This is a genomic window from Rhizobium sp. YIM 134829 (assembly GCF_046546455.1).
This window is the reverse complement of sequence record NZ_JBKHKI010000001.1, coordinates 54,995-954,316: the sequence shown is the minus strand read 5'-3', so window position 1 is coordinate 954,316 and position 899,322 is coordinate 54,995. Positions and strand designations below refer to the sequence as shown.

The 899,322-nt window shown below is 64.8% G+C and carries 847 protein-coding genes, 6 tRNA genes, 15 pseudogenes, 1 riboswitch and 1 other annotated feature (2 of these 870 only partly in view); of the genes and pseudogenes, 467 read left to right on the top strand and 401 right to left on the bottom strand.

Going from position 1 to position 899,322, the window contains the following annotated elements; all coding sequences use genetic code 11:
* A protein-coding gene (locus tag ACLE20_RS04610) for a 2'-deoxycytidine 5'-triphosphate deaminase (RefSeq protein ID WP_410939039.1) crosses the window boundary here: on the top strand, positions 1-493 show its final stretch. 605 nt of this gene lie to the left of the window's left edge; the window shows 493 of its 1,098 coding nt (coding positions 606-1,098); the start codon falls outside the window, past its left edge; the stop codon is at positions 491-493.
* Between the two features lie 60 nt (positions 494-553).
* Positions 554-627 (top strand) — tRNA-Gly (locus ACLE20_RS04605).
* 108 nt (positions 628-735) lie between these two features.
* Here ACLE20_RS04605 and ACLE20_RS04600 read toward each other — a convergent pair.
* Complete coding sequence (locus ACLE20_RS04600) at positions 736-1,686, bottom strand: acyltransferase (RefSeq protein WP_410939038.1); 951 nt, start codon at positions 1,684-1,686, stop codon at positions 736-738.
* 369 nt (positions 1,687-2,055) lie between these two features.
* Here ACLE20_RS04600 and ACLE20_RS04595 point away from each other — a divergent pair, with 369 nt between their 5' ends.
* Positions 2,056-2,943: a hypothetical protein gene (locus ACLE20_RS04595; RefSeq protein WP_410939037.1), complete on the top strand. Its 888-nt coding sequence runs from the start codon at positions 2,056-2,058 to the stop codon at positions 2,941-2,943.
* Positions 2,944-3,141: 198 nt separating this feature from the next.
* On the opposite strand, the gene ACLE20_RS04590 is transcribed toward ACLE20_RS04595, so the two are convergent.
* Positions 3,142-5,070, bottom strand: a complete 1,929-nt coding sequence (locus tag ACLE20_RS04590; protein WP_410939036.1) for a glycosyltransferase family 2 protein — start codon at positions 5,068-5,070, stop codon at positions 3,142-3,144.
* 104 nt (positions 5,071-5,174) lie between these two features.
* On the opposite strand from ACLE20_RS04590, the gene ACLE20_RS04585 reads away from it, so the two are divergent.
* Complete coding sequence (locus ACLE20_RS04585; protein ID WP_410939035.1) at positions 5,175-5,993, top strand: transporter substrate-binding domain-containing protein; 819 nt, start codon at positions 5,175-5,177, stop codon at positions 5,991-5,993.
* Positions 5,994-6,008: 15 nt separating this feature from the next.
* Here the strand turns inward: ACLE20_RS04585 and ACLE20_RS04580 are convergent, their stop codons facing one another.
* From ACLE20_RS04580 to ACLE20_RS04570, 3 genes are read right to left on the bottom strand one after another with little or no spacing between them, the layout of a single operon-like run.
* A complete protein-coding gene (locus ACLE20_RS04580; RefSeq protein ID WP_410939146.1) occupies positions 6,009-6,428 on the bottom strand; it encodes a tellurite resistance TerB family protein in 420 nt (139 codons plus the stop codon).
* Positions 6,429-6,455: 27 nt separating this feature from the next.
* Positions 6,456-7,298, bottom strand: a complete 843-nt coding sequence (locus tag ACLE20_RS04575; protein WP_410939034.1) for a thermonuclease family protein — start codon at positions 7,296-7,298, stop codon at positions 6,456-6,458.
* A gap of 7 nt (positions 7,299-7,305) precedes the next feature.
* Positions 7,306-7,956, bottom strand: a complete 651-nt coding sequence (locus ACLE20_RS04570; protein ID WP_410939033.1) for a S24 family peptidase — start codon at positions 7,954-7,956, stop codon at positions 7,306-7,308.
* Positions 7,957-8,196: 240 nt separating this feature from the next.
* Between ACLE20_RS04570 and ACLE20_RS04565 the strand changes: the two genes are divergently transcribed.
* A complete protein-coding gene (locus ACLE20_RS04565) occupies positions 8,197-9,396 on the top strand; it encodes a calcium:proton antiporter (RefSeq protein ID WP_410939145.1) in 1,200 nt (399 codons plus the stop codon).
* Here ACLE20_RS04565 and mntR read toward each other — a convergent pair.
* Positions 9,393-9,842 (bottom strand): manganese-binding transcriptional regulator MntR, encoded by a 450-nt coding sequence (mntR, locus tag ACLE20_RS04560; protein WP_410939032.1) that lies wholly within the window; start codon positions 9,840-9,842, stop codon positions 9,393-9,395. The genes ACLE20_RS04565 and mntR overlap by 4 nt on opposite strands.
* A 319-nt stretch (positions 9,843-10,161) precedes the next feature.
* On the opposite strand from mntR, the gene ACLE20_RS04555 reads away from it, so the two are divergent.
* The 4 genes from ACLE20_RS04555 to ACLE20_RS04540 all read left to right on the top strand — a co-directional run bounded on the left by ACLE20_RS04555 (position 10,162) and on the right by ACLE20_RS04540 (position 14,388).
* On the top strand, positions 10,162-11,526 hold the full coding sequence (locus tag ACLE20_RS04555; protein WP_410939031.1) for an Nramp family divalent metal transporter: 1,365 nt from the start codon (positions 10,162-10,164) through the stop codon (positions 11,524-11,526).
* 80 nt (positions 11,527-11,606) lie between these two features.
* The gene (locus ACLE20_RS04550; protein WP_410939030.1) at positions 11,607-12,050 is read left to right on the top strand and encodes a DUF4174 domain-containing protein; all 444 of its coding nucleotides are present in this window, start codon (positions 11,607-11,609) and stop codon (positions 12,048-12,050) included.
* A 118-nt stretch (positions 12,051-12,168) separates the two neighbouring features.
* Positions 12,169-13,191, top strand: a complete 1,023-nt coding sequence (locus ACLE20_RS04545) for a glycerophosphodiester phosphodiesterase family protein (RefSeq protein WP_410939029.1) — start codon at positions 12,169-12,171, stop codon at positions 13,189-13,191.
* Between the two features lie 186 nt (positions 13,192-13,377).
* Positions 13,378-14,388, top strand: a complete 1,011-nt coding sequence (locus ACLE20_RS04540; RefSeq protein WP_410939028.1) for a Tim44 domain-containing protein — start codon at positions 13,378-13,380, stop codon at positions 14,386-14,388.
* Positions 14,389-14,629: 241 nt separating this feature from the next.
* Here the strand turns inward: ACLE20_RS04540 and ACLE20_RS04535 are convergent, their stop codons facing one another.
* From ACLE20_RS04535 to ACLE20_RS04520, 4 genes are all read right to left on the bottom strand, one after another.
* Complete coding sequence (locus ACLE20_RS04535; protein ID WP_410939027.1) at positions 14,630-16,843, bottom strand: FAD-dependent oxidoreductase; 2,214 nt, start codon at positions 16,841-16,843, stop codon at positions 14,630-14,632.
* A 14-nt stretch (positions 16,844-16,857) separates the two neighbouring features.
* Entirely contained in the window at positions 16,858-18,066 is a 1,209-nt protein-coding gene (locus ACLE20_RS04530; RefSeq protein WP_410939026.1) for an acetyl-CoA C-acetyltransferase, read from the bottom strand.
* A gap of 46 nt (positions 18,067-18,112) precedes the next feature.
* Positions 18,113-18,289: a hypothetical protein gene (locus ACLE20_RS04525; protein ID WP_410939025.1), complete on the bottom strand. Its 177-nt coding sequence runs from the start codon at positions 18,287-18,289 to the stop codon at positions 18,113-18,115.
* 65 nt (positions 18,290-18,354) lie between these two features.
* A complete protein-coding gene (locus tag ACLE20_RS04520) occupies positions 18,355-20,139 on the bottom strand; it encodes an acyl-CoA dehydrogenase C-terminal domain-containing protein (protein WP_410939024.1) in 1,785 nt (594 codons plus the stop codon).
* 391 nt (positions 20,140-20,530) lie between these two features.
* On the opposite strand from ACLE20_RS04520, the gene ACLE20_RS04515 reads away from it, so the two are divergent.
* The 5 genes from ACLE20_RS04515 (at position 20,531) to ACLE20_RS04495 (ending at position 27,299) form a co-directional block, all read left to right on the top strand.
* Entirely contained in the window at positions 20,531-24,295 is a 3,765-nt protein-coding gene (locus ACLE20_RS04515) for a peptidoglycan-binding protein (protein ID WP_410939023.1), read from the top strand.
* A 186-nt stretch (positions 24,296-24,481) separates the two neighbouring features.
* A complete protein-coding gene (locus ACLE20_RS04510) occupies positions 24,482-25,408 on the top strand; it encodes a sulfite exporter TauE/SafE family protein (protein ID WP_410939022.1) in 927 nt (308 codons plus the stop codon).
* Positions 25,408-26,211, top strand: a complete 804-nt coding sequence (locus ACLE20_RS04505) for a TIGR02186 family protein (protein ID WP_410939021.1) — start codon at positions 25,408-25,410, stop codon at positions 26,209-26,211. Before ACLE20_RS04510 ends, ACLE20_RS04505 begins: the two co-directional genes overlap by 1 nt.
* Before the next feature lie 82 nt (positions 26,212-26,293).
* The gene (locus ACLE20_RS04500) at positions 26,294-26,530 is read left to right on the top strand and encodes an Lrp/AsnC ligand binding domain-containing protein (RefSeq protein WP_410939020.1); all 237 of its coding nucleotides are present in this window, start codon (positions 26,294-26,296) and stop codon (positions 26,528-26,530) included.
* A 10-nt stretch (positions 26,531-26,540) separates the two neighbouring features.
* Positions 26,541-27,299, top strand: coding sequence for a class I SAM-dependent methyltransferase (locus ACLE20_RS04495; protein WP_410939019.1), 759 nt, complete (start codon positions 26,541-26,543; stop codon positions 27,297-27,299).
* 21 nt (positions 27,300-27,320) lie between these two features.
* On the opposite strand, the gene pdeM is transcribed toward ACLE20_RS04495, so the two are convergent.
* The gene (pdeM, locus tag ACLE20_RS04490; RefSeq protein ID WP_410939018.1) at positions 27,321-28,049 is read right to left on the bottom strand and encodes a ligase-associated DNA damage response endonuclease PdeM; all 729 of its coding nucleotides are present in this window, start codon (positions 28,047-28,049) and stop codon (positions 27,321-27,323) included.
* A 53-nt stretch (positions 28,050-28,102) separates the two neighbouring features.
* Entirely contained in the window at positions 28,103-30,637 is a 2,535-nt protein-coding gene (locus ACLE20_RS04485; RefSeq protein ID WP_410939017.1) for a ligase-associated DNA damage response DEXH box helicase, read from the bottom strand.
* Between the two features lie 160 nt (positions 30,638-30,797).
* Here ACLE20_RS04485 and ACLE20_RS04480 point away from each other — a divergent pair, with 160 nt between their 5' ends.
* Together ACLE20_RS04480 and ACLE20_RS04475 are read left to right on the top strand one after the other, a co-directional pair.
* Positions 30,798-30,992, top strand: coding sequence for a hypothetical protein (locus tag ACLE20_RS04480; protein WP_410939016.1), 195 nt, complete (start codon positions 30,798-30,800; stop codon positions 30,990-30,992).
* Between the two features lie 82 nt (positions 30,993-31,074).
* Positions 31,075-31,362 carry an Rmf/CrpP family protein gene (locus ACLE20_RS04475; protein ID WP_410939015.1) on the top strand — a complete coding sequence of 96 codons (288 nt, stop codon included), beginning with the start codon at positions 31,075-31,077 and terminating at the stop codon, positions 31,360-31,362.
* Between the two features lie 105 nt (positions 31,363-31,467).
* Here the strand turns inward: ACLE20_RS04475 and ACLE20_RS04470 are convergent, their stop codons facing one another.
* The 4 genes from ACLE20_RS04470 to ACLE20_RS04455 all read right to left on the bottom strand — a co-directional run bounded on the left by ACLE20_RS04470 (position 31,468) and on the right by ACLE20_RS04455 (position 35,552).
* On the bottom strand, positions 31,468-32,721 hold the full coding sequence (locus ACLE20_RS04470) for an NAD(P)/FAD-dependent oxidoreductase (protein ID WP_410939014.1): 1,254 nt from the start codon (positions 32,719-32,721) through the stop codon (positions 31,468-31,470).
* Between the two features lie 135 nt (positions 32,722-32,856).
* A complete protein-coding gene (locus tag ACLE20_RS04465; protein ID WP_410939013.1) occupies positions 32,857-33,612 on the bottom strand; it encodes an ABC transporter substrate-binding protein in 756 nt (251 codons plus the stop codon).
* A gap of 161 nt (positions 33,613-33,773) precedes the next feature.
* Entirely contained in the window at positions 33,774-34,406 is a 633-nt protein-coding gene (locus ACLE20_RS04460; protein ID WP_410939012.1) for a YitT family protein, read from the bottom strand.
* A 204-nt stretch (positions 34,407-34,610) separates the two neighbouring features.
* Positions 34,611-35,552: a methyltransferase domain-containing protein gene (locus tag ACLE20_RS04455; RefSeq protein ID WP_410939011.1), complete on the bottom strand. Its 942-nt coding sequence runs from the start codon at positions 35,550-35,552 to the stop codon at positions 34,611-34,613.
* Positions 35,553-35,708: 156 nt separating this feature from the next.
* Between ACLE20_RS04455 and ACLE20_RS04450 the strand changes: the two genes are divergently transcribed.
* The 3 genes from ACLE20_RS04450 to ACLE20_RS04440 all read left to right on the top strand — a co-directional run bounded on the left by ACLE20_RS04450 (position 35,709) and on the right by ACLE20_RS04440 (position 37,971).
* The gene (locus ACLE20_RS04450; protein WP_410939010.1) at positions 35,709-35,975 is read left to right on the top strand and encodes a DUF6460 domain-containing protein; all 267 of its coding nucleotides are present in this window, start codon (positions 35,709-35,711) and stop codon (positions 35,973-35,975) included.
* A gap of 1 nt (position 35,976) precedes the next feature.
* On the top strand, positions 35,977-36,507 hold the full coding sequence (locus ACLE20_RS04445; protein ID WP_410939009.1) for a CAP domain-containing protein: 531 nt from the start codon (positions 35,977-35,979) through the stop codon (positions 36,505-36,507).
* Between the two features lie 96 nt (positions 36,508-36,603).
* Entirely contained in the window at positions 36,604-37,971 is a 1,368-nt protein-coding gene (locus ACLE20_RS04440; protein ID WP_410939008.1) for an MATE family efflux transporter, read from the top strand.
* Here ACLE20_RS04440 and ACLE20_RS04435 read toward each other — a convergent pair.
* Entirely contained in the window at positions 37,950-39,035 is a 1,086-nt protein-coding gene (locus tag ACLE20_RS04435) for a quinone-dependent dihydroorotate dehydrogenase (RefSeq protein ID WP_410939007.1), read from the bottom strand. The two genes, ACLE20_RS04440 and ACLE20_RS04435, sit on opposite strands and share 22 nt — an antisense overlap.
* The gene (locus ACLE20_RS04430) at positions 39,032-39,379 is read right to left on the bottom strand and encodes a DUF952 domain-containing protein (RefSeq protein ID WP_410939006.1); all 348 of its coding nucleotides are present in this window, start codon (positions 39,377-39,379) and stop codon (positions 39,032-39,034) included. Before ACLE20_RS04430 ends, ACLE20_RS04435 begins: the two co-directional genes overlap by 4 nt.
* Before the next feature lie 125 nt (positions 39,380-39,504).
* Here ACLE20_RS04430 and ACLE20_RS04425 point away from each other — a divergent pair, with 125 nt between their 5' ends.
* Positions 39,505-39,954 (top strand): hypothetical protein, encoded by a 450-nt coding sequence (locus tag ACLE20_RS04425; RefSeq protein ID WP_410939005.1) that lies wholly within the window; start codon positions 39,505-39,507, stop codon positions 39,952-39,954.
* Positions 39,955-40,045: 91 nt separating this feature from the next.
* Positions 40,046-40,693 carry a response regulator gene (locus tag ACLE20_RS04420; RefSeq protein ID WP_410939004.1) on the top strand — a complete coding sequence of 216 codons (648 nt, stop codon included), beginning with the start codon at positions 40,046-40,048 and terminating at the stop codon, positions 40,691-40,693.
* Between the two features lie 6 nt (positions 40,694-40,699).
* Here the strand turns inward: ACLE20_RS04420 and ACLE20_RS04415 are convergent, their stop codons facing one another.
* Complete coding sequence (locus ACLE20_RS04415) at positions 40,700-44,212, bottom strand: NahK/ErcS family hybrid sensor histidine kinase/response regulator (RefSeq protein ID WP_410939003.1); 3,513 nt, start codon at positions 44,210-44,212, stop codon at positions 40,700-40,702.
* Positions 44,213-44,447: 235 nt separating this feature from the next.
* On the opposite strand from ACLE20_RS04415, the gene mscL reads away from it, so the two are divergent.
* From mscL to ACLE20_RS04380, 7 genes are all read left to right on the top strand, one after another.
* Positions 44,448-44,885 (top strand): large conductance mechanosensitive channel protein MscL, encoded by a 438-nt coding sequence (gene mscL, locus ACLE20_RS04410; protein ID WP_410939002.1) that lies wholly within the window; start codon positions 44,448-44,450, stop codon positions 44,883-44,885.
* Between the two features lie 142 nt (positions 44,886-45,027).
* The gene (locus tag ACLE20_RS04405) at positions 45,028-46,206 is read left to right on the top strand and encodes a pyridoxal phosphate-dependent aminotransferase (RefSeq protein WP_410939001.1); all 1,179 of its coding nucleotides are present in this window, start codon (positions 45,028-45,030) and stop codon (positions 46,204-46,206) included.
* A 95-nt stretch (positions 46,207-46,301) separates the two neighbouring features.
* The gene (gene galE / locus ACLE20_RS04400; RefSeq protein WP_410939000.1) at positions 46,302-47,297 is read left to right on the top strand and encodes a UDP-glucose 4-epimerase GalE; all 996 of its coding nucleotides are present in this window, start codon (positions 46,302-46,304) and stop codon (positions 47,295-47,297) included.
* Positions 47,298-47,473: 176 nt separating this feature from the next.
* Positions 47,474-48,244, top strand: a complete 771-nt coding sequence (gene rfbF / locus ACLE20_RS04395) for a glucose-1-phosphate cytidylyltransferase (RefSeq protein WP_410938999.1) — start codon at positions 47,474-47,476, stop codon at positions 48,242-48,244.
* A 2-nt stretch (positions 48,245-48,246) separates the two neighbouring features.
* Entirely contained in the window at positions 48,247-49,326 is a 1,080-nt protein-coding gene (gene rfbG / locus ACLE20_RS04390; RefSeq protein ID WP_410938998.1) for a CDP-glucose 4,6-dehydratase, read from the top strand.
* Positions 49,323-49,886 carry a dTDP-4-dehydrorhamnose 3,5-epimerase family protein gene (locus ACLE20_RS04385; RefSeq protein WP_410938997.1) on the top strand — a complete coding sequence of 188 codons (564 nt, stop codon included), beginning with the start codon at positions 49,323-49,325 and terminating at the stop codon, positions 49,884-49,886. Before rfbG ends, ACLE20_RS04385 begins: the two co-directional genes overlap by 4 nt.
* Positions 49,886-50,077, top strand: coding sequence for a hypothetical protein (locus ACLE20_RS04380; protein ID WP_410938996.1), 192 nt, complete (start codon positions 49,886-49,888; stop codon positions 50,075-50,077). Before ACLE20_RS04385 ends, ACLE20_RS04380 begins: the two co-directional genes overlap by 1 nt.
* Positions 50,078-50,084: 7 nt before the next feature.
* On the opposite strand, the gene ACLE20_RS04375 is transcribed toward ACLE20_RS04380, so the two are convergent.
* Both ACLE20_RS04375 and ACLE20_RS04370 read right to left on the bottom strand, forming a co-directional pair.
* Positions 50,085-50,408: a chorismate mutase gene (locus ACLE20_RS04375; protein ID WP_410938995.1), complete on the bottom strand. Its 324-nt coding sequence runs from the start codon at positions 50,406-50,408 to the stop codon at positions 50,085-50,087.
* Positions 50,409-50,476: 68 nt separating this feature from the next.
* Positions 50,477-50,755: a hypothetical protein gene (locus tag ACLE20_RS04370; protein ID WP_410939151.1), complete on the bottom strand. Its 279-nt coding sequence runs from the start codon at positions 50,753-50,755 to the stop codon at positions 50,477-50,479.
* Between ACLE20_RS04370 and ACLE20_RS04365 the strand changes: the two genes are divergently transcribed.
* From ACLE20_RS04365 to ACLE20_RS04355, 3 genes are read left to right on the top strand one after another with little or no spacing between them, the layout of a single operon-like run.
* Entirely contained in the window at positions 50,667-51,809 is a 1,143-nt protein-coding gene (locus tag ACLE20_RS04365; protein WP_410939144.1) for a glycosyltransferase, read from the top strand. The two genes, ACLE20_RS04370 and ACLE20_RS04365, sit on opposite strands and share 89 nt — an antisense overlap.
* Positions 51,809-53,119, top strand: coding sequence for a glycosyltransferase family 2 protein (locus ACLE20_RS04360; RefSeq protein WP_410938994.1), 1,311 nt, complete (start codon positions 51,809-51,811; stop codon positions 53,117-53,119). The genes ACLE20_RS04365 and ACLE20_RS04360 overlap by 1 nt, the downstream gene beginning before the upstream one ends.
* Before the next feature lie 21 nt (positions 53,120-53,140).
* On the top strand, positions 53,141-54,244 hold the full coding sequence (locus ACLE20_RS04355) for a radical SAM/SPASM domain-containing protein (protein ID WP_410938993.1): 1,104 nt from the start codon (positions 53,141-53,143) through the stop codon (positions 54,242-54,244).
* A 122-nt stretch (positions 54,245-54,366) separates the two neighbouring features.
* On the opposite strand, the gene ACLE20_RS04350 is transcribed toward ACLE20_RS04355, so the two are convergent.
* From ACLE20_RS04350 to ACLE20_RS04340, 3 genes are all read right to left on the bottom strand, one after another.
* Entirely contained in the window at positions 54,367-55,179 is an 813-nt protein-coding gene (locus ACLE20_RS04350; protein WP_410938992.1) for a cephalosporin hydroxylase family protein, read from the bottom strand.
* 101 nt (positions 55,180-55,280) lie between these two features.
* On the bottom strand, positions 55,281-56,357 hold the full coding sequence (locus ACLE20_RS04345; protein WP_410938991.1) for an FkbM family methyltransferase: 1,077 nt from the start codon (positions 56,355-56,357) through the stop codon (positions 55,281-55,283).
* The gene (locus ACLE20_RS04340) at positions 56,354-57,574 is read right to left on the bottom strand and encodes an FkbM family methyltransferase (protein ID WP_410938990.1); all 1,221 of its coding nucleotides are present in this window, start codon (positions 57,572-57,574) and stop codon (positions 56,354-56,356) included. The genes ACLE20_RS04345 and ACLE20_RS04340 overlap by 4 nt, the downstream gene beginning before the upstream one ends.
* Positions 57,575-57,807: 233 nt before the next feature.
* Here ACLE20_RS04340 and ACLE20_RS04335 point away from each other — a divergent pair, with 233 nt between their 5' ends.
* Genes ACLE20_RS04335 through ACLE20_RS04325 form a run of 3 tightly spaced genes read left to right on the top strand, consistent with a single transcriptional unit; the run spans position 57,808 to position 60,971 of the window.
* Positions 57,808-58,647: an NAD-dependent epimerase/dehydratase family protein gene (locus ACLE20_RS04335; RefSeq protein WP_410938989.1), complete on the top strand. Its 840-nt coding sequence runs from the start codon at positions 57,808-57,810 to the stop codon at positions 58,645-58,647.
* Between the two features lie 18 nt (positions 58,648-58,665).
* On the top strand, positions 58,666-59,742 hold the full coding sequence (locus ACLE20_RS04330; protein WP_410938988.1) for a radical SAM protein: 1,077 nt from the start codon (positions 58,666-58,668) through the stop codon (positions 59,740-59,742).
* Complete coding sequence (locus ACLE20_RS04325) at positions 59,739-60,971, top strand: glycosyltransferase (RefSeq protein WP_410938987.1); 1,233 nt, start codon at positions 59,739-59,741, stop codon at positions 60,969-60,971. Before ACLE20_RS04330 ends, ACLE20_RS04325 begins: the two co-directional genes overlap by 4 nt.
* A 66-nt stretch (positions 60,972-61,037) precedes the next feature.
* Here the strand turns inward: ACLE20_RS04325 and ACLE20_RS04320 are convergent, their stop codons facing one another.
* The gene (locus ACLE20_RS04320) at positions 61,038-62,126 is read right to left on the bottom strand and encodes a hypothetical protein (protein ID WP_410938986.1); all 1,089 of its coding nucleotides are present in this window, start codon (positions 62,124-62,126) and stop codon (positions 61,038-61,040) included.
* A 521-nt stretch (positions 62,127-62,647) separates the two neighbouring features.
* On the opposite strand from ACLE20_RS04320, the gene ACLE20_RS04315 reads away from it, so the two are divergent.
* The 5 genes from ACLE20_RS04315 (at position 62,648) to ACLE20_RS04295 (ending at position 68,298) form a co-directional block, all read left to right on the top strand.
* Positions 62,648-63,013, top strand: a complete 366-nt coding sequence (locus ACLE20_RS04315) for a hypothetical protein (protein ID WP_410938985.1) — start codon at positions 62,648-62,650, stop codon at positions 63,011-63,013.
* Between the two features lie 96 nt (positions 63,014-63,109).
* Positions 63,110-65,647, top strand: coding sequence for a protein translocase subunit SecD (secD, locus tag ACLE20_RS04310; RefSeq protein ID WP_410938984.1), 2,538 nt, complete (start codon positions 63,110-63,112; stop codon positions 65,645-65,647).
* Between the two features lie 619 nt (positions 65,648-66,266).
* Complete coding sequence (locus ACLE20_RS04305) at positions 66,267-66,470, top strand: hypothetical protein (RefSeq protein ID WP_410938983.1); 204 nt, start codon at positions 66,267-66,269, stop codon at positions 66,468-66,470.
* A gap of 188 nt (positions 66,471-66,658) precedes the next feature.
* Positions 66,659-67,147 carry an RrF2 family transcriptional regulator gene (locus tag ACLE20_RS04300; RefSeq protein WP_410938982.1) on the top strand — a complete coding sequence of 163 codons (489 nt, stop codon included), beginning with the start codon at positions 66,659-66,661 and terminating at the stop codon, positions 67,145-67,147.
* Positions 67,148-67,290: 143 nt separating this feature from the next.
* Complete coding sequence (locus ACLE20_RS04295; RefSeq protein WP_410938981.1) at positions 67,291-68,298, top strand: SIS domain-containing protein; 1,008 nt, start codon at positions 67,291-67,293, stop codon at positions 68,296-68,298.
* On the opposite strand, the pseudogene ACLE20_RS04290 reads toward ACLE20_RS04295, so the two are convergent.
* From ACLE20_RS04290 to ACLE20_RS04270, 5 genes and pseudogenes are all read right to left on the bottom strand, one after another.
* Positions 68,268-69,576: pseudogene (locus ACLE20_RS04290) on the bottom strand (capsule biosynthesis protein). The gene ACLE20_RS04295 and the pseudogene ACLE20_RS04290 overlap by 31 nt on opposite strands.
* 19 nt (positions 69,577-69,595) lie before the next feature.
* Positions 69,596-71,209 carry an LTA synthase family protein gene (locus tag ACLE20_RS04285; RefSeq protein WP_410938980.1) on the bottom strand — a complete coding sequence of 538 codons (1,614 nt, stop codon included), beginning with the start codon at positions 71,207-71,209 and terminating at the stop codon, positions 69,596-69,598.
* A 182-nt stretch (positions 71,210-71,391) separates the two neighbouring features.
* Positions 71,392-72,195: an SDR family oxidoreductase gene (locus tag ACLE20_RS04280; protein WP_410938979.1), complete on the bottom strand. Its 804-nt coding sequence runs from the start codon at positions 72,193-72,195 to the stop codon at positions 71,392-71,394.
* Positions 72,196-72,226: 31 nt separating this feature from the next.
* Positions 72,227-73,642, bottom strand: coding sequence for an aminotransferase class I/II-fold pyridoxal phosphate-dependent enzyme (locus ACLE20_RS04275; RefSeq protein ID WP_410938978.1), 1,416 nt, complete (start codon positions 73,640-73,642; stop codon positions 72,227-72,229).
* A complete protein-coding gene (locus ACLE20_RS04270) occupies positions 73,639-81,138 on the bottom strand; it encodes an SDR family NAD(P)-dependent oxidoreductase (protein ID WP_410938977.1) in 7,500 nt (2,499 codons plus the stop codon). The genes ACLE20_RS04275 and ACLE20_RS04270 overlap by 4 nt, the downstream gene beginning before the upstream one ends.
* 420 nt (positions 81,139-81,558) lie before the next feature.
* Here ACLE20_RS04270 and ACLE20_RS04265 point away from each other — a divergent pair, with 420 nt between their 5' ends.
* Entirely contained in the window at positions 81,559-81,873 is a 315-nt protein-coding gene (locus ACLE20_RS04265) for a plasmid stabilization protein (protein ID WP_410938976.1), read from the top strand.
* The gene (locus tag ACLE20_RS04260) at positions 81,873-82,391 is read left to right on the top strand and encodes a cupin (protein ID WP_410938975.1); all 519 of its coding nucleotides are present in this window, start codon (positions 81,873-81,875) and stop codon (positions 82,389-82,391) included. The genes ACLE20_RS04265 and ACLE20_RS04260 overlap by 1 nt, the downstream gene beginning before the upstream one ends.
* A gap of 16 nt (positions 82,392-82,407) precedes the next feature.
* Here the strand turns inward: ACLE20_RS04260 and ACLE20_RS04255 are convergent, their stop codons facing one another.
* Positions 82,408-84,309 carry a potassium transporter Kup gene (locus tag ACLE20_RS04255; RefSeq protein WP_410938974.1) on the bottom strand — a complete coding sequence of 634 codons (1,902 nt, stop codon included), beginning with the start codon at positions 84,307-84,309 and terminating at the stop codon, positions 82,408-82,410.
* 362 nt (positions 84,310-84,671) lie between these two features.
* Positions 84,672-85,835, bottom strand: coding sequence for a nucleotide sugar dehydrogenase (locus tag ACLE20_RS04250; protein ID WP_410938973.1), 1,164 nt, complete (start codon positions 85,833-85,835; stop codon positions 84,672-84,674).
* 522 nt (positions 85,836-86,357) lie between these two features.
* Here ACLE20_RS04250 and ACLE20_RS04245 point away from each other — a divergent pair.
* From ACLE20_RS04245 to ACLE20_RS04230, 4 genes are all read left to right on the top strand, one after another.
* Complete coding sequence (locus ACLE20_RS04245) at positions 86,358-88,109, top strand: alkaline phosphatase (RefSeq protein WP_410938972.1); 1,752 nt, start codon at positions 86,358-86,360, stop codon at positions 88,107-88,109.
* Positions 88,110-88,178: 69 nt separating this feature from the next.
* Positions 88,179-88,634: a hypothetical protein gene (locus ACLE20_RS04240; protein WP_410938971.1), complete on the top strand. Its 456-nt coding sequence runs from the start codon at positions 88,179-88,181 to the stop codon at positions 88,632-88,634.
* 8 nt (positions 88,635-88,642) lie between these two features.
* Positions 88,643-89,332 carry an ABC transporter ATP-binding protein gene (locus ACLE20_RS04235; RefSeq protein ID WP_410938970.1) on the top strand — a complete coding sequence of 230 codons (690 nt, stop codon included), beginning with the start codon at positions 88,643-88,645 and terminating at the stop codon, positions 89,330-89,332.
* The gene (locus ACLE20_RS04230) at positions 89,329-90,618 is read left to right on the top strand and encodes an FtsX-like permease family protein (protein ID WP_410938969.1); all 1,290 of its coding nucleotides are present in this window, start codon (positions 89,329-89,331) and stop codon (positions 90,616-90,618) included. Before ACLE20_RS04235 ends, ACLE20_RS04230 begins: the two co-directional genes overlap by 4 nt.
* A 65-nt stretch (positions 90,619-90,683) precedes the next feature.
* Here ACLE20_RS04230 and ACLE20_RS04225 read toward each other — a convergent pair whose 3' ends face one another.
* The 3 genes and pseudogenes from ACLE20_RS04225 to ACLE20_RS04215 form a co-directional block, all read right to left on the bottom strand.
* Positions 90,684-91,058 (bottom strand): DUF1330 domain-containing protein, encoded by a 375-nt coding sequence (locus ACLE20_RS04225; protein ID WP_410938968.1) that lies wholly within the window; start codon positions 91,056-91,058, stop codon positions 90,684-90,686.
* 136 nt (positions 91,059-91,194) lie between these two features.
* Positions 91,195-91,914: a helix-turn-helix transcriptional regulator gene (locus ACLE20_RS04220; protein WP_410938967.1), complete on the bottom strand. Its 720-nt coding sequence runs from the start codon at positions 91,912-91,914 to the stop codon at positions 91,195-91,197.
* A 468-nt stretch (positions 91,915-92,382) separates the two neighbouring features.
* Positions 92,383-92,766: pseudogene (locus tag ACLE20_RS04215) on the bottom strand (hypothetical protein); the annotation flags it as partial.
* Between the two features lie 309 nt (positions 92,767-93,075).
* Between ACLE20_RS04215 and ACLE20_RS04210 the strand changes: the two are divergent.
* Both ACLE20_RS04210 and ACLE20_RS04205 read left to right on the top strand, forming a co-directional pair.
* Entirely contained in the window at positions 93,076-93,741 is a 666-nt protein-coding gene (locus ACLE20_RS04210) for a response regulator transcription factor (protein ID WP_410938966.1), read from the top strand.
* Positions 93,742-93,744: 3 nt separating this feature from the next.
* Complete coding sequence (locus ACLE20_RS04205; protein ID WP_410938965.1) at positions 93,745-95,148, top strand: sensor histidine kinase; 1,404 nt, start codon at positions 93,745-93,747, stop codon at positions 95,146-95,148.
* A 15-nt stretch (positions 95,149-95,163) separates the two neighbouring features.
* On the opposite strand, the gene ACLE20_RS04200 is transcribed toward ACLE20_RS04205, so the two are convergent.
* The gene (locus ACLE20_RS04200) at positions 95,164-95,493 is read right to left on the bottom strand and encodes a hypothetical protein (protein WP_410938964.1); all 330 of its coding nucleotides are present in this window, start codon (positions 95,491-95,493) and stop codon (positions 95,164-95,166) included.
* A 225-nt stretch (positions 95,494-95,718) separates the two neighbouring features.
* Positions 95,719-95,831: riboswitch (guanidine-I (ykkC/yxkD leader) on the top strand.
* 73 nt (positions 95,832-95,904) lie between these two features.
* On the opposite strand from ACLE20_RS04200, the gene ACLE20_RS04195 reads away from it, so the two are divergent.
* The 7 genes from ACLE20_RS04195 to atzF all read left to right on the top strand — a co-directional run bounded on the left by ACLE20_RS04195 (position 95,905) and on the right by atzF (position 105,799).
* Positions 95,905-96,978 carry a putative urea ABC transporter substrate-binding protein gene (locus ACLE20_RS04195; RefSeq protein WP_410938963.1) on the top strand — a complete coding sequence of 358 codons (1,074 nt, stop codon included), beginning with the start codon at positions 95,905-95,907 and terminating at the stop codon, positions 96,976-96,978.
* Positions 96,979-97,062: 84 nt separating this feature from the next.
* Positions 97,063-97,881, top strand: a complete 819-nt coding sequence (locus ACLE20_RS04190; RefSeq protein WP_410938962.1) for an ABC transporter permease — start codon at positions 97,063-97,065, stop codon at positions 97,879-97,881.
* On the top strand, positions 97,878-98,621 hold the full coding sequence (locus ACLE20_RS04185) for an ABC transporter ATP-binding protein (RefSeq protein ID WP_410938961.1): 744 nt from the start codon (positions 97,878-97,880) through the stop codon (positions 98,619-98,621). The genes ACLE20_RS04190 and ACLE20_RS04185 overlap by 4 nt, the downstream gene beginning before the upstream one ends.
* Positions 98,622-98,961: 340 nt before the next feature.
* Positions 98,962-99,786, top strand: coding sequence for an urea amidolyase associated protein UAAP1 (locus ACLE20_RS04180; RefSeq protein WP_410938960.1), 825 nt, complete (start codon positions 98,962-98,964; stop codon positions 99,784-99,786).
* A gap of 13 nt (positions 99,787-99,799) precedes the next feature.
* The gene (locus ACLE20_RS04175) at positions 99,800-100,450 is read left to right on the top strand and encodes an urea amidolyase associated protein UAAP2 (protein WP_410938959.1); all 651 of its coding nucleotides are present in this window, start codon (positions 99,800-99,802) and stop codon (positions 100,448-100,450) included.
* Positions 100,451-100,454: 4 nt separating this feature from the next.
* Positions 100,455-103,988, top strand: coding sequence for an urea carboxylase (gene uca / locus ACLE20_RS04170; protein ID WP_410938958.1), 3,534 nt, complete (start codon positions 100,455-100,457; stop codon positions 103,986-103,988).
* Positions 103,988-105,799: an allophanate hydrolase gene (gene atzF / locus ACLE20_RS04165; RefSeq protein WP_410938957.1), complete on the top strand. Its 1,812-nt coding sequence runs from the start codon at positions 103,988-103,990 to the stop codon at positions 105,797-105,799. The genes uca and atzF overlap by 1 nt, the downstream gene beginning before the upstream one ends.
* Positions 105,800-105,886: 87 nt before the next feature.
* Here atzF and yacG read toward each other — a convergent pair whose 3' ends face one another.
* From yacG to ACLE20_RS04140, 5 genes are all read right to left on the bottom strand, one after another.
* Entirely contained in the window at positions 105,887-106,129 is a 243-nt protein-coding gene (gene yacG, locus ACLE20_RS04160; RefSeq protein ID WP_410938956.1) for a DNA gyrase inhibitor YacG, read from the bottom strand.
* Positions 106,130-106,287: 158 nt separating this feature from the next.
* On the bottom strand, positions 106,288-106,908 hold the full coding sequence (locus ACLE20_RS04155; protein WP_410938955.1) for a Maf-like protein: 621 nt from the start codon (positions 106,906-106,908) through the stop codon (positions 106,288-106,290).
* A 19-nt stretch (positions 106,909-106,927) separates the two neighbouring features.
* Positions 106,928-107,146 carry a translation initiation factor IF-1 gene (gene infA / locus ACLE20_RS04150; protein ID WP_004435948.1) on the bottom strand — a complete coding sequence of 73 codons (219 nt, stop codon included), beginning with the start codon at positions 107,144-107,146 and terminating at the stop codon, positions 106,928-106,930.
* A 247-nt stretch (positions 107,147-107,393) separates the two neighbouring features.
* Positions 107,394-108,902, bottom strand: coding sequence for an ArnT family glycosyltransferase (locus ACLE20_RS04145; RefSeq protein WP_410938954.1), 1,509 nt, complete (start codon positions 108,900-108,902; stop codon positions 107,394-107,396).
* Positions 108,899-109,897: a glycosyltransferase family 2 protein gene (locus ACLE20_RS04140; protein WP_410938953.1), complete on the bottom strand. Its 999-nt coding sequence runs from the start codon at positions 109,895-109,897 to the stop codon at positions 108,899-108,901. The genes ACLE20_RS04145 and ACLE20_RS04140 overlap by 4 nt, the downstream gene beginning before the upstream one ends.
* A gap of 164 nt (positions 109,898-110,061) precedes the next feature.
* Between ACLE20_RS04140 and ACLE20_RS04135 the strand changes: the two genes are divergently transcribed.
* The gene (locus ACLE20_RS04135; RefSeq protein ID WP_410938952.1) at positions 110,062-111,036 is read left to right on the top strand and encodes a lysylphosphatidylglycerol synthase transmembrane domain-containing protein; all 975 of its coding nucleotides are present in this window, start codon (positions 110,062-110,064) and stop codon (positions 111,034-111,036) included.
* Between the two features lie 4 nt (positions 111,037-111,040).
* On the opposite strand, the gene ACLE20_RS04130 is transcribed toward ACLE20_RS04135, so the two are convergent.
* The 6 genes from ACLE20_RS04130 to ACLE20_RS04105 form a co-directional block, all read right to left on the bottom strand.
* Positions 111,041-111,448: a low molecular weight phosphatase family protein gene (locus tag ACLE20_RS04130; protein WP_410939143.1), complete on the bottom strand. Its 408-nt coding sequence runs from the start codon at positions 111,446-111,448 to the stop codon at positions 111,041-111,043.
* 72 nt (positions 111,449-111,520) lie between these two features.
* Positions 111,521-112,003, bottom strand: coding sequence for a UPF0262 family protein (locus tag ACLE20_RS04125; protein WP_410938951.1), 483 nt, complete (start codon positions 112,001-112,003; stop codon positions 111,521-111,523).
* Positions 112,003-113,304 (bottom strand): histidinol dehydrogenase, encoded by a 1,302-nt coding sequence (gene hisD / locus ACLE20_RS04120; RefSeq protein WP_410939142.1) that lies wholly within the window; start codon positions 113,302-113,304, stop codon positions 112,003-112,005. The genes ACLE20_RS04125 and hisD (ACLE20_RS04120) overlap by 1 nt, the downstream gene beginning before the upstream one ends.
* 72 nt (positions 113,305-113,376) lie before the next feature.
* Positions 113,377-113,829, bottom strand: coding sequence for a DUF2948 family protein (locus ACLE20_RS04115; protein ID WP_410938950.1), 453 nt, complete (start codon positions 113,827-113,829; stop codon positions 113,377-113,379).
* Between the two features lie 85 nt (positions 113,830-113,914).
* Positions 113,915-115,207, bottom strand: coding sequence for a UDP-N-acetylglucosamine 1-carboxyvinyltransferase (gene murA, locus ACLE20_RS04110; protein WP_410938949.1), 1,293 nt, complete (start codon positions 115,205-115,207; stop codon positions 113,915-113,917).
* A 332-nt stretch (positions 115,208-115,539) separates the two neighbouring features.
* Positions 115,540-115,893, bottom strand: coding sequence for a hypothetical protein (locus tag ACLE20_RS04105; RefSeq protein WP_410939150.1), 354 nt, complete (start codon positions 115,891-115,893; stop codon positions 115,540-115,542).
* Between the two features lie 154 nt (positions 115,894-116,047).
* Here ACLE20_RS04105 and ACLE20_RS04100 point away from each other — a divergent pair.
* From ACLE20_RS04100 to ACLE20_RS04060, 9 genes are all read left to right on the top strand, one after another.
* Positions 116,048-116,122: transfer RNA gene (locus ACLE20_RS04100), tRNA-Thr, on the top strand.
* Between the two features lie 243 nt (positions 116,123-116,365).
* Positions 116,366-116,575: a dodecin gene (locus ACLE20_RS04095; RefSeq protein WP_410938948.1), complete on the top strand. Its 210-nt coding sequence runs from the start codon at positions 116,366-116,368 to the stop codon at positions 116,573-116,575.
* A gap of 173 nt (positions 116,576-116,748) precedes the next feature.
* Positions 116,749-117,147, top strand: a complete 399-nt coding sequence (locus tag ACLE20_RS04090) for a RidA family protein (RefSeq protein WP_410938947.1) — start codon at positions 116,749-116,751, stop codon at positions 117,145-117,147.
* Between the two features lie 148 nt (positions 117,148-117,295).
* Positions 117,296-118,330 (top strand): ABC transporter substrate-binding protein, encoded by a 1,035-nt coding sequence (locus ACLE20_RS04085; RefSeq protein WP_410938946.1) that lies wholly within the window; start codon positions 117,296-117,298, stop codon positions 118,328-118,330.
* Positions 118,331-118,335: 5 nt separating this feature from the next.
* A complete protein-coding gene (locus ACLE20_RS04080; RefSeq protein WP_410939141.1) occupies positions 118,336-119,337 on the top strand; it encodes an ABC transporter permease in 1,002 nt (333 codons plus the stop codon).
* Positions 119,337-120,125 carry an ABC transporter ATP-binding protein gene (locus ACLE20_RS04075; protein ID WP_410938945.1) on the top strand — a complete coding sequence of 263 codons (789 nt, stop codon included), beginning with the start codon at positions 119,337-119,339 and terminating at the stop codon, positions 120,123-120,125. The genes ACLE20_RS04080 and ACLE20_RS04075 overlap by 1 nt, the downstream gene beginning before the upstream one ends.
* The gene (locus ACLE20_RS04070) at positions 120,115-120,414 is read left to right on the top strand and encodes a hypothetical protein (RefSeq protein WP_410938944.1); all 300 of its coding nucleotides are present in this window, start codon (positions 120,115-120,117) and stop codon (positions 120,412-120,414) included. Before ACLE20_RS04075 ends, ACLE20_RS04070 begins: the two co-directional genes overlap by 11 nt.
* 101 nt (positions 120,415-120,515) lie before the next feature.
* Positions 120,516-121,877 carry an O-acetylhomoserine aminocarboxypropyltransferase/cysteine synthase family protein gene (locus ACLE20_RS04065; RefSeq protein ID WP_410938943.1) on the top strand — a complete coding sequence of 454 codons (1,362 nt, stop codon included), beginning with the start codon at positions 120,516-120,518 and terminating at the stop codon, positions 121,875-121,877.
* Between the two features lie 373 nt (positions 121,878-122,250).
* Positions 122,251-122,607 carry a hypothetical protein gene (locus ACLE20_RS04060; RefSeq protein ID WP_410938942.1) on the top strand — a complete coding sequence of 119 codons (357 nt, stop codon included), beginning with the start codon at positions 122,251-122,253 and terminating at the stop codon, positions 122,605-122,607.
* Positions 122,608-122,654: 47 nt separating this feature from the next.
* Here ACLE20_RS04060 and ACLE20_RS04055 read toward each other — a convergent pair whose 3' ends face one another.
* The 4 genes from ACLE20_RS04055 to ACLE20_RS04040 all read right to left on the bottom strand — a co-directional run bounded on the left by ACLE20_RS04055 (position 122,655) and on the right by ACLE20_RS04040 (position 126,230).
* The gene (locus tag ACLE20_RS04055) at positions 122,655-123,290 is read right to left on the bottom strand and encodes a helix-turn-helix domain-containing protein (RefSeq protein ID WP_410938941.1); all 636 of its coding nucleotides are present in this window, start codon (positions 123,288-123,290) and stop codon (positions 122,655-122,657) included.
* Positions 123,280-123,480 carry a hypothetical protein gene (locus tag ACLE20_RS04050; RefSeq protein WP_410938940.1) on the bottom strand — a complete coding sequence of 67 codons (201 nt, stop codon included), beginning with the start codon at positions 123,478-123,480 and terminating at the stop codon, positions 123,280-123,282. Before ACLE20_RS04050 ends, ACLE20_RS04055 begins: the two co-directional genes overlap by 11 nt.
* A 164-nt stretch (positions 123,481-123,644) precedes the next feature.
* Positions 123,645-124,682, bottom strand: coding sequence for an isopenicillin N synthase family dioxygenase (locus tag ACLE20_RS04045; RefSeq protein WP_410938939.1), 1,038 nt, complete (start codon positions 124,680-124,682; stop codon positions 123,645-123,647).
* A gap of 129 nt (positions 124,683-124,811) precedes the next feature.
* Positions 124,812-126,230 (bottom strand): LLM class flavin-dependent oxidoreductase, encoded by a 1,419-nt coding sequence (locus ACLE20_RS04040; RefSeq protein WP_410938938.1) that lies wholly within the window; start codon positions 126,228-126,230, stop codon positions 124,812-124,814.
* Between the two features lie 350 nt (positions 126,231-126,580).
* On the opposite strand from ACLE20_RS04040, the gene ACLE20_RS04035 reads away from it, so the two are divergent.
* Both ACLE20_RS04035 and ACLE20_RS04030 read left to right on the top strand, forming a co-directional pair.
* A complete protein-coding gene (locus ACLE20_RS04035; RefSeq protein WP_410938937.1) occupies positions 126,581-127,849 on the top strand; it encodes an SfnB family sulfur acquisition oxidoreductase in 1,269 nt (422 codons plus the stop codon).
* 7 nt (positions 127,850-127,856) lie between these two features.
* Positions 127,857-129,119: an SfnB family sulfur acquisition oxidoreductase gene (locus tag ACLE20_RS04030; RefSeq protein WP_410938936.1), complete on the top strand. Its 1,263-nt coding sequence runs from the start codon at positions 127,857-127,859 to the stop codon at positions 129,117-129,119.
* Between the two features lie 122 nt (positions 129,120-129,241).
* On the opposite strand, the gene ACLE20_RS04025 is transcribed toward ACLE20_RS04030, so the two are convergent.
* Positions 129,242-130,270: an ABC transporter permease gene (locus tag ACLE20_RS04025; RefSeq protein WP_410938935.1), complete on the bottom strand. Its 1,029-nt coding sequence runs from the start codon at positions 130,268-130,270 to the stop codon at positions 129,242-129,244.
* A complete protein-coding gene (locus tag ACLE20_RS04020) occupies positions 130,267-131,745 on the bottom strand; it encodes a sugar ABC transporter ATP-binding protein (RefSeq protein ID WP_410938934.1) in 1,479 nt (492 codons plus the stop codon). Before ACLE20_RS04020 ends, ACLE20_RS04025 begins: the two co-directional genes overlap by 4 nt.
* Positions 131,746-132,020: 275 nt before the next feature.
* On the opposite strand from ACLE20_RS04020, the gene ACLE20_RS04015 reads away from it, so the two are divergent.
* From ACLE20_RS04015 to ACLE20_RS03990, 6 genes are all read left to right on the top strand, one after another.
* A complete protein-coding gene (locus ACLE20_RS04015; protein ID WP_410938933.1) occupies positions 132,021-133,067 on the top strand; it encodes a substrate-binding domain-containing protein in 1,047 nt (348 codons plus the stop codon).
* Between the two features lie 622 nt (positions 133,068-133,689).
* Positions 133,690-133,932, top strand: a complete 243-nt coding sequence (locus tag ACLE20_RS04010) for a hypothetical protein (RefSeq protein WP_410938932.1) — start codon at positions 133,690-133,692, stop codon at positions 133,930-133,932.
* An 87-nt stretch (positions 133,933-134,019) separates the two neighbouring features.
* A complete protein-coding gene (locus ACLE20_RS04005; RefSeq protein WP_410938931.1) occupies positions 134,020-134,394 on the top strand; it encodes a hypothetical protein in 375 nt (124 codons plus the stop codon).
* Positions 134,378-135,316, top strand: coding sequence for a dihydrodipicolinate synthase family protein (locus ACLE20_RS04000; protein ID WP_410938930.1), 939 nt, complete (start codon positions 134,378-134,380; stop codon positions 135,314-135,316). Before ACLE20_RS04005 ends, ACLE20_RS04000 begins: the two co-directional genes overlap by 17 nt.
* Before the next feature lie 97 nt (positions 135,317-135,413).
* Complete coding sequence (locus ACLE20_RS03995; protein ID WP_410938929.1) at positions 135,414-135,728, top strand: hypothetical protein; 315 nt, start codon at positions 135,414-135,416, stop codon at positions 135,726-135,728.
* Between the two features lie 76 nt (positions 135,729-135,804).
* Positions 135,805-136,533, top strand: a complete 729-nt coding sequence (locus ACLE20_RS03990) for a DUF72 domain-containing protein (RefSeq protein ID WP_410939140.1) — start codon at positions 135,805-135,807, stop codon at positions 136,531-136,533.
* 5 nt (positions 136,534-136,538) lie between these two features.
* Here ACLE20_RS03990 and ACLE20_RS03985 read toward each other — a convergent pair whose 3' ends face one another.
* The 6 genes from ACLE20_RS03985 to ACLE20_RS03960 all read right to left on the bottom strand — a co-directional run bounded on the left by ACLE20_RS03985 (position 136,539) and on the right by ACLE20_RS03960 (position 144,374).
* A complete protein-coding gene (locus tag ACLE20_RS03985) occupies positions 136,539-138,605 on the bottom strand; it encodes an ATP-dependent helicase (protein WP_410938928.1) in 2,067 nt (688 codons plus the stop codon).
* Between the two features lie 237 nt (positions 138,606-138,842).
* Positions 138,843-139,325: a nucleoside deaminase gene (locus ACLE20_RS03980; RefSeq protein ID WP_410938927.1), complete on the bottom strand. Its 483-nt coding sequence runs from the start codon at positions 139,323-139,325 to the stop codon at positions 138,843-138,845.
* Positions 139,322-140,587 carry an amidohydrolase family protein gene (locus tag ACLE20_RS03975; protein ID WP_410938926.1) on the bottom strand — a complete coding sequence of 422 codons (1,266 nt, stop codon included), beginning with the start codon at positions 140,585-140,587 and terminating at the stop codon, positions 139,322-139,324. Before ACLE20_RS03975 ends, ACLE20_RS03980 begins: the two co-directional genes overlap by 4 nt.
* The gene (locus tag ACLE20_RS03970; protein ID WP_410938925.1) at positions 140,584-142,161 is read right to left on the bottom strand and encodes a gamma-glutamyltransferase family protein; all 1,578 of its coding nucleotides are present in this window, start codon (positions 142,159-142,161) and stop codon (positions 140,584-140,586) included. The genes ACLE20_RS03975 and ACLE20_RS03970 overlap by 4 nt, the downstream gene beginning before the upstream one ends.
* Complete coding sequence (locus ACLE20_RS03965; RefSeq protein WP_410938924.1) at positions 142,161-143,369, bottom strand: amidohydrolase family protein; 1,209 nt, start codon at positions 143,367-143,369, stop codon at positions 142,161-142,163. The genes ACLE20_RS03970 and ACLE20_RS03965 overlap by 1 nt, the downstream gene beginning before the upstream one ends.
* A gap of 66 nt (positions 143,370-143,435) precedes the next feature.
* The gene (locus tag ACLE20_RS03960; RefSeq protein ID WP_410938923.1) at positions 143,436-144,374 is read right to left on the bottom strand and encodes an AraC family transcriptional regulator; all 939 of its coding nucleotides are present in this window, start codon (positions 144,372-144,374) and stop codon (positions 143,436-143,438) included.
* Between the two features lie 136 nt (positions 144,375-144,510).
* Between ACLE20_RS03960 and ACLE20_RS03955 the strand changes: the two genes are divergently transcribed.
* From ACLE20_RS03955 to ACLE20_RS03925, 7 genes are all read left to right on the top strand, one after another.
* On the top strand, positions 144,511-145,395 hold the full coding sequence (locus tag ACLE20_RS03955; protein ID WP_410938922.1) for an NAD(P)H-binding protein: 885 nt from the start codon (positions 144,511-144,513) through the stop codon (positions 145,393-145,395).
* A 182-nt stretch (positions 145,396-145,577) separates the two neighbouring features.
* Positions 145,578-146,927 (top strand): LLM class flavin-dependent oxidoreductase, encoded by a 1,350-nt coding sequence (locus ACLE20_RS03950; RefSeq protein ID WP_410938921.1) that lies wholly within the window; start codon positions 145,578-145,580, stop codon positions 146,925-146,927.
* A gap of 9 nt (positions 146,928-146,936) precedes the next feature.
* Positions 146,937-147,776 carry an ABC transporter permease gene (locus tag ACLE20_RS03945; RefSeq protein WP_410938920.1) on the top strand — a complete coding sequence of 280 codons (840 nt, stop codon included), beginning with the start codon at positions 146,937-146,939 and terminating at the stop codon, positions 147,774-147,776.
* A 52-nt stretch (positions 147,777-147,828) separates the two neighbouring features.
* The gene (locus ACLE20_RS03940) at positions 147,829-148,806 is read left to right on the top strand and encodes an ABC transporter substrate-binding protein (protein ID WP_410938919.1); all 978 of its coding nucleotides are present in this window, start codon (positions 147,829-147,831) and stop codon (positions 148,804-148,806) included.
* A 10-nt stretch (positions 148,807-148,816) separates the two neighbouring features.
* Positions 148,817-149,584 (top strand): ABC transporter ATP-binding protein, encoded by a 768-nt coding sequence (locus ACLE20_RS03935; protein WP_410939139.1) that lies wholly within the window; start codon positions 148,817-148,819, stop codon positions 149,582-149,584.
* A 314-nt stretch (positions 149,585-149,898) separates the two neighbouring features.
* Positions 149,899-150,861, top strand: a complete 963-nt coding sequence (locus ACLE20_RS03930; RefSeq protein ID WP_410938918.1) for a pirin family protein — start codon at positions 149,899-149,901, stop codon at positions 150,859-150,861.
* 54 nt (positions 150,862-150,915) lie between these two features.
* The gene (locus ACLE20_RS03925) at positions 150,916-152,190 is read left to right on the top strand and encodes a DUF5996 family protein (protein WP_410938917.1); all 1,275 of its coding nucleotides are present in this window, start codon (positions 150,916-150,918) and stop codon (positions 152,188-152,190) included.
* A 10-nt stretch (positions 152,191-152,200) separates the two neighbouring features.
* Here the strand turns inward: ACLE20_RS03925 and ACLE20_RS03920 are convergent, their stop codons facing one another.
* A complete protein-coding gene (locus tag ACLE20_RS03920; RefSeq protein WP_410938916.1) occupies positions 152,201-153,157 on the bottom strand; it encodes a LysR substrate-binding domain-containing protein in 957 nt (318 codons plus the stop codon).
* A 112-nt stretch (positions 153,158-153,269) separates the two neighbouring features.
* Between ACLE20_RS03920 and ACLE20_RS03915 the strand changes: the two genes are divergently transcribed.
* The 7 genes from ACLE20_RS03915 to ACLE20_RS03885 all read left to right on the top strand — a co-directional run bounded on the left by ACLE20_RS03915 (position 153,270) and on the right by ACLE20_RS03885 (position 160,915).
* Positions 153,270-154,097, top strand: coding sequence for an SDR family NAD(P)-dependent oxidoreductase (locus ACLE20_RS03915; RefSeq protein WP_410938915.1), 828 nt, complete (start codon positions 153,270-153,272; stop codon positions 154,095-154,097).
* Between the two features lie 346 nt (positions 154,098-154,443).
* Complete coding sequence (locus ACLE20_RS03910) at positions 154,444-155,415, top strand: sugar phosphate isomerase/epimerase family protein (RefSeq protein WP_410939138.1); 972 nt, start codon at positions 154,444-154,446, stop codon at positions 155,413-155,415.
* Positions 155,416-155,488: 73 nt separating this feature from the next.
* Positions 155,489-156,553: a substrate-binding domain-containing protein gene (locus tag ACLE20_RS03905; RefSeq protein WP_410938914.1), complete on the top strand. Its 1,065-nt coding sequence runs from the start codon at positions 155,489-155,491 to the stop codon at positions 156,551-156,553.
* Positions 156,554-156,626: 73 nt separating this feature from the next.
* Entirely contained in the window at positions 156,627-158,141 is a 1,515-nt protein-coding gene (locus ACLE20_RS03900) for a sugar ABC transporter ATP-binding protein (protein ID WP_410938913.1), read from the top strand.
* 40 nt (positions 158,142-158,181) lie between these two features.
* Complete coding sequence (locus tag ACLE20_RS03895) at positions 158,182-159,162, top strand: ABC transporter permease (RefSeq protein ID WP_410938912.1); 981 nt, start codon at positions 158,182-158,184, stop codon at positions 159,160-159,162.
* Entirely contained in the window at positions 159,159-160,034 is an 876-nt protein-coding gene (locus ACLE20_RS03890) for a MurR/RpiR family transcriptional regulator (protein WP_410938911.1), read from the top strand. The genes ACLE20_RS03895 and ACLE20_RS03890 overlap by 4 nt, the downstream gene beginning before the upstream one ends.
* Positions 160,031-160,915, top strand: coding sequence for a ribokinase (locus tag ACLE20_RS03885; RefSeq protein ID WP_410938910.1), 885 nt, complete (start codon positions 160,031-160,033; stop codon positions 160,913-160,915). Before ACLE20_RS03890 ends, ACLE20_RS03885 begins: the two co-directional genes overlap by 4 nt.
* A 54-nt stretch (positions 160,916-160,969) precedes the next feature.
* Here the strand turns inward: ACLE20_RS03885 and ACLE20_RS03880 are convergent, their stop codons facing one another.
* Positions 160,970-161,692 carry an SOS response-associated peptidase gene (locus tag ACLE20_RS03880; protein WP_410938909.1) on the bottom strand — a complete coding sequence of 241 codons (723 nt, stop codon included), beginning with the start codon at positions 161,690-161,692 and terminating at the stop codon, positions 160,970-160,972.
* Positions 161,693-161,771: 79 nt separating this feature from the next.
* Positions 161,772-162,680, bottom strand: a complete 909-nt coding sequence (locus ACLE20_RS03875) for a LysR substrate-binding domain-containing protein (protein ID WP_410938908.1) — start codon at positions 162,678-162,680, stop codon at positions 161,772-161,774.
* Between the two features lie 89 nt (positions 162,681-162,769).
* Between ACLE20_RS03875 and ACLE20_RS03870 the strand changes: the two genes are divergently transcribed.
* The gene (locus ACLE20_RS03870; protein WP_410938907.1) at positions 162,770-163,786 is read left to right on the top strand and encodes an NADP-dependent oxidoreductase; all 1,017 of its coding nucleotides are present in this window, start codon (positions 162,770-162,772) and stop codon (positions 163,784-163,786) included.
* A 22-nt stretch (positions 163,787-163,808) separates the two neighbouring features.
* Here the strand turns inward: ACLE20_RS03870 and ACLE20_RS03865 are convergent, their stop codons facing one another.
* The 4 genes from ACLE20_RS03865 to ACLE20_RS03850 all read right to left on the bottom strand — a co-directional run bounded on the left by ACLE20_RS03865 (position 163,809) and on the right by ACLE20_RS03850 (position 168,220).
* Positions 163,809-164,687: an aldose 1-epimerase gene (locus tag ACLE20_RS03865; RefSeq protein ID WP_410938906.1), complete on the bottom strand. Its 879-nt coding sequence runs from the start codon at positions 164,685-164,687 to the stop codon at positions 163,809-163,811.
* Between the two features lie 6 nt (positions 164,688-164,693).
* The gene (gene araH, locus ACLE20_RS03860) at positions 164,694-165,644 is read right to left on the bottom strand and encodes an L-arabinose ABC transporter permease AraH (protein WP_410938905.1); all 951 of its coding nucleotides are present in this window, start codon (positions 165,642-165,644) and stop codon (positions 164,694-164,696) included.
* Positions 165,644-167,173: an L-arabinose ABC transporter ATP-binding protein AraG gene (gene araG, locus ACLE20_RS03855; RefSeq protein ID WP_410938904.1), complete on the bottom strand. Its 1,530-nt coding sequence runs from the start codon at positions 167,171-167,173 to the stop codon at positions 165,644-165,646. The genes araH and araG overlap by 1 nt, the downstream gene beginning before the upstream one ends.
* Before the next feature lie 63 nt (positions 167,174-167,236).
* Positions 167,237-168,220 (bottom strand): arabinose ABC transporter substrate-binding protein, encoded by a 984-nt coding sequence (locus ACLE20_RS03850; protein WP_410938903.1) that lies wholly within the window; start codon positions 168,218-168,220, stop codon positions 167,237-167,239.
* 201 nt (positions 168,221-168,421) lie between these two features.
* Between ACLE20_RS03850 and ACLE20_RS03845 the strand changes: the two genes are divergently transcribed.
* Genes ACLE20_RS03845 through ACLE20_RS03835 form a run of 3 tightly spaced genes read left to right on the top strand, consistent with a single transcriptional unit; the run spans position 168,422 to position 171,151 of the window.
* Positions 168,422-169,225, top strand: a complete 804-nt coding sequence (locus tag ACLE20_RS03845; RefSeq protein ID WP_410939137.1) for a FadR/GntR family transcriptional regulator — start codon at positions 168,422-168,424, stop codon at positions 169,223-169,225.
* Positions 169,222-170,370, top strand: coding sequence for a galactonate dehydratase (gene dgoD, locus ACLE20_RS03840; RefSeq protein WP_410938902.1), 1,149 nt, complete (start codon positions 169,222-169,224; stop codon positions 170,368-170,370). Before ACLE20_RS03845 ends, dgoD begins: the two co-directional genes overlap by 4 nt.
* 4 nt (positions 170,371-170,374) lie before the next feature.
* A complete protein-coding gene (locus ACLE20_RS03835; RefSeq protein WP_410938901.1) occupies positions 170,375-171,151 on the top strand; it encodes an SDR family oxidoreductase in 777 nt (258 codons plus the stop codon).
* A gap of 60 nt (positions 171,152-171,211) precedes the next feature.
* Here ACLE20_RS03835 and ACLE20_RS03830 read toward each other — a convergent pair whose 3' ends face one another.
* From ACLE20_RS03830 to ACLE20_RS03820, 3 genes are all read right to left on the bottom strand, one after another.
* Positions 171,212-171,967: an SDR family NAD(P)-dependent oxidoreductase gene (locus tag ACLE20_RS03830; RefSeq protein ID WP_410938900.1), complete on the bottom strand. Its 756-nt coding sequence runs from the start codon at positions 171,965-171,967 to the stop codon at positions 171,212-171,214.
* A gap of 146 nt (positions 171,968-172,113) precedes the next feature.
* Entirely contained in the window at positions 172,114-173,082 is a 969-nt protein-coding gene (locus tag ACLE20_RS03825; RefSeq protein ID WP_410938899.1) for a LysR family transcriptional regulator, read from the bottom strand.
* 128 nt (positions 173,083-173,210) lie between these two features.
* Positions 173,211-173,915: a RibD family protein gene (locus tag ACLE20_RS03820; protein ID WP_410938898.1), complete on the bottom strand. Its 705-nt coding sequence runs from the start codon at positions 173,913-173,915 to the stop codon at positions 173,211-173,213.
* Positions 173,916-174,088: 173 nt separating this feature from the next.
* Between ACLE20_RS03820 and ACLE20_RS03815 the strand changes: the two genes are divergently transcribed.
* The 5 genes from ACLE20_RS03815 to ACLE20_RS03795 all read left to right on the top strand — a co-directional run bounded on the left by ACLE20_RS03815 (position 174,089) and on the right by ACLE20_RS03795 (position 178,269).
* Positions 174,089-174,442 carry an ArsR/SmtB family transcription factor gene (locus tag ACLE20_RS03815; RefSeq protein WP_410938897.1) on the top strand — a complete coding sequence of 118 codons (354 nt, stop codon included), beginning with the start codon at positions 174,089-174,091 and terminating at the stop codon, positions 174,440-174,442.
* Entirely contained in the window at positions 174,439-174,885 is a 447-nt protein-coding gene (gene arsN2, locus ACLE20_RS03810; RefSeq protein ID WP_410938896.1) for an arsenic resistance N-acetyltransferase ArsN2, read from the top strand. The genes ACLE20_RS03815 and arsN2 overlap by 4 nt, the downstream gene beginning before the upstream one ends.
* A 3-nt stretch (positions 174,886-174,888) precedes the next feature.
* Positions 174,889-175,923: an ACR3 family arsenite efflux transporter gene (gene arsB, locus ACLE20_RS03805; protein ID WP_410938895.1), complete on the top strand. Its 1,035-nt coding sequence runs from the start codon at positions 174,889-174,891 to the stop codon at positions 175,921-175,923.
* A gap of 2 nt (positions 175,924-175,925) precedes the next feature.
* Positions 175,926-176,348: an arsenate reductase (glutaredoxin) gene (arsC, locus tag ACLE20_RS03800; RefSeq protein ID WP_410938894.1), complete on the top strand. Its 423-nt coding sequence runs from the start codon at positions 175,926-175,928 to the stop codon at positions 176,346-176,348.
* Positions 176,349-176,568: 220 nt separating this feature from the next.
* Complete coding sequence (locus ACLE20_RS03795; RefSeq protein ID WP_410938893.1) at positions 176,569-178,269, top strand: dihydroxyacetone kinase family protein; 1,701 nt, start codon at positions 176,569-176,571, stop codon at positions 178,267-178,269.
* A gap of 95 nt (positions 178,270-178,364) precedes the next feature.
* Here the strand turns inward: ACLE20_RS03795 and ACLE20_RS03790 are convergent, their stop codons facing one another.
* Together ACLE20_RS03790 and ACLE20_RS03785 are read right to left on the bottom strand one after the other, a co-directional pair.
* Positions 178,365-179,084, bottom strand: a complete 720-nt coding sequence (locus ACLE20_RS03790) for a Crp/Fnr family transcriptional regulator (protein WP_410938892.1) — start codon at positions 179,082-179,084, stop codon at positions 178,365-178,367.
* A gap of 190 nt (positions 179,085-179,274) precedes the next feature.
* Positions 179,275-180,168 (bottom strand): LysR family transcriptional regulator, encoded by an 894-nt coding sequence (locus ACLE20_RS03785; protein ID WP_410938891.1) that lies wholly within the window; start codon positions 180,166-180,168, stop codon positions 179,275-179,277.
* Between the two features lie 122 nt (positions 180,169-180,290).
* Here ACLE20_RS03785 and ACLE20_RS03780 point away from each other — a divergent pair, with 122 nt between their 5' ends.
* The 4 genes from ACLE20_RS03780 to ACLE20_RS03765 all read left to right on the top strand — a co-directional run bounded on the left by ACLE20_RS03780 (position 180,291) and on the right by ACLE20_RS03765 (position 184,383).
* On the top strand, positions 180,291-181,487 hold the full coding sequence (locus ACLE20_RS03780; RefSeq protein WP_410938890.1) for an MFS transporter: 1,197 nt from the start codon (positions 180,291-180,293) through the stop codon (positions 181,485-181,487).
* Entirely contained in the window at positions 181,484-181,948 is a 465-nt protein-coding gene (locus ACLE20_RS03775; protein WP_410938889.1) for a cyclophilin-like fold protein, read from the top strand. Before ACLE20_RS03780 ends, ACLE20_RS03775 begins: the two co-directional genes overlap by 4 nt.
* Before the next feature lie 32 nt (positions 181,949-181,980).
* On the top strand, positions 181,981-183,060 hold the full coding sequence (locus ACLE20_RS03770; protein WP_410938888.1) for an alpha/beta hydrolase: 1,080 nt from the start codon (positions 181,981-181,983) through the stop codon (positions 183,058-183,060).
* Positions 183,061-183,186: 126 nt separating this feature from the next.
* Entirely contained in the window at positions 183,187-184,383 is a 1,197-nt protein-coding gene (locus tag ACLE20_RS03765; protein ID WP_410938887.1) for a carboxymuconolactone decarboxylase family protein, read from the top strand.
* Between the two features lie 119 nt (positions 184,384-184,502).
* Here the strand turns inward: ACLE20_RS03765 and ACLE20_RS03760 are convergent, their stop codons facing one another.
* Positions 184,503-184,910, bottom strand: coding sequence for a DUF2000 family protein (locus ACLE20_RS03760; RefSeq protein WP_410938886.1), 408 nt, complete (start codon positions 184,908-184,910; stop codon positions 184,503-184,505).
* 127 nt (positions 184,911-185,037) lie between these two features.
* Here ACLE20_RS03760 and ACLE20_RS03755 point away from each other — a divergent pair, with 127 nt between their 5' ends.
* Both ACLE20_RS03755 and ACLE20_RS03750 read left to right on the top strand, forming a co-directional pair.
* The gene (locus ACLE20_RS03755) at positions 185,038-185,796 is read left to right on the top strand and encodes an AraC family transcriptional regulator (protein ID WP_410938885.1); all 759 of its coding nucleotides are present in this window, start codon (positions 185,038-185,040) and stop codon (positions 185,794-185,796) included.
* 121 nt (positions 185,797-185,917) lie between these two features.
* Positions 185,918-186,958 carry a zinc-dependent alcohol dehydrogenase family protein gene (locus tag ACLE20_RS03750; RefSeq protein ID WP_410938884.1) on the top strand — a complete coding sequence of 347 codons (1,041 nt, stop codon included), beginning with the start codon at positions 185,918-185,920 and terminating at the stop codon, positions 186,956-186,958.
* 9 nt (positions 186,959-186,967) lie between these two features.
* Here the strand turns inward: ACLE20_RS03750 and ACLE20_RS03745 are convergent, their stop codons facing one another.
* The 10 genes from ACLE20_RS03745 to ACLE20_RS03700 form a co-directional block, all read right to left on the bottom strand.
* Complete coding sequence (locus tag ACLE20_RS03745) at positions 186,968-188,116, bottom strand: alpha-hydroxy acid oxidase (protein WP_410938883.1); 1,149 nt, start codon at positions 188,114-188,116, stop codon at positions 186,968-186,970.
* A 1-nt stretch (position 188,117) separates the two neighbouring features.
* A complete protein-coding gene (locus tag ACLE20_RS03740; protein ID WP_410939136.1) occupies positions 188,118-189,338 on the bottom strand; it encodes a hypothetical protein in 1,221 nt (406 codons plus the stop codon).
* Between the two features lie 89 nt (positions 189,339-189,427).
* Positions 189,428-190,159: a histidine utilization repressor gene (hutC, locus tag ACLE20_RS03735; RefSeq protein WP_410939135.1), complete on the bottom strand. Its 732-nt coding sequence runs from the start codon at positions 190,157-190,159 to the stop codon at positions 189,428-189,430.
* Positions 190,160-190,209: 50 nt separating this feature from the next.
* On the bottom strand, positions 190,210-191,223 hold the full coding sequence (locus tag ACLE20_RS03730; protein ID WP_410938882.1) for a zinc-dependent alcohol dehydrogenase: 1,014 nt from the start codon (positions 191,221-191,223) through the stop codon (positions 190,210-190,212).
* Positions 191,224-191,226: 3 nt separating this feature from the next.
* Positions 191,227-192,555, bottom strand: a complete 1,329-nt coding sequence (gene hisD, locus ACLE20_RS03725) for a histidinol dehydrogenase (RefSeq protein WP_410938881.1) — start codon at positions 192,553-192,555, stop codon at positions 191,227-191,229.
* Between the two features lie 41 nt (positions 192,556-192,596).
* The gene (locus ACLE20_RS03720) at positions 192,597-193,397 is read right to left on the bottom strand and encodes an ABC transporter permease (RefSeq protein ID WP_410938880.1); all 801 of its coding nucleotides are present in this window, start codon (positions 193,395-193,397) and stop codon (positions 192,597-192,599) included.
* Entirely contained in the window at positions 193,394-194,344 is a 951-nt protein-coding gene (locus tag ACLE20_RS03715) for an ABC transporter permease (RefSeq protein ID WP_410938879.1), read from the bottom strand. The genes ACLE20_RS03720 and ACLE20_RS03715 overlap by 4 nt, the downstream gene beginning before the upstream one ends.
* A 67-nt stretch (positions 194,345-194,411) precedes the next feature.
* Positions 194,412-195,527 carry an ABC transporter substrate-binding protein gene (locus tag ACLE20_RS03710; protein WP_410938878.1) on the bottom strand — a complete coding sequence of 372 codons (1,116 nt, stop codon included), beginning with the start codon at positions 195,525-195,527 and terminating at the stop codon, positions 194,412-194,414.
* A 34-nt stretch (positions 195,528-195,561) separates the two neighbouring features.
* Positions 195,562-196,698 carry an ABC transporter ATP-binding protein gene (locus ACLE20_RS03705; protein WP_410938877.1) on the bottom strand — a complete coding sequence of 379 codons (1,137 nt, stop codon included), beginning with the start codon at positions 196,696-196,698 and terminating at the stop codon, positions 195,562-195,564.
* Between the two features lie 287 nt (positions 196,699-196,985).
* Positions 196,986-197,753, bottom strand: a complete 768-nt coding sequence (locus ACLE20_RS03700) for an SDR family NAD(P)-dependent oxidoreductase (protein WP_410938876.1) — start codon at positions 197,751-197,753, stop codon at positions 196,986-196,988.
* Positions 197,754-197,953: 200 nt separating this feature from the next.
* Here ACLE20_RS03700 and ACLE20_RS03695 point away from each other — a divergent pair, with 200 nt between their 5' ends.
* Positions 197,954-198,133: a DUF3606 domain-containing protein gene (locus ACLE20_RS03695; protein WP_410938875.1), complete on the top strand. Its 180-nt coding sequence runs from the start codon at positions 197,954-197,956 to the stop codon at positions 198,131-198,133.
* Between the two features lie 254 nt (positions 198,134-198,387).
* The gene (locus ACLE20_RS03690; protein ID WP_410939134.1) at positions 198,388-199,263 is read left to right on the top strand and encodes an SDR family oxidoreductase; all 876 of its coding nucleotides are present in this window, start codon (positions 198,388-198,390) and stop codon (positions 199,261-199,263) included.
* Between the two features lie 110 nt (positions 199,264-199,373).
* Here the strand turns inward: ACLE20_RS03690 and ACLE20_RS03685 are convergent, their stop codons facing one another.
* The 4 genes from ACLE20_RS03685 to ACLE20_RS03670 all read right to left on the bottom strand — a co-directional run bounded on the left by ACLE20_RS03685 (position 199,374) and on the right by ACLE20_RS03670 (position 202,237).
* Positions 199,374-199,958, bottom strand: a complete 585-nt coding sequence (locus ACLE20_RS03685; protein ID WP_410938874.1) for a DUF2076 domain-containing protein — start codon at positions 199,956-199,958, stop codon at positions 199,374-199,376.
* Positions 199,959-200,165: 207 nt separating this feature from the next.
* Positions 200,166-200,882: a Bax inhibitor-1/YccA family protein gene (locus ACLE20_RS03680; protein ID WP_410938873.1), complete on the bottom strand. Its 717-nt coding sequence runs from the start codon at positions 200,880-200,882 to the stop codon at positions 200,166-200,168.
* 40 nt (positions 200,883-200,922) lie between these two features.
* A complete protein-coding gene (locus tag ACLE20_RS03675) occupies positions 200,923-201,711 on the bottom strand; it encodes an anti-sigma factor family protein (protein WP_410938872.1) in 789 nt (262 codons plus the stop codon).
* A complete protein-coding gene (locus ACLE20_RS03670) occupies positions 201,698-202,237 on the bottom strand; it encodes a sigma-70 family RNA polymerase sigma factor (protein WP_410938871.1) in 540 nt (179 codons plus the stop codon). The genes ACLE20_RS03675 and ACLE20_RS03670 overlap by 14 nt, the downstream gene beginning before the upstream one ends.
* Positions 202,238-202,412: 175 nt before the next feature.
* Here ACLE20_RS03670 and ACLE20_RS03665 point away from each other — a divergent pair, with 175 nt between their 5' ends.
* Positions 202,413-202,604, top strand: coding sequence for a hypothetical protein (locus ACLE20_RS03665; RefSeq protein ID WP_410938870.1), 192 nt, complete (start codon positions 202,413-202,415; stop codon positions 202,602-202,604).
* A gap of 31 nt (positions 202,605-202,635) precedes the next feature.
* Here ACLE20_RS03665 and ACLE20_RS03660 read toward each other — a convergent pair whose 3' ends face one another.
* The 4 genes from ACLE20_RS03660 to ACLE20_RS03645 all read right to left on the bottom strand — a co-directional run bounded on the left by ACLE20_RS03660 (position 202,636) and on the right by ACLE20_RS03645 (position 204,092).
* The gene (locus ACLE20_RS03660) at positions 202,636-203,025 is read right to left on the bottom strand and encodes a DUF930 domain-containing protein (protein ID WP_410939133.1); all 390 of its coding nucleotides are present in this window, start codon (positions 203,023-203,025) and stop codon (positions 202,636-202,638) included.
* A gap of 80 nt (positions 203,026-203,105) precedes the next feature.
* Positions 203,106-203,564, bottom strand: a complete 459-nt coding sequence (locus ACLE20_RS03655; RefSeq protein WP_410938869.1) for a YbaK/EbsC family protein — start codon at positions 203,562-203,564, stop codon at positions 203,106-203,108.
* A 71-nt stretch (positions 203,565-203,635) separates the two neighbouring features.
* Positions 203,636-203,812: a hypothetical protein gene (locus ACLE20_RS03650; RefSeq protein WP_410938868.1), complete on the bottom strand. Its 177-nt coding sequence runs from the start codon at positions 203,810-203,812 to the stop codon at positions 203,636-203,638.
* 25 nt (positions 203,813-203,837) lie between these two features.
* A complete protein-coding gene (locus tag ACLE20_RS03645; RefSeq protein ID WP_410938867.1) occupies positions 203,838-204,092 on the bottom strand; it encodes a GlsB/YeaQ/YmgE family stress response membrane protein in 255 nt (84 codons plus the stop codon).
* Positions 204,093-204,829: 737 nt separating this feature from the next.
* Here ACLE20_RS03645 and ACLE20_RS03640 point away from each other — a divergent pair.
* The 14 genes from ACLE20_RS03640 (at position 204,830) to visR (ending at position 217,873) form a co-directional block, all read left to right on the top strand.
* On the top strand, positions 204,830-206,446 hold the full coding sequence (locus tag ACLE20_RS03640; RefSeq protein ID WP_410938866.1) for a globin-coupled sensor protein: 1,617 nt from the start codon (positions 204,830-204,832) through the stop codon (positions 206,444-206,446).
* Entirely contained in the window at positions 206,443-206,637 is a 195-nt protein-coding gene (locus tag ACLE20_RS03635; protein ID WP_410938865.1) for a hypothetical protein, read from the top strand. The genes ACLE20_RS03640 and ACLE20_RS03635 overlap by 4 nt, the downstream gene beginning before the upstream one ends.
* Positions 206,638-206,641: 4 nt before the next feature.
* Entirely contained in the window at positions 206,642-206,935 is a 294-nt protein-coding gene (locus ACLE20_RS03630; RefSeq protein WP_410938864.1) for an STAS domain-containing protein, read from the top strand.
* Position 206,936: 1 nt separating this feature from the next.
* Complete coding sequence (cheY1, locus tag ACLE20_RS03625; RefSeq protein ID WP_264220499.1) at positions 206,937-207,302, top strand: chemotaxis response regulator CheY1; 366 nt, start codon at positions 206,937-206,939, stop codon at positions 207,300-207,302.
* Positions 207,303-207,381: 79 nt separating this feature from the next.
* Positions 207,382-209,703 carry a chemotaxis protein CheA gene (locus tag ACLE20_RS03620; protein ID WP_410938863.1) on the top strand — a complete coding sequence of 774 codons (2,322 nt, stop codon included), beginning with the start codon at positions 207,382-207,384 and terminating at the stop codon, positions 209,701-209,703.
* Positions 209,704-209,707: 4 nt separating this feature from the next.
* Positions 209,708-210,172: a chemotaxis protein CheW gene (locus ACLE20_RS03615; protein ID WP_410938862.1), complete on the top strand. Its 465-nt coding sequence runs from the start codon at positions 209,708-209,710 to the stop codon at positions 210,170-210,172.
* Complete coding sequence (cheR, locus tag ACLE20_RS03610; RefSeq protein WP_410938861.1) at positions 210,169-211,077, top strand: protein-glutamate O-methyltransferase CheR; 909 nt, start codon at positions 210,169-210,171, stop codon at positions 211,075-211,077. The genes ACLE20_RS03615 and cheR overlap by 4 nt, the downstream gene beginning before the upstream one ends.
* The gene (locus tag ACLE20_RS03605) at positions 211,074-212,147 is read left to right on the top strand and encodes a protein-glutamate methylesterase/protein-glutamine glutaminase (protein ID WP_410938860.1); all 1,074 of its coding nucleotides are present in this window, start codon (positions 211,074-211,076) and stop codon (positions 212,145-212,147) included. Before cheR ends, ACLE20_RS03605 begins: the two co-directional genes overlap by 4 nt.
* Positions 212,147-212,536, top strand: coding sequence for a response regulator (locus ACLE20_RS03600; RefSeq protein ID WP_410938859.1), 390 nt, complete (start codon positions 212,147-212,149; stop codon positions 212,534-212,536). Before ACLE20_RS03605 ends, ACLE20_RS03600 begins: the two co-directional genes overlap by 1 nt.
* On the top strand, positions 212,533-213,087 hold the full coding sequence (gene cheD / locus ACLE20_RS03595; protein WP_410938858.1) for a chemoreceptor glutamine deamidase CheD: 555 nt from the start codon (positions 212,533-212,535) through the stop codon (positions 213,085-213,087). Before ACLE20_RS03600 ends, cheD begins: the two co-directional genes overlap by 4 nt.
* Before the next feature lie 207 nt (positions 213,088-213,294).
* Positions 213,295-213,684 carry a hypothetical protein gene (locus ACLE20_RS03590; RefSeq protein WP_410938857.1) on the top strand — a complete coding sequence of 130 codons (390 nt, stop codon included), beginning with the start codon at positions 213,295-213,297 and terminating at the stop codon, positions 213,682-213,684.
* Positions 213,685-213,954: 270 nt separating this feature from the next.
* A complete protein-coding gene (gene fliF, locus ACLE20_RS03585; RefSeq protein ID WP_410938856.1) occupies positions 213,955-215,640 on the top strand; it encodes a flagellar basal-body MS-ring/collar protein FliF in 1,686 nt (561 codons plus the stop codon).
* Positions 215,641-216,413: 773 nt separating this feature from the next.
* Positions 216,414-217,139, top strand: coding sequence for a transcriptional regulator VisN (gene visN / locus ACLE20_RS03580; RefSeq protein ID WP_410939132.1), 726 nt, complete (start codon positions 216,414-216,416; stop codon positions 217,137-217,139).
* A gap of 11 nt (positions 217,140-217,150) precedes the next feature.
* Positions 217,151-217,873 carry a transcriptional regulator VisR gene (visR, locus tag ACLE20_RS03575; RefSeq protein ID WP_410938855.1) on the top strand — a complete coding sequence of 241 codons (723 nt, stop codon included), beginning with the start codon at positions 217,151-217,153 and terminating at the stop codon, positions 217,871-217,873.
* 65 nt (positions 217,874-217,938) lie between these two features.
* Here visR and ACLE20_RS03570 read toward each other — a convergent pair whose 3' ends face one another.
* The 6 genes from ACLE20_RS03570 to motA form a co-directional block, all read right to left on the bottom strand.
* Positions 217,939-218,379 carry a hypothetical protein gene (locus tag ACLE20_RS03570; RefSeq protein WP_410938854.1) on the bottom strand — a complete coding sequence of 147 codons (441 nt, stop codon included), beginning with the start codon at positions 218,377-218,379 and terminating at the stop codon, positions 217,939-217,941.
* A gap of 5 nt (positions 218,380-218,384) precedes the next feature.
* Complete coding sequence (gene flhB, locus ACLE20_RS03565; protein ID WP_410938853.1) at positions 218,385-219,464, bottom strand: flagellar biosynthesis protein FlhB; 1,080 nt, start codon at positions 219,462-219,464, stop codon at positions 218,385-218,387.
* A gap of 116 nt (positions 219,465-219,580) precedes the next feature.
* A complete protein-coding gene (gene fliG, locus ACLE20_RS03560) occupies positions 219,581-220,612 on the bottom strand; it encodes a flagellar motor switch protein FliG (RefSeq protein ID WP_410938852.1) in 1,032 nt (343 codons plus the stop codon).
* Positions 220,613-220,673: 61 nt separating this feature from the next.
* Positions 220,674-221,345 (bottom strand): flagellar motor switch protein FliN, encoded by a 672-nt coding sequence (fliN, locus tag ACLE20_RS03555; protein ID WP_410938851.1) that lies wholly within the window; start codon positions 221,343-221,345, stop codon positions 220,674-220,676.
* 56 nt (positions 221,346-221,401) lie between these two features.
* Entirely contained in the window at positions 221,402-222,340 is a 939-nt protein-coding gene (locus ACLE20_RS03550) for a FliM/FliN family flagellar motor switch protein (protein WP_410938850.1), read from the bottom strand.
* 3 nt (positions 222,341-222,343) lie between these two features.
* Positions 222,344-223,219 carry a flagellar motor stator protein MotA gene (motA, locus tag ACLE20_RS03545; protein ID WP_410938849.1) on the bottom strand — a complete coding sequence of 292 codons (876 nt, stop codon included), beginning with the start codon at positions 223,217-223,219 and terminating at the stop codon, positions 222,344-222,346.
* Between the two features lie 217 nt (positions 223,220-223,436).
* Between motA and ACLE20_RS03540 the strand changes: the two genes are divergently transcribed.
* From ACLE20_RS03540 to ACLE20_RS03355, 38 genes are all read left to right on the top strand, one after another.
* Positions 223,437-224,216, top strand: coding sequence for a DUF1217 domain-containing protein (locus tag ACLE20_RS03540; protein WP_410938848.1), 780 nt, complete (start codon positions 223,437-223,439; stop codon positions 224,214-224,216).
* 1 nt (position 224,217) lies between these two features.
* Positions 224,218-224,943, top strand: coding sequence for a flagellar basal-body rod protein FlgF (flgF, locus tag ACLE20_RS03535; RefSeq protein WP_410938847.1), 726 nt, complete (start codon positions 224,218-224,220; stop codon positions 224,941-224,943).
* 5 nt (positions 224,944-224,948) lie between these two features.
* Positions 224,949-226,337, top strand: a complete 1,389-nt coding sequence (fliI, locus tag ACLE20_RS03530) for a flagellar protein export ATPase FliI (protein ID WP_410939131.1) — start codon at positions 224,949-224,951, stop codon at positions 226,335-226,337.
* A 6-nt stretch (positions 226,338-226,343) separates the two neighbouring features.
* Complete coding sequence (locus ACLE20_RS03525; protein ID WP_410938846.1) at positions 226,344-226,892, top strand: flagellar protein; 549 nt, start codon at positions 226,344-226,346, stop codon at positions 226,890-226,892.
* Between the two features lie 277 nt (positions 226,893-227,169).
* The gene (gene flgB, locus ACLE20_RS03520) at positions 227,170-227,550 is read left to right on the top strand and encodes a flagellar basal body rod protein FlgB (protein WP_410939130.1); all 381 of its coding nucleotides are present in this window, start codon (positions 227,170-227,172) and stop codon (positions 227,548-227,550) included.
* Positions 227,551-227,555: 5 nt separating this feature from the next.
* Positions 227,556-227,975 carry a flagellar basal body rod protein FlgC gene (gene flgC / locus ACLE20_RS03515; RefSeq protein ID WP_410938845.1) on the top strand — a complete coding sequence of 140 codons (420 nt, stop codon included), beginning with the start codon at positions 227,556-227,558 and terminating at the stop codon, positions 227,973-227,975.
* The gene (locus tag ACLE20_RS03510; RefSeq protein WP_410938844.1) at positions 227,975-228,319 is read left to right on the top strand and encodes a flagellar hook-basal body complex protein FliE; all 345 of its coding nucleotides are present in this window, start codon (positions 227,975-227,977) and stop codon (positions 228,317-228,319) included. Before flgC ends, ACLE20_RS03510 begins: the two co-directional genes overlap by 1 nt.
* A gap of 38 nt (positions 228,320-228,357) precedes the next feature.
* Positions 228,358-229,146, top strand: a complete 789-nt coding sequence (flgG, locus tag ACLE20_RS03505; RefSeq protein WP_410938843.1) for a flagellar basal-body rod protein FlgG — start codon at positions 228,358-228,360, stop codon at positions 229,144-229,146.
* A 24-nt stretch (positions 229,147-229,170) separates the two neighbouring features.
* A complete protein-coding gene (flgA, locus tag ACLE20_RS03500; RefSeq protein ID WP_410939129.1) occupies positions 229,171-229,683 on the top strand; it encodes a flagellar basal body P-ring formation chaperone FlgA in 513 nt (170 codons plus the stop codon).
* The gene (locus ACLE20_RS03495) at positions 229,680-230,807 is read left to right on the top strand and encodes a flagellar basal body P-ring protein FlgI (protein WP_410938842.1); all 1,128 of its coding nucleotides are present in this window, start codon (positions 229,680-229,682) and stop codon (positions 230,805-230,807) included. Before flgA ends, ACLE20_RS03495 begins: the two co-directional genes overlap by 4 nt.
* The gene (locus ACLE20_RS03490) at positions 230,804-231,340 is read left to right on the top strand and encodes a MotE family protein (protein WP_410938841.1); all 537 of its coding nucleotides are present in this window, start codon (positions 230,804-230,806) and stop codon (positions 231,338-231,340) included. Before ACLE20_RS03495 ends, ACLE20_RS03490 begins: the two co-directional genes overlap by 4 nt.
* Positions 231,337-232,044, top strand: a complete 708-nt coding sequence (gene flgH, locus ACLE20_RS03485) for a flagellar basal body L-ring protein FlgH (RefSeq protein WP_410938840.1) — start codon at positions 231,337-231,339, stop codon at positions 232,042-232,044. The genes ACLE20_RS03490 and flgH overlap by 4 nt, the downstream gene beginning before the upstream one ends.
* Before the next feature lie 29 nt (positions 232,045-232,073).
* Positions 232,074-232,625 (top strand): flagellar basal body-associated FliL family protein, encoded by a 552-nt coding sequence (locus ACLE20_RS03480; protein WP_410938839.1) that lies wholly within the window; start codon positions 232,074-232,076, stop codon positions 232,623-232,625.
* Positions 232,622-233,359 carry a flagellar type III secretion system pore protein FliP gene (gene fliP, locus ACLE20_RS03475; RefSeq protein WP_410938838.1) on the top strand — a complete coding sequence of 246 codons (738 nt, stop codon included), beginning with the start codon at positions 232,622-232,624 and terminating at the stop codon, positions 233,357-233,359. The genes ACLE20_RS03480 and fliP overlap by 4 nt, the downstream gene beginning before the upstream one ends.
* Positions 233,360-233,665: 306 nt before the next feature.
* A complete protein-coding gene (locus tag ACLE20_RS03470; RefSeq protein WP_410938837.1) occupies positions 233,666-234,622 on the top strand; it encodes a flagellin in 957 nt (318 codons plus the stop codon).
* Positions 234,623-234,892: 270 nt separating this feature from the next.
* Positions 234,893-235,849 carry a flagellin gene (locus tag ACLE20_RS03465; RefSeq protein ID WP_410938836.1) on the top strand — a complete coding sequence of 319 codons (957 nt, stop codon included), beginning with the start codon at positions 234,893-234,895 and terminating at the stop codon, positions 235,847-235,849.
* A 268-nt stretch (positions 235,850-236,117) separates the two neighbouring features.
* Positions 236,118-237,074, top strand: a complete 957-nt coding sequence (locus ACLE20_RS03460; protein WP_410938835.1) for a flagellin — start codon at positions 236,118-236,120, stop codon at positions 237,072-237,074.
* A gap of 275 nt (positions 237,075-237,349) precedes the next feature.
* Positions 237,350-238,306 (top strand): flagellin, encoded by a 957-nt coding sequence (locus ACLE20_RS03455; RefSeq protein ID WP_410938834.1) that lies wholly within the window; start codon positions 237,350-237,352, stop codon positions 238,304-238,306.
* A gap of 302 nt (positions 238,307-238,608) precedes the next feature.
* Positions 238,609-239,577, top strand: coding sequence for a flagellin (locus tag ACLE20_RS03450; protein WP_410938833.1), 969 nt, complete (start codon positions 238,609-238,611; stop codon positions 239,575-239,577).
* 373 nt (positions 239,578-239,950) lie between these two features.
* Positions 239,951-240,607 (top strand): hypothetical protein, encoded by a 657-nt coding sequence (locus ACLE20_RS03445; protein ID WP_410938832.1) that lies wholly within the window; start codon positions 239,951-239,953, stop codon positions 240,605-240,607.
* Positions 240,604-241,998, top strand: coding sequence for a MotB family protein (locus ACLE20_RS03440; RefSeq protein ID WP_410938831.1), 1,395 nt, complete (start codon positions 240,604-240,606; stop codon positions 241,996-241,998). The genes ACLE20_RS03445 and ACLE20_RS03440 overlap by 4 nt, the downstream gene beginning before the upstream one ends.
* 3 nt (positions 241,999-242,001) lie before the next feature.
* Positions 242,002-243,393 carry a chemotaxis protein gene (locus ACLE20_RS03435; RefSeq protein WP_410938830.1) on the top strand — a complete coding sequence of 464 codons (1,392 nt, stop codon included), beginning with the start codon at positions 242,002-242,004 and terminating at the stop codon, positions 243,391-243,393.
* The gene (locus ACLE20_RS03430) at positions 243,390-245,027 is read left to right on the top strand and encodes a flagellar hook-length control protein FliK (protein WP_410938829.1); all 1,638 of its coding nucleotides are present in this window, start codon (positions 243,390-243,392) and stop codon (positions 245,025-245,027) included. Before ACLE20_RS03435 ends, ACLE20_RS03430 begins: the two co-directional genes overlap by 4 nt.
* Entirely contained in the window at positions 244,924-245,544 is a 621-nt protein-coding gene (locus tag ACLE20_RS03425) for a transglycosylase SLT domain-containing protein (RefSeq protein ID WP_410939128.1), read from the top strand. The genes ACLE20_RS03430 and ACLE20_RS03425 overlap by 104 nt, the downstream gene beginning before the upstream one ends.
* Positions 245,545-245,825: 281 nt before the next feature.
* On the top strand, positions 245,826-246,497 hold the full coding sequence (rem, locus tag ACLE20_RS03420; protein WP_410938828.1) for a transcriptional activator Rem: 672 nt from the start codon (positions 245,826-245,828) through the stop codon (positions 246,495-246,497).
* 223 nt (positions 246,498-246,720) lie between these two features.
* Positions 246,721-247,968: a flagellar hook protein FlgE gene (locus ACLE20_RS03415; RefSeq protein WP_410938827.1), complete on the top strand. Its 1,248-nt coding sequence runs from the start codon at positions 246,721-246,723 to the stop codon at positions 247,966-247,968.
* Positions 247,969-247,995: 27 nt separating this feature from the next.
* Positions 247,996-249,468, top strand: coding sequence for a flagellar hook-associated protein FlgK (flgK, locus tag ACLE20_RS03410; RefSeq protein WP_410938826.1), 1,473 nt, complete (start codon positions 247,996-247,998; stop codon positions 249,466-249,468).
* 2 nt (positions 249,469-249,470) lie between these two features.
* On the top strand, positions 249,471-250,517 hold the full coding sequence (locus ACLE20_RS03405) for a flagellar hook-associated family protein (protein WP_410938825.1): 1,047 nt from the start codon (positions 249,471-249,473) through the stop codon (positions 250,515-250,517).
* A gap of 37 nt (positions 250,518-250,554) precedes the next feature.
* Positions 250,555-250,902 (top strand): flagellar biosynthesis regulator FlaF, encoded by a 348-nt coding sequence (gene flaF, locus ACLE20_RS03400; protein WP_410938824.1) that lies wholly within the window; start codon positions 250,555-250,557, stop codon positions 250,900-250,902.
* Positions 250,899-251,348 (top strand): flagellar biosynthesis repressor FlbT, encoded by a 450-nt coding sequence (flbT, locus tag ACLE20_RS03395; protein ID WP_410938823.1) that lies wholly within the window; start codon positions 250,899-250,901, stop codon positions 251,346-251,348. Before flaF ends, flbT begins: the two co-directional genes overlap by 4 nt.
* Complete coding sequence (gene flgD / locus ACLE20_RS03390; protein WP_410938822.1) at positions 251,339-251,758, top strand: flagellar hook assembly protein FlgD; 420 nt, start codon at positions 251,339-251,341, stop codon at positions 251,756-251,758. The genes flbT and flgD overlap by 10 nt, the downstream gene beginning before the upstream one ends.
* 54 nt (positions 251,759-251,812) lie before the next feature.
* Positions 251,813-252,079, top strand: a complete 267-nt coding sequence (gene fliQ, locus ACLE20_RS03385) for a flagellar biosynthesis protein FliQ (RefSeq protein WP_410938821.1) — start codon at positions 251,813-251,815, stop codon at positions 252,077-252,079.
* 118 nt (positions 252,080-252,197) lie between these two features.
* Complete coding sequence (gene flhA / locus ACLE20_RS03380; protein ID WP_410938820.1) at positions 252,198-254,285, top strand: flagellar biosynthesis protein FlhA; 2,088 nt, start codon at positions 252,198-252,200, stop codon at positions 254,283-254,285.
* Entirely contained in the window at positions 254,282-255,034 is a 753-nt protein-coding gene (locus tag ACLE20_RS03375) for a flagellar biosynthetic protein FliR (RefSeq protein WP_410938819.1), read from the top strand. The genes flhA and ACLE20_RS03375 overlap by 4 nt, the downstream gene beginning before the upstream one ends.
* A gap of 24 nt (positions 255,035-255,058) precedes the next feature.
* A complete protein-coding gene (locus tag ACLE20_RS03370) occupies positions 255,059-255,475 on the top strand; it encodes a hypothetical protein (RefSeq protein ID WP_410938818.1) in 417 nt (138 codons plus the stop codon).
* 114 nt (positions 255,476-255,589) lie between these two features.
* Positions 255,590-256,165 (top strand): rod-binding protein, encoded by a 576-nt coding sequence (locus ACLE20_RS03365; RefSeq protein WP_410938817.1) that lies wholly within the window; start codon positions 255,590-255,592, stop codon positions 256,163-256,165.
* Between the two features lie 130 nt (positions 256,166-256,295).
* Positions 256,296-256,664, top strand: a complete 369-nt coding sequence (locus ACLE20_RS03360; RefSeq protein WP_410938816.1) for a hypothetical protein — start codon at positions 256,296-256,298, stop codon at positions 256,662-256,664.
* On the top strand, positions 256,664-257,227 hold the full coding sequence (locus tag ACLE20_RS03355; RefSeq protein ID WP_410938815.1) for a hypothetical protein: 564 nt from the start codon (positions 256,664-256,666) through the stop codon (positions 257,225-257,227). The genes ACLE20_RS03360 and ACLE20_RS03355 overlap by 1 nt, the downstream gene beginning before the upstream one ends.
* A 33-nt stretch (positions 257,228-257,260) precedes the next feature.
* Here the strand turns inward: ACLE20_RS03355 and ACLE20_RS03350 are convergent, their stop codons facing one another.
* The 4 genes from ACLE20_RS03350 to ACLE20_RS03335 all read right to left on the bottom strand — a co-directional run bounded on the left by ACLE20_RS03350 (position 257,261) and on the right by ACLE20_RS03335 (position 261,746).
* The gene (locus ACLE20_RS03350; RefSeq protein ID WP_410938814.1) at positions 257,261-257,521 is read right to left on the bottom strand and encodes a DUF6894 family protein; all 261 of its coding nucleotides are present in this window, start codon (positions 257,519-257,521) and stop codon (positions 257,261-257,263) included.
* 82 nt (positions 257,522-257,603) lie between these two features.
* On the bottom strand, positions 257,604-258,668 hold the full coding sequence (locus tag ACLE20_RS03345) for a porin (RefSeq protein WP_410938813.1): 1,065 nt from the start codon (positions 258,666-258,668) through the stop codon (positions 257,604-257,606).
* A gap of 166 nt (positions 258,669-258,834) precedes the next feature.
* Positions 258,835-260,715 carry a bifunctional diguanylate cyclase/phosphodiesterase gene (locus ACLE20_RS03340; RefSeq protein ID WP_410938812.1) on the bottom strand — a complete coding sequence of 627 codons (1,881 nt, stop codon included), beginning with the start codon at positions 260,713-260,715 and terminating at the stop codon, positions 258,835-258,837.
* Positions 260,716-260,753: 38 nt separating this feature from the next.
* The gene (locus tag ACLE20_RS03335) at positions 260,754-261,746 is read right to left on the bottom strand and encodes a glycosyltransferase family 2 protein (RefSeq protein WP_410938811.1); all 993 of its coding nucleotides are present in this window, start codon (positions 261,744-261,746) and stop codon (positions 260,754-260,756) included.
* A gap of 163 nt (positions 261,747-261,909) precedes the next feature.
* Here ACLE20_RS03335 and ACLE20_RS03330 point away from each other — a divergent pair, with 163 nt between their 5' ends.
* The 3 genes from ACLE20_RS03330 to ACLE20_RS03320 are packed head-to-tail and all read left to right on the top strand — an operon-like array spanning position 261,910 to position 264,887.
* A complete protein-coding gene (locus tag ACLE20_RS03330; RefSeq protein WP_410938810.1) occupies positions 261,910-263,166 on the top strand; it encodes a glycosyltransferase in 1,257 nt (418 codons plus the stop codon).
* Positions 263,163-263,987, top strand: a complete 825-nt coding sequence (locus tag ACLE20_RS03325) for a WecB/TagA/CpsF family glycosyltransferase (RefSeq protein WP_410938809.1) — start codon at positions 263,163-263,165, stop codon at positions 263,985-263,987. Before ACLE20_RS03330 ends, ACLE20_RS03325 begins: the two co-directional genes overlap by 4 nt.
* A gap of 6 nt (positions 263,988-263,993) precedes the next feature.
* A complete protein-coding gene (locus ACLE20_RS03320; protein WP_410938808.1) occupies positions 263,994-264,887 on the top strand; it encodes a DUF6492 family protein in 894 nt (297 codons plus the stop codon).
* A 57-nt stretch (positions 264,888-264,944) separates the two neighbouring features.
* On the opposite strand, the gene ACLE20_RS03315 is transcribed toward ACLE20_RS03320, so the two are convergent.
* Positions 264,945-266,210: a lipopolysaccharide biosynthesis protein gene (locus ACLE20_RS03315; protein ID WP_410938807.1), complete on the bottom strand. Its 1,266-nt coding sequence runs from the start codon at positions 266,208-266,210 to the stop codon at positions 264,945-264,947.
* A 156-nt stretch (positions 266,211-266,366) separates the two neighbouring features.
* On the opposite strand from ACLE20_RS03315, the gene ACLE20_RS03310 reads away from it, so the two are divergent.
* Positions 266,367-268,358 (top strand): GumC family protein, encoded by a 1,992-nt coding sequence (locus ACLE20_RS03310; RefSeq protein WP_410938806.1) that lies wholly within the window; start codon positions 266,367-266,369, stop codon positions 268,356-268,358.
* 176 nt (positions 268,359-268,534) lie between these two features.
* Positions 268,535-269,434 carry a bifunctional methylenetetrahydrofolate dehydrogenase/methenyltetrahydrofolate cyclohydrolase FolD gene (folD, locus tag ACLE20_RS03305; RefSeq protein ID WP_410938805.1) on the top strand — a complete coding sequence of 300 codons (900 nt, stop codon included), beginning with the start codon at positions 268,535-268,537 and terminating at the stop codon, positions 269,432-269,434.
* Positions 269,435-269,526: 92 nt separating this feature from the next.
* On the opposite strand, the gene ACLE20_RS03300 is transcribed toward folD, so the two are convergent.
* Complete coding sequence (locus ACLE20_RS03300; protein ID WP_410938804.1) at positions 269,527-270,579, bottom strand: LacI family DNA-binding transcriptional regulator; 1,053 nt, start codon at positions 270,577-270,579, stop codon at positions 269,527-269,529.
* 305 nt (positions 270,580-270,884) lie between these two features.
* On the opposite strand from ACLE20_RS03300, the gene ACLE20_RS03295 reads away from it, so the two are divergent.
* From ACLE20_RS03295 to ACLE20_RS03275, 5 genes are all read left to right on the top strand, one after another.
* The gene (locus tag ACLE20_RS03295; RefSeq protein WP_410939127.1) at positions 270,885-272,225 is read left to right on the top strand and encodes an ABC transporter substrate-binding protein; all 1,341 of its coding nucleotides are present in this window, start codon (positions 270,885-270,887) and stop codon (positions 272,223-272,225) included.
* 106 nt (positions 272,226-272,331) lie between these two features.
* Positions 272,332-273,342: a carbohydrate ABC transporter permease gene (locus ACLE20_RS03290; protein ID WP_410938803.1), complete on the top strand. Its 1,011-nt coding sequence runs from the start codon at positions 272,332-272,334 to the stop codon at positions 273,340-273,342.
* Position 273,343: 1 nt separating this feature from the next.
* A complete protein-coding gene (locus ACLE20_RS03285) occupies positions 273,344-274,489 on the top strand; it encodes a carbohydrate ABC transporter permease (protein ID WP_410938802.1) in 1,146 nt (381 codons plus the stop codon).
* Between the two features lie 27 nt (positions 274,490-274,516).
* A complete protein-coding gene (locus ACLE20_RS03280) occupies positions 274,517-276,175 on the top strand; it encodes an alpha-glucosidase (RefSeq protein WP_410938801.1) in 1,659 nt (552 codons plus the stop codon).
* Positions 276,176-276,204: 29 nt separating this feature from the next.
* Positions 276,205-277,293: an ABC transporter ATP-binding protein gene (locus ACLE20_RS03275; RefSeq protein ID WP_410938800.1), complete on the top strand. Its 1,089-nt coding sequence runs from the start codon at positions 276,205-276,207 to the stop codon at positions 277,291-277,293.
* On the opposite strand, the gene ACLE20_RS03270 is transcribed toward ACLE20_RS03275, so the two are convergent.
* A complete protein-coding gene (locus ACLE20_RS03270; RefSeq protein ID WP_410938799.1) occupies positions 277,281-278,633 on the bottom strand; it encodes an MFS transporter in 1,353 nt (450 codons plus the stop codon). The genes ACLE20_RS03275 and ACLE20_RS03270 overlap by 13 nt on opposite strands.
* A 167-nt stretch (positions 278,634-278,800) precedes the next feature.
* On the opposite strand from ACLE20_RS03270, the gene ACLE20_RS03265 reads away from it, so the two are divergent.
* Positions 278,801-279,757, top strand: a complete 957-nt coding sequence (locus ACLE20_RS03265; RefSeq protein WP_410938798.1) for an arginase family protein — start codon at positions 278,801-278,803, stop codon at positions 279,755-279,757.
* Between the two features lie 20 nt (positions 279,758-279,777).
* Here the strand turns inward: ACLE20_RS03265 and edd are convergent, their stop codons facing one another.
* The 5 genes from edd to ACLE20_RS03240 form a co-directional block, all read right to left on the bottom strand.
* Positions 279,778-281,598, bottom strand: coding sequence for a phosphogluconate dehydratase (edd, locus tag ACLE20_RS03260; protein WP_410938797.1), 1,821 nt, complete (start codon positions 281,596-281,598; stop codon positions 279,778-279,780).
* An 86-nt stretch (positions 281,599-281,684) separates the two neighbouring features.
* Positions 281,685-282,383, bottom strand: a complete 699-nt coding sequence (gene pgl, locus ACLE20_RS03255) for a 6-phosphogluconolactonase (protein ID WP_410938796.1) — start codon at positions 282,381-282,383, stop codon at positions 281,685-281,687.
* A gap of 7 nt (positions 282,384-282,390) precedes the next feature.
* Entirely contained in the window at positions 282,391-283,866 is a 1,476-nt protein-coding gene (zwf, locus tag ACLE20_RS03250; protein WP_410938795.1) for a glucose-6-phosphate dehydrogenase, read from the bottom strand.
* Positions 283,867-283,979: 113 nt separating this feature from the next.
* Complete coding sequence (locus ACLE20_RS03245; protein ID WP_410938794.1) at positions 283,980-285,266, bottom strand: NAD(P)/FAD-dependent oxidoreductase; 1,287 nt, start codon at positions 285,264-285,266, stop codon at positions 283,980-283,982.
* 12 nt (positions 285,267-285,278) lie between these two features.
* Complete coding sequence (locus ACLE20_RS03240) at positions 285,279-286,715, bottom strand: glutamine synthetase family protein (RefSeq protein ID WP_410938793.1); 1,437 nt, start codon at positions 286,713-286,715, stop codon at positions 285,279-285,281.
* Positions 286,716-286,874: 159 nt separating this feature from the next.
* Here ACLE20_RS03240 and ACLE20_RS03235 point away from each other — a divergent pair, with 159 nt between their 5' ends.
* The 3 genes from ACLE20_RS03235 to ACLE20_RS03225 all read left to right on the top strand — a co-directional run bounded on the left by ACLE20_RS03235 (position 286,875) and on the right by ACLE20_RS03225 (position 291,437).
* Positions 286,875-288,059 carry an NAD(P)/FAD-dependent oxidoreductase gene (locus ACLE20_RS03235; protein ID WP_410938792.1) on the top strand — a complete coding sequence of 395 codons (1,185 nt, stop codon included), beginning with the start codon at positions 286,875-286,877 and terminating at the stop codon, positions 288,057-288,059.
* 176 nt (positions 288,060-288,235) lie between these two features.
* Positions 288,236-288,385 (top strand): hypothetical protein, encoded by a 150-nt coding sequence (locus ACLE20_RS03230; RefSeq protein WP_410938791.1) that lies wholly within the window; start codon positions 288,236-288,238, stop codon positions 288,383-288,385.
* Positions 288,386-288,911: 526 nt separating this feature from the next.
* Positions 288,912-291,437: a methyl-accepting chemotaxis protein gene (locus ACLE20_RS03225; RefSeq protein WP_410939126.1), complete on the top strand. Its 2,526-nt coding sequence runs from the start codon at positions 288,912-288,914 to the stop codon at positions 291,435-291,437.
* A 71-nt stretch (positions 291,438-291,508) separates the two neighbouring features.
* On the opposite strand, the gene ACLE20_RS03220 is transcribed toward ACLE20_RS03225, so the two are convergent.
* The 4 genes from ACLE20_RS03220 to ACLE20_RS03205 form a co-directional block, all read right to left on the bottom strand.
* Positions 291,509-292,324, bottom strand: coding sequence for an ABC transporter permease (locus ACLE20_RS03220; protein WP_410938790.1), 816 nt, complete (start codon positions 292,322-292,324; stop codon positions 291,509-291,511).
* Positions 292,324-293,235: an ABC transporter permease subunit gene (locus tag ACLE20_RS03215; RefSeq protein ID WP_410938789.1), complete on the bottom strand. Its 912-nt coding sequence runs from the start codon at positions 293,233-293,235 to the stop codon at positions 292,324-292,326. The genes ACLE20_RS03220 and ACLE20_RS03215 overlap by 1 nt, the downstream gene beginning before the upstream one ends.
* A gap of 5 nt (positions 293,236-293,240) precedes the next feature.
* Positions 293,241-294,383, bottom strand: coding sequence for an ABC transporter ATP-binding protein (locus tag ACLE20_RS03210; protein WP_410938788.1), 1,143 nt, complete (start codon positions 294,381-294,383; stop codon positions 293,241-293,243).
* A gap of 122 nt (positions 294,384-294,505) precedes the next feature.
* Positions 294,506-295,609 (bottom strand): polyamine ABC transporter substrate-binding protein, encoded by a 1,104-nt coding sequence (locus ACLE20_RS03205; RefSeq protein ID WP_410938787.1) that lies wholly within the window; start codon positions 295,607-295,609, stop codon positions 294,506-294,508.
* A 236-nt stretch (positions 295,610-295,845) separates the two neighbouring features.
* Between ACLE20_RS03205 and ACLE20_RS03200 the strand changes: the two genes are divergently transcribed.
* Complete coding sequence (locus ACLE20_RS03200; protein ID WP_410938786.1) at positions 295,846-297,798, top strand: acetoacetate--CoA ligase; 1,953 nt, start codon at positions 295,846-295,848, stop codon at positions 297,796-297,798.
* 280 nt (positions 297,799-298,078) lie between these two features.
* Here the strand turns inward: ACLE20_RS03200 and ACLE20_RS03195 are convergent, their stop codons facing one another.
* On the bottom strand, positions 298,079-302,197 hold the full coding sequence (locus ACLE20_RS03195) for an ATP-binding protein (protein ID WP_410938785.1): 4,119 nt from the start codon (positions 302,195-302,197) through the stop codon (positions 298,079-298,081).
* A 352-nt stretch (positions 302,198-302,549) separates the two neighbouring features.
* Here ACLE20_RS03195 and ACLE20_RS03190 point away from each other — a divergent pair, with 352 nt between their 5' ends.
* Both ACLE20_RS03190 and ACLE20_RS03185 read left to right on the top strand, forming a co-directional pair.
* Positions 302,550-302,987: a phasin gene (locus tag ACLE20_RS03190; RefSeq protein ID WP_410938784.1), complete on the top strand. Its 438-nt coding sequence runs from the start codon at positions 302,550-302,552 to the stop codon at positions 302,985-302,987.
* Between the two features lie 263 nt (positions 302,988-303,250).
* Positions 303,251-303,327 (top strand) — tRNA-His (locus tag ACLE20_RS03185).
* A gap of 1,404 nt (positions 303,328-304,731) precedes the next feature.
* Here ACLE20_RS03185 and ACLE20_RS03180 read toward each other — a convergent pair.
* Complete coding sequence (locus ACLE20_RS03180) at positions 304,732-305,613, bottom strand: LysR family transcriptional regulator (RefSeq protein WP_410938783.1); 882 nt, start codon at positions 305,611-305,613, stop codon at positions 304,732-304,734.
* Between the two features lie 114 nt (positions 305,614-305,727).
* On the opposite strand from ACLE20_RS03180, the gene ACLE20_RS03175 reads away from it, so the two are divergent.
* Together ACLE20_RS03175 and rirA are read left to right on the top strand one after the other, a co-directional pair.
* Entirely contained in the window at positions 305,728-307,224 is a 1,497-nt protein-coding gene (locus ACLE20_RS03175; RefSeq protein ID WP_410938782.1) for a CoA-acylating methylmalonate-semialdehyde dehydrogenase, read from the top strand.
* Between the two features lie 236 nt (positions 307,225-307,460).
* Positions 307,461-307,937 (top strand): iron-responsive transcriptional regulator RirA, encoded by a 477-nt coding sequence (rirA, locus tag ACLE20_RS03170; protein WP_410938781.1) that lies wholly within the window; start codon positions 307,461-307,463, stop codon positions 307,935-307,937.
* 28 nt (positions 307,938-307,965) lie between these two features.
* Here the strand turns inward: rirA and ACLE20_RS03165 are convergent, their stop codons facing one another.
* Positions 307,966-308,355 (bottom strand): hypothetical protein, encoded by a 390-nt coding sequence (locus tag ACLE20_RS03165; RefSeq protein WP_410938780.1) that lies wholly within the window; start codon positions 308,353-308,355, stop codon positions 307,966-307,968.
* 81 nt (positions 308,356-308,436) lie between these two features.
* A complete protein-coding gene (locus ACLE20_RS03160) occupies positions 308,437-309,144 on the bottom strand; it encodes a helix-turn-helix transcriptional regulator (RefSeq protein WP_410938779.1) in 708 nt (235 codons plus the stop codon).
* Positions 309,145-309,609: 465 nt separating this feature from the next.
* On the opposite strand from ACLE20_RS03160, the gene ACLE20_RS03155 reads away from it, so the two are divergent.
* From ACLE20_RS03155 to ACLE20_RS03120, 8 genes are all read left to right on the top strand, one after another.
* Complete coding sequence (locus ACLE20_RS03155) at positions 309,610-311,205, top strand: ABC transporter substrate-binding protein (RefSeq protein ID WP_410938778.1); 1,596 nt, start codon at positions 309,610-309,612, stop codon at positions 311,203-311,205.
* Positions 311,206-311,289: 84 nt separating this feature from the next.
* Positions 311,290-312,294 (top strand): ABC transporter permease subunit, encoded by a 1,005-nt coding sequence (locus tag ACLE20_RS03150; RefSeq protein ID WP_410938777.1) that lies wholly within the window; start codon positions 311,290-311,292, stop codon positions 312,292-312,294.
* Positions 312,295-312,425: 131 nt separating this feature from the next.
* Positions 312,426-313,319 carry an ABC transporter permease subunit gene (locus ACLE20_RS03145; protein ID WP_410938776.1) on the top strand — a complete coding sequence of 298 codons (894 nt, stop codon included), beginning with the start codon at positions 312,426-312,428 and terminating at the stop codon, positions 313,317-313,319.
* Positions 313,319-314,335 carry an ABC transporter ATP-binding protein gene (locus tag ACLE20_RS03140; RefSeq protein ID WP_410938775.1) on the top strand — a complete coding sequence of 339 codons (1,017 nt, stop codon included), beginning with the start codon at positions 313,319-313,321 and terminating at the stop codon, positions 314,333-314,335. Before ACLE20_RS03145 ends, ACLE20_RS03140 begins: the two co-directional genes overlap by 1 nt.
* Complete coding sequence (locus ACLE20_RS03135; protein ID WP_410938774.1) at positions 314,332-315,372, top strand: peptide ABC transporter ATP-binding protein; 1,041 nt, start codon at positions 314,332-314,334, stop codon at positions 315,370-315,372. The genes ACLE20_RS03140 and ACLE20_RS03135 overlap by 4 nt, the downstream gene beginning before the upstream one ends.
* 44 nt (positions 315,373-315,416) lie before the next feature.
* Positions 315,417-315,689 carry a PepSY domain-containing protein gene (locus ACLE20_RS03130; protein WP_410938773.1) on the top strand — a complete coding sequence of 91 codons (273 nt, stop codon included), beginning with the start codon at positions 315,417-315,419 and terminating at the stop codon, positions 315,687-315,689.
* 74 nt (positions 315,690-315,763) lie between these two features.
* Complete coding sequence (locus tag ACLE20_RS03125) at positions 315,764-316,438, top strand: response regulator transcription factor (RefSeq protein WP_410938772.1); 675 nt, start codon at positions 315,764-315,766, stop codon at positions 316,436-316,438.
* Positions 316,435-317,820: a sensor histidine kinase gene (locus ACLE20_RS03120; protein ID WP_410938771.1), complete on the top strand. Its 1,386-nt coding sequence runs from the start codon at positions 316,435-316,437 to the stop codon at positions 317,818-317,820. The genes ACLE20_RS03125 and ACLE20_RS03120 overlap by 4 nt, the downstream gene beginning before the upstream one ends.
* Positions 317,821-317,870: 50 nt before the next feature.
* On the opposite strand, the gene ACLE20_RS03115 is transcribed toward ACLE20_RS03120, so the two are convergent.
* Both ACLE20_RS03115 and ACLE20_RS03110 read right to left on the bottom strand, forming a co-directional pair.
* Positions 317,871-318,344, bottom strand: coding sequence for a CPBP family intramembrane glutamic endopeptidase (locus ACLE20_RS03115; protein WP_410938770.1), 474 nt, complete (start codon positions 318,342-318,344; stop codon positions 317,871-317,873).
* Positions 318,341-318,508 carry a hypothetical protein gene (locus ACLE20_RS03110; protein ID WP_410938769.1) on the bottom strand — a complete coding sequence of 56 codons (168 nt, stop codon included), beginning with the start codon at positions 318,506-318,508 and terminating at the stop codon, positions 318,341-318,343. Before ACLE20_RS03110 ends, ACLE20_RS03115 begins: the two co-directional genes overlap by 4 nt.
* A 231-nt stretch (positions 318,509-318,739) precedes the next feature.
* On the opposite strand from ACLE20_RS03110, the gene ACLE20_RS03105 reads away from it, so the two are divergent.
* A complete protein-coding gene (locus ACLE20_RS03105; protein WP_410938768.1) occupies positions 318,740-319,084 on the top strand; it encodes a RidA family protein in 345 nt (114 codons plus the stop codon).
* A gap of 63 nt (positions 319,085-319,147) precedes the next feature.
* Here ACLE20_RS03105 and ACLE20_RS03100 read toward each other — a convergent pair whose 3' ends face one another.
* Positions 319,148-319,528, bottom strand: a complete 381-nt coding sequence (locus tag ACLE20_RS03100) for a hypothetical protein (RefSeq protein ID WP_410938767.1) — start codon at positions 319,526-319,528, stop codon at positions 319,148-319,150.
* A 229-nt stretch (positions 319,529-319,757) separates the two neighbouring features.
* Between ACLE20_RS03100 and ACLE20_RS03095 the strand changes: the two genes are divergently transcribed.
* Positions 319,758-319,928, top strand: coding sequence for a hypothetical protein (locus ACLE20_RS03095; protein WP_410938766.1), 171 nt, complete (start codon positions 319,758-319,760; stop codon positions 319,926-319,928).
* Positions 319,929-319,937: 9 nt separating this feature from the next.
* Here the strand turns inward: ACLE20_RS03095 and ACLE20_RS03090 are convergent, their stop codons facing one another.
* The gene (locus ACLE20_RS03090; protein ID WP_410938765.1) at positions 319,938-320,366 is read right to left on the bottom strand and encodes an Lrp/AsnC family transcriptional regulator; all 429 of its coding nucleotides are present in this window, start codon (positions 320,364-320,366) and stop codon (positions 319,938-319,940) included.
* Positions 320,367-320,488: 122 nt separating this feature from the next.
* On the opposite strand from ACLE20_RS03090, the gene ACLE20_RS03085 reads away from it, so the two are divergent.
* Positions 320,489-321,550: an ornithine cyclodeaminase gene (locus ACLE20_RS03085; RefSeq protein WP_410938764.1), complete on the top strand. Its 1,062-nt coding sequence runs from the start codon at positions 320,489-320,491 to the stop codon at positions 321,548-321,550.
* 179 nt (positions 321,551-321,729) lie between these two features.
* Positions 321,730-322,857, top strand: a complete 1,128-nt coding sequence (locus ACLE20_RS03080; RefSeq protein WP_410938763.1) for an AI-2E family transporter — start codon at positions 321,730-321,732, stop codon at positions 322,855-322,857.
* 45 nt (positions 322,858-322,902) lie between these two features.
* Here the strand turns inward: ACLE20_RS03080 and ACLE20_RS03075 are convergent, their stop codons facing one another.
* A complete protein-coding gene (locus ACLE20_RS03075; RefSeq protein WP_410938762.1) occupies positions 322,903-323,700 on the bottom strand; it encodes a response regulator in 798 nt (265 codons plus the stop codon).
* A gap of 190 nt (positions 323,701-323,890) precedes the next feature.
* On the opposite strand from ACLE20_RS03075, the gene ACLE20_RS03070 reads away from it, so the two are divergent.
* Positions 323,891-324,100, top strand: a complete 210-nt coding sequence (locus tag ACLE20_RS03070) for a NepR family anti-sigma factor (RefSeq protein ID WP_410938761.1) — start codon at positions 323,891-323,893, stop codon at positions 324,098-324,100.
* Between the two features lie 95 nt (positions 324,101-324,195).
* On the opposite strand, the gene ACLE20_RS03065 is transcribed toward ACLE20_RS03070, so the two are convergent.
* Both ACLE20_RS03065 and ACLE20_RS03060 read right to left on the bottom strand, forming a co-directional pair.
* Positions 324,196-324,444, bottom strand: a complete 249-nt coding sequence (locus tag ACLE20_RS03065; protein ID WP_323106002.1) for a YMGG-like glycine zipper-containing protein — start codon at positions 324,442-324,444, stop codon at positions 324,196-324,198.
* 53 nt (positions 324,445-324,497) lie between these two features.
* Entirely contained in the window at positions 324,498-324,653 is a 156-nt protein-coding gene (locus ACLE20_RS03060; protein WP_323106001.1) for a DUF3309 family protein, read from the bottom strand.
* A 398-nt stretch (positions 324,654-325,051) separates the two neighbouring features.
* On the opposite strand from ACLE20_RS03060, the gene ACLE20_RS03055 reads away from it, so the two are divergent.
* Both ACLE20_RS03055 and ACLE20_RS03050 read left to right on the top strand, forming a co-directional pair.
* Positions 325,052-326,023 (top strand): PRC-barrel domain-containing protein, encoded by a 972-nt coding sequence (locus tag ACLE20_RS03055; protein ID WP_410938760.1) that lies wholly within the window; start codon positions 325,052-325,054, stop codon positions 326,021-326,023.
* 140 nt (positions 326,024-326,163) lie between these two features.
* Positions 326,164-326,571 carry a cupin domain-containing protein gene (locus ACLE20_RS03050; RefSeq protein WP_410938759.1) on the top strand — a complete coding sequence of 136 codons (408 nt, stop codon included), beginning with the start codon at positions 326,164-326,166 and terminating at the stop codon, positions 326,569-326,571.
* A gap of 51 nt (positions 326,572-326,622) precedes the next feature.
* On the opposite strand, the gene ACLE20_RS03045 is transcribed toward ACLE20_RS03050, so the two are convergent.
* On the bottom strand, positions 326,623-329,667 hold the full coding sequence (locus ACLE20_RS03045; RefSeq protein ID WP_410938758.1) for a PAS domain-containing protein: 3,045 nt from the start codon (positions 329,665-329,667) through the stop codon (positions 326,623-326,625).
* 220 nt (positions 329,668-329,887) lie between these two features.
* Here ACLE20_RS03045 and ACLE20_RS03040 point away from each other — a divergent pair, with 220 nt between their 5' ends.
* From ACLE20_RS03040 to ACLE20_RS03020, 5 genes are all read left to right on the top strand, one after another.
* Positions 329,888-330,148 (top strand): hypothetical protein, encoded by a 261-nt coding sequence (locus ACLE20_RS03040; protein WP_410939149.1) that lies wholly within the window; start codon positions 329,888-329,890, stop codon positions 330,146-330,148.
* Positions 330,149-330,235: 87 nt separating this feature from the next.
* Positions 330,236-330,703, top strand: a complete 468-nt coding sequence (locus ACLE20_RS03035) for a hypothetical protein (RefSeq protein WP_410938757.1) — start codon at positions 330,236-330,238, stop codon at positions 330,701-330,703.
* Between the two features lie 196 nt (positions 330,704-330,899).
* On the top strand, positions 330,900-331,385 hold the full coding sequence (locus ACLE20_RS03030; RefSeq protein WP_410938756.1) for a BON domain-containing protein: 486 nt from the start codon (positions 330,900-330,902) through the stop codon (positions 331,383-331,385).
* Between the two features lie 108 nt (positions 331,386-331,493).
* A complete protein-coding gene (locus tag ACLE20_RS03025) occupies positions 331,494-332,357 on the top strand; it encodes a TIGR02587 family membrane protein (protein ID WP_410938755.1) in 864 nt (287 codons plus the stop codon).
* 7 nt (positions 332,358-332,364) lie between these two features.
* Positions 332,365-332,769, top strand: a complete 405-nt coding sequence (locus ACLE20_RS03020; protein WP_410938754.1) for a TIGR02588 family protein — start codon at positions 332,365-332,367, stop codon at positions 332,767-332,769.
* A 15-nt stretch (positions 332,770-332,784) separates the two neighbouring features.
* Here ACLE20_RS03020 and ACLE20_RS03015 read toward each other — a convergent pair whose 3' ends face one another.
* From ACLE20_RS03015 to ACLE20_RS03005, 3 genes are all read right to left on the bottom strand, one after another.
* Entirely contained in the window at positions 332,785-332,997 is a 213-nt protein-coding gene (locus ACLE20_RS03015; RefSeq protein WP_410938753.1) for a hypothetical protein, read from the bottom strand.
* Positions 332,998-333,138: 141 nt separating this feature from the next.
* On the bottom strand, positions 333,139-334,392 hold the full coding sequence (locus ACLE20_RS03010; RefSeq protein ID WP_410938752.1) for an NAD(P)/FAD-dependent oxidoreductase: 1,254 nt from the start codon (positions 334,390-334,392) through the stop codon (positions 333,139-333,141).
* Between the two features lie 203 nt (positions 334,393-334,595).
* Positions 334,596-334,760, bottom strand: a complete 165-nt coding sequence (locus tag ACLE20_RS03005; protein WP_037105882.1) for a DUF1328 domain-containing protein — start codon at positions 334,758-334,760, stop codon at positions 334,596-334,598.
* A gap of 214 nt (positions 334,761-334,974) precedes the next feature.
* Between ACLE20_RS03005 and ACLE20_RS03000 the strand changes: the two genes are divergently transcribed.
* Positions 334,975-335,172, top strand: a complete 198-nt coding sequence (locus tag ACLE20_RS03000; RefSeq protein ID WP_410938751.1) for a hypothetical protein — start codon at positions 334,975-334,977, stop codon at positions 335,170-335,172.
* Between the two features lie 58 nt (positions 335,173-335,230).
* Here the strand turns inward: ACLE20_RS03000 and ACLE20_RS02995 are convergent, their stop codons facing one another.
* Together ACLE20_RS02995 and ACLE20_RS02990 are read right to left on the bottom strand one after the other, a co-directional pair.
* Positions 335,231-335,413, bottom strand: a complete 183-nt coding sequence (locus ACLE20_RS02995; RefSeq protein ID WP_410938750.1) for a DUF2256 domain-containing protein — start codon at positions 335,411-335,413, stop codon at positions 335,231-335,233.
* A gap of 19 nt (positions 335,414-335,432) precedes the next feature.
* Positions 335,433-336,122, bottom strand: coding sequence for a L,D-transpeptidase (locus ACLE20_RS02990; protein WP_410938749.1), 690 nt, complete (start codon positions 336,120-336,122; stop codon positions 335,433-335,435).
* A gap of 227 nt (positions 336,123-336,349) precedes the next feature.
* Between ACLE20_RS02990 and ACLE20_RS02985 the strand changes: the two genes are divergently transcribed.
* Positions 336,350-337,114 (top strand): transporter substrate-binding domain-containing protein, encoded by a 765-nt coding sequence (locus ACLE20_RS02985; protein WP_410938748.1) that lies wholly within the window; start codon positions 336,350-336,352, stop codon positions 337,112-337,114.
* Positions 337,115-337,120: 6 nt separating this feature from the next.
* Positions 337,121-338,491, top strand: coding sequence for a GGDEF domain-containing protein (locus ACLE20_RS02980; protein WP_410938747.1), 1,371 nt, complete (start codon positions 337,121-337,123; stop codon positions 338,489-338,491).
* An 8-nt stretch (positions 338,492-338,499) separates the two neighbouring features.
* Here ACLE20_RS02980 and ACLE20_RS02975 read toward each other — a convergent pair whose 3' ends face one another.
* Positions 338,500-339,393: a LysR substrate-binding domain-containing protein gene (locus ACLE20_RS02975; protein ID WP_410938746.1), complete on the bottom strand. Its 894-nt coding sequence runs from the start codon at positions 339,391-339,393 to the stop codon at positions 338,500-338,502.
* Positions 339,394-339,409: 16 nt separating this feature from the next.
* Between ACLE20_RS02975 and ACLE20_RS02970 the strand changes: the two are divergent.
* From ACLE20_RS02970 to ACLE20_RS02960, 3 genes and pseudogenes are all read left to right on the top strand, one after another.
* A pseudogene (locus ACLE20_RS02970) lies at positions 339,410-339,598 on the top strand (hypothetical protein); the annotation flags it as partial.
* Positions 339,599-339,657: 59 nt separating this feature from the next.
* On the top strand, positions 339,658-339,813 hold the full coding sequence (locus ACLE20_RS02965; protein ID WP_410939148.1) for a hypothetical protein: 156 nt from the start codon (positions 339,658-339,660) through the stop codon (positions 339,811-339,813).
* Positions 339,813-340,592 (top strand): SDR family oxidoreductase, encoded by a 780-nt coding sequence (locus tag ACLE20_RS02960; protein WP_410938745.1) that lies wholly within the window; start codon positions 339,813-339,815, stop codon positions 340,590-340,592. The genes ACLE20_RS02965 and ACLE20_RS02960 overlap by 1 nt, the downstream gene beginning before the upstream one ends.
* 21 nt (positions 340,593-340,613) lie before the next feature.
* On the opposite strand, the gene ACLE20_RS02955 is transcribed toward ACLE20_RS02960, so the two are convergent.
* A complete protein-coding gene (locus ACLE20_RS02955) occupies positions 340,614-341,099 on the bottom strand; it encodes a MarR family winged helix-turn-helix transcriptional regulator (RefSeq protein ID WP_410938744.1) in 486 nt (161 codons plus the stop codon).
* A gap of 146 nt (positions 341,100-341,245) precedes the next feature.
* Here ACLE20_RS02955 and ACLE20_RS02950 point away from each other — a divergent pair, with 146 nt between their 5' ends.
* The 11 genes from ACLE20_RS02950 (at position 341,246) to ACLE20_RS02900 (ending at position 352,357) form a co-directional block, all read left to right on the top strand.
* Positions 341,246-342,031 (top strand): alpha/beta fold hydrolase, encoded by a 786-nt coding sequence (locus ACLE20_RS02950; RefSeq protein ID WP_410938743.1) that lies wholly within the window; start codon positions 341,246-341,248, stop codon positions 342,029-342,031.
* 371 nt (positions 342,032-342,402) lie between these two features.
* On the top strand, positions 342,403-343,992 hold the full coding sequence (locus tag ACLE20_RS02945) for a GMC family oxidoreductase (protein ID WP_410938742.1): 1,590 nt from the start codon (positions 342,403-342,405) through the stop codon (positions 343,990-343,992).
* An 83-nt stretch (positions 343,993-344,075) separates the two neighbouring features.
* A complete protein-coding gene (locus tag ACLE20_RS02940) occupies positions 344,076-345,278 on the top strand; it encodes a cytochrome P450 (RefSeq protein ID WP_410938741.1) in 1,203 nt (400 codons plus the stop codon).
* 142 nt (positions 345,279-345,420) lie between these two features.
* Entirely contained in the window at positions 345,421-346,623 is a 1,203-nt protein-coding gene (locus ACLE20_RS02935) for a cytochrome P450 (protein ID WP_410938740.1), read from the top strand.
* Between the two features lie 141 nt (positions 346,624-346,764).
* Positions 346,765-347,010, top strand: a complete 246-nt coding sequence (locus ACLE20_RS02930) for a hypothetical protein (RefSeq protein WP_410938739.1) — start codon at positions 346,765-346,767, stop codon at positions 347,008-347,010.
* 182 nt (positions 347,011-347,192) lie between these two features.
* Positions 347,193-347,897, top strand: coding sequence for a response regulator (locus tag ACLE20_RS02925; RefSeq protein WP_410938738.1), 705 nt, complete (start codon positions 347,193-347,195; stop codon positions 347,895-347,897).
* A 108-nt stretch (positions 347,898-348,005) separates the two neighbouring features.
* Positions 348,006-348,866 carry an extradiol ring-cleavage dioxygenase gene (locus tag ACLE20_RS02920; RefSeq protein WP_410938737.1) on the top strand — a complete coding sequence of 287 codons (861 nt, stop codon included), beginning with the start codon at positions 348,006-348,008 and terminating at the stop codon, positions 348,864-348,866.
* On the top strand, positions 348,863-349,234 hold the full coding sequence (locus ACLE20_RS02915) for a hypothetical protein (protein WP_410938736.1): 372 nt from the start codon (positions 348,863-348,865) through the stop codon (positions 349,232-349,234). The genes ACLE20_RS02920 and ACLE20_RS02915 overlap by 4 nt, the downstream gene beginning before the upstream one ends.
* Before the next feature lie 195 nt (positions 349,235-349,429).
* Entirely contained in the window at positions 349,430-349,663 is a 234-nt protein-coding gene (locus ACLE20_RS02910; protein WP_410938735.1) for a DUF1127 domain-containing protein, read from the top strand.
* A 120-nt stretch (positions 349,664-349,783) separates the two neighbouring features.
* Positions 349,784-350,884, top strand: a complete 1,101-nt coding sequence (locus ACLE20_RS02905) for a helix-turn-helix domain-containing protein (RefSeq protein WP_410938734.1) — start codon at positions 349,784-349,786, stop codon at positions 350,882-350,884.
* Between the two features lie 519 nt (positions 350,885-351,403).
* The gene (locus tag ACLE20_RS02900; RefSeq protein ID WP_410938733.1) at positions 351,404-352,357 is read left to right on the top strand and encodes an SAM-dependent methyltransferase; all 954 of its coding nucleotides are present in this window, start codon (positions 351,404-351,406) and stop codon (positions 352,355-352,357) included.
* 56 nt (positions 352,358-352,413) lie between these two features.
* On the opposite strand, the gene ACLE20_RS02895 is transcribed toward ACLE20_RS02900, so the two are convergent.
* The 9 genes from ACLE20_RS02895 to ACLE20_RS02855 form a co-directional block, all read right to left on the bottom strand.
* Positions 352,414-355,071: an ATP-binding protein gene (locus ACLE20_RS02895; RefSeq protein WP_410938732.1), complete on the bottom strand. Its 2,658-nt coding sequence runs from the start codon at positions 355,069-355,071 to the stop codon at positions 352,414-352,416.
* 198 nt (positions 355,072-355,269) lie between these two features.
* Entirely contained in the window at positions 355,270-355,872 is a 603-nt protein-coding gene (locus ACLE20_RS02890) for a LysE family translocator (RefSeq protein WP_410938731.1), read from the bottom strand.
* A 291-nt stretch (positions 355,873-356,163) separates the two neighbouring features.
* A complete protein-coding gene (locus ACLE20_RS02885; protein ID WP_410938730.1) occupies positions 356,164-356,574 on the bottom strand; it encodes a GFA family protein in 411 nt (136 codons plus the stop codon).
* Positions 356,575-356,579: 5 nt separating this feature from the next.
* Entirely contained in the window at positions 356,580-357,068 is a 489-nt protein-coding gene (locus tag ACLE20_RS02880; RefSeq protein WP_410938729.1) for an SRPBCC family protein, read from the bottom strand.
* Positions 357,065-357,394 carry an ArsR/SmtB family transcription factor gene (locus tag ACLE20_RS02875; protein ID WP_410938728.1) on the bottom strand — a complete coding sequence of 110 codons (330 nt, stop codon included), beginning with the start codon at positions 357,392-357,394 and terminating at the stop codon, positions 357,065-357,067. The genes ACLE20_RS02880 and ACLE20_RS02875 overlap by 4 nt, the downstream gene beginning before the upstream one ends.
* A gap of 27 nt (positions 357,395-357,421) precedes the next feature.
* The gene (locus ACLE20_RS02870) at positions 357,422-358,729 is read right to left on the bottom strand and encodes an MFS transporter (protein WP_410939125.1); all 1,308 of its coding nucleotides are present in this window, start codon (positions 358,727-358,729) and stop codon (positions 357,422-357,424) included.
* A gap of 285 nt (positions 358,730-359,014) precedes the next feature.
* Complete coding sequence (locus tag ACLE20_RS02865) at positions 359,015-360,178, bottom strand: zinc-dependent alcohol dehydrogenase (RefSeq protein ID WP_410938727.1); 1,164 nt, start codon at positions 360,176-360,178, stop codon at positions 359,015-359,017.
* Between the two features lie 114 nt (positions 360,179-360,292).
* Entirely contained in the window at positions 360,293-360,808 is a 516-nt protein-coding gene (locus ACLE20_RS02860) for a hypothetical protein (RefSeq protein WP_410938726.1), read from the bottom strand.
* Positions 360,809-361,160: 352 nt separating this feature from the next.
* On the bottom strand, positions 361,161-361,295 hold the full coding sequence (locus ACLE20_RS02855; protein ID WP_410938725.1) for a hypothetical protein: 135 nt from the start codon (positions 361,293-361,295) through the stop codon (positions 361,161-361,163).
* Here ACLE20_RS02855 and ACLE20_RS02850 point away from each other — a divergent pair.
* Positions 361,294-362,463 carry an SMP-30/gluconolactonase/LRE family protein gene (locus tag ACLE20_RS02850; protein ID WP_410938724.1) on the top strand — a complete coding sequence of 390 codons (1,170 nt, stop codon included), beginning with the start codon at positions 361,294-361,296 and terminating at the stop codon, positions 362,461-362,463. The two genes, ACLE20_RS02855 and ACLE20_RS02850, sit on opposite strands and share 2 nt — an antisense overlap.
* Before the next feature lie 174 nt (positions 362,464-362,637).
* On the top strand, positions 362,638-363,702 hold the full coding sequence (locus tag ACLE20_RS02845; protein ID WP_410938723.1) for an ion channel: 1,065 nt from the start codon (positions 362,638-362,640) through the stop codon (positions 363,700-363,702).
* 43 nt (positions 363,703-363,745) lie between these two features.
* On the opposite strand, the gene ACLE20_RS02840 is transcribed toward ACLE20_RS02845, so the two are convergent.
* Positions 363,746-364,138 (bottom strand): winged helix-turn-helix transcriptional regulator, encoded by a 393-nt coding sequence (locus tag ACLE20_RS02840; RefSeq protein WP_410938722.1) that lies wholly within the window; start codon positions 364,136-364,138, stop codon positions 363,746-363,748.
* Between the two features lie 81 nt (positions 364,139-364,219).
* Between ACLE20_RS02840 and ACLE20_RS02835 the strand changes: the two genes are divergently transcribed.
* The gene (locus tag ACLE20_RS02835; RefSeq protein ID WP_410938721.1) at positions 364,220-364,951 is read left to right on the top strand and encodes an SDR family NAD(P)-dependent oxidoreductase; all 732 of its coding nucleotides are present in this window, start codon (positions 364,220-364,222) and stop codon (positions 364,949-364,951) included.
* A gap of 82 nt (positions 364,952-365,033) precedes the next feature.
* Here ACLE20_RS02835 and ACLE20_RS02830 read toward each other — a convergent pair whose 3' ends face one another.
* Positions 365,034-366,230 (bottom strand): MFS transporter, encoded by a 1,197-nt coding sequence (locus ACLE20_RS02830; protein WP_410938720.1) that lies wholly within the window; start codon positions 366,228-366,230, stop codon positions 365,034-365,036.
* A 75-nt stretch (positions 366,231-366,305) separates the two neighbouring features.
* On the opposite strand from ACLE20_RS02830, the gene ACLE20_RS02825 reads away from it, so the two are divergent.
* From ACLE20_RS02825 to ACLE20_RS02790, 8 genes are all read left to right on the top strand, one after another.
* Positions 366,306-366,659, top strand: coding sequence for an ArsR/SmtB family transcription factor (locus tag ACLE20_RS02825; RefSeq protein WP_410938719.1), 354 nt, complete (start codon positions 366,306-366,308; stop codon positions 366,657-366,659).
* A 320-nt stretch (positions 366,660-366,979) separates the two neighbouring features.
* Positions 366,980-369,148, top strand: a complete 2,169-nt coding sequence (locus ACLE20_RS02820; protein WP_410938718.1) for an EAL domain-containing protein — start codon at positions 366,980-366,982, stop codon at positions 369,146-369,148.
* Between the two features lie 148 nt (positions 369,149-369,296).
* Positions 369,297-369,863, top strand: coding sequence for a GXWXG domain-containing protein (locus tag ACLE20_RS02815; RefSeq protein WP_410939124.1), 567 nt, complete (start codon positions 369,297-369,299; stop codon positions 369,861-369,863).
* Positions 369,863-370,459 (top strand): alpha/beta hydrolase, encoded by a 597-nt coding sequence (locus tag ACLE20_RS02810; protein WP_410938717.1) that lies wholly within the window; start codon positions 369,863-369,865, stop codon positions 370,457-370,459. The genes ACLE20_RS02815 and ACLE20_RS02810 overlap by 1 nt, the downstream gene beginning before the upstream one ends.
* 365 nt (positions 370,460-370,824) lie before the next feature.
* Positions 370,825-371,811 carry an ABC transporter substrate-binding protein gene (locus ACLE20_RS02805; protein ID WP_410938716.1) on the top strand — a complete coding sequence of 329 codons (987 nt, stop codon included), beginning with the start codon at positions 370,825-370,827 and terminating at the stop codon, positions 371,809-371,811.
* Positions 371,812-371,820: 9 nt separating this feature from the next.
* Complete coding sequence (locus ACLE20_RS02800) at positions 371,821-373,515, top strand: ABC transporter permease (RefSeq protein WP_410938715.1); 1,695 nt, start codon at positions 371,821-371,823, stop codon at positions 373,513-373,515.
* The gene (locus ACLE20_RS02795) at positions 373,503-374,531 is read left to right on the top strand and encodes an ABC transporter ATP-binding protein (protein WP_410938714.1); all 1,029 of its coding nucleotides are present in this window, start codon (positions 373,503-373,505) and stop codon (positions 374,529-374,531) included. Before ACLE20_RS02800 ends, ACLE20_RS02795 begins: the two co-directional genes overlap by 13 nt.
* 87 nt (positions 374,532-374,618) lie before the next feature.
* Positions 374,619-375,590 (top strand): NAD-dependent epimerase/dehydratase family protein, encoded by a 972-nt coding sequence (locus ACLE20_RS02790; protein WP_410938713.1) that lies wholly within the window; start codon positions 374,619-374,621, stop codon positions 375,588-375,590.
* A gap of 72 nt (positions 375,591-375,662) precedes the next feature.
* Here the strand turns inward: ACLE20_RS02790 and ppk2 are convergent, their stop codons facing one another.
* Positions 375,663-376,577, bottom strand: a complete 915-nt coding sequence (gene ppk2 / locus ACLE20_RS02785) for a polyphosphate kinase 2 (RefSeq protein ID WP_410938712.1) — start codon at positions 376,575-376,577, stop codon at positions 375,663-375,665.
* 297 nt (positions 376,578-376,874) lie between these two features.
* On the opposite strand from ppk2, the gene ACLE20_RS02780 reads away from it, so the two are divergent.
* Entirely contained in the window at positions 376,875-378,989 is a 2,115-nt protein-coding gene (locus ACLE20_RS02780; RefSeq protein ID WP_410938711.1) for a methyl-accepting chemotaxis protein, read from the top strand.
* 205 nt (positions 378,990-379,194) lie between these two features.
* On the opposite strand, the gene ACLE20_RS02775 is transcribed toward ACLE20_RS02780, so the two are convergent.
* The 5 genes from ACLE20_RS02775 to ACLE20_RS02755 form a co-directional block, all read right to left on the bottom strand.
* Complete coding sequence (locus ACLE20_RS02775; protein WP_410938710.1) at positions 379,195-380,829, bottom strand: putative bifunctional diguanylate cyclase/phosphodiesterase; 1,635 nt, start codon at positions 380,827-380,829, stop codon at positions 379,195-379,197.
* 321 nt (positions 380,830-381,150) lie between these two features.
* A complete protein-coding gene (locus ACLE20_RS02770) occupies positions 381,151-381,837 on the bottom strand; it encodes a hypothetical protein (RefSeq protein ID WP_410938709.1) in 687 nt (228 codons plus the stop codon).
* On the bottom strand, positions 381,834-382,973 hold the full coding sequence (locus ACLE20_RS02765) for a glycosyltransferase (RefSeq protein ID WP_410938708.1): 1,140 nt from the start codon (positions 382,971-382,973) through the stop codon (positions 381,834-381,836). The genes ACLE20_RS02770 and ACLE20_RS02765 overlap by 4 nt, the downstream gene beginning before the upstream one ends.
* 13 nt (positions 382,974-382,986) lie before the next feature.
* On the bottom strand, positions 382,987-383,850 hold the full coding sequence (locus ACLE20_RS02760; RefSeq protein ID WP_410938707.1) for a galactosyltransferase-related protein: 864 nt from the start codon (positions 383,848-383,850) through the stop codon (positions 382,987-382,989).
* The gene (locus tag ACLE20_RS02755; protein WP_410938706.1) at positions 383,832-385,901 is read right to left on the bottom strand and encodes an HAD-IIB family hydrolase; all 2,070 of its coding nucleotides are present in this window, start codon (positions 385,899-385,901) and stop codon (positions 383,832-383,834) included. The genes ACLE20_RS02760 and ACLE20_RS02755 overlap by 19 nt, the downstream gene beginning before the upstream one ends.
* 99 nt (positions 385,902-386,000) lie before the next feature.
* Between ACLE20_RS02755 and ACLE20_RS02750 the strand changes: the two genes are divergently transcribed.
* From ACLE20_RS02750 to ACLE20_RS02725, 6 genes are all read left to right on the top strand, one after another.
* Complete coding sequence (locus ACLE20_RS02750; RefSeq protein WP_410938705.1) at positions 386,001-387,002, top strand: glycosyltransferase family 4 protein; 1,002 nt, start codon at positions 386,001-386,003, stop codon at positions 387,000-387,002.
* The gene (locus ACLE20_RS02745; RefSeq protein WP_410939123.1) at positions 387,002-388,225 is read left to right on the top strand and encodes a glycosyltransferase family 4 protein; all 1,224 of its coding nucleotides are present in this window, start codon (positions 387,002-387,004) and stop codon (positions 388,223-388,225) included. Before ACLE20_RS02750 ends, ACLE20_RS02745 begins: the two co-directional genes overlap by 1 nt.
* A complete protein-coding gene (locus tag ACLE20_RS02740) occupies positions 388,222-388,800 on the top strand; it encodes a hypothetical protein (RefSeq protein WP_410938704.1) in 579 nt (192 codons plus the stop codon). The genes ACLE20_RS02745 and ACLE20_RS02740 overlap by 4 nt, the downstream gene beginning before the upstream one ends.
* A gap of 2 nt (positions 388,801-388,802) precedes the next feature.
* Positions 388,803-389,789, top strand: coding sequence for a hypothetical protein (locus ACLE20_RS02735; RefSeq protein WP_410938703.1), 987 nt, complete (start codon positions 388,803-388,805; stop codon positions 389,787-389,789).
* 222 nt (positions 389,790-390,011) lie between these two features.
* Positions 390,012-391,907: a methyl-accepting chemotaxis protein gene (locus tag ACLE20_RS02730; protein WP_410938702.1), complete on the top strand. Its 1,896-nt coding sequence runs from the start codon at positions 390,012-390,014 to the stop codon at positions 391,905-391,907.
* Between the two features lie 47 nt (positions 391,908-391,954).
* The gene (locus ACLE20_RS02725) at positions 391,955-393,271 is read left to right on the top strand and encodes an ABC transporter substrate-binding protein (protein ID WP_410938701.1); all 1,317 of its coding nucleotides are present in this window, start codon (positions 391,955-391,957) and stop codon (positions 393,269-393,271) included.
* 202 nt (positions 393,272-393,473) lie between these two features.
* Here the strand turns inward: ACLE20_RS02725 and ACLE20_RS02720 are convergent.
* From ACLE20_RS02720 to ACLE20_RS02710, 3 genes and pseudogenes are all read right to left on the bottom strand, one after another.
* Positions 393,474-393,554: pseudogene (locus ACLE20_RS02720) on the bottom strand (oxidoreductase); the annotation flags it as partial.
* 156 nt (positions 393,555-393,710) lie between these two features.
* Positions 393,711-394,715 carry a substrate-binding domain-containing protein gene (locus ACLE20_RS02715; protein ID WP_410938700.1) on the bottom strand — a complete coding sequence of 335 codons (1,005 nt, stop codon included), beginning with the start codon at positions 394,713-394,715 and terminating at the stop codon, positions 393,711-393,713.
* A gap of 9 nt (positions 394,716-394,724) precedes the next feature.
* Positions 394,725-396,080, bottom strand: coding sequence for an ROK family protein (locus ACLE20_RS02710; RefSeq protein WP_410938699.1), 1,356 nt, complete (start codon positions 396,078-396,080; stop codon positions 394,725-394,727).
* A 187-nt stretch (positions 396,081-396,267) separates the two neighbouring features.
* Here ACLE20_RS02710 and ACLE20_RS02705 point away from each other — a divergent pair, with 187 nt between their 5' ends.
* The 6 genes from ACLE20_RS02705 to ACLE20_RS02680 all read left to right on the top strand — a co-directional run bounded on the left by ACLE20_RS02705 (position 396,268) and on the right by ACLE20_RS02680 (position 402,349).
* Positions 396,268-397,095 carry a sugar phosphate isomerase/epimerase family protein gene (locus ACLE20_RS02705; RefSeq protein WP_410938698.1) on the top strand — a complete coding sequence of 276 codons (828 nt, stop codon included), beginning with the start codon at positions 396,268-396,270 and terminating at the stop codon, positions 397,093-397,095.
* A 38-nt stretch (positions 397,096-397,133) separates the two neighbouring features.
* Positions 397,134-398,255, top strand: coding sequence for a substrate-binding domain-containing protein (locus ACLE20_RS02700; protein ID WP_410938697.1), 1,122 nt, complete (start codon positions 397,134-397,136; stop codon positions 398,253-398,255).
* 123 nt (positions 398,256-398,378) lie between these two features.
* On the top strand, positions 398,379-399,545 hold the full coding sequence (locus ACLE20_RS02695) for a Gfo/Idh/MocA family protein (protein ID WP_410938696.1): 1,167 nt from the start codon (positions 398,379-398,381) through the stop codon (positions 399,543-399,545).
* Positions 399,542-401,116, top strand: coding sequence for a sugar ABC transporter ATP-binding protein (locus tag ACLE20_RS02690; protein ID WP_410938695.1), 1,575 nt, complete (start codon positions 399,542-399,544; stop codon positions 401,114-401,116). The genes ACLE20_RS02695 and ACLE20_RS02690 overlap by 4 nt, the downstream gene beginning before the upstream one ends.
* The gene (locus tag ACLE20_RS02685) at positions 401,109-402,050 is read left to right on the top strand and encodes an ABC transporter permease (protein WP_410938694.1); all 942 of its coding nucleotides are present in this window, start codon (positions 401,109-401,111) and stop codon (positions 402,048-402,050) included. The genes ACLE20_RS02690 and ACLE20_RS02685 overlap by 8 nt, the downstream gene beginning before the upstream one ends.
* The gene (locus tag ACLE20_RS02680; RefSeq protein WP_410938693.1) at positions 402,047-402,349 is read left to right on the top strand and encodes a putative quinol monooxygenase; all 303 of its coding nucleotides are present in this window, start codon (positions 402,047-402,049) and stop codon (positions 402,347-402,349) included. The genes ACLE20_RS02685 and ACLE20_RS02680 overlap by 4 nt, the downstream gene beginning before the upstream one ends.
* Before the next feature lie 129 nt (positions 402,350-402,478).
* Here ACLE20_RS02680 and ACLE20_RS02675 read toward each other — a convergent pair whose 3' ends face one another.
* The 9 genes from ACLE20_RS02675 to ACLE20_RS02635 all read right to left on the bottom strand — a co-directional run bounded on the left by ACLE20_RS02675 (position 402,479) and on the right by ACLE20_RS02635 (position 412,133).
* Positions 402,479-403,549, bottom strand: a complete 1,071-nt coding sequence (locus tag ACLE20_RS02675) for an ABC transporter ATP-binding protein (protein ID WP_410938692.1) — start codon at positions 403,547-403,549, stop codon at positions 402,479-402,481.
* Between the two features lie 47 nt (positions 403,550-403,596).
* Complete coding sequence (locus ACLE20_RS02670; RefSeq protein WP_410938691.1) at positions 403,597-404,898, bottom strand: D-tagatose-bisphosphate aldolase, class II, non-catalytic subunit; 1,302 nt, start codon at positions 404,896-404,898, stop codon at positions 403,597-403,599.
* A complete protein-coding gene (locus tag ACLE20_RS02665; protein WP_410938690.1) occupies positions 404,895-405,848 on the bottom strand; it encodes an SIS domain-containing protein in 954 nt (317 codons plus the stop codon). The genes ACLE20_RS02670 and ACLE20_RS02665 overlap by 4 nt, the downstream gene beginning before the upstream one ends.
* Before the next feature lie 11 nt (positions 405,849-405,859).
* Positions 405,860-406,717: a carbohydrate ABC transporter permease gene (locus tag ACLE20_RS02660; protein WP_410938689.1), complete on the bottom strand. Its 858-nt coding sequence runs from the start codon at positions 406,715-406,717 to the stop codon at positions 405,860-405,862.
* Entirely contained in the window at positions 406,714-407,634 is a 921-nt protein-coding gene (locus ACLE20_RS02655; protein ID WP_410938688.1) for a carbohydrate ABC transporter permease, read from the bottom strand. The genes ACLE20_RS02660 and ACLE20_RS02655 overlap by 4 nt, the downstream gene beginning before the upstream one ends.
* Positions 407,631-408,887: an ABC transporter substrate-binding protein gene (locus ACLE20_RS02650; protein WP_410938687.1), complete on the bottom strand. Its 1,257-nt coding sequence runs from the start codon at positions 408,885-408,887 to the stop codon at positions 407,631-407,633. Before ACLE20_RS02650 ends, ACLE20_RS02655 begins: the two co-directional genes overlap by 4 nt.
* Before the next feature lie 17 nt (positions 408,888-408,904).
* A complete protein-coding gene (locus ACLE20_RS02645) occupies positions 408,905-409,876 on the bottom strand; it encodes an N-acetylglucosamine kinase (protein WP_410938686.1) in 972 nt (323 codons plus the stop codon).
* Positions 409,873-410,667, bottom strand: a complete 795-nt coding sequence (locus ACLE20_RS02640; protein ID WP_410938685.1) for a DeoR/GlpR family DNA-binding transcription regulator — start codon at positions 410,665-410,667, stop codon at positions 409,873-409,875. The genes ACLE20_RS02645 and ACLE20_RS02640 overlap by 4 nt, the downstream gene beginning before the upstream one ends.
* 149 nt (positions 410,668-410,816) lie before the next feature.
* The gene (locus ACLE20_RS02635; RefSeq protein ID WP_410938684.1) at positions 410,817-412,133 is read right to left on the bottom strand and encodes an alpha-glucosidase/alpha-galactosidase; all 1,317 of its coding nucleotides are present in this window, start codon (positions 412,131-412,133) and stop codon (positions 410,817-410,819) included.
* Between the two features lie 98 nt (positions 412,134-412,231).
* Here ACLE20_RS02635 and ACLE20_RS02630 point away from each other — a divergent pair, with 98 nt between their 5' ends.
* Entirely contained in the window at positions 412,232-413,134 is a 903-nt protein-coding gene (locus ACLE20_RS02630) for a helix-turn-helix domain-containing protein (RefSeq protein ID WP_410938683.1), read from the top strand.
* A 168-nt stretch (positions 413,135-413,302) separates the two neighbouring features.
* Positions 413,303-414,274 (top strand): sugar kinase, encoded by a 972-nt coding sequence (locus ACLE20_RS02625; RefSeq protein ID WP_410938682.1) that lies wholly within the window; start codon positions 413,303-413,305, stop codon positions 414,272-414,274.
* Positions 414,275-414,365: 91 nt separating this feature from the next.
* On the opposite strand, the gene ACLE20_RS02620 is transcribed toward ACLE20_RS02625, so the two are convergent.
* Complete coding sequence (locus ACLE20_RS02620) at positions 414,366-414,947, bottom strand: DUF1349 domain-containing protein (protein WP_410938681.1); 582 nt, start codon at positions 414,945-414,947, stop codon at positions 414,366-414,368.
* 130 nt (positions 414,948-415,077) lie between these two features.
* Positions 415,078-415,953, bottom strand: a complete 876-nt coding sequence (locus tag ACLE20_RS02615; RefSeq protein WP_410938680.1) for a LysR substrate-binding domain-containing protein — start codon at positions 415,951-415,953, stop codon at positions 415,078-415,080.
* 108 nt (positions 415,954-416,061) lie between these two features.
* Between ACLE20_RS02615 and ACLE20_RS02610 the strand changes: the two genes are divergently transcribed.
* Both ACLE20_RS02610 and ACLE20_RS02605 read left to right on the top strand, forming a co-directional pair.
* A complete protein-coding gene (locus tag ACLE20_RS02610) occupies positions 416,062-416,682 on the top strand; it encodes a glutathione S-transferase family protein (RefSeq protein ID WP_410938679.1) in 621 nt (206 codons plus the stop codon).
* Between the two features lie 39 nt (positions 416,683-416,721).
* Complete coding sequence (locus tag ACLE20_RS02605; protein WP_410938678.1) at positions 416,722-417,495, top strand: enoyl-CoA hydratase/isomerase family protein; 774 nt, start codon at positions 416,722-416,724, stop codon at positions 417,493-417,495.
* Positions 417,496-417,556: 61 nt separating this feature from the next.
* Here ACLE20_RS02605 and ACLE20_RS02600 read toward each other — a convergent pair.
* Positions 417,557-418,149, bottom strand: a pseudogene (locus tag ACLE20_RS02600) (3-hydroxybutyrate dehydrogenase); the annotation flags it as partial.
* Between the two features lie 207 nt (positions 418,150-418,356).
* Between ACLE20_RS02600 and ACLE20_RS02595 the strand changes: the two are divergent.
* The 5 genes from ACLE20_RS02595 (at position 418,357) to ACLE20_RS02575 (ending at position 421,530) form a co-directional block, all read left to right on the top strand.
* On the top strand, positions 418,357-419,064 hold the full coding sequence (locus ACLE20_RS02595; protein WP_410938677.1) for an SDR family NAD(P)-dependent oxidoreductase: 708 nt from the start codon (positions 418,357-418,359) through the stop codon (positions 419,062-419,064).
* A 6-nt stretch (positions 419,065-419,070) separates the two neighbouring features.
* Positions 419,071-419,292, top strand: a complete 222-nt coding sequence (locus tag ACLE20_RS02590; RefSeq protein WP_410938676.1) for a hypothetical protein — start codon at positions 419,071-419,073, stop codon at positions 419,290-419,292.
* Between the two features lie 158 nt (positions 419,293-419,450).
* Positions 419,451-420,551: a Rieske 2Fe-2S domain-containing protein gene (locus ACLE20_RS02585; protein WP_410938675.1), complete on the top strand. Its 1,101-nt coding sequence runs from the start codon at positions 419,451-419,453 to the stop codon at positions 420,549-420,551.
* Complete coding sequence (locus ACLE20_RS02580; protein WP_410938674.1) at positions 420,548-421,318, top strand: hypothetical protein; 771 nt, start codon at positions 420,548-420,550, stop codon at positions 421,316-421,318. Before ACLE20_RS02585 ends, ACLE20_RS02580 begins: the two co-directional genes overlap by 4 nt.
* Positions 421,319-421,359: 41 nt before the next feature.
* On the top strand, positions 421,360-421,530 hold the full coding sequence (locus ACLE20_RS02575; protein ID WP_410938673.1) for a hypothetical protein: 171 nt from the start codon (positions 421,360-421,362) through the stop codon (positions 421,528-421,530).
* Between the two features lie 68 nt (positions 421,531-421,598).
* Here ACLE20_RS02575 and ACLE20_RS02570 read toward each other — a convergent pair whose 3' ends face one another.
* The 3 genes from ACLE20_RS02570 to ACLE20_RS02560 are packed head-to-tail and all read right to left on the bottom strand — an operon-like array spanning position 421,599 to position 425,611.
* A complete protein-coding gene (locus ACLE20_RS02570) occupies positions 421,599-422,837 on the bottom strand; it encodes a CaiB/BaiF CoA transferase family protein (RefSeq protein ID WP_410938672.1) in 1,239 nt (412 codons plus the stop codon).
* 1 nt (position 422,838) lies between these two features.
* Positions 422,839-423,993, bottom strand: a complete 1,155-nt coding sequence (locus ACLE20_RS02565; RefSeq protein ID WP_410938671.1) for an OpgC family protein — start codon at positions 423,991-423,993, stop codon at positions 422,839-422,841.
* Positions 423,977-425,611, bottom strand: coding sequence for a thiamine pyrophosphate-binding protein (locus ACLE20_RS02560; protein ID WP_410938670.1), 1,635 nt, complete (start codon positions 425,609-425,611; stop codon positions 423,977-423,979). The genes ACLE20_RS02565 and ACLE20_RS02560 overlap by 17 nt, the downstream gene beginning before the upstream one ends.
* Positions 425,612-425,706: 95 nt before the next feature.
* On the opposite strand from ACLE20_RS02560, the gene ACLE20_RS02555 reads away from it, so the two are divergent.
* The gene (locus ACLE20_RS02555; protein ID WP_410938669.1) at positions 425,707-426,507 is read left to right on the top strand and encodes an alpha/beta hydrolase family esterase; all 801 of its coding nucleotides are present in this window, start codon (positions 425,707-425,709) and stop codon (positions 426,505-426,507) included.
* Between the two features lie 107 nt (positions 426,508-426,614).
* Here the strand turns inward: ACLE20_RS02555 and ACLE20_RS02550 are convergent, their stop codons facing one another.
* From ACLE20_RS02550 to ACLE20_RS02535, 4 genes are all read right to left on the bottom strand, one after another.
* The gene (locus ACLE20_RS02550; protein ID WP_410939122.1) at positions 426,615-427,091 is read right to left on the bottom strand and encodes a hypothetical protein; all 477 of its coding nucleotides are present in this window, start codon (positions 427,089-427,091) and stop codon (positions 426,615-426,617) included.
* A gap of 52 nt (positions 427,092-427,143) precedes the next feature.
* The gene (locus tag ACLE20_RS02545; RefSeq protein WP_410938668.1) at positions 427,144-428,460 is read right to left on the bottom strand and encodes a tetratricopeptide repeat protein; all 1,317 of its coding nucleotides are present in this window, start codon (positions 428,458-428,460) and stop codon (positions 427,144-427,146) included.
* Between the two features lie 314 nt (positions 428,461-428,774).
* A complete protein-coding gene (locus tag ACLE20_RS02540) occupies positions 428,775-429,467 on the bottom strand; it encodes an RNA polymerase sigma factor (protein ID WP_410938667.1) in 693 nt (230 codons plus the stop codon).
* A gap of 566 nt (positions 429,468-430,033) precedes the next feature.
* Positions 430,034-430,759 (bottom strand): SDR family oxidoreductase, encoded by a 726-nt coding sequence (locus ACLE20_RS02535; protein WP_410938666.1) that lies wholly within the window; start codon positions 430,757-430,759, stop codon positions 430,034-430,036.
* Between the two features lie 98 nt (positions 430,760-430,857).
* On the opposite strand from ACLE20_RS02535, the gene ACLE20_RS02530 reads away from it, so the two are divergent.
* Entirely contained in the window at positions 430,858-431,772 is a 915-nt protein-coding gene (locus ACLE20_RS02530) for a LysR family transcriptional regulator (protein WP_410938665.1), read from the top strand.
* Positions 431,773-431,831: 59 nt separating this feature from the next.
* Here the strand turns inward: ACLE20_RS02530 and ACLE20_RS02525 are convergent.
* Both ACLE20_RS02525 and ACLE20_RS02520 read right to left on the bottom strand, forming a co-directional pair.
* Positions 431,832-431,981: pseudogene (locus tag ACLE20_RS02525) on the bottom strand (LysR family transcriptional regulator); the annotation flags it as partial.
* Between the two features lie 81 nt (positions 431,982-432,062).
* The gene (locus ACLE20_RS02520; RefSeq protein ID WP_410938664.1) at positions 432,063-432,803 is read right to left on the bottom strand and encodes an SDR family NAD(P)-dependent oxidoreductase; all 741 of its coding nucleotides are present in this window, start codon (positions 432,801-432,803) and stop codon (positions 432,063-432,065) included.
* A 274-nt stretch (positions 432,804-433,077) separates the two neighbouring features.
* Between ACLE20_RS02520 and ACLE20_RS02515 the strand changes: the two genes are divergently transcribed.
* The 3 genes and pseudogenes from ACLE20_RS02515 to ACLE20_RS02505 all read left to right on the top strand — a co-directional run.
* Positions 433,078-433,554, top strand: coding sequence for an alcohol dehydrogenase catalytic domain-containing protein (locus tag ACLE20_RS02515; RefSeq protein WP_410938663.1), 477 nt, complete (start codon positions 433,078-433,080; stop codon positions 433,552-433,554).
* Between the two features lie 12 nt (positions 433,555-433,566).
* On the top strand, positions 433,567-434,034 hold the full coding sequence (locus ACLE20_RS02510; protein ID WP_410938662.1) for a zinc-binding dehydrogenase: 468 nt from the start codon (positions 433,567-433,569) through the stop codon (positions 434,032-434,034).
* A gap of 10 nt (positions 434,035-434,044) precedes the next feature.
* Positions 434,045-434,977, top strand: a pseudogene (locus ACLE20_RS02505) (alpha/beta hydrolase); the annotation flags it as partial.
* A 4-nt stretch (positions 434,978-434,981) separates the two neighbouring features.
* On the opposite strand, the gene ACLE20_RS02500 reads toward ACLE20_RS02505, so the two are convergent.
* The 3 genes from ACLE20_RS02500 to ACLE20_RS02490 form a co-directional block, all read right to left on the bottom strand.
* A complete protein-coding gene (locus ACLE20_RS02500) occupies positions 434,982-435,857 on the bottom strand; it encodes a LysR family transcriptional regulator (protein ID WP_410939121.1) in 876 nt (291 codons plus the stop codon).
* A gap of 341 nt (positions 435,858-436,198) precedes the next feature.
* On the bottom strand, positions 436,199-437,356 hold the full coding sequence (locus ACLE20_RS02495; protein WP_410938661.1) for a serine hydrolase domain-containing protein: 1,158 nt from the start codon (positions 437,354-437,356) through the stop codon (positions 436,199-436,201).
* 476 nt (positions 437,357-437,832) lie between these two features.
* Positions 437,833-438,387, bottom strand: coding sequence for a TetR/AcrR family transcriptional regulator (locus ACLE20_RS02490; protein WP_410938660.1), 555 nt, complete (start codon positions 438,385-438,387; stop codon positions 437,833-437,835).
* A 91-nt stretch (positions 438,388-438,478) separates the two neighbouring features.
* On the opposite strand from ACLE20_RS02490, the gene ACLE20_RS02485 reads away from it, so the two are divergent.
* On the top strand, positions 438,479-439,366 hold the full coding sequence (locus tag ACLE20_RS02485) for an SDR family oxidoreductase (protein ID WP_410938659.1): 888 nt from the start codon (positions 438,479-438,481) through the stop codon (positions 439,364-439,366).
* Positions 439,367-439,701: 335 nt separating this feature from the next.
* On the opposite strand, the gene ACLE20_RS02480 is transcribed toward ACLE20_RS02485, so the two are convergent.
* From ACLE20_RS02480 to ACLE20_RS02455, 6 genes are all read right to left on the bottom strand, one after another.
* Complete coding sequence (locus tag ACLE20_RS02480; protein ID WP_410939120.1) at positions 439,702-439,932, bottom strand: LysR substrate-binding domain-containing protein; 231 nt, start codon at positions 439,930-439,932, stop codon at positions 439,702-439,704.
* Positions 439,933-439,979: 47 nt separating this feature from the next.
* A complete protein-coding gene (locus ACLE20_RS02475) occupies positions 439,980-441,059 on the bottom strand; it encodes an ABC transporter ATP-binding protein (RefSeq protein ID WP_410938658.1) in 1,080 nt (359 codons plus the stop codon).
* Between the two features lie 9 nt (positions 441,060-441,068).
* Positions 441,069-442,583, bottom strand: a complete 1,515-nt coding sequence (locus ACLE20_RS02470) for a DUF5060 domain-containing protein (protein WP_410938657.1) — start codon at positions 442,581-442,583, stop codon at positions 441,069-441,071.
* 22 nt (positions 442,584-442,605) lie between these two features.
* A complete protein-coding gene (locus ACLE20_RS02465; RefSeq protein ID WP_410938656.1) occupies positions 442,606-443,478 on the bottom strand; it encodes a carbohydrate ABC transporter permease in 873 nt (290 codons plus the stop codon).
* The gene (locus tag ACLE20_RS02460) at positions 443,475-444,374 is read right to left on the bottom strand and encodes a carbohydrate ABC transporter permease (protein WP_410938655.1); all 900 of its coding nucleotides are present in this window, start codon (positions 444,372-444,374) and stop codon (positions 443,475-443,477) included. The genes ACLE20_RS02465 and ACLE20_RS02460 overlap by 4 nt, the downstream gene beginning before the upstream one ends.
* 100 nt (positions 444,375-444,474) lie before the next feature.
* A complete protein-coding gene (locus tag ACLE20_RS02455) occupies positions 444,475-445,683 on the bottom strand; it encodes an ABC transporter substrate-binding protein (protein ID WP_410939119.1) in 1,209 nt (402 codons plus the stop codon).
* 322 nt (positions 445,684-446,005) lie between these two features.
* Here ACLE20_RS02455 and ACLE20_RS02450 point away from each other — a divergent pair, with 322 nt between their 5' ends.
* From ACLE20_RS02450 to ACLE20_RS02415, 8 genes are all read left to right on the top strand, one after another.
* Positions 446,006-447,199 (top strand): ROK family transcriptional regulator, encoded by a 1,194-nt coding sequence (locus tag ACLE20_RS02450; protein WP_410938654.1) that lies wholly within the window; start codon positions 446,006-446,008, stop codon positions 447,197-447,199.
* A 350-nt stretch (positions 447,200-447,549) separates the two neighbouring features.
* Positions 447,550-448,533, top strand: a complete 984-nt coding sequence (locus ACLE20_RS02445; RefSeq protein WP_410938653.1) for a substrate-binding domain-containing protein — start codon at positions 447,550-447,552, stop codon at positions 448,531-448,533.
* Positions 448,534-448,773: 240 nt separating this feature from the next.
* Complete coding sequence (locus ACLE20_RS02440) at positions 448,774-449,925, top strand: extracellular solute-binding protein (RefSeq protein ID WP_410938652.1); 1,152 nt, start codon at positions 448,774-448,776, stop codon at positions 449,923-449,925.
* Positions 449,926-449,939: 14 nt separating this feature from the next.
* Positions 449,940-450,800, top strand: coding sequence for an ABC transporter permease (locus ACLE20_RS02435; RefSeq protein WP_410938651.1), 861 nt, complete (start codon positions 449,940-449,942; stop codon positions 450,798-450,800).
* Positions 450,797-451,624 (top strand): ABC transporter permease, encoded by an 828-nt coding sequence (locus ACLE20_RS02430; protein WP_410938650.1) that lies wholly within the window; start codon positions 450,797-450,799, stop codon positions 451,622-451,624. The genes ACLE20_RS02435 and ACLE20_RS02430 overlap by 4 nt, the downstream gene beginning before the upstream one ends.
* Positions 451,625-451,649: 25 nt before the next feature.
* Positions 451,650-452,699 carry an ABC transporter ATP-binding protein gene (locus tag ACLE20_RS02425; RefSeq protein WP_410938649.1) on the top strand — a complete coding sequence of 350 codons (1,050 nt, stop codon included), beginning with the start codon at positions 451,650-451,652 and terminating at the stop codon, positions 452,697-452,699.
* Positions 452,689-453,537, top strand: a complete 849-nt coding sequence (locus ACLE20_RS02420) for a glycerophosphodiester phosphodiesterase (protein ID WP_410938648.1) — start codon at positions 452,689-452,691, stop codon at positions 453,535-453,537. Before ACLE20_RS02425 ends, ACLE20_RS02420 begins: the two co-directional genes overlap by 11 nt.
* Positions 453,537-454,364 (top strand): inositol monophosphatase family protein, encoded by an 828-nt coding sequence (locus tag ACLE20_RS02415; protein ID WP_410938647.1) that lies wholly within the window; start codon positions 453,537-453,539, stop codon positions 454,362-454,364. The genes ACLE20_RS02420 and ACLE20_RS02415 overlap by 1 nt, the downstream gene beginning before the upstream one ends.
* A 307-nt stretch (positions 454,365-454,671) precedes the next feature.
* Here the strand turns inward: ACLE20_RS02415 and ACLE20_RS02410 are convergent, their stop codons facing one another.
* Entirely contained in the window at positions 454,672-455,532 is an 861-nt protein-coding gene (locus ACLE20_RS02410) for an NAD(P)H-binding protein (protein ID WP_410938646.1), read from the bottom strand.
* A 106-nt stretch (positions 455,533-455,638) separates the two neighbouring features.
* Between ACLE20_RS02410 and ACLE20_RS02405 the strand changes: the two genes are divergently transcribed.
* From ACLE20_RS02405 to ACLE20_RS02375, 7 genes are all read left to right on the top strand, one after another.
* Positions 455,639-456,550: a LysR family transcriptional regulator gene (locus ACLE20_RS02405; RefSeq protein ID WP_410938645.1), complete on the top strand. Its 912-nt coding sequence runs from the start codon at positions 455,639-455,641 to the stop codon at positions 456,548-456,550.
* 335 nt (positions 456,551-456,885) lie between these two features.
* Positions 456,886-458,961 carry a PAS domain S-box protein gene (locus tag ACLE20_RS02400; protein ID WP_410938644.1) on the top strand — a complete coding sequence of 692 codons (2,076 nt, stop codon included), beginning with the start codon at positions 456,886-456,888 and terminating at the stop codon, positions 458,959-458,961.
* On the top strand, positions 458,877-459,065 hold the full coding sequence (locus ACLE20_RS02395) for a LuxR C-terminal-related transcriptional regulator (protein ID WP_410939118.1): 189 nt from the start codon (positions 458,877-458,879) through the stop codon (positions 459,063-459,065). The genes ACLE20_RS02400 and ACLE20_RS02395 overlap by 85 nt, the downstream gene beginning before the upstream one ends.
* Positions 459,066-459,217: 152 nt before the next feature.
* Positions 459,218-459,853: a histidine kinase dimerization/phosphoacceptor domain -containing protein gene (locus tag ACLE20_RS02390; RefSeq protein WP_410938643.1), complete on the top strand. Its 636-nt coding sequence runs from the start codon at positions 459,218-459,220 to the stop codon at positions 459,851-459,853.
* Positions 459,854-459,966: 113 nt separating this feature from the next.
* On the top strand, positions 459,967-460,383 hold the full coding sequence (locus ACLE20_RS02385) for a putative quinol monooxygenase (protein WP_410938642.1): 417 nt from the start codon (positions 459,967-459,969) through the stop codon (positions 460,381-460,383).
* Between the two features lie 118 nt (positions 460,384-460,501).
* Positions 460,502-461,656, top strand: coding sequence for a glutathione-independent formaldehyde dehydrogenase (locus tag ACLE20_RS02380; protein WP_410938641.1), 1,155 nt, complete (start codon positions 460,502-460,504; stop codon positions 461,654-461,656).
* A 70-nt stretch (positions 461,657-461,726) separates the two neighbouring features.
* Positions 461,727-462,059: an FmdB family zinc ribbon protein gene (locus ACLE20_RS02375; RefSeq protein WP_410938640.1), complete on the top strand. Its 333-nt coding sequence runs from the start codon at positions 461,727-461,729 to the stop codon at positions 462,057-462,059.
* A 167-nt stretch (positions 462,060-462,226) separates the two neighbouring features.
* On the opposite strand, the gene ACLE20_RS02370 is transcribed toward ACLE20_RS02375, so the two are convergent.
* From ACLE20_RS02370 to ACLE20_RS02360, 3 genes are read right to left on the bottom strand one after another with little or no spacing between them, the layout of a single operon-like run.
* On the bottom strand, positions 462,227-463,045 hold the full coding sequence (locus tag ACLE20_RS02370) for an alpha/beta hydrolase (RefSeq protein ID WP_410938639.1): 819 nt from the start codon (positions 463,043-463,045) through the stop codon (positions 462,227-462,229).
* Positions 463,046-463,053: 8 nt separating this feature from the next.
* Positions 463,054-464,541, bottom strand: a complete 1,488-nt coding sequence (locus ACLE20_RS02365; protein ID WP_410938638.1) for an NAD-dependent succinate-semialdehyde dehydrogenase — start codon at positions 464,539-464,541, stop codon at positions 463,054-463,056.
* 15 nt (positions 464,542-464,556) lie between these two features.
* On the bottom strand, positions 464,557-465,783 hold the full coding sequence (locus ACLE20_RS02360) for an iron-containing alcohol dehydrogenase (protein WP_410938637.1): 1,227 nt from the start codon (positions 465,781-465,783) through the stop codon (positions 464,557-464,559).
* Between the two features lie 202 nt (positions 465,784-465,985).
* Between ACLE20_RS02360 and ACLE20_RS02355 the strand changes: the two genes are divergently transcribed.
* Genes ACLE20_RS02355 through ACLE20_RS02335 form a run of 5 tightly spaced genes read left to right on the top strand, consistent with a single transcriptional unit; the run spans position 465,986 to position 470,917 of the window.
* Positions 465,986-466,684: a GntR family transcriptional regulator gene (locus ACLE20_RS02355; RefSeq protein WP_410938636.1), complete on the top strand. Its 699-nt coding sequence runs from the start codon at positions 465,986-465,988 to the stop codon at positions 466,682-466,684.
* 9 nt (positions 466,685-466,693) lie between these two features.
* Positions 466,694-468,274: a sugar ABC transporter ATP-binding protein gene (locus ACLE20_RS02350; protein ID WP_410938635.1), complete on the top strand. Its 1,581-nt coding sequence runs from the start codon at positions 466,694-466,696 to the stop codon at positions 468,272-468,274.
* Positions 468,271-469,263 (top strand): ABC transporter permease, encoded by a 993-nt coding sequence (locus ACLE20_RS02345; protein ID WP_410938634.1) that lies wholly within the window; start codon positions 468,271-468,273, stop codon positions 469,261-469,263. The genes ACLE20_RS02350 and ACLE20_RS02345 overlap by 4 nt, the downstream gene beginning before the upstream one ends.
* Before the next feature lie 51 nt (positions 469,264-469,314).
* Positions 469,315-470,265 carry a substrate-binding domain-containing protein gene (locus tag ACLE20_RS02340; RefSeq protein ID WP_410938633.1) on the top strand — a complete coding sequence of 317 codons (951 nt, stop codon included), beginning with the start codon at positions 469,315-469,317 and terminating at the stop codon, positions 470,263-470,265.
* Between the two features lie 58 nt (positions 470,266-470,323).
* Complete coding sequence (locus ACLE20_RS02335; RefSeq protein WP_323107750.1) at positions 470,324-470,917, top strand: DJ-1/PfpI family protein; 594 nt, start codon at positions 470,324-470,326, stop codon at positions 470,915-470,917.
* A gap of 457 nt (positions 470,918-471,374) precedes the next feature.
* On the opposite strand, the gene ACLE20_RS02330 is transcribed toward ACLE20_RS02335, so the two are convergent.
* The 5 genes from ACLE20_RS02330 to ACLE20_RS02310 form a co-directional block, all read right to left on the bottom strand.
* Positions 471,375-472,160 carry an SDR family oxidoreductase gene (locus ACLE20_RS02330; RefSeq protein WP_410938632.1) on the bottom strand — a complete coding sequence of 262 codons (786 nt, stop codon included), beginning with the start codon at positions 472,158-472,160 and terminating at the stop codon, positions 471,375-471,377.
* Positions 472,161-472,216: 56 nt separating this feature from the next.
* The gene (locus ACLE20_RS02325; protein WP_410938631.1) at positions 472,217-473,167 is read right to left on the bottom strand and encodes a sugar-binding transcriptional regulator; all 951 of its coding nucleotides are present in this window, start codon (positions 473,165-473,167) and stop codon (positions 472,217-472,219) included.
* Between the two features lie 22 nt (positions 473,168-473,189).
* Positions 473,190-474,659 carry an FGGY family carbohydrate kinase gene (locus ACLE20_RS02320; protein WP_410938630.1) on the bottom strand — a complete coding sequence of 490 codons (1,470 nt, stop codon included), beginning with the start codon at positions 474,657-474,659 and terminating at the stop codon, positions 473,190-473,192.
* 75 nt (positions 474,660-474,734) lie between these two features.
* Positions 474,735-475,706: a transketolase family protein gene (locus ACLE20_RS02315; RefSeq protein WP_410938629.1), complete on the bottom strand. Its 972-nt coding sequence runs from the start codon at positions 475,704-475,706 to the stop codon at positions 474,735-474,737.
* The gene (locus ACLE20_RS02310) at positions 475,706-476,515 is read right to left on the bottom strand and encodes a transketolase (protein ID WP_410938628.1); all 810 of its coding nucleotides are present in this window, start codon (positions 476,513-476,515) and stop codon (positions 475,706-475,708) included. Before ACLE20_RS02310 ends, ACLE20_RS02315 begins: the two co-directional genes overlap by 1 nt.
* Positions 476,516-476,707: 192 nt before the next feature.
* On the opposite strand from ACLE20_RS02310, the gene ACLE20_RS02305 reads away from it, so the two are divergent.
* The 5 genes and pseudogenes from ACLE20_RS02305 to ACLE20_RS02285 form a co-directional block, all read left to right on the top strand.
* Entirely contained in the window at positions 476,708-477,682 is a 975-nt protein-coding gene (locus tag ACLE20_RS02305; protein WP_410938627.1) for an ABC transporter permease, read from the top strand.
* Between the two features lie 120 nt (positions 477,683-477,802).
* The gene (locus ACLE20_RS02300; protein ID WP_410938626.1) at positions 477,803-478,735 is read left to right on the top strand and encodes a substrate-binding domain-containing protein; all 933 of its coding nucleotides are present in this window, start codon (positions 477,803-477,805) and stop codon (positions 478,733-478,735) included.
* A 29-nt stretch (positions 478,736-478,764) separates the two neighbouring features.
* Positions 478,765-480,252, top strand: coding sequence for a sugar ABC transporter ATP-binding protein (locus tag ACLE20_RS02295; RefSeq protein WP_410938625.1), 1,488 nt, complete (start codon positions 478,765-478,767; stop codon positions 480,250-480,252).
* Between the two features lie 12 nt (positions 480,253-480,264).
* Complete coding sequence (locus ACLE20_RS02290; RefSeq protein WP_410938624.1) at positions 480,265-481,053, top strand: SDR family oxidoreductase; 789 nt, start codon at positions 480,265-480,267, stop codon at positions 481,051-481,053.
* A gap of 42 nt (positions 481,054-481,095) precedes the next feature.
* Positions 481,096-481,889, top strand: a pseudogene (locus tag ACLE20_RS02285) (IS3 family transposase); the annotation flags it as partial.
* Between the two features lie 165 nt (positions 481,890-482,054).
* Here the strand turns inward: ACLE20_RS02285 and ACLE20_RS02280 are convergent.
* From ACLE20_RS02280 to ACLE20_RS02255, 6 genes and pseudogenes are all read right to left on the bottom strand, one after another.
* A pseudogene (locus ACLE20_RS02280) lies at positions 482,055-482,210 on the bottom strand (LysR family transcriptional regulator); the annotation flags it as partial.
* A gap of 95 nt (positions 482,211-482,305) precedes the next feature.
* Complete coding sequence (locus tag ACLE20_RS02275) at positions 482,306-483,502, bottom strand: alpha-hydroxy-acid oxidizing protein (RefSeq protein WP_410938623.1); 1,197 nt, start codon at positions 483,500-483,502, stop codon at positions 482,306-482,308.
* 4 nt (positions 483,503-483,506) lie between these two features.
* Positions 483,507-485,015 carry a tripartite tricarboxylate transporter permease gene (locus ACLE20_RS02270; protein ID WP_410938622.1) on the bottom strand — a complete coding sequence of 503 codons (1,509 nt, stop codon included), beginning with the start codon at positions 485,013-485,015 and terminating at the stop codon, positions 483,507-483,509.
* A gap of 21 nt (positions 485,016-485,036) precedes the next feature.
* Positions 485,037-485,483: a tripartite tricarboxylate transporter TctB family protein gene (locus ACLE20_RS02265; protein ID WP_410938621.1), complete on the bottom strand. Its 447-nt coding sequence runs from the start codon at positions 485,481-485,483 to the stop codon at positions 485,037-485,039.
* 11 nt (positions 485,484-485,494) lie between these two features.
* The gene (locus tag ACLE20_RS02260; protein ID WP_410938620.1) at positions 485,495-486,454 is read right to left on the bottom strand and encodes a tripartite tricarboxylate transporter substrate binding protein; all 960 of its coding nucleotides are present in this window, start codon (positions 486,452-486,454) and stop codon (positions 485,495-485,497) included.
* Positions 486,455-486,495: 41 nt separating this feature from the next.
* Positions 486,496-487,191: an IclR family transcriptional regulator gene (locus ACLE20_RS02255; protein ID WP_410938619.1), complete on the bottom strand. Its 696-nt coding sequence runs from the start codon at positions 487,189-487,191 to the stop codon at positions 486,496-486,498.
* A 137-nt stretch (positions 487,192-487,328) separates the two neighbouring features.
* On the opposite strand from ACLE20_RS02255, the gene ACLE20_RS02250 reads away from it, so the two are divergent.
* The 3 genes from ACLE20_RS02250 (at position 487,329) to ACLE20_RS02240 (ending at position 489,706) form a co-directional block, all read left to right on the top strand.
* Positions 487,329-488,330 (top strand): hydroxyacid dehydrogenase, encoded by a 1,002-nt coding sequence (locus ACLE20_RS02250; protein WP_410938618.1) that lies wholly within the window; start codon positions 487,329-487,331, stop codon positions 488,328-488,330.
* Between the two features lie 31 nt (positions 488,331-488,361).
* Positions 488,362-489,036 (top strand): RraA family protein, encoded by a 675-nt coding sequence (locus tag ACLE20_RS02245; protein ID WP_410938617.1) that lies wholly within the window; start codon positions 488,362-488,364, stop codon positions 489,034-489,036.
* 397 nt (positions 489,037-489,433) lie between these two features.
* A complete protein-coding gene (locus tag ACLE20_RS02240) occupies positions 489,434-489,706 on the top strand; it encodes a hypothetical protein (RefSeq protein WP_410938616.1) in 273 nt (90 codons plus the stop codon).
* 164 nt (positions 489,707-489,870) lie between these two features.
* Here ACLE20_RS02240 and ACLE20_RS02235 read toward each other — a convergent pair whose 3' ends face one another.
* The 8 genes from ACLE20_RS02235 to ACLE20_RS02200 all read right to left on the bottom strand — a co-directional run bounded on the left by ACLE20_RS02235 (position 489,871) and on the right by ACLE20_RS02200 (position 498,295).
* Positions 489,871-491,202 (bottom strand): NAD(P)/FAD-dependent oxidoreductase, encoded by a 1,332-nt coding sequence (locus ACLE20_RS02235; protein WP_410938615.1) that lies wholly within the window; start codon positions 491,200-491,202, stop codon positions 489,871-489,873.
* A 144-nt stretch (positions 491,203-491,346) separates the two neighbouring features.
* Complete coding sequence (locus tag ACLE20_RS02230) at positions 491,347-492,639, bottom strand: NAD(P)/FAD-dependent oxidoreductase (protein ID WP_410938614.1); 1,293 nt, start codon at positions 492,637-492,639, stop codon at positions 491,347-491,349.
* Positions 492,632-493,381, bottom strand: a complete 750-nt coding sequence (locus ACLE20_RS02225) for an ABC transporter ATP-binding protein (RefSeq protein WP_410938613.1) — start codon at positions 493,379-493,381, stop codon at positions 492,632-492,634. The genes ACLE20_RS02230 and ACLE20_RS02225 overlap by 8 nt, the downstream gene beginning before the upstream one ends.
* Entirely contained in the window at positions 493,305-494,135 is an 831-nt protein-coding gene (locus ACLE20_RS02220) for an ABC transporter ATP-binding protein (protein WP_410938612.1), read from the bottom strand. Before ACLE20_RS02220 ends, ACLE20_RS02225 begins: the two co-directional genes overlap by 77 nt.
* Entirely contained in the window at positions 494,132-495,142 is a 1,011-nt protein-coding gene (locus tag ACLE20_RS02215) for a branched-chain amino acid ABC transporter permease (RefSeq protein WP_410938611.1), read from the bottom strand. Before ACLE20_RS02215 ends, ACLE20_RS02220 begins: the two co-directional genes overlap by 4 nt.
* Positions 495,142-496,092 (bottom strand): branched-chain amino acid ABC transporter permease, encoded by a 951-nt coding sequence (locus ACLE20_RS02210; protein WP_410938610.1) that lies wholly within the window; start codon positions 496,090-496,092, stop codon positions 495,142-495,144. The genes ACLE20_RS02215 and ACLE20_RS02210 overlap by 1 nt, the downstream gene beginning before the upstream one ends.
* 155 nt (positions 496,093-496,247) lie before the next feature.
* On the bottom strand, positions 496,248-497,387 hold the full coding sequence (locus ACLE20_RS02205; protein ID WP_410938609.1) for a branched-chain amino acid ABC transporter substrate-binding protein: 1,140 nt from the start codon (positions 497,385-497,387) through the stop codon (positions 496,248-496,250).
* Between the two features lie 149 nt (positions 497,388-497,536).
* Entirely contained in the window at positions 497,537-498,295 is a 759-nt protein-coding gene (locus ACLE20_RS02200; RefSeq protein ID WP_410938608.1) for a GntR family transcriptional regulator, read from the bottom strand.
* Positions 498,296-498,429: 134 nt separating this feature from the next.
* Between ACLE20_RS02200 and ACLE20_RS02195 the strand changes: the two genes are divergently transcribed.
* A complete protein-coding gene (locus ACLE20_RS02195) occupies positions 498,430-499,182 on the top strand; it encodes an NAD(P)-binding domain-containing protein (RefSeq protein WP_410938607.1) in 753 nt (250 codons plus the stop codon).
* A gap of 36 nt (positions 499,183-499,218) precedes the next feature.
* Here the strand turns inward: ACLE20_RS02195 and ACLE20_RS02190 are convergent, their stop codons facing one another.
* The 11 genes from ACLE20_RS02190 to ACLE20_RS02140 all read right to left on the bottom strand — a co-directional run bounded on the left by ACLE20_RS02190 (position 499,219) and on the right by ACLE20_RS02140 (position 509,567).
* Entirely contained in the window at positions 499,219-499,968 is a 750-nt protein-coding gene (locus tag ACLE20_RS02190; RefSeq protein ID WP_410938606.1) for an SDR family oxidoreductase, read from the bottom strand.
* Positions 499,969-500,044: 76 nt separating this feature from the next.
* Entirely contained in the window at positions 500,045-500,968 is a 924-nt protein-coding gene (locus ACLE20_RS02185) for a 3-hydroxyacyl-CoA dehydrogenase NAD-binding domain-containing protein (protein WP_410938605.1), read from the bottom strand.
* 13 nt (positions 500,969-500,981) lie between these two features.
* On the bottom strand, positions 500,982-501,836 hold the full coding sequence (locus ACLE20_RS02180; protein WP_410938604.1) for a hypothetical protein: 855 nt from the start codon (positions 501,834-501,836) through the stop codon (positions 500,982-500,984).
* A 2-nt stretch (positions 501,837-501,838) separates the two neighbouring features.
* Positions 501,839-502,162: an NIPSNAP family protein gene (locus tag ACLE20_RS02175; RefSeq protein ID WP_410938603.1), complete on the bottom strand. Its 324-nt coding sequence runs from the start codon at positions 502,160-502,162 to the stop codon at positions 501,839-501,841.
* A 74-nt stretch (positions 502,163-502,236) separates the two neighbouring features.
* Positions 502,237-503,547 carry an alpha/beta fold hydrolase gene (locus ACLE20_RS02170; RefSeq protein ID WP_410938602.1) on the bottom strand — a complete coding sequence of 437 codons (1,311 nt, stop codon included), beginning with the start codon at positions 503,545-503,547 and terminating at the stop codon, positions 502,237-502,239.
* A gap of 11 nt (positions 503,548-503,558) precedes the next feature.
* The gene (locus ACLE20_RS02165) at positions 503,559-504,533 is read right to left on the bottom strand and encodes an alpha-ketoacid dehydrogenase subunit beta (protein WP_410938601.1); all 975 of its coding nucleotides are present in this window, start codon (positions 504,531-504,533) and stop codon (positions 503,559-503,561) included.
* Between the two features lies 1 nt (position 504,534).
* Positions 504,535-505,509 (bottom strand): thiamine pyrophosphate-dependent dehydrogenase E1 component subunit alpha, encoded by a 975-nt coding sequence (locus ACLE20_RS02160; protein ID WP_410938600.1) that lies wholly within the window; start codon positions 505,507-505,509, stop codon positions 504,535-504,537.
* Between the two features lie 214 nt (positions 505,510-505,723).
* Positions 505,724-507,451 carry a cobalamin-dependent protein gene (locus ACLE20_RS02155; RefSeq protein WP_410938599.1) on the bottom strand — a complete coding sequence of 576 codons (1,728 nt, stop codon included), beginning with the start codon at positions 507,449-507,451 and terminating at the stop codon, positions 505,724-505,726.
* A complete protein-coding gene (locus ACLE20_RS02150; RefSeq protein WP_410938598.1) occupies positions 507,441-508,244 on the bottom strand; it encodes an alpha/beta fold hydrolase in 804 nt (267 codons plus the stop codon). The genes ACLE20_RS02155 and ACLE20_RS02150 overlap by 11 nt, the downstream gene beginning before the upstream one ends.
* Positions 508,241-509,032 carry an aspartate dehydrogenase domain-containing protein gene (locus ACLE20_RS02145; RefSeq protein ID WP_410938597.1) on the bottom strand — a complete coding sequence of 264 codons (792 nt, stop codon included), beginning with the start codon at positions 509,030-509,032 and terminating at the stop codon, positions 508,241-508,243. Before ACLE20_RS02145 ends, ACLE20_RS02150 begins: the two co-directional genes overlap by 4 nt.
* Before the next feature lie 4 nt (positions 509,033-509,036).
* Positions 509,037-509,567, bottom strand: a complete 531-nt coding sequence (locus ACLE20_RS02140; protein ID WP_410938596.1) for a cupin domain-containing protein — start codon at positions 509,565-509,567, stop codon at positions 509,037-509,039.
* A gap of 161 nt (positions 509,568-509,728) precedes the next feature.
* Between ACLE20_RS02140 and ACLE20_RS02135 the strand changes: the two genes are divergently transcribed.
* The 6 genes from ACLE20_RS02135 (at position 509,729) to ACLE20_RS02110 (ending at position 517,021) form a co-directional block, all read left to right on the top strand.
* On the top strand, positions 509,729-511,336 hold the full coding sequence (locus ACLE20_RS02135) for an FAD-dependent oxidoreductase (RefSeq protein ID WP_410938595.1): 1,608 nt from the start codon (positions 509,729-509,731) through the stop codon (positions 511,334-511,336).
* A gap of 567 nt (positions 511,337-511,903) precedes the next feature.
* Positions 511,904-513,166, top strand: a complete 1,263-nt coding sequence (locus tag ACLE20_RS02130; protein WP_410938594.1) for an extracellular solute-binding protein — start codon at positions 511,904-511,906, stop codon at positions 513,164-513,166.
* A gap of 59 nt (positions 513,167-513,225) precedes the next feature.
* On the top strand, positions 513,226-514,113 hold the full coding sequence (locus ACLE20_RS02125; protein ID WP_410938593.1) for a carbohydrate ABC transporter permease: 888 nt from the start codon (positions 513,226-513,228) through the stop codon (positions 514,111-514,113).
* On the top strand, positions 514,110-514,964 hold the full coding sequence (locus tag ACLE20_RS02120; RefSeq protein WP_410938592.1) for a carbohydrate ABC transporter permease: 855 nt from the start codon (positions 514,110-514,112) through the stop codon (positions 514,962-514,964). The genes ACLE20_RS02125 and ACLE20_RS02120 overlap by 4 nt, the downstream gene beginning before the upstream one ends.
* A gap of 12 nt (positions 514,965-514,976) precedes the next feature.
* A complete protein-coding gene (locus ACLE20_RS02115) occupies positions 514,977-516,086 on the top strand; it encodes an ABC transporter ATP-binding protein (RefSeq protein WP_410938591.1) in 1,110 nt (369 codons plus the stop codon).
* Positions 516,083-517,021: an N-acetylglucosamine kinase gene (locus ACLE20_RS02110; protein WP_410938590.1), complete on the top strand. Its 939-nt coding sequence runs from the start codon at positions 516,083-516,085 to the stop codon at positions 517,019-517,021. The genes ACLE20_RS02115 and ACLE20_RS02110 overlap by 4 nt, the downstream gene beginning before the upstream one ends.
* A gap of 117 nt (positions 517,022-517,138) precedes the next feature.
* Here ACLE20_RS02110 and ACLE20_RS02105 read toward each other — a convergent pair whose 3' ends face one another.
* Both ACLE20_RS02105 and ACLE20_RS02100 read right to left on the bottom strand, forming a co-directional pair.
* Positions 517,139-518,302: an ROK family protein gene (locus ACLE20_RS02105; protein WP_410938589.1), complete on the bottom strand. Its 1,164-nt coding sequence runs from the start codon at positions 518,300-518,302 to the stop codon at positions 517,139-517,141.
* Positions 518,303-518,449: 147 nt separating this feature from the next.
* Positions 518,450-519,463 carry an SIS domain-containing protein gene (locus ACLE20_RS02100; protein WP_410938588.1) on the bottom strand — a complete coding sequence of 338 codons (1,014 nt, stop codon included), beginning with the start codon at positions 519,461-519,463 and terminating at the stop codon, positions 518,450-518,452.
* A gap of 333 nt (positions 519,464-519,796) precedes the next feature.
* Between ACLE20_RS02100 and ACLE20_RS02095 the strand changes: the two genes are divergently transcribed.
* The 11 genes from ACLE20_RS02095 to ACLE20_RS02045 all read left to right on the top strand — a co-directional run bounded on the left by ACLE20_RS02095 (position 519,797) and on the right by ACLE20_RS02045 (position 534,082).
* Entirely contained in the window at positions 519,797-520,687 is an 891-nt protein-coding gene (locus tag ACLE20_RS02095) for a MurR/RpiR family transcriptional regulator (protein WP_410938587.1), read from the top strand.
* Between the two features lie 246 nt (positions 520,688-520,933).
* Entirely contained in the window at positions 520,934-522,235 is a 1,302-nt protein-coding gene (locus ACLE20_RS02090) for an ABC transporter substrate-binding protein (protein WP_410938586.1), read from the top strand.
* 138 nt (positions 522,236-522,373) lie between these two features.
* Positions 522,374-524,269: an ABC transporter permease subunit gene (locus ACLE20_RS02085; RefSeq protein WP_410938585.1), complete on the top strand. Its 1,896-nt coding sequence runs from the start codon at positions 522,374-522,376 to the stop codon at positions 524,267-524,269.
* Between the two features lie 13 nt (positions 524,270-524,282).
* Positions 524,283-525,332 (top strand): ABC transporter ATP-binding protein, encoded by a 1,050-nt coding sequence (locus tag ACLE20_RS02080; protein ID WP_410938584.1) that lies wholly within the window; start codon positions 524,283-524,285, stop codon positions 525,330-525,332.
* Positions 525,322-526,479: an amidohydrolase/deacetylase family metallohydrolase gene (locus ACLE20_RS02075; RefSeq protein ID WP_410938583.1), complete on the top strand. Its 1,158-nt coding sequence runs from the start codon at positions 525,322-525,324 to the stop codon at positions 526,477-526,479. Before ACLE20_RS02080 ends, ACLE20_RS02075 begins: the two co-directional genes overlap by 11 nt.
* A 13-nt stretch (positions 526,480-526,492) precedes the next feature.
* Positions 526,493-527,959 (top strand): aldehyde dehydrogenase family protein, encoded by a 1,467-nt coding sequence (locus tag ACLE20_RS02070; RefSeq protein ID WP_410938582.1) that lies wholly within the window; start codon positions 526,493-526,495, stop codon positions 527,957-527,959.
* 2 nt (positions 527,960-527,961) lie between these two features.
* On the top strand, positions 527,962-528,519 hold the full coding sequence (locus ACLE20_RS02065) for a hypothetical protein (protein ID WP_410938581.1): 558 nt from the start codon (positions 527,962-527,964) through the stop codon (positions 528,517-528,519).
* Positions 528,516-530,144 (top strand): GMC family oxidoreductase, encoded by a 1,629-nt coding sequence (locus ACLE20_RS02060; protein ID WP_410938580.1) that lies wholly within the window; start codon positions 528,516-528,518, stop codon positions 530,142-530,144. The genes ACLE20_RS02065 and ACLE20_RS02060 overlap by 4 nt, the downstream gene beginning before the upstream one ends.
* Before the next feature lie 38 nt (positions 530,145-530,182).
* Positions 530,183-531,256: a DSD1 family PLP-dependent enzyme gene (locus ACLE20_RS02055; RefSeq protein WP_410938579.1), complete on the top strand. Its 1,074-nt coding sequence runs from the start codon at positions 530,183-530,185 to the stop codon at positions 531,254-531,256.
* Positions 531,253-532,395 carry a pyridoxal-phosphate dependent enzyme gene (locus ACLE20_RS02050; protein ID WP_410938578.1) on the top strand — a complete coding sequence of 381 codons (1,143 nt, stop codon included), beginning with the start codon at positions 531,253-531,255 and terminating at the stop codon, positions 532,393-532,395. The genes ACLE20_RS02055 and ACLE20_RS02050 overlap by 4 nt, the downstream gene beginning before the upstream one ends.
* A 72-nt stretch (positions 532,396-532,467) precedes the next feature.
* Positions 532,468-532,523: a sequence feature (sul1 is cis-regulatory element that is thought to sense ions involved in sulfur or methionine metabolism; They are found in Alphaproteobacteria), on the top strand.
* 71 nt (positions 532,524-532,594) lie between these two features.
* Positions 532,595-534,082 carry a SulP family inorganic anion transporter gene (locus ACLE20_RS02045; protein WP_410938577.1) on the top strand — a complete coding sequence of 496 codons (1,488 nt, stop codon included), beginning with the start codon at positions 532,595-532,597 and terminating at the stop codon, positions 534,080-534,082.
* Positions 534,083-534,255: 173 nt separating this feature from the next.
* Here the strand turns inward: ACLE20_RS02045 and ACLE20_RS02040 are convergent, their stop codons facing one another.
* The 5 genes from ACLE20_RS02040 to ACLE20_RS02020 are packed head-to-tail and all read right to left on the bottom strand — an operon-like array spanning position 534,256 to position 539,266.
* Entirely contained in the window at positions 534,256-535,329 is a 1,074-nt protein-coding gene (locus ACLE20_RS02040; RefSeq protein WP_410938576.1) for a DUF2218 domain-containing protein, read from the bottom strand.
* A gap of 13 nt (positions 535,330-535,342) precedes the next feature.
* Positions 535,343-536,179 carry an ABC transporter ATP-binding protein gene (locus ACLE20_RS02035; protein ID WP_410938575.1) on the bottom strand — a complete coding sequence of 279 codons (837 nt, stop codon included), beginning with the start codon at positions 536,177-536,179 and terminating at the stop codon, positions 535,343-535,345.
* Positions 536,180-536,181: 2 nt separating this feature from the next.
* On the bottom strand, positions 536,182-537,216 hold the full coding sequence (locus ACLE20_RS02030) for a FecCD family ABC transporter permease (RefSeq protein ID WP_410938574.1): 1,035 nt from the start codon (positions 537,214-537,216) through the stop codon (positions 536,182-536,184).
* Positions 537,213-538,205 carry a FecCD family ABC transporter permease gene (locus ACLE20_RS02025; protein WP_410939117.1) on the bottom strand — a complete coding sequence of 331 codons (993 nt, stop codon included), beginning with the start codon at positions 538,203-538,205 and terminating at the stop codon, positions 537,213-537,215. Before ACLE20_RS02025 ends, ACLE20_RS02030 begins: the two co-directional genes overlap by 4 nt.
* 50 nt (positions 538,206-538,255) lie before the next feature.
* Positions 538,256-539,266 (bottom strand): iron-siderophore ABC transporter substrate-binding protein, encoded by a 1,011-nt coding sequence (locus tag ACLE20_RS02020; protein WP_410938573.1) that lies wholly within the window; start codon positions 539,264-539,266, stop codon positions 538,256-538,258.
* A 270-nt stretch (positions 539,267-539,536) separates the two neighbouring features.
* Between ACLE20_RS02020 and ACLE20_RS02015 the strand changes: the two genes are divergently transcribed.
* A complete protein-coding gene (locus ACLE20_RS02015) occupies positions 539,537-541,627 on the top strand; it encodes a TonB-dependent siderophore receptor (protein WP_410938572.1) in 2,091 nt (696 codons plus the stop codon).
* A 25-nt stretch (positions 541,628-541,652) separates the two neighbouring features.
* Here the strand turns inward: ACLE20_RS02015 and ACLE20_RS02010 are convergent, their stop codons facing one another.
* The 5 genes from ACLE20_RS02010 to ACLE20_RS01990 all read right to left on the bottom strand — a co-directional run bounded on the left by ACLE20_RS02010 (position 541,653) and on the right by ACLE20_RS01990 (position 544,848).
* Positions 541,653-542,552 (bottom strand): helix-turn-helix domain-containing protein, encoded by a 900-nt coding sequence (locus tag ACLE20_RS02010; RefSeq protein WP_410938571.1) that lies wholly within the window; start codon positions 542,550-542,552, stop codon positions 541,653-541,655.
* A gap of 10 nt (positions 542,553-542,562) precedes the next feature.
* Complete coding sequence (locus ACLE20_RS02005) at positions 542,563-543,597, bottom strand: glycosyl hydrolase 53 family protein (protein ID WP_410938570.1); 1,035 nt, start codon at positions 543,595-543,597, stop codon at positions 542,563-542,565.
* The gene (locus ACLE20_RS02000; protein WP_410938569.1) at positions 543,594-543,968 is read right to left on the bottom strand and encodes a VOC family protein; all 375 of its coding nucleotides are present in this window, start codon (positions 543,966-543,968) and stop codon (positions 543,594-543,596) included. The genes ACLE20_RS02005 and ACLE20_RS02000 overlap by 4 nt, the downstream gene beginning before the upstream one ends.
* A gap of 294 nt (positions 543,969-544,262) precedes the next feature.
* The gene (locus ACLE20_RS01995) at positions 544,263-544,616 is read right to left on the bottom strand and encodes a DUF6538 domain-containing protein (RefSeq protein WP_410938568.1); all 354 of its coding nucleotides are present in this window, start codon (positions 544,614-544,616) and stop codon (positions 544,263-544,265) included.
* Between the two features lie 158 nt (positions 544,617-544,774).
* Positions 544,775-544,848, bottom strand: a tRNA-Gln gene (locus tag ACLE20_RS01990).
* 1,092 nt (positions 544,849-545,940) lie between these two features.
* Here ACLE20_RS01990 and ACLE20_RS01985 point away from each other — a divergent pair.
* Positions 545,941-547,704 (top strand): exopolyphosphatase, encoded by a 1,764-nt coding sequence (locus ACLE20_RS01985; protein WP_410938567.1) that lies wholly within the window; start codon positions 545,941-545,943, stop codon positions 547,702-547,704.
* 92 nt (positions 547,705-547,796) lie between these two features.
* Positions 547,797-548,561 (top strand): RlmE family RNA methyltransferase, encoded by a 765-nt coding sequence (locus ACLE20_RS01980; protein ID WP_410938566.1) that lies wholly within the window; start codon positions 547,797-547,799, stop codon positions 548,559-548,561.
* Between the two features lie 9 nt (positions 548,562-548,570).
* Here the strand turns inward: ACLE20_RS01980 and ACLE20_RS01975 are convergent, their stop codons facing one another.
* Positions 548,571-549,995: a DHA2 family efflux MFS transporter permease subunit gene (locus ACLE20_RS01975; RefSeq protein WP_410938565.1), complete on the bottom strand. Its 1,425-nt coding sequence runs from the start codon at positions 549,993-549,995 to the stop codon at positions 548,571-548,573.
* A 237-nt stretch (positions 549,996-550,232) separates the two neighbouring features.
* On the opposite strand from ACLE20_RS01975, the gene ACLE20_RS01970 reads away from it, so the two are divergent.
* Positions 550,233-551,231 carry an MBL fold metallo-hydrolase gene (locus tag ACLE20_RS01970; RefSeq protein ID WP_410938564.1) on the top strand — a complete coding sequence of 333 codons (999 nt, stop codon included), beginning with the start codon at positions 550,233-550,235 and terminating at the stop codon, positions 551,229-551,231.
* Positions 551,232-551,269: 38 nt separating this feature from the next.
* On the opposite strand, the gene ACLE20_RS01965 is transcribed toward ACLE20_RS01970, so the two are convergent.
* Positions 551,270-551,578, bottom strand: a complete 309-nt coding sequence (locus ACLE20_RS01965; protein WP_410938563.1) for an ATPase inhibitor subunit zeta — start codon at positions 551,576-551,578, stop codon at positions 551,270-551,272.
* Positions 551,579-551,940: 362 nt separating this feature from the next.
* Between ACLE20_RS01965 and guaB the strand changes: the two genes are divergently transcribed.
* The 5 genes from guaB to ACLE20_RS01940 all read left to right on the top strand — a co-directional run bounded on the left by guaB (position 551,941) and on the right by ACLE20_RS01940 (position 556,985).
* Positions 551,941-553,425: an IMP dehydrogenase gene (gene guaB / locus ACLE20_RS01960; RefSeq protein ID WP_410938562.1), complete on the top strand. Its 1,485-nt coding sequence runs from the start codon at positions 551,941-551,943 to the stop codon at positions 553,423-553,425.
* A gap of 78 nt (positions 553,426-553,503) precedes the next feature.
* Positions 553,504-553,911, top strand: coding sequence for an MAPEG family protein (locus ACLE20_RS01955; RefSeq protein ID WP_410938561.1), 408 nt, complete (start codon positions 553,504-553,506; stop codon positions 553,909-553,911).
* A gap of 86 nt (positions 553,912-553,997) precedes the next feature.
* Entirely contained in the window at positions 553,998-555,122 is a 1,125-nt protein-coding gene (locus tag ACLE20_RS01950; RefSeq protein ID WP_410938560.1) for a patatin-like phospholipase family protein, read from the top strand.
* 38 nt (positions 555,123-555,160) lie between these two features.
* Positions 555,161-555,943: a 3-hydroxybutyrate dehydrogenase gene (locus ACLE20_RS01945; protein WP_410938559.1), complete on the top strand. Its 783-nt coding sequence runs from the start codon at positions 555,161-555,163 to the stop codon at positions 555,941-555,943.
* A gap of 142 nt (positions 555,944-556,085) precedes the next feature.
* Positions 556,086-556,985: a dienelactone hydrolase family protein gene (locus ACLE20_RS01940; RefSeq protein WP_410938558.1), complete on the top strand. Its 900-nt coding sequence runs from the start codon at positions 556,086-556,088 to the stop codon at positions 556,983-556,985.
* 34 nt (positions 556,986-557,019) lie between these two features.
* Here the strand turns inward: ACLE20_RS01940 and ACLE20_RS01935 are convergent, their stop codons facing one another.
* The 3 genes and pseudogenes from ACLE20_RS01935 to ACLE20_RS01925 all read right to left on the bottom strand — a co-directional run bounded on the left by ACLE20_RS01935 (position 557,020) and on the right by ACLE20_RS01925 (position 558,580).
* The gene (locus tag ACLE20_RS01935) at positions 557,020-557,322 is read right to left on the bottom strand and encodes a HigA family addiction module antitoxin (RefSeq protein ID WP_410938557.1); all 303 of its coding nucleotides are present in this window, start codon (positions 557,320-557,322) and stop codon (positions 557,020-557,022) included.
* A gap of 27 nt (positions 557,323-557,349) precedes the next feature.
* Positions 557,350-557,627, bottom strand: a pseudogene (locus tag ACLE20_RS01930) (type II toxin-antitoxin system RelE/ParE family toxin).
* 53 nt (positions 557,628-557,680) lie between these two features.
* A complete protein-coding gene (locus ACLE20_RS01925; RefSeq protein ID WP_410938556.1) occupies positions 557,681-558,580 on the bottom strand; it encodes a LysR substrate-binding domain-containing protein in 900 nt (299 codons plus the stop codon).
* A 196-nt stretch (positions 558,581-558,776) separates the two neighbouring features.
* On the opposite strand from ACLE20_RS01925, the gene katA reads away from it, so the two are divergent.
* Positions 558,777-560,273: a catalase KatA gene (gene katA / locus ACLE20_RS01920; RefSeq protein WP_410938555.1), complete on the top strand. Its 1,497-nt coding sequence runs from the start codon at positions 558,777-558,779 to the stop codon at positions 560,271-560,273.
* 411 nt (positions 560,274-560,684) lie between these two features.
* Here the strand turns inward: katA and ACLE20_RS01915 are convergent, their stop codons facing one another.
* Complete coding sequence (locus ACLE20_RS01915) at positions 560,685-561,365, bottom strand: glutathione S-transferase family protein (protein WP_410938554.1); 681 nt, start codon at positions 561,363-561,365, stop codon at positions 560,685-560,687.
* Between the two features lie 83 nt (positions 561,366-561,448).
* On the opposite strand from ACLE20_RS01915, the gene ACLE20_RS01910 reads away from it, so the two are divergent.
* Positions 561,449-561,970 carry a MarR family winged helix-turn-helix transcriptional regulator gene (locus tag ACLE20_RS01910; RefSeq protein WP_410939116.1) on the top strand — a complete coding sequence of 174 codons (522 nt, stop codon included), beginning with the start codon at positions 561,449-561,451 and terminating at the stop codon, positions 561,968-561,970.
* 15 nt (positions 561,971-561,985) lie between these two features.
* Here ACLE20_RS01910 and ACLE20_RS01905 read toward each other — a convergent pair whose 3' ends face one another.
* Both ACLE20_RS01905 and ACLE20_RS01900 read right to left on the bottom strand, forming a co-directional pair.
* Positions 561,986-562,372, bottom strand: coding sequence for a YkvA family protein (locus ACLE20_RS01905; RefSeq protein WP_410939115.1), 387 nt, complete (start codon positions 562,370-562,372; stop codon positions 561,986-561,988).
* Positions 562,373-562,484: 112 nt separating this feature from the next.
* The gene (locus ACLE20_RS01900) at positions 562,485-563,435 is read right to left on the bottom strand and encodes a LysR substrate-binding domain-containing protein (protein ID WP_410938553.1); all 951 of its coding nucleotides are present in this window, start codon (positions 563,433-563,435) and stop codon (positions 562,485-562,487) included.
* A gap of 186 nt (positions 563,436-563,621) precedes the next feature.
* On the opposite strand from ACLE20_RS01900, the gene ACLE20_RS01895 reads away from it, so the two are divergent.
* Positions 563,622-563,909, top strand: coding sequence for a DUF1127 domain-containing protein (locus ACLE20_RS01895; RefSeq protein ID WP_410938552.1), 288 nt, complete (start codon positions 563,622-563,624; stop codon positions 563,907-563,909).
* A 123-nt stretch (positions 563,910-564,032) separates the two neighbouring features.
* Here ACLE20_RS01895 and ACLE20_RS01890 read toward each other — a convergent pair whose 3' ends face one another.
* The 7 genes from ACLE20_RS01890 to ACLE20_RS01860 all read right to left on the bottom strand — a co-directional run bounded on the left by ACLE20_RS01890 (position 564,033) and on the right by ACLE20_RS01860 (position 571,428).
* A complete protein-coding gene (locus ACLE20_RS01890) occupies positions 564,033-564,857 on the bottom strand; it encodes a DUF937 domain-containing protein (protein WP_410938551.1) in 825 nt (274 codons plus the stop codon).
* 90 nt (positions 564,858-564,947) lie between these two features.
* Entirely contained in the window at positions 564,948-566,321 is a 1,374-nt protein-coding gene (locus ACLE20_RS01885; protein ID WP_410938550.1) for a glutamate--cysteine ligase, read from the bottom strand.
* Positions 566,322-566,451: 130 nt separating this feature from the next.
* Positions 566,452-567,189, bottom strand: a complete 738-nt coding sequence (locus ACLE20_RS01880) for a 16S rRNA (uracil(1498)-N(3))-methyltransferase (RefSeq protein WP_410938549.1) — start codon at positions 567,187-567,189, stop codon at positions 566,452-566,454.
* A gap of 9 nt (positions 567,190-567,198) precedes the next feature.
* A complete protein-coding gene (locus ACLE20_RS01875; RefSeq protein WP_410938548.1) occupies positions 567,199-568,695 on the bottom strand; it encodes an inorganic phosphate transporter in 1,497 nt (498 codons plus the stop codon).
* A gap of 178 nt (positions 568,696-568,873) precedes the next feature.
* A complete protein-coding gene (locus ACLE20_RS01870; protein ID WP_410938547.1) occupies positions 568,874-569,392 on the bottom strand; it encodes an NUDIX hydrolase in 519 nt (172 codons plus the stop codon).
* Positions 569,393-569,707: 315 nt separating this feature from the next.
* Positions 569,708-570,412 carry a L,D-transpeptidase gene (locus tag ACLE20_RS01865; RefSeq protein WP_410938546.1) on the bottom strand — a complete coding sequence of 235 codons (705 nt, stop codon included), beginning with the start codon at positions 570,410-570,412 and terminating at the stop codon, positions 569,708-569,710.
* A 209-nt stretch (positions 570,413-570,621) separates the two neighbouring features.
* Positions 570,622-571,428, bottom strand: a complete 807-nt coding sequence (locus ACLE20_RS01860; RefSeq protein WP_410938545.1) for a L,D-transpeptidase — start codon at positions 571,426-571,428, stop codon at positions 570,622-570,624.
* A gap of 229 nt (positions 571,429-571,657) precedes the next feature.
* Here ACLE20_RS01860 and ACLE20_RS01855 point away from each other — a divergent pair, with 229 nt between their 5' ends.
* Complete coding sequence (locus tag ACLE20_RS01855) at positions 571,658-572,308, top strand: DNA-3-methyladenine glycosylase I (protein WP_410938544.1); 651 nt, start codon at positions 571,658-571,660, stop codon at positions 572,306-572,308.
* Here ACLE20_RS01855 and ACLE20_RS01850 read toward each other — a convergent pair.
* The 3 genes from ACLE20_RS01850 to ACLE20_RS01840 form a co-directional block, all read right to left on the bottom strand.
* Positions 572,286-572,471 (bottom strand): hypothetical protein, encoded by a 186-nt coding sequence (locus ACLE20_RS01850; RefSeq protein WP_410938543.1) that lies wholly within the window; start codon positions 572,469-572,471, stop codon positions 572,286-572,288. The genes ACLE20_RS01855 and ACLE20_RS01850 overlap by 23 nt on opposite strands.
* 97 nt (positions 572,472-572,568) lie before the next feature.
* Positions 572,569-572,976: a DUF305 domain-containing protein gene (locus tag ACLE20_RS01845; RefSeq protein WP_410938542.1), complete on the bottom strand. Its 408-nt coding sequence runs from the start codon at positions 572,974-572,976 to the stop codon at positions 572,569-572,571.
* Positions 572,977-573,025: 49 nt separating this feature from the next.
* Complete coding sequence (locus tag ACLE20_RS01840) at positions 573,026-573,409, bottom strand: hypothetical protein (protein WP_410938541.1); 384 nt, start codon at positions 573,407-573,409, stop codon at positions 573,026-573,028.
* 164 nt (positions 573,410-573,573) lie between these two features.
* Between ACLE20_RS01840 and hisS the strand changes: the two genes are divergently transcribed.
* From hisS to ACLE20_RS01810, 6 genes are all read left to right on the top strand, one after another.
* On the top strand, positions 573,574-575,061 hold the full coding sequence (gene hisS / locus ACLE20_RS01835) for a histidine--tRNA ligase (protein WP_410938540.1): 1,488 nt from the start codon (positions 573,574-573,576) through the stop codon (positions 575,059-575,061).
* Between the two features lie 382 nt (positions 575,062-575,443).
* Complete coding sequence (locus ACLE20_RS01830) at positions 575,444-576,586, top strand: ATP phosphoribosyltransferase regulatory subunit (protein ID WP_410938539.1); 1,143 nt, start codon at positions 575,444-575,446, stop codon at positions 576,584-576,586.
* Positions 576,583-577,299: an ATP phosphoribosyltransferase gene (gene hisG, locus ACLE20_RS01825; RefSeq protein ID WP_410938538.1), complete on the top strand. Its 717-nt coding sequence runs from the start codon at positions 576,583-576,585 to the stop codon at positions 577,297-577,299. Before ACLE20_RS01830 ends, hisG begins: the two co-directional genes overlap by 4 nt.
* A 150-nt stretch (positions 577,300-577,449) precedes the next feature.
* The gene (locus tag ACLE20_RS01820; protein ID WP_410938537.1) at positions 577,450-578,157 is read left to right on the top strand and encodes a glutathione binding-like protein; all 708 of its coding nucleotides are present in this window, start codon (positions 577,450-577,452) and stop codon (positions 578,155-578,157) included.
* Positions 578,158-578,305: 148 nt separating this feature from the next.
* A complete protein-coding gene (locus tag ACLE20_RS01815; RefSeq protein WP_410938536.1) occupies positions 578,306-579,523 on the top strand; it encodes an NAD(P)/FAD-dependent oxidoreductase in 1,218 nt (405 codons plus the stop codon).
* Positions 579,524-579,593: 70 nt separating this feature from the next.
* Positions 579,594-580,286, top strand: a complete 693-nt coding sequence (locus ACLE20_RS01810; protein ID WP_410938535.1) for a spermidine synthase — start codon at positions 579,594-579,596, stop codon at positions 580,284-580,286.
* 2 nt (positions 580,287-580,288) lie between these two features.
* On the opposite strand, the gene ACLE20_RS01805 is transcribed toward ACLE20_RS01810, so the two are convergent.
* From ACLE20_RS01805 to groES, 6 genes and pseudogenes are all read right to left on the bottom strand, one after another.
* Positions 580,289-580,690 (bottom strand): DUF2442 domain-containing protein, encoded by a 402-nt coding sequence (locus tag ACLE20_RS01805; protein WP_410939114.1) that lies wholly within the window; start codon positions 580,688-580,690, stop codon positions 580,289-580,291.
* Positions 580,691-580,730: 40 nt separating this feature from the next.
* Complete coding sequence (locus ACLE20_RS01800) at positions 580,731-580,961, bottom strand: hypothetical protein (RefSeq protein ID WP_410939113.1); 231 nt, start codon at positions 580,959-580,961, stop codon at positions 580,731-580,733.
* 146 nt (positions 580,962-581,107) lie between these two features.
* Positions 581,108-581,470 (bottom strand): annotated as a pseudogene (locus ACLE20_RS01795) (ATP-binding cassette domain-containing protein); the annotation flags it as partial.
* A 1,014-nt stretch (positions 581,471-582,484) separates the two neighbouring features.
* Positions 582,485-582,865 (bottom strand): ester cyclase, encoded by a 381-nt coding sequence (locus ACLE20_RS01790; protein ID WP_410938534.1) that lies wholly within the window; start codon positions 582,863-582,865, stop codon positions 582,485-582,487.
* A 204-nt stretch (positions 582,866-583,069) separates the two neighbouring features.
* The gene (gene groL, locus ACLE20_RS01785; RefSeq protein WP_410938533.1) at positions 583,070-584,710 is read right to left on the bottom strand and encodes a chaperonin GroEL; all 1,641 of its coding nucleotides are present in this window, start codon (positions 584,708-584,710) and stop codon (positions 583,070-583,072) included.
* 62 nt (positions 584,711-584,772) lie between these two features.
* A complete protein-coding gene (gene groES, locus ACLE20_RS01780; RefSeq protein ID WP_410938532.1) occupies positions 584,773-585,069 on the bottom strand; it encodes a co-chaperone GroES in 297 nt (98 codons plus the stop codon).
* Positions 585,070-585,328: 259 nt separating this feature from the next.
* Here groES and chrA point away from each other — a divergent pair, with 259 nt between their 5' ends.
* From chrA to ACLE20_RS01765, 3 genes are all read left to right on the top strand, one after another.
* The gene (chrA, locus tag ACLE20_RS01775; RefSeq protein ID WP_410938531.1) at positions 585,329-586,666 is read left to right on the top strand and encodes a chromate efflux transporter; all 1,338 of its coding nucleotides are present in this window, start codon (positions 585,329-585,331) and stop codon (positions 586,664-586,666) included.
* 95 nt (positions 586,667-586,761) lie between these two features.
* Positions 586,762-587,610 (top strand): TIGR01459 family HAD-type hydrolase, encoded by an 849-nt coding sequence (locus tag ACLE20_RS01770; RefSeq protein WP_410938530.1) that lies wholly within the window; start codon positions 586,762-586,764, stop codon positions 587,608-587,610.
* 5 nt (positions 587,611-587,615) lie between these two features.
* Positions 587,616-588,596, top strand: a complete 981-nt coding sequence (locus tag ACLE20_RS01765; protein ID WP_410938529.1) for a bifunctional riboflavin kinase/FAD synthetase — start codon at positions 587,616-587,618, stop codon at positions 588,594-588,596.
* 14 nt (positions 588,597-588,610) lie between these two features.
* Here ACLE20_RS01765 and ACLE20_RS01760 read toward each other — a convergent pair whose 3' ends face one another.
* Positions 588,611-588,802 (bottom strand): DUF1902 domain-containing protein, encoded by a 192-nt coding sequence (locus ACLE20_RS01760; protein ID WP_410938528.1) that lies wholly within the window; start codon positions 588,800-588,802, stop codon positions 588,611-588,613.
* Between the two features lie 346 nt (positions 588,803-589,148).
* Between ACLE20_RS01760 and ileS the strand changes: the two genes are divergently transcribed.
* The 3 genes from ileS (at position 589,149) to ACLE20_RS01745 (ending at position 593,447) form a co-directional block, all read left to right on the top strand.
* Entirely contained in the window at positions 589,149-592,154 is a 3,006-nt protein-coding gene (gene ileS / locus ACLE20_RS01755; protein ID WP_410938527.1) for an isoleucine--tRNA ligase, read from the top strand.
* A 173-nt stretch (positions 592,155-592,327) separates the two neighbouring features.
* Positions 592,328-592,942 (top strand): hypothetical protein, encoded by a 615-nt coding sequence (locus ACLE20_RS01750; protein WP_410938526.1) that lies wholly within the window; start codon positions 592,328-592,330, stop codon positions 592,940-592,942.
* 4 nt (positions 592,943-592,946) lie between these two features.
* Positions 592,947-593,447: a GNAT family N-acetyltransferase gene (locus ACLE20_RS01745; RefSeq protein ID WP_410938525.1), complete on the top strand. Its 501-nt coding sequence runs from the start codon at positions 592,947-592,949 to the stop codon at positions 593,445-593,447.
* A gap of 96 nt (positions 593,448-593,543) precedes the next feature.
* Here ACLE20_RS01745 and ACLE20_RS01740 read toward each other — a convergent pair whose 3' ends face one another.
* Complete coding sequence (locus ACLE20_RS01740) at positions 593,544-593,993, bottom strand: nucleoside deaminase (RefSeq protein WP_410938524.1); 450 nt, start codon at positions 593,991-593,993, stop codon at positions 593,544-593,546.
* 73 nt (positions 593,994-594,066) lie between these two features.
* Between ACLE20_RS01740 and ACLE20_RS01735 the strand changes: the two genes are divergently transcribed.
* Genes ACLE20_RS01735 through ACLE20_RS01725 form a run of 3 tightly spaced genes read left to right on the top strand, consistent with a single transcriptional unit; the run spans position 594,067 to position 597,980 of the window.
* Positions 594,067-596,301, top strand: a complete 2,235-nt coding sequence (locus ACLE20_RS01735; RefSeq protein ID WP_410938523.1) for a pseudouridine synthase — start codon at positions 594,067-594,069, stop codon at positions 596,299-596,301.
* Between the two features lie 6 nt (positions 596,302-596,307).
* The gene (rsmD, locus tag ACLE20_RS01730; protein ID WP_410938522.1) at positions 596,308-596,868 is read left to right on the top strand and encodes a 16S rRNA (guanine(966)-N(2))-methyltransferase RsmD; all 561 of its coding nucleotides are present in this window, start codon (positions 596,308-596,310) and stop codon (positions 596,866-596,868) included.
* Positions 596,869-596,894: 26 nt separating this feature from the next.
* The gene (locus tag ACLE20_RS01725; protein ID WP_410938521.1) at positions 596,895-597,980 is read left to right on the top strand and encodes a patatin-like phospholipase family protein; all 1,086 of its coding nucleotides are present in this window, start codon (positions 596,895-596,897) and stop codon (positions 597,978-597,980) included.
* Positions 597,981-598,054: 74 nt separating this feature from the next.
* Here the strand turns inward: ACLE20_RS01725 and ACLE20_RS01720 are convergent, their stop codons facing one another.
* Positions 598,055-599,875 (bottom strand): monovalent cation:proton antiporter-2 (CPA2) family protein, encoded by a 1,821-nt coding sequence (locus ACLE20_RS01720; protein WP_410938520.1) that lies wholly within the window; start codon positions 599,873-599,875, stop codon positions 598,055-598,057.
* A 132-nt stretch (positions 599,876-600,007) separates the two neighbouring features.
* On the opposite strand from ACLE20_RS01720, the gene ACLE20_RS01715 reads away from it, so the two are divergent.
* The 6 genes from ACLE20_RS01715 to lpxK all read left to right on the top strand — a co-directional run bounded on the left by ACLE20_RS01715 (position 600,008) and on the right by lpxK (position 605,870).
* The gene (locus tag ACLE20_RS01715) at positions 600,008-601,354 is read left to right on the top strand and encodes a TldD/PmbA family protein (RefSeq protein ID WP_410938519.1); all 1,347 of its coding nucleotides are present in this window, start codon (positions 600,008-600,010) and stop codon (positions 601,352-601,354) included.
* Between the two features lie 99 nt (positions 601,355-601,453).
* Positions 601,454-602,266 (top strand): 3'(2'),5'-bisphosphate nucleotidase CysQ, encoded by an 813-nt coding sequence (locus ACLE20_RS01710; protein ID WP_410939112.1) that lies wholly within the window; start codon positions 601,454-601,456, stop codon positions 602,264-602,266.
* A 55-nt stretch (positions 602,267-602,321) separates the two neighbouring features.
* Positions 602,322-602,558 (top strand): DUF4170 domain-containing protein, encoded by a 237-nt coding sequence (locus ACLE20_RS01705; protein ID WP_410938518.1) that lies wholly within the window; start codon positions 602,322-602,324, stop codon positions 602,556-602,558.
* Between the two features lie 130 nt (positions 602,559-602,688).
* Positions 602,689-604,020 carry a lipid IV(A) 3-deoxy-D-manno-octulosonic acid transferase gene (gene waaA, locus ACLE20_RS01700; RefSeq protein ID WP_410938517.1) on the top strand — a complete coding sequence of 444 codons (1,332 nt, stop codon included), beginning with the start codon at positions 602,689-602,691 and terminating at the stop codon, positions 604,018-604,020.
* On the top strand, positions 604,010-604,756 hold the full coding sequence (locus tag ACLE20_RS01695; protein ID WP_410938516.1) for an HAD family hydrolase: 747 nt from the start codon (positions 604,010-604,012) through the stop codon (positions 604,754-604,756). The genes waaA and ACLE20_RS01695 overlap by 11 nt, the downstream gene beginning before the upstream one ends.
* A 52-nt stretch (positions 604,757-604,808) precedes the next feature.
* Positions 604,809-605,870, top strand: a complete 1,062-nt coding sequence (lpxK, locus tag ACLE20_RS01690; protein ID WP_410938515.1) for a tetraacyldisaccharide 4'-kinase — start codon at positions 604,809-604,811, stop codon at positions 605,868-605,870.
* Positions 605,871-605,975: 105 nt separating this feature from the next.
* Here the strand turns inward: lpxK and ACLE20_RS01685 are convergent, their stop codons facing one another.
* On the bottom strand, positions 605,976-606,395 hold the full coding sequence (locus tag ACLE20_RS01685) for a RidA family protein (RefSeq protein ID WP_410938514.1): 420 nt from the start codon (positions 606,393-606,395) through the stop codon (positions 605,976-605,978).
* 194 nt (positions 606,396-606,589) lie between these two features.
* Between ACLE20_RS01685 and ACLE20_RS01680 the strand changes: the two genes are divergently transcribed.
* Positions 606,590-607,285 carry a TetR/AcrR family transcriptional regulator gene (locus ACLE20_RS01680; RefSeq protein WP_410938513.1) on the top strand — a complete coding sequence of 232 codons (696 nt, stop codon included), beginning with the start codon at positions 606,590-606,592 and terminating at the stop codon, positions 607,283-607,285.
* Here the strand turns inward: ACLE20_RS01680 and ACLE20_RS01675 are convergent.
* Entirely contained in the window at positions 607,282-607,506 is a 225-nt protein-coding gene (locus ACLE20_RS01675; protein WP_410938512.1) for a DUF2093 domain-containing protein, read from the bottom strand. The genes ACLE20_RS01680 and ACLE20_RS01675 overlap by 4 nt on opposite strands.
* A 106-nt stretch (positions 607,507-607,612) precedes the next feature.
* Positions 607,613-609,448: a DNA mismatch repair endonuclease MutL gene (mutL, locus tag ACLE20_RS01670; protein WP_410938511.1), complete on the bottom strand. Its 1,836-nt coding sequence runs from the start codon at positions 609,446-609,448 to the stop codon at positions 607,613-607,615.
* 295 nt (positions 609,449-609,743) lie between these two features.
* Here mutL and ACLE20_RS01665 point away from each other — a divergent pair, with 295 nt between their 5' ends.
* Together ACLE20_RS01665 and ACLE20_RS01660 are read left to right on the top strand one after the other, a co-directional pair.
* Positions 609,744-611,507, top strand: coding sequence for a response regulator (locus tag ACLE20_RS01665; RefSeq protein WP_410938510.1), 1,764 nt, complete (start codon positions 609,744-609,746; stop codon positions 611,505-611,507).
* A gap of 161 nt (positions 611,508-611,668) precedes the next feature.
* Positions 611,669-613,033, top strand: coding sequence for a putative bifunctional diguanylate cyclase/phosphodiesterase (locus tag ACLE20_RS01660; RefSeq protein ID WP_410938509.1), 1,365 nt, complete (start codon positions 611,669-611,671; stop codon positions 613,031-613,033).
* 72 nt (positions 613,034-613,105) lie between these two features.
* Here the strand turns inward: ACLE20_RS01660 and ACLE20_RS01655 are convergent, their stop codons facing one another.
* The 6 genes from ACLE20_RS01655 to ACLE20_RS01630 all read right to left on the bottom strand — a co-directional run bounded on the left by ACLE20_RS01655 (position 613,106) and on the right by ACLE20_RS01630 (position 619,024).
* Positions 613,106-613,753 (bottom strand): PRC-barrel domain-containing protein, encoded by a 648-nt coding sequence (locus ACLE20_RS01655; protein ID WP_410938508.1) that lies wholly within the window; start codon positions 613,751-613,753, stop codon positions 613,106-613,108.
* Positions 613,754-613,957: 204 nt separating this feature from the next.
* On the bottom strand, positions 613,958-615,682 hold the full coding sequence (locus tag ACLE20_RS01650) for an IlvD/Edd family dehydratase (protein WP_410938507.1): 1,725 nt from the start codon (positions 615,680-615,682) through the stop codon (positions 613,958-613,960).
* 98 nt (positions 615,683-615,780) lie between these two features.
* Positions 615,781-616,653: an SMP-30/gluconolactonase/LRE family protein gene (locus tag ACLE20_RS01645; RefSeq protein ID WP_410938506.1), complete on the bottom strand. Its 873-nt coding sequence runs from the start codon at positions 616,651-616,653 to the stop codon at positions 615,781-615,783.
* Entirely contained in the window at positions 616,650-617,291 is a 642-nt protein-coding gene (locus ACLE20_RS01640; protein ID WP_410938505.1) for a 2-dehydro-3-deoxy-6-phosphogalactonate aldolase, read from the bottom strand. The genes ACLE20_RS01645 and ACLE20_RS01640 overlap by 4 nt, the downstream gene beginning before the upstream one ends.
* A 42-nt stretch (positions 617,292-617,333) precedes the next feature.
* On the bottom strand, positions 617,334-618,260 hold the full coding sequence (locus tag ACLE20_RS01635; protein WP_410938504.1) for a 2-dehydro-3-deoxygalactonokinase: 927 nt from the start codon (positions 618,258-618,260) through the stop codon (positions 617,334-617,336).
* On the bottom strand, positions 618,257-619,024 hold the full coding sequence (locus tag ACLE20_RS01630) for an SDR family NAD(P)-dependent oxidoreductase (RefSeq protein WP_410938503.1): 768 nt from the start codon (positions 619,022-619,024) through the stop codon (positions 618,257-618,259). The genes ACLE20_RS01635 and ACLE20_RS01630 overlap by 4 nt, the downstream gene beginning before the upstream one ends.
* Before the next feature lie 167 nt (positions 619,025-619,191).
* Here ACLE20_RS01630 and ACLE20_RS01625 point away from each other — a divergent pair, with 167 nt between their 5' ends.
* The 3 genes from ACLE20_RS01625 to ACLE20_RS01615 all read left to right on the top strand — a co-directional run bounded on the left by ACLE20_RS01625 (position 619,192) and on the right by ACLE20_RS01615 (position 621,711).
* Positions 619,192-620,022: an IclR family transcriptional regulator gene (locus ACLE20_RS01625; RefSeq protein ID WP_410938502.1), complete on the top strand. Its 831-nt coding sequence runs from the start codon at positions 619,192-619,194 to the stop codon at positions 620,020-620,022.
* A 106-nt stretch (positions 620,023-620,128) separates the two neighbouring features.
* Positions 620,129-620,866, top strand: a complete 738-nt coding sequence (locus tag ACLE20_RS01620; protein ID WP_410938501.1) for a helix-turn-helix transcriptional regulator — start codon at positions 620,129-620,131, stop codon at positions 620,864-620,866.
* Positions 620,863-621,711 (top strand): helix-turn-helix transcriptional regulator, encoded by an 849-nt coding sequence (locus ACLE20_RS01615; protein ID WP_410938500.1) that lies wholly within the window; start codon positions 620,863-620,865, stop codon positions 621,709-621,711. The genes ACLE20_RS01620 and ACLE20_RS01615 overlap by 4 nt, the downstream gene beginning before the upstream one ends.
* A 4-nt stretch (positions 621,712-621,715) precedes the next feature.
* On the opposite strand, the gene ACLE20_RS01610 is transcribed toward ACLE20_RS01615, so the two are convergent.
* Complete coding sequence (locus tag ACLE20_RS01610; RefSeq protein ID WP_410938499.1) at positions 621,716-622,810, bottom strand: helix-turn-helix transcriptional regulator; 1,095 nt, start codon at positions 622,808-622,810, stop codon at positions 621,716-621,718.
* 514 nt (positions 622,811-623,324) lie between these two features.
* Between ACLE20_RS01610 and ACLE20_RS01605 the strand changes: the two genes are divergently transcribed.
* The 9 genes from ACLE20_RS01605 to ACLE20_RS01565 all read left to right on the top strand — a co-directional run bounded on the left by ACLE20_RS01605 (position 623,325) and on the right by ACLE20_RS01565 (position 632,373).
* Positions 623,325-624,485: an Mrp/NBP35 family ATP-binding protein gene (locus ACLE20_RS01605; protein WP_410938498.1), complete on the top strand. Its 1,161-nt coding sequence runs from the start codon at positions 623,325-623,327 to the stop codon at positions 624,483-624,485.
* 315 nt (positions 624,486-624,800) lie between these two features.
* Positions 624,801-625,778: a magnesium transporter CorA family protein gene (locus ACLE20_RS01600; protein WP_410938497.1), complete on the top strand. Its 978-nt coding sequence runs from the start codon at positions 624,801-624,803 to the stop codon at positions 625,776-625,778.
* Between the two features lie 43 nt (positions 625,779-625,821).
* Positions 625,822-627,723, top strand: a complete 1,902-nt coding sequence (locus tag ACLE20_RS01595) for a potassium transporter Kup (RefSeq protein ID WP_410938496.1) — start codon at positions 625,822-625,824, stop codon at positions 627,721-627,723.
* A gap of 226 nt (positions 627,724-627,949) precedes the next feature.
* On the top strand, positions 627,950-629,122 hold the full coding sequence (locus ACLE20_RS01590) for a cell wall hydrolase (protein WP_410938495.1): 1,173 nt from the start codon (positions 627,950-627,952) through the stop codon (positions 629,120-629,122).
* Between the two features lie 288 nt (positions 629,123-629,410).
* Positions 629,411-629,776 (top strand): AtpZ/AtpI family protein, encoded by a 366-nt coding sequence (locus tag ACLE20_RS01585; RefSeq protein ID WP_410938494.1) that lies wholly within the window; start codon positions 629,411-629,413, stop codon positions 629,774-629,776.
* Between the two features lie 125 nt (positions 629,777-629,901).
* Positions 629,902-630,666, top strand: coding sequence for a F0F1 ATP synthase subunit A (locus ACLE20_RS01580; RefSeq protein ID WP_410938493.1), 765 nt, complete (start codon positions 629,902-629,904; stop codon positions 630,664-630,666).
* An 82-nt stretch (positions 630,667-630,748) separates the two neighbouring features.
* On the top strand, positions 630,749-630,976 hold the full coding sequence (locus tag ACLE20_RS01575) for a F0F1 ATP synthase subunit C (RefSeq protein WP_323105795.1): 228 nt from the start codon (positions 630,749-630,751) through the stop codon (positions 630,974-630,976).
* A gap of 170 nt (positions 630,977-631,146) precedes the next feature.
* The gene (locus tag ACLE20_RS01570; RefSeq protein WP_410938492.1) at positions 631,147-631,863 is read left to right on the top strand and encodes a F0F1 ATP synthase subunit B; all 717 of its coding nucleotides are present in this window, start codon (positions 631,147-631,149) and stop codon (positions 631,861-631,863) included.
* Positions 631,864-631,881: 18 nt separating this feature from the next.
* Positions 631,882-632,373 (top strand): F0F1 ATP synthase subunit B, encoded by a 492-nt coding sequence (locus ACLE20_RS01565; RefSeq protein WP_410938491.1) that lies wholly within the window; start codon positions 631,882-631,884, stop codon positions 632,371-632,373.
* A 310-nt stretch (positions 632,374-632,683) separates the two neighbouring features.
* Here ACLE20_RS01565 and ACLE20_RS01560 read toward each other — a convergent pair whose 3' ends face one another.
* Both ACLE20_RS01560 and ACLE20_RS01555 read right to left on the bottom strand, forming a co-directional pair.
* Positions 632,684-633,394, bottom strand: coding sequence for a ribonuclease HII (locus tag ACLE20_RS01560; protein WP_410938490.1), 711 nt, complete (start codon positions 633,392-633,394; stop codon positions 632,684-632,686).
* Positions 633,395-633,555: 161 nt separating this feature from the next.
* The gene (locus tag ACLE20_RS01555) at positions 633,556-634,713 is read right to left on the bottom strand and encodes a PA0069 family radical SAM protein (RefSeq protein ID WP_410938489.1); all 1,158 of its coding nucleotides are present in this window, start codon (positions 634,711-634,713) and stop codon (positions 633,556-633,558) included.
* 220 nt (positions 634,714-634,933) lie between these two features.
* Here ACLE20_RS01555 and ACLE20_RS01550 point away from each other — a divergent pair, with 220 nt between their 5' ends.
* The gene (locus tag ACLE20_RS01550; protein ID WP_410938488.1) at positions 634,934-635,470 is read left to right on the top strand and encodes a glycosyltransferase; all 537 of its coding nucleotides are present in this window, start codon (positions 634,934-634,936) and stop codon (positions 635,468-635,470) included.
* Positions 635,471-635,515: 45 nt separating this feature from the next.
* On the opposite strand, the gene moaB is transcribed toward ACLE20_RS01550, so the two are convergent.
* From moaB to ACLE20_RS01530, 4 genes are all read right to left on the bottom strand, one after another.
* On the bottom strand, positions 635,516-636,061 hold the full coding sequence (moaB, locus tag ACLE20_RS01545) for a molybdenum cofactor biosynthesis protein B (protein ID WP_410938487.1): 546 nt from the start codon (positions 636,059-636,061) through the stop codon (positions 635,516-635,518).
* 207 nt (positions 636,062-636,268) lie between these two features.
* A complete protein-coding gene (locus ACLE20_RS01540) occupies positions 636,269-637,177 on the bottom strand; it encodes a 4-(cytidine 5'-diphospho)-2-C-methyl-D-erythritol kinase (RefSeq protein WP_410938486.1) in 909 nt (302 codons plus the stop codon).
* A gap of 124 nt (positions 637,178-637,301) precedes the next feature.
* On the bottom strand, positions 637,302-639,131 hold the full coding sequence (locus tag ACLE20_RS01535) for a tetratricopeptide repeat protein (protein WP_410938485.1): 1,830 nt from the start codon (positions 639,129-639,131) through the stop codon (positions 637,302-637,304).
* A gap of 181 nt (positions 639,132-639,312) precedes the next feature.
* A complete protein-coding gene (locus ACLE20_RS01530) occupies positions 639,313-640,329 on the bottom strand; it encodes a polyprenyl synthetase family protein (protein ID WP_410938484.1) in 1,017 nt (338 codons plus the stop codon).
* A 122-nt stretch (positions 640,330-640,451) separates the two neighbouring features.
* On the opposite strand from ACLE20_RS01530, the gene ACLE20_RS01525 reads away from it, so the two are divergent.
* The 4 genes from ACLE20_RS01525 to ACLE20_RS01510 all read left to right on the top strand — a co-directional run bounded on the left by ACLE20_RS01525 (position 640,452) and on the right by ACLE20_RS01510 (position 642,792).
* Positions 640,452-640,673, top strand: coding sequence for a DUF2007 domain-containing protein (locus ACLE20_RS01525; protein ID WP_410938483.1), 222 nt, complete (start codon positions 640,452-640,454; stop codon positions 640,671-640,673).
* A complete protein-coding gene (locus ACLE20_RS01520) occupies positions 640,670-641,473 on the top strand; it encodes a tRNA1(Val) (adenine(37)-N6)-methyltransferase (RefSeq protein WP_410938482.1) in 804 nt (267 codons plus the stop codon). The genes ACLE20_RS01525 and ACLE20_RS01520 overlap by 4 nt, the downstream gene beginning before the upstream one ends.
* A gap of 131 nt (positions 641,474-641,604) precedes the next feature.
* A complete protein-coding gene (locus tag ACLE20_RS01515) occupies positions 641,605-642,468 on the top strand; it encodes a S49 family peptidase (RefSeq protein ID WP_410938481.1) in 864 nt (287 codons plus the stop codon).
* A gap of 138 nt (positions 642,469-642,606) precedes the next feature.
* Entirely contained in the window at positions 642,607-642,792 is a 186-nt protein-coding gene (locus tag ACLE20_RS01510) for a hypothetical protein (protein WP_410938480.1), read from the top strand.
* An 87-nt stretch (positions 642,793-642,879) separates the two neighbouring features.
* Here the strand turns inward: ACLE20_RS01510 and ACLE20_RS01505 are convergent, their stop codons facing one another.
* Together ACLE20_RS01505 and ACLE20_RS01500 are read right to left on the bottom strand one after the other, a co-directional pair.
* Positions 642,880-643,473, bottom strand: a complete 594-nt coding sequence (locus tag ACLE20_RS01505) for a hypothetical protein (protein WP_410938479.1) — start codon at positions 643,471-643,473, stop codon at positions 642,880-642,882.
* Positions 643,470-643,802: a hypothetical protein gene (locus tag ACLE20_RS01500; protein WP_410938478.1), complete on the bottom strand. Its 333-nt coding sequence runs from the start codon at positions 643,800-643,802 to the stop codon at positions 643,470-643,472. The genes ACLE20_RS01505 and ACLE20_RS01500 overlap by 4 nt, the downstream gene beginning before the upstream one ends.
* A 194-nt stretch (positions 643,803-643,996) precedes the next feature.
* Here ACLE20_RS01500 and ACLE20_RS01495 point away from each other — a divergent pair, with 194 nt between their 5' ends.
* Positions 643,997-644,947, top strand: a complete 951-nt coding sequence (locus tag ACLE20_RS01495) for a glycine--tRNA ligase subunit alpha (RefSeq protein ID WP_410938477.1) — start codon at positions 643,997-643,999, stop codon at positions 644,945-644,947.
* A 6-nt stretch (positions 644,948-644,953) separates the two neighbouring features.
* On the opposite strand, the gene ACLE20_RS01490 is transcribed toward ACLE20_RS01495, so the two are convergent.
* Positions 644,954-645,100, bottom strand: coding sequence for a hypothetical protein (locus ACLE20_RS01490; RefSeq protein ID WP_410938476.1), 147 nt, complete (start codon positions 645,098-645,100; stop codon positions 644,954-644,956).
* Positions 645,101-645,496: 396 nt separating this feature from the next.
* Here ACLE20_RS01490 and ACLE20_RS01485 point away from each other — a divergent pair, with 396 nt between their 5' ends.
* From ACLE20_RS01485 to ACLE20_RS01465, 5 genes are all read left to right on the top strand, one after another.
* Positions 645,497-646,048: a LemA family protein gene (locus ACLE20_RS01485; protein ID WP_410938475.1), complete on the top strand. Its 552-nt coding sequence runs from the start codon at positions 645,497-645,499 to the stop codon at positions 646,046-646,048.
* A 44-nt stretch (positions 646,049-646,092) separates the two neighbouring features.
* Positions 646,093-647,358 carry a 3-phosphoshikimate 1-carboxyvinyltransferase gene (locus tag ACLE20_RS01480; RefSeq protein WP_410938474.1) on the top strand — a complete coding sequence of 422 codons (1,266 nt, stop codon included), beginning with the start codon at positions 646,093-646,095 and terminating at the stop codon, positions 647,356-647,358.
* A gap of 38 nt (positions 647,359-647,396) precedes the next feature.
* Complete coding sequence (locus tag ACLE20_RS01475) at positions 647,397-649,385, top strand: DUF2207 domain-containing protein (protein ID WP_410938473.1); 1,989 nt, start codon at positions 647,397-647,399, stop codon at positions 649,383-649,385.
* Positions 649,386-649,495: 110 nt separating this feature from the next.
* On the top strand, positions 649,496-651,607 hold the full coding sequence (gene glyS / locus ACLE20_RS01470; protein WP_410938472.1) for a glycine--tRNA ligase subunit beta: 2,112 nt from the start codon (positions 649,496-649,498) through the stop codon (positions 651,605-651,607).
* A 7-nt stretch (positions 651,608-651,614) separates the two neighbouring features.
* Positions 651,615-652,139, top strand: a complete 525-nt coding sequence (locus ACLE20_RS01465; RefSeq protein WP_410938471.1) for a DUF523 domain-containing protein — start codon at positions 651,615-651,617, stop codon at positions 652,137-652,139.
* A gap of 653 nt (positions 652,140-652,792) precedes the next feature.
* Here ACLE20_RS01465 and ACLE20_RS01460 read toward each other — a convergent pair.
* The 4 genes from ACLE20_RS01460 to ACLE20_RS01445 form a co-directional block, all read right to left on the bottom strand.
* Positions 652,793-653,311 (bottom strand): plant virulence effector HPE1-like domain-containing protein, encoded by a 519-nt coding sequence (locus ACLE20_RS01460; RefSeq protein WP_410938470.1) that lies wholly within the window; start codon positions 653,309-653,311, stop codon positions 652,793-652,795.
* 219 nt (positions 653,312-653,530) lie between these two features.
* On the bottom strand, positions 653,531-654,796 hold the full coding sequence (purD, locus tag ACLE20_RS01455; protein ID WP_410938469.1) for a phosphoribosylamine--glycine ligase: 1,266 nt from the start codon (positions 654,794-654,796) through the stop codon (positions 653,531-653,533).
* Between the two features lie 174 nt (positions 654,797-654,970).
* Entirely contained in the window at positions 654,971-657,358 is a 2,388-nt protein-coding gene (locus ACLE20_RS01450; RefSeq protein ID WP_410938468.1) for a putative bifunctional diguanylate cyclase/phosphodiesterase, read from the bottom strand.
* The gene (locus tag ACLE20_RS01445) at positions 657,355-658,398 is read right to left on the bottom strand and encodes a spermidine/putrescine ABC transporter substrate-binding protein (RefSeq protein WP_410938467.1); all 1,044 of its coding nucleotides are present in this window, start codon (positions 658,396-658,398) and stop codon (positions 657,355-657,357) included. The genes ACLE20_RS01450 and ACLE20_RS01445 overlap by 4 nt, the downstream gene beginning before the upstream one ends.
* 190 nt (positions 658,399-658,588) lie before the next feature.
* Here ACLE20_RS01445 and ubiA point away from each other — a divergent pair, with 190 nt between their 5' ends.
* A complete protein-coding gene (gene ubiA / locus ACLE20_RS01440; RefSeq protein WP_410938466.1) occupies positions 658,589-659,548 on the top strand; it encodes a 4-hydroxybenzoate octaprenyltransferase in 960 nt (319 codons plus the stop codon).
* A gap of 126 nt (positions 659,549-659,674) precedes the next feature.
* Here ubiA and ACLE20_RS01435 read toward each other — a convergent pair whose 3' ends face one another.
* Positions 659,675-660,238 carry a DUF6101 family protein gene (locus ACLE20_RS01435; protein WP_410938465.1) on the bottom strand — a complete coding sequence of 188 codons (564 nt, stop codon included), beginning with the start codon at positions 660,236-660,238 and terminating at the stop codon, positions 659,675-659,677.
* 342 nt (positions 660,239-660,580) lie between these two features.
* Here ACLE20_RS01435 and ACLE20_RS01430 point away from each other — a divergent pair, with 342 nt between their 5' ends.
* Positions 660,581-662,878 carry a DUF1217 domain-containing protein gene (locus ACLE20_RS01430; protein ID WP_410938464.1) on the top strand — a complete coding sequence of 766 codons (2,298 nt, stop codon included), beginning with the start codon at positions 660,581-660,583 and terminating at the stop codon, positions 662,876-662,878.
* A 115-nt stretch (positions 662,879-662,993) separates the two neighbouring features.
* On the opposite strand, the gene ACLE20_RS01425 is transcribed toward ACLE20_RS01430, so the two are convergent.
* The 3 genes from ACLE20_RS01425 to ACLE20_RS01415 all read right to left on the bottom strand — a co-directional run bounded on the left by ACLE20_RS01425 (position 662,994) and on the right by ACLE20_RS01415 (position 666,171).
* Positions 662,994-664,430 (bottom strand): FAD-binding oxidoreductase, encoded by a 1,437-nt coding sequence (locus ACLE20_RS01425; RefSeq protein ID WP_410938463.1) that lies wholly within the window; start codon positions 664,428-664,430, stop codon positions 662,994-662,996.
* Positions 664,431-664,488: 58 nt separating this feature from the next.
* Positions 664,489-665,502: an L-threonylcarbamoyladenylate synthase gene (locus ACLE20_RS01420; protein WP_410938462.1), complete on the bottom strand. Its 1,014-nt coding sequence runs from the start codon at positions 665,500-665,502 to the stop codon at positions 664,489-664,491.
* 69 nt (positions 665,503-665,571) lie between these two features.
* On the bottom strand, positions 665,572-666,171 hold the full coding sequence (locus tag ACLE20_RS01415; protein ID WP_410938461.1) for a DUF6656 family protein: 600 nt from the start codon (positions 666,169-666,171) through the stop codon (positions 665,572-665,574).
* A 547-nt stretch (positions 666,172-666,718) separates the two neighbouring features.
* Between ACLE20_RS01415 and ACLE20_RS01410 the strand changes: the two genes are divergently transcribed.
* A complete protein-coding gene (locus tag ACLE20_RS01410) occupies positions 666,719-667,963 on the top strand; it encodes an aromatic ring-hydroxylating oxygenase subunit alpha (RefSeq protein ID WP_410938460.1) in 1,245 nt (414 codons plus the stop codon).
* Between the two features lies 1 nt (position 667,964).
* Positions 667,965-669,065, top strand: coding sequence for a 2Fe-2S iron-sulfur cluster-binding protein (locus ACLE20_RS01405; protein ID WP_410938459.1), 1,101 nt, complete (start codon positions 667,965-667,967; stop codon positions 669,063-669,065).
* Positions 669,066-669,097: 32 nt separating this feature from the next.
* Here the strand turns inward: ACLE20_RS01405 and ACLE20_RS01400 are convergent, their stop codons facing one another.
* Positions 669,098-670,345: a S41 family peptidase gene (locus ACLE20_RS01400; protein ID WP_410938458.1), complete on the bottom strand. Its 1,248-nt coding sequence runs from the start codon at positions 670,343-670,345 to the stop codon at positions 669,098-669,100.
* A gap of 85 nt (positions 670,346-670,430) precedes the next feature.
* A complete protein-coding gene (locus tag ACLE20_RS01395; RefSeq protein ID WP_410938457.1) occupies positions 670,431-671,432 on the bottom strand; it encodes a glycoside hydrolase family 25 protein in 1,002 nt (333 codons plus the stop codon).
* Positions 671,433-671,609: 177 nt separating this feature from the next.
* On the opposite strand from ACLE20_RS01395, the gene ACLE20_RS01390 reads away from it, so the two are divergent.
* Positions 671,610-672,080: a BA14K family protein gene (locus ACLE20_RS01390; protein ID WP_410938456.1), complete on the top strand. Its 471-nt coding sequence runs from the start codon at positions 671,610-671,612 to the stop codon at positions 672,078-672,080.
* A gap of 201 nt (positions 672,081-672,281) precedes the next feature.
* Here ACLE20_RS01390 and ACLE20_RS01385 read toward each other — a convergent pair whose 3' ends face one another.
* Complete coding sequence (locus ACLE20_RS01385; RefSeq protein WP_410939111.1) at positions 672,282-673,295, bottom strand: zinc-binding alcohol dehydrogenase family protein; 1,014 nt, start codon at positions 673,293-673,295, stop codon at positions 672,282-672,284.
* A 138-nt stretch (positions 673,296-673,433) separates the two neighbouring features.
* On the opposite strand from ACLE20_RS01385, the gene ACLE20_RS01380 reads away from it, so the two are divergent.
* The gene (locus ACLE20_RS01380; RefSeq protein ID WP_410938455.1) at positions 673,434-673,799 is read left to right on the top strand and encodes a winged helix-turn-helix transcriptional regulator; all 366 of its coding nucleotides are present in this window, start codon (positions 673,434-673,436) and stop codon (positions 673,797-673,799) included.
* A 43-nt stretch (positions 673,800-673,842) separates the two neighbouring features.
* On the opposite strand, the gene ACLE20_RS01375 is transcribed toward ACLE20_RS01380, so the two are convergent.
* A complete protein-coding gene (locus tag ACLE20_RS01375) occupies positions 673,843-674,832 on the bottom strand; it encodes a transporter (protein ID WP_410939110.1) in 990 nt (329 codons plus the stop codon).
* Positions 674,833-675,184: 352 nt separating this feature from the next.
* Here ACLE20_RS01375 and ACLE20_RS01370 point away from each other — a divergent pair, with 352 nt between their 5' ends.
* Complete coding sequence (locus ACLE20_RS01370) at positions 675,185-676,933, top strand: acyl-CoA dehydrogenase (protein WP_410938454.1); 1,749 nt, start codon at positions 675,185-675,187, stop codon at positions 676,931-676,933.
* 37 nt (positions 676,934-676,970) lie between these two features.
* Positions 676,971-677,723 carry a crotonase/enoyl-CoA hydratase family protein gene (locus ACLE20_RS01365; RefSeq protein WP_410938453.1) on the top strand — a complete coding sequence of 251 codons (753 nt, stop codon included), beginning with the start codon at positions 676,971-676,973 and terminating at the stop codon, positions 677,721-677,723.
* Between the two features lie 29 nt (positions 677,724-677,752).
* Here the strand turns inward: ACLE20_RS01365 and ACLE20_RS01360 are convergent, their stop codons facing one another.
* Positions 677,753-678,589: a hypothetical protein gene (locus ACLE20_RS01360; RefSeq protein WP_410938452.1), complete on the bottom strand. Its 837-nt coding sequence runs from the start codon at positions 678,587-678,589 to the stop codon at positions 677,753-677,755.
* Entirely contained in the window at positions 678,586-679,041 is a 456-nt protein-coding gene (locus ACLE20_RS01355; RefSeq protein WP_410938451.1) for an abscisic acid-deficient protein Aba4 family protein, read from the bottom strand. Before ACLE20_RS01355 ends, ACLE20_RS01360 begins: the two co-directional genes overlap by 4 nt.
* Positions 679,042-679,135: 94 nt before the next feature.
* On the opposite strand from ACLE20_RS01355, the gene ACLE20_RS01350 reads away from it, so the two are divergent.
* Positions 679,136-680,053 (top strand): LysR family transcriptional regulator, encoded by a 918-nt coding sequence (locus ACLE20_RS01350; RefSeq protein ID WP_410938450.1) that lies wholly within the window; start codon positions 679,136-679,138, stop codon positions 680,051-680,053.
* Between the two features lie 333 nt (positions 680,054-680,386).
* On the opposite strand, the gene ACLE20_RS01345 is transcribed toward ACLE20_RS01350, so the two are convergent.
* Together ACLE20_RS01345 and ACLE20_RS01340 are read right to left on the bottom strand one after the other, a co-directional pair.
* Complete coding sequence (locus ACLE20_RS01345) at positions 680,387-681,640, bottom strand: class I SAM-dependent RNA methyltransferase (RefSeq protein WP_410938449.1); 1,254 nt, start codon at positions 681,638-681,640, stop codon at positions 680,387-680,389.
* Positions 681,637-682,413 carry a TlyA family RNA methyltransferase gene (locus ACLE20_RS01340; RefSeq protein WP_410938448.1) on the bottom strand — a complete coding sequence of 259 codons (777 nt, stop codon included), beginning with the start codon at positions 682,411-682,413 and terminating at the stop codon, positions 681,637-681,639. Before ACLE20_RS01340 ends, ACLE20_RS01345 begins: the two co-directional genes overlap by 4 nt.
* A 205-nt stretch (positions 682,414-682,618) precedes the next feature.
* Here ACLE20_RS01340 and ACLE20_RS01335 point away from each other — a divergent pair, with 205 nt between their 5' ends.
* On the top strand, positions 682,619-683,731 hold the full coding sequence (locus ACLE20_RS01335) for an OpgC family protein (RefSeq protein WP_410938447.1): 1,113 nt from the start codon (positions 682,619-682,621) through the stop codon (positions 683,729-683,731).
* Positions 683,732-683,758: 27 nt separating this feature from the next.
* On the opposite strand, the gene dxs is transcribed toward ACLE20_RS01335, so the two are convergent.
* The 9 genes from dxs to ACLE20_RS01290 all read right to left on the bottom strand — a co-directional run bounded on the left by dxs (position 683,759) and on the right by ACLE20_RS01290 (position 691,178).
* Positions 683,759-685,708 (bottom strand): 1-deoxy-D-xylulose-5-phosphate synthase, encoded by a 1,950-nt coding sequence (gene dxs, locus ACLE20_RS01330; protein ID WP_410939109.1) that lies wholly within the window; start codon positions 685,706-685,708, stop codon positions 683,759-683,761.
* Positions 685,709-685,893: 185 nt separating this feature from the next.
* Positions 685,894-687,279 carry an APC family permease gene (locus ACLE20_RS01325; protein ID WP_410938446.1) on the bottom strand — a complete coding sequence of 462 codons (1,386 nt, stop codon included), beginning with the start codon at positions 687,277-687,279 and terminating at the stop codon, positions 685,894-685,896.
* A 78-nt stretch (positions 687,280-687,357) separates the two neighbouring features.
* Positions 687,358-687,714, bottom strand: a complete 357-nt coding sequence (locus ACLE20_RS01320; protein WP_410938445.1) for a DUF86 domain-containing protein — start codon at positions 687,712-687,714, stop codon at positions 687,358-687,360.
* Positions 687,704-688,012 carry a nucleotidyltransferase family protein gene (locus ACLE20_RS01315; protein WP_410938444.1) on the bottom strand — a complete coding sequence of 103 codons (309 nt, stop codon included), beginning with the start codon at positions 688,010-688,012 and terminating at the stop codon, positions 687,704-687,706. The genes ACLE20_RS01320 and ACLE20_RS01315 overlap by 11 nt, the downstream gene beginning before the upstream one ends.
* Positions 688,013-688,051: 39 nt before the next feature.
* Positions 688,052-688,312, bottom strand: coding sequence for an exodeoxyribonuclease VII small subunit (locus tag ACLE20_RS01310; RefSeq protein WP_410938443.1), 261 nt, complete (start codon positions 688,310-688,312; stop codon positions 688,052-688,054).
* Positions 688,313-688,314: 2 nt separating this feature from the next.
* Positions 688,315-689,244, bottom strand: a complete 930-nt coding sequence (locus ACLE20_RS01305; protein WP_410938442.1) for a histone deacetylase family protein — start codon at positions 689,242-689,244, stop codon at positions 688,315-688,317.
* Between the two features lie 39 nt (positions 689,245-689,283).
* Positions 689,284-689,847, bottom strand: a complete 564-nt coding sequence (locus ACLE20_RS01300; RefSeq protein WP_410938441.1) for a biotin transporter BioY — start codon at positions 689,845-689,847, stop codon at positions 689,284-689,286.
* Positions 689,848-689,898: 51 nt separating this feature from the next.
* A complete protein-coding gene (locus ACLE20_RS01295; protein WP_410938440.1) occupies positions 689,899-690,501 on the bottom strand; it encodes an energy-coupling factor transporter transmembrane component T family protein in 603 nt (200 codons plus the stop codon).
* Positions 690,498-691,178 carry an energy-coupling factor ABC transporter ATP-binding protein gene (locus ACLE20_RS01290; RefSeq protein ID WP_410939108.1) on the bottom strand — a complete coding sequence of 227 codons (681 nt, stop codon included), beginning with the start codon at positions 691,176-691,178 and terminating at the stop codon, positions 690,498-690,500. Before ACLE20_RS01290 ends, ACLE20_RS01295 begins: the two co-directional genes overlap by 4 nt.
* Positions 691,179-691,289: 111 nt before the next feature.
* On the opposite strand from ACLE20_RS01290, the gene ACLE20_RS01285 reads away from it, so the two are divergent.
* From ACLE20_RS01285 to ACLE20_RS01275, 3 genes are all read left to right on the top strand, one after another.
* Positions 691,290-692,480 (top strand): winged helix-turn-helix domain-containing protein, encoded by a 1,191-nt coding sequence (locus tag ACLE20_RS01285; RefSeq protein WP_410938439.1) that lies wholly within the window; start codon positions 691,290-691,292, stop codon positions 692,478-692,480.
* Between the two features lie 75 nt (positions 692,481-692,555).
* Complete coding sequence (locus ACLE20_RS01280) at positions 692,556-692,846, top strand: nucleotidyltransferase family protein (protein ID WP_410938438.1); 291 nt, start codon at positions 692,556-692,558, stop codon at positions 692,844-692,846.
* On the top strand, positions 692,843-693,214 hold the full coding sequence (locus ACLE20_RS01275) for a DUF86 domain-containing protein (protein WP_410938437.1): 372 nt from the start codon (positions 692,843-692,845) through the stop codon (positions 693,212-693,214). The genes ACLE20_RS01280 and ACLE20_RS01275 overlap by 4 nt, the downstream gene beginning before the upstream one ends.
* A gap of 98 nt (positions 693,215-693,312) precedes the next feature.
* Here ACLE20_RS01275 and aroC read toward each other — a convergent pair whose 3' ends face one another.
* Positions 693,313-694,413, bottom strand: a complete 1,101-nt coding sequence (aroC, locus tag ACLE20_RS01270) for a chorismate synthase (RefSeq protein ID WP_410938436.1) — start codon at positions 694,411-694,413, stop codon at positions 693,313-693,315.
* Positions 694,414-694,602: 189 nt separating this feature from the next.
* Positions 694,603-697,332: an EAL domain-containing protein gene (locus ACLE20_RS01265; protein ID WP_410938435.1), complete on the bottom strand. Its 2,730-nt coding sequence runs from the start codon at positions 697,330-697,332 to the stop codon at positions 694,603-694,605.
* A gap of 246 nt (positions 697,333-697,578) precedes the next feature.
* On the opposite strand from ACLE20_RS01265, the gene ACLE20_RS01260 reads away from it, so the two are divergent.
* A complete protein-coding gene (locus ACLE20_RS01260; RefSeq protein ID WP_410938434.1) occupies positions 697,579-697,839 on the top strand; it encodes a DUF1344 domain-containing protein in 261 nt (86 codons plus the stop codon).
* Positions 697,840-697,849: 10 nt separating this feature from the next.
* Here ACLE20_RS01260 and ACLE20_RS01255 read toward each other — a convergent pair whose 3' ends face one another.
* From ACLE20_RS01255 to ACLE20_RS01240, 4 genes are all read right to left on the bottom strand, one after another.
* The gene (locus ACLE20_RS01255; protein WP_410938433.1) at positions 697,850-698,434 is read right to left on the bottom strand and encodes a histidine phosphatase family protein; all 585 of its coding nucleotides are present in this window, start codon (positions 698,432-698,434) and stop codon (positions 697,850-697,852) included.
* Positions 698,435-698,504: 70 nt separating this feature from the next.
* Entirely contained in the window at positions 698,505-699,323 is an 819-nt protein-coding gene (gene fabI, locus ACLE20_RS01250) for an enoyl-ACP reductase FabI (protein WP_410938432.1), read from the bottom strand.
* 247 nt (positions 699,324-699,570) lie between these two features.
* Positions 699,571-700,650: a DnaJ C-terminal domain-containing protein gene (locus ACLE20_RS01245; protein WP_410939107.1), complete on the bottom strand. Its 1,080-nt coding sequence runs from the start codon at positions 700,648-700,650 to the stop codon at positions 699,571-699,573.
* A gap of 251 nt (positions 700,651-700,901) precedes the next feature.
* Entirely contained in the window at positions 700,902-701,348 is a 447-nt protein-coding gene (locus ACLE20_RS01240; RefSeq protein WP_410938431.1) for an RT0821/Lpp0805 family surface protein, read from the bottom strand.
* Between the two features lie 78 nt (positions 701,349-701,426).
* On the opposite strand from ACLE20_RS01240, the gene pdxH reads away from it, so the two are divergent.
* Positions 701,427-702,041, top strand: a complete 615-nt coding sequence (gene pdxH / locus ACLE20_RS01235; protein ID WP_410938430.1) for a pyridoxamine 5'-phosphate oxidase — start codon at positions 701,427-701,429, stop codon at positions 702,039-702,041.
* Here pdxH and ACLE20_RS01230 read toward each other — a convergent pair.
* The 4 genes from ACLE20_RS01230 to ACLE20_RS01215 form a co-directional block, all read right to left on the bottom strand.
* Entirely contained in the window at positions 702,032-703,105 is a 1,074-nt protein-coding gene (locus tag ACLE20_RS01230) for a polysaccharide deacetylase family protein (RefSeq protein ID WP_410938429.1), read from the bottom strand. The genes pdxH and ACLE20_RS01230 overlap by 10 nt on opposite strands.
* Before the next feature lie 180 nt (positions 703,106-703,285).
* A complete protein-coding gene (locus ACLE20_RS01225; RefSeq protein WP_410938428.1) occupies positions 703,286-704,212 on the bottom strand; it encodes a hypothetical protein in 927 nt (308 codons plus the stop codon).
* Positions 704,213-704,497: 285 nt separating this feature from the next.
* Positions 704,498-705,913, bottom strand: coding sequence for a metalloprotease TldD (gene tldD / locus ACLE20_RS01220; RefSeq protein ID WP_410938427.1), 1,416 nt, complete (start codon positions 705,911-705,913; stop codon positions 704,498-704,500).
* Positions 705,914-706,032: 119 nt separating this feature from the next.
* Complete coding sequence (locus ACLE20_RS01215; RefSeq protein WP_410938426.1) at positions 706,033-706,578, bottom strand: invasion associated locus B family protein; 546 nt, start codon at positions 706,576-706,578, stop codon at positions 706,033-706,035.
* A gap of 635 nt (positions 706,579-707,213) precedes the next feature.
* On the opposite strand from ACLE20_RS01215, the gene coxB reads away from it, so the two are divergent.
* The 8 genes from coxB to ACLE20_RS01175 all read left to right on the top strand — a co-directional run bounded on the left by coxB (position 707,214) and on the right by ACLE20_RS01175 (position 714,111).
* Positions 707,214-708,113 carry a cytochrome c oxidase subunit II gene (coxB, locus tag ACLE20_RS01210; protein WP_410938425.1) on the top strand — a complete coding sequence of 300 codons (900 nt, stop codon included), beginning with the start codon at positions 707,214-707,216 and terminating at the stop codon, positions 708,111-708,113.
* Positions 708,114-708,138: 25 nt separating this feature from the next.
* Positions 708,139-709,839 (top strand): cytochrome c oxidase subunit I, encoded by a 1,701-nt coding sequence (gene ctaD / locus ACLE20_RS01205; RefSeq protein WP_410938424.1) that lies wholly within the window; start codon positions 708,139-708,141, stop codon positions 709,837-709,839.
* A 158-nt stretch (positions 709,840-709,997) separates the two neighbouring features.
* Positions 709,998-710,951, top strand: coding sequence for a heme o synthase (locus ACLE20_RS01200; RefSeq protein ID WP_410938423.1), 954 nt, complete (start codon positions 709,998-710,000; stop codon positions 710,949-710,951).
* Positions 710,951-711,091 carry a hypothetical protein gene (locus ACLE20_RS01195; RefSeq protein ID WP_410938422.1) on the top strand — a complete coding sequence of 47 codons (141 nt, stop codon included), beginning with the start codon at positions 710,951-710,953 and terminating at the stop codon, positions 711,089-711,091. Before ACLE20_RS01200 ends, ACLE20_RS01195 begins: the two co-directional genes overlap by 1 nt.
* Positions 711,092-711,108: 17 nt before the next feature.
* On the top strand, positions 711,109-711,717 hold the full coding sequence (locus tag ACLE20_RS01190; RefSeq protein ID WP_410938421.1) for a cytochrome c oxidase assembly protein: 609 nt from the start codon (positions 711,109-711,111) through the stop codon (positions 711,715-711,717).
* A 134-nt stretch (positions 711,718-711,851) separates the two neighbouring features.
* Positions 711,852-712,727: a cytochrome c oxidase subunit 3 gene (locus ACLE20_RS01185; protein ID WP_410938420.1), complete on the top strand. Its 876-nt coding sequence runs from the start codon at positions 711,852-711,854 to the stop codon at positions 712,725-712,727.
* Between the two features lie 213 nt (positions 712,728-712,940).
* The gene (locus tag ACLE20_RS01180; protein ID WP_410938419.1) at positions 712,941-713,324 is read left to right on the top strand and encodes a DUF983 domain-containing protein; all 384 of its coding nucleotides are present in this window, start codon (positions 712,941-712,943) and stop codon (positions 713,322-713,324) included.
* Positions 713,314-714,111 (top strand): SURF1 family protein, encoded by a 798-nt coding sequence (locus ACLE20_RS01175; RefSeq protein WP_410939106.1) that lies wholly within the window; start codon positions 713,314-713,316, stop codon positions 714,109-714,111. The genes ACLE20_RS01180 and ACLE20_RS01175 overlap by 11 nt, the downstream gene beginning before the upstream one ends.
* A 73-nt stretch (positions 714,112-714,184) precedes the next feature.
* On the opposite strand, the gene ACLE20_RS01170 is transcribed toward ACLE20_RS01175, so the two are convergent.
* The gene (locus ACLE20_RS01170) at positions 714,185-715,519 is read right to left on the bottom strand and encodes an aspartate aminotransferase family protein (protein ID WP_410938418.1); all 1,335 of its coding nucleotides are present in this window, start codon (positions 715,517-715,519) and stop codon (positions 714,185-714,187) included.
* 113 nt (positions 715,520-715,632) lie between these two features.
* Between ACLE20_RS01170 and ACLE20_RS01165 the strand changes: the two genes are divergently transcribed.
* The 5 genes from ACLE20_RS01165 to rnhA all read left to right on the top strand — a co-directional run bounded on the left by ACLE20_RS01165 (position 715,633) and on the right by rnhA (position 719,647).
* Entirely contained in the window at positions 715,633-716,478 is an 846-nt protein-coding gene (locus ACLE20_RS01165) for a LysR substrate-binding domain-containing protein (RefSeq protein ID WP_410938417.1), read from the top strand.
* Positions 716,479-716,757: 279 nt separating this feature from the next.
* Positions 716,758-717,780, top strand: coding sequence for a 4-hydroxy-3-methylbut-2-enyl diphosphate reductase (ispH, locus tag ACLE20_RS01160; RefSeq protein WP_410938416.1), 1,023 nt, complete (start codon positions 716,758-716,760; stop codon positions 717,778-717,780).
* 112 nt (positions 717,781-717,892) lie between these two features.
* Complete coding sequence (locus ACLE20_RS01155; protein ID WP_410938415.1) at positions 717,893-718,156, top strand: type II toxin-antitoxin system HicB family antitoxin; 264 nt, start codon at positions 717,893-717,895, stop codon at positions 718,154-718,156.
* A gap of 55 nt (positions 718,157-718,211) precedes the next feature.
* Entirely contained in the window at positions 718,212-719,192 is a 981-nt protein-coding gene (locus tag ACLE20_RS01150) for a homoserine kinase (protein ID WP_410938414.1), read from the top strand.
* Complete coding sequence (rnhA, locus tag ACLE20_RS01145; protein ID WP_410938413.1) at positions 719,189-719,647, top strand: ribonuclease HI; 459 nt, start codon at positions 719,189-719,191, stop codon at positions 719,645-719,647. Before ACLE20_RS01150 ends, rnhA begins: the two co-directional genes overlap by 4 nt.
* A 297-nt stretch (positions 719,648-719,944) precedes the next feature.
* On the opposite strand, the gene ACLE20_RS01140 is transcribed toward rnhA, so the two are convergent.
* Both ACLE20_RS01140 and ACLE20_RS01135 read right to left on the bottom strand, forming a co-directional pair.
* The gene (locus tag ACLE20_RS01140; protein WP_410938412.1) at positions 719,945-720,430 is read right to left on the bottom strand and encodes a peroxiredoxin; all 486 of its coding nucleotides are present in this window, start codon (positions 720,428-720,430) and stop codon (positions 719,945-719,947) included.
* Between the two features lie 111 nt (positions 720,431-720,541).
* Complete coding sequence (locus tag ACLE20_RS01135) at positions 720,542-721,270, bottom strand: protein-disulfide reductase DsbD domain-containing protein (RefSeq protein ID WP_410938411.1); 729 nt, start codon at positions 721,268-721,270, stop codon at positions 720,542-720,544.
* 380 nt (positions 721,271-721,650) lie between these two features.
* Between ACLE20_RS01135 and ACLE20_RS01130 the strand changes: the two genes are divergently transcribed.
* From ACLE20_RS01130 to ACLE20_RS01120, 3 genes are all read left to right on the top strand, one after another.
* Entirely contained in the window at positions 721,651-722,250 is a 600-nt protein-coding gene (locus ACLE20_RS01130; RefSeq protein ID WP_410939105.1) for a YqgE/AlgH family protein, read from the top strand.
* A gap of 231 nt (positions 722,251-722,481) precedes the next feature.
* Positions 722,482-722,673 (top strand): CsbD family protein, encoded by a 192-nt coding sequence (locus ACLE20_RS01125; RefSeq protein ID WP_410938410.1) that lies wholly within the window; start codon positions 722,482-722,484, stop codon positions 722,671-722,673.
* A 305-nt stretch (positions 722,674-722,978) separates the two neighbouring features.
* On the top strand, positions 722,979-724,079 hold the full coding sequence (locus ACLE20_RS01120; RefSeq protein WP_410938409.1) for a putative zinc-binding metallopeptidase: 1,101 nt from the start codon (positions 722,979-722,981) through the stop codon (positions 724,077-724,079).
* Between the two features lie 149 nt (positions 724,080-724,228).
* On the opposite strand, the gene ACLE20_RS01115 is transcribed toward ACLE20_RS01120, so the two are convergent.
* The 4 genes from ACLE20_RS01115 to thrC form a co-directional block, all read right to left on the bottom strand.
* A complete protein-coding gene (locus tag ACLE20_RS01115) occupies positions 724,229-727,141 on the bottom strand; it encodes an EAL domain-containing protein (RefSeq protein ID WP_410938408.1) in 2,913 nt (970 codons plus the stop codon).
* Positions 727,141-727,752 (bottom strand): GNAT family N-acetyltransferase, encoded by a 612-nt coding sequence (locus tag ACLE20_RS01110; RefSeq protein ID WP_410938407.1) that lies wholly within the window; start codon positions 727,750-727,752, stop codon positions 727,141-727,143. The genes ACLE20_RS01115 and ACLE20_RS01110 overlap by 1 nt, the downstream gene beginning before the upstream one ends.
* A 74-nt stretch (positions 727,753-727,826) precedes the next feature.
* On the bottom strand, positions 727,827-729,131 hold the full coding sequence (locus ACLE20_RS01105; protein WP_410938406.1) for a M16 family metallopeptidase: 1,305 nt from the start codon (positions 729,129-729,131) through the stop codon (positions 727,827-727,829).
* 17 nt (positions 729,132-729,148) lie between these two features.
* Positions 729,149-730,555, bottom strand: coding sequence for a threonine synthase (thrC, locus tag ACLE20_RS01100; RefSeq protein WP_410938405.1), 1,407 nt, complete (start codon positions 730,553-730,555; stop codon positions 729,149-729,151).
* 427 nt (positions 730,556-730,982) lie between these two features.
* Between thrC and ACLE20_RS01095 the strand changes: the two genes are divergently transcribed.
* Together ACLE20_RS01095 and ACLE20_RS01090 are read left to right on the top strand one after the other, a co-directional pair.
* Entirely contained in the window at positions 730,983-731,537 is a 555-nt protein-coding gene (locus tag ACLE20_RS01095) for a hypothetical protein (RefSeq protein ID WP_410938404.1), read from the top strand.
* A gap of 276 nt (positions 731,538-731,813) precedes the next feature.
* A pseudogene (locus ACLE20_RS01090) lies at positions 731,814-731,921 on the top strand (type II toxin-antitoxin system RelE/ParE family toxin); the annotation flags it as partial.
* 94 nt (positions 731,922-732,015) lie between these two features.
* Here ACLE20_RS01090 and ACLE20_RS01085 read toward each other — a convergent pair.
* On the bottom strand, positions 732,016-732,711 hold the full coding sequence (locus ACLE20_RS01085; protein WP_410938403.1) for an HAD family hydrolase: 696 nt from the start codon (positions 732,709-732,711) through the stop codon (positions 732,016-732,018).
* Positions 732,712-732,914: 203 nt separating this feature from the next.
* Between ACLE20_RS01085 and ACLE20_RS01080 the strand changes: the two genes are divergently transcribed.
* Positions 732,915-734,057: a site-specific DNA-methyltransferase gene (locus ACLE20_RS01080; protein ID WP_410938402.1), complete on the top strand. Its 1,143-nt coding sequence runs from the start codon at positions 732,915-732,917 to the stop codon at positions 734,055-734,057.
* A 725-nt stretch (positions 734,058-734,782) separates the two neighbouring features.
* On the opposite strand, the gene ACLE20_RS01075 is transcribed toward ACLE20_RS01080, so the two are convergent.
* From ACLE20_RS01075 to mutY, 3 genes are all read right to left on the bottom strand, one after another.
* Entirely contained in the window at positions 734,783-735,817 is a 1,035-nt protein-coding gene (locus ACLE20_RS01075) for a calcium-binding protein (RefSeq protein WP_410938401.1), read from the bottom strand.
* Between the two features lie 205 nt (positions 735,818-736,022).
* On the bottom strand, positions 736,023-736,637 hold the full coding sequence (locus tag ACLE20_RS01070) for an HAD family hydrolase (RefSeq protein WP_410938400.1): 615 nt from the start codon (positions 736,635-736,637) through the stop codon (positions 736,023-736,025).
* Positions 736,634-737,776: an A/G-specific adenine glycosylase gene (mutY, locus tag ACLE20_RS01065; RefSeq protein WP_410939104.1), complete on the bottom strand. Its 1,143-nt coding sequence runs from the start codon at positions 737,774-737,776 to the stop codon at positions 736,634-736,636. The genes ACLE20_RS01070 and mutY overlap by 4 nt, the downstream gene beginning before the upstream one ends.
* A 133-nt stretch (positions 737,777-737,909) precedes the next feature.
* On the opposite strand from mutY, the gene ACLE20_RS01060 reads away from it, so the two are divergent.
* The 4 genes from ACLE20_RS01060 to ppdK all read left to right on the top strand — a co-directional run bounded on the left by ACLE20_RS01060 (position 737,910) and on the right by ppdK (position 746,408).
* On the top strand, positions 737,910-738,416 hold the full coding sequence (locus ACLE20_RS01060; protein WP_410938399.1) for a DUF721 domain-containing protein: 507 nt from the start codon (positions 737,910-737,912) through the stop codon (positions 738,414-738,416).
* A gap of 168 nt (positions 738,417-738,584) precedes the next feature.
* Entirely contained in the window at positions 738,585-739,424 is an 840-nt protein-coding gene (locus ACLE20_RS01055) for a DsbA family protein (protein WP_410938398.1), read from the top strand.
* A 675-nt stretch (positions 739,425-740,099) separates the two neighbouring features.
* On the top strand, positions 740,100-743,564 hold the full coding sequence (smc, locus tag ACLE20_RS01050) for a chromosome segregation protein SMC (RefSeq protein WP_410938397.1): 3,465 nt from the start codon (positions 740,100-740,102) through the stop codon (positions 743,562-743,564).
* A 177-nt stretch (positions 743,565-743,741) separates the two neighbouring features.
* Entirely contained in the window at positions 743,742-746,408 is a 2,667-nt protein-coding gene (gene ppdK / locus ACLE20_RS01045) for a pyruvate, phosphate dikinase (RefSeq protein WP_410938396.1), read from the top strand.
* A gap of 26 nt (positions 746,409-746,434) precedes the next feature.
* Here ppdK and ACLE20_RS01040 read toward each other — a convergent pair whose 3' ends face one another.
* A complete protein-coding gene (locus ACLE20_RS01040) occupies positions 746,435-746,827 on the bottom strand; it encodes a hypothetical protein (RefSeq protein WP_410938395.1) in 393 nt (130 codons plus the stop codon).
* A 365-nt stretch (positions 746,828-747,192) separates the two neighbouring features.
* Between ACLE20_RS01040 and ACLE20_RS01035 the strand changes: the two genes are divergently transcribed.
* A complete protein-coding gene (locus tag ACLE20_RS01035; RefSeq protein WP_410938394.1) occupies positions 747,193-748,098 on the top strand; it encodes a DUF1499 domain-containing protein in 906 nt (301 codons plus the stop codon).
* 35 nt (positions 748,099-748,133) lie between these two features.
* Here the strand turns inward: ACLE20_RS01035 and ACLE20_RS01030 are convergent, their stop codons facing one another.
* On the bottom strand, positions 748,134-749,048 hold the full coding sequence (locus ACLE20_RS01030; RefSeq protein ID WP_410939103.1) for an MBL fold metallo-hydrolase: 915 nt from the start codon (positions 749,046-749,048) through the stop codon (positions 748,134-748,136).
* Between the two features lie 167 nt (positions 749,049-749,215).
* Here ACLE20_RS01030 and ACLE20_RS01025 point away from each other — a divergent pair.
* Positions 749,216-749,290: transfer RNA gene (locus tag ACLE20_RS01025), tRNA-Gln, on the top strand.
* Between the two features lie 69 nt (positions 749,291-749,359).
* On the opposite strand, the gene ACLE20_RS01020 is transcribed toward ACLE20_RS01025, so the two are convergent.
* The 12 genes from ACLE20_RS01020 to ACLE20_RS00965 all read right to left on the bottom strand — a co-directional run bounded on the left by ACLE20_RS01020 (position 749,360) and on the right by ACLE20_RS00965 (position 764,120).
* Complete coding sequence (locus ACLE20_RS01020) at positions 749,360-751,063, bottom strand: ABC transporter ATP-binding protein (protein WP_410939102.1); 1,704 nt, start codon at positions 751,061-751,063, stop codon at positions 749,360-749,362.
* A gap of 2 nt (positions 751,064-751,065) precedes the next feature.
* A complete protein-coding gene (locus ACLE20_RS01015) occupies positions 751,066-752,010 on the bottom strand; it encodes an acetamidase/formamidase family protein (protein WP_410938393.1) in 945 nt (314 codons plus the stop codon).
* 76 nt (positions 752,011-752,086) lie between these two features.
* The gene (locus ACLE20_RS01010) at positions 752,087-753,706 is read right to left on the bottom strand and encodes an ABC transporter substrate-binding protein (protein WP_410938392.1); all 1,620 of its coding nucleotides are present in this window, start codon (positions 753,704-753,706) and stop codon (positions 752,087-752,089) included.
* 24 nt (positions 753,707-753,730) lie between these two features.
* The gene (locus tag ACLE20_RS01005; protein ID WP_410938391.1) at positions 753,731-754,651 is read right to left on the bottom strand and encodes an ABC transporter permease; all 921 of its coding nucleotides are present in this window, start codon (positions 754,649-754,651) and stop codon (positions 753,731-753,733) included.
* Complete coding sequence (locus tag ACLE20_RS01000) at positions 754,651-755,499, bottom strand: ABC transporter permease (RefSeq protein WP_410938390.1); 849 nt, start codon at positions 755,497-755,499, stop codon at positions 754,651-754,653. The genes ACLE20_RS01005 and ACLE20_RS01000 overlap by 1 nt, the downstream gene beginning before the upstream one ends.
* Positions 755,499-756,080 (bottom strand): ANTAR domain-containing response regulator, encoded by a 582-nt coding sequence (locus tag ACLE20_RS00995; RefSeq protein ID WP_410939101.1) that lies wholly within the window; start codon positions 756,078-756,080, stop codon positions 755,499-755,501. Before ACLE20_RS00995 ends, ACLE20_RS01000 begins: the two co-directional genes overlap by 1 nt.
* Positions 756,080-757,216: a transporter substrate-binding protein gene (locus ACLE20_RS00990; protein WP_410938389.1), complete on the bottom strand. Its 1,137-nt coding sequence runs from the start codon at positions 757,214-757,216 to the stop codon at positions 756,080-756,082. The genes ACLE20_RS00995 and ACLE20_RS00990 overlap by 1 nt, the downstream gene beginning before the upstream one ends.
* Before the next feature lie 369 nt (positions 757,217-757,585).
* Entirely contained in the window at positions 757,586-758,572 is a 987-nt protein-coding gene (locus ACLE20_RS00985) for an ABC transporter ATP-binding protein (RefSeq protein WP_410938388.1), read from the bottom strand.
* A 4-nt stretch (positions 758,573-758,576) separates the two neighbouring features.
* On the bottom strand, positions 758,577-759,404 hold the full coding sequence (locus ACLE20_RS00980; protein ID WP_410938387.1) for a carbohydrate ABC transporter permease: 828 nt from the start codon (positions 759,402-759,404) through the stop codon (positions 758,577-758,579).
* Complete coding sequence (locus tag ACLE20_RS00975) at positions 759,401-760,279, bottom strand: carbohydrate ABC transporter permease (RefSeq protein ID WP_410938386.1); 879 nt, start codon at positions 760,277-760,279, stop codon at positions 759,401-759,403. Before ACLE20_RS00975 ends, ACLE20_RS00980 begins: the two co-directional genes overlap by 4 nt.
* Positions 760,280-760,413: 134 nt before the next feature.
* Positions 760,414-761,697 carry an ABC transporter substrate-binding protein gene (locus ACLE20_RS00970; RefSeq protein ID WP_410938385.1) on the bottom strand — a complete coding sequence of 428 codons (1,284 nt, stop codon included), beginning with the start codon at positions 761,695-761,697 and terminating at the stop codon, positions 760,414-760,416.
* Between the two features lie 74 nt (positions 761,698-761,771).
* Positions 761,772-764,120, bottom strand: coding sequence for a family 78 glycoside hydrolase catalytic domain (locus ACLE20_RS00965; protein WP_410938384.1), 2,349 nt, complete (start codon positions 764,118-764,120; stop codon positions 761,772-761,774).
* Between the two features lie 141 nt (positions 764,121-764,261).
* On the opposite strand from ACLE20_RS00965, the gene ACLE20_RS00960 reads away from it, so the two are divergent.
* On the top strand, positions 764,262-765,314 hold the full coding sequence (locus ACLE20_RS00960) for a LacI family DNA-binding transcriptional regulator (RefSeq protein WP_410938383.1): 1,053 nt from the start codon (positions 764,262-764,264) through the stop codon (positions 765,312-765,314).
* A 277-nt stretch (positions 765,315-765,591) separates the two neighbouring features.
* Here the strand turns inward: ACLE20_RS00960 and ACLE20_RS00955 are convergent, their stop codons facing one another.
* From ACLE20_RS00955 to ACLE20_RS00900, 12 genes are all read right to left on the bottom strand, one after another.
* Positions 765,592-767,625, bottom strand: coding sequence for a class I SAM-dependent methyltransferase (locus ACLE20_RS00955; protein WP_410938382.1), 2,034 nt, complete (start codon positions 767,623-767,625; stop codon positions 765,592-765,594).
* Between the two features lie 164 nt (positions 767,626-767,789).
* Complete coding sequence (locus ACLE20_RS00950) at positions 767,790-769,136, bottom strand: hypothetical protein (protein ID WP_410938381.1); 1,347 nt, start codon at positions 769,134-769,136, stop codon at positions 767,790-767,792.
* 13 nt (positions 769,137-769,149) lie between these two features.
* A complete protein-coding gene (locus ACLE20_RS00945; RefSeq protein WP_410938380.1) occupies positions 769,150-769,878 on the bottom strand; it encodes a CatB-related O-acetyltransferase in 729 nt (242 codons plus the stop codon).
* Between the two features lie 14 nt (positions 769,879-769,892).
* Positions 769,893-770,945: a hypothetical protein gene (locus tag ACLE20_RS00940; protein ID WP_410938379.1), complete on the bottom strand. Its 1,053-nt coding sequence runs from the start codon at positions 770,943-770,945 to the stop codon at positions 769,893-769,895.
* A 16-nt stretch (positions 770,946-770,961) separates the two neighbouring features.
* Positions 770,962-771,825 carry a phosphotransferase gene (locus tag ACLE20_RS00935; protein WP_410938378.1) on the bottom strand — a complete coding sequence of 288 codons (864 nt, stop codon included), beginning with the start codon at positions 771,823-771,825 and terminating at the stop codon, positions 770,962-770,964.
* Positions 771,826-771,958: 133 nt separating this feature from the next.
* Positions 771,959-776,074 (bottom strand): hypothetical protein, encoded by a 4,116-nt coding sequence (locus ACLE20_RS00930; RefSeq protein ID WP_410938377.1) that lies wholly within the window; start codon positions 776,072-776,074, stop codon positions 771,959-771,961.
* 101 nt (positions 776,075-776,175) lie between these two features.
* The gene (rfbA, locus tag ACLE20_RS00925) at positions 776,176-777,060 is read right to left on the bottom strand and encodes a glucose-1-phosphate thymidylyltransferase RfbA (RefSeq protein ID WP_410938376.1); all 885 of its coding nucleotides are present in this window, start codon (positions 777,058-777,060) and stop codon (positions 776,176-776,178) included.
* Positions 777,057-777,974, bottom strand: coding sequence for a dTDP-4-dehydrorhamnose reductase (gene rfbD, locus ACLE20_RS00920; protein ID WP_410938375.1), 918 nt, complete (start codon positions 777,972-777,974; stop codon positions 777,057-777,059). The genes rfbA and rfbD overlap by 4 nt, the downstream gene beginning before the upstream one ends.
* A 2-nt stretch (positions 777,975-777,976) precedes the next feature.
* The gene (gene rfbB, locus ACLE20_RS00915) at positions 777,977-779,032 is read right to left on the bottom strand and encodes a dTDP-glucose 4,6-dehydratase (RefSeq protein ID WP_410939100.1); all 1,056 of its coding nucleotides are present in this window, start codon (positions 779,030-779,032) and stop codon (positions 777,977-777,979) included.
* Between the two features lie 10 nt (positions 779,033-779,042).
* Positions 779,043-779,618 carry a dTDP-4-dehydrorhamnose 3,5-epimerase gene (gene rfbC, locus ACLE20_RS00910; protein WP_410938374.1) on the bottom strand — a complete coding sequence of 192 codons (576 nt, stop codon included), beginning with the start codon at positions 779,616-779,618 and terminating at the stop codon, positions 779,043-779,045.
* A gap of 29 nt (positions 779,619-779,647) precedes the next feature.
* The gene (locus ACLE20_RS00905) at positions 779,648-782,185 is read right to left on the bottom strand and encodes a glycosyltransferase (RefSeq protein ID WP_410938373.1); all 2,538 of its coding nucleotides are present in this window, start codon (positions 782,183-782,185) and stop codon (positions 779,648-779,650) included.
* Between the two features lie 174 nt (positions 782,186-782,359).
* The gene (locus ACLE20_RS00900; protein WP_410938372.1) at positions 782,360-783,262 is read right to left on the bottom strand and encodes a LysR family transcriptional regulator ArgP; all 903 of its coding nucleotides are present in this window, start codon (positions 783,260-783,262) and stop codon (positions 782,360-782,362) included.
* Positions 783,263-783,385: 123 nt separating this feature from the next.
* Here ACLE20_RS00900 and ACLE20_RS00895 point away from each other — a divergent pair, with 123 nt between their 5' ends.
* Positions 783,386-783,994, top strand: a complete 609-nt coding sequence (locus tag ACLE20_RS00895; protein WP_410938371.1) for a LysE/ArgO family amino acid transporter — start codon at positions 783,386-783,388, stop codon at positions 783,992-783,994.
* Positions 783,995-784,018: 24 nt separating this feature from the next.
* Here the strand turns inward: ACLE20_RS00895 and ACLE20_RS00890 are convergent, their stop codons facing one another.
* Together ACLE20_RS00890 and ACLE20_RS00885 are read right to left on the bottom strand one after the other, a co-directional pair.
* Positions 784,019-785,284 (bottom strand): CHASE3 domain-containing protein, encoded by a 1,266-nt coding sequence (locus ACLE20_RS00890; protein ID WP_410938370.1) that lies wholly within the window; start codon positions 785,282-785,284, stop codon positions 784,019-784,021.
* A gap of 239 nt (positions 785,285-785,523) precedes the next feature.
* A complete protein-coding gene (locus tag ACLE20_RS00885) occupies positions 785,524-785,925 on the bottom strand; it encodes a hypothetical protein (RefSeq protein ID WP_410938369.1) in 402 nt (133 codons plus the stop codon).
* 263 nt (positions 785,926-786,188) lie between these two features.
* Here ACLE20_RS00885 and ACLE20_RS00880 point away from each other — a divergent pair.
* Positions 786,189-786,265: transfer RNA gene (locus ACLE20_RS00880), tRNA-Pro, on the top strand.
* Positions 786,266-787,048: 783 nt separating this feature from the next.
* Here the strand turns inward: ACLE20_RS00880 and ACLE20_RS00875 are convergent.
* The 5 genes from ACLE20_RS00875 to ACLE20_RS00855 form a co-directional block, all read right to left on the bottom strand.
* A complete protein-coding gene (locus ACLE20_RS00875; RefSeq protein WP_410938368.1) occupies positions 787,049-787,546 on the bottom strand; it encodes a hypothetical protein in 498 nt (165 codons plus the stop codon).
* Positions 787,543-788,085 (bottom strand): type II secretion system protein GspM, encoded by a 543-nt coding sequence (gspM, locus tag ACLE20_RS00870; protein ID WP_410938367.1) that lies wholly within the window; start codon positions 788,083-788,085, stop codon positions 787,543-787,545. Before gspM ends, ACLE20_RS00875 begins: the two co-directional genes overlap by 4 nt.
* The gene (locus tag ACLE20_RS00865; protein ID WP_410938366.1) at positions 788,082-789,176 is read right to left on the bottom strand and encodes a PilN domain-containing protein; all 1,095 of its coding nucleotides are present in this window, start codon (positions 789,174-789,176) and stop codon (positions 788,082-788,084) included. Before ACLE20_RS00865 ends, gspM begins: the two co-directional genes overlap by 4 nt.
* On the bottom strand, positions 789,173-790,837 hold the full coding sequence (locus tag ACLE20_RS00860; RefSeq protein WP_410938365.1) for a GspE/PulE family protein: 1,665 nt from the start codon (positions 790,835-790,837) through the stop codon (positions 789,173-789,175). Before ACLE20_RS00860 ends, ACLE20_RS00865 begins: the two co-directional genes overlap by 4 nt.
* 140 nt (positions 790,838-790,977) lie before the next feature.
* A complete protein-coding gene (locus ACLE20_RS00855; RefSeq protein WP_410938364.1) occupies positions 790,978-791,883 on the bottom strand; it encodes a ferritin-like domain-containing protein in 906 nt (301 codons plus the stop codon).
* 408 nt (positions 791,884-792,291) lie between these two features.
* On the opposite strand from ACLE20_RS00855, the gene gspD reads away from it, so the two are divergent.
* Genes gspD through ACLE20_RS00815 form a run of 8 tightly spaced genes read left to right on the top strand, consistent with a single transcriptional unit; the run spans position 792,292 to position 799,366 of the window.
* Positions 792,292-794,547, top strand: coding sequence for a type II secretion system secretin GspD (gspD, locus tag ACLE20_RS00850; RefSeq protein WP_410938363.1), 2,256 nt, complete (start codon positions 792,292-792,294; stop codon positions 794,545-794,547).
* Positions 794,544-795,098, top strand: coding sequence for a prepilin peptidase (locus ACLE20_RS00845; RefSeq protein WP_410938362.1), 555 nt, complete (start codon positions 794,544-794,546; stop codon positions 795,096-795,098). Before gspD ends, ACLE20_RS00845 begins: the two co-directional genes overlap by 4 nt.
* Before the next feature lie 33 nt (positions 795,099-795,131).
* Positions 795,132-796,343, top strand: a complete 1,212-nt coding sequence (locus ACLE20_RS00840; RefSeq protein WP_410938361.1) for a type II secretion system F family protein — start codon at positions 795,132-795,134, stop codon at positions 796,341-796,343.
* A gap of 2 nt (positions 796,344-796,345) precedes the next feature.
* Positions 796,346-796,813 carry a type II secretion system major pseudopilin GspG gene (gene gspG / locus ACLE20_RS00835; RefSeq protein ID WP_410938360.1) on the top strand — a complete coding sequence of 156 codons (468 nt, stop codon included), beginning with the start codon at positions 796,346-796,348 and terminating at the stop codon, positions 796,811-796,813.
* Positions 796,701-797,297 carry a prepilin-type N-terminal cleavage/methylation domain-containing protein gene (locus tag ACLE20_RS00830; RefSeq protein WP_410938359.1) on the top strand — a complete coding sequence of 199 codons (597 nt, stop codon included), beginning with the start codon at positions 796,701-796,703 and terminating at the stop codon, positions 797,295-797,297. The genes gspG and ACLE20_RS00830 overlap by 113 nt, the downstream gene beginning before the upstream one ends.
* Positions 797,284-797,715, top strand: coding sequence for a prepilin-type N-terminal cleavage/methylation domain-containing protein (locus ACLE20_RS00825; RefSeq protein WP_410938358.1), 432 nt, complete (start codon positions 797,284-797,286; stop codon positions 797,713-797,715). The genes ACLE20_RS00830 and ACLE20_RS00825 overlap by 14 nt, the downstream gene beginning before the upstream one ends.
* Positions 797,712-798,425: a type II secretion system protein J gene (locus tag ACLE20_RS00820; RefSeq protein ID WP_410938357.1), complete on the top strand. Its 714-nt coding sequence runs from the start codon at positions 797,712-797,714 to the stop codon at positions 798,423-798,425. The genes ACLE20_RS00825 and ACLE20_RS00820 overlap by 4 nt, the downstream gene beginning before the upstream one ends.
* Positions 798,426-798,454: 29 nt before the next feature.
* Positions 798,455-799,366 (top strand): general secretion pathway protein GspK, encoded by a 912-nt coding sequence (locus ACLE20_RS00815; RefSeq protein WP_410938356.1) that lies wholly within the window; start codon positions 798,455-798,457, stop codon positions 799,364-799,366.
* 7 nt (positions 799,367-799,373) lie between these two features.
* Here ACLE20_RS00815 and ACLE20_RS00810 read toward each other — a convergent pair whose 3' ends face one another.
* Positions 799,374-800,309: an AraC family transcriptional regulator gene (locus ACLE20_RS00810; RefSeq protein ID WP_410938355.1), complete on the bottom strand. Its 936-nt coding sequence runs from the start codon at positions 800,307-800,309 to the stop codon at positions 799,374-799,376.
* Positions 800,310-800,405: 96 nt separating this feature from the next.
* Here ACLE20_RS00810 and ACLE20_RS00805 point away from each other — a divergent pair, with 96 nt between their 5' ends.
* A complete protein-coding gene (locus ACLE20_RS00805) occupies positions 800,406-801,161 on the top strand; it encodes an SDR family oxidoreductase (RefSeq protein ID WP_410938354.1) in 756 nt (251 codons plus the stop codon).
* A gap of 107 nt (positions 801,162-801,268) precedes the next feature.
* On the opposite strand, the gene ACLE20_RS00800 is transcribed toward ACLE20_RS00805, so the two are convergent.
* From ACLE20_RS00800 to ACLE20_RS00790, 3 genes are all read right to left on the bottom strand, one after another.
* Positions 801,269-802,450: a hypothetical protein gene (locus tag ACLE20_RS00800; RefSeq protein ID WP_410938353.1), complete on the bottom strand. Its 1,182-nt coding sequence runs from the start codon at positions 802,448-802,450 to the stop codon at positions 801,269-801,271.
* A 332-nt stretch (positions 802,451-802,782) separates the two neighbouring features.
* Positions 802,783-804,054 carry a lipase family protein gene (locus ACLE20_RS00795; protein ID WP_410938352.1) on the bottom strand — a complete coding sequence of 424 codons (1,272 nt, stop codon included), beginning with the start codon at positions 804,052-804,054 and terminating at the stop codon, positions 802,783-802,785.
* A 401-nt stretch (positions 804,055-804,455) separates the two neighbouring features.
* Positions 804,456-805,451, bottom strand: a complete 996-nt coding sequence (locus tag ACLE20_RS00790; RefSeq protein WP_410938351.1) for an aldo/keto reductase — start codon at positions 805,449-805,451, stop codon at positions 804,456-804,458.
* A 550-nt stretch (positions 805,452-806,001) separates the two neighbouring features.
* Between ACLE20_RS00790 and ACLE20_RS00785 the strand changes: the two genes are divergently transcribed.
* Positions 806,002-806,295, top strand: a complete 294-nt coding sequence (locus ACLE20_RS00785; RefSeq protein WP_410938350.1) for a hypothetical protein — start codon at positions 806,002-806,004, stop codon at positions 806,293-806,295.
* Positions 806,296-806,591: 296 nt separating this feature from the next.
* On the top strand, positions 806,592-806,834 hold the full coding sequence (locus tag ACLE20_RS00780; RefSeq protein WP_410938349.1) for a hypothetical protein: 243 nt from the start codon (positions 806,592-806,594) through the stop codon (positions 806,832-806,834).
* Between the two features lie 121 nt (positions 806,835-806,955).
* On the opposite strand, the gene ACLE20_RS00775 is transcribed toward ACLE20_RS00780, so the two are convergent.
* The 5 genes from ACLE20_RS00775 to betA all read right to left on the bottom strand — a co-directional run bounded on the left by ACLE20_RS00775 (position 806,956) and on the right by betA (position 813,776).
* Entirely contained in the window at positions 806,956-808,230 is a 1,275-nt protein-coding gene (locus ACLE20_RS00775; RefSeq protein WP_410938348.1) for an ImmA/IrrE family metallo-endopeptidase, read from the bottom strand.
* A gap of 292 nt (positions 808,231-808,522) precedes the next feature.
* Entirely contained in the window at positions 808,523-810,040 is a 1,518-nt protein-coding gene (cysN, locus tag ACLE20_RS00770; RefSeq protein WP_410938347.1) for a sulfate adenylyltransferase subunit CysN, read from the bottom strand.
* Positions 810,040-810,993 carry a sulfate adenylyltransferase subunit CysD gene (gene cysD / locus ACLE20_RS00765; RefSeq protein WP_410938346.1) on the bottom strand — a complete coding sequence of 318 codons (954 nt, stop codon included), beginning with the start codon at positions 810,991-810,993 and terminating at the stop codon, positions 810,040-810,042. The genes cysN and cysD overlap by 1 nt, the downstream gene beginning before the upstream one ends.
* A 37-nt stretch (positions 810,994-811,030) precedes the next feature.
* Positions 811,031-811,867, bottom strand: coding sequence for a phosphoadenylyl-sulfate reductase (locus ACLE20_RS00760; RefSeq protein WP_410938345.1), 837 nt, complete (start codon positions 811,865-811,867; stop codon positions 811,031-811,033).
* Between the two features lie 256 nt (positions 811,868-812,123).
* Positions 812,124-813,776 (bottom strand): choline dehydrogenase, encoded by a 1,653-nt coding sequence (gene betA / locus ACLE20_RS00755; protein WP_410938344.1) that lies wholly within the window; start codon positions 813,774-813,776, stop codon positions 812,124-812,126.
* Positions 813,777-813,874: 98 nt separating this feature from the next.
* On the opposite strand from betA, the gene ACLE20_RS00750 reads away from it, so the two are divergent.
* Both ACLE20_RS00750 and ACLE20_RS00745 read left to right on the top strand, forming a co-directional pair.
* Entirely contained in the window at positions 813,875-814,072 is a 198-nt protein-coding gene (locus ACLE20_RS00750) for a type II toxin-antitoxin system RelE family toxin (protein WP_410938343.1), read from the top strand.
* Between the two features lie 3 nt (positions 814,073-814,075).
* Positions 814,076-814,447 carry a helix-turn-helix domain-containing protein gene (locus ACLE20_RS00745; RefSeq protein WP_410938342.1) on the top strand — a complete coding sequence of 124 codons (372 nt, stop codon included), beginning with the start codon at positions 814,076-814,078 and terminating at the stop codon, positions 814,445-814,447.
* Here the strand turns inward: ACLE20_RS00745 and betB are convergent.
* From betB to betI, 3 genes are read right to left on the bottom strand one after another with little or no spacing between them, the layout of a single operon-like run.
* Entirely contained in the window at positions 814,441-815,904 is a 1,464-nt protein-coding gene (gene betB / locus ACLE20_RS00740) for a betaine-aldehyde dehydrogenase (protein WP_410938341.1), read from the bottom strand. The two genes, ACLE20_RS00745 and betB, sit on opposite strands and share 7 nt — an antisense overlap.
* Positions 815,905-815,908: 4 nt before the next feature.
* A complete protein-coding gene (gene betC / locus ACLE20_RS00735; RefSeq protein ID WP_410938340.1) occupies positions 815,909-817,441 on the bottom strand; it encodes a choline-sulfatase in 1,533 nt (510 codons plus the stop codon).
* Positions 817,438-818,052 (bottom strand): transcriptional regulator BetI, encoded by a 615-nt coding sequence (betI, locus tag ACLE20_RS00730; RefSeq protein ID WP_410938339.1) that lies wholly within the window; start codon positions 818,050-818,052, stop codon positions 817,438-817,440. Before betI ends, betC begins: the two co-directional genes overlap by 4 nt.
* Before the next feature lie 211 nt (positions 818,053-818,263).
* Here betI and ACLE20_RS00725 point away from each other — a divergent pair, with 211 nt between their 5' ends.
* Positions 818,264-819,262 (top strand): NAD(P)H-quinone oxidoreductase, encoded by a 999-nt coding sequence (locus tag ACLE20_RS00725; protein ID WP_410938338.1) that lies wholly within the window; start codon positions 818,264-818,266, stop codon positions 819,260-819,262.
* 454 nt (positions 819,263-819,716) lie between these two features.
* Complete coding sequence (locus ACLE20_RS00720) at positions 819,717-820,595, top strand: hypothetical protein (protein WP_410938337.1); 879 nt, start codon at positions 819,717-819,719, stop codon at positions 820,593-820,595.
* Between the two features lie 207 nt (positions 820,596-820,802).
* Here the strand turns inward: ACLE20_RS00720 and ACLE20_RS00715 are convergent, their stop codons facing one another.
* The 3 genes from ACLE20_RS00715 to ACLE20_RS00705 form a co-directional block, all read right to left on the bottom strand.
* Entirely contained in the window at positions 820,803-821,102 is a 300-nt protein-coding gene (locus tag ACLE20_RS00715; protein ID WP_410938336.1) for a type II toxin-antitoxin system RelE/ParE family toxin, read from the bottom strand.
* Positions 821,099-821,323, bottom strand: coding sequence for a hypothetical protein (locus tag ACLE20_RS00710; RefSeq protein WP_410938335.1), 225 nt, complete (start codon positions 821,321-821,323; stop codon positions 821,099-821,101). Before ACLE20_RS00710 ends, ACLE20_RS00715 begins: the two co-directional genes overlap by 4 nt.
* 124 nt (positions 821,324-821,447) lie before the next feature.
* The gene (locus ACLE20_RS00705) at positions 821,448-822,185 is read right to left on the bottom strand and encodes a DUF3750 domain-containing protein (RefSeq protein WP_410938334.1); all 738 of its coding nucleotides are present in this window, start codon (positions 822,183-822,185) and stop codon (positions 821,448-821,450) included.
* A 214-nt stretch (positions 822,186-822,399) separates the two neighbouring features.
* Between ACLE20_RS00705 and ACLE20_RS00700 the strand changes: the two genes are divergently transcribed.
* Entirely contained in the window at positions 822,400-823,404 is a 1,005-nt protein-coding gene (locus tag ACLE20_RS00700) for an asparaginase (RefSeq protein WP_410938333.1), read from the top strand.
* 12 nt (positions 823,405-823,416) lie between these two features.
* On the opposite strand, the gene ACLE20_RS00695 is transcribed toward ACLE20_RS00700, so the two are convergent.
* The gene (locus ACLE20_RS00695) at positions 823,417-824,169 is read right to left on the bottom strand and encodes a DeoR/GlpR family DNA-binding transcription regulator (protein WP_410938332.1); all 753 of its coding nucleotides are present in this window, start codon (positions 824,167-824,169) and stop codon (positions 823,417-823,419) included.
* Positions 824,170-824,256: 87 nt separating this feature from the next.
* Between ACLE20_RS00695 and ACLE20_RS00690 the strand changes: the two genes are divergently transcribed.
* Positions 824,257-824,628 (top strand): DUF4406 domain-containing protein, encoded by a 372-nt coding sequence (locus tag ACLE20_RS00690; RefSeq protein ID WP_410938331.1) that lies wholly within the window; start codon positions 824,257-824,259, stop codon positions 824,626-824,628.
* A 55-nt stretch (positions 824,629-824,683) separates the two neighbouring features.
* On the opposite strand, the gene ACLE20_RS00685 is transcribed toward ACLE20_RS00690, so the two are convergent.
* Entirely contained in the window at positions 824,684-824,923 is a 240-nt protein-coding gene (locus tag ACLE20_RS00685; RefSeq protein WP_410938330.1) for a hypothetical protein, read from the bottom strand.
* A gap of 88 nt (positions 824,924-825,011) precedes the next feature.
* On the opposite strand from ACLE20_RS00685, the gene ACLE20_RS00680 reads away from it, so the two are divergent.
* Positions 825,012-825,923, top strand: a complete 912-nt coding sequence (locus ACLE20_RS00680; RefSeq protein WP_410938329.1) for a LysR substrate-binding domain-containing protein — start codon at positions 825,012-825,014, stop codon at positions 825,921-825,923.
* Positions 825,924-825,962: 39 nt separating this feature from the next.
* Here the strand turns inward: ACLE20_RS00680 and ACLE20_RS00675 are convergent, their stop codons facing one another.
* Entirely contained in the window at positions 825,963-826,622 is a 660-nt protein-coding gene (locus tag ACLE20_RS00675) for a glutathione S-transferase family protein (protein WP_410938328.1), read from the bottom strand.
* 372 nt (positions 826,623-826,994) lie between these two features.
* Here ACLE20_RS00675 and ACLE20_RS00670 point away from each other — a divergent pair, with 372 nt between their 5' ends.
* Together ACLE20_RS00670 and ACLE20_RS00665 are read left to right on the top strand one after the other, a co-directional pair.
* The gene (locus ACLE20_RS00670; protein WP_410938327.1) at positions 826,995-829,304 is read left to right on the top strand and encodes an EAL domain-containing protein; all 2,310 of its coding nucleotides are present in this window, start codon (positions 826,995-826,997) and stop codon (positions 829,302-829,304) included.
* Positions 829,305-829,569: 265 nt separating this feature from the next.
* Positions 829,570-830,355, top strand: a complete 786-nt coding sequence (locus ACLE20_RS00665) for a L,D-transpeptidase (protein WP_410938326.1) — start codon at positions 829,570-829,572, stop codon at positions 830,353-830,355.
* Positions 830,356-830,421: 66 nt separating this feature from the next.
* Here the strand turns inward: ACLE20_RS00665 and ACLE20_RS00660 are convergent, their stop codons facing one another.
* The 3 genes from ACLE20_RS00660 to ACLE20_RS00650 form a co-directional block, all read right to left on the bottom strand.
* A complete protein-coding gene (locus ACLE20_RS00660) occupies positions 830,422-830,811 on the bottom strand; it encodes a response regulator (RefSeq protein ID WP_410938325.1) in 390 nt (129 codons plus the stop codon).
* Entirely contained in the window at positions 830,808-832,736 is a 1,929-nt protein-coding gene (locus ACLE20_RS00655; protein ID WP_410938324.1) for a sensor histidine kinase, read from the bottom strand. The genes ACLE20_RS00660 and ACLE20_RS00655 overlap by 4 nt, the downstream gene beginning before the upstream one ends.
* Before the next feature lie 268 nt (positions 832,737-833,004).
* The gene (locus tag ACLE20_RS00650) at positions 833,005-833,502 is read right to left on the bottom strand and encodes a MarR family winged helix-turn-helix transcriptional regulator (protein WP_410938323.1); all 498 of its coding nucleotides are present in this window, start codon (positions 833,500-833,502) and stop codon (positions 833,005-833,007) included.
* Positions 833,503-833,716: 214 nt separating this feature from the next.
* Here ACLE20_RS00650 and ACLE20_RS00645 point away from each other — a divergent pair, with 214 nt between their 5' ends.
* Entirely contained in the window at positions 833,717-834,136 is a 420-nt protein-coding gene (locus ACLE20_RS00645) for an organic hydroperoxide resistance protein (protein ID WP_410938322.1), read from the top strand.
* Between the two features lie 90 nt (positions 834,137-834,226).
* On the opposite strand, the gene ACLE20_RS00640 is transcribed toward ACLE20_RS00645, so the two are convergent.
* On the bottom strand, positions 834,227-834,694 hold the full coding sequence (locus ACLE20_RS00640; protein ID WP_410938321.1) for a MarR family winged helix-turn-helix transcriptional regulator: 468 nt from the start codon (positions 834,692-834,694) through the stop codon (positions 834,227-834,229).
* A 57-nt stretch (positions 834,695-834,751) separates the two neighbouring features.
* Here ACLE20_RS00640 and ACLE20_RS00635 point away from each other — a divergent pair, with 57 nt between their 5' ends.
* Positions 834,752-835,540, top strand: a complete 789-nt coding sequence (locus ACLE20_RS00635) for a VOC family protein (protein ID WP_410938320.1) — start codon at positions 834,752-834,754, stop codon at positions 835,538-835,540.
* Positions 835,541-835,855: 315 nt separating this feature from the next.
* Here ACLE20_RS00635 and ACLE20_RS00630 read toward each other — a convergent pair whose 3' ends face one another.
* From ACLE20_RS00630 to ACLE20_RS00620, 3 genes are all read right to left on the bottom strand, one after another.
* Positions 835,856-836,104, bottom strand: a complete 249-nt coding sequence (locus ACLE20_RS00630) for a hypothetical protein (RefSeq protein WP_410938319.1) — start codon at positions 836,102-836,104, stop codon at positions 835,856-835,858.
* Positions 836,105-836,412: 308 nt separating this feature from the next.
* Positions 836,413-836,622, bottom strand: coding sequence for a cold-shock protein (locus tag ACLE20_RS00625; RefSeq protein WP_323105645.1), 210 nt, complete (start codon positions 836,620-836,622; stop codon positions 836,413-836,415).
* A 288-nt stretch (positions 836,623-836,910) separates the two neighbouring features.
* The gene (locus ACLE20_RS00620) at positions 836,911-838,485 is read right to left on the bottom strand and encodes a helicase HerA-like C-terminal domain-containing protein (RefSeq protein WP_410938318.1); all 1,575 of its coding nucleotides are present in this window, start codon (positions 838,483-838,485) and stop codon (positions 836,911-836,913) included.
* Positions 838,486-838,734: 249 nt separating this feature from the next.
* Here ACLE20_RS00620 and ACLE20_RS00615 point away from each other — a divergent pair, with 249 nt between their 5' ends.
* On the top strand, positions 838,735-839,127 hold the full coding sequence (locus ACLE20_RS00615; protein WP_410938317.1) for a hypothetical protein: 393 nt from the start codon (positions 838,735-838,737) through the stop codon (positions 839,125-839,127).
* Between the two features lie 63 nt (positions 839,128-839,190).
* Here the strand turns inward: ACLE20_RS00615 and ACLE20_RS00610 are convergent, their stop codons facing one another.
* Positions 839,191-840,039: an aldo/keto reductase gene (locus tag ACLE20_RS00610; RefSeq protein ID WP_410938316.1), complete on the bottom strand. Its 849-nt coding sequence runs from the start codon at positions 840,037-840,039 to the stop codon at positions 839,191-839,193.
* 189 nt (positions 840,040-840,228) lie between these two features.
* Positions 840,229-841,404: an MFS transporter gene (locus ACLE20_RS00605; RefSeq protein ID WP_410938315.1), complete on the bottom strand. Its 1,176-nt coding sequence runs from the start codon at positions 841,402-841,404 to the stop codon at positions 840,229-840,231.
* Between the two features lie 131 nt (positions 841,405-841,535).
* On the opposite strand from ACLE20_RS00605, the gene ACLE20_RS00600 reads away from it, so the two are divergent.
* Positions 841,536-842,513 carry a LysR family transcriptional regulator gene (locus ACLE20_RS00600; protein WP_410938314.1) on the top strand — a complete coding sequence of 326 codons (978 nt, stop codon included), beginning with the start codon at positions 841,536-841,538 and terminating at the stop codon, positions 842,511-842,513.
* Between the two features lie 16 nt (positions 842,514-842,529).
* Positions 842,530-843,363, top strand: coding sequence for a gamma-glutamylcyclotransferase (locus tag ACLE20_RS00595; protein ID WP_410938313.1), 834 nt, complete (start codon positions 842,530-842,532; stop codon positions 843,361-843,363).
* A gap of 15 nt (positions 843,364-843,378) precedes the next feature.
* Here ACLE20_RS00595 and ACLE20_RS00590 read toward each other — a convergent pair whose 3' ends face one another.
* From ACLE20_RS00590 to ACLE20_RS00580, 3 genes and pseudogenes are all read right to left on the bottom strand, one after another.
* Complete coding sequence (locus ACLE20_RS00590; protein WP_410938312.1) at positions 843,379-843,774, bottom strand: response regulator; 396 nt, start codon at positions 843,772-843,774, stop codon at positions 843,379-843,381.
* A gap of 231 nt (positions 843,775-844,005) precedes the next feature.
* Positions 844,006-844,776: a trans-aconitate 2-methyltransferase gene (gene tam, locus ACLE20_RS00585; protein ID WP_410938311.1), complete on the bottom strand. Its 771-nt coding sequence runs from the start codon at positions 844,774-844,776 to the stop codon at positions 844,006-844,008.
* A gap of 44 nt (positions 844,777-844,820) precedes the next feature.
* Positions 844,821-845,380: pseudogene (locus ACLE20_RS00580) on the bottom strand (phosphatase).
* A gap of 353 nt (positions 845,381-845,733) precedes the next feature.
* Here ACLE20_RS00580 and ACLE20_RS00575 point away from each other — a divergent pair.
* The 4 genes and pseudogenes from ACLE20_RS00575 (at position 845,734) to ACLE20_RS00560 (ending at position 849,740) form a co-directional block, all read left to right on the top strand.
* Positions 845,734-848,058 carry a glucose/quinate/shikimate family membrane-bound PQQ-dependent dehydrogenase gene (locus tag ACLE20_RS00575; protein ID WP_410938310.1) on the top strand — a complete coding sequence of 775 codons (2,325 nt, stop codon included), beginning with the start codon at positions 845,734-845,736 and terminating at the stop codon, positions 848,056-848,058.
* 126 nt (positions 848,059-848,184) lie between these two features.
* Positions 848,185-848,517 (top strand): annotated as a pseudogene (locus tag ACLE20_RS00570) (MFS transporter); the annotation flags it as partial.
* Between the two features lie 65 nt (positions 848,518-848,582).
* Positions 848,583-849,044, top strand: coding sequence for a MerR family transcriptional regulator (locus ACLE20_RS00565; RefSeq protein WP_410938309.1), 462 nt, complete (start codon positions 848,583-848,585; stop codon positions 849,042-849,044).
* A 177-nt stretch (positions 849,045-849,221) separates the two neighbouring features.
* Positions 849,222-849,740, top strand: coding sequence for a GNAT family N-acetyltransferase (locus ACLE20_RS00560; RefSeq protein WP_410938308.1), 519 nt, complete (start codon positions 849,222-849,224; stop codon positions 849,738-849,740).
* A 59-nt stretch (positions 849,741-849,799) separates the two neighbouring features.
* On the opposite strand, the gene ACLE20_RS00555 is transcribed toward ACLE20_RS00560, so the two are convergent.
* From ACLE20_RS00555 to ACLE20_RS00545, 3 genes are all read right to left on the bottom strand, one after another.
* Positions 849,800-850,717 carry a c-type cytochrome gene (locus ACLE20_RS00555; RefSeq protein ID WP_410938307.1) on the bottom strand — a complete coding sequence of 306 codons (918 nt, stop codon included), beginning with the start codon at positions 850,715-850,717 and terminating at the stop codon, positions 849,800-849,802.
* Positions 850,718-850,894: 177 nt separating this feature from the next.
* Entirely contained in the window at positions 850,895-851,332 is a 438-nt protein-coding gene (locus tag ACLE20_RS00550; RefSeq protein WP_410938306.1) for a c-type cytochrome, read from the bottom strand.
* A 185-nt stretch (positions 851,333-851,517) separates the two neighbouring features.
* Positions 851,518-852,153 carry a LysE family translocator gene (locus ACLE20_RS00545; RefSeq protein WP_410938305.1) on the bottom strand — a complete coding sequence of 212 codons (636 nt, stop codon included), beginning with the start codon at positions 852,151-852,153 and terminating at the stop codon, positions 851,518-851,520.
* 283 nt (positions 852,154-852,436) lie between these two features.
* On the opposite strand from ACLE20_RS00545, the gene ACLE20_RS00540 reads away from it, so the two are divergent.
* Positions 852,437-853,129 (top strand): helix-turn-helix transcriptional regulator, encoded by a 693-nt coding sequence (locus tag ACLE20_RS00540; protein ID WP_410938304.1) that lies wholly within the window; start codon positions 852,437-852,439, stop codon positions 853,127-853,129.
* Between the two features lie 9 nt (positions 853,130-853,138).
* Here ACLE20_RS00540 and ACLE20_RS00535 read toward each other — a convergent pair whose 3' ends face one another.
* Together ACLE20_RS00535 and ACLE20_RS00530 are read right to left on the bottom strand one after the other, a co-directional pair.
* The gene (locus ACLE20_RS00535) at positions 853,139-853,981 is read right to left on the bottom strand and encodes a metallophosphoesterase (RefSeq protein WP_410938303.1); all 843 of its coding nucleotides are present in this window, start codon (positions 853,979-853,981) and stop codon (positions 853,139-853,141) included.
* A 124-nt stretch (positions 853,982-854,105) separates the two neighbouring features.
* Positions 854,106-854,705, bottom strand: a complete 600-nt coding sequence (locus ACLE20_RS00530; RefSeq protein WP_410938302.1) for a superoxide dismutase — start codon at positions 854,703-854,705, stop codon at positions 854,106-854,108.
* A 325-nt stretch (positions 854,706-855,030) separates the two neighbouring features.
* Here ACLE20_RS00530 and ACLE20_RS00525 point away from each other — a divergent pair, with 325 nt between their 5' ends.
* From ACLE20_RS00525 to ACLE20_RS00505, 5 genes are all read left to right on the top strand, one after another.
* Positions 855,031-855,240, top strand: a complete 210-nt coding sequence (locus ACLE20_RS00525) for a hypothetical protein (RefSeq protein WP_410938301.1) — start codon at positions 855,031-855,033, stop codon at positions 855,238-855,240.
* A 604-nt stretch (positions 855,241-855,844) separates the two neighbouring features.
* A complete protein-coding gene (locus ACLE20_RS00520) occupies positions 855,845-857,170 on the top strand; it encodes a hypothetical protein (protein ID WP_410938300.1) in 1,326 nt (441 codons plus the stop codon).
* On the top strand, positions 857,167-857,967 hold the full coding sequence (locus tag ACLE20_RS00515) for a hypothetical protein (RefSeq protein WP_410938299.1): 801 nt from the start codon (positions 857,167-857,169) through the stop codon (positions 857,965-857,967). The genes ACLE20_RS00520 and ACLE20_RS00515 overlap by 4 nt, the downstream gene beginning before the upstream one ends.
* A 66-nt stretch (positions 857,968-858,033) precedes the next feature.
* A complete protein-coding gene (locus ACLE20_RS00510; RefSeq protein ID WP_410938298.1) occupies positions 858,034-858,297 on the top strand; it encodes an AbrB/MazE/SpoVT family DNA-binding domain-containing protein in 264 nt (87 codons plus the stop codon).
* Positions 858,297-858,659, top strand: coding sequence for a type II toxin-antitoxin system PemK/MazF family toxin (locus ACLE20_RS00505; protein WP_410938297.1), 363 nt, complete (start codon positions 858,297-858,299; stop codon positions 858,657-858,659). The genes ACLE20_RS00510 and ACLE20_RS00505 overlap by 1 nt, the downstream gene beginning before the upstream one ends.
* Before the next feature lie 51 nt (positions 858,660-858,710).
* Here ACLE20_RS00505 and ACLE20_RS00500 read toward each other — a convergent pair whose 3' ends face one another.
* Together ACLE20_RS00500 and ACLE20_RS00495 are read right to left on the bottom strand one after the other, a co-directional pair.
* Positions 858,711-859,595 carry a branched-chain amino acid aminotransferase gene (locus ACLE20_RS00500; RefSeq protein ID WP_410938296.1) on the bottom strand — a complete coding sequence of 295 codons (885 nt, stop codon included), beginning with the start codon at positions 859,593-859,595 and terminating at the stop codon, positions 858,711-858,713.
* Positions 859,596-859,695: 100 nt separating this feature from the next.
* Positions 859,696-861,174 carry a protein adenylyltransferase SelO gene (locus tag ACLE20_RS00495; protein WP_410938295.1) on the bottom strand — a complete coding sequence of 493 codons (1,479 nt, stop codon included), beginning with the start codon at positions 861,172-861,174 and terminating at the stop codon, positions 859,696-859,698.
* 151 nt (positions 861,175-861,325) lie between these two features.
* On the opposite strand from ACLE20_RS00495, the gene ACLE20_RS00490 reads away from it, so the two are divergent.
* Together ACLE20_RS00490 and ACLE20_RS00485 are read left to right on the top strand one after the other, a co-directional pair.
* Complete coding sequence (locus ACLE20_RS00490) at positions 861,326-861,574, top strand: type II toxin-antitoxin system ParD family antitoxin (RefSeq protein WP_410938294.1); 249 nt, start codon at positions 861,326-861,328, stop codon at positions 861,572-861,574.
* A pseudogene (locus ACLE20_RS00485) lies at positions 861,571-861,828 on the top strand (type II toxin-antitoxin system RelE/ParE family toxin); the annotation flags it as partial. The gene ACLE20_RS00490 and the pseudogene ACLE20_RS00485, both read left to right, overlap by 4 nt.
* Before the next feature lie 99 nt (positions 861,829-861,927).
* Here ACLE20_RS00485 and ACLE20_RS00480 read toward each other — a convergent pair.
* From ACLE20_RS00480 to ACLE20_RS00470, 3 genes are all read right to left on the bottom strand, one after another.
* Positions 861,928-862,398 carry a hypothetical protein gene (locus ACLE20_RS00480; protein ID WP_410938293.1) on the bottom strand — a complete coding sequence of 157 codons (471 nt, stop codon included), beginning with the start codon at positions 862,396-862,398 and terminating at the stop codon, positions 861,928-861,930.
* Between the two features lie 127 nt (positions 862,399-862,525).
* Entirely contained in the window at positions 862,526-864,622 is a 2,097-nt protein-coding gene (locus ACLE20_RS00475) for a S9 family peptidase (protein WP_410938292.1), read from the bottom strand.
* Between the two features lie 119 nt (positions 864,623-864,741).
* Positions 864,742-865,611 carry a VOC family protein gene (locus ACLE20_RS00470; RefSeq protein ID WP_410938291.1) on the bottom strand — a complete coding sequence of 290 codons (870 nt, stop codon included), beginning with the start codon at positions 865,609-865,611 and terminating at the stop codon, positions 864,742-864,744.
* Between the two features lie 366 nt (positions 865,612-865,977).
* On the opposite strand from ACLE20_RS00470, the gene trhA reads away from it, so the two are divergent.
* Entirely contained in the window at positions 865,978-866,634 is a 657-nt protein-coding gene (gene trhA / locus ACLE20_RS00465; protein WP_410939099.1) for a PAQR family membrane homeostasis protein TrhA, read from the top strand.
* Positions 866,635-866,709: 75 nt separating this feature from the next.
* Here the strand turns inward: trhA and msrB are convergent, their stop codons facing one another.
* Complete coding sequence (gene msrB / locus ACLE20_RS00460) at positions 866,710-867,135, bottom strand: peptide-methionine (R)-S-oxide reductase MsrB (RefSeq protein ID WP_410938290.1); 426 nt, start codon at positions 867,133-867,135, stop codon at positions 866,710-866,712.
* 663 nt (positions 867,136-867,798) lie between these two features.
* Between msrB and ACLE20_RS00455 the strand changes: the two genes are divergently transcribed.
* The 3 genes from ACLE20_RS00455 (at position 867,799) to ACLE20_RS00445 (ending at position 870,073) form a co-directional block, all read left to right on the top strand.
* On the top strand, positions 867,799-868,242 hold the full coding sequence (locus tag ACLE20_RS00455) for a MucR family transcriptional regulator (protein WP_410938289.1): 444 nt from the start codon (positions 867,799-867,801) through the stop codon (positions 868,240-868,242).
* 414 nt (positions 868,243-868,656) lie between these two features.
* A complete protein-coding gene (locus ACLE20_RS00450) occupies positions 868,657-869,139 on the top strand; it encodes a helix-turn-helix domain-containing protein (protein WP_410938288.1) in 483 nt (160 codons plus the stop codon).
* Positions 869,132-870,073, top strand: a complete 942-nt coding sequence (locus ACLE20_RS00445; protein ID WP_410938287.1) for a DUF6456 domain-containing protein — start codon at positions 869,132-869,134, stop codon at positions 870,071-870,073. Before ACLE20_RS00450 ends, ACLE20_RS00445 begins: the two co-directional genes overlap by 8 nt.
* A gap of 43 nt (positions 870,074-870,116) precedes the next feature.
* Here the strand turns inward: ACLE20_RS00445 and ACLE20_RS00440 are convergent, their stop codons facing one another.
* Positions 870,117-870,557 carry a SufE family protein gene (locus ACLE20_RS00440; protein WP_410938286.1) on the bottom strand — a complete coding sequence of 147 codons (441 nt, stop codon included), beginning with the start codon at positions 870,555-870,557 and terminating at the stop codon, positions 870,117-870,119.
* 71 nt (positions 870,558-870,628) lie between these two features.
* Complete coding sequence (locus tag ACLE20_RS00435; RefSeq protein ID WP_410938285.1) at positions 870,629-871,105, bottom strand: DUF5330 domain-containing protein; 477 nt, start codon at positions 871,103-871,105, stop codon at positions 870,629-870,631.
* Between the two features lie 552 nt (positions 871,106-871,657).
* On the opposite strand from ACLE20_RS00435, the gene ACLE20_RS00430 reads away from it, so the two are divergent.
* From ACLE20_RS00430 to ACLE20_RS00420, 3 genes are all read left to right on the top strand, one after another.
* Complete coding sequence (locus ACLE20_RS00430) at positions 871,658-873,202, top strand: sensor histidine kinase (RefSeq protein ID WP_410938284.1); 1,545 nt, start codon at positions 871,658-871,660, stop codon at positions 873,200-873,202.
* A gap of 64 nt (positions 873,203-873,266) precedes the next feature.
* On the top strand, positions 873,267-874,247 hold the full coding sequence (locus ACLE20_RS00425; protein WP_410938283.1) for a peptidoglycan-binding protein: 981 nt from the start codon (positions 873,267-873,269) through the stop codon (positions 874,245-874,247).
* Positions 874,248-874,379: 132 nt separating this feature from the next.
* Positions 874,380-874,760 carry a DUF1491 family protein gene (locus tag ACLE20_RS00420; protein ID WP_410939098.1) on the top strand — a complete coding sequence of 127 codons (381 nt, stop codon included), beginning with the start codon at positions 874,380-874,382 and terminating at the stop codon, positions 874,758-874,760.
* A 29-nt stretch (positions 874,761-874,789) separates the two neighbouring features.
* Here ACLE20_RS00420 and ACLE20_RS00415 read toward each other — a convergent pair whose 3' ends face one another.
* Entirely contained in the window at positions 874,790-875,917 is a 1,128-nt protein-coding gene (locus ACLE20_RS00415) for a DUF2336 domain-containing protein (protein WP_410938282.1), read from the bottom strand.
* Positions 875,918-876,303: 386 nt separating this feature from the next.
* Positions 876,304-877,089, bottom strand: coding sequence for an SH3 domain-containing protein (locus tag ACLE20_RS00410; RefSeq protein ID WP_410938281.1), 786 nt, complete (start codon positions 877,087-877,089; stop codon positions 876,304-876,306).
* A 362-nt stretch (positions 877,090-877,451) separates the two neighbouring features.
* Here ACLE20_RS00410 and ACLE20_RS00405 point away from each other — a divergent pair, with 362 nt between their 5' ends.
* Together ACLE20_RS00405 and ACLE20_RS00400 are read left to right on the top strand one after the other, a co-directional pair.
* On the top strand, positions 877,452-877,733 hold the full coding sequence (locus tag ACLE20_RS00405; protein ID WP_410938280.1) for a hypothetical protein: 282 nt from the start codon (positions 877,452-877,454) through the stop codon (positions 877,731-877,733).
* Between the two features lie 95 nt (positions 877,734-877,828).
* Positions 877,829-878,308 (top strand): hypothetical protein, encoded by a 480-nt coding sequence (locus tag ACLE20_RS00400; protein WP_410938279.1) that lies wholly within the window; start codon positions 877,829-877,831, stop codon positions 878,306-878,308.
* Positions 878,309-878,411: 103 nt separating this feature from the next.
* Here the strand turns inward: ACLE20_RS00400 and ACLE20_RS00395 are convergent, their stop codons facing one another.
* The 3 genes from ACLE20_RS00395 to ACLE20_RS00385 form a co-directional block, all read right to left on the bottom strand.
* Positions 878,412-878,990: a DUF1254 domain-containing protein gene (locus ACLE20_RS00395; RefSeq protein ID WP_410938278.1), complete on the bottom strand. Its 579-nt coding sequence runs from the start codon at positions 878,988-878,990 to the stop codon at positions 878,412-878,414.
* Entirely contained in the window at positions 878,983-879,570 is a 588-nt protein-coding gene (locus ACLE20_RS00390; protein WP_410938277.1) for a DUF1214 domain-containing protein, read from the bottom strand. Before ACLE20_RS00390 ends, ACLE20_RS00395 begins: the two co-directional genes overlap by 8 nt.
* A 111-nt stretch (positions 879,571-879,681) precedes the next feature.
* The gene (locus tag ACLE20_RS00385) at positions 879,682-881,886 is read right to left on the bottom strand and encodes a transglycosylase domain-containing protein (RefSeq protein ID WP_410938276.1); all 2,205 of its coding nucleotides are present in this window, start codon (positions 881,884-881,886) and stop codon (positions 879,682-879,684) included.
* Between the two features lie 211 nt (positions 881,887-882,097).
* Between ACLE20_RS00385 and ACLE20_RS00380 the strand changes: the two genes are divergently transcribed.
* From ACLE20_RS00380 to ACLE20_RS00365, 4 genes are all read left to right on the top strand, one after another.
* On the top strand, positions 882,098-882,556 hold the full coding sequence (locus ACLE20_RS00380; protein WP_410938275.1) for a YcgN family cysteine cluster protein: 459 nt from the start codon (positions 882,098-882,100) through the stop codon (positions 882,554-882,556).
* A 75-nt stretch (positions 882,557-882,631) separates the two neighbouring features.
* Positions 882,632-883,147: a hypothetical protein gene (locus ACLE20_RS00375; RefSeq protein ID WP_410938274.1), complete on the top strand. Its 516-nt coding sequence runs from the start codon at positions 882,632-882,634 to the stop codon at positions 883,145-883,147.
* A gap of 158 nt (positions 883,148-883,305) precedes the next feature.
* A complete protein-coding gene (locus ACLE20_RS00370; protein WP_410938273.1) occupies positions 883,306-884,031 on the top strand; it encodes a hypothetical protein in 726 nt (241 codons plus the stop codon).
* A gap of 115 nt (positions 884,032-884,146) precedes the next feature.
* Positions 884,147-885,376, top strand: coding sequence for a DNA-packaging protein (locus ACLE20_RS00365; RefSeq protein WP_410939097.1), 1,230 nt, complete (start codon positions 884,147-884,149; stop codon positions 885,374-885,376).
* A 300-nt stretch (positions 885,377-885,676) separates the two neighbouring features.
* On the opposite strand, the gene ACLE20_RS00360 is transcribed toward ACLE20_RS00365, so the two are convergent.
* Positions 885,677-885,829, bottom strand: coding sequence for a hypothetical protein (locus tag ACLE20_RS00360; RefSeq protein ID WP_410938272.1), 153 nt, complete (start codon positions 885,827-885,829; stop codon positions 885,677-885,679).
* A 174-nt stretch (positions 885,830-886,003) separates the two neighbouring features.
* Between ACLE20_RS00360 and ACLE20_RS00355 the strand changes: the two genes are divergently transcribed.
* From ACLE20_RS00355 to ACLE20_RS00275, 17 genes are all read left to right on the top strand, one after another.
* Positions 886,004-886,162, top strand: coding sequence for a hypothetical protein (locus ACLE20_RS00355; protein ID WP_410938271.1), 159 nt, complete (start codon positions 886,004-886,006; stop codon positions 886,160-886,162).
* A 64-nt stretch (positions 886,163-886,226) separates the two neighbouring features.
* The gene (locus ACLE20_RS00350) at positions 886,227-887,381 is read left to right on the top strand and encodes a phage portal protein (protein ID WP_410938270.1); all 1,155 of its coding nucleotides are present in this window, start codon (positions 886,227-886,229) and stop codon (positions 887,379-887,381) included.
* 250 nt (positions 887,382-887,631) lie between these two features.
* Entirely contained in the window at positions 887,632-887,949 is a 318-nt protein-coding gene (locus ACLE20_RS00345; protein ID WP_410938269.1) for a DUF6107 family protein, read from the top strand.
* A 118-nt stretch (positions 887,950-888,067) separates the two neighbouring features.
* The gene (locus ACLE20_RS00340; RefSeq protein WP_410938268.1) at positions 888,068-888,643 is read left to right on the top strand and encodes an HK97 family phage prohead protease; all 576 of its coding nucleotides are present in this window, start codon (positions 888,068-888,070) and stop codon (positions 888,641-888,643) included.
* Positions 888,644-888,702: 59 nt separating this feature from the next.
* A complete protein-coding gene (locus ACLE20_RS00335; RefSeq protein ID WP_410939096.1) occupies positions 888,703-889,959 on the top strand; it encodes a phage major capsid protein in 1,257 nt (418 codons plus the stop codon).
* Positions 889,960-890,040: 81 nt separating this feature from the next.
* Positions 890,041-890,613, top strand: a complete 573-nt coding sequence (locus ACLE20_RS00330; protein ID WP_410938267.1) for a hypothetical protein — start codon at positions 890,041-890,043, stop codon at positions 890,611-890,613.
* On the top strand, positions 890,613-890,945 hold the full coding sequence (locus ACLE20_RS00325) for a phage head closure protein (RefSeq protein ID WP_410938266.1): 333 nt from the start codon (positions 890,613-890,615) through the stop codon (positions 890,943-890,945). The genes ACLE20_RS00330 and ACLE20_RS00325 overlap by 1 nt, the downstream gene beginning before the upstream one ends.
* Positions 890,942-891,346: a DUF3168 domain-containing protein gene (locus tag ACLE20_RS00320; protein ID WP_410938265.1), complete on the top strand. Its 405-nt coding sequence runs from the start codon at positions 890,942-890,944 to the stop codon at positions 891,344-891,346. Before ACLE20_RS00325 ends, ACLE20_RS00320 begins: the two co-directional genes overlap by 4 nt.
* A gap of 43 nt (positions 891,347-891,389) precedes the next feature.
* Complete coding sequence (locus ACLE20_RS00315) at positions 891,390-891,797, top strand: phage major tail protein, TP901-1 family (RefSeq protein ID WP_410938264.1); 408 nt, start codon at positions 891,390-891,392, stop codon at positions 891,795-891,797.
* A 3-nt stretch (positions 891,798-891,800) separates the two neighbouring features.
* Positions 891,801-892,205, top strand: coding sequence for a gene transfer agent family protein (locus ACLE20_RS00310; protein WP_410938263.1), 405 nt, complete (start codon positions 891,801-891,803; stop codon positions 892,203-892,205).
* Positions 892,202-892,423 (top strand): rcc01693 family protein, encoded by a 222-nt coding sequence (locus ACLE20_RS00305; protein ID WP_410938262.1) that lies wholly within the window; start codon positions 892,202-892,204, stop codon positions 892,421-892,423. The genes ACLE20_RS00310 and ACLE20_RS00305 overlap by 4 nt, the downstream gene beginning before the upstream one ends.
* A gap of 16 nt (positions 892,424-892,439) precedes the next feature.
* Positions 892,440-893,018 (top strand): phage tail tape measure protein, encoded by a 579-nt coding sequence (locus ACLE20_RS00300; RefSeq protein ID WP_410938261.1) that lies wholly within the window; start codon positions 892,440-892,442, stop codon positions 893,016-893,018.
* 70 nt (positions 893,019-893,088) lie between these two features.
* Entirely contained in the window at positions 893,089-893,730 is a 642-nt protein-coding gene (locus tag ACLE20_RS00295; protein ID WP_410938260.1) for a TIGR02217 family protein, read from the top strand.
* Positions 893,727-894,608 carry a DUF2163 domain-containing protein gene (locus ACLE20_RS00290; RefSeq protein WP_410938259.1) on the top strand — a complete coding sequence of 294 codons (882 nt, stop codon included), beginning with the start codon at positions 893,727-893,729 and terminating at the stop codon, positions 894,606-894,608. The genes ACLE20_RS00295 and ACLE20_RS00290 overlap by 4 nt, the downstream gene beginning before the upstream one ends.
* On the top strand, positions 894,583-895,053 hold the full coding sequence (locus ACLE20_RS00285; protein WP_410938258.1) for an NlpC/P60 family protein: 471 nt from the start codon (positions 894,583-894,585) through the stop codon (positions 895,051-895,053). The genes ACLE20_RS00290 and ACLE20_RS00285 overlap by 26 nt, the downstream gene beginning before the upstream one ends.
* Before the next feature lie 19 nt (positions 895,054-895,072).
* Positions 895,073-898,924 (top strand): glycoside hydrolase/phage tail family protein, encoded by a 3,852-nt coding sequence (locus ACLE20_RS00280; protein WP_410938257.1) that lies wholly within the window; start codon positions 895,073-895,075, stop codon positions 898,922-898,924.
* 182 nt (positions 898,925-899,106) lie between these two features.
* Positions 899,107-899,322, top strand: the 5' portion of a protein-coding gene (locus ACLE20_RS00275; protein ID WP_410938256.1) for a hypothetical protein. 36 nt of this gene lie beyond the right edge of the window; 216 of the gene's 252 nt are visible here — the first part of the coding sequence; it begins with the start codon at positions 899,107-899,109; its stop codon lies off the right edge, out of view.

The window sequence follows — 899,322 nt, the reverse complement described above, 5'->3', positions numbered from 1 at the left end:
TTTGAAGGGCACCGGCGCCGACGGACTGATCGGCTATCGCGGCAAGCATCACACGGCGGTCGTCGATGTCGACAAGAAGGCCGGCCACGGCATTTACGACTTCTGGGAGCCGCTCTATGCGCGCGGATCGGACGAGTTGATCCTCGACCCCGATGAATTCTACATTCTCGTCTCGCGCGAGGCGGTGCATGTGCCGCCGCTCTACGCCGCGGAGATGACGCCCTTCGATCCGCTGGTCGGCGAATTCCGCGTCCATTATGCCGGTTTCTTCGATCCCGGCTTCGGCCATGAGCACGCCGGCGGCCGCGGCAGCCGCGCGGTGCTCGAGGTGCGCAGCCATGAGGTCCCCTTTATCCTGGAACATGGCCAGATCGTCGGACGCCTGGTCTACGAACATATGCTGGACCGCCCCCGCAGCCTCTATGGCCTCGGCGCGGGCTCCAACTACCAGGCACAGGGGCTGAAGCTCTCCAAACATTTCCGCCCCGAATAGCACGGCCCACACGCCACCCTTGACAGGCCGCCCGCCATAAGGGAAAGCTCGAACCGCGTTGCGGGTATGATGTAATGGTAGCCTGTCAGCTTCCCAAGCTGAACGCGCGGGTTCGATTCCCGCTACCCGCTCCATGTCTGCGTCTTACGCCACTCCCAGATTTCGATTGCCTCGCCTTCATTTCAAGGTGACGGGCGGACAGGGGTCATTCATCGTCCGCTGAGGTTGGCGGGCCTCTGCGCTCAGCGGATGAGCGGTGCTGACCACTTCAAGCGAGAGACAAGAAGGATCGCGGTGATCGAGAGAACCGTGGTGGCAGCGATTGCGATCAGCAGGGTGACGGTCGACTCCGGCCCGAGCATCCACTGCACGAACCAGAGGAACAGCAGATGGATGCAATAAAAGCCGAGCGTCAGTCGGCCGAGCCCAGCCATGTTCTGAACGAGGCGCGCGTTCGACGGGAGGTTCAGCGCAAGAGCGAAGGCGCCAACGCCGAAGGCGATCGTGCCATAGGTGTAGTTGATGGACTCGGTCGGCGAGATGAGACCAGCTGATGCCAGCGCAAAGCGTTCGCCCAGGGAGATGAGGAAGCCGCCGGTGAAAAGCGTCAAGCCCAGGCCGAGGCGCGGATGCCAGTGGTGCTTCCTGATCAGGTAGCCGAGAGCAACGAAGATGGCGCCGAAAAAGGGGCCATTCCGGAAGAATTTCCAAGGCAGAGGGGGACCGAAGGGTTCGAGGAACTCGATGAAGTACGTGCCGATGACGAAGAGGCACAGACAAACGACGAGGAGGGTCCTGTCGCCGAAGGTTCTGGCGATCAGGAAGACGGTGAAGATGGACAGACCCAGTGCCGGGATGAACCAGAGATGATAGCCAGGCCCGCCGTCCAGGAAGAGCGAGCCGATTTTGCTGATGCCGAAGTTGCCGAATACGGCACGGTTGACGGCGAGATAGACAAGAACCCAGAGACTATAGATGGGCAAGAGCCGCTTCAGCAGCTTGGCGGCAAGAGCAAGCGGCGTCACGCCGTCGATCTTCAGGAAATAGCCGGCTGTCAGGAAGAAATAGGGCACGCCGAAGCGGGGCAGGGTTTCGAGGGTAAGCACCAGATCCGTCGGCAGGTTGGTCCGATCGGCATGCAGAGCCACGACGAAGATGAATGCGAGGACGCGGAAAGCATCGATCCCCTGCAATCTGTTCTCCGATTGAGCCGTTTGCATCCGCGTCCCTTTCCCATAGCCTTCGTCCGTGATCGTCTCAGTCCAGCTGCGACAGGCGCCCGGAACCTGCTCTTCGTCTCGATCGTTGTTGAATTTGAATATGCTAATATAGAAAGTGCGAGTCGAGCTTTTTCTCAGCGCCGATCGATCTCGTCCAGAGTTGACTGAAACGACAGGCAAGCGGCGTCCTTGCGTCAGCGAGGGATAAGGAACAAGCTTCTTGCGGGATCGCTGCGGCCTGACATGACCGTCTCCTCGCCAAGGGGCTGGGCAGCGGGGTGTGGTGATCGTTCGGAATTGGTTCGTGAGTTCCAAAGAGCTCAACTGAGATCGGAGACATCGATGCCCCATCTGACCCGCCTGCAATTCCTCCAGGCTGCAGCGTCCCTGCCTTTGTTTCTGGCGAAATCCTTACCCGCGGTGGCGTCTGAAGAAGCGGGTCGGACCATTCTGTATTCGACGGATTTCGTCACGGATTTCGACGTCAATGACCGAGGCGTTGGTCGGGATGGACGGCCCTGCTGGCGGTCGGACTTCGCCTATGGCGGACGGATCGTCAACAATGGGGAGCGCGGGCTCTATGCTGATCCTCATGTCTTTCCCGGCACCGAGCCTTTCCCGGTGGTCGATGGTCAGAGACGCTTGCGCTCGCAGCGCCTGGCGAAGCCAATTCAATGGAAGGGCACGTCCTATGCCTATTCTGCGGCTCTCATGTCGGCGCCGCATATCGCGGTCAGTGTCGGCCAACGTGTCGAATGCGATCTTTCCCTCCCGCATGTGATGCGCAAGGGCTATTGGCCGGGCTTCTGGTTGATGCCGATCAAGGATGCCAAGGAGCGTGACTGGCCATGGCCCCCGGAGATCGACGTCATGGAGTGGTGGCTCTTCAATGAAGGCGATCGAGCCGATGCCTTCTGGAATTCGCTTCACTCCGGGACGCCTGCGGCCCATGTCAACGATGCGCGCCAGATCGATCTTGCCAGCCTCGGGATCGCCGGCGATCTGACGCAGGTTCTGACCTATGCGGTCGAGATTACCGAGAGTGAGATCACATGCTTCGTCAACGACCGGGAAGTTTCACGGCGCGCCAATCCTGCACCGTCGCGCCAATGGTACATCATTCTCAACCTCGCCGTTGCGGGCGACCCGTGGCCCGGCGCGCCGGATGATGCGGCGCAGTTTCCGCAGGAGGTCGTGCTCAAGGGTCTGCGCGTTCTCGCACGCCGTTGAAATCCCCCTCGTTGCAGAGACGGCCCCCAACGATCCTGTTTCCTGCGGAACAGCCGTAGACAAACGGTCCCGCTAGACAGGAGAGACCGGTGTCGCCACCGGAATTTCGAGCACCTGACCCTTAGACCCCTGCCGGCCTGCCGGCAGGGGTTGCTGCCGGCAGGTCTGGGCTCTTCGCTCCTCCGCAGCCTTGAGCTCTCATTCAAACACCCGCTCCACCTCCGTCACGTCTGCCGGGCGGTGCGGGGTCTTCTTCCAGTCGCTCGGGCGGCGGCGGAGGTCGCGAACTGCGAGCCAGGCGGCAGCCGAGATCATCAGCCAGTAGAAGGGGACGGCCAGCCAGCGCCGTCCGACAGCCCGCTTCTCTTCCGGCCGCATCACCCCCAGCCCGAGGCCGATGGTGATGGCGTAGCTGCCAACAACATTCATGAGATCGACGCCGAGGAGGGTTGTCGAAAGTCCGCCGGAGACGACATGCGGGCCCGTCGCCAGCATCACGATCAGGAAGCCGATGAAGGCAAGGATGACGGGGTGGCCGAGCGCGGAGATCAACAGGCCCGCGACCGTCACCTGGGCCAGGAGAAAGGACCTCAGTCCAAGCTCCCGCAGCAGGCGCCCGGGTTTGCGCATCATCACGAGATAGGTCTGGAGCCAGCCCTTGTACCAGCGGGTGCGCTGCCCGAGCCAGACCTTGACCTCGACGGGAGCATCCTCGAGCGTCGGCAGGCTGATGACCGCGGTACGGAAGCCGAGGCGATGGAGCCGCATGCCGAGATCGGCATCCTCCGTCAGATTGAACGGGTCCCACCCGCCGACGCGCCGCAATATGTCGGTCTTGAAGTGGTTCGACGTTCCACCAAGCGGCAAGGGCGCTCCGAGGTGTGAGAGCAGAGGCAGTAGCGCCCGGAACAGGCCTGCATATTCGATGGCGAACAGCGCGCTCAGCCAAGACTGCCCGGCATTGCCGATGATGAGCGGCGCCTGAAGGCAGGCGACGCGCTCCGGCAAGCGCTTGAAGGCGGCATGCGCCTCCTTCAATTGCTGTGCATGCGGGCGATCTTCCGCATCATAGACGGTAACATAGTCGCCGCGCACACCCGACAGCGCATATTGCAAGGCCTTGGGCTTGGTTCGCGGCCAGGATGGTGGCACAGGGACGATCTCATAGTGCGGGCCCAGTCGCTCGGCGGCAAGCGCCGAGAGCGTGGCGGCATCATCGGCCTCGCAAACGAACTTGATGTCGAGCCGCGAGCGGGGCCAGTCCAGCCGGTCGAGAGCGCGAACGAGCTGAGGCACCACGGCCGCCTCGTCATGCAGCGTCACCAGCACCGAATAGGTCGGCATCCGCTCGTCCTGGGCCGGCGTGCCGGAGGCGGGTTTCGGGCGGCGCGAGCCTCTGAAGGCGAAGACGCGCAGGGCGAACTGCAGGCAGTAGACGCCGCTGAGCAGGGCATGCACGGCAAGCACCCAGGTCAGCGGTGCAATCATGATGCTGCCAAAGGCCGCGGCGAGCCCAAGCCCGAGCAAAAACCCCTGCCAGCCGCGCCAGAGGACACGCGCGCTGTGGTCCGGCACCGTATCGAACAGCGCCTCGATGGCGGCCTGCAATCGCCGGCTGCGCCCGACCGTCCAAGCGGTCTGGGAGAGCACTGCCGGTGGCGCTATAGCGAGCAGGGGTTTGAGCCCTGGCCTCAGGGCCAATCGTGTTTCCACCCGTTCCAGCATGCTCAGCGTCGGTGCAAAAGCAGTCATTGGCGGACGGTCGCTGAAATAGACCCGCAGCATTTCCGGACGGCGCAGCTGACTGTCGATCAACGGCGAATCGAGCACCCGATCCGGATCGATCCCGCGCCAGAACGGCAAGTCGAGCGCGTCTGCGATCAATCCGTAGAGCGTCGTCTCATCGATGTCTCCGCTTGCGAGAAGCTCCTCCTGGACAGTGGTGCCGCGGGCCTCGGCCATCTCGACAAGGCGGGCGACCAGGGCCTCTGCGAAGCCGAGCTTCCGCAGACGCCGGCCTTCCTCGATCCGCTCGGCGGAAAGTCGCGGTGTGGCAGAGGTCCGCCCAAGCCCGGGGATCGGCGGGCTGGTCTTCGGCGGCGGGGCGGGATAGTCTGCGCGGTGCATCGATCATCCCGTGGCAAAGTTAGACCCGGATCCTCACTGCTGATCGAAGTCTAATGACAAGTCCGGTTCGGATACAACCTGTGTTTTTCAGAATATTCTTATTCATGCTGGCGCTCGGTGGTATCGCCGGACCGGCCCTCGCGCAGGAGCGGGTGAAGGATCTGCCGCTCGCCTTCGACAGCCGCGAACGGATTGCCAAGCCCGACTTGAGCGCCGTGCCGCGGCTGCGCTTCCTCACCACGGTCGATTTTCCGCCCTTCAATTTCATCGACCAATCGGGCCGCCTGTCCGGCTTCCATGTCGATCTCGCCCGCGAGATCTGCCGCGTCCTCGAAATCCAGCCGAAATGCCAGATCCAGGCCATGACGTTTGAGGAGTTGCAGCCGGCGCTCAACGATCGGCAGGGCGAGGTGGTCATGGCCGGGATTGCGGTCACCGAGGAGCTGCGCCGCAGCTTTGCCTTCAGCCGCCCGTTCCTGCAGCTGCCGGCCCGCTTTGCCGCCAACCGCGCCGCCTTCCCAAGCGTGCCGACAATAAAGACCCTCCTGTCTCGGCCGGTCGGCGTCGTGGCTGGCACGACGCATGAGGCGATGCTCAAGGCCTTCTTCCCCGGTCAGGCAACGCAGAGCTTTGCCGATCGCGCGGCGCTTCTGTCGGCGCTGAAGCAGGGGCAGGTCGCGTCCGTCTTCTCCGACAGCTTGCAACTGGCTTTCTGGACGACCGGCAGCGAGGCGGCCGGATGCTGTACGCTGGTGGGTGACGCCTATCTGTCCCAGCGCTTCCTCGGCGAGGGCCTGTCGCTGATGACCCGCAAGGACGATCCGGACCTGACGCAGGCGCTGGACCATGCCTTGCTGGATCTTTCGAGAACCGGCCGGCTCAACGAGATCTATCTGCGCTACTTCCCAACCGGCATCTATTGAGCGTGTCTCTCCCGCCTATCTCCGGTAGCGTGCCAGCGCGCCCCGTTCGATCGCGGCGCAGATGAGACGGTCGAGATCGAGCCGGTCGCTGATCAGCTTGAGCAGCCGGACCTCCTCGCCGCGGATCCGCCCGTCCGTAACGGCGATTTCCACCGCCAGCGCATAAGCGGTTTCGCGCAGTCGCTGGGGCAACGCCTCGCGCAAGAGTTCGAGCGCGATATCCAGCCCTTCCGCTCCAGCGAGCAGAACGGCACAATCCTCGGCAACGAGCGTCAAGCGGTCGGGGTCGAAACCGGCGAAGATCGGCAGCGACCGGATCATCTGGCCAATCTCCTCCAGCTCGTCCTCCGCCATGGCGCGATCGACGGCCGACATCATCACCATCGCGTAGATCAGCGCATCTTGAGGGCTGAGAAGCGGGCTATGCGGGCTCAGGGCAGCATCCTTTGATGTCGAAGTCGATCAGCGGGCTGGCATCGTCTCGCCCGCGACCGGTGCGGTCCCTGCGAGCGCATCGTCCGCCATCGGATCGATAGCGGTAGGATCCGTGGTCGGGCGAAGACGTGGATCCGGCGCGGTCGCCGGCCTGTAGAAGCCTTTCCCAAGCGCCTTGGCCGTCTCGACAGTTTCGGCCAACGGTGCACCGGGCTCAACCTCCGCCCAGCCATTTTCGGCAAGCCACAGGGCCGGATCATCGCCGCCGACGGTGCAGCGTGTGGCCAGCACGCCCGACCAGCCCTCGGCCGGCGTGCGGCAGACGAGCGGACGGGCGCGCAGGAAGTTTCGGAAGGCGGTCCGGGCCAGCATGCCGCAGGGCCAGTCCCCCTTGGCACCCCGGCAGCGGCGATCGGGCGATTGCGGCTTGAGACCGTCGAGCCGAACCTGCCGGCCCTCGAAGTCCACCAGACCGGCGGCCAGCGCGACGGGATGGCGAAGGACCGTTTCGACCCGGCCATCATCCACGCTTTGCGAAGGTGCCGCATCTTTCCGGTTCTCAGACAGGCCGGCTTGCGGTGGGGGCAGGGGTGCACTCGTGACGGGCGAGGTCGCGGGATCGGCGGCGCGTCCCTCATCCGTCTCGCCTGGGAAGGCTGGCACAGCATCGTCCCCGGTGGCCGGCACCGCTGCGTCGTCTTCGGCCGGGATGGCGTCATCCATCTCGCCGGTCATCGGCGTCTCGAGCACCAGGTTCGGCGTCGCGGAACTCGACCGTCCTTCGATGGCGGCATTGCCGCTGACCAGAATGCCGATCGTCAGCACGAGGCACAGCAGACCGCCCAAGGTAGAGCGCAGGGGCAGGTTCACGATCGCCTCACTGGCTGGCCCAGATGATGCGCGCGATCCATTCGATCTCCTTCATCTCGAAGCTGCGATTGGGATGCTCCGGATTGATCGAATGGAGCTCGATGCTGCGGGCGCTCTGGCGCATCAGCACCTTGGCCATCACCTCGCCTTCGGTGGTCTTGACCACCACCCGATCACCGCGGCGCACCTGTGCGCCGGGCTCGACGATCAGCACATCGCCGTCGCGGTAGAGCGGCATCATGCTGTCGCCCTGGATTTCCAGCGCATAGAGACCGGCCTTGGTCTGTGCTGCAGGAAAATCGACCACGTCCCAGCCCTGGCCGGCCGGAAAGCCACCATCGTCGAAAAAGCCGCCGGCGCCTGCCTGGGCAAAGCCGAGCAGCGGAATCGATTGCACCGGCGGGCCCTTGCTGGCCGCGGGCTCCGCCTCGCTGCGCAGGAATTCCATGAACTGGCTGATGGTGGAGCCTGTGGCGTCCAGAACCTTGGAGATCGATTCCGTCGACGGCCAGCGCTCGCGCCCATCGGCGGAATGACGCTTGGATTTGTTGAACGAGGTCGGGTCGAGGCCCGCCCGCCGGGCGAGGCCCGAGGGCGACATCTTGTGACGCTCGGCGAGCGCATCGATCGCACCCCAGATGCGGTCATGTGAGAGCATCGGCGTCCCATCCTGAAAGGGAGGCATCGGCGGATCTTTCACGCCTCCTATTCGGACATTAGCGAAGGCCGAAACCGGAGTAAAGCGATAAAGGAAAATAATCCTGTTTCCCGGCCCGCGCTGTGACGTCGATTGAAATGCGGTTTGCGAAACCTATACTCGCCTGCAACCCGGCGGCCGGTCGTCCGTTCGGTTCCTTTCGACAAGCAAAAGTGGTGATGCGGCGTGGTGCTGTCCCTCATGCGCTCCGAGCGCTTCCTGATCCTCGCCGTCCTGGTCGGCATCGCCGCCGTCCTCGTCGAGCATAGCCTGATCGAAGCGGGCAGAGCGGCGGCGCTGATCGGTGCTGCCGTGCTGGTTGGCGCCATTATTCTCGCCTCCATGCGCGTCGCCCATCATGCCGAGGTGCTGGCTGCCAAGGTGGGCGACCCCTATGGCACCATGATCCTGACGCTGTCTGCAGTGCTCGTCGAAGTGATCATCCTCGCGATCCTGATGAGCACGCCCGGCAGTTCGCCCACCCTGGTGCGCGACACGATCTATTCGGCCGTGATGCTCGACATCAACGGCATTCTCGGTCTCGCGGCGCTGCTCGGCGGTCTCAAGCATGGCGAGCAGCCCTACAACGACGATTCCAGCCGCACCTATTGCGTGATGATCCTGACCGCCATGGGCATTTCGATGATCGTGCCGGAATTCGTTCCGCGCGAAAGCTGGCACTATTATTCCGGCTTCACCATCGTGGCGATGATCACGCTCTACACGCTGTTCCTGCGTATGCAAGTCGGCCCGCACAGCTATTTCTTCAGCTACAGCTATCCGAAAGCCCGCCGCGCCGCGCCAGCCGGCACGCCGGGCGCCGCGATGCCGGCAGCGATCTCCGCTTCGGTTTCCGCGGGTGCCCCGGCCGGATCGACCGCCCCCGCCGCGCCGGCCCTGACAGTGGTCCCGGCGCCGAGCGAGGCGCATGAGGAGGCGGAGGACGAACCGGCCTCCCGCTCCATCGCCGTGCTGATCGCCGGCGTCGCCATCATCGGCGGGCTGGCGGAAATCCTGTCGGGCCTCATGGATGCGGGGCTCGAGGGCAGCGGCGCGCCGCCGGTGCTCGCCGCCATCGTGGTTGCGGCCATCTCCGCCTCGCCGGAGATCATGACGGCACTGCGGGCGGCCCTTGCCAACCGTATGCAGTCGGTGGTCAATATCGCGCTCGGCGCCTCGCTCTCGACCGTCATCCTCACCGTCCCGGTGATGGAAGGCATCGCGCTCTATACCGGCCAGCCCTTCGTCATGGCCATGTCGCCGGTGCAAACGGTGATGATCGCCATTACCCTCATCGCCGCGGCGATCAACCTGAACGACGGCGAAACCAACGCCATCGAAGGCATGACCCACTTCGTCCTCTTCGCCACCTTCCTCATGCTGTCAATGCTGGGGCTTTAGGACTTACGGGCAATAAAGCGGCGGAAGGCTTCGAGGGTTTCTTCGCTGACGTGATGTTCGATGCCCTCGGCGTCGATACGGGCGGTTTCGGGGCTGACGCCGAGGGATTTCAGCAGCGCTTCCACCGTCTGGTGGCGTTCGCGGCTGGCATGGGCCATCTTCTGACCTTCCTCGGTGAGAAAAACGCCGCGATAGGGCTTGCGGGAGACGAGCCCATCCGCTGCCAGCCGCGCCAGCATCTTGGCGACTGTCGGCTGCGCGACGCCGAGCCGCGCGGCGATATCCACCTGGCGGGCCTCGTTGCCATCCTCGATCAGATCGGCGATCAGCTCGACATAGTCCTCGATCAGCGCGCCCTTGCGCGCTTCCCGGGTCTGCCGGAAGCCTTCGGAATGGATCTCCGCGCGCGGAAGCGGATCAGCGCGGGGAACGGTACGGCGCGCCACGGGTCTCGTCGTCCTCGCCTGGTCAAACATCGGTCAACCGGCGTCTTAGCATGCGAGACCTTAAATCCTAGTGCCTTTCTCCGCCCGTCCACCGTCGGCACCTGCTTGCACCGCAGCAAAAAGCATGATCAATAAAATATAGCTCCTTGCATAATGTTGGTTGCTGCCCTAGCTTCTTTGTCATCGAGCCGCTGTGTCGGCGGGTGGAGGGTTCGCAGATCTGCGCCGCGCCCCGTTCCGCACGCGTTCGGTGCCGTGTTTCGCCGTCATTCTGCTTGTCATGCCTGTCCGATTCAGGCTGCCCGCCCCCGGAGCCTTCATGTCGCCTCACGATGTCCTTTTGAAATCCGACCGCACCACCACCGGCTGGCGCCACGCCGAGCCGGGCGAGGGACGCCGCAGCCTCGCCGACGTGCATTCCACTGTGTCCGTGCCGAAGGGCGGGCTCTGGTTCCGCCGCTTCCTCGCCTTCGTCGGGCCCGGCTATATGGTCTCGGTCGGCTATATGGACCCCGGCAACTGGGCGACCGACATCGCCGGCGGGGCCCAGTTCGGCTATACGCTGCTCGCCGTCATCCTGCTTTCCAACCTGATGGCGATCCTGCTCCAGTCGCTCGCGGCCCGGCTCGGCATCGCCACGGGGCGCGATCTCGCCCAGGCCTGTCGGGATGCCTATCCGAAGCCCGTCGGCTTCGTGCTCTGGATCGCCTGCGAGATCGCCATCATCGCCTGCGACCTGGCCGAGGTGATCGGCACGGCGATCGCTCTCAAGCTGCTGTTCGGCATTCCGCTGATCGCCGGTGCGCTGATTACCGCAGCCGATGCCATCCTGCTCCTCTTCCTCATGAACCGCGGCTTCCGCTTTCTCGAAGCCTTCGTCATTGCGCTGCTCACCATCATCGCTGGCTGTTTCATCGTCCAGGTCCTGGCCGCGCAGCCGCCGGTGGCGGCCGTCCTCGCCGGCTTCATGCCCTCCGCCGAGATCGTCTCCAACCCGGCCATGCTCTACATCGCCATCGGCATCATCGGCGCCACCGTCATGCCGCATAATCTCTACCTGCACTCCTCCATCGTGCAGACCCGCGCCTACGAGCGGACGGAGGCCGGCAAGCGGGAGGCGATCACGTTCGCGACCCTCGACAGCACCATCGCGCTGATGCTGGCCCTGTTCATCAATGCCTCGATCCTCATCGTCGCCGCCGCCGTCTTCCATGCCTCGGGCCGCACCGAGGTGGCGGAGATCGAACAGGCCTATGAGCTCCTGTCGCCGCTGCTCGGCCTTGGCATCGCCTCGACGCTGTTTGCCGTGGCGCTGCTCGCCTCCGGCCTCAACTCGACCATCACCGCGACGCTCGCCGGCCAGATCGTCATGGAAGGCTTCCTGCATCTGCGCATCCCCAACTGGGCGCGCCGGCTCATCACTCGCGGCATCGCCATCGTTCCGGTGGTCATCATCACCTGGCTCTATGGCGAGCGGGGCACGGCGGAGCTCCTGGTGCTCAGCCAGGTCATCCTCTCCATGCAGCTGCCCTTTGCCGTCATTCCGCTGGTCAGTTTCGTGACCGACAAGGAGAAGATGGGCCGCTTCGTCGTCGCCCGCTGGGTGGGCGTGCTCGCCTGGATCGTCGCGGCCATCATCGTCGTGCTCAACATCAAGCTGCTCATCGATACCTTCTTCGGCTGAGCCGTCCTCGCGCCTTCGTGAGGGAACGGCTCAGCCGCCAGCGCCGTTTCCCGGCCAATCCCTCATTCGGAAGGCCGACCATGAAAGCTGTCCTCGCCGCCATCCTGCTCGCCTGTCTGGCCCCCGGCCTGTCTGCTGCCGAGGGGCTGAAGCCCTTCGCCTGGAAGAACCGCGTGCTGCTAATTTTCGCCGACCGCAACGGCGCGGAAGTCAAGGAGCAGCGCCGGCTCGTCGAGGAAGAGCAGGCTGCCCTGGCCGAGCGCGACATGGTTGTGCTCCTCATTTACGGCGAGACCGTCGAGCCGCTCTATGGCCGCTCCGCGGGCCTCAGCGCAGCGGCACTCAGGCGCGCGGCCGGGGTCCGGACGCAACAGTCCGGCTTTGAGGCCGTGCTGATCGGCAAGGATGGCGGCGTGAAACTGCGCGAGCAAAACCCCGTTTCGGCGGACGCGCTCTTTGGGCTGATCGACGCCATGCCGATGCGCGCCGGGGAAAGGCGCCGCGCCGAACCGGCGGCGAACTGAGCCGCTGTCATCCGATTGAAACAGAGACGTCATCGCTGCGTCATCGGCCGGTCACCCGCCTGTCATCGCTCATCTCTACCCGCTGTCCGAATAGCGTTGCTGTTCGGGAGCCTCGACCATGCGTTGGCCACTTCTCCTTCTCCTTAGCCTCCTGCTCGCGCCGCCTGCGGCCGGCCCGCAGGCGGCGGAGGTCTCGCGCACCGCGCAGATCCTCTTCCGGCTGAAGGATGCCAATCAATGGCGGGCACATGTGATGGTCGTCGCCCATCGCACCGGCTGGAAGGAGAACGGCCGCATCGTCCGGCCGGAGAATTCGCTGGAGGCGATCCGCAATGCGATCGCGTTGGGTGCGGAGATGATCGAGCTCGACGTGCGGCAATCGGCTGAGGGCACGCTGGTGCTGATGCATGACGACTTCCTCGACCGCACCACCACCTGCCGCGGCGAGACCGCGACGACGCCGCTCGCCGTGCTGAAGACCTGCCATCTCGTCATCGAAGGCACCGGCCGGGCAACAGGGGAGACCGTGCCGACGCTGGAGGAGGTCTTTGCCGTCACCAAGGGGCAGATCCTCGTCAATATCGACAACAAGCTGACGCCCGACATCCTGCCGCGCGTGGCGGCGCTGGCGCGGGCAAAGGGCATGGCGCAGGAGATCCTGATCAAGGAGAACCTCTGGAACGAGACACGGATCAGTGAAGCAAAATCGCTGATCGCGACGGTCGGCCCGGATGTCACCTTTCTGCCGATCCTGGCCGACGATGCGGTGCATGAGGCGGGCTTCATGGCCCGCGCCACGGCGGCGACCGGGGCGCCGGCGGCCGAGCTCGTCCACTGGCATGTCGACGGCACGCCGCTGACGGCGGATGGCGGACCGCTCTTCTCTGCCAAGGCGCGCGCTGCCGCCATTCGCGGCAATTGGCACCTCTGGGCCAATACCTATCCGATCGTCAATCGCGCGCCCGGCCCGCAGGCCGGCGGCCGCGGCGACGAACTCGCCATCCGCGAGGGCCGTTTTGCCGAGAGCTGGGGCTTCTGGATCGACCGCGGCGCCACCATTCTCCAGACCGACGAACCCAAAGCGCTGATCGCCTGGCTGGAGCAGAACGGCTATCGCATCCCCTATGATCTGACCAACTAAAGGCTCAGCGGTGCGACGACGCGTCCTGCCCTTTTTCGGCAGTTCCTGTCCCGTCGATGGCGCAAACGTGATGGTCCTCTCCGTCCAAAACGGAGCTTTGCTCTTTCACGAGACGCACGGCCTCCCCATATAGGAAGGAACCCGCGGAAGGGATGCGGGGCTCGAAGGACAAGGAACATTTTGGATATGGTTCGTTTTTCACGCTCGCTCGCAATGCTCGCCGTGGCGCTCACGGTCGTCGTCGCGGCCACGGATTTTGCGGAGGCGCGGCGCGCCGGCGGCGGATTCGGCAGCCGTGGAACGCGCACTTTCTCCGCCCCTCCCGTCACCCGCACCGCGCCCGCGCCGGCCGCCCCCGTCGAGCGGACCATGACCCCGCAGACGACTCGGCCGGGCGTCAACCAGACCCAGCCGGGCATCGGCCAGACGGCGCAGGCGCGTCGTCCCGGCGGCTTCTTCTCCGGCTTCGGCGGTTCGCTGCTCGGCGGCCTGGCGCTTGGCGGCCTGATCGGCATGATGATGGGCCATGGCTTCGGCGGTGTCGCCGGCATGTTCGGCATGCTGTTCCAGCTCCTGTTGATTGCCGGCCTGGTCATGCTCGCCATGCGCTTCTTCGCCCGTCGCAACGCGCCGCGCCCGGCAGGCGCCTATGGCTCAGCGCGCGAGGCAGCCGGCGGCTATGATGGACGACCCACCGCCAGCGGCGCCGGCTTTACCATCCCTAAGATCGGCGGGGGCCCCGCCGTCCAGCCGGCGGCCGCACCGAAGCGTCCGGGCGTGACCGATGAAATCGGCATCGGCCCGGCCGATCTCGACCGGTTCGAAACCATGCTGAAGGACGTTCAGACCGCCTACGGCGCCGAGGACTATGGCGCACTCCGCCGCCTGACGACGCCGGAAGCAATGAGCTGGCTGGCCGAGGAACTGAGCGAGAACGCCACCAATGGCGTGCGCAACGAGGTTCGCGACGTCCGCCTGCTGCAGGGCGATCTGGCGGAAGCCTGGCGCGAGGAAACCGGCGACTATGCCACCGTCGCCATGCGCTACGAGAGCATCGACGTTACCCGCGATCGCGCCACCGGCAAGGTCGTCGAGGGCGACCCGACCCGCCCGACGGAAGCGACCGAAATCTGGACCTTCTTCCGCCGCCCCAACACGCAGTGGCAGGTGTCCGCGATCCAGGGCGTGCAGGCGTAGGTTCACAAGTCGACGGCCTCTTCACAGGCCGTCGACTTAATTCTTTGCTTGGGCGTAAATCCGCAGATCGTGGATATGCCATCATCCTCGGTCTTGTGCCGAGGATCTACCCACGTTTCATCCTGCTGGTGTCCAATGCGTTGCGGCGGCAGTAGATGCTCGGGACAAGCCCGAGCATGACGACGGACCCTCCGGTCATCTCCGCCGCTTCTCAGTCATTCTCGACAATGCCGCCGGCACGTCACGCCGCCTTCTCGACCGTAGCATAGGGGTCGAAGCGGCCGTAGAAGGTCTCGCCGCGTGCGGCCATGTCTTTCAGGAGCGGTGTCGGCTGGAAGTGGTCGCCGTGGTCGCGGGCGAGCGTCTCGCAGAGGGCGACGAAGGCTTTTGATCCCATGCCATCGATATAGGACAGCGTGCCGCCGGTATAGGGCGCAAAGCCGAAGCCGAGGATCGAGCCGACATCGGCCTCACGCGGATCGGTGACGATGCCCTCCTCGATGGTGCGTGCGGCTTCAAGCGCAATGGTGACGAGGAAGCGCTGCTTGAGCGTCTCGACATCGATCGTCTCGGCCGGCTTCTGCGGAAAGAGCTCCTTCAGCCCGGGCCAGAGGTGTTTCTTGGCGGGCTTGGCCGGATAGTCGTAGAAGCCCTTGCCATTCTTGCGGCCGCGCCGGTCGAGATCGTTGACCATCCTGTCGATCAGCGCCATGTGCCGGGGGTCCACGGAGCTCTCGCCGAGATCGGCGATCGAGGCCTTGAGGATCTTCTGGGAGAGGTCGATCGCCACCTCGTCGTTCAGCGAGAGCGGGCCGACCGGCATGCCGGCCATCTTGGCGGCATTCTCGATCATCGCCGGCGGCACGCCTTCGATCAGCATGTCATAGGCTTCGTGGATGTAGCGGAAGACGCAGCGGTTGACATAGAAGCCGCGCGTGTCGTTGACGACGATCGGCGTCTTCTTGATCTGGCCGACGAAATCGAGTGCGGCGGCCAGCGCGGCATCGCCCGTCTGGTCTCCGAGGATCACCTCGGTCAGCATCATCTTCTCGACCGGCGAGAAGAAATGGATGCCGATGAAGCGGTCGGGACGCTTCGAAGCCTTGGCGAGGCCGGAGATCGGCAGGGTGGAGGTGTTGGAGGCGAAGATTGCATCCTCGGAGAGCACCGCTTCGACCTTGGCGATCACATCGGTCTTGACCTGGCGATCCTCGAACACCGCCTCGATGACGAGCTTGACGCCGGACAGCGCGCTGTAGTCGGCGCTTGGCGTGATGCGTTCGAGAAGGGCGACGCCCTCCTCCTGGCTGATCCGGACCTTGCCGACCGAATCCTTGACCAGCCCTTCGGAATGGGCCTTGCCCTTGGCGGCCGCTTCCTCGTCGCGGTCGATCAGCACGACCCCGATGCCGGCCGCGGCGGCGACATAGGCGATCGAGGCGCCCATGAAACCGGCGCCGACGACGCCGATCGTCTCGAACTTCGTCCTCGCCACGCCGGTCGGCCGGCGCGCGCCCTTGCCCAGCTCCTGCATGGAGATGAACAGCGAGCGGATCATCGAGAAGGCCTCGGTGGTCTGCAGGATCTCGGTGAAATAGCGCTGCTCGATCTTCAAGCCGGTGTCGAAGGGCACCTGTAGCCCCTCATAGACGCATTTGAGAATGGCATGGGCGCCGGGATAGTTGCCATAGGTCTCGCGGCGGAGAATGCCGGAGGCGGCGGGCCAGAGCTGGGCGGAGGCCGGCGTCCAGATGCCGCCACCCGGCGCTTTGAAGCCGCGCTCGTCCCAGGGCTGCACGGGCTTCAGCCCGTCCCGGATCATTGCCTTGGCCGTGTCGATCAGCGCGTCGGGCTCGGCCAGCGCATGGACGAGGCCCATGGCCTTGGCGCGCTGCGGCGTCAGGCTCTGGCCGGTGGTCATCATCTGCAACGCATCCTGCGCATTGGTCAGACGCGGCACGCGCTGCGTGCCGCCGGCGCCGGGGAAGATGCCGACCTTGACCTCGGGCAGAGCGATCTTCACCGATTTCAGGTTGGAAGCGACGCGGCCGTGGCAGGCGAGCGAGAGCTCGAAGGCGCCGCCCATGCAGGTGCCATTGATCGCGGAGACCCAGGGCTTGCCGCTGGTCTCCAGCTTGCGGAACACCCGCGTCAGGCTGCCGGCGAGCTCGAAGAGCTTGGCCGCGGCTTGATCTGGATCGATTGCCTTCTGCTCCTCGTAGAAGGAGAACATGCCCTTGATCATCGACAGGTCGGCGCCACCGGAAAAGGCGGCCTTGCCGGAGGTGATGACGGCGCCCTTGATCGCCGCATCGCCCGCCACTTGGTCGACGATCGCGTCGAGCTCGGCCAGCACCTCCTGGGTGATGACGTTCATCGACTTGCCCGGCATGTCCCAGGTCACAAGCGCGATGCCGTCCTGGTCGGTCTCGAGGGTGAAGTTGGTGTAGCTCATGGTCTCTGTCCCTCTCACACGCGTTCGATGATCGTTGCCGTGCCCATGCCGGCGCCGATGCAGAGCGTGACCAGCGCCACGTTCAAGTCGCGCCGTTCCAGCTCGTCGAGAACGGTGCCGAGGATCATTGCGCCGGTGGCGCCGAGCGGATGGCCCATGGCGATCGCCCCGCCATTGACGTTGATCCGGTCGGCCGGGATGTCGAAGGCCTGGATGTAGCGCAGCACGACCGCCGCGAAGGCCTCGTTGAGCTCGAAGAGATCGATATCGGCAAGCGTCATCCCGGCGCGCGAAAGCAGCTTCTCGGTCACGTCGATCGGTCCGGTCAGCATCAGCGCCGGGTCGGAGCCGATATTGGCGAAGGCGCGGATGCGGGCGCGGGGGGTAAGCCCCAGCGCCTCGCCGCCTGCCTTGGAGCCGAGCAGCACGGCGGCCGCACCATCGACGATACCGGAGGAATTGCCGGCATGGTGGACGTAGTTCAGCCGCTCGATGTCGGGATGCGCCTGGATCGCGACAGCCTCGAAACCGCCCATCTCGCCCGGCATCTGGAAGGAGGGGTTGAGGGAGGCCAGAGCCTGCATGTCGGTGCCGGGGCGCATATGCTCGTCCCGGTCGAGAATCACCAGGCCATTCTGGTCCTTCACCGGCACGACCGATCGCTCGAAGTAGCCGTTCGTCCAGGCATGCGCCGCGCGCTTCTGGCTTTCCACCGCATAGGCATCGACGTCATCGCGGGAGAAGCCGTATTTGGTGGCGATTAGATCGGCAGAGACGCCCTGCGGCATGAAATAGGCGGGCACGTTGACGGACGGATCCATGAACCAGGCGCCGCCCGACATTCCGAGCCCGACGCGCGACATGCTCTCGACGCCGCCGGCGATCACGATGTCGTCCGCCCCTTGCGCGATCTTGGCGGCGCCGAGATTGACCGCATCGAGACCGGAGGCGCAGAAGCGCGAGATCTGCATGCCGGGCGCCTTGGTCGAATAGCCGGCTTCGAACGCCGCCGCCTTGGGGATCACCGCGCCGGCTTCCATCACCGGATCGACGCAGCCCATGATGATGTCGTCCACCTGGTTCGTGTCGAGCCCGTTGCGATCGCGGAGCGCCTCCAGCATGCGCGCTGCCAGCCGCACGCTCGGCACTTCATGCAGCGCCCCATCCTTCTTGCCACGCCCGCGGGGCGTGCGCACATGGTCATAGATGAAGGCGTGGGTCATGAGGCGGTCTCCGAGAGCAGGCGAGCGTAAAGCTGTGGGGGAAAGATCAGGCGGAGACAGATGCCTCAGCCGGATCGGTAAGGGGCGCGACCACCATGCGGCCATCGATGGCATCGACGGTCACGACATCGCCGATCTGCCAACCCAGTTCCGCGAGCAGCGCGGGCGAAAGCGGCAGCGTCAACTCGCCGTCCACCGTCAGAAGCGTTGCGACATCGTCCATCGAAACCTCCTATTCATCCGTGATCGTCTGTTGTTCCACGCTGCGATGGCGTCTTCAAGACGCTGTCAGAAGGCCGCCGCGTCCAGCGCCATCATCGTGTCGGCGCCGGCTTCGATGCGGGTGCGGCGGAGCGCGGTTTCGGGGAGAATGCGGCTCATATAGAAGGAGGCGGTGACGAGCTTGGCCTGGAGGTACGCCTCGCGCGCCTGGCTTCCGCCCGCAAGCTCGGCCTGCGCCGTCTTGGCCATGCGCGCCCACATATAGCCGATCACCACCAGGCCGGCGAGGTGCATGTAATCGGTCGAGCCGGCGCCGGCATTGTCGGGCTTGGCCATGGCGTTCGACATGAACCACATGGTGGCCGTCTGCAGGTCGGTCAGGCCCTTCTTCAGCGCTTTGGTATAAGGCGCCATCGCCTCGTCGCTGCGGTTCTCCTCGCAGAAATCGCCGATCTCCTTGAAAAGGGCCACGATCGCCCGTCCGCCATTCAGCGCCAGCTTGCGGCCGACGAGGTCAAGCGCCTGGATGCCGTTGGCACCCTCATAAATCATGGCGATGCGCGCATCGCGCACATACTGGCTCATGCCATGTTCCTCGATATAGCCATGGCCGCCATAGACCTGCTGGGCCATGACCGCATGGTCGAAGCCGCGATCGGTCAGCACGCCCTTGAGGATCGGAGTCATCAGGCCGAGCAGATCGTCCGCCTGCTGGCGTTCGGCCGGATCGGCGGAGCGGTGGGCAATATCGGATTGCAGCGCCGTCCAGAGCGCAAAGGCACGCCCGCCCTCGTTGAAGGCGCGCATGGTCATCAGCGCCCGGCGGATGTCGGGATGGACGATGATCGGATCGGCCTTCTTCCCCGCATCCTTGGCGCCGGAGAGCGCCCGGCCCTGCAAACGCTCGCGCGCATAGGCCACCGCATTCTGGTAGGCGATCTCCGAGATCGCCAGACCCTGCATGCCGACGCCGAGCCGCGCCTCGTTCATCATGACGAACATGGCATTCAACCCGCGATTGGCCTCCCCTAGCAGATAGCCCGTCGCCTCGTCATAATTCATGACGCAGGTCGCGTTGCCGTGAATGCCCATCTTGTGCTCGATCGCCCCGCAGGAGACGCCATTGACCGCGCCGCCTTCCTCCAGGTGCTTCGGCACGACGAAGAGCGAAATGCCCTTGGTGCCTTCCGGCGCGCCCTCGATACGGGCGAGAACCAGATGGATGATGTTGTCCGCCATGTCGTGCTCACCGGCGGAGATGAAGATCTTTTGGCCTGAAATCTTGTAGCTGCCATCGGCCTGGGGCACGGCGCGGCTGCGCAGCAGGCCGAGATCGGTGCCGCAATGCGGCTCGGTCAGGTTCATCGTGCCGGTCCAGTGGCCGGAGACCATCTTCGGCAGATAGGTTTCCTTTTGGTCCTGCGATCCGTGCACCAGGATGGCGGCGATCGCGCCCTGGGTCAGGCCGGGATACATCATCAGCGACATATTGGCCGACGACATATATTCGGCGACCGCCGTATGCAGCGTATAAGGCAGGCCTTGGCCGCCAAACTCCTCCGGCACGGCAAGCCCCAGCCAGCCACTGTCCCGATAAACCGAATAGGCCTCGCGAAACCCTTTCGGCGTCGTCACCGAGCCATCGGGGTGGCGGGTGCAGCCCTCCTGGTCACCGGAGAGGTTGAGCGGGAAGAGCACGTCTTCCGACAGCTTCGCCGCCTCGCCGAGGATCGCCTCGATCATGTCCGGCGTCGCCTCGGCAAAGCCGGGCAGGTTGTTGTGGCGCTCGATGCCAAGCACCGCATTGAGAATGAAAAGCGTATCGTCTACCGGAGCCTTGTAGATGGGCATCAGTTCCTGTCCTCGTTGCGGCCCGCCTCCGGCCGCCTCCTGTCCTCTGCACGAAACCTAGCGTGTTTTGACGTGCGCGTAAACGTCAAAAAATGGATCGGCCAGCTCTTTCCTCGTTGGGGGCAATGTCGGCGCAGGTTTCCGCAGGCAGACTCCGTATCGCGCGGCGGCCGGCTTGGCTGGGCGCGGAGCGGGCCGCGGGGCCAAAGGTTAAAAAATCTGAACGAAGCTTAACGTCTTGTTTACCACGTTTCGCGAAAGTGGCGCCTGGAGAGGTCAATGCTGATTCCGGACGCACAGTGCAGGTTCGGTCATCGTGCCGCTCGAAAGTGCCGGAAGGAAGGCCAAGCGCTCTCCCGCCGGTGGTGCCGCTAAGAGAGGCGAAGCAGACATGAACGGATCGCGACCAACTCCTCCGCGCCAAGGCTTCAGGGAGGCATCCCGGACCGGCGACAGCGCCTCGCTGGAAGCGCTGAACCGCACGATCGAGGGGCTGGAAGCGCGGATCGAGGGGCTGATGCCCGGTGCCGCGCGTGATCGCGCGCCGCGCGCCCCTCAGCCCGAGCGCAGCGACCGCGCCATCTCCTCGCGCGCCGAGGCGATCTCCGAAATCTTGGAACGCCAGCGCGCGCTTGCCGCCACACGGCTGGAGCGCGCCGCCGAGCGCCGGCCGGAGACGCTGCGCACCTCGGCTCCCCGCATGGTCACATCCGCCTATGACGATCGCCGGCCAACCGAGCCGGCTCTTGCCGCCCCGGCGTCGCGTACCGTCGTTCCCCCACTGACGCCCGCCATGCCCGACGCCGCGATGCGCGAGATCGCCGATGCGCTGGTGGGTCTTCGCCAGGAGCTCAAGCGCGATATCGAGGATGGGCTGACGCGGGAAATGACGGCGCTGCGCGCCGAGATCCGCGGCATCAAGGCCGAGGCGGCGCAGGACGATCGCCTGGCCGTCGACATCCGCTCCGATCTCCAGCGGCTTGCCGACAGCATCAGCACGCTTGGCCATCAGGCGCCGGCCGCCGAGCAGGACGCGCTGCGCGCCGAGTTCGACGATCTGCGCCGCATGATCGATGGTCTGGCGCGGGAAGACAGCGTGCGGCGGATGGAAACCCGCTGGACCGGCGTCGAGGAGGCGCTGTCGCTCTCCGACAGCAACCGCGACGACGAGCTGGTGGCGCTCGCCTATCGCCTCGACGAGATCAAGCAGCAGCTCGGCACGCTCAATGCCGGCCCGGCGCTAAACGCGCTGGAAGACAAGCTCTACGCCGTCGCCCAGGCGATCGACCTGATGGCGCGCAACATGCAGCCGGACGACCGCCGCTTCGACGGCCAGTTCGCCGAGCTCGACCAGCGGCTGGACGAAATCAGCCGCGCTATCGTCGCCAGCGGCCGCACCGCGCCCACGACCGACAGCCCCGGCGTGACCCGCGTCGAGGGTCGGCTCGCCGATCTTTCCCGCCAGATCGACAGTCTCGCGCTTCCTTCCGAGAGCGGCCTGTCAAGCCGCATCGAGACGCTGGCGCTGCGCGTCGAGGATCTCGCCCAGGCACAGGCCGCGGCCCGCCTGGAAGAGCGCCTCGACCAGCTGTCGATGATGATGGAGCGCGCCGAACGCGCCGCCCACCAGCCGGACCTGACCGACCACCTGACCGACATTTCCCGCAAGATCGACGCACTGGACCAGGGCTCGGTCAACGACGTCCTGGCCCACAGGCTGGATACGCTCGCCCGGCGGATCGAAGAGCTCGACACGCCGTCCGTCGCCCAGGACGAGGAGCGCGAGCGGTTCGCGCGTCTTGAAGACCAACTGACCGACATCGCCCTCCGCCTGCAGGAAACCCAGGCCGCGCCCTATGATGACGGCGCCGTGCTGCGCAGCCTGCAGGACCAGATTGCCAATCTCTCCTCGCTGGTCAGCCAGCCGCGCGAGCCGGCTCCCGTGGTCATCGCGCCGGAATTCGAGGGCCGCGTCAGCGCGCTGGAGGATTATCTCGCCTCTAGCGACGAATATATCATCGAGGCGGCCCGCCAGGCGGCGGAAGCGGTGATGGAGGCCTATTCCCGCAATGGCATCGGCCAGGCCTCCGCCGCCGCGCCGGCGGATATCGCCGCCATCTCGTCTCTCGCCGATGACCTGAAGACGCTGGAAACGCTCAGCCGGTCGAGCGAGGAGCGCACTGCGCGCACCTTCGAAGCCCTGCATGAGACGCTGGTCCATATTGCCGACAAGCTGGAGCGGATCGAGGAGCGGCACCAGGAACAGATGCTGTTCCGGCCGACCGCAGCCCCGATGCCGCGCGCCGAGACCCCGCTTTTCTTCAACGATCGCAGCGCCGCGGAGGCAGAAACGCGCCCGCAGCCCGCCGCCCCGACCGCCGCAACCCGCGAGGCCGCCCCCGCTGACACCCTCCGCGCCGAGCCGGATGCGGATCTGGCGGGAACGGACACGCTGGAGGATCCCTTCCTCGATCCGGTGGACGACGTGTTCGCAGCCGAGTCCGCGCCGGCGAAGCCCGGCCTTTTTTCGGGCTTTGCGCGTCGCTTCTCGCGGCGCACGGCCAAGGCCGAGACGGCGCTTTCTTCCGTTTCGGCGCCTGAGCCGCGGGTGGAGATGGATGCGCCGCTTGCCGCCGAAGTCGCCAACCAGCCGCTCGAGCCGGGCTCCGGCGTGCCGGATGTCAAGAAGATCCTGGAGCGCGTTCGGGCCGGCCAGGCAGCGCGTGGGCCGAGCCTCAACGACGGCGACAAGTCTGACTTCATCACCGCCGCCCGCCGTGCGGCAAAACTCGCCGCCGAGGAAGCCGACAGCCAGACGCGCCTGTCGCCGCGTGCCGAATCCGGTGCCAAGACCAGCCTTTTTGCCGCCAAGCGCCGTCCGATCCTGATGGCCGTCGGCGCCATCCTGCTGGCCATCCTCTCCTACAAGACCTTCGTGCCGATGATCGTCGGCGATGCACCCGCGCCCGTCGCCGCTACCGAACAGTCGCTCGACAGGCCGGCCGACGCCCCGGCGGCCGAAAGCGCAGCGCCCGCCGATGCAAGCACCGCGGCGACCGCGCCTGAAGAAACGGCAGCAGATGGTTCGAACGAAGCGGCGCCTGTGCTGGCGCAGCCGACCGAGACGCCGGCAAGCGAGGATTCGACCGCGGCGCAGCCGGCAAGCGAGCCGGCCGCTCCGCTCGCCGCGGCGCAGGCGCAGCCAGCCGTGACCGAGCCTGTCGTCGAGGCCGCTGCTCCGGCAACTCCGGCCGCGGAAACCAAGAGCGTGGAGGCAGCCCCGCTTGCCGCCACCCAGATCGAAGTGCCGGCCGAGATCAAGCCGCAGGCGCTCGCCGACGCCGCGCGACAGGGTGATGCGCTCGCCTTGTTCGAAATCGGCACGGTCTATACCGAAGGCCGCGGCGTCGCCCCGGACCTCGCCAAGGCAGCGCAATGGTACCAGCGCGCCGCCGATGCCGGCCTGACGCCGGCCGAATACCGCCTGGCAAGCCTTTATGAAAAGGGGTCCGGCGTGCCGCGCGATGCCGTGAAGGCACGTGCGCTCTATGAGCAGGCGGCCGCCAAGGGCAATGCCAGCGCCATGCACAACCTTGCCGTCCTGCTCGCCAGCGGTACGGCGGTCACGGCGCCCGATTTTGCGGCCGCGGCGCGCTGGTTCGAAAAGGCGGCAGTGCTCGGCGTTCGTGACAGCCAATTCAACCTTGCCATCCTCTATGCACGCGGAAACGGCGTGCCGCAGAACCTGGAAGCTTCTTACAAATGGTTTGCCGTAGCGGCCAAGGAAGGCGATGCGGATGCGGCGGCCAAGAGCGAGGAGGTCGCCAAGACCCTGTCGCCCGAGCAGCTGACGCGCGCCAAGGCCGCTATCGAAGACTTCAAGGCGACCGTGCCGGATGCGGCTTCCAATGACGTGACGGTGCCGGATGCCTGGGTCGGCAAGGCCGAGAAGACCTCGAGCGTCGACATGAAGCGCGCCGTGCGCAACATCCAGGCGATCCTCAACAATAATGGGTTCGACGCCGGCAAGCCGGATGGCGAGCTAGGGACGAAGACGGTGTCGGCCATCAAGGCCTTCCAGACCTCGATCGGCCAGGAAGCGACCGGCAAGATCACCGACGCGCTCGTCAAGGAGCTCCTGAAGCGCAACGGCTGAGGCAGAAGAGCCGCGCCGGAGCACAAAAGGGCGAGACGGAAGCCGCCATGTCGCCCTTGGCGCTTCCTGGTCGGCGCCGCGCGTCGTATGGCGACAAGAGGCGGTGCCACACGTGGCGCCGCACAGCCGCATTCGGCCGCCCTTGCGCTTTGAGGGGCGGCATTCGCATGGCTTCGAGGTCCTGTCGTGACGGTCTATCTGCCGATCGCCGAACTGTCGGTCAATATCCTCATCATCCTCGGCATGGGCGCCGCGGTCGGCTTTCTGTCGGGCATGTTCGGGGTGGGCGGCGGCTTCCTCATCACGCCGCTGCTGATCTTCTACAACATCCCCCCGGTCGTGGCGGTCGCCACCGGCGCCAACCAGGTCGTGGCCTCGTCGATCTCCGGCGCCATCACACATTTCCGGCGCGGCACGATCGACGTGAAGCTCGGCACCGTGCTGCTCTTCGGCGGTCTGATGGGGGCCACTGTCGGCATCTGGATCTTCGGGCTCTTGCGCCGCCTCGGCCAGCTCGATCTCGTCATCTCGCTCGCCTATGTGCTGCTGCTCGGCACGGTCGGCACGCTGATGCTGATCGAGAGCCTGCGCGCCATGCGCCGCGCCCGGCGCAACGAGCCGCTGCCGCTGCGCCGGCCCGGCCATCACGGCTGGGTGCACCGGCTGCCGCTCAAGATGCGGTTCAAGAAGTCGAAGATCTATCTGAGCGTCATCCCCGTCGCCGGCCTCGGCTTCTGCATCGGCGTGCTGACCTCGGTCATGGGTGTGGGCGGCGGCTTCATCATGGTGCCGGCGATGATCTATCTCTTGCGCATTCCGACCAGCGTCGTCGTCGGCACCTCGCTCTTCCAGATCATCTTCGTCTCCGCCTATACGGTGATCGTCCAGGCAACCGCCAACCGCTCGGTCGATATCGTGCTCGCCTTCGTTCTGATGATCGCCGGCGTCATCGGCGCACAATATGGCGTGCGCGTCGGGCAGAAGCTGCGCGGCGAGCAGCTGAGGGCGCTCCTGGCACTGCTCGTCCTCGCTGTCGGTCTGCGCCTCGCCATCGAGCTCGTCCTTCCGCCGGAGGATATCTATTCCATCGTCTCCGCCAGCGGGGGCTTCTGATGCGCCGGTTGGTTCTTACCCTCCTCGCAACCCTCGTGCTCGCGCTGACGGCCCCGGTCGGTCCGGTCAGAGCCCAGCAGTCGTCACCCGAATTCGCCGAAAAGCTCGACATCGGCATCTCGACCGACGAGATCGCCATCACCTCCGACTTTCGCGGCGCCGATTTGACGATCTTCGGCGCGATCGATGGCTTCAGCGGCGATCTGCTCGCCCAGGGAAAATACGACATCGTGGTCTCGCTGGAAGGGCCCAAGGAAAGTGCCACGGTGCGCAAGAAGACCCGCGTCTTCGGCATCTGGATCAATACCCGCTCGATGACCTTCGAGCTCGTGCCGGAATCCTATTCCGTCTCCTCCACGCGGGACATCGAGGCGATCGCGCCGGCCGAGGAGATGAACAATATGGGCATTGGCGTCTCGCATCTGACGCTGACACCGATCGGCTTCATTGGCGATGGCAGCGGCGTCGCCGAGTTCCGCGAGGCCTTCCGCCGGCTGCGAGAGACGAGCGGCGTCTATCAGCGTGACTCGGGCGGCGTGCAGTTCATCAGCGCCAGCCTGTTCAAGGCGTCGGTGCGCCTGCCGGCCGATGTGCCGAACGGCACCCATGTCGTGCGCGCCTTCCTTTTCCGCGACGGCACCTTCGTCGCCGCCAAGGCCCTGCCGCTCAGGGTCGTCAAGACCGGGCTCGAGGCGGCGATCACGCAGGCTGCGCAGGAAAAGCCGCTGCTCTATGGGGCGCTCGCCGTCTTGCTGGCCGTCATCACCGGCTGGACTGCCAGCCTGATCTTCCGCCGCGACTGACGGATGCTTTGACAGGGCGGCGAAACAGGCTATCTCCGACCAAAGCCCGGCCGCACCGCGAGGCGGCGTTGAGGAGACCATCATGAAGCCGATTTTCGTCCAGCTGCAATGCGCGCCCGGCCAGACCTATGAGGTCGCCGATGCGATCTACAAGAAAGAGATCGTCTCGGAAATGTATTCGACGAGCGGCGATTACGACCTCCTGATCAAGATCTATCTCGAGGAAGGCCAGGACGTCGGCAAGTTCATCAACGACAACATCGCGACGGTGCCGGGCATCACCCGCTCACTGACCACGCTGACCTTCAACGCTTTCTGACGGTTCATCCATGCCGCTGCCCTTCGCCCGCAGCCCGGCGACGGCGCGGTTCCTGGTTTTCGCGGCCGTGATCGCCGCGCAGGCGGCCGGCGCGTTCCTCGCCCATCTCCTGCCGTTCGAGCATCGCATGGCCACGCTCGCGGCGCAGGGCCTCGTCGCCGCCGGACTGACGGCGGCTTTCCGCCTGCCGCGCCTTTGGATCCCGGCCCAGCTGCTGATACCCTTCGTCGTCGCCTATGGCGTCCATCTGCCCGCCTGGGTCTTCCTCGTCGCTTTTCTCCTGACACTGCTGATCTCGTGGAACAGCGCCGGCGAGCAGGTGCCGCTCTACCTGACCAATGCCAGGACGGCGGATGCGCTGGGGCAGCTCGCGGAGGCGGCGGGGGCGCGCAAGATCGTCGATCTCGGCAGCGGGCTCGGCAGCGTCGTGCTGCCGCTTGCCCGCCGCGGGCCGCATCTCTTCGCGACCGGTGTCGAGACGGCGCCCTTGCCCTATGCCGCCTCGCGCCTGCGCCTGGCGCTCTCCGGCCTTGCCAATGCGCGGCTGCAGCGCACCAGCCTCTGGGACGTCGATCTCTCCGCCTATGATCTCGTCTACTGCTTCCTCTCGCCGGTGCCGATGCCGCGCCTTTTCGAGAAAGCACGTGCGGAAATGCGGCCGGGCTCGCTTTTTGTCAGCAACAGCTTCCCCGTGCCCGACCGGACGCCGGATGAGGTCGTAACGGTCGCCGACAGCCGCAGCACGACGCTCTATGTCTATCGCATGTGAGAATCGCCGGCGGGTCGCCGCTCAGGCGAGCAACCGGTCAAAGCGGACGGAGTAGATCCGGTCGCGTCCGAGCATATGCGCCATCAGTTGCGCCTGCTCGAACAGGCCGGAAAAGGCGCGGTGCGCCAGATCCATGCCGCCAGTGGTGACGCCGAAGGCCGGCATGACCAGGCGGGCGCCATCGGTGGCAAAGCAGGCGCGCCGGACGAGCGTCTCACGCCGGCGCACGGTGGCGGCGGGATGAAGGTGACCGGCGATCTCGCCAGCGGCAGCGCCGGCTTCCGGCTCGTGGCGGAAGGTCAAGCCGTTCAGCCAGAGCGTCTCGAGCGACTGGCCGGGCAGGCCGGCCGGAGCGTCCGGATCGTGATTGCCGGTGATCCAGATCCATTCGCGCCCGCGCGCCATGCTCTCGATCATGGCACGGAACGGGGCGGGCATCAGCGCTGCGCCTGTGCGGTCGTGGAAGGCATCGCCCAGGCTGATCACCACTTTCGGATCGTGCCTGGCGATCAGCGCATCCAGCAGCTTCAGCGTCATCAGCGTATCGTAGGGCGGCAGCATCATGCCGCGCCGGGCAAAGGCAGAGCCCTTTTCCAGGTGCAGGTCGGAGACGATCAGCACGCGGCTGTCCGGTAGAACGAGAGCGCCCAAGGGATCGCACACGGCCTCGACGCCGTTGACGGTGATCCGCTCGGGGAGGGTGGGAAGCGTCTCGCCAATACGGCGAAGGGCATGGGACAGTCGGCTCATGGTCTCGGTCGGTCTTCGTCTTTCGCACCAGCCGCCCTTGTTTCGGTGGCCGGTCAGTCTGTGCCCATCGCTTCCGAAATCAGCTCGTCTGCGGCTTCGGCCAGCAGCAGATCCTGCGACTGACCGGGCACCGCCTCGCGCCCGATCTCCAGCATGATCGGCACGGCGAGCGGAGAGACCCGCGTCAGCGGCCGGTGGGTGATGTGGCTCTTGATTCGCATCAGCATATCGCCAAGCCGCCCAATATCCAAAAGCCCGGTTGCCGCATCGTTACGCGTCGCTTCCAGAAGGATGTGATCCGGCTCATGGCTACGCAACACGTCGTAAATAAGGTCGCTCGAGACGGTCACCTGCCGACCGGTCTTTTCCTTGCCCGGATGGCGCGGCTCGATCAGGCCGGCAATGATCGCGCAATTGCGGAAGGTGCGCTTCAAAAGGAAGCTTTCGTCCAGCCAGGCCTCGAGATCGTCGCCCAGCATATCCTCGTCGAAGAGCTCGCCGAGCGAGGGGCGTCCGGCCGCAAAGGCGGCGCCAAGATCCTCCATGGCCCAGATCGCCAGGGAATAGTCGGTGGCGACGAAGCCCATCGGCTGCAGACCGGCCCGGTCCATGCGGCGGGTCAGCAGCATGCCGAGCGTCTGATGCGCCAGCCGGCCCTCGAAGGCATAGGCGATCATGAAGAAGCGGTTGCCGCGTGGGAAAGTCTCGACCAGCAGCTCATCCTCGCGCGGCAGCATGGACACATCGCGCTGCACGGAGAGCCAGTCGCGCACCTGATCGGGCAGGGCGCCATGCGCCTCCGGATCGGCCAGCATGCTCCGCACCCGGCTCGCAAGATAGGTGGAGAGCGGAAACTTGCCCCCTGCGTAGGAAGGGATCTTCGGGTCCATCTGGTAGCCCTGCGTCACCAGGCATTCGCTCTCGCGGATGCCCTCGAACCGCAGCACTTTGCCGCCGAAGAGAAATGTATCTCCGGGAGAAAGCATTTCGAGGAAGAACTCCTCAACCTTGCCGAGCGTCAGCCCACCGCGGCCGAGCATCGAGCGTTTGCTGCCGCTGACGAGGCGGACATTGAGCATCGGCGTTTCGATGATCGTGCCGACATTCAGCCGATATTGCTGCGCCACCCTGGCATTCGAAACCCGCCACAGCCCGTCCGCCGTCTTGCGGATCCGGGCATAGCGCTCATAGGTGCGCAGCGCGTAGCCGCCGGTCGCGACGAAATCGATGATCCGCTCGAAGGTTTCCCAGGCCAGGTCTCGGTAAGGCGAGGCGCTGGTGATCTCGTCATAGAGCAGCAGCGGATCGAAGGGCGCGGCGCAGGCCATGCCGAGCACATGCTGGGCGAGAACATCGAGCGCGCCACGGCCGACGGGCGGCGTGTCCTGGGCGCCAAGATAGTTCGCATCGAGCGCCGCCTGGCATTCCATCACCTCGAAGCGGTTGCCGGGCACCAGGATCGCCTGGCTCGGCTCGTCCATTCGGTGATTGGCCCGGCCGATGCGCTGGGCGAGCCGCGAGGCCCCCTTCGGCGCGCCGACATGGATGACGAGATCGACATCGCCCCAGTCGATGCCGAGATCGAGCGTCGAGGTGGCGACGACCGCTCGAAGGCGATTATCCGCCATGGCCGCCTCCACCTTGCGGCGCTGGCCGGCATCGAGCGAGCCGTGATGCAGCGCGATCGGCAGGCTGTCCTCGTTGATCGTCCAGAGCTCCTGGAAGAGCAGCTCCGCCTGGTTGCGGGTGTTGACGAAGAGGAGTGCCGTCTTGTGGCGTTTGATCGCCTCGTAGACCTCGGCCATGGCATAGCGGGCCGAATGGCCCGCCCAGGGCACGCGGCCGTCGCTCTTCAAAATCGAGATGTCCGGCTTGGCGCCGCCTTCGACCAGGATCACGCCGGCATGGCGCTCCTCCTCCGGTGCCTGCGATACGAGCCAGCGCTGCAGGTCCATCGGATCGGCGACCGTTGCCGAAAGGCCGATGGTGGTGAGATCCGGAGCGAGCTTGCGAAGCCGCGCGAGGCCCAAGGCCAGGAGATGACCGCGTTTGGAGGTGACGAGTGAATGAAGCTCGTCGAAGATCACGAACTTCAGATCCTTGAAGAAGCGCTCCGCCTCGCCATTGGCGATCAGCAGCGCCACCTGCTCGGGTGTCGTTAGCAGGATATCGGGCGGATCGACCTTCTGGCGCTGGCGCTTGGCCTGGGGCGTGTCGCCGGTGCGGTTCTCGATCCGGATCGGCAGGCCCATCTCGCTGACCGGCTTCATCAGATTGCGCTCGATATCGACCGCAAGCGCCTTCAAGGGGGAGATGTAGAGCGTGTGGATGCCGCGAAAACCGCTGCCCGGAGGCACTTTGCCGCGCTCGGCAAGCGCCGTTAGCGACGGCAGGAAGCCGGCCAGCGTTTTGCCGGCCCCGGTCGGCGCGATCAGCAGCATGCTCTCGCCGGAGCGAACGCGCGCGAGCAGGTCGAGCTGATGGGCGCGCGGTTGCCAGCCCTTCTTCGCAAACCAGCGCAGAAAGGACTCGGGAAGAGCGAGCGGGCCGGACGTGCCGGTCAGGGGCGGGGCGGGGACCTGGTTCACCCTTTCAATGTAGCTCCGCCGACGCGAATTTGAAGATCTTGCACACGCCGTCGCGCAGGCTCGAGCGCCGTTCTGCACCGCTCGGTCAGAGTCGGAACCTTCTACCCGGGGCGCCGTTGTCACCTTTATGTCACAACCGGAAGAACGAGAGGAAGCGACGATGGACAAGTCTCAGCCCAAGGTCCCCGAGAACGAGATCCTGCAGGAACCGGCCGAAGGCGATCGCGCTACCATCGACCGCGAACTCGCGCGCCAGGATGACAGCGCGTCGAAGCCCCAATCGGATCAGAAGAGTGCAGCCGGCAAGGCTATGGATGATGCCGCTCCGCAGACCGGCGTCCGTCCGGGCCCCTGATCGGATGAAAAAGCTGATATCTTAGGGGTTCCGAAAGGAGTAATATGGTTGATGATGCCGCAGACGCGGGAAAGGTTTTCACATGAGCTTCACGGACAAGGGATCGGCCGGGAACGAGGCTCCGGCAGACCTGGTACGCATCAGCCACGCAAGCGCCGCCAACGCGGATCGGCCGCACGGACTGACGCTGGCGGAAGCCTATAGTCTTCCGTCCGAACCGGCCGAGCTTACGGCCGCCGACATCCGCAAGTTGCGCCTGGAAGGCCGCCGCGCCGCCTTTGAAGGCCGCTCGCAAGCGCGCTGCCCCTATGGCCTCGCCGAACAGGCGGCGCGTCGGGCTTGGCTGTCGGGCTATAACGGCGAACGCTGAAAAAGCACCGACGGGAGCGGACAGGCCGATGCCTGTTCGCCCTTGCTTGTCTGCGCTCGCCGCCACAGCGGAGTCATCACGACGAGACGTCACGATAGTGGGAGGTCAGCCCGAGAAGCGAGCAGGCGAAAAGCCGTGAGCGTCGGCGAAGGGCGGCTGACCGGTGATGAGGTCGGCCAGCAGCCGGCCGCTGGCGGGGCCGAGCGTCAGTCCGTGATGGGCGTGGCCGAAGTCGCACCAGAGGCCGGAGAGGCCTGGAACCGCGCCGATCACCGGCTTCATGTCCGGCAGACAGGGGCGCAGGCCGAGCCAGGGTTCGGCTTCCACGGGTCGGCCGAGGTCGAGAAGGTGCCGCGCTGCGGTCTCGCAGGCCTTTAGCTGGATGTCGTTGGCCGCGCGATCCGCCGCGGCGAATTCGATTCCCGTCGTCAGCCGCAGGCCCTGGCGCATCGGCGCCAGCACATAGCCTGCGTCTTCATCGACCACCGGCCGCCCCGGCATGGCGTCTGCTTCCTGATGGTAATGGCGGTGATAGCCGCGCTTGACCGCCATGGGCACCCTTAAACCGAAGCGAGCCAGAAGCGCCGCCGACTGGGGCCCAAGCGCCACGACCACATCGCGGGCGACGACCCGGCCCTCTGCCGTCTGTACCGCCCAGCTGTTTCCGTCCTGCTCCAATGTGTCCGCGTCACCAACGGCAAGATGGCCTCCCTGGTGCGTGAAGAGGGCGGCATAGGCGGTGGTCAGTGCCAGCGGGTCCTCGACACTCAGTGGATCTTCCCAATGCACCGCACCGGCGATCGGCGCCCCCTCGCTGAAGGCCGGCTCCAGAGCAAGAAACGACGCGCGGTCGAGAATCGAGACGGCGAGGCCGTGGGAGCTGCGAAGCTGCTCGGCCTCGCGCGCTGCAAGGGCGAAGGCGGCGGGGTTCTTGTAGAGCGAAATCCAGCCGCCGGCGCGCATCAGCGGCTCGGCTCCGGCCCGCCGGGCGAGCGCCCTGTGCTCGTCGATCGAGACCTCGATCAGCGGCAGCAAGGCGGCGGCCGAAGCTTCCAGGGCTTTCGGGGCCGAAGCCTGCCAGTAGCGTAGCAGGAAGGGGGCGATCTTCGGCAGATGGGACCAGTCATAGCGCACATCCGAGCGCCGGTTCAGCCCATAGGCGAGGAGGGCGGAGAGCTTGCGCGGGAAGGCATAGGGCACGACGGAGGAGCGTTCGATCAGCCCGGCATTGCCATAGCTCGTGCCATGGCCGGGAGCGGCGCGATCGACGAGCACGACCGAGCGGCCCCGATCCTGAAGGTGGAGGGCGGCACTGACGCCGACGATGCCGGCGCCGAGAACGAGACAATCGAGGGTCATGGATGCTCAGGCTTCATGGGCCGCGACGGTCGGAAAAACCCGACCGGAACGGCGAAAAGAGAGCCGGAGCGCAGCGTTCGGCGCTCCGGCATCAAGCGAGGCGGGGCGCCCGAAAGCGCCGGCCCGATCTCCTTCTCAATAGATATCGAAGGGGAAGTATTTCTGGTTGATCTTGGCGTAGGTGCCGTTCTTGACGATCGCCTCGATCGCGGCGTTGAACTTTTCCTTCAGCGGGTCGCCCTTGCGCAGGCCGATGCCGACTTCCGTCTGGGTGCCCGGGACATCGCCCAAGAGCTTGCAGCAGTCCTTGCCGTCCTTGTTCAGCCAATCGACCAGCACGAACTTGTCGACGATCAGCGCATCCAGGCGGCCGTTCTGCAGATCGGCGGTCGCCTCGTCATTGCTGGGATAGAGCTTCACTTCGGCGCCGTCCTTGCCGTAGTGATCCTCGGCATAGTCGGCTTGGGTCGTGGAGCCCTGCGCGCCGATCGTGTGGCCCTTCAGATCGTCGGCGGCCACGCCCTTGATCGCGCTGTCCTTCGGCACGCCGATCGACAGCGGCTGGGAATAGTACTTGTTGGTAAAGTCGATCTGCTTCTTGCGTTCTTCGGTGATAGACATGGAGGCGACGATCGCGTCGAACTTCTTGGCGGTCAGCGCCGGGATCATGCCGTCCCATTCCTGCGCGACGATCGTGCACTTGGCCTTCATCTCCGCGCAGAGCGCATTGGCGATATCGACGTCCATGCCTTTCAGGCTGCCGTCCGTATCGGCATAGTTGAAGGGCGGATAGGCGCCCTCCGTCGCGATGGTGATCGTGTCTTCGGCCCGGGCAAGCCCGGTTGCGGTCAGGATCAGGCCGGCGGTCATCAGAATCGTCTTCACGCGCATTCCCCTTTTTGGTCTTGTTCTGAAGCCGTTGTCGGCCCGGAGCGCAGGTTAACGCAGCGCGTGCGGCGCACAAGCCACAGAATGAAAGGGACCCACCTTCTCCTGATGCAGAATGCGCATCGTATTCCAGCGAAACGTCATGAATGCCGTTTTATACCGGCTCAAAGCGCAATATAGCGGTCGGCGCGGTGGTTGATCGTCAGGAAGAGATTGAGCGCGACAGCGCCAAGCACGGAGTAGAGCACGATCGGCGGCGTCGTGACGAAGAAGGCAGCCGCCAGCACGCAGAGGTCGATCGCCAGTTGCACCAGCCCGGCGCGGATGCCGAAGCGCTCCTGCAGATAGACGCCGAGAATGCCGACACCGCCGAGGCTGGCGCGGTGGCGATAGAGCGCCAGCAGGCCATAGCCGAGCAGCAGCCCGCCAACCAGTGCCGCCCAGCCGGGGTGGATCGAGGAGATGACGAAGAAGCGGGATTGCAGGTCGGCGATCACCGAGGTCAGCCCGATGGCCGCGAATGTCTTGAGTGTGAAGGCGAGGCCGAGGCGTTTCAGGGAGAGATAGAAGAAGGGGAGGTTGAGGAGGAAGAAGGCCAGGCCGAAATTGACGCCGAACGCGTAGTGGAGAAGGAAGGCAATACCGGCGGTGCTGCCGGTCAGAAGCCCGGCGCTCGCGAGAAGATAAAGCCCGAGGGCAGAGACCAGGCTGCCGGTCAGCACGCCTTGCACATCTTCGAGCGGGGAATGGCGAGTGGCGTTGCTGTTCCACACGCCGAGAGCGGACATCAGGGTCATGGCACGAACTCCGCGAAAAGGGCGAACGAGGGCAAGCACCGGTCATCCGGCGCGGCGACGGGAATGGGAGAATGGTGCATCGAGTGCCGAGCGAACATGCGGGTGAGCCGCTCCGACCCCTGCAGGATCGGGCTTTTCGACGCTTTCGGCAAGAAAAATATGTAAGCCTTGCTGACCTATTTCAACTTCGCAGCAATGTTTCGCCTACAGCCTCCGACGCGCAACGAACAGGATGCCGGCAATCGGCATTCCGCCATCTTTGCGAATGGTGCGCCGCTCGATTTGGACGATGTCGAACTCGGAACGGGTGCAAAGCCTGCGCAGATGGGCTTCCGAATGGGCGTAGCGCAGCGAGGGGCGCAACACGACATCGCCATCCGCCCCTGCATCCTCGACCGAGAAGGCGAGGAGGCCACCTGGCTTGACGAGACGGGGGAGGAGGGCAAAGGGGGCCTCGAGGTCCCCCAGATACATCAGCACATCCGCAGCGGCGACCAGATCGGCCCGCTCTTCCGGATAACCCTCTTCGAAGAGGCCCGAGGCTGTCGCGGCAAGCGACAGGTCAGCTTGGCCGAGATGGTCATAGAGCCCCTTTTCGGCCGCCTTGGCCAGCATGCCGGCCGAGAGGTCGAAGCCTTCAAGCCTCGACACCGCATTGCGGATCTCCGCGCCGAACAGGCCGGTCCCACAGCCGAGGTCGACCGCGAGGGGGATGGGGCGCGCATCGACGAGCGGAAGCACGAGGGCCGCGAGCGCCTGCGGCACGGTATAGTCGAGCCGCTCGACGAGAGCCGCGTCGAAGCGGTCGGCATAATCGTCGAAGAGCCGGGCGACATAGGCGCTTGGTGCCTGAGCGGGCGGAGCCTCGCCGAGCAGAACGGCCCGTTTCAGCCCGGCGCCGAAGAGATCATCGGGACTGAGCGCCAAAACCTTATCCAAGGCAGCGGCGGCCGCCTCTTTCCGGCCGGATTTTTCCTCATAGTCGGCAAGCCGGAACCAGCCGGCCGCCCAGCCTGGTGCCAGTTCCAGCGCTTGGCGCATCAAGTCGGCAGCGCCGTCTTGATCGCCGCTCGCGGCCAGCATCAGGGCATATTCGGCCCGCCGGTCGGCGATGAGATCGCCGGAGCTGAGCTGGTGGGGAATCATCGGCGGGGTCCTCGGGCGGGCGGCTGGCGGCAGATAGGGCGGGCAGCCACGTAAAAGCAAGCCTGTCCATCGGCTGCCTCAGCGGACGTCCCGCTTGCGGCCGCTGTCGTTTCACCGCACAAGGCGGAACCGAGTTGTGAAAGGAAGAAGGGGCCGATGGCCGAAGGTCTAAACAGGTTTCTGGGCGATTCGCCCCTGCGGGTGATCGTCAAGCTGGTGGTCGTGTCGGTCATCGTCGGGTTCGTCATGACCTTCTTCGGCTGGACGCCCTATGAGATCTTCGACGGCGTGCGCTATTTCCTGCTCGATCTCTGGCATTCGGGTTTCGATGCGCTGGGCGCGGTCGGTGATTATCTGGTGATCGGTGCCGTGGTCGTCATCCCGGTCTTCCTGCTCATCCGGCTCGTGAACTTCCGGCGCTGACATGGCCTATTTTCCGCTGACCAGCCGCCGCGCCTTCCTGGCCGGCACAGCCGCCCTGTCTCTCGCCACGCTTGCCGGCTGCAGCACAACGGAGGTGCTGGCCCCGCCCGGTTCGGGAAGCGACGAAACGGACACCGTGCTCGGCCTCATCAACAAGCTGCGGCAGAGCCGCGGGCTCGGGCCGCTGGTGCGCGATGAGGCGGCGGCCAAGGCGGCGCTCTCCCAGGCGGACCGCATGGCGAAGGCCGGCAAGATGTCCCATCTGATCGGCCTGACCGACAGTTTTCTCGGCCGGATGAAAAGCCAGAGCGTCGCCCTGCCGGCCGCGGAGAACATCGCCGTCGGCCAGGCCGATGCGGCCAAGGCCTTCGATGCCTGGGTCCACTCACCCAAGCATCTCGAAAACATGCTCGGCCCCCGCTATAGCGGGCTCGGCGTGGCGGTGATGCGCAATCCGAAATCCGGGAACCATCCCTATTGGGCCATGGTGCTGTCCTCGCCGCCGGTCATGGACATGCCCGCTGCCGGTTGATCGCCGCATCAGCAAAACTGATTGGACGCCCCGGGGCGAAGCGGGTTTGGTAAGCCAACGCCTGATTGACCGATTCCGCGGTCCCCGGACATCCCGATGAGCACACAGACCGACACCGCCCTTTCCGGCGACACCCGCCATGAGGGCGGGCCCTTCCTCGTTACCAACCGGCTGATCCTGTCGATCGCCGTGCCGATGACGCTCGGCTTCCTGACGACGCCGCTGCTCGGCCTCGTCGATACGGCTGTCATCGGCCATATGGGCGATGCGATCCTGCTTGCCGGCCTTGCGGTCGGCGCGGTGATCTTCGACCTGATCTTCACCACCTTCAACTTCCTGCGCTCGGCCACCACCGGCCTCGTCGCCCAGGCCTATGGCCGCGGCGATCCGACGGAGGAGCAGGCGGTGTTCTGGCGCTCGCTGGCGATCGCGCTCGTCTCGGGTGTCGTCCTGGCGCTCGCTTCGCCGCTGCTTCTCTGGCTCGGCCTGTTGGTGCTCGCCCCCGGAGCGGAGGTGGAGGCGGTGACGCGGACCTATTTCTTCTGGCGTATTCTCGCTGCCCCTGCCTCGCTCGCCAACTACGCGATCCTCGGCTATGTGCTCGGCCGCGGCCAGGGCACGCTGGGTCTCTTGCTGCAGACGCTGATCAACGGCGTCAACATCGTGCTGTCGATCACGCTCGGCCTGGTGCTCGGCTGGGGCGTAGCGGGCGTCGCCATCGCCACCATGATCGGCGAGATCGCCGGCGCGCTCATCGGCTTCCTCCTCGTCTTCTCCCGCTTCGACCGGCGCTTCCGCCCGCCGCTCGCCCGCCTGCGCGATCCGGCTCAGCTGAAAAAGCTCTTCAGCCTCAACCGCGACATCATGATCCGCTCCTTCGTGCTGCTCGCCACCTTCCTGCTGATGACCCGCGTCGGCACGGGCTTCGGCCCGGTCACGCTCGCCGCCAATGCGGTGCTGATGACCATCTTCATGGTCGCCGGCTATTATCTGGACGGGCTTGCGAATGCGGCCGAGCAATTGACGGGACGGGCGATCGGGGCGCGCTTTCGTCCGGCCTTCGACCGGGCGCTGAAGATGACGGCCGTCTGGTCCTTCGCGCTCGCCGCACTGACGACGCTCCTCTTCTTCCTGATCGGCAACTGGGTGGTGGAAACGCTGACAACCGCCGAGGATGTACGCGCGGTGGCGAAGATCTATCTGCCCTGGGCGGCGATCACCGCGATCACCGGGTCGCTTGCCTTCCTCATGGATGGCGTCTTCATCGGCGCCACCTGGTCGCGCGACATGCGCAACATGATGGTCGCGGCCTTTCTCGTCTATCTTGCGGCGATCGCTGTGCTGGTCCCGGCCTTCGGCAATCACGGCCTCTGGGCGGCGCTCAATCTCTTCCTCGTCTGCCGCGGGCTCTTCCTGCTGCGGCTCGTGCCGCGCCGCTCGGCTCAGGCCTTTGCGGCCCAGTGATCGGTCTCACTGTTGCGCAGCTCGCGGATCGAGGAGAGGCCGCGGCTGTCGCAAAGTTTCGACAGTCCGCGCACGATCCGGCCGGGGAGGCTCGGGCCGCGATAGACCATGCCGGAATAGAGCTGCACGAGATCGGCGCCCGCCCGGATCTTGGCCACCGCCGTCTCGACATTGTGGACACCGCCAACGCCGATGATCGGCAGATCGGGGCCGAGCCGGCGGCGCATCTTGGCGAGCACGATGGTGGAGGCTTCGAAGAGCGGCCGGCCGGACAGGCCGCCGGCCTCGCTCGCCCGGCGGCTGTCGGAAAGCCCCGCGCGCGACAGCGTCGTGTTGGAGACGATCAGCCCGTCGAGCGGATGGGCGAGGGCCTCGGCCGCGATGTCGTCCATGCCCTCGTCCGTGAGGTCCGGCGCGATCTTCAGGAATACCGGCACACGGCGGGCGCCGGCAGCGGCCTCCGCCTCCCGCGCGGCGAGAACCGCGGAGAGCAGTGCCGCGAGGCTTTCCCGCGCCTGCAGGTCGCGCAGGCCCGGCGTGTTGGGAGAAGAGATATTGATCGTGAAATAGCTGGCGACGCCGGCAAAGGTGCGGATCCCCTGCACATAGTCGTCGATCCGGTCGACCGAATCCTTGTTAGCGCCAATATTGACGCCGATCAGCCCGCCGCGCGTGCAGGCCTTCAGACGCTCCAGGGCCGCAGCGTGGCCCTCATTGTTGAAGCCCAGCCGGTTGATCACCGCTTCGTCCTCGATGAGGCGGAAGATACGCGGCTTCGGATTGCCAGCCTGCGGCTTGGGCGTCAGCGTGCCGACCTCGGTGAAGCCGAAACCGAGCTTCAGCAGCGCTTCCGGCACCTCGGCATTCTTGTCATAGCCGGCGGCAAGGCCGATTGGGTTCGGGAAGGCGAGGCCGGCAATGGTCTGTCGCAGGCGCGGATCGGCCGGCGCCGGCGCGCCCGGCACCAGTCCCGTCTTCAGCGCCTTGATCGACAGGCCGTGCGCCTGCTCCGGGTCGGCGAGGAACAGGGCTTTCTGGGCGATCCTATCGAGCCGAATCCTCATGCGAGCGGCTCCGGAAAGCGATGCGTGCCGTCCGGTCCAAGCCGCAGCGCCTGATCGGACAGCACCGCCGAAAGCGGCATCGGCCCGTAGAGATGCGGAAACAGCGCACCACCCCGCGAGGGCTCGTAGACCAGCGCTTCGCCAAGCGCATCGCCGTCGACCGCAAGCAGCACCAGATCGTCCTGGCCGGCGAAATGGCGGCGGGCGGTCTCCTGAACCTGTTCGGCGGTGGAGTAATGGATGAAGCCGTCCGCCTCATCCACCGGCGCGCCCTTGAAGATCCCGGCCTCCCGTGCGGACTGCCAGAGAGAGGCAGGGAGGATCTTGTAGATGATGCTGCTCATGTTTTGCCCTGCAAGACCTGGTCACCGCGCCGGCGCATGGCGCTTTCGTCGTGGACTTGCCGCAAATATGCGCAATTGTCCACATCCGACGCGCCGCTCGGCGTGCTGAGACAGGAGACCGACCGATGATCCGCCACCGTTCCCGCCTCGCCGCCGCTGTGCTTTTTGCGGTCCTTCCCCTCGGCCTTAGCAGTGCTGCCGCTGAAGAGGCGGCGCCGGGACGCTATTCCATGCAGCGCGTCGAGGGCGGCATTGCCCGGCTCGACACGCAGACGGGCGAAGTCACGCTCTGCCAGGACAAGGATGGGCAGATGACCTGCCGCATGGCCGCCGACGAGCGCACGGCCTATGATCTGGAGCTCGATCTCCTGACCAAGAGGGTCGAGGCGCTGGAGCAGGCGGCGGGAACGACGAGCGACAGTTTCAAGCCGCGCCTGCCCACGCAGGAAGAGATTGACCAGACCATGGGCCTCATGGAAAGAATGATGCGCAGTTTCATGGGGATCGTTCGCGATCTCGACGGCGGGGAGAGGAGCCCCGCACCCGAGCCCGGAAGCGAGCCCCAGAAAACGTGAGACTCGACGTCGAGCCGGCGCCGTCAGCCTGGAGGGGGTGACGGCCGGCGGCGACCCTTTTTCGTCAGCATGCGTTCTGGGAGGGAACATCATGACGGACAGAATGACGATCATCGTGGCGGACGACCATCCGCTGTTCCGCGGGGCCATGCGCCAGGCGCTCGTTAGCGCCGCCGAGGGCGCCGCCATCGTCGAAGCGGGCGATTTCGCCGCGGTGCGCGCGGCAGCGGCCGCCCATCCAGAAGCCGATCTGCTGCTGCTCGATCTCACCATGCCCGGCGGCAGTGGTCTTTCCGGCCTGATGGCGCTGCGCAGCGAGTTTCCCTCATTGCCGATCATGGTCGTCTCCGCCCATGACGATGCCGGAACGGTCGATCGCGCGCTGGCGCTCGGCGCCTGCGGCTTTCTGCCGAAGTCCTCGGGCATCGAGGAGATTCGCCGCGGCATCGAGACGGTGATGGCCGGGGATGTCTATGCGCCCGAAGGCATCCGCCGTGGGGACGGCGAGGATGCCGACCTGCGCAGCCTCGTCCAGCGGCTCTCGACGCTGACGCCGCAGCAGTCGCGCGTCCTCTCCATGCTCGCCGAAGGGCTGCTCAACAAGCAGATCGCCTATGAGCTCGGTGTCTCGGAAGCGACGATCAAGGCGCATGTCTCGGCGATCCTGCTCAAGCTCAATGTCGACAGCCGCACCCAGGCGGTCATCCAGCTTTCCCGCCTGACCAGCGTCGCCGCCTGAGGCACCTTACTCGGCCGCGGCCGCCCGCTGAGCAAGCGACGCCTGGTTCAGCCAAGCGCGCAGCGAGGCGGGGCGGACCGGCTTGTTCTGCAGCACCACGCCATCGCGCTCCGCCGCAGCCCGCACCTCGGCCGATCGATCGGCCGTAAGCAGCAGGGCCGGCAGGCGGGCATCGCTCATCGCCCGCACCGCGGCAATCGCGTCGAGCCCGCTGGCCTGGTCGAGATGGTAGTCAGCGACGATCGCATCGATCCGCGGCCCCGCTGCCGCCTCTTTCGCCTCATCCAGCGAGGCGGCAAGCATAACCTGGCAGCCCCAGTTTTCGAGCAGGACCCGCATCCCGTCGAGGATCGAGGGTTCGTTGTCGATGCAGAGGACCTGAAGCCCGGTCAACGGCGTCAGAGCGGGCGTCGGCTCCCGCGCCCGGCGCCGGGCCGGCGCGGCTGCGGTGTCGAGCGGCACGGTCACGCGGAAGCGCGTGCCGCGTCCCGGCGCCGATTGCAGCTCGACCGCATGATGGAGCACGCGCGAGATCCGGTCGACGATCGAAAGCCCAAGCCCGAGGCCGGACGCGGTGCGGGCTCCTTCGTCCAGCCTTGCAAATTCCTTGAACACGGTGCGGAACTTCGAGGCCGGGATGCCGATGCCGGTGTCATAGACTTCCACCAGCGCCTGGGCTCCACGCCGTCGAACGCCGACCAGCACGCGGCCCTGTGGGGTATATTTGATGGCGTTGGAGACGAGGTTTTGCACCAGGCGGCGCAGGAGATTGGGGTCGGTGCGTACGGAAAGCTGCGTCGGCATGACGGTGAGCTTGAGCCCGCGCGCGCGGGCGACGGGGGCGAAATCGGTTTCGATGCGGCGCAGAAAGTCATTGAGCGGCACGGTCTGCAACCGCGGCTTCATGGCCCCCGTATCGAGCCGGGACAGATCGAGGACGGCGCCGAGGATGGTCTCGACCGATTCCAGCGAGGAATCGATATTGTGCACGAGGGACCGGTCATCGGTCTCGCCGAGCCGCTCCACAAGCGCGGAGGAGTAGAGCCGGGCAGCGTTGAGCGGCTGGAGAATGTCGTGCCCGGCGGCGGCGAAGAAGCGGGTCTTGCCATTATTGGCTTCTTCTGCCGCCGCGCGCGCCTCGGCCACCTCGCGGTTGACCCGCGTCAGCTCGGCCGTGCGCTCGGCGACGCGCGCCTCCAGCGTCTCATAGGCCTGTTTGAGCGCGACGTCAGCGGCGACGCGCTGGGTGATGTCGGTGCAGGTGGTCACCAGCCCCTTGTCCGGCATGGCATTGCTGCGCACCTCGACGATCCGTTCGCCGCCGGCCACCGAGAGCTGAAAGGGCTTTTCGAGGGTCATGAAATGGGAGGCGAGTGGCCCGCTTCCCTCGCGCACGCCATCCCCGCGCGCCTCGAGAATGGCGACGATCTCGCTCAAGGGCACGCCGACCTGGCCGGTGCTCTCGGGAAGCTCGAGCAGCTGGCGGAAGCGGCGGTTCCAGATGATCAGTCGATTGGCGCTGTCGAAGACGGCAATGCCCTGGTCCATCTGCGAGAGCGCGGTCTGCAGCATGTCCTGGTTATAGTGCAGCGCCTCGCTCGCCTGATCGAGCAGCCAGGCCGTATCGGAGGAGGCATCGTCCAGCCGCTGCAGCACGAGGGAAAGGACGAGGCGCGCCGAGGAGGAGCCGATCGCGCTGCCGAGCAGCTGTTCGGAGAAGGTAACGAGCGCCTGGTCGGCCGGCTGATGATCCGAGAGCGTGCGGCCGGTGCGGGTCTCGTAGCTGCGGAAGGAGCGCAGCATGCGTTCCTCGCCGAGATAGCGGGCGATCGTGGTCTTCAGGTCCAGAACGGTGATCTTGGTCTTGCGACCGCCAAAGGCGCGCTCGCTGCGCGAGGCGCGGCGGATGAAGATGCCGGCCTGCAGGCGCTCCAGCGGCTTTGGCGTGCGCGACAGCGAGAACAGCACATAGGCGAGAGCGTTGACGATCAGGCTGAAGGCGGTGGCATTGACCAGCGGGTCGGCGCCGATGCCGGAAAAGCCGTCGGCAAAGGGAAAGAGGAAGGAGAGGAGAGCGGCGGCGACGCCGGAATAGTCCGGCCCGCCGAGGCTTGGCAGGAACAGGAGATAGGCCCAGGCGAGAAAGCCCAGCGTCATGCCGGCAATGGCGCCGCGGGCGTTCGCCTGACGCCAGACAAGCCCGCCGAACAGTGCCGGTGCCATCTGCGCGATGGCGGCGAAGGAGAGGAGGCCGAGCGAGGCGAGCCCGGCCGACATGTCCGCCGCCCGGTAATAGCCATAGCCGAGCAGGAGGACGGCAAAGATCGCTCCCCTCCGGACGTTGAGCAGCAGCCCCGCCATGTCGCGCGGCACGCCGCGTCCCATGAGCTTTCGGCGCAGGAAGATCGGCATGACGATGTCGTTCGAGATCATGATCGACAGCGCGACGGAGGCGACGATGACCATGGCAGTGGCGGCGGAGAAGCCGCCGATGAAGGCGATCATCGTCAGCGTCGGGCTGTCATGGGCGAGCGGCAGCGTCAGCAGATAGAGATCGGCGACACCCTCGCCCTTGAAGGTCAGCATGCCGGCAACCGCCACCGGCAGGACGAAGAGGTTGATGGCGATCAGATAGAGCGGAAACAACAGGCCGGCGGTGCGCAGCTCCCGATCGCTGCGGTTTTCGACGACGGTCACATGGAACTGGCGCGGCAAGAGGACGATCGCAACCGCCGAAAGGCCGATCAGCAGAAGCCAGCGGGCGAGCGGCGTCTCGTAGGACAACGCCGCCATCACCTGCGCATCCGCCGCTGCCCGCGCCATCAGATCGGCCGGGCCATCAAAGAGCGCGAAGACGACATAGAGCCCGACCGCCACCAGTGCGACGAGCTTAACCACCGACTCCATGGCGATCGCGAGGATCAGCCCGTCCTGGTGCTCGGTCGCATCGGTGTGGCGCGTTCCGAAGATGATGGCGAAGCAGGCGAGAAACAGGGTGACGAGCAGCGGCAGCTCGACAAAGCCCTGCGGCCCGGCGATCTGCGCGCCCATCATATGCGCGCCGATGCCATAGCCGCTGGTGTCGACAAGCGCCGCCACCGAGCCGGACACGGATTTGAGCTGCAGGGCGATATAGGGAATGGCGCCCACCAGCGAAATCAGTGCGACGATGGCCGCAACCGTCGGGTTCTTGCCATAGCGCGCGCCGATGAAGTCGGCGACCGAGGTCAGCTTCTCGGCCTTGGCAAGCGCGATGATGCGGCGGATGACGGGCAGGCCGAGCGTGAACATCAGGATCGGCCCGATATAGATGCCGGTAAATTCCAGCCCCCGTTCCGCCGCCAGTCCGACGCCGCCGAAATAGGTCCAGGAGGTGCAGTAGATGGCGAGGCTTAACGCATAGACGAGCGGCCGGCCGCCGGCCGCCGTGCGCGCCTTTCGATCCCCATAGGCCGCGACTGCAAAGAGCAGCAGCAAGTAGGCAAAGGCGGTGCCGAAGATCACCGTGCCGGACAGCATGCCCCATCTCCTCCAAGAGCGGTGCCCACAATAGGGGATGTGCCGCTGCTTGAAAATCGCCGCGCGGCTGCGTCTTAAGTCGAAGGGCCGTCCATCGGCCCATATCGGCTAGGAACTTCTTACAGTCAGACCTGTCTGACGCTTTCCTTTCGTGCGCGACAGGCTAAGTTCAACGCTGGGGCGCAAATCTGCGGTCCGTTCGGGGATTGGTCCGTTTCGTCAGGAGAGCGGGAGCATGTTGAACGAGTTCAAGCAATTTATCGCCAGGGGCAACGTCATGGATCTCGCCGTCGGCGTGATCATCGGCGCGGCCTTCGGCAAGATCGTCGATTCGGTCGTCAATGACCTTGTGATGCCGATCGTCGGCGCGATGACCGGCGGCGGGTTCGATTTTTCGAACTACTTCATCGCGCTGACCGGAAATGTCACGGCGACGACTCTGGCCGAGGCCCGCAAGCAGGGCGCGATCTTCGCCTATGGCAATTTCGTCACCGTCGCCATCAACTTCGTCATCCTCGCCTGGATCATCTTCCTCATGGTCAAGGCCGTGAACCGGCTCCGCGCCTCCGTGGAACGGGACAAGGCCGCCGGCAAGGAAGAGGCAGCCCCGCCGCCGGCCGACGTGCTGCTCCTGACCGAGATCCGCGATCTGCTGCGCAGCCAGCGCGTGTAGGCCGCCGCCGATCGGCGAGCCATCCATCACAAAAGTCGATCGTCGCGTCAGCACTTCTTGCGTGAAACACGGGCGCGAAGCGGCTAGGAAGCAGGCTTGACCTCTCTCGGCCGGCCTCCGGCCGGCCGCTTCGGAGCCGCCCATGTCCATCCTTGCCCATCCGCTGTCCTCCATCAGCCGCCGCGCCCTGGAGGCGCCCGAAAGCGGGATCGTCGAGGTGGTCAATTACGCCCGCGGGCGGGACGGTCTCATTCCGCTCTGGGTGGGCGAGGGAGATCTGCCGACGCCTGACTTCATCTCGCGCGTCGCCCGCCAGTCGCTCAGCGATGGCGAGACCTTCTACACCTGGCAGCGCGGCGTACCGGCACTGCGCGAGGCGCTGTCGCGGTACTATTCTCGCCATTTCGACGCGACGCTTGCCGCCGACCGCTTCTATGTCACCGGCTCCGGCATGCAGGCGATCAAGATCGCGCTCGAAGCCCTGACCTCGCCCGGCGACGAGGTGGTCTATCTGACCCCGGCCTGGCCCAATTTCGCAGCCGCTGCGGCCATTTCCGGCGCTAATCCGATTTCGGTGCCGCTTTCCTTCGACAATGGACGCTGGCAGCTGGACCTTGACCGGTTGGAGGCAGCGATCACGCCGAAGACCCGGGTCCTTTTCGTCAACACCCCGTCCAACCCGACCGGCTGGACGGCCACGAAGGAGGATCTGCGGGCGCTCCTCGATCTCGCCCGCAAGCACGATCTCTGGATCATCGCGGATGAGATCTACGCCCTTTATTTCTATGCCGATGCCCGCTCACCGTCCTTCCTCGATGTCATGGCGGAGGAAGAGAAGATCGTCTTCGTCAATTCCTTCTCCAAGAACTGGTCGATGACCGGCTGGCGGATCGGCTGGATCGTCGCGCCCGCGGCGCTCGGCCAGGTGCTGGAAAACCTCATCCAATATTCAACATCCGGCGTCGCCGCCTTCATTCAGGCGGGCGCCATCACCGCGCTCGATGACGGTGACGCTTTTCTGCAGGCGAACGTGGTCCGGGCAACGCAGTCGCGCGACATTCTCTGCGATGCGCTGATCGCTACCAACCGCGTGGAGACGCTGAGGCCGGACGGGGCGATCTACGCTTTCCTGAAGATTGACGGCATCGATGACTCCCGCCGTGCCGCGATCGACATTGTCGACCGTTCGCTGGTCGGGCTTGCGCCCGGCACGGCCTTTGGCGAGGGTGGCGCGGCATTTCTGCGCGCCTGCTTCCTTCGCGATCCGCTGCAGGTTCGCGAGGCGGCGGACCGGTTGGCGGACTACATCGCGAAGCTTTGAGCGGATCGGGCCCAGGGAGGCTCGAGAAGCAGGGGACTTGTGCACTGCACAAAAACCGGTTTTTATCCGCGGCACGAACAACAAGGGATTGGACGATGGCGGTATTGGTAACGGGTGGCGGCGGGTATATCGGCAGCCACATGGTCTGGGCGCTTCTGGATGCAGGTGAGGATGTGGTGGTCATCGACCGCCTGTCGACCGGCTTCCGCTGGGCGATCGCCCCCGAAGCTCGCTTCTACGAGGGCGACATTGCCGACCAGGCCCTGCTGGCGACGATCTTCGCCGACAATGCCATCGACGCCATCATTCATTTCGCCGGCTCCATCGTCGTGCCGGACTCGGTTGCCGATCCTCTCGGCTACTACGAGAACAACACCGTGAAGTCACGCAGCCTGATCGAAAGCGCGGTCAAGGCGGGCGTTCCCTATTTCGTCTTCTCCTCGACCGCTGCCGTCTACGGCACGCCGGATGTCCTCGAGCCGGTAACGGAAACCGTGCCGCTGCGCCCGGAATCGCCCTATGGCTCCTCGAAGCTGATGACGGAGATCATGCTGCGCGACACCGCGGCGGCCCATCCCTTCACCTACACGGCGCTGCGTTACTTCAACGTCGCCGGCGCCGATCCCAAGGGGCGGTCCGGCCAGTCCTCCGCGCTTGCCACGCATCTGATCAAGGTCGCCTGCGCGACCGCGCTTGGTAAGCGCGAATCGATGAGCGTGTTCGGTACGGATTACCCGACCCCCGATGGTACCTGCGTGCGGGATTACATCCATGTCTGGGATCTGGTGCAGGCGCATTTGAAAGCCCTGCAGCGCATGCGCGCCGGCGGCGGCTCGTTGGCGGCCAATTGCGGCTATGGCCATGGCTTCTCGGTCCTTGAGGTGCTGGACACGGTGAAGAAGGTGCATGGCGCCGATTTCCCGGTCAATTTTGCCGGCCGTCGTGCCGGCGATCCGGCCATGATCGTCGCCAATCCTGGGCTTGCTCGCAAGGAGCTGAACTGGGAGCCGGAGTTCGACGATCTGGAGCGCATCGTCCGCAGTGCGCTCGATTGGGAAGACCGCCTGTCGCGCCGCAACGCGGTGGAGTGAAACTCTCTGCTTAGAGAGCGCGGTCCACGCCAGTTTGACAACAGCTTCGGCTTTTAAGTTTGGGTCCGACCTGATCCCTCTTCGGACCTTATCCTGCCGATGCTTGCCAAGACGCTGACGCCAAGCCCTGTCTCCACCCTGCGCCCCCTCCGGCGCCGGGCGGAATGGAGTGCGGCATGAAGGCGGTGATTCTTGCCGGCGGGCTCGGCTCTCGCATTGCCGAAGAGACGCATCTGCGCCCCAAGCCCATGATCGAGATCGGCGGCCGGCCGATCCTCTGGCACATCATGAAGATCTACTATGCCCACGGCATCCGCGACTTCATCATCTGCTGCGGCTTCAAGGGCTACATGATCAAGGAGTACTTCGCCAATTACGGGCTGCATATGTCGGACATCACCTTCGACCTTGCCCGCAACAGCGTCGAATTCCACCGCCAGAGCGCCGAGAACTGGCGGGTGACGCTGGTGGATACCGGCGAGAACTCCATGACCGGCGGCCGGCTGAAGCGCGTCGCGCGCTATCTCGAAGAGGATGAGGCCTTCTGCTTCACCTATGGCGATGGCGTCAGCAGCATCGATATCGGCGCCACCATCGCCTTTCATCGGTCTCATGGGAAACTGGCGACGGTCTCGGCCGTTCGCCCGCCGGCGCGCTATGGCGCCCTGCAGCTCGAAGGCAACGAGGTGCGCGGCTTCATCGAGAAGCCCGAAGGCGAGGGCGGGTTCATCAATGGCGGCTTCTTCGTGCTCTCGCCCCGCTGCATCGATCGCATCGACGGCGATCATGTGAGCTGGGAGGGTGAGCCGCTGACGGGGCTCGCCGCATCGGGCGAGTTGCGCGCCTTTCTTCATGAGGGGTTCTGGCAGCCGATGGATACGCTGCGCGACAAGAACCATCTCGAAAGCCTCTGGCAAAGCGGCACTCCGCCTTGGAAGGTCTGGTAAGCATGACAGCGAATTTCTGGTACGGCAAACGTGTTCTCGTCACCGGGCACACCGGCTTCAAGGGAAGCTGGCTGGCGCTTTGGCTGAAGGAGCTGGGGGCGGAGGTCACCGGCCTTTCGCTCGCGCCGCAGACCGAGCCCTCGCTGCATCGCCTGCTGGACGGTGCCTGTGAAGGACCGGGCATTCTCGACATTCGCGACCGCACCGCCGTGCTCAATCATGTGCTGCGCAGCCGGCCGCAGATCGTCTTCCACCTCGCCGCACAGGCGCTGGTCAGAGCCGGCTATCGCAATCCGGCCGAGACCTATGACATCAATGTGCTCGGCACCGCCAATCTGCTCGATGCGCTGCGCGTGGCCGAGGATATCCGCTCGATCGTCGTCGTCACCACCGACAAGGTCTACCACAACCCGGAAACCGGGCTGGCCTTCATGGAAAGCGATCCGCTCGGCGGGCATGATCCCTATTCGGCAAGCAAGGCGGCGGCGGAAATCGTCGCGGCCTCCTATCGCGCCTCCTACTTCGCCGCCCGCGGCGTTGGTCTCGCAACAGCCCGGGCCGGCAATGTCATCGGCGGCGGCGACTGGGCGGAGGACCGGCTGATCCCCGATGCCGTGCGCGCCTGGCAGGCCGGCGCCGTGCTGCACGTGCGCCGCCCGCGCGCCGTGCGCCCTTGGCAGCATGTGCTGGAGCCGCTCGGCGGCTATCTCGGCCTCGCCCAGCGCCTCTGGCACGCGCCGGATGGCATGGAGAGCTATAATTTCGGCCCCGACCATGGCGAGGCTGCCTCGGTCGGCGCCGTGCTGACGATGGCGGAGAAGCATTTCGGCCGCGGCGGAGTCCTGCTCGGCGACGGCTCGGAAGGCCCGCACGAGGCCGGCTATCTCGTGCTCGACAGCGCCCGGGCCCGCAGCGAGCTCGGCTATCATCCGCGCTGGCGGCTGCAGGAAACCGTGCGCCGGACCATGCAATGGTATCGCGGCCTGAACGAAGGCACCTCGGCGCGTGAGCTCTGCCTCGCCGATATTCGCGACTTCATCCATGCCGGTCGGCGTGAGCCGCAATGGAGAGCCGCGGGATGAGCGACCGCTTCGCGATCGAGACGGACGCGCTCGGCGGCGTTCTCCTCCTGGCGCGCAAGCGCCTCGCGGACGAACGCGGCCATTTCTCGCGCGTCTTCTGCGCCGAGGCCTTCGCGTCTTTCGGCTGGACGCAGCCGGTCTCCCAGATCAATGAGAGCCGCACCCGCCGGCGCGGCACGGTACGCGGATTGCATTACCAGCGACCGCCCTTCGCGGAGAAGAAGCTCGTTTCCTGCCTGGAAGGCGCGATCCTCGACGTCGCGGTCGATATCCGTCATGGTTCGCCGACCTTCCTCCAAAGCTTCTCAGCCGAACTCTCTGCCGAAAACGGCCGCTCCATGCTGGTGCCGGAAGGCTTTGCCCACGGTTTCCAGGCTCTCACCGACGAGGTTCAGGTCGTCTACGCCACCTCCGCGCCCTATGCGCAGGATGCGGAACAGGCCCTGCATAGCCTTGACCCGGCGCTTTCGATCGCCTGGCCGCTCGAAGTCGTCAATCTCTCGCCGCGCGACGCCGCGCATCCCTTCCTTTCCACGAGCTTCACGGGACTGACACTGTGATGAAACAAGGCACGCCGGGCCTCGGTGCCCCAAAGATTACGGACGAAAAGTTGACGCTCTGCCTGCCCGACCCGACGCCCGCTGTCGCCTTCGCTCTGGAGCGGCTCGGCTGGCACTCGATCGCAGCTGAAAAGGCCCTGGCCGAGGCAAAGGCGGAAGAGGCGGCGCGAACCGCCCGCCCCGCGATCTGAGCCAGGCTCAGGCCTTGGATGTGACGTCGCCCTCACCGGACGGAGACAGGATGTTGTCTTCGAAATCGATGCTGTGGCGGATCAGCTGCGACCAGAGCCGGTCGTAGAACACCGGATCGAGGCCAAGCGCGGCGGCATGGGCGCGGACATTCGCCCGCACCTCATCGACGCGCGAGGGGATATCGGCCGGCAGCCCGGCCTCCGCCTTGATCTCGGCCGCGCGATTGATGAAGCTCCAGCGCTCGGCAAGCAACTCTATCAGGCTTCGATCGATCCGATCGATCTCCGCACGCAGTTCCTCCATCGACCGGCACTCCGCCGCCTGTTTCATTCTGCTTCGTCCTGCTCAAGCGCGGCCATCCGAAGGGCAGCCACTTCGATCCTTCTCGAGCCGCCCTTCTAGATCAGTTTGCTGCGCCTGCGAACCGCTTTCCGCGAATTGCCTCTCTCTCCAGACACCGCCTGCAAGCCAGCCTCGCGAAAGCCGATCGCTATAGCCTGATGGAAACGGAGATCTCTAATGCGCCAGCCGCCAATCCTGACCATTTGCGTTCCCTCGCGAAACCGCCAGGAAACCTTCAAGAAGACGATCGAGAGCCTCGTCGTCTCGCTGCGTACCGATATCGAATTCATCTTCGCCGACAATTCCGACGATCCCTCGATCATGAACAGCTTCATGACCGACGTCATCCGCGACCCGCGCGTCACCTACCTCCCAAGCACCGACCGCGTCCTGCCCATGAACGCCAACTGGGAGCGCTGCGTGGACGCGGCCTGCGGCGACTTCCTCTGCGTCATCGGCGATGATGATTATGTGGATCCGGATGTGGCAGACCTTCTCAGGACGCTTTGCGAGAACGAGCGCGATGTCGATGTTCTGGTCTGGTCGCGCCTCAATTACAATTGGCCGGACAACCGCAAGATCCCCTGCAGCGTGGGCGTTCCGCTTGGAACGCGCCTTGAGGAGGTGAAGCGAGAGCATCTGTTTCAGGAATTCTTCTCCTGGCAGACCCACGATTCAACGCCGCATTGCCCATTCTCGATCTACCATGGCGCGGTGTCCCGCAGGGTTATCGACTCGAACAAAGCCCGTTTTGGGGGCCGCCATTTCAGCCATTTGACCGTCGACTTCGAAACGAGCTGCAAGCTTCTGGTCAACGCCAAACGCTTCTTCTATTGCGAGCGTCCTTTTTCGGTACTCGGCGCATGCTTCGCCAGCAATTCAGGTACGATCGGCAATCCTAATGAACTCAAGCGCCGACACGCCGAAATCATGGCCGAGCTCGGTCGCAACATGGACGAAGATCCATATATGAAGGACTTTCCCTTCGGCTGCATTCTTGGCGTTACCGCTGCCGTCGCCCAGGTTCAGCAATGGTTCTGCGTCACCTACGGCTTCACGCGGCCGGCAGGCTGGGAGCGCAACTTTGCAGAAGCCTGCGGCATCGATTGCGGGAATGCGAAGTCGGAACATGCCTTCGAACTGATGGTTGCAGGCTATAAGCAGGCGCTTGGACAGTGGAAGGGCGGTCGCTTCCTCAAGCACTTCAATCCGAAATATACAGAGCGGTCCAACGCAAAGGTCTTCCGAGGTATCGATAAGACGACCCTCTATCTCGACGAAGACGTGCCTGGTGTCGAGACCCCTGCCGATCTCTATCGATTTGTCGGACAGGTAATCATCTCCCCCGCTGAGATCGCAACATCTCTTGTTCGAAGGAAAGTCGCCTGATGAAGCGGACAGTCGTGTTGCCTGCGGCGAAGTCGCAATTGCCGCGACCCAAGGTTTCTATCCTGCTGCCGTCGCGAAATCGGCAATCTTACCTCCAGCAGCTCATCCTCGATTTACTCAGCAATCCGAGAGACGATATCGAGTTCGTCATCGCGGACAATTCAGACGACGGCACTATCATGCGCTCGTTCATGGAAACGGTGGATGATGTCCGTGTCCGCTTCCTCCCTTCCCTGGACCACCCGCTCGGAATGCGGGACAATTTCGAACGCTGCGTGGAAAACAGCCGTGGCGAATGGATGACGATGTGCGGGGACGACGATTACGTCGATCCGAATGTTGCGGATTTCCTCGACCACGCGTTACGGCACAGACCGGATACCGACATTATCGCTTGGTCTCGCATCTACTTCCGTTGGCCGGACAATCGCAAAAAGCCGAGCAAGATCGCTGTAAGCCTGAGCAATTTGTTCGGGGAGGTCGCGAGAGGCTTCCTGATTGATGATTACTTCATGTGGCGTCATCGCAACATGACGTCGGCAGTGCCCTTCACCGTGATTCATTGCCTCGTCTCGCGTAAGCTGATGGACGAGATCCGAAACAAGTTTGGCGGTCGATATTTTGGTCATACCACGGTCGATGTTGATAACTTCTGCAAGATTCTGGTTGCCGGCAAGCGCTTCCTTTTCTCGGCGAGACCATTCTCGATCGATGGCTCCTGTGCGCTGAGCAATCAGGCGCGCGCCCGCGGTTCGGACAGCTTTGCAAAGCTTCAAAGTGAAATGGTCGCTGACCTCGGCTTCGATCCCAATTCAGACCGCCTCATCGAAGACTTTCCATTTCCGTCAAGCCTCGGTATCGCCGCCAGTGGCGCGCAAGCCATTGAATATTTCAAGAGGAAGTACCGTTTCGCAGTCGACGGCTGGCAGCAGAATTATGCCAAATCCTGCGAGGCGGATTGCCAATTATTTTCCCTCGATCAGCCTGACTACGAGCGCAGGGTCGCAAACTACCGGGCCGCATTTTCTGCTTGGGCCGATGGCCGCTACGCCCGGTCTTTCGATCCGCCTGTTAAAAAGCCGACCGTCGTCCGGACCGAAATGCTGGGCATCAACGGTCAGAGTCTGATCGTCGACGAAACGATCGGGAACGTGCAGCGGCCGAAGCAGCTGTACGATTTCATGCAAGCCGTTCTCGCGCCGGTCGACCAGCTGGTTTTTGTGGAAGAAATGTCTTTCAGCTTTCAACACGTCGATGAACTCGAGCCGGCACCCGCCTTCAACACATCACCGCAGCGGCGCTTCGGCTGACCGACTTTTGAGGAAGAATCCATGCTCACATTTCAGACAGCAAAGGATCCTGCGCAGAAAGCGTCTCGCGAAGAGAACCTTCTCCGCGCATTGGAGCAGCGCCGCATTATGACCCTTATTGTGGAGGTCGCGTCGAGCTGCAATTTGAAATGCACGTTCTGCGATGCTCATTCCGGCCGTGCTCCGAAATTCCGGGAGAATGCCGGTCTCATGAAGCCGGAGACGTGGGACACGGTACTGGCGACAATAAAGGATTACTGCTCGCTTCGCGGCCCGCTGGAGATGATGCAGTTTTACGGGAATGGCGAGCCGCTTCTCAACAAGAAGCTACCGGCCATGATCGCCGAGGTCGTCGCCGCAGGTGTCGCCCGAAAGACCCGCGTGATCACCAATGGCGTCCTGCTCACGCCGGAACGATTGAATGCCCTGGCGGATGCAGGGCTCGACGAGATTCACATCAGTCTCGATACGATCGATCAGGATCGCTACCTGGACATCAAGAAGAGCGATGAGGCGGCGCGGGTGGTCGGCAACGTGCAGGCCTGCATCCCCGTGATCGAAGAGCGGCGCGATGTTCAGCTCTTCATCAAATATTTCACGCGAGAAACCAGCAACGCCTATGGCCTGGTGCCGGAGGATTCGGATTCGGTGCGTGAAACCTTCCTCGCCGCCTGCGAAACATCCGACTTCGTGCATCTCAAGGCGATGCCGCTGGTCGACGTGGGAGTCGGCATGTTGAACGACAAGCAGGACTTTTCCGCTCCCTGCGAGATTCCCTTCTACCTTCTCTACATCATGCACAGCGGCAAAGTCTCCGCCTGCTGCTCGGACGTTTTCAACGGTATGACCGTGGGGCGGCTCGTCGAAACCTCCGTACCGCCGCTGGCACCCTCATTGACGACGTCGAAGCCGGGAAAGGTCAGCACGTTGACGGAGATCGTCGATTCCGCTGCTCTGCATGATATCCGCAAGAAGCATCTCGAGGGGCGTTGCAACGAGATCAAGCTTTGCGCGGGTTGCGGAAACCGAACGCAGGTGGATCTTTCCCAATTCTCGGATGAAACGATCGGAGCGATCCAGAGCTGGATCGCTCCGCCGGTGGACGAGCCCGTTTTGCCCGTTTGAGCGTTCAGAAGGGCGGCAGCTCAAGCAAAAGGCGACAGACCTGGATCCGTCGCCTATCTTCAGTCTGATCTCAGGTCGTCGCAGATATCGCCTGCTTAGGCGAGGACCAGCGATGAACCAGCTCAAACCCTCTTCAAGAACCCATCCGGCGACGCCGTGATCGTCAGCTTGTTCTCGATCGTCTTGTCATATTCGAACCGAAGCGGCGCGCCGTCGGAGGCTGTGCGGCCTTCGTCGGCGAGAGCTTTCATATAGGCCCAGACGGCAGTCTTCGGGTTGTCGCCCTTGCCCCAGGGGCGGTTGGCGGAGAGTTCGTCCGGCAGGTCCTCCACACCGGTGTCCCAGACCACGCAGTAGGAGCCGGCCGTGGTCAGCGGCGCGTAGAGTTCAAGCTCGGCCAGCACATGCTCATGCGTGTGGTTGGAGTCGAGGAAGACCATGATGCGCTGATAGTCCTTGGCGATCGCCGCGATCTCGGCAAAGAGGGCCGGATCGACGGAGGAGCCCTGGAAGGTCTGGATCTTGTGGGCCAGGGGATGGCTCTCGATCCCGGCGCGGTTGTGCGGGCGGATGTCGATATCGACGCCGACCACCTTGCGCCGGCTGGCGCGCGGGTCGAGGGTCTCGCCGGCCGCGACGGCATCCGTATAGTCGAGCAAAGCGAGCATCGAGGCGCTGAGCACCAGCGAGCCGCCATGCGCGATGCCGGTTTCAATGATCAGGTCCGGACGGCAGGCCCAGATCAGCTCCTGCATGGCATAGCTGTCCTGAGGCACCTGGATGATCGGCCGGCCCAGCCAGGTGAAGTTCTGCGCATATTCATGGCGGATCGATTCGCGGATCCAGATATTGGACAGGCCGAGGAAGTCACGATCGGCGCCGATCCCTTTGATGTTGCGGTCAACGCGCTGACGGAAATCTTCTACCGGGTCCATCAAGTCTCTCCTCGTGAGGTCACAATGCTGACCGTGGGGGCTGTCGAATCTGTGTCTGTTACTAGCTGAATTGCCGGGTTCGTGCGAGATGGGGTCCCGTCTCACTCCACCCAGGCATAGAGAACGGTCTCCATCAGCTGCGGCGAATGGTGCCTCAGGCTAAAGCGGTACTCCGGCACGAGGGAGCGGATGGCGGCCATGATGTCGGGGATATCGGACGGATAATGGTAGACGCAGATGGCGAGCTTCGGCTGATGCCGTCGGATCGTCTCTGCCGCTCCGGCAAGCAGAGGCAGCTCCATACCCTCCACATCCGCCTTGATGAGCGAAACTCTGTCGCCCTCGAGATAGGCGTCCAACGAGATGGCGGGTATCTCTCCATCGGCGCTTGTCTGCAGCGCCACGCTCTGCAAAAGCCCGCTGGCGCTGCTGGCCGACATGCGACCGCTGCCGCTCGACAGACCAGCCTGATTGAGGCGGATCTGGCCGGGTTCGAGCGCCCATTCCTGCACCAGCCGATCGCGGCGCGTTGTCAGCGCCGCAAACTGCCGCGCAGCGGGCTCGAAGGCGTGAATGGTGGAGAAAACCCCGGCATTGGCCCAAATGAAGCGTTCGATCGAATCACCGACATAAGCACCCGCATCGACATAGGCTTCTCGCTCGACGCCGCAGAAGCGGGGCAGGCAGAAGTACTGGTTCTGTTCGAAGACGGAGAACAAGTGAGCCCGCTGGCCGGTGAGCATGGCGGTGAGGACGGCGTGCAGGGTCTCTCGGGAGCGCGTGTCAGTCAGCTGGGCGAAACAGTCGCGAAAGCGGTCAAGCTGATCGGCAACGTACCAGGCGTCGAGAGAGACGCCGAGGTGACCGGACCGTTCAAGACGATCCGTCACGGGTCCGACAGCGTGGCGCGCGGTGATCAGCACCAGATCAGGTCTCAAAGAATCGAGCGCTGCAAAATCGAGGATCTCGACGCCGTCGATCGACTCTCCATGCTTGCGCGCATCGCCGTCGATCAACGCGACCGGGGTAATGCCCTGCGACTTCAACCAGCCGACCACCCAGGAGCCGAGAAAGCCGGCGCCATAGAGCACGATGCGGCCGGCGTCTTTCAGGGGCTTCGGAAACCGGGCGCGCAGTCGAGCCGCCTCGGCCTCAAGGTCGAGAAAATCCGTCATCATGAGCCATTCGGAACAGCATAGACCACCGCCCCCGTGCCACACCAGCCGTGCAGGCGGAAGAGGAGGGTGGTTTGGGGGAGGGTGTCGGCGAGGTAGGCGGCGGTGCGGTAGAGCCCGTCATCATTGTGGTAGACGGTGGCGGCCACCAGCGGACGGTGGCGGGCGAGCGTGCGGCGGGCACCCTTGAGCGCCGGCAGTTCCGCCCCCTCCAGATGCAGCTTGATAAAGGTCGGCACCAGGCCGTCGCTGCCGCAGAGACGATCGATCGTCGTCGTCTCCACCATGGTCCGCCCGGTGGAGGAAAATTGCGAGGCATAGCCGAGCCCGGCATGGAAGCAGCGCTCGCCGGCCTGGGCGTCGAGCGCCAGCGGGCTGACCGCGATGCGGGCGCGGGTCTCCGCCTCGATCGTGGCGAGGAAACGCTCATAGCCGGCGCGATTGGCATCATCCGGCTCGAGCGCGAGAACGCCGGCAAAGCGTCCGTCGGTCTGTGCTGCGAAGGCCTCGGTGACGCTGCCGTAATGGGCGCCGGCATCGAGCAGCACGGCGCGCGTGCCGAGCCGCGTCAGGATTTCCGGAATGAAGAAGCGCACGCACTGCGAAACCGGCGCCCCTTCGAAGGTCCATTCCTCGCGCAGCCGCCGCCAGGCGAGGAATTGCAGGTGGTGGGCGCGTGAAAGATCATCGCTCCAGCGGGCGAGAACGGTCTCGGTTGCCTCGATCTCGTGCGGCGCCAGCGGCTCGGCAAACCAGCCATTCGACAGCGGATGCCGATCGCGGAAGCTTTCCGCGAGATCGTAGAAGGGCACGACATGCCGCCAGCCATCGGCCATCAGCTCCAGTTCGAGCGGCAGATAGGCGCTCTGGGCGATGCTGACGGCGAGCAGGCTCTCGGCCTTGACGCTGTCCGGCACCGCATCTGGCGCCACCACCCGCACGCCCGCCCAGGCCTGCTCCGCGGAAATCCGCTCCGCCTGGCGGTCGACTACTATGGCGAAGTCGAGCCCGACGCTGCGCAGGTGATCACGGGCGAGACGCCCGAGATTGCCGGCGCCATAGAGCACCAGTGGGCGTGTCGGGCGCGTGGGGGCGAAACGGCATTGGCCGCGATTGATCTCATGGAGCAGGGCGATCGACTGTTCGGCGTTCGGGCAACGGGCAAAGCGCCGGCCGCGATGGGCGCCTTCCGGAAGGTCAAGCTGTCTGGCTGTCTGCATCACAGGCTGTCCTCCCATCGGCTCTCTCGCCGCGGGTTCAGGCGGGTGGAGCATTGTGCTTGTCCCGTCCATGCCACGGCGGGCCGTGCAAGAAGGCGGGTCGCCGAGGGGCTGCGTCTGGCGCGCCCTGCAAGGCTGTGGTCTCGTCGAGAGGGCCGCGGGCGATTCGCAGTCGCGCCGGCGCGCCTTTCCTTGAAACGACCTAACAGCCACCAGCTTTCCCGGACCTTGCCATGCAGCCCATCCTCCTTACCGGCGCCACCGGTTTCGTCGGCCGACAGATCCACAAGCGCCTGGTCGAAAACGGTCATGCGGTGACTGCCGTCATCCGACCCGGTTCCGCGGACCGGCTGGCCGCGCCGGCCGCTGCGTGCCTGGAAACGCCGGATCTCTTCGCCGAATCCGTTTCCTGGTGGCAGGCGGCCGCGGACGGCAAGGCCGCGGTGGTCCATGCCGCCTGGTATGTCGAGCCGGGGCGCTATCTCGATGCGCCGGAAAATCTCGCCTGCCTCGCCGGCACGCTGCGCCTGGCGGAAGGCGCCTGCGCTGCCGGTGTCGGCCATGTTATCGGCGTCGGCACCTGTTTCGAATATCGCCTGCCGGGCGATGCGCTCGGCATCGATGCGCCGACCGGCCCCACCAGCCTCTATGCCGCTTGCAAGCTGTCGAGCTTCCTGACGCTCGAGGCCTATTTCGCCAGCCGCCAGACGCGCTTTTCCTGGTGCCGGCTCTTCTATCTCTTCGGCGAAGGCGAGCATCCGCGCCGGCTCGTTCCCTATCTGCGCCAGCAACTGGAGCGCGGCGAGGTGGCGAAGCTTTCGGCGGGAACGCAGCTTCGCGACTTTCTCGATGTGGCTGAGGCCGGCGCCATGATCGCCGATGTGGTCGAGACTGGTCAGCCTGGCGCAATCAATATCTGTTCTGGTGTAGCGGTGACGATCCGCCAGCTCGCGGAGCGCATCGCCGACGGTTATGGCAGGCGGGACCTGCTCGAATTCGGGACGGCGCCGCTCAACGCAACCGATCCACCGGTGGTCGTCGGTCACTGCAACGCCCTATCCAAAGGCCAGTAGGCCGCCGGAGACATGCCGATGAAAGCTGAAATCAAGCCCCGCATCAATCTCGATGGGCGTACCGCGCTGGAAACGGTCATTCCGCTCGAAACGCCATTCATCGTCTTCGTCGATCCGGCCAGCTCCTGCAATTTCAAATGCACCTTCTGCCCCACCGGGCACCGCGACATGATCGCCGAGACCGGCCGCTATCAGGGCGCGATGAAATATGAGGTCTTCACCAAGGTGATCGACGACCTCGCCGCCTTCGACAAGCCGATCAAGGTCTTGCGCATGTACAAGGATGGCGAGCCGCTGCTCAACAAGCGCTTCGCCGACATGGTCGCCTATGCCAAGGCCAGCGGCCGGGTCGAATATATCGACACGACCACCAACGGCACCTTCATCACCCCCGAGCGCATGGCGCCGATTCTGGCCGCCGGCATCGACAAGATCAACATCTCCGTCGACGGCATGACGAAGGATCAATATCTCCAGTTCACCGGCTTCAACTTCGATTTCCCGACCTTCATCGAGAATGTGAAATGGCTCTACGACAATAAGGGCCAGTGCGAGATCTCGATCAAGATCCCCGGCGAGCTGATCACCGAGGCGCAGAAGCAGGAGTTCTTCGACACCTTCGGCGACTATGCCGACCGCATCTTCATCGAGAACTTCGCCCCCTGCTGGCCGGAATTCGACATCGAGAAGCATACGGGGGTCAAGATCCAGACCGGCATCTATCAGCAGGAGATCGGCAATACCGATACCTGCCCCTATATCTTCTACGGCTGCTCGGTGAATGCAGACGGCCTCGTCTCCTCCTGCTTCCTCGATTGGGGCCGCAAGCTGATCATCGGCGACGTACGCACCCAGTCGCTGAAGGAGATCTGGAACTCCGACACGATGAATGCGCTGCGCCTCCAGCATCTGGAAGGTCGGCGCTGCGAGAACCAGACCTGCGGCAATTGCGGCCAGCTGACCCACTGCCTGCCGGACAATATTGATCCTTACCGCGAGATGCTGTTCGAGCGCTTCCGGGCGGTCGTGCCGCTCAATCCCGCCGTGCGCGCCCCCGGCGGCACGCGCATTCCGGCGCCCATCGCGGCCGAATGAAGGTCCTGCATATTGCAGCGCATCTGGGCGGCGGCGTCGGAAAGGCGCATGCCGCCCTTTGTGCATCGAGCGACGAGCGCATCGAGCGGCACTACTACCTGCTGGAAAGCCCGCGCGACCGCCGGTTTGCCGATGAGATCGCGGCGAGCGGCGCGCAGATCACCGTCGAGCCGGATGCCGCGTCGCTTCGCCAGGCTGCGTCCGCAGCGGATCTGGTGCAGATCGAGTGGTGGAACCACCCGCGCCTCTACGCCGCCCTTTGCGGCACCAATCTGCCGCCAGTCCGCAGCCTCGTCTGGTGCCATATTTCCGGCCTCTTCGCGCCCTTCGTTCCAGCGCAATTGATCGGCGCTGTCGATCGCTTCGTTTTCACCTCTCCCTGTTCGAAAGCGCAGCCGGCGGTACACGCTCTCCCGGAAGAGCAGGCCCGGCGGCTTGCCGTCATTGGCAGCGGCTTCGGCTTTGCGGGCGTTCCGGGTGAGCCGGCTGCGTCCCGTCATCCAAGTGCAGTCACCTCGCTCGGCACGCTGGATTTCGCCAAGATGAGCCCCGCCTTTTTCGAGGTGGTGGACAGGCTGGACCATGCGGTGACGGTAACGCTCTGGGGCAGCGTCGAGGCTAAGGGCCCGGTGAGGGCTGCGGCGCGCGCGATGCGCCATCCCGAGCGGATCCTGTTCATGGGCCATAGCGCCGACCCAGCAGCCAGCCTCTCCGGGGCCGGCATCTTCCTCTACCTCCTCCAGCCCGAACATTACGGTACCGGCGAGAACGGCCTTGTCGAAGCCATGTCGCTTGGCCTCGTGCCGCTGGCCTTCGACAACCCCGCCGAACGCTGCATCATCGAAGATGGTGTCACAGGCTGGCTGGCAAGAGGCCCGGAGGATGCGGCCCGTCGGCTCGATTGGATGCTGGATCATCCAGCCGAACTGTCTGCCATGGGCGCCCGCGCCATGCAGGCGGCGGCACGCCAGACGCCGTCCGCCTCGGCCGCGGCGTTTGCCGCGCTCTATCGCGATCTGATGCGGCAGGAGAGGCGCAGCATCGACTTCCGAGAGATCCTGGGCAAGACCGGCGCCGACTGGTTTCTTTCCACGCAGCTGCGCGAGCGGCCGGGAGCAGGTAGCGCGCGGGCGCATCTGTCGCGCTTTCCGGCTGAAGGTGCGGAGGCCAAAGGCAGCCTCGCGCATTTCCGCGCCGCCTTGCCGGACGACCCCTCGCTTCGCTTCTGACATCAGACGGAAAACCCCGCCGCAGCGGCCGCGACGGGGTTTCAATGTCGTCGATCGTGATCGGGTTCAGGCGACCGTACCGCCGCAGATCAGTCCGATCGGGGCAATCATCGAGCGGACGACCCCGTAGAATTCGCGCGCGTCGCGGGCGCCGCCAATGAAGCGATCGACCATCAGCGCCTTGCCATGCAGGCCACGGCGCCGATCCTGGCCGGTCGGCTCGCGGAACTCCGGACGGAAGAGCGGGGCGAGATTGACATGGTCGAAGCGCTGCAGCGCGTCGAAATAGGCATTGCCTTTCTCGACGAAGCGCGGCCGCTCGGTCTCCATCATGCAGTCGATCATGCAGGCGCGCACGAAGTCCTGCGTCGCCGTGAAGGTCGAGCCGAACTCGCGCAGGCAGTGGAACTGCACTTCGGCGATCGCGCCCGTCAGGCCGAGAGCCGCGGTGAAGGGGAAAGCCCAGTTCGGATTGACGTCCTTGACAGGCTGATAACGCCGCGCATTGACGGCCGAGAGCGGCCGGGCGCAGAAGGCCAGATTGTCGGCGAAGAGCAGGACCCTGGCGGCCCATTCATATTGCGGAACGAGCGTCTGCCAGTCATCCGCCTCGGGAAGCGAGAGGATCGCGTCGAGCACGGTGCGGCGCACGGCGCCGTGGAAGAGGCCATAGGGCATCTTCGGTGCGTTGATGCTGCCCTCCCAATAGAAGAAGGCCTTGAGCATGCCGTCCTTGGACAGGCGCTCGATGTGGTAATCGACGGGGATGGCGACCGGGCCGGCGCGGGTCGGTTCGTCGTGGCTGTCGATCTGGAAGACGTTCCAGCCGAGCGCATCCACATCCGCGACATTGTTCTCCAGAAAGTCGATCACTGTCGTGAGCTCGGTTTCCAGCGCATCGCCGGGCTTGACCAGCGTGACCCAGCGGCCGGTGCTGGCTTCCGCCAGGGCGCGCCAGGCGCTTTGAGCGCCACGGCCCTCTGGCCAGGCGACGAAGCGAAGCCGCGGATCGGCGGGAGCTTCCAGGGTGACCCCCGGGCCGGGCGAAACGAGCAGCTCGATCTCGGCTTGGGTATCGGCCAGGAGCGACGCGATCAGCGGTTCAGCCGAGGGGTCGTCGGCATCGATGGGAAGGCAGATGGAAAGCTTGGTCATGAAGGGCTCCAAACCATCGATCACTCGCCGCTGCGCCGGCCGCTTGTGGGGAGGATCGGACCATCGCCGGGCGGGCGGGGCCTGCCATGGTGCGGACATGGCCGCCACGCAGCCACCCGACGATGCAACAAGCCATAAGCCCGCAAACTTTCGCGAGGCTGGCTGCATCGCTCAGCAGGTGCACGACGCTTAAATTTGTCACCTTCAGCTTAATAAGGCGCAAAAGCTTCTCGGCTTAGGGTTTTCCATCGCCAAGCCGCCTCTGGCCGCTTCGACGACAGACTGTCCCTCTGCGCCGCAGGATCGTCCCATCCTGCGGCGTTTTTTCTCAAACGCGCTCCATAAGCCTCGTGATTTGACTTTCATGCGGCGCGATGATTGTTAGGCGCGCATTTAGAACGGACACCGAAAGAGCGGCGCGGCCGCTGACGGTGTTTCGAAGCCCCGCGGGGCAAAAAGGGCGGAATGCCGTGAGGCGCGAACCAGCAAGATCAGGACGGAGAGGCGAACCAGCACGGCTGGTGGCACTCGTCTGGCTGCTCGCCGCCGTCCTCGCCATGCCGATCGTCGCCTCGGCCCAGCTTGTTGCCGCCCGCATCGCTGCGGAAGGCTCGGCGAGCCGCCGATCCGCGCCGGAGACAGGGGCGATCGAGCTGCCATCGGCGCGGCAGGCGCTGCGCGCAGTCCCCGCTGCCGAGCTGCGCTTTCTCGCCGATCGAACGGATGGCAAGCCTCTGCCGGCCGGTCCCGACCCCTTCCTCGTCTCGCAGGGTCACAGACTGACGCTGGATAAGCGCGGGGCACGTCCCGCCATCCTGCCTGACTCCGTCGTTGTGACGCCGAAACAGGCGACGCCGGAAGCGCGAGCACCCCCGACCATCGGCTGAGCTTTCTCAGCGGCGGCATGGTCTTTGCCCTGTCGTCAGACGCCGAACCCGCAGGGCCGCTCTTCAGCCGCGCCTTGCAAGACTGGATTGACCTCTATGCGCACTTCGAAATGGGCCGTGCTGGCCTATGTCGCGATCACCCTGTTCGGGATCATCGCGGCGCTTCCCAACGTTCTGACGGCCGAGCAGCAGCGCCGCTTTGCCGCCTTCCTTCCCGTTCCGCCCGTTACCCTCGGTCTCGACCTCAAGGGCGGCTCGCATCTCGTGCTCGAGGTGGATGCCGCAGGCCTGCGCCAGGCGCGCCTCAACACGCTGATGGACGAGATCCGCGGCGTGCTGCGCGGCGAACGGGTGCCGGTCTCCTCCGCCCGCATCGCGGGCGATTCGATCGCTCTCACCCTGACCGACGCTGGCGTACGTGAGCGCGTGCTTCCGAAGATACGGGAGCTGGCCGCGCCGGCCAGCCCGCTCGGCTTCGGGGCTGCCAGCTCCGATATCGAGGTCGCCGAGAATGGCGATGCCATTACCGTGCGCCTGACCGAGGCGGGCCTCAGCGAGCGCATGACTGCCGCCGTCGACCAGAGCCTCGAGATCATCCGCCGCCGCGTCGACCAGGTGGGCGTTGCCGAACCGCTGATCCAGCGCGTCGGCTCCGACCGCATCCTCGTCCAGCTGCCGGGCCTGCAGGACCCAACCCGTCTGCGCCAGCTGCTTGGTTCCACCGCGCAGATGAGCTTCCACATGGTCGATCAGACCGTCGATCCGAACGGCACGCCGCCGCGCGGCGTCGATATCCTGCCGGGTGCCAATGATCCCGGCAAATATGCGGTCGAAAGCCGTGTCGCCATTTCCGGCGAACGCCTGGCCGATGCCAAGGCCGGCTTCAACCAGCAGACCAATGAGCCGATCGTCTCCTTCTCCTTCGATGCGCAGGGCGCGCGGCAGTTCGCCGAAATCACCCGCGACAATGTCGGCAAGCCCTTCGCCATCGTTCTCGACGGCAAGGTTCTGACCGCGCCGGTGATCCGCGAGCCGATTCTTGGCGGTCAGGGCCAGATCTCGGGCAACTTCACTGCCCAGGAAGCGACCGTCCTCTCGGCGCTCCTGCGTTCGGGCGCGCTGCCGGCGCCGCTCACCATCATCGAGGAACGCTCGGTCGGCCCGAACCTCGGCTCGGACTCGATCCGCATGGGCGTCTATACCGGTCTCGCCGGCTTCATCGCCGTCTGTGCGATGATGTTGGCGCTCTACACGTCCTGGGGCGTCATCGCCAATCTCGGCCTGCTGCTCCACACGATCCTGACCATCGCCGTCCTCGGCATGCTGGGCTCGACGCTGACGCTGCCCGGCATCGCCGGCATCATTCTCGGCATCGGTATGGCAGTCGATGCCAACATCCTGATCAACGCCCGTATCCGCGAAGAAACGGCCAATGGCGCCGGCGCGATGAAGGCGCTCGATGTCGGCTTCAACAAGGCCTATGCCACCATCGTCGACGGCAACGTCACCACACTGGTCGGCACGCTGCTGCTCTTCCTGTTCGGCACCGGCCCGGTGCGCGGCTTCGCCATCACCATGATGATCGGCATCGTCATCTCCATGTTCACCTCGATCACCGTGGTGCGGCTGATGATGCAGCAGATGGTGGTGCGCCGGAAGATGAAGAAGATCGAGATCCATTCGATCTTCGGCAAGGTACCGGCACTGCCGAGCTTCTCCTTCATGCGCGGGCGCTTCGTCGCCATCGGCATGTCGGCCTTCCTGTCGATCAGCTCGGTCATCCTCTTCTTCACGCCGGGCCTCAATTACGGCATCGACTTCGTGGGCGGCATCCAGGTGGAGGCCACCTCGCAGCAGCCGCTGAACCTGCCGGTCGTGCGCGAGCGGCTGGAGGGCTTGAACCTCGGCGAAGTGGCGCTGCAGGATTTCGACCAGGGCAAGTCGGTCCTGGTGCGCGTCCAGCGTCAGCCGGGCGGCGAGGCCGAGCAGACGGTGGCGCTCAACGCCATCCGCGATGCCGTGGCCGCAGCCGTTCCAGGCGCCACATTCGAGCGCACCGAAGTGGTGGGCCCGACGATTTCCACCGAGCTCGCCCGCTCCGGGTTCCTCGCCGTCGGGCTCGCCATGGTGGCGATCCTCTTCTACATCTGGTGGCGATTCGAGTGGCATTTCGCCATCGGCGCGATCGTGACGCTGATCCTCGACATTACCAAGATGATCGGCTTCTTCGCGCTGACGCAGATCGACTTCAATCTCACGGCCATCGCCGCCGTGCTGACGCTGATCGGCTATTCGGTCAACGACAAGGTCGTGGTCTATGACCGCATGCGCGAAAATCTCCGCAAGTACAAGACCATGCCCTTCTCGGACCTGATCGACATGTCGATCAACCAGGTGGTCATGCGATGCATCTTCACCTCGGTCGCCATTCTCGCCTCGCTGCTGCCGATGGCGATCTGGGGTGGTGATCCGGTCAAGCCCTTCGCCTGGCCGATGGTGTTCGGCGTCATCGTCGCCACCACCTCGTCGATCTATATTGGCGGTCCGATCCTGCTCTTCCTCAGCCGCTGGTGGACCGAGCGCGAGGCGCAGCGCGCCACGCAAGCGGGGCCCGGCCAGCCGGTCAAGGGCTGACGGTCTCGCGTCTTCGCCCGGTTGCGCACCAGGCGGAGACTACGCCCCGTTCCTGTCATGGAAAATTCATCGGGCGGCCCCATCGGCCGCCCTTTTTTCGTCCGCTCTAGCGCCTATATCGGGCTCGTATCGAAGCTGCCAGTTCGTCGGAGCTAACGAGCGCCGTGAGATAAAATTCTGTCACAGGATTGATCTACAGTAAAAAGCGTTCGAAAATTCCAGATAGACCAAATAACCGAAATGAATTTGCGCGGTATTCGATTTTGAAATTGACTGGAATCGTAGACTAGACTAGCTTTCAGTAATCCTGTGGATGAGCCGCAGGACGTGTCCAACCCCCCCCCCCCGCTCGCAGCCTGCGTCGGGGCCTGAGCTAGAAGGAGAGTGCCATGTTCGACATTGCCGTGTTCGACCTTGCTCGTGCCGCCACTTTCTGTGGCTTGCGCCCTTTCGAGGAGACGGGCTTCGCCCTTGGCGCTGCCGGCCTTTCGTGTCGACACGTCGGAAACGCATGTCGGACTCTTTCGCCCCTGCGAATGTGATCCGGACCACCCAGCAGCAATTTCCAGGCAAGCCTTTCGAGACAACCGCGCGGATCAGTGCGGTGGGAGCATGTGACATGAGCAAGCAAGTCATCGACTACAACGGAGAGCCGGTCGGCGTCGTCGTTCCGGATGCGGAGTGGCTGAAGTTCGTCGCGGTCAAATATCAGGTCTGGGATCTGGACGCGCGTCGCTTCCGCAGCGCGGCCGAGGCGAGAGCCGCAGTCGAGGCGCATCTGGCCAGCGAGGCAATGACCTCACGTCCAGGTCTCGCGGCTTAAGGCCCTCTCATGGACCTCGCCGGTCGGCGCGGACGCGCTGGCCGGGTTGTGCTTTAGCGCCCTGTCAACAGAAGTTTTGCCATTTTCAGCCTATATTCATGTCGGTCTAGCTAATGATGTGCTAGACGGGTGGAAAGTCATGCCAGGACAGGCGAGGTCCTGGTCGTGCGCGGCGAAAGAGCAAACGGATGCTGACGAAAAAAGGCAAATACGGGCTGAAGGCCCTGGTTGATCTGGCCCGGCTGGATCCGGGCGAAACGGCCTTCATCACCGAGATCGCGACGCGCAACAATATCCCGAAGAAATTCCTCGACGCCATTCTGCTCGAACTGCGCAATTCCGGCGTGCTGAAGTCGAAGAAGGGCCCCGGCGGCGGCTATTCGCTCTCGCGCCCCGCTTCACAGATCCGCATTGGGCAGGTCATCCGCACGCTCGATGGGCCGTTGGCCCCGATTCGCTGTGCGAGCCGCACGGCCTACGAGATCTGCGACGATTGCAACGACCCGGAAACCTGCGAAGTGCGCCGGTCCATGACCATTGTGCGCGACGCGATGGCCGATATCCTCGACACCATGACGCTTGAGGATTTCGTCAACAATCCGGAAGCCGCTGCCGCCCGTGCGGCGGCGCCGTCCGAAGCCGAGGCCGGCGAGCCCGTGGTCAAGCGCGTCGTCTGAGCCAGCGTCCTGCCATTGATCTTTGCCGGCCGCGGCGGTAAGCCGCCTCTACCCTTGAAGGGACAGCCCACCCCATCTCTATGGACCGGGCCGGAGGAGAGGAACGGCGCCTGCCCGGCGCTGCCGCGCATGGAGACTGTTCGATGGCCCTGAGACAGATGGACGAAAGCACCGAAGCGGATAATGCGCTGGCGTCGATCGGCCGCTCGCTCGCGACCAGCGTGGAAGGCGTCACCGCGCTGAACACCGCATTTGCCACGGATCCGGTCCTCTCGCGCTCGCTGGTCGATGCCGTGGCGCTCATTGGACAGGGCAGGGGCCGCGTCGTCGTTTCCGGCGTCGGCAAGAGTGGCCATATCGGCCGCAAGATCGCCGCGACCTTGGCCTCCACCGGCACTTCCGCCTATTTCGTGCATCCGACCGAGGCGAGCCATGGCGACCTCGGCATGATCACCTCCGACGACCTGCTGATCCTGCTCTCCTGGTCGGGAGAAACGGTCGAGCTCGGCAACATGCTCGCCTATGCCCAGCGCTTCAAGGTGCCGGTTATCTCGATCACCTCCAATGCCGAGAGCCTGATCGCCCGCAATTCCACCATTGCGCTCGTGCTGCCGCGGGTGGCCGAATCCTGTCCGCATGGGCTCGCGCCCACCACCTCGGCGCTCCTTCAGCTGGCGATCGGCGATGCGCTGGCGATCGCGCTCCTGGAGCGGCGCGGCTTTTCGGCCATGGACTTCAAGACCTTCCATCCGGGCGGCAAGCTCGGCGCGCAGCTGACGCTCGCCGAAGAGCTTGCCCATTCCGGCGCCGCGCTCCCCCTCCTGCCGCTCGGCAGCCGCATGGGCGAGGCAGTGATCGAAATGTCGGCCAAGGGGTTCGGCGTCGTCGGCATCGTCGATGGCGAGGGCAAGCTTGCGGGAATCATCACCGACGGGGACCTGCGCCGTCACATGTCCGGTTCGCTTCTGGAAACGGCCGTGGAAGATGTCATGTCGCGCAAGCCGCGTGTCATCGCGCCAAAGCTTCTGGCCAGTGCCGCCATGCAGGCCATGCAGGCGCAGAAGGTCACCGTGCTCTTCATCATCGACGAGGCCGGTGTGCCGACCGGCATCCTCCACATTCACGACCTGCTGCGCGCCGGCGTCGCCTGAGCTTCAAAGCGCGCGCTTTACCGGTCGCCTGCGGGGCGGCGGGTCCACGAAGCCGCCGGGCTCGTTGAGCGTTCGCGCAGTCAATCGTACGGCGATGGCGTCGGCGCCGGCATCGGTGCCCGCCGCCGAGTAGAAGTTTCCACGAACCTGGATCGTCGCCGCCATCAGCCGGAAGAAGGCTGTGCAGAGCGCGGCATCCGGCACCATCGGCGCCTGCCAGAAGCGGTCGAGCGGCTGCTGGTCGGTCAGCCGGGCAATATCGAACACGGCGGCACCCAGCACCTTCACCGGCTTGCGCTGCTGCAGGGCATGCAGCCCGACGGTCGAATTGACCGTGACCACGCCGGCCGAGCGGGCGATCAGCTGGTTGAGATCGCCGCCGTCGAGGAAGAAGACCCGCTCGCCCACCCCGTGCGCCGAAGCGCGCCGGCGAAGGTCTGCCGCCCAGTCCACCAGCCCATTGTCGAGCGGGTGGATCTTGACGACAAGCCGGGCATGCGGCCCGGCATGGGCAGCGAAGGAGGCGACGATCTCCTCGATCGCCTGCTGCTGGTCGCGATAGGGCGAATGGGCACGCAGCTGGAAGTCCGTCTGCAGCTGCAGCGGATAGACGAAGAGCGGGGTCTTTTCCGCCTCCAGCCGGGCGATCAGCGCTACGGCCGCCTGCTTCGCCCGTCGCTCCCCGGCAAGCCGCCGCAGCCAACCGGCATATTCGACGAGCGGGTGGTAGAGCGCATGGCGCTGGTAGTGCGGATAGAGGAACCAGAAAAACGCATTGGGCAGATTGTAGAGCAGGTCATAGGCGGCCTCAGCCAGGAAGGTCTGGCTGTAGCGTCGCGCCCAGTCCGGCTCGGGTAGTCCCTCCGCGGCGGCCAGGATCTGGTCGGGATCGTTCGGGAAATGTGAGTTGGAGGACATGCCGTCGCGTTCCAGCGTCAGCCAATCGGGCCTCAGATAGCCCATCTCGATGATGCTGACGGCGATGCCCCGCGCCGTCGCGATGGTGCAGGCCGTGCGGTGATAGGGCCGCTCCTCGCCGAGGAGGATCAGGTCGGTCACTTGCTCGCGCGCGAGGAAGGTTTCGAGATAGGCGCCCCAGGCGTCAGGGCGGCCGCGAAAATCGTGCCCGCCGCGGCGGCGCCAGAAGATCCGGTCTCCGAGGTTGAGATTGATGCGCAGGCAGCGATGGCCCGCAGCCTCCAGCCGGTCGGCGATCTTCATGAAGATCGGCGAGGAGGGGCCTTCGAGAAACAGAAAGGTCCGGCGCTCCCCCGCCATTCCGTCGGCAGGCCCGGCGCTAATGGGTGACGTCCTTGTGGATGTTGGCATGTTTCAACGTGGCGCGCAGCAGGTTCCAGGGCGCCTCGTTGCGCGGAAAGCTCGGCGCTTGTTTGGCGGTGCGGGCGGTCGCAAGCGGCACGATGAAATAGTCGGTGCGCGGATCGGGGAAGGGATCGGCGAAGGATTTGAGCAGCGGCGCGTGATCGCCATAGAAGACCAGCCAGACCGGCCGGTCGAGCGCGTTCAGATGATCGACCAGCTGACCGAGCGCCTTGTCCGACTGCTGCAGGATCTCGAGATAGATGCCGACGGGATCGTTGATGCCGGGAACGCGTCCTGGCTCCCAGGGGCCATGATTGGCCATGGAAGCGACGAAGACGAAACTGCCGGCCGAATCGGTCTGGGTGTCGATCACCTCGATCACCTTCCTGGTCAGCGCCGCGTCGGAAACATAGGGCCCATCGCGTAAGGGATTGTGCTCAAACTTGTCGAGCATGGTCATCTCCTCGAATCCGAGCAAAGGCATGGCCTTGTGGCGCAGGAAGAAGGTGCGGTCATAGGGGTGGATGAAATGGGTGGTGAAGCCCGCCTTCTTCAGCTTGGTCGGCCAGACGAGATCGGTGTAGTGGCGAGCGCGGAGATAAGGGTAGCTTGCATCGACATGCAGGTCGTCGGGCTCGAGCCCGCTTAACACCGCAAATTCCGTGCGCAGCGTATAGCCGCCCTCGAAAATGGTCGACAGCCGGCCCCATTGGGTCGCCATGCGCTGCAGCCGATCGATGGTCGGCAGGCGGATCGTGTCGACGCCGAAATGGCGCATGTCGAGGAAGGACTCCGACTGCCAGACGAGGACCAGCGGCGCCTTGTTGTCGGCATCATGACCAATCAGCTCGTTGACGGCGGCGAGGAACGCCTCCTGCATCTCCGCCACCACCTTCTCGCGTCGCACCCCGAGCCAGAGGATGAAGTGGAAGATGACCGAGACAAAGGTGCCGAAGCGCACGGTCGAGACCTTGGCTTGCGGCTTGCCCACCAGCCGCCCGACGAGTGCGGCCACCGGCCTGTTCACCGGCCCCCAGAACAGCGCGATCCAAGGCAGATCGGCGCAGAGCACAAGGACCACGATCCAGAACAGCTTCGAATGGCTGGCATTTCCCGGCAGAATGCTCGGCTCGAAGATCATGTAAAGCGCCGAAACGCCGAAGACATAGAGGAAGGCGACGATCCAGAAGACGATGTTCAGCGAATTGGCGTAGAAGATCGACTTGTATTTGAAGACGTCGGCGACCAGGGCGATATCGGAGAAGACCAGCGGCTCGCGGATGAACTTGTATTTCGCCCGCGAGATCGCGGTGAAGATGATGAAGAAGCTCATGCAGCCGGCCGCGGCATAGAGCGGGCGCCAGGAGATGGCGAAGAACAGGGTGAAGATCAGCGCGATGATCGGCAAACGTGCCATGACATCGCGCAGGACGCCGAAGGCGCCGCGGCCGGGCGGCGTATGCAGGCGTCGCTCGCGGGCCGGCAGGGCGAACTTGTCCGTCAACACGACGACGGTGGCCGCCAGTGCGAAGCAGGCAGCCGTGAGCGTCAGCGGATAATCGTGAAGCTGGAGCGAGATCGTCGCCAACCTATACCCTCATGGTCGCATCCGAAGGCTGCGGACGTGCCTCGGCGGATCGAAACGCTGCCCGCCCAAAACTACAGGTGGTAGATTGGCCGCGGACGCGGCCGGAAGACCCGGTGCCGCGATCGGTCTTGATCTAGAATCAATTGCAGAGGGTGACAAGCGTTGCACGAAGGGATGGTTCCTTACCGCCGCAGCCGCCAGTCAAACCAGGCAAGCAAAGCGGGGCGGACGAGCGGCGCCAGACGCGCCAGCGCCCAGAGCGTCGACGAGAAGAATTCCTCGCGCGTTCCCCGATCGATGGCGGCAACAAGGCGCTCGGCGACCGCTGCGGCCGGCCAGGGCTTGACCGCGCCCATGATCACCTCGGCTTCCGGCGGTCGCGTCCGCCGCTCGGCGGCGAGCTGCGGCGTCTGCGTATCCGGTGGGTAGCAGATGCCGATCGTGACGTTCAGAGGTGCGGCCTCGAAGCGAAGCGCCTCGGCAAAGCCGCGCAGGGCCGATTTCGAGGCGCAATAGGCGGCATAGCCGGGGATGCCGATGAGCGCCGCGCCGGAGGAGACGAGCATGATGCGGCCCGAGCGACGCGCGGCCATGCCGGGATAGACGGCACGCACGCTGTTCATGGAGCCCTGCAAATTGACGGCGATCTGCCGTTCCAGGCTTTCGGCAGACTGGTCGAGAAACAGGCCGGGTTCAACGATGCCGGCGCTCGCCACCAGAATGTCGCAGGGCCCGAGCAAGGCTTCGCAGCCGGCGATCGCCGGCAGGAGCGAGGAGGCATCGGCAACGTCGGCGCTCTGCACCGCCACCGCCCGTGCGCCGACCAGGCTCCCACGTGCCTCGTCCAGTCCCTCTTGTCCACGCGCGATCAGCGACAGGCGCGCGCCGCGTGCGGCATAGAGTTGGGCGACGGCGAGGCCGATCCCGCTCGATCCGCCGGTGATGATGACATGGGGCGGGGCGCCGGGCGGCGGGGAGGGGGGCATTAGCGGGCGGCGAGCGGGGACATGGGCGACCTCACCGGGTCGCCAGCATCTTCATCATCTGCTCGATATCGACCGAGGCCAGGCCGAAATTGCGGTCGGTCAAGGCTTTCAGCTTCTCCGCCGTCAGCGCGACCGTCTGACGGATCTGATCCGGCGTATGCTCGCTGGTGATGAAGAAGCGCAGGCGGGCGAGACCTTCCGGCACGGCCGGGTGGATGATCGGCAGGGCGTTGACGCCGGCCGCGAGCAGATCGTTCGACAGCTGCACGGCCCGCAGCGAATCGCCGACCAGCACCGGCACGACCGAGAAGCCGGCGCTGAGCCCCGTATCGAGACCCGCTTCCTGCGCAAGCTTCAGGAACAGCGCCCCGTTCTGTCGCAAGGCTGCCGCGCGCTCGGGTTCCTTCTCCAGGATATCGAAGCTGGCAATGGCCGCCGCGGTCAGGACCGGCGCCAGGCCGACGCTATAAACGAAGCCGCCGGCAGAAGCCTTCATGACTGCGGCGAGCGCTGCACTGCCGGCCACATAGCCGCCGCAGCTGGAGGTGGTCTTGGAGAGCGTGCCCATCCAGATATCGACTTCTTTCGGGTCGAAACCGAAATGCTCGAAGGTGCCGCGGCCACGCCGGCCGAGAATGCCGAGCGAATGCGCTTCGTCCACCATCAGCCAGAAACCGTATTCGGCCTTGAGCTTCAGGATCGCCGGCAGGTTGGCGACATCGCCATCCATGGAATAGACGCCTTCGACGATCACCAGAATCCGGCGATAATCACCAGCCACCGTACGCAGGACGTTTTCGAGATCATTGGCGTCGTTGTGCTTGAACAAGCGGCGCGTGGCGCCGGAGAGCTTCATGCCGGCCAGAGCGCTGTTGTGGATGAACTCGTCATGGACGACGAGATCCTTTGGCCCGAGCAGGCAGCTGATTGCCGCGACATTGGTCAGGTACCCGCTGACGAAACAGACCGCGGCATCGACGCCGTAGAACTGCGCGATTCGCTCCTCGAGCTCGGCATGGACCGGGCGCTCGCCCGCCACCAGCCGGCTGGCCGAGGCGGAGATGCCGAAGCTGGTGATCGTGTCATGGGCCTGGGCCAGCACGTGGGGATGACGATTGAGGCCCAGATAGTCGTAGGAGGCGAAGTTGATCAACTTGCGCCCGTCGATCACCGTCGTCGCGCCGGCGGCGGTCTGGTGGGCGCGATAGAAGGGATTGGCGATGCCGAGCTGCTGGCTGGCGGCCTGCTGGGTCAAGACCTGCTTATATTCCGGCAGGTCCTCGAAGCTGAGCTGGGTACGGCGCACCGGTGCAGGCACCTCCCGCTCGGAGCGGGCGATGCGGTTGCGTTCGGCCGACTGATGCGCATTGCGCATCCGATCGAGCAGGTTTTCCTTGGCGCGCGTGTTCATCCGCGGGCCGTCGGTTTGGCCCTCATTGCTGCTCATTGGCTCGCCACTTTCTCCGACGCACTTGCCTGGTGGCGTTGCGCCAGCTCGTTCACGATCTTGTCCTCGCCGCCATCTTCCTCTCCGCCCTGGTCGCGCTTGCTCACCTTTTCATAGAGCTTGCGGGCCACGTCGCCGACGGTCGTCGTGTCGGCCACACCGGAGAGCGGCATGTCGAAACCGGTATTCTGCTGGAAGCTGATCCCAAGTTCCACAGCCATGAGACTGTCGAGACCGATTTCCTTCAGCACCTTGTTTCGAGAGATCGTATCCTTGGAAACGCGCAGGATTGCGGCGATTTCGCCGGCAACCAGATCGTAAAGCAAATCTTCCGCTTCCTGCGGCGATTTGCCCTCGATCATGGCGACCAGATCCATCGTCTGGCCGTCGCCGCCACTTGCATGCTGATCGGCACCGCGCAGCGCCACCTCGAACAGCGGCTGGCGGACGATCGACAGGTTGCGCGCCGCGGCCCAGTCGAATTCCGAGAGCATGACGACGCCGGCATCAACGCTGCCTGGGTCGGCAGCGATGATGGCCTCCACCTGTTCAAGCGCGGCCTGCGCCTTCAGCGCCGTCTTGCCGATGCGCTTGGCGAGGATGTCGTTCACCTCGGCGTTCTGGGTCAGGTAGCCGGCATCGGCAATGGCGCCGAAGCCGATGGCAAGCGCCGGAAGGCCTGCCGCGCGGCGCGCCCGCGCCAGGCCCTCGAGATAGCCGTTGGCGGCCACATAGTTGGCCTGGCCGGGATTGCCGACCAGAGTCGTCGCCGAGGAGAAGAGGATGAAGTGCTCCAGGCTGTCGCCGCGCGTCAGTCGGTCGAGCACGCTCGCCCCCTTGGCCTTGACGTCGATGACCGGCCGGTTTCGCTCCGCGTCGAGATTGCTGATCAGCGCATCGTCGAGCACCATCGCCGCATGGATCACGCCCTTGAGCGGACCTGCCTGGCGCAGGCTTTCGAGCAGCGCCGAAGCGGCCGCCTCGTCGGTCACGTCGCAGGCATGCAGGGTGGTGGTAACGTTGAGCTTCTCCCAGCGGCCGATCGCGGCAAGCGTCGCCGCGTCTGCCTGGCCCCGCCGCGTCGCGAGTGCCAACCGCCGGGCGCCGCGTTCCACCAGCCAATTGGCGGCGGAGAGGCCGAAGCCACCGATGCCGCCGACGACCAGATGCACACCCTCGCCATCCAGCGCCACCCGCTTGCGCGGCCGCTCGGCCACGCTGTCGCGGCCGGGCACCGGCGGCAGAACGACGATTTTGCCGATATGGCCGGCATTCTGCATCAGCCGGAAGGCATTGCCGATCTCGTCGTGCGCGAAGGCGCGATAGGGCAGCGGCACCAGCCGACCCTCTTCGAACAGCTGGCCGACCTCGCTGAAGATCCGCTTGGTCAGGGCCGGCTGGCGCACCAGCAACTGGTCCGCGTCAATGCCGAAATAGCTCACATTGCGGCGGAAGGGGCGCAGGCCGATCTTGCTGTCGGCGAAATAGTCGCGCTTGCCGAGTTCCAGGAAGCGGCCGAAGGGTTTGACCAGCGCCAGGCTCTGCTCCATCGCTTCCGCGAAGAGCGAGTTCAGCACGAGATCGACGCCCTCGCCATCGGTCACGCGCCGAACATCCTCGACGAAGGAAAGCGTGCGCGAATCGAAGACGTGGTCGGCGCCGAGCATGGAGAGGAAGCGGCGCTTCTCCCGCGTGCCAGCGGTGGCGATGACCGTCGCGCCGAAGAGTTTTGCGACCTGAAGGGCTGCGAGGCCTACACCGCCTGCCGCGCCATGGATCAGGATCGTCTCGCCCGCACGGATGCGGCCGAGCTCGACCATGGCATAATAGGCGGTCAGGAAGGCAACCGGCATGGTGGCGGCGGCGATCGGGCTCACCGATTCCGGCAGGCGGGCCACGCCCTCGCGCGCCACGACCGCATGGGTCGAAAAGGCGGCCGAGGCCATTGCCATCACCGAATCGCCAATGGCGAGATCCTCCACCGCGCTGCCGACGGCGGCGACATGGCCGGACAGCTCCATGCCGATCGTCGCGCCGGCAAAGCCGTCCTCCAGCGCTTCTTCCGGCAGAAGGCCCATGGCCCACATCACGTCGCGGAAGTTGAGACCGGTGGCGGCGACCTTGACGACCACTTCGTTGGGCCCGGGCTGCGGCAGGGCACAGGCTTCCCAGGCGATGGAATTGACCTGCGAAGCGACCCGCTGGCGGATCGTTGCCGCCTCGAAATGCGTCGTGCTGCGCAGCGCCGCCTCGGCCGGACCAGGCACGGCACGCAGTTCGAGCGTCGTGCCGTCTTCGGTCATCGCCCATTCGCGGTTGGCGTCGAGCGTGGCCAGCAGGTCGGTCGCGGCGGCGATGCTGCGAGCCGTGGCAGCCGGCGTGTCGAGTGCGCTGTCGAGCAGGATCACATCCAGCAGATCATATTCGTTCTGCAGAACGCGGGCGAAGGTCCAGAGACCGGAATTGAGCGGCGAAACCCCGCCCTTCGGCGCGCCGCCGGGGGCGACGATCACCAGACGCGGCCGCTCGTCACCCGAGGGCTCGCTTGCATGATGATGGCGCAGCGTCTCGGCGAGCGCAGAGAGCGAGAGAACCCGCTCCTGCAACGCGGCGGAGCCTCCCTCGGTCTCTGGCGAGAGATAGACGGCGCGCAGGGGACGGCCGTGCAGGGCCTGCAGTGCCGAACTGAACCGTTGCCTGTCGGCATCGAGCGCGCCGCTGAGCACGACTGGCTTTGTTGAAGGGTCGAGGCCGGCAGCATCCAGTTTCGAAGGGCCGAGCAGCAGAACCGGTGCGCCCGTCGCATCCGCGGCCTCGTCCAGTCCAGCCGGCTGGCTTGCCTCGCCACCATGGGCCTCGAGCGCGATGACCGTGCCGAAGGTCGTTTCCCGGTCCTCCACCGCGATTGCGGAGAGACCGAGATCGCCCAGGCACTTCTGCCACTGAGGAACGGTTGCCAGGCGGCCGATCGGGAATTCCGGGCTTTGGCTGCGGGCAAACCAGTCGTCCGTCAGACCCAGCGTGAAGTCGCTGAAGACGGTCGGAGCCGAGATGACCGCGAGCAGCGCGCCGCCGGGGCGCAAGCCGTTGCGCACCGCACCGCGCAGCACCGTGTCCTCATCCATCAAAGCGAAGAAGTGGTCGGACCCGCTGACGACAAGATCGATCGGCCCGATGGTCTTGAAGGCGTCCTTCTTGAGGACGCGAACCTGGGCATCATGCTCGAAGGTCAGCTCGAGATTGCGCTGCGCATTCTCGCGCGGCTCGACGAGCGTCAGGACCGCACCATGCTTGGCCGCGAGTGCCGCGAGGCGACGGGTAAAGGCCGGCGAGACCGTGCCGAGCTCGACAAGGCGCAGCCCGGTGCCGCTGGCGGCCTCGAGGGCCCGTTCCACCGCGCTCAGCAACGCGCTCATCCGGTCCTCGGTCGCGGCCGAATGAACGGCCTGATGATCGAGCGTCGCTTCGCTGATGAAGGCCGGCCGACGCAGGCTGCCATCGTCATCGACAAGCCCGCTTTCGGCGGCAAGCGAATGGGCAAGCCGATCGAGCGCTTCCGCATAGGCATTGTTGATCAGCACGGCTTCGACCGCGCGGCCGCTGGCTTCGCCAATCAGTTCCTTGAGGATCTCGCTGACCGGAGGCAGGGAGAACTCGTCGGCGATCGTCCAGCCACCGGCCTTCTGCTCGGCAAGACCGGCATCTTCCAGCACAATCAGGCAATTGGTCAGGAAGCAGCGGAACGAAAAGTCGCCCGGCAGAGCACGGGTGTCGACGCGCGTCCCGCCCTTGGCAAGCCGAAGGGCGATCTCGTGGCAGGCGCGGTAGACGGCGGCATTGAAGAGTAGCGTGGTGTTGTCGATCCCCTCGCCGGCATCGGCGGGAAGCAGCGGCCGCGGCAGGGCGGCGGAAACTGCCCGCGCGACGAGGGAACGCTCGGAGCGCACGGACTCGTAGTGGAAGGACAGCATGTCCAGCGTCTTGTGCTGGCGCAGATAGGTCCGCCGGAAACGGCAGTCGTCGAAGGCGGCGATCAGCCGGCCGCCGCTGCCGAAGAAGCGGAACTTCGCCTTGATCGAGTTCGGGCTGACCCGCTCGATCTCTGCCACCGCCCGTTCGATCGTCTCGCCAACCGCGGCGAGGCGCACCGAGCCGAAGCGCACGGGGATATAGGGCGCGCCGCCGACTTCGCCGGTGAAGCGATCATAGAGCGCGACGAGCCCGTGGAAGGTCGCATCGACCGAGACCGGGTTCAGGCTGTAGCTAACGAAGGGATGGCCAGGCGCCGAGGGCGCCTTGAGCTCGACATCGACGAAGCGGTCGCCATAGGCAGTGGCCTTGGTCATCAGCTGGAAGTCCGGACCATAATCCAGTCCGAACTGCCGGGCCGTCTCATAGGCCTTTGGCGCCAGAACCGTCGCCGTGCGAACCAGGCCCACGAAGGAGGGCTTGAGATGATCGTCGGACCGGGCGACCGGCTTGCGGCTGCGGGCAACCGCATTCACCGCCCAGTCATCCTCCGAAAGCCGTTCGCGCGAGCGGATCTCGATGTCGCCGGTCTCTGGCGAGAAGACCACCGAGAGTTCCATGATGCGGCTGTCGCTGAGCTCCAGCGGACGCACGATCTCAAGATTGGTGATCTCCACCTCGTCCACGCCGTGAAACTGGCGGGCCGCCGATATGGCGATCTCGATAAAGCCGCTTCCCGGCAGGATCGGCTTGCCGTCCACCACATGCTGGGCAAGGTCGGGGAAGAGATGGGCGTCGATATGGTTCTTCCAGCTGCCGCTGTTGAGATCGGTGCGCCATCCCGCCAGCGTATAGGGTGTGCGCGCCCCGCGGCCGAAGAGATCGGCAGCATCGCTGGTGGTGGCCGGCCGCAGTTCCGTCGGCTCAAAGGGAAGCGTCGGCAGACGCACGAAGGCGTTGCGGCGGCCGAAGAGCCGGCTCTCGTCAAAGGCGGCACCATGGGCGATCGCCCGCGCCATCGACCGGGAGACCGGGTCGATGCCCTTGTCTCCGGCATCGCGCAGAAGAGTCGGGATCACCTGGCCGGGTGCGGCGGCCTGCTTCACCGTTTCCTTCAGATAGGAGGAAAGGATGGGGCGCGGCGAAACTTCGATGAAGAGCGAGCAGCCGAGCGCCAGGGCTGCCTCGGTGGCGGCCTGGAAGCGGACAGGCTCGCGCACATTCTTCCACCAATAGTCGGAATCGAGGCTTGCCCCGTCCAGCCGCTCGCCGGTGACGGTCGAGAGGAAGGCGATCTCGGTGCTGCGCGGCGACAGCGCCGGAATATCGGCGAGGAAGGCTTTCTTCGCCTGGTCGATGATCGGGTGGTGGAAGGGGTAGTTGATGTCGAGGATCTGCGCCGGGATCTTGGCCTTGCGGGCCGCATCGCGGAAGGCGGATACCTCCGGCGCCGGGCCGGAGATCGTCACGGAATTATGGGCATTGACCGCGGCAATGCAGATGGAGTCGAGGCCGCGGGCGTGGGCGAAGTCGCGCGCCGCATCCTCACCGATCATCACGGCGGCCATGGTGCCCTGGCCGGCGAGCAGATCCTGGTGCAGCGAGCGCTTGGCAACGATCGCCACCGCATCGACCAGCGACAGGGCGCCTGCAGCGTAAGCGGCTGCGATTTCGCCCACCGAGTGGCCGAAGACGGCAGCCGGCTTGACGCCCATGGCCACCAGCGAATCCGACAGCGCTGCCTGCACGGCGAAGAGCAGCGGCTGGGCGATCTTGGTGTCGGCGAGCTTCCGGTCAAGCTCCGGATCGGTCAGAAGCTCGATCAGGTCGAGTTCGGAATGGAAGCGGAAGAGGGCGGCCACCGACGTGAAACACTGGCGGAAATGCAGGTTCTCGCGGAAGGCATCGACGCCCATGCCGGCCCATTGCGAGCCATTGCCCGAGAAGACGAAGGCGACCTTGGCATCCTTGGCCGCGGCTTCGCCGACCTCGCCAATGTCGGAGGCCGGCTTTTCGAGATGCGCGGCGATGGCGCGGACGATGTCTTCCGGGTTCTCGCTGCGTGCCACGAACCGGTGGCGCATGCGGGTGCGGTTGGCGCCCGAGGCCGAGATGATGGTGCGGGCTTCCTCGCGCGAGGTCTTGGCAAAAGTCGATCGATAGGACTTCAGCAGGCCTTCGAGGCTGGAGGCCGTATGGGCGCTGGCCATGAAGACATGGGTGGTAGCGCTGTTGCGGGCGCGTTCCTCGACCGGATCCGGATCGGAGATCACCACATGGGCATTGGCGCCGCCGAAGCCGAAGGAATTGATGCCGGCAAGACGCGCGCGCTTGCCGCGCAGCAGCTCGATCGGATTGGCCGTCACGCGCACATTCAGCCCGTCGAAGTCGATATTCTCGTTCGGCGTTTCGAAATGCAGCGAGGCGGGGAGGTAGTTGTTTTCCAGCGCCATCACGGCTTTCAGCATGCCGAACAGGCCCGAGGCCGGCTCGGTGTGGCCGATATTGGACTTGATCGAGCCGATCGGAACAGGCGCATTGCGGCGCGCGCCGATCACCGTGCCGATCGACCAGACTTCGGCGGGATCGCCCACCTTTGTGCCGGTGCCATGGCCTTCGACGAAGGCGACATGGTTGGCATCGAGACGATTGCCCTCATATATATCGCGCAGCAGATTGGCCTGCGCCTCACGCGACGGCAGAGAAATCCCGTTGGTGCGTCCGGCGGAATTGACGCCGGAGGCGATGATCTTGGCGTAGCTGCGATCCTTCTCCTGCTTGGCGCGGTCGGAGCGGCGCAGCACGAAGACGACGCCGCCTTCAGCGCGCACATAGCCTGCCCCGTCATTGTCATAGGCGCGGCAGAGGCCCTCCGGGGACAGCATGCGGGCCTGGGCAAAGCCGACGAAGGGCAGCGGATGGGCCAGGATGTTCACGCCACCGACGATCGCCGTCTCGATCTCGCCGGTTTCCAGCGCGCGCATCGCCTGGTCGAGCGCGACCAGCGAGGAGGAGCAGGCGGTATCGACCGTCATCGACGGGCCCGACAGGCCGAAACTGTGCGAGATGCGGTTGGAGACGATCGACAGCGTGTTGCCGGTCATGAAATAGGGGCCCGCAGCTGCAGGATCCTCGACCGTCAGATTGGCATGGTCGAGGCTGGAGGCGCCGATATAGACGCCGACCTTCTCGGCCTGCAGCGCCGGGATCGAGAGATTTGCATCCTCGATGGCGCGGTAGGCGAGCTGCAGCAGCACGCGCTGCTGCGGATCCATATACATGGCCTCGCGCTGCGACATGCCGAAGACGGCGGGGTCGAAATCATAGATGCTGTCGAGCACACCGGCAGCAAAGCTGTAGGTCTTGCCCGGGTTGCCGATCACGGGGTGCCAAAAGCGCGCCAGGTCCCAGCGATCCGAGGGGATGCGGGTGACCATGCTTTTTCCCTGCCGCAGAAGGCGGAAGAGAGCCTGGGGCGAATTGGCGCCGGGTGCGACACAAGCGCGCCCTATGATGTCTGCTGTCATATGTACCGAACGCTCTGAACTGCTCTAGGGATTAGTCTGCCAATTGCATTGGCGCCATCAAAAATCAATCGGAACCTTCGCACCCGTCGGCTGGCATGATGCGTCTGTGACAATTATGCGCACGATTCTGCCAATCTTTCCGGTGCCTGCTAGCGTAAGGAACACGATCAGAAAGCCATGCAAAAACAATTACCGCAACAGAGCGTAACGGACGCGAGCATAAAGTAAGACATAGCGTACGCATTCATGACATTGACCGCTGCAATGCCGCAGAAACGAGCAGATTCTACTGTTCCCGGGCCTCAATTTGCTCGATCTTGCGGCGTCTCTGCGCACGGCTTCGCCAAGCACCGGAACCATCTTTGCCCCCAGTCGTTCGGCGCAAACGGCGGAAAGTGATTCTCGAAGGGAGACTGGATCATGCCACAGGGCGACAAGTCGGCCTATACCGACAAGCAGAAGCGGAAAGCTGCGCATATCGAGGCAGGCTATGAAAATCGCGGCGTTCCCGAAAAGGAGGCCGAGGCGCGCGCCTGGGCAACCGTCAACAAGGAAAGCGGCGGCGGCAACAAATCAGGCTCCGGACGAGGCAAGGCAGACACGAAGGAGGCCTCCAGAAAGGGTGGCGAAAAGGGCGGCAAAGCATCCGCCTCCCGCAGTGCCGCGGAGCGCTCTGCCTCGGCCAAGAAGGCGGCTGCCACCCGCAAGCGCAACGAGAGCCACGCGGCGCACTGATGGAGCGCGCCGACCACCCCAGGCAGTGGCTGCTTGCCGCCAGCGGATCCATGCCGAACAATCCCCGCCTGCCGGTGCTGCTTCATCACATCGCACTGCCGGCGGGCGATCCCGCGAGCGCCTTGGAAGACCGCTTTGCAAAGCACGGTTGGCAGGGCCTCTGGCGCAATGGCGTCTTCTCCTATCACCATTATCACAGCGGCGCGCATGAGGTGCTGGGCGTGGCACGCGGCACAGCAGAGCTGCTGATTGGGGGCGAGGAGGGGGTGCGCTTGTCGGTTGTCGCGGGCGATGTCCTGATCCTGCCGGCTGGAACCGCGCACAAGAACCTCGGCCACTCCGCCGATTTTCTCGTAATCGGCGGCTATCCGCCGGGGCAACGAGCCGAGATCGAAACAGGACCGCCCAGTAAGGCGGACCTCCGGCGGATTGCGGATCTCGATCTCCCGGCAGAGGACCCTGTCGAAGGATCGGCTGGGTCTCTCGTCCGATTGTGGCAGGCAGCCAAGTCAGGCTGACAGGCTGCGGCTCAGACTAGATCGTCACCTGCTCGCCCAGTTCCACCACCCGGTTGGCGGGCAGGCGGAAATAGTCGGACGGGTCGATCCCGATGCCTGAAAGCGCGATATAGAGCTTGTCCTGCCAGTTCGGCAGGCCGGAATTCGGATCGCTGATCAGATTCCTGCGGCCGACATAGAAGGAGGTCTGCATGATTTCGAACTTGAAGCCTGCCTTCTTGCAGAGCGCCAACGCCTTCGAGACATTCTGATCATCCATGAAGCCGAAGGTGATTTCCAGCCGAATGAAACGGTCCGAGAGGCGCGTGAGTTCGATGCGCTGAGACGGCGGCACATAAGGCACGTCCGCCGTCTTGATCGTCAGCACGACGTTCTGCTCGTGGAGCACGTGGTTGTGCTTGATATTGTGCAGCAGCACGGCCGGGGTCTTGTCTGGCACGCTGGTCAGGAACACCGCCGTGCCGGGGACAGCCGCCGGCGCGTGGTCGGACTTCTTCTCGATCGAGGCGATGAAGGTCGAGAGCGGTATATCGTTGCGTGCCGTCTTTTCCCGCAGGATCTGCGAGCCACGCCGCCAGGTCCACATGATGATCATGATCGCCGCAGCCAACAGGACCGGCACCCAGCCGCCATCATGAATCTTGAGCAAGTTCGCGCCGAGGAACACAGCTTCGAGAAGCAGCAGCGGCAAGAGAACGGCAGCAGACGCCATTGCGCTCCAGCCCCAGACGGAGCGCAGGAACTGGAAGGCCATGAGCGTCGTCACCACCATCGCGCCGGTGACGGAGATGCCATAGGCGGTGGCAAGCGATTCCGAATCGCCGAAGGTGAAGATCAGCACCATCACGCCGACGAAAAGGAGGGTGTTGACGGCCGGGACATAGATTTGCCCCGTATTGGTCTCGGAGGTGAAGGTGATCTGCAGCCGGGGGAGGAAGCCAAGATGCACGGCCTGGCGAGCCAGCGAGAAGGCGCCGGTGATCACCGCCTGGCTCGCAATGATCGTCGCCGCGGTCGCCAGAAGCACGATCGGCAGCAGTGCCCAGTCGGGATACATCAGATAGAAGGGATTTTCCGCCGCTTCGCGATTGGCGAGCACGAAGGCGCCCTGGCCGAGATAATTCAGCGCCAGCGACGGGAAGACCAGGATGAACCAGGCCCACTGGATCGGCTTGCGGCCGAAATGGCCGAGATCGGCATAAAGCGCTTCCGCGCCGGTGACGGTGAGGAACACCGCACCGAGCACCACCAGCCCGACGAAGCCGGCATGGGTGATGAACCAGAGCGCCTTCATCGGATTGAGCGCCTGGAGAATCGTCAAATCATCGCCGATATGGAGCAGCCCGCCCCAGGCCATGGCCAAGAACCAGAGCACCGTGATCGGCCCGAAGAAATTGGAAACGGCCGCCGTGCCACGCGACTGGACGACGAAGAGCAGGACCATGATCGCGGCGGAAATGGGCAGCACATAGTCCGCCAGGGCCGGCGTCACCAGCTTCAAGCCTTCCACCGCCGACATGACCGAAAGCGCCGGCGTGATCATCGCGTCGCCGATGAAGAGCGCCGCGCCGATGATGCCGGCAAAGAAGAGCACCGGCATGTAGCGCCCCGTGCGCTTCATCAAGAGCGCCAGCAGCGACAGCGTGCCGCCTTCGCCGTCATTGTCGGCTCGGAGCAGGAAGAGCACATATTTGAAGGTGACGATGATGGTGAGCGTCCAGACCATCAGCGAGATCAGCCCGACCACCTCGTCATGGCTGACGCCATCATGGGAGAAGGGGCGCAGCGCCTCGCGGAAGGCATAGAGCGGGCTTGTGCCGATATCGCCATAGACGACGCCGATCGAGCCGAGCAGAAGCCCGAGGAATTTTGGCCTGCTTGCCGGGTCGCGGGCGGAATGGTCGGCGGTGGCGGTCATGGCGTCAGGCTGTTCCTTTGGCGGATCGGGGCAAGGCGGGTCAAATGAGAGTTCTTTACGCCCATGACGACCCGGCAGATGCGCAAGGCCAAGCCCCGCCCGCCTGCCGGGGCGAGAGCCGTTCCCCAGGTCACGCCATCGATACAGGCAAGGTTGCCCGGGAATCAAGTGAGCACATGCTTGGCACGCGGGGTCACGAAGTATCGAAGCCACCGGCGTCGGAGAGTAGGCCCCGCCGCTTCGCCGCAGGGCCTAGGGATCGCGGTGGTCAAGCCGGCGCGATTCGCCAGTTCGATCCTCGCTTGATGATGAAAGCGAGCGACGCCTCCAGCGAAGGACGCGGCGCCCGATGTCGAACCCGTTCAGTCCGAACCGAAAAGGTCGCGCGTGTAGACCTTCTCGCTCACGTCCTTGAGCTCCGCCGTAAAGCGGTTGGCGACGATGACGTCGCAGGTCTGCTTGAAGGTGTCGAGATCGCGGATCAGGGGCGAGTTGAAGAAATCATCGCCCTGCAGAGCCGGTTCGAAGACCACCACCTCGACACCCTTGGCCTTAATGCGCTTCATGATGCCTTGGATCGAGGAATCGCGGAAATTGTCCGATCCCGCCTTCATCACCAGCCGGTAGACGCCGACGCGCTTCGGCTTGCGGCGCAGGATGCTGTCCGCGATGAAGTCCTTGCGCATGGTGTTGGCCGAGACGATGGCGCCGATGAGAGATTGCGGTACCCTGTGGTAGTTGGCAAGCAGCTGCTTCGTGTCCTTCGGCAGGCAGTAGCCGCCATAGCCGAAGGAGGGGTTGTTGTAATGCGTGCCGATGCGCGGATCGAGGCCGACGCCGTCGATGATTTGCCGCGAATTCAGCCCATGGCTCTCCGCATAGGTGTCGAGCTCGTTGAAATAGGCGACACGCATGGCGAGATAGGTGTTGGAAAACAGCTTGATCGCCTCTGCCTCGCTGGAATCGGTCAGCAGTACCTTGATGTCGGTTTTCTGCGCGCCTTCGACCAGAAGATCGGCAAAGATCTGCGCCCGGTCCGAGCGCTCGCCGACGACGATGCGGGAGGGGTGGAGGTTGTCGTAGAGCGCCTTGCCCTCGCGCAGGAACTCGGGCGAGAAGATGATGTTGTCGCGGCCGAGCTGCGCGCGCAGGCCCTGCGTATAGCCGACCGGAATGGTCGACTTGATGACGATGGTCGCCTCCGGGTTGATGCGGAAGACCTCGTTGATCGCCGCTTCCACCGACCGTGTGTCGAAGTGGTTGGTCACAGGATCGTAATTGGTCGGGGTGGCGATAATGACGTAGCTTGCGTCCTTGTAAGCCTCCTCCGTGCTGTTGGTGGCCGTGAAGTTCAGCTTGCGCGTCAGAAAGTCGGAGACCTCCGCGTCGACGATCGGCGACTTCCCGGCATTGAGCAATTTCACCTTGTCGGCACTGGTGTCGTAGGCCTTCACTTCGTGATGCTGCGCAAGGAGCAACGCATTCGAAATGCCAACATAGCCCAGACCGGCAACTGCTACTTTCATCGTGGACTCTCAATTTTAGGTTTCAAAGGCGGTCGAACGAGGCCGGAGTTCAATCTCTGATTGCTTCAGTGCGCAAAATGCCATGATCTGGTCGGGCCCGCAAGCCGCAGGCTGATCTGGCAGATATGCACCCGGCGCCCACTGAAGGGGAGGTGGAACACGAGGGCGCGCCGATCGGGGGGAGTGAGCAGTCGGGCGCGAACGACTATGCATCTCCAAGTTCGACCCGAGCGTCAAGGCGCTTCTCCCCTCGGGCGCAAACGCCTGGCTCCCACGTCCCCTTGGGCGTTCTCTTCACGCCACGAACTGCCAGCGGACGCCGAGGTGGTCGGACCTGTTGCCCATGGCTAACTAAAACGCGAAATCAGCATCTTGGTGCGCTGCTTTGCTCCGGGAGCCGGCCGACGCCGTTCAAAGCCTGTTCCCTGTCATCGTTCTGTCATGGTCTCATCACCGCAACGTCATGGAAGCTTCGTAACGCTCTGCTCCGTCATCGACGCCTCGCTATCAGGGAGCTTCCTCATGCGTGCAATCCTCTTTGCCCTCGCAGCCACCACCTCACTGGCGGGCGCCGCCTCGGCCGCGACCGTCCTGCCGCTCGATCGTGCGACGATCCTCAGCGGTTCCCCCTTCGACTTCAAGATCGAGCTGAAGTCCGTCGTCAAGCCGGAAGACGTCAAGATCACCATCAACGGTCAGGACTATACGGCCGTGCTCGGCGGCAAGGCGGACTTCGTCGCCGAAGAAAAGGACAAGGACGACAAGGTGCTCGGCTCCGCCCTGATCCTGCGTCACGTCACGATCGACAAGGCCGGCAGCTACAAGGTCGAAGTCTCGGCGGGCGAGGAGAAGAAGGCTGTGACCTGGACCGTCTACGCGACGCCGGCAACGCCTAAGGTCAAGAACGTGATCTTCCTGCTCGGCGATGGCCTGTCGGTTGCCCATCGCACCGCCGCCCGCATCATGTCCAAGGGCATGACCGAAGGTAAAGCGAATGGCCGTCTGGCGATCGACGATCTCGACCACCTTGCCTTCGTCGGCACCTCGGCGACCAACTCGATCGCAACCGACTCCGCCAACACCATGTCGGCCTACATGACCGGCCACAAGACGGCGATCAACGCGCTCGGCGTCTATGCGGACCGCACGCCGTCGAGCCTTGACGACCCGAAGGTCGAGACCATCGCCGAAGCCCTGCGCCGCACGACCAAGAAGTCGATCGGCATCATCTCCACCGCGGAAATCGAAGATGCGACGCCCGCTGCCGTTGTCGCCCATACCCGTCGCCGCGCCGACAAGGCCGAAATCGTCGGCATGCTCTTTGACGTCAAGCCCGACGTCGTGCTGGGCGGCGGCTCGGCCTATTTCCTGGGCAAGGACGTTCCCGGCTCCAAGCGCAAGGACGACAAGGACTATATCAAGCTGTTCCAGGATGCCGGCTATGCGCTGGCCACCGACAAGGACGAGCTTGCCAAGGCTGCCGGCACCAATACCGGCAAGATCCTCGGTCTCTTCCACACCGGCAACATGGACGTTGCCCTCGACCGCCTGCAGCTGAAGAAGGGCACGGTCAGCAAGTTCCCCAACCAGCCCGGCCTTGTCGAGATGACGAAGACCGCGCTCGACAGCCTGTCCAAGAACCCGGAAGGCTTCTTCCTGATGGTCGAGGGCGCTTCGATCGACAAGATGAGCCACCCGCTGGACTGGGAACGCGCCGTGTTCGACACGATCGAGTTCGACAAGGCCGTCGCTGCTGCCGTCGAGTTCCAGAAGGCGCATCCCGACACGCTGATCGTCGCGACCGGCGACCACACGCATGGTGTGTCGCTGATCGGCACGATCGACGATACGAAGGATGTTACAGAAGGCCGCCAACGCGTTGGCACCTATGAACAGGCCGGCTTCCCGAACTACGAGGACAAGGATGGCGACGGCTATCCCGACAGCGTCGCCGTCTCCAAGCATCTCGCCATCTTCGCCAATAACGGTCCGGACCATTACGAGACCTTCAAGCCGAAGCTTGATGGCCCGTTCGAGCCGGCCGTGAAGAACGACAAGGGTGAGTATGTCGCCAACCCGGCCTATAAGGACGTTCCGGGTGCCGTCTTCGTGGAAGGCAATCTGCCGCGCGACCAGGACACCGGCGTTCATGCCGTCGATGACGTCGTGCTGCAGTCGACGGGCCCCGGCGCCGAGGAGTTCAAGGGCTATATGGAAGAGAGCGATATCTATCGCGTTCTCGTTGACGCCCTGGCAATCGCCCCGGCAAAGTAAGACACGCGAACAAGGGTCTGCGGGCGGTAGGACCGCGCGCGGACCCTTCTCTGAAGGGAGCAACCCCCGATGTCCCGAGCCTCCAACCTACGTCGCCGCCACATCCTACAGGCGTTCGCCGCGCTTCCGCTTGTCGCCGCCCTGCCGGCCCGCGCCGCCGAGAGCCTCGGCTTCAATGAGCTCTATGGCAAGGTCAGCGTTCTCGGCTTAAGTTTTTCCGACAAGGTCAAGACGCTCGCTGGTCAGCGAGTGACGGTAAATGGCTTCATGGCACCGCCGCTGAAGGCCGAAGCGCAATTTTTCGTTCTGACGGAAATCCCGATGGCGCTCTGCCCTTTCTGCTCATCCGACGCCGACTGGCCGGACAATATCATCGTCGTCTATCTGAACGAGCGGCAGACCTTTGGCCCGCCCGGCGAGCCCATCTCGGTCACCGGCGCGCTGGACATGGGGTCCTGGACCGACCCCGAGACCGGCTTCGTCAGCCGGCTGAGGCTGAGGAATGCTTCGTTCCAGGTCGGCTGAGGGGCGACATGCTGTCACTCTCGATCGAGAATCTCATCGTCCGCTTTCCCGATCTCGCCACGCCCGCCCTCGACATTGCGCGATTTGAGATCGCGGCTGGAACGCGGCTGGCGATCACCGGAGCCTCGGGCTCTGGAAAAAGCACCTTCGTCAACGCCATCACCGGGCTGGAGCGCCCGACGGCCGGCGCCGTTGCCTGGGATGGAGTCGATATTGCCGCGCTCGGCGAGGCCGCGCGCGACCGCTGGCGGGCCTCGCATGTCGGTTTGGTTCTGCAGGATTTCCACCTCTTCCCCGGCCTGACGGCGATCGACAATATTCTCCTGCCGGCACGGCTTGCCCGGGCCGATCGCGGTCTGCAGCCACGGGCGCGCGATCTGATGGAGCGGGTCGGCCTCTCGCGGCCCGAGCAGAAGGTCGAGACCCTGTCGCGCGGCGAAATGCAGCGCGTTGCCGTGGCGCGGGCCTTGCTGCGCCGGCCAGGAGTGCTGATTGCCGACGAGCCGACTGCCAGCCTCGACGAGGCCAGTGCGGCAGCCGTGGGTGACCTGCTGATCGACCTCGCGGTCGCCGAATCCGCGACATTGATCGTCGTCTCCCACGACCAGCGCCTCACCGCGCGGCTGGATCGCGCCCTCGCGCTAGCCGGCGGACATATCCAATCCGATCAGCCCATTTTGCGGGAGGCACGGCCATGATTGGATTTATCCTTGCCGATCTGCGGCAATATCGGGCGGCGGCTCTGGTTATCGTCCTCCTGGTGGCGCTGTCGACGGCGCTTGGCGTGACGGTGACGCTGGAGGAGCGTGCCCTGCGGCTCGGCTCGGCGCGTGCGGCCGACAAGTACGATCTGGTGGTCGGCGCGGCGGGCAGCGAAACCCAGCTGGTCCTCTCCTCGGTCTTTCTGCAGGCCGCTCCCTTGCCGCTGATGCCGGGTGCGGTGCTGAAAGCGCTCATCGCCGAACCCGGCGTGGCCTGGGCGGCGCCGATCGGCTTCGGCGACAATTTCAGGGGCTATCCGATCGTCGGCACCACGACAGCGTTGATTGCCGGCACAGCCTCCGGCTTCATCGAGGGGCAGGTCTTCGCGCTGGAAGGCGAGGCGGTTCTCGGCTCCGACGTGCCGATCGCGCTCGGCGCGATCATCCGGCCGATGCATGGGCTGGCGGGCGAGGGCGGTCACGACCATGCCGGCGTCGCCTATCGCGCGGTGGGGCGTCTGACTGCCACCGGCACCGCCTGGGACCGGGCGATCCTGGTCCCGATCCAGGCAGTCTGGCATGTTCACGGGCTCGGCCTGCATGAGGACGATGAGGCGAAGGCCGCAGGCGGCGCCGTCGCCGAGGGGCCGCATGATCATCCGGAAGGTTCCGATGCTGACGAGGATCATGATCATCACGGCGGAATCGATGCCGATGCAGCACTCGACGAGCGGTTCTCCGGCGATCTGCCAGGCCTGCCCGCGGTGCTGGTCAAGCCGAAGACGGTGGCCGATGCCTACAAGCTGCGGCAGCGGTACCGGCAGGAGGGAACGCTGGCCGTTTTCCCCGGCGAAGTGCTGACCCGGCTTTATGCGACGCTCGGCGATGCCCGCCGCATCCTCGTTTATGTCGCCGCCGGCGCGCAAGTGCTCGTTGCGGCCGCGCTTCTGCTCGTCACCGTCGTCCATGTGGCGCAGCGTCGCCGGCAGATCGGCGCATTGCGCGCCTTCGGGGCGCCGCGGCTGGCCGTGTTCGGCATCGTCTGGGGGGAACTGATCCTCCTGCTCTCCGTCGGCCTCGTCCTCGGCCATGGGCTCGGATTTGCGGCAGCCAAGCTGATCGCGAGTCAGCTTCGGGCGGAAAGCGGCGTGCATCTGCCGGTCGCCTTCACGCTCGGCGATCTGACGAGCGCCGCCTTGCTTCTCGCCGCAGCCGCGCTGATGGCAGCCATGCCGGCCCTGGTCGCCTATCGTCAATCACCGGCCGCAGCGCTGCGCGCCTAGACCTCGGGGCCATGGCCAGCACGCCGAAGGACGCCCGTCCTGAACGGACGCCTTCGGCGCGGAACTTACTCGTCGAGGCTGGCGGAATGGATCAGGGGCTGCAGCACGATGTCGGCCAGGGCCGATTTGCCGACCTCGAAGGCGTGTTGGTACTCCGGATCGGCGACCATATCCTTGAAGGCCGAGCGGTGCGGATATTCGACCAGAAGAACCGCGTCCCAGCCCTCTTCCTCGCCGACCGTCAGCACCGGCAGCCCATCTCCGCGAAACAGGATGCGCGCGCCGAAGCGGGCGAGGATCGGCTCGGCCATCCTCAGATAGCGCCGATGCTGGTCCTTGCCGCCATCGGGCAGGAAGCGGAGCAGGTTGAGCATGATGACCGGGCGGTCGTCCGGCTCGGCGAGAAAGGCCTCGAATGCGGCGGGTGAAATGGCAACCATCTGTGTCTCCTCTTTTGGAGCGCCCCGGCGCGAAGCGGGGCGTCCCGAAAGGCACCGTCCGTTCACGCGTCGGCATGTCCGATCGACGCAATCGCGCGTCGTCGGGACATGCGCATGTTCGGGCGCTGGAGATTATCTACCGTGGCGGACTGTCAGAAACTGGCAGGAGCGCGCGCCAATCGCGATCCTGCTGGCGCCACTGCTTGATGATGGCGTGACGCCGCCCAGGATAGCGTTCATCGAGTAGCGTTGCGACGGTAATGCGGTCGAGCCTAAAGTGCCGGAAGGCGGTTCTCTCCTCGCACCAGGCGGCGAGCACCCGAACATCGTCGAAATAGACAATGGCGATCGGCCAGATGATGCGGTCCGTGCGCACGCTCTGTCCGTCCTCATAGCGGATCGCCACCTTGCGCTGGCCGCGGATCGCCTCGCGCAGCGCCTTGGTCTGCGGCGGGTCGAGGCGCTGCGAGGCGGAGGCGGCGGTGACAAGGGCGGGCGAGTCGAGGTTTTCGGCGGTCTTCCGGCTCTTCGCGGCGAGGATCTTGGCGAGCGCGCTGCCGCTCGCCTTGACGAGCGAGGGGTCCCCCCGCTGCTGAACCCAGCCGAGACCGAGCACCAGGGCATCGAGCTCATCGTCGGAGAAGGCAAGTTCGGGAAGGAAGAAGCCGTCCCTGAGACTATAGCCGAAGCCGGCCTCTCCCTCCACCAACGCGCCGAGCGAACGCAGCGTGTCGATATCGCGATAGATGCTGCGCTCGGAAATGCCGAGTTCTCTGGCGAGCTCGAGCGCCGTGACCGGCAGTCGGCGCGCGCGCAGGAGACCGATCAGGTCAAACAGGCGGACGGTTCTCGACATGGACCGGCTCCTTCCCCGCCTTTGTTCGATCTCCCTTGCACTTGGACTGATTCCCGCCCGCGGCACGAGCGGAAATCGAGGAGGCTGGCGGATCGCCCGGTTCCGCAGGCGGCCGATTGGCGCACCTGCGGAGCCGCTCGCGGCCGGCGGTTAGAGGCTGCGGCCGGTTGCGCCATCCGGCGCGGTCGGGGCAGCGGGGGCGGGCGGCGCCGGCGGCCGCGGCTCGCCGGCGCGCGGTCCATCCTGCGGTCCGGTAACGTCAGGCCCATTCCCCTGAGGACCTTCGCCGGGCGCCTTCGGGCCGCCCGGCTGTGGGCCGCCCAGATCCGGTGCGCCACGGTCTGGCCCAGCAGGGCCGGGACCTGCCTCGGGGCCGCGGTCGGCGCGCTCAAGGCCACCCTTCGGGCCGCCATGCTTGGGGCCATGCGGTCCATGCTTCGGGCCAGGGCCTTCTTCGCCGGGCCCCCGTGGCGGGCCGCCGGCCGGGCCGATCGCTTCCGTGCGCCCATCGGGGTAGACGATGTAGCTCGCCTTGAGGAAGCCGTCATCGAAGCGGCCCTGGACTGTGACCGGCTGATCCTTGGCCACCAGCCTGCCGCCCTCGCCCGCCCGTCCGGTCTCCACCAGCATGCGGCCCGTCTCATCCTGCAGGACGAACTTGTTGCCGAAGATCTCGGCCACCGTGCCCTTGATGGTCACGATCGTGTCCTGCGGCAGGGCGGCAATCGCGACCGGGGCGAGCGGCGCCATTTCCACCTGCGGACCCATCAGCTTCACCGCGCCGGCGCCGCCGGCGACGCCGAGCGCCAGGACCGCGATGGCGGCGACGCCGGCGAGGGCTCGGCGCGGCATATGCGGCCCCTTCGGGCCCCTTGGGCCCATGGGCTCGGCCTTCGGAGTGTCATCGTTCACGCTGTTCAAGTCGGTCATGTGCCGTCTCCTTCGGGGTGGCGGAGTGATTTCCGCCGCCATGACCACCCTTCTAGCAAGACCGGCCCGGCCGCCCGCTGAACCCCGCGGTTCAGATTGAGTTCAGCCATCTCGCCTATAGGAGGGCCGATTTCTCTGAGCTTCGTGCAATGAACCCTTGCCGGTCAGGCAGGCGCGCTTAGCTCCGCCATAATCCTCGGCGCGCGGCGCCAGCCATCGTGGGAGTGTGTGATGCGTGTTCTTCTTGTCGAGGATGACGACGATCTCGCCCAGCGAATCGCAGCGGCTCTGAGGGCGGAAAAATTCGTCGTCGACCTCGCCCGCAATGGCGAGGATGCGCTGCATCTCGGCTCCACGGAGCTGTTCGACGTAGCCGTTCTCGATCTCGGCCTGCCGAAGCTCGATGGTGTCTCGGTGCTCAAAGGCTGGCGGGAGGAGGGGCGCTCGCTGCCCGTTCTGGTGCTCACCGCCCGCGACGGCTGGCCGGACAAGGTGGCGAGCTTCCGTGCCGGTGCGGATGATTTCCTGGCCAAGCCCTTTCGCGTGGAAGAGCTCGTGCTGCGCCTGCGGGCGCTCATCCGCCGCGCCTCCGGCCATGCCGCCGCGCGGGTCACCTGCGGCCCGCTCACCTTCGACGCGCAGCTCGGCACCTTCGAGCGCGATGGCTTTCCGCTCAAGCTCACCGCGCTCGAACATCGCGTGCTCTCCTGCCTGATCCTGCGCGGCGAGACGGTGGTCGAGCGGCGCGACCTGATCGAGCGGGTCTATGAGGGCGATGTCGAGACCGATTCCAACTCGATCGAGGTCATCATCGCCCGGCTGCGCAAGAAGATCGGCGCCGACCATATCGAAACCGTGCGTGGCCGCGGCTACAGGCTGACGGCCGGGGAGGGATAAGAGATGGAAAACGCCGTCCGCACCGGCTCGATCGCCCGTCGCCTCCTGGTCTTTTCCGCCGTCTTCGTCAGCGCCGCGCTGCTTGTCGCGGTGCTCATCCTCTGGCTGGTCATGCAGACGGTGATGCGCGAGGAAATCGACCGGCGGCTGGACAGCCAGATCGACGCGCTGGAGGCGGCCCTCGTCATCGCTCCCGACGGCGTGCTCTTGCTTGCCGTGCCGCTCGACGGTCCGCCCTTCGACCGGCCGCGCTCCGGTTGGGCCTGGCAGATCGAGGCGGGCGGAAGCGTGCTCGCCTCGCGCTCGCTGGGGCCGCGGCGGCTGGATCTGGCGGACGCCCAGCAGGGCGCGCGGCGGGACCGGGGGCCGCCGGGCGGCGGGCGCGGCCCGGCGGGGCCGGCGGATCAGCCAGGGCGACCGCGTCCGGCCGATCTCGACGGGCCGGGCGGCGCGCTGCATCTGCGGGTCGCCACGCGCCTCGTCGACGGCCGGCCGGTCACCATCGCCGCCGTCGCACCGCAATGGGCGCTGAGCGAACCGGCGGTGCGGGCCATCACCTGGCTCGCGCCCTGCATGCTGGCGCTTGGCCTGGTGCTCTTGGCCGGCACGGCGGCGCAGGTGCGCTATGGCCTGCGGCCGCTCCGGACCATGGTGCGCGATCTGGAGGCCGTGGGCGAAGGGCGGATCGAGCGGCTGCCCGACCCGCTGGTCGGCGAGCTTCGCCCGCTGGCGCTGAAGACCAATGCCCTGCTCGCCCAGAACGAGGAGCGGCTCGCTGCCACCCGGCTGCATTTCGCCAATCTCGCCCATGCGCTGAAGACGCCGGTCGCCAGCCTCAGTCTGGCGCTGGCAGAGGGGAATGATCCGGACGGCGCGCTTAGGGGCCTGGTCGGGCGCATCGACCAGCGCATTCGCCACCATCTGGCCGCCGCCCGGCGCGCCATGGGCGGCGGCGAGGGACTGCGCACGCCGCTGGAGCCGACGCTCCGCGAACTTGCGACCATCATGAGCCGGTTGCACGCGGATCGGCCGCTCGATGTTTCGATCGCGGTCGATGGCACGCTCGCCGTCGCCTGCGACGAGAAGGATGTCGAGGAGATGCTCGGCAATCTGATCGACAACGCCTTCAAATGGGCGAGGAGCCGCGTCGCCCTCTCTGCCGTTGCCTCGGGCCGGATGGTGGAGATCGGTATCGCCGATGACGGGCCGGGCATTCCGCAGGATCGCCGCGAGGCGGTGTTGCTGCCGGGGGTACGCGAGGACGAACGCATTCAGGGCCATGGCTTCGGGCTGACCATCGTCAAGGAACTGGCCGACCTCTATGGCGGCGATCTGCGCCTGGTGGAGGCGACACCGAGCGGCGAGGGGCTGAAAGCCTGCCTCACCCTGCCGCTCGCGCGGGGCTGAGAGGCGGAATCCACCTCACCCTCGTCTGCGCTGCCAGCGGTAGAAGAGAACGGCCAGCAGGAAGAGCACGATGGCGGTCGGCCAGAAGTCGGTCATCTGGTCGAAGGACCAGCGCCACATCTTGTAGGCTTCGAGATGCGGCGGCGCCATGTGTACGCTCACCTCGTAGTCGCGCTTCTCCCGCCCGTGGAAATGGCCGGCCGCAAAGGCAAGGCCCATCAGCACCGCCACCCGCCGCTCGAAGACGAGGCAGAAGAACAGCCCGACGACGGCCGCAATGCACAGCGCCTCGACAATATGGCCGAGCCAGTCGAAATTGGCCTGGATATAGGTCCAGTCGATCATGCTCGCTTCCTTCCATCGCACGTCTTGCGCTTGACCATGTGAGATAGTCCGCTCTCGAGACTCGTCCACGAACGGCTCAGGTCTCGCAGCCCAACCCTGTGCAGAAATTCATCGCATCGTCACCCGGCTGCATCTTTATGTGGCAGTGAGCCGTCTCTTGTATGCATGAAGCGCCGTGGCAGTAGAGAATTCCGGTCTGGCATATGCCTTGCATCGTTAAGATCAGAGTTTGGCCGCTAGGGTTCCGGCATGCGGGTGCGCATGTGCTGGTCCGAGAGCAGCCACCTGGCGGGGAGACAGTCCGCCCGGGTGCACGGCGGGATAAAAGCCCGGGAGACCTCGTTAGCCAAGGGATTGGCGGCGTTGGTCTGTGCCGATCCCTTTTTGGAAAAAAGCAAAAGGGGAATGCCAATGCAGACTGTCCGAAAGATCCTCTCCATCGGCGCCTTCGCCGCGTCCCTGGTTCTTGGGAGCCTCGCCCCGGCCGCGGCCGCACCGAAGACCGACTTCAAGGTCGCCTGGTCGATCTATGTCGGCTGGATGCCCTGGGGCTATGCCAATGACCACGGCATCGTGAAGAAGTGGGCCGACAAATACGGGCTGACGATCGAGGTCACGCAGTTCAACGACTACGTCGAATCGATGAACCAGTACACGGCCGGCGCCTTCGATGCGGTGACGCTTGCCAATGTCGACGGCCTCTCCATTCCCGCCGCCGGCGGGGTCGATACGACCGCCGTCATCGTCGGCGATTTCTCGAACGGCAATGACGCCGTCATCCTCAAGGACAAGGCGAGTTTGGCCGACATCAAGGACCAGCCGGTCAATCTCGTCGAGTTTTCCGTGTCGCACTTCCTGCTGGCCCGGGCGCTCGACAGCATCGGCGCTTCGGAGCGCGATGTGAAGGTGGTCAACACCTCCGATGCCGATCTCGTCGCCGCCTATCAGACACCGGATGTGACCGCCGTCGTCACCTGGAACCCGCTCGTGTCCACCATCCTCGAAAATCCCTCCGCCAAGAAGGTCTATGACAGCTCGCAGATCCCCGGCGAGATCATCGACCTGATGGTGGCGCATACGGATGTGCTCAAGGACAACCCCGCTTTCGGCAAGGCGCTGGCCGGCATCTGGTACGAGACCATGGCGCTGATGACCGCCAAGACGCCGGAAGGCGAGGCCGCGCGGGCGGAGATGGGCAAGAATTCCGGCACCGACCTCAAGGGCTTCGAGGCCCAGATGGCCGCGACACGGCTGTTCGACAAGGCCGCAGATGCGGTTGCCTTCACCGCCTCGCCGGACCTGCCGAAGACCATGGAGAAGGTACGCACCTTCCTTTTCGCCAAGGGCCTGCTCGGCAGCGGCGCGCCCTCGGCCGATGTGATCGGCATCACCTTCCCCGATGGCAGCACGCAGGGCGATCCCGCCAATGTCAAGTTCCGCTTCACCACCGAGTTCATGGACCTTGCCGCCAAGGGCACCCTCTAGGCACCTCTCGACCTCCACGGCCGGGCGGTGGCGCCCGGCTTCTCGTCCTGACAGGCTTGCGCCCGACCGATGGAGACTGCAGCCATGCGCTGGATCAATTCCCGCCCGTCGAGCGGCATGCGGCTCGCCTTAGCGAGCCTGCCCTTCGCCGCGCTGCTCATCGCCTATACGGTCGGCTCGACCGCCCGGCTCGCGGAAAATGCCAATGACAAGCTGCTTCCCGGGCTCGCCGGCTTCGCCGAGGCGATCAACCGCCTTGCCTTCATTCCAGATCCGCGCACCGGCGATATCCTGCTCGTGAGCGATACGGTGGCGAGCCTGATCCGCCTCTTCTCCGGCCTCGGCATTGCCACGCTGATTGCGCTTACGCTCGGCATGCTGATCGGCATGCTGCCCTATGCGCGCTCTGCGCTCTCCGCCTTCGTCGCCGCCATCTGCATGGTGCCGCCGCTGGCGCTGCTACCCATCCTCTTCATCGCGCTCGGCCTCGGCGAGGTGTCGAAGATCGCGCTGATCGTCATCGGCGTCGCACCGGTCATGGTCCGCGATCTCGCCTTCAAGGCGATCGAGCTGCCGCGCGAGCAGATCATCAAGGCCGAGACGCTCGGCGGCAATTCCTGGCAGATCGCGCTGCGCGTCGTCCTGCCGCAGATCCTGCCGCGGCTCATCACCTGCCTGCGGCTGCAGCTTGGCCCTGCCTGGCTCTTCCTCATCGCGGCGGAGGCGATCTCGTCGGATTCGGGCCTCGGCTACCGCATCTTCCTCGTCCGCCGCTATCTCTCGATGGATGTCATCTTTCCCTATGTCGTCTGGATCACGCTCATCGCGGTCCTCACCGATTTTCTGCTCGACCGTCTGCGCCGCGCCGTTTTCCCCTGGGATGTGCTGGAGGGCAAGGCATGAGCGCGATCGTCATCGACAAGGTCTGGAAGGAATATGGCGACCAAATCGTGCTGGAGAATGTCTCGATCGAAATCGCGTCGCGCGCCTTCGTGGCGCTGGTCGGGCCGTCCGGCTGCGGCAAGACCACCTTCCTGCGCATGCTGCTCGGCCAGGAGAAGCCGACGCGCGGCACCATCCTCCTCGACGGCGCGCCTCTGGCAAGCGAGCCGGGGCCCGACCGCGGCGTCGTCTTCCAGCGCTATTCGGTCTTCCCGCATCTGACCGTGCTCGGCAATGTCCTGATCGGCCGCGAGCTCACCGCGGCCAAGATCACCGGCCGGCTGTTCGGCGCCGCGCGCCGCGCCGCGATCGAAGAGGCGCGGGCAATGATCGCCGAGGTCGGGCTCGCCGGTGCTGAGGAGAAATATCCGGCTCAGCTGTCCGGCGGCATGCAGCAGCGCCTGGCGCTCGCTCAGGCGCTGATCATGCGGCCCAAGGTGCTGCTCCTCGATGAGCCCTTCGGCGCGCTCGACCCCGGCATCCGCCGCGATATCCACCAGCTGATGAAGCGGCTGTGGAACGAGACGCCGATGACGGTGGTCATGGTCACCCACGACATGCGCGAGGCCTTCACGCTCGCCACCCGCGTCGTCGCTTTCGAGCGCCCGCGCGACCGGCCGGAGGAGAAACTCCGCTACGGCGCCACCATCACCCGCGACATCGAGATCTGGCCCCCGCGGCTGGCGGGGAAGGTGGCGTGAGGGGTGGAGGTTTGATGGAGCGATGCGGTGTCAGAACTTCGGTCGCAAGGAAAACCCCCTCTGGCCTGCCGGCCATCTCCCCCACAAGGGGGGAGAGACCGGGCGGCATCGGTCTCGCTCCCTCGCGGACCGCGTCGTTGGTGCGGCAACAGAAGATGGCTGGGCAATCGTTCGCCTCCTGGTCTCTCCCCCCTTGTGGGGGAGATGGGCGGCAGCCCAGAGGGGGTTTTGTCGCCTCCGCTTGAGAACTGGACACGACTGAAAAGCCCCGCCGGGACGACCCGGTGTGGGAAGGACGAAACCGGGACGACCCGACGAGACCAAGGCCATGGAGAGAGCCATGCACATCAGACGATCGCCCGAAGAGATTGCCGCCAATCGCGCGCGCTATGAGGACCACCAGAGACGGGGCTTGAGTTTCGCGCCGAAGGCGCTGCCAGAGCCGAGCCCGCTGCCGGCGCCGCCGGTCGACGAGGCGCGGGTGCTTCACCGCGAGACGCTGCCGGGCGGCTGGTACCACGCGCTGCGGCTGAAAACCGGGGAGGTGCTGCGCATCAGCCTCGACCAGGGCTTCTCCTCCGTCGCGCTGATCGCCTGGAGCGCGGCAGACCCATCCGAGCGGCTGAATCTCGCCGATACGGTGAAGGTCCAGTGGACCACCGCGCTCGCCAAGGGCCGCGTGCTCTTCTCCGACATGGGCCGTGTCATGCTGTCGATCACCGAGGATTCTTGCGGCGCCCATGATGCTCTCATCGGCGGCTCCACGGAAGCGAGCAACCAGCGTTACGAGAGCCCGGTCGGCGCGCCGCTGCGCGACACGCGGGACAATTTCGTCAAGCTGACGATGAAGCTCGGGCTCGACCGGCGCGATATTCCAGGCGCGCTGAGCCTGTTCTCGCCTGTTCGCGTCGATGAGGGGGGTCGGTTCTTCTGGAACGCCGGCCTGCTCAACGGCGCCGATTATGTGGAGCTCCGGGCCGAGATGGACCTGACGCTCGGGCTCTCAAACTGCCCGCATCCGCTCGACCCCAATCCCGCCTATGCGCCCAACCCGGTCTCGCTCACCCGGCTTGCTGCGGTGCCGGTGCCAGAGGACGACCTTTGCCGGACCGCGACGGCCGAGGCGGTCCGCGGGTTCGAGAATAACGCGCTGGCGACACTCTGAGGGAGGACGAACCATGACAGGATTTATCGAAACCCACCCCGCCCGCACGCCGGAGACCGCCGTTGCCGTGCACGAGATCGCCGCCGAACGGCCCTTCTCCACCCTCATCCGCAAGGGCCAGCTGCTGCGCATCGAGGACAGCTATGGCCAGCAGGCGATCGACACGCTGTTCTACAACGCCGCGGATACGGGCGAGCGCTATTCGAACCAGGAGACCATGCGCGCCCAGAATGCGGCCTATATCACCACCGGCACCCGCATCATGTCGAGCGAAGGCCGGGTGATGCTGCGGATGACGGCCGACAGCTGCGGACGCCACGACACCTCGGCCGGTGCCTGCTCCTGCGAGAGCAACACGGTGCGCTTCGGCCAGGCGACCAGATATCTCCATGCCTGCCGCGACAATTTCGTCGCCGAAGTCGCGCGATACGGTATGAGCAAGCGCGATGTGCCGGCCAACATCAATTTCTTCATGAACGTGCCGATCACGCCCTCCGGCGAGATGACCATCGTCGACGGCATTTCCGCGCCCGGCGATTATGTCGAGCTCGTCGCGGAGATGGACGTGCTGCTCGTCATTTCCAACTGCCCGCAGATCAACAATCCCTGCAACGGCTTTGACCCGACGCCCGTGCGCGTCCTCGTCTGGAACGGGGAGGCGTGAGGCCATGTTCAGAAAAGTGCTGATCGCCAATCGGGGCGAGATTGCCGTGCGCGTCATCCGCACGCTCCGGCGCATGGGGATCGCCTCGGTGGCGGTCTATTCGGATGCCGATCGCTTCGCCGCCGCCACGCGGCTCGCGGACGAGGCGGTGCGGCTGGGCCCGGCGCCGGCCGCCGAGAGCTATTTGAATGTCGAGGCGGTGATTTCTGCCTGCAAGGAGACGGGGGCGGAGGCCATTCATCCGGGCTATGGTTTCCTGTCGGAGAATATCGGTTTTGCCGAGCGCCTGGCCGCCGAAGGCATCGCGTTCATCGGCCCGAGCCCGGAGAATATCGCGGCCTTCGGGCTCAAGCATACGGCACGGGCGCTCGCCGAGGAAAGCGGCGTGCCACTTCTGCCGGGGTCGGACCTCCTCTCCTCCGGGGAAGAGGCGCTCTTGGCCGCTGAGCGGGTCGGCTATCCGGTGATGCTGAAATCAACCGCGGGCGGCGGCGGCATCGGCATGCAGCTCTGCGCCGATGCCGCCGCGCTCGCCAGCGCCTTCGACACCGTCCAGCGGACGGCCAAGGCCAGCTTCGGCGATGCGCGGGTCTATCTGGAACGCTTCGTCTCCAAGGCCCGCCATGTCGAGGTGCAAATCTTCGGCGATGGAAAGGGCCATGTCATCGCGCTCGGCGAGCGGGATTGTTCGCTGCAGCGGCGCAACCAGAAGGTCATCGAGGAGACGCCGGCCCCCGGTCTCTCCGATGCGGTGCGGGCGCGGCTGCATGCGGCGGCCGTCTCGCTCGGCCGCTCGGTCGCCTACCGCTCGGCCGGTACGGTGGAGTTCATCTACGACCCGGCGCGCGAGGAGTTCTATTTCCTCGAAGTGAATACGCGCCTGCAGGTCGAGCATCCGGTCACCGAGGCGGTGTTTGGCATCGATCTGGTGGAATGGATGATCCGCCAGGCGGCGGGCGAGGATGTGCTGGAGAGCGCGGGTCCGCTCGCTTCCAAGGGCGCGGCGATCGAGGCGCGGCTCTATGCGGAGATGCCGCATGCCGATTTCCGGCCGAGTGCCGGCCTGCTCACCGAGGTGAAATTGCCCGAACAGGCCCGTGTCGATGGCTGGATCGAGACCGGCACGGAGGTGACCCCCTTCTATGACCCGATGCTCGCCAAGATCATCGTGACGGGGGAAAGCCGCGAAGCGGCCATCGCCGCGCTCCAGGCGGCGCTCGAGGACACGGCCATCTCCGGCATCGAGACCAATCTCGATTATCTGAAGGCCATTGCCGCCTCGGATCTGCTGGCAAGCGGCGCGGTTGCGACAACGGCGCTCAAGGACTTCGCCTTCGTGCCCGACATCATCGAGGTGATCGCGGCGGGCACGCAATCGAGCCTGCAGGAGCTGCCGGGCCGCCTCGGCCTCTGGCATGTCGGCGTGCCGCCCAGCGGGCCGATGGACGCGCGCTCTTTCCGCCACGCCAACCGGTTGGTCGGCAACCACGACGACACCGCGGCGCTGGAGCTCACCGTCTCCGGCCCGGTTCTCAAGGTCTTCGCCGATGTCACCCTGGCGCTCTCCGGCGCGCACATGCCGATGACGATCGATGGCGTGCCCGTGCGGCATGAGACGGCGATTGCCGTGAAGGCCGGGCAAACGCTTTCGATCGGTACGATCTCCGGGCCGGGCCAGCGCGCCTATCTGGCGGTGGAAGGCGGCTTCGCCGCGCCGGTCATGCTCGGCTCGCGCGCCACTTTCGGCCTCGGCCAGTTCGGCGGCCATGCCACCGGCACGCTGCGGGCCGGCCAGGTGCTGCGCCTCGCCCGCGCGCCGCAGACGGGCGTCAAGCCGGCAGAGGCACCGGCGCCGCTCACCCATGACTGGTCGGTGGGCGTGGTCTATGGCCCGCATGGCGCGCCGGATTTCTTCCTCGAGGACGATATCGAGACGCTGTTTTCGACCGAATATGAGGTCCACTTCAACTCGGCCCGCACCGGCGTACGCATCATCGGGCCGGCGCCGAAATGGGCGCGCGCCGATGGCGGCGAGGCGGGGCTCCACCCTTCCAACCTGCATGACAATGCCTACGCGATCGGCGCCATCGATTTCACCGGCGACATGCCGATCATCCTCGGGCCGGACGGGCCTTCGCTTGGAGGGTTCGTCTGCCCGGCGGTGATCGCGGCCGACGAACAGTGGAAGATGGGCCAGTTCAAGCCGGGCGACCGCATCCGCTTCCACCCGCTCGCCCGGCCGAAGGACCCCGTGGCCGGCCCGGTCGTCAAAAGGCTGAAGGAGCCCGCCGGATCGCCCATCGTTGCGCGCCGCGACGGCGAAGTGCCGGTGGTCTATCGTCGCCAGGGCGATGCCAATCTCCTGGTCGAATATGGGCCGATGCAGCTCGATATCGGCCTCAGGCTCAGGGTGCATCTCTTGATGCAGGCGATCCAGGCGGCGCGGCTCAAGGGGCTGATCGATCTCACGCCTGGCATCCGATCGCTGCAGATCCATTATGACGAGACGCAGCTCTCCCGCACCCGGTTGCTGGGTCTGCTTTCCGAAATCGAGGCGGGCATGCCCTCGGTCGGGTCGGTCATCGTGCCGAGCCGCACGGTCTGGCTGCCGCTCTCCTGGAACGATCCTGAAGCCGCGCTCGCCATGCGGAAATATCAGGAGCTCGTGCGCCCCAATGCGCCCTGGTGCCCCTCCAACATCGAGTTCATTCGCCGCATCAACGGCCTTGCGGACGAACAGGCGGTGAAGGACACGATCTTCGATGCCTCCTATCTCGTCATGGGCCTCGGCGATGTCTATCTCGGCGCACCGGTCGCCACCCCGCTCGATCCGCGTCACCGACTGGTGACGACGAAGTACAATCCGGCGCGCACCTGGACGCCGGAAAATGCGGTCGGCATCGGCGGCGCCTATCTCTGCATCTACGGCATGGAGGGGCCCGGCGGCTATCAGCTCTTCGGCCGCACCATCCAGATGTGGAACAGCTGGCGGCAGACGCCGGTCTTCCGCCGCGACAAGCCCTGGCTGCTCGATTTCTTCGATCAGGTCCGCTTCTTCCCCGTTTCCCATGAGGAACTGACCGAGGCCCGCGCCGCCTTTCCCCATGGCGGCTATCCGATCCGCATCGAGGAAGGCCGCTTCTCCTATGCCGACTACGAGGCCGGCATTGCCGCCCAGGCCGCGGAGATCGGCCGCTTCAAGGCCGGCCAGCAGGCCGCCTTCGAGGCGGAGCGCCAGCGCTGGAAGGAGCAGGGCCTCGACAGTTTCGTCACCGACGAGGCGGCCGCCGGTGCGCCGGCAGAGGCGATCCCGCCCGGCTGCTTCGGCGTCGAGAGCGCTGTTCCCGGCAGCGTCTGGAAAGTGCTGGTCGAAGAGGGCGAAGAGGTTGCCGCCGGCCAGACGCTGGCCATTATCGAATCCATGAAGATGGAAATCACCGTCACCGCCCATGCCCCCGGCCGCATTCGCGATCTGCGCGCCGGCCCGGGCCGAAACGTCAAGGCCGGCGATGTGCTGGTCGTTCTGGAGGATGCCTGATGTTCCCCACCATTCTCGATCTCTCCTCGCTCAAAGCCACCTATGCGAAGGGTGCCACGCCTCTCGACCTCGTCGAGGCGGTGCTGGCGCGCATCGCGGCCTCCAAGGATCCGGCGATCTTCATCACGGTCACGCCGGCCGAGACGCTGCGGGCGGAGGCCCGGGCGCTGCTCGCGCGCGCGCCGGAGGCCAACAGCCTGCCGCTCTGGGGCGTGCCCTTTGCGGTCAAGGACAATATCGATGTCGCCGGCCTGCCGACGACCGCGGCCTGCCCAGCCTTTGCTTATGATCCCGCCGCCGACGCGACAGTCGTCGCTCGGCTCAGGGCGGCCGGCGCGCTGGTGATCGGCAAGACCAATCTCGACCAGTTCGCCACAGGCCTGAACGGCACGCGTTCCCCCTACGGCGCGCCGCGCTCCGTCTTCGATGCGGCGTATGTTTCGGGCGGCTCGTCCTCCGGCTCGGCGGTGGCGGTTGCGGCGGGGCTGGCGAGTTTCGCGCTCGGCACGGATACGGCGGGCTCCGGCCGCGTGCCGGCCGCCTTCAACAATATCGTCGGCATCAAGCCGACGCCGGGTCTGGTGCCGAATGTCGGGGTGGTGCCGGCCTGCCGCTCGGTCGATGTCGTCACGGTCTTTGCCGCGACGGTAGGGGATGGCACGGCGGTGCGCCGGGTGATGGACGGCTATGATGCCGGCGATCCCTTCTCCCGTCGGGCCGAACCGGCAACTCTGCCCTCGGCCGGGCTGAGAATCGGGGTGCTCGATGGGCCGGAGCGGGAATTCTTCGGCAACGCGGCCTATGAGGCGCTCTATGACACCGCGATCGAACGCGCCAAAGCGCTGGGCGCCACGATCGTGCCCTTCGACTATGTGCCGTTCCGCCAGGCAGCCGAGCTTCTCTATAACGGCCCCTGGGTGGCCGAGCGCATGGCGGCGGTCAAGGATTTTATCGCGACCCATGCAGAGGATTTCGACCCGACGGTGCGCCAGATCATCGAGGGGGCCAGCGCCTATGATGCCGTCGATGCCTTCGAGGGCCGCTACCGTTTGGAGGCGCTGCGGCAGAAGACGCTTGTTGAGTGGGCAAAGGTCGACATGCTGATGCTGCCGACTTCGCCCACGACCTATACCGTCGAGGAGATGCTGGCCGAGCCGATCCTGCGCAATGCGCATTTCGGCCGCTACACAAACTTTGCCAATCTCTTCGGCTATGCGGCGATCGCCGTCCCAGCCGGCTTCGACAAGGGCGGACATCTGCCGGCTGGTGTCACCCTGTTCGGCCCGGCCTTCAGCGACGATGCGCTGGCGCCCTTTGCCGATGCTCTGCACCGCGCGCTCGCGTCCGGCATGGGCATCGATCGCACGGCCGTCCTGCCGGAGGCCTCGAAGGTTGCGGCGGCAGAGGATGGGCTGGTGCCGATCCTGGTCGTCGGCGCGCATCTGACCGGCATGCCCCTCAATCACGAGCTGACCGCCCCCGGCGGCCGTCTCGTGCGCCGCTGCCGCACGGCCGGCGACTACCGGCTCTATGTCCTGCCAGCCACGGTGCCGCCGAAGCCTGGCCTGGTCCGCGATCCCGGCTATCGGGGAGAGGGGCTCGAGGTGGAACTCTGGCGTATTCCGCCCGCAGCCTTCGGTCGCTTCGTGCAGAATATCCCGGCGCCGCTCGGCATCGGCAAGGTGGAGCTCGAGGATGGCAGCCGCGTCTCCGGCTTCCTCTGTGAGGCGCATGCACTGGAGGGTGCGGAAGAAATTACCGTGCTCGGCGGCTGGCGCGCCTATGTCGACCAGCTGCGGGCTGCCGAATGAGCCCGCGCCTGCGCTCCACATTGAAGGCGCTCTTGACCCTGCTCGCCCGAGGCCTCGCCGCGCGAGGCGGGGCAAGGGGATGAGCCTTTAGTCCTGATGCCGCGCCGTTTCGTCGTCGGGCGACTCTTCGGCTTCGGAGACCGGGATCGCATAGGCGCCGGTCAGCCAGCGGTTGAGGTCGACATTGCGGCAGCGGTCGGAGCAGAAGGGGTAGTGTTCGCGGTGCGAGGGGCGCCGGCATTCCGGGCAGGGGACGGTCTTGCGTAGGGGGGCCACGTTGGAGGCGGCGCGCGCCACGGTGCCATTCCGGTCGGTACTGTCGTCAGTCATCGTTTGGCCCTCCGGGCGTTGGGGCAATCCCGGGCGCGCGGCGGAGCAGCACTCCGTTCGGAATTGCGGTGAAACGGCGAAAGCGGACGGCCGAAGGCGCGATCAGGCTCTCGATGTTGGGGCTGCCGCACTCGATCGGCAGCTGGGCCGGACCGGGCTCAGCCCTGCAGCCAGGCGTCGTGCACGTCAAAGCCTTCGCCGGAGAGCAGCGCCAGCGTCTCGTAGAGCGGCAGGCCGACGACATTGGTGTAGGAGCCGATCAGCTTCACCACGAAGGCGCCGGCAATGCCCTGGATCGCATAGCCGCCCGCCTTGCCGCGCCATTGGCCCGAGGCGATATAGGTTTCGATGTCGTGGCCGGAGAGGCGCTTGAAGCGCACCTTGGTCTCCACCACCCGTTGGCGCAGCGTGCCCTCCGGGGTGATCAGGCAAACGCCGGTATGGACGCGATGGCTGCGGCCGGAGAGCAGCGTCAGCGCCGCGGCGGCCTCGGTGGTGGTCTCGGGCTTCGGCAGGATCCGCCGGCCGACAGCGACCACCGTATCGGCGGCGAGGATGTAGGCGCCCGCACGGTCCGGGTCGTCGCGCAGCGCCTCCTCTGCCGCCTTCGCCTTTTCGGCGGAGAGCCGCCAGGCAAGCGAGCGCGGATGTTCGGCGCGCTTCGGCGTCTCGTCCAGATCCATCGGCATCAGCCGTTTCGGCTCGAGCCCCGTCTGGGCCAGCAATTCGACGCGGCGGGGCGAGCCGGAGGCGAGAATGAGCGTCTGGTCGGAAGCCATCGCGGTCGCGTGTCCGCTCTTACTTGAAGCGATAGGTGATGCGGCCCTTGGTCAGATCGTAAGGCGTCATCTCGACAAGCACCTTGTCGCCCGCCAGAACGCGGATGCGGTTCTTGCGCATGCGGCCGGCCGTGTGGGCAATGATCTCGTGTTCGTTCTCCAGCTTTACGCGGAACGTCGCATTGGGCAGCAATTCGGTCACGACGCCCGGAAATTCGAGGACTTCTTCTTTCGCCATAAGGGTCTTGTCTTTCTGGTCTGTTGCAAGAGCAGGTGCCGCAAACAGCGCCCGCTTTAAAAAATTTTGCGGAAACTACACAATCGCCGTTCGTTTGTGAACAACGGTTCCGGCTTTTCCGGCTTTTCAGAAAATCGGGCTGAGGACGAAGACAGGGGCTTCGGCCAAGGCCGCTGAAGGGATCTGGCCCTCAGATAATGCATCCGGAGGCTGAGGGGAAGGGGCGCGCCTTGCTTGTCTGGTGCCGCTAGTTCCGATCGATCCAGGCATAGGCAAAGCGGTAAGTCTCGCTGCCGTGGCTATAGTGGAAGGGGAGGGCGACGACCTGCTGCGGAGCGGCAAGCGCTGTGGGGCCAAGCTTTTCCTGCACGATGGTCGAGAGTGAGGACGGCATGGCGGGATCGATCGGCGCTCCGTCGCGCCCGCTCGCTCGCCAGACGACCAGAATTGGCCCGGCGGGCAGGCTGTCATCGCCGGCATAGGTCGGATACCAGCGCGCATCCATGAAACTCTCCGGCAGGTGCAGGCGCAGATTGCCAGCCAGATGCGGATCCTGGGCGATGACGGCGGCCGGAGCGCCTCTTTCCGCGCGCAAAGTCTGCGCGAAATCGGAATAGGCCACATTGATCTTCTGGTAGTTGCCGGTCCAGCCAGAACCGACGACGCGCAGCGCCAGAACGGTGGGAATGAGGACCATGATGATCAGCGCGGCCGGCAGGAAGCGCGACAGGGCGAGCCGCCCGGATGTGCCGGCGGCCTCCAGGCGGAGCGCGGCATAGAGCGGCAAGGTGATCAGAACGGGCGACAGCCAGCGCTCCTTGAAGGCCGATGCGCCGGCCAGGAGCACGAGCGCCAGCAGGAGCACGAGGAAGATCGCCAGCATCCGCTCGATCAGCCGGGCCTCCGCCGTCTGGTTCGGCGCGCGCGCCCAGAGCCGCTTGCCGAACAGCACGACGAAGAGAACGGTGACGAGGGCAGCATAGCCGGCGAAGCCTTCGAGGATCGACAGCAAGCCCCCGATGATCTGGCTGAGGCGCCCATGGCCGGCCCCCTCCCGCAGCTTGTCGAGCGAGCCGTCGGATCCAAGGGTCAGATTGTCGATGAGCCAGAACGCGTGCGGCGAAAGGATGAGGAGGGCCACGACGGCCGAAAGCAGGATGCGCCAGTCGAACACGCGTTTGCGTGTCTCGGCGTCGAGAAGGGCGGCGAGGCCGGAGGTCGCCAGGAGAAGCGCGAAATTATATTTCGCGATCAGCCCGATGCCTGTGGCGAGACCGAGCAGCAGATAGGTCCAGAGACTGGGGGCGCGCAGCGTCCGCATCAGGGCGAAGAGGAAGAGCGCGGCGGCGAAATTCATCGCCACGGAATGGGTAAGGTCGCGCTGCGATTCAAAGCTTAAATGCGGAATGGCGAGCAGGCCAAGTGCTGCGACCATGGCAAGGCCCCGCTCGGCGAGAACGGCCCGCGCCGCGCCGTAATAGAGCAGGTAGGTGCCGGCCAGCAGCAGGTTCTTGACGATCGTCATGCTCGCCAGCGAATTGCCGAACAGCTGGGCCACCGCATAATAGATCCAGTTGTAGAGCGGCGGCTGCGTATCATAACCCCAGGCGAGCCACTGGCTGAGCAGGCTCTGCTGTGCCTCGTCCAGCTCCAGCTCATGCGGCAGCAGAAGGCGGAGAACGACCTGCAGGGCGAAATAGCCGCAGATCAGCAGGGGAAACAGCGCCGGCCTCTTGAGAAACGCGTCCCGGATCATGGGGAAACCCGTGTCACATCGCGGATGATATAGCTCGCCGACTGGTCGGACTGGAAATAGGTCCGCGCCAACATCTCTGCCAGAATGCCGGTGGTGATCAGTTGCAGCGAGGAGAGGAAGAGCATCACGCCGATCAGGAGCAGCGGCCGCGTGCCGATATCGCTGCCGAAGATGAACTTGTCCACCGCGAGATAGAGAAGAATCAGCCCGCTGATCGCGCCGCAGCCAAGGCCGAGCGAGCCGAAGAAATGGCCGGGCCGCGCTTTGTAGCGCATGAAGAACAGCACGGAGAGCAAATCGAGAATGACGCGGAACGCCCGCGAGATCCCATATTTCGACTGGCCGAACTGGCGCGCCTGGTGGTTCACCGGCACCTCGCCGATCCGCGAGCTCGGGACGACAACCGCGACCCAGGCCGGGATAAAACGGTGCATCTCGCCGATCAACTGCACCTGCTTGATGACAGCGGAGCGGTAGATCTTGAGGCTGCAGCCATAATCATGGAGCTTCACGCCGGTAATCTTGCCGATCAGATAATTGGCGCACCAGGAGGGCACCTTGCGCAGGAAGAGGCCATCCTTGCGGTTCTTGCGCCAGCCGACGAGGAGATCGAGCTGCCGCGCCTCAAGCGTCTCCACCATGCGGGGGATATCCGCCGGGTCGTTCTGCAGGTCGCCATCCATGGTGGCGATCAAATGACCATCGGCGAGGTCGATGCCGGCCTGCATGGCAGCCGTCTGGCCAAAGTTGCGTTGCATTTCCACAAGGCGGATCTCGGCGGTGTGCAACCGTGCGGCCTCGCGGGCCTTCAGCAGCGTCGCATCGGTGCTACCGTCATCGACGAGAAAAAGATTCCACGTCCCCGGATAATGTGCCATCGCAGCGACGACCCGGGCGATCAAAGCGGCGATGCTCTCCTCCTCGTTGAAGAGTGGCACGACGATGGAGAGATCAGGGGAAGAAGCGCCTTCCACGGCGGCGGCGGTCAGAGCCATCTGGAGAGCACTCTCGTTGCAAGGTCACATTCGCTTACTGTTTCAGCCGAACATGGGCAAGGAATTGATTACCCTAATGATGATCTTAAACGCAGGAGAGGGTCGTCGGCGGATCTGTTCGCGGACCCCGCCGCACGGTTCCGCGCCCCGGCTCGGGGGTGGCCATGGAGGCTGAGCGCGCCCGCCATCCGGGCATCCGCTTTCTCGCGCGCCACTGGGTGGCGCTCGCCTCATTGCTGGTCGTCGCCGCCTATGCCTTTCTCGTGGAGCGCGTCTGGGGCTGGTCCACCTTGCTTCAGCAGTGGCAGGCGATCGGCGGCTTGCGCGTCGCCTCCGCGCTCGCCATCCTGCTCGGCACGCAGATCCTGCGCACCTATCGGATCTACGATTATTTCCCTGAGACGCGCGGCCAGTTCGCAGGCCTGTTCCGCGTCGTGCAGCTGCACAATCTCGTCAACATCCTCTTTCCCTTCCGCAGCGGCGAGGCGAGTTTTCCGGTGCTGATGCGCACGCAATTCGCCGTCCCGATCGCCCGTTCCAGTGCGGCGCTCCTGTGGATGCGAGCGCTGGATCTGCATGCCCTGCTCAGCGTCGCGGGCCTCGCGCTGCTGCTCGATGCAGGGCAAGCGGTGTTCAGGCGGGATCTCCTGTTCCTCCTCTGGCTGGCCTTCTGCCTTCTGCCGGCCATGGCGCCGCTCGTGATGCGCCGCCTCGGACCGCTGACGGCGCGTATCCGGCAAGCGAAGCTCCGCCGCCTCGCCGAGGAAGCCTATGCCGGTCTCCCGGAGACGACCGGCGCCTTCCTGCGCACCATCGCCTTCACGCTGGTCAATTGGGGCGCGAAGCTCGTGGCGCTCGGATGGATCCTGATGCTGCTCGGGCTGTCGAGCTGGGCGCCAGCCATCGGCGGCGCGGTCGGCGGCGAGCTCTCCTCCGTGCTACCGGTCCATGCGCCGGGCGGCGTCGGCACCTATCCGGCCGGCATCTCGGCCGGCGCGATCGCCTTCGGACAGGACCCGTCGGCCGGCAGCCTGTCGCTCCTCGGCCGCGCGGCGGTCAATGCCCATATGCTGATCTTCGTTTCCGCACTTGTAAGCACGGCGATAAGCCTTGTGCTCGCCGCCTGGCGGCGTCGCTGAGGCGTCAGGCCTTCGGCTGGCCGAGAAGCCGCTGCCGGATCAGGCGTTCGAGATGGTCGCGCACCTCCCGATAGGCGGAGACGATCTGTGCGCGGGTGCCGGTCGCCACGGTGGGATCGGGGGTCGGCCAGTAGACGACGTCGATCGCCATGGAGCGGGTGAGCTCGAGCGCCGCGTGATGCGCCTCCGGCGCCAGCGTGACGATCATGTCGAAATAATCGTCCTCCAGCGCCTCCAGGGTGTGCGGTTCATGGCGGCCGGCGGTCAGCCCCAGCTCGTCCAGAACCACGTCTACGAAGGGGTCGCGTTCGCCGGTCCGCACGCCGGCTGACGCAATGTAGGTGCCGGGCGGCATCAGGGTCTTGGCCAGCACTTCGGCGATCGGGGATCGAATGGAGTTCATGCCGCACATGAAGAGCAGCGAGCGCGGCGGCCCCTCGCGCGGCGGCGCGCCATCGCCCGGCGGATCGAGCCCGGCCACGCCCTATCCCCGCCAGTAAAGCACGCAGACCAGCGTGAAGAGCCGGCGTGCGGTATCGAAATCAAGCGTGATCTTGCCCTTCAGCCGGTCCTGCAGCGTCTGCGAACCCTCATTGTGGATGCCGCGCCGGCCCATGTCGATCGCCTCGATCTGGCTCGGCGTGGCGCTGCGGATCGCCTCGTAATAGCTCTCGCAGATCATGAAGTAGTCACGCACGATCCGGCGGAAGGGGGTAAGCGAGAGGATGTGGGTCATGACCTCAACCCCCTCTTCGGTCGAGATCGCCAGAACCAGCTTCTGGTCCACGAGCGACAATCTCAGCCGGTAGGGCCCGCCGTCATGGCCGACCGGCTCGAAGGCGTTTTCCTCGATCAGGTCGAAGATCGCCACCGCCCGCTCGTGCTCGACATCCGGTGTCGAGCGGCCGATCGTCTCGTCGAGAACGACGTCGCAAAGCCGGTACCGCGTCGAGACCGGCGGCGTCATCAGGCCTCTCCGAGATTCAGCCGAATGGAGACGGAGCGGGCATGGGCTTCCAGACCTTCGGCCCGGGCGATGGCAATGGCCGCGGGGCCGAGATCGCGCAGCGTGTCGGCGTCGAGCCTCAGGATCGAGGTGCGCTTCATATAGTCGAGCACGCCGAGGCCGGAGGAGAAGCGGGCCGAGCGCGCCGTCGGCAGCACATGGTTGGAGCCTCCGACATAATCGCCGATCACCTCCGGCGTGTGGCGGCCGACGAAGATGGCACCGGCATTGCGGATCAGCGGGATCATGGCGTCCGGATCGGCGACCGCCAGCTCCAGATGCTCGGCGGCGATGCGGTTGGCAAGCGCGGGTGCCTCGGCAAGCGAGCCGACAAGGATGATCGCGCCGAAATCCCGCCAGGAGGCGCGTGCCGTTTCACTGCGCGGCAGGAAGCCGAGCTGCCGCTCGACCGCCTCTTCGACGGAGAGGGCAAGATCGGCATCGTCGGTCACCAGGATCGATTGGGCGCCCGGATCGTGCTCGGCCTGGGCCAGCAGGTCGGCGGCGATCCAATTGGCGTCATTGTCGCCATCGGCGATCACCAGGACCTCCGAGGGGCCGGCGATCATGTCGATGCCGACCGTGCCGAAGACCTCGCGCTTGGCGGCGGCGACATAGGCATTGCCGGGCCCCATGATCTTCGCCACCGGCGCGATCGTCTCGGTGCCATAGGCGAGCGCGGCGATCGCCTGCGCCCCGCCGATGCGGTAGATCTCATCGACGCCGGCCATGCGCGCGGCGGCGAGAACGGCGGGATTGAGCGTGCCGCCCATGGCGGGGACGACCATGACGACGCGCGGCACGCCGGCGACCTTGGCCGGCAGCGCGTTCATCAGAACCGAACTCGGATAGCTCGCCGTGCCGCCCGGCACGTAGAGGCCGACCGCATCGATCGGCGTCCAGCGCGAGCCGAGGCCGACGCCCATGCTATCGGTGTAGAGATCGTCCTGCGGCTTCTGGCGGGTGTGATGCGCCTCGATGCGCACCGCGGCCACCTTGAGCGCGCCCAGCACCTCGGACGGCACCGCCTCGATGGCGGCATCCACCTCGTCCGGGCTGACCGCCATGGGCGTGGTCGCGAAATCGAGCTTGTCGAAGCGCAGCGTATAGTCGGAGAGCGCCGCATCGCCGCGGGCGCGCACATCGGCGATGATGTGGCGCACGGTCTGGCCTACATCCTCCGAGACCTCCCGCTTTGTTGTGAGGAAGGCAGAGAACTGCTGTTCGAAATCCGGGGAGCGGTGATCGAGGCGAATGGCCACGGCGGCATAATCCTTGAGCGGATGCGACATCGAATGAGGCGGTCCGGCGTCAGGCTGCGCCGGGGCGGCCGCTCAGTCCTGCGGATGGCGCGGCCTGAAAGCGGTTTCCCACGCTCCGCCCGTATCTGCAAGCTGAACCTCGATGCATTCGACCTGAAGCGCGATCGTGGCGTCGCCGGCGAGCGTCAGCTCGATCGTCCCCTCCGGCCCTTCGCCGGTCGGCGTGAAGCGCAGCGCCAGCAGCGAGAGCACGGTCTCCTCGTCGCCACGGGCAAAGCCGATGGAGCGCACCGACAGGACACGGCGGAAGGAGAGGACGGTGCGCCGCCGCTCGTACCCCTTCGCCCTGCCGGTCTTCTTGGTTTCGCCCGCCTTTTCCCAGACGAAGCGGTTCAGGACCAGCGCGAAGGTGGCAAGCCGGGGCAGATACTCGATACCGACGGGCTTGAAGACGGCGTCTTGCACATGGGCGGAGATGATCTTCAGATCCTCCTCGTCCAGCGCGATCAGCTTCAACTCATCCATCCGCATCATCCCCGTTCACCGTCCGGCCGGCACCGCGGCCGCCTGGCCGATGAGATAGGACGGCCGCCGCCGAGAGGCAACCGGCTCAGTCGCTGACCCGCTCGACCTCGGCGCCGCAACGGGTGAGCTTCTCCTCCAACCGCTCGAAGCCGCGGTCGAGATGATAGACCCGCGACACCATGGTGTCGCCTTCGGCCACCAGGCCGGCAATGACCAGCGAGACCGAGGCGCGCAGGTCGGTCGCCATGACCGGTGCACCCTTGAGCCGTCCGACACCTTCGATCTTGGCCGTCTGGCCGGAGAGCGAGATGCGGGCGCCGAGGCGAGCCAGCTCCTGCACATGCATGAAGCGGTTCTCGAAGATCGTCTCGGTGATGTGCGAGATGCCGCTTGAGCGCGTCATCAGGCCCATGAACTGGGCCTGCAGATCGGTCGGGAAGCCGGGGAAGGGATCGGTGACAACATCGACCGGCTTGATGCCGCCGCCATTGCGACGCACGCGGATGCCATTGTTGGTGGGCGTGATCTCGGCGCCGGCACGGCGGATCGCCTCGAGCGCGGTCTCCAGCAGGGAAGCATCCGTGCCTTCCAGCACGACATCGCCGCCGGCCATGGCGACAGCCATGGCATAGGTGCCAGTCTCGATCCGGTCCGGCAGCACCCGGTGGCGCGCGCCGGACAGCGTCGTCACGCCTTCAATGGTGATGGTCGAGGTGCCGGCACCGGTGATCTTCGCGCCCATGGCGTTCAAGCAATTGGCGAGATCCACCACTTCCGGCTCGCGCGCGGCATTGCCGATCACCGTGGTGCCGCGCGCCCGCGTCGCGGCCATCATCAGCACATGCGTGGCGCCGACCGAGACCTTCGGGAACACATAACGCGCGCCGATCAGCCCGCCTTCCGGCGCGGTCGCATTGATATAGCCGCCATCGATCTCGATATTGGCGCCGAGCGCGGTGAGGCCCTCGATGAAGAGGTCGACCGGGCGCGTGCCGATCGCGCAGCCACCGGGCAGCGAGACGCGCGCCTTGCCTTCGCGCGCCAGAAGCGGGCCGATAACCCAGAAGCTCGCCCGCATCTTGGAGACCAGTTCATAAGGCGCCGTCGTATCCACGATGTTGCGCGAGGTGAAATGGATCGTGCGGGCGTAGCTCTCGCCCTGGCGCTCGCGCCGGCCATTGACGGAGATGTCGGCGCCGTGATTGCCGAGGATGCGGATCAGCTGCTCGACATCGGCCAGATGCGGCACGTTTTCGAGCGTCAGCGTGTCGTCGGTCAAGAGCGAGGCGATCATCAGCGGCAGGGCCGCATTCTTGGCGCCGGAGATCGGGATGATCCCGTGAAGCTCGTTGCCGCCCCTAATCCTGATGCGATCCATGATCAATCCTTGGCTGCGGGTCAAACACCCGTCTCATGTTCAAATGGGCAACGCACCCGCCGTTTGATCGAGGCCGCTCTTGGGAGGAAAAGAGCAGAGGTCTCGGCCGCGCGCCGGCAAGGCCCGGAAAGTCCGCCTCCATAAAGGAAGGCGGGGGGAAAGAGAAGGCCCGGCCGCTATGCAGGCGGTGGCTTACCAATAACGGACAGGCGTAAAGAGAGTCTCCCCCGCTGCTCGCCATTTGCCCACCCCGGCAATGACAGGCGAACCGGCCCGCCCCGTCCCGCAAGAAAGCTCCCCCGAAGGCTGGCTGCCCCTTAACGGAAGGGGAGTTAGTCGCGGGATTTGTCTTTTTCTGTGGCGGCCGCGTTGCGCTGAGGGTCGGGCTTGGCAGCGGGGTCAGCGCCGAAAGAGGAGGCCGCGGCGGGATCGGTTTCGGCAGACGAAGAGGCATGGGACTGTGGCGCGGGCTGCGGCGGTGCGGCGGGCAGGCCGACCCCCTCATCCGCCGCTCCGGCGCGGCGCGCCCGGCCCTGCTGCTTGCGCTTCGCCAGATTGTCGCGCAGCGCCTGCGCCGCGCGGGCACGGCGGGCCTCGGCCTGGCGCTCCGCCTCGCTCTTTCGCCCGCCCGCCGCGCGCTCCGCCCCTTCGATCCTCTCCGGTCCGTCATCTCGCGTCTCGTCCAAGCTCGCTCTCCTTTCCACAGCCCTTCGGCGCCGCTGGCCGCCTTTAAGCCGCAGCGCGCGGCGAAGCGTCGATTTCTTCGCTCCTCCGCTTGCACTCCCCATCAACCTATGGCAATAGGCCCTCGCTCCGACGAGGCATGGCCTTCGTCAAGACGCTGCTATAGCTCAGGGGTAGAGCACTCCCTTGGTAAGGGAGAGGCCGAGAGTTCAAATCTCTCTAGCAGCACCATTTTTCCAGACGACGAAGACGATAAGAGCGTGTGGGTCGAACGCCGGCTCGGCTTGGCGATCCGACTTCCTGTCCTCGAAGCAATCGCTTAAAAGCGGCGGATCGCCAGTCCCGCTTCCTCATTCAGTAGCCCTCCGACAACGGATCGAAATTTGTCCGTCAGGCGAACTATGCGCAATATTTTCTCTTACTCGCGCGTTGAGTGGCCGATAGCGTTGCGAGGGTCTAGAGGAAAGGGTCTGCATGTCACAGCATGTCTATAAGAAGCTTGAAGTCGTCGGAAGCTCCGAGGTTTCGGTCGAAGACGCCATTCAGCGGGCAATCAGCCGGTCGGCGGAGACGGTGAAGAATATCGAGTGGTTTGAGGTCAGCGAGATCCGCGGCCATGTCGTCGATGCCAAGGTCGGCCATTACCAGGTAACCCTCAAGCTCGGCTTCCGCGTCGAGGAGTGAGAGGTGCGCTGGGCGTTCCCTCTCGCCCCGCGGATGCTCGGCTTTCAAACCCGCCAGCAACGGCGGCCCGGTTTTCTGATTGGGCATGCCAACGCGGCGTGGGGGCGAGAGCGAACGACGGTCCCGGCGTCTCGGCGGCGCCGCGGCCCTTCTTCTCGGATCGAGGTCGGCTGATGCTGCGCTATATCAAGACGGGCAAAGCCGCACCGCCGCCGAAGGGTGTGCACTATGCCCATGCCGTGGAAGCGCTGGGCTTCCTTCATGTCACTGGCCAGCTGCCGATCGATCCGGCGGAGCCGGACGCCGCACTCCCTCCGGATATAGACGCGCAGGCTGAACTCGTGTTCCGAAATCTTGGCGCGATCGTCGAAGCAGCCGGCTATCGCTTGAGCGACACCGTTTTCGTCAGGATCTACCTCTCTGCCTTCGAGCGTGATTATGACGGCCTCAATCGCATCTATCAACGCTATTTCGCCGATGAGGCGCGCATGCCTGCCCGGACCACCATCGGCGTGGTTCGTCTCGGTCGGAATGCGCTGGTCGAGATCGACCTCGTGGTCGCCAAACCCTAGGCGCCGCTTGCCGCAAAGCGATGATAGAGGGCGCGACCAGTCAGGCAAAAATTTTCCGCCGGGTTTTGGCCAAATAGTCTATAAAATCTATAAACGAATTTTCATGAGACTATTGTGATGCTCTCGCAATCGGTTTGGGGGCATCCGGATGAGCCAGACATCGCATTCGAACACCACGCTCGGCCTCTCGCGCCGCGCTCTCGTGAAGGCGGCCGGCATCACGGCCGCGGCTGCCGCCGTTGGGGTGGTGGGCGCGCGTTCGACGCGCTACGCCATCGCCGGCAATCTCACGCCGATCAAGCTCGAATGGACCGAAGTGGCTGCCTGCCATTCGCCGGTCGGCTTCGGCCTGTCGAAGGGCATCTATGCCAAGCATGGACTCGATGTCGAACTGTTCTACCAGGGCGCCAGCGGCCAGACGCTGATCCAGTCGCTGGCCACCCGCAAGGCGGAGGCGGGTCCGGGGCTTCTCTATGACTGGCTGAAGCCGATCGAGCAGGGCTTCGATGTGCGCCTCTTCGTCGGATCCCATGGCGGCTGCCAGCGGATCCTCGTCAAGCCGGATTCCGGCATCAAGACGCTGACTGATTTGAAGGGCAAGACGATAGGCACCTTCGACGTCATGTCGCCCTCGCGTGTCGCCTTCTCCGTCGCGCTCGCCAAGGCTGGCCTCAATCCGGAAACGGATGTCACCTGGAAGGTCTTCCCCTTCGATCTCGTTGCAGAGGGTGTGCTGAAGGGCGAGGCGGATGCCGTTGCGCATATGGATCCATGGGCCTATTCCTACGAGAAGAAGCACGGCTTTACCCGCATTGCCGATACGCAGACCGGAAGCTTCAAGGATCGCGTCTGCTGCGTCCTCGGCGTCAACGGCGATTACTACGAGGCCAACAAGGACGCGATCAAGCGCGTGGCGGCGGCCAATCTCGAGATCCATCACTATACGGCCCAGCATCCCGACGAGGTGGCCAAATGGTATTTCGACACGCTGAAGCCCGGCCTGTCGCTTGAGGATCTGACGGAGGTGCTCGCCTCGCTCGTCTATCATGAGCACTGGTTCGGCAAGGACCTGCTGAACGAGGTGCGGATCGGCTATGAGGATCTGAAGCTGACCGGGGTCATTGACGCCTCGACCGATCCGGAAGAGATCGCCAAGCGCGTCACCATCGATATCTTCGCGTGACCGCGATGAGCGCCGCGGTCGAACACAGCCTGGGTCCGGCACGTCCTTCGGCCCTCGGGCCGGCATTCTCCGGCCTTTGGGTCCATGGGCTGCTGGCCGCCGGAACCTGGGCGGCCACGGCCGCGCTCACCTTCCTGCTGCCGGATGTCATTGTCTGGGGCGCGACCGGCCCCTTTGCGCTGCTGACGCTGGTGGGTGCCGGCATTTTCCTCGCCCTCTCTTTCGTGGTGAACCATCTCGGCCGCTTCGGCCGGACGCTGGTCCACTATGGGCCCTGGTTCATCGTGCTCGGCCTCTGGCTGGGGGCCTGGGAGGTGCTGACCGCCAAGCTCGGCTGGCTGCCCAAGCCGTTCTTCTCCCCGCCGCAAGGGCTGCTCAACGTCTATCTTACCGATTGGCAGCGGCTGCTCGTCTGCATCGGCTATACGGGCCGGCTCTGGGGCCTCGGCTTCTTCTCCGGCATCGCGCTGGGCTTTGTTGGCGGCGTCGCGCTCGGCTGGTCGAAACGCTTCGCCTATTGGGGCATGCCGCTGTTGAAGCTGATCGGGCCGGTGCCGGCCAGCGCCTGGATCCCCTGCACCTTCTTCATCTTTCCCTCCACCTTCCACGCCTCGATCTTCCTGGTGGCCTTGGCCTCGGGCATCCCGGTCGCCATCCTGACGGCGGCTGGCGTCGGCCAGGTCAACCGCGCCTTCTATGATGTGGCCCGCACGCTTGGCGCAGACAGCCGCTTCCTGATCCTCAAGGTCGCCATTCCCGCCTCGCTGCCCAATGTCTTCGTCGGCGTCTTCATGGGCCTCTATTATTCCTTCGCCGTGCTGGTGGTGGCCGAGATGCTCGGCGCGAAATTCGGCCTTGGCTGGTATCTGCAGTTCAACACGGCCTATTCGGCCTATGCCAATGTCTATGCCGCTCTCATCATCATGGCGCTGATCTGCGCCGGTCTCGTGCGGCTGCTCTTCGTCGCCCGCGACCGCCTGCTCGGCTGGCAGAAGGGGATCCTGTGATGGCCCTTGCCGAAACGGATGCGCCGGCCCACAATCTCGCGCTCGACGTCGAGGCCGTGTCTCATCGCTATGAGCGGGAGGGGCAAGCGCCGCTGGCCGTGCTCGACGGCGTCAGCCTCCACATCGCGCCGGGCGAGTTCGTCGCCCTGCTCGGCCCTTCGGGCTGCGGAAAATCGACGCTTCTCCGGCTTGCAGCCGGTCTTGAGCAGGCGAGCCAAGGTGCGGTGCGCGAAGACGGCCGGCCGATCCGTAAGCCGAGCCCCGATCGCATCCTCGTCTTCCAGGAGGCGACACTCTTTCCCTGGCGCACGGTCGCCGGCAATGTCGCGATCGGGCTCGAGGCCCGCGGCGTCCTTGCCGATACGCGTGACCGGATCGACGCAGTCCTGAAGCGCGTGAAGCTGGAAGGGTTCGCCGACTACTATCCACACCAGCTTTCCGGCGGCATGGCGCAGCGCGCGGCGCTTGCCCGCGCTCTCGTCAACGATCCCAAACTGCTGCTGCTCGACGAGCCCTTCGGCAAGCTCGATTCGCTGACCCGGCTCAAGATGCAGAACGAGCTGCTGGAGCTTTGGCGGAGCGCGGGCTTTACCGCCCTGCTCGTCACCCATGATGTCGAGGAAGCGCTGCTTCTGTCCGACAGGGTCATCGTGCTCTCCGATCGTCCTGCGTCGATCCTCGCCGAGATCCGCGTCACGCGCCCGCATCCGCGCCGGCGCGACGATCCGGAACTGATCGCCCTACGGGCCGCGCTCCTGGAGCGTCTGGGGATCGCCCATGACGTCTAGCCGCCTGCGTCTTGAACATCTCGTCGCGCTCGCAGGCGCCTTGCTGGCGCTTGCCGCGCTCGGCTGGTGGTGGCTGATCTTCAGCAGGGTGGTCGAGAACGACTATCTGAGCGTCAGCCAGGCCGCCACCTGCATTGCGGGCGCAACCGATCTCTGCGCGCTTGCTCAGGCGCTTTGCACGGACAAGCACCTTTACGGCATTCGCTGGTATGCGCCGGAGGCCTTCTGGGCAGGGGCGGCCGTCCTCGTTGTCGGCGCGCTACTCTCCGTCCGCCCCGCCAGGACCTGAGCCCCAGCGTTCAGGTCCCGCCAAATTGGAAGGCCCCGCTGTACCCGGAAGCTGAGCCGGCCAAGGGCCTCAAATTACCCCAAACCCAAGGAGATCGTTGCATGACCATTCATCAATCGCCCGAGACCGTCGAGCCGGAGGTCGCACCCCCGCCGCATGGGGCGCCGGCCTTCAAGAGCCGGCATGCGGAAACCATTGCGCTGCATGGCGGCAGCTTCCGGTTCGACCCGACCAGCGGTGCCGTCGCTGTGCCGATCTACCAGACCTCCTCCTATCAGCTGCCGGGCACCGAGGGCGCCGACAAGCTCTTCGCGCTGGAAGCGGCCGGTCACCTCTACACCCGCGTCTCCAACCCGACGCAGGACGCCTTCGAACAGCGGCTGGCCGAGCTCGAGGGTGGTGCCGCCGCCTTGGCGCTCGCCTCCGGCCAGGCCGCCTCGGCCTTCGCCATCCTCAACCTGGCGCGTAGCGGCGACAATATCGTCAGTTCAGCCGGGCTCTATGGCGGCACCTGGGCGCTGTTTGCGGCCACGCTCAAGACCTTCGGCATCGAGACCCGCTTCGTCGATGCCGAGGATCCCGAGGCCTTCGCGCGGGCGACGGATGAGCGGACGCGCGCCTATTATGCCGAGTCCCTGCCCAATCCGAAGCTCGAGGTCTTCCCCATCGCCGAGGTGGCAGCGATCGGCCGGCGCCATGGCGTGCCGCTGATCGTCGACAATACGGCGGCGCCGCTGATCATCCGGCCGCTGGAACATGGTGCGGCGATCGTCGTCTATTCCACCACCAAATATATCGGTGGCCATGGCACCTCGATCGGTGGCGCCATCGTCGACAGCGGCACCTTCCCCTGGACCGAGCACAGGGAGCGCCATCCGAACCTGCACGAGCCGGATCCGAGCTACCAGGGCAAGACCTGGATCGAAAAGGCCGATGCGATCGGCTTCCATCCCTACATTTTGCGGGCGCGCGCCGTGCTGCTGCGCGATCTCGGCGCGGCGATCAGTCCGCAAAACGCCTTCCAGTTCATCCAGGGCTTGGAAACCCTGCCGCTGCGCCTGCGTCAGCACAATGAGAATGCGGAAAAGGTCGCCGAGTTCTTGAAAGGGCACCCCAAGGTCGAGCGGGTCATCTTCCCGAAATTCCAGGAGGGCGAGGCCAAGGCGCGTGCCGAGCGCACCTTCAAGCCGGGCACCTATGGCGCGCTGGTCGGCTTCGAGCTGAAGGGCGGCCGCGAGGCTGGGCGGCGCTTCATCGACAATCTGCAGCTCTTCTACCATCTCGCCAATATCGGCGATGCCCGCTCGCTGGCCATCCATCCGTCGACAACCACCCATTCGCAGCTCTCCATCGAGGATCAGCTGTCGACCGGCGTCACGCCCGGCTATGTCCGGCTGTCGATCGGCCTGGAACATCCCGACGACCTGATCGCCGATCTCGACCGCGCCATCGGCCTGTCTTGAGCCGCGCATACGGCCCTCGTGCCGCACTGTGATTTCGGTCTTTCCACGTCCCCCGGCGATCTGCGGATCGTCGGGGGTTTGTTCTTGGCCTCGCCGCAGCACACGAATCGCGCGGCATCGGCTGAATTGTCCGTGCTGCCCAGCCTGGACGTACCGCCCTAGGGGGTGCGACCCCATGCATTGGGGGGCGGCTTCCAAGATACTGAACGCGCCTCTGCCATTGCAGCCGGTTTCATCCGGCGAGCAACGATGCCGTCTGTTCTATTGAACGAAAAGATCTTGGAATAATTTATCGTATTGAGCTCAATCTGCGCATCTTCTAACTCGTTTTCATCGCAACACGAGAAAACGCCTACGGGCCGAGGATACGAAGATGAACACTGCCATGAACATGATGCCGATGATGAACCCGATGATGGGCATGGGTCAGCCGATGATGGGTGGCCAGCCGATGATGAGCGGCATGCCGATGATGAATGGCATGATGCCAATGATGAACGGTATGATGCCGATGATGGGCGGCATGATGCCGATGATGATGCCGATGATGGGCATGATGACCTGCAAGATGACCGAAACCGGCATGATGTGCGAAATGATGCCGATGGAAGGCATGGACAAGGCCATGTTCATGGAATGCTGCAAGCGCATGATGACCATGATGAACAGCGGCATGCCGATGATGATGATGTGCGGCGGCATGACCATGTGCTGCATGATGGCTGCCTGATCCGGGCGCGAGCTCTCTGTGAAGGGGCTCCCCCGGGGGCCCCTTTCTCACGTCTCCAGCCGGTCTCGGCAGGTGGAGACGAGATAGACCGTGGCAGGGGTCCCGGTCATGTTGCGATAGACATGTGGCACGTCGGCCTCGAAGACGAGCGCATCTCCTTCGCCCAAGATATGCGGCTGCTTGCCGACAATGATCTCCACCGTCCCGGATGCCACCACGAGGTTCTCCACCGTCCCCGCCCGGTGAGCGTCCGCGCGTTCGGCGTGGTGCGGCGCCAGCGAAAGCTCGTAGAACTCTACCGTCCTGTCGCCATCGTAGGGAAAAAGCGCGCGGGTGACGAAGCGACCGTCGCTCGCAGACAGCGTCTTCGAAGCCGCGCGCGTCAAGACGATGGTGGTCGGATCCTCGTTTTCCACGATCAGCGAACTGCAGCTCACGCGAAGGGCGGAGGCGATCTTGGCGAGAATCGTCAAGGTCGGGCTGCTTTTGCCGGTTTCGATCTGGCTCAGCATGGCGCGGCTGACGCCCGAGGCCTTGGCAAGCCTGTCAAGGGAATAGCCGGCCCGCGTCCGCAGGCGCCGCAGCTTCTGTCCCGTCCGCAGCGTGATATCCTCGAACGGATCTTTCAGCGACGCTTCGTCGAGTGCCTCTGGTTCGAGGTTCGCAGCCGCCTCACTGCGCATGAGGCCAGGGGGCGGCCATGACGGGGAAGAAGGCCCAGACCGGCACCCAGACCATCATTGGCGGGACGCCGTTCAGGAAGTTCGCCATCCCCAGAGTGTCGGCCGGCGCGCTCATCTGCGGGGCCGCCGTCTTCCGGCGGGCCTCCCGATAGGCATTGAAATCGACGATGTTCGCGCTGCTGGAAGTCATGATCATCCTCTGCCTGATACTCTACAAGAATGATGTGGTTTCGGGCTCTTGCATAGAAAGGTCCCGTCAAACTTGGTGGCTTCCTTGAAATAGTTTCGCGCCCGCGCCGCGACGTCGGATAACAGCCTTCTCCGGGCTCTGAGCCACCACGGAGCGATCGCCGGTCAGGCCTTCTTCTCCAGAAGAGGCAAGAGGTCGGGATGATGGGCAGCCGCGACATCCGGATGGGAGCGCAGCCGGCTCTTCAGGTGGTTGATGCCGACATTGCGGAAGATCGGATTCAGCGGATCGACGCTGACCCCGCGTTCGCCGCGCTTGAGCGCCTCGGGCAGGGGGATGACCGGGATGGTCGCATCGTAACGGGCGCCCAAGAAGAAGGCGACGGAGAAACGCTCGGTTCCGGCCGGCGGCGTGACTACGTCATGGACATCGGCCCGCACGAAACCATTGGTGGCAAGCTCCAGCAATTCGCCGCTGTTGATGATGAAGGTACCGGGCACCGGCGGCGCCTCGATCCAGGCGCCCTCTTCGGTGCGGATACGCAGGCCGGGTGTCGTGTCCTGGAGCAGAACGGTGACGAAGCCGCCATCCTTGTGCGCGCCGACGCCCTGGTCGCTGCCGGTGCTGTCGCGGCCGGGATAGCGGATGATCTTGAGGAGCTGCGAGGGGGAGGGATCGTAAATCTCGGCGAAGGCATCCTCCGGCTGGCCGAGTGCAAGGGCAATGGCCTTCAGCACGTCGATGCCGATTCGCGTCACCTCGGCCTGGTAGCGGAGCAGCAAGGGCTTGAGCTCCGGCAGGGCGTCCGGCCATTGATTGGGACCATGAAGCCGGTTCCAGGGCGTGTCCGGACCATCGGCCACCGGCTCGCCCTCCGTATTGATGTCAAGCTGCTCGCGCCAATCCTGTTCGCCGCGCGTGCGCTCGTAGCCGGCGCGGTTGTAGCCGCGGAAATGCCGGGACTTGACCATCTCGATCGCCAGCTTGTCCGCCTCCGGCAGGGCGAAGAACGTCTTGGAGACGGCAAGCACCTCGTCGATCAAGCTCTGCGGCACGCCATGTCCGGTGAGGTAGAAGAAGCCATGATCGTGGAGGACCGAGGTCAAATCTTGAACGAACGCGCTTTTCTCCTCAGCGCTGCCGTGGAAGCGGGAGAAATCGACGGTCGGCAGTGTCTGGACGGGCGTGGCATGAATGGTCATCTCGGTCTCCTCGATCGGCATCCTATGACTTTGGCTTTCAGGGCCGGTGTCGCGGTCACCCCGGGCGCAACGCCGCGGAGCCGGCCGCATGTCCCCGCCCGTGCGGAGAACTGCCCATGATCCCGCCCCTCACACGGCCTTGAGCACGAGGCTGTCGCCACGCCGTTCCGCCTCGCGGCGCTTGACGGCCTCGATGTCGCGATAGCCATGCGCGGGGTGGGTTTGCGGCAGGTAGTCGCCCTGGCCGAACAGCTTCTGGCGCAGCGTGCCGGGCTTGTATTCCGTTGGATAGGCGCCGCGCCGCTGCAGTTCGGGGACGATGAAGTCGACGACGTTCTCGAAGCTTTCCGGCGTCACGGCATAAGCGAGGTTGAACCCGTCGACATCCGTATCCTCGACCCATTCCTGCAGGATATCGGCGATCCGCTCGGGCGAGCCGACGAAGACCGGGCCCATGCCGCCAATGCCGCCGAAGCGGGCGAGCTCGTCGATCGTCCAGGACTTGTCGCCGCCGGCCAGATGCTCGACCACGGAGTGGATCGCATTGGTTTCGACCTTCTTGACGAGATCGGTCGGCGCATATTGGCCGAAGTCGATGCCGCTCCAGCCGGACATGAAGACGAGCGCGCCATCGCGCGAGACATAGTCCTGATAGTCGCGGAACTTCGCCTGCGCCTTCTCCTCCGTTTCGTCGGTGATGACCGTCAGCAGCGTGTAGATGAAGATCTTCGACGGATCGCGCCCGGCGGCGGCAGCCTTCTCGCGGATCTCCGCCACATAACCTTTCAGCACCGACTTGGTGGGCGCGGCGACGAAGATGCATTCGGCATGCTGGGCGGCGAAGGCCTTGCCAGGACCCGAGGCGCCGGCCTGGTAGAGCACCGGGGTGCGCTGCGGCGAGGGCTCTGTCAGCCCATAGCCCGGCACATCGAAATATTTGCCCTTGTGGCCGATCTCGTGGACGCGTTCGGGATGGGTGAAGACGCGGTTGTCGCGGTCGCGCACCACCGCGCCCTCTTCCCAGGAGCCTTCGAGCAGCTTGTAGAGGACCTCGACATATTCGGCCGCGACGTCATAGCGATTGTCGTGGCGGCGCAGGCCCGCTTCGCCGACATTCTTGGCGCCGCTTTCGAGATAGGAGGTGACGATGTTCCAGCCGATCCGCCCCTTGCTGTGGTGGTCGGCCGTCGCGATTCGCCGGGCGAAGGTGTAGGGGTGCTCGAAGGAGGTGGAGGCTGTGATGCCGATGCCCAGATGTTCGGTCGCAAGCGCGATCGGCGCGGCGAGCTGCAGCGGATCGTTGACCGGCAGCTGGGCCGCCTGGTGGATCGCGTGGTAGTTGGAGCCCTTGTAGACGTCGTAATAGCCGATGACGTCGGCGATGAAGATGCCGTCGAAGATGCCGCGCTCGAGCGTGCGTGCCAGATCCTGCCAGTAGTCCAGATCCTTGTATTTCCAGGACCTGTCACGCGGATGGGCCCACAGCCCGGGAGACTGGTGGCCAACGCAGTTCATGTCGAAGGCGTTGAAGCGGATATGTCTGGTCATGCGTCGTCCCGCAGTTCGGTGGAGCTTGGCCAACCCTACGGACTGCAGCGGAAACGCACAGACAATCTATCATTTTTATGGGTAACTTTGGAGAAGAATATTCTCGCCGATCTGCCTGTTGGGACGTCCAGCCCGGTTTGTCCCCGAAGGAGTTTGGCGCGTCATGGGGTCTGCCTCGTGGCCGCGCCGCGGGAGGAGGCACGGCTCACTCGCAACGCCGCTCCCTCACGAAAGCTCGGAGAAAAAAATTCCGCGGCAATATCTATAAAAAACATAAAATAACTCGTCTGGACGAGCGCGATGATGATCCTCCATGGGCAAATGCGACCCGCCACCCCAGGAGGTTTGTCATGGGAAGCATCACCGAGACGATTATCGATCACGCCGTTCATCCCCGGGTTAATTCGACCGATCCCGTCGCGGCGCGTCCGCGTCCGTCCAAGCCTGCCCATGTGATCGCCAGCGATGCCGAGGCGATCGAGGTCGCCGAGGCGCTTGCCGCGCGGTTCAAGCCCGGTGCGGCGCTTCGCGATCGCGAAGGGCTGCTGCCGATCACCGAGCTCGACGACTATTCGCAGAGCGGCCTCTGGAGCATCAATGTCCCGAAAGCCTATGGCGGCCCGGACGTTTCCTATGCGACGCTCGCCAAGGTGATCGCCATCATCGCCGCCGCCGATCCGGCGATCGCGCAGATCACGCAAAACCACCTGGCCATCGTCGCCACCGTCGATCTCGACGGGACGGAGGAGCAGAAGAATCTGTTCTTCGGCTGGGCGCTGGAGGGCATCCGCTTCGGCAACGCCTTCTCCGAACTCAAGAGCAAGACCGTCGTCGATTTCCAGACCCGCGTCGTTCATGACGGCGACGACGTCGTGGTCAATGGCGAGAAGTTCTATACGACCGGTGCGCTGCTTGCCCATATCGTGCCGATCGTCGCCGTCGACGAGAGCGGGCAGGGCTGGCTGGTTTTCGCCGATCGCGAGGCGCCGGGCCTGACGGTCACCAACAACTGGTCGAGCTTCGGCCAGCGGACCACGGCGTCCGGCTCGGTCAAGATCGAGAATGTCCGCGTGCCCAAGGAGCGGGCGTTGAAGGTGACCTCCTTCGATCACCCGACCGTTGGCGGTCCGGTGTCGCAGATCATCCAGTCGGCCATCGATGCCGGCATCGCCCGCGGCACGATCGACGACACGATCGAGTTCGTGACGAAGCACAGCCGCCCCTGGGTCGACAGCGGCAAGGAAACGGCCGGCGAGGATCTCTTCACCATCGCCCAAATCGGCGATCTGAAGATCAAGCTGCATGCGGCCGAAGCCCTGCTCGAGATCGCCGGCCGCTCGATCGATGTCGCGCGCGCCAATCCGACGCTGGAGACCGTGTCGGAGGCGACAATCAAGACCGGGGAATCGAAGGTGCTCACCACCGAGATCGCCATTCTCTCGACCAACAAGCTGTTCGAACTCGCCGGCACGCGCTCAACTTTGGCCGAGCACGGGCTCGACCGGCACTGGCGCAATGCGCGCGTGCACACGCTGCATGATCCGGTCCGCTGGAAGTTCTTCCATGTCGGCAACTACTATCTGAACGGCGTTCACCCGCCGCGTCATGCCTGGAATTGAGACGACGATGAGCAGCACGGACCGCACTCTGCATCGGCAAGCCGCGCTCACCGCCGGCCGCCCGGCGCCCCACATTGCGCCCCGCCGCGCGCCTGCCCACCGCATCAGTGACGATGCGGAAGCGATCGCGGTGGCGAAGACTCTCGCCCGCGACTTCGCGGCGGGGGCGGTGGAGCGCGATCGGGAGCGGCGACTGCCGCTCGCCGAAATCGAGCGCTTCTCGCAGAGCGGTCTCTGGGCCATCACCGTGCCCAAGGCCTATGGCGGCGCCGAGGTTTCCGCTGCCACGCTTGCCGAGGTGACGGCCATCATCTCGGCGGCGGATTCCTCGATCGGCCAGATCCCGCAGAACCATTTCTACATGGTGGAAGGCCTGCGGCTGAACGGCAGCGAGGCGCAGAAGCAGCACTACTTCGCCCGGATCCTCGACGGCGACCGCTTCGGCAATGCCTTTACCGAAATCGGCACCAAGACACCGACCGACTTCAAGACACATCTGGCGGAGCGCGACGGGCGGCTGGTCCTCAACGGCCAGAAGTTCTATTCGACCGGTTCGCTCTTCGCCCATATCATCGTCGCGGTGGCCAAGGGCACGGATGGCCGCATCAAGCTCGTCTTTCTCGATCGCACCACGCCGGGGCTCGGCTTCGTCGATGACTGGACATCCTTCGGCCAGCGCTCGACGGGGAGCGGCACGGTCACGTTCGACGATATTGATGTGACCGAGTTCCAGATCGTCGACCATGATGCGAGCTTCGAAAACCCGACGCCGATGGGCCCCTTCGCCCAGATCATCCATGCCGCCGTGCAGGTGGGGATCGCCCGCGGGGCACTCGCCGAAACGATCGCCTTCGTCCGCGCCCATGCCCGGCCGTTCTTCGAGCTGTCGATCGACCATGGCTACGAGGATCCGCATACGATCCATGGGGTGGGCGATGTCGCGATCCGCGTCCATGCCGCCGATGCGCTGCTTGCCCGCGCCGGACGCATTCTCGACCAGGCGACTGCCGATCCGACCGAGCGGAGCGTCGCCGAAGCCTCGATCGCCGTCGCGGAGGTCAAGGCGCTGGGGACCGAGGTGGCGCAGCTCGCCGCCACGAAGCTGATCGAATATGGCGGAGCGCGATCGACGCTCGATGCCTATGGTCTCGACCGCTTCTGGCGCAATGCCCGCGTCCATTCGCTGCACGATCCGGCGCGCTGGAAATACCACCATATCGGCAATTTCTACCTGAACGGCACCCTGCCGCCCCGTCACGGCGCGCTTTAAGCGACGTTCATCGCGAGATGAGCAAAGAGCCGGCCGGCAATCGCCCGCCGGCCTTCTGCGTTTGGGTCTTGGCCGAGCGTCAAAGGGCGCCACGCCATAAGTATGGGTTGGCCGGCGTCCGCTCAGCTTCGCGAACGGCCGACGCCGTAGGTGAGGGCCAGGGCCGCGACCAGCACGGCGCCCTTGACGAAGTCCTGCGTGTAGTAGGGGGCGTTGAGCATGGTGAGCCCGTTCAAAAGCACGCCGACGAAGACTGCGCCGAGTACCGTGCCGAGCACGTTCGGCCGGCGGAGGCCGAGAACGGCAAAGCCGATCAGCGAGGCGGCGACCGAGTCCATCAAGAGCGAGGCGCCCGAGGAGACGTCGCCGCGTCCGACGCGGGCCGCGACGATGATGCCGCCCAGTGCTGCCAGCATGCCGGAGAGAAGATAAGCGAGGGTCTTCACCCGCGCCGTATTGGCGCCGGCAAGCCGCGCCGCCGCCTCGTTGCCGCCCGTCGCATAGAGAAGCCGGCCAAGGCGCGTCCGCTCGGTCACGACATAGAGCAGCAGCGCCACCAGCGCCATGAGCACGACCGGCGCCGGCACGATGCCGAACAGCGCCGAGCGGCCGATCAGCAGGAAGCTCGGATCGTAGCGACCGAGCGCCTTCGTGCCGTCGGGCAGGATCAGCCCCGCGGAGATCGACCGACCGGCCGTTGGGATCAACTGCAGGCCGGTCAGCAGGAACATGACCGACAGCGTCGCCAGAAGATCGGGCACCTTCAGCCGCACGATGAGGAACGCATTGACGGCGCCGACCAGCGCGCCGAAGGCCAGAACCAGCACCACCGTTTCCGCCGCGCCGAGGCCAAGCACGATCATCGCATAGCTCGCCGCCATGACGCTTGAAGCCGCCGTGGCGCCGACGGAGAGATCGAAGCCGCCGATCGCCAGGGTGACCGTGACGCCGGCACCGATGATTGCCACCACCGCCACCGCCTGCAGCACGCTCATCAGATTGCCGAGCGTGAGAAAGGCTGGCTCCGCGAGGCTGAAGATGAGCACCAGCGCTGCCAGGATGAGAAAGACCGCGCTGCGGCGCAAGGTCTCGCGCAGGGCGGAGGTCTTCGTGGCGGTCTTGGCATTGCGTGGTTCGCTGACGGCGGTCATGGGGCAAGGCTTTCGAGGAAGGGGGCGGCGCTGGGATCCAGCGGCGCCAAGGTGTGGTCGTCGATCAACAGCACCCGGTCGGCGACTTCGAACGCCTCTTCCGGGTCGGAGGTGGCGATCAGCGTGGCGCGCTCGCGATGGCTGCGAATGGCGGCGATGATATCGGCGCGCGCACCGACATCGACACCCTGGAAGGGCTCGTCGAGCAGCAGAAGCCGGCTCGGCTCCACCTCCCAGCGGGCGAGCACGGTCTTCTGCTGATTGCCGCCGGAGAGCGACCAGACCGAGGCCTCCGGCCCGGCCGCCTTGATGCCGAGGCGGGCAATGGCTCCCTCGGCCTTGGTCCGCTCCGTGGTGGACAGGATGAGGTTCCAGGGATACCAGCGGGGAAGATGCGGCAGGCTGATCGTGGCGGCGACGCTTTCGCCCGGCCAGTCGCGCGGGATCAGCGAGGAGCGATGCCGATCCTCCGCTGCATAGGCGACGCCTTGTCTGATCGCGTCTCTGGGACCCGAGGGGCGATAGGGCCGGCCATCGAGATCAACCTCGCCATTTGCAAGCCGACCAAGCCCGAAGAGGGCCGCCAGCAGCCGGCTCTTGCCCGCACCCAGCACCCCCGTGACCGCCACCACCTCGCCGGCGTGGACCTCGAGGTCGAAAGGCGCGCTGTCTGGCCGCAGCCGGGCGCAGCGGAGCTGGAGAATGGGCTTGCCGCTTGGCGCCTGCGCTTCCGGCCGGGCGGAGGCGAGGGGGCGGCCGATCATGCTTTCGATCGCGGCGGAGAAATCGACCGGCCGTGCAAAGGAGCCGGCGTTCCTGCCGCCACGCAAAACCTCGACGCGATCGGCCAGCGCTGCGAGATCGGCGATGCGGTGGGAGATGTAGAGAATCGCAAGGCCGCGAGCTTTCAGCCCGATCAAGAGATCGTAGAGCCGCTTCGATTCCTGTGGCGAAAGGCTCGCCGTCGGCTCGTCCAGGATCAGCAGGGAGGCCCGGTCGGCGACCGCGCGCGCAATGGCGACCAGCTGCCGCTCCGCCGCGCCGAGATCGGCGAAGTCGGTGGCAAGCGGAAGATCGAAACCGGCCTCGTCGAGGACCGCCCGCGCTGCGGCGCGCACCGAGCGAGCGGAGAGAAAGAAGGGGCTGCGTCCATCGACATAGCGATTGAGCAGCAGAGCATCGGCAACAGTCAGGCCGGGGATGCCGATGACGTCGGTCGATTGATGCACGGTGACGATGCCGCGCTGCGTCGCATCCGCGGGACTGCGCGGGGCGAAGGGCACGCCATCGACGGTGATGGTGCCGCTGACGGCCTGTTCGACGCCGGAGAGGATCTTGAACAGCGTCGATTTGCCCGCGCCATTGGCACCCATCAGCGCGACGATCTCGCCCCGGTCGATCGATAGCGAGGCGCCCTGGAGCGCGCGGGTGGAGCCAAAGCTGCGGCTGATGCCATGGGCTTGAAGAAGGGACATGAAGCGACCGCCGAACTCTGATCCATGTTTCCTAACGGCTTGCGGGCCACGGACAAGGTGCAGAGCTTCCAAACTCGATCATGTCTATAGAATGAATTTTCGCGTAAGGCGTCCTAGCGTTTGGAGGCTTCGAGAAGGCGGAACCGATTGCGGGAGGTTCGCCTGGGGGAAAAACAGTTTCCGACATGCCCATTTTTAGAAAAAGCGACGCAGCCATAGTCTATGAAATTCATAGAATGAAAGGGTATCCAGATCTTACGCTCATGGGAGCAGCGATGACCTTTCCCCTTCGTCTGATGGCGCTTTCCGCCATTGCCATTCTGCCCTTTACCGCGCCGGCCTCGGCCGAGGGACTACCGGGCGCCCCCGCGCCCTTCGACAAGGGCGGCGTCAAGCTGGCCTTGATCAGCTACATCTCCGCCGGCGACTTCTTCCAGGCCTATCAGGCCGGCGCCGAGGCACAGGCCAAGGCGCTCGGCGTCGACCTCCGCGTCTTCCCCGGTCGCCAAGACGCGGCCGAGCAGCGCGAGCAGATCCTCCAGGCGATCAACCTCGGCGTTCAAGGCATCGTCGTCGACCATGGCCTGCCGGAATCGCTTGGCGACGTCGTGCAGCAGGCGCTCGACAAGGGCATCAAGGTCGTCGCCTTCGACGTCAACCTGAACAATCCCAAGATCCCGCAGGTCGAGCAGTCGGATCACAAGCTCGCCGAGATCGCGCTGCAGCAGGCGCTGAAGGACAATGGCACGAGCTTCGAGGCCGGCTACGTCTATGTCGCCGGCTTCGCCCCGCTCGACCGCCGCAACGAGGTTTGGGACAAGGTGAAAGCCGCCAATCCGGGCATTGTCGAGAAGGCACGCTTCGGCACAGTGAGCGATACGACCGCAACCAGCACCGCGGACCAGGCCAAGGCGGTGTTCCAGGCCAATCCCGGCATCAGCGTTGTCTTTGCGCCCTATGACGAATTCGCCCGTGGCGTGAAGCTGGCGGCGGCCGATCTTGGCATCTCGCAGAAGCTGAAGATCTATTCGGCCGATATCTCGACCGCCGATATTCAGGAGATCGTCGAGGAAGGGAGCCCCTGGGTTGCGACCGCCGCTACCAATCCGGCCGTCGTCGGCGCCGTCTCCATCCGCGCCGCCGCGCTGCAGATCGCCGGCGAGACGGTGCCGGCGAGCATCGTCGTCGATCCGGTTCTCGTCACCCAGGCCGAGCTGCGGTCAGCGGGCGTAACCACCATCGAGGATCTCGCCAAGAAGATCCCCGCCTTCTCCACCAGCGCCGCCGCCACAGCGAGCTGGATCCCGGCTGCGGCGTTTTAAAACGGTCGCTCCGAGGCAGACCGCATCGGCCTTGACCATGAGATCGGGCGCGCCATCGGCGCGCCCGGAACGGCCGGTATGGCGCGAAGATCCGGCGGCGCCGGCCTCCGGGAGGACGCCGCGCCGAGCCATGGCGCCCAGAGCCAGGACGAGATCGGAAGCCGGTCCCAAGCCTCAATGATTGACCCGACGCCGAAGCGGTCAATCCCGCGCTCCCGAGTCGGATCGATGGGCAGCCGTATGAACGAGCCGAACCGCCGCTCGCCCTCGTCTTCGATGTCGGTAAAGGAGGCTGCTTCACGAAGCGCTGTTCCCTTGGCTGGCAACGCGAACATCCTTTCATCGAAGAAGACCAGATGTCGCGCTCGGCTGATCGCTCGATCCGCCGGAGCGGAACCGGTTGGGTTCAGCCGAGCCTAGAGGCGCAGCCTTGATTTCCGGTGCCTGAAGTTCGTAAGCGGCTTTTCTGTTCGCAGAGGCCGCCAAGTGCGACGGTATCGGTCTTCTCGGCCGCCCCTATGAGTTTCCTATCTTTCTGCCCTGTCTTCCCTCTCGAAAACCGCATGCCAAAGCGCCGAGAGTGATCGCGTCGCCCTGTTCGACCGAAGAGAGGATTTCTTCCATGCCGCGTTCCTATCCTGAAACCGCCGAACCCCGAAGTGATGCGGCCGGACAGCCGCGATTTTGCATCGCCCCGGCCCGTCGCGGCTTCGCCGTCATCGACCGGCTCGGCCGGGTCGGCGGCATCTTCATCAGCGAAGCGGCGGCCCGCCACTTCGTCTTCGAGGAGACGGGAGGTCAGTCCGCAGCCATTTTCGTCGATTGCTCGAGCGTGGTGGACCCCTTCCGAATGAGCGCGGCCTGAGCGATCGCCATGTTTGCAAAGCCTCACGTTCAGGCCAGCCATCCCTCGCTGGTTCCGAGTGATCCGGGTCCTGAAGCATCGGCCTCCATGCTGCGCGCCTTGGCCCGGCGTCTCACCCTTAGCCGGGCGCTGATGGAGCATCAGCTCTGGGAGGCGGTCCGGCTGCTCGACGAGGCGGGGCGGCTCGCCACGGATCTGCGTCATGAGCCTGGCTTCCGGCAGGCGATGGAGGCGCGCCGCTTCGGCGCGGCAGTCGCGATGCTGGCGGACAGCTGCGGGCTCGCCGCGTCGATCGAAGAGCAGCCGGGTGGTATCCCGCCGGATCGGCCAAGTGGCAAGGGCGAGGACGCTCACCGCGATCCGCAGGCCGCCGCCCTGCTCCGCCTGCTGCGAGCCGCCTGCCGCCCGGGAAATGCCCTCAAGCAAGATGTGAAGGAGGCTCATGATGGGCCGTCTCAATGAAATGGTGCACGCGCCCACGGCCGCACGCGCCCCCACGCTGCAGCACGCGATTGCCGATGGCGTCATGACCGACCTGGTCACGCCCTTCCGCTGGGGGGCGGTCGATCTGCATGGGCTGAGGCGCCTGGTCGAGTGGCAGATCCGCGCCGGGGTTGCCGCGCTGTCGCCCTGCGGTCTAATGGGGGAGGGGTGCTCCCTGTCGGACGAGGAACGGGTGCTGGTCATCCGCGCCTGCCTGGAGGCGGCCGGTGGCGCCGTGCCGGTCATTCCGGCAACCGGAACGCTCTCGACAGAGACGACGATCGCGCTGACCCGTACCGCCCGAGAGCTCGGCGCGTCGGCGGCGCTCATCACCGTCCCCTTTTATTCCAAGCCGACCCAGGCCGGGATCCTGCAGCACATGGCCCGGATCGTGGAGGCCGTCGATCTTCCCGTGATCGTCGTCGACAGGCCGGAGCGCACGGCCGTGGCGCTCGCGCCCGAGACAATGGCCGCCCTGGCCGGCGTGCCGGGTGTCGTCGGTCTGGTCACTGCCCGGCCGATTGCGCAGCTGCCGACGGTGCTTGTCGCCGATCCGGGCTTCACGCTCCTCTCGTCGACGGAGGAGGGTTTCCTCGGCGCCGCGCTTGCCGGCATTCGCGGTCTGCTCAGCCAGGTCGCCAATGTCTATCCGGAGACGGTGGTCGCGCTGCAGGCGGCCTGCCGGGAGGGACGAATCGACGAGGCACTCTGCCTGAAGGACGGTATGGCACCGATGATCGAAGCTTTCGGCCGCTGGGGTGGGCCGACCGTTGCCAAAGCGAGGCTGAAGGCGTCGCTCTCGCTATTGGACACGGTGCGCCTGCCGCTGGTTGCACTCTCCTTGGACGAGGTGCGGTCGCTGGAGGCCCAGCTCTCGGAAGGGGCGCTGGAGGCGGTCTGAGGACTGGTCTCTGCGGGTTGCCGGCTCCCCCCACGGTCGGCTGTCGTGGAACCTCGGCGGTGACGGCCCGTTGTTCCGGCACAACAGGAGACCGCCCATGTCCGACACCACCGTGAAGACCCTCTACGCCGTGTTTTCCACCCGCGAGGCGGCTGATCTCGCGGTCGAGCATCTCGTCCAGCAACACGGGATCGATCGCAGCGACGTCTTCATCGAGCCGCAGGGTGCCGAGAACACAGCCGGTGTCGTACCTTCCGGCAGCGACCGGGACGACGGCAACGGCGAGGGCGCGCGTGACGATGGGGCCCTGGAGGGCGGCCTGCAAGTTTCGGTCGATCTCGCGCTTGCCGATCTCGACAAGGCCGAAGCGGCCCTTCGCGAGGCGGGCGCGCGGCAGGTGGAACGCCGCTGACGGTCGAGCGGGCCCATCGCCGCTGCCTGACGGCTTGTGGCCCGGCCTCTTTCCCAAAGGGGAGACGACGCAAGTGATGCCGATCATCGCCACTGCGGCCTGGTCGATCAACAAGACACTGGCCGGCCATTTTCCAGCGGAAGGGTCCGGCCTGCAGCGCTATGCCACGGTCTTCTCCGGCGTCGAAGTCAATTCCACCTTTTATGGCTCCCACAAGCCTTCGACCTATGCCCGATGGGCAGGGTCTGTGCCCGACGACTTTCGCTTTGCCCTCAAGCTGCCGCAGGCTATCACGCATAAGCGGCGGCTGGTCGATTGCGAGGCGCTCTTCACCGCATTCCTGGCCGAGATCGCCCCGCTCGGGCCGAAGATCGGCCCGCTGCTCTGTCAGCTCCCGCCCAGTCTCGCCTTCGACAGGGCGGTGATCGATCCGGCGCTTGCCATGATGCGCCGCTTCCATGACGGACCGCTTGTCATCGAGGTGCGCCATCGCAGCTGGCAGGACCCGGATGCACTGGACCTGCTCGCGGCATACGGTATCGAGCGGGTGCTCGCCGATCCCGCCCCGGTCTGGCCGGCCGAAAGCTTTGCGGTGCCCCCCGCCTATGTGCGCCTGCATGGCGTCCCGAAGATCTATTATTCAGCCTATGAGCCCGCGGCGCTGGAGCGCTTCGGCGCGCTGCTTGCGCCCGGCAGCTGGTGCGTCTTCGACAACACGGCCTCCGGCGCGGCGCTGGCCGATGCGCTTGCGCTGAAAGCACTGCTGGAACGGCGCGGCGAGACGGGTGCGCCACGAGCCGGCTAAAGGCGTCAGCGCCACATGCCGCGCATGCGGGCGCCGATATCGATCGTCGCGCCGCGTGCAGCGCGCTCGGAGGCGGAGGGCGCAACCTTCGGCCAGCTGGTCGCCTCGAAGAATTGAAGCAACGTGGCGGGGATGAAGCGGGTGCGGGCGGCATAGACATGCCGGTCACCCTGCGCATTCTGCCCATGGGTGAAGAAGCGCTGCGGCGTGATCAGCGAAAGACTGTCGCGCGCTCTCGTCATCGCGACATACAGCAGGCGCCGTTCTTCCTCCAGTTCCGCCGTCGATCCGGCGCCGAGATCAGACGGGATGCAGCCATCGACCACATTCAGCATGAACACCGCCCGCCATTCCTGACCCTTGGCGGAATGAATGGTCGAGAGGATCAGGTAATCCTCGTCGAGCAGCGGCACGCCGGCCTGATCGCTGGTCGCATCCGGCGGATCGAGCGTCAGCTCGGTCAGGAAGCGCTCGCGATTGGCATAGCCGCTGGCAATCTGTTCGAGCTGCAGAAGATCGGCCTTGCGGGTGTCCGAATCCTCGTGCAGCCGGTCGAGATGCGGCTCGTACCAGAGCCGCGCCAGGCCGATCTCGCCCGGCCAGCCGGCCTCCGCCTTGCGCAGGCTGGACAGCAGGGTGACAAGCGCCGGCCAGGCCTCGCCGGTCTTGGCCGGCGGCGGAATCTCGGCCATCGAGAGGAGCGGCTCGGCATCGGCGGCGATCGTTTCCAGGATCCGCGCGGCGGTCTGCGGGCCGATGCCCGGCAGCATCTGCAGCAGGCGAAAGCCCGCCACCCGGTCGCGCGGGTTCTGCGCAAAACGCAGGACGGCCAGCAGGTCTTTCACATGGGCGCTGTCGAGGAACTTCAGCCCGCCGAACTTGACGAAGGGGATGTTGCGCCGCGTCAGCTCCACTTCCAGCGGGCCGCTATGGCTGGAGGTGCGAAACAGCACGGCCTGCTGCTTCAGCGTCATGCCGATCTCGCGATTGGCCAGAACCTGGTCGGCGATGTAGTTCGCCTGGTCGGTCTCGTCGCGCACGGTGACGAGCAGCGGCCGCTGCTCCGAGGCACGGTCTGTCCAGAGGTTTTTGGTGAAGCGCTCGCGGGCGAGATCGATCACGCCATTGGCGGCGGCGAGGATCGGCTGGGTCGAGCGGTAGTTGCGGTCGAGCGTGATGATGTCGGCGGGCTTCGGTGAAAAACCCTTCGGGAAGTCGAGGATGTTGCGCACGGTCGCGGCGCGGAAGGAGTAGATCGACTGGGCATCGTCACCGACCACGGTCAGCCCCTGGCCGGAGGGTCTGAGCGCCATCAGGATCGAGGATTGCAGGCGGTTGGTGTCCTGATATTCATCGACCAGAATATGGTCGAACCGGCTGCCGATCTCCTCCGCCAGGCCGGGATCGGTCACCATCTGCGCCCAGTAGAGCAGCAGATCGTCGTAATCGAGCACGTTCTGCGCCTGTTTGGCCTCGACATAGGCGCCGAAGAGCTGGCGCAGCTGCTCCTCCCAATTGATCGCCCAGGGATAGGCTGCTTGCAGCACCTCCTTGATCGTGGTCTCGGCATTGACCACGCGCGAATAGATGGCGAGGCAGGTTCCCTTGGTGGGAAAGCGGCTCTCGGTCTTGGAGAAGCCGAGCTCATGGCGCACGAGGTTCATGAGGTCGGCGCTGTCTTCCCGGTCGTGGATGGTGAAATCGATGCCGAGGCCGATCTGTTCGGCATAGAGCCGCAGCAGCCGCGCGCCGATGCCATGGAAGGTGCCCGCCCAGGCGAGCGCGTCCGTCATCAGGCCCGCATTGTTGCCGAGCACCTGCCGGCAGATCCGCTCCACCCGCCGCGCCATTTCGGACGCCGCCCGGCGCGAGAAGGTCATGAGCAGGATGCGGCGCGGATCGGCACCGTTGACGATCAGATGCGCCACCCGGTGGGCGAGCGTGTTGGTCTTGCCGGAGCCGGCGCCGGCGATGATCAGCAGCGGCCCGCCCGGCTGGCGATCGGCCAGCCCGATGCCATGCTCCACCGCCGCGCGCTGCCGGTCGTTCAGTTTCTCAAGATAGGCTGCCATCCGTCCCCAGCATGCAAGATCAGCCGCACCCACCCCGCGCTGATGCCTCGCCCCAGGCAATGCCGGACGACGGCAGTGGCCGCCCGCCCGCCGCGGAATCGGTTACGGAACAAAGACTGAACGTAACAGCTCGTCAACCGACTGCAAAGCCCCGGCGGCATCCCGCCAACAGACTGAGGATGTCCGGCCGCATCGATTTGGACGGCATTGCCTGCCTTGGCCGCGGAGAGTGAGCGGTCAGCTCTTGCCGTGGCGGCGGGCGTGCAGGGCGCGCACCGCGTCGGCGAGCTCGGGCGCCGGTCCATCGACCGTGGCGCCGACCAGGATCTCCTCGATGGCGATGCGGCGCACCTTCTGGTCCGGCACGCCCATCTCGGCCCACCATTGCCCGAGCTGGCGGGAGGAACTGGCATAGACGATCCGCCCGAGCCCGACCCAGCCATGGGCGGCCGCGCACATCGGGCAGTGCTCGCCGGAGGTATAGAGCGTCGCCCGGGCGCGCTCATCCGGGCTCAAATTCTCGGCCGACCAGCGGGCGAGCGCGAATTCCGGATGCCGCGTGCCGTCTCCTGTCGTATGGATGCGGTTGCGGTCTTCGGCCAGTACCTGCCCCTCTGCATCGACGAGGACGGAGCCGAAGGGCTCGTCGCCCGCATCGACCGCTTCGGAGGCAAGCGCCACACAGCGGCGGAGATGGGGCAGGTCGGTCTCGGTGATCATGGCTCTTGTCCTTTCCGGCCCGGCCGGTTGATGCGCGGCCGCCCATTGTCGAAGCTTTGGCGGCCATCCTTCCAGCCGGCAATCACCCGGGCGACCTCCCGCACGGCGGCCTCCGGGCCGGCGGCGTCGAGCAGCACCAGCGTCGCCGGCCCGCCGACGGAAAGCCCATGCGCCGCGCCGAGCTGACGCGCCGCAGCCCCGCTCACCATGGCGAAGACGGCCTCCATCTCCTCCGCGCGAGAGAGCTGGGCGATATTGGCATAGAGATTGGCCATGCGGATCAGTGAGGCATCGCCATAGGGGGTGAAGGGGTTCAGCACATTGTTGGTGGCAATCGTCGTCACCACGCCGTGCTCCGCCAGCCGATGCGCGGGCGCCACGCCGCGCGGCACCAGCCGGTCCTGGCCGCGGCCGTTGAGGAAGAGATCAGTCGCGGGCAGAACGGTGAGCGCGATGCCGGCTCGAGCCAGCTGGCGCGCCATCGCGGTCACCGCATCCGGGTCCATGGCGGAGAGCGTCGTGACATGGCCGATCGAGACGCGCCCTTGCCAGCCATGCCGCTCGGTGGCGGCGATGAGGGCCGGCAGATCGGAGCGGGCCGGGTCTAGGCTGAAGTCGATGTGGAAGTCCACCGAGACATCATGGGCGCGGGCGAGCGTGAAGATCTGCTCGATATGCGCCTCCGGGTCCGGATCGGTGTAGGGGCAACCGCCGACGAGATCGGCGCCGTCCGACAGAGCCTGGTCGAGCAGCACATAGGTCTCGGGCTCTTGCGTCAACCCTTCCTGGGCGAAGGCGCAGAGTTCGAGGTGGAGCGCGAAAGCATAATCCGCCTTGATCCGCTTCAGCGCCCGGAAGGAGCGCAGGCCGGCGCGTGGATCCACCTCCACGAAGCTGCGCATGCGCGTCGTGCCATGCAGAATGGCCGTCTCGACGACGCGGGCCGCGCGGGCATAGACATCGTCTTCCTCGAAGCCGGCCTTGGCCCGGGCCGTCTCGCGCACCGCCTCCGCCAGCGTGCCCTCGCAGATCCGGCAGCGGTCGAGAATACAGGCCTTGTCGAGATGAATATGAGTATCGACGAAGCCGGAAAAGGCGAAGGCGCCGGCGCCGTCCACTTCCTCGACCGCCGTGCAGCGCAAGGCTGGCGCGATCGCCGCAATGCGGCCGTTGCGAATGGCGAGATCTTGCAGCTCCGCCTCTCCCTCGATCCGCAGCCGGCGAATGACGATGTCGACGATGTCTTCAGGCCGCTCCGTCATAGGCCGATCGCCCCGCCGTCGCTGCGGGGGTCATGCGCCGCCTCGATCAGCCCGTCGGCATGAATTCGGATCACGCCGGCCTGGCCGCCGAGCGGGCTGAAGGGCGGGATGGGCGCAACCTCATGGCCGAGATCGCGAAGGGCGGAGAGCGCCGGCTCGCCGAGACTGCTCTCGATCTTCAGACTGTCGGCGAGATCCGAGAAGGTGCGGCCGAGCAGGAAGCGCGGCGCGGAGAGGGCGGAAAGCGGATCGAGCCCATGGTCGATCAACAGGCTCAAGAGCAGGCTCAAGGTCTGCGGCTGCCCGTCCGCCCCTTGCGTGCCATAGGCAAGGCAGGGCCGGCCATCCTTCAGCGCAAGGCCCGGGTTCAGCGTGTAGAAAGGCCGCTTTCCCGGAACGAGCAGGTTGGGGCTTTCGGGATCGACGCTGAAGGCCGCGCCACGGTTCTGCCAGAGAATGCCGGTCCGCCGGCCGACGACACCGCTGCCCCAGTCGAAATAGAGGCTCTGCAGCAGGGAGGCCGTGCGTCCTTCGCTGTCGACCGCCGCCAGAAGCGCGGTGTCGCCGGTCTGGTGGCGATAAGGCCAGGGCAGGGCGGCAGAGGGATCGATCGCGCGGGTCTTGGCCGCCAGCCGCTGCGGATCGAGAAGGTCGGTCGAGACATCGGGCGCAAAGGCCGGGTCGGCGATGCGCGGCCGGTCGAGAAAGGCCTGTTTCACCGCCTCGACCAGAGCGTGAACGAAGTCGGCACTGCCGACCGGCTTGCCGGCCATATCCAGGCCGTCCAGCACGCCCATGATGCCCAGCGTCGTCACCCCTTGCGTCGGCGGCGGCGGGGCAAGCAAGGTGAGGTCGCGATAGGCAAGGCGAAGTGGCGCGACGGTGTCGGTTCGGGTGGCCGCCAGATCGGAGAGGGTGAGCGGCGCGCCGGCGTCGGCGAGATCCGCGGCGATCTCTTCAGCCAAGGCGCCGTCGTAGAAGCTGCGGGCACCGTCAGCGGCGATCCTCCGGAGGGTCTGGCCTAGCGCTGGCTGACGCTGCAGGCCGTCGCCGAGAAAAAGCTCGGAAAAACCCGGCCAGTCCGCCTGTTCGGCCGTGCGGAAATCATGCCAGAAGGTCTGGCTCGGGCTCACCGGAAAGCCCTCATCGGCAAGCCGGATCGCATCGCCGAGCAGGGTGTGGAGGCCGAGACGCCCGCCCCAGCGGTCGGTGGAAAGCCGGAGCGCCGTGTCCCAGCTGTCGACCAGGCAGGCGGTCGTCAGCGCCGCCTCAGGCCCGCGGAGTGGTATCGGTGCATCGGCGATGGCGCCGGCGGCGGCCTGGCCGATACCGAGCAGCGCCGTCGCCTCTCCCCCGGCATCGGCGATCATCCAGACGCCGTCGCCGCCGAGCCCGCAAAAATGCGGGTAGACAACGGCCAGCGCAGCGCCCGCCGCCACCAGCGCCTCGATCGCCGTGCCGCCTTCGGCCAGCACGCGGGCGCCGGCCTCGCTGGAGGCCCAATGCGGCGTGGTGACCACGCCCCGGAGGGACCGGGCCGCAGCCTCCGTCGTCTGTCGCACGAAACCGGCCATCAGCGCAGCACGCGGCCATTCTCCGCGATCAGCCGCCCGCCTCGGAATACGCGGCGCGCCTTCGGAAAACCGACCACCGCCTCCGGCACATGCGCGGCAGGAAGCGCCACGAAATCGGCCTTGGCGCCGACCGTCAGCCCATAGTCCTGAAGCCGCAGCGCATCGGCGCCGGCTTGCGTGACTACGTCGAAGGCGGCGGCAAGTGCGTCGTCGGTGAAGAAGCCGGAGCGATAGGCGATGATCTCGGCCCGGTGCAGCATGTCGCCATCGCCGAAGGGCCACCAGGAATCGCGGATATTGTCGCTGCCGGAAAAGACGGTCACGCCCGCCTGCCGCAGCAGCGCCACCGGCGGAAAGGCATGGTGGCCCGGCGCATTGGTCATGATCGACACGCCGCTCCGAGCCAGCCGCGCCGCCATGCGGGCGATCGCATCCGGCCCAAGATCGCCAAGGCCATAGGCATGGCTGACGGCCACGCGGCCCTGCATGCCGAGCGCCGCAGTCCGGGCGCAGATCTCCTCGATCGTCATCGCTCCAAGGCTGCCGGCATCGTGGAGATGCAGATCGACATCGACTCCGCGTTTCTCGGCGAGGCCGAAGACGACGTCCAGATGGCCCTTGATGTCGCGGTCGAAGGAGAGCGGATCCAGCCCGCCGATCAGATCCGCCCCGAGAGCCAGCGCCGCATCCAGCAACTCCGGCGTGCCGGGACTCTTCAAGATGCCGCTCTGCGGGAAGGCCACCAGCTGGATGTCGATCAGGTCGGCGTAGTCCTCGCGCACCTTCAAAATGGTTTCGAGCGAGGAAAGGCCGACGGAGCCATCGACCATGACATGGCTGCGCATCTGCAGGCTGCCATGGCCGATGCAGAGATCGAGCTGGTCTCGGGCGCGCTTGTCCATCGGCGCGGCGGCGGCCATGTTCTCGACCTGGAAGGCAACGCGCTCATGCACGTCGAAGCCATCGGTGCAGGGCCGGTGCGGCACCCAGCGATCGCCATAAAAGCTGGTATCGAGGTGGATATGCCCCTCGACGAAGCTCGGCAGCAGCAATTCGCCGGCGAGATCGACCACCTCGGCTGCGTCGCCGACTTCCATTGCGCTCTCTGCGGGGAGGATTGCGCTGATCCGACCGTTGAGCACCGCAAGGGTGTTGAGTGTGCCGTCGGCCAACCGGGCCCGGGTGAAGAGACGATCGATCGCTGTCATTGGGCCATTTAGCAATGCCGTCGGCGGCGACGTCTAGCGAAATCCGGCGCTATCCCAGTGAAATCGTCATCCGGCGAGGAGGACCGGCGCGTCTTCCCCGTCCAGCCGGCGGCCATAGCGGCGCGGCGAGCAGCCAACCGCCTTGCGGAAGGCCACGCCGAATGCGCTTTCGGAGGCATAGCCGAGCGAGGCGGCGATGGTGGAGACCGGGTCGCGCGAGCGGGAGAGGCGGTCGCAGGCGAGCATCATCCGCCAGCGGGTGAGGCAGGCCATCGGTGCCAGGCCGACGAGGCGCTTGAAGCGCACGGCAAAGGCGGTGCGCGACATCGCCACCCCGGCCGCCAGTTCCTCCAGCCGCCAGTCGCGGGCGGGCTCCGCGTGAAGCGCCGCCACCGCAGCGCCGATCTGCCGGTCGGAAAGGGCGAAGAGCCAACCGCTCTCCCGCGAAAGATGCTGGCTGGCATAAAGCCGCAGCGCCTGGACCAGCATCATCTGCGCCAGATGCTCCGCCACCAGGGCCGAGCCGGGGCGCCGCTGCAGCAATTCCAGACGCAGCCGGTCGAGCGACCAGCGCAAGGCCTCGCCATCCTCGCCGCCGGCGAGAAGCATGACCGGCGGCAGGATGTCGAGAAGAAGCCCGGCATGGGCGCCGTCGAGCGTGAAGCGGCTGCCGGAGAGAAAGAACGACCCGCCGCCATTGACCTTGACGACCCCATTCTCCCGGCGGGCGGCAAAGAGGGCTGCGGCATCAATGGCGGGGAGGGATAGGTCGCTCGCCAGTCGGAAGGGACGGCCGCGGCTCAAGAGGAAGCAGTCGCCCGCCTCGAGCCGGACCGGCGGCGCATCTCCCTCGACCTTCAGCCAGCAGCTTCCCTCGATCACCGCATTGAACTTGATCCCCTCATAGGCGGCGAACTGCAGCGACCAGTCCCCATCAGCCGAGAACCCGGCCGAGACGGTGCTCTTCGGCTTGAGGAGGGCGAGAATATCGGACAGCGGATCCATGGACGGTGCTCCTGAACGATCGCGAGAGAAATGCGGACGCTGCAGCCTAGCTCGTTCCGATATCGCCGGATAGCTTCGATGAGCAGCCGCCCTGCGAAGGATCGTAGGTGGCCAGATCGAGAGTGAGGACAGACAGATGATCGTGATCACCGGGGCAACAGGCAATATTGGCGGCAAGCTTCTCGAAGAGCTGGCCGCGGGGTCCGAGGCTTTGCGCGTCGTGGCGCGGCATCCGGAAAAGCTGCCGCCCGCGCTTCTTTCGCGGGTCGAGGTGGTCGAGGGCTCGCATGGCGACCCGAACGTCGCCGCCCGCGCCTTCGAGGGGGCCGATGCGGTCTTCTGGCTGGTGACGGGAGACCCGCAGGCGGAAAGCGCCGAGGCGGCCTATTCCGGCTTCACGCGCCCCGTGCTCGGCGCGTTCGAGACGCTGAAGGGCAAGCATGTGGTCACCGTCTCTGCGCTCGGCCGCGGCTGGCCGGAGCCGGCCGGCCATGTCAGTGCGACGCTCGCGATGGACGATCTGATCGCGGCGACCGGCGTGCACTTCCGCGCGCTCACCTGCCCGTCGCTGATGGAGAACCTGCTCAGGCAGGTCCACCCGCTTGCCGGCCAAGGCGTGTTCTTCGGCACTCTGCCCGCCGACCAGAAGGAGCCGGGCTGTGCCTCGATGGATGTGGCGCGGACCGCCGCCGAGCTGCTCACAAACCGCCACTGGACCGGCGTCGCCGAGGTGCCGATTCTCGGCCCCGACGATCTCTCCTGTGATCAGATGGCCGCGATCCTCTCCGACGTGCTCGGCCGCCCGATCCGCTACCAGTCGATGCCCGAGGAGGCACTGGGCGCGCAGCTTCTCTCTTACGGAGCGTCGCCAGGCATGGCCGCCGCAATGGTCGAGATGATGATCGCCAAGCGCCACGGTATCGATCGGATCGTTGCCCGAACGCCGGAGGCCAGGGGCACGACCGACTTTCGCGGCTGGTGCGAGGCCGTGCTCAAGCCGGCGGTGCAGGCTGTGGCCTGAGCAGAGGATCTCCGCGATGCTCGCCTGCCTCTCGGGCAGGCGCGGGATCGTCGATGACATTTTCGGGCGGCTTGGCGCAAAACCAATTCGCGCCCAGCCGGTGGCTCGGGCACAGCATTTCTCTACCTAAGTCATAGATAATGTAATCTGACCATCCTGCCAGCGCAGCGAGGGGATGGTTGATGACACGCAAAATCAGGTTGGGCGCCTTTCTACCGGGCGGTGGTCAGCATGTGGCCTCCTGGCGTCATCCCGATCAGCCGGCCGATGGCGCCGTCAGCTTTGAGTTCCATAAGCGCCTTGCGCAGACAGCCGAGCGCGGCCTGTTCGACGCTTACTTCCTGGCGGACAATCTGGCCATCGGCTTCGGCAGCGCGCGGGAGGGCGGCAATGCGCGGGTGGCGGGTTTCGAGCCGGTCACCCTCTTCTCCGCATTGGCCCCCTTCACCACCCATCTGGGCTTCATCGCCACCGCCTCGACCACCTATGAGGAGCCCTACACCACCGCCCGAAAATTCGCCTCGCTCGACCTGATCTCGAGCGGCCGGGCGGGCTGGAACGTCGTGACGACGACGGGTGACGCGACGGCCCAGAACTTCAACCGTGAGACGCAGCTCCCTCATGCCGAGCGCTACAAGCGCGCCGCGGAACATGTCGCGGTCGTCAAGGCGCTGTGGGACAGTTTCGAGGACGACGCCTTCCTACGTGACAAGGAAAGCGGCGTGTTCTTCGATCCCGCCAAGCTGCACGAGATCGATCATCGCGGTCCGCATTTCAAAGTCCGGGGGCCGCTGAATGTGTCGCGCTCGCCGCAGGGGCATCCCGTCATCGTCCAGGCCGGCCAATCCGAGGACGGGCGTGGGCTGGCGGCGGAAACGGCCGAGGTTATCTTCACCGCCCATCAGCATATCGAGACCGCCCGGGAGTTCTATCGCGACATTAAGAGCCGGTCGCGCGGCCTCGGGCGTAATCCGGACCATATTCTTGTCATGCCCGGCGTCTCGCCCTTCATCGGCCGTACCCGGGCGGAGGCGCAGGAGAAATACGATCGCCTGACCGCGCTGATCGTCGAAGAAGACGGGATCGGCCTCCTCAACGGCCTGACGGGCGGAACGCTGGATCTTTCCGGCTATGATCTCGATGGCCCCCTGCCTCCGGCGCCGCCGACCGAAGGCATGAAGAGCCGCCAGGCGCTGATCCGCCAGATCGCCGATGAAAACAATTTTTCGATCCGCCAGCTCTATCAATGGGTGGCCTCCGCCCGTGGCCATTACACCATCGTTGGCACGCCGGACGACATTGCCGACATGCTGCAGGACTGGTTCGAGAACGAGGCGGCCGATGGGTTCAACATCCTGCCGCCCTGGCTCCCCACCGGGCTTGAGGACTTCGTCGAGCTGGTGATCCCCGAACTCCAGCGCCGCGGCCTGTTCCGCACCGCCTATGAGGGCCGCACGCTCAGAGAAAATCTCGGGCTGCCCTTCCCCGTCAATCGATTTGCGGCCCAAAGCCGCCTTCAAGCGGCCGAGTGAGGAGACCCCATGTCCATCGATGATCTCTATCTCGGCCGTGCCTTTGGCATCGGCCGTGACCCGTCCTCCAAGACCGGATCCGGCTGGCCGAAACGCCTGACCGGCCTCGCCGTACCCTTCCTCGGCCGCTACGGCCTCGTCATCGCCTTCCTGGTGCTCTGGCAGGCGGCGTCCAGCTTCGCATGGGTCAATCCGTCGATCTTTCCGCCGCTCGACAGCATTCTCGCGGCACTCTGGCAGGGAATCGCCAGTGGTGCGCTGCTGGATGATATCGCCATCAGCCTGCAGCGCTCCGGCATCGCCTTTGCGGCCGCGGTTTTGCTCGGCATCCCGCTCGGCCTGTTCATGGGGCAGGTCCGTTCGATCGAGCAGGCGCTCGATCCGCTGCTGCAGTTCTTTCGGCAGACGTCTCCCCTCGCACTCTATCCGGTCTTCATTCTGTTTCTCGGTCTCGGCGAGGCCTCCAAGGTCTTCGTCATCTTCTGGGCGACGCTCTTTCCGATCCTTCTCTCCACCATCGGCGGCGTGAAGGAGGTCGATCCCAAGTTCATCGAGATGGCGCGGACCTATGGGGCCGGGCGGCTGGCGATCTTTAGGCGGGTGGTGCTGCCGGCCTCGATGCCTGCGATCTTCGTCGGCCTGCGGCTCTCCGCCACCACCGCCCTGCTTTTGCTGATCGCCGCCGAAATGATCGGCGCCAACAAGGGCATGGGCTTCCAGGTGATGAATGCCCAGTACAATTTCCAGATCCCGCTGATGTTCGCGGCGATCCTGCTTCTGGCGCTTCTGGGACTGGCCGCGAATGCGGCGCTCGTCCTCCTGCAGCGCCGCCTCTGCCGCTGGGCCTGAAGCCCAGCACCATCCTCACTTACGCAATCGCTCTCTCGAAAGGACGTCGGCCATGACGCTTCACCCTCGCATGCTTCTTCTCTCCGCGGCCTTCGCGCTCGGTCTCGGCAGCATCGCCCAGGCGGCAGACAGCGTAACCTTGCGCTACCTCGCCAGCCAGGGCGGTCTCTCGGCCTATGAGCTGGCCGAGGAGCTCGGCTACTTCAAGGATACGGGCGTCAAGATCGAGAATGTCGGCTATGCCGCCGGCGGCCCGGCCTCGCTGATCGCGCTTGCCTCCGGCGATGTCGAGATCGGCAGCGCGGCCACCTCCGCGGTGCTCAACTCGATCGCCGGCGGCAATGATTTCGTCGCGGCCTATCCCTCGAACGGCATCAACAAGGAGGTCCAGTCGATCTACTACGTGCTGGACAACAGCCCGATCAAGACGATCAAGGACCTTGCCGGCAAGAGCATCGCCGTCAACACGCTCGGCGCCCATCTCGACTATACGACTCGCGAAGCGCTTCACTCCGCTGGCCTTCCCTCCGATTCCGCCAACCTCGTCGTCGTGCCCGGGCCGCAGCTCGAACAGGTGCTGCGCTCGGGCCAGGTGGATGTTTCGGCCTTCGGCTACTGGCAGACGACCTTTGAAGGCGCTGCAAAGAAGGCCGGCGGCATCCGGCCGATCTTCGGGGACACCGATGTGCTCGGCGAGATCGCCGGAGGTTTCATCGTCCTGCGGCGCGACTTCATCAAGGCGCATCCGGATCTGGCCAAGGTCTTCGTCGAACAATCGCAGCGCGCGCTCGATTATGCCCGCGAACATCCCGAAGAGACCAAGGCGATCTTCGCCAAGGCGCTATCGGCACGTGGTGAGAATGGCGAGATCGCGCAATATTTCCGTGGCTTCGGCGTGCGCCCCGGCGGCAAGGCGACCGAGCGCGACGTGCAGTTCTGGATCGATGTGCTGGAGCGGGAAGGCAAGCTGAAGCCCGGCCAGCTCGTCGCCAAGACGATCCTCTACGACGCCGCTTCGGCCAGCAATTGACGAGGCGATGATGGCTGTCGCTCAGGCGCTGCGCGGAGAGGTGAGCCTTCGTCACCTCTCCAAGTCCTTCACCCTTAACGGCCGGCCGCTGCCGGTGCTGGCCGACCTCAGCCTGACGATCCGCTCGGGCGAAAGCCTGGCGATCGTTGGGGCCAGCGGCTCCGGCAAGACGACGCTGCTGCGCATCCTGGCCGGGCTTGAAGAGGCCGATGGCGGCGAGGTGCTGATTGACGGCCGCCGGGTCTCGGGCGTCGGTGCTGAACGGGCGGTCATCTTCCAGGAACCGCGCCTTCTCCCCTGGCTGACGGTGATCGACAATATCGGCTTCGGCCTCGAAACACGGGGCAGCCCGCGCGGCGAAGCGCGGCGCGTCGCACAGCGCTATGTCGATCTCGTCGGTCTCAAGGGCTATGAGGCCGCCTATCCGCGCCAGCTCTCCGGCGGCATGGCCCAGCGGGTCGGCATCGCCCGGGCCTTAGCGGTGCAGCCGGAGATCCTGCTGCTCGACGAGCCGCTCGGCGCGCTGGACGCCATGACCAAGATCGGCATGCAGCAGGAGCTGGCGCGCATCTGGCGGGAAGAGGCGGTCACCACCGTGCTCGTCACCCATGATCTGGAGGAGGCGATCTTCCTGTCCGACCGCATCCTCATTCTCCCGCGCGAAAAAGGCGGCGCACCCCGGCTGATCGACATCGACCTGCCGCGCCCGCGCGACCGCTCGGCGCCGGCCTTCGTGCGCCAGCGCGAGGAACTGCTCGGCCTCTTCGGCCTGCATTAAGGCTGGCGCGCGATCGTCCGCCCCTTGCTCGGCATCGATCGGGCAGCGTCGCTTTGCTCCACGCAGGGCGGCGTTCCCTGTTCTGCAACACGGCATTGCGAAAGCCGGCACTATCCTGAAAGCGCCCGCAATGCGATGGTGCCGACGGCCGTGGCGGCCGGCATCGGCCCGCTTGTCTTGGCATGGCATTGTTGGCCGAGGGCGACCGTGCAATGGTCGCGCCCTGCCGGCCAAGGGCCGTGCCAGAAAGCAAGGCCGGGCGCCCCAGCCGGCTCGGTGCGCGGAACCGGCGATGCGTGCGAGAGGAGACACCGATGAGTTGGAACCCTGCCCTTGCCCCCGGATGTCCGGATGATGTCGGCATGGACTCGATCGAGACGCTGATCATTCCGCGGGCACGCGACATCGGCGGTTTCGAGGTGCGCCGCGCCTTGCCGGCGCCGAAGCGGCAGATGGTCGGCCCCTTCATCTTCTTCGATCAGGCAGGCCCCGCCGAACTCCTGACGGGGAAGGGAATCGATGTCCGGCCGCATCCCCATATCGGGCTCGGTACCGTTACCTATCTCTTCCGCGGCGACCTGCATCATCGCGACAGTATCGGGTCCGACCAGGTCATCCGGCCGGGTGCGCTCAACTGGATGGTGGCTGGGCGCGGCGTCTCCCATTCCGAGCGCACCTCGGAGGAGGGCCGGCGCGGCCCGCACAGCCTCTTCGCCATCCAGACCTGGCTGGCTTTGCCGGAAAGCCATGAGGACATGGTGCCACTCTTCGAACATCACGCTCAGGACAGCCTGCCGATGATCGAGGATCAGGGCGTCTCCGTCCGGCTGATCCTCGGCACCGCCTATGGCGCCCGCGCGCCGGCGACCCTGTTTTCCGAAACCTTCTACGCCGATGTTCGTCTCGAGCCCGGCCGGCTTCTGCCCATGCCCGACGACCACGAGGACCGCGGCCTCTATATCGTTGAGGGCGATGTGTCGATTGCCGGCCAGTCCTTCGCCGCGCCGCAGATGATGGTGCTGCGCCCCGGTGATCGGATCACCGTCGCGGCCGGCGAGCGTGGCGCGCGGCTGATGATCCTCGGCGGCGCGACGCTTGGCGGTCCGCGCCATATCTGGTGGAACTTCGTCAGCTCCTCGCGCGAGCGGCTCGAAGCGGCAAAGGCTGACTGGCGGGCGCAGAACTGGGGCGAGGGGCGATTTGATCTCCCCGTCGACGATCGCGACGACTTTATTCCGCTGCCCGATGATTCCGGCCGAGAACGGCCGCGTTCCTGAAACGCCGGCAACCATGAACCGGGTGGTTGCCCGGCCCGAGAAGGAGACCCCCCGATGAACCGCCCTTGGCCCGAGCTCGACTATCTCAGTTGGCGCGAAACCTGTTCGGCCCTGCATCTCTATCTGCAGATTGCCGGCAAATATCGCCTGGCGCAGACGCCCTGGCTCAATCATTCCTGGCACGCGACCTTCTATGTGACGCCGCGCGGGCTGACCTCGTCGCCAATCCCCGACGGCTCCGGCATCGAAATCCTGTTCGATTTTCACGACCACCGCGTCCTCGGCATGAATGGCGAGGGTGCGGTCTCGTCCTTCGCGCTCGAGCCGATGACCGTCTCGGCCTTCCACGCCGCCTTTCTGCAGCTGGTGACCGCGCTCGGCGGCACGCCGGTGTTCAACGGGCAGCCGAACGAGGTCCCCTATCCGATTCCCTTTGCCGAGGACGATCGCGAGCGGCCCTATGACGGCGCGGCGGTGCATTGCTTCCATCAGGGCCTGATTGCCATCGACCGTGTCTTCAAGCAGTTCCGCACCGGGTTCCTCGGCAAGTCGAGCCCCGTGCATCTTTTCTGGGGCAGCTTCGATCTCGCGGTCACCCGTTTCTCGGGCCGGCGCGCCACGCGCCATCGCGGCGGCATTCCGGCGCTGCCCGACAGCGTGGCGCAGGAGGCTTACGACCGTGAGGTCTCTTCGGCCGGCTTCTGGCCGGGTGGTGGCGGCCTCGATTATCCGGCCTTCTACGCCTATGCCTATCCGACGCCCGGTGGCTATCGCGCCGCCGCCGTCCAGCCCGAGGGCGCCTTCTGGCACGAGCCGCTCGGCGAGTTCATCCTGCCCTACGAGGCCGTCCAGTCCTCAGCCGATCCCGATGCGGCGCTGCTCTCCTTCCTCACCTCCACCTATGAGGCGGCGGCCGAGCTTGGCCGGTGGGACCGGGAGGGGCTCGACTGCGACCATGGCGAGCCCGGCCGCGTCCGCCCGGCCGATCCGCATCTGCCGGAGGCCGCTTCGCAGCCGTCTGCGCCGGAAAACCTTTCGAATGAGAGCGACGTGATGCGCGAGGATGGCCCGGCCAAGGGCCGCTACCGCCTTATTCTCGATGGCGTCGAGGCGGAGATGACCTATAGCCGGGCCGGCGAGGGGCTGATCATCATCGACCACACGGAGGTGCCGGCGGCGTTGCGCGGCCGCAAGGTCGGCGAGCGGCTGGTGCGCCGGGCTGTGGAGGATGCGCGGCGCGACGGCATCGCGCTGATCCCGCTCTGCCCCTTCGCCAAGGCGCAGATCGACCGGCACCCCGAATGGCAGGATGTGCTGCGCCGCAGCTGAACGATGGGCCTTATGCCGATTTGGCGGGCACGCTCCGCGCAGCGGCCTGTCCGCCTTGCGTCTCCGGGCCCGCTCGCACCGCGTCGATGAAGGCGCGCAGCGCCGGGGCCATCTGGCGCTGGCGCGGATAGCAGATGAAGAGGCCCGGGAAGGGCGCGCACCAGGGTTCGAGCAGGGCAACGAGACGTCCGTCTGCAAGGGGCTCGCGCACGGTGTCCTCGATCGGAAAGCCGATGCCGATGCCCTTCAGCGTCGCGACCAGCGCGCTTTCCTTGTCGCTGAAGATCAGCGGACCATCCACCGCCACGCTGAACCAGGCCTCATCCTCGAAGAATTCCCAGGCATAGGGCAGGGCCTCGCCCGGCCATCGCCAGCGGATGCAGCGGTGGTGGACGAGATCACGCGGATGCTGCGGCGCGCCGTAGCGGGCGAGATAGTCCGGGGTGGCCACCGCGATCTGGCGCAGTTCCGGGCCGAGCCTGACCGCGACCATGTCCTTCTCGATCACCTCGCCGATCCGCAGCGCCGCGTCGAAGCCGCCGGCGACGATGTCGACCACCTGATCGTCGAGCGTGATGTCCAGCACCACGTTTGGATAGCGGGCGGTGAAGCTCTCGAGGATCGGGTCGATATGCTTGCGCACCGCGGAGCGGAAGGTATGGACGCGCACCGTGCCGGCCGGGTTCTCGCGGCTCTCGGCGATCTGGTTCAGCGCCAGGCCCATCTCGCGCGCCGCTGGGCGAATGCGCTGGAACAGGGCTTCGCCCACTTCGGTCAGCGCAACGGTGCGGGTGGTCCGGTGCAAGAGCTGCAGGCCGACGCTGTCTTCCAGCCCCCGCACCATCTGGCTCAGCGCCGAAGGCGAAACCCCAAGCGTGGCAGCAGCCCGGCTGAAGCTGAGCGCCTCCGCCACCGCCAGGAAGGCCCGGAGCTGGTTATAGTCCTGGCCAGACAGGATCTCTTCCATCGATGCCGCCTATTGTTTAGCTCAGCTAAGAAGGCTTCTTAGTTCGCCGGTGATTATAAAGCCATAGCGGTCATGCCATCTTCCAGGTCTCATCCACATCAAGGAGCAGACCATGACGACATGGTTCATCACAGGAATTTCCCGCGGCCTCGGTCTCTCGCTCGCCAAAGCTGCCTTGGCCGAGGGGGACACGGTGGTCGGCACCGTTCGCGGCCCAGCCCCCACCCTGCAGGAAAGCGCAGGCACTCTCCATCTCCTCACCGTCGATCTCGCCGATGGCGCGGCCGCCGAAGCGAGCGTCGAGGCCGCCTTTGCCGCGGTCGGGACAATCGACGTGATCGTCAACAATGCCGGCTACGGCCTGCTCGGTGCGGCGGAAACGGCAACACCGGAGGAGGTCGAGCGGCTCTATGCCGTCGATGTCTTCGCGCCGTTCCGCATCATCAAAGCGGCCCTGCCGCATCTGCGCCGGCAGGGGCATGGTCATATCCTCAACATCACCTCTGTCGCCGGTCGCGCACCGACGCTCGGATCAGCGTTCTATTCCTCTGCCAAGGCCGCGCTCGAAGGGTTCTCCGCCGCGCTCGCAGCCGAAGTGGCGCCGCTTGGCATCAAGGTCACCGCGGTGGCGCCCGGCGCCTTCCGCACGGACTTCCTCTCCGACCATTCGATCCGCAAGAGTTCGGCGGCGGATGCGGCCTATGCCGAGACGATCGGACGCAGCACCGCGGCCTTCGACGCGGCTGCCGGCCGGCAGGCTGGCGATCCCGATCGTGCGGCCGAAGCGATCCTGGCGCTGGTCAAGGCCGAAAACCCGCCGATCCACCTGCTGCTCGGCAGCGACGCGCTGCGCCGCACAAGGGTGAAGCTAGACCAGGTGCAGGACGAGATGGCCGCTTGGGAAGAGACAACCCTCAGCACGGATTTCCCGGACCTCTAGTCCTGAAGCGAACGCTGCCGGTCAACCCCTGGCCGGCAGCGGCCGGCCGGCGCATTCGCGCCTGCTCGCTCGGACCATGCTTGATGATGAATCAAGCGGTTGCAGGCATTGGCCGCCGCGGTCCTGCGAAAAAAGGCTTGAGGGCGGCGTAGGAGATCGTGCGGTCTCTCGCCTTCACGCCGACCGGAATGCCCCCGCTGTTCCTCCAAATCCTCGATCGCCATCCACCGCATGATCGTCTTCGAAACGAATTGATGCGTCGCACAACAGCTTTACACTTTACAAACTTTTTCCAATGTGTGAAGTAACGAGCGAGACAACCAGATGAGCGACCACCGTGACCGAGCTGAAATTTGCCACCCGCCTGAACTCCTTCGCCTCGCGGCCCCAGGCCGAATGGCCGGACCTGGTTGGCAAGCCGAGCGTGATGCAGATGGTGGCCCGGGCCGCCAAGGTCGAAGGCCTGACTGACCTCGATCTTAACTATCCCGACCATGGTGCCGAGAGCCCGGCTGATTTGGGCCGTCGGATCAATGATTTGGGCTTGGTCGTCAATGGTTTTGCCATGCGCTACTACACCAACCCCGCTTTCAAGATCGGCGCCTTCACCAATCCGGATCCCGCGGTCCGGCGCGAGGCGATAGATCTGACGAAGAAGGGCATCGACGCGACGCGGGAAACCGGTGCGCGGCTGATGACGCTGTGGCTGGGGCAGGACGGTTTCGACTACGCCTTTCAGGCCGATTATGCCACTTTATGGCAACACGAGATCGATGGAATCCGTGAAGTTTGCGCGCATGATCCGGACTGCATGATCAGCATCGAGTACAAGCCGAACGAGCCGCGCTCCTACAGCCTGATGCCGGATTGCGCGACGACGCTGCTGGCGATCCATGAGGTGAGTGCCGCCAATCTGGGCGTCACGCTCGATTTCGCTCATGTGCTCTATGCCGACGAGCAGCCGGCCTATGCCGCGGCGCTGATCGCCCGCTACAGCCGCCTGCTCGGCGTCCATCTCAATGATGGCTATTCGAAGCGCGACGACGGGCTGATGGTGGGCGCCGTGCATGGCCAGCAGACGGTCGAGCTTCTGCGCCAGATCCGCCGCGACGGCTATGATGGCGCCATCTATTTCGACACCTTCCCCGACATGACCGGGCTCGATCCGGTCCACGAATGCGAGGTGAATATCCAGACCGTCAAGCGGATGCTGTCGGTGGTGGACCGCCTCGAGCAGGACAATCGCCTTTCCGGCGCCATTGACCGACAGGACGCCGTGTCTGCACAGGCCGTCGTCCAGGAGCTGATGCTCGGCTAACGCTTGCCGACACTGCCAAGACCATCCGCCGGCGCAGGTCGCGGGCGGACGAAATTTTCACGGGAGGAAACCAATGAAGACCTTTTTGAAGACGACTTTTGCCGCCGGCCTGATCGCCGGCCTCATGGCCGGCGCGGCCCTTGCCCAAGACCTGGCGCCGCTCAATTCCGATACCGAGAAGGACCGCATGGACTGGTCCGAGCTGGAAGCCAAGTTCGGCGCCTTCCCGAAGCTGCCCGAGGGTACCAAGGCCGGCGCGGTGTCGAAGACGCTGACCAATGAATACTGGCGCTCGCTCGGCGAAGGCTACAAGAAGTTCGGCGACAAGGTCGGCGTCGCTGTCGCCTATCAGGCGGCCCAGAGCGAGGGCGACCAGCTCGGCCAGCTGACGATCGCTGAAGGCATGGTCACCCAGGGCTACAACGTGCTGCTCGTTTCGCCGCAGACCGACGCCAATCTGCAGCCGGTGATGGAGCAGGCCAAGGCCGCCAATATTCCGGTCGTCAACGTCAACGATGCCGTCATCCCGCAGGCCGAGCACTATGTCGGCAATGTCCAGCGCGACAATGGCGTGCGCGTTGCCAAGTGGTTCATCGAGAACCGTCCGCAGGGCGGCAAGGTGGCGATTGTCGAAGGCCAGGCCGGCGTCTATGCCGCCGTGCAGCGCACCGACGGCTTCAAGTCGACCATCACCGAGAATGGCAAGTTCGAGGTCGTCGCGAGCGTTCCCGGCAATTGGGACCGTCAGACCTCCTACGACGCTGCGACCAACATCCTCAACCAGCATCCCGACCTGATCGGTTTCTACGCCAACAATGACGGCATGGCGCTCGGCATCGTCGAAGCGGTCAAGGCCGCCGGCCTGCAGGACAAGGTGGCCGTGTTCGGCACGGACGGCATCTCGGACGCTTATGCCTCGATCAAGGCCGGCGATCTGACTGGCACGGTCGACAGCTTCCCGGTTCTGACCGGTGAAGTGGCGCTCGAAACGGCGCTCCGCCTCGTGGCCGGCCAGACGCTGCCGCGCGTCGTCGCCACGCCGCAGGCGCTGATCACCAAGGACAATCTCGCCCGCTATCAGGGCGAAGGCGTCGATGTCCGCGCTGTCCTGATGGAAGACGCCAAGGCCGCCCAGTAAGGCGCCCTAGACAGAAGGGGACATCGGCCCGCCGCCGGTGTCCCGCATCGCTTCAGGCGCCAGGAGGATCGACATGAGCACCGCTGACCGTTTGCGCTTCGAAGGCATCACCAAGACCTTTCCCGGCGTGAAAGCGCTGTCGGACGTGTCCTTCTCGGTCCGCCCCGGCGAGATCCACGGCCTGCTCGGCGAAAACGGGGCCGGCAAGTCCACCCTCCTGCGCATCCTCTCCGGCGTCTTCAAGCCCACCTCGGGCAGCCTGCTCGTCGATGGTGAGACCGTCTCCTTCCGCCGGCCGATGGATGCGCGGCTCGCCGGCATTGCCATGATCCACCAGGAGCTGCAGCAAGTGCCGCATCTCACCGTGGCGCAGAACATGTTCCTCGGCCACCCGATCACCCGCCTCGGCGGAGCGCTGGTCGCCCGCCGCGAGCAGGAGCGCCGCGCGGCCGAGGCGCTGGCCATGCTCGACCCGAATATCGACCCTGCCGCCCCGATCTCGACGCTCAAGGTCGCCCAGCGCCAGATCGTCGAGATCGGCCGGGCGCTGCTCGACAAGGCGCGCATCATCGCCATGGACGAGCCGACCTCGAGCCTCACGCCGAGCGAGTTCGAGCGTCTGGCCGAGGTGATCGCCAAGCTCGCCGGCTCCGGCGTCTCGATCGTCTATGTCTCCCACAAGATGGACGAGGTGTTCCGCATCTGCGAGCGCGCCAGCATCATGCGCGACGGGCGGCTGGTCGATGTCGTCGACCTCAATCAGGTCTCGCATCGCGATGTCATCACGCTGATGGTCGGGCGCGAGCTGATGCAGGATCGGCATCTCTCCCATGCCACCGACATCGTCCAGCTTCAGGCCCGCAATCTCACCTCGCCGAAGATCCGCGATGTGTCCTTCAGCGTCCGCAAGGGCGAGGTGGTCGGCATTGCCGGCCTGGTCGGCTCCGGCCGCACCGAGCTCCTGCGTCTGATCGCCGGCGTCGATCGCCTCTCCAGCGGCAGTATCGAGATCGATGGGCGGCCGGTGACGCTGGCGACGCCCCGCGATGCGATCGCCGCCGGCATCGGGCTGGTGCCCGAGGAGCGCAAGCGCGACGGCATCGTCCCCGGCCGCTCCGTGACTATGAACATGGCGCTCGCCTCCATGCCGGCCTTCTCCAAGGGCGGCTTCGTCGCCAGCCGGCGGCTCAAGGCAACGGCGTCCGACCTCCTGCGCCGGGTCAATCTGCGCCCCTTCCTGCTCGACCGGCCGATCCGCCTCTTCAGCGGCGGCAACCAGCAGAAGGCGATCATCGCCCGCTGGCTGGCGGCGCAATCCCGCATTTTGCTCTTCGACGAGCCGACCCGCGGCATCGATGTCGGCGCCAAGGCGGAAATCTATACGCTGATCGAGGCGCTCGCCGCTGAGGGCCGCTCGATCGTCGTCGTCTCCTCCGAACTGCCCGAGGTGATCCGGCTTTCCGACCGGGTGCTGGTGATGCGCGACGGGCAGATCGCCGCCGAGCTCGGACATGAGGGACTGACCGAAAATGCCATCGTCGCCCATGCCATTCCCGGCGTCTCGCAGGACGCGGCACCTGCCGCCTGACGCGACCCAACCGACCGTTTGAGACCGATAGGACTTCACCATGACCCCGACCCTTGCCACGCCAGGCGAAACGACCGCCGCGCGCTCCGGCCGCTTCTCCTTCTCGCTGCGCGATGCCGGCACGCTGATCGGTCTCGTGGTGATCATGGCGGTCTTCGCCGCGCTGGTTCCGGGCTTCCTGTCGGAGCGCAACCTGATCAACATCCTGCAGCAGTCGAGCATCAATGCCTGTCTCGCGCTCGGCATGACGCTGGTCATCATTTCCGGCGGCATCGACCTTTCCGTCGGGCCGACGGCCGCGGTCTCCGCCGTCATCACCGCCACCCTGCTGCTTGCCGGCACGCCCGTGCCGCTGGCGATCCTCGCCGGGCTCGGCATCGGCGTTCTCTGCGGCTTCATCAATGGCGTGCTCGTCGCCTATGTCGGCCTGCAGCCCTTCATCGTCACGCTCGGCACGCTCAGCACCTACCGGGCGCTGGCGCTCATCTATACCGGCGGCAATCCGGTGCTCGGCATTCCGCCCGGCTTCCGCGCGCTCTTCAACGGTACGCTGTTCGGCGTTCCGACGCCGATCCTCATCGTCGCCGTCATCGCCTTTGCCGCCTGGGTACTGCTCACCAAGACGCCGATCGGCGAATATCTGCTGGCGGTCGGCGGCAATGAGGAGGCGGCCTATGTCGCCGGCGTTCCGATCGCCCGCACCAAGATCACCGCCTATGTCATCTCCGGCGGCCTCGCGGCGCTTGCCTCGCTGATCCTCATCGGCCGGCTCGGCGCGGCGGAGCCGATCCTCGGCAATCTCTGGGAGCTCGATGCCATTGCGGCTGCGGCAATCGGCGGGGCCTCGCTGATGGGCGGCAAGGGCAGCATCGTCGGCACGATCCTCGGCGCGATCATCCTCGGCGCCATGCGCAACGGGCTTACCCTCATGAATGTGCAGGCATTCTATCAACTGCTCGCCACCGGCCTTATAATCCTCGTCGCGATGATGATCGATCGTGCAACGAGGGGGCGGGAATGAATTCTGAAAGCTTCGACATGAAGGCGGTCGGCCCGCGCATCCGGATGATGATGCCGCTGCTGACGCCTCTCGAAGCGAAGGTGGTCGATACGGTGTTCGGCCTGAAGGATTTCAACGAGGAGACCTCGCTGAAGAGCATCGCCGTCGAGGCCGGCGTGTCGGAGGCCATGGTGGTCAAGATCACCAAGAAGCTCGGCTTCTCGGGTTTTCGCGACTTCCGCGCTGCCGTCAGCCTCTATAACAGCCAGCCGACGGCGGAAATGCACAAGGAGCTGTCCGTCGACGACACCTCGCAGGAGATCATCCAGAAGGTGTTCCGCACTTCGATCCACGCGCTGGAGGAAACGCTGGCGATCCTCGATCTCGCCGCCTTCGACAAGGCGGCCGATCTGATCCATGCCGGTGCGCAGCGCGATTTCTACGGCGTCGGCGGTTCGGCACAGATCGCGCGGGACGTGGCCCACAAATTCCTGCGCATCGGGGTACGCGCCAATGTCTTCGACGACAGCCACATGATGCTGATGTCGGCCGCGCTGCTGAAGGAGGGCGACATTGCCATCGGCTTTTCCCATTCCGGCAAGACGACGGCGGTGCTGGAAGGCATCCAGCTTGCCAAGCGAAACGGCGCGCGCACCATCGCCATCACCAATTACGGGGCCTCGCCGCTCGCTCAGGCGGCCGACGTCGTGCTCTGCTCGACCGCGCAGGGATCGCCGCTGATGGGCGAAAACGCTGCGGCGCGCATTGCCCAGCTCAACATTCTCGACGCGATCTTCGTCGCCGTCGCGCAGCGCGACTACCGCGCCGCCGAGCACAATCTCCACAAGACTATGTCCGCCGTTAGTTCCAAACGAAAAGATCGCCTCACATGAACCTCGCGCCCCGCGTCACCGTCTTCGGCAGCCTGCATTACGATATCGCCGTCTTCGGGCCCTGCAGGCCGCGCAAGGGCGAAACCGTGACAGGCTCCGCCTGGCATCCGAAGAGTGGCGGCAAAGGCGGCAACCAGGCGGTCTCCGCCGCGAGGGCCGGGGCGCGGGCCGCCATGATCGGCGCGGTCGCGGAAGATGAGTTCGGCCGCTTCCTGCTCGACAATCTCGAGCGGCGGGGGGTCGACCACCGCTTCGTCACCCGCACGGCCGGCCGGTCCACCGGTATGAGCGTCGCGATCTTCGACGAGGAGGGCGATTACGGCGCCGTCATCGTCTCCGGCAGCAATCTCGAGCTCGGCGAAAAGGAGCTCGACGCCGCCTCGGCGCTGATCACGGAGACCGCCATCCTCGTTCTCCAGAACGAGGTGCCCGACGCGGCAAATGTGCTGGCGGCCGAGCGGGCGAAGGCGGCAGGCGGCCTCGTACTGCTCAACGCCGCGCCGGCCCGGCCGCTTTCGGAGGCGCTGAAGGCGCAGGTGGATGTGCTGGTCGTCAATGCGGTCGAGGCGGAAATGCTCTCCGGAACCGATGTCGTCGAGACGCTGGAGGGCGCGCTGGCGGCCGCCCGCCGACTGAAGCCCGGCTTCCCGCGTGTCGTCGTCACCGCCGGCGGTGCCGGGGTCGCGGCGATCGATGAGGATGGGCAGGACATCGCGATCGAGCCGGTCAAGGTGAAGGTGGAAAGCACCCATGGCGCCGGCGACGAATTCATCGGCGTGCTCGCTGCGGCGCTTGCCCGGGGCGAGACGCTGGAAGCGGCGCTCGATGCGGCAAACCGCGCCGCCGCCAAACTGGTGGCGACGCCCGAGTCGGAGCGTTAGACGAAATAACCTTCCGGCATCGCGCTCGGACGGGCTCGCTCGTTGAAGGTCTGTTCAAGAGAGGGAGGGCAGGCGGATCAGGGCGTCGTCCGGGAGCGGGCGTTGCAGGGCCTTCGCCTCGTCCCAGGGCAGATTCAACCATGCCTCGATCTCGTCCGCCGTCTTCAGGATCACCGGCATCGCCTTGGGATGAACGGCGCCGACCACGCTGTTCGGCGAGCAGGTGAGGAAGGCGTAGAGATCGGTGGTGATCAGCCCTTCCTTGACCTTTCGCACACTCGTCCAGTCCTTCACCCAAAGACCGGCAAAGGCCATCAGCGGCTCGCTGGCATCGCCGGCAAACCAGGCATTCGGCGTGCGGCCGCCTTCCGGCTTGCTGGCCGGGTCCGGCTCGGCAAAGCGGGTCAGCGGCACGACGCAGCGGTTCTCGACGCCGAGCCAGCGCTTCCAGTGCTGGCTGGCCGTGTTGCGGATATTGGTCGTGCCGCCATCCGGCTCCATCTTCAGAAGGTCGTCGAAATCGACATCCTTGCCCTTGGCCCGCAGCTTGTCCGCCCGCTTCGACGCCGCCTCGTAGAGTGCCTGGCGCGAGCTCGGCAGGCCCCAGCGCACGGCGGCGAGCTCGCGCACGCCATCGGCCGCATTGCGCACGATCGGCGCCAGGCGATCCGGATAAACGTCGATCGACGGCTCCATATTGCCAAGGATATCGCGGGCCGCGCGCGTGAAATCGCGGATCGCTGCCTGGCTCGTGGTAACATTGTAAAGATTGCACATGGCTCCGCCCTCCGCCCGCACTGTCGGCAATTGCGGCGGACGACGCAAGCCCGGCCGGCCGCTTCGTTCGCCGTCGCTGTCAGTCGGGCCTCTGCTGCTGCAGATGGTCGAGGAAAGCGCGCAGCGCCGGATTGGCGCGCCGGCTCTGCGGCCAGAGAAGCGTGATCGTCGGCCCCTCCACCGCAAAGTCCGTCAGCACGGGAACCAGAACGCCGCGCGCGACCAGCGGTGCGGCCATGAAGCTCGCCACCATGCCGATGCCGCCGCCGGCGGCCAGCGCCGCCACCAGCGCATCGCTGGCATCCACGACCAGCCCGGAGGAGGGCAGGCGCTCCACGCGTTGCCCGGCAATGCGGAAGGGCCAGCGGAAGAGCTGGCCGCTGCTCTGATAGCGGAGATTGACCGTCTCATGCCCGTCCAGCTCGTCGGGATGGGTCGGCGTGCCGCGACGAGCGAGATAGGCGGGGGCGGCATAGGCTGCGAGCCGGACGGGCGCCAGGCGGCGGGAGAGCAGGCGCGACTCCTCGAGCGCCCCGATGCGCGCCGCGAGATCGATCCCCTCCGCCGTCAGATCGGCGAGATGATCGGAGAGGCGCAGGTCGATGCTGACCTTCGGATAGCGCGCCTTGAAGGCCGGCAGGGCCGGGGCGATCCAGTGGATGCCGAGCGCCAGCGAGGCGGCGATGCGCAGCCGGCCGGAGGGCTCGGCGCGCGCGGCCAGGGCCGTCTGCTCGATCGCCTCCGCTTCGGCAAGCAGCGCCAGCGCCCGCTCGTAGAGCGCCTGCCCCTCGGCCGTCAGCGTCAGCGACCGCGTCGTGCGCACGAAGAGCGACAGGCCGAGCCTGAGCTCCAGCCGCTGCACGCTCTTGCTCACCGCCGAGGGCGAAATGCCGAGGGCGCGCGCCGCCGCGGTGTAACTTCCCATGGAGGCCGCCCGCGCAAAAGCGATCAACCCGGTGAGCCGATCGAAGGACATTTGTTCCGTCATGGCATGAATGAAACGAATTGTGGCCTGATTATCAAGATGGTGTGCGATCGTTAGATCTCCCCGACCAGTTGATGCGTGAGGAGGCTCGGATGAGCGTGATGATGAAGGCTGTGCAGTTTCATGCGGCCGGCGGGCCGGACGTGCTGCGCTATGAGGACGTGCCGCGCCCGGAGGTGGTGCCGGGCGAAGTGCTGGTGCGCGTGCACGCCGTGGGTCTCAATCCGCCGGATTGGTATCTGCGGGAGGGCTATGCCATGCTGCCTCCGGAGTGGCAGCCGAAACTGTCCTTCCCGGTCATCCCCGGCACCGATCTCTCCGGCGTGGTCGAAGCGGTGGGCGAGGGTGTGACCGGCTTTGCGGAAGGCGACGCCGTCTATGCCATGGTCCGCTTTCCGAGCGGGCTCGCTGGCGGCAGCAGGGCCTATGCCGAGTATGTCAGCGTTCCCGCCGCGCAACTCGCTCACAGGCCGGCCGGTATCGATCATGTCCAGGCCGCTGCCGCACCTATGTCGGCGCTCACCGCCTGGCAGTTTCTGGTCTCTGTCGGCCATACGGTGCAAAATCCCCTCCAGCCGCATCCGCATGAGCCGGTGCCGCTCGATGGCCGCACGGTGCTGGTCAATGGGGCCGCTGGCGGCGTCGGCCATCTGGCGCTGCAGATCGCCAAGCGGCAGGGGGCGCAGGTCATCGCCGTCGCGTCCGGCCGGCACGCCGCCATGCTGCGCGCCCTCGGCGCCGACCAGGTCATCGACTATATGCGCGAGAAGGCGCAGGAGAGCGTCGGGGAGGTCGATCTGGTCGTCGATGCCGTCGGCGGGGCGGCCAGCCGCCGCTTCCTCGCCTGCATCCGGCCGGGCGGCGCGCTCTTCCCCATCTTCCCGCTCGGCTTCGATGGCGCGGAAGAGGCTGAACGCAGGGGCATCACCGTGTCGACCACGCAGGTCCGCTCGAGCGGCGCCCAGCTCGAGGAAATCGGCGCCTTGTTGAACACCGGCGCGCTCCGCGTGCTGATCGACAGCACCTTCCCCCTTTCCGAAGCCGCTGCCGCGCATCGGCGGGCGGCGGAAGGTCACCTGCAGGGAAAGATCGTGCTGACCGTCGCGTAGAGGGGACCGGGAGGCCGAGCGGTCAGCCGGATCGCTCGACCCGCAGCGTCATCGCGGCATGCAGGCTCTCGCCCGTCGCCAGCAGAACCAAGCCGGCCTCCGCGCCGGCATGATGGGCATTGGGGCGGTGGGTCATGGGCTCGATGCTGACGAAGGGCTGCTCGGGCGAGGGGGCGTAGACGACGAGATGGCGGCAGAGCGGCTCGGTGGTGAGCGTGACGCCCAGGCCAATTTCCGGCCAGTCGATCCGCGCCGTGCCGCCCCAGCCATCGAGCGCATTGTTGAGCCAGCGAGCCGGCAACCGCGTGCCCTGATCGATCCGCAGATCGGCTGGCAGGGGCAGGGGCTGGTTCGGCAGGTGTTGCGCGCGTTCCGTCCAGTAGGTTTCGGCCTCAGCCGTCAGGCGCGTCGCCGGCGTTCGGGGAAAATTGGGGTGGAAGCCGAGGCCATAGGGCAGCGGCTGCTGCCCGTGATGGGTGACGGACAGCCGGACGACGAGCGCGTCATGGGTTAGCGCGATCACCTGTTCGGCGCTGTAGTGGTATGGCGAGCCGGCATCCGCCGGATGATGCAGGGTCAGGGTGATGGAGTGTTCGGAACGTTCGGCCAGCGCCCAGTGGCGGAGCCAGCCATCGCCATGCAGCACCAGCGGGTCGGCAGTGTTCGGCGCAAGGTGATAGTCTCGGCCGTCGATCTGAAAGCCATTGCCTTCGATCCGGTTGCCAAAGGGCACCAGCGGAAAACAGGCCTCGCCTCCGAAGACCTGCGTCGCAAGCCCCGGCGAGGGCACCGTTTGCAGAATGGATCGTCCTTCGAAGGACGCGGAGAGGATCGCGCCGCCCACCGGGCTCACCTCCAGGGTAAGCCCGCCCTTTTGCAGGCGGATGCGGTCCTCGTCCACCGCGCGTCAGGTCCGCCGGCCTGCTGCGGCCGAGCGGAGATTGTCGAGGAGAACGGCGAGCAGCAGGATCAGGCCGCGCACCACATATTGGTAGAAGGCCTGGATGTTGAGCAGGTTCATGACGTTTTCGGCAATGCCCATGATCAGCACGCCGACGATGACGCCGGTCATCGCCGCACGGCCGCCGGCCAGCGAGACGCCGCCGAGCACGCAGGCCGAGATGACCGAAAGCTCCAGCCCCGTCGCCGCATTGGGCTGGCCGGAGGTGATGCGCGAGGCAAGCAGCACGCCGGCCACGGCGCAGACGAGGCCCTGCAGGGCGAAGATCCAGATCCGCATGGACGATACTCTGACGCCCGCCAGCCGCGAGGCCTCCGGATTGCCACCGATCGCCAGCGTGTTCTTGCCGAAGACGGTGCGGTTCAGGATGAAGCCGAAGATGAGGAAGAACAGCGCCATCACCCAGATCGGCGTCGGTATGCCCAGGAATTTCGACAGCGCCAGCTGGTAGAAACCCGGATCATTGATGCCGACCGCGCGGCCGTCCGAGGCGATCAGTGCGAGGCCGCGCACGATCTGCATGGTGGCGAGCGTGGTGATCAGCGCATTGATGCGAAAGCGGGCGATAACCACGCCATTGACGAGCCCGACGGCACCCCCGCAGAGCAGGGCGGCGATCAGCCCCATCAGGATCGAGCCGGTGGCATTGGAGGCCATGACCGCCACCATGCCGGAGAAAGCAACGGTCGAGCCCACCGACAGGTCGAAGTCCCGCGAGGCCAGGCAGAACATCATGGTGCAGGCGACGATACCGATCGTGACCACCGACTGCAGCAGGCCGAGCATGTTGCGCTCGGTCAGGAAGTTCGGAACGGTCAGCGCGACGATGGCAAAGGCGATCGCGAAGATGACGACCAGGCCCTGTTCGCCAAGGAGGAGTTTCTTCAAGGACGTCATCACGCATGGACCTGTTGGTTGGGAAGTTCGCTGGCATTGGCAATATCGGGCAGGGCGGCCGCCAGGATGCGGCGCTCGTCGAACTGGTCGCGCGGAAGATCCGCGGCCACCCGCCCCTGGCAGAGCACCAGGATCCGGTCGGTGATGCCCATCACCTCGGGGAGTTCGCTGGAGATGACGACGATCGCCATGCCGTCGGAGGCGAGTTCGTAGAGAATGTCGTAGATCTCCGACTTAGCGCCGACATCGATGCCGCGGGTCGGCTCGTCGATGATCAGCACCTTGACACCCTGTTCGGAGAGCCAGCGGCCGAGAATGACCTTCTGCTGGTTGCCGCCCGAAAGGTTGACGATGTCCTGCCGGCGGGAAGGCGTGCGCACCCTGAGCTTGGCGATGAAGCGCTCGGCAAGCTCCGCCTCCTTCTTCGGCTGGAGGATTCCGAAGGGCGAGAAGTGACGGCGCGAGGAGATCGCCATGTTCTCCTCGATGTTGCGGCCCTGGACGATGCCTTCGGCCTTGCGATCTTCCGGGCAGAGCACGATGCCAGCACGGATCGCGTCCGGCGGACTGTCGGGCCTGACCGCCACGCCATCGATGCTGACCGTGCCCTGAGAGCGGCTGTCCGCCCCATAGATCAGCCGCGCCGCCTCGCTGCGCCCGGCGCCGATCAGGCCGAACAGGCCCAGGATCTCGCCCTTGCGCACGGTAAAGCTCAAGGGATGGCGCAGCTTGCGGCCGGCGATATCCTTGACCTCAAGGCGGACGGCCCCCTGGGTGCGCGGGCGAAAACCCCAGATATTGGCGATCTCGCGGCCGACCATTTCGGAGATGATCTGGTCGCGGGTGACCGAGGCGATCTCGGGGTGGTGGGCGGCGAGCTTGCCGTCGCGCAGCACCGTCAGGCTGTCGCAGAGGCGGAAGATCTCGTCCAGCCGGTGCGAGACATAGAGAATGACCTTGCCCTGCGCCCGCAGCCGGTCGATCAGCGCAAAGAGGATCTCGCTTTCGCGCGAGGAGAGGGAGGAGGTGGGCTCGTCGAGCGCGATGACGCGAGCATCGGCCATCACCGCCTTGGCGATCTCGACCATCTGCCGCTCGCCGAGCGAGAGGCTTGCGACCTTGGCATCGGGGTCGATGTCGATGCCGATCTCGGAAAGCTTGTCGCGCACGACGCCCTGCAGCCGCGCCCGGTCGATCACTCCGGCGCGCCCCGGGAACCGGCCGAGCCAGAGGTTCTCCGCCACCGTCAGTTCCGGGACGAGCTGCAGTTCCTGGTGGATGACGATGACGCCGGCCTGGAAGGCATCGCCGACCGAGCGGTAGCGCTGCGGCACTCCGTCGATGACGATCTCGCCGCTATCGGCGGATTGGTCGCCGGAGAGCAGGCGGATCAGCGTCGACTTGCCGGCGCCGTTCTCCCCCATCAGCCCATGGACCGCGCCCTTGGCGACCGAAAAGGAGACGTCCGACAGCGCCTGCACGCCGGGATAGGCCTTCGAAAGGCCTCTAAAGTCGAGAAAGCTCTGCATGGTCTCACCGGAAGCGGAATGGCCCGGCGGCTTGCCGCCGGGCAGGTCTGATCCTGTTTCGGATCACTCGATGCCGAGATCCTTGCGTACGGCCTCGTAATTGTCGCGAAGCGCGAGCTGGCCGGCGGTCAGCGTGAGCTTTTCCGGTTCCTTGTCGTTGGCGACCCAGTCATACATGTTGAGCGCCGTCTCGTAGCCATGCCGCTTCGGCGAGATGATGACCGTACCGAAGAAGCCGGTCGGGGTGGGCTTCTTGAACTCGTTGATCGCCGAATCCGCGCCGCCGATGCCGACGCCGATCATGCTGTCGGCGGGAATGCCGACCGTCTCGCTGGCGCGCACGGCGCCGAGCACGGCTTCGTCGTTCAGGCCGACGGCAACCCAGTGCTTGATGCCCGCATTCTTGTTGAGCACGGTGGTGGCGGCGTTCAGCGCGGCTTCCGTATCGGTCTTGGCCTGCGGCGCATCGAAGATGTTGGCTTCGGGGAAACCGGCAGCCTTCAGCACCGAAAGCGCGCCATCGACGCGGTCGACGGCAGTCGGCAGCTGGTCGTAGGAGACGCGGATCGCGCCGACCTCCTTCATATCCCAGCCGCGCTTCTTGATCTCCTCGACGATGGTCTGGCCGACCGCCTCGCCGATCTTGGTGGCAGAAATCCCCATATGCGGCACGTCTTCGATCGGGCTGCCATCGGCATTGACCAGCCGGTCGTCGACCGTCATGACCTTGAGATCATTGGCGGCCGCCTTGGCGACGATGCCCGGGCCGAGCTTGACGTCGGGCGTGCAGATGATGAAGCCCTGGGCGCCCTGCGCGCCGAGATTGTCGATCGCCGACTGAACCTTTTCGCCGTCTTCGGCGCCAATCTTGACCAGCGTGAAGCCCTTCTCCTTGGCGGCCACGTCGGCGAACTTCCATTCGTCCTGGAACCAGGGTTCTTCCGGCTGCTTGACAATGAAGCCGATCTTGACGTCGGCCGCGAAGGCGGAGCCGGCAGCCATCATGAGCACGGCGCCGGCGAGCAGCGCTTTCCTGAACATTTCCATTTGTCTCTCTCCCAATTTGACTGCCTGAGCAGCACCTATCGGATAATGCGTTTCATCATAACCGTCAATTGGCGTTGTATGATGAATTGCAAAAGCTGGTCCGATATGGCAGAGCTGATGTCGGATTCGGCCGTTGCCTTCGTCGGCGAAACAGGTCACGGATCGGAGCCGCGCGACAGCGCGGTCGAGGAGTGGGTGGACATGGCCGCAGACAAGCTCACGGAGCGCCTGGAGGCGGAGCAGGGGGAGGTCGCCCTGCGGCGTCCGCGCGTCCAGAAGAATGTGACGCGGGCCATCGCGTCCGACATTTTCGCCGAGGTCTTCGCCGTCGGCGCCTTCCTGCCCACCGAGGCGGAGCTGTGTTTGCGCTACGGCGTCAGCCGCACCGTCATCCGGGAATCGCTGAAAATCCTTGAATCGAAAGGCTTGGTGCGCGGACGCTCGCGGGTCGGCACCGTCGTCTGCGGCAAGGAGGAGTGGAACATCCTCGACGGTCAGGTGCTCGACTGGATCGGCCCGCGGATCTTCGAACTCGATCTCCTCGGCTGCGTGCTCGATGCGCGGCGCGCCATGGAGCCCTTCGCCGCCGAATTCGCCGCGGAGCGCGCCACCATGCAGGAGGTGGCGGAGATCGAGCGGGCCTGGGAGTGGATGCGCGACGCCGAAGGCGACCTCGAAGCCTTCACCAAGGCCGATGTCGCCTTCCATGCCGCGCTGCTGAAGGCCAGCCACAACCAGGTCTTCCTGCAACTCGTCAACATCATCCAGGCCGCGCTCGAATTTTCGCTGCATGCCTCCAACGAGGCGGCGGATGCGCGCGGCGAGGCGGTGGAGCTGCACCGCCAGCTGGTCGAAGCCCTGCGCATGCGCGACAAGGCGGCCGCGCGCCGCTGCGTCGACCGCATGCTCGACGTCGCGGCGCGCGACCTCGCCATCGCCGTCAAGAAACATCCCATACCGGCCGAGCGCTCCGCCCGGCCGCAGTCAGAACGAGCCCCCTCATGAAAATCACCAAGCTCACCACCTACATCGTCCCGCCGCGCTGGATGTTTCTGAAGATCGAGACGGACGAGGGCATCTCCGGCTGGGGCGAGCCGGTGGTCGAGGGCCGGGCGCTCACCGTCCAGGCGGCGGTGCACGAGCTGGAAGATTATCTGATCGGCAAGGACCCCTTCCTGATCGAGGATCATTGGCAGGTCATGTACCGCGCTGGTTTCTATCGCGGCGGCGCGATCCATATGTCGGCCATTGCCGGCATCGACCAGGCGCTCTGGGATATCAAGGGCAAGGCGCTGGGCGCGCCGATCCACTCGCTGCTCGGCGGCCAGGTGCGCGATCGCATCAAGGTCTATAGCTGGATCGGCGGCGATCGGCCGTCCGATGTCGCCAACAATGCGCGCGACGTCGTGGCCCGCGGCTTCAAGGCCATCAAGCTCAATGGCTGCGAGGAACTGCAGATCGTCGACACCAATGAGAAGCTTGACAAGGCGGTGCAGACCATCGGGCTCATCCGCGATGCGATCGGCCCGCATATCGGCATCGGCGTCGATTTCCACGGCAGGGTTCACCGCCCCATGGCCAAGGTGCTTGCCAAGGAACTCGAGCAGTTCAAGCTGATGTTCATCGAGGAACCGGTGCTTTCGGAAAACCGCGAGGCGCTGAAGGAAATCGCCAATCACTGCTCGACGCCGATCGCGCTCGGCGAGCGGCTTTATTCGCGCTGGGACTTCAAGGGCGTGCTCGCCGACGGCTATGTCGATATCCTCCAGCCCGATCTTTCGCACGCCGGCGGCATCACCGAATGCCGTAAGATCGCCGCCATGGCAGAGGCCTATGATGTGGCGCTGGCGCCGCACTGCCCGCTGGGGCCGATCGCGCTTGCCGCCTGCCTGCAGGTCGATGCCGTCAGCCACAATGCCTTCATCCAGGAGCAGAGCCTCGGCATCCACTACAACACCGGCAACGACATCCTCGACTATATCTCCAACAAGGAGGTGTTGCACTATGAGGATGGCTTCGTCTCGATCCCGCAGGGCCCCGGTCTCGGCATCGAGGTGAACGAGGACTATGTCATCGAGCGGGCGCGTGAAGGCCATCGCTGGCGCAACCCCGTCTGGCGCCATGCCGATGGCAGCGTGGCCGAGTGGTAAGGTCGTGGCAGATCGTCTGACTGGCAAACGCATCGTCATCACCGGCGCCGCCCAGGGCATCGGCCTTGCCATCGCCGAGGCCTTCACGGCCGAAGGCGCTGCCCTGCTACTCATCGACCGGGATGGGACCTTGCTTGAAAACGAGGCGTCGCGGCTGCGGAAGCAGGGCGGCCGCATCGCCGCCGCCACAGCCGACATTACCGATGCGCCGGGCGTAAAAGCGGCGATCGACGCGGCGGCCGGCGAGATCGGGCCCTTCAACGCGCTGGTCAACAACGCCGGCGTCAACGTCTTCTCCGAAGCGCTCTCCCTGAGCGACGAGGACTGGACGCGCTGTTTCGACATCAACCTCAAAGGTGCCTGGAACTGCAGCCGCGCCGTGCTGCCGGGCATGATCGCGGCCGGCGGCGGCTCGATCCTGAACATCGCCTCCACCCACGCCTTCACCATCATCCCCCACACCTTCCCCTATCCGGTCGCCAAACATGCCCTGCTCGGGATGACCAAGGCGCTGGGCCTCGAATATGCCGATAAGGGCGTGCGGGTGAATGCGCTGGCGCCCGGCTATGTGCGCACCCAGAAGGTGATCGACTATTGGAACGGCTTTCCCGATCCGGCAGCAGCCGAGGCGGAGACCATGAAGCTTCACCCCGGCCGCCGCATCGCCGAGCCGAAGGAGATCGCCATGGCGGCGCTGTTCATGATCTCCGACGAATGCCCCTTCATGACCGCCACCTGCCTGACGGTCGATGGGGGCTTGAGCGTGCTGCACCACCCCTGACGGGGGATGCGGCCGCGGAGCATCGCCGCGGCCCGTCGCTTTCAAGAAAGTGTCTCGACGTCAGACCTGGGCCTGGCCGCCATCGGCGAAGAGTTCGGCACCGTTGACGAAGCTCGCATCGTCGGAGGCGAGGAAGAGGGCGGCCTTGGCAATCTCTTCCGGCTCGCCGACCCGGCCGAGCGGGATGCGCGCGGCGAGCGCGTCGAGCAGGCCCTGCTGGGCGGCGGCATCGTCTCCGGCCAGTTCGACCAGCCCCGGCGTGCGCGTTGCGCCGGGAGAAAGCACATTGACGCGGATGCCGCTGCCTTTGAGGTCAAGCGCCCAGGAGCGGGCGAGGTTGCGCACGGCGGCCTTGGAGGCGGAATAGACGCTGAAGGCGGCCGTGCCCTCCGTGCCGGTGGTCGAGCCGGTGAGGATCACCGATCCGCCACCCTGAAGCAGCGGCAGGGCGGCCTGCACGGTCAGGATCACCGCCTTGACGTTGCGCCCGAAGGTCTCGTCGATCTGGGTTTCCGTGATTTGCCCGAGCGGCAGCATGGTGCCGCCCCCGGCATTGACGAAGAGCACGTCGATCCGTCCGGCCTCACGCTTCACCTGGTCGAAAAGACGCTGCAGATCCTCGCTCCGGCTGGAATCGGCCTGCACGCCGATGGCGCCTTCGCCGATCTCGGCCACAGCCTTGTCCAGCACGTCCCTGCGCCGGCCGGTGATGTAGACGGTCGCGCCTTCCGCGGCAAAAAGCTTGGCGGAGGCAAGGCCGATGCCGCTGGTGGCGCCGGTGATGACGGCGATCTTGTCTTTCAGTCTCTTGCTCATGGTCTTCTCCTTGCGGCCGGCGCGCAGACGCGCAGCCCGGGCGGGCCCGGCCTTGGGTTTGGGTATTGAGTGTCGGTGAGGGGCGCGGGCATCGTCTGCGCCGCGCACCGTCCGATGCTGAAGAAGCTAGGATCTCAGTCGGGGCGCTAGAAGGCGCTGCGGGTGGAGACACTATCCATCGGGGTGGATGATCCCGCCTCCGGCGCCCATCCGCGGCGGGCGTCGATCCCAGCGAAGAGGGTCGCCGCCCAATCGGCAAAGGCGCGCAGCCGTGGATTGGGAAAGCGGTCGGCCGGCGCCACCAGATGCAGCACGTGATTGTCCGGCGCCCAACCCGGCAGGAGCTCGACCAGTCGTCCGCTCGCAATATGCGGCCGGGCGAGGAAGCCGAAAGTCTGGGCGATGCCGAGGCCGGCGAGAACGGAGGCGAGATGCGCCGTGCTCTCGTTGACGGAGAGGCCGGGCCCGGCCTCGCGCTCGAAGCGCTCTTCCCCCTTCAGGAAGCGCAGAGGAAAGCGCCGCCCGGAGGATGCGGAGAAATATCCGATGATGCGGTGCCCCTCGAGCGCATCCGGCGTCTCGGGCAGCGGGCGGCCGGCGAGATAGGCGGGCGCCGCGCAGACGACATAGTCGAGCTCGCAGAGCCTGCGGGCCCTCATGGTCGAGTCGCTGAGCGCCCCGCCGCGGATCACGCAGTCGATGCCTTCGCCGATCAGATCCGTTGCGCGATCGGTCACGCCGAGCGCAAGCTCGATTTCCGGATAGAGCGCCTCGAACGCGGAGAGAGCGGGGATCAGCACCTCGCTTGCGAGGATCGAGCCGACGTCGACGCGCAGCGGCCCGCGCGGTGCCTGGCGAGCGCCGGCGATCGAGCGGTCCATCTCGTCGAGATCGGCGAGCAGTGACAGCGCGCGGGCGCGATAAGCGGCACCCTCGGCGGTCAGCGTCACCGCACGGGTCGTACGCTCCACCAGTTTCGCGCCGAGATGGGCTTCCAGATCCTGGACGAGCTTGCTGACCGTCGAGCGCGGCAGGTTGAGCCCATCCGCCGCCCGCGCGAAGGAGCCTGCTTCGGCCACGCGCACGAAGCTGCGCAAGGCAAGGATCTGGTCCATGGCAACCCCTCCGGCTCTCGGGGCGCACGGCCCACCTAGTCTTCTAGCGGATTGGCCTTTTCCTGTAAGGGGTTTCCGACCAAGCGAAGCGGGCACCTCGGCGCCCGACAGCGTCGTCGAACGCTGCCTCAGGCAGAGGGCGCCTGCGTCTTGTAGCGCAGGTGGATCGCGCCGTGGGAGAGGGGCGTGCAGCTGAGCAAGCTGAGCTCCACCTTGCCGGCGAGACCTTCTTCGCCGAATTCGATTACCCGGTCGGCGCCCTTGCGCGCATCGAGCGCGGGCGCGACGACGAGGCTGATCTCGTCCACCAGGCCCGCCGCGAGCAGGGCGCCATTGGTGCCGGCGCCGCCCTCCAGCAGGATGCGGGAGATGCCGAGCTCGCCGTTCAGCGTCTCCAGCATGGCGCCGATGTCCATCTCGTCGCTCTCGGAGACGAGGTAGGACACGCCGTCGCTCGCCAGCTCCGCCAGATGGCTGTCCGGCACATCCCGGCCGAGGAGCACGACGACATGGTCGCCATAGAGGTCGCCCTTGTCGAAATGCAGTTTGCCGCCGCGGTCGATGGCGATGGCGAAGCTCTTGGCGGACCGATCGGCGAAATGGGCGGGGCGCGTGACCGCATGCGGACCGTCCACCGGATGGGGACCGGCCTTGGAGATCTCGGCCATCGTCGTCCGGCCCACCATCCAGGCATCGCCGCCATGGTCGGCATGGACTTGGTCGTAGAGCTTCGACCAGTCGGAGCGGCTCCCGTCCGGGCTTTTCGTCAGCCGGCTCGGATGCAGCGTGCCGTCAGGCGAGGTGATCATCAGGCAGATCAGAGTGGGCTTCATGGCGAGACCTTTCGAATGCGCATTATGGCTTTGCTCGTGGAGGTAGCGCCGGCCAGCCCGGCCGCAAGATGAAAGGTCGGGCGCGACGCGTGGGCCGCCGGCTGGAGACTGCCTCTTGCCTTTGAGCGTAGACTGACATAGGAATAATTCGATATTTCAATGGATGTGGAATTATGGATGATCATCAGGCGCTCGCTGCCTTTTCGGCCCTGTCGCAGGAAACCCGGCTGCAGATCGTGCGGATGCTGGTGGTCGCAGGTCCCGGCGGCATGGCGGCCGGGGCGATCGCCGAGGCGCTCGGGCTCTCGCCCTCCAGCCTCTCCTTTCATCTGAAGGAGCTCGACCGGGCGGGCCTGATCGACCAGAAGCGCGAATCGCGCTCGATCATCTACAGCGCCAGCTATCCCTCGCTGGCCGCGCTCGTCCGCTTCCTGATGGAAGACTGCTGCTCCGGCCATCCCGAGATCTGCGCCCCCGCCGCCGCTGAAGCGGTTTGCTGCGCGCCTCAGGAAGCGAAGGTCCCATGAGCGAGACGGCTCTCGCGATCACGCCGATCGATCCGGCCGCCGCCGATCTTCGCGCGGCCCTCTCGGCCGCGCGGCTGCCGGTCGACGACCTCGCCGAGCCCGGCCGGCATTTTCATCGGTTCGACGATGATGGCGGCACGATCGGATTCGGCGGCCTCGAGCTGCATGGGACGGTCGCCCTCCTACGGTCGGTCGTCGTCCTTCCGGAAAGGCGTGGACAGGGGCATGGCCAGGCCGTCGTTTCCGCATTGCGAACCGAGGCCAGCCGTCTCGGCGTCTCCGAACTCTATCTCCTGACGAAGGGGGCGGCGCCCTTCTTCGAGCGGCTCGGCTTTGCCCGTGTCGATCGCGCCGAGGCACCGGCAGCGATCCGCCAGTCCCGGCAGGCCCAGCATCTCTGTCCCGCGTCCGCCTCCCTTCTCGTTAACCGCATGAAGGCTTGAGCCATGAGCAGTTTTGAACGGTTCCTTACCCTCTGGGTCGCCCTCTGCATCGTCGTCGGAATCGCGCTCGGCCATCTGATGCCCGGCGTCTTCCAGGCCATCGCGGCCGTGGAGGTGGCGCGGGTCAATCTGCCGGTGGCGATGCTGATCTGGCTGATGATCATCCCCATGCTGCTCAAGATCGATTTCGCCGCGCTCGGCCAGGTCGGGCGCCACTGGCGCGGCATCGGCGTGACGCTCTTTATCAACTGGGCGGTCAAGCCCTTCTCCATGGCGCTGCTCGGCTGGCTATTCATCGGCTGGCTGTTTCGGCCCTATCTGCCGGAGGCGCAGGTCGACTCCTATATCGCCGGGCTCATCCTGCTCGCCGCCGCTCCCTGCACGGCCATGGTCTTCGTCTGGTCGAACCTGACCAGGGGCGAACCGCATTTCACGCTGAGCCAGGTGGCGCTCAACGATGCCATCATGGTCGTCGCCTTCGCGCCCATCGTCGGCCTGCTGCTCGGCCTGTCTGCCATTTCCGTGCCCTGGGACACGCTGATCCTCTCGGTCCTGCTCTATATCGTGCTGCCCGTCGTGGTCACGCAACTCCTGCGTCGCGTCACCGACGCGGCGGGACTTGCCGCGCGCCTGCAGCCGCTGTCGCTCGCGGCGCTGCTCGCCACGCTGGTGTTGCTCTTCGGCTTCCAGGGTGAGCAGATCCTTGCGCAGCCGGGCATCATCGCGCTGCTCGCCGTGCCGATCCTGATCCAGGTCTATTTCAATTCGGGGCTCGCCTATCTCCTCAATCGCATGAGCGGCGAGGCTCATTGCGTGGCAGGTCCCTCGGCCCTCATCGGCGCCTCGAATTTCTTCGAGCTGGCGGTGGCCGCCGCCATCAGCCTCTTCGGCTTCCAGTCGGGCGCCGCCCTTGCCACCGTCGTGGGTGTCCTCATTGAGGTGCCGGTCATGCTTTCGGTGGTCGCCATCGTCAATCACAGCCGCGGCTGGTACGAGCGCGGCCGCGCCGTTCGCCTTGTCGCCGAGAAGGAGATCTGAGCATGGACGTCACCATCTACCACAATCCCGCCTGCGGGACCTCGCGCAACACGCTGGCGCTGATCCGCCACAGTGGGATCGAGCCGACCATCATCGACTATCTCGCCACGCCGCCGAGCCGGGAAAAGCTCCGGGCGATGATCGCCGATGCGGGCCTGACCGTCCGGGAGGCGATCCGCGAAAAGGGCACGCCCTATGCCGAACTCGGCCTCGACAATCCGGCGCTCGGCGACGACGCACTGATCGACGCCATGCTGGCCCATCCGATCCTCATCAACCGCCCCTTCGTGGTGACCCCGCTCGGCACGCGCCTGTCCCGCCCTTCGGAGCGGGTGCTGGAGATCCTGCCGGAGACGGCACGCGGTCCCTTCAGCAAGGAGGACGGCGAAGCCGTGCTCGACGCGGACAACAAGCGCCTCGTCTGAGTGCGGGCAACCCGCCCGGCGATCGTCCTCCGGACGGTGGAAAAAATCTGCGCGCCGCGCCAGATAGGGAGATACTGGCACGGCGCGGGGAATGTGACGAGGCGGTCTCCAGGCCCGCATCGATCTCGCCGTCCGGCCCGCTCTGCGCGGGCCGGCGGTTGCCCGTTCCGCGCCGAGTATAGGTTGGAGGCGGTGCGCCTCGCGCCAAGGGGAGGACTGCATGACCACCATTTTCGACAGGCCGGAGGATTTCGCAGCGACGGCGCTTGAGGGCTTCGCGGCGGTCTATGGCCGCTATGTCCGCGCGGTGCGCAACGGCGTGGTGCGCGCCACGCCGCGGACTGAAGGCAAGGTGGCGGTGGTGGTGGGCGGAGGCTCCGGCCACTATCCGGCCTTTGCCGGCTATGTCGGCCAGGGTCTCGCCGATGCCGCCGTTGCCGGCGATGTCTTCGCCTCGCCCTCCACGGCGGCCGTCGCCCGCCTCTGCCGGCAGGCGGATCTCCGCGGCGGCGTGCTGCTCGGCTATGGCAATTATGCGGGCGATGTCCTGAATTTCGGCCTGGCGGCCGAGCGGTTGAGGGCCGAGGGCATCGATGTGCGGCTGCTGGCAGTCACCGATGATGTTGCCAGTGGACCGGCCGAGGCGCATCTGAGCCGGCGCGGCATTGCCGGCGACCTGGTCGTCTTCAAGATCGCGGGCGCCGCGGCGGAGGAGGGGCTGGATCTCGATGCCGTCGAGGCTGTTGCCCGGCATGCCAATCAGCGCACCGTGTCCTTCGGCGTCGCCTTTGCCGGCTGCACATTGCCGGGGGCTGCGGGGCCGCTCTTCTCCGTCGACAAGGGGCGCATGGCGCTCGGCCTCGGCATTCACGGCGAACCGGGCATCGACGATCAGGCGATCCTGCCGGCACTCGATCTCGCTCGCCTGCTGGTCGACCGGCTGCTCGCGGAACGGCCGGAGGGCGCGGCACGGGTCGCCCTGGTGCTGAACGGTCTCGGCGCGACGAAGTATGAGGAGCTCTTCCTGCTCTATACCCATGTGGCCGCCCGGATCGAGGCGGCCGGGCTGGCCATCGTCCTGCCGGAGGTTGGCGAATTCGTCACCAGTCTCGACATGCAGGGCTGCTCGCTGACCCTCATGTGGCTGGACGAGGCGCTGGAGCGGCTCTGGCGCGCCCCGTGCGAAAGTGCCGCCTTCACCCGGCGTGAGGGCCATGTCGTGGTGCCCTTTGCCGGGGAGGAGGCGGATGAAGCGGTCGCCTATCCGCCGGCCGATGCCGCCTCGCAGGCTGATGCCCGCTGTCTTGCGGCGCTGCTCAAGGACCTTGCGTCCACGCTGGTGGAGGCGGAAGCCGAGCTTGGCCGCATCGATGCGGTGGCCGGCGACGGCGACCACGGCCAGGGCATGGCGCGCGGTTCGGCCGCGGCCCACGAGGCGGCGAAGGCGGCGCTGAGCGCCGGTGCCGGTGCGCGCAGCCTGCTGGAGGCGGCGGGCGATGCCTGGGCCGACCGGGCGGGCGGCACGTCGGGCGTCCTCTGGGGCGTGTTGCTGCGCGCCTGGAGCCAGGCCTTCTCCAACGAAGGGCCGATCACGCCGCAAGCGGTCGTTGACGGCGCACGGCTGGCGCTGTCCGGCGTGACCCGGCTCGGCGGCGCCAAACCGGGCGACAAAACGCTCGTCGACGCGCTGATCCCCTTCGTCGAGACGCTGGAGCAGCGCTTCGGCGAAGGTCGTCTTCTGGCCGAAGCCTGGGAGGCCGCCGCGCAGGCCGCGGAGGCCGCTGCGGTCGAAACGGCCAAGCTGACCCCCAAGCTCGGCCGCGCCCGGCCGCTTGCCGCGCGCAGCCTCGGCCACCGCGATGCCGGCGCCGTCTCGCTGGCGCTCTGTGCGACGACGGCGGGACGGCATCTCGCCCGATAATACGAGGATCGGTCGCTGAAGGGGCAGCCGGATGCAGGATGTCATGCAATCCGAATGAGGTGCGCCCGTTTAGCCGTGCAGACCGGCGGTTCGGCTCAAGACGCAGGGCTGCCGATCAGTTGGTCATAGGCCCTTTCCGGCGCGCCATAGCTGCCGCCGGCGATGTTTTCCAGCCGGGTGCGGTCGAGCACCTGGACATCGCCGCGGGTGGCCTTGATGGCGTGGATGCCTTCGAGCACATGCAGCTCGGCGGTCACGCCAGAGCGGCGCACGCCGAGCATCAGAGAGAGAAATTCGTGCGTCAGCTGCAGATGGTCTCCATCGACTCGGTCATGGCACATCAGCAACCACCGCGCGAGCCGCTCATGCATCGTGTAGCGTGCATTGGCGACAGAGGAATGCGCCATCTGCAGCGCGCTGACGAAGACATAGCGCAGCAGCAGGTCACGCACGCCCTTGTCGCTGTCGAACAGCGCGCCCATTGCCGCGAAGGAGACCCTGAAGCCGGTGCCTTCGACCTGCATGAAGGTCCGGTTCGGCGTCGCCTCGACGTGCAGCAGACGATGGAGCCCGGTTATCCCCTCGCGACCGATATGCGCGACCTCGATCTCCTCCCGGTCATCATTGGTTGCAATCGCAGAGGCGAGCCCGCTTTCGATGAACCAGAGATGCGCAGTTGGTACATTGGCCTCGACCAGCATGTGGCGCAGTGGCAGAACATAAGGCTCGAGATGCGGCGCGAGGCTCGCAAACTGATCGACTGTCAAAGCCCGCAACAGGCGGTTGCGGATGCTCGTCTGGCTGAGCGGCGTCATCTGCGCATCCTTGGCGGAGAAGAGCCCGCTCTCGTGCCACGACGAGCCGGAGCATGAAGCATGATACAGCATAACAGGCCGCGCCGCCAACCACGACTTCGGTGCGTGCCCATTTGGACAGAATGGCCTGTCACCTTGCCGCGCGTCCAGCGAGCCGCACTGACGAGCAGCGTGGTGGCCGGCGCTCTCCTCAGCCGCGGTGGCGCAGGGCCTCGACGATGACGCTCAGGGCTGGGGACATCTGGCGGCGGCTCGGATAATAGAGGTGATAGCCGCTGAAGGGCGGGCTCCAATCGTCGAGCACCGCTTGTAGCGCGCCGCAGGCAAGCGGCTCTTCGACGAGATCCTCCGGCACATAGGCAATGCCATAGCCCTTGATCGCCGCATCGATCTGGGCCAGCGAGGTGTTGAAGCTCAGCTGGCCATCGACGCGAACCCGAAGCTCCCGCCCGTCCTTTTCGAACTCCCAGCTGTAAAAGCCGCCCCAGCTGACCTGGCGCATGTTGATGCAGGTGTGTCCGACCAGATCCTGCGGTATCTGCGGAATGCCATTGCGGGCGAAGTAGTCGGGCGAAGCCACGGCGCGGAGCCGCCAGTCGGGGCCGATCCGCACGGCGATCATGTCCTTGTCGACGCTTTCGCCGAGCCGCACGCCGGCATCAAACCGCTCCTCCACGATGTTGCGCATGCCATTGTCGCTGTAGAGCTCGACCTTGATGTCCGGATAGCTCCGCAGAATGGCGGCAAGCTTGGGCCAGACGTACCCCTGCAGCGCGTGATCGGACAGGGTCAGCCGCACCGTGCCGGAGGGCTTGTCGCGGAAGGCGACGAGGTCGGCGAGGTCGGCCGCGATCGCCTCGAAGCGCGGCGCCAGCGACTGCAGCAGCCGCTCGCCGGCCTCGGTGGTCGCGACGCTGCGGGTGGTCCGGGTCAGCAGCCGGACGCCGAGGCGCGCCTCGAGCTGTCGGATCGTGTGGCTGAGGGTGGATTGCGAGGTGCCCAGCTGCGCGGCCGCGCGCGTGAAGCTTCGCTCGCGCGCCACCTCGATGAACCACATCAGGTCCTTCACATCCTCGCGCTGCATGGCTTTGCGCCCTCATTCATATCAGAAGTCGATAAGTCCATGCCATTCTACACAGATTGTTCGAACAATGCACGGGACCTATTCTCCCCTCATCGATCAGATGACGCGGCGGATTGACGACAATGACGATGACACCGGTGATGGAAACGGAGGAGGGCCAGCGCGGCCACCGGCGGGAGGGCTGGAGCGCGGTCGTCTCCATGACGCTGTGCGTCTTCACGCTGATCGCGTCGGAATTCATGCCGGTCAGCCTGCTGACGCCGATCGCCGCCGATCTCGGCGTCACCGAGGGCCATGCCGGCCAGGCGATCTCCATCTCCGGCCTGTTCGCCGTCGTCACCAGCCTGTTTCTCGCCGGCCTGACAAGCCGGCTCGACCGGCGGCATGTGGTCCTCGGGCTGACCGCGCTGCTCGTGCTTTCGGGGATCGTCGTCACGCTGTCGCCGTCCTATCCGCTGCTGATGGTCGGCCGGGCCCTGCTTGGCATCGCCATTGGCGGCTTCTGGTCCATGTCGACCGCGATCGTCATGCGGCTTGTGCCGAGCGATGCGGTGCCGAAGGCGCTGGCCCTGCTCAATGCCGGCAACGCTATTGCCGCCACCGTCTCCGCCCCGCTTGGCAGCCTGCTCGGCGCGATGATCGGCTGGCGCGGGGCCTTCTTCCTCGTCGTCCCCGTCGGCCTGCTGGCTTTGCTCTGGCAGTGGATCAGCCTGCCCGCGCTCGCCCCGCGCGCCGGCGGCTCGGCGCTCGCCGTTTTCCGTCTGCTCGGCCGGGCGCCGGTGGCGCTGGGCATGGCGGCGATCCTCATGCTCTTCATGGGCCAGTTCGCGCTCTTCACCTATCTCCGCCCCTTCCTGGAGCAGGTGACCGAGGTCGGCATTGAAACCCTGTCGCTGATGCTGCTGCTGATGGGCCTTGCCGGCGCCGCCGGAACCTGGGTCATCGGCCAGATGCTCGGCCGCCGCATGTTCAGCCTGCTGATCGCGATTCCGCTGCTGATGGCCGGGCTGGCGCTCACGCTGATCGGCGTCGGCACGGCGCAGGGGCCGGTCTTTGCCGCGCTGATCGGCTGGGGCTTCCTCGGCACGGCCGCTCCGGTCGGCTGGGGCACCTGGCTCAGCCGCACCCTTCCGGACGAGGCAGGCGGCGGCCTGCAGGTCGCGGTTATCCAACTGGCAATCACCGCCGGCGCCGCCCTTGGCGGGCTGCTTTTCGACAGGCTCGGCTGGCAGGCGACCTTCCTCCTTGCTGCAACGCTCCTCATCGGCTCGGCGCTTGCCGCGCTCGGCGCCTGGCGGATCAAGGGAGCGGCGCGATGAGGGGAGCGGCCACGACCGATCGCCGCCGGCTGATCATTGGCGCCGCCGCCCTGGCCCTTCTTGCAGGACGCAGCCATGCGGCCACCCATGCGAACAAGCAGGAGAAGACCGCCATGCGGATTGGGATGCGCTTTGCCGGGCGCGACCTGACGGCGACGCTCTTCGACAATCCCTCGGCGCGCGATTTCTTCTCGCTCCTGCCGCTCGATCTCGAAGTGGAGGATTTCGGCGGCAACGAGAAGATCGCCTACCTGCCGCGCAAGCTCTCGGTCGAGGGTCATGGCCCCTTCGGGAACGAGCAGCCCTACGACCTCTGCTACTACATGCCTTGGGGCAATCTCGCCATGTTCTTCGCCCCCTACAAGCATCCGGGCCTTGTCCGTCTCGGCCGGTTCGAGACCGGCATGGAGGCCCTGCATCTGGCTGGCCGCTATCCGCTGCGGATCGAAGCCATCGACTGACCCCTCACCGTAACCGAACAGGAGCGTGCATCATGACCCATTCGCTTGACCCTGCAGACGATTTCAGCCCCTCCCGCCGCAGCCTGATGATGGCGACCGGCGCTGCCGTGGCGGCCATTGGTCTGACCCCCGCCATCGCCGCTGCACAAGGCGCGGCCGAACCGGAGATCTGGGACAAGGTCTTCCCGAAGAGCGACGCCGTCGAACACCGGAAGGTCTCGTTCAAGAACCGCTACGGCATTGCTCTTTCGGGCGATCTCTACCTGCCGAAGAATCTCGGCTCGGCGCCGCTCGCAGCCCTTGCGATCAGTGGCCCGTTCGGCGCGGTGAAGGAACAGTCCTCCGGCCTCTATGCCCAGACCCTGGCCGAGCGCGGCTTTGCGGCGCTTGCCTTCGACCCATCCTATACAGGCGAGAGCGGCGGCGAGCCGCGCAACATCGCCTCGCCCGACATCAACACAGAGGATTTCAGCGCGGCGGTGGATTTCCTCGGCCTGCAGCCGTCTGTCGATCGCGAGCGGATCGGCATCATCGGCATTTGCGGCTTCGGCGGCATGGCGCTGAACGCGGTGGCCGTCGACAAGCGCGTCAAAGCCGTGGTCGCCAGCACCATGTATGACATGACCCGCGTCATGTCGAAGGGCTACAATGACAGCGTGACGCTCGAGCAGCGGACGCAGGCGCTGGAACTGATGAGCCGGCAGCGCTGGGTGGATGCCGAGAAGGGCATGCCCGCCTATCAGCCGCCCTACAACCAGCTGAAGGGCGGCGAACCGCAGTTCCTGGTCGATTATCACGACTATTATGCCACGCCGCGCGGCTATCACCCGCGGGCCGTCAATTCCGGCAATTCCTGGTCGCAGACGACGCCGCTCTCCTTCATGAACATGCCGATCCTCACCTATATCGCCGAGATCGCGCCTCGGCCGCTCTTGCTCATCCACGGCGAGAAGGCCCATTCCCGCTACTTTAGCGAGACGGCCTTCGCCAATGCCGCCGAACCCAAGGAACTGATGATCATTCCCGGCGCCAGTCATGTCGATCTCTACGATCAGCCGGACAAGATTCCCTTCGAGCGGATCGCCGCCTTCTTCGATCAGCATCTGGCCTGAGCCAGTCGCAGCCGTCCGCTCCCGCAAGCCGCCGGGTGGCGCTTGCGCGACGAGGCCGGCCATAGCCCGATGGGTCCGCGCGATGCGCGGTTCCGTCCTCTTCCGCCTGCTGAAAGGACGATTGCCATGAAGACCACCATCGCCGCCACGCTCGCCGCCTCCGCTCTCGCTGCGTCGGGCGCCGGCGCCGAAACCGAGCGCCGTCGAATCGCGCCCGCGGCCGTTTACGAGGTCGCGCCGGGCCTCGGGCACTTCACCGATACGATCCTCTTCGGCGAGGTCTGGGAGCGCCGCGATCTCTCCCCGCGCGACCGAAGCCTCGTCACGCTGGCCGTGCTGATCTCCACCGGCCGCACCGCCCAGATCGGCGCCCATGCAGGCCGCGCATTGGACAATGGCGTCGAGGCAAGCGAGATCGGCGAACTCATCACCCAGCTCGCCTTCTACTCCGGCTGGCCGAACGCGATCTCGGCCGTGGATGAGGCGAAGGCGGTGTTCTCGGCGCGCGGCATCGCTCGCGTGGCGGAGAGCGAGGCGCCGCGTCTCGCTCTCGAGCCCGAGGCCGAGGCCAAGCGCAGGGCGACGGTCGATCAAACCGTTGCTCCCACCGCCGCGGCGCTCGCCGATTATACGAACCGCGTGCTGTTCGGCGATCTCTGGCAGCGGCCGGATCTTTCGGCGCGGGACCGCAGCCTCGTCACCCTCTCGGCGCTGGTTGCCATCGGCCAGCCCGAACAGCTGACCTTCCACCTGAACCGCGCCATGGACAATGGGCTGAGCCAAGGCGAGGCGGCCGAGGCGCTGAACCAGATCGCCTTCTACGCTGGCTGGCCGCGCGCCATGTCGGCCGTGCCGGTGGTCAAAGCCGTGTTCGCGGAACGTGCCAAGGCAGCGTCACCCGAGATAGAGAGCCAAACCCTGGCCTTCACCCCGGCAGGCAGCGGCGAGAGGGATGCGCCGGAGGCCTATTTCTCTGGCACCGTGCGCCTTTCCGGGCTCTATCAGGCGGAAGATCCGGCCCGGATCGGCGGCGCGACCGTCGCCTTCTCGGCCGGTGCCCGCACGGCCTGGCATACCCACCCGCTTGGCCAGACCCTGTTCATCGTCTCGGGCCGCGGCCTGGTGCAAAAGGAAGGCGAGCCGCCTCTTTCCGTCGGCCCCGGCGACGTGGTCTTCATCCCGCCGCATCTCCGCCATTGGCACGGTGCCGTTCCAGGCGAGGCCATGACCCACTTCGCCGTGGCCGAAGCCCTCGACGGCACCGCCGTCACCTGGGGCGAGAAGGTCTCCGATGAGGACTATGCCAGCGCGGCAGGTCGCTAGAAACGGCGCGTCGTCCGGCCTGTCCACCAATCCTAGCGAATGCCTTGCCAACCAGCGGGCGATCTCCGCCGGATGGCGCCGCGCCTGTTTTACCGCCCCGACCGGCCGGCGGGGCAGCATCAAGGATGCATGCGCGCACCCTTCATGATCTTGTCGACGATCTTGCGCTCGGCGCGCAGGCCGAGGCCGACGAGCTTTGCCGTCTCAGGCGAAAACTGTGCGAAGACGGCGCGGTTGTCGGCATCGTGCCCGGTCGAGAACATCTCCTCGATATAGGCGGCGGCCGTCAGCGCGCGGTCGATGAGTCGGGTTTGGATGGTGCGCAGCAGCGCCTGGTCGGCGGCGAGCACCACCATCGGCTGGATGCTCATCGGGCTATAGACATGGCCGGCCGCATCCCGATAGGCTTCGCCGATGATCTCCGGATGCGTGGCCGCAAGGCCGCTGACGAGAAAGCCGGTGACGTTGAGCTTCTGCCACATGGCGAGGTCTTCCCGCAAGACGATGGCGATCTTGGTATCGAACATGGCGACAAACTCCGTTCTTGGGCTCGATCAGGGCTCGCTCCTAGCGCCGGGCGGAGCGTCGGGTCTTGAACGTTCGTGCAGCTCCACGCTTCGCGACGGACTGCATCTGGCGGCGGAGGTACGGGGCTTGGAACGCCTCGAAGCGCGGTTTCGCGGCCATGGCTTCTCTCCGCATCGGCATGACACCTATGCGCTGGGCCTGACGCTGCATGGTGTCCAAACCTTCCGCTATCGCGGCATCGAGCGTTTCAGCCAGCCGGGTCAGGTGATCGTGCTGCATCCCGACGAGGTGCATGACGGTGCGGCCGGGACTGAAGCCGGGCTGATCTACCGCATGATCTACGTTCCCCCGGAACTGATCGGCGCCGTCGAGGCCCATCGCCGCGCCTTGCCCTTCGCGCCCGAGCCGGTGGTCAGCGATGCCGCGCTCGCCGCGGCGCTGTCGGAACTGCTGGCCGATCTCGACCATGCCCCGGCCGAGCTCCTTCTCGACGACGTCATGGCCCGCATCGCTGCCGGACTTGCCCGACAGGCGGGCGCACCAGGGCGTGATATCGGCGCGCCGGCGCGGGCGGCGGTGCTTGCTGTCTGCGACATGCTGCGCGCCCGTTGCGGCGAGGCGATCTCCTCGCTCGAGCTGGAAGCGGCCACCGGGCTCGACCGCTATGACCTCGCCCGCCAGTTCCGCCGCCTGACGGGAACCAGCCCGCATCGCTACCAGGTCATGCGCCGGCTGGATCTTGCACGCCAGCGCTTGCGCCAGGGCAGCCCGCTGGCGCAGGCCGCTGCGGAGGCCGGCTTCGCCGACCAGGCCCATTTCACCCGCCATTTCCGAAAAGCGTTCGGCATGACGCCGGCTCATTGGCTCAAGCTGCATCGAGCGTAACTCCGTCAGGCTGTGCGCGCGGCTCTGCCTGCGCGGCGTCATCGGATGCCACCATTGCTCTTGAAACCATGCCGGTTTTGCCGCAGGCAGGCGTGCAAGGCAGAGCAGGGGGAGACACGCCATGAAAGCCATGGTCTACGATCGTTTCGGTGCAGAGCCGGAGATCGCGCGCCTGCCGGATCCGACACCGACCGAAGAGGGCGTGGTGATCGCCGTCGGGGCCACAGGGCTCTGCCGCAGCGACTGGCACGGCTGGATGGGGCATGATCCCGATATACGGCTGCCACATGTGCCGGGCCACGAATTTGCCGGCCGCATCGTCGCGACAGGCCGTCAGGTCAGCCGATTCAAGGTCGGCGATCGGGTCACCGTGCCCTTCGTCTCCGGCTGCGGCCGCTGCAGCGAATGCCGCTCAGGCAACCAGCAGGTCTGTCCCAGCCAGTTCCAGCCGGGCTTCACCCATTGGGGCTCTTTTGCCGAGTTCGTCGCGATCGATTTTGCCGAGACCAATCTCGTCGCCCTGCCGGAGACGATCGACGATGCCACTGCCGCAAGCCTCGGCTGCCGCTTCGCCACCTCGTTTCGCGCCATCGTCGATCAGGCCCGCGTCGGGCCCGGCGAGTGGGTTGCCGTGCATGGATGCGGCGGCGTCGGGCTTTCGGCGATCATGATCGCGACGGCGCTCGGCGCGCAGGTGGTGGCGGTCGATCTCTTCGAGGACAAGCTCGCTTTCGCGCGTGAGTGTGGTGCGGTCGCGACCGTCAATGCCGGCGCTGTGCCGGACACGGTGGAGGCGATCCGCGAGATCACCGGCGGTGGCGCCCATGTCTCGATCGATGCGCTCGGCCACCCGACCACCTGCTTCAACTCCATCCGCAATCTGCGCCGGCGCGGCCGGCATGTGCAGGTGGGCCTGATGCTCGGCGAGCATGCGACGCCTCAGATCCCCATGGCGCAGGTGATCGGCCACGAGCTGGAGATCTATGGCAGCCATGGCATGCAGGCCTGGCGCTACGAAGCGATGCTCGCGATGATCGGGGCTGGCCGCATCGCCCCAAGCCAACTGATCGGCCGCCATATCAGCCTGGAGGACGCCGTGCCGCTGCTGACCACGATGGACGCCTCCCGCGATCTCGGCATCACCGTCATCGACCGCTTCTAAGGGACGGCCTCAGCGGCGCGGCAGGACGAGTGATGCTCCGCCGGCCTTCAGCGCGTCGATGGAGGCGACGCCCATCAGGGAGAGGCTGATCGAGATCTCTCGGGTGAGGATGGCGATGATGTCGGCCACTCCGCGCTCGCTGGCGCCGGCGAGACCATAGGCATAGGCGCGGCCGAGCATGACGCCATCCGCCCCGAGCCCGATCGCCTTGACGATATCGGTTCCCCGACGAATGCCGCCATCGAGCATCAGGCAGAACTCTGGGCCGACCGCGGCTCGGATGCCGGGCAGGGCGCGGATCGTGCTGGTCGCGCCGTCCAGCTGGCGGCCGCCATGGTTGGAGATGACCACGCCGTCGCAGCCGAGATCGCGCGCCCGGACTGCATCCTCGGGCGAAAGCACGCCCTTGACGATCAGCTTGCCCGCCCAGCGTTCGCGCAGCCAGCCGATATCTGCCCAGGAAAGCGTCTTGTCGATCCGGCGCGAGAGGTTGGCGGCCTGTTCCAGCGCGCCGCGGCCAAAGTCCGGCCGATGCTCGATCGCCCGCACCGAGGGCTGGCCGGTGCGCGCCATGTCGAGCAGCCAGCGGGGGCGGAGCAGGAAGCGGGCGAGGAGCGACGGGGTCAGCCGGGTCAGCGAGCGAAAGCCATTGCGCACATCCCGTTCGCGGATGCCGGTGATCGCGGTATCGACGGTGACGAACAGCGTGTCGACGCTGGCGGCCCTTGCCGCGGCCAGGAACTCTTCCGTCAGGCCGCGATCGTCGAGCACATAAAGCTGAAAGTGGAGCGGTCCGGCCGTGATCGCGCGCAGATCCGCGAGCGAAGCGATCGAGAAGGTGGAGAGGCAGAAGGGCATGCCCACCGCATGCGCTGCCCGCACGGCCTTGGCTTCCCCCTCTCCGGAATAGAGGCCGAGAAAGCCCACGGGGCCGAGCATGAAGGGCAGCGCCTGTCGGGCGCCGAGGAAACGGGTCGTCAGATCTTGCGGCCGCGGCTCGACCAGCACGGTCTGCTTCAGCTCATAGGCCCCAAAATCCGCCCGGTTCGCCTGGAGGGTCTGCTCGTCGAAGGAGCCGCCATCGATATAGTCGAAAAAGATTCTCGGCAGGCGGCGGCGGGCGAGGCGGCGATAGTCCTCGACATTGATCGGATGCATGTCAGCCTCGGTCGGGGTCGATCGTGTCGAAGAAGCGGGTCATCAGGTCGTCGCCTTCGACCGGTTCGCTGCCGGCCATGACGGCGATGGACAAGGCAATCAGCGAGGAGGTCGGCGTGTGCGTGGCGGCCCCGGCCCGTAGGTTCATCACCAGCGTCGGGCAGAGGAACAGCGCCAGCCGCACGACCCGCCGCCAATCGTCCGGCAGGAGACCGCGGTCCTTCAGAGTGGCAAGCAAGGGCCGCCACAGACCTTCGGCCTTGGCTTCGAGCAGGTCGCGCCGCACGGGGCTCAGGCCATGATTGGTGGTGACCCGCAGCAGCTCGCCATCGAGCTCCGCCTCGGCGGTGAAGCGCTCGGTCGCCAGTGCCGGATCATAAAGCCAGAGCGGATGGGCCAGAATATTGTGAAAGGTCGTTTTCACCTCGGCGAGCAGGCTCGGAACATGGTCGCCGGCAAAGGCTGGGTCGAAGAAGGCCAGTCGCGCCGTCTCTCCGTGCCGCTCGTACCAGACGTTCGCATTGTGGGCGTCCCCATGCGCCGTCACCCCGCCCGCATCCGCAAGCATCTCCGGCGCCAGCCGACGATGCGCCGCCTCGAACAAGGCGCCGATACCGTCTTGGTAGGTGATGCCATTCACGCAGAAGCGCAAAGTGGACAGGCGGTCCCAGTCGAGCGCCAGGCCGGGAAAGTCGAAGTGTTGGCCGACATAGAAGCGCGCCAGACGGCCGCCCGGAAACTGGCCGCCCGGCGGGTCGATCAGGCGCTCGAAGAACAGGCGGTGGATCGGCTCGGCCGCCACCTCCTGCGCCGAGACCGGATGCAGCGTGTCGCGATAGACCCTGAACAGCTCCGCATTGAGGACGCCTTCAGCCGCCACCGCGCGGGCGCGCTCAGTGGGGTCATCGGCCAGATCCAGCGTCCGCAGCACGTCTGAAAATCGCGGATCGCTGCGGCGGCGATAGACGAGGATCTGTTCGCCGGGAAGCACCGACATCAGCACCGGCTGGTCGACCGGCAGGCCGGCGCGGGCGAGCAGGTCGGCGCGGTAATATTCGCCGCTCATCGCCTCCTCGCCTTCCTCCTGGTGAAACTTGAAGAAGAAGGCGCCGTCGTCGGTCTCGAAGAAGCCGTTCAGCGAATTGAGGCTGTACTGGTCATGGTTGATGGCGAGCCCGCGTGGGTGGATCGAAAAGAGGTCGGCAAGCAGGGCCGTCAACATCGCCTCGGCGCGCGCGTTGTCGCCGCTCCTGGCGATCCGGCGGATCTCCGCCGTGCGGCTCGCGGATGCGCTCATGTTCTGCTCTGCTCTCATTTGGCGCCATGCAGATAGCGGCTGCCGAGCACGTAGCGGCTGCCGACATAGGTCAGCGTGTTGACGGTGGCGATGACCGGGCCGGACCAGGTCTTGCGGTGAAGAACCAGGCAGCTGTCGCCCGGGCGCATCTGCAGAAGTGCGGCCTGTTCCGGCCCGGCCGGCCTGGCGCTGATCAGATGTTCCACCTCGGTCAGCGGCGTGGCGTTCTGCAGATAGTCATAGGTGGTCATCCGGGTGAAATCCTGCTCCAGATAGAAGGACACCAACGCCGGATTGACGAAGCGCTCCTCGAGCTGCACCGGGACATCGTTTTCGAAGTGCAGGACCACGGAATGGTCGACCGGGCGCAACGTGTCGAACTCGAAGGCGATCAAAAGCTCCGGCGAGGGGGTCTCGATCCGTTCGAGCGCCACGACGGCGGCCCGATACCGGCTGCCACGCGCGGTGATCTCGGTCGCGATATTGCTGATCTCGATCAGCGTCGATTGCGGGCGCGGCGGGGCGACGAAGGTCCCGACGCCCTGGATGCGGCGCAGATGTCCCTCGGAGGTCAGCTCCCGCAGCGCCCGGTTCACCGTCATGCGTGAGACGCCCAGCGTCGAGACCAGCTCGTTTTCCGACGGCAGGCGCGTGTTGCGCTCCCATTTACCGCTGCCGATATTGCCGAGCACGAAGTCCTTCACCTTCTCGTAGAGCGGCGAAGCGGATTCGGGCAGCATCTCCATGGTTCGTGTCTCCACTTTGGCCGGCAGTGCGGGGTTCGCCATGGCCAACCTCACTCCGCCACATGGATGATGGTCTTCAGCCCGCGCGCCTCGCCGCGCAGCAGGCGCTCATAGGCGTCGGGCACCGCATCGAGGTCGAGCAGGATGGTGGCGAAGCGCGTCAGGGCAGGTGCGAGCTCGGGAAGCAGCGCAATTGCCTCCGGCAGCTCGTCGCCGAAGGCGTGGCAGCCGAGGAGCGCGATCTCGCGCTCGACCAGATGGTTGGGATCGAGCGCCAGCCGCCCGTGCGAGATGCCGACCAGGGCCAGCGCGCCGCCACCGGAGAGAAGAGACAGCGCCGTCTCGATCGCCGCGACGCTGCCGGTCGCGTCCAGCGCATAGCGAAGCCGTTGGGCCGGCAAGGCAGCTGCGATGCCCTCCGCCGTCAGCGCAATGACGATCCCCTCGCAGACCTCGGCCACCAGCGCGGCTTTGTCGGCGTTGAGATCGGCAAGCAGGAGCGGACCGTCATGCAGGCGGGAGAGGAGGAGCGCGCAAAGGCCACCGATCGTGCCGCAGCCGAGGACAAGCACGGGTTCGCCCGGCGGCGGACGCAGCCGGCGCACGGCATGGAGCGCCACCGCCAGTGGCTCGGCCATGGCGGCGACGGTGGCGGGCAGGGAGGAATCGTGGCGGTGAAGGAGTGAGGCGGGCAGGGTCACCGCCTCGGCAAAGCCGCCGTCGCAGGCCTCGCCCACGAAGCCGAGCGCCTCGCAGATCTGGCGGCGGCCGCTCAGGCAGGCCGGGCAGGCGCCACAGGTGACGCGCGAATCCGCCGCCACCAGATCGCCGACGGCAAGCCTGCTCACCCCGGCCCCAAGCGCAGTCACGCGGCCGCAAAATTCATGGCCGGCGGTAGACGGGCTTCGCGTGATCCATTGTCCGGTCCGGTAATTGTGCAGGTCCGAGCCGCAAATGCCGGCGGCGCGCACGGAAAGCGTCACATGACCGGGCGGCGGCGGGGGGAGTGTCGCCACCGCCTCCAGCCGCAGGTCACGCGCCGCATGCAGCCGCACCGCCTTCATCCCTCAGGCGTCCTTCTTCAGATAGCGGGCGCGCAGCGGCGAGACGGCGAGCGCATGCGAGGAAAAGCCTTCATAGAGCGCCAGATTGTGCGAATGCCGGGCGAATTCCGGATAGGCGGGCGCGGTGACATAGCCGATCGAGGAGCGCTTGACGAAATCGGTCACCGAGAGCGGACCGAAGGTGCGCGCCCAGCGGCTGGTCGGCAGGACCGCATTCGGACCCAGCGAGAAGTTCGCGATCGAGACCGGCGTATGCGTGCCGAGCAGGATTTCCGCCGCTTCGGTGATATGGCCGAGATGGATGAAAGGCTCTTCCGAGAGGAGCTCCAGATGCTCGGGCGCATAGGCATTGACGAAGGCGTAGCTCTCCTCGATTGAAGAGGTCAGCACGATGCCGCCGGTCTTTCCGGTGAGCACGGTCTTGGAGAAGGCGACGCGCTGCTCGCTCATCTGCGCCCAGTGGTCGGGCAGGGCGGCCAGCGCCTCCTCCGCCACGCGGCGGCTATGGGTGACGAGATAGGCAGAGGAATCCGGCCCATGCTCCGCCTCGATCAAAAGGTCGAGCGCGGCAAGCCCGCCATGCACCGTGTCGTCGGCAAGGATCATCACCTCCGATGGACCGGCCGGCAGGCCGGTATCGATGACGCCGGCCAGCGCGCGCTTGGCCGCCACCACCCAGGGGCTCCCCGGGCCGACGATCTTCAGCGCCGGCTTCACCGTCTGCGTGCCATAGGCGACGGCCGCCACCGCCTGGGCACCACCGACCTTATAGACCGTCTCGACGCCCGCGAGCCGGGCGGCGACCAGAGTTGCGGCATCGACCGAACCGTCCGGCGCAGGCGGGGTGACGATGGCGAGGTTCGGCACGCCGGCCACCACGGCCGGCACCGAGGTCATCATGGTGACGGAGGGGAAGGAACCCTTGCCGCGTGGCACATAAAGCGCCACGGACTGGATAGGGGTGAAGCGATCGCCGGCGAAGGCGCCGGGGCGGATCTCCTTCAGCCACATGGCCTCCGGCTTCTGCTCCTCGTGGAAGTGGCGAATATTGTCGATGCCGAAGCGGATCGACTCCACGACGCTGTCGTCGACCAGCGTGAAAGCCGCGTCGAACTCGGCCTCGCTCACCCTCAGCGTCGCCTCGGTGACATCCGCCTTGTCGAGCTCCCGCCCGAAGCGGGCAAGCGCCGCGTCGCCCTCGGTGCGCACGGCCTCCAGGATGGGGGCGACCTTCTCGACGAAGCTCGAGAGATCGGTTTCCGAGCGCCGCAGGAGTGCGGTCTTCTGGTCGGCGGTCAGCGTCGCATAGTCGTAGAAAGACACGTCGGTCATGGTCAGGTCCTTGGCAGTGTCGGCGGCCCGCGCGCGGGGGCTCACTTCGATTTCAGGAAAATGTCGAGGCCGACCACGCGATCGAGGAGCGCGATCGCCAGGCCGGCCGAGAGAATGAACACGACGGAAATGGCGGCGAGATCCGGCGTGATGATCGATCGGATGGAATTGTAGATCTGGACCGGAAGTGTGACGCTGCGGGCATCGACGAGCAGCAGGCTGACCAGGAATTCGTTGAGCGCCAGGATGAACATCAGCAGCGAGCCGGTGATGACCCCGGGCAGAACGGCGGGGAGCGTGATGTAGAGGAAGCGCTGCAGCGGCGGCGCGCCGCAATTGGCGGCGGCGAGTTCCAGGTCGGGCGAGAGGTTGCTGGCGCTGGCCGTCACCGCCCAGATCATGAAGGGCAGGTTGATGACCGCGCATGCAAGGCCGACCGGCCAGAGCTGGCCGAGCACGCCGAGATTGCCGAAGACCAGCATCATGCCGATGCCCGAGCCGATCAGAGGGATGGTGAAGGGCAGCAGCAAATAGACCTGCATGGAGCGGGCAAAGCGCACCCGATATTTGGCGAGCGCGATGCCGGCCAGCGTGCCGACCGGGATCGAGACGAGCGTGCAGATGGCGGCGACGATCAGCGAGCGCCAGAAGGCCTGGCGCAGATCGCTCGCTTGGGCGATCTTTGCATACCATTTCAGCGAGAAACCCTCCGGCGGGAAGGTGATCATGTTGCCCGACGTGAAGGATGCCCCGAGCACGACGATGGTCGGCGCAGAGAGCATCAGGAGCGCCAGGGCGACGAAGGTCCAGAGGGTGACGGATTTGCTGCGGCTCCCGGTCATGGCGTTCTCCGCTCGCCGCCCATGGCCAGCGTGCCCGCGCCGAAGAGCAGGAAGACGACGCCGACCAGCATGGAGCCGACCGCGACCAGCATCAGCGACAGCGTGGCGCCGAGCCCCTGGTCGGAGGTGCGGAAGAACTGGTCGTAGATCGCATTGGCGATGAAGTCCTGCCGCCCGCCGCCGAGAATGGCGGGGATGGCGAAGTCGGTCAGCGAGAGCGTGACGACCACCAGCCCGGCGCCGACGAGGCCCGGACGGGCGAGCGGCAGCACGACATGGCGGAAGGTGCGCACCCAGTTGGCGCCGAGCGAAGCGGAGGCGGCCTCGAGCTCGGCCGGAATGGCGGTGAGCGCCGGCGCCAGCATAAGGACCGCGAAAGGCAGCATATATTGCACCAGGCCGAAGAGCACGGCGGGGTAATTGTAGAGGAGCTGCATCGGCGGGACACCGACGAGGCCCAGCGCCTCGTTCACCATGCCCTGGCTGCCGAGGATGATCAGCCAGCCATAGGCACGCACCACCTGGCCGATGAAGAAGGGGAGGAACAGGGCGACGAGCAGCAGCTTGCGCAGGCCGGAGGAGGAGGTGCGCACCATCAGATAGGCATAGGGAAAGGCAAAGATCAGCGTGACGGCGGTGACGATCAACGCGCCGATCAGGCTGCGGCTGGCGACGGTGAGGAAGAAGGGCTCGGTCAGCACCCGCCGGTAATTGTCAAGCGTCCTGACGTCCGAAAGGAGAAAGGTGCTGGTGTCGAGCGTGCGCAGGCTCGTATCGCCGATCTCGACGAGGCCCAGAACCAGAAGCCCGACGAGAAGCAGCGCCGGCAGCAGCATGAGATAGGGCAGGGCACGGCCGAACCGCACCGGCCAGACCAGCGCCGCCAGGTGTTCCAGCGCATCCATGAGGCGCCATGTCAGGGGATAGGCGGCACGGGGCGTGCGCATCAGGCCTTCCTTACCATTGGTCGAAAGCCCGCCGCCGAACGCGCTCCGGCGGCGGGCACTGCCGGGCTCAGCCCTGCATGATTTCCTTGAACTTGGCGAACCACTGGCTCTCGTTCTCGACCTGCACCTTGGAGGAGATGCGGATCAAATGTTTGAAGTCGTCCTCCTTGGTCGGGTAGGAGGGGTCGTTGGCGAGGTCGGCCGGCGGGTTAACGCCGGGAATGACGCCCGGCAGGCCGAGGCCGTCGAGCCAGATCTGCTGGGCTTCCTTGGTCAGCGCGTGGTTGATGTACTGCTTGGCCCAGTAGAGCTCGTTCTCCGGCAGGCCCTTGGGGATCCAGAGGCCGTCGGTATCGAACTTTGCACCTTCCTCCGGCACCACCCAGGCGATCTCGATGCCGTTCTTCTTGGCCTCGCGCGCATTGGTGGAGATGGTGCAGGCGGCGTCGATCTCGCCTTTCTGGAACCAGGTGGTGAAATCCGGATCCTCGCCGAGCAGCGGGTTCTGCGCCTTGATCTTGGTGATGAAATCCCAGGCTGGCTGCATATTGCCGGGGATATCTTCAAGCTTGCCGCCGCCGGCGACCTGGGCGGGGAAATGGAAGCCGATGCCGTCATTATAGAGCGCGATCCGCCCTTTCAGCTTCGGGTCCAGGAGGTCCTTCCAGCTCTTCGGCGGGCCATCGGGGAAGGCGGAGGGGCGATAGGCCAGCACATAGACATAGCCATAGGTGTTGACGATCGGATAGCCGTCGAGGCCGACGGGCTTGGCGAGATCCGTGGCGTTCTTGAGGTTCGCCAGGTCGGAAAGATCCTCGGTGACGCCGCGCAGCGCCGATTTGGTGGCGTTGGTGGTCGTATCCCAGTTGATGTGGATCGGCGGAACGCGCTTCTGCGCCACGGCCGCCCAGACCTTCGGCTGGATCTCGTTGTCTTCGGTCAGGTCATGGCGAACGGCGATTCCGGTCTCCTTGGTGAAGCTGTCGGAGACGCCGGCCTTCAGCGCCTCGACCCAGCTGCCGCCCCAGGCGCGCACGATGATTTCGCTGGGCTTCTCCGGCGCCTGGGCGAAGGCGCGGGGCACGCCGAATGTGGAGAGGCCGGCCGATGCCCCGGCCGCCGCCATGGAGGCAAGCAGGGTCCGGCGGCGCAGGCTCGCGGACAGGATCTTCTCGTCTGACATTGAATCATTCTCCTCTGGCTGGACCTTCTCGGGGTCACTTTCGAAAGACGTGCATGTCCCGGACATTCCAGCCGAGCCGGACGGCATCGCCGGGGCGAAATTCGAGATGGGATTCGGCATCATGGTCGAAGACGCGCATCCGGACGCCGCCGAGCGCGGGAACGCTAAGCTCATAGACCATGCGCTCGCCCTCGAAGATACAGTCCTCGACGCGGGCCTCGACGAGGGTCGTAAGCCCCTCGAGCGGCGCGGAGAGCGGAGCAATGCGGATCTGCTCGGCCCGGATCGCTCCGGCACAGGCAGCGCCCGGCGCAAGACCGGCCTCGGCCGCAAGGCCCGAGATCGGCAGGCCGGCCGCCTCGATCGTCACCGCCGGACCATCGAGCGCGGAGACGCGGCCTTCCAGAAAATTGGTGACGCCGATAAAATTGGCCACGAAGGCGTTGGACGGGTTGCGATAGGCTTCGACCGGCCGTGCCTTCTGCTGGATGCGGCCGCCCTCCATGACGATCACCTCGTCCGACACCACGAGTGCCTCGCGCTGGTCATGGGTGACGTTGATGGTGGTGACGCCGAGCTCCTTCTGGATGCGACGGAATTCCAGCTGCATCTCCTCGCGCAGCTTGCGGTCGAGCGCGGCCAGCGGTTCGTCGAGCAGCAGCAGGTCCGGCTCGAACACGAGCGCGCGGGCGATGGCGACGCGCTGCTGCTGGCCGCCGGACAGCTCATTAATTCGCCGCCCGCCATAGCCGCCGAGCCGCACGAGATCGAGATAGCGCTCGACCTTGGCCGGGATGGTTCGCGCATCATGGCGACGCATCTTCAAGGGGAAGGCGACATTCTCGGCCGCCGTCATATGGGGAAAGAGCGCCAGCTTCTGGAAAACCATACCGATGGCGCGCGCATGGGGCGGCACGGCGCTGACCGGCGCGCCGTTGATGAAGATCTCGCCGCTCGTCGGCCGGTCAAAACCGGCGATCATGCGCAGAAGGGTCGTCTTGCCGGAGCCCGAGGGGCCGAGGATGGTAAGGAAGCGTCCACGCGGCAGGTCGAAGGAGGCATCCTCTACCGCCCTGACCGGGCCGAAGCGCATGCCGACATTCTTCACCGAAACGGCGATCGTCTCGGTCGCGGACACGGCCTGCCGAAATCCGGCACCAGCAACGCCCATGGCGTCCCCCTCACTGCCCTTGGCCAAGCCGCAGTCTGACCCCTAAAAAGGTCGCCGAACGCTGACACAATCGCCACCTTGTCATGACTTGTCTATACAGGTCCGTACAAGCTGGGTCAATGGAAGTGACAATGTTTTGCGCTGCAACCGAGACTGCGAAAGTTTTGTGCAGAGGCGATGAGCTTTAATTGCCTAGCCCCTACATTTCTTGCCATTTCCCAGGAAAAACAAGCACACGCCAATGCGTGTTCACAAGCTCTTATGCAACTCGGAGACATTGGCAAGCCTCAGATCGAGGCGAGATAGCCGCCGTCGACGGGGATGCAGTGGCCGTTGATATAGGCGGCCGCGTCGCTCGCCAGGAAAACCGCGACGCCGCCAATATCGCTCTCTCTGCCGAAACGACCCTGCGGGATCTTGGCGAGCATGGTCGCCTGCCAGTCTTCGTTTTCATAGAAGACCTCGGTCATGGCCGTGCGGAAATAGCCGGGGGCGATCGCATTGACGCGGATCCCCTTCGGCGCCCATTCCGCGGCGAGCGCACGCGTGACACCGAGCAGGCCGGATTTCGAGGCGCCATAGGGCACGGCGGTCGGGATGCCGACATAGGAGGTGAGCGAGCAGAGATTGATGATCGACCCCTGTCCTGCTTCCGCCATGATCCGGCCGGCCGCCTGGGCGCAGAAGAAGGCGCCCTTCAGATTCGTGGAGAGGATCTGGTCCCAGAGGGCCTCATCGACGTCGAGCGAGGGGCTGACGCTTTCGAAGCCGGCATTGTTGACCAGAATGTCCAGACCGCCGAGCGCCACCGCCGCCTCGGCGGTCACCCGCCCGCAGGCCTCGACATCGCGCACATCCTGCGCCAGCGTCAAGGCCCGCCGGCCGGTGGCCTCGATCCTCGCTTTGGTCTCGCCCAGCGCGTCGACGCTGCGGGCGGTGATGGCGAGGTCGGCGCCCGCTTCCGCAAGCGCGAGCGCGATGCTCTGGCCGATCCCGCGGCTGGCACCCGTCACCAAGGCGCGGCGGCCGGAAAGGTCGAAGGTGGGACGGGGCATGGAAATCTCCGGGCTGATTTCAGCTCAAAGGGCTGAGAGGGGATGACAGCAAGGCATGGGCCGAAAGTCCATCCGCCGGCTGCCCCATCCCCCGTTTTCGGCGAGCCTCGCCTCTCTTCACTCGCCGCAGCCCAGGCGCGGCCGGAACTTCAGGACTCCTAGGGTGTTTGAAAGGCATGTTTCAACGAAGGAGATGCACCATGTCGACCACCACACGCGGGCGCAATCAGGACCGGGCCCAGGTCGCTGCCGGACAGGATCACGAGCTGCGCTACGAGGCGGAGAAGGAAGGCGTGTCGAAGGACATCGTCGCCAAGACCGTCAAGTCCGTCGGCAACAGCCGCAAGGCAGTCGAGGACAAGCTCGACGCCAAGCACTGATCCACGCCGGCATTCTGCCGATCGCCCGGCGCCCTATCCGGCGCCGGGCCGCTCTGCGCGCTGACCGGGAACAAGCAGGCGGCCAATCGGTTGCTTGCGACCCCTCCTCACCGCAACCCATGTCGAAAAGAGCCATGTCCTCCCCACCCGATTTCTCCCTGACACGACGCAGCGTGCTCGCCGCCACCACGGCGACGCTCGCCGCATCCGCTTTGCCGGCCTTTGGCCAAACGACCGAGAAGGAGGCTTCCGCGATGGAAGACCCGACGACGAAGTATCCCAAGCCGCCCTTCGAGAAGCAGTCGCAGCCCTTCCCCGGGCTCGCCGGCAAGATGGTGCCGAAGCCGGATCACGGCGAGACCTCCTACAAGGGCTCCGGGCGGCTTGTCGGCCGCAAGGCGCTGATCACCGGCGGAGATTCCGGCATGGGTCGCGCTGCCGCAATTGCTTACGCCCGCGAGGGCGCCGATGTGGCGATCAACCATCTGCCGGACGAAGAGCCGGATGCGCGCGAGGTGATCGCGCTGATCGAGAAGGAAGGCCGCAAGGGCGTGGCTCTGCCGGGCGATCTGCGCGACGAGGCCTTCTGCGAGAAGCTTGTCGAGGATGCCGCCGCCGCGCTGGGCGGGCTCGATATTCTCGTCAACAATGCCGGCCGCCAGCAACAGGCCCAGGCGCTGACCGATATCACCTCGGACGCCTTCGACGCGACGATGAAGACCAATATCTATGCGATGTTCTGGCTGACCAAGGCGGCGCTCAAGCACCTGAAGCCGGGCTCCGCCATCATCCAGACCACCTCCGAACAGGCCTATGACCCGTCGGAGAACCTGGTTGACTATGCCATGACCAAGGCAGCCGGCATGAACTTCACCAAGTCGATGGCCAAGCAGCTCGGGCCCAAGGGCATCCGCGTCAACGGCGTGGCGCCGGGGCCGATCTGGACGCCGCTGCAGGTCTCGGGCGGGGCGACCATGGAAAAGCTGATGCAGTTCGGTGGCGATACGCCGCTCGGACGCCCCGGCCAGCCGGCCGAACTTGCCTCCATCTATGTCCAGCTGGCCGATAGCAGCGCCAGCTATGCGACCGGCCAGGTCTATGGCGCCGCAGGCGGCGGTGGCCAACCGTAAGGCGGCCGATACGAACAGCCGCGAGCGGCCTTAAAGACAGGAAAGCCGGCATGGGTCGCATGCCGGCTTTCCTCGTTTCAGGCTGCCGCTTTACGGGCGGCATTCAAGGATCAGAACTCGAAATCGCCGCCCTCGTCGCCGCCGGCATCTCCGGCGTCGCCGGCATCCTCGGCGGCCGGCGTCTCAGCGGCCACGGCGTCACCGGCAAACATGCTGCCGATCGCACTGCCGATCAGCATGCCGCCCGCCACGCCCATGGCGGTCTGGGCAGCTCCGGCCAGGAAGCCGCCGCCGCCCGGGCCGCGCATGCCGCCCTGGGCGCCTGGATAGCGGGGCTGAGGTGCGGCCGCCTGGCCGCCCCAGGGGCTGTTGGCGGGCGCCGGGGGCACCGGATTGCGTGGCGGGGCCGAAGGCTGGCTGCTGCCGCCGAACAGGCTAGAGAACAGCCCGCCGCCGGAGGCTCGCGGCGCATTTTGCACCTGATATTCGAGTTCGCGGATGCGCTGCTCGGCCTGGGCGAGAGCCTGGTCCTGCACCACGATGGTCTGCGCCATCAGATAGGGGGCGGCCGGCTGGCTTGCCATGCGCTCGCGGATGAAGGCGTCGGCCTCCCGGTCGATCTGGGGGCTCTGCCGTTCGACATCGGCAATCCGCGTAAAGAGCCCGTCGATTGCCTGGCGGTCGTTCACGTCCATGAGGGTCGTCCTTTCGGGTTGATCTGCGCTGTCCGACGGCGCCCTTGGGCCATGCGCCGGACAACAGGGGTCCGTCGCGTGCCGGGGCACGCGGCGAAAGGGTCATCGATGCGGTTCGAAACGGAGGTTCCGGGAGCCGGCGGCGGTTTTGCGCCGCCGCCAGCAAGGCCGGATGAGCGCGGAGACTTGGCCCCGCGCGGCCGTCGCTTATTCTTCGCGCTGGCCGGTCAGCTGCAAGAGCAGCTGGAAGATGTTGACGAAGTTCAGGTAGAGCGAGAGGGCCCCGAAGACGGCGAGCTTCTGCTGGCTCTCCTGGTCCATGTTCTCGGCGAACTGCTCCTTGATGTTCTGCGTGTCGTAGGCGGTCAGGCCGACGAAGACGACGATGCCGATCACCGAGATGGCGAACTGCAGGGCAGACGAACCCAGGAAGATGTTGACGATCGAGGCGATGACGACGCCGATCAGGCCCATCATCAGGAACGACCCCATCTTGGACAGGTCAGCCTTCGTCACATAGCCATAAAGGCTGGTGGCGCCGAACATGGTGGCGGCGATGAAGAAGGTGCGCGCGATCGAGGTTCCGGTGAAGACCAGGAACACGGAGGCGAGCGACAGGCCCATCACCGCACAGAAGGCCCAGAACATCCCCTGTGCCGCGCCGGCCGACATGCTCTGCAGGCGGAAGGACATGAACATGACGAAGGCGAGCGGCGCCAGCATGACCACCCATTTGAGCGGCGTGTTGAAGATCGGCACATAGAGGGCCGGCGTCGTGCCGACGATGAAGGCGACGAGGCCGGTCAGGACCAGGCCGAGGCCCATATAGTTGTAGACGCGCAGCATATGCTGGCGGAGCGCCTCATCCAGATAGGCGCCCTGGCGCACACTGGCATAGCCTTGGCGCGGGTCGGTGAAGCTCATGGTTCAGTCTCCTTGGTTGAGGGTCTTGTTGAGGTAAGGGTCAGTAGAGCGTGCGGGAGAGGCGTTCCGCCTCGTCCGAAAGCACGATCTTACCTTCCCCGGCAGCGACGAGCGCATAGGCGACGTCGCCGATCTGCCAGGATGCGGCCTGCGTGCTGCCGATCGTGAAGGTGGCGACGGTCTTGACGGCAAAGGCGCCGGGCCGAACCGCGAAGAGCGAAAGTGGCCCTTTGCCGGGCGCATCGATGGCGAGCTCGACGCTCGGCCCGAAGCGCGAGGGGAAGACCTGCGCATCGACCACCTTCCAGTCGCGCGGCAGCTCCGGCAGCACGATGGCGGTCGCGGCCCGGATCTCTTCCGGATCGTAAGTCTCGCCTTCGGGCTGCGAGGGCATGCCCTCGCGCAGCACGGCGGTCTCGTGTGCCCGCACCGCTTCCTCGACATGGGCCGGCGGCGGCTCGGAGGCCACCACCTCGGTGGCGCGGAAAGGGCCGAGCGCACTGCCGGCCGCCCAGCCGCCCGCAACCAGCAGGCCGACAGCGGCGATCCTCTGCAGGCGGTGCCCGAGATGGGCGGTGCGCAGCGCCCGCTCCAGCCGCCGTGCGGCCTCGCGGGTCTCGCGCGCCTCGCCGCCATTGCTCGCCGGCCCCAGCGCCTGGCGCAGCTGGCCGCGCAGGCTGAGATCCGCCATTACCCGCGCCGCCGCATCCGGCCGGCTTGCGAGATAGGCTTCCACCGCCGTGCGGCGGGCTGCGGTCAGCTGGCCATCGACATAGGCGTCGAGGTCGGACTGGACGATCGGTTCGCCGGTCGGATCAATCGCGGTCATTGTCGGTGCCTCCAACGATCTTCAAATGCGAGACGGGTGCGGCGCCGTCCTCGAATTCCCGCAGCCGGGCCCGGGCCCGTGCAATGCGCGACATCAGCGTGCCGACCGGAATGTTGAGGACGCGGGCCGCCTCCTGATAGCTGAGCTCGTCGATCGCGACGAGGTGAAGCGCCGCCCGCTGCTCCTCCGGAAGCGATGCGAAAGCAGCTCGCAGCTGGCTCAGCCGCACGTGGTCGTGCTGGCCGCCGTCGCGTCCCTCATCCTGAAGATAGGCCGCATCCTCGGCACGGCGCGCCAGCGAGCGGCGCCGGCGCAGCCCGTCCACATGGGTATTGTGCAGAACGGAGAGGAGCCAAGCCTTCAGGTTGCCGCCGGAGCGGAAGGTCGGCCGCTTCTCATAGGCGCGAACCAGCGCATCCTGCACCAGGTCTTCCGCATCGACCGGATCGCGCGTCAAGGCACGCGCGTAGCGGCGGAGCGCGCCGATCTGGCCGATGACATCGAAGGGGCTCGTCTTGTCGTTCATGCCCCATATACGCCGCTGCCCGGCGACTTATTCCCGGAGTCCTCAAAAAATGTCGCTGCCCGCATCGTTTTCTTGCAGGTCTTACGAGTCTGGCTCGAAACGAGGCAGAGGTAGGGTTCCGTTAAGCTTATCAGCGCATTCTCACGCAGGTCGCCACAAAAGAAGGATTCGCGCCTTGATGTGGACAGAAAGGGCAGTGTCGCGCTTCTGGGAGGGCGCGCGGCTGGACAGGCAGCAACCACGCCGCTGCGCCCGCGCCGCGGCCCGAGGAGGCATTTCCATGGCAGTCCATCTGATGAAAATGCTGCTCAACATCATCGCGGCCTTCACGCTCGTGTCGATCGTCGCACTGGTGATGATCGTCTGAGTTGTTGATCGCCTGAAGCCGGCTGGCCGGCTTACGGATACAGATTGTGCGCGCGCCATTCGCCATGCGGCACGCGGGCGCCGATCTGATAGCTGAAGGAGACGATGCCGATGCGGTCCGCCTCCGTCCGGCAGCGGAAGGCAAGGCGATACCATTCCCCCTGGCTGCGGAACACCGCCCCGGGCGCCTCGATGCGCGTCTCGTCCATGTTGGGATCGGAAAAGGCGTAGGCGATCACCTTGTCGGCCTTGAAGCTTGTCTTGCCGCGGGTGATGCGTTCCATCGCTTCTGTATCGCAGCGCTGCTCCAGCCGCGTCTGGGGATCGAGCTTCTCGAACTGGCGGACCATCGCCTGATCGATCGCAAAGGCGTTGCCGCTCGTCAGGATGAAAAGAGAAAGGGTCGCAGCGCCGCGTCGAATCATAAGTCGCCTCCTTTTGCCGGGGAAGCGGCCCCTTCAATGCGCCGAATGGGACCATAGGATGGCAGGCGGCAGAGAGCTCACGCGCAGACGTCGATCCATTCGGCGTTCGAAAGCTCCGCCATGCGCTCCGGCGCGATCCGCACCGCCGCATTGATGGCGCCGGCCGCGGGAACCACCACGTCGAACGCGCGCAGCGAGACATCGCAATAGACCGGCAGCGGTCGCGGCAGACCGAAGGGGCAGACCCCGCCGACCGGATGGCCGGTCTCGGCCTCGACCTCGGACAGGTCGAGCATCTTCGCCTTGACCTTGAAACGATCCTTGAATTTGCGATTGTCGAGCCGGGCATCGCCGCGGGTTGCGATCAGGATGACCTCGGGACCGACGCGCAGCGCGAGTGTCTTGGCGATCTGCGCCGGCGAGACGCCATGACCCGCCGCTGCCTCGGCAACGGTTGCCGTGCTCTGGTCGAGCTCGATTACGGTAATGTCGGGGGCGTGGGTGGCGAAGAAGTCTTTGACGGAGGCAAGGCTCATAAGGGGCTCTCAGCGGAACATGGGTCCGGCAAGGCCGGAAGAGCCGGCCGCCTGGCCGGCCCTTCGTCTTCTCAGTCGTCGTTCGACGCGTCAAGCTCTTCCGGGCGCAGGCCTTCCTGGACGTGCGGCAGATAGCCGTGGCTTGAGAACCAATTTTCCAGGATCGCAGCGATCGCCTCGTCACGCGTCTGGATATCCGGATGGTCGGCGATGAAGGCTTTCAAGGCCGCTTCGAGAGTCTCGTTCATGATCGTGCCTCCGCTTGCTCGGGCGTCAGGCCCGCTTGATCACGCGGATCAGGAGAAGAAGAAGGATCGCCCCGATCGTGGCATGCACGATGGCCGCCAGAATTCCGCCGCCAAGCCGGAAGCCAAGCGCGGGAAACAGGTAACCGGCGATGACGGCGCCGAGAATGCCAATGATGATATTGCCGAGTAGCCCGAAGCCGTAGCCGGAGACGACGAGCCCAGCCAGCCAGCCGGCGATGGCCCCGATGAGAAGAAAGACGAGAAGCGATTCAATGCCCATGGACGGTTCCTTTCCTGATGGATCGAACCGTCAACTAGGGCGGGCTGGCCTGACTGGCAGTGGCGGGACGCTGATTTCGTAATCGGGAACTCGAAGGATGTGCCCTTCAGAAAACCGGGGGCCTCACGACTTTGCGGTCGTCGTCGATGTTGATCAGCACCGATAGGGCGCCGAGCGTCAGAACAGCGAGCAAGGTGGCACTGTATGCGAGAACAATCATTGTCCGTTCCCCCGCGTCATCATCATGATGAGGTTTCATCGAACCTGAGCAAGCTTGCCCGGGTCTGACCTCCCAATGCGTCAAGTCTCAGCATTATTGGCTCCCTGCTAGGCTGGCAATTACTAGGATTAGGGAGTGAAAACTCGGTGTGTCCTGTCAGCCTCATCCCCTGTTTTGCGGGGATTTGCATGGTCTTCTGTACTCGCTGTTAACCTTCAAGCAAGGAATTAACCATAAGTATTGTCTCACACGTCGGAATGGGGCCAAGCTGGCTCTCGATGGCATGATGCCGATCCGCCGCGCCGGTTTCAGTCCGGCATGTTCCACCGCATCGATCACCTCCCCCACGGCCCTTTTTGGACCTGGAGTTGCCGCATGGCCCTCTGCGCTTTCGCAGGCGGTCTGCCGGATCGTCGATGCGTTTGAAAATGTCCCGGCACCAAGGGGGGAGCCGGACGGATGATCCGGCCGGCCGCATCGATCGCGCGTCGCTGGGATCGAGCGATGAGGTTAAGGCGTGGAGCAGGAAGCGGCAGAACAATCTCGGAGGGCGCAGGCGGGCAGCCTGGTCGAGCGCCTGAGATTTGCCGGCCTCGACACGGCCGAGACCGAAGCGCTGCGCCGTCATCGCCCGCTGCTGCAGGCCGAGGTCGAAAAGGGCCTGCGCGATCTTTTCCAGCGGCTGCAGGCATCGTCCGATGCCGCCCGCCAATTTACCAGCGACCGGCAATTCGACCGGCTGCATGATCTTTATTCCGCTCACTGGGCCGTCCTGACCGACGCCCGCTTCGACAGTCTCTATGCCGAGCGCGTCAAGGTGCGCTCCGATGCCGAAAGCCGCATGGCGCTCGATCCGCGCTGGCAGCTGGCCGGTCAGGCCGTCGTGCTGGAGCACCTTGTGCTGGCCGCGGTCGACATGCTGTGGCCGAAGAGCGTCATCGGCGGCAAGGGCAAGCGGGGCGAACTGACGACACTGCTCTCCGCCCTGATCCGCACGGTGTTCGTCGATACCGAAATCGGCGTCTCCCTGCGCTTCAACGAGTTGCGCGTCTCCTCGCAGCGGCAGATGGCTGATGCGCGGGCCACCACGGAAGCGGACATGGTCTCGGCCATCGCGGCTGTGGCCGATGCGATCGTCGCCGATGATCTCACCGCCCGCATCGCCGACTCGGCGCCGGAGGCGCTCGGCGACACCGCAAGAAATCTCAATGCCGGACTGGACACCCTCGAAGGCTGCCTCCTGGCGCTCGATACCGGATTGGGTGGCGCGCGGGACCAGGCGCAAGCGATCAGCGCCGAGGCAGGCCGCATCGCAACCGCCGCGCAGGGCGGCGCCGAGGCGATCGAGCGCGCCGGTGCCGGCATCGCCGAACTGTCCGGCAAGCTCGCCGAGACCGCGGCCGAAAGCCAGGCGGCCGAAAAGAGCGTCGTCTCCACCCAGGGCTCCGTCGAGCAGAGCGGCGAGATTGCCGGTCTGGCGATTTCCGCGATGGCCGATATCGAGGCCTCCGCCGAAAAGATCGGCCAGATCATCGGGGTGATCGACGAGATCGCCTTCCAGACCAACCTGCTTGCGCTCAATGCCGGCATCGAGGCGGCGCGGGCCGGCGAAAGCGGGCGCGGTTTTGCCGTTGTCGCCCAGGAGGTGCGCGCGCTCGCCCAGCGCTCCGGCGATGCGGCGCGCGAAATCAAGCAACTGGTATCCTCCACCAAGGCGCAGGTGGAAGCCGGCGTCGAGCGCGTCGGCCGCACTCAGGATGCGATCAGCCGGATCGTCGATCAGGTCAGGGCCATCAGTGCCGCCGTGTCCGGCATTGCCCGCCGGACGAGCGAGGAGATCACCGATCTCGGCCAGCTGAAGAGCGAGGTCGATCGGGCTGGCCGCGAGGTCCGCGCCGTCGATGCGGATGCGGGACGCGCTGCCGAGGACGGCGCCGCCCTTGTCTCGGTGCTGGTCGAACTCGGCGCCAGGACCCAGCAGTTCACCCTGCGGCGGGAACCGGTGCGCGCTGGCGCGCGTCCGGGAGCCCGCGCCGGGGCGCAACGCCCGGCGCTTCCGCGCCATCCGGTCGAGGATGCAGACGGTGACCCTCTGCTGACAAAACCCTTGAGAGCCTTGGGAGGACGAGCATGAACCGCCATCATGATCATTCCCTGTTTGGACTGCGCCAGGCGCCGTCGCGCAACTGGCCGGTTCGCCATGCCGAAGCGCGCGATCTCCTTTTCGGTACTTCGCCGACCGCCACGCCGATGCAGGTGACCGGCCGCTGCGCCCTGCCGTTCATCGTCTCATCCAGCAACCGCCTGCTCAGACAAGGGAATTGATGCAATGCCTGCTCGGAAAGCCGCACCGCAAACGCTGGCGCTCGCGCCGGTCCTCGATCTCAACGAGGCCAGCGCTCTGCATGCAAAACTGATGGAACTGCGCGGCAGCGCCGTCGAGGTGGATGCCTCCTCGGTCGAGCGGGTCGGTGCGCTCTGCGTCCAGGTGCTGATGGCCGGGGCGAAAGCATGGGAAGAGGAAAAACTGTCCTTCACCTTTTCGAAGATGTCGGACGCGTTCGCAAAAACCACACAGCTCATCGGGGTCGATGTTGACCGTCTGATGTCCAAGGAGATCTGAAATGAAAAAGAAGGTTCTCACCGTCGACGACTCGCGGACGATCCGGAACATGCTTCTGGTGACGCTCAACAATGCGGGTTTCGAGACGATCCAGGCCGAAGACGGCATTGAAGGGCTTGAGGTCCTCGAGGACGCCAATCCGGACGTGATCGTGACCGACATCAATATGCCGCGTCTCGATGGCTTCGGCTTCATCGAAGGCGTGCGCCGCAACGAGAAGTACCGCGCCATCCCGATCCTGGTGCTGACGACGGAAAGCGACGCGGAAAAGAAAAACCGCGCCCGCCAGGCCGGCGCCACCGGCTGGATCGTCAAGCCATTCGACCCGACGAAGCTGATCGACGCAATCGAGCGCGTCACGGCCTGACGAAGCCGATGCGAGCGGATCCTCCGCCCGCATCCTCGCCACGCAGTCGTCATTTCAAAACCCGTCAGGACGCACGCCCATGGACATGAACGAAATCAAAGAGATTTTCTTCCAGGAATGCGAGGAGCAACTCGCAGAACTGGAATCTGGTCTCCTGCGGCTGAACGATGGCGATCGGGATCCTGAGACTGTCAACGCCGTATTCCGCGCCGTCCACTCGATCAAGGGTGGCGCCGGGGCCTTCGGCCTGGATGATCTTGTTTCCTTCGCGCATGTCTTCGAGACCACCCTCGACTGCGTCCGCTCGGGCAAGCTCGAGCCGACGCCCGAAGTTCTCAAGGTCATGCTGAAATCGGCCGACGTCCTCGCCGATCTCACCAACTGCGCCCGTGACGGGGGCAGCGTCGACGAGGCCCGCTCGCGCCAGCTCATCCGCGAACTGGAGGCCCTGGCGCACGGGACCCCGGTTGCGCCCGCCGCCGATGCACCCGCCAAGCCTGCTGCTGCAAAGCCCGCCCCGGCCAAGGCTGCCGCGCCCAAGCCCGCAGCACCGGCTGCTGCGCCGGCCGCAAGCGAGGAGGGCTTTGCCCCCGTCGCCTTCTCCTTCGACGAGTTCGAGGGCGCGGACGAGGCGTCTGCCCTGCCGCTCTATGAAATCACCTTCAAGCCCAAGAATGATCTCTACCGAAAGGGCAACGAGGCGACGCTGCTGCTGCGCGACCTCGCACGTCTCGGCGAGATGAGCATCCATTGCGATACGGACAGCCTGCCGAGCCTCGACCAGCTGAACCCGGAGAGTGCCTACTTCTCCTGGAAGATTTCGCTGCGCACCGACAAGGGCGAGGATGCGATCCGCGCCGTGTTCGAATTTGCTGAATGGGACTGCGATCTCGACGTGGTCGAGACCGTCGAGGGCGCGGACGCGGCTCCGGGCGAAGAGCTGCCGATGCAGCCGGTGCCCTTCGATCTCTCTTCGCTGTTCGACGATCACGAGCCGGTGCTCGGCGTCGTCGAGGAGGAAGACCATCTTACCGCCGAGCATGAGGGCGCGAAGGCTGCCGCCGAGACGGCGAGCAATGTGCTGCAGATGGCAAGTGCGGCGGCCAAGAGCGCCGACACCGGGCGCGCGTCCGCAGCAAGCGCCGCCGCCAACAGCGCTGCCGCGTCCGCTTCGGCCCAGCAGGCCGCAGCGGCCGGCCAGACGATCCGCGTCGACCTCGACCGCGTCGATCGCCTGATCAACCTTGTCGGCGAGCTCGTCATCAACCAGGCCATGCTCTCGCAGAGCGTGATCGAGAACGACACGAACGGGACGTCGTCGATCAATATGGGTCTCGAGGAGCTGCAGCAGCTCACCCGCGAGATCCAGGACTCGGTGATGGCAATCCGCGCGCAGCCGGTGAAGCCGGTCTTCCAGCGCATGGCCCGCACCGTGCGCGAAATCGCCGATATCACCGGCAAGTCGGTCCGCCTCGTTACCGAGGGCGAGAACACCGAAGTCGACAAGACGGTCATCGACAAGCTGGCCGAGCCGCTGACGCACATGATCCGCAACGCCGTGGACCATGGTCTGGAAATGCCGGAGAAGCGCATCGCGCTCGGCAAGAACCCGGAAGGCACGGTGCGGCTGACCGCCAAGCACCGCTCGGGCCGCATCATCATCGAGCTCGCCGACGACGGCGCCGGCATCAACCGCGAACGGGTTCGCCAGAAGGCGATCGACAACGACCTGATCGCCGCCGATGCCAATCTGTCGGACGAGGAGATCGACAATCTGATCTTCCATGCCGGCTTCTCGACCGCCGAAAAGGTCTCGGACCTGTCCGGCCGCGGCGTCGGCATGGACGTCGTCAAGCGCTCGATCCAGGCGCTCGGTGGCCGCATCAACATCTTCTCGCGCCCCGGCCAGGGTTCGGTCTTCACGATGAGCCTGCCGCTCACCCTCGCCGTGCTCGACGGCATGGTGGTCACCGTCGCCAACCAGACGCTGGTTGTGCCGCTGACGGCCATCGTCGAGACGCTGCAGCCCGATCAGGCCTCGATCCATTCCTTCGGCGCCTCGCAGCGGCTGATCTCGATCCGCAACTCCTTCTGCCCGCTGGTCGATGTGGGGCGGATCCTCAATTTCCGCGCCACGCAGGCCAATCCGGTCGAAGGCGTCGCGCTGCTGGTGGAATCGGAAGGCGGCGGCCAGCGCGCCCTGATGGTCGATGCCATCCAGGGGCAGCGCCAGGTCGTGATCAAGAGCCTGGAAGCCAATTACACGCATGTGCCGGGCATTGCCGCCGCCACCATTCTGGGCGACGGCCGCGTGGCTCTCATTCTCGATGTAGATGCGGTTGTCTCCGCCTCGCGCGGGCAGCCGCTGAAGATGGAAATGGCGTTGGCAGCTGCAGGGTAAGACTATGACGCTCGCGAAAACGATGATCAACGATGCACGGGAGCTGATCGCGTTCAGGATCGGTGACCAGGAGTTCTGCGTGGACATCATGTCCGTGCGGGAGATCCGCGGCTGGACGCCGGCAACACCCATGCCGCATTCGCCCTACTACATGCTCGGCGTCATCAATCTGCGCGGCGCGGTGCTGCCCATCGTCGATCTGGCGGTCCGCTTCGGTATGCGGCCCTCGGAACCGACGGTGCGGCATGTGATCATCGTCGCGCAGGTACGGACGAAGGTGGTCGGGCTGCTGGTCGAGGCGGTTTCGGACATCTTAACCGTTACGAACGACAATATCCAACCGACGCCGGACATGAGTTCCGACTTCGAAAGGACCTTTGCCCGCGGCGTGCTCGCGATCGACAAACGCATGATCTGCCTGATCGAACTGGACGCCGTGTTTCCCGATACCGAAAGCGAAGCCGCATGAACAGAATGGCCGCCATCGACCCCAAACTGTCGCCGGACGAATGTCTGGCGAGCGGAGAATATCCGCTGACACGGCGCGACCTCTCGGAGATCGCGGCCATGATCTATTCCGATGCCGGCATCTTCCTGAACGAGAGCAAGGCATCGCTGGTCTATTCGCGGCTCTCCAAGCATATTCGCAATCTGGGTCTGAGCGGCTTCCGGGAATATTGCGCGCTCGTCGCCTCGCCTGCGGGCGCGGCCGAGCGGCGCGACATGCTGTCGCATCTGACCACGAACTTCACCCGCTTCTTCCGCGAGAACCATCATTTCGATCATCTGCGTGACACGGTCCTTCCCGGCCTGATCGCCCGCGCCAAGTCCGGCGGGCGGGTGCGGATCTGGTCGGCTGCCTGCTCGGACGGGCAGGAACCCTACTCGATCGCGCTGACGCTGCTTTCCGTGCTGCCGAACGCCGCCGACTATGACATCCGCATCCTGGCAACCGACATCGACCCGAAGATCCTCGCGATCGCCCGGGCCGGTGCCTATGACACGAATGCGCTGGAAACCGTAGCGCCGGCCATGCGCAAGCAGTATTTCTCGCAGGTCTCGCTGAATGGCCGCGAGAAGTGGCAGGTCGACGACCGGCTGAAGAAGCTGATCACCTTTAACGAGCTGAACCTCATGGCGCAGTGGCCCTTCCGGGGACCCTTCGACGTGATCTTCTGCCGCAATGTGGTCATCTATTTCGATGAGCCGACGCAGATGAAGATCTGGTCGCGCTTCGCCTCCATGCTCGATGTCGGCGGTCATCTTTATATCGGGCATTCCGAACGGGTGTCCGGCGATGCCAAGTCGGTCTTCGACAATACCGGCATCACAACCTACCGCTACACGGGCAAACACATGGGAGGCAGGGCATGACCGCACCGGCACGTGTTCTCGTGGTGGATGATTCGGCGACCATGCGTGGCCTGATCACCGCCGTGCTCAATGCCGATCCCGCCGTCAATGTCGTCGGGCAGGCCGCCGATGCGCTCGAAGCGCGCCAGGCGATCAAGGATCTCAATCCCGATGTCGTGACGCTCGACATCGAGATGCCGAACATGAACGGGCTCGATTTTCTCGAGAAGATCATGCGCCTGCGGCCGATGCCGGTCATCATGGTCTCGACGCTGACCCACAAGGGCGCCGAGGCTTCGGTGGCAGCTCTCGAGATCGGCGCCTTCGACTGCGTCGGCAAGCCGGCGCCGGGCGAGCTGCATCCCTTTGCCGATCTGGCGGAGAAGGTGAAGGCGGCGGCCCGTTCGCAGCGCAAGTTCATTCTCAGCGGCAACAAGAGCGCCGCTGCGCTCGGCCATGCCAACACCAACGCTCAGGCAGCGCCCACCATCGATTATCGAGCCGGCCGCAAGATCATTGCCATCGGTTCGTCGACGGGCGGCGTCGAGGCGCTGATCACGGTTCTTCAGAAGTTTCCGGCCAACTGCCCGCCGACCGTGATCACCCAGCATATGCCGCTGAACTTCACCAAGAGCTTCGCGGAGCGCTTGAACCGCCTCTGCGCGCCGACGGTGGAGGAGGCGACCGACGGGGCCCGGCTGGAGGTGGGCCGGATCTATCTGGCGCCGGGGGGAGACCGTCATCTGCAGGTAGTTAATCCGCATGCCCCGATCTGCCGTCTGGCGGAGCGGGACCCGGTCAACGGCCATCGACCCTCGGTCGACGTGCTGTTTGACTCGGTTGCGGAACTCGCCGGGCGCAATGCCATCGGCGTCATCCTGACGGGCATGGGGCGCGATGGCGCCTCGGGCCTGCTCAAGATGCGCAAGGCTGGTGCCCGGACCTTCGGACAGAATGAAAAGACATGCGTGGTCTACGGCATGCCGCGGGTCGCCTTTGAAATCGGCGCCGTAGAAACGCAATTGCCCCTCACCGCAATCGGGGAAGAAGTGTTGAAAAGCGCTGCCGCCCGAAGAGAAGGAACAGACTGATGTCGATCGCCGAGAAAATCAAAGTCCTGATCGTCGATGATCAGGTAACCAGCCGTCTTCTGCTCGGCGAGGCTCTGCAGAGCCTTGGCTTCACGCAGATCACCGTTGCCGCCGATGGCGAGCAGGGCATGAAGATCATGGCCCAGCAGCCGCACCACCTCGTCATCTCGGATTTCAACATGCCGAAGATGGATGGGCTGGGGCTGCTGCAGGCGGTGCGGACCAACCCCAACACAAAAAAGGCCGCCTTCATCATGCTGACCGCTCAGGGCGACCGCGCTCTGGTGCAGAAGGCAGCGGCCTTGGGGGCCAATAACGTGCTGGCCAAGCCATTTACGATCGAGAAGATGAGGGCGGCGATCGAAGCCGTGTTTGGGGCGCTCAAATGATTGCAGATACTGCGGCCAAGCGTGTGCATGTTATTCAGGGCGAGTTCAAGGTCGTAACGGACCCTGACGTGGTCCTGTCGACCATCCTCGGCTCTTGCGTGGCGGCCTGCATGCGCGATCCGGTCGCAGGGGTGGGGGGGATGAACCACTTTCTCCTGCCCGGCAGCGCCGATGCGCTGGCGGCCGGCGGCGATGCGACCCGCTACGGCGTCCATCTGATGGAGCTTTTGATCAACGGTCTTCTCAAGAAGGGGGCGAGGCGCGATCGGCTGGAGGCGAAGATCTTCGGCGGCGCGAAAACCATCGCGCGCTTCTCCAATGTCGGCGAGCAGAACGCCCTCTTCGCCCGCCGCTTCCTGCAGGACGAAGGCATCGCCATCGTCGGCGAGAGCACGGGCGGCGATCATGGCCGCAAGCTGGAATATTGGCCCTTGAGCGGCCGGGCTCGTCAATATGCCCTGACCGGCGTCGAGGCGCAGAAGGCGGTTGCCCAGGAAACCCGTCCGGCACCGGCACCGAAGCCGGCCGACACCTCGATCGAATTCTTCTAAAAGACTTTTCGCCCAAGCGGGATCGCTTTGGCACAGGAAACATCACCAAGAGGGGACCATACCCCCGCAATCGAACTGCGCCGGTAAAGCTTTTCAGGTTCGGGCGAGCGCCGGACGGAACGACCAGATCAAGTCGTGTGGAGAGACGGCACCAACGAAATTGACGAAACACGGGCTGCCGCGCGTTGCGGCGAAAGAGAGTCACAGATGCTGAACGAGCAGAAAGCGGTCGGCCACGGCCTCGAGGAAGCATTGCCTGATGTCATGATGCGCGTGGTCAGCGAACTCCATGACGTCGCCTATCTGATCGAGCGGATCGAGCCGATGCTCAACGAGCTCGGCGAAGGCGTCGTCGCCAACACCGCCGACCACATCAAAGTTCTCCAGGGGATCGACCTTGCCGTGCAGAAGACGCGTGGCCTGGCCGAATTCATCGACACAGTGACGGCCGCCATTCCGCAATCCTGGCTGGTCGACGTGTCGATCGCGTTGAACCTCGTCAAGCTGGCCGATATGCAGCGTTCGCTGGCAAGCGGCCTGCGCCACGGCCACTCCCAGCCGCTGACAGACGATGCGGGCGACTTCGAGGCCTTCTAGGCCGAACGTCGAGCCGATCCGGAGATGACATCGATTGCCGTCGGCCGCGAGGCCGGCGGCTTTTCCGTTCGCACCGCCTGCAACCGCAACCCACTCCAGGTCACGTTCGCGCAAGTTTCGCCGCCTAGGTTGGCCACGGGTTCGGTGGATTCGTGCCGACATGACGATGGCATCAGGCCATGGTGCGGCATGAGGAACCCTCGTTTTGAACGGCGCATGACCCTGCCTGGCAATGTTGCCACGTGAGGCGCGCTAACGGGTGCGGACAGAATGACTCTGTTGGATCAACTTTCCTCGGTTGCCAAAAATCTCAAGAGCCTTGGGCAGGGCAAGCTGATCGCTCTCGCCAGCGCGGGACTGGTCGCAGTCGGTCTGGTCCTCGCCGCGGGGCTCTATGTCAACAAGCCCGCCTACGAGACCCTCTATGTCGGGCTCGAGAGTGCGGATCTCAACCAGATCAGCATCGCGCTTTCCGAAGGCAATCTCGATTTCCAGGTCGGCGCGGACGGCGCCAGCGTGCAGGTTCCGGTCGGCAGCACCAGCAAGGCGCGGCTCTACCTCGCCGAACGCGGCCTGCCCAACAGCGCCAATGCCGGCTACGAGCTGTTCGACCATGTCGGCTCGCTCGGCCTCACCTCCTTCATGCAGGAGGTCACCCGCGTCCGGGCACTCGAAGGCGAGATCGCCCGCACCATCCAGCAGATCTCCGGCGTCTCCGCCGCCCGCGTCCACATCGTGATGGCCGACCGCGGCAGCTTCCGGAAGACCGAGCAGAGGCCGACGGCCTCGGTCATGATCCGCGCCTCTGCCCAGCTCGGGCGCCAGGCCGCAGCCTCCATCCGTCACTTGGTCGCCTCCTCGGTGCCGGGTCTTTCGCTCGACGACGTGACCATCCTTGACTCCGCGGGCCAGCTGCTTGCCTCGGGCGAGGATCCGCAGAACGGCGCGCTCAACCAGTCGCTCGGCATCGTCCAGTCGGTCCAGTCGGAGATCGAGAACAATATCGACAAGGCGCTCGCGCCCTTCCTCGGCATGGACAACTTCCGTGCCAGCGTCACCGCCCAGCTCAACACCGACACCCAGCAGGTCCAGGAAACCATCTTCGATCCGGAATCGCGCGTCGAGCGCTCGACGCGGGTGACGAAGGAGCAGCAGAAGTCGAGCCAGCAACAGGCCGACAATGCCGCGACCGTGCAGCAGAACGTGCCGCAGGCCGCGCCGCGCGGTGGCGCGGGGCCGCAATCGAGCGACCAGGCGGACAAGAAGGAAGAGCAGACCAATTACGAGATCAACCAGAAGACGGTTGCGACCACCAAGAACAGCTACAAGGTAGAGAAGCTGTCCGTTGCCGTCGTCGTCAACCGCGGCCGGATCGCCGCCATGGTGGGCGAGGGGGCCGATCAGGCCAAGATCGACGCCTATATCGCCGAGATGCAGAAGATCGTCGCCTCGGCCGTCGGTATCGATCCCGCCCGGGGCGATGTGATCACGCTGACCGCCATGGACTTCGTCAATGCCCAGCTGCTCGACGAGCCGGTGGCCGGCCCCGGTGTCATGGAGACGCTGACCCGCAATCTCGGCGGCATCATCAATGCGCTCGCCTTCGTCCTGGTGGCGGTGGTGGTGGTCTGGCTCGGTCTGCGGCCGCTGGCCCGCTCCATGGGCTTCGGTGGCCCCGGCACCCTGGCGGAAGCCGAGCCCGCCGGCCTCGAACTGCCGGACTTCTCTCCGGCTCCGGGTGTCGCTGGCGCTGGCGGCGCGCTCATGGAAGGCTTCGGCTCCGACTTCGGCTTCGACAGCACCGACGACCTGCTCAGCCTTGGCGACGAGTCGAATGGCGACTTCAACCGCCGGGTCAAGGAAGGCCCGGAACGCCGCCTGGCGCGCATGGTGGAAATCAGCGAAGAGCGCGCCGCCAAGATCCTGCGCAAATGGGTCGCCGAACGGGCCGCTTGAGATCCTCCCGAAGACTTTTCGTCCCGCCTTTCCCAGGCGGGATTTTTTTTGCGCTGCGCGGCGCTCGTGAGCGATCGCTTGGTAACGGTAAGGCATATCGAACATTACAAAGCATCCACAAAGGCGTGCTGAGTCGCGCCCTGTCATGCCCGGAATCGTCCCGTTAACCTTTTGGTCATATTTTTATGGGGAAGACGCTGGTTTCTTAGGCCGCCGCCATAATGACTCCGGCTCTGAAAGTCTATCCAGGTGTTATTAGGTCAATATGATCGAACAATACGCCGCTGTATAGATTTAATAGTGTTTAGAATAGTAATTATACATTCGATGCAAATCTGCAACAGGAAGATCTCGAACTTTTTAAAGCAGAACAGATCGGAACGCGTGGTGATGGGAGTCGCTTCCGTTAGCAGGAATTTACAGCTAAGTTTAGACAGTTCGAAATTTCGGAGAGAAGGAACAACGGTCGAAATATTGAGATAAACATCATGGAAACAATGGGTTAAATATATAAAGAGCTCCTAACGGTTGCGGCGCTCAGGGCGTCGCAGCATCAGACGCGAATCAACCTGGTGTGATTCGGAAAAGTAAATCCCGACAAGATGGCAGTAGTCTTTTTAGCTGATGCCTGTATAGTTTAGGGCAGTGATTCGAGGCTGAGTCGCTGGCGTGTCGGGAGGCGGAACCCGGGGCGGGCAGTCGGTGATGTGGCGTTGCGCGACAAGGCGAACTCAGCGGATCCAACACGGGGAAAATTCATGGAAGCTCTACATATGGAGATTGCGGCGCGGCCCTCACCGGCCATGCCAATGCGTGCTCATGGCCTCGTCGCTGCGAAGCGAAGCCTGCTCGATCGACTTGCCGAATGCGCAGAGCGCGGCAACCTCAATCGTGCGCTTGCGGCGCTGACCGACTATGTCGGCGCCAGCCATTACCTTCTGGCGCGCTATGATCTGTCCCAGGACTCCGGTCTCGATTTCGTCCTGTGCTCGGACTGGCCCTTCGATGTGGTCAAGCGGCTCGGCCAGCTGCTGAACGGGCTGCATGCCAAGTCGAGCGAGCAGGAGAAGTGCCTGTCGCTGCTCCAGCCCGCCTTCCTCATCCTGCCGGATGACGTTGCGCTCGGTCACGGCCTCAGCCGCGAATATTGCGCCGTTACCTTCTGCGTCGGCCGCGAGCGCTTCTCGCTCATGCTCCTCTTCCCGCAGGACGTCATTCTCTCGCGCGAATGCCTGCGCGAAATCGGACTGCTGACTGGCTATTTCGCAAGTTTTGCCGGCCGGAAGGTCATGCGCGCCGATCGCGACTTCGACCTGACCGAGCGCGAGCTCGAATGCCTCTATTGGATCGCCGAAGGCAAGACCAGCGAGGAGATCGCGCTCATCCTCGGCATTTCCCGCAACACCATCAACAACTATATCACCAGCGTGATGCGCAAGACCGCGACCAAGACGCGGTCGGAGGCGATCGCCTACGCTGTGCGCAACAATCTCGTCTGAGGAACGTCGCCATGGCGGTCTATGTGACGGGAGGGCGGGGAAACCAGACCAAGGCGATGCGCGCTGCAACGCTGATCGTCCGCCTGCAGACCATGCAGCGGGACATCGATGCCTCCCGCTTCGCAGTCTTCCGCCTGAACGGCAACGGACTGCCGGCCGCGCGCAAGCTGACCTGCGTGCTCGACAATTGGGGCGCAGAGGCCGAGATGATGGCCCACGAGCTCGTGCGCGCCTATGGCGACGAGCTGAAGCTCCATCTGGACGACAGCCTGCTGCCGCTGCTCTGGAACGGCAGCGGCGAGGGCCAGACGGCCGACACGATCGACTTCGAGCGCTTCGTGCGCCGGGTCACCGGGAGCCAGCTGCCCTTTGCCGGCATTGCTTTTCCCGTGCGTCTCGGCGCGCAGGGCAATGGCTATGTGATCTTCATGGCGGATGTGCTCGATCTCGCCAGCGAGACCATTCTCGACATGCACGGCCGCGCCTGCCATGTAATGACGGATCTCCTTGCCTCCGACGAGCGGCGCCTGCAGCCGTCCGAGGCCCTGAGCGAGCGCGAGCTCAGCTGCCTGCAAATGGCGGGCGATGGCCTGATCAGCGAAGAAATCGCCGACAAGATGGGTCTCTCCGTGCATACGGTGAACGCCTATCTGGGCGCCGCCACGACCAAGCTCGATTCGGTCAACCGTATCCAGGCAATCGCAAAGGCCCTGCGGCTCGGCTATATCCGTTAGAAGGGCCGATCCCCATCGGGACTTGAAGAAGGGCGCACCGATGAGGAGCGCCCTTTTCTCCGTGCTCAGCTCGCAAGCGCCGTCGGGAAAGACTTCATGAACTTGGCGGCTTCCAGGCTCTGAGCGAGGAAGGCGGTGTTCTCGTCGGGGTCGGTGGAGGGGCTCTTGAAGGCGATATGGTTGATCTCGAGTCCGGCCGCCTCGTTCTTCAGCGCCAGCTGTGCATAGACGGTGACGCCATCCGGTTTCAGCTCCAGATCCAGCGTCACTTCCGGCTCCGTGCCCCAGTCGCAGCGATAATTGCCGCCGATGCCGAAATTCACCGTGCCCGGCTGGAAGTAGAGCTCGGCGGCAGAGGAGACGAGATCGGCAATGCTGGCATGCGATTCGAACCGCAGGAGGGCGATCAGGTCGGCTGCATCGATCAGCCGGAGTTCGGTGGCGACCGGGCGAATCGCCTCGGCAACGATTTTCTCACGCTGTTCGGAATAGCGGCACTTTTTCATGGGGCTCAGTTCGTCCGTCTCGAGTTCGCGTTCGCGGCGTAGACCCGATGGATCAGTTCCGCCACGGCCTTGTAGAACACCGGCGGAATGACACTATCGACCGAGACTTGCGCAAACATTGAGCGCGCCAGCGGCGGATCTTCGAAGACGGGGATGTTGTTTTCCTCGGCGATGGCGCGAATTTTGAGCGCGACGAGGTCCTGGCCCTTGGCGACGACCACCGGTGCATCGCCTTCCTCGCGCACATAGCGCAGCGCCACGGCGAAATGGGTGGGGTTGGCGATGACGAGCGTGGCGCGCGGGACGGAGGTGATCATGCGCCGCCTGGCGCGGTCGCGGGCGATCGAGCGCAGGCGCGCCTTGATGATCGGATCGCCCTGCATCTGCTTCATTTCCTCCTTCACCTCCTCCTTGGTCATGCGCAGCTCGCTGTACCAATGGTGGCGGGTCCAGAAGAAATCGGCGACGGCGAGCACGCCGGTGCACAGGATGATGACGACCATGATCTGGTTCAGGTCGTCGCCGATCCGCGCGAACATGGTGGTGGGGTCGGAAAACATCGCATCGAGCGTGGCGTAATAATCGTTCCACAGGACGAGCACGACGATGGTGGAGATGATCGCGATCTTGAAGAAGGCCTTGGCGAATTCAATCAGGCCCGGCACGCTGTAGATGCGCGAGAAGCCGGCGATCGGGCTGATCCGGTTCATCTTCGGCGCGATCCGGTCGAGCACCAGCCGCGGCATGTTCTGCAGGATCGAGGAGGAGATGCCGAAGACGATCAGCAGCACGAAGAGCGGCACCAGGAGGCCACCGGCCTTCCAAAAAAAGTGCATGATCAGCGCGACGACGTCATTGGCATTGCTCAGCCGCCAGGCATCGGGCTGTTCGAAGACGTCCTTCAGGGCTTCCACGAAGGTGGAGAGCCCGCTCGGCAGGAAGAAGACGATGAAGATATAGACGGCGAGCGCCGAGGCGAAGAGCGGAATCTCGCGCGAGACCGGCACATTGCCCTTCTCCAGCGCATCGGAGATGCGCTTGTCGGTCGGGCTTTCTGTTTTGCTTTCCTTGTCGTCGTCCGCCATGACGCGCCTCCTGCGCTCCGGGCGGCGATGCGAGCGCTGATGCAACGCGACGCGCCGGGCTGGCCCGTTGTGGGCCGGTCCGGCGTGTCATGCAAGGGGCGGAGAGGGGCTTGCGATCAGGCCGCGACGGCGTCCTTGTCCTTGAGCTCGATCTGGCCGGCGGCCGAGAGGCGGATCGCCTCCTGGGTCACCGAGCGGCGGGCGACCGCGATGTCGCGCGGGTTGATGCCGGCATCGCCCGAAGCGAGATCCGATTCGATCATGCGGCGCTGGCGGGCGCCGATCGCGGCGAGCACGCATTCGCGCAGATCCATGCTGGTGCCGCGCAGCGCCATGGTGATGATGTCGCCGGAAATCTCGTTGAAGAGCATGACGCGGCTGCGCTGCGGCATCTGCAGGATGTCCTCGAAGAGGAAGATCTTCGGCCGCACCTTCTTGACCGTCTCGGCATTCAGCGAGGCGAGCGAGGCAAGGAGATCGTCGACCTGGGTCTTCTCCATCTCGTTCATCACTTCGGCCGCCTTGATCGACCCGGCGGAATTGCGCTCCTCATGCATGGCGCGCAGGAGCTCCATGACCCGCGTCTCGATGATCGAGGCCGCTTTCGTGCTGACATTCTTCATGTTGACGGTGCGGTTGATGATGTCGGCACGGCCCTCTTCTGGCAGCTCCAGGAGAACCTTGGCGCCGAAACTCGAGGGCATCATCGACAGGACATAGGCGATCGTCTGGTGATGCTCGTTGCCGAGGTGGCGGGCAACGAAGCTCGGGTCGCTGTCCTGGAGCTGGTCCCAGATGCTGGATTCGTATGCCTGGAAAGCGGTGCGGCGGCCAAGCAGGCCATCCACCTCGTCCGGCGTCAGACCCTCCTCGAGGATCGCCTCGATGGCCTTGGCATTGTCCATCAGGCCGGCGCCCTCGGTGAAGAGATCCTCGAATTCGTTGACGAGGACTTCCAGCTCCTGAGGGGGGATGGAGCGCAGGTTCTGCGCCGAGGCAATGATGCCCTGCAGCTCGCTCTGGGTGAAGAATTTCAGAAGCTTTCCGGCGATCGGTTTGCCCATGGCCAGGAGCACCGCCGCCGCCTTGTCCGTTTGGCTGAGGGGGCGGCTCGGTGCCTGGGTCTGAAAATCATCGAAATCCATCATGGATCGTTCCTCGTCGGCCCTAACCGGGTCCCGTCTGTCGTCTCACATGCGCGGTGGCGCATCATTTCTTGCCGCCGATGACCTCGATCAGCTTCACGCCGAAGCGCGTCTCGTCATTTTCCAGCACGGCGATCTCGCCGCGGCCGATGATCCGGCCGTTGACCATGATTTCGACCGGCTCGCCGATCCGGCGATCGAGCCCAATCGTCGCGCCCTCGGTCAGGTTCATCAGGCTCGAAACCTGCATCTTGCTCGATCCGAGGATGATCTGCACCTCGATCGGGATGTCCATGATCAGGTCGAGATTGCTCTCGAGGGCCGATCCCGCCGGCTTGGAGGCAGAGGGCGTCGCAAAGGCGTCGTCCTCGGCTGCGCCGGCGTCGAAACTGGACCCGCCGAAGCTGGAGCCACCGAAGCTCGATCCGCCGAAGTCGGACCCGCCGAGATCGCTGCCGCCGCCGAAACTGTCGGCATCGAAGCTCGTCTCGGCACTCGCCGTGCCGAAGCTGCCGGCAAAGGGGTTGTCGGCGTCGAGATCGGCGCCGAAGGAGGAGGAGAAGTCGGAGGTTTCGGTCGTCGCGCCGAAGTCGGTATCGAGAGTGGTCTCGGGGATCGAGCCCTCGGCGTCGCTCTTGAGGACGCCGCGCAGATCGTCGATCGCCTTGTCAAGCTCGTCGTCGCCGCCAAAGCCTGCGATCGGGGTGTCGTCGGTGGGTGCTGTTTTCGGTGCCATGTCCGGATTATTCCAATCGAAGCTTGCCCCAAGCCTGTCCGCGCGCGTTTCGCGCCTCAGCTCATGAGGTGGTGAAGGATGTCCTGCTCGGAACCGTGCGTATCCGAGATGCGCACGGTATAGCGGGCGCCGGAGCGTCCGAATTCGCAGACGTAGAGCTCGCGGCCATTGGCATTGACCTCGACCCTGACGTCCTTGGCATCATGGAACGGAATGATGTCGCCCGGTTGCAGGCGGCTGACCTGGCCGAGCGTCAAGCTTTCCAGGCGAATGCGCGCCTCGAGTTCCACCATGGAGCGGCGGACCTGTTCCTCGAGCTTGGCCTGGAAGGCGGGTTTCTGCCGCCGGGTCTGGTTCATGCCCTGCGGGAAGACGATGGCGGTCTTGAGCAGCACCTGCTGCGGGATGACGATCGCGAAGGTGGAGAGCACCGGCCCGATCCCGAGCGTCACCGTCACGCAGGCCGCATAGACCGTCCGCGCGTCCGCATCTGGCAGGGGCCGCTTTTCGGCATTGACGGGCCGCCCGACCAGCGGCTCGAAGCCGCCTTCCGCATTGACGGCGGACTTCAGCACGTCGGCGATCTTGTCGGTCAACAGGCCTGCGACCTGGAGTTCGATGCTGGAAAGCGTGCGCGGAGCCGACTCCTCGACCTTCTCCGGTTCGGCGCCGAGCAGCATTTCGGTCAGCGCGATGATGGCCGGGCTGTCGCAGCCGATGATGAAGTCGCACCAGTTGCGCAGCGAGCAATCGCTCAAGGCTACACCGCTGCCAAGCTTGCGGATCAGCGCCGTCTGCTCGCCGCTTTCGAAGCCGCCATAAGCAATGGTGATGTCGAGCCCGGTTTCGGATTTCAGCACGTCCGGCAGGAATTCGCCGAAGACCTGGCCGAGTTCGCCACAGATCTTGCTCAGCGTCTGCGGATCGCCGAGCGCGCCGGTCATGCGGGCAAGCAGACGCTTGTCGAAGGTGTAGATATTGGTGTTCGCCGTCATGGATCAGGCCGCCTTGCTGTCGCCGCCGCCGGGATTCATCATTTCCTGCTCGACCGCGTCGATCGACGGGCGTTCATAGGCGGAAATGGTCTTGCGGCCATATTCCAGCGCCACCTGCGGGACCGAGCCGTTCATGTAGGCAAGCAGGGTCTGCTTGACGATGATGTAGAGCCGGTTCTGCTTCTCACGCACATGCTTGACGTTGGCGATCAGCGGGCTGACCACGCAGTAGGAGAGGAAGATGCCGAGCATGGTGCCGACGAGTGCGGCGGCGATCTTGCCACCCAGCACTTCCGGGCTCTCGGTGATGGCGCCCATGGCCTTGATGACGCCGAGAACGGCCGCGACGATGCCGATCGCCGGGAAGGCGTCGCCCATGGTGTGCAGCGAATTGTAAGAATGCAGCTTGTCATGGGTGATGGTGTTGATTTCCTCGTCCATCAGCGCCTCGATCTCGTGGCTGCGGGCATTGCCGATGATGATCAGGCGAACATAGTCGCAGATGAATGAGGTGAGCTCCTTGTTCTTCAGGACGGTCGGTGCCTGCTGGAAGATCGAGGATTCGTCGGGATTGTCGATATGGCTTTCGATCTCGTTGCGCGACTTGGTGCGCAGGTCGCGCATCAGGCTGTAGAGCACGCCGAGCGTATCCAGATATTCGCGCTGTTTCGGCACCTTGTGCTTGAAGGCTTCGCCCAGCGCCTTGCCGGCGTCCTTCACCGTCTTCATCGAATTGGCCATGATGAAACCGCCGATGCCGGCGCCGCCGATGATGACGAGCTCGAAGGGCTGGTTGAGGACCTCCATATGGCCGCCCATCGCGATGAAGCCGCCGAGAATGCAGCCGAGCGTCAGCACGAGGCCAATGATGATGTTCATAACGTTCCCTGCCGCAACGGTGGATTATGGGGGTCATCCCTAGGCGCTCAGCCTTGCGTCAGGCTGGCTGTAAGCCCCCTCGAACGGCGCGCTTTCTTCCATCAGCTTCGCGCAAGCCGCTTGCGTCAGCCTTTGCGATGAGACGGCACCCTGCTGCCGAGAGAACGATCGTCTTGCCGCTGGTTGAGAGGCAAGCGGCCGGCGATGAGGATTGCGCGTGACCACGACCTATACGAGCTACCGACAGATCTCGGCCGACCTGCCGACCTCGCTGAAGCGCGTCGCGGAGCAGCCGGACATTAAGCGGGAAAGCGAATACTACCTCAAGACGATTGGCAGCGTGAAGACGATCGACCAGTTCTTCGCCGATACGCGCCTCTACAATTACGCGATGAAGGCCCACGGGCTCGAGGATATGGCCTATGCCAAGGCCTTCATGCGCAAGGTGCTGACCGAAGGGATCGACAACGACAAGGCCTTCGCCAAGCAGTTGACAGACAGCCGCTATGCCGATCTCGTCACCTCGCTCAACTTCGCCCGCAACGGCGAGGCCGCCACAAGTTTCGAGGCGGCGCAGAAGGGCGTCGTCGACAAATATAACCGCCAGACCCTGGAGCAGGAGGCCGGCGCCGATAATTCCGGCGTGCGTCTGGCGCTCTATTTCGAGCGCATGGCGCCGAGCATCACCAGCGCCTATGGGCTGCTCGCCGACGATGCCCTGGCTCAGGTGACGCGCACGCTGATCCAGATGCCGGACGAAGCTGCAGCCGCCGACATCGACCGGCAGGCCGACATGATCGGCCAAGCGATCAACATCGCCGATTTCAAGGATCCGAAGAAGCTCGGAAAGATGATGGAGCGGTTTACCGCACTGTGGGAGGCGAAGAACCCAAGCGACGCCACCGACCCGCTCGCCGTCTTCGGGGGAGGGCGCAACACCGGCATTTCTGCCGATCTCCTTCTCTCCATCAACACGCTCAAGCTCGGAGGCCGCTGAGATGCAGACCAGCCTTTATGTGGCCGTTTCCTCGCAGATGGCGCTCGAACGCCGGCTGAACACGCTCGCCGACAACATCGCCAATGCCAATACCACCGGCTTCCGCTCGACCGAGGTGAAGTTCAACACCGTGCTCGGCGACACCAAGCCGACCAAGGTGGCCTTCGTGGACGAAGGCAAGGAGTTCATCAATACGCGGAGCGGCGGCCTCAAGCAGACCGGCAATTCGCTCGATTTCGCGATCAAGGGCGATGCCTGGTTCGCGATCGATACGCCGGCCGGCCAAGTGCTGACACGCGACGGGCGCTTCACGCTGACAGAGACCGGCGACCTCGTCACGCTCAAGGGGTATCCGGTGCTCGACGCCGGCGGTGGGCCGATCCAGATCAATGCCAATGCGGGTGAGGTCAAGGTGGGCGCGGATGGCGTCATCCACCAGAACGGCAACCCGGTCGCTTCGCTCGGCCTCTACGAGGCGGATCTCTCCAAGGGTTTCGCACGCTTCGAGAACTGCGGCGTCATTCCGCCGAACGCCGCCGATCCGGTCGTCGACCGCTTCGAAGTCGGCGTGACCCAGGGCTATCTGGAGGAATCCAACGTCGACCCGATCCAGCAGATGTCGCAGCTGATCATGGTCTCGCGCGCCTTCGAGAACATCACCTCGCTGATGCGCGACAACGACACGACGCTCAATGAGGCGATCAAGACGCTCGGCGGCGCGAAATGAACGACATGCTGTCGGAACCGCTGCAGATCGATCAGGGGTCCTCGGCGCTCGCCGCCATGGCCGGCCTCGTCGGCCGCTACGCCCAACCGGATGCCTGCATCGCGCCGGGCGGCCATGTGCAGACGATTTCGCCCGGCCATTACACGGTCAGCGGCCTCTCCCGCCATGTCCGGCTCGGCGAATTCGTCGCGCATCTGGGGGCCGACGGGGTGCATCTTGGCGAGGTCGTCAAGGTCGAGCAGGAAACGGTGGTCGTTTGCCCGATCGGCCCCGGCGACCCGATCGGCATTCACGACCGCGTCATCCGCAAGGGTGCCTTTCGGGTGGCACCGAACGAGAGCTGGTGCGGCCGCACCGTCAATTCGCTCGGCGAGCCGATCGACGGCCGTGGCCCGATGACGCAGGGCGAGGACCGGCGGCCGATTTCCAACACCGCGCCGCCCTCCATGACCCGCAAGCGTGTCGAGCACGGCTTTCGCACCGGCGTGCGCGCGATCGATATCTTCTCGCCGCTCTGCCTTGGCCAGCGCCTCGGCATCTTCGCCGGATCCGGCGTCGGCAAGTCGACGCTGCTCTCCATGCTCGCCCGGGCCGATGCCTTCGACAAGGTGGTGATCGCGCTCGTCGGCGAACGCGGCCGTGAAGTGCGGGAATTCATCGAGGATACGCTGGGCGACAACCTCGCCAAGTCGGTCGCCGTGGTCGCCACCAGCGACGAGAGCCCGATGCTGCGCAAGATGGCGCCGCTGACGGCCGTGACCATCGCCGAATATTTCCGCGACCAGGGCGACAACGTGCTGCTGATCGTCGACAGCGTTACCCGCTTCGCCCATGCGATCCGCGAAGTCGCGACCGCCTCGGGCGAGCCGCCGATCGCGCGCGGCTATCCGGCCTCGGTCTTCACCGAGCTGCCGCGCCTGCTCGAGCGCGCCGGGCCGGGTGCCGAAGGCACGGGGACAATCACCGCCATCATCTCCATCCTCGTCGATGGCGACAACCACAACGACCCGATCGCCGACTCGACGCGCGGCATCCTCGACGGTCACATCGTCATGGACCGCAGCCTGGCGGAAGAGGGGCGCTACCCGCCGATCAACCCGCTCGCCTCCGTTTCGCGTCTGGCCCGCAAGGCCTGGACGCCGGAGGAGGAGGTGCTGGTCGGCCGGTTGAAGGCGCTGATCCACCGCTTCGAGGAAACCCGCGACCTGCGGCTGATCGGCGGCTATCGACCCGGCGCCGATCCCGATCTCGACATGGCGATCAAGCAGGTGCCGGTCATCTACGACACTTTGAAGCAGACACCTGGCGAAGGCCCGGCCTTTGACGCCTTCACCGATCTTGCCAATGCGCTGAAGGCGGCGGCAGGCTTGGGCGGGCAACAGATCAGACGGTAGGATGGCATGAAGGAAACGAGGTTCGACGAACGGGACGCCGACGAGATCGTCCGCCAGCCGCGACACAAGGATCGCACGCCGCTGATCGACCGCGCGCTGATCGCGACCGGTGTGGCGCTGGCCGGTCTCGCCACCTTCTTTCCCTGGTACGCCTTCCTGAACCAGGACAAGTTCGCCATGCCGGCGCTCTGGCAGGGAAAGCCCCATGATCTGAGCCAGAAGATCGGCCATGACGAGGCGACCGCCTCGCCGCTCGACACCGGCGCGGACGAGGAGACCAAGGCGCTCTTCGACCAGCTGGTGACCGCCTCAACCCCGGACCGCGCCACGCCTGCGCCAAAGTCCGACGGCCAGGACCAGCCCTTTCCCGGCTCGATCCGCTTCAAGCTCGTCCATGTGGCGGGCGGCCGCGCGCTTATCGAGGACGCCAACGGCCTCTACATCGTCAAGGTCGGGTCACCCCTGCCGGACAACAGCCGGCTTGCCACGCTCGAAGAGCGGGACGGCGGCTGGGTTCTGGTCACCTCCAAGGGCGATGTGCTGAAAGCGCCGTGAGGACGGGCGGCGCAAGCCGCCGGACGTCAGGCAAGACGAGGCGCGCCGCGCTTCGATACGACTGCAGACCGGCCCGTCCGGTCAGATCTTTCCCCTTCCGCAGCATGATGCTCGCGCCGCGCTCTCCGTGATCCGGAAAGCCTCGCCATGACGGCGCGACCCCTGCCGGCCCGCGCCGGACAGGATGGCGTCCGGCTGCGTTCGGCGCCCTACTGGCGACAGTCCCACGCAAGTTTACCGGCCTAGTGTCGGAGGCAATGAAGCATGGAGTCGCATGATGCAACCTATTCAGCTTTTCGAACTGGCATCGAGGCAAGCCCAGTGGCTTTCCGTCCGCCAAGGTGTCGTAGCTGGCAACATCGCCAACGCAAGCACCCCTCATTATGCCGCCAAGGACGTGACGCCCTTCCAGAGCGTCATGCAGCAGACCGGCGTCCAGATGGCCGCCACCAACCCCGCCCATTTCCGTGACGCGCCGCTCGCCTCGCAGATCACCGAGACGGCACTGAACAATCAGGCCGAAGTCCAGCAATCCGGCAACAGCGTCGAGCTGGAGAAGGAGCTGATGAAAGCAGGCGAGATCAAGCGCGACTACGAGCTCAACACCGGACTCGTCAAATCCTTCCACCGCATGATGCTGATGGTCGTCAGGAAATAAGCGCCATGGATCCTCTCGTCTCTGCTCTGAAAGTGTCCTCCTCCGGGCTGGAAGCGGAATCGACCCGGCTGCGGATCGTTTCCGAAAACATCGCCAATGCGCGCTCGACCGGCGATGCGCCGGGCGCCGACCCCTATCGTCGCAAGACCGTCAGCTTCGCGGCCGAGATCGACCGCGCCAGCGGCGCCTCCTCGGTGGAGGTGCAGCGCCTGGGCGTCGACGAAAGCCAGTTCACGCTCGAATACGACCCGGGCAATCCGGCCGCCGATTCCAGCGGCATGGTCAAGATGCCGAACGTCAACATCCTCGTCGAAATGGCCGACATGCGCGAAGCCAATCGTGCCTACGAGGCCAACCTCCAGGCGACGCGCCAGGCGCGTGACCTGATCAGCCAGACCATCGACCTCCTGAGGGCTTCGCAATAATGATTGACGCGATCTCCACCATCACCTCCTCGCTCTCCAACCTCGCGGGCAGCGCCGCCTCGACCGCGACCAGCGCTGCGAGCACCGCGGCATCCGCCGCCGCCGGAGCCTCCGGCATCCCCGGCGCCCAGAGCTTCGCCGATGTTATGGGCAGCATGGCCAGCGACGCTGTCGGCGCGCTGAAATCGGCGGAAACGGCCTCCATTCAGGGCATTCGCGGCGAAGCCAATACCCGCGAAGTCATCGACGCCGTCATGCATGCCGAACAATCGCTGCAGACCGCCATCGCCATTCGCGACAAGGTCGTGACCGCCTATCTCGACATCACCCGCATGTCGATCTGACGCCTGACCCGCGCCCCACTCCAAAAGGACTTACCCGCATGAAGGCTCTCTCGATCGCTGCCACCGGCATGAATGCCCAACAGCTGAACCTCGAAGTGATCGCGAACAACATCGCGAACATCAATACGACAGGCTACAAGCGGGCCCGGGCCGAGTTTTCTGACCTTATCTATCAAACCGAGCGCGCCTCTGGCGTGCCGAACCGCGCCAACCAGGCGATCGTTCCGGAAGGCGCCATGGTCGGCCTCGGCGTCCAGACCGCCGCCGTGCGCAACCTGCACATCCAGGGCAGTCTGATCTCGACCGGCAACGATCTGGACATGGCGATCGTCGGCCGCGGCTGGTTCCAGGTCGAGACGCCGGACGGGCAGACCGCCTATACCCGCTCGGGCGCCTTCAACACCAATGCGCAGGGCGAGCTGGTGACGATCGACGGCTATACGGTCGTCCCAGGCATCACCATTCCGCAGGGGACCTCGGAGATCACCGTCTCCACCTCCGGCGAAGTGCTGGCCCGCGTCGGCAACAATTCCGTGCCGCAGACGGTGGGTCAGCTGACCATTGCCAATTTCGTCAACGAGGCCGGTCTCGAGCCGCAGGGCGACAATCTCTTCAAGGAAACGGCGGCTTCCGGAAACCCGGTGGTCGGCGTGCCGACCGATCCGGGCTACGGCCAGATCAAGCAGAAATATCTGGAAGCCTCCAATGTCGATCCGGTCAAGGAGATTACGGATCTCATTTCCGCGCAGCGCGCCTATGAGATGAATTCGAAGATCATCCAGGCTGCCGACGAAATGGCCTCCACGGTCAGCAAGAACCTCAGGTAAGGTTTGAAAGGAGCGGCGAACATGATGTTTGGTCCGAAGGCACGCGGCCTCCTCGAAAACGGGCTCGCAGCATTCCATCGGCGCCTGGCGCAGGCCGCCGTCATTCTCTTCGGCGGGCTGGTGACCCTGCCGGGAACCGCCTTCGCCGGCGGTCCGACCGCCGTCATCCCGACCGAGACGATCTATCCCGGCCAGACGGTGGAGCTCGGCTCGCTGCAGGTGGTCGAGGTCACCAATCCCGATCTCGTCGGTGACTACGCCGTCTCGACCGACCAGGTGGTCGGCAAGGTGACAGACCGCACCCTGCTGGCCGGCCGGGTCATTCTCGTTCAAGGGCTGCGCGACCCCTACCTCGTCGAACGGGGCAAGGCGGTACGGATCGTCTATAACAATGGCCCGCTGACGATCACTGCCGGCGGTGCCCCTCTCGAAAATGCCGGCATCGGCGCGCTCATCCGCGTCCGCAACACCGATTCCGGCGTCGTCGTCTCCGGCACGGTCATGGCGGACGGCTCTGTTCAGGTGGTGGCAAAATGATTGTCTGTCTCGCTCGGCGCCTGTCGCTTCTGGTGGCAGCCTGTGCCGTGGCTCTTCTTCCCTTGGCTGAACCGGCAGCCGCCGCGTCGCGCATCAAGGATGTCGCCTCGCTGCAGTCCGGGCGCGACAACCAGCTGATCGGCTACGGTCTCGTGGTCGGCCTGCAGGGCACGGGCGACAGCCTGCGCTCCTCGCCCTTCACCGAACAGTCGCTGCGGGCCATGCTGCAGAATCTCGGCATTTCGACCCAAGGCGGGGAATCCCGCTCGAAAAACATCGCGGCCGTGCTCGTGACCGCCAACCTGCCGCCCTTTGCGAGCCCTGGCAGCCGCATCGACGTCACCGTCGGCTCGCTCGGCGACTCCACCTCGCTGCGTGGCGGCACGCTGGTCATGACCTCTCTCTCCGGAGCGGACGGGCAGATCTATGCGGTGGCGCAGGGTTCGGTCGTCGTCTCCGGCTTCAGTGCCGAGGGCGATGCCGCCACGCTGCAGCAGAACACCACCACCTCCGGCCGGGTGCCGAACGGCGCGATCATCGAGCGCGAACTGCCGGCCAAGTTCAAGGACAGCGTCAACCTGACGCTCCAGCTGCGCAACCCGGATTTCTCCACCGCCGTCGGCATGGCCGCCGCGATCAACCGCTATGCCGAGGCACAGTTCGGCGGACGGATCGCCGAGGCGCGGGACAGCCAGTCCGTCGTGGTCGATCGCCCGAAGATGGCCGATCTTGCCCGGCTGATGGCCGATATCGAGAACCTCGTGATCGAGACCGACGTCCCGGCCCGTGTCGTCGTCAACGAGCGCACCGGCACCATCGTCATCGGTCAGGATGTGCGGATCTCGCAGGTGGCCGTCAGCTATGGGACGCTGACCGTGCAGGTGACGGAATCGCCGACCGTGGTGCAACCGGAGCCCTTCTCGCGCGGCCAGACCGCCGTGGAGCCCAACACCACCATCGATGCCACCCAGTCGGGCGGCAAGGTGGCGATCCTGAACGGTTCCAATCTGCGCACCCTCGTCGCCGGCCTGAATTCGATCGGCGTCAAGCCGGATGGCATCATTTCCATTCTCCAGGGCATCAAATCGGCCGGTGCCCTTCAGGCGGAGCTCGTGCTGCAATGAGTGCTTCGAACCCTTTCGCCACCCCACGCAACCGGCGCCTGCTGCTGACTCTCGCGGCTGCGGCTCTGCTCTCGATCCCTGGCGCCTATGCCGAAGATGTCGCCGCGCCGGTGACGGGTGAGGGCGACGGCAGCGAGGTGCAGCAGTTCTGCACCAATATCGCCGACGCCGCGCGCGACCAGCGCTATCTCCTGCAGAAAAAGCAGCTCGAAGACCTGCAGGCGAGCGTCGACCAGCGCATTGCCCTGCTCGAAAAGCGCCGCGACGAATATCAGGACTGGCTGAAGCGGCGCGACGACTTCCTGAAGCAGGCCGAACTTAACCTTGTCGGCATCTACAAGACGATGAAGCCCGATGCGGCGGCCGAGAAGCTGACGCTGGTGAGGCCTGAGATCGCCGCCGCCATCATCATGAAGCTGCCGCCGCGTCAGTCGAGCCTGATCTTGAGCGAAATGCCGGGTGAGAAGGCGGCCGTGCTCACCAACATCATTTCCAGCGCAACAGACCCCAACACCTCGAAGGAACCCACATGAGAACGCGCCTCACGGCTCTTCTGGCCGCCGGACTCCTTTCGGGATGCCAGAGCTCGCTCCAGGATGTCGGCCGCGCGCCGGCCATGAGCCCGATCGGCAGCGGCCTGCAATATACGCAGACGCCGCAGCTCGCCATGTATCCCAAGGAGCCGCATCAGATGGCCGCCGGCTACTCCCTGTGGAGCGACCAGCAGTCCGCGCTCTTCAAGGATGCGCGCGCCATGAAGGTCGGCGATATCATCACCGTCGACATTCGCATCGACGACAAGGCCTCCTTCGACAACAAGACCGACCGCAGCCGCACCAACGGCAGCAATTTCAACATCGGTGCCAAGGGCAAGTCGGAGAGCAGCGATTTCGGCTGGAATGGCGGCCTGAACTACGACTCCAACACGAAGACCAAGGGCGAGGGGACGACCGAGCGGGCCGAGAAGCTGCAGCTGCTGGTCGCCGCCGTCGTCACCGGCGTTCTCGACAATGGCAATCTGCTGATCAGCGGATCCCAGGAGGTGCGGGTCAATCACGAGCTGCGCATCCTCAATGTGGCGGGTATCGCCCGGCCGCAGGATGTCGATGCCAAGAATTCGATCTCCTATGACAAGATCGCCGAGGCGCGCATTTCTTATGGCGGTCGCGGCCGCCTGACCGAGGTGCAGCAGCCGCCATGGGGCCAGCAGGTCATGGACATCGTATCGCCGATCTGACCCAAGCGGACCAAGAAACGAGAGCTGAGATGAGTGAAGCGGACGAGTCTGCGCCCGGCAAGAAGAAGGGCAAGATCCTGACGATCGTGGCCCTGGCCGCGATCACGCTGCTTGGTGCCGGCGGCGGATGGGTCGTCGGCGGCCTGCTCGCCACCCCGCCCTTGACCGCCGAGGAGGCCAAGCTGGTCGAAGAGGCGAAAGCTGCGATCAAGGCCAAGCAGCAGGGCAAGGCTCCGCCGGCCGGCGCTCATGGCGGGAGCAAGAAGGAGGAGGGCCTGCCAACCATCTCGGCTGCCCTGCCGGGCCTGTTGCAGCTCGACGCGATCACCACCAATCTCGCCTATCCCGCTGAAAACTGGGTGCGGCTCGAGCTGGCGCTGGTCTTCAAGGGTCCGAGCGACGCCGATATGGCGAAGACAATCGAGACCGATATCGCTGCCTATCTTAAGACCGTCTCCCTCCAGCAGATCGAGGGGCCGCGCGGCCTGCAGTATCTCAAGGATGATATCAAGGAGCGGGTTGACCTCCGCTCGGAAGGGCGGATATCGGATGTCATCATCCGGACATTCGTCATTCAATGATTCGTCTTGCCGCCTTCATAGCCGCCTTCGGGGCGATGACCGGGATCGCGGTGGCGCAAGGCTTCCCGAGCCAGATCTTCAACACGCCCATCGATGGCTCGGCGGCGTCCTGGATCATTCGCACCTTCGGGGTGCTGACGATCCTGTCGGTCGCCCCGGGCATCCTGATCATGGTGACGAGCTTTCCCCGCTTTGTCATCGCCTTCGCGATCCTGCGCAGCGGCATGGGGCTCGCCACCACGCCGTCCAACACGATCATGGTCAGCCTGGCGCTGTTCATGACCTTCTATGTCATGTCGCCGACCTTCGACCGCGCCTGGCGCGATGGCGTCGATCCGCTGATCCAGAACCAGATCACCGAGACGGAAGCGATGACGCGGATCAGCGAGCCGTTCCGAGAGTTCATGGTCGCCAATACGCGCGACCAGGACCTTCAGCTTTTCATCGACATCGCCCGGGAAAAGAACCAGACGGTCGTCACCAACGGCCAGGTCGATCTGCGCGCCGTCATTCCGGCCTTCATGATCTCGGAGATCCGCCGCGGCTTCGAGATCGGCTTCCTGATCGTGCTCCCTTTCCTCGTCATCGACCTGATCGTCGCCACCATCACCATGGCCATGGGCATGATGATGCTGCCGCCCACCTCGATCTCGCTCCCGTTCAAGATCCTGTTCTTCGTCCTGATCGACGGGTGGAATCTCCTTGTTGGAAGTTTAGTGCGCTCTTTCAATTGATCGCAGTCTTGGTTAATAGACGCTTTCTTAGTTTTAAACGTAAGTAATTTATAATATTCTGCAAGTTATTGTGATCAAATAACTTTTGAGGTTGTCACTTTAGTGATGACTTCCGAAGAGCGGTACGGCGTAAGCAGCCGATTAAGCGGATCGCAAGCTTTGGCTGCGACATTACCCTCACATGACGGGTTTGGTTTCTTCGGGATAACGAAGGGCCGAGTGGCATGACGCCGAACCGCCATCACCGGTAAGTATTCAGTCCGGTATGTCCCTGTTTTGTTTTTCGTACCGTAGAGGGACAGTCTAATGACGAGCATCAACACCAACGCTTCCGCAATGGCAGCACTTTCCACGCTCCGCTCCATCAGCTCGAGCATGGAAACCACCCAGGGCCGCATTTCTTCGGGCCTGCGCGTTCAGAACGCTTCCGACAACGCCGCCTACTGGTCGATCGCCACGACCATGAAGTCGGACAACAAGTCTCTCGCCACCGTTCAGGACGCTCTCGGCCTCGGCGCTGCCAAGACCGACACTGCCTATACCGGCCTGACCAACGCCATCGACGTTGTCTCTGAAATCAAGGCCAAGCTGGTCGCCGCACGCGAACCGGGCGTGGACAAGACCAAGATCAACAAGGAACTGACCGAACTGAAGAACCAGCTGTCCTCCACGGCACAGTCGGCCTCCTTCAACGGCGAAAACTGGCTCTACAACACCTCGAGCTCGGCGCTCGGCACCAAGACCATGGTTGGCTCGTTCGTTCGTGCCGCTGACGGTTCGGTTTCGGTCGGCACGCTCAGCTTCGACGCCTCCACCTCGGTCCTGATCGACACGAAGACTGTCGGCAACGGCCAGCTGACCAAGGGCATCACCGTCGACCAGGGCAACACCGGTACCGCCAACGCCACCTACTACCTCGTGACCGTTTCCGGTGCGACGATGACGGGTTCGTCGGTTTCGCTGACGGCGACGACCACCGACGCCAACATCGAAGGCATGATCTCGGCCGTCGACAAGATGCTGTCGAACCTGACCGACGCAGCCTCCACGCTCGGCGCCACCAACAAGCGCATCTCCATGCAGGACGACTTCATGGCCGACCTGATGGACGTGATCGACAAGGGTGTCGGCCGACTGGTGGATGCTGACATGAACGAGGAGTCCACGCGCCTCAAGGCCCTGCAGACCCAGCAGCAGCTCGGTATCCAGGCGCTCTCGATCGCCAACTCCGACTCGCAGAACATCCTGTCGCTCTTCCGCTAAGCGAAGACGCCTCGATCGATCGAAACGCGCGGCACCGCGCGTTTCTCCCGCCTATTGCAAAGCCGCGTTCCGCAAGGAGCGCGGCTTTTCGCTTTTCGTTTTTCTTAACCAAAATATTTTACATCTATTTAATGTAGAAAGTTCTTTATAAGCGCATCAAGTAGCGAGTTGACCAACACGGAACCCGTCGACAGGCATGAAGCTGGTCGCTGCTTCCCGGTGCAGAGCCGGAATGCCCTCTCTGTTTCTCGTATAAAAGGGCAATTTCCTATGACAAGCATCCTGACGAATACTGCTGCAATCGCGGCGCTGACGACGCTTCGCTCGATCGGCGCCAATATGGACACGACCCAGAACCGTATTTCCACCGGTCTGCGTGTTCAGACTGCCGCCGACAACTCGGCCTACTGGTCGATCGCCACGACCATGCGGTCGGACAACAAGTCTCTCTCGGCTGTTCAGGACGCGCTCGGTCTCGGCGCTGCCAAGACCGATACGGCCTATTCGGGCCTGAACAACGCCATCGATGTTATCTCCGAGATCAAGGCCAAGCTGGTCGCCGCGCGCGAGCCGGGCGTTGACAAGACCAAGATCAACAAGGAACTGACCGAGCTGAAGAACCAGCTGGCCTCTACGGCAAAGTCGGCGTCCTTCAACGGCGAAAACTGGCTCTACAACACCTCGACCGCCGCAGTTGGCACCAAGCAGATGGTCGGCTCGTTCGTGCGTGCCGCAGACGGTTCCGTCTCCGTCGGCGTCCTGGAGTTCGACGCGTCCACCTCGGTCCTCATCGACACGAAGACTGCTTCGCGGGGTGCGCTGACCAAGTCGATCCAGGTCGATCCTGCCAAGACCGGTACGGCCACCGGCACCTACTATCTGATCTCCGTGGCCAGCGGTTCCCAGACGGGCAGCGCGATCGAGCTTACGGGCTCGACCACCGATGCCGAAGTCGAAGGGATGATCTCGGCCGTTGAAAGTATCTTCACGAACCTGACGGCCTCGGCCGCCACGCTCGGTGCCACCAACAAGCGCATCTCGATGCAGGACGACTTCATGGCCGACCTGCGAGACACCATCACAAAGGGTGTCGGTCGTCTGGTGGATGCGGACATGAACGAGGAGTCCACGCGCCTCAAGGCCCTGCAGACCCAGCAGCAGCTCGGTATCCAGGCGCTCTCGATCGCCAACTCCGACTCGCAGAACATCCTTTCGCTCTTCCGATAAATCGCAAGAAGGTCCCGGAGCGCGCGTCACCGCGCTCCCGACGCTCGTGAGAAGGCCGCGCTCCCGACAGAGCGCGGCCTTTTCTTATAAACTTTTTTCTAAATAAGATTTCACTATTGCTTAACCTTAATGGTGTTTGATGTGGTTATCAGAACAGTGGTTGACCAACAAAGTAACGCGTCAACGAGCATGAAGCACTTCCCTGTTCTCCGGTGTACAATCCGGAATGCCCTCTGAAACTCTCTTTAATAAAAAGGGCAGATCTCCAATGACAAGCATTCTGACCAATGCAGCAGCTCTGGCTGCACTCTCCACGCTTCGCACGATCGGAGCAAACATGGAGTCCACGCAGGGCCGCGTTTCTTCCGGCCTGCGTGTCGAAACTGCCGCCGACAACTCGGCCTACTGGTCGATCGCCACGACCATGCGGTCGGACAACAAAGCACTTTCCACCGTTCAGGACGCGCTCGGTCTCGGCGCCGCCAAGACCGATACCGCCTATACCGGTCTCAACAACGCGATTGATGTTATCTCTGAAATCAGAGCGAAGCTGGTCACCGCGCGTGAGCCGGGCGTGGACAAGACGAAGATCAACAAGGAATTGACCGAACTGAAGAACCAGCTGGCATCGACGGCACAGTCGGCCTCCTTCTACGGCGAGAACTGGCTCTACAATAGCTCGACCGCCGCAGTTGGCACGAAGGAAATGGTCGGGTCGTTTACGCGCTTCGCCGACGGAAGCGTGCAGGTTGGCATCCTCCAATTCGACGCCTCCACCTCGGTCCTCATCGACACGAAGAATGCTTCGCGGGGTGCGCTGACCAAGTCGATCCAGGTCGATCCTGCCAAGACCGGTACGGCCACTGCCACCTACTATCTGATCACCGTAGCCAGCGGTTCTCAAACGGGCAGCGCGATCCAGCTCACGGGCACGACCACCGATGCCGAAGTCGAAGGGATGATCTCGGCCGTTGAAAGTATTTTCACGAACCTGACGGCCTCGGCCGCCACGCTCGGTGCGACCAACAAGCGAATCTCCATGCAGGACGACTTCATGGCTGACCTGCGACAGACCATTACAAAAGGTGTCGGTCGTCTGGTGGATGCGGACATGAACGAGGAGTCCACGCGCTTGAAGGCCCTGCAGACCCAGCAGCAGCTCGGCATCCAGTCGCTCTCCATCGCCAACTCGAACTCGGAGAACATCCTGTCGCTCTTCCGCTAATCGGGAGCGTCCTGACGCGCGGAAAAGCGCGGCAGCGCCTTTCTCACCCTCCGACCGAGAAGCCTATGTCCTTGAGGACCGCGGCTTTCTCGGTCGCGAGGGAATTCGCCGTTGCGCTTTAGTCTTCTTTAACCATGATGGTGTTTGATGTGGACATCGAAGCAGCGGGTTAACCCTCACAAGTAACGCGTTGACAGGCATGAAGCTGGTCGCTGTTTCCCGGTGTAGAACCCGGAATGCCCTCTCAGTCTTTCATTCAAAAGGGCACAGGTCCAATGACAAGCATTCTTACCAATGCTGCAGCTATGGCTGCACTCTCCACCCTTCGCTCAATCAGCACCAGCATGGAGTCTACCCAGGCTCGCGTTTCTTCGGGTCTGCGTGTTGAAACTGCTGCTGACAACTCGGCCTATTGGTCGATTGCGACGACGATGAAGTCGGACAACAAGGCGCTGTCCACCGTTCAGGACGCGCTCGGCCTCGGTGCTGCCAAGACCGATACAGCCTATACCGGTCTCAATAACGCGATCGACGTCGTGTCCGAAATCAAGGCCAAGCTGGTCGCATCCCGCGAGCCTGGCGTCGACAAGACCAAGATCAACAAGGAACTGACCGAGCTCAAGAACCAGCTGTCCTCCACGGCACAGTCGGCCTCCTTCTCCGGCGAGAACTGGCTCTACAACACCTCGACCACGGCGCTCGGCACCAAGGAAATGGTCGGGTCCTTCACCCGCTCCGCCGATGGCAGCGTCGCCGTCGGTGTCCTGAAGTTCGATGCCTCCACCTCGGTTCTCATCGACACGAAGGACGTCACGAAGGGTCAGCTGACGAAGGCAATTTCGGTCGATCCGGCCAAGACCGGTACGGCGACGGCAACCTTCTACCTGATCGCGGTCTCCGGCGCGACGATGTCCGGCAACGCCATCACGCTGACCAACACGACCACCGATACGGATGTCGAAGGCATGATCTCGGCCGTCGACAAGATCCTGCTGGACCTGACAGATGCGGCGTCCACGCTCGGTGCGACCAACAAGCGCATCTCCATGCAGGATGACTTCATGGCTGACCTGATGGATGTGATCGACAAGGGTGTCGGCCGTCTTGTAGACGCCGACATGAACGAGGAATCGACCCGCCTTAAGGCTCTGCAGACCCAGCAGCAGCTGGGTATCCAGTCGCTGTCGATCGCCAACTCGAACTCCGAGAGCATTCTGTCGCTCTTCCGCTAAGAGCGCAGGGGCCTACTCACGCAAAAGCTCGACCAGAAGGCCGCCTTCCACCCCGGAGGGCGGCTTTTTCGTGCGCGGCGTTTTTGCGGTCATTGTTCGTTAACCATGATTCTTACGAAAAAATTGATCTTTATGAACACGCGCAAGGCCCCGTAAAGCTTTCGTTAACTATGATGCGATTAACGTCCGCTTAACAGCAACGGGCTGCCTGACGGGTAAATCAGGGCAGTGCGCATGAAGCCGCCCCGTTCTGCCGGCACAAGACCCGGCATGTCGTTTCCTTCGACCAAAAGGGCAATCCCATGACCAGCATCATGACCAATGCAGCCGCCATGGCGGCGCTGCAGACGCTGCGCACGATCAACGACAATATGGAACAGACGCAGGCGCGCATCTCCTCGGGCTACCGGGTCGAGACCGCTGCCGACAATGCGGCCTATTGGTCGATCGCCACGACCATGCGATCGGACAATATGGCGCTCTCGACCGTTCAGGACGCGCTGGGGCTCGGCGCCGCCAAGGTCGATACCTCCTATTCCGCCATGGATTCGGTGATCGACATTATTTCCGAGATCAAGGCAAAGCTCGTCGCCGCGCGCGAACCGGGCGTGGACAAGGGCAAGATCAACAAGGAAATCACCGAGCTCAAGAACCAGCTTGCCTCGGCCGCGCAATCGGCCTCCTTCTCAGGCGAGAACTGGCTCTATAACAACAGCATCACCGCGCCGGGCACGAAGTCCATCGTTGCCTCGTTCAACCGCTCGACCACCGGTGCCGTTTCCATCACGACGCTCGATTACGACACCAGCACGTCGATTCTCATCGATACGAAGGACTCCTCGCGCGGGCAGTTGACCAAGGCGGTCACGGTCAACCAGCCTAATGGTGCCGCGACAGTCTCGGCGACCTACCACCTCATCAGCGTCTCAGGCGGCACCGCTCCGGCGGGTTCGACCGTGATCGAAATCAGCGCATCAACCTCGAATGACGCGATCGAGGGAATGGTTTCGGCCGTCGAAGCCATGTTCAGCACGCTGACCAATTCGGCCTCGACCCTTGGTGCGATCAGCAAGCGCATCGACATGCAGGAGAGCTTCGTCGCCAACCTGATCGACGTGATCGACAAGGGCATCGGACGTCTTGTCGATGCGGACATGAACGAAGAGTCGACACGGCTGAAGGCGCTGCAGACACAGCAGCAATTGGGCATCCAGTCGCTGCAGATCGCCAATTCCAACTCGGAAAACATCCTGCGTCTCTTCCAGCAGTGAACACTGACGAAGCCTGACGCTGACCTTCGCCCGCGCCGTCGGTCATCGGCATGGGCGATCTGGTTGGACCGCGCTATTGCCCGAGCGCGGTCCAACTCTTTTCTTCTCTTGACCATGACCATGACCATGACCCTGCGCGGCCGGCCTGACCAAGTTTTGCTTCGCACAAGTTTGACTGCCTAATCTTCTCCTGCATCTCCGTGAACGGAGTGTCGATGCGCGGTGACAGCGCGTCGCCCGCTTGACCATGTGAGACCTGCCGGCTGCCCGGTTCGTCTCGAAGGAGTAGACAGGCCGTGCTGCGATCTCGTCTTGATGGAGCCCGGATCTCCCTGTCCCGCGCCGGCTGCGGTACGCCGACGGGAGTGACGCAATGAGCGCGCCCCTGTCCCGCTACCTGAAAGATTTCAGCGCGCCGAAGCTCAATCTCGCCGCGCTGCCGCCCGTCCACGTTCCACAAGCGGCCGAGCCGGTGCGCAGCGATGTGCACTACACGCCGAAGCCGGCATCGGAGCCGAAAATCGATATCGAAGCGGAACGGCAGAGCGCCTATGGCCGCGGTCGCGACCACGCCGAGGCCGAACTCGCTGCCCGTTACGCAGCGGAGATCGCAGCGCTGCGCGCGGCCCATGCCGCCGAGCTGGCCGTGCTCGAGCGGCGGCTGACAGACGACGTCGCCATCACCATCCATCGCCGTTTTTCCGAGCTCGGCTCGGCGCTTGCCAATCTGCTCACCGCCCAGACCGCCGAGGCCCTGCGTCCCGTCATGACCGAAGCGCTGACCGAACGGGCCGTGGCCGATCTTGCGGCTGCGCTCAACCGCGCGCTCGGCGACGGGGAGGGGGTCAAGATTACGGTTCGCGGTCCCGCCGACCTGTTCACCGCACTGACGACCCGCTTTCCGGCCGATGCGCAGGTGTTCCGCCATGTCGAGACGGACGAAATGGACCTCACCGTGGAGTTTGGCGACTCCATCCTCATGACCCGGCTCTCCGCCTGGGCTGATACCATCAGGAAGGTGCTCGCATGAGCGAGAACGAAGGCCATCACGGCAAGAACGAGATCATCATCATCAAGCGTCATCATGGCGGGCATGATGGTCATCACGGCGGCGCCTGGAAGATCGCCTATGCCGACTTCATGACAGCCATGATGGCCTTCTTCCTGGTCATGTGGCTGATCAATGCCTCCAACGCCGAGACCAAGGCTGCGATCGCCTCCTACTTCAATCCCGTGCAGCTGACGGATGAAAAGCCGTCGGAGAAGGGCGTCAAGAAGCCGGCCAAGGATGCCAAGGGCGAGGAGACGCAGGAAAAATCCGAGGTCGACGGGGAACAGTCGAAGACTGGCGGTTCGGCAAAGACCGGCGACGACATGACCGCGACCTCCGGCGAGGAAACGAAATATTCCGACGCCGACTTCTTCGAGAACCCCTATTCGGTTCTTTCGGAAATCATGAATCAGACCGGCCAGCAGGCCAATATCAGCCGGAAGGGCGACGGAGGAGCCGGCGATTCCGGACCGGCAACGGGTGCCGAGGGCGGTGAAGCCTTCCGCGACCCCTTCGATCCGGACTTCTGGGCCAAACAGGTGGAACTGCAGGCGATCGCCAAGAATGGCGGCCCGAGCGCGACCGAGACGGCTTTCGCCACGCCGGCCACCGACACCGAGACGGCTGCGCCAGCGGCCGCTGCTCCGGAAGGTATGACCGCGCAGGACCCGGCGTCCGAAGCGGCCATCGACAGTCAGTCCAAGGACAACCAGATCAAGGATGTTGAAGCAAAGGACATTCAAGCCAAGGAACCCGGCGCTGCCAAGGATGTCGCGCAGACCAAGGGCGGCGGGAAGGCCGAGGGCAAGGCGGCGCCAGATCCCATGCAGATGGCCGCGCTCCAGGCGGTCAAGGACGGGACGGACGAAGCGGCCAAGCCGGTTCCGAAGCCTTCGACTGAACAGGTAAAGGCGGCGATTGCGCTGAAGAGCGACATCGACAAGGCAATCGGCGGCGCAGCCGGCAAGCTTGCCGAGGGCCTCATCGTCACGCCGACGGAAGGCGGGCTCCTCGTTACCATCAGCGAGCAAGTCGACACACCCATGTTCACCATCGGCTCCTCCGTGCCCGAGAAGAGCCTGGTCGTGGCCATGGAAAAGCTCGGAAAGGTTCTGGCGGATCGGCCGGGGGCCATCGCCATTCGCGGCCATACCGATGGGCGCCCCTTCAAGAACGGCGTCTACGACAACTGGCGGCTTTCCGCCGATCGCGCGCAGAGCGCCTATTACATGCTCGTCCATGGCGGGCTTGCCGAAAGCCGGGTGAGCCAGATCACCGGCTTCGCCGACAAGCGGCTGCAGGTGCCGGAGGACCCGCTGGCGCCCGCCAATCGCCGCATCGAAATCCTGCTCCAGACCTCGGGAAGCTGAGACATGAAGGGTCGGCTCCGCCATCTTCTGGTTCTTGCCTGCATCCTTGGGTTGCACGGCGCTGCTCGTGCCGCTGCAGAACAGGCGCCCGGCGCGCAGGAGGATCTGCCGCCGTTCAAGATGGTGCGTTCGCTGCAATCCATGCAGGATGAGGCGATCGGCGGCGATGCCGCGTCCAATGACATGCAGACGTTCATGCTCAGCGCCATCGACAAGCGCCTGCGCGCCGTCGACCGCTCCGCCTTCGACGATCCACGCAATGTCGAGGCGGCGATGATCTATGCGATGAGTGGCGGCAACCCGGCCACGCTCGCCTATCTGGCGGCTCGCGACATCGACGGCCGCTTCGACAACCGCCTCACCGATGCGCTCAACCACTATCTGACCGGCAAGACCGCTCTCGTCACCGATGTGTTGTCCAACGCTGTCCAGGAATATCGCGACCAAAGGGTCGGCCCGTACCTCTATCTGGTGCTCGCCAATTCGATCTCGCAATATGACCCCGGCCATGCCGTTCAATATTACGATCAGGCGCGGCTTCTCTCGCCGGGCACGAACATCGAGGAGGCGGCGCTGCGCCGCGCTCTGCTGCTTTTCGTGCGCGGTCGCCTTGTGCAGAGCGCAACGGGCAGGGCCAAGGGATCCTCCGATGCGCGCGATCCGGACAAGGCCTTCCGCTACGCGTTGACCTATATGCGTCGCTTCCCGCATTCGCCCTATGTCAGCCAGGTCGCCGATGTCTATGTCGAGCTGATCGTCGGCCATGATAGCGAGGCGGCGCGCGAAAAGGTGAAGGAGACGCTGACGTTCCTCGACCCGCTGCGCCGGCGCGAGGTCTATCTGCGCATTGCCCGCGCCGCGGTCATCGCTGGTCGCCAGGACCTGACACGCTACGCCACCGACGCCGCCGAGGCGCTGTCCGCTCCAGGAACGAGCCAGGAGGAGGCGCTCTCAACGCTTTATTCCGGGCTCGTCAACGTCTCGTCCGGCGATATCCTGGCGGCCGTCAAACAGATCGACGCCGTGCCCGACGAGGAGCTCTCGCCGCGCGATCGGGCGCTGCGAGAGGCGGCCCGACAGGTGGCCGAGGATATCATGCGGGTGCCGCAGGCTCCAAAGCCGCAAAACCCACCGTTATCCGCCGCGCCGCCGGCGCCACCGATCGATACTGCAGCGCCCGCCGGTCCACCACCGGTTCCGCTCGCGAGCACGGGGAGCGGCGCCAGCCCCTTTGCGCCGGCTGTCGCACCCGCGGCTCCATCGCCCGCAGCACCTGCCAAACCCATTGCCAAAGCCCCTGACATACCGGGCGGAGATCCGGAAGTTGCGAAATTCCTCGACAAGGGGAAGAGCAAGCTCGGGGAGATCGACGCGCTTCTGGAGGACACGCAATGACCAGCATTGATGAGATTCTGACAACCGCAATGCCCGTCAAGGGCAGGGCGAAGGCCGGCGCCACGACTGCGCATTCGGCGGACGACGATCAGGCCTTCGGGCGTGCAGTCACCGATCTCGACAAGAAACCGACACATGGAAAGGCTCTGGCGCAGGCGACAGCGAAACATGGCTCCAGCCAGTCTGCTGCGGAGGAGGCGGCGGCGAGGCTTGAATCGGCAGCCCTCCAGCACGCCGCCGAACAGTCCGTGACTGCGGTGGACGGAGCAGATGCCGATCGAAAAGCGAAGGAGCCCGACAGCAAGAGCGCCGCCTTTCAGGCTGCCGCCTCAAAGGGTCGTGGCTCGAGCGGCAATCTCGGCGCGACGCTTCGCTTGTCCGATGCGATGCGACGTGCCGGCCAGATCGACACGCCCGCTGACCCGGATAAGGCCGATGGCCAAGGCTTGGATATCGGTTCGAAGAAGGCAGGAACAAGCAGGACTGACGATGCCGGGACGCTCTCGTCTCTGGCAGCGCGTGCTGCGAAGACGGCAGAGGGGCGAGCCGACGCATCGTCGGCGTTTTCCAAGGCCGGCGGCTTGAGTTCCGATGGTTCCGATCAGCATCCGATCACCAAGGCGTCCCATGCGAAGGACGCGGTCGAGGCAGACGATCGCTTGGAGGGTCAGGCGGCACCCGGGTCGGCCGAGCATGGCAGTCTGAACTCGACAAGTGCGGGCGACACGCGCCAGCTCTTCGTGTTGCTCGGCGTCGCAGCGCCGCAGGCGCGGCCCGTTCAGAAGATCAAGGGTTCGGAAGATCAAGCCGCAGGCGCGCAGGCCGCGGCTGAGCCGACGCCAGAGCTCCAAGCACTGCGTGGGGCCGGCCGCAGCGGCACGACGCATGCGGAGAAGAACGGCGCCAAGGCCGCCGCTTCCGAACCGGATGCGCCCGCCGACCGCCTGTTCCGCTTCGCCAGCGCCGATGGCAAGGCGAGCGCGCTTTCCGTCAGCTCCGGCGCCGACGGTGCCAAGCTCGGCACCACCGCCGAGGCAGCGTCACCTCGCGCCGAGACCGTAACCGTGCTCGAGGCACGCCGCTATCTCGGCCTCGCCAGCCCCGTCAACACCCAAGCCGTAACCAGCGCCATTGCCGGCAGTGCCGAACTCGCGCAGAGCCTGAAGAGCGGCGGCGATCCGCTGCAGAGCGGCGCGGGACGGGTCGTCAACACGCTGCGCATCCAGATGCATCCGATCGATCTCGGCACGGTCACGGCCACGCTGAGGCTCAAGGACGATGCGTTGCAGGTCGAATTGAAGGTCGAGACGGGAGAGGCCTATCGCCAGCTCTCCGACGACCAGGACGCGATGATCCGCGCGCTGAAGGCGCAGGGCTTCGCGGTGGATCAGATCACCCTCGTCCTCTCGCCGGCCGCCTCGGGCGATGGCGGCCAGGCGCCTGGGCAGGGTCAGAACCAGGCGGGCTCTGGACAGGCGGGGCGCGACCCGCAGAACGCATTCTCATCGAGTGGAGAGGGACGACAGAATGATGGCTCGCGCAATCGTCAGGCGCCTCAGGAAGCCCGTCCGGACCTTTCTGGCGAGCGTGCTGGCGCTGGCCGGCCAGGCGGCCAGTCCGGCGTCTATATCTGACGCTGCGGCCCGCACGGCGCCCGCGGGTGCCGGGATCTGCGAACGCGAGATCCTTTCGGCGGCGGAGCGCTACGGCATTCCCGCCGGCATTCTCTACTCGGTCGGCCTGACGGAGACCGGGGTTCGCGGCTCGCTGCAGCCCTATGCGATGAACATCGAGGGCAAGGCCGTGTTCGCGACCGACGCCGCCGATGTGATGCGGCGTTTCCAGGCGGCGCGTGCGTCGGGCGCGACGCTGATCGATCTCGGCTGCATGCAGATCAATCACCGCTTCCACGGCGAGAATTTCGCCTCGCCGGAGGAGATGCTCGACCCCCACAAGAATGTCGACTACGCGGCCCGCTTCCTGGCGGCGCTGCATGCGCGCCATGAAACCTGGACGATGGCGGTGGCGCGCTATCATGCCGGCCCCAACAATGACCCGGCGCAGAAGAAATATGTCTGCCGCGTCATCGCCAATCTGGTGGCGACGGGCTACGGACAATGGACGCCGAACGCGTCCGCTTTCTGCAAATGACACAACTTTCTGGTGAGAAGAACGGTCAATGGACGCGTTGGGAAAGGCGCCTGCTAATGTATGCGCTCTGCAAGCTCACAAGAGCGCTTGTTAACGGTCGTTAACCTTTCCACAGGAATTTTAGACGTTGTATCGAAATGACCCACTAGATGTTGATCAAATCGGCGCAATGGTGACCAGCTAGTATGATTTGTTGCCTGCGAAACCATCTAGTTGTGACAAAACGATACGATTCGTACCCCTTAGGCATCGAAACACCATACTGATTCGGAGGCGGACGAATGATCGTAGTGGTTGATGAACGAGAATTGGTTAAGGACGGGTATACGTCGCTGTTCGGACGCGAAGGCGTTCCCTCGACGGGCTTCGATCCGAAGGAATTTGGCGACTGGGTGTCGACAGCGGCCGATACGGATATCGACGCCGTCGAGGCCTTTCTGATCGGCCAGGGCGAGCGCTCGATGAGCCTGCCGCGGGCGATCCGCGATCGCTCCACGGCCCCGGTAATCGCGATCAGCGACACCCCCTCCCTGGAGACGACGCTGGCCTTCTTCGATTGCGGCGTCGATGACGTCGTGCGCAAGCCGGTTCATCCGCGCGAGATCCTGGCCCGGGCGGCTGCGATCCGCCGCCGGCTCAAGGCGCTGGCGAACTTCACCGATATCGGCCCGATCCGCGTCTTCTCGGATGGCCGGGATCCGGAGATCAACGGCGATGTCTTCGCCCTGCCGCGCCGCGAGCGCCGCATCCTCGAATATTTGGTCGCCAACCGCGGCCGGCGCGTTTCCAAGTCGCAGATCTTCAACGCGATCTACGGCATCTTCGACGAGGACGTCGAAGAGAACGTCGTCGAAAGCCACATCAGCAAGCTGCGCAAGAAGCTGCGCAAGAAGCTCGGTTTCGACCCGATCGATTCCAAGCGCTTCCTCGGCTACTGCATCGACTGGAGCTGATCGACGCCTATTCGGCGCCCACCACAAGCGGGGCCGCGAAGCTGGAGTGACTGCGAACGACGAGGGTTCGCACCGCTTCAGCTCCGCGGCCCCGAAGCGTTTGAGATCACTTATCTTTCTGGATCAGGCCCTCAATTTTCCGAACCCGGAAAGCCAGCTCCGACAGGTTCACGCAAGGCCCGCCTCCTAGTGTCGCAAGCACCAAGAAGCGAGGATCGGACCCATGAGTCTCTACGGAATGATGCAAACCGGCGGTTCCGGCATGAACGCCCAATCGAACCGGCTTTCCACCGTTGCTGAGAACATCGCGAACTCCAGCACGGTCGGCTACAAGCGCGCCTCCACCGAATTTTCTTCGATGATCCTGCCGAGCTCGAGCGGCAACTATAATTCCGGCGGTGTCGAAACCAAGGTTCGCTATTCCATCAGCCAGGAAGGCGCCAAGACCTATACGACCTCGAAGTCGGACATGGCGATTGCGGGCAATGGTTTCTTCATCGTCGCGGACGCCAACGGGCAGAACTTTCTCACCCGCGCCGGCGCCTTCACGCAGGACAAGTCTGGCAATCTGACGAACTCAGCCGGCTTTACTCTCATGGGCTATCCCTATGGCGACGGCACCGAGCCGAAGGTGGTCGTCAACGGCTTTGAAGGTCTGACCGAGGTCAACCTTGCCTCCGAAGGCCTGAAGGCTTCAGGCTCCACCAAGGGGTCGATGGGTGCGAACCTGCCGGACAGCGCGCTGACGACCGATGCGCCGCTTAGCACCTCGCTCGTCGCCTATGACAGCCAGGGCAACACCCGCCTGCTCGATTTCGTCTATTCGAAGACCGCAGCCAACACCTGGTCGCTCGAAGTGCGCGACAAGGCCACCTACGTTCCGGCATCCGCTGGTCCGCCAGCGGTGCCGGCCCAGGGCGTTCTTGGTACGAAGACCCTGACATTCGACACGAAGGGTGTGCTGACCAGCACGCCGGCCACGATGACGCTCTCCGGGATCAATCCGCTCAGCACGGGAGGGGTTCTGAACCCGCTGACCATCGATCTCTCGAAGACCACACAGCTCGGCTACAAGTTCAATCCCGATGGCGGCTCGGTCGACGGCAATGCGCCGAGCAAGGCTGCGGGCTTCGAGGTCAATTCCGACGGCGTTCTGTTCGTCCGCTACGAGAACAACAAGCTCGAGCCGCGTTATCGCATTGCGCTGGCCACGGTGCAGAGCCCCGACAAGCTTTCGCCGCAGCAGGGCAATGTCTACTCGCAGGGTGCGGACTCCGGCGTCATCATCACCGGCTTCCCGGGCAGCGGCAGCTTCGGCTCCATCACGCCCGGCGCGCTTGAAAGCTCGAACGTCGATATCGCCCAGGAACTGACGGCGATGATCGAATCCCAGCGCAGCTACACCGCCAACTCCAAGGTTTTCCAGACGGGCTCCGATCTGCTCGACGTCCTGGTTAACCTGAAGCGCTGATTTCCCTTAAGGAAGACGGGCCCCGCCATGTCACTCGCCTCCGCCATCACGACGGCTCAGACCATCTTCTCCAACACCGGCCTGCAAACGGCCGTTGTTGCGAAGAATATCCAGAATGCCCAGAACCCCGACTATGCGCGGCGCCTGGCCATGATGACGGTCAGCGGCGACGGCTACACCATCTCCATCCAGAGGGCGCAAAACGACGCCCTCTTCCGGCAAAACCTGACTTACACCTCCAACGCCGGGGCGCAGGCTCGCCTGGGCGACGGCCTGGAGATGCTGCGCTCGGTCTTGGGCGGCAACAATTACCCCTCGTCGCCGTCCAGCTACCTTAACGCATTGCGCACCAGCCTGCAGACCTATTCGAGCTCCTCGGGCAACCTCGCCGCCGGCGCGACGGCGGTCGCCACCGCCAAGGATCTCGCCAATTCGCTGAATACCGCTTCGGCGGCAGCACAGGAGCTGCGTGCGGTCGCGGATCGCGAGATCAAGGATCAGGTCAAGGATCTCAACAGCTACCTCGCCAGTTTCGAAGAGGTCAACAACGGCATCGTCGGCGCCATGGCCTCCGGCAAGGACGCCAGCGACCTGCTCGACAAGCGCGATGGCCTGCTGAAATCCATCTCCTCGATCATCGGCATCTCGACTGTCGAGCGTCAGAACCACGACACCGTCATCTATTCGAGCGACGGGGCCGTGCTGTTTGAAACGCTGCCGCGCAAAGTCACCTTCACGCCGACCGAGAATTTCGACGTCACAGTCACCGGCGGTGCCATCGCGATCGACGGGGTGACGGTCAAGCCCGGCAGCGGTGGCAACACCTCGAGCCAGGGAACGCTGACCGCGCTGCTGCAGTTGCGCGACACCGTCGCTCCGGAGATGCAGAAGCAGCTCGACGAGATCGCGCGTGGCTTGATCAAGACCTTTGCGGAGAGCGATCCGGATCCGGCAACGGCGCCGGTGCTCGCCACCAAAGCCGGACTCTTCCAGCAAAGGAGCGGCACGACGACGCCGATTACGACGGTTCCGCCCGACGGCATCTGGGTTCCTGGCCTCGCCGCCTCGATCATGGTCAACCCGATCGCCGTCAGCGACCCGACCAAGCTGCGCGACGGCGGCATGAACGGCACCGGCTATATCGCGAACCCCACTGGCGCGGCCGGTTATTCTGCGCACCTCGACAGCTACGTCTCTGCGATGAGCACGAAGATCACCTTCGATCCGGCGGCAGGTCTGAGCGCCGAAACGACGATCATGGACTATGCATCGTCTTCGGTCGGCTGGCTCGAGCAGTTGCGCAAGTCGTCCGCGAGCGCGGAGACGACCAAATCCGCAATGCTCGCCCAGACCAGTGAAGCCCTGTCCAAGGAAACCGGCGTCAGCCTCGATGAAGAACTGTCACTGATGCTGGACCTCGAACAGTCCTACAAGGCCTCTTCGCGTCTGTTGAGTACGGTCGACCAGATGATCCAATCGCTCTTGGATTCGGTGAGATAATCATGAAAACCTCCTTCGTCTCCAATCTGGCGGTTCAAAACGCCATGCGCCTCACGCTCCAGCAAAGCCAGCTGGAGTTGATGAAGCTGCAGCAGGAAATGACGACCGGCGTCTACGCCGATACCGGCACCGCACTCGGCTCCACCACGTCGCGCTCCATCAATCTGCGCACCGAGCTTGATCGGCTGAAGAACATCAAGGACACGAATGCACTCGCCACCCAGCGCCTGTCGGCCTCGCAGGGAGCGCTTACGACCATGCGCGACTCTGTGCAGCAGATTCGCTCGCAGCTGATCAGCGCGAAGGGGACGGAGGACAAGGGCAAGCTCGACACGGCTCACACCACTTTCGTCAACCAAATGTCGGCATTCACGGCGGCTGCCAACACGCAGTTCAACAACGAATACGTCTTTTCCGGCATCAATTCCGACGTGCGGCCCCTGACGGATTACAGCGCCGGTTCGCCCGCAAAGGCGGCCTATGATACGGCTCTTGCCAATTTCCAGGCAGCGAACGGCAACGTGCAGCTCAAGGACTTCACGCCTGCCCAGATGAACGACTTCATCAAAAACTCGCTGGAGCCGATGTTTTTGGGCAGCGGCTGGCAGGGCACCTGGTCGCAGGCGTCTGACCAGAACATCCAAACCCGCATCGGTCCGAGCGAGGTCATCGAGACTTCGAGCAACACCAATACCACCGGTGTCCGCCAATTCATGATGGCGGCGGTGATTTCGCTTGAGCTTATGAAGCCGGAACTGTCGACGGCTGCGCGCGATACGGCCCTGTCCGCAGCGCAGGACCATCTGGAATCGGGCCTGACCGGCATCATCCAGATGGGCGCACAGATCGGCGTGTCCGAAGGCCGTATCAAGTCGTCGAACAGCTCGATCGACAACCAGGTCAAGCTCATCAATACGCATATTCTCGATATCGAAGGCGTCGATCCGACCGAGACCTCCTCGCGTCTGACGGCTCTCAAGACCCAGATCGAGATTTCCTACACGCTAACTGCGCGGATCCAGGAGCTCAGCCTGATCAATTACCTCTGATGCCAAGAGGTCTGAGACAAACATGAAGGGTGTCTGAATGTACCAGTTTTCATATGCCGAGATCATGGAAGACGGTGTTGCCGACTCCAAGGATCGTGAGCGGCAGGTACTGGATCGATCTATTGCATTGCTCTCGGCCGCCAAGCAGCAGAAGGGCTATTCGCGCGAGGCGATCGAGGCCGTCTACTTTACGCGTCGTGTCTGGATCCGATTCATTGAGGATCTACGCGCGTCAGACAATCAGCTGAACGAAGAGTTGCGTGCCAATCTCATCTCCATTGCCATCTGGATCTTGGGCGAGACCGAAAAAATTCGAAAGCGCGAGTCCACCAATTTCCAGGGCATCATCGACATCACCACCATCATCAGGGATGGACTGAAATGAAAAGCACTTTGCGTATCTCTTTGAAGTCGGGCGAGCGGATCTTCGTCAACGGGGCTGTGCTGCGCGTCGACCGGAAGGTGGCCGTCGAATTCTTGAACGACGTGACCTTCCTTCTGGAGAACCATGTGCTCCAGCCCGAAGATGCCACGACCCCGCTGCGCCAGCTCTATTTCATCGCTCAGATGATCCTGATCAATCCGGAAGGGGCCGACCAGTCGGCCATCATGTTCCGCAAGTCGGTGGTCATGCTGCTCAACTGCTTCAAGAACGAGGAAGTCCTCTCCGAGCTGAAGCGGATCGACGGGATGGTCGCCCAGGATCGCGCCTTCGATGCCTTGAAGGCCATCCGCGCGCTCTATCCGATCGAGGATCAGATCCTCAACACGCCTGAAATGCCCCCCTCCACCATCGAACAGATTCGCAAGGAGATCGCACCATGGCGGTAGACGGCGTCAACGGTACGACGAGCACGACGAACACCAACACGACCAACCAGTCGGATTCGAGCAAGGCGGCGAGCAAGGCCACGCTGAACTATGACAGCTTCCTGAAGCTGCTGGTCGCGCAGCTCAAGAACCAGGATCCGACGCAGCCGATGGATTCCGCCCAGCAGATGGCGCAGCTCGCCTCCTTCTCGCAGGTGGAGCAGACCATCAAGACCAACTCCAACCTGGAGAACCTCCTGCAGCGCACCTCGCTCAGCGAAGCCAATGCCGCCATCGGCAAGACGGTGACCAGCGACGACGGCAAGATCACTGGCGTGGTCAAGGAGGTCACGCTATATTCGGACGGAATCATCGCCTTGCTCGACAATGGCAAGAAGCTTCCGATCGGCCCGGGCGTTACCCTCAAGTGACGGGTTCAGCCGGCGGCGGTGACATCACACAGCGCCCCGGCGGAGTCCTCGACCATGAATGAAGCGGATGCATTGGACCTCGTCCAGACGGCCATGTGGACCGTGGTCGTCGCCTCCGGGCCGGCCGTCCTGGCGGCCATGGTGGTCGGTCTTGTCGTCGCGCTGATCCAGGCGCTGACCCAGGTCCAGGAGATGACGCTCACCTTCGTGCCGAAGATCCTGGCGGTTCTCGCCGCCGTGGCGCTCTCCGCTCCTTTCGTCGGCTCGCAGGTCTCCGTCTTCACCAACCTCGTCTTCTCGCGCATCCAGTCCGGTTTCTAGCGCACCGCCGGCGCCGGGGGGTGCGGGCCATCCTCGCGCAAGCTTGCCTTCCTAAAAAGGCCATCAGATGGGGCAACGGATGCAAGTTGCCTGCCTCTCATGATGAGACGGATTTCCGATGGCACAACCTCCCGCACTGATCATTCCTAAGGTGTCCCCGCGCGGCCGCGACGTCGGCTTTGCGCTCGGCATCGTGATGATCCTGTCGATCCTCTTCCTGCCGATCCCGCCCTTCCTCATCGATATGGGCCTTGCCTTCTCGATCGCCTTCTCGGTGCTGATCCTGATGGTCTCGCTCTGGATCCAGCGGCCGCTCGACTTCTCCTCCTTCCCGGTCATCCTTCTGATCTCGACCATGACCCGGCTGGCGCTCAACATTGCCACCACGCGCGTCATCCTCTCGCATGGGCATGAGGGCCATGATGCCGCCGGCAGCGTGATCGCGGGCTTTGCCAGCCTCGTGATGTCCGGCGACTTCGTCATCGGTCTGATCGTCTTCCTTATCCTGATCACGGTGAACTTCATCGTCATCACCAAGGGTGCCACGCGTATCGCCGAAGTCGGCGCCCGCTTCACCCTCGACGCCATTCCCGGCAAGCAGATGTCGATCGACGCCGATCTTTCGGCCGGCCTGATCGACGAGAAGGAGGCCCAGCGCCGCCGGCGCGAGCTGGAGGAGGAAAGCTCCTTCTTCGGTTCGATGGACGGTGCCTCGAAATTCGTGCGCGGCGATGCCGTGGCCGGCCTGCTGATCACCGCCATCAACGTCTTCGGCGGCATCATCATCGGCTATTTCCGTCACGGCATGTCGATCGGCGAGGCGGCGGATGTCTTCGTCAAGCTGTCGGTCGGCGATGGTCTGGTCTCGCAGATTCCGGCGCTGATCGTCTCGCTCGCCGCCGGCCTGCTTGTCTCGCGTGGCGGCACCTCTGGCTCCACCGACCAGGCCGTCGTCGGCCAGCTCTCCGGCTATCCGCGCGCCCTCTACGTTGCCGCCGGCCTCGTCATGCTGCTCTCGGTCATGCCGGGCCTGCCCTTCCTGCCCTTCGCCATTCTCGGCGGCGGCATGGCGGCCATCGCCTATGTCATCCCGCGCCAGATCGCAGCCGCTAACCGGCTCCAGCGCGAGCAGGAGATGCAAACGGCGGCACTGGTGAAGGAGACCGAGAAGGATTCGGTCAAGTCGGTTCTCAAGACGGCCGAGATCGAGCTGCTGCTCGGCAAGCAGGTCTCCACCCGCCTGCTCGGCGCACATCAGGAGCTCGCCTTCCGGGTCGGCAAGATGCGGCGCAAGTTTGCCGGGCAATACGGTCTCATCGTCCCGGAAATCAAGGTTTCCGATGATATCTCCATTCCCGACAAGGCCTACCAGGTCCGCGTCCATGGCACGACGATCGCCTCCAACACGGTGCGCGTCGGCGAAGTGATCGTCGTCACCGGCGGCGGGCGCCGGCCGAGCATCCCCGGCGACGATATTCGCGAACCCGCCTTCGGCATGCCGGCGGTCTCGATCCTCGAGACCTTCGCCGAGGATCTGAAGCGCGAGGGCTTCCACCCGATCGACAATGTCTCGGTCGTGCTGACCCATCTCTCGGAAGTCATCCGCAACAACCTGCCGCAGCTTCTCTCCTACAAGGACGTGAAGATCCTCATCGAGCGGCTCGATCCTGAATATCGCAAGCTTGCCGACGAGATCTGCACCTCGCACATGTCCTATTCCGGCCTGCAGGCGGTCTTGAAGCTGCTGCTCGCCGAGCGGGTCTCGATCCGCAACCTGCACCTGATCCTGGAAGCCGTTGCCGAACTGGCGCCGCATGTGCGCAAGACCGAGCAGATCGTCGAACATGTGCGGGTGCGCATGTCGCAGCAGCTCTGCGGCGATCTCGCCGACAATGGCACGCTGCGTGTCCTCCGGCTCGGCAACAAGTGGGACATGGTCTTCCACCAGGCCCTCAAGCGCGATGCCAAGGGCGAGATCGTCGAGTTCGACATCGATCCGCGCCATCTGGAGGAGTTCAGCGAACAGGCGACACGGGTCATTCGCGAACATCTGGATCGCGGCATGCCCTTCGTACTGGTCAGCTCGCCCGAATCCCGTTCTTATGTGCGCATGATCATCGAACGTCTTTTCGCCACATTGCCGGTCTTGAGCCATGTCGAGCTCGCCAAAGGGCTCGAGATCAAGATCATCGGCTCCATTTCATGATCACCGACCCGGAAGGCACCGTGCTGGCGCTGTTTGCGGCCTTCTGCCGCATCGGCGCCTGCATCATGGTCATGCCGGGTTTCTCCACCGCGCGGCTCGCCATGCAGATCCGGCTGTTCACCGCGGTCGCCATATCGCTCGCCATCCTGCCGCTGATGTGGACCGACATCTATCCGCAGGTCGTCGGCAAGGGGCACACCTATCTCTACATCATCGCCACCGAGACCGTGATCGGCAGCGTCATCGGCCTCGTCGCCCGCTACTATGTGCTGGGCCTGCAGTTCGTCGGCACGGTCATCACCAATCTCATCGGCTTCACCGCGCCGCCCGCCCAGGACATTCTGGAAGATTTGGGCGAAAACCAGCTGACCAACCTGATCTCCTTCACCGGCGTGCTCGTGCTCTTCATGATGGATTTCCACCATGTGATCTTCGAGAGCATCTTCGACAGCTACCGGGTCATGCCGCTCGGCGTCGGATTCGACCCGCAAGGCGTACTGATCACGCTGACCAACGGGCTGGAGACGATCTTCATGATCATGCTGCGGCTCTCCAGCCCGTTCATCATCTATGGCTTGCTGTTCAACATCGCGCTCGGCCTCGTCAACAAGCTGGCGCCGCAGATGCCGCTATACTTCATTTCCACGCCCTACATCATCATGGGCGGGCTCTTTCTGCTCTATCTCGGCATTGCCGCCATGTTTCGCCTGTTCGCCGATGGCTTTGCCATCGTCATGCAGGCGATCTGATCGGCAAGCTTTAAGGACCGCGCCATGCCCCAGTCCCGATCCGACAAGTTGAAGCGCCTGGTGACCGTTCAGCGGCATCTCGAGCGGATGGCCGAATATGAGCTGAACGAGACCGCACGCCAGCGGCAGGTGCTCGGCGAAACGATAGACGTGGTGGTCGACGCCATGGGCTCGGCCGATCCGCTGCATGCCGCCTTTTCCGGCTATTACAGCGGCCATCTCGGTCGGCTGATTCAAAAGGACCAGATGCTGCACGGGATCCAGCAGGTGCATGAGACCCGCATGCTGAAGGAACGCGCCAAAGGCGACCGGCTGGAAGAGCATATGAAGGAGGCGCGGATGGGCGAGGAGAGGACCGAGGCCGATGCGGCCGTCTACGATCTCGTCGATCAATATGTGCTCAGCACCTCGCCAGCTTCCGGTAAGCTTGATCGCCCATAGTCCTCTTCGAGAGCGGCAGGGAGCATGAAGCTCCTGACGACCCGCACATCCTGTCTTTGTCCCGATTCACCCAGGCCGCCGGCACGTCGCTGCGGCACGAGAGGACGCGTCTTCATGGCCATTTCACCGCCCAGCGATCTGGTGCTTGATGTCGTGCGCGCCGCCGATCCCGCGCGGGTCGAGGAAGCGCAGGCGCGACTGAAGGCCAATCAGGCCGCCTTTCGTGCAACCAGCCTCGCCGAGACCGGCAACGGCTTTAGCAATACGGTGGCGATCCTCGACCAGAACCAGGGCACGAGCGGGCTCGGCAATATCAACAACCGCGCCCCGCAAAAGGCGGTGCCGGAAGCCTATCGCAAGTTCGAGGCAATGGTCCTGCAGAACTTCATGAAGTCGATGATGCCGAAGGACAGCGAAGAGGTCTATGGCAAGGGCATTGCCGGCAATATGTGGAAAGACATGATGGCCGAGCAGATGGGCACCGTGCTCGCCAAGGGTCGCGGCATCGGCATCGCCGAACATCTGGTTACGGACCGCATCGACGATCCCGTCGCCGCCGGCCTCGTCAATCCTTCACTCGGCGGCGATGACCGCAATGTCGCGCGCAGCATGGTCGAACAGTATCAGCGCCATACCATCGCCGATGTGATGAAGACCGACGAGGCGGACCTGCTTTCGTCGGATCGCTGAGCGCACGCTCGCCAAGAGAAGAACAGGCAGGTCGCGATCCGCGTCCTGCCGATAATGGACAAAAGATAATCCCTCCGCTTGACCCGGCCGCAAGGTCGCGCGTGAACGGAGCATGATACGGGAGTGACTTATGGACGTTCAGGCAGCAGCCGATCTTCGTATCCGGGCCGTGCTCGGCCGGCTGGAAACCATTCTGGACAACGAGAATGCGCGGATCGGCGTGGACCCGTCCTTCGACCTGAAGGCGTCCAACCAGCGCAAGAGCCGCTGCCTCTATGAACTTGCCATGTTCAACCGCGACCAGGCCCGGATCGAGTTCTCGGACTCCTTCCGCTCGCAGACCGGCCATCTGCGCGAGAAGCTCTCGGCCAATGCCGAGAAGATCGAAGCGCATCTGGAAGCCTGCCGCTCCGTCGTCGAGCTGATCAAAACCACCGCGCAGGATGTCGAAGCGGACGGCATCTACACCGAAGAGCAGTTCCGCTACGGCGCCGTCTGATGTTCAAGCTACTCCTCACGGGCGTCTGGGCCGCGGCGATCACCCTCGGGTCGGTCTACGTGTCGCTGCGCCACGCCTCCGCACCGATCGAATCGAGCGAAGACGCGGCGCGGGCTGCCGTGCAGGAATATGTGCCGGGCGAGCTCATCACCGTTCCACGCATCGCGAACGGCGCGGTCCAGGGCTATTTCCTCACGAAGCTTTCCTTCGCGGTCGACAGGACGAAGGTCAGCAAGCTTAGCCTGCCGCTGAAGGAAACGGTCACCAGCACGCTGTTCGACATTCTGGTCGGCAAGAATCTGATCAACGTCGCCGATACGACGAGCTTCGACCTCTCCACCTTCAAGGAGACCGTCAAGAAGGGGCTGAACGAGCAGATGAAGGACGAGGTGATCTTCGAGGTGCTTGTCGAGCAGCTCGAATATCTCTCCAAGGATGACGTCAAGAAGCTCGGCAAGCCGAGCAAGGACCGCAGCCCGCCAGTGCCTGTCGTCGACCGCAATGGCGATACGGCCGCCGACGTGATCCCGGGGAAGGAAAGGCAGACCGCCGCCGGACACTGACGGCACCCGAGCCGTTTGACCCTAGGGCCAAACTCACTGGCAGACGAACGCTGCCTCGCAAGCAGCAGGCTTCGAGACCTCCCGCGACGAATGGGCGGCCAGAAGGTTGCCTTGCTCGTCGACGATCTCGATCGCGACGGCCCAAGCACCAACCACATGGCGCGTGTCCCGCAAGAAGTCCTGCATCGCCTGATGGGCGCCGGCGCTCGCCTCGGCGACATCGGTGCAGACGAGGCCCTCCGGATCTTCGTAGAGCACGCCATTGTCGCGGATGTGGAAGTAGAAACGGGGCATCACAGGCTTGTCGGTTCGGTCTTTGTAAGCGAAGGCGGACCGAGGCAGCTGCCGCGGTCCGCCCGGTTTCTGGCCAGCGGTCTTAGAAATCGCGCTGCAGGCGGATGGTGCCGCCAAAGGCTTCGCCGTCGCCGCGCCGTCCGTCGAAGTCGGTATAGGTCAGTTCCGGCTGCAGGCTCAGGCCATCGACGACCGCATATTTGACGTTCAGGGCGGTGGCGAAGGTGCCATCGTCTTCATAGGCAGCCTGGCCGTTCAGCGAGGCCTTCTTGCTCATCTTCGCCGAAAAGCCTGCCCAGACCGCATAATCGCCGTTCCAGGATGAGAAAAAGTTGCGGCGGCGCGTACCGCCCGGACCATCATTATTGTCCCAATCGGAATTATAGCCACCCATGGCGAAGACCGAGAGGACGCTGTTGAGCACCAGATCGAGGCGGGCCTTGGCGGCGAAGCCTTCGGCCAAGGTATCGTAACCGCCGATCACGCTCAGCCCGCCCCAGTCGCCCTTGAGCTTGGCGCCTGCCAGCGGATGCGGCCAGTCATGATCGGTGTAATAGGCAGTCGGCTCCGGCGCATAGCCGGTCGAATAGGAGCCGTTGCCATGTTCGGCGCCGATCAGCAGGCTGAGATCGCCGGCCTTGTAGACATAGCTGACCTGGTTGGTGCGCGGCGGGGAGAAGTCGATGACATCGTCGTTGACGATGTTGCCGGCCGAATCCAGCCATTTGTCGAAACGGCTATCGGAGAAGCCGGCGCGGAAGCCGCCGAGTTCGATATAGCTGCTGATCAGCTGAGCACGCTGCTCGCCATTGATCGCCTCGTAGCGCTGCTCGATGAAGCCGTGCAGGTCGCCATATTCCGTGTCCGACACAGCATCGAAGCGCAGCGTCGCGCGGGTCCGGGCGATCCAGCCGGTGGTATCGTCCGTGAACGGATACTCTCCATGGCTGGAATCGAAGCGGACATAGCCGCTGAACTTCAGACAGGTCTCCGTCCCCGGAATGTAGAAATAGCCCTTGCCGAACGCGTCGCAGACCCGGACATATTCGACGCCTTCCGGTTCGGAGGCGACGATCGCGTCGGCCGCCTCAGCCGACGAAGAAACAAGCCCCGCAACGGCGGAAGCAAGTAGATATCTGTAGAGCATGTGAGATCCCCTAAGCTCGGCGCGACGTCCGCCGAGTCCATCGGGAAGCTCCAGCTTTCGTCACACGAAGCCGACTAGACCGGACAGGTGACGAGCCCGTGACATTAAAATGAAACCTCTCGCTTTCGGATAAGAGACGGCGGAGGGGGATGCGACCGTGCAACGCTTACCGGTCGCCCAGCAGGCTATCGAAGACCAGACCCCGGTGGCTCGCCTTGGCCCAGCTTTTGAGTTCCGCCACCCGGGCCGTGACGGCTTGAACATCGGTCAGCACCAGTCCCGCCTCGATGCCGAGCACGCCGATACTGCAGCGCATCAACGGGTAGATCTTCGTCTCGCCCGCCCGGTCATGGCCGCTCATGCCGCCTTTCGACCGATCCTCCTCCGAGTAGAGTTCGCGCACCCCGTCGGCAAATTCGCCGAGAAGACGGGCGAGCACCGGTTCGACCTCCTCCCGCGCCACGCCGGCAAGCCCGATGAAGAAATCGTCGCCGCCGACATGGCCGATGAAATCTTCCTCGCCGATGAAGTGCCGGCGCAGGAGCGCGGAGAACAGGGTGATGGCCGCATCGCCGCGATGAAAGCCGTAATGGTCGTTGAACGGTTTGAAATTGTCGAAGTCGCAATAGCAGAAGAACCGATCCCGATCGCCGTCGAGGATCGCATCATGAACATGATCGCGAATGGCGCGGTTGCCCGGCAGGCCGGTCAGCGGGTTCTGGTCGCGTGCCGATTTCAGCTGCTTCTCGCTGATGATCCGCAGCAGCGAGGAAGCGGAGAGAATGCCGGCATAGCGCATGTTCTCGGTCAGGATCAGGCAATCGCTGCCATTGGCGCCGGCGAAGATGTCCAGCATCTCGTCGGCCGGCATGTTGATGTCGGCAATCGGCGCCGGCGTTGCGAAGTTCGCCACCCGCCGCTGATAGACCCGGTTCTTCAAGAGGTCGCGACCGAAGGGATGGTAGATCAACTCCTTCAGATGGACCTCATGGATCACGCCACGCGGCTCGCCATTGGCGTTCAACACCGGAAAGAAGGTCTGGCCAGGGGAGGTGCGGAACAGCTCGAAGGTCGTGTCGAGCATGTCGCTCTCGCGCACGGTCGGCAATTGCTCGATCTGGCGGCGGATCAGCACGCTGTCTGCTGAGGCGGTGCGCCGTCGCGTCTCGCCGGCCTGGGCGAGGTGGGGATATTTCGGGCGCAGATCGGTGAGGCAGACCGTCGGATAGGCGACGAAATAGCCCTGCAGCAGGTCGCAGCCGAGATCGCGGCAGACATGGAATTCCGCCTCCGTCTCCACGCCTTCCGCAATCACCCGCGCACCGAGCTTATGGGCCATGGTGACGATATGCTTGACGAGATGTCGGTGGCGCGGCGTGCTGTCGATCCGGGCGATGAAGTGCCGGTCGATCTTGACGTAATCCACCGCTGCGCGCGAGAGCAGCCTCAATCCGCTGAAGCCGGCGCCGAAATCGTCGATCGCCAGCTTGAATCCGTGCTGGCGCAGACGCTGGAGAACGCGGTCGAAGCCCTGGATCCCGTCATTGTCATGGCGTTCCGACAGCTCGAAGCAGAGGCTCGACGGCGGAATGCCGGCGCGCTTCAGATGTTCGTCCAGCCGCTGCAGTACCCCGTCATCATCGACGCCGATCAGCCGCGTATCGAAATTGATGAAGAGCGTGCGCTCGGAAAACCCGGGCACGGCGGCAAAGGCCGCCAGCGCCCGCGTTGCGACCATATGTTCGAGCGCAAGCAGTTCGTCATTCTCATGCGCCCTGTCGAGCAGGGCGAGCGGGGAGGGGAAGCCCAGTCGGTCGAAGCCGCGCATCAGGCTTTCATAGCCGAAACAATCACCGGTCGAGGTCTCGACGATCGGCTGCAGTGCCGTTTCGATGACCAGTTTGGCAAGGGTGACGATCTGATCCGCGCCGAGATGGCGGGAGGGAAGCGCGGCGAGTGGGACGGCCAAGACAGTCTCCTTTGATATTCCTCGCCAAAAATCATGGGAGGAACTGAAGAAGTGGTTGTCTCGGTATGACAGTTTCATGAAGATTTCAGCGCGTTCCGCCAGAGGGCCCGAGCGCCTCAGTTCTTCTCCGGGTTGCGATATTGCTCGCCGACCCGGCCGACCTCGGCCATCAGCCGGCCGAGCGCCACCTGGCCGTGGTAGAGGCCGGCCGAGGGCAGGCCGGTCCGCCGCCAGAGCAGCAAGCCACGCGGGCCGGAGGCCGCCAGGAGGGCGAGCGACTTGGCGATCGTGCGCAGCCGCCCGGCGGCGCTCGGCGCCGCGCGATGTTCGAGCATGGCCGAGATTGCGCCATTGCGCAGGCTGCGCGCATTGATCCAGGACCTCTCCGTCCGCCGCGCCGGAATGGTTTCCGTCACCGCTGCATCGGCCGCCCAGGCAAAGCGGAAGCCTTTCTCCCGCGCCCGCCGATAGAAATCCGCATCGCCGCCGCCGATGAAATTGAAGAGCGGGTCGAGAAAGGGCCGGGGCATCGCATCGAGGACGCGTCGCGTGATCAGCACGTTGCCGGAGGAATAGAGAATCGGCACCGGGCCGTTTGTCCCATAATGGGCCGTGAAGACGGGATGGCGCGCACTTCTCTCGCGCGACCCGGTCTCGAAAAGGGGCAGCTGCGGGCCGCCCACCATATCGGCACCGCTCTCCCTCTGTTGTGAAACGAGACGAAGGAGCCAGTCCGGCGCCGCCAATTCATCATCATCGATGACAGCCAGCGCCTCGAACCGGGGATAGGCCGCCAGTGCATCGGCCCAGCCGGCATTATAGGCATGACAATTGCCTCGGCGGTGGGCCAGCACAATGCGGGCTGAGACGGGCGCCGTCGCCAGGAGCTGTTTTGCCGCCTCGGCGCCCGCCAGGCCATCGGTATCGTTTTCCATGACGATGATGGCGAAGGGCTTGCCAGGGGCTTGAACGAGCAGCGTTTTCAGCGTCGCGATCAGATGGTCCGGCCGGCGGAACGTCGGCAGGGTGATCGCATAGGCGATCTCCGCATCAGGAATGACCGTGCGCTCGAAATAGAGGCTTACATCCGGGTCCGCATTGGCCGTCATCCTTGGCGCCTCTTCTTCCTGGCGGGGTGTGGAAGCCACTAAACCAAATCTTCCTAAACAGATGCTGAAGGCGAGAAAGCGCTTTTGATTGAATGGTTTAAACGCGATTTCACGGCCCTTTGCTATTGATCTTCCACTGTTTCTCGAACCCGTGCGTGGTCTCATGCATCTCGTCCTCCTCTCCTCGCTGGTGCCGGTGGAAAATCCCACCTCCGGTTTCGATATCGCCAATCGCGCGGTGCTGGACGGGCTGCGGGCGCTGGGTCACCATGTGTCCGTCGTCGGCTATCTCCAGCCCGGGCAGCGGCCTGCGCCGGGCGGCGACATGGTGCTGCTGGGTGAGCTTGAGGTTTCCAACGCCAAGGTCGGCCGCGCCACGAAGATCGCCTGGCTCACCCGCGCTCTTCTCCAGCGAACGACGCTCTCCTCGGCCAAGATGCTGGCCACGTCGCCCGCACGCATGCGGGCGATCCTCGCCGAGCTCGCGCCGTTCGATGGACTGGTGCTCAACTCCGTCCAGCTGCCGGGCGCCTTCTTGCGGCTGCTTGCCGATTACCCGACGATCTATGTCGCCCACAATGCCGAAGCGGCGACGGCACGCCAGAATGCGGCGATCGCCGGCGGGCGGATCGAGCGCGCGCTCTTTGCCCGCGAGGCCCGCATCCTGGACCGGCTGGAGCAGGGTCTTGCTACCCATGCCTTGCAGGTCTTCACCTTCTGCGAAGCCGACCGCCATGCCTTTGGCGAGAGCGTCGCGGCGCGCGCAAGCGTCCTGCCGCTCCTGCGGCAATGGCAGGCACCGAGCGACCTGCCGGCGACTGGCACGCATCGCCGCGATATCGGCCTGATCGGCACCTGGAGCTGGAAGGCCAATCGCATCGGGCTCGACTGGTTCCTGGACGCCGTCGTGCCACGGCTACCGGACGATGTTGTCATCGAGGTCGCGGGCAGCCTGCCGGATGCCCCGCCGATCCGCCACCCCGGACTGCGCTTCGTCGGCCGGGTTGCCGATGCTGCGGACTTCGTGCGCGCGAGCCGTGTCGTGCCGCTGGTCAGCCGCGGCGGGACGGGCGTGCAGTTGAAGACCATCGAGACCTTCGAGGCGGGGATGCCGAGCGTCGCCACGCCCTCTTCGCTGCGCGGTATCGACCGAGTCCCTCCGAACTGCCTGGTGGCGGATACGCCCGAGGCCTTTGCCGAGGCGCTGGTCGCTCAGGTTCAGGCGGTGCGCGAGGGCCGTCTCGGGCCGATCTCCGGCCATGCCTTCCACGCGACCCAGAAGGCGGCCCTGCTTTCCACACTGGCTGCGGGATTGGCGGCATTTGCGCGCGAGCCGGGCCGCGCCCGATCCGCGCCGTTGCATCGCCCTGGCTTTCCCACCGCCGCATTGTCCGTCCCCGACCGAGGTTTGTTTCGATGAGAATTTTTCCTCCGGTCTCGATCCGCGCGTCGCAGCGCACGATCCTCGATCTGCCGGTCTGCGACCTCGACTGGGAGAACGCGCTCGCCTTCGCCGACGAAGTCTCGAGCCTGCCCTTCGGACAGACGGTGGTCTCCTTCCTCAATGCCAACAACGCCAATATCCTGGTCGACGATCCGGAATATCGCGCCATCCTCGAGCGCCATGTGGTCCTGCCCGATGGCGTCGGCCTGGATATCGCGTCGCAGATCTTTCATGGCACGCCGTTCCCCGCCAATCTGAACGGCACGGATTTCGTGCCGGCGCTGATGACCTACATGACCAAGCCGCGCCGCGTGGCCCTGGTCGGGGCCAAGCGCGCGGTCCTGGAGCGGGCAGCCGAAGGTTTTCGCCGCCACGCCCCCTGGCATGACTTCATCCCCGTCGCCGACGGCTATTTCGACCCCGCCGATTCGGACAAGGTCATGGCCAAGGTCCGCGCGGTTGCGCCCGATATCCTCATCATCGCCATGGGCACGCCCAAGCAGGAAAAGTGGATCGACGCCCATGTGGGCCCCGGTCATGCCCGGCTGGTCATGGGCGTCGGCGCGCTGTTCGATTTCATGGGTGGACAGGTGCCGCGTGCGCCCGATACGGTGCGCAAGCTGCGCCTGGAATGGCTCTACCGGCTCACCATCGAGCCCGGTCGCCTCTGGCGCCGTTACATATTCGGCATCCCGCTGTTCTTCCGCAACCTCCTCTGGCGCAAGCTGGTTGGACGGAATATCGGTGAGCGGCAGCCCAAGGCGCCGGCCCGGCTGCGGAGCACATTGAAAGGCTGATCGCTGATGGCCACCGCTTTGATGACTGCCTCCTATGCGCCGGATTTCGAGCGCTGCCGTATCCTCTGCGAGAGTATCGACCGGCATGTGAAGGGAGACTGGCATCATTATCTGCTGGTCGACAGCGGCGATGTCCCGCTCTTCTCCGCGCTTGCCGGCCCGCGCCGCACGGTCATCGATCAGCGTGCGCTGCTCCCCTGGTGGCTGCGCGCCGTGCCCGATCCGCGCAGGCCCAAGCGCAAGCTCTGGCTCTCCCCCTTCGGCAAGCCGCTGCGCGGCTGGCACATCCAGCAGATGATGAAGCTGGACTTCAGCCGCCAGGCCCAGGAAGAGGCGATCATCGCCATCGACAGCGATGTCATCCTGGTGCGCGATTATGATCCCGCCGATCTCTGGCGCGGGGATCGGCTGCGCCTCTATCGCCAGCCGCATGAGATCGATCCCACGATCCGCTCCGATCACATCAACTGGCTCTCCCACACCGACAAGCTGCTCTCGATCGGCCCCTTCCGCCTGCCGGCGGCAGGGCATATCGACAGCATGGTGTCCTGGCGGTCGGATACGGCACGCGCCATGCTGGCCCGGATCGAAGCGGTCAACGGCTGCAGTTGGCCGCGCGCGCTGACGCGCGCCCGCGCCTTTTCGGAATATATGCTCTATGGCCGCTTCGCCGAGGAAGTCTTGAGCGGAGAGGGACACTGGCCGACCGACCGCTCCTTCTGCCATGTGATCTGGTTTGCCGATCAGATGCCCGATGGGGTCGAGGGCTTGCGCCGCTTCGTGCGGGCAATCGCCGACGACCAGATCGCCGTCGGCATCCAGTCCTTCATCGATTGCCCGCTCGAAGATGTGGTGCGCGTCGTGCGGGAAGAAGCGCCTGTTCTGCGCCGCGCGGGCTGAGCTTTTCTCGCTCCGAAAATCCACGTGCCTCGACGGCGGGAGACGCCGTGCCTCCACTCAGATCGGGCGATCGGTGGCCTCGGCGATCGCCGGATAGGTGAGGAGCGCGGAGGCGAGGTAGAGGGCGAGATAAACGCCGTTCAGCGTCGGAACCCAGAGCGTCGGATCGACGCTCCAGAGCATCAGCCCGGACAGCAGCGCGACCTTGGAGGCGCCCACCAGCGAGAGGTTGACGACACGGCGGACGGTTCGTCCCGTGGCGTAGAGCAGCTCCGAGTGGTATTCGACCAGATTGCGAAACCCGGGCACGAGCAGGATCATCAGCACGAAGGGCGCGATCTCGGACACGTTCTTGCCGAGGCCGTTGGGGATGAATTTCAGATAGAGCGCCATGGAGAGGATGGCGGCGAAGGAGACGCCGGCAACCGCGAGCTCGATCAGCGGCCGGGCAAAGGGGCGGTGCAATGTCTTCGGTGCCCGCATGATCGCCTGGACCAGCAGCATGTTGAAGGACCGGACCGGCAGGGCCGTCAGGTCGGCGAGCCGCATGATGATGGCATAGATGCCGGACACAGCCGGGCCACCGATCGCCAGCACCACCAGCTTGTCGAATTCCGACTGGACGTAGAAGAGGATCTCGGCGCCGGCAACGGTGACGCTGTCGGCCCAGCGGCGCACATAGAGCCGCGGCCGCCAGCGCAGGCGCCGGCGCGGGTAGAAATGGATGATGGCAATCGCCACCGCCAGGATATTGCTGCCGAGATAGAACCAGGACCAGTCGGACAGCGTGCTGTAGGAGAGGGTGACGAAGGCGAGTGCAGCGAGCGTGCGCAGCGCCGTGCCCATCACCACCATGATCGAACTCACGCCGAAGCGGCCGAGTCCGTTGAGAACGATCGACACAACTTCCAGTCCGCGCCAGCAGAGGATCTCGGCGATCATGAAGCGCAGGAAGATGCCGGGTGCCATGTCGCCGCGAAACAGCATGAAATAGATCGCCCCGCAGATCGCGGCGACAAGCGGAAGTGACAGAAGCGCGGCGATCAGGAAGCCCAGCGTATAGGTGCCGACGAGGCGCGGCTTGACGGTGGCGACGCGATAGAGCGGCGAGATGAATCCGAAGGCGAGCGACCGGGAAACCATGACGCCGGTGGCCGAAGCGGTGGCGAACAGCCCGAAATCGCTGATCGGCAAGACATTGGCGATGCAGATGAAATAGACAAGCGAGAGCGCCAGCCGGGCGGCCGAGCCGCTAACCATCGACATATAGGCCCTGATCAGACCGCCATGGCGGCCATAGACTGTTTTTGCGAGCGCGATCACGAAGGGTTTCCTAGCCTCGTGTCCTTCTAGCGGCGAAAGCTTAAAAGCCTCTGACGCCGCTCGGTCGAATTGTCGCGATCCCGCTGCATTAACGGTTTCTTGGGCATGTTTGCTTAAGGTCCCTTCATCTTCCGCGCTGCAGCCTCGCGAGTTCCGATGTTCGATCCGAATGACTCCCTGAAGGGACCCGCCCGTCGGTCGCTGCTCGACCTTGCGCCGGCCGAACAGACGGCACCGCGCAAAGGCACCGCGCGACCGCACCTCCTGCGCTCGGCCGAGGCGGCCGCCCCGCCGCCGCCAGCGGCGGTAGCCCCAGTCGCCTTCGCTGCGGCCGTCCCGCCTGCCGAGACGCGGGAGCCGCGCAACCGGCGTGCCAGCGACCTGCCGCTGATCGACCTCGCCACCATCGCCGACAGCGTCTGGCGGCTGCGGCGCATCGTCATCGCCACGACCGTGCTCGGCGCCGTCGCGGGCGTCGGCCTGGCGCTCTCGACGCCCAATAGCTACCTCGCCGAAAGCAAGCTCTATATCGACCCGCGCGAAGTACGGCTGACCGATTCCGATCTCTCGAAGGACACGCTCGCCACCGAGGCGATCCTGGCGCTGATCGACAGCCAGCTCGAAGTGCTGCGCTCCCGCACCGTGCTCGACAAGGTGGCAACCGAGCTCGCACTCGACAGGGACCCCGAATTCGGCTCCGCCGCCAGGGCCGCCGCCAGCAGCCCACCCGTCGCCGCCGCCGGTTCCCCGGCAGCGACGGAAGGGGCTGCGCCTGAGCCGCCGAGCCGCGTCGATCCTCGCACGCTCGACAAGCTATCCGAAGCGATCACGGTCTCGCGGGATCCGAAGACCTTCATCGTCAGCATCAGCGTCAAGTCTCGAGACCCCGCCAAGGCGGCGCACATTGCCAACAGCATCGTCACCACCTTCTTTGACGAGGAGCAGGCCGCGCAGTCCGGCTTCTTCCAGCGCACGACCGCGGCGCTCGACACTCGCCTGGAGGAGCTGCGCAAGGAGCTCGATCAGGCGGAAAGCGCGGTGGAGGACTACAAGGCCAAGCATGACATCGTCGGCGCCGGCGGCCAGCTGATTTCCGACCAGACGCTGCTGGCGCTCAACACCCAGGTCGCCGCCGCGCGCAATCGCATCGCCGAAGCCCGGGCCAAGGTCAACATGGCCAGCCGGACGCAGCTCAAGGACATTCTAACCGGTGCCTATCCGGAAGAGGTGGCGTCGGCGACCTTGCAGCAGCTGCGGGCGCAATATGCACAGGCGCGCGCCCAGCTCAGTGCGCTCGATGCAAGCCTCGGGCCGCGCCATCCGCAGCGGCTTGCCGCCAGCCAAGCCGTCGATTCCGCCCGCATGGAAATCGACAACGAGCTGAAGCGGATCGGCGCATCGACGCAGACCGAGCTCAGCCGCGCCATCTCCACCGAACAGGATTTGCTGCGCCAGCTCGCCGTCGGCAAGGCCGACCAGGTCAATGCCTCCTCAAGCTTCATCGAACTGCGGGAGCTGGAGCGAAAGGCCAATGCGACGCGGACGATCTACGAATCCTTCCTGAAACGCGCCAGCGAAACGGGTGAGGAGGAGAAACTCAGCTCGAAGAACATCCGCGTGATTTCCAAGGCGGAACCGCCGATCAAGCCGACCGGTCTGTCGCGCAAGGTGATCGTGATCGGCGGGGTCCTGGCGGGTTTTGCCGCCGGCATCGGCCTCGGCGTCGCGCTCGGCATTGTCCGCAGTCTGACGGACAGCTATCGCCGCGCCCGGCCGCCGCTTCCGCGCGACCCCGCACCTGCCGGTCCGGGCGGCACGCGCTTCGAGCCGGAACAGTCCTCGGACAGCGTAGCGCCCCGCCGGCCTCAGCCGGTCGCCACCACAGGCTTCTCTCCGGTTGTCGCGCGGAAAACTGGCCTCGACACCGCCGCCGCATCGCAACCTGTCATGCCGCATCAGCCCTCCGCCCATCATGCCGGGGCTGCAGCGGCGGCGTTCTCGGCGCTGAACCCGAGCCTGCGTGCCAATGCGGAGCGGGGGCGCGAGCCCGACCCGGCTCCGGACGTCCAGCGCCTGCGCTCCGATCTTCAGGCGCTTCGCCGACGGGTGGAGCGCTACCAGGGCAGCCGCCGTTCCGGCCGGGCCTGAGCAGGCTGCGCGGCGCGACGCGGTGGAACCCGCACCTGCCGCTGCCAGTGGGCCATGGTAACGAGCTGGCTTGAATTTCCCTGCTTGGAACAGCATAGGACGCAGGCGGGCCAGTCCAGGGCGTCTCGACGCATGAGAATGGCGACCATCAAAACGTGGCAGGGCAGGAGCATCGCATGAGCATCGTCATTGACGGCAAGCAGGTGGCCGCCTCGGTCATCGAGCGGGTGAAGCAGGCGCGCCTTACGCTCGAGGCGCAGGCTCACCTTCGGCCGGGGCTGGCCGTGGTCATCGTCGGCAATGATCCGGCAAGCCATGCCTATGTCGGCGCGAAGAGCCGCATGGCCAAGGAGTGCGGCTTCACCTCGGTGCAGCATACCCTGCCGGAAGAGACGACGCAGGAGGCCCTCGCCGCGCTCGTCGCCACGCTGAACGCCGATCCGGCTATCCACGGCATTCTCGTCCAGCTGCCGCTGCCCAAACATCTCGACGCCGAGCCGATCATCCAGTCGATCCGGCCGGAGAAGGACGTAGACGGCCTGCATGTCGTCAATGCCGGCAAGCTTGCAACGGGCGATCTGGAGGGCGGCCTTGTTTCCTGCACGCCTGCCGGCGCCATGGTTCTCGTCCGCCAGGTGCATGGCGATGATCTTTCGGGGCTTTCCGCCGTGGTGATCGGCCGGTCGAACCTGTTTGGCAAGCCGATGGCGACCTTGCTGACCGCCGCCAATGCCACGACCACCATTGCCCATTCCCGCACCCGCGATCTCGCCGCCGTCTGCCGTCAGGCCGACATCCTGGTCGCCGCCGTCGGCCGGCCGCAAATGGTCAAGGCCGATTGGGTCAAGCCGGGCGCCACCGTGATCGACGTCGGCATCAACCGCATCGATGCGCCGGAGCGCGGCGAGGGCAAGACCCGGCTGGTCGGCGACGTCGATTTCGTCTCCGTGCAAGAGCTTGCCGGTGTCATCACCCCCGTGCCAGGCGGCGTCGGGCCCATGACCATCGCCATGCTGATGGCCAATACGCTGATTGCCGCCAGCCGCGCCGCCGGCCACAGGCCGCCGCGCTTCTGAGCCGCGAAATTTTCCTGCGGCGTAAGGTCTCGTCGCGAGGATCATCCCTCAGGCGGCTCATCCCGGGACGCAGATCATGCTGCGCAAAGGCTCTATCGCCGGGCCATGCGGGGGAGGCGGGGTGCGGGGCTGGTCGACTGGCGGCGGATCAGTTTGGTCGCCCAGAGTTCCTGTTCCGGTGGGGCGCCGGATGGCTGACCCAGAGAGGCGATCAGCCGTTCCGCCACCCGGGCGCCGGCGGCGCGCAACGAGGACTGTGTGGTGGTGAGCGGCACGCTGAAATGTTCGGGCTTGAGCAGCGGCAGAACGTCGTCATGCGCGATCACCGAGACATCCTCGCCGATCGTCAGCCCCGCCCGGTTCAGCGCCCGCACCGCGCCGAGCGCGATCACCGTACTGGAGCAGAGAATGGCCGTCGGCGGCGCCGGTGCTTCGAGAAACCGGACGGCGGCGCGGTAGCCGAATTCGTCGGTCATGAAGCCGTGATCGATCGGCAGGTCGTCGACCGGCAGCCCTGCCTCCCTCATCGCCTTCTTCATCCCCGTCTCCCGGCGGATGGAGAAGGTCAGCTGCTCCTGACCATTGATCAGCCCGATGCGGCGGTGGCCGAGACCGATCAGGAGCTTGGTCGCCTCGTAGAAGGCCTGCTCATTGTCGATATCGAGGAAGGGATAGTCGTCGCCCTGATCGATCGCCCGGCCATGGACGAGATAGGGGATATGCAGGCTGCGCAGCATGGCGATCCGCGGGTCCTCGCGCCGCACATGGGCGATGAACAGCGCATCGACATTGCCGCTGGCTGCGAGCCGGCGAAAGGTAATCTCCTCTTCCTCCGGCGAACTGGGATTGATCACCAGATGGAAGTCATGGCGCTGCGCGGCTTCCGCAAGCCCCGTGAGAAACGAGCCGAAATGCAGGTCTGCCTCGATCTCCGCTGCAACGGGCATGACGAGGCCGATCGAACCGGCGCGTCCGGTCGCCAGCCGCTGGGCGGCCTTGTTCGGTCGGTAGCCGGTTTCGCGCACCGCCTCCATCACGCGGCGCCGCGTCTCCTCGTTGACTTCCGGGTAGCCGTTCAGCGCGCGACTGACCGTCGTCTGGGAAAGGCCCAGGCGCTCGGCCAGCTGTTTCAACTTGATGCTCATGGTGCACAAGTTCCCTTGCATCCCGGCGCGTGATGGCGGACAGTCACGCGGCCAAGCGCGTCTGTTAGCATCAGCCTTATCAACCGGTAAACGGTAAATTGGTCTGCTGCACTGCAAACAGTTGCTGGGCGGCAAGATGGCAGCGACATGCAGAAGCCCGCTGAATTTTAGCTTGACTTCATGCTACAAGGGATGATTTGTAAGCGGCATTCAAAGCGCTTTGAGGGATCGATGACCGGAGGTGGGGCATCACCGAGAGCGTTTTCAACCCGAGGGAGGAAATGGCGTTGAGTAAGACTTTTCTTATGGGCGTATGCGCTCTGGCGCTTCTGGCCGGCCCGGTGGCCGCTGCCGAGCTTAAGTTCAAGCCAGGCGAGGACTCCAAATTCAACTGGGCGAGCCTCGAGGACTTCGGCAAGGGTCATGATCTCAAGGGCCAGACGCTGACGATCTTCGGCCCGTGGCGCGGCGAGGACCAGGCTCTGTTCGAGTCGGTGCTTGAATATTTCCGCACGGCAACCGGCGCCGATGTCAAGTATTCGTCGTCTGAGAATTACGAACAGCAGATCGTCATCGACACCCAGGCCGGCAGCCCGCCGGATGTTGCCATCCTCCCGCAGCCGGGTCTGATCGCCGACCTCGCCGCAAAGGGCTATCTGTCGCCGCTCGGCGATGACACGCAGAAGTGGTTGCTGGACAATTACTCGGCCGGCAAGTCCTGGGTCGATCTTTCTACCTATGCGGGCAAGGACGGCAAGAAGCAGGTCTATGCCTTCCCCTACAAGATCGACGTGAAGTCGCTCATCTGGTACGTGCCGGAGAACTTCGAGGACGCCGGCTACACGGTCCCGAAGACGATGGAAGAGCTGAAGGCTCTGACCGAGAAGATCGTGGCCGATGGCGGTACGCCCTGGTGCATCGGTCTCGGTTCGGGCGGCGCGACCGGCTGGCCGGCAACCGACTGGGTCGAGGACCTGATGCTGCGCACGCAGACGCCGGAGACCTACGACAAGTGGGTCACGAACGGGATCCCCTTCACCGATGCTGCCGTGACCGGCGCGCTCGACGAGTTCGGCTGGTTCGCCAAGAATCCGAAGTTCGTGGATGGCGGTTCGCAGGCCGTCGCCTCCACCGACTTCCGCGACAGCCCGAAGGGTCTCTTCTCTTCGCCGCCGAAGTGCTACCTGCATCACCAGGGCTCGTTCATCCCGTCCTTCTTCCCGGAAGGCACGAAGGTTGGCGATGACGTCGACTTCTTCTTCCTGCCGCCCTATGCCAGCAAGCCGGAGCTCGGCAACCCTGTGCTCGGCGCTGGTACGCTGGCCATGATCACCAAGGACAGCCCGGCCTCCCGCGCGTTCCTGGATTTCCTGAAGACGCCGATCGCACATGAAGTCTGGATGGCTCAGTCGAGCTTCCTGACGCCGTTCAAGTCGGTCAATCAGGACACCTATGCCAACGGGCCGATGAAGAAGCAGGGCGAAATCCTGCTCAATGCAACGACCTTCCGCTTCGACGGCTCCGACCTGATGCCGGGCAAGATCGGCGCGGGCGCCTTCTGGACCGGCATGGTGGATTTCGTCGGTGGCAAGTCCTCCGCCGATGTCGGTGCTGAAATTCAGAAGGCATGGGACGCGATCAAGTAAGCGACTGCAACAAGACCAAAAAGGCTGAGATACCGTCGCCCGGGACAAGCCGGGCGGCGGCAACGACATACCAGGGGACCGTGTGGTTGGTCACCAAGGGGGATTCATGGAGCAACTCGCACTTGCCGTCGTCACCATGGCGGCCGGCGTTCTCGCTTGCGCAGCTTATTTCTATCTGACGAACCTGATCCTTGATCTGGTTTTTCCGTCCAAGGGCCGGACCGGCCCGACGGCGTCGCGCAATCTGCGGATCACCAATGCGATCCGGCCATGGCTCTTCCTGTTCCCCGCACTCTTCGCCATGACGATCTACCTGATCTATCCGGTCGTCGAATCCGTCTGGCTCTCCCTTCACGACCGCGAAGGGAATAATTTCGTCGGCTTTGCCAATTACGTCTGGATGGTCAATGACGGCGAGTTCCGCCAGTCGATCTTCAACAACTTCCTTTGGCTGCTGGTCGTCCCGGCGCTTTCCACCTTCTTCGGCCTGATCATCGCTGCGCTGACCGACCGCATCTGGTGGGGCAATATCGCCAAGACGCTGATCTTCATGCCGATGGCCATTTCTTTCGTCGGCGCCGCCGTCATCTGGAAGTTCATCTACGACTATCGTGCCGCCGGCACGGAGCAGATCGGCCTGCTGAATGCTCTGGTCACCGCTTTCGGCGGCGATCCGCAGGCCTGGGTCACCATCCCTTTCTGGAACAATTTCTTTCTGATGGTCATCCTCATCTGGATCCAGACAGGCTTTGCCATGGTCATTCTCTCCGCCGCGCTGCGCGGCATTCCCGAGGAGACCGTGGAAGCGGCGGTCATCGACGGCGCCAATGGGCTGCAGATCTTCTTCAAGATCATGATCCCGCAGATCTGGGGCACCATCGCGGTCGTCTGGACCACCATCACCATCCTGGTGCTCAAGGTCTTCGACATCGTGCTCGCCATGACCAACGGGCAATGGCAGACCCAGGTTCTCGCCAATCTCATGTTCGACTGGATGTTCCGCGGCGGCGGTGATTTCGGCCGCGGCGCCTCGATCGCGGTGGTCATCATGGTGCTGGTCGTTCCGATCATGATCTGGAACATCCGCAATGCGACCCGCGAGATGAAGGCCCATTGACATGATCGCCGCCAAACGTTCCCCGCTCGTCCTCTTCGTTCATCTCTCGGTCCTGCTCATCGTCGCGCTCTGGACGCTGCCGACCGCCGGCCTGCTGATCTCCTCGCTGCGCGACAAGGACCAGCTTGCCGTGTCCGGCTGGTGGACGTCGCTCTCAACCTCCAGCCAGACCATCACCTACCGCGCCCCCGAGGCGAGCGCGCAGGTGGAGAAGGACGGGCGTTTCGTCATATCCGGCAATGTGCTGGAGAACACGGCCGCCAAGGTCTCCACTTTCGGCATCACCAGCCGCGATCCCGCTGCCTTCAAGGCCGGGGAGACCGCGACACTCAATGATGGCGAGCGGCTGACGGTGAAGGAAGACGGCAGTTTTGAGATTGTCTCGGATACGCGCATCGCCGATGGTCGCGGCCAGCGTATCGTCTTCAATGCGGCCATCCCGCCGCGCTTCACCTTCGACAATTATCGCGAGGTGCTGCGGGCGGAAGGCATCGGCGCGTCCTTCATCAATTCGCTGACCGTGTCTGTGCCGGCGACGATCATCCCGATCCTGGTGGCCGCCTTTGCCGCCTATGCGCTCGCCTGGATGCCATTTCCCGGCCGGGCAATTATCATCGCTGTCGTGGTCGGCCTGCTTGTCGTGCCGCTGCAGATGTCGCTGATCCCGCTCCTGAAGCTCTATAACGGCGTCGGCGCCTTTCTCGGCGTGCCGTCCAAGACCTATCTCGGCATCTGGCTTGCCCATATGGGCTTCGGCCTGCCGCTCGCCATCTATCTGTTGCGCAATTACATGGCCGGCCTGCCGCGCGAGATCATGGAATCCGCACGCGTCGACGGGGCCAGCGATTTCGATATTTTCGTCAAGATCATCCTGCCGCTTTCCTTCCCGGCGCTGGCGTCCTTCGCCATCTTCCAGTTCCTCTGGACCTGGAACGATCTTCTGGTGGCGATCGTCTTCCTCGGCACCGGCAACAATGAGCTCGTGCTCACCGGCCGCCTCGTCAACCTGCTCGGATCACGCGGCGGCAATTGGGAAATCCTGACCGCCTCGGCTTTCATCACCATCATTGTTCCCCTCATCGTTTTCTTCGGTCTGCAGCGCTACCTCGTGCGCGGCTTGCTGGCTGGTTCCGTCAAAGGCGGCTAATACGTGTACAAGGACCCCTCAGACTCCATGACGATCGCAATTCCGACCGCAACGGGCCTCGTCGCTGACCGCGACTGGTGGCGCGGTGCCGTGATCTACCAGATCTATCCGCGCTCCTATCAGGACTCCAATGGCGATGGCATCGGCGATCTGAAGGGCATTACGGCCCGTCTTCCCTATGTCGCCTCGCTCGGCGTCGACGCCATCTGGATCTCGCCCTTCTTCATGTCGCCGATGAAGGACTTTGGCTACGACGTGTCGGACTACAGAAATGTCGATCCGATCTTCGGTCATCTCGCCGATTTCGATGCGCTGATTGCCGAGGCGCACGGGCTCGGTATTCGGGTGATGATTGATCTGGTGCTCTCCCACACCTCTGATCAGCATGCCTGGTTCGTCGAAAGCCGCTCCTCGCGCTTCAATCCCAAGGCCGACTGGTATGTCTGGGCGGATTCCAAACCCGACGGTACGCCGCCCAACAATTGGCTGTCGATCTTCGGCGGCTCGGCCTGGCAGTGGGATGCCACGCGGCTGCAATATTACATGCACAACTTCCTGACCTCTCAGCCCGACCTGAACCTGCACAATCCGGAGGTTCAGGACGCGCTGCTGTCCGTCGAGCGCTTCTGGCTGGATCGCGGCGTCGATGGCTTCCGTCTCGACACGATCAATTTCTACTTCCACGATCGCCAGCTGCGCGACAATCCGGCGCTCGCGCCGGAGCGGCGCAACGCCACGACGGCGCCGGCGGTCAATCCCTATAACTATCAGGAACATATCTACGACAAGAACCAGCCGGAAAACCTCGCCTTCCTACAGCGCTTCCGCGCCGTCATGGACGAGTATCCAGCCATCGCCGCGGTCGGCGAGGTGGGCGACAGCCAGATCGGTCTCGAGATCGCCGGGGAATATACGTCCGGCGGCGACAAGATGCATATGTGCTATGCCTTCGAGTTCCTGGCCCCGGATCCGCTGACGCCGGCGCGTGTCGCTGAGGTTCAGCATGCCTTCGAGCGCGCCGCGCCGGAAGGCTGGGCCTGCTGGGCCTTTTCCAATCATGACGTCGTGCGCCATGTCTCCCGCTGGGGGCAGGACATTGCCGACCACGATGCCCATGCCAAGTTCCTCGCCAGCCTCTTGATGTCGCTGCGCGGTTCGGTCTGTATCTATCAGGGCGAAGAGCTGGCGCTGCCCGAGGCCGATCTCGCCTTCGAGGACCTGCAGGACCCCTATGGCATCCAGTTCTGGCCCGACTTCAAGGGGCGCGATGGCTGCCGCACGCCGATGGTCTGGGATGCGGAGGCGCCGAATGGCGGCTTCGGCGAAGGGCGGCCCTGGCTGCCGGTCCCGGCCGAGCACCTGCCGCGCGCCGTCTCGGTGCAGGAGCAGGACATGCGCTCCGTGCTTCATCACTATCGCCGCTTCCTCGCCTTCCGAAAGGCCCATCCGGCCTTCGCCAAGGGCGAGATTGAATTCAAGGCCTATGAGGCGCCGTTGCTCGGCTTCCACCGCACCCATGGCAACGACACGCTGTTCTGCCTGTTCAATCTGAGCGCAGAGCCGGTCACCGCGCCGCGGCCCGAGGAGCGCCTGGAGGTGCTGAGCGGACACGGGTTCAACTCGCATCTCGGCGACGAACGCATCACATTGCCCGCCTGGAGCGGCTTCTTCGCCCGGTTAGTCTGAACGCGGCGAATTAGAGAAAGGAGGCCATCATGGCAGGTTTGGAACTGCGACAGATCCGTAAATCCTATGGCGCCGTCGACGTCATTCACGGCGTGGATCTCTCCATCCGGCGCGGCGAGTTCGTCGTCTTCGTCGGCCCTTCAGGCTGCGGCAAGTCCACGCTGCTGCGCATGATCGCGGGGCTCGAGGAGATCTCGGGCGGCGATCTGTTGATCGAGGGGCAGAAGGTTAACGACGTGCCGCCATCCCAGCGCGGCATCGCCATGGTCTTCCAGTCCTATGCGCTCTACCCGCACATGACCGTCTATGACAACATGGCCTTCGGCATGCGCATCGCCAGGGAAAGCAAGGAGGAGATCGACCGCCGCGTCCGCTCGGCAGCCGAGATCCTGCAGCTGACCAAATATCTCGACCGCCTGCCCAAGGCACTTTCCGGCGGGCAGCGCCAGCGCGTGGCGATCGGCCGCGCCATCTGCCGCAATCCCAAGGTCTTCTTGTTCGACGAGCCGCTGTCGAATCTCGACGCGGCGCTGCGTGTCGCGACCCGCATCGAGATCGCCAAGCTCAACGAGCAGATGGCCGATACGACGATGATCTATGTGACGCATGACCAGGTCGAAGCCATGACGCTCGCCGACCGGATCGTCGTGCTTTCCGCGGGCCATATCGAACAGGTCGGCGCACCGCTCGAGCTCTATGAGCGCCCGGCCAACCTCTTCGTCGCCCGCTTTATCGGCTCGCCGGCCATGAACATCATTCCCTCGACGATCGTGTCAGCCGGTGTGCAGACGACGGTCGAACTGGTCGGTGGCAAACGCGACATCCTCGATATTGCCACGCCCGAGAGCGAAGTGGGCAAGAAGGCAAGCTTCGGCGTGCGCCCGGAAGACCTGCAGGTCACGACCGGCGACAGCTTCCTGTTCGAAGGCACGGTGTCGATCGTCGAGGCGCTGGGCGAAGTCACGCTGCTCTATATCGAGGGCCTGGTGCCCGACGAGCCGATCATCGCCAAGATCGCTGGCATCCAACCGATCCAGCGCGGTCAGAGCGTTCGCTTCACCGCCGACCGCACGAAGCTGCATCTCTTCGATGCCGAGGGGAAGACCTATCGGCGGTGATCGGCTGAACCGATCGGGTCGATCTCCGTCGCCTCGCTCCTCAACGCGGCCTCGAAAAGACCGAGGCCGCCCATTCCAGCCAGAATGAATCCGAGGGCAAGCGCGGTCGCGCTTCCATCATAGAGGGCGCCGATGCCGACCGCCAGGCAGCTGGCGATCAGGCTTGATCCGGAGGCGATCACCGAGGCGCCGAAGCCGGCGAGGCGCCCGAGCGGCCGCATGGCAAGCGCATTGAGATTGCCGAACAGCAGCCCGATCGCGAAGAAGCCTGCAAGGCCGATGACCAGGAAGAGCCAGAGAGGCGGCCGCCCGTCGAAGGCGGCGCTGGCGGCGACGAGCGTGAGGCCGGCTGTGCTCAACCCAAGAAGCGCGCGCCGTGCGATCCACGCCGCTCCCACCCACCGCACCCAACCTGCATTCACGAAGGAGGCGAGGCCGAGGCTCAGCGCCAGCACCGCGAAGAGCAGCGGAAAGCCGGTCTCGATGTCATAAAGATCGAAGAACAGGTCGGCGGCGATGCTCAAGTAAAGAAGCTGCGCACTGAAGACGAGCCCGGTTGCCACGATGAGCAGCACGACTTGGCGATGGGACAGGATGCGGCGACCATTGGCGATGAGTAGCGACGGGCGGATGGGAATGCGCGCCGCGGGTGACAGGGTTTCCGGGTGGCGCAGGCTCAGCCACAGCCCAAGCCCGGTCGCCACCACCAGATAGGCCAGGAAGAGGCTTCGCCAGCCGGCTAGCCGCGTCAGCCCCTGGGCCAGGATAGGCGCCAGCATCGGCACGAGGATGAACAGCGTGAACATGAAGGAGAGGATGCGCGCCATCTGGTCGCCTGCGAACTGGTCGCGGATCATCGCCCGCGTCGCGATCTTCGGCCCGGCAACACCGACGCCCTGCAGGATACGCCCGAGCACCATCAGCTCCAGCGAGCCGGCCAGCCCGGCCAAGACCGTGCCGACGCCATAGACCGCCAGCCCGATCAGCAAAGCTCGCTTGCGCCCCCAGGCATCCGAGAGCGGTCCGATCGCAAGCTCGCCGATGGCCATGCCGAGGATGAACAGCGAGACGAGGTGCTGCGTCGAGAGGATGGGGGAGGGCGCTAGCGCCGCCCCGATCTGCCGTAGTGCGGGCAGCAGCGCATCGATGCTGAGCGAGGTCAGCGCGGTGAGAGCGGCATAGAGCGTCAGGCGTTCGGTAAGGCTGGGCAGGCGGAACACTCCTCGATCCTCCGGTATCTCAAGGCGCCGCGCTTTGGCCGCCTTTGGCTGCTGCTGCTCGACTCGCGACAGCGTGGTCCGTGCAACCCCAAGACGCTCTGCGGCCTCGGTGACCTCCATGCCCAGCGGCTCCAGAACGTCGTCACGAGGGAGGGATCCGGGATGGAAACGTTGATGAATTAAGGTCGCTTCCGGTAGGTAGAGGGGCAACCTCACGGAGGGTCATGTCTGCAAGCGTGACCTGAGATGCGTGAGGGGGTAGGCTGATCCGATGGCACTTTCCGGCGATGAGGATACCGCTCGCCGTTCAGGTCATCAAGGTTCTGAAACGTGGTACGACGACTATGACATTCCTGGGACTTCCTCAGCGCCTTGAAGGTGATCGCCGTCCGAAAGCAGCCCTGTTCGCTGCAGGGCATGGCAGCACCTATCCAGGAAAGAGCAGCGCCGGCCACGCGGAAGCGCCAGCCGCCATTCGCGCTGCGAGCGCCGGTGATGCGCCTCTGATCGAAAATTGGGACTTTGATCTCGGCGGTCCGCTCTTTGAAGGCGGGAGCATATCCTGCATCGATATGGGTGATCTCGATACCGTCATGCATGACAATTCGGGCAACCGCGCATTGGTCGAGGCTAGGACGAGGGACGTTCTTGCGCTTGGCGCAGTGCCGATCCTTGTTGGTGGCGACTGCTCGCTCACCATCCCCTTCCTCGCAGGCTTCGCGGCTCTCGGCCCGATCTGGGTTCTGCAGATCGATGCACATATCGACTGGCGGGAGGAAATCGACGGCGAACGTTACGGCTATTCCAGCCCCATGCGCCGCGCCAGCGAAATGGCGCATGTGGCTGGCATGGTGCAGCTTGGCATGCGCAGCGTCGGAAGTGCGGCGCGCGCCGAGGTCGATGCGGCAATGGGCTATGGAAGCCGATTGATCACCACCCGCCTGGTGCAGGAGCGCGGCGTGGGAGCGGCCTTGGATCACATTCCTGAAGGCGCCAACGTGGTGATCGCGCTTGATTGTGACGCGATGGATCCAGCCATCATGCCAGGCGTGGCCGCCAGGACACCCGGCGGCCTCAGCTACCTGCAAATCATCGACCTCATCCACGGCGCCTCGAAGCGCGGCAGGCTCGCCGGCTTCGATCTGGTGGAGCTTTACCCGCCGGCCGACATTGATGGGCTATCGGCGCAGACCGCCTCTCGCATCGTCGCCAACGCGATCGGCGCGATCGTTCGTCAGCCCTGATTGAATCAGAGCTTCCGGCTTCACGCAAACAGCACGCTCGCCCCGCGATCCGCAGCCCCTGCGACGGCGCGGAAGGGGGCAAAGAGTTCGCGGCCCATGCCGTAGTCGTTGTCGCTCAGATCTTCAACAGCCGGTTCGCGCGCTGCGAATTCGGCGGCATCGACGAGGACATTGACCTCCCCGGTCGTCGCGTCGAGACGGATGATGTCGCCTTCGCGGATCTTGGCAATCGGTCCGCCATCCTTGGCCTCGGGCGTGAGATGGATGGCCGAGGGCACCTTGCCCGAGGCGCCGGACATGCGGCCATCGGTGATGAGCGCCACCATCTGCCCGCGATCCTGCAGGATGCCGAGGACCGTCGTCAGCTTGTGCAGCTCCGGCATGCCGTTCGCCTTCGGGCCCTGGAAGCGGACCACGGCGACGAAATTGCCCTCGAGCTCGCCCTCCTTGAAGGCCGTGTTCAGGCTCGCCTGATCGTGGAAGATCTTGGCTGGCGCCTCGATGATATGGCGCTCCGGCTTGACGGCGGAGATCTTGATGACCGCCTTGCCGAGGTTGCCGGTCAGCATCTTCAGCCCGCCGCTGGCCTGGAAGGGTTTGTCGATCGTGGCGAGCACCTTGGGGTCATGGCTCACGGCCGGCGCCGGCTCGCGGTGAACCGTGCCGTTTTCGCCGAGCTTGACGTCGATTGCATAGGCATCGAGGCCCTGGCCGAACACGGTGCGGACATCCTCGTGCAGCAGCCCCTGCTTCAAGAGCTGGGAGATCAGGAAGCCCATGCCGCCTGCGGCGTGGAAATGGTTCACATCGGCAAGTCCGTTCGGATAGACGCGGGCGAGCAGGGGGATGATGTCGGAGAGCTCGGAGATATCCTGCCAGGTCAGCTGGATGCCGCCCGCGCGCGCCATGGCGACCAGATGCAGCGTGTGATTGGTCGAGCCACCGGTCGCATGCAGGCCGATCACGCCGTTGACGATCGAGCGCTCGTCGATCATCTCGCCGGCCGGCGTATAGTCGTTGCCGAGCGCAGTGATGGCAAGCGCGCGCTTGGTCGCCTCGCGGGTCAGTGCGTCGCGCAGCGGCGTGCCGGGATTGATGAAGGAGGCGCCGGGCAGGTGGAAGCCCATGATCTCCATCAGCATCTGGTTGGAATTGGCCGTGCCGTAGAAGGTGCAGGTGCCGGGGCCGTGATAGGACTTGGACTCCGCTTCCAGCAGTTCGTCGCGGCCGACCTTGCCTTCGGCATAGAGCTGGCGCACCCGGGCCTTCTCGTCGTTCGGCAGGCCGGTTGTCATCGGCCCTGCCGGAATGAAGACGGCCGGAAGGTGGCCGAAGGTGAGCGCGGCGATCATCAGGCCGGGGACGATCTTGTCACAGACGCCGAGATAGACGGTGCTGTCGAACATATTGTGCGACAGGCCAATGCCGGCCGCCATGGCGATCAGGTCGCGCGAGAAGAGCGACAGTTCCATGCCCGGCTGGCCCTGGGTCACGCCGTCGCACATGGCCGGCACGCCGCCCGCCACCTGTGCAATGCCGCCGGCTTCCGCCGCCGCGGCGCGGATCAGCGCCGGATAGGTCTCGAACGGCTGATGTGCGGACAGCATGTCATTATAGGAGGTGATGATGCCGAGATTGGGCACGGTGTCGCCCGAGAGCGCCGCCTTCTCGGCGGGGGAACAGACCGCGAAACCATGGGCGAGATTGCCGCAGCCAAGCACGGAGCGATGCACGCTCTTCGCCGCTGCTCTGCGGACGCGATCCAGATAGGGCTCGCGGGTGGGCTTGGACCGCTCGATAATGCGGGCGGTGATCGCCTGGATGCGGGGATCGACGGACATGGCCTATCCTTTCGGAGCCTGTCGCGGCTCCTTGTCTAACGCTCGGGTTTCGAAATGTCCGACGCTTTGGCGCCGGTCTGCGCATGTTACGGCGCCCAGTAGATCTCGACGGGCGACGAGGCGCGACGAAGGATCGCGCGAATGGGCATTTGCGTTTCCGGGCCAGGCGCTTCCGCCTCGGCCAACACGGTCTTCTTTCCCTCGCCTTCGATATGCAGCGCGAGGAGCCGCGCATCTGCAAGGCTGGAGAAGGTGAAGGTCAGCCGCGGCTCGCCGGCGCCTTCGGCCTCCATAGTCATCACACCGCGCGGCGTGTCGGCAGAGAGCGCCTCCTCAAGCCGCGACCCGCCGGGAAAGAAGGAGGCGGTGTGGCCGTCATTGCCCATGCCGAGGATGACGACATCGAAAGGCGTTCCGAAGCCGGCGGTCTGCCTGGTCGCGGTCGCCGCCGCCTCTTCCACGGTCGCGGTCGGGTAGTAGAGCGGCGCGAAGCGGGCGGCGGCCGCCGGTCCGTGGATCAGGTTCTCGTGCACCAGCTTCTCGTTGGAGCGCTCGTGATCCGGCGGCACGAAACGCTCGTCGACCAGGGTGATAATTACCGACGGCCAGTCGATCACCTTGGCCGAGAGCGTCTGAAAGAAGGCTTTCGGCGTCGAGCCGCCGGAGACGGCGAGGCTCGCCGTGCCGCGTTCGGCAATCGCTGCGGAGAGCGCATCCGCCACCCGTTCGGCGAGGGCTTCGGCGAGGTCCGCCTTGGTCTCGAAGGCGTGCAGGCTGCTCGTCATCTCTGCCTCAGACCACTTCGTGCCAGGTGCGGCCGTCACGCTCGATCAGCGCGATGGCCTGGCTCGGGCCCCAGGTGCCGGCCGTGTAGGACTGCACCTTCTGGCCGACCGTGTCCCAGGACTTCAGGATTGGATCAACCCAGCGCCAGGCGGCTTCCACCTCGTCCCGGCGCATGAACAGCGTCTGATTGTTGCGGATCACGTCAAGCAGCAGCCGCTCATAGGCGTCGGCGCTGCGGGCGTTGAAGGCGCTGGCAAAGGTCATGTCGAGCGAGACATTGCGCAGGCGCATGCCGCCCGGGCCGGGATCCTTGATCATCAGCGACTGCTTGACGCCTTCGTCCGGCTGCAGGCGGATGATCAGCTGGTTGGCTTCGATGCGTCCCGCCGCTTCGTCGAAGATCGAATGCGGGATATGCTTGAAGGTGATGACGATTTCCGACATGCGGGTCGCCATGCGCTTGCCGGTCCGGATGTAGAAGGGCACGCCCGCCCAGCGCCAATTGTTGACCTCGGCCTTGATCGCCACGAAGGTCTCGGTGTTGGAAACGCCGCCTTCCAGCTCCTCCAGATAGCCCTTGACCGGGCCACCAGCGGAAGCGCCGGCCTTGTACTGGCCGCGCACGGTGAGCTTCTCGACATTGGCGGGGGTGATGGGCTTCAGCGCGCGCAGCACCTTGAGCTTCTCGTCGCGCACCGCTTCGGCGTTCATCGACGGCGGCACTTCCATCGCCACCAGGCAGAGCAGCTGCAGAATATGGTTCTGCACCATGTCGCGCAGCGCGCCGGCCTTGTCGTAGTAGCCGGCCCGGCTCTCGAGGCCGACAGCTTCCGAGACGGTGATCTGCACATGGTCGATATGGGAGGAATTCCAAAGCGGCTCGTAGAGTGCATTGGCGAAGCGCAGCGCCATCAGGTTCTGCACCGTCTCCTTGCCGAGATAGTGGTCGATGCGGAAGATCTGCTCTTCCTTGAACACCCGGCCGATCGTGTCGTTCAGCTCGAGCGCTGAGGCGAGGTCGCGGCCGATCGGCTTTTCCACCACGATGCGGGTCGACTTGGTGATCAGCTTGTGGTCGCGGATCTTCTCGGAGATGTCGCCGAAGATGCCAGGCGCGACGGCGAGGTAAAAGGCGCGCACGCGATCCTTGGCCTCGTCGAGCAGATGCTTGAGCTTGTCCCAGCCCTGGTCGGATTTGGCATCGACCGGAATGTAGAACAGGCGGTCGGTAAAGGTCTTGACCTGTGCCTCGTCGAACTCGCCGGGCTTGAGATGCTCCTTCAGAGCATCGGTCGCGAACTTGCGATATTCCTCGTGGCTGAGGGCGCTGCGCGAGGCGCCGATGATGCGCGTCGGGTCGGTGAGCTGACCATCGAGCTGGCGGTGGTAGAGCGCAGGCAGGAGCTTGCGCTCGGCGAGGTCGCCGGTGCCTCCGAACACCACATAGTCAAACGGCTCGACGGGAATGATCTGGCTGCTCATGGGGTCTCGATCTCTCGGGGTCAGGGGATCTATAATTCAATCGATTTAAATTCGCTAGTGCGCTGCCGCATTTTTTTGTCCCCAGGGGTGGAGAGGGGAAGGGGAGGGCGGCCTCAGAGCCTGTCGCGCAGAGCATACCAAGTGAGCGCGAGGAACAAAAGTGCGGAGCGGAAGCGCGGACCGCCCGGAAACGGCGGAACCTTGAGATCCTGGAATAGATCCAATTCCGCGGAGCGGCCCATGACCCGGTCCGCATAGAGCTTGCCGCAATAATTGGACAGCATGACGCCATGGCCGGAATAGCCGCCGATGGCGGTGACACCGGGCATGACCTCGCGCAGGAAGGGCTGGCGGGTCAGGGTGATCCCGACCGAGCCGCCCCAGGCATGGTCGATCGGCACGTCATGGAGTTGCGGATAGATCTCGGCGATCTGCCGACGAATATGCTCGGAAATGTCGCGTGGCGAATCGGCCGTATACGCCTCGCGCCCGCCGAAGAGCAGCCGGCCATCGCGCGAGCGGCGGAAATAGCGCACGACGAAACGCGAATCGGCGACCGACTCGCCGCCGGGCAGCACGTCGCTTTTCTCCCCGAGCGGCGGCGTCGCGCCGATGAAGGAGCGGATCGGCATGACATGGGCGGCGGTCACCGGCTCGAGACTGCCGATATGCGCATTGCAGGCGATCAGCGCCCGGTCGGCGGTGATGGTTCCGCGCGCGGTTGTCACCCGCACCTTGCCGCCCGAAACGGCGATCGCCTCCGCCTTGCTCATCTCGTGCAGATGAGCACCGGTTGCGGCTGCAACCCGGGCCAGGCCGATCAGCAGCTTCATCGGCTGAATATGGCCGGTACCGCTGTCGAGGAGGCCGAGCTTGTAGTGGCGCGAACCGAGGCGCTCCGCGGTCTCGCGGGCATCCAGGTAGCGGATCTTGTCATAGCCGTAGCGGCTGCGCATCGCCTCCTCGAATGCGCGATGGGCCTTCTCCTCCCGCTCCCGATGCGTGACCGAGAGGTGTCCAGGTTGGAATTCCATGTCGATCTGGTGGTCGCGGGCAAAATCGAGCAGGTAGCGCTTGGCATTCTCCGCCATGTCGAAGAGCGCCCTGGCGCGCTCCTGCCCATATTGCCGCTCCAGCTCGTCCACCTCGGCCCGCTGGCCGGTGCCAAGCTGGCCGCCATTGCGGCCGGAGGCGCCGTCGCCGAACCGGCAGGCATCGATCAGCACCACCCGCACCCCGCCCTTGGCGAGCGTGTAGGCCGCCTGCAGCCCGGTAAATCCGCCGCCGATCACGACGACATCCGCCTCCACCGAGCCATCCAGCGCCGCATAGGCCGGACGCTCCTCCACCGCCGCCTCATACCAGGAAACCCCCGGCGAAATCGGGCTCTGCCATGTCATCTCGTCGGCCCTTCACACGTTCAGCAGCAAATATTCCCGCTCCCACGGGCTGATCACCTGCATGAAGGTTTCGAATTCGCCGCGTTTGAGGCCGCCATAGATGGCGATGAATTCGGCGGAGAAGACTTCGTGGAAGGCGGGCTCGGCTTCGAGGGCGGCCACGGCTTCCAGCAGCCCGCGCGGCAGGTCGATCGTCTTGTCGTTGACCGTGTCGTCCGATGGCGCGCTCGGCTCGATTGCGCGCGTCAGCCCCAGATAGCCGCAACCGAGCGAGGCTGCGAGCGCCAGATAGGGGTTGGCGTCCGAGCTCGGCAGGCGGTTTTCCACCCGCCGCGCCGACGGCTCGGAATCCGGCACGCGAAAGGCGGTGGTTCGGTTGTCATAGCCCCAGGCATTGTTGACCGGCGCCGACATGTCCGGCGTCAGCCGCCGGTAGGAATTGACATAGGGGGCCATCATCGACAGCGCCTTGGGAATGAAGGTCTGCATGCCGCCGATGAAGTGGAAGAACTCCTTGGACGCGCTGCCATCGGCATTGGAGAAGAGATTGCGACCCGTGTTGATCTCCACCACCGACTGATGGATGTGCATGGCGGAGCCCGCCTGGCTCTGCATCGGCTTGGCCATGAAGGTGGCGTAGATGCCGTGCTTCAGCGCCGCCTCGCGGATCGTGCGCTTGAAGAGGAAGACCTGGTCCGCAAGCTCGATTGGATCGCCGTGGCGCAGGTTGATCTCGAGCTGGGCCGGGCCCTCCTCGTGGATCAGCGTGTCGATCTCCAGCCCCTGCTTTTCGGAGAAGTGGTAGATGTCGTCGATCAGCTCGTCGAACTCGTTGACGCCGGCGATCGAATAGGCCTGGCCGCCTTGGATGGAACGGCCCGAGCGGCCCTTCGGCGGATGCAGCGGATAGTCGGGGTCGTCGTTCTTGGCGACCAGATAAAACTCGATTTCCGGCGCCACCACCGGCTTCCAGCCCTGGCGTCGGTAAAGCTCGACGACGTGCTTGAGCACATTGCGCGGCGTATAGGGCACGTTCTCGCCCTTGGAGCCGGCAATGTCGCAGATCACCTGCGCCGTCGGGTCGGTTTCCCAAGGGACGATCGACAGGGTGGAGAGATCGGGAACCAGCTTGATGTCGCTATCGCGGGAATCATAGCGGAAGTCGCCGGTTTCCTCCGGATAGTCGCCGGAGATCGTGTGGCGGTAGATCGCGGAAGGCAATGCAAGCGACGTGTTGGAGGTGAATTTCGAAGAGGGCATCATCTTGCCGCGGGGCACGCCGGCAATATCGGGCGTAATGCATTCCACATCTTCGATGCCGCGCAGCTTCAGCCAATCGGCGGCTTCCTTCCAGGTCTTCACGCCGCGGGCGGATTGCAGGGAGGGGGGGATCTTGACGCTTTTGGAGGTCTTGCTGGTCTGCTGTGCGATGGTTCTCTTCGCGGGCATAAATCACCGTTTTTGAGGTCGGATATTGCATCATAGCCGGAGTTCGGCCCGAAACCAGCGCCAACTTGAGAGATGCTGCACCGTCGCGCCGTGACGGAGACCGCAATTGACAGGAGGGCGCGGCTTGCCGAAGAGGGCTGATCGGACAAGGAGCTGCAGGTGGCGACATCGGTCGACGTGATCATTCTGGGTGCCGGGGCTGCCGGCATGATGGCGGCGATCGAGGCCGGGCGGCGGGGGCGGCGGGTGCTGGTGCTCGACCATGCCAAGGCGCCGGGCGAGAAGATCCGCATATCGGGCGGCGGACGCTGCAACTTCACCAATCTCGGCACGACCGCCGCCAATTTCCTGTCCGACAATCCGCATTTCGCCAAATCCGCGCTCGCCCGCTACACGCCGCGTGACTTTCTCGCCTTGGTCGAGCGTCATGGAATCGCCTGGCACGAGAAGACGCTCGGTCAGCTCTTCTGCGACGACAGTGCCAAGGACATCATCCGCATGCTGCTGGCCGAGCTTGAGGCCGCGGGGGCAAACCTGCGGCTGGATACGACGATTGAGAGCGTCGAGAAAGATGTCTCCGGCTTTCGCGTCGCATCCTCCGTCGGGACGTTCGTCTGCGAGACGCTGATCGTCGCCACCGGCGGCAAGTCGATCCCGAAGATGGGCGCGACCGGCTTTGCCTATCGGATCGCCGAGCAATTCAGCCTGCCCCTCGTCGAGACACGGCCAGGTCTCGTGCCCCTGACGCTGCCCGATCCGCTCAAGGACGCGCTGGCGCCGCTTGCCGGCGTCGGCGTCGATGTTCAGGCGCGGGCGGGCCGCACGCGTTTCGATGAGGCGATGCTCTTCACCCATCGGGGTTTGAGCGGCCCCGCCATCCTGCAGATCTCCTCCTATTGGCGGGAAGGGGAAACGATCGAGATCGCCTTTGCGCCGGGTACCGATCTCGCCGGACGCCTGAAGGCCGCAAAGCAGAGCCAGGGACGTCAGGCGCTGCGCACAGTCCTTGGCGACCATCTGCCCAAGCGGCTGGCGCAGTATCTCGCCGGGCAGACGCCGCTCGGTGAGCGCTCGCTTGCCGATCTCTCCGACAAGGCGATCGACGGCTTCGTCGCCAGCCTCTCGGCCTGGCCGATCCGACCGGCGGGATCGGAAGGATATCGGACGGCGGAGGTGACGCTCGGCGGCGTCGATACACGCGCGCTCGACTCCCGCACGATGATGGCCCGCAGCGTCCCCGGCCTGTTTTTCATCGGTGAATGCCTCGATGTAACAGGCTGGCTCGGCGGCTATAACTTCCAGTGGGCCTGGGCCTCCGGTTTTTCTGCGGGGCAGGCGGCCTGAGAAGGCAGAGCTTCACACCTTGTTAGCGAATGTCGGGGAACCTACTTGTTGGGCAGACAGGAGACCGCGGCCAGAAGCATGTTTTTTCCGCACTGCGACAGCAGTGCGACAAAAAGAAGCTGGCGGATCGGGGCGACCAGGTCTATTCTTCGCTGAGGATGAAAGGACATGTTCTCATGAACCAGCATCGCCGCCGTAGCGCTCGCGCCATTGCCATCGCCCGCACGCAGGAAAGCCGGACGCTCGATCTGATGAAGATCGGCATCACCACACTGGCGCTCGCCGTTACGGCCGTCGCCGTTCTCCTGGCGCTCTCCGCAGCCTGAAGCGGGAGCCCGGTCCGCCGCCCGCTTCGGGCTGCGGCAACCCTCTGCCCGCCGCGCGGGCCTCAAACGTTTCCTCTCGGCTGACGTCTCCGTTTCGCTCGCCTTCCGGCCAGGCCGTTGCGATCGTCTCGTATTCTCCCATCGTTCCAACAACCGGCACAACGCCGACCGCGCTCGCAGCGATCATGCTCGCGTCGATCGCGCTCCCTTCTGGCCACGGCGGTGGCCCTGATCCGGGCGGCGGCGCTGCTCGACATCTCGCGGTCCTGACCCTGTCGATTGCTGGCCAATATTAGTCAGTTCTGGCTTACTTCAAATTAACGGGTTGTGCCGCACTCTCCTTGGGAGAGGAGCCTGTCGGGCTGTGCGCGGAGGGTATGCGCAGTCTGCGATGATCGCATGACAGGCTTGCGGCCGCCCCGCATTTTCATCGACAGACACGCTGCCTGAACGTCGTGTGCCGGGGGACCATCGATGACCGATGGGCTTGCGAGGGCGGAGCGGGCGCATGAACCAGGGTTGCCCGATGCTGATCGACAAGATTCTCGCCCGCTTCAAGATCCAGACCAAAGTCCTTCTCTTCATCTTCCCCTTCGTCGTCAGCATCTGCGCCGTCGGCATTACGGGGCTTTATGCGTCTGGCCTTCTCCAAGGGCGCATGGAGATCTCCAACAGCGTGCTCCAGTCGCTGTCCGGCTTTCGCGATGTCTATGATGGTATGAACCGCTTCCTCGCCGAGACCTCGGAGGAGAGCCGCGAGGCGGTGCTGAAGACGATCACCACCCAGCGCGCCGTGCTCGAAGGCACGCATGCGCAGATGGAGAATTCCGAAGGCGCGAGCGAGCTCGAACTTGCGATCGCCGGCACCGCCAAGATCGGAGACAGCGTTTCGGGTCTCTGGACTCTGCATGAGAACGAGGTGCAGCTGCGCGCCTCGATCAACAAGGGCCTGCGCCTGCTGCTTTCCACCCAGATGAAGCTGGTTAACGAAGCCTCGGCCGTCGAGCGCAGCGTGCGCGACGACGAAAGCGCCGCCAAGTCGCTGCTGCGCGAGGCCGAGCGCCTGACATCCGCCAGCGAGACCCTGACGGCTTTAAGCGCGGATTACGGCAAGGCGCCGGCAGCGGATGCCAAGATCAAGCTGATCCAGACCCGGCTGCCTGAGCTCAACAAGGTGCTGACCCGCATCTCCGGCAGCCTGCCGGCCAATCAGAAGGCGGTGGTCGACACGTTCCAGAAGACGCTGCAGGGCATCAAGGATCTCGCCGGCAACGGCGATGTGAGCGACGACAATGCCAAGGCGATCGCCCAGCTGCTGGCCCGCTTCCGCCAGACCAGCATTCAGCTGCAGTCGGCTGCCGGCATCAAGATGCGCGCCGCCACCGAAACCTTCGGCAAGCTCGACCAGCCGCTGGTCAAGGCCAATGCCGTGCTCGATAGCACGCGCTCGATCGTCAATGCTGTTTATGCGATCCGGCTTGCGGCCGGCAGTTTCCTCGACAAGGCCGACCAGACCGGCCAGGCCCGCTTGGCCCGCGAGATCAATGTCTTCAACCAGGAGGTCGATGGCCTCGCCCAGACAGCCCCTGACATTGCCTTCTTTGCCAAGCTGCCCGCTGACGTGAAGCCGGTGGCCGACCAGATGAAGGCCGACAGCATTCAGCTGATCGAGGTCAGCAGCGCCCGCGAGAAGCAGTTCGCCGAAGCCGGCGCTCAGATCAACCAGATCTGGCAGCAGCTGGTCTCCTTTGCCGAGGAGCAAAAGACCAATGCTGCGCTGGAGCGCGACCGCGCCAACCAGGTCTCGGTGCTGGCCACCGTCGCCGGCGTCGTCATCGCCATGCTCGCCGGCGCCGCGCTCGTGCTGACGCTGAAGGGCCCGATCGGCCAGATCACCGCCTCCATGCGCAAGCTCGCGGAAGGCATGCTCGACACGCGCATCGATGGCGACGCGCGCCGCGACGAGATCGGCGACATGGCCCGCGCACTCGGCATCTTCAAGGAGAATGCGCTCTCCAAGCTGCGCATCGAAGCCGAGAGCGAGGAGCAGCGCCTGCAGGCCGAGGCCGAACGGGCCCGCAACGATGCGGAAAAGCGCTCGCTCGACAGCCAGATCGACTTCGCCGTCAACCAGCTCGCCGCCGGCCTCGGCCGCCTGGCGCGCGGCGACCTGTCGGAACAGATCGATACGCCCTTCACCGGCCGTCTCGAACAGCTGCGCGTCGATTTCAACGGCTCGCTCATCCGCCTGCAGGACACGCTGCTGCAGATCCGCAACAACGCGCTGACCATCCAGAGCAGCGGCAATGCCCTGCACGGCTCGGCCGACCAGCTCTCGCACCGCACCGTCGCCCAGGCCGCCTCGCTGGAAGAGACGGCGGCGGCAGTAGACGAGATCACGGCGACGGTCCGCACCTCGGCGGACCGGGCCCACGAGGCGAATGTCGCCGTCACCGCGACCAAGAAGAGCGCCGACAGTTCGGCCGCCGTCGTCTCCAATGCCATGTCGGCCATGAGCCGCATCGAGGCGGCTTCGCGCCAGATCGAGCAGATCATCGAGGTGATCGACGACATCGCCTTCCAGACGAACCTCCTGGCGCTCAACGCCGGGATCGAAGCGGCGCGCGCCGGCGAGGCGGGCAAGGGCTTTGCGGTCGTGGCGCAGGAGGTGCGCGAGCTCGCCCAGCGTTCGGCCGGTGCGGCCAAGGAGATCAAGGGGCTGATCAACAAGTCGACGCTGGAGGTCACCTCCGGTTCGGAAGCCGTGAAGGAAACCGGTGCCGTGCTGGCCTCGATCAGCCAGCAGATCGTCTCCGTCAGCCACCATGTCGACATGATCGCCACCGCCAGCCGCGAACAGGCCGCAGCCCTCCTGGAGGTCAACGGCTCCGTCAACCAGATGGACCAGATGACCCAGCAGAATGCCAGCATGGTCGACGACGCCACCGCCGCCAGCCGCAGCCTCGCCCAGCAGGCCGATACGCTGATGATGCTGGTCGAACAGTTCCGCCTGGAGCCGGCCGAACGCGGCGGGTATAGCCGGGCGGCGTAAGGGCTGAGAGACCCGAAGAAACGTGAATGCCGGCCCCGTGGCCGGCATTTCTGTGTCAGGAGGTCTGCCGATCACGCCCCAAACGCCGCCCTTTCGTCCGACTGGCGCTGGGCTTCGCGGCGGCGGGAGACGATGGAGGCGATCAGCACGCCAAAGGCGACGATGCCGATGAGGATGGTGCAGACGGCGTTGATTTCCGGCGTCACGCCGAGGCGCACCTGGCTGTAGATCTTCATCGGCAGGGTGGTGGCGCCGGGGCCGGAGGTGAAGCTGGAAATCACGAGGTCGTCGAGCGAAAGCGTGAAGGCGAGCACCCAGCCGGAAAAGACGGCGGGCGCGATGACCGGCAGCGTTACCTGCAAGAAGGTCGCGACCGGCGTCGCGCCGAGATCCATCGCCGCCTCCTCGATCGACTGGTCGAAGGTGACGAGGCGCGACTGCACCACCACGGCGACGAAGCACATGGTGAAGGTGATATGGGCGATGGTGAGCGTCCAGAAGCCGCGGTCGAAGCCGAGCGCCACGAAGAGCAGCAGCATGGAGAGGCCGGTGATCACCTCCGGCATGACCAGCGGCGCATAGATCATGCCGGAAAACAGCGTGCGGCCGCGAAAGCGGGTGTAGCGGGTCATGGCGAGTGCGGCCAGCGTGCCGAGCACGGTGGCGATCGTCGCCGAGAGCAGGCCGACGCGCGCTGTCACCCAGGCCGCATCGAGCAGGCCCTGATTGTTGAACAGAGCAAAGTACCATTTCGTCGAAAAGCCCGCCCAGACGGTGACGAGCTTCGACTCGTTGAAGGAGAAGATCACCAGAAGCACGATCGGCAGATAGAGGAAGGCGAAGCCGATGACGATCGAAGCAATGTTGAAGCGCGACCAGCGGGGCATCAGCGTGCCTCCCCATCGGCTTTGGCTTGGGCCCGCTGGAAGATCATGATCGGCACGACGAGGATCAGCAGCAGGATGGCGGCGACGGCGGAGGAGACCGGCCAGTCGCGGTTGGAGTTGAACTCGTTCCAGAGCGTGCGGCCGATCATCAGCGTCTCCGAGCCACCGAGCAGGTCGGGAATGACGAATTCGCCGACGGCGGGAATGAAGACCAGCAGGCAGCCGGCAATGACGCCCGGCAGCGACAGTGGGAAGGTGATGCGCCAGAAGGCGGAGATCGGCGTGCAGCCGAGATCGAGCGCGGCTTCCGTCAGGCTGTGATCCATCTTCTCCAGCGCCGAATAGAGCGGCAGCACCATGAAGGGCAGGTAGGAATAGACGATGCCGATATAGATCGCCGTATTGGTGTTGAGGATTACCAGCGGCGTGTCGATGAGACCGAGCGAGAGCAGCAGCTGGTTGAGCAAGCCCTCCGGCTTGAGGATGGCGATCCAGGCATAGACGCGGATCAGGAAGCTCGTCCAGAAGGGCAGGATCACCAGCATCAGCAGCGTCGGCCGGATGCCGGAGGGTGCCTTCGCCATGCCATAGGCGATGGGATAGGCGATCAGCAGCGTCATCAGGGTCGAGAAGAAGGCGATGGTGAGGCTGGAGAGATAGGCATTCGTGTAGAGCGCATCCTCGGTCAGCCAGACATAATTGTCGAAGGACAGCTGGCGGATCTTGTCGAGCGTGCCCGCGAGCCCGTCGGCGAGCGAGAAGACCGGCTCGTAGGGGGGCATGGCGATGGCCGTGCTGGAGAGCGAGATGCGCAGCACGATGAAGAAGGGAATGAGGAAGAAGACCAGCAGCCAGCCATAGGGGATGATGATCACGAGGCGGTTGAAGAGCGCGGAGGCGAGCCGGGTCATAGCGCTCAATCCTTCAAAACGACGCCGGCATCCCGGTCGAAGGAGATCCACACCTTCTGCTCGTAGCCGAGCGGGTCATCGACCGCGCGCACCGCATTGAGCAGCGAGGCTTTCACCACCTTGCCGCTGGCGAGCTTGACATGGAACACGGTCATGTCGCCGAGATAGGCGATGTCCCAAATCTCGCCTTCCGCCACATTAACGGCGTCGGCGGCCGGCGGCTTGCTGGACACGCGGATTTTCTCCGGCCGGATGGCGAAGCCCGCCTTGGCGCCCGGCTGCGGCCGCTCGGGCGACAGCGTTTCGATCGCAAGCCCGGCTTCGGCGTCGATGCGGACGCTGGTGCCATCCGCAGAGGTTACCGTGCCGTCGAAGATGTTCACATCGCCGATGAAGTCGGCGACGAAGCGGGAATTGGGCGCCTCGTAGATCTCGGCCGGGGTTGCCACCTGCACCACCTGCCCATGTGCCATGACTGCGATGCGGTCGGCCATGGTCATGGCCTCTTCCTGGTCGTGGGTGACGACGACGAAGGTGAGGCCCAATTCCTGCTGCAGGTCCATCAGCTCGAACTGGGTTTCCTCGCGCAGCTTCTTGTCGAGCGCGCCGAGCGGTTCGTCGAGCAGCAGCACCTTGGGCCGCTTGGCGAGCGAGCGGGCGAGTGCCACGCGCTGGCGCTGGCCGCCGGAGAGCTGGTGCGGCTTGCGGGTGGCGAAGGGCTCCAGCTTGACGAGCTTGAGCATCTGCTTGACCCGCTCGGCAATCTCGGACTTGGCCATCCGGTCCTGCTTCAGCCCGAAGGCGATATTGGCCTCGACGCTCATATGCGGAAAGAGGGCGTAGGACTGGAACATCATATTCACCGGCCGGCGATAGGGCGGCGTACCGGCGAGGTTCTGACCGTCGAGCACGATTTCGCCGGAGGTCGGCTGTTCGAAGCCTGCCAGCATGCGCAGAAGCGTCGACTTGCCGCAGCCCGATGCCCCGAGCAGCGCGAAGAACTCGCGCGGATAGATGTCGAGCGAGAGATCGTTGACGGCGGTGAAATCGCCGAACTTCTTGGTCACGTTGCGGAAGGAGATGTAAGGCTTGGAAGTCGGATCCGCCCAGGGGGCGAAGGAGCGCCGGATGCTGCCGAGTGACTTCATGATCAATCCTGAAAGGCCCGGAGCGACGCGCGGGCGAGGGGTCAAGGGGGGCCGGCCGCAAGGCTGGCGACTGCAGAACGGAAATTGCCCGGATCCAGGACCCGGGCAAGTCTGAAAAGCGCTTACTGTCCGGTTGTGACCTTGGTCCACAACCGTGTCTGGATCCGCTGCGCCTTGGGGTCGAGCGGCGGCACGGTGAAGAGCTTGGCCATGACGTCGGCCGGCGGATAGATCGCCGTATCCTCGAGCACGTCCTTGTTCAGGAACTGCTGCGAGGCCTTGTTGCCATTGGCGTAGTAGACGAAGTTGGACGCCTTGGCCGCCACCTCCGGCTTCATCATGTAGTTGATGAATTCATGGGCCTCTTCGACATGCTGGGCATCGGCCGGAATGGCCATGACATCGAAGGAGATTTGCGCACCCTGGGCCGGGATCGAATAGCCGACATTGACCCCTGCCTTGGCCTCAGCTGCCCGGTCGCGAGCCTGGAAGACGTCGCCCGAATAGCCGAGAACGAGGCAAATATCGCCATTGGCCAGCGCATTAATATATTCGGAAGAGTGGAACTTGCGGATAAAGGGCCGCACTTTCAGCAAGGTCTCTTCGGCCTTGGCGAGATCGTCCGGCTTGGTGCTGTTGGGGTCAAGACCCAGATAGGTAAGGACCGAGGGAATCACATCGGTTGGGCTGTCGAGTACGTGGATACCGCAATCCTTCAATTTCTCCGCCTTGGCCGGATCGAAGAGAACGTCCCAACCGGGCTTCTCGTCGGTGCCAAGAGCGGCCTTCAGCTTGTCGACATTGTATCCCAATCCCGTGGTCAGCCACATGTAGTCGACGCTGTATTCATTGCCGGGGTCGAATGTGGCCACGCGTTCCGTCACCATATCCCACATATTGCTGAGGTTCGGCAGTTTGGACTTGTCCAGCTTCTGGTAGACGCCGGCGGCGATCTGCCGCTGGAGGAAGGAGGCGGTCGGCACCACCACATCATAGCCGGAGCCACCGGCAAGCAGCTTGGTTTCCAGCACCTCGTTGGAATCATAGACGTCGTATACGACCTTGATGCCGGTTTCCTTCGTGAACTCCTCGATGATGCTCTGATCGATATAATCGGACCAGTTGTAGACGTTGACGACGCGCTCCTGCGCTGCCGCAAGGCCCGTGGAGCCGAAAAGCGCCAGCGCGGTCAGCAGTCCCGTCGTCAGTCTCGGTATCGTCGGCATGCCATTCCCCTTTGTCCTTCGAATGCATCGACGCGATCCGGTGGTCAAATCAACGCCTTGGTGAAGCTATGCAGCTTTCTTGCCAATCTCAAGTCAGTCTTCATTAACCTTCACGGGAAGCGCGCGACGCGACGGAGCGGGCTTGGCGATGCATGGAGACTTGAACTCAGCCTTTTCATCCATTTACGATCCAGCTTCCGCGCGATAGATCGAGCAGGGAATATGTGGAGGTGCTGATGGAATCGACCCTGCCGCTTTGGGAGCCTTCGCCGGCCTTTGCCGCCGAAACGCCGATGCGTGCCTTTATGGAGGCATGTGAAACGCGATTTGGGCAACGTTTTGCGTCGATCGATGAGTTTCATGCCTGGTCGGTGGCCGAGCGCGGCGATTTCTGGAGCGCAGTCTGGGATGTCTGCGGCGTGATCGGCACCAAGGGCAATCGCGCGCTGGTGGACGAGGGCCATATGACCGAGGCCCGCTTCTTCCCCGATGCGACGCTCAATTTTGCCGAGAATCTGCTGCGCCGGACCGGTATTGACGATGCGCTGATCTTCTGGGGCGAAGACAAGGTCCGCAGCCGCATGAGTTTCGATGCGCTGCATGCGCTGGTCTCGCGTCTGCAGCAGGCGATGCTGGCCGCGGGAATCGGCGTCGGCGATCGGGTCGCGGCGATGATGCCGAATTTGCCGGAGACGATCGCGCTCATGCTTGCGGCCACCTCGATCGGCGCCATCTGGTCCTCCTGCTCGCCGGATTTCGGCGAACAGGGCATTATCGACCGCTTCGGCCAGATCGAGCCGAAGCTGTTCATCGCCTGCGATGGCTATTGGTATAATGGCAAGCGCCAGGATGTGGCCGACAAGGTCGTGGCGGTGGCCGCCCGGCTCGGCGCCCCGCTGCTGGTGGTGCCTTATTGCGGCGACGCGCCGGCGCTCAGCGCCCGCATTCCGACGGCACAGACGCTGGAGCAGGCGATCGCTCCCTTCACTGCCCGCGCCGTCACCTTCACGCCGCTGCCCTTCTCCCACCCGGTGTTCATCCTCTTCTCCTCCGGCACGACCGGCGTGCCGAAATGCATCGTGCATGGTGCCGGCGGCACGCTGCTGCAGCTGATCAAGGAGCATCGCTTCCATTGCAGCGCGCGGGAAGGGGAGAAGGTCTTCTACTTCACCACCTGCGGCTGGATGATGTGGAACTGGCTGGCGGCGGGGCTCGCCAGCGGCGAGACGCTCTGCCTCTATGATGGATCGCCCTTCCATCCGAGCGGCAGCATCCTCTTCGACTATGCGCAGGAGGAAGGCTTTTCGATCTTCGGCACCTCGGCCAAATATATCGATGCGGTCCGCAAGGCGGGGCTCCGGCCTTCCGAGACCCACGATCTTTCCCAACTGCGGCTGATTACCTCCACCGGCTCGCCGCTGTCGCCCGAAAGCTTCTCCTTCGTCTACGAGGGTATCAAGCCGGATGTGCAGCTCGCCTCCATTTCCGGCGGCACCGACATCGTCTCCTGTTTCGTGCTCGGCAATCCGTTGAAGCCCGTCTGGCGCGGCGAGATCCAGGGGCCGGGCCTCGGGCTCGCCGTCGATGTCTGGGACGAGGAGGGGCGGCCGGTGCGGGGCGAGAAGGGCGAGCTCGTTTGCACCAAGGCCTTTCCGAGCATGCCTGTCATGTTCTGGAACGACCCGGAGGGCGCGAAGTATCGCGCCGCCTATTTCGAGCGCTTCGACAATATCTGGTGCCATGGCGACTTCGCCGAATGGACCGCGCATGGCGGGCTCATCATCCATGGCCGGTCCGATGCCACCCTCAATCCCGGCGGCGTGCGGATCGGCACGGCCGAGATCTACAATCAGGTGGAGCAGATGGAGGAGGTCGCCGAGGCGCTCTGTATCGGCCAGGAGTGGGAGGACGATGTGCGCGTCGTGCTTTTCGTCCGCCTTGCCGCCGGCGTCACGCTGACCGAGGAACTGGAAAAGGCAATCCGCGCCCGCATCCGCACCGGCGCCTCGCCCCGCCATGTCCCGGCCCGCATTGTCGCGGTTGCCGATATTCCGCGCACCAAGTCCGGCAAGATCGTCGAGCTCGCCGTGCGCGAGGTCGTCCACGGCCGCCCGGTCAAGAACAAGGAGGCGCTCGCCAATCCGGAGGCGCTGGCGCTCTATGAAAAGTTGGAGGTGCTGTCGCGCTGAACTCTCCAGGACGAGTTAATGCTCTGCGCGTAGCGCGACCGCGCTCCGGCGTGCTCGCCACCCCCTCGAATCTGAGGAGCCGGTGTTCAGAAAGCCTTAGGATTTGTCCGCGCATGGTTCGGACCAGACGAAGGGCCATGACGGGCCCGGCCTGGCATCACTTGGTCTCGCAATGCCGGCTTGGGACATGAAGTCGTAACGGACAGGAACGTCAGCATCACCTTCATGAGGCGGCCTTCGGGTCGCCTCTTTTTTGTCCGGCGCCGCTCCGCACTTAGGATCAGTCGGCCAGCACGCGTTGCGAGGGGAAGGCGACCTCGACCAGCGTGCCCTCGTTCGGCGCGGAGTGGATCGAGAAGGTGGCGCGGTTCGCCTCCGTCATCGCCTTGGTCAGCGGCAGGCCGAGGCCGGTGCCATCGCCGCGCTTGCGCGCACCCGTGGTCACCTGGCGGAAAGGCTTCATCGCCTGGTCGAGCTCGCTGCGGGTCATGCCGATGCCGGTGTCGCGGATGCGCAAGATCACGCTGCCATTCGGCTCGTAGGCCGTGGAAACGACGATCTGCCCGCCGGACGGGGTGAAGCGGATGGCGTTGGAGAGGATGTTGAGCGCGATCTGCTTGATCGAGCGCTGATCCGCGACCACCGCCGGCACGGTGCCGGGCAGCGAGGTGCGGATGATCACCCGCTGCATATTCGCCTGCGGCTGGACGAGCGCGACCGCCTCCGACACCGCTTCGTTCATATCGACCTCGGCGAAATCCAGTTCCATCTCGCCCGCCTCGATCTTGGAAATATCGAGGAGGTCGTTGACGATATCGAGCACATGCCTGCCGGAACGGCCGATATCACCGGCATATTCGACATAGCGCGCATTGCCGATCGGGCCGAAATGCTCGCTCGCCATCATGTCGGAAAAGCCGATGATGGCATTGAGCGGCGTGCGGATCTCGTGGCTGACGCGCGCCAGGAACTCGGTCTTGTGGGCGTTCGCCGTCTCGGCGGCGCGCTTGGCGGCGCGCAGCTCTTCCTCCGAGCGCTTCCACTGGGTGATGTCGCGGATGACGGCGCAATAACCGTTGGAGGAGGAGAGGCGGCCCATGGTCATGAACAGCGGGATGAAGCCGCCGCCCGCCTCGCGGCCGATCACCTCGCGCCCGTCATTGAGAACGCTGGCAACGCCGTGGCCGGAGAGGCCGGCGAGATAATCCATCACCGCCCGCTGGCTCTCATGGGCAAAGAGCATGGCGAAGGGCTTGGTGCGCACTTCGCTGTCGTCGTAATTGAAGAGGGCGCTCGCCGAGCGGTTCAGCGAGCGAATCTCGCCCTCTGCGCCGATAACCACCACGCCATCCGTCGCCGTTTCGAGGATCGAGCGCAGCTCCTCCGCTTCCTGGGCGAGGGCCGACGCCCGCATCTCGGCCTCGGCGAGGCTTTCTTCCATCGCCGCTCTGTCCGCGTCCGGCTCGGCAGCCGGCGGCGCCTCCGGCTCCTCAACGACGGGCGGGCGGGCCGGCGGCACGAGCGAAAGCGTGACGGCGGGGCCGGCCGAGGCGGGCTCGCGGGCGACGACGGCCAGCGACATCATCAGCGCCGCGCCGCGATCCTCGAAGCGGATCGATTGCAGCCGCGCCTGCACCGGCACCAGCCGGCCATCATTGCGGATCATCATCACCGCGCCATCCGGCGTATCGAGCAAGCCTTCGTCTTCACCGACAAACAGCGCATCCAAGCCACCCTCGACGCGCAGCTCCTCGAGCGTCGTATAGCCGGTGAGCTTCAGGAATTCGGAATTGGCATGGTAGAGCTCGTCGCCGCTATGGACGAGAAGCGCCATCGGCATGCGATCGAGCGTCGCCACATTCAGCGTGGCGCCTTCGCGGCTCTGGTCGCTGTGGAGGTCGAAAATCGTGTCGGGCGCCTCCGGCTCGTCCGGCAGCGGAGGCTCGGCGGACGCCGGCTCGGCAGGTTCGTCGGAAACAGCTTCGCCCTCGTCCGGCTCGGCTTCGCCCGCAGCGGGTGCAACAAGAACGATCTCATCGTCCTCGGCCGGAGTCGCAACGGAGAGAGAGGACGCTTCCGGCTCGGCAGAAGGCACGTCGGTTGCCTCGGCTGGATCCCCCTCAGCCGTTTCGCCGTGCTGATCATCAGCGGCTTGCGGTGCCACCTGTTCCGCGGACGACGCAGCCGGTGTCTCGTCCTCGGCGGCCGAAAGGTCGGGGATCGTGTCTTCCGAAGCCTCTGCCTCGTCCGCGACCACCTCAGCCGGCAGGCTGTCTTCCAGGCTTGCAGGTTCCGGCGTCGACGCACCCTCGGCCGCATCCAGCAGCTCGTCCGCTGGCAGATCGGTCTCGTCCTCGGTCGAAACCGGCGGCGTCGTGCGCTTTCCGAAGACGGTGCCGAGTTGGCGGGCGATTTCGCGGAAGGCGGCCTGTTCGGCACGGCTGAGCGTTTCCGGCGTGCCGTTGCGAAGCTCCTCGATCGACACGACCTTGTCGGTCGCGCGGCGCGATGGCGTCTCGACGAGTTTCAGCGCCGGGCGCTCGCCGCGGAAGGGATCCTCCTCGGCCGTCGTCTGCGGGTCCGACACGTCGGGCGCGTCCACCGTCTCCGGTTCCGCCGGGGTCGTGCTCGCCGTCGCCGGCTCCTCCTCGATGTTTGCGCTCTGCGGCTCGGGGCCGAGCAGCACCGTGTCCGTCTTCACGAGATCGGAGATGCGGACGATACCGAAGCCGCGGAAACCATCGAAATCGCGGTTGCGGGAATAGGTCGGCAGCGCTGCGAGATCGACGGGCACGCGCAGCGCCTCGCCTTCGACCGGCCAGAAGACCGTCTTGCCCGACCATGTATCCCGGCGGCGCAGCAGCGTCGTGATCGTCTCGTCGGGATCCAGTCCGAACCGGGCGGCAAGCTCCTCGAAGCTCTGGCCGATGACATCGGCCGCACGCGGGCCGACGGCCAGCGCGAAATCCGGCGAAATCTCGCTGAAGCGCCCATCCGCGCCGATCTTCCAGACGAAGCGCACCGCGCGCATGGCGGGGTCGAAGCGGAAGCCGGCTTCCACGCCGTCCGCCACCGGCGGCACAGGCCTGGCCTCCGGCGCAGACGGCGCGACGGCGGCAGCGGCTGGCAGCGGCGGCGTCTCTTGATCGACCGGCTCGCTCTCAGCCCGATCGTTTTCAACCGGCTCACTCGTGGCTGGCTCGTCTTCCACGAGCAGCTGCTCCTCGGCGACCGGCATGTCCGCTTCGGGCGTCGCCGCCGTCTCTTCCACCGCCGGCGAAGCGACGTCACTCAAGGTTTCTTCGGCAGCGGGCTCCGCAGTCAGATCCGCCGACGCTGCAGGCGCTTCGGCATCATCGGCCAGGGCATCAGACGCGGCCTCGTCTGGCTCGCTCCATTCGAAGACGGCCTGTTCCTCATCCGAGAGATCATGCGCCGCGTCGAGAAGCGGGGCCTCGTCGCCGGTTGTGGCAATGGCGTCCTCTGTGGCAACGTCCGGCTCAAAAGAGTCGTCCAGCTGAGCCTCGACCTCCGGCTCCCTCTGCGGAGGGGCGGCAATCGACGTCACGTCGGCAGGAGCGGGGCTCTCCGCCTCTTCGGTTTCCCGCGCAACGGGTTCGATCTCCGCTGGCTTTGGTTCGGCGCGCTGGGGCTCGGCAAGCTCCGCGTCGGGCGCGACCGGGGCGGCGGGTGCCAGCGGCTCGTCGAAATCCGGCGTCGCGTCGAGATGGCCGAGGATGGTTTCCACGGCGAAGAGAAGATGGAGGGCGGGTGCTTCCGAGAGCTTGCCGATCGCCGCCGGCAGCGTGCCGCGCCCGGTCGGCACGGGCCGCTTCAACAGCCAGTCGCTGTCGCGTCCGACGGCGGCAACGAGATGGGCAAGCGTCTGCGGCCGCATGCCGAGCGCGGCAAAGCCCGGCGAGGCGGCGACGATGCCGCCATCGCCATCGAGCACGGCCATATGCGTATCGGGGTCGTCGAAGCCGGAAATCATCCGCGCCGCAGCCTCGGCCGGCGCGAGCGCAGCTCCAGGGCGCGGGGTGGCAAAGAGCACGGCCTGTTCACCGGGACGCAGCGCAATCCGCTCGACCGAGGCCGAAACCGTCAGGCTGCGGAACCCTTGAGGAATGCGCATGGTAAAGCGCCGGCTCTCGCCCACGGCAAGCAGCGCGCGCGCCGCCGCCTGCAACTGGCGGAAGGCGACATCGCCGGTCGGCGGGCCCATCTCCAGGAAATCATAAATCGACGGCACGCCGAACAGCGCCGCGCCTTCGCCATTCGACCAGAGGACGCCGGAGAGATCGGGCGCAAACAGGCAGACGGCATCCCCTTGCGCAAAATGCGCCCGCACCCGCTCGTGAACGGCAATGTCAATGAAGGGATAGGACTTTACGGGCATGAGGTATCCGGCTTCAGGGATCTGCGCGTCTCGACCGCGTTAACACTCTATTAATAGCCGTGCCCTGCACAAGGGTCCAGCAGCCCCCCTGTTTTCTCCCCGGTGAGCGACCTGTTTCGGCAAGCAGGGTTAATGTTCAGGATTGACACATATTGCGGCGCAAACTCATGTTGCAGTGCAACATAGGTTGTGCTATAGCTCTATAACGCATGTGGGTTTTGCGGCGTGCGCGCCTCTACCCATCATTGTTTGAGACGACCATAGTCTGGGCGAAATGCCGCCGGACATGACGAGACACATAAACCGCAACCGATCTGACACCGCGGTCAGACAGAGGATAGGGTAAGAGACAATGGCCCAGGATATCTTTTCCTTCTCGAGCTTCGACCCCAGCAAGGTCACCGAGAGCTTCCGTGATTTCACCGAAAAGGGCGCCGCCCAGTCGCGCGACGCCTATGCCAAGATCAAGGCTGCTGCCGAGGATGCGGCCAAGACCGTCGAAGCCACGGTCGAAAGCGCCCAGGCCGGCTCAGTCGAGCTGGGATTGAAGGCGATCGAAGCGCTGCGCGTCAATGCCGACAGCTCGCTCTCGCATCTCGAAGCCCTGCTGAATGCCAAGTCGCTCTCCGAGCTGTTCGAGCTGCAGACGTCCTTCGTGCGCAAGCAGGCGGAACTCGCCATCGAACAGGCCCGCGCCCTGCAGGAAACCAGCCGCAAGGTGGCCGAAAGCGTCGTCCAGCCGAGCAAGGACGCCGCTCAGAAGGCCGTTTCCAGCTTCAAGGCAGTCTGATCCACAGCCTAAGCGCACGCCGCCTGCAAGCTAGCCGCCGCCCCGCCGCCGCCAGCGAGCTAGCCGCCGCAGCGCGCCCTCGCAAGACTGTGCCTCCCAAGGGCCGGATGCTCCGCATCCGGCCCTTTCTCGTTTCGGATCTCCGGTAGGTCGCGCGAAGTTTTTGCCCCTTAGCCCCAAGTTCGGGCTTGCCAAAACCGCTCTCTCCCCGTATTTCACCCGCCAAGACCGCCGCGCCTAAAAAGCGCAGCGCCGGTCCCCGTGCGGTTGTAGCTCAGTTGGTTAGAGCGCAGGTTTGTGGCACCTGAGGTCGGAGGTTCGAGACCCCCCAACCGTACCACTTTTCTTATGTCAGCGTCAGTCGCATACCCATTTTGATGGATGCTGAGGTTTTAGCTGGACCTTCAAGCTTCTTCTGATGGGGTTGCTGTTGACGGAAAGCCTCCTTTCCCACCCAAATTCATTAGGCGTTTGCTACTATGTCTTTTTTACTAGCCTCAGCTTAGGCTCAAGCGCGTCACAGCGAATCAATGAAATCAATCTGGATACGTCCCGTATGCTGAGTTCATTAGTTTTAGTCAGCCGCCTCGTTTTTAAGATTGAACTTAATGCCACGTCTCGATGGAGTTAGAATGCAAAACACTTCACATGCAGTCATGGCGCAGCGGCACGAGGCGAAAGATAGCGCGGATGATTTTCCTACTCCGCCCTGGGCAACGAGGGCGTTGATTGAACACGTTATCGGTAGGGACGAGGTTGCGTCTCTTACTTGTCTGGAACCTGCCGCTGGTAGGGGCTACATGTCTCGCCCCTTGGCGGAATACTTTCTTCACGTGAATTCCGCCGACGCGTTTCCCTACGGCTACGCACCTGTCCGAGATTTTCTCACGTTCCCGTACGAAGCACTCTCCCACGACTGGGTTATTACAAATCCGCCATTTCGACTGGCAGAAGAGTTTGTCGATCGGGCTATGACTGTAGCGCGTCGGGGTGTGGCAATACTGGCGCGCACGGTTTTCCTGGAAAGCGTTGGACGATACGAGAGCATTTTTAGGCTCAGACCTCCCACAGTCTTCGCGCAATTTTCTGAGCGCGTCCCTATGGTTAAGGGACGCGTCGATCCTAAAGCGTCGACGGCCACCGGTTACGCTTGGTTTGTGTGGCAGAAGGGAGAAGAGATGAATTCCCGCCTTACCTGGGTTCCGCCTTGCAGGCGCTTGCTTGAACGCAAGTACGACTATTCGTCCACCTCGTCCATTTGACTAAGAAGATGTCTTCCGGTGTCAGTTATCGTCCACCCTTCACGCGTTGCTTGGTAGGTCGCCCAGCCGCGTCTCTCTAAGCCGGTTGACGCCTGCCGGTGAGATACGAGGTTTCGCACTTTCTGGCTAAAATGCGAGTCGTTCCTCCCCTGCAGCAAAGCAGCGTCGACTCCCTCAGGCGCGAAGTAATCTTCTAGCTCTTCGATAAGCGTAGATGTCGCGGCAAAGCCAGTAGGGCTAGCTGCCAAGATCCTCAAGGTTGGGATGACTAAATCCGACTCCCTAATGCGCGGCACGTTATGCTCCTCCTAATTGTCGATTCCTATACGAAGCAATTCTTAGGCGATTCGAGCAGGTAGTAAATGTCGACACGGACGTAGTTCGCATAAAATTTTCTGTCTTCGGAAGAAAGTGCAGTCGGTAGAGGTTGTTGGGACGAAGCCTAGCGAAGTAGCGAAATGTATCTGACGACACCTCTACCCCTACACAAACACCGCCTGCTCCTCCCCCACCACCGCCTGCAAGAACTCCACCACCGTGCGCACGCGGGCGAGGTCGCGGGCGGTTTCGTGGTAGGTGGTCCAGTAGGCGCGGCGAATGGTGGTGGCGGGGAGGATGCGGATCAGCATCGGGTCTAGCCGCGCGATGTAATTGTGCAGGATGCCGATGCCGGCTCCGGAGCGCACCGCCTCTGTCTGTCCGGTGGCGCTGGAGATCTCGAAGGTCGCATCCCAGTGGCGCATCACTTCGCCGGTGAAGTCGAGCGAGGCGGTGAAGAGCAGGTCCTCGACATAGCCGATGCGGCGATGGGCCTTCAGCGCCTCGATGGTCTCCGGCTCGCCATACTCGGCCAGGTATCCCGCCGAGGCATAAAGGCCGAGCGTATAGTCGGTGAGCTTGGCGGAGACGAGGCGGCCCTGCTCGGGGCGTTCCAGCGTGATGGCGATGTCGGCTTCGCGCTGCGAGAGCGAGAAGGAACGCGGCACCGGCACCAACTGGATGCGCAGCGCCGGATAGCGTGCTGTCAGCGCGCCGAGGCGGGCCGCGAGGAAGGAGACGCCGAACCCATCCGGCGCGCCGATCCGCACCGTGCCGGAAATGGCCCCGTCGACCCGGCCGAGCCGGCTCTGGGCGCCGAGCATCTCCGCCTCCATCCGCTCGGCGGCGTGCAGGAAGACTTCGCCTTCCGCCGTCAGGTCGCAGCCATTGGTGCGGCGCACGAGCAGCCTGGTCTTCAACGCCTCCTCGAGCGCCGTCACCCGCCGGCTGAGCGTGGCATGGTTGATGCCGAGCCGGCGCGAGGCGGCAAGGATCTGCCCCGACCGCGCCACCGCCAGAAACAGCCGCACATCGTCCCAGTTCATCCCGCCGCCTTCGACCATGGGCTATAACTTCCGCACAACGGTTGCTGAAAATCGCGCGTTGATCTGTGAGAACTGTAGTGCGATCCTTCGACCATAATCAACCGGGAGGATCACATGACCGAGGTCGGACATTTCATCGGCGGCCAACGCGTCGCCGGCACCAGCGGGCGCACCGCCACTCTCTTCAACCCCGCCACCGGCGAGATCCAGGGCACCGTCGCTCTCGCCAGCGATCAGGAGCTCGCAGCTGCCGTCGAAAATGCCAAGGCGGCGCAGCCGAAATGGGCGGCGACCAATCCGCAGCGCCGCGCGCGGGTCTTCATGAAGTTCGTTCAACTCCTGAACGAGAACATGGACAGCTTGGCGGAGACCCTGTCCCGCGAACATGGCAAGACGATCGAGGACGCCAAGGGCGATATCATCCGCGGGCTCGAAGTCTGCGAGTTCGTCATCGGCATTCCGCATCTGTCGAAGAGCGAGTTCACCGAAGGCGCGGGGCCGAATATCGACATGTATTCGATCCGCCAGCCGGTCGGCATCGGCGCGGGCATCACGCCCTTCAACTTCCCGGCCATGATCCCCATGTGGATGTTCGCCCCGGCGATCGCCTGCGGCAATGCGTTTATTCTCAAGCCGTCCGAGCGCGATCCCTCCGTGCCGATCCGGCTTGCCGAGCTGATGATCGAGGCCGGCCTGCCGGCCGGCATCCTGAACGTCGTCAATGGCGACAAGGGCGCGGTCGATGCGATCCTCACCCATCCCGATATTTCCGCCGTCTCCTTCGTCGGCTCGACGCCGATCGCGCGCTACGTCTATGGAACGGCGGCGCTGAACGGCAAGCGGGCGCAGTGCTTCGGCGGCGCCAAGAACCATATGATCATCATGCCCGATGCCGATCTCGACCAGGCGGCGAGCGCGCTGATGGGCGCCGGCTACGGCTCGGCCGGCGAGCGCTGCATGGCAATCTCGGTGGCGGTGCCGGTCGGGGAAGAGACGGCCAACCGGCTGATCGACAAGCTGACGCCCATGGTGGAGAGCCTGCGCATCGGCCCCTATACGGACGAGAAGGCCGATATGGGCCCGGTCGTCACGAAGGAGGCGCGCGATCGCATTCTCGGCCTCATCGACAAGGGCGTGGAAGAAGGCGCCAAGCTGGTCGTCGATGGCCGCGGGTTCAAGCTGCAGGGCTATGAGGACGGCTATTTCGTCGGCGGCTGCCTGTTCGATCATGTGACGCCGGACATGGACATCTACAAGACCGAGATTTTCGGGCCGGTCCTCTCGGTGGTGCGCGCCAAGACCTATGAGGAGGCGCTCGAGCTGCCCATGAAGCATGAATATGGCAATGGCGTCGCGATCTACACGCGCGATGGCGATGCGGCCCGCGATTTCGCCTCGCGCATCAATATCGGCATGGTCGGCGTCAACGTGCCGATCCCGGTGCCGCTCGCCTATCATTCCTTCGGCGGCTGGAAGTCCTCCTCCTTCGGCGATCTCAACCAGCATGGCACCGATTCGATCAAGTTCTGGACGCGGACCAAGACGGTGACCAGCCGCTGGCCCTCGGGCATCAAGTCCGGTGCCGAATTCGTCATGCCGACCATGAAGTAGACTGGCCGCCAAGGCCGGGAGGGGAGGGGCTCCGGGATGGGGGCCCCTTTTCTGCGTTTCGCCCTCTGGCCGAGCGGCGTGCTTTTCTTGACCTTTCGAGGAAGGTTGCTGCTTTTTGGAATTGTTCCAAACTGCAATGCGTCCTATATCTGCTGCCTGATCGCGATGGCGGCCGGCCTCTTGCCGGTGCCATCGGCGGAACGGGATCCTCCCCGTCCTCACCTGCGGAGTTCGCAATGCGCCTGACCAAGCAGACAAACTACGCCGTTCGCATGCTGATGTACTGCGCAGCCAATGACGGGCGTCTCAGCCGCATTCCGGAAATCGCCAAGGCCTATGGCGTGTCGGAGCTTTTCCTGTTCAAGATCCTGCAGCCACTGAGCAAGGCGGGTCTCGTGGAAACCGTGCGCGGCCGCAATGGCGGCGTGCGTCTGCCAAAGCCGGCCACCGACATTTCTCTCTTCGACATCGTCAAGGTGACGGAAGACAGTTTCGCCATGGCCGAATGTTTCGAGGCGGGCGAGATCGACTGTCCGCTGGTCGACAGCTGCGGGCTGAATGCCGCGCTGCGCAAGGCGCTGAACGCCTTCTTCGAAGTGCTTGCCCAGTATTCGATCGACGATCTCGTCAAGGCACGCCCGCAGATCAACTTCCTGCTCGGCATCGACAATCTCCCGCGTCCGCCGCGGATCCAGCCGCAAACGGCGGCCTGATTCGCAACCGCACGGTGACGGAGAGGGTTCAGGACGCCGCGAGATATTCCCGCAGCAGAAACTCGATCGAGGTCGGGTCGAGTTCGGCCTTGTCGAGCCGAAAATCGACACCATAGTCTTCAAAGGCCTGGAAGTAGGGATCGGCGAGCGACGACGAGATGACCCCGATTGGCCCGATGAATCCTGCCTGGCGGATCAGCGGCACGGTCTTGCGGAAGTCGACTTCGTGCTGCAGGCGATTGTCGATCAGCACCATCGACACCGGCTCGCCGGAGGCGATCAGCGCCAGCGCAGCATCCACCGTTTCGCAATAGGTGAGCGCGAGATCGAAGTTCTGCACCTTGCGCAGCTGGCGGGCCAGGAGAATCTGCTCGGCTGGGTCGTCGTCGACAAGGAGAATATGAACGGTCTGGCTCATCGGGCGCTCTGTTCGTCTTCGCTCAATTGCTTAATTGGAAGAGGAGGGCAGCCCGCAGCACCGGCAGGCATCCCGGGCATCCTATTGGATGATCTGCTCGCGGATCGCCTTGGCGACCATTTGCGTGCGATTGACCACGTCCAGCTTCTTCAGGATGGTGGCCGTGTGCGAATTGATCGTGTGTTCCGACACGGAGACGATGAGCGCGATCTCGCTCGCCGTTTTGCCATGCGAGATCCACCGCAAAATCTCCGTCTCCCGCGGCGTCAAACCCATGCCCGACTTGTTGGCGAGCGAAATCCGCGCGAAATAATCAAAAATGGCGGCCGACTCGTAGCTGAGTCCATAAAGCGCGGCTTTCTCAATATCTTCATTATCGCCGAAATAGAGCACGGCAAAGCGCTGTCCAGTGATGGTGGCGACCGGACAGCAGACGAGCAGTTCGAAACCGAGCTGCGCGGCGATGTTCTGCCCATCCTCGGCCGCATCATCTGCCTTCCACACGGACGCGATCGTGGAGGCATGCAGGCTTTTCAGCAGCGCCGAGCCGGCGAAGCGGTGCCGCCGATCATATTCTTCGGCAAGCCCGGAGGGCAGATCGTGCAGCACCAGCCGCGACGTGAGGGGGGAGGTGTCCGCTTCGCTCCCCAGTTGCATCACGCCGAAATGGTCGAATCCATGGCTGAGCGTCGCGGTGTGGAACAGGCGGAAGAAATCGACTCGGTTGAGCGCCTTCTCCAGGTCGGCGCTCAACTCGAAACAGCGATGATTACTCAAGAGGGTCGCCACGGGGGACACCTTCATATAGTGCAGAATCGCGAGTCTATCGCCAAATTGTAGGTAAGCAACTACCTACACGCGAGCCTCCGCAAAATCATACGGGCCTGTTTCAAAAAAACTAGTGGGAAACGGTCGGGAGGATCCCTTGAGTCGCGGCTGCCACCCCGTATGGCTCTTGCGTCCTCCAGATCCTCCCGGTCCCCGCAAGAGCGGTCTTGCCACATCATTCCTGAGCCGACTATCCGGGCCACTTGGGATTGACAGAAGAGAACGCTTGTGCGGTGGCCATCGCTCCAAAGGAATCATCTGTCGTGGATAAGGTAAGGATTGGGTTATTTTTCCGCTTGGACAAAATTTGAAGCGGCGTTATTGCAATAGTCTGACAAATGTCGTTCCATCTGCGACGGATGGGCGGTGTTGGTTGCTGCTCGAAAAAATGACGAAGAACGAAGAACAAAACTGGGAAAATCGTTCATGAAAAAGCTTCTTACGCTGGTCGCGGCCAGTGCGCTCGCGACGCTGATGGCCGGCTCGGCCTGGTCCAAGACCCTGGTTTATTGCTCTGAAGCCTCTCCGGAAGGCTTCGACCCGGGCCTCTACACCGGTGGCCAGACCTTCGACGCGTCCTCGCGCACCGCTTATAACCGCTTGGTCGAGTTCAAGAAGGGTGGGACCGAAATCGAGCCTGGTCTTGCCGAAAGCTGGACCATTTCTGACGATGGTACGGTTTATACCTTCAAGCTGCGCAAGGGCGTCAAATTCCAGACGACCGACTTCTTCACGCCGAGCCGCGAGCTGACGGCCGACGACGTGGTCTTCTCCTTCGAGCGCCAGCTCAAGGCCGACAACCCGTGGAACAAATATGTTGCCGGCGGCGCCTGGGAATATGCCGATGGCATGGGCTTCCCGGGCCTCATCAAGGCAGTCGAGAAGGTGGACGACCTGACGGTCAAGTTCACGCTCAACCGTCCGGAAGCGCCGTTCCTCGCCGATCTCGGCATGGACTTCGCCTCGATCCTTTCGAAGGAATATGCCGACAAGCTGGCTGCCGACGGCAATATGGCGCAGCTCAACCAGATGCCGCTCGGCACCGGTCCCTTCGCCTTCGTCGCCTATCAGCCGGACGCGGTCATTCGCTACAAGGCCCATCCCGACTATTGGAACGGCAAGCAGAAGGTCGATGATCTGGTCTTCGCCATCACCACCGATGCGTCTGTCCGCGCCCAGAAGCTCAAGGCCGGCGAATGCCATGTGATGCCCTATCCGAATGCGGCCGACGTCGCGGACCTCAAGAAGGACGAGAACCTGACCGTCCTCGAACAGCCGGGCCTCAACGTTGCCTATCTCGCCTACAACACCACCCAGGCTCCGTTCGACAAGCCGGAAGTGCGCAAGGCGCTCAATATGGCCATGAACAAGCAGGCGATCGTCGACGCCGTGTTCCAGGGTGCGGCGTCCGTTGCCAAGAACCCGATCCCGCCGACCATGTGGTCCTATAACGACAAGATCGAAGACGACAAATACGATCCGGAGGCCGCCAAGAAGGCGCTCGAAGCGGCTGGCGTTTCGGGTCTGAAGATGAAGATCTGGGCTATGCCGGTCTCGCGTCCCTACATGCTCAACGCGCGTCGCGCGGCCGAGCTGATGCAGGCCGACCTTGCCAAGGTTGGGGTCGAGGTCGAGATCGTCTCCTATGAGTGGGCCGAGTACCTGAAGCTCTCCAAGGACAAGAACCGCGACGGCGCGGCCATCCTCGGCTGGACCGGCGACAATGGCGATCCGGACAACTTCCTCGACACGCTGCTTGGCTGCGAGGCTGTTGGCGGCAACAACCGCGCGCAGTGGTGCAATCCGGAATTCGACAAGGTCGTGAAGGCTGCCAAGGCCTCCTCCGACCAGGCCGAGCGCACCAAGCTCTATGAAGAGGCGCAGGTCATCTTCAAGCGCGAAGCACCCTGGGCAACGATCGATCACTCGGTCGGCTTCACGCCCATCTCCAAGAAGGTCACTGGCTTCGTCATGGACCCGCTTGGTATCCACCGCTTCGAAGGCGTCGACATCGCCGAATAAGCGTCTTCAAGACAACGCCCGGCCCGCCGGGCCTTTGCCGGCGGTCGGGGCAACCTGGCCGCCGGATCATTTGGGTAGAAGTGAATGTTCCGCTTTATTCTCGGGCGCCTCGCGGTCCTGATCCCGACCTTCCTCGGCGTCTCCCTGATCGCCTTCTCCTTCATCCGCCTGCTTCCCGGCGACCCGGTCATGCTGATGTCCGGCGAGCGGGTGATGTCGGAAGAACGTCATGCGGCGATCATGCATGATCTCGGCCTCGATCGGCCGATGTATGTGCAGTATTTCGATTATCTCGGCTCTGTGGTCCAGGGCGACCTCGGTACCTCCATCGTCACCAAGCGGCCCGTGCTGCAGGATTTCCGGGCGCTGTTCCCCGCGACACTCGAGCTGTCGCTCTGCGCGATCCTCCTTGCGGTCGCCCTCGGCGTGCCCGCCGGCGTCTTCGCGGCCGTCAAGCGCGGCACCTGGTTCGACCAGTCTGTGATGGGTGTGGCGCTGGTCGGCTATTCCATGCCGATCTTCTGGTGGGGCCTGCTGCTCATCATCTTCTTTTCGGGCTATCTGCAGTGGACGCCGGTTTCGGGCCGGATTTCGCTCATGTATTTCTTCCCGCCCACCACCGGCTTCATGCTGATCGACAGCCTGCTTTCCGGTCAGTCCGGCGCCTTCCGCTCCGCGCTCTCCTATCTGATCCTGCCGACCATCGTGCTTGCCACCATCCCGCTCGCCGTCATCGCGCGGCAGACGCGCTCGGCCATGCTCGAGGTGCTGAGCGAGGATTACGTGCGCACCGCGCGTTCCAAGGGGCTCTCGCCGTTCCGGGTGATCGGCATCCACGGCCTGCGCAACGCTATGATCCCGGTCATCACCACGATCGGCCTGCAGGTCGGCGTGCTGCTTGCCGGCGCCATCCTGACCGAAACGATCTTCTCCTGGCCGGGCATCGGCAAGTGGATGGTCGATGCGGTGTTCAAGCGGGACTATGCGGTGGTGCAGGGCGGCCTGCTGCTGATCGCCGCCGTCATCATGCTGGTCAATCTGGCGGTCGACGTCACCTACGGCTTCATCAATCCGCGTATCCGTCACTAGAGGCTGACACGCGAACCGCGGCGACGCTTCCGGCGCGCCGCATCCGGGAGAGGGGCGTGCGGTGTAAGCGCCGAGCCCCGCCCGACCCGTTTTCTTCTCTTTGCCCTCGTAGCAAAGGCCAGGAGCACACAATGAGCATGGCCACCGCCAAGACGACGAGCCATCCCTCCGCCGCTGCGGAGTTCTGGTACTATTTCTCCCGCAACAAGGGCGCCGTCATCGGACTGGCGGTCTTCCTGATCATCCTGTTCGTCGCGATCTTTGCGCCCTTCGTCGCGCCGCATAGCCCGAGCGAACAGAACCGCGAAGCGCTTCTCATGCCCCCGGTCTTTGCCGCCGGCGGCCAGTGGAGCTATATCCTCGGCGCGGACGCCGTGGGGCGCGACATTCTCTCCCGCCTGATCTACGGGGCGCGCTTCTCGCTGTTCATCGGCCTCGTCGTCGTCAGTCTCTCGGTCGTCTCCGGCGTCCTCATCGGGCTGATCGCCGGCTTCTTCCGTGGCTGGGTCGATACGGCGATCATGCGGGTGATGGATATCATCCTCGCCTTTCCCTCGCTGCTCCTGGCGCTGGTGCTCGTTGCCGTGCTCGGGCCGGGCCTGCTCAATGCCATGGTGGCGATCTCGCTCGTCAACCTGCCGCATTTCGTCCGCCTCACCCGCGCCTCGGTCATGACCGAGCGCAGCAAGGATTACGTGATCGGCTCGCAGGTGGCCGGCGCCGGCATCTGGCGCATCATGTTCCTCACCATCCTGCCCAACTGTCTGGCGCCGCTGATCGTGCAGGCGACGCTCGCCTTCTCCGCCGCCATTCTCGACGCGGCCGCGCTCGGCTTCCTCGGCATGGGCGCCCAGCCGCCGACGCCGGAATGGGGCACCATGCTTTCCGAGGCGCGCGAATTCATCCAGCGCGCCTGGTGGGTCGTGACCTTCCCCGGCCTTGCCATCCTCATCACCGTGCTCGCCATCAACCTGATGGGCGATGGCCTGCGCGATGCCCTCGATCCCAAGTTGAAGAGGTCGTGATGCCGCTTCTCGATATTCAGAACCTCACTGTCGAGTTCCAGACCTCCACCGGCGTGTTCCGCGCCGTCGATGGCGTCTCGCTTGCCTGCGACAAGGGCGAGATCCTGTCGATCGTCGGCGAATCCGGTTCCGGCAAGTCCGTCTCCATGCTCGCCGTCATGGGCCTTCTGCCCTGGACGGCCCGCATCACCGCCGACCGCATGGTCTTCGACGGGCGCGACCTTTTGAAACTCTCGGCGCGTGAGCGTCGCAAGATCATCGGCCAGGACATCGCCATGATCTTCCAGGAGCCGATGTCGAGCCTTAATCCCTGCTTCACGGTCGGCTACCAGCTGGGCGAGACGCTGCGCATCCATATGGGCCTCGACCGCGCCGCCCGGCGGGCACGCTCGATCGAGCTGTTGAAGCTGGTCGGTATCCCGGCGCCGGAGGACCGGCTCGGCAATTTCCCGCATCAGATGTCGGGCGGCATGAGCCAGCGCGTCATGATCGCCATGGCGCTCGCCTGCAATCCGAAGCTCCTCATCGCCGACGAGCCGACCACCGCACTCGACGTGACCATCCAGGCGCAGATCCTCGATCTCCTGATCCGGCTGCGTGAGGAGCACGGCATGGCGCTGGTGCTGATCACCCATGACATGGGCGTGGTGGCGGAAACCGCCGAGCGCGTGCAGGTGCAATATGCCGGACAGAAGGTCGAGGAGCAGCCGGTCAAGGCGCTGTTCCGCGATCCGCATCATCCCTATACGGCGGCGCTGCTCGCCTCGCTGCCGGAGCGCGCCCGGGTCGGCGAGCGCCTGCCCTCGATCCAGGGCGTGGTGCCCGGCCAGCATGACCGACCGGAGGGCTGTCTCTTCTCGCCACGCTGCGCCTTTGCCACCGATCTCTGTCGGCGCACCGTGGTCAAGCAGGGGCCGGAGCTCGGCCAGGCGCTCTGCAACTATCCCCTGATCGGCGGAATCCCGCAGAACCACCCGACGATGACCGTCGAACTTGCCAGCGAGGATGCCCGATGAGCAACACCAATCCCACCGCCGGCCCCATCGCCAGCCTTGCCGCATCCGTTCCGGTCGTCAGCGGCCGCGACCTGCAGCGCTTCTATTCGGTCAAGCGCGGACCGTTCAAGCCGGCCGCCACCGTCCGCGCGCTGAACGGCGTCACCTTCGAGCTTCACTCCGGCCGCACGCTCGCGGTCGTCGGCGAATCCGGCTGCGGCAAGTCGACGCTCGCCCGCCTCGTCACCATGATCGAGGATCCGAGCGGCGGCGAGCTGCTGATCGACGGCAAGCCAGCGCGCGTCGGCGACCGCTCGCTGCGGTCCCTCGTGCAGATCGTCTTCCAGAACCCCTACGGCTCGCTCAATCCGCGCCAGAAGGTCGGCACGCTGCTGGAAGAGCCGTTAAAGATCAACACCTCCGACGATGCCGCCACGCGGCGTGCCAAGGTGGAGGACATGATGCGCAAGGTGGGCCTCCGCCCCGAGCATTATGACCGCTATCCGCACATGTTTTCCGGCGGTCAGCGACAGCGCATTGCGATTGCACGCGCGCTGATGCTGCGGCCGAAGGTGCTGGTGCTCGACGAGCCCGTTTCGGCGCTCGACCTGTCGATCCAGGCGCAGGTGCTGAACCTCTTGATGGACCTGCAGAAGGAGATGGGCCTCGCCTATCTCTTCATCTCGCATGGCCTTTCGGTCGTGCGCCATATCGCCGATGACGTAATGGTCATGTATCTCGGCCGGCCGGTCGAGACCGGCTCGGCAGAGGCGGTCTTCGCGGCCCCGCAGCACCCCTACACCGCAGCCCTTCTCTCCGCGACGCCGATCGCCAATCCGGAGGGCGAGCGCCGCCGCATCGAGCTGAAGGGTGAGCTGCCGTCGCCGCTGAACCCCCCAAGCGGCTGTCCCTTTAACCCGCGCTGCTGGAAGGCGACGGACCGCTGCCGTGAGATCATGCCGGCGCTGGCTGGCACAGCGGATCATCACTTCGCCTGCTACCATCCGCTCGGCGATGTCCCGCCATCGCCGCCGGAGGGCAGTTCGACAGCTTCCTGACGGCAAGGATCGGGCATCGCTGGGATGTTTCCCCGGAGTGTGTGATGCCCGTCCTCCTCGCAGCGCTGGTCGTTGCCCTTGCTGCCCTCTCTGCTTTCGCCGCAGAGGAACGCTGCACAGCCGCGCCGCGCGAACGATGGATGAGCCGCGAGGCAATCGCGCAAAGAGCCGGCGAGGCCGGTTATCGCGACATCGATGAGGTGCTGGTCGAGGGCACGTGCTATGCGCTGCATGGGCGAACCATCGACCACCTCAGGGCCAAAATCCTAATGAACCCCATCACCGGCGACGTGATGCATGCGGAGACCTATCGATAGTCGGCGGCGTCTCGCCGCTTTTCCCCGCGCTCAAAGCTGTTAATCTCCGCTCGAGTTGAAACCGGATCCCCTTCATGCGCCTTCTTCTCGTCGAGGACAGTGCCCGTCTTGCCGAACTCCTGGGCGAGACCGTGCGCGAGGCCGGCTGGCGGCTGGATGCGGTGACGACGATCGCCGATGCGGAGGCAGCCCTCTCGCTCGGCGAGCACGATCTGGTCCTCCTCGATCTCGGCCTGCCCGATGGCAACGGGCTCGATCTGCTGCGCAGCATCCGCCGCAATCACAAGGATCTGCCCGTTCTCGTCATCACCGCCCGCGGGTCGATCGAGGAGCGGATCGAGGGGCTGGATGCTGGAGCGGACGACTATCTGGTCAAGCCGTTCCATCACCGCGAATTTTTGGCCCGCTGCCGCGCCATGCTGCGCCGCAGCCCGACCGCCCTGCAGCCGGTGCTCGAATGCGGCGACCTGCGCTTCGATCCCGCGACGGCGGAGCTTAGCTGTGCCGGTGCGCCCGTTCCACTGCCCCCGCGCGAGCGCGCGCTGGTCGAGCTCCTGATGCGGGATGCCGGCCGCGTGGTCCAGAAGAGGAAGCTCGAACTCACCCTTTCCGAATATGGGGAGGAGATGACGGCGAACGCCCTGGAGCTTGCCGTCTCGCGCCTGCGCAAGAAGCTGCAGCCGCTCCCCGCCCAGGCCAATCTCGTCACCGTTCGCGGTGTCGGCTACATGCTGCAGGCCGACCCGTGACGACGCTCACCAACCGCTCGCTGATCAGCATCGTCGCCTGGCGTATCGTGATCTTCGCCATGCTGGCCCTGATGCTCGAATTCGGCATCGTCATCCTGCAATATTGGTCGAACGACGAGGATCTGGCCGGCTCGATCATCGCGGAAGAGACCGAGCGTCTGGCAAGCGGCATCGTCGCCACCGACGACCGGCTTTCCTTCGTCATGAGCCCGGGCCTCCTCGAGCGCTACACCATGCGCGAGGGCGAGACCGAGGGTGGCATTTTCGTACGCGTGCGCACGGCGGCAGGCGCCGTGCTTTATTCGAATTGCGAGGAAATGTGCCAGCGCCACTTCCTGCCGATCGAGGTCAACCCGCCGGACCTGTGGCAGCGGGAGATCGCGGCCGGCAAGCCGCTCAGCGTCGCGGGCGGGCGCTCCTTCCGCATGGGCGGCCGGGAGATCTTCGTCGAGCTGGCGGTGCTCGGCGATCCGCATAATTTCGTTGCCGGCGTGCTTCTGCACGAGCTTCGCGACCATCTCATCATCCCCATGCCGCTGATGTTCGGCCTGGTCGCGGGCGCCACGATCCTCTCCGTCGGCGCGGCGCTGAAGCCGGTCACGGCTGCGGCGAAGGAGGCAGACCGGATCGATCCGCGCGCGGCGCTGCAGCCGCTGTCGATCGAGGGCATGCCGCGCGAGGTGGCAACCTTCGCCGGTGCCGTCAACCGCCTGCTCGACCGCGTCGCCGATCTCATCCAGTCGCAGAAGATCTTTTCCACCTCGATCGCCCATGAGATCCGCACGCCGGTCGCCGTGGTGCGCATGGAGCTGGAGCGCATCGACGATCCGCGCGCCCGCAAGGCGGAGAAGGACCTTGATGCGCTGACCCACATGCTGGAGCAGCTGACCTCGCTCGCCAAGCTCGACGTCGTTGATGCCAGCGCCTTCCGCATGGTCGACCTCGAGACCATGGCCGGCGACAGCGTCGCCTCGCTCGCCCCTTATGTTTTCGAGAGCGGACGCACGCTGGAATTCGTCGGCGAGAGCGGCATCAGCCCGATCCGCGGCGTCCCGGCGCTGATCGAGAACACGGTCAGCAATCTCGTCGGCAATGCGGTCAAGCACACGCCCAAGGGCACGCATATCACCGTGCGCGCGGCAGCCCCCGCCGTGCTGGAGGTGGTCGACGATGGTCCCGGCTTCAGCCACTCTCCGACCCAAGTGCTGGAACGCGGCCGCACGAAGAGCTCGGACGCGCTGGGCGTCGGCCTGCGCATCGTCGAACGCATCGCCGAGCTCCACCAAGCGCGGCTGGTGGTGGACAGCGACCAGGGCAGGGGAACCCGGGTGCGCGTCGAGTTTGCCGCGGAGGAGCAGCCGGCGACGAAGATCGAGGCCTGAGGAACGAAGCATTCGGTCGTCAGTGCAAGCCACCGCCAGCCTTGGATGCCTCAGACGAATCCGAAGGCGTTGAAGGTGGCGTGAAGCAGGATGCTGGCGCTGAGCGACCGGGTTCGGAGCGCCACGACGCTTGTGATCAGGTTCAGGCAGAATGTGCCGACCTGCTGAGGCGCATAGCTGACATCGTGCATCGCGCTGAAGATCACCGAGGAAAAGAGGAAGATCGGGACGACACGATCTCGGAACAGCACACAGACCGCCGTCAGAACAATGCCGCGGAAGATAGGTTCTTCGAAGAGTGGCGGGAGGACGCAGAGGTCGAAGATAGTCTCACCGGTCAGATCCACGAAATCGTAACTTGGATCGATTGAGCGCGCCCAGAGCTTCACGGTAATCCGAACCGCGACAATGGCGGCAAGTGCGAAGGCGAGGAGGCGCCAATGCTCTTTTTCGGGGACATCGATCCTGCCTGTCAGCTGCGCGATCGGGATCTGAAAGCTGTATCGGGATGAGAGGATGATCACCCCAGGAACAGCAGTTCGAAGAGCAGCGTTGCGAAGTCGATGCGGACGAGATTGGCCCAGTAGTAGTAGCCGAGTAGGAAAGAGAGGAGGACGGCCGCGGCACCGGCAGGTGAAAGGCTTTCGGCACGCTCCACGCAGGACTGCCTGATCGAACGGAGGGACATTGGCGCGCAACCTCGGCATACACAGCGGCGCATGAATATAAGAAAAATCTAAATCTGACGAGCGGATTCATGCGTCTCGAATAGCCTTGCCGGATATGCTGGCTTTCGCGCCTGTGGTCCGCCCCGCCGCCGCGGGCAGAACGGGGTTTTTCTTGCTTCCAAAACCCTGTAAGCCGCGCGTGTCATCCTCAAGCTCTGGCTGTGCCGAGCGGTGAAAAAAGGAAGCTTTCCATGGATATCAAGCGTTTCGAGACCGGGCCCCGTATGAGCCAGGCCGTCGTGCACAATGGCACGGTCTATCTGGCCGGCCAGGTCGGCAAGCCGGGCGATGATGTCGCCACGCAGACCGGTCAGGTCCTCGAGCAGATCGACCGGCTGCTCGCCGCCGCCGGCACAGATAAGACCCGCATCCTCTCCGCCACCATCTGGCTGGCCGACATGGCTGACTTTCAGAAGATGAACGCCGTTTGGGATGGTTGGGTGCCGGCCGGCCATGCGCCGGCGCGCGCCACCGGCGAATCCAAGCTTGCCGGACCGGAATATCTGGTCGAAATCATCGTCGTCGCAGCCCTCTGAGCCGCGACATGGTCAGGGCGCCCCGCCTTGCGGGCGGGCGCCCATCTTGCGCCTCAACGCAGTCTACTCGCCAATGCGAGCAATGCCCGTTTCGCCATTATCACGCACCCACTTCACCTTGCCGGGGCCGGCATCGGACAGCTCGAAGCACATGCTCTTGCCGTCATACCAGGTCTTGAACTGCTGGCAGAGCTTGTCGGATTGAATCCACCACCGTCCGTTGTCCTTCGGCTTGATGAACTTGCCGAGGCCGACTGCGTCGCCGTCGCCGCTCACCGTCCCGGAAGACGCATAGTTCAGCGGAAATTCGCCGCCCATCGGCGCCGCGAGATAGATCGTGCGACCAATGATCTTCTCGCGAATCTCGGCTTCCTTCAGCGTTTCCGCCGTGGCGAGGCCGGCGGAGGCCAAAAGGATGCTTAACATCAACACGGTCTTTCGCATGCGCTTCTCCATTCCCGACGGGATCGTTACGCGCCTTGAGCGAGGGCGGATCATGCCTCCGGCAATCGATAGGCGCGTGGCACCCTGCCGGTCAGCGCTAGAGGAGGATCTTCTCGATCATCATGGAACAAGCAGTCGATCGGCGCGTTCTATTATGCGAAAGAACGCAGGCGCGACGATGCGGAAGCAGGCCGCGGCCGGTTCCATCCACTGTTCCGAGGATATTACCATGCTCTACTGGCTCCCGCGCATCGGGATGATTCTGCTCGTCTGTGCCGCTCTCGCCTTCGGCGCCTTTTCCGCAAGCTCGGACGATGTGGCGCGCACCCTGATGGTCGTCCTTCTAGGCCTCGGCCTCTTCTCCGTCACCCTGCGGATCTTCCCGCCGGAACGCTACTGAGCGGTAGCCTCAGACGGCGGTGAGCAGAATGCTCGTTTCGCTGTTCAGCACCCCATCGATCGTGCGCACCTCACGCAGCACGCGATCGAAATCCTGAAGCGATGCGGCGCTGATCTCGGCCACGAGATCCCAGGCGCCGTTCGTCGTGTGGAGCTTGTGGATTTCGGGAAAGCCCCGCAGTCGCCGGACGATGGCACTGGTCGATTTGCCGGTCACCTCGATCAGCATGATCGCTCGCACGCCGGAGCCGTCATGCTCCTCTCTGGCGCGCACGGTGAAGCCGAGGATGGCGCCCTGCGCCAGCATCCGGTCGATCCGCGCCTGGATCGTGCCGCGGGTCACGCCCAGAATATCGGCGAGCTTCGAGACCGGCGCGCGGCCATCGCTGCGCAGCAGCGCCAGGAGTTGGCGATCGAGGTCATCCAGCCGAACAGTCACTTTGTCCTATCTCCCTCAGCGATTTGCGTGATCCATAGCACGATTTGCCGCAGGCGCGCGATTTCGGGCAGCACCACGCCGGGTTATGCTGGGCTCTCTTCGGACAGCAGAGGGACCCGCAGATGCTCGCCAAACCGCCCGTTGCCCAAAAGCTCAATGTCGTTCCCTTTGTCAGTGTCGATCACATGATGAAACTGGTGCTCTCGGTCGGGATCGAACGGTTCCTGACGGAGCTCTCGGACGTGATCGAGGCAGATTTTCGTCGATGGGAGCATTTCGACAAGACCCCGCGCGTCGCCGCTCATTCGCCGGACGGGGTCATCGAGCTGATGCCGACCTCCGATGGCGCGGCCTATGCGTTTAAATATGTGAATGGCCATCCGAAGAACACGCGCAACGGCCTCCAGACGGTGACTGCCTTCGGTGTGCTTGCCGATGTCGAAAGCGGCTATCCGGTGTTGCTCACCGAAATGACCATCCTGACAGCGCTGCGCACCGCCGCCACCTCGGCCGTGGCCGCCAAGCATCTGGCGGCAAAGGGCGCGCGGACGATGGCAATCATCGGCAATGGCGCCCAGGCCGAGTTCCAGGCGCTGGCCTTCAAGGCGCTGCTTGGGATCGACCGGCTCCGCCTCTATGACATCGATCCCTCGGCCAGCGAGAAGTGCCGCCGCAATCTCGAAGGCTTCGGCTTCGACATCACGCTCTGCGCCAGCACGGCGGAGGCGGTGCAGGGGGCGGAGATCGTCACCACGGTGACCGCCGACAAGCAATATGCGACGATCCTCACCGATAACCTCGTCGGCGCCGGCATCCACATCAATGCGGTCGGCGGCGATTGCCCTGGCAAGACCGAGCTTCATCCGGATATTCTGCATCGGTCCGAGATCTTCGTCGAATATCCGCCGCAGACCCGCATCGAGGGCGAGATCCAGCAATTGTCGCCCGACCATCCGGTCACCGAACTCTGGCAGGTCATTGCCGGCAAGGCTGACGGGCGCCGCGATCCTGGCCAGATCACCCTCTTCGATTCCGTCGGCTTTGCGACAGAGGATTTCTCAGCGCTGCGCTATGTCCGCTCGAAGCTGGATGGCACGTGCTTCTTCGAGGAACTCGATCTCGTCGCCGATCCCGACGAACCACGCGATCTCTTCGGCATGCTGCTCCGCGCTCAGCACGCCTGACGTGTGGTGTTGCGGTTTTCTCCTCTTTTAGTAAGTTGGAACTTTCCTTTCTTCTCCGCGTTCCTCAGCGTCGCGGGGCGACCAGTCCTTGCGCCACGTTCGCGCGCGCGCCTCATGGCGAGGCTGAGAGACAGAACGCCTTGGTCGATTGACCATGCGTGACCAGGAAAGGTGGGGGGATGGCATCGGCGATACCAGAGCGGGCGCTCTTCAAGGCGAAGAAGAAGGGCGAGATCCCGGCTGCGACGCCGAGCGAGGAGGCGCTGGACTTCACACCCAAGAGTGGTCTCGACCTCGTCGTCGCCTGGAGCATCGTCGGCACCTTCGTCGTCGCCATGTCCGCCGTGGTCTACACGATGGAATCGATCCTGATGCCGGTGACGCTGGCAATCGTGGTTGGCATGGTGCTGGGCCTGGCGGCCGACAAGCTGGAGCGCTTCGGCTTGCCGCCGGCGCTGGGCGGCCTCGCCTTCGGCATCCTCTTCGTGATCCTCATCTTTTTCTTGATGAACGAACTCATCGACCCGCTTTCCAACATCGCCGCTGAAATGCCGTCGCTGATCGAGAAGGGCGTGCAGCGCGTCCTGCCCTATCTCGAACGCTTCGAATGGGCGCGACGGGCTATTGCCGGTGCGGATGAGAAAGCCATGGCAGACATGGCGATCGCCAATGCGGGCGCCATGCTCGGCGTCGTGGCCGCCGGGATCACACCCGCCTTCGTGCAGACGCTGATCTTCCTCGCCGCTCTCGGCCTGTTCCTGCTCGGCCGCGCGCATCTGCGCAAGACGATCATCATGGGCTTTGCCACCCATGACCGTCGGCTGGCGGCCATCCGCGTCATGAATGCGACCGAAAGTGCGGTCGGCTTCTACTTCTCGACGGCCAGCCTGATCTATCTGACGCTCGGCACGATCACGGCGCTGATCGCCTTTCTGGGCGGCCTGCCGGCGGCCGCGCTCTGGGGCCTCTTCGCCTTCGTCTCGAGCTTCATCCCCTATCTCGGCGTCACCGCCATGACGCTCGCGCTGGCCTGCGCCGGGCTGATGACGCATGACGCGCTGTTCTTCGCGCTGCTGCCTGCGACCCTGTTCTTCCTCCTGCATCTGGTCATGGAGAACCTGGTCACACCCGCGATTCTCGGCCACCGGCTGGAGATCAATCCCTTCCTGATCTTCGTCGCCATCATCTTCTGGACCTGGATGTGGGGCGCAGTCGGCGCCATGCTCGCCATGCCCCTGTCGCTGATCGCCATGACGATCTTCAACGAGGTCCGCACCCGGCCGCCGGAGCGCCAGCTGCCGGGCTGAGATCCTATCGACCCTTTGTTTCGGGGTTTGGCCTTCAGCCGGCGCTTAGGCCCGGCCGGCCTGGGCGTTCTCGTCGAAGAACAGAGCCTGGCTGATCAGCGCCTTCACCATGTCGGGATTGAAGGGCTTGGTGACGAGGAAGGCGGGCTCCGGCTTTTCGCCGGTCAGCAGCCGCTCGGGGAAGGCAGTGATGAAGATCACCGGGACGGTGGTGCTCGCGAGGATCTCGTTCACCGCGTCGATGCCCGAGCTTCCATCCGCAAGCTGAATATCGGCCAGCACCATCTTGGGCTTGGTCCGGTGGAAGAGTTCGACTGCCTCGCTATGGGTGCGCGCGACCCCGGCGACGCCATGGCCGAGGCTCTTGACCATGTCTTCGATATCCATGGCGATCAGCGGCTCGTCCTCGATGATCAGGATCTCGGTCACCACCTGCCGGGCAATGTCCTGTGAGGCGGCGCTGATCAGACGGTTTGTTTCCTCCTCGGAGATACCGAGGATCTCGGCGGTTTCCGCCCGCGTGAAGCCTTCGACGGAGACGAGCAGGAAGGCCTTGCGAGCATCCGGGGCGATCCGCGAGAGATTGGCGGCAGCCTTCTTCTCCCAGCCGAAGGGCGAGTCCGTCTCCGGCAACTCGATGCTGATCGTATCGAACTGCGTGCAGTAGAGCTTGAACAGGCTGACCCGGTCGCTGGAGGCGGCGGGGAAGAGCGAGAGATCGGCGATTAGCGCTTCCAGCACGGCCGCGACATAGGCGTCACCCGATGTCTGCGATCCGGTAATGGCGCGGGAAAAGCGGCGCAGATAGGGGAGGTGAGCGGCGATCCGCGTGGAAAGTGACATTTGAGACGTCCTTCAGTATGGTATCGCCTGCGTGACAGGTCTGTCGCTCATGGGTTCCCGAGTCGGGCCTCAAGCGTTTGACCATGTTTCGCCGCGGATGAAAAGTTTGCGGGGCGCATTTCCGGGCGGCCGAAAGGGATAGTAAGCAAAGTGTTAAATTCGAAACGACCGGTCCGAGGAGAGATCTAGGATGGGAGATCGTCCTGCCAAGCCGCGCAGCGATCGTCCCGTCAAGCCGCACAGCGCGGCCGTGGTCGCCAGCGGGTCGGTCGCACTCGACAGTCAGATCGCCGACAAGCTGAAGGCGCTCTATACCTCCGTCGAACAGGAGCCGATCCCGGACATCTTCCTCGACCTTCTCGAGCGCCTGGACAGGGCAGAACGAGGCGGAACGGACTAGGCGCTGCCGCCGCCATCTCGGGAACGGTGTTGTGCGCGCAAGACATGGAAAAGCCCCGGCCAGGACCGGGGCTTTTCCGTTAGATCCGTCTGCGATCAGCAGGCGGCGATGTAGCGGCGGCCATAGCGGTCGCGATAGTAGCAGCGGCCCGGCTCGTTGGCACGGCCGATCAGGGCGCCGGCAACACCGCCGACGGCAGCACCGACAGCGGCGCCACGAACATTGCCGGTGGCAACGCCACCGATGATGGCGCCAGAACCGGCGCCGATGGCCGCGCCGCGCTCGGTTTCAGAGCAAGCGGCGAGCGGCAGGATGAGGGCGACGGCGAGAAGAGCTTTTTTCATGATGATTTCCTTCAGCTAGACAAAAATGAACAGGGGTGATGCGCAGGGCTTCTTCAGATTCGTCCCATCAACACCAGAACGAGAAGGATGATCACCACTAGGCCCAGTCCTCCCGAGGGACCGTAGCCCCAGTTACGACTATGCCCCCAGTTCGGCAGCGCGCCGATCAGGAGGAGGATAAGAATGATCAGGAGGATTGTGCCGAGCATGGCAGGTCCTTTCGGGTTCAATCGAAGTGCGAGGCAAAAACGTGGCATTCCCGCTTTTGTTCCACACACTTGCATCTTTGTGAGCGTCTGATGATGGAGCGCTGATCCGCATCGCGCCCACCCCACAGCGAGGGGTTGTCTCCGCCCTCTCCAAAGCGTTCCGGCCTGTGTCGACGAGGAACTTTTGCGCGGCTCGGCGCGTTAGCGGGCCGTGAAACACGAGGGAGGTCGCGAGAAGGAATGCGAAGTCCTGTCCTGTCTTCACCCCGGCCATGAGGGCCGGCGCCGGGTCCAGCCGAGCTTCCGTTCCGCGCCCGGATCAAAATCCCCTTCACGCCGGTTCTTCATCCCACAGGACTGGTCGCGCCTTGTCCGTCCTGTTTCCCAAGGAGTTTCCGATGATTCTCAAGTCTTTCCTCGCCGGCACCGCGTTTGCCGCGGGCCTCGCCACCGCCGCCGTCGCCCAGCAGCAGGCCGCCCCTGCGCCTTCGGCGCAATCCTCGACGGCCGGTTCAGCCGGCGAGCAGATGCTTGCCTCCGCCGTGATCGGCAAGACCGTCTATGCGGGCGGCGACGAGGAGGGCGAATCGATCGGCAAGGTGCGCGACGTGGTCATCAACCCGACCGGCGGCACGGAAGCGCTGATTGTCGGCGTTGGTGGTTTTCTAGGTATCGGCGAGAAGGACGTGGCGATCAATTTCGACCGGGTCACCTGGTCTGATCGTGACGGCGAACGCATCCTGGTTGCCTCGGTCACCAAGACCGACCTCCTCGCTGCACCGCCCTTTGAGATGAAGCCGGTCATGGATCCCGCAGTCAACACCGGCGATGCCGCCGCTCCCGCACAGACCGGCAGCGCGCCGCTCGCGACCCCGGAGAACACGGAAGTGCCGCTCGATGCCGCTGGCGCCAGCGCGGCGGCCAGCCGCGCGGCGGGGCAGACGCCGGCTGCGGGAACGACGCCGGACATGACCGATCCCGATGCGCCGCTCGATCCGGCCGGCAACGGCACGGTGCCGCCGGATGACGAGCTGAAACCGGTCGACCCCGCGATGCTCAGCGCCGGCAAGCTGATCGGCACGCCGGTCAAGCAGGCCGATGACAGCCAGATCGGCAAGGTCGGCGATGTGATCCTCGGGGACAACGGCGCACTGGAGGCCTACGTCATCGATGTCGGCGGTTTCCTGGGGCTCGGCGAGAAGCCGGTGGCCATGAGCGCCCGCGACATTCAGGTGATGGCGGATGCCAAGGGCGCGATGACCATCTATTCGCCCTTCACCAAGGAGCAGCTGGAGAAGCAGCCTGCCTATGAGGAGAAGGCCTACAAGGCGAACCCCTCGTCCATCCTGCTCACCAATCCGAAGCCGTAACGGGCAGGGTTCCGCCGAGAGCCGCTCGACCGACCCCGGTCAACCGACCCCGCCGCGCCATTGCCCTTTGCCGCGGCGGGGATGACAATGGCGTCCGGCCGGGCAACTTTGCTCGCCTCTTTCCTCCGCAGGAGATCGCGATGAACATCACCCGCGCCGGCTCCGTGCCGTCCACCCCGGGCTCGCCGGATTATTTCACCGGCACCGTGCGGCTCGATGCCGCCTTCAAGACCACGCTGCCAGCCCGCCTCACCGGCGTCACCGTGACCTTCGAACCGGGCGCGCGCACCGCCTGGCATACGCATCCGCTCGGACAGACGATCATCGTCACGGCCGGCTGTGGCCGCGCCCAGCGGGAAGGCGGGCCGGTCGTCGAGATCCGCCCCGGTGATATCGTCTGGTTCTGGCCCGGAGAGAAGCATTGGCACGGCGCGTCCCCGACCACCGCCATGACCCATATCGCCATCGCCGAAGCGCTGGACGGCAAGGTGGTCGACTGGCTGGAGCAGGTCAGCGACACGGACTATAGCGCACGGGTCTCCGACTGAACGCGTCGGGCGAGGGGCGTTGCGTGCGCCCTCTTGCCTCTGATCGGCCCGTTACGCCTTGCGGGCCGCCTCCACCGCCCGTTCAAGGCGTGCGCCGTCATAGGGCTTGCCGAGCAGCACGGCCTTGTCGACTGCCTGCGCAGGCAGGTGGCTGTCGCCGGTGGCGAAGACCACGCCGATCTGCGGCTTGACGGCCCGGATTCGCCGGGCAAGCTCGCTGCCCGGCATGTCGGGCAGTCCGAGATCGGTAACGAGCACATCGATCTCCCGGCTTTCGAAGAGCGCCAGCGCAGCGCCGGCCGTCGCCGCTTCGCAGACCTCGTAGCCGCGTTCGTCCAGAAGGTCGGCCGTGTTCATGCGGATCAGGTCATCATCCTCGACCAGCAGCACCCGGCAGGGTCCCTCCACCTTCACCGTCCCATCCGCTGGTCGTTGCGCTGCGTCGGCGCTGCCTCGACTGGGCGGGGCGAAGCCAGCCGCCATCCGGGCCTGATCACGATTGGCGAGCAAATGGCGCAGCCGCCGGGCCAGCGCCTCCCTTGTATAAGGCTTCGAGAGAAGCTCGACCCCGGCATCAAGCTTGCCGCCATGGACGATCGAGTTCTCCGTATAGCCGGAGGTGAAGAGCACGACGAGTTCCGGCAGGCGTTCCTTGGCGCGCCGCGCCATTTCACGGCTCTTCAGCGGGCCGGGCATCACGACATCGGTAAAGACGAGATCGATCGGGATGCCGCTTTCGACCACCGTCAGGCCGGCCTGCGCATCCCGCGCGGTGAGCACGCGGTATCCGAGCTCCGACAGCGTCTCGACCACCGTCTCGCGCACGGCCTCGTCATCCTCGACCACCAGGATCGTCTCGTTGCCGCCGACGATCGGCCCGGCCTTGATGGCGACCTCGCGATCCTCGTCGGCATGGGCGCGGGGCAGATAAAGCCGCACCGTCGTTCCCTGTCCCAGCTCGCTGTAGATCTTCACATGGCCGCCCGATTGCTTGACGAAGCCATAGACCATGGAAAGGCCGAGACCGCTGCCCTTGCCTTCGGGCTTGGTGGAGAAGAAGGGGTCGAAGACCCGCTCCAGCACCTCCGGGGTCATGCCGGCTCCCGTATCCGTCACCGCCACCATGACATATTGGCCGGGCTCCACATCGGCATGCGCGCGCGCGTAATCGGCATCGAGCGAAGCATTGGCTACCTCGATCGTCAGCGTGCCCGCCCCCTTCATCGCGTCGCGCGCATTGATGGCGAGGTTCAGCACCGCATTCTCCACCTGGGTCGGATCGACGAAGGTGTTCCAGAGGCCGCCCGAGACGATGGTTTCCACCTCCACCGCCTCGCCGATCGAGCGGCGTAGGAGATCGTCCATGCCGTTCAGGAAGCGAGCAATATTGATGACCTTCGGCTCGAGCGCTTGGCGGCGGCCAAAGGCGAGCAACTGGCTGGCGAGCTTCGCCCCGCGGCTGACGCCGGCCAGGGCATTGGTCACCCGACGCTCGGCGCGCTCATTTCCGGCGACGTCGCGGGCGAGAAGCTGCAGATTGCCGGCCACCACCTGCAGCAGATTGTTGAAGTCATGGGCGACGCCGCCGGTCAGCTGGCCGATCGTCTCCATCTTCTGCGACTGCTGCAGCGCCTTCTGGGTGATCATCAGTTCGCTGGTGCGCTGTTCGATCCGGCTTTCCAGCGTGGCATTGAGCTCGGCCAGGGCCGCCTCGTTGCGCTTGGCATGTTCGATGTCGGTATTCGTGCCGATCCAGCGCTGGATGCGGCCGGCCTCGTCACGAACGGGAACTGCGCGCACCAGATGCCAGCGATAGACGTGATCCTTGCGGCGCAGGCGATATTCGGTCTGGTAGAGCGTGCCGGTCTCGAGCGCGTTCTGCCAGGCGGATAGCGCCGACGCACGGTCGTCCTCGTGAATGAAGGGGGTGAGGCCCTCCGGCATGTCTTCCGGCCCGCAGCCGGTAAAATCATAGACGCGATCGTTGAACCAGGTCGACCGCCCGGCGGGGTCGGCGGTCCAGACATGGTTGAGCATCGACTGCGAGAGCGTGCGGAACTCGGCCTCGCTCGCTCGTAGCGCCATCTCCATGCGCCTCTGGCTGGAGCGGTCGTTGAAGAGGACCGCGACATGGCCGCTCCCCGGCCCGTCAATCGGAAAGGCCTGGACCTCGAACCAGCGGCCGTCGAGCTCCGAAGCCGGGTTCTCGAAGGCGATCGCTTCCTGGTCGCGCGCCACCTTGCCGTAAAGGTCGAACCAGAACTGCTCGTGATGCGGCGCGATCTCCCGCATGCGCCGGCCGACCGCATCCTCGATGCCGCTCTGGAACCGGAAGGCGGCATTGACCTCCAGGAATTCGTAGTCGACGGGCTTGCCGTCTTCATCGAAGATCATGCGGATGATGCAGAAGCCGGCATCCAGTCGCTCGAACAGCGAGCGGTAGCGGCCCTGGTGACGCATCGCCTCGCGCTCGGCCTCGCGGCGCTCGGTCACGTCGAACAGGACGCCGGGAAGGCGTGCAGCACGGCCCTCGACGCCGGGCACAAAGCGGCCGCGCGCCGCGACCTCGCGCAGGCGGCCATCAGCATGGTGAACCCGGTATTCGCTGGTGAACAGCCCGCCATTGGTCAGCGTGTGCAGGATCTCGGAAGCCACGCGTTCGCGATCGGCATCGTGAATGCCGGCGGTGAAGCGCTCGAGCGGCAGCCCGTCGCGCGCCTCGTCCGGATCGAGCCCGAAGGCCGCGGCGAAGCGGGCATCAACCATGACCCGGTCGCGTCCGATGTCCCAGTCCCAGGTGCCGATCACTTCGCTATGGGACAGCGTCAGTTCCAGCTGCTCGCGCAGGCTCTGATGGGCGCGCAGCGCCAGCGCCGTCAGGCCGCCGGGCGCGGCCACGGTCGAAATCGACAGGTCGACAAGCCGCCCGTCGCGCGTCCGGAAGCGCTCGTCGCCCTCCGGACGCAGGCTCTGGAGCGGACGCCCCACCACATCGGCGGCCTGCCAGCCCAGCATGAACTCGGCCCCATCGCTCCAGCCGGTCACGGTCTCTTCGGCATCGATGAAGATCAGCGGCACTGGATTGGATGTATCCATGGGTGGGCAGGCACTTTCAGCAACGGCCGGTGGCCGAGAAAAATCCGCGGGCACATACCATTTGGCAGCCTGACCCGCAAACGGATTGGTCCCTTCATGGATTTAAAGGAAAGTGATGACTAACGCAGTTCCCGCGATTGACAAGCGCGGACAGGAACCGATGCGCCGCCGCCGCGTTGGGCCATCACAACCGCCAATGCGGCAGAAGGAGATCATAACAATGGACAGTTCGAAGACAGTTGCTCCAGGTCAGGATCGCGACGACCGGCCGCTCGACGCCCCGCATGCGCCGGAGGCGATCGAGAGCGATAGCCAGCTTCACGATCGCGAGGATGAAACGGCGATTGACCCCGATGACACGGCGACGCTCGCCGCACGCCGGGAAGCAGCCCGCCAACATGGCGATGCCTACATCGTCGCCAGCGACCTTGAGGATGCCGATCAGCGCGAAGCTGCACCTGGAACGCGCGAACAGGATTGAATCCGCGGAACCTTCGCGCATTGGTCGCGTTAAATTGTCACAGGCCGGGAGGATCCGGCTCCAACAGAGACCGAAAGGAAGCCCGTCATGAACCAGCGCTTCGACCCGAACGAAAAGCGTCCTGCCAATCCGACCACCTGGCCCGCCGACAGTGCGACGGCTCGTGAGGAAGCCCGCGCCGCCGACCCGCTTGCCCGCCCCGTCAATGATCCGATCGTCAACAATTCGGTCGATATCAATACACCGGTGACCGCCTCGCGCCGCAGCAGCTGGCCGATCCTGATCATCTTGCTCGCCGGCCTGGCACTTGCCTTGCTCGTCTGGCTGCCGGCCGAGATGAACAACGGCTCCGACACCGCGACGCAGCCCGCTCCGGCTTCCGACACAGCAACGCCGCCGGCCGCCAACACGACCACGCCCGCTGCCCCGGCTGACACCCCGGCCGCAACCCCGAATGCAACCGCTCCGGCCGCTCCCGATGCTACGGCACCGTCGACCCCGCCGGCTGCTACCCCAGCTCCGGCCACCGGTGCCGCTCCGGCTCCGCAGAACTAAGCGCGGACAGAGATTTGAGATCAACGAATGGCGAGGCTTCGGCCTCGCCATTTTTCGTTTCCCAAGGCGAGCCGCGGCTCGGGCGTCGCGAATCTGCGTCCGCAGTGAACAAAAGCCGCGCTCGGCGGTTTCTTGGCAGACGCCCGCTCGCGACCACGAAGGCGCGGCACATCACCTCATAAGGGAAGGACCCGTCATGATCGAGAAAACCACGCGCCGCGAAGAAGACTATCGCGATTACGAGGAGCGCGACATCGGCGAGGGCTGGCCCTATGCCGACGGCGTCTCAGGCTCCGAGACCAAGATCGAGAACGCCGGCTATGGCGAGACCGATGAATCCTTCGACGAAACGGGCAATCCTGGCTTCCAGCCGAGCGACGAGAGCGTGAATTTCGGCAAAGGCGGCCCGGATCTTCTGACCGACGACCCGGGTGCGGATTCCGACGACGATGCGATCGAGGATGCGATCGCCAACGCCCTGGAGGATCACGAGATCGAGACCTCCGGCGTCGAAGTCAAGGTCCGTCGCGGCATCGCAGAACTGTCCGGCTTCGTCGAAACGCTGGAAGATCGGCGCGCCGTAGAGGAGCTGGTCTACCGCACCGCCGGAATCTCGGCCGTGCGCAACGGCTTGACCACCCAGGCTGTGGATGCCGGCATTCCAGGCGACTGGAACGATTGACGGCGAAAGCCACGACTTGCGAAGCTGGCCGCTGGCGCTCTTAGAGCGCCGGCGGCCTTTTTCGATCTGTGGATCGGAACGGAGGGGACAGGCTTGAGGAGAGGGGCTGTGGGGCAGGGGGCTGAAGAGCAGCAGGAAACGTCCGGTGATCAAGGTTTCCACGCCAGCGAGTTTCTGGTCGGCCTTGGCCGGGGGCTCGCCGGCGCGCTGCTTTTCGCCCTGCCCATGCAGATGACCATGGAAATGTGGGATCTCGGCCATGCGATGGATCGCTGGCGGCTGATGACGCTGATGATCCTCGCCATTCCTTTGCTGATCGGCATCGCGCATCGCATCGGCTTCGAGCGCACCTTCACCTGGCGGGAAGGGGTTCGCGATGCCATGGTCGCCTATGCGCTGGGCATTCTCGCCAGCGCGCTGATCCTCGCTCTGTTCGGCCTGCTCGACACTCAGGATTCGCTCGAGGATATCGTCGGAACCATCGCCATCCAGGCGGTACCGGCCGGCATCGGCGCCCTGCTTGGCCGCAGCCAGCTCGGCAGCGGCGGCGAGGACGAGGCCGAGGAGGACGAGCCCGGCATGGGCTATGGCAGCGAGCTCTTCATGATGGCGGTCGGCGCGCTGTTTCTCAATCTCAACATGGCGCCGACGGAGGAGATGGTGCTCATCTCCTATATCATGACGCCCTGGCACGCTTTCCTGACCATTCTCCTCTCCATCGCGGTCATGCATGGCTTCGTCTATGCCGTCTCCTTCAAGGGCGGCCATGCGCTCGACGCGGCGACGCCCTGGTGGCATGCGCTGATCCGCTTCACGCTGCCCGGCTATGTGATCGCGCTGTTGATCAGCCTTTATTCGCTGTGGAGTTTCGGCCGGCTGGACGGTGCCGGCTCCATGCCGGTGTTGATGTCGATGATCGTTCTCGGGTTTCCCGGAGCCGTTGGCGCCGCCGCCGCCCGGCTGATCTTGTGAGGCGATAATGGCTGGAAAAGCAAGCAAGCGCGTCTCGCGCAACCCGCACTGGATCGAATGGGCAACCGGTCTCCTCTCGACCGTCCTCGTTGTCGGCCTGATCGCCGTCATCGCCGCTCATGGCTTTGCCGCCCGCGGCGCCGTGGCCGATCTCAGCGTTTCGCCCACCACCACCCGCGCGACGGCGCAGGGCTTCGCGCTCTCCTTCATCGTGGTCAATGGTGGCAAGAAGACCGCCGCCGAAGTACCGGTCACCGGCCGCCTGATGAAGGACGGTCAGCCGGTCGAGGAGCGGGAGGTGGCCTTCGATTACGTGCCGGCGCAATCACAAGCCGCGGGCGCGCTGATCTTTACCAACGATCCCTCGCGCTTCGAGCTCGAGCTGCGCGCGTCCGGCTATCGCGATCCGTAAGCGTACGCTCTGTCATCACGAGGCCCAGGCCTCCGGAGTGTCCGGAGCGGTCGCTTCATTGTCGTTGAGATGGGCGGTCAGGGCGCGCAATGCCTCATGATGGCTGGCAAAGCGTTCGCCGTCGAAAGGCCAGACATTGAACTTGACCGCCATGAACCGGAATGCATCGCCCTCCGGCATGAGCGCACCGACGGCCTCGCCGGCAATTTCGATGATCTGTTTCTTCACGAGAGCCACTCCTGCAGGACCGATAACCGGCACCAGACGTGGCTCGAAACGGCACATCGCTCCGTTCGTTCCTCACAAAAGAAACTTGACGGTTTTCGAATCGAAGACCGCTTGGAGCGGTACCATCCCCCGCTGACACGATTAGGCGAGAAAGCGCTCCGGCCGGTACGGCGCGAGATCGACGACGGTGCGCGCCCCGGTCATCTGCTCGGCGAGCGCCCGGCCGGTGACCGGACCGAGGGTCATGCCGTGATGAGCGTGGCCGAAGGCGAACCAAAGGCCCTGGTGGCGCGGCGCCTTGCCGATGATTGGCATCATGTCGGGCGTGCAGGGGCGGGCGCCCATCCAGGGCTCGGCATCGCGCCGCTCGGCCAGCGGGTAGAAATCCCGCGCCACGCGCTCGGCGCGGTCGAGCTGGACCGGCGTCTTCGGCGCATCGCGCGTGGCAAATTCTGCGCCGGTCGTCAGGCGGATGCCGCGCAGCATCGGCGCCAGGAAATAGCCCTTCTCGGCATCCAGCACCCAGTTGTTGAGCTGCGCGCCCTCCTGCGAGCCATAATGCATGTGGTAGCCGCGCTTGACGGCCAGCGGAAAGCGGTAACCAAGCTTGCGCGTCACCGTATCCGCCCAGGGGCCAAGCGCCACGACAACCTCCAAGGCTTCGATCGGCCCTTCCGGCGAGGCGATCCGCCAGCCGGGGCCTTCCAGCACATGTTCGAGGGTGGCCGCATCGCCGGCGACGATCTGCCCGCCCAGCGACTGGAAATAGGTGAGATAGGCTTTGTTGAGGCTGTGCGGATCGCGGATCGACCAGGGGTCGGTCCAGCGCAGGCCGCCGGCAAGCTCCGCCCGGATCGAGGGCTCGAGCGTCTTGATCTCGCTGCTCGACAATTTCTGATGGTGGACGCCGAAGCCGGTCGACAGCCGTTCCGCCTCGCGATAGGCCTCGTCGCGCGCTTTTTCGGTGCGAAACACCTTCATCCAGCCGTCCCGCTGGATCAGATTGTCGGCACCGGAGGCCTTGATCAGGTCGTCATGCTCGGTAATCGAGTTTTCAATCAGCGGCGCATAGAGCCGCGCAATGCGCTGATGCTGGGTAAAGCCGGAGTTCCACCAGTAGCGGATCAAAAAGGGCACGAGGCCGGGCAGCGCCTTGACGTGGTAATGCGCGTCGATCGTGTTGTTCAGCGCGTAGCGGAACAGCGCACCGAAATCATGGGGGAAGCCGTAGGGGACGACGCCTTCGCGCTGGATGAGGCCGGCATTGCCGAAGGAGGTCTCCTCGCCGACGCCGCGGCGATCGACCAGCAGGACCGACTTGCCGCGCCGCGCCAGATGGATCGCGGTCGACAGCCCGACGATCCCCGCTCCGAGAACGACCACATCTGCCTTCATGCGCGCCAAACTCCTTGTTGACCGTTTCGCCGTCCACTGACCGCCCGGCCTCGTGCCGTGCCGGTTCCCAAGCGGGAGGGCCGGTCTCCTGAATAGCCAAGCCCCCTGCACCCTGCAAGCGCGGCGCATCCTCGTCCCGCCGGACAAGAAAAAGGGGAGTGCCGCGGCACTCCCCTTCGGGAACGGATCTGAACGGTCCTGTCTCAGGTCCGGCGCATCAGGCCGGCGACCAGCGAGATGACCAGGAAGGCCAGGAACAGGAAGAAAAGAATCTGGGCAATACCAGCGGAAGCGCCAGCAATACCGCCGAAGCCAAGAACACCGGCGATGATCGCGACGACCAGGAAAACAAGTGCGTAGTAAAGCATGGGTGGCTCCTCTCTGTGACTGATGCTCCTCAACGCATCGATCACAAGTTTGTTCCTAAGCCCAATTCGGTCCGTGATCGCGACCATTAACCAAGCATTCACCATAAATTGCAAGATCGGCCCATTTTGGCACGCTTGGACGATGCTCATACGGGAACTTCACCTTCTAGGCGGCGTTGAGGCAGCACTTGGACACTTTGCGAAAGCGACGAACATGACCGTATCGATCTCGAACATATGGAAATCTGCGTTGGCTTCGTCACGTCCGGCAAACCGCACGGGGGACAACAGCCACATTGGGCGAACGCTGAAGGATCTCTATTTCAATGGTGAGACGCCGCGCACTGAAGGCCGCTTCGAGCAGTTGCTTGACGAGCTGGACACGGCGGAGCGCAGCCGCCGGCATCATTGAAAGGGTGATCTTCCCCTTCGTTCGCTGAGACAGAGGGCGGCCGTCGTGGCGCCCTTTTTCATGCCTTCGGTCCGTCGCCGGCCTTGGAGAGTTTCGCGGCGCTACGGGCAGACCGGCAGCGATCGGAGCAGTAGCGCAGCTGCTCCCAGTCCTTCGCCCATTTCTTTCGCCAAGTGAACGGCCGGCCGCAGACGGCACAGGTTTTGACAGGAAGATCTCCCTTGCGCACCATCTTCGCCATCGGCCAGCTCCGGATCTCGCTACTGCCGCACGACGATCCGCGCCTTGTAGGGCACGCGGGCGTAGAGATCGATGACATCCTGGTTCATCAGCCGGACGCAACCGGACGACGTCGCCGTACCGATCGAGTTCCACTCCGGCGTCCCGTGCAGGCGGTAGAGTGTGTCCTGTCCGTTCTGGAAGATATAGAGGGCGCGGGCGCCGAGCGGGTTCTTCAGGCCCGGCTCCATGCCGCCGTTTTCGATGGAATAGCGGGCGAGCGAGGGCTGGCGGGCGACCATCTCGTTCGGCGGCTTCCAGCGCGGCCAGGGCTGGCGCCAGTGGATGACGCCTTCGCCCTGCCAGGCAAAGCCATCGCGGCCGATGCCGACGCCATAACGCATCGCCGTGCCGCCGGGCTCGACGACATAGAGGAAGCGCGAGGGCGTATCGACCACCACCGTGCCGGGCGTTTCGCCGGTCGGGTCCAGAACCCGCTGGCGGTAGAAGCGCGGATCGACGCGCTCGAAGGGGACGGCGGGAATGAGGAAGCCACCATCCTCCACCGGACCATACATAACCATCAGCTCGTCCTGCGTCGGCGGGACGATGGGCCGGCGGACGGCCTGGGGAACCGGCGCCGAGCGGGGCAGGGAGGCCGAGCAGGAGGCGAGCGCGGAGGTAGCGAAGCCGAGCAGCAGCAAGCGGCGAGACAGTGACGGGAGGGGCATCGGGCATCTCAATTGGAGCGGGTGTACCACTGACATAGACGAGGCTAATTCAAAGGCACAGGGTCAGCGCGATCAATTTTTGCAGTGCCGCATTTGGGCAACGATTCACTTTGTAAGGCATTTGTTTCCTTTATCCACCGTTCTCCTTCAAACCGTCCTCAGCAACGGGCGAGTCGTTAAGGAACGTCGTGTCACCATCCTCGCATCGATTTGCGGAGTGCGTTGTGATGTCTTTGAAAATTCTGCTTGCTGCCGCCTGCCTGACCCTGTCCGCCCTCCAGCCCGTCCACGCCGAGGATGCGGTGCTGAGGATCGGCACCGAGGGTGCCTATCCGCCTTTCAACTTCATCGATGCGAAGGGCGAACTGGCCGGCTTCGATGTCGACATCGCCAAGACGCTCTGCGCCGAGATGAAGAAGACCTGCAGCTTCGTCGCCGTACCCTGGGTAGAAATCATCGATGGGCTCGAGCAGAACAAATATGACCTGATCGTCGCCAGCATGGCCTATACGGAAGAGCGGGCGAAGCGCATCGCTTACTCCGATCCCTATTACCGCTCGCACGCCGTCTTCGTCGGCGATACCCAGCGCTTCACCGATACCTCGCCCGAGGCGCTCGCCGGTGCCCGTATCGTCGCCGGTGACGGCACCATGCATGCCGACTATCTCGACAAGGTCTATGCCGCGAAGAGCACGGTGCTGCATGCCAAGGACCAGCCGGAAGCGCAAGGCATGCTCGAAGAGGGCAAGGCCGATCTGCTGCTCGCCGACGCCATCGACCTGATGAGCTTCCTCGAAAACACCAAGAAGACGAGCTTCGACTTCATCGGCGATCCAGTCACCAACGATCTCCTGCAGAGCACCTCGCACATCACCGCCCGCAAGAGCGATACGGCCCTGCTCGCCGAGGTCAACGCCGCCCTGAAGCGCATCCGTCTGAACGGCGCCTACGATCAGGTCAACGACAAGTATTTCCCCTTCAGCATCTATTGAGCCATTATGCCGGGTTGGTTCTTTCCTCTGCGCAAAGTCTCGCTGAAGACGGCGGGACATCTGGCGCTCCTGCTGGCGGTGCTCTACGCGATCACCGCCTCTGCCTATTCCGTGTCCTTCCTGAACACGGTGGAGGAAAGCGCCCGGCTGACCCGCGAGCAGCAGATCCCGCTCATCCTCTCGCAGAACCGCAATGCGCTCAAGGTCGAGCGTGCCGCCTCGCTGATCCGCTCGGTCTATCTGGCCCATGATCGGCGGGTCGAGCGGCAGATCCAGCTGCAGCTGCAAACGCTCTGCCAGAGCTTCAGCCTCGACGACAACCGCATGCTGATCGACGGCGCCCGCATCATCGCCGCCGAGGTCAAGCGCATCGTGGTCGGCCGCGAGGCCGCCCGCAGCCTGCGCGAACCGCCGGCCGCAACCGATCCGCCAATGGCGGCCGACGATCGGGAACACCGTATCGCCCGCGCCGAGGCCGACAGTACGGAGGCTTATAAACGGGCGATCGCGACTGCCGACCGTCTGAGCGACAGCCTGTCGACCGATGCCGTCATGCTTGCCGATACGCTCGTCTCCTCGGTTGCCAGTGCGGCATCGGAGGTGAAGAAGCGTTGGATCCTAATCCTGACGCTGCCCGTACTGTTTCTCGTCGTCACGCTCTGGGTGGTCCGCCGCTTCATCGTCGCGCCGATCGGTGCAGCGATCCTGAAGCTGGAGGCGATCGGCCGCGGCGGGGATGTGGAAGGGGCGCTGCCGAAACCGCTCTTCGCCGAGCTCGCCACCATTGCCGATGCGGTGGACAGTTACGGCGCGCTATCGGAAAATCTGAAGCGCACCAATGCCATGCTGCAGATCCTGTCGGATCGCGACGGGCTGACCGGCCTCCCCAATCGCCGCAAGCTCGAACTGCTGCTGAACGACGCCTTTGCGAGAGCCAGCGTTAGCGATGGCAATCTGGCTGTCATGATGATCGACCTCGATCATTTCAAGGCGATCAACGACACCCATGGCCACAAGGCCGGCGACCAGTGCCTGCGGGCGGTGGCGGATCTCCTGCAGAAGATCGGCGAGGACAGCTCGATCTCGGTGGCGCGCTATGGCGGCGAAGAGTTCACCGCGCTCGTGGAAGGGCGCGATACCGCGACGGTCAAGGCGGTGGCGGAGCGGATCCGCCGCACGGTGGCGACGCTGACGATCGATCTCGGCAGCGGACAATCGGTCTCCTTCACCACCAGCATCGGCATTTCCACGCTCGGCGCCCGCCGGCTTTCCGATATCGGCCTGCTGCTCTCGGAAGCCGACAAGGCGCTCTACGCCGCCAAACATGCCGGCCGCAACCGCGTGACCGTGCACGACCCCCGCACCCGCGCGGCGTAAGTTGGCGCCTATCGCGCCAGCTGGCGGGCCAGATCCAGGAAAGCCCGCAGGCCGGCGGAGAGATTCCGGCGGCTCGGATAATAAAGGCAGAGGCCGGGAACGGCCGGCGTCCAGTCCTCCAGGATGCGGATCATCCGGCCGGCGGCGATCTCGTCGGCGATATCCTGATCGATCATATAGCCAAGCCCCATACCTTCGAGAACCGCACGGCGCACCAGGCTCGCCTCGTCGAGGGTGATCCGGCCCGGCACATCGATCTGCAGCGCCTCGCCGTCCTTCTCGAACCGCCAGCGCAGCAGCGAGCCATCCGGCAGGCGGGCGCGGATGCAGTCATATCCAAACAGATCGGCCGGCACTTTTGGGCGTGGCCTTTGTCCAAGATAGCCGGGCGCGGCGACGACGGCATGCCGGTGCGGCCGGCCGAGTGAGACGGCGATCATGTCGCTCGGCACCAGCGCCGCGACGCGCACACCGAGATCGAATCCGTCGCGGACGATATCGACCAGACGCCCTTCCGTCACCAGATCCACCGCCATGTCCGGATAGAGCCGCAGGAACTCCGGGACCAGACGATCCATGATCGCTCGTCCGGCAAAGGGCGCGGCATTGATGCGGATCGTGCCGGAGGGGGTCTCGCTTCTGGAGCGAACGCTCTCCAGCGCGCCGCGTAGATCGTCCAGGGACGGCGTAACCCGCTCCATGAAGATGCGGCCTGCCTCCGTCAGCGCTACGCTGCGGGTGGTGCGGTTGAACAGGCGCGTGCCGAGATCGGCTTCCAGCCGCGCGATCGTGTGGCTGAGCGCGGTGGTCGACAGGCCGAGATCGATCGCCGCTGCGCGAAACGTGCCGCGCCGTGCAATGGCGATCACGGCCTCGAGGTCCCTGAGGCTCACCTGATCCATTGTCCCGTGTCCTGCAATGCTTCATGCCTCTTTATCCCACTTATCGGGGTGTTCGGAAGCCCTTACCTTCTCTCCATCGATAAAGAACAGGAGGCAGGCAATGACGATGCCATGGACGGTGAAACACTATTTCGATGCCGACGGGCGCGGCGACGCGGAGGCGCTCGCCGCCCTGTTCACCGAAGACGCAGTGGTCGAGGATGAGCAGGCGGTGCATGCGGGGCGCGAGGCGATCCGACGTTGGTGGGCCGATGCCAAGGCGAAATGGCAGTTTACAAGCAACCCCTGGAGACGGTGCGCGAAGGCGACCGGGTGCAGGTCCATGCCCGGGTCAGCGGAAATTTTCCGGGGAGCCCGATCATGCTCACCCATCATTTTACGCTGAAGAGCGATCAGATCCTTCGCCTGGAGTTCCACTGATGAGCGATTTTTTGACGCTCAAGGGCAAGCGTGCCCTCGTCACCGCCGGCACCAAGGGCACGGGTGCGGCGACCGTCTCGCTCTTTCGCGCGCTCGGCGCCGAGGTGCTGACGACGGCACGCAGCCGGCCCGATGACCTGCCGGCGGAGGCCTTCATCGAGGCCGATCTCACAACTGCGGAGGGCTGCGAGCGTCTGGCAGACGCAATCCAAAGCCGGCTTGGCGGCCTCGACATCCTCGTTCACATGCTGGGCGGGTCGTCCGCACCGGGCGGCGGCTTTGCAGCACTTGGGGAGGAGGACTGGCAGCGGGAGCTCGGCCTCAATCTTCTCCCCGCAGTGCGGCTCGACCGGCTGCTGGTGCCCCACATGCTCGAGCAGGGGCAGGGCGTCGTGATCCACGTCACCTCGATCCAGAACGTCCTGCCGCTCCCCCAGTCGACCACGGCCTATGCCGCCGCCAAGGCGGCGCTGTCGACCTACAGCAAGTCGCTGTCGAAAGAGGTCTCGCCGAAGGGCGTGCGGGTGGTGCGCGTTTCACCCGGCTGGATCAACACCGAGGCCTCCGTGCATTTGGCCGAGCGGCTCGCAAGCCAGGCCGGCACGGATCTGGACGGTGGGCGGCGGATCATCATGGACAGTCTCGGCGGCATTCCGCTCGGGCGCCCGGCCGAACCGGAGGAGGTCGCCAATCTGATCGCCTTCCTCGCCTCCGACCGCGCCGGCTCGATCACCGGCACGGAATACCGGATCGACGGCGGCACCGTTCCGGTGGCGTGATAGCCAACCGACGCGCTGGCTTCACGCAGGCGCGTCCCAGCCGCCGATCTGTGAATAGATCGCATTGCGCAGGTATCGGACATCGCGATTGAGCGCCGCCAGTTCCTGCGGTGTCTGAGTGGAGGCGGCGAGCAGAGTGTCACTGAGGCAGCCGGCCCGGTGCTTGAGCGCCTGGCCTTCCTCGGTCAGCGAAACGACCACCTGGCGTTCATTGTCCCGGTTGCGCGTGCGGCTGAGAAGGCCGCCGGCCTCCAGCCGCTTGAGAAGCGGCGTCAGCGTGCTCGATTCCAGCGCCAGCGCCTGGGCGATCGCCCCAACGGTCTGGTCCCCGTCCCGCCAAAGCACGTTGAGGACGAGATATTGCGGATAGGTCAGGCCAAGCTCGTCGAGAAGCGGCTTGTAGGCGCGCTGGATGGCGATGCCGGCCGTGTAGATCGCATAGCAGAGCTGATCGTGAAGCGGCGGCGGATCATTGGCGGCGGCTGGATCCGCATTGGATTGGGTCATCGATGGCACTCCTGTTTCCGCCTATCTAATAAGCACCATCACAAAAAACAATATCGCGATAAGAAAGGGGTTGACGACCAGAACCGTATCTGACACCTTACATATATCGCGATAACGGTTATCGCAGAAACAAAGAGGAGATCATCATGTCCATCCGGAACACGCTCGCTACCGCCGCTCTTGCCAGTGCCGCCATGCTCACCGCCGGCGCAAGCCATGCCGCCGACCGCATCCCGGCCGACCAGGCGGTCAAGAATGTCGTTCTCGTCCATGGCGCTTTCGCCGATGGGTCGGGCTGGAAGTCGGTCCACAGCCTGCTGACCGAGCGGGGCTATCACGTCACCATCGTCCAGAACCCGCTGACCTCGCTCGCCGACGATGTCGCCGCCACCAAGCGGGCGCTGGAGCGGCAGGATGGGCCGGCCATCCTCGTCGGCCATTCCTGGGGCGGCACGGTGATCACCGAAGCGGGCGTCGATCCGAAGGTCGCCGGCCTGGTTTATGTCTCGGCGCTGTCCCCGGATGCCGGCGAGACCACCGCCCAGCAATATGAGGGCTTCGCGCCGGCCAAGGACTTCGTGCTGGAGACGACGTCCGATGGCTTCGGCTATGTCCGCCCCGACAAGTTCAAGGCCGGCTTCGCGCATGATGCGAGCGATGCGGACGTCGCCTTCATGCGCGATGCCCAGGTGCCGATCAACATGTCCGCCTTCGGCACGGTTCTGAAAAACGCCGCCTGGAGGACCAAGCCGAGCTGGGCCGTCATCGCCACCGAAGACAAGGCCTTCGACCAGGCCATGCTCATCCACATGGCCGAGCGCATCAAGGCGAAGGTCACCAAGGTTTCCGCCAGCCACGCCCTGTTCATGACGCAGCCGGGCGTCATTGCCGAGACGATCGACGCGGCCGCCAAGTCGGTCTCCACCAAGTAGGTCCTTACCGACGCGCATCGAGGCAGGCTCTGCCTCGATGCTTTTCGAGAGCAGGTCTGGACAGCGCCCGATGGCGTTTCCAATGAGCGCATCCAGGGACCGAGTCCGCGTCTCCCGACGAAGATCGACCGAAGCCCAAGTGCCCGGGACTGATCGCAAGGCGCATCCATCCGCGGTCTGCCTGGCCACACTCTGCATCGCGGCCCATGACCGCAACACCGAACCATTCGCTGCAGCACCGAAGGAAACCCGCGCTCATCGCGTCGGCATCGTCCGCCGTTACAGCTGAAATTTGATGGAAATGATAAAAAAACACGGAAACGGCAGTTTCCGGTCAGTCATCGAACAACGTGATTCACCGAGGAAGACCCATGACCCCACCCTCCCGAAAGACCGAGAAGGCTGCGACCATTCTCGATACGGATGCCGCGCAGTTCGACTTCATCGTCTGTGGCGCCGGCTCCAGCGGATCGGTCGTGGCAGCGCGTCTGGCCGAATGCGGCGGGGCGCGGGTGCTGCTGCTCGAAGCCGGTGGCGATGCCGCGGCCGATTGTGTCCGCGAGCCTGGGCAGTGGCCGCTCAATCTGGGCTCGGACCGTGACTGGGGCTTCGTCGGCGAGCCGACGCCGGGCCTCGCCGGCCGCCGGCTGCCCCTGAACATGGGCAAGGGGCTCGGGGGCGGCTCGAGCATCAATGTCATGGTTTGGGCGCGGGGTCACAAGCAGGATTGGGAACATTTCGCCGCCGAGGCCGGCGATGCGGGATGGTCCTATGAATCGGTGCTTGGCTACTACAAGCGGATCGAGGACTGGCAGGGAGCGCCCGATCCCGTTCGCCGCGGCACGGGCGGGCCGGCGCATGTCGAACAACCGCAGGCACCGCAGCCTGTCGCCCATGCACTGCTGAGCGCAGCCGCTGGCGCCGGCATCCCGGTCTTCGACACGCCGAATGGCGCGATGATGGAAGGCGAGGGCGGTGCGGCCATCGCCGAGCTGCGCATCAAGGACGGCAAGCGCCAGACGGTCTATCAGTCCTATGTCGAGCCACTCGAACACAAACGAAACCTGACGGTGATCACCGGCGCGCTGGTGTCGCGGTTGTTGTTCGAGGGCAAGCGCGTGGTCGGCGTCGAGGCGATCGTCGATGGGCGGCAACGGCAGTTCCGCGCCTTTTTCGAGACGATTCTTTCGCTCGGCGCCATTCAGACGCCGAAGCTGCTGCTGCAATCGGGCATCGGGCCGAGCGCCATGCTCGCCCAGCACGGCATAGCGGTCGTTGAGGATCTGCCGGGGGTTGGGGAGAACCATCAGGATCACCTCGCCTTCGGCTGCACCTGGGCCTATCGCAAAACGGAAAGCGTCGGCGGCAGCGGCTGCGAGGCGACGCTCTACTGGAAGAGCAATTCCCGTCTCACCCAGCCGGACATCCTGCAATGCCAGCTGGAATTCGCCGTTCCCTCGCCGGTGGAAGCGGCGCTCGAAACCCCGGCGCAGGGCTGGAGCATGTTTGCCGGTCTCGCGCAGCCGAAAAGCCGCGGACGGCTGCAGCTGTCCGGGCCGAATGTCGAGGATCCGCTGCTGATCCAACCGAATTCGCTGAGTGAGCCCGAGGATGTCGAGGCGGCGATCGCAGCCGTGGAACTCTGCCGCGAGCTCGGAAACGGTGCCGCCTTCGCGCCGCTGGTTACCGGCGAGACCGCGCCCGGCGCCCGCGACCGGCGCGGGCTGATCGATTTCCTCCGCCGCGCCGGCATCACCTTCTGGCATCAGTCGGGCACCGCCAAAATGGGGCGCGACCCTCTCTCGGTCGTCGATCATCAGCTGAAGGTCTACGGCATCAAGGGGCTGCGGATCGCCGACAGTTCGATCATGCCGCGCATCACCACCGGCAATACCATGGCGCCCTGCGTGGTGATCGGCGAGCGCGCCGCCGACATGATCCGCGCCCAGCACGAACTTTGAACCGAAAGCTGTCCCGGCCTTTCTCCCTCCGCACGAGGAGAGGCCGGAGCGGACGCGTTGGCTATCCCGAAGAAAGATCCGTCATGCTCGATCATGTTCGTCCCGTGCCCGTCGTCGAGGCTGCAGACCTCGAGGCCGATATGCACGGTACCTTCGCTACCTATCGCGCGACCCATCCGCTCATCGCGCTCGCCGGCGGCGGCTATGTCGTGCTGCGCTATGCGGATGTCGAGCGGCTGATGAGCGATCCGCGCCTGCAGGCCACCGAGACCGCTCTTCCGCATCAGGCGGGGCTCACCAAAGGCGCGCTCTTCGACCTGTTCGAGTACGGCATGCTGACGGCAAACCGCGAAACCCACGCCCGCCGCCGCGCCGCCCTGTCGCGCGCTCTGGCGCGGGAGAGCCTGGAGCATTTTCGCCAGCATGTTCGCGATGCGGCCTCGCTCTTGATCGATGCCCGGATCGCAGACGGACGGCTCGAGCTCGTCTCGGCTTATGCGCGCCAACTTCCGATCCTGGCGCTCGCGCGCCTGCTCGATGTGACGGATGACGCGCTGCCCACATTCGAGCGGGATGTTCTCGCCATGAACGCCTTCTTCAGGCCCGGGCCGACGCCAGACGCAGTCGCCGCGGCGGAAGAGGCGGCTCTGCGCCTGCAGAGCGCACTCGCCGATCGCCTCGATCAGGTGGACGCGGAACGGCCAGGCAGCTTCCTCTCCACCTACAAAACGACCGCGGGCGAGCATCAGCTGTCGCCGCTCGAAGGACTGATGCAGATCGTCCAGATGATCATCGGCGGGACGGAATCCATGCGCACTGCCCTTGTCGTCGAGATCGCGCAGCTGCTCGGCAATCGCAATCAGTGGGAATCCGTCTGCAGCCATCCGACGCTGGTCGCCAATGCCGTGGCGGAGGCGCTTCGGTTCGACCCGGGCATCGCCGGGGTGGTGCGCGTGGCGGTCGAGGAGATCGATCTCGGCGGATGGATTGTGCCGGCCGGGCACATGGTGCTGCTCTCCGCTGTCTCGGCGCTGCGCGACGAGCGGGTCTTTGCCGACCCTCATCGCTTCGATCTCTCACGGCCGAGCCTCAATCTCGCCCGGCTCGCCTTCGGCGGCGGCGCCCATCGCTGCGTCGCCGAAGCCTTCGGCCGGGCCGCGCTGGAGGAGGGCCTAGCCGTCCTGACCGAGCGGCTCCCCACCCTCCGGCTCGAACATTCTCCGACCGTTACCGGCCATGTCTTCGTCCGCGAAACCAGCGAGTGCTGGGTGCGCTGGCAACACTGAGCGCGCCGCCCGCGCCCTTACCTTCGAGCGGGCAACGCGGCGCTGAGCTGCCCGACGCTCGCCCTCCGCCTGAACCCCGATCCGCGCACGGCAGGATGACCCATTCCCGTCAACCGCGTGCTCGACAAAGAAAGGCCTCATCATGGCACTGCCAAGCAGAACCACCCCGCCCGTCCTCAGCTGCGCCGCGCTCGATGCCACGCCGCACCAGATCTTTCGCGAGATGCGACCGCATTTTCCCTTCATCGAGCGCGACGATGGCGTCATCCTGGTCCTCAGGGCGCGCGATGTCGAACGACTGATCACCGACCAGCGCACTCGGCAGATCGAAACCGAGCTGCTGCGCTCCAAGGGTGTCGGCCCGGGCCCTGTCATGGATCTCGTTTCCAACAGCCTGCTCTTTTCCAATGGCGAGACGCATCGACGCCGACGCCAACCGCTGTCGCGTGCCTTCGCTTTCCGGATGATGGAGGGGCTGCGGCCGACTGTCCGGTCGCTGGCCGAGGCCTTGGTCGACGAGAAGCGCGACAGCGGCCTGCTCCACCTGCGCGACGACTTTGCGTCTCTCGTCCCGGCGATCACCCTTGCGGCGATCCTTGGCATTCCGCGCACAGACGTTCCCGTCTTCACCGCGCTCTCGTATCGGGTGTCAAAGATCCTCACCTCTTCTTGGACGCGTGACGATCTGCCGGACATCGAGCAGGCGACGCAGGATCTGACCCTCTATATCGAGGCGCTGATCGAGGACCGGCGCCGCCATCCGCGGCCGGATTTCCTGTCCGACTATGTCGAGACGGTCGATCGAGCCGGCGCGATGACTGCGCTGGAGGCGATCATGCAGATCGTCTCCGTGGTGCTCGGCGGCAGCGACACAACGCGCGCGGCGATTGTTGTCATGGCCGGGCTGCTTCTTGAGCATGGCCTCTGGCAGGAGCTGCGCCGCCAGCCCGCGCTCATCGGTGCGGTCGTGTCGGAATCGCTGCGTTGCGAGCCGGCTGTCGGCTCGGTGCCGCGGCTGACCATCGAGGAGATCGAACTCGACGGCGCTGTCGTCCCGGCCGGGCGCCCCGTCCTGCTCAGCACGATGTCCGCCCTTCGTGATCCGGAAGTCTTCCCCAACCCCGATCGCTTCGAACTCACGCGCCCGACATTGCGCTGGCATCCGGTGTTCGGCGGCGGCGAGCATCGCTGCCTCGGCGAGGCTCTGGCCAAGATCGAGATGGAGGAGGCGCTCTCGGTGCTGCTTGCGGCCCTTCCCGATCCGCGCATCGACGGGCAGGGGCTGACCATTCATGGCCATGCCGGGGTTCGCAAGGTCGAGGAACTGACGCTTCGCTGGCACTAGCCGGCGCCCGAGGAGCCGCGTCGGCGAAGCCTCCCCAGGCGCGGCGCGGGGATCCCGTCCAATGCGCACCGTTCCAGCCACGCTCTCCAGGATGAGCGGGCAAGCAGCGCGGATCGCTATCAGCAACAAGAGATGCACACCATGCCCATCATCCGTCTCTGCAAGAGCCTCGTGAGCCGCACAGTGGCGGGTCTCTGCGGCTTGAACGACCGTCTGGAGCGCCTGATGCCGGCCCTCTTGGAGGCCTTCGGCTCGGCAGCCATGGCGTCACTCTCTGTCTCGCCCTTCTACCCGCTCCCGGACGATCGCCCTCCGGCTGAGTGGCATCCGGAGCCGACCACCATCGACCCAGATGAAACCCTCGAGGACGAGGTCGTCCGATCGTGACGGGCTGCGGCCCGTCTCCCACCCTTCAACCCCTGTCCCGCTCCATGGAGGACGTGAATGAACCGCTCGACCGCCATTTTTTCAGCCGCACCCGACCGGCCGCGCTGCAAGCGAAGAGGACAGCCGATCCGGATCGCCCCGGCGCCTTCCTCGACCGCTTCGTCGGAGAAGGGGGCTGCGCCATGAAACACGTCCTGGTCATCGACGATGATCCCACGCTCCGCGGCCTGTTGGTCGATTATCTCTCGCAGCATGCCCTGAAGGTCACAGGCCTGAGCGGCAGCCAGGATCTGCAGCGGATCCTCAACACCGAGCCGGTCGATCTCTTCATCATCGACCTCAATCTCGGCCGCGAGGATGGGCTGGATATCGTCAAGCGGCTCGCGGGCACCTCGAACGGCCCGATCATCATTATCAGCGGCGACCGGATCGAGGAAGCCGACAAGGTGGTCGGCCTCGAACTGGGCGCCAGCGACTATCTCACCAAGCCGTTTGGGACACGCGAATTGCTGGCCCGCGTCCGCGCCTCGCTGCGCGAACGTCCGGCGCCGGTGCCGAAGAAGGACAGGACCATCTATCGCTTCGCCGAGTGGCAGCTGAACGTCAAGCTGCGGCGGCTCGCACGGCCGGAGGGGGAGGTGAAGCTGACGGCCGGCGAGTTCAACCTCCTGACCGCGTTTCTCCGCGCGCCCCGGCAGATCCTTTCGCGTGAGCAGCTGCTCTCGGCCAGCCGCGTCCATGACGAGGAGGTCTTCGACCGCAGCATCGATGTCCTCATCCTCCGCCTGCGCCGAAAGCTCGAGGAGGACGCCTCGCGGCCAAAGCTGATCCGCACCGAACGCGGCGCCGGCTACCTGCTCGATGCCGATGTCGAAGTCAGTCGCTAGCCGACAGACAGCGCCGTCTTCCTCGTTCGCCCTGCCGGCATGCCGATCCTGCGGCACGCAGCCGGGCGGGCTCACCAACCGATCCACCTTTGACCCTGGAGGTTCCTCTTGGCAAAGCTCGTTGCCACCCTGGCGTCCACGCACCACCCCTTCTACCTCAAGGCGACCACCGCCCAACCCGGCGATCGCATGCCCCAGGCAGCGGAGTGGCAGCGCAAGATCGAGGCCTATCGCGAGACGCTCACCCGCGCCTGCCCCGATCTGCTGGTCATGGTCGGCTCCGACCATTTCCACCAGATTTTCCTCGACAACTACCCTCAATTCCTGATCGGCAAGGCGCCGCTCTATGATGCCACCTTCTACAATGAACAGCGGGAGTTCGGCCTGCCGACCTTCCTGCTGGAAGGGGCGGAAGACCTCTCGCGTTTCCTGCATCAGGCGCTGCTCGACCGGGATTTCGACCTCGCTTTTTCTAACGAGCTGAAGATCGATCATTCGATCGTCTGCCCGATCATCACGCTTCGGCCACAAAACGATCTGCCGATCGTGCCGATCTACACCAATATCTTCGCGCCGCCGCTGCCTTCGGTGCGGCGATTCTATGAGCTCGGGCGTGCCATCCGCGCCGCTGTCGAGGCCTATCCCTCCGACGGGCGCATCGCCGTCATCGGCACCGGTCATCTCTCGCTCGAACTCGGCGGCCCGCGCCAGTTCATGGAGACCGGACCCGATCCCGCCTTCGACCGTCAGGCGATCGAATGGCTGCGGACCGGCGATATCGACGCCATCCTCGCCTCCGTTACGCATGAAACGCTGGAGGCGAGTGGCAACGCCACCCACGGCTTTCTCAATTTTATCCTGATGCTTGGCGTCGCCGGCGCGTGCCCTGCCGACTATGTCGATCATCTCGATCTCTTCCACACCATGGAGGCCTATTTCACCTGGTATCCGGAAGGGGACGCGCGATGAGCCGCTACACCCTCAACAAGTTCCTCTTCACCGTCGATCGGGATCCCGCCCTCCTCGCGCGCTATGCGGAGGATCCGGCCAATTTCGTGGCGGCCTGGGAGCAGGCGATCGCGCCGACATTGCTCGGCAATTCCGTCGAACCCTCGACGGTCCATGTCCTGACGGAGACCGAGCGGCGGGCGCTCGTCGAGCATGATTTCGTCAGCCTGTTCGAAATGGGTGCGCATTTCTTCCTGAACCTCACTCTGTTCATCGGCATCTATGACGAGCCCTACCGCGAGAAGTTCGGACCTCTCTCCTTCCAGCGCGACTTTGCCGCCAGGCTGCAATCCTGGCGCGGCCGCCGCTATCCCTCGATCATGACCTGAAGCGCGCGCCAGACATGTCGGCGGCGCCCGGCCGCCGCGGTCGCTCCGTGAAACGATTGTCGCGCGGTTGCAGCCTGAGCGCGAACAGCGTGGGCCGGAAACGGCGACGACGCTGCGGCCGCCAAGACTGCGAAAGCCATCGGTGTCGCTCCGTGATGCAACGCCGCGCTGATGGATGATGAACAAGGAAAGACGATGATGACCGATGCGCAAATTGTCTCCGAGCTGCGGCTGCCCTGGCTGCGCCGCACTGGATCTCTGATTCTCCTGCGTCGCCTCCTGCGCCTGCGGGCGCGGCGAAAGGCGCTCGATCACCTCGGCACCCTGCCGGACTATCTGTTGAAGGACATCGGGCTCTCACGCTTCGATGTCGTCTTTCCGGAGGGCGGGGTATTCGATCAAGGTTCGGCTGACGCTAAGAACCGCTAGACCATCTGCAAAGCCGCCATCAGCCTGAGGGGAGGCCTGCAGGCTCAGCAGCGTCACTCCCTTCTTTTTCGGCTGAATATCCTTAAGTCCATAACGAGGTCCAAGTATGTGGACGCATTGATGAAAGACATTCTCACAACCGCCAAGGCGGCGGAGCTGCTTGGCGTGTCGATCCGCACCGCCCAGCTCTGGGTTGAAAGCGGCCAGCTGCCGTCGTGGAAGACCCCGGGCGGCCACCGCCGGATTCCGCGCCAGGCCGTGCTCGACCTCATCGATGCAGCGTCCCCGCTGCCACCGGCGGCGCTCGCCGCGCGCGTGCTCATTCTCGCAGCAGAGGGGCGGGGGGCAGAATGGCAGGCGGTCGGCCTGCCCAACGCCGGGCTGCTGACCGACGTCACAGAGGATGTCGCAGCACTGCGGAAAAGACTGGCCGAGATGCCACCTTCCGTGATCGTGCTGGAAGCCAACCGGGGGGACGGGCGGGAGACGCTCGCCCTGGAGCTTGGTCGGGATCCCCGCGCGGCGGCAACGACGATCGTCACGGTCAGCCCGACGATCGAGAGGCCGGTCGTCTCGCGCAACGGACGGCGCATCCGGCTGCCGAGACTCGCCGATGTGCCCTCCCAGAGCGCGCAGATCGTCGCGGCGCTCGGCGCAAGCCGCGAAGAGGCCTCGGCGGCTGGCTTCCCGACGCCGCTGAACGAGGCGGCCCGGCTGGAGGCCGTGCGCCGTTCCGGCCTCGTCGGCTCAGCGCCGGACAGCCGCTTCGATCGTCTGGTGCGTCTGGCCGCCACGGTCACCCAAGCGCCGATCGCCATGTTCACCCTGATCACCGGGGACCAGCAATGGTTCAAGGCACGGGTCGGGTTCGAGGGCGAAAGCACCGTGCGCGACTGGGCCTTCTGCAACGAGACCCTGGTCGCCAACGAACTCACCGTGATCGAGGACATGCGGATGCGGCCCTCGCTGTCGACAAACCCCACGCTCGACGCGCCCTATGGCTTCCGCTTCTATGCAGGCGCGCCGGTGCGCGATCCGCTCGGCTTCGCCCTCGGATCGGTCTGCGTCATCGATGTCGTTCCCCGAAGCCTGAAGCCCGAGGAGCGTGAGGCGCTGGCGACGATCGCCGAGGCCGTCTCCACCCTGGTCCTTCTCTCCGCCTCGCCGGAAGGCGCCGGCCGGGCGCAGACCGAGACGGTGCTTACGCATATGCCGGCCTGAGGCCATCGCCGGTTCTTCAGGTCTGGAAGCGCCCGCCGCAGCCAGCGATGCGGTCAAGCTCCGTTCGATCTGTAACGCTCGGCCGACATCCTGACATCGCCGTTCCATCCGCCGCAGCCATGGAAGCATCCCGACGCCACAGCCGAAGGATCCTCCCATGGCCGCACGACAGCCCCACCCCGCGCCCCCATCGCCCCGCCCGAAAAAGCGCCACAGCGCGCTCTCGCCTTTCCCGGTCATCGTACGCCGTATGTGACTTCATGACGACGAGCCGAGACGATGGCGCATCGAAGGTCTCGCCGCCGAACGCAGACCGATCGAGGGGGGACGCAGAGGTGATCGACCTCACCGCCTATCGCCGGCGCCGCAGTGGCAGCCTCCACGCTGCCGGCCTGATCAGAGACACAGGCTGGGAACAGACGCCCGGCGATGAGCCCGCGTCGCTTTCCCGGCGAGAAGGCAGAGCCGAGCCGACCGACTGGCTGGCCGGCGGAATGGCCGTCCTCGTTCTAGCGGCACTTGCCGGCCTCTACCTGGCTTTCGCCGTGTCTTCGGGCGCCATCCTCGCACTACCGCGAGCCGTGCCATCCTTTTGAAAGAGCAACCATGATTGATAGCTTTTCTTTCCGAGTTCAGGCGCTCGCCAAGTCCGTCAGGATGCTGGCGCTCATCGGCGCTTCGATCAAGCTGCGCTCCCATCCGGCCGTCGATCCTGCCATCCGGCAAACGATCGATCACGGGGCGCTCTTGGCTTTGGGCCAAGTCCTTCTCCCGGACGATGACGAAGAGATCTCACAAGTGCTGACCATGGTGGAGATGGCGCTTGGCGAGGCAAGCGAGCTCTTTCGCAACCCGGATCGTGGGGCGAACTGGGAAATTTTCGACCCAGCCGCGCTGCAGGCGATCGGACGCGCGTCAAGAAGCGTCTTCACCCGCATCTGCCAGATTGCGGAAGCGCATCCGCGGCTGCAAGACGCCCTGGAAGGATGCTTCCTCGACGTCGGCACCGGGGTTGCGGAGATCGCCCTCGAAGCAGCCCGCACCTGCCCCCGCCTGCGCGTCGAGGGGATCGATATATGGGAGCCGGCGCTTAAGATCGCGCGGAAAAACGTGGGCGAGAGCGGCTTTGCGGACCGGGTGACGATCCGAAAACTCGACGTCGCCGCGCTGGACGAGCGCGACAGGTATACGCTCGCCTGGCTGCCAACCATGTACCTCAAGCGCGCAAGCGTCGAAATCGCGCTTGACCGCATCGCCCGTGCCTCACGCAGCGATGCCTATCTCGTCGCCGCCCTCTATAGCCGCGCCGAAGACCCGTTCCTGGCGCTGATGGCTGATCTCCGGACGCTGCGCAGCGGCGGCGAAATTCGCAATCCTGCCCTGCTTCGGTCAATGATGGAGGCCCGAGGCTATGTCGACCTCGAAATGAGCGTGACGCCGCTCGCAACATTCGTGTTCGGAAGGCTGCCCTGACGATGCCCCGTCGGACAGAGGATGGGGGCCCTCCGCCGCTTCTCGAGCTTGGCACGTCACGGTCCCTCCGGGCCGACAAGCCATGGCTCGCTGCGCACGCGCAGCAGCACTTCCAGGCGGTTGTTGGCGTTGAATTTGCCCAGCACCGAGGAGACCTGGTGTTCCACCGTGCGCTGCGAGCGGGAGAGTGTGCGGGCGATCTCCTTGTTGCCCATGCCCTTGACGAGCAGCGACAGCACGGTCTGTTCGGAGGAGGTAAGACCGAGCGGATGCTGGCGGGCGGCTGTATAGGGGCCACGCTTGCGGCGGGGCAGCGCGGTCATCAGCCCGCGCTCGGTGGCAAGGCGCCGGGCAAAGCCGGCGGCCAACCGCGCATCCATCTCCTCCAATGCGGTGATCGCGCGGGCGAGTGCGTCGCTCGCGCCTTCGCCGACGACCTCGGTGAGCGACAGCGCCGCCTCGTAGGGCTGATCGAGGGCGAGCCAGAGGTCGGCAGCACGCTCGAAGTCCCCGACCATTTCGGCGGCGCGCGGCGGGGGCAGTGTGGCCGCGTCCGTACCTTCCGGCAGGGCAAGCCCCAGACGCCGCAGCAAGACCAGGAATTCGCCCCGATCCCAGGCGGAGAAGGAGCCAGTTCCCATCGCCAGCAGCGCATCGACATGGACACGCGCGTCCTCCGGCGCGCCGCGCAGCCAGGCGGATTCCATCAACGCCAGACGTATGGGGATGATGCGCTGCGGCTCGCCCGTCCTCTCGCCTTCCTCCAGCGCATGCGCGAGCAGGTCCGGCGCCTCGGGCATGTCGAACCGCATCTTGACGCGCGCGAGCACCGAGAGCGCCGGCAGCAGCATGACGCGCGGCGAGGCCTGTCTGGCGATCACGCCTTCGGCAATCACCTGCGCCTCGTGCAGCCGGCCCTGCTCGAGTCGCAGCTGGGCGTGATGGCCGAGAAGGTAATGGGCGGCGCCATCGAGGTCGTGCTGGACGCAGAAGGCGATGCCCTCGCTCATCAGCGCATCGGCGCGCGCGAAGTCGCGAAACAGCATGCGGCATTCGGAGAGGTTGGTATAGGCGCGCGAGGCGTGATCGTGAAATCCGCGCTCGAGTGCGAGCGCCAGGCTCTCCTCCAGAAGCGCGTCGCCGCCTTTCTGCCCGGCGAAGGCCAGTGCTGTCCCGACATTGTTGAGCGCATGGATGCGCGTTTCGACCTGTCCCAGCCTGTCCGAAAGATCCATCGCGTGCCGCCCCCAGACGATGGCCTCGTCGAACCGGTCCTGCAGCATCAGGAATTGGGACCGTGCGGAATAGGCCAGTGCCAGCTCGTTGCTCGGCGCATGGCCTTCCAGTTCGCGAACCGCCTGTTCGGTGTAGGAAACTGCCTGGTCGGTCTCGCCGCGCCGCCAGTGCAGGCGGGCGAGGCGGCAGAGATTGAGCCCGACCTTCTCGATGTCCCCGAGCGAACGCCAGAGCGAGATCGCCGTCGCGTAAGCCCTCAGCGTCTCCTCGGAGGCGGCGCTGCCGGCAAGAAAGGTCTCGTAGGCCCAGTCCTCGTAGAGCGTGGCGGCGACGGACGGCGGGGCGAGCGCGACATGGGCGAGGGCGGTTGCCAGATGCGTTGCCGCCTGAAGATGCGCGCCGAGCTTGGCGGCCTGGGCGGCGGCGCGCGGTGCCAGCTCCAGCACGGCCGGAATATTGCCGGAAAGGGCGGCATGGTGCAGGCGCTGCGCCAAAATGCTCGGATCGTGATCGGCGGCCGGCATTGCGGCGAAGATCGTTTCCATGCGCGCATGCAGCGCCCGCTGCGTCGCGGGCGACAGGCGTTCCAGCGTCGCCTGGCGCGCCAGCTCGTGGCGGAACACCAGCGTGCCCATCTGGTCCCAGCGCAGCAGGCCCCGGTCGACGCATTGATCGGCAAGCCCCTCCGCATCCTCGCTGGTCAGCGCCGGAACCATGCGTCGCGAGGCGCCGCCGGGCAGGATGCTGAGGATGTCGAGAAATTCCCGCAGGGCCGGCGGCAGGCGCGACCAGCGCGCCCAGACCGCGTCGCGGATCGACAGGGGCAGGCGGCCTTCAGCCTGGTGGCGATCGGCCAGGAGCTCGGTGACGAAAAAGGGATTGCCCTCCGTCGTGCGATAGATCGAATCGCCGTCCTTCTCATCGCCTGCCAGCGCCAGGACCGCCTCGCGCGACAGAGGCTCCATGACGATGCGCGTCACGGCCGGCAGTTCTCCGAGGAGATAGGTGATCGGGTGATCGCGGTCGATATCCGTTCGCCGGAAGGTCAGCACCACCATGGCTTTGAGGAAGGAGATGCGACGGCCGAGAAAGCGGATGAGATCGAGCGTCGCGGTATCGGCCCAGTGCAGATCCTCGAAAATCAGGATCACCGCCTCCGGTGCGCGCAGGAGGTCGTTGAGCACGGCGGCAAAGATCGCATCGGGCGGCTCGCCGCGACGCAGCATTTCGCCGATCTCCGACCCGGCGATCGACGTCATGTCATGCAGGGCGCCGAGCGGGCGCTGGGTTGTGAAGGGGTCGTTCCAGCCCCAGTGGATGCGATGGGTGCGGGAAATCCGGGCCGCGAAGGATTGCAGGAGGGATGTCTTGCCGATGCCGGCCTCGCCCTCGATCAGGACCAGGCTTCCCCGCCCCGCCGAGGCCTCTTTCAGAAGGGCGAACAATGTCTGCGTCTCGGCATCGCGCTCAAGCAACATCAGACGAATGTCCCGCACTGGACGCGGCGGGAAGAGGGGAATCGATTGGCAGAAATCACGACGTCGCTTTTCATAGTGACGGGAGGCAGTCTGTCTAGAATCGAATGCGCGAAGTTCTTCTGCCCCCAAGTCTAGCGCAGAATTCCCCTCAGGTCCTCGGAAAATTGTTGAAACCGTACTTTGCCGGAAAGCAGAGGATTATGTCGCTAGCGCCATATGCAGCCCCATGACGATCAACGCCGGCCCGGCCAGAAGATTGAGCCGCAAAAGGAAACTGCGCGGCATGCGGTCTTTCAGAGCCCAGACCGAGCCGCTCAAGGTGGCGTAGCAGGCTGTACTGCCAAGCAACACGCCGGTGACCGTCGCCGCCAGTGTCAGCAGCCCCGACTGGTCGATGAATACGCCGGACCCTGCCAGTGCCAGGTAAGGCAGCACCGTCGCGGGATTGGTCAGTGCCAGCATCAGGCCGGCTGCGTAGTCGGCGAAACGGCCGGTGCTGGTCGTGACGACGGCGGGCTTGGCAGCGGTTTTCAAAAGCAGTCTGAGGCCGATCAGCACCAGGATGGCGCTGGAGAGGAGATGCACCGTCGACTGCCAGCCGGACAGCCAGGCGGCGACCGCATTGGTGCCGGTGATGGCCAGGGTCGCGAAGACGCCATGGGCAGTCGAGGCGCCGGCGCCACAGGCGAGACCGCGCGTCGCACCGCTGGCGAGGCTCCGCTCGATGCACATCAGCGACACGGGTCCGAAGGGAAGGGCAATCGAAAAGGCAAGCAAGGCACTGGCTGTGATCGTCGACATGAGATGCGCGTCCCCGATGCGTCGGGCCGCGTCAGGGGCATCGGCGCCGTCTCTCGAGCCGCGCCGGCCCGAATTCCTCGCGGCGACAACTGGAGGTTAGTCCCTGGGTGCAAGGGCTCGCATCGGCACAACTACCCAAATTTGGGCGATTGCATGCCTAGGCTTCGACAGAGGTATGGCGGACGGCAATCCCGGCGCATGCAAAGTCCATAGCGCGCCGGCCTTTGGGGCCGGAGCCGCAAGCGTCGGCGATGCCGATGGAGGGAAGAGGAGGCTCGGGCGCTGCTTGCCCTAGGCGGGCATCTTTTGGTGCCTGACGATTGCCGGATCGAGATGATCCCACGCCTGTCCGCTTTGGGTCCAGGTCACGAAGTGGGGCTTGAAGAGGCTTGGATCGTCGAGGCTTGACGGCGTGACGATCAGGACCTCCGGCATGGCTGGGAATTGCAGATAGACGGGGTTTCCACATGTCCGGCAGAAGCCGCGGCGTTTCACCGTTCCGCCCTCGCCGACGCTCTCGAAGAAGGCGGGCTCGCCTTGCAAGGAGACATCTGCGGCAACGAAGGTCAGATGCGACTGATGGCCGGTCCCACTCTCCCGCTGGCATTGCCGGCACTGGCAGTTCAGCATGGCGGCAGGCTCGCCACTGATTTCGTAGCGCAAAGCGCCACAAGCACATCCACCGGTATAGCGAAGGGGCATTGTGCTTACCTTTCCGAGGCTGCGTTCGCGGAGGATGCTTCCTCGGCGACCACGGTTTCCAGTCGTTCGGCGACCACCTTCCAGCCATCGCTCATCGTGCGGAAGGCGGAGTCGTTGCGCGGCAGCTCGAAGCCGGAATGGACGATGCTGAGCCGCGTGCCGTTCGGTGCATCTGACAGCGTGATCGAGACGACGGTATCGAGCTTCGACCCATAGCCGATGTTGCTCTCATGCCCGCCTGTCCACCGATAGGCGATCCGTTCCTGGTCGATCACGTCCAGAACCTCGCAGTGGATGGTCCCGTCCCAGGCCCCGGCCGGCTTGGTGCGGAAGGTGAAACGGGTTCCGACGACCGGCCGGAACCCTTCGGGCGTCATCATCCACCGACGCATGAGATCCGCCTCGGTCAAAGCGCGCCAGACCACATGGCGCGCATGCGGCAGCAGCTCATCGATCTCGATCGACTGAAGCAGCGGGGTGGAGAGAGATGTCATGGATCGATGTCCTTCAAGATCCGCTTCAGCGCGGCGATATTGTCGCGCCAGACCATGCGGTAGTGGCTCATCCAGTCGGCGAGCGGCTTCAGGCCGTCCGGGTTGACCCGGTAGTAAACATTGCGGCCCTCCGGACGCTCGCGCACGAGCCCCGCCTGTTTGAGGGTTTTAAGGTGTTGCGATACCGCCCCTTGCGTCACATGGCTCGTGCGCGTGAGCTCGATGACAGTTACCTCCTCGGCCGCGGCGATCCGCTCGAACAGCTGCCGCCGCGTCGGGTCCGCCAGGGCGCGCATGACGCCGGTTATAGTCTCGCCTTCGATCATGAGAAATCAATAGCAGGGACTAATCGATTAGTCAACACTATTGGTTTCGTAGCTGGCACGGCTCAGGCTGATCAGGCCGGCAAGGGCCGCAAAGACCGCGGCGATGACGATGGCCGTGGTCAGGGCGGTGGTCAGCGGCAGAAGGGCGAAGAGGATCGACATGGAGACCCCGCCCAGCGTCTGGCCGAGCAGGCGCGCCGTGCCCTGCAGGGCGCCGGCTGCGCCGTTGCGCGCTTTCGGGGCAGAGAGCAGCAGGATGCGGTTGTTCGGCGTCTGGAACAGGCCGAAGCCGAGGCCGGCGATGATGGTGCCGACCAGGAAGCCGATATGCCTCGGGTCCGGGGGCGTGAAGCCGGCGATCAGCAACCCGCCGCTGAGGAGCGCGCCGCCGGTCGCGCAGAGCCATGCGGTCTTGATGCGGTTTGCCAGTCGCCCGGAAAGGGGCGCGATGACCGCGGTCGCGAGCGGCCAGGGGATCATATAGAGACCGGCCGAGACCGGCGTCATGTTGAGCCCGTGCTGGAGGTAGAAGGGCAGGGCGATGTAGCTCAGCATCTGGCCACAGAAACACGCGACGGAGGCGATCACCGCGACGCGGAAGGCAGGCAGCGCCAGGAGATCGGTCGGAATGATGGGCGCTGCGCTGTCCCGTTCGAGGCGCAGCGTGACGACAAGGCACGCAGCAGAGGCGGCGATCAGGACGACGCCCTGCACCGGCGCCGTCGCGATCCGGTCTGCGCCGTAGAAGAACAGGATGAACATCAGCGTGTTGGCAAGAAGAGCCGCTGCATTGAGCGCCCGCTTCCGGCCTTCGATCGGTTCCAGGATCGTGCCGCCAAAGAGGATGAGGGCGCCCAACGGCAGATTGACGGCAAACAGCCAGGGCCAGGTGGTGACCGACAGGATGGCGCCAGCGATGCCGGGGCCGGCGGCGGCGGAAATCCCGATGACCGTGGCGACCAGACCGATCATCGGACCGAGCAGGTTCTGCGGCAACGCGGCGCGCAGGTTCATCATCGAGAGCGCCATGATCGCGCCCGCACCGAGCCCTTGCGCAAACCGGGCGAGGATCAGCATGGGAAGATTGACAGCGAGTGCGCAGGCTGCGGATGCCAGGGTAAAGAGCGCCACGCCGATCAGGAACACCCGCCGCGCTCCGTAGATTTCACCGATCGCCCCGCAGGGGAGCAGCGCCACGAGGACGGCCAGTTGATAGGCCGAGACGACCCAGACCGTATCGTCGGCCGCCGCCTGCAGGGAGAGGGCGATCGACGGCAGGGCGACATTGGCAATCGCGGCGTCGAGCACGACGAGAACGATGGAGAGCAGGATCACGCCGACGGCGAGATACTGCCGTGGCGTTGCGGAACGGTCTTCGATCGTCGGTGCGGAAGGGGACGTGGTCACGGGGAGGCTCTCAGTCGTTGCTGAATGCCTCACGTCTTAGATTGCATCCGGCGCATGCGCCAGATGCGAGAGAGCCCGTCGGCCTCATCACCGGAGGTCGAACCGAACTCAAGCGATGACCGCGTCGCGTGGCGGAAAGAGTGGGCTTTGCCTGCATCGGCCCAAGACTATGCTCTGCCGGCCCGCCGCTGCGCGGCGGAACGCAGCCTCCAGTCAGGGGATGAAGACCGCGCGCAGCAGGCCATCCTCCTTATGCTTGAACATGTCATATCCCTTCGGGCTCTCTTCGAGCGAGAAGCGATGGGTGGCAAGGGCCGCCGGCGTCAGCTGGCCGCTTTGCGTGTAGTCGAGCAGGCGCGGCACATAGGCCTGGCCGTGCTGCTGGGCCGTCTTGACCGTCACCCCCTTGTTCATGAGAACACCCAGCGGAAACTTGTCCATGACACCGTAGACACCGAGGATGGAGAGCGTGCCGCCCTTGCGAACCGCCAGCATCGCCTGACGCAACGCCGCCCCGCGATCGGTTTCCATATAGAGCGCCTGTTTCACGCGGTCATAGGCCTGCTGCAAGCCTGTGCCGCCCGCCTCCATGCCGACGGCATCAATACAGGCATCCGGGCCGCGCCCGCCGGTCAGCTCCTTCAGGGCCTCGACGACGTCCACCTTGGTGTAGTCCAGCGTCGTTGCACCGAAGGCTTCCGCTTTCGCAAGCCGCTCCGGATAGCGGTCGATGGCGATCACCCGTTCGGCGCCCAGGATCATCGCGCTCTGCTGGGCCATGAGCCCGACCCCGCCGCAGCCCCAGACGGCGATGACATCACCCCGCTGGATGTTGCAGAAATCCGCGCCCATGAAGCCGGTCGGCGCCGCATCGGAAATGAACAGGGCCGCCTCGTCGGGGACGCCGTCGGGCACCTTGAAGCAGTCGGTATCGGCGAAGGGAACGCGGATATAGTCGGCATGCGAACCGGCATAGCCGCCGAAGGCATGGGAATAGGCGTAGATGCCGGCGGTGGGATAGCCAAGCAGCGGTTCCTGCAGCTCCGGCTTCGGGTGGCTCGTATCGCAGAGCGAATAAAGATTCTGCTGGCAGTACCAGCATTCGCCGCAGGAAATGAAGGAGGGAACGACAACGCGATCCCCCTTCTTGACCTTCCGCACCTTATGGCCGACCTCAACGATCTCGCCCATGAACTCATGGCCGAGCACGTCCCCTTCGCGCATGGTGGGGATCAGGCCGTCGATCAGGTGCAGGTCGGAGCCGCAGGTGGTCGAAAGCCGGACCTTGAGGATCACGTCGCTGGGGTTAAGGATTTCGGGGTCGGCGACGGTCTCGACGCGAAGATCGTTGACACCGTTCCAGCAGAGTGCACGCATCGGTCTTCCTCCTGAAGCAGCGCCGGCCAGGGCGTGTGGCCTCTGCACGCGGACGCTGCGTGTAAGAAAATGGGTGAGGGGCGTCCCGGTGAAGCCGCTCCACCGGGGCAGACTCTAGCGATCGATGCCGCCATTGCGGGCCGCCGGTTGCGGATCCGTCCTTGGCACTTCGCCGGTGAGCGCGAGCGCACGAAACCGGTAGAGCGCCTTGGAGACGATCTCGCGCGGAACGATGTGGAAGAGCTTGCTGACCGCCACGCCGATCGAGCCGCCCGGCGGGTCGAACCGTATGTCGAGCGAGAGCTCGGTACCGCGATCGCCGGGCGCCGGCCGAAAGGTGGCAGACCCCACATTGGGAACATCGGCGCCGTCGAGGCTTGCCCAGCGCAGCTCATTTTCCGCTCCTTCGACCGGGTGTGTCTGCCACTGATAGACGCCGCCGCGCGGGCCATGGGCCATCCAGTCGATTCGGCGGTCGTCTCGCGGGGTCAGGGTGGCGAAATGAGCCCAGACAAGACTCTGCGTGTCTGGTTTCTGCCAGAGGTCGCGCAGTTCGTCGGCCGGTTTGCCGATGGTGATTGAAGCACGGGCATCCGCCTCCAGCGATGCATCAGATTCAACAGTGTTCACGGCGTCCTCCTTTGGCTGAAGCAATTGTTCCGGGCTTTGCCCGGTGGTGTGCAAATGATCTGCGGGCTGACCCGCCTCGGTTGCAACCGTCCGGAGGGGCGAGCAGCGCGAGCCGATCGACCTCTGCGGGCGGACGAACTTCGGTCATATCGCGCGATGATCGGCCGCCTCCGTCATCGAGCGCGGCTGTGCGGCCCTCGGGCTCGCCTTCAGGGCGTCGCGGCGACCCTGAGATGCCTGACGAACATCGGCTCATCAGCGAGGTTCCAGGCTTCAATGCAAATTTTTTGAAGTCGAGTTCTGGTCGGGAGCAGTAGAGCATGAAGAAGAAGAGCAAGCTCTCTACGCAGGATCAGAGAAAAGCGCGTCTTTCTGCAGGAAAAGTCTTCAGGCGAATCTGCATTTCGGTGATTTTTACTTTTGCAGGGCCGGGAACTTCGATGCGTGGGCCCGGTTGGCGAGCGATATCCATCTGGAGGCCAGCCATGCCCAACTTCTCGCTTCGACATCGCCTGCTCTTCGGAGCAGCGACAGCGCTGCTCCTAGCGGTGCCGCCAGCGGCGCACGCCCAGACCATGGAAAGGCTGACCAACAAGGCCAAGGAGCTTGTGGCGCCGATCACCGGCAAGACCGATGATCGCTTGCAGGAGGTGGCGACCTTTGACCATCAGGTCACCGGCGTCACCGTTTCGGAAGGGGGGAGGATCTTTGTCAACTTCCCCCGCTGGTCGGAGGATGTCCCGGTATCTGTCGCCGAAGTTACCGAGGACGGGGCGATCCGGCCCTATCCCGACACTGAGTGGAACGCCTGGCGCAATGCGACCATGGCGGAAAAGTCGCCCAAGGATCACTTCGTCACCGTGCAGAGCGTCGTTGCGGATGGCAGGGGCTCGCTCTGGATCGTCGATCCGGCGGCGCCCAACAGCGAGAAGGTCATCAAGGATGGGCCGAAGCTGGTCCAGATCGATCTCAAGACCAATGCCGTCAAGCGCGTCTATCCGTTCGGCCCGGAGGTGGCCGGTCCGGCCAGCTATCTCAACGATGTCCGTCTCGCTCCCGATGGTCGCTTCGCCTATCTGACCGACTCCGGCTCGCCCGGCGCGCTCGTCGTCGTGGATCTTCATTCGGGAAAGGGCTGGCGCGTATTGAGCGACGATCCCTCCACCCAGTTCGAGGCGGATGTCGTCGTCCAGACCGATGGCAAGCCGCTTCGCCGGCCGGATGGCCGACAGCCCCTCTTCAATGCCGACAGCATCGCCCTGTCGAAGGACGGGACGACGCTCTATTGGAAAGCGCTGACCGGAAAGACGCTCTATCGCGTCTCGACCGACGCGCTGCAGAAAGCGCAGACCGATCCCACCGCCGCCAAGCCGGAGAAATATGCCGATACGGAGCCGACCGACGGCCTGTGGATCGACGATCAGAACCGCCTTTATCTCAGCGCCATCGAGACCGACGGCATCAAGATCCTGGATGCGGACAAGAGGCTGACACCGCTCCTGACCGACAGCCGGCTGCGCTGGCCGGATACGTTCTCGCAGGGGCCGGACGGCACCATGTATGTGACGGCATCCCACATCCAGGACTCTCCCTGGTTCCACGCCGACTGGGCCGATCGCGGCTTCACCCTCTTCAGGTTCGATCCCGTGAAATGAGCGGTTCGACCCTGGCCGAGCTTCGCCATGTGGTCGCTTGCGATGAGCAGGGGACGCATGGGGCAGCGGTTGGGGTGAACCACGCCGCAATCGCAGAGGCGCGCCGTCAGGGTGCGCCTGCATGAGGACACCGGCGCTGCCGCGTCGTGACCGTACCCATTTGGAGGACAGGCTATGGCTCTCGAGCAGTTTCTTGGCGCAGTGATCATGGCCATCTTCCTGGCCGATATCTTCCTCACCGTCCTTTATGCGCGTGCCGGCACGGGGCTCCTTGCCCCGCGATGGAACCGCCTGGTCTGGCGGGCGCTCAAGGCGCTCGGGCGCCTCTCCCCGCGCCACCGGCCCATCATCCTGTCCTTCGCCGGGCCGCTGATCGTCGTGGCGCTGATCGTCTTCTGGGCGCTCGGGCTCACCATCGGCGCCGCGCTGATCATCCAGCCTGAGCTCGGCTCCGGCGTGCGGCCGAGCAGCGGCCAGGCCTCGACCGATTTTATCACCGCCCTCTTGGTCGCCGGCAACAGCCTGTCGATTGTCGGCGGCGGAGATTATTCGCCGCACAGCACCGGCATGCGCATCCTCTTCCTGCTCAATTCGTTGATCGGCGCCTCGGTGCTGTCGCTGGTCTTGAGCTACCTCGTGCAGGTCTATTCGGCACTGCGCGAGCGCAACATCCTGGCGCTCAGCGTCGACCTGATGACCGGTGGCACCGGCGATGCGGCCGAGATGCTGGCACGGCTCGGACCGGGCGGAGACTTCAGCAATGCGACCAGCGAGCTCAGCAATCTGGCGCGGTCGCTCGCCCAGACCAAGGAAGCGCACCATTTCTATCCGCTGCTGTTCTACTTCCGCTTCGAGGAACCCTTCTATTCCGTCTCGCGCTTGAGCTTCGTCCTGCTCGACCTGACGACACTGATCGAGACGACCCTCGATCGCAAGGAGCACAAGACGTTCATCGGCTTGGCGGCCGTACCGTCCCTGCGCCAATGCGCGCGGCTGCTGCTCGAAACCCTGGACGAGAACATTCCGACCGTCGACGAGGCGCCCCTTGGACCGGCCGACGTCGCAGGAGTGGAGCAGGGCTATAGCGCGGCGGTCGACAAGCTGCGGATGGCCGGCATTGCCACCACCCCGGATTTCGCGCGCTATGCGGCGCTGCGCAACGAGTGGGAGCCGCTCATCCGACGCGTCGGGCCGACCCTCGGCGATGACCTGCAAGAGATCGACTGTCGCCGGGGATAACCGCGCAGCCGATCAGCGCCCGCGGTCGATCAAGGGATCAGCATCAACGCAGCTGACGCCTGTCATCGTAGCGCTCCGCGGCCGCGTCGATCTTCGCCCCATTGGCTTCCGCCCAGGCACAGAGCGCCTCGAACGGCTCTCGGAGCGAGAGGCCCAGCGGCGTGATCGCATATTCGACGCCAACCGGCTGGGTCGGCAGGACGGTGCGCGTCACCAGGCCGTTGCGCTCGAGCCTCTTCAGAGCATCCGCCAGCGCCTTGTGGGTGATGCCATCGAGGCGTCGCTTGATTTCGTTGAAGCGCGAGGGCTTGGGGCAGACCACGGTCAGGATCAGGATCGTCCATTTGTCGGCGATCTTGTCGAGCACGGGGCGGACCTGGACCATGTCGCAGAGCGCGCGGTGGGATAGGGCTTCGAGGTCGGTATAGGCATCCATATCTAGGCTACTCAAGGTGCGTAATTGATACCAGATCTATGACGTATATCATTGCGGGATCATCTTGTGAAAGGATCTACGATGGCTCGAATGACAAACAAGGTCGCCCTCGTCGTCGGCGGCGCCAAGGGCATTGGCCTGGCGATTGCCGAGCGGCTCTCCGCCGAGGGGGCGAAGGTCTTCGTCACCAGCCGCCGCGGGGACGATGCTGAGGCAGCGGCAAACCGGATCGGCCACGGTGCCGTCGGCATCGTCGCCGATGCCGGCCTGCCCGAAGACCTGGCAAAGGCCGTTGAAACGGTGCGCCAGCACTCCGGATGGATCGATGCACTGGTGCTGAATGCCGGCCTCTCCGAGCCGGCGCCGATCGGGGAGATCACGCCGGACCACTTCGACCGTCACTTCACGGTCAATGTCCGCGGCATGGTGTTCGGCCTGCAGGCGGCGCTCCCGGCGATGGCAAGCGGTAGCGCGGTCGTCCTCGTCGGCTCCATTGCCGATAGCGGAGGCTATGCCACCTATGGAACCTATGCCGCCACCAAGGCGGCCGTGCGGTCCTATGCCCGCACCTGGACTGCCGAACTCGCGCCGAAGGGGATCCGCGTCAATGTCGTGGCACCCGGACCGACCGAGACCGACATGATGGCGGCGGTCCCCGACGAGATGCGGGCGGCGCTGATCGACCCGATCCCGATGGGTCGCATGGCAAGGCCCTCGGAAGTGGCCGCGGCGACCCTGTTCCTCTTGAGCGACGAGGCAAGCTATATCGCCGGCGCCGAACTCTGCGTCGATGGTGGGCTGGGGCAGGTCTGAATTCAAACGGAAGAGCCGTATCCGATCGAAGGCGATCGGGTACGGCAAGGCGCCCTTCACAGCGAGATCGAGATCAACCCGGTCAGTCCTTCGTCGCGAAACGCCGCAGCAGACCGGCCAGGGCGGAGAACAGCACGATCAGGCTGCCATAGACGAGCACCGTCGGCACCAGCCCGAACCGGCCGATCGCAACGCCGGCAAGCAAGGTCGGCAGTCCGAAGGCGAGGTAGCTGAGCGTGAAGAGGGCGGCGAAGAGTTCGCCCCGTTCATGCGGCGCGACATTTGGGACGATGGAGCGGAGAACGCCGTAGAAGCAGGTGCCGAACCCCGTTCCCGCAATGGTGAGGGCGATGAGATAGGCCGGAAGCGAAGCCGCAAGGATCGCCGCCAACGTCAGCGCCGTGCCGAGGGCAAGCGCCGAGGTTCCATAGAGCGTGACGCTTCGCGCCGAACGGCCGCGGGCGACATAGCAGGCGACAGCCCCAACCCCGCAGAGTATGGCGATCACGATCCCCTGTGTCGTATGGTCTTCTGCGCCGAACACGGCGTGGACCAGCGGCGCGCCGAGCGCCAGGTAGAGGCCGCCCGTCGCCCAGCCGGCGATCACCGCCGGTGCGCCGCGCCAAAACGCTCTGGCCGCCGTTTTCGGAACGCCGATCCTCGGTTTCAGCGAGCGCCAGACGCCTTCGTGGCGCTCCGCGGTTTCCGGCACCGACCAGATGAGCGCCGCGAAGACGATCGAGCCCGCGACGAGGGCGCCGAACACCGCCTCCTTCGCGGCTGGGGTCGCATCCAACAGCACGCCCGAAACCAGGGCGCCGAGTGCCAGACCCGCAAGCGGAATCACCGCATTCCAGATGGAGGCGCTGCCCGGTCTGTCCTTCGGCTCGAAGTCGACGCCGGCAGCCGAGAGTGTCGACATGAGCAGACCGGCGGCGACACCCTGCAGGATGCGCGCGACGACGAGGCCGGCAACATCCTGCGCATGCCAGAACAGGAAGAGGCTGCCCGCCATCAAGGCAAAGCCCGCCGAGATCACCGGGCGCCGGCCGATATGATCGGAGAGCGACCCCATGACGAGAAGCGAAACGAGGAGTGTCGCGGTATAGACCGCGAAGATCGCCGTCAGCGTCATCGGCGTGAAACCGATCGTCTGCTGCAGCAGCGGGTAGAAGGGCGACGGCGCGCTGGCGCTTGCCATCATCACCGCCATCGCGGACAGCGTGAATCGCAAGCCTGCGATCGAGCGTGCCGGCAATTTGTGCGAGACGTCGGTCATACGGTCTCCGGGGTTCGAAATTTTTCGAACAGAAACTTACTGGCAAAAGACTTACGGTTCAACTAAAATCGAACCATGGCCATCAAAGACCTTCCGAACGCCGAACTCGATCTGCCTCATCCCGATGCCAGCGACCTGAAGCTGACGCAGGTGCTGTTCGCGCTGAGCGACCCCCAACGTCTGGCTATCGTCCGACAACTGGCCGCGGGCGCACTGGACATGGCCCAGTGTCACCTGTCGGACCCCTCGATCCCGAAGTCGACGAAGTCGCATCTCATGAAGGTGCTCCGCGAGGCCGGCATCATTCGCAATGAGCCCTGCGGTCGCGGGCGCCGCCTGTCACTGCGGCTCGATGATCTCGATGCCCGCTTCCCGGGACTGATGGCCTCGGTACTCGCCGCCGAAGATCCTGCCGCCGCGGACGACTAGCGGCTCGCATGCTTGAAGAGGGTATCACTGAGTCAGCGCCCTCCAAGTTCGTCATGGCGAACAATGGCATCGCAGCGTCTGCGTTCTCTGAAGATTAGCAAGTCAGCGCTTAAGGACATCGCAAGGGTGCGGAACTGCAGGGGGTTACGACCTCAGGGAGGCATCTCTCCCTAGAACTAGCGATAGCCTCGACGAACATTAACCCTGTCCTTTAGCAATCGGTCCATCAAGCGGGGCCAATTTGGGGCGGCGGATTGAGCTGGGCATGATGCCTGAATTGGCGGTCGCAAATGTCTGTTCCTTTGCTTCTGGACCCTGGCATGACCCATCGACTTTCCGCCACCCGTGACAACTCCGCCATTCCGATTATCCTCGTCACCGCCTTCTTCCTCTTCGTCGGCATAACGCTGACCGTCATCATGACGAATGTCGTGACGACCATGGTCACCTCGGCCGATCTGATCGATAACGCCCGGGCCAAGCGGGCGGCCGAGTCCGTCATCGCCTCGCTCAAAGGCCGGCTATCCTCCGTAACCGGCGACAACAGCGTCTGGGACGATGCCTATGCCGCCTCGATGGGCAAGGATCCCGTCGCCTGGGCCTATAGCAACTGGGGCAAGACCAGCGTCGATTATCCGCTCTATGACGGCGTGGTCGTGACCGACCCCACCGGACGGGCCTATTCCTCCTATATGAAGGCCAAGCCCTTCGATGCGCAGGCCTTCTTCGGCCCCACGCTGCAGAAGCAGATCGCGGCAGCACTTCAAGGCGGACGCGAGCCGATCGTCCAGTTCTATTCGGCCGGCGGGCGCGTCTTCTTTATCGCGTCCAACGCTATTCAACCCTTCGCAGTCTCTTCGGAACCGATCGAGCCGCGCCATGTGCTGACCTTTTTTAAGGAGCTGTCTCCGGCCGTTCTCAATGCGGAAGCCGAACAATATGATCTGGAGGGCTTGCGGCTCGCCTCGGCGCCGAAGCCGGGTGAGCTTTCGATCAGCCTTCTGTCCGGCGAGGCGCAGCCGCTTACGCAGCTCGTCTGGGCGGCGCAGCATCCGGGCAGCGAACTCTATCAGGTCGTCCGGCCGAGGATCTCGCTCGCCATCATCATTCTCCTGGTCTTCCTGGTCGGTGTCATCGTGTCCGGCGCGCTCGAAGCGCGGCGGCTCGCGGCGCTTGCGCGTGCGGCCCAGCACGAGGCGGCGCATGACGGGCTGACCGGCCTTCTCAACCGCAGCGGCCTGCTGCAGGCGCTTGGCGAGGTCCAGAACCTCAGGATCGACGATGGCCTTCTGACGCTTCATCTGATCGACCTCGATGGCTTCAAGGCGGTGAACGATGCCTGGGGCCATGCGGTGGGCGACGAACTCATCAAGCAAGTCGCCAAGGCGCTCGCCGCGCTCTCGCCTTCCACCGAGGCCGCGGCCCGCCTCGGCGGCGACGAGTTCGCGCTGATCCAGCGCGGCGACCTCTCGATATCGATCGATCAGGCGGTTCTCGACATCTTCCGCACGCCCTTCCTCATCGCCGGCCGGACCATCGAAGTCGGGGCGAGCGTCGGCACCGCATCGGCGACGGCGACTGTCGAGCCGCTGGAGATCCTGCGGCGTGCGGACATGGCGCTTTATCGGGCCAAGGAGGACGGCCGCGGCCGGGTCGTGCACTACGACGCCACGCTCGATGCCGAGCGCGAGCAGGTTGCGAGCCTCGAAGCCGATCTCCGGCAGGCGATCGCGGACGGCACCATCACGCCGGTCTTCCAGCCGCTGGTTTCCGCCGCCGATGGCAGGATCCGCGGCGTCGAGGCGCTGGCGCGCTGGCAGGGCCCGGCCGGACGGGTCAGCCCCGAGACCTTCATCTCCCTTGCGGAAAGGTCGGGCCTGATCGACGCGCTCGGCGCCCTCATGCTCTCCTCGTCGATCGCCCACGCCAAGCGCTGGGAGGATCTCTATCTTTCGGTCAATGTTTCTCCCCTGCAGCTGTGCAATCCGGACTTCCCGCCGATGGTGCTGAACATTCTCGGCAGGGAAGGGTTCGACCCGAGCCGCCTCACGCTCGAGATCACCGAAGGCGTGTTGATGTCGAACCCCGATCAGGCCCGCAGGTCGATCGAATGGCTGAAGCGGGTCGGCGTCCGGTTTGCGCTCGACGATTTCGGCTGTGGTTATGCCAGTATCGGCGCCCTCCGCGCCTTTGGCTTCGACCGCGTCAAGATCGATCGGTCGCTGGTCTCGGCGCTGGATGAGAAGACGAATGCGAAGGACGTGCTGGAGGCCACCGTGCTGCTGGCAACGGCGCTCAACATCCCCGTGACGGCCGAGGGGATCGAGAACAGCGCCCAGGCCGACATCTTGCGGGCCGCCGGCTGCGACCAGTTCCAGGGCTATCTCCTTGGCAAGCCGATGCCCGGCGAAGAGATCGATCGCATCCTCGACGCCCAGCGCAATTCGCCGCAGGGCAATGTCAGCACGCTCCGCAAGCGCCTGAGCTGAGGGGCAAAACCCCCCATCGACCGCAGCGATCACGGAGCCGTGTCGGAACCTCCACCGCGTTTCGTCATTCCCTCGACGCCCTGACTGGCCGCGCGGTTCTGCGGCAACGGGCGCTCGCGATGACCGAAACGGCCGGAGGCCACCCGTGATGCAGACGCCGCTGCAAGCCACCTTGCAGTCCGAAGCCACCCGATGGTTCCAGTCCCTGGACCCTGTCCGGCCCGAAGAGATGATCGGCCTGTGGCGCGGTGTCACCCACCCCTCCGGGCACCCGCTCGATGGCGTGCTGGAGAACCTGCAATGGTTCGGCAAGCGCTTCCAGCCTGATCTGCGGGCCGATGCGCTGCTGTTCGAAGGCGAGCCTGGGCGGCTGGTGGCGGTCGATCCGAAGTTCTTTCCTGCCCGCTTCCTGACTAGATTCGGCGCCTTCGGCCGTTCCGTGCGCGCCCGCAACCTGTTCTCCCATATCCGGCCGCGCGTGCGTGCGCGCGGACCGACGGCGACGCTGAAGACGGCGCTGAACGACCGGCTGGCAACGGCCGTCATGGTCTATGACCGACTGCCGATCTCCGACTACTTCCGCCGCATCGACGATCATGAGATCGCGGGCATGATGGTGCTGGATCGCGATCCTCGGCGCTATTTCTTCGCGCTGACGCGGATGGAGGACGCACCCGAGCCCAACGCAGTGACGTCGAGCGAGCACGCCTTCTGATGGCGCGCCGATCCCTGGTCATCTTCCTGCATGGCATCGGCGCCTCCGGCGCTCAGCTGATGCCGCTTGCCAGCGCCTGGAGGGGGTCGCTGCCCGATACGGTCTTTGCTGCCCCGGATGCGCCCTTCCATCGCAGCTATGGCCACGAATGGTTCCGCGTCGACGGTGCGCTCCTGGATCCCCGGCGCCTGCAGGCGGCGCGCGATGCTTTCGACAAGACGATCGAGGATGTGCTGGAACGCCAGGGTTTTGCTCGCAGCGATACCGGGATCGCCTTTGTCGGCGTCTCCCAGGGCGCGATCGTGGCGCTGGACGCAGTCGCTTCGGGTCGCTGGCCGGTGGCAGCGCTCGTCTCCTTCGCCGGTCTGCTGGCGCCTGGCCGCATATCGAGCGACAGCAAGCAGACGTCGATCCTCCTCGTGCATGGAACAGACGACCGGACGATCCCCTCTGTCGCCTCCACCTCGGCCGCCGACCGGCTAAGATCGGCGGGTTTCAAAGTGGAGCTGCATCTCGAACCGGGCGTGGGCCACACGATCTCGACGACCGGCGCCCAGCTGGCGCTCGGCTTCCTGCGCCAAACGCTTCCCCGGTAGCGCAGCATCCTTCGGTCAAGGCATGGGCGCTACGGGATCCAAACAGAAGGGAAGCGGTTTGCGAACCATGCGGTTGGCCATCAAGGCGGAAGCGCAGAGGGCCTCGATCGTGATGCGCAGACCCGGGGATGTTCCGAATGCGGCGTCAGGGAGTATCCGGCCGATCCAGCGTCAGATCCCGCCCCCGGGCTCGTCCCGAAACTGATGCAGGACGAAAAACGTCGACCGCGCTGACGCGCCCCTTCGCTAGAATTGATATGAGGGAAGACGGAAGATCGCGCGTGGACCGCGGAAAAATCTTGTTTGTCAAATTCATGTTATGAAAATCTGGTTGACCGGGCCTGACACTCAGAAGGATTGATCTCATGAGACACGCATTGCTCGCCGTCACCGCCCTGATTTCCATCGGCCTCTCCAGCTTGGGCGCCCAGGCGGCCGATCTGGTGCTTTATACCAGCCAGCCGAACGAGGATGCGCAGGCGACCGTCGATGGCTTCAAGGCGGCCAATCCCGGGGTCGAGGTCGAGTGGGTGCGCGACGGAACGCCGAAGATCATGGCCAAGCTGATGGCCGAGATCGAGGCCGGCAACCCCGTGGCGGACGTTCTCCTGATCGCCGATACGGTCACGCTGGAGCGCATGAAGCAGGCGGGCCAGCTGATGGCCTATAAGTCTCCCGAAGCGGCCGCCTATGACGCCGCGCTCTATGACGCGGACGGCTATTATTACTCGACCAAGCTGATCACCACCGGCATCATGGTCAACACCCAGGCCACGATGAAGCCCGTCAGCTGGCAGGATCTTGCAAAGCCGGAGGCCAAGGGTCTTGTCACCATGCCGAGCCCGCTGACCTCCGGTGCGGCGCTGATCCACGCCCAGACGCTCGCAGCCGTGCCCGGCCTCGGCTGGGACTATTACAAGGCGCTGAAAGCCAATGACGCGATCGCCGCCGGCGGCAACGGCGCGATCCTGAAGTCGGTCGCCTCGGGCGAAAAGGCCTATGGCGTCGTGGTCGACTATCTGCCGATCCGCGAGAAGGCCAAGGGCGCCCCGGTCGACTTCATCTTCCCGACCGAAGGCGTTTCGGCCGTGACCGAGCCGGTCGGCATTCTCGCCCACACCAAGCATGCGGAGGCCGCGCGCAAATTCGTCGATTACGTGCTGTCCACCAAGGGGCAGGAAGGCTTCGTGAAGCTCGGCTATATCCCGGCCCGCAACGATGTCGCCATGCCCGCCGGCTTCCCGGCCCGCGACCAGATCAAGGTTCTGCCGCTCAACCCTGCCGAGGCGCTGAAGAATGCCGACGGCGACCTGAAGACCTTCTCAGGGATCTTCGGCCAGTCGAAGGGCTGATCGGCCTCGATGCAAGGACGTCACCGAGAAGGGAGCGGCCAGCCGCGCTGGCTCGCTCCCTTCGTCATCCTCACCGTCTTCCTGCTCAGCGCCCTGCCGCTCGGCCGGCTTGCCTATACCGGCCTCGTCTCCGCTGCGAACGGCAAGGTCTGGGCGCTGCTCGCCTCGCCGGAGCTGGCGAATGCGATGGTGAACACGCTGACGACCTCTTTCCTCGGCATGCTGATCTCGCTCGCGATCGGCGGCGCCTTCGCCCTCTTGCTGACGCTCTGCGACATTCGCGCCAAGACCGCGCTCAGCTTCCTCTTCATGCTGCCGATGATGATCCCGCCGCAGGTCACGGCGCTCGCCTGGATCGGCATGACCGGGCCGTCGAGCACGTTGTTGAAGGCGGTCGGTCTGGCACCGCCGCTCGGCTCTTCCCAGCCGCTCTATTCGATCGCCGGCATCGCGCTGCTTCTCGGCGTGCAGCATGCGCCGCTCGTCTATCTCGCGCTGCGCGCCGGGCTCCTCGCCCTGCCGCAGGAGGGAATTGAGGCAGCGCGGCTCTCGGGTGCCTCATCCTTTCAGCTGCTCACCCAGATCGTGCTGCCGCTCTCTCTGCCGGGCTTCATTGCCGGTGCCGCGATCGCTTTTGTCTCCGGTGTCGGCAATTTCGGCATTCCCGCCATTCTCGGAATCCCGGCCTCGATCTTCACCCTGCCGACGCTGATCTACAGCCGCTTTGCCAGCTTCGGCACCAGCACCTTCGGCGACATCGCCATACTCTCGGGCTTGATTGGCGTCATCGCCATGCTCGGCCTCGCCATCCAGGACCGGGCGATGAGGGGCCGCGACTATCGTCTGATCGGCCTTTCGGGCAAGGCGGCGACCTTTCGCTTGCGGGCCTGGCGCCCGCTGGCCGAGCTTGGTCTTTGGCTCGCCCTCTTCGTCATGCTGGTCGCGCCGCTGACAGCGCTCGTCGCAAGTTCGCTGGCGCCGGCCTATGGGGTGCCGCTGACGCTGAAGACGGCCACCCTGGCTGCCTATGAGGAGATCCTGTTTCGCCAATCAGTGACGCGGACCGCCTTCGGCAATTCCTTGGTCCTCGCGCTGACGACGGCCTTTGGTCTCCTGACGGTCACCAGCTTGACAGCTTATGTGCTGGTCCGCGGCCGGGGCCGGCTGCGCTTCCTGCTTTCGGCCCTGGTCGATATTCCCTATGCGCTGCCCGGCGTGGTGATCTCGGTCTCCTATGTGCTGCTCTTCGCCGCGCCGATCCCGCTGCTGGGGGTGACGCTTTACGGGACGTTGTGGATCATCCTGCTCGCCTATCTCTCCTCCTTCTTCGCGGTCAGCCTGAAGCCGATGGTCAGCGCCCTGACCCAGCTGGATCCGGGCCTGGAGGAGGCGGCGCGTCTGTCTGGCGCGGGGTTTGGCCGGCGCATGGTCGATATCATCCTGCCGCTGGTCGGTCCCGCCGCCGGCGCGTCCGTCATCCTCGTCTTCCTGATCGCCTGCAACGAGCTCACCGTCTCCGCCCTGCTCTGGTCGGCGGGCACGCAGACGCTCGGCGTGGTCATCTACAATCTCGATGACAGCGGCAGCTTCGATCTCGCCGCCGCCATGTCCGTGCTGGTCGTGCTGATGGTGATCGGCCTCATGCTTCTTCTCGAACTGCTCGGCACCCGGCTGCCGAGAGGGGTGGTGCCATGGCGCAATTGACGCTCGACCGTCTTACCAAGCGCTTCGGCCCCGGCCGGCCGGCCGTCGATGCCGTGTCGATGAGCCTCAAGGCCGGCAGCTTCCTGGCGCTGCTCGGGCCGTCCGGCTGCGGCAAGACCACAGTGCTTCGGATGATCGCCGGCTTCGAGCCGCCGAGCGAGGGCGCGATCCGTCTCGGCGATCGGGTGCTGGCGGATGAGAGGACCATGGTGCCGCCCGAGCGGCGCAATATGGCGATGGTCTTCCAGTCCTATGCACTCTGGCCGCATATGAGCGTCGCCGACAATGCCGGCTATCCGCTGAAGGTGCGCGGCATATCCGGCGACGCTTACCGCCAGAAGGTCATGGCGGCGCTCTCCACGGTGCGGCTGGAAGCCTATGCCGACCGCCGGCCGGCCGATCTCTCGGGCGGTCAGCGCCAGCGCGTGGCGCTCGCCCGCTGCCTCGTCACCGAGCCGGATGTCGTGCTCCTGGACGAGCCGCTCGCCAATCTCGACCGGCATCTGCGCCAGGAGATGGAGGAGACCTTCCGCGAGTTCCATGCGACCACCGGGGCGACGATGATCTATGTCACCCACGACCAGTCCGAAGCCATGGCGCTCGCCACCGATGTCGCGGTCATGTCGGAGGGTCGGCTGCTGCAGATGGCGCCGCCCGCCGTGCTCTATGCCCGCCCGGAGGGACGCCTGGTCGGCTCGCTGGTGGGGCAGGGTGCCATCCTCTCGCTGCCGCTGCCGGAGGGCGCCCCGCGGGACCTGTCATGGGACATTCTTCGGCCCGCCCTGCGCGCGGAAGCCGGGGGGGCGCCGAGGCGCGATGTTCTCGTCCGCCCGCAGGACGTGCTTTTCGACCCCGAGGGCGTCGCCTGCCGCGTGACGGCCAGCCTCTACGAGGGCGAGCGCTATGCGCTGCGGCTGAGCCTGTCCGACGGGCAGATCATCCGCACCTATGCCCGCAGCGATGCGGCCCCCGACTCGTCTTTCCCGGTCACCATCCGGTCCGCCTGGCGGCTCTGACGGGCGCCGTCGCTCTTGTCCGGAACCTCGATCTGGCCGCGGCGTTTGAGCATCAGTGTTTTCCCAGAACGACAGGCAGGTGGCGGCATGACCCGGGTGATCGTGATCGGAGCAACGGGGCATGTCGGCACCTATCTGGTGCCGGCGCTGGTCGAAGCGGGGCATGATGTCGTCGCGATCAGCCGGGGCGTGGCGGAGCCCTATCGGTCGCATGCCGCATGGCGCGCGGTCGAGCGGCTGCAGATGGATCGCGAGGCGCTGGAAAAGGCCGGGACATTCGGGCGGGACATCCTCGCCTTAAAGCCCGACATCGTCATCGACATGATCTGCTTCACGATGCCGAGCGCCGAGATGCTCGTGAACGCCCTGACCGGCCATGTCGACCATTTCCTGCACACCGGCACGATCTGGACCCATGGCACTGCCGTTGCCGTTCCCACGCCGGAAGAGGCGCCGAAACATCCCTTCGGGGACTATGGAATTGCGAAGGCCGAGATCGAGAACTTCCTCCTGCGCAGCGCGCATCGCGAGAATTTTCCGGCGACGATCATCCACCCCGGCCACATCGTCGGTCCCGGTTGGGCTCCGCTCAACCCGCAAGGCAACTTCAACACGGCCGTGTTCTCGCAGCTCGCCCGTGGCGAGGCGTTGCTCCTACCGAATTTCGGCCTGGAGACGGTGCACCATGTCCATGCGGAGGATGTCGCGCGCCTGTTCATGGCGGCGATCGCCTCGCGATCGACGGCGATCGGGGAAAGCTTCCATGCCGTGTCCGACAAGGCGCTGACGCTGCGGGGCTATGCGGAGAGCATGGCGCGCTGGTTCGGCCATCAGCCGAAGCTCGACTTCCTGCCCTATGCGCAATGGGCGGAGACGCAAAGCGAGGAGGATGCCAAAGCCACCTGGGAGCACATTGCCCGCAGCCCGAACTGTTCGATGGACAAGGCCCGCCGCCTGCTGGGCTTCACGCCGCGCCATAGCTCGCTCGATGCCGTAACGGAGGCGGTGAGCTGGCTCATCGACAAGGGTCAGGTCGAGGGGCCTCGCGAGACGGTGTAAGTCAGACCCTCTCCGGACCCCGCGCTTCGACAGTTGCCCGAGCCGCAGGAGCGGCTCGGCGCTGCGGCAGGATCAATAGAGATCCGGCACATACATCTCCGGCGGAATGGGCGCGCGGAGGTAATCGGCATTGCGCATCCGCTCCGGCAGCTGAACGGGCGCTTTCGGAACGTCCTCATAGGGAATCTGTTTGAGCAGATGGGCAATGCAGTTCAGCCGCGCCTTGCGCTTGTCCACCGCATGCACCACCCACCAGGGGGTTTCGGGGCGATGGGTGCGCTCCAGCATCTCTTCCTTGGCCTTCGTATAGGCTTCCCAGCGAACCCGGCTTTCCAGATCCATGGGCGACAGCTTCCACTGCTTCAGCGGATCATGGATACGCATGTTGAAACGGAACTCCTGCTCCTGGTCGGTAATCGAGAACCAGTATTTGATCAGGATAATCCCGGAGCGGACCAGCATGCTTTCGAATTGCGGCACGGACTGGAAGAAGTCTTCCAGCTCGTCCGGCGTGCAGAAGCCCATCACGCGCTCGACGCCCGCGCGATTGTACCAGCTGCGGTCGAAGAGCACGATCTCGCCGGCCGTGGGGAGGTGCTGAACATAGCGCTGGAAGTACCATTGATGGCGCTCTCGCTCCGAGGGAGCCGGAAGCGCAACGACGCGACAGACGCGCGGATTGAGCCGCTGCGTCACGCGCTTGATCGCGCCGCCCTTGCCGGCCGAATCCCGGCCCTCGAAGAGCACGACGACCTTCAGCTTCTTGTGCTGGACCCAGTCCTGCAGACGAACCAGCTCATGCTGGAGGCGGAACAGCTCCTGGAAATAGATCTTTCGATCGAGCAGCGTCTCGCGCGATGGATGAAGGCCGTTCTCGACCAGCTCTTCCAGGCGCTCCTCCTCCATCTGCAGTTCCAGCTCCTCATCGAAACTGTCCACAATCTCCGCCTTGATCCGGTCGAGCTGATCAGAGTCGCCAAAATTCACGGAAGTCCCCCTTCGATGCCAGAGCGCATGGTCTCGGGGCGATGATAATCAAGCGGACATGTCAGCTGCATGACGCTGGCCGGAGGCGCAAGTCGGGGCGGCCGCTCAAGGGCATCCTCACCTTCCCGCATAGCCAGCGAGACCTCCACCTACGCGATCGATCGGTCGAAGAGTTAGCGTCTCCTTTTGGTCAGAATCATCCTTGCGGTCCCTGTCGCAGAAGTTTCACACACCGTTGAAGTTTGATTAAGTGGCGAATGACAGATCTCGCGATGTCACCGCATCCGAGGATCTCTCTTGGCTTTCTTCTCCCATCTTCGCATTTCTCATCGGGTCCTACTCCTCGCGATCCTGGCTCTTGTCGGAATCATCATTATTTCCATCATCTTCGTCGCGCAGCGGCAGGTGGAGGCTGGGTATCGGACGACGGCCGAACGGCTCTCCCTCAACCAGATCGAGGTTGCCCGAATGTCGGCCGGCGTGCGCGGCACGCTGCTTTCGGGGCAGGAATTTCTTCTGCGCAAGGACAGCGCGGCCATCGAGACATTCACACAAGCCGTTGCGGTCGTGCGCGCAAGCCTGCAAGAGCTGAGGCCCTCCTCGAGCGCCGATCTCGGCCGGCAGCTCGACCAGTTGAACGGCGATCTGATGAATTATGAAACCGCCTTCGCGACCCTGGTTGACGACAATCGAAGCCTCGGTCTCAATCAGGATGATGGGCTCGAAGGTGCCATGCGAACGGCCGTTCATTCGATCGAGGAGCGTCTTCAGTCGGTCGAGGAGATCGCCATTCGCGCGAGCATGCTGATGATGCGTCGGCACGAGAAGGATTTCATTCTTCGCCGCGATCCTTCCTACATCGAGAAACACGCGGCGGAAGCCGCGATCTTCACGGGGCTGGTCAAACAGGCGTTTCGGCCAGGCGTGCAGCGCAGTCGTGTCATGGATGCGCTGGAGATCTACCGAACGGCATTCCGGCTCTATGCGGAGGGCAGCTTGAAGGAGGCGGCAGCACAGCGAGCCCTGACCGCGGCCTATGAGGCCCTTGGGCCGCAGGTCACGGCGGTGAGCGCTGCCTATGAAACGCAGCGCGCTGCCACCCTGATCGAGAACGCAAACGTTGGAGAGCGCAACCTGAAGCTCGCGGCCGGGCTCATCCTCGCCGTGATGGCATCGCTCGCATGCGCGGTCTGGCTGGTCGGCCGCTCGATCACTCGCCCTGTCGTTGCCATGACGAGGGCCATGCGCGAACTGGCAAGCGGTCAGACCACCCTTTTGATTCCCTCTCTGAACACCCGGAATGAATTCGGCGCCATGGCCGGCGCCCTCGACTCCTTCCGTCAGGCGGCGATTGCCAAGCGACAGCTAGAGGAAGAGGCCGCCGAGGCCCGCGCGAATGCGGAAGGCGAGCGCCTGCGTCTGCAAAGCGAGGCGGAGGCCGAGGCCCGCGCACGCCTCGTTCAAGCCACCGGCGGCCTCGCCGAGGGCCTGCGACGCCTGGCAGCAGGTGACCTTGCATTCGAGCTCAAGGAGCCCTTCGCGCCCGATTTCGAATCTCTGCGCGGGGATCTCAACCAGACCCTTGCACGCCTGGCAGATGTCATGGCGTCGATCGCGCAGTCGAGCACGTCGATCCAGGGCGGCAGCCAGGAGATTGCCAGCAGCGCCGATGACCTTTCCCGCCGGACCGAGCAGCAAGCCGCCTCGCTTGAAGAGACCGCGGCGGCCCTTGACGAGATCACGGCGAACGTCGCCAATTCCTCCAAGCGCTCTCAGGATGCCCATCAACTGGTCCGCGATGTCAACCAGGCAGCGGTTCGCACCCGCGCGCTCGTCGGCGAAACGCTGGACGCCATGCGTCGTATCGAGAGCTCGTCGGAAATGATCTCGGGGATCATCGGCGTCATCGATGGGCTTGCCTTTCAGACGAATCTGCTCGCCCTGAACGCAGGTGTCGAAGCGGCACGTGCGGGCGATGCCGGCCGCGGCTTCGCGGTTGTGGCCCAAGAAGTGCGCGCCCTTGCGGGGCGCTCTGCCGACGCGGCGCGCGAGATCAAGACGCTGGTCCAGCTTTCGACGCAGGATGTGAAGGACGGCGTGCATTCCGTGCGCGAGACTGGTGACGCGCTGACGACGATCAGCAGCCGCGTGGCTGACATCAACGGGCAAATGGAGGCCATTGCGCTTGCCGCGCGCGAACAGGCCGCGGGCCTCGAGGAGATCAATCGCGCCGTGAACCTTCTCGATCAGGGAACCCAGCAGAATGCCGCAATGGTCGAGGAAAATACGGCAGCGAGCGCCCTGCTGATGGAGGAAGCGCAGAGCCTGCGTGACCTCGTCGGCGTCTTCAAACTCCAGTCGGATGAGCTTTGGCTACAGAGGCTCAATCGCCCGGAGACCATGGCCGCCTAGTGCCCCGGCCGGGTGGTCGATGCGCCGGGACCACCTGGTAAGATTTCGACCACCCGGCCCGTCAGCTGCGCAAGCGCAGCACTCTCGTCTGCCTGGTGGTCCCGAATCTCACGATGCCGGTGCCGATGGCGGTGACAGACAGCATGACGCGCAAGCCGGGGAACTACGGGCGGACGCTTCGCCGGCTTCATCGAGCAGTCAAGCCTTACAAAAACAGGCTCTCTGCGGGTTGCGGGCGGCCGAAGTGGTAGCCTTGCAGGACTTGGCAGCCGAGTGTGGCCATGATGGTGGCCTGGTCGGCGGTTTCGATGCCCTCGGCGGTCACCTGGATCTGCAATGCCCGGGCGATGTCGAGGATCGATGAGAGGACCTTGCGTTTTTCCAGGGATACAGCGACATCGGCAATCAGATGTCGGTCGAGCTTCAGCATGTCAGGGCGGATTTTGAGCAGGCCGAGCAGGGACGCTCGGCCGGAGCCGAAATCGTCGATCTCGATCGTTGCGCCGAGCGTTCTCAACAGGACCAGCGTCTCCACCTCGTCCGCGGTCGGTTCGTCGAGGAAGACCGTCTCCAGCAGCTCGAAACTGATCCCCTTCAAGGAGCGTCCCTGCTTGGCAAGCGCCTGGAAGAACTCCTTTTCCTGCAGGCGCATGGCGGACAGGTTGACCGCGATCTTCGGAACAGACCTGCCTGAGGACAGCCAGCGGTCACGCTCGTCGAGCACGCTCGACAGGATGGCGGCGTCGAGCTCGGAGGCGAGACCTTGTTCCTCGGCGATCGGCAGGAATCTGTCCGGCGACAGGACGCCGCGCACCGGGTGACGCCAACGGGCGAGCGCCTCCAGCCCGACGATCTCGTGGGTCTGCGCATCGACCTGAACCTGATAGAAAGGGTGGATCTGGCCTGAGGAAAGTGCCTGCTCGAGCTCCAGGGAGAGAGCGCGACGGTCGAGCATCGCCTGCTCCGTCTCTTCGTCGAAGATCATGTACCGGTTCCGGCCGGTCTGCTTGGCCCGGTACAGGGCGACATCGGCCTGCGTGTAGAGCTGCCCGTCGTGCACAGTCCGGCTGATGGCGATCCCGATCGATGTCCTGGTGCGGATGACGCTGTCATGGCTGCGGATCGGCGTGTTGATCGCCTCGATCAACTGGGATGCGAGCACGCCCGGCGCAGCAGGATCGGACACCTGAACCAGAACGATGAACTCGTCGCCGCCAATGCGCGCGGCCATGGCGCCAGGCGGAATGGTTGCGCAGATATTGCGCGCGACGTGCCGCAAGACATCGTCGCCGACCCCATGGCCGAGCGTGTCGTTGATGCGTTTGAACTGATCGACGTCGAGATGAAGCAGGGCCGTCAAAGGGGCGTTCGGCTGTTGCTGCAGGCCGGCCAGCGCCAGGTCGAAGGCGCGACGGTTGGGAAGCCCGGTCAGGTAATCATGGGTCGCGGCGTATTCCGCGCGCCTTTGTTCTTCTTGCAGCTGCTCGGCCATGACCACATGATCGGTGACATCCCACTCGGCGCCGATGAGGCACGGTTCGTTTTCGGCATTGGTATAATGGTGCGCGCGCGAGCGAAGATGTCTGACCTCGCCGTTCGACAGCAGAATGCGAAACTGGGACGCATAGGGCTGACCCAAAGACACGGCCGTTTCGAAGTCCGCATAGGCCTTCTCGACGTCGTCGGGGTGGAGCTTCTGAGACCACACCTCTGCCGGTATGCATCCCGAACGGACCGCGACCCTGTAGAGGGCGTGCATCTGGGCGTCCCAGATGACTTCGTTGCGGGCCAGATTATGCTCCCACACGCCCATGCCGGACGCATCCAAAGCGAGGCCCAAGCGTCGGAGGAGGTCCTCGTTGACATGCTTCGGGTCAGAAGATGGGTCGGTTTTCGGCAACATGATGACAGTGTCTCATGTAAGCCGTTAATGACGCTTTGATAGTTGTCCGACCGGCGATCAGCAGATCTCGTGAGACGGGCGTGCTTGTTCCGTAAATCCTGTCGGGTTTGGCGGAGGCTCAAACGTCTTGGGAGATGGGCACGGCAGCCAAGCGATCGGGCGAGAGGAGGAAGACTCTGGACGAACTGTCGCGAGCGTAGTCAGGCCGAGAGATGCGTTTAAGGCATCCGGCGGTGCTCGCGGTGGCGGAGCGGGCGCTCAGACGAGCGCTGGAGATCCATGCGATTCGCGCGCGCCGTCATTCGGACCGTACCAGAGCGTTTGGAGCGAAGCGGGGGCCTTGTCCGGCTTGGAGTCGCCGATGAAGATGATGATCGGACCCTGATCGGTCTTTTCCCTATCGTAGAAGTCGAGCAGGCCGGGATGGCGCTGCTGAAGGAAGGCCGGAAGGCGGCCGCTTCGGCGAAGAAGGTGATCGACGACCACCTGGTCGCCATGGACGGAGTTCGGCACGGCGCCGCAGGAGCCCGGCTTCATCCAGCGCTCCGGCTCGGCCTCGAAGGTCTCGTAGAGATCGGCATAGTCCGCGCTGTGCCAGCGCATCAGGGCGGTCGACAGGCGACCTTTCAGGAAATAGTCCTCCATGGCCGCCGACCCGTCCTCGGCAATCGCCGACGCATCGCCGGAGAAGACGGTATCGAGGTCGCAGAGGATGGTGAGGTCGTCGCCGACCTCGGGACGAAATGCCTCGAATTTCGCCCACCAGGCCGGCCAGTCATGGCGCAGCGGAATGGTCTCCACACCGGGCAGGACGACCGGCAGGTCGCTCAGGCAGACGACACGATCGAGACTGGGGATCGACTGCCGGGCTCCACGCTGCAGGCGGTCCACCCAGCGCGCATCGTAGCGCCCGCCGCTCTTGAGGACGGTGACGAGCGTCGTCATTCGGCAGCGACCACTGTCAGTCGCGGCGTATCCGCCTCGGCACCAGTCCAGAGTTCGTCGGCAAGGCCCTCCAGCCATGTGGCGGCGTTGCGCGCGGCATCCGGGTTGTGAAGGGCGCGCAAGGCGGCAGGATCGAGAGCCTCGGCGGCGCCGAGCAGCGCCTGCCAGGCAGCATAATCGCCGGGCCAAGCCGAGGCCGTTACCGCGGCGCCCAGCGCGCAGAGCGCCTCGGCCTTGCGATGCTGCTCAGCGAAATACCGCCATTCCGGCATGACGACGAACTTGGCGCCGACGCGCGCGATCTCGTGAACGGTGTTGTCGCCCGCTGAGGCGATGACGATGTCGGCCGCAGCGATGTGGTCGGTGACATTGCTGACCCAGCCGAGCTCGCGGAGATTGGCGAAGTCCGTCTCGTGCCCTTCGCGGTGCACCGGCCCGGCCACAAGCCAGAGAGCATCCGGAACGGCGCGCGCGCCCATCGTCAGCGGTGCATAGGGTGTGCCGCTACCGCCGCCACCGGTCAGGACGAGGATGACCTTCTGATCCTCCGGGAGACCCAGGCGCGCGCGGGCGTCCGCCCGGCTCAAGACCGGATCGCGCGTCGTGCAGAGGCCGCCGGTGTAGGTCGTCTTGGCGCGGAGCTTCGCCGGATAGTCCGCCTGCTCGAGCTTTTCGTCGAAGGGCGCAATGAGGCCGACGGCGGCCTCGTAGGAACCGACATGGCCAATATCACTCCGGTCGCCATGCATGCGGATCTGCACGGTCGGGACGCTGGCGATCCGCCCGAGCATGCCGATTTCGGAAGAGACGTCGACGACGAAGAGGCCGACATCGCGGTCGTCCAGATGGTCGAGAATCGTGCGCATGGTGCGGCGCATCGAGGAGAGGCCAAGCGGCACGCAATGCATGACGGAGGGCGTCGGCTCCTCGAAGAGGCGCGGCGTGGGCACGGCGTCGCCGATCATGTTGGGAAGCGCGATCACCTCGATGCGCGGATCTGCGCCGGCGAATTGTTCGGGCGCCGCCGTCATGACCGAGACGGGCCGCTCCCTGCTGAAATGTTCCGCGATCGCCATGGTGCGGTTGGCATGGCCGCGACCCTGATGATGGACGAAGAAGGCGATCGGCTTTTTCATGCGGCGGGTCCTGTCAAGAAAAGAGAACATGGTCGGGCTGGCGGGCGTCGGCGATCTCCTGCGCATCCGGCTGGCGAAGGATGCGCATGTTAGGCCTATCCGCGGACCAAGCGATCAGGCCCTGATCGGCAAATTGTCCGAGCCAGTAATCCATGCACCAGGCGCCGTGCTTGGCGCGGTAGAGTGCAGCATTGCGCAGAATGTCGTTGAAGTGCTGCAGCGGGGGAATGTGCACGGTGTGGTGCTGATGCAGAGCCCGGGCCCCGCCGACACGGAGCGTCGCAAGGCCGGCCGCGGCGGCGCGCCGCGCGAGATCGGTTTCCTCGCCGCCATAGCCATAAAATTGTTCGTCCATGCCGCCGAGGAGCATCCAGCTCTTTCGGCGTAGTGCAAAGGAGAGCCCCCAGAGCTGACCGGGGTCCGGTTCCTCGACCATGCCGTGCTGCGGAAAGGCGGGTTTCGAGGGATGGCGAACCCCATCGGGTAGCAGGTCTTCGAAGGTCGTTCTGTCCGGACGTTCGCCGCCTGGAAGGTAGAGCACTTCGCCGAGCATGACTCCGTCCTGCCCCGCCAGTGCCGATGCATAGGCCTCGACCGTGGTGGGCGAGGGGATGCAATCGACGTCGAGGAAGATCAGGTGCTCGCTTGTTGCCGCTTCGGCCGCCCTGTTCCGCGCCGCAGCCAGAGGCAGGGGATCGCCGGACACGAAGACGTGGCGGACGGGGCAGGGAAGCTCCGGCAGGGCGTGCTCGCGATGCGGCTGCATCCAGGCGATCACCAGTTCCTGCGGTGCCGTCGTCTGGCGTGCAAGCCCGGCCATGAGGGCGCGGAGATGGTCGGTCCGGCCACGGACGATCGTCAGGACGCTCGCGGACATGCTGCCTCCTGCTTGCCGCGGAAATGCAGGACGCCTTCGATGATTCCGGCAGCATGCGTGTTCGAGGCAATGTAGGAGTGCTTGAGAGACGGAAGTTTGCCGAGATCGTCGGAGTAGTTGGCGACGATGATCGACTGCGGGATCGATTGCAGCATTTCGATATCATTGCCGGAATCCCCGGCGACGAAGACTGCCGTCTGGGCAAGGCCATAGCGGCGCCGCACATGATCGACCGCGGTGCCCTTCGAAGCCTTGATGGGCAAGATGTCGAGATAGCGCTTGTGACTGTGGATGACGGAGGCGAGCAGGCCGGCATTCTGCAGCGCCTGCTTCACCCGCTCGATCGTGGCATGCGTGCCATCGCTGAAGTAGCTGAGCTTGAAGTCGCGTTGCTCGAGCGGCGCCTGGGGCGTCAGACCTGCGACCGTTCGCAGCACGCGCTCGACGGCCGAGCGCTGCCAGTTTCCGCAGATCCGCTGCAGCCAGTCATGGTCCTGCACATAGGAGACGCCGTTTTCGTCCAGCGTATAGATCTCCGAGCCGACCGAGGTGATCATCACTTCTGGACGCGGAACGTCCTGCTGTTCAAGTACGGCCATGGCGCTGTGGAAGGACCGGCCGGTCGCAACCCCGAAGGCCAGGTTCTCCTGAACCCGCCGCCAGTTTCCGAATGCGTGAAGATGCGGGACCGAGCCGACCAAGGTGTTGTCGATGTCGCTGATCAGGAGCTGGATCGGGCGTTGGACGGCCGGCTCCGGCAGGTGGACGAGATCGGTCATGAGCTCGCTGTAGCGCGTCACATGCCGCGACCAGTCATAGGTGCGGACGGCGACGTCGCCGTTTTGGGAGAAGCGGGTCCAGAGATCAGGGTCCTTCAGGATCTGCAGGAGCGCGTCCGCGATGCCGTTTGCGTCCCGCGGATCGACCAGAAGTCCATTGCCGCAGGTCTCGACGATGTCGTTCGGTCCGCCGCTGTCGGTGGCGACGAGGGGCAAGCCAACGGCGGCGGCCTCCAGCAGCGTCAGGCCGAAGGGCTCGTTGAGGGCGGGATTGACGAAGATGCCGCCGCGGTCGCGCGCATAGGCGTAAAAGGCGGGGATGTCCTCGCTGCGATGGCTCTTCGGATAGGCGACCTTTCCGTAGAGATCGTAGCGATCGATCAGCTGCAGGAGATCCTTCAGATTTTCAGCGATCTCCGCCTCGAGTGTATCAATGTCGCCCCGTGTGCCGGCCACGATGACGAGGTTGGCAAGGGCCTGCAGTGGCTTCGAGCGGCCATAGGCCTCGACCAGCCCGGCGAGGTTCTTCTTCGTGACCGGCCTGGCGATGGCGAGAAGGACAGGCTTTTCCGGCTCAGTCAGGAAGCGGCTCAGTTCCTGCTCGACGGCCGGCGAGGACTGCGCGCTGCAAAACGCCTTGAGATCGCTGCCGGGGGGAAGCACGCGAATGCGGCCGGGGTCATAGTTGCGATAGCTCTTGTACTGCAATTCCGCCTCGTCGCGTGAGGAGGCGATGATGAGCGAGGCCTGGTCGAGCGCCAGTTCTTCGGCAGCGATGCGCTCGCCGAAGCCGCGGTCGCTTGCGCAGGAGGGCATGGCCTTCTGCTTGACCTTGCCCAAGGAATGACCGGTGAAGACGAAGGGAATGCCGAGTTTGGCCTTTACCTTTGCCGCCACCACCGCCGCATCGGCATAATGGGCATGCAGCAGATCCGGCCGCTCCTCTGCAGCCTCCAGATGCGCGATCAGCGCGTCCGAGAAGCTTTCGATCTCGCTGTGCAGATCTTCCTTGGCGAGATAGGCGGGGTTGTCGGTCGGGAAGCGCAGGATGGTCGTCTTCGGATCGACGACCTCGATCGGTGTGCGATAGGCCTCGCCGAAGCCGTCGAAGGCTCGGGTGGCGATGAACGATCGTGTTTCGGGAACATCCCTTGAACAGGCGGCGACGAGATCGAGAAGGTAGCGGATGTGCCCGCCCGTATCGGTTGTCACGCCGTATTCGACATTGTTTCCGCGAAGGCACCCTTGAAGTGCGACATGAAGAACGAACATACATGATCTCCAACGCAGTCAGGACCGTGCATGCCAAACCGCGACAGTGAACTGAGTAGTCCCATAAAAGTTGCGCAGGTCGCTCCAAATATTTTCCCGGTGCCGCCGCACAACCATGGCGGGACGGAGCGGGTGATCCATGATCTCTCCGTCGGGCTCCAGGCGCTCGGCTGTTCCGTCACACTTTTCGCCCCTTCGGACAGCACCTGCCCCGTGCCGCGGGTGGGAGCGCTGCCAAGCCTGCAATTTCTCGAAGGCCAGCATAGGTCGGTGCCGCCCTCGATCCCGTCCGTGCTGGAAGCGGTGCGGATGGAGGAGTTGCGGCAGGTCATGGACCAGTTCGACATCCTTCATTTCCACGGCGAGTTCTTCCACGCGGCCCTGCTCGGTCCCCGCCGTCGCACGTCCCTGACGACCATCCACTGGCGGGTGGACGAACTCGACCGTGCGTTGTTTTTCGGCGCCTTTCCCGATCTCCCAGTCGCCGCCATCTCCGAGGCGCAGGAGAGGGCGTTGCCTGTCTCGAACCGGGCTGGCGTCGTCCTGCATGGTGTGGACCCGGCCCGTTTCGATCCGAACGAGACGCCTGAACCCTACTTGGCTTTCATCGGGCGGATGACGGATCAAAAGCGTCCGGACGTGGCGATCCGGGTGGCGAAGGCCGCCGGGCGGCCGATCCGGCTCGCAGGCACGATCGACGTCGGCAACCCGCTCTATTTCGACACCTATGTCCGACCGCAGCTCTCCGCCGAGGCCGACTATATCGGCCCTGTCGACGATGCGGCGAAGAACCTGCTGCTGCGCAATGCGAGCGCGCTCCTCTTCCCGATCGACTGGCCCGAGCCCTTCGGCCTCGTCATGATCGAAGCCATGGCCTGCGGCACGCCGGTCATTGCCTGGAATCGGGGATCCGTGTCCGAAGTCGTCGAGGATGGCGTGACCGGCTTCATCGTCGAGAGCGAAGAGGAGGCGATCGCGGCGATCGGCCGGCTCGATCAGCTCGATCGCCGCATCGTTCGCGAACGGTTCGAAGCCCGCTTCACGGCGCAGCGCATGGCGCAGGATTATCTCGACCTCTATGAGAAGCTCCTGCAGTCATGATACGCACCGCCCTGATCGCGTGGGATTACCCACCCTCGCCAAGCGGCCTTTCGACCGCCGCTCGCGAGATCGCCGAAAGCCTGGTGCTGCAGGGCTGCGACGTGACCGTCTTCACCGGAGACCGGAGCGGCACGAGCGTCAGCGAAGGCGTTCGCCTTATCGGGTGCGAGATCCCGCGCCGATCGCGTCTGGGGCGGCTGCGCACCTATGCCGCGCTCGGTCATCTCGCCGCGCCGTTGCGCTTCCGCGATGCGGTGCTAGCCGCCCATGTGGAAAAACCCTTCGACGTGGTGGAAGCCACCAACTGGTATGCGCCCGGCGTCTTGCTGGCGGGCCGACCGGATCTTCCGCTCGTCACCCGCAATTCCACACCGGCCGCCTGGTCGCGCGAGTCTGTCCAGTCGCCCCGCAACCGGCTCGACAGCTGGGCAGCGGACCGTCTCGAGCGTCGGCAGGCCATGGGAAGCGCGGCTCTGATCTCCAACACCGCCGAACATGGCCGCCGGGTCGAACGGCTCTATGCCCTCGAGGGAGTGGCAGGCCGTGACGGACGCGCGCACGACACGATCGGCCTGTCGCTGGCCTCTTCCATTCTGGAGCGCGCCGGGAAGGCGGCCTATCCAGCCAGTGTGCCGCCGTTCCGCATCCTCTTCGTCGGCCGGGCGGAGCCACGCAAAGGGTTCGCCGAACTGATCGAGGCTATCGGCCTTCTCGCCCCGCTCGTCGAGGCGGGCCAAATGCCGGATTTCCGCCTCGACCTGTTGGGCGTTCCGGAGGAGGATCTGCCGGCCGGCATCGCCCCCGCCACGCGGAGCCGCCTCAATCCACTGGGGCGCCAGCCCGACGGCACGCTCTTCGATCTCTACGAGGCCGCCCATGTGGTCGCAGCGCCCTCTCGCTATGAGAGCTTCGGCCTGGTCTACCAGGAAGCCATCGCCTTTGGCCGCCCGGTCGTCGCATCGGCCGAGGATCCGAGCGCGCGCGACTTCATCGGCAAGACCGGAGCGGGACTGCTCGCCGAGCGGACGGACGGCCCGAGCATCGCGCACCAATTGCGGCATGTGCTTCAGTCCGGGGAGACCCGCGGGCGGCTTCGCCGCTCTGCTCTCGATGCCGCCGGCACCTTCACCCGTGCCACGCTCGGCCAGCAGACCGTCGCTCTCTATCGGAAAGCCATTGCACATACGGCAGGCAGCAACGGTCATTCTGGGGGAAGGCGATGAAACGAACCGCCATTATCGGCAACGCCCCGGAATTTGACGGCAGCGCCTATGATCTCGACGCTTACGATCATATCGTCCGCTTCAACAATACCGCCGGTCTCGGGACGAGGGCAGGTGGGCGGACGGATGAACTGCTGCTGGTCAGCCGAGGTGGGCAGCCAGCCGAATGGTTGGCCGATCCGGGCTTCGTCGAACGGCGCGCGGTGCGGGATGCCACGCAGATCACGCTCGTCTTCCCGCCCTCGACCAAGTCCGAGGACGAGTGCCATGCACATGGTCTGATCGGTCGTCTGACGCCTCTCGGCAAGATCATCGGCTGGATCGATGCGGAGACGGAGGCGAGGGCGCGCGCGGCACTGATCGGCCATGGTGGCAACCCCAAGGCCGCGCTCAGTTCCGGCTATCTCTACACCTTCCGGCTGCTCGAGGCAGGTTCAGCCAGCGCGCCACATGTGTTCGGCTTCGGCTTTGAAGGCTGGGACGGCCATGCCTGGGCTGCGGAGCGGGCGTGGTTCGAGGCCTCCCACGATGCGGGCCGTCTCGTGCTTCACCCGCTGAACAGGCGGGAAGGCTGATCATGTCGGGCGAGACGCCGCAGCGCTCGGCGCGTTGCCCGCTCTGCCGGGCGCGCGGGCTGCAGCCGACGACGCGTTGCTTGTCGAGCCGCGCCGGGCGACGCTCTTTCCCCTATGCCTGCTCGCATTGCGGTCTGCTCCTCGATGAAGCCGGCCGGGATGAAGAGACGGCGCAGGCGTTCTTCCATGCGCTGGTATCTCGCGGCACCGTCGAAGCACGAGCCGATGATCCCATCGGCTTTGATCTCTATACGCTGCGAACCCTCGCCAGCCGGTTCGATTTCGCTGCGCTGCCGGCCGATGCGGCCCAGGCGGAGGGTCTCCGTCATCCCCATGCCGAACGCGCCGCCCATGGCCACCTCGTCCCTCTCGAGGTGATCGAGCGCATGCCGGTCTCGGTCGGGGTGATCTGCGGCGAACGAGACCTGGCAGGCGTGCTCGATCGGGCGGAGGATCTGCGCCCCTGGGCCCGTGAGCTTGTCGTTCTCGTCGATCGCCAGGACGAAGACCTTTCGACCGACGACGACTTCCTGACGATCCTGTCGCGCCCGCTTGCCGGCGACTTCGCGGCGCAGCGAAATGCCCTGCAGGCGCAGTGCAAGAGCCCGTGGGTCCTTCAACTCGACGCCGATGAAAGCCTGTCCGACGGCCTCGGGCTCCAACTTCCCCGTCTCGCAACGCTGGCCGAACAACAGGGCGCGGTGTCGATCGGCCTGCCGCGCGAGAACCTGGTGGGGGGAGCGTTGAGCGACCTCTATCCGGACATCCAGTATCGCCTGAACCGCCGCGATGTTCGGTTCGAGGGGGTCGTGCACGAGCGCCCGGTCCGCCCTTGGCAGGCAAGCTTCATCGCTCTCTCCGGCTGCATCCGCCACCATCTGAACAGAGAGCATGTCGAGAAACGATCGACGACTTACGAGAGCTTGAGCCCCGGCGGCGGCCGACTGTTCGAGACAGCGGCGCTGACACGCGCCTATTCCTCTGAGTAGAGATTGGCCACTCCGAAGCGTTCGGCTTGAGCTTGAGAGACTGACGACCAGCAAGCGCGAACTGCTTTCTGATGAACACAGCCAGCTGCAGTTGACGTCACGAACCATGATCGGCGATCTCAAGTGGTAGAAGTGGGCAGAAGCTCACTGCGCGAGCAATTATTTAAATTAAAATTTACCTGCCACGCGCATGCTCCCCGCAACTGATTTTGGGGAACCGCTATGCCGTCGTTGAGAATCCGAACGTTATTGCCCGCTCTCTTTGTGTCGCTCCTGGTAATGGTGATCACGCTCGGCGCGATTGCCATCAGTTCACTCGGCAACATCAATCGGCAGGTCTTTTTGCTGGGCGATACACAGGCGAAGGCCACAAGTGTCATTGTCAGCATCAAGGAGACACTCGCCGGGATCAACAGCATCTATTCCCAGCATCTTCTGTCGGTCTCTCTCGACGATCTCAGGCGGCTCGAGACGGATCTCGATCAGCGAACGTCGCTCGCCCACAAGCTGGTCGCCGATTTCAAGGGCACGCCCGCCGCAGCCGCGGAGCGAGAGGCCCTGGCGGGCCTGGATGACAGCATGGCCCGGTTCCTGGCAGAGGGCCAACGCTTCATCTCGATCTCGACGATGGGTGCCAAGACCATCGCGCTCGATCTCTACAATGGCGAGATGAAGGCTGCCCTTGCGCAGTCCGAAGCGGCGCTGAACGGGTTGATCGAGCGCAATCGCAATGCGTCCGACGAGGCCCTGTCTGCCGCCGCTGCCAAATATGAGAATACGCTCGTCCTGACAGGATCGATGATCGCGATCTCCTGCGTCATCGCGCTTGCCGCATCCTTCGTGGCGGTCCGGCGCGTCGCGCGCCCGATTGCCCGCTTGCAGGAGAGCATGTCGGCCCTTGCTGACGGTCGCAGCGACAAGGAGATCCCCTTCCGCGACCGGGGCGACGAGATTGGCGACATGGCGCGGGCGGTCGAGGTCTTCCGCGAGAATGCGAGAGAGCGGGAGCGGCTCGAACTGCAGAGCGAAGCCGACCGTAACCTGACCGAGGCCGAGCGTCGCGAGAATGAGCGGCGCCGGGCGGCTCAGGCCGCCGATATCAAGCTTGTGGTCGATGAACTGGCGCTCGGTCTCGGACGGCTTGCCGACGGCGATGCGACGATCAGGATCGGCAGGCCCTTCAATGAGGAGTTCGACCAGATCCGCATCGACTTCAACGCCGCCGTGTCGAAGCTCGATGAGGCGCTGACCGTGGTCAGCCGCAATGCTCAGGTCATCAATTCCGGCTCGGAGGAAATCCGCTCTGCCGTCGATCATCTGTCCAAACGGACGGAGCAGCAGGCCGCCTCGGTGGAAGAAACCGCGGCCGCGCTGGAGGAGATCAGCACGACGATGCGCGATGCCACCCAGCGCGCCGAAGAAGCCGGGCTCATCGTCGAAGCCACGAAAAGCGGCGCCGAACGCTCGAGCCACATTGTGCGAAAGGCTGTGGAAGCGATGGGATCGATCGAACAGTCCTCGGCAGAGATCAGCAACATCCTGGGCTTGATCGACGATATCGCGTTTCAGACGAACCTTCTGGCGCTCAATGCGGGCGTCGAAGCCGCCCGTGCCGGCGAAGCGGGCAAGGGCTTCGCGGTCGTCGCCCAGGAGGTCCGCGAACTCGCACAGCGCTCGGCCAAGGCCGCGAAGGACATCAAGGCGCTCATCGCCTCCTCGCGCCAGCATGTGACCTCCGGTGTCAGCCTTGTGGGCGATGCGGGAGAAGCCCTGCAGGGCATCGCGCGCGAAGTGGTCGGCATCAGCCACCACGTTGCCGCGATCATCGAAGCCTCACGCGAGCAATCGGTCGGGATTCGGGAGGTGAGCAACGCGATCAACCGGATCGACCACGGCACGCAGGAGAACGCGGCCATGGTCGAGGAATCCTCGGCTGCAACCCATGCCCTGGCGGCCGAGGTTCAAAGCCTGTTCGGACTGATCGCCCAGTTCAAGACGGGCGGCTCGACGGAGCATCACGCAAGTTCGTCAGCGCTGCCACAGCGCGGCCAACCGCAGATCGCCATGGCGCAGGGCGCGTCCGCCGGACAGCGACGCAAATCCGCGGCAGGTCGTTGAACGCAGCCGATTGCCTCCCGATCAAACCCGAAGAGTGAGAGCGTGAAATGAAAAGCCATATCTGGCTGGCAAGTGTGATGATGGCGGCCATCGCAGGCCCCGCCTTGTCCGAAACGCTGACGATTGCCACCGTGAACAACGGCGACATGATCCGCATGCAGAAGCTGGCGACCGACTTCACCAAGAAGCACCCCGACATCAGTCTCAACTGGGTGACGCTGGACGAGGCCAAGTTGAGGCAGCAGGTCACCATCGACATCGCCACGAAGGGCGGCAAGTTCGACGTCTTGACGATCGGAACCTATGAGGTCCCGATCTGGGCCGAGGAAGGCTGGCTGCTGCCGCTGGACGATTTCGGCACGGACTACGATGCCGCCGACATCCTTCCTGCGATCCGGAACGGGTTGACGCATAAGAACTCTCTCTATGCCGTCCCGTTCTACGGCGAGAGTTCGATGGTCATGTATCGGCAGGACCTCATGGCAAAAGCGGGCCTGACCATGCCTGCGGCGCCGAGCTGGAGCTTCATCGCCGACGCGGCGTCGAAGATGACCGACCGCGCTGAGGACGTGAACGGGATCTGCCTGCGGGGAAAGCCAGGATGGGGCGAAAACGTCGCCTTCCTGACCGCTGCCGCCAACTCGTTCGGCGCGCGGTGGTTCGATGAAAAATGGCAGCCGCAGTTTGACCAGCCGGCATGGAAGCAGACACTGCAATTCTATGTCGATCTGATGAAGACTGCGGGCGCGGCCAAGGCGGAACTGAACGGGTTCAACGAGAACTTGGAGCTCTTCAAGTCCGGCAAATGCGGCATGTGGATCGATGCCACCGTCGCGGCCTCCTTCGTGACCGACCCTAAGACATCGAGTGTCGCCGAGAAAGTGGGCTTCGCCCTTGCTCCTGACAATGGACTCGGCAAGCGCGGCAACTGGCTGTGGGCCTGGAACCTGGCCATTCCTGCCGGGACGGCCAAGGCAGAGTCCGCCAAGACCTTCCTGAAATGGGCGACGGACAAGCAGTATGGGCAACTGGTGGCTGACACGGACGGATGGGCAAACGTGCCGCCGGGAACGCGGACGTCGCTCTACGAGAATGCTGCCTACCAGGCTGCCGCACCCTTCGCGAAAATCACGCTGGACAGCATCAATGCCGCCGACCCGGTCAAGCCGGCGGTCGATCCCGTTCCCTATGTCGGCGTGCAGTTCGTCGCGATCCCCGAGTTTCAGAGCCTCGGCGACGAGGTTGGCAAGCAGTTCTCCCTCGCGCTCGCAGGGACGATAACAGTCGATGATGCGCTGAAGTCCGCCCAGACGGTCGCCGAGCGGGAGATGCGGAAAGCGGGTTACCTCGCTCCGAGCCAGTGACGGCCGCATTCTGGCCCCGACGACAGCCCCTGTGCAACAAGACTGTCAGGAGGATATGTCGACGCGTGCGATGGTGGCGGGTTGAAAACCCCGCCACAGCAATGGAGGAGGACTGCAGAAAAGATGACGCCCGGCGCGCGCAGGGCGCCAGTTTGATCATCTCGACCTTGCCCTTGAGCTGCATGCGAAGCGCAACGCTCTAGGAAGGGATGGCCGCCTTGGTGGCCGAATAGGTCGGCGTGGCTGTCAGCGGCACGAAGGCCAGGCCCGACGACACGTTGATGTTCAGTGGAGACAAGCAGATCCGAGCAAGAGTTTCGGGCCTCGGCGTGAACGGCTGCACGTCGAGCGGTCCTCACCGCGAGCGAGGGCCAGTCGGCTTCCAAAAACGGCTGAAGGCAGTTCGTCCTCGTGGCGGAGGAACGAGTGGACGCCAAACTCAGCGGAGAAGGTTCTGCTGCCTCAAGACATCTCGAGGGGCTGGAGAGCGCCAGATGGTCTGGAAGGACTCCACGACATTGGAGGCCGTGACCGAGACGCCGGGCAGGGCAACCCAGGCTGGTGCGAGGCGGTTGAGAAGGGCGGTAACCGTGGTGGATGCGGCTGTCTGACCCTGTCGAAATGGCTGCTGGGCCGCGATGGTGACGATCGGACCGCCGCCCGCCAAACTGATGGCCGCTTCCTTGCCGAGATCGACGGTGGCAATCGGGACAGAGAGCCCAGCGGAGGAGAGGGCGGTGGCCGCGGCGATCGCTGGCGTATCCCAGACCACGAAGAGGCCCTTCAAGTCCGAGAGCCTTTCCGCCAGCGCGGCGGCTGTGCGGCCTGCCTCCGCAAGCGACGGGAAGCGGGCGACATGCAGGCGATGGTTGGGACGGTTGATCCGCATCCATTTGACGAAGGCGATTTCGCGCTCGTTGGTCGCGAAGAAATCGGAGTCGTAGCCGAGCACGCCGACATCGCCTTCGTCGCCGAGGTGGGATGCGAGGCCTTCGGCGGCCATCTTGCCGAGGCCGAAATTATCGGCGGAGATCAAAGAGACGTAGTCCTTGCCCGGCAGCAGGCCTGTCGGAACATTGTCGAGCAGCACGAGCTTGATCCCGGCCGCGGAAATGCGGGCATGAGCGGCGGCGACCTTCGCATTGGCGACCGGCAGGGAAATGATCGCATCCGGTGCTTCGCGGATGAGCCGGTCCAGCGCCTCGATCTGCACCTCGGGCGTGAAGCCGCAATCGACCACGTCGATGACTGCCACGCCGCAATCGCCAAGCGTTCCCACGATGCCGGCCAGCTGTTGCTTGGCCCAGTCGCTTGCCAGCGTATGAAGCACGATGGCGACGCGAAGGCCGGCAGCCCGTGCACGCGCTTTGTCCTCGGGCAAGAGCAGGACCCGCTCAGGGGCGGAGGCCCGTTCGCCATGGGGTCCAAGTCCTTCAATCACCATTGGCGCACCTCATATCTTCGGAGGCGGCATGACCGCGGTGACGTCTGCGGCCTGCGTCTCCAGCCGGCCGCGAAGCGCTTCGAATTGCGGATGTGCCTGCGGGCGCCCGGCCATGATCCAGTCCCGCAGGACTGCGGGGGAAAACAGGCTTTCCGTGGCCACGATGGCTGCACCGACGAGGCCGGAGGAACTGCCCATCTGGGAGCGGATGATCTGCAGGTCACGGCTGACCAGGGGGTGGGACGCGCCGTAGATGGCCTCGCGGGCCGCCGCCAGGAGGATGTCGTTGCTCTGGGCGATCGATCCGGAAAGCACGATCAATTCGGGGTTCAGCATGTTGGCCAGCGTCGCCACGACCTGGCCGATCAGGCGCCCGCTCTGCGAGAGGATGTCGATCGCTGCGGCGTCGCCCATATGCGCGGCCTGCGCCACCTCGACAGCGGTGACATCGCCGCCGCGCCGGACATGGTCCGACAGGATCGGGCTCAGGCCCTTTTCCGCCTGAACGCGGCCTTCACGAATGATCGCCTCCGAGCCAGCCATGGTTTCCAGCGTGCCGTGCCGCTCCCCGAGGCTGACTGGCACCGAGCCGATCAACCCGACCGCGCCTTGGGCACCCCGAAAAAGCACGCCGTCGCTGACCAGGCCGGCACCGATCCGCTTGCCCACCTTGACGAACAGCATGGCCCGATGGCCGACGCCGGCGCCGGAGTGGAATTCCCCCATGGTCATCGTCTCGACGCTCGACCGCAGCCAGACCGGAACGTCGAAGGCTTCCACCAATTTTTCAACCAGGGGAAAGCTTTCCCAGCCGGGCAGCACCGGGGGTGTCGCATCCTGAAAAAAATCTCCGCCTCCGTGTTCCACCACGCCGGGCACGGAAATGGAGATGCCCCAGAGTTCACCGTAGCCCTGCTGAATGTCGAGGATCCAGCGGAAGAGGGTCGTCAGGCGATCGAGGAGCGCGGAAACCGGCTGTGTCAGGTCGGCCGCCTCGTGGTGCTCCATTTTCAGATTGCCACCGAGATCGGCAAGTCCGACGCCGAGGGCCGTCTGATCGAGCGTGGCGACGAGGATGCTGCCGCGGCTGGCGGAAAACCGGACCAGTCGGGGTGCGCGCCCGCCGGTCGCAGTCCCGAGCTCGCTTTCGTCCACAAGCCCGAGCTCTGCAAGCGTGCTCAGCCGGTCCGCCACGACGGCACGCCCGAGTTCGCTCTGACGCTCCAGCTCCTGACGGGTCGTCGCGCTTTCGGTCCGCACCAGGTTCAGGATCTCGACCAGACTCGGCGCGGCCGTCTCCGCCGTCCGAGGGCGGCCCTTTCGGCGCGGTTGAGCCGCAGCCTCCATCTTCGCCGTGGAAGGCATTCCTGTTCCTTTCAGCACGAAGCAAGCGCTCCGACCCTAGATAAATCCGAGGCTTGCGACGCGCAACATCAAACTTTTGCATTAAAACGACATAAGTCTGCTGACAAATGCGTTTTTAATGTTGACATGCGCTGTATTCGGTCGCATTGAAAGTGTCATCAGATGGAATTCTTGGGAGGAGATGGCCATGGATGGTTGCAGGCTGGCCTATCACGCCAATTGCTGGGGAGAGCTGGGGGGAAGCGCTGTTGGCGTCACCTCGATCACACAGCTCGCCTATCGCACCTTCGGCGACATGCGCCGTGCCTTCGCCGATATTGCCGAGGCGGGCTACGAGGGCGTCGAATTGTTCGACGGAAATCTCCTCGATTTCCCGGTCGGCGACATGCGCTCCCTGCTTGATGACAATGGTCTTTCGCTCGTCGCCACCTATGCCGGCGGAAACTTCATCTTCGATGATATTCTCCCGGAAGAGCTCGCCCGCGTGACGCGTGCTGCAGATCGAGCCGCCGAGCTCGGGGCCCCGCATCTGGTTGTCGGCGGCGGCGCGAAGCGGTTCGACGGCACCCGCGAGGCAGATTTCCACAAGCTCGCCGCCGCTCTCGATCGTGTCGATGAACTGGCGAAGGCGCGGGGCCTGAGCGCACATTATCATCCGCATCTCTCGACCATCGTCGAGGGGCCGGCGGAGGTTTCCAAGATCTTCAGTCTCACGGGGATCGGTTTCTGCCCGGACACGGCGCATCTCGCTGCGGCGGGTGGTGACCCTGCCGAACTCATCCGAGAGCATGCCGCGCGGATCACCTATGTCCATCTCAAGGGCTTGCAGCGCGAACCCTTCGCTTTCACGCCGCTGGATCGGGGCGACGTGCCGACGGACGGCATCGTTGCCGCCTTGCGCGAGGTCGGCTTTGCCGGCTGGATCTGCGCTGAACTCGATGCCTGGCCCGACGCGCTGGAGGGCGCTCGTGCCAGCATGACCTATCTGAAATCGGCCGATCTCAAGAGGAGTTGAAGGCCGCCGGGGCAAGGCCCCACCTGAGGGAGGAAACCATGATTACCAGACGCATTCTTTTGTGCTCCGCAGCCATTGCGGCAGCCCTGTCCATCGCGGCGCCAACGCGCGCCGCCGATCCCGATACCGCGCTTGCCAAGCTGCAGGAAACGGTTCTGTCGAAGGGGCCATCGGGCGAAGACCCGTCGCCGGCCTCCGGCATCACGCTGACCGACGAGGAGCTTGCCAAGGTCAAGGGGATGAACGCCACAGCCGCCATCGTCATGCATTACGGCGGCAATGACTGGTCTCGTGCCCAGATCAACGGCCTGCAGACGCAGTTTGCGTCCATGGGCATCAAGGTGATCGCGGTCACAGATGCCGGTTTCAAGCCGGAAAAGCAGGTGGCCGACCTCGAAACCATCATGGCGCAGAAGCCGAACATCATCGTCTCGATCCCGACTGATCCGACCGCAACAGCGTCGGCCTACAAGGCCGCGGCGGATGCTGGCACCAAGCTCGTCTTCATGGACAATGTCCCGGCCGGCTTCAAGGCAGGTACGGACTACGTCTCCGTCGTCTCGGCCGACAACTATGGCAATGGCGTCGCTGCGGCGCATCTCATGGCCAAGGCTCTCGGTGGCAAGGGCGAAATCGGCCTGGTTTTCCATGCTGCGGATTTCTTCGTCACGAAGCAGCGCTATGAGGCCTTCAAGACGACGATCACTACGGACTATCCGGACATCAAGATCGTCGCAGAGCAGGGCATCGGCGGTCCGGATTTCTCGGGTGATGCAGAAAAGGCGGCCTCCGCCATCCTGACCTCGAACCCGAACGTCAACGGCATCTGGGCGGTCTGGGACGTCCCCGCGGAAGGCGTCATCGCTGCCGCGCGCAATGCCGGGCGCGACGACCTGATCATCACCACGATCGACCTCGGCGAAAACGTTGCGATCTCCATGGCGCAGAACGGTTTCATCAAGGGGCTCGGCGCGCAGCGCCCCTATGATGCCGGCGTGGTGGAGGCCAAGCTCGCGGGCTATGCCCTTCTCGGCAAACAGGCTCCGGCCTTCGTCGCTCTGCCGGCCCTGCCGGTCACCCGCGACAACCTTCTCGATGCCTGGAAGACGGTCTACTCGACCGATGCGACCGACAACGTCAAGTCCAGCCTCGGCAACTGATCCGCCACAGCGCGCGGTGCGGAAACCCCGTGCCGCGCGCCGGCAAGGTCCGGTTGATGGCGATCGATGATCCCGCCGGCATGTTGAGCAGCGGATGGCTGCAGCACTCTAGGAGAAAACTCGATGACGAAAGTGATGAACGTCGCCATGATCGGCGGCGGCTTCATGGGCAAGGCGCATGCCATGGCCTATGCGGCCATGCCGATGTTCTTCTGGCCGGCCCCGGCCATTCCGCACCGCAAGGTGGTGGTGGATGTCACCGACGGCATGGCCGAGGAAGCACGCCAGCGCTTCGGGTTCGAGGAAGCCTCTTCCGACTGGCGCGCCACCGTCAACCGGCCGGATGTAGACGTCGTCGATATCTGTACGCCGAACAATGTCCATGCCGAAATCGCCATCGAGGCGGCAAAGGCTGGCAAGCACATCATCTGTGAAAAGCCGCTGGCCCGCACCGTCGAGGAGGCCCGCGCCATGGCCGAGGCCGTGAAACAGGCCGGCGTCATCAACATGGTGGCCTTCAATTATCGCCGCACGCCGGCGGTTGCTCTCGCGAAGAAATACATCGAAGAAGGTCGGATCGGCCGCATCCTCAACTTCCGCGGCACCTACCTGCAGGATTGGTCGGCGGATCCCGACTCACCGCTCTCCTGGCGCTTCCAGAAGAAGATCGCCGGCTCCGGCTCCGTCGGTGATATCGGCACCCATGTGGTCGATCTCGCGCATTACCTGGTCGGGCCTATTGCGGAAGTCATCGCCCTCACCACGACCTACAACAAGACCCGCCCGCTGCAGCAGGGCGGGATCGACAAGCTGGGTGCGGCGGAAAAATCCGCTGAGGCCGAGCGCGGAGATGTGGACGTCGACGACGAAGTCGTTTCCATGCTCAAATTCGCGGGTGGCGCGATCGGAAGCCTCGAGGCGACCCGCAACGCCTATGGCCGCAACAACTTCATCACGCTCGAAATTCACGGCACCAAGGGCTCGATCCACTTCAACTACGAACGCCGCGACGAACTGCAGGTCATGTTCGCGGACGATCCCGCCGATGCACGCGGCTTCCGGACGATCTACACCGGTCCCGCGCACCCCTATGGTGGTGGTCTCTGGCCGATCCCTGGGCTCGGCATCGGCTATTCGGAAACGAAGATCGTCGAGTGCTACGACTTCTTCCAGGCGATCGCCAAGGGCCGGCAGCCGAGCCCCAACTTCGACGACGGGCTGCTGACCGAACTCGTCGCGGATGCGTTCATCCGGTCCGGCGAAAGCGGTGTCTGGGAGAAAGTGGGATGACCGCCAGTGTCGCTGCCGTCCGGATGACCGGCATCTCGAAATCCTTCGGCGGCGTCCGCGCCCTCGCTGGCGTCGATCTGGAGGTGCTGCCGGGCGAGGTCCACGCGCTTCTGGGCGGCAACGGCGCGGGCAAATCGACGATCCTCAAGATCCTGAACGGTGTCCATCGGCCCGACGGCGGCACGGTCGTCGTCGCCGGCCGCGAATTGACGGCCCATACGCCGGAGGAATCGCGGGCTGCCGGCATCGCGATGAACTATCAGGAAATGAGCCTGATCCCAACGTTGACCGTCGCGCAGAACGTGTTCCTGACCCGCGAGAGCCGGACCGGTGCCGGCTTGATCAACGACGCGGAGGCAGAGCGCCGCGCGGCCGAACTCTTCGCCCGGCTGGGGGTCTCCGTCGATCCCCGCGCCTTGGTGGCCGATCTCGGCGCCGGTCAGAAGCAGTTGACCGAAATCGTCAAAGCCATTTCCCAGGATGCCAAGGTTCTCGTCCTCGACGAACCCTCGACCGCGCTCGCGGTTTCCGACGTCGAGCGCCTGTTCGTCTTCCTCCGGAGGCTGAAGGCCAAGGGCGTCGCGATCATCTATGTCAGCCATCGCATGGACGAGATCGCCCGCATCGCCGACCGCGCCACCATTCTGCGCGACGGCCGGCATGTGATCACCGCGCCCCTTTCCGAATTGCCGATCGATACGATGATCGAGCATATCGTCGGCAAGCGCTCCAAGGGCCTCTCGGATGTGGTGCGTGGAACGTCCGCAAAGGGCGAGGTTCTGCTGGAGCTCTCTGAACTCAACGGCGTCCACAAGCCGAAGCACGTCTCCTTCACGCTGCATGCCGGCGAGGTGCTGGGGCTCGCAGGCCTGCTGGGGTCTGGGCGATCGTCGCTCGCCCGGCTCATCGCCGGCATCGAGCCTGCAGCAAGCGGGTCGATCCGTATCAAGGGCCGGGCAGTCAACATCCGCAAACCCGGCGATGCGATCGCCAGCGGCGTCGCTCTCGTGCCGGAGGCCCGTGCGACACAGGGGATTATTCCGGCTCATTCGGTCGCCTCGAACATGGTTCTGGCCGTGATCGGGCGTTTGTCGCGCGCCGGCATGATCGACCAAAAAGCAATGGCCGACCTGACCGAGGGACAGATCCGCCGCCTCTCGATCAAGACGGCCAGCCGTGACCACGCAGTCGCCACCCTGTCCGGCGGCAATCAGCAGAAGGTGGTGATCGGCAAGTGGCTGGCCACAGACCCCGACATTCTCATCCTCGACGAGCCAACCGCCGGCATCGACATTGGCTCGAAGGCGGAAATCATCCGGCTGGTGCGCGAGCTTGCCGCATCCGGCAAGGCGATCATCATGATCTCGTCCGAGCTTTCGGAATTGCTGACCGCCTGCGACCGCATCCTGGTCATGGCGGATGGCCGCGTCCATGCGGATCTGCCGCGCGAAGCCTTCGACGACCCGGCCGTACCAGCCGACGATATGGCCCATCGCCTGCAAGCCGCAGAGCAGAAGCTCCAGACCGAGATACAGCGGGCTCTCGCAGCCCAGGAGACAATCCATGCTTAAGGGTTTCGCTGCCAACTGGCGCCAGAACATCATCTATATCGGCTTCGTCGTGATCTTCGTCGTCTTCGCGGTCGCGCTAAACGACAAGGGCTTCCTGACCGCCAACAATCTGCTCAACATCGTCCGGCAGACGGCGATGATCGCCGTGATGGCGATTGCGATCACCTTCGTGCTGTCGGCTGGCGAGATCGACCTCTCGGTCGGCGCGGTGGCCGGCCTGACGACGGTCACCGTTGCCATGGCGATCGCCGTCGGAGGACCCTTCGCGGGCGTGCTGGCTGGAATCGCGACCGGTCTCGTGGTTGGATCCTTCAACGGCTGGCTGACCACGCGCATCGGCATCCCATCCTTCCTCACCACTTTGGCGATGATGGGGATCGCCAAGGGCGTCGCCATGTGGATCTCGGCAACGGCAGCGGTTCCGATCCTGTCGCCCGGCTATTCCTGGCTGTTCGGCGGTGGCAATCTTGGCCGAATTCCCGTGCTGCTGATCTGGATGATCGTCGTCGGCGTCATCGGCCACATCGTGCTTCGGCGCACCGGGTTTGGCCGAAGGGTCCTGGCGACGGGCGGCGGAGAAACGGCCGCGCGCTACTCCGGCATCGATACCCGCAACATCAAGTTCAAGGTTCTGGTCATGTCGTCCTCGGCGGCCGCTCTTGCCGGCATGCTCTATGCAGGCCGCCTGCAGTCGGGCCGCTTCCAGCTCGGCGAAGGCGACGAGCTGTCGGTCATCGCCGCTGCGGTTCTTGGTGGCACGAGCCTGTTCGGTGGCAAGGGCACGGTGGTCGGCACGATCGTCGGCGCATTGATGATCGGCCTGATCAACAACGGCCTGATCCTGATGGGCCTGGAATTCAGCCAGCAACTGATTGCCCGCGGCGGCATCATCATTCTGGCCGTCGCCCTCAGCCAGAAGAGGACCGCATCATGACCGTGACCATCATCGGAACCGTAACCGCTCGTCCCGAATGCCGCGCCGAGCTGGAGGCGATTCTCAGCAGGCAGGTTGAGCCGATACGGAGGGAGGCCGGCTGCATCAACTACGATTTCCATGTCGACGCGGCCGATGATTGCGTTTTCGTTTTCTATGAGAATTGGCGGAGCCAGGAAGACTTGGACCGGCACATGACGACGCCACATCTGGTGCCGCTCATCTCCCAGATGGACAGATTGCTGGCAAAACCAGTCGAGATCCGGCATCTGCGGATGATCAGTAACCTCACCGATTAGAACGATGAATTGTCCTCCGGCATCGTCACAGGTTGCGATCCTCGGGCTCAACGTCTTTCCCATGCGCGCCACGCTGCCGATGCAGAGTGGAAAGCGCAGGATCGGACAGTCGAGCAGAGCCCTGGCCGCTTAGCCGGTGGTCAGACGCGTCTCGGTTTCGGCGTCGAAGATGTGGATTGCGGCGATGTCGATGCCGAAGGTGACGCGGTCGCCGGTCGTGACGGCAAGGCGGTCGCGGAGAGAAGCGATGATCGGGGTCTCGCCAAGAAGGGCGGTTACCTGCGTTTCCGCCCCGGTCGGCTCGATGAGCGTGATGGTCGCCTCGACGCCGTCCTGTTTCATCGAAAGATGCTCCGGCCGGATGCCATAGATCAGGTCGCGCGCCCTCGGCAGCGTAATACCCTCGGGGAGGGGGAGGGATGCGCCTGTCTCCGTCCGGAAGACGCTCGGATCGTCTGGAGAGACCTGACCGCGGATGAAATTCATGCCCGGCGAACCGATGAAGCCGGCGACGAACAGATTGGCGGGTCGGTCGTAGAGCTCGAGCGGCGTGCCGATCTGCTCGACATAGCCATCCCGCATCACGACGATCCGATCGGCCATCGTCATCGCCTCGATCTGGTCATGGGTAACGTAGATCGTCGTCGTCTTCAGCCGCTGATGCAGCTGCTTGATCTCCGAGCGCATCTGGACGCGCAGCTTGGCGTCAAGGTTCGACAGCGGTTCGTCGAACAGGAAAACCTGTGGCTGGCGCACGATCGCCCGCCCCATGGCAACGCGCTGACGCTGCCCGCCGGAGAGGTTGCGCGGGTAGCGGTCGAGGAGATGTGTCAGGCCGAGAATTTGTGCGGCATCTCCCACTCGTCTGCGGATCTCGTCCTTCGGTGCTTTGGCGAGTTTGAGGGAAAAGCCCATATTGGCCCCGACCGTCAGATGTGGGTAGAGCGCATAGGACTGGAAGACCATGGCGATATCGCGCTCCTTCGGCGCGACGTCGTTGACGACGCTGGCGCCGATCAGCATCTCCCCGTCGGTAATCTCCTCCAGCCCGGCGATCATCCGCAACAGGGTCGACTTTCCGCAGCCGGACGGACCGACGAGGATGACGAACTCGCCATCGGGAACATCGATGCTGACGCCATGCAGGACCTCGAAGTGACCATAGCTTTTGCGGACATTGTTGATCGTGACGGATGCCATCGTCGTCTCCGGCGGGAATGAGGGGCGGCGTGTCTGCGGATGCTGGCCTATTGGCCCATCGTGGCCTGCGAATAGGGAAGGAGCGCGCAATCGATCGCGGCGAGGCAGAGATCGCGAGGGGAGGGCGCCACGCTACCGGCCAGAACTTCGGGATAGAGCCGAGACAGATACTGGCTGATCAGCGTTTCCGGAATAACGGCCGGCAAGTCGGCGAAAAGCCGATCGACGGCGGCGGAGACGGCCGGGTCCGGCCAGTAATAGCGAATTCGGTCACTATAGCTGAAATGGCGCTGCAATCGTTGCTCCGCGCTCGATCCTGCATAATGGCCGCTCCAGTGCTTCGGCGTGGCGAGCATCGCCGTCTCCAGCACCGCCGCAAGGCTTTCCGTCTCCTCCGGACCCTTGAGCACGCGGCGGATGGCATCGAGCCCGTAGAGCGCTTCCCGAAGCGCAAAGGTCAGTCCCGGGCCCACCTTCAGGATGGCGAAGCCGCCATCGACCAGGGCCGAGAGTTCGGCTGTCGGCTGGTAATCGGTGGAATGGGCCTCGAACAGGAGACCGGGGAAATCGTCGAGCACCTGTATGAGTCCCGTCGCCTTCTTCGGCTGATAGAGAAGGACATTGGCGTTGCCGAACTCCACGCCGGGCTGCACGACGATCGCGACGACGCGCTCGAGCGCCGCTTCCACGCCCGCAGCCCGGAACGCGGTCTCATGCACCGCCACCGTCTGCCGGGCGGCCTCGGGCCGCGTCACTTCGAGCCCGTCCAGGGCATGCGTCGCCCCGCCCGGTGGCGGCACCTCGGTGCCGATGACATAGACCGGAGGCTTGCAGCCGATCCGCGCAGCCGCCTGTTCAGCAATTCTGGCAAGACGCGCCGCGCGCGCGGCCGTCCGCTCGTCGTCCAGCGCCGCGGGCTCGCCCGCGCAGCCCATGGAGGTGTCGAGATGCAGCTTCTCGAAACCGGCCTCCACAAAGGCGGCGATCATGGCCTCGGCGCGCGCCATGGCCTCCTCGGCCGGAAGCCCCCGCCAGGGGTTGGGACCCAGATGATCCCCGCCCAGGATGATGCGCTCGGCCGGAAAGGAAACCTTTGCCGCGCAGCGCTCCACGAACCGGCGGAAATCCGCCGGCGTCATGCCCGTATAGCCGCCCTCCTGGTTCACCTGGTTGCAGGTCGCTTCGATGAGGATGGCGGATCCGTCTCGCGCGGCGCGCAGAAGCGCCGCCTCGATGACCAAAGGATGCGCCGAGCAGATGGAGGTGATACCAAGCGGCAGCGCCATGTTTCGCGGCGCGAAGAGTTTGCCAAGCGCAATGTCTCGGTTCGTGTAGCGCGCGTTCATCATGCCAGCATCACCACTTTGGTCAGGTGCCGGGGCGAAACCGTGTCGAGGTTGCGCGATTGGGCAACACGCTCCCCGAGGATCTGCAGGGCCGGCAGGAGGACGAGGCCCGCCGTCTCCTGGCCGGCCTCGATTGGCAGCGACAGATCGCCCGGACCGCCAAGGCCGATGACGAAGGCGCCCTTCTCCTGCAACTCGCGGACCAGCGTGGCCTCCGCATCCTTCTGGTCGGCCGAGTAGAGCATCACGGCCGCCGTCGCGTCGTCGACAAGGCTGATCGGGCCGTGCCGATATTCGAGCGGATGGAAGGCCTGGGTCATGACCTGGCTCATCTCCATCAGCTTCAGCGCCCCTTCCGAGGCGATGCCGTAGAGCGGGCCGCCGCCCAGGAAGACGACATGGGAGCGCGACAAGACTGCCTCGGGCAGCGCCTCGCTCAAGGCATGGGCCAGGCGCTTGGCATTGCCGACGATGGACGAGGGCAGGGAGGTCCCGATCATCTGAAGCCCCATGAGCAGCATCAGGCTGGCCGAAACGGTCATGACGATGCCTTCGTCCGGATGGGTGGGCGAAGCGAGCACGCTGTCGCAGTTTTTCGCAAGAGCGCTGTCCGGCTCCACGGTCAGGCCGGTCACGAAGGCGCCATGGGCGCGGCTATGCCTGGCGGCTGCCACGGTCTCGCTCGTCTCGCCACTGCGCGAAATGGCCACCACATGCGTCTTGGTCCAGTCCGGCCAGAAGAACTGTGGTCGGTTCAGCCATTCCGCACCCGGCACCGCGATCGCCGGCCGGCCGGCATGGTTGGCATGGGCCGCCAGCGTTTGGGCGAGGTAATAAGACGTGCCGCAGCCGACATAGACCAGGACCTCGCCTCTCTCCGTGGCACCATTCGCGCCAAGCGCTTTTTCCCAATAGGGAAATTGCTCGACAATCACCGTTTCGGTCGTGTTCATGCTGTCTCCGGTTATTTCACCGATCCGGCCAGCAAACCGCTGACGAGGTATCGGTTGAGGAAGATGACGACGAGGGCCGGGATCACGATCGCGATCGATCCGCTGGCGGTGATCAGCCCATAGTCGATGAAGTTCTTGGTGACGAACTCGGGAATGAGCACGGTCAGGGGCTTCGTCGCCTGCGGCGAGAAGATCAGCGGCACCAGATACTGGCCCCAGGCCCCGAGGAAGGTGAGGATCGCCGCCGCCGTCAGGCCCGGTCCGGCAAGCGGAAGCACGACGTTGAAGAAGATGTAGAGCCGACCCGCGCCATCAAGCTGCGCGGCCTCTTCCAGGGCGAGCGGCAAGGCGTCGAAGACGCTGCGCAGCAGCCAGAGCGACAGCGGCAGATAGGCGGACACGTAGATCAACGCCACGCCGACATAGGTATCGACCAGCTGCATCTTGATCATGATCTGGTAGAGCGGGATGAGCACCGCATAGGCGGGGACGGCCAATGTTGCGACGACGGCGCCGAACAACAGATTGCGTGCCGGGAAGCGGATCCGCGTGAAGGCATAGGCTCCGAGAGCCGAGATCGCCACGCAGAGCAAAGTGGCGGCGATCGAGGTCACCACGCTGTTGAACAATGCGGCACGGAACTGCTTCCAGACCTCGACCCCGCCAATGCGGGCGATGTTGATGCCGAACAGGCGCGCATAATGATCGAACGTGACATGCTGCGGAACGAAGTGGATCGGCCGCGCGGAGAAATCCTCGGTCGGCGTGACGGAGCTCGCGATGGTCCAGTAGATCGGCCCGAGCGACCAGAGGAGCAGGAGTGCGACGCCGGACCAGACGATCAGCCGATAGGAGAGGGAAGGTTTCATCCGTCGAACCTCGTATTGCGGTAGACGCGCAGGACATAGATGAGCGACACGAGGAGCGAGACGAAGGTGATGCTGACCGACAGCGCCATGCCGTAGGAAAAGCGCAGGTTCTGGAACGTCTCGAGATAGATCTGCACGAGGATCGGGCGCGTTTCGAGACTGCTGCCGGCCAGGACCCAGGCTTCGTCGAACAGGTTGAAGGCATTGACGGTCGCGTTGGTCATCGACACGGCGATGGCGCTGCGCACGAGCGGCAGCGTGACCAGGGTAAACATTTGCGGCCGCGTAGCGCCGTCGATCCGCGCGGCTTCGTAGAGATGGCTCGGAATGCTCTGCATGGCGGCGAGCACGATGACGATCGTCAGCGGCATCATCCGCCAGACATGGACCACGGTGACGGCGAGGATCGCGCTCGTCTTGTCGTTGAACCAGACATGATTCTCGAAGGGCAGGCCGAGCGCGGTGAGGATGCCGTTCAGTAGCCCGGCCCCTGGCTGATAGATCCAGAGCCAGATCACCGAATTGACGACGCCGGGCAGCGCCCAGGGCAGGATGACGGCCGCCAGAATCCACTGCCTGCCGGTTTTCACCTGGTTGATCAGTGCGGCCGCAAGGACGCCGAAGACGGTTTCCGCCAGAACGGCGAGCACCACATAGACCAGCGTGTTGATCCAGGTGGAGCCGAGCGGCGCATCGGAAAACATGCGCGCATAATTGTCGAGGCCGACGAAGGGCGTGCCGGCCTGCATCGGATTGACCCGATGCAGACTGTCCCACAGCGTGCGCGCCATTGGGTAGAAGACCAGCGCCACCATGGTGATGAGGATGGGGAGGACGAGCAGGACGCCGAGCGAGGCGTCGGCCCGGAAGCCGACCCCCTTCCTGCCCGTGCGCCGTCCCACGGTCGCGGTTGTCATTCCGCCATCGCCTGCTTGGCCGCTTCGGCGATGCTTTCGACAGCCTGATCGACCGTCATCTGGCCCTTGGCCGCGCTGTTGATCGCCGTGTTCACGCCGCTCGAGAACTGCGGGTACCACGGCGGCGTGCCCTGCGGGAACAGCGCTTCCACCGTCTTCGACTGGGCGACCAGTGCATCGCCGCTGTTCAGCTTGCCCTGCTCGTTCAACTCCGCCAACGCACTGGTGCGGGTGGGCAGGAAGCCGTTGACGACGTTCTTCTTCTGGAACTCCCGGCTCGTGAACCATTTGACGAAGGCGATCGCCGCCTCCTGGTTTTGCGAAACCTTCGGAATGGCCAGTGCTTCCGGCAGGCCGAAGCTGCGGGTCTGGCCGCTCTCCGTCGGAACCAGGATCGCCTCCGCCTGGCCGGCGACCTTGGACTGCTTCGGATCGTTCATTTGTCCAAGCCGGCCCGGCTCGCCGGAGATCATGATGCTGGTCAGCCCCTGGGCGAACATGCTCTCGTTGATCTGGCTGTCCTTCAGCCCGGTGGATGCCGGATCGACGAGGCCGTCCTTGAGCAGCATGAGTTCGAAGGCGAGCGCCTTGTAGCCGGCCGAATCCGGTGTCGTGAACAGCGGCTTGAAGTCCTTGTCGAACAGCTCGCCACCAAAGGCCTTGGTCAGCAGGTACCAGCTGGTCGAGGCGCCCTCCGTTGCCGAGAGCGGCAGGCCGATCGGGTAGGTGGAGATACCTTTCTCCTTGATCTGCTTGGCCGCCGCCACCAGTGCATCGAGCGTCTTCGGCATGTCGGTGATGCCGGCATCGGCGAAGTGCTTCTTGTTGACCAGCATCACGCGGAAGTCGTTCGTGTAGGGGATGCCGAGCAACTTGCCATCGACGGTAAAGATCTTCGCGACGCCGATGTCCTTGACCGTCTCCTCGTCGATCACGTCATTAAGCGGCAGGTACCAGTCGGCTGCCGCGAACTGGCCGGTCCAGGACCAGTCGAACTCCGTGACATCGGCGGGCGCGGTGCCGGCGACGAGCGCAGTGACGAGCTTCGGCCGGATATCGTCCCAGGAAAGCGTCTGGAGGTCGACATGGATGCCGGTCTCCGCTTCGAAGTCGGCGGCGATATTCGGGCCCTGGGGCGAGGGCATCAACACCGTGATGGATTGGCCGGCAAGCGGCTTTCCGTCCTGCGCAAAGGCCGGTCCGGCAAGTGCGAAGGCGCTGGAGGCAAGCAGTGACAAGATGAATCTACGCATGTTCCCATCCTTTGTTGTTATCGAGGCAGTGGAGTCATCGTCTCAGTCACGGCCGCGCGCGCGGACGCGGCCGTCGTCGTCAGCCAGTCCCGATCCTGCGACCAGCCGAGCCTTTGTGCGGCGACGAGCAGGGCACCGCCGACCGGCGGCAGCAGCGGGGCAAGAGCCGCTCGGCCGATGCGCGCTTCGAGCGCGGTGAGGAGCAGGCGGCTGCCAAATGTGCCGCCGCCATGGGTCCAGTCCGCGTCCTTATCGCCCGCCGCGACCGCGCGATAATGTTTCGCCAGCTCATCGGCAGCCTGGTCGATGAGCTGTCGCGATGCCACGTCCCCCTCGCGCGCCGCTTCATCGACAAGGCGGGAGAGGGCGGCGATTGCGGGTCGCGGATGGGCAAGATCGGTGACCCAGGCGCCAAGCCCGTTCATCGCATCCGCCGGATCGATCTGCAGGTGGGACAGCACCAGCGACGCCAGCCGGCTCGGCGGCTGGCGTCCGTCGAGGCTCTGGCTGACGAGACTGAGCGCAAGGCGTCCGATCCAGTAGCTGCTGCCTTCGTCGCCGATCACATCGCCCCAACCGCCGGAACGGGTGGACCGCCCCTCCGTATCGCGCGCCCAGGCCATCGATCCGGTGCCGGACAGGATCAGCACGCCAGCCTGTCCGGCAAAGGCGCCGCGATGGGCGGCATCGACGTCGTTGAGCACCTGCGTCCGGGCTGCCGGAAAGGCCTCGGCAATGACCTCTTCCTGCGCCTGCGAGAGATGACGGACCTCGCCGAAGACCGGGAAGGCAGCGGCGACGGCCGCGAGATCGGTCCGGCTGCGGAACGGCGCCAGCCCCTTGTCGAGCTCTGAGCGCCAATTGGGATTGTCCATCGGATTGACGCCGCCGACGAGCGCCGTTTCGAGGATGTGTCCCTGCCGATTGGCCAAGGCGAGGAGGGTTTTGCTGCCGCCGCCGTCGATGCCCAGGATCAGATCGCCGCTCATTCCTGCGCTCCGATCGTGACGTAATGAGTGTCGACGGAGGCCTCCTCGAGCTGCCTCCGCCATTCGACGCCGAGCGCGGCATCGGTGATCAGACGGGCTTCGCTGAGTGGCGCCACCTTGTAGGTCGCTGTCGTTCCGAACTTGGTGCTGTCGGCAAGGACCGACCGGTTGGCCGAACGCGTCAGCATGCGCCGGTTCAGGCTCGCTTCGGCGCTGTCGACACTGTAGATCGCGCCGTCGGTGCTGATGGCGCTTGCGCCCAGGAACAGCTGATCGAACCAGATCGTCTCCAGCATGGCTTCGGCCTGCGGACCGACCATGGAGGCGTTCTCGCTGCGCAGCTGACCGCCGAGCAGCGTGACGTCCAAGGTCGGGACATTCAGGAACTCCTGCGCCACGATCAGCCCGTTCGTGAAGATGCGTAGCGGTATCGGGTCGATGCGGATGCGCCGTGCCAGCTGGAGCACCGTCGTCCCGGCATCGAGAAAGATGGCGGTGCGGGGCACCAGCGTTTCATAGGCTGCCGCGGCAATCGCCCGTTTGGCGGCGAGCTGGCGCTTTTCACGCTCCTGGAAGGCCAGCTCGACGGACGAGCCTTCGGCGATGCGCGCACCGCCATGGACGCGGTCGATGACCCCGCTTTCCTCGAGGATCTGCAGATCCCGCCGCACGGTCGCGAGCGACGCTCCGACCGCATCGGCAAGATCCTGGATGGTGGAGAAACCGTGCGCATAGAGATGGCTGCGAATGCCGTCGAGCCGATCCGTTTTGATTCCACCGCCCTGGCTCATGGTGCGCCCCCGCATCCGCTTCAGTAAAAGCAAGCTTTCATGACGTTCGATCAGAGTCAATCAGATTTTTGATTTATTTTGACGTGATTGCCAATGGTCGGCACCCATGGACGCTGCCTGAGCAGCGACCTTGGGTGCTCGGTCCAGGATCAGTGATAAGCGGGCAGGAGATCGCCATGGGCCTCGATCAGATCGTCCACCAGATGCCAGATCTGGTCGGGGGAAAGCTCGGCGGCGGTATGGGGATCGAGGAGGGCGGCCTGGTAGATGCGGTCGCGCTTTTTCGTCAGCGCCGCTTCCACCGTCAGCTCCTGCACCGAGGTGCTCAGCCGCATAACGGCGGCAAGTTGGGCCGGGAGGCGGCCGATGCGGGTCGGCTGGATGCCGTTGCGGTCGACATGGCAGGGCACTTCGACGATGCATTCGGGCGGCAGATTGTCGATCAGCCCGGCATTCGGCACATTGCCATAGATGAGCGCCGGCTCGCCCGTAACGGCGGCATGGATAATCCCCGCCGCATATTCGTGGCTGCGGCAAACCTCGATCGGCTGGCCGCCCTCCAACGCCTTGCGCAGCTCATGCCACTCGGCGATCTGCACCTCGCAGCGGCGAATATATTCATCGAGGGGAATGTTGAGCGATTGGACGAGGTCCGGCTGCCGGTCCTTGATGTACCAGGCGGTATATTCGGAGAAGTGCTCGCTCGATTCCGTAACGAAATGGCCGAGCCGTTTCAGCACGTCGAACCGCACCCGGTCGTCCGCCGGCACGCGCCCTTCCTCGGCCAGTGCCTTGAGGCGCGGATAGAGATCTTCCCGCCGGCCATCACGATGGACCTTCTCGAAATCGAGGAAGAAGGCGACATGGTTGATCCCGGCGGAACAATAGGCGATGTCGGCAATATCCTCGCCAAGACATTCTGCGAGATGGCCGGCCGTGTGCTGCACGCTGTGGCAGAGACCGACGGTGCGCAGCGAAGGCGAAAGCGCCTTGATCGCCCAGCAGTTGATCGCCATCGGGTTGACATATTGCATCATCAGCGCGTTCGGGCAGACCTCTTCCATGTCCCGGCAGATGGCTTCCAGAACCGGGATCGTCCGAAGGCCGCGGAAGATGCCGCCGATCCCCAGCGTATCGGCAATCGTCTGCCGCAGGCCGTAGCGCTTCGGCACTTCGAAGTCGGTCACCGTCGCCGGCTTGTAGCCGCCGACCTGCATCATCAGGATGACGAAGTCGGCGCCGCGCAGCGCCTGCCGACGATCCAGCGTCGCCTCGATGCGCACCCGATCAAGGCCAAGCGCCGTGCAGATGCGGTTGGCGACGATCTCGGAGGTCTTCAGCCGTTCGGGATCGATATCGAAGAGGCTGATGATGTAGTCGTGGTCACTGGGTGTCGACAGCACGTCGCCGAGTATGTTCTGGGCAAAGACGGTGCTGCCGGCGCCGATCAGGCAGATCTTGGGCATGAGCGCGGTTCCTCGTTGTCGAAGGCACACGCTGCCCTTTTGATTCCGGGAAATCTTCCTGCTAGAAGATGCTCTTCTTCCTGGATCTGCGCAGCATCATGAAAGAAGACTTCTCAGAATTTGCCGACTGGATCCTCCCGTCGCGCAGCTTTTATATTGAGCGGCATCTCGCAAGCACGATGATCGCGGCCCATTGGCATGACCATGTCGAGCTCAACCTGCTGCTCGACGGCAGCATGACCTATCTCTTCGACGGGCGACAGGAGCAGGTCGATGCTGGACGTCTCGTCCTGTTCTGGGCTGCCATTCCCCACCAAACCATCCGGGTGAGCGTTCCCGCGCCGCTTGTCTGCATCTATCTGCCGCTTGTCGATTTTCTCGCTCTCCCGCTCGATCCGTCCGTGCGGCAGGCGGTCATGCAGGGCGCTTTCTTCAAGGATCCGCATGCAACGCCGATCCACGCCTTGGCTGCGGACCGATGGCTCGCTGACTGGACAAGCGGCAAGGAAATCCGGCAGCAGCTTGCCTATGAGGAGATCAAGCTTGCGGTTCGTCGGCTGTGTTTGGATCAGCTCAACCCGTCGGCTGTCTCCGCGCGCGTTCCCCATCCACTCTCCCAGGCCGTCGCGCATACGCAAACCCTGACGGAAGCAATCAACCTTCGCTTCGCTGAACCGTTGACGCTCACGGCCTTGGCCGCTTCCGCCAACATCCATCCTGCAACGGCAAACCGCGCCTTTCGCGATGTGCTCGGTATCTCGATGATGGAGTATCTGACCCGCTACCGGCTGGCGCGAGCCATGCAGCTTCTGGTGGAGACTGATCACGCGATCCTGACGATCGCCCTCGATGTCGGTTTCGGCTCGCTGTCCCGCTTTTACGATGCCTTTAAGTCACGCTCGGGGGTAACGCCGCGGCAATTCCGGCGCGCGGCCCGAGGACAGGACACGCCGGCGATCCCACAGATTGCATCGAGAGAGACGCAAGAGGACGAAGCCTGATCCTTGCGGAGCGTGATGACCCGCGCGGGAACAGCCGGCTTGCTCGTGCCGTCGACATCGGAGCGGTCCATTTGACTGGAAAGAGCGCATTTGGGTCGCGGTCGGGCTTGCCTTACTCCAGCCCCTCGCCAAGATCTGAAGCCGGACATGATGGAGAGGGAGGGGAAAATGGAGCACGACGGCAGGCTGGCTGCAGAATCGCAGGGTCCGACGATCACGATCGGGGAGATCCTTGTTGAGCTGATGGGCAGGTCCAGGGGGCACGGGTTCAAGGAACCGCAGGCCCTGATCGGCCCGTTTGCCAGCGGCGCGCCGGCCATTTTCATCGATCAGGTCGCGAAGCTCGGCGCCGACGCCGGCATCATCTCGGCGGTTGGCGCGGATGATTTCGGACAGCTGAACATCGATCGGCTGAGCGCCGATGGAGTCGACATTTCCGCAATCGAGGTGCTGTCGGACTGGCCGACCGGCACGGCTTTCGTCCGCTACCGTCCGGATGGCGCGCGGGACTTCGTCTTCAACATCGCCCGGTCGGCGGCAAGCCAAACCCGCTTAACTGCTCCGGCCGAGGTTTTGATCAGCCGCGCGGGTCATGTTCATGTCATGGGGTCGGCGCTTGCCATTCCGCGCCTTGCAGAGCTGATCCTGACGGCCGTCGAGTCTGTGAAGGCGCGCAGCGGTACCGTCTCGTTCGATCCCAATCTGCGCAAGGAACTGATCGGTGCCGACCCGAATCTCGGCCGCCACGTCGAGGCCGTGCTGGCGGTCACCGATCTGCTGCTTCCTTCGGGTGACGAGCTTGTTCTGGTCGCCGGCGTGAACGATGAGGCGTCTGCCGTAGACGCCCTGCTCTCGCGGGGCATCGCCGAAATCGTGCTCAAGCGAGGAGCGGCCGGCGCCACCGTGTTCTCCCGATCTGCCGAACGGATCGACACTCCCGCCTTCGCGGTCCGGGAAATCGACCCCACGGGTGCCGGGGATTGTTTCGGAGCGGCCTACCTCACCTGCCGCCGTCGCGGCATGGCCCTGGACAAGGCCTTGGCCTATGCGACCGCTGCAGGCGCCTGCGCCGTCATGCACCAGGGCCCGATGGAAGGTGCATCCGATTTCGACACGCTCGACCGGCTCATCCGCTCCTGAGGAAGGCGGAGCGGCCTGTCGATCTCGTCTCTAAAGAAGCGGGCCTTGCTCGAGCGTAGGGCGTCTCGAGCATGCGTGACCGCCCTGGCTTCTACGACAGGTCGTGAAGGTCCTTGCTCAAAGCCGGCCCGATTTGCCATTGATCAAATCGCACCTCCAGGCCTGCACGTTCGGGAGTGCAACACACGGGGCCAACGAGATAGTGATCTGCTTTTGGGAAGGGGCAGAGGCGGACCAATGGCCATGTCCGTCCGTCCTGTGACGCCTGTATTCTAAGAACGCCGCGCTGGACGGTCACCCTTATCCAGAAATCCGATGGATCACCGTCATATCGCCCCGTAGCCCAATCGGAGGCTCCATTCGTCAGCACACTGCTGAGAAGGCCAAATCCGTCCGAGAACTCGATCCCGGCCTTGACCCATCGTCTTTCGTCGAGCCTGACCATGAGGCCAGCCTGATCGTAGAGATGTTCGAAATGCGCGCGGACCCGAACCTGGGCGGTGAAGTCACCCTCGGACTGAAAGCCGTAGAAGTGACCATTGTCGCGAACGAAGCCATAATGGGTCTCCCGCCAGAAATCGGTCCTTGCGTCGGTGACGACGAACAGCTCAGTATTCGACGCCTTCGCTTTCAGGGGCTCGTTGAACCAAGATCCGTTTTCGAGAGTCTGCAACAGCGGCTCCTATGACAACGAGCGAATTTGCGGTCCGCACCTTCGTGGGGTGCCTCATCCTAGAGCCCATTCGTTTGCAATCAACAAGTGTTGGCGAAGAACTACTGCCTCGCGCCGGAAGGAGATCGCGTCAGCCGACGATCGTCTCCACGAACTCCGCGAATGCCCGTGCCTTGGCGCTGGCCAGCCGCCCGGTCGGAAAAACCGCCCACAGGTCGATGTCCGGGAGCGTCCAATCCTCCAGGACGCGGAGAACGTCGCCGTTCTGGAGTTCCGGCCAGAACATCCAGTCCGATGTTACCGCCAAACCCATATCCGCCATGACGGCAGCGCGGATGCCCTCGGCGGCGGTGAAGCGTACGCGTCCTGACACCGTGACTGACGCCTCGGTGCCAGCGCGGTGGAACTTCCAGCTGTTCCCGAGCTGGGGATAGACGACGGCCTGATGCGCGGCAATGTCGGCTGGAACCCGCGGGATGCCGCACGTCTTGAGATAGGCAGGCGTCGCCACCACGGACCGACGGCCTGTCGCGAGCCTGCGGGCGACTGCGGTACTATCGGCGAGTTCGCCCATGCGCAGGGCAATGTCGATGCCCTCCGACACGAGGTCGATGACGCGGTCGTCGAGAACGACGTCGACCTCAAGGTCGGGATGAGCGGCCAGGAACTCCGGCAGCCGGGGAACCACCATCAGCCTCGCAAATGTCGTTGCCGCGCCGACACGGAGACGGCCAGACAAGCCCGTTCCAGCCCCCTTTGCCTCCAGCTCGGCCTCGTCTGCCTCCTGGATCGCGGTCTTCGCCCGCTCGTAGAAGCGAACGCCCGCGTCGGTTGGCGAGAGGCCGTGGGTCGATCGCAGCAGCAGGCGAACCTGAAGGCGTTCTTCCAATTGCGCGATCGTCTTCGAGATCGCCGGCTGGCCGACGCCGATCTGTCGCGCGGCCTGCGAGAACGATCCGGTCTCAACCACCCGCACGAATGCGGCCATCGCCTGAAGTCTGTCCATGGCCCATTCCCCTTGGGAATAACTATTATCGCTTCGACCTGCCTGCCGCAAGCCTCAAGGAATGGCCATACCTGTCTTCTCCGGAGCCCAATCCAATGGAGACCAACGATGATCGAAGTCCATGCCTTCGCCACACCGAACAGCGTCAAGGTGCTGATCGCTCTGGAAGAAATGGGGCTGCCCTACACGCTGAAGCCCGTCAATGTCCGCAACGGTGAGCAGAAGACCGAAACTTTTCTCGCGCTCAATCCGAACGGCAAGGTGCCGGTCCTGGTCGATGACGGTTTCGTGCTAACCGAGAGCGCCGCCATTCTCGTCCATCTCGCCGAAAGGAGCGGCAAGCTCCTGCCGAAGGACGGTGTAGGTCGCGCCCGCGTCTTCGAACAGCTCTTCTTCCATGCCTCGGCCTTGAGCCCGGCGTTTGGCAATGCCGGCTTCTTCAAGCGCTCGTCGCCGGAACCGCAGCCGATTACCGAGGCGCGCTTCACCACCGAAGCCGAACGGATCCTCGGCTTGCTCGATGCGAAGCTCGGCGCGCAGCCCTTCATCGCCGGCGAGGACTTCACGATCGCCGACATCGCCCATTTCGGCTGGATGTGGCGCATCGCCTTCCCAGGCTTGACCCTTGATGGTCGCCCCAACCTTTCCCGCTGGTTCGAGACCGTGGCTGCGCGGCCGGCCGTCCAGAAGGCCATCGCCCGCCTCGAAGCCATCGTGCCCGCCGCCTGATCCTCCGATCCGGACAAGCCTTCAACACGCAGGAGAACCATGATGTCCACGTTCGACACCTACGAGAATTCCTTCCCGAACGCCCGCCTGACCCGCACGCCGAGCGGCGTGCTCGAAGTCGCGCTGCATAGCGAAGGCGGCAAGCTCGTCTTCAACGGCCATACGCACGAGCAGTTCGTCGAGCTCTTCCACCAGATCGGCGCCGACACCGACAATCGCGTCGTCATCCTGACCGGGTCTGGAGATGCCTTCATGGATGCGATCAGCCCCGAAGGCTTCGATTTCTTCTCGCCCCGTGGTTACGACAAGATCTTTCGCGAGGGCCGCAAGGTTCTGATGAACATCCTCGACATCGAGGTGCCGATGATATCAGCGCTCAACGGCCCGGTGCTGCTTCACTCGGAATATGCGCTGCTCACCGACATCATCCTGGCCACCCCGGAGACCGTGTTCCAGGACAAGCCGCATTTCGATTTTGGCATCGTGCCCGGCGACGGCGTCAATCTTCTCTGGCCGGAGGTGATCGGCAGCGTCCGCGGCCGCTATTTCATCCTGACCCGCCAGGTGCTGGATGCGGCCACTGCCAAGGACTGGGGCGTGGTCAATGAGATCGTTCCGGCCGACACGCTCCTCGCCCGCGCCCACGAGATCGCCGAGGGCATTGCCGCCTTGCCGCCGCTGACCTCGCGTTACACCCGCATCGCGCTGACCCAGAAGCTGCGCCGGATCATCGATCAGGACGGCGGCTACGGCCTCGCGCTCGAGGGCATCAGCGCGGCCGACGTCGCCCGCTCGATGGCCGCCAACGGCTGATCGCTCCCCCGCTCGCCTTACATTGGCGACTTATCAGGTTCAGCACGGTTAAACGCCACAGTTAATGGGCTGTCCAGCCGCCATCGACGGGGATTGCGGCGCCGGTTATCGATCTCGCCTGGTCGCCGGAGAGAAACACGGCCAGCGCTCCCAGTTCCTCGACGGTCGCGAAGCGCTTGGTCGGCTGGTTTGCGAGAAGGACGTCGCGGATGACCATGTCGCGGCCGATGTTGTGGGACCTTGCCTGATCCTCGATCTGCTTTTCCACGAGCGGCGTCCAGACATAGCCTGGGCAGATGGCGTTGGACGTGACGCCGAATTCCGCGCCTTCAAGGGCGATCACCTTGGTGAAGCCGACCATTCCATGCTTGGCCGCCACATAAGCCGACTTGAAGGGCGAGGCAACGAGGCCATGAGCCGATGCAATATTGATGATGCGGCCATAGCCGCGCTGGCACATCCCGGCGAATGTCGCTTGCACGAGATGGAAGGCGGAAGAGAGGTTGATCGCCAAAATTGCATCCCATTTTCTGCCGGGAACGTGGCGATGGGCGAGACATGCTGGATGCCGGCATTGTTGACGACGATATCCACCTGACCGCTCATCTTCGCTTCCTTTGAGTGAGCTACGATGAGCCGAAAATCCTCTCTTCTCAATTAAGCCAGTTCTGTCTCATGGGCGCTGATGTCGGACAGGCGCGCAGCCGCTGGCAGTATCCAAAACACCTGCTGCGCAGCCCAGCTCAGCGCGGACGAGCGCAAGATTGGCTGCGAATTTCCTGTAACGCCCGGCGGGCCGGCGCGTCTAAGCCTCAGTGACGAGATTTACGGCCGGTTGGCCATCAAGAGGAGTCTGAAGTCGTGCAACAAGAAGGTTGTGTGATTGTGACGGGGGCTGCGGGCAATCTCGGCCGTGCCACGGTGGGGCTCCTGGCCGCCCAAGGCTTGCGCCTTTTCTGCGTGGATCGCACCCGCGAGGCCCTGGATGATCTGCTGCGCTCTCTTCCCGCAGACGCCGAGGCCTCGCCCTTTGTCGCCCAGAACCTTGGCGACCCATTGTTCGCGCAGGCCATGGCCGATGCGGCGGTGACGCGGTACGGCGGCATCGATGCGCTCGTCAACACGGTCGGCGGCTTTGCGACCGGGCCGGTCGGCAGCCAGACGCTCGACCAGTGGGAGTTGATGATGACGCTGAATGCGCGGGTGGCGCTGCTGACGAGCATCGCCGTGCTGCCCGTCATGCAGGCGGCCCATTATGGGCGGATCGTCCATATCGCCGCCGCTCCGGGGCTGAAGGCCGGTGCCAACCAGGCGGCCTATGCCGCCTCCAAGGCGGCCGTGATGCGTCTGACCGAGAGCCTGGCGGCCGAACATCGCAGGCATCGGATCACGGCCAACTGCATCCTGCCGGGCACGATCGACACGCCGCAGAACCGGGCTGCCATGCCGGATGCCAAGGTGTCGGACTGGGTTGCGCCGGAAGCAATCGCCCGACTGATCGCTTTCCTCATCTCCCCGCAAGCCGCGGTCGTGACCGGCGGTGCCATCCCGGCAACCGGCCTGGAGTAAGGGGCGATGACGGACCTCTTTGCCGATCCGGTCGGTCTCGTCTTGATCCTCTGGGCCATTCCAGGCGTGCTCGTTGCCCTGGCCTTCCTGTCGTTCGGTATCGACCAGGTCGATCATGCCGCGGCCGGGGCCTACATGTTTCGCCCGCTTCTCCTTCCCGGCATCCTCCTCCTGTGGCCGCTGGTCCTGTGGCGCTGGATCTTCCTTCTTCGTCATCCCGGGAGCTAAACGATGCAGCGCGCGCACAGGAAAACTCATGCCTGGATCTGGACGGCCCTGGCCGTCGCCATTCCCTTGTGCGTCGTCATGGCGTTTGCCAAGGCGCCGACGCTTTCAAGGGACGCCCCGTCTGTTCGCCTCGACCCCGGTTCGCAACAGGAGCACTGATGAGCGCGGCCTACAAACCCGTCGGCTGGAACCGCACCAAGCTCGTCTATGATGCGGTTCTCCTCATGGCGGTGACCCTCTATATTCTTCTCTATCTCCACCTGGCGCCGCACCTGTCGCAGGCGGTCGAAGCGGTCGATACTCCGATCCTCCGAATGCGCGCCTTCGGCTCGCTTGCCTTTCTCATGCTGACCGTGGTGCTGGCCATTGGTCCGCTGGCGAGGCTCGATCGCCGCTTCCTGCCCGTGCTCTACAACCGTCGACATTTCGGGGTCATGACGGCCGCAGTCGCCTCGACCCATGCCATGTTTGTCCTGGACTGGTATTTTTCCTTCTCTCCGACACCACGACTGACGGCGCTTGTGACGAGCAATACGAGTTTCGGCAGCCTTGTCGGCTTTCCGTTCGAGCTCTTCGGCATCTTCGCCCTGCTCATTCTCCTGATCCTGGCCGCGACCAGCCATGATTTCTGGCTGTCCTTCCTCTCACCGCCGCTGTGGAAGGGGCTGCATATGGGCCTCTACGGCGCCTATGCGGCGGTGGTGCTGCATGTGGTTCTCGGCTCCGTGCTCGATGGCCGGGCGCCCGTCATGGCAATGGTGGTCGGCTCCGGGCTGGCGCTGCTGACGGCGCTTCATCTCCTGGCAGGGCGACGGGAAAAGCTAATCGACGAGGCGGGGTCGCCGCGAGATGGCGAAACGGGCTGGGTCGATCTCGGCGCATGGGCGGCCATCCCGGAAGGTCGCGCCGTGGTCGGCGTTCTGCCGCATGGCGAGCGGGTCGCGGTCTTCCGCTTCAAGAACCATCTTTCGGCCATGTCCAATGTCTGTGCGCACCAGAACGGTCCGCTCGGAGAGGGGAAAGTGGTTGGAGGCGTCGCCACCTGCCCGTGGCACGGATTTCAATATCGGCTCGAGGATGGATGCGCGCCGCCACCCTATCGTGAACGCGTTCGCAAATATCGGGTCGCTCTCTCCGGTTCGCGTGTGCTCGTCGATCCCGTCGCTCTGCCGCTCGGAACGCGGATCGAGCCGCTTGCGATCCCCGACGCGCCGGCGGGCGATGGACAGAGCGCACCCAAGATGAGGAGCGACGCATGACACCGCACCCTCCCGATCCCGGTTTCTTCCTTGGCTATTCGAAGAAGATCCCTCCGGCGTTCCTCCGGCTCTCCCTGGTCTTCGCCGCCTGTTTCCTCCTCGGACTAGCGACCGCCGCGCTTGCGCTCTCGCTCGGCGGCTCGAATCCGGGTTCCGGCGGTTACGTCGACGAGTTGAAGGGCGGGCGCGTGTCGGGTGTTCTGGAAGATCGTCCCTATCCGATTTTACGTGTCCCCGCGCGAGATGGCAGGGCGTCGCGAGCGATCATGCTGGCGGGACAGGGAAAGACGGGTGTCGCGGCGCAGGCCGGACCCCTTGAGGGTCGCTGGACAGAGGTCGGCGGAATCTTCGTGAAGCGCGGTGATCTCGACATGCTGCTGGTCGCCGGTGATGGCATCAAGCCGGCGACGACGCCGGTCAATGCGGCCGAGCCCGAGGCCCCTGTCCCGCTCGGTCGCTGGCGGCTGACCGGCGAGATCTGCGACGGGAAGTGCTATGCAGGTGCGATGCGGCCCGGCTCCGGGCTGGCCCACAAGGCCTGCGCCAATCTCTGCATCATCGGCGGTGTTCCGCCGGTCTTCGTCACCACCGCGCCGGTGGAAGGACGTAACTTCCTGCTGATGGCCGGACCCGATGGCGGTCCGCTGCCGCGCGCGCTGCTCGACAAGACCGCCGTGCTGATGGAGCTGGAAGGAGAGGTCGAGCGCCGCGACGATCTTCTCATCTTCCGGGTCGACATGCCGGGGAAAGCGGGCACGGGATCATGAGCGGGGCCAAGGCCATCTTTTCGCTGCGTCATGGAGCCAGATTGCTTCTGGTTGCCGTCGTCATCGGCGGCCTGGCTCTCCTTTGGCTCTTCGGGCCGAGGCTGCTCCAGGGGACGATCCTCGAGGAGCTCTCCATCGTTCTCTATATCGCAGCCGCCTTCGGCCTTTTGACGCTGGCGGAGCGGATCGTCAGCCGCTTCACACCGCACTGACGCTCACCGAGAGAGTCCCGCCACCGGTCGGGCGCAATCGGCCGTGGCCCAACACCGGCGGCGATGCCTCACTCTGCCTCCTGGTCCAGCAAATGCATGACCGCGTCGCGATCCGCATCGAGATGCGGGGGAGGGCTGCGATATTGGATCGGGGTCGCGGACAGGTTCAACGGATTGCCGAGGAGGCGGAGAGGCGTATCGGGATCTTCGCCAGCCATTTCGACCACCATGCCCCGCGCCAGAGTGTGAGGATCGGCAAGGACCGATTGAATGGTGGCGACGCGGCCGGCGGGAACGCCGACCTTGAGCAGGCGCTGTTCCCAGGCCAAGGCGGTATCCTTGCAGATCTCCGCTTCGATCAGTGTTCGCAAGGCGTCGATGTGAACGAGCCGGTCCCGGTTTCGACGGAAGCGGGGATCTGCGGCCCATTCCGCCCGGCCAACCGCCTCGGCAAAGCGGGCAAATTGCTGATCATTGCCGACGGCAATGGCCAGATGTTCGTCGGAGGCGGGAAAGGTCTGATAGGGGGCGATGTTGGGATGGGCATTGCCGATCCGTGTTGGAACGCGCCCCGAGACGAGATGGTTCGTTGCGGCATTGACCAGCCAGGCAAGCTGGCTGTCATAGAGGGCGAGATCGATATACTGGCCCTGGCCTGTCCTGTCCCGGTGGCGCAGCGCGGCGAGGATGCCGACGGTCGCATACATGCCGCACATGACGTCGGCAATGCCGACGCCGACCTTGAGCGGCCGGCCGCCGGCCGAGTCAGGATCACCCGTGATGCTCATGATGCCACCCATCGCCTGGATCAGGAAGTCATAGCCGATCCGGTCGGAATAGGGCCCCGTCTGGCCAAATCCGGTGATGGCGCACCAGATGATGTCCGGCTTGATGCGGACAAGATCGTCATAGCCGATCCCGCGGCGCGCGAGATCGCCTGGTTTATAGTTCTCGACGACGACATCCGAGATCGCCACCAGCCGGCGCAAAAGGGCAACGCCGTCTTCGCTCGCCAGATCGATGGCGATCGACTTCTTGTTCCGGTTTGCACAGAGGAAGTAGGCGCTGAGATCACTGTCACCGCCGGAGGCGTCGGGCACGAAGGGAGGGCCCCAGCTTCGCGTATCGTCACCGCTTCCAGGCTTCTCGACCTTGATCACCTCGGCACCGAGATCGGCCAGAAGCTGGGTCGCCGTCGGTCCGGCCAGGATCCGTGACAGGTCGAGAATGCGAAGGCCATCCAGGCTTCCTCGGGGCCGCTCGCCGTCCTCGCGCATCATCTCCTCATTCGACGTGTCAGTCATCATCTTACGCTTTCCAGGGAGCGACCTTGAACCAGGCGACGAGGTATGCGGTGGCGATCAGCACGGAGAACCCGGCAAGATTGGCGAGTGCCGTGGCCGCAGGCGTATGTCCGGCTCGGTCGAGCCAGATGCCGATGATCTGGGCCACGACCATGCCGGTGACGAAGACGGCCAGCGATTGCTGGCCGACCTTCATCAGGATGCGGGTGACCGGAATGATGCGGGGATGGACGAGGCGCCGGCCTCCCTCGCCGACGGCATGGAAGGCGAGATAAGCAAGCGCCAGAAAATGCACCAGGCGCAACAGGCCGAACGTCGACTTGTCGGTGAGCGGCAGGAGGGCGTGCGCGGCATCGCGGAAGAAGGGCGAGGCCTCGAGGATCCGATACCAGGCAAAGGGAATGCTGGCGATCAGGATGAGGGCGGCGATCGTCTTCAGGGACCGACGCGCGGGCGGCGCCTGGATCGTGCCGCGCATGAGAAAGAACCCGAGGAAGAAGAGGAGCTGCCAGCCAAAGGGATTGAAGAACCAGGGACGATCCGACCAGGGTTCCGCAGGCAGATTGAGCAGGGAGATCTGAGCCAAGACCCAGAGGCCGGCCATCAGCAGCAGCGGCAGGACGCGGTGCATTCGCTCGACGAGCAGCATGATGGGCAGGAGCGCCAGGATGACCATGTACATGGGAAGAATGTCGAAATAATTCGGCACATAGGTCAGCGTCATCAGCCCCAGGAGGAGGGGGGCCGGATCGGTGAAGAACCGGACCAGATTGAGACTGTCCACGTAGCTCACGCCATCCGGCCGGGTGCCGGCCATGGACATCAGCGTCGCGATCACGAGGAAAACGCAGAGATGCGACCAGTAGATTTGCCAGATGCGCTGAAGGATCCGGCCCGTGAGCAGGATGATCCCCTCTCGATCGAACAGGCGCCCAAAGGCAATGGCCGAAGCCATGCCCGAAAGGAAGACGAACATTTCCGTCGCGTCCGAAAAACCGAAACGGGCCGGAATCCACAAGGCCCAATGGTCGTTCGGAATATGGGCGAGGAGGATGATGAGCATCCCGATGCCGCGGAAGACATCGAGGCGGGGATCGCGCGGGCGCTTGACGCGGCTCGCCGTGCCAGACAGGACTGCAGCGTCAGAAAGCATGGTCATAGGCATCGGCCTCGAACCGGCAGGCGATCAGGCTGAACTCTTGTCTTCTCTCCGCTGCGGCCAAGGCTTGGCGCAGCGCATCCGCCGTCTCGACCGTCACGCCGTGGCCGCCAAAGCCGGCGGCGATGGCCGCAAAATCGGTCTGGCCGAGCGCGACGCCGGCCGGCGCCAGCTTGGCCGAGGCCTGTTTGAGCGCAATGAGCGCCAGGCTGCAATCCTGGAACACGACAACGGTGATGGGGTGGCCGAGATCGCGCAGCGTCGCAAGCTCGCCAATGCCCATTTCCAGCCCGCCATCCCCCATCACGGCGAAAACCCGGCGGCGCGGATCGGCCGTCTTCGCACCGATCGCCATCGGCAGGGCGGCTGCCATGGTGCAGAAGCCGGCCGATTGCAGAAGGGTGAGGGGGGTCGTCGCGATCCACTTCTGCGACAGGAGAATACGGTGTGCACCGCTATCGACCGTCACGAGGCCGTCGGCTCCGGCGGCCTCCTGGATCAGGTCGATGATGCGATGCGGTCCCCAGGCCGACCGGGTCGCAAAGAGGGCCGTCAGTTTCTCTTTCGTCGCCCGGACTTCGCCATCGAGCCAGGATGGCCGGGGCTGCAGGCCAAGGGCAAGGGCCGCCGTGGCCGCAGCCGTGTTGGCCAGGAGCCGGGTCTGGGCGTGATGCATCGCATGGTCGGGCGGCGCTACGGTGATCTCGATGATGCGCCCGGCATCGACAACCGGGTCAAGCCAGCCGAGGCGCATCTCGATCGGATCATAGCCGATCATCAGGATCAGATCGGCGCGGGAAACGAGATCGAGAAGGACGCGATCGGCGAGCGGCGACAGGCCGGCGCCGCCGAGCGCAAGCGGATGCGTCTCGGGAATGGCGCCCTTGGCCTTGTAGGTTGTCAGCACCGGGGCACCGAGCGCCTCCGCCAAATGCAGAATGGCCGATCCCGCATCCGCGCGTGCCGCCTCGAAACCGGCCAGGATCAGGGGCCGCTCCGCCTTCTCGAGCCGGCTGGCGAGTTCCAGAATGGCGGGATTGGCGGCGCCGATGACGGGTTCGAGGACTGCAGGCGGCGCGAGCCGCCGGGGTTGGGGATCGGGCAATGCGGCGACCGCGGGCGAGACATCGAGATGCACCGGCCCCATCGGGTCTGTCAGGGCAAGCGCCAGTGCCCGGGCGACTGTCGGCCCGGCACTTTCCGGTTCGATCTCGAAACTCGCCTTGACGAGGGGTCGCAGGAGCTGCGCATGGTCGATGACTTGATGGGTGTAGCGCGCCCGCGTGGCGCGATCGACGATGCCGGAGAGGACGATCAGCGGCACATGTTCCTGCGCTGCATCGGCGATGCCGTTGACGGCATTGGCGAGACCCGGTCCGACCGTCGTGACGAGCAGGCCGGGCGTGTGCGTCGTGACGCTCGCGCCCGCAGCCATCAAGGCCGCAGCCGTCTCGTGACGGGCAAGATGAAAGGCAATTCCGGCCTTTTCCAACCCGTCGATCAGGGTGACGACCTCACCGCCTGGCATGCCGAAGGCATGGCGGACCCCATAGGCATGCAGTGTGGCAGCCACCGTATCAGACACTCGGGCAGGTTCGTGTGCGATTATCTCTTCCATTCACGTCTGTCTTTCATCGGATATGCGGTAGATACGAATTGCCGAACTGTGCCGAAACCGCTACCGCTGGGACAGGGTCGGCGGGAGGAACCGGAGTGAGGTCATGGCGAAACTGGGTCCTGGTAAGCGCGCTTCTGGCCCCGGCCGCGACGCATGCAGAGGACTGTGGCGGCGCGGCGCCGTGCCGCGTTCAGGACGGCAGCTACCGGATCGAAATGCCGTCCACCGGCCTGCCCAAAGGCGCCCTTGTCTTCTTCCACGGCTATAAAAGCTCGGCCGAGCTGCAGATGCAGCATCGCGCCCTCGTCGAGGTAACCCATGCCCATGGGCTTGCCTTCGTCGCGGTCGATGGACTGAACGGCACATGGTCGCATCCGAACGCCCCTGCGCAGGATCGTGACGAGAGGCGCTTCGTCGGCCATGTTCTCGACGATCTTGAAACGCGCTTCGGCTTTTCTGCCGCCAATCTCCTGGTCGGTGGTTTTTCGCAAGGGGCATCGATGGCCTGGTACACGCTGTGCCAGCAGGGAAACCGCGTGGCCGGCGCGGTCACCTTTTCGGGCGTCTTCTGGAACCCGCTGCCGGCTCCTCAGGATTGTGTCGCCGCCATCCCGCCGCTCGTGCATGTTCACGGGACGGCCGACCAGACTTTCCCGCTGACCGGAAGGGCCATCGGCACCCGTTTCCATCAGGGCGATATGGCCAAGAGCATCGCCCTTCTGCGGGAACGGGCCCAGTGCGGGCGGGAGGAGCCACGGTCGACGATGATCGGCGGCATTCCATGCACGGTGACGCCCGACTGCAGCCGCGGGAAGATTGCCCTGTGCCTTCATGATGGCGGCCATGAAATTCATCCTGAACATCTGGATGCGGCGCTCCGGGAACTCGGCTTCTAGAGCCTTCCCAGCCAAGTCGCTGGAAAAGCGCGAGGGCGCAGGCTGGAGCGGGCGCTGGCAGGTGGAAGCGAGGACCCGCGTCTCCCCGCGCGGCTTCCCTCTGTGGCTCACCGCTCCCGCAGCCACACGACCGTGGCAACGATTAGCCCGAACAGCCAATGGCCAACAAGCGACGCCCAGGTCAGCGGAATGAAGCCCAGGAAGGCCGGCAGGCCGGCGATCAGGTGCGCCATTACATAGAGCGCGAAGATCCAGAGGCCGGTTCCAAAGCCGAGCCCGGTCAGGATGAGCGGCAGGTTCGGAAAGATCATCCGCTGCAAGGGCCGCGCGATGAAGAGATAGCCGATCGGATAAAAGACGATACCGACGATGGCATGGATGAGTTCGGCGGCAAACAGGCTCTCCAGGCCGAAGACGCTCTGGACCAGGGCGGCCGGCTGCAAGGGCCCGCCGACCAGGAGCGGGGTGATCGCCCGTGCCCAGACCTCCCAGGTGAGATCGGCCGCAAGGCCTGCAAGGAGGATGGTGCCGACGAGCTTGCCCGAGATCCGCGGAAGCAAGGGAGCATTCTGTGTGTCGATCATGGTCATGTCGAATTCCCCTAGGTTTCAATGTTGCGAAGGTTTGGTCGAGCGCTCAGAGCGCTCTGTGAAGTTCGATGGAGCCGAGCAGACGGTCTTCGACATGCAGCCGGTTGCGCACCGCGCGGATTCGCGACAGTCCGGCGCTGTCACCATGCGTTCCTGCTGCCTTGGCGACGGCGAGAAGGAAGAAGTCACGCTGCGCATTGCTGCCGCCGACCATCGGCATGTCGAGGAGGAGGCGATCCAACATCTGCCTGTCGGCGGGCGTGCTCAGGCCGGCAATGATGCGGGCGAGCGGCAGCCCTACCTCGGCTGCGACGCGGGCCTGGTCGCCGCTGCCCGTCGCCTTGCGTTCCAGGCCGCGCATGATGTCGCTGACGCCGGAGTCCTCGCCGATGGCGGCGAGCGCTGCGAGCGTATGCAGCGACGCAAACACCAAGGTCGTATCGTGCCGCCGCTTCAGGGCGATCTCCGCCAGGTCCGCCCAACGCGACCCGACATCGACGCCGGTCTGGTTGAGGCGCCAGAGCAGCGAAACCGCATTGGCCATGTCGCGGAAGTCGTCCGTCTGCTCCGGGCGCACTTCCTCGTCATAGATCCTCAGCACCTGGTCGTGGTCGCCGCGTTCGAGATGCAGGAGCGCCAGATGCCAGGCCATATGGAAGGCGAAGTTGTTGCAGCGGGACCAGGATCCCCGGCCATGTTCGAGCCAGGCGATGCCGGCCGCCGTGTCGCCCTGCATCTCGTAGACATGCGAAACGGCATGCAATCCCCAGGCATCGTCGGGCTGCAGCTGCACGGCGCGCCGGCCAACCGCTTCAGCCGCGTCATAGAAACCATGCTCTTCCAGTCCGAAGGCGTGGCAGCCGAGCAGGAACCCGGCGGCTGGCAGGTCTTCGCTCCAGACGTCCATCACCCGGTTGCTTGCCGACAGCATGCCCTTGGCATCGCCCACCATGAAGCGCAAAGCATGGGAGATCTTGAAGGGAAGGAATGTCGCGGGCCGCTCCTCAAAGCCCTGGTCCAGCCGGCGGGCGGCCGTCGCGAAGGAGCCGTCGACCGCGGCGGAGAGGGCATGCACGAGAACCTGTTCGTCACGCGTTCCGCCATCGCGATTGGCCATGGCCTTGCGAGCGGCTGACAGCGCCTCGGCCGCGGCGACCACCAGTTCGGACCGGGCGAGAATGAGGTTGGCAAACCCCTTCAGCGCCAGGGCAGCGACATGATCGGGATCGGCGACGAGCGTCGATTGCAAAGCCGCTCCGGTCTTGGGGCTATGGGCGGCAAGCCCGTGCACTGCCGCCTCGAAAGCCGTTTCGGCATCGGCACTCAGCGTGCTCGTTGAAAGGGAGAAAGCATCCTGTCTCATTCGCTCGGCTCCTTTGGCGAAGGCTTGCGAACCGGATCGTCGAGACCAAGAGCATGGAGGACCTCATCCGCCACGGGCCGGCGCAGGCTGTCGCGTGCGAGGCTCATGGCGATTTTCAGACCCTGGACATAGGTCCTGCAATTCCTGCATTGCGCCAGATGGACGGACACCATCAGACGGGTCCGCGTCGGACCGTCGCGACTGATATAGTCGCTCGCCACCTCAGGAATCTCCGTGCACCGTAGCAATGCCATTCGCCTCTTGTTCGAAACCCGGTCGGGTTCTGTCCGTGAGACTGGGCTGGGCGAAAAGCGTTACAGCAGACCTTTCACGCCTGCGTGATGACCAGCGATCTTGCCGACCAGCAGTTTCTCAAGCTCGTTGCGCAGGCGAGTGCGGGCGCGGTGCAGCATGACGCGCTGGTTTTCCGGGCTGAGATCCAAGAGCTCGCAGGTCTTCGCCGCGTCGTTGCCTTCGACATCGCGCATGATGAGCACAGCGCGCTGCGCGGGGGGCAGCCGGTCGATCATGTCGCGGACATGGTTCCACAATTGGCGCCCGGCGACGATCCGTTCGGGATTCAACCCGTCGAAGGCAGCGGGCGGATCGACCCAGTGCCCCGTCTCATCGAAGCGCGACGGCGCGATGCGATCACCCTCGTCACCCGGATCCTCTTCCTGCGCCAGCGGTGTGTAGCGCCCATCGCGCTTGGCGATGGTCTTGGCCTTGTTGAGCAGGATGGCGATGATCCAGGTCGAGAGCGCAGCCCGACCCTCGAAGCGGGAAATATTGGCGATCACCGCCAGCCAGGTCTCCTGGGCGACATCTTCGGCCGTGGCGCGGTTCTTGACGATGCTCTGAGCCAGGCCGACCAGCGCCGCATGGTGCCGCTCGACGAGAAGGCGGAGGGCTTCGGGATTGCCGCTGCGAAGCTGGTCAAGGAACAGGCCATCGGCATGGATGCGGAGGCCGAAGGCGACCGCGGCGACGAAGAATGTGAAATTCATGTCAAACCCCACTCACTGACCGCTTCTCCATCCCCCACGATGGGAAAGGGGCAGAACCCGACATGACGGTCGAGGATCGATGGAACTCGTCCCGAAATTCAGTCTATCCAAACGCACTCATGGTTTCGTTGCAAGATGCCAAACAGTGAATCCAACCTGGTCCCTGTGAAGCGCCGACAAGCTGGGTCGACCGTGCTTGCCCCTCGGAAGCCCTTGCGTTCAAGCTATGCGGCCGGGGCTGGCTCGTCTAGTCTCCGTCACGCCGGCCTTCGGCTGGGGTATGTCTTCGATCGGCTCCAGATGACGTCGGTGGTCTCCGTCGTTCAGGAAACCCGAAGACCGCGCCGAGCAACGGGCTTGGGAGGAGGGCCGTTGGAAACGGGATGCCTTCAAACGTCGAGCTGGAGCGGCAGCTGGAAAGCTTCCGGCAGGGAGCCCACAAAACGCGGGCCTATTCACCCCCCGTGTCGCACGCCTCAACGAAACCTTATGATCGTGAGCGCAATTTCTAACATCCGCCCTCCCGCCAAACTTCCGGCTGCGCGAAGCGCAGTCGCGGTCGCCGCCTACCAGGGCACCACCTCTCCGTCGAAGAAGAAGCCGCCCGTCGGTCCCGTCTCGTCCAGGCTTGCGAGCCACACGATGCCGCTGGCTGCCTGTTCCACCGTGCGGTAGCCCGAATGACCGTTGAAGTCGGTGGCCGTGTAGCCTGGATCGGCGGCGTTCACCTTGATGCCGAAGGCAGCGAGCTCTTTTGCGAGCGACACCGTGATGGCGTTCAGAGCCGTCTTGGAACTGTTGTAGCCGAGGAAGTTGACGCCGTAGAATTGGTTGTCCGGGTCCGAGAGCCAGCCGAGCGAGCCGAGGCCGCTGCTGACCATGACGATCGTCGCAGTTCCGGCCGCCTGGAGGAGGGGAAGAAAGGTCTGCGTGACCAGAACCGGGGCGAAGACATTGGTCTCATAGATGGTGCGAATGTCATCGATGGATTGCTGTGAGGGCGGGACCATCTGACCAGGAATGCCGGCATTGTTGATGAGGGCATCAAGCTTGCCATCCTCCCTGTGCACATGGTCAGCCGCCTGTTTCACCGATGCGGCATCGGTCACGTCGATGATGAGCAGCCTCGCCTCGATGCCCTCTGCTTCCAGCAGGCGGACGGCCTCTTCCCCGCGCGCGGCATCGCGGCTTCCGAGCCAGACGCTGTAGCCTCTGCGGCCCATCTGTCGCGCGGTTTCAAAGCCGATGCTCTTGTTCGCACCGGTGATCAACACTGTCTTCTTGAGCATCATCCTGTTCCTTTACAATCGACGGCGGTCGCCGCTGCACACAGACATACGTCTTGGCACACCTCTCGATAATCGCCGCGATCGCGCATAGACTGATCGGCATGGCGAACAATGACGACATCTTCGGCTTTGACGACCTCGCAGTCTTTCTCGACATCTGCGAGACCGGAGGGTTTCGCAAAACGGCGCAACGCCTCGGACTGTCACCCTCATCGGTGAGCGAGCGGATGGCGCGCCTGGAGCGGCGGATCGGCGTGCCTCTGTTGACCAGAACCACGCGAAGCGTTTCTCCGACGGAGGCTGGCCGTACGCTGGCGGAGCGTCTGCTGCCGCTTTATGCCGAAGCGCGTGTGGCCTTGCAGGATGTTGCGAGCACGAAAGACGAGGTGCGGGGCCTGCTGCGGCTCAATGTGACCGGCGCCGTGATGGTCGACATCCTGCCGCCGCTCGTCGATCGCTTCCTGGCGAACCATCCGGGGGTACGCATCGAGTTCGTGGTCGAGGATCGTCTTGTGGATGCCGTGGCCGCGGGATGCGACGCTGGCATCCGCTATGGCGAACATCTTGCACAGGACATGATCGCCGTACCGATCGGGCCGACCACACAGCGCACGGCACTCGCCGCCAGTCGGTCTTACCTCGCAGAACGAGGCGCGGTTCAGCATCCGAACGATGTCCTTGCCCACGACTGCATCCGTCTGCGGTTCTCAAGCGGCGCTTATATCGACTGGGACTTTGAAAAAGATGGCGAAACATGGTCGCTTGATCCGCCGGCGCGGCTGATCGTCGGGGTGGACGCCGCCGCCGCGGCAATCGACTTCGCCCGAACAGGCCGCGGTTTGATCTACACCTTCGAAAACTGGCTGGAGCCGCATATTCAGTCCGGCGATCTCGAACCGGTTCTGCCCGACTGGTGGGCGAGCTTCGATGGGCCACGCCTTTATTTCTCACGCCGGTTCATGCCGGCACCCTTGCGAGCCTTCATCGATTTCATCGCGTCGGAGCGGCATGGCTGAATTCACTGGCCGAGCGGGGAAGGGGGCCGGTTCGCCCTATCTTCACGCCGCTTGAGCTTAAACCCTCGGCCCCGTTCCACGAAGCGATCCGTATAGGATGAAAGCACTTGGAGCTTCGGATATCGCCGCGCCAGGCTGGCGAGAACCGGAGCGAAATGTGTTGGTCCGAATGATAGCGGAGCGGCGACTTTCATGCGCCCGTGCAACTGTCGTCGGACACGCTCCTGCCCTCAGCCCTGTGAAGGAGGACGGCCTTCTTCCTTGAGGGCCGTCCTCGAGACGGTGATGGCTTAGGCGATCGCGCCGCCATCCGCGGTGAGCGTCGCGCCGGTGATGACGCTTGCGGCGGAGCTCGCGAGGAATACGACAGCGTTGGCAATCTCCTTCGGCTCACCGAAGCGTCCCAGCGACGTCAGGCTTCGCTGGAAGTCTGCAGCCGTGCCGTCGGCCGGGTTGGCATCCGTGTCCGTCGCGCCAGGCTGGACGAGGTTGACGGTGATGCCAGACGGCCCAAGCTCGCGCGAAAGGCCACGCGTGAAGGATGTCAGCGCCGCCTTTGACATGGCGTAGGGCGTGATACCCGGAAAGGGCACTCGCTCACCGAGTGCGGAACCGATGGTGATGATGCGGCCGCCGTTGCGCAAATGCGGGATGACCGCCTTTGCAAACAGCACCGGCGCCCGCACGTTGACGTCCATGAGGGTTTGATATTCCTCCAGGTTCAGATCGACGATGTTGCCTGAATGGCCGATCGCTGCGCTGTTGACGAGGATGTCCAGCCCGCCCAGCGCAGCCACGGTGTCTTCGACAGCCCGCTTGATGGCCTGCGGGTCCGCGCTGTCAGCCTGGATAGCGGCAGCTCTACGTCCGCGCGCCTCAATCGAGCGAACGACCGCCGCAGCCTTCTCGGCCGCGCGTTGATAGGTGAACGCCACGTCGGCGCCATTCTCCACAAGCGCTTCGACAATGGCAGCGCCGATGCCGCGCGAACCGCCGGTCACCAAAGCGCGCTTTCCACTCAAATCGATCATAATCGTTGGTACCTTTCTTCGTCGTCAGTCGTGAAGCCGGGAGTGCCGCAGCTCTGCGAATACGCCCGACAGGGAGTTCGGCCTATCTCGTGTCCCCATGGATGGGGTTGAAGTGGCCGTGACTGCGACAGCTTGTTGCGCGGTGGGGAACAGCAGCGCTTTCTGTTCCGCTCGTTGCCAGTCGCGCAACATGGCGTTCCCGACGGGGAGCCCTGTCTCGGGACCGTGAACCCCCTATGTGTCGTTGCAAGTGTCCTCGGAAAATGGGGTGAAGATGAAGGCCGCCGTCTACGACAATCCGGGACCACCGTCTGTCCTCCAATATGTCGACGTGCCTGATCCGGTCTGCGGGCCGGACGAGGTCGTCATAAGGGTGGAAGCGATCTCCGTCGAAGGCGGAGATCTGATCAATCGCAGGTCCACCGCGCAGCCCATACGGTGGGTGGTTGGCTACGCAGCGGCTGGTACGGTGGTGAAAGTTGGGGGAGACGTGACCACGCGTGCCGTCGGCGACAAAGTCGCTGCTTTCAGTCTACAAGGGTCGCACGCCGAACTTTGGGCTGTCGCAGCATCGAGGACCTGGCTGGTTCCAGCGGGCCTGGACATCGCAAAGGCTGCCGCGCTGCCGATCTCGTTCGGCTCCGCCTATCACAGCGTCATCAACAGAGGCGACGTCCGGGAGGGCGAAACCGTCCTCATTCAGGCAGCGGCCGGAGGTGTGGGCCTCGCGGCGGTCCAGCTTGCCAAGTAGGCAGGAGCGAGCGTGATCGCCGTCGCGAGCGGCAGCGAAAGGCAGGCCCGCCTGACCGAACTCGGCGCCGCCTTCGTCATCGACCGACTGCAAAAGGACGTCGTGGAGGAGGCGCGCCGACTGACCAAGGGCAAGGGCGTCGATCTGGTCATCGATCCTGTCGGCTCGACGTTGCAAGCTTCGCTTTCCGCACTCGCCCCCGAAGGCCGCCTCGTCTTCCTTGGAAATGCCGGCGGCGGAGAGCTCATTGTCGATCTCTGGCTGCCGATGCAGAACAATCAAACGCTCCACGGGGTGTTCATGGGATCGATCTTCGAACGGCCCTCGGTGCACGGTACCGTCGACGATCTTCTCGCCGCTGCCGCAGCCGGAAGTATCGACGTGGTGATTAACCGATCCTTCGCCCTTCAAGACGCTGCGAACGCGCATCACTTCGCAGAAACCGCCAAGCCCCTCGGGCGGGTTGTGATGATTCCATGAAGACTGGAAGAAGGACAAGCTTATGATCAGGCGGATTTCGTTCAGGAACAGAGATATCGAAGTCGTCGGCAACATCCACCTGCCGTCGGACCTCGACGAGGCTGGCGCATATCCCGCGATTGTCCTTGCGACGCCGGGCAGCAGCGTGAAGGAGCAGATCGGCGCTATCTACGCCGAAAGGCTCTCCGCCTACGGCTTCATAGCCCTTACCTTCGATCCGTCATACCAGGGAGAGAGCGGTGGCGATCCCCGCGATCTTGAGGATCCGGCCGTTCGTGTCGAGGACATTCATTGCGCAGTCGATCATCTGACGACGCTGCCTTATGTCGATGAGGCGCAGATCGGACTTCTCGGGATCTGCGCGGGCGGCGGGTACGCCATCAAGGCTGCCCTGACGGAAAGACGGTTCAAGGCGGTGGGAACGGTTGTCGCCAACGACATAGGCGAAGCCATGCGCCGCCTGCTTCCCGACTTCCGTCAGACCCTGCTGGACGTCGCAGCCGAGCGCACCGCGCAGGCCCATGGAGCCGAGCCCCGGAGAGATCCGTGGATTCCTGATAGCCTCGCCGATGCGAGAGCCGCAGGGATTACTGATCCCGAGCTGCTGGAGGCCGTCACCTTCTACCGGGAGTCGGAATATCGGCATCACAATTCAACGAACCGTCTGCTGTTTGTCAGCTACGGCGGCTTACTGGGTTTCGACGCATTCAGCCTTGTGCCCGAACTGCTGACCCAGCCGCTGCAGGTCATCGTCGGTGGACGCCGAGGACCGACCGGGCAATACGAGGCGGGGCAGCGTCTGTTCGATCTGTCTCCGTCGAAGACGAAACACTTCTTTGAAGTCGAAGGTGCGGGTCACTACGATATGTACTACAAGCCACACTATGTTGACCGAGCGGTCGCAAGGCTCGTCGATTTCTACACGGAGCATCTTGCACCCTAGGCGTCTAAGAGGAGCTGGGGTCGAAGCATTCGATCAACATCTCCGTCAGCACGCGGACCTTCTTGGCAGGATGCTGTCCAGGGGGCCTGACGACGAAGATGCCGGCGGTGGGAGGCGGATAGTCGGGCATCACTTCGACGAGTGCTCCCGAGGCAAAGTGCTGGTCCGTCAGACCGTTCGGAAGTCGCGCAATGCCTAGTCCTTCCAAGGCGGCAGCAAGCAATGCCACCGCGTTGTCGGCCTTGAAGCGGCCCTGCGGGCGGATGTTGACCACTTCATCGCCATCAGTGATCGGCCACACTTCCGTTCCCACCATGAGCGCCTCATGCTTGAGAAGTTCGTCCGGCGTTTCAGGCGAGCCATTCCGGGTGATGTAGTCGGGGCTGGCAACGAATTTCGCGTAGAGAGGTCCAACGCGCCTGGCGACGAGATTGGAGTCCGGCAGGTATCCGATCCGGATCGCACAGTCGAAACCTTCGGCAACGAGATCGACGAAGCGGTCGGTGTAGCAGGAGATGACCTGAAGTTGCGGGTGTCGGCGCGCCATCTGCGACAGGACAGGAGCGAGGTGGGTCGGCCCGAACGACAGAGGAGCGGCGACCCTGATGCGTCCGCGAAGCTCGCCTGCAGGCGATAGCGTCTCGCGGGCCGCATCGATCTCCGCCGAGATCCTCGCCGCATAATCGCGAAACGTGACGCCCTCTTCCGTAAGCCCGATGCCGCGCGTCGTTCGTGCAACGAGCTGGACGCCGAGTTCCGCCTCAAGACGAACGATACGGCGGCTGACCATCGATTTCGACACGCCAAGCCGTTGCGCGGCGGGCGTGACGCCCCCCGCATCCGCAACTTCCACGAAGGTCCTGAGATCGTCGAAGTGCACCCGCGTTCCCCCTTCTGCAACACGCCTTGCGCTTTCCAGGGCTACCGTATGATAGTCGGTAATGACAGGCTTTTCGTCGATCGCAACGTCGGGAGGCGGTCGGACAACTGACGGACGCTCACGCACGGCGGAAATGACTTCCGCTTTGCGCCTCCATGTCGAACCAAGAGGTCGGCGTTTAGCGTCACCAAAAAAGAAGACATCGCTCCATGATGGCGCAACGTCGCCTGTGCGCCAAGAGCGGGCATAGGTCAGATAACCGCCCATTATGGAACTATAAATGCAAGAGACATGTTTGGTCGAGTGACGTGTAAACCCGAGGTGACCGATCAGGTCGCCTTTTATTTCAAAGATGCTAGTATATAATCTTCTAAAACGGATCGGACGATCTCGTCTTGTTGTGGATGGTCGTAGAGACCGGCCATGATGACCACAATCAGGTCGAGATCGGGAACGGCATACAGTCTCTGGCCGCCAATTCCATACGCGGCTGTCCAAGCAACCTCGGTGTTCCCTGCACGTTTTGATCGTCCCTTCCACCAGAGAAGAGCATAGCGGTCGGTGAGCGATCTATCAGCGGGAAGCCGAGTCGATTCCGCCATCCATTCCTTCGAGACGATTTGCTTTCCATCCCACTTGCCATGATCGAGCAGGAACTGGCCGAGCGTGGCAACGTCGCGCGGGCGCATCCGCAGGCCGCCGTAGGCAGCGAACTCACCGCTCCGGCGCAACCTGATCCATTCGGCGCTGGAGATGCCCATCGGCTCGAACAGCGCCTCCCTTGCGAACGCGTCAAGCGTCATGGCCGTCACCGTTTGGAGAACAGCACTGAGAAGCATGGTGTTTCCGCTGCTATAGGCCCAATGCGTACCGGGCTCATGGAGCACCTTCCTTTCAAGAACCCACCGATAGGGATCGGCCGCCTCGGCCATCAAGCGCTCGGTGTTGTCCGGGTCCGCGTAGGACGTATCCTCGTTTGTCACGAGGCCAGAGGTCATCGATAGGAGCGTCCGGATCGTGATCTTCGCCTTTTCGGTGGTACGAAGATCGCGATACTGAGGCAGATAGTCAAAGACCGCGTCGTCCAGACTTCTGATGAGGTGCCGGTCGACAGCCACTCCGATCAGCAGAGACACGACGCTCTTGGCAATGGAGCGGACGTCGTGCGGCGTCGCGGCATCGTAGGCGTAGGTGCCGGCAGGCTTTCCCCACGGGTGATCGAAACCCGTCCGGTAGGTCTCGAAGACCAGCTTGCCACGCCTTGCGACAAGAACGCCATGTATCCCAGAGAGGACCGAGGCCCTGTCGGACATCAGGTCAACAAGTGCGCAGAGAGCCGCACTATCGAACCCCTCCTCGACAGCGGGCGCGGTCGGCCAGTGATCGGACAAGGTCGAAGGGACGCCACATGACTCCGCCGCGAAAGCAAGGTCCTGCACCCCCCATGTCATTGAGAAGCAGATCGAAACCGCCAAGACAATGGAGCGATAAGTCAGCATGGCTGTGAGAGCTCAGTTTGGATCAGTGCGAGCAGGCGCTAATGAGCAGCGTCAGTCAAGGACCATCTTCATAAAGCACGACGCGTCGCGATCGATCCGCAGCCGGGCCGTGCGGAAATTAGGAGTTCTTGAAATTCCCTCTTTTTCCCAATCGCGACCGTGGATGCCACCTGTGTGCCCTGGCTTTCGGCGTCAGGCAACGTGACGGTCTAACGGCAATAATTTCCGCTTTCGGGCCTGAGGTTTGCGGTGAGGCAGCCACAGAGCACCCGGCAGTTTTGCGCCTTCATGTAGGTCGGGCGATCTTCTCTTGGGACTTCTGCAGGCCGCCATTCGGTAGGCCGGAAAGAATGGCGGACAGGAGGGTAGAAAGTTCTGCAGTGCGCTTCATGAGAGGATCAGCAATAAGCAGTCGTTCACTGGAGTATCATGCTTTCCCACAGTCGATCGAGTTATGGAATGCGCGAGTGCGGCGGCTAGAGTACGCTTTTCAAGGCTCGTTCGGTCAGATCGAGGCGCTCCGCCAGCCCTGGCTCGTCATCCTCCAGCCACGCAAGCGTAGCGTGAGCAAAGGCGGCCATGCCGGCACGCGCGGCCAGGGCGGCGGGCAGGTCGGGAACGCCGCGGGCACGCAAGGACGAGGCAAGCGCGTCGGACAGGGCTTCCAGCTTCGACAATTCGCGTTCGTGGAGGGCCGGTGTTGCGGAAATAACCTCCTGCCGGGGCTTGGAGAAAGGACGGTTGTCTTCCAAAAGCGTCGTCACTGAACGGAAGGCGTAGAACAACGTGTCGAGCGCTTCCAAGCCAGTTGGCGCCTCGGCGATGGATGTCGTCAGTGCGTCAACCAGCACCGCCTGCCCGTCGAACAGCACCTCGCGCTTGTCGGGGAAGTGGCGGAAGAAGGTGCGCTCCGTTACCCCGGCGCGGCCCGCGATCTCGGCCGCCGTGGTGCGGTCGTAACCACGCTCCGCGAACAGTTCCAGCGCTGCCCGTTGAAGGCGCATGCGAGCGTCGGATTCCGATTTTTTCATCGCTCCCCCTTGTCAGTGACTGACATCATTCCATGTCAGTCACTGACAGAGGTTGTACCATTCTTCCGCTGAAAACCGCAAGGAGGTTGCGATGCGTGTGTTCCTAACGGGTGCGAGTGGCTGGATCGGCTCGGTTATCGCGCGTGAGCTGATGGCGGCTGGTCATTCGGTCGTCGGCTTGGTCCGGTCGGAGGAGAAAGGTGCTGCACTGCTCTCCGCAGGTGGAACGGTGGAGATCGGCGCGCTCGGCGATCTGAACGTACTTCGCCGCGGGGCGGAAAACGCGGAGGGCATCATCCATACGGCCTTCGGCCTCGACCTCTCGCGCATTGGCGAGTTGGCTGCCGAGGACAGCACCGCGATCGAGACATTCGGCGCGGTGTTCGCTGGATCGGCGCGGCCGATCATCGTCACTGACGGGTTCTTGCATCTGACCGGCGAGATGGCGTTGGAGGCCGACCGACCTCAGATAATGCCTGCATTTCCGCGCGCGTCCCAGCAGACGGCCTTCGCCTTGGCCGAACGCGGCATTCACGCCAACGTCGTCCGCAATCCGCGCTCCGTCCACGGCAAGGGCGAGACGCATGGCTTCGTCCCCATGCTCGCCAGCGTCGCCCGCGAGAAAGGCATTTCGGCCTATGTGGGAGATGGGACGAACCTTTGGCCAGCGGTTCACCGATTGGACGCTGCACGCATCTACCGGCTCGCGCTCGAACGGGGAGCCCGTGGGGAGGTCTACCATGCGGTTGCCGAGGAAGGCGTGCCGTTCCGCGAGATCGCGGAAGCGATCGGCCGCCAGCTCGGGTTGCCGACCAAGTCGCTGACCGCGAAAGAGGCGGGGGAGCATTTTGGCGCGCTGGCCACATGGGTCGCGAACAACGGACCCGCCTCTAACGAATGGACGAAGAGGGTGCTGGCCTGGTCGCCCAAGCAGGTGGGGATCGTCGCCGATATCGAGCGGCCGGATTACTCTCGCTAGCTCATCGCGCGGCGCGGAAGCAATCGGCGTGCCCGCCCAACTTCGCAAGAGCGACTTATGGTATGGAGGCCCGCGCCACGCTGCGACGTAGCTAAGATGGCGATCGACGCGTTCACGAGAGCGGCGTCTGCCTTTCAGTTGAACGTCATGGCAGCAGACAGTCTCCTTCCGGCGCCTCTGCGGAGATTATTTTCTGCTTCGCGCCTCCAAACCGGCCACAGGCGTTGCGCGCATGACATGGAAAGTCGACATCAGCTAACCGATAAAAAGCGGCCGTCACCTGTTGTGCTTTCCTCACAACTTGGCTGGAGCACGCTCTCCCATCGGCCGATCGTCTAGGCACCCTTGACCTTCATGAAGTCGATGAACGCTCTGACCGATGAGGCCGTGTGAGCGCGTTGCGGATAGTAGAGATAGAAGCCGGAGAAAACGGTGCAGTAGGGGTCGAGAACGCGCGTGAGCTCCCCGCTTTCCAAGAATGGTTCGACCAAGTCTTCGATGAGGTAAGCCAGTCCGTTCCCCTCGCGCGCTGCTGCGAGCAGCAGCCCCGTATCGTTTATGGTCAGTGTGGATCTCGCCGCGTAGAAAACGGTGCAGTCAACGTCGGATGATGTCAGAGGCGCGCCACCGAGATGCGTTCTTCCGAGCCCTTGTCGAACAGGTGAAATTTGGACTCGTCGAAGGACAGATTCACCCTCTCGCCAGGAACGAGCGCCATGCGGGATCGGAGCACGACGACGAGATCCTGGCCGCCGACGCGCACCGCCAGATGGGTCTCCGATCCCGTCGGCTCGACCAACACGACCTCGCCGACTATGCCGTCGCCATCGCTGATCGTGATATCTTCCGGACGTACGCCGACAATGACGGCTGAGCCCGTGGCAGTCGGAATACGGCCAGGCAGCGTCACGCGGCCGGCGCCGGCAAGCTCGACGAACCGGCCTTCCTCCCCGACGATGACACCATCGAGAAAATTCATGGCAGGCGAGCCGAGGAAGCCGGCGACGAACATGTTTCTGGGATTGTCGTAGAGATCCAGCGGCGTGCCGATCTGTTCAATATGGCCGCCCTGCATGACGACGATCTTGTCTGCCATGGTCATGGCTTCAATCTGGTCATGGGTCACATAGACGATGGTCGTTCTCAGACGCTGGTGCAGGGCTTTGATTTCAGCCCGCATCTTGACGCGCAGCTTCGCGTCGAGATTGGAGAGCGGCTCGTCGAACAGGAAGACCTTGGGGTCGCGCACGATCGCGCGGCCCATCGCGACGCGCTGGCGCTGGCCGCCGGAGAGTTGGGCCGGCTTGCGGCCGAGAAGCGGTTCCAGGCCAAGGATGCCGGCTGCGTGATCCACCTTGCGCTTGATTTCCTCCTTGCGCGCGCCGGCAAGCTCGAGTGCGAAGCCCATGTTCTGCGCGACAGTCATCTGGGGATAGAGCGCGTAGTTCTGGAAGACCATGGCAATGTCCCGATCCTTCGGTTCAAGGCCATTCACCACCCGTCCATCAATGCTGATCGTGCCTCCGGTGATGGTTTCGAGCCCCGCGACCATGCGCAGGAGCGTCGACTTCCCGCAGCCCGAGGGCCCGACCAGGATGACAAATTCGCCGTCGGCAATGTCGATGTCGACGCCGTGCAGCACGGCATGGGCGCCATAGGACTTGCGGACGTCACGGATCTCCACGGTCGACATGCTCTCCTCCTATCGCTTGGGCCGGACGCGAATAGCGAGATTCGGCTTGCCGGGCAGTTCCACGGCGAAGGCCGCATCCGGCCGGCGCGGGCGCAGCGATGCGCCATGGCGGGTGGGATGGTTGGCAGGCGCGTCGACCAGCACGGCGGGCGTCACGGTCATGTCCCAGATATCGATGACATCGACCTCATACTCACCCGCCTGCTGGGGCAGACCCGGCGCCCAGATGACCGGCTGATGCTCGCCGAGATAGATATAGGTCACCTCGCCATCCGTCGCGCCGGAAACCCGGCTCCAGGGCCAGTTGCTCTCCCGCGCGATCGGCGTCAGTCCATTGACCACGTCCTCTTCCAGAAGGTCGCGCAGGAAGCCGATGCGTTGCCAGGCTTCGCCATGCAGAACGCCGCCCTTCGCCCACCACAGAATGTCGTCTGGATGCATGAAGGTCTCGCCATGCCCGGCATAGCCGCCGCGCAAAAGGGTGATCCAGTAACGGTGCACCAGTTCGCGAGCCGAGATGTTGCCCCAGGAGAGGATGATGTTGCCTTCATATTCCGGCTCGTCATTGACGACCGGCTTGCCATAGGCCTCCCGCCATTCCTGCGTGCGCTTCACGTCCCAGTTCTGGATGCAGACATGGCTGACCCAAGGCCGGCGGTGGTCGTAATTGGCGTTCACATCGCCATTGTGGATCGATTTGAGATGGCGGTAGGGATCGTTCTCTTCGATGATCTGGAAGTAGCGATCCCACTGGCCCATCGGCTTGGTGTCGAGCAGGAAGTCATATTCATTGGCGAGCGACCACCAGACATTGCGATAGGCCGCAAGACGCGCCGTGAGATAGGCGACGTAGCGGTAATCCTGCTCGGCGGTCATGTCGCAATAGCCCCAGCGATCATAGGGGTGGAAGATGATGATATCCGCCTCGATCCCCAGTTCGCCAAGCGCCTTCACCTGGGTCTCGAAGTGCCGGAAGCTCGCCGGGTTCGGCCGATCGAAATCGAGTTCGCCTTCGGCATCGCGCTCATAGACATCATGCAGCGGCTCGTTGATGTTGAAGGGATAGTCCTTCGGGAAGACGCCCATGCGCATCTTGTTGAAGCGCGTCTGCTTCAGCGTCTCGAGCGTCTTTGCCTGGAGATCGAGCGGCTGGTGCGTCCAGGCATAGCAGGTGGTGCCGAAGGAGAGGTAGGGCGTGCCGTCGGCATAGGCGAAGTGAAACTTGTTGGCGACCTGCACGGGCCCGTGAATGTCGGGTCGTGCCGGGCCGGCCTGGAAGGTCCCTGTCCGCCCATCAAGCTCGGCGGCGGAGGAGCGCGTCACATAGGACCACTCGCCTTCATTGTCGGGCATGAAGCGGATCTTGTAGACACCATCGCCATCATAAAAACCCGGCACCCGCACGGTCCGGCTCTTCTGGCTGAAAACTGCCTCGATCTCGACGTCGAGAAAGGGGTTGCCGGCGGTGGGACCGTTGAGACTGGCTTCGAAGAGGTCCCACTTGGCGATGGTCGTGTCGGTCATTGGCATGTCCTTGCTGTCTGTCTCAGCCCTTCACCGCACCGGAGGTCAGCCCCGATACGAAGTAGCGCTGGAAAATGAGGTAGACGATCGCGGCCGGCAGCACCGTCATGACGATGGCCGCATTGAGCTGCCCGTAATCTCTCGAAAACTGGCCCTGGAAGGCGGAAAGCCCGAGCGGCAGGGTCCACATGGCGCGATCCTGCAAGAGGACGAGCGCCATGGCGAATTCGTTCCAGGTCGAGACGAAATCGAGGATCAGCAGCGCGGCCAGCACCGGCAGGGATACTGGCAGGAAGATCCGTCGGAAGATCGTAAAATGCGAGGCGCCATCGATGCGCGCGGCTTCGCTCAACTCCTTGGGGATCGCCCGGAAGAAGCTTTGAAGAATAAAGACCTGATAGGGGATGCCGAAGGCGAGATAGGGCAGGATCACGCCTGGATAGGTATCGATCAGGTGAAGCCCGTTCACGAGCGTGAAGAGCGGCGCCAGCATCACCTGGAAAGGGATCATCGTTCCAAACAGGATCGCCAGCAGCATGAGCTTGCGTCCGGAGAACTCGATTTTCGCCAGCGCATAGGCCGCCATGGCGGAGATGAAGAGGCCGAGCGGCACCTTGATCGTGGTGATGATCACGCTGTTGAAGAAGGTCGTGTTGAAGCGGCCACGGTCCCAGGCGCCGGAATAATTGGCGAATTTCGGATCGACCGGCGGCGCGAAAGCGCTGGACCCCATCACCGCCGCATTGGACTTCAGCGAGGTGAAGATGATGAAGACGAAGGGCGCGACCCAGATCAGCGCCACCAGGGCCAAGGTGACCCAGAGGGCCACCAGCACCCAATCCCGCGGCGGCTTTTCGACCTGTTCGAACCCGGGAGACGCAGAACTCATGGTCATTCCTCGTCCTCCTCGGCTTTGCGGGTCCAGCGCAGATAGGGGATGACGACCGACAGCGTGATCAGGAGGAGCACGACGGAGATCGCGCTGCCGCGACCGAAGTCGAAGATCTGCATGGACTGGGTGAAGGCCCAGAGCGCCAGCATCTGCGTCGACTGAGCAGGGCCGCCGCCGGTCAGCCCGTAGATGATGTCGAAGGCTTTCAGCGAGGAGATGATGGCGAGGACCAGCACGATGGTGATCGTCGGCCGCAGCGCCGGCAATGTGACATGCTTGAACACCTTCCAGCGACCGGCCCCATCGATCCGCGCCGCCTCGATCAGCGTCTTGCTGACGCCCTGCAGGCCGGCCAGGAACAGGACCATGGAAAAGCCGACGGTCTGCCAGAGATAGGCGACGAAGGCGGAGTAGAGGGCGATGTTACGATTGCCCAGCCAGTCCTGGATCCAGCTCTGAAGACCGAAGGACGTGAGGATCTGGCCGAACAGACCGAAGAAGGGATCATACATCCAGCGCCACATGGTCGCGACGGCGATCGGGGCGATGATGACCGGCAGATAGAAGATCGCCCGCAGGCCGTTGCGGCCGAAGATCGGCTGGTTGAGCCCCAGCGCCAGAAGAAGCCCGACCAGCGGCGGGAAGATGGTCGACAGGATGGTCCAGATCACCGTGTTGCGGAACGCACCCCAGAAGACCGGATCCTTGGTGAAGATATCAACATAATTGGCAAGGCCGACGAACTGCTTGTCGGCATCCAGACCGTTCCATCGCTGAAAGCTCAGGAACACGACGTCCACCATCGGGTAGATGGCGAAGACGGCATAGATGACGATCGCCGGGGCGATCAGCATCGCAGCCTGCATGCGCTGGTCTTGGAGGATGGATCGGGACGTCATCGGACACTCCGGACGGCACGGGCAGACCGTGCCGTTTGCAGGGTGGTTTGGCGAAGCGGAAGGGAGCCGGCCCCTTGGAGAGGCCGGCTGCAACAAGAGCCTAGCGCTTGTTGTCGATAAAGGCCTGAAGCTGGCCTCCGGCATCTGCCGGCGCGATATTGCCGCTCGCCACCTCGTTGATGACACGGAAATATTCCGTGGTTACATCGAGCGGGAAGGCCTGGTCGCCGTTCATATAGACCTGCGTATAGGTGTTGAAGATATCCACCCACTTCTGATCAAGGGGACGCAGGTCCTTGTAGGTGACGTTCTTGTTGATCGAGGTCGTGCTGAACTGGCCGAGGACCGCCTGCTGCACCGGCGTCGACATGAAATAGTCGAGGAACTTGGCGGCCGTGTCCGGGCTTTTGCTCTTGCTGCTGATATAGTGGTATTCGGCAAAGCCATAGAGACGGTTCGTCCCCGTGGGGAAGGGGAAGACGTCGTAATCGTCGAGATTGCCGGCTTCCGCAAGCTGCTGAACGAGCCAGTCGCCTTCGAGCATCATCGCCGCACGTCCGGCGACGAAGAGATTGAAGGACTGCGCATTGTCGATGCCCATGAACGGGCTCAAAATGTAGTTCTTGCTCCACTTATCAAGCTCGCCAAAGGAGGCGGAGGCACAGGGCTCCGTCGTCCAGCTCGCCTTCATGTTCATCAGCGCATCGTGTTTCTCCGCACCGCACTTCGATTCCAAGATCACGTCCATCAGGCGCATCAGGTGCCAGTTGACGGTGCCGCCGAAGGTGATTGCCGGAATGCCGGCCGTCTTGAGCTTTTCGGCAGCCGCGACCAGCTCGTCATAGCTCTTCGGCGGTTCGGTGATGCCGGCCTGGGTAAACAGCGCCTTGTTGTAGTAGAGCGCCTCGCCCTTGAAGGTGAAGGGCACGCCCTGGCGCCCGCCCTCATAGATCTTCGAGAAGGAGGCTGCGGCCGGAACGAGCTCGTCGTCCCACTTGTATTCCGCATAGTACTTGTCGAGCGGCAGGCTGAGCCCGGCCTTGATATATTCGCCGCCGAGACCGAGGCCGGCCCAGCTGAAGAAGATGTCCGGACCGCGGTCCGATCCGGCGGCGACCCTGAGGGCTGTCTTGTGATCGTCGACGCCGCGCGTGACGATCTCGACATCGACGCCCGGATTGGCCGCCTCGAAGTCGGAGGCGATCTTCTGCATGGCGGCATTCGAGGCTTCGGAGCTGAAGTTCAGCGTCCAGAGCGTGATGGTTTCGGCAGAGGCAGCAGCGCTACCGAGCGCCAGGGCCGCTAGCATCGTGCCGGTTCGCAACGCGGTGGTTCTCAGGCTCATCATTTCCTCCCTTGGTGTTTTTCTCTTCCTCACCCTCTTTTAGACCGGCGGAGCCAAAGTTTGTCAACCTGAATTATGTCAGCCATGACAAAACTCCTGCTAAAACGGATTTGTGGTCCGTCCAGTTCTGTCATAGAAGATGGAGCGAAGCCGGTCGTCATGCCGGCGGTTTTCGTTGCGGACGTTTTGCCTGAGGGTTCAGCATGCACTTGCAGGAGGCGCTACGCCCCGCTTTGCGAGAGCCGCTCCTTGAGGCAAGCTCGGTTCTGCGGAGGGGCTAGACGATATGGCCAATATGATCAGCGGCGGGCTACGAGGCCTTCTCGACGAACGTCAGGTGGACACGCCGGTAGCGCGCGTGGTTCGCGCCTTGAGCGGCCATGGCGCGGTCAGCGCGGCACAGATCGCCCGAACCACGGGTCTCGCCCGTTCGACGGTCTCGACGATCCTTGCCGATCTCAAGCGCTCGAGCCTGGTCGTGGAGGTGGAGACGCGCAGTCCCGGCATCGGACGGCCGGCGCTCGCCCATTCCCTCAACCCGGAGGCAGGCACCTGTCTCGGCGTCCTTCTCGGACGGAACGGGCTGCGGGTGGTGCTCGCGGACGTGGCGCACAACATCGTCGCCGACGTCGCTATTCCGCTTGAGCGCGATTACAAGCCCGAACGCGCCACGCGTATGGCCAAACAGGCGATCGACAACATCTACAAGGAGCACAGCCTTCCCTATTCCGGCCTGCTCGGGGTCGGTTTTGCCGTCTCCGCTCCGATCGCGGCCAGCGGCCGGATCATGCGCGGCTCGCAGCTGCCTGGCTGGCAGGGCGTCGATCTGCGCGCCACCTTTGAACCGGTGCTCCAGAAACCGATCTTTGCCGACAATGAAAGCAATTGTGCCGCGCTCGCGGAAATGATGTGGGGTGCGGCGGCCGGCTCAGAGAACTTCGTCCTGTTCAAGCTGGATCTTGGGATCGGCGGGGCGATCGTCGCCAACGGCAAGGTCCTGACCGGCGCTGCGGGGACGGCCGGCGAGTTCGGCCATATGATCCTCGACCCGCGCGGCGACCTCTGCACCTGCGGGAACCGCGGCTGCATGGAACTCTCCTGCAGCGGCGCGGCCATCCTCGGCGTGGCCGAGCGCCGCCTCGCGCGCAGCATCGGCATGGCGGATTTCGTCAAGATGGCTCAAGGAGGCGATGTCGGCTTTCGGCGGCTCCTGGAGGATGCGGGAGACGCCGTCGGGCGCGGGCTCGCGACGGTCGGCACGATCCTCAATCCTGGTCTTTTTGTCATCAGTGGCGGAATGGCGGCGGCGGGCGAGATGCTCCTTGCGCCGATCCAGGCCGCCTATGTCCGGCACACGCTCGTCAAGCCCGGCGATGGAGACGGCGCCAATCCTACCTTCACCACCGGCCGCTTCCTCGACAACGACAACTGCATGGGCGCCGTTGGCCTCGTGCTCCGGCATCATGGGCGGCTGGTCTAGAAAGCTCTGTACGCTTGGGCATCGCTGACCACTTACGTTGGCGTCGAACGAGTTTCTAGGACAGGCAGACCGGGGCGGTGCCGGAGGCGCGGCTGGAGGCTCAGTGCTTTGAAGAAATCGCGAGAATTGGCCGGAGAACGCGGTTGAACCGATCGCGTTGACAGACCCTACACCAAGTGCGACCTCTGATCTCGGCCGCCTCATGACCGGCCTCATGCTTTTTCCGCCGCGGTCGGTGCGGGCGTGCTTGGCGTCGGCTTCAATCCGAGGGCCGGGAAGAGGGGCTCGGGTAGTGTCGTTGATGTCGCTGCATGCGTAAGGATCGTTCGCCCCTTTTCGTTAGCGCCAGAATGGTGGCCGAGCGCGCCGGTGTTTCCCGGTCGGCGGTCTCCCGCACCTTTACCGATGGTGCGAGCGTCTCCGAGGAAACGCGCAGGAAGGTCGTCGAAGCGGCGGAAGCGCTTGGCTACCACGTCAATCACCTGGCGCGGCAGCTGCGCGAGCGCAGCAACATCGTCTGTCTGATCGTCTCGGATCTGACAACGCCGGTGCGGATGGCGATGGTGGATCGCTTGACACGCAAGCTGCAGGCGGCCGGCAAAATCACCGTGCTCCTCAACACCGAGAGCGATGCGACCAGCGTTGACCACGCCTTGAAGCTGACCCTGCACTATCGCGCCGATGCGACGGTCGTCCTGTCCGGGACGCCCTCGACCGCGCTCGTCAAGACCGCGCTCGGGAACGGCCAGCAGGTCATCCTCATCAACCGCGACGATCGTCTCGAAGGCTGCGACAATCTCGGCCTCGACAATGCGAGCGCGGCGAGGGAGGCGCTCTATCTCCTGCGCCGGGCCGGCTGCAAGCACCCCGCGATCCTGACCTCGGCCGCGCGCACCCCCAGCCTTCGCGAGCGCGAACAAGGCTTTCTTGCGTTAGCCGCCGCTGAGAACCTTGCGGTGAGGCAGGTCGAGGCTGAGGCGACAAGCTACCGTGCCGGGCTCGATGCTGCCAGGCGGGTGTTCGCGCGCTCCGAGCCTTGCGACGGCATCTTCTGCGTCACGGATCTGCTTGCGCTCGGCTTCATGGACGGCGCACGGCAGGAGTTTGGCCTGCGGATCCCGGAGGATCTGTGCGTCATCGGCTTCGACGACATCGAGCAGGCATCCTGGGAAGCCTACCGCCTCACCACGTTCGCGCAACCGCTCGAGCGGATCGCCAGCCATGTCGTGGCTCTCCTTATCGCCAAAGCGAACGGAGCCGAACAGCCCGCTGTCAATTCCGTTTTCGAGCCGGTTCCGGTGTGGCGGCGCTCGGTCCGCCCCCATGCCGACTGAAGCGGTGCACATATGTGCAAAGCGTTAGTGTCATCAAACCGTCGCCTCTGACCTGTAAAGACCTGCCGAAAGTTGAAGCACGTTGCACGCATGTGCAACGCGTTGCGCCTGGGTGGGCGCACGCAGCGGGAGGTTTAGGGGCGCTTTAAGCTGTGCCGATCGGCAGGGCACGCACCCTCGTCCTGGAGTTCGATGGTCAGCCGAGCGCCGAGGAAGGCGCGGCAATCAAGGGAGAAGACGATGAAGCGGCGCGCATTCCTGATTTCGACGGCCGGCTCGGTTGCCGGCATGATGATCCTGCCGAAACTGTCCTTCGCAGCCGAGGGGCAGATCGACTGGTACACCGGTTCCGATGCCAACGTGCTCGATTTCTGGACCAACACCGTCAAGCCCGCGTTCGAGGCGGCACATGCCGGAGTGAAACTCAACCTCGTCGATGCTGGCGACAATGCCGGTATCCAGGCAATTGCCGACCGTGCTCTCGCGGCAATGCAGACGAAGACCGATCCGCAGGCCGATTATTTCGAGCATGCCGACCCGCGGCTGCCCAAGGGCGCGATCGAAGCCGGGCTCTACGTCAACCTGAAGCAGGCTGGCCTTGCCAATTACGCGAAGGTCAATCCGCTCGCCATCGACAGCGACTATTCGCTGCCCTATCGCGGCTCGCAGGTTCTGCTCGCCTATGATTCCACCAAGCTTTCGGCAGCCGATGCGCCGAAGACCTGGGATGCGCTCGTCGCCTGGATCAAGGCGCATCCTGGTCAGTTCGTCTATAACCGTCCGGACAAGGGCGGCTCCGGCGGGAACTTCGTCCGCCGTGCGATCCATCAGGCCAATGGCCTCGATCCGAAGGTCTTCACCGTCGACAACTATACCGAATCGTTCGGCAACGAGGCGCTCGGCAAGGCTTGGGCCCTGCTCAAGGACATTGCGCCGTCGCTTTATGACAAGGGCGCTTACTCCTCCGGCAACACGCAGTCGCTGCAATTGCTCGGTCAGGGCGTGGTGACTATGACGCCCGTCTGGTCGGATCAGGTCCTCCAGGCGATCGACCAGGGCGTGCTGCCGCAGACCACGGGTCTGGTCCAGCTTCAGGATCTGGCGCTGTGCGGCGGCTTCTCGCGCGCCGTCGTGCTCAGCAACGGCAAGAACCGCGACGCGGCCCTGCAGCTCGCCGATTTCATCCTGAGCGAAGAGATGCAGGGCGCCATCCTGACCGAGCTTGGCGGCTTCCCCGGCGTCAGCTGGGACTATGTCTCCGCCGATCTTCGTCAGAAGTTCGCCGATATCATTCCCAAGAGCATCCCGACCTTCCCCTCGGGCGCCTGGGAGGCGGCGGTGAATGACGGCTGGTACCGCAACGTCGCGCCGACCATCGACCGCAAGGCGTGAGCAGCGAATTGGCAATGCAGGACGCATCGCGTGCGCAATCGGGCAGGGGGCTGGTCGGCCTCCTGCTCGTTGCTCTCCCCGTCCTGCTCGTCGCGTGGCTGGTGATCTGGCCGATCGTGCACGCCGTGCTGACCACGCTCTGGCGGCCTGCCGCCGACGGGGTTCCCCGCTTCGACGGATCCAGCTACGCTTTCTTTTTCTCCGACGGCTACAGTCTCGGCAACCTCGCCTTGACGCTCTGGACCACCGGACTCTGCGCCTTGCTGCTGCTGATCGTCTCGCTGCCGATCGCGCTTTATCTGCGTTTCGCCAAGGGGACCATTGCCGCCTATGTCCAGGCGCTGGCAATCCTGCCGCTCTTCGTTCCCTCGATCATCCTTGCCTATGCGCTGATCCGCGTTCTGGGTCCGAACGGCATGGTCGATTTGCTGCTGAATGCTGTCGGGCTTCCGAAGCTGCGCACGCCTTACCTCACACCCTGGGGTCCGGTGATCGGTCTCGTCTGGGACAATATCCCGCTGACGGTGCTCATTCTGCTTTCGGGGCTCGGCTCGGTGAGCACGATGGCGATCGAGGCGGCGCGGGATGTCGGAGCAAGCCGGCTGCAGCTCTTCTGGCACATCATCCTGCCGCAGATCGGCAATTCGATCCTGGTCGCCCTGTCCTTCGCCGTACTCGGCATCTTCTCGGCTTTCACGCTTCCCTATCTGCTCGGGCCGGCGTCTCCGGAAATGATGGGCCCCTTCATGCAGAGAACGTTCCGCGATCTCAACGATCCCGTTGGAGCGGTCACGCAGGCTGTCGTTACCTTTGGCTTCTGCATCGTCTTCGGCCTGTTCTACGTGCGCTCGGTCGCGCGCAACCAGGGGAGATGAGGGCCATGCGCCTCTCTTCCGCCAGGCCGCTCACCGCCTCAGGCCTTCTGCTCGCCTTCGTCCTCTCCGTTGTGGTCGTCCTCCCGCTGCTGGTCGTCGGCGTCTGGGCCTTCACGGAGATCTGGCGCTATCCGAGCGTGCTGCCGCAGCAGTTCGGACTGCGCTTCTGGCAGCAGACGCTCAGCCGGTCGGATGTGTGGAGCGCTCTTTCGCTCAGCCTCGCGCTTTCGACCGTGGTGACGCTCGCCTCCGCCATCATCTGCCTGCCCGCCGCTTATGCCTTCGCCCGCCTGCGTTTTCCCGGACGCGACCTGTTGTTCTTCTCCTTCCTCGCCGGCCATGCCTTCCCGAAGTTCGGGCTGCTGGTGGCGATTGCCGGTATCTTCCTGCAGCTCGACCTCATTGGCACCTTCTGGGGAGTCGCGCTGATCCAGCTGGTCAACACGCTGATGTTCATGATCTGGATCCCGGTCGCCGCCTTCCAGGCCGTCGATCGGCGCATGGAGGAGGCGGCCCGCGATGTCGGTGCCAGTCCCCTGCGCGTCTTCTGGTCGATCACGCTTCCCCAGGCAGCGCCCACCATCGCCGCGGCAGTTCTGCTCACCTTCGTTGGCACCTTCTACGAAACGGAAGGCGCCTGGCTCATCGGGGCGCCGGGGATCCGTACCATGCCCGTGCTGATGATCAGCTTCATCAACAACCAGATGGTCATCCAGTACGGCGCGGTGTTGTCGGTCATGCTCTGGGTGCCGTCCTTCATCGCCCTGATGTTTGCCCGACGGGTGATCGGCGGCAGCGCCTTTGCGAAAGGATTTGGCGGATGACGAGCCGCAGGACAGGACAAGACCCATGTCGACGCTGAGCATCCAGGGCGTATCAAAGCGTTTTTCGAGCGAGACGATCGCCGTCGACAGGGTCTCTCTCGATGTTGCCGATGGGGAGCTCGTCTGCCTGCTCGGACCCTCCGGCTCGGGCAAATCGACCCTGCTGCGCATGGTCGGCGGCTTCGAGGATCCGACCTCCGGGCGGATCGCGATCGACGGTCAGGACGTGACGCATCTGCCGCCCGAGCGTCGACCGACGGGCATGGTGTTCCAGAGCCATGCGCTTTGGTCCCATATGAACGTCTTCAACAATCTTGCCTTCGGCCTCAAGCTGCGCCGCCGCCCGAAAGTCGAGATCCGGGACAGGGTCGAGGCCGTGCTCGATCTCGTCGGTTTGAAGGGCTATGACCGACGCATGACCAACCAGCTCTCTGGCGGGCAGCAGCAGCGCGTGGCACTGGCACGCGCTTTGATCCTCGAGCCGAAGATCCTGCTGCTCGACGAACCTTTCGCCAGTCTCGACCAGCATCTGCGCGAGCGGCTGCGCGAAGAAGTGCGCGACATCCAGCTCCGCCTGAAGATCACCACGCTCTTCGTGACGCACGGGCAGGACGAGGCGCTGTCGATGGCCGACCGGATTGTGGTGATGCATGATGGAAGGACTGAACAGGCTGACAGACCCGACGTCATCTACCGCGATCCGCAAACCCCCTTCGTCGCGGGCTTCATCGGCACGATGAATTTCATCAAGGGCCATGTCGAGAACGGCCGTTTCCGGCATGCCGACCTGTCCGTTGCGCTTGCCGTTTCCGATGGACCGGTGACCCTGGCCGTCCGGCCGGAAGCGCTTGATCTCGTCGCGCCGGATGACCGCAGCCGGGTTGTCATCCATCGGGTCACCGATTTCGGCACGCACGGACTGATCGATCTTCATCTGTCCGATGGGACGCGGGTGAAATCGATGGTTCCCAGTCCTGAACCTTTCCAGGCGGGCCAAGCTGTCGGCCTCGCGCCCCGGTCCTTCGCCGCCTTCCGCAACGACGCCAAGCTTTCTGGGATTCACCATGCGCGTTGACCCGATCTTCATTGACAATCGGGGACACCGGACGATGCTCAAATGGCATCGCGCGCGTCGCAAAGCCTCCGATCCCGAATTCACGCCGACACGCATTCTCGAAGCCATGCGGCTGGGCGCCAGCGTCGAAGTGGATCTCGTCCTCCATGCCGAGCATGGTTTCGCGATCCTGCACGACCGCACGCTCGATCATGGAACGACTGGAACCGGCCTCGTCGCCGACACCACGGCGGACGCACTGCGGCAGCTCTTCTTGCGGGCAAACGACGGCACGCCGATCAGCGATCGCGTGATGCTGCTCGAAGATCTCTGTGATCTGCTGAAGGCGAACCCCGCCCATGCGGATGCATTGCTGCAGCTCGATTGCAAGGAGGACGGGTCTCGCCTGTCTCCGGCGGTCATTGAGAGCTTCGTGGTGGCGGTCTCGCCCGTAGCCTCGTCGATGATCCTGTCGGGCGGCGACAGCGCAGCCGTGGCAGCGCTTGCAGAACGCACGCCCGGCCTCAAGACCGGCTACGACCCGACCTATCCCGGCATCCTCGACGCGCTGACCTCGGCCTCGGACTTCGCAACCTTTATCGAAGCGGCCCTCAGACTGGCGCCGGATGCCACCATGATCTACCTCGACCATGAACTCGTTCTCACCGCCGACGCCGTCGGCGTCGACCTGATCGGCGCTGTCCACTCTGACGGGCGTCGCGTCGATGCCTGGACGATCCGATCCGTCAGCCCCACCACGCTGAACCACGTTCAACGCCTCCTCGACCTGCGCGTCGACCAGATCACCACCGACGACCCCGAAGGCCTGGCTGCCGCTCTTGCCGGAGGACAAGGCTGATGCCGGTTGCTCCCGCGCATGTTCTTGCGGACATGGTCGAGGCGGCCCGTCGCGCCGGGGCTCTGACGCTCGACTTCTTTCACCGACGCGAGACGCTGGCGATCGGCGTCAAGGGGCCGGGTGATTTCGTCAGCCTGGCGGATGAGGAATCGGAGCGCCTGATCCGGGAGCACCTCCTGACTCGCTACCCGGAATGGAGCCTGAGCGGCGAAGAATTGCCGCCCGTTGAAGGGTCTGACCCCGACTATCGCTTCCTGGTCGATCCGATCGACGGAACGACCAACTTTTTGAACGGTCTCGACTATACGATCACGATCGCGCTTCGGCGGGGCAGGGAGACCCTGTGCGGACTGGTCTACAATCCGGTGACGGAGGAGATGTTCACCGCTGAGAAGGGGCAAGGGGCCTTCCTCAACGGTCGCCAGCTCGCCATGCGAGACAGCCCCGACATCGGGCAGATGGTTGTCGGCACGGGTCTCCCGACGCCGAACCTCTCTTTTCACGAGGGCGCCTATGCCCGGCTCGACCAGATCCGCGCGCCGATTGGTGCCGTCCGCGTCCTCGGGAGTGCCGCCAATTGTTGCGCCTATGTTGCCTGCGGACGCTTCACCGGCTATTTCGAGCAGACGGGCTTCGTCGATACCGCGGCGGGCATCCTGCTTGTCGAGGAAGCCGGCGGGATCGTCACCGACTGGTGGGGACGTGGGCCGGCCTTCTTCGAAAAGTCCGGCTTGCTGATCGTCGCCAACCCATCCACTCACGCGTTTCTCTTGGGTCACCTCCGCCAGGTTGGGAGACTCGGCGAGGGTGTCAGGAGTGAGGACTGAGTCGCCGCCGCGGCGCAAAGCGTCAGGTCGCGCTGGCCCTCTGCAATGGGCAAGGGCGCCAAAGCGGAGCCGTTTATGATCAGCTGACCTTGCGACACGTTGGGCATCAGTCAATTGGGCGCGAGAGCGGCAATAATTTCGGCTCCCGCGAAGAAGGTTACAGTGCCGGGGATGGCAGCATCGCGCCTCCCTTTCGGTCATAGAAGCCGTCGTGGCACCTGCCCGAAGGCGGGCACCCAGCGCGCCTTCACCTCGCTGATGCGCCTACATCGGCTCAAAGAGCAGGCGGACGGGGGACCAAACCGCGCTAAAGCTCTGCTTTCAGGAACTCCCTCATGGTCTGGGGTGCCCGCCCCAGTATCCTGGCAAGTGCCGGATCGGTGGCTGCGAATTCTCCCGCACGGGCCGCGCGGTAATATCCCAGCATGACGGCGATTGTCCCGTCATGTGCGCCTGCGGCATACGCCCTGGTTTTCACGGTCTCCTCGCTGACGATCGTTCTTGATACGGGCCTCCCCAGAAGCTCTCCGGCCAGTTCCGCAAGACCGGCAAGGTCAAGGGTCTCGCTTCCCGTCAGGGGCGGCGTCGGGCCATCGATATCCTCTCTCCCGATTAACGAAGCTGCGTCTGCAGCAGCGAGATCATCGTGGGTCACCCATGCAACCGGGCCATCTTCTGGTGCTTCCAGAGAGCCGGCGTCCAAGCCGCGCCTGTTCATCATCAGCGCACTTTCGGCATAAAAGCCGTGCCGCATGGCAGTCCAGGCCAATCCTGACCGTGCGAGCATCTCTTCCGTCTCGGCATGGCATCTGCCGGGGGGAAATTGTGAGCTCGCAGCGCTCGATATTTGGCTGGTGTAGAAGATGCGCTCGACGCCGATTTCTCGCGCGACGCGGATGGCAGTCGCGTGCTGCTCCAGCGGGTCACCGCCTGTTGCTGCGGCATTGGAGGAGATCAGGAGAAGTCGCCTCGCACCTGCCCAGGCGTCGCGCAGGCTCTCGGCATCGCTGAAATCGCCTTGCCGTACACGCACGCCCCTTGCCTCGATATCCGCCACCTTCGACGGGTCACGGACGCTTGCTCCAATGCTCGTGGCCGGCACGTGAAGCAGAAGGTTGCTGATAATCTTGCGGCCGAGCTTGCCGGAAGCGCCCGTGACGATGAACATGTCAAATTTCCCCTTGTCGACGCCCCCTGCGGGTAGCGAGCACAGCGGACGTTAACTGGTACCCCTTTCGTTGATAATCGGCTCGGTTTCGAATAGGCTGTTCTGCATGAAGAACAATGTTTCGCCGAACGATCTTCAGGTATTTCTCAGCGTCTTGAACGAGGGCGGCTTCCGCGCAGCGGCGAAGCGGCTGGGCATTGCTCCTTCGAAAGTCAGCACCACGGTTTCGCGGATCGAGAAGCAGCTCGGCGTGCCGCTTGTCTTGCGTTCCACCCGAAGTCTGCGGGCCACGGATCAAGGCCAGAGGCTGGCAGAACGCCTTCAGCCCCTGATGACCGAGATCGACGTCGCTTGTTTCGAGGCGGCGGATTCGGCGGACCAGATTCAGGGCCATCTGAGATTGAACGTTCCAGGTGCGGTTGTTCCGGACATCCTCCCGCCGCTGATCGTTGAATTGCAGCGAAGGCACCCGAAGGTACAGGTCGAGATCGTGGTGGAGAACGGCTTCGTCGACATCATTGCAGCGGGTTGCGACGCAGGCATCCGGTATGGCGATTCCATCCAAAAGGACATGATTTCCATCCCGATCGGTCCTCGCCTGCAGCAGATCGCACTTGCGGCGTCGCCCTCCTATGTGAGGCAGTACGGGCTGCCTAGGGAGCCGCTGGAGCTGACCGACCATCGTGCGATCAGATATCGACTGCCCGACGGGATGCTCATTCCCTGGTCGTTGCGGCGTGGGGACGAAACGGCAAACATAGTCGAACCCACGACCTCCCTCGTTCTGAGCGTCAACGCGTTGAACACGGGATTGGACTATGTGCGAGCAGGACTAGGCATCATCGGCACTTTCCGCAACTGGCTTGAGAGCGACTTCCGGGCCGGAACGCTTATCCCTGTACTGCCCGACTGGTGGGCTGAGCTGGAGGGGCCGCGGCTCTATTATCCGAGCCGGTTCACGTCCTCGGCGCTCCGTGCATTTATCGATGTCTGTCGCAACGAGGCCACGACGGTTTGAACGGCAACCACACTCATGCCGTCGCCGACCGCTGATCAACGATGGATCGCGTGGCCGCGAAGATAGCGTTGCGCGGATCGCCCGGTACCCACCTCGCACGCGCCGTGCTTCCTCGTTGGATATCCGTGTCGCGGACGTCTGGTGTTTCTTGAGACCAACGGCATAAGCAATTCTCTGACATCGTCCGGGAACCCTCCTAACCATCCTCAGTTAGCGATGCACCGGTGGTGTGTCGGGATGGGGGATGAGATGTGTCGGATGATCGATCGCACGATGACCCTACCCTATATGCGTCGAGCCACAGTCACATCGAACGTGCCCTGCGGGACGAGCGCATGCTGCTCGCCTCGGTTCTGCAGAACCTGCCCCTCGGCGTCGGTGTCTATGATCGCGACGGCAGTCTGATCCATTCCAACCAATCGCTGCGAGACTATGCGCCTCTGGACCGCCTGCCTTCCCGCCAGTCCGCAGAAACGCGGCGGTGGCGAGGGTATGACGCCCGTGGCCGACTGATAGACCCGAGCGACTATCCGGGCGCGCGTGCCCTGCGTGGCGAACAGGTGATGCCCGGCATCGACTTCCTGTATGAGAGCAGCAAGGGGCCGGAACGCTGGTTGCGCGTCAGCGCAGTTCCCTTTCGCAGGGAGAGTGCGGACGGCAATCAAGCCATCGTGGTCGTGCAGGACGTTGACGATCTCAAGCGCGCGCGCGAGCAAATTGAGGCGTCCGCAGCACGATATGCCATCCAGTCGCGGTTTCTGCAGGCGACGCTGTCGTCGATCCCCGACTATGTCTACGCCTTCGATGCAGAGCGCAGGTTCGCTTATGCCAATCCCATCATGCTTGGGCTGTTTGGGCTGACGGAAAGGGACATGCTGGGTCGAAACTTTGAAGATCTGAACTATCCGCCAGATCTGGCAGCTCACCTTAACCGCGACATCGATCGCGTCTTCAAGGATGGTTCGACGATCGAAGACGAAGTGTTTTTCGAAAGTCCGACAGGAGTCGCCGCCTACTTCACCTATCGCTGGGGTCCGATCCGGGCCGAGGACGGTTCGGTCGAGCTCGTCGTGGGTGTATCGCGAGACACCAGCGAGCGGCGATCGATTGACGAGGCCCTGAAGCGCAGCGAAGCGCGCCTGCGCGCTGCGACTGAGCTGGTCGGCCTCGGTATCTATGCCTGGGATCCGGTGACAGGCGCGCTCGATTGGGACGACCAGCTGCATGCTATGTGGGGGCTTGCTCCAAACGAGCGGGTCGATATTTCTGTTTACGAAGCAGGAATTCATCCAGACGACCTGCCCGCAGTTCGTCAGGCGATCGCCGCCTGCATCGATCCGGTGGGAGATGGTCGTTATGCGATCGAGTATCGCGTGATCGGACGGGATGACGGCATTACCCGCCACATCGCGACGTCGGGCCGGACGGAATTCGAGAATGGCCGCGCGGTCGGGTTCATCGGCGCAGCCATTGATGTTTCGGAACAACGCCGCACTGAGGCTGCGGTGCGGGAAAGCGACGCTCAGTTTCGCAGCTTCGCCGAGAACAGCACCAATCTGCTCTGGATCGCCGAGGTAGCATCGGGGGCGATCGTCTTCCGCAGCGCAGCCTTCACGCAGATCTGGGGCGAGTCTCTGGAAGACGCGCCGACGACTCTGGAGACCTGGCTGGAAGGCGTTCATCTCGACGATCGCGCCGGCGTGCTTCGCGCACTTGGAAACGTGGAGGCCGGCGAGGTCACGCAATTCGAGTATCGGATCGTGAGGCGAAAGGATGAGGGGATCCGTTGGCTGCGCGATACGAGTTTTCCAATTCGTGACAGCCGTGGCGTCATCACCCGCATCGGTGGAATCGCCGAGGATCTGACCCGTGAGGACAGCCGGCAGGTCTATATCGTCAGTACCAGGGAGGCCGAGGCGCGCCATCTCGCAGGCCTTGTCCGCATGGGGGATTATCACGCCCGCATCTTCCGGAGCGCCGCTTCCTTTCTCGATGTTGCGCCGGTTCTGACGTCGGGTTGCGTTCTGGTCGACCTGCGCAGCGAGCGCGACGATGGCCTGTCGATCCCGCGTGAGCTCAAGGCGCGGTCGATCGCTTTGCCGACCATCGCGCTCGATGATGCCACGGCCGGCGCCGAAGCCGCGGTTGCGGCGATGAAGGCCGGCGCGATCGACTTCATCGTGTTCAGCGAAGAGGCCGTGCTGCGCGACAAGCTCGGCGCGGTTCTCGCCGAAAGCCAGGCGACCGTGCGTCCGGCAACGCGCAATGAGCAGGCGAGCGCCCACATCGCGCGCCTGACGCCGCGGGAGCGCGAAGTGCTGGTGGGATTGGTGGACGGCGGCACGACAAGATCATCGCTCAGGCCCTCGGCATCAGCCCGCGAACGGTCGAGCTGCATCGATCACAGGTGATGAACAAGCTGGGAGCGGGCAGCCTGACCGAACTGGGTCAGATCGCGCTCGCGGCAGGCATTGCGTCGTCGGAGGCGGGTAGCAAGGGGCGGAAGATTACCTAGGGTTTCTCCTGATGTCCCGGCACCGATCCGATTGAAAGGATGGGACATCACCTCGTGACGGCGGTGATCAGGCTTCCAGTTCAGTGTCTTTGTTTTCTTCCTGGCTGTCACGATACTTGCTTCCGACCCTCGACAGACAGGTGGAACATCCGATGATTCAACTCGAGTTACATTCGCTGGACAACCTGTTGCTGCGCGAAACCTATCATCGATGCACCAACGATCTCCAGCTCGTCGTCAGCCTGCTGTCGCTGCAGAGCCGCCGAGCGACGAATGACGAGACCCGCGATGCCTTAGCGGACGTCATGGCGCGCGTCGGCATCCTGGCGCGTGCGCGCACCGAATTGAACTACCGACGCTCTCCGAGCCTGGAGATCGCTCTTGGGCAGGTGTGTCGGGCTCTGCTCAGTCAGGCCGAGCCCCGTAAGATCCTGATTTCGATGCAGATCGACGATGAAGCCGAAGGGCTCTCCTCGGAGCACATCACCACCTCGGCGCTCGTGGTGAACGAGCTTGCGACCAACGCTCTCAAACATGCGTTCGAAGACGGAAAGGCCGGCCACATCACGATCTCGGTCCGGCGCTGTGGTTCGGGCCACGTCGCGATCCTGGTCGATGACGATGGCCTGCCGTTTCCGTCACCGCATCTCCCGAACTCAAGCGGCATGGGCTTGCCTCTGGCCAGGCGGCTCATCGAAACGGCCGATGGGATGTTCATCCAGCATGGCGCCGGGTCGAAATGCTTCGAAATCAGGTTACCCGTACGAAACATATCGGGGCAACGCTGACAGGCTGGAAAGCAGTGCTTCCCCCGTGTCGATGGTCCCCCCCACGTAGGATTCCTTAGGGATGGTGCGAGTGCCCAGATCCCCCGAAATCGGTGAAGCCTCGTCGCAACGAAATGGAGGATCTTGAGATGGAAAACACGACACATGACACCTCGCCCGAGGCGACCGCGTTGGCTGGCCGAGCATTCGCTCGCCGGACGTCGGTCGGGGTGGCGAAAGGATTGTTCGTCCGCCTGCGGGTAAAGGAAGGAAAAGGCGACGAGGTGGAAGCCTTTCTGCGCAGCGGCCTCGACGCGGTGATGGAGGAGGACGATACGACCACATGGTACGCGCTGCGCTTTGGTCCGGACGACTTCGCGATTTTCGACACCTTTCCTGACGATGCCGGGCGACTTGCCCATCTCGCCGGCAAGGTCGGTCGCGAGCTTGTTGCGCGCAGCCTCGAGCTCTTCGAGGGTGCACCGGAGATCCGGTACGCCGACCTGCTCGCTTACAAGCTACCCGACCAAAGCGGCCAAGTCGTCAGCTGATCGTCAATCTCGAAATGCCGCAGGACTTCCGCTGAAAGACCGACCAGAAGGGTCGACAGGCTCAAGCAGCCTCTCTCCCGGAAACCCGAGCCGTCATTGCCTTTTAAAGGAGGATGTCATGAGAGCAGTTGTTTATAACGGGCCCCGCGATGTGGCGGTCCAGGACGTTTCCGACGCCCGGATCGAGAAGCCGACCGACGTTCTCGTCAGGATCACCAGCACGAACATATGCGGTTCCGACCTGCACATGTACGAAGGTCGCACCGACTTTCAGCCGGGCGGCGTGTTCGGCCATGAGAATCTCGGCCAGGTGGAAGAGGTGGGTCCGGCGGTCGATCGCGTGAAGGTCGGCGATTGGGTCGCGATCCCCTTCAACATCGGCTGCGGCTTCTGCAAGAACTGCGAACGCGGCCTCAGCGCCTTCTGCCTGACGACGGCGGATCGAAGCGTTTTCCCGAATATGGCGGGTGCCGCCTATGGCTTTGCCGGAATGGGTCCCTACCGCGGCGGTCAGGCGGATCTTCTGCGCGTTCCCTATGGCGACTATAACTGCCTGAAGTTGCCGCCGGATGCCGAGGAGCGGCAGAATGACTATGTGATGCTGGCCGATATCTTCCCGACAGGATGGCACTGCACCGAGCTCGCAGGACTGCGCCCGGGCGAGTCGGTCGTCATCTACGGCGCCGGGCCCGTCGGCCTCATGGCCGCCCATTCGGCCATGATCAAAGGCGCCAGTCTTGTGATGGTCGTCGACCGTCATCCCGATCGGTTGCGCCTTGCTGAATCGATCGGGGCCATCGCCATCGATGATTCCAAGGGGTCTTCGGTGGATCAGGTGCTCGCGCTGACGAACGGCATCGGCGCCGATAGAGGCTGCGAATGCGTCGGCTATCAGGCCCATGATCCGCAGGGCCAGGAACATCCCAACATGACCATGAACGACCTTGTCAAATCGGTGAAGTTCACCGGCGGCATCGGTGTCGTCGGCGTCTTCGTGCCCCAGGATCCCGCACCGCAGGACGAGCTCTACAAGCAGGGCGAGATCGTGTTCGACTACGGACTGTGCTGGTTCAAGGGGCAATCGATCGGGACGGGCCAGTGCAACGTCAAGGCCTATAACCGGCAGCTGCGGGACCTGATTTTCAACGGGCGCGCCAAGCCCTCCTTCATCGTGTCGCACGAGCTGCCGCTCAACGAGGCGCCGGCCGGATACAAGCATTTCGATGACCGGGACGATGGCTGGACAAAAGTCATCCTCAAGCCCGCCGCATGATGGCCCATCCAGGCAAAGGGGGCTGCAGGGCCGCCTTCGCTGCCCATCCTCTCGAACCTCGAGACACGCCATGCCGACCTATGACTATCGCTGCCCTCACTGCGGACCCTTCACAGCGATGCGTCCCCTGGCGGCGTTCCGCGACCCGCAGGCCTGCCCGACCTGCAATGCCATGGCGGCGCGGGACCTGCTGAGCGCGCCCGCCCTCGCAGGCATCGACCTGCCCTGGCGCAGCGGGGTCAATGCGAGCGGGCGGAGAGACGAGAGCGGTCGTCCCGCGGCGCAGGGCGCGCATCCCATCGGCTGCGGATGCTGCGCGCGCCGCTCGCCCATCCCCGCCGCTCTGGTTTCGAAAGGCCGCGTCTTCGCCTCGAGCGGTCCCCTGCGCCGAAGCGGACAGTAAGCGCCGTCTCAACCATTCTCGATCAAGGAGAACGGCACGGCCCCTCAAACCCTCAATGGTGCCGGCCTCTTCAAGTCCGCCGAACGCGGCAGTGAAAGGCACCGAGCTTCGGACGGGCGATGCGCAAGCTGAGAGCATGCGTCAAGCCGAAGAAGCCGGGCGCCGCATCAAGTCCGCGCGATCATCGTCTGTAGGGCCTGGCTGAGCGCGTTGCCTGGAATGCCGAGATTCAGCACGCTGCTCATATGGTTTTCGCCTTCAACGGCAAGCGCCTGCACGGACAGTCCCTGACTGCGAAGATGATCCGCGAAGCGGCTCGCCTGGTCGTGGAAGGGCGCGGTCTCCTCGCCTCCGACGAGGATATTGGCGCGGCAGGCCGGATCGTGGTCCTGCGTCAGCGGCGTAAAACGCGCGACCTCCTCATCCGTCAGACCGATTTCCTCTTGCAGGAAAGAGTGCTGGAGCGGCTTCAGATCGTAGAGCCCGCCGAGAAGAAGCGCTTCGCGGATCGCTGGTCGTTCCCGACCCGCATGGAGGAGGAAGGTTGCGAGATGCGCGCCGGCGGAGTGGCCGCTGACGCTCAGGCGCTCCGGGTCGCCACCGAACTCGGCGACGTGCGAGCCGATCCAACCCGCGGCTCTGCGCGTCTGATCGACGAGCGTGGCGAGCCTTGCGCCCGGCATCAAGTCGTAATCGAGGATGACGGCGATGGCACCGGCCGTGGTGATGCTCTCGGCCATCATCGCATAGTCCCGCTTGGAGAACATACGCCAGTAGCCGCCATGGATGAACAGGTGGACTGGCAGGCTGTGGCGCGGCCCAGGCGGGAAGAACAGATCGACCGTCTCGGCCGGACCGGTTCCATAAGCAAGGTCTGCCGCCATCGGCAATGCGCGCCGCGCTGCCGCGCTTCGTCGGAGTATCTCATCGACGATGACGTCGAAATCGGCGACGTGGCTGCGGATATGGAACGGGTCGCGCTGCACCGCGGCGCTCAGAAGCTGGTTGCGATATATTTGGCTTCCATGAACTCAGCGATCCCGTGGTGCTGGCCGCCCTCGCGCCCCAGGCCGCTCTGCTTGACGCCGCCGAAGGGGGCGGCCGGGTCGGAAACCAGGCCGCGATTGAGCCCGATCATGCCCGCCTCGATACGGGAGCAGACGCGCAGGCCCCGCCCGACATCACGGGTGTAGATATAGGCGGCAAGCCCGTATTCCGTGTCGTTGGCAAGATCGATCACCTCGTCTTCGTGTGTGAAGCGATAGAGCGGAGCGACGGGCCCGAAGATCTCCTCGCGTGCCATCAGCGAGTCCCGGTCGACATCGACAAGCACCGTCGGCGGATAGAAGAAGCCGGTTCCGTCCGAAGCTTCGCCACCGCACAGCGCCCTAGCGCCCCGCTGTCTGGCGTCATCGACGAGGCGACTGATCTTCTCCACCGCCTTGCGCGTGATCATCGGGCCGCAGTCGGTTTTGTCCGAGGCGCCGGCGCCGATCGTCAGGGCCTGCATCCGACGCGTCAGGGCCGCGGCGAAGGCGTCATAGATGCCGTCCTGAACGAAGATGCGGTTTGCGGCCGTGCAGGCCTCGCCGGCATTCCGCATCTTGGCGACCATGGCCCCATCGAGCGCCGCCTCGAGGTCCGCATCGTCGAAGACGATGAAAGGCGCGTTGCCGCCGAGCTCCATCGAGCAGGAGATGACGTGCTTCGACGCTTCCGCCAGCAGCGCCCGACCGACACCGGTAGAGCCGGTAAAGGACAGTTTGCGCACGCGCGGATCGGCGAGGATGGCGGCGCTCATGCTGCCCGGATCGCTCGTCGTCAGCACATTGACGACGCCGGCGGGAACGCCTGCCTCTTCATAAAGTGCGGCCAACGCATAGGCGGTCAGCGGCGTCTCGCTCGCCGGCTTGAGGATGACGGTGCAGCCGGCGGCAAGCGCCGGCGCGATCTTGCGCGTCGCCATGGCGGCGGGAAAGTTCCAGGGCGTGATCAGCAGGCAGATGCCGATCGGCTGGTAATCGACGATGATCCTGTTCGCGCCGGCCGGCGCGAGCGCGAATTCGCCGCTGATGCGCACGGCCTCTTCGGCATTCCAGCGGAAGAATTCGGCCGCGTAGGCGACCTCGCCGCGGGCGTCCTTGAGCGCCTTGCCGTTTTCCATCGAGATCAGCTGAGCAAGCATCTCGGCGCGCTCGACCATCAGCTCGAAACAGCGGCGCAGGATTTCCGACCGCTTGCGGGGCGGGGTGTCGCGCCAGAGGGGTGTTGCCGAGGCCGCGGCTTCCACCGCTTTTGCCACCTCGTCCGGGCCTGCATCCGGCACATGGGCCAGAACGGCTTCCGTCGACGGATCGACGACGGGGATCGAGCCGCCCGTATCGGACGGGACCCATTGTCCGCCAATGTAGAGGCCGCGCGAAGCGGCAGCGAGGTCTGGCAAAGCGTGCTCGGCGGGCAGGCGGGCATGGGCAAGGGTCATGGTCAATGGTCCTGATTAGAGGGCGCTGGCGGCGACGTCACCATCATAGGCGGCCGTTACCAGCCGCTTCATGGCGTCGAGATCGAAGCTGCGCGGGTTGTTCTTGATCAGCCGGTCGATGCCGAAGGCCTGCTCGGCCGTCCAGTCGAGCTGATCGGCGGCAAGGCCGAGCGCCTGAAGGGTCGTGGTGATGCCGATCGCCGCGAAGATGCGCTGGACTTCCTGGATTGCGGCCTGCGCCATCTCTCCGGTCGAGCGACCGGCGGAAGAAAGGCCAAGCGCTGTCGCGACCTCGGCGAGCTCCCGCGCGGCCGCGCTGCTGTTGAAGCTCATGACATAGGGAAGGAGCGTGGCGACGCCGAGGCCATGCGCCGTATGCGTCAGCGCGCCGGCCGGATATTGGATCGCATGCGCCGCCGCCGTGCCCGCCGTGCCGAAGGCGCAACCGGCTGCGAGCGCGCCCATCATCACATCCGCGCGCGCCTCTTCGTCCGAGCCGTCTGCATAGGCCCTTTCCAGGCTGCGCCCGAGCAGTTTGATGGCGAGGAGGGCAAAATGGTCTGTCAGCGCGCTTTTGCCGATAAAGACATGATTTTGTGCAAGCAGCGGATCGGCGCCGCGCCGCGCCGCGGTGAAGGCCTCGATTGCATGGGTCAACGCATCGGCGCCAGCAACGGCCGTCAGGCCGGGCGGGCAGGTCATGGTCAGCTCGGGATCGCAAAGCGCTGCGGCGGCGATAAGATGCGGGCTGGAAATGCCGACCTTCAACGTCCGGTCGGGATCGGTGATCACCGCCACAGGCGTGACTTCGGACCCCGTTCCCGCCGTCGTCGGAACGGCGATGACCGGCAGGATCGGCCCCGGCACCTTGAACTCTCCATAGTAATCCTGCAGCCGGCCGCCATGGCTGAGGAGGAGGGCGGCGCATTTGGCCATGTCCAGGCAGCTTCCGCCACCAAGCCCGATCACTATCTCCGGCTGAAAGTCCCGCGCCTCTTCCACGCAGGCCGTAACGCTTTCGCGCGGCACATCCGGGAGCACGCGATCATGCACAAGGACCTCGATGGATGCGCCGCGCAGAGCATCCATCATCTGCTGAAACACGTCCGTTTCAGTGAAGCGGCGGTCGGTGCAGATGAGCGCCTTCCTGCCGAGGCGCGAGGCGACCGTCGGCAATGCGTGACGTTGGCCTTTCCCGAACAGGATTTCATGCGGCAGCCGGATCGCGGCGAAGTGAGTCATTCCAAGTTCCTCAAAGGGAGCACACGCGAAAGAGGTTTGCAGCCGCATGTCTGGAGTGCGGCCCACCGCCGCCCGCCCGCCACGCTCATCCACTCTGCTCGTCCTATCACTGCTGCGTTACCGGATATAAAATCGTATAGGATATAGGATTGCATGTGCTGGAGCATCGTGATAGCGGTTGGTCATGTCAAGGGGCAAACTCATGCAGAACAGAATTTCCCGACAGTCCGACACTGATCCCGCGGCCGGCTCCGCCATACAGCGATCGACCAGCCTGGCCGGCGACGTCTATGATGCGATCTTCGCCCAGCTCATGTCGCTGAAGATCGCGCCGGGCGCCCGCATCACGGTCGACAATCTGGTCAAGGAGTTCAGCGTTTCCCACACGCCGATCCGCGAGGCGCTCGGCCGGCTGGAAGGCGAAGGACTGGTCATCAAGACCCATCTGATCGGCTATAGCGCCGCGCCACAGATCACCCGCCGACGCTTCGACGAGCTTTACGCCCTGCGCCTGCTCCTCGAGCCGAACGGCGCGGCCGGCGCGGCGAAGGTCATGACGGAGGAAAGCTTGGCCGCATTGAGAGATGCAGCCGGCGTGATGGGCCGAGGCAGCGCCGACGACAGGGTGCGTTATTCGACCTTCGCCCGTCAGGATGCGATCTTCCACGACATGATCATGCAGCTCGCCGGCAACGAGCTCATCCGCGAAACCCTGAACCATCAGCACACCCATTTCCACATCTTCCGACTGATGTTCCACTCCCGCGTGACCGAGGAGGCCCTGGACGAGCACCAGGCCCTGCTCGAGGCCTTTGCCGCCGGCGATCCGAAAGCCGCGGAGCAGGCAATGCGCGCTCATATCGAACACTCTCGGGATCGGCTTCTGCCGGCTTTCGACTGAGAGCGGCCGATGTCGACTCTGTCCATCGTCGAACGCGCCCCGGTCAAACAGGCTGCGGCCACCGCGCCGCAGCCCACGTCACCGACGCTACGCGCCCAGGGCCTGAGCAAGGCCTATGACACCGTCACCGTCCTTTCGGATGTCAGTCTCGATATCTTCCCCGGCGAGGTGCATGCGGTCATCGGCGAGAACGGTGCGGGTAAGTCCACCTTCATGCGGCTTCTCGCCGGCTACGCGGCGCCCACGACCGGCACGCTCATCATGGATGGCCAGGCCGTCACCTTCGCCAAGCCCCAACAGGCACAGAAGGCGGGGATCGTTCTTGTCCACCAGGAAATCCTGCTCGCGGATGGACTCACCGTTGCCGAGAACCTGTTTCTCGGCCGCGAGCTGATGCGCGGCGCCATCGTCGACGACAGGACCATGCGCCGTCTGGCCACCGAGAAGCTTGCCGAACTCGGCTGCTTCGTCTCTCCCAACGCGCTGGTGCGCGATATACCTCTAGCCGACCGGCAGCTGGTGCAGATCGCCCGGGCGCTGCTTGACGACTATCGGCTCGTGATCTTCGACGAACCGACGGCTGTGCTGACGGGCGGGGAGGTCGAGCGGCTTCTCTCGATCATCACCCGGCTCAAGGCGCGCGGCATCGCCATCCTCTATATCAGCCACCGGCTGGACGAGGTGCAGCGTCTCGCCGACAAGGTGACCGTGCTGCGGGACGGCGCAATGATTGGCACCTATCCGGCCGAGGGCCTGTCACAGCTGGATATGGCGAAGCTGATGGTTGGCCGCGATCTGGCGGCCATGTATCCGCAACGCCAGCCGAAAAGCCTGGGAGAGCCTCTCCTCGAGGTCCGCCAGTTCACCGTTCCGGGTTATGCGAAGGACGTATCCTTCTCAGCAATGACGGGCGAGATCCTCGGCTTCGCTGGGATGATCGGAGCCGGACGGACGGAGCTTTTCGAGGGCATCACCGGCTTGCGCCCGGCGTCGGGTCACGTCCTGCTGCGCGGCCAGCTGCTGGAAATCCGCAGCCCGCGAGCCGCCATGGACGCCGGCATCGGCTATCTGACCGAGGATCGCAAGGGCAAGGGCCTGCTGCTGCAGGATCGGCTGGCGCCCAACCTTACCCTTGCGGCGATCAACCGCTTCCACCCCGGCGTCATGCTGCGCCGACGGCGCGAACAGGCGGCCTTGGGCGAGGCCGTCGGGACCTACGACATCCGGCTGAAGAGCCTCGGCGTCAATGCCGGTCACCTGTCCGGCGGCAATCAGCAGAAGCTCTTGCTTGCCAAGGTGATGCTGACAAACCCGTCAGTGGTCATCATCGACGAACCGACGCGGGGCATCGATATCGCCAACAAGGCGCAGATCTACGCCTTCATACAGAAGCTCGTCGGGGACGGGCGGACCTGCATCGTCATCTCGTCCGAGATGCAGGAGCTGATCGGCATCTGTGATCGGATCCTGGTGATGCGGGAGGGGCGCATCGCCGGCGAACTGTCGGGCGCGCGGATGACGGAACACGAAGTCGCGCTTCTGGCCACCACCGAAGGAGCGGTGGGGCCGGGGCAGGGAGGAAAGCCATGACTATACTCACCGATGCGGGGGCGCTTCGTCCATCGCATGACTGGACGATCCGCTGGGCGGATATCGGCCCGTTTCTCGCTCTTGCCGCCCTGCTGGTGATCGGGTTCGGCATCAACCCGGATTTCCTGTCCGGAACCAACCTGGCCAATGTGATCACCCGCAGCGCCTTCATCGCGATCATCGCGGTGGGTGCCACCTTCGTGATCTCGTCCGGCGGTCTCGATCTCTCCGTCGGCTCGATGGCCGCCTTCATCACCGGCATCACCATCCTGTTCATGAACAGCATGGCGCCAACATGGGGGCCTTGGGCGATCCCGCTCGGCATGGCCGTGGCTGTCGGCACCGGGCTCGTCTGCGGTCTCATCAATGGCCTTGTCGTCACCGTCGGCAAAATCGAGCCCTTCATCGCCACGCTCGGCACGATGGGCATCTTTCGCGCCCTGATTACCTATATGGCGGATGGCGGTACCATCCCGATCGACAGGAGCCTGCGCGAGGCCTATCGGCCCGTCTACTTCGGGACGATCGGCGGCATTTCCTATCCGATCCTCATCTCGATCGCCGTCGCCGCCATCGCATCCCTCGCGCTTTACAAGATGAAATATGGGCGCAAGTGCGCGGCGGTCGGCGCGAATGAGGATGTCGCCCGCTATTCCGGCATTTCGGTCATCTCCACGCGCACCATCGCCTATGCCATCCAGGGCGTCTGCGTTGCGATTGCGGCCATCTGCTATGTCCCGCGGCTTGGCGCGGCGACGCCGACGACCGGCGTGCTCTGGGAGCTTCAGGTGATCACCGCCGTCGTCATCGGCGGAACGGCCTTGCGGGGAGGCAAGGGCCACATCTGGGGAACCGTGGCGGGCGCCGTCATCCTTGAGCTGATCGCCAACCTGATGGTGCTGTCGGATTTCGTCTCGGAGTACCTCGTCGCTGGCGTCCAGGGCGTGATCATCATCATCGCCATGCTCATCCAGAGGTTTTCGAAGTAACCCGCCATCGGACCGGCGGAGGAGTTTCAAGGTCCAATTTGGGAGGAACGCATGCTTATGAAAAAAAGACTGGCGGCACTGGCCGTGACATCGCTCATCATGGCCGGCCAGGCCCTGGCGGCGGAGAAAAAGGTGGTCGCGGTGTCGATCCCCGCAGCCGATCATGGCTGGACGGCCGGCATCGTCTATCACGCCCAGGCTGCGGCCAAGGAAATCAACGCCGCCTTCCCGGATGTCGAGGTCATCGTCAAGACCTCGCCCTCCGCCACCGCCCAGGTCAGCGCGCTCGAGGATCTCTCCGCCGGCCGCAAGCTCGATGCTCTCGTCATCCTGCCCTATACATCGGAGGAGCTGACAACGCCCGTGCAGGCCGTCAAGGATGCCGGCACCTTCATCACCGTCGTTGACCGCGGCTTGAACGACCCCTCGATCCAGGATCTCTATCTGGCCGGCGACAATATCGCGGTCGGCCGCAATACGGCGAAATACATGATCGAGAAGCTCGGCGGGAAGGGCAATCTCGTTGTGCTGCGCGGCATCCCGACCGTCATCGACGATGAGCGGATCAAGGGCTTCCAGGACGCGATCAAGGACACGGATCTGAAGGTCCTCGATATCCAGTACGCCAACTGGAACAGCGACGACGCCTTCAAGCTGATGCAGGACTATCTCGCCAAATATCCGCAGATCGATGCCGTCTGGGCGAATGACGACGACATGCTGCTCGGCGTGCTGGAAGCGGTGAAGGAGTCGGGCCGCAAGGACATCAAGCTCGCGCTGGGCGGCAACGGCATGAAGGACATCGTCAAGAAGGTGATCGACGGCGACGCCATGACGCCGGTCGAGACGCCCTATCCGCCGGCGATGATCAAGACCGCGATCTACATGACCGTCGCCAATCTGACGGGCCAAGCGCCGGTGCGCGGCACGGTCAAGCTCGACGCGCCGCTCATCACCCAGGAGAACGCGCAGGAATATTACTTCCCGGACTCGCCCTTCTGAGACCCGAAGACGGGGCGGCGCTGGCCGCCCCCATCCAACATGCGCATAGGAGCCAATCATGCCAGGCAAGAAGATATTGATGCTGACCGGTGAGTTCACCGAGGAATATGAGATTTTCGTCTTTCAACAAGCGATGGAGGCCGTCGGACACACCGTGCATGTCATCTGCCCGGACAAGAAGGCGGGCGATCTGATCAAGACATCGCTGCACGATTTCGAGGGCGACCAGACCTATACCGAGAAGCTCGGCCACTTCTTCACGATCAACAAGACGTTCTCGGAAGCGGAAAACCAGCTTGACCAGTATCACGCCGTCTATGCCGCGGGCGGACGCGGTCCGGAATATATACGGACCGACAAGCGCGTGCAGGCGATCGTGCGCCACTTCCACGAGGCGCAGAAGCCGATCTTCACCATCTGCCATGGCGTGCAGATCCTGATCGCCGTCGATGGCGTGGTGCGTGGCAAGCGGGTCGGCGCACTGGCGGCCTGCGAACCCGAAGTCACCCTTGCCGGCGGCACCTATGTCGACCTTTCGCCCACCGAAGCCCTGGTCGACGGCACCATGGTCTCCGGCAAAGGCTGGACGGCACTGGCTGCCTTCATCCGCGAGTGCTTGAAGGTCTTGGGAACAGAGATCGTCCACCATTAGCAAAACGCGCCGGCGCCCACCGCCGGCGCTTCCACCACATCCGGCCATTCCGGCCTGCAAGGCCTCGCGCCTTATGTCCACATGCTTGAACTGCACCGGGTTTGCCGGAGGCCCCAACTATCGCCTTACCGCGCCTAAATCCTGACATTTCTCATCCAGCCTCAAACCGACCACTCCGAGAAGCAAGCCGTTGCCCGGATCGGGAAGGTGCTGCCAATAGAACTAGGTGTTCCACGGGTGGGCAGGTCGCTTCCCTTCAAAAACAGAATTTTGCAGCTCTCTTTGCGCTCAGGCTCTCGCAACCAAGAACCCCTGCAGGTTCTACGGCTCGTGGAACGCTTCAAAGGTTCCTCGGTATCATTGTTGCGGGGCTTTCTGTGCCTCTATTCTGTCTTGATCTCTATCAACGTGACCTAAGCTCGAAGTTTTCGCCGACTAAGATCAGTCTTCTGTTTGCTCAGGACATGATCAGTCCGCCATCGACATTGATCGTCTGGCCGGTGATGTAGCGGGCGTCGTCCGAGGCGAGGAAGGCCACCAGGGCGCCGACTTCGGCGGGGGTGCCGGCGCGGCCCATCGGAATGCCCTTCACCCATTCGGCCATCAGCTCGCCGGGCCCGTAATCGCCAAGCATCTCACCCCAGACGCGGTCATTATAGTCCCACATTTCGGTGTGGATGATTCCGGGGCAGATCGCATTGGCAGTGATGCCCTCGCGGGCCAGTTCCTTGGCGAGACTTTGGGTCAAGCCGACAACGCCGAATTTTGAGGCAGCATAATGCGGTGTGTAGATGAAGCCCTGGCGTGCCTGGCCGGAGGCGGTGTTGACGAGCCGCCCCTTGGTGCCGCTCGCCCGGAAACGACGCACCGCCTCCTGGCAGCAGAGGAAGACGCCCTTGGTGTTGACGTCGAGGTTCAGGTCCCATTCGCGCTCGGTCAGGTCCTCGACCCGGGCAATGGTGATGACGCCCGCATTCTGGACGGAGACGGAGAGGGGGCCGAGCCGGGCCTCGACCTCCGCATAGGCAGCCTTCACAGCGGCGGCATCGGTCACGTCCAGCGCGAGACCCAAGGTTTCAGCGCCGGTCTCCGCGGCAAGGGCCGCGGCCGCCTCCGGCGTGTCGGCTTCGATAGCGCCGATCGCCACCTTGGCGCCCTCTTCGGCAAAGCGGGTGGCAATGCCCCGGCCGATCCCCTTGTTGCCGCCGGTTACGAATACGGTCTGGCCTGCGAAACGAGTCATGCGTCGTCCTCCTTGTCTGACAAGGCCGCGCGCCAGGCTCGATCCGCGCTCACGGATCAGGCGGTCAGGCGCGCGGCCGAAAACTTATCCGTCACCAGCACGTCGATGACGCCGAGCTTCAGCGCCCCGGCGATCGCCTGGGTCTTCGATTCCCCGCCCGCCAGCGCCATGACCCGGCGGGTCTTGCGCAGATCCTCGAGCGACAGACCGATGACGCGGTCGTTCAGCGGCGTCTCCACCGGCTTGCCGTCCTTGTCGAAGAAGCGATAGGAAATTTCGCCGACCGCGCCGGACTCCTGCAGCATCGCCATTTCCTGGCGCGAAAACGTGTTGCCGGAGCGCGCGAGGAGCTCCGACGGCTCGACGGCGCCGATGCCGACGATGGCGAGGCTGAGCCGAGAGAAGAGATCGATCGTTTCGCGGACGACAGGGTCGGCCAGCATGACCAGCTTCGCCTCGCGCGATGAGGTGATCCCCTGGACGAGCAGCAGCCGCGGCTCGCCGCCGGTCAGCTTGGCAAGCCGCGCGGTTAGCTGCGTGGCGTGGGTCTGCACCGAGGCATCGCCCATGCCGCCGAGGATCTGCACGATATATTTGGCCTTAGCGCTTTTCAGCGGGTGGATGTTGTCCACCATTCTTAGGATCGTCTGGCTCCAGCTGGATACGCCGATGATCTCGTCCTGCTGCAGCGTGACCTCGAGGAAATGGGCGGCCGCTTCGCCGATCCGTGCCATAACCGCGCCATCGCGATCCTCCGAGCAGTCGATGACGATGGCCTCGGTCAGGCTGTAGCGCTCGCGCAGCGCGGTTTCGAGATCGGCGAAGGTGCCGACGGGCGGGATGACGGAGGTGCGGACGATGTCTTCCTGCTCCGCGCGCTTGAGCATGCGGGACACGGTCGCCTGTGACATATGCATCGTCTGGGCGATGTCCGCCTGCCGCCGGCCCTCGACATGGTACATCTGGGCGATCCGGGCGATCAGTCGCAATTCGTTGAGCCGTCCCATTCCGACCTCCGGTTGTGAATTTTTATTCACTCATAACGGATGGAAGGGAGACGGTCGAGCGGTAGATGGCGTCCTGCCAGACGGCGAGCCGGGCCGGCATATCCGAGGCCGCAGGCGTCAAAGGCGCACAAGGGCGCGGGAGCGCGGAGAGCGCGTCAAGACTGGGCCAAATGCCGAGCGTCAGGCCGGCGAGATAGGCTGCGCCGAGCGCCGAAGCCTCCGGCGCATCGCATGGGGTCAGCTCGTGGTCGAGCGCATCGGCCACGCACTGCATCAGGAAGCGGTTCTGGCTCGGGCCGCCATCGGCAAAGAGACGGCGGAGCGGCGCCGGCGATTGGCGCGTCATCGCCCGGAAGACATCGTGGACCTGGAAGGCGATGGAATCGGTGACCGCCCGGGCCATCTGCGCCCGGCTGGTGGTGAAGGCGATGTTGGAGAACAGCGCGCGCGCGTCCGATTTCCAATAGGGGGCGCCGAGGCCGACGAAAGCAGGCACGAAGCCCGGCCCGCCGGGCTGGGCCGTGGCGGCGAGATCGGTCAGCGCCTGCACGTCGGGAAGTCCGAGCAGATCCGCCATCCAGGGCAGGGACGCGGCGGAGACGAGGATATTGCCCTCGAAGGCGTAGGTTGCCTGGCCGCCGATCGACCAGGCGATGGTGGTGGTGATGCCGTCCTCCGGCGCAATGAAATGCGGCAGGGTGGTCATGACCGAAGAGCCGGTGCCGAAGGTCACCTTTCCATCGCCGGGATGGAAGGCGCCGTGGCCGAAGAGGGCGGCATGGCTATCGCCGATCGCGGCGGCAACGGGGATGCCGTCCGGCAGGCCCGGCACGCCCCGGGTGACGCCGAACCGGGACGCGCTGTCCATGACATGAGGCAAGGCAGCGATCGGCACGCCGAAGAGCGCGCAGAGCTCCTCGCTCCAGGCCTGCGCCTTGAGATCGAAGAGCTGGCTGCGCGCGGCGTTGGAGGCATCGCAGGCATGGACCGCGCCGCCGGTCAGGCAATGGATCAGCCAGGAGTCGATCGTGCCGAGGCGGACCGGTCGGTCGGCCGGCACCCGGTCCATCAGCCATCGCATCTTCGGCCCCGGAAACATCGGATCGATCGGCAGGCCGGTCAGGGCCTGGACGCGTGGCTCATGGCCTGCGGCCGCCAGCGCCGCGCAGTCCGCATCCGTGCGCCGGCACTGCCAGCTGATCACCGGGCCGAGCGGCGCGCCGGTCTCGCCATCCCAGGCGGTCACGGATTCGCGCTGGTTGGAAATCGCGACGGCGAGAACCGCGACACCCGGCTGCTTGGCAAGGCAGGCGGCGATCGCTTCCAGCACGGAGGACCAGATCCGCTCGGGGCTCTGCTCCACCCAGCCCGGTTGCGGATGCGCAATGCCGACCGCCGCGCTCCCTCGCGCCAGGATCTCCCCGGTCGCGCTCACCAGCACGGCCTTGGAATTGGTGGTGCCCTGATCGATGGCGAGAATGGCGGTGGTCATGGAAACTCCGGCGGAAGAAGGACGGGCGCGGCTCGGGAGGGAGGCCGCGCCCGGCCAGGCATGCCCCGCGCGCCCTCAGGCTGCGCGCGAGGTCGCCCGGGAAATGAGAGCAAGCGCCGCATCGGCAATGGCGGCGGGCGACATGCCGAACTCGTCGAGCAGGAATTCGGCCGAACCGGTGGGTGCGAAGATGCCGGGCACGCCGAGGATCTTCATCGGCACCGGCGCTTCGGCAACCACCACTTCGGCAATGGCCGAGCCGAGGCCGCCGATCGTCGAATGTTCCTCTGCGGTCAGGATCGCGCCCGTTTCGCGCGCGGCGGCAACGACCGCCTCCACATCGAGCGGCCGGACGCTCGCCATGTTCAGCACGCGCGCTTCGACGCCCTTGGCGGCCAGGATCTCGGCCGCCTTCACGATTCGATGGGTGACGGTCCCGTTGGCAATCAGCGTCACCGCATCCCCGTCGCGCAGAAGGTCGGCCTTGCCGAGCGTGAAGCGATGGCCCGCCGGCAGGAGATCGGGAACGCCGACGCGCGAGAGGCGCAGGAAGACCGGGCCGTCATAGGCCGCGGCCCATTCGACGGCGGCCGCCGTCTCGATCGAGTCGCAGGGAGCGACGATCGGCAGATTGGGCAGCACGCGCATCCAGGCGAAATCCTCGATCGAGTGGTGGGTGGGACCCAGCTCACCATAGGCCATGCCGGAGGAAATGCCCACGAGCTTCACATTGGCGTTGGAATAGGCGATGTCGGCCTTGATCTGCTCCAGGGAGCGGCCAGTCAGGAAACAGGCGGCGCCGCAGACGAAAGGCAGGAGGCCGCCATTGGCGAGCCCGGCGCCGACGCCGACCAGCGTCTGTTCGGCGATACCGACATTGACCAGCCTCTCCGGCCATTTTTCCTTGAAGCCGCCGAGCTTGGAGGAGCCGACGGAATCATTGCAGACGGCGACGATCTTTCCGTTTTCGGCGGCCAGTCGCTCGAGGACCGAGATGAAGGCGTCGCGGCAATCGTGCAGCGCCGGGCGGGAAGGGGCGTGGTCCATCAGAAAGCCTCCGAAAGCTCTGCTACGGCGATCTTGTACTGCTCGGCATTGGGCACCTTGTGGTGCCAGTCGACCCGGTCCTGCATGAAGGAAATGCCGTGGCCCTTATTGGTGTGGGCGACGATGCAGTGGGGGCGCGGCCCGCGCTTCTCGAGCGCCGGGACGATCTCGTCCATGGCGTTGCCGTTGATCTCCGTCACATCCCATCCGAAGGCCTTCAGCTTGGGCGGGAAGGGGGCGAGATTGTTGGTGTCCTTCAGGGCCGCGCCCTGCTGGAATCGGTTGTGGTCGATGATCAAAGTCAGATTGTCGAGGCCGAACTGGGCCGCGGAGGCGATCGCCTCCCAGTTGGAGCCCTCCTGCATCTCGCCATCCCCGGTCAGCACATAGGTATGGTAGAGCGCGCCCGTCAGCTTGGCGGCCTTGGCCATGCCGACGGCAACGGGGAGCCCATGGCCGAGCGGGCCGGTATTGGTTTCCACGCCCGGCACCTTGGTGCAGTTCGGATGGCCGTTCAGCCGCGAATGCGGCTTCAGGAAGGTGCTGATCTCCTCTTCCGGCAGGAAGCCGCGCTTGGCGAGCGTGACGTAGAGCGCCAGAGCGACATGCCCCTTGGAAAGCACGAAGCGGTCGCGGTCGGGATCCTTCGGCGCCTCGGGCCGGACGCGCAGGACACGGAAGTAAAGTGCCGTGAGGATATCGATCGCCGACATTTCCCCTCCGATATGGCCGGCTCCGGCTTCGAACACCGCCTGCAGATCGCGCAGGCGGATCTGCCTGGCGATGCGGTCGAGATCATTCGGCTGCATGGATTCCTCACGATGAATAAATATACAGTTGCCTCTATAATTGCAGAAGGCGGGCGTCTGTCAAGCCATCTTCTCTCCGATGACGGCTAGATCGACGCCTATTGATGGTGTTGACAGATGGGAATAAGCCGGTTACGAATTTAATGCACAACATGAATATTTATGCAGAGCGGATCTGGGAGGAGACGACAGATGCTGGCGACGTACAAGGAAGGGCGCAGCCCGGCCGCAGCATGGTTGCCCTCGCTGCGCGGCGCCACCGGGCCGTTGATCGGCCTCATCCTGCTCTGCCTGTTCCTGACCATCGCCACCGACAAGTTCCTGTCGGTGCGTAATTTTCTGAACGTGCTCGATCAGATCACCGTTCTAGGGGTCATGGCCGTCGGCATGACGCTGGTCATCCTGATCGGCGGCATCGATCTCGCCGTCGGTTCGGTCATGGCGCTCGCCATGATGGTGCTCGGCTATCTGAACGTGGTCGCAGGCGTGCCGATGGGCATCGCCATTCCGCTCGCCCTCCTCGCCGCGGCGCTGAACGGATTGGTCGCCGGCTTGCTCATCACCCGCTTCAACGTGCCGGCCTTCATCGCCACGCTCGCCATGATGTCGATCGCACGCGGTCTCGCCAACATGATCACCGACGGGCAGCAGATCATCGGCTTTCCGACCTGGTTCAACATGATGGCGATCGTGCGCTTCGGCGGGTTCCTGACCCTGACGGTGGCGGTGATGATCATCGTCTTCCTGGCCGGGCTTCTCTATCAGCGCTATCGCCATGGCGGCCGGATTCTCTACGCCATCGGCGGCAATGCCGAGGTGGCGCGGCTCGCCGGTATCGATGTCCAGAAGGCCACCGTGCTCGTCTACATGGTCAGCAGCCTGCTTGCTGGCCTCTCCGGCATGGTGCTCGCCGCCCGGCTCGATTCCGTGCAGCCTTCGTCCGGCGTCTCCTACGAGCTCGACGCGATCGCCGCCGTGGTGATCGGCGGCACCTCGCTTTCGGGCGGCACCGGCGGAATCGGCGGCACCATCATCGGCGTCCTCATCATCGGCGTGCTGCGCAACGGGCTCAACCTGCTCAGCGTCTCGCCCTTCATGCAGCAGGTCATCATCGGCGGCGTCATCGTGCTCGCCGTGACCGCGGAAACCTATCGCAAGCGGCGATAACCCCATCGCCCGGGCGTGGGTCCGGGTGGTTCCATCGGCCCCGCAATGGTGCGGGCCGGCAAAGGCAAGGTGGTTCCTGCGAGGAGTCGGGCGCCACCAAGCATACTCGGAGGAGAAACCATGTCATTGTCGAAATTGCTTCTGGCAACCGCTGCGGTCGCAGCCCTTGCCGTCCCGGCCTCCGCAGCCGAGGTCAAGAAGATCGGGCTTGCCGTTCCCAACCTGCAGGCGGACTTCTTCAACCAGATCAAGCTGGGTGTCGAGAAGCATGCCAAGGAGAAGGGCATCGAGGTCGTCGTCGTCGATGCCAAGAACGACACCAACACCCAGGTCAGCCAGGTCCAGGACCTCATGACCCAGGATATTAACGCCTTCATCTATATCCCGGCCGGCGCGGCGGCCGCCGCCGTTCCGACCCGTCTCGCGCGCGAAGCCGGCATCCCGGTCATCAATGTTGACCGCGTGCCGGACGGGGCGCCTGGCGATACCTTCATCGCCGGTGAAAGCGTCGAATCCGCCTATGCGGTTTGCAAGCACATCATCGAGAAGGCCGGCGGCAAGGGCAAGATGGCGATCATCCACGGCCAGAAGGGCACGACGCCGGAAGTCGACCGCTATACCGGCTGCAAGCGCGCCATCGACGAGAACAAGGGCGTCGAACTGGTGGACCAGCAGTGGAGCAATATGTGGTCGGCCGATGAGGGCTTCTCCATCGCCCAGAACATGCTGCAGGCCAATCCCGACATCACCATCATCTTCGGCCAAGCCGACGGTCTTGCCATGGGTGCCGCCAAAGCGGTCGATGTCGCCAACCTCTCCGACAAGGTGATCATCGGCGGCTATGACGGCGACGTCTCGGCGCTGGAATATCTTGCCAAGTGCAAGGGCCCCTTCATCGCCACGGCCACGCAGAGCACCCAGAAGATGGGCGTCCTCGCAGTGGAATCGGCCATCGCCGTGGCCGCCGGCCAGAAGGTCGAGGCACGCCAGACGCCGAACGCGGTTCTCACCACCTGCGAGAACGCGCCTCAGTTCGTCAAGTCTCACCCCTAAGACCTGCGAGCCCGGGAGCCACGCGCCACATGTCGACCTCTTCGCCTCTTCTCTCGCTGCGCGGGATCCAGAAGACCTATGGACCCGTCAAGGTTCTCCATGGCGTCGATCTCGATGTCTATCCGGGAGAGGTGGTGGCGCTGCTCGGCGAAAACGGTGCCGGAAAATCGACCCTGTCGAACATCATTTCCGGCACCGTCCAGCCCTCCGCCGGCGAGATGACCTGGCTCGGCAAGCCCTATGCCCCCGCCTCGCCGCGCGCCGCGATGGACGAGGGCGTGGGCATGATCCACCAGGAGTTGAAACTTCTGCCGAAGCTGTCGATCGCCGAGAACATTTTCCTCGGCCGCTACCCCATGCGTAGCGGTCGGCTGGACCGCGCGGCCATGGAGGAGCGCGCAGCCCGAGGCCTCAAGCGCCTTGGCCTCGACATTCCACCGGAAAGACTGGTCGAAGGACTCTCCACCGGCCGCCAGCAGCTGATCGAGATCGCCAAGGCGCTGACGCTCAATGCCCGCCTGCTGATCCTCGACGAGCCCACCGCGGCGCTCGGCGGCGACGAGACTCAATTGCTCTTCGAGCAGATCGCCCGCCTCAAGGCCGAGGGCGTCGGAATCATCTACATTTCGCATCGGCTGGAGGAGATCCGCCAGATCGCCGATCGCATCGTCGTCATGCGTGACGGGGCCAAGGTGAAGACCTTCGAAACGGGCGACGTGCCGGTCCGCACCATCGTCGAGGCCATGGTCGGCCGCTCGCTCGAGCGGATGTTCCCGGCCTTGCCGGAGCCGTCCCGCGACATCGCACTCGAGGTTGAGGGCCTGTCCTCACCCTTCGGGACCTTCCGCGACATTTCCTTCTCGGTACGCAAGGGCGAGGTCTTCGGCATTGCCGGCCTGATGGGTGCCGGTCGCACGGAACTGGTGCGCGCGATCACCGGCGCGGACCCGGTTTCGGCCGGCGAGGTGCGCCTGCATGGCCGGCCCGTGACGCCGCGCACGCCGGCGGACGCCATCCGCAACGGCATCGTCCTGGTTCCTGAGGACCGCAAGCTGCAGGGCGTCGTGCTCGACCATTCGATCGCCGACAATATCGCCTACCCCAATCTGAACGCCGCCTGCCGCAAGGGCTGGACGAGCCGCCAGCGGATCCGCGACTATTCGGAGACCTTCATCCGCAGCCTCGGCGTCAAGGGGCGCGGGGAGCAGAAGGCCGGCGAGCTTTCGGGCGGCAACCAGCAGAAGGTGGTGCTCGCCAAATGGCTGGCGCGCCGGCCGGAGGTGGTCGTGCTCGACGAGCCGACCCGCGGCATCGATGTCGGCGCCCGCTCCTCGATCTACGATCTCATCATGAACCTCGCCCGCGATGGTGTGGCGGTCATCGTCGTCTCCTCCGATCTCGAAGAGGTACTCGGCGTCTCCGGCCGCATCATGGTCATGGCGCATGGACAACAGGCCGGCATTCTGGACCGCGAGGCGGCAAACGACGTCTCGGTCATGGAACTGGCGACACGCTGAAAGGACGACCGCATGCCCGCACTGACGCTCGACGCGCCGAAACTCTTCGATCTCACCGGCGAGGTGGCGCTGGTCACCGGCGCCGGCAGCGGCATCGGCCAGCGCATTGCCGTGGGCCTTGCCCAGTGCGGCGCCGATGTCGCCCTGCTCGACCGCCGCACCGATGACGGGCTTGCCCAGACGGCGGGCTTCATCGCCGAGACAAGCCGGCGCAGCCTGTCGCTCGCCGTCGACGTGACCAACGGTGCCGCGCTGAACGAGGCGGTCGCCCGGATCGAGGCCGAACTCGGCACCCTGTCGCTTGCGGTCAATGCCGCTGGAATCGCCAATGCCAATCCGGCCGAGGAGATGGAGGAAAGCCAGTTCCAGACGATGATGGACATCAATCTGAAAGGCGTCTTCCTCTCCTGCCAGGCGGAAGCCCGCGCCATGCTGAGGCACGGTCGCGGCGCGATCGTCAACATCGCCTCCATGTCCGGCGTAATCGTCAATCGCGGCCTCAGCCAGTGCCACTACAATGCGTCCAAGGCCGGCGTGATCCATATGAGCAAGTCGATGGCCATGGAGTGGGTGGAGCGCGGCGTCCGCGTCAACACGATCAGCCCCGGCTATACGGCGACGCCGATGAACACGCGGCCGGAGATGGTGCACCAGACGAAGCTCTTCGAAGAGCAGACGCCGATGCAGCGCATGGCCCATGTTGACGAAATGGTCGGCCCCGCCGTCTTTCTGCTCTCCAGCGCCGCAAGCTTCGTCACCGGCGTCGATCTCCTGGTCGATGGCGGCTTCTGCTGCTGGTGAGCGAACCCCGCTGCAACCATCTCTCCGGGCGTCAGGCCCGGACTGACTTGCTATTCGAGACGATCGCGCCGGAACCACAGCCCGGCTTTCAAGGCAAAGGTGGCGCTCGCCGCCATCCGGGCTAAACAGACGCTGGTGGAATTGTCCCAGCAGTTCGATGTGAATGCCAACCAGATCAAACAGTGGAAAGACGAGCTTCTTGAGGGGGCGACGGGCGCTTTCGGCGATGAAACGAAGGCGGAGCCAACGGGTCCGACCGTCGATGTCAAAACGCTGCACGCCAAAATTGGCGAACTGACACTGGAGAATGATTTTTTATCCCGTGCGCTCGGCAAGGCGGGATTGCTGGGCGGAAAGAAATAATCGACCGCGAGCACAAGCTTTCCGTTGTGCGCCAGGCGAAGCTTCTCGGCATCGGCGGTGGCACGGTCTATTACCTTCCCGGTCCAGTGCCTGACTGCGATCTTGCCCTGATGCGCCGGATCGATGAGTTGCACCTCGACTACCCGCTTGCCGGAAGTCGGATGTTACAAGGGCTTTTGAGGGGAGACGGGTTGGAGGTCGGGCGGCTGCACGTCGCCACGCTGATGACGAAGATGGGCATCGAGGCGATCTACCGCCGCCCGAACACCTCGAAACCGGCACCTGGGCACAAAATCTAACCCTATCTCCTGCGCAAGCTCGCGGTCACCCGACCCAACTAGGTCTGGGCCATGGACATGAGCTACACTCCTATGGCGCGAGGATTTGTCTATCCCTTGGCCGTCAGGCAATTGCTTGCAATTGCCGTTAGGCTCTGCGCCGTCGTCGACTGGTTCAGCCGGAAGGTCTTGAACAGGCCGGTCAACAGCGTGCGTGACGGTGAGAAAACGCATATAATGTCGTGGGAGCGATTGGCGAGGCAGTTGACACGCTGCGTAGCCGCCTCGACTCGAGACTGGTGACATAAGGTCTGCGATCACTTGAGCGGCCAGATCGACAATGTCGGTTCCGGCCGACGTCAACCTGTATCCAGATGGAAGCTCGTCGAACAGCTTCGTTTTCAGACGCTGCTCCAGGCGCACAATGCCGCGGAGAACCGTAGCGTGGTTGAGGTGGAGCGCGTCCGCCGCCGCACGCACCGTGCCGCCCTTCGCGACAGCATGGAACATGCGCAACTCATCCCATGGCGCATTCGATCTAAACGATCAGCGTCTTCCTCCAACCGAGGGAGGCCGCAAACCGTCGATGACATGCGGTCATTCGCGCGCCGTCATGAGCCCTTGATCCGGAAGAGGTCGCTCGCACCTATCTGGTCTAGGCTGGTCAGCCCAAGAAGGGCCATGTTGCGGTGGAGTTCCGTTTTGAGGATATCGGCAGCAAGCAGGGCGGCGTCGAGGCCGCCGATCGAGGCGGCGTAAAGGAAAGGGCGGCCGACGAAGACGAAGCGAGCACCGAGCGCCAGGGCCTTCAGGACGTCGGAGCCGCGTCGGATGCCGCCATCCAGCATGACGACCGTCTTGTCCCCGACCGCCTCGGCGATCGGCGGCAGTGCGTCGAGGGGAGAGAGGGCGCCGTCCAGCTGGCGGCCGCCATGGTTGGAGACGATGATGCCGTCGACACCCAGCTCCGCCGCCTGGCGGGCATCGTCCGCGTGGAGAATGCCCTTGACGACCAGGCGTCCCGTCCATCGCGCGCGGATGCGCTCAAGATGCGCCCAGTTGAGATGGTCCTTCTTGCCGAAGTCGCGCATGACCGAAGACGAGATGATCGGAGCGCCGCGGGTGGCATAGGAATTTTCGAAATGCGGGATGCCGTGCCGCAGGATCGTGCGCAAGAAGGTGCCTGCGGTCCAGCGCGGATGCGAGATGCCCTGCCAGGCGAGGCTGAGGCTCGGCCTGAGCGGCGTCGAAAATCCTGCCCGGATATTGTTCTCGCGGTTTGCGAGCGCCGCCGTATCGACGGTCAGCACCAGCGTGCCGAAGCGGGCGGCCGCCACCCTGTCCACCAGCGCGTCGATCCGGTCGGTTTCGCCCGGCAGATAGGCCTGGAACCAGGCGTCCGGCGCGGAGCTGGCGATCTCTTCCATCGGGATCAGCGAGGAGCCGCTCATGATCATCCCGATGCCGGCGCGTGCGGCGGCCTGCGCCATCACCAGATCGCCGCGATAGGCCATCAGGGCGCTGATCCCCATCGGCGCAATCCCGAAGGGCGCGCCATAGGTCTTGCCGAAAAGCTCGGTGGTCATGGACCGCCCCGAGACATCGCGCAGCACCCGCGGCCGGAAGGCATAGGCCTGGAATGCGGATGCGTTCATCCGCAGGGAGGCATTGGTTTCCGATGCGCCGGCGATATAGCCGAACAGCGGGCGCGGCAGGTGGCGCCGCGCCCGCGTCTCGAAATCGTCGAGCGAGAGGATGCCCTTCAATCGTCCCCGCCCGAGCGGGCGGGGCTGGGTCGGCTTCCGCATGCTGCTAGTCCTCGCTGGCCTCGAAGGCTTCCTTGCGGCTCTTCCGTATGGCGGGGAGGATCAGCGTCAGCAGCATGCCCGCCGTGATCAGGAGCAGCACGGCGCTGATCGGACGTTCGACGAAGACCAGCGGATCGCCCTGGGAGAGAAGAAGGGCGCGCCGAAGATTGGTTTCGAGCAGCGGCCCGAGAACGAAGCCGAGCAGCAGCGGCCCCGCCTCGCAGCGCGCCTTGCGCAGGACATAGCCCAGAATGCCGAACAGAATGACCAAGGCGACGTCGAAGCCGCGATTGTTGACGCTGTAGACGCCGATGCAGCAGAAGAGCAGGATTGCGGGATAGAGGAGCCGATAGGGAACCTTCAACAGCCGCACCCAGATGCCGATCAGCGGCAGGTTGATGACGAGCAGCATCGCATTGCCGAGCCACATGGAGGCGACTAGGCCCCAGAACAGTTCCGGCTGGTTCTGGATGACCGAGGGACCGGGCGTGATCCCATGGATCGTCATCGCGCCGAGCATCATCGCCATGATCGAGTTGGAGGGGATGCCGAGGGTCAGCAGCGGAATGAACGAGGATTGCGCCCCGGCATTGTTGGCCGCTTCAGGGCCCGCCACGCCGGCGATGGCGCCATGGCCGAATTTTTCCGGGGTCTTCGAAATCTTCTTTTCAACCGAATAGGCGCTGAAGGCGCTGAGCGTCGCGCCGCCGCCGGGCAGGACGCCGAGCAGAGTGCCGACCGCCGTGCCGCGCAGAACGGCCGCCCAGCTTTCCTTGAACTCCTCCCGCGTCGGCCAGAGGCGCCCGATCGTGCTTTGCAGGACGCCGCGCGCTTTCTTGAATTCGAGATTGCTGGCGATCTCGGCGACGCCGAACAGGCCGACGGCGATGACGACGAAGTCGATGCCGTCATAGAGCTCCGTCGAGCCGAAGGTGAGGCGGGTCGAGCCGCTGTTGACATCGATGCCGACCATGCCGAGCACCAGGCCGAGGCAGACCATGCCGATCGCCTTGATCACCGAACCATGAGCGAGGATCGTCGCCGCCAGAAGTCCGAAGACGCAGAGCGAGACATATTCCGCCGGGCCGAAGGACAGCGCGAAGGAGGAGAGCGTCGGGCCGGCCACGGCGAGACCGATCGTCGCGACGGTTCCGGCGAAGAAGGAGCCGAGCGCTGCGATCGCCAGCGCGGCGCCCGCACGCCCCTTGCGCGCCATCTGGTAGCCGTCGATCGCCGTCACCACCGCGGAGGCTTCGCCGGGCAGATTGACGAGGATCGCCGTGGTCGAGCCGCCATATTGCGCACCGTAGAAGATGCCCGCCAGCATGATAAGGGCGGCGAGCGGCGGCAGGAAGAAGGTGACCGGCAGGAGGATCGCGACCGTTGCGGTCGGGCCGATCCCCGGCAGCACGCCGATCAGCGTTCCGAGCAGGGCTCCAATGAAGCAGAACAACAGGTTGGTGGGGGTCAGGGCTTCGGAGAAGCCGAGCATCAGAACGTCGAGAAAGGCCATGGATGTTTCCTCCGGTCCCGGTCAGAACGGCAGGATCGGCATCTGGACGCCGAGACCGTAGATGAAGACGAGCGCGCCGAAGAGCGTCAGCAGCAGGGTCGAGATGGCGATCTCGCGCCAACGCGACTCCTGATCGGCGAGGCTGCCGATGACGAGCAGCCAGATGGTCGAGACGACGAAGCCGAGGGGTTCCGCCATCAGGGCGAAGCCCGCGATTGCCACGACGAGGATGATCAGCGGCTTGATGTTGGATTCGCCGATCGGGTCGAAGCTCTTGGCCAGACCTTTCAAGAGAACCGCGCCGCCGATCGCGATCAGCAGGCCGCAGATGACGTCGGGCAGGAAGCCCGGCCCCATCATGGCGGCGGAGCCGAAGCGCAGGTCGCGCCCGGCCCAAAGGCCAAGCGCTCCCAGTCCGATCATCAGCACGCCCGCGAGGATATCGGGACGATCCCCTTTCGCCTTCAAGGAGCCGCTCATCACTGCACCCAGGGCGTTTCGTTCCAGATCTTCTGGAAGCGCGCCAGGCGATCAGGCATCTGCTTTTCCCAGTCCGGCCCGGAGAGGTAGGCGAGGGGCAGAGCGAGCTGCTTGGCCTGCTTCTGGAACTCCGGATTGTCGAGGACCTTCTTCATCGCCTCTGAGAACTTCATGGTGATGTCGTCGGGCAGATCGCGCGGCGCGGCGATGCCGCGTTCCGACGTCATCTGGACGTCGAAGCCCTGTTCCTTGGCCGTCGGGACATCGGGCAGCTGCGGCGACCGTTCGGCGCCGAAATGGCCGATCATGCGCAGGCCCGACGTGTCGTTGCCGGCAAATTCGCTGACATTCAGGCCGCCGCCGGAAACCTGGGCGCCGAGAACGGCGGTCCGCGTTTCGCCCGCGCCGCTGAAGGGGATGTGGGTGAAGGTGGTCCCGGATGCCGCGCCGAGCAGGATGATCGCCAGGTGGTCATCGGTGCCGACGCCGGAGGAGCCGTAGGAGATCGCGCCGGGATTGGCCTTCGCCGCATCGACGAAGTCCTTGAGCGTCTTGATCTCGGAGGCTGCGGGCACGACCACGGCGGTCGGATCGTCGACGATGCGGACGATCGGCTTGATCGTCGCCGGATCATAGCCGAGCTTGCGCTGCACCTGCATCGACAGATAGCCGGGCGTGTTGATGTAGGAGAAGGTGTAGCCGTCCGGCTTCGACTTCGACAAGGCGGTATAGGCGATCTCGCCCGAGGCGCCCGGCCGGTTCTCGATCACGATGTCGGCGCCGAGTTCCTTTTCGAGGAAGGGCTCGATGGCGCGCGCCATGACGTCGGTGCTTCCGCCCGGCGCGAAGGCGACGATCATCTGAATTGGGCGGTCGTTCGGCCAGTCGGCATGCGCCAGCGAGACGGAAGCAGACAGCGCCGCAGCGGCCAATGCGAGTTTCGTGGTCAGTCTCTTCATTTCCAATCCTCCATTGGATGCTGCGGGCCCGGTCCCGCCGATCAGCCGGGTTCTCCTCCCATGGCCGCCGAAAGCTTGTTGGCGGCCATCTGGAGCGTCTTGAGATGGGTGGTGATGGCGTCTTCGGTGAAGCGGGCCGGCGGCCCGGTCAGCGCCAGCGATCCGAACAGCGTGGTGCCATCGCGGAAGATCGGCACGGCCAGGCTGGCGACCTGCGGGTCGCGCTCTCCGAAGGTGGCGAAGAAGCCCTGGCCGCGGATCTCGTCATAAACGGAACCGTGCTTGCCGGTGAAGGCCAGGATGACGCGACCCGGGGCGCCGAGTTCCAGCGGCATCGTGTCGCCGACCCGGGCGGAATGGCGGATCGATTGATGGGAATCGTGGCGAAACAGGCAGACGCGCATCTGCCCCTCGCGGACATAGACCGCGGCGCTCTCGCCCGTCTGATCGACAAGCTCTGCCAGCAGCGGCTCGACCACATCGGCCGCGCGGAAGGTGGACTGATAGATGTTGCCGAGCTTCATCAGCTTCGGGCCGAGCCGCCAGCTGCCATCCTCATTGCGAATCAGCAGGCCAAATTTCGCAAGAGAGCGCGCGATCCGCAGAACCGTGGATTTGTCCAGTTCGACACGGCGCGAAAGCTCGCCGAGCGACAGCGAAAAGTCGCGATCGGTAAAGGCTTCCAGCAGTGTGGCCGCGCGTTCGACCGCAGCGACGCCGTTCGCATTTCCAGGCATTAGCTCCTCCCAAAAAGATGATGTACGTTGTACTGAGTACAACACCTTTTCATCAAGTACAATATGCGATAAACGTCATTCGTCAACGGGTACTGACCGTTTGCGTGAACGCACCGAGTAGATGGAGGGAGGAGCAGATGATCGCAGCAGCCGAATCAGGCGCCGGGAAGGGTGGCCGGGTCATGGTCACGGGCGCCGAACTGGTGGCGGAAGCCAGGGATATGCTGGCCTCACACCAGGTGGATGTCATCTATGCGCCCGCCTACGCAACCTCCGACGATCTGGCATCGCTGGCGCGGGAAAGGGAGGTGGATGCGATCCTGGTTCGCCAGGGGCAGATCTCTCGCTCGGTCATCGAGGCGTCGCCGCGCCTGCGCGTGGTGGCCAAGCATGGCAGCGGCGTCGACAATATCGATCTCTCCGCCGCCTCGGCCCGCGGCGTGCCCGTGCTCCGGGCTCTGGCCGCCAATGCGCAGTCGGTCGCCGAACTGGCGATCAGCCTGACGGTCACCCTAATGAAGGACGTCGTGCCGCTGGACAAGGCGGTGAAGGGTGGATCCTGGCCGAAGACGAAATATGTGGGGCGCGACTTGGCCGGTGCCGTGTTCGGGGTGATCGGCTTCGGCGAGATCGGGCAGCGGGCGGCAGCGCTTGCGCGCGGCCTCGGGATGGAGGTCGCCGCCTATGATCCCTTCGCCGGCGATGCGTCGAGCGTCGTCGTCAGCCGCGATCTCGACGAGGTACTGAAGGTCTCCGATATCGTCAGTCTTCATTGCCCGCTGATCCCGCAGACCCATCACCTGATCAGCGCCGAGCGGCTGGCCCTGATGAAGCAGACGGCCTTCCTCGTGAACACCGCCCGCGGTGCCGTGGTGGACGAGGCGGCCCTGGTCGCGGCGCTTCGCAACGGGACGATTGCCGGCGCTGCGCTCGACAGTTTCGAGACCGAGCCGCCGGCACAGGACAATCCGCTCTGGACGCTGCCGAATGTGATCGCCACCCCGCATGTCGGCGGGGCAAGCCGCTCGGCGCTCCGCAACATGGCAGTGCAGAGCGTCCGGCACATCATCGGCGTCCTCGAAGGCCATGGCTACGACCGCCAGGCGCTCGCCAACAAGGACCTGATTGCCGCTGCTTGAGGCGGCGATGTCTTCAAGAAGGAGGAATGGAATGATCGGATTTCGAGTCTGCCGCCGGGAGCGGAAGGTCGAGACACGGTGGGTGGAAGCCTTTCGCAGCCTGCCCGTCGCCAATGTGAGCGATGTGATGAGCCGCATGACCGCCGCCGGCGCGGCGCTGCGGCCCTTCTACACCGGCGCCACCATGGTCGGCCCGGCGGTCACCGTGAAGGCGCGGCCGGGCGACAATCTCATGGTCCACAAGGCGCTCGACATCGCCGACCCGGGCGACATCGTTGTCGTTGATGCCGGCGGCGATCTGACCAATGCCATCATCGGCGAGCTCATGGTTGCCCATGCCGACCAGCGCGGCCTCGGCGGCATCGTCATCTTCGGCGCTGTGCGTGACAGCGCCGAACTCAGCGCCGGCGCCTTCCCCGTCTTTGCCTGCGGCGTCACGCATCGCGGTCCGTACAAGGACGGCCCGGGCGAGGTGAACGTGCCGATCTCCATCGGCGGCATGGTCATCCACGCCGGCGACCTCGTCTGCGGCGATCGCGACGGCGTGCTCAGCGTGCCGATCGACGATGTCGAGACCGTCTACACAGCCGCTAGCAGGAAGCACGAGGCCGAGACCCGACAGATGGAGAATATTCGCGCCGGCAAAAATGACCGCGCCTGGGTCGATGCAGCCTTGCAGAAGCAGGGTTGCCGCATCGAGGGCTGAGGGCACTATGGCCATAGAAGGCCGTCTTCTGCACCGACAAGACCCACCTCGCATAGAGCGGGCCCCCGCATAAGATCGCGTCCCACGTCTTGGGGCACGATCTGCCAAGCGGTAGGGCGCGATGCTCGTCTCATGAGGCGTCTTACAGTCAGCAACGATCTTCGCAATCGCCTCCATCCGGTGCGCAGTTTCCATCTGCCTTGCGACATAGTTCATCGCGCTCACAGTGGTCGCCTCAGGCAGCAGTGCGCGACGATGCTGGTGCTCGGCGCCAGCCGCGGCTTCGGTGCTGCGACCGCACAGGCTCTGGCCGCCGAACGCGTGACGGTCTTCGCCGCCGCCCGCACTGTCAGCGCGCTGACGCGGAGCGGGCGGATCAGGCCGGTGCAGGTCGATCTTGAGCCTGTTCATTCTGGGGACCGGCAGCCACGTCCCCGGCTGGCAGACGCCGGGTACGATCGACAGTTTTCAGATTATCAACCAGGTCCGCACGATCGCTGAGGAAGCCGAGCGCGGCCTGTTCGACCTGATCTTCAAGGCTGACAATCTCTATGCCGACCCGGCCGCTCATCCATCCTACACGGCGAGGCTCCAGCCTTTGACCCTGCTGTCGGTCATCGCCGGTGCCACGAAACATATCGGGCTCGGCGCCACCGTCTCCACCACCTAAAGCGATCCGTTCACCGTTGCACGTGTCTTTGCCTCGCTCGATCATCTGAGCGGCATTCGTGCGGCCTGGAACGCGGTGACGACGGCAAACCCCGTGTCTATGTCGCGCGATGCTATGCGGCCCTCCGCGCGCGAGAGGCGTGACGACTAAGTCTTCGGACCTCTTCAAAACCCGCTGATGATGCGGAGCTTCGAGCCGTCGGAGAAGCGGCTGAAGCGGAAGTCATACGGATCGACCAGAGGCGGCCGGCCGGTCACGAGATCCGCCATCAGCCTGCCCGCGGCCGGGCCGATGCCGAAGCCGTGGCCGGAAAAGCCGGTGGCGATGAAGAAGCCGGGGATCGGATCGACGGCGGAGATGACGGGAATGGCGTCCGGCGTCACATCGATGCATCCGCCCCAGCGCTGCGCGATTTCGGCTTTCTCGAACACCGGAAAGGCCTTGCGCAGATTGGCGAGCGCCTTGTCCTGCAGTGTGAAGGAGGGTTTGGGGTCGAGAACGCGGTTGTATTCGAAGGGCGATGGCTCATCCATCGCCCACCGGTTCGGCAGTCGGGCCTCGTCCAGAAAGCGCAGGCCGCCGCGCAGCTTTAGCGCCCTCCATTCATGGCCGAGCGCGGGGAGGAAGTCTCTGAAGTAGCGGAAGCTGTCGGGGACGATGTCGACGATGTTCTCGACGCCATTGGCGACCGTATAGCCGCCATCCTGCCGCTTGCGGATGGCAAAGCCGTCGGCCCAGATCGCCGAGTCCGGCCCGCCGTCCAGCGGCTTGGTGCGGATAACGGAGTTGAGGACTTTCAGCTGCGGCAGTCGCAGCCCGCTGTTGCGGGCAAAGAGGCTCGACCAGGCGCCGCCGGCGAGCACCACCGCATCGCAGGCAATGAAGCCACGCTCGGTGAAGACGCCGCAAGTCCTGCCGGCCTTGGTGTCGATACCGCGCACGGCGCATTCGGTCATCACATGGGCGCCCCGCTCGCGCGCCGCTTCGGCGATGGCGGGCGCGGCCCGCTGCGGCTCGGCGCGGGCATCGTCGGGCGTATAGAGGGCGCCCTTCACCGGCAGGGTCGAGCCGGGGTTCAGAGCGTTGAATTCGGCCGGCGTCAGCATGCGGGACGAGATCTGGTAGCCTTCGAGGTTCTTCAGCCAGCGCGCATGCTCCTCGACCTCCTGTTCGGTCTCGCAGGTGAAGGTGATGCCCGCGCGCTTGAAGCCGGTGGCGCGGCCGGTGCGGGCGTCGAGCGTGTCCCAGATCCGCAGAGCCTCGGCCATCAGCGGAACCTCGCGCGGGTCGCGGCGGGTGATGCGCACCCAGCCCCAGTTGCGGCTCGACTGCTCGTGCCCGATCCCGCCCTTCTCACACAGAGCGACCGTCAGGCCGCGCTCTGCGAGCTCAAGCGTCGTCGATGCCCCGATGATGCCGCCGCCGATGACGACGACATCGACCCGTTCGGGAAGATCTGCATCACCATGAAAGGGAACGACGAAGGGACCGGGCATGAGAACAACTCCTGGGAGGGATCGTGGGATGTCGCTGGTGCATCCGTGCCTATCGCGTGGTCCAGAGCGAAGCTGGGCACGATTTTCGACGAGGCGAGGAGAGGGACCGGCCGCGCCCATGACCGAGCCCGCTCGCTCAGGGCGTCAGCCATCGCGCCGATCTTGCAAGCGATGATAGGGATGCATGGCATTTGCGACGGCAACGGCAACAGGATGGAACGGTATGGGCTTCATGGCGGTAACGGGCAGCGGCATGTCGGCATCCATGCGCCGACCCGCCGCCCACCGGCCAATCTCCTGGCCGAGCGAAAGGGAGAGCGCCACGCCACGTCCGGAATAGATACCGCCGAAGACGAGACCGGGGGCAAGGCGGTAGAGCCGGGGTCGCCGGTCTGGCACGACGGCGAAGGTGCCGTGCCAGTACTCCGCCATTTCCGGCGGGCCGTCGAAGGCGGCAAACGCCTTGTCCAGCATGCGCGCCACCTTGGCCCGGCCGCGCGCGGCCTCGCCAATCCAGGCGGTATGGGTGCCCCCGCTGACCAGCCGTTGGTCCACATCGTAGTGGAAGTAGCGCAGATCGTTGCGCATGTCGGAAACAGCTGGATTGCCCACCAGGATTTTTGCTCGCAGCTTCTCGGGCATGGGGTTGGTCGCGGACTGGAACACCTTGAACGGAATGAGTGTGCGCTTCAGGCCCGGCCAGATGTCTCCGGTCAGCGCATCGGTCGCGAGCACGACCTCGGGCGCGGTCACGCTGCCGCGAGCTGTGTGGATCCGCCAGCCGCCCTCGACTTTCTCCAGGCGGGTGCCACGGCTGTTTTCATAGATCGCCACGCCCTCCCTCTCCAGCGCAGCCGCAAGACCGATCGTCATGGCAAAGGGGTTGATGTGCCCCGAATTGTGCACCTTCCAGCCGCCGAGATAGGGGCTGCCGATGATCTCTGTGACCTCGTTCTGGTCGAGCCAGGAGACATCGGCTCCGAAAGCCCTCCATTCCTCGTAGAACTGCCGGGCGCGCACCAGCGTCTTCTCGCTGTGAGCCGGTTGGATCCACCCCTCCTGCACCTGATGCGCGTCGATGTTGAAGCGCTGCATCAGGCCGAAGGCGACGCCGCCGGCCTCGGCGACCATGCGATTGTAGCGCTCCCCGTAAGTCCTGCCAAAGGCGGCCTCATATTCGGATGGCGAAGCCTTGGAGTGGTGCGAGATGACGAGGCCATTGTTGCGCCCGGACGCCGCGGAGCCGATCTCGTTGGCCTCCAGAAGCACGACGCGGGCGCCGCTGTCGCGTGCACCGAGCGCGGCCGCCATGCCGGTGAAGCCGCCGCCGACGATGAGTACATCGGTGCCGATGTCGCCGGAGAGGGCAGGCGCGGTCGTTCTGGCAGCGATGGTCTTGCGCCACAGATGCGGCGTTTTCCAGTCCACCTCAAACATGGATCGTCTCGCCGGTGGCGCCGCTCAGATAGGCTTCGCCCAAGGCAGAGTGCTGGGCCATCTCCTGCGACGGACCATGCAGGCGCACGCGACCGGTGTTCAGCAGATAGCCGTAATCGCCGCATTCGAGCGCCAGCTGCACGTTCTGTTCGACCAGCAGGATCGAAATCCCCGTCCTCGAGAGATCGAGGATGATGCGAAAGATCTGGTGGACGATCTTCGGTGCCAGCCCGAGCGACGGTTCGTCCAGCATCAGGAGCTTCGGTTCGGCCATCAATGCGCGGCCGATCGCCAGCATTTGCTGCTGACCGCCGGACATTCGGCTCGCCATCCCGTTGCGGCGCTCCTTGAGGATCGGGAAGCAATCGAAGACCTCAGCCCTCAGCGCCTCGAAGCTCTTGCCGGCGCGGCCGATATGGGCAGCCACCAGATTTTCCTCGACTGTGAGGCGTTGGAAGATCTGCCGTCCCTCGGGGCAGTGCGTTAGCCCCATGCGCACCACCTGTTCGGGCCGCGCACCGGTAATGTCGCGACCCTCGAAATGAATGGTGCCCGCGGTCGGGCGGGCAACGCCCGAGATCGAATTGAGCAGCGTTGTCTTGCCGGCTCCGTTCGGGCCGAGAATGACGACGATCTCCTTCTCGTCGACCTCGAGGTCGATGCCGTCAAGGACGCTGACGCGCCCGTATCCCGAGCTGAGCCCGGCGAGCTTCAGCAGCGGCCCGGATGTCGTCGATGTCATTGGCTGTCCCCAGATAGGCAAGTTGAACGTCGGTGCTCGCCTGGACTTCGGCCGGCGTGCCTTTGAAGAGCAGTTTCCCATGATGCATGACCACGATGCTGTCGCAGAGCGTCATCACGAGGTCCATGTCGTGTTCGACGATGATCATCACCCGGTCGGGAGAGCGCAGTTCAGCGAGCTTGGCCGTGAGTTCGGACGTTTCGTGATGGTTGAGACCGGCGGCCGGCTCGTCGAGGAGCAGCACGCGCGGGTTCATCACGAGCGCGCGGGCGATTTCCAGCATGCGTTGGCGTCCATAGGGCAGGCTGCCTGCTTCGGCTTCGGCGTAGCCCTCGAGCCCAAAGAACCGCAAAATCTCCAGACACGCCCGGCGTCGGCGTTCCGTCTGACTGCGGCTATAGGGCGGCCAGAGGATTTCGCGCCAGCTCTTGCCGACCTCGGCCGGATAGTAGCAGACCTCCAGGTTCTCGATCGCCGTCATCTGGTCGAAGAGGCGGATGTTCTGGTAGGTGCGGGCAATGCCGGAATTGGCGATCTCGTGTTTTTTCAAACCGTCGATGCGCCGTCCGTCCAGCCGGATCTCGCCGGCCGATACCGTGTAGGACCCGGCCGTCATGTTGATCAGCGTCGATTTGCCGGCGCCGTTGGGTCCGATGATCCCGTGGATCAGGCCGGGCTCGAAGGTGGTCGAGACGTCGTCGATCGCGACATTGGCGCCGTATTGCTTGCGGAGGCTCTGGAAGAGAAGTGTCATTTGCCGAGCAGCCTCCGGAAGAATGCTTCGGGGCCGAATGTGCGCGGCACGATTCCGCCTGGCCGGATGATGATGAGCACGATCATCAGGATCCCGAGGAAGAGGATGCGCCATTCTGCGAATTCGCGCAGCACCTCCGGCAGAAGAATCAGGATCGCCGCGCCGGCGACGATGCCGAGGATGTTGCCGATGCCGCCGATGACGATCATCAGGACGATCAGCACCGATTCCTGTAGCGTGAAGCTTTCCGGGCTTACGAAGCGCTGCGAGGCGGCGAAGATGACACCGGCGATGGAACCGATCGTGGCCGATGTCGCGAAGGCGGCGAGCTTGGCATTGGTGGTGTTGATGCCGATGCCGCGTGCCGCATCCTGGTCCTCGCGGATCGCGGCCCAGGCCTTGCCGAGGATGGAGCGTTCCATGCGCCAGACGACGGTGGCGACCAGGATGACGGTCACGAGCAGCAGCCAGTAGATCTCGACGGGCCTCGCGACTTCGATGCCGAAGATCGAGGCCTTGTCGAGCCGGGCGATCCCCTGTGGCCCACCGGTTAGCCAGCCGACATTGTTGAGCAGGATCCGGATGATTTCGCCGAAGCCGAGGGTAACGATCGCCAGATAATCGCCCCTGAGTTTGAGCACCGGAACGCCCAGCAGGATGCCGGTCAGCATGCCGAGGAAGGCGGCAATGACGACGATCAGCAGGAACGGCAGGTGCAGGTCGAATTGCGGGCTGGCGAGCAGCCCGTAGGTATAGGCGCCCACGGCATAAAAGGCGACGAAACCGAGATCGAGAAGGCCCGCATAGCCGATGACAATGTTCAGCCCGATCCCGAGCAGGATGTAGATGAGCAGCCCGTTGACGACACGAACATAATAGTTGGGCAGGAAGGGCGTGGCGATGAGAAGCGCTACCACCGTCGCGAGGACGAGTATGGCGAGAAGCCGGCTGCCCGGTCGCCGGGTCGCGGCCTTGTTCTGGATGGTCAGGCTGTCGGCGACGGACATCAGAACTCCCTCTTATAGACCATGCTCTCTTCCGATACCGGCTCGCCAAGAATGCCGGCCGGGCGCACGAGAAGGACGACGATGAGAATGGCGAAGGCGAGGACGTCGCGATATTCGGTGCCGAGCATGCCGCCGGTGATCAAAGGCAGGAGGGCCGTCCCGCCAACTTCGACAAAAGCGAGAATATAAGCGCCGAGCATGGCACCCGGGATGGAGCCAATCCCGCCGAGGATCGCGGCTGTGAAGGCCTTGAGCCCGATCACCGCGCCCATGGTCGGGGTCATGATGCCATAATAGCTGGCATAGAGAATGCCGCCGGCAGCCCCGAGCAGCGGTCCGGTGAAGAACACCATGGAGATCGCCAGATTGACGTTGATGCCGAGAAGCTGTGCCGTCGGCCGGCTCTCGGACACGGCGCGCACGATGATGCCGATCCGGCTTCGGTTGACGAGCTGGTAGAGTGCGAACATGAGGACGAAGGCGGCGATCAGGATGCCGATTTGCACCGAGGTGATCGTGCCCCCCATGACCTGATAGCGCGTGGCCGGAAAGAAGTTCGGGAAAGCCACGGGTTGAGGACCGGCCATGATCTGTACGCCCGCGACCAGCGACAGGGACACGCCGAGCGAGGAGAGCATGGGTGCCAGCCGCGTGGAGTTGCGCAGCGGCTTGTAGGCGAGGCGCTCGATGCCGACGCCGACGAACCCGATGCCGATCACGGCAGCGAAGAAGGCGATGGTGAGTGCGAAGGCCCCAGCGCCTCCGACCTCTCCGACCAGCCCGGCGAGGACGAGAAAAGCGGCGTAAGCACCGAGCATGAACATTTCGCCATGGGCGAAGTTGATCATGCGAAGCACGCCGTAGACCATGGTGTAGCCGAGCGCGATCAAGGCGTAGATCGAGCCGATGGTCAGCGCGTTGACCGTCTGTTGAAGAATCGTTCCCAACATGGGCGTTCCCTTTCGGAGGACCCGTCACGTCGCCATGCGATGCGTGGGATCACGAGGGGGAGGATGCGCGTCCGGCGCCCAGTATGGCAAGTCGGCGCCGGTCGCGCGGCGACGTTGTCGGCCGGATTCGCCGGCACGACGACGTAGCGGGAGGGTTACTTCTGGCCGGCCAGGACGAACTTCGTCCCTTCGACCTTGTACAGGTAGGACGGAGCGACCTTGAGTTCGCCGATTTCGTCGAATTCGAGCTCGCCCACCGCGGTCTTGACCTTCACATTGTGAAGCGCCGTGTTGATGTCCTCGCGGGTCAGGCCCTTGGTGGTCTTCAGGACCTCCTCGAGGATCTGGCCCTGGACATAGCCGTAGATCGAGTAGGGGCCAGCCTCTTCGCCATACTTCTCCTTGTAGAGCTTGGCGAATTCGGCAATGTCGGGAGAGGCATCCATCGGCGGAACCTGGATCGCCACCAGCGAGCCCTGAACATTGGCCTCGCCGGCCTGCGTGATGTAGTCCGGCGTATAGCCGCCATCCGGCACAAGCAGGGTCGCCTTGATGCCTTGCTCGTGCATCTGCTTGGCAAAGAGGGCGAGCTGCGGCATGACGGCGCCGAGGTAGATCACCTCGGGAGACTTCGTCTTGATCTGCGCGAGCACGGCGGTGAAGTCGACGTCGGTCGGGGCGACCGCGAGCGTGTCGACCACCTTGCCGCCACCATCCGTGAAGTTCTTCGAGAAGATCTCCGAAATGCCCTGGCCGAAGACCTGCTTGTCGGAGACCACGATGGCGGTCTTGGCGCCGAGGGTCTTCAAGGCGTATTCGGCAGGCAGTAGGGCGCCCGCGAGATCGTTGGCAACAGGGCGCACCATCATCTTGTAGCCCTGATGCGTCAGTGACGGGTTCGAGCCGAAGGTCATGGTCGGCAGGCTGCATTCCTCATAGATCGGCAGTGTCGACTGCGCGACGCCGGAATTGAAGTTGACGAGGCCGATCAGAACATTGTCGTCGTCGCAGAACTTCTGTGCGACCAGTGTTCCCTCACGCGGGTCGGCCTTGTCGTCTTCCTGCTCATAGGCGACCGTCGTGCCGTTGACGCCGCCGGCGGCGTTTAGCTTGTCCCAGTAAAGCTTGAAGCCATTGTGCCAGGTTGTGCCGAAATAGGCCTGCGGGCCAGAGAGCGGACCGGCAAGACCGATCGCGATTTCTTCGGCACTCGCCGCTGAAGAGAGTACCGGCATGAGAAGCGCCGAGCTGGCAAGCAGCGAAGCGCCGAGGCAAAGCGAACGTGCAAACGTCATGTTGTTCCCCTTTGTAGATTCGCACAGGCGATCGGGCAGGCCGTTCTGGTCTCTTGCCGATAAAGCCATGGAAGCAGACAAAGAGGCAGGCGTCAAGAAAGTGTCGACACTATTGCGTTCAATTTTCTCTCGCTCTATTCCTACACCGGTCACGCCCGGCCGCGACGTGGCTTTCCGCCGCTCGCGTCGGGCGCGAAGACCTTAAGCAGCGCGTCCTTCAGCGCCTGCTGCGTGGCGGAGACGGTCATTTCGATATGCTGGCGCAGGAGCTCAATACCCTTGTCGACATCGCGCCGCATGGCCGCATCGACGATCGCCGAATGGGAGGCCACCTGCCGCATGTCATGCGTCCGATGCTCGATCTGGATGCGTCGGATGAAACGGATGCGGGCGTTGATGGCAGCCAGCTGGTTGTACAGCTCGGGATTGCCGGAAAGCTCGGCAATCAGCAGGTGGAACCCTTCATCCTCGGCGAGGATAACGTCCGGATGATGGGTCCGGTAATCCTCGACGATCGCATTCCAGTAGGACTGGAGGCGTGCCAGCTGTTCGTCCTCAGCCCGCTCGCACATCAGCCTGAAGGACGCGCATTCGATGATGGACCGCAATTCGTAGAGATCGAGCAGACCCTCGGTGGAAAGGCTACGCACGAAGAAGCCGCGATTGGGTTTCAGCGACACGAAGCCCTCGGACGCCAGCCGGTTCAGTGCCTCGCGGATCGGGGTGCGCGAAACGCCAAGGCCCCGCGACAATTGCACTTCGTTGATTCTTTCGTCCGGCTTCAACTTGAACTCGACGAGCTGTTTGCGGATCGCATGATAGGCGCGTTCGCTGCTGTCGGCGGAGCGGCGCGTCTCTGTTTCGGTTTCAGGTCCGGGCAGATCGGTGAGGTCGGAAATCTCGGTCATGGCAGCTCCGGGGCGGTTCGGCGCGATCGGGTGTCGACAGTTCTCGGTGCCTCCTTGTTGCCGAACGCGGCGCCCCTGGCAAGGGCAAGGTCTGGCAGGTCTTGGGAAGGGTGTGGCAGATGCAGGAGCAGCGCATGATCGTTGGATTTCTGGGCGTTGGCCATCTGGCGACGAGTGTCGTCGAAGGTCTGTTGCGCTCCGGCCTGGATGCCTCGCAACTTCTGCTCTCGCCGCGCGGCAAGGGGCCGGCACTCGCCCAAGCGCGCGGTCTCGCGGTCGCAGAAAACAACGCCGATCTCGTCCGGCGCTCCGATATCGTCTTCCTCGCTGTGCGGCCGGCCGATGTGGCTTTGGCCATCGGCAGTCTTCCCTGGCGGGCAGGACAGCTCGTGATCTCCGCCTGCGCCGGGGTTCCCCTCGCCGACCTCAGGGTAGCACCGAGCCAGGCCGTCCGCGCCATGCCGCTGACGTCCTCGGAGATCGGCGCCAGCCCGACCGTGTTCTTTCCAGACAGTCAGGAAGCGCGCCGCTTTCTCGATCGTATCGGCCCCAGCCTTGCGCTTGCCACGGAAGCCGAATTCGAGATCGCGACGGTCAATGCCGCCGTTTATGGCTGGGCGCAGGATTTGATCCGGCAATCTGTGGACTGGGCCGCCAGGCAGGGCGGCGATCCCGCCACCATGCGCCGTCTGACTGCGCTGACCTTCGTCGCTGCCGGCCGCATCATGGCGGAAAAGCAGGAGTCGATGGACAGACTGCTGAGCGACCTTGTCACGCCCGGCGGGATCACCGAGCTCGGGCTGGCGAGCCTCAGCGCCGATGGCGTCCCCGCCGCCTGGTCAGCGGCGAGCGACAGGGTGCTCACGCGCCTGCGCAAGGAGAGCTGAATCCTTCTTTGGCCTTGCCGCTCCGGAGTGGCACCGTCAGATGGCGGGTCCGTTCGGATAAACATGACCACCTGCGGCTTGCTCCGTTGGCGCGAGAATGAGTTCCGCCACATCGACATGATCCGGCAGCGTCAGCGCCGAACCGAGAGCGGCGGCGACATCCTCGGGCCGCAGCGGTCTCTGATGCGTATACATGCGTTCGCGCAGGTTCTCGCGATCGCCCTCGAAGGCCGAGAGGTAGAAATCCGTTTCGACCCGCCCGGGCGCGATCTCCGTTAGTCGGACACCGGTTCCGGCGAGATCGTAGCGCAGCACTCGGCCGGCCTGCGACAAAGCGGCCTTGGCCGCCGCATAGCTTGTCGTGCCGGGGAAGACGGCGCTGGCGGCCGTGCTCGTCAGGTTGACGATATGCCCACGCCGGCGACCGATCATGGCAGGGAGCAAAGCCTGGATCAGCTGCAAGGGAGCCGTCAGGTTAAGGGCGACGATCTCGGCTGTTTCCTCCGGCGTCTGCTGCCACAGCGGCTTGACGCTGGAGAGCCCGCCGGCATTGTTGACGAGAACGTCGATCTCTTCGCCGGCCAGCGAATGCATGATCCAGTCGACGGAGCGGACATCGCCGACAAGCGGCTTCAGCCGGGGACCGAGTTTGTCCGCAAGCGAGGCGAGGGCTGCCGCGTCTCTGGCAAGCGCATGGACGGTCATCCCCGCAGAGGTCAGGGCCGTGGCGATGGCCGCGCCAATGCCTCTGGAAGCTCCGGTGACGAGAGCGGTCTTGTAGCGCATCCACTTGCTCCTTTTTTTGCGACCGCGGCCGGACGCGGAGTTCCGACTTTTGTCTTTTCAGGGCGACGCAGGGCGGTCAGAGCGCGCCGCGCTCCGCAACCGTTTTCAACAGGGCGACCAGTCCGGCTTCGCGCGCCGCTCTCAGCTCGTCCTGGCTGCGCCCTCCAACGGCCGCTTTGGTGGATTCGACGACGGCATGGATCGTCTCGGCATCGAGCCGGGCATCGAGCAGCGTGTCCCAGATCGCCTCATAAGTCGGGCCATATTTTTTCAGGAAGTCGTCCATGCCGGACGCGTTCAGCTGGTTCGAAATGAATGCGCCTTGCAGGGTCCATTTCGCACCTGGCCCGTAGATGAAAGCCCGATCGACATCCTCGACACTCGCCACGCCATCGCGCACCAGCGCGATCGCCTCGCGCCACATCGCGCCCATCAGTCTGAGCGCCAGATGACCGGTCACCTCGCGATTGAGAGTCACAGGCTTTTTGCCGATGGCGTCATAGAGCGCGCGAGCGGTGGCAACCGCCTCGGGGGACGTGGCCTTGCCGCCGACGATTTCCACGAGGGGCATGAGATGGGCGGGATTGAAGGGATGGCCGAGCACGATCCGGCCGGGGATGCGGCAGTCGGCCTGCATGTCCGATACCAGGAGAGCGGATGACGAGGAGGCGATCACGACGTCGTCTGCGACGTGCTCTTCGATCTCTGCCAGCAGCTTTCGCTTCAAGCCAAGATCTTCCGGTCCGCTCTCCTGCACGAAGCCGACGCCATGGAGCGCGTCAGCGAGGGTCTTGAACAGGCGAATGCGTCCCGGCGCTGCCTGCGGCCCATGCAGCCCATCGAGATCCGCCATGAGGCTCGGCAGACTCTCCTGGAAAGCCACCTCCCGATCGCCGCCCGGATCGTAGGCCTGCACATCGTGCCCCGCATGGGCAAAGGCGGCCGCCCAGCGCTGACCGATAACCCCGAAGCCGACCAGGCCGATGCGAAGCGTGTTCATGCGATGTCCCTCTTCAGTCTAGGGCGGTGCGGAAGGCCTCGTTGAGGTCATTCCAGGGGATAAGCAGATCGATCCAAGCACCGGCCCGACCCGCGACCAGGATGGCTTCATCGATCAGATCCGAAAAGGAATGGGTCTCGTCCATCGCGGCCGCGAGACGAAAGAGCAAGGCCGGCGTCGTGTCCATATGGCAGAAATCGCGCAGCCGCGTCGCCGTCTTGTCGAGGGCGATGGCCGCCGACTGTCGCAACACGGTTTCATCGCGCGTGCCGATCGCGCCGCGAATCCACCAGAGTAGCTCGTGCAGCACGCGGGTTTCCGATTCCGCCATGAAGACCGGACCGACAGGATGCATGAGGGCCCTGGATCGGGTCAGCTGCCGGACATCCTGCGGCATGTCCGTCCACAGTATCTTGCGCGCGGTGACGAGATCGGCGGGCAGGGATGAGGATGGGCTCGGCGGCGTGTCGGCCATGCCCTCCTGTCGCAGAGCGCCGGCGAGAATTCGCCGCCCCTGTTGATTTTTGAGCACTGCCGCCAAGGCGGCGATGCTCTCGACCGGCGCATCGAGCTGACCCAGCACGGTAACATGGGCGGTCTCGGCCTGGAGCGGCGCGAAGGTGATTTCGAGAAACTGTCGTACCGGCCAGTAGAGGAAGGCGCCGGCCTTGGCGTCCAGCACATGGGTGGACCCCTCGACATCTTCCACGAATGGCGCATGCCAGAAGATATGGCTTCCGGCGATCTTCGGGGTATGGAGCTGCAGGTCCAGCGGCAGGGCGCGCAGCAGGGCGTTCCGCGTCCGCGGCGCGCCCTCCGTCAGCGTAATGGGCCAGCTTTGTCCTTCCGCGGTGAAAACGAGGTCCATGCTCATTGACCGGGGTTGAAGAAGGAGACCGGCTTGAGGATCTGATTGCGCATGTCGAGAAGGTAGTCCGTCTCGATCACTTTGCGCCGATAGGCCTGCCACTCCGGATCGGCCTCCATCCGGTCGCGGCGGGCTTCGCGATCGGCCAGGCTGTCATATTTCCAGAGATGCACGGTTCGGGAGAGATCACCGATATGGGTCTGGAAGAAGCCAAAGGGTTCGCCAAGATAGTGCCGCTGCATCGGCAGGCCGACCTCCTCGTAAAGGGAGAGAAAGTGCTGAAGCTGGTTCGGGCGGGCGGTGTAGGTGCGATGGTCGAAGATCATGCTCGGCTCCTAGCTTGTTGGACTGTGTCAGGGACAGCCGGCCCGCAAGGCGGGGCGGCGATGGAACGGGGCGGTTAACCGGCACTGAGCACGGTTTCCGCAATCAGCCGTGCAGCCAGCGCCGGGGCCTCGATCGGCGGAACATGGCCGACGCCATCGAGAAGGTGGAGCGCGGCAAAGCCGGGCGCGGCCATGGCGTGCGCTGCAGGAACCACCCGGTCTGCCTTGCCCCAGACCAGTCGCGTGGGAACAGTCAGTGCCGACAATGCGCTCTGGAGATTGAAGGCTTGCGTGCCGCCCGGGAAGAGCACGCTGGCCATCATCGCCAGCGTTGCGGCATTGCCGGTGCGCTGGAACTGGCGGAACGCGGCGGCGGCATAGCCGGCCGGCAGGCTCGATCTTTCTGCCACCATCACGCCGAGCCATTGATCGAGAGCCTCCGCGCTCGTCGCGCTGCTGAGACCGGAGATGAAGCCGCCATTGATTTCGGGCCCGAGCCCACCCGGCGCAAACAGTGTCACCGAGCGCACCGCGAGACAGCCGAGCGCGGAAAGAGACAGGGCCGCCGCGCCCCCCAGCGAATGGCCGACCAGATGGGCGCGCGAGACACGCATCGCCTCGAGCCGATCCGAGAGATCGAGCGCGATCGCTTCGATGCTCGTCACGGAGGTCGCCGCCTCGCTTCCATGGCCGGGAAGGTCGAGCGCGATGACCTCGCGCGCCGTCGAAAGGAGCGGAATGACCTGGCGCCACAAGCTTCGATCGGCTGCAAAGCCATGCAGCAGGACGATCGGATCCAGCGAGCGTGGCGGCCAAGCCGCTGGAACGGGCCCCGGAGGGGCGGTCTCGGCGTCCGTGCGTTCGTCGGCGGGGCCTGTCGCCGGAATTTCCTTCGCGGCCAGCGCTGCCGCGATATCGCGTTGCTTGATGCGTCCGTTCGGGCCGCTGCCGGCGATCGTGGCGAGGTCTAGTCGGGCGGCTTGCGCCAGCCGGCGGGCGAGCGGGCTCGCATTGATGCGCCCTGCCGAAACTTTGCCAAGTGCCGCATCTGCGGGCGATGGTTCCCGTCCTGCCACGTTCGGTAAGTCGACGCTCGCGGGGTCCGCTTTAGTGCGTACGAGTTTGCTTTCCGAGATGACGTCTGTGTCGGATAGCGTGCCCAATACGGCGCCAACCGGCGCTTCCTGTCCCTCGCCATACTGGATGGTGGCGAGAAAGCCGTCGCGTTCGGCCTCGATCTCGGTTGCGGCCTTGGCCGTCTCGACCGTCACGAGAAGATCGCCGGCCTTGATCCTGTCGCCAGGCCGCTTTGCCCAGCCGACGACAAGCACGCTTTCCATATATTCGCCGCCGGCGCTGTCGATGCTGATCGGGAAGGTCGCCATGCTCGCCTCGCTTATTTTAAAGTGGCAAGGGCTGCGGCACGGATCTTCTCCGCGCTCGGCAGCATCGCGTTTTCGAGCGGCTCGGAATAGGGGATCGGCATGTCCGGAAGCGTGACGCGGGCAACCGGGGCATCCAGCTCGTCGAAGGCATGGTCCATGATCGTCGCCGAAAGTTCGGCCGCATAGCCACAGAAGCGCCACCCCTCGTTCACCACCACCGCGTGATGCGTCTTCGCGATCGAGGTGACGATGGCGTCAATGTCCAATGGCCTGAGCGACCGCAGGTCGATCACCTCGGCGGAAATGCCGTCAGCTTCTAGAAGATCGGCGGCCTTGGTCGCCTCAACCACCATCTTCGATGTCGCAAAGAGCGAAATGTCCGTCCCGGCGCGCACGGTTGCGGCTCTGCCGAGTGGGACGATCACATCGCCATCGGGAACTTCGCCACGAAGATTGTAGAGGAGCTTATGCTCGAGGAAGACGACCGGCTGGTCGTCGCGGATCGCTGCTTTGAGCATGCCCTTGGCGTCGGCAGGCGTGGAGGGCGCTACGACCTTGATGCCTGGAATATGGGCCAGCATCGAATCCAGAGCCTTGGAATGCTGCGCGCCGGCCCCGGCGCCGCCGCCGCCCTGCGTTCGCAATACGAACGGCATCTTCACCTGGTCGTTCCAAATGTAGTTGTAGATGGATGCCTGGTTGACGAGCGCATCCAGCGTCAGCGGGATGAAGTCGGCATACATGATCTCGAGAATGGGGCGTGTACCCGTCATGGCTGCCGTCACGGCCATGGCCGTCATGGCCTGCTCGGAAATCGGCGTGTCGCGCACCCGCAACGCACCGAACTCCTCCATCAGCCCCTTGCTCACCTTAAAGACGCCGCCATATCGGCCGATGTCTTCCCCGAACAGGAAGACAGTAGGATCCGCTTGCATCTCTTCGCGCAGGGCGGCGTTCAACGCCTCGGCATATCGCATCATCGCCATGTCAATGTGCCTTGCTGGAATAGGGGTTGCAGGCCTCGTCGACTGCGAAGACCGGGTACGGATCGGCGAGAGCGGTGGCAAAGGCTGCATCGACTTCCGTCTTCGCTGCGGCCTCGAGCGCAGCAAGCTGCGCCTCGCCGATGTGGGCAAGAAGAGCGCGTCGTGAGATCGTCAGCGGGTCGCGCGCCTTCCAGGCAGCAATGACTTCAGGCTTCTGATAGCCGCCCATGTCGGAGGTGGAAAAGCCTTCGACGCGGTAGGTCTTGCACTCGACCATGCCTGGGCCTTCGCCACGCCGTGCCCGATCGACCATGTTGGCGACGGCACGGTAGACCGCGACAGCATCGTTTCCGTCGACGATCTCGGCCGGCATGCCATATCCGGCGGCGCGGATCGACAGATCGTCGACCGGCGATTGCACGTCCGTCGGGACTGTCAGTCCGAACTGGTTGTGCTCCAGCACGAAGATCATGGGCAGCTTCCAGAGGGCGGCCATGTTCATCGCCTCGTGACAGATGCCGGTCTGCGCCGCGCCATCGCCGAAGACGCACATGGCGACGTTCTTCTCGCCCTTGATCTGCATCGAGAGTGCCATGCCGGCGGCGGCCGGAATGCCGGCGCCGACAATGGCATTGCCGCCAATCACGCCTTTCTCGGCGTCAGCGACCAGCATATGCCCGGCCCGGCCCGCGCAAGCACCCGTGCTACGGCCGAAGATCTCCGCGACGACCGGATGCATGGCCATGCCTTTGCCAATGTAGACAGCGTGGCCGCGATGGGTGGTTGCGACCTTGTCGCCGGCTTCCAGAACGGCCGTCGCCGCGACGCCAACGGCCTCCTGGCCGTCACAGCGGTGGATGGGGCCGCGTGTCCGACCCTGCTTGTGAAGGGCGCCAAGTCCTTCCTCCAGATGCCGGACAAGCAGCATCTTGCGATAGATTTCGAGGTGTTCCTCGATGGACGGGGAGTTCTTCAAGGCGGCCTCCAATTGCATGAAGGGATTTAATACAAAAGTGTCGACACTTTGCAAGAGGTTCCCGCGAGGAAGGTGCATGAGATTCAGAAGCCCTTCTCGTTTGTCCAGGCGAAGGGCGTGCCCGGCAGGCTTGCGCGTCAGTCCGTCTGCCCCCTGCGCCGAAGGTGGCGGAAGGAGTGTTCATCGTCTCTCGAGACAGCGAACCCTCAGGCGGTCACTGCTCCCGGAGTGCTGAGAGCATTGCGTCCAGATCGCGACAGGGCCGGCATCCGAGCGCGGCAATCTCGCCGCTGACATCGACCGGCAGGCCGGAGTTGGACTCCTTGGGAATCTCGTTCAAGCGGCCGCCGATCAGCACCGGGATCGACAGGCCCCGCGCCGCCATCGCCTTGACCACCGAAGCGGCATAGGAAAGCGCCACACCATTATAGGTGCTGATCGCGATCGCATCAGCAGCGCACCTGGCCGCGTGGGCGACCAGCGTCTCGGGATCGACGGCAACGCCGGCATCCGCAACGGTCAGGCCGAGCCCTTCCAGTGCCTGCTCGACCAAATATTTTCCATGCTCATGCACATCCGTCGTGCCAATGCAGATCGTGAGAGGTCGGGCGACGGCAAGGGGTGTCTGAGCGGCAACCCACCGACTCGCCTTCTCGTTCAGTTCCCGCGCCCATTCAGCATGAATGACCGGCTTGCGGCCGCGCGTGCCGAGAGGGCCGGGGCCGAAGAGCGCCTCCATGCGCTTTGGTCCCATGCGACGAATGGCAAGCATCAGTGCCGCCGGATCGTTGGTTGCGACGCCGCGATCGGCAAGCCCCTCCAGTACGGCCGCGGCAAACCGCGTGCCGCCTTCGACCAGCACCTCCGCCATCGCCTCGATCCGGCTCCAGTCGAAGACCGTGTCGTAGTAGGGCGCATGCAGGGACAGGCGATGGGCGAAGGTCTGCGCGTCGATGATCTCATCCACATCCGGAATGCGCTGATTTTCGGTGACCGGCACGGGATTGACGGCATGGCCGGAAGGCCAGCGCCCGAGTGCCAGGATGTCGGCCGTGAGATAGCTCGCAAGGCTTGCATAATTGCCGGCCGAAGTGGACTGATAGGCGACCGTATTGCCGAAGATCATCGTGCCCGGCGCGTCATTGACCCTTACAAGAGCCGCGTGGAAGGCCGTGCGTGAGAGAGGATCGCTGAAGTGATGGCCGTAGCAATGCGAGATCTTCGCACCGATTAGCTCGTTGACGATGTGCTTTTCGATCATGACCATGCCGAGCGCACAGGCCATGTCGACGAAGAGCCCGGCAAAGCCATCGTCGAGATTTGAGTGGACGAGGACCTCCGCATCCTGCGCAGCGATGAGGCCAAGCGCGGTAACGGTCGCTTCGGTGGTCGCCACGTCGTCGTCCCAATAAGGCAGGCGAAAGGTGAAATACTGTCCGAGATTGCCTACCGCGGTGCAGCCGGCCGAAAGAGCCGCCCGCGTGTTCTCCACCGCGCCCGGCAGACCAAGCATGAAGTCGCCGAAATGGGCCGCTGCAGGTGCAGCATTGGTGATACGCGCGAAATCCTCCGGGCCGGAAAGCACGATACCAGTGCCGCGCGAGGCCTTGGCGCGCATTGCTTCCGGATAGCCCATCGACCAGTCGAGCGTAATGCCGAACCGATCGACCGTCACGCCTCCTTTTGCGCAGTCGCCATGCACGGTACGGATCGCTTCGATGGTGCGGTTCACATCGCGAAAGCCGATGTGGGCGTGCTGCATGATCCGCTTCTCTGCCGCCCCACGCCGCTTCCACGCCGCCTCGGAGGGCATGCCGGTTTCCTGGAGAAAGATATTCGAACCCACCTGCCAGTCGCGGGCCATGCTGCGACCCGCCGCAATCAGGTCGGCCCCGGGCGTCAGTCGTGGATCGATGAGGGACAGGCTCGGTTCAGCATCCATGGGAAAGACCTGCGATAAAGAAGCGCACCGCCTCCGCGAAGGCGGAAGGGTGGGTCAGCGGATGGAAGTGCGCTCCCGGCACCAGTCTGAAGCTGGCGCCCGAGATGGCCTCGGCCACGGCACGCGTGAGTGCAGGCGGCGTCAGTATATCATCCTCGGCCGCGATGACCTGCACGGCTTGCCGGATCCGGGGGAGTTGGGCCAGCCGATCATGATCGAGCAGCATGCGGATGCGCTTCGTCGCCACCGACAGCGGCGCCAGCGCCTGCGCCGCGCGGGAGACGGCGGCCTCCATTTGCAGCGCCTCTCGTTCGAGCGTGGACCCGTCATGGCAGAGAACATGGGTGAGCCGTTGATAGGACTCGACCTGTCCGGCCTCCAGCATGTCGGCGCGGACGGTGAAAAGGGTCTGGAAACGGGCATCCGCGCGCGCCCAGGAGCTGCTGATCGTGCCGCTGAGACAGAGTTCTGCGTAGTCGAGCAGCAGGTCCTGCACGATCGCCCCGCCGGTCGAATGGCCAATGACATGGGCCGGGCCGCCGGTGTCCGACAGGATCGCGGCCGCATCCCGCGCAATCTGCGGGATTGAATAGGTGGTCTCCGGCCGGTCGCTGCGCCCGGCACCGCGATGATCCATGACAACCAGCCGATGATCGGCCTGAAGATCTGCAATGACACCGGAAAAGAACCGCCCGTCGCCACCCAGCCCTGGGATCAGCAGCAGGCGCGGCCCGACCTTCCCGAATGTCTCGACATGGATGCGGCAGCCATCTTCGGCGGTGAACAGCCTCACGCTCCCATCTCCCGCTCCTGCAGCACGCGACGGACAGCCGCGGCCATACTCATCGCCGTGACGGCCGATGTTTGCGGATTGGTCGGCGCGGGTCGATTGCAGAGTGTGAACAAGGCGGTCCCAACTGTGCTGGAGACCGCGATCTCGTGCTGATTGCCAGTCGCAGCAGGGTCGGCGACTACGCGAACCGTCACAGGCGACGGATACGCGGCCAGCGCGATCGAAAAGGCGACATTCAGGTTTTTGGGGTAGAGCTGCGCCGCCTCCTGTGCCGTGCCCTGAAAAAGGGTGATCGCCTGTCCGGTCTCCCTTGCCTGCGCTGCGAGATCGCTGGAAAAGGCCACGGGTGGCTTGCGCGCCGTATAAACAATCTCCGCATCGGGCAGATGGCCGATCGCCGACAGATAGTCCAGTCCTCCGACGGCACCCGAAGGCAGGACAAGCGGGACGCGGGCAGCGCGCCGTGCAGAGTCTATGGCCGCGAAGGTGGCGGGATCGGCAAGGGCGCCGACCGATGCCATCACGACGGGGATGCCTGCCGCAAGCAGGGGTGGGAGGCAGGTTCGCACCGCATCGTGGCCGGCGGCCTCGACGACGAGATGGGGGCGGGACGCGATCAGTGCGCCGAGCGAATCGACCGCATGAATGCCCTCCGGCAGGTCGCGTGTGGCATTGCCGCGTCGCAGTACGCGCCAATCGATCTCGCCTGACGGGAAACAGGCAACGATGTCGCGGGCCATGGCCCCGAAGCCGATCAGACCAAGCGTGACGGGCACAACGCCTTTCATGGGATCAGCGATTGTTTACAGGGTCGAACTTATCAGTCAGGTCGGCACCGAACACGGTCTGACGCTCGATTTCCAGAACATTGTCCGGCCGCGGAAAATTCGAGGGCACCCGGTCGCCAGGCTTGCGCGGCTTGCCGATCAGTCGGAAGAAGTCCTCGAGGCCGTTCGGTACGATGAGCCAGACCCAGCGCAGCGTCGTTTCACCGTCGTTGATGAACATATGCCGCACGCCCTTTGGCAGGAAAACGGCGCTGTCGGGCTCCAACCTATGCTCCGTGCCGTCAATGACCGCTCGGCCATGGCCCTCGATCACGTAGACGGCTTCCTCATTGTGCTCATGTGTATGCTCGCGAACATACCCGCCCGGAGCCACAGACTGGGTGCCGAGCGCGAAGGGATGATCCATTTTTCCGACGAGATGCGGTGCAAGGGCCACATCGACATGGCCATTGGCCGGCACGGGTTGCCAGTAGCTTTCGCGCATGTCGGGTCCGGAGACGTGGGCAACTGCCGGGTCGGGGGCGAGGTCGGGCATGGTGGGATCCTCTGAGAAGTCGGTCGCTGCGCCGGGCAGCTCTCGAAAAGGAGTGTCGATGACCGAAAGCTACAACGCAAAAAGTGTCGACACAATAGTAGACAGATTGGAAGAGTGGCTTTTATAGTGAGGGGCAGGGTCACTTGCGAGGATTGGAGAGCATGATGGAGAGCTGCGATGTGCTGGTGATCGGCTCAGGCTCGGCGGCCTGCTCGGCGGCGCTTCGCCTGGCTCACGGGGGCTTGATGGTGCTCGTCATCGAGAAGAGCGAGTGGCTCGGCGGCACATCGGCCATGTCTGGGTCCGGCGTCTGGATCCCGGCCAACCATGTTGCCGCCGCTGCCGGCCTTTCGGACAGCCGGCAGGAAGCGATCGACTATCTGCGCGCCGTGGCACCGGATGGCTGGGCGGAGAAGGAAGACGAACGCTGGCGGTCCTTCGTCGATCATGCGCCGGACATGCTTCGGTTTCTCTCGGAAAAGACACCGCTGGATTTTCGCGTCATCGACGAACCCGATCCCTTCGCCGAAGCACCGGGCGGAAAGCTCGTCGGACGCATGGTTTCGCCGATGCCGCTCAGCCGCCGCCTGCTCGGCGCATTCGCTGGCAAGCTGCGTCGCTCCACGCTGCCGCACCTTTTCACTTATCATGAAGTGGTGAACCACGACATCTACCACCACCCGATCCGCGCCGGTTTGAAGCTTTGGCCCAAGCTCCTCAAGCGGTGGTTGACGAATTCGGGGGGGCAGGGGACGGCGCTGATGACCGGGCTCATTCGCGGTTGCCTCGACGCTGGGGTCACTTTTTGGCTGAACAGCCGCGCTGTCCGTCTCACCCGGGACGGCGACGACCGGATCATCGGGGCCGAGGTAGAACGCGACGGCAGGCCGATCGCGATTTCGGCCCTGCGTGGGGTCGTCATCGCGTCCGGTGGGTTCGAATGGGACGCCGAAATGCGCGCAAAGCATTTTCCCGGTCCCTTCGACCGTCTCGGAAGTCCGCGCAGCAATGAAGGCGATGGCCAGAGGCTGGCTGCGAGCGTGGGCGCCGAACTCGACCGCATGGATCAGGCGAATGTCTATCCCTGCCTGCCCACCCGCTATCAGAAACGCCCCCATGGCCTGCCCATGACCTTTCAGGCAGAGCCGCACTCCATCGTCGTCAACCGGAAGGGTCAGCGCTTCGTCAGCGAAAACGACTTCAATATCGGCGAGGCGCTGGATGCGCGCGACGAAAGCGGGCAGCCGATCCATCTGCCCTGTTACCTCGTCGCAGACCATCGCTTCCTCGGCACCTCGCTGCCGTTTCGCTGGTACGCCTCTTACGAGCCGGACTGGGTCAAGAAGGCCGAGACCATCCCGGAGCTCGCTGCCAAGCTCGGCTTGCCGCCCGAAGCCCTGCAGGCGAGTATCGACCGCTGGAACGGTTTTTGCGAAACCGGCCGAGACGTGGATTTCCGCCGCGGCGAGAGCGGCTGGGAGGACTACAAGGCGCATGGCCCGGAAAACCGCCTGAAGCCAATCGACAAGGCGCCGTTCATCGGCATGACGCTCAATCGTTCGATCCTCGGCACCAAAGGTGGCGCGCGCACAAATGCGAGGGGACAGGTGCTGCGATCGGACGGCTCGGTGATTGCCGGCCTCTACGCCGCCGGCCTCGCCATGGCCAACCCCTTCGGCACCCGCGCCGTTGGCGCCGGCACGACAATCGGTCCCAACATGACCTGGGGCTATGTGGCAGCCGAGACGATTTTGAGGCAGAATCGGTAGGCTGGTAGAGGGTGTCGCTCTAACCCGGCTCGAGGCTTTCCTATGGCAAGTCTTTCTGTATTCAGGCCCGAGGGTGCGGCAGCCGGTCGATCGAAGATCTTCGTCTTGAGCCGCTTCTGCGCCTGACGTTTCGGGGCCAGGCTGCGTCCGGCCAGCGTGTCGATCGCCGGAATGGTTTCGGTCGGCGCCGAGCTTGAGCAGCGTGCCAGCCAATCGTAGCGCAGAACGAAAGCGCCAGCCGCACCCTCCCAGCCGTCTCTGCACACGAGACTGTCCGCTGAGTAGCCGACTGATGACGATCGGCGAGAAGGATGCTGCAGTTGACGTATCACGCTGGGCTCTGCAGCGGTCGACACACGGTTCATCGTGCGCCGATAGAGCACGGTAGCGAGCATCCGCCCAGCAATGGCTGGGACCTTTCCCGTCTCCGCCATCATTTTCAAGAGGCCCTACAAATCCCGAACTTCCACGGAATTCCCGCTTGACCACCCTATTTTATTAGTTAAGCTTCCTAACGTTCGATGGGAGATCGTTCACCGCTACGCCGATAAAAAAGGGGATCCTCAAATGAATATGCTTTTCGCACTGGCCAGAGGCGCTGCCGCCGTCCTGGCGTTGGCCGGCACATCCGCAACAGCTGCCGATACGACGCTCGAATACTGGGTCTATTCCGACTTCGCGCAGGGCGAGGCGCTTGCCCTGCAGAAGACGTTCATCGCCGAATTCGAGGGCGCGCATCCGGGCGTCAAGATCAACATCACCGGAAAAGGGGACGATGACCTGACCGCGGGCCAGGTCGCCGGGGCTGCCAGCGGCACTCTGCCGGACGTCTTCATGAACGGCCAGGCCTTTGGCGCGCAGCTCGTCAAGGTAGGCGCGATGGCGAACATCCACGACAAGTTCATGGCTCTCCCGGAGGACTACCGCAATCAGTTCGACGCTGAGGCGCTGAAGGGCTGCATGCCGAGCCAGACGGAACTCTATTGCCTCCCCTATACGGGCTTCGGCTCGCTGCTCTTCCGCAATCTGACCGTGCTCGAGAAGGCCGGCGTCGACACGTCGAAACCGCCGGCCACCTATGCCGAATGGTTCGAGCAGATGAAGGCCGTGAAGGCCGCCGGCCTCTTCGCCATCCCGGACGAGACGCTGGTCTTTAACTCGATTGCCGAGATCTATGCGACGTCCGGCGACAACAGCAGTTGGGGTTTCAACTGGCAGGACAAGACGACGCTGATCAAGCCCGAGATCATGACCAAGGTGCTGCAGAAATTCGTCGACATGAAGCCGCTGTCGAGCGGCACCAGCCGCAATGACCAGGCCACCAAGGACCTCTTCATCTCCAACCAGCTCGCCTTCCACACGGTCGGCCCCTGGGTGAACCCGACCTATGCGGAGGCGGCCAAGACGAGCGGCTTGAAATATGACTTCGTGTTGATCCCGGGCGACACCGAAGGGAAGACCGGTGGTATCCGCAGCTACGAGATCGTCAGCGTCGCACCTGGGAAGAACACCGACATTGCCTTCGAATTTGCCGCCTACATCACCGCGAAGGAGCAGATGACCCGCTGGGCGAAGCTGCTCTCGCGCTACAATGCCAATGCGGCGGCGATGGCCGATCCAGAGGTCGCCAAGCTTCCGCTGATCGAGGCGTCAGTGCGTGCGGCGCATGGCGCGACCGATGTCGCGGCGCCTTATTTCCAGGGCACCGTGCCGAGCTGCTACAACTCGACCGTCATCGACCATGCCTCGGCGGTTGCCGATGGTGACGACACGCCAGCGGATGGAGCCAAGCAGTTGATCGAGGATCTCAACGCCTGCCTTGCAGAGTGAGTTCATCGACACCGAGCCGCGCTGTGGCCTTGATCGGCCACAGCCATTCCGGAGCCAGCATGTCCCTCAGACGTCACCTTCCGCATTATCTGATGATCGCGCCGTTCATGATCCTGTTCGCCGCTTTCTTCCTCTACCCGATCGTCAGCGGCCTCTTCTACAGCTTTCATGACTGGAACGGCGTGCAGCCGCCGGTCTATGTCGGCCTCGGCAATTATTCAAAGATCCTGCAGTCGCGCGACTTCAACCGCGCGATGATCAATCTGGCGACCTATATCGCTCTCACCGTGCCGCTCGGCATCCTCGCCGCGCTCGGGCTGGCCCTGCTGGTCGATAGTTTCACGCCGCGCTGGTCGAACCTCTTCCGCAATGCCTTCTTCATGCCGGTCGTGCTGCCCGCCTTCCTGTCGGCAACGATCTGGCGCTGGATCTATGCTCCCAATTTCGGCCTGCTCAATACGATCCTCGGCCTGTTCGGCGTCGGATCGGTCAATTTCCTCAATGATACCGGCACGATGCTTTATGCGTTGATCGCCGTCGACATCTGGGTCTCGGCCGGCTTCAACATGGTGATCATCCTCGCCGGACTGAAGAACATTCCGACCGAACTCTACGAGGCGGCGCGGCTCGACGGGGCCTCGAAATGGCAGCAGACCGTGTTCGTGACCCTTCCCATGCTTGGGCCGGTGCTGTTCTTCGTCTTCACCTACGGCTTCATCTCGGCCATGCAGGTCTTTGACAAGCCCTGGCTGCTGACCGGCTCGTCTTTTGCGAGCTATGGCGGCCGGCGCAACGCACTGCTGTTCCCGGTGATGGATATGATGGGCCGCGCCTTCGGGGGCGTGAAATTCGGCGAGGCCGCTGCCTACGGCTTCCTCCTCACCGTCGCCATCGTCGCCGTCACGGCTCTGATGTTTGCCATCCGGTCCTGGAGGGAGCGCACATGATCTCTGTCCCACGCCGCAACGGCACCGGCCTTGCCTGGACTGTATTTCGGGTCGCGCTCGCGCTGTTCATCGCACTGATCGCGATCTTCCCCATCTGGTGGATGCTCAACGTCGTCTTCGCCCATCCGGGCGAACCGGTCTCGCTCAATCCGCGGCTGTGGCCGACATCGCTCTCGGCCGGCCTTGCCAAGATCCAAGCCATCCTCGCCGAGACCGGATATCTGCGCGCCTATGGCGTTTCGGTGACCTATGCGCTGCTGACGATCCTCGGCGTCCTCGCCGTCGCCTCGCTCGCCGCCTTTGAATTCGCCCTCTTCGACTTTCCCGGCCGACGAGTGCTCTTTGCCGTCGTGCTACTGGCTTTGATGGTGCCGACGGCCGTGACGATCATTCCGACCTATCTGATCACCTCGCGGCTCGGTTGGATCAATACGATGCAAGGCCTCGTCGTGCCCGGTCTCGCGTCGGCCTTCGGTCTCTTCATGCTGGTGCAGTTCATGCGCGCCATTCCGAAAGACATGATCGAGGCGGCGAGGCTCGATGGCGCGAGCCACCTGCAGATCTACTGGCACGTGGCCTTGCCGCTTTGCCGCAATGCGCTCGTCACGCTCGCCATCCTCACCTTCATCCAGACCTGGGGCAACTATATGTGGCCGCTGATCATCAGTACCCAGACGGACATGTACACGGTTGGTCAGGTCGTCGGGCTGTTCAACTCGCCGCTTTCCCACAACACCGTGGATACGGTCATGACCGCCAATCTCCTCGCGGCGCTGCCGCCGCTGATCTTCTTCCTGATCTTCCAGCGCAAGATTGTCGAAGGCGTCGCCATGTCCGGAACCAAAGGCTAATCGGGTATCCCCATGTCCTTCATAGAAATTCGTTCCGTGGCCAAAGCCTACGGCTCCGTCCGAGTTCTCGACGATGTCGATCTCACCATCGAGCATGGGGAATTCGTCGTCTTCGTCGGGCCTTCGGGCTGCGGGAAGTCCACCCTCCTGCGCATGGTCTCCGGGCTCGAGACCATCTCGGCCGGCACGATCGCCATCGACGGCGAGGTCGTCAACGATCTCGAGCCAGCGGCGCGGGGCGTCTCGATGGTGTTCCAGTCCTATGCGCTCTATCCGCACATGACGACCGCGGGAAACGTCTCCTTCGGCCTGCGCATGGCGCACACGCCGCGGCCGGTGATCGCCGAGAGTGTGCGCAAGGTCGCCGAGATCCTGCGGCTCGGCAGCCTGATCGATCGTCGCCCGTCGCAACTTTCCGGCGGCCAGAAGCAGCGCGTGGCGATCGGCCGGGCCATCGTGCGCGAACCGCGTCTGTTCCTGTTCGATGAGCCACTTTCCAATCTCGATGCGGAACTGCGCGTGCAGATGCGCGCCGAGCTGACCGATCTTCATCGTCGTCTCGGCACGACCATGATCTATGTCACCCATGATCAGGTCGAGGCGATGACGCTTGCTGACACGATGGTGGTGATGAATGGCGGCCGCATTCAGCAGGCCGGTGCGCCGCTGACCCTCTATGATGATCCCGACAATCTTTTCGTGGCCGGCTTCGTCGGATCGCCCAAGATGAACTTCCTTCCGGCTGCAACGACCTCGCTCACGCCGGACGGCGTGCATCTCGGCCACGTCGCAGGTGTGGGGGAGGCTTTCCTGCCGCTTGCCGGCCTTGAAGCGCCATCGACCACCGTGACGATCGGCATGCGGCCGGAACATCTGCGTATTCTCGCCGCGGGCGAGACCGGGTCCGGGCTCGTCCTCGAAGGGCGCGTGCTGCTCGTCGAGGAGCTTGGCTCGGAAAGCTTCGTGCACATGGAGCTGACGGACGGGACGCGCATCATCGTGCGTAGCGGACGGCGGGCGGCGGCAGCTCAGGCGCATCTCCGCGTCGAAGCCGATCTGGCCGCGGCGCTTCTCTTCGATGAGAAAGACCAGCGGCTGCGCGGCGCGGGGCGGGGCCGATGAGCCTTTTGCCCCCCAATCCTCCGGCCGGCCTCAGGATCGGCATCGACATCGGCGGAACGAAGACGCATCTGCGAGCAGAAGACAGCGATGCGACGAGCCCGCGCGATCTGATCGTTCCGAGCGCCGACTGGCGCACGCGCGATTGGGACGCCGATGCCGCGGCACTTCTCTCGCTCGTCGAGCGGCTTGCCGATGGCGTACCGGTTGCGGCGATCGGCATTGGCGCGCATGGCTGCGACGACGCGCTCGAATGCATGGCGCTCCAGAACGCGCTCAGCGCGCGTGTCTCGACGCCGGTTGCGGTGGTCAACGATGCCGAGCTGATGCCGCTGGCGCTCGGCCTTCGCGGCCAGATCGGCGTCGTCGCAGGCACGGGCTCGATCGCTGTCTGCCGTCCGGCGCCGGAGCGGATGATGGTCGCCGGCGGGTGGGGCTGGATCGTCAGCGACGAAGGAAGCGCGGCGAGCCTCGTACGCGACGCGGTGCGCGAGGTCTCGCAGCATCTGGACCGGGGTGGGCCGCTGGACGAGCCGCTGACGGCGGCAATCCTTGCCGCGCTCGAGGTTGTCTCTGTCCCCCGCCTCGGCAGCATTCTCGCCGAGTACCGGTCAGCAGCCGAGCTCGGGCGGCACGCAATCACCGTCTTCGATGCGGCCGAACGCGGCTCGCGGCTGGCCGGGAGCGTGATCGCGCGCGGCGGGCGGCTGCTGGCCGAACTGCCGGCGATCCTCGATGCGCGCGGAGCAGGGGCCACGCATGTGGTGGCCGGCGGCAGCGTGATCGCCGCACAGCCGCGCCTGTGGCAGGCCTTCGTCGAGGGGCTTCGCGTCGCGGCGCCGCATCTCGAGGCCCATCTCTTCACCGGCAGCCCGGTCCAGGGCGCCTGCTACCTTGCCCGGACGCTCACCGAGCCCGTCGTTGAGAGCGCGGCCTGAACAGCCATCACGCCCTGGAGCATTTCCGGTGAGCTCCGGTTCACCGGAAATGCTCTGGGTCGCTGTCTTTGCTGCATGACTCGACGCCGAAGCGATCTCGCTTCGGCTGGACATGCTTCAGCCGGCGCGCCGCAGATGCTCGTCGCCCGTCAGCATCTTGACGGCGCGGCGCATGGCAAGCTGCGAGGCGCCGAGCACCGTCCCCCGGACCGGCAGTTCCGTGGTGATCACTTCGGTTGGCCAGGCGAGATCGGCGATCAGCTCTTCGATGATCGGCACAAGAATGCCGTTCTGCCCGACGCCGCCGCCAAGCACGATCAGTCCCGGATCGCAGATGGCAACGACCGAGGCGGCAACGAGGCCGATATCCCGGGCATGGCGCTCGACATGACGGAGCGCCGATGGCACGCCTTCCTCGGCGAGCCGAAAGAGGTCGCGGGCATTGTCCGGCGCCGGCGTCTTGTCGGTCCAGTCGGCCCCGACGCGCTCCATGAGCGACAGCGAGCTGATGTGATCCTCAAGACCACGGCGGCGCGGCCGGGACAGCGGGGCGAAGGGGAAGGGCAGGCGGGTCACCTCGCCCGCTGCGCCATTCGCGCCGCGCAGAAGCCGGCCCTCGTGAACCAGTCCGAGGCCGATATTGACGCCAATCTGCAGGAAGGCGAAAGAAGGGCGGCCCCTTGCGGCGCCCAGATCCATCTCGGCGATCGCCGCGCAGTTCACGTTGTTCTCGAGCACGATCTCGGCACCGGCACTGTCGCCGATCGACGCCTTGATCTCGTCAAGCCCGGAGGCGAGCTCCGGATGATTTTCAGACACGATCACCGGCACCGCGAGCGAGATCGCCCGCAGGGGGCGGCGAGGGTTGCCCTCGAACTGGCGCAGTTCCTGCAGCACCGTCTGCACGGCCTTGCCGGTGTCGCTTGTCAGCCGCCCGGCCGGCGGGAGGAGTTTGTCCACCTCGGCGAGGATGGTGCCGTCGAGTGTCTGGGCGATCGCGCGCACCTGGGTGACGCCGGCATCGACGCCGATCACGTAACCGACCTCATGGCCGAGGCCGTAGAGCGTCGCCGTGCGCCCCGTTGCGCCCTGGGTTGTCCCGGTCGGGTGGACGAGGCCGAGATTGCTGAGTTCGAGGATGGCGGCCGACATCGTCGGCTTGGAAAATTCGAGCGCGCTCGACAGCATTGGGCGGGTGGCCTGGCCCACCTCGACGATCCGGTGAAAGACCGCCCGCGCGCTCTCGGTCAGGGGCAAGGGAAACTCGGCTGTTCGGGTCAAGAAGGCTCGCTGTGGGAAAGGGCAGAAAGCACCATTCTAGTGCCGACTGGCGCAGCTTGTCACGCTCGCCGCGCCCCGGGCGTGACCAGCCGAGAACGATAGGGGGTGGCCTGCGACGGAGCGCCGTCGCAGGACGCAGGGGAGGGCTCAGGCCGGATCGGGCAGGGGCAGCTTGGTATCGGTCTGGCGATAGCGGAACTCGCATTTCGGCAGACCGACGCCCTCGGCGAGATCCTGCATGATCATCTGCGTCGGCAGGGCGGCATAGATAGCCGCGAGAATGCCATTCTCGGTGCCCGGAATACGGATCACGACGAGATTGTCGCGATCCTCGACCGCGGCGCTCGTCACCAACACGGTGGGAATGCCGAAACCGGCGAGATCCTGCGCCAGCTGCCGCTCGCGGCCGTCGCCGAAGACGATCACGCCGGTGCCTGCATCGTTCGGCTCCATCGGGCCATGGAGGTAGTTGAGCGTGTCCCAGTTCTGGGCCGGAACGCGCACGGCCTCGCGCAGCAGCAGCGCCGCATAGCCGGCCGTGCCAAGCTGGGCGTTGGCGCCGACGCAGTCGATCGACCTCTTGCCGGCAAGGAGCGCGCTTGCCTTGCTCACCGGATCGGCGATCGCCGCGCTCAGCGCCTCGAAATCGCCGGGAAGGGCGTCCCAGTTGGTGTTGGAGGGCTCGCCTTCCGCGTCGGCAATCAGACCCAGCGCCAGCAGGGAGCCGAGATAGCTTGTCGTGTTCGGGCCGCTATCGATGCCGCTGCCCGTACCGATCATCGTGCCGACGGCGGCGGCGAGCGGACTTTCGGCCGTCTTGGCGATACCGATCGTCAAGGCCTTGTCGCGAAGGCCGGCGGCTTTGGCTGGCTCAACGCTTCGTCCGGAAGCGGAAACGGCAATATAGGCATCAGCCGCATTGTCGGCCGCGTCATACAGCTCCCCTCCGGCAAAGGCGAAGGCGCGCAGGCCCTGGCGGCGGAACTGCGCGGCGGCGACGACGCCGGCATAGAAGCTGGCGCCAATGCCGATGATCGCTGTCGTGCCCGTGCGAAGCGCGGAAAGATCCGCGGTCTTCAGGGTTTTGCGAAGGCTTGCGAGAGCTTCTTGCAGGGACTGTGGTTGTTGCGCGACTGCGTCGCGAAAGGGCAAACGCTCCAAAACGATCTCCATAATGGGCTGCGGGAGTAGCGGCAAAGTCGGGGGTTGCGGGCGTCGATAATTGAACCCGGGTGGCGCGCAGACCGCCTTACGACCTCGGGCCTTGACTATCGGACAAGCAACGAGTGAGTTAGTAACGTAAACTAACTAATGCGCAACTGTTTTTTCTGGCTCGCGGGAGCGGATGCGTTGGACCGGTTCAGCGAACGTGGCAGGGCTGTTGCGCCTGCGGCGCTGGTTGACAGTCTCCACGTTTGATTGAACGGTCCGTTCAAAGTGGAGAGCCGTATGCCAAGAGCAAAATTATCGAGAACCGCCGCCGCGGAGCCGACGTTGAAGGCGGCGGGCAAGGCAAGGCCACAGGATATTCTGGCGATCCTGGTCGATGCGCGCGACACATTCTCGAAGTCCAATCGCCGCATCGCCGATGCGATCCTGTCCGAGCCGCATCGTTTCGTGGAACTTCCCATCGAAGACCTCTCAACCTGGCTCGATCTGTCAGCCCCCACGATCACCCGATTTGCGAGAACCGTGGGCTGCGATGGCCTCAAGGATCTCAAGCTGAAGATTATGGGTTCGGTGCGTGTCGGCATCCATTATCTGGAGCCTGCAACGCCACCTGGCTCGATCGAGGAGGTGACCGAGCGCGTCAGCAAACGGGCGCAGAAGACGATCGTCGATATCAGCCATGCAATCGATCTGCCGCGCGCCGGCCGGATCATCGAGCTCATCAACCAGTGCCAGACGCTCTACGCCTTCGGTAGTGGCGGCGTGTCGTCCTGGCTGGTGGAGGAAATCCAGAACCGGTTCTTTCGGCTCGGTATCCGAGTCATTCCCTGCGCCGACCAGCAGATGCAGATGATGTTGGCTTCGACGGTCGATAAGCACGACCTCGTGCTCTGCTGCTCGCTGACGGGTGAGAGCGCCGGTCTGGAGCGTGCCATCGCCGTGGCGCGTGAATATGGTGCGACAACCGTTTCGCTTGCGCCGAGCGCGTCCAGTCTCTCGACACTGGTCGACGTCATGCTTCCGGTTGATAGCCCGCCCGATGACGACATCCTTAGCCCATCCTCGATGCGATACGCCTATCTGATTGCCATCGACATCCTTGCCTATGGCGTTGCGATCGCGCGCAAGGAGGCGGGACGGGAAAAGTTGCGCAGACTCAAGCAGCAACTGGCGACCTCGCGCGACAAGCCCGACGTCCAGCCACTTTGCGATTGATGGAACGCGGCTAAATTTTGCAGTTTCTGATCAAAAAATCTGCATATCTCGCTTCAATGCAGCCGTTGAACGTAAAAAATGATCTGAAAGTAAAGTTTTTCTAGACATCGGAAAAAAATCGCGGATAGTTCTACCTGTAGAACGAGAGCCGCCTGTAAGCCGATACGGCACGGACGGAGTTGCTGATCAAATATTCCGCGGGAACCGGAATACAGCTTAAACAAGCCATCGCTAAGGGGAACTAGCATGACTTATTCGCTAGAGCGAATACTCGCGTCCAGACGACAGATATTGAAGGGTGCCGGTGCTCTTTCCGCCGCGGCGGTGCTCGGCAACCGAGCCTTGGCTGCGCCATCGACGGCGATGACCTTCGCTGGCTGGCAGTACCAGCCGCAAATCGTCGACGAAAACGTCAAGACCTTCATGAAGCTCTATGACGAGAACGTCACTTACGAGCTCATCACCGGCGATTATCACCCGCTGGCCGAAACCAAACTGACCGGCGGCCAGCATCTCGACATGCTCTATGCCGAGGAAAACTATATTGCCCGCTGGCATACGGCCGAATGGATCCGCAGCATCGACGGCCTGCCGGGCGTGGAGGAGATCAAGGCCGGCATGTTCCCGGTCAGCGTGGAATCCCTGTCGCTGCCGACCGGCGAACTCTGCGGTCTGCCTTACTATGCCGGCTACAACACTTTCCTCTACAATGAGGAGCATCTGTCGAAGGCCGGTGTCGAAGCGCCCGCGACCTGGGACGCCGTGCTCGAGGTTTGCCGCAAGCTGAAGGCGGACGGCATTTCGGAAGCGCCGTTCCATGGCATGTGGCAGCAGAACTGGCCCAACATGTCCTGGCACATGTTTGCCTGCTGGTATTCCGAAGGCGCCAAGGTATTCGACGACGACGGCAAGTTCGTCGACGAGCCGGCGCTTCGCAAGATCCTCGAGGTCCACCAGACGCTCTACAAGGAGAAGCTGGTCGCCGAGGACATCATGACCCTGCCGGGCGAAGGCGTTCCGAGCTATGCCTCCGGCCGCCACACCTTCATGGTCGTGCATGACTATAATCACAAGGTGGCCAACGATCCCGCCGTATCGAAGATCGCCGGCAAGGTGCGCAATGCGCTGATGCCGGGAGCCACGCGCTCGACCATGGCATGGACCGCATCCTATCTGATGGGCGCGCAGCCCGTCGACGAACAGCGTGTCTGGAACCTGCTGCAGTTCTTCGGTGGCAAGGCAAAGGATGGCCAGTATCACGTCATCAAGCGCTGGGCGCTCGAGTTCGGCTTGGGCTCCGGCTACAAGGAGGTCATGGCCGATCCGGAGATCGTCGAGAGCTTCTCCAAGTGGCGCGACCTGAAGGTCTCCTCCGAGCAGCTCGGCATGGCGACGTCGCGCAAGATCGGCAAGACGATCTGGTTCCCGGAGTGGGACATGTTCATGATGCAGCAGGTGCAGGAATATATCCGCTCGGGCAGCTCGACCGATGCGCTCGTGACCGCACTTGCCGACAAGGCTGCCGAGCTGAAGACGCAGTATCAATAAGGCGGTTGCTGCTGACAGGGAAAAGGGAATGCGACCGCCGTCCGCCCGCGGTGGCGGCCGCATTCCGGAGTTCAGCCCCCAAGAGCATCGTTGCGCGCATGGTCGTCATGCGTGGCCGCGATGAGAGCGAGGGATGTCATGACGCTTACCGCAGACGCCGCCAAGATCCAGACCGCCGCGCCACCGCGCCGCCGTCGCATCGGCCAGGTTCCGGCTTTCGCCTTTCTCACGGTCGCCCCGACGCTGGTCCTGATGGTCCTCATCGTCGGAATGCCGTTGCTCTACAGCCTCTATCTCTCCTTCAACAGCACCAATCCGATCACCAAGCGCTGGGTCTTCGTTGGCCTGTCGAATTACGAGCGCGTGCTCCAGAACATGGATTTCTGGTACGCGCTGGCGCGCACGGCCTATTTCTCGGTCCTGGCAATCGTGGGGACCACGGTGCTCGGCGTTCTGTTCGCGCTGGTTCTCAACAAGAGCTTCGCCGGGCGCGGCCTGCTGCGCAGCGTCGTGCTCGTGCCCTGGGCCATGGCGCCGGTCTCGATCGGCGTGCTCTGGTCGTTCATCTATGCCGGCAATTTCGGCCTGCTGAACGGCCTGCTGCACGATCTTGGCCTAGGCGCGCTGGCGACGGCCTGGTTCGGTGACGGCTTCCGCTCGCTCAACCTGGTCGCTATTACCCAGATCTGGAACCAGGCGCCGTTGACGACGCTGATGATGCTGTCGGCGTTGCAGTCGATGCCGGGCAACCTGCAGCGTGCTGCCCTTCTCGATGGCGCGGGGCCGGTCAAGCGCTTCTTCTCCATCACGCTGCCCTGGCTCAAGCCGACGCTGCTGTTCTCGACGATCGTCGCGACGATCAACGCCCTGATGACTTTCGACATCATCTGGATCATGACGCGCGGCGGCCCGGGGGCGGCAACGACGACGCTGTCCTGGCTCGGATATGTTCAGTCCTTCCAGTTCCTGAAGTTCGGGGAGGGCGCGGCGATCCTCTATATCCTCACCATCCTCAGCCTGGCCTGCGCCATTCTCTACTTCTTCGTGCTCAGCCCGAAAAAGGCGAAGAAGGACGAAGCGAGCATGGCCGAGGAGCTGAAGACTGTCCTGACCCGCGTGCGGCCGACCATGGTGGTGATCCCGCCGATGGATCGGCGTCCGTGGCTGCATCCGAAGACGCAGAAGACCCTCTCGCTCTTGCTGTTCTGGCTGGGCGTCGTGGCGATCTTCCTGTGGTCGATCCTGCCGGTCGCTGCCCTTCTCCTGATCAGCCTGTCGCCCGCCACCGATCTGATCCGTACCCCGCCCTCGATGTTTCCGTCGTCCCTCACTCTGGAGAACTATCGCATGGTGCTGATGGCCGAGGGCACGACCAGCGTGCAGGCCCAGCGTGTACCAATCTCGCTCTGGAACAGCTTCGTCATCGGCGCGATCGTCTCCGTCGTCAATGTCGCTCTCGGCACCTTCGCGGGCTACGGCTTCGCGCGCTATGCCGACCGGCGCTTCTTCGCCGCCAGTCTCTGGGCGCTTCTCCTGACGCGCATGATCCCGGGGCTCACCCTCGTCCTGCCGTTCTTCATCATCTTCCGCTCGCTTGGCCTGATCGACACATATCTCGGCGTCATCATCGCCTATTCGACCATCCTCATGCCGCTCGCCGCCTGGATGATGAAGGCGAGCTTCGAGAACGTGCCGGTCAGCCTCGAGCGCGCCGCGCAGATCGATGGATGCAGCCGCTGGTCGATGTTCGTGAAAGTCATCGTCCCGGTCGTCCGGCCCGGCATTATCGCCGCGCTCATCTTCTGTTTCCTCGTGTCCTGGAACGAGTTTCTCTTCGCGATGATCATCACGTCGACCCCGAGAACGCAGACAATCCCGGTCGTCATCGCCGGCTTCCTCAACCAGGCACGGTTCTACGAATACGGCCCGCTCTTTGCCGCCAGCGTGCTGGCGATCCTGCCGCCGGTCGCCGTCGCCTTCTTCTTCCAACGCTACCTCGTCCAGGGCGCGCTTTCAGGTGCGGTCAAGGGCTGAAAGGAGTTCTTCCATGGCATCCATCACGATCGCCGGCCTGAACAAGCGCTATGGCATCCATCCCGTCCTCAAGGGGCTCGACCTCTCGATCGAGAATGGCGAGTTCATCTCCTTCCTCGGCCCGTCCGGCTGCGGAAAATCGACGCTTCTGTTCTGCATTGCCGGACTGGAGGAGATCAACGAGGGCTCGATCCGCTTCGATGGGCGCGAAATTTCCGATCTCGGCCCACGCGAACGCAACATCGCGCTCGTCTTTCAGGATTATGCCCTCTACCCGCACATGAGCGTTCGCGACAACATCGCCTTCCCGCTGCGCCAGCAGAAGGTCGATGCTGCGACGATCGAGAAGCAGGTCGCCTGGGCCGCAGATGTCCTCGGTCTCGAGGCCCTTCTCGACCGACCGCCGGCCGCACTGTCCGGCGGCCAGCGCCAGCGCGTGGCCGTCGGCCGTGCCATCGTCCGCAATCCCTCGGTTCTGTTGATGGACGAGCCGCTGTCGAACCTCGACGCATCGCTGCGCGTGCACATGCGCACCGAGATCCGCCGTCTGCAGAAGGAACTCGGGATCACCGTCATCTTCGTCACCCATGATCAGGAGGAAGCGATGGTGCTGTCCGATCGGATCGCCGTGATGAACAATGGCGTGCTGCAGCAATTCGCAGCGCCGATGGAGGTCTACAGCCGGCCGGCGAACCGCTTCGTCGCGGGCTTCATCGGCAGCCCACAGATGAATTTCCTGCCGGGCGATCTGTGCGGCGGGCCCGCCGATCACGTCATCGGCGTGCGGCCGCACGATCTCAAGCCGGATACCGGCAATTCCGGCGCCTTCTCGCTGCGTGGCGAACTGATGCTGATCGAGCCGGCCGGGCCGTTCCAGTTCCTGGACGTCAATGTGGCCGGACATGTCGTCCGCGCCACCTGCATGGACACGAGTGGGCTGTCGCCCGGCGCGCCGATCACCGTCAGCGCCGGTTTCGACGCGTTGCGCGTCTTTGCGGCCGACAGCGGCCTGCGCATCCCCCATTCATTCAAGGAAACTGAAAGTCGCATCCATGCCATATGACATCGTTTTGAAGCAGGGTCGCATCGTCGATCCGTCCCAGGGCATCGACCGCATCGGCGACGTCGCCTTTACCGCCGGCAAGGTTGCCGCGCTCGGTGATGACCTTTCCGGCTTGCAAGAACGCGATTGCTCCGGCCTGATCGTGACGCCCGGTCTGATCGACCTCCACACGCACGTCTATTGGGGCGGAACCTCGCTCGGCGTCGATCCCGACGCATTCGCGCGCATGAGCGCGGTCTCCACCTGTGTCGATACCGGCAGTGCCGGGCCGGGCAATTTCCCCGGCTTCCGCAAGCATGTGATCGAGCAGAGCACGGCGCGCATCCTTGTCTACCTGCATGTCTCCTTCGCCGGCATCTATGGTTTTGCGAAGAACATCATGCTCGGCGAAAGCCACGATCTGCGGCTGATGGCAGCGCGCGAAGCGGTCGAGGTGATCAACGAAAATCGCGACGTCATCATCGGCGTCAAAGTGCGCGTCGGTAAGCACGCGTCGGGCCCCTCCGGCATCCAGCCGCTCGATATCGCGCTGCAGGTGGCGGACGAAACGAACCTGCCGTTGATGTGCCATATCGACGAGCCGCCGCCGTCTTATGAGGCCGTTGTCGCCAAACTGCGCAAGGGCGACGTGCTGACCCATTGCTACCGTCCGTTCCCGAATTCACCGGTTGACGGCAAGGGCAAGGTCAAGCCGGAAATTCTCGAGGCGCGGGAGCGCGGCGTGCTCTTCGACATCGGCCATGGAATGGGCTCCTTCTCCTGGAAAACCGCCCGCGCCATGCTCGACCAGGGCTTCCCGCCGGACACGATCTCGTCGGACGTGCATGCGCTCTGCATCGAAGGGCCGGCCTATGACCAGGTGACGACCCTGTCCAAATTCCTGGCGCTTGGCATGCCGATGAACGAGGTGATCGCGGCATCGACCATCAATGCCGCCAAGGCTTTGCAGCGCCCCGAACTCGGCACGTTCAAGATCGGCGCCGCCGGTGATGCCAGCGTGCTGGAACTGCGCGACGGATCCTTTGCGCTGGAGGATGTGCGCGGCGAAATCGTCAATGCGTCGCAGCGGCTGTTCGCTGCCGGCCTCGTCATCAAAGGCCGCAATGTCGGCACGAACTCAACGCCGCTGGCCGCGGCCGCCGAATAGGGAGACAGCGATCATGGACGGAACCTACACGTCATCGCCAAGGACAGCGAACTATATTGGCGGCCGCTGGATAGGCGAGCCGGACACCATGCCAGCCATCAACCCCGCCACCGGCGACGTCATCGCGCAGCTGCCAAAATCGAGCCGCGACACTGCGGCCCTCGCTGTCGCGGCAGCCAAGGCCGCAGCGCCCGGCTGGGCGGCGACCCCGGTATTCAAGCGCGCGGAGATGTGCGTCGCGATCGGCGCGGCGATCGACGTGGCGCGCGATCATATCGCGCGCATCCTCTCCGCCGAGCAGGGCAAGGTGTTTTCCGAAGCCTACGGAGAAGTCTCGAAGGCGGCGGATGGGTTCCGGCTCGCGGCCGAGCTCGTCAAGCAGATGGGCGGCCAAACCTTGCCGACCGAAGATCCGACCAAGCTCGTCATGACCATTCGCCAGCCGCGCGGCGTCTATGGCGTCATCACGCCCTGGAACTTCCCGGTCAACATCCCCGTCGAGTATCTGGCGCCAGGGATTGCCACGGGCAATGCCATCGTCTGGGTGCCGGCGCCATCGACCTCGTTGGTCGCCTGTGCGCTGATGGAGGTCATCGAGAAGGCCGGCCTGCCGGCGGGCGTGATCAATCTGGTGATCGGTGAAGGCGCGACCGCCGGCGATGCGATCGTCATCCATCCCGATGTCGCGGCCATCGGCTTCACGGGAAGCGCCGCCACCGGCAAGCGCATTGCCGAACGCGGTGCCGGCAAGCCGCTGCTCCTGGAACTCGGCGGCAACGGACCGGTCGTGGTGTTCGAGGATGCCGATCTCGATGCGGCTGCGGCCGCGGCAGCCGGCGGCGCCTTCTTCAATGCTGGTCAGGTCTGCGCTGCGACCGGCCGGGTCCTCGCGCATCACTCGATCGTCGACAGCCTGTGCGAAAAGCTGACAGCACATGCCGCGGAGCATGTGCTGGGCGATCCCTCGCATCAGGGCACCACCATGGGGCCGCTCAACAATGCGAAGGTCGCGGCCAAGGTGAAGGAGCATGTGGACGATGCCATCGCCTCCGGCGCCAAGGTGCTCTATGGCGGCAAGCAGCGCTCCGATCTCGGCAGCGATCTCTTCTTCGAGCCGACGGTCATTCGCGACGTGACCCGCGAGATGAGGATCAATCGGGAAGAGACATTCGGCCCGGTCGTCCCGGTCATCGCCTTCCAGGATGAGGCCGAAGCCCTCGATCTCGCACTCGACAGCGAGTACGGCCTGTCGGTCGGCGTCTTCACCGGCGACATCACCCGCGGCATCGAGATGGCGCGCGCCATTCCTGCCGGCATCGTCAACGTCAATGGCGGCAGCACCTATTGGGAAATCCATCTGCCTTTCGGTGGCGGGACCGGCACCAAGAGCGGCATCGGCCGCCTCGGCGGCATGCATACGATGGAGGCGATGACGGAACTGAAGATGATCACGGTCACCATCGATCGGAAGGGAGCGTAGCCATGGATTCGGTTTCGATTCCGCAGCAGGCCGGCAGCAATGCCCGCTTGGCCCCAACGGAGAAAGCGCGGCTTCTGCAGCGTCTCGTCGATGAACTCATCCCGGGGGCCGAGGGTTGGCCATCGGCGTCCGAGGCCGGCGTGCATGGCATTGTTGCCCTCCGCCTCTTCGCCGACGGCACGACCGGCATGTTCGATACGATCGCCGAGAGGGTGGATTGGCCGTCCGGCGCGCTCGACAGCGATGACCGGGAAACCCGCATCGCTGCCGTGAGGGCGTTCGAAGCGGCCGATCCCGACCTCTTCGAGAAGATCTATGCCGCCGTTACGCTTGCCTATTACGAGACGCCCTTCGTGGTGGAAGCCATTGCCGTGACCGGCCGGCCTTACTCGATCCGCCCGCATGTCTCGGGCTACCCGATGGCGCCGTTCGACTACGCCCGCGATACGCCGATGCACGGCCGCGGCCATTATCTGAAGACAGACGACGTCGTGCCGGTCGATACCTCCGCGCTCGATCTCGACACGAAGAAGACCGTCCGCTGGGGGATTGAACGATGAACACCGATCGCACCTGTGATGTCCTGATCGTCGGCGCCGGCGCCACCGGTTCGCTGGCCGCCCTTGTGCTCGCCCAAGGCGGTCTCGATGTCGTCTGTCTGGAGCAGGGCTCCTGGGTGGAGGCCGAAGACCATCCGCACCTGCATGCGGATTGGACATGGCAACGCCGCACCAATTGGAGCCCGGACGTCAACAAGCGCACGCATCCCGACGATTTTCCGGTCACCACCGATTCCTCGCAGATCCTGATGTGGAACGCCGTCGGCGGATCGACCAATGTCTATGGTGCGATCTGGCCCCGATACCGCCCTTCCGATTTCCGCAAGGGAACCGAACACGGCCTCCAGCCCGACTGGCCGATCACCTATGAGGACATCGCGCCCTATTACGAGGAAGCCGACCGTCTCGTCGGTGTCTCCGGCCTTGCCGGCGATCCCGCCATGCCCGCGCGCGACACATGCCCGACGCGGCCGATGCCGGTGTCGAAGGTCGCCAAGCGCCTGGCCTCCGGCTTCGATAGGCTCGGTTGGCACTGGTGGCCCGCAGAGGCGGGCGCGATCTCGGAGGATTATGACGGCCGCCCGGCCTGCAACAATTGCGGCGCCTGCAACGGCTGCCCGCGCGGCTCGATGAGCAAATATTCGATGTCGATCTGGCCGAAGGCCCTGGAAGCCGGCTGCGAACTGCGCATCAATGCACGCGTGCTCAAGATCGAGACGGATGCCGATGGTCGCGCCAGCGGTGCGCGCTATGTCGATCGCAACACCGGCCACACGCATTTCCAGAAGGCGAAGATCGTCATCGTCGCAGCCAATGGCATCGGCACGCCGCGCCTGCTGCTCGCCTCCGACAATCTCGCCAACAGCAATGACCAAGTCGGCCGCCATCTTCTGCACCACACGCTGGTCGCCTGCGAACTCTGGGTTGACGAGCCGGTCGATGGTCACATCGGTTACGTCGCCTCGCTCCTGTCGCGCCAGTTCGCCGAGACCGATGTTTCGCGTGGCTTCGTCAATGGGTTCAACTTCAACTGCATCACATCAACCGCCTCGGCCGGCGAGCTTGCCGCCGGCTGGTTCACGACGGCGCGCGCCCCCTGGGGCAAGGAGCACCACAGCTGGTTCCAGCGCCATTTCGGCCATTCGATCGGCGTCTTCGCGATCGGCGATGACCTGCCGAACCCGGACAACCGCGTGACGCTCGATCCTGTTCTCAAGGATTCCGACGGCGTGCCGGCTGCCAAGACGCAGTATGCGCCGGGCGAAAACGACAAGCGGATGATGAACTACATGCTCGACCGGCTCGAAGAGCTCGCCAAGGCATGCGGCGCGTTCGATTATCGCCTGCATGACTATCGCGGCAAGGACGGCGTCTATCGCACGCCGGCCTGGCACATGATCGGCACCTGCCGCATGGGCGACGATCCGAAGACGTCGGTCGTCAACAAGTGGAACCAGACCTGGGAGGTGCCGAACCTCTTCATCGTCGACGGCAGCGTGCTGACGACGGGCGGCGTGGTTAATCCGACGCCGACGATCTCGGCGCTGGCTCTCCGGGCTGCCGCCTATATCCGCGATAATTTCGAGGCGTTGTCGGACACGACGCGTCGCTCCATCGCCGCATGAGGTGACACGTGCTGCAACGTCCGCCGGCGGAGCCGGGAATGCATGAATCCGAGATCGATACGCCGGCCCTGGTGATCGATCTCGACATCATGGAAGCCAACATGGATCGCATGGCCGCCTTCTGCCGTGAGGCGGGGGTCGGTCTGCGCGCCCATGCCAAGACCCACAAGTCGCCGGTGATCGCGCACTGGCAGATCGATCGCGGCGCGGTCGGGCAGTGCGTCCAGAAGCCGGCAGAGGCGGAAGTCCTCGCCTGGGGCGGCGTCCGCGACATTCTGATCTCGAACGAGGTCGTTTCCGAACGCAAGCTGCAGCGCGTGGCGGCGCTGCAGGCCATGGCCACAGTCTCCGTCTGTGCCGACAATGCCGCAACGGTCGAGCTGATCGAAGCGATCGCCGAAGCGGCCGGCCGGCGCATGACCGTGCTAGTGGAAATCGACGTCATGGGCGCGCGCTGCGGCATCGAGCCCGGCGCGGAGGCGGCGGCCCTTGCAAAACGGATCGCGGCAAGCCGCCATCTCGTCTTCGGCGGGCTGCAGTCCTACCATGGCGGTGCGCAGCATCGGCGCAGCGAGGAGGAACGGCGGAGTGCCATCGCGGACGCGGTGCGCAAGACTGTCGTCACCATTGATGCGATACGAGGGCAGGGGCTGAGCTGCGCGATCGTCGGCGGCGCCGGCACCGGGACGTTCCGGCATGAGGCCGCCAGCGGGGTCTACACCGAGATCCAGGCCGGCTCCTACATCTTCATGGACGCCGACTATGCGCGCAACGATCCGACACCCGAATTCCAGCAATCGCTTTTCGTGCTGAGCACCGTGATGAGCGCAGCGCGCGATGGTCGCGCGGTCCTCGATTGCGGGCACAAGGGTGTGGCGATCGACAGCGGCCTGCCGCTCGTCCATGGCCGTCCGGATATCGACTATATCGGAGCCTCCGACGAGCATGGCGCGCTGACGCTCCGGGACACCTCCCTGCGGGTCGGCGAGCAGCTGCGCCTCGTCCCCGGCCACTGCGACCCGACTGTCGACCGCTACGACTGGTATGTCGGCCTTCGAGGCCAAAGGGTGGCATGCGTCTTCCCTGTGGCGGCGCGGGGCATGATGCAATGAGGGCCGAAGAGCAGCCGGCATTCCGCCCCGGCACCGACGCGATGACATTGCGCTGCATCGCCTGTGATGCGGCCTATCCGGCCGAGCTGCTCTACCGATGCGCCGCATGCGGTGGCATTCTCGAAGTCTCGCGCATCGCGAAGGCTGGAGGCTGGGCCAATGCCGATTTCGTCGATCCGGCCGTGACGCTCGGGGAGGGTGGCACGCCGCTGCGCGCCGTGGCACCAGACCTGCTTCATTCAGAATTTCACGGGCGGCTGTTCCTCAAGGACGAGACGCGCAATCCCTCTGGCTCCTTCAAGGACCGCCTGGTCGCGGCATCCCTGTCGCGCGCCATCGAACAGGGCGCGCGGGGTATCGTCAGCGCCTCGAGCGGCAATGCCGGCGCGGCCGCCGCCTGCTATGCTGCCCATGCGGGGACCCCGGCGATCATCTGCTGCCCCGAGGCGACGCCGCACGGCAAGCTCGCCCAGATCCTCGCCTATGGAGCAACGCTGGAGCGCGTCCCCGGTCACTATGGCAACGCCTTTCGCCGGGCGATGGCGCTGTGCGAGGAGAGGGGCTATGTCAACCTGACGACGACCTATCTCAATCCCTATGGCGTCGACGCCCTGCGTCTGGTCGGACAGGAGATCCTGGACGGTCTCGACGGGGTGGGTCCCGATTGGGTTGCCGTTCCCACAAGCTCGGGGCCGCTGGTCAAAGGGGTCTTCCAGGGGTTTAAGGATGCCGGGGCCGGGATGCCGCGGCTCGTCGCGGCGCAGTCCGAAGGCTGCGCCCCGATCGCCAAGGCCTTCGCAGAGGGCACCGATATCGTCCAGCCCTGGACGGCACCCCGCACGATCGCGTCCGGCATTTCCGACCCGCTTCTCGGCTATCCCGAGGAAGGCAGCCACACGCTCTCGCTTGTTCGCGAGAGCGGCGGCACGGCAGTCGCCGTGCCCGACGACGAGATCAGGGCCGCCATGATCGCCTTGGCGCGACAGGCCGGGCTGTTCAGCGAACCGACAGGCGCTGCCTCTCTCGCCGCCTGCCGGAGACTGTTCCTCGAAGGGACTATCAACGCCGGTGACACGGTCGTCTGCATCGTCACGGGCCACGGCTTCAAGGATGTCTCCGCATGGGAGAATGTGTCCTAGCCCCGCGGGCTGCGTGCAGACTTCAAGAGACCGTTGCGAAAGAGGCTCCCTTGCGTTACGGATCGTCATCCGCAGGGACCCGGTGAGACTCCGGGTGGCTCTTCTGGCCGCCAATCCGCCAGACAACACAGCAACGCAACCTTCCCATGTTCAGGACCGTGCTCTGCGCGGCCCGTTGCATCACCTGTGAAAAGTATCCATGCAAACTCTTTCAAACTACCGCCGGGATTGGTTCGCCAATCTCCGTGGCGACCTGCTCTCGGGCATCGTCGTCGCGCTCGCGCTCATTCCCGAAGCCATCGGCTTCTCCGTTATCGCCGGCGTCGACCCCAAGGTCGGGCTGTATGCCTCCTTCGCCATCGCCTGCGTGGCGGCTTTCGTCGGCGGCCGGCCCGGCATGATCTCCGCCGCCACGGCAGCCACCGCCGTCGTGATGGTCACGCTCGTGAAGGAACACGGGCTGCACTATCTCTTTGCCGCCACCATCCTGATGGGCGTTATCCAGATCGTCGCTGGATGGCTGAAGCTCGGGCGCGTCATGCGCTTCGTCTCACGCTCGGTCATCACGGGCTTCGTCAATGCGCTGGCGATCCTCATTTTCATGGCGCAGCTGCCGGAGCTGATCGGCGTGCCGATGCTCACCTATGCCATGATCGCGGGCGGCCTCGCCATCATCTACCTGTTTCCGTACCTGACCAGGGCGATCCCGTCGCCGCTCGTCGCCATTGCGGTGCTGACCGCGATTGCCTGGTGGACGGGCATCGACCTGCGCACCGTCGGCGATCTCGGCGAGCTTCCTTCCAGCTGGCCGAGCTTCATGCTGCCCGATGTGCCGCTCACCTGGGAGACGCTCACGATTATCTTTCCCTATTCGGTGACGCTCGCCGCCGTCGGCCTGCTCGAGTCATTGCTGACGGCCCAGATCGTCGATGACATGACGGACACGCCGAGCAACAAGAGCCAGGAATGCATCGGCCAGGGCGCGGGCAACATCGCCTCGGCGCTCATCGGCGGCATGGGCGGCTGTGCCATGATCGGCCAGTCGGTGATCAACGTCAGCTCGGGAGGGCGTGGCCGGCTCTCGACCTTCGTCGCCGGGGCCTTTCTCCTGTTCCTGATCGTGGTGCTCGACGACCTCGTCCGCATCATCCCGATGGCCGCGCTCGTCGCCGTGATGATCATGGTCTCGATCGGCACCTTCTCCTGGCGCTCGATCCTCGACCTTCGGCGCAATCCGCTGCCATCCTCCTTCGTCATGCTGGCAACGGTGGTGACCGTGGTCGCGACCCAGGATCTTGCCAAGGGCGTCATCGTCGGCGTGCTGCTGTCCGGCATCTTCTTTGCGGGAAAGGTGGCACGGCTCTTCCGCGTCACGCGGCAGGATGATGCAGCGGCCGGCAGAGTGACCTATGTCGTTGAAGGCCAGATCTTCTTCGCCTCGGCTGAAAGCTTTCTCAACGCCTTCGACTTCACCGAGGATGCCAGTACGGTTACCATCGACGTCAGTGCTGCGCATCTTTGGGATATCACCGCCGTCGGTGCCCTGGACAAGGCCGTGCTCAAGTACCGCAAGGCCGGAGCGGAGGTTGAGGTGAAGGGCTTCAACCAGGCAAGCGCCGACATGGTCGACAGGTTCGCTCTCCACGACAAGGAGGAGCGCCAAGCCGCGAGCGCGTCAGTGCATTGAATGGGTCGACGATCTCGAATCCGCTGCGGACGGACTGCTGCCGACGGGCCGGGAGCGTTGCGCCTCAGCTGCCAAACGGTCGCGCGGCTGGATAGTCCCTGCGAGCGGTTGTCACCTCCGCGCACCTGACCCGCATGAATACAGCCTCAATGCTGGTTGGGTCCGTCTCGGCGTTATTCCCGCTCCCAGTACCAAGCGACGTACATGAGTTTCCGGTCGTACTGCCGCGCTTTCAGAAGCGACCGGATCGAGCGGATCGTTTGCTTTTCTGTGGCAGCCCACACGAAGGTGCCGGCCTCCATGCCGTCGATGGCAGCCGTGGCAGCCTGTAAGAGAGCCGAACTGCTGGGAGCCGAGTTTCGCGCGCGGTGAAGCCAGCGGAGGTCGAGCTTGCAACGACCTCTCAGACTTTGCTGCTCCGCTTCACTTTCGACCTCAACGATCGCGGTGATCCGTGTTCCTTCGGGCACCTCTTCGATGATCCGGGCGATCGCCGGTAGGGCCGTCTCGTCGCCGATCATCAAGATAGTCGAGGCATCGGGGACATGGCCGCCACCTGGACCCATGATCGCTGCGATGGTGCCTGGCTCGGCCGTCCGCGCAAAGTCCGCGCCGGGTGTCACCTCGCCGGTCTCCCCGTGCAGCAGGATGTCGATCCAGAATTGTCGGGCGTCGCAATCCACGCCGCGGATCGTATAGGTGCGGGCGATCAGTTCGTCCTCGCCCTGCGGCCAGGAAAGCCGTCCATCCTCCCTGAAGCCGGGCCAAACCGGCTTTCGCCCATGCGGCGGAACCAGCAGCTGCACATGCATATCGCCGCTGGCGAAGGGCGTTGCATCGGCGATGGAGAACGTGACCCGCCGCATCTTCGGCGTCACGTTGATGGCCGAAACGACTGTCACCTCATGAAGATTGGGTGGCCGCGTCACAGTGTTGCTGCCCGACCATTCGAGAGAGAAGGGTTCGCCTTCCGCAAAATAGAAAAGATGTTCGGCAAGCGATGTCTGGATGAGCCTGAGATGATCGGCAGTCGGACAGTCGAGATCGATCAGCAGTCGACCGGCATCAATGCGGAGCCTAGCCAGGCCGTCCGCGCTTCGCAGGATCGCGCCATTGGCGGTTTGCTCGACCTGCGCATGTTCGATGAAGTGTTCGCAGATCTCCTCCAGCATGCCGCTGGCGCTCAATGGCACCGCGACGCCGCTGAGGGCGAAGGACGATGGGGCAAGGGGAGTGAGAGCGTTCATGCGCGGTTTCCTCTCAAGTCGTCTCGGTTCGGTTTTTCTTGACGTGGTCCGTGTCCAACATCCTGTGACGGCTGATGGGCAACATGAACGGACGCCCGGACGTGGGATCGGTGATGATGCGGCTCTCAAGGTCGAACACCTGACGCACCATCTCCTCGGTCAGCACCTGCTCCGGCGCGCCCGACGAAAAGACTCGACCGGCGGCCATGGCCAGCAGGTGATCGGCATAGCGGGCCGCGAGATTGAGATCGTGCAGGACCATCACCACCGTGATGCCACGGTCGCGGTTCAGATCGACCAGAAGGTCCAGCACCTCGACCTGATGGTGGATGTCGAGATAGGTGGTCGGCTCGTCGAGAAGCAGGATGTCGGTTTCCTGTGCCAGCGCCATGGCGATCCAGACACGCTGCCTCTGGCCGCCGGAGAGAGTGTCGACCGGCCGTTCGACAAGCGCCTCGAGCCGCGTCGCCGCCAGAGCGCGCGCGACTCCGCGGTCATCGGCCGAGGTCCAGCGCGAGAACAGGCCCTGGTGCGGGTAGCGGCCGCGGCTGACGAGATCCAGCACCGTGATCCCTTCGGGCGCGAGAGGCGTCTGTGGCAGCAGGCCCATCTGCCGAGCCAAGGATCGCGACGGGATCTTCTGGATCGCAATGCCGTCGAGAAGCACCTCGCCATGTCTGGGTGCGATGAGCCGCGCCAGTGCCCGCAGGAAGGTGGATTTTCCGCAGGCATTTGCGCCGACGACTGCCGTGATCTTGCCGGAGGGGATCTCGACATCGACGTCGTGCAGGACTTGCGCATCATCATATCCGGCCGAAAGTCGGCGCGCGAGCAGCTCGTGGTTCGCCATTGTCATCCTCCCGTCCGGTTGGCGCGGACAATGAGGAAGACCAGATAGGGGGCGCCCAGCACACCGGTGACGACGCCGACCGGATATCGGTTGGGAAGCCCGTGCTGCCCTATGAAATCGGCGATCAAAACCAGCCCGGCGCCGGCGAGCGCGGCACCCGGCAGGAGCGAACCCCTGTTGTGCAGGATGCGTGCGGCGATTGGGCCGGAGAGAAAGGCGACGAAGGCGATCGGCCCGGTCGCCGCTGTCGCGGAAGCGATCAAAGCGACGGCCGCCAGCATCACGAGGACCCTGGTCAGGCCGGTTCGAACGCCGAGGGATGCTGCGACCTCGTCGCCGAGGCGCAGGGCCTCGAGATCGCGCGTCCGGCTGAGGAGCAGGCCGCCGAACAGGATCAAGGCGACAAGCAGCGGGACTGCTTGGTCCAAGCTGGCCCCATTGACGCTACCGGTCAACCAGCGAAGAGCCTCCTGCAGGTTCCAGGCGGGTGAGGACTGAAGAACGAGCGCGATCATGCTTTGGAGCATCGCCGAAACGCCGATCCCGACCAGGATGAGCCGTGTTCCGGACGCGCCGTTTTGAAGGGACAGGCCGTAGACCAGCACGGCAGTCGTGAGGCCACCGGCAATGGCAATGATCGAGACCTCCGGTCCGCGCATCGAGAAGACGACGATGGCCACCACGGCGGCCGCGCCCGCACCGGAGGTGACGCCGATGATGTCGGGACTGGCGAGCGGATTGCGAAGCATGAGCTGGAAGCTTGCCCCGCCGAGACCGAAGCACAGGCCGGCCAGCACGGATACGACCGCCCGTGGCAGGCGGAGCTGACCAACCGTGAAACCCGCGCCAGGCACGGTCTCGCCCAGCAGGACCCGGATGACGTCCAAGGGCGGCGTGACGGATCGACCGACGCTGAGCGTCACGAGAAAACCTACAACGAGCAGCGCAAGGAGGAGTGTGATTGCACGTCTCTGCTGACGCAGGAACCGGCGACGAAGACCGACGAAACGCTCAAGATTGGCAGGATCGGCGATCATAGGTCTCTCACCCTTTGCCGCCGGACGATCGCGATGAAGAACGGAGCGCCGAGCAGTGCCGTTACGATCCCGACGTCGATCTCCGCCGGGCGGGCGACGATGCGCCCGAGGATGTCGGCGGTCACGAGCAGGCAGGCGCCCCCGATCGTCGAGCACGGAAGAAGCCAGCGATGATCAATGCCGACGAGCAGCCGGCAGATATGGGGCACCACCAGTCCGACGAAGGCGATCGGCCCGCACATGGCGGTGGTCGCGCCGCAGAGGAGAACGGCGGCAAGCGCCGAGAAGGCCCGCGCGGCGGCGACGTTCTCTCCCAGTCCGGCTGCCAACTCGTCTCCCAGCGCGAGGGCGTTGAGCTTTCGGGCGGAAAGCAGCCCGGCGAGAAGTCCGACGATCAGAAACGGAAGGACGGGCATGATCCGCGCGAGCGTCGCGCCCCCGACGCCGCCGATCTGCCAGGCCTGCAGGCCGCCCGCAATGTCCGCCCGCGGTAGTATCAGCGCCAGCAGGAGCGACGCGAAGGCCACTGAGGTCGCCGCTCCCGACAAGGCGAGCTTCAGCGGCGTTGCGCCACCACGACCGAGCGAGCCGACCGAGTAGACGAAGAGAGCCGCCACCGCTGCCCCGGCAATCGCGGTCCAGATGAAGGCCTGCGGCGCTGACATGCCGAACCAGGCAACGCCGACGGCAACAGCCAGCGATGCCCCCATATTGACGCCGAGCAGGCCCGGATCGGCCAGCGGATTGCGGGTGATGCCCTGCATGATCGCGCCGGCCAGGCCGAGTGATGCACCGGCGAGGATTGCGAGCGCCGTTCTTGGCAGCCGTAGTGCGACCGCCGCCTCGCCAATCGTTTCACGGGCGCCGCCAAGCGCTGCCAGCAGCTCGCTCCAAGCCACGTTCCGCGTGCCGATGGTGACCGAGAGCATCGCCAGCCCGAAGAGGAGGGCGGCGAAGGCCAGTAGCCATACAAGGCGCGGCTGGCCGATTTCGGCGCGAACCGCTACCGGCGCAGCGTCACGAGTGAGAGACGAGCCGGTCACCGGACAGCCTTGGCGGCTCTGCTCAAGGCGGCGACATAGTCTTTCAGGACCCAGCTGATCGACAGGGGCGTCGGATTGGCACCTGTCCCCATCGGGTCGTTCTTCAGCATGACGAGGGAGCCATTCGAAACGGCCGGCATATGCCGCATCAACGGATTGGCTTCGAGCGCTTCGAGAAGCGAGGCATCGCCATAGGTCACCAATATGTCGACATCGTCGAAGGTGTCGATCTGCTCGGCGCTGATCGAGCCGGAGAACGTGCCGGGTCGGGAGGCGGAGACGACGCTTCTCGGTGAGGCGAGGCCGAGATCCGCGAAGAACTTCACCCGTGTGTCGTTGGTCGTGTAGAAGTTGACGACGCTGAGATCGTTGGCGCCGAGATGGGTAATGAACATCGCGGACTTGCCCGTCAGCTCCGGATGTCCCGCCATGGTCGCGGCAATCTCCGCCTCGGTGCGGGCGATCAGCGCCTCGCCCTCCGCGGCTAGACCGAGGCCGGCACTGTTCAGACGGATGGTATCCCGCCAATCAGTGGACCAAGGCGCATCGGGATAGGCGACCACAGGGGCGATCGCGCTCAGCGTCTCGTAGTCCGACCGGCTGAGGCCGGAATAGGCGGCGAGAATAATGTCCGGCTCGGTCGCCGCCACCGCTTCGAAGTCGATTCCATCACCCTCGTTGAACAGAACCGGCCGTTCGGCTTTCAGCGCGTCAAGCCGGGCGGCGACCCAAGGCAGGATGCCATCGCCATCATCGTCCCCGAAATTCGCCCGCGCCATACCGACGGGTACGATGCCGAGCGCCAACGGAACCTCGTGATTGGACCAGGCGACCGTAGCCACCCGCACCGGCTTCTGCGCCACGACCGTCGTACCGAAGGCATGGTGAATGGTCAGCGGAAAGACGGCATTGTCCTCGGCTCGTGCGTGTCCGGTGGTTTTGAGGCATAGGCCCGTAAAGAGCAAAAGGCATAGGCCAATCGTTCTCAATCGAAATCTCAGCGCCATCCACGCACCTCGCAAAACAAACTTGAGTTCAATTCTCAGCTTCAGCCTCTGTGGTCAACCTGCCTCGGCGTCACATTCGCCCACTGTGTGAACTTCGACAAAGAATCGTACAAACCAGGCGGATCATACAATACCTGACAATGAGACTCTAGTTATAGCGAGTTCGAATCATCGGGCCGTGGGCGGCCCGCAGGTATCGGATTGGGGACATCTGGGATGAATACGAAGAGCTTGGCTGGTTCGAGCGTGGTGGGATTGGGCAGAAGGGCGATGTGGCTACGCCTCCTCGGATGTACGGCGCTTGTCGCTTTGACGCCGGCCTTCTCCGTCGCGCAAGACGCGGTGACAGCAGGCACCGCTACGCAGCTTGATACGCTGGAGGTCGGGAGAGGCAGCAGCACGGGCACCCGTCTTGATACGGAGGGCGATTCTGACACGATCGTGGCCACGGAAACGACCGCTGGTGGGAAGATGCCGACGGAGATCCTCAAGACTCCGGCCGCTGTGTCGGTTGTCACCTCGAAGGAGATCGAGGAGCGCGCGGCCGATACAGTGGAGCAGGTCGTGCAGTACACGGCGGGCGTCGTGACGGATTTCTACGGCTCGGATGACCGCTATGATTACTTCGACATTCGCGGTTTCACGCCCTATACCTATCGCGACGGCCTTGCGGTCGGCCGCACCTTCGCCGGGGTGCGTGAGGAGCCCTATGCGTTCGAGCGGATCGAGGTTCTCAAGGGCGCGAACTCGTCTGGCTTCGGTGCCGCTGAACCGGGCGGCTCCGTCAATTACGTGACGAAGGTCCCGAAGTGGGATCGCTTCGGCGAAGTCTACGGCACCGGCGGCTCCTTCTCGCACAAGGAGTTCGGCTTCGATTTCGGCGATGTCATCGACGCCGAGGAAAGTCTCGCCTATCGCCTGACCGGCAAGTTCCAACGCGCCGATGCGGAATACGACTATTCCCAGGATGACGAGAACTTTCTCATGGGCGGTCTCAGCTGGCAGCCGAACGACATGACCAGCCTTACCGTCGTCTTCGACCATCTGGACAAGGACGGCGTACCGGGTAGCGGCGGCCACCCGCTTGGTACCGATTTCGATCGCCACCAGTTCTTCGGCGAGCCGGACTACTATTTCACGGATACGAACCGCAACAGCTATAGCGTGATGTTCGACCACGACTTCGGCAACGGGCTGAGTTTCGGTTCGCACGCGCGGTACAGCAACCTGAACGACGGGTTCGGCAGCGCCTATATCGGCAGCACGCCGACCGATGGCACGACCGAGGCAGGACGCTACTTCTTCGGCAATGAACGCTCGAACGAACAGTTCGTGATCGACGCCAACCTCGTCTATGAGACAGAGATCAATGGTACCGAAAGCCGGACGCTCCTCGGTGCCGATTACAACAACTACCAGGCCGATAGCGACAGCTTCTACACCGGTGCTCCGCCGATCGATTGGGAGAATCCGATCTATTCCGGGGGGCCCGGTACCCTTGTGCCCTATGCCAGCACGGCCAACGATCAAAAGACCACCGCCCTCTACCTGCAGCAGGATCTAACCTTCTTCGACCGTCTCTCGGTCAGCGTCGGCCTGCGCAACGACTGGCTGGATCTGTCGGAAACCAACCTCCTTACCGACAGCACGCAGTCCGGCACCCACAGCGAGTTCACCGCGCGGATTGGCGCGAGCTACAAGCTGACGGAGGAACTGGCACCTTACATCAGCTATGCAGAATCTGCCGCGCCGCCGGCCGCCGGCGCCGAGCCGACCACCGGCAAGCAGTATGAGGTCGGCATCAAGTATAAGCCGGACGCTTTCCCGGCGCTGATCACTGCATCCGTCTACGACCTGACCAAGGGCGACATAACGGTCTTCGATCAGGTCACCTACTTGCCGCAGACCGTGGAAAAGGTGCGCCACCGCGGCTTCGAGCTGGAGGCAAAGGCGGAGGTCACCGATACGATCGACGTGATCGCCGCCTATTCCTACATCGATTCCAACATCGACGAGCCCGGCGGCGCCAATGACGGAAACCGCCTGATGCGTGTTCCACGCCATGTTGCTTCCGTCTGGGGCACCTATACGCTCGCAGGGCAGGGCGCGCGCGGCGACATGATGTTCGGGCTCGGCGCACGCTATACCGACGAGTATTTTACCGACATCGCCAACACCAAGACCTCGGAAAGCGCAGTCGTGTTCGATGCCGCCTTCACCTACAAGGTCCAGAAAAACACCACGTTCCAGCTCAATGTCAGCAATCTCTTCGACGAGAAGCACATCGCGAGCACGGATACCGGCGGTGTCTACTACAATCCGGGACGCAAGATCCTGGCGACCCTGCGTCAGACATGGTGAGGGGCGACGAGAGGCTCCCAGACGTTCAGGTCTGACGTGCCTGGTGGGCGGTACGCCAGGCGGCCGGCGTTTCCCTGGCGATCTGGCGGAACACCTTTGTCAGATGCGCCTGATCGGCAAAGCCGAGCTGGGCTGCGATCGCCGCGACCGGCAGTGAGGTGTCTGAAAGAAGCTGCTTGGCCCTTTCAATCCGACCGGCCAGTTGCCACTGCAGTGGTGACTGGCCGGTCGTCTGCTTAAAGGCGGTCGCGAACCAGCTCTCGGAGAGACCGACTGTTTTCGCCATCTCCGCGACCGAAAGTCGGCCGTCGGGAATTCCTAAGAATCGATGCACCAGTTTATTCATCTGCGCCTGCGTCAGCCGGGAGGTCGATCTGGCGACTTTTTCCGTCGGTATTTCAACCAGCCCGCAGATGAGGCTCCGGGCGAGGCTCTCGGCGAAAAGCGGATGTTTCGTAGGCTCTCTGATTTCATCGGCGAGGAGGTCGGCGAGCAGCCGGATCGCCACGTCGTCATGCAGCTCAACCGGACGGCGAACGGCCACTTGCACCATCGACGGCGGTATCGCCGGTCTCAGGAAATGCGCAAGCCGATCGGAACGAAGGTGGAGGTTGAGATGCGAGAATCGTTGGCCGGCGAGGCTCTTCGTCCAAAGCGGCATTCCGGGTGGGATATAGATCGCGTTGGCAAGCGGTCGCCAGACCGCACCGACTGCCGGGTCGTCATTGGTGATCTGGAACGTGTCGGATATATCATCGAGGAAGACCATGATCCATGGATCATCGGCAAGGTAGTAGCCGCTGGCTCCATCTTGCGCCTCGGCGTCCCAGACGACTCCGACCAAGCCATCCCACTGATGCCACTTGACCGGCGCGGTTGCACGAATGCCTTGTGTCTTCCAAGACATCGCATGCCAGAAACTCATCGCAAGATTCCTATCCGCGAAATGTCGAATGAACTTCGGTAAGGCGTGGATCCGAGGATCGGCCAGGAGGCCCCTCGTATCGTAATGCAGCGTCGATGGCCACGTCTTGCCGAACGCAACCGGTGCGAAACGACCTCAGTTCGGCGGAGAGGTGGGCGTCGACGGAGAGGTCGGAGCGGATCAGGCCGTGGCTCCAGCGATCCTTGGAGAAAGGGCGGTGCCAGGGTGGGCAGTCGACGATGGGATACCAGCATACGCCCGCGATGACCGCGCCATGGAAGGCGGCGATATCGACCTGATCCAGCACGAGCCGGAGCCAGGTCCCCTTGTTCAATCCGGGATAGCGGCGGTGGTGGATGGGATGGCCGTCGTGCCAGCTCGTTTCCGAGACCATGATCGGTTTGCGGTAGCGTTTCCATGCTGCAAGCAGGACCTTCACGAGCGACGTCCGCGCCGTGTGCGGGTAATAGTTGATGCCCACGACGTCCACATCCACGGCGGCGACGATCGCATCGGTCGCCTCGAACTGCCGCTCTCCGACCCCAGTAATCGGGTCGTTGGTGAGGATGCCGACAGCGGGGTGATGGTCGCGGGCGACCTTGGCCATCTGTATCGCCATGTTGACGGCGTCGTGGCGCGCTAGTCCGGCAAGCATAGGATAAAGCGACGGCTCGTTCACCGGACAGAGCCAAAGCCGTTCCTCACCGTTGACCGCATGGGCCGCCTCGGCCGCGATGCGCGCGCAACGGACCGCATCCTGATTGCGATGATAGTGCGACAGGTCCCAGATGGCCTGGACCCCTGCGTCCCTCGCTGCGCGAAGACGCTGGAGGGCGCCATGACCAGGCACGAGACCATCACGGATCGTGCGGAGTCCGTGCTCTCCAACGATGCGGAAATGATCTGCCATCCGCGCATCCGGCGTGTGGCCGGTGGTCAACAAAAGATCATGACGGCCGCGGTGAACGAGCCCGCACTCGAAGCCTGCGATGATCGAACTGCGGAAAAGGGCAGCGGATCGGAGCGGCAAGGGCAGTTGGCTCATGTCGTCGTCTGACACCGGGCCGTCAGCTTGTTTCCGTCGGGGTCACGCAGGTAAGCGACGAAGACCCCATCCGGACGGAGGGTTGGAGGCGTTTCGATCGACGTTCCCCCGTTCAGCGTTCCGGCGTCATGCCACGCCTGAACATGAGCCCGGCTGGCCGCCGAAATGCCGATCGTTCCACCATTGGCCGCAGTCGCGGGCTTGCCGTCGATCGGTTTCGTGATCATCAGCCGACCGCCGTCATGACGATAGATCAGCCTGCCACGCTCATCCATCTCGCCGGGCTGCCCTCCCAAGGCGGCGAAGGTGGCATCGTAGAACCGTCTGGACAGATCGAGGTCGTTGCTGCCGATCATGACGTGGGTGAACATGCGTCGTCTCCGAAATCAGAATGCGGGCCCGACAGTGCCACGACGCGACCCTCGGTGGTAGCGATTCGACAAGGTCGAGGGACCAGCGGGCATCCGATATCATCCGTATTGGAAGGTCCTTTATACAAAGCTGGGTTAGGCCTCGGGCGCCGGCTCGTCCGGACAAGGCCGGGAACCACACAGGGGCATCTTGTGTAAGCGACGGCGAGAATGGCCTGACAGATACTGACAGAAACAGACCGGCCGGAACTGTCGGGAATGGTAAGAGGAATTGAAATGACGCAATCAACTCAATCAACCGTTTTCGAGGTCGAGTTCGACATCCCGAATGTCTGACGGCCGGCCCATGCGCTTGGCAGCGGTGGCCACGTCGTCGAGATGCTCGAGCATGGCGTTCCGCTCGGCTTCGAAGAGCTGTCGAAGGTGCTCTCTGTCGGACATGACGTGTACCTGGTCCATCTTCAGTTCAGCAAGCCGCAGGTTGAGCCGGCGGCCGATCATCTGTGCCTTTCTATGGTCGGAACACTGAAGGCTCAATGAAAGTCGGCTGCCGGGTCGACAACGTGTGAAGGCGCTGGGGATGCGGGCGCGCCAATAAAAGATGTTGCCCCGGCGGATGAGATTTTCGACGTCGTGACGAACCGGCATGGCGCGACTGCCCTTGCAGGCCACCGGTCAGGAACCACGTCAACGCACGCGTGGGCCTCACCTGTGGGCATCAGGTTTGGGCATCAGGTCGCCAATGATGCCAAAACGGGATCCAACGCGGCTGGAAAACTGAAAGATAACAGGGATTTAGGGAGAATTGGCTGGGGAACCTGGATTCGAACCAGGACTAACGGAGTCAGAGTCCGTGGGTCTACCGTTAACCTATTCCCCAGCAGGCCGATCGGCGCGCCTTCGACGCTGCCGTTCGGTGAGCGGCCTTATAGACAAAAGCGGGGCGGATGCAAAGCGGTTTTCGAAAGAATTTTCGGGGTGGGACTGCGGCCTCTCGGTGAGCGCTGAGGAGAGGGGAGGAAGGACGGACGGGATCGGAGGAGAGAACCGCAAGAGGTGGCCGAGGGAAGGCTTGGTTCGCCTTCGTTTTCCCAGAAAGGGGCGCGCCAAAAAGAATTTGGCGATCTGCGGCCGGACTGGTAAAGTCTTCTCAACGTTCATCAAGAAACGCCTTGAGCGGCCTTAGCGGCTTGCGCGGCGTCATGGCAGAGACCACGTGAAAGACCCCGACCGCGGCGAAGAGCCGTCTTATTCCGGGGTGTCGGCCGAGGGCCGGGGCGAAGGGCTGGACAAGCCGCGCGCCGGCAAGGCGAAGCGTCGACGCGGCAAGCGTGCCCGCGTGGCCCGCCCTCATGCCGACTCCTCATCCCCATCCGTGTCGCTCGCGGAGGCTGGTCAGCGGCCTGCGGCTGCAGCCGGTCTGAGCCTGTCTGGTTCCGGCCGGTCTGATGGTGACCAGTTGCACGCCGGCTCGGCAGGCGCGGGTTCTCCTGGTGCTGGACCATCTGCCGCCGAAACAGCTGGCTCACGGCCGTCCGGTTCTGGTCTGCCGGGCTCCTCCGCGCCTTACGGCGGCACAGCGGACGTGGGTTTCTCCGGCTCCGCCGCTGCCGGGTCGGGTGGCGTTCGGTCGTCCAGGGCGCGCTCCAACGTGACGGCTTCGTCCGACATGAAGGTCGACAACCAGGCGGCATCGGGCAATGCGCCATCGCGCGCTTTCGCATCCGATCAAGCACCCTCCTTCCTGCTCGTTCCGGGCTTGCCCTCCGCTGGGCCGCGCACGGCGTCGGGTGATGTCCCAACGGGCGCGCCCGCGCTCGGGCGGTCCGGCTCCTTTAAGGTTCGTCCCGAAGAGGGGCGACGGGTCGGATCGGATCAGGCTTTAAAAGCGGGAGCGACATCGCCGGGCGCGCCATCGTCTCTTGCGACGACCGTCAGCGATGGCCCGAGCGAGCGGCCAGCGCCTCAATTCGTGGACCGAGGGCGGGATGGCGAGGCGAGGGGGGCGGAGCGTAAGCGCAAGCGCCGCCGGCGCGGCCGTTCTTCGTCTGCGGCTCCATCCGCAACAAGCGCGGGTGGCAACCTCGACGTCTCGGCGCCCAGCCGAACAGCGGCGACGGAGCCTTCGCCGGGTCGGGCGGATGGCGGTGCGGCGCATGGGCCAACTGCCGGCCTGTCCCGCAAGGGCAAGCGCCGTCGCAGGCGGCATGATCCGGCGCGTCAGGAGAAGGGGGTGATCGGCGCAACGGCGCCCCTCGACGCCGGCGCAGCTGTCGGCGCGGCCGCGGGCGGTCATGGAACCAATCGCGGTCCATCGACTGCTGCCCCGTCCGCGCCCGCCCAGGCGGCGCGGGGGCAGGCGGGGCGGAGCCAGCCAGTGCGCGGCCCTGCGGCCGGCACCAAGGGGCGGCCGCGCTCGCTGCAGGGCCGGCCTCTGCCGGCCCATGAGGCGAAGGGCGCATCAATGCGGCCAAGCGCGTCCTCTGCCGGCAGTGCCGGGCGGGGCGACGTGCCGTCGTTGTCCGCTGCGGTCGAGCTGCACGGTCCTTCGCCTGCAGCGCATCGTGCCGCGTCTCACCAGAGCGACGCCGCAGGCGAGACTGGGGCCGGATGGCCGGCCTCGGCCGGGGCGGGCGGCTTGGCGCGTCCGCGGCCCTTTTCGCAGAATGCCGGTCCGGATGGGCCGCGGGGAAAGGCGGGCGACAGCGGCGACGGGGCGGATGCGGCGCCGCTTTATGCCGCGCTCGATCTCGGCACCAACAATTGCCGGCTTCTCATCGCTCAGCCGACGCGGCCGGGGCAGTTTCGCGTCGTCGATGCCTTTTCGCGCATCGTGCGGCTGGGGGAGGGGCTGGCGGCGAGCGGCCGTCTCTCCGAAGAGGCGATGCATCGCGCGGTGGAGGCGCTGAAGGTCTGTGCGGTGAAGCTGGCCGGCCGGCCGGTGCGGCGCCGGCGTCTCATTGCCACCGAGGCGGCGCGGCAGGCGGAAAACGGCGCGGCCTTCATGGCGCGCGTGGCGGACGAAACCGGGCTGGAGCTCGAGATCATCGACCGTGAGACCGAGGCGCGGCTTGCGGTGTCCGGCTGCTCCTCGCTGGTCGGGCGCGAGGCGCGCTCGGTCGTGCTTTTCGATATTGGCGGCGGCTCCTCGGAGATCGCCGTTCTGAAGATTGGCGAAAGCCGTTCGCCGCGGCTTGCCAACCACATCACCCACTGGACCTCGTTGCCCGTCGGCGTCGTCACTCTCTCCGAGCGCCATGGTGGACGGGACGTGACGCCCGAGCGTTTCGAGGCGATGGTTCAGGAGGTGGAGGGAATGCTCGCCGGCTTCGACTGTCCGGCGATCGACGATCCCGGCCTGTCAGCGGGCGGCAAGGGCGACTTCTACCTGATTGGCACATCGGGAACGGTGACGACGCTGGCCGGCGTCCATCTCGATCTGCCCCGCTATGACCGCCGCAGGGTGGATGGCGTCTGGCTCAGCGATGAGGAGGTCACCGCGATGCAGGCGCGGTTGCTCTCCTGGGATTTCGCGGCGCGTGCCGCCAATCCCTGCATCGGGCCGGACCGCGCCGATCTGGTGCTGGCGGGCTGCGCCATTCTGGAGGCGATCCGCCGCCGCTGGCCCTCGACGCGCATGCGGGTCGCCGATCGCGGCCTGCGCGAGGGGCTGCTGACCGATATGATGGCCGATGACGGCGTCTGGCGCCGCGGCCGTCCGCGGCGCGGCGCCTGAGCGCTCGGAATTTGCAAGAAACGAAAGCTGCTGCGATGCTTAAGCCGCCCGTTGGGCCGGCGCATCGGCGGCAATGAGAAGGATCAGGACCCATGACCAAGCCACCGATCGGCGGCAACCGCACCGGCCGCAAGCTCGGCCAGAAGGTCAAGAAGGGCAAGCTCAAGGCCTCCTCGCGCCGCTGGATCGAGCGGCACATCAACGATCCCTATGTCCAGCGCGCCCAGCTGGAAGGCTATCGCGCCCGCGCCGCCTTCAAGCTGTTGGAGATCGACGAGAAGCACAAGATCCTCTCCGGCGCGCGGCGCATCATCGATCTGGGCGCTGCCCCCGGCAGCTGGTCGCAGATCGCCGCCAAGGTGACCGATTCCACCGATGCCGATCCCCGCGTGGTCGCGATCGACTTCCTGCCGATGGACCCGCTGCCGGGCGTCACGATCTTCGAGCTTGACTTCCTCGATCCCGCCGCGCCCGACCGGCTGATGCAGGCGCTCGGCGGCGCGCCGGACCTCGTGCTCTCCGACATGGCGGCGCCGACAACGGGCCACCGCCAGACCGACCATATCCGCACCATGCATCTCTGCGAGGTCGCCGCCTATTTCGCCGTCGATGTGCTGGCGACCGGCGGGCATTTCCTCGCGAAAACCTTCCAGGGCGGCACGGAGCGCGAGCTCTTGACCATGCTCAAGCTGAACTTTCGCCAGGTGGTCCATGTCAAGCCGGCCTCCTCGCGGGCCGAATCGGTCGAAATGTTCCTGCTCGCCAAGGGCTTCAAGGGCCGCCCGGCCCAGGGCATCGGCGGCGCGCGGGAGGATGAGATCGCCGAGGACTCGAGGGACGACGGGTCGGAGGACTAAGCCGTCCGCCTATTTTCCCGCCGCCACCTCCAGTTCCTTCTCCGCCTGGCGCTTGGCCGGGGTGCGGTGGCCGGAGACGGAGGCGCCGGCGTCCTTCTTCATGCCGAGGAAGGGGATGACCGCGACCAGCGTGATCGCCGAGATGATCATGAAGGCGAGCTGGAAGTCTTCGAGCTCGAGCGCCGTGCCGGTGATCCGCGTCTCGATTTCGAGGATCGCGCCGGCCACCGCCACGCCCATGGCAAGGCTCATCTGCTGCAGCACGGCGCTCATCGCGGTTGCCTTGCTCGCCATGCTGTCGGGAATATCGGCGAAGGACAGTGCATTGACGCTGGTGAAGAAGAAGGAGCGGGCGAAGCCTGCGACGAGGAGTACGGCTGCCATCACAAGCCAGGGCGTCGCCGGCGTGAAGAGGCCGTTGACGAAGGTCAGCGCCGTGGCGACGAGCGCCGCGGCGATCAGTGTCGTGCGGAAGCCGGCCAGCATCAGCACACGCTGGGCAAAGAGCTTCGTGGTCAGCGCGCCGACCGCGCCGGTGAAGGTGATCATGCCGGATTGAAACGGTGAAAGGCCGAAGCCCACCTGCAGCATTAGCGGCATGAGGAAGGGGATGGCGCCGATCGAGATGCGGAACAGCGTGCCGCCCAGCGAGGCGGCGAGAAAGGCGCTGTCCTTGAAGAGCTTGAGGTCGAGCAGCGGTGCGGGATGCCGCCGTGCGTGGCGCACGTAGAGAATGCCGGTCGCAAGGCCGATGACCGTCGAGACGACGCCGATGATCGGCGGCAGGGCGGGCAGGCTCATCACCGACAGGCCGAACATGGTGCCGGCGGCGGCAATGGCGCTCAGGAAAAAGCCCACCATATCGATCGGCGGCGGCTGCTCGCTTTTGACCTCCGGCAGATAGATGCCGGACAGGATGAAGCCGAGAATTCCGACTGGCACATTGATGAGAAAGATCCAGTGCCATGAGAAATAGGTGGTGATAAATCCGCCGAGCGGCGGGCCGGCAAGCGGCCCGGTCAGGGCTGGGATGGTGAGCAGCGCCATGGCGCCGACAAGTTCGCTGCGCTGGGTGGAGCGGACCAGCACCAAGCGCGCCACCGGCGTCATCATCGCCCCGCCCATGCCCTGGAGAAAGCGCGCGCCGACAAAGGCGACCAGGCTGCCCGAGATCGCGCAGAGGATGGAGCCCGCGACGAAGACGAGGATCGCCAGGCGGAAGACGCGCTTGGCGCCGAATCGGTCGGCCATCCAGCCGCTCAATGGAATGAAGATCGCCAGCGACACCATGTAGGAGGTCAGCGCGAGCTTGAGCGTGATCGGCCCGACGCCGAGATCATGCGCGATCGCGGGCAGGGACGTGGCAATGACGGTGGAGTCCATCTGCTCCATGAACAGAGCGACGGCGAGGATCAGCGGAACGATGCGATTCATCAGTGTGTGAGCCTTGAGGGGCGGGGCGGGCGAGCGGCGGATTTGCGGTCGCAGCGGCGAGAATCGGGGCACGGCCGATGCAAGACCTAGGGCAGTCGTCGTAAAAAGCCTACACCCCTTCGTTGCTCTCCATCACAACGGCGTGAAAGCGATGCCGCATTCTGTCCTATGGTCATGGTTGCACTAGGTTGGGCTTACGACGAGACGGCCTCACTCACGAACGGAGTTGTTGCAACCATGGACAAGGTCACCTTTCGCCGCCGAACGCTGTTTGGCGCGACCGCATTGACGGCGCTCGCTGCGCCGATGATCCTTCGGCCCGTCAAGGCCCGCGCGCAGGAGAATGCCAAGCCGATGAGCGAACCGCAGACCACCCCGGCCGGTCATGCCAACAGCATCAAGCTCGGCGATTTCACCATCACGGTGATCAGCGACGGCCTGCGCGTCTCCGACAGCCCCAACGAGACCTTCGGCATCGATCAGTCGAAGGAGGCGGTGGCTGCGCTGCTCGAGCAGAATTTCCTGCCGGCCGACAAGTTCGCCAATGGCTTCTCGCCAGTCGTCGTCGACACGGGCAGCGCCGTGCTGCTCTTCGACACCGGCTTCGGCGAAGCGGGCCGCGCCTCGGGCAATGGTCAGCTGATCAAGGGCCTGGCCGAGGCCGGCTACAGTCCGGACGATATCACCCATGTCGTGCTGACCCACATGCACGGTGACCATATTGGCGGCTTGATCGAGGGCGGCAAGCCGGCCTTCCCGAAGGCGGCGATCGTTGCCGGCGAGGTCGAATATGCCTTCTGGACCGATCCCGCCCGGGCCGGCACGCCGGCCGAAGGCAATCAGAAGGCGGTCATGGCCAGCGTCGTGCCGCTCAAGGACAAGATCAGCTTCATCAAGGGCGGTGCCGAGGTGGTGCCGGGCATTACGGCGATGGAGGCCTTCGGCCATTCGCCGGGTCACATGGTCTTCCGCGTCTCCTCGGCCGGCAAGGATCTGATGCTGACGGCCGATACCGCCAATCACTATGTGCTGTCGCTGCAGAAGCCGGACTGGCAGGTGCGCTTCGACATGGACAAGGCGCAGGCGACGGCGACGCGGCGCAAGGTGTTCGACATGATCGCCGCCGAGCGCCTGCCCTTCATCGGATACCACATGCCCTATCCGTCGCTGGGCTTCGTGGAAAAGCAGGGCGAAGGCTACCGCTTCATCCCCGCCTCCTATCAGTTCTATCTCTAGGCAGTGTTGGCCGGCGGCGTGTGGTCGCCGGCCGCCGCTCAGCTGCGGCTCATCTCGTCGGCGATTTCACGAAGCATGACGATCATCCGGCTCTCGATCTCCTCCTCCAGGCAGATAACGCCAGCGGCCTCGAAATCGGCACGCAGCTTTTCGATGACCGAGTCCGGATCTTCCACGCCGGCTTCGACAATCTGACGTGCATAGGCATCGCGCTCGGGATGGTGCAGGGCGCCGGCCGCCCATAGGCCGATCAGCGCATTGCGGCGCGCCTCCGCCTTGAATAGAATTTCCTGGTCGATCGCAAACTGGGTCTCATGCGCCTGAGCGCGTTCCTTCAAAGCTCTCATCGTCTTTTCCCGCGTCCCTGTTGTCCGTTCCGCGGCCTCTTCCGTGCCGCCACGCCACCCGTCTTACAGGACGGGTTTTAAGGGCGCTTCAATAGGAAGAACTAATAAAACGTCAAGATCGCGCCGCCGGCTCGCGTCCCCCCGTGCGAAGGTCGCACAGGACATGCGGAACTGCGTGCCGCGGGCCCCTGCAGTCCGGGTCTTTCGCGGGGCGGCATTTTCTATTTGCATCCCGTCACATCCGTGTTACGAGCCCTCGCCAACTTCCCTGCAACCTCTTGCCGCCCTTGCTCCCAAAGGTTCGGCAGGCAGTGCTCCCGGCGGCTCGCTTCCGGGCACGTGATCTCTTTAAGGATTTTGGCATGGCGCGCATCATTGAAACGGCAACCGGGCTCGAAGCCCTGACCTTCGACGACGTCCTGCTTCAGCCGGGCCACTCCGAAGTCATGCCCGGCCAGACGAATATTGCCACCCGCATCGCCCAGGATATCGACCTTAACCTGCCGATCATTTCGTCGGCCATGGATACGGTCACAGAAAGCCGGCTGGCGATCGCCATGGCCCAGGCCGGCGGCATCGGCGTCATCCACCGCAACCTGACCCCGGTCGAACAGGCCGAGCAGGTGCGCCAGGTCAAGAAGTTCGAGAGCGGCATGGTGGTGAACCCCGTGACCATCGGTCCGGAAGCCTCGCTCGCCGAAGCACTCGGCCTGATGAAGGCGCATTCCATCTCCGGCATCCCGGTGGTGGAAGGCGGCAAGGGTGGCCGGCTCCTCGGCATCCTTACCAATCGCGATGTCCGCTTCGCCTCCGATCCGGCCCAGCCGATCCACGAGCTGATGACCCGGGACAATCTCGTCACGGTGAAGGAGAACGTCGACCAGCAGGAGGCCAAGCGCCTGCTGCACAGCCACCGCATCGAGAAGCTGCTCGTCACCGACAGCGAGGGACGCTGCGTCGGCCTGATCACCGTCAAGGATATCGAGAAGTCGCAGCTGAACCCGAACGCCTCGAAGGATGCCCAGGGCCGCCTCCGTGCCGCCGCTGCCATCAGCGTGGGCGATGACGGCTTCGAGCGGGCCGAACGGCTGATCGAGGCGGGCGTCGACCTGATCGTGGTCGACACGGCCCATGGCCATTCGCAGCGCGTGCTCGATGCAGTGACGCGGGTGAAGACGCTTTCCAACTCGGTGCGCATCATGGCTGGCAATGTCGCCACCGCCGACGGCACCAAGGCGCTGATCGATGCCGGGGCGGATGCGGTCAAGGTCGGCATCGGCCCGGGCTCGATCTGCACCACCCGCATCGTCGCCGGCGTCGGCGTGCCGCAGCTCGCCGCCATCATGTCCGCTGTCGAGGCGGCGGAGGCCTCCGGCATCCCGGTCATCGCCGATGGCGGCATCAAGTTCTCCGGCGATCTCGCCAAGGCGATCGCCGCCGGCGCCTCCGCCGTCATGATCGGCTCGCTGCTCGCTGGCACGGATGAGAGCCCGGGCGAGGTCTTCCTCTACCAGGGCCGCTCCTTCAAGGCCTATCGCGGCATGGGCTCGGTGGGCGCCATGGCCCGCGGCTCGGCCGACCGCTATTTCCAGGCGGAGGTGCGCGACACCTTGAAGCTGGTGCCGGAAGGCATCGAAGGCCAGGTGCCCTACAAGGGCCCGGTCTCCGGCGTTCTCCACCAGCTTGCCGGCGGCCTCAAGGCCTCCATGGGCTATGTCGGCGGGCCCACCCTCAAGGAGTTCCAGGAGCGCGCCACCTTCGTGCGCATCTCCGGCGCAGGCCTGCGCGAAAGCCACGCCCATGACGTGACCATCACCCGCGAAAGCCCCAACTATCCGGGCGCCTGAGCCCATCGTCTTCGCCTTCCCCGGTTCCGCCCGGGGGAGGCATTATCCGTTGTTGGAGCCGCGGAGCGCGAGGCCTTCATGCAGACAGCGATCTTCTGGCCGGTGATTGCGCAGGTCCTCCTGGTCCACGCCCTCTACATCCTCATGCTGCGCCGCCGCATTGCCGGCGTTCGCGCCGGCGCCGCCTCGGTCAAGGATTTCCTGATCCCGAGCGTCGAGCCGGCGCCAAGCGCCTCTGTCGCGCGCAGCATCATGAACCAGTTCGAGTTGCCGGTGCTCTTCTATCTCGTCACCGTGCTCCTGTTCCTGACCGGCGGCGCCGGCTTCCTAGCGGTTCTGCTCGCCTGGGGCTTCGTGGCAACTCGCTATGCCCATGCGCTGGTGCATGTCACCGTCAACCGGCTCTTCCTGCGCCAGAAGCTGTTCATCGCCGGCTTCGCCATCGAGGTGGCCCTCTGGCTGCTGTTCGCCGCGCACATCCTTTGATCCCCGGCCATCAAGCCTTGGCGCTTTACAGCCAGACGGATCGTCCTATCTTCGCAGTGCAGCATGAGGCGAAAGGATGCGGACCCATGAGCGCCAATGTCGAGAAGACCGTGCTCGTCTTCCAGGGAGGCGGCGCGCTTGGTGCCTATCAGGCCGGCGCTTATGAAGCGCTTCACGAGCATGGCATCCGCCCGGATTGGCTGGCCGGCATTTCCATCGGCGCCATCAATGCCGCGATCATCGCCGGCAGCCCGCCCGAAGAGCGCGTGGCGCGGCTGCGCCAGTTCTGGATGACGGTGTCCTCCGGGCTGACCGGCATGCTGGTCGGCCAGGGCGAGACGCTGCGCAAATGGTTCAACGAAACGGCGGCTCTCTGGGGCTCGCTCACCGGCGTCCCCGGTTTCTTCACCCCCCGCGCCTTCAATCCTCTGGCGAGTTTTACCGACCCGACCGCGTCGCTCAGCCTCTACGACACCGCACCGCTGCAGGCGACGCTGGCCGAACTGGTCGATTTCGACCGCATCAACCATGGCGATGTCCGCCTCAGCCTCGGCGCGGTCGATGTCGAGAACGGCAATTTTCGCTATTTCGACAATCAGACCGGGCCAATCGACAAACGCCACGTCGCCGCCTCCGGCGCCCTGCCGCCGGGCTTCGCCCCCGTCGAGATCGACGGTCGCTTCTATTGGGATGGTGGGCTCGTTTCCAATACGCCGCTGCAGAAGGTGCTGTCGCAGGAGCTCGAGAGCGATCTCCTCATCTTCCAGCTCGATCTCTTCAGCGCCACCGGACCCATGCCGAGGGATCTGGCCGACGTGCAGGCGCGCGAGAAGGAGATCCGCTTCTCCAGCCGCACGCGCATGAACACCGATCTCTTCCGCCGCATGCAGACGGTGCGCATGGCCGCCAAGCGGCTGATGGCCAAGCTGCCGCCCGAGCTGGCGGAGGACCCCGACGCCAAGATCCTCGCAAAGATCGGCAATGACGGCGCCGTCACCATCGTCCACCTCATCTATCGCCAGGCGGCCTATGAGGGCCATTCGAAGGATTACGAGTTCTCGCGCCTGTCGGTCGAAGATCACTGGGCCGCCGGTTATCGGGATGTCTGCGAGACGCTGGAAAGCGAGGAGTGGATGACGCGGACCCGGCCGGAAAACGGCATCCGCATTCTCGACCTGGCGGAACCATCGCTCAAGCACCGCCACGCGTGAGAGGTAACCATGCGACACAGAGGGAAGGGAGAAGGCGCATGAAACTGAAGGACAAGGTCTGCATCGTCACCGGATCGGCAAGCGGCATCGGCCGCGCCATCGCTGCGAAATATGTGGCCGAAGGCGCGCGCGTCGCGATCGCCGATCTCAAGCTGGACGCCTCGGAGGCCACCGCCGCCGAACTCACGGCCAAGGGGCCGGGGGAAGCCTTCGGCATCGCCATGGATGTCACGAACGAGGCGGCCGTCAATGAGGGCGTCGCCGCCGTGGTTTCGCGCTGGGGCAGGGTGGACGTGCTCGTCTCCAATGCCGGCATCCAGATCGTCCATCCGGTCGAGGAATTTCCCTTCGAGGATTGGAAGCGCATGCTCTCGATCCATCTCGACGGCGCCTTCCTCACCACCAAGGCCTGCGTGCCGCATATGAAGACGCAGGGCGGCGGCGCCATCATCTATATGGGCTCGGTTCACAGCCACGAGGCCTCGCCGCTCAAATCCGCCTATGTCACCGCCAAGCATGGTCTCCTGGGCCTCGCCCGCGTGGTCGCCAAGGAAGGCGGGCCGCACGGCATCCGCTCCAACGTCATCTGCCCCGGCTTCGTGCGCACGCCGCTCGTCGACAAGCAGATCCCCGAACAGGCCAAGGCACTTGGCATCTCCGAGGATGAGGTCGTCAAGAAGATGATGCTCGGCGGCACGGTGGACACGGAATTCACCACCATCGACGACGTCGCCGAAGTCGCCCTCCTCTTCGCCGGCTTCGAAACCAACGCCCTGACCGGCCAGTCGCTGGTGGTCAGCCATGGGTGGTACATGCAGTAAGGGTCCGTTCGGCTTTATCGAGACAATGGCGAGATGCCGTCCGCATCTCGCCGCTCCTCACGTTCTTGTGCCTTGCCAGCGCCGCCTGCCGCGGAAAGAGTGACGGCGCCGATGCGTTCGGCGAAATCTTGAGGAGGGTCGGATGGGCGATGGGACAAAGAACGGGGCCGAGGGCCCGGTCATCACGCAGGCGATGATCAAGGCCTATGACGACTACACCCATCTGACGCTCGATCGGCGCGGCTTCATGCAGAAGCTGACCGTGCTGTCGGGGTCTGCGGCGAGTGCTGCGGCGATCGCGCCGCTGCTCGCCGCAAGCGGCGCCCGGGCGGCGCTCGTGGCGCCCGACGACACCCGGCTGAAGACCGAGACGGTCACCTATCCCGGCGAGGGCGGCACGATGAGCGGCTACCTCGCCCGGCCTGCCGAGGCGACGGGCCGGCTGCCGGCGGTCATCGTCATTCACGAAAATCGCGGTCTGAACGCGCATATCCGCGATGTCGCGCGCCGCATGGCGCTCGAAGGCTTCGTGGCGCTCGCACCGGATTTCCTTTCGCCCGATGGCGGCACGCCGGAGAACGAGGACGAAGCCCGCACGAAGATCGGCGCCCTCGACCCGGCACGGACCGTCGGCAATGCCAAGGCGACGATCGCCTTTCTCGCCGGATATGCGCAAGCCAATGGCAAGGTCGGCGCCGTCGGCTTCTGCTGGGGCGGCGGGCTGGTCAACCGGCTGGCGGTGGCCGCACCCGATCTCGGCGCCGGCGTCGCCTATTACGGTGCGCAGCCGCCGGCCGATCAGGTGCCCGCCATCAAGGCGCCGCTGCTTCTCCACTATGCCGGGCTCGACGAGCGCATCAATGCCGGCATCGAGGACTATCGCGCGGCGCTGACCAAGGCCGGCAAGACCTTCACGATCGAGATCTATGACGGCGTCAACCATGCCTTCAACAACGACACCTCCGCCGCGCGCTACGACAAACCCGCCGCCGACCTCGCCTGGAGCCGGACGGTGGCGTTTTTCAAAAACTATCTCGGGTAGAGCGAGGATTTAGGCCCGTTCGCCGAGACGCGACTCAGCGGGCTGTCAGCCGCGGGATTGCCGAGGTGTCGACATCGCGCTCCGCACGCCAGGCATCATGCGCGGCCTGCATGCGCAGCCAGACGGCTGCCCCGTCGCCGAACATCTTGCCGAGGCGCGCAGCAACGGCGGGCGAGATGGGCCGGCGCTCCTTGAGAATGTCAGTCAGCTGATGGCGCGGCATGCCGAGCATCTTGGCGACATCTGTCCTCGATCGCCCCGTCGCAGCAATGACCTCCTCCAGCAGAAGGCCGGGATGCGAGGGGCAGCGCTCTTGTGTCACCTCTTCGTTCGGCATGGTCTGTTCCTCCGCGTTGCGAAGCGCTCAATGATACTGGTCCAGGTCGACGCCCTTCGCGTCGCCGTCTTCGAACTCGAAGGTGATACACCAAGGCCGTTGACGTGCACCGTATATCGCTGGGGCACGAAGCCCAGCAGCAGGTGAAAATCGAAGCCCGGCAAGTTCATTTCCTCGACCCGCGCAGCGGCATTCAAACGGTCGAGCCTCAGCAAGATCCGCTTATGAAGCGCGGGTGCGATGCGCCGTGTTCGCCCCGTCTTGAAGAGCTCCGACAGCCCTTTGCTGCGGAAGGAGAGGATCATGAGTCCTAATAAATAAAATCCTCATGGTCGGCAACCGGTACTGCCTTCGGTCTCTACTCCAGCAACCCCCGCGCCGCCTCGCGGCCGGCGTCGGCGAGCGCCCGGTAGTCGCCGGTGCGGCGGGTGCGGTGGCGCCAGATGAGGCCGATGGTGCGGGCGGGCTGCGGCTCGGCGAAGGGGACGATTCGCAGGCGGTTGCGGCCGCGCTCCTCCTTGACTGCGATCTCCGGGATCAGCGTGATCCCCATGCCGTGGCTGACCATCTGCAGGAGCGTCGCCATGGAGGTGGCGCCGTAATTGGCGACACGCCGCCCGGCCGCCGTGCCGCAGACGGCAAGCGCCTGGTCGCGCAGGCAATGGCCTTCCTCCAGCAGCAGCAGCCGGTCGAGATCGACCTCCGTCTCGCTCATCGGCGAGACGAGCACTGTCTGCTCGTCCTCGGCGCTCGCGATCAGGAAGCGGTCGCGGAACAGCTCCTCCGCCTCCAGCGCCTCGTCACGATGGGGAAGGGCGATGATGGCGCAGTCCAGCCGGTTGGCCTTCACATCGTCGATGCAGGTGGACGTCAGCGTCTCGCGCAGTTCCACCTCGAGGCGCGGATAGCGATGTTTGAGCAGCGGGATGAGGCGCGGAACGAGATAGGGGGCGACGGTGGGGATGATGCCGACCTTCAGCCGGCCGATGAGGATGCCCGACGCCTGGCGCGTCCGCTGGTAGAGCCCGTCGATTGCCGCCAGGATGGCGCGGATCTCGGGCAGCAGCGCCTCGCCCTCGGCCGTCAGCTTGGCGCCGGCGCGCTGGCGCTCGAACAGGCTGACGCCCAGGCCCTTCTCCATCTCCGCGATCTGGGCCGAGAGCGCCGGCTGGCTGACATTGACCGCTTCCGCGGCCCGGCCGAAGTGGCGGGCGGTGGCCAGAGCCTCGAAATAGCGCATCTGGCGGACGGTCGGCATGATCGGAAAATCCTATCGTGGCATTCATCAAATACGATTGGAAATTATAACACGGCGATGCGATAAGCACAGGGCCATGTCTCAGTGCCGTCGATGCATCCGCGCGCCGTTTCTCGCGCCAGCGCCGCAGGGAGGGACGAACATGGCCCTGCCGGGCACTGCCCGGTCCCGCACAGGAAAGAAGAGGAAATTGGCCATGACCGATCGTCCGACAATGACCACCACGGCCGGCGCACCGGTGCCGGACAACCAGAATTCGCTGACCGCCGGCCCGCGTGGCGGCGTCATGCTGCAGGATTACCAGCTGATCGAGAAGCTGGCGCATCAGAACCGCGAGCGCATTCCGGAGCGCGCCGTCCACGCCAAGGGTTGGGGTGCCTATGGCACGCTGAAGATCACCGGCGACATTTCCAAATACACCAAGGCGGCCGTCTTCCAGCCGGGCGCCGAGACCCCGATGCTCGCCCGTTTCTCGACCGTTGCCGGTGAACAGGGTGCGGCGGATGCCGAGCGCGACGTGCGCGGCTTCGCGCTGAAGTTCTACACCTCGGAAGGCAATTGGGATCTGGTCGGCAACAACACGCCGGTCTTCTTCGTCCGCGATCCCTACAAGTTCCCGGACTTCATCCACACGCAGAAGCGCCACCCCAAGACCAATCTGCGCTCCGCCACCGCCATGTGGGACTTCTGGTCGCTCTCGCCGGAAAGCCTGCACCAGGTGACAATCCTGATGTCGGACCGTGGCTGTCCGGTATCGCCGCTGCACATGAACGGCTACGGCTCGCACACCTTCTCCTTCTGGAACGATGCCGGCGAGCGCTACTGGGTGAAGTTCCACTTCAAGACCCAGCACGGCCACAAGTTCTATACCAACGAGGAAGCCGAGACCGTCATCGGCAAGACGCGCGAGAGCTACCAGGAAGCCCTGTTCGGCGCGATCGAGGAAGGCAACTATCCGCGTTGGACCGTCCAGGTTCAGGTCATGCCGGAACTCGATGCCGAGAAGACCAGCTACAACCCCTTCGACCTGACGAAGGTCTGGCCGCATAGCGAGTACCCGCCGATCGATGTCGGGGTGCTGGAGCTGAACCGCAATCCGGAAAACTACTTCGCCGAGATCGAGAACGCCGCCTTCTCGCCGTCGAACATCGTCCCGGGCATCGGCTTTTCGCCGGACAAGATGCTGCAGGCCCGCATCTTCTCCTATGCGGATGCGCATCGCCATCGCCTCGGCACGCATTACGAGCACATCCCGGTCAATCAGCCGAAGTGCCCGGTGCACCACTATCACCGCGACGGCCAGATGAACACGTTCGGCGGCATCCGCACCGGCAATCCGGACGCCTATTACGAGCCGAACTCCTTCAACGGCCCGGCGGAAGCACCGGCCGCCCAAGAACCGCCGCTGCGGATCGATGGCGACATGGCCCGCTTCAATCATCGCGAAGGCAATGATGATTACGGCCAGCCGCGCGCGCTGTTCAACCTGTTCAGCGCCGAGCAGAAGGCCCGCCTGTTCTCCAACATCGCGGCTGCGATGGGCGGCGTCCCGGGCTTCATCGTCGAGCGCCAGCTCGGCCATTTCAAGCTCGTGCATCCGGACTACGAAGCCGGCGTGCGCGCCGCGCTCGAAAAGGCGCATGGCTACAAGGCCGACACGATCAGCGCCGACCAGCCGGCCGCTGCCGAGTAATCGGCTCTGACGCAGAGATTTTGAACGCCGGGGGTGGCAACATCCCCGGCGTTCCCGTGCGAATTGGTAGCTGTAGTGAACCTCTCGGGTGCGGAGACCACGACCCCCTCTGGGCTGCCGCCCATCTCCCCCCAAGGGGGGGCGAGACCGAGGGTCATGCTCCTTGCCTCAATGGGGCGATGCGCCGAGCTATCTTCACTGGCACTTCCGATGTTTCAGATCGTCCTGCCGATCGTCGGCAAAGAGGATTGTCCGGCCCAAGGATGGCGAGCCCGTGCGATGGCCGGCAGGCCAGAGGGGGACTTGGCCTCGGCTGGGGAGACGCGATCCGAGAGGAACAGCGCCAGCCTATCCGGACATCCGGCTAAGCCCGCCGCTCTCTCCACAACGAACCGAAAAGAGCCGCCCCAGTCAGGCCGCGCGCTTCAACAGCCAGGCGTCATGCGCAACAAGGAAATCTCGGAGGCGGTCGGGATAGTCCTCCGTCACCGCCTCCCTCACGCTCTTGCGCTGCGAGAGGGCAGCGCGCCAGGCGCGGACCTTTGGAGTCTCATTGAAGACGCCCGTGTCGGCGATCAGGTCGAAGACATCGAAATAGCGGAAGATCGGGGCGAAGACGGCGTCGACGAGACTGAACTCGGAACCGGCGAAGAAGGGCGTTGAACCAAGCTCAGCCTCGATCCGGCCGAACTTGTCGATCAGAGCCTGGCGCTTGCTCTCATAGGCCTCCGTGGTCTTCGCTGTCTCGAAGCCCCAGAGGTCGGCAAGGATGGAGGAGCCGAACTCGATCCAGCCGCGATGGCGGGCGCGGCTGAGCGGGTCGGCGGGATGAAGCGGATGAGGCTGGGTGTCTTCGAGATATTCGCAGATCACGGCGCTTTCGAACAGAACATCCCGCGTCCCATCCTTTCTCTCGATCAGCAGCAGAGGCACCTTGCCGAGTGGTGAGAGGGCAAGGAACCAATCCGGCTTCATCGAGAGGTCGACGAACCGACGGTCGAAGGGCACCTGTTTTTCCGAAAGTGCAATGGCTGCACGCTGGACATAGGGGCAAAGGTGGTGGCTGACCAGCACCAGCGTCGTATCGGTCATGATGAAGGGTCCTCTCATCCGGGTTGAAACTCAGCAGCAGCGGAACAGGGCTGACTAAGCAGGCCTGCCGCTCTGCCATATACATGCAATTGCATCTATGCCGGCTTGCGTCGCCTGTCAATCTCGATGTAAATGCATCTATGTCTGATTGCCCGACCCCTTCCTCCGCCGCCCCCTCGCCATCATCCGTCAACGCCTGGGTCCGACTGATGCGTGCCCAGCGCATCCTACTTGCTGCGATCGAACAGGATCTGAAGGCGGCGGGTCTACCGCCGCTGGGCTGGTACGATGTGCTGCTGGAGCTCGCGCGGGCTGCGGATGGACGGCTTCGGCCCTACGAGATCGAAGACCGGATTCTCTTGGAGCAGCACAATCTCTCGCGCTTGCTCGATCGGATGGAGAAAGCCGGTCTGGTACGGCGAGAGGTGTTTTCCGAAGATGGTCGCGGTCGCTGGGCGGTGATCACGGAGGACGGGCGGGCCATGCAGAAGGGGATCTGGGCCGTCTATGGCCAGGCAATCAGGACGCATGTCGGCGAGAAACTGAGCGATGCCGAGGCGGTGCAGCTCTCCGACCTGCTTGCTCGTCTGTCCACAAAAGTGTGACTGGGCAGCATCGGATCAAGCCGTCGACAGGATCCACCACGCGAACCCGCCTGCTGCAGAGAGCCAGATCGTCACGATGACAATCAACCCGGCCCGGCTCACCGGCCTATCGGCCTGCGCCTCCGCCTTCGCGCGCGCTTCCGCCATCACGTCAGGCGGGATCAGCCGCAGCGCAAGCAGGATGCCGAGCGGCACGAGCAGAAAATCGTCGAGGAGCCCGAGGCCGGGGATGACATCGGGAATGAGGTCGATCGGCGAGAGCGCATAGGCAGCAACGGCGGCGGCCACGAGACGGGCGAGCCAGGGCGTGCGCGGATCGCGGGCCGCAAACCAGAGGGCGACCACCTCCCGCTTTAGCCGCCGCGCGGCTCGACGGGCCCGTGCAAGAAGAGCTTCGCCGATCACGGCGCGAGCGGCCGCTGCGTCTGCAGGGGGGCGGGCGACTGTGCCCGTCGCGCCCCGCCATTCCGGGGCTTGCGCAGCGTTCCGACGTGCAAGCGATGCATGCGCAGTCCTACCACCCGGCCAGCAACTGCCCGGCTCGCAGGCGCGACTGGCGGGAGAGGGGGCGGACGGTAACGTCGAGATCCTCGTCCACCGAGGGGAGCGAGATGTTGTCGAGGCAGGCGGTGATATGGTTGGTGATGGCGCTCGACAAGGACGGCGACAGGCCGGGGCGCTTCATGATGCCGATCTGCACCGGGGCGAGCGGTGGGAAACCATCGGCCTGGGTCAGCACCTTCATGCCGCTGCGCAGCGCCGATTCGGGCATGACCGAGACGGCCATGCCGGCAAGCACCGCCGCGGCGATCACGGTGGAGGACCAGCTGGTGAAGAGGATGTTGTATTCCCGGCCGGTCGCATCGAGCGAGGCGCAGGCCGCCTGGCGCCACTGACAGTCGCGCTTGCCGACGGCGAGCGGCACCGGGGCATGTTCGGGCAGGGGATGGTTGTTCGACGCCACCCAGCAGAGCGGCTCGGTGCGCACCACGTCGGAAGCGCGGGCCCGCGGCGAATGGGTGACGAGCGCAATATCGAGATCGCCGCGCGCCATCTTCTCGCTCAGATCGACCGAGGGCTCGCAGACGATGTAGAGTTCCACATTGGGGTGGGTCTTGGCGAAGCGGGCGATGATTTCCGGAATATAGCGGTCGGCATAGTCATCCGGCGTGCCGATGCGCAGCGTGCCTTCCAGGCGGTTGTCGTCGAAGGCGGCGACGGCCTCGTTGTTCAGGCGAATCATGCGCCGCGCATAGTTGAGCAGCTTCTCGCCCTCGGCCGTCAGCCGGTTGCCGCGGCCGTCCTTCGTGAAGAGCGCCTTGCCGATCCGCTCCTCGAGCCGCCGCATCTGCATGGAGACCGCCGATTGTGTCTTGAACACGCGATCGGCCGCGCGCGTGAAGCTGCCCGTATCGGCGATGGCGACGAAGGTTTGGAGCTGGTCGAGATCGAGCGGGGACGACATGGACGGCGCCTATCAGTAGGGTTGATGGATAACATTAAAAACATTCGTTAGACTGATCAATAGATTTTCGCGACACTGCAACCGTCGAACAGCATTTCCGACAGACGCTACAAGCCCAGCACTCAGCCCTGCGATCCGTCCGATCGCGGGACCGGACCCGACGTGCATTGATGAAGGAGTAGACCCATGCGCACGGCCGAATGCCCCTCGATCATCCCGCTTGAAGGGCCGGTTTCCGCGCCCCGCATCGTGACGGCCCTGACATGGATGGCGAAGGCGTGGCGTGTCCTGCGAAACCGCCAGGTGACGATGCGCCTCTGCGATCTGAGCGACGCGCAACTGCTCGATATCGGCCTGACCCGGGCGGATATCAGCGAAGCACTGGCCGAACCGCTTCTCCAGGATCCCTCCGGCCGCCTTAATCTCGTCGCCCGCGACCGGGCGGCACGCTTCTACCGGGCTGCGCGCCGATAGCGCGTTGCCTCTCCGAACGCCCGCATGACGGGCCAACCGCCCCGCAGGGAGAGAGCCAAACGTCCCCTGCCACCTGACCCGGCCCGACCCTTCAGTCGGCGCCGGGATTTTTCGTTGCGGCTGTCAGCCCTTCCTGGCGGTGAAGCCGGCGAAGAGGCCATCGATCGCCTTCTGATATTCCTTCTGCACCTCGAGCCCGCTCTCGAACATGGCGCTGAACATCTCGACGGCAGGCGCTTTCGGCTGCGGCTTTTCAGGCTCAGCCTGGCCGGCGCCCTTGGCGGTGCTCGCCACCATATCCTGGAACGCCTTGAGGAACGGGTTGAGGGCAAAGGGGTCCGGTGTCGATGTCGGCTTGGCACTGGCCTTGGGCGCGGTGAAGAAGGCCTGCATGGCCTGCGTGAACGGATTGTCGAAGGCGCCGAGCGGGGCTGCCTGTTCCGGCTTGCGCGCAAAGCCCGCCGCTTCGAGCCAATTCTGCATGGCTGCGCCGAAGGGGTTGGCGTCCGGGGCGGACGGCTTCATCTGGCCGGTCGCCTGCTTGAACAGCCCGCCCATCAGCGCATTGGCGACCACCGGCATCATCGACTGGTAGATTTCCTGGCCGATCCCCGTCAACCGCGCTGCCTGCTCGGCGACGGCGCGTGCCGTTTCCGGCGAGCCGAACAGGCCGAGCAGGGCGGCATTGCCATCGGCAAGGCCCTGCGGCGTGAAGGCCTTGGTCATATCCTCGAAATAGCGGGCATAGTTGCCTTGGCTGATCGCGGCGAGGAAGGTGGTGAAATCATAAGGATTGGCAGCCTTGCTCTTCAGTCCGGCCGAGAAGGCCGGCATTAGCGCGGCCATGGCCCGGGCCATCTGCTCCTGCGCCAGCCCATATTGCTTGGCCATGATGTCGATCGCGCGCCCGTCTTGAGCCTGCATCATCATGTCAAACAGCGGGATCATGCGCGCATTCCTTCTTGAGTGCCGGCCGGTGAATGGCCAGCACTATAAAGGGAAATGGCAGCGAGGAAATCGGTTTATGCGTGAGAGCTGTCAATACTGATAGTCGGCGAAGACCGGCTCGACCGAGCCGCCCCAAGCGCCGTGATAGCGTGTCAGCATGTCTTCGGCGAGCGTTGCGCCCTTGGCCAGCACTTCTTCCACGGGCAGCAGGAACAGGCTCTCATCCATGCCTTCGCCGTTCAGCCGGCCGCGCCGCTTCAGCCCCGACTTGGAGAGCGCCACCACCTCGCGGCCGATCTCGCGCAGGCTGCGGCCGGCGATCTCCGCCGCAAGGCCCTTGGCCGGCGCCGCGTCGCGCAGCGCCACGACCTCGGCATGGGTCCAGCCCGCCGTCAGCGCATCGGCCGCGGCCAAGGCCTCGGCGTCGTAGAGCAGTCCGACCCAGAAGGCCGGCAGGGCGCAGATCCGCCGCCACGGCCCACCATCGGCGCCGCGCATCTCCAGGAAGCGCTTCAGCCGCACATCCGGGAAGAGGGTGGAGAGGTGGTTGGTCCAATCGCCCATGTTCGGCGTTGGGTCGGAGAGCTCGTCCTTCAGCGCCCCGTTCAGGAACTGGCGGAAGGTCACATGGGTGCAGTCGTGGTAGCGCCCATCGCGCACGACGAAATACATCGGCACGTCGAGCGCCCAATCCACATAATCGGCAAAGCCGAAATCCGGGCGGAAGGCGGCTGGCAGCACGCCGGCGCGCTGGTTGTCGGTGTCGCGCCAGATCTCGCCGCGCCAGGAGAGCAGGCCGTTCGGCTTGCCCTCGGTAAAGGGCGAGCTGGCAAAGAGGGCAGTGGCGAGTGGCTGCAGCTTCAGCGAGGTGCGCATCTTGGCCGCCATGTCGGCCTCGGAGGAAAAGTCGAGGTTCACCTGGATCGTGCAGGTGCGGTACATCATGTCGAGCCCGTGGCTGCCGACCTTGGGCATGTAGCGGGTCATGATGTCGTAGCGCGATTTCGGCATGCGCGGCGTTTCGGCCAGCGTCCATTTCGGGCTGCCGCCCATGCCGAGGAAGCGGATGCCGAGCGGCTCCGCGATCTCGCGCAGCATGGCGAGGTGTCCGTTCGATTCCGCGCAGGTCTGGTGCAGCGTCTCGAGCGGCGCGCCGGAGAGCTCGAACTGCCCGCCCGGTTCGAGCGAAATCGCGCCGGCGCCGCCGGGTGCGACGAGGCCGATCAGGAAGCCGGCATCGACGATCGGATCCCAGCCGGTGCGGGCCTGCATGCCCTCGAGCAGCGCCAGAATGCCGCGGTCCCCGGCATAGGGCACGGGGCTGTTATCGGCGCGATAGAAGACGAATTTTTCGTGCTCGGTGCCGATCCGGAAGGCCTCTTCCGGTTTGCAGCCTTCGGCCAGATAGTCCGTCAGCTCTGAAAGGGAGGTTACCGGCGTCTGGTCGGTGGTGTCGCGGGCCATGAGCGTCTTCTTGCAGCGGCAGGACCCTTCGAACGTCGAGGGTCGAGACAGGGTGATTGGACTGGATCGACCGGGCGCGCAAGTGAAATTCTCTCAACGCCACTTCAATTCCGCGCGTCGATCAGCATCCCTATCGCCAGTCGCCGCGGCTCGCCTGGAGTACGGCCAGCGCCGCCACCGCGGCCGTATCGGCGCGCAGGATGCGGGGGCCGAGCGGAATGGCGGTGACGAAGGGAAGGGCGTGCAGCCGCTGGCGCTCGGCTTCCGAGAAACCACCCTCCGGGCCAACAAGCAATGCCAACGCCTGCTCCTCGATCCTCTCCAGGATCGGCAGCGGATTGTTGCTTTCCGCCCCCTCGTCGCAGAAGACCATCCGCCGATCGGGCGACCAGTCGTCGAGCAGCGCATCGAGCCGGACCGGTTCCAGCACCGCCGGCACGGCGAGGATGCCGCACTGCTCGGCCGCTTCCATGACATTGGCGCGCAGCCGCTCCAGGCTGCCGAGCTTGCCCTGCACATGCTGGGTCATGACTGGTTGCAGCAGGCCGGCGCCCATTTCTACTGCCTTCTGGACGAGATAGTCGAGCCGCCCGACCTTCAGCGGCGCGAAGAGATAATGGAGATCGGGGAGCGGCGGCTGAGGCCGCGTCTGCTCTTCGAGCACCAGCTCGACCCGCTTGCGGGTCGGGAAGCGCAGCCGCGCGCGCCATTCGCCGTCCCGACCGTTGAAGAGCAGGACCTCGCGTCCTTCCTCCATGCGCAGCACATTGGCGAGGTAATTGACCTGTTCGCGGCTCGCTTCGACGACGGCGCCGTCATGAAGCGGGGCCTCGACGAACAGGCGCTGCAAGCGGAAATTGGCGCGCATGGCCGCTCCCTAGAGAAAGATGGCGGCCAGAATGGCATAGACCAGCGCCGCAAGCAGCGCCGATGCCGGCACCGTCACCACCCAGGCGGCGACGATGGTCAGGAAATGCGAGCGGCGGACCAGCCGGCGGTGCTGGATCTCGTCGGGGCTGCGCTCGACGGCGGCCTTGAACTCGGTCTGGCCGGTCTTCTTGCGCACATAATCGAGCCGAAGCTTGGAGTGGCGGGTGAACCATTCACGGAAGAAGCCGATGCCGAAGACGGCGCCAACGGCGATATGGGTGGTCGAGATCGGGAGGCCGAGCGAGGAGGCGAGCAGCACGGTGATCGCCGTGCCCAGCGCCACGCAGAAGGCGCGCATCGGGTTGAGCTTGGTGATCTCCTCGCCGACGACCGAGATCAGCTTCGGCCCGTACAAGATCAGCCCGCAGGAAATGCCGAGCGCGCCGATCAGAAGCACCCAGAAGGGTACGATCGCCGCAAGCGCCGGTCCGCTGCCACCGACATTGGCGACGATGGAGGAGAGGGGGCCGACGGCGTTGGAGACATCGTTCGAGCCGTGGGCAAAGGAGAGCAGGGCGGCCGATAGGATCAGTGGCAGGCGAAAGAGCGGGCGGAGTGCCTGGTTGCGGTTCTCGAGCCCCACCGCCTGCCTCGCGATCACGGCGCGGGCGAGCGGATAGGTGAGGAGCGCGACGGCGAGGCCGATACCAAGCCCTGTCAGTGGCGCGACGCTCACGACGCGCTCCATGCCGATCAAAGCGAAATAGGCGGCGAAGGTGCCGGTCATGACGGCGAGCAGGATCGGCATCCAGCGCACCGCAGCTGCGATCTTGTCGTCGCGATAGAGCACGAAGACCTTGAGGAAGAACAGGAGCCCTGCGGCGACCGCCCCGCCGAGAAAGGGCGAGATGACCCAGCTCAGCGTGATGCCGCCAAGCGACAGCCACTGGACGGAGGAGAAGCCGACGGCCGCCACGCCGGCGCCGAGAATACTGCCGACCAGCGAATGAGTGGTGGAGATCGGTGCCTTCAGCCAGGTCGCGAGGTTGATCCAGACGGCCGCCGAGACGAGTGCGGCCATCATCACCCAGACCAGCACCTCGCCAGATGGGAAGGTGCTCGCATCGAGGATCCCGCCTTCGATGGTCGAGACCACCCGGCCCCCGGCAAAGACCGCGCCTGCGATCTCGAACACGGCGGCAATGGCGAGGGCGAGCGGCAGGCTGATCGCCCGCGCACCGACCGCAGCACCGACATTGTTCGTCACGTCGTTGGCGCCGATATTCATGGCCATATAGGCGCCGATGGCGGCAGCGGCGATGATAACGACCGCCCCTTGCGAGCCGGTGACCGCCCCGGCCGCCATGACCATGGCGAGCACCAGCATGATCAGGCCGAAACCGAGCCCTACGGAGCCGCGCAACACATGGTTGGAGGCGGCCTCCTGCAGGGAGAGCTTGTCGAGATCCTTGTCGAGCGTCGGTTTTTCCAGGAAATGCGTCATCGGTTCTGTCAGGTCCTCGGTCCGCAGAACGGGCCGACTCAGGGCGTCGTCTATTCAAACATGGAATGGCGACAGGAGGTTCAGAACCACCGTATCGCCACTGAAAAATCTTGGAATTTACATCCAGGCGGAGCACCGCGCCGTCGCGCTGCTATCGACAATAGGCGGAGCGGTTCGCCTAGCCGGCTGCCGATGTCGGCTGGGCCTTGCCGTCCGAATTCATCGTGGCCAGGAGCCGGGTCTGATAGTCGAGGATGAGCGTGCGCAGGCTCGGCTCGGCGACATTGCCCGCCGCCTCTGTGAAGCCCATCCATTCCAGCCGGCGGCTGCCCTTCTCGGGAAAGCGCTTGGCCATGTCGAAGACGACGAGGGGGTAGACCTTGACCACGACCGAGAGCTTCAGCCCATGGCTCATGCGCTTGTCGTAGCGATAGCTGCCGATCGAATCCGGCGAGACCTGGCCCTTGACGCCAGCCTCTTCCCAGGCCTCGCGGCCGGCAACCTCGTGCGACGCCCGGTTTTCCATCGGCCAGCCCTTCGGGATCACCCAGCGGCCGGTGTCGCGGCTGGTGATCAGCAGCATCTCGGGCATCGCGCTCTTCTTGCGAAAGCGGTAGCAAAGGGCTGCGTACTGCACCCTCTCGGGGCGACGGAACATCAGGCGGGCCTCGGAAAGGAGGCTATCGATCACGTTCAATTCAAGGTGGTCCTTTCGAGGAACCAGGGCATGTCAGGTCGGCATGGAGGAACCACCGCCCGCGACACGCAGCGAAACAGGGATAGCGAAGAGATAGGAAGGGCAGGGGCGCTTGAGTAGGATGCGCATGCTCATATCGTCCGCTTTCGTACACGCCAATTGCCAAAAAATCCAGTGTTCGACCGACACGGCTGCGTCCAATCGCGACCGAAACCGGCGGAGGGGTCTGCGCCCATTCAGGGCGAAGACTGTTGGTCAAGAGTTACCTTACGAGCCTTGTCCAGGCCTGTTGACCGGGAGACCAGGCAGAGGGCGTCAGCCGCCGAAGATCGTGCGCAGGAAATCGACGCCGCGGTCGTCGAACGAGACGGCACCCTGCTTGTTGCCGGGGCCAACGACGATGACCTTGGTGCCAATCGAGGTGCGGGCATAGAGATGCTCCACATCCTCGTTCATCATGCGGATGCAGCCGGACGACATGTTCTGGCCGATGCTCCAGGGCTGGTTGGTGCCATGGATGCGGAAGCCGGAATCGCTCTTGCCCTTGTAAAGATAGAGGGCGCGGGCCCCGAGCGGATTGTCCAGCCCGCCCGGCTGGAAGTCCGGCAGGATATGGCCCTTCTTGCGCTCGCGGGCGATCATTTCCGGCGGCGGCGTCCAGCCCGGCCATTCGGCCTTGCGCTGCACCTTGACCACGCCCGACCAGCCGAAGCCTTCGCGGCCGACGCCGATGCCATAGCGCGTCGCCTTTTTCGGGCCTTCGACCAGGTAGAGGAACTTGTTGTTGGTATCGACGATGATGGTGCCCGGTTCCTCATTCGTCTGGAGCCGTACCTTGGTGCGCCAATATTTGCTGGCTGGCTTGCGCTGCTCGCCCGCGATCCGCACCACGTCGCTCGTGGCCGTCGCGGCCGCCGGTCGTTCCAGGGGCACCGCACCGGCCGTCGAAGCGCCGAGCGCCACGGCTGCCGCCACCACCAGACCCAGCCGCCGCAGCGCGCCGTGAGATCCTGTCGTCATCGTCATGTCCTGTCTTCTCCAACCCCGTCTGCCATGCTGGCGGTCCCGAAGCAGAGACCGCCGATCATGCCGACAACCGTAAGTCACAAACTGCCTTCGGAACATCCGAGTTTTCCTGGATAGGCCGTTTGCGGGCGGCCCTGCTGTTACGTGGGAAACGGCTGTTGCGCAAAGGACACGCTGTCGCCGCTCCGCCGGGCCTTCCGGCCTTAGATCACCTTGACCTTGGTGCCGACAGTCACCCGCTCGTAGAGATCCGTCACGTCCTCGTTGCGCATGCGGATGCAGCCGGAGGAGACGGCATAGCCGATCGTCCAGGGGGCATTGGTGCCGTGGATGCGGTAGAGCGTCGAGCCGAGATACATGGCGCGGGCGCCGAGCGGATTGGCCGGGCCTCCCTCCATGGAGGCGGGGAGGTAGTGGCCCTTGGCCGCCTCGCGGCTACGCATTTCGGCCGGCGGCGTCCAGGTCGGCCATTCGGCCTTGCGGGTCACCGTGTGGGTGCCCGCCCATTCGAAGCCGGGCTTGCCGACGCCGACCCCGTAGCGCCGCGCCTGTCCCTTGCCTTCGATTAGGTAGAGGAAGCGGTTGTTGGTGTCGATCACGACGGTGCCGGGCTTCTCGCCGCTCTCATAGGCGACCGTCTGCGGCAGAAATTGCGGGTCGATCGGGCGGACCGGCCGCTCCGCCGCCGTCAGCCCAACCGGCTGGACGAGGGCCGGTGTGCGGCGCTGGCCGAAGAGCGGCTGGCGCGCGGCCGGCACCGTCCCACCGACGCGCACGCCGGGTGGTGCCTCGAAACGCGTCCGCGGCGCCGGGGCCTGGCGGACCACGACCTGGCGGCGGACGGGCCGCCCCGCGCCAACCGGAGCGCCGAGCTGCATCAGCCAGGGTGCCGTCAGGTCCGGGCTGACGATCACCGGCGGTCGATCGCCATAGCGGCCGCGCTGATCGGCGGCGGCACTGTCGGCGAGAACCAGCGACAAGGCGGAAGTGAGGAGGAGCAGGATCTTCATCGGTGCGCTCGTTTCGTCTGTTTCGAAGCATTCGGTGGGAATGCGGGCTTTCGCCTCGCAGCAGGGCGGGCTAGGGGAAAACCTCGCATCGCGCCGGAGTCCGAAGCGTAAACGTCGAGTGGCGAAGCGGGTGGCGACGGGAGAAACCGTTCGGTAGGGTTATCGCCAGCTTTTCAGGCATGGTTGACGGTCGATGAACGACCCGGATGGAACAGGGTGGGGACGGCGGATGGATGGATTGCTCGAGGGCACCGATGGCGTCGTGCGCTGCGCCTGGCCGGCCAATCTGCCGGATTACCTCCTCTATCATGATGAGGAATGGGGCGTGCCGGTCGGCGAGGATCGCCGGTTGTTCGAGAGGATCTGCCTCGAAGGCTTCCAGTCCGGCCTTTCCTGGCTGACGATCCTGCGCAAGCGCGAGGCCTTCCGAAAGGCTTTCGCCGACTTCGACATCGATGCGGTCGCCGCCTTCACCGATGACGATGTTGCGCGCTGCCTGGCCGATGCCGGCATCGTCCGCCATCGCGGCAAGATCGTCTCGACGATCAACAATGCCCGCCGTGCCCAGGCGCTGCGCGACGAATTCGGCTCGCTCGCCGCCTATTTCTGGTCGCACGAGCCGAAGCCGGACGAGCGGCCGGCGGCGATGACGCTGGAAGTCCTGCGCGCCAACCCGACCACGCCGGTCTCGACTCGGATTTCCAAGGATCTCAAGAAACGCGGCTGGACCTTCGTCGGGCCGACGACGATCTATGCCTTCATGCAGGCCATGGGTCTCGTCAACGACCATATCGAAGGCTGCGCCTGCCGGCCTCGCATCGAGGCCCTGCGCGCGGGTTTTACCCGGCCCGTGCCGCTCAGCGCCGCTTCGAGAAGCTGAAGCCCAGAAGGCCGAGGCCGACGAGGGCCACCACCGAGCCGATCACCAGCCACCGGCTCTGCCCGGTCATGAAGCTGCCACCGACGAGGCCGAGCCCCTGCAGGGCCCAGAGCAGGCCGAGCACGAGGCAGATGATGCCGACGATCCGTGAAACACGCTGCATGGGTCTATCTTCCTCGTTGCTCGGAACGACCGCCGCTCCGTTGTCTTGAGGAAGCGCGCCGAGCCAGCCGGCGCGCCCCTCGAGCTTGAAATGTGGACTAGCCGCCGTTCTTGGCAAGCCAGGCCTTCATTTCGGCGATTTCCTTTTCCTGCGCTGCAATGATGCCTTCAGCGAGCGCGCGGATCTCGGCATCTTTGCCATATTGGAGCTCGACCTTTGCCATGTCGATCGCCCCCTGATGGTGGGCGATCATGCTGCGGGCGAAATCGACATCCGGCTTGCCGGTATAATCGATGCTCATGCCGTTCATCATCTTGTCATTGGCCGCGGCGAAGGCCTGGTTCGAGGGGACCTGGTCGTCCATGGGCATCGCCATGTCGCCGCTCATCGAGTGGCCGCTATGGCCGGCCTCCTGTGCCTGCGCGGCAACGAGGGGCATGGTGAGGGCGGCGATGGTCAGCAGGGCACCGGCTGCAGCGGCGCGCACTATCGTTCGGGAAGACATGCTCGTCTCCTTGTCCTGAGAAAACAGTGTTGAGGGATGTGCTCATTCGTCAGGAAAGGGCGCCGGGCTTGGGTGGCGGCACGCGCGGGGCCGGATCGCGCGCAACAAGCGCCGCCGCCTGCTCTCGCGTGAAGGCGGGCTTCAGGGCGAGGGGAAGTGTGGGCACGGCCTCTTCTGTCTCGATGGCGAAACAGGCGGCGCAGAGCAACGGGTGGATGGCGCGATGCCCGGCGCAGTCGTGGCCACAGGAGCCGGGCTGTGGCGCGTGGGACAGATTGCTCCCGTGGCCGGCATGCTGCGCGGCAGGGAGCGCCGCTGGGTCGCCATGGTGGGAATGGGCGCCCGCCGCGTGGCCCGGCAGCTGCGCCAGCGCCGGCATCCATCCGGACAGGATGGCGCAGAGCACGGCAAGGGCGAGGGCGAGGCGGCGCATGACCCCACCATAGACCCTCTCGCGGCAAAAAAAAGGCCGCGCCGCCCGGCGAACGCAAGGCGGCGCGAGCGCCGCCGGACCCGGCCGCGAGGCTTGCCGCATCCGGCCCTTTCGGATAGGGAAGGCGCCGTTCCCGATCCCCGCCTGCCGAAGGTTCGATCCTCATGAGCGACAAGAAGAAAAAGCCTCAGAAGCTCAAGGCGCGCCTGCCGCGCGGCTTCGTCGACCGCTCCGCCGCCGATATCCGCGCCGTCGATGAAATGGTCGCGAAAATCCGCGCCGTCTACGAGCGCTATGGCTTCGATCCGGTGGAAACGCCGCTGTTCGAATATACCGATGCGCTCGGCAAGTTCCTGCCCGACAGCGACCGCCCGAACGAGGGCGTCTTTTCGCTCAAGGACGATGACGAGCAGTGGATGAGCCTGCGCTACGACCTGACCGCGCCGCTCGCCCGCCATGTCGCGGAAAATTTCAACGAGATCCAGCTGCCGTACCGCAGCTATCGCGCCGGCTGGGTGTTCCGCAACGAAAAGCCCGGCCCCGGCCGTTTTCGCCAGTTCATGCAGTTCGATGCCGATACGGTCGGCGCGAGCGGCGTCCAGGCGGATGCCGAAATGTGCATGATGATGGCCGACACGATGGAAGCGCTCGGTATCGCCCGCGGCGACTATGTGATCCGGGTCAACAACCGCAAGGTCTTCGACGGCGTGCTCGACGGCATCGGCCTGAGCGGCGAGGAGAATGCCGGGCGCCGGCTCACCGTTCTGCGCGCCATCGACAAGCTGGATAAATTTGGGCTCGACGGCGTGCGTCTCCTGCTCGGCGCGGGCCGCAAGGACGAAAGCGGTGACTTCACCAAGGGCGCCGGGCTTTCCGAGGAGGCGATCGCCAGCGTGCTCGCTTATCTGGCGCAGGACAACTACCAGCCGTCCAGCGATCTCTATACGCAGGGCATTGACGAGCTCGGCCAGATCGAGGCGCTGGTGCGCGCCGGCGGCTACGCGGTCGATCGCATCAAGATCGATCCCTCCGTCATTCGCGGGCTCGAGTACTACACCGGCCCGGTCTTCGAGGCCGAGCTGACCTTCCCCGTCACCAATGAGAAGGGCGAGACGGTGGTGTTCGGCTCGGTCGGCGGCGGCGGGCGCTATGATGGGCTCGTCTCCCGCTTCATGGGCCAGCCGGTGCCGGCCACCGGCTTCTCGATCGGCGTCTCGCGACTGATGACGGCCTTGAAAAACCTCGGCAAGCTCGGCACGGAGGAGGTGCTGGCCCCGGTCGTCGTCTGCGTCATGGACCGCGAGATCGAGGCGCTCGGCCGCTACCAGCGCTTCACCCAGGCACTCCGCCATGCCGGCATCCGCGCCGAAATGTACCAGGGCAACAAGAAGAACTTCGGCGACCAGCTGAAATACGCCGACCGCCGCGGCGCGCCGCTTGCCATCATTCAAGGGTCGAGCGAGCGCGAGGCGGGCGAGGTACAGATCAAGGACCTGATCGAGGGCAAGCGCCTTTCTGGCGAGATCGAGGACAACGCCGCCTGGCGCGAGGCCCGCGTCGCCCAGGTCTCGGTGCCGGAAGAGGCCTTGGTCGACAAAGTCCGGGAGATGCTCGCCGCCCAGGCCGAAGACCGCGCCCGGAGCGATCCGTGACCTCAAACGTCGCGTCCGCCGAGCCCAAGCCCCCCTCTGCCTGCCGGCATCTCCCCCACAAGGGGGGAGAGGGCTGGGGGTTGGCGTCTCGTGCCCTCTCTGACGTCGGCGGGTTGGCCCGCCCGCAAACCTCAAAACACCCGGCACTTCGCAGACCCTCAACTCCCCTCGTGGCAGGCGCTCGCCCCACGGTCTCTCCCCCCTTGTGGGGGAGATGGGCGGCAGCCCAGAGGGGGTCTTGGCTCGCCACATGCTCCAGCTCTCCTGCCTCGGTCCTAGCCGAGCCACAGTCCCCCTCTGCCTGCCGGCATCTCCCCCACAAGGGGGGAGAGAGCTGGGGGTGGGCGTTCCGGTCCGTCTCCGCCACCGAGGCGCGTGCCGCATGAGCCTTTTGGACCTTCCCGATTTCGCTCCGGCCCTCTTGGCGCAGTTCTCGGCGCGGGCGGCGGAGCGCGTCAATACGCCGGTGATCCAGCCGGCCGATCCCTTTCTCGACATGGCGGGCGAGGATCTGCGGCGGCGGATCTTCTTGACCGCCAGCGAGACGGGCGCCCAGCTCTGCCTGCGCCCCGAATTCACCATTCCCGTCTGCCTGCGCCATATCGAAACCGCGACCGGCACGCCGAAGCGCTATGCCTATCTGGGCGAGGTATTTCGCCAGCGGCGCGAAGGCGCGGCCGAATTCTACCAGGCAGGCATCGAGGATCTCGGCGAAGGCGACACGGCGCGTGCCGATGCCCGCGCCATTCTCGATGCGAGCGAAATCCTCGCGACGCTGCTGCCGGGGCGGCCCCTCCAGCTGACGGTCGGCGACCAGGCCGTGTTCGAAGCGGTGATCCAGGCGCTCGGCCTGCCGCTCGGCTGGCGCAAGCGGCTGATCCACGCCTTCGGCGACCGCACCCATCTGGACCAGATGCTCGAGCGGCTCGCCCGCCCGCAGCCCATGCCGGGCCTGGACCCCGAAACCCAGGCCCTGCTCTCGGCCGGCGACGAGGCGGAGCTGGTGGCGCAGATTGCGGCGCGGATGGAGGCGACCGGCTATTCCACCAATGCCAGCCGCTCCCCGCTCGAAATCGCCCGGCGGCTGAAAGAAAAGCGCGAACTGGCCGAAACCCGGCTGGACGGCACGGCGCTCCTGTTGCTGCGCGAATTCCTGACGCTGGAATTGCCGCTTGCCGAAGCGCCGGCAGCGCTTGACGGCTTTGCCGATGCGGCGGGTCTCAGGCTCGGCGGCGCGCTGTCCCACTTCGCCGAACGGCTCGCCGCACTCGAAACCCTCGGAGCGGATCTCTCCGCCATGACCTACCGTGCCGCCTTCGGCCGCCCGCTCGACTATTACACCGGCCTCGTCTTCGAGATCGCCGAGCCCGGCGCCACCGAGGTCCTGGCCGGCGGCGGCCGCTTCGACCGGCTGATGACGCTGCTCGGGGCGCGCGACCATATCCCTGCCGTCGGCTTCGCCCTCTGGCTCGACCGCATCGCCGTGCTGCGCGGCGGGCAGGATCTTTCGGAGGGACGGGCATGACGCTCACCATCGCGCTCCCCTCCAAGGGCCGGATGAAGGAGGAGGCCTCGTCGATCTTCGAACGCGCCGGCCTGAAGATCACGGCCATCGGCAATGACCGCTCCTATCGCGGCCGGTTGGAGGGCATCGACGATGTCGAGATCGCCTTCCTCTCGGCCTCCGAAATTGCGCGCGAGCTCGGCGCCGGCGCAGTTGATTTCGGTGTCACGGGCGAGGATCTGGTGCGCGAAGGCCTCGCCGAGGCCGACCGCCGCGTCGAGATCTGCGTGCCGCTCGGCTTCGGCCATGCCGATGTCGTGGTGGCCGTGCCGGATCTCTGGCTCGATGTCGACAGCATGGCCGATCTCGGCGATGTCGCCGCCGATTTCCGCGCCCGCCACGGCCGCCGCCTGGCGATCGCCACCAAATATTGGCGGCTGACCCAGCAGCATTTTTCCGAAAGCCACGGCATCCAGCTCTACCGGATCGTCGAGAGCCTGGGCGCGACCGAAGGGGCGCCGGCCACCGGTTCGGCCGATATCATCGTCGACATCACCTCGACCGGCGCGACGCTGCGCGCCAACCACCTGAAGATCCTGAAAGACGGCATCATCCTGCGCTCCCAGGCCTGCCTGATCCGCGCCCGCAGGTCCGAGCACGAGGGCGACCCGCGGGTGGGGGAGATCGTGGAGCGGGTGCAGGCGGCGGTAACCGGTCGGCCAGCTTCCGATTGACCGGGCCACGCGTGATCGGACTGCTCGATCGCGCCGCCTGATCGAAGGCTTTTGTCGCATGTGGCGGACGCATCGTTCAAAAGGCTCGCCTTGTGCCAGCTTTCGCAGTGGCCTATCTCAAGGCTCCAACCGTCCTTCAGGAACCCGAGCATGGCTGATCTTTCCGCTTTCCCCATCACAACCCGCTGGCCCGCGACCAAGCCGGATGTCATCCAGCTCTATTCGCTGCCGACGCCGAATGGCGTGAAGATCTCGATCGCGCTTGAAGAGCTCGGGCTCGACTACGAGCCGCATCTCATCAATTTCTCTACCAACGACCAGAAGTCGCCGGAATTCGTCTCGCTCAATCCGAACGGACGCATCCCGGCCATTATCGACCCGAACGGGCCCGATGGGAAGCCGATCGGCCTGTTCGAATCCGGCGCGATCCTCGTCTATCTCGCGGAAAAGACCGGCAAGCTGCTGCCGGCGAGTGCGGCCGGGCGCTACGAGACGCTCTGCTGGGTCATGTTCCAGATGGGCGGCGTCGGGCCGATGTTCGGTCAGTTTGGCCATTTCTACAAGTTCGCCGCCGACAAGGTTGCCAACAATCCCTATCCGATGGAGCGCTATCGCGACGAATCCAAGCGCCTGCTCTCGGTGCTCGAAGCGCGGCTCGAAGGGCGTCAGTGGCTGATGGGCGATGATTACACGATCGCCGATATCGCCACCTTCCCCTGGATCGAGGGCGCCCGGAAATTCTATGGCGGCGACACGGTGCTCGATTATGCGAGCTTCCCGAACGTGCTGGCCTGGGTCGACCGGGCTCTGGCGCGCCCGGCCGTGCAAACGGGCATGGAGATCCCCAAGCGCGCTTGATCGACGGGCCGGGTCTGGCTCCGTCCGCTCTTCATTGGCCGGTCCTGCGCGTTTCATCATCGATACCTGCTCTGCCAGTCCGGGCGCTGTTGACCCGGGCCGGCGCGTCGCGATACGTCTCCGGCATCATTGCCAAAGGAGAGCGAATGTGACGGGCAGGCTGGTGGTCGTCGGTGGCGGGCAGGCGGGCTTTGCCCTGATCGCAAGATTGCGGGCGCTCGGCGACAGGCGGGCGATCACGCTGGTTGCCGGCGAGGCGAGCCTGCCCTATCAGCGCCCACCGCTCTCCAAGAAATATCTTCTCCGCGACATGACGCTGGACCGGCTGATCTATCGGCCGGAGAGCTGGTACCGCGATCAGGCGATCGAGCTGCGCCTCTCCACCCGCGCGACGGCGATCGATCGCGCGGCCCGCCGCCTCAGCCTCTCCTCTGGCGAAACGCTCGATTACGAGACGCTGGTGCTCGCCACCGGCGCGACCCCCCGCCATCTGCCGGAAAGCCTCGGCGGGGCGCTCGACGGCGTCTATACGCTGCGCGACTTCGCCGATGCAGACCGCCTGGCCGATGCCATGCAGCCGGGCAAGCGGGCGCTGATCATCGGCGGCGGCTATATAGGGCTGGAAGCGGCAGCCGTTGCGCGTGGGCTCGGGCTCGAGGTGACGCTGATCGAAATGGCCGACCGGATCCTGCAACGCGTCGCAGCACCTGCGACGTCCGATCTGGTCCGGGCGCTCCACCTCTCCCGTGGCGTCGACTTGCGCGAGGGCACGGGGCTGCGCGAACTGGTGGGCGAAGAGGGACGGCTGAGGGCCGCGCATCTGAGCGACGGCACGGAACTGCCGATCGATCTCGCCATCGTCGGCATCGGCGTCACGGCCAATGATGCGCTGGCGCGCGAGGCCGGGCTTGCGACCGCCAATGGCATCGTGGTGGACCGCCACGCCCGCACCGCCGACCCCGCCATCTTCGCGATCGGCGACTGCGCCGTGCTGCCCTATGGCGAGATGATGGTCCGCCTGGAATCGGTGCAGAACGCCGTCGACCAAGGGGAGGCCGTCGCCGCCCTTCTGGCCGGCGGAACCGAGCCCTATCATCCCAAACCCTGGTTCTGGTCCGATCAATACGATACCAAGCTGCAGATCGCCGGCTTCGGCCTCGGCCATGACCGAACCGTGACCCGCCCCGGCCCCCGCCCGGGCAGCGCCTCCGTCTGGTATTTCCGTGAGGGCACCCTGATCGCGGTGGATGCGATCAACGACGCGAAAGCCTATGTGGTGGGCAAGAAGATGATCGAGTCCGGCCTCAGCCCGACGCCCGAACAAGTTGACGACCAGACTCTCGATCTCAAGGCGCTCCTGGGCTAACCCCGGTGCATTAAGAAACAAAGAGTGGCTGACGCTCGGCTGCGCATCCTGATCAACCGAAAGCCGCACCATGCTCCCCTGGATCGAACTCGACACCGCTGAAATCCCCGGCCAGGACGCGGTGGCGGGTGGATCGACGCATCTTCGGCTGAAGCGGCGGGGGGATGAGTTTTCGATCATGCTCGGGCCGACGGAGCTGATGAACAGCCGGTTGAGCGGCTCTGAGGAGGCGTTGGCGACGCTGGCGCAGGCGAAGATCGCCGATCGGCCGCGTCCGGCCATGCTGATTGGCGGGCTCGGCATGGGGTTTACCCTGCGCGCCGCGCTCGCTGTCCTGCCCGAAGCGGCGGAGGTGACTGTGGCCGAACTCGTCCCGGCGGTGATCGCTTGGGCGCGCGGGCCGATGGCGCCGGTCTTTAAGGGCTGCCTTGAGGACAAGCGCGTGCGGCTGCACGAGGGCGATGTTGCGGCCCTGATCCGCAGCACGCCCGGCGTTTGGGACACCATCTTGCTCGATGTCGACAATGGGCCGGACGGGCTGACGCGGGCCGGCAATGACGGGCTCTACAGCGCCCCCGGGCTCGCTAGCGCCCATCGCGCGCTCAAGGCCGGCGGCGTACTCACGATCTGGTCCTCCGCCCCCGACCCCGCCTTCACCCGCCGCCTGACCCAGGCTGGCTTTGCCGCCGAGGCCGTTCCGGTGCGCGCCAACGGCAAGCGCGGCGGCGCGCGGCATGTGGTGTGGGTGGCGGTCAAGCGGTGAGATCAGACCCGCCGCGGGCGGCCGCCTTTGGCGCCGTTGGCGCGGCTGGCGGCGATCTTGGCGTCGGAGCGGGACCGGCCGCCGCGGCGCTGCGCCTCCATGAAGTGTGCCGTGCCCAACAGGCCGCGCATCAGGCCCTCGATGGTAAAATCGACATCGAGGCTCTCCCAATGCAGGCCGGTTTCCCCGAGCAACTGGACCTCGTTGAGCTGCGCGGCTGACGCGCCCTGCAAGCCCTGCAGCCGCTCGGCCGGGACAAGAAAGGTGGTGCCATTGTCGAAATCGATGACGATACGGCCCGATGCCTCGTCAAACCCGACGCCAACCGGCACCGCGCCGCGCGCCCGCTCTCCGCGCTCGGTAGCCCTGCGATAAGCGTGCTTTGTCAATCGAAACTGGTCCATCAACAATCCTCGCGATCCGAAGTCTGGTGTAGTTTGCCATTCATTTGCCCACGGCCTGGGTTCCCTCCGCTTCCGCCGCCCTCAGCGTCACCACCCGGTCGGCCGGCGTGATCACGCTGCGGCGGTGGGTGATGGCAAGCACGGTGACGCTGTCGGCGATCCGGCGGATGTGCTGCATGATGTCGGCTTCGGTGGCGTCGTCGAGCGCGGCGCTTGCTTCGTCGAGGAAGAGCAGGGCAGGTTTGGAATAGAGCGCGCGGGCGAGGGCGATCCGCTGGCGCTCGCCGCCGGAAGTTTCAGGCCGCGCTCGCCGACATTGGTGTCGAAGCCCTTTGGGAGCGCGAGGATGAAGGGGAGGATGGCCGCCTTGTCCGCCGCCTCGTGGAGCCGCGCCTCGTCGCGTGGGCGGCCGAGCAGGATGTTGTCGGCGAGGCTCTCGTTCAGGAGCACCACATCCTGTGGCACGAGCGCGATCAGGGCCGTCCAGGCGGCGGCGTCGATGGTGGTAAGATCGATGTCGTCGATCAGGATCCGCCCCTCGCTCGGCTCCAACATCTTCAGCGCCAGCCGGAAGACCGTGGATTTGCCGGCCCCGGTCTCGCCGACCAGGAAGGTGATGGCGCCGCGTCGCGCCTCGAAACTGACGGGCTGAAGGCCACGCTGCGTGTCGTAACGGTACGCGACCCCCTCGAAGCGCAGGCATCCCGCCGAGAGCGGCGGCGCTTTCAGCGATCCGCCCGGAGCCGCCTCCGCTGCGTTCCACAGCCGGGCGAGCGGCATGATTCGCGCCTTGGCGCGGGCGAGGCTGTCGATAGCATGGCCGATCATGTCGAAGGGCGCGTTGAGCTGCATGACCAGCATGTTGACGAACACGAGATCGCCGAGCGTCAGGCTGCCGGCCCGAAAGCGGGGCAGCAGCAGCGCATAGGTGACGGCGAGCTGAAAGGCGAGGCCGCAGCCGGCGAGGATCACGAAGGGGATGCGCCGGCCCATGTAGCGCAGCCAATTGTCGCGCACTCTGCGGGCGCCATCGGAAAAGCGGTGGTTCAGCCAGTCGTGGCGTCCAAAGATCCGCAGCGTCTCCATGGCGGCGACCGCATTGCCGACCAGGGCGGCTTGGGTCTGTCCGGCTTCGACGGCGGCGTCGAGAAAGGGCTGAACACGGCGGATCGCGACGACCGACAGCGTGACGCTGGCGACGCCGTAAAGCGAGACGATCGCCAGGATTTCCAGATTGATCTGCGCGCCGAGGGTCGCGATCGCCAGGAGGATCTGCAAACCGCTCGGCAGCACCGCAAGCAGGAAGAAGTCGACGACCAGGACCAGCGCCGCGCAGCCCTCTTGGCCGGCGCGCTGACCTCTGCTGGGTTGTGCTCGACGAAGAAGCCATTGGTCTTCTTCAAGATCTTTCCGAAGAAGCGCGTGCTGGCGATGTAGCTCAGATTTTCCGAACTCATATAAGCGAGCAGGCGGGCGATTTCCGAGATCGCCATGGAGAGCCCATTGAGGGCCGCATAGGCAAGGAAGCCGAGGAGCAGCGAGCCGATGACGGTCGTTTGCGAGAGACCGTCGATCAGCCGCGAGAAGAGCAGGGGTGCCGCGACCGATGCGAGGCTTGCGACCACGGTTGCGCCGATCACGCCGCCGAGCATCCACCGGTCGGCCCGAAGATAGGCCCGAACGATGTCCGCCAAGGGGCGGATAAGCCTGATCTCATCCATAAGTATAATCTAATGGAGAATCGTATGATGCGTCAATGCAGTTCGGCTCTATTCGGCAGGCGAGTGCATCCCTTCAGAGTTGCCGCTCGATCGCCTGCTTGTCGATCACCGACAGCACCGAGCGGATCTTGCCCTCCTGATAGGTGTAGAAGACGTTCTCGCTGAACGACACGGTTCGGCCGTTGAAGGGAAGGCCGAGGAATTCTGCCTTGGGCGTGCAGGTAAAGGCGAGACGCGCGGCCAGATGCGGCGGCTCGCAGACGAGGAGGTCGATGACGAAGGCGAGGTCCGGGATCGCCTCGACATCCGCTTCCAGCATAGCGCGATAGCCCGCAAGCCCGAGCGGTCGCTCATTATGCTCGACGTCGTCATGGACGTGGCGGCCGAGATCGGCCCAGTTGCGGGCGTTCAGGCAATCGATATAGGCGCGGTAGCGGGTCGCGAGATCGGTCATCGGCTTTTCCCTTCTCCAAGACGCGGAAGGAGATAGGGCGCCGGCTGGAACGGCGAAGGGCTCGGGGAGGGGGCCGCACATGGCGCAGCGGCAGGCTTGGCAGCTATGCCCACGGTGTTCGGGCGCCCGTGGTATTTGAACAAAAAAAGGCGGCCCCTTGCGAGGCCGCCTTCCGTCTCATCCGGCTTTCGCCGAACGGGATGATTACATCATGCCGTCCATGCCCATGCCGCCCATGCCGCCCGGCATGCCGCCGGCAGCTTCCTTCTTCGGAAGCTCGGCGATCATGGCTTCGGTGGTGATCAGCAGCGAGGCAACCGATGCAGCGTTCTGCAGGGCCGTGCGAACGACCTTGACCGGGTCGACGATGCCCATGGCGAGCATGTCGCCATATTCGGAGGTCTGCGCGTTGTAACCGAAGTTGTCGTCATCCTTCTCGAGGATCTTGCCAACCACGATCGAGGCTTCGTCACCGGCATTGTCGGCGATCTGGCGAACGAGCGACTGCAGGGCGCGACGGATGATGTTGACGCCGGCTTCCTGGTCGGCGTTCTCGCCCTTGACGGTGATCTTGGTCGAGGAGCGCAGCAGGGCGACGCCGCCGCCGGGGACGATGCCTTCCTGAACGGCTGCACGCGTTGCGTTCAGCGCGTCGTCGATGCGGTCCTTCTTTTCCTTGACTTCGACTTCCGTCGAGCCGCCGACGCGGATGACGGCAACGCCGCCAGCGAGCTTGGCCAGGCGCTCCTGCAGCTTTTCGCGGTCGTAGTCCGAGGTGGTTTCCTCGATCTGCGCCTTGATCTGGGCCACGCGGCCTTCGATCTCGTTCTTGGCGCCGGCGCCGTCAACGATGGTCGTGTTCTCCTTGGAGATCGAAACCTTCTTGGAGCGGCCGAGCATGTCGATGGTGACGTTTTCGAGCTTGATGCCGAGGTCTTCGGAGATCACCGTGCCGCCCGTCAGGATGGCGATGTCTTCGAGCATGGCCTTGCGGCGGTCGCCGAAGCCCGGAGCCTTGACGGCAGCGATCTTGAGGCCGCCACGCAGCTTGTTGACGACGAGGGTCGCCAGCGCTTCGCCTTCGACGTCTTCAGCGATGATGAGGAGCGGCTTGCCGGTCTGAACGACGGCTTCGAGAACCGGCAGCATGGCCTGGAGGTTCGACAGCTTCTTCTCGTGCAGGAGAATATAAGCGTCTTCGAGGTCGGCGACCATCTTTTCCGGGTTGGTCACGAAGTAGGGCGACAGGTAGCCGCGGTCGAACTGCATGCCTTCGACGACTTCGAGTTCGGTTTCGGCGGTCTTGGCTTCTTCAACCGTGATGACGCCTTCATTGCCGACCTTCTGCATGGCTTCGGCGATATCAGCGCCGACCTGCTTGTCGCCGTTGGCGGAGATCGTGCCGACCTGGGCAACTTCTTCCGAGGTGGAGATCGGCTTGGCCTTGGCCTGCAGGTCCTTGACGACGGCGGTGACGGCGAGGTCGATGCCGCGCTTCAGGTCCATCGGGTTCATGCCGGCGGCAACGGCCTTGTTGCCTTCCTTGACGATCGCCTGGGCGAGAACCGTGGCGGTCGTGGTGCCGTCGCCGGCGATGTCGTTGGTCTTCGAGGCCACTTCGCGCACCATCTGTGCGCCCATGTTCTCGAACTTGTCCTCGAGCTCGATTTCCTTGGCGACCGAAACGCCGTCCTTGGTGATGCGCGGTGCGCCGAAGGATTTGTCGATCACGACGTTACGACCCTTCGGGCCCAGCGTCACCTTGACTGCATCGGCGAGAACGTCGACGCCGCGCAGCATCTTTTCGCGCGCAGTGCGGCCGAACTTGACTTCTTTAGCTGCCATTTTTCAAACTCCCGGGCGGATTGCCCCATGGTTATTCGTTCAGGATGGATGGATGATCCGACTTAGGCGATGACGCCCATGATGTCGGATTCCTTCATGATCAGCAGGTCTTCGCCGTTGAGCTTGACCTCGGTGCCCGACCACTTGCCGAACAGCACGCGATCGCCAGCCTTGACGTCCAGCGGGGTCACCTTGCCGGACTCGTCACGCGCGCCGGTGCCGACGGCAACGATTTCGCCTTCCTGCGGCTTTTCCTTTGCGGTGTCCGGGATGATGATGCCGCCCTTGGTCTTGGCTTCGGACTCGACGCGGCGAACCACGACGCGGTCGTGCAGCGGACGGAAGTTGGTGCTTGTCATTGTCTTATCCCTCGATCAAATGACGCTGCGGATCGCTCCTCGAGCCGATCCGCCGGATGATGTTAGCACTCCCCAGTGGCGAGTGCCAGCGTGGTCGAGATAAGTTGGCCTCATGCGGCTGTCAAGATGAGGCACGGGCTCCTGTGCAAGATTTCACCGATCCGTCACGCTCTGGATCGCGCTGTCATCGTCTCGTCACGGATACTCGGGCAAGGCGCGAGGGTGGCGACCTGTCGGGTCGCGAGAGATGGGGTAGAGCATGGCAGCGGTTCGCGACGGGAATGAGGCACTGGCGCCAGGCGAGGCGGATCTTGCCGTCCGTCCAACCTTCCTCGAGGCGGCGAAGCTCTGGGCAACGATCGGCATATTGAGCTTCGGTGGGCCAGCGGGTCAGATCGCGCTGATGCATCGCGAGGTGGTCGAGAAGCGTCGCTGGATCGGCGAGGCGCGCTTCCTGCATGCGCTCAATTACTGCATGCTCCTGCCAGGGCCCGAGGCGCAGCAGCTCGCCACCTATATCGGCTGGCTGATGCATGGCACGCGCGGCGGGCTGGTGGCCGGCCTCCTCTTCGTGCTGCCGGGGCTGGCCGTCATGCTGGCGCTCTCGGTTCTCTATGCGCTCTACCACCAGACCGACACGCTTGCCGCCATCTTCTTCGGCTTGAAGGCGGCCGTGCTCGCCATCGTCGTCGAGGCGTTGCTGCGGCTCGGCAAGCGGGCCCTGAAGGGCGGCGCGGCGAGGCTGATCGCAGCCGCCGCCTTCCTGTCGCTGTTCCTCTTCGCCGTCCCCTTTCCGATCGTCATCCTGCTCGCCGGGCTGATTGGCCTTGCGGGTCTCGCCGGCGGCGCTGGGGCGGGCGTTCCGGATCTCGACCCCGCGCCGCCCGGCCGTCGCGCGCCGGAAATCCTGCGCATGACGCTGATCTGGGCTGCGCTGTGGATGGCGCCGGTGGCGCTGGCAGCGTTGCTCGATGGCACGATCTTCGTCGCCATCGGCATCTTCTTTGCCAAGATTGCCGTCGTCACCTTCGGCGGCGCCTATGCGGTGCTCTCCTATGTCGCCCAGCAGGCGGTGGAGACCCATGGCTGGCTGCGGCCGGGCGAAATGCTGGATGGTCTGGCGCTGGCCGAGACGACGCCCGGGCCGCTGGTGCTGGTCCTGAGCTTCGTCGCCGCCATGGCGGCCTTCCGCGAGGCAAGCGGGCTCGATCCGGTGGTGGCGGCGCTTCTCGGCGGAACGCTCGCCGCCTGGGTCACCTTCGTGCCCTGTTTCTATCTGATCTTCCTCGGCGCGCCCTCGGTCGAGCGGCTGCGCGGCAATCGCCGGCTCTCCGCCGCTCTTTCCGCCATCTCCGCCGCCGTGGCCGGCGTCATCCTCAATCTCGCCGTCTGGTTCGCCCTGCATGTCTTGTTCGCGCGTGTGGATAGGTCTGAGATCGGGCCGCTCTCCGTGCCCGTACCGGAGCTCTCGAGTTTCGAGCCGCAGGCACTTCTTCTCGCCGGTTTCGCCGCGCTCCTGCTCTTCGGTCTCAAGCGCGGCGTGCCGCTGACGCTTCTCCTCTGCGGCGGTGCCGGCCTGCTGCTCGCACGGCTTTAGGCGATCGCAATGCAAGGAGGGTGGCGAACAAGACTTGTGTTTTCGCGCCGACCTTGCGATGTGATCGGGCAGAGAGAATGGGACTGGACCTGCCGATGGCCGTGCGTATCAACAGCTTCAAAGACATCGCCAGCCGCTATGATGTGGTCTTGTGCGACGTCTGGGGCGTGCTGCACAACGGCGTCGACGCCTTCCGCGAGGCGGGGCTGGCGCTGGCCGAGGCCCGGCAACGCGGCGCCACCGTGGTGCTCATCACCAATTCGCCGCGCCCGCATCCGGGCGTCATCGTCCAGATCCGCGGGCTCGGCGTGCCCGATGCCGCCTATGACCGGATCGTCACCTCCGGCGATGTCACCCGCGCGCTGATCCAGGCAGGGCCGAAGAAGATCTTCTTCATCGGCGCCGAGCGCGACCTGCCGCTGATCGAGGGCCTCGGCGTCGAGATGGTCTCGGCGGCCGATGCGGAGATCATCGTCTGCGCCGGCTTCTATGATGACGAGACCGAGACGCCGGAGGATTATCGCGCGACGCTGACGCCGCTCGCGCGGCGCGGCGTGCCCTTCATCTGCGCCAATCCCGATCTCGTGGTGGAGCGTGGACACAAGCTGATCCCCTGCGCCGGCGCGATCGCCGAGGTCTATGCCACGCTGGGTGGCGAGGCGCGCATTGCCGGCAAGCCGCACAAGCCGATCTACCGCGCCGCGATCGGCGAGGCGCGCGCCGCCCGCGGCCCCTTCGAAGGTGCCCGCGTGCTCGCCATCGGCGACGGCATGCCGACCGACGTGCGCGGCGCCCAGGAGTTCGGCATCGACCTGCTCTATATCGCCGCCGGCATCCATGCCGCCGAATATATGACCGGCGAGAAGACCGACGAAACCCGGCTCAATGCCTTTCTGAAGAAGGAGGGCGTCTCGCCGAAATGGTGGATGCCGAGGCTCGCTTAAGCACCATGACCGTCTTTCATCGCAATGAAACCAAGGTGCCGCTGCCCACTCCGCTCGAAGGCGGCGTTGTGGCCATCGGCAATTTCGACGGGCTGCATCGCGGCCACCAGTCGGTGCTCAACCGGGCGCTGGCCGAAGCGCAGGCGCGCGGCGTGCCGGCGCTGGTGCTCACCTTCGAGCCGCATCCCCGCACCGCCTTCCGTCCCGATCAGCCGGTCTTCCGCCTCACCCCCGCACCGCTCAAAGCGCAGATCCTCGAAGGCCTCGGCTTCGCCGCCGTCATCGAATATCCCTTCGACCGATCCTTCTCCACCCTTTCGGCCGAGGCCTTCGTCGATACGGTTCTGATCGATTGGCTGAAGGTCGGCCATGTCGTTACCGGCTTCGATTTTCACTTCGGCAAGAATCGCGAAGGCGGCCCGGCCTTCCTGATGAAGGCGGGAGCGGAAAAGGGATTCGGCGTCACCCTCGTCGACGCCTATCGCGACGAGAATGCCGAAGTGATCTCGTCGAGCCGCATCCGCGAGCATCTCTGCCGCGGCGAGGTGGCGGAAGCGGCCGGCCTGCTCGGCTATCACTACACCGTGCAGGCCACCGTGATCGGCGGCAAGCGGCTCGGCCGCACGCTCGGCTATCCCACCGCCAATATGCGGCTTGGGAGGGAGGTGACGCTGGCGACCGGCATCTATGCCGTGCGCTTCCGCCGCCCGGACGGCGCGCTCCATGACGGCGTGGCGAGCTTCGGCCGCCGCCCCACCGTCGACAGCGATGGCGAGCCGCTGCTCGAGACCTTCCTCTTCGACATGACCGCCGATCTCTACGGCGAAGTCTCCGCCGTCTCCTTCTTCTCCTATCTCCGCCCCGAGCTCAAATTCGACGGCCTCGAGGCACTCGTCGTCCAGATGAAGCAGGACGAGGCCGAAGCCCGCGCGGTCTTGAGCGGCGTGACGGCGTTGGGGGAGGTTGACCGGCGGCTGTGTTTTTAGGCAGCGACGCTTTTTCAGGGCGCTGTGTCGTCGGCTCGTAAAGGATGGTTGACGACGATCAGTTCGCCGGCGACCTCGGTGACGACCGCCTCCAACGACGGAAGATCTGCCGCTTCCACATGCAAGCCGACGATATCGCTCTCGGTGTAGAACAGCTGAGCCTCGTCATCCCAGACCGCCCTGACGAAGAATGTCCGCTTCTGCATCTGTCCTCCGAGCCATCGTGCTAAGGAACCACGAAAGACTATCACGTTTCTGCCCGGGCGAAAGCCGAGAGCATCGCGGTTGTCACTGGCGTGGTCCAAGTCGGATGAGGAGCAAAGCCAACGGTGGACTCCCCCCCTTCCTTTCGCCCCCAAAACCCCTTACAGAGCCGGCATCATGCGCTCGTGTTCCGCCGTCCGCCGTCTTCGAATTACCGGCCCGGCCTTCCGCGCCGGCTGAAATGCCGACGGGAGGTCCGGGATCCTGCGCGGGCGAGACCTGATACCCCGCGCGCCGCTTCACCTTATCCGCCCGCATGCGCGCCGCGCGCCAGAGACGATGTGACCGATGACCGCCGAAAAGATCGACTATTCGAAGACCCTCTATCTCCCCGAGACCGAGTTTCCCATGCGTGCCGGCCTGCCGCAGAAGGAGCCGGAGATCGCCCGGCGCTGGAAGGAGATGGATCTCTACAAGACGCTGCGCGCCTCCGCCGCCGGCCGCGACAAGTTCGTGCTCCACGACGGCCCGCCCTATGCGAACGGCAACATCCATATCGGCCATGCGCTGAACAAGGTCTTGAAGGACGTCATCACCCGTTCCTTCCAGATGCGCGGCCGCGACGCCAATTACGTGCCCGGCTGGGACTGCCACGGCCTGCCGATCGAGTGGAAGATCGAGGAGGCCTATCGCGCCCGCGGCAAGGACAAGAACGAGGTCCCGATCAACGAATTCCGCAAGGAATGCCGCGATTTCGCTCAAGGTTGGATCGACATCCAGTCGGAAGAATTCCGCCGCCTCGGCATCGAGGGCGATTTCGACCATCCCTATACGACCATGAACTTCCACGCCGAAAGCCGCATCGCCGGCGAGCTCCTGAAGCTCGCCATGAGCGGCCAGCTCTATCGCGGCTCCAAGCCGATCATGTGGTCGGTCGTCGAGCGCACGGCGCTTGCGGAAGCGGAGGTGGAGTATCACGAGGTCGAAAGCGATACGATCTGGGTGAAGTTTCCTGTAAAGGCAGACACCAATGCTCGCTTGTTGAAGAACGCTGAAGCGCGATGGTATTCGGCGGGAGAGCTTGATGAGCAAAGTGGTCTTCCGGATCTAAAAGTTGAACTGGAGACGCTGTCGCCGTCCAGTCTCACTGGCGCCTCCGTCGTCATCTGGACCACGACGCCCTGGACGATCCCCGGCAACCGGGCGATCTCCTACTCGGCGCGCATCTCCTACGGCCTCTACGAGGTGACGGCCGCCACCAATGAGTTCGGTCCCCAGCCCGGCGAAAGGCTGATCTTTGCCGACAAGCTGGCTGGCGAGGCTTTCGCCAAGGCCAAGCTCGAATATACGCGGCTGCGCACGGTCGAAGCGGGCGAACTCGCCGCCATCACCTGCGCCCACCCGCTCGCCGATCTCGGCTACACCTTCCCCGTGCCTCTCCTCGACGGCGATCATGTCACCGACGATGCCGGCACCGGTTTCGTGCACACGGCGCCGAGCCACGGCCGCGAGGACTTCGAGGCCTGGATGGCGAATGTCCGGGCGCTGGAGGCCCGCGGCATCGACACGAAAATCCCATTCCCGGTCGATGATGCCGGCTTCTACACCGAGGAGGCGCCGGGCTTCGGCCCCTCGGCCGAGGGCGGCGCTGCGCGCGTGCTCGACGACAACGGCAAGAAGGGCGATGCCAACAAGCGCGTCACCGAGGCGCTGATCGCCACCAACACGCTCTTTGCCCGCGGCCGCATCAAGCACGAATATCCGCATTCCTGGCGGTCGAAGAAGCCGGTGATCTTCCGCAACACGCCGCAATGGTTCGTCTATATGGACAAGGCGCTCGGCGACGGCACGACGCTGCGCTCGCGCGCGCTCTCCGCCATCGACGAGACCCGCTTCGTCCCCGCCGGCGGCCAGAACCGGCTGCGCGCCATGATCGAGCAGCGGCCGGACTGGGTCTTGTCCCGTCAAAGGGCGTGGGGCGTGCCGATCTGCGTCTTCGCCGACAAGGACGGCGAGGTCCTGAAGGACGAAGAGGTCAACCGCCGCATCCTGGACGCTTTCGAAAAGGAAGGCGCGGACGCCTGGTTCGCGGCCGGCGCCAAGGAGCGCTTCCTCGGCAATGGCCATGACGGCGAACGCTGGCAGATGGTCACCGACATTCTCGACGTCTGGTTCGATTCAGGTTCGACCCACACCTTCACGCTGGAAGACCGCCCGGACCTCAAATGGCCGGCCGATGTCTATCTGGAAGGCTCCGACCAGCATCGCGGCTGGTTCCATTCCTCGCTTCTCGAAAGCTGCGCGACGCGCGGCCGCGCTCCTTATGATGCCGTCGTCACCCACGGCTTCATCATGGACGAGAAGGGGGAGAAGATGTCGAAGTCCAAGGGGAACGTCACCGCGCCCCAGGACATGATGAAGGATGCGGGCGCCGACATCCTGCGGCTGTGGGTCATGAGCTCGGACTATGCCGAAGATCTGCGCGTCGGCAAGACGATCATCCAGACCAATATCGATGCCTATCGCAAGATCCGCAACACGCTGCGCTGGATGCTGGGTACGCTCGCCCACGACACGGGCGAGGAGATCGCTTACGCCGATCTGCCCGAGCTTGAAAAGCTGATGCTGCATCGCCTGGCCGAACTCGACCAGCTGGTGCGCAAGGCCTATGACGAGTTCGACTTCAAGCGCATCACCCGCGCGCTGACCGACTTCGCCAATGTCGAGCTTTCCGCCTTCTATTTCGACATCCGCAAGGACACGCTCTATTGCGAGGCGCCCTCGAGCCTGAAGCGCCGGTCGGCGCTGCATGTCATCCGCAAGCTCTTCGACTGCCTGGTGCTCTGGTTCGCGCCGATGATCCCGTTCACCACCGAGGAAGCCTGGCTCTCGCGCGATCCCTCCGCAGTCTCGGTCCATCTCGAGCAGTTCCCGACGATCCCGGCCGAATGGCGGAACGAGGCGGTGGCCGAGACATGGCGCAAGGTGCGCATCGTGCGCCGCGCCGTCACCGGCGCGCTGGAGATCGAGCGCAAGGACAAGCGCATCGGCGCCTCGCTCGAGGCAGCACCCGTGGTGCATGTCGATGATCCGGACCTCCTCGCCGCGCTGGAAGGCCTCGATTTCGCCGAGATCTGCATCACCTCCGCCATCACGGTCGTGCCGGGCAAGGGCCCGGCCGAGGCCTTCCGGCCGGAGGATGTTGCAACGGTCGCCGTCGAGCCGAAGCTCGCCGAGGGCACCAAATGCGCCCGCTCCTGGAAGGTGACGACGGATGTCGGCAGCGATCCGGCCTTCCCCGATGTCTCGGCCCGCGATGCGGCGGCCTTGCGCGAGCTCGGCTACGGCGCCTGAGGCGCCGGGCCGTTACGGGCAGGGGGCCGGGTCAATTGCGCTCCTGCGCATGATCCGGTAAACCTGCCTGAAATTCGGCGGATTTCTCCGCCAAGGGGACGGGCAACGGGCATGCGGGGTGCACGGTCTGAGGGGCAAGGGGCTCCGGCACCGCGCTCGGCTGGAAGGATTTCATGCGTATGACACGTGAGTTTCGGGCCGGCGCCGGCCTCGTCTCGGTTCTGGTCGCCAGCCTGACGCTGACAGGCTGCATTGGCGGCCCCACCTATGGCACCGACAAGACCGCCGGCGAGCAGCTGATGGACGACCTCGGCTCCTCCGTCAGCATGGATGCCGGCACGCCGAAGAACATCAAGTACCAGCCGCGCCCGAGCCTTGTCCTGCCGCCGAGCCAGGAGCGGGCCGCCCTCGTCGCGCCGCAGAAGTCGGCCGTTGCCGATAATCCGGCCTGGGTGGAGAGCCCGGAGGAAACCCGTCAACGCCTGCGCGAAGAGGCAGATGCCAACAAGGACACGCCCGGCTACGTTTCGCCGCTTGCCAAGGCCTCGGCCAATGGCCGCCGCCTGACGGCGCAGGAGCAGACGGAAGCCTATCGCGAGGCCCGCCGCCTGCAGATGGGCGCCTATTCCGACAAGCGCCGCTCGCTTTCCGATCCGCCGCTCGACTATCGCAAGGCCCCGGAAGAGGCCATGGCCGATCTGGGCGAACCGGAGCAGCAGAAGGAACGGCGCCGCAAGAAGGAAGCCCAGATCCAGGGCAGCGGCAAGAAGTGGTGGCAAATTTTCTGATCCGATGACCGCTACGTCCTCCCCGCTGCGCCTGCGGCGCGCCACGGCGGCCGATGCGCCGACCATTCTGCGCTTCGTGCGTGAGCTCGCCGACTACGAGCGCGCGCGGCACGAGGTGCAGGCGACGGAAGACACCATCCGCCAATCGATCTTCGGCGAAGGGTCGATCACAAAGGCCCTGATCTGCGAGCGGGTCGAAACCAGCGAGCCGATCGGCTTTGCCGTCTGGTTCATGAGCTATTCGACCTGGCAGGCCCGCAACGGGCTCTACCTCGAAGATCTCTACGTCACCCCCGAAGCACGCGGCGCCGGTGCCGGCCGGCTGATGCTGCGCGAACTTGCCCGCATCGCGGTGGCCGAGGGCTGCGGCCGCTTCGAATGGAGCGTGCTCGACTGGAACGCACCCGCCATCCGCGGCTATGAGGCGATCGGCGCCAAGCCCCAGAGCGAATGGATCCGCTACCGCCTCGACGGCCAGGCGCTGAAGGACTTCGCGGCTGGATAGTTTCGCCTGCGAGGCTCGGCCTTCGCAGAGGCTAGAGACCCGCTGTCGGGAAAGGCGTCGCCGCGACCGCCTCCGGCACTCTCGGTTGATCTTCGATCACCGCCGTGCGGCGAAGAAGTCCTTGAGGATGCGGGCCGCATCCACTTCGCCGAGACCGGAATAGACCTCCGGGGCGTGGTGGCAGGTCGGCTGGTGGTAGAAGCGGGGGCCATGGTCCACCGCGCCGCCCTTCGGATCTTCCGCGCCATAATAGAGACGGCGGATTCGGGCGAAGGAGATCGCCGCGGCGCACATGGCGCAGGGCTCCAGCGTCACATAAAGGTCAGCCTCGGTCAGGCGTTCGCTGCCCAGCACTTCGGCAGCGGCGCGGATCACCTCGATTTCGGCATGGGCCGTTGGGTCCGCCCGCTCGCGCGTGCGGTTGCCGGCGGCCGCGATCACGGCGCCATCCCGCACGAGGACGGCCCCAACGGGCACCTCGCCGCGTGTTGCCGCGGCCCGCGCCTCGCGGAGCGCCCGTTCCATGAAGCCGCCGGTGTCGACCATCGCCTGCGCGCCGATTTCCTCTTAACCCTTCGGCCCCGACCTGATAGGAGAGCCGAAAAGGCAGGCAACACAAATGACATCCAAAGACAAGCCCCCGCGCGGCGCCGCATCCGGCCGCCCCACCGGCGCCCGGTCCTCCGGCTCGAAAGCCTCCCGCTCCGACGCGCCCAAGGGCGGCGCGGGCCGTGGCGCCTTCGGCGCTGCAAAGCCCGGCGCTTCCAAATCCGCTTCGTCCAAGCCATCCTCCGGCAAGCCGGGCGGATCGAAATTCGGCGCAAAGGCAGGCTTCGCCGGCGCCGCCGAGCGCGAGGGACGGCCGGAAGGCCGCAGCCGCGACGACAAGCCGGGCTTTGCCAAGGCCGCCAAGCCCTTCTCGGGCGCCCGGAGCGAGAAGCCCTTTGCGGGTGAGCGCGGGGCCAGGCCCTCCGGTGCAGGCCGTGGCGAACGGTCCTTCGATCGCGACGAGACGCGGGCTGAGCGGCCGCGCTTCGACAAGAGCGGCGGCGACAGGCCGGCCCGTGCCCGCAAGGCCGAGACGGTCGGAACCACCGACGACGCGCCGCAGCGGATCTCCAAGATCCTCGCCCGGGCCGGCGTCGCCTCGCGCCGCGATATCGAGCGGATGATCATGGAAGGCCGTGTGGCGCTGAACGGTGTCGTGCTCGACACGCCGGTCGTCAATGTCACGCTGTCCGACCGCATCGAGGTCGACGGCCAGCCGATCCGTGGCATTGAGCGCACGCGGCTCTGGCTCTACCACAAGCCCGCCGGCCTCGTGACCACCAATTCTGATCCGGAAGGCCGGCCGACCGTGTTCGACCGCCTGCCGGAGGAGCTGCCGCGCGTGCTGTCGATCGGCCGGCTCGACATCAATACCGAAGGCCTGCTGCTGCTGACCAATGATGGCGGCCTCGCTCGCGTGTTGGAACTGCCCTCCACCGGTTGGCTGCGCCGCTACCGCGTGCGCGCCCATGGCACGATCGAGCAGGCGGAGCTCGACAAGCTCAAGGACGGCATCGCCGTCGAGGGCGTGCTTTATGGTTCCATCGAGGCCACGCTGGACAAGGTCCAGGGCTCGAATGTCTGGATCACCATGGGTCTGCGCGAGGGCAAGAACCGCGAGATCAAGAATGTGCTCGGCGCACTCGGGCTCGAGGTCAACCGGCTGATCCGCCTGTCCTACGGCCCGTTCCAGCTGGGGGACATCCCGGAAGGCGCGGTGCAGGAAATTCGCGGCCGCATGCTGCGCGACCAGCTGGGCCCGCGGCTGATCGAGGAAGCCAAGGCCAATTTCGAGGCGCCGCTCTTCAACGATGCGCCGGCCGTCACCGAGGAGAAGGACGAGGCCTCGTCGCCGCGCGCCAGTGCACCGCGCGAGCGAGGCGGCTTCCGCGAGGATGAGGGCGACCGCCGCGAACGGCTGCGCGCTCGGCTCGACACCCGGCCCGACGGCGGCCGGGGAGGCCGCGACGCGAAAGATGCCGGCCGGGGAGGCCGCGACGCGAAAGATGCCGGCCGGGGAGGCCGCGACAACAAGTTTGGAGGCCGTGACGGCAAGGCCGGCGGCCGGGATGAAGACCGGTTCGAGGCCCGGCCCAAGCGCCAGCCGGCCCAGCGCCAGCGCACCGCCAATGTCTGGATGGCGCCGGGTGCGCGTCCGGTGGCCGAGAAGCGGGCCGAGGGGGAGACGGCGGAGACGCCGATCCGGCGCGATCGCGCCGATGGCGTGCCGCGCGCCAAGCGCTATGGCCGCACGGCGGAAGGCCAGCTGACCAAGGGTGCGCGCAAGTTCGATCCCGACCGCAAGGCCGACGACCGCGGCGCCCCGAAGCGCGCGCCGCGCGCGGCCCGTTTGGTGGACAGTGAAGGCGAGTGGATCAGTGCCAGCACGCCGCCCGCGCGCGAGGACGGCGGGAATGGCCGGGGTGGCCGCGACGGCGGCTTTGCGAAAGCCGGCCGCTCCGGCGACCGTGCGACTGGCGGGCGCTTCGGCGACCGCGAGGACCGGCCTGCCGGTCGCGAGGGTGGCAAGCGCAGCTTCAGCGATCGTCCGGCCCGCAGCGATGCTGCCTTCGGCGATCGCCCTGCCGGCAAGGGTTTTGGCGACCGCGCCAAGGCGCCCCGTGGCAGCACGTCCTTCGGCGACAAGCCAGCGGGCGGCAAGTCGTTTGGTGGCAAGAGCTTTGGTGGCAAGAGCGGCGATGGCAAGAGCTTTGGCGGGCGACCCTCGGGGTCGAAACCTTCCGGCGCCAAGCCCTTCGGCGGCCGCCCGTCCGGCGGCGGCAAGCCGCGCGGGCGCGGGAACTAGGCGGGCATGCGGATCGTCGGCGGTGACCTGCGCGGGCGGAGCCTGGCCGCGCCGAGCTCGAGCGATATTCGCCCGACCACCGACCGCACGCGCGAGAGCCTGTTCAACATCCTGAGCCACAGCTATCCGGAAAGCCTGGACGACACGCGCATTCTCGACCTCTTCGCCGGCACCGGCGCGGTCGGCCTCGAGGCGCTGTCGCGCGGCTGCCGGCAGGCGCTGTTCGTGGAAACCAGCGCCGAGGGTCGCGGCCTGCTGCGCACCAATATCGAGGCCTTGGGTCTGACCGGCCGCGCGCGCATCTATCGGCGCGACGCGACCGATCTCGGCGGCATCGGCACGGTCGAGCCCTTCCACTTGCTCTTTGCCGATCCGCCCTATGGTCGCGGGCTCGGCGACAAGGCCCTTGCGGCTGCGGCGTCGGGAGGTTGGCTGGTGGCCGGCGCGCTGGCGGTGCTGGAGGAGCGGGCCGATGTCATCCCGGCACCCGGACCCGGCTTCCGCAGCCTCGACGACCGCCAGTTCGGCGAGACCCGCATGCATTTCTACCGTTTTGAGCCGGTATAACCCGGCCGGATCAAAAGAGGCCGCGCATGACGTCGTCAAACGACACGCCGCCGAGCGGCGCCGCTTCCGCCGATGTGGTTCAGCCCGGCCCCTCTGATGCCAGCCGGTTGCCGACAATATCTGCAATCCCGTGCTCCGCTAATCAGACCGCCACCCAGCCGACGATTGGCCTGGCGCTCGGCTGTGGCGGCGCGCGGGGACTTGCCCATATTCAGGTGCTGGAAGCCCTGGACGAACTCGGTCTCCGCCCGAGTGTCATTGCCGGTGCCTCGATCGGCGCGATCCTCGGCAGCGCCTGTGCTGCCGGTCTTTCCGGGAAAGACATCCGTGCGCTGGTGCTGTCGAGCGTGGCGCGGCGCGACCAGCTGATGGGACGGCTCTGGAAGGCGCGGCCGACGCGCTGGGCGGAGGTCATGAGCGGCGGCTTCGGCTTCGGCCCCTATCATCTCGAGCGCATTTTGCAGGGGTTCCTGCCGGACAGCGTGCCGCTCGATTTCGCCGGGCTGCAGACCCGCCTGACCGTCGTCGCGACCGATTATTATGGCCAGAGCGAGGCCCATCTGACCGAGGGTGACCTGCGCAAGGCGATCGCCGCCTCGGCCGCCATTCCGGGCCTGTTCCAGCCGGTGATGGTCAAGGGCCGCGCCATGGTCGATGGCGGCCTCCTGAACCCGGTTCCCTTCGACGTTCTGCAGGGACAGGCGGATATCGTGCTCGGCGTCGATGTGGTCGGCGGACCGGAGGGGCTGTCCATGACGGGAAGCAGCGCTGCCGGCACCGCCAAGGCTCGCAAGAGCACGCCTGGAACCGACCAGACCGTCTGGACGACAGAGGTTGGTGCAACGGGACATGCCACGCCGACGCCGGGGCGGATCGATGCCATGTTCGGCGCCAGCCAGCTGATGATGCAGACGATCATCGGCATGAAGATGAAGGCCGCTCCACCCGACCTCCTGATCCGCCCCGCCATCCACCGCTTCCGCGTCCTCGACTTCCTGCGCGCCGAAGAGATCCTCTCAGCCACCGCAGGCACGAAGGACGAGGTGAAACGGGCGCTGGAGGCACAGGTGGAGGGGCGTTTGGCTCGAGGAGCAGAATCTGGTTGTTCCTGAGACGCGGCTTAGGCTGAAGCCACGGCAGCCCAGAAGTGGTCTTTGGCCGCCACACTCGGAAGGGCCAGTCCCGCCTACCGCGCCACGACGGCCGCCGCGATTTCCTCGTCCGGGCCGACCGGCGCCAGGACCTCGCGCTTCGGCTTGATCAGCGGTTCCGGCTTGACCGGTTCGGAATGCAGCTGATCGCGTCCGCCGGTGAAGCCTTCGACGGCCTGGGCGGCGAGGCGGGCTTCGTCGCGGCGGCGGATGTCCTCGACGATCGCTGCGGTCTGGTTGGGGGCCACGCCGAGCTCCTCCAGCGTCTTCTGACCGAACAGAAAGCCGGATTCGAGCGTTTCGCGCAGCTCGTAATCGACGCCCCGCGCCCGCAGCGACAAAGTGTGGCGCCGGTCGTAGGAGCGGACGAACAGGCGGACGCCGGGATAATGGGCCTGGATCAGGTCGACGATCCGGTCGGTGATCTCGACATTATGCGTGCAGATGGCGACGATCTTGGCGCGCTCGATGCCGGCGGCGCGCAGCACGTCCAGACGCGTCCCGTCGCCGAAATAGATGCGGAAGCCGAAGGTGGCCGCCTGGCGAACGCGGGCTGCGGAATGGTCGATGACCGTCACGTTTCGCCCGCCCGCCAGCAGGATTTGTGAGGCGATCTGGCCGAGACGCGAGAAGCCGATCATGAGCACGTCGGCACCGGCCCCTTCGAAATCCTCCTCGATCTCTTCCTCCTCCTCGGTCTCGCCATCCATGAGCCGGCCGGCAAGGGCCGCAGCGGCTGGGGTCAGCGCCATGGAGAGCGTGACGACGACGACGAGCAGCGAGGCGATGTCGGAGGAGAAGACGCCGGCCGCCGCCGCCGCGCTGAAGAGCACGAAGCCGAACTCGCCGCCCTGGGGGAGAAGCAGCGCGATGCGCACCGCATCATTGTGCGGCGAGCCCGTGACCCGGCAGAGCGCATAGAAGATCACCGCCTTGATGACGACGAGCAGCGGCACGGCGACAAGGACGAGTCCCCAATTGGCGAGGATCACGTCGAGCTTCAGGGAAAGGCCGACGGCCATGAAGAACAGAGCGAGCAACAAGCCGCGGAAGGGCTCGATATCGGCCTCCAGCTCGTGGCGGTAGGAGGATTCCGCGAGCAGCACGCCGGCCAGGAAGGCGCCCATTGCCATGGACAGCTGCGCCATCTGCATCAGTGTGGCGGCACCGAGCACGATCAGCAGCGCCGCGGCGATCATGATCTCGCGGGCGCCGGTGCGCGCCAGAATCTGGAAGATCGGGTTGATGAGGTAGCGGCCGGCAACCACCATGATCAGGATCGCCCCGACCGCGATGGAGAAGTCCTCGATCGGCGGGGTCGTGTCTTCCGGCGCCTGCAGCGCGATCAGCGGGATGAGCGCGAGCAGCGGCACGATCGCCAGATCCTGCAGCAGCAGGACCGAGAAGGCGCGCTGGCCGTAGCGCGTGTTGGTGTCGCCCTTCTCGTCGAGAATCTGCAGCGCAAACGCGGTGGAGGAGAGTGACAAGCCAAAGCCGGTGATCAGGCTGCCCGCCCAGTCGAGCAGGCCGAGCCCATAGATGAGCATGGACAGCACGCCGCCCGTCGCCAGGACCTGGGCGGTGCCGAGCCCGAAAATATCCCGCCGCATCTGCCAGAGCCGCGACAGTTTCAGTTCGAGCCCGATGACAAAGAGCAGGAAGACGACGCCGAGCTCGGCAAAGCCCAGGATTTCCTCCCCCTCGGTGATCTGGTGGAGCAGGGGGCCGATGACGACGCCGGCCGCGAGATAGCCGAGCACCGTGCCAAGGCCGAGCTTCTTGAAGATCGGCGCCGCGACGACCGCGCCGCCGAGCAGCAGGAGAGCCTGGCCGGTCATGGCGGACGTGGTCGACATGGCGTGTTCCTTTCAGTCGCGCGCAGGCGGCGCAAATCAGCGGATTGTGCGCAAGGCAGGCGAGAATCGCGCTATGGCCTTGATGCAGAGGCCAGTGCACAATAAATGGGGCGCGAAAGAAAGGCCACATCCATGTCCGAACCGATCTTCTCCGACGCGCTCGAGGCGCGGGCCGCCGAACTTGTGGATCTGGCACGAAAGGCAGGCGCGGATCAGGCCGATGCCGTGGTCGTCCGGGGCCGCTCGCGCTCGGTCAGCGTCCGTCTCGGGAAGGTGGAAGGCACCGAGTCGTCCGAGAGCGACGATTTCTCGCTTCGCGTCTTCGTCGGCCGAAGGGTCGCCAGTATCTCGGCCAATCCCGGCTTCGATCTCAAGGTTCTCGCCGAACGTGCGGTCGCCATGGCCAAGGCCTCGCCCGAGGATCCCTATGCCACGCTCGCGGACGAAGCCCGGCTTGCGCGCCAGATCGCCGATCTCGATCTTTTCGATCCGACGGAGGTCTCTACCCAGGCGCTGACCGATGCCGCGCTCGAGGCGGAAGCCGCAGCGCTCGCCGTGCCGGGTGTCACAAATTCCTCGGGCGCCGGCGCCTCCGCCGGCATGGGCGGGCTGGTGCTCGTCACCTCCCATGGCTTCTCCGGCGCCTATATGGGCACCCGCTTCGGCCGCTCCGTCAGCGCGATCGCCGGCGAGGGCACGCGCATGGAGCGCGATTATGATTATGCGAGCACGCTGTTTTTCGCCGATCTGCGCGGTCCGCAGGAGATTGGCCGTCTCGCCGGAGAACGGGCAGCGGCTCGCGTCAATCCCCGCCAGGTCGAGACGCAGAAGAACGTCACCGTCGTCTTCGACCCGCGTGTCGCCCGTGGCTTTGCCAGCCATATTGCCAGCGCCATCAACGGTGCCGCCGTGGCGCGCAAGACGACCTTCCTCAAGGACAGCATGGGCTCGCAGGTGATGAAGGCGGGCATCCGCGTCACCGACACGCCGCAGATCGTGCGCGGCCCGGCCTCGCGTCCCTTCGATGGCGAGGGGATCGCCGGCGAACCCCTGACGGTTGTCGAGGACGGCGTGCTTCGCCATTGGCTGCTGTCCACCTCCACCGCCCGCGAGCTCGGCCTCGAAACCAATGGTCGCGGCGTGCGTGGCGGGCCGGCGGTCAGCCCGAGCTCCACCAACTTCGCGCTGGAGCCGGGCGAGATCTCGCGGGACGATCTGATCAAGGGGGTGAGCACCGGCTTCTACGTGACCGAGCTCATCGGCCATGGGCTGAACATGCTGACCGGCGAATATTCGCGCGGCGCCTCGGGTTTCTGGATCGAGAATGGCGAGATCACCTATCCGGTCTCGGAAGTCACGATTGCCTCCAACCTCAAACAGATGTTCATGGCGGTTACGCTGGCCGACGATATCGACCGCAGCTTCGGCACCGCGGCGCCGACGCTTGCCATCGAAGGCATGACGCTCGCCGGAAAATAGCCGCAGTTGCGCGGTCGAAGGCGCCCGGGAGGATGATGACACATTGCCGGAGGGCCTGCCCCTCCGATTCCCGGGACCTGCCGGGCGCAAAGGACGATGATGACGGCTTCCGCCTTAGACGATACGCAGTGGCTTCGCGATCTCGAGCTCATCACCACCGCCGCCATGGCGGCCGGCGAAAAGGCCCTCGGCTTCTTCCGCAAGAATCCCGATTTCCGCTACAAGAACGAGGATCGCTCGCCGGTCAGCGAAGCTGATTATGCGGCCAATGACGTGCTCAAGGAGCGGCTGCTCGCTGCCCGGCCCAATTATGGCTGGCTCTCGGAGGAGACCGATGATGACGAGGCGCGACTCGGCTGCGAGACCGTCTTCGTCGTCGACCCGATCGATGGCACCCGTGCCTTCATCGCAGGCAAGGATATCTGGTGCGTCAGCGTCGCGGTCGTGCATGAGGGTCGTCCGGTGGCGGGCGTCCTCTATGCCCCGGCGCTGATCGAGCTCTATCAGGCAGCTCTTGGCCAAGGCGCCCGGCGCAACGGCCTGCCGATCCGGGCGGCCAAGTCGGGCGAGGGCGAGAAGCTGCTGATCGCGCTCTCCGAACAGCGGGTGGCGCGGCTGCCGGCCGCCTATCGCGCCGGCATGACCCGCATCGCCCATGTGCCCTCGCTCGCCTATCGGCTGGCCATGATCGCCGACGGGCGGATCGACGGCACGGTGGTGGAGCGCAATTCCCATGACTGGGACCTCGCCGCCGCCGACCTGATCCTCGACGAGGCAGGCGGCCGCTTGGCGGGGCTCGACGGTCGGCCGCTCGCCTACAACACCAAGCAGGTGACGCACGAGATGCTCTGCGCGGCCCGGCTGAGCATTCTGGGTCCGCTCGTGGCGGCCGCAGGCGGCGCCCCCCATTGACCTTTCATGCGGGATGGCTCACATCCACTTCAATATCGATCAGGACGGCAGAGTGATGGCTCCAAGCAGCGAGAAAAAACAACTCCTCCACCTCGTCTTCGGCGGCGAGCTGACGACGCTGACCGAGGTGCAGTTCCGCGACCTCGACAAGCTCGATATCGTCGGCATCTTCCCCGATTACCAGAGCGCGCTCGCAGCCTGGAAGTCGAAGGCACAGCTGACCGTGGACAATGCGCATATGCGCTATTTCATCGTCCACATGCATCGCCTGCTCGATCCAGGCGCCGTCTGATGGTGAGAGCGGAGCGGGCGGTGCGCATGCCGGCCGCTGCGGTCATGGGCGAGCTGTGCCGGGGGCCTCGCCTCGGGTCCTGCGTCCGACGGGGCTCCCTTCGCCAAGGTCGGAGCGACGGAGGTGTCGCATGAGCCGGTTCTTCGCCCGTGCGGTCTTGACCACCTATCGCGTCATGGGCACGGCGCTGACCCCCTTCATCTGGTCCTACCTCGCCACCCGCGCGGCCAAGGGCAAGGAAGATCGTGCCCGCCGGCAGGAGCGCTACGGCCATCCAAGCGCGCCGCGACCGCAGGGCCCGCTCGTCTGGTTCCATGCGGCGAGCGTCGGTGAGACGGCCTCGGTCATTCCGCTGATCCGCGAGATCCACAAGCGCGGCATCGCCGTGGTACTGACCACCGGCACCACCACCTCGGCCCGGATCGCGTCCGATCGGCTGGGGCCTGCCGCCATCCACCAATATGTGCCGCTCGACATCAAGCCCGCCGTCTCGCGCTTCCTCGACTATTGGGAGCCGGATCTGGCGATCATCGCCGAATCCGAAATCTGGCCGATGACGATCATGGAGCTCGGCCGGCGCCATATTCCGCAGATCCTCGTCAATGGCCGGATGTCGGATCGCTCCTTCAAGCGCTGGCGCAAGCGCGCGAGCCTTGCCGACGCTCTGTTTGAAAACCTGGCGCTGGTGATCGCCCAGTCGGAGGCCGATGCCGAACGCTTCAGCACGCTCGGGGCGCTGCCGGTCATGGTCTCCGGCAATCTCAAGGTCGATACCGACGCGCCGCCCGCCGATGCAGAGGCGCTGCGCAGCTATCGCCAGCAGCTGGGCAAGCGCAAGACCTGGGCGGCGATCTCCACCTTCGAGGGCGAGGAGGCGGCGGCAGCGGCCGTCCATGCCGCGCTGAAGAAGCGTAGCGGCCTGCTGACCATCATCGTGCCCCGCCATCCGGAGCGCTGCGACGCGATCGAGGCCATGCTCAACGCTCGCGGCCTGACGGTCGCCCGCCGCACGCGGCGCGACCCCCTGACGCCCGAGACCGACGTGTTTCTCGGCGATACGATCGGCGAGATGGGCCTTTATCTTCGCCTGACCGAGGTAGCCTTTGTCGGCCGCTCGCTGTTCGGCGAGGGCGGGCAGAATCCGCTGGAGCCGGCCATGCTCGGCTGCGCTATCCTGTCGGGCGGCAATGTGCAGAATTTCCGCGAGAGCTATCAGCGCCTCGCCAAGAATGGCAGTGCCAAGATCGTGCGCGATGTGGAGATGCTCGCCAAGGGCGTGCACTATCTGCTCGTCAATGACGAGGTGCGGCACAAGATGATCGACGCGGGCCAGGAAACCATGCATGAAATGCGCGGCGCGCTCGCCGCCACCATGCGCGGCCTGGAGCCCTATATCAATCCGCTGACGGTCAAGGCCCGTCTTCTGCCGCGCGACGAGGGGGACAGAAGCGATGTCCGCTGAGACCGCCGCCCACGAGCAGCATCCGGCCATCGCCGGCATCCTGTTCGACAAGGACGGCACGCTGCTCGACTACGCGAAAAGCTGGGTGCCGGTGAATTACGAGCTGGCGCGCATTGCCGCCCGCGGCGATGCAGACCTCGCAAACAGGCTCCTCATGGCCTGCGGCATGGACCCGGAGACCGGCCATGTGGTGGCGGACAGCCTGCTTGCCGCCGGCAATACGGTGGAGATCGCCGAGGGCATGGTCGCCGCCGGCTCGCCTTATCCGTTCGAGGAACTCCGGGCACTGTTCGACGATCTCTTCTCCCGCTCGGCCGCCTATGCGGTGCCGGTCGCAGATCTCGCTCCGTTCTTTGCCGACCTGAAGGCCGACGGCTATCGGCTTGGCGTCGCCTCCAGCGACAACGAGACCTCGATCCGCGAGACGGCGAAGCGCTTCGGCTTTGCCGAGAGCCTCGATTATGTGGCCGGCTATGACAGCGGCCACGGCACCAAGCCCGGCCCCGGCATGGTGCTCGGCTTCTGCGCCGCCACCGGCCTTGCGCCGGATCAGGTGGTGGTGGTCGGCGACAACAATCACGATCTGCACATGGGCATCTCCGCCGGGGCGGGGCTGACGGTCGCCGTCCTGACCGGCACCGGCTCGCGCCAGTCGCTCGGGGATGCCGATCATTGCCTGAACGACATCACCGAGCTGCCGGCGCTGCTCGCCAGCCGCCGCCCGGCCGGGGCCTGACCATGCTGGGCATCGCAGGCAGGGCGGGCAGGACAGAGGGCAGGCAGAGCTGATGGTCTCCGAAGCACCGCCCTTCTGGTGGGAAAAGCCGGGTTTCACCAGCGCGGCGCTCGCGCCCCTCTCCTGGCTCTATGGCCAAGTGGCCGGTGCGCGCATGGAAAGGACGAAGCGCTGGGCCGCGCCCGTTCCCGTGCTCTGCATCGGCAACTTCACCGTGGGCGGCGCCGGCAAGACGCCGACGGCGCTGGCGCTCGCCCGGGCCGCCAAGGCGCGTGGCCTCACCCCCGGTTTCCTGAGCCGCGGCTATGGCGGCTCGCTTGACCGCACGACCCGCGTCGATCCCGACCATCACCGCGCCCGCGATGTCGGCGACGAGCCGCTGCTGCTCGCCCGCGAGGCGCTAACCGTCATCTCCCGCCGGCGCGTCGAGGGCGCGCAGCGGCTGGTGGCGGAGGGCGCGGATCTCATCATCATGGATGATGGGTTCCAGAGTGCCCGCCTCGTTTTCGACTACGCGCTGCTGGTGATCGATTCCCGTCGCGGCATCGGCAATGGCCGGGTGGTGCCGGCCGGACCGGTGCGCGCGCCGCTGCCGGTCCAGCTCCGCCAGACCTCCGCTCTGCTGCAGATCGGCACGGAGGACGCCGCCGATCCGGTGATCCGCGCCGCCGCACGCGCCGGCCGGCGGCTTTTCGCCGCCAGTCTACACCGCTCCGGCGATGATGCGGCACTGAGAGGCGCACCCGTTCTCGCCTTTGCCGGCATCGCCGATCCCGAGAAATTCTTCCGCACCGTGCGCGAGACAGGCGCCATCATCGCCGAAGAGCGCCGCTTCCCCGACCATCATCACTTGGCCGACGACGAGATCGCCGACATGCTGGAAACGGCGACGCGCGAAGGCCTGACGCTTGTGACCACCGCCAAGGACTGGGTGCGGCTCGAAGCCGGCCATGGCCTAAGCGGCGAGCTGAAAAGCCGCACCCTCGTCATTGCCGTCGAGATCCGCTTCGACGACCCCGCCGCCCCCGACGCAATCCTCACCGCCACCCTCACCAACGCCCGCCAGCGCCGACTGACCCACTCGACGATCGAGAGCCTGGATCCGGTTCGGTAGGGAAAGCTCCTCCGATGTATTGGATTCACCGGAAGAGCGTCGCGTCACCAAGTCTGGTTGCGATCACGGCCGCAGCGGCTTCGCTTTAGTGGGAATGGCTCCACCTTAGGGCAGGACCACCACCGCCTCGACTTCGAACAGCATGGGGTCGACTGCCAGTTTCGTGACCGGTACCAGGGTTTGCGCCGGCAGATGGTCGCCGAAGAGGGTCGTCACCGCGCGGGTCAGCACTGCGAGTTTGGCGGGTTGGTGATCGACCACATAGACGGTCAGTTTGGCGACCTGGTCGGGCTTCGCGCCCAGTCCATTCAGTGCCTTGGCGAGATTGGCATAGCCCTGCGAGACCTGCGCCGCAAAGTCGGGCGAGAGTCCGCCACGCTCATCCTGCCCGCCCTGTCCGGAAATGAAGGCGAGCCGCGCGCCAGGGGGGAGTACCGTGGCGGTGCTGTAGCCATAGGGAGTGGGATCGCCGAGGGCGGGCGGATTGACGCGGGTTACGGTCTCTGCCGCGGAAGGGGTCGTCATGAGAAGCACTCCTATGAAAAGAAAAGATCGGACGGAATTGGGCATCGTCGTCTCCTGAACGCTTGGGATTGCCGCGCGAGGGACTCGCTCGTACGACGTACGAAATGAAGCATCGTACAGTGAACGAGTCAATTGCCGGATGCCATCATCCGGTCTAAGGCTCGCAGACATCGTAACGCGAGGAGGGGCCGCCGATGGCGCGAACGCAAGGCGCAGGGCAGGGACGTCGCAGCCGAAGCGGACGGAGCGGCGGAGCGGCGGGCGAGGGCGCACTCTCTCTCGACCGGATCATCGAGGCTGCGATCGCTCTCCTAGATGCCGACGGGCTCGACGGCTTGAGCATGCGGCGTCTCGCCGATCGCCTCGGCGCCGGCGCCATGAGCCTCTACTGGCATGTGGAGAGCAAGGATGCCGTGCTCGATCTGGCGCTAGATGCGGTGCTCCGCGCGGAAGCGGCAGATCCGGAGGGGGACGCGGACTGGCTCTTGGCCATTCACGCGGAACTGCACGGCTGGCGTAGCGCCATGCTGCTCCACCCCTGGTCGGCCGCCCTTCTAGCCCGCCGCGCGCTCGGCGCCGCGACGCTCGGCCGGCTGGAGCGGCTGTTGCTGCTGCTCAGCGCCGGAGGGATCGCGCCGGACAGGCTGAATGCCGCAGTCTGGGCGCTCTGGAACATGACGGTCGGTGCCAGTGTCACGCGGGCGAGCTTCGTCGCGGGTCAGGGCGATGAGGCAGGCGCCGGTCGGTCCACGGCCTTGCCCGACACTCATCCGGCCATCGCGGCCTCCAATCTGCTGGGCGAAGCGGATTGGGACAAGGTGTTCGAAGAGGGCGTGGGGCGGCTTCTGTCCGGCTTCCTGCAGACAGAGGCACCTGCGGGCAAGGCTTAGCCAGGCAGGGTGCCGGCCTGGCGTTCGGCGTCGAGGGAGGCCTGGGCGTCGGCATAGGCTTCCTGGCGGGCGACGCTCCAATAGCGCAGTTCGTCGACGGGGATCGGGACGCCGGTCATGGCGCAGGTGACGTGGGTGCCGGGCATGACGATCTGGAAGTCGCCGTCGAGATAGCGAATCTTTGCCGGCCTGTTGCCGCTGCCTTCAAACCGGTTCATCACCCGTCGTCCCCGCATTGTTAATTCCGCACATGCTGTCCGGCTTTCGTCCGAGACGCAGTAGCGCCGCGCTCCGCATCCGTCAAACCCACCAACCAGGCACCCGCCGTCAGCTGCGGCCGAACAGCCGCTCGATATCGGCGAGCTTGATCTCGATATAGGTCGGCCGGCCGTGATTGCATTGGCCGGAGCCGGGGGTGGCCTCCATCTGGCGAAGCAGCGCGTTCATTTCCTCGGGCTTCAACCGTCGTCCGGAACGCACCGAGCCATGGCAGGCCATGGTGGCGGCCAGATGGTCGAGCCGGCTTTCAAGGCCGGCGGCGCTGTCCCATTCCGCCAGTTCGTCGGCGAGCTGGCGGATGAGCGCCGCGGCATCGATCTCGCCGAGCATGGCCGGCGTCTCGCGCACGGCGATGGCGCCGGGGCCGAAGCGCTCGATCGTCAGGCCGAGGCGGGTGAAATCCTCGGCCTTGGCAACGAGTCGGTCGCAATCCTCCTCGGGAAGATCGACGATCTCGGGGATCAGCAGCGCCTGGGCGGCGACCGGGCGGCTGGCCATCCCCTTGCGCAGCGCTTCGAAGACCAGCCGCTCATGCGCGGCATGCTGGTCGACGATCACCAGCCCGTCGCGGGTCTGGGCGACGATGTAGTTCTCGTGCAGCTGCGCGCGGGCAGCGCCGAGCGGATGCTCGATCTCATCTGACGCGGGCGCCGGCGTCGGCGCCGCACTGGCCGAAGGCGCCACGGAAAACGCGCTTTGCAACGCCTCGGCAAAACCGAAGCCTGGGGCCGCTCCGGCCGGCGCCGCACCCTCGAAGGCGAAGGGGCGGGACGGGGAGGTCTCGGCCGACCAAGGCGCCGGGCTCGGCGGGGTCTGCGGGCGGAAGGGCCAGCGGGGCGTGGCCCCCTCCGGGCGGAAGGCCTGCATCAGGCCGCGGGCCCCCAGCGTCGATGCCCGGTCGCCATGCAGCGCCAAGGCCTGGCGGATCGCGCCGACGATCAGCCCGCGCACCAAGCCCGGATCGCGGAACCGCACGTCGGACTTGGCCGGATGGACATTGACGTCGACCAGGGCCGGGTCGATGCCGATCGACAGCACGACGACCGGGTAGCGCCCCTGTGGAATGGTCTCGGCATAGGCGCCACGCAGGGCGGAAAGGATCAGCTTGTCCTGCACCGGCCGGCCATTGACGAAGACGAATTGCTGGAGCGAGTTGCCGCGGTTGAAGGTCGGCACGCCGGCAAAGCCGGTCAGCCGCACATCCTCGCGCTCGGCCTCGATCGGGATCGCATTGTCGCGGAAGTCGCGGCCGATCACCTGAGCGATGCGCGCCAGCCGGTCGTCGCCGGTTGCGGGAAATTCGAGCGTCGTGCGGTCGGCGCCGGAGAGCACGAAGCGCACCTGCGGGAAGGCGATCGCCATGCGCCGGACCACCTCGGAGATCGCCGCCGCCTCCGCCCGTTCGCTCTTCAAGAATTTCAGCCGCGCCGGGGTGGCGAAGAACAGGTCGCGCACCTCGACCACCGTGCCGATATTCGCGGGCGCCGGGCGGAGTGCCGAGAGTACCCCGCCATGCACGGCGATTTCGGCGCCTTCCGCGCTGCCGGCAGCGCGGCTGGCGATCGTCAGACGGGCGACCGAGCCGATCGAGGGCAGGGCCTCGCCGCGAAAGCCGAGCGTGCGGATGTCGAGCAGGCCCTGGTCGAGCTTGGAGGTGCAGTGGCGGCGGATCGCGAGCGCCAGATCCTCGGGCCCCATGCCGCAGCCATTGTCGACGACGCGCAGCAGCGCCTTGCCGCCGCCCGCCGTCGCAATATCGATGCGGGTGGCGCCGGCATCGAGCGCGTTTTCGATGAGTTCCTTGGCGGCGCTCGCCGGTCGCTCGATCACCTCGCCGGCAGCGATCTGGTTGATAAGCGTCTCGGAGAGCTGGGAAATCGGCATGTCCTCTTTTCCCTCATTCCGTCGTTCAAGAAAAGCGCCCTCATGCGCCTCTCCCGGTTTTATCGAGTTCGTTCTGTCTTACTTTCACGCGAAAATTCGCGATCCTGTTTAATCTTGGCTTAAGGTAAGACTGTCACTGTCCAAACAAGGAGATGGTGTCTTCGGACATTGTCCGGACCCTGAAACGGTGCGCCGCTGACCGTCCGTTTCGAACAGATCCGCCACGCTGGCCCGGTCAGGGTCCTGCGTCAGCATGTCTCCGCCACAGCCTCTCCGCCTCGACGAGGACGATGACATGACCGATGCGGCGCTTAGCGACGCAAACATCCAGTTTTCCATGATCGAAGCGATGGCGGAGTCGCTCGACGTGGCCGTACTTGCCTATGATCGAAATGACGAACTGCTGTTTGCCAGCCGAAACGTGGCGCATTTCTATGCCGTTCCGGCCGAGATGGTCCAGCGCGGCACGCGCCTGCGCGATTTCCTGGGCGCTGTCTTCGATCTCGGCATGCGCACAGGCTCCAACGGCGAGAAGAACCGCCGCCGCGCCAATCGCGAGGAATGGATCGCCGATCGCGTCTCGCTGCACTGGCGCGAGCGTTATGAGAGCGTCGAGCGGCTGAGCCGCCAGCGCTGGATCAGCGTTCGCAAACGCCGGTTGGCGAATGGCATTTGTATTGTCGCCCTGACCGATGTCTCCGAGCAGAAGAAAAAGGAAGAGCAGCTTCAGCTCGATCTCGAACGCGTCGAAGTCACCGAAGCCATTCTCGACAATCTGCCGAACCCAGTCTTCGTCAAGGACCGCAGCCTCAGCTATATCGCCGCCAACAAGGCCTTCTGCGCGATCCATGGCGTCAATGCCGAGGGCATTCTCGGCCGTTCGGTCTGGGATGTGCTCGAGCCCTCGCTTGCCGAGAAGGTCGAGGCGTCCGACCGCATGGTGCTCGAAACCGGCAAGACCTTCACACTGCCCGAACAGATCGTGGCCGCTGATGGCGACGATTTCTGGTCCATCACCCACAAGTTCCGCATCGGCGAAGGCAGCCGCGCCATCCTCGTGACCTATATGGCCGATGTCACGGATGTCGTGGTCGGCATCGGCGAACTGGCGCCGGATCTCGCCGAGGCCTTCACCATCCGCGACTATAATGTCTTCGAGCCGGCACAGAACTGCTTCGACGCGTTCCGCTCGGTCGATGTCCAGACGATCGCCGAGACGCGGCCGCTGATGGCCGCGTCTGAACGCCCGACGCGTAACATGCTGGTGGTGACTGCGGATCCGGTCCGAGAGGCCCATCTGGTCGCATTCCTGCGCGCTGATGGCGCGGATGCCTGTGCGGTGCATGGGGCCAGCGAATTGACGGCCTTCCTCGCCGCTGCCCGTGAGGCGCAGCTTCCGCTCGACGCCATCCTTGTCGATCCGCCGCACGACCCGCGGCCGGCACGCGAGAGCGGCATTCCGACGCTCGTTCTCGACCCCACCTGGTCCGATGCCGCGATCGGCACCGCGATCCATGCACTGCTCGACCCTGCGCCGGAACCGAGCCTGCCGTCACTGGTCGAAAGGCAGGTCAGTGCTGTCGCGACTGTGGAAACAGATCCGGAGTCGGCCCCGAGCGTCTCGGACTGGGATCTGATGACGCTGCCGATGCTGCCTGTCGATCGGTCGGAGATCGATGTCCTGGTGGCCGAGGACAATGACATCAACCAGTTCGTCTTCGCGCAGATCCTCGAAGGGCTGGGGCTGACCTATCGCGTCGCCGCCAATGGCGAAGAGGCGCTGCAGCTGTGGCAGACGCTGCGCCCGCGGCTCGTGTTGATGGATGTGTCGATGCCGGTCATGAACGGCTTCGAGGCGACGCGCGCCATCCGTGCACGCGAGGAGGTGGGGCAGCGTACACCGATCGTCGCCGTCACCACCCAGGCGCTCGACAAGGATCTCCAGGAATCAGTCCGCGCCGGCATGGATACCCATATCGTCAAGCCGGTCAGCCCGGACATGATCGAGGCGGTCTGGGCCCGTTTCCAGGGGGAGGAAGCGACGCGTCTGCGGCAATAGAACGTGATTCGCCAGCTGCACGGTATAGGAGTAAGTTCTTCGGCTTCCGGCCCGTTTTGCGACCGGACCGAGATCTGGGGAGAGGATCGTTACCTTTCGTTAAACCAAAAGCGAAAAGGTCTACCGCGCCGGTAGCGGCAGAAGCATGCGGGACTTGAGCGATGAATCGACCAGACGACGGCTCTGCAGACCATCTCAGTCGCAATGACCTCCATGTCATGGCCTTTACCGACCCTCTGACCGGGCTCGGCAATGCCAACAAGATGCGCGATCGCGTGCGCGAGATCGCCACCGAGCGCGCCGCAGATCCCGCGCCCTTCACCATCGGCCTGGCCAATCTCGACGGGTTCAAGCCGCTGAACGATCTGTTTGGGCCGGGTGCCGGCGATGAGATCCTCTGCCAGGTCGCCAACCGGCTGCTTGCCTGCGTGCCCGATGGCGCAACCGTTATCCGCGTCGGTGGCGATGAGTTCGCCTTCGTGCTGCCTCTGGTCTTCGAGCGCAAGGCGGCCGAGAAGATCGGCCAGATGCTGCGCGAAGTGCTCTCCGCCCCGTTCGATCTCGGCCAGCGCACCGTTCGTCTGTCGGCCTCCTTCGGTTTTGCCATCTACCCCTTTGCCGGCGCCGACTATGAGGAGCTGTTGAAGAGCGCGGATACGGCGCTCTACCGCTCCAAGCGGCGCGGGCGCGGCCAGATTACCGTCTTTTCCCATGAGATCGCCGCCGAAATGAAGCGGGCGACACAGCTCGAACAGGCGCTCCGCAATGCGATCATCAATGGCGCCGTCGACGTGCATTTCCAGCCGATCGTCGATCTCGCCACCGACATGCCGGTCGGCTTCGAGGCGCTGGCCCGCTGGTGCGATGCCGATCTCGGCTACGTCTCTCCGGCCGTCTTCGTGCCGCTCGCGGAGGAGCGCGGGTTCATTCACACGCTGACGGAAACGCTACTGCGCAAGGCCGCGGAGGCCGCACTGCTCTGGCCGAAGGAACTTTTTCTCTCCTTCAACCTCTCCTCCGCCCAGCTGATGGACCCCTCCACCAGCCGCGACGTGCTGGCGATCGTCAACCGCGTCGGGCTCGATCCGCGCCGGCTGGAGCTAGAGATCACCGAAACCGCGGTCATGACCGATGCCGATATGGCGCAGAAGATCGTGGCGGAGCTGCGGGCTGCCGGTATGCGCATCTCGCTCGATGATTTCGGCACAGGCCAGTCCAGTCTGGGCCGCCTGCGCGACTTCACCTTCGACAAGCTGAAGATCGACCGCTCCTTCGTTTCGCGCATCGCCACCGACCGCGCGTCGGAACATATTATCAAGGCGATCGTCACCATGTGCGACGGCTTGAATCTCGAAGTGGTGGCCGAGGGAATCGAGGATTTCGCCGAGGCGCTGAAGCTCAAGGGCCTCGGCTGCGGCATGGGGCAGGGCTATTTCTACGGCAAGCCCGCCGACCTGCAGGCAACGTTGCGCTATCTCGAAAAGCGTTTCGGCAGCCTTGACCAGCACCGCAGCCAGGCCGGCTGATTGCGTTGAAACCCATCAACGAAAACGGCAGCGCCAGGGCGCTGCCGTTCATACTCTGCCGTGAGGCCGAGCTTAGTTGTTCGACGTGGCCGGGGCCGGGGCCGCGGTGCCAGCCGGAGCGGCACCCGGGGTGGTCGAGGAGGTCGTGGAGCTGTCGACCGGTGCACCGGTGTTCTGCTCGGCCATCTGGGCCGACTTGGTCTTGAACTCCGGAGCAGCCTTCAGCGTGTCAGCCGTTTCCTGGGTCGTGAGCTTCAGATCATCGGAGTTCGGCACCTGGGCGACGTTGATCTTGTCGAGCGGTACAGCAACGTTCTTCTCGCCGATGCCGAGGAAGCCGCCGACGCCGATCACGGCTGCTTCGACCGAGCCGTCCGTGGTGAAGATCACGTCGTTGATCTCGCCGATGCTCTCGTCATTGCCGGTGTAGACCGACTGACCGATATAGGTGTTGGCGGAGATCTGTTCCGGGCCCTGCTCGGTCAGATAATCGCCACCGGCCGGAGCGGCCTGGGCAGCCTGATCGGCAGCCGGAGCGGTCGAATTGGCAGCGCCATCCATCGGCGCGGGGGTCATCGGCTGAGCGGCCGGCGCGGTGCTGTCGGTGGCATTCGGCTGGGCCGGCTGCATCGTGTCCTGAGCGGATGCGATCGGCGCGAAGGCGGCGACGCTTGCAAAGAGTGCACCAGCGGCGACGGAGGTGATGATCTTGTTGGTCATGGCTCTCTTACCTTTCCTATTCTCTTCTCGGATCAGGGCGCGGGGTCCATCACGCCGCACCGGTGATGCCCAAAGAACGAGGGCTCAGCGAAAACTGTTCCGAAAAAAAATCGTGATCGGCGGAGGGAACAACTTGCCCTTCGGCTCTCGGGAAAGGGGAAAGTAGAGCCGCGCAACGCCCGGTGGGGTTGCGCGGCGAACGGGTCAATGGCTCTCGCGCAGCACTTCGCTGCCGCTGGCGCCGACGAGGAAGTCGAGGTCGGCGCCCTTGTCGGCCTGCAGGACGGTGTCCTGGTAGAGCTTGTAGTAACCGCGCGTCCATCGCTGCTCCGGCGGCTGCCAGGCGGCCATGCGGGCCGCATATTCGGCCTCGTCGATCAGGAGGTTCAGCTCGCCCTTCAGCGTGTCGAGGCGGATGCGGTCGCCGGTGCGCACGATGGCGAGCGGGCCGCCGGCATTCGCCTCGGGGCTCACATGCAGGACGACGGTGCCGAAGGCGGTGCCGGACATGCGCGCGTCCGAGATGCGCACCATGTCACGCACGCCCTTTTCCACGAGCCGGCGCGGGATCGGCATGTTGCCGACCTCGGCCATGCCCGGATAGCCCTTCGGTCCGCAGCCCTTGAGCACCAGGATCGAATCCTCGGTGACGGGGAGATCCGGATCGTCGATCTTTTCCTTCAGATCCTCGATCGATTCGAAGACGAAAGCCGGGCCCTCATGGACGAGCAGATGCTCGCTGGCGGCCGATGGCTTGATGACGGCGCCGTTCGGGGAAAGATTGCCCTTGAGGATACGGATGCCGCCGGCCTTGCGGAGCGGATTGTCGAGCGGGCGGATGACGTCGTCGTTGAAGACCTCCGCATCCTTGTAATAGTCCGAGATCGGGCCGCCATAGACGGTCGGCGCATCGGCGTGCAGCAGGTGCTGGATGCGGTTCATCACTGCCGGTAGGCCACCGGCATAGGCGAGATCCTCGATCAAGTACTTGCCGGACGGCATGCAGTTGACGATGCAGGGCACCTGGCTGCCGACACGGTCGAAATCGTCGAGCGTCAGGTCGACGCCCGCGCGCCCGGCGATCGCCAGGAGGTGGACGACGGCATTGGTGGAGCCGCCAACGGCCGCATTGGCGATGATGCCGTTCTCGAAATTCTCCTTGGTCAGGACTTTCGAGAGGCGGAGATCCTCATGCACCATGTCGACGATGCGCTTGCCGGTCATGTGGCTAAGCGCCATGCGCCGCGCATCGACGGCCGGCAGGGCGGCGTTCATCGGCAGCGACAGGCCCATGGCCTCGACGACGGAGGCCATGGTGGTGGCCGTGCCCATGGTCATGCAGACGCCCGGCGAGCGCGACATGCCGCTTTCGGCCGCCATGAACTCCGCAAGGCTCATCTTGCCGCCCCGCACGTCTTCGGAGAACTTCCAGACATCGGTGCCCGAGCCGATATCCTTGCCGCGCCACTTGCCGTTCAGCATCGGCCCGGAGGAGACGACAATGGTCGGCAGATCGACGGAGGCCGCGCCCATCAGCTGGCCGGGGGTGGTCTTGTCGCAGCCGCCGAGCAGCACGACGCCGTCGATGCCATAGGCGCGGATCGCTTCTTCCACGTCCATGGCCAGCAGATTGCGGAACAGCATCGCCGTCGGGCGCATCTGCGTTTCGCCGAGCGAGGAGACAGGGAACTCGACGGGGAAGCCGCCCGCCTCCCAGACGCCGCGCTTCACGCCCTCGGCGAGCACGCGCAGATGACTGTTGCAGGGGGTGAGTTCCGACCAGGTGTTGCAGATGCCGATAATCGGCCGGCCGTCGAAGACATGGTCGGGAAAGCCCTGGTTCTTCATCCAGGACCGGTGGATGAAGCCGTCCTTGTCGGTGCCGCCGTACCAGTGACGGCTTCTCAGTTCTTTTTTCTTCTCGCTCATCGGTGTCTCCTCAGTCGGCGCCAGGCGCACGATCTGCAATTGTCATACTTTTCGGCGGCCGCCCTGTAAATCGCGCCGATGGGAAATCTCTCGGTCCGTCAAAGCCTATAGGCAGGCTCGAAGCGGCCGTTGACGGGAACGTTCAGCTCGAAGGTCATGCCGGCCTGCGGATCCTGGCCGCGGCCGGCCTCGTGCAGGCCCTGCCATGCGCTGGTCACGAGCAGGCGATCGGCCTTCTCGCCGATGAAGGCGGGGCAGGAGGGCTGGGAGACCGGCATGGCGTGGCGGGCGAGGCGGCGTCCGTCGGGCGCATACACATCGACGGCCGAGGCGCCCCAGCGGGCGCTCCAGATCTGCCCGTCGGCATCGCAGACCGCCCCGTCGAAGCCGCCCTCGCTCTCGGGTTCTTCGGCGAAGACGGTCGGCTCGCCGATGGGCAGGCCGGTCGCGGGGTCGAGCGGCACGCGCATCACGCGGTTGATTCCGGTGTCGCTCCAATAGCCGATCGCGCCATCGGGCGAGAAGCAGATGCCGTTGGGGATGGTGATATCCGAATAAAGCTTGGTCACGATGCCGCGCGCCACATGGTAGATCGCGCCGGCGCCCTCTTCGGCATTTCGCCCCATGGTGCTGATCCAGAGCGCGCCGCTCTGGTGCACCCGGCCGTCATTGGTGCGGTTGCCAGGCTTGTCCTCGAGCTTGGCATATTCGGAGAGCGCGCCGGTCTCGGCATCGCGCAGGAACAGGCCCTGGTCGGAGGCGATCAGCTGACAGTCCTCGTCGACGAGAGCGATGACGCTCGCCATCAGGTTCAGGGGCTGCACGCTCTTGGCGCCGCTCGAGAGATGCAGCGCATGCAGCTCGCGACCCTTGATGTTGAACCACCAGGCCGTGCCGGTTGCCGGATCATAGAGTGGGCCTTCGCCAAGTTCGGATGTGGCCTGGTCGATGACGGTAGCGGTCGAGGTCATGCGTGCGCTCCATAATAAACGGCGTCATAGGCCTTCACGGTGGCTTGCGCGCGCTCGCCGATCTCGGAGGCGGTCATGCCGGGTTTGTAGAGGCTGGAGCCGAGACCATAGCTCTTGATGCCGATCTTGGCATAGTCGGCAAAGCTCGTCTCGGACACGCCGCCCACCGCGGCAATTTCCAGCTCCGCGGGCAGCACGGCGCGTATGGCGGAAATGCCGGAGGGGCCGAGCACGCTGGCGGGGAAAAATTTGAGCCCGGTGGCGCCGGCTGCGGCCGCGGCAAGCGCTTCCGTCGGGGTAAAGACGCCGGGCATGGTGACCATGCCCTTCTCCACCGCATGGGCGATCACCGCGGTGTCGACATTGGGGCTGACGAACAGCCTGCCACCCGCGTCTTCCAGCCGGTCCACCTGCTCTTTCGTCAGCACTGTGCCGGCGCCGATCAAGGCGTCGGCCGGCGCACTTTTGACCGCGATCTCGATCGAGCGGAAGGGATCGGGCGAATTGAGCGGGATCTCGATCGCCTGGATCCCGGCCTCGATCAGGGCGGCGATCGCTGCCTCGGTTTCCTCCGGCCTTAAGCCCCGCAGGATGGCGATCAGCGGATATTTCAGGGTGGGGAAGGGGATACGGGTCATGATGGTCTTTCCTTGTGGCCGCAGAGGCGGCGAAATCGGGGATCAGGCGGGCCAGAGGGAGTGGGCAGCCGAGGCCAGGCCATCGCGCACGGCGAGGTCGGCATCGATCAGCGTCGCGGAGAGCCCGGCCGCGTCCAGGGCGGCGCCATAGAGTGCGGCCAGCGGGCCGGAAGCGACCAGGCTGACGGCCGTACCCGGTCGGGTCGAAGAGAGCGCGCCGGCGATCTCGAGCCCGATCGTCAGGCCCGAGAGCCGGGCCTTGGAGCGGGTCGCGTCATGGCCATGCAACAACTGGCCGGAGCGCACGGTGAAGAAGAGGTTGGTGGCGAGCGCCGGATGGGCGATCGCCTCGGCCACGGCCGCGCGAAACGCCTCATGCGTGCCATCGAAGGCGGAGGCTTCGGCGACCGCGTGGGAGAGGATCGACTGCTTCGAGAGCACATCGAAGAGCTCGCCGCTCATGAAGGTGGAAAAGCCGGTGACGCGCCCGTCCTCCACCCGCACCCATTTGGAATGGGTGCCGGGCATGCAGACGAGATGCGCGCCTTCGGCCTTGCCGAGGGCGCCGAGCAGCTGGGTTTCCTCGCCGCGCATCACGTCCGGGCGGTCGGCGTCGCGCTGGGCGAGGCCGGGCAGAATGCGGATGTCGCGGCCGGCGTCCGGCACACGGGCTGCCTGGCCGACAATATCACCGAGCGCGGCGGGCACATCGAGATAGCCGGCCTCCACCCATCCCTGGCGGGCGCCGGCCATGCCGCAGATCACCGCCGGCACATGCGCACCGGCGCCAAGCGCGGCCAGATGCGCATTGAAGATCGGCGCGAAACCGCTCTTGGCAGCCGTGGTCATGCCCTCATGCGTGCGGCGCTCGCCGATGATCGCCCCCGTGTCGGAGATCAGCCAGAGCCGGAAGCTCGTCGTGCCCCAGTCGACGGCGGCATAGGCGGCGGATGAGGGGGTGGAAGTCACAGGACGCCTCCGTCGACGATCAGGGTTTGGGCAGTGATCCGCGCCGCACTGTCGGAGGCGAGAAACAGGCAGGGTCCGACGAGATCGTCGGGAAGAAGCGTTTCCTTCAGGCACTGGCGCGCCTTCATGGCCGCAATCGAGTCCTCGGTCAGCCAAAGCGCCTTCTGTCGCTCAGTGACGACCATGCCCGGCAGAATGGCGTTGACGCGCACGCCCTCCGGCCCCAGCCGTCCCGCCAGCGACTTTGTCAACCCGACGATCCCGGCCTTGGCGGCCGCATAAGCGGGCATTTCGCCGAGATTGAGCAGATAAGCGATCGAGGAAAAATTGACGATCGCGCCCTTCGCACGGATCAGATGCGGGGCCGCTGCCTGCGCGGTGAAGAAGAGCGGGCGCAGATTGATCGCCTGGCTCTCATCCCACTCCTCAAGGGTCGTCTGCCCGAATGCGTGCCGGTCGTCACGCGCGGCATTGTTGACGAGCACCGCCAATCCGCCGAGCCGCTCCGCCGCCTCGACCACGAGACGTTCGATCGTCTCGACCTCGGTCAGGTCCCCTTCGAGAAACAGCGGCGCGTGATCGACTCCCGCGGCAAGACGCGCGGCGAGCGCCTGTCCTTCTTCTGCGGCGCGGTCGATGAAGGCGACCCGTGCACCCTGGCGCACGAAGCCTTCCACCAGTGCGGCGCCGATGCCCGATGCGCCGCCGGTGATCAGCACGCCGCGACCTTCAAGATCGGGATGGAGGGTTGAAGGGGCGGGCATGCGCGGCTGGCGGTCCTGTTTTCGAAAGGCGACTGTTTCCGAAAGCGCGGGCCATCCGGAGAAGTGTTCCACATAATGGAACTCGTGTTTACTATCTGGAATTATCTTCCGCCTCGTGCGACAGTGTCAAGGCACGTTTGACGACGGAAGGGGCTCGGATCGGACCGATGCAGATCACGGACGAGGCACAGCCAGACCGCGACGGGGACACGGGAACGCTTGGCAAGGCGATGCGCCTGCTGGAGCGTATCGTCATGGCAGACCATCCGCTGCGCTTCACCGATATCCTTTCCGCCACGGGCCAGCCGCGCGGCACGCTGCATCGCCAGCTCTCCCATCTCGTCAGCGAAGGGCTCCTCTCCCAGCGTAGCGACCTGACCTATGAGCCAGGGCTCCGCCTCCTGACCTTCGCGCATCGCGCCTGGGCGCGCAACGATCTGCGCGCCGTCGCCGCCCCGCATCTTGCCCGTCTTCATGAGGAAACCGCGGAAACGGTGCATCTCGGCCTGCTGCGCGGCACCGAGATCGTCTATATCGACAAGGTGGAAAGCCGCCAGACCGTCCGCATGGAAAGCCAGGTCGGCAAGACCTCGCCGGTCTATTGTACCGGGCTCGGCAAGGCGGCGATGACCGCGCTGCCCGAGCCGGAGCGGGCGGCAATTGCCCGTCGCGTGTCCTTCCGTCCCTTCACGCCGCGGACCCATCGCTCGGTCGCATCCCTGATGGCGGATCTCGATCAGGTGGCCGAGCGTGGCTATGCCTTCGACGAGGAAGAGCACGAGGTGGAAATCCGCTGCGTGGCGGCGCCGGTCTCCAATGCCGATCTCAGCCTGGTCGGCGGCGTATCGGTCACCGGCCCGGCCTACCGGATCAGCATGGAGCAGCTCAAAGCCTGGTCGCCGCTGGTCGTGCGCGCGGCGCGGGCGATCGCCCAGGATGTCGCGATCCGCATGGCGCCGCGCGCCGAAGCGCCGGGCCTGGACAAAGGTGAGGATTAATGGGCCGAGCGTTCTGGACGTCCATTCGTCATACCTATAGCCTAGGGCAGCAATCCTGCTCGCGTCCGGCGGGTAGATTGACTGTTGATGAAAATGGGAGATTGAGATGGGTATCAGCCTGAACGGGGCTGCGATCCGCCCGCTCGCCGAGGATGTCATCGGTACCGATTTGAGGTCCGAGCGATGCATCTACGCCGCTTTCGAGCGGGTCAGCGCGGCCTTCGGCTTCCAGGCTTTCCTGGTGATGAGCGTGCCGCCGCGCACCGCGCGTCGCTTCGCCGACCATGTGATGATGAGCAATTGGCCGCCGGCGATCATCGCCGATTACGATGCGGCCGGCATGTTGGTCGACAGTCCGGTGGTCGACCATTTGCATAAGAGTACGCTTCCTTTCACCTTCGACGTCGAGAACGACCTGCGCAAGCGCCGCAGCCCGCGGTCGCTCCTTGTCGCCGCTCTCTTCACCCAGCGCAGCATGCCGCGCGGCGTCTATGTCCCCGTCCATGACAGCGCCGGCCACTGCGGTGCCGTCGCCTTCTCCGGTCTTCGCAAGGTGGTCGATCAAGGCGAGCTCGCGACGCTCACCTATGCGGCGGTCACGCTGTTCGACCGGCTGAGCGATGTGCGCCAGAAGGCGCCGCGTGCCTCCGGAGCGCTGTCGCGTCGCGAGATCGAATGTCTGCACTGGGCGGCCGCCGGCAAGACCACGGTGGAAATGGCCCAGATCCTCAAGCTGTCGGAATATACGGTGAATCACTATCTTAACCGCGCGACGCGGAAGCTCGATTCGGTCAACCGCGTCCAGACGGTCGCCAAGGCCATTCGGGCCGGGTTGATCGGGTGACCGGCACGGCTGATGGCCGCAGCGCCGAGGAGACTGCCCCTTTCGACAGCCGGATCGCTCCGGAGGACGGACCATCCGACGAACCGGCTTTGCCCGGACCGGATCGCGTTGTGGAGGGCGAACGCGAAATGGCGAGCGGGACGGATCTCGCTGCCGATGTCGCGGCGCTCCAGACGCAGTTCGACGTGGTGCGCTATCTGCGGCGCCTCGCCGAGGACCACGGCTTCCGCCATTTCATCATCTGCCTGATCCCGCCGATCGAGGTCGCCAAACTTTCTGAGACCTCGATCGTCTCGAACCTGCCGAAGGAGATGTTGGCGAGCTTCGACGAGAGCGGGCTCCTGCAGCACAGCGCAGGCTTCCGCCGCTTGCGGTCCACCACCACCCCTTTCTGCCTCAGCCAGCAGGAATGGACACGCGAGACGACGCGCGCGGCCGAAGCGGCGCAGCATATGGCGGTGTCCGCCCGCCATCAGGTGGAACAGGTCGCCTATTTCCCGGTGCACAATGCCGATGGCACCCGCGCCGCAATGATCCTGATGGGCGAGCAGCGCGCCATTCCGATGGCGGAGATGATGGAGCTGCAGATGGTGGCCATCTATCTCTACAATCGGCTGACCGAGATCGGCGCCTTTTGGCGGGAAAGCGATGTCGCCCTCTCCGAACGCGAGATCCAGTGCCTCAACTGGACGGCCGCCGGCAAGACCAGCGCGGAGATCGCCGGCATCCTCGGGCTCTCCGAACATACGGTCAACCACTACCTCAACCACGTGACGAAGAAGCTCAACGCGGTCAACCGCACCCAGGCTGTCGTCAAGGCGCTGCGGCGCGGGTTGATCAGTTGAAAGGTCAGCGCTCGGGCTCACCCCGGCCAACGACGCGCATCGCGGCCACGAACTCCGCCTGGCGGCGCATGCCGGCCTTGCCGAGGAAGGATTTGACATAGGTGCGGATCGTCTCGACGCTGAGATCGAGCGCGGCTGCCGCCCCCCGGACCGAGTTGCCCCGCGCGATCAGTCCCGCCACCCGCGCCTCGCCGGGCGTCAGGTCGAAAAGACCCTGGATGACGTCGACGGAGGGCGCTTCGGCGCGGCCGATCGCCGTGACCAGGAGCAGAAAGCCGGCGCGGTAGAACAGGTCGCGCGCCGCGCCGCGGATCGGCAGAAAATGCAGCACGGCCGGCGGCAGCGCCTTGCGTGCCGGGAGCGGGAAGGAGCGGACCTGGCCCTGCTCGAGCCCCAGGCGCCCCCGGGCGATCAGCTGGTCGAAGATCGCCTGCGCGCCTGGCTGCGAAAGGAACAGCCTGTCCTGAGCGGAGATCGAGATTTGCGGCTCCAGCGCGTCGAACAGCCCATTGGCGATCATGACCCGCCCGTCTTCGCGCAGCATGGCGGCCGGCAGCTGGGCGAGGCCCAGAGCCTCGACGGCGGCCTCGATCCGCGCGAAGTTCAAACGGCTCGCGACCAGCGCCGCGCGGGCAAGATGTGGCCGCATCCGATCCAGCCGATCGAGCTCGCCCTGCTGGACCGCGCCAAGACTGCGCTTGCGGTCGATCGAGACGCCGATGACCTCGCCGGTTGGCATTGGGATGATCGTGCCCGCCGCATAGCCGAAGCCGCGCGGCCAGAGGAAGTCTGTATAGACCGGCTCCGCGGCCATGACCTCGTCGCTGAGGATATCGGCATCGGACATGAAGCCAGCATGGGGGATGCGGGCCAGCGCTTCCGAGCGGCGATTGTCGAACCGCCAGCCGCCCTCGAAATAGTCGGTATAGAGCCTCTGGACCCCGTCGGAGGCGATGAAGGATTGGCCGTCCGCGGTGATATCGGTCAGCAACGTGCCTTCGGCATCGATCAGGCGTGCCAGCGAGTCGAGAACGGACGGCCAGAGCTCGGGCAAGAAGGCCGCCTCGTAGAACCTGTCTTCCAAACCGTTGCCTGACATCACGCCTGTTACCGATGGTCGCGCAGAAAGTGTAGCTCGGGCTTACTGAGCGTCAAGTCATGCGGCTCTTTCGAATGTACGAATCTGATGTCTTTCGCACCAGGGGCAAGGTGCTGCCTAAATTTGTTCATAACTGCACGCCTTTCGACAACGCAAGTGAGCAGACGCCCGCGGAGGGGCGGTTTCGACGCGCTACGTTGCTGAAGTCGCGCTTGGCACGCTTCGTGCTTTCCTTCTGTTAGGTCCAGAGGGGACTGAGAGAACGTGCGCCCACGAAGGCTGCACACGGACAGGCCGCTTCCCGCCTCGCGATGATCCCGGATGAACGGACATCGGAGGCGGGGGAGCGGCCTTACCATTTTGGGGTCTTGCGCGATCCGGCCTCTCCCTCGGCAAACCCATGCCATCCTTCTTTCTCTTGCATCCGCCGTGAAATGCGGCAGAGCGGATTGGCGAAGGCCGCCGCCTCGCTTATCTACGGCAGATCGTCGAGTGCAGGCAGGAAGGGTTGATCATGGCGGATGTGACGCAAGGAGCGGTGCTGGAGGCGCTGAAGACGGTGCGCGGGCCGGACATGACCGGCAACATCGTCGACCTCAAGATGGTCTCCGACGTCTTCATCTCCGATGCCAAGGTCTACTTCTCGATCACCGTGCCGGCCGACCGGGCCAAGGACCTCGAGTCGCTGCGGGCGGCAGCCGAGCGGGTTGTCAAGGACATGCCGGGCGTCAAGGGGGCCATGGTGTCGCTCACCGCCGACCGCAAGGCCGGCAGCACCGCGCCGCCGCCCCGGCCGGCCGCCACGGCGCCGGCGCACAGCCATCCGCATGCCCCCGCCGGACAGCGGCCGGCCGGCCCGGCCAAGGCCGGCATTCCAGGCGTCGGCGCCATCATCGCCGTCGCCTCCGGCAAGGGCGGCGTCGGCAAGTCGACGACATCAGCCAATCTGGCGCTCGGTCTCGCTGCCAACGGCCTGCGCGTCGGCATCCTCGATGCCGATATTTACGGCCCCTCCATGCCGCGGCTGTTGAAGATTTCCGGCCGCCCGCAGCAGATCGACGGCAAGATGATCCGGCCGATGGAGAATTATGGCTTGAAGGTCATGTCGATGGGCTTCCTGGTCGACGAGGAGGTGGCGATGATCTGGCGCGGACCGATGATCCAGTCGGCGCTGCTGCAGATGCTGCGCGAGGTCGCCTGGGGCGAGCTCGACGTTCTGGTGGTCGACATGCCGCCCGGCACCGGCGACGCACAGCTGACCATGGCGCAGCAGGTGCCGCTCTCGGGCGCCGTGATCGTCTCCACCCCGCAGGATCTGGCGCTGATTGATGCCCGCAAGGGGCTCGCCATGTTCCGCAAGGTCGAGGTGCCGGTGCTCGGCATCGTCGAGAATATGAGTTTCTTCATCGCCCCGGATACGGGCAAGCGCTACGACATCTTTGGCCATGGCGGAGCGAAGGCCGAGGCGGAACGGATCGGCGTTCCCTTCCTCGGGGAGGTTCCGCTGACGATCGAGATCCGCGAGACCTCCGACGCCGGCACACCCCTGACCGTCTCCGAACCGGAGGGGCCGGTTGCTGCGATCTATCGCGAGATCGCCCGCAAGGTCTGGGAGCAAGTGGGGGCCGGGCGCAGCGCTGGCTCGCGCCAGCCGCCGAAGATCACCTTCGAATAGCGCTGGAACGCCGCGTGGCGCCAACAAGCCGTCTGGCGCTGCCCATCACATTTAAGACTTGTGGCAAAAGCAGGGCGAAAGCAACGGCGCGCCATTGATTTCGGCGCGCTCATAGGCCATATGGCAGCCGCATTGCAGCCGGGGCTTCCGGTCCGCAAGGCCGACCATGCGCGACGCTTCAGAGGCGGAGCTGGCCGATGGCTCAAACCGGGTCCCGCTCCATGGCGTCTTTGACCATGACTGATCATCCGTTGCTGGCCGCCGCCCTCGCGCCGCAGGCCGAAGCTCTCTTCCCATGCCCGTGAGACATCCCCGATGATCACCGTTTATGATGCGCGCGGCGAGGCGCTGGTCGTGGAAAGCGACATGCCGCCGGAAAACCTTCCGGAGGACATCGTCTGGATCGACCTCCTGCATCCGGACAAGGCGGAAGATCGGCTGATCGAGCGCTTTCTCGGCATCGAGATCCCCACGCGGGAAGACCTCAAGGACATCGAGCCCTCGAGCCGGCTCTATTCCACGGAAGACGCGATCTTCATGACAGCCTCGCTGGTCTGCCGGGCCGAGAGCGGCCATCCGGTGCTCACCGACATCGCCTTCGTTCTCGCCCGCGGCAAGCTGATCACCGTGCGCTATGACGAGCCGAAATCCTTCGATCTCTTCCGTGCGGCACTCCACCGCATTCCCGGCGGCTGTCGCAATGGCACCATGCTCGCCATGCGGCTCTTCGAGACCGTGGTCGACCGCACCGCCGAGATCCTCGAACATGCGGTCGCCAAGCTCGACGAGCTCTCCATGCAGGTCTTTGTCGAGCGGCGGGTTGGAAAGCGCCGTCCGCCACATTATCTGGAAGCCAAGCTGCTCGATGTCGCCTCCTACCACCGGCTGGTGGCCAAGACGCGCGACAGCCTGGCCTCGCTCTCACGCCTGCTCACCTATGTCTATGCGACGCCGCTCCTCCAGCAGGAAAAGGAAGCGCGCGATCTCTGCCGGACGGTGACGCTCGACGTGCAGTCGCTGTCCGAACACGCCTCGTTCATCGCCAACAACATCACCTTCCTTCTCGACGCCTCGCTTGGGCTGATCGGCGTCGAGCAGAATGCCATCATCAAGATCTTCTCGATCGCCTCGGTCGTCTTCCTGCCGCCGACGCTGGTCGCCTCGCTCTATGGCATGAATTTCGCACATATGCCCGAACTGCAATGGACCTACGGCTATCCCATGGCGCTCCTCGCCATGGTGATCTCGGCCGTGATCCCCTTCTATTTCTTCCGCTGGAAAGGCTGGCTCTGAGCGCGCAATCATCGCGGACGCTCCCAAGCCGGAAACAGGACCCATGGGCCACAGGCACGAAAAGGCATCGCAGGAAAAGCGCGGACTGGGCGGATTGCTCATGCTGTCGCTCGGCTCGATCGGCGTCGTCTATGGTGATATCGGCACGAGCCCGCTCTACGCCTTCCGCGAGGCGCTGCGCCCCGTCGCGGCTGATGGCGTCACGCGCGGCGAGATCATCGGCCTCGTCTCGCTGATGATCTGGACACTGACGATCATCGTCACGCTCAAATATGTGCTCTTCCTGCTGCGCGCCGACAACAATGGCGAAGGCGGCACGCTGTCCCTGCTGGCGCTTCTGATGAAATTCTCCACCGGCCGCACCGGCTGGCTCTTCGTCATGGGTATTGCGGGCGCGGCGCTGTTCATGGGCGATGCCATCATCGCCCCGGCGCTCTCGGTGCTGTCAGCGGTCGAGGGCCTCAAGCTGGTCGCGCCGCAGTTCAGCGATTACGTCGTGCCGATCTCGGTCGTGATCCTCCTGGCGCTCTTCGCCGTTCAATCGCGCGGGACAGAAGCGGTCTCGAAATTCTTCGGGCCGATCATGCTCGCCTGGTTCCTGGTGCTTGGCGTCGCCGGCCTTTCCCATATCCACGACGACCTGGCGATCCTCTCCGCCTTCAACCCCTATCATGCCGTGCGCTTCCTGTTGAATGCGGGCTTCGTCGGTTTCGTGGTTCTGGGTGCCGTCTTCCTGACGGTGACGGGCGCCGAGGCACTTTATGCCGATCTCGGCCATTTCGGCCGCCGGCCGATCCAGTGGGCCTGGATCTGTCTCGTCTTCCCGGCGCTGACGCTGAATTATCTCGGCCAGGGCGCGCTGGTGCTCAAACACCCGGAGGCGATGTCCGACCCCTTCTACCTGATGTTCCCGGACTGGGCGCTGCTGCCGGTCGTCATTCTCGCGACCTGCGCGACGATCATTGCCGCCCAGGCGGTCATCACCGGGGCCTTCTCGCTGACCCGCCAGGCAATCAACCTCGGCTATCTGCCACGCATGGCGATCCTGCACACCTCCGAGACCCATACCGGCCAGATCTATCTGCCCAACGTCAATGTCGTGCTGATGTTCGGCGTCATGGCGCTGGTCTTCATCTTCGGCTCGTCGGAATCGCTGGCCACCGCCTATGGCATCTCGGTCACCGGCGCCATGCTCGTCGACACCATTCTTGCCTATCGCTTCGTGCGCATGCGCTGGCGCTGGCCCTTCCTGCTGGCGCTTGCCGTCATCCTGCCGCTGGCGCTGCTCGAAACCGTGTTCTTCAGCGCCAATATGTTGAAGATCCATGATGGCGGCTACGTGCCGGTGCTGATCGCGGCGAGCTTCATGCTGGTCATGTGGACCTGGCGGCGCGGCACGCGCATCCTGCACGACAAGACCCGCCACACCGACATTCCGCTCGCCGCCTTCGTCAAGTCGATTGAACGCAAGAGCGCCCATGCGCCGGTCTCCGTGCCCGGCACGGCCGTATTCCTGACCAGCGATCCGGATTCAACGCCGGCCGCCCTGCTGCACAATATCAAGCACAATCACGTGCTGCATGCGCAGAACTTCATCCTGACGATCCGCACGGTGAACACGCCCTTCGTCGCCAAGGATTTTCGCGTCAGCGCCTCCAGCCTGTCGGAGCGCTTCAGCCTGCTCGAAATGCGCTTTGGCTATATGGAATCGCAGAACGTCTCCCAGGCGCTCGGCCTGTTCCGCAAAACCGGGCTGAAGTTCGATATCATGTCGACCTCCTTCTATCTCGGCCGGCGCAAGCTGGTGCCGGATGCCCGGTCCGGCATGCCGCAATGGCAGGACCGGTTGTTCATCGCACTCGCCAATGCCGCGACCGACCCGTCCGACTATTTCCGCCTGCCGACCAACCGCGTGGTCGAGCTCGGCTCGCACGTCATCATATGACGTTTTTGTGAGCCAGGTTTCGGCCGCTTCGCCGAAGCCCGCAGGCCGGTATTAACCAAGCATCAAGGTTAATGCTTCATTGTCACTGCACGGGTCGAGGCGGGCCGGTCGTGTGTTGTGAGTCACCAACCGTCTTCATGGAAATTGGCAGGGGTCTTCCTCGCGCTGCGCGGTTTGCGCAGTCGCGTGCGGGCGATGCTGCGTCTGTTCGCGTGGAGTGCATCGGTTGGGTCAGCGTTCGATTGGGTTCTGCGGGAGCAAGGTCTCCCGCTTCGCAGCACCGGCGGTCCTGGCGGCGCTCATCTTCACAGGCTTCCCCTCCGTCGGGGGCCATGCCGATCTCGCCACCTTCCTCTCCGGCATCAATCGCGGCGGCGAACGTTGGCGCATGCACATGACCCGCTCGCCAGCCGGATCGCTGCATGATGTCGAAGTGGTGTTCAACGATCCAATCACGACCGCCGCGATCGAAGACGGGGCGGGGGTGACGCTGCCCGATGGCGAGCGCGTGTCGCTTGCCGCCGCCGACAAGGAGGGCGACGGGTCGCCCGACGAGGACCGCGTCAACCGGCGTGACAAGAAGGGCCGTATCGTCGCGGTCTCCCCGGTGACGCCGCCCAAGGATTTCTCGGCCGGTTCGATCCTGCAGCGCACGAGCGCACTGACGCGTCCGGTGATGGAGGGCGGCGAGCCGATGGTCTTCGCCCGCTCCTCGATCAAGGGCCGCGAGATCGAGATCGCCACAGCCTTCTACAAAAAGTCGCCTCCGAAGCCCGACCCGTCGCTGTCGCCGATGGTTGCGCGCCTGGTGACCAACAGCCGCGCTGATGTGCTGGCCACCGCTTACGCGCCGAGCGCGCCGGACTATGCGAGCGAATCGCCCTTCGACAGCATCTTGGCGCCCGATCATTCCGGCGGCCGCTTCATTCCGGACATCGCGCCCGAAGATCATGCCTGGGCCGCCAATCCGCTGCCGGCCGAGGTCTTCTCGGCGGAAGAGCAGAAATGCCTGACCTCAGGCATCTATTTCGAATCGCGTGGCGAATCGGCCAAGGGCCAGGCGGCCGTCGCCCAGGTGATCCTCAACCGGGTGCGCAACCCGGCCTATCCAAAAACCATCTGCGGCGTCGTCTACCAGAACAAGCAGCTCTACAATCGCTGTCAGTTCTCCTTCGCCTGCGACCGAATCCCCGACATCGTCTGGTCTCCGACCCATTGGAAGACCGCCCAGGAGATCGCTCTGGCGGTGACGGCAGGTAAGATATGGCTTCCTGAGGTCGGGTCAGCGACCCATTACCATGCCACCTATGTCCGGCCTGACTGGGGCCCGACGATGAAACGGCTCACGCAGATCGGCAAGCACATCTTCTACCGCACCTATGGCGGCGGCTGGAGCTGAGCCCACAAGCAGATGGAGCAAAACGCACGCTCTGTGCGAATTTCTCGCACGGAGCGTTATGCGGTTTTCGCAGGGCTCGGCAAGATCGCTTCTAAGAGGCTGATTTCGATCACGAATATTGTCAACAGCCGACCCTTCTCCGCGCCTTGACTAGCAAGAACCCGGAAACTATGGTGCGGCAACTTCAAAAGGGGCCGAGAGTGGCTTGAAATCTGGCCTTTGTGTGGCCTTGCATCCGAAACGACCTTAAGGTCGCTGCGGAGGCGGCCAAGGCGGAGGACAAGCCACATGGCGGATGACCGGAACGAAGGTCTGGAAGAGCGGCGCAAGCGCCTGAGCAGCGAACTCGCGGCACGCCGCGGCAGCGACGCGAAGGAGGCGGCCGACGAGGCGAGGGCGGTCGAAACCCGCAAGGGGTACCAGGTCGCGATCAAGCTCTCGAGCGAGTTCGTGGCCGCCATCATCGTCGGGGCCCTGCTGGGCTATCTTCTCGACCATTTTGCCGGTACAGCGCCCTGGGGGATGATCGTGCTTCTCCTCCTCGGCTTCTGCGCCGGCGTGCTGAACGTGCTGCGTTCGGCGGGCATGGTCGCCGCGCCCCATCCGGCAGACCGGACGGGACGACCAGACGGGGATGAGGGCGACCGCCTTTGAGGTGACGGCCGCAAGGCTGCACCGAACGAGATCGATCCGCAGGAGCTGCGCGCGCCATCGGCGTGCCGGAGCCTCGGTTAAAATACGGGCCGCCGGCGGGCGGGAGAGAGCGAAGAGAGAGAAACGTGGCAACGGCTGACAAGGTAGATCCGACCCACCAGTTCCTGGTCAACAAGATCGTCCCCATCGAAATCGGTGGTCTGGACCTGTCCTTCACCAATGCATCGCTCTTCATGGTCGCCACGGTGCTGCTCGCATCCGGCTTCCTCTACCTCACCACCTCGCGCCGCGCCGTCATTCCGGGCCGCCTGCAGTCGGTCTCCGAGCTCTCCTATGAATTCATTGCCTCCATGCTGCGCGAAGGCGCCGGCAGCCACGGCATGAAGTTCTTCCCGATGGTCTTCTCGCTGTTCATGTTCATCCTGACGGCGAACCTGCTCGGCATGGTGCCCTATTTCTTCACCATTACCAGCCAGATCATCGTCACCTTCGCGCTGGCGCTCTTCGTCATCGGCACGGTTCTGGTCTATGGTTTCTACAAGCATGGCTTCCATTTCCTGAGCGTGTTCGTTCCCTCGGGCGTTCCCGGCGTGCTTCTGCCGCTGGTGGTCGCGATCGAGATCATTTCCTTCCTCTCGCGTCCCATCAGCCTGTCGGTCCGTCTCTTCGCCAATATGCTGGCCGGCCACATCACGCTGAAGGTGTTCGCGGGCTTCGTCGCTTCGCTCAGCACGCTCGGCGCGCTCGGCATCGGCGGCGCCATCCTGCCTCTCATTATGACCGTGGCGCTCACGGGTCTCGAATTCCTCGTCGCCTTCCTGCAGGCCTACGTCTTCGCGGTGCTGACCTGCATGTACCTGAACGACGCGGTCCACCCGGGCGGCCACTGAGGAATAGTCACGCGCAGCCCGGCGTTCGCGTCGCGGCTGTCACGAAAAGCCGCAACAACCCTTCTACTCAAGGAGCATCACCATGGAAGCGGAAGCAGCAAAGTACATCGGCGCAGGTCTCGCATGCCTCGGCATGGCTGGCACGGCCCTCGGCCTCGGCAACATCTTCGGCAGCTTTCTGTCGGGCGCCCTGCGCAACCCTTCGGCTGCTGACAGCCAGTTCGGCCGCCTCGTATTCGGCTTCGCCGTGACGGAAGCACTGGGCATCTTCTCGCTGCTCGTCGCTCTCCTGCTGCTGTTCGCCGTCTAAGATCAGCTTCGGTTCCGCGCGGCGCATGGTTCGCCGCGCGTGACCCTTTCGCAGCCCTGGTGCCCAAGCGCCGGAACGGCTGCCTTTCTTTTCTCCTGCATCGCATGCGCCAGCCCTTGCCGCCGGCCTTGAGATCCAGACGACGATTTTGACTGCACCTGGAGATGAGCATGTTCGTGACGGCGGCCTACGCCCAGACATCGACGCCCGAAGGCGCAGCGCCCAACGCCGCCGCCCCGAACGCCGTTGCCCCCGGGGCAGCCGCGCCGGACGCCGCCGCTCCTGGCGCTGCCCCCACGACGGCCGCACCGGAAGCGGCGCCCCATGCCGCTCCGGAGGCCGGCGCGGGCGAGGTTCACACCGAGACCGGCGTCGCCCATGAAGGCGGACACGGCTCCGGCGTCTTCCCGCCCTTCGACCAGACAACCTTCGCCTCACAGCTGCTCTGGCTCGTCATCTCCTTCGGCGTCTTCTACATCCTCCTGTCCAAGGTGATCCTGCCGCGCATCGGCGGGATCCTCGAGACCCGCAAGAGCACGATCGCCCGTGATCTCGACGATGCCGCCCGCTCCAAGGCTCAGGCCGATGCGGCCGTGGCAGCCTATGAGAAAGAACTCGCCGAGGCGCGCGCCAAGGGCAATGCGATCGCCGCCAGCGCCCGCGACGCCGCCAAGGCCAAGGCCGCCACCGACCGCGCCGCAATCGAAGCCGACCTCAACGCCAAGATCCAGGCTGCGGAAGGCCGGATCGCCGAGATCAAGGCTGCGGCGCTGGCCGATGTCGACGCCATCGCCGAAGAGACCGCCGCGAGCGTGGTCGAGCAGCTGACCGGCACGGATGTGCCGCGTGCCGAGATCGCCTCGGCCGTCAAGGCGCAAGCGAACTGAGGACGAAGGAGCAGACTTATGGATTTGACCTCACAGGCAACCGTCTGGGCCACCGTCGGCCTCGTCCTCTTCCTCGTGCTGATCGCCTATCTCAAGGTGCCGGGCATGATGGGCAAGTCGCTCGACGAGCGGGCTGATCGCATCCGCAACGACCTCGACGAGGCCAAGCGCCTGCGCGAGGAAGCCCAGGCCCTGTTGACCGAATATCAGAAGAAGCGGAAGGACGCCGAAGCGGACGCAGCCAACATCGTCGCCGCCGCCGAACGCGAAGCCGCCGCCCTGACCGCGGACGCCAAGCAGAAGACGGAAGACTTCGTCGCCCGTCGCACGCAGCTCTCCGAGCAGAAGATCCGCCAAGCTGAAGCCGATGCGATCAACGCCGTGCGTGCCACCGCCGTCGACATCGCCATCTCCGCCGCCGAACGCGTCATCGCGGCCCGCGCCAATACGTCCACCCAGACGGCGCTCTTCGACAAGTCGATCAGCGAAGTGAAGACGCGGCTGAACTGACCCATCTCGACCTTCGCCACGTTCCAAAAGGCCGGCCCTGCGCCGGCCTTTTTGCGTTAATGCGTGCTGCCGCCCGCACAAGACCCCCTCTGCCTGCCGGCATCTCCCCCACAAGGGGGGAGAGGGCTGGGGGCCCCGGCATCGCTATCCGTTCGGCTACGGGATCGGCGAGGGGCGGATGAGAATGGTGACAAAGGCGAGAGAGGGCCGAACGGCTGCCCCTTGGTCTCTCCCCCCTTGTGGGGGAGATGGCCGGAAGGCCAGAGGGGGACTTTTGCAGTTGGTTTGAATCAAGCGGCTCAACTCGGCCTCACTCCGCTGCCAGCAAATCCATCTCGTCCATCTCCACGCCGTCGATCCGCAGCGGGCGGAAGGTCATGCGGTGGAGAGGGCAGGGGCCGTGCTCTGTCAGGGCGGAGCGGTGGCGGAGGGTGGCATAGCCGGCATGGACGGCGAAGCCGTAGGAGGGGAAGGAGAGGTCGGCGCGGGCCATCATTCGGTCGCGCGATACCTTGGCGACGATCGAGGCGGCGGCAATGGAGAGCGAGCGCGCATCGCCCTTGACGACGGCGCGGCCAGGGCAGGGCAGGCCGGGCGGCACGTCGCGGCCATCGGCGAGCACGAGGGCGGGCCGGCGGTGCAGGCCGAGCACGGCGCGGCGCATGGCGTCGAGACTCGCCTTGCGAATATCGGTTCCGTCGATGCGGCCCGCGGCCGAGGAGGCAATCGACACGATGCTGCTTGCCAGAATCTCGACAAACAGCGCCTCGCGGCGCGCGGCGGTCAATTGCTTGCTGTCGTTCAGGCCTTGAGGAATGCGGTTGGGATCGAGGATCACGGCGGCAGCGACCACGGGGCCGGCAAGCGGTCCGCGCCCTGCCTCATCCGTGCCGGCGATCGGCCACAGACCTTCGCGTGCGGCGGCGTCTTCCATCGCGAAGTCCGGTCCGCCGGTGATGTGGATCGCGCCTTTGCCGGTCGTCAGCAGTGAAGGGGAATCGGGAGATGTGCGTCGGGCCATAGGCCTAGATGAGCACAGTCTCCCGATTCCCTTCAAGCCCCCGACGCCGATGCGGCGGCGGCATCGCGGGCTTCGCGGTTTCGTCACGAGGAGAACGAACCGCGATTCTTGTGACCTGACGCTGTCTACGCCGGCTGTCGTTAGCCGGATCATAGAATACGCTAAAACAGTGCGAGCTGAACACCGGCGCCGGAGGGTGGCGTGAACAGATCGCTGTTCAGCGTCCGGCGGTTGGTGTTGAGCTCGAGCCGCTTGGCTGCGAGGTCGAAGCGGCGGCCGATCTGCCAGGCATAGGGCCCGGCGCCCTTCATCCGCTTGCCGAACTCGGCGTCGTAATCCTTGCCGCCGCGCATGGAACGCACCAGCGACATCACATGCCGGTAGCGGTCCGGATAGTGACGCAGCAGCCAGTCGCGGAAAAGCGGGCTCACCTCCAGCGGCAGACGCAGCAGCACATAGCTCGCCTCGCCTGCGCCCGCCGCCTTGGCGCTGTCGAGCACGCGCTCGATCTCGTGGTCGTTCAGCGCCGGAATGATTGGCGACATGAGGACGCTGGTGGGGATGCCGGCATCGGAGAGGGCGCGGATCGCCTCCAGCCGCTTCGGCGGCGTCGAGCAACGCGGCTCCATCGCCCGCGCCAGCTTTCGGTCGAGCGTCGTCACCGACATGCCGACCCGGACCAGACCCTTTTCCGCCATGGGCGCCAGGAGGTCGATGTCGCGCGTCACCAGCGCCGACTTGGTGACGATCATCAGCGGATGATCCGCTTCCTTCAGCACCTCGATGATCTGGCGGGTGATGCGCCACTCCTTCTCGATCGGCTGGTAGGGGTCGGTGTTGGTGCCAAGCGCCAGCGGCCGCACCTTGTACCCCGGCTTGCTGAGCTCGCGCTCCAGGAGGCGCGCCGCGTCCGGCTTGGCGAACAGCTTGGTCTCGAAATCAAGCCCGGCGGAGAGACCCACATAGGCGTGGGTCGGACGGGCGAAGCAATAGATGCAGCCATGCTCGCAGCCGCGATAGGGGTTCACGGACCGGTCGAAGTTGAGATCGGGCGAGTCGTTGCGCGTGATGACGCTGCGCGGCTTCTCGACCTGAACCTCGGTCTTGAACTCCGGCAGGTCCTCCAGCGACTGCCAGCCATCATCCTCGATCGTCCGCGTCACCGGTTCGAAACGACCGGCGGTATTCAAGGCGGCGCCGCGTCCGCGCCGGCGTTCGCCCTCGATGCGCAGGCCCGTCTCGGCCATCATCGCCTCGGCCATATCGGCCCCGTTGCCGGGCGCCAACGCGCCCTGCCTGACATGCGACAGATCGGTCATGGGATACTCCGGCTGGGGCGACGGGGAGGCGCGCGATGCGAAACGAGTCGGCCTCCCCGGTCCCGATGTCGATCTTCTACCGCGATGATGAGAACAATGCAAGAACAAAGCGGCGGATGCGGATTGGCAACCGGGCGGGATTCATGATGAACATGATTTTAACGTGTTCGGGCTCTCGGCTCCGGTGGCAGTTTTTGCTGCACTGCGTTAGGTTCCGAGCATGCTGACAGTGCTCCTCGAGACCCGGAACAATGAGGCGCGTCTCGCCCAGACCCTGGCGGCGCTGGTGCCTGGGGCGGTGGAGGGGCTGGTCAGCGATGTTCTCGTGCTCGACCGCGGCTCGACCGATGCCTCTCGCGCCGTTGCGGATGCCGCCGGCGCGCGTTTCATGGAACAGGGTGCGCTCTCCGAGGCGCTCCGCCTCGCGCGGGGGACCTGGCTGCTGCTGCTCGAGCCGGGCGCGCGCCCGCTGCGCAATTGGGTGAACGAGGTTGCGGAGCATATGGCCGTCGGGCGGACGCCGGCCCGTTTCTCGGCCTCCCAGCGTCACCGCCGCTCCTTCCTCCATCGTCTTGTTCGACCGCAGCCTCCGCTGGAGCGCGGCTTTCTCATGCGCCGCAGCGACGCGGCGGCTTTGGTTCATCCGGGAATGGCGCTCTCGGAATTGGTGCGCCGCAGGGGCGTGCACCGTTTGCCGAGCGAATTGATGCCCGCTTGGGCCGCGGGGCCCGATGGCCAACAGGCGGAGTCGAGATGATCGGCGATCGCCGTTGTGGGAAGGTGGCCAGCGCGCGTCCGGGCTTCAGCGCTGCAGGTGCTCGTCCAGCCGGGGCATGATCTCGACGAAATTGCAGGGGCGGTGGCGATAGTCGAGCTGCTGGTTGAGGATGCCATCCCAGGCATCGCGGCAGGCGCCGGGCGAGCCCGGCAGCACGAAGACGAAGGTGGCGTTCAGCACGCCGGCGGTGGCGCGGGACTGGATGGTCGAGGTGCCGATCTTGGTGGCCGAGAGCTGGTGAAACAGCACCGAAAATCCATCCATACGCTTCTCGAACAGCGGCTCCAGCGCCTCGGGCGTCACGTCCCGCCCGGTGAATCCGGTGCCGCCGGTGGTGATGACCACATCGATGTCCGGGTCCTCGCTCCAGCTGCGCACCTGAGCGGCAATCGCCTCGCGCTCGTCGGGCACGATGGCGCGGGCTGCCAGCCGATGCCCGGCCGCGATCAGCCTCGCCTCCAGCGTATCGCCGGAGCGATCCTCCGCGCGGCTACGCGTGTCGGACACGGTGAGCACCGCGATCGAGACCGGGATGAAGGGGCGCTCCGGCGCGGGGGTCTGGTCGGCCATGGTCGTCGCTTTCGTGAAGGAGAGGGGCTCGCTGCCCTGATTTGTCTGTCTCTGTCACGCCGTCCATCGACGACGCGATCGCAGTCGGCTCAAAAGTGCCCTTGATCATATGGCGCGGGAGGAAAATCTCCAGCGGCAACGACGTTCGTGAAGCGCGCAGATGTCCATCGACGCAGTCGGCGCCTCGGCTTTCTCGACCAAGCCAGCCTAGACCGCCGACACGGTCTCGCAGGCCATCACGAACCAGTCGGGCCGCGCGGCGGTCAGGGCTACGGCCGCCTGATCCCGAACCTCGGCTGTGGCGTAAAGCGCAAAACAGGTGGCGCCGGAGCCGGACATGCGCAGCACCGGCGCGCCGGTCAGCTCCAGCGCTTCGAGCACGGCGCCGATCGCCGGCTCCAGCGACAGGGCCGGCGGCTGGAGATCGTTGCGCAGCGCGTCGAGCACGCCAAGCCAGTCCGCGCCTCGCGACAGATTTTCCGGCAGGTCGAGCGCCGCATTGGTCTTGTGGGCGAGCGCCCGGAACACGGCGGGGGTCGAGACGCCGACCAGCGGATTGACCAGCAGCGCATGGAAGGCCGGCATGTCGAGCGCCGTGATCTCCTCGCCGATTCCGCGGGCAATCAGCGGCCGCCCTTCCAGGCACATGGGCACATCGGCGCCGAGCGCCAGGCCGAGCGCGACGAGGTTTCCAGCTGCGGACTCGGCCTGCCAGAGCGTTGTCAAGCCTTTGAGCGTCGCCGCCGCATCGGCTGACCCGCCGCCGATCCCCGAGGCGATCGGCAGGTTCTTCTCAAGATGGATCTGCACCGGCTGGGCCTCATAGCCGTCGGCCTGCAGTGTGTCGCGCAACAGATCACGCGCCGCCAGCACCAGATTGCCGCCCCGGCCACCAGCCTCGCGCGACAGTTGATCGGAAAAGGGGCCGGACAGGGTAAAGCGATCCTCGTCTGCCAGCGCCAGCATCACGCGGTCGCCACGATCGGCAAAGGTCACCACGCTTTCCAGGAGATGATGCCCATCGACCCTCTGGCCGACCACATGCAGCGCGAGATTGATCTTGGCCGGCGCATGCACGACCAGCGCCATGTCCGGAGTGTCGAACGGCCCTGTCATGCGGCGTGCGCCCTTGATGGAGCACCCTTTGCCAAACACACCCTCTGGGCGGCAGCCCAGAGGGTGTCACTGGCCGGCCGGCGGTTTCTGGTAGAACGGCAAACTTTCCGCATCGGCGGCCGGGTCAGGATTTCTTGCCGGGCTCAGCCGTGACGGCGGGTTTTTCGGGCTCGGCATCGGCGGCGGCCGGCACCTTGGGGTCGAGCGGCGGCAGGCCGCTTTCGATCTTCGCCTTGATCTTCGGGATCTCCGCCTCTTCCGGCTTCAGCTCCAGCGCCTGGTTCCACTGGAACACCGCCTCCAGACGCCGGCCGATCCGCCAATAGGCATCGCCCAGATGGTCGTTGATCGTCGGATCGCCGGCCTTGAGCTCGGCAGCCCGCTCAAGCTCCGCCACCGCCTCGTCGAAGCGGTTGAGACGGAAATAGGCCCAGCCAAGCGAGTCGACGATGTAGCCGTCATCCGGCTTGAGATCGACGGCGCGGCGGATCATGTCCAGCCCCTCGTCGAGGTTGATGTTCATGTCGACCCAGGAATAGCCGAGATAGTTCAGGACCTGCGGCTGGTCGGGATTGAGCTCCAGGGCCTTCTTGAAGTTCGGCTCGGCCTTGTCCCAGATCTTCAGCCGCTCGTAGGCAATGCCGCGCTGGAAGAAGACCGTCCAGTCGCCGCGCTTCGGCACAGGGCCGATCTCGTCGACAGCGCGGTCATAGACCTCGGCCATCTCCTTGTAGTCCTTGTTGTCGGAGAGCACGCTGCCATAGGCAAGATAGCTGCGGATGTCCTTGGGATCGAGCTCGATCAGGCCGCGCAGATGCTTTTTGGCCTCGTCCTTGTCGCCGACTTCGGCCAGCGCCAGGCCAAGCTGCATTTCCGACAGGCGCCGCATGGGAGAGCCTTCCGACACCTCGCGATAGAGAGCGATGGCGCGCTGCGGCTGCTTGAGATTCTCGGCAATGCCGCCGAGCATGACGAGAATATCGGCGCTATCCGGATCGAGCGCACGCGCCACCTGCAGATAGAGCGAGACGATGTCTTCCGCGCCTTCCCTGTTCAGTGCCGCACCGACCGAGAACAGCACCGACGCCGCGCCCTGGGCGGCATTGCGCACCTGCTGCTCCTGCGGCTTGCCCTCATCGACGCTCTTGCGCAGCGCGTCGAGCGGCGCATAGTTGCTGACGAAATTCTGGCCGACGGCGATCGTGTCGAGCGCCTTCTGCTTGTTGCCATCGCGTGCTTCCAGCCGGGCGAGCGCGGTGATCGCCCGCAGGAATGTGTCGGGCGCGGCCGAGGCACCGTTCTTGTCGGAGATCGCGTCGGTCAGCTTGGTGCGAGCCCGCGTCTTGTCGCCGGCAGCGAGCGCGATGGCGCCGGCCTGGTAGTTCTTGAAGATGGCGAACCAGTCTGGCCCCTCCATCGCATCGATCAGCGCGATCGCATCCTTCGGCTTGCCTTGGCCGGCCTTGGCCCAGGCGACGAGAAGCGAATTCATCATCCGGTCGAGATCATTGGGGCCGGAATAGTTCAGGATCTTCTCGGCGTTGCGATAGTCCTTCTTGCGGATCGCGTCGATGCCGCGCACCACGGTGGTGATCCGCTCGACGGAGGCATCGTCCTTGAGGTCCTTGGCGAGCTCGGCACCCTTTTCGAACTCACCGTTCAGAAGCAGCGTCACCATCAGCCGCTGCTTGACGTCGACATTGGTCGGCTCGAATTCGAGCGCCGTGCGATAGAGCCGAGTTGCGGTCTCGTAATCGTGATCGACATCGGCCGTGCGCGCCGCCAGGAAGGCGCCGGAAAAGGTGTTGACCGAATTCACATCGAAAGGCTTGGCTGTCGTTTGCTCGGTTGCCGGCTTTTCGGCTTCCGCCTGGCACAGGCTGGCGCCGGAGACCATGGCCAGCGCCAGGAAGGCCACGCTTGAGAGCATCCGAACTGTTCTTTTCTGCCGCATGACACGCCTTTCGTAAGGGCCGCGCACCGGCGCTGCCCGGAATCAGTTCCACATGATGTAGCGCATCCCCCGCCGCAGCGGAATCGCCGCGCCTGCGGCACATGCGCCTTTCGAGCGCTCCTGCCAGCATAGAATGGCTTTTTTGGCGCACGCCCGCGGAAAAGCCGGTTTCTGCGAAGGCTCAGTTGACCCGGTCGATGCAGAAATCGATGACCTCGAGCAGAGCGGATTTATGCGCCGAGGCCGGAAGCGGCGCCAGCGCATCGCGCGCGATCGTGCCGTAATGCTTGGCGCGGGCGATCGTGTCGGTCAGGCCGCCATAACGGGTGATGAGGCCGTGCGCCCGCTCCAGATTGGCATCGCTGCTTTCGCCATCCTCGATGGCGCGGCGCCAGAACTCGCGATCCTCCGCCGTGCCGCGGCGATAGGAGAGGATGACGGGGAGGGTAATCTTACCCTCACGAAAATCGTCGCCGACATTCTTGCCGAGTTCGGCGGCAGACCCGCCATAGTCGAGCACGTCGTCCACCAGCTGGAAGGCGAGGCCGAGATTCATCCCATAGGATTTCAGCGCATTGCGGCTGGCGCGATCGGCCTTGGCGACGATCGGGCCGACCTCGGCCGCGGCCGCGAACAGCGCTGCGGTCTTGGCGCGGATGACGGAGAGATAATCGTCCTCGGTCGTCGCCAAATGCTTGGCGACGGAGAGCTGCAGCACCTCGCCCTCGGCGATCACCGAGGCCGCCGTGGAAAGCACGTCCAGCGCCTCCAGCGAGCCGACATCAACCATCATACGGAAGGCCTGGCCAAGCAGGAAGTCGCCGACGAGCACGCTCGCCTGATTGCCCCAGATCATCCGCGCGGTGGACTTGCCGCGCCGGAGATCGCTCTCATCCACGACGTCGTCATGCAGCAGGGTGGCCGTGTGCATGAACTCGACGCTGGTGGCGAGCTTGATATGGTGGTCGCCGCTGTAGCCGAACAGGGCGGCGGAGGACAGGGTGAGCATCGGCCGCAGCCGCTTGCCGCCGGAGGAGATCAGGTGGTTGGCGACCTCCGGGATCATCTGCACGTCCGAACCGGCCTTGGACAGGATGAGTTGGTTCACCCGCTCCATGTCGGCCTTGGTCAGATCGACCAGCGGCTTCACGGAAGCCAGTTTGTTCTTGCCGTCATCCAGCGGTATTACGACGCCCAAAACGAGCCACTCCTGTTCATTCTCATGGATGGAGAATAGAAAGGGGGGCCTTTGGCGGCAAGGGGCATTTGCGTCCGCCGTCGGACGCCAACTGTCGCAGCCCTCGTTTTCCCAAGGATATGATGCAGGAACTGATCCGAACCAACGATGCCGTCACGCTCTCCTTCGCTGAATCGTTGCTGCGCGATGCCGGCATCCTCTGTTTTGTGGCAGACCAGGGGATGAGCATTCTGGAAGGCTCGCTCGGCTTGCTCCCACGCCGGCTGATGGTCGAAGGCGAGCGGGCCGACGAGGCGCGCCGGATCCTGCGGGATGCCGGGCTCGAGAAGGAGCTGCGCGGGTGAGCGGCGACGGGCAGGGGGCAGCCCCGCCGTGCGAGACCATCGACAGCTTCCACCGTGGCGGCTTCCACCTCGTCCAGCCGCTGGGGCGCGGCCACCGTTCGGGCATGGATGCCATGCTGCTCGCCTCGCTCGTCGCCACGCCGGGCCGGGTCGTCGATCTCGGCGCCGGCGCCGGTGCGGCCGGGTTGGCGGTCGCGGCGCGGCTGGAGGACGCGGAGGTGCTGCTGGTCGAGCGGGCGCCGGATATGGCCGATTTCGCCCGGCGCAGCCTGGCGCTTCCCGAAAACAGCCACCTTGCCCGGCGCTGCCAGGTGCTGGAGGCGGATGTGACGCTGACCGGCCGCGCGCGTCTGGCGGCGGGGCTTGAGGACGAGGTCTTCGATCACGCGATCATGAACCCGCCCTTCAACAGCGCCGCCGACCGCATGACGCCCGATCCGCTGAAAGCCGAGGCGCATGCCATGAGCGAAGGCCTCTTCGACGCCTGGATTCGCACAGCAGGCGCGCTCTTACGCCCCGGCGGCCAGCTCTCGCTCATCGCCCGGCCGGAGTCGATCGCCGAGATCGTCACCGCCTGCGGCCGCCGCTTCGGCGGGCTGGAGATCACGGCGCTGCTGCCGCGCGAGGGCGAGGATGCCGTGCGCATCCTGGTGACCGCCATCAAGCAGTCGCGCGCGCGGCTGACGCTGAGAGCACCGCTCGTCATGCATGAGCCAGGCTCGCATCGCTTCACGGTCGAGGTCGATGCGCTCAACAACGGGCGCAGCGCCTACCGACGCCGCGACCGCCGCGGACGCTGAGCGGCGCTGCCGCCGCTACTGACGGAAATGTCATCGTGCCGAGGGCCGGCACGGCTTCCGGCCCATTGCGCCCGTTTCAGCAATTCCTACATGGCGGAGCGACGACTGTGTCGATGGAAGGACGTCTGACGATGGGACTGAAGCTCAAGCGGCTGCTACCGAAGCGTTTTCGCAAGGAGGGCGTGACAATCCCCGTCGTGCGCCTGCACGGTGCGATCATGAGCGGCGGCGGCGGTTTCCGGCCCATGCTCAATCTTGCCGCGGCCGCGCCGCTGCTCGAGAAGGCCTTTGCCATCAAGGATGCGCCCGCCGTGGCGCTCTCCATCAATTCGCCGGGCGGCTCCCCCGTCCAGTCGCGGCTGATCTTCCGCCGGATCCGGGATCTGGCGGAGGAGAAGAACAAGCGCGTGCTCGTCTTCGTAGAGGATGTCGCGGCCTCGGGCGGTTATATGATCGCAATCGCCGGCGACGAGATCTTCGTCGATCCGAGCTCGATCGTCGGTTCGATCGGCGTCGTTTCCGGCGGCTTCGGATTTCCCGAGCTGCTCGACAAGATCGGCGTCGAGCGGCGTGTCTATACGTCGGGTGAGAACAAGGTGATGCTCGATCCCTTCCAGCCGGAGAAGCAGGACGATATCGCCTATCTGAAGACCCTGCAGCAGGAGATCCACGCCACCTTCATCGACATGGTGAAGGGCCGGCGCGGCACGAAGCTCGCCGATGACGGCACGCTCTTCTCCGGCTTGTTCTGGACCGGCGGGCGGGCGCTGTCGCTCGGCCTCGTCGACGGCATCGGCGATATGCGCAGCGAAATCAAGCGCCGTTACGGCCGGGATGCGGAGCTGCAGCTGATCTCCGCCGGCCGCTCGCTCTTCGGCCGCAAGCAGCCGGGCGTCTCGATCGACCACGCCGCAGCTGAGATCGGCGCCGGTGCGGTTTCGGGACTTGCGGATCTCGCCCAGGAAAAGGCATTATGGGGCCGGTTCGGTCTTTGACGCTCAAGGCAGGGCGCGCGGCACCCCCGTCACGAACGGTGGTCTGCGCGGCCCGCCCACCGCAGGCGCACGCCGCCCGCCGATCCATGATGCGCCTGCCCCCTTTCGTCTTCGCCGCCCAGCTTTCGGACCCAACCCATGCCGCCCCTGATTCTGCTCCTCATCGTCGCCTTCATCGCCTGGTTCGGCTATCGCAAATTCGTGCTCGACGCCGAACGCCTCGCCCGCCAACGCGACCAGCTCCGCCGCCAGAAGGAAACGGGCTCGCAGGGCACGCTGGTGAAGGACCCGGCGACCGGGGAGTATCGGTTGAAGCGGGATTGAGGGGCTCTGGCCGCCCTTAGTGAAGACATGACCCGTCTAAAGTAAGACATCTGCTTCGACGGGAGGAGAGGCAACCACGCGTGACCCTTAGCTCTTCCAAGAGCTGCCGATCGTTGCGGGTTCGTCTATGCCGCCGGGTAGATCGGTAAAACGTCTGGCATCTTCCGGCCTTCGACCCGGTTTTTTGGGGTGAAGCATCTCATCGATGATATCCGCCGCTGAGGGGATAATGCCGACCTCCTGCATCCCGTAGAGCAGCCCGACGGTCGAGATCAGGTGAAGGTTCGGTGGACGGTTGAAGACCCTGAGGCCCGCATCCTCGAACAGGATCGCTACGGGTTCGTTGGTATCGACATATCGTCGAATGCCGCCTTCATCGGAAATGAAGTCGATCATCGCCAGCTCCCCGGCGTTTTTCTTGCTCTTCTGTCCGCGCCGCCGCTTCTCCCGCTCAGCGTCGCCAATATCCGTGCGCTCGATGACGATGGGTGGCGAGTGTTCGTCAATGAAGACCTTCACTTCGGCATCCTTAAGATAGGACGGATCGCTGGTCAGCTCGTCATAGACCGCGTCGACGACGACGATGCGCATATCAAGTCTGAGCAGGAGATCGAGCCGATCGGCGACCCACAGGCTGTTGATCGGGCCCGCGTCGGGCAGGATGATCGTACACCGCTTCATCCCATCTTCCAGAGTTCTGCAAAAGTGGAAGCCTGGTGTTCGATCTCCTGCCTCGAAGGGAGCGGCATGGGGAGGTCGGCATCTCCCAGCGCGACGAGCAGGTCTGCGTAGTCTCTGAGACCGAGGCGCCGCACGGCCTCCTGTCGCGAAAGCAGACCCTTGGAATAGGCGAGAAGCGGGTCTTCATCGGAGACCGCCTTCTCCGGCTCGGTGATCGCTTCCAAATGCTCGCGCACGATCGCTGTAATAGTCGTCCGATTGCGCGCGGCATAGGCCTCGACCCTGGCGACCAGGTCTTCAGGCAGATTCATGGTCGTGTTCTTCAACATGGCGCGACCCTCCGCTGGTTCCCCATTTATAGGTTGGCTGCGATGGCGTGGCAACGATGGCCTGGAAGCGCTTTGCGTTCATTTGCAATCCGGACTGAGCTCCGCATCCGCACTCCCGCATTGACCCCCGCCGCTTGCCATGGCACTCGTCCGGCACGTTTTGACCGATGGCGCCAGGAAAGCGGCGAGAGACCATGAGCACCGTTCCCGACCACATGAACCCGAAGCGCTCCTTCCAGGCGCTGATCCTCACGCTGCACGCCTATTGGGCGGACAAGGGCTGTGCCGTGCTGCAGCCCTATGACATGGAGGTGGGCGCCGGGACGTTCCATCCGGCGACGACGCTGCGGGCACTGGGGCCGAAGCCCTGGCGGGCCGCCTATGTGCAGCCCTCGCGCCGGCCGACCGATGGCCGCTACGGCGAAAATCCCAACCGCTTGCAGCATTACTATCAGTACCAGGTCATCCTGAAGCCCAACCCATCTAATCTGCAGGAGCTCTATCTCGGCTCGCTGGAGGCGATCGGTCTCGATCCGCTGCTGCACGATATCCGCTTCGTGGAAGACGACTGGGAAAGCCCGACGCTCGGGGCCTGGGGGCTTGGTTGGGAATGCTGGTGCGATGGCATGGAAGTGTCGCAGTTCACCTATTTCCAGCAGGTCTGCGGCATCGAATGCGCACCGGTCTCAGGCGAGCTCACCTACGGGCTCGAGCGGCTCGCCATGTATGTCCAGGGCGTCGACAATGTCTACGACCTGAATTTCAACGGCCGCGAGGGTGCCGAGAAGATCAGCTATGGCGACGTCTTCCTGCAGGCCGAGCAGGAATATTCGCGCTATAATTTCGAATATGCCGACACCGCCATGCTGCATCAGCACTTCATCGATGCCGAGCGCGAATGCCAGTCGCTGTTGAAGGCCGGCGCTTCGACGAGCAGCGCGAATGTCCAGCTGCACAAATGCGTCTTTCCGGCCTATGACCAGTGCATCAAGGCCAGCCACGTCTTCAACCTGCTTGATGCGCGCGGCGTGATCTCGGTTACCGAGCGGCAGGGCTATATCCTGCGCGTGCGCACGCTGGCCAAGGCCTGTGGCGAGGCCTTCCTGCTGACGGAGGCGGGCGGCGTCAATCTGGCTGCCGCCTGACGCCGCTCAGCCGCGCTTCGGCCGGTGGATGTAGAGCGGCGCGCTTTCGAGCGGTGCAATCAGGCTGCGCGGCCGCTCGGTGCGTAGCGCGATGAGATGGCTGACACCCATCAGGAGCACGGCGGCCAGGGTGATGATGGCAAGAAGCGTCATGGTATCCTTTCGCAAGTGTCGCGGCGCGGTCTGCGCGCAGGAAACGGGCTCCGGCACGGGCGGCGCCCGGCCGGGTCGTGAACGCAAGAGCTACGGAGTGCCAACCGGAGAAAGGTCTTGCCTGTCCGGCTCTGCCTCATGGCAGATCGTAAGCCGGCATCGGCCAGAGGCGATGATGCCGGAACGCAGGAATGATTGTCATGGTAAGCCGGTGCGAAACTTGTTTCTATCGCGAAACCTGCTGATATCCATGGTCCCCGGCCGAGACAGTGTCAAGATCGGTCTCAGGTGACACGGCGATGGCGCTGCGGCGCCACGCTTTGAAGTGGTCGCCGGCGAAAAAGGGCGCTATGAGGGGCCAATGGGCTATGCCCGTCGTCGGCAAAAGGGGAAGACATGATTATCGGGCTGATCATTCTGGCCGTTTTGGCGCTTTATCTGATCATCCTCTACAACGGGCTCGTCAAAGCGCGGCAGGTCAAGGAAGAGGCCTGGTCGGGCATCGACGTTCAGCTGAAGCGCCGCGCCGATCTCATTCCGAACCTCGTCGAGACGGTGAAGGGCTATGCCGCCCATGAACGCGGTACGCTGGAAGAGGTCGTCTCGCTGCGCAATAAGGCCCAGGCCGTGCCGACGGGTGATGTCGCCGGCCGTGCCCAGGCCGAAGGACTGCTCTCCCAAGCGCTCGGCCGCCTCTTTGCGCTCGCCGAAGCCTATCCGGATCTCAAAGCCAACCAGAATTATTCCGAGCTACAGGCCTCGCTGGAAAAGACCGAAAACGAGATCCAGATGGCGCGGCGCTACTACAATGGTGCCGCCCGCGATCTCAATGTGCGCGTTGAAAGCTTTCCCGCCAATCTGGTCGCTGGCCCCTTCGGCTTCTCCAAGGCCGCCTATTTCGAAATCACCAACGAAGCCGATCGCGCCGTTCCCACCGTCAAATTCTAACGGGCCATTCATTCATCACGCGCAGCGGTCGAGAGACTGAGACAATGACCATGACCGAGAAAAAACTGACGCTCGAGCCCGTGACGGGTCCGCTGATCGGAACCGTGCGGCCGCCGGGCTCGAAGTCGATCACCAACCGCGCGCTGCTGCTCGCCGGCCTTGCCAAGGGCACCAGCCGGCTGACCGGGGCGCTGAAGAGCGACGACACCCGCTATATGGCCGAGGCGCTGCGGGCCATGGGCGTCGGCGTCCAGGAGCCGGATGCCACCACCTTCGTCGTCACCGGCACCGGCCGGCTGAAGGCGCCGGAAGGCCCGCTGTTCCTCGGCAATGCGGGCACCGCTACGCGCTTCCTCACCGCCGCCGCCGCTCTGGTCGAGGGCCGTGTGGTGGTCGATGGCGACCAGCACATGCGCAAGCGGCCGATTGCTCCCCTGGTCGAGGCGTTGACGCGGCTCGGCGTTGCCGTCGAGGCCCCGAGCGGCTGCCCGCCCGTCACCGTCACCGGCACCGGCACCCTTCCGGGCACCCGCGTTGAGATCGATGCCGGCCTGTCGAGCCAATATGTCTCGGCGCTGCTGATGGCGGCAGCCGGCGGCCATGCGCCGGTGGAGATTGCGCTTAAGGGCGAGGAGATCGGCGCACGGGGCTATATCGACCTGACGCTCGCCGCCATGCGCGCCTTCGGCGCAGAGGTCGAGCAACAGGGTGCGGCGCTCTGGATCGTGCAGCCGACCGGATACCGGGCGACGGACTTCATGGTCGAGCCCGACGCCTCGGCCGCAACCTATCTCTGGGCGGCGGAGGTGCTGACCGGCGGACGCATCGATCTCGGCGTCGCGGCGGAGGATTTCTCCCAGCCCGATGCGCGGGCGCACGCGGTCATCTCTACCTTTCCGCATCTGCCCCCCGTCATCGATGGCTCGCAGATGCAGGATGCCGTGCCCACGCTCGCCGTGCTCGCCGCCTTCAACGAGACGCCGGTGCGCTTTACCGGCCTTGCCAATCTGCGCGTCAAGGAATGCGATCGCGTGCGCGCGCTCTCGACCGGGCTCACGGCCATTCGGCCGGGACTCGGGGTGGAAGAGGGCGACGATCTTCTGGTCGCCTCCGATCCGGCGCTTGCTGGCCAGAGCCTGCCTGCGGAGATCGACACCTTCGCCGATCACCGCATCGCCATGAGCTTCGCGCTGGCGGGCTTGAAGATCGGCGGCATCACCATTCGCGATCCCGACTGCGTCGGCAAGACCTATCCGGACTATTGGGATGCGCTGGCCTCGCTCGGCGTCGGCATGGCGGCGAAGGACTGAACGTAACGGTGTGATCGATCACGGGAAGGAAGGGGTGTATGACGCGGTTCCTGGCAGGTGTCGGCCTTGTCGTCCTTCTTCTCCTCTCCGGCATGGCGTCCGCGGCGGAGCGGATTCGCGCCTATGACGCAACCATCGCCGTGGCGGCGGATGGGGCACTGACGGTCACCGAGCGCATTCGCGCAACGGTTGAGGGCGACCGGATCCAGCGCGGCATCTATCGCGATTTTCCGCTCTTGATGCAGGATGCAGAGGGGCGCACGCACCGCGTCGGCTTCACGCTGCTCTCCGTCCGTCGCGATGGGAAGGAGGAACCTTCCCGCACCGAGGCGATCGACGGCGGCATCCGCATCTATACGGGCGAGAAAGACGTCATCCTGCGGCATGGCGAGCATGTGTTCGAGCTGACCTATGAGACCGATCGGCAGATCCGTTTCTTTAACAGCTATGACGAGCTCTACTGGAACGTCACCGGCAATGGCTGGAGCTTCCCGATCGACGCGGCTTCCGCGCGGGTTACCCTGCCGAAAGACGTCAGGCCGCTTGCGCTCGCCGCTTACACCGGGCCGCAGGGGTCGACCGCGCGCGATGCAAGGGGCGAGGAGACAGCCGATGGCGCCGTCTTCCGCACCACCCGGCCGCTCGGGGCCGAGGAGGGGCTGACCATCCTCGTCAAGCTGCCGAAGGGTGCCGTCGCCGCGCCCGATGCAAGCCAGGAACGGCTCTGGTGGATGCGGGACAATCTCGCCCTCCTGATCGCCACACCCGGACTGATGCTGGTCGGCGTCTACTATCTCTTTGTCTGGTTCCGCGCCGGGCGCGATCCGGAAGGCGGCGTGGTCGTGCCGCGTTGGGAACCGCCGGCCGGCCTGTCGCCGGCGCTGGTCAATTATGTCGACAATCGCGGCTTTGCCGATGGCGGCTGGACGGCGCTGTCCGCCGCGGCGCTCAATCTCGCCGTGGCCGGCGAGCTGGTGCTGGAGGATTTCAAATCCTCGCTGACTTTGCGTCGGGCGGAAGGCGGAGCCGCTGCGGGTGCTGAGGAGAAGGGAGGCCCCTGGCAGGTCGCTCGGCGAGCCGCATCCCGGCCCGCGTCCGGTGCAGCGGTCGGCGAGGCGAGCCTCATCGCCGCTGTCGATCAGGCGGGCGGCACGCTGGTGATCGACAAGGCGAACGGCCCGGCCGTGCAGAAACTCGGCACGGCCTTTCGCACGGCGATCGAGAGCGAGCACCGCGGCAAATATTACCGGCAGAATTGGGGGCTGATCCTCATCGGTCTCGGTCTTTCGGCGATCACACTGGCGCTGATCGTCCTCTTCGGCCATCTAAGCGAGGATGGGATCGGCATCGTCATCATCCCGGTCTTCGCAGCCGTCTTCGTCACGATCATGCTCGGCGGCCTCGTCAAATCGGTGCGCCGACGGGCGAGCCTGGCGCGGCGCATCCTGTCGGTCGTCGTGCTGGCCATCTTCGCCTTCGTGGCGCTGACCATCTTCGGCGGCCTGTTCTCGATGATCGCGCTGGAGGCGATCGAGACGCATCAGCTGCCGCTCCTCCTCTGCGTCGGCGGCATCGTGCTCATCAACGGCCTGTTCTTCTTCCTGATGGGGGCGCCGACGCCGCTCGGCGCCAAGCTCTCGGCCGAGATCGCCGGGCTGCGGCAATATCTGACGCTGGCCGAGAAGGAGCGGATGAACATGGCCGGCGCGCCCACGATGTCGCCCACCCATTACGAGACGCTGCTGCCCTATGCCGTGGCGCTCGGCGTCGAGGAGCCTTGGTCGCGCACCTTCGAGACCTGGCTGGCGACGGCCGCTGCCGGGGCGGCGGCCTATTCGCCGGTCTGGTATCACGGGCAGGGTTTCGACGGCGGGTTCGCCGGCCGCATGGGCGGCTTTGCCGGCTCGATGGCCAGCACCATGCAGTCCTCCCTTCCGCCGCCACCCAAGAGCTCCTCCTCCGGCTTTTCCTCGGGCGGCGGCTTCTCCGGCGGCGGGGGTGGCGGCGGTGGCGGTGGCGGCTGGTGAGGCGGCCGCGCTTTCCACACGCGATGGCGTGACAAGAGCCGGCCGGCTTGGTAGAGCGACGGCACCTCCGCCCCAAGGGGCCTGCCCGTCGTCCAGCCACGAGCCCATCCATGCCCGATCTTCTGCTAGAACTCCGCTCCGAGGAAATTCCCGCCCGTCTGCAGCGCAAGGCGGCCGGCGATCTGAGGAAGCTTTTGACGGACGCCATGGTCGAGGCGGGCCTGACCTATGAGGGCGCACGCGAATACTGGACGCCGCGCCGCCTGACGCTCGATATTCGCGGCGTCACCGCCCGCTCCGCCGACCAGCGCGAGGAGAAGAAGGGCCCGCGCACGGACGCCAATGAGAAGGCGATCGAAGGCTTCCTGCGCGCCGCCGGCCTCTCCTCCATCAGCGAGGCCCATGTCCACAGCGATCCGAAGAAGGGCGATTTCTACGTCGCCCATCTCCTGAAGCCCGGCCGCCCGGCGGAAGAGATCATCGCCGAGGTCATGCCCGGCATCATCCGCAACTTCCCCTGGCCGAAGCCAATGCGCTCGGGTGCGGCCTCGGCCAAGCCCGGCGCGCTGCGCTGGGTGCGCCCGCTGCAGTCGATTCTTTGCACCTTCGGGCCGGAGAATGAAGAGACGCAGATCGTGGATTTCGAGGTCGATGGCATTCGCGCCGGCAATATCACCTACGGCCATCGCTTCCACGCACCAGAGGCGATCACCGTCCGCCGCTTCGCCGATTATGCGGAGAAGCTGGAGCGCGCCAAGGTCGTGCTCGATGCCGAGCGCCGCAAGCAGATCATCGAGACCGACGCCCGCAACCTCGCCTTCGCGAGCGGCCTCGATCTGGTGGAGGATGAAGGCCTGCTCGAGGAGGTCTCGGGCCTCGTCGAATGGCCGGTCGTGCTGATGGGCCGGTTCGAGGAAGACTATCTCGCTATTCCCGGCGAGATCATCCGCCTGACGATCAAGACCAACCAGAAGTGCTTCGTCACCCGCAAGGCGGGAGAGGAGGCGCTGTCGAACAGCTTCATCCTGGTCTCCAACATTGAGGCGAAGGATGGCGGGGCGGAGATCATCCACGGCAATGGCAAGGTGGTGCGCGCCCGGCTGTCCGACGCCCGCCATTTCTGGACCCGCGACCAGGGGGATCTGCCGGATCTCGACACGCTGAAGCCTTCGGCCGAGCGCTTCGGTCTCGACCTCGCCAAGCCGCTCGATCAGCGCATGGCCAAGCTCGATACGCTGAACGTCACCTTCCAGGCCAAGCTCGGCACGCAGGGCGCCCGCGTCGCGCGCATCCGCACTCTGGCTGCCCGCCTTGCGCCGATCACGGGCGCCGATCCGGCGCTGGTCGATCGCGCCGTCGTGCTCGCCAAGGCCGATCTGCGCACCGAAGCGGTCGGCGAGTTCCCGGAACTCCAGGGCCTGATGGGCCGCAAATATGCGCTCCTCCAGGGCGAGGATGCCTCGGTCGCTGCCGCCATTGAGGATCACTGGAAGCCGAACGGCCCGTCCGACCGCCTGCCGCAGGATGCGGTGGGCTTGACCGTCGCGCTCGCCGACAAGCTGGACACGCTGACCGGCTTCTGGTCGATCGACGAGAAGCCGACCGGCTCCAAGGATCCCTATGCACTCCGCCGCGCGGCACTCGGCGTGGTGCGCATGCTGCTCGAACGCAAGATCCGCCTGCCGCTCAGCGCCTATGTCGATGCCGACCTCCTTTCCTTCTTCCATGACCGTCTGAAGGTCTATCTGCGCGAACTCGGCGCGCGTCACGATCTGATCGACGCCGTGCTGACGCCGGAGGCCGATGATCTGTTGATGGTCGCCCGCCGGGTCGAGGCGCTGACGGCCTTCATCACCTCCGAGGACGGGCTGAACCTGCTCGCCGGCACCAAGCGCGCCACCCAGCTTTTGGCTGCCGAGGAGAAGAAGGGCACGGTCGTCGCATCCGCGGTCGATCCCGCGCTCTTCACGCTCGACGCCGAGCGCGCGCTCCATGAGGCCGTGCAGTCGGCCGCACGGTCCGCGGCAGAGGCCGTTGCGCGGGAAGATTTCCGCTCGGCCATGGAGGCGCTCTCGACGCTACGCGGACCGGTCGACCGCTTCTTCGCTGATGTGCTCGTCAATGACGAGGACCCGGCGATCCGCGCCAACCGCCTGGCGCTGCTCGCGGCCATCCGCACCGCCACCGGCACGGTGGCTGACTTCTCCAAGATCGCCGGCTGAGGCCAACATGAGCGCCGGCGACCGCATCCTCGTCAGCGCCTGTCTGATGGGCGAGGCAGTCCGCTATGACGGCCGGGCCAAGCCGCTCCACCATCCGCTGCTCGCGCGCTGGCGGGCAGAAGGGAGGCTCATCAGTTTCTGCCCGGAATGTTCCGCAGGCATGCCGGTTCCGCGTCCGCCGGCCGAGATCGCCGCGGGAAGCGGCGCAGCGGTGCTCGATGGAGAGGCTCGTGTCCTCGAAGCCTCCGGCCGCGACCTGACCGAGGGGTTCCTGCGCGCCGCCAGAAACGCATTGGCTGCGGCCCAGCAAGGCCGCTGCCGCTACGCGCTGCTCATCGATGGCAGCCCGTCCTGCGGCTCGTCCCGCATCTATGATGGGCGCTTCGTCGGGGAGAAGCAGGACGGCGAGGGGGTGACGGCAGCCCTTCTTCGCCGCCATGGCATCCTCGTCTTCGCCGATCACCAGATCGAAGACCTGGCTCGGGTGCTGGAGGTCGAGAGCGCGGATGCTGGTGATCGCAAGGGTGGATGAAGCCCGCATTCTCGAATTTCACCGCTTGCCGATCTACCCTCCGGAGTGACAGCCTGGGCGGGACTCCCGGCTGCCGTTTCGCTGAGAGCAAGAGCTTGCCCGCACGGAGAATTGCCAGCCCGTGCAGGTGTTCCTGATTGTAAGCGTGATGCTGATCGAACGAATCCCAACCGCGTCACGCCGTTTCGCGGGCACGGCTTTGCCAAGGTCGGGGAGGCTCATCATCCCCAAGACGCCGGCGGGCACGGCGCGTCGACGTCTGCTCTGCGAACGATCGAGAATCTTAGAAAAAATTCATATTGTGCAAACCTGCTGCGCAGCCCTGCCTTCGCTCGATCCGTCGGGGCGGTCTTTCACGCGATCGACACGAAACTATTAGATGTTCGTGATAGGCCGAAAACGGTTCGTGCGACGCGAGTTTCGGGTCGCTGAAGCGTGACGATGCACCATTCGCAGCCGCGCAAAGCGTGCAGACGAGGCGGAGGCGTTCAGGTGGGAGCATGGGGAGATTGTCCAAGACCAGAGGTATCGCAGAGGTCAGGACAAAAAAATTGCGCCCCTGCTTCTCTCAGGGGCGCAATTCCTTCGCTTGTTACAGCGAATGCCCGAGGCGACAGTTTGGTAACTAGCCGTTGAGGGCAGGGATACAAAAATCACTGTAGCCGAAGTTGGAAAGCTTTTCCATCAAAATCGTGTGATGGCTGGGCTACGAACGAGGCAGCTTTCGGCGTGACCGTGGCAGCGTCGAGCGCGGCCGTTGTCATGCGGTCTTCTGCATTGGTCACTGCAATCGCTTCGAGCGACTCGCTGTCCGAGGGTATGGACAGGGGCGTTGCGGCCGATGCGACCGCGGGAGAGCCGGCATGCAAAGCGGCCAATTGCGCCTCGGTCGGTGTGGTCACGAAGACGACCGGAGAACCGCCGAGCCAGGCCTCGGTGCGGACGATCTTCATGCGGCCGCCCACATCCTTGAATTCCGTGCGATCGGTGTTGGGCGCAATATCGGGCACGACATAGGTCTGGCGGCGATCCTCGATCAGTGCCGGGCACTGGCGGCAGGAAATCTGCGTGATGCTCTCCGCATCGCCGACCTGCTTCGGCGCCTCGATCGAGGATGCGGCGGCGGGGAAGGCCGCCAGGGCGCCAATCAGGGAAAACGCCAATCTGCGCATTTCGGTCTCCTCACCAGTCCAGGCACAAGCGGCCCGGAGACGGCTCTTCCTGCGCCGGATCGCGCAGACCCGGCTTTGATCTGCGTCACCCTATCAGCCGGCCCTTACCGGGCGGTCACGGAGAAGGGTAAATTTTGAATGAAGCGCGCGGTTGACGCTGAGAATGTCCGGGTGCGGCGCAGGTTCGGTTTCGTGCACGAAACCTGCCTGCGCTCTGCCTCAAGCGCGGGTCAGCGCGCGCCAGCCGATGTCCCGACGGCAGAAGCCGTTGTCCCAGGCAACCTGGTCCACGGCCGCATAGGCGGCCTTCTGGGCCGAAGCCGGATCGGCGCCGATGCCGGTGACATTCAGGACCCGCCCGCCGGTCGCGACCAGTTGCCCATCCCTCAGGGCCGTCCCCGCGTGGAAGATGCGGCTCTCGGCACTGTTCTCGGGGAGGGCGCGGATCGGCGTGAACGTCTCGAAGGATCCGGGATAGCCCTTGGAGGCGAGCACCACGGCCAGCGCCGTCTCGTCGCGCCAGGTGGCGGTGACCCGATCAAGCGTGCCGGTGGCGGTGGCGTGGAGAATCGGCAGAAGATCGCTTTCAAGCCGCATCATCAGCACCTGGCACTCCGGGTCGCCGAAGCGGACATTGTACTCGATCAGCTCCGGTCCCTTGTCGGTGATCATCAGACCGGCGAAGAGAACGCCGGTGAAGGGATGGCCATCGGCCGCCATGCCACGGATCGTCGGGCGGATGATCTCCTCCATCGTCCGCTCGACCATGGCTTCGCTCATGATCGGCGCCGGCGAATAGGCGCCCATACCGCCGGTATTGGCGCCGGTATCGCCATCGCCGACCCGCTTATGATCCTGGGCCGATCCGAAGGGCAGGGCGGTCTCGCCGTCGCAGAGGCAGAAGAAGCTCGCCTCCTCGCCGTCGAGGAAGGCTTCGATCACCACCTCCGCTCCGGCGGCGCCGAAGGAGCCGGCAAAACAGTCGCGCACGGCCGCTTTCGCCTCGTCGAGCGTCATGGCAACGGTCACGCCCTTGCCGGCGGCCAGGCCATCGGCCTTGACGACGATCGGCGCGCCGACGCTGTCGAGATAAGCGAGCGCCGGCGCTTGCTCGGTGAAGCGGCGATAGGCGCCGGTCGGGATGGAATAGCGCGCGCAGAGATCCTTGGTGAAGCCCTTCGAGCCTTCGAGCCGGGCGGCGGACGCCGAGGGGCCGAAGACGGCGATGCCCGCCGCACGCAGTGCATCGGCCAGACCGGCGACAAGCGGCGCTTCGGGGCCGACGACCACGAGGTCGATCGCGTTGTCGTGGCTGAAGGCCACGACCGCATCATGATCCTCGACGGCGAGGGAGAGGTTCTCGGCCACGGTCGCGATGCCCGGATTGCCCGGCGCGGCATAGAGCGTGGTGAGGAGGGGAGACTGCGCGATCTTCCATGCCAGCGCATGCTCGCGTCCACCTGAACCGATCAACAGAACCTTCATCGCCATGTCCCCGTAAAACCTCTCGCAGCGCCTAGAGCGAGGGGCGCGGAGCGTCAAGACAAATTGGCCATCGACGGACAGGGCGAGCGGGTCCGGCGGTGTTCGGTTCAGGCGTCGTCAAACCTCAATCCGCGTTTCGAGGCAAGACCGACATGCCTGCCCGATGTCCACCGCTCATCCCTTGGCGGCAGGCGGCGGGGCAAAGCTGCGCAGGGTCGGCATCTTGAGTTTGGTGGCAGCGGGGGATGCCAGACGCTGGAGCGCCCAGAGCCCAAGATCGTCGAGGGAAAGCGGCTTGGAGATGTAATAGCCCTGGAACAGATCGCAGCCCGCGGCGATCAGCAGGTCCATCTTCTCCTTTGTCTCAACGCCCTCGGCCACGACCGACATGCCGCGCGCATGGCAGAGCGCGATCATGGCGCGCAGAGCCGCCAGCATGTCCGTCGTCGCCATCGTTTCGACCATCGCCCGATCGAGCTTCAGTGTGTCGGCGGGATATTCGATCAGCTGCTGGACCGAGGTGTAGCCGGCGCCGAAATCGTCGATCGACAAGCGGAAGCCGCGGGCGCGCAGCGCCTCGACGGCCTCGCGCAGCACCAATCCAGCCTCGACCGCATAGGTCTCGGTCAGCTCGATCTCGATCACGCCCGGCTGCAGCCCGTGCGCTGCGGCCTGATCGCTCAAATGGGCGCCAATCGCGCGCGAGTGCAGCTCGGCGGAAGAGACGTTGATCGCCAGAATGGTGTTGGCCCCGAACATCGCCTCGAGACGGCGATAGTCGCTCATCGCCCGGCGCACCACCCACCAGTCGATCTTGCTGAACAAGCCGGAACTCTCGGCAATCGGCACGAATTCGTCGGGTCCCACCTGACCGAGCGCCGGCGAGGTCCAGCGCAAGAGCGCCTCGCACCCCGTGACGCGACCGCGCCGGTCGACGATCGGCATATAAACGAGCGAGAATTCCTCGTCGGGATCCATGGTCATCAGCTCGTCCTGGATCTGGCGCGACCTGTCGCGCCGGTCCTTGAGCGTCCGGGAAAAGCGCGAGGCGCGGTTCTTGCCTTCGGTCTTGGCCTGATACATGGCGGCATCGGCATTGATCACCAGTTCCACCCCGTCGGAGGCATCGTCCGGGAAGAGCGCGATCCCAATGCTTGCGGTGATCGGATAGGCCTTGCCTGCGATCTCGAAACCGCCCGCGAACAGGGAAAGGATGGCAGTGCTCACCGCATCGACGGCCCGATCGCCGGGCGGGACGGTCAGTAGCACGGCAAATTCGTCGCCGGAGAGCCGGGCGAGCGCGGGGATCGGCATAGCATGCGCCTCGGCGATCGCGCCCAGCCTGTCCCGCAGACGGTCGGCGAGCGTGCGCAAGACCTCGTCGCCGACGACATGGCCATGCTTGTCGTTGACGAATTTGAAATTGTCGATGTCGAGGAAGAGGAGCGCCACATGCTGCCCCTCGCGCTCCGCCGCTTCCAGCGCCTCGCCGGAAAGCGCCTGGAAGCGCGCGCGGTTGGGAAGCCCGGTCAGCGGATCGGTCCAGGAGGCACTGCGGACGAGATCGAGCGCGCGCATCGACTGGTCGTGCATGGTTTCGATATTGACCGAGAGCCGCCCGATCTCGCCCTCGGTGGTTTCCGGCACGATGCGGGTCGCCGCGCCACTCATTACGGCCGTCACCTTGCGATCGAGCACCGCGATGGGATTGCAGATGAACCGGCGGATCAGGGTCACCATCGTGACGATGGTCAGAATGCTGATCGCGAGCGTGCCGATCGACAGCACGATCTTCAAATGCAGGAGGCCGCTCGAGACATGCGCCTGCGGCACGGCCATGGTCAGGTAAAGCGCTGGTGCAAGGCGGACGCTGGCCGCGAGCCGGGTATCGTTCGGTGCGGGCGGAACGGGCGTCAGCGTCACGTCGCCCTCATATTCCGCCTGCAGCGCGCTCTTCATGCCGATGAACTGGTCGGGCTGGATCGCCACCTGGACCAGGATCGCCCGCGCCTTGTTGGCAGAGAGCGCCCGGTTGAAGGTAACGGGATCGATGAACTCCGACTGGACAATGATCGGCCGCTGCATTCCCTCATGGAGATAGGTCCAGTCGTGCAACTGCGTGCCGGCGATCAGCCGCCGCGCCAAACCCTGCTGCTGCCCGCTCATCTCGGCGAAGGGATCGGCGCTGCTTTCAAAATAATAGCGGGTGGCGAGGTCGGGACCGATGATCGAGAAGGAGATGAACTTCGCCTGATCGTCGGAGAGCGAGCGGATCGATTCCTGCAGGCGCAGCGACAGGGCATTGTAGCGATAGGTCTCGTCGCCCTCCTGCATGAAGCGGCGGACTGAATCGCCTTCGAGCAGAGAGAAGAGGAAGCCGCGCGCCTGGGCCACATCGCCGCGAAACAAGGATTCCGCATGGGCAAGCTGCTGCGACAGCCGGGCCCGCTCCAGGGAGAGCATGGCGCCGCTCTGCGCCCAATAGACGAGCAGGGCCGCCGTCATGTAGCCGGCAATGACGATCGGCAGGATCAGGAAGGTGGCGCGCTGAGCGAGGGTCACTGGTAGTTCGCCATGGACGAGATGATCCGACGGCGGGTCTGCACCGACTGGACGGACAGAGTGGTCTGGTACTGGCTCCGCGACAGGATTTCGGCGGGCACGTAAATCGCCGGGTTGTTGCGCATGGTTTCGGGAATGAGCGGCAGGGCCTTGAGGCTCGCGGTCGGCATGTCGAGCGCCTCGGCATTGCGGGCAGCGTTCGGCGCCGATGCGATGAACTCCACCAGCGCCAGGGCATCGGCCTTTTGCGGCGATGCCTGCATGACGGAGATGCAGTCGAGCCAGGAAAGCGTCCCTTCCTTCGGCACCGCATAGCGCCAGAGGTCCTGCGCGCCCGCCTTGTCGTTCAGCGCCTTCTGGTCGCCGCTATAGCCGAGCGCCATGAAGATGTCCTTGCCGATCGTCGGGTTCTGGATGGCGGTGATTACATAGTCATAGGTCAGCACATAGGGGGCTTGCGCCTTCATCAGCGTGAAGGCGGCCTTCAGGCTCTCGGCATCATTGGCATTGATCGACTTGCCAAGCAGGACCAGCGGCGCGATGAAGGCCTCGTTGTGGTCGTCATACATGGCGATATGCCGGCGCAGCGCCTCGTCCGGCTTCATCAGGTCGTTCCAAGACGTCGGCACCCGGGTCACCTTGTCGCTGCGATAGAGAATGCCCATCGTTCCCGAGAGATAGGGCACGCCATAGCCGACGCAGCGGTCTTTCCACGTGGTGTCGTAGTCGGCGAGTGCCGGAACGTTCGCCGCGTCGAGGGGAGCAAGCACGCCGCGCTTGCCGAACAGCGCCGCGGAATTTTCGCCGACCACCGAAAGGTCGATATTGCTGCGCGGATCGGCCAGGATCTCGTCGCGCGCATCGCCGCTATCATAGAGGACTTGATTGACCTCGATCCCGGTCTTGGCGGTGAAATCCTTGAGGATCGACGGATCGATGTAGGATTCCCAGATCAGCAGGTTGAGCGGACGCGCCTCGGCCACGGGTCCGGCTGCGCAAAGGATCGCCGCGATGCATGCGGCCTTTTTGAGAAGAGACATCGGCATGATCTCCCACTTTGATAGTGTGAGCTTACGTCTCAAACCTTGATGATTTTCTACCTGTTGCTGCAGAAAGTTGTAGTCCTACCCCTAAATTGCGTCTTGGGAGCATCAGGAAGGGCCGTCTCCGACACCCTTGCCCATCTGAAGCGCAGCTTGACGCTCTTGGCACGGCGGGGCACAGAGAGCCATGGAGACGTCGAACATCGATACCGGGCGCGTTGCCGATGCGCCGTCGCGGAACTGGGTCTACCGCGCGCTTCCGCGTGGGGTCTGGCCCTATGCGCAGCTCGCGCGCTGGGACCGGCCAATCGGCTGGCAGCTGTTGATGTGGCCCTGCTTCTGGTCGGCAACACTGGCGGCGATCGCCGCGGCCGAGCAGGGCCCGCTCTCGACCGGACGCTTTTTCGCTCACCTTTTGCTGTTCTTCATCGGCTCGGTCGCCATGCGCGGTGCCGGTTGCACCTATAACGATATCATCGACCACAAGATCGACGAGGCGGTGGCGCGGACCCGTTCGCGGCCCTTGCCCTCCGGCCGGGTCTCGCGCCGGGCGGCGAAACTCTTCATGGTCGGCCAGGCACTCATCGGCTTGGTCGTGCTGCTGCAGTTCAACAGCGTGGCCATTCTGCTCGGCATCGCCTCGCTTGCCTTCGTCGCCATCTACCCCTTTGCCAAGCGCTTTACGGACTGGCCGCAATTCTTCCTGGGTCTCGCCTTTTCCTGGGGCGCGATCATGGGGTGGGCGGCGGAGTTCGGCAGCCTCGCCGCCGCGCCACTGGTGCTCTATCTCGCGGCGATCGCCTGGACGGTCGGCTACGACACGATCTACGCCTATCAGGACCGCGAAGACGATGCGCTGGTCGGGGTCCGCTCGACCGCTCGCCGCTTCGGCGAGACGCCGCGCCCCTGGCTGCTCGCGCTCTATGGTGTCACTGTCGCGCTGGTGGCGCTTGCTTTCCTGCTCGCCGGCGTCGGTCTCCTCTCTTTCCTCGCGCTTCTGATGGCGACGCTCCTGCTCGGCTGGCAGATCCTCGTGCTCGACATTCACGACCAGGCCCAGTGCCTGGCTCTGTTCCGCATGAACGGCACCGTCGGCCTCATCCTCTTCCTGGGCCTTCTCGCCGATCTGGCCCTGCGGCTGATCTGACGCGGAACGCTGCAGGGAGGCTGCGCGATTCGGCCGCGGCCCCGTGGGATGCTTCCCCTGTTTGCGCAAACAAAAAACCGACCGCAGGGACGGCCGGCCTTTTGCACTGGAGCGGAGAAGAGGAGATCAGTGGCGTGCGATGATCTCGCGGCCGTCGATCTTCATGGCGACGCCGAGGCTGGTCGCGGCGCGGCGCATCAGGAAGCGCGGACGGCGGCGGTGCAGCTGGTGGCGGCGACGCGGGGTGATCTTGCGGGTCTTGACCTCGCCCAGATGTTCCTCGAGCGGACGGGCTACTCCATCGGCCTCGATCATCAGCATGGGGATCTTGTAGGCTTCCGACCAAGCGCGCCAGTCGGCGGCGATGTCGGAAAGATCGTGGGCAACCAGAAGCGGAATGCAGAGCTCGATATCGTCGTGATGCAGCTCGAGCGTGACGGTCACCTCGCCGTCGCCGTGATCGATGGCACGGGCGGCAACGCCGCGGAAGGCGCGGGCGGGCAGGGCCATGGAGAGCGGAAGACCGCTCGTGGGCAGGATCTTGCGCAGCACCGCGCCGCGCTCGTCCAGGGTAATGGTAACACCGCTTTCGGCTCCGGCCGGAATGTAGCTAGCGTGTTGCGGAAAGCGTCTCGGATCGAGCCGGAGCGCGGTATCAGCCCAGGCGGGTTGGGAAACGGTCTTCAACATGTCATTCGCCCTTGTTTTCCTTGAGAGCCGGTTTTCCGGTCTTCCTCGCGAGGCATTCGCCTTCTGTGAGGGTGAGACTACGCGGGGGGTGTTTGTCGCGGCTTAAAAATCGCGGTTAAAAAACTTCGTGCTTTCCGATGGTTAGCAAATCCGCACGCCACAGGGTTTAGAAGCGGTGAAGGCGAGGTCCGGGGAGGCGCCTAAAGGCTCGCGCAAGGCCGCGCCGGCAAGGTTGCGCGCACGGGCGGTGGAGCGCCGCCATGAGACGATGGCGCGCAAGGCCCCTGTCCCACCCTTTCACGCCGCCTGCCCGACATGGCGGCCCGCGCACCGGAGCGGCACATGGTTTCGACCTATCTCCAGTACAATCTTCTGACCCGCGACATGAAGACGAGCCTGAACCGCACGGCGGAACAGACGCAGGTCGCGCGCGACACGGCCTATTACAAGGAGAACATCGGCAAGGTCACGACGATCGACGAGTTCCTCGACGACTACCGCCTCTACTCCTATGCGATGAAGGCGCATGGCCTGGAAGACATGACCTATGCCAAGGCCTTCATGAAGAAGGTGCTGGAAAGCGATCTCAACGACGACAACAGCTATGCCAACCGCCTGTCCGACGAGCGCTACCGCAACTTCGCCATGGCCTACAGCTTCTCGACGGGCAAGGCCGTGGTGCAGACGTCTGCCCAGGAAGACGCGGTGATCGGCCTCTACAATCAGGGCTCCGCGCGGCTGGACGATCACGTCAGGACCGAGACGAACTATTTCAACGCCGCCATCGACCTCGTGAAGACGGTCGACGACCTCTGGGGCAACGAGCGGCTGCGCGGCTATGTCCTGAAGAGCCTGCGGATGGACGAGAACATGTCCTATCAGCACTTCAAGGCGGTGGTGACCAGCGATCTCAATGACCCCAACAGCTACGTCAACACAGTCTCGACCAACTTCATCAAGTCGCTGCAGGACAAGATCGACGCGGTCAAGGCGTCAGCGACACCCGCGGATCTCAACAATTCCGGCAGTGCCGCCTCCATCGCCATTGCCGGCTACAAGGCGCAGATCGACAGCGTTCCGGACTACAGGCCGCTCGCAGCAGCCTTCAACTTCGCGTCCGACGGAACCCTGATTGCCGGCAAGACCGCGATGGATGCCGGCCAAAAGGCCAACATGAATGAACTCTACGCGGTTTCGCAGCCGCGCGTGACTTCCTCGGCAGCGCTGATCAACCGCTCCTATTTCGAAGCGCATATCAAGGACTTCACCAGCACGAGCGACTTGCTTTCGAACAGCCGCATGCGTTCCTTCATCATCACGGCCTTCGGCCTGCCGAAGGCGACCCTGACGGCAACGCTCGACAATATCCTGACCAGCGATCCGAACGATCCGAACAGCTACGTCAACAAGAATGGCGGCGAGTTCAACGCCAACTACAAGGAGCTGCGCAAGGCGTTCAATTTCCGTGCCGATGGCACTCTTGAGCCTGGTCTGTTGCTGCAGACACCCGAGCAGACGAAATCGACAGGCGACAATTACATGACCCGCTACAACGATGCGGACGATGCGGCCGACGAAACGCTGGTCAAGCAGTTCAAGCAGCTGATCGGCACGGTGAGCAATGTCGACGATCTGCTGGACGACGCGAAGTTGATGAAGGTCGTCCTGAACGCCTTCGACCTGCAGGACGAGGGCGACACGCGGCGCAAGCTCAAGCAGGTGCTGACCAGCGATCTCGCCGATCCGAAGAGCTACGCCAATTCTTTGAAGGATCCTCGCTACGTCAACATGGTCAAGGCCTTCAACTTCAACGCGGATGGGTCGGTTAGCCCGCCGATCCTGCCGCAGTCGCAATCGGAGATCACGCTGACGGCCAAGAACTACGCCGTCAACAAGTCGCGGTTCGGCACGGAGGACGACAAGAAGAAGGCCAAGGAGGAAGCCTCCTATTATGCCAAGCAGATGGAGCAGATCGGCTCGCTCGACAGCCTCCTCAAGAACAAGCGGCTGGTCGATATCATCCTTGTTGCCAACAACATCGACCCGGACTCGGTCACAACCGACGAACTGAACAAGATCTTCAAATCCGACCTCAACGATCCGAAGAGCTATGTGAATACCGAAGCCGATCCGCGCTTCCGCGAGATCGTCGCCTCGTTCAATTTCGACAAGAACGGACACGTTGCACGCCCGGAAACCGCCGGCATCCAGACCCGGCGCGGCGTGATGGAGACGGAGGATCTCTATTACAACCAGACCCTCGAAGAAACCGAGGGCGACGAGAATGCCGGCGTCCGCCTGGCGCTCTATTTCCGCCGCAAGGCCGCAAGCGTCGGTTCGGCCTATGATCTTCTGGCTGACAACGCGCTGATGCAGGTGGTGCGCACCGCCTACCAGATACCCGAAGGCCTATCGAGCGCGGATGTCGACAAGCAATATGCCTATATCAACAAGGTCCTGGACATCAAGACGCTGCAGGATCCGGCCGAGGTCGAGAAACTGCTCAAGCGCTTCACCGCGCTCTACGACGTCGACAACAACGTCGACACATCTGCCGCCAACATGATCCTCGCCGGCCAGACCGGCGGCATCAGCGCCGATGCGCTGTATACTCTGATGAGCCTGCGCAAAGGTGGGTAATTGTCGAAACGCTCGTTTTCTTCACCGCGACCATCTCGTTCGACTATTCCTTTATGAGGATAAACGAAACTCTGCCAGCTGTCGCGTCGGCCTGCTGAAACGCTGCTAGCCTTTGTTACACCTTGGCCCGCAACACCTTGTCCGGGTTCATGATGCCCGCCGGGTCGAAGGCCGTCTTGATCCGCTGCATGAGGTCGATCTCGATCGGGCTGCGGATGGCGGCGAGTTCGTCGCGTTTCAGCTGGCCGATGCCGTGCTCGGCGGAGATCGAGCCGCCATGCTTGAGCGCGATGCCGTGGACGAGATCGTTGATCTCGCGCCAGCGGTCGAGAAAGGCTCGGCTGTCGGCGCCGATCGGTTGCGAGATGTTGTAGTGGATATTGCCGTCGCCCATATGGCCGAAGGAGCAGAGCCGCGCGCCGGGGATCGCGGCCATCACCGCCTGATCCGCCTCCGCCATGAAGGCGGGGATCGCCGCGACGGGCACGGAGATATCGTGCTTGATCGAGCCGCCTTCCGGCTTCTGAGCGGGCGACATGCTTTCGCGCATGTGCCAAAGCGCCTTGCGCTGCGCTTCGCTGGCAGCCACCACCGCATTCTCTACAAGCCCATCGCCGATCGCCTGCTCCAAGAGGCCCTCCATCATCCGTTCAGCGCTCTCGGCGCTGTCCGAGGTCGAGATGTCGATCAGCGTGTACCAGGGGTGAACCGTGTCCATCGGGTCGCGCACACCCGGAATATGGCGTGCGGTGAACTCGACTCCGATGCGGGGCATCAGCTCGAACCCCGTCAGCGCCGGTCCGCAGCGCGTTGCCGCACGCTCGAAGAGGGTCAGCGCATCCTCGACGCTTCTCAAACCGGCAAAGGCGACCTGGTGGCCGAGCGGGCGCGGGAAGAGGCGGAGCACCGCGCCCGTGATGACGCCCAGCGTGCCCTCGGCGCCGATGAAGAGATCGCGCAAATCAAACCCGGTATTGTCCTTCTTCAGCCGCCGCAGCCCGTCCCAGATCTCCCCCGTCGGCAGCACCACTTCGAGCCCCAGGCAGAGCTGGCGCATATTGCCATAGGCGAGCACCGCCGTGCCGCCGGCATTGGTAGAGAGATTGCCGCCGATCCGGCAGGAGCCCTCCGAGCCGAGCGACAGGGGAAAGAGCCGCCCGGCCGCTTCGGCGGCCGACTGAACATCGGCCAGGATACAGCCGGCTTCCGCCACCAGCACATTGCCGACCGGGTCGACATCGCGGATGCGGTTGAGGCGTTCGAGCGAAAGCACGATGTCGGCGCGCCCCTCGCGCGGGATCTGTCCGGCGACATGGCCGGTATTGCCGCCCTGCGGGACGACGGCCACGCCCGTCTCGCTGGCGAGCCGCAGAATGGCGGAGACCTCCTCGACGCTGCCGGGCTTCAGCACCACCGGCGTGCTGCCATAATAGAGGCCGCGCGTATCGGCGAGATAGCGAGGCCCCGCCTCGGAGCCGGCCACAGCATGGGCTGCGCCGACAATGGCAATGAAGCGGTCGGTCAGCTCGGCGGAAGGACGGGTGTTCGTCATGACGAAGGCTTTCGGTCTTCAACTAAAAGGATGGGGCGGGACGTCTCGGAACAAGAGGCTAGGAGCGGGGTGCCGCGGCGCGCTCCAGACGATCGCGGATCGCCTCGCCGAGACCGGTCGAGGGAACGGGACCGATGGCAATGCGGGGCGCGCCGCTCGCATCCGCCTGTTTGAGAAAGGCAAAGAGATTGGCCGCAGCCTCGCGGAGATCGCCGGAGGGGCTGAGATCGAGCACCAGTCGTGCCGTATCCTCGCCAGGCAGGGCCGCACCGCCGAAGCGGATGAGAGCCTCGCCCGCCGCTACGTCGCGCGCGTCGAGCCGGAGCGCGGCATCGGGCGCATAGTGCGAGGCAAGCATGCCGGGCGCCTCGATGGTGGCGCCTGCTGTCGAGCTCCGCAGCAGCGGGCGTCCGGCGACCGCCTCGATCTGCGCGGCATCCAGTCCGCCCGGGCGCAGCAGCCGCAGGCGGTCGCCCTCCACCTTCACGATGGTGGATTCCAGGCCGACCATGGAGGGGCCGCCATCGAGGATCAGTGCGATTCTCTCGCCGAGATCGGCGGCCACATGAGCCGCCCGTGTCGGGCTCACGCCGCCGGAACGGTTGGCACTTGGCGCGGCGAGGGGTCGGCCGAAGGCGGCGATCACCTGACGGGCCACGCCGTCCGGCATGCGAAGGCCGAGGCTCGGCAGCCCGGCGGTGGCGAGGTCATGGACCGTGCTTCCCGCGCTGCGCGGCAGGATCAGTGTCAACGGCCCGGGCCAGAAGGCCTCGGCCAGCGCGCGCGACAGGGGATCGAAGACCCCGTGCTCTGCGGCCATCTCCATGTCGCTGACATGCGAGATCAGCGGGTTGAAGCGCGGCCGGCCCTTCACCTCGTAGATCCGGGCGATCGCTTCAGCGCGGGTGGCATCTGCCGCCAGGCCATAGACGGTCTCGGTCGGAATGGCGACCGGTAGGCCCTCGGCAAGCACCGCCACCGCCCTTTGCAGCGCCGCTTCGGGCGTGGCGATCGCATCGACGATCTCCGCTCTGTCCGCCGGCTGAGCCTGCGTCGCTCCGTCCTTGGTCATCGCGCACCTTCCTTCGCCCGCCTTCTAGCGGATCGGTGTGCGAAACTGAATGGTTTTCTGGACTGCCCGTTAGAGCGCCTTGATGATGGCCCGCAGCGCGTCGTTCTTGGCGCCGAGCATCAGCACGTTCTTGAGCGCCGTCTTCGGATCCTGGGTGCGAAACAGCAGCCCGCCGTCCCGGATCGTCCGATTGATGACCAGCTTGCCGGCTTCCTTGTCGAGATCGGTGGCGACGGCGAAATACATGCGCGAATAGCCCCGCTTCACATCGTCGAAGAAGGCGCCTTCCTTGCCGATCTCGGAGTAGAAATTGGCGATGTAGAAGGACCAGCGGACATCATCGAACTCGGCGAATTTCGTGCGGGCCGCCGTGACATGGCAATAGCCCAAATGCGGGCTTCCCTCGATCGTGCGGTGAAAGATCATCTTGGGAAAGCGGATCGAGGCGTGGAAGCCGTTGATCTTCTCATAGGCCTGCGTGCCGGCGGCCTCGAGCTTGCGGCCGGTGCGCGCGGCAACCTCGTCATAGGAGAGATAGCGCTTCGGCTGACGGTTCTCGTTGGATGGCCGCTTGATGCGCCCTGTGCGCAGGAAATCGACATAGATCGCAGCCTTCAAGCCCGTGTCTTTCTTTTCCGGTCCGGCGGCGAAATATCTCAGCTTCGACATGGCTCTCATCCATCGGGAAGGGACGGGGCTGGAAGGCCTTGAAAGCAGTGCCGCATCGACTGACGCGTCCCTCCTGCTTCCGCATAGAAAGGCCTACCGGTCGCTGATGGTGCGAAGCTTGCGCTTCCTCCGACCGGGTGTCTCGCGGTCATGTCGCAAACATGCTCGCCGCGACGGTCTCGAATGGCTGCTGGTCGAAAAACGAACATCTGCCCTGTTTTTGCGCATCGTCTTGTTTCCACTTACCGATTACCGATCTTCGGCGCGCTCTTAACCTTCGCAATCCTTGTCGCCAAAGGCTCAGGCCGTGTCGCGATCCGGCGCCTCCGCCGCCGGTCTCCGCAGCTATGGTGCAGCGCATCGGGGCCTGCATCGAAGCGCAGGTCCCCGGGATCTCCCGTCGCGGCCGAGCCCGCATGGGCGGTCCCGAGAGACGACATTTCTTGCAAGAAGCGGCGAGGCGGAGCCGCCCGGACCACCCGTGTCACGCGATGCGGGGGAGGGGCCGTGCCGGGCCTGCTCAGACCGCGGCTGAAGGACGAGGCAGATGGATTTCCGCAGCGAAGTGCTCCGCAGGCTCACGAACCGGCGTGTCGATCACAGCCTGGAGCAGGCCTTCTATACCGATCCGGACCTGTACAAGCTCGATCTTGAGGAGATCTGGTACAAGGACTGGCTGTTTGTCGGCCATGATTGCGAGATCCCGCGCGCCGGCAATTATTTCACGCTGCAGGTCGGCGACTATCCGGTCGTCATCACGCGCGACCGCCAGGGCGTCGTCCGGGCGCTCCACAATTCCTGTCGGCATCGCGGCTCGCGCGTTTGCAGCAGCGCGAAGGGCGCCTCGGCCAAGCTCGTCTGCCCCTATCACCAGTGGACCTACGAGCTCGACGGTTCGCTGATCTTCGCCCGCCAAATGGGCGAGGATTTCGACAAGGCGGCCCATGGCCTGAAGCCGATCGCCTGCGAGACGGTCGCCGGCTATATCTTCCTCTCGCTCGCCGACCACCCGATGAGCTTCGAGCCGGTGCGCGAGATGGTAACACGCTATCTGGCGCCGCACCGGCTGGAGAACACCAAGGTCGCCTTCGAGAGCACGATCGTCGAGAAGGGCAATTGGAAGCTGGTCTGGGAAAACAATCGCGAGTGCTATCACTGCGCCGCCAACCATCCCGAGCTCTGCCGCACCTATCCGGAAGCCCCGAGCGCCACCGGCGTGCAGGGCGCCAAGGACGATCCGGTGATCGCCGAGCATTGGGCACGCTGCGAGGCCGGCGGGCTGCCGAGCGAATTCCGCATCCATGAGAGCGGTCAATATCGTATCGCCCGCATGCCGCTGGTCGAGGATGCCGAAAGCTACACCATGTCGGGCAAGCGCGCCGTGCGCCGGCCGCTGTCGGACGCGGTTCCCCAAAGCCAGATCGGCACGCTGCTCTTCTTCCATTATCCGACCACCTGGAACCACGTGCTGGCCGACCACGCCATCACCTTCCGCGTCCTGCCGCTGGGCCCCGAATTGACGCAGGTGACGACGAAGTGGCTGGTCCACAAGGATGCAGTGGAAGGCGTCGACTACACGCTCGACGAACTCACCCATGTCTGGACCGAGACCAACGACCAGGACCGGCAGATCGTCGAGGAAAACGCCTTCGGCATCCGCTCGCCGGCCTATCAGCCCGGTCCCTATTCGCCCGAGCATGAAGGCGGCGTGATGCAGTTCGTCGAATGGTACACGACTTTCCTGCAGAACCGGCTGCAGGGCGTCGCCAAACCCTTAACCCGCGTGGCCTGACATGACCGCCCTGACCGCCTTCCGCCATTTCGACGAGCTGCAGCCCTTCAACGACCGGCAGCATCTGCTCGAATGCATCGCCGCCACCGAAGAGGCGCCCGATGTCATGACCTTCGTCTTCAAGTCTGACCGCGACGGCTGGTTTCGCTATCTGCCGGGTCAGTTCGTGACGCTCGAACTGCCGGTGACGCCGGACGAGCCGGTGATGCGCACCTACACGCTCTCCTCGACCCCCTCGCGGCCCTTCTCGGTCTCGGTCACCGTCAAGGCGCAGCCGGGTTCGATCGGCACGCGCTGGATGTTCGAGCGGTTGAAGCCCGGCATGCGGCTGAAGGCGTTCGGCCCGCTCGGCGATTTCTCCTTCGTGCGTCATCCGGGCGAGCGCTATCTGTTCATCTCCGCCGGCTCCGGCATCACGCCGATGATGTCGATGACGCGCTGGTTCGCCGATTGCGCGCCGCAGACCGATGTCGCCTTCCTCTCCTGCGCCCGCCGGCCGGCCGATCTTCTGTTCCGCGCCGAGCTGGAAACGCTGGCCGCGCAGATGCCGCATCTGGCGCTCGGCTTCGTCGTTGAAGGCCACGCGCCGAAGGATGGCTGGCATGGCCTGCGCGGCCGCATCGACGCCGCCAAGCTCGCGCTGCTCTCGCCCGACTTCAAGGACCGCACCGTCTTCTGCTGCGGGCCGGAGCCCTTCATGCGCGGCGTGCGCAGCCTGCTCATCGAAGCCGGCTTCGACATGGCCCGCTATCACGAGGAAAGCTTCCAGCCGGCCGCAGCCCCGGCGGACGAGGAACTGGCCATCCGCGCCGGCCAGGGCGAGGGCGCCGAGACGCCTGCCAGCCACACCGTCTCCTTCACCATGGCCGGCAAGCAGGCCGAATGCCCGCCCGGCCGCACCATCCTGCAGACCGCCCGCGCCGCCGGCGTGCGCATCGGCGCCGCCTGCGAAGGCGGCCTCTGCGGCACCTGCCGCGTCATGAAGCTTTCCGGCGAAGTCGACATGCAGCACAATGGCGGCATCCTCGACGAGGAAATCGAAGACGGCTACATCCTCGCCTGCTGCTCCCGCCCGCTGGGGGCGGTGCAGATCGAGGCGTGAGAGTTTTTGTCGAGTTCGAGCCCCGGCGCCCGCTATATCACAGCCTTCAACTCATCGAGAGCGGCATCCCGGTGCTTGCTGATGTCCTCTCGGTTCAGTCGCACGGCGATGTCTGGGGCTATCCCTCGGCCTTCGAACTGATCCCCATTCGGGAAAATCTCGCGCTTTGCTCCGACCGTGAAGACTGCTTTATCAAATGGCCTTACGATCAAGGGCTGCCCACTGCTTCCGCTGGTCGTCTCGCCGATCAAGGTAGCACGGCCTGTCACTTTGAATGGCATCAGGAAGTCTTCCGCAGCCGAAGCTGTGCCGATGTCGTGGAGGATGAAGAGTTTGCCTCGATAGGCAGCATCATCGGGCCTGTTAAGTCGAGCGCTCCATGAGTAGGTGGCGTTTGGCCTATCCGCAGCTCTCAACGTCGCCAATCTTTCCATGTGTTCGATGGCAACATCCACGCCCATTCTCAAAGGAGTGGCCTCCTTCCATGAGGGGTAGTCGATGTTCATCAGGGCGCGAATGAGCCGAATCGGCGTGTCGCCTCCGCCATTGCCGCGAATGTCGATCACCAAGGCCGGACTGTCTTTGTTGGCTGTCACGAAGGAAAGTGCGGCGTCTTCGAATGCCGGCTCCTCAAAGCTCCGGATCGTGATCGAGGGCGTCGAGCCGACGACGCTGCTCGACACTGCCGGTGGTGCTTCCGACCAAGCTTGTTTCTCCAGCTGGGCTGACTCTCCGTCGTCGAGGGTCAGCCGGAGCGGCGACGGAAAGAAGTATGGTTGCCGCCAAACGCGATAGTCCCGGTCCTGGGAACGCGATGCTGAAATGAACTGGTTGAATGGCGCCAGAAAGTCACGCGCCGGACAGTCTTCAATCGTCAAGATTGCAGTGCCGGGTGAGATGTCATCGTGTGTCGAGTGGGTTACAACCCATTCGGATCCGATCCGACGTGCCAGCAGGCCGAAACCATGCTCACCTGTCTCGAACAGGCGTTCATCGAAGTACGTCGTATGCGAATTGCAGAATGTCGCCAGGTATCGTCTTGTCTCCCGGAAGAAGTCGAACCGCGTCTCGCAGCCTGCCAACGCTTCTAAATAGGCCTTGAACATGTCCGCGTGAACAAGATTTGGCACGTCCTCCCAGTGGGCGAACGCGGCCTCAATCGAAGCATAGATGCTCGCTGCAGCAAAGTATTTGTCTTTTTCCGCAAGCCGACTCCGCACGGAATGCTCCAAGCCCAGAGGAATATGAGAGCATTCTAAAGCACTCTGGTCGTGTTTCAAGCCCGACCGTATCCCACAGCGACCCATGCTGCCATCAAGGAGGCCTCTGGAGCATGCCTCAAGCTTGAGGCGACCTCCGCGAGTTCTACCGCAACGCCAGATGCGGATTGGGGATCGAGGCTGTCGGGATTGGGTCGGGGATGAGGAGGGGGAGCGCCGGGGCGGGGCGGGCGTTGACGCCGGCTTGCGCGGTGGCGGTGGCGTCTGCGTCGAGCGGCAGGGGCTTGGCGGGGAGCAGCGCGCCGGTTGCCCATGCGGCTTTCAGGGCTTGCGCATTGCCGGGGGCCACGTTGACGTCGATATCGCTAAGCGTGCCGGCGACGCGGTAGGGGCAGCGGCGCTTGCCGCAATTGGACGAAGCCGAGAACTGCCAGAGGGCATAGGCGTCCCAGTTGCCCATGGGGAAGACGGCCCGGATGCCCGGCTGGTAGCGCGCATACCAGAGCGGCAGGCGCGAGAGGATCGGGTGCTCCGCCCGGTGATCGGCAATGTATTTCGCCGTGGAGTGGTTGGTATAGAGCATCGGGTAGCGGCCGGTGCGGGTCTTGATATGGCCGGCAAAGATCGCCGCATCCTCGAGCGACATGTATTTTTCCGTGTCCATGCCCTCGAGATCGAGCACCATCAGCTCGTCCGCCCGCGGCTCGGCATAGTCGAGAAAATGATTGGCCTGGTCGATCGGGTTGCCGGGACGGGCCAGATGATAGGCGCCCCAGAGCAGGCCATGGGCCTTGGCTACCATGCGCCGTGTCTGGAAGAGCTCGCGGCTGACCGCATATTTGCGCCACATGGTCTTGCAGTGGGCGAAGGTATCGCCGCCATGGTCGCCGACGCAGCTGTAGCTTTCCGGCAGGCCGTCGGAGGCCTTGGAGATGAAGCCGGCGATGCGCTTGTCGGTCAGCATCGCCTCCCAATCGATCGTGTTCAACTCATAGGCATCGACGACAAGTGCGTGATCGGCCGATTTCCAGGGCTGCAGGTCGCGGGCCTGTGGCGCGGCGGCGAAACCGATCGCGGCCAGCAACGCGGCGAGCCGCAAGGCCGGGCGAAACCAGTTTTGAAAGCTTGGTCTTTCGAAAGGTCGCATTGAAACATGCTGCGCCCACATGGTTAACCGAGGCTTAACAATCGAAACGCGGTGAACACAGGGGCTGGCCCGTACCGGTCCGCACCGAGCCGGTGTGCGGAACAATCAGCAAAAACACCCGTTACCGCAACCGAGAGACTGCTTCGCCAGTCCCTGAGCATTCGAACGGAGAATACCATGCGTTTCCTCAATACCCGCTTCCTGTCCGCCGTCGGTCTTTCCGCGGCCGTGTTCGCAACATCGCTGATGCCGGCCGAGGCCATGGTGCCGATCCCCGTTCAGAAGCCGGTCCAGGCCGCCACCGCTCCTGTCGAGCCCGTGCAGTATCGCGACCGTTCGGACATGCGCCGCGACCGTATCGACTGGCGCCGCGGCTATCACCGCCGCAACGGAGCCTATTACTATAACGGCCACCGCGGCTACCGCGAGGCCCGCCCGGGTTACCGCCGCTACAACGGCGCCTGGTTCCCGCTCGCCGCTTTCGCGACCGGCGCGATCATCGGCGGCGCGATCAACAACAACAATTCCGTCCGCTATGGCGGCAGCCATGTCGAATGGTGCCAGGATCGCTACCGCTCCTACCGCGTATCGGACAACACCTACCAGCCGAACAACGGTCCGCGCCGCCAGTGCAACTCGCCCTATTGAGACGTCACGCTTCCCGCGTTTGATCGATCGCCTCGATCACGCTTGATCGGCTGAACCGGTCATCTCGAAAGCCAGACCGGCCATGGCCGGACCGATCGGCCGAACCGATCAGATAGAAAGGCCGACCGGCCATGCCCGGTCGGCCTTTTGCGTTTCTCCCGGCGCGGAGGAGGCGATGGATAAACCCCCTCCGCCGGTCGTTCAGAACCCTTCGAGCACCAGCTTGCCGATCGACCGTCCGCTCTCCAGCCGCCGATGGGCTTCGATCAGTGTGGCGGCGTTGATGGGCCTGAGCGTCTCCGTGCGCGTCGTGCGCAGCCGGCCTTCATCGACAAGCGCCGCGACGGCATCGAGCAGGCGCCCCTGCTCGGCAAGGTCAGCCGTTTCGAACAGTGGCCGGGTGAACATCAGTTCCCAGTGGACCGAGACTGCCTTGCGCTTGAAGCCGACAATGTCGAGCGATTTCGGATCGTCGATCAGGCCGAAGCGTCCCTGCGGCGCAATCAGCTTCGGCAGGGTGTCGAGATGCTTGTCGGTGGCGGTGGTCGAGAAGATGAAGGCCGGCTCGCCGAGGCCGAGCGCCGCCACTTCCTCATCGAGCGGTTTCGTATGGTCGATCACATGATGGGCGCCGAGGCTCCTGACGAAGTCCTGCGTTTCCGGCCGCGAGGCTGTCGCGATCACGGTCAGATCGGTCAGAGTGCGAGCAAGCTGGATCGCGATCGAGCCGACTCCGCCGGCGCCGCCGATGATCAGGATCGCATGGGCCGCACCCGGCACGCTGCGCCGCACGTCCAGCCGGTCGAACAGCATCTCCCAGGCGGTGATCGCGGTCAGCGGCAGAGCGGCGGCATCCGCATCGCTCAGCGAGGCGGGCTTGTGGCCAACAATCCGCTCGTCGACCAGATGATATTCCGCATTGGTGCCGGGCCGGGTCAGGTCGCCGGCATAATAGACGGCATCGCCCGGACGAAACCGCGTGACCTCGGCTCCGAGGGCATCGACGATGCCGGACGCATCCCAGCCGAGCACCTTCCAGCTGCCGGTGTCGGGGCTGGAGGAGCCGCGCACCTTGGTGTCGACCGGATTGACGGAGATGGCGGCGACTCGTACGCGCAGGTCGCGCGGGCCGGGCTGCGGCGTGTCGAGCGTAATGTCGGTCAAGGCATCGGGGCGGTCGATCGGCCCGGCGTGTTGATAGGCGACGGCTTTCATCATGAGGCTCCTTGGTCTGCATTGGCCGGTCTGTCGCCACTCTTGGCAAGCCGACCGGCATGAGCCAATATTGGGCATAGGTCCCGAAAAGGCCAATACGCACAAACATCGCCCATAGTGTCGAAAAGGATACCGTCCATGTCCAAGCCGCGGCACAGCCGTTTCGATTGCTCGCCGGGCTGTTCGGTCGAGGCCGCGATGGCGTTGATCGATGGCAAATGGAAGAGCGTCATCCTGTTCCACCTGTCGGACGGCACGCTGCGCTTCAACGCGCTGCGCCGTGCCATCCCCGGCGTCACCCAGCGCATGCTCACCAATCAGCTGCGCGAGCTGGAGGCGGATGGGCTGATCGAACGGGAAGTCTTTCCGGTGGTTCCGCCCAAGGTCGAATATCGCCTCTCACCCCTCGGCCGCAGCCTGCAGCCGGTTCTGGTGGCGCTGAAAGATTGGGGCGACGCGAACATCCACCGCTTTGGGAAGAGCGAGACGCAGGCGGCCGCCTGAGCTCTCCCACCGCTTCGCCAAGTTTGCTGCTTGGGCCGGCTGCCTAGAGAATCCCGATTCGCTTCAGGATGGTCCAGGCGAAGCCCATGGAGGCGAGGATGAAGAGGCCGGCGATCAGGGTGCCGTGGACGCCGCCGGCGAGCGGCAGGTCGCTGGTGTTCATGCCGAAGAAGCCGGTGACCAGCGTCGGCGGCAGCAGGAAGGCGGTCATCAACGACAGAATGTAGAGATGGCGGTTGGTCTCCGAGGAGAGCTTGCTGTCGATCTCTTCATGCAGCAGCCGCGCCCGTTCCTGCAGCGCGAAGACATCGCGGTCCACCGCCTCCAGCCGGTCGCAGAGCCGCTCCGCCACATCGAGGAACTCCGGCGGCACCTCGTCCTCCTCGGCGGTCGCCGCGCGGCGCAGCAGCGCCAGCACGGTGCGCAAGTGCCGGTGGAGGCGCACGGCCGTTCGCCGCAGCGGCGCCAGGCGCGGCTGGCTGTTATGGCCGGCGCCGCCATAGACCTCATCTTCGAGGACGTTCAGGTCCTCGGTCAGTTCGAGAACCAGCCCGATCAGCGTGCGCTGGAACTCGGTGACGATCATATCGAAGAGGTCGATCGGCCTTGCGCAGCGCGGGTTCTTTTCCACCACAGCCTTGACCCGGTCGATGCTGCGCAGCGGGTGCAGGCGGGTGGTGACGATCATCCGGTCGCTGACGGCGAAGTTCAGCCAGCCGATCGTCTTGGTCATTTCGTCGAAGGTTCGCTCGAAATCGACCAGTGTTCCGAAGACCACTCCGTCCTCGGCCAGCACGGAGGCCTGGGTGTCGGCGCTGGTCAGGGTCGTAAGCGCCGCACGCGGCATGTCGCAGATGCGTTCGAGGAGCCCGGGCGTCCGCGAATCGCTGAGAGCCAGATGCACCCAGACCCAGCCGTCGCCCGGTGCGATCGCCGAAACCGGTGCGTCCGAAGGGATGCGCGTAGCACCTTCGCCCGGGCGGAAGCGATAGGCCCAGACGAGGCCGGGAATGTCAGGCGAGACGAGGTTCATCAGCGGTTCGTTCCTGCTCATCCTGCAAATGCCCTTAAGAGAAGGGGCAACGGATCTGCTCAGTCGGTCGTTTGTTGCTCTCAGGCCTTGGACCGGACGATCGGGACCCGCCTGTGGTAACGCCATGCCCGCTCGCCCGTGCGCCCTTGTGGACAGCGCGGACCGAGGCATTCGGTCGGCCGGGAGCTTAGCGCCGAACGGGGCGCGGTGAAAGCTCGGCTGTAGCGCAGATTTGCGACAGCTGCGTTGCATGCGTGACGCGCTCTCCCGCTGACGGGCCCATTCGCTGCAGGTTGACGTTTACGTAAAAATCAATAGGTTTGCCGGCGGGAGATGTGAGAGGAGGCCGACCATGTTCCGCACACCGGTGGAGGAGATCCTTTTCACGCTCGAGGCAATCGGCAGTCTTTCGTCCGGGCCGGACGCGGTGGAGCCGGATCTCGCGGAAGCAGTGATCCGGGAGGCGGGGCGGTTCTGCGATACGGAGATCGCGCCGCTGGCCGCCATTGGCGATCGCATCGGCTCCACGCTGAAGGAGGGGATCGTCACGGCGCCTCCGGGCTGGGCGGCGCTCTACCGCGCCTGGGCGGACGGGGGCTGGAACGGCGTGTCCGCCCCGGAGGAGTTCGGCGGCCAGGCCTTGCCGCATCGCCTGCATATTGCGGCCATGGAGATCTGGAACGCCGGGTCCATGGCCTTTGCGCTGGCACCCATGCTGACCTCCGGCGCCGTCGAGGCGCTCGCCGCGCATGGGTCGGCCGCGCTAAAGGCGCTCTATCTGCCGAAAATGGTCTCCGGCGAATGGACGGGCACCATGAACCTGACCGAGCCCCAGGCAGGCTCGGATCTCTCGACCCTGCGCACCCGCGCCGAGCGGCGGCCCGACGGCACCTACCGCATCTTCGGTCAGAAGATCTACATCACTTGGGGCGAGCACGACCTGACGGAGAACATCATCCATCTGGTTCTGGCGCGCATCGAGGGTGCGCCCGAGGGCACGCGCGGCATCTCGCTGTTTCTCGTACCGAAGTTTCTGCCGGATGCGCAGGGGCAGCCGGGCGCGCGCAATGACGTCCTCTGCCACGCGATCGAGGAGAAACTCGGCATCCACGCTTCGCCGACCTGCACCATGATTTACGGCGATGGCCGTTACGGGAACGAGCCCGGAGCCGTGGGCTTCCTGGTCGGCGAGGAAAATCGTGGCCTCGCTTGCATGTTCACGATGATGAACAATGCGCGGCTGGCGGTCGGTGCCCAAGGGGTGGCGATCGCCGAGGCTGCGACGCAGAAGGCGCTGTCCTTTGCCCGCGAGCGACAACAGGGCCGAGCCCCCGGCGCCGCCACGGCCAGCCCGATCCTCGACCATCCCGATATCGCCCGCACCCTGCTCACCATGATGGCACTAACCCAGGGCGCCCGCGCCATCACCTATGCCTGTGCCGAAGCCGTTGACCGCGCGCATGCCGCGGAACAGGCCGGCGAGGATGCCGGCCACTGGCGCGACCGGGCGGCCTTGCTCACGCCGATCGCCAAATCCTTCCCGACCGACATCGGCGTCGAGGTCGCCTCGCTCGGCATTCAGGTGCATGGCGGCATGGGGTATGTCGAAGAGACGGGTGCGGCGCGCCTGCTGCGCGATGCCCGTATCGCCCCGATCTATGAAGGAACGAACGGCATCCAGGCGATCGACCTCGTCACCCGCAAGCTGCCGATCGATGCCGGCGAACATGTGCGCGGGCTGATCGACGAGCTGCGTCGTGTCTCCGCCGCCGTGGCCCTTTCGAATGCCGGCTTCGGCGGCTGCGCGGCGCGGCTTGAAGGGTCGCTCGATGATCTCACGACCGCCACCGAATGGCTGCTTGCGCGGTTGGCCGCCGGCGAGCAGGCGGCTGCTCTTGCCGGCGCCACCGCCTATCAGCGCCTGTTCGGCCTGGTGCTCTCGGGCATCTTTCTGGCGCGCCTGGCGCTCCATGGCGAGGACGAGCGCGCAGCGCTCTGCCGCTTCTTTGCCGATCATCACCTCGGCGAGACCACCGCGCTTTGCCGGTCGATCTGCGAAGGCAGCGAAAGCATGATGGCCGCGCGCCGGGCCTTCGGCTGAGGCCAGAGCAGCGGGCACGACAGGAGAGACGGCAGGCATGACCGACGAGATCACCATCGACCATCCGAGCGATCATCCCGGCGTGAGGGTGCTGCGCTTCAACCGGCCGCAGAAGAAGAATGCCCTGACGCAGGCGATGTATCGCAGTTTGAACGCGGCCCTCGACGAGGCCGAAGCCTCCGACGCGGTCCGTGCCATCGTCTTTCTCGGCAGCGAGGGCTGCTTCTGCGCCGGCAATGACCTCGCCGACTTTGCCACCATGGCGACTGGCAGTGCGGTGGGCGGCGAGACCCTCGGCTTCCTTCGTCGGCTTGTCGAGGGCAGCAAGCCGCTGCTGAGCGGTGTCGACGGGCTGGCGGTCGGCATCGGCACGACGCTCACCTTGCATTGCGACCTGACGGTCGCCTCCGAGCGCGCGCTGTTCAAGACACCCTTCGTCGATCTCGGCCTGGTGCCTGAGGCGGGCTCCAGCCTTCTCCTGCCGCGGCTGATCGGCCACCAGCGCGCCTTCGCGCTGCTCTGTGCCGGCCTGTCGATGAGCGCCACGGAGGCGCTGCAGTCCGGCCTGATCGCCCGCCTTGTCCCGGCCGAGGTGTTGGAGCGGGAGACGCTGGCGCTCGCCGCGCTGCTCGCCAGCAAGCCGCCGGAAGCCCTGCGCCTCTCCCGGCAGCTGCTGCGCGGTGACCCGGATAAGCTCTCCGCCCGTATCGACGAGGAGGCCGCCCTCTTCGCCAGCCGGCTGCAGAGCCCGGAGGCCCAGGCCGCCTTTGCCGCTTTCCTGAACCGATAAAGGCCTCTGCCGCATCTGCGGGGCGTCGATTACGGAATAAACGGGCGCCCCATGAAAGCCAGCGCCATCGCGGCGAGGGTTGCGAGCGTCAGCACGGCTGCGCCGGCCGAGACCAAGGCCCAGGCCCGCTGCGGTGCGATCCGGTTTGCCAGCCAGCCGAGGAGGGGCAAAGCCTGCGCGGCATGCAGGCCGATGAAATGGCTGATGCGCAGGTCCCCCACCTCGCGCGACCAGCCGAACAGCGCGACGACATGGCGCGGATCCTGCGGCATTCCAACCAGATGGCCGCCGTTGAGACTGATCGCCGCGCCGGTCAGCAGGCCGAGCAGGCCGGACAGCGCGAAGCCGACGCCGATGGAGAGCCGGGCGCTGTCGTTGCGAAGACTGGTCTTCGTGTCGGCGCGGAGAATGGCGACGCCCACGGCGCTGGTGCCGAGCGTCAGGATCACCGCGAAGACGCCCATCAGCGCGAACATGGTGCGGGTATAGGCCGTCGTCAGATTGAAATGCGAGTCCTGCCCGGCCGCGGCCTGGGCGGCAATGTAGGTGATCTCGAACAAGGCGGGCACGAGGAGGGAGATTGCCATCAGGCGCCCGCGCCAACTGCCGCGTAACCGCTCTCCAAGAAAAGACCAGAAGACCGCTGCCGTCAGCAGATGAACCCCGAGCGACAGCGCGAACTTGATCGGCTTCAGCCAGACCGACAGGCCATGCACCTGACGCGGATCGGCGATCATCAGCAGGGCGAAAGGCAGGATCAGCAGCAGGAGAAGGACACCGCTTCGCGCGAGCCCGTCATTGACGGGAGGAACCCTGAGCCGCGTTGCAGCCCGCCGCGGGAGCAGGGGGATGGTCAGCGCGCTCATACCGGCTCTCCCGCGCCGGCCTTCGGCGTCGCAAGCCCGGTAAGGCCGAGAAGGGCGGCGAAGGCGAGCAGCCCGGCGGGCCCGAACAGGAAGGTAAGGCCAAGGATCGGCAACAGCAGCAGGCGGGGCACACCATGGCGCAGGCCGTGTTCTGCAATCAGCGTGCCGGCGAGGAGATCGAAGGCCAGATAATGGATCCAGCCGGCCAGCAGGATTTCGGGCGTCGCGAAAAGCGTCCGCACCGCCTCCAGAGATTGATACCCGCCCCCGGCGGAAGCGAAGAAGCCGGCGATCAGCGCGGCATAGAGGACGGCAAGGATCAGCGGGACGACCCAGCGCGCGACGGCGCGCGCCGGCGCCCTGATTGCCGGCACGAAAAGAGAGAGGACCAGCGCTGCCCAGCCAAGCAGCGCCAGCAATGAGGCAGAGGAAAAGATCTGTTCGACATTCATCGGAAACCCCTCTCGCGCGAACGATGGCTGATGCTAGACCAATCACGGATGTTTGGCGCTTGACAAAATCTGCATGTGGCTCATGCATCGATGCATGACCCCGCGATCACCAGACTTCGATCTTGCCGGCGTGGATTGGAGCTTGATCCGCGCCTTCGTTGCCGTGGTTCGCACAGGCAATCTGACCCGTGCAGCGAAAATCCTGAAGACGACCCAGCCGACGGTCGGCCGCCAGATCCGCCGTCTGGAGGAGCTCACCGGCGAGGTGCTCTTCGACCGCACCATCGCCGGCCTGCGCCCGACGGCCGAGGCGGCACAGCTCTATGAACGGGCCGAGGCGGTCGATAGGGCCGTCACCCAGTTCGTCACCGCGCTGCGCGGCCGGCCGGCGGGGGTCAGTGGAACGGTCCGGGTCACGTCGAGCCAGATCTTCGGCGCCCATATTCTGCCAGCGCTGATCGCGCCGCTGCTGGAGGCGCATCCGACGCTCGAGATCGAGTTGCTGGTCAGCGATGCGGTCGACAATCTGCTGCGCCGGGAGGCGGATATCGCCGTGCGCTTTGCGCCTCCCGACCAGGCCGAGCTGATCACGCGGCGGCTGGGAAGCGTATCGCTCGGCCTCTATGCCAGCCGCGCCTATCTGGACCGCACCGGTCGCGGCGTCCCGCGCGCGGCCGCCGATCTCGCTGGACACCGGGTCGTCGGAGAGGAGGAGGGGAGCCGGGCGGTGGCCTTCGGTCGCCAATACGGCGTGGCCATCCGCAAGGCCGATATCGGCTTCCGCTCCGCCTCGATGCCTGCGCAGCGCGCCGCCATTCTCGCCGGCATCGGCATCGGCCCGATGCTGGTTCATCTGGCAGAGATCGAGCCGAGCCTCGTCCGCATCCTGCCGGACATTACCGTTGCCACCCTGCCGCTCTGGCTCGTCGCCCACGACGACCTCCCCCGCAGCGCCCGCCTGCGCGCCGTCTTCGACCATCTGGCGGCGGAACTGAAACGCGTGGTGGATTAGTCCATCAGCGAGCCGCCATGTCCTGTCTTGTCAGAAACCCTCGGGAAATTTATTCTCCAAGAGCAAACGCCGGAGCGGACACTCCGACCGCCGACGCTTAAGTCAGAAACTGGACCCGCACGGTGATTGACCAGCTCGTGCGGGTTTTCTGTATCTCAAGCGTGATGCTGATGGGAAAGAAACCCGTGAACATCCCTCCTGATGACCGGCAAAGCCTTTGCCTGAGGTCGGGGTGGCTTATCCTCCCCGACGCGCCGGCTGGCTCAGCGCATGCTGCTTCTGCCCGTCACCGAGTCAGGATATCAGCATCGCGTCATATGTCTCCGCCGATCGTCAGTCGCGCACGAGCGTCGCCACGGCTTCGACATGGCTTGACCAGAGGAACTGGTCGATCGGGGTGACACCGGTCACACGGTAGCCGCCGCTGGTGAGGAGGGCGAGGTCGCGGGCGAGCGTCACCGGGTTGCAGGAAACGGCGACGATGATCGGGACGGCGGAGCGGGCAAGCTCCGTGCTTTGGGCTTCGGCGCCGGCACGCGGCGGGTCGAAGACGACGGCGTCGAAGGCCTTCAATTCGGAAACCATCATCGGCCGGCGGAAGAGGTCGCGCTTTTCGACCGTCACCGGCTTCAGGCCCTGCACCGCGCGGGCGGCGGCATCGAGCGCCTGCAGCGCCCGCTCTTCGCCCTCCACCGCGTGGACGCGGGCCTGGCGCGCGATGCGCAACGAAAACGTGCCCGATCCCGCAAAGAGATCGGCGACCCGCTTGGCACCGCCCAATCCGGCCATGACGAGATCGGCCATGGCCGCTTCCGCGACGCTGCTTGCCTGCGCGAAGCCGCCCGGGGGTGGTGTGACCGGAACCCCGCCGAAATCGAGCACCGGCCGGGTCGGCTCGACCAGCACCTCGCCAGCCACCGCCAGGCGGGCGATGCCGGGAACGCCGAGCACCGTATCGACCACATGGCGGCGATGCCGCTCGGACAGCGGTTTCAGCCCATCGACGGCAAGATCGAGCCCGACGGCGGTCTCAAGAATCGTGATGCGGAAGGGCTCGGCGTCGCTGGAAAGCGCGGCGGCGATCCGGCGCAGCGCACCGAGCCTCGACACGATGCCGGGGCTGGCAATCGAACATTCGACCACGGAGACGATATGATGGCTTTCGGCCTGGTTATAGCCGAGCAGCATGGCCTTTTCCGTCCGCCGCGCGGTCATCGTCACCCGTCGGCGCTCGCCGGGGCGGGCGATGACGAGCGGCGCCACCTCGGTCTCGATCCCACGCTGGGCGAGTGCGTCGACGACCAGTCGCCGCTTGAAGTCATGATAGAGCGGGTCGCTCGCATGCTGCAGGCTGCAGCCGCCACAGGTGCCATTCTCGCCATGCGGGCCGAAATGACGGCAGGGCGGCTGGACGCGCTCGGGCGAGGCCTCGAGCAGTGCCATCACCGTGCCCCGCTGCTTGGAGACCGCAAGCGTTGCCTGTTCGCCCGGGAGCGTGAAGGGCACATAGACCGGCCCCTCTGCCGAGGCGACGACGCCGTCGCCCTGCGGACCAAGCCGGTCGATCCGGGCCGTCAGCGCGCTCACGCGTCCGTCCCGTCATCAAGCGGCTTGCGCCCGGCCAAGAGATATTCCTGATTGCCGTCGCCGCCGGCGATCGGGGAGGGGATGAGGCCGAGGCTCTCCCAGCCTATCTCCTCCGTCAGCCACGTCTCGAGGCTCGCCGCCACATCCGGCGCCGTCTCCGGCGCTTTCAGGAGACCGGCCTTGCTGATCGCCTCGCGCCCTGCCTCGAATTGCGGCTTGACGAGCAGCAGGCAATGCGCGCCGGGCTCGGCCATCTCCAGCGCCGGGGGCAAAGCGAGACGCAGCGAGATGAAGGAGACGTCGGAGACGATCATGCGGATCGCCCGGCCCTCGAGCTGCTCGGCGTCCAAAGCGCGGGCATTGACGCCCTCCAGGCTGGTGACGCGCGGATCGGCCGCTAGCCGCGGGTGGAACTGTCCATGGCCGACATCGATGGCGATGACATGAGCGGCGCCGGCTTCCAGCAGCACCTCGGTGAACCCACCCGTCGAGGCGCCGATATCAAGACAGTCGAGCCCCTCCGGCGAGAGGCCGAAATGATCGAGCCCGGCCTTGAGCTTGAGCGCTGCGCGCGAGACATAGGGCTGGGCGGGATCGTCGATCTCGATGCGCACGTCGTCAGCGAAGCTTGCGCTCGGCTTGGTTACGACACGGCCGTCGATCGTCACGGTGCCGCGCTGGATCGCATCGCGCGCCCGGGCGCGGCTGGCGACCAGCCCTTTCATGAGAAGCAGCTGGTCGAGGCGGATGGGGGATGAAACGTCCTGGCTCATCCGCTCCTCTTCGCCCGCAGGCACCCCCTGTGGCAAGCCTCAAAGGGCTCGCTCGGCAGAAAACCTCCTCAAAAACCAGCATTCCATTAAAATTGCAGTTTTTGCATCAGCCAGCTTTGCACGCTTGCCGGCTAGTCTCGTCGACGGGAATGAACCTTGCCCATGCGGCCAGAAGGCCCGCAAGGGGCCAATTTCCGGACGAGCCATGAAGGCACAACGCGAAAATCGTATCGATCTCCTGCGCGGCCTCTGCCTGCTGCTGATCTTCATCGGTCATGCGGAGTACAGTTTCTCGGAAGGATTCCGCAATTCCCGCGGCTTCTCGGACGCCTCGGAGATCTTCGTCGTCCTGGCCGGGATCTCGGCGGTGCTCGCTTATTTCAAGCGCGGGGAGGGGCCGAGCTTCGTGCGTCCCTGGCGGCGCGCCGGCCGTCTCTACAGCGTGCACCTGCTGCTCTTCGCCCTCAAGGCGCTCGCTGCGGGTCTCCTGCTGTCGCTCGCCTCGCCTTATGCGCTTCCGCTCGACATGAACGGTTTCTGGTCGGATCCCCTCGGTCATCTGCCGGGCGTGCTGACGCTCGCCTATCTACCCTATAATCTCGACATCCTGCCCATGTACATGGTGCTGCTCATCCTTGCACCCTTCGCCATGTGGCTGGCCATGCGCTCGGTCGTGGCGCTCCTCATCGTCTCGGCGCTTCTCTGGCTCGCGGCCGGCGTCGGCCATCTCAACCTGCCGAATGGCGCCAATGATCTGGGCGTCTGGTTCTTCGACCCGATCTCCTGGCAGATCCTGCTGGTGGGGGGCGTTCTGCTCGGCCTGCGGATCAAGGAGGGCAAGACGATGCTGCCCTATCACCCGGCGCTCTTCAACGCCGCGGGCGTCTTCTGCATTGCCGCCATTCCGATCGCCTATCTCGCTCATTTCGAGATGATCGCCACCATCTTCGGCAGCCACTATCACGAGATGGCGTCGAAGACGAATGTCGGGCCGCTGCGGCTGATCAATGTCGCCGCGCTGATCTACCTCGCCTGGAACATGAAATGGGTCGAGGATGCGGCCAATTCGGGCACGTTCTCGCTGCTCCGCGATGCCGGGCGCCACAGCCTGGCGGTCTTCGCCACAGGCATCGCCCTTTCCAACCTGTGTGCTGTGGTGATGAAGGTGCATCCGGACATGCCGCTCGCATCGCAATTGCTGTCGCTGATCATCGGCTGCGGCCTGCTGCTCGGTCTCGGCCGGCATCTGGAGAACCGACGCCAGTCAACGCTTGCGCGCCAGCAGATCGATCGGCCGAGGCAGGTGGCTGCCGCCTGACGGCGACGACCTTTCCTCAAGCACTGGTCAGAGATCGGCTGCCCGACCACGGGTGGGGCCGGCAAGTGTGCCCTGACCGAGCGCCTTGAAGACGGTCGAAACGATGCCGGCCCGGTCGAGACCGGCCTGGGCATACATGACCTCCTGCTTGGCCTGCTCCATCCAGATATCCGGCAGGACGAGCGGTCGGACCTTGAGCCCCGTGTCGAGCAGGCCTTCGAGCGCGAGGAACTGCAGCACATGGCTGCCGAAGCCGCCGACGGCCCCTTCCTCGACGGTGATCAGCACCTCGTGATGGCGGGCGAGCTGGCGGATCAGATCGTGATCGAGCGGCTTGGCGAAGCGGGCATCGGCGACGGTGGTCGACAGCCCAGCCGCGTCCAGATCTTCCGCCGCCAACAGACAGTCGGCGAGCCGCGTGCCGAAGGACAGCAGCGCCACCTTGCTCCCCTGCTTCACGACGCGGCCCCGGCCGATCTCGAGAATCTGGCCGCGCACCGGCATATCGACGCCCACACCCTCGCCGCGCGGATAGCGGAACGAGATCGGGCCTTCGTCATAGGCGGCGGACGTCGCCACCATATGCTTGAGCTCCGCCTCGTCGGCCGCGGCCATCACCACGAATCCCGGCAGGGTGGCGAGATAGGTCGTATCGAAAGAGCCGGCATGGGTCGGCCCGTCGGCGCCGACGAAGCCGGCACGGTCGATCGGGAAGCGCACCGGCAGGCCCTGGATCGCGACATCATGCACGACCTGGTCATAGGCGCGCTGCAGGAAGGTCGAGTAGATCGCCGCGAAGGGCTTCAGCCCCTCGGTCGCGAGCCCGGCCGCAAACGTCACCGCATGCTGTTCGGCAATGCCGACATCGAAGCAGCGCGAGGGATGGGCGAGCGCGAACTTGTCGAGCCCGGTGCCGGACGGCATGGCGGCGGTGACGGCGACGATCCTGTCGTCATGGTCGGCTTCCTGGACCAGCGCCTCGGCGAAGACAGCGGTGTAGGACGGCGCATTGGGCTTGGCCTTGGCCTGGGCGCCGGTGATGACGTCGAAGGTGTTGACGCCGTGATATTTGTCGGCAGCCGCCTCGGCAGGCGCATAGCCCTTGCCCTTCTGCGTCACGACATGGATCAGCACCGGGCCATGGGCGTTGTCGCGCACATTGCGCAGGACCGGCAGGAGATGCTCGAAGCTGTGCCCGTCGATCGGGCCGATATGGTAGAAGCCGAGCTCTTCGAACAGCGTGCCGCCGGTCACATAGCCGCGGGCATGTTCGACGGCGCGGGTGATGGCGCGATCGACCGACTTGCCGAGATAGGCGGTCAGCTTCTTGCCGAATTCGCGGAAGCCCATATAGGTGCGGCCCGAGGCGAGACGGGCGAGATAGGCGCTCATCGCGCCGGTCGGCGGGGCGATCGACATGTCGTTGTCGTTGAGGATAACGATCAGCCGTGCATCGAGCGCCCCGGCATTGTTGAGCGCCTCGAAAGCCATGCCGGCCGACATGGCGCCATCGCCGATCACCGCGATGACATTGCGCTTCTCCCCGGTCATTTCGGAGGCGACCGCCATGCCGAGGCCGGCCGAGATCGAGGTGGAGGAATGGGCGGCGCCGAAGGGGTCGTAGGGGCTCTCCGCGCGGCGGGTGAAGCCCGAAAGCCCGTCCTGCTGGCGCAGCGTACGGATCCGATCGCGACGGCCGGTCAGGATCTTGTGCGGATAGCATTGATGGCCGACATCGAAGATCAGCCGGTCATGCGGTGTTTCGAACACCTTGTGGATGGCGATCGTCAGCTCGACGACGCCGAGCCCGGCGCCGAGGTGCCCGCCGGTGCGCGAGACCGCGTCGATCATCTCCACGCGCAGTTCCGCCGCCAGCTGCGGCAGGTCCTTGTCGTCGATCGCCTTTAGGTCGCTCGGCAGGGTGACCCTGTCGAGAAGCGGCGTCGACGGCGGAGATGTCGGATGGGTCACGCTCAGTCCTCTTACGATGCCGCGCCCACGCGACACCCTTGTCTTTCCTCTTGCAGACTCGCGTCGTGCCAGCAATCCCGCAGTGATTGCAAATTAAGGCGCGGCTGCGGCATGGGCGGGCTCGCCCAAGCCGGTCAATCTAGCCGATCGGCAGCGGGTCGCCTAGTGAAATGAACCAGACGTCCGGCGCTTCAGCCCGTCGTGGGCGAAAGCCGGCGCATCAGACCCACCGTAACCGCCCACAGCACGAGGCCGATCGCCACAAGGCAGCCGCCGATCACATACTGCACCGGGTCGCGGCCGGTCCAGGGCCCGGCCAGGAAGGCGCAGGTGAGCGCGCCGAAAACCGGAACGATGGTCGGCGTGCGGAAATGCTTGTGGGACACCGGATCGCGGCGAAGGACGAGCACCGCGATATTGACGACGCAAAAGACGCAGAGCAGCAGCAGCGCCGTGGTGCCGCCGAGCTGTGGTACGCCGCCGGCGAAGATCAGGAGGCCGATGGCGAGCAGCGTCGTGAAGATGATCGCCACATAGGGGGTGCGGCGGGTCGGGTGCACCTTGCCGAGCACATCCGGGATCACCTTCTCGCGGCTCATGCCATAGATCAGGCGGCTCGCCATCATCATGTTGATCAGCGCGGAATTGGCGACGGCCAGCATGGTGATGACGCCGAAGATGCTGACCGGAAACCAGGGGGCGCCGGCTTCGACGACCTTCAGGAGCGGCGTTTCGCCTTCGCTCAGCTGGTCGGCCGGCACCAGCGTGATCGCGGCGATCGACACCAGCACATAGATAACCCCGGTGATGCAGAGGCCGGCGAGCAGAACCTTCGGAAAGATGCGGCTCGGATTCTTGCACTCCTCGGCCATGTTGACCGAATCCTCGAAGCCGACCATGGCGAAGAAGGCAAGCGTGGTGGCGGCGACCACCGACCAGAAGACGCCGCTCTCTCCCTCCGGCGTAAAGACGAAGGCGCGGTTGATATCGCCTTGCCCGTTGCCGAGCGCATAGAAGCCGATGCCGATGATGATCAGGAGCCCGCTGAGCTCGATCAATGTCAGCCCGACATTGAGTTTGACGCTCTCGCCGACGCCGCGGAAATTGATGGCCGCCACCAGTGCCAGGAAGCCGACGGCCACCAGCACGACGATTCCATCCGCTGCGTCGAGCCCGAGCGCCGCCATGAAATTGGCCGAAAAGGCGCGCGATGCCGTGGCTGCCGAGGTAATGCCGGACGACATGACCGCGAAGGCGACGAGGAAGGTCAGGAAATGTACGCCGAAGGCCTTATGCGTGTAGAGCGCCGCACCTGCCGCCCGCGGATATTTCGTCACCAGTTCGAGATAGCTGAAGGCGGTGAGCAGGGCGACGAGGAAGGCAATCAGGAAGGGCACCCAGACGATGCCACCCACCTTGCCGGCCACCTGGCCGGTCAGCGCATAAATGCCGGTGCCCAGGATATCGCCGATGATGAAGAGCAGGAGCAGACCAGGCCCCATCACCTGCTTGAGCTCCGTCCTGCCCGTCTCCGGCGCCTCCTTGCTCAGGCTCGTCCCATCCAACCCCTCGGCCATCGTCGTCCTCCCACTCCACCAACTCGGTTCGACAACCTCAACTAGAGGCAGGGGTGGGGAAGGGAAGAGGCGGAAAGTCTAGCGCTCGCGCTCGTCGAAGCTGAGGATCGCGCCGTCGATATCCGTCTTCAGCTTCGGCATGATGTCCTGAGCGATTAGCCAAACCTGGCGGAGTTCGACCTTGTCATAGTCATGCCGGAAAACGCTGCCGATCGCGCGGATCTTCCGCCAGTCGTGATCGGGCAACAGCGTGCCGCCCAAGGGGCCGAGTTTGACGGCTGCTTCGGAAATGCGCGTCAGGCATCTTTCCACGGCGTCCTGGACCAGAGTATCCACGAGGAATTGATCGAGGCTCAAACCATCGATGTAGTTGAGGATGCGCGTAGCGTTCTCCTGGATGTCCTGGAGCCGAACGAGCGGCTTGCTAGAAGGCAACGGCGCGGTCCCGCTCGATCTCGGCGCGAAGACGATCTTTTCTCACCGGCTCCGTAACGATATCAACGGCCTTTCCAGACATGGAGGCAATTGCCGAGCGCAGGGTCTCGATCGCCCCGAAATAGCCAAGGCCTTGAAATTCCGGATCGTTGGAAAGCGTCACCAGCACATCGAGATCCGATTCTGCCGTTGCCTCGCCGCGCGCGACCGAGCCGAAGAGCGAGACGTGCACGGCGCCGGCTGCTTCCAGCACGGCGCGGTTGCGGCGCAGCATCTCAATGACCTCGTCCCTGTTCATGGACGCCAGTCTACAAGCAATGTCTCATGCTGTCGAGGCTCAGGCGGGATCGAGGGGCTCGACGCCCTGCGGCTTGCCGGCCCGGTCGAGGCGGATCTTTTCGATACGGTTTTCGGCCGCGTTGAGCAGCGCCTCGCAATGCTTCTTCAGCGCCTCGCCGCGCTCGTAGATCGCGATCGACTGCTCCAGCGCCACGTCGCCGCGCTCGAGCGCGGTCACGATCGCTTCCAGCTCCTCCACCGCCTTTTCGAAGGAGAGCGACTGGACGTCGGTCTCGGCGCGTGTCGTCTCTGTCGCCATGCTCATCCCCTCATCAGGCGCTGGATGTGTAGGCCTGCCGACTCGGCCAGGCCCACAAGGTCATAGCCGCCCTCGAGCAGGCTGACCACCCGGTTGGCGCTGAAGCGGCCGGCGACGTCGAGCAGCTTGCCGGTCGCCCAGTCGAAATCCTCGCCCGTCAGGTTGATCTGCGCCAGCGGGTCGCGGTGATGGGCGTCGAAGCCAGCGGAGATGATGACGAGATCCGGCTGGAAGTCCGCAAGCGCCGGCAAGACCCGGCTCTTGAAGGCCTCGCGGAAATGCTCGCTGCCGGTATTGGGGGAGAGGGGCGCGTTGACGATCGTGCCGTGCCGGCCTTCCTCGTCCTTGGCGCCGGTGCCGGGGTAGAGCGGCATCTGGTGGGTGGAGCAGAACAGGACGGAGGCGTCATCCCAGAAGATGTCCTGCGTGCCGTTGCCGTGATGCACGTCCCAGTCGACGATCGCCACCCGCTCGGCGCCATGCGCCCGCTGGGCATGGCGGGCCGCGATCGCGGCATTGTTGAAGAAGCAGAAGCCCATGGCCTTCGTCTTCTCGGCATGGTGTCCCGGCGGCCGGGAGGCGACGAAGACATTGTCCGCTTCGCCCGCAAAGACCGCATCGACGGCCGCGACCGCGCCGCCGATCCCGGTCAGCGCCGCCTGCAGGCTGGCGGGGCTCGCATGCGTGTCCGCCTCGAAGGAGTTGATGCCCTCTTCGGGGATCACCGCCATCACCGCGCGCAGGTGCTCTTCCGGATGGGCGAGGAGGACGAGGTCCTCATTGCCCTGCGGCGCCTTGAGCCGCTTCAGCGGCTGGAAGCGCTCATGCTCGAGCGCAAGGTTCAGCGCGCGCAGCCGGTCGGGCCGCTCGGGATGGCCCTCCGGCACCTGATGCTCGAGGAAGATCGGGTTCTCGTAAAGGATTGTGGTCATGCAAGGGATCTAACGCGGTCGGATGTTGCGTCCAGCCTCTCAGGCCCGCTGCGGCAGCAGCGGGTAGCCGACCATGACGGCGCGGGCGGCGAGCGTCGCGATCACTGCCTTGACGAGATCGCCGGGGATGAAGGCGAGCGAGCCGATGGCTGCCTTTTCGAGCCCCATGCCGGTGGAGAAGGCCAGCCAGACAATGCCGAACAGATAGACGAGGCCAATGCCGCCGGCGATCGAGGCCAGGAAGAAGCCGAGCATCTGCTTGGGTGCCGGCTGGCCGTCACGCACCAGCTTTTCGGCGATCAGTCCGGTCAGGTAGGTGCCGACCACCCAGCCGGCAATGAAGCCGGCCGTCGGGCCGACGAGCACGGCAAGACCGCCGCGCCCGCCCGAGAGCACCGGCAGTCCGACGGCAACCAGCAGGATAAGCAGCAGATAGGCGAGCGCGCCGCGCTTGGCACCGATGATGCAGCCGGCCAGCATGACGCCCATGGACTGGGCGGTGATCGGCACGGGGATGAAGCCGAGCGAGATCGGCGGCAGGGCGCCGAGCGCCACGATGATGGCGGTGAAGAGGGCAATCAGCGTCAGATCGCGGGTCGACATGGCGAAGCTCCAATGTGTGCAGGGCGGCTGCGTCTATAAGCGGGTGCGGGATTACTGGCGGCGCAAAGCGCGCGCGTCAATGGCAAGGGCGACCGAATCCGCATCTTTCAGCGTCAGGATGATCAGCGGCACGATGAGCGTCGACAGGCGCGGTTGCAACCCGCGTGCCCGGTGCGCCTCGCGAATGGCGGCGTAGCGGGTCAGGATCTCCGGGACGAAGCGCAGCACCAGGCCGAAGGCGAGCGCCACATCCTGCGCCTTCAGAAGGCCGATCCGATCGAGGGGCCGGAGCAGGCGCAGGATCTCGTCCATGAAGTCGCCGAGCTCTGTCGAGGACGTCACCGCCGTCGCCAGAACGACCAGCGTCAGAAAGCGCAGCGCCGAGACGATCCCGGCCTCCGGCCCGTCGAAGAAGCTGGTGAGGAGCGCGACGAAAAGGATGGAGACGGTGAGCCAGCCGAGCCGGGCGAGGATCTCGCGGGGCGAAAGCCGCAGGCTCGCAAGCAGCCCCAGCGCGAGGAGCAGGCAGGCCGCGAGAAAGAACGGCGTGGATAAGAAGAAGACGAGAAGGCTGGCGGTGAACAGGCCGGCGAGCTTGACGCGGACGGAGAGGCGGTGGAGCGGGGTGCGCCCTTCGACATAGAGGCTCTTCATCGGAGTGCGATCCGCTCATAGCTGCGGATCGTCTCCTCCACGCCGCCATCCGCAACCAGCCGCCCCTCGTGGAAGAGCAGAACCCGCTCGAAACCCGTAAGCAGCGTCAAATCATGGGTGATGGCGATGACGGATTCCGGCAGGGCTGCGATCGTCTCCAGCACGCGGGCGCGGTTGCGCAGGTCGAGCTGATTGGTCGGCTCGTCGAGGATCAAAAGGTCAGGTGCGCCGATCAGCACGCTCGCCATGGCGACCAGCTGCGTCTCTCCGCCGGAGAGCGAATGGGCGCGCCGACGGGCAAGGTCGGAAATGCCGAAACGGGCGAGGATGGCAGACACGGCGGCCGCGGTCTCAGATTTCGGCAGGCCGCGGCTCTTCAGCGTCAAGGCGAGATCGTCTTCGACGATCGGCAGGATGATCTGGTTCTGCGGCGACTGGAAAATGAAGCCGGCCTTGGCGAGCGCCGCCTTCTCGTCCTTCGCCGTGTCGATACCGTCGATCGTCACCTGGCCGCTGCTCGGCTTCACCAGCCCGTTGATCGCGCGGGCGAAGGTGGTCTTGCCGGAGCCGTTGAGGCCGATAATCCCGATCCGCTTTTCGGTGAGCGTCAGCGACAGCGGGTGCAGCGCTATCGTCTCACCATAGCGCACGCTGCAATCGGTAAAGCGGATATCCAAACGTTTCATCCCATCGATCAAGGCCGAGCGTTGTTTAGGCGGATTGACGCGAAAGGCAACAGAGGGCGAAGCCCGGTTGATTTGCCGCCAGAACAAAGCATGATCGAAGCCATGACGATTCTTCTCACCAACCGCGATGCGCGCCGCATCTTCCTCGATCGCTTGGGCTTAAGCGACCCGCCCGGGCGCGCGCTCGGCAAGGACGGGCTGCTCGATCTCATCACACGGCTCGGCTTCGTGCAGGTCGACAGCATCGCCACGGTCGAGCGCGCCCACCAGATGATCCTGTTCTCCCGCAACCAGACCTATAGGCCGGAGCATCTGCGCCAGCTTCTCGAGGAGGATGGCGCACTCTTCGAGCACTGGACGCACGACGCCTCGATCATTCCTTCCGCTTTCTTCCGCTATTGGAAGCACCGCTTCGCCGATTATCGAGAGTCGATCCTGCCCAGGTGGCGGACCTGGCAGGCGGAGGGTTTCGAGGCGCATTTCGAGGAGACGCTGGCGCGGATCCGGACGGACGGGCCGGTGCTTGCCCGCGACTTCAAGCATGAGGATCGCCAGTCCGGTGGCTGGTGGAACTGGCATCCCTCCAAGATCGCGCTCGAATATTTCTGGCGCACCGGCGAACTCTGCATCGCCCGGCGCGAGGCCTTCCAGAAGGTCTATGATCTGACCGAGCGGGTGATGCCCGACCGGCATCGCCTGCCGGAGGTGGACCGCGAAGCCTTCACTGATTGGTGCTGCCGGGCCGCGCTGGAACGCCTGGGCTTTGCCACCCATGGCGAGATCGCCGCCTTCTTCGATCTGATTTCGCCGGAAACGGCGCGGCTTTGGGTGCAGGCGCATCAGGGCGAGCTGGTGACGGTGGTGATCGAGCCGGCGGATGGCAGCCGCCCGCGCGCCTCGCATGCGCTGGCGGGCTTTGCCGAGATGTTGGGCATGATCAAGGAACCTCCGGCCCGGCTGCGCGTGCTCAGCCCCTTCGATCCGCTGCTGCGCGACCGGGCGCGCGCCGAGCGCCTGTTCGGCTTCTCCTACCGCATCGAAATCTTTGTCCCTGAGCCGAAGCGCCAATTCGGCTACTACGTCTTCCCCCTTCTCGAAGCCGACCGGCTGATCGGCCGGATCGACATGAAGGCCAATCGGAAGAAGGGCACGTTGGAGGTGAAACGGCTCTGGTGGGAGCCGGGCGTGCGGACGAGCGCCGGGCGGACGGAGCGGCTGGAGGCCGAACTGGCCCGCGTCGCCCGCTTTGCAGGTGTGGCGGAGGTGGTGTGGCTGGAAGGGGCGCGAGGATAGAACAGGTTTTGTCGTATCGGCATTTATTGTATTGTTTATGGATCGCGTGTGACGCGCTCAAAGCGAGGTTTGACGATGAAGCCATCCGCAGAAGTCGAGAAACACCGTGACGCCATTCATGCGTTGGTACGCCGATTTCGCTTGTCGAACCCGCGGCTCGTCGGCGCTGCTTCCGGACGTGCGGACTTGGAAAGCGACGAGATCGAATTTTTGGTGGACGATCGCCCGGGTACGACGCTTCTCGATCTCGGCGGGCTAGAAATCGAGCTTGAGGATCTTTTCGGCGTGGAAGTGCATGTGCTGACGCCAGGAGGATTGCCGGAAAAGCAACGCGCGAAAGTGCTGGACGAAGCTCTCCCTGTATGACGGACAGCTATTTGATCGACCATCTGCTGCTCATGCAGGAGATGGCTATTGATGCTGAGGAGTATTGTGACAATCTCGATTGGAGCCAATTCTTAGCGGATAGGAAAACACAGCAGGCGTGCATCCTCAATCTGCTGATCATGGGAGAGTGTGCGGCGAGGATCTTGAAGGAGCATCCTGCTTTTGCAGACCTGTTCCCGCATCTTCCCTATCGGAACATGAAGGGCATGAGAAATCATATTGCCCACGGTTTCGCCAAACTGAACCTGGCGACAATTTGGTCGACGCTTAATGACTTCCTGCCAGATGTGGTTGCCCGGCTCCCTGCGGTGATAGAGGCGGCCATCCTCTACGAAAATGCAGATTGATCCTGCTTCTGCAGTCGCCTGCTGAAGTCGTTCGGTCAAGAGCAGCTCGCATTGCCGCATCGGTGCGAAGGGCGGCCAGATCGCCGGCGGACCATGCTTCAGGCGATCACCCGCCCCGTCTGCCCCCGGTCGCGCAGATAGTGATCGGCGAGGGTGCAGGCGAGCATGGCTTCGCCGATGGGGACGGCGCGGATGCCGACGCAGGGGTCGTGGCGGCCCTTGGTGCGCACGTCCACCTCCTGGCCGTCGGCATCGATCGAGCGGCGCTCGGTGAGGATGGAAGAGGTCGGTTTGATGGCGAAGCGCGCCACCACCGGCTGGCCGGTGGCGATGCCGCCGAGGATCCCGCCGGCATGGTTGGAGAGGAAGACCGGCTTGCCGTCGGCGCCGATCCGCATCTCGTCGGCATTCTCCTCGCCGGTGATGGCGGCGGCCTCGAAGCCATTGCCGATCTCGACGCCCTTGACCGCGTTGATCGACATCAGATTGGCGGCGATGTCCTGGTCGAGCTTGGCATAGATCGGCGCGCCGATGCCGGCCGGCACGCCCTCGGCGATCACCTCGACCACGGCGCCGACGGAGGAGCCTGCCTTGCGGATTTCGTCGAGATAGGCCTCCCAGACCGGCACGATCGCCGGGTCGGGGGCGAAGAAGGGATTGTTGCCGACCTCCGACCAGTCCCAGTTCGCCCGGTCGACCTTATGCTGGCCGATCTGCACCAGCGCAGCGCGCACGGTCAGTCCCGGCACCACGCGCCGCGCCAGCGCGCCGGCCGCCACGCGCGCCGCCGTCTCGCGGGCCGAGGAGCGACCGCCGCCGCGATAATCGCGAATGCCATATTTGACGTCGTAGGTGTAGTCGGCATGGCCAGGCCGATAGCGTCGGGCGATCTCGCCGTAATCCTTCGAGCGCTGGTCGGTATTCTCGATCATCATCGAGATCGGCGTGCCCGTCGTCACCAGACCGTCGCCGTCTGCCTCCGGCATGACGCCGGAGAGCACGCGCACGAGATCCTCCTCGCGCCGCTGGGTGACGAAGCGCGACTGGCCGGGCTTGCGCTTGTCGAGCTCCGCCTGAATTTCGGAGAGCGTGAAACGGATGCCGGGCGGGCAGCCATCAATGACGCAGCCAAGCGCCGGCCCATGGCTTTCGCCCCAGGTGGTGACGCGGAAGAGATGACCGAAGCTGTTATGCGACATGCTGCCGTGACCATTTGCCTGCTGCGGGCGGCCCCGACTGGCAGCGCCCGTTCTTCGGGCCACTCTCTTACCGGATAAGCGGCGAAGCGGAAATGTTTTCGCGCAGATGTCGATGAGTCTCGGTCGGGTCGCAGGTGGCCCTTAGGGTTCGCAGACAGGCGTCGCCCGGAAGCGGCAGGGCCCCGTTCGTCAGGAGGCAAGCGGCATTCCGAATTCTGCCGGGAGCATCGCCTCGGTCCGGAACCCTGATTCGGAATGCGCGAAGCGCGCGAATTCCGCCGCCGAGAGCGGCTTGGAAAGGGCATAGCCCTGCAAGGCGTCGCAGCCGAGCGTGGCCAGCATGTCCACATGCGCCAGGGTATCCACCCCTTCCGCCACCGTTTCGATGCCGAGCGAATGGCCGATCTCGATGATCGCCCTGACCAGCGCCTGCTCCCGGACCGAGGTCGTCATCGGCGAGACGAGCTGGCGATCGATCTTCAGCCGGTTCGGCTTGATCTTGAGCAGGCCGACGACGGAGGTATGGCCGGTGCCGAAGTCGTCGATGTCGATCTCGATGCCGAGCGCTTTGATGGCGGCAATGTTCTGCATGAGGATGTCGTCATCGCCATCGAGGAAGATGGATTCGACCAGCTCGAAGCAGAGCCTGCCCTGTGTGAAGGAGAGACCGGTGAGCGTTTCCGTCAGCATCGGATCGCGCAGGCGCTTGGCCGACACATTGACGGAGACCTTCGGGACGACGAGGCCGGCGGCCGTCCAGCGCGCCATATCCACCAAGGCCTTTCTTAAAACGATGGCGTCGAGTGCCGCCACGACGTTCAGGTCTTTGGCGATCGAGAGGAAGGTGGCGGGCGGGAGGATGCCGTCGCGCGGGTGTTCCCAGCGTATGAGGGCTTCCACTCCGCAGAGCGTCATCGTCTTCGCGTCGAACTGCGGTTGGTACCAGGCTGTGAACTCGTCGTTCTCGATGCCGGCGAGGATCTCGTCGCCGATGCGCTTGGTCTCGACAATATCCGACTGCAGGGTCTCGGTGAAGAAGACATGGCGGTTGCGGCCGTTCTCCTTGGCGCGATAGAGCGCGATGTCCGCATTGACGAGCAGCGCGCGCGCATCCGTGGCGGTGTCGCTGATGGCAATGCCGACGCTGACGCCGAAGCGGCAGGCAGTCCCCTCGTGATCAACGGGCTGGTGCATTGCGTCGATAATGCCCTGGGACAGGGCCGTGAGCTTGGCTTCGTCCGTTTCGGCCGTCACGATCACGAACTCGTCCCCGCCGATACGGGCGACGGTGTCATCCGGTCCTGTATGCGCCTTGAGAATGCGCGCCGCATGGACCAGCATGGCGTCGCCGGCGGCATGGCCGAGCGTATCGTTGATCTGCTTGAAACGGTCGAGATCGAGATGAAGCAGTGCGATGGCCGGTGCCGCGTTGCCAGTTCCGTCGGGCGCGCGCTGGAGAAGGCCGGTCAGCGTCCTGTCAAGCATGCGCCGATTGCCGAGCTCCGTCAGCGGGTCGTGAAAAGCGTTGTGCTCGATCCGATCCTTGGCCGCCGTCAGGGCTGCCGTTCTTTCCACGTCGTCGGTGATATCCCAGCTGATCCCGGTCACCTTCCTCTGCCCGTCGCTGGCCTGGTGGAACAAGCCGGCATGGCGAAGATACCGCGTCTTGCCCTTGTCGATGATCCGGTATTCGTCGCCATAGACACCCAGGCTGTCGAGCGTCTGCTGCAGGGCGTGCTCGGCCTGTTCCAGATCGTCCGGGTGGATGTTGGTCTTCCAGGCGTCCGCGCCTGGTCCGTTCGCCGTCGGAGACGAAGGGTCGTAGGGCAAGCCGTGGAGCTCGTACATCCACTCGTCCCAAAACCGCGTCCCCGTATCGATGTCGATTTCCCAAACGGCGAATCGGGAGGATTCCAGCGCGAGGTTGAGGCGGTGCGACATCGTCAGGAGTTCCTTGTTGCGCTGGTCGAGCGCGACGAGGGCGACCTGGCGGGCATTCATCATCCAGCCGGTGAAGAGGATCGGGACATTGGCGATCAGAGCACCGAGCAGAATGATGGTCTTCGTCAGGGTCCCGTGCGCTGGGGGCTGGTTCCAGCCCGCTTTAGGCACTCCCGCCAGTTGCCACAGGGCACCCGCGATGTTGACCTTGCGAAGCACCGCATCCGACTCGAAATCCTTCTTGACGCCGAGAAAGGGCTCCGCGTTGCGCGCCTGGATCGACATATCGCGGATGCTGATGGCGTAGGGCGCTTCGGGAAGGTTCGTCACCAGGATCCTGCCGCGCTCTGACAGGTTCTGCTGATAGCCGACAGTATCGCGGTAGATCGCCTTGTCGGCGATCAGGAGCTCCAGATAGCCCCAGAACGTCTCGACCCCCTTGGTCGTAACCGTGATCGGCACATAGGCATCAAAGCCATAGGTGCCATCCGCAAGCCGCACATGGCTGCCGATCACCGGCTTCTTCAGCGCGCGTGCCCAGTTCGATGCCGTCCGCTGGGCATAGAATCGGTCGAGCCGCCGGCCGACCCTGCGGGCTTTCTCCTCACGGGGAACAACGTCGGAGATGACGCCGTCAGGTGCTAGGCTGATTCGGAGAATCCCTGGGTTTTCGTGCATGGTGGCCGAAGCGAGAGACGCGAAACCTTCCGAGAGGAGGTTTGGATTGATTCCCGCGATTGTGCCGAGCGTCGACACCGCCGAGGTCAGTTTCTCGACATTGCTTTCCAGGCGGACGGCAACCACGTCGAGCGCGCGTTGCACGTCGCTCCGCAGCAATTCGCGGGCGTCGATGCTGCTTTGCTTGAGGTAGAGCATGCCGCCGACCAGGATGACCAAGGTCGTAATCGCGGATGGGATGAGCGATAGACGGATGATGCGCGCAAAGGTCGCCAGTCTGGTGCTGTTCGAACGATCCATCGCCGCCATCTTCAAGTCACACACAAGATGGGCATATCATAAAGATCGAATATTAATAAGACCTGTTGTAGGGGTGTCAGAACACTGCGTCTGGCTTTTTACCTTTCCCTAACCATACGGCGCCTTGTCGCGAGAATGCCGCAATCACGGCCGCAATGTCATCAGGATGGTAAATTTTCGCCACATTCCATCGCCACAACGAGCGTGTGCCGGCCTGCTGATCGAATGGTGAAGAGGGAGACAGGAATGCGTTTCGTCGTTGCGACATTGATGGCGACCGCCAGCTTCTTCTCGCCGCTGGCCGCTTTTGCGGAAAGTGCCGATGTCGAGGCGACGATCACCAGTGTCGATACCGAACGGCTGAGCCTGTCTCTCGATGACGGCAAGAGTTACCAGGCGCCGGAGGAGTTCAACTTCGAAGGCCTGAAGGCCGGCGTCAAGGTCGTGGTCTTCTATACGGAAGTCGACGGCAAGCGCGTCATCAACGATCTCGAAGTCGTCCAGTAAGCCCGCAGCGTCACAGCCAGCCGATCGTCTCGCCGTCAATCCTCAAGATACGGTCCTGCGGGATCGCCCCCATCGCCGCCTCTTCCGCACTCATCGCACCTTTGAGCTTGAACAGGCTGCGGATCACGCCGCCATGGCTGACGCAGACGGTGGGGCCACGCACGTCTTTGAGCCAGGAGGCGATGCGCCAGGAGAGGATCTCGTAGCTTTCCGCATCGTCGCCGGGCGGAATGAAATCCCATTTCGATGCGTCGCGCTCGGCGATCTTGCCGGGGGCGATCGTTTCCAGCTCTTCCAGCGTATAGCCTTCCCAATCCCCGAAGGAGACTTCCTTCAGCCGCTCGTCGGTGCGGTAGGCCGTGGGATCGAGGCCCATGGCGGCGCGCAGCAGCTCCATGGTCTCGCGCGTCCGGCCAAGCGGGCTGGCGACAAAATCATAGGCGGCAGCGCTGTCGCCGAGGACGGCCGCGAGCGCCAGACCATTGCCGTGCGCCTGGGCGCGGCCGGTGTCGTTCAGCGGAATGTCCTTCTGGCCCTGCAGGCGGATCTCGGCATTCCAGTCCGTCTGGCCGTGGCGGATCACATAGAGGGTCAAGGCGAAGTCCCGATCGGTAAGGAAGGGGGCAGGGGCCCCGCAGACGGCTGGAAAGAGGCCGGCCGCCGCGTCAGTCCTTGACGACGGCGATGTCCGGCGCATCGACGGCCTTCATGCCGACGACATGGTAACCGCTATCGGCATGATGCACTTCGCCGGTGACTGAGCGCGACAGGTCGGAGAGAAGATAGAGGCCGACATCGCCCACCTCTTCGATCGTCACGGTGCGGCGCAGCGGCGCATTATATTCGTTCCACTTGAGAATATAGCGAAAGTCGCCAATGCCGGAGGCAGCCAGCGTCTTGATCGGGCCGGCCGAAATGGCGTTGACGCGGATGTTCTTCGGGCCGAGGTCGACCGCCAGGTACTTCACGCTCGCCTCGAGTGCGGCCTTGGCGACACCCATGACATTGTAGTTCGGCATGACCTTTTCGGCGCCGTAATAGGTCATGGTCAGCAGCGAGCCGCCCTCGGTCATCAGTTTCTCGGCGCGACGGGCGACCGAGGTGAAGGAGTAGACCGAGATCTGCATGGTCTTGGTGAAATTGTCCGGCGACGTGTCGACATAGCGGCCGGTCAGCTCGTCCTTGTCGGAGAAGCCGATTGCATGGACGACGAAGTCGATCTTGCCCCAGAGCTGTTCGATATGGTCGAAGACCGCGTCGATCGTCGCCTCGTCGGAAACGTCGCAATGGCCGGCGAGCACGCCGCCGAGCTCGGCCGCGAGCGGCTCGACCCGCTTCTTCAGCGCGTCGCCCTGATAGGTGAGCGCGATTTCGGCACCCTGGGCCCTGAGAGCCTTGGCAATGCCCCAGGCGATCGATCGATTGTTGGCGACGCCCATGATGACGCCACGCTTGCCACTCATCAGACCGATTGCCTGCGTCATGGTGTCTGCCCCCAGATGCTGATTGTCATGTCGGCCAGGCGCTTCGCCCGGCGGAAATACATGGTGAACGGAACGGCCGCAGGCCCCTTGCCGCCAAGGGGAAAGGCCGGAATATGGAGGCATGGCTATGACATAGCCGCCTCAGGCGTTCAAGCGCAGCCTCTATCAGGAACTGTTAGTCTTCGTAACATTGGGTCAGAGCCGGCGACCTGCGTGCAACGCGACAGACTGCGGCCCGAGGAACAGCCTAGACGATCAGGCCGTCGCGCTGGCTCTTCATCAGGTCGAGAAGGCGCGGGTCCGGCTGGTCTGAGAGCATGATGGCGAGTTCGACGATCAGCGCGCCGCGCCCGCCCGCGCCATCCCGAAGGCCATGGCCCTCGACCCGAATCTCGCGTCCAGCGCCCGACCAGGCGGGGATGGTGACCTTGACCTTGCCGGTTGGCGTTTCGATCGTGGTTTCGGTGCCGAGCACGGCGTCCTGCAGCGGCAGGCTCAGCATGGCATGGAGGTCGAAGCCGTCCAGTCGGTAGCGCGCCTCGCGCGCGACGCGCACCTTGACGACGAGATCGCCGCGCAGGCTCCCCAGGCGAAAGCCTTCGCCCTTCAGGCGGATCTCGCTGCCCTCGGTCGTCCCGTCGGGAATGGCCACTTTCAGCGTCTGCCCGTCGGGCAGGATCGTGTCGGCGCGGCGGCGCTTGTAGATGTCCTCGATCGACACGGTCGTCTCGCAGAGGATATCGGGCACCTTGTCCGTCGCTTTCAGCCCGCCGGTCATGCCGAAGCGGCGCATCAGGGCGCCGAGGAGCTCGGCAGCCTGGGTGCTCGCGCGCGCGGTCGCACCTGGCGCAGCCCCTGGACCCGCGCCAGGCGCGGGGGCGTCGCTTAACTCGGCGGGGGCTGCGTCAGTCCTTATCTCGGGCTTTGCTTCTGCCGCTTTCTCGGTACGCGGCGTTTCGGTCCGTGCGGTCGTCGCCGGCTGGGCTGCGGCCTGCGCTGCGGATTTGCGGGCCTGGTCGGCGGCAAAGATCCGGTTCATCGCCTCCTCGGCGGTCTCCGCATCCACCGTCTCCGGCTCGTTGCGGCGCTTTTCTTCTTCCATGCGGCGCAGATCCGCTTCGCGGCGGGCGTGGTCGTAGCGGCTGCGCAGAGCGGGGTTCTTCAAGACCTCATAGGCGCGGCCGATCTCAGCGAAACGGGCGGCTGCCTGCGGATCGTCGCGGTTGTGGTCGGGATGTACGGCCTTGGCCACCTGACGCCAGGCTGCCTTGATCTCGTCCGCGCCGGCATTGCGGCGCACGCCAAGCACCGCATAGGGGTCCCGCATCGACATGTGTCTGGCTCCATTGTCCCTGCACCGGCCGTTGGCCGATACGCCATGGTTTTGGAGGCGATCATGAGAATTGCGCGCTTAATGCGGGGTTAGCTTAAACGGGTTTCGGACCCAGCCAGGCAGACGGAGCGACGCTAAGACAAAAGTTGGTAAATGGAGACTTAACAAGAGGATCGCGAATGTGGAGTATGAGGGAACATCGGCAAGTATTTGTTTACGCTTACCGTGCCTCTTCATCCATCACATCAACTGCGCGGGCCAAAACTCGTCAGCGTCCAGGCGCCACTCGGCGTGCGGCAGGTCGTGCCGTCGAATTTGGCAATGCCTTCATAGGAATGACGCGTGGTGGTGAAGGTCCGGCAGAGCTGGCCACCGGACTGGGCCTCCTCGATCCGCGAGATCACGCCATTGCTGCCCGATGCGGAGTTCGCCCAGGGGAGCGGGCTTGTCGAGCTGCCGGAAATCTCGGCGCTCTGAACGGCGCTCTGCACCGCAGCCGCGTCCGCCATGCCCGGCCCTGCCGGGGCCGAAATGGAGCCGGTGGTGCGCAGATCGACGCCGCTCGCATCGGCAAGCCCGAGCCCGTTGCCCATGCACCCCGAGAGCGACACCACCCCAACGAGCGCGAGCGCGATCGTCAGGAACCGGACTTGCGGCTTGGTGTCGGTCCTGCACTTTGCTATGTGTCCCACGGTCACCCTGTAGCAGTCCAGCGGCCCTCGTTCGAGGCCATTTGCCCTGCGAGGACCTCACTTATTCGGAAAGCGATTATGAACGGAATTGGGTTAACATCTGGTGACTTCACCGCGGCCGAAGAGCCGTTTGCGCTGTTCGGCAGCTGGGTCGACGAGGCGACGAAGAGCGAGATCAACGACCCCAATGCCATGGCGCTCGCCACCGTCGATGCCGACGGGCTGCCGGACGTGCGGATGGTGCTGCTGAAAGATTTCGACGGCCGCGGCTTCGTCTTCTACACCAATTTCGAAAGCAGAAAGGGCGAGGAGATCCTGGCGACGCGCAAGGCCGCCCTCGGCTTTCACTGGAAGAGCCTGCGCCGCCAGGTGCGGGTGCGCGGCGATGTGGAGATCGTCAGCAAGGAGGAAGCGGATGCTTACTTCCAGTCCCGCGCGCGCGGCAGCCGGATCGGCGCCTGGGCGTCCAAGCAGTCGCGGCCGCTCGAAAGCCGCTTCGCCCTGGAAAAGGCGGTCGCCGAATATACGGCCCGCTTCAATATCGGCGAGATCCCGCGTCCAGACTATTGGTCGGGCTTCCGCATCGTGCCGCGTTCGATCGAGTTCTGGAAGGACGGCGCCTTCCGCCTGCACGACCGGATCGAGTTCCGCCGAGAAGGCGATGGCTGGTCGAAGACGCGGCTTTATCCCTGATCTATGGTCCCGCCCGCCGGTTGGGCCGCGGGCCGGCGGGAGCCGAGAAACGGGATGCCGGAGGCCAGCGCCGAGACATAGGCCGGCTTCTGGTAGAGCCCATTGAGGGAAATGCGGGGCAGGGCCTCCGACGGGCAGTGACGGTCGAGGGTCCCCGGCTTGGTGGTAACGGCGAGAAGCTGCCGTTCGGCGAGCAGCGCCTTCGTGCGTTCCGACACGGCTGGGGCATCGCCATAGGGATAGGCGAAGTTTGCCGGCGCCCGGCCGATCAGGCGGGCGACATGGTCGAGCGAGGCGTCGATCTCGACGGCCGCCGCCTCGTCACTCAGCCTGCCGAGCGCCCGATGGCTCACCGTATGGCCGCCAAGTTCCGCCAGCGGATCGGCCGCGAGCTTGGCAAGTCCCGCCTCATCCAGCGTCAGGGCTTCCGCCAGCGCCAGAGGATCGATCCCCTCGCTGCGGGCCAGGGCATCGATCCGGGCGACGGCATCCGCCTCGTTTGTCCCATGCACGAAGGCCGCGAAACGGTCGAAGGCCGCCTGCTTGGCCGCGGCACTGCGGAGCGACAGCCGGGCGGGACCGCGGCCGAAATCGAATGTGAGCGCTTCGCTGCTGCGCAGCAGTACCGCCAGTGTCTCCCACCAGACCGAATGGGTACGTTCCGCAAAGCCTTTGGTCACGAAGACGGTGAACGGCACGGCATAGCGGGCGAAGACCGGCGCCGCGTGATCCAGGGTGTTGCGATAGGCATCGTCGAGCGTGAACAGGGCCACGCGTTCGTCGATCGAGGACTGGAGGTGCTGGGGCAGCTCCGACAGCGCAATGAAGCGATAGCCGTCCCGCGTCAGCTGCAGGATCGCCGCTTCCAGGAACTCGGGCGTGATCTCCAGATGCGCGTTCGGAGCGAAGTCGTTCCGACTCGCCGGCCGGACATGGTGCAGCGTGAAGATGACCCCGCGCCCGCGGGCGCTGCGACCGAACCCGGCTGCCCCGGCAATGCGCGCGGTTTCGAGGCCGGCGGTGATGACGGCGCGCTTGACGCTGCGCTTCAGACGGCTGGTCACGATCGGGCTCCTTGCTGTCATGGCAGGAAAAGACGGTGGCGAAACAGGTTTCCGATTCGCCCCCGCATGCCGGCGGACAATAGGAACAGCGACGTTAACCCCTCGTGAACAAATGCGGCAGCGCAACAAGCAAACGGGCCGCTTTCGCGGCCCGTTTTCAGTCTTCGATCGTCCGTGGGCTCAACGGGTCAGGTAGAGCTGGTCGTCATCGCGCTGCCGCCCGCCGACCACCGCGCCGATGCCGGCACAGAAGGCGCCGATCAGCATGGAAATGGCGCCGGCCAGGGCTGCGCCGGCGCTGGCCTTGCGAGCGGTATCCGCCGCTTCGAGGGCCGCCTGCTTGGCCTCATCGATGCTGCGCAGCACCGTGTCGACCCTCGTATTGGCATCGCCTTCGGACAGGCCGGTGCGTGCCGCGACGAGCTGGGCGAGATAGGCGCGGTCGCCTTCCGGGATGCTCCCGGTCGTGGCCCCATTCGCCAGGATGCGAGAGATCTCCTGCGTCGCATCGGCGGCCGAGGCGCCGGCCGGCGGTGTGCGCGGATCGGCAGGACGCAGCAGCGAATCGACGAAATAGGCCGTCGGCCCACTGCTGTCCGTTCCGTTTGCGTCGCCGGAAGCGGCGGCAGCCGTCACGGCGGTGCTTGCCGTCGCGCCGGTAACCGAGGCGGCGGCCTGGACGCCGGTGCCGATCAGCGAGGAGAGCGAGGAGGTGAGCAGGCCAAAGGCGAGGAGCGTTGCCAGGGCCCAGGCGAGAATGCCATGCGCGCTGTCGCGGAAGAAGGCCTCGTCGTTATGGACGCCGCTCCATTTGGTGCGCAGCCGCCCGGTCAGGTAGCCGCCAAAGGCAGAGGAAAGCCATTGGACGATGATCAGCCAGATGCCCGCCGACACGGCAACGGTGGCAGCGGAGGCATTGTCGTTGGACGTTGGCGAGACGAGGCTGAGACCGAGCCCGGAGCCGAGCAGCGTCATCAGCAGCGTCAGCGCCGAGGCTGCCACCGCACCGGCGATGATCGCACCCCAGCTGACGGCCGAGACGGAGGATTCGGAGGCCTGGACGGCCGCGGCTGCGGCCGGAACCGGGGTAGAGGCGGAGATGCTCATCGCTCCGCCCTCAATGCCAGAAGAGCATGATGAGCAGGATGATCGGAATCGGAACTCCGAGAAGCCAAAGCAAGATACCGCGTCCCATAGATCTCTCCCTCATCGTGATGGTTCGTGATGGAACCCTTTCAAAGGTTCGCCATCGCTAACTAAGTCACGCTGAGGAAGTTCCGGGAGATGATGCGAGAGCCTTGTTCCGCAAGGTATTTCAACGTACGGCCGTAGGACGCGCTAGCGCTGCTCCGCCTGCGCGAATCCGTCCCAGGAGCGTCGATCCGGGTCGACTCAGGCCTGGGTGCCGCCCACCGTCATGTCGTTCATGCGCAGATGTGGCTGTCCGACGCCGACCGGCACCCACTGGCCGCCCTTGCCGCAATTGCCGATTCCGGTATCGAGCGCCATGTCGTTGCCGATCATGGTGATGCGCTTCATGGCGTCCGGCCCGTTGCCGATCAGCATCGCGCCCTTGACCGGCGCACCGATCCTGCCGTTCTCGATCAGATAGGCCTCGGTGCAGCCGAAGACGAACTTGCCGGAGGTGATGTCCACCTGGCCTCCGCCGAAGGAGACGGCGTAGATGCCCTTCTTCACCGAGGAGAGGATCTCTTCAGGCGTCTTGTCGCCGCCGAGCATATAGGTGTTGGTCATGCGGGGCATTGGCACATGGGCATAGGATTCGCGCCGGCCATTGCCGGTGGCGCGCATGCCCATCAGCCGGGCATTCTGGCGGTCCTGCATGTAGCCGACCAGCTTTCCATCCTCGATCAGCACATTATAGGCGGACGGCGTGCCTTCGTCGTCGATGGTCAGAGAGCCGCGCCGTTCGCCGATCGTGCCATCATCGACCACGGTGACGCCCTTGGCCGCCACCTGCTCGCCGATCAGCCCGGCAAAAGCAGAGGTCTTCTTGCGGTTGAAGTCGCCTTCGAGCCCGTGGCCGACCGCCTCGTGCAGCATGACACCCGGCCAGCCGGAGGAGAGCACCACATCCATGGTGCCGGCCGGCGTGTCGATCGCCTCCAGATTGACGAGCGCCTGGCGCAGCGCTTCGTCGGCCCCATGCTTCCAGCTCTGCGCGGTGATGAGGTCGCCGAAGCCGCGCCGGCCGCCGAAGCCGTAGGACCCGGCCTCCTGACGATCGCCCTGGCCGGCGACCACGGAAATGTTGAGCCGCGTCATCGGCCGCACATCCTGCAGGTGCTCGCCATCGGCGCGGACGATATTGACGACCTGCCAGCTGGCGGCGATCGAGACGCTGACCTGGCGCACCTTCGGATCCTTGGCGCGCAGATAGGCGTCAATTTCGGCGAGCAGAGCGACCTTCGCCTCGAAGCTCGGCGCACCGATCGGGTTTTCGTCGCCATAGAGCCGCTGGTTGGTCTTCTGGGGTGCGGCCGCATAGCTGCCGGAATGGCCGCGCGTCACCGCCTGCACCGCATCGGCGGCGCGTGACAGGGCGGCGAGCGAGAGTTCGCCCGAATGGGCATAGCCGACCGCCTCGCCGGCGACGGCGCGCAGGCCAAAACCCTGGTCGGTGTTGAAACTGCCGCCCTTCAGACGGCCATTGTCGAAGGAGAGCTGCTCGGACTGGCTGTGCTCGACAAAGAGCTCGCCATCATCGGCACCGTTGAGCGTTGCCGCCAGCACCCGCCGCACTTGCGCCTCGTCGCCGTCGAACAGGGTGATGAGGTCGGTCGTCATGGCGCGGTCTCCGCTGAAACAAGGTCCCCGCTATGTATGCGTGCCGGGGGGAGGGGGCAAGGCTGGGTGTCGCGCGCTCCAGCCGCGGCGCGCATGCGGCTGGAGCGGCATGAGAGCCATCAAGGCAGCGCGTCGTAGCCCTCGCCGAAGCCCTTGAGTTCGACGGGGATGCCGATGCCTTCTTCGGGGGACTGGAAGACGATGAAGGTGGCCTTGGCGCCGGAGCGGAAGGTCTTCAGGAGTTCATCCTCGAGCACCACCTCGGCATAGCAGCCGTCGGAAAAGCAGCGGACGAAATAGGCGCGGCCGATATCCTTGCCGTCGACGTTCAGGCCGAGCCCGTTCGGCAGCAACACGCCGAGCGGCGCGAGCACGCGCAGGATCTTGGCCTTGCGATCGGCCGTCTTCAGCACCACGACGGAGAGGCCGAGTTCCGGCCGGTCCTCGGCGATCACATTCTGCATCAGGGCGCATTGCTCGGCCGTGGCGCCGGCCGGCTGGTCGCAGACGATCGACCAGGCGCCGTGGTTGGATTTCACCGTGCCGGGTGCGGCTGGCTGGGTCTGCTGGGCCGTCGCCGCCTGCGGTAGCGCCGCCAGAGCGGCACCGAGTGCCAGGGCCGAGAAAAGGGAAACCGGCGGGCGGAAGGGAAGGGACAGGCCCATGAAAACCTCGAAGGCTAAGAATCAGTCCGGCTATCTTTGAAGGGCCGGCGCGCAAATGGAAAGCCCCGGCCACCGGACCCGATCGCGCGCCCCGATCCCGGGTCCCTCGATCTTGAAAGGCCGGCACGATCCACTCGCCGTGATCAGGCGCCTTCGGGGCCGCGGCGCCGCACGCGTATCCGCTTCACCCCCGACATGGAAGCCACGTGTGGCCAAAATGCGGCCCGCGCGCGAATGCCGCATCTGAAGGCCGAGGCAGCCCATGGATCGCCGCGCGAAGCTGTGGCATTCTCGACCCTGAAATTCTTCGTCTTTCTCCGCTTCGCGGTCCCGTTCCGTGCCGCATGTCCCGCATGCTGGGTCGGGTCGGGCGCTCCAGCGGGAGCCTTCTGCTTTCGCGAGGCGGGAGAGGTGGATGGAGAGAGGTTGCGAGGCCTTGCAAACTGTGGTTTGAAGCGCGTGAGGTGGCGGCGGAGTCGCGCAATGCGCGTGCTGTCTGCCATCCGACACGGGTGTCGCGGCGGGAGACGGGGCGCCAGGCTGCCTATTTCCCTGGACCGGACCGCGGTCCAGGGATGTATGCAGGCGGGCCGTCCGCTGGCGCCGGCCGCTTGGGGAGGCGAATGGGGAGATCGATGATCGTGAAAAAGATGGGTTTTGCCGGCCTTCGCGCCGGATTGGCGTCCTTGGCCGGTCTCGTATCGGCGAGCGCCGCGCTTGCCGACCAGCCGGCGCCCTGGCAGACCAATCTGCAGCCGGCCGCCACGGGCATCATGGAAGAGGTCACCTGGTTCGAGCACTATACGCTTTGGTTCATCGTGCCCATCACGCTCTTCGTGCTGGCGCTGCTGGTGATCGTCGTGCTGCGCTTCCGCGAATCAGCCAATCCGACGCCGTCGCGCACCAGCCACAACCACATTCTGGAGATCGCCTGGTCGCTTGGGCCGGTGCTGATCCTGCTCTTCCTGGCCTTCCCGTCCTTCGCGCTGCTCACCAAGCAGCTGACGCCGCCGGACCAGCCGGACCTGACGGTCAAGGCGATCGGCAACCAGTGGTACTGGTCCTATGAATATGAGGTCGGCGAGACGCCGGTCACCTTCGACAGCCTGCTCCTGAAGGATGAGGACCGTGCCGGCCTTGGCAAGGACGACAGGGCCGCCTATCCGCGGCTGCTCGCCGTCGACAACGAAGTCGTCGTGCCGGTCGGCAAGACCGTACGCGTGCTCGTCACCGCCGCCGATGTCATCCACGCCTTCGCCATGCCGTCCTTCGGCGTGAAGATCGATGCCGTTCCGGGTCGCTTGAACGAGACCTGGTTCCGCGCCGAGCGCGAAGGCCTGTTCTACGGCCAGTGTTCCGAGCTCTGCGGCAAGGACCATGCCTTCATGCCGATCGCCGTGCGCGTCGTCAGCCAGCAGCAATATGACAGCTGGATTGCAGCGGCCGCCACCAATATCGGCGCGGCCAACAAGGCGCTGATGGCGTCCGTGGAGCGGGGCGAGACCGTGAAGGTCGCCGCCAACGCCGCCAAGTAAAGAGAGTTAGGGGAGCTCGACCACCATGGCCGGAACACATGCCGATCATCATCCGCTGCACGATCATGCGCACGACCACGCCCATGACCATCAGCACGACCACGCCCACAAGCCGCTGACCTTCTTCCAGCGCTGGTTCCTGTCCACCAACCACAAGGACATCGGCACGCTCTACCTGATCTTCGCGATCATCGCCGGCATCATCGGCGGCACGCTGTCGGTCTTCATGCGCGCCGAGCTGCAGGAGCCGGGCATCCAGATCTTCCACGGCCTTGCCTCGATGGTCTACGGCTTCGAGGGTGATGCCGCGATCGACGGCGGCAAGCACATGTACAATGTGTTCACCACCGCCCACGCACTCATCATGATCTTCTTCATGGTCATGCCGGCGCTGATCGGCGGCTTTGCCAACTGGATGGTGCCGATCATGATCGGCGCGCCGGACATGGCCTTCCCGCGCATGAACAACATCTCCTTCTGGCTGATCGTCCCGGCCTTCCTGCTCGTTCTCCTCTCCATGTTCGTGGAAGGTCCGGCAGGCGCCTATGGCGCGGGCGGCGGCTGGACGATCTATCCGCCCTTCTCGACGTCCGGCCAGCCCGGGCCGGCCATGGATTTCGTCATCCTCGGCCTGCACATCGCCGGCGCCTCGTCGATCCTCGGCGCAATCAACTTCATCACCACCATTCTCAACATGCGCGCGCCCGGCATGACGCTGCACAAGATGCCGCTCTTCGCCTGGTCGGTGCTGATCACCGCCTTTCTGCTCCTGCTGTCGCTCCCGGTTCTGGCCGGCGGCATCACCATGCTGCTCACCGATCGCAACTTCGGCACGGCCTTCTTCGCGCCGGATGGCGGCGGTGACCCGATCCTCTTCCAGCACCTGTTCTGGTTCTTCGGCCATCCGGAAGTCTACATCCTGATCCTGCCCGGCTTCGGCATCATCAGCCACATCGTCTCGACCTTCTCGCGCAAGCCGGTCTTCGGCTATCTCGGCATGGCCTATGCGATGGTGGCGATCGGCGCCGTCGGCTTCATCGTCTGGGCCCACCACATGTATACGGTCGGCCTGTCGCTCGACACGCAGCGCTACTTCGTCTTCGCCACCATGGTCATCGCGGTGCCGACCGGCATCAAGATCTTCTCCTGGATCGCGACCATGTGGGGCGGCTCGCTGCGCTTCGCGACGCCGATGGTCTGGGCGATCGGCTTCATCTTCCTGTTCACCGTCGGCGGCGTCACGGGCGTCCAGCTCGCCAATGCCGGCCTCGACCGCGCGCTGCACGACACGTATTACGTCGTGGCCCACTTCCACTACGTGCTCTCGCTCGGCGCCGTCTTCGCCATCTTCGCTGCCTGGTACTACTGGTTCCCGAAGATGAGCGGCTACATGTACAACGAGTTCATCGGCAAGCTGCACTTCTGGGTCATGTTCATCGGCGTGAACCTGGTCTTCTTCCCGCAGCACTTCCTGGGCCTCGCCGGCATGCCGCGCCGCTATATCGATTATCCCGATGCCTTCGCCGGCTGGAACTTCGTGTCCTCCATCGGGTCTTACATTGCAGCGGTCGGCGTGATCATCTTCCTCTACGGCGTCTTCGAAGCCTTCTCCAAGAAGCGCGTCGCCGGCGACAACCCCTGGGGTGAAGGTGCCAACACGCTGGAATGGCAGCTGTCTTCGCCGCCGCCGTTCCACCAGTGGGAACAGCTGCCGCGCATCCGTTAAGGCGGACAGCTCGGCAGACGGCCCGCTGTCACAGCAGGGCTTCAAGGGCCGGTCTCCAACGAGGCCGGCCGTTCGAACAGGGCCGATCCCGCGACCGGCGGGAGAGGCGAGGGCACCCGGCGGCAGAGGCTCGGTGCCCGACAGATGAAGGACTGGTCATGGCCGTGATTGACACCTCCGCTCCGCTCGACGAGGCGCCCGTGCGCCTCTCGGAAGCGACGGCGCGCGATTTCTTCGCGCTGCTCAAGCCGCGCGTCATGTCGCTGGTCGTCTTCACCGCGGTCGCTGGCATGGTCATGGCGCCTGGCAGCATCAACCCGGTCATCGGCTTCGTCGCCATCCTCTGCATCGCCGTCGGCGCCGGCGCCTCCGGGGCGCTCAACATGTGGTACGATGCCGATATCGATGCGCTGATGCGCCGCACGGCGAGCCGTCCCATCCCGGCCGGCCGCATCCTGCCGCGCGAGGCGCTCGGCTTCGGGCTGACGCTTTCGGCCTTCTCGGTGGCGATCCTCGGTCTGACGGTCAACTGGCTCTCGGCCGGCCTGCTCGCCTTCACCATCTTCTTCTACTCCGTGATCTATACCATGTGGCTCAAGCGATCGACGCCGCAGAACATCGTGATCGGCGGCGCGGCCGGCGCCTTTCCACCGATGATCGGCTGGGCGGCCGTCACCGGCGGCGTGTCGATCGAAAGCATCGTGCTCTTCCTCATCACCTTCCTCTGGACGCCCGCGCATTTCTGGGCGCTGGCGCTGTTCAAGATGAAGGAATACGGCGCGGTCGGCGTGCCCATGCTGCCCAATGTGCATGGCATCCCGACCACCAAGGTGCAGATCCTCATCTATTCGGTGCTGACGGCGCTGATCGGCCTCTGTCCCACCCTGCTGCGCTTTGCGAGCCCCGTTTATGGCGCGGTCGCCCTGCTGCTTGGCGCCGCCTTCATCTGGTATTCGGTGCTGGTCTATCGCATGGCCGAGAACGACCAGGCCATGCTGCCCGCCAAGAAGCTCTTCGCCTACTCGATCGTCTATCTGTTCGCGATCTTCCTGGCGCTGATGGTCGACCGCGGTGCGGGGCTTGCCATGGCTCATTTCGGATGGAGCCTCTGATGGAGGTCGTCAAGCTTACCGACGCGCAGAAGCGCGCGCGCCGCGGCCGCAACATCGCGCTCGGCCTGCTGCTTTTTTTCCTGGTCGCGCTCTTCTACGTCGTGACGCTGATCAAGTTCAGCAATGGCCTGACGCCGTGATCAGGGACGGGGGGAGCATGAAGGAAACCGCGTCGCGAATTGCACAGCCCGCCCGCAAGCGGTCAGACGGCTTGATCGTCGGCGTCTGCCTGGCCTTCGTCATCGGCATGGTCGGCATGGCCTATGCCGCCGTGCCGCTCTACAACATGTTCTGCCGCGTTACCGGCTATAACGGCACGGTCAAGCGTGTCGAGCAGGCCTCCGACACGATCCTCGACCGCACCATTCGCGTCACCTTCGATGCCAATGTCACGGGTCTCCCCTGGAAGTTCCAGCCCGTCACGCGCGAGATCACGCCGCGGATCGGCGAAACCGTGCAGGTCTCGTTCAAGGCGAAGAACATGTCAGCCGCGCCCTCCACCGGCCAGGCGGTGTTCAACGTGACGCCGATGCAGGCTGGCGCCTATTTCAACAAGGTCCAGTGCTTCTGCTTCACCGAGACGACGCTGCAGCCGGGCGAGGAGATCGAGATGCCGGTCGTCTTCTTCGTCGATCCGGCAATCGTCGAGCAGGCGGAAACCAAGGGCATCGGCCTCATCACGCTCTCCTACACCTTCTATCCGCGCGAGCCGTCCAAGCCCGTCGCAGCGTTGAAGCAGGGTGAGGCGGCGGCAGGCAAGCTGTAGCGCAAGCGGCAGCGCATGGATTGACCGGCGGTGAAGATCGCCGGACGACAGGAAAGTAAAGGACCCGGCCGAGAAGCATCTTGCATGCGGCGCGCCGGGCGGGGATAAGCGAGAGAGGCTTCGGGGAGTTCGACATGGCCGACGTGCACCAGAAAAACCACGACTACCACATTATCGATCCGAGCCCCTGGCCGCTGCTTGCCTCGATCGGCGCCTTCGTCATGGCCTTCGGCGGCATTGCCTATATGCGTTATCTGTCGGGCGGTAATTTCACCCTGTTCGGCATGAACCTCGCCAATCCGTGGATCCTGTTCATCGGCTTGGCCATCGTGCTCTACACCATGTATGCCTGGTGGGCCGATACGATCCAGGAGGCGCATGAAGGGCACCACACCCGCGTCGTTTCGCTGCATCTGCGCTATGGCATGATCATGTTCATCGCCTCGGAGGTGATGTTCTTCGTGGCCTGGTTCTGGGCCTATTTCGACGCCAGCCTGTTCCCGAACGAGGCGATCCAAGCGACCCGCACGGCCTTCACCGGTGGTCAGTGGCCGCCGAAGGGTATCGAGGTTCTCGATCCCTGGCACCTGCCGCTCTACAACACGGTCATCCTGCTGCTCTCCGGCACCACGGTCACCTGGGCGCACCATGCGCTGCTGCACAATGACCGCAAGGGCCTGATCTCCGGCCTGACGCTCACCGTGCTCCTCGGCGTGCTCTTCTCCTTCGTGCAGGCCTACGAGTACATGCACGCGCCCTTCGCCTTCAAGGACTCGATCTACGGCGCCACCTTCTTCATGGCGACGGGTTTCCACGGCTTCCACGTGCTCGTCGGCACCATCTTCCTGCTCGTCTGCCTGATCCGGGCGCTGCGCGGTGATTTCACGCCCCAGCAGCATTTCGGCTTCGAGGCCGCCGCCTGGTACTGGCACTTCGTCGACGTCGTCTGGCTGTTCCTGTTCTTCTCCATCTATATCTGGGGCGGCTGGGGCGCGCCCCTCGGCGGCTAAACCTCAAAGCTCGCGACCTCCACAAGCCCTCGCTCCATCGGAGCGGGGGTTTTTTATTGGCGGCCGCTGCGCAGCGGTTCCACGCTCCGCTTCGAAACGACGCAGAAGATTGTGGCCGCTCTTGGCTTGAAGCTGACCATCGAGCGCGCGTAGACAGGGAAGCGTCGGCAGCACCGCCATGGGGCCCTGTGGCTTGGCGTCAGGGAGGCTACCATGCATGAAGACAGCGCCCATTATCCCCCCGTCGATCCGGTGCGCGCCGGGATCAAGGGGCTTTGCCCACGCTGCGGCCAGGGGCGACTTTTCAATGGGCTGATGACGCTACGACCTGCCTGCACGGTTTGCGGCCTCGACTACGGCTTTGCCGAGCCCGGTGACGGGCCGGTGGTCTTCGTGGCGATCCTCGCCGGCGCCATCGTGCTGGGCGGTGCGCTCTGGCTGCAGGCGCGGTTCGATCCGCCGCTCTGGGTCCATTTCCTGCTCTGGACACCGCTCGCCGCCTTCGTCACGCTGGGATTGACGCGGATGATCAAGGGCGTGCTGATCGATCTGCAATATCGCAACAAGGCTGGCCAGGGTGAGATCGATCGTGGGTGACGGGCAGCCACCGCCCTTGATACGGGAGCCGGCGTCCCGGCCGAGCCGCCGCGGCCGAAGCCTCGTCGCCGGTGTGCTGGTGCTGGCGGCGCTCGCGCTGCTCGTCTCGCTTGGGACGTGGCAGCTGCAGCGGCTGCACTGGAAGGAAGGGCTGATCGCGGCGATTGCCGAGCGTCGTTCCGCCCCGCCTGCCTCGGTCGACGAGATCGCCAGCCATGCCGGCGAGGGGGCGGGCGAAGGCGAGGGGAGCGCCATCGATTTTCGGGCCGTCACCGTCAGCGGCACCTTCCGCCACGCGGGCGAGCGGCACTTCTTCGCCACCTATCAGGGTCGTACCGGCTTTTATGTCTACACACCGCTGGCGCTCGACGATGGCCGCCTGGTCTTCGTCAATCGCGGCTTCGTGCCTTATGAGCAGAAGGAGCCGGCGACGCGACCCGGCAGCCAGCCTGACGGCGCCGTCACCATCACCGGCCTCGCCCGCGCCCGGCTCGACGCAAAGCCCTCCTGGGTGGTGCCGGAGAATGATCTGTCGAAGAACATCTTCTACTGGAAGGACCTGGCGGCGATGACGACAAGCGATGGCCTCGACCCCGGCCGCGTCCTGCCCTTCTTCATCGATGCCGATGCCACGCCCAACCCCTCCGGCCTGCCGATCGGCGGCGTCACCCAGTTCGATCTGCCGAACAACCATCTGCAATATGCCCTGACCTGGTATGGACTGGCTGCTGCACTTCTCGCTGTCAGCGCTCTCTTCCTCTTCCGCCGCCGCCGCGACGCGCAATAGGCAGGCAAGGCAGCGGCGCGGGGCTGGCGAAGCAATCGCGCGTCGCGCATGCTATGCGAAGACGCACGCAGATCTACCGCCTTTCCTGCGCCGCTTCGATCGCGTCGGACAGAATCTCGAGGCCGCGGTCGATCTCGGCGTCGGAGACGGTGAGGGCCGGCGCGATGCGGAAGACGCCGCCCATGCCCGGCAGCTTGACGATGTTCATGCTCAGGCCGCGCCGCATGGCCTCTTCCATGATCCGGGCGCCGAGCTCGAAACCGGGTGCCTTGGTATGGCGGTCGGCAACGACTTCGAGACCCAGAAGCAGCCCTCGACCCCGCACATCGCCGATGCATTCGAAGCGCTGCTGCAGAGAGAGCATCCCGTGCTTCAGCCGCTTCCCGCGAACCACGGCCCGTTCCATCAGATTGTCGCGAGCCACGACATTAAGAACGGTGACCCCCACGGCGGCCGGCAGCGGATCGGAGACATGGGTGGTGTAGAAGAGGAAACCCTTCTCGAAGGCCTTCTGCTCAACCTCGGCGCTCGTCATCACGGCGGCCAGCGGTAGGCCGGCGCCGAGCGTCTTCGATAGCGTCATGATATCCGGCGTGACGCCGTCGCGCTGGAAGGCGAACATGCTGCCGGTCCGGCCAATGCCGGTCTGGGCTTCGTCGAGGATCAGCAGCATGCCGCGCTCCTCGCATTTGGCCTTCAGGGCTGCAAGATAGCCGAGGGGCAAGTCGAGGATGCCGCCGGAGGACAGGATCGGTTCGGCGATGAACGCCGCCAGATTGCCGGTCGACTGGGCGTCGATGAGATGGAAGGCGTCGTCCAGTTCCGCTTGCCAGTCATTCGAGCCATCCGGGTTCTTGAAGCGCGGACGATAGGCATTCGGTGCGGGGATCACGAACGACCCGGCAGACGCCGGACCGTAGCCCTTCCGGCCGGCGCTGTAGGTCGCCGAGGCAGCAGCCCCCGTCATTCCATGCCAGCTCTGGGCAAAGGCGACGATCTCGTGGCCGCCGGTAACGAGCTTCGCCATGCGGATCGCCGCCTCGTTCGATTCCGCGCCGGTCGTCAGCAGCTGAACGCGGTCCAATCCCGGTGCCAGTGCCGCCAGCCGAGTCGCAAGCTCCACCACCGGTCGCGAAAGCATGCCGGAAAACAGATGCGCCACTGACGCCATCTGCCGGTTCACCGTCGCAACGATGTCAGGGTGCGTATGGCCGAGAAGGGCGCTCATCTGACCCGAGGTAAAGTCGAGAATGGCGCGGCCGTCGGCATCATAGACGAAGCTCCCCTCGGCGCGCTCGACGATGATGTCCTCGAACGTGCCTCCGTAGCGGGTCAGGTGCCTGTTGGCATTCGCCCAGAAACTTAGATCGTCGTTGGCAGAGTTGGACGTTCTGGCAGCATGAGCCATTGTACGGTTCCCCTTATTTAGTGTTTATCCATATGAGGATATCAGCCGGTCCTTGCCTCCGTCCAATTGATAGTGTTTCAATCCGGCATCGAATTTTCTAATATCGCTGCCTCATGCTGGACCTCGTCCATCTCAAGAATTTCGTCACGGTTGCCCGGACAGGCTCGATCAGCCAGGCTGCGATGCAGGTCGGCCGCACGCAATCGGCGCTCAGCACGCAGATGCAGCGCCTGGCGGTTGAGGTCGGTCACGAACTGCTGCAGCGAACCGGCACTGGCGTCCGGCTGACGTCAGCAGGCGAACGGCTGCTAGCCCATGCGGAAGGGCTGCTCGCCCGCCATGACGATATCCTCGCGGATCTCGGCGGGGTGGCGCTGAAGGGGACCGTCAGTCTTGGATGTCCGGAAGATTATTCGATCGCCTTTCTGCCGGAACTTCTGAAGGGGTTTTGCGCGACCTACCCCAAGGTGGAGTTTCGGATGGTCTGCGCGCCGACGACCGAATTGCGCCCCCTTCTCCAGCGGCGCCAGATCGACATGGCACTCGTCTCGCGGTCGGACCCGGACCACGGGGCAGTGTTGAGGCGAGAAGAGTTTGTCTGGGTTGCGTCGTCACCGGATCCCGGCCTCCTCGCCGACGACGTCATCACGCTTGCCCTGTCCGCGCCGACATCTCTCGACCACCGGGCCGCCTGCGAGGCGATGGAATCATGCGATCGTCGGTACCGTATTGCATTTGCGAGCAGCAGTCTGGCCGGCCTCATCGCCATCGCCCGCTCGGGCCAAGCCATCAGCGTCCTGATCAGGACAGCCGTGCCGCGCGATCTCCATATCCTGGCCAATGGCCTGCCGACGCTGCCGACAATCGGCATCGCGCTGGAATTTGCCGATACCCAACCGCCCTTGACGGTCAAACTGTTGGCGGACCATATCCGGTCAGTCCTTCCGTCTTTGGTCTGAGCGTCGGCCATCCCGCATGCGCGACGCGACCTCCAAGCGGCTCGGCCGCCTTCTCGTCGCGTGAAGCAACCGTGCCGCGTCGGGACGGGACCGCGGTCTCGAAGCACGCCATCATCGCGCCTTCGGCAATTCGGAGGGGGGTGGCTCGTGGTTCTTTCTTGTGCGCGGTGTCGAGGCCGCTATATAGAACCAACGTCCCGCAAGCCTGCGCCTGTCACGCGCGTCGGCCTGGCAGACGGTCTTCCTCCGTCCCGTTCATCGTCTTGGCGTTCGCATTCCATGGATTTTCTTTCTCCGCAGAACCCGACTTCTCAGAAGCCCGCGCTGACCATCCGCCTCTGCGGCCCGCGCGGCTTTTGCGCCGGTGTCGATCGGGCCATCCAGATCGTCGTGCTGGCGTTGAAGGAGTTCGGCGCGCCGGTTTATGTCCGCCACGAGATCGTCCATAATCGCTATGTCGTCGAGGGCCTGGAGGCCAAGGGGGCGATCTTCGTCGAGGAGCTCGACGAGATCCCGCCGGAGCACCGCCGCCAGCCGGTGGTCTTCTCGGCCCATGGCGTGCCGAAATCGGTGCCGGCCGATGCCGATCAGCGCAATCTCTTCTACCTCGACGCCACCTGCCCGCTGGTCTCCAAGGTCCACAAGCAGGCCATGCGCCACAATCGGCTCGGCCGCCATGTGGTGCTGATCGGCCATGCCGGCCATCCGGAGGTGATCGGCACCATGGGCCAGCTCCCGGAAGGTAGCGTCTCGCTGATCGAGACCGTGGAGGATGTCGAGGCCTATACGCCGCCGGATCCCGACAATCTCGGCTTCGTCACCCAGACCACCCTCTCGGTGGATGATACCGCCGGCGTTATCAAGCGCCTGCATGAGCGCTTCCCCAATCTGACCGCGCCTGCGGCCGACTCGATCTGCTATGCGACGACCAATCGCCAGGAGGCGGTCAAGCAGGCCGCGCCCGGCTGCGATCTCTTCCTCGTCGTCGGCGCCCCCAATTCCTCCAACTCCAAGCGCCTGGTCGAAGTGGCCCTGCGGGCCGGGGCCCGGCAGTCGCTGCTCGTGCAGCGCGCGTCCGAGATCGAGTGGGAGAGCCTCGGCGAGATCCGCACCGTCGGCCTTTCGGCCGGGGCCTCGGCGCCGGAGGTGATCGTCAACGAGATCATCGAGGCCTTTCGCGAGCGCTACCAGGCGGTGGTGGAACTGGCCGATACGGTCGAGGAAAACGAGAACTTCCTCGTCAACCGCGAACTGCGCCACGTGCCACTGACACAGTCGGACATGGCCTGGGTAAACGGGTAAGCGCAGCATTCTGAGACGCCCGCGCGTGTCACCCTGCCCGAACAGGTGCTCGCGCGCATGTCGAAGGAATGATCGATGACGGAGAGATCCTGCCGGTGCCCTCGACCTGGAAGTGATCATGGCGGACGGGGAGAACAGCAACGCCGTGGCCATTCTCGTTCCCGTCGCCGCCCCGGCGCGCCGCTCGATGCGGCTGAACATCACCCTTCTGAAGACCGTCCTTCGCGAGATCGACCATTACGCCCAAAGCCGGGGCATGACGCGGTCGGCCCTTTTTGTTGAGAGCTTCGCTCCGGGCCATGGAGCAGGACGCCAAGACCGCCTGAAGCTGCCGATTGCCAAATCCTGTGTCCCCGCCGCAATCGGACTGGCCTGATGCAGCGGCGCGCGCTATGGCTGCCTCGATTTCCCTTCTGCATGGATCGCACCGCTTGGCCGTCTATACCGACATCACCGAAGCCGATTTGTCTGCCTTTCTCGCCGATTACGACACCGGCGCGCTGCTGAGCTACAAGGGCATCGCCGAAGGGGTGGAGAACAGCAATTTCCTGCTCCATACCAGAAGCGGCCCTTACATTCTCACGCTCTATGAAAAGCGGGTCGATGCCGCGGATCTGCCCTTCTTTCTCGGGCTGATGCAGCATCTTTCCGCTCGCGGCCTATCCTGCCCGCTGCCGCTGGAGCGGCGCGACGGCACGCTGCTCGGCACGCTCGCCGGCCGTCCGGCGGCGATCATCACCTTCCTCGAAGGCGTCTGGCTGCGTGCGCCGCAACCCGTCCATTGCCGCCAGGTGGGGGAGGCGCTGGCGCGGCTGCATCTCGCCGGCGAGGGGTTTGCGATCACGAGGCCGAACGACCTCTCGGTTACGGGCTGGCGGCCGCTCTGGGAGAAGGCCGAGGCGCGCGCCGACGAGGTCCAGCCGGGCCTGCGCGCGGCGATCGCCGCCGAGCTTGCCTTTCTTGAAGCCGAATGGCCGCGCGGCTTGCCGGAGGGCGTCATCCATGCCGATCTCTTCCCGGACAATGTCTTCTTCCTCGGCGAGGACCTGACCGGCCTGATCGACTTCTATTTCGCCTGCAACGACCAGCTCGCCTATGACGTCGCCATCTGCCTCAATGCCTGGTGCTTCGAGCGCGACGGAAGCTTCTCGATGGAGAAGGGCGTGGCGCTTCTCGCCGGCTACCAGTCGCTGCGGCCGTTGAGTGCGTCTGAGATCGGCGCGCTGCCGGTGCTGGCGCGCGGCGCGGCCCTGCGCTTCTTCCTGACACGGCTCTACGACTGGCTGACGACGCCGGCCGGCGCGCTGGTCGTCAAAAAAGACCCGCTCGAATATTTCCGCAAGCTCCGCTTCCACCAGCAGGTCTCGACCGCGCTGGACTACGGGCTTGCCGTTTCGGAGCCGAATGCATGAAACATATCGACATCTTCACCGACGGCGCCTGTTCGGGCAATCCCGGCCCCGGCGGCTGGGGAGCGGTGCTGCGCTATGGCGAGACGGAGCGCGAGCTTTCGGGCGGGGAGGCGGCGACCACCAACAACCGCATGGAACTCACCGCCGCCACCACGGCGCTCAACGCGCTGAAGGAGCCCTGCGAGGTCGATCTTTATACCGACAGCAAATATGTCATGGATGGCATCATGAAGTGGATCCATGGCTGGAAGAAGAACGGCTGGAAGACGGGCGATCGCAAACCGGTGAAGAATGTCGAACTCTGGCAGTCGCTGGACGAGGCCAACCGCCGCCACAAGGTCACATGGCACTGGGTCAAGGGCCATGCCGGCCACCCGGAAAACGAACGCGCCGACGAACTCGCCCGCACCGGCATGGAGCCCTACAAGAGCAAACGGCCGGCCCGCGCACTGTGAGCTGCGTCATCCGCTAGCGACTGCGCAAGACCCCCTTTGGGCTGCCGCCCATCTCCCCCACAAGGGGGGAGAGACCGTGGGGCGGGCTCCTTGCTCAGTTCGGCGATGCGAGGATGAGAGATCGGGCGCAGCGAGGGAGCGAGCTCAGAACCTCGACATTCACTTGAGGCAGGCCCCTCCGGCTAGGTCTCTCCCCCCTTGTGGGGGAGATGGCCGGCAGGCCAGAGGGGGTTTTGGGAGTAAGGGTCTTGGGTGCCGTTGGAACCCGGCCCAACCCCTGGCAAAGCACAGAGCCGCTCAGATCTGTTCGAGCATGGTGGCGGCGGAGGAGACGGTGGCTTGGCCGGGGCTTTCCTCGACGTTCAGCGTCTTCACCACGCCATCCTCGACCAGCATGGAGAAGCGCTTGGAGCGCACGCCCAGGGTGCCGGCGGAGAGATCGACATCGAGGCCGAGCGCCTTGACGAAGCTGGCATCCCAATCGGAGAGAAAGTGGATCTTGCCCATGCCGCCGGTGGTGGTGGCCCAGGCGCCCATGACATGCACGTCGTTGACGGCGACGACGGCGATCGCGTCGATGCCGCGGGCGAGAATCGCATCGCGGTTTTCCAGATAGCCGGGCAGGTGGTTCAGCGAGCAGGTGGGCGTGAAGGCGCCGGGGACGCCGAACAGCACGACCCGCTTGCCGGAAAAGATCTCGTCGCCGGTCACTTCGACGGTGCCGTCGACCGTCTTTTCCTTGAAGGTCGCCTTGGGCAGCGTGTCTCCGATGGCAATGGTCAAGGCCGTGTCCTTTCAGGAATGGGGAGGGGGCTGGAAAACGGGGAAGGGTGCAGAATCGGGCTGAAGCATCGGCGCAACATCCCGCCGACCGCACCGCAAGATAGGGCCGTGTCAGTCGAACGCAAGCGGTGTTTCCATGCTGCGCCCGGCTGCCCTTACGGTGATCAGAATCGGTCCGGCCTCCGAACCCGGCAGGCCACCCGGAGCTCCCTTGAGAGCGACCGCAAAGCGCACAGTGCGGCCCTCGCGCCCGGTCTCGACCGGCCGGCCGAACTGCTGGTCGTCAGGGCCCGAGAGAAACAGCTCGACAGGCCCCGCGGCGCGGATCTCCGGCAGGTGCAAGGCCAGGCTGAGCACGCCCTGTTCGGGATCATAGGCGGTCTGCTCGATACGGAAGTCGGGGCTCGGTGGCTCCGGCAGCGCCCTCAGCGCCGCATCGATCCGCGCCTGCTCCAGCGGTGTGGGCTGGGTGCCGGCTGTCGCCACCATGGTGGCGGAGACCGGGATGCAAATCTCCTTGCAGATCCCGATGAAGATCTCGGCTCGAACCTCGGCGCCCGACTGCGCCCCGCTCAAACTCAGAGGGAAGGCGACCGGACGGTCATAGCCGATGATCTCCTCCACCCCTTCGCCGAACCGCCTGGGCGCCGGCAGGGAGAGGCCGGTCATCTTCACCGGGCCCTCGTCCACCGAAACCTCCGGCGGAATGCCGCTGCTGCCGGGCGTGCGCCAATACGTCCTCCAGCCGGGTTCGAGGCGGATGTCGAGAATGGCGGGCAGCGTGCCGTCCGGCTGGATCGCGCCGAGGATCAGCCGGAGGCTGCCGCCCGGCGTTTCCACCGGGGCACTCGTCGCCGCGCCTGCCGGTAACGCGCTCGTCAACAGCGACAGGGTAAAAAAACACGCGGAAAGACTTGCCAGCAAGGCTGGATGCGTCAAACTCTTGATCGAAGCGCAAGGGATCATCGCTCGAGACCTAGCCGGTTTGACGCCAAGGGAAAAGCGGCCGTCGAAGGGGCGATGTTCAATTTTTCTATCGTCGGCCGGCGGAACGATCGGCTTCGGGGGAAATTGCGCTCGGACGATTGCGGTCAGGGCTGCATGCCGCGGGGTGGCGGCACAGTCTCGGCAATAGCAAGCGCCTGGCGGCGCTCAAGGGGATGCGAAGGGGCGGACGAGAGCAACCGATCAAGCACGGGACCGATAGGACAATGACCACGATGGCAACATTCCAGAAGAAGCGCGAGCGCGGGATCCTCGACGGGCAATTCCTGATCGCCATGCCAGGCATGTTCGACACGGATTTCGCGCGCACCGTGATCTTCGTCTGCGCCCATTCGAGCGATGGCGCCATGGGCTTCGTGCTCAATCGTCCGCAGCAGCTGACCTTTCCCGAGGTTCTGCTGCATCTGGAAATCGTCGACCAGGACCAGGCGATCCGCCTGCCGGAAAAGGCCAAGGATTTCCAGATCCAGACCGGAGGACCGGTGGAAACCGGCCGCGGCTTCGTGCTCCATTCCGACGATTATCTGAGCGACTCTTCGATCCCGCTCAATGACGATCTCTGCCTGACCGCCACGCTCGACATCGTTCGCGCCATCTCGCGCGGCAAGGGTCCTCAAAAGGCGATGATGATGCTCGGCTATGCGAGCTGGGGTGCCGGCCAGCTGGAAAACGAGATCGCCAACAATGGCTGGCTGACGAGCCCGGCCAGCGAGGAGCTGATCTTCGACCGGGCGCTCGGCGACAAATATGATCGGGCCCTGGCGCTGATGGGGGTCGCACCGGCCATGCTGTCCCCTATTGCCGGCCATGCCTGACGCGCGTCGCGGATAAGATCGCCTCCACCGAACGCAGGTACGTCAGCGGGCAGGAGCGAAGGCCTCGAGGTGAAGCGCCCGATTTGTTCCGCAACAACAACCTCCGATGTTTAAAATTCTCTTGCTTTTATGACGAAACCGTAACGGAACCTTTTTTCCGACGACCCGTTTCCATGACGAGCGGCGACGCCAGACAGATGCGAGATCGCCGCGCTGATAGGGAGTTTGAAAATGGGTTCCGTATCCGACAAGATTTCCGGCGCAGCAAACCAGGCTGCTGGCAAGATCAAGCAGGCCGCCGGTCGCGCTACCGACAATGATCGCCTGGAAGCCGAAGGCAAGGGCCAGGAAGTCAAGGGCAAGGTTCAGTCGACCGCCGGCAAGGCGAAGGCTGCCACGAAGGACGCCGTTGATCGTCTCTAATTCCTGATTGCCGATGTCTTCGGACATCGGCATCGAGGTGCGCAACTGTCGCCATCCTGACGGGTTCAACTGGATGGTGATGTGCGCCGATGCCCGCTGAGCTTCGCGCCAGCGGGCATTCCTCGCTGTAGCGGCCGGGTTTCGGCTGGGTGAGGAAATGGGGGCTCTTTGAGCCCATTTGCATGCCATGCGTACCGTTTGCGCGGACCGGCACCGTTGCCTCTGGCCGATCGCCGCTCATCCCCAATCGGACGATCATAAGATTCAATTTTTCAGTTGGAGCATGTGCTCCGAGGGGACATCAGATGAGGCTCTTCACCTGCAGCAATTGCGGCAATCCCGTTCATTTCGATAACCGCGTCTGCGTCAATTGCAGCTCCAGGCTGGGCTTCGACAGCGACAAGCTGGTCATGCATGCTCTCGCCCCGGCCGGCGGTACCGACTGGACCGTCATCGGCAACACCGACACCGCCACCGTCCACTTCTGCGCCAATGCCGACCACGATATCTGCAACTGGCTGGTGCCGGCCGGCAGCCAGTCGGGCTATTGCGTTGTCTGCAGCTACAATCGCATCGTCCCCGTCGCGGACAATCCGGAAGGCCTGTCACGTTGGCAGAAGATCAGCGCCGCGCAGCGCCATCTCTTCTACTCGCTGCTGCGCTGGAACCTGCCGCGCCCCGGGCGCGACGTCGATCCGCAGGGCGGTCTCGTCTTCGACTTCCTTGCCGACGAGGTGGATGCCAACGGCAATGTCGTCCAGGCGGCCATGACCGGCCATGAGGACGGGCTGATCAGCCTTCGCGCGGCAGAGGCCGACGACGCGACACGCGAACAGATTCGCGTCCAGATGGGCGAGCCTTACCGCACCCTGCTCGGCCATTTCCGCCACGAGATCGGCCATTGGTACTTCGCGCAGCTCTGCCGCGACGAGCAGACGCTCTCGCAGGCGCGCGCGCTCTTCGGCGACGAGCGCGAGGATTATGCCGCCGCGTTGAAGCGCAATTACGAGGAAGGCCCACCGGCCGACTGGCAGAACAGCTTCATCTCCACCTATGCGAGCTCGCACCCGGCTGAAGACTTTGCCGAATGCTGGGCGCATTTCTTCCACATCGTCGATACGCTGGAAACGGCGCGGTCCTTCGGCCTCTCGACCGATCCGCGCCGCCATGAAGACATGGCCGCTGAGGTCGATTTCAACCCCTACAATGCCGACAGCGCCCAGACGCTGATCGATGCCTGGGTCCCGCTCAGCGTCGCACTGAACGAGATCCAGCGTTCCATGGGCCAGCACGACAGCTACCCCTTCATCCTCTCCACCCCGGTGATCGAGAAGCTCGATTTTATCAATGGGTTGATCCATCGGGCGGGGAGAGGGGCGCAGGCGGGCGAGGCGAAGGCAGCGTGAGGGGTTGGGCAGTCGGCACTCGCCAACCGGCAGTCGTTGTTCAGCGAGTAGCGAATAGCGAGTAGTTGACAGGGAATTGAGCCCCCGTGCCCTATTCCGACTGCCGACTGCCGACTGCCTATTCGCTATTCCCTACTCGCTCCCACCACTTACGCCCTCTTCATCAACGGAAACCGCTCCTTGAGCAGCCGGAGGATGAGGTCGGCGCTGATGGGGGGGCCGAAGAGGAAGCTTTGGCCGTAGTCGCAGCCGGTCTGGCCGAGCTGGATCGCGTCCTCTTCGGACTCGATACCTTCCGCCACGACCTGCATGTCGAGGTCGCGGGCCATGGAGATCACCGATTTCAGGAGGATCGTGCGCTTGTCGCTTGGATCTTTCACCAGCGCCTTGTCGATCTTGATCGTATCGAAGGGGAAGCGGGTCAGATAGGCGAGCGCCGAGTGGCCGGTGCCAAAATCGTCGAGCGCCAGCTTCAGCCCCGCATCGCGCAGCTTCTGCAGAACAAGGCGCGCCTGTTCCGGATTTTCCATCATCAGCGACTCGGTCAGCTCGACCATGATCTGGCTCGGATCGCACCGGTTCTTGTGCAGGATCGCCCGCACGTCGTCATGCAGGTCGTTGTTGAGCAGCTGAGCGCTCGAGAGGTTGACCGAGACGAAGATCGGCAGATGACCGGTCTGGATCTGCCACTCGGAAAGATCGCTGGTCGCCCGCTCGAAGGCGAAGAGGCCGAGCTGGTTGATGACGTCGGAGCTTTCGGCGATCGGGATGAATTCGGACGGCGGCACGCTGCCGCGCTTGGGGTGGTCCCAGCGCATCAGCGCCTCGAAGCCGGCGATCTCGGCATCGGCCAGGCGGACGATCGGCTGGTAGACGAGGCTGAGTTCGTTGCGTTCGATCGCCCGCTTCAGGTCGCTCTCGAGCTGCAGCCGATCCGTGCCGGAGGCGCGGAAGGAGGGGCGGTAGGGCTCCACCCGGTTGCCGCCCGCCTTCTTGGCGCGGAACATGGCAAGCTCCGCATCGTCGAGCAGCGAGGCGGCATTTTCCTGCTGGTCGACCCAGGAGACGAGGCCGATCGAGGCGGTCAGGTTGATCTCGCGATTGCCGAAGGGGATCGGCACCATGATCGCCCGGCTCATCGCCTCGGCGAAATCGGCGATCTTCGCCGGGTCGCGCTCCGACATCAGGATCAGGCCGAACTCGTCGCCGCCGAGCCGGGCCAGCGTGTCCTGCGGCTTCAGGAGACGGCGCAGCCGGCGGGTCAGCGCGATCAGAATATTGTCGCCGGCCGCGATGCCGAAGGCATCGTTCACCGTCTGCTTGTAATGGTCGATATCGACGGTGATGACGGTCGGCCGCACGCCATTGGTCCCTGGCGCGAGCGACAGGATCGATTGCAGCCTGTCGAGGAAGACCTGGCGGTTCGGCAGTCCGGTCAGGTTGTCGTGCAGCGCATTGTGCAGCAGGCGGTCGATCGAGTTCTTCTGCTCGGTCACATCGACCAGCGTGCCGACGCAGCGGATGATTTCCCCGGTCGAGCCGATCACCGGACGGGCGCGGATCGCCAGCCAGTGATAATGTCCGTCCTCGGCGCGCACCCGGAATTCATGGTTCAGCCGGCCGCGGCGATGTTCGAGCAGGATGTCGAGGGTGGCGCGGAAGCGGTCGCGGTCGTCCGGGTGCAGCCGCGGCAGCCAGTTGCGCGCTGCGCCGTGCATGTCGCCCGGCGGCAGGCCGAGCTGCAGCGAGATATCGGGAATGGTCACCACGCGATCGCGCGCCACGTCCCAGTCCCATACCGTATCGCCCGAGCCGGTCAGGGCGAGCGCCTGGCGCTCGAGATCGGAGAAGAGACCCTGGCCATAGGCGCCGCCGGCAAAGGCGTGCTGCATCACCGTGAAGCCGATCAAGAGCACGATCAGCACCAGCCCGCCGCCCAGCGCCGGCTGGACGATGTCGTTGGACAACCGCCCGGTGATCGTCAGCCAGGCGCCGAACAGCCAGACAAGGGTCAGCAGCCAGGCCGGCACCAGCAGGATCGCCCGGTCGTAGCGGTTGAAGCCCAGATAGGCGATCAGCAGGATGCCGACCGTGCCGGTGAGCGCGAAGGAGACGCGGGCGATGCCCGAGGCGATCGCCGGATCATAGATCGCCACGCCGAACAGCAGGCCGAGCCCCAGCACCCAGGCGAGCGTCGCATAGGAGAGATGCTGGTGCCAGCGGTTGAGGTTCAGATAGGTGAAGAGGAAGATGACGAGGCCCGCCGCCAGAAAGACCTCGGTTCCCGCTCGATAGATCCGCTCATCGCCGGCTGTGATCGAGATGAGCTTGGAAAGAAAGCCGAAGTCGACGCAGATATAGGCGAGCACCGCCCAGGCGAGCGCGGCGGTGGCCGGCAGCATGGAGGTGCCCTTGACGACGAAGAGAATGGTCAGGAACACCGCCAGCAGGCCGGCAATGCCGAGCACGATGCCGCGATAGAGCGTGAAGGCGTTGACCGTGTCCTTGTACGCGTCCGGCTCCCACAGATACATCTGCGGCAGATCCGGCGTCGCCAGCTCTGCCACGAAGGTGATGACCGAGCCGGGATTGAGCGTGATGCTGAAGACATCCGCCTCCTCGCTCGGCTGGCGGTCGAGCGCAAAGCCTTCCGACGGGGTGATGGAGAGGATGCGCTGCGACCCGAGATCGGGCCAGAAGATCTTCGAATTGACCAGGCGGAAATGCGGCGCGACGATCACGCGCTCCAGCTGTTCCTCGGACACATTGGCGAGCGCGAAGACCGCCCAGTCGCCCTGGTGGTTCTCGGCGCTCGATCGCACCTCGATACGCCGGACGATCCCATCGGTGCCGGGCGCCGTGGAGACCTGGAAGGCTTCACCGCGGCCGGTATAGATTTCGGTCGTCGCGGTCAGGTCGAGCGCCGTATCTTCGCGCGAGATCTTCACCGGCTCGATCGCCAGCGCCAGCCCGCAATTCAGCCAAAACAGTGCCGCGGCCAGCACGGCCGCCAGGCTGAAGAGCCGCGCGCCAGGCGTCGGCATCGATCGGATCGAACTCATCAGTCACTCAAGGTCCCGTTGGGCGCGCGATCCTTGGAGAGCAGGGCAAACAGCAGGTGATCCCGCCACTGGCCGTTGATCCTCAGATAGTCGCGCAGATAGCCTTCGCGCTGAAAGCCGGCCTTTTCGAGAAGCCGGATGCTTCTGTCATTCTCGGGAATACAGGCTGCTTCAATACGGTGCAACTGAAGGCTTGAGAAGATATAGGGGATGGCGAGCGCGACGGCGGCGCCCATATGCCCCTGGCCGGCATGGCGCTCCCCCATCCAATAGCCGATCATGCAGCATTGCGCGGCGCCGCGGCGGATATAGCCGATCGTCAATCCGCCCAGCAGTTCCTCCTCATCCTTCGAGAAGAGGAAGAACGGCACGGACTGGCCGGAGGAAAATTCCTGCTCGTTGCGGATCGTGCGGGCCCGGAAGGCGGCCTGCGTCATCTCGTCCGCCCGCCAGGTCGGCTCCCAAGGCTCGAGGAAGCGGCGGCTGGCGATACGCAGCGCATACCATTGCTCGAAGTCGCTCTGGCGTGGCAGGCGAAGGACGTGACGCGCGCCGACCAGTTTGACCGGGTCCGGCTGCCGCGACAGGAACCGAAACACCGATCGTGTCATGTTGCCCTCCGCGAGGCCGGCTCGTCGTCACGCCGGCTCGGGCCAGGCTGCATCGGCATCGGGGAGCGCGTCCCTTACCCTCGGGCTGCGCGGGGCAGGGGCGCCTGGTGGCCCGTCAGCGCGCCGAGCAGCTCGTCCATCGGAGCGAGCTTCTCCACCGGGCCGATCGCCGAGAGCGTCGGCGCCGTATCGAAAAACAGCCGGCCGGCCAAGTCGGTCAGCCGCTGCACGGTGATGCCGGAAAGGCGCTCCATCAGCTCCTCGTTCGGGATCGGCCGACCGTAAAGCATCAGCTGCCGGGCCATCTGGCCGGCGCGGGCGGCCGGGCTTTCCTGGCCCATCAAGAGCTGGGCGCGGATCTGGGCGCAGGCCCGATCGATTTCCTGCTGCTCGATCGACAGCGAGGTCTTGCGCAGCTCGTCCATGATGACCGGCATCAGTTCCGGCAGGTTCTCGCCGCCGGTCGCGGCATGGACGCCGAAAATCCCGGTGTCGGAGAAGCCCCAGTGGAAAGCATAGACCGAGTAGCAGAGGCCGCGATGCTCGCGTACCTCCTGGAAGAGGCGGGAGGACATGCCGCCGCCGAGGATATTGGCGAGGATCTGCGAACAGTAGAAGTCGCGGGCGTGATAGGCCTTGCCCTCGAAGCCGAGCAGGACTTGCGCATCCATGAGGTCGCGCGCCTCGCGCGTCTCGCCGCCGGTATAGCGTGCAGCCGGCGGGGTCGTCGACGCGCTGCCCGCGCCCGGGAGCCCGGCAAAGCGCTGCTCCACCTCCGCCACGAACTTATCATGGTCGACCGCACCGGCGCCTACCACGAACATCCGCTCGGTGGTGTAGTTGCGCGACAGATAGGCGCGGATCTGGTCGGGCGTGAAGGAGAGCACCGTCTCCGGCGTGCCGAGGATCGGTCGGCCGATCGTCTGGTCGGCATAGGCGGTTTCGGCGAAACGGTCGAAGACGACATCATCGGGCGTATCGTCGGCTGCGCCGATTTCCTGCAGGATCACCTGCTTCTCGCGTTCCAGCTCCTCTTCCTCGAAGCTCGAATCGACGAGAATATCGGCGAGGATGTCGATCGCGAGCGAGACGTCCTCTTTCAGAACCCGGGCGTAATAGGAGGTCGTCTCGGTCGAGGTGGCGGCGTTGACCTCGCCGCCGACATTCTCGATCTGCTCGGCGATCTGGCGGGCCGTCCGCCGGCTGGTGCCCTTGAAAGCCATATGTTCGAGAAGATGGGCGATGCCATGCTCGGCGTCGGTTTCGTCGCGCGAACCGGACTTGATCCAGGTTCCAAGCGCCACGCTTTCCAGATGCGGCATATGCTCGGTTACGACCGTCAGGCCCGAAGCGAGCCGGGTGCACTCAACTTTCATCATCCGTCTTTCTGCGCCCCTCACCTGAGAACGCGGGCATGGTCGCTGATGAAGGCTTCAACGGCTTTCAGCTCGGGCTCCAGGCTGTCGAACCGCTCCTCCCTATGCATCAGGTCAGCAAGCCACGTCGGAAGCGCCGGGTCAATACCGCTCGCCGATTTTACCGCCGCCGGGAACTTCGCCGGGTGGGCGGTCGCCAACGTCACCATCGGCTCCTTGGCGCGCTCATATTTCTCCGCCACCATCACGCCGATCGCCGAATGCGGATCGAGCAGCATGCCGGTCGCCTCCAGCATGGCGCGGATCGTGGCCGCCACCTGGTTCTCGGTGGCGCGGCCGGCGCGGAAGTGCTTGCGGATGGTGGAAAGCGCCCGTTTCTCGACCTCGAAGGCGCCTGATTGCTTCAGCCCCGCCATGGCACTGCGCACCGCGGCCGCGTCGCGACCATAGCTTTCAAACAGCAGTCGCTCGAAATTGGAGGAGATCTGGATGTCCATCGAGGGCGAGGTGGTCGCCTTGACGGAGCGCATCTCATAGCGCCCGGTCTTCAGCGTGCGCGAGAGGATGTCATTCTCATTGGTTGCGACCACCAGGCGGGCGATCGGCAGGCCCATCTTCATGGCGACGAAGCCCGCGAAAATATCGCCGAAATTGCCGGTGGGCACGGTGAAGGCGACCTTGCGATCCGGTGCGCCGAGCGCCACGGCAGACGTGAAATAATAGACGATCTGGGCCATGATCCGCGCCCAGTTGATCGAATTGACGCCGGAGAGCTGCACCCGGTCGCGGAAGGGTGCATCGTTGAACATGTCTTTGACGAGCGCCTGGCAATCGTCGAAATTGCCGCGGATGGCGAGCGCATGGACATTTTCGGCGCGCGAGGTCGTCATCTGCCGTTGCTGCACGGGCGAGACCTTGCCTTCCGGGAAGAGGATGAAGATGTCGGTGCGGGCGCGGCCGGCAAAGGCATCGATCGCCGCCCCGCCCGTATCGCCCGAGGTGGCGCCGACGATCGTGGCGCGGGCGCCGCGCTCGGCGAGTACATGGTCCATGAGCCGGGCGAGCAGCTGCATGGCGACATCCTTGAAGGCGAGCGTCGTGCCATGGAAGAGCTCCAGCACGAAGCTGTTCGGCCCGGTCTGCACCAGCGGCACCACGGCGCGGTGGCGGAAGGTGGCATAGGCTTCCGTGATCATGGCCTTGAGCACGTCATCGGCAATCTCGCCGCCGACGAAGGGCTTGAGCACCTCGAAGGCCGTTTCCTGATAGGTCAGTCCGCGGAGGGCCCGGATCTCCTTTTTGGAGAAACTGGGATAGGTTTCCGGCACATAGAGCCCGCCATCGCGCGCGAGCCCCGCCAACAGGGCATCGGAGAAACCGAGAGCGGGGGCGTCGCCCCGGGTGGAGATATATTTCACCGTCACCATCCTTCATCGTCCGCGGCCGCTGGCCACGCTTGCACACGGCCGATTGCCGCCCATGCCTCCCGAAGCGCCGTCCTGGACACCCTTGGCCGCATCACTGCGCGGCCATCGCCTAACCTCCCGAAAGCGCAGGGCGCGGACGCAAAAAATGATCGGATTCCCGGCAGGTCCGATCGATTTTCCGGCGCGCCGCTGCTATAGACCATCGCCGCCGCCGAAGGAAGCGCCGCGCGGAGCGACCAGCCGATGCGCAGGGGGCACGGACAACCCGACGCTCACAGCCCGGCACGCCGTCGACCGATTTCCGCCGGATTCCTCGGCAAAAGGCAGGGGGACGTGGCCCGCAAGGGCGAAACAGGCCGAGCGCGCAAGTGCCGGCAGAACAATGGGCGCCGCGCGCATGAAGCGGGCGAAAATGGGGATGGAACAGGTGTATCGTCAGTCAGTCGGCCGCTCGGCCATCGTCGCGTCGCTTCTTCTCGTTGCCGGTTGCAACCAGACGCAAACCGGCGGGGCCATCGATGCCGGCGGCTCGGCCGCCACGCCGACACCGGCGGTCATCCAGGCCGCCTGCCCGCAGGTCTTCCTGCGCGAGGGAACGGCGATCTACCGGACCTATTCGAAGGGCGGCGCCAAGGACGACCCGAACGCGATCGTCTACCAGGCCTCGCTCGCCGACACGACCCGCCAGTGCATCCAGAACGAGACCGAGCTGAAGGTAACGGTGGTCGCCCAGGGTCGCGTCGTCTCCGGCCCCGCCGGCGGTGCGGGCACGATGACCATGCCGATCCGCGTCGCCGCCACCGATGGCGACAAGGTGCTCTCCTCCGAGCTCACCCAGTTCCCCGCCCAGGTCCAGCCCGGCGCCGGCGCCACCCAGTTCATCTTCTCCAAAGTCGTGACCCTCCCCGCCGGCGCCGGCTCCTACGCCAAGATCTATCTCGGCTTCGACGAGGGCCCGGCCCAGAAGCCGAAGAAGAAGTAGCTGCTGACCGGGCGAGACAGGACGCTGTGCCCGCCTTCCACGACCGTCATCCTCGGGCTTGTCCCGAGGATCTGCCGTGGGTGCAAAGCATAGGACGTCGAGGATCGGATGAGCGAGCGCAGATCCTTGGGACAGGCCCGAGGATGACGTCGTGCAAGAGTGGACGTCCCCTCTACACCTCCAGCGCCAGCAGTGAGAGATGGACCGTCCAGTAGGCCAGAATTACGTTGTGACCGAGTAGTGCCATCTCACAGGGAGCCATCGACGCGTAAGTGGATGATCCCGTTCGGTGGTTCCGGCTATGTCGCGTTGTATCGGCACGAACCCGCTGACGATGCGGTCTATGTGCTCGCTTTCCGGTATCAGAAAGACGCAGGATATTGAAGGTCGCGTCAGTCGTCTCGGACGGCTCTTGAAATGTCAGCCCGGCCGAGACGAGGATGGTCATACGCGCAGTATGAACAGTCTTTACGCTACCTCACGCACTCAGCGACCCCGACCATTCCGACAGCGCCTCGATGGTGGCGGGGAGGGCTGTCATGCGGGAGATGACGGTTTCGGCGCCGGCTTCGGTGAGCGCGTCCGCGTGCGAGGGGTAGCTGTGCGAGGCGCCGGTGAAGCCGATGACGCGCATGCCGGCCGCGCGCGCGGCGTGGACGCCGTGGACGGAATCCTCCACCACCAGCACCGCCTCTGGCGCCACGCCCATCTGGGCCGCACCGTGCAAAAAGATGTCGGGTTTGGGCTTCACCCGGTCGGGCCCGAGATCTCGGGCCGAGAAGATGTTCTTGCCGAACACCGCCTTGATGCCGACCATGGTCAGCATCTTGTCGAGGCGTTCCGAGGTCGAATTGGAGCAGACGCATTTGCGCAGCCGGATCTGCGACAGCGCCGCTTTCACGCCCTCGACGATCTTAAGGTCCGCATCGAGCCGGGCTTCCAGCACCGCCTGCTGCTTGGAGAGAAGGCTGGCTGAGAGCGGGATCGTGGCCTCTTTCTCGACCGCCAGCAGCGTGTTCTGCCAGGTCATCCCGGCAAAGCGCTCGGCCATCTCCTCCGTGCTGATCGGATAGCCGGCCTCGGTCAGAAGCGCTGCCTCCACCTCCGCGGCGATGATCTCGGAATCGACGAGCACGCCGTCGCAGTCGAAGATGATGAGCTCGATCTCGGTCATGTCGGCCGGTTTCCATTCCCGTTTCAGGTCTGCCGCGGCTCTATACCGTTCTGCCCGCCGGGACAACCGTCGGCCATGCATGGCTGCCGCCCATGCGGCCCAGAAAATGAGACGGCAGGCCCGCGCCTTCACGCTTTGCTAACCAAGATCGGTAACCATAACGCTCAGTAAATTGTTCGAGTCCAGCGTAGAGCGAGTATCAGATGGCCCTTGTTTCCCCGCATGCAGACGTCCGTTCTCCAGTTCGTCCCGAGACCCGGCCTGGCAGCTGGCTCGACACCATCATGAAGGGGGATTGCGTCGCCGCACTCGAGCGGCTTCCGGACAACTCGGTCGATGTGGTCTTCGCCGATCCGCCGTATAATCTCCAGCTCGGCGGCGCGCTGACCCGCCCGGACCAGAGCCAGGTCGACGCTGTCGACGATGCCTGGGACCAGTTCGCCTCCTTCGAAGCCTATGATGCCTTCACCCGCGCCTGGCTGCTCGCCTGCCGCCGGGTGCTGAAGCCCACCGGCACGCTCTGGGTCATCGGCTCCTACCACAACATCTTCCGCGTCGGCGCCACGCTGCAGGACCTGAACTTCTGGATCCTCAACGATATCGTCTGGCGCAAGACCAACCCGATGCCGAACTTCAAGGGCCGGCGTTTCCAGAATGCGCATGAGACGCTGATCTGGGCGAGCCCGGATCCGAAGGCCAAGGGCTACACCTTCAATTACGATGCGATGAAGGCTGCCAATGACGATGTGCAGATGCGCTCGGACTGGCTGTTCCCGATCTGCACCGGACATGAGCGGCTGAAGGACGCGGCCGGCGACAAGGTGCACCCGACGCAGAAGCCGGAAGCGCTGCTCGCCCGCATCCTGATGGCCTCCACCAAGCCAGGCGATGTCGTGCTCGATCCCTTCTTCGGTTCCGGGACCACCGGCGCGGTCGCCAAGCGCCTCGGCCGGCATTTCGTCGGCATCGAGCGCGAACAGACCTATATCGACGCGGCCCAGGCCCGCATCGATGCGGTCGAGCCGCTCGGCGGCGCGACGCTCTCCGTGCTCACCGGCAAGCGCGCCGAGCCGCGCATCGCCTTCAACGTGCTCGTCGAAAGCGGGCTCATCAAGCCCGGCACCGTGCTCACCGATGCCCGCCGCCGCCACAGCGCCATCGTGCGCGCCGATGGCACGTTGGTCTCCGGCACCGACGCCGGCTCCATTCACCGGCTCGGTGCCAAGTTGCAGGGGCTCGATGCCTGCAATGGCTGGACCTTCTGGCATTACGAGGCCAAGGGCGCGCTGAAGCCGATCGACGACCTGCGCAGCCAGATCCGCGCCGAACTCGCCAAGCTCGCCTGAGGGCCAGGCTCGACCCCTTCCTGAAAGAGACCCTCCAGTCTCGCGCGGCCGGTGTTTCCCTGCACTGGCCGCATTTTTGCGTGGAAGAAGACCCTCTCTGGGCTGCCGCCCGTCTCCCCCACAAGGGCCCACAAGGGGGGAGAGACCGTGGGGCGCGCTCCCCACAAGAAAGAAGGCGTCACCGGGAGGAGAGGTCTTGGGCTGGGCCGGCTCGAGGGGAAGCCGGCCTCTGCCGAGCCGTTCCCGGAGCGCCGCGACTATAGTGCCGTATCGATAGGGAGCGAGCGGCCGCGGCTAGGTCTCTCCCCCCTTGTGGGGGAGATCGCCGGCAGCTGAGAGGGGACTTGGCCGAGGGGGACGTAGCCAAAAGGGTAATCGGGCTGAGGGCGAGGCCCCAGCGCCGCTGTGCACAGAGCCGCATCGGCCGTCGCAGCTTAACAAAAGCTTTACCAGCGGCGGCATAGCGTCGCCTGGCTCTGGCGTCGATCAACCGGCGCCTGGGCTCCGCGCCGCCTTAAATGACGGTGCCGTGTTTGACCTTGCGGTCGGATGCGGCGCGACACCGCCACCCTTGTCCCTGCCATGGGCGCGGTCCGCCCGTCGCTCTCATCGTTGGCCGGTCCATGTACCTTCAGTCCCGGCAAACGAGAAACGCCCGGAAGCGACAAGCTTCCGGGCGTTTAGCCGTGTTCTCTGATCTTCGATCAGAAGATGAGGCGCTTCGCTTAAAGCACGAAGTCCGAATCGAACATCTTGGTGACGCCGGTCAGCTTGATTTCGAAGTCGGCCCGACCATCGCCGTTCACGTCGCCCTGCAGGACGCCGTTCGAGAAGCGCAGTTCGCCGGCTTCCTTGGTAAAACGGCCGCTGCCGATGAAGTCGAAGTCCTGGTTGCCGCCGCGCGTGGTGTTGGCATCGATGCCGGAGAGATCGACCAGATCGTCTTCCGAAGCGCGGAAGTCATCGATGACGTCACGGTTCTTGCCGACCACCGATTCACGGATGCTGTCGAAGATGAAGACGTCGGCGCCCTTGCCGCCTTCGAGATAGTCGGAGCCGAGGCCGCCGATCAGATCGTCGAGACCGTTGCCGCCATAGAGATCATCATTGCCGTTGCCGCCATAAAGGTCGTCATTGCCGGCACGCCCGTCGAGCAGGTCGCTGCCATTTTCGCCGCGCAGGACGTTGCGGGCCGAGCTGCCATAGATGTCGTCGGCACTGTCGGTGCCCGTGGCGTTCTCGATCGAGACGAGGTCTTCGATCTGGTCGTCATTGATGATGGCCTCGCCGGCTGCGAGATCGATCTCAACGCCCTGGCCGGCCTGGTCGTCATCCTCGTCCTGCAGGATGTAGCTGATCGTGTCGACGCCGGAGCCGCCATTGAAGAAGTTGTTGAAGCCGACCGAGCGGAAGGTGTCGTTGCCGGAGCCGCCGTAATACTCGCTCTGCTCGCTGTTGACCTCGAAGAGGTCGTTGCCGCCCTCGCCATTGACGACGTCATAGGCGTCGACGTCGGCAGCTCGGATGTCGGCAATATAGGTGTCGTTGCCGGCGCCGAGATCGATGTCGTTGTCGCCCTCGAAATAGTTGACCACCGTGTCGTTGCCGCTGCCGGCATCGACATAGTTGCCGCCGCCGAGGTCGTCCGTGCGGTTCAGGTAGATCGAGTCGTTGCCGCCATAGCCGTAGATTTCCACGGCGACGTCACTGCCCTGAACGATGCGGTCGTTGCCGTCGGTTCCGTCGATGATTGTTGCCATTGTCAGGCGTCCTTCCCTTAGTACGGTTCGCGACCGACAATGCCGCCATTGTGGTGAACGGTGTCTGAACCGAATGCGGCATTTCGGTGATATGTTTGAGGCAAGCTATGGCGCGCTTGATCAACGTCAAGGTTCGAAAAACCTAACGAAATGAATGCCTTTATGATGGGCATGCCGCAATTGCGTGCAGCTCTGGTCGCAGCGCCTAGACGGGAAGGCCGAGGGCGGCGAGGTCGCGGCGCAGCGTCTCGGGGTCGGTGAAATGCACCGCCTGCCAGCCGGCAGCGCGTGCGCCTTCGACATTGGCGAGGCTATCATCGATGAAGAGCGAGGCAGCGGGATCGAGCCCGAAGGCTGCGACATGGGTTTCGTAGATCTCGCGGTCCGGCTTGATCTGCCGCTTCTCGCCGGAGACGGTGACGCCGCGCGGCCAGGCGAGGAAGGGGAACTTCTGCTGCGCCTCGCGGAACGTGTCTTCGGCAAAATTGGTCAGCATGGTCACGTCGCAACCGGCGTCGATCAGCTCCCGCATGATCGCGACCGTGCCTTCATAGGCATGCGGCACCATCTCGTTCCAGTGCTTTCGGAAGGCGCGGATGTTCTCGGCATGGTCCGGCCAGTCTGCAATGAGATGCGCTTCGGCGTCAGCCCAGCTGCGGCCGCGGTCCTGCTCGAGGTTCCAGTCATGGGTGCAGATCGTGTTGAAGAACCAGGCGCGCTCGGTCTCGTCGGGAATGATGCGGCTGAAGGGAATGTTGGGGTCGTAATGGATCAGGACGCGTCCGATATCGAAAACGACGTGGCGGATCGGGGTGGTCATGCGGTCATATCCTTCCGTTTTGCTCTGGCGCCCGAAGCGCCCTTCTTTCCATCGGCCAGGCCAGGCTCGGCGGTGGCGATCACCTTCTTCATCACCGTCGGCAGCGCCTCGTCCATTAGGCTCGATCGCGGCTGCCACCAGCCATTGCCGAGCCGGCTGTCCGGCGTGGCGATCTCGGCGCGGTAGACGGCGAGCCGCAGTTCGAAATGGGTGAAGACATGGACCACCGCGCCAGCCTCATGCCAATCGGCCGGGAACGGCGCGTCGGAGAGCGGTTCGGCCTGCGGCGCGCTTGTCCAGTCGCTGCCGGGCACCTCCGTCATGCCCCCGAGCAGGCCGGTCTCGGCACGCTTGCGCAGATAGACGGCGCCATCGGGAGCAATCGCCACATAGGCGGTGCCGTAGCGCACCGGCTTGGCCTTCTTCGCCAGTTTCAAGGGAAAGCGCTCCGGCATGCCGGCCTTGTAGGCGGCGCAGAGCGCGTTCAGCGGACAGAGGGCGCAGACCGGCTTGCGTGGCGTGCAGATTGTTGCGCCGAGATCCATCATCGCCTGGGCGAAATCGCCCGGCCGATCCGTAGGCGTCAAGGAGACGACGACGCGGCGGATGGCCGGTCGGGACGCCGGCAGCGGCGTCTCGATCGCCTCGATGCGCGAGATCACCCGCTCGACATTGCCGTCGACCACGGCGCTCGGCTGGTTGAAGGCAATCGCCGCCACGGCCGCCGCCGTATAGGCGCCGATGCCGGGCAGAGCGCGCAGACCCTCTTCCGTCCCGGGGAAACGGCCGCCATGGTCGCGCGCCACCGCCTCGGCGCATTTCTTAAGGTTGCGGGCGCGGGCATAGTAGCCAAGACCCGCCCAGGCCTTCATCACCGCGTCCGTCTCGGCTGCGGCGAGATCCTCGACCCGCGGCCAGCGGGCGAGAAATGCCTCGAAATAGGGTTTGACCGCCTGCACGGTCGTCTGTTGCAGCATCACCTCGGACAGCCAGACGCGATAGGGATCGGCCCGCTCGCCGGCAGCCGCCATCGGCGGCGTGATCCGCCAGGGCAGACGCCTGTGGCTGCGATCATACCAGGCGAGCAGCAGGGCGGCGGGGTTCGGCGGCACGTCGGCCGCGGGGGTCTGGCTGGGCATCATGGTCCGGACATGCTAACAGATCCTCTTGTGGCCGAGATCGCCGCCCGCTTCAAGCGGCTTGGCGGCGGGCCCGGGGCGGGCCGATGCGAATGGCAGCGAGCGGACCCCAAGGCAGAGCGGACAGGCGGCGATGAAGGCGGGCAAGACGGGCCGAAAGGGCGTGGTGCAGATCAGCGAGGTCGCCAATGCGTTGGTCGATCCGGTGCTGGCGCGCCGTGCCGGCATCGACACCATGCTGCTCGGCTCCTGGGACGAGATCGCCGGCGAGGCCTTTGCCGATTGCTCGCGGCCGGAAAAGATCGCCTGGCCGCGGCGCGGCGCGGAGATGGCGGGCGAGGGGGAGAACCGGCCCGGCACGCTGACGGTCGCCTGCGAGGGGGCCCGCGCCCTGTTCCTTGCCCATGCCGAGGGCGAGCTGATCGCCCGCATCAACGCCTTTTTCGGCTTCCCCGCCATCGGCCGCATCCGCATCGTCCAGAAGCCCGTCGCGCCGATCGTTCGCCGCCGGCCGCCCGCGCGGGCGCTGACGGGCGAGCCGGCGCGCAAGCTGGCCGACATGGTGTCGGGCATCGAGGACGACCGGCTGAAGGCCGCGCTGGCACGGCTCGGCACGGCGGTGCTGTCGGCGCGTCGCTAGAGACGCGCCCACCCGCCACGCGGTCCTTCTGCAAGGGAGCTCACTGGCAAAAAGGTCACAATTCTTTGAACCTCTTGGCAGTGCGGACCCTTGCCGCCCTCAAAGAGGCGGGATATCGCAGGGGCCGACAGTCTCGTCCTCGCCTTTGAACACGCGAACAGGTGATCAATGCCCTATTCCGGAAAGCGCCTCATGCCCCGTCTCCTTACCGGCGCCGCCATTGCCGTGCTCGCCTTCGGCCTTGCCGCCTGCAGCGACGAGAAGGAGAGCGCCAAGTCCGCAGCGCCGGCCGATGCGACAACCACCGCATCCACACCCGCCACTTCGACCCCGGCCACTTCGACTCCGGCTACCTCGACACCCGCGACGTCAACATCGGCCGCCGGCACTGCCGCGCCCGCCACCGAGGTTGCCCAGGCGGCTGCCCCGGCTGCGGCAGTCGAACTGCCGAAGTCGGATGGCGAGGTGGAACTCTCTGCCCTGATGGCGCCGGGCGCCCTGCCTGAACAGGCGATCGGCAAGGCCGATGCCCCGGTGACCGTCGTCGAATACATGTCGATGACCTGCCCGCACTGCGCGCATTTCCACAACACCTCTTTCGAGGCGATCAAGCAGAAATATGTCGACAGCGGCAAGGTGCGCTTCGTCCTGCGTGAGTTCCCCTTCGATCCGCGGGCGGCGGCGGCCTTCATGCTGGCGCGCTGCGCGCCGGAGGGCCAGTATTTCCCGATGGTCTCCATGCTCTTCAAGCAGCAGCAGACCTGGGCCACCGCCCAGAACGGCCGCGATGCGCTGCTCCAGATGTCCAAGCTCGCCGGTTTTACACAGGAGAGCTTCGAGGCCTGCTTGACGAACCAGAAGCTTCTGGATGATGTGAATGCCGTAATGCAGAAGGGCGCCAAGGATTTCGGCGTCTCCGCCACCCCGACGTTCTTCATCAACGGCAAGCGCTATTCCGGAGACATGTCGGTTGACACCATGTCGGCCCTTATCGACCCGCTGCTCTGACCGCTCTGGCGCCCGCCGCAAGGCTGGATGCCCCTATTCGCACGACCTTCAGACTCCGCCCGCGCGCCGACGGCGCCGGGCCGGAGTCCCCCTCTGGGCTGCCGCCCATCTCCCCCACAAGGGGGGAGAGACCCGGAGGCCGGGCGCTCGCTCCCCGTTGATGGTCCAGGGAGAAGCTTGGTCTCCCAGCACACTGGTTTTTAACGCAAACAGAGACGTCGCCCCCAGCGCCCTCCCCCCTTGTGAGGGAGATGCCGGCAGGCAGAGGGGGACTTGGGCTCGGCGTTCACAGCGGTGGGAGAATTCGCGCATACTGGGCGGAAAGACCCCGACTGGCCTGCAAGCCATCTCCGCCACAAGGGGGAAGAGACCGTGGGGCGAGGGCCTGCCCCTTGCTGAGTTCAATATTCGAGGTCGGTCTGGCGGGTGCGGTCGGCAAGACCCCCTCTGGGCTGCCGCCCATCTCCCCCACAAGGGGGGAGAGCCCGGGGGGCGGGCCGCTCGGTCCCCCTCGAATGTCGGCGGCGATCCGACGTCTCTCAGACCGACACTGCTAAATACGGGGAGAGACGTCGCCCCCAGCCCTCTCCCCCCTTGTGGGGGAGATGCCGGCAGGCAGAGGGGGACTTTCTCTGCACGCGCCGGCCTCGCCACGTCACGCGCCCGGTTGCGGCGATGAGGTTTACCAAGCTCCGCCTTGTCGGCTTCAAATCCTTCGTCGAACCCGCCGAATTCGTCATCGAGCGCGGCCTGACCGGTGTCGTCGGGCCGAATGGCTGCGGCAAGTCGAACCTGGTCGAGGCCCTGCGCTGGGTGATGGGGGAGAACTCCTACAAGAACATGCGCGCCTCCGGCATGGACGACGTGATCTTTTCGGGCTCCGGCAATCGCCCGGCCCGCAACACGGCCGAGGTCGGTCTGCATCTCGACAATTCCGACCGCACGGCGCCGGCCGGATTCAATGATGCCGACGAGATCCAGGTGACGCGGCGCATCGAGCGCGAGAACGGCTCGGTCTATCGCATCAATGGCAAGGAGGCGCGGGCGAAGGACGTGCAGCTGCTCTTTGCCGATGCTTCGACCGGCGCGCGCTCGCCGTCCATGGTCGGTCAGGGGCGGATCGGCGAGCTGATCGCCGCCAAGCCGCAGGCCCGCCGGCAGCTCTTGGAAGAAGCAGCCGGGATCTCCGGCCTCCATTCGCGCCGGCACGAGGCAGAGCTCCGGCTGCGCGGCGCCGAGACCAATCTCGAGCGGCTCGAGGACGTCATCACCGCGCTCGAAAGCCAGATCGAAAGCCTCAAACGCCAGTCTCGCCAGGCCAACCGCTTCAAGATGCTCTCGGCCGAGATCCGTGCCCATGAGGCCATGCTGCTGCACCTGCGCTGGTCCCAGGCGAAGCAGACGGAGGGTGAAGCCGACAGCCTGCTCAACCGGGAGACCAATCTGGTCGCCGAGCGCGCCCAGGCGCAGATGGAAGCGGCCAAGGCCCAGGCCGTCGAGGGGTTGCGCCTGCCGCAGCTGCGCGACGAAGAGGCGCGCGCCGCCGCCGCCCTGCAGCGTCTGCAGATCGCCCGCACCCAGCTCGACGAGGATATGAACCGGACGCTTCGCCGCCGCGACGAGCTCAGCCGCAGGCTGGCCCAGCTCGCCGACGATCTGGCGCGCGAGGAGCGGCTGACGCGCGAGAATGCCGATCTTCTTGCCCGGCTCGATCAGGAGGACGAGGCGCTGCGCGAGGAGGCCGGCGAGGCGGTGGAGCGCGGCGAAGAGGCGCGCGAGCGCCAGGCCGAGGCGACCGACCGGCTTGCTTCGAGCGAGCGCGCGCTCGCCGCCATCACCGCCGAGCGGGCCGAGGCCCAGGCTGCGCGCAGCCAGCTGGAGCGGCTGATCCGCGACCTGACCGACCGCCGCCAGCGCTTGAGCCGCCAGCAGGCCGAGCAGCGGGCGGCCCTCGATGCGCTCGACCGCGACCTTGCCGCTCTGCCGGACAGCGAAAGCCGCCGCGAGGCGGTGGAGGCAGCGGAGGGCGAGCTGGAGCGGCTGGACACCGAAAGCACCGAGGCGGAGGCCGCGCTGGCCGCCGCCCGTGCTGCCGAAGCGGAGGCGCGCGGGCCGGTCCAGGCCGCTCGCTCCACGCTCAATGCGCTGGAAACGGAGGCCCGCACCATCCGCCGCATGCTGGAGGCCGCAACCGGGACCGGCGGCGCGGCACCGGTCGTCGATGCAATGAGGGTCGAGCGCGGCTACGAAGCCCTGCTCGGTGCAGCCCTGGGGGACGATCTCGATAGCCCGCTCGACGAAACGGCGCCGCAGCACTGGCGCATGCCGGGTGAGGCCGCGGCCGATCCCGCCTTGCCGGGCGAGGCCATCGCGCTTGCCCGCCTCGTCGAGGCGCCGACGGAGCTTGCCCGCCGGCTGGCGCAGATCGGCATCGTGGCGGATCAGGAGACGGCCAAGCTGCTGCTGCCATCGCTCCGCCCCGGCCAGAGCCTGGTGACCCGCCAGGGGGCCGTCTGGCGCTGGGACGGCCACGTCACCGGCGCCGATGCGCCGAGTGCCGCGACGCTGCGCCTCGAACAACGCAACCGCCTGACCGAGCTCGATACGGCGATCGAGGAGGCGCTGGAAACGCTGGAGGCGGCCGAGGCCGAGCATGGGCGAACGGTGGCGGTGATCGCTGCCCGCGAAGAGCGCCTGCGCAGTCTGCGCGAGACAGAGCGCCAGGCCCAGCGCCGCCTCGGCGAAGCGCGAGAGGCGCTAGCCGCCGCCGAGCGGGCTTCCGGCGAACTGCTGCGACGCCGCGCCGTCGCGGCCGAGGCGGCGAGCCAGGTGGAGAGCCAGGCGGAGGAAGCGGCCGAGGCACTGGAGGAGGCCGAGACCGCACTCGCCGATGCGCCGGATACCGGCGCGCTCGATCAAAGGCTGGCGGAGGCAACGACCCTCGTTGCGCAGGATCGGGCCGCGCTGGCGGAGGCCCGTGCCCTTGCGGACGGGCTCGCCCGCGAAGCCGATGCCCGCACGCGGCGCCTTGCGGCCATCGCCGCCGAAAAGGCCAGCTGGCGTCAGCGCGCCGAGAATGCCGAGAGCCATATCGAAACGCTGCGCGAGCGCGAGGCCGAGGCACGCGAGGAGCTGGAGGAGCTTGCCGATGCGCCGGAGAGCTTCGAGGACCAGCGCCGCGAACTGATGAGCGCGCTCTCCAGGCTGGAGGCGGAGCGTCGCCAGGCGGCCGACCGTCTGGCCGAGGCTGAAACCCAGCAGCGCGATGCCGACCGGCGTGCCGCCGCGGCCCTGGCAGAGCTCGCCGAGGCGCGCGAGCGCCGGGGCCGGGCGGAGGAACGGCTGGTCTCCGCGCGCGAGAAGCGGCTGGAGATCGAGACCGCCATCCGCAACGCCCTTCAGGTCGCGCCGCACGAGGTGCTGCGCCTCACCGGCCGGGCGGCCGAGGCCGTGCCCGCCGATCCGCGGCAGGTGGAGCGCGAGCTTGACCGGCTGAAGATGGAGCGCGAGCGCCTCGGCGCCGTCAATCTGCGGGCCGAGGAGGAGCAGAAGGAGCTCTCCGACCGCCATGCCGGCATCATCCGCGAGCGTGAGGATGTGATCGACGCGATCCGCAAGCTGCGCAGCGCCATCCAGAGCCTGAACCGCGAGGGGCGCGAGCGGCTGCTCGCCGCCTTCGAGGTGGTCAATGCGCAGTTCCAGCGGCTTTTCACCCACCTCTTTGGCGGCGGCACGGCCGAGCTGCAGCTGATCGAGAGCGAGGACCCGCTCGATGCCGGCCTGGAAATCCTCGCCCGCCCGCCGGGCAAGAAGCCCCAGACCATGACGCTCCTCTCCGGCGGCGAGCAGGCGCTGACCGCCATGGCGCTGATCTTCGCCGTCTTCCTCACCAACCCCGCGCCGATCTGCGTGCTCGACGAGGTCGATGCGCCGCTCGACGACCACAATGTCGAGCGCTATTGCAATCTGATGGACGAGATGGCGGCCTCCACGGAAACGCGCTTCGTCATCATCACCCACAATCCGATCACCATGGCACGCATGAACCGGCTCTTCGGCGTGACCATGGCTGAACAGGGGGTGAGCCAGCTGGTCTCGGTGGATTTGCAAACGGCCGAACGCCTGCGTGAAGCCGGCTGAACCACCGCGTTTCCGCCGTTATTGCAGTGCAGCATCTCTCGAAGACCGGCAAATTGTCTCGCTGCGTCGCAGCATGTCGTTTGCGATGCACAAGAAATCTGGCCGGCCTGGTTCTCTCGCCTTAGCCGATGCTGTACATCGGAATGGGGGAGTGCAGTCGGGTGTGGAGGCCGGACGATGACCAAATGGGTCTATACTTTCGGCGGAACGGGCGCCGAGGGCGGTGCGGGCGATGTGGAGCGGCTGGGCGGCAAGGGCGCCAATCTGGCCGAGATGTGCATGCTCGGCCTGCCGGTGCCGCCGGGCTTCACCATCATCACCGAGGCCTGCAATGCCTATCTTTCGGCCGGACGCCAGATGCCTGGGTCGCTCAGGGGCCAGGTGGAGAAAGGCCTTGCCACCATTGAGACGATGACCGGCCGCCGCTTCGGCGATACGAGCCGGCCGCTGCTGCTCTCGGTGCGCTCGGGCGCCCGCGCCTCCATGCCGGGCATGATGGACACGGTGCTCAATCTCGGCCTCAATGATCAGACGGTCGAGGCGCTGGCGAGCGACAGCGGCGATGCCCGCTTTGCCGTCGACAGCTATCGCCGCTTCATCCAGATGTATGGCGATGTCGTCATGGGCATCGACCACGAGGTCTTTGCCGAGATCCTCGAGGACGAGAAGGCCCGCTTCGGCCATGAGCAGGAGACGGATTTCACCGCGGCCGAATGGCGCCACGCGATCGACCTCTACAAGGCGGCGATCGAGGAGGCGACGGGGGAAACCTTCCCGCAGGACCCGCATGTTCAGCTCTGGGGCGCGATCGGCGCCGTCTTCGCGAGCTGGATGAGCCCGCGCGCCAAGACCTACCGCATGCTGCACAACATTCCGGAAACGATCGGCACCGCCGTCAATGTCCAGACCATGGTCTTCGGCAATCTCGGCAACAGCTCGGCGACCGGGGTCGCTTTTACCCGCAACCCGTCCACCGGCGTGCGCGAGCTCTACGGCGAGTTCCTCGTCAATGCGCAAGGGGAGGATGTCGTGGCCGGCATCCGCACACCGCAGAACATCACCGAAGCCGCGCGCATCGCCTCGGGGAGCGAGAAGCCCTCGCTTGAAAAGGTGATGCCCGAGGCCTTCGAAGCGCTCTGCGCCATCTGCGACCGGCTGGAAGCCCACTACGGCGACATGCAGGACATCGAGTTCACCATCGAGCGCGGCACGCTCTGGATGCTGCAGACACGGGCCGGCAAGCGCACGGCGCGCGCCGCGATCAAGATCGCCGTCGACATGGCGGAAGAGCGGTTGATCAGCCGGCAGGAGGCGGTCTCGCGCATCGACCCCGCCACACTCGACCAGCTTTTGCACCCAACGATCGACCCCTCCGCCCGGCGCGACGTGATCGGCGCCGGCCTGCCGGCTTCGCCGGGTGCGGCGACGGGGGAGATCGTCTTCACCTCCGACGATGCGGTAACGGCCCGCAAGGAGGGCCGCGCCGTCATCCTGGTGCGCACCGAGACGAGCCCGGAAGACATTCATGGCATGCATGCCGCGGAAGGCATTCTCACCACCCGCGGCGGCATGACCAGCCATGCAGCGGTCGTGGCCCGCGGCATGGGCATCCCCTGCGTCTCCGGCGCCGGCAGCCTGCGCGTCGATCCGCGCCGCGAGGTTCTGATCGCCGGTGGCGAGACGCTGACGCGCGGCACGGTCATCACCATCGATGGCAGCTCCGGCCAGGTGCTGAAAGGCCGGGTGGCGATGATCCAGCCGGCGCTGTCGGGCGACTTCGGCAAGATCATGGCCTGGGCAGACCAGAGCCGACGCATGACCGTGCGCACCAATGCCGATACGCCGGCCGACGCGCGGGCCGCCCGCTCCTTCGGTGCCGAGGGCATCGGCCTCTGCCGCACCGAGCACATGTTCTTCGAGGGCGAGCGCATCAACGTCATGCGCGAGATGATCCTTGCCGAAGACGAGGCGGGCCGCCGCGCGGCGCTGAACAAGCTCCTGCCCATGCAGCGCTCGGACTTCGTCGAACTTTTCGCCATCATGCATGGCCTGCCGGTGACCATCCGCCTGCTCGATCCGCCGCTGCATGAATTCCTGCCGAAGTCGGAAGCCGAGATCGCCGAGGTGGCCGCCAATATGGGCATGGCGGCCAGCGATCTGCGCCAGCGGGTGGAGGCGCTGCACGAATTCAACCCCATGCTCGGCCATCGCGGCTGCCGGCTGGCGATTTCCTATCCGGAGATTGTCGAGATGCAGGCCCGGGCCATCTTCGAGGCGGCGCTGGAGGCGGCGCGCATCACCGGTGCGGCGGTCGTGCCTGAAATCATGGTGCCGCTGGTCGGGCTGAAGGCCGAGCTCGATTACGTGAAGGCGCGGATCGATGCGGTCGCCGCCGAGATCCTCACCGATGCCGGCCTGCCGATCGCCTATCTGGTCGGCACGATGATCGAGCTGCCGCGCGCCGCACTGCGCGCCCATGTCATCGCCGAATCCGCCGATTTCTTCTCCTTCGGCACCAACGACCTGACCCAGACCACCTTCGGCATCTCGCGCGATGATGCGGCCCGCTTCCTGCACACCTATCAGGTCAAGGGCATCGTCGAACGCGACCCCTTCGTATCGCTCGACTATGATGGCGTCGGTGAACTGATCCAGATCGCCGCCGAGCGCGGCCGGCGCACCAAGAACGGGCTGAAGCTCGGCATCTGCGGCGAACATGGCGGCGATCCCGCCTCGATCCGCTTCTGCGAGGAGACCGGGCTCGACTACGTCTCCTGCTCCCCCTTCCGCGTCCCCATCGCCCGCCTGGCCGCTGCCCAGGCCGCGATCAGCGGGCGGGGGTGAGGGGCGATGCAATCAACCAAGCGCGGTTAGAGCCGCTGAAACACGTCCACGAAGGCCTGGGCGAAGGTTTTGAGGCCGGCGGTCTGGTCGGTCGGGCGTTCGATGCGGATCGAACCTTGCGGCTCCAGGCAGGCGAAGATCGTGTCCGCCTGGCCATCGGCGCCGCGGGGAATGCGCAGGACGGCGATCCGTTCGCAATCCTCGACAAGGCCAGAGGCCGGCATGTCGAAGAGGAAGGCGCCGTTCAGATCGGCCGCCGCCTGGCGTACCTTGTCGGCAAACCGGTCCTCCTCGCCCTCCAGCGCGTCGAGCGAAAGTTCGAGCTCCAGCATCTCCATCGGGAAATCGCCGGCGAGATCGATCTCGCTTTCGTTCAGTCGGTCCGGGGCGGCTTGTGCGGCCGGTTGCGATGAGAGCATCGACAGGATCCTTTTCTTCTCCGCAGCTCGACCGTCGTCTCCCTGGCAGGCGCTTCGGCGGGCGGTTCAAGACCCAGGCGAGGCTCGTTAAGGAGAAGGGCGAAAATGCGGCACGCGTGAATGGCGAGCGTAAACGGCGAAGAGGAGCGAAAGTTCCGCCGCACGCGCAGGCGCGCTCCGCATCGACGCGACATTCGAAGCCAGGACGGAAGAAACCCACTGCGGCGCCGAAGACACGCGGGGGGACGAAGCGCGGGGGTGCGGCGTTCGGCGATTTCGGCCCGGCTGATTCTGCAGTAGGAGGAAGGAGTTCCGGCCGATGCCTCGTCCGGACCGGCGCCGCATGTGGAAGGACAAGCGCACAGATGATCACCTATGAGCGCCCCGTCTCGCTCGCCGCGCTCTGGGCGCGCCGCCTGGCACGGCTCGCCTTCGGCATCTTCGTCTTTTCGCTGGCGGCGCATCGTTTCGGGCCGGTCGATACGTCGAGCTTCGTCGCCCTGGTCTTGCTTTCGGCCGCGCTCGCGCTGATCGGCGTCCTTCTGGCGATCATCGGGCTTGTCCGGCTCTGGCAGGTGGCGGCGATCGGCGGGGTCGCCTCTGTCGCCGCGCTCTTCTATGCGCTGCTGCCGCTCGGCGTCGCCGGCTATGCGCTGGAAAGTTACGCGACCAAACCGGCGCTGAGCGACGTGACCACCGACCTTGCCGATCCGCCGCCCTGGATCCGCCCGCCCGAAGGGGAAAAGGGCTGGCTGAAACCCCGTGCACCCGGCCCCGCCGACCGTGCCGCGCAGGCGGAGGCCTATCCGGCGCTGACCGGGCGGCGTTATGAAGGCGCGCTCGACCGCGTTCTCGCCGGCGTCCGCAAGGTCGGCGACCAGATGGGAATCCGCTTGACGGACGAGCAGGGCGTGGAAAATGCCGAGCGCGACATCGAAGATCTCGGCCCGGCGGGCAAGCTGTCCGAAGAGCCGCCCGGCGATGACGGACCGGTACCGATCCCCATGGCGCGCCCGGAGATGATCCTGCCGGAGGACCGGCCCACCGGTCTGCGCGCCAGCGACATCCTGCTGCAAGGCGAATGGCGCAGCCTCGTGGTCGGCGCCCGCTATGACCTCGTCATCCGGCTGCGCGAAGAGGCGGAGACCACCTTCGTCGACATCCGCACCGCCGCCCGCTTCGGCCCCCATGACCTCGGCACCAGCGCCGCGATCGCCGAGCGCTTCCTGCATGCGCTCGACGCCGAACTGCTCGGCATCGCCGGCGATTGACAACCGCGGCTGCCAAACGTCGGCGCTGCAAGGGGTCAGGGATCAACCCAATAGGTCCCGGCCAGCGCCGGAGCGCCGTCGGTCTGGACGGTGCCGCTGGCCACCAGATCTTCCAGATGCGCAAAGACGGAGAGGCCGGCTGCGCCGTGCAGCCGCGGATCCGTGGTGGCATAGATGCTGCGCACCATCTCCGGAATATGCCGGTCTCCAGCCCGCACCCGGTCGAGCACGGCGCGCTCGCGCATGCGGCGATGGGTGCGCAGGCCGCGCAGGAAGGCTTGCGGCGCCGTGAGCGGGCCACCATGGCCGGGCAGGTAGAGCCGGTCGCCCTCCCGCGCCAGCATCTTGTCCAGCGAGGCCATGTAATCGCGCATCGATCCATCCGGCGGGGCGACGATTGAGGTCGCCCAGGCCATGACGTGATCGCCGGAAAAGACGATGCCGGTCCCCTCCAGCGCGAAGGCGGCGTGATTGGCCGTGTGGCCCGGGGCGAGCAGCGCCGTCAGCTGCCAACCCTCGCCGAACACGGTCTCGCCATCGCCGAGCCGCCGATCGGGCGAAAAGTCGAGATCGGAACTTTCGGATAGAAGGTTCTGCTCGCCGAGATGCAGGGCACGAGCCGCACGGTGCGGACCTTCGGCCACCACTTCCGCGCCCGTCTCGGCCTTCAGCCGGCGGGCAAGCGGGGAATGGTCGCGATGCGTATGGGTGACCGCGATATGGCTGACCGGCCGCCCGTCGATCGCCGCCATCAGCGCGGTAAAATGCGCCTCGTCCAGCGGGCCGGGATCAATGACGGCCAGGCTGCGCGTGCCGATGAGATAGGTGTTGGTGCCCTCGAAGGTCAGTGGGCCACGATTGCCGGCCGTCACCCGCACAACCCCTACCGCCACCGGAACGGGCCGCCCATGATGAGGCGAGAACTCACGGTCAAACCGGGGCTCGGCCACGTCCTCGCCCGGCGTGTCCGTCTGATCGTCCCGCTCGCTCATGCTCCATCCTCGTCTTTCTCGCGCAAAGGCGCAACTTCCCCGTTGTCGCTGCCTCAAGCCTTTGCTATCAGGCGCGCGACGGATGGGCACGCGAGAACCGCTTTGCTCCACTGTCTCCCAAGGTTTGGGGCGTAGCCAAGCGGTAAGGCAGCGGTTTTTGGTACCGCCATCCCCTGGTTCGAATCCAGGCGCCCCAGCCATGACTTCGATGATCGCAGCAATCGGAAACGGTGTATGCTGTAGAGGCTCGCTTGAAGTAGCTTCAGCCCTCACGCCTCTTCCCGCTGAACCTCTCTCCGCCCCCGATACTGCGCCGGATCGGGTACCGGAACGGCGGCCATCAGGGCGCGGGTATAGGGGTCGCTGGGGGTTTCGAAGACGGCGCGGCGGGTGCCGATCTCGACGATCCGTCCGGCGCGCATCACGGCGACATGATGGGACATCTTCTCGATCACGGCCATGTCGTGGGAGATGAAGAGATAGGCGAGCCCCATGCGCTCCTGCAGCTCGAGCATCAGGTCGAGCACGCGGGCGCGCACGGAGACGTCGAGCGCCGCGACGCTCTCGTCGGCGACGATCAGCTTCGGTTCGAGCGCCAGCGCCCGGGCGATGCAGATGCGCTGGCGCTGGCCGCCGGAAAATTCGTGCGGATAGCGCTCGGCAGCGTCTGGCGTGAGGCCGACGCAGCGCAGGAGCTCGGCAACCTTGTCGCGCCGGTCCGCCTTGGTTCCGATGCTATGGATCACCAGCGGCTCGGCAATGGCGGCGCCGACGCTCATGCGCGGGTCAAGCGAGGCATAGGGATCCTGGAAGATCATCTGGGCGGCGCGGCGGATTGGCCGCATGATGGCGCTGGAGGCGGAGGGAAAGACCTCCTGGCAGGCAATCCGCACGCTGCCCTCGAAGGGAATGAGACCGAGCACCGCCTTGCCGGTGGTCGATTTGCCGGAGCCGCTTTCGCCAACCAGGCCGAGCGTCTCCCCCGCCTTGAGCGTAAAGCTCACGCCCGTGACGGTCGGCTCCGGCGGCTGTCCGCGGTGGAGCCAGCCGGTCTTGCGGCCATAGGTGACGGAGAGATCGGCAACCTCCAGCACCGGGATCGGGAGGGGCGCCGGGGCGATTGGTGCCGCAGAGACCCGCGGCGGGGCGTCCGTCCCGGCAAGCGCGCCGAGACGCGGCACGGCCGCCAGCAGCTGCTGCGTATAGGCCTGGGCCGGACGCTGGAAGATGTCGAGGACCGGACCCTGCTCGACGATCCGGCCGGATTGCATGATCGCCACGCGGTCGGCCATTTCCGCCACCACGCCCATGTCATGGGTGATCATCAGGATCGAAGTCTGGAACTCATGGCGCAGCTCGCGCATCAGTTTCAGAATCTGCGCCTGCACGGTGACGTCCAGCGCCGTGGTCGGCTCGTCGGCGATCAGCACCTTCGGCCGGCAGGAGAGCGCCATGGCAATCATCACGCGCTGGCGCATGCCGCCGGAGAGCTCGTGCGGATACTGAGTCAGCCGCCGCGCGGGGTCGGTCATGTGCACGGCGTCGAGCATGTGGCGGGCAACCGTCTCCGGGCTCTCGGTCAGGCCCTGCCGGTGGGCGCGGATTGCCTCGGTCAGCTGCGCGCCGATTGTCATCACCGGGTTGAGCGAGGTCATCGGCTCCTGGAAGATCATCGCGATCTGCCCGCCGCGAATGCTGCGCATCATCTGCTCGGACGTCCGCGTCAGGTCGAGATCGCCGAGGCGGATCTCGCCCGCGGTGACGGGGAGCGAGGCCTTGGGCAGGAGACCCATGACGGCAAGCGAGGTGACCGACTTGCCGGAGCCGGACTCGCCCGCCAGACACAGCGTCTCCCCCGCCGTCAGGTCGAAGGAAACGGCATCGAGAATGCGCTTCAGGCCCGTCGGCGTGCGGGCATCGACCGAAAGATCGCGAACGGAGAGAACCGGACCCTTCAGCCCCTGACTGTGCATGGTCACGAAAGAACGATCCTCGGGAAGTAGAAGGAGACGACCCAGTTCGGCAGGTCGACGATCTCGCTGATCCTGAGGTCTCCACAGACCGAGCAAAGCATATAGGCATCGACCGGGTTCAGGCCGTGTTCGGCGGAGAGCAGGTCGATCATTCGCATGACCGCTTCCTGCGCGCCCGTCATCAGGTCGGGGCCGATGCCGGTCGTCACCTCGTAGCCGGCGCCGTCGAGATGGCGGGTGACCGGCTCGGTCGTGGTGAAGCGGGGTGTCTTGAGGTTGGCGCCCTTTACGAGATCGAGCGTCAGCTCGACATTCATCTGGCTCTCGATCGCCGTGCCGCAGACCTCGCCGTCTCCTTGCGCGGCGTGGGTGTCGCCGACGGAGAAGAGCGCGCCCTCGACTTCGATCGGCAGATAGAGCGTGACGCCGGCCGTCAGGTCGCGAATGTCCATGTTGCCGCCGACGCGGCGGGGCGGGACCACCGAATGCAGGCCGGCCTCGGCCGGCGCAACGCCGATCGTGCCGGTAAAGGGCTTGAGCGGCACCTTGCCGCCGGGGCCGAAGGCGGCCGGGGCCATGGAGGCGGTGTCATAGGACCAGACATGCAGGGCCGGGTCCTTGAACTGGTCGGCGAGCAGGCCGAAGCCGGGGATGTTCGCCGTCCAGCCATGGCCGCTCGGATGGAACTTGCGGATCGTCACCTTGAGCGCATCGCCGGGCTCTGCGCCTTCCACATAGACCGGGCCGGAGACCGGGTTGATCTTGCCGAAATCGAGATTGGCGAGCGTGTCCAGCGTCGCATCCGCGCCTAGCTGACCGCCGGAGGAATCGAGGCATTCGAACAGGATGGTTTCGCCGGGTCTGGCGGTCAGTGCAGGGGCGAAATCCCTGTTCCAGCCGAAATTATGTTGCGCTCTGTGGATGGTATGGGTGCAGGCGACGCACATGATGGGATGCCTCCGGTGTTGGTCTTTTCTCTTTGCTCCTCCCCTGATGACAGGGGAGGAGCAGGGGGCATTGCGCTTATTGCTTCACGAAGATCGCGTCGTAATTGATGACGCGGGTCGGATCGATATAGATGTTGTCCGGGCCGCCCATGCGCGGCGACTTGGCGACGACGCGGCGCTCGTTGATGACGGGGACCCAGGGCGCATCAGTCATGATGTCGGTGAAGATCTTGCCCCAGGCGGCCTGGCGCTCGGCGACCTTGGCCGGGTCGGACATGGAGTCGGCTTCCACCGCCCGCTTGTCGAGCGCCTCGTTGCAATACCAGGACCAGTTCCAGCCGCCCTGGACCGCGCCGCTGCAGCCGAGGATTGGGCCGTAGAAGTTGGACGGATCCGGGAAGTCGGCGATCCAGGCCATGCCGCCCGACCACACCATCGGCGCCTCGCCTTCGGTGCCGCCGGCCGCGATCACATTGCCCTGGGCGAGTGCCCGGACTTCGGCCTTGACGCCGATGGCGGCCAGATCCTGCTGGATGGCCTGGGCGATGCGCGGCTGCGGGTCGGTGTTGGTCGAATAGAGCACGGTCTCGAAGCCATCGGCGAGGCCGGCCTCTGCCAGCAGCGCCTTGGCCTTTTCGACATCGAAGGCATAGCCGGTGAAGCTCTTGTCATAGCCCGGCATCAGCGGCGGCAGCGGCTGGTTGGCGGGCGTTGCGCGGCCGTTCAGGATGCGGGTGATGCGATCCTTGTTGATCGCCATGTTGATCGCCTGGCGGACCTTGACGTTGTCGAGCGGCTTGATGCGGGTGTTGAGCGTCAGATAGCCGGTGTGCAGCTGTTCCCCATCGACGATCATCTCCGCGCCATCGGCCGAGTTCTTGATCTCCAGGAATTTCGCCGGCGGAATGCCGTCGCCGGCAATGTCCACCTCGCCCTTCTGCAGGCGCAACAGGGCCACCAGCGGCTCCTGGCCGACCTCGACCGTCACCTTGTCGATATAGGGCAGGTCCTTGTTGAAATAGTCGGGATTGCGGTCGAAGACGAGCGTCTGGCCGATTGTCCAGTCCTTGAGGATGAAGGTGCCGGAGCCGACCGGCTTCTTGCCGAAATCGCCGGCGGCCGCCTCGACCGCTTCCTTCGGAACGACGGAGGCGAAATTGATCGCCAGGACATGCAGGAAGGTAGCGTCCGGCCGCGAGAGCTTGAAGATGACGGTCTGGTCGTCCGGCGTTTCGATGCCCGAAAGCGTCTCGGACGTGCCGCCGGAGACGGCGTCGAAGCCGGCGATCGCCCCGAAGAAGCCGGCGCCCGGCCCCTGCGTCTTCGGATTGACGGCGCGCTCGATCGAGTATTTCACATCCGAAGCGACGACGGTCCGGCCGTTGGAGAATTTGACGTTCGGGCGCAGCTTGAACGTATAGGTCAGGCCATCAGGGGCCACCTCGAAGCTTTCCGCCAGCGACGGGATGAGCTTGGCGGTGCCGGGCTCGTAATCCATCAGGCGAGAATAGAGGCTCTTGATCATCGACCAGTTGACCCAGTCGTAGCCGATGGCCGGATCGAGCGTCGTGATGTCATCCTTGTAGGTGACGACGATGTCGCCGCCCTTGGCGGGCGTAGCTTGAGCGCCGGCCGTTGCCGGCAGCAGCGCCATCAGCGCGGCTGTGGTGGAGGCGAGAAGCAGAGTTTTGAACATTTTTGTTCCCCTTTCGTCGTTGCTTCAGTCTGTGCGGATGCGCGGGTCGATGACCGGCGCAATCAGGTCGGCGATGAGGTTGCCGGTGATGATGGCGAGCGCCGAGGTCAGCGTGACGCCCATGATGATCGGAATGTCGACCTGCTGGATCGCCTGCCAGGCGAGCTGGCCGATGCCCGGCCAGCCATAGACGGCTTCGACCACCACGACCCCGCCCATGAACTGGCCGATATCGATGCCGATCATGGCGATGATCGGCAGGATCGCATTGGGCAGGACATGGCGCAGCGTAACGCGGGCCGCCGAGAGGCCCTTGGCGCGGGCGGTGCGGATATAGTCCTGGTTCAGCACATCGATCATCGCCGAGCGGACCATGCGCGCATACCAGCCCGCGCCGAGCAGGCCGAGCGTGGCGGCTGGCAGCACGATATGGGCGGCCGTGCCATAGCCCGACATCGGGAACCAGCCGAGCGTCGCGGCGAAGACGTAAAGAAGCAGCAGCGCCACGACGAATTGCGGCGCGGAGACGCCGACAAAGGCCGACATCATCACCACGCGATCGATGAGCCCACCGCGCTTGATGGCGGCAATCGCGCCAAGCAGGACGCCGAGCAGAACCTCGACGAAAATGCCGGCCGCCATCAGCGTCAGCGTGGCCGGCAGCCGGGCGGCGATCAGCGTCACGACCTCGGTCTTTTGGGCATAGGAGCGTCCGAGATCGCCTTGCACCAGCCCGCCGACATAATGGGCGAACTGGACGGGGAGCGGCTGGTCGAGGCCGAGCTCGCGGCGGATGTTTTCCACCGTCTGCGCCGTCGCGCTGCGCCCGGCGAGCATGCGCGCGGGGTCGGCGGGCAGGGCATAGAGGAGGACGAAGGTGATCGCCGCGACCCCGAACAGGATCAGAACGCATTGGACGAGGCGGCGGGCCAGCAAGGACAGCATCAGCCTCTTCCCCTCTGCGTCGGATCGAGAATGTCGCGCAGCGCATCGCCCACCAGGTTGAAGGCGAGCGCCGTCAGGAGGATCACGGCGCCGGGGAAGAAGACCAGCCAGGGGGCCGCCTGGAAGTAGCTCTGGCTCTCGAAGATGATGTTGCCCCAGGAGGGATCGGGCGGTTGCACGCCGATGCCGAGGAAGGAGAGCGTCGCTTCGAGCAGCACGGTGGTGGCGATGCCGAGCGTGCCCCAGACGATGGCCGTCGGGATGAGATGCGGCAGGATATGCAGGAAGAGGATGCGGCCGTGGCCGGCACCGAGCGAGCGCTCGGCGAGAATGAAGTCCCGCTCGACCAGTCCGCGCGTCTCGGTGAAGACGATGCGCGCCACCTGCACCCAGTTGACGAGCGCGATCACCATGGCGACGATCCAGAGACTGGGCTTGAGGAGCGCCGCGAGCACGATGGCGAGCAGCAGCGCCGGGAAAGCCATCATCAGATCGGTGAAGCGCATCATGAGATTGCCGGCCCAGCCGCGCAGATAGCCGGCGGTAATCCCCACGAGCAGGCCGATCGCCACCGCGACCCCATTGGCGACCAGGCCGATGACGAGCGAGGTGCGCGCGCCGAACAGCATGCGGGACAGGAGGTCGCGGCCGAGCGTATCCGTGCCGAGCGGAAAGGCCCCGCCCGGCGGCATCGGCGCGCCTTCGAGGGTCAGGCCGTCGAACATCTGCTCGTCCGGATTGAACGGGGCAAAGAGCGGCGCGCCGAGCGCGGCGATGACGACGAGCACGATGACCATGAGGCCGAACAGCGCCGCGGGTTGGCGGCCCAGTTCCTTGAAGATGCGCATCAGCCCGCCTCGCTCAATGTTTCCTGGCCGCCGACCAGCAGCGCCGCCAGCTGTTCGATCGCCATGCGCCGCCGCATGGCTGCGCTGCGCAGGAGGACATAGGCCTCGTCGTCGTCGATCTGCCGCTCGGCCTTCACCCGGTTGATGGCCGCAAAGACGATCGGACGCAGCTTCAGCCGCTCCTCCAGCCGCGAGATCCGCCCCTCGTCCTCGATGCGCTGCTCATAAGCCGTGACGGCGAGCACCAGCGCCGGATAGATGGTCGAAGCCGAGACTGGCTTCGGGATGAAGGCTGTCGCGCCGCAATCGATCGCCCAGGCGATGCGTCCCGGCGCTTCCGAGCCGAGAAGTGCGGCTACGGGGCGGGCAGGCCTACGCCGCGCCCAGGGCAAGAGCTCGTCCCAGCCGCGATCGGCATCGACGATCACGAGATCGGGCAACTGCTCGTCCGACAAAGGCAGCCATTGCAAAGCGGCGGAGATGCCGAGCAGGGTCAGCTGGCGGCGCAGTTTTTCGGTGTTGGCATCATCCTCCGCCAGGATCACGACGCGCCAGCCGGTGAAATTCGGCGTCCGGGCGATCATGACACCACCCGCAGCTGCGGCTCGCGGCGCGCATGGGTGCCGGTCAGATAGGGATCGGCGGCGATCGGCGGGCGGGACGCGATGACATCGAAGGCGCGCTCGCCATTGATCCGGCCGAGCAGGAAGGGCAGGGCCGCGTGGTTGGTGGCCGGATCGACGGTCATCGCGCCGAAGAGCCCGGGCCAGCTGCGCGCATGCACCTGCCGGCGCACGCTTGCCGGGTCGCTGTCGATCGAGGCTTCGATGGCGGCGATGCACATGGTGACCGCCGTATAGGCACTGGCGAAAATGCTGGAGACGCGGCGCGTGCCCGGCTTGTAGGCGCGAAGCCGGGCCTTGAAGGCCGCATTCTCCGCGCTGTCGAGCGTATCGAAATAGGAGGCGGCGCAGAGCTGGCCGACGGCCGCGCCGGCGGCGATCTCCTCGATCTCGCTTTCCTGCAAATCGCAGCTCGCCACCGGGCAATTCTCGGGCAGAAAGGCGGGATCGCGCTGGCCGAGCGCATGCATGGCTTCGAGAAAGGCGTAGCTGGAGGGGCCGATCAGGTTGTTGAGGATGAAGCTCGGGCGCTTCTCAGCGATGTCGGCGATGATGCGCTCGACCGCGCGTTCCTCGAGTGGCAGATAGCGCTCGCCGAGCACCGTGCCGCCGGCATTGCCGACCAGCTCGCGCGCCAGCCGGTTCATTTCCCAACCCCAGACATAATTGGCGCCGACCAGATAGGGGCGGGCGCCATAGCGCGGGATGAGATGCTCGAAGAGAGGGATCAGGTGCTGGTTGGGACAGCCGCCGATATAGATGACATTCTCATTCGCCTCGAAGCCCTCATAGGGGCACATATACCAGAGCAGCCCGTCATGCTTCTCGACGAGCGGCAGCACCTCCTTGCGCGCGGCGGAGGTGATCGTGCCGATGATATGCCGGCAGCCGCTGTCGCGGATGAGGCTGCGGGCGCCCTCGAGATAGGCGGCAAGATCGGCATGCGGATCGAAGAAGACCGGCTGGATGCGCGTGCCGCCGGCACGGCGATAGTCGTGAAAGGCAAAATCGACGCCATCGAAGGCATCCCGACCCATGGCGCCATAAGGGCCGGTGGTCGAATAGAGAATGCCGATCTTGACTGGGTCCAGCATAAGATTTCCAAACACAAAAAAACCCACAACGCGGATCCCGGAAGCCGGGGCGTTGTGGGGCCGTATTGCCCGCTGGCGGATGTCGCCGATGTCACACCACGAAGCGCGGTGCCTCAATGATGAGCATGATTAAAATCTATCCATCGGTTGGTTGTCAAGCACGGATACGGCGAATGTCCGAAGTCGGTAGCGGAGATTTTTCGCCTTGGCGGAGCAGGTTTCCACCACGGTCGATCAAAGCGTCCTCAACGGTCGCCGTCTTCGGTTGGTCCGCCACGGTCGTAAGCAAGCGAGACTGGATCCGTGCTGTGCTTCGGACGCTTTACAGACAGCGAGTTCCTTGGGCCGTTCCGTCCACACCACAAAGGCTCAATCGGCGGTAAAGCGATGCTCCCCATCGGGCGCAGGCTCGGCGAAGACCGTCATGCCGGTTTCGAAGGGTGTCTCGCCCGCGGTTCGAACGACGAGGCTGCCGAGAACTGGGACATCAAGATAGAGAACGGCGTCGGCACCGAGGCGTTCCAGATGACGAATCCTGCCCTGCCAGCGGCCTTTCTCCGGCGAGAGGCGGATATGTTCCGGGCGGATGCCATAGGTCGAGCATCCATAGGCGCGCGCAACCTCGCCGCCATAGAGGTTCATGCGCGGGCTGCCGATGAAGCCGGCCACGAAGGGGGTCTTCGGATGCCGGTAGAGCTCCATCGGCGTTCCCACCTGCTCTATCCGGCCGCCATTCAGCACGACGATCTTGTCGGCCATGGTCATGGCCTCTACCTGATCGTGCGTCACATAGATCATCGTCGCCTTCAGCCGCGCATGGAGTTCGGTGATTTCCAGGCGCATCTGGGCGCGCAGCGAGGCGTCGAGATTGGAGAGCGGCTCGTCGAACAGGAAGACCTTCGGATCGCGCACGATGGCGCGGCCGATCGCGACCCGCTGTCTCTGCCCGCCGGACAGCGCCTTCGGCTTGCGATCGAGAAGGGCCGTCAGCTGCAGGCTTTCGGCGGCGGCCCGCACCTTCGCCTCAATTTCCGCCTTCGGCCGGCGGGCAAGCGACAGGCCGAAGCCGATATTCTCGGCCACCGTCATATGCGGATAGAGCGCGTAGCTCTGGAACACCATGGCAATGCCCCGGTCAGCGGGCTCGGCATGCGTCACGTCCGTCCCGCCGATCGAGAGCGAGCCGGAGGTGGTCTCCTCCAGGCCGGCGATGATGCGCAGCAGCGTGGACTTGCCGCAGCCGGATGGACCGACGAAGACCACGAATTCGCCGGACCTGATCTCGAGGTCGATGCCCTTGATGACCTCCAGTGCCCCGAAGCTCTTGCGGATCTTTTTCAACGCGACATCGGACATGCGCTTATCCTTTCACGGCGCCAGCCGTCATGCCCGCCACGATCTGCCGGTTGAAGAAGATGAAGACGACCAGCGGGGGAATGGTGACGAGCAGGATGTTCATGAACAAGAGATTGTACTGGCTCGTATACATGCTCTGGAAATTGTAGAGCGTCAGCTGGACGGTCACATTGTCCTTGCCGGGCAGGTAATAGAGCGGGTTGGTGAAATCGTTGAAGATGGCGATCGACTGGACGACGATGTTGGTGACGGTCACCGGCTTGAGCAGCGGCAGGATGACGCGCAGGAAGATCTGCCAGGGCTTCGCCCCGTCGATCCGCGCCGCCTCGTCGAGATCGCGCGGGATGGTGGAGATGAAGGAACGGTAGAGCAGGGTGGAGAAGGACAGGTTGTAGGCGACCTGGATCAGCATCATGCCACCGATCGACTTGAAGAGCCCGATCTCCTGCAGGAGATGGATGGTCGGGACCACCGCCGGCGGCATCATCAGCCCCATGAAGAGGGCGATGGCGGCCACCGTGTTCCAGGGCGTCGCCCGCCGCTGCATCACATAGCCGACCATGGCCGAGAGCAAGATCAGGATCGAAACGGAGACGACCGTGATCAGCGTCGAGTTGAAGTAGGCGAGCAGCAGCTGGTAGTCGCGCGCCTTGAACACCGCGACGAGGTTGTCCCAGAACATCCACTCTTTCGGCAGGCTGAAATCGAGCCTCGAGGCTTCGGACTTCGACTTGCCGGCCTGCAGGGCCACGAAGACGAAGGGCAGCACGAAGATGATGGTCGTCAACACCAGCGCGATGGCGCCGGTGACGAGTGGGCGCGTTCTGCTCATGACTCCACCTCGCGCCGATTGAAGATCAGCGACAAGGGAAGGATGATTGCCGCGATCAGTGCGAAGAGGATCACATTGCCGGCCGTCGACAGGCCGTAGAAGCCGGCCTGGTACTGCTTGTAGATGACGGAGGCGATCACATCCGACGAAAAGCCCGGTCCGCCGCGCGTCATGGCCCAGATCAGGTCGAAGGAGCGCAGGCCGCCGATCAGCGACAGGGTGACGACGGTGATGGTTGCCGGGCGGACCAGCGGCAGGGTGATGCGACGGAACTGCTGGGCCCGCGTCGCGCCATCGATGCGGGCGGCCTCGTAATAATCCGGGCTAATGGCCGAGAGGCCGGCGATGAAGATGAGCGTGGCGAGACCGACGCCTTTCCAGAGATCCACGAGCGCCACGGAGAACAGCGCCAGGGCGGGATTGGTGAGCCAGCCGGGCCCGGCGATGCCGATCGCGCCGAGTGCGACATTGATGACGCCGCGGGTCGGGTGCATCAGCACGGTGAAGGTGATGCCGATGCCGATGGTCGAGACGAGCACGGGAAAGAAGATCATGGTGCGAAGCAGCCCCCGGGCGACGATGTTGCTCGTCAGCAGCACCGCGAGCAGCAGGCCGCAGATCGTCTTCAGGCCGGAGGTGGTCACCGCATAGATCAGCGTGTTGACCAGCCCCTGCACCAGAAAGGGCTCGGAAAAGAACTGCCGGAAATTGTCGAGGCCGATGAACTCCGCCGTCGTCAGATCCCAGCGCGTCAGGCTGTACCAGAGCGAGGTGACCGTCGGCAGCAGGAAGAGGACGCCATAGACGATGGCGGCCGGCAGGAAGAACCACAGGGGATAAGGGGACGGCCGCGAAGGGCGACGAATCTCAGGCATTTCTCCCTCTTTGCGCAAGAGCCTGATCTGTCCGCGCGGAGTCCGGAGAGTACTGCGCGGTGCCGATTGGAGCGATTTGCTTTCCCTCACGCAAGCCGGGGCGACGCCTCCGGCTTGCGCGGTCGAGCGGGAGCTTACCAGTTGGGCAGACCGAGCTGCTTGGCCTGCTTGCGCACATCCTCGACATAAAGCGCGGCCGCTTCCGCCGGCTGGCGAATCCCGGATCCCACTTCGACGGTGATCTGTTCCAGCGCCGGCCCTTTGATCGGCGACACGAATTCGAGCGCTGGGGTAATGCCGCCATCGGCCGCGAAATAGGGCAGCATATCGCTCACGGCCGGCGGAACATCGGCTGGCAGGTCGCAGCCGTCGACAAGGGAGGGGCCCTGCGGCGCGTTGGTCTCGACCATGATTCTGCAGCCTTCGGCGCTGCCGACGAAATCGACGAACTTGCGGGCCTCCTCCTGGTTGGGGCTGGCGGCCGGGATGTAGAGCGCCGTCGGCATCCAGACGGTCAGGCCGTTCTTCGACGCATCGTCGCCGGGCTGGGCGAAGAAGCCGACATCGCCGAGGTGTTCCGGATAGTTCTGTTTGAGCGCGCCGATCGCAAAGGTCAGCATCGGGTAGTGGGCGGCCTCGCCGGTGGCCACCATGCGCAGCCCGTCATCATAGCTGGCGGCGCCGAAATCCTCGTTCATCAGCCCGGCATCGTGAACCGCCTTCAACCGTTCGAAGCCCCTCAGGGCCGCCGGCGTCGTGGCATATTTCGCCTTGTTCGCCGTGTAGTCGGCCGCGAAATTCGGGACCTCGATTGCAAGGTTGTGGAAGTCGGCCAGAATGAAGAGCTGCGAGGTCCAGGTGTCGCGGTAGGTCTGGGCAACGGCCACCTTGCCGGCCGCCTTGATCTTCTCATTGTTGGCCATGAAGTCCGCCCATGTCTTCGGAACGGTGAGGCCGAGCTCGGAGTAGATCTTGCGGTTGTAAAGCAGGCCGCCGCCCATCGTCGTTCCGAAGGGCACCGCATAGACCTTGCCGCCTGCGCTGACCACGGTCTTGAAGTCCTGCGAGATATGAGCCTGTGCGGGCAGGGCGCTGAGATCGGCCAGCATCTGCGCCGGCTTCAGCGCCTGCATCAGCGAACCGGAATTGTAGATGAACAGATCCGACATCTCGCCGGTGGCGAGCCGGGTCTTGACGATGTTGTCGCCTTCCCCGCCGCCCGGCCGCTGCTCGATCTCGATCGAGACATCCGGTGCTTTCTCTCCATAGGCCGCCACCAGCGCTTCCGCCGCCGCGACCGATTCCGGATTGTTGTCGATCAGAAAGCTGAGGGTGGTTTCGGCCATCGAGGGGCCGGCCGCCATCAAGGCAATCAGGGCCGATGCGCCGGCAAGAATTCGCTTCATGCGGTTTGTCATGACGTTCCTCCTCTGAACGGGTGACGAATGGACACGAGTGGCAAAGTCTCGGAATGCTCCTCCCGGCTCGCTCCTCAACGAGGCGGGAGGGTAAAATCCAGCCGGTGCGTTCCGGCCGGAATGGTCGTTGCGCCATCGATGCGGACCCCGTCGAGATGGGGCTCGCCATGCCGCGCGCCGGGCACGAACCGGCCGGTGCAGCCTTCCGGCAGGGTGAGCTCGTAGCGCACCTGGTCGCCCTCGCAGGTCCAGGCAACCGCGATGCGGCCCTGGCGCACATCGTGATGGGCGCGCACCGGTGACAGAGCGCGAATAGGCGCGGGATCGATCACCATCTCGTCAAAGCCAGGGACCTCCGGCGAGGGCGCAATGCCGGCCACGCTTTCGAACAGCCACTGGCAGACCGCGCCATAGGCATAGTGATTATAGCTGTTCATCTCCGGCTCGTAGATGGTGCCGTCCGGCGCCATCGAATCCCAGCGCTCCCAGATCGTCGTCGCCCCCTGCGACACCTGGTAGAGCCAGCCGGGGACCTTTTCCTGCAGGAAGACGCGCTCGGCCAGATCGTCCATGCCGAGCTTGGTGAGCGCCGGCAGCAAGGCGGGCGTGCCGATGAAGCCGGTGCCGATCGTATAGTCCGCATCGACGATCACCCTGCGGAAATGCGCCTTGGCGGCGTCCACCTTGTCCGGCGGCACGAGGCCGTAGAGGAAGGCGAGCGCATAGGAGGTCTGGTCGTTATGGGCGAGACGGCCCGCGGGCGTGATGAACTCGAGCGCGAAGGCCGCGCGAATCGCCTCGGCCCGCTCCTTCATCCGGGCCTCCAGGTCCGTCTCGCCGAGCACGGCGGCGATGCGTGCCAGAAGATCGGTCGAGATGAAGTGGTAGAGCGTGGCGGCGCAGTCATCGGCAATGGTCGGCCGCGGCTTGCGATTGTCGCCGACCGGCTGCAGCCAGTCCCCGAAGGTGAAGCCGCGATCGCCCCAGCGGGCAGGCGGGCGGACCACCGGTCCATCCGAGATCGACCAGACGAAGTCGACCCAGCGCTGCATGGCGCCGAGGCATTCGGACAGCACGGCCTTGTCGGCATAATGCGTGTAGAGCACCCAGGGGATGACGACGATCGCATCGCCCCATCCCGTCGACCCGGCGAAGCCTGGAAAATTCTGCGGGTGCAGCCGGGTCGGATCCGGCGAGAAATGCGGGATCGCCCCGTCCGGGCGCTGATCGGCCATGACGTCGCGCAGATATTTCCGCAAGAAACTCTGGCTATCGGTCAGCCAGCAGGCGGTGGCGGCGAAAACCTGGGCATCGCCGGTCCATCCGAGGCGCTCGTCGCGCTGCGGGCAATCCGTCGGCACCTCGATGAAATTGGCCCGCTGCGACCAGATCGTATTCAGCACCAGCCGATCGACCAGCGGATTGGCGGACGTGAACCCACCTTTGAGCTCCGAGACCGAAGAGATCGGGATGGAGCGGATGGCCACGATCTCCGCTTGTCCCGACAGGGTCACCCGCGCATAGCGAAAGCCCTGAAAGGTGAAGATCGGCGCATAGGTTTCCACCTCGCCACCGCGGAGCGTGTAGTGCAAAACCGCGTCCGCCGAGCGATAGTTGCGATTGTCGAAGTGACGGTCGGGCCCGAGCACCTCCGAATGTTCGACGTGCACCTCGTCACCGGCCGCGCCGCGCACGCTGAAGCGCACATAGCCGCCGACATTCTGGCCGAAGTCATAGACTGTCCGGCCCTCCGCATCCGTCCATCTGTCGACCGGCTCCAGCGCCGGCAGCTCACGCACCGGGCTCGTCTCATGCGCGACCAGTCGACGCTCGTCGAAACCCAGCACCTCGGTGCCATGCGTTTCGGCCGGCGGCTCCAGCCGGGCGTCGTAGATCTCGCCGAAATAGATCCCGGCCTTGCGGATCGGCAGCAGGCCGCTCTTCCAGCTGGCATCCGTCTTCGCCAGCGTCTTCGCGCCCAGACGAAGCTCGGCGATCGCGGCCGTCCGCTCTCCCCAGCAATTGGCGATCGCATCGGTGCCCCACATGATCGGCGAGCGGAACCAGCCATCGCCGAGCCAGATCTCGATCCGGTTGTCGCCGTCGCGCAGCAGGGCCGTCACGTCATAGGTCTGATAGGCGATGCGTGCATCGTAATTGGTCCAGCCTGGCGTCAGCAGGTCTTGGCCGACGCGGGCGCCATTGATGAAGCAGCGGTAGAGCCCAAGCGCTGAGATGAGCAGGGTGACAGGGCCTTCGCCGCCCGCATGGCGAAACGTGGTCGAGACAAAGCTTGCCGGCGTGCCCTGACCTTGATCGGACAGGGGCGCGATCATCTCGCCGGTCCAAGCCTGGGGGCCCTGATCTGCCGTGCCCTGGCCGGCATTCTGGCTGCCGCGGGGACGCACCGGTTCGAAGTTCATGAGACCCTCCCTGATCTTCGTAGAACGTTCTCCATATAACGTTCTACATTTTGCGTCCGGGTGCAATAGAAATTTTGCTGACCATCTGCCATGGTGCGTTCGAGCGGACGGACGAACTGTCTGCGGATCATGAAAAACTGGATGACGATGGACGACCTTGCCAAGCGTATGACGAAGGATCGCGTGACGATCCGCACGGTCGCGGCCCATGCCGGCGTCTCAGTCGCAGCCGTGTCGAAGGTCATGCGCAATGCCTATGGCGTCAGCGAGGGGCTTCGCGCCAAGGTGGCGGAATCGATCGAGACGCTCGGCTACCGTCCGTCGCGCGCGGCCCGTGGTCTGCGCGGGCGCACATTTACCATCGGCCTGCTGCTGATCGACATCCGCAACCCGTTCCTGCCAGAGGTGATCGGCGGGGTGAACGAGGTGCTTACCAAATCGCACTATCAGGCGATGATCGGTGTCGGCGAGGCGCGGACGCAGCTGGAGACCTCGCTCATCGAGTCGATGATCGACTACAAGATGGACGGGCTGATCCTTGTCGCGCCGCGGCTGCCCTCGGATGTCATTGCCGGCTTCGCCGAACAGATCCCGATCGTCACGGTCGGCTATCACGATGCCGAGGCCACCGCTTTCGACACGATCAATGCCGACGATCAGCGCGGCGCGGAACTGGCAGTCGAAGCCCTCGCATCCTATGGCTACAGGACGGTAGAGATGCTGAGCCTCGGCCAGCGCGAGGGCCATCGCGTCTCGGTCGTGCGCCAGAGAGAGATCGGCTTCGCACGCGCCATTGAGCGCGCCGGCCTTGCATCAAAGCCGGCCATTATCGGCATCCCACCCGACTCGCCACAGCGCGAACAGGCGCTGCGCGCCTTTCTGATGCGATCCGACCGGCCGCGCGCCGTCTTCTGCTGGAGCGACCTCGACGCCATTACCCTGCTCAGCGAATGTGCCGATCTCGGCATCGCCGTGCCGGACGATCTCGCCGTCATCGGCTACGACAATTCGCCGCCGGCCGGCTGGGGCCTCGTCAATCTCGCCAGCATCGACCAGACCGGCCGCAACCTCGGCCGCACCGCCGTCCACACCCTGCTCTCCCGCATCGAAGGCAGAACCACGCCCATCCATCTGCAGGAACAGCCGATCCTGGTGGAACGGCGGAGCCTTGGCCGGGGCGGCGTTGGGGGGTGAGGGCAGGGGAGGGTCGACCCCGTCGAAATAGATGGGCAAAGAGACCGGCTATGGAGTAGCTCACAGCCGCCCGCCAGAGCGTTTTCAGCCTTGGCGTGATCGCGTCCTTTAGGATCATCGAAAAGATCAACAAACCCGGAACGCTCGTGGTGATACTGGAAGCACCACACGTGTTCTAAAGCATTTCCGGTGAACTCCTTTCACCGGAAATGCTTTAGATCCCTGTTTATACCGCATTATCCGACGCCGAAGCGATCTCGGATCAGCTGGAAATGCTCTAGGTCAGGCTGGTGTGAAGGGCTTCGAGTGCCAGGCGTTCGAAATGCGCCTTTCGCCTTAACTCATCCTCCAGGCGAAGCACGCGCTGCGCCTCGCTCCGCAGCCAACCATCCTTAGTGTTGTTCACCACTGACCAGAAGCTCGTTGGCGGAGAGTCCGAATGTCCCATCGCTTCCAAGGCTGCAGCGCATTGCTGAGCGATGTTGACGACGTCCATCATTTCGAAGAGGCCAACAGCATCGGGTGCAGCTTCGCTGCCGACGATGCTGTCCCACGAACTTTTCGAGAGCGCGTCCCGACAGACAGCAACCCCGCGGCGCCAGGCTTCGCCGGCGGCCTCGGTGTCACGACGCATGAAGTGGAAGCGTCCGCAGCGATAAAGAGCGCCGATGGTCTTTGTCGCGATCGATGGAGCAAAATCCAGTGGCGAACGCTGGGCGCAGGCATGGAAAGCTCCGTAGGCCGCCTCGGCCTCACCGGAGACCTCGTGGAGAAGTCCCTTCAGGAAGAGAAGCGAAATCTCCCAGCGGACCATGATTGGGCTCTGCTTCTCGACGCTGGAGAGATGGGTGTCGATCGATTCAATCAAGGCTGCGCTGTCCGTAACGTCGACCGTCAAGTCTTCGAGCGCTGCATGCCCGAGGACGGCAAGGCAGGCGGCATGATCGGCCGTGCCGGCGGGATGTCGATCGAGAGCCTGCCGAGCCACGTCCGTTCTCACCTGGCGATCGCTCAACCGCCACGGCCTCAGTTTGCCATGTTGGACGAGAGCAGGAATGAGCCACGGGTTTTCATATTGCTCTGCAAATCGGGTGAGCTGCCAGTCCGCAGACGGCATATGGCGATAATTGAATTGTTCGAATGACGGGACTGTCTCAAGGAGGGGTGTCTTCATCCCAACGGCCAAGCACCATTCGCTATCGATCGAGAGATCGGCGGTAAAGCTCGCCTCGCCCGTCCACCGACCATGGCCGAAATGCTTGAAACCGCCCCCCGCCGTCTGGCCGATGGCCCGCTCTGGCAGAAAGAACTGCGTCATTTCCCGGTGGAGACGCTGCCAATCATAGACGTGAAGATGGAAGGGATTGGGATCGCGTCCCGTTTCGTCGACCCAGAGATTGGGGACACTGACCATGATGCGACCGCCGGGACGAAGCACGCGCCGCGCCTCCGCAAAAAAACCAAGCGGATCTTCGATATGCTCGACCGTCTCGAAACTGGCGATGAAGTCGATGGAATTGTCGGCAAATCGCGAGAGATCCTGAACGTCGCCCTGCTGATAGCCCAGTCGGTCCGACATGTCGTCGGCAAAGATCGCCGTTGCGTAGCGCACGGCCTCGTCATCGATATCCAGGCCGATGACCTTGCTTGCCCGGGTCGTCGACGCCATGACCCAGGCGCCATAGCCCATGCCGCAGGCTGCATCGAGGACAACATCCCCTGCGCGGATGAAATTCGACGCGAGCGCATAGCGGAAGATATGCCCATCGGACCGACGGCCATATTCGCGCGACATGTCCATGTGCAACTTTCGCTTGTCCATCAGCGCCGCAATCGGATAGGCGTCCGCTGCGTTCTTCGGCAGATGCTGGAGCGGGATGATGATGAAGTCGCGCTCGGAATCGAGCGCATGATACGGAACGACGGAGTAGTAGCCCGGATGCTTACGGAGATCCTTGCGGTAAGCAAAATCTTCAATGGCCGCCCGCTTGGCGACGGCCGAGCTTCCCACATAGGCAATGAAGCAGATGTTCTGTATAGCCCTAAAAGAAGCGTCTTCTAACGCAGCATCCCAACGATAATTGGCAAGGTTTTCATCGAATATGCCGAGTACGACGGATCGATATCTCTTCGATGCTCTTATGTTGTGAGACCGCCAGTCATAAAAAATAGGCTCACCATCCACCTCATAGCCCATTTCTCGAAGCCGGCGCGCTGCATATGGTGGAAACCCGACAAGCAGAATTTGACCTGCGGGAATGGTCCGCGATACGGCATCGAGCACCAGTTGCAGGTTTTCTTCAGTCAACATTCATAAAGTCTCACGGAGAATGGCCGCCCACACTCGAAGAGTAAGGCGCAGCTGTGTTCCGAAAGACTACTATTTCACAACGAGAAGGCGTTCAAGCGTCAGAAAGCCAGCGCTCACGGAAAAGGTCCTTTCCCCTCTCGAGGCGAACCACAAAAAGCAAAGCGCTAGCGCGCCGCCGACCTTCTAGAAAGCTCCTCTTTTACGTAGTGCGAAAACGCTGGCTCGTTGGCGATCCGATCAAAGTGCTGGGACAGCGAAGCCGTGGAAATCACTTCTCCGGCAGAGTTGCTGCGCTCGATCAGCCTCACCAAGAGAGGCCACTCCGTGACCGCTCGGCGATAGACGTCTTCGAAAAAACGTCCTGAATTGTCTGCCGCCGCTACTGATCCGCCAAGCACGCAGCTTTTGGCGATTATCCTTGCAATGTTCCAATGCTCTCCAAGCGGAACCCGAGCACGAAGTATCGAGGATGCGGTACCAAAGAATACCGCCAAATCGAAGTTGCGGCTTTTCATCATCAAGTAAGAGGCGGCAAACAACAATCCATCGCAAGGCAGTGAGAGATCGAAGCACGACGTTGCAGCATTCTCTAGAGTGCGGGCTGCGGCGGAGAGATCCTTCAGTTTTATTTTCTCAAGGATTTCGTTTGCCTGAAGGCTGATTAGATGGATATCGGACCAAACGTGCCCTCTTTGCCGCTGAAGGTTCAAGCAAGCAATCGTTTTCTGCAGATCTACGGTCACATCTGGAGCTATGTAGCCATGGTGAGGGTATTTACTGAACGAGATATCATTCTCTTGAAGGTGGCGTGCGAGGTCGCGATGGATATAATCCCATTTGCGCCTATTGGAAATCGCTCTGCCGAATATGCCCGAATAGATGTCCATGACGTCGGACTTACCAATCGCTAGGCTGTCATCGCACCACAGTTGATTCTCAATATATCCATCAACTAGTATATGATTGCTGGTACAGGCTTTTTCGACAAGTTTATCATCGAAATAATTTAAACGAAAGTCCGGGCGCATTCGCACGACGTAATCGAAGCGCTTGCTACGTTCTTTTTCGACTTTACGCTTGATTTCGTTCACCCGCCACAATTTGTAGAGCATTCGCAGAGAGTGAAGATCTTGTCTCTCTTCGTCGAACGACAAATCGAGCGTTGAAGCCTCCTCTATATCGATAATTGCATCGGGAAAATGGGCCTTTATTATGGACAACGAGTCAGCTGTGTGACCGGCGTTCGCAGAAGTCTCGATATAATTATATACCTCAGGTAGAAAATCGGTGATCCGGGCCGGGAGCCAGTCCCAGCTTAAAGCGCAGGCAACATTGGTATCGAACATCCGAAACAGCTGCGAAGGCGACAGATATCCGTCAGATCTTCTACCAACTTTGGACCATACGGAGAAAATGAACGTGGGCTTACTTCCGGCGGTCGCTGCCTTCAGGTTCTCAAACGAAGTCGCCACAGCCCGAAGCTGGCCAGACAGGCAGATACAGAGGTCCATGCTCACCTTCAATTTAGGAGAAATCGGATGGAAACGAGAGTGGTGTCGGCGTGTAAGGGGATATCACGCCCTTGGACGTAGCTTGCTCAAGACCATCGAGAAAACGATTGACGTCTTTGAATGGCAAGCCATTGAAATCGGTGAAGGCATACTCATACCAGCGCGAAGCAACAAGCCGGGCGATGGTTGATTCATTGAAGCGAAACTTTCTGACTGTCGCAGGATTTCCCACTGCGACGCCGTAAGGTGGCACATCCTTTGTCACTACGGCGTTAGAGCCAATAATCGCGCCATCGCCGATCCGAACGCCTCCGCGGATATACGCTCTCTCTCCAATCCAGACGTCGTTGCCGATCTCAATTGGCTTATGGCGAGCCTCATCGTTTTCACGCCACTCCACGTCAAAACCGCCTCTTGCTGCTGAGAAATTGCCCCCTAAAAACCCCCTGTCGTAGAACGCTCCAGACGTACTTACCCAATCGGTGGGATGCTCAACTGCTCCAAAATCAACGGCCGACGCAATAGAACAGTATCGGCCGATGGATTTTACGCGGTGGAGATGCGACCACGAATAAGAAAACGCGCCGAAACTTGTAGCTGAATCCAGCCAGAAACCACGAAACGCCCCGAACGGCGGTTCCATGGTAAAAGCTTCCGGGGCGAACACCTCCACCTCTGCGATATGAACGTCCAGATCGCGGAGGCGAGAGGCTGCAGCCGAGCTCATGAAAACAGAGGGCATAGCTCTCTTCCAGCTTAAATGTACTTTGCCAAATCGTCGCCGTTTCTGTGTACGTTGATGGCGACCGCAGAAGGATAAGAATTCGACGGCGCAAAATCATTTACGAGAAACCGCCGGCTGTGCGTCACCCCGAAGATTGCCGCATGCCAAGAAAGGCCAAGCGCAGCAAGTGCAGCCTCAGTTTTCGCTCGATAACGCTCTGGGCGGGATGTGACGAACACGATCTGCGCGCCGTTCCGGAGCAGTTGGCGCAATCTTTCCACGTTTTGCGTCAGCGGCACATCCTCGTCATCCCAAAAGGGAGCTGTGTACTGCCCTGCGTTCCTGAACACTACGCCATCAATATCCATGACATAAAGGCTGGAGGAGGCACGATATTCATTCCAAGCCTCGAGAGTACCAACATCATGATAGTCCTCCACATTGATGCCTTTAAAGACCTCGCCGGATCTGATGCCTTCAAGTATGACATGTGAGATGAACGGCTCCGCATCGCTACTATCTCGTTCCAAAGCCCCATAGAGTTCGAGATATCTCGCGGCCTCATTGAAGCCGTAGCCGCCGACGGAAATAAACGGAGAGCAAATATACTTCTCCCTTATTTCCTCAACGATAGAGTTCTCGTTCAGTATGACGAAGCTTTTGCCTGGGATGTTGCGGGTATCAGGAGCGGCACGTAGGTCCACAACACAAATGCTGTTTTCGAAGGGATCTACAGGCGTGGTGAACCAACTATCGCAATCTTTGATGAAGATTGACCCGGTGACCGATGCGCGCTTAACGATTTCGGCCACGGTCATTGCAGGACCCTTGGTCGTGTCCTCGAACTCTATGATTTCGACGTCTTTGCCCAATGCGCGTTTGATCGCCCCTCTTCCGCCCATTTCATTCAGGTGCGCACTCAGAGCGCCAATCACCAGTCGATGCTCTTTGTAGTCTCCGATCGAAGTGAGCGCCTTTTCAAGCATCAATTCTCCAGAGGGCGCTGTCAGCAACCATTTCGGACGCGTTCCCGGAAAGCGCGACGAACGGCCAGCAACAGGAAGGATTATGGTGCCATTTTTCATAGGTGCTTTCCGATCCTCAAAAATCTAGATGCGCTATATATGTAGCGAGCTTGTTGATTGTCTGTTCGTTGTGACTGTAGGGGAGAACCCGCAGCGCCTGTATGGCTTTCAGCGCGGGTAGGTGAGCCTTCGCTTCAGGGAATTGGTTCTCGATAGCGAGGGACACCTCGTCCGCCAAGTAGCGACAAATCATACTAAGCAATCGCTCTTCGGGTGAATGATGCCCCGCCCAGAGGGAACTTCGGAGCGACCATGCAATCTCGAGATCGTACACGAGCTTGGCGATGTCCATCCACACGCTCTCGAGCTCTCCATCCAGGAGATCGATCATCACTATCGTATTGTCGGAACGAAATATGATGTTCTCGAGCGTCATATCGCCATGACATTCGGTCAAAGGAACAGAGCCGAAGTCGTAGGCAGCCAGTCTATCGACGATGCTAGCCAGGTCCCGAACCTGACTGGAGCTATGATCGAAAATGACGTCGCTCAACCCTGAGATTTTTGATGAGAAAGCAGATTGTAAGCTGCCTTCTTTTTTTGTTCTATTTAGCACTTCAAGATGCATAAACAATGCGTGGACGAATTCGTTGATCCAAGATATCGGTCGAGACAGGCAGACCTGCTTGAAGTCGAGTCCTTGGACAAACTCCATATCATAGCTGAACGGGACTTTAGAAAATTCGGACGCTATCACCTTAGGGGTCGGAATGAGCGCCGCCAACCTTATTTGTTTTTCTGCCTGCCGCATCAGTCGTGGGCCGTAGACAGCATTCGGCGCGGACTTTCTCACAAAATAGTAGTCGGGAGCTTTGCAGAGACTTACCAAGCATCCGGAATGGCCGCTAAGCTCTTTGACGACCCGGTGAGATCTTGTCATTTTACGAGTTTCCGATGGTCTAGTGGTCGCATGGGCTACGGCAAAGCAGGCGGTATGTCCAGAAGGCGCGCTCTGCCAAGCCTATCTGATATTAACTATTGCCTCATTGAGGCTTACGTGAAACGCCCTGTGCTCAAACTGCCTTCTCCCTCTGCGCCCTGCAAAAGGCCAGCACCGCGGTGGTTGACGAAGAATCGGCGATGATCGGCTGGGCATCGTAGAAAAGGTCCCTTGTCCATGCCGGCAGATTTTTACCTTCCAGCATATTCAAGACGCCGTTGGCAATCACGTCGTTCTCCCACCGCAGCGTCCGGCTCGCCGCGAAAGTGATGCCGTTTTTCGACATGCGTTTGAGGGTCTTCGGCTCTCTCAGGAGGCTATCCGCAGCCTCCGCCAGAGAGGCGGAATCCTGGTAGGCGAGAAGAATCGAACCCGGATCATAGTCCAGAAGATTGTTGTAGCGATAAAGATCGATGGGAACGCACCCCGCTGCCATCATTTCATAAGGAATGCGCGACGGGTTTGTCGCGGAGATGCACAGGCCAACGGCACAGCGATTGTAGAGCGCATTCAATTCCTTCAGGTCGCTGATCATTCCGAGGTTGATGACCGGGAAGCCCGGATCGATGCTTTCGTCCGACCCGTAGACATAGATGGTCAATTCGGGCCGCTTTTGCTTGAGAAGACGTAGCGCCTCGATTCCAAGCCGGGGTGTGCGCCGGGGCTTGTTTGGCTGATAAAGGAAGCAGATCGCCTGTTCCCGTTTGATCGTCTCGTCGCGGAAATAGACCGAGGTGTCCACGCCCAGCCCGGCGCCGATGGAGGGCGCCGCATATTCGGTGGCGATGACGTGAGACAGCCAGTTGCCGATGGTGACGTGCTGCAAACCCATGGCGTAGCTGTTTTGGCAGACGATGAAGCCATCGCTCATCGGATTGAAGAGCGCTTCATAATCCTGCACGAGGTAGGCCTTGTGAGGGACCTGAACCAAATCTGCGACATAGGCAGCCGAATGCGCGACCGTGGCGAAGGCAACATCGACATTGATACGTCTGTGCCAGCGCGTGTGGAGAAGCGCAGGCGTTCCCGCCAGGTAGTCTTCGACGACCTGGATACCATCGCCAACGCCTTCGAGCATGATCTCCGGCTGTAGCCCGAGCTCGGAGAGCCGCCGAACGAGATTATAAATTGTCCGGTGGCCGCCGGATCCACGTATCGGCGGCGGCACGTAGACGGCCACACCCGCGCCCCGCGTGCGAATGGTGGGCGGCATGTGGAGAGCCGTGACCTCGGCTGGAGCTGCAAGCCGTCGCGCTTCATCGGTTTGTTCCCACCAAGTGCGCAGGGGAGCCTGTCGCACGCTGGCCTCGGGCCAGCGAGTCCCCGTCACGATGTCGTTGACCGCCTTATGCAGAGCACTGCCTTTGAGCTGCGTGAGGGCGGATGCGTTTTTGTGAGAGTCCCCCATATTCTTCACCTCGCCCAACCCGAAGGTCTCGTTGTGGTGAAGCCGATAGAAGAGATCGACGATTTCCAGTGGAGGCTGTTTGATCAGCGTTGCTATCGTCTCTTTCGAAAGGCGAGTCAGATCGGCGGCAGAAAGCCCATGCAAGCGAACATAGTCACACAGAGGGCCGAGAGCGCGCAGCATGCCCCTTTGCAGAGCGCCGACCTCCTTCATCACCGCTTCCTCGTCCTCGAAGATTGAACGGAGCGGATGATAGCTGTCGCCTTCCTGGCGATACCCGACCACGGAACCGCCGGGAACGTTGAAGATCATCTCAAGCGGCCCGACATCACTGACGGATAGCGGGTCGTCGCGGTTCGCATCGAAAACGAAACCGAATTTCTCGGTGTTGTCCGGCTGCTGGTTGAGGAAGCCGAAGAGCCCGAGATAGTGACCGCGCGTTGTGATCTCCGGCGCCAGATAGGCTAGATTATCCTGGATCGTCCCTCGCCAGCCGATGTCGCTGACAAGCTGAACCGGATTTTCGAAAAAGCCCTTATTTGCCAGGTATCCCTTGAGGTTGTCTCGCTGTTGGCTGATTTCTCCCTCGACATAGGTCTTGAAGGCTTTGTCGTTGAAGAGGTCCTTCACGCGCTTATCGAGCCACGGGTATTCGATGGGGGCTTCGAAGTCGATCTTGTGCCTGCTGCCGAAGGACGCGATCACCGCGAGATCGAGATTGAGCGAGGAGGCAAATCCCTTCAGCGATTGAATGCTGTACAGGTTCCAAAGCCGCATCAGTTCGCCGAAAGAGAGGTTGCGGAGCGAGGCGGCGAAGGTCGCGCGGCGGCTGACATCCAAGACTTCCGATCGAACGTTATGCAGGTTGAATGGGTTTTCTGCGACGATCCGATCGAAAACGTCACGGAAAAATACACCTTCGCGGGTGAAAAAGAACACTGTCTTCGCGTCGGAGCGGAGCGCGTCCTCAAGGATGCTGAGGCAGTAGCCGAAAACGATCGGAGCCAGCTTTGCGCCTATCCGCTCCAGTCTCGCAAGTTCGCCGGGTCCGACGCTGTTTGCAACATCCTGCGTGATCCGCCGCAGACGCTGTGCATGGAGATCTGGTCCCCCCTGCAGCCATGCGTGAAACGCCTTGCCGTACCAGGACTTCCTCTCTTCCTCGGCTGGCGACAGATAGAGAAAGCTGGAAATTGCCTTGCTCTCCGGCACGCGCTGGTCTGCTTCCCGGTTGTCACCGACATGATGCAGTTGCTCCGGCGGAATTCCGAAGTTCTGCAGGATGTGGTCGAACATTCGTCCACTGCGCTTCGTCAAGTAGGCGTCGCTCGAGCTGAAGCCTTGCAGAAAGTGATGGCCAAGCCCGTGATGGCTCAGAAGTGTCTTGAGGAACCCGGACGGCAGATAGAAATCGGACGCGAAGACCGCCGTTTGTTGAAGCTTTTCCAGGCAAGCCTTCGCATTGGCATCGGGGCGTGTCGAACGTGTCTCAGACAGATATTCATGCGCTTGCATGGCGCTCAAAATCCGTTCGGAGACGGATTCTGGTATCCCGGGCACGGTGACCATAGCCAGCCACCGTTGCAGAGCGTCATCGAACCGATACTCGTACTCATCGTTCGGAGCAGAACGGTTCTCGCTAACCCTGCGCGCTTCGAGAAGCACGCGAACATCCTTGAATACCGGGAGCAGATAGGGATAGGCGATCAGATAGAGCGCCCGCGCCGATTGAAGTTTAATTTCGTCCGGGTGGCAGTCACGACGAACGAGCGTATCCCAGACGTCGAAGGAGACCAGACTCGCTTCCGATCTGATATCGATCCCGATTGACCCGACTTCGGGGGGCGGGAGAGAAGCGTCGTCGGTAGATGCGTCGGCATCTTCGAACAGATTTGTGATTGCGTCGCCGTCAACTGCGTCCAGCGTGGAGGGGTGCGGGATCCGGTTAAGGCCGATGATGACAAACATATCGTTCGGCTTCGAGACGGTGAAGATCGTCCGAAGCCGCTCATCATGAATAATCTTCGTCAGAATCTCCAAGCGCGAAAGCCCTGCAAAGACTTCCTGGGTCCTTATCTTGTCGATATCCAGTTCCGGGTGAGGATCAAGGCCGACCTGTTCGGAATGGTCGATGAAGTGCACCAGCGGGTTCACGCTATGATCCCACTGCTTACCATTGGTCAACATATACCATGACACGTCGAAATAGGGATTCGGCCACAGTCCCTCGCGGTAACCGCATTCGACGAAATGCGTTAGCGCATTCGCTCCAGAGTGCTGGAGGGACGCGCGCTGCTCCAAATAGAATGCAGGCAGCACCAAAGGATGCGGCGAAAGCAGTTTCTTCGCTCCATGATGAAGAAAATGGCGAAAGGGATCTTCGTTTGCAGCGAGATCCTTCGCCTGAATGCGATACCAAGCCGGGTCGAAGAGCGGATGGGGAGACGCTCCTCTTTCGATTCCATAGGTAAGGTAGTGAGCAAGCGGTGACAGCCCCTTCTGGTCGGAGGGGGTGACACTCGCTTGATAATAAGGGGTGTTGAAAAGTGGATGCGGAGCGACACCCGTTTCGAAAGCATGCTTGATATAGTGTTCAACAGCTGCTCTCTGGCCGCTTCCCTCCACCTTGTGTCTTTCCCGGTACCAGTTTTCATCAAAGCAGCCCGAGCTGACGATCAGATCGACCTCCGATGATGGCTGCTTTCGAATCGGAAGGTCTGAAGAACCGACAGCTCGCACAACCATGCTAGAGAAGGCTTTTCTCGAAAAAAATTTGGACATTTCTGGTGCTTCCGATCGGTGGAGCTGAATAGTGGGCTCTGTCTAGCTCAAACTTTCCGACGATTTCAAGACAGGTGAAACAGCTTTAAGTAGGTGGATACTTACAGATCAGACCCGCGTTGCGTAAGTAATCGATGTAGATATTGTCCATAGGAACTCTTGCCGTATGAACGTGCCTGAACGAGAAGTGCCTCTGCGTCAATGTATCCAAGCCGGTAGGCGATTTCTTCCAAGCAGGCGATCTTGAAACCCTGTCGCCTTTCCAGCGTCGCAACGAAGTTCGTCGCGTCCAGAAGGCTATCCGGTGTACCCGTATCCAACCAGGCATAACCACGTCCCATGAGCTCGACGCAGAGCTCAGACTGAGCAAGATACCACTTATTGACGTCGGTGATTTCTAGTTCGCCCCGCTCGGAGGGTTGTAGATCAGCTGCGACGTCAACCACGCGCTCGTCGTAAAAATACAGCCCTGTGACAGCCCAAGCGGACTTCGGTATTTCCGGTTTTTCTTCAATGGAGACAACCGTCTTCTGGTCCGCGCCGAATTCGACGACGCCATATCGCTGCGGGTCGTTCACATGGTAGGCGAATACGGTCGCACCGGTTTCCCGGCCGATGGCTCGCTGCAGGAGCTGGCCGATGCCATGTCCGAAAAAGATGTTATCTCCCAGGATCAAGCAAGAGCGCTTGCCATCAAGGAACCGGGCGCCGATGATGAAGGCTTGGGCGAGCCCCTTGGGTTCCGCCTGGACGGCGTAGGAGATCTCGATTCCCCATTGCGAACCATCCCGCAATAGTCTCTCGAAGTGCGGCAGGTCGCTCGGCGTGGAGATGATGAGAACCTCTCTGATCCCAGCCATCATGATGGTCGCGAGCGGATAATAGACCATCGGTTTGTCATAGATGGGCATGAGTTGTTTGGACAGCACCTGCGTCATCGGATGAAGCCGGGTCCCACTGCCGCCAGCTAGGATGATCGCTCTCATTCTCGCGCCGCGTTTCTGTCGCGCTGGATCGCGGCGATGACCTTGGTCACGTCGTCTTGCCAGCACGGAAGACGAACACCATACCGTTCCATCAGCTTTCCGCTATCAAGGCTCGAATAGGCAGGACGGGAGGACTTGCTCTGGAAGTCACGGGTTGTAATCTCCTTCACGACAGTCCTCTGCACCCGTGGTGCCAGCGATTGTTTGAAGATGAAGCGAGCAAACTGCGCCCAATTCGTTTCGCCTGAACCCGCGGCATGGAAAGTCCCTCGGATCTTCCCATCCTTACTGCGGACAAGACGGAGGGCGATCTCGAAGATGGCCTCAGCGAGAGACTGGGCAGAGGTCGGTGTCCCCGTCTGGTCAGCGACGACATCAATCGTACTGCGTGCCTCAGCCAGCTTCAGCATCGTGGTTACGAAGTTTCTGCCATAGGGACTGTACAGCCAGGAGGTGCGGAGGATGACGTGATTGGGCTGTTCATCACGCACGGCACGTTCGCCCTCGAGCTTGCTCGCGCCGTAAACATTTAGCGGAGCGACGTCATCGGTCTCGCGATAAGCCTGCGTGGTCTTGCCGTCGAACACATAGTCGGTCGAGACATGGATGATCGGAATACCCCGCCGATTGGCCTCGCGGGCCAGAATGCGCGGTACCTTTCCGTTGATCTGGAAGGCCAGCTCCTGTTCCTCTTCAGCCAGATCGACATTGGTATACGCCGCAGCTGAAACGACGACGTCAGGCGCAGCTTGATCCAGGAAGGACGAGATCGCCTGATCTTCGGCCGTTGCGAAGTCGAGTTCAACGCGGCTTGAGCAGCACAGTAGAAAGCCCGCCCGTTGCGTCGCTGTTTCCTTCATCGACCGAGCGAGCTGACCATGCTCCCCTGTAACAGCGATTTTCACGCTCGACATCCTCAGATCGCCTTGCGAGGGAGGCCTAGCCTCTTGCCATCATAAGCACTGCGAAGTGGCTTCCACCAATCACCTCGCTGGAGGTACCAATCGACCGTCGCCGCCAGACCCTCCTCGAAATGAACGCGCGGCGCCCACATCAACTCCTGCTTCACACGTGAGGCATCGATTGCGTAGCGGAAATCATGCCCGGGCCGATCTTCAACATATTCGGCAAGGCGAATGTGCGGCGCTCTGTCGGGAAATCGGCTGTCCATGAGCTGACAAATCGTTTCAACGACCCGGAGGTTTGTCCGTTCGCTTGAACTGCCGATGGTGTAGGTTTCGCCGATGCGGCCCGAGGACGCGACAAGAACGAGCGCTCGAACATGATCGTCCACATGCAACCAGTCCCGGATATTCAGACCCTGGCCATAGATGCGAATTGGCGACTGCTCCAGAGCATTAATGATCGTAAGCGGGATCAGCTTCTCCGGAAATTGACGTGGCCCGTAGTTGTTGGAGCAGTTTGTGAGAATCGTGGGTAGGCCATACGTGCGATGCCATGCTTTGATCAGATGATCGGAGGCTGCCTTCGATGCCGAGTAAGGCGAGGAGGGGTCGTATGGTGTCTCCTCAGTGAAGTAACCGTCTCGACCCAGTGAGCCGAAAACCTCGTCGGTGGATACGTGTAGGAATCGGAACCGCTCCCTGTCCCGGCCTTTCAGCCTTTCCCAGTAACCGCGCGCGGCGCTGAGAAGGGAATACGTTCCGACGACATTGGTCTGGATGAATTGACCCGCTGAGACGATCGAGCGATCGACGTGACTTTCGGCAGCAAGATGCATGACCCAATCAGGTCGAAATTCCGCAAACGCGTTGCGCATGCGTTGTTCGTCGCAGATGTCCGCCTGAAGGAAGTTATGATTGGGCCGTCCATCCAGATCGGCGAGCGATGCGAGGCAGCCGGCATAGGTGAGCTTATCGACGGTCAGGACGTCGAAACCGCGTTCGAGAACAAGGTGTCGGACAAGCGCGGATCCGATAAAACCTGCCCCACCCGTCACCAGGACACGAATCTTCTGCATCTCAGGACGAAACATCTGGCTGCTCAGCAAGGATCTCTGCGAGATCGGCGAGACGTGGTTGTATTTGGTCTTTCGGTGAGACGATGGCCTCAGTCTCGCTTACCGGCCATGAAATCTTCAAAGCGGGGTCATTCCATGCGACGCCGCGATCATGGGCGGGAGAATAGTAGTTCGAGACCTTGTAGCTAACGACGGTTCTCTCGACCAATGTGCAGAAACCATGTGCGAAACCCGCAGGAATCCAAAGTTGCAAGCCATCTTCAGCCAGAAGAGTTCGAGACAGATAATGGCCGAAGGATGGCGAGGATGGTCGGATGTCCAAGGCCACGTCGAAGATTGCGCCGACCAGACATTGAACGAGCTTTCCTTGGCTCATCGGCGCGGTTTGAAAGTGAAGCCCTCGAACAGTTCCCCGTCGATTGCTGACCGATTGATTTTCCTGCACAAAGGCGATCGGACCGATTTCCTTCTCGAACTGCGAATGCCGGAACATTTCTCTGAAAATGCCCCGTTCGTCCTCGATCGAGCGAGGCTTGAGCAGCCAGACATCTGGAAGTTCAAGGGGTTCAAAAATCAAAGTAACAGGCTCCTACGACGCTCGATGCATTAGTCGCCAATCGAGAAGTCCTCCCGCTCGCGGGTCAAATTGCGATTATAGTAGGGATCATGCCGGACGCGATCACCCCATTTGGTCGCCATATGCTCTGCCTCCCTGCGATAGGCGTCCGCTTTGGCTTTGGTCGTATCGAAGCCACGCGAGATGCTTTCAAGGTGGCACAGAGCGGCATAGGGCGTGTAGATCGTACGAAAGCCAGCCTCGGAGAGCTTCAGACACAGGTCCACGTCGTTGAAGGCCACGGGGAGATGCTCTTCGTCAAGACCGCCAACGGAAAGATATTTGGTTTTCTCGACCACAAGACAGGCTCCTGTCACGGCAGACAAGGTTTGCGTTGCCATTGCCCGGCCCATATAGCCGCCCTGTCCCGGTGCCAGATATTTATGGGGGTGCCCCGCCAGAAGTCCGATACCGCAGACCATGCCCGCATGTTGGATCGCTCCGCTCTCGTATAGAAGTCGAGCGCCGACTGCGCCAACGTCGGGACGCAGGGCATGCCCGACCATCTCCCTCAACCAATTTGGTTCGAGCGCCAGAACATCATTGTTCACGAGACCGACGACCTGACCACTTGCGGCCTGAACCGCAAGATTGTTCAACCTCGAATAGTTAAACGGCCCCGGCGCGGGCAGGACTTTGAAGCCTTGAGTCCGGCGCAAGTCGTCGAGAAAAGAAATCGTGGCCGCGTCTTCGCTACCGTTGTCGACCACCACGAACTCGATGCTGGGGTAGTCGGTCACGCTGCTGATGGAGTGAATGCAGTTCCGCAGGAGATCGACATGGTCTCGCGTCGGTATGAGGAGCGATACGAGGGGAGGCTCCTTTGGCAGCGGCCAAGAGACATGCAGGAGGCCATGGTCAGCCCGGCGAACTTCGATTCCAGGGTGCTTGCCGCGCAGTCGAGACGTGAGTTCACGCTGCTGCTGATCGGTCCACAGCTGGGCCGGCGTCTCTTCGCCTATGTCCGATGGTGAGCGCATGGAAGCGCCACGGTGACTGAGGATGACGGGTATATGCTCGATCGTAAGATCGTTGCGATCGAGAAGGAGACCGATCAACATGTCGGACGGTGATGCCGACGGTGCCTTGGCGAGCAGCGGTTCCAACAGCGCTTGACGAACGACGAAGGTCTCGCCGATGAAATTGGCCGAGAGGAAGTAGTCGATGTTCCAGTCTGGCTTGAAGCGTGGGTTTCTGCGCTTGCCTGATTCGTCCTTCTCGTCATCGTCTCCGAAGAGCAGATCTATCGCGGGATTGGTTGCGATAGCTCCCGAAATGGCCGCCGCAGCTTGAGAGGAAATACTGTGGCCCGCGGGAATGACAGCCACATATTCTGAGGGTTTGGTGGTACGCTGCCCTTGTGACCTTACAATTGACCAGGGCGTGTGGTTCTGGATTGACTCCGTCGTAAAGTCTCGCGCTTTCGATGGCAGATGGGGGGCGATCAGAGCATCGAATGGCTGCGACGCTAACGTATCGTAAGCCGTTAGCTCCGGCTCACGTCGACGAATCCAACGGTCGTAGGCCGAAACCGCTGGGTGAGCGATTGCGACTGACAAGGCCCGGCCGATCTTTCGATGGTCAAGACTCGATGCAACCGACAGCGTTTCTGGGGCTTCTGACAGCGCGCGAACTATGGTCGTCAACACATCCTTCAATCCCAATTTCTTCAAGGAGAAGCTCGGGACAAGAAAGGGACCTTCGCCGGTAAAGGGATCAAGGCGCATGCGGATCGCCGGCCGATCAAGATAGAAGATCGCGCAGTAGCTCCGGTCCTGGATTTTTCCAAGACGGTGGAAGCTGAATTGAGACCAGTTCGCTTCCCATTCCACGTAGAGAATGGGCTCGATGACCGGTATCGAGGCCTCGATCTCAATCTGACATTCATACCAACCTTCGACAAATTCGCCTGTCTCGAGGACAACGGCGAACTGCGGATCAGGCGTCGTGGCGAAAAATGTTTCATCGCGGATCACCAGATGCGCCTGCGGCGTGATCCTCGCTTGGAGCGGTGGCGTGCGGAGCTGCGGCCATCCGCTTCGCCTCTCGGTCCGCAGGGAGTGCCGATCCGCCTTTGCAGCTCGAATAACCTTGTCAAAAAGCCTGATGTCATCCGGTGAGAGGTCAACCTTGGCTGGCGATGGACGTGTTCGCTTTCCCGACTGCTCCGCCGCCGCACGCAATGCACCAATCTCGTGAGCGACTGGTGGGGCATCCGGCAGTTCGGCCAAGGCTTGGAAGGCGTGGATTGCCTCTTCAGTCCGGCCGAGGCGCTTGAGAAGATGGGCAAGGTGAAGACGCGGCTCTACGGCTGTTCCGTCGCTGCGCACAGCACTCGCGTAAGCTTCCACGGCGTGCTCGAGACATTCCGCCTCCTTCAGCGCGTGACCATACTGAACCCAGGTATTCGTGTCAGTGCTATCCAGAAGCAGAGAGTTCGCGTAGCCACGGGCGGCTGACAACCAGTTCTCGTTGCGCTCGGGCTCATCCGAGCCGGTTCGCGATTGGGTGGATTGCGCGTCGTTCATGACGGATCAACATCCTCAGACTTGGGCAGCGATCATTCAAGCCATCATCAGGAGCGATGACTTGATCCGGTCCTTCGCCCTCTTTGCTTTGACTGAGCCTGAAGTGCAAGATGCGCAGAGGCGCCAGCAGCGCAATATTCGAATATTCATAGGTACGCTTGACCTTGCCCGCCATCACCCCCGCACCAGCCTCTCCCCCGCCACCGCCATCACCGCCGCCGTCAGCCCTTTTAGCGGGTCGGCGGCCAGGTGGTTGAGTTGCCAGGAGAGGGGGATGTCGAGAGGGGTGTTGGGGAGGAGTTCGACGAGGCGGCCGGTGGAAAGGTGCGGGCGGGTCAGCAGGTCGGGGTTCATGCCCCAGCCGATGCCGGAGAGGCTGGCTTCCATGAAGCTCGCGGTCGAGGGCAGCCAGTGGACCGGCGCCTGCGCCACGCGCCCGAGATAGCGCTGCATCCAGGCTGTCTGCAGCTGGTCCTTTTCATCGAAGATCAAGATCGGCACGCGCGCCAGACTTTCCGCCGTCACCCCCTCGGGGCCGAGCCGGGCGATGAGTTCCGGGCTTGCCGTCGCACGGTAGCGCAGTGCCCCCAGCGCATGACGCCGGCAGCCGGGCACGGTGGTCTCCAGGCTGGTCACCGCCGCCAGAACACGGCCGCGCTCCAGCCATTCGGCCGTATGGTCCTGGTCGTCGACCGCGATGCGCACGCGATGGGCCGACGCCTGCGAGAATCGGGCCAAAGCCTCGACGAACCAGCTGTCGAGACTGTCGGCATTGACCGCGAGCGGGATCGTCACCCCAAAACCTGCGGGATCGGCGGGCTTCAGGGCCGGCAGGCTGCGGCCGAGCTCCGTTTCCAGGAGCGAGACGGTCTCATAATGGCGGCAGAGCCAGTCGCCCGCCTCCGTTGCCGTCGACGGGCTGCCGCGCACGACCAGAACCACGCCCAGCCGCTCCTCCATCTGCCGGATCCGCTGCGAGACGGCGGATGGCGTCACATTGAGCCGCAGAGCCGCCCGCTCGAAGCTGCCCGCCTCGACCACCGCCGCCAGGACGCGCAGCGCTGCATAATCCAGCACGATTTAGTTTTCCTTCATCGGCATAAGGAGGTTTAATTGGCCTAATCTCATCCTGCCCTCTATCCGAGACGCGATCAACCCGCTCGGGCGTTTCGCTCGGGCTTTGCTCGGAGCAGCAGGAACGTGAGCCTTTCCATTTACCTGACCGGCCTGATGATGGGCCTCAGCCTGATCGTGGCGATCGGCGCGCAGAATGCCTTTCTTCTGCGCCAGGGGCTCTTGGGGCGCCATGTGCTGGCTGTCTGCCTCGCCTGTGCGCTCTCCGATGCGGTGCTGATCCTCGTCGGGGTCACGGCGCTCACCAGTGTCACCGCGCTGCTGCCCTGGCTCGATCCGGCCATGCGGATCGGCGGGGCGGCCTTTCTGCTGCTCTATGCCGTACGCAGCCTCCGTTCCGCGCTCTGGGGGAAGGACGCCCTGGAGGTCAGGCAGGCCGTGCCGGCGAGCCTGAAGGCGACGCTCGCCACCTGCCTCGCCATCACCTGGCTCAATCCGCATGTCTATCTCGATACGGTCGTATTGCTCGGCACCATCGCCGCCCGCTTTCCCGGCTTCGAGCTGTCCTTCGCCGCCGGCGCCATGACGGGCTCGACTCTGTTCTTCTTCGCCTTCGGCTATGGCGCACGCCTGCTCCGGCCGATCTTCGCCCGGCCGCTCGCCTGGCGCGTCCTTGATGGTCTGATCGCGCTGACGATGACGGCGATTGCACTGCAGCTGCTGCGCCATTTCTAGAAGGTGGACAGGGAGATCGGTCGCTCAGGCCCCATGGCCGGCGCGCACGCGGAAGGCGCTGATCGGGTGGGCGATGTTCTTCAGCGTCTGGAAGCCGAGATCGTCGAAGGTCAGGTCACGCTGCTTGCGGATATGGTCGCGCACCGTGCGCGAAATACAGATGCCGCCGGGATTGGCGAGTGCTTCCAGTCGGGCGGCGACATTGACCGTATCGCCGAAGACATCGCCATTGCGCACGATCACATCGCCGACATTGAGCCCGATGCGAAACAGCAGGCGATCGCTTTCGGCGACATCGCGATTGTCGGCCTCCATGCGCGCCTGGATCTCGAGCGCACAATCGATGGCCGAAAGCGCGCTAGAAAAGGCGGCGAGCACGCTGTCGCCGGCGGTGTTGACGATCGTGCCCTGGTGCTCGACGATGATCGGATCGACGAGATCGCGCACATGGCGCAGCCGGTCCAGCGTCACCGTTTCATTGCCTTCCATCAGCCGCGAATAGCCGGCGATATCGGCGGCGAGGATGGCGAGCAGCTTTCGGTCGAGGCGGGAGAGCAGCTCGTCGCGCGCCGCTTCCGCCGAGCGGGCGCGGCGCAGCGCGATATGCAGCATGGTGAGGCCGACGGCGGCTGCCAGCAGCGAGAGGCCAATCACCATCATCTCCATGATGAAGCCGGCACGGCTTGCCTGCTCGGCCCGGCCTTCCATCAGCCGGTCTTCCTCGGCCCGCATGCGGGAGAGCACGTCGCGCACGCCATCCATCAGCACCTTGCCCTGGCCGGTCTTCAGCACCGCCAGCGCGCCGGCCTGATCGCCATCGCGCCGGCGCTGCACGCTCTGGCGCAGCTCGGAGAGCTTCTGGGCGATCAGCCCGCGCAGCACGGCGACATTGGCCGTCTGAACGCTGTTGTCAGCCACATTGCTCTGCAGGTCGCCGACGGCGGACTCGATCTCCGAGATCGCCCGGTCATAGGGCTCGAGATAGAAGCTGTCTCCGGTCAGAATATAGCCGCGCTGGCCGATCTCGGCATCCTGCAGCAGGGACTGGACAACCGAGAGCAGCTGGTGATTGCGCACCGTGTGGGTGACCGCGGCATCGGCATTCTGCGCCTTGTCGGAAATCCACAGCGAAAAGCCGATCAGCACCGCGACGACGAAGACGACGGCCAGCGTGATCGGCAGGAGATTGCGCCGCGCTTCGTATCCCACTCTTTTCAGGGCGACGCCGCGGCCGCGCTTGCGCAGCGCCGTGTCTTCGGCCGGAGAAAGCTCGTTCTGATCGATCGTCACGCTCGCTCCTGCTGCCGGCTTTCGCCCATCAGGCGCTCAGGGAAGATGAGCAAGCCCGTCGGGCGCCTCTTGCGGACCAGCCGGTCCGCCGGCCGCTCGTGTGAAGAAGATCGAATATAGCGCGGCTCGGCGGCTTTGCCATCACGGCGGGTGAAGAGGGCCGCCGGGCTGCCTTTTGAAGAGCGTGTGGCAGGAGACGGCGGAGCGACCGCCGTCCCCACGCATCAATGGGGGTGCGCTCAGGCGCCCTTGGCGCCACCCAGGAACTCCTCGCACCAGCTGGGGCCACCCGGCTGGCTGACATCGGAAATCGTGCGGATGGAGCGGATCACATAGTCGCTGGTCACCGTCAGTTGGACGGTGCAGCTCAGCCGCTGCGTGCGCGTCGCGCGCTTGCCCTTGGCGCCTTCGCCGCCCGCGGTTTCCACACGGCGGGTGCGGTAGCCGCCCTTCCAGGTATAGAGCGTGCTGTCGCCGCTCTGAACATCGCTGATCGGCGGGCCGAACTGGGCAAAGAAGGTGCCCGCCGGCTGGCCGTTCCAGCGGCTCTCGACCGCATTGGTGGCGGGGCTGATCGTCGTGCAGCCGGCAAGCGAGAGGGCGAAGGCGAAGGGAAGGGCGGCAGCAATCCGCAATGTCATGAGCATCGTTCCTTAGGAAATCGGTCGTCGAAAAAGGGGCGGCAGGACGCGGGCGCGAGGCCGCGCCGGCAGTCCGTCGTCTCCAGCCCTCTAGCGCCAAAAAAGCCGCCTGACCATCGATCCGCGGCCTGCGCCTGCGACAAAAATGAGGCCGTTGCCAAAAGGCGCCGCCCGCAGAGCTTGCACGCTCACCGCTTCTTGTTTTTTCGTGTTTTTCGGCTTGTGGAAAGGAAATGCCTGTTCTATAGAGGCGCCGCTGGTCACGGAGTGTAGCGCAGTCTGGTAGCGCACCACGTTCGGGACGTGGGGGTCGAGTGTTCGAATCACTCCACTCCGACCAGCTGTAACGCCCGGTCCCGAAAGGCAATTTAGCAGCGAAGAGAGTTCATTCCTGATGCTTGCTTCGGGTCTGCTGACAGAAACCCTGACAGTTATTCGCCCCTTCTGCGCTGTTGCGGATCATCCAAGGAAGCCGCTTCAGCCTGCTCGCAGGTAGAACCCCGCTCGTTGCTAAATGCGGAAATAATTTTTGCTTCGCGCCTCCGTTTCCGACGTTCAAGATAATCCGCTTATTCTTAAAAACTCACGACCTGCGCATGCTACGGCTATGGCTGTAACCGAGTTAAAGGCCGACGGCAGGTTTAGGCGATCTTTTTTCGGAAGCGGACGTCGTCAATCGAGGAGCTGTACAGCAAAGCCCTACGAGAAAAAACGGAGCGCAAGAAAGGTTGTTGCGACCGAAGTGATCCGCGTTGACCTGCTCCCCTGTTTGTCCGCGTTTATAAGTTAGCTCTGTTCAGGTTCTGGTCCTGTCGAGACCGGGTTGCAAACTCAGAGCCGCGCAGCCGTGAAGCGCCGTGACGATCCGGGTAAGGCCGGGCCACGCAGCTTGTTCTTTGTCCCCGACGTGGAAAACCACCAAGGTTCTCGGGCATTGCCGATCAACTCTGGTTCACCGGAAATGCCTTAACTTCGTGTCTTAACCGCATGATCCGACGCCGAAGCGATCTCGCTTCGGTCGGAAATTCAGGTGCAGGTCACGTTCAGGACGGAACGCGACGTGATGGTCCAGCTGTTCGGAATGTCGGGCGTTTGCCACGCTGGAACCGGCCGCGTCCACTGATCAGGGCTCATCTCGAGAGAAGATACGGATCCGTCTGGTCTCGCCGTCTTTCGACAGGGCGACTTCGGTCCGAGAGATCTCATCGACGCTCCAGCCATCGATCATATCGTGCTCTCGCACCGTGACCGTCGTCTGAGTGGCTTCGTCCCGCAGCTGCGCGGAGGCGCCGGCGGGGGTCAGGATGACGCCGAGGAGCTGTCGGACGGGCTCGGTTGCGGTGATCGCGGGCTCTTCCTCGGGGTCCGGTGGCGCCTTGTCGAGGCCAGGGTCTTCCGGTCTTCGCCGGTTGCTGGAAAAGAGCGGCCGATCGCGGAAGGCGGAGAGGCTCGATGGATCGATCGCAGACAGGGGGTTCAGGGATGGGGTGTTTGAGGCGGGCATGTCCGGTGTCTGCGCGCGTGCGAGGTTTGCCGTTACCCCGGCGGTCGGCCCGGCCAGGAGAAGGATGGCCAGCAGGAGCGAGGATCGCGGCACTTGACGTGCCTGGGTCGTCATCATGGGCCCAGCTCTCTCCAGTGCGCGACCACCTTCAGGTCAGCCCGCAGGGTCTGTTGCTCCGTCTCTGAGCCTTCGGACCTGCGAAGCGACAGCGTCTCCACGGTCATCAGAGGGAGGCCGCTTTCCATCTGGTAGAGCAGGATCAAGAGGCCGTCATTGTCGATCTCCAGCGTCGCGCTCAAGCTCAGAAAGCTTGGATCATCGTCTCCGGAGGATGCGTCGGCGGTTTCGATCACCCGTCCCTTGGCATCGGAAATCAGTGTGACGACCTGCTCTCGAAACGCCGCAAGCGCGCCGGTCCGGGTGGCGCTTCGCACGAAGACCGTGTCCATCGCGGTTCCGTCCAGCGATCCCGTCTGCCGTTCCGCCTTCCGCATGATCGCCGCCGTCTGCATTCCGATTTCCGCGGTCTCCAGATCCATATCGGCCGCATCGAGACTGTTGAGGCAGGCCATGGTCCCGAACAGGAGCGGCAGCCCGATGAAACAGAGGATCGCGATGATCCGGGTCATGCGCGAGCTTGGCGGCGCGGTCGTCATGGCGCAGTCGCCCCCGTCGTCTCAGCCCCACCGCTCTCGTCCGCCTTTGCTGTGCGGATGACGGAAATATCGAACCGATCGCGGCCGTCGTCCTGACGAACCACCGGTGCGGCAAAGGAGGCCTGGGCGAGCCCGTCCTCCGCCTCGACGAGGCCGATAAGCGCGGAGGCCTGGCTGGAGGTTCCGGTCAAGCGCAGGGCCCCAGGCTGGATGTCGAGCCCATCCAGGACCGTATCGTCCGGAAGCAGCGCCGAGAGACGGTCTATGATGTGGAATCGCGCCTCTTCCGGTCTTTTGCTTGCCAGCAATGCCTGCGTGATGTCCTTGTCCCGCTCGCCGGCGGCAGCGACGATGCGGCTTCGAATGGCAGCGAGATGCGCCGCAGCCTCGTCGCGCCGCTCGGCTGAATTGCTGATGGCGATCAGGCTGAATGCGTAGGCAAGGATCGACAGGGTCATCGCCGCGCCCGTCACCTGAAGAACCCGCACCCGCCGGTGCTGGCGTGCGCCATCCGTGGCCTTGCCGAGAAGGTTGATCGCGCTTGGCTGGTCAGGGGGAATATCGGCAACACTGACCTGCGTCGGGGTCAGCCCCATCCGGGCGAGGCGATCCATTCTTTCCTCGACGATCGCTCGCGCGGTCGCCAGGAAGGCAATGCCGATCTGCCCGGCCTCATCCGGTTTCGCCGCGGCGGCGTAGGCATAGGCGCACATTTCGGGCGGCCAGGGGGACAGGCGATCGAGGCGGCTCTCGACGATGTCCGCCGCGAAGGATGCCGCACTGGCGGGGATGCTGAACGCCGAGCGGACGACATGGTCGGGGTGCAAGCGAAGCTCGACCGTCTGTCCATTCGAAGTCAGCCGGCGCCGCGTCTGATCGTCCAGCCGATCGATGCGGCCATAGTCTCTGGTCGCGCCGCGCTCTGCGCGATAGACGAGGAAAGCGTCGTCGCCTGCCTCGACCACGATCCACCGCCGCGCATGCTGGACGGCGTTCAACAGCGGGTCCAGGACCGCGAGAAAGGCATCGACAAGCGGGGCGAACAGCAGCATGCGGCGCGCCATCGCCACGGTCCAGGCTCTCTGCTTCATCCCGCTGCCCCGACGACTTCCTCAACCGTCGTCAGCCCCGTCGCACATTTCGCGAGACCGTCCTCGATCATCAGGGTCATGCCGTCGGCGCGGGCATGTTGGGCGATCCTGTGCGGGTCCGGCGCCTGGCGGATCATGTCACGCAGGGCTTGATCGGCGCGCATCACTTCGAAGATCGCGATACGCCCGCGATAGCCTGTCTGCCCGCAGGCCTCGCAGCCCTCAGCGGAAAAGAACGTGCCCGCGCGGGGCAGTTTCAGGCCGCGCTCGCTCGCCAGTCTTTCCGCGCCGCGCGCGGCGTCTTCGTCTGCCACCTTGCAGCGATCGCACAGGCGCCGCACCAGGCGCTGGCCGAGAACGCCGCGGAGACTCGAGGCGAGAAGGTAAGGCTCGACACCCATATCGATCAACCGCACCACGGCGTCGCTTGCAGAATTGGTGTGCAGCGTCGTCATGACGAGGTGGCCGGTGAGAGCTGCCTGGATGCCGATCGCCGCCGTTTCGCCATCCCGCATTTCCCCGACCATGATGATGTCGGGGTCGTGACGCAGGAAGGACCGCAGAGCCGAGGCGAAGGTCAGCCCGATCGTCGGCTTGATCTGCGTCTGGTGGATGCCGGCGATCTGGTATTCGACGGGATCTTCGACCGTCATGATCTTCCGGCTCGGATCGTTCAGGAGCGACATTGCGGTGGCGAGCGTCGTCGTCTTGCCGCTGCCGGTCGGTCCGGTGACGATGACGATCCCGTGCGGCTCTGCGAGCAGTGCCTCGAACGCCCGCTGATCATGGGCACTCATGCCCATTCGTCCGAGTTCGAGCAGTTTTGCATCGCGCAGGAGAATGCGCAGCACGGCCGTCTCGCCATGGAGGGTCGGCATGACGGCCACGCGGAGATCGGCTTCGGAATTGCCGATCCGCACATTGGCGCGGCCGTCCTGAGGCAGGCGCCGATCGGCGATATCCAGGCCGGCAAGGATCTTGATGCGCGAGATGACGGCGGGCGCCATGCTGACCGGCAGTCTCTGGTCCTTGCGCAGATATCCATCGACCCTGAAGCGGATGCGCAGGTGATCGCGCTCCGTCTCCATGTGGATATCCGTGGCACCCACCCCGATGGCGCGTTCGAGAATGTCATCGATCAGTCGGACGACGGGGGCGCCCCGTGCCAGGTCCTGAATCGTCTCGAGTGAATCGGCCAGCGGATCCGGGGCGGGGGTTTCGAGGGCTGCAACACCGCTGTCCGGTTCCACCTCGGCTGCCGCGCGCTCGAAGAGCAGCTCGATTTCCTCGAAGGACAGGACCTGCAGGGCGGCCGCCTGTCCGAGGGCCAGCTGAAGCGCCTTCAAGGCCTCGGTGCGTCCGGGGTCGGCGACGGCGCAGGCGATTGTGCCGCCATGATCGAAAGGGAAGAGATGCGCGTCTCTGAGATAGCGGCGCGAGAGACGCGTCAGCAGATGGGGGTGGCTGGAGACGTCTTCGAAGCGGCCTCTCGGCAAGGCATGGAGATCCGAGAGCACGTCCGCGATATGCGCCGCCGTTGCCGCGCCGGCCCGCCAGAGTTCTTCCGGCGATGCGCCGCTGTCCTTGCCGCCATTCAGGCGCGTGCCAAGGGCGCGAGATCGGTCGCGCGCGTCCTGCTCCCCAGCTGTTACGATCTGCATGGGCGAGCCTCCAAATGCGGGCGGGCATTCGAAATCAGTTCAACGTTCCCCTTGAAGCGCATTGTGCCGCCGTATCGCAAAAAGGCAACCCGCGACGAACGCGGGTTGCCGAGATCATCGTACCAGGTGAACCGTCAGGTTCAGGCAATCGCCCCGTTCAGTTTGCGCGGGAAGAAGCTTGCCTCGCTGGCCTGCTCACCGAGATAGACGATGTTGAGAACCTGCTGGGGCGTCCGGCTGAAGGCGATGCCGTTGGCGTCGGTGGGCACGATATTTCCGTCCGAAGCCGTGCCGATCCCCTGATCGAGATCGGACGCGCCGTCCAGGCTGTCTCTGGCGTTCGAGATGGCTTGCGCCTGCTTGAAGAGACCGCGCGAAGCGAGAGCGCCACGGATGGCTCCAGCATGGTAAGCTTCCACTGCCAGAATGCCGGCTGCGGCTTCGAGATAGTCCTTGTTCTCGATGAAGCGTGCGGCGCCCTTATAGGCAGTGACGCCGACATCTTCGAAGATGAACGCGGCCAGGAGGAAGTTGTCTTCATTCGCGAAGGCGTCGAACTCGGTCTTGTTGTCGACGAGGCCAGCGGCGCGGGCCGCTGCGGTGAAGCTCGAGCGCAGGTTGATCGCCGGACGGGCGACCTTGGCGGAGCCGAGAGCCTTGCGGAGAAACTGCACATGGGAGCGCTCGTCGCGAGCGATTTCCTGCGCATATTCGAGGATAAGGCGGGTCTTGAAATCGACCTTCTTGCCCCCGATCACGCCGCCCGGACGTCCGGAGCCGGTGACATCGCCGTCGTCCAGGCGCCGACCGAAGGCGGCGATGAAGTAGAACTCGGCCTCGAGATATTCGAGGTTCAGCGCGAAGTTCAAGATTGCGGCGTCGTTGATTTCCTGAGCCGCAGCCTCGCCGGGAAGTCCTGTCACCCCGATTGCTGCTGCACCAGCTGCCATGACCCCGGCTGTCCGCAGGAAGGCGCGGCGGCCAGCCTGCAGGTCCAACGTGTTGAGGTCGATTTGCGCCTCTTCACCCTGTTTCAGAAAAGTCATTCCCATCTCCCATTTGTTCTTCAAGCATCTGCGTCTGGATTAATGACCCCGGACCTTTCCGCGATCTCCGCCAGCCGTGAACGCGCTCAATCAACCGGTCTGCAACAATCTGTCCCTGTCCCCGTGCCGTTTGAATGGACCGAGCGAGAGCGGGATGCGGCTTACCGCGACGTCCCCCACCATTGCCGACGCTCAAGCGACGAGTGCGCTCCGGCAAAAGTTTCAGTGGCTTTCATATTTATTAAGACGGCGCGCTCTTGCGTCGGAGCATGGGCAAAGTCAGGGTCAGCCAGGTGGGAAAGCGTCTGCTGACAACTGCGCACGATTAACGTCTGAGGCTGAAACTCTTTCAGCACTGCTTACGTAGACGTTCGGAGGGCGTGCAAGGTACAGGCGCATAAGGCGCTGGTGACCCTGCGGCGGGGTGGCAGACTGCGCGAACAGAGAGTTGGGATGGGGCAGCTGCATGGAGGGCCGGGCAGTCATGCCGGAGGCGAGGCGAAGGTGCCGTCATTGATCCAGCGTTATCAGGTCCTGTTTCTTGGCGCAGTGTTGTGTCTTTCCGGTTGCCAGACGGGAGATGAAGCCAATGTGCAGGAGTCGGCCTTTGCCGGGGGTGCCGTCTTCAGCAATCTCCAGGCCCGCAACCCGACCGGAAAGAGCCAGGACGGCTCTTCGGCGCCGCGGCCGCGCCGTGGGGGAACGCAGGTCTATGGTCCCGAGCCCGGGCTCACGCCTGTCGCCGCATCCGATGGGGAGGAGGCCGGCGAGTTTTCGCTGAACTTCGAGAATACCGATATCAAGGACGTTGCCCGCGCCGTGCTCAACGACGCGCTGCACGTCAACTACACGATCAGCGGTGACCTCGCGGGTCCCGTGACGATTTCGACAGCGCGGCCAGTCACCCGCGAGGCTCTTCTCTCTGTGCTCGAAGCCTCGCTCTCGTCCTTTAATTTTTCCCTTGTCAAAGCAGGCGGCAGCTATCGCATCGTTGCAAGCGGAAGTTCGAGCGGATCGGTGGATCTGGGGTCGCAGACGCGTGCTGGATACGGGGTTTCGGTTGTTCCCCTGAAATTCGTTTCGGCGCAGAACATGCTTCAGCTTCTCTCGGGCTTTGTGGCACAAGCCGATGGCTTACGCGTCGGTGTGGCCGGCAACAGCGTCATTATACGCGGATCCGGAACGCAACGCAGGGAAGCGGTGGACGCTGTCCTGTCGTTCGATTCCGATTTCATGCAGCATCAGTCCGTTGCGATCTTCCGGCTTACCGAGGCCCGGCCGGAGCAGGTTGTTCCTGAGCTTGAGCGCATCTTCAATGCGAAAGGCGAGGGCGGGGCAATACAGTTCCGCCCGATCAATCGGGTGCGTGGCGTGATGGCGATTTCCCAGAATCGCAGCCTCCTCAAGCGTGCGGAAGGTTGGGTGCGGCGCCTTGACCAGCAAGACGGGGGCGCAGGCGAGAACGTCGTCGTCTACAAGGCTCGCTATCGCAAGGCGGCCGAGCTGGCAGCCGTCATGACCAATCTGTTCGGTGGAGGCGGTGGCTCCGCACGTGCGGTTCGAGATCAGCCGATGCCGGAAGCCCCCCCTGTCGATGCCCCGCTTTCGGATACAGACCCGTCAAGCTCCGGCCTTGCGAGCTCCGCCGACGCGCGCGTTGCCTCGGCATTCTCTCCGGTCGAAGGCGATGGTTTTGCCAACAGCGGCATTCCGAATGTCGTTGACCTGACGACCAGCGAGACGGCGACGCAGGCCTCACCCATCCGCATCAGCGCTGACCCATCCAACAATTCCGTCGTCATCTACGGTGACTCCGATAGGGCCGCGGAGATCATGCAAACTCTGCAGAGACTGGATGCGACGCCGGTGCAGGTGGCGATCAATGTCACGATCGCCGAGGTGCGGCTGACGAAGGATCTGAAGTACGGTGTCCAGTACTTCATCAACAGCAAGAATCTGGGGCTCGGGAAAGACAACGGATCCGTCAGTCTGGTGGATCAGGCCAGCTCCGTCCTCAAGCGTCAGATCCCCGGCCTCAACTTCGTCATCGGCTCCAATGCCGACCCGGACGTCATCATCTCGGCGCTCGATGTGATCGGCGATGTCGAGGTGCTCTCGTCGCCCTCGCTCGTCGTTCTCGAAAATCAGACCGCGACCCTGCAGGTCGGCGACGAGGTTCCGATCACCACCCGTCAGTCGCAGAGTCTGGAGAGCGGCGTCGCCCCGGTTATCAACCAGGTCGAGTTCAAGAACACCGGCATCATCCTGAATGTTACCCCCCGGATCAGCCAGAACGATGCGGTCACCATGCAGATCGAGCAGGAAATCTCGAACGTTTCCAGCGGCGCCAATACGCTGACGCCGACGATCTCGAAGCGGCGAATCCAAAGCCAGATCTCCGTCAACGACCAGCAGACCGTCCTGCTCGGCGGCTTGATTAGCACCGGGACGAGCCAGGACAAGAGTGGCGTGCCGGGTGCCCACCGCATGCGGGTCTTCGGCGGCCTGTTCGGCAACACGCAGAAGGCGGCGTCGCGAACGGAACTCATCGTCCTCATTCGTCCCGTCATCATCCGCGATGCGCAGGATGCGGCCAATGTTGCCGAGAGCCTGCGATCGCAGATGTACGTCATCGGAAGCCGAGGCGGAGGCTCGCTCAAATGATCCTGTTGGAAAGCCGGGCAGACATTGCCGTCGCCTTCATCGGCCTGCTGCTCGGCTCGGCGATCGTCGCCGGCATCGATGGCCTTTTCATCCAGGCCGGCATTGCGTTCGTTATCGCCATGTCCGCCTGGATTGCCTGGACGGATGCGCGGACCTTCACGATTCCGGACGGCGCCCTGTTGGCCATTGCGATCGTCGGCGCGGCGCTGCGTCTGAACGCCTCGGCCGATCCGGCGGAGGCCAGTCTGCGCATCCTGATCGACCTCCTTGTCTGTGGCGGCGCGCTCTTCGCGCTGCGCGAGGCCTACTACCGCATGAGGGGCTATGACGGCCTCGGCTTCGGGGATGTGAAGCTCGCGGCAACGGGCGGCGTCCTGATCGGTGCCGTCAACTTCTCGCATGCCCTTCTGGCGGCGAGCCTTTTCGGCCTCGTCCTGTTGCTCGCGCGTCCGCGCAATGGGGGCGATCTGTCGATGGTCAAGCTCCCCTTCGGGCTCGTGCTCGCGCCGGCCTGTGCAGCGGTGTTCATCGTCTCGACGGCCGGCTGGTAGGTCATGCGGTCGGGAAAGGTCGAGGACTGAGGAATGGGCCTTTACGCCTACAAGGCGCTCGATGCGGAGGGCGCGATGATCGCCGGAACGATGGAAGCGTCCGGCCGCATCGAGGTGCTTGCGCATCTTGAACGTCGCGATGCGACGCTCATCTCTTTGAGCGAAACGGACGGCGAAGGCAAACGAACCTGGCGCGACCATCTGGCCTTCGAGCCGGCATCCGAGGACATTACCGGGTTCACGGTCGATCTTGCCATGCTCCTGAAAGGCGGCGTGACGCTGAATGATGCGCTGCTCATTCTCACGCAGATGGAAACGCGGCGATGGCTGGTGCGGCTCGTGAAGACCCTTCACCTCGGTCTGTCCAGCGGGCGCCCGTTCTCCAAGGTTCTGGCCGATCATCCGAGGCTCTTCTCGCCTCTCTATGTCAGCATGATCGAGGTGGCCGAGGTGTCCGGCCGGCTCGAGGAAGCGCTCACCAGCATCGCGACCGAGCGTCAACGCACGGAACGCCTGCGCAAGCGGCTCGTCTCGGCGCTCGCCTATCCCGCCTTCCTCGCCGTTGCGGCGCTGGCCGTCCTCGTCTTTGTGCTTCTCTACATCATCCCGCAGTTCGAAGGGGCGATCGCCGGTTTCCGGGACCGGATCTCGCCATCGGCGCTCTTCGTCTTCGAGCTGTCGGAGACGTTCCGCGCCAATCTCGACACGATCATCATCGCCGCGGTGCTCCTCCTGCTCGCCGTCATCGGCATCAAGCAATTTGCGAAGAAGCAGCCGCTGTGGATCGCGATCCTTTCCCGCACGCCGCTCACAGCCCGCATCGTCACGACGCATATGACGCTGACCTTCTGTCGCACGCTCGAGATCCTGCTGAACAACGGTGTCGATATTTCCCAGACCCTCCGGCTGATCCGCGGCATGATCACGCTGCCGCGGGCGGCCGAGAAGATGGATGGCGTCATCGCCGACGTCCGAAGCGGCAAGCGTCTCTCCCAGGCCCTGGCTGTCCAGAAGCTGCTCCCGTCGCATGTCGTGCAGATGCTGCGTGTCGGGGAGGAGACGGGCAACCTGGCCGACAGCGCCGGGCGCGTCGCCGGCTTCTATGAAAACAAGCTCGACGCCGCGCTGGGACGACTGACCGCTGTCGCCGGCCCGGTTTTGATGATGGGCGTGAGCATGCTGATCGGTTGGCTGATCCTGTCGATCATGAGCGCTCTGATGAGCATTAACGATATGCTGGTGTGACGATGACAAAGAAACAAAACGCCTCGATCGCGATCGAACGGCCTGCGGCACCGAAGCCGCGCGACCGGTCGGGCGGCTTCACGCTCGTGGAACTGCTCGTGGTCCTTGTCATCCTCGGCCTGGTGATGACCCTGGTCGGTCCGCGCGTCCTCAATTACCTGACCAGCTCCCGTACCCGGGCCGCTGCCCTGCAGCTGAACAGCTTCAAATCCTCGCTCGACCTCTTCTTCCTCGATATGGGGCGCTACCCGTCGAAGGCGGAAGGGCTGCAGGCCCTGGTCGTCAAGCCCGCCTCGGCAACGGCCTGGGCCGGCCCCTATATCCAGCAGCCGAGCATCCCCGCTGATCCCTGGGGCAATGCCTACCAATATACCGTGCCCGGCAACAAGTCGGCCTATACCCTGTCCTCGTTCGGGGCAGACGGCGTTGCCGGAGGGAGCGGTGCCGATGCCGACATCGTCGTCAACTAGCGCCCCCGGGCCGGCTCAGGGTCATCCATCGGTCGCCGCCAGGCGCGTCCGCTCGGCGCCCAATGCGGGATTTTCAATGATCGAGGTCGTGCTGGGCCTCGTCATCTTCGGCCTTCTCGCTTCGCTCGGCCTCCCGTTCCTCCGCGCCCGCTCGGGAGATGCGGCGCTTCGCAGCACGGCGACCGAGATCGTTGCCGTAATGCGCGCCGAGCGCAATGCCGCGCTTCGCACGGGGACCGCGTCCTCGGTCGTCGTCGATCCGGCGAGGGGTGTTCTCCGCACGTCATCCTCCACCCTCCGTCTCGCTCCCGGCATGACGGTGCAGTCCGAGCCGCAGGAACGCAGCCGCTTCCTCTTCACGCCCGACGGCAAAGTGACCGGCGGCGTTCTGGTCGTTCGATCCAACAACCGGCAGGTCCGCATTCTCGTCGAGAGCCAGACCGCGATCGTCACCGCAGGATCCGTCGGCAATGTCGCCTTCTAGCCCGATGACCCCGAAACCCGGTGGTCGGCTTGCGGGCCGGGATGGCTTCACGCTCATCGAGGTTCTGGTCGCCTTTCTCGTCTTGGCAGCCACCATGATCGCCCTGCAAAAGGCTGTCAGCACGTCTGTCCAGATGTCGGCGCGCGTCGACGAGCGCATGAGGGCACAGCATGTTGCCGAAAGCTTGATGACCGCCCCTTTGGGGGCAGGGGCCATCGGCGAGCAGTCCGGCACCCTGGATGGGCTGCGCTGGACGATTGCCCTGCGTCGCCTCGATCTTCCCTTCCCAACGGCCGTGGCGATGGACGGCACCCGTCCGAAATACCGCCCCGTGCGCGTCTTGATCGCGGTCTCTCTCCCCTCGGGCGGCGCGCTTCGGGTCGAGGTGGTGCGGCTGCTGCGGGAGACGAGCACGTGAGGCGGCGGAGCACGAGCGGCCGCGAGGGGTTCATTCTCGCAGAAGCGCTGGTTTCCATGGCGATCAGCGCATTCGTCCTCATTGCGCTCATGTCGCTGGTCTCGATGGTCACCCGCGCCTCCACGCGCCTTTCCGCCGCCAACCTCGAGGTCGAGACGCAGACGCGCACGTTCGCGACCCTCTCGCATGATCTGGAAGCGATCGCACCCCTGCGATGGGCCGGGCCGGGCGCGGGTTTCATCTTCCGCGGGCGACCAGACTCCCTGATCTTCGCCCGGCAGCCATCATCTCCCGCCGAGCCCAATGAGTTCGTCAGGCTGACATCGACTGGCACGGCACTCAGCGAAGAGCGGGGACCCCTTCCGCCGGATGCGACGGCACTGCCGATCGCCGCGTCTGCCACCCAAGTTCAGAAGCGCTACGTGGCCCGCTTTGCCTATTTCGGCCGCGGTGACGGAGCGACGGAGGTCCTTCTCGATCGCTGGGAGAGGGCGGACGAGATGCCTGTCGCCATTCGTGTGTCGCTCTTCACGGCGAACGGTTCGCCCGCCGGTGCGCTCCGCATCCCGATCCGCATTACGGGAGAGATCGGCTGTGCCATAGGCGGGACATGCGGAAACCAGCAGGACGACGCCGACCGGCCGGCGGATACAGAGCAGACAGCGGATCCCGAGGATACGCGCGGCTGGCTGCGCTACCTCAGCCGATGAAGAGGCGCGGGCAGATCGGCAGGGGGCTGGTGGGTGATCGACGCAAAAGCGGCATGCGGCTAAACGACCGGCAGACCGATGGATACATCCTCGTCTCCGTTCTCGTTGTGATTGCCGTGGCGGCGGGGCTCGTATCCTCGATCCTGCTGCTCGGCCGCAGTTCCATCGACAGTCTCGAAACCACGGGAAAGGAGATCCGGGAAAAGGCACTCCTCGATTCCGCGACGGCGATTGTCGGCTTCGAGCTCACACAGCTGAAGCGGCCCTGGCGCGAGGTCGACGGTCAACAGCTGCGTCTCGACGGGGGTGAGGTCCTGGTTCGCGTGGAAAGCACCGAGGGGAAGGTGGATCTCAACGCATCGGGCAAAACGCTGCTGGCCGCTGCCTACCGTGCGGCAGGGCTAAGCCGTCTGGTGCCGGAGGAATTTGCCGACCGGGTGATCGATTGGCGCGACGGGGACGATGAGCCGCGTCGTCTCGGAGCGGAGACATCCGCCTCTCTCGATGCTGGCGCCTCGACGCGGCCGCGCAACGGCGACTTCCGCAGCCTTGCCGATCTTTCATCCGTCTTGGGCGTCGAGCCGGCAGACCTCGAGCAGCTTCGTCCCTTTGTCACCGTCTTCAATCCGAACGGGCGCATCTCGCCGCTGCTGGCCTCCGAAGCTCTGCTCGCGCAGCTCCCCGGGGTGACCGCACAAAGCATGAAGGACATCGCAGCCGCACGACGTGCGGGGGAAAACGGGATCGCCGACCTGGCGAACCTGCTCCTTGTCCAATCTGCCTTGATCACCCTGACGCCTCCCCAGACCTTTGACGTCACGATCACGGTCAACACCGGGCTCGAACGCGGACAGCGCCGCGCGAACCTCGTCCTCTCCGCCGACCCTAACAACCTCCAGCCATTCAGAACGCTTTTCTGGGCGTGGTCTTCATCGCCGTGACGCCTCTTCAGGGAGCGGCTGCTTGCAGATCTGTCGTTCCCCCGTTCGACAGGACAGGCTTGGGTCCACGCGCGTAAGCCGTCGGCGATAGTCCGACCTGGCGGGCGAAGGCCGTGCTGAAGGTGCTCTGCGCGCTATAGCCGATGCGCGCCGCAACCTCGCCGACGCTCAAGCCGCGCCGCAGGAAGTCCATGGCGAGGACCATGCGCCAGCGCAGCAGGTAGGTCATCGGCGCGACCCCGACCTCCTGGCGAAACCGGTCGCAGAAGACCGTGCGTGACAGGGCTGCCTCGCGCGCCAGCGCAGTCAGCGTCCAGGCCCTCGTCGGCTCGCCATGCATCCGGCGCAGTGCCACAGCCAGCCGCTCGTCGCTCAAGCCGCGCAGGAGACCCGGCGCAGCCCCGAGTTCCCCGGCCGAGCGAAACGCCTCGATCAACAGCACCTCGAGCAGGCGGGCGAGCACCGCATCGCGTCCGGGCCGCTCTGCGCGGGCTTCCTCGTTGAGAAGCTCTACCAGCGTCGTCAACCGCCGGCCGCCGCGCACGACCACCAGTTCGGGCAAGAGCGAGACCAGAAGCAGGGCGTCGTCGGAGCGGAAGGCGCAATAGCCGATCATCATGCGCGTGTCCTCCGCGCCCGCGGCACCGAGATGGAACACGCCCGGACGGATTTCCACCGGCTCGTCGGGCATCCCGACGGCGGGATGTGTGCCGCTCCTCACTTCGAGGTCGTCGGTGGCGGGAAGCAGGACGAAGTCGCCTTTGCCGAGATGCAAAGGCAGCCGACCGGAGAGCCGCAGCTCGAGATCCCCCTCCAGCACCGCTGCATAGAATGGGCCCCTTTTGGGTGGTCGGACGGAAAAGGGGCTGGTGGCGGTCACCAGCTTCGAAAACGAGGCACTCGGCTGCAGCAGCGCGATCACCTGGGTCAGCGGATCAATCAAAGCCGGACGATCTCCAACGTAGGACGGACGATCCAGCGTAGCACATCCGGCGCGCGCAGCCTACCTCAGGCGCATCCCAACCAGGAGCCTTGACCCATGCAAACTGTTCTCATCACCGGTTGCTCGACCGGCTTCGGCCGCGAAATTGCGGTTCGCTTCCTTGCCGAAGGCTGGCGGGTAGTTGCCACAATGCGCGACCCCTCCGCCAATACGCTGCCCGAATCCGAGCAGCTGCGCGTCCTGCCGCTCGACATCACGGAGGCCGCCAGCATCCAAAACGCGGTCGCCGAGGCGGGGGCGGTGGATGTGCTCGTCAACAATGCCGGGATCGGCTGGCTGAATGCCGTGGAAGGCACCTCCATGGACGTCGTGCGCCGCATCTTCGAGACCAATACCTTCGGCGTGATCGCCGCCATGCAGGCGGTGCTGCCCGGCATGCGCGAGCGCCGCTCCGGCGTCATCGTCAACGTGAGCTCGAGCGTGACGCTGAAGCCGCTGCCTTTGCTGTCGGTTTATCGCGCGAGCAAGGCAGCGGTGAACGCGCTGACCGAGGCGGCGGCCCTGGAACTGGCCCCCTTCGGCATCCGCGTCGCCGCGGTCCTGCCCGGCGCTGCACCGAGCACCCGCTTCGGCACGAACGCGCGGGCGCAGATCGCGGCGAATGGCGGGTTTCACCAGGCCTATGCCGACTTCACGCAACAGACCCTCGCCCGCATGCAGGACGCCGCCAACGGCCCCGTAACCACCTCCGAGGATGTCGCCGAGGCTGTGTTCCAAGCGGCGACCGATCCCAACACGCCCCGCCTCCTCCCCGCCGGCGCCGACGCCGTCGCCTGGTTTGAGGGTCGCTAGTTGGACGGCAACCGAGCGCCCTCGCGCGGCGCTCGGTCGTCGGGAATAGATTTAGTGGCGATGGAACTGAGGCGTCTTGACGGCCGCGCTGTCGCGCCCTCGTCGTCTTACCAGCCCGGCTCCTCCCCATAGCGCCCGTCATCCCGCCATCGCTCGGGCGGGGTTCCCGTCGCGCGGTCGATCAGGCGGCCGGCTTCGCGGAAGGGGGCGGTGGCGAGGTCGAGGAGGCGGCTGCCGGGCGGGGCGACGCGGCCTTCGAGGATCAGGCCGTCGCGCGGATCGACGACGCCGACCGGGGCCGGCGGGATCGGTGCAGGCGGACGCGCATCCAGGCTGCGCTGGCGGGCAAAGACTTCTGGCGGTAGCGGCGGGTAGACGGGCTGATCGATCGCCTGGCGGCGGCGCAGGGCCGGCGCGGGCTCGCCGATCGCCACCCGACGCAGAGCCGGGCGGGGACGCGGGACAGGAACGATGTCCAGACGCGGCAGAACGACCCCCGGCTCCAGCGCCGCCTCTTCCACGGCGCCCTGCTTCGCCACATCGGTCCTCGCAGTGGTTTGAGAGACCACGGGTGTTGGCGGCGCCACCGCGGCAGTCTGATTTCGCGGCGTGGAGGGCTCTGTTCTCGGGCCCGTCGCTGCCATGCGATCAGTTGGCTGCTCGGCTGGTGCCGCCGTCACGAGGCGCTCCAAGCGGGTGTCGCGGATAGGGGCTTCGGCCGTTGGTGCCGGTGGGGCGGCAGCGATGGCGGTCTCGCCCTCTGTGGCGGTGGGAGCGCTTGCTGACTGATCCTTCGCAGTGGGCTTGCCCGAGGCGGTTTCACGGAGTGGCGCGGGTGAGGGTGCTGGACCGGCTGCTTCCTCGGCTTCCGCCAGCCCGCGCGGCTGCGCCTCCGCCTCCATCGATGCATCTGCCGCTGCGGGAGCGTCCCGTTCCTCGCTCGCAGCCGCCGGGGCCTCGGCGCGCGGTGTCGCGTCTAGGGCCAACGGTTCCGTTGCGGGCGGTTCCTCGCTTGCTGCGGCGGCCACATCCTCCGCGGCCTCATTCCGGTCGGTCATCTCCGGAGCGACAGTGTCCTGCGCGACGATGTCGGGGTCTGCCGTGGCCATCTGTTCGGTGGCCGGGGGGGCGAGCAGGCGGCGGGCGGGGTCCCGGCCGGGCAGGCTGCTCAGCGCGATGGCCGAGAGCGGCGCCAGAATGAACAGCGTCAGCATCGCGACGCGCGCCACACGCTTGCCGGACGCGCGCCGGCGACGGCGCGGCGAGACCTCGTTCCATATCGGCAGCATGTCCATCATCCCGGCCTATCCCGTGTGTCGCAGCCGACCAACGGGAGCATGGGGACCAAATTAGGGCGCGGGCGGCAAAAAGATGAAGAAAGTCTTAAGGGGCGCGACGAGGGTGGTGCGTGGCCGCGGCCGATTGTGCTTTCGGTCATGAAGACGAAGACGGGCCTGTCCGATCCTCATCCGATCCCAGGGCATTTCCGGTGAACGCCGGTTCACCGGACATGCCCTGGGGTCTTGTCTTTACCGCATGATCCGACGCCGAAGCGATCTCGCTTCGGCTGGGATCGCTCAAGCCTAAGGCCTGGCAGGCGCGTCTGAGATTAGTCCTGGGCTCAGCGGTCCAGCAGGCTGGCGGCGGGGGAGGGGCCGGCCGTCAGCAGGGTGAAGTCGAAGCGGGCCGGCCGATCGGGCCCCAGCACATATTGCCGGTGGACGCGCAGGAAGCTGAGGCGGATGCGGCGATAGCGCTCGGGGCTCAACACCTGCTTCAGCCTCAGCTGGAGGATGGCCGCGGGCGGCGAATCGGGGTGGCCGCAGAGCGCCACGACCGGCGCCTTGTAGAAATGGATGGGGTCGGTCAGGCATTGGACGTCGATCCAGCGCAGGCCGGGAAAGCGCGCAATGCGGCCGACATCGGCGCGCAGCAGGCTCGCGCTTCGGAGCAGCGCGCATTGCAGGATGGCGCTGCCGAGCGTCACCATGGTCACGCGTCTGCCCTCGAGAAGCGCCGCATCGCGTTCGATCAGCGATCCGAGCAGCATTGCGGCGATACTGGCGCCCATGCTGTGGCCGCTGACGACGATCTCGTCCACCGCGCCCGCCTCGTCGATCGCCTGCCTCATGGTCTCCAAGCTTGCCGTTAGCCACTCATTGATCGCCGGCCGGTCCTGGCGGGCGATCGCGACGGCCATCTGCCAATCGGCAAAGAGCAGCAGGCAGTGGAACCGGTTGCCGAGCGGCAACAGCAGGCGGGTGAAGAGGAGAACCGCGGCCGGCAGGCTCCAGATGAGGTGCAGCGGCGAGAGGCCGAGGATCAGCGGCAGGGCAGCCCCAAGTCCGGCTCCGCCGAGCATCAACCCGACCATGAGGAACGGGAAGAGGAAGAACAGCGCGAACCGCCAGCCATGGCGAAGATAGCCGGCGAGCCCGCCTTCGCCGACCACGCGCAGCGCGCTCAGCGCTCCGCTTGCCAGCCGCACTGCAAGCGGCCGCCGGGTGAGGGCGGCGACAAGCGACGCATGGTCGATGAGCACGATGCGGCTCGAGGTCGTTTCCCCCGCGGGACCCGCGCCTTCGGGATTGCGACAGGTGACGGTAAAGGCGCCGGCGCTGCCGATCTTCTCCAGGGGCCCGACCTCGATGGCCAGCCCATGCACCGCAGCACTCTGGCGGGCGGCGCGCTGATAGCGGGCGCGATGGGCGCCGGCATCGAGCGGCTCGAAGCCCGGGCAGTGCACCACCAGCCGCGTCGCGATCCGGCCCGTGCCCCCGGCTAGCGCCGACATGTCGGGTGCCGGGCGGAGAGCACCCGCCTCCGGCACAGCGCGACCCGGTTCGCCAAAGCCAGCCAGCAGCGGGCGGTCGAGACCGTCGGAAAGCGCCATAAGGTCGGGTCCTTGAAACGCGAGAAACAGGCGGGCGCGCCGCCGGGGTGGACGGTGGCGAGAACGACGGCAATGCGGCGGAATGGTGGCGATGGATCGAGACGGCGCCGAAGTCGCATCGCGCTTGAGTTGGCATCCCCGGAGCCAGTCCCATGGCAGCGCTCCCGCCCCACGGTCTCTCCCCCCTTGTAGGGGAGATGGGCGGCAGCTGAGAGCGGGCCTTCTGGGACATGCGGTAAGGGTTGATGGAGGCGCTGGTTTGTGGCTGGCCGCTCCCAAGTAAGCTCCGGTTCCAGCCCCGCCCAAGGCCCCCTCTGGCCTGCCGGCCATCTCCCCCACAAGGGGGGAGACACCCAGCCGCGACCGCACGCGCTACGTCGATCGTCGCGACTGGTGTCCGCTCAGCTGAACCCCGCCACTGCGTGCGGGACGTAAGGCGCCTCCAGCCGCTGGCGTTCGTCCTCTGTCAGGGTGATCTCCAGCGCCGCGATCGCATCGTCGAGGTGGGTGGGTTTGGAGGCGCCGATGATGGGGGCGGTGATGCCGGGCTTGGAGAGCAGCCAGGCGAGCGCCACTTGCGCGCGGGGCACGCCGCGCTCGGCCGCCACCGCGCCGACGGCCTCGATCACCCGCCGGTCCGCCTCGGCGGTGGCGGCGTAGAGCGCGCGGGTGACAGTATCCGTCTCGCCGCGCGCGGTCGTTTCCTCCGGCGCGCGGGTCAGCCGGCCGCGGGCGAGCGGGCTCCAGGGGATGACGCCGATGCCCTCCGACGCGCAGAGCGGCAGCATTTCCCGCTCCTCCTCGCGATAGAGCAGGTTCAGATGGTTCTGCATGCTGACGAAGCGCGTCCAGCCATGTTTCTCGGCGGTGGCCAGCGCCTTGGCGAACTGCCAGGCATACATGGAGGAGGCGCCGATATAGCGCGCCTTGCCGGCCTTCACCACGTCGTGCAGCGCCTCCAGCGTCTCCTCGATGGGGGTGTGATAATCCCAGCGGTGGATCTGGTAGAGATCGACATAATCCGTGCCGAGCCGCTTGAGGCTCGCATCGATCGACTGGAAGATCGCCTTGCGCGACAGGCCCGCCATGTTCGGCCGGTGCTTGGCGCCATGGGGCCCGAGCGGGAAGAACACTTTGGTGGCGAGCACGATCTCCTCGCGCTGCGCAAAATCCTTCAGCGCCCGGCCGACGATCTCCTCCGACGTGCCGTCGGAATAGCTGTTGGCCGTGTCGAAGAAGGTGATGCCGCGCTCGACCGCCTGGCGGATCAGCGGCCGGCTCTCCTCCTCGCCCAGGGTCCAGCTGTGATTGCCGCGCTCCGGCACACCATAGGTCATGCAGCCGAGGCAGAGGGCGGAGACTTCGAGGCCCGTGCGGCCGAGGCGGGTGGTCTTCATGGCAGATCCTTTCGTCACAGAAACAGGCGGCGTGGCCGGGGTGGCGGTCAAAGACCTCCGCGGGCCAGACGGCGCGCCGCCCGGCGGAACGCGGAGACCGGCCCCTAGGGAGATGGCAGGGCGGGCAGGCTTTCCCCCTCTCTCTATGCGATCTTCCCGGCCGGCGCGAGAGCGCGGCGGTGCTCGCGGCTCCCCCGGGGAGGGCTTCGACGGAAAGGACCGTTCGCCGCGCATCCCTCATCTCCGATGCCGGGTTCGCGGGAGCCGTTGAAACGGGACCTAGCGGATGACCCACCGAGTCCGGCCCACAGCGACAGAGCGTGCCGCAAGGGGCATGCCACAACGGGGGCCGGGCGGAGAGGAAAGGCCGGAGAGGAGGCGGCCCGCGCTGCCGGCGGCGGCGCGGCCCAAGCGGGTGGAGCCGGGGCCGGGCTCTTCTGGAACCACTGCCCGCGCCCTATGTTCAATCCCTGCCGGCCTGGCGCAAAGCCCTGCCGCTGCGGCGCGAAGGGCGAGCCGGCCCGCGCGCCCCCGATCAAGGAGCCACGCCATGCGCCAGACCCTTCTCTGCCTCAGCCTGCTTCTGCCGCTTGCCGCCTGCACCAGTGCAAGCACGGGCACGGGCGAGGGCTTCAACCCCGCACCCATTCCGGGCAGCATCACCTATCAAGGCCAGCCGCGCACCAAGCTCACCAAGGCGCCGGTCGGCAGCACCTTCACCCACCGCTTCCGCGGCGGCCGCTATGGCGAGGAATATGAGGAGATCTACCGCATCGCGCCGGATCGCTCGCTGGAGCTGCTCAGCCGCCGCCGCACGCGGCCCTTCTTCGAGTGGAACGACTAGGGCCTTTCCGGTGACCTCCGGTTCACCGGAAAGGCCCCAGGGTCTTGTCTTGACCACATGATCCGACGCCAAAGCGCTCTCGCTTCGGCTGGACAGGCTCCCATGGCCTGATGTCGACAGGGGCCACCGCGTGCCGACCCCTCCCGCGCCGCCGCTTAAGGCTGCAGCTCTGCCGGAGCCCGGCGCGCCGCGCGGGACGAAGCGGGGGGAGAGGGCGCCGCAGGGCCGGGCGGGAACAGGAAGGGCGGTCTGCGGGTTCAACCCCTCGAGACCAACCCGGATCAAGGAGACCCGCCATGACCCCTCTCGACCGCCCCGCCGGCCATTTCGAAACCGAGCGTGAAGCCGGCACGGCCGAGCGCACGCTCAACGCCGTCAAGGCCGAAGCCAGCGCCGTGAAGGACGCCGCGATCGACCACCCCCACACCGCCACCACCCTCCTGGCCCTCGTCGGCCTCGCCGGCTTTTTGCTCGGCCATGTGGCCGGCTACCGCGCGGCGGAGCAGGAGTATGAGAGCCGCCGGCGGCGGTTCTGGTAAGGGCTAAATAGGCGAAAATTCAGCCCGCCGAGGAAACTCGGCGGACCTTCTCATGGGCTTCTCTAAGTGAGAGCACAGCGCCAACTACATAAGTTTAGTACCGTAATCTTAGACGTGCAGCTCAAATTCTAAAAATTTGCCCCACTTGTCGGGCGCTAGAGTCTTCCCCAAACTTTCTATGATCTTGTAATAGGCCAATTTTTCTTAGTCTAAATTCAATTGCAATTTTCGAAACCTGGAAGTAGATTGAAAGTTTATGGATTAATTCGTTGTAAGGAATATAATTGCATGGCTGATCGTCCACAAAAATAAGGCCGAAGCCTTTGTCGCGTATTTCAAGTTTTCGACAGAAAAATTTCACCGCAATGTCGAATACCTTATGCGGAAGTAAGATTTCCGAAGCAAACATATTAGCTTGTGACTCTAATCTCATTAAAGCGGAAGCGTTGGAACCTTCAGTATCTCCAATGAGATCCTGCTCAAACACAGATTCGGAACGAAGATAGGTTCGGTGCCCTAGGCAGATGTGCCCTATCTCATGACTGATCGTGAACCGTCTTCGAAACTCATTGTCATGTGGATATATTCGAATATGGTTTCGTTCAAGATTCACAGAGCCCAAGACAAGCGCGCCATTTGCATCAACCAATTTCTCACCGGCGAAATCCAGCGTCACAGACATGGCTTCACAGACGGCTGCGAGGTCAACGGGGCCCTCCTTGTAGTGAACGCCTTCAAGGATTTCGATTGCGAAATCCCTTATGTCGCTCTGCGATAGAAAAGGGATTGCATTAACTGACGATCGGTACGCTTCACTAGGGGTTTCAAAGTTTTCCAAAAGACCTTTCGGGCTACTAAAAAATGTCCCATCGTAAAAGGCGGAGAACTTTAAAGCCTTGTGATTAAGCGCACCATCTAGAAGTTGGGCTTCAAGGTAACTCTGCCCAACAAAATCATATGTGTGTCGCTGAAGTATTACATCAGCGCCTTCTTCATCGATCTTCACCAGCCCCATCGAGCGGGCAGTGAGAATCGCGAGGGCTCCACTTTGTAGTCTCGAGGAAACCACCAAGATGCCCTTGGCCGAGTGACCAAATACAGTTCTGAGCTGATCAGAAAAAGCGCGAACTTTTTCCTCTGGAATTTTTCTTTTGTAGTTTTTGCATTCAAACACAACATACAAATAAGGAGTTGTTGCGCCGTCACGGAAAAACTCAATGACAACATCGAATTCGAGTTTCCCATTTCTCTCAGGGCACGGATACTTGGGCTTTCTTCGAATTTTGCAGTGCCTTGGACTGTGAGCGCCATAGACTAAATCCCCTCGCTCCTGTTGAGCGGTCAGATAATCTACCAGCGCGTCTTCTAGACTGTTGCCCTTTGCCGTGGAATTCAATCAAGACCCCTTGAGCTTTTGAGTTTTTAGAGAGGTTTCCTTTAGGTTTTGGGGAGTCTCTAATTTTAACACAAAAAACTTTTGGATAAAAGGTGAGCTTGTACTAGGCGATTTAGATCTTTCTCTACAGCGTAGTTTCATCGGTGTGCTCAGTTGGTCAACACTACTCGCTACGTCGGAGGCATTGGAATGGAGAGTATCGTCTGCTGGAGCCCTCCGCACACATCAAAACCCCCCGCCTCCTTCCGGAGACGAGGGGCCCAATCCACCTAGCAGCCTTACCCGCCCGCTCTCACTCGTCGAGCAAATCCAACACCTGCCCCGCCCGGGCCGCCGTCACGCGGCGCACGTCCACATCCTCGCGGCGGGAGGAGAGGAGGTCGCTCGCCAGCAGGCGGTCGGCGAGGTCGGCGGGCAGGGAGAGGATGACGCGGGCGTCTTCGGTGTGGAGGCCGGAGAGCGAGGAGCGCTTGGCGGTGATCATGCCGCCCGCCACAGTATTGTTGGTGTCCGGGTCGATCAGGATGAAGGCGCCGGTCGTGCGGTTCTGCTCATAGGGATCGAAGACCGCCTGTTCGTCGAAGACGAGATGCACCTTGCCGATCGCATTCATGGGCAGCGAGGCGGCGGCATTCCACTTGCCGGCCTTGAGGTCGAGCTGGCTCACCGGCTCGACGCTGACGCGCTGGCGGCGCGAACCGCTCTTCAGCCAGTAGCGCTTGCCGGGCAGAATGCCTTCGGCCTGCAGCGCCACCACCTGGGCGTCGAAGGCGGTGCCGGTCTGCGGCTGGTTGTCGATCGCGACGATCATGTCGCCGCGCGCCACATCCACCTGCCGGTCGAGCACCAGCGTTACGGCATCGCCGGTCACGGCGGCATTGCGGACGAGATCGAAGGTGACGATCTTCTGGACATTGGCGACCATGCCGGAGGGCAGGATCACGACGCTGTCGCCGGGCTTGACCGAGCCGCCGGCGACCGTCCCCTGATAGCCGCGGAAGCTTTCGCCGGGGCGCGAGACGCGCTGGACGGGCAGGCGGAAGCCGGTCGACTGGCCGGAGCGGGCGGTGGCGAGCTCCAGCACCTCGACCAGCGTCGGGCCGTCATACCAGGGCATGGCGGCGCGGCCGTCGAAGACGACGTTCTCGCCCTTGAGTGCGGAGACCGGGATGGCGGTGACCTGGCGCACGCCGAGCGAGAGCGCCAGCTCCTTGAACTCGTGCGAGATCGCGTCGAAGCGCGCCTGGTCGTAGCCGGTCAGGTCGATCTTGTTGACGGCGAGCACGAACTGCTTGATGCCCATCAGCGTGGCGATGGTCGCATGCCGCCGGGTCTGTTCCAGAAGACCGGCGCGGGCATCGACCAGCAGCACGGCGAGATCGGCGGTCGAGGCGCCGGTCGCCATGTTGCGGGTATATTGCTCATGGCCGGGCGTATCGGCGACGATGAAGGAGCGCTTGTCGGTCGAGAAATAGCGATAGGCGACATCGATGGTGATGCCCTGTTCGCGCTCGGCCTGCAGCCCGTCGAGCAGCAGGGCGAAATCCGGCAGGCCGAGATCGTTCTGCTGGCCGCTGTCGCGGGCGAGCGTGGCGGCCTGGTCGTCCTTGACCGCCTTGGTGTCCCAGAGCAGCCGGCCGATCAGCGTCGACTTGCCGTCATCGACCGAGCCGCAGGTGATGAGGCGCAGCGGCCGCGAATCGCGCGGGGATCGCGCGGCTTCGGCCGGAAAGCTGGTGACCGTGCTGCCCTTGCCCTCGCGGGCGGTTTCGGTGTCGTGCGAAGCGGCGAGCGGTGCGGAAACAGTCATCAGAAATATCCTTCGCGTTTCTTCTTCTCCATCGAGCCGGACTGATCCCGGTCGATGGCGCGGCCCTGGCGTTCGGAGACGGTCGCGGTTTCGAGCTCGGCGATGATGTCGTCGAGCGTCGCGGCGGTGGAGCGGATGGCGCCGGTCAGCGGGAAGCAACCGAGCGTGCGGAAGCGGATCATCTCCTCGCGCTTCTCTTCGCCGGGCTGAAGCTCGAGGCGCGGATCTTCCGCCAGGATCAGCATGCCGTCACGCTCGACCACCGGGCGCTTGGCGGCGAAATAGAGCGGCACGATCGGGATGTCCTCGGCCTGGATGTAGCGCCAGATGTCGACCTCGGTCCAATTGGACAGCGGGAAGGCGCGCACGCTCTCGCCCTTGCGGATCATGCCGTTATAGACGTTCCAGAGCTCGGGGCGCTGGTTGCGCGGGTCCCAGCGGTGGTCGGGCGTGCGGAAGGAATAGATGCGCTCCTTGGCGCGGCTCGCCTCCTCGTCGCGCCGCGCGCCGCCGAAGGCCGCGTCGAACTGGCCAGCGTCCAGTGCCTGGCGCAGCGCTTCCGTCTTCATGATGTCGGTGTAGAGCGCCGAGCCATGGGTGAAGGGCGTGATGTTCTCGGCCGCGCCGCGCGGATTGGTGTGCGAGATCAGGTCGAGATCATAGTCGCGCACGATTCTGTCGCGGAAGGCGATCATCTCGGCGAACTTCCAGCCGGTGTTCACATGCAACAGCGGGAAGGGCACGCGGCCGGGATAGAAGGCCTTACGCGCCAGATGCAAGAGCACGGCGGAATCCTTGCCGACCGAATAGAGCATGACCGGCTTTTCGAACTCGGCCGCCACCTCGCGGAAGATGTGGATCGACTCGTTCTCGAGCGCCTTCAGATGCGGGTCGAGCGGCGCCTTCGCGCTCTGCGGATTGTGGAGTTCCGTTTCCGGAAGGGAAAGGGGCATGATGTCAAATCTCCGAAGATCGGTCTTGCGTGCGCCGTCAGGCGACGCTGTCGGCGAGCGCCTGGCGCTCGGCGGATGAAGCGGCAGGGTCGGGGGCGGCCTGGTCACGACCAGAAGCAGGGACGGGGGAGCGGGTAGGGATCTCGGAGGCCGCGTCGGCCACATGCAGGCCGCATTCGCGCGTCTCGTCGTTCTCCCACCACCAGCGGCCGGCCCGCTCCGGCTCGCCGGGCTTGATCGCCCTGGTACAGGGCTCGCAGCCGATCGAGGGATAGCCGCGCGCATGCAGCGGATTGACCGGGATCGCCTCGGCCGCCACCGTGGCGCGGATCGTGTCGATGTCCCAGTCGGCAAGCGGGTTGATCTTGATCAGCCCACGCTCGAGATCGGCCTCGGCCAGCGGCGTCTCGGCGCGATTGCCGGACTGGCCGCGGCGCAGGCCGGTGATCCAGTATTGCGCGCCGGAAAGCGCCCGGCCAAGCGGCTTCACCTTGCGCACGCCGCAGCAGGCATGGCGCGCCTCGATGCTGTCATAGAAGCCGTTCAGCCCATAGGCCACCACATAGGCGTCGAGATCGGCCTGTTCGGGGTGGTAGCGCTTGACGAGCAGGCCATAGGTCTCTTCGGTGCGGTCGATCAGCGCCACGGTCTCGGTGAAAAGGCGCCCTGTCTCCAGCGTCGCCACCTCGATCGCGCCGGCCGGCGCGCCCCCGGCGATCGCCCAGGTAATCACCTGGTCCTCGATGCCGAGGCTGGTGGTGAAGACGGCACGGCCGGGAAGGGTGGCGATGAGCGCCAGGCGCTCTTTCAGCGTCAGGCCTTCCAGCCGCCGGGCGAGCTCCGCGGCAGCTGTCTCGATCGTGGGGACTGTCATGGATGCGAATCCTGTCTTTGCAGTTGTGCGAATATGACAGGAGATTGTGACAAGAGACAGAAAAAGCCTTTGTGAATCCAGGGTGAAGCGGAGCAAATATCACTCCGATCTTGCACCTCTGCAGAAAAGCTCGGCATGCCCGTAGGAACGGCGGCCAATTGAAGGAAGATTATCGGTTTTATAGAGAATTTAAGCTCTCAACTGACGTCGTGACGGGCGGGCGATCGCGCCCGGCTCCGTCTTCGAAGACCGACACCTAGCGATCGCTCACCGCCGCGCGCGGATTGACCCAGGGGGTCTGGTTGGAGCGGGGCAGCGGCTGGCGGTTCAGGATGTGGTCCGCGGCCTTCTCGCCGGTCATGATCGAGGGGCCGTTCAAGTTGCCATAGGTGACATGCGGGAAGATCGAGCTGTCGGCGACCCGCAAGCCCTCGACCCCGATGACCCGCGTCTGCGGATCCACCACGGCCAGCGGGTCGGTCGCATCGCCCATTCGGCATGTGCCGCAGGGGTGGTAGGCGCTCTCCAGATGCTCGCGCAAGAAGGCGTCGATCGCCTCATCGCTCTGCACGGCCTCGCCCGGCTGGATCTCCGGGCCGCGATAGGTGTCGAAGGCCGTCTGGCTGAAGATCTCGCGCGTCAGCCGCACGCAGTGGCGGAATTTCTCCCAGTCTTCCGGATGGCTCATATAGTTGAAGCGGATCACCGGGTCGGCCTTGGCATCGGGTGAGCGCAGCGTCACGCTGCCGCGCGACTTCGACAGGTTGTAGCCGACATGCACCTGGAAGCCATGGCTCTTCGCCGCCGCCTTGCCGTCATAGGAGATGGCGACGGGGAGGAAGTGATACTGGATATCCGGCTGGACGAGGCCGGGCGCCGAGCGCAGGAAGGCGCAGGCCTCGAACTGGTTGGAGGAGCCGAGCCCCGTGCGGGTCAGCAGCCACTGCGCGCCCGCCACCCCCTGCCAGAACCAGGGCAGCCAGGAATAGAGCGAGACCGGCTTGGTCGAGACCTGCTGGAAGTAGAATTCCATATGGTCCTGCAGATTGGCGCCGACGCCGGGCCTGTCCGCCTTCACCTCGATCCCCATGTCCTTCAAGTGCTCGGCCGGGCCGATGCCGGAGAGCATCAGCAGCTTGGGCGAGTTGAAGGAGGAGGCGGAGATGATGACCTCGCGGCCCGCCCGCACGATCTCCACCGCGCCATTGCGCTCGATCTCGACACCGACCGCGCGCCCGTTCTCGATCACGACCTTGCGGGCAAAGCCGTGAACGAGGCGGCAGTTCCCCCGCTTCATCGCCGGGCGGAGATAGGCATTGGCCGCCGACCAGCGCCGGCCGTGATGGATCGTCTGCTCCATCAGGCCGAAGCCTTCCTGCTTGGAGCCGTTATAGTCCTCCGTCAGCTCGAAGCCTGCTTCCTGGCCGGCCTTGATGAAGGCGTGGAAAAGCGGGTTCTTGACCGGGCCGCGCCGCACATGCAGCGGTCCGTCCGTGCCCCGCCAGCCTTCCTCGCCGCCATGGCTGGTCTCCATCCGCTTGAAGTAGGGCAGCACGTCGGCATAGGCCCAGCCGCGGGCGCCGAGCGCTTCCCAGCGGTTAAAGTCCTCGGCATGGCCGCGCACATAGACCAGCCCGTTGATCGAGGAGGAGCCGCCGATCACCTTGCCGCGCGGCGCGGTGATCCGGCGGTTGTTCAGGTTCGGCTCGGGCTCGGAGAGGTAGCCCCAATTGTAGCGCTTCATGCTCATCGGCCAGGCGAGCGCGGCCGGCATCTGGATGAACGGCCCGAAATCCGACCCGCCCGCCTCGATGACGATCACCGAATGCTTGCCGTCCTCCGACAGGCGATAAGCAAGCGCCGAACCGGCGGAACCGGAGCCGACGATGACGAAGTCTGCCTGGTTCATATCAGCACCTTCGGATTGATGGTCGAGTGAGAGATCGCTAAAATGCAGGCATGAAACGGGTGATGTATGCCAAGTCTGCGAGTTAGGTACTTGATCATATGCAGCCGAAGCGGCGCCTCGCCATTCGTGCTGAAGTGGACGCGTTTGCCCGCGGCGAGAAAGTCGACGTCAAGCGACTGCGAGGCAGCCCGTATTTGCGTATTCGCGTTGGCGACGATCGCGTGGTGCTCGATGATCTCACGGGCCTGGTCTTCGTCGTCGAGGTCGGACCGCGTGGTGGAATCTACAGGAAGTGAGCGATGGGTGATTTTCGCAAAACGGTGATCGACGGTGAGGCTTATGTTCTCGTGCCTGAAGAGGAATTTGAGGATCTGATGGACATCATCGCCGCGGAACAGACGCTTGCGCGCATTCGGGCCGGCGAGGAAACCTGGCCTGCGGAGCTTGTCTACGAGCTTTGGGAAACGGACAGCCGAATTCGCACGCTTCGCACCTATCGCGGTTTGACCATCGACAAACTTGCCGAGCAAGCAGGTCTTTCCTCGGAAGTCCTGTCCGGAGTGGAAGCAGGCGCGCAAGACCCATCGACCGAGGAGCTTCAGCGAATCGCCAAGGCCTTGCGGGTTGATCTCGACGATCTCGTCGTGATGGCGGAGGTGGACCATCAATAGGGTGCCTCGACCTTGCCCATGCCGACATAGACGGTCTTGAGCTCGGAGTAATGCTCCAGCGCGGCGAGCGAGTTCTCCCGCCCGAAGCCGGATTGCTTGGAGCCGCCGAAGGGAATCTCGACCGGGCAGAGATTATAGGTGTTGATCCAGAGCGTACCGGCTTCCAGCTGATCGACGACGCGGTGCGCGCGCTTCATGTCGGCGGTGAAGACGCCGGCGGAGAGGCCGAATTCGGTCGCATTGGCGCGGGCGATCACCTCGTCCTCCCGCTCGAAATCGAGCACGCACATGACCGGGCCGAAGATCTCCTCGCGCGCGATCGTCATGCCGTCCGTCACATCGGCAAAGACGGTCGGCTGGATGTAGAAGCCCTCGCCGGAAACGTCGTTCGGAATGGCGCCGCCGGTGACGAGCCGCGCCCCTTCCGCCTTGCCGGCCTCGATATAGCCGAGCACCTTGTCACGTTGCGCTTTCGAGACCATCGGCCCGAGCTGCGTCGCCTCGTCCATGGGATCGCCGATGCGGATCGCCTCGGTGCGGGCCTTCAACCGCGCGAGGAAGGCGCTCTTCAGCGCAGACTGGACGAAGACGCGGGTGCCGTTCGAACAGACCTGGCCGGTCGAGTAGAAATTGCCGAGCATGGCGCCGGAGACGGCATCGTCGAGATCCGCATCTTCGAAGACGATCAGCGGCGACTTGCCGCCGAGCTCCATCGTCACATGCTTGAGCTGCCCGGCGGCGGCGGCCGCCACCTTGCGCCCCGTCGGCACCGAGCCGGTGAGCGAGACCTTGGCGACATCGGGATGGTTGACGAGCAGCGGCCCGGTCTCCCGGTCGCCCTGGATCACATTGTAGAGCCCCTTCGGCGCCCCCGCCTCGATCAAGATCTCGGCAATCTTCAGCGCGCCCAGCGGCGTCATTTCCGAAGGCTTAAAGATCATGGCATTGCCGGCAGCGAGCGCCGGCGCGCCCTTCCAGCAGGCAATCTGCTGGGGATAGTTCCAGGCGCCGATGCCGACGCAGACGCCGAGTGGCACGCGCTTGGTATAGGCGAAGTCATCCCCGAGCGGGATATGGCTGCCATTCATCCCGGCCGCGATGACGCCGCCGAAGAACTCGAAACTATCGGCGCCGGATGTCGGATCGGCGACGATCGTTTCCTGGATCGGCTTGCCGGTGTCGAGCGTTTCCAGTTCGGAAAGCTGGCGGTTGCGCGCCCGCATGATCTCGGCCGCCTTCTTCAGCACGCGGCCACGCGCGGTCGGGCTCAAGCCCGCCCATTCCTTCTGCGCCCGCTTGGCGGCGGCAATGGCCTGCTCGACGATCGCCGGCGTCGCGGCATGGAGTTTCGCGATCACCTCGCCGGTCGCGGGATAGATGCTGTCGAAGGGCGTGCCGGCCGTGTCCTCGACATAGGCGCCATCGATGAAGTGGGAGGCTTTCGGTTGCGCTCTCATCGTCTCATTCTCCCCGCGGAAAGCGTTTGGATTGCTCGAGCGTGTCGAGGTTCATGTGGTTGCGCATGTAGCGCTCGGAGGCGTCGCGCAGCGGCTGGTGATCCCAGGGGTAGTAGGCGCCGTTGCGCAGGGCCTCGTAGACGATCCAGCGTCGCGCCTGGCTTTCGCGCACGGCGGCGTCGAAGGCGGCCATGTCCCAGCGCGCCTCGCGCATCAGGCGGAAGGACTCCAGCGTCGCCGCAGTGGCGGAATCCGGCGGGTTGGCGGCAAGGTTCACCTGTTCCAGCGGATCGGCGGAGAGGTCGAAGAGCATGTCGGGGTCGAGCGCGCAATGGACATATTTCCACTTGCCCTCGCGGATCGCCACCAGCGGCGCATAGGAGGCCTCCGCCGCATATTCCATCAGCACCGGCGCCACGCGATCCGCGCCATCGATCACCGGCCGCAGGCTCTCGCCATCGGTCCAGGGCATGATGTCCTCGATCGAAATGCCGGCGAGGTCGCAGAGCGTCGGGCAGATGTCGAGGTTGGAGACCGGCGCGCTGTGCAGGCCGGGAGCGATGCCAGGGCCGGCGATCATCAGCGGCACGCGCGCCGAGCCCTCGAAGAAGTTCATCTTGAACCACAGGCCCCGCTCGCCCAGCATGTCGCCATGGTCGGAGCAGAAGAGGATGACCGTGTCGTCCAGCATGCGGGTGCGGGCGAGCACGTCGATCAGGCTGCCGACCTTGTCGTCGAGATAGCTGATATTGGCGAAATAGGCGCGGCGCGAGCGGCGGATGTCTTCGTCGCGCACATCGAAATTGCCGTAGTCGCAGGCGTGGATGATGCGCTGCGAATGCGGATCCTGCTCCTCGAGCATGCCGACGCGCGGAAGAAGCGCGGCACAGTCCTCGTAGAGGTCCCAATATTTCCGCCGTGCCACATAGGGGTCGTGCGGATGGGTGAAGGAGGCGGTGAGGCACCAGGGGCGGCGGCCCTCATCCTCGCTCTTGCGCGCCAGCTGATAGAGCTTCTGCTCGGCGAGGAAGGCGACCTCGTCGTCATATTCCATCTGGTTGGTGATCTCGGCCACGCCCGCGCCGGTGACCGAGCCGAGATTGTGATACCACCAGTCGATCCGCTCGCCGGGCTTGCGGTAATCCGGCGTCCAGCCGAAATCCGCAGGGTAAATATCCGTCGTCAGCCGCTCCTCGAAACCGTGCAGCTGGTCCGGTCCGACGAAATGCATCTTGCCCGACAGCGCCGTGTAATAGCCGGCGCGGCGCAGATGATGGGCGAAGGTCGGGATGGAGGAGACATATTCGGCGGCATTGTCGTAGACGCCGGTGCGGCTCGGCAATTGCCCGGCCATGAAGGAGGCCCGCGCCGGCGCGCAGAGCGGCGAGGCGGTGTAATTGTTCACGAACCTAGCCGAGCGGCGGGCGAGGCTTTTCAGATGCGGCGCATGCAGGAAATCCGCCGGGCCATCAGGAAACAGGGTCCCGTTCAGCTGGTCGACCATGATGATCAGGATATTCGGTCTGGCGGCAGTCACGCATGTCGTCCTTCGGCTGGCATTTCGATGCGGGCGCGGGCGAGCGCGGCATCCACATAGGCTTCGGTGAGCGCGATCGAGCGCTCGCGGGACAGCGGCGCTGCCGCAAGCGCGCGGCGCAGATAGAGCCCGTCGATCAGCGCCGCCGCACCCTCGGCAATGCCACGCGCCAGATCCGGCGGGCACAGCGCTGCGAGATTGACGACGAGGTTGGAATGCAGGCGCCGCGCATAGAGCACGAGCAGATGCCGCATCGCCTCCGAGCTCTGGGCCTGCGAATAAAAGGCGAGCCAGGCGGCCACCGTTTCCGGCGCGAACTGGCCGGCATGGAAGCTGACGCGGATCAGCGCCGAAACCCGCGCGCGCGGCGAAGCGGCCGCGTTCAAGGCGTGAATCGTGTCGCGGCGGAGATCGGCGAGCAGGGAGCGGATCGTGGCGATCAGCAGCTCGTCCTTGCTGCCGAAATAATGATGCGCCAGCGCCGGCGACACGCCGGCCCGCCGGGCGATATCGGACATGGTCACCGTCAGCGTTCCCTGATCGCCAATGGCGCTCAAGGCCGCATCGACCAGCGCCTTGCGGCGAAGCGGCTCCATTCCAAGTTTCGGCATCGACCGTCTCATCTCCCGATGCAACCGAGGTTATTCTTGATTGATGCCTCAATCAAACCCCAATCGCTTCCCCGGCCGCGCTATCCCATGTCGTTTGCAGCGAAGATCTGGCGACCAGCCGTCGCCGACCGTCTGCCCCACGTTCCGCGCCCGCGTTGCCTTCGTCGGCCATGGCGATAGATAAAGATCATGCGAGGTGAGAGGACCGAGAATGACGCTGCCGCATGAGATGACCTATGTCGATCTGCCCAATCCCGGTGGTCCTGAGGCGATGGTGCTTGCCCGCGGACCGCTGCCCGAACTGCAAGCAGGCCAGCTTCTGCTGCGGGTCGAAGCGGCCGGCATCAACCGGCCGGACGTGATGCAGCGCCAGGGCAAATATCCGCCGCCGCAGGGCGCGAGCCCGATCATGGGGCTGGAAGTGGCCGGCGAGGTGGTCGCGCTGGGCGAGGGTGTGGAAGGCTTTGCGCTCGGCGAGAAGGTGACCGCGCTCGCCAACGGCGGCGGCTATGCCGAGTTCTGCGCCGTCCCGGCCAGCCAGGCGCTGCCCTGGCCGAAGGCCTATGACGCAGCACGCGCGGCGGCGCTGCCGGAGACCTTCTTCACCGTCTGGGCCAATGTCTTCCAGATGGCCGATCTCGTGGAGGGCGAATCCTTTCTCGTCCATGGCGGCACCAGCGGCATCGGCACGACGGCGATCCAGCTGGCGAGCGCCTTCGGCGCCCAGGTCTTCGCCACCGCCGGCACGGCGGAGAAGTGCAAGGCCTGCGAAACGCTCGGCGCCCGCAAGGCGATCAACTACCGCGAGGCGGATTTCGCAGCCGTGCTGAAGGCGGAGACCGAGGGGCGCGGCGTCGATGTCATTCTCGACATGGTCGGCGCCCCCTATTTCGCCCGCAATCTCGACAGCCTCGCCCGCGACGGACGCTTGGCGCTGATCGCCTTTTCGGGCGGCGCGACGCTCTCCGATGTCTCGCTGGTGCCGATCATGACCAAGCGGCTGCGCGTCATGGGCTCGGCGCTCCGGCCGCGCACGGCGGTGGAAAAGGAGGCGATCCGCGACGATCTGCTGGACGATGTCTGGCCGCTTCTGGAGGAGGGGACGGTCGCCCCGGTCATCCATGCCGTGCTGCCCTTCGCCAATGTCGCGGAGGCGCATCGGCTGATGGAGGATGGCGCGCATATCGGTAAGATCATTTTGACCCTGTGACATTTCGCCATGCGCGCGCCCTTGCATTCGGGGAAAGACGCGCTCATATTTCGATCATGTTCAACGCAAAGAAAGGAAGGTGATCCAATGTCTAATGAGATTACGGTGCTCGTGACGGACTTGGGAAGCGTGGCGGTGCAGGGGAGGCAGCCCTCGCTCTGAGCCTTCCGTTTCTGCGGAGCGTGCCAGCAGCCGCTCCGGGCCTCACGAGGCCGGGTTTCGTGGAAAGGGTCGCGCAAGCGGCCCTTTTTCGTGCGCCTTATCCGCGAAAACCCGCGATGCGAGCTCGAAAATTTAGAGAATTATAACGTTCTAATGAGACTTTGGAGCATCGAACAAGCCGACGCTCCAGGGGATAGCGATGTTTTCGGTCTCAGCATCTGCTTCGTCAACACAAGCGACTGCCCTGCAACTTCTGCGATACGGACAGGGTCACGAGGAGCGGGACTCGCTCGTGTTGTCGACGAACAGGAAACTGGTCGCTTCGATCATGGCGGAATTCGGTGAAGGGCCGAATGGGGGCGGTTTATGGCTTCCCGACCATGTCGTCCGGAGTGCCGCGATTGGCGACAACGGTCGTGCCTACTTCACGGGCCGTGAGAGTTTTGTGGCGGCGGGGAGCGGCGATGACTGGATCAATGCCGGCGCGGACTCCATGATCGATGGCGGCAAGGGCAACGATTCCATCAACATGATCGACGGTGGTGAAGCCTATGGCGGCCAGGGAGATGACGGACTGACCGGTTCCTATGCCCAACTTCATGGAGGCGTCGGAGATGACGGGATTGACGTTCTTACAGGGAGTGAAGGGTACGGAGACGAGGGCCGGGATCACATCAGAGCCATCCTTGGCGGCGTCGGATTTGGCGGCACTGGCGCAGACGTTCTGACCGCGCTCTATGGCGGCACGATCCACGGCGGCGAGCAGGACGATGTCTTGTCTGCGGTCGGGCGAAAGAACACGCTTTCCGGCGACGAGGGTGACGACTCGATCGACCTGACGCAGGCCATCGATTCCGTCGTGACTTACGGTCGAGGTGATGGACATGACACGATCGTCGTAGGCAGCGGGTACAAAGAGTTCGGCGAGACGCAGCACGGGTCGAATACGCTGGCGCTCTGGAACATTCGCAGCACGGACGCAACCATCGAACAGAACGGCGATGAGGCCATCATCCGCTTCAAGGGCACGGATGCAGACTCGATCAAGATCACATTCACCGACGACACGGCTCTCGCGATCACCTTCCGCGATGGAACGAGCCAAATTCTGTCCCGCCAGCATCAAAGTGGTCTGGTCGCTCAAGTCAATGCAGCATACCAAGGCGTTTGAGAGACGCCGTCTCGCGGAGGCAGCCCTCGCTCTGAGCCTTCCGTTTCTGCGGAGCGTGCCAGCAGCCGCTCCGGGCCTCACGAGGCCGGGTTTCGTGGAAAGGGTCGCGAAAGCGGCCCTTTTTCGTGCGCGAAAGAGGCGAATGAGTTGTGTCTTCGGGCTTCGCTTATCCAGTCAGCCAGGTCTAGCGCCCCCCGTGAGGCAGGCTCAACCTTCTCCGCTAACGCCCTGTGAAAGCGGCTTGCGGGCCGCATGGCGGAAACGCTGAATGACGATTTCCTCGTCTCCAACGAAGTAGTCGATGTGGTAGGGGTAGCGTGTCAGGAAGGCACGTCTCACCCCCGCGATTGGTATGCGGCGCCCCGGGAAGGGGTGGGCCTGCAATTGTTGCAGAACCGCGCGCAATCGCGCTTCGACCTGCGCCGCGCCCTGCGGTGAATGGGCCGCAATGTGCGAAAGCACCGTGTCGATCTGCGCAAAAGCCCTCTTCTGGAAGCGAAGCCTCAAGCTCGGAACTTGGAGAGGACGGCTTCCACCTCCTCATTGGTTGCAAACTCACCCCGCTGCATCTCGGCCTGAGCCTCGCGGAGGTCCGCGTCTTCCTCGGGTGTCAGGTGGATCAGGTCTTCATCACTTGCATAGGCCAGCACCATCCGCGCGATCTCGTCCTGCCTCTCCGGCGGCAGGGTGCGGGCGGTTTCCATGGCGTAGTCAAGGAGGGCGGTCATGGCGTGATCATGGCTCCGGCGTTTCGAGGAGGAAAGCTGTCTAGCACCCTAAGACCCAGTTGAACTCATCTGCCCATTCCCCGTCAATCGCGTCGACGATAGCGGGGCCGAGCAGCGCACGCCCTCACACCCCCAGCCGCCCGAAGCCGGGGATCTTGATGCCGGGGTTGGCGAGGTCGAGGCCGGCGACGAGGCCGAGGATGTGGAGTTCGAAGCCACTCCGGATGCCGGCGGAAAGGCCGACGAGGCCGAAGAGGGTGAGGTGGAGGTCGCGGCCATCGGCATCGAGCGACACCAGCCGGCCTTCGGGCAGATAGTCGCGGCCGACCGCATCGGGCGGCAGCACGGCGCCGAGATCCGGGACCGAGCGCAGCACATGGGCGACGAAGGTGTTAGAGTTCGGCCCCGGCCACAGCCGATAGGCGCCGGGCATGGCATAGGGGTAGGACTGGATCGCCGCCTCGACCTTCGGGATCAGCCGTTCGGCCTCGGCTCCCTTGAGTGCCACCACCAGCCGCGGCGGGTTCGAATACCAAAAGCCGTCGGCATCGCGCATGTTGCGGCGGATCGGCGTGCCCCAGCCCACCTTGTCATAGCGGTTATAGACCGTGTCGCCGGCGCCCTTGGTGACGATCCAGGCGTGGCTCGCCACCGCGCCCTTCAACCCGCCGGTGGCGGCTGAGAGCACATAGATCGCCGCCTCCTTGTCGCTCTGTGGCTTCGGCAGCAGGCCGGAGGACGACCAGTTGGCCTCGCTCCAGCGCGCCGGGCGGTCGCGCGCGATCCACACACCTGCGGCGGCGATGGTCGGCAGCAGATAGATGAGCAGGAAGGCGAGCAGAAGATGGCGTAGAATGAGCATGAGGTTCCTCGGTAGGGGTAAGGTCGGCTCGATCGCCGGTCTGTCCCCGAAATATCCCGTCGGTGGCCGCTTCCGTCTGCAGCCCGGCTGATCCCGTTTGCCTTTGCGCCGCGATGGTCTAAGACGCGGGCGCCATGCGCTGCTTGCTGACAGCACGGCGCTTGGTATCCGCGGTCAAATCGCGGGAAGGATTGAGGTTCTTTGAGGGCAGGCGATGGCAAATCCGGTTCTGGTCGAAGTAACGCGCGGCGATCTCGTCGAAAGCCGCCATCGCGGCATGGTGGTGGTGGTCGATGGCGCGGGCCGCACGGTCTTCTCGCAGGGGGATGTCGAGGCGGCCGTTTTTCCGCGTTCGGCCTGCAAGGCCATGCAGGCCCTGCCGCTGGTGGAAGGCGGCGCGGCCGATGCCTATCAATTCGGCGACCGGGAGCTCGCGCTCGCCTGCGCCTCGCATGATGGCACCGAAACCCATGCCGCCCTGGCGGCGTCGATGCTCGCCGCCGCCGGCCGCGATGTCGACACCCTGGAATGTGGGGCGCACTGGTCGTCTGTGCAAGGCGTTCTGATCGCGCAGGCCCGCAGCCTCGATCGGCCGAGCGCGCTGCACAACAACTGCTCGGGCAAGCATGCCGGATTTGTTTGCACCGCCTGCCATGCCGGCGTGGATCCCGCCGGCTATATCGGCTACGACCACGCAATCCAGCGCGAGATCCGGGCCGTCATGACCGACCTGACGGGCGCCGCCCTTTCGCACGACAGCTGCGGCATCGATGGCTGCGCCATTCCCACCTATGCCGTACCGCTGAAAGGCCTTGCCCATGGCTTTGCAAAAATGACCACCGGGCATGGCCTCTCCTCCAGCCGGGCCGCGGCCTCCCGGCGGCTGATGGAGGCCTGCATGGCGGAGCCTTTCTACGTGGCGGGCGAGAACCGAGCCTGCACCCGGCTGATGCGTATCGCACCCGGCCGCATCTTCGCCAAGATCGGCGCGGAGGGCGTCTACTGCGCGGCAATCCCGGAGCAGGGCCTGGCAATGGCGCTGAAATGCGAGGATGGCACCACGCGTGCCGTCGAAGCCATGGTGGCCGCCACGCTCGCCCGCTTCTTTGCCGACGATCCGGCCGTGCAGGCGGCGTTGATGGCGGAGGCAACGCACAGCATGAAAAACTGGAACGGCATGACGGTCGGCACGGTGCGGGTCACCGAGGCGCTTCAGTAAGCCGCCGACAGTTCATGCCGCGACAATCTCGAGCCCGGCTTCCGCATAGGGTGCTAGCCGGGCCTGCGCCATGGCGTGTGGAACGACCAGACCCTGCAGGGCGACGAGCGGCAGGATGCGGTGCGGCGAGACGCGGTCGAATTTCTGCTCGGCCGCCAGCAGCCAGGTCGCATCCGCCCGCGCGGCGATGGCGCGCTTGACCTGCGCCTCTTCATAATCCCCGGTCGTTGCGCCATGCACCGGATGCAGTGCGGTCGCGCCCAGGAAGAAGAGATCGACGCGCAGCGCGGCCAGCGCCTCCACCACGCCGGCCCCCGTCGCCACCATCGAATGCTTGTAAAGCCGGCCGCCGAGCAGAAGGACCTCGGCATCATGTCCCGCCAGCGCGACGGCGATCGTCGGACTGTGGGTGGCGATCGTTACCTTGAGCGTCCGGGGCAGGGCGGCGACCACTGCCGCATTCGTGCTGCCCCCGTCGAGAAAGACGACCATGCCCGGCGCGATCAGTTCCGCCGCCCGCCGCCCCAGCGCCTGCTTCACGTCGGCAGCAATCGTCTCGCGCTCCGCCAGATCGGGCAGGTCGGGCGAGAGCGGCAGCGCGCCGCCATGCACCCGCTTCAGTTTTCCTTCACCGGCGAGCTCGCGCAGATCGCGGCGGATCGTGTCCTCGGAGAGCCCGAGCTCGAGCGCGAGGCGCGTGGCGACGATCTGCCCGTCGCGGCTTAAGCGGTCGAGAATGAGCGCATGGCGCTGGGATGTAAGCATGAAAAACCCTCTTGACGTCTCAGCATATTGCATGTTTGAACGAGAAATATCAAGAAATTTCGTGCAGATTTGTGAAAGGAACTCGAGATGCTGATCTTGATCGCCGGCCCCTACCGCTCCGGAACAGGGGATGATCCCGCCTTGATGGCGGAGAATTTGAAGCGGCTGGAGGCGCCGGCCTATCGCCTGTTTCAGGCCGGCCATGTGCCGATGATCGGCGAATGGGTGGCGCTGCCGGTCTGGCATTCGGGCGGTGGGCAGGTGGTGGGCGATACGCTTTACGAGGAGATCTTTCACCCTGTGGCCGGCCGTCTTCTCGCTCTGTGCGACGCCGTGCTGCGTCTTCCCGGCGAGAGCAAAGGGGCCGACAACGACGTTCGCATCGCCCTGGAGCGCGGCATTCCCGTCTATCATCGGCTGGAGGACGTGCCGGGTTGCGCGGCGGTGGCTGCAGCCTGAGTAAAGCATGGCGAACCCAGCCGCTCGGCTAGATCCCGAGCGGCGGGGGTTCACGTCAGGGGCGATCGACGAAGCGGGCCGGCGGCAGATCGGCCTGCTGGCGCAGGCTCATGGCGGCGAGATCAGGATGGGCGAGCGGATCGCGGAGCCAGGCCAGCCGTGTCTGCAGATCCTCGTGCGAAAGACTGCAGGGGCCCTGCGGATCGATCGTCGAGAGACCGAGCCAGGCAAGCAGGCGGCTGCCGAACGGGGCGGGAAGGGAAGGGCGAGGGGGCGAGACGTGGAAGTGCGACATGGCGGCGACTCCTGGTTTGTCGCCATCGTCTAATGAAGCCGGCAGGAGATCAATTGAGTTTGCCTGGCAGACGCTATAGATAATCTCTATGCGTGATCTGAATGCGGTTCATCTGAATGGGCTCAAGGCGGTCGAGGCGGTGGCGCGGCTCGGCTCGCTCCAGGCGGCGGCCGAGGAGCTCGGCGTCACGATCGGCGCCGTCAGTCAGCAGCTCGCCCGCACGGAGAAACAGCTCGGCCGCCCTCTCTTCGACCGCACGCCGCGCGGATTGCAGCTGACCGCGCTCGGACAAAGGCTCACTCCCCGCCTGAAGGAGGGGTTCCTGGCACTGAACGATGCGGTGGCCATGGCCCGCGAGCGCGACGAGCAGAGCCTGACGATCTCGGTTGCGCCGGTCTTTGCCGCACGCTGGCTGGTCCATCGCCTCGATGGCTTTACCGCGAACCATCCGGATCTGCGCCTGCGCATCGAGGCGACGACGAAGCTCATCGATCTCGAACGGTCCGATGTCGACCTTGCTATCCGCGTCGGCAGCGGCGGCTGGCCAGGCGTGAAGGCCGAGCCGCTGCTCGCCCAGCGCGTCTTTCCGGTCTGTTGCCCGGCGGTCGCCGCCCGGCTTGCCGGGCCTGAGGACCTGTTGCGGGAAGGCGCGGTGGTCGATGGCCAGGCCATGTTCGACTGGTCGCTCTGGCTGGCGGCAGCCGGGCTCGAGACGCGCAGCATGCCGACCCGTCATGTCTTCAACGAGGCGTCGCTCTGCCTCGATGCGGCCATTGCTGGTCAGGGCATCATGCTCGCCTGGCAGACGCTCGCCGTCGACGCTCTCCTGCGCAAAAGCCTGGTCATCCCCTTCCCGATCTTCGCCGAGACCGGCTTCGGCCATTATCTCGTCACCGCTCCCGCGCGCCGCGACAGCCGCGTCACCACCGCCTTCAAGCTCTGGCTCCGCCGCGAGATCCACGACAGCCTCAGCGCGGCGCGGCTGCCGGCGGAGCCATAAGCTCTCGCCGCTGCTTTCGTGGCGCCGATTGGTTCGCCTTCAGAACCGCTCCGCCAGCCGCCGGTTCATCATCTCCTCAAAGGCTGGGCGGGCGTGGCAGCGGGTGATCCAGGCAACGATGGCGGGGTGGCGTTCGAAGAAGGCGGTTTGGGACATGGTATAGCGGACCACTTCCGCCACGTTCAGATCGGCGACGGTGAAGCGGTCGCCGACGAGATAATCGCGCGTGGAAAGATGCGCTTCGAGGACGGCGAACCCCTTGTCGAGCGCGTCGATGGCGGCGGCGATCACGGCGCGGCCTTCTTCGGTTTCGCCGGCGCCATCGTCGATGGTGCGGACGATGCGCACGGCCGATGGCTCGATTGCCGTGGCGGCAAACAGCGTCCAGCCATCGATCTGCCCTTCTTCCTTCAGATCGGCCGCAGCCAGCGGACCGCCATGCTTGCGGGCGAGATAGAGATTGTTGGCAAGCGACTCCGTCAGCACCAGGCCGTCATCGTCGATGGCGGGGATCAGCCCCATCGGGTTGATCGCGACGAACTCGGGCGAAAGCGTGTTGATCGGCGCATCGGCACTGTGGGGATCATCCAGGCGTCGGGCCTGGACCACCGGGACGGAGCGGAAGTCGAGCCCGAGTTCCAGCGCCAGCCAGTAGTTGCGGGAGGCGCGCGAGGTGTAGCAGCCATAGATTGTCAGCATCGGGTTTCCTCTTCCGGATCATCAGGAACAGAGAGCGGACCAAGTTTCCGGCAAGGACCGCGCGGGCGATTCTCCTTACGGCGAGGCTGACCTCTCGGAAAGGTGCTTCAGTTGATGCCGTTCATGAAATCTGGTGATGGCCGATCCTCGGGCGGGCTGCTGGCTGCGGCGGCGGGGGAGGGGGTGTCTCTTTGGGCGGAGAGACGCGCGACGAGCGTCGTGTGCTGTTTCGGTAAGAACTGACGCTCCAAAGGGCCATCGGCGAGAAAATCATGTCGCGCAAGACGGCAATCCGGCGCCTTAGGGGAAGAATAACTTCTGTTCGCTAGAAAGCAGATTGTGCGTCGGTAAGCCGGAAGCCAGGGGGACCCTGTGAGCAGGACGATCAGTCGCTCGCGTGAGCGAAACAGGCACAGGGCCGGAAGCGATGAGGAGACGCGCCGGCTGATTGCCGCCAGCGAGAAGCTCGTGACCGAAGTCGCCCGCCTCTATGGCACGCCGGCCGATCTGGTGGACCGCCACTACTGGCTGGAAACCATGGTCAACCACATTCCCGATTACATTTATGCCAAGGATACGGCCGGACGGTTCCTGATCGCCAACCACGCGACCGTGAGGGACAATAGCCTCAGCGACATGCGCGACATCATCGGGCTCACCGATTTCGATCTTCATCCCCCGGAAATTGCGCGGGCCATCGCCGAGAACGAGCGGCGGGTGATCGAGAGCGGCGAACCGCTCATCGGCCTGATCGAGCGCGCCGCAGTGTCGTCGATCGGCGAGCGCTGGCTGATGACATCCAAGGTGCCGCTGCGCGACCAGCAGGGGCGCACCATCGGCATTGTCGGCGTCTCGCGCGACATCACCGATCGCAAGAAGGGCGAGCATCTGCTGATCGGCCAGGCACGCGTTCTCGAAATGATCGCCAAGGGCGTCGATCTCACCACCATCTTCCGCGAACTGATCACGCTGGTCGAGGCCAATCAGCCACAGCTCAAGGGCGCGATCCTGCTCGTCTGCCCGGACGGCGAGCATCTGCATGTCGGCTCGGCGCCCAATCTCGATCCCCGCTATGCCAGCCTGCTCGATCATGTGCCGATCGGACCAAAGAGTGGCTCCTGCGGCACGGCCGCCTACCTCAACGCGCAGGTGGTCACGCGCGATATTTATTCCGACGAGCGCTGGGCGGACTATATCGAGCTCGTCCGGCCCTTCGGCTTCCGCTCCTGCTGGTCGACGCCGATCCGCTCCTATCAAGGCGAGGTGCTCGGCACCTTCGCGCTCTATTCGGAGACGGATAGCGAGCCCACCGATGCGGAGCGCGAGCTGCAGACCTTTGCCACCAACCTCGCCGCCATCGCCATTGAGCGCGACGAAACCGAGCGGCGCATCCATTTCATGGCGCATCACGATGCGCTGACCGGGCTGCCGAACCGGACGCTTCTCGACGCCCGCGTCTGTCTGGCCATTGAAGAGGCGGCAGCGCGCCAGGAATGGGTGGCGCTCGCCTTCATCGATCTCGACAATTTCAAGCTGATCAATGACAGCCTCGGCCATCATGCCGGCGACGATCTCCTGCGCGTCGTCGCCCGGCGCATGACCGAGAATGTCCGCAAATCCGACATGATCGTGCGGGTCGGCGGCGATGAATTCATCATCCTGCTCACTGCGCTGCCGGCCGATCAGAGCGTGGTTCTGGCAAGGCTGGAGGCGATCCGCGCCTCCGTCTCCCAGCCGATGGAGATCGATGGGCGCATGCTGCAGGTCAGCTGCAGCATGGGCGTCGTCACCTTCCCCGATCATGGCGTGACGCCGAGCGAGCTGCTCGCCAATGCCGATGCCGCCATGTACCGGGCCAAGGCGCATGGCCGCAACAATCTGAAGCTCTTCTCGGCCGAAATGGCCGAGACGGCACGCGCCAAGCTGCTGCAGGTGGAAGAGCTTCGCCTGGCGCTCGAACGGGATGAATTCTGCCTGCGCTACCAGCCGCAGCAGAACATCGCCTCCGGCCGCATCTTCGCTGCCGAGGCCCTGTTGCGCTGGGAGCATCCGAAACACGGCCTCATGTCGCCTGGCGACTTCGTGCCGCTGGCCGAGGAGACCGGGCTGATCGTCGAGATCGGCGAATGGGTGCTGGCGCAAGCCTGCCGGCAGGCGAAGGCCTGGCAGGAGGCCGGGCTGCCGGAGGTGGTCGTCAGCGTCAACGTCTCCGCCCGCCAGTTCGCCGAGAAGGGCTGGGTCGAGCGTGTGGCGGCAACGCTGCTCGCCACCGGCCTGCCGCCGCGCCTGCTGGAACTCGAGATCACCGAAAGCCTGATCATGCAGGACGTGCCGCAGGCAATCGCCACCATGCATGCGCTCGAAGAGATTGGCGTCGAGATGGCGATCGACGATTTCGGCACCGGCTATTCCAGTCTGAGCGCGCTCAAGCGCTTTCCAGTCCGGCGGCTGAAGATCGATCGCTCCTTCGTCAAGGATATTCCCGACGATGAGGATGATATGGCGATCACTGCCGCCATCGTCTCGCTTGCCCAGAAGCTGGAGCTCGACGTCATCGCCGAGGGTGTCGAGACGGTGGCACAGCTCGAGTTCCTGCGCAGCTGCGGCTGCCGCGATATTCAGGGCTATCTGGTCGCCCGCCCGCTGGAACCGGCCGCCTTCGCGGCCCTCCTTTCCGCCTGACCGGCCCCGCGCGCCGCAAACTGCGGCAGCTTTGCCACAGTCGTTCCGTCAATCGCTGGCAACCTTCCTGGTTCGGTCTGCGCAAGTCTCGCTCCAGCGCCCGCGTGACATAGATGAGGCCCTGAGCAGGATCCGGATCGGCGGTCCCATCTCGGCGTTGCCTTTGGGGGAGAAGGGGACGCAGAGCGGCCCGCCCTGTCTCCTGCGCCGCCGCGCACGCCATCCGGCGCGGTGCCCACCTGTCCCTGCGTAGAGCCGGAAGCCGATGACCATAGACAAACCGATCTCCCGCCGCGGTTTCTTGAACCTGACCGGGCTTGCCGCCGCCTCGGCGACACTCGCTGCCTGCAACTCGACATCCAATACGCCGAGCTTCAACCAGGAGACGGCGCCCTATTTCCGCAATCCCGCCTTCGACAACCGCTTCGCGCCGCCGCCGCAGGGCGGCTATCGCTATCTGGAGGAACCGGGCGTCTACCAGACGGGCCTGTCGCCCGATTCCTCCTACTATGCCGGCGTCTATGGTTCGGTCTCCGATGGCGGCTACATCGTCCCCGCGGTGCCCTATCAGCAGATCAACCAGCGCTACTACCGCCAGCAGGTCGCCGATCCCTTCGGCGAGGCGCCGGGCACGATCATCGTCGACACCAAGGATCGCTTCCTCTACCTGACCGAGGGCGGTGGCCGCGCCATGCGCTACGGCGTCGGCATCGGTCGTGAGGGATTTGCCTGGTCGGGGCGCGGCGTGATCCAGTGGAAGCAGAAATGGCCGCGCTGGAAGCCACCGAACGAGATGGTGGCGCGCCAGCCGCATCTGGAACCCTATTCGATCGCCAATGGTGGCATGGAACCCGGGCTAATGAATCCGCTTGGCGCCCGTGCCATGTATATCTTCAAGGACGGGCAGGACACGCTCTACCGTCTGCACGGCACGCCGGAATGGAACTCGATCGGCAAGGCGGTCTCCTCCGGCTGCGTGCGCCTGATCAACCAGGACGTGATCGACCTCTACGACCGCGTGCGCGTCAAGGCGCCGATCCTGGTCGTTTGACCCGCTTCTCCCAGGGCGGGGCCGCGCGCATCGCGCGCCCCGTCCGGTCCCTCGCCTGGGGAAACGTCAGGCCCGCCCGCTCAGCACGCGATCGAGCGCTTCCAGGTCCTCGCGCTTCAGCGGCTTTTCGAAATAGCTTTTGACGAAATCATAGCGCAGCGCCTTTTCGCGGTCGGCGTTGAGATGCGAGCTGGTCAGCATCGCGACGACCGGCGCATGCCCGTTGAAGTCGTGCGCATAGCGCTCCAGGAACTCGAACCCGTTCATGACAGGCATGTTGATGTCGAGAATGATCGCGTCCGGCCGCTCGATGCGCTGCAGAATCTCGATCGCCGCCAGCCCGTTCTCGGCCCTGTGCACGGTGATGCCCGGATCGAACTTGCGGATCGTATAGGCGCAGATGAAGAGATCGCTCTCGTCGTCATCGACGGTGAGGATCGAACGGATGGACGTCATGCCTTGTCTCCCTGCGGCAAGCGCACCGAAAACTCGCTGCCCTTCGCGCGGCGGCGATAGGCGACACTGCCGCCGAGATGTTCTGCGCTCTTGCGTAAGATGTATAGACCAAGTCCACTACCCTCTGCACGCGAAGGATGAAAGCGTTTGAACATTTGAAACAGATTCTGCTCGTCGGCGGGATCGATGCCCAATCCATTATCCCCAACACTGAGCGTGACCCAGCCGAAACGTGACTGGGCGAGGATGCGCACCTCCGGCAGGGCTTCGGCCGGATCGGCATAGCGGACGGCGTTGGAGATCAGCGTGTCGGTGATGATGCGGAACCGGCTGGGCTTGGTCTTGATCGTCAGCGTTTCGGGAATATCGATCAGGAAAGCGATCTGACGGCCTTCATCGCTCAGCCGCATCCGATCGATCGAGTCGCGCACCGTCGCCAGAACGGGCACGTCGGCGCTCGGCTCCTCCATCACCTTGGTGCGGGTGAGGAGGATGATGTTCTGGATCAGCTGGTCGAGCCGGCGGAAGCCACTCTCGATGCGGGCGAGAACCGGCTCGACGTCGGCCAGCGATGCGCCATCGGCAATCATGTCGCGACAGATGGCGATGAGGCCGAGGGATGAGGCGATCGGCGAACGCAGATCATGCGAGGTGCGGTAGGAAAACTCCTCAAGCTCGGCATTGGCCTCAAGAATCTGCCGCTCGTGCTGCTTGCGCTGGCTGACGTCGCGCAGGATGGCGGAGGCAACCATCTGCCGGCCGAGCGGGAAGCGCGCGGTGGAGATTTCCAGTTCGATCCGCCGCCCATCACGCCGCCGCCCCATGACCTCGCGCGTCTCGCTGCCTTCCTGGCTGCTTGGATCGGAATCGGGCATCAGGAAGCCGATATCGCGGCCGACCATCTCGCGGGTCGAATAGCCGAAGATGCGCTCGCAGGCGGGATTGACCAGAAGGATGTGCCCGCGTTCGTCGATGGTGACGATGCCATCGGCGGCATTGTCGAAGATCGCCGACAGACGGGCATGGGTGCCGGCGAGTTCGCGCGCGGTCTGCTTCTGCCGGCGCACGACGCGCAGCGCGTAGACGATCAGGCAGAAGAAGGCGAGGCCGGAGACGAGCAGGATAGCGATCAGCGTCGCCTGCACATCCGCCGCACCATTGGGCAGCGTTACAGAGGCCTGCTGCCGCTTGAGCTCGATGAAGGTCAGCCCGGTGACGAGCACATAGAGGGCGGCGGTCAGGAAGGCGGCAAGCGAGGCACGGTCCTGCCCGATCGTTTCCGGGCGGCGGAAGTAGAGGGGCAGCACCAGAAGCGCGAAGCAAAGGGCGGTCTGCGGCGACATGCGGGCGAGCCGCATCCAGTCCTCCCCGGCGGCGATGTTCATCACCGTCCCCAGCATCGAGCCGGCGGCGATGAGCAGGACCGTGGCCAGCAGGGACAAAGCGGTGCGCGAGCTACGCCGCACCGAGCCGATGCGCAGGCTGGCGAGCGTGAAGAGCGCGAAGCAGATAGCCGTATTGATGGCCATGCCGCCACGCCGCTGGCCGGTGGGGCTCGCAAAGGGGCTGGCGAGAAAACGCTCGGTAGGGCCGAGGCCGCGGCTGTGCTCGAAGAGGGCGACCAGGGCCAGCGCCAGCCCGGCCAGCGCCAGGCCGCGCGCGAGCCCGGGCTGGTTCGACACCAGGCACCAGGCAGCGCCGGCCGCAAGCAGAAAGGCCAGTGCCGCATTGAAGGGCATCGCGAAGAGCATCGGCTCGGTCTCGAACAGCTCCGGCGACCCGGCGCTCCAGAGGACAAGGATCGAAAGCGCCACCAGCGCCACAAGGGCGGCGCTGACCCGCATGGCCTGATCATAGGGATCCTGATCGGCCCCCATGAAGTCCGCCCGCGCGCCATCCAAGCCTGCCAATCGTGCTGCCCCCATCGCCCACGCCTTTCTCGAATCCGGAGCCTAGGGCAGGCGTGCCGGCTTGAGAAGTTCCCTGATTTCGCCTGTCGGGCAGCTGTCCCATAGACTTTGGTACGGGAAAGGCCGCCGCGAGACGCTGCAGAAGCGAATATCGGCTTTGGGCGAAGTCCGGCGGCGCCTGTGGCACGGGCAAATCGGGAAGGAGGCGGGGCATCGACGCGGGCTAATCCGCTGATTCGTCAGCGGTGGCTTTCCGCGCGGTGGCCAAGCAGCGCAGTCGAGATCAGGCGTCTTCCACCGCATCGGCGGCGCCGAGACGGTCGGCGACCGTCACCAGCGCGTCGCGTAGCGCTGTTGCCTCGTCCAGCGTGCAGCCGGTGGCGCGGCCGATTTCGAGGAAGACCTGAGCCGCTTCCTCGCGCAACGCGTCGCCGGATTCTGTCAGCGCCACGATCACCTGCCGCTCATCGGCCGGATCGCGCCGCCGGGTGACGAAGCCGGCCGCCTCCAGCCGCTTCAGCAGCGGCGACAGCGTGCCGGAATCGAGCCCCAACGCGTCGCCGATCTGGCGCACCGTCATGCTGCCATGCTCCCAGAGCGCAAGCATCACCAGATATTGCGGATAGGTGAGCCCCATGCGCTCGAGCAGGGGCTTGTAGGCGCGTGTGAAGGCGTGGGCGAGCGAATAGACGGCGAAGCACAGATGCTGGTCGAGCACGGCCGATACGGCGGCGCCCTTGCCCGTCTTGCGTCCGCTCGCTGTGGGTGAGGCCTTGGTCATGAGAGGCAGTCTCTCATATCTTGGCCCAAAATTCAATTTGCAAAATCATATTGCGCGCAACGAAATTGTACGCTATCAAGATGCCGACGCGGCGGTCGTGGCTCTTGTTCAGGAGTTCGACCGCCGTCGAACCGGCCGCAGCGGGGCATGGCCCTCGCTGACAAGACCGGAAGAGCCGACCCGTCGATCCATCGACCAGCCCAAGGAGACGACCATGCCCATTCTCTACACCACCAAGGCCACTGCCAGCGGCGGCCGCGCCGGCCGCGCCGTATCCGACAATGGCGTTCTCGACGTGACGCTGACCGTGCCGAAGGAACTCGGCGGCGACGGTGCCACCGGCACCAATCCCGAGCAGCTCTTCGCTGCCGGCTATTCCGCCTGCTTCCTCGGTGCGTTGAAAAATGTGGCCGGCAAGGAAAAGGTCAAGATTCCCGATGATGCCAGCGTGACGGCCACTGTCAGCTTCGCCACCCGCGACGATGGCGGCTTTCGCATCGAAGTCTCGCTGCTCGCCGATGTTCCCGGTCTCGATCGTGAGACGGCCGAGCGCCTGCTGGCCAAGGCCCACCAGCTCTGCCCCTACAGCCACGCGATGCGCACCTCGACCGAGGTCGAAGTCACGCTGGCCTGAGGCGCCGCCAGGTTAAAGTTCAGAGCGCGGCGAGAACGGTCGCCGCGTTCGAGCCCCGTCCTGCCTTCGGGTGGGGCGGGGCTTTCTCGTTCAGGCGCTGCGTCCGAGCGCAATGAGGTCGCGCCGCAGCCGCTCGGGCTCGCCGTCCGGCAGCTGATCGTCGAGCTCGGCATGCAGCCGCCGCCAGATCGGCAGCGCGGTCATCAGCAGGGCGTGGCCAGCGTCGGTGAGCGAGAGCTTTCGGCTGCGCCGGTCGTTCGGATCCGGGGCGATGGTCAGCAGGCCGCGCCGCTCGAGCACCTTCAGCGCTGCCGTCAGCGTCGTGCGGTCCATGGCGAGCAACGAGGCGACCGGGCCCATGGCGACCGGCTCCGGCCGGTTCAGCGCCATCAACAGCGAGAACTGCCCATTGGTCAGCCCCAGCGGCCGCAACGCCTCGTCGAACAGCCGCGCCAGCGCGCGGGCGGCACGCTGGACATGCAGGCAGAGGCAGGTGTCGCGCACCAGAGCGGTCGTCTCATAGGGCACGCGAATCGCGGCGGGATCGCGGTTTGACATGGCCAAATACTGTTGATATCAACCTATCATGTCAAGCCGGGAGAGGAGACCATTGCCATGGATGAGACGCACGGATCGTTCATCTGGATCGAACTGATGACCTCGGACGTCGAGGGCGCCGCGCGCTTCTATGGCGACGTCGTCGGCTGGTCCTCCAAGCCCGTTGATGGGATCGATTACACGGTGTTCGAAGCCGGCGTGCCGGGCGAGGGGTGCAGCGCCGGGGTTGCGGGCCTGATGACGCTGCCGGCCTCGCTCGCCGCGGAAGGTGTTCCCCCGAACTGGACCGGCTATGTCGCGGTCTCGGATTGCGATGCGACGGCCGCGCGTGCCGAGGAGCTTGGCGGCACGGTCTGCAAGGGGCCGGAGGATATTCCGGGCATCGGCCGCTTCGCCGTCATCGCCGATCCGCACGGGGCCGTGATCTGCATCATGACGCCCAAGCCGATGGAGACGACACCGCCGACGGTGCCGATGATGGCGCCGGGCCAGCTCGGCTGGTCGGAGCTGCACGCCGGCGATTGCGACGAGGCCTTCGCCTTCTATGCCGATCTGTTCGGCTGGACGAAGGAGAGCGACATGGACATGGGTCCGATGGGGATCTACCGCATCTTCGCCCATCAGGGACGCGCGATCGGCGGCATGATGACCCGCCTGCCGCAGGTGCCCATGCCCCACTGGGCCTATTATGTCGCGGTACCCGCGCTTGATGCAGCCGTGGACCGGATCGGCCTCAACGGCGGCACTGTGATCTTCGGTCCCCAGGAGGTACCCGGCCCCGCCTATATCGTGAACGCCGTCGACCCCCAGGGCGCGCATTTCAACCTGGTTTCAACGGTGCGCTGATCGGCGTTTGGCTTCGGGGAGTTTCTAGAAAAAGACCCTCTCTGGCCTGCCGGCCATCTCCCCCAAAGGGAGAGAGACCGCGGAGCGGGCTCATCGCCAATATCAACCTGCTGAAAGGATGTTCGGATCAGTCTTGCGTTCGACTGGCGCACGGCGGCGGTCTCTGGGTCTCTCCTCGTGTGGGGAGATGGGCGGCAGCCTAGAGGGGGACTTGCTGTCGGCTCGACGGGAGCTCGACGAGATCCCGTTAGGCGTCGCATGTCAAAAGTTGCGCCGATATCGCCTAGACGACTCCCGTGCCCTCAGCCCTTGCCCTCAGCCCTTGGCGGCAGCCTTGCGCTTCGGCTTCGCCTTCACGGGCGGGGCGGTTTCGGCGGTCAGGGCCAGTTGGGCGATGCGCGCTTCGCGCAGGCGCTCGGTTTTCTTTCGGCGCTGGCGCTCCTCGGTCTCGATGATCGCGCGGGCTTCGGAATCAGTCTGAATGGATTTCGAGCCGGCCGTTCGGCGGGGCGTGTCGCTGCGAAAGAGTTTTTCAGCAGGCGTCATGGCGATCTCCTCGGGCAACGCCGCGCGTCGAGGGGGACGGGCTGGGAGACGCTGCACGCGTGTTGATAAGCTGCCGCGCGTCAGGCGGCGGATGGGGCGCTCGATCGGATCGAGCGCAGCCGAACTGGCGGGCTTGGCCGCCGGGCCATCCATACAAGAAAAAAGGCCGGGAAATTCCCGACCTTCCTAACGTCATTTCGACGGGAGCCTGCCAGTACATCCGTGGTCAGGTGTCCGGAAACGACGGAACCAATCTGTCAGCGAAGCCTTGCCCCAGCCTGACCTTCGAACAGTGTTCGAAGGGGCGAGGCGGCTCGCAAAGCCGATTAAGCGGCGCTCAGATTGTCAGCTGCGGACTTGCCGCTGCGACGGTCCTGAACAACTTCGAAGTTAACCTTCTGGCCTTCGTTCAGGGTGCGCATGCCGGCGCGCTCAACGGCCGAGATGTGAACGAAAACGTCGGAAGCGCCGTTGTCGGGAGCGATGAAGCCGAAGCCCTTGGTGGTGTTGAAGAACTTGACGGTACCGGTAGCCACGATGAAACCCTTTCGGTCGTGATGAGTATTCGCTCGTCCAAAAGAACGAGCAGTGAGATCGACGTTGAAAGAGAAGATTACGTGGCGCCGCAGCGCGGGAGCAAAGCTCCAATACAAGATCGATGGCCTAGAGATAGGCGCTTCGAGCAGCAATTGCAAGCGCTTTTCTTTTTGTAAGCCTTGGCCGTAATTTCCAAACCCGAGGCCGCACGAAGAGCGTACCGCCGCAACTCGTTGCGACGGCAGGGAAATTCCGCTGGGCCGGCGACCAGCGACCGCATGCGGGGATCAGCGTTTCAGGCTGCCCAGAATGCCGCGCACCAGCGCTCGGCCGAGCGAGGAGGCGACGGTGCGGGCGACGGTCTTCATCGCCGCTTCGGCGATCGTCTCGCGCTGGTAGCCACTGCTGCGGGGCCGGCCGGCCGTGCCGGCGCGGGCTGGAGCCTCCGCTTCCTCGCGGCCGAAGCCGGGCAGCGTCCAGCGGGTGGAGGCGGTGCCGGGAGCAGGGGCCGCATCGTCCGATGCCGCCTCGCGAGCCACCTCGGCGGCCTCGGTCGCCTTCTCGGCCCGCTTGGCAAGGATCTCATAGGCCGATTCCCGGTCATAGTCCTCGTCATAGAGGCCGGCGACGGGGCTCTTTGCCAGGTTGGCGCGGCGCTCCTCGTCGGTCAGCGGTCCGACACGCGCCGAGGGCGGGCGGATCAGCGTGCGCTCGACCATGGAAGGCGCACCCTTGCCCTCGAGCGTCGAGACCAGCGCCTCGCCGGTGCCGAGCGCGGTGATGGCGGTGGCGCAGTCGAAGGCGGGGTTGGCGCGGAAGGTTTCGGCCGCGGTCTTCACCGCCTTCTGCTCGCGCGGCGTATAGGCGCGCAGCGCATGCTGCACACGGTTGCCGAGCTGGGCGAGCACGGTTTCCGGCACGTCGAGCGGGTTCTGCGTGACGAAATAGACCCCGACCCCCTTGGAGCGGATCAGGCGCACCACCTGTTCCACGCGCTCCAGCAGCATCTTCGGCGCATCATTGAAGAGCAGATGCGCCTCGTCGAAAAAGAAGACGAGCCGCGGCTTTTCCGGATCGCCCACTTCCGGCAGCTCCTCGAAGAGCTCCGACAGCAGCCAGAGCAGGAAGGTACCGTAGAGGCGGGGGTTCATCATCAGCTTGTCGGCGGCCAGCACCGAGATGACGCCGCGGTCATCATTGGTCACGCGCATGATGTCGGAGATTTTGAGCGCCGGCTCGCCGAAGAAATGCTCGGCACCCTGCTGCTCGAGGATCAGAAGCTCGCGCTGGATGGAGCCGACCGAGGCCTTGGAGATGAAGCCGAACTTTGCGGAGAGCGCGCTGGCATTCTCGCCCATATAGGTGAGCAGCGCGCGCAGATCCTTCAGGTCGAGCAGCGGCAGGCCGCCCTCGTCGGCGATCTTGAAGGCAATGTTGAGCACGCCCTCCTGCGCATCGGACGCATTCATCAGCCGCGAGAGCAGAAGGGGGCCCATCTCCGACATGGTGGTGCGGACGCGGTGGCCCTTCTCACCGTAGAGATCCCAGAAGATGACCGGGAACTGCTCGACATCATAGTCGCTGAACCCGATCTGCTCGGCGCGCTTCAGGAGAAAGTCCTTCGCCTCGCCGACCGCGGCGATGCCGGAGAGGTCGCCCTTCACATCGGCGCAGAAGACCGGCACGCCCGCCCTGGAGAAGCCTTCTGCCAGAACCTGCAGCGTCACCGTCTTGCCGGTCCCCGTGGCGCCGGTGACGAGCCCGTGGCGATTGCCGAATTTCAGCTCCAGATATTCGCCCTTGTTGATCGTCTCATCCGGGTTGCGGCTGGCGCCGATAAAGAGCTTGCCATCTTCGAGCATCGAAATCCTCCAGCGGGTGAACCCGGAGAACGCCCGGGCCGCGGGCTGCGCCGCAGTGTCACCACCCGCTTATAGAAGGGCCGCGCGCCAGCGGCAACTGCGGCGGGTGATCCGCGCGCTCCCGCGGGCCCGTCGTTCCATTGTCTTCGCGCAGCGCTCGTGAAATGATCCGCGCGCGATCCGGACGGCGCGCAGCGCGCCGCGGACGAGGACAGCCCGGCCTCACGCCGGGGACAAGAGGAGACTGCCATGAACGAACTGGTTACGCGCGTTGCCGACACGGTCGGCATTGAGCCGGCGCTTGCCGAAAAGGCGATTGGCATGATGCTGGGCTTCCTCCAGCGCGAAGCCGCGGATGGACCGGTTGCCCGGATGATCGAACAGACGCCGGGCGCGACGGATCTCGTCGCCCGCTTCAATGGCGAGGGCTCGGACGGCGGTGGCCTGCTCGGCAAGATGTTCTCGGCCGTCGGCGGCGGCGGCGTCATGGCGCTCGGCCAGCAGCTGATGGCGGAAGGCCTCTCCATGGGCGAGATCACGGCACTCGCCAAGGAAACGATCCGCTACGCCCGCGAGCAGGCCGGCGACGAGACGGTAGACGAAGTCGTCGCCTCGGTGCCGGGTCTCAGCCAGTTCGTCTGACGACAAAAAGAGAGGCCGACCGCGCTGGCGGCCGGCCTCCGCGACTGGATTGGGTCGTTGCCCTCAGGCGGCCTTGTCCCATTCGGGGGCGAGCCCCTTCGGATTGACGATGCGGCCATCGGGCTTGGCGAGCGCATGGATCGCCCGCATCTCCTCGGCGGAAAGCTGGAAGTCGAAGATGCCGACATTTTCGGCGATGCGCGCTTCCGTCGAGGTCTTCGACAGCGCGATCACGCCGTGCTGCTGGATCAGCCAGCGCAGGACGACCTGGGCGGCGGTCTTCCCATGCTTGGCTCCGATGTCGTTCAGCACCGGATCCTTCGGCACGCGGCCATCGGCCATGGCGTAATAGGCGGTGATCGACATGCCGAGCCGCTCGGCATCCTCCAGCACCTTCAGCTGATCGAGATAGGGGTGGTATTCGACCTGGTTGGTCACGAGCGGCACGTCGCTCAGCCGCGCTGCCTCGTCCATCTGCGCCGTGTTGAAATTGCTGACCCCGACATGGCGGACTTTGCCGGACTGCACGGCCTTGTTCAGCCCCTCCACCTGTTCGGCGATCGGCACCGGGCTGCCCGGCCAATGCAGGAGCAGCAGGTCGACATAGTCGGTCTTGAGCTTGCGCAGGCTTTCCTCGACCGAGGCCATGAAGCTGCCGCGGGCATATTTGTCGGTCCAGACCTTGGTGGTCAGGAAAATCTCGTTGCGCGGCACGCCGGAGCGCTCGATCGCTGTGCCGACCTCGGCCTCGTTGCCATAGATCTGCGCGGTATCGACATGGCGGAAGCCGAGCTGGATCGCCTTGGGGACGATCGCGAGAACCTCGTCGCCCGGCATGCGAAACGTGCCGAAACCAAGGGCGGGAATCTCCGCGCCGTTGCATTTGACAATCTTCTGGGTGGTGATGGTCATTCTGTCCTCCTGTCGAGTGCGGCCTTCAAAGCGGGCGCAAAGGTGGCCGGTGATGATCCGTCCGCGTCGCGGAAAGCGCCGGGATGACGGATATGAAGCGAGCCCTGCCGCGGGCAAACCCGCCGGCGAGGTTCTAGATGGTTCGGCGGCCCGGCGCGTCAAGCGGCGCCGGCCCGCTCGGGTTCACGCTCAGGCGGCAAGCGCCGGGCGCCGCTGGTCGAGCTGGCGGCTGATCAGCGTCAGGCCCAGCGCGCCAAGGACCATCAGGCCGCCGACCCAGGGGGTGGCTTCGAGGCCGAGCGAGGAAGCGACCGTCAGACCCCCGACCCAGGCGCCGACGGCGATGCCGAGATTGAAGGCGGCGATGTTGAGCGCCGAGGCGACATCGACCGCCGTCGGCCGGTGGATGCGGGCGAGCTCGACCACATAGAGCTGCAGGCCGGGGACGCTGGCAAAGGAGAGGAAGCCGAGGGCCGCGAGCGTTACCAGCGCCGGGATCACGGCGCCGGCCGTGAAGGCGAAGAGCACGAGGACGGCTGCCTGGGCCGCGAAGAGCGCGATGAGCGCGCGGACCGGATTGCGATCGGCGAAGCGACCGCCGGAGAGATTGCCGGCGGCGATCGCCAGGCCATAGAGCACCAGCACGAGGCTGACGGCGGAGGAGGAGAGGCCGGTGACCTGCTCCAGCATCGGCGTCAGATAGGTGAAGGTGACGAAGGTGTTGCCATAGCCGAGCGCCGTCATGCCGAAGACCAGCAGCAGCCGGCCGGAGCCGAGCACCTTGACCTGGTCCACCAGCCTTGCCGGTGCGCTCTGCGGCAGCTTGGAGGGCAGGAGAAGGGCGATGGCGAGAAAGGCGACGATGCCGAGGCCGGCGACGGCCGCAAAGGTGGCGCGCCAACCGAAGGTTTGGCCGATGATGGTGCCGAGCGGAACGCCGGTGACGATCGCAACCGTCAGGCCCATGAACATCAGCGCGATCGCCGAGGCGCGCCGGTCCGGCGCCACGAGGCCAGCGGCGATGGTTGCGCCGACCGAGAAGAACACGCCATGGGCAAAGGCCGACAGGACGCGGGCGACGAGCAGGAGGCCATAGCCGGGGGCGAGCGCGGCAAGCCCGTTGCCGGCGACGAAGAGCGCCATGAGGCCAAGCAGCAGCGCCTTGCGGCCGATGCGGCCGGTGAGCGCGGTCAAGACCGGTGCGCCGAAGGTGACGCCGAGCGCATAGATGGAAACGATCAGGCCGGCCATCGGCAGGGTGATGCCGAGGTCGGAGGCAACGGTCGGCAGGAGGCCGACGATGACAAATTCCGTGGTGCCGATCGCATAGGCCGCGATCGTGAGGGCAAAGAGGGCAAGGGGCATGGGAGCATCCTTTGGCAGGGAGGGCGGAGCGGGAGGTATCCGCCGGATGCAGAGGAGATAGTCGGAGCGGACTTGTTCAATTAGCGCAAGACTGCGACAATCACCTGTGAAACACAGTCACAGGTCAAGCGATGGACAATCGGGCAGGGGAGATGGAGATCGTCGTGGCGGCGGTGGAGGCCGGCAGCTTCTCGGCGGCGGGGCGGCGGCTCGGCCTCTCGGCCTCCGCCGTTTCCAAGCTGGCGGCACGGGTCGAGCGCCGGCTCGGCACGCGGCTCCTGGTGCGTACGACGCGGGCGCTGAAGCTGACGCCGGAGGGCGAAGTCTATCTGGCCCGGGCCCGCGCCATCCTCGCCGAGATCGAGGAGACCGAGCGGCTGGTGTCGAGCGGCGCGCGCGCCGTTCCGCGCGGGCGGCTTCGGGTCAATACGCTGATGGCTTTCGGCGAGCGCTTCATTCTGCCGCTGATCGGCGATTTCCGGGCGCTCTATCCGGAGGTGGTGCTCGATCTCACCTTCACCGACGGCGTGGTCGATCTGGTGGAGGACCGCACCGACATTGCCATCCGCTCGTCCGGCGCTCTGCGCGATTCGGCGCTGAAGGCTCGCAAGCTGATGGACAGCCGCCGGATGCTGGTGGCCTCGCCCGCCTATCTCGCGCGCCATGGCACGCCCGAGACGCCGGAGGATCTGAACAACCATGCCTGTCTCGGCTTCAACATCGAGGGCATGCGCCAGGTCTGGCCCTTCCTCGACCCGGTGAGCGGGCAGACCTATGATCGCCCCTTCCGCCCGGCCATGCTTGTCTCCTCCGGCCTCATCATGCGCCGGCTCTGTCTGGACGGGCAGGGGATCGGCCGCATTGGCCGCTTCCATGTCGGGCCGGATGTGGAGGCCGGACGGCTTGTGCCCCTCCTGGAGGCGCACCGGCCGGAGGATGGCGAAACCATCCATGCCGTCTTCGTCGGCCATGATCACCTGGCCGCCCGCATCCGCGCCTTCGTCGATTTTCTGGTCGAGCGGCTGGACCCGAGAGCTGCCAATGCGTTGTTGCCAGACCTTGACAACGGCGCGGGCAATGACTTGCTTATGGATGGGAGGCGCGCGTGAGAGGAATGGCAGGACCATGTCCGACATCCCGATGACCCTGCCTGACCGGCCGGACCAGAACCAGAGCAGACAGGCCGCATCCGTCGCCCTGGACGGTCGCGGCGACAAGCCGGGCGCCACGCTGCGCACGCGGCTGCGCCGGAGCGCGGCCGGCGGCGAGATGGCCCTGACGGCGGAGCTCGTGGCGCTCTGCCACCGCGAGGTTCCCGATCCGGGTCCGGACCTGACCCGAACGCCGATGCAGGAGGACGACTTCAGCGCTCTGACCGCCACGCTGCTCGCCGAGCTCGGCGATGCGCCGCTCTGGGTCTTTGCCTATGGGTCGCTGATCTGGAAGCCGGAGTTTACCTCGCAGGAGCGCCGTCGCGCCACGGCCTTCGGCTGGCACCGCGCCTTCACCATGAAGCTCGACCGCTTTCGCGGATCGGAGGATCATCCGGGCCTGATGATGGTGCTGGAGCCCGGCGGCCGCTGCGACGGCGTCGTCTTCCGCATCGATGGCGCCGAGCGGGAAGCGGCCATCGACAGGCTGCTGCGCCGCGAGGTGACGTCGATCGAATATCTCTCGAGCTTTCGCTGGCTGACCACCCGCACCGATGCCGGGAGGGTGCGCGCGCTGTGTTTCTGGTGCGGGACGGCCGGCCATGAATCGCTGCATCTGCCACCGGAAGAAAGTGCCGCCATGCTCGCCCGCGCTTGCGGCCATGCGGGTTCCGGCGCCGAATACCTCTTCAACACCGTTGCCCACCTCGACGCCTTCGGCATCCGCGACCGCAGGCTCTGGCGCTTGCAGAAGCTGGTGGCAGACGAGATCCGCAAGCTGTACCCGACGCGGATCTCAGCCGAATAGGCGGCGACGGAGGCTTCAAAGCCCCGGCAGCGTCGGCAAGTCAGCCATGCGATGCAGGGTGGCCAGGATCATGCGCTGGTCGTAGGGCTTGGGGAAGAAGACGGCGCGGTCGGGCAGGGCGTCGGCCGATTTCATCGAGACGCCGGAGGTGACGATGATTTCCACCGGCGGCCAGCGATCGCGGATGGCGGCGGCGAGCTTCAGGCCGTCCATGCTGCCCGGCATGTCGATATCGGTGAAGACGATGCGGATATCGCCGCGGCTTTCGAGGAGCAGGATCGCTTCGTCGGCATTGCTCGCCTCGATGGCCACGCAGCCGGCTTCCTCGACGAGATCGGCCGCCATCATGCGCAGAAGCGGCTCGTCCTCGACCACGAGCACCACGGGAACGTTGGAACTCGGATGGCTCATTGCACGGCCTGAGCCTCCGCCGCGCCGCGCGGGTGCCTCGCGGTCTTCGATCCGGCGACGCATCCCACCCTGGAGCTTGTGCACATCGCTGACCTGTTCATCCGCCATTCCCTCTGCTGGGGGAGAACATGTCGGGCCGCGGCGCGAAGGCAAGAGCCGAGGCGGAATTTTGCCGGCAACCGGTCGAGAGCCGGCCCGGACAATGCGTCATCCTTCGGCGTCGCGCGGCCCCTATCGCCGGATCGCGAGCAGGAAGAGCCGGGGAAATGGCAGGAGGATGCCGCCGGTCTCAAGCGGCGGATAGGCAGCTGCGATCCGGACCAGATAGGCGGCAAGATAGGCTTCGCGTGCCGCGGGGGAAAGCGGAGCGAGGAAGGGCCTGAGGCCGGTGCCCTTCACCCATTCGACGATCGCCGCCGCATCGGCCAGTCGGTGATGATAGCTGGTGCGCCAGACATCGATGGCCTGGGCCAGCGGCGACAGGCGCTCGACATAGGCCCTCGGCGGGTCGATCGGCGTGCGGACAGGCGGACCGCTCGGATAGGCCGATCGAAAGGCGGGATCGGCTGCGAGCACGCGCATGGCGATATGGGAGGGCTCGTCCAGATTATCCGGCATCTGCACCGCCAGCACGCCACCCGGCACGAGTGTTTCCAAGAGCCGTTCCAGGATTGCCGGATGCTCCGGCAGCCATTGGAAGACGGCATTGGCGAAGAACAGGGCGGCCGGCTCCTCCGGCTGCCAGTCGGCGAGGTCGCCGGTCAGAAAGGGCGTTTGCGGCAGACGTCGCCGCGCATTGTCGAGCATGTCGGCATCGCTGTCGACGCCGATGATTCGGCGGCCGGGGAAGCGCGCGGCGAGCACGGCCGTCGAATTGCCGGGTCCGCAGCCGAGATCGTAGAGCGTGCCGTCCGGCAGCGATGGAATTTGCGCCGCAAGATCGAGCGCGGGTCGGGTTCGTTCCGCCTCGAAGGTGAGATAGTCCGCCGCCGACCAGGCCATGCACATTCTCCCTTCATCGCTACGGCGCCCGTCGGGGCGGGGCGTCAGCTCTTGCCGGTCTTCCAGACCTTGGCCGGGAAGCGCAGCGCCTGTTTGGCGAGCCTGCCCTTGAGTTCCAGAGCGGCATCGCACAGCGTCACGACATGGCGGTTGGGCTTGGCATCGGGTTTCAGCCCGTGCAGCGCTGCCGCCGCGTCGTCCGGCGAGAGGTAGCGCGCCAGAAGGCCGAGCGAAAGGGCGGGCGCCCGGCCGATGCCGCGCAGGCAATGAACGAGCAGCCGCGCATCGTTCGGTAGCTCTGCCACGAAGTCGAGCGCCTGGCGGATCTGCTCGGCCCGTGCCGCGGCCGGGTCGTCCGGATCGAGCGTATCGCCGAAGATCAGCTCCAGATGCCGCTCCGGCGGCAGCTCGATCATCGACAGAAGCTTGGTGCCCGGGGCACGGATGGAGATCAGATGGGTTGGCGCCCAAAGCGCGCGATGATGGCGCGCTTCGGTCTGCGAACTGACCACGAGCCGCAGCGGCCAGCCAGTGGCGTGCTCCGGATTTGATTGAGGAGCGGCACGAAGACGTCCGTCTCCTGCCGCGCGGCTGCGACCGCCATGATCCACCCCTGAATCGCTTGCACCCTGCCTCCAATCTATCAGGTGCTGCTTGTCGAAGGGAAGGGCGCTCGACGCGAAACACGCTGGCCGGCGAGGGGGCGAGGACCTCAGTCCCACGGTGCGGCCGCTGACAGGAATCCGCCGGGAACTTCGCGGGCGCTCTGCCGGTTGGCGGGCAGACGTCTGGCCCAGGACTGTGCGGGCAGGCCAGATTTCGCGTCAGCGCCTTCGCAACTGCACAAGACGATGCGTTGATCTTGCCTGAGCCTGCCCTAATTTTGCCTCCGTTCGGCACCGGCTTGCGGCCGGCCTTCCTAGTTCGCGGCGCCGTCCGGCGCGGCAGGAGTTTCTTATGATCATCTTCACCGCTCTCCTCTTTGCCGTGATCGGCCTGGCGCTCGGCGCCGGCGGGATCTGGCTCGCCGTGCTCGGCGGCAGCTGGTATTACATCTTTGCCGGCCTCGCATTTCTCGTCACCGCCATCCTGCTCGTCCAGCGCCGCTCGCTGGCCTTGACGCTTTATGCGGCCTTCACCGTGCTGACGCTGATCTGGGCGCTGTGGGAGGTGGGCTTCGACTGGTGGCAGCTCGGCCCGCGCGGCGGGGTGATCATCCTGCTCGGCTTCTGGCTGCTTCTGCCCGCCATTCGCAAGCCGCTCGGCTTCACGAGCCCGACCGGCCATGTCTACCGGGCGAGCGCCTGGCCGCTTGCGCTCGCGCTGCTCGTCTCGGTCGGCGTCGCGCTCTTCTCCATGACGCAGGATCCGCTGGATCAGGCCGGCGAACTCCCGACCGCCGTTGCCAATGCCAACCCCAATCTTGGCGGCGACGTGCCGGCGGGTGAGTGGCACCAATATGGCCGGACGCAATATGGCCAGCGCTACTCGCCGCTCGACCAGATCACCGCCGCCAATGTCTCCGGCCTCGAGGAAGCCTGGCGCTACCAGACGGGCGACGTGAAGCGGCCGGATGATGTCGGCGAGACGACCTATCAGGTGACGCCGTTGAAGATCGGCAGCTCCCTCTACGTCTGCACGCCGCACAATCTGGCGATCGCCATCGATGCGACGACGGGCAAGGAAAAGTGGAAGTTCGACGCCAATTCCGGCATGAACCCCGACCGCCAGCACCAGACTTGCCGCGGGGTCACCTATTACCGCGACGCCGCAGCCACGGCCGGTGCCGCCTGCGCCGAGCGGGTCTACCTGCCGACCGCCGATGCGCGGCTGATCGCGCTCGATGCTGAGAACGGCCAGGTCTGCACCGGCTTTGCCGACCAGGGTACACTGCATCTCGAACAGGGCATGCAGCACCGCCCGGCCGGCTATTATTACTCGACCTCGCCGCCGGTCATTTCCGGCAACCGCATCATCATCGGCGGTGCGGTCAACGACAATTACTCGACGCAGGAACAGTCGGGCGTCATCCGCGCCTTCGACGTCAATTCCGGGCAACTGCTCTGGAACTGGGATTCCGGCAATCCCGACGTGACGACGCCGCTGCCCGAGGGCCAAACCTATACGACCAATTCGCCCAATTCCTGGTCGGTCTTCTCCTATGACGAGGCGCTGAACCTCGTCTATATCCCGCTCGGCAACCAGGTGCCCGACCAGCTCGGCATGAACCGCAGCGAGGCGGTGGAGAAATACTCCTCCTCGATCGTCGCGCTCGACATGGGCACCGGCCAGGTGCGCTGGGTGCGCCAGACCGTCCACCACGATCTTTGGGACATGGACGTGCCCGCTCAGCCGGTGCTGCTGGATATCGATGGCCGGCCGGCGCTCGTCGGCCCGACCAAGCAGGGCGACCTTTACGTGCTCGACCGGGCAACCGGCGAGCCGATCATCCCGGTCAAGGAGGTTCCGGCTCCCAGCGGCGCGATCCCGGAGGATTTCTCCTCGCCCACCCAGCCGCTCTCGGATTTGAGCTTCAACCCGCCGCCGCTGACCGACAAGAACATGTGGGGCATCACCATGTTCGACCAGCTGGCCTGCCGCATCAAGTTCAAGCGGCTGAAATATGAAGGGCGCTACACGCCGCCTTCGCTCGAAGGTACGCTTGTCTATCCCGGCAATTTCGGCGTGTTCAACTGGGGTTCGGTGGCGGTCGATCCGGAGCGCCAGGTGATGTTCGGCATGCCGACCTATCTCGCCTTCACCTCGCAGCTCGTGCCGCGCGATCAGATCCCGCCGAAGGGCCAGGACGAGAAGGGCAGCGAGCAGGGGCTGAACCGCAATGACGGCGCGCCCTATGGCGTCTATATGGGCCCCTTCCTCGGGCCGCTGCAGATCCCCTGCCAGGCGCCCCCCTGGGGCTATGTCGCCGGCGTCGACCTGAAGACCGGCGCGATCGCCTACAAGCATCGCAACGGCACGGTGCGCGACATGACGCCTCTGCCGCTGCCCTTCAAGGTCGGCGTGCCCGGCATCGGCGGCCCGATCATCACCAAGGGCGGCGTCGCCTTCCTGGGTGCGGCGGTCGACAACTATCTGCGCGCCTATGATCTGACAACGGGCCGCGAGCTTTGGAAGGGCCGGCTGCCGGCCGGCGGCCAGTCGACGCCAATGACCTATACGGCCGACGACGGCAGCCAATACGTGCTGATCGTCGCCGGCGGCCATGGCTCGATCGGCACCAAGCCCGGCGACTATATCATCGCCTACCGCCTGCCGAAGTGAGACCTTAGGCCACTCTTGCGAAGCCCGGCGCCCCCACGTGCCGGGCTTCGCCGTTGCCGGCCTGACCTGCCTTTCACAGGTGAGCCGCCCCGCGTGACCGCAGAAGACGATGCCGAAAGGCCACCGATCTTCTCCGCCCTTTCGGCCACCACCGACGCGATGACGGCGTTCCTGCTGGTGCTCGTCGGCCTGCCGATCGTGACCGGCTATACCTCCATCAACGCGGTGGTGAAGGCCGAACTCTTTCCCGCCCATATCCGCGCGCTCGGGGTCGCGCTCCCCTATGCGCTTGCCAACACTCTCTTTGGCGGCACGGCGAAGTGGGTGGCGCTGAAGTTCAAGCAACTGGGCCATGAGAGCGGGTTCTTCTGGTATGTGACCGGCATGATGGCCCTCTCGCTGATCGTCTATGTCCGCATGCGCGACACCAAGCACCACAGCCATATCCACGAGGACTGAGCCGTGACTTGAAATCCGCGCCCGGATCCCGACATGCTCGGAGGAACGGCACGGGAGTCATGAGAATGTATTCGATCGGCGATCTCGCACGGCGCACCGGGGTCAAGGTGCCGACGATCCGCTATTACGAGGATGTCGGGCTGCTGGCGCCGGCCGACCGGACCGAGGGCAATCAGCGACGCTACGAGCCGGCGGCACTCGAGCGCTTGGCCTTCATCCGCCATGGCCGCGATCTCGGCCTGTCGATCGAGGCGATCCGCGATCTGATCGCCTTGAGCGATCACCCGGAAAGCCCCTGCGCCCGCGCCGATGCGATCGCCGCCGAGCATCTCGCGCATGTCCGCCAAAAGATCGCTCAGCTGAAGCGGCTGGAAGGCGAGCTTGCCCGGATCGTCGCGGCCTGCGATGCCGGCCACACGGCCGGGGACTGCTCCGTGCTGCGGGCACTGTCGGACCATGGGCTGTGCGACGGCGAGCATGACGGCGCCGCGCTCGGCAACGCCTCACTCGTGCGGGCAGCCGGTTGACAGGCCGCGCAAAAGCGCGCATGAAAGCCGCCATGATCACGACCGCGCTCAGCCTTTCCTGGTATTTTACGGCTCACCGATAGGTGCGGCTGTCTGATCACGTTCAAACAAGCCGCCGCCAGGCGGCTTTTGTTTGTCAAGAACGCCTGGGGGCAAAGACCCGTTCAGGAGTTCGCCATGCCTGCCACAGCCCTCTCAGTCTCCCCGCCGACTGCGGATCATTCAGCGCCTGACGCGCGTCCGCCGGTCGTCACCATCCGCGCCGCCCGCCAGAGCGATCTCGAAGCGCTCTGCGCGATGATCACCGAACTGGCCGTCCATCACGGCGATGTGGCGACGCCCACGGTCGCCGCTCTCTCCAACGATCTGTTCAGCGCCCGGCCCTGGGTGACGGCCTTGGTCGCGGAAGCCGGCGGCCGGCTGATCGGCTACGCCATGCTGACGCCACTCTACAGGGCGAACGAGACCGCGCGGGGCATGGATCTGCATCAGCTCTATGTCGAGCCCAACCATCGCGGCACCGGCATCGGCCGGCATCTGGTCGCGCGCGCCCGCGAGGAAGCGGTCCGCTCCGGCTGCGCCTACCTCTCCGTCGGCGCCGCCACCGGCAATGTCCGCGCCCACCGCTTCTACGAATCCGAACGCTTCGTCCCCCGCCCGGTCACCGGCATGCGCTACCTAGCCCGGTTGACGTGAACCGCAGAGACTCGAGGACGCTGGCGTGCGGTTGGCCAGCGTGCTCATGCTTATGAGTGTCATTCGCGGGCAGGCACGGCCTTCAGGTAGGCGGCGATGGCTTCGCGGTCGGCGGCAGGGAGGCGGGCGATGTTTTTCTGGACCTCGACCATCGTGCCGCCGACGCTGTCGAACTCGGGCGTGAAGCCGGTCTCGAGGTAATTGGCGATATCGCCGGCGCTCCAGCTGCCGATCTCTTTCGAGCCGGGCGTGATGTTCGGCACCGTGCCTTCGCCTTCCGGATTGGGTGCGCCGGCGAGCCAACGATCCCGCTCGAAGCCGCCCAGCGCATTGCGCGGCGTGTGGCATTCGCCGCAGTGGCCCGGACCTTCCACCAGATATTGACCGCGGGCGATCTTCGAATCGGCCGTGTCGACGGTGACGCGCGGCTTGTCGGAGTAGAAGAGCAGCTTCCAGCCGCCAAGCAGAATGCGCTGGTCGTAGGGGAAGGGCAGCTCGTGCGGTGGGGCGACAGTGGCGCTCTTCGGCAGAGTCTTCAGGTAGCCGTAGAGATCGTTGACATCCTTCGGCGTCAGCCGCGCATAGGAGCCGTAGGGAAAGGAGGGATAGAGATGCTCTCCTTCCGGGGAGACGCCGCGGATCATGGCGTTGCCGAATTGCGGGAGCGTCCAGTTGCCGATGCCGGCCGTCTCGTCGGACGAAATATTGGGGACGTGGAAGGTGCCGAACGGGCTTTTCAGCGCCAGGCTACCGGAGAGAACCAGCCTGGCATCGCCCTCGGCGCCGGGAGCGGCATGACAGCTGACGCAGCCGCCCGCCCAGAAAACCTGTTCGCCATTGGCAAGATCGGGCGCGCCGAGGCCGTCCCACGTAGCCGCCGGCAGCGGTTCGGGCTTGGTCACGAACCAGGCGACGCCTGCGCCAAAGGCCGCCAGGAGGACGAGGGTGGTAAGGGCCTTGCGGGCGCGACGAGCCATGCGGGTGCTCCTGGACGGTCGGATGGGCTGGTGGCCGGTACGCACCGGCCCGCTTCATCATCTAGAGGCGCGGGCGGTTCAGGAAAGGCTGATCGAGGCAATGGCCGGCCGCAGGCTCCGCAGCCGACCGCAAGAAGGCAGGCAGGCCGCCATGGCCGGCAGCCCGCGCGGCCTCGCTCACTTCTTCAGGCGATAGGCCTGGTGACAGTCGCCACAATGGGGGCCCAGCTTGCCGAGCGCCGCGCCGACGGCAGCCTGATCGGCCGGCACCGAGGCAAGCAGAGCATCGGCATCGGCGCCGAGCGAGGCGGCCTTGGCCTCGAAGTCCGCCTTGTTCTCCCAGATCTTGGGGCTGGCTTCAGAGCCTTCCTGCGAGCCTTCGGGGAACTGGCCGGGGAAGCTCTTGATGTTGGTGCTGATGGTCGAGAGCGAGGTCTTCACCACCTCCGCATCATAGGGCTTCTCCCCCTTGGCGATCGCACCCAGCGCGCCCATGGAGCGGGCGATGTTCTTCATCATCGTCTCGCGCGCCTCGATCGGCTGCTCCGCCGCGGTGACGCCGCCGGCTACCAAGGCAACAAGCGTCGCCGCCAGCAGAATCTTCTTCAATGTCATGGATTTCCCTCTCTGATCGGCTTCAGCTCAGTCGGCACGGTCGCCAATGGGACCGGCTGGCCGACGGCGGCATCTTGTCACGTCGCCAGAGCGTTCAAAGTAAAATTTTCTTGAAACTCGTGCCGCCTGTCGATCCTGTTGTGGCGATGCTGTCCGCTACCTGTCGATACCCTTCCGGCGCTGCATCAAGCCATTCGCCACGCCTCGAAAGCGGTCGTCACCGCGACGGCGATCAGCAGCGCGCCGACCGCCCTGCCCAAGAGGGCGGTGGCTTTGGGATTGCGGGTGAGAAGGGCGCGGCTGCGTCCGGCGGCGAGCGCGATCGTACCGTAGATCGCGATCTGGACCGCCGCGATCATCAATGCCAGCGTCGCCGCCTGCGACCAGAGCGAACCGAACTCCGGCTTTACGAATTGCGGATAGACGGCGAGCATGAAGAGATAGGCCTTGGGATTGAGCAGGCAGGTGATGACGCCGCGGCGGAACCGGGCCGCGTCCGACAGGGGCGGCAGTCCCTCAACCGCTCCGAGCTGCACATGGCTGCGCAGAAGCGACAGGCCGATCCAGGCGATATAAGCCGCACCGGCCGCCAGAAGGCCGTTGAACAGGCCGGGCGCGAAATGCACGAGCGCCCCGACTCCGAGCGCGGCATAAAGCGTGTGCACGACGCCGCCGGCCACGATGCCGCCGAGGGCCATGAAGCCGGCCCGTCGTCCACCCGTCAGCGCATTGGCCATGACGAAGATCATGTCCATGCCGGGCACGATGATGATGCCGATCAGAAGAGTAAGGAAGAGCCACAAATTTTCGGCGTATGACATGTCAGGAGGGCCCCTTAAAAGTTTGCTGCAAAAGCGGTGATTGCGGGAGGCAAGGCCTGCCACGGGAATGAGCCCGGGCTCCACCCGTTTTGCCGTGCAGGCCGAAGTGGGGCAGCAAGCGATTGCATGAAAAGCGAAAACTCCGGACAGCGAAGAGGGCGTCCATTGCGCTCGGTTGGTCTCCCGCCTCCCGATTGCGTTGATCATGAGCGCGCTATAGCGTTGGGCAACTGACAGGGTGATGTCAGGAGCGATCGCGCGGAACAGCGAAACTGGAGGCAGAATGCGCAAGGCGTCGCGGCTCTTCGAGATCATCCAGATCCTGCGGCTGGCACGGGGGCCGGTGACGGCGGCATCGATCGCCAGCCGCCTGGAGGTGACCGTGCGCTCGATCTACCGCGACATTGCTGCGCTGCAGGCGCAGCGCGTGCCGATCGAAGGCGGGCGCGGGATCGGCTATGTCTTGCGTCCGGGTTTCGACCTGCCGCCTTTGATGTTCTCCATCGAGGAGACAGAGGCACTGGTCGTCGGGCTGGCTCTTCTGGAACGATCGGGCGATCTGGAACTGCGGCAGGCCGCACGCAAGGTGAGCGACAAGATCGCGGCTGCCGTGCCCGTGCCCCTGCGCCGTTCGATTACCCGAGGGGCCCTGCATGCCTGGGGCACCATTGCGCCTTCGCCACAGGGCCTGGATCTGGCTGTGGTGCGCCGCGCGATCCGCGACGAGCGCAAGCTCGTGCTCGACTATCGCGACGCGCTGGGCCAGGCGAGCGAGCGAACCGTTCGGCCCCTTGCTCTGATCTACTATTCCGAAACCGCCGTCATGGTGGCCTGGTGCGACATGCGCGACGCTATCCGAAATTTTCGTGCTGACAGGGTGGAGCTCTGCACGGAAAGCGAGGAGACCTTCAGGGGCGAAGGGGACCGGTTGCGCCAGGCTTGGATGGACGGCTGGACGCAATCGGCCACATCCTGACCGCCGGTCTCACGAGGCTGTCAGCGTCCGGCTCAGCTCGCGCCCGAAGCCCTCGATCTCCAGTCGGGTCTCGTAGAGGCTGACGACGGCGAAGGCGGTGCTGTCGGGCGTATCGACCATGCCCTTGAACGTGACGAAGTGTGTCGCGCCGCGTGTGGCCTCGTTGCCGGCATGGTTGTGACCGTTGAGATAGGCGCGAACGGTCGGGTAGCGCTCCAGAAGGGCCAGCACGCGCGGGGCATCCCAGAGATCGTGAACGTTACGCGGCCAGACGGGGTAGTGGCAGAAAACGATCACGGGCTCGCCATCGGCCACAGCATCGTCGAGCACCTGCTCCAGCCAGGCAAACTGCGCCTCGCTCAGCGTCCCGTTCCAGCTTTCGGCATTGTGGGCGCCGGCAGCCTTCAGGGTGGCAAGGCGGGCGGCCGCCACCTCGTAGCGGGGATGGCCGGGCGGCAGGGCGAAGGTGCTGACCTCGCTCCCGTCGAGCAGCACGATGCGATGTCCGCGGATCAGCAGATCGTGGTAGGGCGCCGGCATGCCGAGCCGCTTGTGAACGGCGCCGAGATGGGAGGAATCGATGGAAAAGTCGTGGTTGCCGGCCAGGAACAGCGCGCGATGGCGCAGCGACCGGTAAAGCGGCAGCACGGCATCGAAGCTCGCCCAGTCCCGGTCGATGAGGTCGCCGAGCGTGATGACGAAGTCGAGCTCGCGACCGTTGAAGGTCTCGATCGCCTGCGTCAGGCGCGTCAGGCTTTCACGGTAATGGCGGTCGAGGCCCGGATTTGGGTCGGCATCGACATATTGCGGGTCGGCGATGACGCCGAAGCGAAGGAGCGGGGTCTCGGTCATGGCCCTTTCGCCTAACGGGCCTCCATGACGTTACCATGACGACCGTCACTCCGGCCGGTGGGCGAAATCAAAAAGGGCGGAGCCTTTCGCTCCGCCCTTCTCGTCTGGCGAACGGGCGAAAGTCTCAGGCGGCCTTTTCGTAAAGTTCGAGCACGTAATCCCAGTTGATGAGATTGTCGACGAAGGCTTCGAGGTACTTCGGGCGGGCATTGCGGTAGTCGATGTAATAGGAGTGCTCCCAGACATCGACGCCGAGGATCGGGGTGGCGCCATGGACGAGCGGGCTCTCGCCGTTCGGGGTCTTGGCGATCTCGATCTTGCCGTTCTTGACGGCGAGCCAGGCCCAGCCGGAGCCGAACTGGCTGACGCCGGCCTGGATGAAATCGGCCTTGAACTTGTCGTAGCCGCCGAGATCCGACTTGATTGCCGCATCGAGCTTGCCGGGCAGCGACGTGCCGCCGCCGCCCTTCTTCAGCCACTTCCAGAAATGCAGGTGGTTGTAGTGCTGGCCGGCATTGTTGAAGAGCGGCTGGTTGGTGCCGTAGGACTTCTTGACGATTTCTTCGAGCGGCAGATCGGCAAGCCCCGCCTCTTCGGCCAGCTTGTTGCCGGTCGTCACATAGGCCTGGTGATGCTTGTCGTGGTGATATTCCAGCGTCTCGCGCGACATGAAGGGCGACAGGGCATCATAGTCGTAGGGAAGCGGCGGAAGTTCGAAAGCCATGATAGATCTCCTCTTGGCGGTACCGATCGGGCAAGACGGGTGTGAGCCCGAGCCGTTGGCGGGGAACATAGCACCGGGAGGGTCCGAGGCAACCGGCGCAGGAACCCTTTCAGCGGCTGACGGCGGAAAATCATTCCAGGGCGAGGGGATGGTTCGGGGGGCGGATTGACGGCCTGTCGGGCGGTCCCGCGACGGAAGACAGACGAATCGTCGCTTTGGAACCAGCGAATGCGCCCGGAGATTCCCATTCGCTCCGGTATCGCCTATATCAGTTCTATCCGAAAGAACGGCGCGGTCCGCGCCCCATGTCACGTGGAGGTGCAGAATGGCGACCGTCTACACCGCGAAGCTCCGGCCGAAGACTGTACAGAAGGCCAAGCACTTGGCGCCATCCGGTCCCGTCACCGATGGCGATGATTATGGTGGCATCGGGGCCGAGGACTTCGAGCGTCAGATGGAGGCGGACAATCGACAGCGGCATCAGGCCGTGATCGACCAGTCCACCTGGTCGCCCGCGGGTAAGGCCGGCTGGTAAGTGGCGTAGAGCCTCGACGACGACGACTATGATGTCGAAGCGGTCGGAATTCCGGCCGCTTTTTCAAATGTCTGGTGCCGTTTTCCCTATGAGGAGCGTCCGGACGAGCCAAGCAGAACATTGAGGCCCTGCCTGGTCCGCGCCTCCTACACCGCCGAAGTCGAGATCAACGGCCGGCGGCGATTGATCGGCCTGATCGACACCGTCTACGGCACGAAGCAGATCGACAAGTTCCCCACCAAGAGGCTTTCACATTCATCGGGAAGACGAGAAGCGTCAGCTGGGGCTGATCCATGAGACCGTATTTCCGCTCGACAGAGCCTTGAAGCTCGCCTGGACTAAATCCTATTCCGAGCCCGATAAGAGCGGCAAGCTGTTCGGCACACGACTGAATCGACAACAGCAGGGCGCGCTTCGCGCTCAGTGGCTGGAGTTTCTCGCGCAGACTTAGGGACCCTTGGAATTCGAGTCTCTCCTGCGCGCCGCCGCCATCCGTCCACTGCAACTCTTGTCGGCCTACAACTCCGCCGATGCCTCTCCCCAGCCTTGAAACCGCCCCGTTCTTCATCCTCTGTTTACCAAACAGTTTTCCGGAGAGAACCGAATGGCGCTGGGCGCTTCCCACCGATTGGCCGATGGCGTCGAAGCCGTCGAAACTATGACGCGCTTTGCGCTGGCCGTGCTGGCACTCGCCTCCGGCGTCTATACCTATCTCGGCGTGCGCTCGATCCTCGACGGATCGGCCACCGCCGTCTTCTTCGCGGCGATGATCTATTCCTGCGCTGTCTCGGTGGCGATCTATGCCTTCTGGACCTATATGGCCCGCTTCTTCCCGCATATCACCAGCCGCTCAGGCCGCACCGCCATGCTCGGCATCATGGCGCTCGGCTGCGCGATGATCATCGCCATGGCGAGCTGGCTGAATGCGGCGGCGCTCGCCGGCTCGGCCGCGGTCGAGCAGCATCTGGCCGAATCGATCCAGGACTACACCGCCGATCTCGACCGCGCGCATGAAAATGCGCTCGCCGCCCAGAGCCTGCTGCCTGATATCCAGCGCGCGTCCGAACGCTTCCAGCGGTTGTCCGACCAGGAAAAACAGAGTGGTGCGCTGACCGGCACGACCGGGGCAGGCAGCGTGGTGCAGCTTCTCGCCCAAATGGCCGCGCAGCTGCGCGAGCTGGAGGCCGGCATCAACGCGTCCCGCGACCAGGTGACGACGCTCTTTGCCGAGGGTCAGGCGCGCATCTCTGCCATGCGCACGCTGCTCTCCTCGCCGGGCGCGATCGAGCCGCGGGCGGACAAGTTCTCCGAGGAGGCGGTGGCGCTGACGGGGACGATCGCGGCGCTGGAACAGACCTCGATTGCCGGCTCGGTCAAGCGCGCGGCGGAGGATCTCTCGCTCGGCTTCATCGCACCGGTGGCAAGTGGCCTGGAGGCCGATCTCGTCAACCGCCAGGATACGGTGATCGCTACCATCCGGACCTCCGTTGCCGCGCAGTCCAAGGTGCTGTCCGACGCCGCCAATCAGATCCTCACCCGCGAGCCTGTGCCGGAGCGCCGCTTCGTACCGCTTTCCGGCGCCGAGGCGGTGCTGCTCTATGCGTCGGACTTTATCCCCAGCTGGGCGGGCGCGATCTCGATCGATCTCCTGCCGGCCGTGCTGGTCTTCATGCTGGCGATTGCCCATGCCTCGCTGCGCAAGCAGGAGGAGGGCATGGCCTTTGCCGAGCGGATCACCGCGGCCGAGCTGATGGAGGCCATGCGCGTGCAGCGGGCGCTCGCCGCCAATGGTGTCGATCTCGACGCCCTGACGCGCCGCGAGAACGAGCCGGGGAGGACGGACGGCGAGAGCCCGACGGCGGAGGAGCCGTCCAACATCACCAGCCTCGACCTGCCGGCCAAGGGCCCGCGCAAGGGTCCGCAGCCATGAGAACGGTCGATGGCGGGATGATGTCGGGGCTGAAGGCATTTTCGGCGCGGGTCGACGATGGCATGCTGATGCGCGCCTTCTTCCATCTTCTGCTTGCCGCAGCGCTCATCTTTGTCGTCATCGATTTCCGCGAGATCGTTGCCCAGAATGCAGCCGCACCCTTCGATCCCGCCGATCCGGCTGTGCAGCCGATCCTGCCGCCCGCGTTGACGACCGGCGAGCCGGAGAATGCACCGGGCGATGTGACCACCAGTCCCGACATGCTGAAACAGGCGATTCGTTTCGACCTCCAGCCGGGCGGCGTGCTCATCGCACGTGGCGCCATCGATCCGGGCGCGGCCGAGCGCTTCAAGACCGAGATCGAGGCGCGCGGCGAATATGTGAAGGTCGTCAGCCTCGACTCCCCCGGCGGCTCGGTGGCCGATGCGCTCGCCATGTCGAAGCTGATCCGCGACCGACAGCTGAACACCGAAGTCGCCGCCGGCGCGCTCTGCGCTTCCTCCTGCCCGATCGTCATGGCAGGCGGCGTGGAGCGGCGCGCGGCCGAGGACGCCGTGATCGGCGTCCACCAGGTCTTCAACGGCTCGCGCGAGCAGCTCTCGCCGGAGCGCGCCATGTCGGAAGCCCAGCACACCACCGCCGAGGTGACCCGTCATCTCGACGCGATGGGCATCAAGCCCAGCCTCTGGCAAAAGGCCATGGAAACCCCACCCGACCGCCTCGCCTATCTCGACGCCAAGACGCTGCGCGAGGTGGGGCTGACGACGGAGGGGACGAAGGCGGCACGGGCGAAGTGATGCCGTTCTGTATTCCGTCATTCTGATGTGCTACTGTTGTAGAACATGAGGTCAGGGGTGAGGCCGATGACGGTGACGACGAAGATCAGGAGGCAGGGCGGTGCTGCGATTATCACGCTGCCGGCAGCCGTTTTGAAGTCGATCCGCAGCGAGATCGGCGACGATCTTGCTCTGACCGTCATCGACGACGGACTGCTTGTGAAACGAGTCAATGCGCCGCGTCGCCGCTACACGCTCAGCGAATTGCTGGAGGGAGCGGAGGATATGGCCGCGATGAATGCCTCTGTCAATGAGGCGATGGACGGTGATCCCATCGGAAACGAAGCCTGATGATCCGCAGTGCGGTTCCGAAGCGCGGCGACGTTTACTGGATCGACCCCAATCCCGCTGCCGGGCGGGAAATGAAAGACTGGCATTGCTTCGTGGTCATCACGCCCCAGCCGATCAATATGCTTGGCGTCTCCATGACGGTGCCGATCACCACCGACGGTGATTTCACAAGACGCGCCGGTCTGGCTGTCGCCGTGACCGGCCACGCGATTAACGGCGTTGCGCTTTGCAATCAGGTTCGCTCTTTCGACATACCGGCCAGGGTTCAGCAGAAGCGCGCGCGCTATCAGGAAACCTTGGATAGCGCGACGATGGACGCGATCATCGACCGCGTCCTCAGCGCGATCGATCCCGCGACGTAATCCGTCTAATTCGAGATGCGCGACGAGCGGCTGAGCGGCTGAGCGGCCTCGTCAAAGATCCGACCCCTTGCCATGCGCCCAGTCCATGTAGAGTTCCAGCGTCTTGCGCGCGACAGGACCTTGCTGGAGCTCGCGGTCGTCGAGGCGGATGATGGGGACGATCTTGGAGTAGTTGCCGGAGGTGAAGATCTCGTCGGCCGCCAGGAAATCCTCGACGGTCAGCGTCGCTTCCACCACCTCGAAGCCGCCGGCGCGCAGCAGAGCGATGACGCGCGAGCGGGTGATGCCGGCGAGGAAGGTGCCGTTGGCGACGGGGGTGAAGACGACGCCGTCCTTGACCATGAAGATGTTGGAGGAGGCGGTCTCTGCCACATTGCCGTTCATATCGCGGGCGAGCGCATTGTCGAAGCCGCGGGCGCGCGCCTCGATCAGCATGCGGCCCGAATTGGGATAAAGGCTACCGGTCTTGGCCATGGTCATCGCCACCTCCGGGCTCGGCCGGCGGAAGGGTGAGAGGGTGATGGAGGAGGGTTTGGCCGTGTGCATCGGCGCTTCGAACAGGCAGAGCGCGAAACGGGTCGACTCCGGATCGGCGGCGACGACGGAGGCCGCCTGGCCATGTTCGGCCCAGTACATGGGCTTGATATAGATCGCGGTCTGTCCGTCGAACCGCTTGATGCCATCCCAGGCGAGCGCCTCGATCTCGTCCGCGGCCATCACTGCGTTCAGGCCCAGATTGACGGCCGAGCGGTTGACGCGCTGGCAATGCAGGTCGAGATCCGGCGCGATCCCCTCGAACCAGCGGGCGCCATCGAACACGGTCGAGCCGAGCCACATGGCATGCGAGGTGGGGCCGATCAGCGGCGGGTTGCCTTCGATCCAGTCGCCCTCCACGAAGGTCCAGGTTTGACTGCGGGGCGCTGTATCGACGGCCATGGTCTTCTCCTTGCTTCTGCCGGCCCCTCCTTAGCGAAGATTTGCCCGCGCGGGCACGATGGGTCGATCAAAACATCTGATGGATGCGGCGCATCCGTGATCAGGTGCCGCAGAAGGTGCGCAGCACTTCCTCGCCGGCGCCCGGCGGCTCGGCGAAGCGGGCGAGCGCCGGCTGGTCCTCGTAAGGATGGGCAAGCACGGTGCGGAGCGCCTCGAACAGCGAGAAGTCCGCTTCCGCCTGGGCGGCTGCGATCGCCTGCTCGATCCGGTGGTTGCGCGGGATGAAGGCAGGATTGACCGCCTGCATGGCCGCCGCGCGGTCGGCTGCAGCACGCCCGTCGCGCCCCAGTCGCGCCCGCCAGCGGGCGAGCCAGGCGGTGACCGGCTCGGCATCCTTGAACAAGGTCAGCATGTCGTGCTCGCCGCTTTCCCCGATGGCCTTGGCGAGGCTGCGGAAGGTAAGCGTGAAGTCGGCGGCCTGTGCCTGCATCAGGCCGAGGAGGTCGCGCACCAGCTCGAGATCCTCGGGATTGTCCGCACCGTCGAGCCCGATCTTGGCGCGCATGGCGGCCGACCAGTGATGCTGGAAGCGGTGGCCATAGTCGGCGATCACCGCATTGGCAGCATCGACGGCGCTCGATTCGTCGGGCCCGAGCAGGGGCAGCAACGCCTCGGCCAGCCGCGCGAGGTTCCACTGACCGATTGCCGGCTGGTTCTGGTAGGCATAGCGCCCACCGCGATCGATCGAGGAAAAGACCTTTTCCGGATCATAGGCATCGAGGAAGGCGCAGGGGCCGAAATCGATGGTCTCGCCGGAAATCGAGAAATTGTCGGTGTTCATGACTCCATGGATAAAGCCGATCGACAGCCAGCGGGCAATCAGGAAGGCCTGGCGCTCGGCCACGGCCTTCAGGAGGGCAAGCGCGGGGACTGGGTCGTCCTGGAGCTCGGGATAATGGCGGGCGATGGCATAGTCGGTCAGTTGGCGGAGAGCCGCCTCGTCGCCACGCGCTGCGAAGTGCTGGAAGGTGCCGACGCGCAGATGGCTGGCGGCGACACGGGTGAGGACCGCGCCCGGCAGCACTTCTTCGCGATAGACCGGCTCGCCCGTGACGACCGCAGCGAGCGCCCGGGTGGTGGGAAGACCCAGCGCATGCATGGCTTCGCTCACCAGATACTCGCGCAGGACCGGCCCGAGCGCCGCCCGCCCATCGCCGCGCCGTGAATAGGGAGTCGGGCCACCGCCCTTAAGCTGGATATCGCGTCGGCGTCCCAGCCGGTCGATCACCTCGCCAAGCAGGATCGCTCGACCATCGCCGAGCAGCGGGACGAAATGGCCGAACTGGTGGCCGGCATAGGCCATGGCCAGTGGCTCGGCGCCCGGCAGCAGGCGGTTGCCCGAGAAATAGGCCGCACCCTCGCGCTCCAGCATGGCCGCGTCGAGGCCGAGTTCCTCGGCCAGCGGGCGGTTGAAGGCGATCAGCACCGGCGCCTCCACCGCGGTCGGTTCCACGCGGGTGAAGAAGGGCGCAGGCAGGCGCGCATAGCTGTTGTCGAAGGGAATCACGGTCTCGGTCATTGGGATAAGGTAGGGATGCGCTGGGCGCAGACAACCCTTGAAGGTCGGCCTTGCTCAGGCGCCGCCGGGCCGGTATTTTATCGCCAGTCGCCAGTCGCCAGTCGCCAGTCGCCAGTCGCAAGCTGAGCGCCATTTGCCCGGAGCCTTCTGCGTGGAAGACATCACCCTCAACCTGCCGGATGATGTGCTGGACACGATCCGCTCCGAGGTGCGCTCCGGCGCCTATGCCTCCGAGAGCGAGGTCGTCAGCGCCGCGCTCCGCCTCTTTGCCGAGGAGCAGGATCACCAAGCGGTTCTCGACGCCATCCGCGCCAAGGTCGCCGCCTCGCTCGCCGATCCCCGGCCGCCTGTCAGCCTCGACGAAGCGCGGAGGCGATTGATCCGGACCCGCGTGACGTGAAGCGCCGAGCCGTTGTCCTGCGAGAGCAGGCCATGGATGATCTGGCTCACCTTCGTGACTACATCGCCGAACAGACTGGCATTCTGACGACGGCCGAGCGCTATATTGAACGGGTGCTGGCACGCTGCGAAAGGATCAGCATCGCTCCTTTCGCTGGGCGACATCGCGACGACCTCCGTTTTGGCATGCGGATGGTCGTGTTCGAGCGGAGCCTTGTGACGCTCTATGTCGTGCTCGAGTCTCAGGTTGAAGTCGTATCCGTCCTTCCGGTAGGCGGGACTATGCTGTTCTCGCCATCCTCAGGCTGGGCAGGGCGGAGGAGCCGCAAGATCCAAACCACAACTGGACTTTCATCACGCCCGCTTCGCAAGCTCGCTCTCGTGCTTGTCCTCGGCCTCCTTGCCGCCGAGCTCGCGTTTGATGCGCTCGGCGATTTCCTTTTCGATGGCCTCGCGCTCTTCCGGCTTGGCCGCCTTCAGTGACTCCTCAGTCAGGTTGTGATCCTTGAGGTATTGGGCGCGGATGCGCTCGGCTGGTGTCATGCGGGACCAGGTCAGGAACTCGTCCGCGGGAGACTCGGCCTTCGACGCTGAAGCAGAGCTGGTGCCAAACGTCGAACCGGCCAGGACGGAGGAGAGCTTGATCGATGGGCTCTGGGCCGGAGCCGGCGTCCAGCTGCCGGGCGCGGCGCCGCCCTGCTGCGTGGCGCTCTGACTAAGGCCAGCCTCGGCCAGAACAGAGAAACGATCGTCACCGCCGCCGTTGGCGGAGCCATTTCGCTTGTCGAAGGGGGAGCGGGGCCAGCCCGTTGCTGTCACATGCATCGCAGAGCCTCCAGAGGGAACTGGGCCGTATTTTAGCGATGAATGTTGTGCGAAGCCTGCGACCTTTCAGTCATCGAATGAGCGGGAATGGGGATCGCCCTTTCCCGCCCTTTCCCGCCCTTTCAGGTCAGGCTTCGATCCCGGCGACCTTCAGCGCGAAGGCATATTCAAAAGCGACTTCCTCCAATCGCTGGAAGCGGCCGGAGGCGCCGCCATGGCCCGCGCCCATATTGGTCTTGAGCAGGATCGGGCCGGTGCCCGTCGTGTGGGCGCGCAGCTTTGCGGCCCATTTGGTCGGCTCCCAATAGGTGACGCGCGGATCAGTGAGGCCGCTGAGAATCAGGATCGGCGGATAGGGCTTGGCGCCGACATTGTCATAGGGCGAGTAGCTGGCGATATGATGATAGGCCGCCTCGTCCTCGATCGGATTGCCCCATTCCGGCCATTCCGGCGGGGTCAGGGGCAAGGTGTCGTCGAGCATGGTGGAGAGCACGTCGACGAAGGGAACGGCGGCGATGATGCCGGCGAATTTCTCCGGCGCCAGATTGGCGACCGCCCCCATCAGCATGCCGCCGGCCGAGCCACCCTGGGCGACCAGCTTGTCATAGGCCGTGAAGCGCGCGGCGACCAGGTGATCGGCGGCGGCGATGAAGTCGGTGAAGCTGTTGGTCTTCTTCTCCATCTTGCCGTCTTCGTACCAGGCAAAGCCCTTGTCCTTGCCGCCGCGGATATGGGCGATGGCATAGACGAAGCCGCGATCGACCAGCGACAGGCAATTGGTGTTGAAGCTCGCCGGGATCGCCATGCCATAGGCGCCATAGCCATAGAGCAGGCACGGGGCCGAGCCATCGAGCGGGGTATCCTTGCGATAAAGCAGCGAGACCGGCACCTCTTCGCCGTCCGGCGCCTTGGCCATGACGCGGCGCGTCACGTAGTCCTCGATCCGGTGGCCGGACGGCACGTCCTGCGTCTTCAACAGGCGGCGCTCGCGCGTGACCATGTCATAGTCGAAGAGCTGGGCCGGCGTGGTCATCGAGGAATAGGAAAAGCGGATGACGGTCGTGTCATATTCTGCCGCGCCGTGCAGGCCGAGCGAGAAAGCTTCCTCGGCAAAGGCGATCGCATGTTCCTCGCCGCTCTTGCGATCGCGGATCTTGATCTGCGGCAGGCCGTTCTCGCGCTCGAGCCAGACGAGATGGCCGGCAAAGGCCATGTGGCTGAGGATCAGCCGGCCCGGCGTATGCGGCACGACCTCGCGCCACTGCGCCCGCTCCGGCGTCGCGAAAGGCGCCTCGACGATCTTGAAGTCCTTGGCGCCATCGGCATTCGTCAGGATGTAGAAGACATCGCCGCCTTCGACCATTGAATATTCGAGCCCGGTCTCGCGGGGTGCGACCACCTTCGGCTCGGCCGTCAGGTCGGAGGTCGGGATGAGGCGGTACTCGCTGGTCTCGTGGTCGTGAATATCGATGAAGATGACATCGTCGAGCAGCGAGCCGCCGACGCCCATGAAGAAGCCCGGATCCTCCTCCTCATAGACGAGCCGATCGGCCGACTGCGGCGTGCCGAGGATGTGATGGTAGATGCGCGAGGGACGATGGTTATCGTCGAGCAAGGTGTAGAAGAAGCTCTTGCCGTCCGGCGCCCAGACCCCGCCGCCGCCGGTGTTCTCGATCTCGTCCGCGAGGTCGGAGAGCGTGTCGAGATCGCGGATGCGCAAAGTGAAATATTCCGATCCCTTGTCGTCATAGCCCCAGATACCCCGGGCATGGTCGGTTGAGTGGTCGAGCCCGGCGAGGCGGAAATAGTCCTTGCCCTCGGCCTCCTTGTCACCATCGAGCAGCACCGCGCGATCGCCGCCCTCACGAGGCTCGCGAAAGTAGCGCGGCTGCTCGCCGCCGGTCACGAAGGCCGTGCCATAGGCAAAGGGCCCGTCCTTCACCGGAACGGAGGAATCGTCCTCCTTGATGCGGCCGCGCATCTCGGAAAACAGCACCTTCTGAAGGGTTTCCGTATCGGCCATGGCCGACGTCATATAGGCGTTCTCCGCCTCGAGATGGCTGCGGATCTCAGGATCGAGGATCGTGGTGTCCTTGAACATGGCCTGCCAATTGTCAGCCCTCAGCCAGGCATAGTCATCCGTGCGGGTAATGCCATGCCGGGTGTCGGCAAAGGGCTTGCGGGCCGCCACGGGGGCGTTGGGCAGAGACTTGAAAGGGGACAAGGGCGGAGCGCTCCGGCTGAAGGGTTCGGCCGAGAGATAAAGGTCGGGACTGTTCGGTTCAAGCGCGCAGCGGCGGGAGGTCGCGGGATGATGGCGCCGCAGCCTCGCGGAAGGAGGCTTCAGGCGGAGAGCCTGAGGCCGATGCCCCAGGGGTCGGTGAGGCTCACGCTCTGGCCGATGCGGGTCACGGGGATCTCCAGCCGCTCGAGTCCGGCCAGCGCCTGGTCGAGCCGATCGGGTGAGGAGACATGCAGCGTATAATCGGCAAGCCCGGCCATGCCGGCCGGACGCGGGCTGGCGTGACGGGAGTTCCAGATATTGGCGGCGACGTGATGATGGTAGCGGCCGGAGGCGAAGAAGCTGGCGCCCGGATAGGTGGCCATCAGATCGAGCCCGAGCACATCGCGGAAGAAGTGGTTGGCGCCCGGAATATCCGAAACCTGCAGATGGATATGGCCGATGGCGGTGCCCGGCTGCATGCCGCCCCAGGGCCCCTTGTCCGCCTCGTCATAGAGCGCCTGCAGATCGAGCCGCTCCGTTGCCATCTTGACCATGCCATCCTGCAGATAGGTCCAGTCCGTCCGGGGACGATCGCGATAGACCTCGATACCATTGCCTTCGGGGTCGGCGAGATAGATCGCTTCCGACACGAGGTGATCGGACGCGCCCTGCAGCGGAACGCCGGCCTGGACAGCATGGGCGAGCCAGGCGGCAAGGGCTGCCCGGTCGGGAACGAGAAAGGCGGTGTGGAACAGGCCGGGCGCGTTGCGGGGCTGCGGAACCGCATCCTTCGCCTCGGTCAAGGTGAGAAGCGGCAGGCCGGCGACGCCGAGCGTGTGGCCGTGTTGGCTTGTTTCGATCAGCCGGAGGCCCAGGATCTCCCGATACCAGCTGGACACCATCGTCAGATCGGCGACGCTCAGATGCGCATGGTCGACATGGGTGGGCATGTCGAGGGCCGTGAGACCGGCGAGGGTCGGTTCAACCATTTCAAACCTCCTTGGATCCGAGCAGTACAGACGGCGATAGGGGCCAGCCAGCCTGCAGGGATCAGCTTTCGCCAGTTACTGTCCTCCATCCTCGCCGCCCATACTAGGCGGGGGAACGAGGATGCTGCGTTCGCTCGGCATTGACGATCCCTTATCGGCTTGACGGGCGTCGGCTTCCTCTGTCAGCGTATAGTTACAAATGAGGTGTTGGACGATCAAAACGCCGAAGCGTGCAGGGTTCGCCGAAAGGGGGGGCGCGGCGGCAGAGTGAGCGGCTTGCCTGCCATATCTTCGCCTTGACGCCTGCCCATCATCCTTGCGTGCGGTGGCGCGGGCCTCGGACGCGGTGACCATCAGGAGCGAATGTTGCAGATCGAAGGCGTCAAATGGGACTATGACCGCTCGGAACTCATCGCCGACGGGATCGTGCATGGGGTCGGGCTTCTCGCCGCCATCATCGGCGTCTCGGTGCTGCTCGTGCTGGCGAGCACGCATAACAATGCCGGGCAGATCGCCGCGGCGGCGATCTATGGCGCCGGGCTGATCGCCACGCTCGGCATTTCCTTCGCCTATAATCTCTGGCCGATTTCCCGCACCAAGGCCGTGCTCCGGCGCTTCGATCATTCTTCGATCTTCATCCTGATCGCCGGCACCTATACGCCTTTCCTGCAGAACGGCTGGAGCGATCCCTTCCTCTTCTCAATGCTTCTGGCGCTCTGGGGCATCGCCGCCTTCGGCGTCTTCATCAAATGCGCCTTTCCCGGCCGGTTCGATCGCCTGGCGATCCTGCTCTACCTCGCCATGGGCTGGAGCGGCGTGCTGGCCGCCGAGCCCCTGGTAACGCGCCTGCCGGAGGGGACGCTGCTCCTGATCCTGATCGGCGGGATCGTCTATTCGGCCGGGGTGATCTTCCATGTCTGGGAGCGACTGCGCTTTCAAAATGCGATCTGGCACGGCTTCGTCGTGACCGCCGCGGCCATCCATTTCTCCGCCGTACTCTCCGTCCTCGGCCAATCGGCCTGAAACATTCGCCCAAAGAAAAACCCGGCGGCAGCAGGCTGCGCCGGGCTCTCCTGTCGTCACGACATCGAATCGGGATCAGGCCGGGTCGAAGGTCAGGGCGACGCCATTCATGCAGTAGCGAAGGCCGGTCGGCGGCGGACCGTCCGGGAAGACGTGACCGAGATGGGCGTCGCAGTCGGCGCAGCGGATCTCCGTGCGGGTCATGCCATAGGACCGATCGACATGTTCGGTGACCGCATCCTCGCCGATCGGCGCGGTGAAACTCGGCCAGCCCGTCCCGGAATTGAACTTGGTCCGTGCATCATAAAGCGCATTGCCGCAGCAGACGCAGTGATAGATGCCGGGCTTGCCCAGTTCGAAGTCGGGACTGGAGAAGGCGCGCTCGGTGCCGTGCTGACGGGTGATGCGATATTGCTCAGGCGTAAGCTGTGCACGCCATTCCGCATCGCTTTTCTGAACCTTCGGCTCTGTAGTCCCGGTCTTCAGTGATTGTTCGCTCATCATGATCTCCTCTTCACAGATCCGGATCCGGGTTCCGATACTCGCTCCATCATATAGGCATCGCTCTGCCGAACCCAAGAGTTGGCAACCTTCAGATCATCGACATTTGAGAAACTTTAATCTTACATCGCGCGGACTCGCTGTCGTCGAGGCAATCTTTTTCTTGATTCGCTCTTCGAAAGCCTCTCCTTTCGAAATGAGGCCTAAATGTGCTTGAATTTCAACCTGAAGGGCAGGATTGGTCCGCATGGCTTGTCGATGTAACGGATAGTTGCGTCTGTGCGATATCGCTGAGACATCGGCGGACATGGATCGTCAGAGATTAAGTTGAAGGAACGCCAAAGAGTGAAAAATTTATTTGGTGGTTCTCTTCTGGAGTGTTAGATCAGTATCGGCAAAGTGTCCGTCTGGAGAATACTATTGGCGGCAGCCTCGATTGCGACATGACGTGACGGCGATGAACTGACATTGTCCATAAGAGACAGGTGAGACATCTTTCGCGTGTGAATGAGGTTGTCTGCTACCGTTCGGCTTCTTCTTCCCTTGAGGATGAGGGTCGTTGCTTGCCTGTCTCTGGCAGGCGGTTCCATGGCGCTTCCGCACCTTCCGCCGCGCAACTGCGCGGCGTTGTTGAATTGTACTGGTCCGAAGGAGAACCATAGAATGAGTGATGCACCGTCCGAAGGGGCAAATGAATTGCTGGTGGAACTGACCGCTGAAATCGTCGCGGCCTATGTCAGCAACCATGTCGTCCCGGTTTCGGAACTGGGAACCCTGATCGGGGACGTCCATACCGCGCTGAGCGGCACCGGCAATCCGGCTCCGGTTCCGGTGGCCGTTGAGAAGCCGAAGCCGGCCGTCTCGGTCCGCAAGTCGGTGCAGGATGATCAGATCACATGCCTGGAATGCGGCGGCGGCTTCAAGTCGCTCAAGCGCCACTTGATGACGCATCATTCGGCGACTCCGGAGGAATATCGCGAGAAGTGGGATCTGCCGTCGGACTATCCGATGGTGGCGCCGGCCTATGCCGAGGCACGCTCGCGTCTCGCCAAGGAAATGGGCCTCGGCCAACGCCGCAAGCGCCGCTCGACCGCCGGCGCCAAGTAAGGAAGAAGGCAGCGCTCAGGAGAGGCGCCGGGCTCAGAAGATCGAGCCTGCCTCTTGTCACCGCGAGACTTGAACGTAAGCCGGGACGGACCCTTCCGCCCGGCTTTTTTTCGATTCTCCTCCGAACGCTGGAAGTGTGGACGATCAATCAGAAACGCAGAGGACCCTCGGCCGGAAGGGGTCCTCCGTGCTCTCGAACGATGCGGTGATTATGGCCGCGCCTTGAGCGCGGCTGCTCCTCCAGCAACAAGGTCTCGAAAGCCTCGCTGGATGAGGAAAAAAAGCCTATTTCAAACAAGGCCATCGCGGGTGTAGCGGCTGTTCTCAACACAAAATTGTAGATTGGCGGTAGTCAACTTCCCCGGTTCCTGACTAGGATATATGAATTAATTCCTAATCTGGAAGGAGTTGTTCATGTCCCTCTCCCGCGCTTTCGCCGCCATTCCCCGCGCCGCGTCCCCCGGATCGGCCCCCTTGCTCAGCCGCCTCGCGGGGCAGGGGGTCCTCCCCGCCGCGGCGGAGCCTGCCGCAGACCAGCAGAGGCTTCCAGGCGCATACCCGTTGAGCAGCCTGCCGGTCCGGATCCGTTGCCGTATCGTGCGGCAGATCACGACCGAGATGGTGATGCTCGTCGAGGACCGGCTGACCCATCGGCGTGACCGTCGGCGCGCCTCCACCCATATCCGGCAGATCGCCATGTATCTCTGCCACGTCGTCCTGCAGCTGTCACTGACGGAGATCGGCGCCGCGTTCGGTCGTGATCGCACCACGGCCGGCCATGCCTGCAACGTGGTTGAAGACCGGCGCGACGATCCCGCCTTCGACGATTTCGTCTCGGCGGTCGAGCGGGTCGTTTCCGCGGTGTTCGGTGCGGGCGCTGGAGGCGAGGATGCGTGAGGGCGGGGCCGGGACGACCCTTGCCGCCCTGCTGCGCCATCTCGCGGCGGGTCCCGCCCGCAGCCAGCGGTCCGAGACAGGTGCCGGGATCCGCCTCGAACGCGCCGACGGGACAGCACGGATGATCGCATCGTCGCTCCTCACCGAGGCTGTTTCGCGCGGGCTTGTCATCGAAGAGGGGGAAGAGGTCGCTCTTACCAGCCCTGGCCGCGCCGCGCTGCGCCGGCACCTGGCGGCAAAAGGGCTTTCCCACCCGCTTGCCCGCGGCGAAGGCGGCGGCGCAGAAGGCTCGGCAGGCCAACTGGGCGGCGGGGTGAGGGGAAGCGCGCTGAAAGGAAGCAGTCGCGTGCCCGCCGCAAGCCCATCCTCAGACCCCGATGACCCAGGCGGCTTTGCCGCGCAGCACCGGGCAATGGCCGAGCGACCGCTTGTCGAGGGCGGTGAGGTGCGCATGGTGCGGGTCAATCTCGGCGAGTCGCCGCTGGCCGGCCTCGCACGGCTGAAGGAGAAGTCGGGTGCGCCCTTCCTCAGCGAGGCGGCTCTTTCCGCCGGCGAGCGGCTGCATCGCGATTTCACGCGCGGACAGATGCAGCCGCGGCTGATCATGGCCTATGCCACGCGGCTTGAAACGCCGACCGCCGGTGCACAAGCCCAGGCGCTGAGCGACAGCGCGCTCTCCGCACGTGACCGCGTGACCGCGGCGGTCCTGGCGCTGGGGCCGGAACTGAGCAGCGTCGCGCTCGATATTTGCTGCTTTGAAAAGGGGCTGGAAACGGTCGAGCGCGAGCGGCAATGGCCGGCCCGTTCCGCCAAGCTCTTGCTGCGCGCAGCACTGATGGCACTCGCGCGCCACTACGAACCGGCCCCGCGCGCGCGGCGAAGCACCCATGCCTGGGCGGCCGAGGGCGGGCGGCCGATCGGTCCGCGCGGGTAAAGGCCAGGAACGCAGGATTAGGAATGGACTGGCTGCCCGCGCCTCAGCGGAGCCGGGACACCGCGTCGTCCTGAATCCGCTTGACCATGGAGCGCAGGCCGTTGGCGCGCTGGGCGGTCAGGAACTCGATGAGGCCCATCTGGCCGAACAGGTCGAGCGCATCGGTGGCCGCGATCTCTGATGCCCGCTTGCCGGAAAAGATCGAGAGCACGATCGCCACCAGCCCGCGCACGATATGGGCGTCGGATTCACCCTCGAAGGTCAAAACGGGATCGGCACCCTCTCCGGCATGGGTGACGAGCCAGACCTGGCTGGCGCAGCCGCGCACCTTGGTCTCCGGGGTGCGCTTCTCCTCCGGCAATTCCGGCAGGCTTTTGCCGAGCTCGATCACATAGCTCATGCGGTCCTGCCAGTCGTCGAGATAGGCGCAGTTCTCGAGGATTTCGGAGAGGGGCGGGGGCGTGAAGGTCGCGGTATCGGTCATGCGCGCTCTATAGCGCAGATCGGCTCGAGAGACGACAGGCTTTCGCGCCTGTCTTCCGAGAGCCGACCCCCTCAGTGGCGTCCGGCTGCGGGATCCAGGCGCCATTCCGGAACGGGAATGCGGCGGAGCGGCAGAGCCTCGGCGGCTTCGGCGCCGTGATCGGACGCTCCAACCGTGGCCAAGGCGGCGTCGGCCTCAGGATCCTGGCGCTCGGTCGTCGTGGGCTTCGGCTCGGCGATCGTTCCGGTCATCACCGGATCGCCCTTCGAACCGAACTGGGCGTCGAGCAGCTCGTAGGCGATGCGCGCGCCTTCCCGGGCACGGTGGCCAAGTGCCGTGAAGGTCTCGGCGCCCTTGACGCAGACATCCGGCTTTTCCGAACACAGGCCGCTCAGATAGCCGAGCGCTTCGGTTGCAGCGGTCACCGTATCGGCGACGTCAACCTTCGCCGCGGTGGCCTCCGATTCCGGCGCCTCCTCGCCGACGAAGAAGGGCAGCACCAGCAGCACGACTGCAAACCAGAACGTTCCCTTGATCAGAAACCACATAATGCACTGCTCCCGTCGAATGCCCGGCTCAGCTTCAAGGTGAGGAACGCGGATCATTGCTCGCCCTATGGACACTAGAGAGAGGGCGAAAACACGGCCCTTAAAGATCCCGCCGAGTTTTCCACGAATTTCGCTCAAATGCCGAATGCCGGCTTTTGACTCCCATTTGAGTTGCATTTGAGCATTGCCCGTTAAGGCTCGTGGCAAAGCCGCGCGCGCCAGGGCCCGGAATGGCGGGATTCATGCCGGGCAACGCCCGACACACTCCTTAACGTCAACCAAAAAACAACCACATTTCCGATGCTTACGCCTCGTTAACCACGTCGGCCGATGCTTCGTCGAAATGGCACGGATTGACCATTTCGGGGCACTCGACCCCCTGCCGGAAGCCTCGATTTAGAGCTTCGTTAAGCCGCCGGTGCGACAGTCGGAGCGGGCCGGACAGGGTGGTGGACACGCTTTCCGACCCCTCATAAGCACCGGCAGCAGGATGCGGCTGGAAGAATGAAAAATGCAGGGTCAGGCGTGAGCGTATTGCGGAACAGGTTTGCCATGAGCGCGCGAAAGGCCCCAGACGGCGCAGCCGGGCAGATCGCCTCTTGCGGAGCGCCAGGCCTGGTTGGCGAGGCGACGACAGGGTCGCTCGCGCAGCCGGGTTCCTCCTTCGCCCGCCTTGCCGGCGCCATCGCCCTCATTGCCTTTCCGGTCGCCCCTTTGGCGCTGTCCGCCATTCTTCCTGCCTCGCTGGCCCTGCCGGTCGGCGCCGGTCTTGCCGGCGCGCTGACGCTGGCGGGCGGTCTTGTCGGCCTGCGCGGGACCATGCAGCGCGAACCGGCTGATATGCCGCCCGCACTCCCCCGCCAGGCACCCGTTTACGATTGCTTTGCCGGTCTCGTCACGCTGCATGATCCTCGTGGCCTGGTCACGGCGGTCCATGGTCGCGACCGCGAAGCCCTGCGCCTTATGATGCGCGACCCGATGGGGCGCGGCTTCGTCGAACAGATTCATGTTCTCGACCGGATCGCTTTCTTGAGCGCGCTCGACCAGATCCGGCAGGGCGCGCCCGCCGCGACGGTCGATCTGCGCATGGAGCGCGGCAGTCTTACTCCCGAGACGGCGCAGTTCCTGCACTTGCGCTGCGAGCTCGCCGGCCAGTGGGAGGGTGATCTCCTGCTCGGCATCCTCGTCCAGTCGCGCGACATTTCCGCGGAAGTGGCGTTGCGGGCGGAAGCGGCGCGCAAGACCGGCGAGGCCGAGCGCGCCAACGAGGCGAAGACGCGCTTCCTCGCTGCCGTCAGCCATGAGCTGCGCACGCCGCTCAACGCCATCCTCGGCTTTTCCGACATCCTGTCCGGCGAATATTTCGGCAAGCTCGAGAATGACCGCCAGCGGGAATATGTGGCGCTGATCAACCAGTCTGGCGCGCATCTGCTTTCGGTCGTCAACACGATGCTCGATATGAGCAAGATCGACGCCGGCCGTTACGAGCTGATGGCCGAGCCCTTCCCGATCGCCGAAGCGGTCAAGACCTGCGAGCAGATGCTGGCACTGCAGGCGGAAAAGCGCGGCATCACGCTCATCGCCCGCGCCTCGCGCGGCCTCGGCGAGATCCATGCCGATCGCCGTGCCGTGCAACAGGTTCTGATCAATCTCGTCGGCAATGCGCTGAAGTTCACCGAAGCCGGCGGCGTGGTCACCATCGATGCCGATCAGGTGGGGACCAGCCTGCGCCTTGTCGTCGCCGATACCGGCATCGGCATTCCGGCCGACAAGCTGGCCATGCTCGGCGAGCCCTTCATGCAGGTCCAGAACGCCTATACCCGCCGCTATGAGGGCACAGGCCTCGGGCTTTCGCTGGTCAAGGGCCTCGTCGGCCTGCATGGCGGCCTGTTCGACATTGCCAGCCGCGAAGGCGAGGGCACGGTGATCACCATCACCCTGCCAATGGACGGTTCCGGCATCGTCTGCCCGGCCAACGAGGAAGCGACGGTGCTGACCGAGTTCCCGCCGCGGCTGACGCTGAAGGCGGGGATGATCAGCGGCGAGAGCGAAGAGGGAGGGCTCGCGCTTGGCGCCACGCACGCGAAAACCGCCTGAACCAGCCCGCAAAGCAGGCGCGGCCAAAAAGACGTCTCGCGCGGCGTCCGGCAAGAAGCAAGGCGTGCTGCGCACACGGCGCTCGATGCTGCTGCGCGCCTGCGCTGCGCTCTTCGGGCTGGCGGCGCGCAATCCGGCTGTGTTCGGCGGATCGGCAGCCTTTGCGATCATCTTCGGCTTCGTGGCTGCCAATGCGCTCTGGTACCAGCCGGGCGCTCATCCGTCGCCGCTGATGCGCACGCGGCTGCCCTTCACCCACCCCAACCCCGCAAGCCTGAACCCCTCGACCAAGGAGCCGCAGACCGGCAAGGTGACGACCTTCGTCATCGAGCGCGAGGCGGATGTGGCGAAGGCGCCGGAGACGTCGATCGAGTCGGTGATCGCCGCCGATGGGCTGGACGAACCCGCTGCGCCGGCCGCGACCGGCGAGCAGACTGCCAGCCTACAGCCGGCGTCCCGCGCTCCCGCCGCCCTGCCGCCGGCGCGGCTGGCGGCCCCGACGATGCCGCAGGAATCACCGCTCGACGAGGAGGATCTCGTCCGCGCGGTGCAGATTTCGCTGATCGCCCGCGGCTTCTACGATGGTCCGGCCGACGGCCGGCCGGGTCCAAAGACCAGTGCCGCCATCCGCGCCTATGAACGCGCCTCAGGCCTGCCGGAGACCGGAGCTCCGACACCGGCACTGCGCGTTGCCCTTGCCCAGGCGGCACCGCAGCGGCAGATGGCCGCCGTGACTCCGGCCGAGCGCCCGAGCGTGCCGAAGCCGAGCCGTGGCGAGCTCGACCCGGTGGCTGCAGCGATCCGCGCGGCCGACGGCGCTTCTCTTGCTGTTCCCAAGGCGGACGTCCCGGCCTCCGATGCGACTGTCATGGCGATCCAGCGCGGCTTGAAGAACCTCGCCTATACGGAAGTGCGCGTCGATGGCATGGCCGGCGAACAGACCCGCGCCGCTATCCGCCATTTCGAAAAGCATTACCGCCTGCCGGAAACCGGCGAGCCGAACCCGGCCGTTCTGAAGAAGATGAAAGAGATCGGCGCGCTCTGAGAGCAGGGTCTTGGTGGAAGGCCGTGTCTTTACCGAGGCGCGCGCGCGGGCTAGAGCCTGCAGCGGCTGCATCCCTTGCAGCAGAAACCCTGCCGGACGGCCTTCGCGCTCGGCGAGATCCGGAGTTTCACCATGCGCCTGCGCACCGATATTTTCGTCTCAGCGCTTCTTCGCCGCGTCTTCGCGCAAGGTGGCTTTGCGGCGGTGCTGCATAAGGGGGCAGAGGAGGCGGGGGCCATCTTCATCCGCCAGCGCGGACGTCTCGGCGGCGAAACCCTCTATGCACCTGCGCCACAGAGCCTTCTCGACGAGGGGCCGCGTCCGGACCGGTTGTTCGAGCTCAGGCTCTCCGAGGCCGAGCCGGGCGCGGTGGACGCGGTGCTCGACCGCGAACTGCGCTTCGACCCGGATTGCTGGATCCTCGAACTCGACATTGCCGAGCGGGGCGACCTCTTCGCACTTGTTTCGCCGGAACTACCGCATCAAGGCTCGGACGACGTCTTCCGTCGCTGATTGCTCCCAGACCGGCGTGGCAGATCGCCTCAGCGCAGCTTGCGTTGCACCAGACGGCGGGGCTGGAGGACGTCGCCATGCTGGCGCTCTGCAGGCCGGCGCGGGTCGCTCGGCCGAACCGGGCCTTCGAAGGGGCGATGAACAGGCGCAACGCGCATCTCCGCGGCGATCCACTCCATGAGACGGGCGCGTGCATCCTGCGGATCGATGGCGGCGAGCAGGGCGGCGCAGCGCGCTGCGGCCATCTGCTGGGCGGCAAGGGCGGGATAGAGCGCGGAGAGGATGACGGTCGCGTCCCGCGGCGGAACCTGCAGGGCGGCCAGCGCGAGTGCCAGCTGCTGGCCGGAGGAATCAAGCACCAGCCGCTCGCTGAGCGAGGGGGGGCAGCCAAGCGCGGCGGCGAGCGCGTTGACCAGCATATTGACCTCGCCCAGCCGGGCGAAGCGAACGAGAACGGCGGCGGTGGTGGGCGCAACGCTTTCGGGCATCGCCTGCGGCGAGCGGGGTGCGCCCGGCGCCCGGACAAGCGCCTTGAGTTCGCGGCGCAGCGCCTCGTCGCGGTCGATGGCGGAACGTCCGTGATCTATCCTCGCCGATGCAGCGGCCGCGTCGAGCCGGGGCATCGCCTCCGGTGCGGTCGTCTTCCGCCTGGCAGCGGGAGCAGCGGCGATCTCGGGCGGCGTTTCGGGAAGGCGGGAGGGAAGCGGACGGGACTCACGGGCCGGACCGGGTTCCAGCTGTGCGCCCGTCTGGCGACGCTCGACCAGCGCATCCACCACCGCGACCGAGAGATCCTCCCGGCGCGCAATGGCGGCGGCGTGGGCAGGGCTCGACTGACGGATCACAGAGAGCAGCACGCGGTCGCTGATCGCGGCGGCCCGGGTCAGAAAGATCGCGGCGATGGCGATCGGGGCGCTGGCGAGCTGGCGCGCCACGCGATCGGGCACATTCGGGCAACGGGAGAGGGCGGCGGCGGCCTGGCGACGGGCCTCGTCGCTGGCGGCGAGAAAAAGCGGCTCGAAGAGCTCGGCGAAGAGATGCAGATCGGAAAGCCGCGGCCGGCGAAGGCTCTCGAAACTCGTGACCGTGGCCATGAGCACCGTGTCCTTGACCCGGCCCGACTCCGGACTTTCCAGCTCGCGAAAACGGTCCGCCACGTGATCCATCCCTCTCAACGCACAACATGAGACTGATCCAGGCCGGGGCCATCGGTGCTCAATCCGGCTGGAGCGGTGCGGCAAGGTCCCGGGAAGGGGAGGAAGCTGGCTACGAAGAACCGGCAGGACACCGATTTCGCACCGCGCACTGACGCAGACTGCGACACAACTTCAACGTAGCAGGGCGTGGTTAATGGGGACTTAAGCCGTCAGGTCGAGTCGTGTCGCGACGAGACGAAAAAGGGGCGGAGCGGGGCGGGAGAGGCGGGCGCTGGGCTTGGAAAAAGAAGGCGGCGTCACGCGTCTGGAGGCCGCGTCACGCCGCAAGATGGGTATCGATTGCCGGCCGGCGGATGTGCCCGCCGGCCGAGGGAATGGAGACGGGTTCAGCGGCTGTTGCTGCAGTTTTCGTCATTCGGGCCGCAGACCGCGCGCCGACGCGGCCTATCCTGAAGCGCGTCTGTGTTCTCGCGCCGTTCGATGCGCTCGCGACGATCCTGGCGCTCTTCGCGTCGGTTATCGATGCGCTCTTCCCGGCGGTTCTCAATGCGCTCCTCGCGGTCGCGGCGGCGGTCGCGCAGTTCGTCGATCCGCTGGCGCTCTTCGGCCTGAATGTCACGGCGGCGCTCGCGGATTGCCTCCTGGCGCTGGCGGTCGCGCTCGGCCTGGTCGCGCAGACGGTCGCGATCATCCTCGAAGCGATCACGGCGATCCTCGCGCTCCCGGATGTAGCGGCCGGGTGCGCGATCGTCGCGATAGCTATCCCGACGATAGACGTCGCGGCGCCAGACGTCGCGATCCCGGTAGAAGGTCCGATTGCGATAGTGGCGGTCCCAGTAATTGTCGATCTCGAAGGTGACGGTCGGGATGCCGAGCGGCTGGTAATATTGCGGCGCCAGCACGACGCGGTTGGTGCGATAGACGGTCTGGAGATAGGAGGCTGAGACCCAGCCCCGGCCGCTGTAGAAGGACACGTCGCACCAATTGGCGGTCGACAGGCAGCCATGGATCTCGACCGACGTGCCCGCCGGAATGACGACGACCGCCGGATAGGCCGTGCTGGGGCCCGAACGCATATTCACATTGGCCGTCGAATAGCCTTCCGCGGCCTCGGCGACGACCGGCAGGAAGAGGGCTGCGGCAAGCGCAGCGCCCGACAGGATGGCTTTCACGTCGATCACTCCCTTCAAACACTGGTGGCCTTATCGGGCCATCTCAGGACGCATTGATACGGCGGCCGGTGTCTGCCGCGGGATGCGGAGACTGGGTTCGAGCGGCCGGCTGGCGATCAGCAATCGTCGTTTTTGTGTCATTTCTAGGATCGCGTCCGAGGGATGGGCACAGGCAACGATTAGTCTTTCACCAGCGCACGAAACGTGTGGATGGTCGGTTCGTTCCTCCGGGCGACATAACATGTTCATGAGCACGATTTCGAGCGCTTCAGCAGCAGGTCGACCGCTTGCAAGAGGGAACTAAAGCAGGTGCGGCGCGTTAAAGAGCCGGTGTCCACGAAAGCGTCTAGGAGCTTCACGCTATGGCCGACAAGAATTTTGCGACAATTGGCGGTGCCGAGTCCGAGGTTGAAGCCTCGATCGCCAAGGCCGACCTCGATCGGCAGGTAGCCGATCTGCGTGCCGAGATCGCACGACTGACGGAAACGGTCACCAATATCGGCAGCGGCGCCAAGGCCGTCGTCCAGTCGGAAGCCGAGGTGCTGACCGAGCGCCTGCGCGACCGCGTCCGCGACGAGCCGGTGACGACGCTGCTGACGATCGCCGGCGTCTCCTTCGTCCTCGGCCTTCTCGCCCGCCGCTAAAAAGCGGCCGGACCTGCACGCTGGAGTGTGTCGATCCAGCTCCGCACAGTCCTCGCAGACGATTATTCGCCCGGCGCCGCTTGCCGGGCGAAGCTATGACCGGGATCAGCGGCAGGTTTTCGACGATGTCTTCTATCGCTAAGGTTCGTAAGTCCAAAATTAAGACCCTGTTAACGGGCCTGTGGCGAAATGTTTTTGCAAGACGCACTCAGCAGCCGGCCGAACCCTCCGGCACCGAGCGCCATGACGAGGTCCGGATGCGTCCGGGAAAAGGAGAACCGAGAAGAGCGCCGATTTTCGATCGATCGATCCAAGCATGGCGCGAGCCCGAAGAGGGCAGGATGAAATGGGTGTCAAGTTCATCCGTCTCGACCATGTCGATGGAGACGAGAATGACGAATGTGATCATGCTGAAGGATCACCTTTCGCGATCGAGACAAAGAAGCGGCGAGCTTCCGGCCGATCGCAAGGCGGCGATCCTGATGTTTACCGGCATCCGCTACGAGCGGATGGACGACCGGCGGGCCGACGCGCCCCCTTCGTCCCCGCTACCCGGCGCTAACCAGAAACACTGACAGCCTGCTTCGACTGCAGGCACGGATCTGCTGTCGGCTTTGCCTGGCAGAGACCGACGCCGCATTCCTCCCGCATGCCGTCTCCATCCTGACCTCAGCGGACTTATCGTCCGATCGGCTCGCAGCCCGCACCCTGCAGGAAGCTCCGCGCCGCTTCCTCGAAGCTGTTCGTCGGCGCGAGCGCGCGGAGAACCGCGTAGCCTTCCTCCTCCGGCATTTCCACCATGATCGACTGAGACAGCGTCTCCACGGGCCTCTTGCGCAGGTCGACGAGCTGCAGCGGCGTTGCCGCGACCACATCGACCTGGCCGTTGACGGCGGTCGCATTGTTCATGCTGAAGACTTCGTTGGAGTCGGCGTCATACAGGGCGAGCGACCAGAAGGGCACGCTGCCCGCCGCGGTGAATCGCACCGGGCCGCCCATGACGGAGAAGCCGCAGACGGCGACGCGCAGATAGGGATCGTCATTCGCGAGCCCCGTCGGCCCCGGCTCTGCGGCGAGCGGGAAGAAACTGTCCATTTCATAAAGGCCGAGCACGCGGCTATAGGCATCGCCGCCGGTGAAGCGCGGCAGTGCCAGGATGATGACGATATGGAGGAGAAGGGCGCCGATCAGCCCCAGGCCGATAACGAAGAGCCCGGTGCGCAGAAGGCGAAACGGAGAGATCCGCTGCTTAGCCATCGACACAGTCCCCGCGCGTGATCGTCGGCATGACGAGCTCCGTGGCGCCGGAGGAATTGGCGGTCGGCGCGTCGAGGAGGGTGAGGACGAGCCGGACCGGCCCGCGATGGGCAACCGCCATCCAGTTGCCCGGCTGCGCTTCAGGGGAGACGGTGATGGTGAAGCTGCTGTCGCTCGCCCTGAGGACGGTCCAGGCATTGAGAGCGGTGGGGCGGCCCGGCGCATCGGACAGCGGCGTATCCCTCGAATCGGTCGCAAACAGCGTCCAGAAGCGAGCGGGCGGGGTGCGGCCGGCAATCACATAGGTGCAGCCGCCCTGCAGAAGCTTGCCCTCGCCATCCGTCGCCGCAACGAATCGCATGCCTTCGGCGCGGCCATAGAGCAGGCGTCCGGCGCGGGCACGATGCGCCTTGGCGTAAGGGTCGGTCTCGGCCGTCTGCGCATCCGGAAAGGCCGTCCAGGGGCCGAGGCGGACGGCACCGAAGCCGATCGTCGCCTGCAGGGCCATGATCGTGCCGCCGATGCCGCCACCGAAGGCGATGGCAAGAACGAGGGCAACGAGGATCGGGACGCGAAACATGGCGGCGGCGGCTTTCAGCGGGCGAGCCGGAGACGAAGAACGCTTAAGGGACGCGTCGCCGGGCGGCCGCGAAGGGCCGGCTGCTCGATGTGGCACACCGGGCGATGCTGATCAATTGCTGACGGCATTGCTCTCGGGCTCGCTGTTCTGCGCGACCTTGCCGCTGCCGGTCTTCGCAGCCCCGAGCGGTCTCGCTTTGGCAAAGCTCTCGCTCATCGCCTTCAACAGCCCGGTGACATCGACTGAGAGCATGCGCGGGCGGACCAGCGGCGGCAGCGCATTCGGATCGCTGTCCTTCGCCGCAGTCTCCACAGGCTTTGCTTTCGCCGGCTCCGGCGGGGTGATGCCGGGAATCGCGCGGCGCTCAATGCCCTGTTCGGCATAGTCCATCAGTCGCTTGAAGGTTATGGCGGGCAGGGAGCCGCCGGTCATCTCATTGGTCGAGGTATAGTCGTCATTCCCGTACCAGACGGCGGTGGTGTAATCGCCGGTGAAGCCGACGAACCAGGCATCGCGATAGGACTGGGTGGTTCCGGTCTTGCCGCCCGCGACGACGCCATTGGCAAGCGCTGCCTTGCGGGCGGTGCCGATGATCGGGATCTGGGTCAGCATGTAATTCATTTCGGCGGTCGCCTTCTCGCTCAAGACCCGCTTGGCCGGCGGGGCATCGCGATTGAAGTCGTAGAGAATATCGCCGTCATAATTCAGGATCTGGCTGATCCCGTGGCGGCGCGCTTCGACCCCTCCGGCCGGGAAGACGGCATAGCCGGTCGCCTGGTCCATGACGGTCAGTTCCGATGTGCCGAGCGGAATGGTCTTGTCGCTCCGGATCGGCGTTTCGACGCCCATTGCCTTGGCGAGCTCGACGATGCGAGGGATGCCCAAGGTCTCCTTCGCCAGGCGAACGGGGACGCTGTTGATCGACCGGGCAATGGCGTCGAGCAGGGTGATGCGGCCGGAGAACTTGCGGCCGTAATTTTGCGGCGACCAGCCGTTCCAGGTGATCGGCGCATCCGCCACCACGGTCTGCGGTGTCAGGCCCTTCTCCATGGCCGCGGCATAGGTATAGGCCTTGAAGGAGGAGCCCGGCTGGCGGAGCGCCTTGGTGGCGCGGTTGAACTGGCTCTCGCCATAGTCCCGCCCGCCGACCATCGCGCGCACGGCGCCGCCATTCTCGATCATGACAAGTGCGCCCTGCTTGACGCGGTAGCTCTCGCCATATTGGCGCAGGCTCGATTCGATCGCCTCCTCGGCCGCATGCTGCAGGCCGGTGTCGATCGTGGTGCGCACGATCAGCGAATGCTGGGCGAAGGGCTTGGCGATGCGCTGCACCTCGTCGAAGGCCCAGTCGAGGAAGAAATCGGGGGCGCTGACCTCGGCGCGATCGACGACACTTGCCGGGTTCAGCCGCGCGGCGACCACCTGGCCCTCGGTCATCAGCCCGCCCTGGACGAGGTTCGTCAGCACCTCGTTCGCCCGCGCGCGGGCGGCCGGCAGGTTGACATGCGGCGCATAGCGGGCCGGCGCCTTGAAGAGGCCGGCGAGCATGGCGCTTTCGGCGAGATTGATATCGGTGATCGCCTTGCCGAAATAAAACTGCGCAGCGGCGGCCGCTCCGAAGGTACCGCCGCCCATATAGGCGCGGTCGAGATACAGGCGCAGGATCTCCTTCTTCGTCAGGTTGCATTCCAGCCAGACGGCCAGGAAAGCTTCCTTGATCTTGCGCTCGATCGTCCGCTCGTTGGAGAGGAACAGGTTCTTGGCGAGCTGCTGCGTCAGCGTCGAGCCGCCCTGGACGACGCCGCCGGCCCGGGCATTCTCGGAAATGGCGCGGGCGAGGCCGAGGAAGTCGATGCCATAGTGATCGAAGAACCGCCGATCTTCCGTCGCCAGCACCGCCTTGACCAGCGTATCCGGCAGTTCGTCGACGGGGACGGAATCCTCGTGAATAATGCCGCGATGGCCGATCTCATTGCCGTAGCGATCGAGGAAGGTAACGGCAAAATCCCCCTGGGCGCGCCAGTTTCCCTTGGTTTCCTCGAAGGCGGGCAGCGCCAGAACCAGCATGGCGACGGCGCCGACGGTGCCCCATGTCATGCCCTCGCCGAGGATCTCGAACAGCCAGCGCTTCCAGCCGCGCACGCGGAACCGGCGGAAGAAGATGGTGACATCCTCCCACCAGTCGGCGAGACGGAAGCCGGTATTCCAGACAGTCGAATCGATCCAGGCATCGATGCGCAGCAGGATGTGGCGCTTCAGCGGCGCCTCACCGGAGGTTTCTGGCTTACGGTTTTGATCGCCGTTCTGGTCTGCCAAGGCTTGTCCGCATCCTGGTTCGGGTCCGAGTACGACCGCACGCCGAAGCGCGGCACGGACCGTCCTGCCAATTTCGGTCGCGGCTGACATATTTGCATGATGCGCCTTCCGCTTCCATGTCCATATCGGTAATCAGCCTTAAAAAACCGGCAATTCCGAGATAGCTGTTGCCGAAATCCAATCATCGTAGAGTTGCGGGACAGGGACGAGCATGGGCGATTTGCCCTTCTGGAAGACGAAGACCTTGGAGACGATGGACGCGGGCGAATGGGAAAGCCTGTGCGATGGCTGCGGCCTGTGCTGTCTCAACAAGCTCGAGGATTGGGACACGGGCGAGATCGCCTGGACATCGATCCGCTGCACGCTGCTCGACGGCGAGACGTGCCGCTGCCGCGACTATCCGAACCGTCAGGCGACCGTGCCGGACTGCATCCAGCTCACCCCGGAGGAAGTGCGCAGCCTCACCTGGCTGCCCCCCACCTGCGGCTACCGCCTCGTGCGCGACGGCGAAGACCTCTACTGGTGGCACCCACTGGTCTCCGGCGACCCCGACACGGTGCATGCCGCCGGCATCTCGGCACGCGGGCGGACGGTGAGCGAGGATGTGGTCGATGTCGAGGATTTCGAGGAGTATCTGGTGGATTGGCCCGTGGAGCCAAATACCCGATAGTCAGACTTCGTCAAATTTAGACCTAGACAAATTAGTCATGTCTCGATGATACTCCGCAAAAATGGAGGATCGAAGATGTCATTCGCTGAGCTTGCATCCGATACTGCGGTCTACTTCTTTTTTGCAGCAGGTCTGCTAGTCTTCGTGGTCGGGGTAATATTGATATTCGGCCGGTTCCCAGTAACCACGGGTCACGCCTTGATCGTGGGCATCGCTGCGGCCTTGTCGAGTCTCCCGTTCGTGACCAGCTTCGAATGGACCGAGAAGGGTTTCAAATTCGAGACCCGGCAGGTGGGAGAAAAACTCACGGATCAGATTGCGAAACTTCGTGAGGACTATGCAAAGACTCGTGAGGACTTGGGAAGCTTGGTGGCTGCGGCCGAAAACAACTCCAAGCGTATCTCCGCGCTCGAACTGGCGGGTACGAACCCGACTTCCGCTCCGAATCCGCTGCCGACCTTTGACCCGTCGATTTTCGATCGGCTGCAGAAGAACAACGACAAGGCTGTGGAGCTGAACGTCCAGCGTTTGCAGGAAGTTGAACAGCTGAAGCGAAACCTGCAGGAGCTGCAGCTCAATCCCGCTAAATAAGATTTCAAAAAATAGGAAAATAGTCCTTGACGGCGTGACGGTCCTTTGGTAGGGTTTGGTCATCGTCGGAGAAGTGGGTCGGGCGGAACGGCAGGGATGCGGTTCCGCCCGATTGCATTTTGGCCGAATGCGTTTCGGCCGAACTCGGAGGGTGGGCGATGCTGGAGGATGAGGCGGAGCCCTTAGCGCTGGACGCCGGATCTGCGGAGCAGGGCGGTGGGCTGGAGCGCAAGGGGCGGCGGGATGCGAGCGCGATCGGCGCGCTGGAGGAGATGCTGGCGGGCACGGTGAGCGAGCTCAAGGGGGCGCTGGAGGCCTTTCGAGCCCGGCGCACAGATGAGGGCGGCGCGCCGGAGGGCGAGGCGGCGCGCAAGGCCGCGCAGGCCGAGGCGAAGGCCTCGATCGATGCGATCTCGCTGATCGTTCGCACGCTCGAAAAGATCGACAGCCTGCAGAGGACGCTTGCCGATGAGCAGGGAGCCGCCGCCGAGCCGGACGATGCGGGATATGAAGCGCTGGTCGAAGGCATCGAGCGCATCCTTGCCGAGCGCATCGCGGCCGCTGCCCGGCGCTGCTCCTTCTGCGGCGGTCTCCATGCCGAGCCGGACGGACCGTCGGAAGGCGAAGGCGATCGAACGCAGGGCGCAGAAGGTTCTCGGGAAGACGGAGACGAGTCTGGCGGTGATCGCGGCGCAGGTGAAGCGGGTAACCCGAAGCCTCGAGGCTCTGGGGCAGGGGGAGACGGCGTCGCCGGCGCCGGCGGAGACGCAAACGGTAACGCAGGGGCTGGCGCAAGCGGGGACGCAGACCCTGGCTGTCAGGAAAAGGCGAAGGCTGGCGCCGGAGCAGACACCGATGCCGGCCCCGGGGGGGCGGTCTCCTGACAGTGCGGCGGACGGGGTGACCGAGTTCGCCGGGGTGCAGCCTGCTTTGAATCGTTCACGTGCGGAGGCATCGCAACGGGCCTTCCCCGTGGCGGGGTTGCACGTGCCGGCGTCGATGCTGGTGCGGCTTGCCTCCGACTGGCGGCTCTGCGGCCGGCCGGAGCAGCGGGTGCCGAAAGGCGATTGGCGGGTCTTCCTGATGATGGGCGGCCGCGGTTCGGGCAAGACGCGAGCGGGGGCGGAATGGGTGCAGACCCTGGCCGCCGGTCCTCAGGCGAGGCCGGGGCTCAGAATCGCGCTGGTCGCCGAAACGCTGGGCGACGCTCGGGAGGTGATGATCGACGGCGTCTCCGGCATTGGCCAGATTGCGCCGCCCGGCCGGCGGCCGAAGTTCGAAGCGAGCCGCAAAAGGCTCGTCTGGCCGAATGGCACGGTGGCGCAGATCTTCTCCTCGGAAGATCCGGAAAGCCTGCGCGGCCCGCAATTCGACTATGCCTGGTGCGACGAGCTCGGCAAATGGAAACATGCGCAGGCAACCTACGACATGCTGCAGTTCGGCCTGCGGCTGGGGGCGGCGCCGCAGGTGCTGGTGACCACCACGCCGCGGCCGACCCCGCTGATCATGGCTCTCGTCGCCGATCCGGGCACTGAAGTGCGGCGCATCCGCACGCAGGACAACGCGGCCAACCTCGCGCCCGGCTTTCTGACTGCGATCACCGCGCGCTATGGCGGATCGCGGCTCGGCCGCCAGGAGCTGGAGGGCGAGCTGATCGCCGATCGGGAGGATGCGCTCTGGGCGCGCAGCCTGATCGCCAGTGCCACCCGGCGAAAGAGCGGGCCGCTCGGCCGGATCGTCGTGGCGGTCGACCCGCCGGCGGCCTCGGGAAGCGAAAGCTGCTGCGGCATCGTGGTGGCCGGGCTCGACGAGGCGGGACGCGGCGTGGTGCTGGCCGATTGCTCGGTGGAAGGGCTGAGCCCGGCCGGCTGGGCGGGCGCCGTGGTGCGCGCCTTCCATCGCTATGATGCCGACCGGGTGGTGGCCGAGGTCAACCAGGGCGGCGAGATGGTGGCGGCGGTGCTGAACGGCATCGAGGCCGGACTGCCGCTCCGCATGGTGCGGGCGACGCGGGGCAAGTGGTCGCGCGCCGAGCCGGTGGCAGCACTCTACGAGCAGGGCCGCGTCCTTCATGCGGGATCTTTTCCCGCACTCGAGGACCAGATGTGCGATTTCGGGCCCGAGGGCCTCTCCTCCGGGCGGTCGCCGGACCGGCTCGATGCGCTCGTCTGGGCGCTGACCGCCTTGCTGCTCGACCGCTCCGGCGAGCCGCGGCTGCGGTCGGTCTAGGCCTTAACTGTCCAAACCAAAACCGGCGCCGCTGGGGCGCCGGTCTGGGTACCTCTGAGGCGGACGCCTCGATCTATTTCGCAGCGGGCGTGGCGGTCGGCTTGGACGGGGTGCGAACGCCGTCGCGGACCTGGCGCCACTCGCTTTCGAACCGTTCGAACAGGCTCTGGGGAATTGTCTTGCTCGTCATGAACCGCTGCCTCCAATGAAATCATGCTTAACGCTGGGTTGAGCGGGCCAGAAACGGAATTGGGACGGGATGGTTCCACGGCGGTCTGAAAAAATTGCCGGCGTGACGGTTCAATCCTTGCGGAGCGTCTCCGGACGCAGATCGAAACGCGGCGAGGGGGCCTGCGCGCGCATCTGGCTCCATTCGCTTTCGATGCGGTTGAGGAGATGCTGCGGGATGATCTCGCGCGGAGCGGAGGCAGGCGACTTCTCGACATTCGACATGCGGGACTCCCTCGGGGAATGGCGGGTTCAGTTCGACGGAAGCGACGGTCTCACAGCGTAAACACAAAGTAAATCCATGCCTTAAGCAGCTAAAACGGTTTAGTTTATTTCAATCGATTTAGGGGTCGCGCGTTTTTGCAGTGCAGCATTGCGGCGATCGCAGGACGTGCCGAAATGGCACAGGTGGCGCTGGCAGCGAGGAAGAAGAAGGGTCAGCGGCCCTACCGTCCACGGGTTTCGCCCTTCGCCGGCAAAGGGCTTGGCGGCCGCCTGGCGGCCGCGTTCGACAGACCGACCCGCGACCGAGCGGCTGTGCTCGACGGCATCGAATGAACCGAACCTGCAACCTGAGACTGATCGGGCCCGTCGCGCCCGCCGGCAGCTGGAGGATCAAAGCATGAAGACGCCCTTGCGGAAAACCCCCCTGCGGTTGCCATGGTCGCGCCCGCGCGCCGCCACCGAGGCCAAGGCGGTCGGCATGGTGGCGCTGCGCCAAGAGGAGAGCCTGGGCCCAAGCGGGCGCAGCTATGCCGCGCTCTCCGAGGCCGGTTTCTTACGCAACCCCGTCGCCTATCGCACGGTGCGGATGGTCGCGGAAGCCGCTGCCGCGCTGCCGCTGCTTCTCTATCATGGCGAGCAGGAACGGCCGGACCATCCGGCACTGGCGCTGCTCGCGCAGCCCAATCCGCATCGAGCCGGACCGGATTTCCTGGAGGCGCTCTATGGCCATCTGCTTCTGTCGGGCAATGCGTTCCTGACAGCCCTGTCGCTCGGCGGTCCGCCGCGCGAGCTGCATCTGCTCCGGCCGGATCAGGTCCGCATCGTCGAGGGACGCGACGGCTGGCCGGAAACCTATGAATACCGCGCCGGGACCAGCGTCACCCGCTATGCGGCGGCCGAAGGGCAGCTCCTGCATCTGCGGCTCTTCCACCCGCTCGACGAGCGGCTCGGCTTCTCGCCGCTCGCTGCCGCCCGCGCCGCGCTCGATCTTTCCAATGCGGCGTCGCGCTGGAACAAGGCGCTGCTCGACAATGCGGCCCGCCCCTCCGGCGCGCTTGTCTACCAGCCGAAGGAGGGCGGTAACTTGACCGCGGACCAATATGACCGGCTGCGCAGCGAGCTCGACGAGGGCTATGGCGGACCTTTGCGTGCCGGCCGTCCGCTTCTTCTCGAAGGCGGGCTCGACTGGAAGGCGATGGGGCTTTCCCCGCAGGAGATGGATTTCATCGAGGCCAAGAACGGCGCGGCGCGCGACATCGCCTTGGCCCTCGGTGTGCCGCCGATGCTGCTCGGCATCCCCGGCGACAACACCTATGCCAATTACCAGGAGGCCAACCGCGCCTTTTACCGGCTGACCGTCCTGCCCATGGCCACCCGCAGCGCTGCCGCGCTGTCGGCCTGGTTCTCCGACCTCTACGGCGAACCCTTGCGCCTCGTTCCGGACCTCGACCGCGTGACGGGGCTTGCCGCCGAAGTCAGCGAGCTCTGGGACCGCATCGGCAAGGCGAGCTTCCTCACCGAAGAGGAGAAGCGGACGGCCGTCGGCTATTGAGGGGGGATCGGAGCGTGTGGCGGGCAAGACCCCCTCCGGGCTGCCGCCCATCTCCCCCCTTGGAGCGCTTCGGGCCAACATGTCGGCAGGGATCGGGATACGGCCGAGTGGAGGGGTTCGGGCTCGTCGGGCTCTGCGCGTTCACGTCGTGGATGAGCGCGCTGCGGGGCTGGGTGAAGCTGGGGCGCTAAGGGATTCGGCCGACTCGGGAATTCGCCTCCGGTTGAAGATGAGGAAGAGGATGAAGATCATGGCGGAGTTTGGCAACGAACCGGGACTCTGGGCGGTGCGCGGGCTCGGCGCGGTGGCGGGAGCGGCGGTGTCGCTCATCTATATGCTGCCCAAGGGGCGGCAGGAGGCGGCGTCGCGTTTCGTGACCGGGCTGCTGTGCGGCCTGGTCTTCGGCGGGCCGACCGGCCTGCTTCTCGCCGCTCAACTGGGTCTCGAAGGACAGATTTCCCGCAGCGAGCTCCTCCTCGGAGGATCGGCGGTGGCGAGCCTTGCCGCCTGGTGGGTGCTGGGTGCCGCGGTGCGCATGGCGGCCCGCTACGGGCAGCGCGGGCGGTAGGGTCAAGCCAGCAGCGTCGTCACATGGGCGGTGCAGCGCCAGAGCCGCGGCGGCGCGGTGTGGGTGTCGCGGGCGGGGCGGCTGCGAAACAGACGAGCACATCGACAAGGAGAGGATCATGGCGACAGACCGGCACCCGGTCCGGCGGACGAAGGCCTATGCCGAATGGACACTCAAGGGGTTGAGCGGCGAGGGCCGCTTTTCCGGTTATGCGAGCGTGTTCGACGAGGTGGATCTCGGCAAGGACCGGATCGAGCGCGGGGCTTTCGAACATTCGCTCACCCGGCGCGGGGCGTCCGGCGTGCGCATGCTCTTCCAGCACGACCCGAACCAGCCGATCGGGACCTGGACCGTGATCCGGGAGGATGGCCGCGGGCTCTATGTCGAAGGGCAGCTGAGCCCCGGCGTCGCCAGAGCCCGCGAGGTGCACCAGCTGATGAAGAATGGCGCGCTGGACGGGCTCTCGATCGGCTTTCGGACCGTGCGCGCCCGCACGGATGCCAAGAGCGGCGTGCGGCGCGTGCTGGAGGCGGATCTGTGGGAGATCTCGATCGTGACCTTCCCCATGCTCCCCTCGGCCCGCGTCTCCGATGTCAAGCAGGCCCGGTACTTCCGCGACGGGGATACGGAGCTCGTGCGCACGCTGCGCCGGGCCGCGCGGATGATGGCTTTCAACCTGAAAGGAACCCGATGATGAACCATGCACAGCGGATGGACGGGCAAGAGGGCGCGATGGCGCCGCAAGGGGCAAGCATGCCGCACGACGCGGCCGGCCGGGCCCCCGAGATCAAGGGCGCGGCCGACAGCATGACGGCAGCGCTCGACGAGTTTCTCCACACCTTCGAGGCCTTCAAGGAAAGCAACGACCGGCGCCTCGACGAGCTTGAGAGCAAGTTCGGCTCGGATGTGGTGACACGCGAGAAGGTGGACCGCATCGCCCGCGCCATGGACGAGCAGAAGCAGGCGCTCGATCAGATGCTGTTGCGCAAGGCGCGGCCGGCGCTCTCGCGCGGCGATGTGCTGAGCCATGACGCGGCCGAGCACAAGGCCGCCTTCGAAGCCTATCTGCGCCGCGGCGAGGAGGGAAGCCTGCGCGCGCTGGAGGAAAAGGCCATGTCGATCGGCAGCGGTGCGGATGGCGGCTTCCTGGTTCCGGCCCAGGTGGACAGCGAGATCGGCCGGCGGGTCGCGGTCATCTCGCCGATCCGCGGCTTGGCAACCGTGCGCCAGGTCTCGGCGGCGCTGCTGAAGAAGCCCTTCTCGCTGGCGGGGTTCAGCGCCGGATGGGTAGCGGAAACCGCGGCGCGGCCGCAGACCAACACGCCGCAGCTGGCCGAACTGACCTTCCCCACCATGGAGCTCTACGCCATGCCGGCGGCAACCGCGGCCCTGCTCGACGATGCGGCGGTCGATGTCGAGAGCTGGATCGCCTCCGAGGTCGATATTGCCTTCGGCGAACAGGAGGGGCAGGCCTTCGTCAATGGCGACGGGGTGAACAAGCCGCGCGGCTTCCTCACCTATCCGACGGTGGCCGATGCCAGCTGGAGCTGGGGCAACCTCGGCATCGTGCTCAGCGGCGCGGCCGGCGCCTTCCGGGCAACCAGCCCCTCGGACACGCTGGTCGATCTCATCTATTCGCTGCGCGCCGGCTACCGGCAAAAGGCGAGTTTCGTCATGAGCCGGCGCACCCAGGCCGAGGTGCGCAAGTTCAAGGATGCGGACGGCAACTACCTCTGGAAGCCGCCGGCCGCCGTCGGCCAGCCGGCCTCGCTGATGGGGTTCCCGATCGCCGAATCGGAGGAGATGCCGGATATCGCCGCCAACAGCCTGTCGATCGCCTTCGGCGACTTCCAGTCGGGCTACCTGATCGTCGATCGCACCGGCACGCGGGTGCTGCGCGACCCCTATTCCGCCAAGCCCTATGTGCTTTTCTATACGACCAAGCGGGTGGGCGGTGGCGTCCAGAATTTCGAAGCGATCAAGCTGATGAAGTTTGCCGCGCCCTCTTAAGGCGAGCCGCGGGACGCCGGTTGCGGACTGCGCGCCGGCCGTCCCTGCGCGTCGACCCTTTCCTCTTCTTCAAGGTGATCCATGACCATCGTCGAACTGGCGCCACCGCCGGCCGAGCCGCTGACGCTCGCCGAGGCGCGGGCGCATCTTCGCCTCGACCAGACCGCGGAGGATGGGCTGGTGGCCAGCCTGATCCGGGCCGTGCGCCTGCATCTGGAGCGCGAGACCGGCCTTGCGCTCATCAGCCGGCCGTTCCGGCTCTATCTCGATGCCTGGCCGCAAGGACGGGTGCTGGAGATCGCCCGAGGCCCCGTCCGCAGCATCGAGGCGATGACTGTCTACAAGGCCGATGGCCTGCCGGCGGCGGTCAACCTGACCGGCTTCACGCTGGATGGCCGCGCCCGTCCGGCCCGGCTCTTCCTGCCGGCGGTGCCCGCGACCGAGAAGGCGATCAACGGCATCGAGATCGACCTGACCGCCGGCTTCGGCGACACCGGCACGGATGCGCCCGAGACCCTGCGCCGGGCCATGCTCCTGCACCTCACCCAGCTCTTCGCCTTTCGCGGTGCGGTGGCGGTCGAGGACCAGCCGGCCGCGGTGCCGGCCGGCTACGACCGGCTGATCGCGCCCTTCCGCCTGAGGAGGATCGCGTGATGAGCGGCGTTCTCGATCCCGGTTTGATGACGGCGCGGCTCGATCTCGAGACCTTCACCGAAACAGCCGACGGGCAGGGCGGCGTAACCCGCAGCGCGGTCCTCGTCGCGACCCTTTGGGCGCGCATCGAGCCGCTCATGGTCGCCACGGGGGAGCGGCAGGACGAGCGGCTGAGCGAAGCGAGCCACCGGATCGACCTGCGCTACCGAACCGATCTGCGCGCAGGCATGCGGCTGCGCAAAGGGACGCGGATCTTCGAGATCCTCGCAGTCCATGATCCCGACGAGACTGGGCGGCTCTCAAGCTGCCGCTGTCGGGAGCTGCTGCCGTGAGCGCCGCCAACGAACTGCAGGCGGCGATCTTCGCGAAACTCTCCGGCGATGCGACGCTGACCGGCCTGATCGGCCCGGGCGGGATCACCGACCGGCTGACGACGCCGGGGCCGCGTCCGTCCCTCCGTTTCGGACCGGTGGAGAGTGCCGACTATTCGACATCGACCGAGACCGGCGAGGAGCATCGGCTGACGATCGAGGTGCGTGGCGAGGAGGGTGGCCACAGGAGCGTTCAGGCAGTGGCGGCAAGGCTGCGCACCCTGCTGCACGCCCAGCCGCTCACCCTCGTCACGCAGACGCTGGTGAACCTGCGTCATGAGCGCACGCGCACCCGGCGCGACGGCGAGGTGCGCGGCCACCGGGCCGAGCTCACCTTCCGTGCGGTGACGGAGCCGAAATGAGCACGGACCATATCACGGGGCGATCAAGCAAAGGAGGCGGCCGATGACGGCGCAGAGGGGCAGGGATCTTCTCATCAAAATCGACAATGGCACGAGCTTCGTCACGGTGGCGGGTCTGCGCTCCAAGCGGCTCTCCTTCAATGCCGAGACCGTCGATGTGACCGACGGCGAATCGACCGGGCGCTGGCGCGAGCTGCTCTCCGGCGCCGGCGTGCAGCGGGCCGCCGTCTCGGGCTCCGGACTCTTCAAGGATGCGGCCTCCGACCTTCTGGTGCGCGCCGCCTTCTTCGACGCGACGACGCCGAACTGGCAGATCGTGATCCCCGATTTCGGCTCGATCTCCGGGCGGTTCCAGGTGACGGCGCTCGATTATAGCGGGCAGTTCGATGGCGAGGTCCTGTTCGAGATCACGCTCGACTCCGCGGGCCCGCTGACCTTTACGGCGATTTGAGCCATGGCCAAGCGCAAGGAAATCAGGCGCGCCAATGCGCGGCGCGGCGAGATCGAGGCGGTGCTCGACGGCAAGCGGCGCATCCTCTGCCTGACGCTCGCCAGCCTGGCCGAGCTCGAGACCGCCTTTCAGGCCGAGGATCTCACCGCGCTCGCCACGCGGTTTTCGCAGGGCCGGCTGAAGGCGCAAGACATGATCACCATTCTCGCCGCCGGCCTCAGGGGCGGCGGCGCGTCCCTTGACGAAGGCGAGGTGGCGGCCATGCGCGCCGAAGGCGGGCTTGCGGAACTGGCGCGGCTGACGGGGGCGCTGCTGTCCGCCACCTTCGACATGCCGCAGGAGTCAACAAACAGGATAGCGGACAGAACAGGGGCCGCGCGCGGGGCGGGGGATGCCGCGGACCCTTGACGGCCGCAGCCGCCACGAGGACTGCCGAGCCCTTCCCATGGGAAGCCGTGCTCCATGCGGGCCTCGGGCGGCTGCGGCTGTCTCCCGATCAGTTCTGGGCGATGACGCCGCGCGAGCTCACCGCCGCGCTGACGCCGCCCTGCACGAGTTCCGCCCTGCGGCGCGGCGATCTCGCCGCGCTGATGGCGGCCTTTCCCGACAATGACCGGTATGGATGATGAGGGGGGTTGATCCATGGCTGAACGCAACGGCCTCGACAGCGAGAGGAAGGGGGGAGACGGGCTGGATGGGGTGCTGGCCGATCTCGAGAAACGCTCGACCGCCTTCGGCGCCGCACTGACCGGCGCGCTCAAAGGCGCGGCGCAGGAGGGACGTGGGCTGGAGGACGTGCTCCGCCGCGCCGGCGAACGCCTGAGCGGCATGGCGCTCAACGCCGCCCTGAAGCCGCTCGATGCGCTGATCGGCAACACGATCTCGACGGCGCTGTCCGCCCTGACAGGCGGGACAGGCGCCAAGGCGGGCGCAACCCCGCTTTCATCCGCGGCGAGCACGGCCCTCTTCGCACCCGGCGGACTGGCTGCGCCGCAGCGACTGAGCGCGGCGCTTTCCGCGCAGGCGACAGAACTGGCCACGCCGTCCCGCGCGGAGAGCCGTGCGGGACAGGCGAGCGACCCGGCAAGCGCCGCGCTCGCGGCCGGCCCGTCAATCACCTTTCATGTGACGACGCCGGATGCGGACAGCTTTCGCAAGTCCGAGGGCCAGATCGCCGCCATGCTGACCCGCGCCGTCGGGCGGGGGCGCCGCGGGGTGTAAACCGCCCTCGGTCTCGACAGTCTCGGCGCCGGGCGCTCGTCCGATCACCATGGCAGGAAAGGGGTTGCGGATGCCGGCAGGGTTTCACGAGGTGCGTTTTCCGCTGCGGCTGTCGCTCGGCACCAGCGGCGGGCCGGAGCGGCGGACCGAGATCGTCAACCTCTCCAACGGACGAGAGGCGCGCAACCGCCGCTGGCGCGACGCGCGGCGGCGCTTCGATGCGGGCTCGGGACTGAAATCTCTCGACGATCTCTATGCAGTGCTCGCTTTTTTCGAGGCGCGGGCCGGCGCGCTCTATGGCTTCCGCTTCCGCGATCCGCTCGACTTCCGATCCGGACCGCCGGGCCGGGCGCCCCTTGCCACAGACCAGGTGCTCGGCACCGGCACGGGTAGCCAGGCGCGCTTTACCCTCATCAAGACCTATGCCGATGCCGGCGGCGCCAGCCAGCGCGAGATCGCCAAGCCAGTGGCCGGCACGGTCCTCCTTGCCGTCGATGGAACGCCGGTGCCACCCGCCCGCTATACGGTCGATACGGTGGCCGGCGCCGTCGAGTTCCTGCCGGCCTTCAAACCGGCGGCGGGTGCCGTGGTGACGGCGGGCTATGAGTTCGACGTGCCGGTGCGCTTCGACACCGACCGGATCGAGGTCGATCTCGCCGCCTTCCGCGCCGGGCGCATCCCGACCATCCCACTGGTGGAGATCAAGCCATGAGACGCCTGCCCACGTCCCTTGCCGCCCATCTCGCTGGCGATGCGACGACGCTCTGCCAATGCTGGCGGGTGACCCGGCGCGACGGCGTGGTGATCGGCTTTACCGAGCATGACCGCGACCTGACGGTGGATGGTACGCTGTTCCGCGCGGCAAGCGGCTTTCGCGCCAGCGAGGCGGAAGCGGCGCTGGGCTTGGCGATCGACGCTGGCGAGGTAGCCGGCGCCTTTTCCAGCGAGGCGATCAGCGAGGCAGATGTGGCGGCCGGCCGCTTCGATGGCGCCCGAGTCGAGGTCTGGCTGGTCAATTGGGCCGCGCCCGATCAGGCCACCCTGCTGCGGGTGCAGGAGATCGGCGAGGTCCGGCGGGCGGGGATGAGCTTCCGTGCCGAGCTGCGCGGCCTGACGCATCGGCTGAACGAGCCGCGCGGCCGTGTCTATGGCCGGCGCTGCGATGCGAATTTCGGCGACGCGCGCTGCGGCCTGTCGCTTTCCGTGCGGCAGGAGGTCGGGACGATCCTCTCGGTGGCGGGCCCGACGGCGCTGAAGGTCGGAGGGCTGAACGCGCCCGAGGGCAGCTATCGTTTCGGCGTGATCGAGTTGCTCGATGGTCCGGCGGCCGGGTTCGTCGCCGATCTCGATGACGAGGATCGCCTCGGCACCGTCGCGCTGCTGAGCCTCTTTCTGCCGCCCGCCGTTCCGCCGGCGCCGGGCGACCGGGTGAGGGTGACCTTCGGCTGTGACAAGAGCTTCCGCACCTGCCGGGACCTCTATGACAATGCCGTCAATTTTCGCGGCTTCCCGCATCTGCCGGGAAGCGATTTCTCCTATGGCTACGCCGACGAGGACACGGTGCATGACGGGCGACCCCTCTTCGACTGAGACCGACCTGAAGCGGCCGACAGGCGAGCGGGTCATCGCCGCAGCCCGCGGCTGGCTCGGCACGCCCTATCGTCACCAGGCGAGCCTCAAAGGCGTCGGCTGCGATTGTCTGGGGCTCATACGCGGCATCTGGCGCGAGCTCTATGGCGAGGAGCCGGAAGTGCCGCCGCCCTACAGTCCCGATTGGGCCGAGCGGAGCGGTGAAGACCGGCTGCGGGCCGCGGCGGAGCGAGCGCTCGGTCCGGGCCATGGGCCGGGCGCGATGCAGCCCGGCGACCTGCTGCTCTTCGCCTGGCGGATCGGGATGCCCGCCAAACATGCTGGCATCCTCTCGAGCCCCGGCCGTTTCATCCATGCCTATGAACAGGCGGCGGTGATCGACTCGGCGCTCGTCCCCTGCTGGCGCCGGCGCATCGTGCGCGCCTATTCCTTTCCCGATCTCTGAGACACGAGAGGCTTGCGCGATGGCGACCATCGTCCTCCAGACCGCCGGTGCGGCGCTCGGCAGCGTCTTCGGCCCGATCGGCACCGTGCTCGGCCGGGCGGTGGGCGCTCTGGCCGGTGCCGCGGTCGATCATGCGCTCTTTTCCAGTGGCGCCGTGGTATCCGGTTCCAGGCTTGCGGATGCGCGCATCCCCGGCGCCGAGGAGGGCACGGCGATCACCCGGCTCTACGGCACGATGCGCATCGGCGGCACGCTGATCTGGGCGACGCGCTTCGAGGAGAGTGTCCATGAGGAGCGAGACGGCGGCAAGGCGAGCGGACAGCGCGTCGAGACCTTTCGCTATGCCGCCAATCTGGCAATCGGCATCTGCGAGGGCAAGATCGCCGGCGTGCGCCGCGTCTGGGCGGATGGTCGGGAGCTCGACCTGACGACGGTGGAGATGCGGCTTTACACCGGCAGCGAGACCCAGGCGCCCGATCCGCTGATCGAGGCCAAGCAGGGGGCGGGCCGGGCGCCCGCCTATCGCGGCCTTGCCTATGCCGTCTTCGAACGCCTGCCGCTCGCGCCCTATGGCAACCGTATTCCGTTGATCCAGTTCGAGGCGATCCGGCCGGTCGGGCGGCTGGAGCGGCTGATCAAGGCGGTGACGCTGATCCCGGGCTCCACCGAACACGGCTATGAGACGGTGGTGGTGAGCGACAAGACCGGCGCGGGCGAGAAGCGGCTGATCAACCGCAACGTCTTCCATGCCGAGACCGACTGGCAGGCCTCGCTCGACGAGCTGCAGGCGGTCTGCCCCAACCTGGAGCGGGTGGCGCTGGTGGTTGCCTGGTTCGGCACGGATTCGCGCGCCGGTCGCTGCGCCATCCGGCCCGGTGTCGAGACACGGACACGCCGCGACGAGAGCAAGGCATGGCGCGTCAGCGGCATCGACCGCGGCAGCGCCCATTCCGTCAGCCATGTCGACGGCGCGCCGGCCTATGGCGGGACGCCCTCGGATGAGAGCGTGCTCTCGGCCATCGCTGACCTCAAGGCGCGCGGGCTGAAGGTCTATCTTTACCCCTTCCTGATGATGGATGTTCCGCCGGACAATTCGCTGCCCGACCCCTATGGCGGTGCGCAGCAGGCGGCCTATCCCTGGCGCGGGCGGATCACCGGGGTCAAGGCGCCGGGCCGGCCGGGAAGCTCCGACCGCACGGCGGCGGCCCGCGCCGAGATCGCCAGCTTCTGCGGCCAGGCGCAGGCCTCCGATTTCGAGATCGACGACGGGCGGGTCATTTCCCATGCCAGCGACGAGGGCTATCGCCGTTTCGTGCTGCATCATGCCCAGCTCGCCAAGCTCGCCGGTGGGGTGGAGGGCTTCATCATCGGCTCGGAACTGCGCGGGCTGACGACGCTGCGCGACGAGACCGACGCCTTCCCCTTCGTCTCGGCGCTGATCGACCTTGCCGGCGACGTGCGGTCGCTGCTCGGCCCCGCGACCAAGCTCACCTATGGCGCCGACTGGAGCGAATATTTCGGCTATCAGCCGCAGGATGGAACGGGCAATGTCTACTTCCATCTCGATCCGCTCTGGGCCGCGAGCGCCATCGACGCGATCGGCATCGACAGCTACATGCCGCTTTCCGACTGGCGGGACGAGGACCTGAACGACGGCAATCCGGATGGGATGCGCACCCCCGAGGACAAGGCCGCCTTCCGCGCGATGATGGCTGCGGGCGAGGGCTTCGACTGGTACTATAACAGCGACGCGGCCCGCCGGTCGCGCACACGGACAACGATCACCGACGGGCTTGCGGGCAAGCCGTGGGTTTTCCGCTACAAGGACCTCGCCTCCTGGTGGACCAACCGCCATTACGAGCGGGTGGGCGGGGTGGAGAAGTCGCTGCCGACCGCCTTCGTCCCGCGCGCAAAGCCGATCTGGCTGACGGAAACCGGCTGCCCCGCGATCGACAAGGGCGGCAACCAGCCGAACGTCTTCCTGGACCCGAAATCTTCCGAAAGCTTCGCCCCCTATTTCTCGCGCGGTGGCCGGGCCGATGCGTTGCAGCGCCGGGTGCTGGAGGCCCAGCATGATCATTGGCGCGCCGAAGCCGGCGCCAGCGGGGTCGATGCGGACCATCTGTTCGTCTGGACCTGGGATGCGCGGCCCGTTCCGGCCTTTCCCGGCGATGGGACGGTCTTTGCCGACAGCGCCAACTGGACGACAGGCCATTGGCTGAACGGCCGGCTCGGTACGGCGAGCGCGGCCGATGCCATCACCGCGATCCTCAAGGATCACGGCATTGATGCGGTGGACACGGCGCTGGTCTGCGGCGATCTCGGCGGGTTCGTCCAGAGCGAGGTGGCCTCGGCCCGCGATCTCCTGGAGCCGCTGATGCAGGCGCTGTCGATCGACGCGACGGAAGAGGGGGACAAGCTCGTCTTCGCCTCGCGCCTACAGCGCGCCTCGCCGCCGCTTGCCCTGGATGTGCTGGCCGAGGAGGAGGGCGCGCTGTTCGAGACCGAGCGTGGCCATGAGAGCGATTTTGCGAGCGAAGCGGTGCTCGACCATCTGGATCCGGACGCCGATTATGGCCGGGCGACGGCGCGCTCGCGTCGGGTGGCGCCGGGCAATGACCGGCTTCTGCGCCTGTCGCTGCCGGCTGCCCTTCACGAAACGGCGGCGCTCGATGCCGTCGCCTCAGCGCTGCGCGACCATCAGGCGAGCCGCGACAGGCTGCGTTTCTCCCTGCCGCCGACCCGGCTCGACCTGGCGCCCGGCGATGTCGTGACCCTGGGAGGTGCGGCGCTTGTCGGACCGGCGGGCCGCTACCTCATCGAGCGGATCGAGGATGGCGCCGCCCGGCGGGCCGAGGCACGGGCTCTCGTGCTCGGCGGCTCGAGCAGGCTCAAGCCGCGCCGTCTCGCCGGTCAGGCGCCGCGCCGGGCCTCGGCGGGGTTCGACCCGGTGGTGCGTCTGCTCGACCTGCCCGCCTATCGAGACGGGCCGGCCACCGACTTTGCCAAAGCCGCTGCGTTTTCGAGGCCGTGGAAGCCGGTGGTGCTTTCCGCCTCGCCGACCCGCGAGGGCTATCAGTCGCGCTTGAGCCTCGAGCGGCCGGCAAAGATCGGCGTCCTCGGCGCGCCGCTCGCGCCGGGGGTGCGCGGCCGGTTCGACACGAGCCAGGCGCTCATCCTCGACCTGCCGGCCGGGGCGCTCGCCTCGGCGAGCCGCATCGCGGTTCTGAACGGAGCCAACCGGCTCGCGGTCTTCGCCGCCAATGGGGCGATCGAGATCATCGGCTTTGCCGAGGCGGAGGAGGTGGCGGCCGGACGCTGGCGGCTGACCGCACTGCTGAGGGGGCTTGCCGGGACCACCGACGCACTTTCGGCCGGCGCGCCGATCGGGGCCGAGGTGGTGGTGCTCGACGGCGCGGTGAAGAGCCTTGGTCTCGCAGTGGGCGAGGCAGGGCGGGCGCTGAACTGGATTGCCGAGCCGAAGGGCGGCTTGGCCGGACCGCCCGAGGTGATCCGCTTTGCCGGCGGGCGTCGGGCCGAGACACCCTTCGCCCCGGTGCATCTGCGCGCGCTGAGGCAAGCAAATGGCGCCGTGTCGATCAGCTGGATCCGCTGCACGCGGCAGAACGGCGATGCCTGGGACGATGGCGAGGTGGCGCTCGACGAGCCGGAGGAGGCCTATCGGCTGGAGATCCTCTCCGGCGCGTCCATCGTCCGGCGGGCGGAGACCACGGCGCCGCGCTATCTCTACGCAAGCGCCGACGAACTCGCCGACTTCGGCACACGACAGGCAACGCTGAGCCTCCGTGTCCGCCAGCGCGGCCGCGTGGTGTCGCTCGGTCTGCCGGCTTCGGGTGTCCTTCCGGTATGAGACAGGACATCGACTGGAACGGCAACGCCTCGGGAAAAATCGGCGCGTTGCGTCGCCGCTGCAAATCACCGACAGTGCACGCCATGGCGCGCTGCAGCAGACATTCATTTGCCATTCAGACGGGGTCGTCTAAGAGATTGGCCACACGCGGCGGATGCCGGCCGGAAGCCAAGAGTGTCCTCATGTCCTCACCCCTCCTTGTCACGACGCTGGTCGCCGGCCTTTTCGGCGCAGCGCCATCGAGCGTCGACGAGACGCCTTCGGTGGTGAGGGTGAGCGACGATTGCGGCGCGGCGGCGCAGCAGGTGGTGAGCGAGACCGGGGGCGAGCTGCTCTCCGTGCAGCCGACGGGGGACGGCGAGTGCGTCATCACCGTTCTCGTTCCCGGCAATGGCGGT

What these genes read in the sequence shown, in the direction of transcription:
- ACLE20_RS04595 (WP_410939037.1), top strand. Translation starts at nt 2,056, where the DNA reads ATGCCCCATCTGACCCGCCTGCAATTCCTCCAGGCTGCAGCGTCCCTG.
- ACLE20_RS04590 (WP_410939036.1), bottom strand. Translation starts at nt 5,070, where the DNA reads ATGCACCGCGCAGACTATCCCGCCCCGCCGCCGAAGACCAGCCCGCCG.
- ACLE20_RS04585 (WP_410939035.1), top strand. Translation starts at nt 5,175, where the DNA reads ATGCTGGCGCTCGGTGGTATCGCCGGACCGGCCCTCGCGCAGGAGCGG.
- ACLE20_RS04570 (WP_410939033.1), bottom strand. Translation starts at nt 7,956, where the DNA reads ATGCTCTCACATGACCGCATCTGGGGTGCGATCGATGCGCTCGCCGAG.
- ACLE20_RS04565 (WP_410939145.1), top strand. Translation starts at nt 8,197, where the DNA reads ATGCGCTCCGAGCGCTTCCTGATCCTCGCCGTCCTGGTCGGCATCGCC.
- ACLE20_RS04555 (WP_410939031.1), top strand. Translation starts at nt 10,162, where the DNA reads ATGTCGCCTCACGATGTCCTTTTGAAATCCGACCGCACCACCACCGGC.
- ACLE20_RS04550 (WP_410939030.1), top strand. Translation starts at nt 11,607, where the DNA reads ATGAAAGCTGTCCTCGCCGCCATCCTGCTCGCCTGTCTGGCCCCCGGC.
- ACLE20_RS04545 (WP_410939029.1), top strand. Translation starts at nt 12,169, where the DNA reads ATGCGTTGGCCACTTCTCCTTCTCCTTAGCCTCCTGCTCGCGCCGCCT.
- ACLE20_RS04540 (WP_410939028.1), top strand. Translation starts at nt 13,378, where the DNA reads ATGGTTCGTTTTTCACGCTCGCTCGCAATGCTCGCCGTGGCGCTCACG.
- ACLE20_RS04535 (WP_410939027.1), bottom strand. Translation starts at nt 16,843, where the DNA reads ATGAGCTACACCAACTTCACCCTCGAGACCGACCAGGACGGCATCGCG.
- ACLE20_RS04530 (WP_410939026.1), bottom strand. Translation starts at nt 18,066, where the DNA reads ATGACCCACGCCTTCATCTATGACCATGTGCGCACGCCCCGCGGGCGT.
- ACLE20_RS04525 (WP_410939025.1), bottom strand. Translation starts at nt 18,289, where the DNA reads ATGGACGATGTCGCAACGCTTCTGACGGTGGACGGCGAGTTGACGCTG.
- ACLE20_RS04520 (WP_410939024.1), bottom strand. Translation starts at nt 20,139, where the DNA reads ATGCCCATCTACAAGGCTCCGGTAGACGATACGCTTTTCATTCTCAAT.
- ACLE20_RS04515 (WP_410939023.1), top strand. Translation starts at nt 20,531, where the DNA reads ATGAACGGATCGCGACCAACTCCTCCGCGCCAAGGCTTCAGGGAGGCA.
- ACLE20_RS04505 (WP_410939021.1), top strand. Translation starts at nt 25,408, where the DNA reads ATGCGCCGGTTGGTTCTTACCCTCCTCGCAACCCTCGTGCTCGCGCTG.
- ACLE20_RS04500 (WP_410939020.1), top strand. Translation starts at nt 26,294, where the DNA reads ATGAAGCCGATTTTCGTCCAGCTGCAATGCGCGCCCGGCCAGACCTAT.
- ACLE20_RS04495 (WP_410939019.1), top strand. Translation starts at nt 26,541, where the DNA reads ATGCCGCTGCCCTTCGCCCGCAGCCCGGCGACGGCGCGGTTCCTGGTT.
- pdeM (WP_410939018.1), bottom strand. Translation starts at nt 28,049, where the DNA reads ATGAGCCGACTGTCCCATGCCCTTCGCCGTATTGGCGAGACGCTTCCC.
- ACLE20_RS04480 (WP_410939016.1), top strand. Translation starts at nt 30,798, where the DNA reads ATGGACAAGTCTCAGCCCAAGGTCCCCGAGAACGAGATCCTGCAGGAA.
- ACLE20_RS04475 (WP_410939015.1), top strand. Translation starts at nt 31,075, where the DNA reads ATGAGCTTCACGGACAAGGGATCGGCCGGGAACGAGGCTCCGGCAGAC.
- ACLE20_RS04470 (WP_410939014.1), bottom strand. Translation starts at nt 32,721, where the DNA reads ATGACCCTCGATTGTCTCGTTCTCGGCGCCGGCATCGTCGGCGTCAGT.
- ACLE20_RS04465 (WP_410939013.1), bottom strand. Translation starts at nt 33,612, where the DNA reads ATGCGCGTGAAGACGATTCTGATGACCGCCGGCCTGATCCTGACCGCA.
- ACLE20_RS04460 (WP_410939012.1), bottom strand. Translation starts at nt 34,406, where the DNA reads ATGACCCTGATGTCCGCTCTCGGCGTGTGGAACAGCAACGCCACTCGC.
- ACLE20_RS04455 (WP_410939011.1), bottom strand. Translation starts at nt 35,552, where the DNA reads ATGATTCCCCACCAGCTCAGCTCCGGCGATCTCATCGCCGACCGGCGG.
- ACLE20_RS04450 (WP_410939010.1), top strand. Translation starts at nt 35,709, where the DNA reads ATGGCCGAAGGTCTAAACAGGTTTCTGGGCGATTCGCCCCTGCGGGTG.
- ACLE20_RS04445 (WP_410939009.1), top strand. Translation starts at nt 35,977, where the DNA reads ATGGCCTATTTTCCGCTGACCAGCCGCCGCGCCTTCCTGGCCGGCACA.
- ACLE20_RS04440 (WP_410939008.1), top strand. Translation starts at nt 36,604, where the DNA reads ATGAGCACACAGACCGACACCGCCCTTTCCGGCGACACCCGCCATGAG.
- ACLE20_RS04435 (WP_410939007.1), bottom strand. Translation starts at nt 39,035, where the DNA reads ATGAGGATTCGGCTCGATAGGATCGCCCAGAAAGCCCTGTTCCTCGCC.
- ACLE20_RS04430 (WP_410939006.1), bottom strand. Translation starts at nt 39,379, where the DNA reads ATGAGCAGCATCATCTACAAGATCCTCCCTGCCTCTCTCTGGCAGTCC.
- ACLE20_RS04425 (WP_410939005.1), top strand. Translation starts at nt 39,505, where the DNA reads ATGATCCGCCACCGTTCCCGCCTCGCCGCCGCTGTGCTTTTTGCGGTC.
- ACLE20_RS04420 (WP_410939004.1), top strand. Translation starts at nt 40,046, where the DNA reads ATGACGGACAGAATGACGATCATCGTGGCGGACGACCATCCGCTGTTC.
- ACLE20_RS04415 (WP_410939003.1), bottom strand. Translation starts at nt 44,212, where the DNA reads ATGCTGTCCGGCACGGTGATCTTCGGCACCGCCTTTGCCTACTTGCTG.
- mscL (WP_410939002.1), top strand. Translation starts at nt 44,448, where the DNA reads ATGTTGAACGAGTTCAAGCAATTTATCGCCAGGGGCAACGTCATGGAT.
- ACLE20_RS04405 (WP_410939001.1), top strand. Translation starts at nt 45,028, where the DNA reads ATGTCCATCCTTGCCCATCCGCTGTCCTCCATCAGCCGCCGCGCCCTG.
- galE (WP_410939000.1), top strand. Translation starts at nt 46,302, where the DNA reads ATGGCGGTATTGGTAACGGGTGGCGGCGGGTATATCGGCAGCCACATG.
- rfbF (WP_410938999.1), top strand. Translation starts at nt 47,474, where the DNA reads ATGAAGGCGGTGATTCTTGCCGGCGGGCTCGGCTCTCGCATTGCCGAA.
- rfbG (WP_410938998.1), top strand. Translation starts at nt 48,247, where the DNA reads ATGACAGCGAATTTCTGGTACGGCAAACGTGTTCTCGTCACCGGGCAC.
- ACLE20_RS04385 (WP_410938997.1), top strand. Translation starts at nt 49,323, where the DNA reads ATGAGCGACCGCTTCGCGATCGAGACGGACGCGCTCGGCGGCGTTCTC.
- ACLE20_RS04380 (WP_410938996.1), top strand. Translation starts at nt 49,886, where the DNA reads ATGAAACAAGGCACGCCGGGCCTCGGTGCCCCAAAGATTACGGACGAA.
- ACLE20_RS04375 (WP_410938995.1), bottom strand. Translation starts at nt 50,408, where the DNA reads ATGAAACAGGCGGCGGAGTGCCGGTCGATGGAGGAACTGCGTGCGGAG.
- ACLE20_RS04370 (WP_410939151.1), bottom strand. Translation starts at nt 50,755, where the DNA reads ATGAAGCTGTTCATGATCGAGGGATCGTCGGAATTGTCGGCGAAGATG.
- ACLE20_RS04360 (WP_410938994.1), top strand. Translation starts at nt 51,809, where the DNA reads ATGAAGCGGACAGTCGTGTTGCCTGCGGCGAAGTCGCAATTGCCGCGA.
- ACLE20_RS04355 (WP_410938993.1), top strand. Translation starts at nt 53,141, where the DNA reads ATGCTCACATTTCAGACAGCAAAGGATCCTGCGCAGAAAGCGTCTCGC.
- ACLE20_RS04350 (WP_410938992.1), bottom strand. Translation starts at nt 55,179, where the DNA reads ATGGACCCGGTAGAAGATTTCCGTCAGCGCGTTGACCGCAACATCAAA.
- ACLE20_RS04345 (WP_410938991.1), bottom strand. Translation starts at nt 56,357, where the DNA reads ATGATGACGGATTTTCTCGACCTTGAGGCCGAGGCGGCTCGACTGCGC.
- ACLE20_RS04340 (WP_410938990.1), bottom strand. Translation starts at nt 57,574, where the DNA reads ATGCAGACAGCCAGACAGCTTGACCTTCCGGAAGGCGCCCATCGCGGC.
- ACLE20_RS04335 (WP_410938989.1), top strand. Translation starts at nt 57,808, where the DNA reads ATGCAGCCCATCCTCCTTACCGGCGCCACCGGTTTCGTCGGCCGACAG.
- ACLE20_RS04330 (WP_410938988.1), top strand. Translation starts at nt 58,666, where the DNA reads ATGAAAGCTGAAATCAAGCCCCGCATCAATCTCGATGGGCGTACCGCG.
- ACLE20_RS04325 (WP_410938987.1), top strand. Translation starts at nt 59,739, where the DNA reads ATGAAGGTCCTGCATATTGCAGCGCATCTGGGCGGCGGCGTCGGAAAG.
- ACLE20_RS04320 (WP_410938986.1), bottom strand. Translation starts at nt 62,126, where the DNA reads ATGACCAAGCTTTCCATCTGCCTTCCCATCGATGCCGACGACCCCTCG.
- secD (WP_410938984.1), top strand. Translation starts at nt 63,110, where the DNA reads ATGCGCACTTCGAAATGGGCCGTGCTGGCCTATGTCGCGATCACCCTG.
- ACLE20_RS04305 (WP_410938983.1), top strand. Translation starts at nt 66,267, where the DNA reads ATGAGCAAGCAAGTCATCGACTACAACGGAGAGCCGGTCGGCGTCGTC.
- ACLE20_RS04300 (WP_410938982.1), top strand. Translation starts at nt 66,659, where the DNA reads ATGCTGACGAAAAAAGGCAAATACGGGCTGAAGGCCCTGGTTGATCTG.
- ACLE20_RS04295 (WP_410938981.1), top strand. Translation starts at nt 67,291, where the DNA reads ATGGCCCTGAGACAGATGGACGAAAGCACCGAAGCGGATAATGCGCTG.
- ACLE20_RS04280 (WP_410938979.1), bottom strand. Translation starts at nt 72,195, where the DNA reads ATGCCCCCCTCCCCGCCGCCCGGCGCCCCGCCCCATGTCATCATCACC.
- ACLE20_RS04275 (WP_410938978.1), bottom strand. Translation starts at nt 73,642, where the DNA reads ATGAGCAGCAATGAGGGCCAAACCGACGGCCCGCGGATGAACACGCGC.
- ACLE20_RS04270 (WP_410938977.1), bottom strand. Translation starts at nt 81,138, where the DNA reads ATGACAGCAGACATCATAGGGCGCGCTTGTGTCGCACCCGGCGCCAAT.
- ACLE20_RS04265 (WP_410938976.1), top strand. Translation starts at nt 81,559, where the DNA reads ATGCCACAGGGCGACAAGTCGGCCTATACCGACAAGCAGAAGCGGAAA.
- ACLE20_RS04260 (WP_410938975.1), top strand. Translation starts at nt 81,873, where the DNA reads ATGGAGCGCGCCGACCACCCCAGGCAGTGGCTGCTTGCCGCCAGCGGA.
- ACLE20_RS04255 (WP_410938974.1), bottom strand. Translation starts at nt 84,309, where the DNA reads ATGACCGCCACCGCCGACCATTCCGCCCGCGACCCGGCAAGCAGGCCA.
- ACLE20_RS04250 (WP_410938973.1), bottom strand. Translation starts at nt 85,835, where the DNA reads ATGAAAGTAGCAGTTGCCGGTCTGGGCTATGTTGGCATTTCGAATGCG.
- ACLE20_RS04245 (WP_410938972.1), top strand. Translation starts at nt 86,358, where the DNA reads ATGCGTGCAATCCTCTTTGCCCTCGCAGCCACCACCTCACTGGCGGGC.
- ACLE20_RS04240 (WP_410938971.1), top strand. Translation starts at nt 88,179, where the DNA reads ATGTCCCGAGCCTCCAACCTACGTCGCCGCCACATCCTACAGGCGTTC.
- ACLE20_RS04235 (WP_410938970.1), top strand. Translation starts at nt 88,643, where the DNA reads ATGCTGTCACTCTCGATCGAGAATCTCATCGTCCGCTTTCCCGATCTC.
- ACLE20_RS04230 (WP_410938969.1), top strand. Translation starts at nt 89,329, where the DNA reads ATGATTGGATTTATCCTTGCCGATCTGCGGCAATATCGGGCGGCGGCT.
- ACLE20_RS04225 (WP_410938968.1), bottom strand. Translation starts at nt 91,058, where the DNA reads ATGGTTGCCATTTCACCCGCCGCATTCGAGGCCTTTCTCGCCGAGCCG.
- ACLE20_RS04220 (WP_410938967.1), bottom strand. Translation starts at nt 91,914, where the DNA reads ATGTCGAGAACCGTCCGCCTGTTTGACCTGATCGGTCTCCTGCGCGCG.
- ACLE20_RS04210 (WP_410938966.1), top strand. Translation starts at nt 93,076, where the DNA reads ATGCGTGTTCTTCTTGTCGAGGATGACGACGATCTCGCCCAGCGAATC.
- ACLE20_RS04205 (WP_410938965.1), top strand. Translation starts at nt 93,745, where the DNA reads ATGGAAAACGCCGTCCGCACCGGCTCGATCGCCCGTCGCCTCCTGGTC.
- ACLE20_RS04200 (WP_410938964.1), bottom strand. Translation starts at nt 95,493, where the DNA reads ATGATCGACTGGACCTATATCCAGGCCAATTTCGACTGGCTCGGCCAT.
- ACLE20_RS04195 (WP_410938963.1), top strand. Translation starts at nt 95,905, where the DNA reads ATGCAGACTGTCCGAAAGATCCTCTCCATCGGCGCCTTCGCCGCGTCC.
- ACLE20_RS04190 (WP_410938962.1), top strand. Translation starts at nt 97,063, where the DNA reads ATGCGCTGGATCAATTCCCGCCCGTCGAGCGGCATGCGGCTCGCCTTA.
- ACLE20_RS04185 (WP_410938961.1), top strand. Translation starts at nt 97,878, where the DNA reads ATGAGCGCGATCGTCATCGACAAGGTCTGGAAGGAATATGGCGACCAA.
- ACLE20_RS04180 (WP_410938960.1), top strand. Translation starts at nt 98,962, where the DNA reads ATGCACATCAGACGATCGCCCGAAGAGATTGCCGCCAATCGCGCGCGC.
- ACLE20_RS04175 (WP_410938959.1), top strand. Translation starts at nt 99,800, where the DNA reads ATGACAGGATTTATCGAAACCCACCCCGCCCGCACGCCGGAGACCGCC.
- uca (WP_410938958.1), top strand. Translation starts at nt 100,455, where the DNA reads ATGTTCAGAAAAGTGCTGATCGCCAATCGGGGCGAGATTGCCGTGCGC.
- atzF (WP_410938957.1), top strand. Translation starts at nt 103,988, where the DNA reads ATGTTCCCCACCATTCTCGATCTCTCCTCGCTCAAAGCCACCTATGCG.
- yacG (WP_410938956.1), bottom strand. Translation starts at nt 106,129, where the DNA reads ATGACTGACGACAGTACCGACCGGAATGGCACCGTGGCGCGCGCCGCC.
- ACLE20_RS04155 (WP_410938955.1), bottom strand. Translation starts at nt 106,908, where the DNA reads ATGGCTTCCGACCAGACGCTCATTCTCGCCTCCGGCTCGCCCCGCCGC.
- infA (WP_004435948.1), bottom strand. Translation starts at nt 107,146, where the DNA reads ATGGCGAAAGAAGAAGTCCTCGAATTTCCGGGCGTCGTGACCGAATTG.
- ACLE20_RS04145 (WP_410938954.1), bottom strand. Translation starts at nt 108,902, where the DNA reads ATGATCCGGGACGCGTTTCTCAAGAGGCCGGCGCTGTTTCCCCTGCTG.
- ACLE20_RS04140 (WP_410938953.1), bottom strand. Translation starts at nt 109,897, where the DNA reads ATGGCTCTGACCGCCGCCGCCGTGGAAGGCGCTTCTTCCCCTGATCTC.
- ACLE20_RS04135 (WP_410938952.1), top strand. Translation starts at nt 110,062, where the DNA reads ATGGAGGCTGAGCGCGCCCGCCATCCGGGCATCCGCTTTCTCGCGCGC.
- ACLE20_RS04130 (WP_410939143.1), bottom strand. Translation starts at nt 111,448, where the DNA reads ATGTGCGGCATGAACTCCATTCGATCCCCGATCGCCGAAGTGCTGGCC.
- ACLE20_RS04125 (WP_410938951.1), bottom strand. Translation starts at nt 112,003, where the DNA reads ATGACGCCGCCGGTCTCGACGCGGTACCGGCTTTGCGACGTCGTTCTC.
- ACLE20_RS04115 (WP_410938950.1), bottom strand. Translation starts at nt 113,829, where the DNA reads ATGGATGAGTTGAAGCTGATCGCGCTGGACGAGGAGGATCTGAAGATC.
- murA (WP_410938949.1), bottom strand. Translation starts at nt 115,207, where the DNA reads ATGGATCGCATCAGGATTAGGGGCGGCAACGAGCTTCACGGGATCATC.
- ACLE20_RS04095 (WP_410938948.1), top strand. Translation starts at nt 116,366, where the DNA reads ATGTCACAGCATGTCTATAAGAAGCTTGAAGTCGTCGGAAGCTCCGAG.
- ACLE20_RS04090 (WP_410938947.1), top strand. Translation starts at nt 116,749, where the DNA reads ATGCTGCGCTATATCAAGACGGGCAAAGCCGCACCGCCGCCGAAGGGT.
- ACLE20_RS04085 (WP_410938946.1), top strand. Translation starts at nt 117,296, where the DNA reads ATGAGCCAGACATCGCATTCGAACACCACGCTCGGCCTCTCGCGCCGC.
- ACLE20_RS04080 (WP_410939141.1), top strand. Translation starts at nt 118,336, where the DNA reads ATGAGCGCCGCGGTCGAACACAGCCTGGGTCCGGCACGTCCTTCGGCC.
- ACLE20_RS04075 (WP_410938945.1), top strand. Translation starts at nt 119,337, where the DNA reads ATGGCCCTTGCCGAAACGGATGCGCCGGCCCACAATCTCGCGCTCGAC.
- ACLE20_RS04070 (WP_410938944.1), top strand. Translation starts at nt 120,115, where the DNA reads ATGACGTCTAGCCGCCTGCGTCTTGAACATCTCGTCGCGCTCGCAGGC.
- ACLE20_RS04065 (WP_410938943.1), top strand. Translation starts at nt 120,516, where the DNA reads ATGACCATTCATCAATCGCCCGAGACCGTCGAGCCGGAGGTCGCACCC.
- ACLE20_RS04060 (WP_410938942.1), top strand. Translation starts at nt 122,251, where the DNA reads ATGAACACTGCCATGAACATGATGCCGATGATGAACCCGATGATGGGC.
- ACLE20_RS04055 (WP_410938941.1), bottom strand. Translation starts at nt 123,290, where the DNA reads ATGCGCAGTGAGGCGGCTGCGAACCTCGAACCAGAGGCACTCGACGAA.
- ACLE20_RS04050 (WP_410938940.1), bottom strand. Translation starts at nt 123,480, where the DNA reads ATGACTTCCAGCAGCGCGAACATCGTCGATTTCAATGCCTATCGGGAG.
- ACLE20_RS04045 (WP_410938939.1), bottom strand. Translation starts at nt 124,682, where the DNA reads ATGACCATTCATGCCACGCCCGTCCAGACACTGCCGACCGTCGATTTC.
- ACLE20_RS04040 (WP_410938938.1), bottom strand. Translation starts at nt 126,230, where the DNA reads ATGACCAGACATATCCGCTTCAACGCCTTCGACATGAACTGCGTTGGC.
- ACLE20_RS04035 (WP_410938937.1), top strand. Translation starts at nt 126,581, where the DNA reads ATGGGAAGCATCACCGAGACGATTATCGATCACGCCGTTCATCCCCGG.
- ACLE20_RS04030 (WP_410938936.1), top strand. Translation starts at nt 127,857, where the DNA reads ATGAGCAGCACGGACCGCACTCTGCATCGGCAAGCCGCGCTCACCGCC.
- ACLE20_RS04025 (WP_410938935.1), bottom strand. Translation starts at nt 130,270, where the DNA reads ATGACCGCCGTCAGCGAACCACGCAATGCCAAGACCGCCACGAAGACC.
- ACLE20_RS04020 (WP_410938934.1), bottom strand. Translation starts at nt 131,745, where the DNA reads ATGTCCCTTCTTCAAGCCCATGGCATCAGCCGCAGCTTTGGCTCCACC.
- ACLE20_RS04015 (WP_410938933.1), top strand. Translation starts at nt 132,021, where the DNA reads ATGACCTTTCCCCTTCGTCTGATGGCGCTTTCCGCCATTGCCATTCTG.
- ACLE20_RS04010 (WP_410938932.1), top strand. Translation starts at nt 133,690, where the DNA reads ATGCCGCGTTCCTATCCTGAAACCGCCGAACCCCGAAGTGATGCGGCC.
- ACLE20_RS04005 (WP_410938931.1), top strand. Translation starts at nt 134,020, where the DNA reads ATGCTGCGCGCCTTGGCCCGGCGTCTCACCCTTAGCCGGGCGCTGATG.
- ACLE20_RS04000 (WP_410938930.1), top strand. Translation starts at nt 134,378, where the DNA reads ATGGGCCGTCTCAATGAAATGGTGCACGCGCCCACGGCCGCACGCGCC.
- ACLE20_RS03995 (WP_410938929.1), top strand. Translation starts at nt 135,414, where the DNA reads ATGTCCGACACCACCGTGAAGACCCTCTACGCCGTGTTTTCCACCCGC.
- ACLE20_RS03990 (WP_410939140.1), top strand. Translation starts at nt 135,805, where the DNA reads ATGCCGATCATCGCCACTGCGGCCTGGTCGATCAACAAGACACTGGCC.
- ACLE20_RS03985 (WP_410938928.1), bottom strand. Translation starts at nt 138,605, where the DNA reads ATGGCAGCCTATCTTGAGAAACTGAACGACCGGCAGCGCGCGGCGGTG.
- ACLE20_RS03980 (WP_410938927.1), bottom strand. Translation starts at nt 139,325, where the DNA reads ATGATCACCGAGACCGACCTGCCCCATCTCCGCCGCTGTGTGGCGCTT.
- ACLE20_RS03975 (WP_410938926.1), bottom strand. Translation starts at nt 140,587, where the DNA reads ATGACGGAGCGGCCTGAAGACATCGTCGACATCGTCATTCGCCGGCTG.
- ACLE20_RS03970 (WP_410938925.1), bottom strand. Translation starts at nt 142,161, where the DNA reads ATGGCCGGTTTCGTGCGACAGACGACGGAGGCTGCGGCCCGGTCCCTC.
- ACLE20_RS03965 (WP_410938924.1), bottom strand. Translation starts at nt 143,369, where the DNA reads ATGACAGCGATCGATCGTCTCTTCACCCGGGCCCGGTTGGCCGACGGC.
- ACLE20_RS03960 (WP_410938923.1), bottom strand. Translation starts at nt 144,374, where the DNA reads ATGGATCCGCTGTCCGATATTCTCGCCCTCCTCAAGCCGAAGAGCACC.
- ACLE20_RS03955 (WP_410938922.1), top strand. Translation starts at nt 144,511, where the DNA reads ATGATCGTGATCACCGGGGCAACAGGCAATATTGGCGGCAAGCTTCTC.
- ACLE20_RS03950 (WP_410938921.1), top strand. Translation starts at nt 145,578, where the DNA reads ATGACACGCAAAATCAGGTTGGGCGCCTTTCTACCGGGCGGTGGTCAG.
- ACLE20_RS03945 (WP_410938920.1), top strand. Translation starts at nt 146,937, where the DNA reads ATGTCCATCGATGATCTCTATCTCGGCCGTGCCTTTGGCATCGGCCGT.
- ACLE20_RS03940 (WP_410938919.1), top strand. Translation starts at nt 147,829, where the DNA reads ATGACGCTTCACCCTCGCATGCTTCTTCTCTCCGCGGCCTTCGCGCTC.
- ACLE20_RS03935 (WP_410939139.1), top strand. Translation starts at nt 148,817, where the DNA reads ATGGCTGTCGCTCAGGCGCTGCGCGGAGAGGTGAGCCTTCGTCACCTC.
- ACLE20_RS03930 (WP_410938918.1), top strand. Translation starts at nt 149,899, where the DNA reads ATGAGTTGGAACCCTGCCCTTGCCCCCGGATGTCCGGATGATGTCGGC.
- ACLE20_RS03925 (WP_410938917.1), top strand. Translation starts at nt 150,916, where the DNA reads ATGAACCGCCCTTGGCCCGAGCTCGACTATCTCAGTTGGCGCGAAACC.
- ACLE20_RS03920 (WP_410938916.1), bottom strand. Translation starts at nt 153,157, where the DNA reads ATGGAAGAGATCCTGTCTGGCCAGGACTATAACCAGCTCCGGGCCTTC.
- ACLE20_RS03915 (WP_410938915.1), top strand. Translation starts at nt 153,270, where the DNA reads ATGACGACATGGTTCATCACAGGAATTTCCCGCGGCCTCGGTCTCTCG.
- ACLE20_RS03905 (WP_410938914.1), top strand. Translation starts at nt 155,489, where the DNA reads ATGAAGACCTTTTTGAAGACGACTTTTGCCGCCGGCCTGATCGCCGGC.
- ACLE20_RS03900 (WP_410938913.1), top strand. Translation starts at nt 156,627, where the DNA reads ATGAGCACCGCTGACCGTTTGCGCTTCGAAGGCATCACCAAGACCTTT.
- ACLE20_RS03895 (WP_410938912.1), top strand. Translation starts at nt 158,182, where the DNA reads ATGACCCCGACCCTTGCCACGCCAGGCGAAACGACCGCCGCGCGCTCC.
- ACLE20_RS03890 (WP_410938911.1), top strand. Translation starts at nt 159,159, where the DNA reads ATGAATTCTGAAAGCTTCGACATGAAGGCGGTCGGCCCGCGCATCCGG.
- ACLE20_RS03885 (WP_410938910.1), top strand. Translation starts at nt 160,031, where the DNA reads ATGAACCTCGCGCCCCGCGTCACCGTCTTCGGCAGCCTGCATTACGAT.
- ACLE20_RS03880 (WP_410938909.1), bottom strand. Translation starts at nt 161,692, where the DNA reads ATGTGCAATCTTTACAATGTTACCACGAGCCAGGCAGCGATCCGCGAT.
- ACLE20_RS03875 (WP_410938908.1), bottom strand. Translation starts at nt 162,680, where the DNA reads ATGACGGAACAAATGTCCTTCGATCGGCTCACCGGGTTGATCGCTTTT.
- ACLE20_RS03870 (WP_410938907.1), top strand. Translation starts at nt 162,770, where the DNA reads ATGAGCGTGATGATGAAGGCTGTGCAGTTTCATGCGGCCGGCGGGCCG.
- araH (WP_410938905.1), bottom strand. Translation starts at nt 165,644, where the DNA reads ATGACGTCCTTGAAGAAACTCCTCCTTGGCGAACAGGGCCTGGTCGTC.
- araG (WP_410938904.1), bottom strand. Translation starts at nt 167,173, where the DNA reads ATGCAGAGCTTTCTCGACTTTAGAGGCCTTTCGAAGGCCTATCCCGGC.
- ACLE20_RS03850 (WP_410938903.1), bottom strand. Translation starts at nt 168,220, where the DNA reads ATGGAAATGTTCAGGAAAGCGCTGCTCGCCGGCGCCGTGCTCATGATG.
- ACLE20_RS03845 (WP_410939137.1), top strand. Translation starts at nt 168,422, where the DNA reads ATGGCCGCAGACAAGCTCACGGAGCGCCTGGAGGCGGAGCAGGGGGAG.
- dgoD (WP_410938902.1), top strand. Translation starts at nt 169,222, where the DNA reads ATGAAAATCACCAAGCTCACCACCTACATCGTCCCGCCGCGCTGGATG.
- ACLE20_RS03830 (WP_410938900.1), bottom strand. Translation starts at nt 171,967, where the DNA reads ATGAGCAAGAGACTGAAAGACAAGATCGCCGTCATCACCGGCGCCACC.
- ACLE20_RS03825 (WP_410938899.1), bottom strand. Translation starts at nt 173,082, where the DNA reads ATGGACCAGATCCTTGCCTTGCGCAGCTTCGTGCGCGTGGCCGAAGCA.
- ACLE20_RS03820 (WP_410938898.1), bottom strand. Translation starts at nt 173,915, where the DNA reads ATGAAGCCCACTCTGATCTGCCTGATGATCACCTCGCCTGACGGCACG.
- ACLE20_RS03815 (WP_410938897.1), top strand. Translation starts at nt 174,089, where the DNA reads ATGGATGATCATCAGGCGCTCGCTGCCTTTTCGGCCCTGTCGCAGGAA.
- arsN2 (WP_410938896.1), top strand. Translation starts at nt 174,439, where the DNA reads ATGAGCGAGACGGCTCTCGCGATCACGCCGATCGATCCGGCCGCCGCC.
- arsB (WP_410938895.1), top strand. Translation starts at nt 174,889, where the DNA reads ATGAGCAGTTTTGAACGGTTCCTTACCCTCTGGGTCGCCCTCTGCATC.
- arsC (WP_410938894.1), top strand. Translation starts at nt 175,926, where the DNA reads ATGGACGTCACCATCTACCACAATCCCGCCTGCGGGACCTCGCGCAAC.
- ACLE20_RS03795 (WP_410938893.1), top strand. Translation starts at nt 176,569, where the DNA reads ATGACCACCATTTTCGACAGGCCGGAGGATTTCGCAGCGACGGCGCTT.
- ACLE20_RS03790 (WP_410938892.1), bottom strand. Translation starts at nt 179,084, where the DNA reads ATGACGCCGCTCAGCCAGACGAGCATCCGCAACCGCCTGTTGCGGGCT.
- ACLE20_RS03785 (WP_410938891.1), bottom strand. Translation starts at nt 180,168, where the DNA reads ATGCAGCGCGAGGATGTGAAGGACCTGATGTGGTTCATCGAGGTGGCG.
- ACLE20_RS03780 (WP_410938890.1), top strand. Translation starts at nt 180,291, where the DNA reads ATGACGATGACACCGGTGATGGAAACGGAGGAGGGCCAGCGCGGCCAC.
- ACLE20_RS03775 (WP_410938889.1), top strand. Translation starts at nt 181,484, where the DNA reads ATGAGGGGAGCGGCCACGACCGATCGCCGCCGGCTGATCATTGGCGCC.
- ACLE20_RS03770 (WP_410938888.1), top strand. Translation starts at nt 181,981, where the DNA reads ATGACCCATTCGCTTGACCCTGCAGACGATTTCAGCCCCTCCCGCCGC.
- ACLE20_RS03765 (WP_410938887.1), top strand. Translation starts at nt 183,187, where the DNA reads ATGAAGACCACCATCGCCGCCACGCTCGCCGCCTCCGCTCTCGCTGCG.
- ACLE20_RS03760 (WP_410938886.1), bottom strand. Translation starts at nt 184,910, where the DNA reads ATGTTCGATACCAAGATCGCCATCGTCTTGCGGGAAGACCTCGCCATG.
- ACLE20_RS03750 (WP_410938884.1), top strand. Translation starts at nt 185,918, where the DNA reads ATGAAAGCCATGGTCTACGATCGTTTCGGTGCAGAGCCGGAGATCGCG.
- ACLE20_RS03745 (WP_410938883.1), bottom strand. Translation starts at nt 188,116, where the DNA reads ATGCATCCGATCAATGTCGAGGACTATCGCCGCCTCGCCCGCCGCCGC.
- ACLE20_RS03740 (WP_410939136.1), bottom strand. Translation starts at nt 189,338, where the DNA reads ATGTTGACGGCCCTGCTTGCCGACCTCTTTTCGATCCACCCACGCGGG.
- hutC (WP_410939135.1), bottom strand. Translation starts at nt 190,159, where the DNA reads ATGGAGATGCTGCCCGAATCCGCTTCGCCGCTCTACGAGAAGGTGAAG.
- ACLE20_RS03730 (WP_410938882.1), bottom strand. Translation starts at nt 191,223, where the DNA reads ATGAAGGCGGTGCGGCTGCATGCGGCGCGTGACCTGCGGCTGGAGGCG.
- hisD (WP_410938881.1), bottom strand. Translation starts at nt 192,555, where the DNA reads ATGACCGACGTGTCTTTCTACGACTATGCGACGCTGACCGCCGACCAG.
- ACLE20_RS03720 (WP_410938880.1), bottom strand. Translation starts at nt 193,397, where the DNA reads ATGACCGGGAGCCGCAGCAAATCCGTCACCCTCTGGACCTTCGTCGCC.
- ACLE20_RS03715 (WP_410938879.1), bottom strand. Translation starts at nt 194,344, where the DNA reads ATGCGCACGCCCCGTGCCGCCTATCCCCTGACATGGCGCCTCATGGAT.
- ACLE20_RS03710 (WP_410938878.1), bottom strand. Translation starts at nt 195,527, where the DNA reads ATGTCAGACGAGAAGATCCTGTCCGCGAGCCTGCGCCGCCGGACCCTG.
- ACLE20_RS03705 (WP_410938877.1), bottom strand. Translation starts at nt 196,698, where the DNA reads ATGGGCGTTGCTGGTGCCGGATTTCGGCAGGCCGTGTCCGCGACCGAG.
- ACLE20_RS03700 (WP_410938876.1), bottom strand. Translation starts at nt 197,753, where the DNA reads ATGCCCCGTCCCACCTTCGACCTTTCCGGCCGCCGCGCCTTGGTGACG.
- ACLE20_RS03695 (WP_410938875.1), top strand. Translation starts at nt 197,954, where the DNA reads ATGTCGACCACCACACGCGGGCGCAATCAGGACCGGGCCCAGGTCGCT.
- ACLE20_RS03690 (WP_410939134.1), top strand. Translation starts at nt 198,388, where the DNA reads ATGGAAGACCCGACGACGAAGTATCCCAAGCCGCCCTTCGAGAAGCAG.
- ACLE20_RS03685 (WP_410938874.1), bottom strand. Translation starts at nt 199,958, where the DNA reads ATGGACGTGAACGACCGCCAGGCAATCGACGGGCTCTTTACGCGGATT.
- ACLE20_RS03680 (WP_410938873.1), bottom strand. Translation starts at nt 200,882, where the DNA reads ATGAGCTTCACCGACCCGCGCCAAGGCTATGCCAGTGTGCGCCAGGGC.
- ACLE20_RS03675 (WP_410938872.1), bottom strand. Translation starts at nt 201,711, where the DNA reads ATGACCGCGATTGATCCGACCGGCGAACCGATCGTCCAGTCCGACCTC.
- ACLE20_RS03670 (WP_410938871.1), bottom strand. Translation starts at nt 202,237, where the DNA reads ATGAACGACAAGACGAGCCCCTTCGATGTCATCGGCCAGATCGGCGCG.
- ACLE20_RS03655 (WP_410938869.1), bottom strand. Translation starts at nt 203,564, where the DNA reads ATGAGCCTTGCCTCCGTCAAAGACTTCTTCGCCACCCACGCCCCCGAC.
- ACLE20_RS03650 (WP_410938868.1), bottom strand. Translation starts at nt 203,812, where the DNA reads ATGAACGAGACTCTCGAAGCGGCCTTGAAAGCCTTCATCGCCGACCAT.
- ACLE20_RS03645 (WP_410938867.1), bottom strand. Translation starts at nt 204,092, where the DNA reads ATGGGCATTGAATCGCTTCTCGTCTTTCTTCTCATCGGGGCCATCGCC.
- ACLE20_RS03635 (WP_410938865.1), top strand. Translation starts at nt 206,443, where the DNA reads ATGAACCGCCATCATGATCATTCCCTGTTTGGACTGCGCCAGGCGCCG.
- ACLE20_RS03630 (WP_410938864.1), top strand. Translation starts at nt 206,642, where the DNA reads ATGCCTGCTCGGAAAGCCGCACCGCAAACGCTGGCGCTCGCGCCGGTC.
- cheY1 (WP_264220499.1), top strand. Translation starts at nt 206,937, where the DNA reads ATGAAAAAGAAGGTTCTCACCGTCGACGACTCGCGGACGATCCGGAAC.
- ACLE20_RS03620 (WP_410938863.1), top strand. Translation starts at nt 207,382, where the DNA reads ATGGACATGAACGAAATCAAAGAGATTTTCTTCCAGGAATGCGAGGAG.
- ACLE20_RS03615 (WP_410938862.1), top strand. Translation starts at nt 209,708, where the DNA reads ATGACGCTCGCGAAAACGATGATCAACGATGCACGGGAGCTGATCGCG.
- cheR (WP_410938861.1), top strand. Translation starts at nt 210,169, where the DNA reads ATGAACAGAATGGCCGCCATCGACCCCAAACTGTCGCCGGACGAATGT.
- ACLE20_RS03605 (WP_410938860.1), top strand. Translation starts at nt 211,074, where the DNA reads ATGACCGCACCGGCACGTGTTCTCGTGGTGGATGATTCGGCGACCATG.
- ACLE20_RS03600 (WP_410938859.1), top strand. Translation starts at nt 212,147, where the DNA reads ATGTCGATCGCCGAGAAAATCAAAGTCCTGATCGTCGATGATCAGGTA.
- cheD (WP_410938858.1), top strand. Translation starts at nt 212,533, where the DNA reads ATGATTGCAGATACTGCGGCCAAGCGTGTGCATGTTATTCAGGGCGAG.
- ACLE20_RS03590 (WP_410938857.1), top strand. Translation starts at nt 213,295, where the DNA reads ATGCTGAACGAGCAGAAAGCGGTCGGCCACGGCCTCGAGGAAGCATTG.
- fliF (WP_410938856.1), top strand. Translation starts at nt 213,955, where the DNA reads ATGACTCTGTTGGATCAACTTTCCTCGGTTGCCAAAAATCTCAAGAGC.
- visN (WP_410939132.1), top strand. Translation starts at nt 216,414, where the DNA reads ATGGAGATTGCGGCGCGGCCCTCACCGGCCATGCCAATGCGTGCTCAT.
- visR (WP_410938855.1), top strand. Translation starts at nt 217,151, where the DNA reads ATGGCGGTCTATGTGACGGGAGGGCGGGGAAACCAGACCAAGGCGATG.
- ACLE20_RS03570 (WP_410938854.1), bottom strand. Translation starts at nt 218,379, where the DNA reads ATGAAAAAGTGCCGCTATTCCGAACAGCGTGAGAAAATCGTTGCCGAG.
- flhB (WP_410938853.1), bottom strand. Translation starts at nt 219,464, where the DNA reads ATGGCGGACGACGACAAGGAAAGCAAAACAGAAAGCCCGACCGACAAG.
- fliG (WP_410938852.1), bottom strand. Translation starts at nt 220,612, where the DNA reads ATGATGGATTTCGATGATTTTCAGACCCAGGCACCGAGCCGCCCCCTC.
- fliN (WP_410938851.1), bottom strand. Translation starts at nt 221,345, where the DNA reads ATGGCACCGAAAACAGCACCCACCGACGACACCCCGATCGCAGGCTTT.
- ACLE20_RS03550 (WP_410938850.1), bottom strand. Translation starts at nt 222,340, where the DNA reads ATGACGGCGAACACCAATATCTACACCTTCGACAAGCGTCTGCTTGCC.
- motA (WP_410938849.1), bottom strand. Translation starts at nt 223,219, where the DNA reads ATGAACATCATCATTGGCCTCGTGCTGACGCTCGGCTGCATTCTCGGC.
- flgF (WP_410938847.1), top strand. Translation starts at nt 224,218, where the DNA reads ATGCAGACCAGCCTTTATGTGGCCGTTTCCTCGCAGATGGCGCTCGAA.
- fliI (WP_410939131.1), top strand. Translation starts at nt 224,949, where the DNA reads ATGCTGTCGGAACCGCTGCAGATCGATCAGGGGTCCTCGGCGCTCGCC.
- ACLE20_RS03525 (WP_410938846.1), top strand. Translation starts at nt 226,344, where the DNA reads ATGAAGGAAACGAGGTTCGACGAACGGGACGCCGACGAGATCGTCCGC.
- flgB (WP_410939130.1), top strand. Translation starts at nt 227,170, where the DNA reads ATGCAACCTATTCAGCTTTTCGAACTGGCATCGAGGCAAGCCCAGTGG.
- flgC (WP_410938845.1), top strand. Translation starts at nt 227,556, where the DNA reads ATGGATCCTCTCGTCTCTGCTCTGAAAGTGTCCTCCTCCGGGCTGGAA.
- ACLE20_RS03510 (WP_410938844.1), top strand. Translation starts at nt 227,975, where the DNA reads ATGATTGACGCGATCTCCACCATCACCTCCTCGCTCTCCAACCTCGCG.
- flgG (WP_410938843.1), top strand. Translation starts at nt 228,358, where the DNA reads ATGAAGGCTCTCTCGATCGCTGCCACCGGCATGAATGCCCAACAGCTG.
- flgA (WP_410939129.1), top strand. Translation starts at nt 229,171, where the DNA reads ATGTTTGGTCCGAAGGCACGCGGCCTCCTCGAAAACGGGCTCGCAGCA.
- ACLE20_RS03495 (WP_410938842.1), top strand. Translation starts at nt 229,680, where the DNA reads ATGATTGTCTGTCTCGCTCGGCGCCTGTCGCTTCTGGTGGCAGCCTGT.
- ACLE20_RS03490 (WP_410938841.1), top strand. Translation starts at nt 230,804, where the DNA reads ATGAGTGCTTCGAACCCTTTCGCCACCCCACGCAACCGGCGCCTGCTG.
- flgH (WP_410938840.1), top strand. Translation starts at nt 231,337, where the DNA reads ATGAGAACGCGCCTCACGGCTCTTCTGGCCGCCGGACTCCTTTCGGGA.
- ACLE20_RS03480 (WP_410938839.1), top strand. Translation starts at nt 232,074, where the DNA reads ATGAGTGAAGCGGACGAGTCTGCGCCCGGCAAGAAGAAGGGCAAGATC.
- fliP (WP_410938838.1), top strand. Translation starts at nt 232,622, where the DNA reads ATGATTCGTCTTGCCGCCTTCATAGCCGCCTTCGGGGCGATGACCGGG.
- ACLE20_RS03470 (WP_410938837.1), top strand. Translation starts at nt 233,666, where the DNA reads ATGACGAGCATCAACACCAACGCTTCCGCAATGGCAGCACTTTCCACG.
- ACLE20_RS03465 (WP_410938836.1), top strand. Translation starts at nt 234,893, where the DNA reads ATGACAAGCATCCTGACGAATACTGCTGCAATCGCGGCGCTGACGACG.
- ACLE20_RS03460 (WP_410938835.1), top strand. Translation starts at nt 236,118, where the DNA reads ATGACAAGCATTCTGACCAATGCAGCAGCTCTGGCTGCACTCTCCACG.
- ACLE20_RS03455 (WP_410938834.1), top strand. Translation starts at nt 237,350, where the DNA reads ATGACAAGCATTCTTACCAATGCTGCAGCTATGGCTGCACTCTCCACC.
- ACLE20_RS03450 (WP_410938833.1), top strand. Translation starts at nt 238,609, where the DNA reads ATGACCAGCATCATGACCAATGCAGCCGCCATGGCGGCGCTGCAGACG.
- ACLE20_RS03445 (WP_410938832.1), top strand. Translation starts at nt 239,951, where the DNA reads ATGAGCGCGCCCCTGTCCCGCTACCTGAAAGATTTCAGCGCGCCGAAG.
- ACLE20_RS03440 (WP_410938831.1), top strand. Translation starts at nt 240,604, where the DNA reads ATGAGCGAGAACGAAGGCCATCACGGCAAGAACGAGATCATCATCATC.
- ACLE20_RS03435 (WP_410938830.1), top strand. Translation starts at nt 242,002, where the DNA reads ATGAAGGGTCGGCTCCGCCATCTTCTGGTTCTTGCCTGCATCCTTGGG.
- ACLE20_RS03430 (WP_410938829.1), top strand. Translation starts at nt 243,390, where the DNA reads ATGACCAGCATTGATGAGATTCTGACAACCGCAATGCCCGTCAAGGGC.
- ACLE20_RS03425 (WP_410939128.1), top strand. Translation starts at nt 244,924, where the DNA reads ATGGCTCGCGCAATCGTCAGGCGCCTCAGGAAGCCCGTCCGGACCTTT.
- rem (WP_410938828.1), top strand. Translation starts at nt 245,826, where the DNA reads ATGATCGTAGTGGTTGATGAACGAGAATTGGTTAAGGACGGGTATACG.
- ACLE20_RS03415 (WP_410938827.1), top strand. Translation starts at nt 246,721, where the DNA reads ATGAGTCTCTACGGAATGATGCAAACCGGCGGTTCCGGCATGAACGCC.
- flgK (WP_410938826.1), top strand. Translation starts at nt 247,996, where the DNA reads ATGTCACTCGCCTCCGCCATCACGACGGCTCAGACCATCTTCTCCAAC.
- ACLE20_RS03405 (WP_410938825.1), top strand. Translation starts at nt 249,471, where the DNA reads ATGAAAACCTCCTTCGTCTCCAATCTGGCGGTTCAAAACGCCATGCGC.
- flaF (WP_410938824.1), top strand. Translation starts at nt 250,555, where the DNA reads ATGTACCAGTTTTCATATGCCGAGATCATGGAAGACGGTGTTGCCGAC.
- flbT (WP_410938823.1), top strand. Translation starts at nt 250,899, where the DNA reads ATGAAAAGCACTTTGCGTATCTCTTTGAAGTCGGGCGAGCGGATCTTC.
- flgD (WP_410938822.1), top strand. Translation starts at nt 251,339, where the DNA reads ATGGCGGTAGACGGCGTCAACGGTACGACGAGCACGACGAACACCAAC.
- fliQ (WP_410938821.1), top strand. Translation starts at nt 251,813, where the DNA reads ATGAATGAAGCGGATGCATTGGACCTCGTCCAGACGGCCATGTGGACC.
- flhA (WP_410938820.1), top strand. Translation starts at nt 252,198, where the DNA reads ATGGCACAACCTCCCGCACTGATCATTCCTAAGGTGTCCCCGCGCGGC.
- ACLE20_RS03375 (WP_410938819.1), top strand. Translation starts at nt 254,282, where the DNA reads ATGATCACCGACCCGGAAGGCACCGTGCTGGCGCTGTTTGCGGCCTTC.
- ACLE20_RS03370 (WP_410938818.1), top strand. Translation starts at nt 255,059, where the DNA reads ATGCCCCAGTCCCGATCCGACAAGTTGAAGCGCCTGGTGACCGTTCAG.
- ACLE20_RS03365 (WP_410938817.1), top strand. Translation starts at nt 255,590, where the DNA reads ATGGCCATTTCACCGCCCAGCGATCTGGTGCTTGATGTCGTGCGCGCC.
- ACLE20_RS03360 (WP_410938816.1), top strand. Translation starts at nt 256,296, where the DNA reads ATGGACGTTCAGGCAGCAGCCGATCTTCGTATCCGGGCCGTGCTCGGC.
- ACLE20_RS03355 (WP_410938815.1), top strand. Translation starts at nt 256,664, where the DNA reads ATGTTCAAGCTACTCCTCACGGGCGTCTGGGCCGCGGCGATCACCCTC.
- ACLE20_RS03350 (WP_410938814.1), bottom strand. Translation starts at nt 257,521, where the DNA reads ATGCCCCGTTTCTACTTCCACATCCGCGACAATGGCGTGCTCTACGAA.
- ACLE20_RS03345 (WP_410938813.1), bottom strand. Translation starts at nt 258,668, where the DNA reads ATGCTCTACAGATATCTACTTGCTTCCGCCGTTGCGGGGCTTGTTTCT.
- ACLE20_RS03340 (WP_410938812.1), bottom strand. Translation starts at nt 260,715, where the DNA reads ATGAAACTGTCATACCGAGACAACCACTTCTTCAGTTCCTCCCATGAT.
- ACLE20_RS03335 (WP_410938811.1), bottom strand. Translation starts at nt 261,746, where the DNA reads ATGACGGCCAATGCGGACCCGGATGTAAGCCTCTATTTCGAGCGCACG.
- ACLE20_RS03330 (WP_410938810.1), top strand. Translation starts at nt 261,910, where the DNA reads ATGCATCTCGTCCTCCTCTCCTCGCTGGTGCCGGTGGAAAATCCCACC.
- ACLE20_RS03325 (WP_410938809.1), top strand. Translation starts at nt 263,163, where the DNA reads ATGAGAATTTTTCCTCCGGTCTCGATCCGCGCGTCGCAGCGCACGATC.
- ACLE20_RS03320 (WP_410938808.1), top strand. Translation starts at nt 263,994, where the DNA reads ATGGCCACCGCTTTGATGACTGCCTCCTATGCGCCGGATTTCGAGCGC.
- ACLE20_RS03310 (WP_410938806.1), top strand. Translation starts at nt 266,367, where the DNA reads ATGTTCGATCCGAATGACTCCCTGAAGGGACCCGCCCGTCGGTCGCTG.
- folD (WP_410938805.1), top strand. Translation starts at nt 268,535, where the DNA reads ATGAGCATCGTCATTGACGGCAAGCAGGTGGCCGCCTCGGTCATCGAG.
- ACLE20_RS03300 (WP_410938804.1), bottom strand. Translation starts at nt 270,579, where the DNA reads ATGAGCATCAAGTTGAAACAGCTGGCCGAGCGCCTGGGCCTTTCCCAG.
- ACLE20_RS03295 (WP_410939127.1), top strand. Translation starts at nt 270,885, where the DNA reads ATGGGCGTATGCGCTCTGGCGCTTCTGGCCGGCCCGGTGGCCGCTGCC.
- ACLE20_RS03290 (WP_410938803.1), top strand. Translation starts at nt 272,332, where the DNA reads ATGGAGCAACTCGCACTTGCCGTCGTCACCATGGCGGCCGGCGTTCTC.
- ACLE20_RS03285 (WP_410938802.1), top strand. Translation starts at nt 273,344, where the DNA reads ATGATCGCCGCCAAACGTTCCCCGCTCGTCCTCTTCGTTCATCTCTCG.
- ACLE20_RS03280 (WP_410938801.1), top strand. Translation starts at nt 274,517, where the DNA reads ATGACGATCGCAATTCCGACCGCAACGGGCCTCGTCGCTGACCGCGAC.
- ACLE20_RS03275 (WP_410938800.1), top strand. Translation starts at nt 276,205, where the DNA reads ATGGCAGGTTTGGAACTGCGACAGATCCGTAAATCCTATGGCGCCGTC.
- ACLE20_RS03270 (WP_410938799.1), bottom strand. Translation starts at nt 278,633, where the DNA reads ATGGAGGTCACCGAGGCCGCAGAGCGTCTTGGGGTTGCACGGACCACG.
- ACLE20_RS03265 (WP_410938798.1), top strand. Translation starts at nt 278,801, where the DNA reads ATGAGGATACCGCTCGCCGTTCAGGTCATCAAGGTTCTGAAACGTGGT.
- edd (WP_410938797.1), bottom strand. Translation starts at nt 281,598, where the DNA reads ATGTCCGTCGATCCCCGCATCCAGGCGATCACCGCCCGCATTATCGAG.
- pgl (WP_410938796.1), bottom strand. Translation starts at nt 282,383, where the DNA reads ATGACGAGCAGCCTGCACGCCTTCGAGACCAAGGCGGACCTCGCCGAA.
- zwf (WP_410938795.1), bottom strand. Translation starts at nt 283,866, where the DNA reads ATGAGCAGCCAGATCATTCCCGTCGAGCCGTTTGACTATGTGGTGTTC.
- ACLE20_RS03245 (WP_410938794.1), bottom strand. Translation starts at nt 285,266, where the DNA reads ATGACATGGCAGAGCCCGATTTCGCCGGGGGTTTCCTGGTATGAGGCG.
- ACLE20_RS03240 (WP_410938793.1), bottom strand. Translation starts at nt 286,715, where the DNA reads ATGCCCGCGAAGAGAACCATCGCACAGCAGACCAGCAAGACCTCCAAA.
- ACLE20_RS03230 (WP_410938791.1), top strand. Translation starts at nt 288,236, where the DNA reads ATGAACCAGCATCGCCGCCGTAGCGCTCGCGCCATTGCCATCGCCCGC.
- ACLE20_RS03225 (WP_410939126.1), top strand. Translation starts at nt 288,912, where the DNA reads ATGCTGATCGACAAGATTCTCGCCCGCTTCAAGATCCAGACCAAAGTC.
- ACLE20_RS03220 (WP_410938790.1), bottom strand. Translation starts at nt 292,324, where the DNA reads ATGCCCCGCTGGTCGCGCTTCAACATTGCTTCGATCGTCATCGGCTTC.
- ACLE20_RS03215 (WP_410938789.1), bottom strand. Translation starts at nt 293,235, where the DNA reads ATGACCCGGCTCGCCTCCGCGCTCTTCAACCGCCTCGTGATCATCATC.
- ACLE20_RS03210 (WP_410938788.1), bottom strand. Translation starts at nt 294,383, where the DNA reads ATGAAGTCACTCGGCAGCATCCGGCGCTCCTTCGCCCCCTGGGCGGAT.
- ACLE20_RS03205 (WP_410938787.1), bottom strand. Translation starts at nt 295,609, where the DNA reads ATGCCGACGATACCGAGACTGACGACGGGACTGCTGACCGCGCTGGCG.
- ACLE20_RS03200 (WP_410938786.1), top strand. Translation starts at nt 295,846, where the DNA reads ATGGAATCGACCCTGCCGCTTTGGGAGCCTTCGCCGGCCTTTGCCGCC.
- ACLE20_RS03195 (WP_410938785.1), bottom strand. Translation starts at nt 302,197, where the DNA reads ATGCCCGTAAAGTCCTATCCCTTCATTGACATTGCCGTTCACGAGCGG.
- ACLE20_RS03190 (WP_410938784.1), top strand. Translation starts at nt 302,550, where the DNA reads ATGGCCCAGGATATCTTTTCCTTCTCGAGCTTCGACCCCAGCAAGGTC.
- ACLE20_RS03180 (WP_410938783.1), bottom strand. Translation starts at nt 305,613, where the DNA reads ATGAACTGGGACGATGTGCGGCTGTTTCTGGCGGTGGCGCGGTCGGGG.
- ACLE20_RS03175 (WP_410938782.1), top strand. Translation starts at nt 305,728, where the DNA reads ATGACCGAGGTCGGACATTTCATCGGCGGCCAACGCGTCGCCGGCACC.
- rirA (WP_410938781.1), top strand. Translation starts at nt 307,461, where the DNA reads ATGCGCCTGACCAAGCAGACAAACTACGCCGTTCGCATGCTGATGTAC.
- ACLE20_RS03165 (WP_410938780.1), bottom strand. Translation starts at nt 308,355, where the DNA reads ATGAGCCAGACCGTTCATATTCTCCTTGTCGACGACGACCCAGCCGAG.
- ACLE20_RS03155 (WP_410938778.1), top strand. Translation starts at nt 309,610, where the DNA reads ATGAAAAAGCTTCTTACGCTGGTCGCGGCCAGTGCGCTCGCGACGCTG.
- ACLE20_RS03150 (WP_410938777.1), top strand. Translation starts at nt 311,290, where the DNA reads ATGTTCCGCTTTATTCTCGGGCGCCTCGCGGTCCTGATCCCGACCTTC.
- ACLE20_RS03145 (WP_410938776.1), top strand. Translation starts at nt 312,426, where the DNA reads ATGAGCATGGCCACCGCCAAGACGACGAGCCATCCCTCCGCCGCTGCG.
- ACLE20_RS03140 (WP_410938775.1), top strand. Translation starts at nt 313,319, where the DNA reads ATGCCGCTTCTCGATATTCAGAACCTCACTGTCGAGTTCCAGACCTCC.
- ACLE20_RS03135 (WP_410938774.1), top strand. Translation starts at nt 314,332, where the DNA reads ATGAGCAACACCAATCCCACCGCCGGCCCCATCGCCAGCCTTGCCGCA.
- ACLE20_RS03130 (WP_410938773.1), top strand. Translation starts at nt 315,417, where the DNA reads ATGCCCGTCCTCCTCGCAGCGCTGGTCGTTGCCCTTGCTGCCCTCTCT.
- ACLE20_RS03125 (WP_410938772.1), top strand. Translation starts at nt 315,764, where the DNA reads ATGCGCCTTCTTCTCGTCGAGGACAGTGCCCGTCTTGCCGAACTCCTG.
- ACLE20_RS03110 (WP_410938769.1), bottom strand. Translation starts at nt 318,508, where the DNA reads ATGTCCCTCCGTTCGATCAGGCAGTCCTGCGTGGAGCGTGCCGAAAGC.
- ACLE20_RS03105 (WP_410938768.1), top strand. Translation starts at nt 318,740, where the DNA reads ATGGATATCAAGCGTTTCGAGACCGGGCCCCGTATGAGCCAGGCCGTC.
- ACLE20_RS03100 (WP_410938767.1), bottom strand. Translation starts at nt 319,528, where the DNA reads ATGCGAAAGACCGTGTTGATGTTAAGCATCCTTTTGGCCTCCGCCGGC.
- ACLE20_RS03095 (WP_410938766.1), top strand. Translation starts at nt 319,758, where the DNA reads ATGCTCTACTGGCTCCCGCGCATCGGGATGATTCTGCTCGTCTGTGCC.
- ACLE20_RS03085 (WP_410938764.1), top strand. Translation starts at nt 320,489, where the DNA reads ATGCTCGCCAAACCGCCCGTTGCCCAAAAGCTCAATGTCGTTCCCTTT.
- ACLE20_RS03080 (WP_410938763.1), top strand. Translation starts at nt 321,730, where the DNA reads ATGGCATCGGCGATACCAGAGCGGGCGCTCTTCAAGGCGAAGAAGAAG.
- ACLE20_RS03075 (WP_410938762.1), bottom strand. Translation starts at nt 323,700, where the DNA reads ATGTCACTTTCCACGCGGATCGCCGCTCACCTCCCCTATCTGCGCCGC.
- ACLE20_RS03070 (WP_410938761.1), top strand. Translation starts at nt 323,891, where the DNA reads ATGGGAGATCGTCCTGCCAAGCCGCGCAGCGATCGTCCCGTCAAGCCG.
- ACLE20_RS03065 (WP_323106002.1), bottom strand. Translation starts at nt 324,444, where the DNA reads ATGAAAAAAGCTCTTCTCGCCGTCGCCCTCATCCTGCCGCTCGCCGCT.
- ACLE20_RS03060 (WP_323106001.1), bottom strand. Translation starts at nt 324,653, where the DNA reads ATGCTCGGCACAATCCTCCTGATCATTCTTATCCTCCTCCTGATCGGC.
- ACLE20_RS03055 (WP_410938760.1), top strand. Translation starts at nt 325,052, where the DNA reads ATGATTCTCAAGTCTTTCCTCGCCGGCACCGCGTTTGCCGCGGGCCTC.
- ACLE20_RS03050 (WP_410938759.1), top strand. Translation starts at nt 326,164, where the DNA reads ATGAACATCACCCGCGCCGGCTCCGTGCCGTCCACCCCGGGCTCGCCG.
- ACLE20_RS03045 (WP_410938758.1), bottom strand. Translation starts at nt 329,667, where the DNA reads ATGGATACATCCAATCCAGTGCCGCTGATCTTCATCGATGCCGAAGAG.
- ACLE20_RS03040 (WP_410939149.1), top strand. Translation starts at nt 329,888, where the DNA reads ATGGACAGTTCGAAGACAGTTGCTCCAGGTCAGGATCGCGACGACCGG.
- ACLE20_RS03035 (WP_410938757.1), top strand. Translation starts at nt 330,236, where the DNA reads ATGAACCAGCGCTTCGACCCGAACGAAAAGCGTCCTGCCAATCCGACC.
- ACLE20_RS03030 (WP_410938756.1), top strand. Translation starts at nt 330,900, where the DNA reads ATGATCGAGAAAACCACGCGCCGCGAAGAAGACTATCGCGATTACGAG.
- ACLE20_RS03020 (WP_410938754.1), top strand. Translation starts at nt 332,365, where the DNA reads ATGGCTGGAAAAGCAAGCAAGCGCGTCTCGCGCAACCCGCACTGGATC.
- ACLE20_RS03010 (WP_410938752.1), bottom strand. Translation starts at nt 334,392, where the DNA reads ATGAAGGCAGATGTGGTCGTTCTCGGAGCGGGGATCGTCGGGCTGTCG.
- ACLE20_RS03005 (WP_037105882.1), bottom strand. Translation starts at nt 334,760, where the DNA reads ATGCTTTACTACGCACTTGTTTTCCTGGTCGTCGCGATCATCGCCGGT.
- ACLE20_RS03000 (WP_410938751.1), top strand. Translation starts at nt 334,975, where the DNA reads ATGACCGTATCGATCTCGAACATATGGAAATCTGCGTTGGCTTCGTCA.
- ACLE20_RS02995 (WP_410938750.1), bottom strand. Translation starts at nt 335,413, where the DNA reads ATGGCGAAGATGGTGCGCAAGGGAGATCTTCCTGTCAAAACCTGTGCC.
- ACLE20_RS02990 (WP_410938749.1), bottom strand. Translation starts at nt 336,122, where the DNA reads ATGCCCCTCCCGTCACTGTCTCGCCGCTTGCTGCTGCTCGGCTTCGCT.
- ACLE20_RS02985 (WP_410938748.1), top strand. Translation starts at nt 336,350, where the DNA reads ATGTCTTTGAAAATTCTGCTTGCTGCCGCCTGCCTGACCCTGTCCGCC.
- ACLE20_RS02980 (WP_410938747.1), top strand. Translation starts at nt 337,121, where the DNA reads ATGCCGGGTTGGTTCTTTCCTCTGCGCAAAGTCTCGCTGAAGACGGCG.
- ACLE20_RS02975 (WP_410938746.1), bottom strand. Translation starts at nt 339,393, where the DNA reads ATGGATCAGGTGAGCCTCAGGGACCTCGAGGCCGTGATCGCCATTGCA.
- ACLE20_RS02965 (WP_410939148.1), top strand. Translation starts at nt 339,658, where the DNA reads ATGGCAGTTTACAAGCAACCCCTGGAGACGGTGCGCGAAGGCGACCGG.
- ACLE20_RS02960 (WP_410938745.1), top strand. Translation starts at nt 339,813, where the DNA reads ATGAGCGATTTTTTGACGCTCAAGGGCAAGCGTGCCCTCGTCACCGCC.
- ACLE20_RS02955 (WP_410938744.1), bottom strand. Translation starts at nt 341,099, where the DNA reads ATGACCCAATCCAATGCGGATCCAGCCGCCGCCAATGATCCGCCGCCG.
- ACLE20_RS02950 (WP_410938743.1), top strand. Translation starts at nt 341,246, where the DNA reads ATGTCCATCCGGAACACGCTCGCTACCGCCGCTCTTGCCAGTGCCGCC.
- ACLE20_RS02945 (WP_410938742.1), top strand. Translation starts at nt 342,403, where the DNA reads ATGACCCCACCCTCCCGAAAGACCGAGAAGGCTGCGACCATTCTCGAT.
- ACLE20_RS02940 (WP_410938741.1), top strand. Translation starts at nt 344,076, where the DNA reads ATGCTCGATCATGTTCGTCCCGTGCCCGTCGTCGAGGCTGCAGACCTC.
- ACLE20_RS02935 (WP_410938740.1), top strand. Translation starts at nt 345,421, where the DNA reads ATGGCACTGCCAAGCAGAACCACCCCGCCCGTCCTCAGCTGCGCCGCG.
- ACLE20_RS02930 (WP_410938739.1), top strand. Translation starts at nt 346,765, where the DNA reads ATGCCCATCATCCGTCTCTGCAAGAGCCTCGTGAGCCGCACAGTGGCG.
- ACLE20_RS02925 (WP_410938738.1), top strand. Translation starts at nt 347,193, where the DNA reads ATGAAACACGTCCTGGTCATCGACGATGATCCCACGCTCCGCGGCCTG.
- ACLE20_RS02915 (WP_410938736.1), top strand. Translation starts at nt 348,863, where the DNA reads ATGAGCCGCTACACCCTCAACAAGTTCCTCTTCACCGTCGATCGGGAT.
- ACLE20_RS02910 (WP_410938735.1), top strand. Translation starts at nt 349,430, where the DNA reads ATGATGACCGATGCGCAAATTGTCTCCGAGCTGCGGCTGCCCTGGCTG.
- ACLE20_RS02905 (WP_410938734.1), top strand. Translation starts at nt 349,784, where the DNA reads ATGAAAGACATTCTCACAACCGCCAAGGCGGCGGAGCTGCTTGGCGTG.
- ACLE20_RS02895 (WP_410938732.1), bottom strand. Translation starts at nt 355,071, where the DNA reads ATGTTGCTTGAGCGCGATGCCGAGACGCAGACATTGTTCGCCCTTCTG.
- ACLE20_RS02890 (WP_410938731.1), bottom strand. Translation starts at nt 355,872, where the DNA reads ATGTCGACGATCACAGCCAGTGCCTTGCTTGCCTTTTCGATTGCCCTT.
- ACLE20_RS02885 (WP_410938730.1), bottom strand. Translation starts at nt 356,574, where the DNA reads ATGCCCCTTCGCTATACCGGTGGATGTGCTTGTGGCGCTTTGCGCTAC.
- ACLE20_RS02880 (WP_410938729.1), bottom strand. Translation starts at nt 357,068, where the DNA reads ATGACATCTCTCTCCACCCCGCTGCTTCAGTCGATCGAGATCGATGAG.
- ACLE20_RS02875 (WP_410938728.1), bottom strand. Translation starts at nt 357,394, where the DNA reads ATGATCGAAGGCGAGACTATAACCGGCGTCATGCGCGCCCTGGCGGAC.
- ACLE20_RS02865 (WP_410938727.1), bottom strand. Translation starts at nt 360,178, where the DNA reads ATGCGTGCACTCTGCTGGAACGGTGTCAACGATCTTCGCGTCGAGACC.
- ACLE20_RS02850 (WP_410938724.1), top strand. Translation starts at nt 361,294, where the DNA reads ATGCCCAACTTCTCGCTTCGACATCGCCTGCTCTTCGGAGCAGCGACA.
- ACLE20_RS02855 (WP_410938725.1), bottom strand. Translation starts at nt 361,295, where the DNA reads ATGGCTGGCCTCCAGATGGATATCGCTCGCCAACCGGGCCCACGCATC.
- ACLE20_RS02845 (WP_410938723.1), top strand. Translation starts at nt 362,638, where the DNA reads ATGGCTCTCGAGCAGTTTCTTGGCGCAGTGATCATGGCCATCTTCCTG.
- ACLE20_RS02840 (WP_410938722.1), bottom strand. Translation starts at nt 364,138, where the DNA reads ATGGATGCCTATACCGACCTCGAAGCCCTATCCCACCGCGCGCTCTGC.
- ACLE20_RS02835 (WP_410938721.1), top strand. Translation starts at nt 364,220, where the DNA reads ATGGCTCGAATGACAAACAAGGTCGCCCTCGTCGTCGGCGGCGCCAAG.
- ACLE20_RS02830 (WP_410938720.1), bottom strand. Translation starts at nt 366,230, where the DNA reads ATGACCGACGTCTCGCACAAATTGCCGGCACGCTCGATCGCAGGCTTG.
- ACLE20_RS02825 (WP_410938719.1), top strand. Translation starts at nt 366,306, where the DNA reads ATGGCCATCAAAGACCTTCCGAACGCCGAACTCGATCTGCCTCATCCC.
- ACLE20_RS02820 (WP_410938718.1), top strand. Translation starts at nt 366,980, where the DNA reads ATGACCCATCGACTTTCCGCCACCCGTGACAACTCCGCCATTCCGATT.
- ACLE20_RS02815 (WP_410939124.1), top strand. Translation starts at nt 369,297, where the DNA reads ATGCAGACGCCGCTGCAAGCCACCTTGCAGTCCGAAGCCACCCGATGG.
- ACLE20_RS02810 (WP_410938717.1), top strand. Translation starts at nt 369,863, where the DNA reads ATGGCGCGCCGATCCCTGGTCATCTTCCTGCATGGCATCGGCGCCTCC.
- ACLE20_RS02805 (WP_410938716.1), top strand. Translation starts at nt 370,825, where the DNA reads ATGAGACACGCATTGCTCGCCGTCACCGCCCTGATTTCCATCGGCCTC.
- ACLE20_RS02800 (WP_410938715.1), top strand. Translation starts at nt 371,821, where the DNA reads ATGCAAGGACGTCACCGAGAAGGGAGCGGCCAGCCGCGCTGGCTCGCT.
- ACLE20_RS02795 (WP_410938714.1), top strand. Translation starts at nt 373,503, where the DNA reads ATGGCGCAATTGACGCTCGACCGTCTTACCAAGCGCTTCGGCCCCGGC.
- ACLE20_RS02790 (WP_410938713.1), top strand. Translation starts at nt 374,619, where the DNA reads ATGACCCGGGTGATCGTGATCGGAGCAACGGGGCATGTCGGCACCTAT.
- ACLE20_RS02770 (WP_410938709.1), bottom strand. Translation starts at nt 381,837, where the DNA reads ATGACGACGCTCGTCACCGTCCTCAAGAGCGGCGGGCGCTACGATGCG.
- ACLE20_RS02765 (WP_410938708.1), bottom strand. Translation starts at nt 382,973, where the DNA reads ATGAAAAAGCCGATCGCCTTCTTCGTCCATCATCAGGGTCGCGGCCAT.
- ACLE20_RS02760 (WP_410938707.1), bottom strand. Translation starts at nt 383,850, where the DNA reads ATGTCCGCGAGCGTCCTGACGATCGTCCGTGGCCGGACCGACCATCTC.
- ACLE20_RS02755 (WP_410938706.1), bottom strand. Translation starts at nt 385,901, where the DNA reads ATGTTCGTTCTTCATGTCGCACTTCAAGGGTGCCTTCGCGGAAACAAT.
- ACLE20_RS02740 (WP_410938704.1), top strand. Translation starts at nt 388,222, where the DNA reads ATGAAACGAACCGCCATTATCGGCAACGCCCCGGAATTTGACGGCAGC.
- ACLE20_RS02735 (WP_410938703.1), top strand. Translation starts at nt 388,803, where the DNA reads ATGTCGGGCGAGACGCCGCAGCGCTCGGCGCGTTGCCCGCTCTGCCGG.
- ACLE20_RS02730 (WP_410938702.1), top strand. Translation starts at nt 390,012, where the DNA reads ATGCCGTCGTTGAGAATCCGAACGTTATTGCCCGCTCTCTTTGTGTCG.
- ACLE20_RS02725 (WP_410938701.1), top strand. Translation starts at nt 391,955, where the DNA reads ATGAAAAGCCATATCTGGCTGGCAAGTGTGATGATGGCGGCCATCGCA.
- ACLE20_RS02715 (WP_410938700.1), bottom strand. Translation starts at nt 394,715, where the DNA reads ATGGTGATTGAAGGACTTGGACCCCATGGCGAACGGGCCTCCGCCCCT.
- ACLE20_RS02710 (WP_410938699.1), bottom strand. Translation starts at nt 396,080, where the DNA reads ATGCCTTCCACGGCGAAGATGGAGGCTGCGGCTCAACCGCGCCGAAAG.
- ACLE20_RS02705 (WP_410938698.1), top strand. Translation starts at nt 396,268, where the DNA reads ATGGATGGTTGCAGGCTGGCCTATCACGCCAATTGCTGGGGAGAGCTG.
- ACLE20_RS02700 (WP_410938697.1), top strand. Translation starts at nt 397,134, where the DNA reads ATGATTACCAGACGCATTCTTTTGTGCTCCGCAGCCATTGCGGCAGCC.
- ACLE20_RS02695 (WP_410938696.1), top strand. Translation starts at nt 398,379, where the DNA reads ATGACGAAAGTGATGAACGTCGCCATGATCGGCGGCGGCTTCATGGGC.
- ACLE20_RS02690 (WP_410938695.1), top strand. Translation starts at nt 399,542, where the DNA reads ATGACCGCCAGTGTCGCTGCCGTCCGGATGACCGGCATCTCGAAATCC.
- ACLE20_RS02685 (WP_410938694.1), top strand. Translation starts at nt 401,109, where the DNA reads ATGCTTAAGGGTTTCGCTGCCAACTGGCGCCAGAACATCATCTATATC.
- ACLE20_RS02680 (WP_410938693.1), top strand. Translation starts at nt 402,047, where the DNA reads ATGACCGTGACCATCATCGGAACCGTAACCGCTCGTCCCGAATGCCGC.
- ACLE20_RS02675 (WP_410938692.1), bottom strand. Translation starts at nt 403,549, where the DNA reads ATGGCATCCGTCACGATCAACAATGTCCGCAAAAGCTATGGTCACTTC.
- ACLE20_RS02670 (WP_410938691.1), bottom strand. Translation starts at nt 404,898, where the DNA reads ATGATGAACGCGCGCTACACGAACCGAGACATTGCGCTTGGCAAACTC.
- ACLE20_RS02665 (WP_410938690.1), bottom strand. Translation starts at nt 405,848, where the DNA reads ATGAACACGACCGAAACGGTGATTGTCGAGCAATTTCCCTATTGGGAA.
- ACLE20_RS02660 (WP_410938689.1), bottom strand. Translation starts at nt 406,717, where the DNA reads ATGAAACCTTCCCTCTCCTATCGGCTGATCGTCTGGTCCGGCGTCGCA.
- ACLE20_RS02655 (WP_410938688.1), bottom strand. Translation starts at nt 407,634, where the DNA reads ATGACAACCGCGACCGTGGGACGGCGCACGGGCAGGAAGGGGGTCGGC.
- ACLE20_RS02650 (WP_410938687.1), bottom strand. Translation starts at nt 408,887, where the DNA reads ATGCGTAGATTCATCTTGTCACTGCTTGCCTCCAGCGCCTTCGCACTT.
- ACLE20_RS02645 (WP_410938686.1), bottom strand. Translation starts at nt 409,876, where the DNA reads ATGAGCGGCGATCTGATCCTGGGCATCGACGGCGGCGGCAGCAAAACC.
- ACLE20_RS02640 (WP_410938685.1), bottom strand. Translation starts at nt 410,667, where the DNA reads ATGAGCCAGGGCGGTGGAATCAAAACGGATCGGCTCGACGGCATTCGC.
- ACLE20_RS02635 (WP_410938684.1), bottom strand. Translation starts at nt 412,133, where the DNA reads ATGCCCAAGATCTGCCTGATCGGCGCCGGCAGCACCGTCTTTGCCCAG.
- ACLE20_RS02630 (WP_410938683.1), top strand. Translation starts at nt 412,232, where the DNA reads ATGAAAGAAGACTTCTCAGAATTTGCCGACTGGATCCTCCCGTCGCGC.
- ACLE20_RS02625 (WP_410938682.1), top strand. Translation starts at nt 413,303, where the DNA reads ATGGAGCACGACGGCAGGCTGGCTGCAGAATCGCAGGGTCCGACGATC.
- ACLE20_RS02615 (WP_410938680.1), bottom strand. Translation starts at nt 415,953, where the DNA reads ATGGACAGACTTCAGGCGATGGCCGCATTCGTGCGGGTGGTTGAGACC.
- ACLE20_RS02610 (WP_410938679.1), top strand. Translation starts at nt 416,062, where the DNA reads ATGATCGAAGTCCATGCCTTCGCCACACCGAACAGCGTCAAGGTGCTG.
- ACLE20_RS02605 (WP_410938678.1), top strand. Translation starts at nt 416,722, where the DNA reads ATGATGTCCACGTTCGACACCTACGAGAATTCCTTCCCGAACGCCCGC.
- ACLE20_RS02590 (WP_410938676.1), top strand. Translation starts at nt 419,071, where the DNA reads ATGACGGACCTCTTTGCCGATCCGGTCGGTCTCGTCTTGATCCTCTGG.
- ACLE20_RS02585 (WP_410938675.1), top strand. Translation starts at nt 419,451, where the DNA reads ATGAGCGCGGCCTACAAACCCGTCGGCTGGAACCGCACCAAGCTCGTC.
- ACLE20_RS02580 (WP_410938674.1), top strand. Translation starts at nt 420,548, where the DNA reads ATGACACCGCACCCTCCCGATCCCGGTTTCTTCCTTGGCTATTCGAAG.
- ACLE20_RS02570 (WP_410938672.1), bottom strand. Translation starts at nt 422,837, where the DNA reads ATGATGACTGACACGTCGAATGAGGAGATGATGCGCGAGGACGGCGAG.
- ACLE20_RS02565 (WP_410938671.1), bottom strand. Translation starts at nt 423,993, where the DNA reads ATGACCATGCTTTCTGACGCTGCAGTCCTGTCTGGCACGGCGAGCCGC.
- ACLE20_RS02560 (WP_410938670.1), bottom strand. Translation starts at nt 425,611, where the DNA reads ATGGAAGAGATAATCGCACACGAACCTGCCCGAGTGTCTGATACGGTG.
- ACLE20_RS02550 (WP_410939122.1), bottom strand. Translation starts at nt 427,091, where the DNA reads ATGATCGACACACAGAATGCTCCCTTGCTTCCGCGGATCTCGGGCAAG.
- ACLE20_RS02545 (WP_410938668.1), bottom strand. Translation starts at nt 428,460, where the DNA reads ATGAGACAGGATGCTTTCTCCCTTTCAACGAGCACGCTGAGTGCCGAT.
- ACLE20_RS02540 (WP_410938667.1), bottom strand. Translation starts at nt 429,467, where the DNA reads ATGAATTTCACATTCTTCGTCGCCGCGGTCGCCTTCGGCCTCCGCATC.
- ACLE20_RS02535 (WP_410938666.1), bottom strand. Translation starts at nt 430,759, where the DNA reads ATGATGCTCAAGAAGACAGTGTTGATCACCGGTGCGAACAAGAGCATC.
- ACLE20_RS02530 (WP_410938665.1), top strand. Translation starts at nt 430,858, where the DNA reads ATGGCGAACAATGACGACATCTTCGGCTTTGACGACCTCGCAGTCTTT.
- ACLE20_RS02520 (WP_410938664.1), bottom strand. Translation starts at nt 432,803, where the DNA reads ATGATCGATTTGAGTGGAAAGCGCGCTTTGGTGACCGGCGGTTCGCGC.
- ACLE20_RS02515 (WP_410938663.1), top strand. Translation starts at nt 433,078, where the DNA reads ATGAAGGCCGCCGTCTACGACAATCCGGGACCACCGTCTGTCCTCCAA.
- ACLE20_RS02495 (WP_410938661.1), bottom strand. Translation starts at nt 437,356, where the DNA reads ATGCTGACTTATCGCTCCATTGTCTTGGCGGTTTCGATCTGCTTCTCA.
- ACLE20_RS02490 (WP_410938660.1), bottom strand. Translation starts at nt 438,387, where the DNA reads ATGAAAAAATCGGAATCCGACGCTCGCATGCGCCTTCAACGGGCAGCG.
- ACLE20_RS02485 (WP_410938659.1), top strand. Translation starts at nt 438,479, where the DNA reads ATGCGTGTGTTCCTAACGGGTGCGAGTGGCTGGATCGGCTCGGTTATC.
- ACLE20_RS02475 (WP_410938658.1), bottom strand. Translation starts at nt 441,059, where the DNA reads ATGTCGACCGTGGAGATCCGTGACGTCCGCAAGTCCTATGGCGCCCAT.
- ACLE20_RS02470 (WP_410938657.1), bottom strand. Translation starts at nt 442,583, where the DNA reads ATGACCGACACGACCATCGCCAAGTGGGACCTCTTCGAAGCCAGTCTC.
- ACLE20_RS02465 (WP_410938656.1), bottom strand. Translation starts at nt 443,478, where the DNA reads ATGACCATGAGTTCTGCGTCTCCCGGGTTCGAACAGGTCGAAAAGCCG.
- ACLE20_RS02460 (WP_410938655.1), bottom strand. Translation starts at nt 444,374, where the DNA reads ATGACGTCCCGATCCATCCTCCAAGACCAGCGCATGCAGGCTGCGATG.
- ACLE20_RS02455 (WP_410939119.1), bottom strand. Translation starts at nt 445,683, where the DNA reads ATGCTAGCGGCCCTGGCGCTCGGTAGCGCTGCTGCCTCTGCCGAAACC.
- ACLE20_RS02450 (WP_410938654.1), top strand. Translation starts at nt 446,006, where the DNA reads ATGGCCAATATGATCAGCGGCGGGCTACGAGGCCTTCTCGACGAACGT.
- ACLE20_RS02445 (WP_410938653.1), top strand. Translation starts at nt 447,550, where the DNA reads ATGGTGGCCGAGCGCGCCGGTGTTTCCCGGTCGGCGGTCTCCCGCACC.
- ACLE20_RS02440 (WP_410938652.1), top strand. Translation starts at nt 448,774, where the DNA reads ATGAAGCGGCGCGCATTCCTGATTTCGACGGCCGGCTCGGTTGCCGGC.
- ACLE20_RS02435 (WP_410938651.1), top strand. Translation starts at nt 449,940, where the DNA reads ATGCAGGACGCATCGCGTGCGCAATCGGGCAGGGGGCTGGTCGGCCTC.
- ACLE20_RS02430 (WP_410938650.1), top strand. Translation starts at nt 450,797, where the DNA reads ATGAGGGCCATGCGCCTCTCTTCCGCCAGGCCGCTCACCGCCTCAGGC.
- ACLE20_RS02425 (WP_410938649.1), top strand. Translation starts at nt 451,650, where the DNA reads ATGTCGACGCTGAGCATCCAGGGCGTATCAAAGCGTTTTTCGAGCGAG.
- ACLE20_RS02420 (WP_410938648.1), top strand. Translation starts at nt 452,689, where the DNA reads ATGCGCGTTGACCCGATCTTCATTGACAATCGGGGACACCGGACGATG.
- ACLE20_RS02415 (WP_410938647.1), top strand. Translation starts at nt 453,537, where the DNA reads ATGCCGGTTGCTCCCGCGCATGTTCTTGCGGACATGGTCGAGGCGGCC.
- ACLE20_RS02410 (WP_410938646.1), bottom strand. Translation starts at nt 455,532, where the DNA reads ATGTTCATCGTCACGGGCGCTTCCGGCAAGCTCGGCCGCAAGATTATC.
- ACLE20_RS02405 (WP_410938645.1), top strand. Translation starts at nt 455,639, where the DNA reads ATGAAGAACAATGTTTCGCCGAACGATCTTCAGGTATTTCTCAGCGTC.
- ACLE20_RS02400 (WP_410938644.1), top strand. Translation starts at nt 456,886, where the DNA reads ATGCTGCTCGCCTCGGTTCTGCAGAACCTGCCCCTCGGCGTCGGTGTC.
- ACLE20_RS02390 (WP_410938643.1), top strand. Translation starts at nt 459,218, where the DNA reads ATGATTCAACTCGAGTTACATTCGCTGGACAACCTGTTGCTGCGCGAA.
- ACLE20_RS02385 (WP_410938642.1), top strand. Translation starts at nt 459,967, where the DNA reads ATGGAGGATCTTGAGATGGAAAACACGACACATGACACCTCGCCCGAG.
- ACLE20_RS02380 (WP_410938641.1), top strand. Translation starts at nt 460,502, where the DNA reads ATGAGAGCAGTTGTTTATAACGGGCCCCGCGATGTGGCGGTCCAGGAC.
- ACLE20_RS02375 (WP_410938640.1), top strand. Translation starts at nt 461,727, where the DNA reads ATGCCGACCTATGACTATCGCTGCCCTCACTGCGGACCCTTCACAGCG.
- ACLE20_RS02365 (WP_410938638.1), bottom strand. Translation starts at nt 464,541, where the DNA reads ATGACCCTTGCCCATGCCCGCCTGCCCGCCGAGCACGCTTTGCCAGAC.
- ACLE20_RS02360 (WP_410938637.1), bottom strand. Translation starts at nt 465,783, where the DNA reads ATGACTCACTTCGCCGCGATCCGGCTGCCGCATGAAATCCTGTTCGGG.
- ACLE20_RS02355 (WP_410938636.1), top strand. Translation starts at nt 465,986, where the DNA reads ATGCAGAACAGAATTTCCCGACAGTCCGACACTGATCCCGCGGCCGGC.
- ACLE20_RS02350 (WP_410938635.1), top strand. Translation starts at nt 466,694, where the DNA reads ATGTCGACTCTGTCCATCGTCGAACGCGCCCCGGTCAAACAGGCTGCG.
- ACLE20_RS02345 (WP_410938634.1), top strand. Translation starts at nt 468,271, where the DNA reads ATGACTATACTCACCGATGCGGGGGCGCTTCGTCCATCGCATGACTGG.
- ACLE20_RS02340 (WP_410938633.1), top strand. Translation starts at nt 469,315, where the DNA reads ATGCTTATGAAAAAAAGACTGGCGGCACTGGCCGTGACATCGCTCATC.
- ACLE20_RS02335 (WP_323107750.1), top strand. Translation starts at nt 470,324, where the DNA reads ATGCCAGGCAAGAAGATATTGATGCTGACCGGTGAGTTCACCGAGGAA.
- ACLE20_RS02330 (WP_410938632.1), bottom strand. Translation starts at nt 472,160, where the DNA reads ATGACTCGTTTCGCAGGCCAGACCGTATTCGTAACCGGCGGCAACAAG.
- ACLE20_RS02325 (WP_410938631.1), bottom strand. Translation starts at nt 473,167, where the DNA reads ATGGGACGGCTCAACGAATTGCGACTGATCGCCCGGATCGCCCAGATG.
- ACLE20_RS02320 (WP_410938630.1), bottom strand. Translation starts at nt 474,659, where the DNA reads ATGACCACCGCCATTCTCGCCATCGATCAGGGCACCACCAATTCCAAG.
- ACLE20_RS02315 (WP_410938629.1), bottom strand. Translation starts at nt 475,706, where the DNA reads ATGGACCACGCCCCTTCCCGCCCGGCGCTGCACGATTGCCGCGACGCC.
- ACLE20_RS02310 (WP_410938628.1), bottom strand. Translation starts at nt 476,515, where the DNA reads ATGCAGCCGAATGATCTCGACCGCATCGCCAGGCAGATCCGCCTGCGC.
- ACLE20_RS02305 (WP_410938627.1), top strand. Translation starts at nt 476,708, where the DNA reads ATGCTGGCGACGTACAAGGAAGGGCGCAGCCCGGCCGCAGCATGGTTG.
- ACLE20_RS02300 (WP_410938626.1), top strand. Translation starts at nt 477,803, where the DNA reads ATGTCATTGTCGAAATTGCTTCTGGCAACCGCTGCGGTCGCAGCCCTT.
- ACLE20_RS02295 (WP_410938625.1), top strand. Translation starts at nt 478,765, where the DNA reads ATGTCGACCTCTTCGCCTCTTCTCTCGCTGCGCGGGATCCAGAAGACC.
- ACLE20_RS02290 (WP_410938624.1), top strand. Translation starts at nt 480,265, where the DNA reads ATGCCCGCACTGACGCTCGACGCGCCGAAACTCTTCGATCTCACCGGC.
- ACLE20_RS02275 (WP_410938623.1), bottom strand. Translation starts at nt 483,502, where the DNA reads ATGCGGAAGCCGACCCAGCCCCGCCCGCTCGGGCGGGGACGATTGAAG.
- ACLE20_RS02270 (WP_410938622.1), bottom strand. Translation starts at nt 485,015, where the DNA reads ATGGCCTTTCTCGACGTTCTGATGCTCGGCTTCTCCGAAGCCCTGACC.
- ACLE20_RS02260 (WP_410938620.1), bottom strand. Translation starts at nt 486,454, where the DNA reads ATGAAGAGACTGACCACGAAACTCGCATTGGCCGCTGCGGCGCTGTCT.
- ACLE20_RS02255 (WP_410938619.1), bottom strand. Translation starts at nt 487,191, where the DNA reads ATGCCTGGAAATGCGAACGGCGTCGCTGCGGTCGAACGCGCGGCCACA.
- ACLE20_RS02250 (WP_410938618.1), top strand. Translation starts at nt 487,329, where the DNA reads ATGATCGCAGCAGCCGAATCAGGCGCCGGGAAGGGTGGCCGGGTCATG.
- ACLE20_RS02245 (WP_410938617.1), top strand. Translation starts at nt 488,362, where the DNA reads ATGATCGGATTTCGAGTCTGCCGCCGGGAGCGGAAGGTCGAGACACGG.
- ACLE20_RS02235 (WP_410938615.1), bottom strand. Translation starts at nt 491,202, where the DNA reads ATGCCCGGTCCCTTCGTCGTTCCCTTTCATGGTGATGCAGATCTTCCC.
- ACLE20_RS02230 (WP_410938614.1), bottom strand. Translation starts at nt 492,639, where the DNA reads ATGTTTGAGGTGGACTGGAAAACGCCGCATCTGTGGCGCAAGACCATC.
- ACLE20_RS02225 (WP_410938613.1), bottom strand. Translation starts at nt 493,381, where the DNA reads ATGACATCGACGACATCCGGGCCGCTGCTGAAGCTCGCCGGGCTCAGC.
- ACLE20_RS02220 (WP_410938612.1), bottom strand. Translation starts at nt 494,135, where the DNA reads ATGACACTTCTCTTCCAGAGCCTCCGCAAGCAATACGGCGCCAATGTC.
- ACLE20_RS02215 (WP_410938611.1), bottom strand. Translation starts at nt 495,142, where the DNA reads ATGTCCGTCGCCGACAGCCTGACCATCCAGAACAAGGCCGCGACCCGG.
- ACLE20_RS02210 (WP_410938610.1), bottom strand. Translation starts at nt 496,092, where the DNA reads ATGTTGGGAACGATTCTTCAACAGACGGTCAACGCGCTGACCATCGGC.
- ACLE20_RS02205 (WP_410938609.1), bottom strand. Translation starts at nt 497,387, where the DNA reads ATGACGTTTGCACGTTCGCTTTGCCTCGGCGCTTCGCTGCTTGCCAGC.
- ACLE20_RS02200 (WP_410938608.1), bottom strand. Translation starts at nt 498,295, where the DNA reads ATGACCGAGATTTCCGACCTCACCGATCTGCCCGGACCTGAAACCGAA.
- ACLE20_RS02195 (WP_410938607.1), top strand. Translation starts at nt 498,430, where the DNA reads ATGATCGTTGGATTTCTGGGCGTTGGCCATCTGGCGACGAGTGTCGTC.
- ACLE20_RS02190 (WP_410938606.1), bottom strand. Translation starts at nt 499,968, where the DNA reads ATGCGCTACAAGACCGCTCTCGTCACCGGAGCTTCCAGAGGCATTGGC.
- ACLE20_RS02185 (WP_410938605.1), bottom strand. Translation starts at nt 500,968, where the DNA reads ATGAACACGCTTCGCATCGGCCTGGTCGGCTTCGGGGTTATCGGTCAG.
- ACLE20_RS02180 (WP_410938604.1), bottom strand. Translation starts at nt 501,836, where the DNA reads ATGGACCTCGTTTTCACCGCGGAAGGACAAAGCTGGCCCATTACGCTG.
- ACLE20_RS02175 (WP_410938603.1), bottom strand. Translation starts at nt 502,162, where the DNA reads ATGATCTTCGACCATCGCACCTACACCGCCCGCCCGAACCAGCTTCAG.
- ACLE20_RS02170 (WP_410938602.1), bottom strand. Translation starts at nt 503,547, where the DNA reads ATGGCGACCTTCCCGATCAGCATCGACAGCGCCGGCGGCGAATATATG.
- ACLE20_RS02165 (WP_410938601.1), bottom strand. Translation starts at nt 504,533, where the DNA reads ATGGCGATGATGCGATATGCCGAGGCGTTGAACGCCGCCCTGCGCGAA.
- ACLE20_RS02155 (WP_410938599.1), bottom strand. Translation starts at nt 507,451, where the DNA reads ATGGATGCTGAACCGAGCCTGTCCCTCATCGATCCACGACTGACGCCC.
- ACLE20_RS02145 (WP_410938597.1), bottom strand. Translation starts at nt 509,032, where the DNA reads ATGAAAGGCGTTGTGCCCGTCACGCTTGGTCTGATCGGCTTCGGGGCC.
- ACLE20_RS02140 (WP_410938596.1), bottom strand. Translation starts at nt 509,567, where the DNA reads ATGCCCGACCTCGCCCCCGACCCGGCAGTTGCCCACGTCTCCGGACCC.
- ACLE20_RS02135 (WP_410938595.1), top strand. Translation starts at nt 509,729, where the DNA reads ATGATGGAGAGCTGCGATGTGCTGGTGATCGGCTCAGGCTCGGCGGCC.
- ACLE20_RS02130 (WP_410938594.1), top strand. Translation starts at nt 511,904, where the DNA reads ATGAATATGCTTTTCGCACTGGCCAGAGGCGCTGCCGCCGTCCTGGCG.
- ACLE20_RS02125 (WP_410938593.1), top strand. Translation starts at nt 513,226, where the DNA reads ATGTCCCTCAGACGTCACCTTCCGCATTATCTGATGATCGCGCCGTTC.
- ACLE20_RS02120 (WP_410938592.1), top strand. Translation starts at nt 514,110, where the DNA reads ATGATCTCTGTCCCACGCCGCAACGGCACCGGCCTTGCCTGGACTGTA.
- ACLE20_RS02115 (WP_410938591.1), top strand. Translation starts at nt 514,977, where the DNA reads ATGTCCTTCATAGAAATTCGTTCCGTGGCCAAAGCCTACGGCTCCGTC.
- ACLE20_RS02110 (WP_410938590.1), top strand. Translation starts at nt 516,083, where the DNA reads ATGAGCCTTTTGCCCCCCAATCCTCCGGCCGGCCTCAGGATCGGCATC.
- ACLE20_RS02090 (WP_410938586.1), top strand. Translation starts at nt 520,934, where the DNA reads ATGACTTATTCGCTAGAGCGAATACTCGCGTCCAGACGACAGATATTG.
- ACLE20_RS02085 (WP_410938585.1), top strand. Translation starts at nt 522,374, where the DNA reads ATGACGCTTACCGCAGACGCCGCCAAGATCCAGACCGCCGCGCCACCG.
- ACLE20_RS02080 (WP_410938584.1), top strand. Translation starts at nt 524,283, where the DNA reads ATGGCATCCATCACGATCGCCGGCCTGAACAAGCGCTATGGCATCCAT.
- ACLE20_RS02075 (WP_410938583.1), top strand. Translation starts at nt 525,322, where the DNA reads ATGCCATATGACATCGTTTTGAAGCAGGGTCGCATCGTCGATCCGTCC.
- ACLE20_RS02070 (WP_410938582.1), top strand. Translation starts at nt 526,493, where the DNA reads ATGGACGGAACCTACACGTCATCGCCAAGGACAGCGAACTATATTGGC.
- ACLE20_RS02065 (WP_410938581.1), top strand. Translation starts at nt 527,962, where the DNA reads ATGGATTCGGTTTCGATTCCGCAGCAGGCCGGCAGCAATGCCCGCTTG.
- ACLE20_RS02060 (WP_410938580.1), top strand. Translation starts at nt 528,516, where the DNA reads ATGAACACCGATCGCACCTGTGATGTCCTGATCGTCGGCGCCGGCGCC.
- ACLE20_RS02055 (WP_410938579.1), top strand. Translation starts at nt 530,183, where the DNA reads ATGCATGAATCCGAGATCGATACGCCGGCCCTGGTGATCGATCTCGAC.
- ACLE20_RS02050 (WP_410938578.1), top strand. Translation starts at nt 531,253, where the DNA reads ATGAGGGCCGAAGAGCAGCCGGCATTCCGCCCCGGCACCGACGCGATG.
- ACLE20_RS02045 (WP_410938577.1), top strand. Translation starts at nt 532,595, where the DNA reads ATGCAAACTCTTTCAAACTACCGCCGGGATTGGTTCGCCAATCTCCGT.
- ACLE20_RS02040 (WP_410938576.1), bottom strand. Translation starts at nt 535,329, where the DNA reads ATGAACGCTCTCACTCCCCTTGCCCCATCGTCCTTCGCCCTCAGCGGC.
- ACLE20_RS02035 (WP_410938575.1), bottom strand. Translation starts at nt 536,179, where the DNA reads ATGGCGAACCACGAGCTGCTCGCGCGCCGACTTTCGGCCGGATATGAT.
- ACLE20_RS02030 (WP_410938574.1), bottom strand. Translation starts at nt 537,216, where the DNA reads ATGATCGCCGATCCTGCCAATCTTGAGCGTTTCGTCGGTCTTCGTCGC.
- ACLE20_RS02020 (WP_410938573.1), bottom strand. Translation starts at nt 539,266, where the DNA reads ATGGCGCTGAGATTTCGATTGAGAACGATTGGCCTATGCCTTTTGCTC.
- ACLE20_RS02015 (WP_410938572.1), top strand. Translation starts at nt 539,537, where the DNA reads ATGTGGCTACGCCTCCTCGGATGTACGGCGCTTGTCGCTTTGACGCCG.
- ACLE20_RS02010 (WP_410938571.1), bottom strand. Translation starts at nt 542,552, where the DNA reads ATGAGTTTCTGGCATGCGATGTCTTGGAAGACACAAGGCATTCGTGCA.
- ACLE20_RS02005 (WP_410938570.1), bottom strand. Translation starts at nt 543,597, where the DNA reads ATGAGCCAACTGCCCTTGCCGCTCCGATCCGCTGCCCTTTTCCGCAGT.
- ACLE20_RS02000 (WP_410938569.1), bottom strand. Translation starts at nt 543,968, where the DNA reads ATGTTCACCCACGTCATGATCGGCAGCAACGACCTCGATCTGTCCAGA.
- ACLE20_RS01995 (WP_410938568.1), bottom strand. Translation starts at nt 544,616, where the DNA reads ATGCCGGTTCGTCACGACGTCGAAAATCTCATCCGCCGGGGCAACATC.
- ACLE20_RS01980 (WP_410938566.1), top strand. Translation starts at nt 547,797, where the DNA reads ATGACCAAGCCACCGATCGGCGGCAACCGCACCGGCCGCAAGCTCGGC.
- ACLE20_RS01975 (WP_410938565.1), bottom strand. Translation starts at nt 549,995, where the DNA reads ATGAATCGCATCGTTCCGCTGATCCTCGCCGTCGCTCTGTTCATGGAG.
- ACLE20_RS01970 (WP_410938564.1), top strand. Translation starts at nt 550,233, where the DNA reads ATGGACAAGGTCACCTTTCGCCGCCGAACGCTGTTTGGCGCGACCGCA.
- ACLE20_RS01965 (WP_410938563.1), bottom strand. Translation starts at nt 551,578, where the DNA reads ATGAGAGCTTTGAAGGAACGCGCTCAGGCGCATGAGACCCAGTTTGCG.
- guaB (WP_410938562.1), top strand. Translation starts at nt 551,941, where the DNA reads ATGGCGCGCATCATTGAAACGGCAACCGGGCTCGAAGCCCTGACCTTC.
- ACLE20_RS01955 (WP_410938561.1), top strand. Translation starts at nt 553,504, where the DNA reads ATGCAGACAGCGATCTTCTGGCCGGTGATTGCGCAGGTCCTCCTGGTC.
- ACLE20_RS01950 (WP_410938560.1), top strand. Translation starts at nt 553,998, where the DNA reads ATGAGCGCCAATGTCGAGAAGACCGTGCTCGTCTTCCAGGGAGGCGGC.
- ACLE20_RS01945 (WP_410938559.1), top strand. Translation starts at nt 555,161, where the DNA reads ATGAAACTGAAGGACAAGGTCTGCATCGTCACCGGATCGGCAAGCGGC.
- ACLE20_RS01940 (WP_410938558.1), top strand. Translation starts at nt 556,086, where the DNA reads ATGGGCGATGGGACAAAGAACGGGGCCGAGGGCCCGGTCATCACGCAG.
- ACLE20_RS01935 (WP_410938557.1), bottom strand. Translation starts at nt 557,322, where the DNA reads ATGCCGAACGAAGAGGTGACACAAGAGCGCTGCCCCTCGCATCCCGGC.
- ACLE20_RS01925 (WP_410938556.1), bottom strand. Translation starts at nt 558,580, where the DNA reads ATGCCGACCGTCCGCCAGATGCGCTATTTCGAGGCTCTGGCCACCGCC.
- katA (WP_410938555.1), top strand. Translation starts at nt 558,777, where the DNA reads ATGACCGATCGTCCGACAATGACCACCACGGCCGGCGCACCGGTGCCG.
- ACLE20_RS01915 (WP_410938554.1), bottom strand. Translation starts at nt 561,365, where the DNA reads ATGACCGATACGACGCTGGTGCTGGTCAGCCACCACCTTTGCCCCTAT.
- ACLE20_RS01910 (WP_410939116.1), top strand. Translation starts at nt 561,449, where the DNA reads ATGCAATTGCATCTATGCCGGCTTGCGTCGCCTGTCAATCTCGATGTA.
- ACLE20_RS01900 (WP_410938553.1), bottom strand. Translation starts at nt 563,435, where the DNA reads ATGTCGTCCCCGCTCGATCTCGACCAGCTCCAAACCTTCGTCGCCATC.
- ACLE20_RS01895 (WP_410938552.1), top strand. Translation starts at nt 563,622, where the DNA reads ATGCGCACGGCCGAATGCCCCTCGATCATCCCGCTTGAAGGGCCGGTT.
- ACLE20_RS01890 (WP_410938551.1), bottom strand. Translation starts at nt 564,857, where the DNA reads ATGATCCCGCTGTTTGACATGATGATGCAGGCTCAAGACGGGCGCGCG.
- ACLE20_RS01885 (WP_410938550.1), bottom strand. Translation starts at nt 566,321, where the DNA reads ATGGCCCGCGACACCACCGACCAGACGCCGGTAACCTCCCTTTCAGAG.
- ACLE20_RS01880 (WP_410938549.1), bottom strand. Translation starts at nt 567,189, where the DNA reads ATGCGCGCCAATTTCCGCTTGCAGCGCCTGTTCGTCGAGGCCCCGCTT.
- ACLE20_RS01875 (WP_410938548.1), bottom strand. Translation starts at nt 568,695, where the DNA reads ATGACGCATTTCCTGGAAAAACCGACGCTCGACAAGGATCTCGACAAG.
- ACLE20_RS01865 (WP_410938546.1), bottom strand. Translation starts at nt 570,412, where the DNA reads ATGACGACAGGATCTCACGGCGCGCTGCGGCGGCTGGGTCTGGTGGTG.
- ACLE20_RS01860 (WP_410938545.1), bottom strand. Translation starts at nt 571,428, where the DNA reads ATGAAGATCCTGCTCCTCCTCACTTCCGCCTTGTCGCTGGTTCTCGCC.
- ACLE20_RS01855 (WP_410938544.1), top strand. Translation starts at nt 571,658, where the DNA reads ATGGATGGATTGCTCGAGGGCACCGATGGCGTCGTGCGCTGCGCCTGG.
- ACLE20_RS01850 (WP_410938543.1), bottom strand. Translation starts at nt 572,471, where the DNA reads ATGCAGCGTGTTTCACGGATCGTCGGCATCATCTGCCTCGTGCTCGGC.
- ACLE20_RS01845 (WP_410938542.1), bottom strand. Translation starts at nt 572,976, where the DNA reads ATGTCTTCCCGAACGATAGTGCGCGCCGCTGCAGCCGGTGCCCTGCTG.
- ACLE20_RS01840 (WP_410938541.1), bottom strand. Translation starts at nt 573,409, where the DNA reads ATGCGCCGCCTCGCCCTCGCCCTTGCCGTGCTCTGCGCCATCCTGTCC.
- hisS (WP_410938540.1), top strand. Translation starts at nt 573,574, where the DNA reads ATGAGCGACAAGAAGAAAAAGCCTCAGAAGCTCAAGGCGCGCCTGCCG.
- ACLE20_RS01830 (WP_410938539.1), top strand. Translation starts at nt 575,444, where the DNA reads ATGAGCCTTTTGGACCTTCCCGATTTCGCTCCGGCCCTCTTGGCGCAG.
- hisG (WP_410938538.1), top strand. Translation starts at nt 576,583, where the DNA reads ATGACGCTCACCATCGCGCTCCCCTCCAAGGGCCGGATGAAGGAGGAG.
- ACLE20_RS01820 (WP_410938537.1), top strand. Translation starts at nt 577,450, where the DNA reads ATGGCTGATCTTTCCGCTTTCCCCATCACAACCCGCTGGCCCGCGACC.
- ACLE20_RS01810 (WP_410938535.1), top strand. Translation starts at nt 579,594, where the DNA reads ATGCTCCCCTGGATCGAACTCGACACCGCTGAAATCCCCGGCCAGGAC.
- ACLE20_RS01805 (WP_410939114.1), bottom strand. Translation starts at nt 580,690, where the DNA reads ATGGACCAGTTTCGATTGACAAAGCACGCTTATCGCAGGGCTACCGAG.
- ACLE20_RS01790 (WP_410938534.1), bottom strand. Translation starts at nt 582,865, where the DNA reads ATGACCGATCTCGCGACCCGCTACCGCGCCTATATCGATTGCCTGAAC.
- groL (WP_410938533.1), bottom strand. Translation starts at nt 584,710, where the DNA reads ATGGCAGCTAAAGAAGTCAAGTTCGGCCGCACTGCGCGCGAAAAGATG.
- groES (WP_410938532.1), bottom strand. Translation starts at nt 585,069, where the DNA reads ATGACAAGCACCAACTTCCGTCCGCTGCACGACCGCGTCGTGGTTCGC.
- chrA (WP_410938531.1), top strand. Translation starts at nt 585,329, where the DNA reads ATGGCAGCGGTTCGCGACGGGAATGAGGCACTGGCGCCAGGCGAGGCG.
- ACLE20_RS01770 (WP_410938530.1), top strand. Translation starts at nt 586,762, where the DNA reads ATGGCCGTGCGTATCAACAGCTTCAAAGACATCGCCAGCCGCTATGAT.
- ACLE20_RS01765 (WP_410938529.1), top strand. Translation starts at nt 587,616, where the DNA reads ATGACCGTCTTTCATCGCAATGAAACCAAGGTGCCGCTGCCCACTCCG.
- ACLE20_RS01760 (WP_410938528.1), bottom strand. Translation starts at nt 588,802, where the DNA reads ATGCAGAAGCGGACATTCTTCGTCAGGGCGGTCTGGGATGACGAGGCT.
- ileS (WP_410938527.1), top strand. Translation starts at nt 589,149, where the DNA reads ATGACCGCCGAAAAGATCGACTATTCGAAGACCCTCTATCTCCCCGAG.
- ACLE20_RS01750 (WP_410938526.1), top strand. Translation starts at nt 592,328, where the DNA reads ATGCGTATGACACGTGAGTTTCGGGCCGGCGCCGGCCTCGTCTCGGTT.
- ACLE20_RS01745 (WP_410938525.1), top strand. Translation starts at nt 592,947, where the DNA reads ATGACCGCTACGTCCTCCCCGCTGCGCCTGCGGCGCGCCACGGCGGCC.
- ACLE20_RS01740 (WP_410938524.1), bottom strand. Translation starts at nt 593,993, where the DNA reads ATGGTCGACACCGGCGGCTTCATGGAACGGGCGCTCCGCGAGGCGCGG.
- ACLE20_RS01735 (WP_410938523.1), top strand. Translation starts at nt 594,067, where the DNA reads ATGACATCCAAAGACAAGCCCCCGCGCGGCGCCGCATCCGGCCGCCCC.
- rsmD (WP_410938522.1), top strand. Translation starts at nt 596,308, where the DNA reads ATGCGGATCGTCGGCGGTGACCTGCGCGGGCGGAGCCTGGCCGCGCCG.
- ACLE20_RS01725 (WP_410938521.1), top strand. Translation starts at nt 596,895, where the DNA reads ATGACGTCGTCAAACGACACGCCGCCGAGCGGCGCCGCTTCCGCCGAT.
- ACLE20_RS01720 (WP_410938520.1), bottom strand. Translation starts at nt 599,875, where the DNA reads ATGTCGACCACGTCCGCCATGACCGGCCAGGCTCTCCTGCTGCTCGGC.
- ACLE20_RS01715 (WP_410938519.1), top strand. Translation starts at nt 600,008, where the DNA reads ATGTCCGAACCGATCTTCTCCGACGCGCTCGAGGCGCGGGCCGCCGAA.
- ACLE20_RS01710 (WP_410939112.1), top strand. Translation starts at nt 601,454, where the DNA reads ATGACGGCTTCCGCCTTAGACGATACGCAGTGGCTTCGCGATCTCGAG.
- ACLE20_RS01705 (WP_410938518.1), top strand. Translation starts at nt 602,322, where the DNA reads ATGGCTCCAAGCAGCGAGAAAAAACAACTCCTCCACCTCGTCTTCGGC.
- waaA (WP_410938517.1), top strand. Translation starts at nt 602,689, where the DNA reads ATGAGCCGGTTCTTCGCCCGTGCGGTCTTGACCACCTATCGCGTCATG.
- ACLE20_RS01695 (WP_410938516.1), top strand. Translation starts at nt 604,010, where the DNA reads ATGTCCGCTGAGACCGCCGCCCACGAGCAGCATCCGGCCATCGCCGGC.
- lpxK (WP_410938515.1), top strand. Translation starts at nt 604,809, where the DNA reads ATGGTCTCCGAAGCACCGCCCTTCTGGTGGGAAAAGCCGGGTTTCACC.
- ACLE20_RS01685 (WP_410938514.1), bottom strand. Translation starts at nt 606,395, where the DNA reads ATGACGACCCCTTCCGCGGCAGAGACCGTAACCCGCGTCAATCCGCCC.
- ACLE20_RS01680 (WP_410938513.1), top strand. Translation starts at nt 606,590, where the DNA reads ATGGCGCGAACGCAAGGCGCAGGGCAGGGACGTCGCAGCCGAAGCGGA.
- mutL (WP_410938511.1), bottom strand. Translation starts at nt 609,448, where the DNA reads ATGCCGATTTCCCAGCTCTCCGAGACGCTTATCAACCAGATCGCTGCC.
- ACLE20_RS01665 (WP_410938510.1), top strand. Translation starts at nt 609,744, where the DNA reads ATGACCGATGCGGCGCTTAGCGACGCAAACATCCAGTTTTCCATGATC.
- ACLE20_RS01660 (WP_410938509.1), top strand. Translation starts at nt 611,669, where the DNA reads ATGAATCGACCAGACGACGGCTCTGCAGACCATCTCAGTCGCAATGAC.
- ACLE20_RS01655 (WP_410938508.1), bottom strand. Translation starts at nt 613,753, where the DNA reads ATGACCAACAAGATCATCACCTCCGTCGCCGCTGGTGCACTCTTTGCA.
- ACLE20_RS01650 (WP_410938507.1), bottom strand. Translation starts at nt 615,682, where the DNA reads ATGAGCGAGAAGAAAAAAGAACTGAGAAGCCGTCACTGGTACGGCGGC.
- ACLE20_RS01645 (WP_410938506.1), bottom strand. Translation starts at nt 616,653, where the DNA reads ATGACCTCGACCGCTACCGTCATCGACCAGGCCACATCCGAACTTGGC.
- ACLE20_RS01640 (WP_410938505.1), bottom strand. Translation starts at nt 617,291, where the DNA reads ATGACCCGTATCCCCTTCCCCACCCTGAAATATCCGCTGATCGCCATC.
- ACLE20_RS01630 (WP_410938503.1), bottom strand. Translation starts at nt 619,024, where the DNA reads ATGCCCGCCCCTTCAACCCTCCATCCCGATCTTGAAGGTCGCGGCGTG.
- ACLE20_RS01625 (WP_410938502.1), top strand. Translation starts at nt 619,192, where the DNA reads ATGCAGATCACGGACGAGGCACAGCCAGACCGCGACGGGGACACGGGA.
- ACLE20_RS01620 (WP_410938501.1), top strand. Translation starts at nt 620,129, where the DNA reads ATGGGTATCAGCCTGAACGGGGCTGCGATCCGCCCGCTCGCCGAGGAT.
- ACLE20_RS01610 (WP_410938499.1), bottom strand. Translation starts at nt 622,810, where the DNA reads ATGTCAGGCAACGGTTTGGAAGACAGGTTCTACGAGGCGGCCTTCTTG.
- ACLE20_RS01605 (WP_410938498.1), top strand. Translation starts at nt 623,325, where the DNA reads ATGGCGGATGTGACGCAAGGAGCGGTGCTGGAGGCGCTGAAGACGGTG.
- ACLE20_RS01600 (WP_410938497.1), top strand. Translation starts at nt 624,801, where the DNA reads ATGATCACCGTTTATGATGCGCGCGGCGAGGCGCTGGTCGTGGAAAGC.
- ACLE20_RS01595 (WP_410938496.1), top strand. Translation starts at nt 625,822, where the DNA reads ATGGGCCACAGGCACGAAAAGGCATCGCAGGAAAAGCGCGGACTGGGC.
- ACLE20_RS01585 (WP_410938494.1), top strand. Translation starts at nt 629,411, where the DNA reads ATGGCGGATGACCGGAACGAAGGTCTGGAAGAGCGGCGCAAGCGCCTG.
- ACLE20_RS01575 (WP_323105795.1), top strand. Translation starts at nt 630,749, where the DNA reads ATGGAAGCGGAAGCAGCAAAGTACATCGGCGCAGGTCTCGCATGCCTC.
- ACLE20_RS01570 (WP_410938492.1), top strand. Translation starts at nt 631,147, where the DNA reads ATGTTCGTGACGGCGGCCTACGCCCAGACATCGACGCCCGAAGGCGCA.
- ACLE20_RS01565 (WP_410938491.1), top strand. Translation starts at nt 631,882, where the DNA reads ATGGATTTGACCTCACAGGCAACCGTCTGGGCCACCGTCGGCCTCGTC.
- ACLE20_RS01560 (WP_410938490.1), bottom strand. Translation starts at nt 633,394, where the DNA reads ATGGCCCGACGCACATCTCCCGATTCCCCTTCACTGCTGACGACCGGC.
- ACLE20_RS01555 (WP_410938489.1), bottom strand. Translation starts at nt 634,713, where the DNA reads ATGACCGATCTGTCGCATGTCAGGCAGGGCGCGTTGGCGCCCGGCAAC.
- ACLE20_RS01550 (WP_410938488.1), top strand. Translation starts at nt 634,934, where the DNA reads ATGCTGACAGTGCTCCTCGAGACCCGGAACAATGAGGCGCGTCTCGCC.
- moaB (WP_410938487.1), bottom strand. Translation starts at nt 636,061, where the DNA reads ATGGCCGACCAGACCCCCGCGCCGGAGCGCCCCTTCATCCCGGTCTCG.
- ACLE20_RS01540 (WP_410938486.1), bottom strand. Translation starts at nt 637,177, where the DNA reads ATGACAGGGCCGTTCGACACTCCGGACATGGCGCTGGTCGTGCATGCG.
- ACLE20_RS01535 (WP_410938485.1), bottom strand. Translation starts at nt 639,131, where the DNA reads ATGCGGCAGAAAAGAACAGTTCGGATGCTCTCAAGCGTGGCCTTCCTG.
- ACLE20_RS01525 (WP_410938483.1), top strand. Translation starts at nt 640,452, where the DNA reads ATGCAGGAACTGATCCGAACCAACGATGCCGTCACGCTCTCCTTCGCT.
- ACLE20_RS01515 (WP_410938481.1), top strand. Translation starts at nt 641,605, where the DNA reads ATGGGACTGAAGCTCAAGCGGCTGCTACCGAAGCGTTTTCGCAAGGAG.
- ACLE20_RS01510 (WP_410938480.1), top strand. Translation starts at nt 642,607, where the DNA reads ATGCCGCCCCTGATTCTGCTCCTCATCGTCGCCTTCATCGCCTGGTTC.
- ACLE20_RS01505 (WP_410938479.1), bottom strand. Translation starts at nt 643,473, where the DNA reads ATGAAGCGGTGTACGATCATCCTGCCCGACGCGGGCCCGATCAACAGC.
- ACLE20_RS01500 (WP_410938478.1), bottom strand. Translation starts at nt 643,802, where the DNA reads ATGTTGAAGAACACGACCATGAATCTGCCTGAAGACCTGGTCGCCAGG.
- ACLE20_RS01495 (WP_410938477.1), top strand. Translation starts at nt 643,997, where the DNA reads ATGAGCACCGTTCCCGACCACATGAACCCGAAGCGCTCCTTCCAGGCG.
- ACLE20_RS01490 (WP_410938476.1), bottom strand. Translation starts at nt 645,100, where the DNA reads ATGACGCTTCTTGCCATCATCACCCTGGCCGCCGTGCTCCTGATGGGT.
- ACLE20_RS01485 (WP_410938475.1), top strand. Translation starts at nt 645,497, where the DNA reads ATGATTATCGGGCTGATCATTCTGGCCGTTTTGGCGCTTTATCTGATC.
- ACLE20_RS01480 (WP_410938474.1), top strand. Translation starts at nt 646,093, where the DNA reads ATGACCATGACCGAGAAAAAACTGACGCTCGAGCCCGTGACGGGTCCG.
- ACLE20_RS01475 (WP_410938473.1), top strand. Translation starts at nt 647,397, where the DNA reads ATGACGCGGTTCCTGGCAGGTGTCGGCCTTGTCGTCCTTCTTCTCCTC.
- glyS (WP_410938472.1), top strand. Translation starts at nt 649,496, where the DNA reads ATGCCCGATCTTCTGCTAGAACTCCGCTCCGAGGAAATTCCCGCCCGT.
- ACLE20_RS01465 (WP_410938471.1), top strand. Translation starts at nt 651,615, where the DNA reads ATGAGCGCCGGCGACCGCATCCTCGTCAGCGCCTGTCTGATGGGCGAG.
- ACLE20_RS01460 (WP_410938470.1), bottom strand. Translation starts at nt 653,311, where the DNA reads ATGCGCAGATTGGCGTTTTCCCTGATTGGCGCCCTGGCGGCCTTCCCC.
- purD (WP_410938469.1), bottom strand. Translation starts at nt 654,796, where the DNA reads ATGAAGGTTCTGTTGATCGGTTCAGGTGGACGCGAGCATGCGCTGGCA.
- ACLE20_RS01445 (WP_410938467.1), bottom strand. Translation starts at nt 658,398, where the DNA reads ATGTCTCTTCTCAAAAAGGCCGCATGCATCGCGGCGATCCTTTGCGCA.
- ubiA (WP_410938466.1), top strand. Translation starts at nt 658,589, where the DNA reads ATGGAGACGTCGAACATCGATACCGGGCGCGTTGCCGATGCGCCGTCG.
- ACLE20_RS01435 (WP_410938465.1), bottom strand. Translation starts at nt 660,238, where the DNA reads ATGTTGAAGACCGTTTCCCAACCCGCCTGGGCTGATACCGCGCTCCGG.
- ACLE20_RS01430 (WP_410938464.1), top strand. Translation starts at nt 660,581, where the DNA reads ATGGTTTCGACCTATCTCCAGTACAATCTTCTGACCCGCGACATGAAG.
- ACLE20_RS01425 (WP_410938463.1), bottom strand. Translation starts at nt 664,430, where the DNA reads ATGACGAACACCCGTCCTTCCGCCGAGCTGACCGACCGCTTCATTGCC.
- ACLE20_RS01420 (WP_410938462.1), bottom strand. Translation starts at nt 665,502, where the DNA reads ATGACCAAGGACGGAGCGACGCAGGCTCAGCCGGCGGACAGAGCGGAG.
- ACLE20_RS01415 (WP_410938461.1), bottom strand. Translation starts at nt 666,171, where the DNA reads ATGTCGAAGCTGAGATATTTCGCCGCCGGACCGGAAAAGAAAGACACG.
- ACLE20_RS01410 (WP_410938460.1), top strand. Translation starts at nt 666,719, where the DNA reads ATGGATTTCCGCAGCGAAGTGCTCCGCAGGCTCACGAACCGGCGTGTC.
- ACLE20_RS01405 (WP_410938459.1), top strand. Translation starts at nt 667,965, where the DNA reads ATGACCGCCCTGACCGCCTTCCGCCATTTCGACGAGCTGCAGCCCTTC.
- ACLE20_RS01395 (WP_410938457.1), bottom strand. Translation starts at nt 671,432, where the DNA reads ATGCGACCTTTCGAAAGACCAAGCTTTCAAAACTGGTTTCGCCCGGCC.
- ACLE20_RS01390 (WP_410938456.1), top strand. Translation starts at nt 671,610, where the DNA reads ATGCGTTTCCTCAATACCCGCTTCCTGTCCGCCGTCGGTCTTTCCGCG.
- ACLE20_RS01385 (WP_410939111.1), bottom strand. Translation starts at nt 673,295, where the DNA reads ATGAAAGCCGTCGCCTATCAACACGCCGGGCCGATCGACCGCCCCGAT.
- ACLE20_RS01380 (WP_410938455.1), top strand. Translation starts at nt 673,434, where the DNA reads ATGTCCAAGCCGCGGCACAGCCGTTTCGATTGCTCGCCGGGCTGTTCG.
- ACLE20_RS01375 (WP_410939110.1), bottom strand. Translation starts at nt 674,832, where the DNA reads ATGAACCTCGTCTCGCCTGACATTCCCGGCCTCGTCTGGGCCTATCGC.
- ACLE20_RS01370 (WP_410938454.1), top strand. Translation starts at nt 675,185, where the DNA reads ATGTTCCGCACACCGGTGGAGGAGATCCTTTTCACGCTCGAGGCAATC.
- ACLE20_RS01365 (WP_410938453.1), top strand. Translation starts at nt 676,971, where the DNA reads ATGACCGACGAGATCACCATCGACCATCCGAGCGATCATCCCGGCGTG.
- ACLE20_RS01360 (WP_410938452.1), bottom strand. Translation starts at nt 678,589, where the DNA reads ATGAGCGCGCTGACCATCCCCCTGCTCCCGCGGCGGGCTGCAACGCGG.
- ACLE20_RS01355 (WP_410938451.1), bottom strand. Translation starts at nt 679,041, where the DNA reads ATGAATGTCGAACAGATCTTTTCCTCTGCCTCATTGCTGGCGCTGCTT.
- ACLE20_RS01350 (WP_410938450.1), top strand. Translation starts at nt 679,136, where the DNA reads ATGACCCCGCGATCACCAGACTTCGATCTTGCCGGCGTGGATTGGAGC.
- ACLE20_RS01340 (WP_410938448.1), bottom strand. Translation starts at nt 682,413, where the DNA reads ATGAGCCAGGACGTTTCATCCCCCATCCGCCTCGACCAGCTGCTTCTC.
- ACLE20_RS01335 (WP_410938447.1), top strand. Translation starts at nt 682,619, where the DNA reads ATGAAGGCACAACGCGAAAATCGTATCGATCTCCTGCGCGGCCTCTGC.
- ACLE20_RS01325 (WP_410938446.1), bottom strand. Translation starts at nt 687,279, where the DNA reads ATGGCCGAGGGGTTGGATGGGACGAGCCTGAGCAAGGAGGCGCCGGAG.
- ACLE20_RS01315 (WP_410938444.1), bottom strand. Translation starts at nt 688,012, where the DNA reads ATGAACAGGGACGAGGTCATTGAGATGCTGCGCCGCAACCGCGCCGTG.
- ACLE20_RS01310 (WP_410938443.1), bottom strand. Translation starts at nt 688,312, where the DNA reads ATGGCGACAGAGACGACACGCGCCGAGACCGACGTCCAGTCGCTCTCC.
- ACLE20_RS01305 (WP_410938442.1), bottom strand. Translation starts at nt 689,244, where the DNA reads ATGACCACAATCCTTTACGAGAACCCGATCTTCCTCGAGCATCAGGTG.
- ACLE20_RS01300 (WP_410938441.1), bottom strand. Translation starts at nt 689,847, where the DNA reads ATGTCGACCCGCGATCTGACGCTGATTGCCCTCTTCACCGCCATCATC.
- ACLE20_RS01295 (WP_410938440.1), bottom strand. Translation starts at nt 690,501, where the DNA reads ATGAAGAGCCTCTATGTCGAAGGGCGCACCCCGCTCCACCGCCTCTCC.
- ACLE20_RS01285 (WP_410938439.1), top strand. Translation starts at nt 691,290, where the DNA reads ATGACGATTCTTCTCACCAACCGCGATGCGCGCCGCATCTTCCTCGAT.
- ACLE20_RS01280 (WP_410938438.1), top strand. Translation starts at nt 692,556, where the DNA reads ATGAAGCCATCCGCAGAAGTCGAGAAACACCGTGACGCCATTCATGCG.
- ACLE20_RS01275 (WP_410938437.1), top strand. Translation starts at nt 692,843, where the DNA reads ATGACGGACAGCTATTTGATCGACCATCTGCTGCTCATGCAGGAGATG.
- aroC (WP_410938436.1), bottom strand. Translation starts at nt 694,413, where the DNA reads ATGTCGCATAACAGCTTCGGTCATCTCTTCCGCGTCACCACCTGGGGC.
- ACLE20_RS01265 (WP_410938435.1), bottom strand. Translation starts at nt 697,332, where the DNA reads ATGGATCGTTCGAACAGCACCAGACTGGCGACCTTTGCGCGCATCATC.
- ACLE20_RS01260 (WP_410938434.1), top strand. Translation starts at nt 697,579, where the DNA reads ATGCGTTTCGTCGTTGCGACATTGATGGCGACCGCCAGCTTCTTCTCG.
- fabI (WP_410938432.1), bottom strand. Translation starts at nt 699,323, where the DNA reads ATGACGCAGGCAATCGGTCTGATGAGTGGCAAGCGTGGCGTCATCATG.
- ACLE20_RS01245 (WP_410939107.1), bottom strand. Translation starts at nt 700,650, where the DNA reads ATGCGGGACCCCTATGCGGTGCTTGGCGTGCGCCGCAATGCCGGCGCG.
- pdxH (WP_410938430.1), top strand. Translation starts at nt 701,427, where the DNA reads ATGAACGGAATTGGGTTAACATCTGGTGACTTCACCGCGGCCGAAGAG.
- ACLE20_RS01225 (WP_410938428.1), bottom strand. Translation starts at nt 704,212, where the DNA reads ATGAGCATCTCCGCCTCTACCCCGGTTCCGGCCGCAGCCGCGGCCGTC.
- tldD (WP_410938427.1), bottom strand. Translation starts at nt 705,913, where the DNA reads ATGACGACCGACCTCATCACCCTGTTCGACGGCGACGAGGCGCAAGTG.
- ACLE20_RS01215 (WP_410938426.1), bottom strand. Translation starts at nt 706,578, where the DNA reads ATGGGCCTGTCCCTTCCCTTCCGCCCGCCGGTTTCCCTTTTCTCGGCC.
- coxB (WP_410938425.1), top strand. Translation starts at nt 707,214, where the DNA reads ATGATCGTGAAAAAGATGGGTTTTGCCGGCCTTCGCGCCGGATTGGCG.
- ctaD (WP_410938424.1), top strand. Translation starts at nt 708,139, where the DNA reads ATGGCCGGAACACATGCCGATCATCATCCGCTGCACGATCATGCGCAC.
- ACLE20_RS01200 (WP_410938423.1), top strand. Translation starts at nt 709,998, where the DNA reads ATGGCCGTGATTGACACCTCCGCTCCGCTCGACGAGGCGCCCGTGCGC.
- ACLE20_RS01195 (WP_410938422.1), top strand. Translation starts at nt 710,951, where the DNA reads ATGGAGGTCGTCAAGCTTACCGACGCGCAGAAGCGCGCGCGCCGCGGC.
- ACLE20_RS01190 (WP_410938421.1), top strand. Translation starts at nt 711,109, where the DNA reads ATGAAGGAAACCGCGTCGCGAATTGCACAGCCCGCCCGCAAGCGGTCA.
- ACLE20_RS01185 (WP_410938420.1), top strand. Translation starts at nt 711,852, where the DNA reads ATGGCCGACGTGCACCAGAAAAACCACGACTACCACATTATCGATCCG.
- ACLE20_RS01180 (WP_410938419.1), top strand. Translation starts at nt 712,941, where the DNA reads ATGCATGAAGACAGCGCCCATTATCCCCCCGTCGATCCGGTGCGCGCC.
- ACLE20_RS01170 (WP_410938418.1), bottom strand. Translation starts at nt 715,519, where the DNA reads ATGGCTCATGCTGCCAGAACGTCCAACTCTGCCAACGACGATCTAAGT.
- ACLE20_RS01165 (WP_410938417.1), top strand. Translation starts at nt 715,633, where the DNA reads ATGCTGGACCTCGTCCATCTCAAGAATTTCGTCACGGTTGCCCGGACA.
- ispH (WP_410938416.1), top strand. Translation starts at nt 716,758, where the DNA reads ATGGATTTTCTTTCTCCGCAGAACCCGACTTCTCAGAAGCCCGCGCTG.
- rnhA (WP_410938413.1), top strand. Translation starts at nt 719,189, where the DNA reads ATGAAACATATCGACATCTTCACCGACGGCGCCTGTTCGGGCAATCCC.
- ACLE20_RS01130 (WP_410939105.1), top strand. Translation starts at nt 721,651, where the DNA reads ATGGCAACATTCCAGAAGAAGCGCGAGCGCGGGATCCTCGACGGGCAA.
- ACLE20_RS01125 (WP_410938410.1), top strand. Translation starts at nt 722,482, where the DNA reads ATGGGTTCCGTATCCGACAAGATTTCCGGCGCAGCAAACCAGGCTGCT.
- ACLE20_RS01120 (WP_410938409.1), top strand. Translation starts at nt 722,979, where the DNA reads ATGAGGCTCTTCACCTGCAGCAATTGCGGCAATCCCGTTCATTTCGAT.
- ACLE20_RS01115 (WP_410938408.1), bottom strand. Translation starts at nt 727,141, where the DNA reads ATGAGTTCGATCCGATCGATGCCGACGCCTGGCGCGCGGCTCTTCAGC.
- ACLE20_RS01110 (WP_410938407.1), bottom strand. Translation starts at nt 727,752, where the DNA reads ATGACACGATCGGTGTTTCGGTTCCTGTCGCGGCAGCCGGACCCGGTC.
- ACLE20_RS01105 (WP_410938406.1), bottom strand. Translation starts at nt 729,131, where the DNA reads ATGATGAAAGTTGAGTGCACCCGGCTCGCTTCGGGCCTGACGGTCGTA.
- thrC (WP_410938405.1), bottom strand. Translation starts at nt 730,555, where the DNA reads ATGGTGACGGTGAAATATATCTCCACCCGGGGCGACGCCCCCGCTCTC.
- ACLE20_RS01085 (WP_410938403.1), bottom strand. Translation starts at nt 732,711, where the DNA reads ATGACCGAGATCGAGCTCATCATCTTCGACTGCGACGGCGTGCTCGTC.
- ACLE20_RS01080 (WP_410938402.1), top strand. Translation starts at nt 732,915, where the DNA reads ATGGCCCTTGTTTCCCCGCATGCAGACGTCCGTTCTCCAGTTCGTCCC.
- ACLE20_RS01075 (WP_410938401.1), bottom strand. Translation starts at nt 735,817, where the DNA reads ATGGCAACAATCATCGACGGAACCGACGGCAACGACCGCATCGTTCAG.
- ACLE20_RS01070 (WP_410938400.1), bottom strand. Translation starts at nt 736,637, where the DNA reads ATGACCACCCCGATCCGCCACGTCGTTTTCGATATCGGACGCGTCCTG.
- mutY (WP_410939104.1), bottom strand. Translation starts at nt 737,776, where the DNA reads ATGCCCAGCCAGACCCCCGCGGCCGACGTGCCGCCGAACCCCGCCGCC.
- ACLE20_RS01060 (WP_410938399.1), top strand. Translation starts at nt 737,910, where the DNA reads ATGAAGGCGGGCAAGACGGGCCGAAAGGGCGTGGTGCAGATCAGCGAG.
- ACLE20_RS01055 (WP_410938398.1), top strand. Translation starts at nt 738,585, where the DNA reads ATGCCCTATTCCGGAAAGCGCCTCATGCCCCGTCTCCTTACCGGCGCC.
- smc (WP_410938397.1), top strand. Translation starts at nt 740,100, where the DNA reads ATGAGGTTTACCAAGCTCCGCCTTGTCGGCTTCAAATCCTTCGTCGAA.
- ppdK (WP_410938396.1), top strand. Translation starts at nt 743,742, where the DNA reads ATGACCAAATGGGTCTATACTTTCGGCGGAACGGGCGCCGAGGGCGGT.
- ACLE20_RS01040 (WP_410938395.1), bottom strand. Translation starts at nt 746,827, where the DNA reads ATGCTCTCATCGCAACCGGCCGCACAAGCCGCCCCGGACCGACTGAAC.
- ACLE20_RS01035 (WP_410938394.1), top strand. Translation starts at nt 747,193, where the DNA reads ATGATCACCTATGAGCGCCCCGTCTCGCTCGCCGCGCTCTGGGCGCGC.
- ACLE20_RS01020 (WP_410939102.1), bottom strand. Translation starts at nt 751,063, where the DNA reads ATGCACAGTCAGGGGCTGAAGGGTCCGGTTCTCTCCGTTCGCGATCTT.
- ACLE20_RS01015 (WP_410938393.1), bottom strand. Translation starts at nt 752,010, where the DNA reads ATGTGCGTCGCCTGCACCCATACCATCCACAGAGCGCAACATAATTTC.
- ACLE20_RS01010 (WP_410938392.1), bottom strand. Translation starts at nt 753,706, where the DNA reads ATGTTCAAAACTCTGCTTCTCGCCTCCACCACAGCCGCGCTGATGGCG.
- ACLE20_RS01005 (WP_410938391.1), bottom strand. Translation starts at nt 754,651, where the DNA reads ATGCTGTCCTTGCTGGCCCGCCGCCTCGTCCAATGCGTTCTGATCCTG.
- ACLE20_RS01000 (WP_410938390.1), bottom strand. Translation starts at nt 755,499, where the DNA reads ATGCGCATCTTCAAGGAACTGGGCCGCCAACCCGCGGCGCTGTTCGGC.
- ACLE20_RS00990 (WP_410938389.1), bottom strand. Translation starts at nt 757,216, where the DNA reads ATGCTGGACCCAGTCAAGATCGGCATTCTCTATTCGACCACCGGCCCT.
- ACLE20_RS00985 (WP_410938388.1), bottom strand. Translation starts at nt 758,572, where the DNA reads ATGTCCGATGTCGCGTTGAAAAAGATCCGCAAGAGCTTCGGGGCACTG.
- ACLE20_RS00980 (WP_410938387.1), bottom strand. Translation starts at nt 759,404, where the DNA reads ATGAGCAGAACGCGCCCACTCGTCACCGGCGCCATCGCGCTGGTGTTG.
- ACLE20_RS00975 (WP_410938386.1), bottom strand. Translation starts at nt 760,279, where the DNA reads ATGCCTGAGATTCGTCGCCCTTCGCGGCCGTCCCCTTATCCCCTGTGG.
- ACLE20_RS00970 (WP_410938385.1), bottom strand. Translation starts at nt 761,697, where the DNA reads ATGACAAACCGCATGAAGCGAATTCTTGCCGGCGCATCGGCCCTGATT.
- ACLE20_RS00965 (WP_410938384.1), bottom strand. Translation starts at nt 764,120, where the DNA reads ATGAACTTCGAACCGGTGCGTCCCCGCGGCAGCCAGAATGCCGGCCAG.
- ACLE20_RS00960 (WP_410938383.1), top strand. Translation starts at nt 764,262, where the DNA reads ATGACGATGGACGACCTTGCCAAGCGTATGACGAAGGATCGCGTGACG.
- ACLE20_RS00955 (WP_410938382.1), bottom strand. Translation starts at nt 767,625, where the DNA reads ATGTTGACTGAAGAAAACCTGCAACTGGTGCTCGATGCCGTATCGCGG.
- ACLE20_RS00950 (WP_410938381.1), bottom strand. Translation starts at nt 769,136, where the DNA reads ATGGACCTCTGTATCTGCCTGTCTGGCCAGCTTCGGGCTGTGGCGACT.
- ACLE20_RS00945 (WP_410938380.1), bottom strand. Translation starts at nt 769,878, where the DNA reads ATGCCCTCTGTTTTCATGAGCTCGGCTGCAGCCTCTCGCCTCCGCGAT.
- ACLE20_RS00940 (WP_410938379.1), bottom strand. Translation starts at nt 770,945, where the DNA reads ATGAAAAATGGCACCATAATCCTTCCTGTTGCTGGCCGTTCGTCGCGC.
- ACLE20_RS00935 (WP_410938378.1), bottom strand. Translation starts at nt 771,825, where the DNA reads ATGACAAGATCTCACCGGGTCGTCAAAGAGCTTAGCGGCCATTCCGGA.
- ACLE20_RS00930 (WP_410938377.1), bottom strand. Translation starts at nt 776,074, where the DNA reads ATGTCCAAATTTTTTTCGAGAAAAGCCTTCTCTAGCATGGTTGTGCGA.
- rfbA (WP_410938376.1), bottom strand. Translation starts at nt 777,060, where the DNA reads ATGAGAGCGATCATCCTAGCTGGCGGCAGTGGGACCCGGCTTCATCCG.
- rfbD (WP_410938375.1), bottom strand. Translation starts at nt 777,974, where the DNA reads ATGTCGAGCGTGAAAATCGCTGTTACAGGGGAGCATGGTCAGCTCGCT.
- ACLE20_RS00905 (WP_410938373.1), bottom strand. Translation starts at nt 782,185, where the DNA reads ATGAACGACGCGCAATCCACCCAATCGCGAACCGGCTCGGATGAGCCC.
- ACLE20_RS00885 (WP_410938369.1), bottom strand. Translation starts at nt 785,925, where the DNA reads ATGACATTGCGGATTGCTGCCGCCCTTCCCTTCGCCTTCGCCCTCTCG.
- ACLE20_RS00875 (WP_410938368.1), bottom strand. Translation starts at nt 787,546, where the DNA reads ATGATGACGACCCAGGCACGTCAAGTGCCGCGATCCTCGCTCCTGCTG.
- gspM (WP_410938367.1), bottom strand. Translation starts at nt 788,085, where the DNA reads ATGACGACCGCGCCGCCAAGCTCGCGCATGACCCGGATCATCGCGATC.
- ACLE20_RS00865 (WP_410938366.1), bottom strand. Translation starts at nt 789,176, where the DNA reads ATGAAGCAGAGAGCCTGGACCGTGGCGATGGCGCGCCGCATGCTGCTG.
- ACLE20_RS00860 (WP_410938365.1), bottom strand. Translation starts at nt 790,837, where the DNA reads ATGCAGATCGTAACAGCTGGGGAGCAGGACGCGCGCGACCGATCTCGC.
- ACLE20_RS00855 (WP_410938364.1), bottom strand. Translation starts at nt 791,883, where the DNA reads ATGACTTTTCTGAAACAGGGTGAAGAGGCGCAAATCGACCTCAACACG.
- ACLE20_RS00845 (WP_410938362.1), top strand. Translation starts at nt 794,544, where the DNA reads ATGATCCTGTTGGAAAGCCGGGCAGACATTGCCGTCGCCTTCATCGGC.
- ACLE20_RS00840 (WP_410938361.1), top strand. Translation starts at nt 795,132, where the DNA reads ATGGGCCTTTACGCCTACAAGGCGCTCGATGCGGAGGGCGCGATGATC.
- gspG (WP_410938360.1), top strand. Translation starts at nt 796,346, where the DNA reads ATGACAAAGAAACAAAACGCCTCGATCGCGATCGAACGGCCTGCGGCA.
- ACLE20_RS00830 (WP_410938359.1), top strand. Translation starts at nt 796,701, where the DNA reads ATGCCTACCAATATACCGTGCCCGGCAACAAGTCGGCCTATACCCTGT.
- ACLE20_RS00825 (WP_410938358.1), top strand. Translation starts at nt 797,284, where the DNA reads ATGTCGCCTTCTAGCCCGATGACCCCGAAACCCGGTGGTCGGCTTGCG.
- ACLE20_RS00805 (WP_410938354.1), top strand. Translation starts at nt 800,406, where the DNA reads ATGCAAACTGTTCTCATCACCGGTTGCTCGACCGGCTTCGGCCGCGAA.
- ACLE20_RS00800 (WP_410938353.1), bottom strand. Translation starts at nt 802,450, where the DNA reads ATGCTGCCGATATGGAACGAGGTCTCGCCGCGCCGTCGCCGGCGCGCG.
- ACLE20_RS00795 (WP_410938352.1), bottom strand. Translation starts at nt 804,054, where the DNA reads ATGGCGCTTTCCGACGGTCTCGACCGCCCGCTGCTGGCTGGCTTTGGC.
- ACLE20_RS00790 (WP_410938351.1), bottom strand. Translation starts at nt 805,451, where the DNA reads ATGAAGACCACCCGCCTCGGCCGCACGGGCCTCGAAGTCTCCGCCCTC.
- ACLE20_RS00785 (WP_410938350.1), top strand. Translation starts at nt 806,002, where the DNA reads ATGCGCCAGACCCTTCTCTGCCTCAGCCTGCTTCTGCCGCTTGCCGCC.
- ACLE20_RS00780 (WP_410938349.1), top strand. Translation starts at nt 806,592, where the DNA reads ATGACCCCTCTCGACCGCCCCGCCGGCCATTTCGAAACCGAGCGTGAA.
- cysN (WP_410938347.1), bottom strand. Translation starts at nt 810,040, where the DNA reads ATGACTGTTTCCGCACCGCTCGCCGCTTCGCACGACACCGAAACCGCC.
- cysD (WP_410938346.1), bottom strand. Translation starts at nt 810,993, where the DNA reads ATGCCCCTTTCCCTTCCGGAAACGGAACTCCACAATCCGCAGAGCGCG.
- ACLE20_RS00760 (WP_410938345.1), bottom strand. Translation starts at nt 811,867, where the DNA reads ATGACAGTCCCCACGATCGAGACAGCTGCCGCGGAGCTCGCCCGGCGG.
- betA (WP_410938344.1), bottom strand. Translation starts at nt 813,776, where the DNA reads ATGAACCAGGCAGACTTCGTCATCGTCGGCTCCGGTTCCGCCGGTTCG.
- ACLE20_RS00750 (WP_410938343.1), top strand. Translation starts at nt 813,875, where the DNA reads ATGCAGCCGAAGCGGCGCCTCGCCATTCGTGCTGAAGTGGACGCGTTT.
- ACLE20_RS00745 (WP_410938342.1), top strand. Translation starts at nt 814,076, where the DNA reads ATGGGTGATTTTCGCAAAACGGTGATCGACGGTGAGGCTTATGTTCTC.
- betB (WP_410938341.1), bottom strand. Translation starts at nt 815,904, where the DNA reads ATGAGAGCGCAACCGAAAGCCTCCCACTTCATCGATGGCGCCTATGTC.
- betI (WP_410938339.1), bottom strand. Translation starts at nt 818,052, where the DNA reads ATGCCGAAACTTGGAATGGAGCCGCTTCGCCGCAAGGCGCTGGTCGAT.
- ACLE20_RS00725 (WP_410938338.1), top strand. Translation starts at nt 818,264, where the DNA reads ATGACGCTGCCGCATGAGATGACCTATGTCGATCTGCCCAATCCCGGT.
- ACLE20_RS00710 (WP_410938335.1), bottom strand. Translation starts at nt 821,323, where the DNA reads ATGACCGCCCTCCTTGACTACGCCATGGAAACCGCCCGCACCCTGCCG.
- ACLE20_RS00705 (WP_410938334.1), bottom strand. Translation starts at nt 822,185, where the DNA reads ATGCTCATTCTACGCCATCTTCTGCTCGCCTTCCTGCTCATCTATCTG.
- ACLE20_RS00700 (WP_410938333.1), top strand. Translation starts at nt 822,400, where the DNA reads ATGGCAAATCCGGTTCTGGTCGAAGTAACGCGCGGCGATCTCGTCGAA.
- ACLE20_RS00695 (WP_410938332.1), bottom strand. Translation starts at nt 824,169, where the DNA reads ATGCTTACATCCCAGCGCCATGCGCTCATTCTCGACCGCTTAAGCCGC.
- ACLE20_RS00690 (WP_410938331.1), top strand. Translation starts at nt 824,257, where the DNA reads ATGCTGATCTTGATCGCCGGCCCCTACCGCTCCGGAACAGGGGATGAT.
- ACLE20_RS00685 (WP_410938330.1), bottom strand. Translation starts at nt 824,923, where the DNA reads ATGTCGCACTTCCACGTCTCGCCCCCTCGCCCTTCCCTTCCCGCCCCG.
- ACLE20_RS00680 (WP_410938329.1), top strand. Translation starts at nt 825,012, where the DNA reads ATGCGTGATCTGAATGCGGTTCATCTGAATGGGCTCAAGGCGGTCGAG.
- ACLE20_RS00675 (WP_410938328.1), bottom strand. Translation starts at nt 826,622, where the DNA reads ATGCTGACAATCTATGGCTGCTACACCTCGCGCGCCTCCCGCAACTAC.
- ACLE20_RS00665 (WP_410938326.1), top strand. Translation starts at nt 829,570, where the DNA reads ATGACCATAGACAAACCGATCTCCCGCCGCGGTTTCTTGAACCTGACC.
- ACLE20_RS00660 (WP_410938325.1), bottom strand. Translation starts at nt 830,811, where the DNA reads ATGACGTCCATCCGTTCGATCCTCACCGTCGATGACGACGAGAGCGAT.
- ACLE20_RS00655 (WP_410938324.1), bottom strand. Translation starts at nt 832,736, where the DNA reads ATGGGGGCAGCACGATTGGCAGGCTTGGATGGCGCGCGGGCGGACTTC.
- ACLE20_RS00650 (WP_410938323.1), bottom strand. Translation starts at nt 833,502, where the DNA reads ATGACCAAGGCCTCACCCACAGCGAGCGGACGCAAGACGGGCAAGGGC.
- ACLE20_RS00645 (WP_410938322.1), top strand. Translation starts at nt 833,717, where the DNA reads ATGCCCATTCTCTACACCACCAAGGCCACTGCCAGCGGCGGCCGCGCC.
- ACLE20_RS00640 (WP_410938321.1), bottom strand. Translation starts at nt 834,694, where the DNA reads ATGTCAAACCGCGATCCCGCCGCGATTCGCGTGCCCTATGAGACGACC.
- ACLE20_RS00635 (WP_410938320.1), top strand. Translation starts at nt 834,752, where the DNA reads ATGGATGAGACGCACGGATCGTTCATCTGGATCGAACTGATGACCTCG.
- ACLE20_RS00620 (WP_410938318.1), bottom strand. Translation starts at nt 838,485, where the DNA reads ATGCTCGAAGATGGCAAGCTCTTTATCGGCGCCAGCCGCAACCCGGAT.
- ACLE20_RS00615 (WP_410938317.1), top strand. Translation starts at nt 838,735, where the DNA reads ATGAACGAACTGGTTACGCGCGTTGCCGACACGGTCGGCATTGAGCCG.
- ACLE20_RS00610 (WP_410938316.1), bottom strand. Translation starts at nt 840,039, where the DNA reads ATGACCATCACCACCCAGAAGATTGTCAAATGCAACGGCGCGGAGATT.
- ACLE20_RS00605 (WP_410938315.1), bottom strand. Translation starts at nt 841,404, where the DNA reads ATGCCCCTTGCCCTCTTTGCCCTCACGATCGCGGCCTATGCGATCGGC.
- ACLE20_RS00600 (WP_410938314.1), top strand. Translation starts at nt 841,536, where the DNA reads ATGGACAATCGGGCAGGGGAGATGGAGATCGTCGTGGCGGCGGTGGAG.
- ACLE20_RS00595 (WP_410938313.1), top strand. Translation starts at nt 842,530, where the DNA reads ATGTCCGACATCCCGATGACCCTGCCTGACCGGCCGGACCAGAACCAG.
- ACLE20_RS00590 (WP_410938312.1), bottom strand. Translation starts at nt 843,774, where the DNA reads ATGAGCCATCCGAGTTCCAACGTTCCCGTGGTGCTCGTGGTCGAGGAC.
- tam (WP_410938311.1), bottom strand. Translation starts at nt 844,776, where the DNA reads ATGGCCTGGTCGGCGGCGGACTATCTCACCTTCGAGGCGGAACGAACC.
- ACLE20_RS00575 (WP_410938310.1), top strand. Translation starts at nt 845,734, where the DNA reads ATGATCATCTTCACCGCTCTCCTCTTTGCCGTGATCGGCCTGGCGCTC.
- ACLE20_RS00565 (WP_410938309.1), top strand. Translation starts at nt 848,583, where the DNA reads ATGTATTCGATCGGCGATCTCGCACGGCGCACCGGGGTCAAGGTGCCG.
- ACLE20_RS00560 (WP_410938308.1), top strand. Translation starts at nt 849,222, where the DNA reads ATGCCTGCCACAGCCCTCTCAGTCTCCCCGCCGACTGCGGATCATTCA.
- ACLE20_RS00555 (WP_410938307.1), bottom strand. Translation starts at nt 850,717, where the DNA reads ATGGCTCGTCGCGCCCGCAAGGCCCTTACCACCCTCGTCCTCCTGGCG.
- ACLE20_RS00550 (WP_410938306.1), bottom strand. Translation starts at nt 851,332, where the DNA reads ATGACATTGAAGAAGATTCTGCTGGCGGCGACGCTTGTTGCCTTGGTA.
- ACLE20_RS00545 (WP_410938305.1), bottom strand. Translation starts at nt 852,153, where the DNA reads ATGTCATACGCCGAAAATTTGTGGCTCTTCCTTACTCTTCTGATCGGC.
- ACLE20_RS00540 (WP_410938304.1), top strand. Translation starts at nt 852,437, where the DNA reads ATGCGCAAGGCGTCGCGGCTCTTCGAGATCATCCAGATCCTGCGGCTG.
- ACLE20_RS00535 (WP_410938303.1), bottom strand. Translation starts at nt 853,981, where the DNA reads ATGACCGAGACCCCGCTCCTTCGCTTCGGCGTCATCGCCGACCCGCAA.
- ACLE20_RS00530 (WP_410938302.1), bottom strand. Translation starts at nt 854,705, where the DNA reads ATGGCTTTCGAACTTCCGCCGCTTCCCTACGACTATGATGCCCTGTCG.
- ACLE20_RS00525 (WP_410938301.1), top strand. Translation starts at nt 855,031, where the DNA reads ATGGCGACCGTCTACACCGCGAAGCTCCGGCCGAAGACTGTACAGAAG.
- ACLE20_RS00520 (WP_410938300.1), top strand. Translation starts at nt 855,845, where the DNA reads ATGGCGCTGGGCGCTTCCCACCGATTGGCCGATGGCGTCGAAGCCGTC.
- ACLE20_RS00515 (WP_410938299.1), top strand. Translation starts at nt 857,167, where the DNA reads ATGAGAACGGTCGATGGCGGGATGATGTCGGGGCTGAAGGCATTTTCG.
- ACLE20_RS00510 (WP_410938298.1), top strand. Translation starts at nt 858,034, where the DNA reads ATGACGGTGACGACGAAGATCAGGAGGCAGGGCGGTGCTGCGATTATC.
- ACLE20_RS00505 (WP_410938297.1), top strand. Translation starts at nt 858,297, where the DNA reads ATGATCCGCAGTGCGGTTCCGAAGCGCGGCGACGTTTACTGGATCGAC.
- ACLE20_RS00500 (WP_410938296.1), bottom strand. Translation starts at nt 859,595, where the DNA reads ATGGCCGTCGATACAGCGCCCCGCAGTCAAACCTGGACCTTCGTGGAG.
- ACLE20_RS00495 (WP_410938295.1), bottom strand. Translation starts at nt 861,174, where the DNA reads ATGACCGAGACCGTGATTCCCTTCGACAACAGCTATGCGCGCCTGCCT.
- ACLE20_RS00480 (WP_410938293.1), bottom strand. Translation starts at nt 862,398, where the DNA reads ATGCATGTGACAGCAACGGGCTGGCCCCGCTCCCCCTTCGACAAGCGA.
- ACLE20_RS00470 (WP_410938291.1), bottom strand. Translation starts at nt 865,611, where the DNA reads ATGGTTGAACCGACCCTCGCCGGTCTCACGGCCCTCGACATGCCCACC.
- msrB (WP_410938290.1), bottom strand. Translation starts at nt 867,135, where the DNA reads ATGAGCGAACAATCACTGAAGACCGGGACTACAGAGCCGAAGGTTCAG.
- ACLE20_RS00455 (WP_410938289.1), top strand. Translation starts at nt 867,799, where the DNA reads ATGAGTGATGCACCGTCCGAAGGGGCAAATGAATTGCTGGTGGAACTG.
- ACLE20_RS00450 (WP_410938288.1), top strand. Translation starts at nt 868,657, where the DNA reads ATGTCCCTCTCCCGCGCTTTCGCCGCCATTCCCCGCGCCGCGTCCCCC.
- ACLE20_RS00445 (WP_410938287.1), top strand. Translation starts at nt 869,132, where the DNA reads ATGCGTGAGGGCGGGGCCGGGACGACCCTTGCCGCCCTGCTGCGCCAT.
- ACLE20_RS00440 (WP_410938286.1), bottom strand. Translation starts at nt 870,557, where the DNA reads ATGACCGATACCGCGACCTTCACGCCCCCGCCCCTCTCCGAAATCCTC.
- ACLE20_RS00435 (WP_410938285.1), bottom strand. Translation starts at nt 871,105, where the DNA reads ATGTGGTTTCTGATCAAGGGAACGTTCTGGTTTGCAGTCGTGCTGCTG.
- ACLE20_RS00430 (WP_410938284.1), top strand. Translation starts at nt 871,658, where the DNA reads ATGAGCGCGCGAAAGGCCCCAGACGGCGCAGCCGGGCAGATCGCCTCT.
- ACLE20_RS00420 (WP_410939098.1), top strand. Translation starts at nt 874,380, where the DNA reads ATGCGCCTGCGCACCGATATTTTCGTCTCAGCGCTTCTTCGCCGCGTC.
- ACLE20_RS00405 (WP_410938280.1), top strand. Translation starts at nt 877,452, where the DNA reads ATGGCCGACAAGAATTTTGCGACAATTGGCGGTGCCGAGTCCGAGGTT.
- ACLE20_RS00400 (WP_410938279.1), top strand. Translation starts at nt 877,829, where the DNA reads ATGACCGGGATCAGCGGCAGGTTTTCGACGATGTCTTCTATCGCTAAG.
- ACLE20_RS00395 (WP_410938278.1), bottom strand. Translation starts at nt 878,990, where the DNA reads ATGGCTAAGCAGCGGATCTCTCCGTTTCGCCTTCTGCGCACCGGGCTC.
- ACLE20_RS00390 (WP_410938277.1), bottom strand. Translation starts at nt 879,570, where the DNA reads ATGTTTCGCGTCCCGATCCTCGTTGCCCTCGTTCTTGCCATCGCCTTC.
- ACLE20_RS00380 (WP_410938275.1), top strand. Translation starts at nt 882,098, where the DNA reads ATGGGCGATTTGCCCTTCTGGAAGACGAAGACCTTGGAGACGATGGAC.
- ACLE20_RS00375 (WP_410938274.1), top strand. Translation starts at nt 882,632, where the DNA reads ATGTCATTCGCTGAGCTTGCATCCGATACTGCGGTCTACTTCTTTTTT.
- ACLE20_RS00370 (WP_410938273.1), top strand. Translation starts at nt 883,306, where the DNA reads ATGCTGGAGGATGAGGCGGAGCCCTTAGCGCTGGACGCCGGATCTGCG.
- ACLE20_RS00365 (WP_410939097.1), top strand. Translation starts at nt 884,147, where the DNA reads ATGCTGGTGCGGCTTGCCTCCGACTGGCGGCTCTGCGGCCGGCCGGAG.
- ACLE20_RS00360 (WP_410938272.1), bottom strand. Translation starts at nt 885,829, where the DNA reads ATGTCGAATGTCGAGAAGTCGCCTGCCTCCGCTCCGCGCGAGATCATC.
- ACLE20_RS00355 (WP_410938271.1), top strand. Translation starts at nt 886,004, where the DNA reads ATGGCACAGGTGGCGCTGGCAGCGAGGAAGAAGAAGGGTCAGCGGCCC.
- ACLE20_RS00350 (WP_410938270.1), top strand. Translation starts at nt 886,227, where the DNA reads ATGAAGACGCCCTTGCGGAAAACCCCCCTGCGGTTGCCATGGTCGCGC.
- ACLE20_RS00345 (WP_410938269.1), top strand. Translation starts at nt 887,632, where the DNA reads ATGGCGGAGTTTGGCAACGAACCGGGACTCTGGGCGGTGCGCGGGCTC.
- ACLE20_RS00340 (WP_410938268.1), top strand. Translation starts at nt 888,068, where the DNA reads ATGGCGACAGACCGGCACCCGGTCCGGCGGACGAAGGCCTATGCCGAA.
- ACLE20_RS00335 (WP_410939096.1), top strand. Translation starts at nt 888,703, where the DNA reads ATGCCGCACGACGCGGCCGGCCGGGCCCCCGAGATCAAGGGCGCGGCC.
- ACLE20_RS00330 (WP_410938267.1), top strand. Translation starts at nt 890,041, where the DNA reads ATGACCATCGTCGAACTGGCGCCACCGCCGGCCGAGCCGCTGACGCTC.
- ACLE20_RS00325 (WP_410938266.1), top strand. Translation starts at nt 890,613, where the DNA reads ATGAGCGGCGTTCTCGATCCCGGTTTGATGACGGCGCGGCTCGATCTC.
- ACLE20_RS00315 (WP_410938264.1), top strand. Translation starts at nt 891,390, where the DNA reads ATGACGGCGCAGAGGGGCAGGGATCTTCTCATCAAAATCGACAATGGC.
- ACLE20_RS00310 (WP_410938263.1), top strand. Translation starts at nt 891,801, where the DNA reads ATGGCCAAGCGCAAGGAAATCAGGCGCGCCAATGCGCGGCGCGGCGAG.
- ACLE20_RS00300 (WP_410938261.1), top strand. Translation starts at nt 892,440, where the DNA reads ATGGCTGAACGCAACGGCCTCGACAGCGAGAGGAAGGGGGGAGACGGG.
- ACLE20_RS00295 (WP_410938260.1), top strand. Translation starts at nt 893,089, where the DNA reads ATGCCGGCAGGGTTTCACGAGGTGCGTTTTCCGCTGCGGCTGTCGCTC.
- ACLE20_RS00290 (WP_410938259.1), top strand. Translation starts at nt 893,727, where the DNA reads ATGAGACGCCTGCCCACGTCCCTTGCCGCCCATCTCGCTGGCGATGCG.
- ACLE20_RS00285 (WP_410938258.1), top strand. Translation starts at nt 894,583, where the DNA reads ATGACGGGCGACCCCTCTTCGACTGAGACCGACCTGAAGCGGCCGACA.
- ACLE20_RS00280 (WP_410938257.1), top strand. Translation starts at nt 895,073, where the DNA reads ATGGCGACCATCGTCCTCCAGACCGCCGGTGCGGCGCTCGGCAGCGTC.